830 protein-coding genes, 4 tRNA genes, 2 other RNA genes, 3 pseudogenes and 2 riboswitches (2 of these 841 running past the window's edge) are annotated in these 922746 nt (G+C 54.5%); of the genes and pseudogenes, 465 read left to right on the forward strand and 374 right to left on the reverse strand.

Features of this window, described 5'->3' with window-relative positions:
* From FJ695_RS10605 to FJ695_RS10675, 15 genes are all read left to right on the forward strand, one after another.
* Positions 1 to 644 carry the 3' portion of a LysR family transcriptional regulator gene (locus tag FJ695_RS10605; RefSeq protein WP_141185422.1) on the forward strand. Its footprint begins 310 nt before the window's first position, so 644 of the gene's 954 nt are visible here — the last part of the coding sequence; the start codon falls outside the window, past its left edge; it ends in the stop codon at positions 642 to 644.
* A gap of 492 nt (positions 645 to 1136) precedes the next feature.
* Positions 1137 to 2150 carry a TRAP transporter substrate-binding protein gene (locus FJ695_RS10610; RefSeq protein WP_141185423.1) on the forward strand — a complete coding sequence of 338 codons (1014 nt, stop codon included), beginning with the start codon at positions 1137 to 1139 and terminating at the stop codon, positions 2148 to 2150.
* Positions 2151 to 2218: 68 nt separating this feature from the next.
* Positions 2219 to 2722: a TRAP transporter small permease gene (locus FJ695_RS10615; protein ID WP_141185424.1), complete on the forward strand. Its 504-nt coding sequence runs from the start codon at positions 2219 to 2221 to the stop codon at positions 2720 to 2722.
* Positions 2719 to 4032 carry a TRAP transporter large permease gene (locus tag FJ695_RS10620; protein ID WP_141185425.1) on the forward strand — a complete coding sequence of 438 codons (1314 nt, stop codon included), beginning with the start codon at positions 2719 to 2721 and terminating at the stop codon, positions 4030 to 4032. The genes FJ695_RS10615 and FJ695_RS10620 overlap by 4 nt, the downstream gene beginning before the upstream one ends.
* A gap of 91 nt (positions 4033 to 4123) precedes the next feature.
* On the forward strand, positions 4124 to 4600 hold the full coding sequence (locus tag FJ695_RS10625; RefSeq protein WP_141185426.1) for a MarR family winged helix-turn-helix transcriptional regulator: 477 nt from the start codon (positions 4124 to 4126) through the stop codon (positions 4598 to 4600).
* A gap of 76 nt (positions 4601 to 4676) precedes the next feature.
* Complete coding sequence (locus tag FJ695_RS10630; RefSeq protein WP_141185427.1) at positions 4677 to 6842, forward strand: indolepyruvate ferredoxin oxidoreductase subunit alpha; 2166 nt, start codon at positions 4677 to 4679, stop codon at positions 6840 to 6842.
* Positions 6839 to 8380, forward strand: a complete 1542-nt coding sequence (locus FJ695_RS10635) for an indolepyruvate oxidoreductase subunit beta family protein (protein ID WP_247653820.1) — start codon at positions 6839 to 6841, stop codon at positions 8378 to 8380. The genes FJ695_RS10630 and FJ695_RS10635 overlap by 4 nt, the downstream gene beginning before the upstream one ends.
* 30 nt (positions 8381 to 8410) lie before the next feature.
* Positions 8411 to 9352 carry a PDR/VanB family oxidoreductase gene (locus FJ695_RS10640; RefSeq protein ID WP_141185428.1) on the forward strand — a complete coding sequence of 314 codons (942 nt, stop codon included), beginning with the start codon at positions 8411 to 8413 and terminating at the stop codon, positions 9350 to 9352.
* 11 nt (positions 9353 to 9363) lie between these two features.
* Complete coding sequence (locus tag FJ695_RS10645; RefSeq protein WP_209011111.1) at positions 9364 to 10710, forward strand: aromatic ring-hydroxylating dioxygenase subunit alpha; 1347 nt, start codon at positions 9364 to 9366, stop codon at positions 10708 to 10710.
* Positions 10707 to 11183 (forward strand): aromatic-ring-hydroxylating dioxygenase subunit beta, encoded by a 477-nt coding sequence (locus tag FJ695_RS10650; protein ID WP_141185430.1) that lies wholly within the window; start codon positions 10707 to 10709, stop codon positions 11181 to 11183. The genes FJ695_RS10645 and FJ695_RS10650 overlap by 4 nt, the downstream gene beginning before the upstream one ends.
* Complete coding sequence (locus FJ695_RS10655; protein WP_141185431.1) at positions 11180 to 12805, forward strand: AMP-binding protein; 1626 nt, start codon at positions 11180 to 11182, stop codon at positions 12803 to 12805. The genes FJ695_RS10650 and FJ695_RS10655 overlap by 4 nt, the downstream gene beginning before the upstream one ends.
* The gene (locus tag FJ695_RS10660; protein WP_141185432.1) at positions 12802 to 13977 is read left to right on the forward strand and encodes a thiolase family protein; all 1176 of its coding nucleotides are present in this window, start codon (positions 12802 to 12804) and stop codon (positions 13975 to 13977) included. The genes FJ695_RS10655 and FJ695_RS10660 overlap by 4 nt, the downstream gene beginning before the upstream one ends.
* Positions 13974 to 15230, forward strand: a complete 1257-nt coding sequence (locus FJ695_RS10665; RefSeq protein ID WP_141185433.1) for an SDR family NAD(P)-dependent oxidoreductase — start codon at positions 13974 to 13976, stop codon at positions 15228 to 15230. The genes FJ695_RS10660 and FJ695_RS10665 overlap by 4 nt, the downstream gene beginning before the upstream one ends.
* A complete protein-coding gene (locus FJ695_RS10670; protein WP_141185434.1) occupies positions 15227 to 16006 on the forward strand; it encodes a cyclase family protein in 780 nt (259 codons plus the stop codon). Before FJ695_RS10665 ends, FJ695_RS10670 begins: the two co-directional genes overlap by 4 nt.
* The gene (locus FJ695_RS10675) at positions 16003 to 16728 is read left to right on the forward strand and encodes an SDR family oxidoreductase (protein ID WP_141185435.1); all 726 of its coding nucleotides are present in this window, start codon (positions 16003 to 16005) and stop codon (positions 16726 to 16728) included. The genes FJ695_RS10670 and FJ695_RS10675 overlap by 4 nt, the downstream gene beginning before the upstream one ends.
* A gap of 49 nt (positions 16729 to 16777) precedes the next feature.
* Here the strand turns inward: FJ695_RS10675 and FJ695_RS10680 are convergent, their stop codons facing one another.
* Positions 16778 to 17074, reverse strand: a complete 297-nt coding sequence (locus FJ695_RS10680) for a hypothetical protein (protein ID WP_141185436.1) — start codon at positions 17072 to 17074, stop codon at positions 16778 to 16780.
* Positions 17075 to 17189: 115 nt separating this feature from the next.
* Here FJ695_RS10680 and FJ695_RS10685 point away from each other — a divergent pair, with 115 nt between their 5' ends.
* Complete coding sequence (locus FJ695_RS10685) at positions 17190 to 18092, forward strand: LysR family transcriptional regulator (protein ID WP_141185437.1); 903 nt, start codon at positions 17190 to 17192, stop codon at positions 18090 to 18092.
* Positions 18093 to 18205: 113 nt separating this feature from the next.
* Here FJ695_RS10685 and FJ695_RS10690 read toward each other — a convergent pair whose 3' ends face one another.
* From FJ695_RS10690 to FJ695_RS10715, 6 genes are all read right to left on the reverse strand, one after another.
* Positions 18206 to 18979, reverse strand: coding sequence for an inositol monophosphatase family protein (locus FJ695_RS10690; protein ID WP_141185438.1), 774 nt, complete (start codon positions 18977 to 18979; stop codon positions 18206 to 18208).
* Between the two features lie 45 nt (positions 18980 to 19024).
* Positions 19025 to 21472 (reverse strand): FAD-dependent oxidoreductase, encoded by a 2448-nt coding sequence (locus tag FJ695_RS10695; protein ID WP_141185439.1) that lies wholly within the window; start codon positions 21470 to 21472, stop codon positions 19025 to 19027.
* An 8-nt stretch (positions 21473 to 21480) separates the two neighbouring features.
* On the reverse strand, positions 21481 to 22362 hold the full coding sequence (locus FJ695_RS10700) for a choline/ethanolamine kinase family protein (protein ID WP_141185440.1): 882 nt from the start codon (positions 22360 to 22362) through the stop codon (positions 21481 to 21483).
* Between the two features lie 3 nt (positions 22363 to 22365).
* The gene (locus tag FJ695_RS10705; protein ID WP_141185441.1) at positions 22366 to 24360 is read right to left on the reverse strand and encodes a proline/glycine betaine ABC transporter permease; all 1995 of its coding nucleotides are present in this window, start codon (positions 24358 to 24360) and stop codon (positions 22366 to 22368) included.
* Entirely contained in the window at positions 24357 to 25379 is a 1023-nt protein-coding gene (locus tag FJ695_RS10710) for a glycine betaine/L-proline ABC transporter ATP-binding protein (RefSeq protein ID WP_141185442.1), read from the reverse strand. The genes FJ695_RS10705 and FJ695_RS10710 overlap by 4 nt, the downstream gene beginning before the upstream one ends.
* Positions 25380 to 25485: 106 nt before the next feature.
* Positions 25486 to 26433 (reverse strand): ABC transporter substrate-binding protein, encoded by a 948-nt coding sequence (locus tag FJ695_RS10715; RefSeq protein ID WP_141185443.1) that lies wholly within the window; start codon positions 26431 to 26433, stop codon positions 25486 to 25488.
* Positions 26434 to 26656: 223 nt separating this feature from the next.
* Here FJ695_RS10715 and FJ695_RS10720 point away from each other — a divergent pair, with 223 nt between their 5' ends.
* Complete coding sequence (locus tag FJ695_RS10720; RefSeq protein WP_141185444.1) at positions 26657 to 27436, forward strand: DeoR/GlpR family DNA-binding transcription regulator; 780 nt, start codon at positions 26657 to 26659, stop codon at positions 27434 to 27436.
* A 390-nt stretch (positions 27437 to 27826) separates the two neighbouring features.
* Here FJ695_RS10720 and FJ695_RS10725 read toward each other — a convergent pair whose 3' ends face one another.
* The 4 genes from FJ695_RS10725 to FJ695_RS10740 are packed head-to-tail and all read right to left on the reverse strand — an operon-like array spanning position 27827 to position 32742.
* Positions 27827 to 28873, reverse strand: coding sequence for a CaiB/BaiF CoA-transferase family protein (locus tag FJ695_RS10725; protein WP_141185445.1), 1047 nt, complete (start codon positions 28871 to 28873; stop codon positions 27827 to 27829).
* Positions 28870 to 29202, reverse strand: coding sequence for a MaoC/PaaZ C-terminal domain-containing protein (locus FJ695_RS10730; protein WP_141185446.1), 333 nt, complete (start codon positions 29200 to 29202; stop codon positions 28870 to 28872). Before FJ695_RS10730 ends, FJ695_RS10725 begins: the two co-directional genes overlap by 4 nt.
* A gap of 3 nt (positions 29203 to 29205) precedes the next feature.
* Positions 29206 to 31188 carry a biotin carboxylase N-terminal domain-containing protein gene (locus tag FJ695_RS10735; RefSeq protein ID WP_141185447.1) on the reverse strand — a complete coding sequence of 661 codons (1983 nt, stop codon included), beginning with the start codon at positions 31186 to 31188 and terminating at the stop codon, positions 29206 to 29208.
* 9 nt (positions 31189 to 31197) lie between these two features.
* Complete coding sequence (locus FJ695_RS10740) at positions 31198 to 32742, reverse strand: acyl-CoA carboxylase subunit beta (protein ID WP_141185448.1); 1545 nt, start codon at positions 32740 to 32742, stop codon at positions 31198 to 31200.
* A 91-nt stretch (positions 32743 to 32833) separates the two neighbouring features.
* On the opposite strand from FJ695_RS10740, the gene FJ695_RS10745 reads away from it, so the two are divergent.
* Genes FJ695_RS10745 through FJ695_RS10755 form a run of 3 tightly spaced genes read left to right on the forward strand, consistent with a single transcriptional unit; the run spans position 32834 to position 35649 of the window.
* On the forward strand, positions 32834 to 34006 hold the full coding sequence (locus tag FJ695_RS10745) for an acyl-CoA dehydrogenase family protein (protein WP_247653821.1): 1173 nt from the start codon (positions 32834 to 32836) through the stop codon (positions 34004 to 34006).
* Between the two features lie 3 nt (positions 34007 to 34009).
* Positions 34010 to 35038 carry an NAD(P)-dependent alcohol dehydrogenase gene (locus FJ695_RS10750; protein WP_141185449.1) on the forward strand — a complete coding sequence of 343 codons (1029 nt, stop codon included), beginning with the start codon at positions 34010 to 34012 and terminating at the stop codon, positions 35036 to 35038.
* Positions 35035 to 35649, forward strand: coding sequence for a TetR/AcrR family transcriptional regulator (locus FJ695_RS10755; protein WP_168206317.1), 615 nt, complete (start codon positions 35035 to 35037; stop codon positions 35647 to 35649). Before FJ695_RS10750 ends, FJ695_RS10755 begins: the two co-directional genes overlap by 4 nt.
* Before the next feature lie 51 nt (positions 35650 to 35700).
* Here the strand turns inward: FJ695_RS10755 and FJ695_RS10760 are convergent, their stop codons facing one another.
* From FJ695_RS10760 to FJ695_RS10790, 7 genes are all read right to left on the reverse strand, one after another.
* Positions 35701 to 35934: a hypothetical protein gene (locus FJ695_RS10760; RefSeq protein ID WP_141185451.1), complete on the reverse strand. Its 234-nt coding sequence runs from the start codon at positions 35932 to 35934 to the stop codon at positions 35701 to 35703.
* Positions 35935 to 36117: 183 nt separating this feature from the next.
* Positions 36118 to 37116 (reverse strand): aldo/keto reductase, encoded by a 999-nt coding sequence (locus tag FJ695_RS10765; RefSeq protein WP_141185452.1) that lies wholly within the window; start codon positions 37114 to 37116, stop codon positions 36118 to 36120.
* Between the two features lie 126 nt (positions 37117 to 37242).
* Positions 37243 to 38649, reverse strand: a complete 1407-nt coding sequence (gene hydA / locus FJ695_RS10770; protein WP_141185453.1) for a dihydropyrimidinase — start codon at positions 38647 to 38649, stop codon at positions 37243 to 37245.
* Positions 38646 to 39929 carry a cysteine desulfurase-like protein gene (locus tag FJ695_RS10775; protein ID WP_141185454.1) on the reverse strand — a complete coding sequence of 428 codons (1284 nt, stop codon included), beginning with the start codon at positions 39927 to 39929 and terminating at the stop codon, positions 38646 to 38648. Before FJ695_RS10775 ends, hydA (FJ695_RS10770) begins: the two co-directional genes overlap by 4 nt.
* Before the next feature lie 28 nt (positions 39930 to 39957).
* On the reverse strand, positions 39958 to 40695 hold the full coding sequence (locus tag FJ695_RS10780) for an amino acid ABC transporter ATP-binding protein (RefSeq protein WP_141185455.1): 738 nt from the start codon (positions 40693 to 40695) through the stop codon (positions 39958 to 39960).
* Positions 40695 to 41366, reverse strand: coding sequence for an amino acid ABC transporter permease (locus FJ695_RS10785; protein ID WP_141185456.1), 672 nt, complete (start codon positions 41364 to 41366; stop codon positions 40695 to 40697). The genes FJ695_RS10780 and FJ695_RS10785 overlap by 1 nt, the downstream gene beginning before the upstream one ends.
* Before the next feature lie 79 nt (positions 41367 to 41445).
* Positions 41446 to 42240: an ABC transporter substrate-binding protein gene (locus tag FJ695_RS10790; RefSeq protein WP_141185457.1), complete on the reverse strand. Its 795-nt coding sequence runs from the start codon at positions 42238 to 42240 to the stop codon at positions 41446 to 41448.
* Positions 42241 to 42420: 180 nt separating this feature from the next.
* On the opposite strand from FJ695_RS10790, the gene FJ695_RS10795 reads away from it, so the two are divergent.
* Positions 42421 to 43107, forward strand: coding sequence for a FadR/GntR family transcriptional regulator (locus FJ695_RS10795; RefSeq protein WP_141185458.1), 687 nt, complete (start codon positions 42421 to 42423; stop codon positions 43105 to 43107).
* 40 nt (positions 43108 to 43147) lie between these two features.
* On the opposite strand, the gene hydA (FJ695_RS10800) is transcribed toward FJ695_RS10795, so the two are convergent.
* Entirely contained in the window at positions 43148 to 44530 is a 1383-nt protein-coding gene (hydA, locus tag FJ695_RS10800) for a dihydropyrimidinase (protein ID WP_209011001.1), read from the reverse strand.
* Between the two features lie 91 nt (positions 44531 to 44621).
* Here hydA (FJ695_RS10800) and FJ695_RS10805 point away from each other — a divergent pair, with 91 nt between their 5' ends.
* From FJ695_RS10805 to FJ695_RS10870, 14 genes are all read left to right on the forward strand, one after another.
* Entirely contained in the window at positions 44622 to 45278 is a 657-nt protein-coding gene (locus tag FJ695_RS10805; protein WP_141185459.1) for a GntR family transcriptional regulator, read from the forward strand.
* Between the two features lie 114 nt (positions 45279 to 45392).
* Complete coding sequence (locus FJ695_RS10810) at positions 45393 to 45794, forward strand: VOC family protein (protein ID WP_168206318.1); 402 nt, start codon at positions 45393 to 45395, stop codon at positions 45792 to 45794.
* Between the two features lie 54 nt (positions 45795 to 45848).
* Positions 45849 to 47402, forward strand: a complete 1554-nt coding sequence (locus FJ695_RS10815) for an ABC transporter substrate-binding protein (RefSeq protein ID WP_141185460.1) — start codon at positions 45849 to 45851, stop codon at positions 47400 to 47402.
* 66 nt (positions 47403 to 47468) lie between these two features.
* Entirely contained in the window at positions 47469 to 48434 is a 966-nt protein-coding gene (locus FJ695_RS10820; RefSeq protein ID WP_141185461.1) for an ABC transporter permease, read from the forward strand.
* Position 48435: 1 nt separating this feature from the next.
* Positions 48436 to 49311 (forward strand): ABC transporter permease, encoded by an 876-nt coding sequence (locus FJ695_RS10825; protein ID WP_247653822.1) that lies wholly within the window; start codon positions 48436 to 48438, stop codon positions 49309 to 49311.
* Positions 49311 to 50300, forward strand: a complete 990-nt coding sequence (locus tag FJ695_RS10830; protein WP_141185462.1) for an ABC transporter ATP-binding protein — start codon at positions 49311 to 49313, stop codon at positions 50298 to 50300. The genes FJ695_RS10825 and FJ695_RS10830 overlap by 1 nt, the downstream gene beginning before the upstream one ends.
* Positions 50297 to 51310, forward strand: a complete 1014-nt coding sequence (locus FJ695_RS10835; RefSeq protein ID WP_141185463.1) for an ABC transporter ATP-binding protein — start codon at positions 50297 to 50299, stop codon at positions 51308 to 51310. The genes FJ695_RS10830 and FJ695_RS10835 overlap by 4 nt, the downstream gene beginning before the upstream one ends.
* Positions 51307 to 52743 (forward strand): ABC transporter substrate-binding protein, encoded by a 1437-nt coding sequence (locus FJ695_RS10840; RefSeq protein ID WP_141185464.1) that lies wholly within the window; start codon positions 51307 to 51309, stop codon positions 52741 to 52743. Before FJ695_RS10835 ends, FJ695_RS10840 begins: the two co-directional genes overlap by 4 nt.
* Entirely contained in the window at positions 52736 to 54175 is a 1440-nt protein-coding gene (locus tag FJ695_RS10845; protein WP_141185465.1) for an amidohydrolase family protein, read from the forward strand. Before FJ695_RS10840 ends, FJ695_RS10845 begins: the two co-directional genes overlap by 8 nt.
* A complete protein-coding gene (locus tag FJ695_RS10850) occupies positions 54172 to 55596 on the forward strand; it encodes an amidohydrolase family protein (protein WP_141185466.1) in 1425 nt (474 codons plus the stop codon). Before FJ695_RS10845 ends, FJ695_RS10850 begins: the two co-directional genes overlap by 4 nt.
* On the forward strand, positions 55593 to 56252 hold the full coding sequence (locus tag FJ695_RS10855; protein ID WP_141185467.1) for an aspartate/glutamate racemase family protein: 660 nt from the start codon (positions 55593 to 55595) through the stop codon (positions 56250 to 56252). The genes FJ695_RS10850 and FJ695_RS10855 overlap by 4 nt, the downstream gene beginning before the upstream one ends.
* A gap of 17 nt (positions 56253 to 56269) precedes the next feature.
* On the forward strand, positions 56270 to 57193 hold the full coding sequence (locus tag FJ695_RS10860) for a dihydrodipicolinate synthase family protein (protein ID WP_141185468.1): 924 nt from the start codon (positions 56270 to 56272) through the stop codon (positions 57191 to 57193).
* Positions 57193 to 57966, forward strand: a complete 774-nt coding sequence (locus FJ695_RS10865; protein ID WP_141185469.1) for an SDR family oxidoreductase — start codon at positions 57193 to 57195, stop codon at positions 57964 to 57966. Before FJ695_RS10860 ends, FJ695_RS10865 begins: the two co-directional genes overlap by 1 nt.
* Before the next feature lie 220 nt (positions 57967 to 58186).
* Positions 58187 to 59383: a hydantoinase/carbamoylase family amidase gene (locus tag FJ695_RS10870; protein ID WP_141185470.1), complete on the forward strand. Its 1197-nt coding sequence runs from the start codon at positions 58187 to 58189 to the stop codon at positions 59381 to 59383.
* A 244-nt stretch (positions 59384 to 59627) separates the two neighbouring features.
* Here FJ695_RS10870 and FJ695_RS10875 read toward each other — a convergent pair whose 3' ends face one another.
* Positions 59628 to 60425 carry a TIGR03084 family metal-binding protein gene (locus tag FJ695_RS10875; protein WP_141185471.1) on the reverse strand — a complete coding sequence of 266 codons (798 nt, stop codon included), beginning with the start codon at positions 60423 to 60425 and terminating at the stop codon, positions 59628 to 59630.
* 184 nt (positions 60426 to 60609) lie between these two features.
* Positions 60610 to 61383: an IclR family transcriptional regulator gene (locus FJ695_RS10880; RefSeq protein ID WP_141185472.1), complete on the reverse strand. Its 774-nt coding sequence runs from the start codon at positions 61381 to 61383 to the stop codon at positions 60610 to 60612.
* Positions 61384 to 61523: 140 nt separating this feature from the next.
* On the opposite strand from FJ695_RS10880, the gene FJ695_RS10885 reads away from it, so the two are divergent.
* The 6 genes from FJ695_RS10885 (at position 61524) to FJ695_RS10910 (ending at position 69705) form a co-directional block, all read left to right on the forward strand.
* The gene (locus FJ695_RS10885; RefSeq protein WP_371708984.1) at positions 61524 to 63059 is read left to right on the forward strand and encodes an ABC transporter substrate-binding protein; all 1536 of its coding nucleotides are present in this window, start codon (positions 61524 to 61526) and stop codon (positions 63057 to 63059) included.
* Between the two features lie 124 nt (positions 63060 to 63183).
* Positions 63184 to 64101, forward strand: a complete 918-nt coding sequence (locus tag FJ695_RS10890; protein ID WP_141185473.1) for an ABC transporter permease — start codon at positions 63184 to 63186, stop codon at positions 64099 to 64101.
* Position 64102: 1 nt separating this feature from the next.
* The gene (locus FJ695_RS10895; protein ID WP_141185474.1) at positions 64103 to 64999 is read left to right on the forward strand and encodes an ABC transporter permease; all 897 of its coding nucleotides are present in this window, start codon (positions 64103 to 64105) and stop codon (positions 64997 to 64999) included.
* A 27-nt stretch (positions 65000 to 65026) separates the two neighbouring features.
* Complete coding sequence (locus FJ695_RS10900; RefSeq protein ID WP_141185475.1) at positions 65027 to 66679, forward strand: ABC transporter ATP-binding protein; 1653 nt, start codon at positions 65027 to 65029, stop codon at positions 66677 to 66679.
* A gap of 67 nt (positions 66680 to 66746) precedes the next feature.
* Positions 66747 to 68324, forward strand: coding sequence for a gamma-glutamyltransferase (locus FJ695_RS10905; protein ID WP_141185476.1), 1578 nt, complete (start codon positions 66747 to 66749; stop codon positions 68322 to 68324).
* A 4-nt stretch (positions 68325 to 68328) separates the two neighbouring features.
* A complete protein-coding gene (locus FJ695_RS10910; protein ID WP_141185477.1) occupies positions 68329 to 69705 on the forward strand; it encodes a M20 family metallopeptidase in 1377 nt (458 codons plus the stop codon).
* 371 nt (positions 69706 to 70076) lie between these two features.
* Here the strand turns inward: FJ695_RS10910 and FJ695_RS10915 are convergent, their stop codons facing one another.
* On the reverse strand, positions 70077 to 70466 hold the full coding sequence (locus FJ695_RS10915; protein WP_141185478.1) for a nuclear transport factor 2 family protein: 390 nt from the start codon (positions 70464 to 70466) through the stop codon (positions 70077 to 70079).
* Between the two features lie 102 nt (positions 70467 to 70568).
* Entirely contained in the window at positions 70569 to 71021 is a 453-nt protein-coding gene (locus FJ695_RS10920; protein ID WP_168206319.1) for an ester cyclase, read from the reverse strand.
* Positions 71022 to 71319: 298 nt separating this feature from the next.
* Between FJ695_RS10920 and FJ695_RS10925 the strand changes: the two genes are divergently transcribed.
* From FJ695_RS10925 to FJ695_RS10950, 6 genes are all read left to right on the forward strand, one after another.
* Complete coding sequence (locus FJ695_RS10925) at positions 71320 to 72219, forward strand: LysR family transcriptional regulator (RefSeq protein ID WP_141185480.1); 900 nt, start codon at positions 71320 to 71322, stop codon at positions 72217 to 72219.
* 76 nt (positions 72220 to 72295) lie between these two features.
* Positions 72296 to 73111: a putative hydro-lyase gene (locus tag FJ695_RS10930; protein WP_141185481.1), complete on the forward strand. Its 816-nt coding sequence runs from the start codon at positions 72296 to 72298 to the stop codon at positions 73109 to 73111.
* A 24-nt stretch (positions 73112 to 73135) separates the two neighbouring features.
* Entirely contained in the window at positions 73136 to 74170 is a 1035-nt protein-coding gene (locus tag FJ695_RS10935; protein WP_141185482.1) for a TRAP transporter substrate-binding protein, read from the forward strand.
* A 21-nt stretch (positions 74171 to 74191) separates the two neighbouring features.
* A complete protein-coding gene (locus FJ695_RS10940) occupies positions 74192 to 74740 on the forward strand; it encodes a TRAP transporter small permease subunit (RefSeq protein WP_141185483.1) in 549 nt (182 codons plus the stop codon).
* The gene (locus FJ695_RS10945) at positions 74737 to 76023 is read left to right on the forward strand and encodes a TRAP transporter large permease (protein ID WP_141185484.1); all 1287 of its coding nucleotides are present in this window, start codon (positions 74737 to 74739) and stop codon (positions 76021 to 76023) included. The genes FJ695_RS10940 and FJ695_RS10945 overlap by 4 nt, the downstream gene beginning before the upstream one ends.
* A gap of 3 nt (positions 76024 to 76026) precedes the next feature.
* Positions 76027 to 76680 carry a DUF2848 domain-containing protein gene (locus FJ695_RS10950; RefSeq protein ID WP_141185485.1) on the forward strand — a complete coding sequence of 218 codons (654 nt, stop codon included), beginning with the start codon at positions 76027 to 76029 and terminating at the stop codon, positions 76678 to 76680.
* A 349-nt stretch (positions 76681 to 77029) separates the two neighbouring features.
* Here FJ695_RS10950 and FJ695_RS10955 read toward each other — a convergent pair whose 3' ends face one another.
* The 5 genes from FJ695_RS10955 to FJ695_RS10975 form a co-directional block, all read right to left on the reverse strand.
* Positions 77030 to 77854: a phosphodiesterase gene (locus tag FJ695_RS10955; protein ID WP_141185486.1), complete on the reverse strand. Its 825-nt coding sequence runs from the start codon at positions 77852 to 77854 to the stop codon at positions 77030 to 77032.
* A gap of 74 nt (positions 77855 to 77928) precedes the next feature.
* A complete protein-coding gene (locus FJ695_RS10960; protein ID WP_141185487.1) occupies positions 77929 to 79188 on the reverse strand; it encodes an extracellular solute-binding protein in 1260 nt (419 codons plus the stop codon).
* A gap of 128 nt (positions 79189 to 79316) precedes the next feature.
* Complete coding sequence (locus FJ695_RS10965) at positions 79317 to 80252, reverse strand: carbohydrate ABC transporter permease (RefSeq protein ID WP_141185488.1); 936 nt, start codon at positions 80250 to 80252, stop codon at positions 79317 to 79319.
* Entirely contained in the window at positions 80249 to 81169 is a 921-nt protein-coding gene (locus FJ695_RS10970; protein WP_141185489.1) for a carbohydrate ABC transporter permease, read from the reverse strand. The genes FJ695_RS10965 and FJ695_RS10970 overlap by 4 nt, the downstream gene beginning before the upstream one ends.
* Positions 81169 to 82323: an ABC transporter ATP-binding protein gene (locus tag FJ695_RS10975; protein WP_141185490.1), complete on the reverse strand. Its 1155-nt coding sequence runs from the start codon at positions 82321 to 82323 to the stop codon at positions 81169 to 81171. Before FJ695_RS10975 ends, FJ695_RS10970 begins: the two co-directional genes overlap by 1 nt.
* Before the next feature lie 115 nt (positions 82324 to 82438).
* Here FJ695_RS10975 and FJ695_RS10980 point away from each other — a divergent pair, with 115 nt between their 5' ends.
* Positions 82439 to 83329 carry a LysR family transcriptional regulator gene (locus FJ695_RS10980; protein WP_141185491.1) on the forward strand — a complete coding sequence of 297 codons (891 nt, stop codon included), beginning with the start codon at positions 82439 to 82441 and terminating at the stop codon, positions 83327 to 83329.
* A 174-nt stretch (positions 83330 to 83503) separates the two neighbouring features.
* Here the strand turns inward: FJ695_RS10980 and phnF are convergent, their stop codons facing one another.
* Together phnF and FJ695_RS10990 are read right to left on the reverse strand one after the other, a co-directional pair.
* Positions 83504 to 84277: a phosphonate metabolism transcriptional regulator PhnF gene (phnF, locus tag FJ695_RS10985; protein ID WP_209011003.1), complete on the reverse strand. Its 774-nt coding sequence runs from the start codon at positions 84275 to 84277 to the stop codon at positions 83504 to 83506.
* Between the two features lies 1 nt (position 84278).
* On the reverse strand, positions 84279 to 85424 hold the full coding sequence (locus tag FJ695_RS10990) for an alpha-D-ribose 1-methylphosphonate 5-triphosphate diphosphatase (protein ID WP_168206320.1): 1146 nt from the start codon (positions 85422 to 85424) through the stop codon (positions 84279 to 84281).
* A 123-nt stretch (positions 85425 to 85547) separates the two neighbouring features.
* Between FJ695_RS10990 and FJ695_RS10995 the strand changes: the two genes are divergently transcribed.
* From FJ695_RS10995 to FJ695_RS11010, 4 genes are all read left to right on the forward strand, one after another.
* Entirely contained in the window at positions 85548 to 86399 is an 852-nt protein-coding gene (locus tag FJ695_RS10995; protein WP_141185493.1) for a PhnD/SsuA/transferrin family substrate-binding protein, read from the forward strand.
* A gap of 104 nt (positions 86400 to 86503) precedes the next feature.
* The gene (locus FJ695_RS11000; protein ID WP_141185494.1) at positions 86504 to 87280 is read left to right on the forward strand and encodes a phosphonate ABC transporter ATP-binding protein; all 777 of its coding nucleotides are present in this window, start codon (positions 86504 to 86506) and stop codon (positions 87278 to 87280) included.
* Positions 87277 to 88077, forward strand: coding sequence for a phosphonate ABC transporter, permease protein PhnE (phnE, locus tag FJ695_RS11005; protein WP_141185495.1), 801 nt, complete (start codon positions 87277 to 87279; stop codon positions 88075 to 88077). The genes FJ695_RS11000 and phnE (FJ695_RS11005) overlap by 4 nt, the downstream gene beginning before the upstream one ends.
* A gap of 505 nt (positions 88078 to 88582) precedes the next feature.
* The gene (locus tag FJ695_RS11010) at positions 88583 to 89569 is read left to right on the forward strand and encodes a UDP-glucuronic acid decarboxylase family protein (protein ID WP_141185496.1); all 987 of its coding nucleotides are present in this window, start codon (positions 88583 to 88585) and stop codon (positions 89567 to 89569) included.
* A gap of 29 nt (positions 89570 to 89598) precedes the next feature.
* On the opposite strand, the gene FJ695_RS11015 is transcribed toward FJ695_RS11010, so the two are convergent.
* Positions 89599 to 90864, reverse strand: coding sequence for a lipopolysaccharide biosynthesis protein (locus FJ695_RS11015; protein WP_141185497.1), 1266 nt, complete (start codon positions 90862 to 90864; stop codon positions 89599 to 89601).
* Positions 90865 to 91197: 333 nt separating this feature from the next.
* Here FJ695_RS11015 and FJ695_RS11020 point away from each other — a divergent pair, with 333 nt between their 5' ends.
* The 20 genes from FJ695_RS11020 (at position 91198) to FJ695_RS11115 (ending at position 112125) form a co-directional block, all read left to right on the forward strand.
* The gene (locus FJ695_RS11020; RefSeq protein WP_141185498.1) at positions 91198 to 92277 is read left to right on the forward strand and encodes an NAD-dependent epimerase/dehydratase family protein; all 1080 of its coding nucleotides are present in this window, start codon (positions 91198 to 91200) and stop codon (positions 92275 to 92277) included.
* Positions 92274 to 93080, forward strand: coding sequence for a WecB/TagA/CpsF family glycosyltransferase (locus FJ695_RS11025; protein WP_209011004.1), 807 nt, complete (start codon positions 92274 to 92276; stop codon positions 93078 to 93080). Before FJ695_RS11020 ends, FJ695_RS11025 begins: the two co-directional genes overlap by 4 nt.
* An 11-nt stretch (positions 93081 to 93091) precedes the next feature.
* Positions 93092 to 94624, forward strand: a complete 1533-nt coding sequence (locus tag FJ695_RS11030; RefSeq protein ID WP_141185499.1) for a GumC family protein — start codon at positions 93092 to 93094, stop codon at positions 94622 to 94624.
* A gap of 67 nt (positions 94625 to 94691) precedes the next feature.
* Entirely contained in the window at positions 94692 to 96023 is a 1332-nt protein-coding gene (locus tag FJ695_RS11035) for an O-antigen ligase (protein WP_141185500.1), read from the forward strand.
* A gap of 2 nt (positions 96024 to 96025) precedes the next feature.
* The gene (locus tag FJ695_RS11040) at positions 96026 to 97252 is read left to right on the forward strand and encodes a glycosyltransferase family 4 protein (protein WP_168206321.1); all 1227 of its coding nucleotides are present in this window, start codon (positions 96026 to 96028) and stop codon (positions 97250 to 97252) included.
* Complete coding sequence (locus tag FJ695_RS11045; RefSeq protein WP_141185502.1) at positions 97231 to 98154, forward strand: ATP-grasp fold amidoligase family protein; 924 nt, start codon at positions 97231 to 97233, stop codon at positions 98152 to 98154. The genes FJ695_RS11040 and FJ695_RS11045 overlap by 22 nt, the downstream gene beginning before the upstream one ends.
* Positions 98144 to 98830, forward strand: coding sequence for a sugar transferase (locus tag FJ695_RS11050; protein ID WP_141185503.1), 687 nt, complete (start codon positions 98144 to 98146; stop codon positions 98828 to 98830). Before FJ695_RS11045 ends, FJ695_RS11050 begins: the two co-directional genes overlap by 11 nt.
* Positions 98831 to 99420: 590 nt before the next feature.
* Entirely contained in the window at positions 99421 to 100395 is a 975-nt protein-coding gene (phnD, locus tag FJ695_RS11055; RefSeq protein WP_141185504.1) for a phosphate/phosphite/phosphonate ABC transporter substrate-binding protein, read from the forward strand.
* Between the two features lie 64 nt (positions 100396 to 100459).
* Positions 100460 to 101284, forward strand: coding sequence for a phosphonate ABC transporter ATP-binding protein (phnC, locus tag FJ695_RS11060; RefSeq protein WP_141185505.1), 825 nt, complete (start codon positions 100460 to 100462; stop codon positions 101282 to 101284).
* Positions 101281 to 102093 (forward strand): phosphonate ABC transporter, permease protein PhnE, encoded by an 813-nt coding sequence (phnE, locus tag FJ695_RS11065; protein WP_141185506.1) that lies wholly within the window; start codon positions 101281 to 101283, stop codon positions 102091 to 102093. Before phnC ends, phnE (FJ695_RS11065) begins: the two co-directional genes overlap by 4 nt.
* Positions 102093 to 102908, forward strand: coding sequence for a phosphonate ABC transporter, permease protein PhnE (gene phnE / locus FJ695_RS11070; RefSeq protein ID WP_141185507.1), 816 nt, complete (start codon positions 102093 to 102095; stop codon positions 102906 to 102908). The genes phnE (FJ695_RS11065) and phnE (FJ695_RS11070) overlap by 1 nt, the downstream gene beginning before the upstream one ends.
* Positions 102909 to 102913: 5 nt before the next feature.
* On the forward strand, positions 102914 to 103810 hold the full coding sequence (locus tag FJ695_RS11075; RefSeq protein WP_141188681.1) for a TIGR01459 family HAD-type hydrolase: 897 nt from the start codon (positions 102914 to 102916) through the stop codon (positions 103808 to 103810).
* A 158-nt stretch (positions 103811 to 103968) separates the two neighbouring features.
* On the forward strand, positions 103969 to 104160 hold the full coding sequence (locus FJ695_RS11080; RefSeq protein ID WP_141185508.1) for a hypothetical protein: 192 nt from the start codon (positions 103969 to 103971) through the stop codon (positions 104158 to 104160).
* Between the two features lie 467 nt (positions 104161 to 104627).
* Positions 104628 to 105836: an aminotransferase class I/II-fold pyridoxal phosphate-dependent enzyme gene (locus tag FJ695_RS11085; RefSeq protein ID WP_141185509.1), complete on the forward strand. Its 1209-nt coding sequence runs from the start codon at positions 104628 to 104630 to the stop codon at positions 105834 to 105836.
* Between the two features lie 637 nt (positions 105837 to 106473).
* Positions 106474 to 107364 (forward strand): response regulator transcription factor, encoded by an 891-nt coding sequence (locus FJ695_RS11090; RefSeq protein WP_141185510.1) that lies wholly within the window; start codon positions 106474 to 106476, stop codon positions 107362 to 107364.
* Between the two features lie 216 nt (positions 107365 to 107580).
* A complete protein-coding gene (locus FJ695_RS11095) occupies positions 107581 to 108111 on the forward strand; it encodes a heme-binding protein (protein WP_168206322.1) in 531 nt (176 codons plus the stop codon).
* Positions 108104 to 109153, forward strand: a complete 1050-nt coding sequence (locus FJ695_RS11100; protein WP_141185512.1) for an alpha/beta fold hydrolase — start codon at positions 108104 to 108106, stop codon at positions 109151 to 109153. The genes FJ695_RS11095 and FJ695_RS11100 overlap by 8 nt, the downstream gene beginning before the upstream one ends.
* A gap of 100 nt (positions 109154 to 109253) precedes the next feature.
* Entirely contained in the window at positions 109254 to 110051 is a 798-nt protein-coding gene (locus tag FJ695_RS11105) for an ABC transporter ATP-binding protein (RefSeq protein WP_141185513.1), read from the forward strand.
* 4 nt (positions 110052 to 110055) lie between these two features.
* Positions 110056 to 110886, forward strand: coding sequence for an ABC transporter permease (locus tag FJ695_RS11110; RefSeq protein ID WP_141185514.1), 831 nt, complete (start codon positions 110056 to 110058; stop codon positions 110884 to 110886).
* Positions 110887 to 110961: 75 nt separating this feature from the next.
* Positions 110962 to 112125, forward strand: coding sequence for an ABC transporter substrate-binding protein (locus FJ695_RS11115; RefSeq protein ID WP_141185515.1), 1164 nt, complete (start codon positions 110962 to 110964; stop codon positions 112123 to 112125).
* A 111-nt stretch (positions 112126 to 112236) separates the two neighbouring features.
* Here FJ695_RS11115 and FJ695_RS11120 read toward each other — a convergent pair whose 3' ends face one another.
* Both FJ695_RS11120 and FJ695_RS11125 read right to left on the reverse strand, forming a co-directional pair.
* Positions 112237 to 112623: a hypothetical protein gene (locus FJ695_RS11120; RefSeq protein WP_141185516.1), complete on the reverse strand. Its 387-nt coding sequence runs from the start codon at positions 112621 to 112623 to the stop codon at positions 112237 to 112239.
* A 389-nt stretch (positions 112624 to 113012) separates the two neighbouring features.
* Complete coding sequence (locus FJ695_RS11125) at positions 113013 to 113921, reverse strand: LysR family transcriptional regulator (RefSeq protein ID WP_209011005.1); 909 nt, start codon at positions 113919 to 113921, stop codon at positions 113013 to 113015.
* Between the two features lie 98 nt (positions 113922 to 114019).
* Here FJ695_RS11125 and FJ695_RS11130 point away from each other — a divergent pair, with 98 nt between their 5' ends.
* From FJ695_RS11130 to FJ695_RS11155, 6 genes and pseudogenes are all read left to right on the forward strand, one after another.
* Entirely contained in the window at positions 114020 to 115465 is a 1446-nt protein-coding gene (locus FJ695_RS11130; RefSeq protein ID WP_141185517.1) for an aldehyde dehydrogenase family protein, read from the forward strand.
* Positions 115465 to 116445, forward strand: coding sequence for a membrane dipeptidase (locus tag FJ695_RS11135; protein ID WP_141185518.1), 981 nt, complete (start codon positions 115465 to 115467; stop codon positions 116443 to 116445). Before FJ695_RS11130 ends, FJ695_RS11135 begins: the two co-directional genes overlap by 1 nt.
* A complete protein-coding gene (locus FJ695_RS11140) occupies positions 116442 to 118124 on the forward strand; it encodes a hypothetical protein (RefSeq protein ID WP_209011006.1) in 1683 nt (560 codons plus the stop codon). Before FJ695_RS11135 ends, FJ695_RS11140 begins: the two co-directional genes overlap by 4 nt.
* On the forward strand, positions 118121 to 118756 hold the full coding sequence (locus FJ695_RS11145; RefSeq protein WP_141185519.1) for a DUF3726 domain-containing protein: 636 nt from the start codon (positions 118121 to 118123) through the stop codon (positions 118754 to 118756). Before FJ695_RS11140 ends, FJ695_RS11145 begins: the two co-directional genes overlap by 4 nt.
* A 146-nt stretch (positions 118757 to 118902) precedes the next feature.
* Positions 118903 to 119337 (forward strand): annotated as a pseudogene (locus FJ695_RS28260) (BCCT family transporter).
* Between the two features lie 334 nt (positions 119338 to 119671).
* Positions 119672 to 120049, forward strand: coding sequence for a hypothetical protein (locus FJ695_RS11155; RefSeq protein WP_141185520.1), 378 nt, complete (start codon positions 119672 to 119674; stop codon positions 120047 to 120049).
* Between the two features lie 162 nt (positions 120050 to 120211).
* On the opposite strand, the gene FJ695_RS11160 is transcribed toward FJ695_RS11155, so the two are convergent.
* Complete coding sequence (locus tag FJ695_RS11160; RefSeq protein ID WP_141185521.1) at positions 120212 to 120952, reverse strand: LuxR family transcriptional regulator; 741 nt, start codon at positions 120950 to 120952, stop codon at positions 120212 to 120214.
* Between the two features lie 538 nt (positions 120953 to 121490).
* Here FJ695_RS11160 and FJ695_RS11165 point away from each other — a divergent pair.
* From FJ695_RS11165 to FJ695_RS11200, 8 genes and pseudogenes are all read left to right on the forward strand, one after another.
* Complete coding sequence (locus FJ695_RS11165; RefSeq protein ID WP_141185522.1) at positions 121491 to 121922, forward strand: hypothetical protein; 432 nt, start codon at positions 121491 to 121493, stop codon at positions 121920 to 121922.
* Positions 121923 to 122020: 98 nt separating this feature from the next.
* Positions 122021 to 122783: pseudogene (locus FJ695_RS11170) on the forward strand (IS5 family transposase).
* A 359-nt stretch (positions 122784 to 123142) separates the two neighbouring features.
* Entirely contained in the window at positions 123143 to 124318 is a 1176-nt protein-coding gene (locus FJ695_RS11175; RefSeq protein WP_168206323.1) for an ABC transporter substrate-binding protein, read from the forward strand.
* Between the two features lie 11 nt (positions 124319 to 124329).
* Positions 124330 to 127974, forward strand: a complete 3645-nt coding sequence (locus FJ695_RS11180; protein ID WP_141185524.1) for a response regulator — start codon at positions 124330 to 124332, stop codon at positions 127972 to 127974.
* On the forward strand, positions 127971 to 128879 hold the full coding sequence (locus FJ695_RS11185; protein WP_141185525.1) for a diguanylate cyclase: 909 nt from the start codon (positions 127971 to 127973) through the stop codon (positions 128877 to 128879). Before FJ695_RS11180 ends, FJ695_RS11185 begins: the two co-directional genes overlap by 4 nt.
* 456 nt (positions 128880 to 129335) lie before the next feature.
* Positions 129336 to 129542: a hypothetical protein gene (locus tag FJ695_RS28265; protein WP_247653823.1), complete on the forward strand. Its 207-nt coding sequence runs from the start codon at positions 129336 to 129338 to the stop codon at positions 129540 to 129542.
* Positions 129543 to 129887: 345 nt separating this feature from the next.
* Positions 129888 to 130244, forward strand: coding sequence for an EAL domain-containing protein (locus FJ695_RS11195; protein ID WP_141185526.1), 357 nt, complete (start codon positions 129888 to 129890; stop codon positions 130242 to 130244).
* 34 nt (positions 130245 to 130278) lie between these two features.
* A complete protein-coding gene (locus FJ695_RS11200; RefSeq protein WP_168206325.1) occupies positions 130279 to 132483 on the forward strand; it encodes an ATP-binding protein in 2205 nt (734 codons plus the stop codon).
* Between the two features lie 315 nt (positions 132484 to 132798).
* Here the strand turns inward: FJ695_RS11200 and FJ695_RS11205 are convergent, their stop codons facing one another.
* Together FJ695_RS11205 and FJ695_RS11210 are read right to left on the reverse strand one after the other, a co-directional pair.
* Positions 132799 to 134499 carry a diguanylate cyclase gene (locus tag FJ695_RS11205; RefSeq protein WP_141185528.1) on the reverse strand — a complete coding sequence of 567 codons (1701 nt, stop codon included), beginning with the start codon at positions 134497 to 134499 and terminating at the stop codon, positions 132799 to 132801.
* A 447-nt stretch (positions 134500 to 134946) separates the two neighbouring features.
* Complete coding sequence (locus tag FJ695_RS11210; protein WP_168206326.1) at positions 134947 to 136887, reverse strand: bifunctional diguanylate cyclase/phosphodiesterase; 1941 nt, start codon at positions 136885 to 136887, stop codon at positions 134947 to 134949.
* 813 nt (positions 136888 to 137700) lie between these two features.
* On the opposite strand from FJ695_RS11210, the gene FJ695_RS11215 reads away from it, so the two are divergent.
* Positions 137701 to 138585: a hypothetical protein gene (locus tag FJ695_RS11215; protein WP_141185530.1), complete on the forward strand. Its 885-nt coding sequence runs from the start codon at positions 137701 to 137703 to the stop codon at positions 138583 to 138585.
* A gap of 638 nt (positions 138586 to 139223) precedes the next feature.
* On the forward strand, positions 139224 to 140297 hold the full coding sequence (locus FJ695_RS11220; RefSeq protein WP_168206327.1) for an SH3 domain-containing protein: 1074 nt from the start codon (positions 139224 to 139226) through the stop codon (positions 140295 to 140297).
* Positions 140298 to 140351: 54 nt separating this feature from the next.
* Here FJ695_RS11220 and FJ695_RS11225 read toward each other — a convergent pair whose 3' ends face one another.
* The 4 genes from FJ695_RS11225 to FJ695_RS28270 form a co-directional block, all read right to left on the reverse strand.
* Positions 140352 to 141950: a peptidoglycan-binding protein gene (locus FJ695_RS11225; RefSeq protein ID WP_141185532.1), complete on the reverse strand. Its 1599-nt coding sequence runs from the start codon at positions 141948 to 141950 to the stop codon at positions 140352 to 140354.
* A gap of 75 nt (positions 141951 to 142025) precedes the next feature.
* The gene (locus tag FJ695_RS11230) at positions 142026 to 142718 is read right to left on the reverse strand and encodes a hypothetical protein (protein ID WP_141185533.1); all 693 of its coding nucleotides are present in this window, start codon (positions 142716 to 142718) and stop codon (positions 142026 to 142028) included.
* Positions 142705 to 142995 carry a hypothetical protein gene (locus tag FJ695_RS11235; protein ID WP_141185534.1) on the reverse strand — a complete coding sequence of 97 codons (291 nt, stop codon included), beginning with the start codon at positions 142993 to 142995 and terminating at the stop codon, positions 142705 to 142707. Before FJ695_RS11235 ends, FJ695_RS11230 begins: the two co-directional genes overlap by 14 nt.
* 438 nt (positions 142996 to 143433) lie before the next feature.
* Entirely contained in the window at positions 143434 to 146364 is a 2931-nt protein-coding gene (locus FJ695_RS28270; protein ID WP_168206328.1) for a peptidoglycan-binding protein, read from the reverse strand.
* Positions 146365 to 146438: 74 nt separating this feature from the next.
* Between FJ695_RS28270 and FJ695_RS27985 the strand changes: the two genes are divergently transcribed.
* Both FJ695_RS27985 and FJ695_RS11245 read left to right on the forward strand, forming a co-directional pair.
* Positions 146439 to 146786, forward strand: coding sequence for a hypothetical protein (locus tag FJ695_RS27985; protein WP_168206329.1), 348 nt, complete (start codon positions 146439 to 146441; stop codon positions 146784 to 146786).
* 305 nt (positions 146787 to 147091) lie between these two features.
* The gene (locus FJ695_RS11245; RefSeq protein WP_141185536.1) at positions 147092 to 147862 is read left to right on the forward strand and encodes a hypothetical protein; all 771 of its coding nucleotides are present in this window, start codon (positions 147092 to 147094) and stop codon (positions 147860 to 147862) included.
* On the opposite strand, the gene FJ695_RS11250 is transcribed toward FJ695_RS11245, so the two are convergent.
* The gene (locus tag FJ695_RS11250; RefSeq protein WP_141185537.1) at positions 147863 to 148801 is read right to left on the reverse strand and encodes a site-specific integrase; all 939 of its coding nucleotides are present in this window, start codon (positions 148799 to 148801) and stop codon (positions 147863 to 147865) included.
* 721 nt (positions 148802 to 149522) lie between these two features.
* Positions 149523 to 150086, reverse strand: a complete 564-nt coding sequence (locus FJ695_RS11255; RefSeq protein WP_141185538.1) for a Crp/Fnr family transcriptional regulator — start codon at positions 150084 to 150086, stop codon at positions 149523 to 149525.
* A gap of 231 nt (positions 150087 to 150317) precedes the next feature.
* On the opposite strand from FJ695_RS11255, the gene FJ695_RS11260 reads away from it, so the two are divergent.
* Complete coding sequence (locus FJ695_RS11260; RefSeq protein WP_141185539.1) at positions 150318 to 150788, forward strand: (2Fe-2S)-binding protein; 471 nt, start codon at positions 150318 to 150320, stop codon at positions 150786 to 150788.
* Positions 150785 to 153001 carry a xanthine dehydrogenase family protein molybdopterin-binding subunit gene (locus FJ695_RS11265; protein ID WP_141185540.1) on the forward strand — a complete coding sequence of 739 codons (2217 nt, stop codon included), beginning with the start codon at positions 150785 to 150787 and terminating at the stop codon, positions 152999 to 153001. The genes FJ695_RS11260 and FJ695_RS11265 overlap by 4 nt, the downstream gene beginning before the upstream one ends.
* Positions 153002 to 153529: 528 nt before the next feature.
* On the opposite strand, the gene FJ695_RS28155 is transcribed toward FJ695_RS11265, so the two are convergent.
* Entirely contained in the window at positions 153530 to 155701 is a 2172-nt protein-coding gene (locus FJ695_RS28155; RefSeq protein ID WP_209011009.1) for a calcium-binding protein, read from the reverse strand.
* Between the two features lie 635 nt (positions 155702 to 156336).
* Positions 156337 to 157956, reverse strand: a complete 1620-nt coding sequence (locus tag FJ695_RS11275; protein WP_141185542.1) for a hypothetical protein — start codon at positions 157954 to 157956, stop codon at positions 156337 to 156339.
* A 173-nt stretch (positions 157957 to 158129) separates the two neighbouring features.
* Between FJ695_RS11275 and FJ695_RS11280 the strand changes: the two genes are divergently transcribed.
* From FJ695_RS11280 to FJ695_RS11305, 6 genes and pseudogenes are all read left to right on the forward strand, one after another.
* Positions 158130 to 159329: a phosphatase PAP2 family protein gene (locus FJ695_RS11280; RefSeq protein ID WP_141185543.1), complete on the forward strand. Its 1200-nt coding sequence runs from the start codon at positions 158130 to 158132 to the stop codon at positions 159327 to 159329.
* A gap of 25 nt (positions 159330 to 159354) precedes the next feature.
* A complete protein-coding gene (locus tag FJ695_RS11285) occupies positions 159355 to 161754 on the forward strand; it encodes a hypothetical protein (protein WP_141185544.1) in 2400 nt (799 codons plus the stop codon).
* 615 nt (positions 161755 to 162369) lie between these two features.
* Entirely contained in the window at positions 162370 to 162495 is a 126-nt protein-coding gene (locus FJ695_RS28475; RefSeq protein ID WP_141188685.1) for a transposase, read from the forward strand.
* 315 nt (positions 162496 to 162810) lie between these two features.
* Positions 162811 to 162981: pseudogene (locus FJ695_RS28480) on the forward strand (IS3 family transposase); the annotation flags it as partial.
* Between the two features lie 366 nt (positions 162982 to 163347).
* On the forward strand, positions 163348 to 163854 hold the full coding sequence (locus FJ695_RS11300; RefSeq protein WP_141185546.1) for a hypothetical protein: 507 nt from the start codon (positions 163348 to 163350) through the stop codon (positions 163852 to 163854).
* Between the two features lie 544 nt (positions 163855 to 164398).
* The gene (locus FJ695_RS11305; RefSeq protein WP_141185547.1) at positions 164399 to 168373 is read left to right on the forward strand and encodes a calcium-binding protein; all 3975 of its coding nucleotides are present in this window, start codon (positions 164399 to 164401) and stop codon (positions 168371 to 168373) included.
* Between the two features lie 279 nt (positions 168374 to 168652).
* Here FJ695_RS11305 and FJ695_RS11310 read toward each other — a convergent pair.
* Both FJ695_RS11310 and mnmA read right to left on the reverse strand, forming a co-directional pair.
* Positions 168653 to 168729 (reverse strand) — tRNA-Met (locus FJ695_RS11310).
* Between the two features lie 112 nt (positions 168730 to 168841).
* A complete protein-coding gene (gene mnmA, locus FJ695_RS11315; RefSeq protein ID WP_141185548.1) occupies positions 168842 to 170020 on the reverse strand; it encodes a tRNA 2-thiouridine(34) synthase MnmA in 1179 nt (392 codons plus the stop codon).
* Positions 170021 to 170362: 342 nt separating this feature from the next.
* Here mnmA and FJ695_RS11320 point away from each other — a divergent pair, with 342 nt between their 5' ends.
* The 9 genes from FJ695_RS11320 (at position 170363) to flhA (ending at position 181419) form a co-directional block, all read left to right on the forward strand.
* Positions 170363 to 172429, forward strand: a complete 2067-nt coding sequence (locus FJ695_RS11320) for a flagellar hook-length control protein FliK (protein WP_141185549.1) — start codon at positions 170363 to 170365, stop codon at positions 172427 to 172429.
* 30 nt (positions 172430 to 172459) lie between these two features.
* Positions 172460 to 173128, forward strand: coding sequence for a flagellar hook assembly protein FlgD (locus FJ695_RS11325; RefSeq protein WP_141185550.1), 669 nt, complete (start codon positions 172460 to 172462; stop codon positions 173126 to 173128).
* A gap of 358 nt (positions 173129 to 173486) precedes the next feature.
* The gene (locus tag FJ695_RS11330; RefSeq protein WP_029065927.1) at positions 173487 to 173762 is read left to right on the forward strand and encodes a DUF1153 domain-containing protein; all 276 of its coding nucleotides are present in this window, start codon (positions 173487 to 173489) and stop codon (positions 173760 to 173762) included.
* A gap of 312 nt (positions 173763 to 174074) precedes the next feature.
* Complete coding sequence (gene fliF, locus FJ695_RS11335; RefSeq protein ID WP_141185551.1) at positions 174075 to 175691, forward strand: flagellar basal-body MS-ring/collar protein FliF; 1617 nt, start codon at positions 174075 to 174077, stop codon at positions 175689 to 175691.
* Between the two features lie 2 nt (positions 175692 to 175693).
* Positions 175694 to 176740 carry a flagellar motor switch protein FliG gene (fliG, locus tag FJ695_RS11340; protein WP_141185552.1) on the forward strand — a complete coding sequence of 349 codons (1047 nt, stop codon included), beginning with the start codon at positions 175694 to 175696 and terminating at the stop codon, positions 176738 to 176740.
* On the forward strand, positions 176740 to 177471 hold the full coding sequence (locus tag FJ695_RS11345) for a FliH/SctL family protein (RefSeq protein ID WP_141185553.1): 732 nt from the start codon (positions 176740 to 176742) through the stop codon (positions 177469 to 177471). The genes fliG and FJ695_RS11345 overlap by 1 nt, the downstream gene beginning before the upstream one ends.
* Positions 177468 to 177803: a flagellar motor switch protein FliN gene (fliN, locus tag FJ695_RS11350; protein WP_141185554.1), complete on the forward strand. Its 336-nt coding sequence runs from the start codon at positions 177468 to 177470 to the stop codon at positions 177801 to 177803. The genes FJ695_RS11345 and fliN overlap by 4 nt, the downstream gene beginning before the upstream one ends.
* A 12-nt stretch (positions 177804 to 177815) precedes the next feature.
* Positions 177816 to 179168 (forward strand): sigma-54 dependent transcriptional regulator, encoded by a 1353-nt coding sequence (locus tag FJ695_RS11355; protein WP_141185555.1) that lies wholly within the window; start codon positions 177816 to 177818, stop codon positions 179166 to 179168.
* A gap of 70 nt (positions 179169 to 179238) precedes the next feature.
* Positions 179239 to 181419 (forward strand): flagellar biosynthesis protein FlhA, encoded by a 2181-nt coding sequence (flhA, locus tag FJ695_RS11360; RefSeq protein WP_141185556.1) that lies wholly within the window; start codon positions 179239 to 179241, stop codon positions 181417 to 181419.
* Positions 181420 to 181447: 28 nt separating this feature from the next.
* On the opposite strand, the gene FJ695_RS11365 is transcribed toward flhA, so the two are convergent.
* Positions 181448 to 181729: a flagellar biosynthesis protein gene (locus FJ695_RS11365; protein WP_141185557.1), complete on the reverse strand. Its 282-nt coding sequence runs from the start codon at positions 181727 to 181729 to the stop codon at positions 181448 to 181450.
* Between the two features lie 198 nt (positions 181730 to 181927).
* Between FJ695_RS11365 and FJ695_RS11370 the strand changes: the two genes are divergently transcribed.
* A complete protein-coding gene (locus FJ695_RS11370) occupies positions 181928 to 182539 on the forward strand; it encodes a GNAT family N-acetyltransferase (protein ID WP_141185558.1) in 612 nt (203 codons plus the stop codon).
* Between the two features lie 9 nt (positions 182540 to 182548).
* Here FJ695_RS11370 and mtnA read toward each other — a convergent pair whose 3' ends face one another.
* Positions 182549 to 183655, reverse strand: coding sequence for an S-methyl-5-thioribose-1-phosphate isomerase (gene mtnA / locus FJ695_RS11375; protein WP_141185559.1), 1107 nt, complete (start codon positions 183653 to 183655; stop codon positions 182549 to 182551).
* A 227-nt stretch (positions 183656 to 183882) separates the two neighbouring features.
* On the opposite strand from mtnA, the gene FJ695_RS11380 reads away from it, so the two are divergent.
* Positions 183883 to 184464 (forward strand): hypothetical protein, encoded by a 582-nt coding sequence (locus FJ695_RS11380; RefSeq protein WP_141185560.1) that lies wholly within the window; start codon positions 183883 to 183885, stop codon positions 184462 to 184464.
* 3 nt (positions 184465 to 184467) lie between these two features.
* Here FJ695_RS11380 and FJ695_RS11385 read toward each other — a convergent pair whose 3' ends face one another.
* The 3 genes from FJ695_RS11385 to FJ695_RS11390 all read right to left on the reverse strand — a co-directional run bounded on the left by FJ695_RS11385 (position 184468) and on the right by FJ695_RS11390 (position 187096).
* The gene (locus FJ695_RS11385) at positions 184468 to 185424 is read right to left on the reverse strand and encodes a metallophosphoesterase (protein WP_141185561.1); all 957 of its coding nucleotides are present in this window, start codon (positions 185422 to 185424) and stop codon (positions 184468 to 184470) included.
* Positions 185425 to 185657: 233 nt separating this feature from the next.
* Entirely contained in the window at positions 185658 to 185798 is a 141-nt protein-coding gene (locus tag FJ695_RS28005) for a hypothetical protein (RefSeq protein WP_168206213.1), read from the reverse strand.
* 323 nt (positions 185799 to 186121) lie between these two features.
* Entirely contained in the window at positions 186122 to 187096 is a 975-nt protein-coding gene (locus FJ695_RS11390; RefSeq protein ID WP_141185562.1) for a glutathione S-transferase family protein, read from the reverse strand.
* 384 nt (positions 187097 to 187480) lie between these two features.
* On the opposite strand from FJ695_RS11390, the gene FJ695_RS11395 reads away from it, so the two are divergent.
* Positions 187481 to 187978, forward strand: coding sequence for a GNAT family N-acetyltransferase (locus FJ695_RS11395; protein WP_141185563.1), 498 nt, complete (start codon positions 187481 to 187483; stop codon positions 187976 to 187978).
* Here the strand turns inward: FJ695_RS11395 and FJ695_RS11400 are convergent.
* From FJ695_RS11400 to FJ695_RS11415, 4 genes are read right to left on the reverse strand one after another with little or no spacing between them, the layout of a single operon-like run.
* Entirely contained in the window at positions 187975 to 190050 is a 2076-nt protein-coding gene (locus tag FJ695_RS11400; protein ID WP_141185564.1) for a hypothetical protein, read from the reverse strand. The two genes, FJ695_RS11395 and FJ695_RS11400, sit on opposite strands and share 4 nt — an antisense overlap.
* 8 nt (positions 190051 to 190058) lie before the next feature.
* Positions 190059 to 192878, reverse strand: a complete 2820-nt coding sequence (locus FJ695_RS11405) for a DUF4159 domain-containing protein (protein ID WP_141185565.1) — start codon at positions 192876 to 192878, stop codon at positions 190059 to 190061.
* Between the two features lie 3 nt (positions 192879 to 192881).
* Positions 192882 to 193805, reverse strand: coding sequence for a DUF58 domain-containing protein (locus FJ695_RS11410; protein ID WP_141185566.1), 924 nt, complete (start codon positions 193803 to 193805; stop codon positions 192882 to 192884).
* 37 nt (positions 193806 to 193842) lie between these two features.
* Entirely contained in the window at positions 193843 to 194862 is a 1020-nt protein-coding gene (locus FJ695_RS11415) for a MoxR family ATPase (RefSeq protein WP_141185567.1), read from the reverse strand.
* Positions 194863 to 195137: 275 nt separating this feature from the next.
* Between FJ695_RS11415 and FJ695_RS11420 the strand changes: the two genes are divergently transcribed.
* The 5 genes from FJ695_RS11420 to FJ695_RS11440 all read left to right on the forward strand — a co-directional run bounded on the left by FJ695_RS11420 (position 195138) and on the right by FJ695_RS11440 (position 199156).
* Positions 195138 to 195731, forward strand: coding sequence for a DUF1285 domain-containing protein (locus FJ695_RS11420; protein WP_141185568.1), 594 nt, complete (start codon positions 195138 to 195140; stop codon positions 195729 to 195731).
* Positions 195732 to 195785: 54 nt separating this feature from the next.
* On the forward strand, positions 195786 to 196436 hold the full coding sequence (locus FJ695_RS11425) for a CoA pyrophosphatase (RefSeq protein WP_141185569.1): 651 nt from the start codon (positions 195786 to 195788) through the stop codon (positions 196434 to 196436).
* Positions 196436 to 196696 carry a DUF6111 family protein gene (locus FJ695_RS11430; protein ID WP_141185570.1) on the forward strand — a complete coding sequence of 87 codons (261 nt, stop codon included), beginning with the start codon at positions 196436 to 196438 and terminating at the stop codon, positions 196694 to 196696. The genes FJ695_RS11425 and FJ695_RS11430 overlap by 1 nt, the downstream gene beginning before the upstream one ends.
* A 4-nt stretch (positions 196697 to 196700) precedes the next feature.
* The gene (locus tag FJ695_RS11435) at positions 196701 to 197948 is read left to right on the forward strand and encodes a CCA tRNA nucleotidyltransferase (RefSeq protein WP_141185571.1); all 1248 of its coding nucleotides are present in this window, start codon (positions 196701 to 196703) and stop codon (positions 197946 to 197948) included.
* A gap of 86 nt (positions 197949 to 198034) precedes the next feature.
* Positions 198035 to 199156, forward strand: a complete 1122-nt coding sequence (locus tag FJ695_RS11440; protein ID WP_141185572.1) for an HD-GYP domain-containing protein — start codon at positions 198035 to 198037, stop codon at positions 199154 to 199156.
* A 26-nt stretch (positions 199157 to 199182) separates the two neighbouring features.
* Here the strand turns inward: FJ695_RS11440 and hemF are convergent, their stop codons facing one another.
* Entirely contained in the window at positions 199183 to 200109 is a 927-nt protein-coding gene (gene hemF / locus FJ695_RS11445; protein ID WP_141185573.1) for an oxygen-dependent coproporphyrinogen oxidase, read from the reverse strand.
* Between the two features lie 48 nt (positions 200110 to 200157).
* Positions 200158 to 200634, reverse strand: a complete 477-nt coding sequence (locus tag FJ695_RS11450; protein WP_141185574.1) for a tRNA (cytidine(34)-2'-O)-methyltransferase — start codon at positions 200632 to 200634, stop codon at positions 200158 to 200160.
* 130 nt (positions 200635 to 200764) lie between these two features.
* Here FJ695_RS11450 and FJ695_RS11455 point away from each other — a divergent pair, with 130 nt between their 5' ends.
* The 13 genes from FJ695_RS11455 to FJ695_RS11515 all read left to right on the forward strand — a co-directional run bounded on the left by FJ695_RS11455 (position 200765) and on the right by FJ695_RS11515 (position 214498).
* Complete coding sequence (locus tag FJ695_RS11455; protein ID WP_141185575.1) at positions 200765 to 202618, forward strand: ABC transporter ATP-binding protein; 1854 nt, start codon at positions 200765 to 200767, stop codon at positions 202616 to 202618.
* An 88-nt stretch (positions 202619 to 202706) separates the two neighbouring features.
* Positions 202707 to 203111: a DUF2177 family protein gene (locus tag FJ695_RS11460; RefSeq protein ID WP_141185576.1), complete on the forward strand. Its 405-nt coding sequence runs from the start codon at positions 202707 to 202709 to the stop codon at positions 203109 to 203111.
* Positions 203112 to 203297: 186 nt separating this feature from the next.
* On the forward strand, positions 203298 to 204617 hold the full coding sequence (locus FJ695_RS11465; protein WP_209011010.1) for a methyl-accepting chemotaxis protein: 1320 nt from the start codon (positions 203298 to 203300) through the stop codon (positions 204615 to 204617).
* Between the two features lie 452 nt (positions 204618 to 205069).
* On the forward strand, positions 205070 to 205540 hold the full coding sequence (locus FJ695_RS11470; protein ID WP_141185577.1) for a hypothetical protein: 471 nt from the start codon (positions 205070 to 205072) through the stop codon (positions 205538 to 205540).
* Entirely contained in the window at positions 205533 to 207371 is a 1839-nt protein-coding gene (locus FJ695_RS11475; RefSeq protein WP_141188687.1) for an ABC transporter ATP-binding protein, read from the forward strand. The genes FJ695_RS11470 and FJ695_RS11475 overlap by 8 nt, the downstream gene beginning before the upstream one ends.
* Positions 207372 to 207676: 305 nt before the next feature.
* The gene (gene petA, locus FJ695_RS11480) at positions 207677 to 208237 is read left to right on the forward strand and encodes a ubiquinol-cytochrome c reductase iron-sulfur subunit (protein WP_141185578.1); all 561 of its coding nucleotides are present in this window, start codon (positions 207677 to 207679) and stop codon (positions 208235 to 208237) included.
* Between the two features lie 25 nt (positions 208238 to 208262).
* Positions 208263 to 209528: a cytochrome b/b6 gene (locus FJ695_RS11485; protein ID WP_141185579.1), complete on the forward strand. Its 1266-nt coding sequence runs from the start codon at positions 208263 to 208265 to the stop codon at positions 209526 to 209528.
* Positions 209529 to 209558: 30 nt separating this feature from the next.
* Complete coding sequence (locus FJ695_RS11490; protein WP_141185580.1) at positions 209559 to 210398, forward strand: cytochrome c1; 840 nt, start codon at positions 209559 to 209561, stop codon at positions 210396 to 210398.
* A 133-nt stretch (positions 210399 to 210531) separates the two neighbouring features.
* Positions 210532 to 211413, forward strand: a complete 882-nt coding sequence (locus FJ695_RS11495) for an S-methyl-5'-thioadenosine phosphorylase (protein ID WP_141185581.1) — start codon at positions 210532 to 210534, stop codon at positions 211411 to 211413.
* 126 nt (positions 211414 to 211539) lie between these two features.
* A complete protein-coding gene (locus FJ695_RS11500; RefSeq protein ID WP_141185582.1) occupies positions 211540 to 212088 on the forward strand; it encodes an adenine phosphoribosyltransferase in 549 nt (182 codons plus the stop codon).
* Between the two features lie 6 nt (positions 212089 to 212094).
* Positions 212095 to 212757, forward strand: a complete 663-nt coding sequence (bluB, locus tag FJ695_RS11505) for a 5,6-dimethylbenzimidazole synthase (RefSeq protein ID WP_141185583.1) — start codon at positions 212095 to 212097, stop codon at positions 212755 to 212757.
* Between the two features lie 61 nt (positions 212758 to 212818).
* On the forward strand, positions 212819 to 213298 hold the full coding sequence (locus FJ695_RS11510) for a GNAT family N-acetyltransferase (protein ID WP_141185584.1): 480 nt from the start codon (positions 212819 to 212821) through the stop codon (positions 213296 to 213298).
* A 177-nt stretch (positions 213299 to 213475) separates the two neighbouring features.
* The gene (locus FJ695_RS11515; RefSeq protein WP_141185585.1) at positions 213476 to 214498 is read left to right on the forward strand and encodes a methyltransferase; all 1023 of its coding nucleotides are present in this window, start codon (positions 213476 to 213478) and stop codon (positions 214496 to 214498) included.
* A 25-nt stretch (positions 214499 to 214523) separates the two neighbouring features.
* On the opposite strand, the gene FJ695_RS11520 is transcribed toward FJ695_RS11515, so the two are convergent.
* From FJ695_RS11520 to FJ695_RS11540, 5 genes are all read right to left on the reverse strand, one after another.
* The gene (locus FJ695_RS11520) at positions 214524 to 215003 is read right to left on the reverse strand and encodes a MaoC family dehydratase (protein WP_141185586.1); all 480 of its coding nucleotides are present in this window, start codon (positions 215001 to 215003) and stop codon (positions 214524 to 214526) included.
* Positions 215000 to 215458, reverse strand: coding sequence for a MaoC family dehydratase (locus tag FJ695_RS11525; RefSeq protein ID WP_141185587.1), 459 nt, complete (start codon positions 215456 to 215458; stop codon positions 215000 to 215002). Before FJ695_RS11525 ends, FJ695_RS11520 begins: the two co-directional genes overlap by 4 nt.
* 72 nt (positions 215459 to 215530) lie before the next feature.
* Positions 215531 to 215893 (reverse strand): hypothetical protein, encoded by a 363-nt coding sequence (locus FJ695_RS11530; RefSeq protein ID WP_141185588.1) that lies wholly within the window; start codon positions 215891 to 215893, stop codon positions 215531 to 215533.
* A gap of 115 nt (positions 215894 to 216008) precedes the next feature.
* The gene (locus tag FJ695_RS11535; protein WP_141185589.1) at positions 216009 to 216329 is read right to left on the reverse strand and encodes a DUF1801 domain-containing protein; all 321 of its coding nucleotides are present in this window, start codon (positions 216327 to 216329) and stop codon (positions 216009 to 216011) included.
* Between the two features lie 105 nt (positions 216330 to 216434).
* On the reverse strand, positions 216435 to 218210 hold the full coding sequence (locus tag FJ695_RS11540) for an SLC13 family permease (protein ID WP_141185590.1): 1776 nt from the start codon (positions 218208 to 218210) through the stop codon (positions 216435 to 216437).
* Positions 218211 to 218580: 370 nt separating this feature from the next.
* Between FJ695_RS11540 and FJ695_RS28010 the strand changes: the two genes are divergently transcribed.
* A complete protein-coding gene (locus FJ695_RS28010) occupies positions 218581 to 218742 on the forward strand; it encodes a hypothetical protein (RefSeq protein WP_168206332.1) in 162 nt (53 codons plus the stop codon).
* Between the two features lie 40 nt (positions 218743 to 218782).
* On the opposite strand, the gene FJ695_RS11545 is transcribed toward FJ695_RS28010, so the two are convergent.
* Positions 218783 to 219469, reverse strand: coding sequence for a fumarylacetoacetate hydrolase family protein (locus FJ695_RS11545; protein ID WP_141185591.1), 687 nt, complete (start codon positions 219467 to 219469; stop codon positions 218783 to 218785).
* A gap of 323 nt (positions 219470 to 219792) precedes the next feature.
* Between FJ695_RS11545 and FJ695_RS11550 the strand changes: the two genes are divergently transcribed.
* From FJ695_RS11550 to FJ695_RS11570, 5 genes are all read left to right on the forward strand, one after another.
* Positions 219793 to 220482 carry a FadR/GntR family transcriptional regulator gene (locus FJ695_RS11550; RefSeq protein WP_141185592.1) on the forward strand — a complete coding sequence of 230 codons (690 nt, stop codon included), beginning with the start codon at positions 219793 to 219795 and terminating at the stop codon, positions 220480 to 220482.
* Positions 220483 to 220571: 89 nt separating this feature from the next.
* On the forward strand, positions 220572 to 221549 hold the full coding sequence (locus FJ695_RS11555; protein ID WP_209011011.1) for an ABC transporter substrate-binding protein: 978 nt from the start codon (positions 220572 to 220574) through the stop codon (positions 221547 to 221549).
* 70 nt (positions 221550 to 221619) lie between these two features.
* On the forward strand, positions 221620 to 222381 hold the full coding sequence (locus FJ695_RS11560) for an ABC transporter permease (protein ID WP_141185593.1): 762 nt from the start codon (positions 221620 to 221622) through the stop codon (positions 222379 to 222381).
* Positions 222368 to 223165, forward strand: coding sequence for an ABC transporter ATP-binding protein (locus FJ695_RS11565; RefSeq protein ID WP_141185594.1), 798 nt, complete (start codon positions 222368 to 222370; stop codon positions 223163 to 223165). Before FJ695_RS11560 ends, FJ695_RS11565 begins: the two co-directional genes overlap by 14 nt.
* Before the next feature lie 8 nt (positions 223166 to 223173).
* Entirely contained in the window at positions 223174 to 223926 is a 753-nt protein-coding gene (locus tag FJ695_RS11570; protein WP_141185595.1) for an ABC transporter permease, read from the forward strand.
* 113 nt (positions 223927 to 224039) lie between these two features.
* Here the strand turns inward: FJ695_RS11570 and FJ695_RS11575 are convergent, their stop codons facing one another.
* The 8 genes from FJ695_RS11575 to FJ695_RS11610 all read right to left on the reverse strand — a co-directional run bounded on the left by FJ695_RS11575 (position 224040) and on the right by FJ695_RS11610 (position 233703).
* Entirely contained in the window at positions 224040 to 225149 is a 1110-nt protein-coding gene (locus FJ695_RS11575) for an ABC transporter ATP-binding protein (RefSeq protein WP_247653824.1), read from the reverse strand.
* Positions 225146 to 227350, reverse strand: coding sequence for an iron ABC transporter permease (locus tag FJ695_RS11580; protein WP_141185596.1), 2205 nt, complete (start codon positions 227348 to 227350; stop codon positions 225146 to 225148). The genes FJ695_RS11575 and FJ695_RS11580 overlap by 4 nt, the downstream gene beginning before the upstream one ends.
* Positions 227351 to 227352: 2 nt before the next feature.
* Positions 227353 to 228378 carry an ABC transporter substrate-binding protein gene (locus FJ695_RS11585; protein WP_141185597.1) on the reverse strand — a complete coding sequence of 342 codons (1026 nt, stop codon included), beginning with the start codon at positions 228376 to 228378 and terminating at the stop codon, positions 227353 to 227355.
* Positions 228379 to 228557: 179 nt separating this feature from the next.
* The gene (gene ychF, locus FJ695_RS11590) at positions 228558 to 229658 is read right to left on the reverse strand and encodes a redox-regulated ATPase YchF (protein ID WP_141185598.1); all 1101 of its coding nucleotides are present in this window, start codon (positions 229656 to 229658) and stop codon (positions 228558 to 228560) included.
* Between the two features lie 142 nt (positions 229659 to 229800).
* Entirely contained in the window at positions 229801 to 230964 is a 1164-nt protein-coding gene (locus tag FJ695_RS11595) for a serine hydrolase (RefSeq protein ID WP_141185599.1), read from the reverse strand.
* Between the two features lie 129 nt (positions 230965 to 231093).
* Positions 231094 to 232110, reverse strand: a complete 1017-nt coding sequence (locus FJ695_RS11600; RefSeq protein WP_141185600.1) for a ribonuclease T — start codon at positions 232108 to 232110, stop codon at positions 231094 to 231096.
* A gap of 92 nt (positions 232111 to 232202) precedes the next feature.
* Complete coding sequence (pth, locus tag FJ695_RS11605) at positions 232203 to 232946, reverse strand: aminoacyl-tRNA hydrolase (protein WP_141185601.1); 744 nt, start codon at positions 232944 to 232946, stop codon at positions 232203 to 232205.
* A gap of 133 nt (positions 232947 to 233079) precedes the next feature.
* A complete protein-coding gene (locus tag FJ695_RS11610; protein WP_141185602.1) occupies positions 233080 to 233703 on the reverse strand; it encodes a 50S ribosomal protein L25/general stress protein Ctc in 624 nt (207 codons plus the stop codon).
* A 363-nt stretch (positions 233704 to 234066) separates the two neighbouring features.
* Here FJ695_RS11610 and FJ695_RS11615 point away from each other — a divergent pair, with 363 nt between their 5' ends.
* Entirely contained in the window at positions 234067 to 234636 is a 570-nt protein-coding gene (locus tag FJ695_RS11615) for a PDC sensor domain-containing protein (RefSeq protein WP_141185603.1), read from the forward strand.
* A gap of 55 nt (positions 234637 to 234691) precedes the next feature.
* A complete protein-coding gene (locus FJ695_RS11620; protein WP_141185604.1) occupies positions 234692 to 236815 on the forward strand; it encodes a methyl-accepting chemotaxis protein in 2124 nt (707 codons plus the stop codon).
* A 20-nt stretch (positions 236816 to 236835) separates the two neighbouring features.
* Here the strand turns inward: FJ695_RS11620 and FJ695_RS11625 are convergent, their stop codons facing one another.
* Both FJ695_RS11625 and FJ695_RS11630 read right to left on the reverse strand, forming a co-directional pair.
* Complete coding sequence (locus tag FJ695_RS11625) at positions 236836 to 237525, reverse strand: MOSC domain-containing protein (RefSeq protein WP_141185605.1); 690 nt, start codon at positions 237523 to 237525, stop codon at positions 236836 to 236838.
* Positions 237522 to 238091 carry a MarR family winged helix-turn-helix transcriptional regulator gene (locus tag FJ695_RS11630; RefSeq protein ID WP_141185606.1) on the reverse strand — a complete coding sequence of 190 codons (570 nt, stop codon included), beginning with the start codon at positions 238089 to 238091 and terminating at the stop codon, positions 237522 to 237524. The genes FJ695_RS11625 and FJ695_RS11630 overlap by 4 nt, the downstream gene beginning before the upstream one ends.
* Before the next feature lie 87 nt (positions 238092 to 238178).
* Here FJ695_RS11630 and FJ695_RS11635 point away from each other — a divergent pair, with 87 nt between their 5' ends.
* Positions 238179 to 238937, forward strand: coding sequence for a hypothetical protein (locus FJ695_RS11635; RefSeq protein ID WP_141185607.1), 759 nt, complete (start codon positions 238179 to 238181; stop codon positions 238935 to 238937).
* Between the two features lie 75 nt (positions 238938 to 239012).
* Here FJ695_RS11635 and FJ695_RS11640 read toward each other — a convergent pair whose 3' ends face one another.
* The 5 genes from FJ695_RS11640 to lgt all read right to left on the reverse strand — a co-directional run bounded on the left by FJ695_RS11640 (position 239013) and on the right by lgt (position 243721).
* A complete protein-coding gene (locus FJ695_RS11640) occupies positions 239013 to 239945 on the reverse strand; it encodes a ribose-phosphate pyrophosphokinase (protein ID WP_141185608.1) in 933 nt (310 codons plus the stop codon).
* Between the two features lie 237 nt (positions 239946 to 240182).
* Positions 240183 to 240536 carry a hypothetical protein gene (locus tag FJ695_RS11645; protein ID WP_209011012.1) on the reverse strand — a complete coding sequence of 118 codons (354 nt, stop codon included), beginning with the start codon at positions 240534 to 240536 and terminating at the stop codon, positions 240183 to 240185.
* Between the two features lie 458 nt (positions 240537 to 240994).
* Positions 240995 to 241762 (reverse strand): peptidoglycan editing factor PgeF, encoded by a 768-nt coding sequence (pgeF, locus tag FJ695_RS11650; protein ID WP_141185610.1) that lies wholly within the window; start codon positions 241760 to 241762, stop codon positions 240995 to 240997.
* Positions 241763 to 241802: 40 nt separating this feature from the next.
* Positions 241803 to 242891, reverse strand: coding sequence for a class I SAM-dependent methyltransferase (locus FJ695_RS11655; protein WP_247653825.1), 1089 nt, complete (start codon positions 242889 to 242891; stop codon positions 241803 to 241805).
* Complete coding sequence (lgt, locus tag FJ695_RS11660; RefSeq protein WP_209011013.1) at positions 242891 to 243721, reverse strand: prolipoprotein diacylglyceryl transferase; 831 nt, start codon at positions 243719 to 243721, stop codon at positions 242891 to 242893. The genes FJ695_RS11655 and lgt overlap by 1 nt, the downstream gene beginning before the upstream one ends.
* A 222-nt stretch (positions 243722 to 243943) precedes the next feature.
* Here lgt and FJ695_RS11665 point away from each other — a divergent pair, with 222 nt between their 5' ends.
* The 5 genes from FJ695_RS11665 to FJ695_RS11685 all read left to right on the forward strand — a co-directional run bounded on the left by FJ695_RS11665 (position 243944) and on the right by FJ695_RS11685 (position 247166).
* Positions 243944 to 244210, forward strand: coding sequence for an accessory factor UbiK family protein (locus FJ695_RS11665; RefSeq protein ID WP_141185611.1), 267 nt, complete (start codon positions 243944 to 243946; stop codon positions 244208 to 244210).
* Positions 244211 to 244651: 441 nt separating this feature from the next.
* On the forward strand, positions 244652 to 245152 hold the full coding sequence (locus FJ695_RS11670) for a YbjN domain-containing protein (protein ID WP_141185612.1): 501 nt from the start codon (positions 244652 to 244654) through the stop codon (positions 245150 to 245152).
* Positions 245149 to 245967, forward strand: a complete 819-nt coding sequence (gene proC / locus FJ695_RS11675) for a pyrroline-5-carboxylate reductase (RefSeq protein ID WP_141185613.1) — start codon at positions 245149 to 245151, stop codon at positions 245965 to 245967. Before FJ695_RS11670 ends, proC begins: the two co-directional genes overlap by 4 nt.
* A gap of 85 nt (positions 245968 to 246052) precedes the next feature.
* Positions 246053 to 246763 (forward strand): TetR/AcrR family transcriptional regulator, encoded by a 711-nt coding sequence (locus tag FJ695_RS11680; protein ID WP_141185614.1) that lies wholly within the window; start codon positions 246053 to 246055, stop codon positions 246761 to 246763.
* Positions 246764 to 246824: 61 nt separating this feature from the next.
* Positions 246825 to 247166: a tRNA-binding protein gene (locus FJ695_RS11685; protein ID WP_141185615.1), complete on the forward strand. Its 342-nt coding sequence runs from the start codon at positions 246825 to 246827 to the stop codon at positions 247164 to 247166.
* On the opposite strand, the gene FJ695_RS11690 is transcribed toward FJ695_RS11685, so the two are convergent.
* The 3 genes from FJ695_RS11690 to FJ695_RS11700 all read right to left on the reverse strand — a co-directional run bounded on the left by FJ695_RS11690 (position 247163) and on the right by FJ695_RS11700 (position 249822).
* A complete protein-coding gene (locus FJ695_RS11690; protein WP_371708985.1) occupies positions 247163 to 248479 on the reverse strand; it encodes an ATP-binding protein in 1317 nt (438 codons plus the stop codon). The two genes, FJ695_RS11685 and FJ695_RS11690, sit on opposite strands and share 4 nt — an antisense overlap.
* An 89-nt stretch (positions 248480 to 248568) precedes the next feature.
* Positions 248569 to 249267: a response regulator gene (locus FJ695_RS11695; protein WP_141185617.1), complete on the reverse strand. Its 699-nt coding sequence runs from the start codon at positions 249265 to 249267 to the stop codon at positions 248569 to 248571.
* 51 nt (positions 249268 to 249318) lie between these two features.
* Complete coding sequence (locus FJ695_RS11700; protein ID WP_247653826.1) at positions 249319 to 249822, reverse strand: MarR family winged helix-turn-helix transcriptional regulator; 504 nt, start codon at positions 249820 to 249822, stop codon at positions 249319 to 249321.
* 295 nt (positions 249823 to 250117) lie between these two features.
* Here FJ695_RS11700 and FJ695_RS11705 point away from each other — a divergent pair, with 295 nt between their 5' ends.
* Complete coding sequence (locus FJ695_RS11705) at positions 250118 to 251023, forward strand: branched-chain amino acid aminotransferase (RefSeq protein WP_141185619.1); 906 nt, start codon at positions 250118 to 250120, stop codon at positions 251021 to 251023.
* A 47-nt stretch (positions 251024 to 251070) separates the two neighbouring features.
* On the opposite strand, the gene FJ695_RS11710 is transcribed toward FJ695_RS11705, so the two are convergent.
* From FJ695_RS11710 to FJ695_RS11720, 3 genes are all read right to left on the reverse strand, one after another.
* Positions 251071 to 254250: an efflux RND transporter permease subunit gene (locus FJ695_RS11710; protein WP_141185620.1), complete on the reverse strand. Its 3180-nt coding sequence runs from the start codon at positions 254248 to 254250 to the stop codon at positions 251071 to 251073.
* 46 nt (positions 254251 to 254296) lie between these two features.
* Positions 254297 to 255787, reverse strand: coding sequence for an efflux RND transporter periplasmic adaptor subunit (locus tag FJ695_RS11715; protein ID WP_141185621.1), 1491 nt, complete (start codon positions 255785 to 255787; stop codon positions 254297 to 254299).
* 179 nt (positions 255788 to 255966) lie between these two features.
* Positions 255967 to 256641, reverse strand: coding sequence for an outer membrane protein (locus tag FJ695_RS11720; protein WP_141185622.1), 675 nt, complete (start codon positions 256639 to 256641; stop codon positions 255967 to 255969).
* Positions 256642 to 256961: 320 nt separating this feature from the next.
* Here FJ695_RS11720 and FJ695_RS11725 point away from each other — a divergent pair, with 320 nt between their 5' ends.
* The 10 genes from FJ695_RS11725 (at position 256962) to FJ695_RS11770 (ending at position 266464) form a co-directional block, all read left to right on the forward strand.
* A complete protein-coding gene (locus tag FJ695_RS11725; protein ID WP_141185623.1) occupies positions 256962 to 257969 on the forward strand; it encodes a calcium/sodium antiporter in 1008 nt (335 codons plus the stop codon).
* A 61-nt stretch (positions 257970 to 258030) separates the two neighbouring features.
* On the forward strand, positions 258031 to 260007 hold the full coding sequence (uvrC, locus tag FJ695_RS11730) for an excinuclease ABC subunit UvrC (protein ID WP_141185624.1): 1977 nt from the start codon (positions 258031 to 258033) through the stop codon (positions 260005 to 260007).
* A gap of 126 nt (positions 260008 to 260133) precedes the next feature.
* Positions 260134 to 261240, forward strand: a complete 1107-nt coding sequence (locus tag FJ695_RS11735) for an endonuclease/exonuclease/phosphatase family protein (protein WP_209011014.1) — start codon at positions 260134 to 260136, stop codon at positions 261238 to 261240.
* Between the two features lie 114 nt (positions 261241 to 261354).
* On the forward strand, positions 261355 to 261942 hold the full coding sequence (locus tag FJ695_RS11740; RefSeq protein ID WP_141185625.1) for a thymidine kinase: 588 nt from the start codon (positions 261355 to 261357) through the stop codon (positions 261940 to 261942).
* Between the two features lie 90 nt (positions 261943 to 262032).
* Positions 262033 to 262320, forward strand: coding sequence for an HlyU family transcriptional regulator (locus tag FJ695_RS11745; protein WP_141185626.1), 288 nt, complete (start codon positions 262033 to 262035; stop codon positions 262318 to 262320).
* Between the two features lie 136 nt (positions 262321 to 262456).
* Entirely contained in the window at positions 262457 to 263038 is a 582-nt protein-coding gene (gene pgsA, locus FJ695_RS11750) for a CDP-diacylglycerol--glycerol-3-phosphate 3-phosphatidyltransferase (protein ID WP_141185627.1), read from the forward strand.
* A 37-nt stretch (positions 263039 to 263075) separates the two neighbouring features.
* Positions 263076 to 263327: a molybdopterin converting factor subunit 1 gene (gene moaD, locus FJ695_RS11755; protein WP_141185628.1), complete on the forward strand. Its 252-nt coding sequence runs from the start codon at positions 263076 to 263078 to the stop codon at positions 263325 to 263327.
* A 3-nt stretch (positions 263328 to 263330) separates the two neighbouring features.
* Positions 263331 to 263798, forward strand: a complete 468-nt coding sequence (locus FJ695_RS11760; protein WP_141185629.1) for a molybdenum cofactor biosynthesis protein MoaE — start codon at positions 263331 to 263333, stop codon at positions 263796 to 263798.
* Between the two features lie 177 nt (positions 263799 to 263975).
* A complete protein-coding gene (locus FJ695_RS11765) occupies positions 263976 to 265190 on the forward strand; it encodes a multidrug effflux MFS transporter (RefSeq protein WP_371708991.1) in 1215 nt (404 codons plus the stop codon).
* Positions 265191 to 265783: 593 nt separating this feature from the next.
* Complete coding sequence (locus tag FJ695_RS11770; protein ID WP_168206333.1) at positions 265784 to 266464, forward strand: transporter substrate-binding domain-containing protein; 681 nt, start codon at positions 265784 to 265786, stop codon at positions 266462 to 266464.
* 152 nt (positions 266465 to 266616) lie between these two features.
* Here the strand turns inward: FJ695_RS11770 and FJ695_RS11775 are convergent, their stop codons facing one another.
* From FJ695_RS11775 to FJ695_RS11805, 7 genes are all read right to left on the reverse strand, one after another.
* Positions 266617 to 267267, reverse strand: coding sequence for a glutathione S-transferase family protein (locus FJ695_RS11775; protein WP_168206334.1), 651 nt, complete (start codon positions 267265 to 267267; stop codon positions 266617 to 266619).
* A 39-nt stretch (positions 267268 to 267306) separates the two neighbouring features.
* Positions 267307 to 267963 (reverse strand): ribonuclease T, encoded by a 657-nt coding sequence (locus FJ695_RS11780; protein WP_141185631.1) that lies wholly within the window; start codon positions 267961 to 267963, stop codon positions 267307 to 267309.
* Positions 267964 to 267985: 22 nt separating this feature from the next.
* The gene (locus FJ695_RS11785) at positions 267986 to 268432 is read right to left on the reverse strand and encodes a hypothetical protein (protein WP_209011015.1); all 447 of its coding nucleotides are present in this window, start codon (positions 268430 to 268432) and stop codon (positions 267986 to 267988) included.
* A gap of 88 nt (positions 268433 to 268520) precedes the next feature.
* Positions 268521 to 269369, reverse strand: coding sequence for a 23S rRNA (adenine(2030)-N(6))-methyltransferase RlmJ (locus FJ695_RS11790; RefSeq protein WP_141185632.1), 849 nt, complete (start codon positions 269367 to 269369; stop codon positions 268521 to 268523).
* A complete protein-coding gene (locus tag FJ695_RS11795; RefSeq protein ID WP_168206335.1) occupies positions 269366 to 269893 on the reverse strand; it encodes a GNAT family N-acetyltransferase in 528 nt (175 codons plus the stop codon). The genes FJ695_RS11790 and FJ695_RS11795 overlap by 4 nt, the downstream gene beginning before the upstream one ends.
* A 140-nt stretch (positions 269894 to 270033) precedes the next feature.
* Positions 270034 to 270873: a cold-shock protein gene (locus FJ695_RS28450; RefSeq protein WP_141185633.1), complete on the reverse strand. Its 840-nt coding sequence runs from the start codon at positions 270871 to 270873 to the stop codon at positions 270034 to 270036.
* Between the two features lie 211 nt (positions 270874 to 271084).
* The gene (locus FJ695_RS11805; protein ID WP_141185634.1) at positions 271085 to 272182 is read right to left on the reverse strand and encodes a DUF1176 domain-containing protein; all 1098 of its coding nucleotides are present in this window, start codon (positions 272180 to 272182) and stop codon (positions 271085 to 271087) included.
* Between the two features lie 243 nt (positions 272183 to 272425).
* Here FJ695_RS11805 and FJ695_RS11810 point away from each other — a divergent pair, with 243 nt between their 5' ends.
* On the forward strand, positions 272426 to 273046 hold the full coding sequence (locus FJ695_RS11810; RefSeq protein ID WP_141188697.1) for an MBL fold metallo-hydrolase: 621 nt from the start codon (positions 272426 to 272428) through the stop codon (positions 273044 to 273046).
* Between the two features lie 17 nt (positions 273047 to 273063).
* On the opposite strand, the gene FJ695_RS11815 is transcribed toward FJ695_RS11810, so the two are convergent.
* The 4 genes from FJ695_RS11815 to FJ695_RS11830 form a co-directional block, all read right to left on the reverse strand.
* Positions 273064 to 273999 (reverse strand): DUF1402 family protein, encoded by a 936-nt coding sequence (locus tag FJ695_RS11815; RefSeq protein ID WP_141188698.1) that lies wholly within the window; start codon positions 273997 to 273999, stop codon positions 273064 to 273066.
* A gap of 321 nt (positions 274000 to 274320) precedes the next feature.
* Positions 274321 to 274665: a DUF6665 family protein gene (locus tag FJ695_RS11820; protein WP_141185635.1), complete on the reverse strand. Its 345-nt coding sequence runs from the start codon at positions 274663 to 274665 to the stop codon at positions 274321 to 274323.
* Between the two features lie 44 nt (positions 274666 to 274709).
* Complete coding sequence (locus FJ695_RS11825; protein ID WP_141185636.1) at positions 274710 to 276032, reverse strand: MFS transporter; 1323 nt, start codon at positions 276030 to 276032, stop codon at positions 274710 to 274712.
* A gap of 6 nt (positions 276033 to 276038) precedes the next feature.
* Positions 276039 to 276602 carry a chalcone isomerase family protein gene (locus FJ695_RS11830; RefSeq protein WP_141185637.1) on the reverse strand — a complete coding sequence of 188 codons (564 nt, stop codon included), beginning with the start codon at positions 276600 to 276602 and terminating at the stop codon, positions 276039 to 276041.
* A gap of 305 nt (positions 276603 to 276907) precedes the next feature.
* Between FJ695_RS11830 and FJ695_RS11835 the strand changes: the two genes are divergently transcribed.
* The 3 genes from FJ695_RS11835 to FJ695_RS11845 all read left to right on the forward strand — a co-directional run bounded on the left by FJ695_RS11835 (position 276908) and on the right by FJ695_RS11845 (position 280115).
* Positions 276908 to 278545, forward strand: coding sequence for a methyl-accepting chemotaxis protein (locus tag FJ695_RS11835; protein WP_141185638.1), 1638 nt, complete (start codon positions 276908 to 276910; stop codon positions 278543 to 278545).
* Between the two features lie 306 nt (positions 278546 to 278851).
* Positions 278852 to 279154 carry an ATP-dependent Clp protease adapter ClpS gene (clpS, locus tag FJ695_RS11840; protein WP_141185639.1) on the forward strand — a complete coding sequence of 101 codons (303 nt, stop codon included), beginning with the start codon at positions 278852 to 278854 and terminating at the stop codon, positions 279152 to 279154.
* Positions 279155 to 279344: 190 nt separating this feature from the next.
* Complete coding sequence (locus FJ695_RS11845; RefSeq protein WP_141185640.1) at positions 279345 to 280115, forward strand: LuxR family transcriptional regulator; 771 nt, start codon at positions 279345 to 279347, stop codon at positions 280113 to 280115.
* Between the two features lie 78 nt (positions 280116 to 280193).
* Here FJ695_RS11845 and FJ695_RS11850 read toward each other — a convergent pair whose 3' ends face one another.
* Together FJ695_RS11850 and FJ695_RS11855 are read right to left on the reverse strand one after the other, a co-directional pair.
* Positions 280194 to 281672: a hypothetical protein gene (locus FJ695_RS11850; protein WP_141185641.1), complete on the reverse strand. Its 1479-nt coding sequence runs from the start codon at positions 281670 to 281672 to the stop codon at positions 280194 to 280196.
* 283 nt (positions 281673 to 281955) lie between these two features.
* Positions 281956 to 283104 (reverse strand): trypsin-like serine protease, encoded by a 1149-nt coding sequence (locus FJ695_RS11855; protein ID WP_141185642.1) that lies wholly within the window; start codon positions 283102 to 283104, stop codon positions 281956 to 281958.
* Positions 283105 to 283545: 441 nt separating this feature from the next.
* On the opposite strand from FJ695_RS11855, the gene FJ695_RS11860 reads away from it, so the two are divergent.
* Positions 283546 to 283755 (forward strand): cold-shock protein, encoded by a 210-nt coding sequence (locus tag FJ695_RS11860; RefSeq protein ID WP_141185643.1) that lies wholly within the window; start codon positions 283546 to 283548, stop codon positions 283753 to 283755.
* 41 nt (positions 283756 to 283796) lie between these two features.
* On the opposite strand, the gene FJ695_RS11865 is transcribed toward FJ695_RS11860, so the two are convergent.
* The 3 genes from FJ695_RS11865 to FJ695_RS11875 all read right to left on the reverse strand — a co-directional run bounded on the left by FJ695_RS11865 (position 283797) and on the right by FJ695_RS11875 (position 288173).
* Positions 283797 to 284087 carry a hypothetical protein gene (locus tag FJ695_RS11865; RefSeq protein ID WP_141185644.1) on the reverse strand — a complete coding sequence of 97 codons (291 nt, stop codon included), beginning with the start codon at positions 284085 to 284087 and terminating at the stop codon, positions 283797 to 283799.
* 654 nt (positions 284088 to 284741) lie between these two features.
* Complete coding sequence (gene uvrB, locus FJ695_RS11870) at positions 284742 to 287615, reverse strand: excinuclease ABC subunit UvrB (protein WP_141185645.1); 2874 nt, start codon at positions 287613 to 287615, stop codon at positions 284742 to 284744.
* Positions 287616 to 287714: 99 nt separating this feature from the next.
* Complete coding sequence (locus tag FJ695_RS11875; protein ID WP_141185646.1) at positions 287715 to 288173, reverse strand: MarR family winged helix-turn-helix transcriptional regulator; 459 nt, start codon at positions 288171 to 288173, stop codon at positions 287715 to 287717.
* 71 nt (positions 288174 to 288244) lie between these two features.
* Between FJ695_RS11875 and FJ695_RS11880 the strand changes: the two genes are divergently transcribed.
* The gene (locus FJ695_RS11880; protein WP_141185647.1) at positions 288245 to 289474 is read left to right on the forward strand and encodes an alpha/beta fold hydrolase; all 1230 of its coding nucleotides are present in this window, start codon (positions 288245 to 288247) and stop codon (positions 289472 to 289474) included.
* Between the two features lie 270 nt (positions 289475 to 289744).
* On the opposite strand, the gene betC is transcribed toward FJ695_RS11880, so the two are convergent.
* From betC to FJ695_RS11900, 4 genes are all read right to left on the reverse strand, one after another.
* On the reverse strand, positions 289745 to 291262 hold the full coding sequence (gene betC / locus FJ695_RS11885) for a choline-sulfatase (RefSeq protein WP_141185648.1): 1518 nt from the start codon (positions 291260 to 291262) through the stop codon (positions 289745 to 289747).
* A gap of 394 nt (positions 291263 to 291656) precedes the next feature.
* Positions 291657 to 294179 carry a methyl-accepting chemotaxis protein gene (locus FJ695_RS11890; protein ID WP_141185649.1) on the reverse strand — a complete coding sequence of 841 codons (2523 nt, stop codon included), beginning with the start codon at positions 294177 to 294179 and terminating at the stop codon, positions 291657 to 291659.
* Between the two features lie 234 nt (positions 294180 to 294413).
* Positions 294414 to 295142 carry an ABC transporter substrate-binding protein gene (locus FJ695_RS11895; RefSeq protein WP_141185650.1) on the reverse strand — a complete coding sequence of 243 codons (729 nt, stop codon included), beginning with the start codon at positions 295140 to 295142 and terminating at the stop codon, positions 294414 to 294416.
* A gap of 152 nt (positions 295143 to 295294) precedes the next feature.
* On the reverse strand, positions 295295 to 296134 hold the full coding sequence (locus FJ695_RS11900; protein ID WP_141185651.1) for a LysR family transcriptional regulator: 840 nt from the start codon (positions 296132 to 296134) through the stop codon (positions 295295 to 295297).
* 110 nt (positions 296135 to 296244) lie between these two features.
* Here FJ695_RS11900 and FJ695_RS11905 point away from each other — a divergent pair, with 110 nt between their 5' ends.
* Together FJ695_RS11905 and FJ695_RS11910 are read left to right on the forward strand one after the other, a co-directional pair.
* Positions 296245 to 296535, forward strand: coding sequence for a hypothetical protein (locus tag FJ695_RS11905; protein WP_141185652.1), 291 nt, complete (start codon positions 296245 to 296247; stop codon positions 296533 to 296535).
* Between the two features lie 5 nt (positions 296536 to 296540).
* Positions 296541 to 297197, forward strand: coding sequence for a hypothetical protein (locus FJ695_RS11910; protein WP_141185653.1), 657 nt, complete (start codon positions 296541 to 296543; stop codon positions 297195 to 297197).
* A 49-nt stretch (positions 297198 to 297246) separates the two neighbouring features.
* On the opposite strand, the gene FJ695_RS11915 is transcribed toward FJ695_RS11910, so the two are convergent.
* Positions 297247 to 297534, reverse strand: a complete 288-nt coding sequence (locus FJ695_RS11915; RefSeq protein WP_141185654.1) for a SelT/SelW/SelH family protein — start codon at positions 297532 to 297534, stop codon at positions 297247 to 297249.
* Between the two features lie 41 nt (positions 297535 to 297575).
* Here FJ695_RS11915 and FJ695_RS11920 point away from each other — a divergent pair, with 41 nt between their 5' ends.
* Positions 297576 to 298493: a choline kinase family protein gene (locus FJ695_RS11920; protein WP_168206336.1), complete on the forward strand. Its 918-nt coding sequence runs from the start codon at positions 297576 to 297578 to the stop codon at positions 298491 to 298493.
* Positions 298494 to 298667: 174 nt separating this feature from the next.
* Positions 298668 to 299090, forward strand: a complete 423-nt coding sequence (locus tag FJ695_RS11925; RefSeq protein WP_141185656.1) for a BLUF domain-containing protein — start codon at positions 298668 to 298670, stop codon at positions 299088 to 299090.
* Positions 299091 to 299114: 24 nt separating this feature from the next.
* On the opposite strand, the gene FJ695_RS11930 is transcribed toward FJ695_RS11925, so the two are convergent.
* The 5 genes from FJ695_RS11930 to FJ695_RS11950 all read right to left on the reverse strand — a co-directional run bounded on the left by FJ695_RS11930 (position 299115) and on the right by FJ695_RS11950 (position 301695).
* Positions 299115 to 300113, reverse strand: a complete 999-nt coding sequence (locus tag FJ695_RS11930) for a heparan-alpha-glucosaminide N-acetyltransferase (RefSeq protein WP_141185657.1) — start codon at positions 300111 to 300113, stop codon at positions 299115 to 299117.
* Between the two features lie 85 nt (positions 300114 to 300198).
* The gene (locus FJ695_RS11935; RefSeq protein ID WP_141185658.1) at positions 300199 to 300489 is read right to left on the reverse strand and encodes a hypothetical protein; all 291 of its coding nucleotides are present in this window, start codon (positions 300487 to 300489) and stop codon (positions 300199 to 300201) included.
* Positions 300490 to 300525: 36 nt separating this feature from the next.
* Positions 300526 to 300936 carry a DUF3775 domain-containing protein gene (locus FJ695_RS11940; RefSeq protein ID WP_141185659.1) on the reverse strand — a complete coding sequence of 137 codons (411 nt, stop codon included), beginning with the start codon at positions 300934 to 300936 and terminating at the stop codon, positions 300526 to 300528.
* A gap of 260 nt (positions 300937 to 301196) precedes the next feature.
* Positions 301197 to 301397, reverse strand: a complete 201-nt coding sequence (locus tag FJ695_RS11945; protein WP_141185660.1) for a hypothetical protein — start codon at positions 301395 to 301397, stop codon at positions 301197 to 301199.
* 88 nt (positions 301398 to 301485) lie between these two features.
* Positions 301486 to 301695 (reverse strand): hypothetical protein, encoded by a 210-nt coding sequence (locus FJ695_RS11950; RefSeq protein ID WP_141185661.1) that lies wholly within the window; start codon positions 301693 to 301695, stop codon positions 301486 to 301488.
* 327 nt (positions 301696 to 302022) lie between these two features.
* Between FJ695_RS11950 and FJ695_RS11955 the strand changes: the two genes are divergently transcribed.
* Together FJ695_RS11955 and FJ695_RS11960 are read left to right on the forward strand one after the other, a co-directional pair.
* Positions 302023 to 303150, forward strand: coding sequence for a hypothetical protein (locus FJ695_RS11955; protein WP_141185662.1), 1128 nt, complete (start codon positions 302023 to 302025; stop codon positions 303148 to 303150).
* 199 nt (positions 303151 to 303349) lie between these two features.
* Positions 303350 to 304549 (forward strand): pyridoxal phosphate-dependent aminotransferase, encoded by a 1200-nt coding sequence (locus FJ695_RS11960; RefSeq protein WP_141185663.1) that lies wholly within the window; start codon positions 303350 to 303352, stop codon positions 304547 to 304549.
* Positions 304550 to 304632: 83 nt separating this feature from the next.
* Here the strand turns inward: FJ695_RS11960 and FJ695_RS11965 are convergent, their stop codons facing one another.
* Entirely contained in the window at positions 304633 to 304941 is a 309-nt protein-coding gene (locus tag FJ695_RS11965) for an NIPSNAP family protein (protein WP_141185664.1), read from the reverse strand.
* Between the two features lie 142 nt (positions 304942 to 305083).
* Positions 305084 to 307129 (reverse strand): methyl-accepting chemotaxis protein, encoded by a 2046-nt coding sequence (locus tag FJ695_RS11970; RefSeq protein WP_168206337.1) that lies wholly within the window; start codon positions 307127 to 307129, stop codon positions 305084 to 305086.
* A gap of 370 nt (positions 307130 to 307499) precedes the next feature.
* On the opposite strand from FJ695_RS11970, the gene FJ695_RS11975 reads away from it, so the two are divergent.
* Together FJ695_RS11975 and FJ695_RS11980 are read left to right on the forward strand one after the other, a co-directional pair.
* Positions 307500 to 308111: a hypothetical protein gene (locus FJ695_RS11975; RefSeq protein WP_141185666.1), complete on the forward strand. Its 612-nt coding sequence runs from the start codon at positions 307500 to 307502 to the stop codon at positions 308109 to 308111.
* 377 nt (positions 308112 to 308488) lie between these two features.
* A complete protein-coding gene (locus tag FJ695_RS11980) occupies positions 308489 to 310987 on the forward strand; it encodes a hypothetical protein (protein ID WP_141185667.1) in 2499 nt (832 codons plus the stop codon).
* Between the two features lie 22 nt (positions 310988 to 311009).
* Here FJ695_RS11980 and FJ695_RS11985 read toward each other — a convergent pair whose 3' ends face one another.
* Together FJ695_RS11985 and FJ695_RS11990 are read right to left on the reverse strand one after the other, a co-directional pair.
* Positions 311010 to 311330 carry a hypothetical protein gene (locus FJ695_RS11985; RefSeq protein WP_141185668.1) on the reverse strand — a complete coding sequence of 107 codons (321 nt, stop codon included), beginning with the start codon at positions 311328 to 311330 and terminating at the stop codon, positions 311010 to 311012.
* Entirely contained in the window at positions 311327 to 312655 is a 1329-nt protein-coding gene (locus tag FJ695_RS11990) for an MFS transporter (protein WP_168206338.1), read from the reverse strand. The genes FJ695_RS11985 and FJ695_RS11990 overlap by 4 nt, the downstream gene beginning before the upstream one ends.
* Before the next feature lie 431 nt (positions 312656 to 313086).
* On the opposite strand from FJ695_RS11990, the gene FJ695_RS11995 reads away from it, so the two are divergent.
* From FJ695_RS11995 to FJ695_RS12005, 3 genes are all read left to right on the forward strand, one after another.
* A complete protein-coding gene (locus FJ695_RS11995) occupies positions 313087 to 315150 on the forward strand; it encodes an elongation factor G (protein WP_141185670.1) in 2064 nt (687 codons plus the stop codon).
* A 121-nt stretch (positions 315151 to 315271) separates the two neighbouring features.
* Positions 315272 to 316234, forward strand: a complete 963-nt coding sequence (gene msrP / locus FJ695_RS12000; RefSeq protein WP_141185671.1) for a protein-methionine-sulfoxide reductase catalytic subunit MsrP — start codon at positions 315272 to 315274, stop codon at positions 316232 to 316234.
* A gap of 157 nt (positions 316235 to 316391) precedes the next feature.
* Complete coding sequence (locus FJ695_RS12005; RefSeq protein ID WP_141185672.1) at positions 316392 to 319073, forward strand: EAL domain-containing protein; 2682 nt, start codon at positions 316392 to 316394, stop codon at positions 319071 to 319073.
* Between the two features lie 466 nt (positions 319074 to 319539).
* Here FJ695_RS12005 and FJ695_RS12010 read toward each other — a convergent pair whose 3' ends face one another.
* From FJ695_RS12010 to FJ695_RS12020, 3 genes are read right to left on the reverse strand one after another with little or no spacing between them, the layout of a single operon-like run.
* The gene (locus FJ695_RS12010) at positions 319540 to 320436 is read right to left on the reverse strand and encodes a LysR family transcriptional regulator (RefSeq protein ID WP_141185673.1); all 897 of its coding nucleotides are present in this window, start codon (positions 320434 to 320436) and stop codon (positions 319540 to 319542) included.
* A 35-nt stretch (positions 320437 to 320471) separates the two neighbouring features.
* Positions 320472 to 321440, reverse strand: a complete 969-nt coding sequence (gene trxB / locus FJ695_RS12015; protein WP_141185674.1) for a thioredoxin-disulfide reductase — start codon at positions 321438 to 321440, stop codon at positions 320472 to 320474.
* A gap of 9 nt (positions 321441 to 321449) precedes the next feature.
* On the reverse strand, positions 321450 to 322490 hold the full coding sequence (locus FJ695_RS12020; protein ID WP_209011016.1) for a mitochondrial fission ELM1 family protein: 1041 nt from the start codon (positions 322488 to 322490) through the stop codon (positions 321450 to 321452).
* 199 nt (positions 322491 to 322689) lie between these two features.
* On the opposite strand from FJ695_RS12020, the gene FJ695_RS12025 reads away from it, so the two are divergent.
* Positions 322690 to 323160, forward strand: coding sequence for an Lrp/AsnC family transcriptional regulator (locus FJ695_RS12025; protein WP_141185675.1), 471 nt, complete (start codon positions 322690 to 322692; stop codon positions 323158 to 323160).
* Between the two features lie 13 nt (positions 323161 to 323173).
* On the opposite strand, the gene FJ695_RS12030 is transcribed toward FJ695_RS12025, so the two are convergent.
* The 4 genes from FJ695_RS12030 to FJ695_RS12045 all read right to left on the reverse strand — a co-directional run bounded on the left by FJ695_RS12030 (position 323174) and on the right by FJ695_RS12045 (position 328209).
* Positions 323174 to 323671, reverse strand: coding sequence for a hypothetical protein (locus FJ695_RS12030; RefSeq protein ID WP_141185676.1), 498 nt, complete (start codon positions 323669 to 323671; stop codon positions 323174 to 323176).
* 139 nt (positions 323672 to 323810) lie between these two features.
* On the reverse strand, positions 323811 to 324284 hold the full coding sequence (gene greA / locus FJ695_RS12035; protein WP_141185677.1) for a transcription elongation factor GreA: 474 nt from the start codon (positions 324282 to 324284) through the stop codon (positions 323811 to 323813).
* Between the two features lie 112 nt (positions 324285 to 324396).
* Complete coding sequence (carB, locus tag FJ695_RS12040) at positions 324397 to 327759, reverse strand: carbamoyl-phosphate synthase large subunit (protein WP_141185678.1); 3363 nt, start codon at positions 327757 to 327759, stop codon at positions 324397 to 324399.
* 168 nt (positions 327760 to 327927) lie between these two features.
* The gene (locus tag FJ695_RS12045) at positions 327928 to 328209 is read right to left on the reverse strand and encodes a DNA-binding transcriptional regulator (RefSeq protein ID WP_141185679.1); all 282 of its coding nucleotides are present in this window, start codon (positions 328207 to 328209) and stop codon (positions 327928 to 327930) included.
* Positions 328210 to 328332: 123 nt separating this feature from the next.
* Between FJ695_RS12045 and FJ695_RS12050 the strand changes: the two genes are divergently transcribed.
* The 3 genes from FJ695_RS12050 to FJ695_RS12060 all read left to right on the forward strand — a co-directional run bounded on the left by FJ695_RS12050 (position 328333) and on the right by FJ695_RS12060 (position 330107).
* Positions 328333 to 328536, forward strand: a complete 204-nt coding sequence (locus tag FJ695_RS12050) for a hypothetical protein (protein WP_141185680.1) — start codon at positions 328333 to 328335, stop codon at positions 328534 to 328536.
* Between the two features lie 624 nt (positions 328537 to 329160).
* The gene (locus FJ695_RS12055) at positions 329161 to 329598 is read left to right on the forward strand and encodes a MerR family transcriptional regulator (protein WP_141185681.1); all 438 of its coding nucleotides are present in this window, start codon (positions 329161 to 329163) and stop codon (positions 329596 to 329598) included.
* 221 nt (positions 329599 to 329819) lie between these two features.
* Positions 329820 to 330107: a DUF6868 family protein gene (locus tag FJ695_RS12060; protein ID WP_141185682.1), complete on the forward strand. Its 288-nt coding sequence runs from the start codon at positions 329820 to 329822 to the stop codon at positions 330105 to 330107.
* A gap of 101 nt (positions 330108 to 330208) precedes the next feature.
* Here the strand turns inward: FJ695_RS12060 and carA are convergent, their stop codons facing one another.
* Positions 330209 to 331390 carry a glutamine-hydrolyzing carbamoyl-phosphate synthase small subunit gene (gene carA / locus FJ695_RS12065; protein WP_141185683.1) on the reverse strand — a complete coding sequence of 394 codons (1182 nt, stop codon included), beginning with the start codon at positions 331388 to 331390 and terminating at the stop codon, positions 330209 to 330211.
* A 245-nt stretch (positions 331391 to 331635) separates the two neighbouring features.
* Between carA and FJ695_RS12075 the strand changes: the two genes are divergently transcribed.
* Both FJ695_RS12075 and dnaG read left to right on the forward strand, forming a co-directional pair.
* On the forward strand, positions 331636 to 332136 hold the full coding sequence (locus tag FJ695_RS12075) for a GatB/YqeY domain-containing protein (protein ID WP_168206535.1): 501 nt from the start codon (positions 331636 to 331638) through the stop codon (positions 332134 to 332136).
* Between the two features lie 190 nt (positions 332137 to 332326).
* Positions 332327 to 334285 carry a DNA primase gene (dnaG, locus tag FJ695_RS12080; RefSeq protein WP_141185686.1) on the forward strand — a complete coding sequence of 653 codons (1959 nt, stop codon included), beginning with the start codon at positions 332327 to 332329 and terminating at the stop codon, positions 334283 to 334285.
* On the opposite strand, the gene FJ695_RS12085 is transcribed toward dnaG, so the two are convergent.
* Complete coding sequence (locus FJ695_RS12085; RefSeq protein ID WP_141185687.1) at positions 334253 to 335299, reverse strand: tripartite tricarboxylate transporter substrate binding protein; 1047 nt, start codon at positions 335297 to 335299, stop codon at positions 334253 to 334255. The genes dnaG and FJ695_RS12085 overlap by 33 nt on opposite strands.
* An 84-nt stretch (positions 335300 to 335383) precedes the next feature.
* Positions 335384 to 336355 carry a tripartite tricarboxylate transporter substrate binding protein gene (locus FJ695_RS12090; protein ID WP_141185688.1) on the reverse strand — a complete coding sequence of 324 codons (972 nt, stop codon included), beginning with the start codon at positions 336353 to 336355 and terminating at the stop codon, positions 335384 to 335386.
* A 752-nt stretch (positions 336356 to 337107) separates the two neighbouring features.
* On the opposite strand from FJ695_RS12090, the gene rpoD reads away from it, so the two are divergent.
* The 5 genes from rpoD (at position 337108) to FJ695_RS12115 (ending at position 343175) form a co-directional block, all read left to right on the forward strand.
* The gene (rpoD, locus tag FJ695_RS12095) at positions 337108 to 339135 is read left to right on the forward strand and encodes an RNA polymerase sigma factor RpoD (RefSeq protein ID WP_141185689.1); all 2028 of its coding nucleotides are present in this window, start codon (positions 337108 to 337110) and stop codon (positions 339133 to 339135) included.
* Between the two features lie 108 nt (positions 339136 to 339243).
* A complete protein-coding gene (locus FJ695_RS12100) occupies positions 339244 to 340602 on the forward strand; it encodes a DUF930 domain-containing protein (protein WP_141185690.1) in 1359 nt (452 codons plus the stop codon).
* Positions 340603 to 340738: 136 nt separating this feature from the next.
* The gene (locus FJ695_RS12105) at positions 340739 to 341266 is read left to right on the forward strand and encodes an SCP2 domain-containing protein (protein WP_209011017.1); all 528 of its coding nucleotides are present in this window, start codon (positions 340739 to 340741) and stop codon (positions 341264 to 341266) included.
* A gap of 9 nt (positions 341267 to 341275) precedes the next feature.
* Positions 341276 to 342274, forward strand: a complete 999-nt coding sequence (locus tag FJ695_RS12110; protein ID WP_141185691.1) for a peptidase U32 family protein — start codon at positions 341276 to 341278, stop codon at positions 342272 to 342274.
* A gap of 4 nt (positions 342275 to 342278) precedes the next feature.
* Positions 342279 to 343175, forward strand: coding sequence for a U32 family peptidase (locus FJ695_RS12115; RefSeq protein WP_141185692.1), 897 nt, complete (start codon positions 342279 to 342281; stop codon positions 343173 to 343175).
* A 50-nt stretch (positions 343176 to 343225) separates the two neighbouring features.
* On the opposite strand, the gene FJ695_RS12120 is transcribed toward FJ695_RS12115, so the two are convergent.
* Together FJ695_RS12120 and FJ695_RS12125 are read right to left on the reverse strand one after the other, a co-directional pair.
* On the reverse strand, positions 343226 to 343960 hold the full coding sequence (locus tag FJ695_RS12120; RefSeq protein ID WP_141185693.1) for an ABC transporter substrate-binding protein: 735 nt from the start codon (positions 343958 to 343960) through the stop codon (positions 343226 to 343228).
* A gap of 183 nt (positions 343961 to 344143) precedes the next feature.
* Entirely contained in the window at positions 344144 to 344842 is a 699-nt protein-coding gene (locus FJ695_RS12125) for an ABC transporter substrate-binding protein (RefSeq protein ID WP_209011018.1), read from the reverse strand.
* Between the two features lie 414 nt (positions 344843 to 345256).
* On the opposite strand from FJ695_RS12125, the gene FJ695_RS12130 reads away from it, so the two are divergent.
* The 4 genes from FJ695_RS12130 (at position 345257) to FJ695_RS12145 (ending at position 348166) form a co-directional block, all read left to right on the forward strand.
* Positions 345257 to 345679 carry a ketosteroid isomerase-related protein gene (locus tag FJ695_RS12130; RefSeq protein ID WP_141185694.1) on the forward strand — a complete coding sequence of 141 codons (423 nt, stop codon included), beginning with the start codon at positions 345257 to 345259 and terminating at the stop codon, positions 345677 to 345679.
* 207 nt (positions 345680 to 345886) lie between these two features.
* Positions 345887 to 346219: a helix-turn-helix transcriptional regulator gene (locus tag FJ695_RS12135; protein WP_141185695.1), complete on the forward strand. Its 333-nt coding sequence runs from the start codon at positions 345887 to 345889 to the stop codon at positions 346217 to 346219.
* A complete protein-coding gene (locus FJ695_RS12140; protein ID WP_141185696.1) occupies positions 346212 to 347309 on the forward strand; it encodes a permease in 1098 nt (365 codons plus the stop codon). Before FJ695_RS12135 ends, FJ695_RS12140 begins: the two co-directional genes overlap by 8 nt.
* Positions 347310 to 347317: 8 nt before the next feature.
* The gene (locus FJ695_RS12145; RefSeq protein ID WP_141185697.1) at positions 347318 to 348166 is read left to right on the forward strand and encodes a transglutaminase family protein; all 849 of its coding nucleotides are present in this window, start codon (positions 347318 to 347320) and stop codon (positions 348164 to 348166) included.
* A gap of 96 nt (positions 348167 to 348262) precedes the next feature.
* On the opposite strand, the gene FJ695_RS12150 is transcribed toward FJ695_RS12145, so the two are convergent.
* Complete coding sequence (locus FJ695_RS12150) at positions 348263 to 349051, reverse strand: dimethylsulfonioproprionate lyase family protein (RefSeq protein ID WP_209011019.1); 789 nt, start codon at positions 349049 to 349051, stop codon at positions 348263 to 348265.
* A 79-nt stretch (positions 349052 to 349130) separates the two neighbouring features.
* On the opposite strand from FJ695_RS12150, the gene FJ695_RS12155 reads away from it, so the two are divergent.
* The 5 genes from FJ695_RS12155 (at position 349131) to FJ695_RS12175 (ending at position 354313) form a co-directional block, all read left to right on the forward strand.
* Entirely contained in the window at positions 349131 to 350228 is a 1098-nt protein-coding gene (locus FJ695_RS12155; RefSeq protein ID WP_141185698.1) for an FAD-binding oxidoreductase, read from the forward strand.
* A 54-nt stretch (positions 350229 to 350282) separates the two neighbouring features.
* Positions 350283 to 350870 carry a GNAT family N-acetyltransferase gene (locus FJ695_RS12160; RefSeq protein ID WP_141185699.1) on the forward strand — a complete coding sequence of 196 codons (588 nt, stop codon included), beginning with the start codon at positions 350283 to 350285 and terminating at the stop codon, positions 350868 to 350870.
* A gap of 265 nt (positions 350871 to 351135) precedes the next feature.
* Entirely contained in the window at positions 351136 to 352320 is a 1185-nt protein-coding gene (locus FJ695_RS12165; protein ID WP_141185700.1) for an adenylate/guanylate cyclase domain-containing protein, read from the forward strand.
* 204 nt (positions 352321 to 352524) lie between these two features.
* Complete coding sequence (locus FJ695_RS12170) at positions 352525 to 353289, forward strand: ABC transporter substrate-binding protein (protein ID WP_209011020.1); 765 nt, start codon at positions 352525 to 352527, stop codon at positions 353287 to 353289.
* Between the two features lie 283 nt (positions 353290 to 353572).
* Positions 353573 to 354313, forward strand: a complete 741-nt coding sequence (locus FJ695_RS12175) for an ABC transporter substrate-binding protein (protein WP_168206339.1) — start codon at positions 353573 to 353575, stop codon at positions 354311 to 354313.
* Between the two features lie 47 nt (positions 354314 to 354360).
* Here the strand turns inward: FJ695_RS12175 and FJ695_RS12180 are convergent, their stop codons facing one another.
* Together FJ695_RS12180 and FJ695_RS12185 are read right to left on the reverse strand one after the other, a co-directional pair.
* Positions 354361 to 355131 (reverse strand): SIMPL domain-containing protein, encoded by a 771-nt coding sequence (locus FJ695_RS12180; protein WP_141185702.1) that lies wholly within the window; start codon positions 355129 to 355131, stop codon positions 354361 to 354363.
* A 117-nt stretch (positions 355132 to 355248) separates the two neighbouring features.
* Positions 355249 to 356325 (reverse strand): AI-2E family transporter, encoded by a 1077-nt coding sequence (locus FJ695_RS12185; RefSeq protein WP_141185703.1) that lies wholly within the window; start codon positions 356323 to 356325, stop codon positions 355249 to 355251.
* Positions 356326 to 356834: 509 nt separating this feature from the next.
* Between FJ695_RS12185 and FJ695_RS12190 the strand changes: the two genes are divergently transcribed.
* The 3 genes from FJ695_RS12190 to FJ695_RS12200 all read left to right on the forward strand — a co-directional run bounded on the left by FJ695_RS12190 (position 356835) and on the right by FJ695_RS12200 (position 359779).
* Complete coding sequence (locus tag FJ695_RS12190; protein WP_209011021.1) at positions 356835 to 357674, forward strand: aspartyl/asparaginyl beta-hydroxylase domain-containing protein; 840 nt, start codon at positions 356835 to 356837, stop codon at positions 357672 to 357674.
* Positions 357675 to 358049: 375 nt separating this feature from the next.
* Positions 358050 to 358126: transfer RNA gene (locus tag FJ695_RS12195), tRNA-Ile, on the forward strand.
* Between the two features lie 720 nt (positions 358127 to 358846).
* On the forward strand, positions 358847 to 359779 hold the full coding sequence (locus tag FJ695_RS12200) for a GGDEF domain-containing protein (RefSeq protein WP_141185704.1): 933 nt from the start codon (positions 358847 to 358849) through the stop codon (positions 359777 to 359779).
* A 118-nt stretch (positions 359780 to 359897) separates the two neighbouring features.
* Here FJ695_RS12200 and FJ695_RS12205 read toward each other — a convergent pair whose 3' ends face one another.
* Complete coding sequence (locus tag FJ695_RS12205) at positions 359898 to 364478, reverse strand: Ig-like domain-containing protein (protein WP_168206340.1); 4581 nt, start codon at positions 364476 to 364478, stop codon at positions 359898 to 359900.
* Between the two features lie 385 nt (positions 364479 to 364863).
* Between FJ695_RS12205 and FJ695_RS12210 the strand changes: the two genes are divergently transcribed.
* From FJ695_RS12210 to FJ695_RS12230, 5 genes are all read left to right on the forward strand, one after another.
* Positions 364864 to 365787, forward strand: coding sequence for a LysR family transcriptional regulator (locus tag FJ695_RS12210; protein WP_141185706.1), 924 nt, complete (start codon positions 364864 to 364866; stop codon positions 365785 to 365787).
* The gene (locus FJ695_RS12215) at positions 365784 to 367061 is read left to right on the forward strand and encodes an MFS transporter (RefSeq protein WP_141185707.1); all 1278 of its coding nucleotides are present in this window, start codon (positions 365784 to 365786) and stop codon (positions 367059 to 367061) included. The genes FJ695_RS12210 and FJ695_RS12215 overlap by 4 nt, the downstream gene beginning before the upstream one ends.
* A 281-nt stretch (positions 367062 to 367342) precedes the next feature.
* Positions 367343 to 368143, forward strand: coding sequence for an ABC transporter substrate-binding protein (locus FJ695_RS12220; protein WP_141185708.1), 801 nt, complete (start codon positions 367343 to 367345; stop codon positions 368141 to 368143).
* A 141-nt stretch (positions 368144 to 368284) separates the two neighbouring features.
* The gene (locus FJ695_RS12225; RefSeq protein WP_141185709.1) at positions 368285 to 369445 is read left to right on the forward strand and encodes a YcaO-like family protein; all 1161 of its coding nucleotides are present in this window, start codon (positions 368285 to 368287) and stop codon (positions 369443 to 369445) included.
* Between the two features lie 35 nt (positions 369446 to 369480).
* A complete protein-coding gene (locus FJ695_RS12230) occupies positions 369481 to 371436 on the forward strand; it encodes a BTAD domain-containing putative transcriptional regulator (protein WP_141185710.1) in 1956 nt (651 codons plus the stop codon).
* A 48-nt stretch (positions 371437 to 371484) separates the two neighbouring features.
* Here FJ695_RS12230 and FJ695_RS12235 read toward each other — a convergent pair whose 3' ends face one another.
* Both FJ695_RS12235 and FJ695_RS12240 read right to left on the reverse strand, forming a co-directional pair.
* The gene (locus FJ695_RS12235; RefSeq protein ID WP_141185711.1) at positions 371485 to 371925 is read right to left on the reverse strand and encodes a hypothetical protein; all 441 of its coding nucleotides are present in this window, start codon (positions 371923 to 371925) and stop codon (positions 371485 to 371487) included.
* 33 nt (positions 371926 to 371958) lie between these two features.
* A complete protein-coding gene (locus FJ695_RS12240) occupies positions 371959 to 373680 on the reverse strand; it encodes a peroxidase family protein (RefSeq protein WP_141185712.1) in 1722 nt (573 codons plus the stop codon).
* 38 nt (positions 373681 to 373718) lie between these two features.
* On the opposite strand from FJ695_RS12240, the gene FJ695_RS12245 reads away from it, so the two are divergent.
* Entirely contained in the window at positions 373719 to 373964 is a 246-nt protein-coding gene (locus FJ695_RS12245) for a hypothetical protein (protein WP_141185713.1), read from the forward strand.
* A 60-nt stretch (positions 373965 to 374024) separates the two neighbouring features.
* Here the strand turns inward: FJ695_RS12245 and FJ695_RS12250 are convergent, their stop codons facing one another.
* Positions 374025 to 375215, reverse strand: coding sequence for a hypothetical protein (locus FJ695_RS12250; protein ID WP_141185714.1), 1191 nt, complete (start codon positions 375213 to 375215; stop codon positions 374025 to 374027).
* Entirely contained in the window at positions 375212 to 375877 is a 666-nt protein-coding gene (locus FJ695_RS12255) for a GNAT family N-acetyltransferase (protein ID WP_209011022.1), read from the reverse strand. Before FJ695_RS12255 ends, FJ695_RS12250 begins: the two co-directional genes overlap by 4 nt.
* 188 nt (positions 375878 to 376065) lie before the next feature.
* Here FJ695_RS12255 and gcvA point away from each other — a divergent pair, with 188 nt between their 5' ends.
* Positions 376066 to 376938, forward strand: a complete 873-nt coding sequence (gene gcvA / locus FJ695_RS12260; RefSeq protein ID WP_168206341.1) for a transcriptional regulator GcvA — start codon at positions 376066 to 376068, stop codon at positions 376936 to 376938.
* A 12-nt stretch (positions 376939 to 376950) separates the two neighbouring features.
* Here the strand turns inward: gcvA and FJ695_RS12265 are convergent, their stop codons facing one another.
* From FJ695_RS12265 to FJ695_RS12285, 5 genes are all read right to left on the reverse strand, one after another.
* On the reverse strand, positions 376951 to 378120 hold the full coding sequence (locus FJ695_RS12265) for a M20 aminoacylase family protein (RefSeq protein ID WP_141185716.1): 1170 nt from the start codon (positions 378118 to 378120) through the stop codon (positions 376951 to 376953).
* A gap of 38 nt (positions 378121 to 378158) precedes the next feature.
* Complete coding sequence (locus tag FJ695_RS12270) at positions 378159 to 378974, reverse strand: ABC transporter permease (protein ID WP_141185717.1); 816 nt, start codon at positions 378972 to 378974, stop codon at positions 378159 to 378161.
* Between the two features lies 1 nt (position 378975).
* Positions 378976 to 379704, reverse strand: a complete 729-nt coding sequence (locus tag FJ695_RS12275; RefSeq protein ID WP_141185718.1) for an ABC transporter permease — start codon at positions 379702 to 379704, stop codon at positions 378976 to 378978.
* 78 nt (positions 379705 to 379782) lie between these two features.
* Complete coding sequence (locus FJ695_RS12280; protein ID WP_141185719.1) at positions 379783 to 380562, reverse strand: transporter substrate-binding domain-containing protein; 780 nt, start codon at positions 380560 to 380562, stop codon at positions 379783 to 379785.
* A gap of 131 nt (positions 380563 to 380693) precedes the next feature.
* Positions 380694 to 381467, reverse strand: a complete 774-nt coding sequence (locus FJ695_RS12285) for an ABC transporter ATP-binding protein (RefSeq protein ID WP_141188706.1) — start codon at positions 381465 to 381467, stop codon at positions 380694 to 380696.
* 337 nt (positions 381468 to 381804) lie between these two features.
* On the opposite strand from FJ695_RS12285, the gene FJ695_RS12290 reads away from it, so the two are divergent.
* From FJ695_RS12290 to FJ695_RS12370, 17 genes are all read left to right on the forward strand, one after another.
* Positions 381805 to 382449, forward strand: coding sequence for a TetR family transcriptional regulator C-terminal domain-containing protein (locus FJ695_RS12290; protein WP_141185720.1), 645 nt, complete (start codon positions 381805 to 381807; stop codon positions 382447 to 382449).
* 10 nt (positions 382450 to 382459) lie between these two features.
* Positions 382460 to 383650 carry a pyridoxal phosphate-dependent aminotransferase gene (locus tag FJ695_RS12295; protein WP_141185721.1) on the forward strand — a complete coding sequence of 397 codons (1191 nt, stop codon included), beginning with the start codon at positions 382460 to 382462 and terminating at the stop codon, positions 383648 to 383650.
* Complete coding sequence (locus FJ695_RS12300; protein WP_141185722.1) at positions 383641 to 385254, forward strand: 5-guanidino-2-oxopentanoate decarboxylase; 1614 nt, start codon at positions 383641 to 383643, stop codon at positions 385252 to 385254. Before FJ695_RS12295 ends, FJ695_RS12300 begins: the two co-directional genes overlap by 10 nt.
* 602 nt (positions 385255 to 385856) lie before the next feature.
* On the forward strand, positions 385857 to 386117 hold the full coding sequence (locus FJ695_RS12305; protein ID WP_141185723.1) for a DUF4212 domain-containing protein: 261 nt from the start codon (positions 385857 to 385859) through the stop codon (positions 386115 to 386117).
* A gap of 14 nt (positions 386118 to 386131) precedes the next feature.
* Positions 386132 to 387916, forward strand: coding sequence for a sodium:solute symporter family protein (locus FJ695_RS12310; RefSeq protein WP_141185724.1), 1785 nt, complete (start codon positions 386132 to 386134; stop codon positions 387914 to 387916).
* 105 nt (positions 387917 to 388021) lie between these two features.
* Complete coding sequence (locus tag FJ695_RS12315; RefSeq protein WP_141185725.1) at positions 388022 to 389851, forward strand: DUF294 nucleotidyltransferase-like domain-containing protein; 1830 nt, start codon at positions 388022 to 388024, stop codon at positions 389849 to 389851.
* 55 nt (positions 389852 to 389906) lie between these two features.
* On the forward strand, positions 389907 to 390428 hold the full coding sequence (locus FJ695_RS12320; protein WP_141185726.1) for a hypothetical protein: 522 nt from the start codon (positions 389907 to 389909) through the stop codon (positions 390426 to 390428).
* On the forward strand, positions 390425 to 391840 hold the full coding sequence (locus FJ695_RS12325) for a 3'-5' exonuclease (RefSeq protein ID WP_209011023.1): 1416 nt from the start codon (positions 390425 to 390427) through the stop codon (positions 391838 to 391840). The genes FJ695_RS12320 and FJ695_RS12325 overlap by 4 nt, the downstream gene beginning before the upstream one ends.
* A 398-nt stretch (positions 391841 to 392238) precedes the next feature.
* Positions 392239 to 393975: an ABC transporter substrate-binding protein gene (locus FJ695_RS12330; RefSeq protein ID WP_141185727.1), complete on the forward strand. Its 1737-nt coding sequence runs from the start codon at positions 392239 to 392241 to the stop codon at positions 393973 to 393975.
* A 128-nt stretch (positions 393976 to 394103) separates the two neighbouring features.
* Positions 394104 to 395168: an ABC transporter ATP-binding protein gene (locus FJ695_RS12335; protein WP_141185728.1), complete on the forward strand. Its 1065-nt coding sequence runs from the start codon at positions 394104 to 394106 to the stop codon at positions 395166 to 395168.
* A 12-nt stretch (positions 395169 to 395180) separates the two neighbouring features.
* Positions 395181 to 396269: an ABC transporter ATP-binding protein gene (locus tag FJ695_RS12340; RefSeq protein WP_141185729.1), complete on the forward strand. Its 1089-nt coding sequence runs from the start codon at positions 395181 to 395183 to the stop codon at positions 396267 to 396269.
* On the forward strand, positions 396266 to 397135 hold the full coding sequence (locus FJ695_RS12345) for a carbohydrate ABC transporter permease (protein WP_209011124.1): 870 nt from the start codon (positions 396266 to 396268) through the stop codon (positions 397133 to 397135). The genes FJ695_RS12340 and FJ695_RS12345 overlap by 4 nt, the downstream gene beginning before the upstream one ends.
* Before the next feature lie 10 nt (positions 397136 to 397145).
* On the forward strand, positions 397146 to 397943 hold the full coding sequence (locus tag FJ695_RS12350) for a carbohydrate ABC transporter permease (RefSeq protein WP_141185731.1): 798 nt from the start codon (positions 397146 to 397148) through the stop codon (positions 397941 to 397943).
* Entirely contained in the window at positions 397943 to 398221 is a 279-nt protein-coding gene (locus FJ695_RS12355; RefSeq protein ID WP_141185732.1) for a DUF2160 domain-containing protein, read from the forward strand. Before FJ695_RS12350 ends, FJ695_RS12355 begins: the two co-directional genes overlap by 1 nt.
* 100 nt (positions 398222 to 398321) lie before the next feature.
* Positions 398322 to 398717, forward strand: coding sequence for a BlaI/MecI/CopY family transcriptional regulator (locus tag FJ695_RS12360; protein WP_141185733.1), 396 nt, complete (start codon positions 398322 to 398324; stop codon positions 398715 to 398717).
* On the forward strand, positions 398704 to 399855 hold the full coding sequence (locus FJ695_RS12365) for a M56 family metallopeptidase (RefSeq protein WP_141185734.1): 1152 nt from the start codon (positions 398704 to 398706) through the stop codon (positions 399853 to 399855). Before FJ695_RS12360 ends, FJ695_RS12365 begins: the two co-directional genes overlap by 14 nt.
* Before the next feature lie 1307 nt (positions 399856 to 401162).
* The gene (locus tag FJ695_RS12370; protein ID WP_141185735.1) at positions 401163 to 402326 is read left to right on the forward strand and encodes a DUF2336 domain-containing protein; all 1164 of its coding nucleotides are present in this window, start codon (positions 401163 to 401165) and stop codon (positions 402324 to 402326) included.
* A gap of 23 nt (positions 402327 to 402349) precedes the next feature.
* On the opposite strand, the gene FJ695_RS12375 is transcribed toward FJ695_RS12370, so the two are convergent.
* Positions 402350 to 402976 carry a LysE family translocator gene (locus FJ695_RS12375; protein WP_141185736.1) on the reverse strand — a complete coding sequence of 209 codons (627 nt, stop codon included), beginning with the start codon at positions 402974 to 402976 and terminating at the stop codon, positions 402350 to 402352.
* Positions 402977 to 403302: 326 nt separating this feature from the next.
* Here FJ695_RS12375 and FJ695_RS28015 point away from each other — a divergent pair, with 326 nt between their 5' ends.
* The gene (locus tag FJ695_RS28015) at positions 403303 to 403812 is read left to right on the forward strand and encodes an extensin family protein (protein ID WP_168206342.1); all 510 of its coding nucleotides are present in this window, start codon (positions 403303 to 403305) and stop codon (positions 403810 to 403812) included.
* 77 nt (positions 403813 to 403889) lie between these two features.
* Here FJ695_RS28015 and FJ695_RS12385 read toward each other — a convergent pair whose 3' ends face one another.
* A complete protein-coding gene (locus FJ695_RS12385) occupies positions 403890 to 404321 on the reverse strand; it encodes a BA14K family protein (RefSeq protein WP_141185738.1) in 432 nt (143 codons plus the stop codon).
* A 198-nt stretch (positions 404322 to 404519) separates the two neighbouring features.
* Between FJ695_RS12385 and FJ695_RS12390 the strand changes: the two genes are divergently transcribed.
* Positions 404520 to 405302, forward strand: coding sequence for a HugZ family protein (locus FJ695_RS12390; RefSeq protein ID WP_247653829.1), 783 nt, complete (start codon positions 404520 to 404522; stop codon positions 405300 to 405302).
* A 38-nt stretch (positions 405303 to 405340) separates the two neighbouring features.
* On the opposite strand, the gene FJ695_RS12395 is transcribed toward FJ695_RS12390, so the two are convergent.
* From FJ695_RS12395 to FJ695_RS12410, 4 genes are all read right to left on the reverse strand, one after another.
* The gene (locus FJ695_RS12395) at positions 405341 to 406264 is read right to left on the reverse strand and encodes a diguanylate cyclase (protein WP_141185739.1); all 924 of its coding nucleotides are present in this window, start codon (positions 406262 to 406264) and stop codon (positions 405341 to 405343) included.
* 484 nt (positions 406265 to 406748) lie between these two features.
* Positions 406749 to 408503, reverse strand: coding sequence for a methyl-accepting chemotaxis protein (locus tag FJ695_RS12400; protein ID WP_141185740.1), 1755 nt, complete (start codon positions 408501 to 408503; stop codon positions 406749 to 406751).
* A 252-nt stretch (positions 408504 to 408755) separates the two neighbouring features.
* Entirely contained in the window at positions 408756 to 409673 is a 918-nt protein-coding gene (locus FJ695_RS12405; protein WP_168206343.1) for a diguanylate cyclase, read from the reverse strand.
* 369 nt (positions 409674 to 410042) lie between these two features.
* Entirely contained in the window at positions 410043 to 413627 is a 3585-nt protein-coding gene (locus FJ695_RS12410) for a hydantoinase B/oxoprolinase family protein (RefSeq protein WP_141185742.1), read from the reverse strand.
* Positions 413628 to 413821: 194 nt separating this feature from the next.
* On the opposite strand from FJ695_RS12410, the gene FJ695_RS12415 reads away from it, so the two are divergent.
* From FJ695_RS12415 to arsH, 8 genes are all read left to right on the forward strand, one after another.
* Positions 413822 to 415063 carry a glycosyltransferase family 87 protein gene (locus tag FJ695_RS12415; protein ID WP_141185743.1) on the forward strand — a complete coding sequence of 414 codons (1242 nt, stop codon included), beginning with the start codon at positions 413822 to 413824 and terminating at the stop codon, positions 415061 to 415063.
* 328 nt (positions 415064 to 415391) lie between these two features.
* Complete coding sequence (locus tag FJ695_RS12420) at positions 415392 to 416390, forward strand: TRAP transporter substrate-binding protein (protein WP_141185744.1); 999 nt, start codon at positions 415392 to 415394, stop codon at positions 416388 to 416390.
* A 65-nt stretch (positions 416391 to 416455) separates the two neighbouring features.
* On the forward strand, positions 416456 to 417013 hold the full coding sequence (locus FJ695_RS12425; RefSeq protein WP_141185745.1) for a TRAP transporter small permease: 558 nt from the start codon (positions 416456 to 416458) through the stop codon (positions 417011 to 417013).
* On the forward strand, positions 417013 to 418317 hold the full coding sequence (locus FJ695_RS12430) for a TRAP transporter large permease (RefSeq protein WP_141188709.1): 1305 nt from the start codon (positions 417013 to 417015) through the stop codon (positions 418315 to 418317). Before FJ695_RS12425 ends, FJ695_RS12430 begins: the two co-directional genes overlap by 1 nt.
* Before the next feature lie 34 nt (positions 418318 to 418351).
* On the forward strand, positions 418352 to 418888 hold the full coding sequence (locus tag FJ695_RS12435) for a winged helix DNA-binding protein (protein WP_141185746.1): 537 nt from the start codon (positions 418352 to 418354) through the stop codon (positions 418886 to 418888).
* Positions 418889 to 418957: 69 nt separating this feature from the next.
* Positions 418958 to 419299, forward strand: coding sequence for a helix-turn-helix transcriptional regulator (locus tag FJ695_RS12440; protein WP_141185747.1), 342 nt, complete (start codon positions 418958 to 418960; stop codon positions 419297 to 419299).
* Positions 419300 to 419312: 13 nt separating this feature from the next.
* Positions 419313 to 419726: an arsenate reductase (glutaredoxin) gene (gene arsC / locus FJ695_RS12445; protein ID WP_141185748.1), complete on the forward strand. Its 414-nt coding sequence runs from the start codon at positions 419313 to 419315 to the stop codon at positions 419724 to 419726.
* Entirely contained in the window at positions 419719 to 420426 is a 708-nt protein-coding gene (gene arsH, locus FJ695_RS12450) for an arsenical resistance protein ArsH (protein WP_141185749.1), read from the forward strand. The genes arsC and arsH overlap by 8 nt, the downstream gene beginning before the upstream one ends.
* 12 nt (positions 420427 to 420438) lie before the next feature.
* Here the strand turns inward: arsH and FJ695_RS12455 are convergent, their stop codons facing one another.
* Positions 420439 to 422583, reverse strand: a complete 2145-nt coding sequence (locus tag FJ695_RS12455; RefSeq protein WP_209011024.1) for a bifunctional diguanylate cyclase/phosphodiesterase — start codon at positions 422581 to 422583, stop codon at positions 420439 to 420441.
* A gap of 321 nt (positions 422584 to 422904) precedes the next feature.
* Between FJ695_RS12455 and FJ695_RS12460 the strand changes: the two genes are divergently transcribed.
* Together FJ695_RS12460 and FJ695_RS12465 are read left to right on the forward strand one after the other, a co-directional pair.
* Positions 422905 to 423600: a DnaJ family molecular chaperone gene (locus tag FJ695_RS12460; protein WP_141185751.1), complete on the forward strand. Its 696-nt coding sequence runs from the start codon at positions 422905 to 422907 to the stop codon at positions 423598 to 423600.
* Positions 423597 to 424358, forward strand: coding sequence for an N-acetylmuramoyl-L-alanine amidase (locus FJ695_RS12465; protein WP_141185752.1), 762 nt, complete (start codon positions 423597 to 423599; stop codon positions 424356 to 424358). Before FJ695_RS12460 ends, FJ695_RS12465 begins: the two co-directional genes overlap by 4 nt.
* Positions 424359 to 424563: 205 nt before the next feature.
* Here FJ695_RS12465 and FJ695_RS12470 read toward each other — a convergent pair whose 3' ends face one another.
* On the reverse strand, positions 424564 to 425253 hold the full coding sequence (locus FJ695_RS12470; RefSeq protein WP_141185753.1) for a transporter substrate-binding domain-containing protein: 690 nt from the start codon (positions 425251 to 425253) through the stop codon (positions 424564 to 424566).
* Positions 425254 to 425601: 348 nt separating this feature from the next.
* Here FJ695_RS12470 and FJ695_RS12475 point away from each other — a divergent pair, with 348 nt between their 5' ends.
* Entirely contained in the window at positions 425602 to 426153 is a 552-nt protein-coding gene (locus FJ695_RS12475; RefSeq protein WP_141185754.1) for a lytic transglycosylase domain-containing protein, read from the forward strand.
* 87 nt (positions 426154 to 426240) lie between these two features.
* Here FJ695_RS12475 and FJ695_RS12480 read toward each other — a convergent pair whose 3' ends face one another.
* On the reverse strand, positions 426241 to 426903 hold the full coding sequence (locus FJ695_RS12480; protein WP_141185755.1) for a pyridoxamine 5'-phosphate oxidase family protein: 663 nt from the start codon (positions 426901 to 426903) through the stop codon (positions 426241 to 426243).
* An 83-nt stretch (positions 426904 to 426986) separates the two neighbouring features.
* On the opposite strand from FJ695_RS12480, the gene FJ695_RS12485 reads away from it, so the two are divergent.
* The gene (locus tag FJ695_RS12485; RefSeq protein ID WP_141185756.1) at positions 426987 to 428450 is read left to right on the forward strand and encodes a PLP-dependent aminotransferase family protein; all 1464 of its coding nucleotides are present in this window, start codon (positions 426987 to 426989) and stop codon (positions 428448 to 428450) included.
* Between the two features lie 32 nt (positions 428451 to 428482).
* Here FJ695_RS12485 and FJ695_RS12490 read toward each other — a convergent pair whose 3' ends face one another.
* The 6 genes from FJ695_RS12490 to FJ695_RS28020 form a co-directional block, all read right to left on the reverse strand.
* The gene (locus FJ695_RS12490) at positions 428483 to 430084 is read right to left on the reverse strand and encodes a Na/Pi cotransporter family protein (protein WP_141185757.1); all 1602 of its coding nucleotides are present in this window, start codon (positions 430082 to 430084) and stop codon (positions 428483 to 428485) included.
* 140 nt (positions 430085 to 430224) lie between these two features.
* Positions 430225 to 430878, reverse strand: a complete 654-nt coding sequence (locus FJ695_RS12495; protein ID WP_141185758.1) for a 3-oxoacid CoA-transferase subunit B — start codon at positions 430876 to 430878, stop codon at positions 430225 to 430227.
* Entirely contained in the window at positions 430878 to 431531 is a 654-nt protein-coding gene (locus tag FJ695_RS12500) for a CoA transferase subunit A (RefSeq protein WP_141185759.1), read from the reverse strand. Before FJ695_RS12500 ends, FJ695_RS12495 begins: the two co-directional genes overlap by 1 nt.
* Before the next feature lie 102 nt (positions 431532 to 431633).
* A complete protein-coding gene (locus FJ695_RS12505; RefSeq protein ID WP_141185760.1) occupies positions 431634 to 432224 on the reverse strand; it encodes a TetR/AcrR family transcriptional regulator in 591 nt (196 codons plus the stop codon).
* 50 nt (positions 432225 to 432274) lie between these two features.
* A complete protein-coding gene (locus FJ695_RS12510) occupies positions 432275 to 432844 on the reverse strand; it encodes a carboxymuconolactone decarboxylase family protein (protein ID WP_141185761.1) in 570 nt (189 codons plus the stop codon).
* Between the two features lie 112 nt (positions 432845 to 432956).
* A complete protein-coding gene (locus tag FJ695_RS28020) occupies positions 432957 to 433124 on the reverse strand; it encodes a hypothetical protein (RefSeq protein WP_168206344.1) in 168 nt (55 codons plus the stop codon).
* Between the two features lie 64 nt (positions 433125 to 433188).
* Between FJ695_RS28020 and FJ695_RS12515 the strand changes: the two genes are divergently transcribed.
* The 4 genes from FJ695_RS12515 to rnpB all read left to right on the forward strand — a co-directional run bounded on the left by FJ695_RS12515 (position 433189) and on the right by rnpB (position 438218).
* The gene (locus FJ695_RS12515; protein ID WP_168206345.1) at positions 433189 to 433791 is read left to right on the forward strand and encodes a Crp/Fnr family transcriptional regulator; all 603 of its coding nucleotides are present in this window, start codon (positions 433189 to 433191) and stop codon (positions 433789 to 433791) included.
* A 69-nt stretch (positions 433792 to 433860) separates the two neighbouring features.
* Positions 433861 to 434592: an SDR family NAD(P)-dependent oxidoreductase gene (locus tag FJ695_RS12520; protein WP_168206346.1), complete on the forward strand. Its 732-nt coding sequence runs from the start codon at positions 433861 to 433863 to the stop codon at positions 434590 to 434592.
* A gap of 334 nt (positions 434593 to 434926) precedes the next feature.
* Positions 434927 to 437743 (forward strand): DUF2339 domain-containing protein, encoded by a 2817-nt coding sequence (locus FJ695_RS12525; protein WP_141185764.1) that lies wholly within the window; start codon positions 434927 to 434929, stop codon positions 437741 to 437743.
* A 75-nt stretch (positions 437744 to 437818) separates the two neighbouring features.
* Positions 437819 to 438218, forward strand: an RNA gene (gene rnpB / locus FJ695_RS12530) — RNase P RNA component class A.
* 12 nt (positions 438219 to 438230) lie between these two features.
* Here the strand turns inward: rnpB and FJ695_RS12535 are convergent.
* Both FJ695_RS12535 and FJ695_RS12540 read right to left on the reverse strand, forming a co-directional pair.
* Positions 438231 to 439718 carry an NAD(P)/FAD-dependent oxidoreductase gene (locus FJ695_RS12535; protein ID WP_141185765.1) on the reverse strand — a complete coding sequence of 496 codons (1488 nt, stop codon included), beginning with the start codon at positions 439716 to 439718 and terminating at the stop codon, positions 438231 to 438233.
* Positions 439719 to 439745: 27 nt separating this feature from the next.
* Entirely contained in the window at positions 439746 to 440192 is a 447-nt protein-coding gene (locus FJ695_RS12540) for a cupin domain-containing protein (protein ID WP_141185766.1), read from the reverse strand.
* A gap of 158 nt (positions 440193 to 440350) precedes the next feature.
* On the opposite strand from FJ695_RS12540, the gene FJ695_RS12545 reads away from it, so the two are divergent.
* The 23 genes from FJ695_RS12545 to FJ695_RS12655 all read left to right on the forward strand — a co-directional run bounded on the left by FJ695_RS12545 (position 440351) and on the right by FJ695_RS12655 (position 472564).
* Complete coding sequence (locus tag FJ695_RS12545) at positions 440351 to 441352, forward strand: AraC family transcriptional regulator (RefSeq protein WP_141185767.1); 1002 nt, start codon at positions 440351 to 440353, stop codon at positions 441350 to 441352.
* A 248-nt stretch (positions 441353 to 441600) separates the two neighbouring features.
* A complete protein-coding gene (locus tag FJ695_RS28025; RefSeq protein ID WP_168206347.1) occupies positions 441601 to 444642 on the forward strand; it encodes a hypothetical protein in 3042 nt (1013 codons plus the stop codon).
* Between the two features lie 460 nt (positions 444643 to 445102).
* Entirely contained in the window at positions 445103 to 445570 is a 468-nt protein-coding gene (locus tag FJ695_RS12555; RefSeq protein ID WP_141185768.1) for a division/cell wall cluster transcriptional repressor MraZ, read from the forward strand.
* On the forward strand, positions 445567 to 446607 hold the full coding sequence (gene rsmH / locus FJ695_RS12560; RefSeq protein WP_141185769.1) for a 16S rRNA (cytosine(1402)-N(4))-methyltransferase RsmH: 1041 nt from the start codon (positions 445567 to 445569) through the stop codon (positions 446605 to 446607). Before FJ695_RS12555 ends, rsmH begins: the two co-directional genes overlap by 4 nt.
* A gap of 1 nt (position 446608) precedes the next feature.
* On the forward strand, positions 446609 to 446965 hold the full coding sequence (locus tag FJ695_RS12565; RefSeq protein WP_141185770.1) for a hypothetical protein: 357 nt from the start codon (positions 446609 to 446611) through the stop codon (positions 446963 to 446965).
* A gap of 12 nt (positions 446966 to 446977) precedes the next feature.
* The gene (locus FJ695_RS12570; RefSeq protein WP_141185771.1) at positions 446978 to 448690 is read left to right on the forward strand and encodes a penicillin-binding protein 2; all 1713 of its coding nucleotides are present in this window, start codon (positions 446978 to 446980) and stop codon (positions 448688 to 448690) included.
* 104 nt (positions 448691 to 448794) lie between these two features.
* Positions 448795 to 450264 carry a UDP-N-acetylmuramoyl-L-alanyl-D-glutamate--2,6-diaminopimelate ligase gene (locus tag FJ695_RS12575; protein WP_141185772.1) on the forward strand — a complete coding sequence of 490 codons (1470 nt, stop codon included), beginning with the start codon at positions 448795 to 448797 and terminating at the stop codon, positions 450262 to 450264.
* Positions 450261 to 451691 (forward strand): UDP-N-acetylmuramoylalanyl-D-glutamyl-2,6-diaminopimelate--D-alanyl-D-alanine ligase, encoded by a 1431-nt coding sequence (locus FJ695_RS12580; protein WP_141185773.1) that lies wholly within the window; start codon positions 450261 to 450263, stop codon positions 451689 to 451691. The genes FJ695_RS12575 and FJ695_RS12580 overlap by 4 nt, the downstream gene beginning before the upstream one ends.
* A 10-nt stretch (positions 451692 to 451701) precedes the next feature.
* On the forward strand, positions 451702 to 452784 hold the full coding sequence (gene mraY, locus FJ695_RS12585; protein ID WP_141185774.1) for a phospho-N-acetylmuramoyl-pentapeptide-transferase: 1083 nt from the start codon (positions 451702 to 451704) through the stop codon (positions 452782 to 452784).
* Positions 452785 to 452789: 5 nt separating this feature from the next.
* The gene (murD, locus tag FJ695_RS12590) at positions 452790 to 454190 is read left to right on the forward strand and encodes a UDP-N-acetylmuramoyl-L-alanine--D-glutamate ligase (RefSeq protein ID WP_141185775.1); all 1401 of its coding nucleotides are present in this window, start codon (positions 452790 to 452792) and stop codon (positions 454188 to 454190) included.
* Positions 454191 to 455348, forward strand: coding sequence for an FtsW/RodA/SpoVE family cell cycle protein (locus FJ695_RS12595; RefSeq protein WP_141185776.1), 1158 nt, complete (start codon positions 454191 to 454193; stop codon positions 455346 to 455348).
* A gap of 17 nt (positions 455349 to 455365) precedes the next feature.
* Positions 455366 to 456472 (forward strand): undecaprenyldiphospho-muramoylpentapeptide beta-N-acetylglucosaminyltransferase, encoded by a 1107-nt coding sequence (gene murG / locus FJ695_RS12600; RefSeq protein WP_141185777.1) that lies wholly within the window; start codon positions 455366 to 455368, stop codon positions 456470 to 456472.
* Positions 456469 to 457884 carry a UDP-N-acetylmuramate--L-alanine ligase gene (gene murC, locus FJ695_RS12605; RefSeq protein ID WP_141185778.1) on the forward strand — a complete coding sequence of 472 codons (1416 nt, stop codon included), beginning with the start codon at positions 456469 to 456471 and terminating at the stop codon, positions 457882 to 457884. The genes murG and murC overlap by 4 nt, the downstream gene beginning before the upstream one ends.
* Complete coding sequence (gene murB / locus FJ695_RS12610; protein WP_141185779.1) at positions 457881 to 458840, forward strand: UDP-N-acetylmuramate dehydrogenase; 960 nt, start codon at positions 457881 to 457883, stop codon at positions 458838 to 458840. The genes murC and murB overlap by 4 nt, the downstream gene beginning before the upstream one ends.
* Before the next feature lie 108 nt (positions 458841 to 458948).
* A complete protein-coding gene (locus FJ695_RS12615; protein ID WP_141185780.1) occupies positions 458949 to 459875 on the forward strand; it encodes a D-alanine--D-alanine ligase in 927 nt (308 codons plus the stop codon).
* Positions 459863 to 460777, forward strand: a complete 915-nt coding sequence (locus FJ695_RS12620; RefSeq protein ID WP_209011025.1) for a cell division protein FtsQ/DivIB — start codon at positions 459863 to 459865, stop codon at positions 460775 to 460777. The genes FJ695_RS12615 and FJ695_RS12620 overlap by 13 nt, the downstream gene beginning before the upstream one ends.
* Positions 460774 to 462096: a cell division protein FtsA gene (gene ftsA, locus FJ695_RS12625; RefSeq protein ID WP_141185781.1), complete on the forward strand. Its 1323-nt coding sequence runs from the start codon at positions 460774 to 460776 to the stop codon at positions 462094 to 462096. Before FJ695_RS12620 ends, ftsA begins: the two co-directional genes overlap by 4 nt.
* Positions 462097 to 462208: 112 nt before the next feature.
* Positions 462209 to 463966: a cell division protein FtsZ gene (gene ftsZ, locus FJ695_RS12630; RefSeq protein WP_141185782.1), complete on the forward strand. Its 1758-nt coding sequence runs from the start codon at positions 462209 to 462211 to the stop codon at positions 463964 to 463966.
* A gap of 257 nt (positions 463967 to 464223) precedes the next feature.
* Positions 464224 to 465168 (forward strand): UDP-3-O-acyl-N-acetylglucosamine deacetylase, encoded by a 945-nt coding sequence (lpxC, locus tag FJ695_RS12635; protein ID WP_141185783.1) that lies wholly within the window; start codon positions 464224 to 464226, stop codon positions 465166 to 465168.
* 228 nt (positions 465169 to 465396) lie between these two features.
* Positions 465397 to 466260: an outer membrane protein assembly factor BamD gene (locus tag FJ695_RS12640; RefSeq protein WP_247653830.1), complete on the forward strand. Its 864-nt coding sequence runs from the start codon at positions 465397 to 465399 to the stop codon at positions 466258 to 466260.
* Positions 466261 to 466325: 65 nt separating this feature from the next.
* Complete coding sequence (gene recN, locus FJ695_RS12645; protein WP_141185784.1) at positions 466326 to 467987, forward strand: DNA repair protein RecN; 1662 nt, start codon at positions 466326 to 466328, stop codon at positions 467985 to 467987.
* Between the two features lie 14 nt (positions 467988 to 468001).
* Positions 468002 to 470173: an NAD-dependent DNA ligase LigA gene (gene ligA / locus FJ695_RS12650; RefSeq protein WP_141188712.1), complete on the forward strand. Its 2172-nt coding sequence runs from the start codon at positions 468002 to 468004 to the stop codon at positions 470171 to 470173.
* 333 nt (positions 470174 to 470506) lie between these two features.
* A complete protein-coding gene (locus FJ695_RS12655) occupies positions 470507 to 472564 on the forward strand; it encodes a methyl-accepting chemotaxis protein (protein ID WP_141185785.1) in 2058 nt (685 codons plus the stop codon).
* Positions 472565 to 472641: 77 nt separating this feature from the next.
* On the opposite strand, the gene FJ695_RS12660 is transcribed toward FJ695_RS12655, so the two are convergent.
* Positions 472642 to 474690, reverse strand: a complete 2049-nt coding sequence (locus FJ695_RS12660; RefSeq protein WP_168206348.1) for an MBL fold metallo-hydrolase — start codon at positions 474688 to 474690, stop codon at positions 472642 to 472644.
* A 56-nt stretch (positions 474691 to 474746) separates the two neighbouring features.
* Positions 474747 to 475172: a MarR family winged helix-turn-helix transcriptional regulator gene (locus FJ695_RS12665; RefSeq protein ID WP_141185787.1), complete on the reverse strand. Its 426-nt coding sequence runs from the start codon at positions 475170 to 475172 to the stop codon at positions 474747 to 474749.
* A 407-nt stretch (positions 475173 to 475579) separates the two neighbouring features.
* On the opposite strand from FJ695_RS12665, the gene FJ695_RS12670 reads away from it, so the two are divergent.
* Both FJ695_RS12670 and FJ695_RS12675 read left to right on the forward strand, forming a co-directional pair.
* On the forward strand, positions 475580 to 477559 hold the full coding sequence (locus FJ695_RS12670; protein ID WP_141185788.1) for a bifunctional 2',3'-cyclic-nucleotide 2'-phosphodiesterase/3'-nucleotidase: 1980 nt from the start codon (positions 475580 to 475582) through the stop codon (positions 477557 to 477559).
* A 133-nt stretch (positions 477560 to 477692) separates the two neighbouring features.
* Complete coding sequence (locus tag FJ695_RS12675) at positions 477693 to 480137, forward strand: ATP-dependent helicase (protein ID WP_141185789.1); 2445 nt, start codon at positions 477693 to 477695, stop codon at positions 480135 to 480137.
* 27 nt (positions 480138 to 480164) lie between these two features.
* Here FJ695_RS12675 and FJ695_RS12680 read toward each other — a convergent pair whose 3' ends face one another.
* Positions 480165 to 480743 carry a tetratricopeptide repeat protein gene (locus FJ695_RS12680; RefSeq protein WP_141185790.1) on the reverse strand — a complete coding sequence of 193 codons (579 nt, stop codon included), beginning with the start codon at positions 480741 to 480743 and terminating at the stop codon, positions 480165 to 480167.
* Positions 480744 to 480889: 146 nt separating this feature from the next.
* Between FJ695_RS12680 and FJ695_RS12685 the strand changes: the two genes are divergently transcribed.
* Positions 480890 to 481111: a hypothetical protein gene (locus FJ695_RS12685; RefSeq protein ID WP_141185791.1), complete on the forward strand. Its 222-nt coding sequence runs from the start codon at positions 480890 to 480892 to the stop codon at positions 481109 to 481111.
* Here the strand turns inward: FJ695_RS12685 and FJ695_RS12690 are convergent.
* Positions 481092 to 481715 (reverse strand): TetR/AcrR family transcriptional regulator, encoded by a 624-nt coding sequence (locus tag FJ695_RS12690; protein WP_168206349.1) that lies wholly within the window; start codon positions 481713 to 481715, stop codon positions 481092 to 481094. The two genes, FJ695_RS12685 and FJ695_RS12690, sit on opposite strands and share 20 nt — an antisense overlap.
* Positions 481716 to 481808: 93 nt before the next feature.
* On the opposite strand from FJ695_RS12690, the gene FJ695_RS12695 reads away from it, so the two are divergent.
* Positions 481809 to 482729 carry an MBL fold metallo-hydrolase gene (locus FJ695_RS12695; RefSeq protein WP_141185793.1) on the forward strand — a complete coding sequence of 307 codons (921 nt, stop codon included), beginning with the start codon at positions 481809 to 481811 and terminating at the stop codon, positions 482727 to 482729.
* A gap of 215 nt (positions 482730 to 482944) precedes the next feature.
* Here the strand turns inward: FJ695_RS12695 and FJ695_RS12700 are convergent, their stop codons facing one another.
* Positions 482945 to 483427 (reverse strand): hypothetical protein, encoded by a 483-nt coding sequence (locus tag FJ695_RS12700; protein WP_141185794.1) that lies wholly within the window; start codon positions 483425 to 483427, stop codon positions 482945 to 482947.
* A 185-nt stretch (positions 483428 to 483612) separates the two neighbouring features.
* Between FJ695_RS12700 and FJ695_RS12705 the strand changes: the two genes are divergently transcribed.
* The 3 genes from FJ695_RS12705 to FJ695_RS12715 all read left to right on the forward strand — a co-directional run bounded on the left by FJ695_RS12705 (position 483613) and on the right by FJ695_RS12715 (position 486671).
* The gene (locus tag FJ695_RS12705) at positions 483613 to 484341 is read left to right on the forward strand and encodes a response regulator (protein WP_141185795.1); all 729 of its coding nucleotides are present in this window, start codon (positions 483613 to 483615) and stop codon (positions 484339 to 484341) included.
* Positions 484334 to 485665 carry an ATP-binding protein gene (locus FJ695_RS12710; RefSeq protein WP_168206350.1) on the forward strand — a complete coding sequence of 444 codons (1332 nt, stop codon included), beginning with the start codon at positions 484334 to 484336 and terminating at the stop codon, positions 485663 to 485665. The genes FJ695_RS12705 and FJ695_RS12710 overlap by 8 nt, the downstream gene beginning before the upstream one ends.
* Before the next feature lie 115 nt (positions 485666 to 485780).
* Positions 485781 to 486671, forward strand: coding sequence for a 50S ribosomal protein L11 methyltransferase (locus FJ695_RS12715; protein ID WP_141185797.1), 891 nt, complete (start codon positions 485781 to 485783; stop codon positions 486669 to 486671).
* Positions 486672 to 486746: 75 nt separating this feature from the next.
* On the opposite strand, the gene FJ695_RS12720 is transcribed toward FJ695_RS12715, so the two are convergent.
* Positions 486747 to 488201 carry a sodium:alanine symporter family protein gene (locus tag FJ695_RS12720; protein ID WP_141185798.1) on the reverse strand — a complete coding sequence of 485 codons (1455 nt, stop codon included), beginning with the start codon at positions 488199 to 488201 and terminating at the stop codon, positions 486747 to 486749.
* Positions 488202 to 488358: 157 nt separating this feature from the next.
* Here FJ695_RS12720 and FJ695_RS12725 point away from each other — a divergent pair, with 157 nt between their 5' ends.
* The gene (locus FJ695_RS12725) at positions 488359 to 489171 is read left to right on the forward strand and encodes a helix-turn-helix transcriptional regulator (protein WP_141185799.1); all 813 of its coding nucleotides are present in this window, start codon (positions 488359 to 488361) and stop codon (positions 489169 to 489171) included.
* Positions 489172 to 489192: 21 nt separating this feature from the next.
* Here the strand turns inward: FJ695_RS12725 and FJ695_RS12730 are convergent, their stop codons facing one another.
* Positions 489193 to 490143, reverse strand: a complete 951-nt coding sequence (locus tag FJ695_RS12730; protein WP_141185800.1) for an asparaginase — start codon at positions 490141 to 490143, stop codon at positions 489193 to 489195.
* Positions 490144 to 490372: 229 nt separating this feature from the next.
* Here FJ695_RS12730 and FJ695_RS12735 point away from each other — a divergent pair, with 229 nt between their 5' ends.
* Positions 490373 to 491719, forward strand: coding sequence for an aspartate ammonia-lyase (locus FJ695_RS12735; RefSeq protein WP_141185801.1), 1347 nt, complete (start codon positions 490373 to 490375; stop codon positions 491717 to 491719).
* 96 nt (positions 491720 to 491815) lie between these two features.
* Here FJ695_RS12735 and FJ695_RS12740 read toward each other — a convergent pair whose 3' ends face one another.
* Complete coding sequence (locus FJ695_RS12740; RefSeq protein ID WP_209011236.1) at positions 491816 to 492019, reverse strand: hypothetical protein; 204 nt, start codon at positions 492017 to 492019, stop codon at positions 491816 to 491818.
* Between the two features lie 248 nt (positions 492020 to 492267).
* On the opposite strand from FJ695_RS12740, the gene FJ695_RS12745 reads away from it, so the two are divergent.
* The 5 genes from FJ695_RS12745 to FJ695_RS12765 all read left to right on the forward strand — a co-directional run bounded on the left by FJ695_RS12745 (position 492268) and on the right by FJ695_RS12765 (position 496973).
* Positions 492268 to 494082, forward strand: a complete 1815-nt coding sequence (locus FJ695_RS12745) for an aminopeptidase P family protein (protein ID WP_141185803.1) — start codon at positions 492268 to 492270, stop codon at positions 494080 to 494082.
* 159 nt (positions 494083 to 494241) lie between these two features.
* The gene (locus FJ695_RS12750) at positions 494242 to 495006 is read left to right on the forward strand and encodes a class II aldolase/adducin family protein (RefSeq protein WP_141185804.1); all 765 of its coding nucleotides are present in this window, start codon (positions 494242 to 494244) and stop codon (positions 495004 to 495006) included.
* A 122-nt stretch (positions 495007 to 495128) separates the two neighbouring features.
* On the forward strand, positions 495129 to 495722 hold the full coding sequence (locus tag FJ695_RS12755; RefSeq protein ID WP_141185805.1) for a DJ-1/PfpI family protein: 594 nt from the start codon (positions 495129 to 495131) through the stop codon (positions 495720 to 495722).
* 163 nt (positions 495723 to 495885) lie between these two features.
* The gene (locus FJ695_RS12760) at positions 495886 to 496236 is read left to right on the forward strand and encodes a ribbon-helix-helix domain-containing protein (protein ID WP_141185806.1); all 351 of its coding nucleotides are present in this window, start codon (positions 495886 to 495888) and stop codon (positions 496234 to 496236) included.
* Positions 496237 to 496622: 386 nt separating this feature from the next.
* Positions 496623 to 496973 (forward strand): ribbon-helix-helix domain-containing protein, encoded by a 351-nt coding sequence (locus tag FJ695_RS12765; protein WP_141185807.1) that lies wholly within the window; start codon positions 496623 to 496625, stop codon positions 496971 to 496973.
* Between the two features lie 14 nt (positions 496974 to 496987).
* Here the strand turns inward: FJ695_RS12765 and FJ695_RS12770 are convergent, their stop codons facing one another.
* From FJ695_RS12770 to gatC, 4 genes are all read right to left on the reverse strand, one after another.
* Entirely contained in the window at positions 496988 to 498097 is a 1110-nt protein-coding gene (locus FJ695_RS12770; protein ID WP_141185808.1) for an NAD(P)/FAD-dependent oxidoreductase, read from the reverse strand.
* A gap of 242 nt (positions 498098 to 498339) precedes the next feature.
* A complete protein-coding gene (gatA, locus tag FJ695_RS12775) occupies positions 498340 to 499824 on the reverse strand; it encodes an Asp-tRNA(Asn)/Glu-tRNA(Gln) amidotransferase subunit GatA (protein ID WP_141185809.1) in 1485 nt (494 codons plus the stop codon).
* A gap of 10 nt (positions 499825 to 499834) precedes the next feature.
* Entirely contained in the window at positions 499835 to 500314 is a 480-nt protein-coding gene (locus FJ695_RS12780) for a GNAT family N-acetyltransferase (protein ID WP_141185810.1), read from the reverse strand.
* Positions 500315 to 500329: 15 nt separating this feature from the next.
* On the reverse strand, positions 500330 to 500617 hold the full coding sequence (gene gatC, locus FJ695_RS12785; protein WP_141185811.1) for an Asp-tRNA(Asn)/Glu-tRNA(Gln) amidotransferase subunit GatC: 288 nt from the start codon (positions 500615 to 500617) through the stop codon (positions 500330 to 500332).
* Between the two features lie 133 nt (positions 500618 to 500750).
* Here gatC and FJ695_RS12790 point away from each other — a divergent pair, with 133 nt between their 5' ends.
* Positions 500751 to 501320: a TetR/AcrR family transcriptional regulator gene (locus tag FJ695_RS12790; RefSeq protein ID WP_168206351.1), complete on the forward strand. Its 570-nt coding sequence runs from the start codon at positions 500751 to 500753 to the stop codon at positions 501318 to 501320.
* Positions 501321 to 501486: 166 nt separating this feature from the next.
* Positions 501487 to 501978, forward strand: coding sequence for a YHS domain-containing (seleno)protein (locus FJ695_RS12795; RefSeq protein ID WP_141185813.1), 492 nt, complete (start codon positions 501487 to 501489; stop codon positions 501976 to 501978).
* 69 nt (positions 501979 to 502047) lie between these two features.
* Here the strand turns inward: FJ695_RS12795 and FJ695_RS12800 are convergent, their stop codons facing one another.
* Positions 502048 to 502515 carry a DUF805 domain-containing protein gene (locus tag FJ695_RS12800; RefSeq protein ID WP_141185814.1) on the reverse strand — a complete coding sequence of 156 codons (468 nt, stop codon included), beginning with the start codon at positions 502513 to 502515 and terminating at the stop codon, positions 502048 to 502050.
* A gap of 238 nt (positions 502516 to 502753) precedes the next feature.
* Here FJ695_RS12800 and FJ695_RS12805 point away from each other — a divergent pair, with 238 nt between their 5' ends.
* Both FJ695_RS12805 and FJ695_RS12810 read left to right on the forward strand, forming a co-directional pair.
* The gene (locus tag FJ695_RS12805; RefSeq protein ID WP_209011026.1) at positions 502754 to 503545 is read left to right on the forward strand and encodes a siderophore-interacting protein; all 792 of its coding nucleotides are present in this window, start codon (positions 502754 to 502756) and stop codon (positions 503543 to 503545) included.
* Positions 503546 to 503788: 243 nt separating this feature from the next.
* Entirely contained in the window at positions 503789 to 505045 is a 1257-nt protein-coding gene (locus FJ695_RS12810; protein ID WP_141185815.1) for a diguanylate cyclase, read from the forward strand.
* Positions 505046 to 505126: 81 nt separating this feature from the next.
* Here FJ695_RS12810 and FJ695_RS12815 read toward each other — a convergent pair whose 3' ends face one another.
* From FJ695_RS12815 to FJ695_RS12825, 3 genes are read right to left on the reverse strand one after another with little or no spacing between them, the layout of a single operon-like run.
* Positions 505127 to 505750 carry a LysE family translocator gene (locus tag FJ695_RS12815; protein ID WP_141185816.1) on the reverse strand — a complete coding sequence of 208 codons (624 nt, stop codon included), beginning with the start codon at positions 505748 to 505750 and terminating at the stop codon, positions 505127 to 505129.
* A gap of 46 nt (positions 505751 to 505796) precedes the next feature.
* Complete coding sequence (locus tag FJ695_RS12820) at positions 505797 to 506381, reverse strand: HD family hydrolase (RefSeq protein ID WP_141185817.1); 585 nt, start codon at positions 506379 to 506381, stop codon at positions 505797 to 505799.
* Complete coding sequence (locus FJ695_RS12825) at positions 506382 to 507131, reverse strand: pyridoxine 5'-phosphate synthase (RefSeq protein ID WP_141185818.1); 750 nt, start codon at positions 507129 to 507131, stop codon at positions 506382 to 506384. It abuts the gene before it with no gap.
* Positions 507132 to 507365: 234 nt separating this feature from the next.
* Between FJ695_RS12825 and FJ695_RS12830 the strand changes: the two genes are divergently transcribed.
* The 5 genes from FJ695_RS12830 to FJ695_RS12850 all read left to right on the forward strand — a co-directional run bounded on the left by FJ695_RS12830 (position 507366) and on the right by FJ695_RS12850 (position 512905).
* Positions 507366 to 508280, forward strand: a complete 915-nt coding sequence (locus tag FJ695_RS12830) for a DMT family transporter (protein WP_247653832.1) — start codon at positions 507366 to 507368, stop codon at positions 508278 to 508280.
* A 225-nt stretch (positions 508281 to 508505) separates the two neighbouring features.
* A complete protein-coding gene (locus FJ695_RS12835; protein ID WP_141185819.1) occupies positions 508506 to 510029 on the forward strand; it encodes a tyrosinase family protein in 1524 nt (507 codons plus the stop codon).
* Positions 510030 to 510093: 64 nt separating this feature from the next.
* Positions 510094 to 510714 (forward strand): hypothetical protein, encoded by a 621-nt coding sequence (locus tag FJ695_RS12840; protein WP_141185820.1) that lies wholly within the window; start codon positions 510094 to 510096, stop codon positions 510712 to 510714.
* A 359-nt stretch (positions 510715 to 511073) separates the two neighbouring features.
* A complete protein-coding gene (locus FJ695_RS12845; RefSeq protein WP_141185821.1) occupies positions 511074 to 512288 on the forward strand; it encodes a GTP-binding protein in 1215 nt (404 codons plus the stop codon).
* Positions 512285 to 512905: a DUF1826 domain-containing protein gene (locus tag FJ695_RS12850; protein ID WP_141185822.1), complete on the forward strand. Its 621-nt coding sequence runs from the start codon at positions 512285 to 512287 to the stop codon at positions 512903 to 512905. The genes FJ695_RS12845 and FJ695_RS12850 overlap by 4 nt, the downstream gene beginning before the upstream one ends.
* Positions 512906 to 512962: 57 nt before the next feature.
* On the opposite strand, the gene serA is transcribed toward FJ695_RS12850, so the two are convergent.
* The 5 genes from serA to FJ695_RS12875 form a co-directional block, all read right to left on the reverse strand.
* Entirely contained in the window at positions 512963 to 514207 is a 1245-nt protein-coding gene (serA, locus tag FJ695_RS12855) for a phosphoglycerate dehydrogenase (protein ID WP_141185823.1), read from the reverse strand.
* 127 nt (positions 514208 to 514334) lie between these two features.
* Positions 514335 to 515333 carry an iron ABC transporter permease gene (locus tag FJ695_RS12860; RefSeq protein WP_209011128.1) on the reverse strand — a complete coding sequence of 333 codons (999 nt, stop codon included), beginning with the start codon at positions 515331 to 515333 and terminating at the stop codon, positions 514335 to 514337.
* A gap of 63 nt (positions 515334 to 515396) precedes the next feature.
* The gene (locus FJ695_RS12865) at positions 515397 to 516335 is read right to left on the reverse strand and encodes an ABC transporter substrate-binding protein (protein WP_141185825.1); all 939 of its coding nucleotides are present in this window, start codon (positions 516333 to 516335) and stop codon (positions 515397 to 515399) included.
* Complete coding sequence (locus FJ695_RS12870; RefSeq protein ID WP_141185826.1) at positions 516332 to 517126, reverse strand: ABC transporter ATP-binding protein; 795 nt, start codon at positions 517124 to 517126, stop codon at positions 516332 to 516334. Before FJ695_RS12870 ends, FJ695_RS12865 begins: the two co-directional genes overlap by 4 nt.
* Positions 517123 to 517536, reverse strand: a complete 414-nt coding sequence (locus tag FJ695_RS12875; protein ID WP_141185827.1) for a DUF1636 domain-containing protein — start codon at positions 517534 to 517536, stop codon at positions 517123 to 517125. Before FJ695_RS12875 ends, FJ695_RS12870 begins: the two co-directional genes overlap by 4 nt.
* 103 nt (positions 517537 to 517639) lie before the next feature.
* A riboswitch (cobalamin riboswitch) is annotated at positions 517640 to 517857 on the reverse strand.
* 368 nt (positions 517858 to 518225) lie between these two features.
* Between FJ695_RS12875 and FJ695_RS12880 the strand changes: the two genes are divergently transcribed.
* Positions 518226 to 520748: an EAL domain-containing protein gene (locus FJ695_RS12880; protein WP_141185828.1), complete on the forward strand. Its 2523-nt coding sequence runs from the start codon at positions 518226 to 518228 to the stop codon at positions 520746 to 520748.
* Positions 520749 to 520863: 115 nt separating this feature from the next.
* On the opposite strand, the gene ilvN is transcribed toward FJ695_RS12880, so the two are convergent.
* The 4 genes from ilvN to FJ695_RS12900 form a co-directional block, all read right to left on the reverse strand.
* Positions 520864 to 521436 (reverse strand): acetolactate synthase small subunit, encoded by a 573-nt coding sequence (gene ilvN, locus FJ695_RS12885; RefSeq protein ID WP_141185829.1) that lies wholly within the window; start codon positions 521434 to 521436, stop codon positions 520864 to 520866.
* Between the two features lie 25 nt (positions 521437 to 521461).
* Entirely contained in the window at positions 521462 to 523237 is a 1776-nt protein-coding gene (locus tag FJ695_RS12890) for an acetolactate synthase 3 large subunit (RefSeq protein ID WP_141185830.1), read from the reverse strand.
* Positions 523238 to 523833: 596 nt separating this feature from the next.
* Complete coding sequence (locus tag FJ695_RS12895) at positions 523834 to 524799, reverse strand: copper uptake system-associated protein (RefSeq protein ID WP_141185831.1); 966 nt, start codon at positions 524797 to 524799, stop codon at positions 523834 to 523836.
* 117 nt (positions 524800 to 524916) lie between these two features.
* On the reverse strand, positions 524917 to 525333 hold the full coding sequence (locus FJ695_RS12900) for a hypothetical protein (protein ID WP_141185832.1): 417 nt from the start codon (positions 525331 to 525333) through the stop codon (positions 524917 to 524919).
* Positions 525334 to 525577: 244 nt separating this feature from the next.
* On the opposite strand from FJ695_RS12900, the gene FJ695_RS12905 reads away from it, so the two are divergent.
* Both FJ695_RS12905 and FJ695_RS12910 read left to right on the forward strand, forming a co-directional pair.
* Positions 525578 to 525653, forward strand: a tRNA-Lys gene (locus tag FJ695_RS12905).
* Between the two features lie 757 nt (positions 525654 to 526410).
* Positions 526411 to 527187 (forward strand): hypothetical protein, encoded by a 777-nt coding sequence (locus FJ695_RS12910; protein ID WP_141185833.1) that lies wholly within the window; start codon positions 526411 to 526413, stop codon positions 527185 to 527187.
* A 91-nt stretch (positions 527188 to 527278) separates the two neighbouring features.
* Here FJ695_RS12910 and FJ695_RS12915 read toward each other — a convergent pair whose 3' ends face one another.
* Positions 527279 to 528799, reverse strand: a complete 1521-nt coding sequence (locus tag FJ695_RS12915) for a M10 family metallopeptidase C-terminal domain-containing protein (protein ID WP_141185834.1) — start codon at positions 528797 to 528799, stop codon at positions 527279 to 527281.
* Between the two features lie 1084 nt (positions 528800 to 529883).
* Between FJ695_RS12915 and FJ695_RS28030 the strand changes: the two genes are divergently transcribed.
* From FJ695_RS28030 to FJ695_RS12945, 6 genes are read left to right on the forward strand one after another with little or no spacing between them, the layout of a single operon-like run.
* Positions 529884 to 531167 (forward strand): hypothetical protein, encoded by a 1284-nt coding sequence (locus tag FJ695_RS28030; protein ID WP_168206352.1) that lies wholly within the window; start codon positions 529884 to 529886, stop codon positions 531165 to 531167.
* 33 nt (positions 531168 to 531200) lie between these two features.
* Positions 531201 to 533309: a glycosyltransferase family 2 protein gene (locus FJ695_RS12925; RefSeq protein WP_141185835.1), complete on the forward strand. Its 2109-nt coding sequence runs from the start codon at positions 531201 to 531203 to the stop codon at positions 533307 to 533309.
* 1 nt (position 533310) lies between these two features.
* The gene (locus FJ695_RS12930; protein WP_141185836.1) at positions 533311 to 534552 is read left to right on the forward strand and encodes a glycosyltransferase family 4 protein; all 1242 of its coding nucleotides are present in this window, start codon (positions 533311 to 533313) and stop codon (positions 534550 to 534552) included.
* Complete coding sequence (locus tag FJ695_RS12935) at positions 534530 to 535768, forward strand: sulfotransferase (RefSeq protein ID WP_168206353.1); 1239 nt, start codon at positions 534530 to 534532, stop codon at positions 535766 to 535768. The genes FJ695_RS12930 and FJ695_RS12935 overlap by 23 nt, the downstream gene beginning before the upstream one ends.
* Positions 535769 to 535819: 51 nt before the next feature.
* Positions 535820 to 536590, forward strand: a complete 771-nt coding sequence (locus tag FJ695_RS12940; RefSeq protein ID WP_168206354.1) for a bifunctional 2-polyprenyl-6-hydroxyphenol methylase/3-demethylubiquinol 3-O-methyltransferase UbiG — start codon at positions 535820 to 535822, stop codon at positions 536588 to 536590.
* A gap of 57 nt (positions 536591 to 536647) precedes the next feature.
* A complete protein-coding gene (locus tag FJ695_RS12945; protein ID WP_141185839.1) occupies positions 536648 to 537436 on the forward strand; it encodes a hypothetical protein in 789 nt (262 codons plus the stop codon).
* A gap of 9 nt (positions 537437 to 537445) precedes the next feature.
* Here the strand turns inward: FJ695_RS12945 and FJ695_RS12950 are convergent, their stop codons facing one another.
* Positions 537446 to 538123, reverse strand: a complete 678-nt coding sequence (locus FJ695_RS12950; protein ID WP_141185840.1) for a hypothetical protein — start codon at positions 538121 to 538123, stop codon at positions 537446 to 537448.
* A 164-nt stretch (positions 538124 to 538287) separates the two neighbouring features.
* Between FJ695_RS12950 and FJ695_RS12955 the strand changes: the two genes are divergently transcribed.
* The 8 genes from FJ695_RS12955 to FJ695_RS12990 all read left to right on the forward strand — a co-directional run bounded on the left by FJ695_RS12955 (position 538288) and on the right by FJ695_RS12990 (position 550770).
* Positions 538288 to 539418: a glycosyltransferase gene (locus FJ695_RS12955; protein ID WP_141185841.1), complete on the forward strand. Its 1131-nt coding sequence runs from the start codon at positions 538288 to 538290 to the stop codon at positions 539416 to 539418.
* A gap of 528 nt (positions 539419 to 539946) precedes the next feature.
* Positions 539947 to 540330, forward strand: coding sequence for a hypothetical protein (locus FJ695_RS12960; protein WP_141185842.1), 384 nt, complete (start codon positions 539947 to 539949; stop codon positions 540328 to 540330).
* 290 nt (positions 540331 to 540620) lie between these two features.
* On the forward strand, positions 540621 to 541763 hold the full coding sequence (wecB, locus tag FJ695_RS12965; RefSeq protein WP_141185843.1) for a non-hydrolyzing UDP-N-acetylglucosamine 2-epimerase: 1143 nt from the start codon (positions 540621 to 540623) through the stop codon (positions 541761 to 541763).
* A gap of 35 nt (positions 541764 to 541798) precedes the next feature.
* On the forward strand, positions 541799 to 543106 hold the full coding sequence (gene wecC, locus FJ695_RS12970) for a UDP-N-acetyl-D-mannosamine dehydrogenase (RefSeq protein ID WP_141185844.1): 1308 nt from the start codon (positions 541799 to 541801) through the stop codon (positions 543104 to 543106).
* Between the two features lie 98 nt (positions 543107 to 543204).
* On the forward strand, positions 543205 to 544146 hold the full coding sequence (locus FJ695_RS12975) for a bifunctional 2-polyprenyl-6-hydroxyphenol methylase/3-demethylubiquinol 3-O-methyltransferase UbiG (RefSeq protein WP_141185845.1): 942 nt from the start codon (positions 543205 to 543207) through the stop codon (positions 544144 to 544146).
* 236 nt (positions 544147 to 544382) lie between these two features.
* Positions 544383 to 544646, forward strand: coding sequence for a hypothetical protein (locus FJ695_RS12980; protein ID WP_141185846.1), 264 nt, complete (start codon positions 544383 to 544385; stop codon positions 544644 to 544646).
* 1 nt (position 544647) lies between these two features.
* Positions 544648 to 548598: a glycosyltransferase gene (locus tag FJ695_RS12985; RefSeq protein WP_168206355.1), complete on the forward strand. Its 3951-nt coding sequence runs from the start codon at positions 544648 to 544650 to the stop codon at positions 548596 to 548598.
* A complete protein-coding gene (locus FJ695_RS12990) occupies positions 548599 to 550770 on the forward strand; it encodes a heparinase II/III family protein (protein WP_141185848.1) in 2172 nt (723 codons plus the stop codon).
* A gap of 131 nt (positions 550771 to 550901) precedes the next feature.
* Here the strand turns inward: FJ695_RS12990 and FJ695_RS12995 are convergent, their stop codons facing one another.
* From FJ695_RS12995 to FJ695_RS13020, 6 genes are all read right to left on the reverse strand, one after another.
* Positions 550902 to 552638 carry a glycosyltransferase family 4 protein gene (locus tag FJ695_RS12995; protein ID WP_141185849.1) on the reverse strand — a complete coding sequence of 579 codons (1737 nt, stop codon included), beginning with the start codon at positions 552636 to 552638 and terminating at the stop codon, positions 550902 to 550904.
* Entirely contained in the window at positions 552635 to 553378 is a 744-nt protein-coding gene (locus FJ695_RS13000) for a hypothetical protein (protein ID WP_141185850.1), read from the reverse strand. The genes FJ695_RS12995 and FJ695_RS13000 overlap by 4 nt, the downstream gene beginning before the upstream one ends.
* An 818-nt stretch (positions 553379 to 554196) precedes the next feature.
* Entirely contained in the window at positions 554197 to 555027 is an 831-nt protein-coding gene (locus FJ695_RS13005; protein WP_168206356.1) for a helix-turn-helix domain-containing protein, read from the reverse strand.
* Between the two features lie 152 nt (positions 555028 to 555179).
* Positions 555180 to 555398 carry an AlpA family transcriptional regulator gene (locus FJ695_RS13010; protein WP_141185852.1) on the reverse strand — a complete coding sequence of 73 codons (219 nt, stop codon included), beginning with the start codon at positions 555396 to 555398 and terminating at the stop codon, positions 555180 to 555182.
* Positions 555399 to 555488: 90 nt separating this feature from the next.
* Complete coding sequence (locus FJ695_RS13015; RefSeq protein ID WP_141185853.1) at positions 555489 to 556349, reverse strand: hypothetical protein; 861 nt, start codon at positions 556347 to 556349, stop codon at positions 555489 to 555491.
* Between the two features lie 70 nt (positions 556350 to 556419).
* Positions 556420 to 557742 (reverse strand): site-specific integrase, encoded by a 1323-nt coding sequence (locus FJ695_RS13020; protein WP_141185854.1) that lies wholly within the window; start codon positions 557740 to 557742, stop codon positions 556420 to 556422.
* Between the two features lie 1792 nt (positions 557743 to 559534).
* Here FJ695_RS13020 and FJ695_RS13025 point away from each other — a divergent pair.
* The 10 genes from FJ695_RS13025 to FJ695_RS13070 all read left to right on the forward strand — a co-directional run bounded on the left by FJ695_RS13025 (position 559535) and on the right by FJ695_RS13070 (position 565583).
* Complete coding sequence (locus tag FJ695_RS13025; protein ID WP_141185855.1) at positions 559535 to 560083, forward strand: RNA polymerase sigma factor; 549 nt, start codon at positions 559535 to 559537, stop codon at positions 560081 to 560083.
* A 76-nt stretch (positions 560084 to 560159) separates the two neighbouring features.
* The gene (locus FJ695_RS13030; RefSeq protein WP_141185856.1) at positions 560160 to 560390 is read left to right on the forward strand and encodes a RebB family R body protein; all 231 of its coding nucleotides are present in this window, start codon (positions 560160 to 560162) and stop codon (positions 560388 to 560390) included.
* Between the two features lie 35 nt (positions 560391 to 560425).
* Positions 560426 to 561076 (forward strand): hypothetical protein, encoded by a 651-nt coding sequence (locus tag FJ695_RS13035; protein ID WP_141185857.1) that lies wholly within the window; start codon positions 560426 to 560428, stop codon positions 561074 to 561076.
* Positions 561077 to 561107: 31 nt separating this feature from the next.
* A complete protein-coding gene (locus FJ695_RS13040; RefSeq protein ID WP_141185858.1) occupies positions 561108 to 561386 on the forward strand; it encodes a hypothetical protein in 279 nt (92 codons plus the stop codon).
* On the forward strand, positions 561383 to 562075 hold the full coding sequence (locus FJ695_RS13045; RefSeq protein WP_141185859.1) for a hypothetical protein: 693 nt from the start codon (positions 561383 to 561385) through the stop codon (positions 562073 to 562075). Before FJ695_RS13040 ends, FJ695_RS13045 begins: the two co-directional genes overlap by 4 nt.
* Entirely contained in the window at positions 562032 to 562802 is a 771-nt protein-coding gene (locus tag FJ695_RS13050) for a hypothetical protein (protein ID WP_141185860.1), read from the forward strand. The genes FJ695_RS13045 and FJ695_RS13050 overlap by 44 nt, the downstream gene beginning before the upstream one ends.
* Before the next feature lie 203 nt (positions 562803 to 563005).
* On the forward strand, positions 563006 to 563335 hold the full coding sequence (locus FJ695_RS13055; protein WP_133946398.1) for a RebB family R body protein: 330 nt from the start codon (positions 563006 to 563008) through the stop codon (positions 563333 to 563335).
* Positions 563336 to 563570: 235 nt separating this feature from the next.
* Positions 563571 to 563936 carry a RebB family R body protein gene (locus FJ695_RS13060; RefSeq protein ID WP_168206357.1) on the forward strand — a complete coding sequence of 122 codons (366 nt, stop codon included), beginning with the start codon at positions 563571 to 563573 and terminating at the stop codon, positions 563934 to 563936.
* Positions 563937 to 564078: 142 nt separating this feature from the next.
* On the forward strand, positions 564079 to 564906 hold the full coding sequence (locus FJ695_RS13065; RefSeq protein WP_141185862.1) for a rhodanese-related sulfurtransferase: 828 nt from the start codon (positions 564079 to 564081) through the stop codon (positions 564904 to 564906).
* 89 nt (positions 564907 to 564995) lie between these two features.
* Entirely contained in the window at positions 564996 to 565583 is a 588-nt protein-coding gene (locus FJ695_RS13070) for a hypothetical protein (RefSeq protein ID WP_168206358.1), read from the forward strand.
* A gap of 51 nt (positions 565584 to 565634) precedes the next feature.
* On the opposite strand, the gene FJ695_RS13075 is transcribed toward FJ695_RS13070, so the two are convergent.
* Complete coding sequence (locus FJ695_RS13075; RefSeq protein ID WP_141185863.1) at positions 565635 to 566534, reverse strand: LysR family transcriptional regulator; 900 nt, start codon at positions 566532 to 566534, stop codon at positions 565635 to 565637.
* Between the two features lie 105 nt (positions 566535 to 566639).
* Between FJ695_RS13075 and FJ695_RS13080 the strand changes: the two genes are divergently transcribed.
* The 3 genes from FJ695_RS13080 (at position 566640) to FJ695_RS13090 (ending at position 568584) form a co-directional block, all read left to right on the forward strand.
* Positions 566640 to 567062 carry a DoxX family protein gene (locus tag FJ695_RS13080; protein ID WP_141185864.1) on the forward strand — a complete coding sequence of 141 codons (423 nt, stop codon included), beginning with the start codon at positions 566640 to 566642 and terminating at the stop codon, positions 567060 to 567062.
* Positions 567063 to 567104: 42 nt separating this feature from the next.
* Entirely contained in the window at positions 567105 to 568064 is a 960-nt protein-coding gene (locus FJ695_RS13085) for a glutathione S-transferase family protein (protein ID WP_141185865.1), read from the forward strand.
* 190 nt (positions 568065 to 568254) lie between these two features.
* On the forward strand, positions 568255 to 568584 hold the full coding sequence (locus FJ695_RS13090) for a hypothetical protein (RefSeq protein ID WP_141185866.1): 330 nt from the start codon (positions 568255 to 568257) through the stop codon (positions 568582 to 568584).
* A gap of 35 nt (positions 568585 to 568619) precedes the next feature.
* Here FJ695_RS13090 and FJ695_RS13095 read toward each other — a convergent pair whose 3' ends face one another.
* Positions 568620 to 569501, reverse strand: a complete 882-nt coding sequence (locus FJ695_RS13095; protein WP_141185867.1) for an SMP-30/gluconolactonase/LRE family protein — start codon at positions 569499 to 569501, stop codon at positions 568620 to 568622.
* An 86-nt stretch (positions 569502 to 569587) separates the two neighbouring features.
* A complete protein-coding gene (locus FJ695_RS13100) occupies positions 569588 to 570073 on the reverse strand; it encodes an Lrp/AsnC family transcriptional regulator (RefSeq protein ID WP_141185868.1) in 486 nt (161 codons plus the stop codon).
* A 183-nt stretch (positions 570074 to 570256) separates the two neighbouring features.
* On the opposite strand from FJ695_RS13100, the gene ald reads away from it, so the two are divergent.
* Positions 570257 to 571396 (forward strand): alanine dehydrogenase, encoded by a 1140-nt coding sequence (ald, locus tag FJ695_RS13105; protein ID WP_141185869.1) that lies wholly within the window; start codon positions 570257 to 570259, stop codon positions 571394 to 571396.
* 74 nt (positions 571397 to 571470) lie between these two features.
* On the opposite strand, the gene FJ695_RS13110 is transcribed toward ald, so the two are convergent.
* The 5 genes from FJ695_RS13110 to FJ695_RS13130 all read right to left on the reverse strand — a co-directional run bounded on the left by FJ695_RS13110 (position 571471) and on the right by FJ695_RS13130 (position 575257).
* Complete coding sequence (locus FJ695_RS13110; protein WP_141185870.1) at positions 571471 to 571743, reverse strand: hypothetical protein; 273 nt, start codon at positions 571741 to 571743, stop codon at positions 571471 to 571473.
* Positions 571744 to 571842: 99 nt separating this feature from the next.
* Entirely contained in the window at positions 571843 to 572115 is a 273-nt protein-coding gene (locus FJ695_RS13115; RefSeq protein WP_141185871.1) for a bacteriocin, read from the reverse strand.
* 54 nt (positions 572116 to 572169) lie between these two features.
* Positions 572170 to 572442: a bacteriocin gene (locus FJ695_RS13120; protein WP_141185872.1), complete on the reverse strand. Its 273-nt coding sequence runs from the start codon at positions 572440 to 572442 to the stop codon at positions 572170 to 572172.
* A gap of 250 nt (positions 572443 to 572692) precedes the next feature.
* Positions 572693 to 574327, reverse strand: a complete 1635-nt coding sequence (gene pgi, locus FJ695_RS13125; RefSeq protein WP_141185873.1) for a glucose-6-phosphate isomerase — start codon at positions 574325 to 574327, stop codon at positions 572693 to 572695.
* 141 nt (positions 574328 to 574468) lie between these two features.
* Positions 574469 to 575257 carry a delta-class carbonic anhydrase gene (locus FJ695_RS13130; protein ID WP_141185874.1) on the reverse strand — a complete coding sequence of 263 codons (789 nt, stop codon included), beginning with the start codon at positions 575255 to 575257 and terminating at the stop codon, positions 574469 to 574471.
* Between the two features lie 268 nt (positions 575258 to 575525).
* Between FJ695_RS13130 and FJ695_RS13135 the strand changes: the two genes are divergently transcribed.
* Positions 575526 to 576107, forward strand: a complete 582-nt coding sequence (locus FJ695_RS13135; RefSeq protein ID WP_141185875.1) for a PilZ domain-containing protein — start codon at positions 575526 to 575528, stop codon at positions 576105 to 576107.
* 164 nt (positions 576108 to 576271) lie between these two features.
* On the opposite strand, the gene eda is transcribed toward FJ695_RS13135, so the two are convergent.
* The 8 genes from eda to FJ695_RS13175 form a co-directional block, all read right to left on the reverse strand.
* Entirely contained in the window at positions 576272 to 576910 is a 639-nt protein-coding gene (gene eda / locus FJ695_RS13140) for a bifunctional 4-hydroxy-2-oxoglutarate aldolase/2-dehydro-3-deoxy-phosphogluconate aldolase (RefSeq protein ID WP_141185876.1), read from the reverse strand.
* 9 nt (positions 576911 to 576919) lie between these two features.
* On the reverse strand, positions 576920 to 578740 hold the full coding sequence (gene edd / locus FJ695_RS13145; protein ID WP_141185877.1) for a phosphogluconate dehydratase: 1821 nt from the start codon (positions 578738 to 578740) through the stop codon (positions 576920 to 576922).
* A 133-nt stretch (positions 578741 to 578873) separates the two neighbouring features.
* On the reverse strand, positions 578874 to 580349 hold the full coding sequence (zwf, locus tag FJ695_RS13150; RefSeq protein WP_141185878.1) for a glucose-6-phosphate dehydrogenase: 1476 nt from the start codon (positions 580347 to 580349) through the stop codon (positions 578874 to 578876).
* Positions 580350 to 580449: 100 nt separating this feature from the next.
* Complete coding sequence (locus FJ695_RS13155; RefSeq protein WP_141185879.1) at positions 580450 to 581397, reverse strand: carbohydrate kinase; 948 nt, start codon at positions 581395 to 581397, stop codon at positions 580450 to 580452.
* Between the two features lie 135 nt (positions 581398 to 581532).
* On the reverse strand, positions 581533 to 582306 hold the full coding sequence (locus FJ695_RS13160) for an ATP-binding cassette domain-containing protein (protein ID WP_141185880.1): 774 nt from the start codon (positions 582304 to 582306) through the stop codon (positions 581533 to 581535).
* Positions 582306 to 583388: an ABC transporter permease gene (locus FJ695_RS13165; protein ID WP_141185881.1), complete on the reverse strand. Its 1083-nt coding sequence runs from the start codon at positions 583386 to 583388 to the stop codon at positions 582306 to 582308. Before FJ695_RS13165 ends, FJ695_RS13160 begins: the two co-directional genes overlap by 1 nt.
* A gap of 80 nt (positions 583389 to 583468) precedes the next feature.
* On the reverse strand, positions 583469 to 584485 hold the full coding sequence (locus tag FJ695_RS13170) for a sugar ABC transporter substrate-binding protein (protein ID WP_141185882.1): 1017 nt from the start codon (positions 584483 to 584485) through the stop codon (positions 583469 to 583471).
* 25 nt (positions 584486 to 584510) lie between these two features.
* Positions 584511 to 585830 (reverse strand): ROK family transcriptional regulator, encoded by a 1320-nt coding sequence (locus FJ695_RS13175; RefSeq protein WP_141185883.1) that lies wholly within the window; start codon positions 585828 to 585830, stop codon positions 584511 to 584513.
* A 371-nt stretch (positions 585831 to 586201) separates the two neighbouring features.
* Between FJ695_RS13175 and ade the strand changes: the two genes are divergently transcribed.
* A complete protein-coding gene (ade, locus tag FJ695_RS13180) occupies positions 586202 to 587923 on the forward strand; it encodes an adenine deaminase (RefSeq protein WP_141185884.1) in 1722 nt (573 codons plus the stop codon).
* An 11-nt stretch (positions 587924 to 587934) separates the two neighbouring features.
* Here the strand turns inward: ade and FJ695_RS13185 are convergent, their stop codons facing one another.
* Entirely contained in the window at positions 587935 to 588480 is a 546-nt protein-coding gene (locus tag FJ695_RS13185) for a hypothetical protein (protein ID WP_141185885.1), read from the reverse strand.
* Positions 588481 to 589013: 533 nt separating this feature from the next.
* Here FJ695_RS13185 and FJ695_RS13190 point away from each other — a divergent pair.
* The 3 genes from FJ695_RS13190 to FJ695_RS13200 all read left to right on the forward strand — a co-directional run bounded on the left by FJ695_RS13190 (position 589014) and on the right by FJ695_RS13200 (position 592726).
* Complete coding sequence (locus FJ695_RS13190) at positions 589014 to 589205, forward strand: Flp family type IVb pilin (protein WP_141185886.1); 192 nt, start codon at positions 589014 to 589016, stop codon at positions 589203 to 589205.
* 422 nt (positions 589206 to 589627) lie between these two features.
* Positions 589628 to 590785, forward strand: coding sequence for an AAA family ATPase (locus FJ695_RS13195; protein ID WP_141185887.1), 1158 nt, complete (start codon positions 589628 to 589630; stop codon positions 590783 to 590785).
* 282 nt (positions 590786 to 591067) lie between these two features.
* Positions 591068 to 592726, forward strand: a complete 1659-nt coding sequence (locus FJ695_RS13200) for a long-chain fatty acid--CoA ligase (RefSeq protein ID WP_247653833.1) — start codon at positions 591068 to 591070, stop codon at positions 592724 to 592726.
* Between the two features lie 86 nt (positions 592727 to 592812).
* Here FJ695_RS13200 and FJ695_RS13205 read toward each other — a convergent pair whose 3' ends face one another.
* A complete protein-coding gene (locus FJ695_RS13205; protein ID WP_141185889.1) occupies positions 592813 to 593478 on the reverse strand; it encodes a YafY family protein in 666 nt (221 codons plus the stop codon).
* A gap of 70 nt (positions 593479 to 593548) precedes the next feature.
* On the opposite strand from FJ695_RS13205, the gene FJ695_RS13210 reads away from it, so the two are divergent.
* A complete protein-coding gene (locus tag FJ695_RS13210; RefSeq protein WP_141185890.1) occupies positions 593549 to 594187 on the forward strand; it encodes a hypothetical protein in 639 nt (212 codons plus the stop codon).
* A 14-nt stretch (positions 594188 to 594201) separates the two neighbouring features.
* Here FJ695_RS13210 and FJ695_RS13215 read toward each other — a convergent pair whose 3' ends face one another.
* A complete protein-coding gene (locus tag FJ695_RS13215) occupies positions 594202 to 595200 on the reverse strand; it encodes a DMT family transporter (protein ID WP_141185891.1) in 999 nt (332 codons plus the stop codon).
* A 250-nt stretch (positions 595201 to 595450) separates the two neighbouring features.
* On the opposite strand from FJ695_RS13215, the gene FJ695_RS13220 reads away from it, so the two are divergent.
* The 3 genes from FJ695_RS13220 to FJ695_RS13230 all read left to right on the forward strand — a co-directional run bounded on the left by FJ695_RS13220 (position 595451) and on the right by FJ695_RS13230 (position 601325).
* On the forward strand, positions 595451 to 597748 hold the full coding sequence (locus tag FJ695_RS13220; protein ID WP_141185892.1) for a xanthine dehydrogenase family protein molybdopterin-binding subunit: 2298 nt from the start codon (positions 595451 to 595453) through the stop codon (positions 597746 to 597748).
* Between the two features lie 389 nt (positions 597749 to 598137).
* Positions 598138 to 599316, forward strand: a complete 1179-nt coding sequence (locus FJ695_RS13225; RefSeq protein WP_247653865.1) for an adenylate/guanylate cyclase domain-containing protein — start codon at positions 598138 to 598140, stop codon at positions 599314 to 599316.
* 161 nt (positions 599317 to 599477) lie between these two features.
* Positions 599478 to 601325 (forward strand): EAL domain-containing protein, encoded by a 1848-nt coding sequence (locus FJ695_RS13230; protein WP_209011028.1) that lies wholly within the window; start codon positions 599478 to 599480, stop codon positions 601323 to 601325.
* A 316-nt stretch (positions 601326 to 601641) separates the two neighbouring features.
* Here FJ695_RS13230 and FJ695_RS13235 read toward each other — a convergent pair whose 3' ends face one another.
* A complete protein-coding gene (locus FJ695_RS13235) occupies positions 601642 to 602655 on the reverse strand; it encodes a putative transporter (protein WP_141185894.1) in 1014 nt (337 codons plus the stop codon).
* A 354-nt stretch (positions 602656 to 603009) separates the two neighbouring features.
* On the opposite strand from FJ695_RS13235, the gene FJ695_RS13240 reads away from it, so the two are divergent.
* Positions 603010 to 604011: a DMT family transporter gene (locus FJ695_RS13240; protein ID WP_141185895.1), complete on the forward strand. Its 1002-nt coding sequence runs from the start codon at positions 603010 to 603012 to the stop codon at positions 604009 to 604011.
* A 137-nt stretch (positions 604012 to 604148) separates the two neighbouring features.
* Here the strand turns inward: FJ695_RS13240 and FJ695_RS13245 are convergent, their stop codons facing one another.
* A complete protein-coding gene (locus FJ695_RS13245) occupies positions 604149 to 604556 on the reverse strand; it encodes a hypothetical protein (protein WP_141185896.1) in 408 nt (135 codons plus the stop codon).
* Positions 604557 to 604591: 35 nt separating this feature from the next.
* Complete coding sequence (locus tag FJ695_RS13250) at positions 604592 to 604828, reverse strand: Lrp/AsnC ligand binding domain-containing protein (RefSeq protein ID WP_141185897.1); 237 nt, start codon at positions 604826 to 604828, stop codon at positions 604592 to 604594.
* Between the two features lie 139 nt (positions 604829 to 604967).
* A riboswitch (TPP riboswitch) is annotated at positions 604968 to 605077 on the forward strand.
* A gap of 68 nt (positions 605078 to 605145) precedes the next feature.
* On the opposite strand from FJ695_RS13250, the gene FJ695_RS13255 reads away from it, so the two are divergent.
* From FJ695_RS13255 to FJ695_RS13270, 4 genes are all read left to right on the forward strand, one after another.
* A complete protein-coding gene (locus FJ695_RS13255) occupies positions 605146 to 605919 on the forward strand; it encodes a hydroxyethylthiazole kinase (protein ID WP_141185898.1) in 774 nt (257 codons plus the stop codon).
* A gap of 32 nt (positions 605920 to 605951) precedes the next feature.
* The gene (gene thiD, locus FJ695_RS13260; protein WP_141185899.1) at positions 605952 to 606758 is read left to right on the forward strand and encodes a bifunctional hydroxymethylpyrimidine kinase/phosphomethylpyrimidine kinase; all 807 of its coding nucleotides are present in this window, start codon (positions 605952 to 605954) and stop codon (positions 606756 to 606758) included.
* A gap of 1 nt (position 606759) precedes the next feature.
* The gene (locus FJ695_RS13265) at positions 606760 to 607869 is read left to right on the forward strand and encodes a TRAP transporter substrate-binding protein (protein WP_141185900.1); all 1110 of its coding nucleotides are present in this window, start codon (positions 606760 to 606762) and stop codon (positions 607867 to 607869) included.
* A 712-nt stretch (positions 607870 to 608581) separates the two neighbouring features.
* Positions 608582 to 609895, forward strand: a complete 1314-nt coding sequence (locus FJ695_RS13270; protein WP_141185901.1) for an OmpP1/FadL family transporter — start codon at positions 608582 to 608584, stop codon at positions 609893 to 609895.
* A gap of 78 nt (positions 609896 to 609973) precedes the next feature.
* Here the strand turns inward: FJ695_RS13270 and FJ695_RS13275 are convergent, their stop codons facing one another.
* Positions 609974 to 610753, reverse strand: coding sequence for an SDR family oxidoreductase (locus tag FJ695_RS13275; RefSeq protein WP_141185902.1), 780 nt, complete (start codon positions 610751 to 610753; stop codon positions 609974 to 609976).
* Positions 610754 to 611012: 259 nt separating this feature from the next.
* On the opposite strand from FJ695_RS13275, the gene FJ695_RS13280 reads away from it, so the two are divergent.
* The 4 genes from FJ695_RS13280 to FJ695_RS13295 all read left to right on the forward strand — a co-directional run bounded on the left by FJ695_RS13280 (position 611013) and on the right by FJ695_RS13295 (position 615638).
* On the forward strand, positions 611013 to 611816 hold the full coding sequence (locus FJ695_RS13280; protein WP_141185903.1) for a UDP-2,3-diacylglucosamine diphosphatase: 804 nt from the start codon (positions 611013 to 611015) through the stop codon (positions 611814 to 611816).
* A complete protein-coding gene (locus tag FJ695_RS13285) occupies positions 611813 to 612850 on the forward strand; it encodes a glycosyltransferase family 1 protein (RefSeq protein ID WP_141185904.1) in 1038 nt (345 codons plus the stop codon). The genes FJ695_RS13280 and FJ695_RS13285 overlap by 4 nt, the downstream gene beginning before the upstream one ends.
* 131 nt (positions 612851 to 612981) lie before the next feature.
* Positions 612982 to 614004: a threonine/serine dehydratase gene (locus FJ695_RS13290; RefSeq protein WP_141185905.1), complete on the forward strand. Its 1023-nt coding sequence runs from the start codon at positions 612982 to 612984 to the stop codon at positions 614002 to 614004.
* Between the two features lie 302 nt (positions 614005 to 614306).
* Positions 614307 to 615638: a globin-coupled sensor protein gene (locus tag FJ695_RS13295; RefSeq protein ID WP_141185906.1), complete on the forward strand. Its 1332-nt coding sequence runs from the start codon at positions 614307 to 614309 to the stop codon at positions 615636 to 615638.
* Between the two features lie 211 nt (positions 615639 to 615849).
* Here FJ695_RS13295 and FJ695_RS13300 read toward each other — a convergent pair whose 3' ends face one another.
* Positions 615850 to 617100: a protein phosphatase CheZ gene (locus tag FJ695_RS13300; protein WP_141185907.1), complete on the reverse strand. Its 1251-nt coding sequence runs from the start codon at positions 617098 to 617100 to the stop codon at positions 615850 to 615852.
* Positions 617101 to 617220: 120 nt separating this feature from the next.
* Here FJ695_RS13300 and FJ695_RS13305 point away from each other — a divergent pair, with 120 nt between their 5' ends.
* Positions 617221 to 618396: an MFS transporter gene (locus FJ695_RS13305; protein WP_141185908.1), complete on the forward strand. Its 1176-nt coding sequence runs from the start codon at positions 617221 to 617223 to the stop codon at positions 618394 to 618396.
* Here FJ695_RS13305 and dgcA read toward each other — a convergent pair.
* Together dgcA and dgcN are read right to left on the reverse strand one after the other, a co-directional pair.
* Entirely contained in the window at positions 618393 to 619379 is a 987-nt protein-coding gene (dgcA, locus tag FJ695_RS13310; protein WP_141185909.1) for an N-acetyl-D-Glu racemase DgcA, read from the reverse strand. The two genes, FJ695_RS13305 and dgcA, sit on opposite strands and share 4 nt — an antisense overlap.
* Positions 619376 to 620389 (reverse strand): N-acetyltransferase DgcN, encoded by a 1014-nt coding sequence (dgcN, locus tag FJ695_RS13315; RefSeq protein WP_141185910.1) that lies wholly within the window; start codon positions 620387 to 620389, stop codon positions 619376 to 619378. Before dgcN ends, dgcA begins: the two co-directional genes overlap by 4 nt.
* Before the next feature lie 92 nt (positions 620390 to 620481).
* Between dgcN and FJ695_RS13320 the strand changes: the two genes are divergently transcribed.
* Genes FJ695_RS13320 through FJ695_RS13335 form a run of 4 tightly spaced genes read left to right on the forward strand, consistent with a single transcriptional unit; the run spans position 620482 to position 625094 of the window.
* The gene (locus FJ695_RS13320; RefSeq protein ID WP_141185911.1) at positions 620482 to 621630 is read left to right on the forward strand and encodes an ABC transporter permease; all 1149 of its coding nucleotides are present in this window, start codon (positions 620482 to 620484) and stop codon (positions 621628 to 621630) included.
* Between the two features lie 7 nt (positions 621631 to 621637).
* Complete coding sequence (locus FJ695_RS13325) at positions 621638 to 622447, forward strand: ABC transporter ATP-binding protein (protein WP_209011029.1); 810 nt, start codon at positions 621638 to 621640, stop codon at positions 622445 to 622447.
* Positions 622448 to 622458: 11 nt separating this feature from the next.
* Positions 622459 to 624462 carry an MlaD family protein gene (locus FJ695_RS13330; protein WP_141185912.1) on the forward strand — a complete coding sequence of 668 codons (2004 nt, stop codon included), beginning with the start codon at positions 622459 to 622461 and terminating at the stop codon, positions 624460 to 624462.
* A 26-nt stretch (positions 624463 to 624488) separates the two neighbouring features.
* Positions 624489 to 625094: an ABC-type transport auxiliary lipoprotein family protein gene (locus tag FJ695_RS13335; RefSeq protein WP_168206361.1), complete on the forward strand. Its 606-nt coding sequence runs from the start codon at positions 624489 to 624491 to the stop codon at positions 625092 to 625094.
* Positions 625095 to 625110: 16 nt separating this feature from the next.
* Here FJ695_RS13335 and FJ695_RS13340 read toward each other — a convergent pair whose 3' ends face one another.
* Genes FJ695_RS13340 through FJ695_RS13350 form a run of 3 tightly spaced genes read right to left on the reverse strand, consistent with a single transcriptional unit; the run spans position 625111 to position 627962 of the window.
* A complete protein-coding gene (locus tag FJ695_RS13340; RefSeq protein WP_141185913.1) occupies positions 625111 to 626418 on the reverse strand; it encodes a TRAP transporter large permease in 1308 nt (435 codons plus the stop codon).
* 3 nt (positions 626419 to 626421) lie between these two features.
* On the reverse strand, positions 626422 to 626931 hold the full coding sequence (locus FJ695_RS13345; RefSeq protein WP_209011030.1) for a TRAP transporter small permease: 510 nt from the start codon (positions 626929 to 626931) through the stop codon (positions 626422 to 626424).
* A 2-nt stretch (positions 626932 to 626933) separates the two neighbouring features.
* Positions 626934 to 627962 (reverse strand): TRAP transporter substrate-binding protein, encoded by a 1029-nt coding sequence (locus tag FJ695_RS13350; protein WP_168206362.1) that lies wholly within the window; start codon positions 627960 to 627962, stop codon positions 626934 to 626936.
* 171 nt (positions 627963 to 628133) lie between these two features.
* Between FJ695_RS13350 and FJ695_RS13355 the strand changes: the two genes are divergently transcribed.
* On the forward strand, positions 628134 to 628625 hold the full coding sequence (locus FJ695_RS13355; protein ID WP_209011031.1) for a MarR family winged helix-turn-helix transcriptional regulator: 492 nt from the start codon (positions 628134 to 628136) through the stop codon (positions 628623 to 628625).
* A gap of 81 nt (positions 628626 to 628706) precedes the next feature.
* Here the strand turns inward: FJ695_RS13355 and FJ695_RS13360 are convergent, their stop codons facing one another.
* Positions 628707 to 634466: an antitoxin gene (locus FJ695_RS13360; RefSeq protein ID WP_141185916.1), complete on the reverse strand. Its 5760-nt coding sequence runs from the start codon at positions 634464 to 634466 to the stop codon at positions 628707 to 628709.
* Positions 634467 to 634740: 274 nt separating this feature from the next.
* Here FJ695_RS13360 and FJ695_RS13365 point away from each other — a divergent pair, with 274 nt between their 5' ends.
* The 3 genes from FJ695_RS13365 to FJ695_RS13375 all read left to right on the forward strand — a co-directional run bounded on the left by FJ695_RS13365 (position 634741) and on the right by FJ695_RS13375 (position 636101).
* The gene (locus FJ695_RS13365; protein ID WP_141185917.1) at positions 634741 to 635055 is read left to right on the forward strand and encodes a hypothetical protein; all 315 of its coding nucleotides are present in this window, start codon (positions 634741 to 634743) and stop codon (positions 635053 to 635055) included.
* A gap of 251 nt (positions 635056 to 635306) precedes the next feature.
* Complete coding sequence (locus FJ695_RS13370; protein WP_247653834.1) at positions 635307 to 635669, forward strand: Hpt domain-containing protein; 363 nt, start codon at positions 635307 to 635309, stop codon at positions 635667 to 635669.
* Positions 635670 to 635780: 111 nt separating this feature from the next.
* Positions 635781 to 636101: a 2Fe-2S iron-sulfur cluster-binding protein gene (locus FJ695_RS13375; RefSeq protein ID WP_141185918.1), complete on the forward strand. Its 321-nt coding sequence runs from the start codon at positions 635781 to 635783 to the stop codon at positions 636099 to 636101.
* Between the two features lie 63 nt (positions 636102 to 636164).
* On the opposite strand, the gene FJ695_RS13380 is transcribed toward FJ695_RS13375, so the two are convergent.
* Entirely contained in the window at positions 636165 to 637391 is a 1227-nt protein-coding gene (locus tag FJ695_RS13380; RefSeq protein WP_141185919.1) for an MFS transporter, read from the reverse strand.
* 136 nt (positions 637392 to 637527) lie between these two features.
* On the opposite strand from FJ695_RS13380, the gene FJ695_RS13385 reads away from it, so the two are divergent.
* The 3 genes from FJ695_RS13385 (at position 637528) to FJ695_RS13395 (ending at position 641160) form a co-directional block, all read left to right on the forward strand.
* Positions 637528 to 638316 (forward strand): helix-turn-helix transcriptional regulator, encoded by a 789-nt coding sequence (locus tag FJ695_RS13385; protein ID WP_141185920.1) that lies wholly within the window; start codon positions 637528 to 637530, stop codon positions 638314 to 638316.
* A gap of 73 nt (positions 638317 to 638389) precedes the next feature.
* Positions 638390 to 638818 carry a universal stress protein gene (locus FJ695_RS13390; protein WP_141185921.1) on the forward strand — a complete coding sequence of 143 codons (429 nt, stop codon included), beginning with the start codon at positions 638390 to 638392 and terminating at the stop codon, positions 638816 to 638818.
* A gap of 329 nt (positions 638819 to 639147) precedes the next feature.
* Positions 639148 to 641160, forward strand: coding sequence for a diguanylate cyclase (locus tag FJ695_RS13395; protein WP_209011032.1), 2013 nt, complete (start codon positions 639148 to 639150; stop codon positions 641158 to 641160).
* A gap of 67 nt (positions 641161 to 641227) precedes the next feature.
* Here FJ695_RS13395 and FJ695_RS13400 read toward each other — a convergent pair whose 3' ends face one another.
* The 8 genes from FJ695_RS13400 to FJ695_RS13435 all read right to left on the reverse strand — a co-directional run bounded on the left by FJ695_RS13400 (position 641228) and on the right by FJ695_RS13435 (position 649504).
* Complete coding sequence (locus tag FJ695_RS13400; RefSeq protein WP_141185922.1) at positions 641228 to 642358, reverse strand: hypothetical protein; 1131 nt, start codon at positions 642356 to 642358, stop codon at positions 641228 to 641230.
* A gap of 18 nt (positions 642359 to 642376) precedes the next feature.
* Positions 642377 to 643552: a VWA domain-containing protein gene (locus FJ695_RS13405; RefSeq protein WP_141185923.1), complete on the reverse strand. Its 1176-nt coding sequence runs from the start codon at positions 643550 to 643552 to the stop codon at positions 642377 to 642379.
* Positions 643553 to 643673: 121 nt separating this feature from the next.
* Positions 643674 to 644708: a polyphosphate kinase 2 gene (gene ppk2 / locus FJ695_RS13410; protein ID WP_141185924.1), complete on the reverse strand. Its 1035-nt coding sequence runs from the start codon at positions 644706 to 644708 to the stop codon at positions 643674 to 643676.
* 190 nt (positions 644709 to 644898) lie between these two features.
* The gene (locus tag FJ695_RS13415) at positions 644899 to 645957 is read right to left on the reverse strand and encodes a YcjF family protein (RefSeq protein WP_141185925.1); all 1059 of its coding nucleotides are present in this window, start codon (positions 645955 to 645957) and stop codon (positions 644899 to 644901) included.
* A complete protein-coding gene (locus FJ695_RS13420) occupies positions 645954 to 647447 on the reverse strand; it encodes a YcjX family protein (RefSeq protein WP_141185926.1) in 1494 nt (497 codons plus the stop codon). The genes FJ695_RS13415 and FJ695_RS13420 overlap by 4 nt, the downstream gene beginning before the upstream one ends.
* A 70-nt stretch (positions 647448 to 647517) precedes the next feature.
* A complete protein-coding gene (locus FJ695_RS13425; protein WP_141185927.1) occupies positions 647518 to 648045 on the reverse strand; it encodes a histidine phosphatase family protein in 528 nt (175 codons plus the stop codon).
* 50 nt (positions 648046 to 648095) lie between these two features.
* Positions 648096 to 648635 (reverse strand): hypothetical protein, encoded by a 540-nt coding sequence (locus FJ695_RS13430; RefSeq protein ID WP_141185928.1) that lies wholly within the window; start codon positions 648633 to 648635, stop codon positions 648096 to 648098.
* A gap of 23 nt (positions 648636 to 648658) precedes the next feature.
* A complete protein-coding gene (locus tag FJ695_RS13435) occupies positions 648659 to 649504 on the reverse strand; it encodes a MoxR family ATPase (RefSeq protein WP_141185929.1) in 846 nt (281 codons plus the stop codon).
* Between FJ695_RS13435 and FJ695_RS13440 the strand changes: the two genes are divergently transcribed.
* The 4 genes from FJ695_RS13440 (at position 649505) to FJ695_RS13455 (ending at position 654742) form a co-directional block, all read left to right on the forward strand.
* The gene (locus FJ695_RS13440; protein WP_141185930.1) at positions 649505 to 649759 is read left to right on the forward strand and encodes a hypothetical protein; all 255 of its coding nucleotides are present in this window, start codon (positions 649505 to 649507) and stop codon (positions 649757 to 649759) included.
* 60 nt (positions 649760 to 649819) lie between these two features.
* Positions 649820 to 651253, forward strand: coding sequence for a flagellar hook protein FlgE (locus tag FJ695_RS13445; protein WP_141185931.1), 1434 nt, complete (start codon positions 649820 to 649822; stop codon positions 651251 to 651253).
* Between the two features lie 69 nt (positions 651254 to 651322).
* On the forward strand, positions 651323 to 653209 hold the full coding sequence (locus tag FJ695_RS13450; protein WP_141185932.1) for a flagellar hook-associated protein FlgK: 1887 nt from the start codon (positions 651323 to 651325) through the stop codon (positions 653207 to 653209).
* Positions 653210 to 653212: 3 nt separating this feature from the next.
* Positions 653213 to 654742 (forward strand): flagellar protein, encoded by a 1530-nt coding sequence (locus tag FJ695_RS13455; RefSeq protein ID WP_168206363.1) that lies wholly within the window; start codon positions 653213 to 653215, stop codon positions 654740 to 654742.
* A gap of 188 nt (positions 654743 to 654930) precedes the next feature.
* Here the strand turns inward: FJ695_RS13455 and flaF are convergent, their stop codons facing one another.
* From flaF to FJ695_RS13510, 11 genes are all read right to left on the reverse strand, one after another.
* Positions 654931 to 655266 (reverse strand): flagellar biosynthesis regulator FlaF, encoded by a 336-nt coding sequence (gene flaF, locus FJ695_RS13460; RefSeq protein ID WP_141185933.1) that lies wholly within the window; start codon positions 655264 to 655266, stop codon positions 654931 to 654933.
* Positions 655187 to 655684, reverse strand: a complete 498-nt coding sequence (gene flbT / locus FJ695_RS13465) for a flagellar biosynthesis repressor FlbT (RefSeq protein ID WP_141185934.1) — start codon at positions 655682 to 655684, stop codon at positions 655187 to 655189. Before flbT ends, flaF begins: the two co-directional genes overlap by 80 nt.
* Positions 655685 to 655774: 90 nt before the next feature.
* Positions 655775 to 657265 (reverse strand): flagellin, encoded by a 1491-nt coding sequence (locus tag FJ695_RS13470; RefSeq protein WP_141185935.1) that lies wholly within the window; start codon positions 657263 to 657265, stop codon positions 655775 to 655777.
* Positions 657266 to 657551: 286 nt separating this feature from the next.
* Entirely contained in the window at positions 657552 to 659048 is a 1497-nt protein-coding gene (locus FJ695_RS13475) for a flagellin (RefSeq protein ID WP_141185936.1), read from the reverse strand.
* Between the two features lie 384 nt (positions 659049 to 659432).
* The gene (locus FJ695_RS13480) at positions 659433 to 660938 is read right to left on the reverse strand and encodes a flagellin (RefSeq protein ID WP_141185937.1); all 1506 of its coding nucleotides are present in this window, start codon (positions 660936 to 660938) and stop codon (positions 659433 to 659435) included.
* 322 nt (positions 660939 to 661260) lie between these two features.
* A complete protein-coding gene (locus FJ695_RS13485; RefSeq protein WP_141185938.1) occupies positions 661261 to 662760 on the reverse strand; it encodes a flagellin in 1500 nt (499 codons plus the stop codon).
* A gap of 247 nt (positions 662761 to 663007) precedes the next feature.
* On the reverse strand, positions 663008 to 664147 hold the full coding sequence (locus tag FJ695_RS13490) for a flagellin (protein WP_141185939.1): 1140 nt from the start codon (positions 664145 to 664147) through the stop codon (positions 663008 to 663010).
* A gap of 695 nt (positions 664148 to 664842) precedes the next feature.
* Complete coding sequence (locus FJ695_RS13495) at positions 664843 to 665277, reverse strand: flagellar protein FlaG (protein ID WP_141185940.1); 435 nt, start codon at positions 665275 to 665277, stop codon at positions 664843 to 664845.
* A gap of 211 nt (positions 665278 to 665488) precedes the next feature.
* Positions 665489 to 665983: a hypothetical protein gene (locus tag FJ695_RS13500; RefSeq protein WP_209011033.1), complete on the reverse strand. Its 495-nt coding sequence runs from the start codon at positions 665981 to 665983 to the stop codon at positions 665489 to 665491.
* Complete coding sequence (locus tag FJ695_RS13505) at positions 665980 to 666291, reverse strand: rod-binding protein (RefSeq protein ID WP_141185941.1); 312 nt, start codon at positions 666289 to 666291, stop codon at positions 665980 to 665982. The genes FJ695_RS13500 and FJ695_RS13505 overlap by 4 nt, the downstream gene beginning before the upstream one ends.
* Positions 666291 to 667436, reverse strand: coding sequence for a flagellar basal body P-ring protein FlgI (locus tag FJ695_RS13510; protein WP_141185942.1), 1146 nt, complete (start codon positions 667434 to 667436; stop codon positions 666291 to 666293). The genes FJ695_RS13505 and FJ695_RS13510 overlap by 1 nt, the downstream gene beginning before the upstream one ends.
* A gap of 314 nt (positions 667437 to 667750) precedes the next feature.
* Between FJ695_RS13510 and FJ695_RS13515 the strand changes: the two genes are divergently transcribed.
* Both FJ695_RS13515 and dksA read left to right on the forward strand, forming a co-directional pair.
* Entirely contained in the window at positions 667751 to 668182 is a 432-nt protein-coding gene (locus FJ695_RS13515; RefSeq protein ID WP_141185943.1) for a flagellar assembly protein FliX, read from the forward strand.
* A 155-nt stretch (positions 668183 to 668337) separates the two neighbouring features.
* Entirely contained in the window at positions 668338 to 668754 is a 417-nt protein-coding gene (dksA, locus tag FJ695_RS13520) for an RNA polymerase-binding protein DksA (RefSeq protein ID WP_141185944.1), read from the forward strand.
* Between the two features lie 273 nt (positions 668755 to 669027).
* Here dksA and FJ695_RS13525 read toward each other — a convergent pair whose 3' ends face one another.
* A complete protein-coding gene (locus FJ695_RS13525; protein ID WP_209011034.1) occupies positions 669028 to 669534 on the reverse strand; it encodes a MarR family winged helix-turn-helix transcriptional regulator in 507 nt (168 codons plus the stop codon).
* A gap of 27 nt (positions 669535 to 669561) precedes the next feature.
* On the opposite strand from FJ695_RS13525, the gene FJ695_RS13530 reads away from it, so the two are divergent.
* Positions 669562 to 670017, forward strand: coding sequence for an ABA4-like family protein (locus FJ695_RS13530; RefSeq protein ID WP_141185945.1), 456 nt, complete (start codon positions 669562 to 669564; stop codon positions 670015 to 670017).
* Positions 670014 to 670526: an ATP-binding protein gene (locus FJ695_RS13535; protein ID WP_141185946.1), complete on the forward strand. Its 513-nt coding sequence runs from the start codon at positions 670014 to 670016 to the stop codon at positions 670524 to 670526. Before FJ695_RS13530 ends, FJ695_RS13535 begins: the two co-directional genes overlap by 4 nt.
* Before the next feature lie 525 nt (positions 670527 to 671051).
* Here the strand turns inward: FJ695_RS13535 and flgH are convergent.
* Genes flgH through flgF form a run of 4 tightly spaced genes read right to left on the reverse strand, consistent with a single transcriptional unit; the run spans position 671052 to position 674343 of the window.
* Positions 671052 to 671801 carry a flagellar basal body L-ring protein FlgH gene (gene flgH, locus FJ695_RS13540; protein ID WP_141185947.1) on the reverse strand — a complete coding sequence of 250 codons (750 nt, stop codon included), beginning with the start codon at positions 671799 to 671801 and terminating at the stop codon, positions 671052 to 671054.
* Positions 671801 to 672781, reverse strand: a complete 981-nt coding sequence (gene flgA / locus FJ695_RS13545) for a flagellar basal body P-ring formation chaperone FlgA (protein WP_141185948.1) — start codon at positions 672779 to 672781, stop codon at positions 671801 to 671803. The genes flgH and flgA overlap by 1 nt, the downstream gene beginning before the upstream one ends.
* Before the next feature lie 18 nt (positions 672782 to 672799).
* On the reverse strand, positions 672800 to 673582 hold the full coding sequence (gene flgG / locus FJ695_RS13550; RefSeq protein WP_141185949.1) for a flagellar basal-body rod protein FlgG: 783 nt from the start codon (positions 673580 to 673582) through the stop codon (positions 672800 to 672802).
* 20 nt (positions 673583 to 673602) lie between these two features.
* Positions 673603 to 674343, reverse strand: a complete 741-nt coding sequence (gene flgF, locus FJ695_RS13555) for a flagellar basal-body rod protein FlgF (protein ID WP_141185950.1) — start codon at positions 674341 to 674343, stop codon at positions 673603 to 673605.
* Between the two features lie 279 nt (positions 674344 to 674622).
* Between flgF and FJ695_RS13560 the strand changes: the two genes are divergently transcribed.
* The 5 genes from FJ695_RS13560 to FJ695_RS13580 all read left to right on the forward strand — a co-directional run bounded on the left by FJ695_RS13560 (position 674623) and on the right by FJ695_RS13580 (position 682075).
* Complete coding sequence (locus FJ695_RS13560; RefSeq protein WP_141185951.1) at positions 674623 to 675126, forward strand: flagellar basal body-associated FliL family protein; 504 nt, start codon at positions 674623 to 674625, stop codon at positions 675124 to 675126.
* Positions 675127 to 675134: 8 nt separating this feature from the next.
* Complete coding sequence (gene fliM, locus FJ695_RS13565; RefSeq protein WP_141185952.1) at positions 675135 to 676370, forward strand: flagellar motor switch protein FliM; 1236 nt, start codon at positions 675135 to 675137, stop codon at positions 676368 to 676370.
* Positions 676367 to 676939 carry a DUF6468 domain-containing protein gene (locus FJ695_RS13570; RefSeq protein ID WP_141185953.1) on the forward strand — a complete coding sequence of 191 codons (573 nt, stop codon included), beginning with the start codon at positions 676367 to 676369 and terminating at the stop codon, positions 676937 to 676939. Before fliM ends, FJ695_RS13570 begins: the two co-directional genes overlap by 4 nt.
* Positions 676936 to 677649 carry a MotE family protein gene (locus FJ695_RS13575; protein ID WP_141185954.1) on the forward strand — a complete coding sequence of 238 codons (714 nt, stop codon included), beginning with the start codon at positions 676936 to 676938 and terminating at the stop codon, positions 677647 to 677649. The genes FJ695_RS13570 and FJ695_RS13575 overlap by 4 nt, the downstream gene beginning before the upstream one ends.
* A gap of 217 nt (positions 677650 to 677866) precedes the next feature.
* Positions 677867 to 682075, forward strand: a complete 4209-nt coding sequence (locus FJ695_RS13580) for a hypothetical protein (RefSeq protein WP_371708992.1) — start codon at positions 677867 to 677869, stop codon at positions 682073 to 682075.
* A gap of 32 nt (positions 682076 to 682107) precedes the next feature.
* Here FJ695_RS13580 and FJ695_RS13585 read toward each other — a convergent pair whose 3' ends face one another.
* From FJ695_RS13585 to FJ695_RS13595, 3 genes are all read right to left on the reverse strand, one after another.
* Positions 682108 to 683160: a DUF2336 domain-containing protein gene (locus FJ695_RS13585; RefSeq protein WP_141185956.1), complete on the reverse strand. Its 1053-nt coding sequence runs from the start codon at positions 683158 to 683160 to the stop codon at positions 682108 to 682110.
* A 244-nt stretch (positions 683161 to 683404) separates the two neighbouring features.
* Positions 683405 to 684172 carry a flagellar type III secretion system pore protein FliP gene (gene fliP / locus FJ695_RS13590; RefSeq protein WP_168206364.1) on the reverse strand — a complete coding sequence of 256 codons (768 nt, stop codon included), beginning with the start codon at positions 684170 to 684172 and terminating at the stop codon, positions 683405 to 683407.
* On the reverse strand, positions 684169 to 685659 hold the full coding sequence (locus tag FJ695_RS13595) for a flagellar biosynthetic protein FliO (protein ID WP_141185957.1): 1491 nt from the start codon (positions 685657 to 685659) through the stop codon (positions 684169 to 684171). Before FJ695_RS13595 ends, fliP begins: the two co-directional genes overlap by 4 nt.
* A 420-nt stretch (positions 685660 to 686079) precedes the next feature.
* Here FJ695_RS13595 and flgB point away from each other — a divergent pair, with 420 nt between their 5' ends.
* The 7 genes from flgB to cckA all read left to right on the forward strand — a co-directional run bounded on the left by flgB (position 686080) and on the right by cckA (position 692184).
* Entirely contained in the window at positions 686080 to 686484 is a 405-nt protein-coding gene (flgB, locus tag FJ695_RS13600) for a flagellar basal body rod protein FlgB (protein ID WP_141185958.1), read from the forward strand.
* Between the two features lie 29 nt (positions 686485 to 686513).
* Complete coding sequence (gene flgC / locus FJ695_RS13605; RefSeq protein WP_141185959.1) at positions 686514 to 686924, forward strand: flagellar basal body rod protein FlgC; 411 nt, start codon at positions 686514 to 686516, stop codon at positions 686922 to 686924.
* A 41-nt stretch (positions 686925 to 686965) separates the two neighbouring features.
* Positions 686966 to 687280 (forward strand): flagellar hook-basal body complex protein FliE, encoded by a 315-nt coding sequence (locus FJ695_RS13610; RefSeq protein ID WP_141185960.1) that lies wholly within the window; start codon positions 686966 to 686968, stop codon positions 687278 to 687280.
* 51 nt (positions 687281 to 687331) lie between these two features.
* A complete protein-coding gene (gene fliQ / locus FJ695_RS13615; RefSeq protein ID WP_141185961.1) occupies positions 687332 to 687604 on the forward strand; it encodes a flagellar biosynthesis protein FliQ in 273 nt (90 codons plus the stop codon).
* A 12-nt stretch (positions 687605 to 687616) separates the two neighbouring features.
* Positions 687617 to 688390 carry a flagellar biosynthetic protein FliR gene (fliR, locus tag FJ695_RS13620; RefSeq protein ID WP_141185962.1) on the forward strand — a complete coding sequence of 258 codons (774 nt, stop codon included), beginning with the start codon at positions 687617 to 687619 and terminating at the stop codon, positions 688388 to 688390.
* 9 nt (positions 688391 to 688399) lie between these two features.
* Positions 688400 to 689479 carry a flagellar biosynthesis protein FlhB gene (flhB, locus tag FJ695_RS13625; protein WP_141185963.1) on the forward strand — a complete coding sequence of 360 codons (1080 nt, stop codon included), beginning with the start codon at positions 688400 to 688402 and terminating at the stop codon, positions 689477 to 689479.
* A gap of 152 nt (positions 689480 to 689631) precedes the next feature.
* Positions 689632 to 692184 carry a cell cycle histidine kinase CckA gene (gene cckA, locus FJ695_RS13630; RefSeq protein ID WP_141185964.1) on the forward strand — a complete coding sequence of 851 codons (2553 nt, stop codon included), beginning with the start codon at positions 689632 to 689634 and terminating at the stop codon, positions 692182 to 692184.
* A gap of 22 nt (positions 692185 to 692206) precedes the next feature.
* On the opposite strand, the gene FJ695_RS13635 is transcribed toward cckA, so the two are convergent.
* On the reverse strand, positions 692207 to 692800 hold the full coding sequence (locus tag FJ695_RS13635) for a TetR/AcrR family transcriptional regulator (RefSeq protein ID WP_141185965.1): 594 nt from the start codon (positions 692798 to 692800) through the stop codon (positions 692207 to 692209).
* Positions 692801 to 692906: 106 nt separating this feature from the next.
* Here FJ695_RS13635 and FJ695_RS13640 point away from each other — a divergent pair, with 106 nt between their 5' ends.
* The 4 genes from FJ695_RS13640 (at position 692907) to FJ695_RS13655 (ending at position 695547) form a co-directional block, all read left to right on the forward strand.
* On the forward strand, positions 692907 to 693605 hold the full coding sequence (locus FJ695_RS13640) for a PspA/IM30 family protein (protein ID WP_168206365.1): 699 nt from the start codon (positions 692907 to 692909) through the stop codon (positions 693603 to 693605).
* A gap of 78 nt (positions 693606 to 693683) precedes the next feature.
* Complete coding sequence (locus tag FJ695_RS13645) at positions 693684 to 693965, forward strand: YiaA/YiaB family inner membrane protein (protein ID WP_141185967.1); 282 nt, start codon at positions 693684 to 693686, stop codon at positions 693963 to 693965.
* Between the two features lie 122 nt (positions 693966 to 694087).
* Complete coding sequence (locus FJ695_RS13650) at positions 694088 to 695071, forward strand: DUF4105 domain-containing protein (RefSeq protein ID WP_209011036.1); 984 nt, start codon at positions 694088 to 694090, stop codon at positions 695069 to 695071.
* A gap of 137 nt (positions 695072 to 695208) precedes the next feature.
* Positions 695209 to 695547, forward strand: coding sequence for a cupin domain-containing protein (locus tag FJ695_RS13655; protein WP_141185968.1), 339 nt, complete (start codon positions 695209 to 695211; stop codon positions 695545 to 695547).
* A 12-nt stretch (positions 695548 to 695559) separates the two neighbouring features.
* Here the strand turns inward: FJ695_RS13655 and FJ695_RS13660 are convergent, their stop codons facing one another.
* The 5 genes from FJ695_RS13660 to FJ695_RS13680 all read right to left on the reverse strand — a co-directional run bounded on the left by FJ695_RS13660 (position 695560) and on the right by FJ695_RS13680 (position 699313).
* On the reverse strand, positions 695560 to 696189 hold the full coding sequence (locus FJ695_RS13660) for a lysophospholipid acyltransferase family protein (RefSeq protein ID WP_141185969.1): 630 nt from the start codon (positions 696187 to 696189) through the stop codon (positions 695560 to 695562).
* Positions 696190 to 696198: 9 nt separating this feature from the next.
* Positions 696199 to 697125, reverse strand: coding sequence for a phosphatidate cytidylyltransferase (locus tag FJ695_RS13665; protein ID WP_141185970.1), 927 nt, complete (start codon positions 697123 to 697125; stop codon positions 696199 to 696201).
* A complete protein-coding gene (locus tag FJ695_RS13670) occupies positions 697122 to 697733 on the reverse strand; it encodes a CDP-alcohol phosphatidyltransferase family protein (RefSeq protein WP_141185971.1) in 612 nt (203 codons plus the stop codon). The genes FJ695_RS13665 and FJ695_RS13670 overlap by 4 nt, the downstream gene beginning before the upstream one ends.
* Before the next feature lie 86 nt (positions 697734 to 697819).
* The gene (locus FJ695_RS13675) at positions 697820 to 698605 is read right to left on the reverse strand and encodes a TSUP family transporter (RefSeq protein ID WP_141185972.1); all 786 of its coding nucleotides are present in this window, start codon (positions 698603 to 698605) and stop codon (positions 697820 to 697822) included.
* Between the two features lie 111 nt (positions 698606 to 698716).
* Positions 698717 to 699313 carry a TetR/AcrR family transcriptional regulator gene (locus FJ695_RS13680; RefSeq protein WP_141185973.1) on the reverse strand — a complete coding sequence of 199 codons (597 nt, stop codon included), beginning with the start codon at positions 699311 to 699313 and terminating at the stop codon, positions 698717 to 698719.
* A gap of 117 nt (positions 699314 to 699430) precedes the next feature.
* On the opposite strand from FJ695_RS13680, the gene FJ695_RS13685 reads away from it, so the two are divergent.
* Positions 699431 to 699859, forward strand: coding sequence for a VOC family protein (locus FJ695_RS13685; protein ID WP_141185974.1), 429 nt, complete (start codon positions 699431 to 699433; stop codon positions 699857 to 699859).
* A gap of 14 nt (positions 699860 to 699873) precedes the next feature.
* On the opposite strand, the gene FJ695_RS13690 is transcribed toward FJ695_RS13685, so the two are convergent.
* From FJ695_RS13690 to FJ695_RS13720, 7 genes are all read right to left on the reverse strand, one after another.
* A complete protein-coding gene (locus FJ695_RS13690) occupies positions 699874 to 700611 on the reverse strand; it encodes an SDR family oxidoreductase (RefSeq protein WP_141185975.1) in 738 nt (245 codons plus the stop codon).
* Between the two features lie 164 nt (positions 700612 to 700775).
* Positions 700776 to 701270 carry a hypothetical protein gene (locus tag FJ695_RS13695; RefSeq protein WP_141185976.1) on the reverse strand — a complete coding sequence of 165 codons (495 nt, stop codon included), beginning with the start codon at positions 701268 to 701270 and terminating at the stop codon, positions 700776 to 700778.
* 165 nt (positions 701271 to 701435) lie between these two features.
* Positions 701436 to 702914 carry a hypothetical protein gene (locus tag FJ695_RS13700; RefSeq protein ID WP_141185977.1) on the reverse strand — a complete coding sequence of 493 codons (1479 nt, stop codon included), beginning with the start codon at positions 702912 to 702914 and terminating at the stop codon, positions 701436 to 701438.
* A gap of 37 nt (positions 702915 to 702951) precedes the next feature.
* Positions 702952 to 703878, reverse strand: coding sequence for a DUF6384 family protein (locus FJ695_RS13705; protein ID WP_141185978.1), 927 nt, complete (start codon positions 703876 to 703878; stop codon positions 702952 to 702954).
* Positions 703879 to 703944: 66 nt separating this feature from the next.
* Complete coding sequence (locus FJ695_RS13710; RefSeq protein WP_141185979.1) at positions 703945 to 705150, reverse strand: cell surface protein; 1206 nt, start codon at positions 705148 to 705150, stop codon at positions 703945 to 703947.
* A 240-nt stretch (positions 705151 to 705390) separates the two neighbouring features.
* The gene (locus FJ695_RS13715; protein WP_305778403.1) at positions 705391 to 706323 is read right to left on the reverse strand and encodes a pseudouridine-5'-phosphate glycosidase; all 933 of its coding nucleotides are present in this window, start codon (positions 706321 to 706323) and stop codon (positions 705391 to 705393) included.
* Positions 706324 to 706440: 117 nt separating this feature from the next.
* On the reverse strand, positions 706441 to 707376 hold the full coding sequence (locus tag FJ695_RS13720; RefSeq protein WP_209011038.1) for a PfkB family carbohydrate kinase: 936 nt from the start codon (positions 707374 to 707376) through the stop codon (positions 706441 to 706443).
* A gap of 307 nt (positions 707377 to 707683) precedes the next feature.
* Between FJ695_RS13720 and recA the strand changes: the two genes are divergently transcribed.
* Together recA and alaS are read left to right on the forward strand one after the other, a co-directional pair.
* Positions 707684 to 708751 (forward strand): recombinase RecA, encoded by a 1068-nt coding sequence (recA, locus tag FJ695_RS13725; protein WP_141185982.1) that lies wholly within the window; start codon positions 707684 to 707686, stop codon positions 708749 to 708751.
* 315 nt (positions 708752 to 709066) lie between these two features.
* Complete coding sequence (gene alaS, locus FJ695_RS13730) at positions 709067 to 711724, forward strand: alanine--tRNA ligase (protein ID WP_141185983.1); 2658 nt, start codon at positions 709067 to 709069, stop codon at positions 711722 to 711724.
* 103 nt (positions 711725 to 711827) lie between these two features.
* Here alaS and FJ695_RS13735 read toward each other — a convergent pair whose 3' ends face one another.
* Positions 711828 to 712619 (reverse strand): ABC transporter substrate-binding protein, encoded by a 792-nt coding sequence (locus FJ695_RS13735; protein ID WP_168206366.1) that lies wholly within the window; start codon positions 712617 to 712619, stop codon positions 711828 to 711830.
* Between the two features lie 235 nt (positions 712620 to 712854).
* Here FJ695_RS13735 and FJ695_RS13740 point away from each other — a divergent pair, with 235 nt between their 5' ends.
* Positions 712855 to 714135 (forward strand): cyclic nucleotide-gated ion channel, encoded by a 1281-nt coding sequence (locus tag FJ695_RS13740; protein WP_209011039.1) that lies wholly within the window; start codon positions 712855 to 712857, stop codon positions 714133 to 714135.
* On the opposite strand, the gene FJ695_RS13745 is transcribed toward FJ695_RS13740, so the two are convergent.
* Entirely contained in the window at positions 714126 to 714779 is a 654-nt protein-coding gene (locus FJ695_RS13745; RefSeq protein WP_209011040.1) for a glutathione S-transferase family protein, read from the reverse strand. The genes FJ695_RS13740 and FJ695_RS13745 overlap by 10 nt on opposite strands.
* Before the next feature lie 31 nt (positions 714780 to 714810).
* Positions 714811 to 715218 (reverse strand): hypothetical protein, encoded by a 408-nt coding sequence (locus FJ695_RS13750; RefSeq protein ID WP_209011041.1) that lies wholly within the window; start codon positions 715216 to 715218, stop codon positions 714811 to 714813.
* A 112-nt stretch (positions 715219 to 715330) separates the two neighbouring features.
* On the opposite strand from FJ695_RS13750, the gene FJ695_RS13755 reads away from it, so the two are divergent.
* Entirely contained in the window at positions 715331 to 716023 is a 693-nt protein-coding gene (locus FJ695_RS13755; RefSeq protein ID WP_141185987.1) for an aspartate/glutamate racemase family protein, read from the forward strand.
* Positions 716024 to 716098: 75 nt separating this feature from the next.
* Here FJ695_RS13755 and FJ695_RS13760 read toward each other — a convergent pair whose 3' ends face one another.
* Positions 716099 to 716884 (reverse strand): sulfotransferase domain-containing protein, encoded by a 786-nt coding sequence (locus tag FJ695_RS13760; RefSeq protein ID WP_141185988.1) that lies wholly within the window; start codon positions 716882 to 716884, stop codon positions 716099 to 716101.
* A gap of 317 nt (positions 716885 to 717201) precedes the next feature.
* Between FJ695_RS13760 and FJ695_RS13765 the strand changes: the two genes are divergently transcribed.
* Complete coding sequence (locus tag FJ695_RS13765) at positions 717202 to 717975, forward strand: SDR family oxidoreductase (protein ID WP_141185989.1); 774 nt, start codon at positions 717202 to 717204, stop codon at positions 717973 to 717975.
* A gap of 62 nt (positions 717976 to 718037) precedes the next feature.
* Here the strand turns inward: FJ695_RS13765 and FJ695_RS13770 are convergent, their stop codons facing one another.
* The 4 genes from FJ695_RS13770 to FJ695_RS13785 all read right to left on the reverse strand — a co-directional run bounded on the left by FJ695_RS13770 (position 718038) and on the right by FJ695_RS13785 (position 722440).
* Complete coding sequence (locus tag FJ695_RS13770) at positions 718038 to 719255, reverse strand: NADP-dependent isocitrate dehydrogenase (RefSeq protein WP_141185990.1); 1218 nt, start codon at positions 719253 to 719255, stop codon at positions 718038 to 718040.
* 218 nt (positions 719256 to 719473) lie between these two features.
* Entirely contained in the window at positions 719474 to 720082 is a 609-nt protein-coding gene (locus FJ695_RS13775) for an imm11 family protein (RefSeq protein WP_168206367.1), read from the reverse strand.
* An 81-nt stretch (positions 720083 to 720163) separates the two neighbouring features.
* Entirely contained in the window at positions 720164 to 721813 is a 1650-nt protein-coding gene (locus tag FJ695_RS13780; protein WP_141185992.1) for a chloride channel protein, read from the reverse strand.
* A gap of 132 nt (positions 721814 to 721945) precedes the next feature.
* Positions 721946 to 722440, reverse strand: a complete 495-nt coding sequence (locus FJ695_RS13785) for a thioesterase family protein (RefSeq protein WP_141185993.1) — start codon at positions 722438 to 722440, stop codon at positions 721946 to 721948.
* Positions 722441 to 722568: 128 nt separating this feature from the next.
* Here FJ695_RS13785 and FJ695_RS13790 point away from each other — a divergent pair, with 128 nt between their 5' ends.
* Together FJ695_RS13790 and FJ695_RS13795 are read left to right on the forward strand one after the other, a co-directional pair.
* Positions 722569 to 723969 carry an FAD-binding oxidoreductase gene (locus FJ695_RS13790; protein WP_141185994.1) on the forward strand — a complete coding sequence of 467 codons (1401 nt, stop codon included), beginning with the start codon at positions 722569 to 722571 and terminating at the stop codon, positions 723967 to 723969.
* 282 nt (positions 723970 to 724251) lie between these two features.
* Positions 724252 to 728088 carry an AsmA-like C-terminal region-containing protein gene (locus FJ695_RS13795; RefSeq protein WP_371708993.1) on the forward strand — a complete coding sequence of 1279 codons (3837 nt, stop codon included), beginning with the start codon at positions 724252 to 724254 and terminating at the stop codon, positions 728086 to 728088.
* A gap of 90 nt (positions 728089 to 728178) precedes the next feature.
* Here FJ695_RS13795 and FJ695_RS13800 read toward each other — a convergent pair whose 3' ends face one another.
* The 4 genes from FJ695_RS13800 to ssrA form a co-directional block, all read right to left on the reverse strand.
* Positions 728179 to 728397 (reverse strand): ribbon-helix-helix domain-containing protein, encoded by a 219-nt coding sequence (locus FJ695_RS13800; RefSeq protein ID WP_141185996.1) that lies wholly within the window; start codon positions 728395 to 728397, stop codon positions 728179 to 728181.
* 6 nt (positions 728398 to 728403) lie between these two features.
* Complete coding sequence (locus tag FJ695_RS13805) at positions 728404 to 728613, reverse strand: DUF4169 family protein (RefSeq protein ID WP_141185997.1); 210 nt, start codon at positions 728611 to 728613, stop codon at positions 728404 to 728406.
* Positions 728614 to 728629: 16 nt separating this feature from the next.
* On the reverse strand, positions 728630 to 729202 hold the full coding sequence (locus FJ695_RS13810) for an SspB family protein (protein ID WP_141185998.1): 573 nt from the start codon (positions 729200 to 729202) through the stop codon (positions 728630 to 728632).
* Between the two features lie 160 nt (positions 729203 to 729362).
* Positions 729363 to 729732, reverse strand: a transfer-messenger RNA (tmRNA) gene (gene ssrA / locus FJ695_RS13815).
* Positions 729733 to 729889: 157 nt separating this feature from the next.
* Here ssrA and FJ695_RS13820 point away from each other — a divergent pair.
* On the forward strand, positions 729890 to 730696 hold the full coding sequence (locus FJ695_RS13820; protein ID WP_141185999.1) for a thymidylate synthase: 807 nt from the start codon (positions 729890 to 729892) through the stop codon (positions 730694 to 730696).
* A 61-nt stretch (positions 730697 to 730757) separates the two neighbouring features.
* Here the strand turns inward: FJ695_RS13820 and FJ695_RS13825 are convergent, their stop codons facing one another.
* Both FJ695_RS13825 and FJ695_RS13830 read right to left on the reverse strand, forming a co-directional pair.
* A complete protein-coding gene (locus FJ695_RS13825; protein WP_209011043.1) occupies positions 730758 to 731258 on the reverse strand; it encodes a luciferase family protein in 501 nt (166 codons plus the stop codon).
* A gap of 173 nt (positions 731259 to 731431) precedes the next feature.
* Entirely contained in the window at positions 731432 to 731902 is a 471-nt protein-coding gene (locus FJ695_RS13830) for a cytochrome c (RefSeq protein WP_168206368.1), read from the reverse strand.
* Positions 731903 to 731998: 96 nt separating this feature from the next.
* Here FJ695_RS13830 and FJ695_RS13835 point away from each other — a divergent pair, with 96 nt between their 5' ends.
* Positions 731999 to 732877 carry a LysR family transcriptional regulator gene (locus FJ695_RS13835; protein WP_141186001.1) on the forward strand — a complete coding sequence of 293 codons (879 nt, stop codon included), beginning with the start codon at positions 731999 to 732001 and terminating at the stop codon, positions 732875 to 732877.
* A 13-nt stretch (positions 732878 to 732890) separates the two neighbouring features.
* Here the strand turns inward: FJ695_RS13835 and FJ695_RS13840 are convergent, their stop codons facing one another.
* Positions 732891 to 733271 carry a VOC family protein gene (locus FJ695_RS13840; RefSeq protein WP_141186002.1) on the reverse strand — a complete coding sequence of 127 codons (381 nt, stop codon included), beginning with the start codon at positions 733269 to 733271 and terminating at the stop codon, positions 732891 to 732893.
* 354 nt (positions 733272 to 733625) lie between these two features.
* The gene (locus tag FJ695_RS13845) at positions 733626 to 735011 is read right to left on the reverse strand and encodes a multicopper oxidase family protein (RefSeq protein ID WP_141186003.1); all 1386 of its coding nucleotides are present in this window, start codon (positions 735009 to 735011) and stop codon (positions 733626 to 733628) included.
* A gap of 227 nt (positions 735012 to 735238) precedes the next feature.
* Here FJ695_RS13845 and FJ695_RS13850 point away from each other — a divergent pair, with 227 nt between their 5' ends.
* The gene (locus FJ695_RS13850) at positions 735239 to 736312 is read left to right on the forward strand and encodes a serine hydrolase (RefSeq protein ID WP_141186004.1); all 1074 of its coding nucleotides are present in this window, start codon (positions 735239 to 735241) and stop codon (positions 736310 to 736312) included.
* A 20-nt stretch (positions 736313 to 736332) separates the two neighbouring features.
* On the opposite strand, the gene FJ695_RS13855 is transcribed toward FJ695_RS13850, so the two are convergent.
* From FJ695_RS13855 to FJ695_RS13865, 3 genes are read right to left on the reverse strand one after another with little or no spacing between them, the layout of a single operon-like run.
* Complete coding sequence (locus FJ695_RS13855) at positions 736333 to 737691, reverse strand: GH1 family beta-glucosidase (RefSeq protein WP_141186005.1); 1359 nt, start codon at positions 737689 to 737691, stop codon at positions 736333 to 736335.
* A 60-nt stretch (positions 737692 to 737751) separates the two neighbouring features.
* On the reverse strand, positions 737752 to 738438 hold the full coding sequence (locus FJ695_RS13860; RefSeq protein WP_141186006.1) for a TIGR02453 family protein: 687 nt from the start codon (positions 738436 to 738438) through the stop codon (positions 737752 to 737754).
* Positions 738435 to 738803: a TfoX/Sxy family protein gene (locus tag FJ695_RS13865; protein ID WP_141186007.1), complete on the reverse strand. Its 369-nt coding sequence runs from the start codon at positions 738801 to 738803 to the stop codon at positions 738435 to 738437. The genes FJ695_RS13860 and FJ695_RS13865 overlap by 4 nt, the downstream gene beginning before the upstream one ends.
* A 164-nt stretch (positions 738804 to 738967) precedes the next feature.
* Here FJ695_RS13865 and FJ695_RS13870 point away from each other — a divergent pair, with 164 nt between their 5' ends.
* The 6 genes from FJ695_RS13870 to FJ695_RS13895 all read left to right on the forward strand — a co-directional run bounded on the left by FJ695_RS13870 (position 738968) and on the right by FJ695_RS13895 (position 744111).
* A complete protein-coding gene (locus FJ695_RS13870; protein ID WP_141186008.1) occupies positions 738968 to 739462 on the forward strand; it encodes a dihydrofolate reductase in 495 nt (164 codons plus the stop codon).
* Positions 739463 to 739495: 33 nt separating this feature from the next.
* Positions 739496 to 739963: a GNAT family N-acetyltransferase gene (locus tag FJ695_RS13875; protein ID WP_141186009.1), complete on the forward strand. Its 468-nt coding sequence runs from the start codon at positions 739496 to 739498 to the stop codon at positions 739961 to 739963.
* A gap of 215 nt (positions 739964 to 740178) precedes the next feature.
* Positions 740179 to 741366 carry an FtsH protease activity modulator HflK gene (gene hflK, locus FJ695_RS13880; protein ID WP_141186010.1) on the forward strand — a complete coding sequence of 396 codons (1188 nt, stop codon included), beginning with the start codon at positions 740179 to 740181 and terminating at the stop codon, positions 741364 to 741366.
* A 2-nt stretch (positions 741367 to 741368) separates the two neighbouring features.
* Positions 741369 to 742301 (forward strand): protease modulator HflC, encoded by a 933-nt coding sequence (gene hflC, locus FJ695_RS13885; RefSeq protein ID WP_141186011.1) that lies wholly within the window; start codon positions 741369 to 741371, stop codon positions 742299 to 742301.
* A complete protein-coding gene (locus FJ695_RS13890; protein ID WP_141186012.1) occupies positions 742298 to 742483 on the forward strand; it encodes a DUF2065 domain-containing protein in 186 nt (61 codons plus the stop codon). The genes hflC and FJ695_RS13890 overlap by 4 nt, the downstream gene beginning before the upstream one ends.
* Positions 742484 to 742614: 131 nt before the next feature.
* Positions 742615 to 744111, forward strand: a complete 1497-nt coding sequence (locus FJ695_RS13895; RefSeq protein ID WP_168206369.1) for a Do family serine endopeptidase — start codon at positions 742615 to 742617, stop codon at positions 744109 to 744111.
* Between the two features lie 71 nt (positions 744112 to 744182).
* On the opposite strand, the gene serB is transcribed toward FJ695_RS13895, so the two are convergent.
* On the reverse strand, positions 744183 to 745073 hold the full coding sequence (gene serB / locus FJ695_RS13900; RefSeq protein WP_141186013.1) for a phosphoserine phosphatase SerB: 891 nt from the start codon (positions 745071 to 745073) through the stop codon (positions 744183 to 744185).
* On the opposite strand from serB, the gene miaA reads away from it, so the two are divergent.
* Together miaA and FJ695_RS13910 are read left to right on the forward strand one after the other, a co-directional pair.
* A complete protein-coding gene (miaA, locus tag FJ695_RS13905) occupies positions 745072 to 746031 on the forward strand; it encodes a tRNA (adenosine(37)-N6)-dimethylallyltransferase MiaA (RefSeq protein ID WP_141186014.1) in 960 nt (319 codons plus the stop codon). The two genes, serB and miaA, sit on opposite strands and share 2 nt — an antisense overlap.
* A gap of 202 nt (positions 746032 to 746233) precedes the next feature.
* On the forward strand, positions 746234 to 746770 hold the full coding sequence (locus tag FJ695_RS13910; RefSeq protein ID WP_209010653.1) for a GNAT family N-acetyltransferase: 537 nt from the start codon (positions 746234 to 746236) through the stop codon (positions 746768 to 746770).
* 81 nt (positions 746771 to 746851) lie between these two features.
* Here FJ695_RS13910 and FJ695_RS13915 read toward each other — a convergent pair whose 3' ends face one another.
* Positions 746852 to 748408, reverse strand: coding sequence for a 2-isopropylmalate synthase (locus FJ695_RS13915; protein ID WP_141186015.1), 1557 nt, complete (start codon positions 748406 to 748408; stop codon positions 746852 to 746854).
* Between the two features lie 518 nt (positions 748409 to 748926).
* Between FJ695_RS13915 and FJ695_RS13920 the strand changes: the two genes are divergently transcribed.
* The 3 genes from FJ695_RS13920 (at position 748927) to FJ695_RS13930 (ending at position 751805) form a co-directional block, all read left to right on the forward strand.
* Complete coding sequence (locus FJ695_RS13920) at positions 748927 to 749772, forward strand: hypothetical protein (RefSeq protein WP_141186016.1); 846 nt, start codon at positions 748927 to 748929, stop codon at positions 749770 to 749772.
* Positions 749773 to 749839: 67 nt separating this feature from the next.
* Entirely contained in the window at positions 749840 to 750661 is an 822-nt protein-coding gene (locus tag FJ695_RS13925; RefSeq protein WP_141186017.1) for a hypothetical protein, read from the forward strand.
* A gap of 118 nt (positions 750662 to 750779) precedes the next feature.
* Positions 750780 to 751805: a DUF3616 domain-containing protein gene (locus tag FJ695_RS13930; RefSeq protein WP_168206370.1), complete on the forward strand. Its 1026-nt coding sequence runs from the start codon at positions 750780 to 750782 to the stop codon at positions 751803 to 751805.
* 23 nt (positions 751806 to 751828) lie between these two features.
* Here FJ695_RS13930 and FJ695_RS13935 read toward each other — a convergent pair whose 3' ends face one another.
* The 6 genes from FJ695_RS13935 to FJ695_RS13960 form a co-directional block, all read right to left on the reverse strand.
* Positions 751829 to 752527 (reverse strand): DUF899 domain-containing protein, encoded by a 699-nt coding sequence (locus FJ695_RS13935; protein WP_141186019.1) that lies wholly within the window; start codon positions 752525 to 752527, stop codon positions 751829 to 751831.
* Between the two features lie 21 nt (positions 752528 to 752548).
* Entirely contained in the window at positions 752549 to 753037 is a 489-nt protein-coding gene (locus FJ695_RS13940) for an SRPBCC domain-containing protein (protein WP_141186020.1), read from the reverse strand.
* Complete coding sequence (locus FJ695_RS13945) at positions 753034 to 753357, reverse strand: helix-turn-helix transcriptional regulator (RefSeq protein ID WP_141186021.1); 324 nt, start codon at positions 753355 to 753357, stop codon at positions 753034 to 753036. Before FJ695_RS13945 ends, FJ695_RS13940 begins: the two co-directional genes overlap by 4 nt.
* A gap of 212 nt (positions 753358 to 753569) precedes the next feature.
* Positions 753570 to 754481 (reverse strand): PhzF family phenazine biosynthesis protein, encoded by a 912-nt coding sequence (locus tag FJ695_RS13950; protein WP_141186022.1) that lies wholly within the window; start codon positions 754479 to 754481, stop codon positions 753570 to 753572.
* Between the two features lie 140 nt (positions 754482 to 754621).
* On the reverse strand, positions 754622 to 755773 hold the full coding sequence (locus FJ695_RS13955; protein WP_141186023.1) for a GNAT family N-acetyltransferase: 1152 nt from the start codon (positions 755771 to 755773) through the stop codon (positions 754622 to 754624).
* 69 nt (positions 755774 to 755842) lie between these two features.
* A complete protein-coding gene (locus tag FJ695_RS13960) occupies positions 755843 to 756745 on the reverse strand; it encodes a pirin family protein (RefSeq protein WP_141186024.1) in 903 nt (300 codons plus the stop codon).
* Between the two features lie 252 nt (positions 756746 to 756997).
* Between FJ695_RS13960 and FJ695_RS13965 the strand changes: the two genes are divergently transcribed.
* The 4 genes from FJ695_RS13965 to FJ695_RS13980 all read left to right on the forward strand — a co-directional run bounded on the left by FJ695_RS13965 (position 756998) and on the right by FJ695_RS13980 (position 760114).
* Positions 756998 to 757924, forward strand: coding sequence for an ABC transporter ATP-binding protein (locus tag FJ695_RS13965; RefSeq protein ID WP_141186025.1), 927 nt, complete (start codon positions 756998 to 757000; stop codon positions 757922 to 757924).
* 3 nt (positions 757925 to 757927) lie between these two features.
* The gene (locus tag FJ695_RS13970; RefSeq protein WP_141186026.1) at positions 757928 to 758425 is read left to right on the forward strand and encodes a GNAT family N-acetyltransferase; all 498 of its coding nucleotides are present in this window, start codon (positions 757928 to 757930) and stop codon (positions 758423 to 758425) included.
* Positions 758422 to 759183, forward strand: coding sequence for an ABC transporter permease (locus tag FJ695_RS13975; protein ID WP_141186027.1), 762 nt, complete (start codon positions 758422 to 758424; stop codon positions 759181 to 759183). Before FJ695_RS13970 ends, FJ695_RS13975 begins: the two co-directional genes overlap by 4 nt.
* A gap of 82 nt (positions 759184 to 759265) precedes the next feature.
* On the forward strand, positions 759266 to 760114 hold the full coding sequence (locus tag FJ695_RS13980) for a D-alanyl-D-alanine carboxypeptidase family protein (protein ID WP_371708783.1): 849 nt from the start codon (positions 759266 to 759268) through the stop codon (positions 760112 to 760114).
* An 11-nt stretch (positions 760115 to 760125) separates the two neighbouring features.
* On the opposite strand, the gene FJ695_RS13985 is transcribed toward FJ695_RS13980, so the two are convergent.
* Together FJ695_RS13985 and FJ695_RS13990 are read right to left on the reverse strand one after the other, a co-directional pair.
* Positions 760126 to 761295: a GGDEF domain-containing protein gene (locus FJ695_RS13985; RefSeq protein WP_141186028.1), complete on the reverse strand. Its 1170-nt coding sequence runs from the start codon at positions 761293 to 761295 to the stop codon at positions 760126 to 760128.
* Positions 761296 to 761919: 624 nt separating this feature from the next.
* Positions 761920 to 763101, reverse strand: a complete 1182-nt coding sequence (locus tag FJ695_RS13990; RefSeq protein ID WP_141186029.1) for a GGDEF domain-containing protein — start codon at positions 763099 to 763101, stop codon at positions 761920 to 761922.
* A 206-nt stretch (positions 763102 to 763307) separates the two neighbouring features.
* On the opposite strand from FJ695_RS13990, the gene FJ695_RS13995 reads away from it, so the two are divergent.
* The 5 genes from FJ695_RS13995 (at position 763308) to FJ695_RS14015 (ending at position 766698) form a co-directional block, all read left to right on the forward strand.
* Positions 763308 to 763982 carry a GntR family transcriptional regulator gene (locus tag FJ695_RS13995; protein ID WP_168206371.1) on the forward strand — a complete coding sequence of 225 codons (675 nt, stop codon included), beginning with the start codon at positions 763308 to 763310 and terminating at the stop codon, positions 763980 to 763982.
* A complete protein-coding gene (locus tag FJ695_RS14000) occupies positions 763973 to 764869 on the forward strand; it encodes a dienelactone hydrolase family protein (protein WP_141186031.1) in 897 nt (298 codons plus the stop codon). Before FJ695_RS13995 ends, FJ695_RS14000 begins: the two co-directional genes overlap by 10 nt.
* A gap of 132 nt (positions 764870 to 765001) precedes the next feature.
* Positions 765002 to 765619 carry a class I SAM-dependent methyltransferase gene (locus tag FJ695_RS14005; protein WP_141186032.1) on the forward strand — a complete coding sequence of 206 codons (618 nt, stop codon included), beginning with the start codon at positions 765002 to 765004 and terminating at the stop codon, positions 765617 to 765619.
* A gap of 3 nt (positions 765620 to 765622) precedes the next feature.
* Positions 765623 to 765925 carry a putative quinol monooxygenase gene (locus FJ695_RS14010; RefSeq protein WP_141186033.1) on the forward strand — a complete coding sequence of 101 codons (303 nt, stop codon included), beginning with the start codon at positions 765623 to 765625 and terminating at the stop codon, positions 765923 to 765925.
* A gap of 14 nt (positions 765926 to 765939) precedes the next feature.
* On the forward strand, positions 765940 to 766698 hold the full coding sequence (locus FJ695_RS14015) for an AraC family transcriptional regulator (protein WP_141186034.1): 759 nt from the start codon (positions 765940 to 765942) through the stop codon (positions 766696 to 766698).
* A gap of 163 nt (positions 766699 to 766861) precedes the next feature.
* Here the strand turns inward: FJ695_RS14015 and ilvC are convergent, their stop codons facing one another.
* Positions 766862 to 767881 carry a ketol-acid reductoisomerase gene (gene ilvC / locus FJ695_RS14020; protein ID WP_141186035.1) on the reverse strand — a complete coding sequence of 340 codons (1020 nt, stop codon included), beginning with the start codon at positions 767879 to 767881 and terminating at the stop codon, positions 766862 to 766864.
* An 81-nt stretch (positions 767882 to 767962) separates the two neighbouring features.
* Positions 767963 to 768613, reverse strand: coding sequence for a TetR/AcrR family transcriptional regulator (locus tag FJ695_RS14025; protein ID WP_141186036.1), 651 nt, complete (start codon positions 768611 to 768613; stop codon positions 767963 to 767965).
* A gap of 743 nt (positions 768614 to 769356) precedes the next feature.
* On the opposite strand from FJ695_RS14025, the gene FJ695_RS14030 reads away from it, so the two are divergent.
* Positions 769357 to 771456 carry a bifunctional diguanylate cyclase/phosphodiesterase gene (locus FJ695_RS14030; protein WP_141186037.1) on the forward strand — a complete coding sequence of 700 codons (2100 nt, stop codon included), beginning with the start codon at positions 769357 to 769359 and terminating at the stop codon, positions 771454 to 771456.
* A gap of 38 nt (positions 771457 to 771494) precedes the next feature.
* On the opposite strand, the gene FJ695_RS14035 is transcribed toward FJ695_RS14030, so the two are convergent.
* The 4 genes from FJ695_RS14035 to FJ695_RS14050 all read right to left on the reverse strand — a co-directional run bounded on the left by FJ695_RS14035 (position 771495) and on the right by FJ695_RS14050 (position 776013).
* Entirely contained in the window at positions 771495 to 772205 is a 711-nt protein-coding gene (locus tag FJ695_RS14035) for an HAD family hydrolase (RefSeq protein ID WP_141186038.1), read from the reverse strand.
* Between the two features lie 76 nt (positions 772206 to 772281).
* A complete protein-coding gene (locus FJ695_RS14040) occupies positions 772282 to 774507 on the reverse strand; it encodes an NADP-dependent isocitrate dehydrogenase (RefSeq protein WP_371708784.1) in 2226 nt (741 codons plus the stop codon).
* A gap of 178 nt (positions 774508 to 774685) precedes the next feature.
* Positions 774686 to 775126, reverse strand: a complete 441-nt coding sequence (locus FJ695_RS14045) for a DUF2267 domain-containing protein (RefSeq protein WP_141186040.1) — start codon at positions 775124 to 775126, stop codon at positions 774686 to 774688.
* Positions 775127 to 775221: 95 nt separating this feature from the next.
* Positions 775222 to 776013, reverse strand: a complete 792-nt coding sequence (locus tag FJ695_RS14050) for an ABC transporter substrate-binding protein (protein ID WP_209010655.1) — start codon at positions 776011 to 776013, stop codon at positions 775222 to 775224.
* Positions 776014 to 776355: 342 nt separating this feature from the next.
* Here FJ695_RS14050 and FJ695_RS14055 point away from each other — a divergent pair, with 342 nt between their 5' ends.
* Together FJ695_RS14055 and murI are read left to right on the forward strand one after the other, a co-directional pair.
* The gene (locus FJ695_RS14055) at positions 776356 to 777168 is read left to right on the forward strand and encodes an RNA methyltransferase (RefSeq protein WP_141186041.1); all 813 of its coding nucleotides are present in this window, start codon (positions 776356 to 776358) and stop codon (positions 777166 to 777168) included.
* A gap of 10 nt (positions 777169 to 777178) precedes the next feature.
* The gene (gene murI / locus FJ695_RS14060; protein ID WP_141186042.1) at positions 777179 to 777976 is read left to right on the forward strand and encodes a glutamate racemase; all 798 of its coding nucleotides are present in this window, start codon (positions 777179 to 777181) and stop codon (positions 777974 to 777976) included.
* Between the two features lie 14 nt (positions 777977 to 777990).
* Here murI and FJ695_RS14065 read toward each other — a convergent pair whose 3' ends face one another.
* Positions 777991 to 779787 (reverse strand): EAL domain-containing protein, encoded by a 1797-nt coding sequence (locus FJ695_RS14065; RefSeq protein WP_141186043.1) that lies wholly within the window; start codon positions 779785 to 779787, stop codon positions 777991 to 777993.
* Between the two features lie 486 nt (positions 779788 to 780273).
* Here FJ695_RS14065 and rpsD point away from each other — a divergent pair, with 486 nt between their 5' ends.
* Positions 780274 to 780891 carry a 30S ribosomal protein S4 gene (rpsD, locus tag FJ695_RS14070; RefSeq protein ID WP_141186044.1) on the forward strand — a complete coding sequence of 206 codons (618 nt, stop codon included), beginning with the start codon at positions 780274 to 780276 and terminating at the stop codon, positions 780889 to 780891.
* Positions 780892 to 781117: 226 nt separating this feature from the next.
* Positions 781118 to 782101: an ABC transporter substrate binding protein gene (locus FJ695_RS14075; RefSeq protein WP_141186045.1), complete on the forward strand. Its 984-nt coding sequence runs from the start codon at positions 781118 to 781120 to the stop codon at positions 782099 to 782101.
* A gap of 279 nt (positions 782102 to 782380) precedes the next feature.
* Here the strand turns inward: FJ695_RS14075 and FJ695_RS14080 are convergent, their stop codons facing one another.
* Entirely contained in the window at positions 782381 to 784030 is a 1650-nt protein-coding gene (locus FJ695_RS14080) for a diguanylate cyclase (RefSeq protein WP_141186046.1), read from the reverse strand.
* A 310-nt stretch (positions 784031 to 784340) separates the two neighbouring features.
* Between FJ695_RS14080 and ttcA the strand changes: the two genes are divergently transcribed.
* Together ttcA and FJ695_RS14090 are read left to right on the forward strand one after the other, a co-directional pair.
* A complete protein-coding gene (ttcA, locus tag FJ695_RS14085) occupies positions 784341 to 785282 on the forward strand; it encodes a tRNA 2-thiocytidine(32) synthetase TtcA (protein ID WP_141186047.1) in 942 nt (313 codons plus the stop codon).
* An 84-nt stretch (positions 785283 to 785366) separates the two neighbouring features.
* Positions 785367 to 786914 carry a DUF427 domain-containing protein gene (locus tag FJ695_RS14090; RefSeq protein ID WP_141188734.1) on the forward strand — a complete coding sequence of 516 codons (1548 nt, stop codon included), beginning with the start codon at positions 785367 to 785369 and terminating at the stop codon, positions 786912 to 786914.
* A gap of 21 nt (positions 786915 to 786935) precedes the next feature.
* Here the strand turns inward: FJ695_RS14090 and FJ695_RS14095 are convergent, their stop codons facing one another.
* The 3 genes from FJ695_RS14095 to FJ695_RS14105 all read right to left on the reverse strand — a co-directional run bounded on the left by FJ695_RS14095 (position 786936) and on the right by FJ695_RS14105 (position 791107).
* A complete protein-coding gene (locus FJ695_RS14095; RefSeq protein ID WP_141186048.1) occupies positions 786936 to 787217 on the reverse strand; it encodes an antitermination protein in 282 nt (93 codons plus the stop codon).
* 273 nt (positions 787218 to 787490) lie between these two features.
* A complete protein-coding gene (locus FJ695_RS14100) occupies positions 787491 to 789878 on the reverse strand; it encodes a 1-deoxy-D-xylulose-5-phosphate synthase N-terminal domain-containing protein (RefSeq protein ID WP_141186049.1) in 2388 nt (795 codons plus the stop codon).
* A gap of 23 nt (positions 789879 to 789901) precedes the next feature.
* Positions 789902 to 791107, reverse strand: a complete 1206-nt coding sequence (locus tag FJ695_RS14105; RefSeq protein WP_141186050.1) for a methionine gamma-lyase — start codon at positions 791105 to 791107, stop codon at positions 789902 to 789904.
* A gap of 113 nt (positions 791108 to 791220) precedes the next feature.
* On the opposite strand from FJ695_RS14105, the gene FJ695_RS14110 reads away from it, so the two are divergent.
* Positions 791221 to 791679, forward strand: a complete 459-nt coding sequence (locus tag FJ695_RS14110; RefSeq protein WP_141186051.1) for an Lrp/AsnC family transcriptional regulator — start codon at positions 791221 to 791223, stop codon at positions 791677 to 791679.
* 355 nt (positions 791680 to 792034) lie between these two features.
* Here FJ695_RS14110 and FJ695_RS14115 read toward each other — a convergent pair whose 3' ends face one another.
* On the reverse strand, positions 792035 to 793255 hold the full coding sequence (locus FJ695_RS14115; RefSeq protein WP_141186052.1) for a 6-phosphofructokinase: 1221 nt from the start codon (positions 793253 to 793255) through the stop codon (positions 792035 to 792037).
* A gap of 582 nt (positions 793256 to 793837) precedes the next feature.
* On the opposite strand from FJ695_RS14115, the gene FJ695_RS14120 reads away from it, so the two are divergent.
* Entirely contained in the window at positions 793838 to 796678 is a 2841-nt protein-coding gene (locus tag FJ695_RS14120) for an FG-GAP-like repeat-containing protein (RefSeq protein WP_141186053.1), read from the forward strand.
* A 296-nt stretch (positions 796679 to 796974) separates the two neighbouring features.
* Here FJ695_RS14120 and FJ695_RS14125 read toward each other — a convergent pair whose 3' ends face one another.
* The 5 genes from FJ695_RS14125 to FJ695_RS14145 all read right to left on the reverse strand — a co-directional run bounded on the left by FJ695_RS14125 (position 796975) and on the right by FJ695_RS14145 (position 803284).
* Positions 796975 to 798408: a glyceraldehyde-3-phosphate dehydrogenase gene (locus tag FJ695_RS14125; protein ID WP_141186054.1), complete on the reverse strand. Its 1434-nt coding sequence runs from the start codon at positions 798406 to 798408 to the stop codon at positions 796975 to 796977.
* A 228-nt stretch (positions 798409 to 798636) separates the two neighbouring features.
* Entirely contained in the window at positions 798637 to 798969 is a 333-nt protein-coding gene (gene grxD / locus FJ695_RS14130) for a Grx4 family monothiol glutaredoxin (protein WP_141186055.1), read from the reverse strand.
* Positions 798970 to 799123: 154 nt separating this feature from the next.
* Entirely contained in the window at positions 799124 to 799357 is a 234-nt protein-coding gene (locus FJ695_RS14135) for a BolA family protein (protein ID WP_141186056.1), read from the reverse strand.
* Between the two features lie 43 nt (positions 799358 to 799400).
* Complete coding sequence (gene purL, locus FJ695_RS14140) at positions 799401 to 801599, reverse strand: phosphoribosylformylglycinamidine synthase subunit PurL (protein WP_141186057.1); 2199 nt, start codon at positions 801597 to 801599, stop codon at positions 799401 to 799403.
* A 164-nt stretch (positions 801600 to 801763) separates the two neighbouring features.
* A complete protein-coding gene (locus FJ695_RS14145; protein ID WP_141186058.1) occupies positions 801764 to 803284 on the reverse strand; it encodes a PLP-dependent aminotransferase family protein in 1521 nt (506 codons plus the stop codon).
* Positions 803285 to 803386: 102 nt separating this feature from the next.
* Here FJ695_RS14145 and FJ695_RS14150 point away from each other — a divergent pair, with 102 nt between their 5' ends.
* Positions 803387 to 803614 carry a DUF1127 domain-containing protein gene (locus FJ695_RS14150; protein WP_141186059.1) on the forward strand — a complete coding sequence of 76 codons (228 nt, stop codon included), beginning with the start codon at positions 803387 to 803389 and terminating at the stop codon, positions 803612 to 803614.
* A gap of 157 nt (positions 803615 to 803771) precedes the next feature.
* Here the strand turns inward: FJ695_RS14150 and FJ695_RS14155 are convergent, their stop codons facing one another.
* Positions 803772 to 804308 carry a peroxiredoxin-like family protein gene (locus tag FJ695_RS14155; RefSeq protein ID WP_141186060.1) on the reverse strand — a complete coding sequence of 179 codons (537 nt, stop codon included), beginning with the start codon at positions 804306 to 804308 and terminating at the stop codon, positions 803772 to 803774.
* A gap of 107 nt (positions 804309 to 804415) precedes the next feature.
* Here FJ695_RS14155 and FJ695_RS14160 point away from each other — a divergent pair, with 107 nt between their 5' ends.
* The 3 genes from FJ695_RS14160 to FJ695_RS14170 all read left to right on the forward strand — a co-directional run bounded on the left by FJ695_RS14160 (position 804416) and on the right by FJ695_RS14170 (position 808382).
* A complete protein-coding gene (locus FJ695_RS14160) occupies positions 804416 to 805216 on the forward strand; it encodes an AraC family transcriptional regulator (protein WP_141186061.1) in 801 nt (266 codons plus the stop codon).
* A gap of 134 nt (positions 805217 to 805350) precedes the next feature.
* A complete protein-coding gene (locus FJ695_RS14165; RefSeq protein WP_141186062.1) occupies positions 805351 to 805926 on the forward strand; it encodes a hypothetical protein in 576 nt (191 codons plus the stop codon).
* Positions 805927 to 805988: 62 nt separating this feature from the next.
* Positions 805989 to 808382, forward strand: coding sequence for a methyl-accepting chemotaxis protein (locus tag FJ695_RS14170; RefSeq protein WP_141186063.1), 2394 nt, complete (start codon positions 805989 to 805991; stop codon positions 808380 to 808382).
* A gap of 112 nt (positions 808383 to 808494) precedes the next feature.
* Here FJ695_RS14170 and FJ695_RS14175 read toward each other — a convergent pair whose 3' ends face one another.
* The 6 genes from FJ695_RS14175 to purC form a co-directional block, all read right to left on the reverse strand.
* The gene (locus FJ695_RS14175; protein ID WP_141186064.1) at positions 808495 to 810504 is read right to left on the reverse strand and encodes a methyl-accepting chemotaxis protein; all 2010 of its coding nucleotides are present in this window, start codon (positions 810502 to 810504) and stop codon (positions 808495 to 808497) included.
* 141 nt (positions 810505 to 810645) lie between these two features.
* Positions 810646 to 810900, reverse strand: a complete 255-nt coding sequence (locus FJ695_RS14180; RefSeq protein WP_141186065.1) for a DUF2164 domain-containing protein — start codon at positions 810898 to 810900, stop codon at positions 810646 to 810648.
* A gap of 20 nt (positions 810901 to 810920) precedes the next feature.
* Positions 810921 to 811589 carry a phosphoribosylformylglycinamidine synthase subunit PurQ gene (gene purQ, locus FJ695_RS14185; protein WP_141186066.1) on the reverse strand — a complete coding sequence of 223 codons (669 nt, stop codon included), beginning with the start codon at positions 811587 to 811589 and terminating at the stop codon, positions 810921 to 810923.
* An 18-nt stretch (positions 811590 to 811607) separates the two neighbouring features.
* Complete coding sequence (locus FJ695_RS28285) at positions 811608 to 811715, reverse strand: phosphoribosylformylglycinamidine synthase-associated small membrane protein (protein ID WP_141186067.1); 108 nt, start codon at positions 811713 to 811715, stop codon at positions 811608 to 811610.
* 13 nt (positions 811716 to 811728) lie between these two features.
* Positions 811729 to 811968, reverse strand: a complete 240-nt coding sequence (gene purS / locus FJ695_RS14195; protein WP_141186068.1) for a phosphoribosylformylglycinamidine synthase subunit PurS — start codon at positions 811966 to 811968, stop codon at positions 811729 to 811731.
* A gap of 137 nt (positions 811969 to 812105) precedes the next feature.
* Positions 812106 to 812870 carry a phosphoribosylaminoimidazolesuccinocarboxamide synthase gene (gene purC / locus FJ695_RS14200; RefSeq protein ID WP_141186069.1) on the reverse strand — a complete coding sequence of 255 codons (765 nt, stop codon included), beginning with the start codon at positions 812868 to 812870 and terminating at the stop codon, positions 812106 to 812108.
* Between the two features lie 310 nt (positions 812871 to 813180).
* Here purC and FJ695_RS14205 point away from each other — a divergent pair, with 310 nt between their 5' ends.
* Both FJ695_RS14205 and FJ695_RS14210 read left to right on the forward strand, forming a co-directional pair.
* Positions 813181 to 813504: a DUF1476 domain-containing protein gene (locus FJ695_RS14205; protein WP_141186070.1), complete on the forward strand. Its 324-nt coding sequence runs from the start codon at positions 813181 to 813183 to the stop codon at positions 813502 to 813504.
* Between the two features lie 158 nt (positions 813505 to 813662).
* Positions 813663 to 814469 (forward strand): HpcH/HpaI aldolase/citrate lyase family protein, encoded by an 807-nt coding sequence (locus FJ695_RS14210; RefSeq protein WP_209010657.1) that lies wholly within the window; start codon positions 813663 to 813665, stop codon positions 814467 to 814469.
* A gap of 20 nt (positions 814470 to 814489) precedes the next feature.
* Here the strand turns inward: FJ695_RS14210 and FJ695_RS14215 are convergent, their stop codons facing one another.
* Positions 814490 to 815413 carry a LysR family transcriptional regulator gene (locus FJ695_RS14215; RefSeq protein ID WP_141186071.1) on the reverse strand — a complete coding sequence of 308 codons (924 nt, stop codon included), beginning with the start codon at positions 815411 to 815413 and terminating at the stop codon, positions 814490 to 814492.
* 112 nt (positions 815414 to 815525) lie between these two features.
* Between FJ695_RS14215 and FJ695_RS14220 the strand changes: the two genes are divergently transcribed.
* A complete protein-coding gene (locus FJ695_RS14220; protein WP_141186072.1) occupies positions 815526 to 816479 on the forward strand; it encodes a DMT family transporter in 954 nt (317 codons plus the stop codon).
* A gap of 35 nt (positions 816480 to 816514) precedes the next feature.
* Here FJ695_RS14220 and FJ695_RS14225 read toward each other — a convergent pair whose 3' ends face one another.
* Positions 816515 to 817069, reverse strand: coding sequence for an alpha/beta hydrolase (locus FJ695_RS14225; protein WP_141186073.1), 555 nt, complete (start codon positions 817067 to 817069; stop codon positions 816515 to 816517).
* A gap of 262 nt (positions 817070 to 817331) precedes the next feature.
* On the opposite strand from FJ695_RS14225, the gene FJ695_RS14230 reads away from it, so the two are divergent.
* The gene (locus tag FJ695_RS14230) at positions 817332 to 818306 is read left to right on the forward strand and encodes an NAD(P)-dependent oxidoreductase (protein WP_141186074.1); all 975 of its coding nucleotides are present in this window, start codon (positions 817332 to 817334) and stop codon (positions 818304 to 818306) included.
* Positions 818307 to 818442: 136 nt separating this feature from the next.
* On the opposite strand, the gene FJ695_RS28290 is transcribed toward FJ695_RS14230, so the two are convergent.
* Positions 818443 to 819144, reverse strand: a complete 702-nt coding sequence (locus FJ695_RS28290) for a helix-turn-helix transcriptional regulator (RefSeq protein WP_141186075.1) — start codon at positions 819142 to 819144, stop codon at positions 818443 to 818445.
* Positions 819145 to 819682: 538 nt separating this feature from the next.
* Between FJ695_RS28290 and FJ695_RS14240 the strand changes: the two genes are divergently transcribed.
* Together FJ695_RS14240 and scpA are read left to right on the forward strand one after the other, a co-directional pair.
* Complete coding sequence (locus FJ695_RS14240) at positions 819683 to 821518, forward strand: methylmalonyl-CoA mutase family protein (RefSeq protein WP_141186076.1); 1836 nt, start codon at positions 819683 to 819685, stop codon at positions 821516 to 821518.
* A complete protein-coding gene (gene scpA / locus FJ695_RS14245) occupies positions 821515 to 823680 on the forward strand; it encodes a methylmalonyl-CoA mutase (RefSeq protein WP_141186077.1) in 2166 nt (721 codons plus the stop codon). The genes FJ695_RS14240 and scpA overlap by 4 nt, the downstream gene beginning before the upstream one ends.
* A gap of 59 nt (positions 823681 to 823739) precedes the next feature.
* On the opposite strand, the gene FJ695_RS14250 is transcribed toward scpA, so the two are convergent.
* The 4 genes from FJ695_RS14250 to FJ695_RS14265 form a co-directional block, all read right to left on the reverse strand.
* On the reverse strand, positions 823740 to 824054 hold the full coding sequence (locus FJ695_RS14250; RefSeq protein ID WP_141186078.1) for a hypothetical protein: 315 nt from the start codon (positions 824052 to 824054) through the stop codon (positions 823740 to 823742).
* Positions 824055 to 824178: 124 nt separating this feature from the next.
* Positions 824179 to 824400 carry a helix-turn-helix transcriptional regulator gene (locus FJ695_RS14255; protein ID WP_141186079.1) on the reverse strand — a complete coding sequence of 74 codons (222 nt, stop codon included), beginning with the start codon at positions 824398 to 824400 and terminating at the stop codon, positions 824179 to 824181.
* 24 nt (positions 824401 to 824424) lie between these two features.
* Entirely contained in the window at positions 824425 to 825006 is a 582-nt protein-coding gene (locus FJ695_RS14260) for a DUF2975 domain-containing protein (protein WP_141186080.1), read from the reverse strand.
* A 20-nt stretch (positions 825007 to 825026) separates the two neighbouring features.
* Complete coding sequence (locus tag FJ695_RS14265) at positions 825027 to 825608, reverse strand: hypothetical protein (RefSeq protein WP_209010658.1); 582 nt, start codon at positions 825606 to 825608, stop codon at positions 825027 to 825029.
* Between the two features lie 390 nt (positions 825609 to 825998).
* On the opposite strand from FJ695_RS14265, the gene FJ695_RS14270 reads away from it, so the two are divergent.
* Positions 825999 to 826673 carry an outer membrane protein gene (locus tag FJ695_RS14270; RefSeq protein ID WP_209010659.1) on the forward strand — a complete coding sequence of 225 codons (675 nt, stop codon included), beginning with the start codon at positions 825999 to 826001 and terminating at the stop codon, positions 826671 to 826673.
* 78 nt (positions 826674 to 826751) lie between these two features.
* Here the strand turns inward: FJ695_RS14270 and FJ695_RS14275 are convergent, their stop codons facing one another.
* The 5 genes from FJ695_RS14275 to FJ695_RS14290 all read right to left on the reverse strand — a co-directional run bounded on the left by FJ695_RS14275 (position 826752) and on the right by FJ695_RS14290 (position 832204).
* A complete protein-coding gene (locus FJ695_RS14275) occupies positions 826752 to 828107 on the reverse strand; it encodes a TRAP transporter large permease subunit (protein ID WP_209010660.1) in 1356 nt (451 codons plus the stop codon).
* 3 nt (positions 828108 to 828110) lie between these two features.
* A complete protein-coding gene (locus FJ695_RS28170) occupies positions 828111 to 829433 on the reverse strand; it encodes a TRAP transporter small permease subunit (RefSeq protein WP_209010661.1) in 1323 nt (440 codons plus the stop codon).
* 95 nt (positions 829434 to 829528) lie between these two features.
* Positions 829529 to 830638: a TRAP transporter substrate-binding protein DctP gene (gene dctP, locus FJ695_RS14280; protein ID WP_141186082.1), complete on the reverse strand. Its 1110-nt coding sequence runs from the start codon at positions 830636 to 830638 to the stop codon at positions 829529 to 829531.
* 350 nt (positions 830639 to 830988) lie between these two features.
* Positions 830989 to 831651: a haloacid dehalogenase type II gene (locus FJ695_RS14285; protein WP_141186083.1), complete on the reverse strand. Its 663-nt coding sequence runs from the start codon at positions 831649 to 831651 to the stop codon at positions 830989 to 830991.
* Positions 831652 to 831772: 121 nt separating this feature from the next.
* The gene (locus FJ695_RS14290; protein WP_141186084.1) at positions 831773 to 832204 is read right to left on the reverse strand and encodes a VOC family protein; all 432 of its coding nucleotides are present in this window, start codon (positions 832202 to 832204) and stop codon (positions 831773 to 831775) included.
* A gap of 356 nt (positions 832205 to 832560) precedes the next feature.
* Here FJ695_RS14290 and FJ695_RS14295 point away from each other — a divergent pair, with 356 nt between their 5' ends.
* Positions 832561 to 833418, forward strand: coding sequence for a branched-chain amino acid aminotransferase (locus FJ695_RS14295; RefSeq protein WP_141186085.1), 858 nt, complete (start codon positions 832561 to 832563; stop codon positions 833416 to 833418).
* A gap of 21 nt (positions 833419 to 833439) precedes the next feature.
* On the opposite strand, the gene FJ695_RS14300 is transcribed toward FJ695_RS14295, so the two are convergent.
* Positions 833440 to 834615, reverse strand: coding sequence for a YbfB/YjiJ family MFS transporter (locus tag FJ695_RS14300; RefSeq protein ID WP_141186086.1), 1176 nt, complete (start codon positions 834613 to 834615; stop codon positions 833440 to 833442).
* Positions 834616 to 834903: 288 nt separating this feature from the next.
* On the opposite strand from FJ695_RS14300, the gene FJ695_RS14305 reads away from it, so the two are divergent.
* The gene (locus FJ695_RS14305; RefSeq protein WP_141186087.1) at positions 834904 to 835608 is read left to right on the forward strand and encodes an ABC transporter substrate-binding protein; all 705 of its coding nucleotides are present in this window, start codon (positions 834904 to 834906) and stop codon (positions 835606 to 835608) included.
* A gap of 56 nt (positions 835609 to 835664) precedes the next feature.
* Positions 835665 to 836429 (forward strand): ABC transporter substrate-binding protein, encoded by a 765-nt coding sequence (locus FJ695_RS14310; RefSeq protein WP_209010662.1) that lies wholly within the window; start codon positions 835665 to 835667, stop codon positions 836427 to 836429.
* 30 nt (positions 836430 to 836459) lie between these two features.
* Here the strand turns inward: FJ695_RS14310 and FJ695_RS14315 are convergent, their stop codons facing one another.
* Entirely contained in the window at positions 836460 to 837140 is a 681-nt protein-coding gene (locus FJ695_RS14315) for a thermonuclease family protein (protein WP_141186088.1), read from the reverse strand.
* 208 nt (positions 837141 to 837348) lie between these two features.
* Between FJ695_RS14315 and FJ695_RS14320 the strand changes: the two genes are divergently transcribed.
* From FJ695_RS14320 to FJ695_RS14340, 5 genes are all read left to right on the forward strand, one after another.
* Positions 837349 to 838212 (forward strand): DUF6159 family protein, encoded by an 864-nt coding sequence (locus FJ695_RS14320; protein WP_209010663.1) that lies wholly within the window; start codon positions 837349 to 837351, stop codon positions 838210 to 838212.
* 133 nt (positions 838213 to 838345) lie between these two features.
* Positions 838346 to 838948 carry a superoxide dismutase gene (locus FJ695_RS14325; protein ID WP_141186090.1) on the forward strand — a complete coding sequence of 201 codons (603 nt, stop codon included), beginning with the start codon at positions 838346 to 838348 and terminating at the stop codon, positions 838946 to 838948.
* Between the two features lie 233 nt (positions 838949 to 839181).
* Complete coding sequence (locus FJ695_RS14330) at positions 839182 to 839640, forward strand: cytochrome c (protein WP_141186091.1); 459 nt, start codon at positions 839182 to 839184, stop codon at positions 839638 to 839640.
* Between the two features lie 43 nt (positions 839641 to 839683).
* Complete coding sequence (locus FJ695_RS14335; protein WP_141186092.1) at positions 839684 to 840616, forward strand: cytochrome c; 933 nt, start codon at positions 839684 to 839686, stop codon at positions 840614 to 840616.
* 26 nt (positions 840617 to 840642) lie between these two features.
* Entirely contained in the window at positions 840643 to 841119 is a 477-nt protein-coding gene (locus FJ695_RS14340; protein WP_141186093.1) for a GNAT family N-acetyltransferase, read from the forward strand.
* A 62-nt stretch (positions 841120 to 841181) separates the two neighbouring features.
* Here the strand turns inward: FJ695_RS14340 and FJ695_RS14345 are convergent, their stop codons facing one another.
* Genes FJ695_RS14345 through FJ695_RS14355 form a run of 3 tightly spaced genes read right to left on the reverse strand, consistent with a single transcriptional unit; the run spans position 841182 to position 842148 of the window.
* The gene (locus tag FJ695_RS14345; RefSeq protein ID WP_141186094.1) at positions 841182 to 841580 is read right to left on the reverse strand and encodes a RidA family protein; all 399 of its coding nucleotides are present in this window, start codon (positions 841578 to 841580) and stop codon (positions 841182 to 841184) included.
* Positions 841581 to 841606: 26 nt separating this feature from the next.
* Positions 841607 to 841828 carry a DUF2798 domain-containing protein gene (locus FJ695_RS14350; RefSeq protein WP_141186095.1) on the reverse strand — a complete coding sequence of 74 codons (222 nt, stop codon included), beginning with the start codon at positions 841826 to 841828 and terminating at the stop codon, positions 841607 to 841609.
* Positions 841825 to 842148, reverse strand: coding sequence for a putative quinol monooxygenase (locus FJ695_RS14355; protein WP_141186096.1), 324 nt, complete (start codon positions 842146 to 842148; stop codon positions 841825 to 841827). Before FJ695_RS14355 ends, FJ695_RS14350 begins: the two co-directional genes overlap by 4 nt.
* 102 nt (positions 842149 to 842250) lie before the next feature.
* On the opposite strand from FJ695_RS14355, the gene FJ695_RS14360 reads away from it, so the two are divergent.
* On the forward strand, positions 842251 to 843162 hold the full coding sequence (locus FJ695_RS14360; protein ID WP_141186097.1) for a LysR family transcriptional regulator: 912 nt from the start codon (positions 842251 to 842253) through the stop codon (positions 843160 to 843162).
* A 51-nt stretch (positions 843163 to 843213) separates the two neighbouring features.
* Here the strand turns inward: FJ695_RS14360 and FJ695_RS14365 are convergent, their stop codons facing one another.
* The 5 genes from FJ695_RS14365 to FJ695_RS14385 all read right to left on the reverse strand — a co-directional run bounded on the left by FJ695_RS14365 (position 843214) and on the right by FJ695_RS14385 (position 849952).
* On the reverse strand, positions 843214 to 843570 hold the full coding sequence (locus tag FJ695_RS14365; protein ID WP_141186098.1) for a hypothetical protein: 357 nt from the start codon (positions 843568 to 843570) through the stop codon (positions 843214 to 843216).
* Positions 843571 to 843860: 290 nt separating this feature from the next.
* A complete protein-coding gene (locus tag FJ695_RS14370) occupies positions 843861 to 844925 on the reverse strand; it encodes a hypothetical protein (RefSeq protein WP_141186099.1) in 1065 nt (354 codons plus the stop codon).
* 262 nt (positions 844926 to 845187) lie between these two features.
* The gene (locus tag FJ695_RS14375) at positions 845188 to 846780 is read right to left on the reverse strand and encodes an ABC transporter substrate-binding protein (protein ID WP_141186100.1); all 1593 of its coding nucleotides are present in this window, start codon (positions 846778 to 846780) and stop codon (positions 845188 to 845190) included.
* Positions 846781 to 846909: 129 nt separating this feature from the next.
* Positions 846910 to 848994, reverse strand: a complete 2085-nt coding sequence (locus tag FJ695_RS14380; protein WP_141186101.1) for a S9 family peptidase — start codon at positions 848992 to 848994, stop codon at positions 846910 to 846912.
* Positions 848995 to 849082: 88 nt separating this feature from the next.
* Positions 849083 to 849952: an ABC transporter substrate binding protein gene (locus FJ695_RS14385; protein ID WP_168206372.1), complete on the reverse strand. Its 870-nt coding sequence runs from the start codon at positions 849950 to 849952 to the stop codon at positions 849083 to 849085.
* Between the two features lie 548 nt (positions 849953 to 850500).
* Here FJ695_RS14385 and FJ695_RS14390 point away from each other — a divergent pair.
* Positions 850501 to 851058: a hypothetical protein gene (locus FJ695_RS14390; protein ID WP_141186103.1), complete on the forward strand. Its 558-nt coding sequence runs from the start codon at positions 850501 to 850503 to the stop codon at positions 851056 to 851058.
* 20 nt (positions 851059 to 851078) lie between these two features.
* Here FJ695_RS14390 and FJ695_RS14395 read toward each other — a convergent pair whose 3' ends face one another.
* The 3 genes from FJ695_RS14395 to FJ695_RS14405 form a co-directional block, all read right to left on the reverse strand.
* Positions 851079 to 852311: an MFS transporter gene (locus FJ695_RS14395; protein WP_141186104.1), complete on the reverse strand. Its 1233-nt coding sequence runs from the start codon at positions 852309 to 852311 to the stop codon at positions 851079 to 851081.
* Positions 852312 to 852441: 130 nt separating this feature from the next.
* Positions 852442 to 853302, reverse strand: a complete 861-nt coding sequence (locus tag FJ695_RS14400) for a hypothetical protein (RefSeq protein ID WP_141186105.1) — start codon at positions 853300 to 853302, stop codon at positions 852442 to 852444.
* Positions 853303 to 853332: 30 nt separating this feature from the next.
* Positions 853333 to 854139: a helix-turn-helix domain-containing protein gene (locus tag FJ695_RS14405; protein ID WP_141186106.1), complete on the reverse strand. Its 807-nt coding sequence runs from the start codon at positions 854137 to 854139 to the stop codon at positions 853333 to 853335.
* A 117-nt stretch (positions 854140 to 854256) separates the two neighbouring features.
* Here FJ695_RS14405 and FJ695_RS14410 point away from each other — a divergent pair, with 117 nt between their 5' ends.
* Positions 854257 to 854640, forward strand: a complete 384-nt coding sequence (locus FJ695_RS14410) for an MAPEG family protein (RefSeq protein ID WP_141186107.1) — start codon at positions 854257 to 854259, stop codon at positions 854638 to 854640.
* 44 nt (positions 854641 to 854684) lie between these two features.
* Here FJ695_RS14410 and FJ695_RS14415 read toward each other — a convergent pair whose 3' ends face one another.
* From FJ695_RS14415 to FJ695_RS14425, 3 genes are all read right to left on the reverse strand, one after another.
* Entirely contained in the window at positions 854685 to 855419 is a 735-nt protein-coding gene (locus tag FJ695_RS14415) for an ABC transporter substrate-binding protein (RefSeq protein ID WP_209010664.1), read from the reverse strand.
* Between the two features lie 163 nt (positions 855420 to 855582).
* Positions 855583 to 855999, reverse strand: coding sequence for a peptide-methionine (R)-S-oxide reductase MsrB (gene msrB, locus FJ695_RS14420; protein WP_141186108.1), 417 nt, complete (start codon positions 855997 to 855999; stop codon positions 855583 to 855585).
* Positions 856000 to 856072: 73 nt separating this feature from the next.
* Positions 856073 to 857050 (reverse strand): GGDEF domain-containing protein, encoded by a 978-nt coding sequence (locus FJ695_RS14425; protein WP_209010665.1) that lies wholly within the window; start codon positions 857048 to 857050, stop codon positions 856073 to 856075.
* Between the two features lie 416 nt (positions 857051 to 857466).
* Between FJ695_RS14425 and FJ695_RS14430 the strand changes: the two genes are divergently transcribed.
* The 10 genes from FJ695_RS14430 to FJ695_RS14475 all read left to right on the forward strand — a co-directional run bounded on the left by FJ695_RS14430 (position 857467) and on the right by FJ695_RS14475 (position 865707).
* Positions 857467 to 859839 (forward strand): putative monovalent cation/H+ antiporter subunit A, encoded by a 2373-nt coding sequence (locus FJ695_RS14430; RefSeq protein ID WP_141186109.1) that lies wholly within the window; start codon positions 857467 to 857469, stop codon positions 859837 to 859839.
* The gene (locus tag FJ695_RS14435) at positions 859839 to 860258 is read left to right on the forward strand and encodes a Na+/H+ antiporter subunit B (RefSeq protein WP_141186110.1); all 420 of its coding nucleotides are present in this window, start codon (positions 859839 to 859841) and stop codon (positions 860256 to 860258) included. The genes FJ695_RS14430 and FJ695_RS14435 overlap by 1 nt, the downstream gene beginning before the upstream one ends.
* Positions 860258 to 860635 carry a Na+/H+ antiporter subunit C gene (locus FJ695_RS14440; protein WP_141186111.1) on the forward strand — a complete coding sequence of 126 codons (378 nt, stop codon included), beginning with the start codon at positions 860258 to 860260 and terminating at the stop codon, positions 860633 to 860635. Before FJ695_RS14435 ends, FJ695_RS14440 begins: the two co-directional genes overlap by 1 nt.
* A 5-nt stretch (positions 860636 to 860640) precedes the next feature.
* A complete protein-coding gene (locus FJ695_RS14445; RefSeq protein ID WP_141186112.1) occupies positions 860641 to 862233 on the forward strand; it encodes a Na+/H+ antiporter subunit D in 1593 nt (530 codons plus the stop codon).
* Positions 862233 to 862709, forward strand: a complete 477-nt coding sequence (locus FJ695_RS14450; protein WP_141186113.1) for a Na+/H+ antiporter subunit E — start codon at positions 862233 to 862235, stop codon at positions 862707 to 862709. The genes FJ695_RS14445 and FJ695_RS14450 overlap by 1 nt, the downstream gene beginning before the upstream one ends.
* Positions 862706 to 863062 (forward strand): cation:proton antiporter, encoded by a 357-nt coding sequence (locus FJ695_RS14455; RefSeq protein WP_141186114.1) that lies wholly within the window; start codon positions 862706 to 862708, stop codon positions 863060 to 863062. The genes FJ695_RS14450 and FJ695_RS14455 overlap by 4 nt, the downstream gene beginning before the upstream one ends.
* Positions 863059 to 863406, forward strand: a complete 348-nt coding sequence (gene mnhG / locus FJ695_RS14460) for a monovalent cation/H(+) antiporter subunit G (RefSeq protein WP_141186115.1) — start codon at positions 863059 to 863061, stop codon at positions 863404 to 863406. The genes FJ695_RS14455 and mnhG overlap by 4 nt, the downstream gene beginning before the upstream one ends.
* 318 nt (positions 863407 to 863724) lie before the next feature.
* On the forward strand, positions 863725 to 864141 hold the full coding sequence (locus tag FJ695_RS14465) for a MucR family transcriptional regulator (RefSeq protein ID WP_141186116.1): 417 nt from the start codon (positions 863725 to 863727) through the stop codon (positions 864139 to 864141).
* Positions 864142 to 864469: 328 nt separating this feature from the next.
* Positions 864470 to 864883, forward strand: coding sequence for a helix-turn-helix domain-containing protein (locus FJ695_RS14470; protein ID WP_141186117.1), 414 nt, complete (start codon positions 864470 to 864472; stop codon positions 864881 to 864883).
* A complete protein-coding gene (locus FJ695_RS14475; protein ID WP_141186118.1) occupies positions 864880 to 865707 on the forward strand; it encodes a DUF6456 domain-containing protein in 828 nt (275 codons plus the stop codon). Before FJ695_RS14470 ends, FJ695_RS14475 begins: the two co-directional genes overlap by 4 nt.
* Before the next feature lie 23 nt (positions 865708 to 865730).
* Here the strand turns inward: FJ695_RS14475 and FJ695_RS14480 are convergent, their stop codons facing one another.
* A complete protein-coding gene (locus FJ695_RS14480) occupies positions 865731 to 866162 on the reverse strand; it encodes a SufE family protein (protein WP_141186119.1) in 432 nt (143 codons plus the stop codon).
* A 277-nt stretch (positions 866163 to 866439) separates the two neighbouring features.
* Positions 866440 to 866883, reverse strand: a complete 444-nt coding sequence (locus tag FJ695_RS14485; protein ID WP_141186120.1) for a DUF5330 domain-containing protein — start codon at positions 866881 to 866883, stop codon at positions 866440 to 866442.
* A gap of 328 nt (positions 866884 to 867211) precedes the next feature.
* Here FJ695_RS14485 and FJ695_RS14490 point away from each other — a divergent pair, with 328 nt between their 5' ends.
* Genes FJ695_RS14490 through FJ695_RS14500 form a run of 3 tightly spaced genes read left to right on the forward strand, consistent with a single transcriptional unit; the run spans position 867212 to position 869512 of the window.
* The gene (locus tag FJ695_RS14490) at positions 867212 to 868327 is read left to right on the forward strand and encodes a hypothetical protein (RefSeq protein ID WP_141186121.1); all 1116 of its coding nucleotides are present in this window, start codon (positions 867212 to 867214) and stop codon (positions 868325 to 868327) included.
* Between the two features lie 55 nt (positions 868328 to 868382).
* Positions 868383 to 869087 carry a peptidoglycan-binding protein gene (locus FJ695_RS14495; RefSeq protein ID WP_209010666.1) on the forward strand — a complete coding sequence of 235 codons (705 nt, stop codon included), beginning with the start codon at positions 868383 to 868385 and terminating at the stop codon, positions 869085 to 869087.
* Positions 869088 to 869134: 47 nt separating this feature from the next.
* A complete protein-coding gene (locus FJ695_RS14500) occupies positions 869135 to 869512 on the forward strand; it encodes a DUF1491 family protein (RefSeq protein WP_141186123.1) in 378 nt (125 codons plus the stop codon).
* A gap of 11 nt (positions 869513 to 869523) precedes the next feature.
* Here FJ695_RS14500 and FJ695_RS14505 read toward each other — a convergent pair whose 3' ends face one another.
* A complete protein-coding gene (locus tag FJ695_RS14505) occupies positions 869524 to 870471 on the reverse strand; it encodes a DUF2336 domain-containing protein (RefSeq protein WP_141186124.1) in 948 nt (315 codons plus the stop codon).
* A gap of 407 nt (positions 870472 to 870878) precedes the next feature.
* Between FJ695_RS14505 and FJ695_RS14510 the strand changes: the two genes are divergently transcribed.
* Together FJ695_RS14510 and FJ695_RS14515 are read left to right on the forward strand one after the other, a co-directional pair.
* Entirely contained in the window at positions 870879 to 871088 is a 210-nt protein-coding gene (locus FJ695_RS14510) for a hypothetical protein (protein ID WP_141186125.1), read from the forward strand.
* 60 nt (positions 871089 to 871148) lie between these two features.
* Positions 871149 to 872018, forward strand: a complete 870-nt coding sequence (locus FJ695_RS14515) for a hypothetical protein (protein WP_209010667.1) — start codon at positions 871149 to 871151, stop codon at positions 872016 to 872018.
* Between the two features lie 24 nt (positions 872019 to 872042).
* Here the strand turns inward: FJ695_RS14515 and FJ695_RS14520 are convergent, their stop codons facing one another.
* Genes FJ695_RS14520 through FJ695_RS14530 form a run of 3 tightly spaced genes read right to left on the reverse strand, consistent with a single transcriptional unit; the run spans position 872043 to position 875475 of the window.
* On the reverse strand, positions 872043 to 872603 hold the full coding sequence (locus FJ695_RS14520) for a hypothetical protein (protein WP_141186126.1): 561 nt from the start codon (positions 872601 to 872603) through the stop codon (positions 872043 to 872045).
* Positions 872600 to 873286: a DUF1214 domain-containing protein gene (locus FJ695_RS14525; RefSeq protein WP_209010668.1), complete on the reverse strand. Its 687-nt coding sequence runs from the start codon at positions 873284 to 873286 to the stop codon at positions 872600 to 872602. The genes FJ695_RS14520 and FJ695_RS14525 overlap by 4 nt, the downstream gene beginning before the upstream one ends.
* Complete coding sequence (locus FJ695_RS14530; protein WP_141186127.1) at positions 873283 to 875475, reverse strand: transglycosylase domain-containing protein; 2193 nt, start codon at positions 875473 to 875475, stop codon at positions 873283 to 873285. Before FJ695_RS14530 ends, FJ695_RS14525 begins: the two co-directional genes overlap by 4 nt.
* A 217-nt stretch (positions 875476 to 875692) precedes the next feature.
* Here FJ695_RS14530 and FJ695_RS14535 point away from each other — a divergent pair, with 217 nt between their 5' ends.
* Positions 875693 to 876178, forward strand: a complete 486-nt coding sequence (locus FJ695_RS14535) for a YcgN family cysteine cluster protein (RefSeq protein ID WP_141186128.1) — start codon at positions 875693 to 875695, stop codon at positions 876176 to 876178.
* Positions 876179 to 876188: 10 nt separating this feature from the next.
* Here the strand turns inward: FJ695_RS14535 and FJ695_RS14540 are convergent, their stop codons facing one another.
* Entirely contained in the window at positions 876189 to 876833 is a 645-nt protein-coding gene (locus FJ695_RS14540) for a TetR/AcrR family transcriptional regulator (RefSeq protein ID WP_141186129.1), read from the reverse strand.
* Between the two features lie 135 nt (positions 876834 to 876968).
* Between FJ695_RS14540 and FJ695_RS14545 the strand changes: the two genes are divergently transcribed.
* The gene (locus tag FJ695_RS14545; protein WP_141186130.1) at positions 876969 to 877550 is read left to right on the forward strand and encodes an NAD(P)H-dependent oxidoreductase; all 582 of its coding nucleotides are present in this window, start codon (positions 876969 to 876971) and stop codon (positions 877548 to 877550) included.
* A 104-nt stretch (positions 877551 to 877654) separates the two neighbouring features.
* On the opposite strand, the gene FJ695_RS14550 is transcribed toward FJ695_RS14545, so the two are convergent.
* The 3 genes from FJ695_RS14550 to FJ695_RS14560 all read right to left on the reverse strand — a co-directional run bounded on the left by FJ695_RS14550 (position 877655) and on the right by FJ695_RS14560 (position 880926).
* Positions 877655 to 879127: a lytic transglycosylase F gene (locus tag FJ695_RS14550; RefSeq protein ID WP_168206373.1), complete on the reverse strand. Its 1473-nt coding sequence runs from the start codon at positions 879125 to 879127 to the stop codon at positions 877655 to 877657.
* Between the two features lie 207 nt (positions 879128 to 879334).
* A complete protein-coding gene (locus FJ695_RS14555; RefSeq protein WP_141186132.1) occupies positions 879335 to 880339 on the reverse strand; it encodes a P1 family peptidase in 1005 nt (334 codons plus the stop codon).
* A 59-nt stretch (positions 880340 to 880398) separates the two neighbouring features.
* Complete coding sequence (locus FJ695_RS14560) at positions 880399 to 880926, reverse strand: flavin reductase (protein ID WP_141186133.1); 528 nt, start codon at positions 880924 to 880926, stop codon at positions 880399 to 880401.
* A gap of 168 nt (positions 880927 to 881094) precedes the next feature.
* Here FJ695_RS14560 and FJ695_RS14565 point away from each other — a divergent pair, with 168 nt between their 5' ends.
* The gene (locus FJ695_RS14565) at positions 881095 to 882198 is read left to right on the forward strand and encodes a branched-chain amino acid ABC transporter substrate-binding protein (RefSeq protein WP_141186134.1); all 1104 of its coding nucleotides are present in this window, start codon (positions 881095 to 881097) and stop codon (positions 882196 to 882198) included.
* A gap of 98 nt (positions 882199 to 882296) precedes the next feature.
* On the opposite strand, the gene FJ695_RS14570 is transcribed toward FJ695_RS14565, so the two are convergent.
* Positions 882297 to 882929, reverse strand: coding sequence for a YceI family protein (locus FJ695_RS14570; protein ID WP_141186135.1), 633 nt, complete (start codon positions 882927 to 882929; stop codon positions 882297 to 882299).
* A gap of 164 nt (positions 882930 to 883093) precedes the next feature.
* Between FJ695_RS14570 and FJ695_RS14575 the strand changes: the two genes are divergently transcribed.
* Positions 883094 to 883606: a L,D-transpeptidase gene (locus FJ695_RS14575; RefSeq protein WP_141186136.1), complete on the forward strand. Its 513-nt coding sequence runs from the start codon at positions 883094 to 883096 to the stop codon at positions 883604 to 883606.
* 146 nt (positions 883607 to 883752) lie between these two features.
* Here FJ695_RS14575 and FJ695_RS14580 read toward each other — a convergent pair whose 3' ends face one another.
* From FJ695_RS14580 to ftrA, 3 genes are read right to left on the reverse strand one after another with little or no spacing between them, the layout of a single operon-like run.
* On the reverse strand, positions 883753 to 884958 hold the full coding sequence (locus FJ695_RS14580) for a VWA domain-containing protein (protein WP_141186137.1): 1206 nt from the start codon (positions 884956 to 884958) through the stop codon (positions 883753 to 883755).
* Positions 884959 to 884975: 17 nt separating this feature from the next.
* Positions 884976 to 885914 carry a MoxR family ATPase gene (locus FJ695_RS14585; protein ID WP_141186138.1) on the reverse strand — a complete coding sequence of 313 codons (939 nt, stop codon included), beginning with the start codon at positions 885912 to 885914 and terminating at the stop codon, positions 884976 to 884978.
* Between the two features lie 60 nt (positions 885915 to 885974).
* Positions 885975 to 886985 carry a transcriptional regulator FtrA gene (gene ftrA / locus FJ695_RS14590; protein ID WP_141186139.1) on the reverse strand — a complete coding sequence of 337 codons (1011 nt, stop codon included), beginning with the start codon at positions 886983 to 886985 and terminating at the stop codon, positions 885975 to 885977.
* A gap of 89 nt (positions 886986 to 887074) precedes the next feature.
* Here ftrA and FJ695_RS14595 point away from each other — a divergent pair, with 89 nt between their 5' ends.
* From FJ695_RS14595 to FJ695_RS14605, 3 genes are all read left to right on the forward strand, one after another.
* Positions 887075 to 887491 (forward strand): rhodanese-like domain-containing protein, encoded by a 417-nt coding sequence (locus tag FJ695_RS14595; protein WP_141186140.1) that lies wholly within the window; start codon positions 887075 to 887077, stop codon positions 887489 to 887491.
* A gap of 75 nt (positions 887492 to 887566) precedes the next feature.
* On the forward strand, positions 887567 to 887905 hold the full coding sequence (locus FJ695_RS14600) for a cytochrome c (RefSeq protein ID WP_141188742.1): 339 nt from the start codon (positions 887567 to 887569) through the stop codon (positions 887903 to 887905).
* 148 nt (positions 887906 to 888053) lie between these two features.
* Positions 888054 to 888326 carry an usg protein gene (locus FJ695_RS14605; protein WP_141186141.1) on the forward strand — a complete coding sequence of 91 codons (273 nt, stop codon included), beginning with the start codon at positions 888054 to 888056 and terminating at the stop codon, positions 888324 to 888326.
* 9 nt (positions 888327 to 888335) lie between these two features.
* Here FJ695_RS14605 and FJ695_RS14610 read toward each other — a convergent pair whose 3' ends face one another.
* A complete protein-coding gene (locus FJ695_RS14610; RefSeq protein ID WP_141186142.1) occupies positions 888336 to 889151 on the reverse strand; it encodes a tRNA1(Val) (adenine(37)-N6)-methyltransferase in 816 nt (271 codons plus the stop codon).
* A 1-nt stretch (position 889152) separates the two neighbouring features.
* Positions 889153 to 889389, reverse strand: coding sequence for a DUF2007 domain-containing protein (locus FJ695_RS14615; protein WP_141188743.1), 237 nt, complete (start codon positions 889387 to 889389; stop codon positions 889153 to 889155).
* A 178-nt stretch (positions 889390 to 889567) separates the two neighbouring features.
* Here FJ695_RS14615 and FJ695_RS14620 point away from each other — a divergent pair, with 178 nt between their 5' ends.
* Positions 889568 to 890584: a polyprenyl synthetase family protein gene (locus FJ695_RS14620; RefSeq protein WP_141186143.1), complete on the forward strand. Its 1017-nt coding sequence runs from the start codon at positions 889568 to 889570 to the stop codon at positions 890582 to 890584.
* 71 nt (positions 890585 to 890655) lie between these two features.
* On the opposite strand, the gene FJ695_RS14625 is transcribed toward FJ695_RS14620, so the two are convergent.
* Together FJ695_RS14625 and FJ695_RS14630 are read right to left on the reverse strand one after the other, a co-directional pair.
* Entirely contained in the window at positions 890656 to 891537 is an 882-nt protein-coding gene (locus FJ695_RS14625; protein ID WP_141186144.1) for a 4-(cytidine 5'-diphospho)-2-C-methyl-D-erythritol kinase, read from the reverse strand.
* 9 nt (positions 891538 to 891546) lie between these two features.
* Positions 891547 to 893340 carry a tetratricopeptide repeat protein gene (locus FJ695_RS14630; protein WP_141186145.1) on the reverse strand — a complete coding sequence of 598 codons (1794 nt, stop codon included), beginning with the start codon at positions 893338 to 893340 and terminating at the stop codon, positions 891547 to 891549.
* Between the two features lie 281 nt (positions 893341 to 893621).
* On the opposite strand from FJ695_RS14630, the gene ppdK reads away from it, so the two are divergent.
* The gene (gene ppdK / locus FJ695_RS14635) at positions 893622 to 896294 is read left to right on the forward strand and encodes a pyruvate, phosphate dikinase (protein ID WP_141186146.1); all 2673 of its coding nucleotides are present in this window, start codon (positions 893622 to 893624) and stop codon (positions 896292 to 896294) included.
* Positions 896295 to 896385: 91 nt separating this feature from the next.
* Positions 896386 to 897303, forward strand: coding sequence for an ArgK/MeaB family GTPase (locus FJ695_RS14640; RefSeq protein ID WP_247653640.1), 918 nt, complete (start codon positions 896386 to 896388; stop codon positions 897301 to 897303).
* On the opposite strand, the gene FJ695_RS14645 is transcribed toward FJ695_RS14640, so the two are convergent.
* The 3 genes from FJ695_RS14645 to map all read right to left on the reverse strand — a co-directional run bounded on the left by FJ695_RS14645 (position 897284) and on the right by map (position 901270).
* Entirely contained in the window at positions 897284 to 899563 is a 2280-nt protein-coding gene (locus FJ695_RS14645; protein WP_141186148.1) for a bifunctional diguanylate cyclase/phosphodiesterase, read from the reverse strand. The genes FJ695_RS14640 and FJ695_RS14645 overlap by 20 nt on opposite strands.
* A gap of 155 nt (positions 899564 to 899718) precedes the next feature.
* The gene (gene radC, locus FJ695_RS14650) at positions 899719 to 900432 is read right to left on the reverse strand and encodes a DNA repair protein RadC (protein WP_141186149.1); all 714 of its coding nucleotides are present in this window, start codon (positions 900430 to 900432) and stop codon (positions 899719 to 899721) included.
* A 7-nt stretch (positions 900433 to 900439) separates the two neighbouring features.
* Positions 900440 to 901270, reverse strand: a complete 831-nt coding sequence (gene map, locus FJ695_RS14655) for a type I methionyl aminopeptidase (RefSeq protein WP_141186150.1) — start codon at positions 901268 to 901270, stop codon at positions 900440 to 900442.
* 220 nt (positions 901271 to 901490) lie between these two features.
* Between map and FJ695_RS14660 the strand changes: the two genes are divergently transcribed.
* Both FJ695_RS14660 and FJ695_RS14665 read left to right on the forward strand, forming a co-directional pair.
* Positions 901491 to 901576: transfer RNA gene (locus FJ695_RS14660), tRNA-Leu, on the forward strand.
* Between the two features lie 324 nt (positions 901577 to 901900).
* On the forward strand, positions 901901 to 903481 hold the full coding sequence (locus FJ695_RS14665; RefSeq protein ID WP_141188744.1) for an ABC transporter substrate-binding protein: 1581 nt from the start codon (positions 901901 to 901903) through the stop codon (positions 903479 to 903481).
* Between the two features lie 199 nt (positions 903482 to 903680).
* On the opposite strand, the gene FJ695_RS14670 is transcribed toward FJ695_RS14665, so the two are convergent.
* Positions 903681 to 905816, reverse strand: a complete 2136-nt coding sequence (locus FJ695_RS14670) for an EAL domain-containing protein (RefSeq protein WP_209010670.1) — start codon at positions 905814 to 905816, stop codon at positions 903681 to 903683.
* A 358-nt stretch (positions 905817 to 906174) separates the two neighbouring features.
* Here FJ695_RS14670 and FJ695_RS14675 point away from each other — a divergent pair, with 358 nt between their 5' ends.
* The gene (locus tag FJ695_RS14675) at positions 906175 to 907599 is read left to right on the forward strand and encodes a TrkH family potassium uptake protein (RefSeq protein ID WP_141188745.1); all 1425 of its coding nucleotides are present in this window, start codon (positions 906175 to 906177) and stop codon (positions 907597 to 907599) included.
* Between the two features lie 40 nt (positions 907600 to 907639).
* Positions 907640 to 908347 carry a DNA/RNA nuclease SfsA gene (gene sfsA / locus FJ695_RS14680; protein WP_141186152.1) on the forward strand — a complete coding sequence of 236 codons (708 nt, stop codon included), beginning with the start codon at positions 907640 to 907642 and terminating at the stop codon, positions 908345 to 908347.
* An 81-nt stretch (positions 908348 to 908428) separates the two neighbouring features.
* Here sfsA and gpt read toward each other — a convergent pair whose 3' ends face one another.
* From gpt to FJ695_RS14700, 4 genes are all read right to left on the reverse strand, one after another.
* On the reverse strand, positions 908429 to 908938 hold the full coding sequence (gene gpt, locus FJ695_RS14685) for a xanthine phosphoribosyltransferase (RefSeq protein WP_141186153.1): 510 nt from the start codon (positions 908936 to 908938) through the stop codon (positions 908429 to 908431).
* Between the two features lie 15 nt (positions 908939 to 908953).
* A complete protein-coding gene (locus tag FJ695_RS14690) occupies positions 908954 to 909697 on the reverse strand; it encodes a molybdopterin-binding protein (RefSeq protein ID WP_141186154.1) in 744 nt (247 codons plus the stop codon).
* 87 nt (positions 909698 to 909784) lie between these two features.
* Positions 909785 to 910984, reverse strand: coding sequence for an FAD-dependent monooxygenase (locus tag FJ695_RS14695; protein WP_141186155.1), 1200 nt, complete (start codon positions 910982 to 910984; stop codon positions 909785 to 909787).
* A gap of 15 nt (positions 910985 to 910999) precedes the next feature.
* A complete protein-coding gene (locus FJ695_RS14700; RefSeq protein WP_141186156.1) occupies positions 911000 to 911245 on the reverse strand; it encodes a zinc-finger domain-containing protein in 246 nt (81 codons plus the stop codon).
* 212 nt (positions 911246 to 911457) lie between these two features.
* Here FJ695_RS14700 and FJ695_RS14705 point away from each other — a divergent pair, with 212 nt between their 5' ends.
* Together FJ695_RS14705 and FJ695_RS14710 are read left to right on the forward strand one after the other, a co-directional pair.
* Positions 911458 to 912213 carry an alpha/beta fold hydrolase gene (locus FJ695_RS14705; RefSeq protein ID WP_141186157.1) on the forward strand — a complete coding sequence of 252 codons (756 nt, stop codon included), beginning with the start codon at positions 911458 to 911460 and terminating at the stop codon, positions 912211 to 912213.
* Positions 912214 to 912261: 48 nt separating this feature from the next.
* Entirely contained in the window at positions 912262 to 913146 is an 885-nt protein-coding gene (locus tag FJ695_RS14710) for an alpha/beta fold hydrolase (RefSeq protein WP_141186158.1), read from the forward strand.
* 129 nt (positions 913147 to 913275) lie between these two features.
* Here FJ695_RS14710 and FJ695_RS14715 read toward each other — a convergent pair whose 3' ends face one another.
* Positions 913276 to 914091 (reverse strand): enoyl-CoA hydratase, encoded by an 816-nt coding sequence (locus FJ695_RS14715; RefSeq protein WP_141186159.1) that lies wholly within the window; start codon positions 914089 to 914091, stop codon positions 913276 to 913278.
* 165 nt (positions 914092 to 914256) lie between these two features.
* Between FJ695_RS14715 and cysE the strand changes: the two genes are divergently transcribed.
* Together cysE and FJ695_RS14725 are read left to right on the forward strand one after the other, a co-directional pair.
* A complete protein-coding gene (cysE, locus tag FJ695_RS14720; protein ID WP_141186160.1) occupies positions 914257 to 915111 on the forward strand; it encodes a serine O-acetyltransferase in 855 nt (284 codons plus the stop codon).
* An 83-nt stretch (positions 915112 to 915194) separates the two neighbouring features.
* Entirely contained in the window at positions 915195 to 915410 is a 216-nt protein-coding gene (locus FJ695_RS14725) for a DUF3126 family protein (RefSeq protein WP_141186161.1), read from the forward strand.
* A 73-nt stretch (positions 915411 to 915483) separates the two neighbouring features.
* On the opposite strand, the gene FJ695_RS14730 is transcribed toward FJ695_RS14725, so the two are convergent.
* A complete protein-coding gene (locus FJ695_RS14730) occupies positions 915484 to 916194 on the reverse strand; it encodes a hypothetical protein (RefSeq protein ID WP_141186162.1) in 711 nt (236 codons plus the stop codon).
* A 216-nt stretch (positions 916195 to 916410) separates the two neighbouring features.
* Here FJ695_RS14730 and FJ695_RS14735 point away from each other — a divergent pair, with 216 nt between their 5' ends.
* On the forward strand, positions 916411 to 916734 hold the full coding sequence (locus FJ695_RS14735; RefSeq protein WP_141186163.1) for a hypothetical protein: 324 nt from the start codon (positions 916411 to 916413) through the stop codon (positions 916732 to 916734).
* A 6-nt stretch (positions 916735 to 916740) separates the two neighbouring features.
* On the forward strand, positions 916741 to 917268 hold the full coding sequence (locus FJ695_RS14740; protein ID WP_141186164.1) for a gamma carbonic anhydrase family protein: 528 nt from the start codon (positions 916741 to 916743) through the stop codon (positions 917266 to 917268).
* Positions 917269 to 917450: 182 nt separating this feature from the next.
* On the opposite strand, the gene FJ695_RS14745 is transcribed toward FJ695_RS14740, so the two are convergent.
* The 3 genes from FJ695_RS14745 to FJ695_RS14755 form a co-directional block, all read right to left on the reverse strand.
* Entirely contained in the window at positions 917451 to 918065 is a 615-nt protein-coding gene (locus tag FJ695_RS14745) for a transglutaminase-like cysteine peptidase (protein ID WP_141186165.1), read from the reverse strand.
* Positions 918066 to 918569: 504 nt separating this feature from the next.
* Positions 918570 to 919205, reverse strand: a complete 636-nt coding sequence (locus FJ695_RS14750; RefSeq protein WP_141186166.1) for a PilZ domain-containing protein — start codon at positions 919203 to 919205, stop codon at positions 918570 to 918572.
* Between the two features lie 161 nt (positions 919206 to 919366).
* Positions 919367 to 920023, reverse strand: a complete 657-nt coding sequence (locus FJ695_RS14755; protein WP_209010671.1) for a PAS domain-containing protein — start codon at positions 920021 to 920023, stop codon at positions 919367 to 919369.
* Between the two features lie 576 nt (positions 920024 to 920599).
* Between FJ695_RS14755 and FJ695_RS14760 the strand changes: the two genes are divergently transcribed.
* Together FJ695_RS14760 and FJ695_RS14765 are read left to right on the forward strand one after the other, a co-directional pair.
* On the forward strand, positions 920600 to 921379 hold the full coding sequence (locus FJ695_RS14760; protein ID WP_209010672.1) for a rhomboid family intramembrane serine protease: 780 nt from the start codon (positions 920600 to 920602) through the stop codon (positions 921377 to 921379).
* 139 nt (positions 921380 to 921518) lie between these two features.
* Positions 921519 to 921953 carry a CBS domain-containing protein gene (locus tag FJ695_RS14765; RefSeq protein ID WP_141186168.1) on the forward strand — a complete coding sequence of 145 codons (435 nt, stop codon included), beginning with the start codon at positions 921519 to 921521 and terminating at the stop codon, positions 921951 to 921953.
* Between the two features lie 46 nt (positions 921954 to 921999).
* Here the strand turns inward: FJ695_RS14765 and hisI are convergent, their stop codons facing one another.
* Together hisI and folE are read right to left on the reverse strand one after the other, a co-directional pair.
* Positions 922000 to 922455 (reverse strand): phosphoribosyl-AMP cyclohydrolase, encoded by a 456-nt coding sequence (gene hisI / locus FJ695_RS14770; protein ID WP_141186169.1) that lies wholly within the window; start codon positions 922453 to 922455, stop codon positions 922000 to 922002.
* Positions 922456 to 922511: 56 nt separating this feature from the next.
* Positions 922512 to 922746 carry the 3' end of a GTP cyclohydrolase I FolE gene (folE, locus tag FJ695_RS14775; protein WP_141186170.1) on the reverse strand. 392 nt of this gene lie beyond the right edge of the window, so 235 of the gene's 627 nt are visible here — the last part of the coding sequence; the start codon falls outside the window, past its right edge — the gene reads right to left on this strand; it ends in the stop codon at positions 922512 to 922514.

Below are 922746 nucleotides of genomic sequence, written 5' to 3' on the forward strand. Positions count from 1 at the left end.
TGGGTCGCTCGTTTATTCTACCGCTGCTTCCCAAGTTTTTGGAAAATCACCCCAACATTCGACTCAATGTCACCTTCTGCAACAGAAAAGTCGACCTGATTGAAGAACGTTGCGACGTAGCTGTTCGAAAGGGCGCAATTGAAGACGATACCCTGTGTGCTGTCCCATTGGGCGCATCGAGTCAGTTTCTGTTTGCAGCTCCGGCCTACCTAAAAACCAGCGATGTTATCCAAAATCCTTCTGATCTAGAAAAGCACGCCTTTATCGCTAGTCGGACAGGCTTCGGGCCTATGAAGGTAGATTTGCGTGAAACGAGTGAGGTGGTTTCAGTTACGCTGCTTCCGCGTATCGGAGTTCGCGACCATGAGGCGGTTTTGAGTCTTGCTCTTGCCGGCATGGGGGTTGCGCTCTTGCCAGCCTGGTTGGCACGTGAACATGTTGTGTCTGGAGAGTTGGAGGAGGTTCTGCCGAAATGGCGAGGTCCTTCGGTCGACTTCAATGCGGTATTTCATCCTCATCGCGGAATGGCACCCAGCTTGCGGGTCTTCATTGATTTTCTAAAGGTTCAATTTAAAGCGCATAGGCCATTGGAAGATGGAGTAATGATCGCCTCGCGCCCACCGCGCTTAACAGTCGTAAACTAGCTGGCATGCCTGTGTGACCAGGATATTTAGTCGGCTGGAATGAGAATGAACGCTGATAGAGAGAAAGAGGTCGGGGGCGATACTGGGATTTGCCCGGAGTAATCTAAGGGCCCCAGGCTTTCATTTTCTGCTGCTGTTCGAATTGGGCGTGCAACAGCTTCCTGTTCCTCGCATGTTTGCACTTTGGATTGAAGAGCATCTCGACGAAGGCGAGCATCTCTCGTGGCGAAATTTTACTGCTCTCGAGGGTATTCTATCGCACCTTTTCCCGTTTGAAATCGTCACTGATTTTGCTCGCGCCGACTATTGCTTCGTTACCAGAAAAACAAAAATGAAGACGTCTGCTTATGTCGTAGGTTCGCATATGGACAAATAATATGAAAAATCATATAACTTCACAATTCGCATCACAAGCAAAGTCAATCAAACAGAAAATAATGCGAGTGAACTGCCGGAAGGGGACCGGTACAGCGACCGACAACTGGAGGAATCATGAACAAGTTTGCGAAATTGCTGACGACCGCTGCGTTATGCTTCGGCGCCACGGCCGGTGTGGCGATGGCTGAAACCAAGCTGACCATTTCAACTTGGCTGCCGCCAAAACATTCCATTAACACCGGAATGTTTGAAGGGTTGATCGACATGATGGAAGAGGCCACTGGAGGCGAAGTTACCGGTGAGCTGAAGCACGGTCTGGCGCCGCCGCCGGCTCAGATGGATTTGATCATGGATGGTGCTGCCGATATCGCCATCATCTTTCACGGCTATCAGCCAGGGCGTTTTGTTGGCACCAAACTGATCGAATTGCCTGGATATGAAGGGAACGCTGAAGCGGCTTCTGTTGCCTATTGGCGTGTGCACGAAGCGCATTTGGCTAAGCTGGGCGAGCACCGCGGCGTGAAAGTGATTTCGCTGAATACCCATGGGCCTGGCCAGATGCACTCAAATGCCGAAGTGACCGAGCTGGCGCAGCTGAACGGCATGAAAATGCGCATTGGCGGCGGTGTTGCCGGCGATGTCGGAGCGGCTCTTGGTGTGAAAGGCATTCGCGTGCCGGGTCCGAAGGTTTACGAAACCCTGGCCTCCAATGCAGCCGATGGCGTGGCGATCTCGATCGAGAGCCGCGTTGGTTTCAAACTCACCGAAGTGGCCAAAAACGTCTATCAGATGCCCGGCGGTTTTTATCGTGGATCCTTTGCAGTGATCATGAGCCAGGAAGCGTTTGACGCCCTGTCGGAAGACGCGCAGAAGGCGCTTGATGAAAAGGTCTTTGGAGAACCTGCAAGCCGGATGATGGGCAAGGTCTGGGATGACGCGGACGCAAAGGGTGTTGCGGCCACTCAGGCTGCCGAAGACAACGCAATCCATGTCGCCAATGAGGCCGATCAGGCGGCATTCGCCAAGATCGCCAAAGAAGTGACTGCAAAGGTTTTGGCCGAATTGGAAACTGCGGGCGTCGACGCTCAGGCAGCTCACGATATGGTCAAATCTGAGATGGCCAAGTAAGGCTGCTAAGTGTTCATCGGGGCGGCCTTTTTCTAATTGCCGTCCCGTTGCATCCTAAAGGCTCAACAATGCTCAGTCTATCCAATCTCCTTAAGACGGTGGCAATGCTGCCGGTCTTCGTGGCTGCCTGTTCTCTATTTTTTCTGATGGTTTTGACCTTTTTCGACGTAATCTTACGTTCCGTCTTCAATGCGCCCATTGAAGCGGCGACTGAGTTGACTCGGATGTCCATGGCAATCACCGTTTTTGCCGTCATGCCTGTGGTTTCCGGTGCCGGGAAGCATATCTACGTCGACCTCTTGGACGGTTTCTTTTACCGCCTGCGCCTGAACCGTGTGCGAGACGCGCTGATCTGCCTTGGGTGCGGAGCTATGCTATGGTGGCCCGCCAGCCGTGTCGTGGTTTTGGCGGAGCGTGCACGGTCCTACGGGGATATGACTGAGTATCTTAATATCCCGGTATTCTACATGACCTGGTTCATCGCAATCATGACATACGCGACAATGGTGGTCCTTATTCTGCGTGGACTGGCCATCATTTTTGCCCCTCAGTTCCTGGAGAGCGAAAAATGATCGAAGGACTGATCGGGTTCGCCTGCGTGCTCGTGCTCGTTCTTGTGCGTGTTCCAATAGCCTTTGCGATGGGCTTTGTTGGAATGATCGGCTATATGCTGGAAAACAGCTATCGCGGCTCGATTTCAATGGTGTCGCGTTTGATCATCGATACCAGCCAGGATTATGGCTTGTCGGTGGTGCCCTTGTTCATCTTGATGGGTTTGTTCGTGAACAAGGGAGGCATCAGCAAGGAGCTGTATGCCGCCGCCAACGCCTTCATGGGACACCTTAAAGGTGGGCTGGCTATGGCGACGATCGTGGCCTGCGGCGGCTTCGCTGCGATTTCCGGTTCATCACTTGCAACAGCGGCGACCATGGCGAAAGTCGCCATGCCCGAGATGCGCCGCTTCAATTACAGCGATCAGCTATCGACAGCGTCGATTGCAGCTGGCGGCACGCTGGGAATCCTGATCCCGCCCTCGGTGATCCTGGTAATTTATGGCATTCTGACGGAAACTTCGATCGGGAAACTGTTCATTGCAGGTGTGATCCCGGGCCTGATGGGCATTCTGTTTTATCTCGCAGCGGTGAAGTATTCCGTAATGCGCCGTCCGGAGGCGGGGCCTGCCGGACCGCGCACCAATTGGGATGGGCGGCTTTCCGCGCTCAAAGGCGTGTGGGCGGTATTGCTGCTGTTCTTCTTGGTGATCGGGGGCTTGTATGGTGTGCTGGATTTCTGGCCGCTGAACCTGACGTTCTCGCCGACAGAGGCGGCTGGAATGGGCGCTATGGGAGCGTTTCTAATCGCGCTGGCGCGGGGCCGGCTCACCTTGAGCGACACGTTCGAGGTTTTGAGAGAAACAGCGATTACATCAGCATCTCTGTTTGCGGTGCTGATCGGCGCGCACATCTTCTCCAACTTCGTGAACATCGCCGGTCTGCCCGAGGCTCTGTTGGAACTGGTTACCAGCAACAACTTGAGCCCGTGGATGGTGATGGCTGTGATTTTGATGATCTACATAGCGCTGGGCTGTGTGTTTGAGTCCTTGTCGATGCTGTTGCTCACGGTTCCGATCTTCTTTCCGCTGGTAACGTCTCTGGGTTTTGATCCGGTGTGGTTCGGCGTCATCGTGGTTGTTGTGACAGAGATCAGTCTGATCACGCCGCCGGTCGGATTGAACGTATTCGTTCTCAGGGCTGTGGTCGGCAATGTAAGCACCGGAACTATTTTTAGAGGAGTAACGCCATTTTGGATGATGGATATCCTGCGGTTGGCCTTGCTCCTGGGGTTTCCCGCGCTGGCCTTGTACTTGCCGTCGCAGATGTGAGAACCCCATGCAATTTATGCTGCGGTATCAAATCACGAAGCAATTTATTTCAAGATGAGGCTGGTCTGATGTCATTCCATACGGAAACGCAATGAAATCATCGAGCCCCAATGGCAGAGAAGGTGGATCAGAGCATAATAAGCTCTGGAACATGGCGTCCTATCTCATCAACCGCATTTCACATCGGTACAACAAGAATGTGCACGGTGAGCTGAAGGCGATTGGTCTGACGACCTTGAATGTCCGGATCGTTGCGTGCTTGAAAACATTCGAGCAGCTGACGATCAACGAACTCTGTGTTCACGCAATCGCCGAACAGCCAACGATGAGCCGGGCCCTGGATCGTCTGGAGCAGGAGGGGCTGGTGTCTCGCGTGATCCGGGATGATGACGGCCGTTCCCGCGTGGTACAGCTCACACCAAAAGGTGCGGCCATGTATGTCGATATCATGCCGGTTTTAAGGGGCGCCAATGAGGACTTGCTAGCCGCTTTGGACCCGGATGAGCGTGCTCAGTTCATGAGTCTGCTGACCCGTGTTCTGAAGCAAATTCGAGAAAACCCAATTTGAATTGAGCGGGCGAATGTTCTTGCAAAGGTTGCGTGAAACACGTTATATGAAAAATCATATAAAATGATTGAGACCCATGGCTGAGAGATCGTTCAAAACCGAGGTGAAGCACCTGAGGAAGGGTGAAGGCGAGGAGTTCGCCGGTGAAGGTATCCTTGCCATCACCAAGGCCCTTCTGGAAAACGGTGTGGGATATGTTGGCGGTTATCAAGGCTCGCCGATCAGCCATCTCATGGATGTGCTCTCAGATGCCCAGGACGTTCTGGAGGAGCTCGGCGTTCATTTTGAACCCAGTGCATCCGAGGCAACTGCGGCAGCTATGCTGGCCGCATCAGTTCATTATCCGATCCGCGGTGCGGTTACCTTCAAGTCCACTGTTGGCACCAATGTCGCCTCCGATGCACTGGCCAACCTGGCGTCCGGCGGCGTCACAGGCGGGGCGTTGGTTATAGTCGGGGAAGACTACGGCGAGGGGTCTTCTATTATGCAGGAGCGCAGCCACGCTTTTGCGATGAAGAGCCAGATCTGGTTACTCGATCCACGTCCCAACTTACCGTCCATCGTGAAATCGGTGGGCGATGGTTTCCGGCTGTCCGAACAATCCAATACACCTGTGATGCTGCAAGTGCGGATACGCTCTTGTCATCTGCGCGGCTCTTTCACTGCAGCCGATAACGTTGCCCCTGCAATGACCGTTGGGGACGCGCTGGAAGCACCCAGCCGCGATGTGAACCGGATTGTCCTGCCGCCTGCTTCCTTCCTGCACGAACAGGAAAAAGTCGAAAAACGCATCCCGGCGGCCAAGAAGTTTATTGCCGACGAGAAACTCAATGAACTGTTTGGAGATGCTACCGGAAAGGTTGGCATTATCCTTCAGGGCGGCATGTACAATGGCGTCATCCGGGCGCTTCAGCGTTTGGGTCTTGCGGGGATGAGCGGTCAGACGGACATTCCGCTTTACGTATTGAACGTGGTCTATCCGCTGGTCGAAGACGAGGTGCTGGCGTTTGCAGAGGGCAAAGACGCGGTTCTGATCGTTGAAGAGGGCTATCCTGATTTTTTAGAGCAGAACATTCGCGCGATCTTGCACAAAGCGGGCAAGACAGTACAGGTCGATGGAAAGGGCGAAGCTCGCTTTCCGACTGCCGGAGAATTGACCGGCGCCATTATGTATGACGCCATCTCGGGATTCCTGCGTGACCATGGCCGTGATCTGCTGCCCGCCATCGGACGGGCGCCGAACCGGCCGCCCGCGTTGCGCGACGACCGGCTTGACCGGAATGTACCGGCGCGTCCGCCAGGCTTCTGCGTCGGGTGTCCCGAGCGCCCGATTTTCGCGGCGACCAAGTTGGTGCAGGACGACCTTGGCGAACATCAGATCGCCAGCGATATCGGCTGCCACCTGTTTTCCATCAATGCGCCCTTCAATATCGGCGGCACGACGATGGGCTACGGGCTTGGACCAGCCTCAAACTCGGCCTTTAACGTGAAGGGGGCGAGCAAACGCTCGATCGCTTTTATCGGTGACGGCGGCTTCTGGCACAACGGGTTGACCAGCTCGATCGGCAACGCGGTTTACAATGACAATGACGGTGTGATCGTGATTGTCGATAACTTCTATACGTCGGCAACTGGCGGACAGGATCTGTTGTCGTCGCGGGTCAACAGCAAAAACCGCAACACTCAAAACCCGATCAGCAAGGCGGTTGAAGGCATTGGAGCAAAATGGGTTCGGCAGATTGACCGCACCTATGACGTCGGCCTGATGCGCGATACGCTGCACGAGGCGCTGACCACCAAGGAAACCGGCCCCAAAGTCATTGTTGCCTCCTCGGAGTGTATGTTGAACCGGCAGCGCCGCGAAAAGCCGGCCAAGCGGAAGGCCTTGGACGAGGGCAAGCGCATGCTGCGCACCCGGTTTGGTGTGGACGAGGATGTGTGTACCGGCGATCATGCCTGTATTCGACTATCGGGCTGCCCGTCGCTGTCCGTAAAAGATCTGGATGACCCCTTGCGCGATGATCCGGTGGCCGCGATTGACACCAATTGCGTGGGCTGTGGCAACTGTGGCGAGGTCGCTGATGCCGCGGTGTTGTGCCCGTCATTCTATCAGGCCGATCTTGTCCAGAATCCGAGCCGGGTCGACACAATGTTGAGCCGTATGCGTCAAGCGGTCATCGGCTTTTTGCAAGGCCGCCGGCAGGCGCGCAGGCTGAGCTTTTCCAGTGAGGCGTCGTCATGAATGTTTCGGAAAGGCTCGAAAACAATCTGATGCAGGCAGATACGTCCTCGTCCATTCTCAAGCTCGCCATTCACGCCGTTGGCGGGCAGGGCGGCGGCGTTTTGTCCAACTGGGTGGCCGACCTCGCAGAACTTGGCGGTTATGATGCGCAGGTCACTTCCGTTGCCGGTGTCGCGCAGCGCACCGGGGCCACGATTTATTATGTAGAGATGGCTCCGAAATCGGGCGCTAAGGCCGTTTTTGCACTCTCGCCCACGCCCGGAGACGTCGATGTGCTGATCGCGTCGGAATTGATGGAGGCCGGACGCGCTCTGCAACGCGGCTTTGTCACGCCCGATCGAACCACGATGATTGCCTCCAGCCACCGCATCCTTGCCGTGTCGGAGAAACAAACACCGGGTGACGGGCGTGGCGACAGCGCCGAAGTGCGCGGCAGCCTCGTGTCAGGAGCGAAGGACCTGATTTGTTTCGACATGGAGAAGCTGGCCCTTGAGAATGGCAGCGTGATTTCCTCGAGCTTGTTTGGTGGGTTGGCGCGCAGCAAGGCGCTGCCTTTCCCAGCCGAACTCTATGAAGAGGTCATCCGAAAGTCGGGGAAGGGCGTTGAGGCCAGCTTGCAGTCATTCCGCGCTGTGCTCAATTTCGACGAAGCGGCACCGGTCACCCGCCCGGAAAAGGCCATGCCGAAGGCTGAGGGGCCTCGTCAGCTTCTGTCTGAGTGGGCGGGACTGGAGCGCCGCGTCGCAGACCTGCCAGAAACCGTGCAAGCCATGGCGCATGCAGGCCTGCGCAAGGTGGTCGACTATCAGGACCTGGCTTATGGTGCTGAGTATTTGGACCACCTCAACACCGTGCTGGCAGCTGACAGTGATGTACCGAACCATGCCCTGACGGATGTGGCCGCGAAATATATCGCCAATGCCATGTGCTATGACGACATCATCCGTGTGGCCGATCTGAAAACGCGTGGTACGCGCAGTACCCGTTTGCGTCAGGAGCAGCAGATCCCGGAAAGCGGGATCGTGCAGGTAACCGAGTATTTCCATCCACGCACAGAAGAGCTGATCTCGATCTTGCCGGCCGGGGTCGGGCGCCAGGCTGACGGCAGTCCTTGGATGCAAAAGATACTTGGTATGGTGGCTGGCAACGGCAAACGCCTGCGGACCGATAAATTGAGCGGCTTTCTGATGTTGTGGCTGGCAGCAGGGCTGCGGCCGATGCGCCGCCGCCTGCTGCGCCACGCCACCGAAGCCACGCATCTCGGCCGATTGATGGATACCGCACTAACCGCCGCTAAGACCGACTGCGCGCTTGGTGTTGAAGTCTTCAAATGCCAGCGTCTGATCAAAGGGTACTCGGACACCCATGCTCGAGGGCATTCCAAATTCGACAAAGTGCTCTCCGGACTTGCCTCTTTGTCCGGACGCTCTGATGCCGCGGACTGGCTGCGCCGGTTGCGCGAAGCGGCCCTGCAGGACGAAAACGGCGAGGCGCTTGAGGGTGCCTTGAAAACCATCCAATCTTTCACTGACACCTGAAGCCATCTGCTGAGACGGAAAGCGATCCTGATGCCTGAACTGAAGATCCAACAAATCGACACGGTGACAGACCGGATCAAACTGTTCACGCTGGTGGCTGCAGACGGTAGTGATTTGGCCGCTTATGATGCCGGGGCACATATCGATTTTGATCTCGGCAGCGCCGGTACAAGGTCTTACTCACTAGTGGATTTTGAAACCCGCGCGACTCCTGTTGCTGCCTATCACGTGGCCGTACAAAGAGAAGACGACGGCGACGGCGGCTCGAAGGCGATGCATGCCCTTTCCGTGGGTGATACGGTATCGGTCACGCCTCCCAAGAACGATTTCCATCTGCATGCCGGTTCTGCCCCCGCTCTTTTGATCGCCGGCGGCATCGGGGTGACGCCGATCATTTCCTTTGCCGCCGAGCTGACCGCCCGCGGGTCTCCCTTCGCCTTCCACTATGCTACGCGCAGTGCCGCGATCTGTGCGTTTCGAACAGAACTGGAAACGCAATTCGGTGATGCGCTGAAACTGTGGTTTGACGACCAGCAGATGATCGAACTGGATCGGCTCATCGGGGATGCTAGTTCGGATACCAACATTTATTGCTGCGGCCCCAAAGGCATGATCGAAGCAGTGCGGGAGCGCGCCGAGGCGGCTGGTTTTGCCAAGGAGCAAATCCACTTCGAACTCTTTGCATCACCCGCCAGCCATGACGGTGATCAGCCATTTGAGGTCGAAATATCCGATGGGCGGGTGTTCTCTGTTCCTGCCGACAAGACCATTGTTGAAGTGCTCGAAGAAAACGGCGTGGATGTCATGTACGACTGTGCGCGGGGCGACTGCGGCATCTGCCAGACAGATGTGGTCAGTGGCACGCCTGACCACCGTGATGTTGTTCTTTCCGATGCCGAACGCGCTTCCGGAAGTATTATGCAAATCTGTGTCAGCCGGGCAAAATCCGCGCGGCTGGTGCTGGATATCTAGGGAGAGGGATGATGGGCAAATACGCCGATAATCCGGCAGCCGTCGCTGCGCTGGTGGAGGAGCACCAGGTTCATCGCGATACATACATCGACAAAGAGATCTTCGATCTGGAGATGAAGCATCTGTTTCGCAACACGTGGGTGTATGTCGGCCATGACAGTCAGACGCCGAAAAAGGGCGACTACATCACTACGCAAATCGGCGATCAGCCGGTGATCATGGTGCGTCACTCCGACGGTGAGATCTATGTTTTGTTCAACCGCTGTCCACACAAGGGCACAAAGATCGCCATCGACCGGTCAGGAAATACCGGTAAATTCTTCCGCTGCCCGTACCATGCCTGGAGTTTCAAGACGAATGGCTGCCTACTCGCGATCCCGTTGAAGAAAGGCTATGCCGATACTGGGTTTGACGATAGCGAGGCCAAACAGGGGATGGCGCCCGTCGGCGCGGTCAAAAACTACCGCGGTTTTGTCTTTGCCAGAGTCGCAAAAGAAGGCATCAGTTTCGAAGACTATTTCGGCGACGCCATGAGCTCCGTCGACAATATGGTCGACCGGGCGCCTGAACAGCGGCTTGAAGTGGCGGGTCCGCCCCTGCGCTACTATCACAAGTGCAATTGGAAGATGCTGGTTGACAACCAGACCGACACTTGCCACCCGATGGTCGCCCATGAAAGTTCCGCTGGCACGGCCGTCCGTCTGTTCGACGAAGCCAATTGGCCGGAAGACAAACCCAAGCCTATGGCGATGGAGATCATCGCGCCCTTCATGAGCCCTTATGAGTTCTTCGAAGAGATGGGCATCCGAACATGGCCGAATGGGCACGGGCACACCGGTGTGCACCACTCTATTCACTCCGACTATTCGCAAACATCGGAATACTGGAACGCACTGGTCGAGGCCCATGGCGAAGAAAAGGCCAAGGCGGTTCTGGATGAGAACCGGCACAACACCGTCTATTTTCCAAACATCATGATCAAGGGGCCGGTCCAGCAATTACGGAATTTCATTCCGCTCGGCCCCAACGAGACATTGGTGGAAAGCCATGTGTTCCGTCTTGTTGGTGCACCGGACTATTTGTTGGAACGCACGTCTATGTACAACCGCCTGATCAATGCGCCGACGTCCATTGTCGGACATGACGATCTGGAGATGTACGAGCGGGCGCAGGAAGGCCTCCATGCGGACGGCATGGAGTGGATAAATATCCAGCGGCTTTATCCTGGCGAGGAAAACTTCGACGAAGTCGCCGTGGAGAACGGCACGACGGAGCGCCAGATGCGCAATCAGATGCATGCGTGGAAGAAGTTCATCACCCTGTCGATGGAACAGGCCGCACCGGAGGCCGCAGAATGACTGTAACGCGCGAGGACATCATTGATTTCATCTATGAAGAGGTCCGGATGCTGGATGAGGGCCGGTTTTCCGAATGGCTGGAATTGTGGCTGCCGGAGGGGATCTACTGGATGCCGCTGGACTACAAACAGACGGATCCGACCCTGACGTCTCTGCTCTATGAAGACGACTTCATGCGCAAGCTGCGGGTTGAACGATTGAACGGCGAGCGGACATTCAGCCAGAAACCAAAGAGCCGCTGCAGCCATGTCATTCAGCGCCCGTTTGTCGATAAGTTTGATGCAGACGCAGGCGAGTTCGAAACCAATACGTCGATGCATTATGTGGAGACGCGGCTCGACGAGCAGTTTTTGCTGGCGCTGACCGCAACGCACGAGCTGAAACTGGTCGGCGGCAAGCTGCGGATCGCGAACAAGCGGGTTGAGCTGCTGAATTCCGATGCCGCCTTTGGAAACATTCAGCTGCTGCCATGATCCCGCAAGACACACAGACCGTGTATGAGGTGTTCGCCTCTGCCTGCCAAAAACATGGCAAGCGGCCAATACTGAATGTGCTGTCGGAGACGGCTTCTGTTTATGGCATCGAGGCTGGCGAAATCACCTATGCTCAAGCCATGGACCGTGTCGAAGCCTGGGCAAACGCCTTTGCCGATGCGGGATATGACTCGGGCATGCGTGTTGCCCTGTTGCTCGAAAACCGGCCAGATTTTTTTCTGATCTGGCTGGCGCTCAACAAGATCGGCGCCTCGGTGGTGCCGGTCAATCCGGATCTCAGGGCTGCCGAGCTGGAATATCTGATCGGGCATGCCGAACCGGCGCTTATCATCACGGTCCAGACGCGCATTGGTGAATTGCAGGCTGCTGCCGACACTGCTGGTGTTGATGTTCAGGCAATTGCGATTGGCGATGCTGTGCCGGCCCCGCGCGCTGATGCTGTTGTCGCGGCTTCGGCAGATCATGACTTCGACCGGGAAACGGCGGTTCTTTACACATCCGGGACGACCGGCAATCCAAAGGGTTGCGTGTTGGCCAACAGCTATTTTCTCGAGGTTGGGCGGTGGTACTCCACGCTGGACGGCATCGTGTCGCTGACCGAAGACGGCGAGCGCATGATAACCCCTCTGCCGATTTTTCATATGAACGCCATGGCCTATTCCTTCATGGCCATGATCACTTTAGGGGGATGTCTGACCGCGGTTGACCGTTTCCATCCGCGCAGCTGGTGGCAGGATGTTCGCGACAGCAAGGCGACCTGTCTTCATTATCTTGGCGTCATGCCCTCCATGCTCATGACGGCCGAGCCATCGCCTGCTGACCGGAACCATTCAGTGCGTTTTGGGTTCGGGGCAGGGGTCGATCCGCAATTGCATGCTGTGTTTGAGGAGCGGTTTGGCTTTCCGCTGACAGAAGCCTGGGCGATGACGGAAACCGGTGCCGGTGCTGTCATCTCAAACCACACCGATAACCGCGTAATTGGCAAGGCCGCGCTCGGACGTGCGCCGGATTTCTTGGATATTCTTCTGGCCGATGATGACGGCAATCCAGTGCCCGAAGGGCAACCAGGCGAGCTTCTCGTGCGCCGCAAGGGTGGTGCTCCACGCCTTGGGTTTTTCAGTGAATACTACAAGAACCCTGAAGCGACCGAAGAGGCCTGGGAAAACGGCTGGTTCCACACCGGCGATATCGTGCGGCAAGGCGAGGATGGTTATTTCTTCTTTGTTGATCGCAAGAAGAACGTGATCCGCCGTTCCGGCGAGAACATTGCCGCTGTTGAAGTCGAATCCATTCTGATGCGCCATCCGGAGATCTCAGCTGCTGCGGTGGCGCCGGTGCCTGATCCCATTCGCGGCGACGAAGTGTTTGCCTGCCTGAAAGTTGCCAATCCCGGGGAAGACAAAGCGCAGGAGATCGTGACATGGGCGTTGGGCCAGATGGCCTATTACAAGGTGCCGGGCTACATTGCGTTTGTTGAAAAACTGCCGCTCACCGCGACCCAAAAAATCCAGCGGGCTGAATTGAAAACCATGGCGGCAGCGCTCTTGGCAGATACTGGGACGTACAATACGACCAAACTGAAAAAGCGGCAGGTGGCATGAGCCGTAAAAGACAGTCCTATGACGGCGTTGCGCTGGTTGCTCCTGTTTCGGTCCCTTATCAGCGGTACTCCATCGAAACCGCCCACTGGTGGATCGCGCGGGCGCTTAAAGGCTCGCTGGATGCTGCGGGGGTGAAATCTCGTGATCTGGACGGGTTCTCGGTCGCCAGTTTTACGCTGTTTCCCGATACAGCTGTTGGCTTGACCCAGCACCTCGGCCTTTGCCCGCGCTGGCTGGACCACATCCCGATGGGCGGCGCGTCCGGCGTGGTGTCCTTGCGCCGCGCAGCCCGTGCGGTTCAGACCGGTGACGCCGATATCGTGGCGTGTGTTTCAGGCGATACCAACCACATCGACAGCTTCCGCAACATGCTGTCCAGCTTTTCCCGCTTTTCCATGGATGCCAGCTATCCGTATGGCTATGGCGGTCCGAATGCGAACTTTGCTCTTTTGACCGACCGGTACATGCAGGAATATGGCGCGACGCGCGAAGATTTCGGCAAGATCTGTGTCGCCCAAAGAGCCAATGCGCTTAAGAGCCCGTGCGCGGTGATGAAAAAGCCTTTGACGCTCGAGCAGTATCTCGACGCCCGGCCGATTGCCGATCCGATCGCGCTCTTCGACTGTGTTATGCCCTGTGCCGGCTCAGAAGCGTTTCTGGTGATGACGGTGGATGAGGCCGAAAAACGGGGGCTGCCATATGCCACCATTGGCGGGGCCATCGAACGCCACAACGCCCACGCCGAAGACGCGATCCAGCTACGTGGTGGCTGGACCTTGGATATTGAAGAGCTTTATCAGCAGGCCGGTTGCTCACCGGAAGACATCGATCTCCTGCAAACCTATGACGATTATCCCGTGATCTCAATGATGCAGATCGAGGATCTCGGGTTCTGTGGCAAGGGCGAGGCCCCACAGTTTGTACAAAGTCATGACCTGACGATTGAAGGCGATTTCCCGCACAACACTTCGGGTGGCCAGCTCTCAGGCGGCCAAGCGGGTGCTGCAGGCGGGTTTATTGGACTGGTCGAGGCGATCCGGCAGGTGACTGGACAAGCCGGTGGAACGCAGGTGGCGAACGCAAAAACGGCAATGGTGTCAGGCTTTGGAATGATCAATTATGACCGTGGTGTCTGTACCAGCGCGGCGATCTTGAAAGGAGCGGGCACATGACAACACCTTTGGCTCCGCCTCCGAAGAAGAACCCGCAAAAGCGCACGGTCAGCCCAACGAGCCCGCCCGGCGGCCGTAGCCGGGCGTCGCTCGGCTTGAGTGCTGCCGCAGCCGAAGGACGCTTTATGCTCCAAGTCTGCGGTGACTGCGGCGCTGTCCAGTATCCTGCGCGCGATGCCTGCTGTTCTTGCTTGTCGGTTGACCTGCAATGGAAGGATGTTCCGCCCACGGGCGAGCTTCTGGCAGAAACGATGGTCCGCACCTCGACCAATCTTTATTTCCGGGAACGGGCTCCTTGGCGCACCGGATCGGTCAAGCTGGATGTAGGACCGACGGTTATTTGCCATGTGCACGGCGATGTCGAACCGCGCTCGCGTGTGGTGCTGTGGAACCGGCTCGACCGCTCGGGTCAGGGGGTGATCCTGGCTGTGCCGGAAGAGGCTACCCCAAACATGGAGGACGACCCCCAATTGCGTGCCATTACCTCCGATCCAAAACACCGCCGCGTCCTCATCTCGGATGGGCGGAACGCAAATGCCCCGGCTTTGGCTAAAGCGTTGGCAGAGGCTCAGGCGTCGATGATTTTCATCGGCGAGGCTGAAAGCTGGCGGCCGAATCCCAACCGCTCTTCCCTTGAGGCGATCCCCGGGGTTGAGATCCTGCCGCTGGATGTGACTGACACCGCATCCGTCCGGGAACTTGCCGGCGAGATTGGCGGCAAAACCGATGTCTTGATCAACAACGCCCGGTTCATCCGCCCGGGCGGCGTGATGACGCGTGGTGACACCGCGTTTGCCCACGAAGAAATCGAAGTGAACTACATGGGCCTGATGCGTCTGGCGCAGGCTTTTGGGCCAGGCATGTGCGCGCGGACTGCGGATGGGGTGAATGCGTCGGTCGCCTGGGTCAACATCCTGTCGGCGGCATCCCTCGTGAATGTCGCCGAGTTTGGAAGTTTTTCAGCTTCCAATGCCGCCGCTTTGTCGCTCAGTCAGTGTCTGCGCGCCGAATTCCGCCCGAGTGGACTGCGGCTGATGAACGTGTTTGTCGGGCCGACAGAAGATGACTGGCATCAACCGCTGCCACCGCCCAAGGTGTTGCCGAATGCGATTGCAAGGTCCGTGGTGCAAGGACTGCGTGATGGATTGGAAGATGTCTATTGCGGGGATGTTGCGAAAGACATGATCGAGCGCTTCCGTGCGGGACCAAAAATCCTTGAACGGGAAATGACCAGCGGAGACGGCAGCTTATGAGCGTCCTGAAACAGCTCGCGGGAGCGATTGCCGGCGGAACCATTGAAGTGGTTGACCTAACCCATACGCTGGACCCTGATTTTCCGGTCATCATTCTACCGCCGGAATTTGGCCAATGCGCGCGTTTCCGGATGGAGGAAGTCAGCGCCTATGATCATCGCGGTCCTGCGTGGAAATGGCACAACATCTCCATGTCCGAGCATACCGGCACGCATTTTGATGCGCCCTCGCACTGGATCTCCGGGCGCGACGTGCCCAATGGCGCGGTCGATGAGATCCCGGTTGACCAGTTTACCGGTCCGGTCGTTGTCATCGATTGTTCTAAAGGTGCCTCTGCCGATGAGGATTTTGAGCTGACTGCAGAGATCATCCAGACCTGGGAAGCTGTGCATGGGCCGGTGCCCGAAAACAGCTGGGTGTTGATGCGCACCGACTGGTCCAAACGAAGCGGTCAAGACTACCTGAACATGCGCGATGATGGTCCGCATTCTCCCGGTCCGACGCCGGAGGGTATCCGATATTTGGTTGAAACCCGGAAGATACGTGGATTCGGCACCGAAACCGTCGGCACCGACGCAGGGCAGGGCATGCATCATACGCCGCCATATCCTGCGCACTACACGCTTCACGGTGCCGGTAAGTACGGTCTGCAGTGCCTGTGCAATCTCGATCTCTTGCCGCCGACAGGCGCCTTTTTGTTGGCCGCGCCCTTGAAGATCAAGAACGGCACCGGCAGTCCGCTGCGCGTAATGGCTCTGGTGGAGAAAAGCTCATGACGGATTACACCGCAGTTATCACGGGGGGGAGCAAAGGTATCGGGCTGGACCTTGCTGAGCGGATGTTGGACAAGGGCTACACGGTCATATCAATCGCCCGAGGGAAGTCGCCGGATGCGCCGGGGGAATTGATCCAGATGTCCGCCGATCTCCTGGACGCCGAGGCGGTGGCCGAAACCGCCCGCGACATTGCGGCCGGGCATGAGGTTACACATTTTGTGCAGAACGCAGGTGTGATCTGGCCGAACCTTCTGGAAGAAGCAACACCGGCGGACATTACCGGTTTGGCCCAATTGCAGTTGGGCTCCGCACTGACTCTGTTGCAGGCGTTTTTACCGGCGATGAAGGCGCGCAGCTTTGGCCGCGTGCTGTTCAATGGCTCGCGTGCGGCCCTTGGTGTGCCGACACGCACAGCCTATTCTGCAGCCAAGGCCGGCATGATCGGTATGGCCCGAACTTGGGCATTGGAACTGGCCCCGCACGGGATTACCGTGAACGTGGTCGCGCCGGGGCCGGTCCTCACGGACAATTTCTGGGGCATTGTCCCAAAAGGCTCAGAGCGGGAAACCCAACTTGCCAAAAGCCTGCCGGTTGGGCGTCTTGGTACGGTACGCGACGTCTCCAACGCGTTCTTGTATTTCGCAGACCCCGAAAACAGCTTCGTTACCGGGCAGACCCTTTTTGTCTGTGGCGGGGCAAGTGTCGGCACCCTTTCGCTTTAGTCCGCTATGGGAGAAGATGCCGACCGGCTTCGGCATCTTCGCCGATTTATTAAGAGCCGGTGGAAAAGACTTCGTTTCCAAACCCGCTTTTGAAATCGCTGGCGAGTGCCTGAATGCCTTGAGCGAAAGTCTTGAAAAACGGCTGCGACTGGAGAGCCTTTAGGGTCTCTTCGGAGTCCCAGCGTCCGATGTGGACCCGGCGCCCCTCAGGCATGATGAAGACCTGATAGTGGAAGTGACCCTTCAATCTGTTGTCTGCTTCGATAGCGTTCAGAAAATCGGCGATCAGCTGCTGCCAGGTTTCTTCATTTCCAGTGTAAGTATATTCAACCAATACGTTTTTCATGAGAGATCTCCGTTTTGTGTGTGCCTGAACCATAGGTAGGGCAGAACGAGATATTATTGAAATTTATTATTTGTATAATCTGATATTGATTGAGGTGATATTTTAGGGGCGTTTCGTGGACTACAATCTGTTTCCGGTGTTTGTTGAAATCATGCGCCACCGCAACATATCCAAGGCGGCTGCCGTCCTCGGCCTGACCCAACCAGCGGCTTCCAATGCACTGGCGCGGTTACGGCATCAGTTTGGTGATCAGCTCTTTATTCGTGCCAGTCGCGGTGTGGTGCCAACCAAATTTGCAACAGATATCGGTCCTGAGATTGAGCAGCATGTTGAACGGCTGAAGGAGTTAACTCAAACGCAAAGCAAGCGTGCTGTTGATCTGAAGCAGGTGGTGCGGAATTTTAAGATCGTTGCTCACGACATGGAAGAGTGTCTGATCCTTCCGCTTGTTATTTCAGGTTTTTCTGAGGAAGCACCGAATGTGCGGATCGAGATCAGGCCCTTCAATCGGGTCACTCTGGCAGATGAGCTTGTGGCCGGTCGGGTGGACATTGTTATGGCGTATCTGCGCGACCCATATAAGAACCTGATCAGCCGGGAACTTTATTTTCAGGATTTCGTTTGTGTGTGCCGTGGCGGTCATTCGGCCGTTGGGCAGCGTTTGACCTTGCAGGAATATGTGAAGCTGCAGCACATGATTGTGTCACCAGAAAAAGGCGGTTTTTCTGGACTTGTTGACGACAAGCTAGCTGAGAAAGGCTTGACCAGGAATGTTCAGGTCAGCACACCGCATTTTCTTTCGGCCTGCCAGTATGTCGCCGGGACTGATTTTCTACTCACTTTGCCGCGCCAAGTCGCTCTGATGGGGGCGAAGGCATTCGGCCTGCAGGTCTTTGAATTGCCATTCGAGCTGGATGGATTTTCCACGTCGATCCATTGGCACCGGCGTTTGGACAAGGACCCTGAGCATATTGCCTTGCGTGATCTGTTGCAGGAAATCGTTAAAACCAGCCTTTAGGGTAAACTCTCACAATGTTGATAGTGAGAGTGTTTGACTTTTCGAAATTGTAATTCCGTTATCAGGGCCAATGATTAACTAGTGTCGGGATACTGCCAATAAGATGTGAGAATCTAGCCTGAAACTGTTTTTAGTGTTTCCGCATGAAGCTCCGGATTGGCAGCAGATACGACTGCGCCGTTAGAGTTCAGCGTAAGCGGCTGCCCTTGCCAGTCGGTCATGATACCACCGGCCGCTTCGACAACTGCTGAAACAGCCAAAAAATCATAAGGTTGAAGATCATAATCAACCACGGCGTCGACATGTCCGGCAGCCAGTAGCGCATGGGGATAGCAGTCGTAGGCAAACCGGCGCGTCTGCCCAGCCTGCAGAAGACGGTCGAACACCAAAGGATGGTCCCGGTAGATTTTCTCGCCCTCATTGATATAGAGGATCGCGTCTGCCAATGCCCGTTTTGGGGACGTTCGTATCGGTTGCCCGTTCAACGTTGCGCGAATTCCTTTGAGACCTAAAAAAGTTTCGTTCAGGACCGGCATGCATATGGCTCCGAATTCCGGTGTGCCATCCACTATGTGCGCAAGCAAAAAACCGAAGAGCGGATGCCCGGAGAGGAAAGACCGGGTGCCGTCGATCGGATCGATGACCCACAGGCGGTCATCTTTTCCATCCTCCCGCCCATGCTCTTCGCCCAAGATGCCGTGATCTGGAAAATGCTGTTTGATGTACCGGCGGATTTCGGTTTCCACCGCCTTGTCCGCCTGGGTAACCGGGCTTTCGTCGGCCTTGAATTCAACGCCAAGCGCGCCCCGGAAATAGTGCATTGCGGTTTTAGACGCCAAATTGCAGATGTTTTCAGCATGGTCGGAAATCGCTTGTGTGGCCGTCATCGCATTTCCCTCCTTCAAACCTGCCGCATGGACTGGAATGCCAGCCTAGGCTTTCACACGTTCCATTTGGGGATCGTAAAGCGGGCGAAGCGTGACGTCGCACGGCACACGCTCCGTTGCGACTTCAAGCTCATATTCTCCGGAGGTTACATATTCGGCATCAACACCATGCTGGCAACGCACATAGCCATACCCGATGGATTTGCCGACCGTGTAACCGAACCCACCGGAAGTCAGCCAGCCAACACGCTCGCCATTGCGATAGATCGTTTCACGTCCGAGCAGCACAACTGACGGGTCGACAGTAAAACACGCCAGCATTTTCTTGACGCCGTCCGTTTTTTGTTTTTCGGCCGCCGCCCGGCCTTTGAAATCCACGTCCTTGCGCAGCTTGACGGCCCAGCCCAGGCCCGCTTCAAACGGCGTGTGATCCGGTCCAATATCAGAGCCCCAGGCCCGGTAGCCTTTTTCCAGACGCAGGGATTCAATTGCCCGGTAGCCTGCATTCACCAGACCGAGATCCTGACCGGCTTCCATGAGCGCCTTGTAAACCGTCTGGGCATATTCGACGGGAAGATGCAGTTCCCAGCCGAGTTCACCAACGTATGTCACTCGCAGCGCCTGGATCGGACAGCCTGCAATACCGATCGTGCGGATGGTGCCGAATTTGAAGCCATCATTGGAGACATCATCGCGTGTGACTTTTTCCAGGATCGCGCGTGCCTTGGGGCCCATCAGCGACAGAACTGCATTTGATGAGGTGATGTCGAACAGCTGGCAGTGCATGCCTTGCGGGATATTGCGGCTAATCCAATCAAAGTCGTGGGTAGCAAAGCCAGTTCCGGTGACGATATAGAACTCGTCCTCGGCCACACGGGCGACGGTCAGGTCACACTCGATGCCGCCATGGTCATTTAACATCTGCGTATAGACGAGCGATCCGGCGGGTTTGTCGACATCATTGGCGCAGATCCAGTTGAGTGCCGTGGCCGCATCGGGACCTTTCAAGGCGAATTTGGCGAAGGACGTCTGATCGAACACAACAGCAGCTTCCCGGGCCGCTTTATGTTCACGCCCCACCGCTTCGAACCAGTTTTGCCGGCCGAAGCTGTAGTCGTCCTTGGCTGTTTCTCCCTTGGCTCCGTCGGCAAACCAGTTCGGACGTTCCCAGCCGAGTTTTTCGCCGAAACACGCGCCTTGTGAAGCCAATAGGTCGTACAGCGGAGATTTGCGGCACGGTCGGCCGGACTTGTTTTCCTCATGTGGCCAGGCCATCGTGTAGTGCTTGCCATAGGCTTCAACGGTGCGCGTGCGCACCCAGTCTGTGTCGAAATGCGGTCGGCCAAAGCGTCGGATATCTGCTGACCACAGGTCGAATGGCGGTTCGCCCTTGTGTACCCATTCAGCAAGCGCCATGCCCGCGCCACCGCCTGCGGCAATACCAAAGGCGTTGAAGCCTGCACCGACAAAGAAATTGCTCAGTTCCGGTGCTTCCCCGACAATGAAATTGCCATCGGGGGTGAAACTCTCCGGTCCGTTGGTCAACATCTTGATGCCAGCGGTTTCCAGCGCGGGAACCCGGCCCAGAGACAGCTCCATCAATTGCTCGAAATGGTCGAAGTTGCTGTCGAGCAATGTGTAGTGGAAGCCTTGCGGAATGCCGCCGACCGCCCATGGAATGGGATTGGGTTCATAACCGCCCATCACCAGGCCGCCGACCTCTTCCTTGTAGTAGGTCAACCGGTCCGGATCGCGCAGCGTCGGCAACGTCGAGGTGACGCCCTCTATAGCTTCGGTGACCATGAACTGGTGTTCCATTGGTACCAGCGGCACGTTCACGCCGAACCGCTTGGCAAAGTCCCGTGTCCATTGGCCGGCGCAGCAGACGACCTTTTCACATTCGATGCGGCCATGTTCTGTGACAACAGCCCGGATCTTGCCGTTTTCAATTTCGATATCCGTGACCTTGGTGTCCTCGAAGATCTGCGCGCCGGCCATCCGGGCACCCTTAGCCAACGCCTGGGTAATGTCAGATGGATTGGCCTGACCATCGGTTGGCAAAAAGGCTGCACCGACGACATCCGAAATGTCCATGAGCGGCCATAGGTCCTGAGATTCCTTGGGCGTCAGCAATTCCATTGGCAGGCCGAAGCTGTGGGCCGTGGTGGCCTGGCGTTTGACCTCCGTCCAGCGTTCTTCATTGCAGGCAAGACGCAGGCCACCGTTCATCTTCCAGCCAGTTCCGAGCCCGGTCTCCTCTTCAATCTTGTTGTAAAGATCGACAGAGTACCCAAGCAGCTGGGTGATATTGGCATTGGACCGAAGCTGCCCGACCAGGCCGGCAGCGTGGAAAGTCGTGCCGGATGTCAGCTTTTTCCGTTCCAGAAGAACCGTGTCGGTCCAGCCCAATTTGGCTAGATGATAGGCGGTTGAGCAGCCGATGATGCCGCCGCCAATGATCACAGCCTTGGCGGTTTTAGGAAGGTTGGTCATGTCAGTCCTCAACTTAACTGGAAGTCATGAAACGCCGAGCGGAACCGCCCGAGGTTCTCGGCCGTATAAGCCGCGTAATCAAAGTCGATTTCGGAGGTGATTTCCGAAACCATGCTCCACATGGTTTCCCGCAACAGCGAGGCGCATTTCATGGCGTTGTAGCGATGGCGCAATTCGTCCCTGACGGGCGTTTCGAAATAGGTCTCCAGCATCCAGTCTTCCTGAGACGGTGCGAGACCGTTGTTTGATGCCAAGCCGCCAAGGTCAAACAGCGGACTGTTGAAACCGGCATAGTCGAAGTCGATCAGCCACAAACGCTGACCATCATCCAAGAAATTGCCGCACAACAGATCATTGTGGCCAAACACAATGTCAAACGGACCGGCAGCTTGTTCCAGCAGGTCAGAAGTCTTGATGAGATCTGGCAAAAGTTTTTGATGAGCTGAGCCACGATCTTTCAAGGTCGCGCCGTAGTCGCGAATGACGTGAAACACCCAGAAAACCAGCGCCGGCCCGCGCAAGTTTTTTGCAACATCGCGATGGCAGGTTTTGACGAGATCAAGCACCTTCGGCAAGACTTCGGGGTCGCGAATGTCTGCTTCTGAAAGTGTTTTGCTTTCGATATATTCCAGCACCACCAGATTGTCGGCCGTATGCACCACGGCTGGCGACAGGCCTGCTGCATGTGCCGCTCTTGAGGCAGCCAGCTCGTTGAACCGCATGACCTGATGCAATGGGATGTCATCCCCAACGCGGACGACATATTTCGTCTCCTCATCTTCTACAAGGTAATTCACGTTGGTGATCCCGCCGGTCAGCGGTGTGGCGCTGATCTTGCCTTGCCAGATCGGCAAAGCCTGAATGCGGGACAGCAAATCGGTTTGGCTCATTGGTCAGGTCTCCAATCCGAAACGAACGCGGGCGCCGCGGGCGCTGGCTTTCAAGATACGGTCGGCAATGATGGCGATAAATGCGATGGCAAGACCAGCAACAAGGCCGCGGCCGGTGTCCGCCTTTGTCAGGGCGATATAAACCTCCTGGCCGAGGTCGCGGGTGCCGACCAACGCGGTGATGACCAGCATGGACAGCGCCAGCATGATGGTTTGGTTCAGCCCCAACAGGATTTCAGGCAAGGCCATCGGTAACCGGATATGGCGCAACAGCTGGAAACGCGTGCAGCCGGACACCTGGCCTGCTTCAATCAGATCCTTGCTGACACCGCGCACCCCGTGAGCTGCATAGCGTACAGCCGGTGCCAGAGCATAAAGAACGATGGCGATCATCGCGGTGAAGTCACCGACGCGGAACAACATGACGACCGGGATCAGATACACAAAGCTCGGCAGCGTCTGCAGCGTGTCGATCATCAGATTGATGACCTGTCCCGCGCGTTTGTTCAAAGCCGCCAGAATGCCGAGTGGGACGCCGATCAGTGTCGCCAGAATAACCGATGCCCCGCATAGATAGACCGTGACCATCGCCTTGGTCCAAAGCCCGGTAACTGCGATAAAGATCGACATGACGGCGCACATAAGTGCCAGGTTCCGTCCGCCGGCACGCCAGCCCAAAAATGTGATGAGGGCGATGGCCAGCGGCCACGGAATGCCCAAAAGGACCTTCTTGATCGGCAGCATGAACCAGGTCAGGAAGAACACTTTTATGGCTTCAAAAACATCAAAGTAGTTTACATTCAGGTACTTGACCGTATCGTTCCAAAACGCACCGGTAGTGATGGTCTGCGCATCTGGGTACTTCAGCAGAAGCGGTGAAAACTGCCCCAAAACCCAGGTGGCAAGCAGCAATCCGACTACCAGTACGGTACGGCGGTGCCGTGCGATCCAGGTACCTGGGACTGGCTTGTGGACTTGCCCCATCCGCTCAGCGAAGGCCTGACTGAGCCGGTCAACGGAAATGGCCAGAACCACGATGGCAATGCCGGCTTCAAACCCGGCTCCAATATCCAGACGCCGCAGCGCTGCCAGCACATCGAAGCCGAGACCTCCTGCACCGATCATCGAGGCGATGATCACCATGTTCAGCGTCAGCATGATCACCTGGTTGACGCCCACCATCAGGGTTTGCGACGCCGAAGGCACCAGAACGCGCCACATGAGCTGGTGGTCGGTTGCGCCGGCCATGCGGCCAAAATCAACAATTTCCGGATCAACGGACCGGAGCGCCAAGGTGGTCACACGAACCATTGGCGGAGTGGCGTAGATGATGGTTGCGACCAAAGCCGAGACTGGCCCAAAGCCAAACATGAAGAGGATCGGCACAAGATACGCAAAAATTGGCATCGTCTGCATCAAATCCAGAATTGGGGATAAGACCCGTTCGCCTGTTGGGTGGCGATAGGCCCAGATCCCCAGAAGCAATCCGCCACCTGCTCCGATTGGAACTGCGATCATGACGGACGCCAATGTCACCATGGCGCTGTCCCATTGGCCAAAGACAGCCAAATAGACGAAGCACGCCCCGACCAGCGCCGCCAGGCCCCAGTTCCGGCAATATTGCCCGAGCGCGATGACCGCCGCTGTCACGACAATCCAACTTATGGCAGGCAAAAGGGTATAGGCGTCCGCGCCTTGTCCGATGACAAACCCATCTGCCAGCAAGGCCAAAGCAAAGTGATAAGGCTGTTCGATGAGCCAGGCGATGCCACGTGTCAGATCGGTGAACGAAACCGGTCCGATGGCCGCATCTTCGACCAGCCATTTCATTGCAGCCGAGATATGTTTCTTTAGAGGAATGACCCAAGCCGACGGAAACTTGACCAGCCACCTTGCATCCAGTGCCTTGGCAAGATCCCGGCCATTGTAGCCGATGACGATGGTGGCCAGAAGCATCCCCCACATCGCATACATTTGCTTGTTGGCCCAGCTGCTCATTTAGGCCGGCCTTGGCCGAATAAGGTGCTGGCGACAGCCGCACGGTCAATCGAACCAACAATTTGCCCAGATGTATCTTCGACCGGCACAGGTTTGTCCGCTGCAATGATGCGCTCGGCCACGTCGGAGATTTTATCGGAGATCGTGACCGGAATTCCCTCGCCGAAGCCTCCGGACTGAAACAGCCCTCCGACTGTCAGAACTTTAGAACGCGGAATATGGCGAGTGAATTCGGCCACATAGTCGGTCGCCGGGTTCATGACCAGATCTTCTGGCGTTGCGACCTGGATGATTTCGCCGTCCTTCATGATCGCAATGCGGTCTGCAAGACGCACCGCTTCATCAAAGTCATGGGTTATAAAGACGATTGTTTTGTGAAGCCGGGCTTGCAGGCGCAAAAACTCGTCCTGCATTTCGCGCCGGATCAACGGATCTAGTGCTGAAAAAGGTTCGTCCAGAAACCACAAGTCCGGTTCGGTCACCAGCGACCGTGCGATGCCAACCCTCTGCTGCTGTCCGCCCGACAGCTCTCGTGGATAATTGTCTTCCCGCCCCTTAAGACCAACCAGGTCGACAACATTCTGGGCTTTGGTTTCCGCTTCTGACTTCGGAACCGCCTGTATCATGAGGGGAAACATGACATTCTGCAGCACAGTCAGGTGCGGAAGCAGAGCAAAATGCTGAAAGACCATCCCCATTTTGTGGCGGCGGATCTCGATCAACTCCTGATCGCTGGCGCGAAGTAGATCAACATCGTCAAAAAGAACCTCACCGCCGGTTGGCTCGATCAAACGCGACAAACAGCGGACCAGTGTTGATTTTCCGGACCCCGAGAGGCCCATGATCACAAAAATCTCGCCTTCGGCAATATCAATGCTGGCGTTCCGGACCGCGCCGATCAGTCCCGCCCGCCGGATATCTTCCGCATCCAGCGCGTTGCTTTGAGCCAGAAAGGAATTGGCGTCCGCTCCGTAGAGCTTCCAGACATTCCGGCAGGACAATTTGATCCGAGACGGCATACATGCGCTCCGCAGTCACGCCTTGGCTGGCACGTGACGGTGAAAAAAAGTCGATGGGGCAAGTTATCAGGGCCAATCGGGGAACAGACGGCCCTGTTTTATTGATTTATTTTGATATCCAGCCAGACCAGCGGTCTTTGTTGGCCGTCATCCAATCTGCAACCACGGTGTCGATGTCGACTTTTTCCAGATCAGCCTTGCTCACCATGGCGCTCATTTCGTCATTTGTGATCTTATAGGCGTCAATGATGTTGTAGGCGCCAGGCCATTTTTCCTGAAGACCGGACCAGGCCGCTTTCCAGATCGGCCCACGTGGCTTGCCGCAATCATAGGCCAGTTCCGGATTCACACCGACAGACGGATCTGAATAACATTCGGCAGAGTAGGGCGGGAACTCGACAAATTCGCCGTCATATTTCGCCGGAGCCCAATGAGGCACATAGACCCAGAGCATGATCGGATCTTTGCGTTGATAAGCCGATTCCAATTCGGCAAACAGCGCGGCATCTGTTCCAGCATGAACAACTTCAAAATCCAGTTGAAGCGCCTCAACACGCTCCTCGTCGAAACCGCCCCAGGTCACGGGCCCGCCGACGTAGCGGCCATTGGGAGCAGTTTCAGCTGTTGAGAATTCCTCGGCGCAGTCTTTTAGAGCTTCCCAATTCGGCAGCCCAGGGCAGAGGTCTTTCATGTAAGAAGGGTACCACCACTCTTCGATCGCCATCAGGCCGGTTTCTCCGACGTTGACAACCTTGCCGGTGCCAGTTGCTTCATCAAGGGCTTCACGGCCGGTGGTTTCCCAGATCTCCATTGCCAAATGCAGATCGCCGTTTTTCAGACCCGCGAATTGAGCAATGTAATCTGCCTGGACATATTCGACGTTGTATCCTGCTTCCGTCAGGATGCTGCCCATGATTTTCGTGTTGATCAATTGGCCGGACCAATCGTGCAAGGTCAGCTTGATTGGATCGGATGATTCCACCGCCCCAGCCGCGGAAACAGACGTCATTAGTGCCAGAGCGACTGCACTTAATTTCGTAGCTTGAACCCTCATACCACCCTCCCAAATGTGGTTTTTTGCATTGAATTATGGCATTCAATTCGAAAATCATGTCCTGCTTTTCCATTCAAATCAAGAAAAACCACAAAAAACCATACAAATAATGTAAGAATGGTCTAAGCCCTGGACCGGAAGCTTCGAAAATGTTGCTTTATGTGGTGTTCGTGCTACAGGACGGGCGCCTCAAAACGGAATTAAAATCTGAGCTCTTAAGCGCATGAACATAAAGACCAAAAACCAGCGGGAAGAGGAAATCTTGCGGGAGCTTTACAGGGCTGGCGGTTCCTGCCGCGTCAGTTTTCTGGCCAAGGAACTCGGTGTAACGCTGGAGACCATCCGGAGAAATCTGAAGACGCTGGAAGACCGTCAAATCGTCCGCAAGGTTCATGGCGGCGTGCATTTGGTCGAAGACATTCTGGAGCCGACCTTCGAAAGCCGGCTGGATAAGAAAGTTCATGCCAAAGAGGTGTTGGCCAAAGCTGTTGCGGAAACCATCAGCGATGGCGATTCCGTATTTCTCGATATTGGATCAACAACGGCCTATGTCGCGATGGCTCTGCAAAACCACTCCAATCTGTTTGTCGTGACCAATTCCGTCTTTGTGGCAAGCACGTTGTCGACGCGGAACAACAACCGGGTTTTCATGGCTGGTGGTGAGTTGCGGCCCCATGACGGCGGCGCCTTTGGCGTAGAAGCGCAGGATCTCATCCGGCGCCTCAATGTCCGGTTCGCGATATTCTCAGTTGGCGCGATTAATGCGGATACCGGCTTTATGTTGCATGACCTGCAGGAAGCCAATCTTGCGAACATTGCAATGGAAAATGCCCAGGTCCGGGTCATCGTTGCCGATGGCGAAAAACTGGGAAAACGCGCACCGGTGGCACTGCAGAACACCAGCCGGATTGATTTGCTTATCACCGATCGGGACCCGCCAAAAGGTATCCGGACTATGTTGGAAGAGAACGAAATCGATCTGATCGTGGCTGATGGAGGATAGCGATGCAGAAGTACGCCCTGTCATTTGAATTTTGCAATTCGCGGATGCCGGTACTCGAACGGTAGAGTATTGGGAATATGTCTTCTGACACCGTTGAAAACGGCAAGCTGCATCTGCCTCGGCATATTCAATTTCCAACCCAAATTACGGCGAGCGGCCGAATTTCAACAATTTTTCGCTAAGCGTCGCTCGGGAGAATAACGGGGTTTGCTCAAACTATGTTTTCGATTGGTTTGGCTTAGTAGAGCCTCCTATGGAACTAGGTTGCCTACTCCAAACACAGAGCATTAGAGCCGAATTACGTTTAAACCGGATCGGCCAGTCGAGACGACATTAAGAGAGAGTTGGGCGTCGCATAAAACGCAGAACAACGGCCCCTGATTGACTGTGTTACTCATCTTTACTGGCCGGTATGAAACGCGGCGCGGTAGCAACGGTTATTCCGCCGTCTATTTGCTGGATCATTTTCCGATCCTTCATATGACCAGTTTTTCCGGCATCTTCTATTGGGATTACCCATGAAAGGCAGGCGTCGGGTGTTTCTACGGCTGTTTGCAAGGCGGTCTCGTCCATTTGCATTACCGCAGCCGCTATTTTTTGGCTCATTGCAGGCCAATTCTCCCGGTTCATCTGATCTGCAAAGATGGGATCGTCCAAATTTAGGGCTTTGCGCAGGGCGGAGTAAAACTTCGGTTCGATCGCCCCGACGGCAATGTAGTTTCCATTCTGGGTTTGATAGCAGCGATAGAACGGCGCAGCGCCGTCCAGCAAATTGCTGCTCCGGTGAGGGACCCAGGCACTAGCATTTCTCCAGCCGTAGTTCATGGCCATCAACAACGCGGTGCCATCAGCCATGGCGGCATCAATCACAGACCCTTTTCCGGTCGAACGAGCAGCAATTACTGCCGCGAGAATACCAAACGCGCCCAGCATGCCTCCGCCACCAAAGTCCCCGACCAGCGAAAGCGGGGGAGGCGGCGGCTCATCCTGTGGACCGATCGCATGGAGGGCGCCCGTCTGCGCGATATAGTTGATGTCGTGCCCTGGATGCAGGGCGAGCGGGCCTGTCTGTCCGTAGCCGGTGATCCTGCAATAGACCAAAACCGGATTGATCTTGTGACATTCCTTGGGTCCAAGTCCCAGTCGCTCCATAACGCCGGGACGATGCCCCTCAAGAAGCACATCCGTCCGTTCGAGTTTCTTCAAGACCTCGGTACGGCCGTGATCCGATTTCAGATCGAGTGGGATTCTCCGGGCCCGACCGCGGAGCAGAATTTCGCTGTCTCCCACATCGACACCGTTTGGTTGACCTCCGGGGCGCGTGATCCTGATGACCTCCGCGCCGTGATCGGCCAGCATCATGGCGCAAAACGGCACCGGGCCAATGGCGTCAAATTCCAGTACTTTCAGCCCGGCGAGTGGTTTGAGACCGGTCATGCAGCGGTTCTCCTTCGCACGCGGGCGACGTGTTTTCTGGCGGTGACTAAGACACCATTCTGATTTCTCGCATTATGCAGGAAATTCACGATCCAGGCTTCCGGCCGTGAGCCGCACTGTCTGCAGCTTTCCACCGTAGTCCGGATGCGCAAAGTGTCGCCTTGAAACACTGGCGCCGGGAAGGTCACGTTAGACATGCCCAGATAGGCAAAAGTTGTACCGAGCGTGGTTTCATTGACCGACACTCTGATCATCGTCCCAAGGGTCATAAGGGATTTTGCCAGTGGCTTTTCAAATGCGGCGAATTCTTCGAACCAAAGTCCCGCCATCGGTCAGTTCTCAGCGTTTGTCAGTTTGAGTTGAACGAGCAGAGCCCCCGTTTCAACAGTGTTCCCCGTTTCCGTTTGGATGCCTGTGACTTTTCCGGCGGCTCTGGCCTTGAGTTCCAAAAGGAGTTTCATGGATTCCATCACTGCCAGTGTGTCGCCTTCAGCCACGTCTGCTCCTAGTTCGGTGCGCAACTCAACCACCAAACCTGGCATCGGTGCCGTAATTTGATTGGGAGCTTCTGAATGGTTGTCCTGTTCCGCAGTGTCGTAGTCACCGAGGGACACGATCTGGTGAGCGGCATCGAAATCCTGACCCCAAAGATGGATTGTATTTTCTTCAATCAATGCGCCAATTGTCTGTTTGATGCCATCTTCCGTAACTGTAAGCCTGTGAGCCTCATTCCATTCCGCCTGCATCGTTTTTGTGCTGCCATTGCTGGTAATCACAAACCCTTCGGAGGTGTTGGCAATTCGCACGCGATGTTCCGGATCTTTGGGATCAAGATAGGTGGTTTGAGCGGGGTGCCCCGCCTTCTGGAGCAAGCGGAAACCTCCAACACCCTGCCAGGGCGAAGCTTGAGGTTTTGGCCGGATGTGCCATGCAAGGGCGGCAAAGGCCAGACTGTCAACTGGAGCGAGCTGCCAGCCTTCTGGCCACTCTTGTGCCAGGAAATTGGTTGAGGCGCGGCCGATCGCAAAACGTTCGCGAAGGAGAGCGTCGCGAAGAAAGGTTCGCGTGGTGGTCACACCTGCAACTTCGAGCCGCTCAAGACCTTTGGCAAGTTTTTTGCGTGCCGTATTTCGATCCCGGCCGTGGGAAATCAGTTTCGCGATCAGGGAATCGTAATGTGTTCCAACCACAGATCCAGCCCGAATTCCGCTGTCAGTGCGAAGTTCTGAAGCGACCGACCAGTGCAGGATTTTTCCCGTGTCAGGGCGAAATCCTTTGTTAGCATCCTCTGCCGTCAGCCGCGCCTCTATGGCATGACCGGTGCAGGTTATCTGATCTTGCGAGAGTGAAAGTTTTTCGCCAGCAGCGACGCGAAGCTGAAGGTCCACCAGATCAACACCGCAGATCTCCTCGGTCACGGCATGTTCGACCTGCAGCCTTGTATTCATCTCCAGGAAGTAGAACCCTTCGGTTTCGTCATCCAATATGAACTCCACTGTACCGGTACTATCATAGCCGATCTTGCGCCCAAGACCGACCGCGGCTGAATATAGTGCGGCACGCGTTTCTTGGCGCAGATTTGGGGCGGGTGCTTCTTCCAGTATTTTTTGGTGGTTACGCTGCACTGAACAGTCGCGTTCGAAAAAATGTAGCATCGAGCCGTGCGTGTCGCCCAGAAGTTGCACTTCGATATGGCGCGGATTTTCAATCAGCTTTTCAATCAGCAATCGCCCATCGCCAAACGAACGGGTAGCCTCTGTGCGGGCAGCTCTGATAGCGGCTTCCAGATCAATGGGATCAAAGACGGCACGCATGCCCTTGCCGCCACCGCCTGCGCTGGCCTTTACCATAACCGGGAAGCCGATTTCATGTGCGGCGGCTACAAGTGCAGCATCGCTCTGATCTTCGCCTGAATAACCAGGTATGCAGGGAACTCCGGCCTCGAGCGCGATTTTCTTAGCTTCGATCTTGGATCCCATAGATCGGATCGCATCGATATGTGGGCCGACCCAAGTGATACCCAGCTTGCTACAGCCATGAACCAGGTCCGCTTGCTCGGACAGAAAACCATAGCCGGGATGAATCGCCTCGGCGCCGGTCATGCGGGCTGCATCTAAAATGCGGTCTGTTCGCAGATAACTCTCAGCTGCAGGGGCAGGGCCGATGTGGACGGCGTGATCCGCCATTTGGACATGCAATGCAGCTGCATCAGCGTCCGAATAAACGGCGATCGTACGCAGTCCCATTTTGCGCGCGGTGCGCATGATGCGGCAAGCGATTTCACCGCGATTGGCAATGAGAAGGCTATCAAACATGTCCCGTCCTCACATTCTGTAGACCGGGCGCGGACCGGTGTCCTGTTCTTCCCCCGCCGCCAAGGCAATGCAGAGACCCAGAACATCGCGGGTCTGGTTGGGTTCGATGATGCCGTCATCCCACAGCCTGGCGGTCGCATAATAAGGGTCGGACTGTTCTTCGAACTGGGCGCGGGTGCGGGAGTCCAGCTCCTGGATTTCCTCTTCGGTTGCAGGCGATTTGATGCTGGCACGGCGCAGGTCGGTTACGACTGTTGCAGCGACATCGGGGCTCATTGTCGCGATGCGTGCGTTCGGCCAGGAGAACAGAAAACGAGGCCGGAATCCCCGGCCGCACATGCCGTAATTTCCGGCACCATAGGATCCTCCAACCAGTATGGTGTATTTCGGAACCCGTGCATTCGATACGGCATAGACCAGTTTGGCCGAATGCTTGGCAATGCCTCCGCGTTCAGCTTCGGTTCCGACCATGAAACCGGTAATGTTTTGTAGAAAAACCAGCGGGATCTGACGCTGGTCACAGAGTTCTATGAAATGTGCACCCTTGACCGAGCTTTCGGAAAACAGCGCGCCGTCATTTGCCAGGATGCCCACCGGGTAACCGTGAATTTGGGCAAAGCCCGTGATCAGGCTCTTGCCGTAATCAGGCTTGAACTCTGAGAATTCTGAGCCGTCCACCAGAGTCTTGATCAACGCCCGCATGTCGATCGGACGTTTTAGATCTACAGGCGCATGATCCTGGGTTTCACCATGCAGGGCCAATGGAGGTTTGCCGACTTGCTTGGGAGATGAGACCTTGCGGTTGTCACCCAGGTTGGCAATGATCTCACGCAGTTTTTGAAGTGCAGATTCCTCATCCGGCGCAATATGATCGCTGACACCGGAAACCTGTGTGTGCATCTCGGCACCGCCTAATGTTTCGCCGTCAACAATCTCATTGATGGCTGCTTTAACGATCGGAGGGCCACCCAGGTGAATTCGGCCGGTCCCTTTGACCATAATGACCTGATCTGACAGGGCGGGAATATAGGCACCGCCCGCTGTGCAGCCGCCGAAAACCACCGAGATTTGCGGGATACCAGCAGCTGACATTTGGCACTGACGCCAGAAACCGCCACCGAAATGATCCTTATCGGGAAAAACACGGTCCTGCTCAGGCAGAAAGGCTCCGCCACAATCCACCAGGTAGATGCAGGGCAGCCGGTGCTGTTCAGCAATCTCCTGAGCACGTGAATGCTTGCGCACTGTTTCGGCAAAGAAGGATCCACCCTTGGTGGTCGCATCATTGGCGATGAGCATGCAAGGACGTTCATGGATCATGCCGATACCTGTGACGATCCCGGCGCTGGGCACCTCACCACCATAGAGTCCATGTGCTGCCAGGGGGGACAGTTCCAAGAACGCTGTTTGGGGATCGACGATCATTTCGATCCGCTCCCGGACAAGCATTTTCCCGCGTTCGGCATGGCGGGCGCGAAACTTCGCTCCGCCCCCTTGCGACGCGCCTCGGAGTTTTTCCCGCAATTCATCGACCAGATCCGTGATTGCAGCCATCGCCGACTTCCTCGTTTCAATTTTCGAGATTGATTTTCTACCTAACGACCGTTAGAAATTCTGTCAACAAGCAAACAAAGGAGCGGCCAAGGTGACCACACCCGGATTTGATGCCACCACATCCAGCAGTTTCTTCTTTGATGAAGAGCATCACATGCTCCGCGCCCAAGTCCGGCGCTTTATTGAAGAGGAAATCAAGCCTCATGCAGATGTGTGGGAGGAGGAAGGTGCCACACCGCGAGAGTTGCTCAGAAAAATGGGTGCCTTGGGTTTTTTTGGCGTCACCTATCCGCACCAGTTCGGCGGTTCAGACATGGACGAACGCGCAACGGTGGTTCTGGCCGAGGAGCTTGGGCGCTGCACCTATGCCGGAGTAGCAATTACAGCGCTTGTGCATACGGATATGGCGTCCGTACATATTTTCAATGCTGGCACTGATGCGCAGAAACAGAAATACCTCCCCCGTGTGATTTCAGGTGAAATCATTACAGCGGTGGGAATTACCGAGCCTGATGCGGGGTCGGACGTAAAAGGCATACGAACCAATGCCCGACATGAAGGAGACCACTACGTTTTGAATGGCGCGAAGACATTCATCACAAACGGAGTGCATGGCGATGTCTTCTGCATTGCTGCCAAAACGGATCCGCAGGGGGCTCCAAGCCAAAGCGTGACCATGTTTATCGTTGAAAAGGGCATGGAAGGCTTTTCAGTGTCGCGCTCACTAAAGAAACACGGCTGGAACAGCTCGGACACCGCCGAGCTTTCTTTCGTTGATGTCCGGGTGCCTCAAGAAAACGTGCTCGGTCAGGAGGGGCGCGGGTTTTACGAGATCATGAAGAATTTCCAGAACGAGCGGCTGGTTCTTGGCGCCATGGCCATGGGGGAAGCGCAGGCCGCCTTGGAACTGACGGTGCAGTATACGAAAGACCGCAAGGCATTTGGAGAACCGCTTTGGGCAAAACAAATGATCCGGACCCGCCTGGCCGAGTTGACCTCTAAAGTTGAGGCTGGGCGGCAAATGATTTATGCGACGGCGGCACGGTCCGCCATGGGCGAAAGCCTGGTGCGGGAGGTGTCCATGATCAAATCCTATTGTGGAGAGTTGGTGAATGAAGTCATGTACGCCTGTGTTCAATTTCATGGCGGCATGGGTTTCATGCGAGAAAGCACCATTGAACGTATGTCACGCGATGCTCGGGTTCAGGCCATTGGCGGTGGAGCCACTGAAGTGATGCTGGAAGAAGTCGCGAAGCGGATGTGATTGATGCAAAGCTGGAGTTTTAAAGAGGGTTTTGGCCTCGACAATCTAGTGAAGACCGACGAGGTGATGCCTGAAGTCGGTCCGCGGGACGTGTTGCTTGAAATGCACGCTGCGTCTCTGAATTACCGGGACCTGGTCGTGATGCAAGGTGGGCACGGCCGCTCCGTCGCTCCTCCTCTTGTTCCTTTGTCAGATGGCGTGGGCAAAATTGTTGCTACCGGTCGACAGGTTGCGGACTTTGCTGTGGGCGACCGTGTTTGTCCGGCATTTTATCAGCACTGGTACGGTGGGGCTCCGCCTGCCAACCTTGAAAAGGGTCGGCTTGGTGGCCCGCTTGACGGTGTATTGGCAACACACCGGGTGTTTGCAGCGGAGACATTGGTGCGGATCCCAGAATATCTCAGTGATGCCGAAGCTGCCGCGTTACCCTGCGCAGGCGTGACGGCTTGGAGCGCATTAAATGAGCCCACGTCGCTGCGGTCTGGGGAAACGGTCCTTGTTCAGGGAACGGGAGGCGTTGCACTGATGGCACTGCAACTTGCAAAGGCCATGGGCGCACGGGTGATCATGACCACCTCAACACCTGCGAAGGCGAAGCAGTTGCGTGAACTTGGGGCAGATGATGTTATCGACCGCTCCAAAGTCTCCAATTGGCACCACCTTGTGCAGGAGATGACAGAAGGTAGGGGAGTTGACCGTGTTCTGGAACTTGGAGGCGCGACCACACTGAATACATCGGTTAAATCTGTGAAGACAGGCGGCACAGTTCTGTTGATCGGTAATGTGACAGGAAATGTCGCCGAGCTCTTTCTGCCGTTGCTGCTGTCGCGTCGCATTACCTTGCATGCTGTCTCCGTCGGTTCACAGGAAACTTTCCGGTCTCTTTGCAAGGTATTGCAGTTTCATCGGATCAGACCGGTCATCGGCAAGCTGTTTGATTTTGATGATGCGCTATTGGCCTTTGGCACTCTTGAGTCAGGTGAAGTTTTCGGGAAGGTATGTGTTTCCTGCCAGCCGGACAGAAACAAGTGACCGGAACTCCGCAACAGCGCCCAAGAACGAAAGCTGCAATAGCGCGTCAGGAGATCCTGGCCATTGCCGCACGCAAGATGCGCCAGAATGGTTATGCGGACATGTCATTGCGGGACCTGGCAGCAGAAGCGGGCATGAAAGCCGGGAGCCTTTATTATCATTTTCCGTCCAAGGATGCCCTCGCAACAGAGGTTATGCGTCTTGGTGTTGAGGTGGTTCAGCGGGCCGTAAGCGATGCTTTGCAGCAGCAGCCTGATGCCTCACCGCGCGACCGCCTTGTCACGGCGATGCGTGTCCACCTTGAAACCCTGCTGTCGGCGATCGATTTTTCATCAGCGCACATCCGTTGTTATCCCTTCGTCCCGGAAAAGGTCCGCGCCGAGTTGACCGCCGTGCGCAGAGGATATGATCAGGACTGGACCATTATCATCAGTGCTTACCTGGGCGGTTCTGCAGATGAAATTGAGGTCCGCCATATGCGCTATACCCTGTTAGGGGCGCTCAACTGGTCGCTTGAATGGTACGATCCGGAGCGTGACAGTGTTGATGAGTATGTCGCTTCACTCGCAAAATTGCTGCCGGAAAAACAGGGTTTGGGTCATGATGTCTGAACCCGCCTTTGATCCTGGCTATTTGTTAGAGGTGACGACGCCAATAAACTGTCAAGCCGATGCGAATTTCACTTTCACACCACGCTGGCGGAAATACGCCTGTAAAAGCTTTCGGCCGGAACGGTTATTCTGAACGAGCTGCGTCGGATCTATGATGGCTTCTTTCAAACCTTCATTCTTCATCGCCGACTTGAGAGCCTCAATATGTATATCGATGTCTTCGTTGTCGGCTTGCAGGGATTCATAAACGCGGTTTATTGCTTCTGCTACGGTCAGTTCGCTCACTACTGCAGTCCTAATGTTGTTTGGCAAGCGAGTATCACACACTCGGGTTTTATGCCAAACGGATTGTACAAGCGTGTCGAGCCCAGTATTGGTTCGCGTATGCAAGCACAGCGCTCGGCAGTATGAGCTGCCTATGTGCTTGCTTTTGCGTTAGTCAAGCGCGTTGCCAATGTCTCGCTCTTTTCAGCAATATCTCTCAGGGCCAATCCATTGTGCGTCTGAATACCGGTCACCATGAGCCCAACCGACAGGTAGAGCGGTCTCCAAACGATCAAGATCCGCTTCTGTAAGGCTCAGGGATGCTCCGGAAATGCACTCGCGCAAGTGGTTCACCGACCGTGTGCCTGGGATCGGGATCACATGTGAACCACGGGACAGCAGCCAAGCATTTGCAAGCCCTGCAGCTGTTGTGCCCATTTCTGCCGCGAGGTTCCGGAACCCCTCCAATATGTTCAGGTTCTCGGTCAGATTCGGTTCCATGAAACGTGGATTGTCTGCAAGGAAGGGCAGGCTCGGGATGCGCTCCCGAGGGATTGGATGATCAGTTAGCAGCGAGCGCCCGACAGGTGAAAAGGCCACCAGGGCCACTCCGAGTTCAGCACAAGCTTGAACCAGTCCAAGATCAGCAAACCGTGTCGATAAGGAATACTCCGATTGCACGGCGGTTATCGGAAAAGCTTTCAATGCGCGCCGGAGAGTAGAAGGGGCCACTTCTGACAGGCCAATCGCACGGGTCTTGCCCTTTTGGACCAGCCGGCCAAGGTTCGCTGCGGTTTCTTCCGGTGTGAAACGTGGATCCCGGCGATGGGCATAGAAGAGGTCCACACACTCCACGCCGAGACGTTTCAACGACTTATCCAGTTCGGCTTCCAGGTGTTCTGCCGAATTGTCAAAACTTCGGTTGCCGTCCGGGTCGCGGGTGATGCTGGCTTTTGTTGCGATGATGAATTCGCGCCGTGCGCCCGGATTGGCTTTCAGATAGGTGCCGATGGCGTTTTCTGACTTCCCCATCCCATAGACATTTGCCGTGTCCAAGTGGGTAACACCGAGATCCCTGCAGGCATCGAGGATTGCGTGGCTCTCTGTCTCGTTCGTTGGGCCGTACATGTCGGAGAACGACATAGCGCCAAACCCGATTGCACCTATCTCCGGGCCGTTGACGCCAAGATTGCGTTTTTCCAATTTCCTTCTCCCCACCGAAACAACCAATGCATTCCTTCATAATCTAACTGCTTGTTCGCCAAAAGATATGAGGCAAGGTTATGCGGTTTGAGATCTAACAAACCATCCCATGGATGGGCGCATTTTTCATAGTTGACTGCGGTTTCTTGAAAGATATTTGCCGTATCCTTTGTCCATCACAAGCTCACCCTTCTCCATTGCGAGTTTGCCACGCAAAAGGACACGTACCGGCCAGCCGGTGATCTCCATACCTTCATAGGGTGTATAATCCGCGCCGTGTTTCAGGTCGTCATTCGTGATGGTGCGTTTAAGCTCAGGGTCCCACAATGTAAGATCGGCGTCCGACCCAATCGCAATCGTGCCCTTTTGCGGATACATCCCGTAGAGTTTTGCGTGGTTGGTCGATGTCAGTGCAACGAACCGGTTGAGATCAATCCGGCCCGATTTTCCGCCTTGGGAAAACAGGATCGGCAGCCGCGTTGCAACACCTGGAATACCGTTCGGGATCCAGCGGAATGATTGTTGTCCCTTTTCATTCATCTTGCCTGCCGGGTCATCGAACCGGAAGGGGCAGTGATCGGAGGAGAACAGGTCGAACACACCGGTTTCCAGACCGGTCCAGCACGCCTCCTGGCTCTGTCTGTCACGCGGCGGTGGGGAACAAACGTATTTTGCGCCCTCAAAGTCGTCCAAGTCGAGATCATCAGCCGTAAGCACCAGATATTGCGGGCAAGTCTCACCGGCGATTTTCTGCCCGCGTGCCCGTGCCCTTGAGATCTCCTCCATGGCTTGCCGGTTCGAGACATGAACGATGACGATGGGCACATCGACGATTTCAGCAAGGGAGAGGGCGCGATGGGTGGCTTCACGCTCGGCTGCAATCGGCCTGGAGGTGGCATGATGATAAGGTGCCGTATCCCCGTCGGCCTCACGCCTGCCAATCAGGTATCGGATTGCATCTTCGTTTTCGCAATGAACAAGAACGATCTGGCCGGACCGTTTGGCTGCATCAAGGGTTGCCAGGATTTCATCATCTCTCAACCGGAGCTCCTCATAGGTCATGAAGACCTTGATGGATGTATAGCCTTCTTCGGCTAGTGCTGGCATCTCCTGACCCAGAACCTGAGGGGTCGGGTCGGATACGATGATGTGAAAGCTGATGTCCGTATAACAGTGCCCATCCGCCAAGTCGTGATAGGCGCTGAGTGCTTGCCGGAGCGAAATACCTTTCTCCTGCAAGCAAAACGGCATGACGGTGGTGTTGCCGCCGAGCAAGGCAGATCTGGTTCCGCTTTCAAAGTCGTCGGCCATGACGATGCCGTCGCCGGACGGTTGGGAGATATGAACGTGACTGTCGATCCCCCCAGGCATGACCAATAGCCCGGTGGCATCGATCTCGGTTTCACCGCTTGGTAAATCCGCCCCGATGGCCGCGATCACTCCACCGTTGATCCCGATATCGGCTTTATACGTGTCAGCAGCCGTAACGATTGTGCCACCCCGGACGATCGTGTCGAACGTGAAGTCTTTCATGCTGACACCTTCTGATCAGCTGCAGTTGACGCTCCTGCGTCTAAGACAGCGTCAAGGGCATCCGTCAGCCGATCAATTTCGTCTAGCGTGTTGTAATGGACCATGGAGACACGAACGACCCCGCCGGATTTTGAAAGGGCCAGCTCTTCGATCAAGCGCCGGGAATGGAAATCTCCATGCCGGATCGCAATCCGCGCGTGATCAATTTCCCGGCAAATGCCCTCAGGAGACCAGCCCGCGGCCGTAAATGCGATTGTCGGGATGCGCGTGCCGCGATCAATGGTCTCTTGCCCTATAATCTTTATCACTGACCGGCCGCGCGCCCAGCTCAGGAACCTTTCTGTGAGCGCGTTTTCGTGAGCTGCTATCGCCGCCATCGCGGCTTCTATCTTCGCTCGCGGCGTGCTGTTTTCACGTGCACCGCATTTTTCGCCCAGTTCCTGCAGATAGGAAACGATGCCGGTCAGCGAGTAGGCAAGCTCATAATTCGGGTTGCCGGCCTCGAGTTTGCCAGGAACTTTCTCTTTGCCATAAAAGTAGTGGTAGAGCGTGTCGAGCTCCAAAAGGAGATCGTATTTGCCATACATCACCGCGGTATGGGGTCCGTACGTTTTGTAGAGGCTGAAGATGTAGTAGTCGGCATCAAATGCCTGCACGTCTATAGCCCTGTGCGGTGCATAGGCGACGGCATCGACACAAAGCCTCGCTCCCCGCTCATGAACGAAATCTGCGATTTCGCGTACCGGATTGATTTCGCCCAATATGTTTGAGACATGATGAACCGCGACGAGACGGGTGCGGTTCCCCATCAGTTTATCAAGATCTTCCAGGCGGAGCGTCAGACTGGCCGGATCGATTTCCCAAACCTTGATGGCAATGCCAAACTCCTCCAGCCGGCGCCACGGGCCGATATTGGATTCGTGATCTGCGTTGGTCACGATCACCTCGTCTCCTGGGGTGAGTTGCCGGCGCATGGCTTCGACAAGGTTTTGCACCAAAACAGTGGTGGAATGGCCGAAGACGATTTCTTCCGGGCGTGCGGCGTTGACGAGCAACTGTCCGGCTTTGCGGGCATCCATAAGTGCAGCCGCTGCGGCTTGAGATAGCTCGTAACTCCCACCAATTTGGACGTTTTTTTGAAACAGGAACTCGTTTATCCGGTCGACCGCCGGTTTCAGGATCTGCGATCCGCCGGCGTTGTCAAAAAAGACCCAATCCGAACGTAGCGCGGGAAACTGTTCCCGCACCCAGGCAATGTCCAGTGGTTGGTTGGTATGCATGTGTGGCTCCAGCATGAGGCTGCTTCTATCAGTGGTTCAAGACTGCGCTCAGAAAGTCGCGCGTCCTTTCTTCTTTTGGGGCGTCAAAAATTTGTTCAGGTGTTCCCGCTTCAACAATCTGGCCACCGTTCATGAAAATCACCCGGTCCGCGACCTGGCGGGCAAATCCCATTTCATGTGTCACCACGATCATGGTGACACCGGTGCCTGCCAAGGTGCGCATGACATCCAGCACTTCACCGACCATTTCCGGATCCAGGGCAGAGGTTGGTTCATCAAACAGCAAAACCCGCGGCTCCATGGCGAGCGCCCTGGCAATCGCCACACGCTGCTGCTGGCCACCGGACAATTGACCGGGGAACTTGTCTGCCTGCTCGGAAATCCCGACACGCTTGAGAAGGTCCTGTGCCTTGGCTTCTGCGTCCTTAGGCGACGACTTGCGGACCCGCATCGGTGCCAGCATGACGTTTTTCAAGACACTCATATGCGGGAAAAGATTGAAGGACTGGAAGACCATGCCGACTTCCGCCCGGACCTTGTCAAGATTTGGACCCGTCTCAACCGGTATTCCATCCACGCGTATCGTGCCGCCCTCCGTATAGGTCTCCAGAAGGTTGATGCAGCGAATTAACGTAGACTTGCCCGAACCCGACGGGCCGATAACACAGACAACCTCGCCCTCGGTGATGTTCAGGTCGATGTCAGTTAGCGCAGCGAAATCGCCATAAAACTTCGCAACGTTCTCAATTTCGATGATGTTTCGCATCAGGCGCCCCTCTGATTGAGCCGGTTTTCAAAGCGCGACACGAGGGTGACAAGCGGCCACAAGAAAGCCAAGTAAATGATAGCTGCGCCGATCAACGGCGTTGGATTTGCCGCAAGTGCCTGTGCTTGGGTGGCTTGCTTCAAAAGATCCGGCATGGCGACCACGGATGCCAACGCTGTATCTTTCATCACGTTGATGCAATTGTTGGTCAGCGGCGGAATGACGATCTTGATTGCTTGAGGCAAAACGACGTCAACCATCATGTCCTTGTAGGACAGACCCAGCGCCCGCGAGGCTTCGAATTGGCCCTTCGGAATGGCCTGAATCCCAGCCCTGAAGATTTCTGCGGTGTATGCGCCGGAGACGAGGGTCAATGCGACGACCGCAGACAGGAACGGCGACAAGCGGATCCCGATGAACGGCAAGGCGTAATAAACAATGATCAGAAGCACCAATAGCGGTATGGACCGAAAGATGTCGATGTAGATCATGACCGGCAGACGCAGTGCTGCGGGTGCATACATGCGCACAAGAGCCAGGCCCAGACCGAGAACCAGGCCGGATACAATGCTGGTTATTCCAATTTGAAGTGTCACGATGAGACCGCTTATGAGAAGCGGAAATGTTCGAACGAGCACGGGAACATTAAAGAACGTCTCGAAGAGATCCATGAGTTTTCCGAGATAAGATTCAAGAACACTTGATGTCAGGTTTGGGCGGCCCGTTTCGCGCCGCCCATCTTCGAAGCGTTTAGAGTTTCGGCATTTCCAGGATTGAAACTGTGGACGTGGTTTCTTCAGGTTGGGCACCAAACCACTTCTCATGAAGGCCAGAGATGTACCCTTCTTTCTTGAGCTCGGTCAAAACGTCATTGACTTGGGTTGCGAGCTCTGCGTCCTTTGCAAACATCATGGAATACTGTTCACCGGTGGTGATCCGCTCCACAACGGCGAGATTGGGTTTGTCCTTGGTGTAGTAGAGCAGGGCCGGAATGTCGCTGACGTAGCCGTCAATTCGGCCTGCGGTCAGGTCCAGCATTGCGGGTGCAAGGCCCTCATAACGGCGGATTTCGGCAAAACCATATTTGTCGGAGTTTTCCGTCGCCCAGATGTCTCCGGTGGACCCTGTGTCGACACCGATAACCTTACCGTTCATGTCGTCGACAGACTTGAGACCGCTGCTTGCCGCCACGGTCAGCGACTGATCGCTATCGTAGTAAGGTTGTGCGAAAGAGACTGATTCCAAACGTTTCTTGGTGATGGTGATCGACGAAACCGCCATGTCGATACGGCCCGACTGAACAGCTGAGAAAAGCCCGTTAAAGGGAATGTTTTCAAATGCAATTGTCTTGCCGAGCCGATTAGCGACCTCTGTCGCGAGATCGACTTCAAAACCAACCGTTTTTCCGGTTTCGTCCTGAAATTCCCACGGCACGTTTCCAATGTTTGCGCCAACGGTCAGATCTGCTGCGGACGCGGTGGTGATGGATGCGACTGCGGCAAGCCCGGCAACTGCAGCGGCCTTAAACAAAGAGTGAAATGACATTTGATTTCCCCTGGAAGGTGTTTATTGGTCTAACTGGTCTGACCAGTTAGACCAATAAACAAGTCGATCCCTTTCAACGCAAGCCCAAAAATGATGCTGAATGCGCAATGGGCAGCTAAAAGACGACAAAGACGGCTTGGAAACCGCTAAAGTCCGATCAGAGACAAAACGAAAGCACTTATGTTTACACGTACGCCCGTTCCGCAGAGCATTGCCCGCAAGCTTCAGGAAATGATCCTAAGCGGAGATTTAAAAAGCGGAGAGAAGATTCCATCTCAGCGGGAATTGTCGGAAAAATTCGGCATCAGCCGCGCGTCGTTGCGGGAAGCCTTGCTTACGCTCGAAACGATCGGGTTGATTAAAACGGAAGCTGGCCGTGGCACCTTTGTTGTCGGGGCCGGGGTCAGCAGAGCCATGTCCGAGTGGAAGTTTTCCGACGAGCATTCCCTTCGAGAGGTTTTTGAAACAAGGCTGGTCTTGGAAGGCGAGGTGGCGGGCTATGCCGCTGGCCACGTCTCTGGCGATGACTTGAAACACCTTCTGGATCTCACCAACAAAATGGAACAAGCCTGGTCGGACCGTGATTTCTTGAGCAATGTGGATGCCGATCTCGAATTTCACGATCTCATCGCCCGCAAGTGTCAAAACCGACTGATTGCCCGTCTTTATGATCAAGTCCGTGAACTTGTTACCGAAACGCAGCGTCAGCCGATCCCTATTACCGATCCGGCCCGAATGCGCGCGTCCTTGTCAGAACATAGGGCGATCGTCGAGGCGCTCGGATCCGAAGACGCCGAAGCGTCGCGTGCCGCAATGCGCAAGCATATCGCTAATACGGCCAGTTGTGCGGGATTTGATATTGGCTAAGTGCAGATCCGGGTCGCCGGGCCTGCCGTTCGCTCTGCCGTTACTCTTGGGAAACCATATCCAGATGCCGGCCGCTGCCAGGCGAAGACAGAAGCGCGCCGTTCTGCACGACGATTTCGCCGCGTCTTAAGACTGTCTCCGGATATCCCTTGAGAGTTTCGCCGGCAAAAGGGTTGTAACCAACGTTGTCATGCAGCGCGTCGGGGAGTTTGTGTGTCCGTTCCGGGTCCCAAATAACAAGATCTGCGTCTTTGCCGATGCCAAATGAGCCTTTTGTTTTGAGGCCGAAAACTCGCGCGGGCGCTGTCGCCGTGAGTTCGACAAACTTGGCCAAGCCACCACGGTCGTTCGAGACCATGGCGTCGAACAAGAGAGGCAAACGAAGTTCCAATCCTGGCTGGCCGTTTGCGATCTTGGGGAAAGGCGCATCCGCCCCATGACGGAATTTTCCGCTTTCATCCATCCGGTAAGGAGCGTGATCTGAAGTCACGAGCTCCAAATCTTGGCCGAGTGCCGCCCAAAGGGCGTCCTGATCTTCTTTCTGTCTTTGCGGCGGGCTGCAGAGGAATTTTGCGCTGTCCGGCCGATCAAGAATCTCTTCAGTTTGAAAGAGGTAATGCGTGCAGGTTTCTGCGTGGATGTTGGCACCACGTGCTTTTGCCCTGCGGACAATCTCGATGCCTTCTTGTGTCGAGATGTGGAAAATCATCACCCGCGCGCCGGTGAATTCCGAGAACCGGCACATGCGCTCGATCGCCTCGATTTCCGCAAGCCGCGGGTGAGACTGGGCGTGGTATCGCGGCGCGGTCTTGCCTTCCGCCAAGAGGGTGGCTGTGGCATCCCGGATCATGGCGTCGTTTTCCGCATGCACACACACCAGCGCGCCCGCATCCCTTGCAGTGTGCAATGTGGTCAGGATTTCGCTATCCTGAAGGCGGACTTTGTCATAGGTGGTGAAGATCTTGATAGACCGGTGCCCGTTAGCGATGGCTGTCTTCAGATCGCTGACGTTCTCGCCGGACGTGTCCGCAACAATCATGTGAAAGGCGTAATCCGTCATCGCGCCAGCAGCGGCAAGTTTGCTATAGTCGGCCAGGACATCGCGAATGCGCATGCCCGGGTGTTGTGCGGCAAAGGACACTGTGGTTGTTGTGCCGCCATGGAGAGCCGACCGGGTTGCTGTTTCGAACGTGTCGGCATTCATCACGCCGGCTCCGGACATCTGTTCGATATGGCAGTGGGTATCCACGCCACCAGGCAAGACAATGCGCCCCCGGGCGTCGATTTCCGTATTTCCTTCGGGTAAGTTGAGGCCGGTTGCTGCAATGCGCCCATTCACAATGGCAATATCACCCTCGGCGTGCCCTAGTGAATCTCCAAGGATACCATTGCGGATCACTGTATCGTAAACGGGTAGGGTCATGCATCGCTCCTCTTTGCAAAATTAGAATACGCTTGGTATACCAAAGATGCAAACACGACCTGTAAAGGCGCTATTTAGGTGTAGGAAACTCATGCCGGTACAGCAGGCAGCAGAGCCAAATTTAACAGAGCATACCTTGGAACGGCTTCGCAAGATGATCCTTTGTGGTGATCTTGCGGCTGGTACGCCTTTGCAAGAGCGCGCCTTTGCGGAGCGTCTCGGTGTATCGCGGACACCTCTTCGGGAAGCCATAACCCGATTGATCACGGAAGGTCTCGTCACTCGAAGTGCGCGGGGGACGCCGACTGTTTCCCGGATTTCAGTCTCCGAAATCGTCGAGATCTTACACGTGCGCCGATTGTTGGAATGCGAGGCGGCGCGGCAGGCGGCCAGCGTCAACTCTGCTCCAGAAGATTGGTTGAATTTCAAGTCGACTATTGAAAAGTTCTTGGAAAGCGAACGTCCGGACCCGGTTACGCACGCGGACTTTGACTTTGATTTGCATATGCATATCGCCAAAACCGCCGGATCTAAGCTGCTCACTGAAATGATACAGGGCCTTAAACTCAAGACGCGCATTTTCGATCAGGGGGAAATCCCGTCGCGTTTTGAGCCTGGGGCGCGGGAGCATGTCGAAATCATAGACGCGATTCTGGCCCGCGACCCGGATGCGGCCGAAGCGGCCATGCGCCGGCATATCGAAAATGCCCGTGAGGCGATCCTGGCGCACATCCATCGGCTTTCCTGACCAAATATTAGTCAAATCCAAATTTTAACCCGCGCATGACCGATGCGCGGGTTTTTGCTGCATTGACACTTGGAGTTCCATTGGTATACCAATGGTGTTCGAGAGGATTTTTTGATGTCGATTGCCCTTGAGATGCCGGCCGCGCCCGAGCTTCAAATCACGTTCTTGTATTTTCATGATGTGCCGCGCGCTCAGGAATTCTATGCGCGCGTGTTGGGCGCACAACTCGTCATCGATCAAGGCTGGTCAAAGATTTATCAACTGGCTGGTGCAGCGCATGTTGGTCTGGTCGATCAATCGCGCGGCGCCAAGCGGGCAAGCGTCGACAAGCCGGTGCAGCTCTGCCTTCGGGTTCCCGATGTTGATGCCTGGCATGGTTGGGCACGGGTCCAAAAGGTTGCAGCATTGACTGAGCCGCGCGACAGCGCCGAGCTCGGAATCCGAGCATTCGTTTTCGATGATCCGGAAGGCTATCAGATTGAAATTCAGTCCGTCCTCGAAAAGGCGGCTGCATAACCAGAAGGGCGGTCAACGCCTGTCACCCTACCAGAACCCAGAGGGGACAAAGATATGTCTACAATTAATACAGCGCTTCGGGCGTTGGCAGCATCCGTGTGTCTAGCCGCTCTTACGGTGGGTGCAGCCTCCGCTGAAAAAAGCCTCACGATTGGTTTGACTGCGGATGCGACGCACATGGATCCACAGGCCGGGGAGGAGCTGTCCTCCAACATCATGTTTTATCACATTTACGATCCGCTCGTCCGCCGCACGCCGGATCTCACTTTTGAGCCCGGCCTGGCCGAGAGCTGGGAATTAATTGACGAAACGACCTGGCATTTCAAGTTGCGCAACGGCGTTAAGTTCCATGATGGTGATGAGCTGAAGGCCTCTGATGTCGTCTACACGCTCAACCGCCTCAAGGAATCTCTGATGGTCAATCTTGCGGCCAATATCGAGAGCTTTAAAGCGATTGACGATCACACAGTCGAGATCAAGACGCCTGCGCCTTATGCGGCGCTTCCCAATGATCTTGCCGCGATTTTGATCCTGTCCGAAGACCATGTGAACAAGGTCGGCAACGATGGTCTAGAACAGAATCCGATGGGAACCGGGCCGTACAAACTCGTAGATTGGGTCCGTGAGGACAAGGTCGAGCTCGAGGCCTTTGATGACTACTACATGGGTGAGGCTGGGATCGAGAACGTGACGTTCCGCCCGATAACCAACCCGGCAACCCGGACTGCGGCTCTGCTGACCGGTGAAGTCGATATTGTCCAGGACCTCGCCGTCCGTGATGTTGAGCGTGTCAAGGGCGAAGACGGTTTTGAGGTGGTCACGCGTCCCTCTCTCCTGAACCTCGTCCTAGCGCTCGACATGCGGGAAAACAGCCCGACCATTGACGGTGAAAACCCGATGACAGATCGCCGAGTGCGCGAAGCGATGGCTCGTGCAATCGATGTCACCGCCTTGCAACGTGCGATCATGGGCGGCCTGTCCACGCCTTCCGAACAGTATGTTCCATCCAGTCACGTGGGCTATGTTGACGGTTTGAATTTCCGCGAGATGTATCCATACAACGTCGAAAAAGCGAAGGAATTGATGGCAGATGCCGGTGTCGAGGGTTTCACTCTGACGCTGGACGCAACCAACAACCGTTATGTCAACGACGCGCAAATTGCCCAAGCACTTGCGGGCATGCTCGCCAAAATCGGTGTCAATGTTGAGCTCAACGTGATGCCGAAGTCCAACTTCTGGGGCTACATCCGCGTTCCAACTGAAAATTCCAGCTTCATCATGTCCGGCTGGGACGTACCATCCGGAGACGCGGGCTCCATGTACGGGGCGCTTTTCTACAGCCGGGACAAGCGCGAAGGCTATGGTCAGGTCAATCGCGGCAGCTACTCCAATTCAGAAGTTGATGCTCTGATCGACAAGGCAGACAGTACGGCCAAGGTGGAAGAGCGGGACGCGCATCTTCAACAGGCTACCAAGATCCTCATGCGCGAAATCCCGATGATCCCGGTTCACTACGAACAGGACATTTACGGTGCGCGCGACGGGGTCGAGTTCAGCCCGCGCACGGACAAATTCCTGTGGGCCTACGACATGGATGTTGCCCAATAAAACGCAGCTGCGGGGTGCTTGTTGCATCCCGCATCTTCTTGAGGGGAATTGGGGAGGTCCGCCAACGTGCTGGGCTATATCATCAAGCGGCTCATTCAGATGCTGATAGTGCTCTGGGCCGTGTCTATCATCGTGTTTTTGATGATGAGTTTCACCGGCGATCCGGTGTTCATGGTTGTGCCGATTGACGCGACCGATGCCGAGATCGAGCAGGCCCGCCGCATTCTCGGGCTCGATCGCTCGCTGCCGGAACAGTATCTTATTTTTGTGCAGAACATGCTCCAGGGAGACTTTGGCCGTTCCTACGTATTTCGCGAACCGGCTCTCGACCTGATCCTGGAACGCTTACCCGCGACCCTCGAATTGGTGCTTGTTGCCATGGCGATGTCAGCGCTTGTCGCCATCCCGCTCGGGGTTTATGCCGGGGCAAATCCCGGCCGGTTTTCCAGCCGATCGATCATGTCTGGGTCGCTACTCGGAATTTCCTTGCCGAGCTTCTGGGTCGGCATGATGCTGATCTTCCTGTTTGCGGTGAAATGGCGGATTTTCCCATCTTCCGGGCGCGGTGACACTGAAGCGTTCCTTGGAGCGCAGTTGTCAATTCTGACTGCTGATGGGTGGAGCCATGTGATCTTACCGTCTCTGACGCTGTCTCTTGCGACCATGGCCATGCTGTTGCGCATCACTCGCGCCGGCATGATGGAAGTGACCCGTCAGGACTACATGAAATTCGCAAGGGCCAAGGGTGTCTCCCGGCGTGGTGTTCTCTATGGGCACGGTCTGCGCAATGCCCTGATCCCGGTGGTGACGATATTCGGGATTCAGCTGGGCGATCTGATTGCCTTTGCCACCATCACGGAGACCATTTTTGCCTGGCCGGGTCTCGGCAAACTCCTGATCGATTCCATCTACCGTGCGGATCGTCCGGTAATCGTTGTCTACCTGATGCTGGTGGCGGTGATTTTCGTGGTGATTAATCTCATTGTCGACATCGTTTACACGCTGATCGACCCGCGCATCACGGTGAAATGACATGATGACCGCGTTTTTCTCCTCCGAGTTTTTCTCAAATTACCGCCGCAACGCATCGGCAATCGCTGGAAGCCTGATCCTTGTCTGCTTCGTTGTCATTGTCCTGTTCGGACCGTTTCTGGTGGCGCAGGATCCTTATGATATCGCAGCTCTGGATCTGATGGACAGTTACAAACCCCCGGCCTGGCTGCCGGGCGGAGATCCCCGTTTCCTGCTCGGCACGGATGGTCAGGGAAGGGACGTTCTGGCGGCGATCTTCTACGGCACACGCATCTCCGTGATGATCGGTGTCACCGCGATGGTGTGTTCCTTGATGCTCGGGACGCTGGTTGGCCTGTTGGCCGGCTATTTCGGTGGACGCGTGGATGCATTCATGATGCGGGTGGCCGACATACAGCTGTCCTTTCCATCCATGCTGATCGCCTTGTTCCTGATGTCCGCATTCGGCACCGGCATCGACAAGGTCCTGATCGCCCTGACGGCGGTTGGCTGGGTTGTCTATGCACGGACGGTCCGTGGGCAAACACTTTCCGAGGTTGGGCGCGAGTACGTGCAAGCTGCCCGGGTGTCCGGACTGCGCGACGGCAAGATCATTGGCCGTCATATTCTCCCAAACGTGACGACGCCTTTGATTGTTGTTGCCACCGTTCAGGTCGGCACATTCATCCTGATTGAAGCGAGCCTGTCGTTTCTGGGGGTCGGCGTACCCATTACACAGCCGTCCCTCGGTCTCCTGATCAAAAATGGTTTCGATGTTCTGTTTTCCGGACTCTGGTGGGTATCCGTATTCCCCGGCCTGTTCATCATGGCTCTGGTGTTCGGCATCAACCTGTTCGGCGACTTTCTGCGTGACGAACTCAATCCGAGGCTGAAGTGATGGAACACACGCAAGAACCACTTCTCAAGGTCGCGGATCTGCGGACGCACTTCCACACCTTTGCCGGAACGGTAAAGGCCGTTGATGGCGTTTCGTTCCAGATCGGCAAGGGCGAAATCATGGGTCTCGTCGGCGAATCTGGTGGCGGCAAATCCGTGGTCGGGTTTTCCATTCTTGGTCTGATTGATCCGCCTGGCCGGATCGAAAGCGGGCAGATCGCGTTTGACGGCGAAAATCTGGCGGGCGCTTCTGAAGACCGGCTGCGTCAGATCCGGGGCAAGGAGATCGCCATGATCTTCCAGGATCCGATGACGTCGCTCAATCCGCTGCACACCATCGGCCGGCAGATGGATGAAATGCTGCGCCTTCATACGAACCTGGACAAAGCCGCGCGCCGCAAGCGCTGCATTCAGATGCTCGAAGATGTGGGGATCAGTCAGGCCGCCGACCGCCTGTCGTCCTACCCGCATCAGTTTTCAGGGGGCATGCGCCAGCGGGTGGTGATCGCGATTGCCATGCTCGCCGAACCGCGTCTGATCGTTGCCGACGAGCCGACGACTGCGCTGGATGTCACCATACAGGCCCAAATCCTTAAGCTGATCAAGCGACAGGTGCGCGAGCATGGGGCGTCGATGATCCTGGTGACCCACGATCTGGCCGTTGTTGCCGAAATGGCGGACCACATCACGGTGCTCTATTGCGGCAAGGTCGTTGAACGCGGCCCGACCCGCGCGGTGATCGATACGCCGCGGCACCCATATACAGCAGGCCTGATTGCGTCGATTCCGGATCCAACGGATCGCAAGCACCGGCTGGATCAGATCCCGGGAGCAGTTCCCGACATTCGCAAACTGCCGAGAGGCTGCAATTTTCAGGACCGGTGCCCTCGGGCAAAGGCGCGCTGCGCAGAGATGGAGCCGGTTTTGGTAGAGCAGGACAAGGACCGGTTAACCGCCTGTCATTTTCCAGTCGAAGGGGAACCGGCATGACGGCGATGTTAGAGGTCAAAGGCCTTGAGCAGCGGTTCGACATTGGCGGCGGGCTTCTGGACCGGCTGAAATTTGAGAAAGGCCGGTTGCGCGCACCCAAGCGGGTGGTTCATGCGGTCAATGGCGTGTCTTTTGAAGTGAAGGAAGGCGAGGTGCTTGCTCTTGTCGGGGAGTCCGGTTGTGGCAAGTCGACGGTCGCCAAGACCATCGCCCGCATTCACACACCGACAGCCGGAACTGTCAGCATTGAAGGCAAAGACATCCAGGACCTGTCACCAAAGGAGCTGTTGCCGGTTCGCTCGAAAATGCAGATGATCTTTCAGGATCCCTATGCGTCCTTGAACCCGCGACAGAAGGTGCGTGACATCGTGGCAGAACCGCTGGCCGAACAAACCGGCAGCTGGGCCCAAGCGCATGCACGAACGGAAGAGCTGTTGGCGCGTGTGGGGCTCAACGCCGAGCACGCGGGACGCTATCCCCACCAATTCTCCGGCGGTCAGCGCCAACGGATTGGCATTGCCCGGGCTCTGTCGGTTAATCCGAAGTTGATTATTGCGGATGAACCCGTTTCTGCGCTTGATGTGTCCATCCAGGCGCAGATCCTCAACTTGATGATGGATCTCCGGGATGAATTTGGCCTGGCCTATCTGTTTATTAGTCACGACCTGAGTGTCGTCCATCATATCGCCGACCGGGTCGCGGTGATGTATCTGGGGTTTATTGTTGAAACAGCCCCTCGCGACCGGATTTTTTCAGCCCCCCGTCATCCCTACACACGTGCGCTCCTGTCAGCGGCACCGTCTCTGGATCCCGCCAAAAAGTCGACCCAGCTGGATTTGAAGGGGGAGGTGCCGTCGGCGCTGTCTTTGCCGTCCGGCTGCTGTTTTCGTACCCGCTGTCCGTTTGCCTGGGAGCGGTGTGCTGCCGAACGCCCGGTGTTGAAAGAAAATGGTGCCGGGCAGCAGATCGCCTGTCATCTGATTGATGAGCCGGCGCGGGACGTGGCATGAGCGTGACAATTCTCCAGGCCCGGACACCCTTGGGTGACCCGCACGACTGTACGGATGCGGCAGATGAACTCAGCGTGCTTGGCGCAATTTACGACACCTTGGTGCGGCGTGAGGGAGCAAAGTTTGTTCCTGGTCTTGCAGAGTGCTGGCAAGTGTCCGGCGGCGGGCGCATCTGGCGGTTTTTCCTTCGCAGCGGTGTGACTTTCCACGATGGAACGGAATGCGATGCCGCCGCCGTTCAGGCCTCGCTTGAACGGATGGCGCGGGAGGATAAGGGCTACACGCTCGGCTCGCCAGCCGTTTGGCGCCAGTATCTTGAAGGGGCGGTGTATGCGGCGTCTGGTCTTGCATTGACCGTCACACTTGCTGAACCCATGGCCGACTTTTGTGATGTCTTGATTCAAGCGTTTATTGTTGCCCCAAGTGCATTTGAGGCATTGGATGCTGGGGACCAAAGCGCCCATTGCGGCTCGGGACCTTTCCGGCTTGCGGGGCGCTCGGAAGACACGCTGGTGCTGGAGGCATCTGGCGTGCGTCACTGGCCCAAGCCGAAAAACACATCCCTTCGCATCGCCCGCGAGCCCGACGCTGACAAGCGTTTGGCGGCTGTTGCGGCGGGCGAGGCACTGATGGCCGCAGCCATCCCCCCTCATGCAGAAAGGCACGGTGTTGCGCTTCACACCTACCGGGCACCGGTCGCGATCATCTATCTCTTGAATGCTGAAGATGGACCCTTGCGCGATCCGAGAGTGCGTAAGGCACTGAGCCTTGCGGTGGACCGGGACGCTGTCGTTCAGGGCGTTCTTGGAGGCGCGGGCGAACCGCTCCATGGGTTTGTCAGTCCCGCGCACTTTGGAGCGGATGCTGCACAACGTGTGCCGCACGATCCGGACACTGCCCGGCAATTGCTCTGCGATGCCGGATACAAAGATGGACTGGAGCTTGCCGTTGATTGTCCGACACGCCTGCCGGATGAGGCGCAAATCCTGACAGACGTGTTGGCCGAACAGCTCGCCAATGTCGGGATCCGGTTGTCCGTTCATATCCACGAAGATCGTGAAGCTTATGCCCACATGGTCCGGCGCAAGGAAATCCGGGATCTATGCGTGTTTGATTCCAGTCCGATGTCCACATTCCGGGTGCTCTATGAGAAGATCGATAGCCGGATTGCCGGGGCCTGGTGGCAGGGATACCGCAACACTGCTGTTGAAGCTTTGATCGACCGGGGACGAGAAACCGAAAATTCTGCGGAACGCGAGGCGATTTTCCGGGAGGCGTATCGTCTTCTTCAACAAGACCCGGCGTGGCTGACACTCTACAATCCACTGCGTGCCGTTGCATTTTTCAGAGATATCAAAGGGTTTTCCATGCCGGTTGATGGTGTACCTGACTTGCGCGCACTTCCCGATTTGACAGGAGCCGCGCATGGCTGACCTCTTAATCCTTGGTGGCACCGTAATCCCAGTCGACCCAGAGCGCCGGATCATTGATAACGGCGCCATTGCCATTGAGGACGGCAAGATCCTCAAAGTCGGTACGCATGATGAGGTTACCGCAGAACACGATGCACCCCGCCGGATCGACGCAACAGGAAAGGTGATCATTCCCGGCTTGATTGACGTCCATGCACACGCTGGACATGCGCTTATCAAGACCATGTCCATGCATGACGGCGATGCCTGGGAAGCGCTCTGCGGTGAGGTTTATACGACCGGATCAACACCGGACTACTGGAATGCCGAAGCGCGCCTTGCCGCACTGGAACGCATCCGTTTTGGGGTAACCTGCGGTGTGTCGCTTCTCGGAGGCGGCGATACGATCATGCGGACCGACACGCCGGAGTATGGTGATGCCCATATGGAAGGCGTGCGCGCGCTTGGCGGGCGCACGGTCATGGCTGTCGGCCCAACCCGTGCGCCGCACCCGCTGGTGTATTCCGATGGCGGTAAAGATCCGCATCCGGTGGATTTTGATACGCAGCTTGGAACCAGCCTCGACCTGCTGTCCCGATGGCACGGCGCAGACGCCGGGCGTCTCAATGTCGCGCTGCTTTATCCGGTACTGCGGGACGAACACGAAAACGCAATGCCAGTTGATGTTTATGTAACAGCCTGCAAACAATCGCAGCGCGTGGCACAGGCTGCACGGGAAGTCGATGTCGTATTTACTCAGGACGGGCATCAGGGCGGGTCTATCCGAAGGGCTCAGAAACTCGGGCTTTTGGGTGAGAATGCGCTGCTGTCCCATGCAATCAACCTCCATGACGACGAGGTTTTTCTATGTGCGGATACCGGAACAAAAATCGCCCATAATCCATCGGCCGTTGCTTCCATCATGGGCCGATGTCCGGCAATCGAATTGATGGATCAAGGTGTGACCGTCGCGCTGGGCTCTGACGCAACCGCACCAGACCGGTCCTCGGACATGTTCCGTCACATGCAGCAGGCGATGCACTATCATCGTAGGCATTTCCGCGACCCAAGTGTGCTTCCACCGGGCCGGGCGCTAGAAATGGCGACGATAGAAGGCGCACGGGCTCTTGGCTTGGAAGACCGGATCGGATCGCTTGAACCGGGCAAGGATGCCGATATCGTGCTGGTGGATATGCGCCGTCCGCACCTTTACCCGCCGAACATGCCGGCACATCGGCTGGTCTGTTTTGCAAACGGGAACGATGTCGACACAGTGTTGGTGCAGGGCGAAGTTGTTCTTGAGGGTGGAAAGGCCACCAAGGCTTGCGAGGAGGCGATCTTGCGGGATGCTGCCCTTGAGGCTGAGCGTATGATCGAACGGACAAACAGCACATCCGCGCTGACTGTCCCGAAGGGCTTTTGGTCCTCACAACGCTACGGAGCAAGCTCATGAGCGTGACGGTTATCCGCAAGGCCTCTTGGGTGGTTCGGTGGGAAGGCGGCAAGCATGTCTACGGGCGGGAACTGGACGTCGCCTTTGACAACAGCGGGATCCTGCATTTGGGGGCTGCGTGGCAAGGCATTGCGGACCTTGAAGTGGACGGGCGCAACCGGCTGATCATGCCGGGATTGGTCAATATTCATTGCCATTCCGGAGATGAACCACTTGCCAAGGGGCTCTTCGATGACACCGGAACCCCGCAGCTTTGGGGCAATGCCCTTTATGAGTTCTCGACCCTAATCGACTCGGATGCCGATGCGAAGGCCGCGTGTCAGATCTTGATGTTGTCGGAACTTCTCGCCTCGGGCGTGACCTCCTGCCTCGACATAGCAGGTGATCATCCCCGTTGGATTGGCATTGCCGCGGAAAGCGGCCTCAGGGTTTGGTTTGCTCCAGGTTTCCGCCAGGCCCGCTGGCGGCTGACGGAAGCAAAGGCGCTGGACTATGATTGGGATGAAGCCGCAGGAGAAACAGCGCGCGATGAAGCCCTGTCGGTTCTTGACCGGGTGGCGGTTGACGGCAGTTGCCGGTTGACCGGCGTGGTGGCACCGTCCCAGATCGATACGTGCCATCCGGATTTTCTGGTCCGGGCTCTGGATGAAGCCAGATCCCGCAAATTGCGGCTGACGGTTCACGCTGCCCAAACGATGGCGGAGGTCACGGAACTCTATCGCCGCCATGGCAAGGGACCCGTTCCCTTGCTGCAGGAAATTGGTGTTCTCGGCCCGGATGTGATCCTGGGGCATGGCATCTGTCTGGATCATCATCCCCTGACCCGTGCGCGAACGGCAAAGGACCTTGAAACGCTGGCCGCAACAGGGACAAATATTGCTCATTGCCCTGTGACTTTCGCACGCTCCGGACAGGGTATGGAAAGTCTCGGCCAGTACTTGAGAGCAGGGGTCAATGTGGGGATCGGAACCGACACCATTCCGTTCAACATGCTCGAGGAAATGCGCGAGGCCATAATTCAGTCGCGGTGCCGGTCCGGCGATTTCGCGGACATCAATACGGCCGAAGTGTTCCATGCAGCAACTGTTCGCGGTGCACAGGCGCTTGGTCGCAGTGATCTTGGTCGGTTGTTCCCCGGAGCCGCGGCTGATGTTGTTTCCGTCGACCTGACGGCCCCATCCATGCGGCCGGTGCACGATCCCTTGCGCAGCCTGATTTATGCAGGGGCTGAACGGGCAGTTCGGGATGTCTGGGTTGCCGGCCGGCATGTGCTGGACAATGGTAAGCCCGTAGGGCTCGATACTGCCGGGGCATTGGCCGAGATTGATGCAGCGAAGGCGCGGGCGATCAGGGTCGCGGAGAATACAAAAGGGTGCAGTTTTAATGCAATCGCGCCCCGGTGCCTGGAGATGCCTGCATGACCATCTATGTGATCAATCCCAACAGTTCAGAACATGTCACAGACGGGATTGATGATGCCATTGCTCCAATGCGTCAGATATCACCGGTTCCGATTTCCTGCCTCACCCTCAAGGAGGGTCCTCCGGGGATTGAAACGCAGGCGCATGTCGATGGCGTTGTTGGTCCTCTCCTGAAGCTTGCCGGCAGCTTGCAAAGAGATGCATCTGCTTTTGTGGTTGCCTGTTTTTCAGACCCCGGTCTGGCGGCGCTTCGGGAGGCACAGACCGTACCGGTTCTCGGCATTGCGGAAAGCGCCTATCTCCAGGCCATGCTGCTGGGTCAACGTTTTGGGATCTTGTCTCTGGGCCGCGCTTCCATTCAGCGGCATATACGGTATCTCGGGGCTCTTGGCGTTCGGGACCGGCTGGCCGCAGATCTGCCGCTCGGGCTTGGTGTTCTGGATCTCGCGGATGCGGACAGAACCGTTGCCCGATTGGCAGAGGTTGGCGGAACGCTGAGAGATCAATTTGGCGCCGATGTCCTCATCACGGGATGTGCGGGGATGGCGCAATATCGAACACTGCTTGAAGAAAAGACAGGTTTGCCGGTTGTCGATCCGTGTCAGGCAGCAACAGCTGCCGCGATCGGTCAACTGGCGCTGAGAACCTGCGCATAACAAAGGGAGAATCGGGTATGACCCGACTGACGGAAGAGGCGCAGGGCGTCTACGTGATCGCTGTGACGCCGTTCAACGATAATGGCGCTCTCGATATGGAGAGTGTCGACCGGATGGTGGATTTCTATCTGGAGGCCGGTGCGACCGGTTTGACGGCGCTGGGTATGATGGGAGAGGCACCCAAGCTGACAACAGCAGAGTCCCTTGAGGTTGTTGAAAGGATCCTTGCTCGATTGAACGGGCGTATCCCATTGGTCGTGGGCGTTTCGGCACCGGGGTTCGCTCAGATGGCGGAACTCAGCAAAGCGTCGATGGATGCTGGCGCAGGAGGTGTGATGATTGCACCGCCCGGCAACCTCAAGACCGATGCCCAGATCGTCACATATTACACTCAGGCAGCGGAATTCATTGGCGATGTGCCGTTTGTCTTGCAGGATTTCCCGTTGGCAACGGGGGTGCATATTCCGGTAAGCGCTATTGCCAGGATCGTTGAAGACGTCCCGACCTGTGTATGCCTCAAACATGAGGACTGGCCGGGCCTTGAAAAGATCTCTGCACTGCGGGCAGAGGGGGCGCTTGCCCGCAGAATCTCGATCCTGTGCGGCAATGGCGGTTTGTTCCTGCCGGAGGAAATGGATCGCGGCGCTGACGGTGCGATGACCGGTTTTTGTTACCCGGAAATGATGCGGGATGTTGTGCGTTATTCGAACGCTGGTGACGCTGCGCGGGCGCGCGATCTTTTCAACGCTTATTTGCCGCTGGCCCGCTACGAGCAGCAGCCGGGTCTCGGTTTGGCCGTGCGGAAATACGTGCTTGCCAAGCGGGGTGTGATCGGCAGCGCTGCCTTGCGGCGGCCAGGTGCCGGGCTCACCAAAGCGGCGCAGGCCGAAGTCGATGCGCTCTTGGCGCGTCAAGAAGAAAGACTGAAGGAATTGAACTGATGGATCTTGGGATCAAAGGAAAACGGGCGCTTGTTCTTGGTGCAAGCCGTGGTTTGGGGGCTGCCATTGCCAAGGGCCTTGCGGCTGAAGGTGTCGATGTAATCGCCGCGGCCCGGAATGCGGATGCGATTACAGAGTGGGCAAAGACGACAGATGGCTCTGTCACGGCTCAAAAGCTGGACGTGTCGAATGCCGCTGAAGTCGATGCGGTGCTGGACAGCCTGCTGGAAGCTGGAAACATTGATATTCTGGTGAATAACGCTGGTGGCCCACCTCCGGGACGCAGCACGGATCCGGCGCGTGCCGACTGGATGGCACATTTCGAAACCATGGTCGCCAACCTGATCTATATTGCCAACCGGTGTCTGCCGGGAATGGAAGACGCTGGCTGGGGCCGGATCGTATCGATTTCCTCGTCCGGTGTTGAGCAGCCCATCCCGAACCTGGCCCTGTCCAATGGTCTCAGATCGGCGCTTGTGGGCTGGTCCAAGACACTGTCCACCGAAGTCGCGTCGAAGGGGATCACCGTTAATGTCGCGATGCCCGGGCGCATTCATACGGCCCGTGTTGATGAGTTGGATGCAGCGGCGGCCAAACGCCTTGGCAAGAGCGTCGAGGACGTTGCAACACAGTCGGCAGCCACAATCCCGGCAGGGCGTTATGGGCGGCCGGATGAATTTGCCGATGTCGTCACCTTCCTCTGTTCAGAGCGTGCGTCCTATGTGACGGGCAGCAAGATCCGGATCGACGGCGGCAGTATTCGCGGGATCTAAGTTCCATTCCCTCCGATTTGATGCCACCACAACTGATGAAGTTCTGAGCAAAACATGTCATGGACTACAGACGTGTGAGACAGAACTGTCTGGTTGTCGGGCTTGCTTTTGGATGAGGTAACTTGAACGGTTAGCCGATCGATTGCAGCGTCAATGAAAAGGACGTTCCATTGCGGAGTGTCGGGTAAATTGGGTGTTTTATGAGTTTGGAAAGGTCAAAATGCAGGTTCTGCCAGACAGGTTTTTGCAAGATCTTCATACCCTGCGCTCTTTCGGCGCGAGTGGCGTAGGCAAGGGCGTGGTACGTCCGGCGTTTTCTGAACCGGACGTGGCTGCCCGCACTTGGCTGATCAAACAGTTGGAGGCGGCAGGTCTCGCCTCCCATATCGATCCTGCGGGCAACGTTTTTGGTCTGACAGATGGTCCGTCCATTCTCTTGGGGTCTCACAGCGATACCCAGCCCGAAGGCGGGTGGCTGGACGGGGCCTTGGGTGTCATCGCCGCGTTGGAGGTCGCGCGCGCTGCGAAAGAGGCGGGCGGTCCGCCCGTGTCCGTTGTGAACTTTCAGGACGAAGAGGGTCGCTTTGGGGCTCTCACCGGGTCTAGCATTTATTCAGGCAAGACCGCACTGGCCGAGGCTGACACATTCATAGACGTGAATGGTGTTTCTTTCCGCAATGCGCGGTCATTGATGGCGGATCTTGAAGACGGGTTCGTGTCCCACACCCGGTTCTCGGGTTTCATTGAATTGCATATCGAACAGGGCAGCACGCTGGACGAGGCGGGAGAGGCGATTGGAGTTGTCACGGATATCGTCGGGTCCCGGCAGCTGCAGGTGACCCTGATCGGTCAGCAAAACCATGCCGGCACCACGCTGATGCATCAGCGAAAGGATGCATTTCAAGCGCTGTCGGAGTTCAACGTGGCACTCAATGACCGCCTCCGAAACATCGTGACACCTCGCACCGTTTGGACGATTGGCCGGATAAACTTGCGGCCCAATGCGCCCTCCATCGTGCCCGGTGAAGTGGTGTTCGACGTGCAGTGGCGCGATGTTGATGAGGATCGGCTCGCCCGGATGGAAACGCTCATTCGTGATCTGGTAGCCGAGATTGCCGTTGGTCATGGGATGACGGCTGAGATCGTGCCGATCAAGGCGCTGCTGCCGGTGCCGATGGATGCCACCTTGCGTGCTGCTTTGTGTGCCGGAGCTGAGACGCTGGCCCCAGGCAAATGGCGCGAAATGCCGTCCGGCGCTTTGCATGATGCTTCAAACATGGCGCGGTTGATGCCGTCAGCGATGTTGTTTGTTCCGTCGATCAACGGGATCAGTCACGATTTTGCCGAGGATACGAACGAGGCTGACTTGATAATGGGCTTGCGCGTGTTGGCAGATGCCGTCAGCCGATTAGACTGAAAAAGTTATGAATTCTGAGCTCCCGCTGCTCAAACGCTTATGCTCTCCGGTAAACTTTACGCCGGACAACACACTGTCTGTGGCCGCTCTAGCCCTTCTAGAACAATGTGTTGCCGCAGAAACAACGGACAAAGCTTCAATAGTCGGCAGAGCAGATCCATAGTGCGGCTATTCGTTACAAACACAGCGAATGTCTTTTACTCGCCCGAGATCGGCCCGCTGGTCGTTCAGCCGGAGAAACCCTCTATTTGTCCGACCGTTTTCGAAGGCCTGCTTTTGGCGGTTCAACTGGTGGTCCGGCAAAACACTGGGCGATTGACATCCATTTTGCGGCGTTATCGCCAATTGTTTTCAAGTTTGTATCAGCGATGTTTCTAGTCTGAGTAACAACCTGGCAAAACTCTTCTGCTTGTCCTGTGATCCTCTCCTCTTCAGATGGATCGCCGAAGGTCCATGGCGCACCGGAAGGTGCGACCAATTCCAGCAAGGGTTTGGGCTGTGGAACTGCCATACCGCGATTTTTGAAGGTCCAATCGTAAGTGTTTACGCCGATGACGACGATGTTCTTGATGCTGTCAGAACTCACGCGGTCGACACCGAGGGCGTCATAGATGGCTTGGGCATGGGCCCACGTTTCCATGTGGCGAGCGGACATGGAAGATCGCGCGCTCATGCTTGGACCGGCCCATTCGACACGCAGAGACGGATCGACATCGGCAAAATGGCGCGCCGTTTCTTGAGAGAACTCTGACCAAAGATCCAAGAGGGAATGACCGGAAGCTCCGTTTAGTTCCTGCGCTTCGAATTCTGTGAAACGCCCCGCCGATACAGCTTTGAGAGCCACATTTATCCAGGACCGAAAGGATTCAGGATCGGCTAGAGAGAGATAGGCGGCGTAGTTCCAGACATGCAGATGCCGGAGAATGTTGTTGAAAGTCCAGTTCTTGAAGCCGGTGGAGGTTTCGAAGGCGCCTTCGCTCAGCGGGCGCAAGAGCGCTTCGAGGGTTTGGCATTCGTCGCTAAAGTCTTGTGCCTGTTGCATCTCGTGTTCCGGAAATTTTTTTCTGGGGGTCAATGTCCTAAATGCCTACGCCAGTTGGCCGCCAGCGCTCGCATATTTATTCAAGACCTGTCTATCAATCGCACCAAGAATCTCTTTTCGCCCTGCACCCGACGTCTCTGTTTGTCAAACGGCTGGCAAGAGCAGATATCAGCGGAGGAACCGGTTACCCCAAATGACCTGGTTGGAGCGAGGCTACTGTTTCCATCAGGGTTGGGACCAGCTTTGTTTCAATCAGTTTTTCATCATGGGTAAAAGACGAGACAGAGCATTGGACTGCCGCCAGTGGTTGACCGTCGCTGGCAAGAATCGGAGCAGCAAAACCTATCTCGTTCATGATCAGTTCGTTGCTTGATCGCGAATAACCTTTTACGGCTGCCGTTTCGATAATCTGCTCAATAACGTTTCGATCCATGGTTGTCTTGGGTGTGAATTGCTTGAGCGGCCATGTTTGGATCGCCTCTTCACGGTAAGGCTTTGGGTAGACCGACAAAATTGCGCGTCCACTTGAGGTGTTCAGGGCAGGCACGCGGCGTCCGATAATTGTGGCGGCAAAATTTGTCCGGCGGCTTGGCAGGCGGACGACATAAATGATGTCTGTGCCGTCCAGAACGGACATATTGACGGTGCCATTGAGGATCTTGGATAGATCAATCAACTTGGGCATAGCCAATTGTGTCAGCCGGTCGGACCATAAATAGGCATTGGCGAGTTCAAGTGTCTTGATCGTTGGCCGATACCGTTTGGTGATCTCGTCCTTTTTCAGATAACCAAGTTTTGTCAATGTGTTGGAGAAACGCTGAACGGCGCTTTTGTCCAGTTCAGTCTTCTGGCTGAGCTCGGCAAGACCCAGTTCCGGATGGTCTTCATCAAAGGCTTCCAGGATCCTGAATCCCTTTTCTAATGAAGCCACGAACAATGTGTCCTGCTTGGATTTCATGCGTCTCTCCCTCAGCGCATGGAAATGCGCATCCTCTGATCAAGGATGACCTTGACAAGATCGTATTTTTATACTAATTATTATTATATAATATGCAAGTGCTTATTATAATAATTTGCACTTTAAATTTGGGAGGAAACATGTCGGTTCAGATCATTAAGCGCGGTGCCGTGCAAGCGGCGCTGCTCTCGTCTCTTTCAATGATGTCTTTTTCCGCGCCTGCTTTGGCCGGTAAGTCGGATGACACGCTTCGTGTGGCGTTCACGAAGGAAGTCGAAAATGTCGACAGTTACTTTAACTCGGCTCGTGAAGGTGTGATCCTTCAGCGAACCGTGTGGGATGGGCTTGTCTATCGGGATCCGGCAACCAATGAGTATGTCGGCAACCTTGCGACTGAATGGAAGTGGGTTGACGATGTCACTTTGGAGTTCAAGCTGCGTGAGGGCGTAAAGTTCCACAATGGTGAGGAATTCGATGCCGACGACGTTGTTTACACAGTCAACTTTGTTGCGGACAAGGACAACGGCGTTAAAACCCAGCGTAATGTCAACTGGATGAAGAGTGCTGAAAAGCTCGACAAGTACACCGTCCAAATCCATCTAAAAGAACCGTTTCCGGCAGCTATTGAGTTTCTCGCCGGTCCGGTGTCCATGTATCCGAATGAGTACTATGCGGAAGTTGGCCCTGCAGGAATGGGCCTGAAGCCGGTGGGGACAGGGCCCTACAAGGTCACTTCTGTTGAGCCGGGCACTCATTACCAGCTCGAGAAATATGACGGCTATCACGACTCCCCAAAAGGGCAGCCAAAGATCGGTAAACTGGATATTCGTACCATTCCGGATGTGAATACGCAGATTGCTGAGCTCTTCAATGGTGAGCTTGATTTCATCTGGCAAGTCCCTGCCGATCAGGCGGGCAAACTGGCAGGAATGGACAAGTTGACGGTCGCCAATGAAAGCACCATGCGGATTGGTTATCTGTCACTGGATGCGGCGGGTCGGACCGGTGCGGACAATCCCTTCACAAAGCTGAAGGTTCGTCAGGCTGTTGCCCATGCTATTGATCGTAAAACGATCGTTCAGGCGCTTTTGCGCGGCAAGTCCAAGGTCGTCAATACAGCCTGTTTTCCATCGCAATTCGGGTGCGAGCAGGAAGTGACATCTTACGAGTATGATCCGGAAAAAGCGAAGGCTCTGCTGGCCGAGGCAGGTTATCCGGATGGCTTCACGACAGACTTTTATGCCTATCGGAACCGCGATTATGCAGAAGCGCTGGCCAACTTCCTGAATGAGGTCGGGATCAAGACCAACTTCCACATGCTGAAATACTCGGCTCTTCGTGAGTTGCGCATGTCTTCTGGGACGCCGATCACATTCCAGACCTGGGGGTCTTACTCGATCAACGACACTTCAGCGATCACCAGCCAGTTCTTCAAGCATGGCTCTCTTGATGATGCGCGTGATGATGAAGTGCGCGACTGGCTGGAAGTAGCGGACACGTCCACCGATCCGGAAGAGCGGAAGGCCTATTACAGCAAAGCTCTGCAGAAAATCGCAGATGAAGCCTATTGGACGCCGCTGTTCTCCTACAACACCAACTACGTGTTCTCTAAGGATGTGGAGTTCCAGCCAACACCGGATGAGATCGTGCGTTTTGCCACGATGAGCTGGAACTAACCCCTCGTTCTGATTGGCCGCCCGTCAGCGGCGGCCAGTCTCTTCACCTTCATCAAATATGGCGTGGGCTGGTTTTCTCAGTCCGCATCCTTCCCGATAGTCTGACCATTCGAAAGGGCAACCGATGCTCGCTTTTATTTTGAAGCGGCTGGGATTGGCTGCGCTCGTGGCGTTGACAGTGTCCGCCATCAGTTTCAGCCTTCTCTACATTGCCGGAGATCCGGCATCTGCGATTGCAGGGGAATCCGCGACAGATGCTGATATCGAAGCCATTCGCGAGTATTACGGTTTTGACCGCCCGTTGATCGTTCAATATCTGGAGTGGCTGACGAATGCGCTTCAGGGCAACTTCGGCGAAAGCTACTATTTCGAATTGCCGGTTTCCCAACTGATTGCCGACAGGCTGTCCATCACCATGATGCTTGGTGTATGCGGGATCAGTTTTGCGTTGCTGTTCGCCGTTCCGCTTGGAGTTGTCGCGGCTCTTCGGCCAAACTCGTTTATCGACCGGTTTTCACTGTTTTTATCGGTGATGGGGCAGGCAATGCCGAGTTTCTGGTTCGGCCTTATCCTAATCGTGATCTTCTCGATCAATCTGGGCTGGCTGCCCGCATCTGGCGCTTCCTCGTGGCGGCATTTCATCTTGCCGACCATCGTGCTCGGCTACTATGCAATGCCAGCGATCATGCGCCTTACGCGCACGGGTATGCTGGAAGTATTGTCGGCTGATTATGTCCGGACAGCGCGGGCCAAAGGCTTGAGCCAGCGAAAAATTCTATTCAAGCATGCTCTGCGGAATGCGATTATCCCGGTCGTGTCTCTGGCGGCGGTTCAGATGGGCTTCATGCTTGGCGGATCCATCGTGGTGGAATCCATTTTTGCCCTTCATGGCGCCGGGTATCTCGCGTGGGAATCCATTTCACGGAATGATCTGCCCACGATACAGGCGCTGATCCTGATTTTCTCCATGTTCTACATCGTCTTCACGTTGCTTGCTGACATCGTGAATGCCTGGCTAGACCCGCGCATGAGGGTTCACTGATATGAGTTCGCTTGCTACTTCTGCTCCGGCACAACAAAAAGCTCCAAGTCCGCGTGAAGCAATGTTCCTCCGGGCGAAGGTTCACAAAGGATTGCTGTTCGGGTTCGGCGTTGTGTTGCTCCTTGTGTTGATTGCACTGGCAGCTCCATTGCTCGCCCCGCATGATCCCTATCATCAGGATTTGTTGAGCCGCATGCAGCCACCGGTATTTCTTGGTGGCACTTGGGAGCATCCGCTCGGAACGGACCATCTTGGCAGGGACTACCTCTCCCGGCTGATCTATGGCGCCCAGGTATCCCTGCTGATTGGGTTTGTCGCGGCACTGATTTCGGGTGTGATCGGAACTGCAATGGGGGTGGCCGCAGGGTACTTTGGTGGCCGAGTCGACCTTGCTGTCACCTTTCTCATCAATGTTCGACTGGCAATGCCGGTTGTTCTAGTGGCGCTCGCCGTTGTCGCTTTGTTTGGTGGATCCCTGTTTGTTGTGATCACTGTTCTTGGTCTGCTTTTATGGGACAGGTTTGCCGTGGTTCTGCGTGGTGCCACCATGCAAGTGCGGTCAATGGAATATGTGGCTGCCGGTGAGATCCTCGGTACCCCGCTGATCCGTCTGCTGTTCAAGGACATTCTCCCCAATATCGCCAACCATCTGATTGTGATCGCCACGCTCGAAATGGCTCATGCAATCATTCTGGAAGCCGCGCTTTCCTTCCTCGGGCTAGGTGTGCAGCCGCCGGTCCCCTCCTGGGGCCTGATGATTTCCGAAGGTAAGGAAATGCTCCTGTTTGAACCGTGGCTGATTGCGATCCCGGGTATTGCGCTTTTCCTGCTGGTCCTGGCGATCAACATGCTGGGGGATGGTTTGCGGGATGTAACGGCTCCTGAAGGCCGCAACTGATTTGAACCGGTAATGTGAGGACACGAAATGACTGATCAAAATGCTCCGGTTCTGTCGATTTCCAATCTGTCGATCGGCTTGCCTGTTGGAGGTGACCGCCTCCACGCGGTGGAGGACCTCAGTCTGGAAATCCATCCGCGGGAAATTGTCTGTATTGTTGGGGAGTCCGGCTCTGGAAAATCTGTAACCTCCTTTGCAACGATGGGGCTCTTGCCGAAAATCCTCAAACCAACATCAGGTGAGATCCGTTTCGATGGACGGGACTTGTTGTCAGTTGGAGAGCGTGAGCGCAGCGCGCTGCGCGGTGACAAGATGGCCATGATCTTTCAGGAGCCGATGACGGCCTTGAACCCGTGCTACACCGTGGGCGATCAGATCGAGGAAGTCTTCGCTGCCCATCGGAAGATGAAAAAGGCGGACCAGCGCGCACGAACGCTCGAGCTGCTCAGGGAAGTGCATTTGCCGGAGCCCGAGCGGCTCTACGGGTGTTATCCGCATCAGTTGTCAGGCGGTCAGCGTCAGCGGGTCATGATTGCCATGGCTCTGGCACTCGATCCCAAACTGCTAATTGCGGACGAGCCAACGACGGCTCTGGATGTGACCACTCAGGCTCAGATATTGCACCTGATCAAGGAGCTGAAAGCCAACCACAACGCTGGGATCATGTTTGTTACCCACGACTTCGATGTGGTTGCTGAAATTGCTGACCGGGTCGTTGTGATGAAACACGGCCGCATTGTTGAACAAGGGTTCGCGGATGAGGTTCTGAACAGGCCGCAGCACCCATATACGAAGAGCCTGATCAACGCTGTTCCGCGAAAAGGAGATCAGGCCCCGGCCGATCTTGATGAGAAACCCAACGCAATGATTGTGGAAGGTTTGGAAAAGACCTTCCATAGCAAAGCCAATTTCTTCAAGTCCGGACGTACGGTGCATGCCGTGAAAGACGCGTCCTTTGCAGTGCGCAAAGGGGAAACGATTGGCATCGTTGGTGAATCAGGATCGGGAAAAACAACCCTGGTCCGTTGTCTGATCCGTCTGCTGGACCCTGATACCGGGCAAATTCAGATTGGGGATTACAACTTCGCAGAGCTTACCAGAACCGCGCTGCGTCCCCATCGAAAAGACATGCAGATCGTGTTTCAGGACCCATATGGGTCGCTTAATCCACGACGTACGATCGGGGATTTGCTGATCGAGGGGCCGTGCAACTTTGGTGTGAGCCGCAAGGAAGCTCTCGAACGCGCAAAACGTTTGCTGAAGATCGTTCGGATGGATGAGGATGCGCTGAATCGATATCCGGCCCAGTTTTCCGGCGGACAACGTCAACGTATCTGCATTGCGAGAGCTTTGGCGGTCGAGCCGAAAATCCTGATCGCCGATGAGGCTGTATCCGCCCTTGATGTTTCGGTTCAAAAGGAAGTCTTGAACCTGTTGCGCGACATTCGCGATGAGTTTGGACTGACAATATTGTTCATCACCCATGATCTGCGCGTTGCTGCTCAGATTTGTGACAACATACTCGTAATGAAAAATGGAGAGATCGTTGAACGCGGGTCAGTCGATGCCGTGTTTGGCAATCCTCAACACGACTACACAAAAACACTGCTGGCCGCGCAGCCGGGACAAAACTGGACTGTTCCTACATTTTCCGACACCGAGTTGGAGCTTTCAGCTTGAGTGTTTTCCTTTCAGGTAGACCCCGAACGCAAGAGGGGGACAAACGCATTTTCAGAAGGCTTGTTTTGTGACGCATAGTTTTTCCAGAAGCCAAACGGTTCGAAAACCGGTTGTTTCGACCGAAAAAGGCGTGGTGGCCGCGCAACATGTTCGCGCTGCAGAGATTGGTGCAGATGTGCTCGCAATTGGTGGCAACGCTGTTGATGCGGCAGTTGCGGTCTCGTTTGCTATGGGCGTTCTCGAGCCCTGGATGAGCGGCCCGACCGGCGGCGGAGCCATGATGATTTGGCTGGAAAAAGAGCAAAAGGCGCATGCCATCTGGTTTGGAATGAAGTCTCCAAAGGCGCTGAAACCAGGCGATTATCCTTTAAGCGGGGCAGGGCAATCCAGTGACCTCTTCCCGTGGAAAGCCGTTGTTGATGACCGTAATGTGCAAGGTGCAACTGCCATTGCCGTTCCTGGAACAGTCGCAGGTGCTGGTCTTGCCCATCAGCACTTCGGCAGCATGGCTTGGAAGGACTTGCTTCAGCCGGCCGTTGAGGTCGCCCGGGACGGGCTTCATGTGGACTGGTATGCGGCATTGATGATTGCGTCTGCCTGCCGCGCATTGGCAAATGACCCCGATGCTGCAGCCCAGTTTTTGGAAGATGGGCAGTGGCCGACAATTGCAGGATGGACAGCTCTTTCCGAAAAGCGGATTGATCAATCTCAATCAGCTGACACTTTGGCCCATTTGGCTGAAGCAGGTGCAGGGGATTTTTACCACGGAGATATTGCCCAGGTGCTCGCCAAGGATGTTCAGGCGAAGGGAGGCAGTTTGTCTGTGGAGGACCTCGCCGCCTATCAAGCCGTTTTGCAGACACCAAAATCCATAAGATATCGGGATGCCCTTTGGCATGTGACGCCTGAATTTACTGCCGGACCGACCCTGGAAAGAACTTGCGAGCTGCTTCAAACTGCATTTGTCCCGCATGGTGTGGAGCCGGATGGAACCGTGATGAGTGCCTATGCGAGGTCGATCCAAACGGCAAACGCGGAGCGGATGGCCACCATGGGAGATCAGGAGGATCCAAAAGCCCCCTCCTGTACAACGCATTTTTCAATTGTTGACCGTGATGGCAACATGGTTGCGATGACGCAGACCCTGTTGTCGCTCTTCGGCTCGCGGGTTGTCTCCCCTTCAACGGGTCTGCTCATGAACAATGGCATCATGTGGTTTGATCCGGAGCCCGGCCGCCCGAATTCGCTTGGTCCGGACAAGACATGTTTGATGAATGTCTGCCCGCTTATCGGGGAGGTTGGGGATCGCCGTTTTGCAGTAGGAGCGTCAGGCGGCCGGAAGATTATGCCGGCTGTTGCCCAACTCTCTAGTTATTTGAGTGATTATGGAATGAGCCTTGAAGAGGCGTTTCATCACCCGAGAATTGATGTTTCGGGTGGTGATGTTGTCGTTGCAGATGAAAAGTTGCCGGTTTCCGTTCTGGACGAACTGAAATCACAGCACACAGTCGTCACCACGCCACGAACAGTGTTCCCATATGCCTTCGCTTGTCCCGCAGGTGTCCTGCGCGAGAACGGGCTTAACATGGGCTGCACAGAAATCATGTCCCCTTGGGGAGATGCAGTCATTGAAGGAAAGGCTTAAATCCATGGCATCTCGCGCGAATACCATTGCCCGGGCCGAGGCCTACTTTGATCAAGGCAGCTTTCAGGAAGATTTGGCGCGGCTGGTTGCCATAGAAACCGAAAGTCAAAACCCGGATCAGTCGCCGGAACTCTATCGATACCTGACGGAAGAGATGAAGCCTCTTTTGGAAGGAATGGGGTTCACGACCAGTTTGTTCGACAATACGGATGATCGCGGCGGCCCGCTGTTGTTTGCCGAGCGGATTGAGGACCCGTCCTTTGAAACGATTTTGACCTATGGCCATGGGGACGTGATCCGTGCCCAAACCGAGCAATGGCGCGAAGGTTTGCATCCCTTTCGTCTGGTTGAAGAGGGCGAGCGACTCTATGGCCGGGGTACGGCTGACAACAAGTGCCAGCATCTGATCAATCTGAAAGCGCTTTCGTGTTTGCTGGAAGAGCGCGGTTCGCTTGGGTTCAACGTCAAGGTGATCATTGAGACCTCTGAAGAAACGGGCTCGGTTGGATTGTCCGAATGTTTCAGAGCGCATAGTGACAAGCTCAAGGCCGATGTGCTGATTGCGTCTGATGGACCCCGGCTCCAACCAGACTGGCCAACGATGTTCATGGGTTCGCGTGGCGGCGTGAATTTCGATCTGAATGTGAACCTGCGTGATGGCGCCAATCATTCCGGCAACTGGGGTGGTTTGCTGGCTGATCCGGCAATGATCCTTTCCCACGCGATTGCCTCCATCTGCGATGTGAAAGGGCAGATCCAAATAGAGGAATGGCGCCCGGACAGTCTTACGCCAAAAATTCGGGAAGCCTTGAAGGATCTGCCGATTGGAGATGGCGGGCCTGAAATAAGCGCTAACTGGGGAGAAGAGGGGCTTTCGGCACCTGAACGGGCGTTTGGCTGGAATTCCTTTGCAGTTCTGGCCATGAAAAGTGGTGTTCCCGAGGCTCCCGTGAACGCCATATCGGGTCATGCATCGGCGCACTGTCAGCTGCGTTATGTCGTTGGGACGGATTCTGACGACATTCTGCCAGCGCTTCGAAGGCACCTCGACAAACACGGGTTCTCCATGGTTGAGATCGTCCCGGCTGATCGTGTGTTTTTTCAGGCAACCCGCTTAGATCCGGATCATCCTTGGGTGGATTTTGTAAGGGACTCTTTGACGGAGACCAGCGGTAAAAACCCGCACGTTCTGCCAAACCTTGCAGGGTCTCTTCCGAATGACAGCTTCACCGATATTCTGGGCCTCCCCACCATCTGGGTTCCGCATTCCTATGGGGGATGTTCCCAGCACGCGCCGAATGAACATATTCTGAAATCGGTCTCACGCGACGCGTTGCGCCTGATGGCAGGGTTATTCTGGGATATCTCGGAACGGCGCTAACCAATTGATGGCGTTGAGCCACCCTGCCGGATCCTTGGATCGGCAGGGTGAAATCATAATCCCGACTTTTGCGTGTCTGGGTTTTCAACCACCCGAACTTGGCGAAGAGCTCTCCACTCGACATTCTGGATACGGGGCGGAGGCGATTAGTACAAAACACAGGTGCGGTTGGCCAATTGCAGACTTTTTCAGGTCCAAATTGATTTGGAATGAATGTTTTCCTTGATCTTACCTGTTGTCGGTTCTGCTCAACCTCTGTCTGAACAGCGGATACATGATCCGAATTGACGGGGGGCATTGAGCCCTGGCAACTCCAAATGGCAGTATTTGTTCCCAGATATTTCTCGAGAGAATAGTTGGCTCGGCCACAGCTATTTCGACAAGGCCGCTGCTGCGGTGTCATGATACTCATGTAGTTCCACAATGCAGCCGTCCTTCACGGTCCAGAACAAAGCCAGTTCGGTCTCACGCGAAACGCCTGTGTGGCGGCTGGTGATCGTGAGGCTTATTTGGGTTGCGGCCCGTTCGCCAGAAACGATGATATCTGTGAGACGGTACTCATCGATATTCCAGTCTGCTTGTATTCTGCTGATTGTCTCCCAGAAAGCGTTCTTGCCGCTGCAGTCGGCGCAATAAGGTCCGGTTTCCGCATTGGCGTGAATGCAATAACGAATGTCATCATGCAATAAGGCGGAAATGGTATCTGCATCCCCGCTGTTATAAGACAGAATTGCTTTGCGAACGATTTCTTCTGTTGTCATGGGTATTTCCTCAAAATCCTAGAATTATGAAACAACTATCTTGCCGACGCATGGTTCGCGTCGGGTAATCTTCGCAATCATCTTTGTCCAGTTGAGTTGCCGTCATTGTTTATCGTTTAGACAGCGCTCAAAGGTTCCGGCCTCCAGTGAGCCGAGCTGCTGAAACAGACTTAGGAAGTCAAAATGGTTGAAAGCTTCGAGAATTTGATTGTCTGAGAAACGGCCATAGACAGTACCTGTCATTTTGATGCGCTCACCCGTCTTTCGCGACGTGCCCTGAAACAAACAAAGTGCGCACAGCCATTCATTTGAAGTCATGCTGTGCGTGACTTCAATTTTCACGTCCTTAACAAGATTAAGCAGTGCCTTTTGAAATACTTTGAAATCATCTGGGCCGAGCATCTCGTGCTCGCGGAATTCGTTCTCGCCGACCTTCGTTTGCGTGCCTAATCCGACGGCGCGGCCATCTTGGAGGAACATTTCGTCGATGGCTGATTGGTCTTCTTCACTCCAGACGCGTTGGAACCAAGTCTCAAGAATTTCTAGATTTGTCATAATAAAAGATCCTATCTGTAATAAATGACGTAGTTTGCCATGAATGGTTGAAAATTTGAAGATGCATGCAATTCTAGTTTGCCGGATGCTCGGAAGAGCATCGGTTCTTTTTCCGGTTCGCATGTTTTTCGAGTTTCTTCTTCCTTCTAGGGGCAAGTTCATGGCGACGTCGAAGTCTGCCCGATTATGGAAATAGAGCAGATGATCAAACCGGTTGACGGTCAAGACGTGTTGGTACCGTCTGTCTGCAGCTGTGTTCGGCTATGCACTCTGATCAGTTCTATGCGCATACTAAAGAATGACTAGAATCAGTATTGAGCAACTGAAGACATTCCTCGAAGTTGTGCGTTTGGGTGGGATGCGAAAAGCGGCCGTGTCATTAAATCTGACCCAGCCCACTGTAACAGCCAGGATCAAGACCCTAGAAGACGCGCTTGCTTGCGAATTGCTGGAACGGAGCCCAGGCGGTCTAAAGCTGACCAAACGGGGTGAGCTTTTATTAGCTCATGCCGAGAAAATCGAACGTTTGACGGAACTGGTCGACCGGGATGTTGTCGATCCTGCGGGTGTGGAGCGCCGGCTGCGGCTTGGCATTGCCGAGACGATTGCCCAATCCTGGCTGCCTGATTTCGTCGCCCAACTGCATCGCAAATATCCAAAGCTTGAGATTGATCTGAACGTCGATATCTCTACTAATTTGCGCAGCGGCATTCTCAATCGGGAATTTGACTTGGCAATCCTGTTGGGGCCTGTCTCTGAGTACACGGTCGAAAACATTGAATTACCCGGTTTTGATTTGGCCTGGTACGCGGCCGCAAATGCAACGGTAGATACAGACCCTCTTCACCATTTGTCTCGCCCGGTGCTCACTTATGCGCGCAACACCCGGCCATACCGTGAACTGAAGGACTTGCTGTTTGAGCATGTCGGTCCTGACGTGTCGCTGTTTCCCTCTTCGTCTCTGTCGGCGTGTTTCCGTCTGGTGGAAGCGGATCTCGGAGTGGCCGCATTGCCGCGTGCCCTTGGTCAGCCCCTAGTGGAAGAGAACCGGGTACGTGAATTTGACCCGGGATTTGCGCCCAGTCCTTTGCGTTTTTCTGCGTCGTTTCTCGGAGAACCGCGCAGCCATATCGTCGAGACTGCTGCGCAAGTGGCATACGAAGTTGCTGTACACTATTTGAGTGATAAAAAAACCTGATCACTTTTGAACAAAAAATTCAATTTGATTTTATATCCTCCGCTTGAGACCTTGCGTCCAACAATTGGGGGACACAGTGTCTGTAAGTTATCAGAACCTGAAAACGCAAACGCTCGATGATGTTCGCGCTGCCATTCGTGCAGGGACCTATGCGTCCCACACCGCTGGATTGGGCCAGGGGCGCTTGCAGGCCAACCTTGCAATCCTTCCCGAAGCCTATGCTCTCGACTTTATGCGGTACTGCCAGAGAAACCCAAAGCCGTGCCCCTTGGTCGGCGTATCCGACACGGGCAATCCATTCATATCCACTCTTGGCAAACGGTTAGATGTTCGGGCGGATGTTCCTGCTTATAATATCTATCGGGATGGCAAGCTGGCAGGCTCGGCCACCGACATATCCGAAATCTGGCAGGACGATCTCGTTGCCTTTGCGATCGGATGTTCGTTCACATTCGAAAACGCCTTGCAGCGCGCGGGAATTGATGTTTGGCACATCACCAACAACACGACTGTGCCGATGTACCGTTCCAATCTTCAAACGATCCCAGCCGGCCCGTTTGCCGGTGAGATGGTCGTTTCAATGCGGGCAATTCCCAATGACCGCCTAGGTGAAGCGAACGCGATCTCAGATCGGTTTCCTTACGCGCACGGCGCACCGGTTTCCTGGGGCGATCCCTCGAAGATCGGTATTACCGATATTGAAAGACCTGATTGGGGTGACCCGGCCCCGGTTCCGGAAGGATTTACGCCGGTTTTCTGGGCGTGTGGCGTGACGCCGCAAGTTGCGATCGAAAACGCGCGTTTGCCGATTTGCATCACCCACAAACCCGGGCACATGTTGATCACCGATGTGGCCGAGGACGCAGAAGTCCCGGTCTTGAAGCAAGACTGAACGACCCTCAGCAAGGAGACTACCATGAACCGCATGCTTACGTTTCTCGCCGCAACCACGATCCTGGCGACGCCAGCCATAGCCGAAGAGCTTTCGGTTGTCGGCAGTTGGTCGGGCCTGCCGCTTCACAAGCAATATGAGGCTCCTTTCTGGAGCGAGACACTTCCGGAAGCTTCCGGCGGTAAAATCAATGTATCGCTGACAACCCACAACCAGATGAATCTCGGCGTCGCCGACGTATTTCGTTTGCTTGGTGATGGGGTCTACGATGTCGGTATGACCGTTGCCGACTACGCGGTTGCCGATGCGCCCGAACTGGAAGGTCTTGATGTGCCTCTTCTAGCGCTGAATGCGGACGACGCCCGTGCGATGGTCGATGCCGCGCGCCCAATGGTGGCAGATATCTACCGCGACCGTTTCAACAGCCATGTTCTGGCAATTGCTCCTTATCCGCCGCAGGTGGTTTTCTGTAATGCTGAGGTCGCCAGCTTGGCCGACCTTGAAGGGCTCAAGATCCGGGCCTCAGGCCGCATGACAGCGAAGTTTCTGGAAGCGCTGGGCGCCGAAGGCGTCAATGTGTCATTCTCCGAAGTTCCAGGTGCCCTGCAAAAGGGTGTCGTCGATTGCGCGGTGACGGGCGCAGGATCCGGATATTCAGCCGGCTGGTGGGAAGTCTCCACGCATCTCATGCCGATCCCGCTTGGCGGCTGGGACAGTGTCGTGACTGCAGTCAATTTGGACAAGTGGAACGGTCTGGATGCGGACACGCAGGCGCTCATCAGCGAGCAGGTCAAGACCAATTTTGAAGCCCCAGCATGGGCAAGCGCCCAAGATGCGCTGGTCAATGACATTGCCTGCCTGACCGGTAAAGGCGAATGCCCCATAGGGGAAGCGCGCAATATGGTCTTGGTCGATGTGTCAGACGCTGATTTCGCTAAGGCGCGGGACGTTCTGGTGAGCGAAGTTCTGCCGGATTGGGCAAGCCGTGCAGGTGGCGATTGGGCCGACCGCTGGAACGCTTCGGTTGGTAAAACCGTCGGCGTTACAATCGCAAACTAATCGTTAGAACCAGAGGGCCCCATGGAAGAAAATGTCTTGAACAGTTTGCGTCAATGGAACCGGCGCATTGCCATCCTGACCGGATTTGGTCTGTTGGTCTGTGCGGCTGTGGTGCTCATTGACATTGTACTTCGGCAATTCGGGGCTTCCTTTGGCGGTACAGACGAAATCTCAGGCTATGTGATGGCCATCGCCACCTCTTGGGGTATGGCCTTCACATTGCTTGAACTCGGGCACGTGCGTATCGACATCCTGCGCGCCCGAACACATGGGCTTGCGCGGGCACTTTTTGATCTGTTTTCCTTGGCGGTGCTTGCTGGAACGGTGACCTTGATTGCCTGGCGATGCTGGCCAGTCCTGGCTAGATCCCTTGCAAATTCCTCCCGTGCCAACACACCCCTTGAAACACCGCTTGCATGGGTGCAGGCACCGTGGTTCGCCGGGTGGGTCTGGTTTGCCGCCGTCGCATGGCTCACCGTCGTTCTTGCGGGAATCCTGATCTTCAAACGAAAGCTTGATAAGAGCGAACAGGCCATCGGCGCCTATGCTGAAGTGGAGCAGGCTCAGTGATTGTTTATCTTTCTGCGGGTTTGCTTGGTCTGTTGGCCATGTCGATCCCTGTCGGGATCGTGCTCTTTCTGCTCGGCTTCGGCATCGATGTTTTCTTTAGCCCGTTTCCGCTTATTCGCGGCCTTGGCAATCAGGTCTGGTCGACCTCCAACAATGCCACACTGATCGCGATCCCTTTCTTTGTTTTGCTGGGTGAAATCCTGGTGCGGTCCGGCATTGCCGCACGCACCTATGCAGCTCTCGACCGATGGGTGAGCTGGCTCCCGGGCGGATTGGTGCATGCGAACATCGCAACGGCCACCATGTTCTCCGCAACGTCCGGCTCCTCCGTTGCAACGGCGGCCACTGTCGCAACCGTTGCAATGCCCCAAGCGGAGAAACTGGGATATGACCCCAAGCTGTTTTCCGGCGCGATTGCCGCCGGCGGCACACTGGGCATCATGATCCCACCGTCGATTAACTTGATTGTCTACGGGTTTTTAACCCAGACTTCGATCCCGCAGCTTTTTCTAGCGGGCCTGATACCCGGGATCGGACTTGCCATCGGCTTCATGCTGATCACCGCAGTCATCTGCCTGATGCAGCCGTCACTCGGTGGGGAGCGGCGGGTGTTCGGTCTTACCGACATGCTCGGCTCGCTGGTGCAATTGGTACCGATCTTTCTTCTGTTCACCGCCATTATCGGCAGTATCTATCAAGGCTGGGCAACGCCCACCGAGGCGGCAGCCGTCGGAGTTGCCGGCGCGATCGCGATCGCTGCTCTGTTCGGCGGGATCAGCTACAGGATGTTCGCAGAAAGCATCATTGGCACAGTCAAGATCACGTCCATGATCATGTTGGTTGTCATCGGCGCATCGTTCCTGAATTTCACATTGGCGTCCGCAGGTCTGGGCCGGGAGTTGCAAGGCTTTCTCGACGGGTTGGGTCTGTCGCCCATGGGCACCATTTTCGTTGTGGTGCTGATCTACATCGTATTGGGGTTCTTCATCGAAACCCTTTCTCTGATGGTCGTGACCATTCCGATCATCGTGCCGCTTGTGGTGGCACAGGGCTTTGATCCGATCTGGTTCGGGATCCTGATGATCGTGCTCATCGAAATGGCTCTGATCACACCCCCTGTCGGTCTCAATCTCTATGTTGTTCAAGGGGCCCGGCGCTCTGGAAAAATGAGCGAAGTCATGCTTGGCGCCGTTCCATACGTGATCGCGATGTTGTTGATGGTGGCAGCACTGATTGCATTCCCCGGCATAGCGCTGTTTTTGCCATCAATCCTTGGAGGATAAGACGTGCAGTTTTTTCACGGCGACACGCCCCTCGATTGCCCTGTCGAGCAAGTAATCGTTGCGGGGTGGACCGGGCGGGACAAGGACGCCGTCGACCATCATATTCAGGAACTTGCCGAGCTCGGCATTGCTCCGCCATCACAGACGCCTCTGTTTTACCGGGTGTCGGAAAACTGTCTCGTTCAGACGTCGCATATTCAGGTACTGGGAAAGGCATCGTCTGGCGAGGCTGAGCCGCTACTTTTGCAGAGTGACGGCGAAGTATGGCTCGGCCTCGCCTCCGATCACACCGACCGGGAGCTGGAAGCCATCTCGGTTGCCGCTTCCAAACAAGCTTGCCCCAAGCCGGTATCCAATCAGCTGTGGAGGTTTAAGGACGTCGCGGATCATCTGGATGATTTGATTTTACGCTGTCAGATCGAAGAGGGTGGGGAGTGGGTACCTTATCAGGAAGGACCGCTCGCCCGTATCCTGCCGCTTGGCAGTTTGATTGAAAAATCAAAGTTTTCCAATAACAGCGCAATGCTGTGCGGTACGTTGCCGGCGATTGGTTCGATCCGACCAGCAAGGTCCTATCGTATGGAGCTCTTTGACCCTCACCTGAAGCGGACCATTCGATTGGAATACAAGGTCGAGGAACTGCCGATTATAGTGTGAGAAACCTTTTGTTATGTTGGTGTCTTTGCTTATGAAGGTAAGCTGGCTTGGACCATGTAAACGAACATTCATGTATTTATCGTTTTTCGACCGACTCTGAACGTTATCAGGTTGCGTTTCCAACAAGTTATATCTCGGCAAAATACGCGTTGCCTGTAGTGCCGATATCCAAGAAAAACTGCGTCAATGCGTTGACGATGTTACCTGGCGTCGTTGTGAAAACTAGTTGCGATGTCAATGAAATGAATGTGCAGTATTGCGGAGCTTTTTCTAGGTCAACTTAAACGTATATCGGACACTCCGGCGAACCAGGAGTGTCCATCTGATACTGCCCAGAAGCACTCGTGCGTTAACGCACCATGGTGAGGCGATCCCAGTCCGCGTAATCGGGTGATCCCTCACGGCGGACGGTGCCCTCATATCCATATTCAATCATGTGGATCATGGTCGAGGTTTCCTCGGCGAGAACGACCGCATAACTTTCCGGAAGGTCAGATCCAGCGAGATTGCCCTTGTTGGCGAAATCTGGCCATCCGGCATGGTTGGTGCCGCGCGGTGCACTAAAGGGAACTCCGTGCAGGGAACCGGCCAGAGGCAGATGGCAATGCCCATGAAAGATATGCCGGATCTTGGCGGCATGCCGGGAGACGACTTGGCCAAATCCGTCCGCGTCCTGAAGCATGATCTGGTCCATGGGTGCAATGCCGATAGGGACAGGGTTGTGGTGCATGAACAAAAACACCGGGGCAGTGGCTGCAGACAGCTCCCGATCGAGCCAGTCTTGCCGTTTGGAGCAATAAAAACCGGCATGAGTATCCGGTCCCCAGGTATCCAACAGAATTGCCGTTCCTTCACTCAGCGGAACAACCGTTTGAACAAAGCCGTTCTCGTCCGCGCCTTCCGGAAAAACAGACAGGAAAACGTCCCGCTCGTCGTGATTGCCAATGCATAAATGAATAGGGAGCGGGCATTCGGCGATTTCTGCTTTCAGGCGCAGATAATCGTCTTTGTCGCCCCAGTCAGAGAGGTCGCCGGTGATGAAAATGGCTTCGGCGTCGGGATGATGGGTTATGGCGTGACGAAGGGCTTTGCGGAAATTCTCATTCGGATCCCGTCCGGCAATCGTGTCCCCCGGTTTGGTCAAATGAATGTCCGTCAGTTGGAGAAGTTTCATGTCTTCCTCCTTGGATTATTTTTGTGATGAAAAACGCCGCCCGGTAGACCGGGCGGCGCAAGAAGGAAGGTTGATCAGTTGGACGGCAGAAGATCTGAAACTTCTTCGTCCAGCTGTTCTTGCAGCTCGGCCATGTCGTCGAATTCGCCGGTCACAATGCCTTCGATCCCGTCGTAGATGACCTGAGTGATCGCCAAGCCATTGTCACCCGGGTAAGCTTGCCAGTCGCGCAGCAGTGGCAATTGGCGAACGGCGGTCTCTTTGTTCGGGTTCTGCTGATAGAAATCCGCCAGGATGACTTCGTTGGCAGCCTTGTTCGGCGGCATGTAGCCTGTTGTCCGGGCAACGTCGGCAGCGCCTTCACCGGAGGTGATGAATTTGAGCCATTCCCAGGCAGCGTTCAGGACCTTCGGATCTTCAGAAGAAGATACCAGCATGGCCGCGTTGCCGCCAGCTGGCAGGCCTTTAGGTCCAGATGCTTCGATGCCCGGATACTCGTTGGTCTTCAGCTCAAAATCGCCTTTGGCACGCTCAACGGCACCAAGCGCCGATGTCGACCAGAACATCATGCCGATTTCACCAGCGGAGAAGGACGCAAGGGCCGCTTTCCACTCAATGTTCTGCATGTCGCAGCCGCGGAAGATGCCCTTCATTGTTTCCAGGGACTTCAGACCTTCGTCGGAAGAAATCTGGAACGCATTGCCTTCCATTGTGGCTTTGTCCTGCGACCACATCAGAGCCTGCAGGAACCAGTTGCCGGTGATGTTCCAGCCCCAGAACATCGGGTTTTTGACGCCAGCATTATGGAGCTTGCCGCAAACTTCAACGACTTCGTCCCATGACTTCGGCAGGTCGGCAACAGATGTGATGCCTGCTTTCGCCATAACGTCCATGTTGTAGTAACCGACGGGCAGGGAGACAGAAAACGGCAGGCCGTAGATGTCGTCGTTAAACGAGCCGAGCTTGAGCATGGCATCGTGGTAACCGTCTTTTTCGAACGTCTCTTCCTTCAGGATGAAAGGCTCGAGCGACTTGGCAATTCCTTTTTCAACAAGGATTGCCTGACGGTTCAGACCCTGCATGGTGACGTCCGGGAGCGTCCCGGCAACAGCTTCACGCAAGATGGTGTTGGTGCCGTCTTCGTAAGATTCGTATGTTGCCCGGATCTTCACTTCGATATGCGGAAACTGCTCGTTGAACTTCGGCAGGATCTTTTCGTACGTCACATCAAAAAGATGGGAATACGGGTAAGCGAATTCGATCGTTACTTTTTCGTCTGCATGTGCAGCGGAGGCTGCCAGCAGTAGTGCTATTGCGGTGAGGGTCTTTTTCATGGAACTCTCCGTCTGTTGCCGTGGGAGTGGCTGGTCGCCAAACTCGTCCGCTCCCGGTTGATCCCCTCGCGGGATTTCGGTGATGGGGCTGCCCTTGGGCGGCCCCGCATGTTTTTGAGCTCTTTGGTCTATTTCATCCCGCTGAGCGTGATGCCTTCGATGAAACGTCTTTGAGCAATCAAGAAGGCCACGATCAGCGGCGCCACGATGATCGTTGCGGTCGCCATCATCGGCCCGAAGTTGTCGCCATCCGCATCGCCCTTGAATTCGCGCAAGCCAAGCGGTGGGGTGAACAGAGATCTGTCGCCGGTGATCACGATCCGTGGCCAGAAGTAATCGTTCCAATGCGCAACGACCGAGAAGATCGCAAAGGCCAAGAGGGCGGGGATCGCGGTCGGCAACATGACGTTCCAGATGATCGAGAATTCGTTCATGCCGTCCATCCTGGCCGCGTCGATGAGGTCATCCGGGACGGTCATGAAAAATTGGCGCATGAGGAAAATACCGAATACCGAGATCGTCCAGGGAATGATCAGCGCGGCATAGGTGTTGGTAAGCCCCACCTTGGCCAGCATGATGTAGAGTGGCAGCGCGATGGCATGGACTGGAATAAGCAGGCAGAACAGAACCAGTCCGAAGACAGCTTCGCGCCCCCAGAACCTGAGTTTTGCCAGCGCATAGGCGCAGGGCAGTGCGACAAGGACCTGAATGAAGAAGATGGACGCTGTAACGATCACGCCGTTGAGGAGGTACCGGATGAGCGGCGCTTTCTCAAAAGCCGTGGTGTAGTTATAGATGACCGGTGTCACCATGCAGTCGGCGACATCCTTGCCGAGCTTGATGCAATAGTCGTCGCGGAATGCTTCCTGCGCGCCGAAGAACCCACCGATGTTCTGCATGATTTCGGCCGGGCTTTTGAAGCTGTAACTGACCATCACGTAGAACGGCAGCAGCACGATCAGGCTGCCGAAGATCAGGACCACATGCTTCAGGGTTTCTGCCGCGGAAAACCGGAAGGCTGGCAGGCCAACTGCGGTGGAAGAGGAAAGAGTTGTGTCGCTCATGTGTAATGGACCCTTCTTTCCACCAGCCAGCGCTGGACGAGCGTGAGAAACATGACGAAAGCCAGGAAGACGACGGTTATGGCCGCGCCAATTCCCATGAGGTTTTGCTGGATCGCTTTTTCGTAGATGGCAAACATCATGACGTAGACCGATTTCGACGGTCCGCCGCCTTGCGGGTAAAACGCCTCGACCGTGTCGAAGACCTGGAAAGAGCGGATAAACGAAATGGTGACGACGAAGACCGTGGTCGGGCCAAGCATTGGCCATGTCACAAGCCGGAACCGGTCCCAGGCCGACTTTGCGCCATCCATTTCGGCCGCTTGGTAAAGCTCACGCGGCACAGAGGTCAGACCCGCGAGGTAGAGCACCATATTGAAGCCAAAGCCTTGCCAGACCCCGATGAAGGCGACCGTCCAGATGGCATAGTCGCGGTCGGTCAGCCAGAGCGGGAAGCCCCGCTCACACCCGTGTGCGTACCAACCCCAGACTTCCAAAAAAGTGCCGCAACCGCGCTCCAATGTGGAATTGACGATCCCGATGGTCGGGTGAAAGGCGAACTCCCAAACGATGGCCATCGCAATCAACGCAGCCATCACGGGCAAGAAGTAGATGGTCTTGTAAAGATCGCCGAAGCGCTTGGTCGAATTTATGAGCAGCGCGGCGCCGAGGCCCAGTCCAACTGAAAGTGGAACAACCACAAAGACATACCGGAATGTCGCTCCAAACATCTTTTCGTAGGTGGAACGGGTGAATATCTTCTCGTAATTCTCAAGTCCGATAAATTCAGCGCCGGAATTGCCCAGGCTGTAATTCGTGAAACTCATGATGGATGCGATGCCAATCGGCAAAAGCAAAATGACAAACATCAGGAAAAGGGCAGGGCCGACAAACCAATAGTGCGCCTTGGAGCGGGGCATTACGCCACCTCCGCAACGGTGGTTTCGGCCTCGTCGGTAAGATCGACCCGTTTTCCCTTCGGATCGAATGCCATGGCGACACCGTGATGCCGCTTGAAGGCAACGTCCTGACCAATGGACACGGCAACACCATCTACGGGCGCTGAGCGTACCACGAGACGATGCGCACCGTCATGAAGGCTGATGTGCAGGTAGATATCAGCGCCGAGGTTTTCCTTATGAACCACCCGGCCTTTCAAAGCCTCTGGATCCGTGTCGTCACAAAGCGTCAAATGTTCCGGGCGCAGACCGATCGTAATTGTGTCTGAAGAGGTGTCTGCGACCCGCGTCAAGACGACGTCGCCGCAGCGGGCATGACCAGTGCTGTCCAGATGCCCGGGCAAGAGGTTGATCTTCGGCGCTCCAACAAACTCAGCCACCCGGATGTCCTGCGGATTGTTGTATATCTCGTCCGGCGTGCCGAGCTGCAGGATGTTGCCGTCCATCATCACGGCCATCCGATCAGACATCGTCAGCGCTTCGGCCTGGTCATGCGTGACGTAAACGAAGGTCGTTGCAAGAGACCGGTGAAGTTCGGCCAATTCTGAGCGCATGTGAATGCGCAGCGCCGCGTCCAGATTAGATAGTGGTTCGTCCATTAGGAAGCCGGCCGGTTTGCGAACCATCGCACGGCCCAAGGCTGCACGTTGCCTTTGACCGCCTGAGAGTTGGCCGGGCTTGCGATTAAGAAGATGATCAATCTGTAAGATCTTCGCCGTCTCGGTCACCTGCGCCCAAAGCGCCTTGTACTTGGACTTTGCGAGCAGCGGGCCGGCAAAAGGAAGCCGTTCGGCAAACGACAAGTCCCGGAGCCGCAACGGCGTCATCATGTTCTGGCCGACAGTCAAATGCGGATAGAGCGCATAGGACTGGAAGACCATCGCGAGGTTCCTGTCAGCAGGGCGTACCTGATTGACTTGGCGGCCGTCGATCAGAACGTCACCGGAACTTGGCACTTCAAGTCCCGCCAGAATCCGGAGCAAGGTCGACTTCCCGCATCCAGATGGCCCGACAAGCGTCAGGAATTCTCCCGGCGCGATGTCGAGATTGATCCCTTCAAGAACTGACGTGTCGCCGAAACTCTTTTCGATCGCTTTTAAGGAAATGGCCGCCATATGATCGCCCCTCTAGTTGCCATCACCGTAGCGAGCGTGATTGAACCATCTGTGACGTAATATTAGCGTTGCTAATGGGCGCTATCGTGTTTCATGCAGACAACATGGAACTGTCATGAACGCTTCGCCCAGTCCGTACCAAATCAAGGCTTTTACCTATGTGGCGCGGGAGCGCAGTTTCTCCCGCGCTGCGCAGACACTCAATGTGACGCAGTCGTCTGTAACGCAGCATGTTGCCAAACTGGAAAGCCTAATGGGGACCCAGCTGTTTATTCGGCGCCGCGACGGTCTGGAGCTGACGCGTGCGGGTATAGAGCTGTTTTCAATCACCGACCGATTGGCGACGCTGGACCAACTGGTTACGGAAAAAGTGAACGACTACAGCGCTCTAACGGACGGCAGTATTCGATTGATCGCCAACGCGCCCCGACCTGCGATGCCCATAATTGCCCGGTATGGAGAGCTCTATCCCAAGGTTCAGATCGATTTCACGCTGTATGATTGGACCACAGCCATGACACTCTTGAACGAGCGTCAGGTCGATATGGCGATTGTCACCGAACCTCAGGAAAACCCGGCGCTCGTGACCCATGAGCTCCGGCGATCCAAATACATGGTACATATGCGGGCCGATCACCGGCTGGCGAGAAAGCCAGTGCTTTCGCTTGTCGATCTTCAAACCGAAACACTTGTTTTGCCCGAGGACGGATCGTTGACACAGCGGGTAGCAAACCGAAAGATCAAAAAGCACGATCTGACCTTTCAGCGCATTTTGAAGACCACGACCTTTCCGATGGTCAAGGAAGCTTTGCTGCATGGTCTTGGGGTCGGGTTGCTCCTGGAAAACAGCCTGTATCCGTCAGAGGAACTGGTGGCGATACCGGTTCACGAAATGCCCGAGGAGTACCGGGACTGTGTCGTTATCCCACGAGATAAAAAAGACCTGCGGCTCATCCAAAGCTTTTTGGGTGTCTGTATTGATGCGTTGGATTGCGCGACGAACTAGCTAACTTCGCTTGTTTATAGAATCTTGCTTCATGACACTCATAACCAATGCAAGGAATGTCAGCTTCCCGCCTCAATTAGTGCTCTTAAACATCAGCTTGATCAGCGAGTGTATGATCCGTGGGATGAAAAGTTGCTGTCAGAAGATCAAAGGAAACAGATTATCATGTTGCCTTTAAAGACCGGGGACTGCGCCGGGAAACACGATTTCGACGCTTGAGAGTGGCCAGCACCCAGCGTTGTATTCGATTGGTGTGCCGGTTGGGTCGCAATTGATCGCGACCACCTCCAAAACAGGCGTGCGCGGACTGAGTTTCAGCCCCTCTGCTTGCCGCACCGTTGCAAATCCGCCTGCAATTCGTGTTTCGGCGCGTTCGTAGCGCTCGACACCGTGCGCTTTGTAGACCTCTGCAACGGAACCTGTTTCGTTGTAGACGGCTTCAAAGTCCGGAAACTTCGCTGCCGGGAACTCCTTGGCTGTCAGATAAATCGGCTCGCCATCGAGTATGCGGCGTCTGAGCAGTTTGATAACTTGGCTTCCGGTCGGAAGATCAAGGGCAACTCCGCCTTCAAACGAGACATCGCCGCGCGTCAGGTTCAATGTCTCGGTGGTCACCCGATCGGGAGTGACCTTGAAACCATCGGCAAACCTCATGTTGCTTTCAACTTCGTACCGTTCAGGTCTCTGGCGGACAAAGACGCCAACACCTTTTCTGGCGTGAAGGTGACCTTCCTGCTGCAATTTGGAAAGTGCCCGGCGGATGGTGATCCGGCTGACCTGAAAGACTTCGGCAAGATGAACTTCACCGGGAAGCTTGATGCCAGGTGCCAATTCGCCATTTTCGTACGCGAATTGAAGGCGGTCACATATCTGCAGCCAAATGGCTTTTTCGCCTTTGGCGCGATAGGGTTCGCGCGCGAGGGTTCGAAACAATTCCAGATCAGTCACATCACACCCGGTGGCTTGGATCACCTGAATTGAAGGTATATTTCACCTGACCATTGGCAATCACTATTCGGATGTTGCGGGTCTTTTTGTCCACGAGAATGCAATCCGCCCGCATCCCTTCGGCAATCTCACCACGATCTGCCAGTTTTGCCGCCTCTGCCGCGTTTTTGGAGATCAGGTTCCATGCCTTCTCCAGCGGCAGAACACCGTCATCAACCAGTTTAAACGCAGCGATCAATGGAGCTGGGTAATAGTAGTCTGATGCCAGAACGGTGCAGTGGCCGGACGCCACACTCTCCCTTGCGTCGATGGCGTTGTTCTGGGAGCCGCCGCGTACGATGTTGGGGGCGCCCAAGACAACGTGTTCACCTTCTTCGGCCGCGCTTTTGGCGGTTGCAATTGTCATTGGAAACTCGGAAACGGAGACGCCCAGGCGGCGGTGTTCCGTGCGGGTTTCCGGGGTTAACTCGTCATGTGCGAAGACGGAGCAGCCAGCATCCCGCGCTCCTGCGCAGATGGCTTCGATCGCAGCTGGGACGTCGTTTCGCCGTTCCCATACCTGGTTGATCAGGGTCTTGCACTGGTCTTCTGAAAGGCCGGATCTGCCGGCCATCCGGCTGATCTTCGATGAGGTTTTTGGCAAGTCGAGATAGGCGGTCGTGTGATCGTTGAGTGACAGAATGGATTTGGGGTCGTCCTGGACCCAGTCAATCATGTCCTTGACATGGTTCAGTGCGAATGTTTCCCACCGGATGTTCAGATGCATGTCTGAGGCAAAAGTCTCCCGCAGGGCTTTTAGGTGCGTCCGAAAATTGGCGGCGGCCTCATAGCTGCGCAAGCCCGGTTCCCAGGAAACAGTCAGTCCATGATAAGCGGTGGTGATGCCATTGGCGATCAGTTGGCGGTCAACATCCGCAAGCGCAATTGGAAGTGGGAAGTCGACATTCGGCCGCGGCTGTATTGACCGCTCAAAAGCATCCCCGTGTACATCTATGATGCCCGGGAGGACATAACAGTCCGAAGCGTCAACTGTTTCCCCAAAATCGTTTGATGAATCAACGAATACGCCTGAGCATATGTTAACCGGCTCATGAATGAATTCATCATTCTTCAAAGCGTCGCCGCCAGAAATACTTATGGAAGTCAATTTCGGCTCCTCGAATATTTTAACAATAGGGCGGCTGCGTCATGAAACCGTTATCGACGGAGATCTATAGGGAGGCTGTATGACACTCCTGTGTACACAGGAATAGCCATTGGAGAATTCAACATGCTTCGTTCTGCCATTGCTGCAGCTGCAATGATTTTCGCGCTCCCTGTTGCCGCCGAACCTGTTCGTTTTGCGGTCACCGACATCGAGGGCCTGGAAGCCCTGCAGCAGGAATTTTCTGCCTTTGAAAAGGCTCTGGAAGACACAACAGGCTTGGACATCGAACTGTTTCCGGTCAGCTCCCGGACGTCTGCCGTTGAGTCCATAAACCAGAAAAAGGTCGATCTGGTTCTGACCGGTCCGGCAGAATATGTGGTGATGAAGGAACTGACCAACGCAGAAATCGTTGTCGCTTGGCAGCGCCCGAACTACTTCGCCCAGATCGTGGTGATGGCAGAAGGTGAGATTGACGGGCCGCAGGACCTCAAAGGCAAGACCGTGACCTTCGGCAGTGTCGGTTCAACCTCTCAGCACCTTGGCCCGGCGCAGGTTCTGGCAGATTTCGGTCTTGCTTACGGCACTGACTACACACCGCAGATCATTTCCCGCAACGTGGCCATCGAAGCCCTGATCCGCGGCGATGTGCAGGCCGTTGGCATGAATGACAGCCACCTGCGCCGCATTCGCGATGCGTTTCCTGGCGAAGCCTTCAAGGTCATTGCCCGGGGCCGTGATCTTCCGAACGACATCCTGGTCGCTCGCCCAGACATGGATCGGGATGCTTTGGAAAAAATCAAGTCGGCATTTCTGGAAAACAGCGGAGCTCTCATGGCTGCTGTTCTGAAGGGCGAAGACAACCAAAAATACGGTGGTGGCTTCTTCCTGACCGGCGTGAACGATGAGAACTACAACTACGTTCGCGACATGTATCAGACCATTGGTGTCGACACCTCTTCATTCGTTGGTGACTAACCACGTCTGGAAGATACCGGGAGCGCGGGTGATCGCGCTCCTTTCCGGCGCTTTCGCTGTGTCTTGCACCGGAAATTGACACCAAGAATCCTGAGGACTGCGCGGTGCTTCACACGCCTCTCAACGATATCAAAGATGTTGCGATTGCAACGTCGGCACTTAAGAAACAGTACAAGAATGGCCAGATCCCCGTCCTGAAGGGTGTCGACTTGACCATTCGCCATGGCGAGCGGGTCGCGTTGATTGGCTCAAACGGCAGCGGCAAATCAACTTTGTTAAAGTGCCTTATCGGGCTGCATGCTGTGAATGAGGGATCGGTCCAAACATTGGGTGAAACCTTTGGCTCCATGCCGACCGCTGAGCAGCGCTCGCAATTGCGCAAGCAGACCGGTTTTGTGTTCCAAAAACACTGTCTGGTGAAACGGCACTCGGTTCTGAGCAACGTTGTCCACGGCATGCTGGGTTTGCCCGGCAGTTGGCGTGCGTTCACTCAGGCAACGGCCCCCACCAGTTGGCGCGCGAAGGCCATGTCTGCCCTTGAAGATGTAAATCTGGCCGACAGGGCGCGGAGCCGGGCCGATGCGTTGTCAGGAGGGCAGCAACAGCGCGTTGCAATTGCGCGCGCAATCGTGCGCGGGCCGCGGCTGATCATTGCCGATGAACCGGCGGCAAGCCTAGATCCGGTGTCTGGCGCAGACGTTATGTGTCTGTTTTCCGAACTTGCCCAGGCGCATGGGATTACTTTGCTTTTCACCAGCCATGACATGGAACACGCTGCGGCTTATTCGGATCGGATCGTGGCTTTGAAGAGTGGGCAGATCCTGTTTGACAAAGCCTCGCGTGAGGTCTGTGACCAAGACCTTCGGGACACATTCCAATGAGTGGTGTGTCCCCGGACCTTCGGTCCCGTTTTTCGGGAATGTCATCGATCAACTTCGTCCTGATCCTTGTTGTTGCCGCGATTGTTCTGAGTTCCATCAACTCTGTTGCACCCTCCGTAGGTCAATTGGCGGATGGGTTGCCGAGTATGGTCAATCTGCTCGATCGAATGTGGCCGCCCAATACGGAAGCCAATTTCCTGACGCGGGTGGGATTGCGTCTGATCGAGACGTTTCAAATCGCCTTGGCGGGTGCTGCCATCGGGATCGCTCTCAGTCTTCCGATTGGATGGCTGGCAGCGAAAAAAGTGTCTCCCATCGGTCCGGCATCCTGGTTGGTGAAAGCCATCATTTCTCTCCTTCGAACTATTCCGGATCTGGTTTGGGCGCTTTTGTTTGTGGTAACCGTCGGGCTTGGCGCCGTTGCGGGCACCATGACGATCGTTGTGGACACGATCGGGTTTTGCGGTCGTTTTTTTGCGGAAGCCATGGAAGACGCCGACAAGGAGCCACAGGAAGCGCTCGCAGCAATCGGCGCGAACAAGGTGTCCATCCTCATGGGCGGAATATTGCCGGATGCCGCACCATCAATGATCAACACCGCCCTGTTTGCGTTGGAAAAGGCTATCCGGTCGTCCGTTGTTCTCGGTCTTGTTGGTGCTGGTGGGATCGGTCAGGAATTGAAGGCGGCCTTCGATCTATTCCAGTACAAGAACGCGTCGGCGATTATCCTGGTGATCTTTGTGATCGTGCTCGTAATGGAGTTCATCACCGACTGGCTGCGAAGCAAATTGCAGTAGAGGTGCTATGGCACAGGCTGTGCTTTGATCCCACAAGTGTCCACAATCGAGTTAAGCCGCGGGCAGCCAGTGCCAGCTTAAACTCCTGGGGCAGTTCAGCATTTGTGTGTGTTACAACGATACTAATTCGAGGGCTCCCGATTAGAAATCACAGAAGATGATCACTGTCTCATCGAGGTAGCTTGGGTCTATGAGTGCGCTTTTAAAAAAGAGCGCCTATTCAGAATGAAGATTTACCGATTGCTTCGGTTCGACCGTCGTAGAGAACGATGCGACTCGAAATTCTGCAACACATGAGACCGCATTGGTCAACAGATTCAGTTTGCGGCTCCAACCGTTTTTTTACCTGACAGTTTGATGTTTGTGGGTTGGCAGACCTACCCCAGATCGACTGTTTTTTTGGAAAACTCAACAGCATTAACCATAGGGATTGAAACCGGTTTTCATGGGCGGACAATGCACCTAGTGTGCGGTTAACTATCTATTAATCATACACGTACGGCTGATGGCGCGACTATATGAAAGCAGGAAAAGGATCCTGGTGACCGGCGGAGCTGGTTTTCTGGGGTCACACTTGATTGACCGCCTCATCGCTGAAGGGCATGAAGTCCTGTGCGTCGATAATCTGTTTACTGGAACCAAGCGCAACATCGATCATTTGCACCAGCACCCCAGGTTCGATTTCATGCGCCACGACATCTGCTTCCCGCTCTATGTCGAAGTCGACGAAATCTACAATCTGGCCTGCCCGGCATCGCCAATCCACTATCAGCACGACCCTGTTCAAACGACCAAAACCTCGGTACTCGGGGCGATCAACATGCTGGGTCTTGCAAAACGCTTGAAGGTCCCGGTTCTTCAGGCATCCACCAGTGAAGTCTACGGGGATCCTACGGTCCATCCGCAAACGGAAGACTATTGGGGCAATGTTAATCCCATTGGTCCCCGCTCATGTTATGACGAAGGCAAACGGTGCGCCGAAACTCTGTTCTTTGATTACCACCGGGAACACGGCATTCAGATCAAAATTGCGCGGATCTTCAACACCTATGGCCCGCGGATGCATCCGAACGATGGCCGGGTCGTCACCAACTTTATTGGTCAGGCGCTTCGAAACGAACCGATCACTTTGTTTGGCGACGGCAACCAGACCCGGTCCTTCTGCTTCGTCGACGACCTTGTTTCAGGCCTGATTGCGCTGATGAACTCGGACTACACGGTGAAGGGCCCGATCAATCTTGGCAATCCGGATGAGTTTACCATGCGCGAACTTGCCAGCCGGATAATCGAAATCTCTGGTTCTTGTTCCACGTTCACCAAACGGCCCTTGCCGATTGACGATCCGCGCCAGCGCCGCCCGGACATCACGGCAGCCGAACAGATGCTGGGCTGGGCACCGAAAATCCCGCTCAATGAAGGCTTGATCCCGACCATTTCTTACATGCGGGAAACACTGGGTGTCACAGCGGAACAGTTTCTCGCAGAAGCTTAATCGATGGCGTTGTTTTGCACGACTTCTGGTCAGAGTGACCGGGTGGTCCGGATGAAGAACCATAGCCGTGCACACGTCCCGGCAATCACACCGAAGAGCATGCAGTAGCCGCCGCCTAGAGCACCATATTCCAACATCAGCGGATAAGCCGACGCCAACGTCACAGCCAAGTTAAACAGGCTGGCTGCAAAATTCTTCCGGGGAACGCCAAGCGCCCTGAGACCGAGGTTTTGCGCCAGTGTGAAACCGCGCAGCAAAACCACAAAGGCGAGCACGGCAAGCAGATGCCCCTGTCCAAAGAACTGGGGTTTGTCAAAGAGCCAGGCGAGCGCCGTATCTCCAGCTAAGAAAACGACAAGCCAATAGAGTGCGAGAGTACCGGTCACCGCAAGGGTTGTGCGATGAACAATCCCGAGCAGTTCAGACAAGTGTCCATCTGCCCAGGCTTTGGCGGTTCGCGGTTCAAGGATATTGCTCAAACCTAAGAGCAGGGGATTAGCGGCGGTAACAACTATCGAACAAGCGGCAAACAGACCTGCAGCCGCCACGCCTGAGAGAGCTGTGAGGATCCACAAGATCAGTGAGCCACCGAGTACTGCGATTTGCTGGGTGCCGAGGATCCATTTGCCAAAGCTCCAGTTCTTGGCAAGTTGCGGAGACACATCACGCCAATCGATTGAAAAGAAACGCCATTTTACGACAAGCCAAATCATGCCGGGTACAGCACTTGCCAAGCCCATGATCGCAAGTGCACTTGTTGCGGTCAGGGAAGCAGTGACGGCAAGCACCGCCAGACCTGCGATCTGCAGCGCTGAGACGCCCGCATCGAGCAGGAGGGCCGTGCCGACCTGAAAATGCGCAAAACACATTTTGCGGGCAAAGTTCTGTAGCAGCACAAATCCGACGACCAGAGCCAATGTGGAAAGAAATCCGAACTTACCGGCATAGCCGATGGCCGGAGCCACAACAGCAGCAGTCGCCAGAATGCCCGCGGAAATCGTACTTAACACAAGGGACAGCACAAGGGTGCTGCCTGCAAACCGGCGTTGGCCGGCAGCGCTCTCCCGTCGACCAAGCACGGCGTAGGGCGACATCAACAGCGATTCCTGCACGGTCACCATCAGGATAACGATTGAGAAACCGATCGCGTAAAGACCAAGTTCCTCCAGACCTGCAATCCGGCCAATAAGGATAGTCACCGCAAAACGGGTTCCACTGACCACGGCCTGATCAGCCAGTGCGGCAAATGACTGAAAAACATGAACACCGGATAACCCGTTTAATGCTGCTCGCATTTGTTCGCCGCCGTTCTTGATCCGGAAATGATGACCGCTGCATAGCTTGAATAACCGCCACATGTCGATGCATTGCGGAGTAATTGCAGGTTATTCAGATGGCGATTTGCGCTTTTGGGCAGATTTCTGAGGGCAAACGCCAACGATGATTCCAGACATTTTGGGGAGGTGGAGTAGTAAACCCAGACCTAAACTGAACCGGTTTGCCGTCCGAGTTAACCTTAATAATGAATTTAAGGTCTGATCATCGGCGTTAACCAAGATCCATAGGTAAAAAAAACGTAAATTGAGTGGTGTTGACGATGCCCGATATTAACTCTGCCGATGGATCTGATGAAACCTGATATTGTTCTCATAACCGGTTCTGCTGGCTTGATCGGCTCTGAAACAGCGCGTTTTTTCGGCGAGCAGGGCTATTCGATCGTTGGAATCGACAATGATTTCCGCGCCCGCTTTTTCGGCGAGGACGCGTCTACGGCCTGGAACCGGCAACAGCTTGAGGCACAACTGACCGACTACCGGCATTGTGATATTGACATCCGGCAAACGGATGCGATTGAAGCGCTCTTCGCCGAGCTAAGCGGCAGAATTGCGCTGGTGGTGCACACCGCCGCCCAACCGTCCCATGACTGGGCCGCCAAGGATCCGCAAACGGATTTCACGGTCAATGCCAACGGGACGCTGAACCTTCTGGAGGCGTGCCGCAAACACTGCCCGGAAGCGCCATTCATTTTTACCTCGACGAACAAGGTCTATGGCGATCGACCCAATCAGTTGCCGCTGATCGAACAGGCCAAGCGATGGGAGCTCGACCTAAACCATGCCTATGCGGCTCTCGGCATTGATGAAACGATGTCGATCGACAGCTGCCTGCACAGCCTGTTTGGCGCCTCAAAGGTCGCAGCTGATGTGCTGGTCCAGGAGTATGGGCGCTACTTCGGCATGAAGACCGCGTGTTTCCGTGGAGGCTGCCTGACCGGCCCAGCGCACAGCGGTACAGCGCTGCACGGCTTTCTTGCCTATCTGATCAAGTGCTGCGCGACCGGCCACCCCTACACTGTCCTTGGCTATGAGGGCAAACAGGTCCGCGACAACATTCACAGCGCCGATTTGGTGTCGGCCTTCTGGCATTTCTTTCAAGATCCCAAGTCCGCCGCGGTTTACAACATCGGCGGCGGACGGGACTGTAATTGCTCTATGTTGGAGGCCATCGAGCTGTGCGAGCAGATCACCGGCGTCAAACTCGACTGGAGTTACGATCCGCAAAACCGGACCGGCGATCACATCTGGTGGATTTCCGATACCAGCCGCTTCCGCAAAGACTTTCCTGGATGGTCCGCAAAGCGGTCGATCGCCGACATTCTTGAAGAAATCTATGCAGCCAACCGGCTGAAATGGCGGGATGCTGGATGATGTTGCACAAGGGCAAATTCAACGTTCTTGGCGTCTCGGTCGATGCGCTTGACTATGCCTATGCGGTAGATTCCGTTCTGGCCGCGGCAAAGGAAAACCGCCCATTCAAGGTAACTGCGCTTGCGGTCCACGGCGTCATGACCGGTGTTATGGATCCGGTGCACAGATGGCGCCTCAACGGTTTTGATCTGGTGACCCCTGATGGTCAACCCGTCCGCTGGGCGCTCAATCTTATTCACCGGACCAATTTGGCAAAACGGGTTTATGGTCCGGATCTCACGTTGCATGTGTGTGAAGCCGCCGCGAAAGATGGCATACCGGTCTATTTTTACGGCAGCCGGTCTGAAGTGCTGGAAGCGCTGGTATCGAGGCTGCAGGCCAAATTTCCCGAACTCAAAATCGCTGGCAGCGCACCGTCGCAATTCCGCCAGGTTTCATCCGATGAAAAGGAGCAAATCGCTCAGAAAATCCGCGAGAGCGGTGCCGGGATTGTCTTTGTTGGTCTTGGCTGCCCGCGCCAGGAAGTGTTTGTTCATGAGTTTGCCGAGGCAATTGGCAAACCCCTGCTCGCCGTCGGGGCCGCCTTTGACTTTCACGCAGGCTTGAAGCAGCAGGCCCCGCGCTGGATGCAGGATCGTGGCTTGGAGTGGTTCTTCCGGCTGATGCAAGAGCCGGGGCGTTTGTGGCGGCGGTATCTTGGGCTGAATTCCTATTTCCTGATCCTGCTTTTCTTGCAGACGGTCGGACTGCGGCGGTTTTCCGATAGCGGCTCGAAGCCGGCGGCGGAGGTCGGGTATGCCTGAAAGGTGCGCAGATGACAGCTAACCCGCATCGTGGGCCGGAAAGCAGATCCAGGGCGATCCCGCTGGACCCCTCTTTGGCGCACACCGGTTTCGGGCTGCGCGAATTGTTTCTTGTCTTTTGGAAAGGCACGCCGCTCATCCTTTTGTGCGCCGGTGTGGCTGTCGTTCTGGCCATCCTTTATGTCTGGATCACCCCACCGCTCTACAGTGCAACGGCGGAGCTGCTGATCGACCCAAGGCAGAAAGGTACATTTGAGAACGAAGTCTCGCCGACCGGACTGGGCCGGTCAGCCGCCGGTGCGGATACCCTGCTTCTCGACAGCCAAATTGCAGTTATGGAGTCCCAAGCGGTGATCGGCCGGTTGATCCGGGAGGAAAACCTTACCGAAGATCCGGAATTCGTCAGCTCGGATCGGGCCTCGATTGCTGGCGTAATCAAGACGGCACTGAAAGGCGCCATCTATGGTCCGAGACTGGAGCACTGGAACTCCATCAGTGGCTTTGACCGCGCCAATGCGACACTCCGCAAGCAGCTGCGCATTGAGCGGGAACGCAACACCTATGTGATTGCCATCACGATGCTTTCGGAAAGTTCGGAAAAAGCAGCTCTGGTCGCTAACAAGATTGCGGACATCTATATTGAGGAATCAAACAGCGCAGCTGCCGACACCACACTGGAAGCGGCCCAAAGCTTGCGATCCCGCTTGGATGAGCTGTCGCGCACTGCCCGCGCTGCAGCCCGCCAGGTGGAAGACTACCGCCGCGCCAATGATCTGATTGGGACACAAAACGTCCTGGTCGTCGAACAGCAGCTGCAGGACCTCAACGAACAGCTCACACAATCTCAGGGACGGGAAAAAGAAGCGCTTGCGACCCTCAACCAGGTCAAGGCGGCCGGTGTTTTGGGCGTTGCGGAACTTGGTCCCATTGCAGGCGTGCCGCAATCGCAGGTCTTGAGTCAATTGCAAACCAACTATGCAAATGTTGAGTCGACGGCTGCAGCGTTGTCGGTGTCCTTGATGGCGAACCACCCGCGCCTGATTGAACTCAGCGAACGCAAAAAGGCCCTTCAAGGGTCTATCACAGCCGAATATCAGCGGATTGTTGCCCGGCTACAGGTTGAATACGAGACAGCCGTTGAAAATACGCAAGCCCTGACCGCCGAAGTCGGCCGGCTACAGGCGCAGATGGCACTCTCCAACGAGAACTCGGTCGAACTGCAGGAATTGCAGCGCGAGGCAGATGCCAGCCAGGCGGTTTATCAGTCCTTCCTGACGCGCTCCAAGGAAGCGAGCGAGCAGATTGGTATTCCCAACAGCACCGCGCGAAAAATCTCGGAAGCCTATCCGGCCACACGGCCCAGCTTTCCAGCAGTCAAACTGTTGCTGCCGGCCGCCGCCGTTCTTGGTCTCCTGATCGGTGTCATCATTGTATGGGCGCGATATCTCCTGAAATCCGGAGAACCTGCTCGCGCGCCTCTGCCCCGCCAACCGATTCCGGACACGCACATACCAGTACGAACCTATAGGAGGCGCCAGCAATGAGCTGGTCTCTTGCTGCTTCGCCGGTAACCCGCTGCATTTGCGGTCCGGCAGGTTTGAAAGGACTGGCATGACAGCGCTTTTGAGTTACAAAGCCGGTCTGAGCCCTGCCTTTGAGCGGTTTGTTTGCGCCTTTGCCGCCATTGTTCCGGCGATCGTGATCGCTTATTCGCTGATTGTTGACCCGCTGATCAACCTTCAGCCTGTCGCAGAAGCAGGGTCTGGCGGAGCGCTTGATAGTGAGGAGAAATCGACACTCCTGGCTCAATTGCTTATCCCGTTTTTGTTTGTTGCGATGGCTTTTCTGGCCACCCTTCATCCCCCGCGCCGCTGGCAAAGTGTTCTGCCGGTGCTCGCCCCACTCTTGGCGTTTCTGGGATTTGCGATCATCTCGTCCGCTTGGTCGGCGATGCCCGTGCGCTCCTTGATGCTTGCGGTCTACCAAAGCCTGCTCTGCGCACTTTTGTTCTTGTCGGTCTGCATGTCAGACGATCCCAAACGGATCTTCCGCAATATCTTCTGGGCTTTTGCCGCGGCGATGGCCGTCAATTTGCTGTTTGTCATTCTGCGTCCAGCAGGGGCTATCGGGCACCAGGGCATCTATCCCTACAAGAACACGCTTGGCGCTGCCGCCGGATGTGCCTTGATCCTTGCACTCGCACATATCCCTAGCCGGCCACTGTTTCTCCGGTTCTGCGCTTTCATTACGCTGTTCCTTGCGGTTGTTGTTCTTGTTGCCAGTGAATCCAAAACGTCGATCGCACTCGCCTTGGCCGCTCCAGCCGCAGCATTGCTGGTTCTGGTCTTGTCCCGAAGGCTTCACGCTGGGGCTATGACAGTGTTGGCCAGCGGACTGATATTTGTCCTTGCTGCGACTATTGTTGCGACGCAGATTTGGTCTTTCAGAGCGGAAGACATTCTCGTTTGGACCTTCGGCGACCCGACTTTTACCGGACGCACGCACATTTGGGCATTCATCTCCAGCCATATTTCCGAAGCGCCGTTGGCCGGTCATGGTTATCGCGGGTTCTGGGGCGTGGGTGAGCTTTCGCCGAAGCTGCATTCGGAAATCGAGTTCATCCGGGAAACCGGCAGCAGTCACAATGGTTTCTTCGATGTCGCGCTAGACACTGGCATAATCGGCCTTGCCCTCCTCGCCGTGTTTGTCTTGGCAGTGCTTCGCGCTAGCGCAGTTGCTGCAGACGGAACTGGCACTGCCTTTCTGTTCCTCTCAATCGCGTTTTTTGTAATCGGCCGCAACATGATGGAGTCGGTCATCCTGTGGTCGACCTTCTTCGACAACCTTTTGTTTGTCCTATCCGGCCTTTCGGCTGCCTATCTCGGCGCGGAATTGCGCGCCGCGCGTCGGAGCGGTGTTGCGCAATACATGGGAGCGCGATGACGATGTTTCGTGTTCTTATGGTTCATAACCGCTACAAGACGCCCGGCGGCGAAGACATCTCCACACGCGCCGAAGTTGAACTGATGCGCGCCCACGGCCACGACGTCGATCTTTGGGAAACCAGCAACGAGCAGATCTCCGGAACAGGAAATGCGGCTCTAGCCCTCAACGCGATTTGGTCGAAATCAGCAACTGGAGAGTTACGCCGCCGGTTGGCTGCAAAGACATACGACCTGGTGCACGTCCAGAACTCCTTTCCGCTGCTGTCACCTTCAATCCTTGTGGAAGCTGCGAAACAGGGATTGGCAACCGTGCAGCACTTGAGGAATTACCGGCACCTTTGCGCCAACGCGAGCTTTTTCAGAGAGGGTCGGGTTTGTCATGAGTGCGCGCAAGCCAATTGGCCCTGGCGTGGCATTTTGCGCAAGTGCTACCGGGATAGCCGGGCGGCGAGTGCCGTTCCGGCCTTATCTGTGGCGGTTCACAGGCTGATTGGCACCTATGCGCATCACGTGGACGCCTATGTTGCGATATCTGATCACGTCCGGTCAGTTCATATCGCCGGCGGATTTCCTGCAGACCGGATCCGCCGCCGGTATTCGGCCTTTACTCCGGGACGGCAGGTGCCGTTTGGCGAGAGGCGGCGCGAGATCCTGTGTGCTTCCCGTTTATCGGAGGAAAAGGGGATCGATCACCTGATCCGGACTTGGCGGCTGCGACCGCGCAATGGAACGCTTACCATTGCCGGCTCGGGGCCATTGGAAGCTGATCTGCGCCATCTGGCCGCCAAAGATCCGAGCATTGTCTTTCTCGGACAACTGAGCACTGAGGATTTGATCGACCGGATTGCGCATAGCCGGGCTGTCATCAATTGCTGTTTGTGGGAAGAGCCGTTCGGAAACACCCCTGTGGAAGGGTTCGCCTGCGGTGTTCCGGCCATTGTCTCAGACGGAGGTGGATTGGCAGAAAGCGTTACCCATGAGGAGAACGGCTTGATTGTCGCGCCTGGAAACATGAACCAACTCGACCTCGCAATAGCTCGACTTCTAGATGACGACAGCTTGGCTACCGATCTCGGAAACAGAGCGTTGATTACCCACCGGGAACAGTTTCACCCGGACATCATCGCTGCGCAGACCGAACAGATCTACTACCAGGCCTTGCGCCACCGGCAAGACAAACCTTTACAGAAGGAGGGACGCCAGAAGTGTCAAGATACAGCATTGTGAAGTCCCATCCGGTCTTCGGTTATCTCTTCCGGCCATGGATCATTTCCAATCTTTATGAAGGCCTGTGTTTCCTGCTAAAGCATCGCAGGTGGCCGAATTTCAAAAAGACCGGCTACATTAATGACCTGTTGTTCCGCATCCGGGCAATGGAGTCCGATTACGTGTTCCGTTCGTTCACCTCGGACAAGGAATTCTCCAAGATTTTCATTCGCGGTGTCACCGGTGAAGATATGTGTGTTCCGACGTTGGCTGTGCTCCATACGGCCGAGGATGTTGACCAGTTTGCATTCCCGGACAATTGCGTGATCAAGCCGACGCATATGTCGAACGAGTTCTTGTTCCATAAATCCGGACCTTTGCCGGATGAAGCGCGGGAGCGGATGCGGCGGTGGTTCAAAATGAACTTCGCCGACATGACCGGGGAAAAAAATTATCAGCGTCTGCAGCCCAAAATCATCGTGGAGCCGTGGCTAGAGCTCAACGGCCAATTTGCCCATGATTTCCGATTTCACATGTATGACGGAAACGTTGCTTGGATCGGGCTTCGCGTGCGGGTCTCGACAGACAAAGAGATCAGCTATCAGTTAACGCCGGATTGGCACTTGAAGGATGGCCCGGGCATTGAGACAGAGGCTGGGTCTGTCGATATCGCTGCACTACGTCCCAAACAGATCGCCAGGATGATCGACATTGCTGAGCAGATCGCACGCTTCGCCGATTATGTTCGTGTCGATTTTTTCACGGATGGCGAGGATCAGCTCTTCGTCGGTGAAATTAGTCATATTTATGCCGGGGCCCGCAAAGTCTTTAAACACGTGGCGTCAGAACAGATTGAGAGCAGACCGGCCCGTCCAGGTGAGCACAACACCCAATCCACAACGGTGACGCCCAATGAGTGTTGATCAGGAGACCGAACCGGATTTCTCCGGCGTTACGGGGTGGGAAGATTATCCAGAATTTGACGAACGAGCAGCGCGCTGTGTGGCGTCTCCCTTCAAGAGGCTGATTGATCTTTTCGGCAGTGCGGCTGGGCTGATTATTCTAGCGCCGGGTTTGATCCTGCTTGGACTTGCGATCCGTTTTCAGGACGGCGGCCCGATCTTCTTCCGGCAAAAACGTACTGGACTACATGGGAAATCATTCCGGATCTGGAAATTCAGAACGATGCGGCACCTGACGGCACGACAGCCCTTTGAACAGACAAAAGGCAAGTATGATCCGCGTGTGACACGGCTTGGCCGGTGGCTGCGGGCCTGGAGCCTGGATGAGTTGCCGCAGCTGATAAATGTCTTGACCGGTGATATGTCGCTGGTGGGACCACGGCCACATCCGGTGGAACTGGATGCTGTTCTGGCACCTCAGTTCTCATGCTTTGCACTGCGCTACTCGGTTCGGCCCGGAATAACGGGAGTTGCGCAAACAAATGGCGCCCGGGGGCCTATTGCGGATTTGTCCGATATGCGACGGCGGTTGGATTTTGATCTGCGTTATATCCGCAACTGGTCGGTCGGTGGCGATGTTTTGATCGCGCTGGCAACGCTCAGGTCTCTCCGATCAGACAGAAGCACTTCCAGGTAAGTGGTCTACGCTACAAATGAATATCGAAGAGTGGTAGCGGGAGAGGGATTCGAATCCCCGACACGCTGATTATGATTCCAACGGAATGAAGCATATTGAACGTTAACTCAGTTCGTTTTTGATGATTTGAGATCATCGATGTTTTGTAATTTCGGATCAGAAATCTGCGTCGCAGTTACAGCTGTAAGCGTCCAAGCGTCGGCTTGCTTGCTATTCGTGGCTACAGCCAATCTGCCAGCACTCGAGAGATAAAGCTGAACCCATCTGCCCACTTCCCAAAAAGAATACTTCGAGCGCTGGGCACAAAAGCATGATTTCGAGATCATGGGCTGGAGTATGATTTCCGAGGAATGTGGCCGTGCCGGAATGGGATCTGATCGGTCGATGTGGACGCCTGTTAGCAATATTAGGTTTCGAAATTTGCCTTCGATGTCTTTCGATTTTTCCATTTTGGTTTCAAGATCGCTTGCTTGACGGGTTCCAAACGGTCAATGTCAGTCATTAGGCGGCTAAAAAAGCTGCTTTTGAAGGGGTTCAATTGAGCATGCAGCCCAATTGAACAATCAAATAACGTTCTGGGAGGAACTCATATGAAACGGATTGCAACACTTCTTGCGTCGGCGGCGGCTGTCGCGGTGTTTTCATTCGCCGGTGCAGCGCAGGCGGAAGAGTGCCCGCGGGGTGATCTCGACAAGCGTTTTTGCGATGTTGATGGTGATTTGATTGCCGATATTCCAACAGACGCCAGTAAACTGATAGATCCGGATACTCTTATTTTTGCCTACACACCTGTTGAAGATCCTGCGGTCTACAAGACTGCCTGGTCGGATTTCCTGACCCACCTTGAGGCCGAAACTGGCAAGAAAGTTGTTTTCTTCCCGGTTCAGTCGAATGCGGCTCAGATTGAAGCCATGCGCTCCGGCCGGTTACATATCGCCGGATTTAACACCGGCTCAAATCCTCTTGCCGTGAACTGTGCCGGTTTCCGGCCGTTCACGATCATGGCGTCGAAAGACGGCAATTTCGGTTATGAAATGGAAATCCTGACCTATCCGGGATCGGGCATAGAGAAGGTAGAAGACATCAAAGGCAAACAGCTTGCCTTTACATCGCCTACGTCCAATTCTGGTTTCAAAGCGCCGTCGGCTATTTTGAAAGCTGATTTTGACATGCAGGCAGAGCGCGATTTCGAACCGGTTTATTCCGGCAAGCATGACAACTCGATCCTGGGTGTTGCCAACAAGGATTACCCAGCTGCTTCGATCGCAAACTCGGTGCTGTCCCGCATGATCCAACGTGATGTGATCAAGCCGGATCAGGTAGTCTCTATCTATAAATCACAGACATTCCCGACAACGGGTTTTGGAACAGCTTACAACCTGACGCCTGAACTGCAGGATAAGATCCGCAATGCGTTCTTCAACTTCGAGTGGGAAGGCACAACGCTGCAGACAGAATTCGAAAAGTCGAATGAAGGCCAGTTCCTGGAAATGACCTATCAAGAGTTCTGGGAAGTTATCCGCAAAATCGATGCCGCAAATGGTGTCAGCTACGCTTGCGAATAATCCTTTTTGAGGTGGCCCTGCAGGGGCCACTTTTTTTAACGACTTTAAGATTCTAGGGGGCTTCATGCTGCGGCTGAAGAAGCTTGTTAAGACGTACAAGACCGGGGATCAGGCACTCAAGGCTGTCGATCTGGAAATTCCGCAAGGCCAAGTTCTGGCGCTGATTGGGCCATCAGGCGCGGGAAAATCAACCATGATTCGTTGCATCAACCGATTGGTTGAGCCGAGCAGTGGAGAAGTCTGGCTGGAAGATACCGAACTGACCACGTTGTCGTCTGGTGGTCTGCGCCATAAACGGCGCGAAATGGGGATGATTTTTCAGGAATATGCCCTGGTTGAACGTTTGACGGTCATGGAAAATGTCTTGTCCGGCCGCCTTGGGTACGTCGGTTTTTGGCGCAGTTTTCTGCGGCGGTATCCGCAGGAAAGTGTCGATGAAGCCTTTCGTCTTCTGGATCGTGTCGGCCTGCTGGCTATGGCGGACAAACGCGCTGATGAACTTTCCGGCGGCCAGCGCCAAAGGGTTGGTATTTGCCGGGCGTTGATCCAAAACCCGAAGCTGCTTCTGGTCGACGAACCGACGGCCTCGCTCGACCCCAAGACTTCCCGTCAGATTATGCGTCTTATCTGCGAATTGTGTGAAGAACGCGGACTTGCGGCAATCATCAACATCCACGATGTCGCGCTGGCCAAAATGTTCGTTCAACGCGTGGTCGGTCTGCGGTTTGGTAGCATCGAATTTGATGGCCGTCCGGAAGAGCTGACACCGGATGTTCTGACATCGATCTATGGCGAAGAGGATTGGGAAGCGACCATCGAGAAGGTCGAAGATGAGGACGATCATCCTCATGGCGGCTTTGATGAGAAAGCCGGGGTCGCCGCGTTATGAGCAGTGAACTGGACGCGCTCATCGGGCAAAAGTGGAAGAAGCCACCATTTATCAAACGCACGTGGCTTCGCTGGACCCTCGGCATAGGGTTTACCGCCTATCTGATTGCGGCTTTCATGACCATCGATGTCAATTGGAGCCGGGTCTACGAGGGTCTTGATCGGGGGGCGGCGTTCATTCTGGCCTTCACGTCGCCAGACTTTATTTCGCGTGCTGCCGATATTCGTGACGGGATCCTTGAAAGCATCATCATGACCGTCGCCGCTTCGGTCGTGGGGATTGCGATCTCCATTCCTATTGGACTGGGAGCGGCCCGCAACATTGCACCCTTACCGGTTTATTTGGTGTGCCGCGGGATTGTGGCTATCAGCAGGGCGCTACAGGAAATCATCGTTGCGATCCTGCTCGTGGCGATCTTTGGGTTCGGACCGCTGGCCGGTTTCCTGACCTTGAGTTTTGCGACCATCGGCTTCCTGTCAAAACTCCTGGCGGAAGACATTGAAAGCATGGACAAAGTCCAGGCTGAGGCGATCAAAGCTTCTGGTGCCCGTTGGCTTCAATGGATCAATTATGGTGTCCAGCCACAAGTGATGCCACGGCTTGTTGGGCTCAGCATGTACCGGATCGATATCAATTTCCGCGAAAGCGCGATCCTTGGCCTTGTTGGGGCTGGCGGGATCGGGGCAACGCTGAACACAGCGTTCGACCGTTACGAATATGATACGGCCGCTGCAATCCTGATCATCATCATCTTGATCGTTATGGCGCTGGAATATCTGTCCGGCATTATCCGGGCGAAGGTGCAATAATGCCAGTACTTGAGAAAAACGGCCTGAAGGTCTGGCAGCGCCGGACCCAAGGTGAAACCCTGTTGCGCTGGGCAGCTTGGCTGACGGGCACCGCTGTCTTCGTCTATTGCTGGCAGCAGATATCTGAATCCACCACCTGGTTCTTCGTCTGGGACGCTCCGCGTATTGCTGAGGATATCTGGACAAGAGCAACACCGCCGCGCTGGGAATATATCACCCAGCTTGGCAAACCAGTGTGGGACACGCTCAATATCGCGACGCTTGGAACGCTGATCGCCTTGTGTCTGGCAGTGCCAGTGGCCTTTCTGGCAGCGCGTAATACAACACCTTCAGCGACGTTCATCCGCCCAATCGCGCTGCTGATCATCGTTTCTACGCGTTCTATCAACTCGCTGATCTGGGCCTTGCTCTTGATCGCAGTCATCGGACCGGGGGTTCTGGCGGGCGTGGTCGCAATTGCGATCCGGTCAATCGGTTTCTGCGCCAAACTCCTTTATGAGGCGATTGAAGAGATTGATCATACCCAGGTTGAGGCAATAACGGCGACAGGGGCATCCCGGTGGCAAGTGATGGCTTACGGCATCGTTCCACAAATTGCGCCAGCATTTGCTGGCGTTGCCGTGTTCAGATGGGATATCAATATCCGTGAATCAACGGTCCTTGGACTCGTCGGGGCCGGCGGAATTGGACTACAGCTCTCCTCTTCGCTCAACGTTTTGGCCTGGCCACAGGTCAGCCTGATCCTGTTGGTAATCCTGGCAGCGGTCGTCTTGAGCGAGTGGGTCTCGGCAAAGGTACGGGAAGCAATTATTTGACCGACATGACATTGGAAAAAGCGTTCGCGGCCTATGAGGCCGCGCGCGTACGTTTGCCTGAAGCGCAAGAGGGCGGGCGTGCCACCCCGTGCGGAAATCTCGATGACATTGCAGATCAGTTCGATGTCTTTCTGCTCGACGCCTTTGGGGTGCTGAATATCGGCGAACACGCAATTCCAGGTGTTCCAGAGCGGGTTGCCGGTCTGCAGGCCAAGGGAAAGCGCGTTTTTGTTGTGACAAATGCCGCAGGGTATTCAAATGCCACCTTAATGGCAAAGTATGCCCGCCTTGGCTACGATTTTGCCCCGGAAAATGTCATTTCGAGCAGAATGACGCTGCTGCACGCTTTGACCCGTGAGCCGAAACGGTATTGGGGTGCCATGCTGTCCAAGGCTGCTGGGCTTGCTGACCTTGAAAACATCGATCTCACGCGCCTGGAAGAAGACCGCTCTGATTATGCCAAAGCGGAAGGCTTCTTATGCCTTGGGGCGGCAGAGTGGACCGAGGAACGGCAGGCTTTGCTGGAAGCGGCGCTTCTGGAGCATCCACGGCCGGTTCTGGTCGCCAATCCGGATATCGTAGCGCCGCGCGAAAACGGATTTTCGACGGAACCAGGCAGTTATGCGCACCGGCTGGCTGACAAAACCGGTGTCGCACCGCGATTTTACGGAAAACCCTTCGCCAATATCTATGACCTGGTGTTCGAGCGCCTGGGCGGTAGTGCCGACCGAAGCCGGATCGTTATGGTTGGCGACAGTCTTCACACCGATATTCTTGGGGCGCAAACTGCGGGAGTCTCGTCTGCTCTGATATCGGGTTATGGTTTTTTTGCAGGAACACCGATTCCTGGACTCATTGCGCAATCAGGTATCTGCCCTGACTACATTCTTGACCGGCCGTGACCCTTGATTGGCGGTAGTAGAGGGCCTCGAATCCCCGATAAAGGGATTAGTATTTCAATGGAACAGCCTTGAAGTTCGTCGTTGTGACCTGACTTCGCGCTTTTTGGGCAGAGTTCTGGCGCTGTAACCATCTACATTGACTTCTGCAGGTGGTTTTTATGAAACCTGTCATTGGTTTGATGTTTGTTCGGGAATATCCGGAAGGGATATTGCCACGCGAAGCTCGGGCAACGCCCTCTCGGCTTTTCCAGTATCGAGATATCAAACGCAGGGCATCAGAGCACGAAACAGAAATCGCTGGCTGGCTCGCGATTGGTGAAGATGCTAATCGGCCTCTGCGGCCAGTGTGATCCTGATTCAATTCCGATTCATGGCGCAAGCCAATCGCACAGCCTTCCGGCGCCGACAGGTTGCTTCGAAGATCTCGACGCTCACGGAGGCCAAGGCGTCCATCGCGTGTGCGGCTGGAGCGGCCCTAGTCGTTGCGGGAGCCCCGCTGGCACTCCTCCCGATCGTTCTGCTGTTAAGCGTGCCCGGGATCTCTTGGTGCCTCCGTCCAAAGCCCGGCGCGGATGTTCAAAGGATATATGTACCTGAAGCACACAGATCCGTAGGTTCTGTTCATCAACCAGGCATAAACGCGGCCGTGGTTGATCTCGCCTGCCCAGGGATCCTCCGGAAGCTGTTTTGTTGGTTCGATCCTGGTTCTGAGAGAGTTGATATAGAGGAGGTCCTGCAACGGAAAGAAAGCTTTTCAACTCTTCTTCTTTCAAGGTACCACTAAAAAATCCTAACCTGTTTTCGGGGAAATATACTCATGGCCAAAGCTCCTTCACCCAAGACCTCAAGATCGTTTCAACTCAAAGAAACGACCTGGCCGTTGGAGTGGGGGAGGCAGGTTGGGGTCTATATGTTGATGAAGGAGGTACGGCAAACCTCACCGGGCCGCTCGGAGATTGAAGGCTACGGCGAGCGTATCAACCTAAGTTCCTATTCTTATCTGGGCCTGTTGCGGCATCCGGCGATTGACAAGGCGGCTAAAGACGCCGTCGATACCCATTCAACCGGTGGGCATGGCGTGCGGCTGCTTTCAGGTACCAACACACTTCATACCCAGCTTGAGCAACGCCTGGCTGATATCCGGGGAGCAGACGCATGCATAACATTCGGCAGCGGCTACAATGCGAACCTGTCCACGATTTCAGCGCTTGTCGGTCCAGGGGACTATGTCGTCAGCGACAAGTTTAATCATGCATCCATTGTTGACGGGTGCCTGATTTCCCGCGCGAAATTTCTACGATACAATCACAATGATCCCGATCATCTCCATGAACGGTTGCGCCAAATTCCGCAGGACGCAAATGTGCTTGTTGTCAGTGACGGTGTGTTTTCAATGGACGGTGACATTATGAACCTTCCGAAGATTTCAGAAGTCTGCAAGGAGCATGGTGCGCTCCTGATGGTAGACGAAGCACATTCCTTTGGTGTGATCGGAGAGACTGGAAAGGGAATTGAAGAGCATTTCGGCTGTGGGGCGGACGCAATCGATATCAAGATGGGAACACTCTCCAAGGCAATTCCGAGCAATGGCGGGTATATTTGCGCTTCCGCAGAAATTGTCGAATATCTGAAACACCAGGCGCGGGGGTTCATCTTTTCAGCTGCAATGACACCTGCAAATGCAGCCGCCGCGCTTGCGGCCCTGGAGGTGATCGAGAAGGAGCCAGAGCGGATTTCGCGCCTGCATTCGAACGCGGCCAAATTCCGTGATTTGCTGACATCAGGCGGCGTCGATACCCTGCAATCGAAGACAGCAATTGTTCCGGCCTATTGCAAAGAAGACAAACGCGCCTGGTTCCTCGCTAAACACTGCATGGAACATGGTGTTTACGTCCATGGCATTCCTTATCCGGTGGTGGCAAAGGGGACAGCGAGGTTGAGGTGTAGCATCACGGCAAACCATACGGCTGATGACATTGCCCGAGCCGCTGAAGTCGTGTGCATGGCGTTCTCCGAAGTGCGGTAATCTCCAAGGTCTGGTCTGAAACTTGAACCTTATATCCTGCATGATATGGGCTGCAGATGTGGCTGTATTCGCCAATGCATGGCTCGATGTGATGATCCACGTGATTGCGGTATGAGCGCAGGGTTGGTCGCTCCATCTCATCACGTTCGCAGCGTTTGACCCATGCTCTGCATGCGTCACTGATTGTCTTGTTGTTTGTCATTGTGCTCGTTCAAGTCCCTGACGAACAACAGTCTAGGACGGGCGGCAGATGGTGCCGGGTGTTTTCCAGTCCGAAGATGAAAAATGCTAATGATGATCAGTGCTGGATCGAAGTCTTAGAAAAACCGAGCCAATGTCTGGGGGATGCCTTCTGGGTCCTTCAGCATTTTCATGCCAATCCCCGGAACATTAGGCGAATTGATCGGAGATTATTGATGATGGCGTAGCGTCGTGAGTTATATCAAGGCGAAGTGAATTGTTAGAGGTGTGCCGAAGAACAAGTGCGATAACATTCCAGATATTTGCCCATATTGGACACACAAGGTCAGAAATGTAAGCTTGTCCAACGATTGTTTCAGTTTAAGAAACTGTGGTATTGGCGAACGACCTAGCTGATGCACGATATGGCGTATTCATATTGTCGGGATCATCAGATATGCCTGAGAATGTAGCATTATCGATTGATTTCAATGGCGATGTCTTTGAAGCACAGCGCCAACTGCGGCGCTATCTGCTGGATCAGCCTGTTGTCCGTTACGCTCCAGCGCGTGATCTCGCTGCTCATATGCTGCTCAATCTCGATGATTTGCCGGGGTGTTGGTCATTAGCGACAAATTGGCTGAGAGCAAAACTTGGATGCCAGCGGGTTGATGCCGGGTTTGGCGCTTCCCGCGACTTCAATTATTTTCCAAGCCTGGCTGAAGCAAAGAACCCGGATTATGATGTACCCTCTTTTGGAGGGGCTGCGGTCTTCAATCAGGATCCAGCCATGCAAGCGATGTGGCTGGGGTCGCGACCGGTTGTGTTTGCCGATATTACGCAGGACCGTCGAGTCTCAAAACGCCTTCGCAACAGAATGTCCGGTGCCCAGACCAAATCAAAATTTGGTAGCGCTCTGCGAACAATAGATGGCAGCTACGGTTTGATCTGTGCTGATTGGACTGAACATCACGCACCAAGCGACTCCGGCCTGCTGGATTGTTTCGAGCACACCGTTGCAGATGTCTTGAGCCCGGTCATTGCTGTTTCCAAGCAGATCACGGCACAATCCGCTTCAGTGACAGATACAGTTCCGGACAGTGCCAGACCGATAACTACATCGTCTGATCAGCCAGGAGCGGATCTACTACAATTGCTGACCGAGTCAGAAATCGAAGTCGCCCGGCTTGCCGCTCGGGGGTTGAGCTACAAGGAAATCGCTCGAATTCGCGACAGGTCATTTTCTACAATTGATCACCAACTCCGCAGTATCCGTCATAAGACTGGTGTTACCAGTACATCGGCGCTTGTCAGTCTACTTGTGAAAGCCGGAATTCTGGCACAATAAGCGGCAATATATGTGATAGTTTTCCTTTGAATTACTGACGCTTAGTGTGCCAGCTTCCTTCTATCGCGAATGTTCGCGATAGAAGGCATCGCCGCGCCTTTGATAGCTTTCCTCCAGACCATCAGTGCCTTCCCTGAACTCTCAAACGAGAAGGGTAAGACACATGCCAGGGCATTAATGAATGCCGAATTCGGCAAAGGTCAATTGGGAGGAAAAATGGCCAAGAGATCACTGTTTCTTGCAGTTGCGATCGGGTTAATACCTGTCTCTGCATCGGCGGAGGGGTTGACCAAGAAATTGGTGCTGCCGGCTTCAGCTGCGCAAGAGATGATTGCAGCGTGTTTCGCAGATCAAGCCGATCACGCATATGCAAAAGTCACTGTTTTTGTTGTTGATGATGGCGGGCATCTGCTTGCTGCAGCACGCCAAGACGGAGCTTGCAAAGCCTGTTCGAACATTGCTCGCAACAAAGCCGTGACATCGGCGCTCTATGGAGCCGCGACCCGTGTCATGGCGGATCTATCATTCGGTAAGAAGCGTGACGGCGTTGACGCGGGTCTGCCTGGTGCTGCGTTCGTACCAGGGCTCGTTGCTTTTGCCGGCGGGCTGCCAGTGACCACGACCTCTGGTGAGGTGGTTGGCGGCATTGGTGTAAGCGGTGTAAGCAGTAATGAAGATGAGCAATGTGCCCAAGCTGGTGTCGCTGCTATCGCCCGGTTGCTGAAGTGGGGGCCGGCCTATGATTGAGAACGTCTTTTATCAGGCGGAAACCCAGGGCCATTTTGAGTATTACGCACTTGGTGATCTTAGGCTGGAAAGCGGCGAGACTTTGCGCGATGCGAAGCTGGCCTACCGGACTTTTGGAACGCTCAACGCCGACAAAACAAACGCGATCTTAGTCACCACCTGGTTCTCCGGAACTGGTAAGATTATGGAAGATGTTTATGTCGGCGAGGACCATGCTCTTGATCCAAACAAATACTTCATCATTGTCGTAGATCAACTTGGCAGCGGCGTTTCGACATCGCCGCAGAACAACCCGGCACCACAAACAATGGGTAAGTTCCCCAAGTTGAGCATTGGCGATGATGTTCAGGCACAGCATAGGCTCTTAACTGAACTCTTCAAAATCTCAAAACTGGTACTGATTGTTGGCGGATCCATGGGGGGGCAACAGGTATATGAATGGGCTGTGACCTATCCCGACATGGTGGAGAGGGCGGCGCCCATTGCCGCAACAGCCCGCATATCCCTGCACCAGAAGGTGTTTGTGCAGGCACTAGAAGAGGCGATCAAGTCAGACCCTGCCTGGCAAAATGGTTGGTATTCTTGCGGATTGGAAGTGCGGGAAGGGATGGACCGGCTGGCGAAAATTGTCGCTACACTTGGTTGGTCACACGAATTCTATCAGGAGAAGCGTTGGGCCTCCGTTTTGGGCATGTCATCTCTGGATGATTTCATAAACGGAGTGATGAAGGCCTATTTTGAGCCTATGGATCCAAATGTGTTGCTGTGTGAAATGCACAAATGGCAAAGGGCAGATGTCGGCCGCCATACCGATGGAAATCTGGCCGAAGCCCTAGCGCGGATCACAGCCAAAACATGCGTTATGCCGATAAGCCACGATCTCTTTTTTCCTCCAGACGAATGCGAGCAAGATTGCAAGCTGATTGCCGGGGCAACGGTTCGAGTCATCGAGACAAAAGAGGGCCACATGGGGCTTAACGGATTTGAGCCAAACTATATGGCTCAGGTGGATAGCCATCTGAAAGATTTGCTGAACGCTTAGGCATACCCGCCCGCTGAAAAGAGAACCGCTGCTTGGAACTGCCGAGCAGCGAACGGGAGAGTTTGTCTGATCTCCGGCGGTTCCGGGGCAAGAGGGAACAATGAAAACGCAAGAAGAAATGCCGCTGGCAGTCCGCGGTGCAACCAAGACTTACAACACACAATCAGGGGCCGTCCACGCTCTGCGTAATGTGGATCTGGATGTGGAGCAAGGCGCGTTTATCTCTATTGTGGGGCCGTCAGGATGCGGCAAAACTACCTTGTTATGGTCGCTCGCAGGGCTGCATAAACTTAGTTCCGGATCTATTGCCCTCGGCAGTGATATCATTTCCGGTCCGCATGCAAGCATTGGCATGATGTTTCAAGAAGCCAATCTGCTGCCCTGGCGAACTGTTCAAAAAAACATAGAATTTCCGTTCGAAATTCGCGGTGATCAACCGGACAAACAGAAGATAGAAGCCCTTCTCGACCGTGTCGGTCTGGGGGGCTTTGGCAAGAAGATGCCGAAGGAGCTATCCGGCGGGATGCAGCAGCGGGCATCCATTGTTCGCGCTTTGGCGAGCGATCCGAAAGTGCTTCTGATGGATGAGCCATTTGGTGCGCTGGATGCCTTCACCCGCGACGCGATGAACAAGCTGGTTGAAGAAATCTGGCTGGAAACACGCAAAACGGTAATTCTGATCACCCATTCCATCGCAGAAGCCGTTTTCTTGGCCGACAAGGTTTACATCATGAGCGCCCGGCCAGGGCAAATTTCGAAAGTGGTCGATGTCCCCTTTCAGCGTCCGCGTCAGCTGGAGCTGATGGAAACCAGCGAATTTTTCGATCTCGTCAACGAAATCAAATATGAAATCCAACATCAGCCGTCCGGTCATCGTGTTGCGACGGTTCTGGGGTAGTGAAATGGCAGATATCTCACAATCATCAAACTCATCCGGTGCGCCGGGATTGGCGACTGCGTCAGGGCTGGGCGGCGGATTAGGCGCACAGGGCGCCAAGGAAACAATGGCCATTGTCAGCATTGCTGTCCTGGTGATTGTCGGCGGTGAGCTTTTGCTCAAGTACTTCGGCGTCCCGCAATATATCCTCCCAAGGCCGTCGGAAATCGCCGCGATCTTCTTTTCTCCCGAGATCGCGGCGATTGGGGAGCACTATAGTTACACACTGGTAGAACTTGTTTCCGGATATGCGATCGGGGCATCGATCGGACTGCTTCTTGCGGCAATCATCACCCAGTTTCCATTTGTCGAAAAAGTCATCACACCCTACATCCTGCTTCTGGTTACTACGCCGATGCTTGCGCTCGTGCCGCTGCTGATCCTGAACTTTGGTTTTGGCTATACACCGCGCATTGTTGCAGTCGCTCTCGCCTCAGGCCCAATGGTGATGATCAACGCTGCGACCGGTTTTCGCAGGGTCGATGCCATGAAAATCTCCCTGGCGCGATCTTACGGCGCCAGCACTCTGCAAATATTCCTAAAGATCCGCACACCCATGGCCATGCCCATGGTGATCGTTGGCCTGATGATCGGCGCGATCTTTGGAATGATTACTGCTGTAGGAGCTGAAATGTCAGGTGGAGGCTTTGGCCTGGGAAGCCGTCTGACAACCTATTCATCGACTCTTCGGATGCCCGAGTTCTTCGCCTGTATCCTACTTCTGGCGGTCACCGGGATTGCGATCTACGCGCTGTTCTTCTGGCTCGGTAAGAGGCTGGCGGGGTGGGAAAGCTAGTTTTCGAAGTCACCCGGCAAACACAGAAACTTCAAAAAATACAAAATTTTAGATGCTTAACTCGGAGGAAAGCCAATGAAATTCGAAGATCTCACACGCCGTCGCCTGTTGAAAATCGGTGCCAAGGGCGTGGTCACCACAACCGTGTTGGGTTCCGGAGTGTTACCGCCGACAGCTGCTTTGGCCAAACCTTATAACGGTCCACACACATGGATTTCTCCACGCGGAACCATCGAAGTTATGGATGATTATCCCTATTGGGTGGCTAAAGCCATGGGCTACTTTGGTGATCTTGGTGTGGAAACGGCAATGGAACCAGGGCCAGCCGACGGGACTGCTGTCGTTAAGTTTCTGGCCGTCGAGCAGGCCGATATCGGATTTCCTTCCCCAGGCGTTTTGTCCTTTGCCGTGAATGCTGGCATGGATCTGGTCTCAGTGTTTGGCAGTGGCAATCTCGACCTCTTCAACATCGCCTTTCGCAAAGGTGAAGGGGTGCGGTATCTGAAAGAACTGGAAGGTAAGACTGTTCTTTTGGGGTCTGCTGCCTGGCAGTCCATTTGCGACCCGATGTTTGCAGCTGTCGGTGTCGATCCTTCGAAAATCAATTATGTCGAGGCTGGTTGGCCGACATGGACGACTGCGCTGGCCAGCGGTAACGGAGATGCTTGCCTGGCTTGGGAGGGCTTGCGCGCGGATCTGACTGCCAAGGGGCTGGATTTCGACTACTGGCTCGGCATGCGGGGGTCGCCACTGCCGTCCAATTCGCTGGTCGTGCGCCGGGCTGACCTTCAGGATCCAGACCGTCTGGAGTTTTTGAAAAAATATCTCAAAGGCTGGGCGATGGGCAGTGAATTTGCCGACCGCAATCCGCGTGCTGCAGCAGATATCGTCTTCAAAGCTTTGCCGACGACAAAGGCCAACTATGGTCCGCGCGCAGGTACAGAAAGCCTTATGCAGATCCACCGCACGTTCAAAGGTTCGATGTCAAATCGACCCGGCTGGGGTGCGCATGACATCCCATCGTGGGACAATTTCTTCAGGATTCTCAAGGATATCGGACAATCTCGGATTGATATCGATGTTGAACGCTATGTCAGCAATGAGTTCATTGCCGGGGCGAACAGTTTCGACAGGGCTCAAGTTCATGCTGATGCCGACGGCTACGAGCTTCCTTCGGATCTTCAGGAAATCGATATGGAAGCGCTGGAAACTAGGTTCTACAGCAACGTGATCAACTAGCTCGCCAAAAGCACTGGATTTTCAATCAACCTTCCCAAGGCAGATACCTTATCCGCCGAACTGTTTTCTTTGAAACGGTTCGGCGGACTGGCCGAGAAATCGGCGCCTTGGTCAGGCGATGGCTGTGAGTGCTTTGGAAGTCGCAGTTTCGTTGCCGGGAAAAAACCTGACGGAATCATTTGCCAATGCTTCTGTCCTGGTATCCAACGCCCAACGCCGATCCACAATGATCCGCGCATTGTAGCTGGTTCCTGCGACAACCCGATTTTCTCCAAGGCCCAGAATTACGACATAGTTTCCGCTTGTGAAGAGACCCAGCCCGAAGTAGCGGTCCTGTGAGAGGGGCAGAAGCATGACGCATTTTGTGAACGTGGTCGCGTCATTTCCGTCTGCATAGGCTGCAATTACCCAGTTTCCCGATTTTTCCAGCGAAAGGCGGTTGGAAGCGGATGCAGCACTAACACTTGCCAGCAATGTGAGAAATACAGCAGTAGCCAAAGCGGCGAAAACACGAACGATTGTCTCCCGGGTACCTGTAGTTTTTGGCCTGTCAATCTCTGTGTGAGACCACCTGCGCTGCCGAAATTCGGATGGACCCGGACATTCTATTGGAAACCACCACATTCAAAATTGAAGCATCTGCCTATGACAAAACTTCTAATCTGCTTGTGGATTGGAGCTGTTTTTCAAAATAGCTTATGTAAAACCGCATTTCCGGACATCATGTCTGATCAGGAAGGGGGAGGCTTGTAGCCGATTGCTTCTTTTTGAAGAGTTGTAAAGCCTAGCGGTCGCTCGATTTACCACCGGTCGCGGTGTTACTTCCTTGCCAAAGCCTCCTTGCTGAGTGGGGCTGTATGGGGGCCGATTGCCAATGTCCGGTTCATTTAACTGGACCCTGCCACATAACACCCGCTGGCAAAATTCGTCGAGGCTTGCGCGCGCAGCACCGTGGCGAACTCTTTGACCAGGTCGGGGAAGAGGCAGCGTTCGCGCGTGAGCAGCGAGACCACCCTTTTTTCGTCCAGCCCGCGGATTTTGCGAAATGCAAGGTGGCTAGGCAGGAGACCAACGACAGACTCAGGCAGAATCGTGAACCAGTTGCCAGTTTGCACCATGCTGATGAGCGAGAGTGTATTCCTGGCTGTGACCCGCTTCGTTTGCAACAGCTTTTGAACTGCTGGGATCTGGATTTTCGAACAAAGGTGATTGTGGACGAAACCCGGGATCATCAACTCATCGAGGTCCGGTGCGCGCGTGCAGTGCATGAGAGAGTGATCGGGAGCAGCCACGAGCCCGAAAGTGTCCTCAAAGAGCGGTTCGGCGCAAATGCCGTTCAGTTTCGGCTGTCCGGAAACAATTCCAACCTCGACTTGTCCGTGCATGATCGCGCCCGTGACAATATCGGAATCTGCGTCCCGAATCTCGATCTGCAGAGACGGATACCGCGCCATCATGACGCCAACTGATTTCGATAAGCCTTGAGGAACGGCGGAGGGAACAGAGGCAATACGCAGCACGCCCCCGGGCGAACGCGCCAGGGTTTCGATGGTATCGATGGCTTCGTCATGCAGGCGAAGTTGTTGCTGGGCCAGGGTGAAGACTTCTTCTCCAAACGGGGTCAACTCGTTCTTGCGATCCGTCTCAAAGAGCCGCGCACCCAGATGATCTTCCATTTGTTTCAGGCTCATTGAAATGGCGGAAGGTGTGCGCCCGAGCCGTAAACCCGCATCCGCAAGATTGCCGCTTTGGGCAACGGCCGCAAAGCAACGCAACATTGTCGTTGTGATTGCCATTTCAGTTTTCCTGAAATTGAGATCAATAATTCAAGTTTGACTGACTTCTGTAATCGAGTCCACTCTGGCGTCACAGGAACATCACCGGGAGCCATCTGATGACGAAGTTGAACCTAATTGCAGGAGACTGGGTCGCAGGTGATCAGGACATTGAAAACGTAAATCCTTCAGACTTAGCTGACAGCATTGGTCGTTTCACACAGGCAACCGGGCCGCAACTCGAGAAGACACTTGAAGCGGCACGAGCAGCGCAAGCCACATGGGCCAGCTACCTGCCGGAACGAAAACAGGCGGTGTTGATGAACATCGGCAACGAGCTGATGGCGCGGGCCGAAGAGCTTGGCACGCTGCTCAGCCGCGAGGAAGGCAAGCCGCTGGCCGAAGGTAAGGGCGAAGTCTATCGCGCCGGGCAATTCTTCACCTACTACGCGGCGGAATGCCTGCGGCAGATCGGCGAAAATGCCGACAGCGTCCGTGCCGGTGTGGAAATTGACGTCCGTCGGGAGCCCGTCGGCGTTGTGGTGGTCATTTCGCCTTGGAATTTCCCAACCGCCACGGCATCGTGGAAGATCGCTCCGGCTCTGTGTTACGGCAATGCCGTGGTCTGGAAACCTGCCAATGTCACCCCGGCATCCGCTGTCGCCCTGACCGAAATCATTGCAAAACAGGATATTCCAAAAGGGCTCTTCTCCCTTGTTATGGGATCTGGCCGAACCGTCGGTCAAAAACTGGTAGAAAGCCCGGTTGTCGATGCTATTTCGTTCACCGGCTCCGTACCAGTCGGCAAAAGTATTGCTGCGTCTGCCATCCAGAACTTGACAAAGGTGCAGATGGAGATGGGGTCAAAGAACGCGCTCGCGGTTATGGAGGACGCCGATCTTGATCTTGCCGTCACCCTCGCGCTTGGCGGTGCATTCGGAGGCTCGGGTCAGAAATGCACCGCCTCTTCCCGTCTGATCGTCCATGACGCGATACACGATGCCTTCGTAGACCAGCTGATTGCGGGCGCAAAAGCGATGAAAGTGGGTCACGCACTCGAAGACGGGACACAGATGGGGCCGGTGGTTAGTGACGATCAGCTTCAGGAAAATCTGGCCTACGTCGAACTTGGCAGGTCCGAAGGGGCGGAGCTTGCCTGCGGCGGATCCCGGCTCGAACGGCCGCACAAAGGCTATTACATGTCCCCGGGCGTCTTCCTGAACACGACGAATAACATGCGCATCAATCGGGAGGAGATGTTCGCGCCGTTGACCAGCGTCATCAGGGTCGGCAGCTATGACGAAGCATTGGTTACCGTGAACGATACCAATTTCGGCCTCACTTCCGGTATCGTCACGCATGATTTGGCCCGGGCAACGCACTTCCGGCGAAACGCCCGAACGGGTGTTGTCACGGTTAATCTTCCGACCGCAGGCACGGACTACCATGTTCCGTTCGGCGGGCGCGGTGACAGCTCCTACGGACCACGGGAACAGGGCAAGGCAGCAGCAGAGTTCTATACCACCGTCAAAACCGCCTATATCAGCGCTGGGGTGCCAAGCTGATGCGGATCGATGGGCTGCAATATGCAAATTGGTCGGAAAAGATCTTCCGGCAGATGCAAGCAGGCGGCGTGAATGCTGTCCATGTCACGGTTGCCTATCACGAAACGTTCCGCGAAACGGTTCTGAACTTCGAACGATGGAATCGTCACTTCGAGCAATATGCGGACCTGATCATTAAGGGGACCACTGCCACCGACATCGACCGAGCGCGGGAGACAAACCGCACGGCGATTTTCTTCGGGTTTCAAAACCCAAGCCCGATCGAAGACGATGTCGGCCTGGTCGAGATCGTCCACACGCTTGGCGCTCGTTTCATGCAGCTGACCTACAACAATCAGTCTTTGCTTGCGACGGGTTGCTATGAAGACAGTGATACTGGATTGACGCGTATGGGCAAGGAAGTGATCGCGGAGATGAATCGTGTCGGCCTAGTCGTTGATATGAGCCACTCGGCGGATCGCTCGACCATAGAGGCGGCGGAGTATTCGAACCGTCCTATCGCGATCACGCATGCCAACCCTTACGCCTGGCACCCAGCCCTTCGGAACAAACGCGAACACGTGATCCAGGCCGTGACCGAGCGCGGCGGAATGCTGGGCTTTTCAGTCTATCCCCACCATCTGAAAGACAAGTCCGATTGCACGCTGGAAAGCTTCTGCGAAATGATCGCGCGTACGGCTGAGAAATTTGGTGCCCAATGCCTTGGGATCGGCAGCGATCTTTGCCAGGATCAACCCGACAGCGTGGTCGAGTGGATGCGCATGGGGCGCTGGACCAAGACAACGGATTACGGGGAAGGATCGCCCAGCAATGCCGGGTTTCCGCCCATGCCCAACTGGTTCCAGGACAATCGCGACTTCGGGAATATCGAAGAAGGACTTCGCGCGACCGGCCTGAATGCGGACGAAATCGCGGGTATCATGGGCGGAAACTGGTATCGTTTCTTCCGCGAGAATTTCGGACCGGAGGACAGCGTTTGACCGAAGCCCTGACCATCGCACGGCGTGACCCGGCGCGCGTCATGCGCTTGAAACGGCTTGGGTCGCTGCATCAGTGCCGCTTGAGTTTCATGCGCATTCTTACGAGACGAATGGCCCGTGATCGCTGGTCATTCTCGCGCACAGTCTTTGACATCGACGAAAACGGCGTGGGTCGCGCGGTCTATGCTGCAACGGGGCCAGAGCGAACCTATTCGCTTGTAGCCTTTGCACACGACCTGCCTGCCGGGAAGCGGTCGGACCGAGTCATTGCAGAGGCATGGGACGCGACCTTCACCTTGTTTGATGGGGTGCCAACCGACTCTGACCTTGACCGTCTGGCGGTGAACGTTCCGCTTCAGGAAGCGGGCCGCGTCAGCGAAACCGAACTTTCGCTCTCGCGGGCCAACCGCTCTGTTCGGCTCTGGGAACATGTCGTCGACGCGCTTGCCGCAGGGCGCCAGCCTGAAATCGAGAGAATAGCCGATGTCGGATACCTGATGCGCACCACCGCCGTCTATGGCTCAGGAAAATTCGGCGCAGCGGATCGTGCAAAGATTGCAGCACGGCCAGAAATGCATGTGCCCTTCCAGGCCGAGATGCTGTCGGTCTATCTCACACGGACATTCGTGCGCGATCTGGTGCAGCACATGGCGTTTGCAAAAGGGGGGGCAAAGTCCGTCAAGCTCGATCCGTCAATCGCGCGCCAGCTGGGGATCGGCAATTCCACCGGTCTCGGAATGGCACCCTATATCGTGAACCACCCTGTGCTGTTCAACAACTGGATTATGGTCCGCGAGGAGGCGATTGCCCGTGTACGCGCGGTAAAGCAGGCGCGCGAAAGAGAAGTCCGTGATTTCCGGACCATTCTCAAACGGGCGGAGATGTCTCTACGGAATTGGCGCTCCGAACACAAAATACAGATCCAAAAGCTCGGGCAGCTGGACCGGGACCTGACATTGCTGAACGCCGAGATAGCAGACTTCGACTTCAATCGGCCGTTCCCCTGGAACCGTCTCATGGACTGGGCGGAACGCACGTTGAGTGAAGAGGGTGAGGAATTGCTCGCCTCGCTTATTCTTGAACCCCACGCAGCACTTGTTGACGGTTTGGCGGATTGCATGGCCGACGACCGAGTTGAGGTGTTCCGGATCGATGGAACCATGCAAGTGGCGGAACTGCGAGACCTGATCGAAGGCAATTTCGGTTGGGCGCTCGATATGGACTGGGATGCAAAGGCGAACTGCGCGCGGGCTTGGTACGTTTCTGAGGAGAAGCTTGAGCCACGATTGGGTGAACGGTTCGAGGAACCCATAGTACCCTATGAACAACCGCTTGCACCCGCCCGGGACGCAGCCGCCGCCTATTCCACATTGGCAGACTGGAATACGGATCAAACCGTTGCTGACTTTCTGCTGCAACACCCGGAACATCGGCATACCGTGCGCCGCGCGCAGCTCAGCCGATGCGCACCGTATGGTGAGATCCGTGATAATACGATCGCCGCGGATGTTTTGCCGATCGATATGCTACGCGCCAAGCTTTCGTTCTTTGGAGCGACCCATTTCGATCCGCGCTCGGACCGGTGGGTTCGGATATGCATGTATGCGGGAGCTCCTTATCCCGAGGAACTTTCAGAAAAAAACGCCGACTATTGGGTTTATCCGGAAGGCAACCCATGACGATGTCGCTGAACGAGGTCGAGGCTCTGGCCAAGAAGGCTGCACGTGGAGCCGGTTATCCTTGGGGGGGCGCGGAAGAAGCGGCCATGGCGACTCGTTGGCTGTGCGCACGCGACATCGACGGCTGTCTGGAACTGGCCGAACTCCTGGTCGCAAGAGACGGCAACGACTATGCGGATAGCGCGCCCGTGCTTGGTTTGTCATGGATTTCGCGGGGCGGGTGGCTTTGTCCGATTTCGACCGGCTGTGCTCTGTCTGATCGTGCCGAGACCTTGAACAATAACGTTTTGCGGATTGAAAACGTGAGGCGGCCGATCCTGCTGGCGCCGTTTGCAGCAACTTCCGCACAACAGCTCAAGAAATCTCTGGTGCTGTCATGGGAGGGGGCCCAAATCGCCACGGACGGTGAGGCGCTACGCATAGAGGGCGAGACGAGCGTGACTGTTGCAACCGTTTCGATCGGGTTTCAGCAGGTATTCGAAGTTCCCTCAGTGCAATCTCATTCGAAGCGTGCGCAGCCGGACGAGAACAGCCGCGCCATTCTCGAACGTTTTGCCCATCGAACTTATGCGCCTGCGACCGACGCCTCCCGCCTATCGGGTGCCGGTGCAGGCATTTCCGATAACGACTGAACCGATGATGTCATGAGCGATATGTAAACTCAGACGCTTGCTGAAATCGAGGATCTCGGCTTTCGTGTGCGAATTTCGCGGGGCCGGTCTGTGCGCGAGTTCATCGCCGGCGGCGTCTTTGAACCTGCCTTGGTCTGTTTGCCTGGATGACGATACTCGGCGGCACGGCAATCGATCTGGAGCTGCCGGGTGGCGCGGATGGAGCAATCATCGGGGCTTCCAACACCGCGAAACTGTTCGTGACCCTGGAAGAGATGATTTCGGCCGGCCTTCTGCCGGGGATCACCATTATTTGGGTTGTGCTGATCATGACCGTTCTCGTGACCTCTACCGACGTCGGTATTCTGGTGATGAACACGATCATGTCGTGAGGAGACCAGATTGTGGGCAACAAACAAAAGATTGTCTGGGGCCTTATCCTGGCGGCCGTCACCGGTACCTTGCTTGTTGCCTGTAAATCCCGCGGTGCGGACCCGATGGAGGCCTTGCGGAACGCGATGATCATCGCTGCGTTGCCGTTCACAATGGTAATGGGGCTGGTGTGTGTCGTTCTTGCGAAAGCGCTTAATCTCGATGGTTAGCGCAACAAGCTCGGCATACGGGTCCCCACGGCCGCAGAATAATTCCTAGCCGGGCGGGTCTATCGCCCGCTCGGCTTGTTCGCTCATCAGAGGACGCTTGCCATAAGATTGCCGGGCTTCCGCTTATTGCCGTTCATGGTCACGTATTTCTGAGCGCGGTCATTGATGGTCAACTCGAGTATATATTTTCGATCCAGAAAAATTACAGGGTTCTATTGCAGGAATTGACGCTTAGTTAGCTGTATGGCCGACTGTCAATTAATTCGAGTATTTTCTTGTTTGTGCAAATAGCAAGTAAAATAAATTCTCGCTGCTACTTTAAAGGCTGGACATCTTGGAAATAGATCCCAGAATTGCCGATCGTTTGCGAAAGACATTACTTGGTCGCATTATTTCATTCGAAAAACAAATAAACGATGATTTCAGCAACATGATAAGCCAGTGCCGCGAATTGGGTCAGCTTGGCCTGCCCGGATTCGAGCTGCTAGCCGATAAAATCAAAGTCCATCAGGATCTACTCTTCAAGTACCCACCCCAGAGTGACGAGGGGCGGCGCATCCGCGATTCAACGATCGAGCTTTGCCAACAGCTTTCAGAACTTTTTTCTGAGTTAGCAGATTTGTCCGCACAGACTAGCAGGAGTGAAGCGAGAGCTATCTTCGTGGATGAAAATGTAGAGATCGCTAGAACAGTCATGAACAAGGATGGCTAAATTTCAATCAGAAGCTCTACCAATTTCTTTCAGTGATCCAACTTGCCCCGGTTGCCATGCCCACTCATGGAGCCGGGGATTTTTTATTCCAATGGCTTTAAGGGGAGGCTTTCGATCGCTAGGCTGCGCTGCAGTGATGGCGTTGTTGTATCTGGACACCAATCAGGCTTCCAGAAGTCCTTTCCGAAAAGATTGAGCAACCAAGTGAGATCTGTTTGAGGCCTCCAGCTTTGTCGCAGCTGTTGTGAGATACCCGGCAACGGTTGATTTAGACAGTCCCAAAATAATCGCGATTTCTTCTGTTGTTTTACCGTGAGCAACCAGCTCAACGCATTCCCATTCACGCTTAGACAGCTTTCCTGCTTTCTTGCGCTTGGTTGACGACACCGTGCTTAGATGCGCAAACATGAAATGAGACAGGAGATGCAAAGCAGCCAACTCCTCTTCCTTCAGTTGATCTCTACGCCCGCTGAACATGACCAACCCTTGCTGTCCGGAAAGACTGTAGCCAGGGAAGGCTGTGCCCTTTGGCATGCCGAATTTATTGAATAACTCAGCTGTTTTGGGGCCTTCCACAGGACCGCGTTTCAGAGCGATAGTGTCCAGATCCCAGTGCACTTCTGACCTGGAAGTCCAGATTGCCTTTATGATCGGACTGCTTCGCAGTAACCCGAAATCATCATATTCCCGGACCAATTGATTTGGCCAATTGCTCACCAATATTTTGGACTGCAAGTTGTTTTCAGTTGGCGCAGGTAGATATGTGATGCAAAAGTATTCGTAATCGAAAGCCTCACAGATCTCTTTCAATAGAGATATGGATTCCGTTAGTGAATTTGTTTCTTTTATTTTTTGGTATGTTTTCAGTGTGAATACGGACATCGTTTTTGCTGATTCTGGCATTCCTGAAATCCAGTGAGCCCTAACGCTTCAGTATAGGCTGCTTTGAGTTGTAATTTTGCATACGTAATTGTTAGTACATCATGAGACTGGAAACAGTAATCCGCGAATTATGCCATTGGAAAATATACTATGGTAAAAAAGTGGGGAGATTTAATCATATGAATTTGGTTCTGCGCGGTGAGGTTGATCTTCCGTTAGGAAATCAATGGGTTGTGGGCAAGGGCTCTGCTGACTTTGTTCAGATCTGTATGAAAGGTCAGTGACTGCCGACTAAATTTCGAGCAGCGGACTCGCTTGTGGTTGCAAAATTATGAAAGCGCTTACATAAAATCTACTTTAGGTTGAGTGAATTGTGCGGTTTCCGGTCCGGCGCCGAGTTCTAAGCGCAGTTTAAAAGGTCGGATTAACTATGAAGTCAAAGAAATATACTGTCTCCGAAAGGCTCCGGTTCGCGGAGATTGGTGATGCGGTGTTTTCGGGCCTGCGGAAACTATGGCCATCTCGAGCATAACATTGATGGATTTTTGAAGGAGTTCTATTGCCATCTCCAAACCAATCCGGATATGGCAAATTTGGCTGGAGATCAGCAGACCTCGCCACTCAAACGTCAAAGGCGACCGAAAATACCAGTCAACAGCTGTCAGAAATACAAGGGGCAATTTCCGGGGCAGTGCAGTCTATCGAAACCATCGTATTCATTGTCAACAATCTTGATGAAGTAACGGCATCGATCGCTGCGGCCGTGGAAGAACAGGGCGCAGCAACAGTAGAAATGTCATCGAGTGTACAAGCTGTTGCCGAGGGCGCTGAACGTTTGAAGATGAATATAGGTGGAGTGCAAGAGGCGATTGAGTTGTCCGACCGGACTGCAATGCAGTTTTCGGCTGGATCACGCACATTGGATAGCAGCGCAGCTGCTATAACCCAACATATCGAAGGTTTCTTCGAGCGCGTCGTAAGTCTCTTGTAATCAACATTCGCACAGAAACAGCTCAGTTGGTGGGGGGAAGGGCCCTTTAATTTGCATTGATCTGAATGTTGTAATTCACAGTGGCGAAGGAGTTCGCCATGTCTGATTTGTTTCTGCGCTCACCTTCTCAGATGTCGAAGATTGAGCCATGTTTTCCAAAGCCTCATGGGGAGCCGCATCTTGATGAGTGCCGTGTTGTTTCCGGGAACGTCTACTTGCTGGAGCGCGGCCATCAATGGAAGGACGCACCAGAAGACTACGGACCTCACAAGACGCTCTACAATCGGTTCCGCCGTTGGGCGGAGCTGGGTGTGTTCGACAAGATTTTCAGACACTTGGCCCGCGCTGACGGGCCGCCTGACATGATGATGATCAATGCCACACATCTCAAGGCTCACAGTACGGCCTCGAGCCTCGTAAAAGGGGGATCCTTCCCCGCCACATTGACTGGATAAAAGGTGGCTTGAACACAAAATTGCATGCGATTTGTGATGGCAAGAGACAGCCAATTGCGAGTGCCTGACGGGTGGACAGGTGTGCGATCACATCGGCGCCAAGATCCTCTGCCCCATCCTGCCTGACGGCACTGTGACCATGATCGCCGACAAGGGCGCCGACAAGAGCTATGACAGTGACGAGTACCGCGCAGCACTCGTCGCCAAGGATATCAAACCTCGCATCCCGCCGAGAAAGCGCAGAAAGGCACCGGCATCATTCTCCGAAACTCAATACAAGCAACACCATAAGATCGAAAACATGTTCGGCCGGCTTAAGGGCTGGCGGCGCATTACCACCCGCTATGATCGCCGTTCAGACATCTGCATGGCGGCAATCGCACTCGCCGCAATCATAACTTGGTGAATACAATGCGTCCTGAGCCTAGGCTCCTGACCTTTGGCGGAAGAGCGGGGTTGCCGGCTCCTCCATTTTTGTCTTCTCTTTTGTTAGTCCAAGACCCTATGTCAGTGTGGTGATATCTTTAACAATGGCATACATTGCAGTTATTACGCCAGGGAGGCTGTTGAAGTGAATATAAATTCCGCAATTGAGATCGATTTTCTGAGTAAAAGTGATCAATAAATTTAAAATGATAGCGCTTTCATGTTTGGTTTAATCAAAATTTTACATGGACAAGTATAACTTCCCTTACGTTTATCGTGGAGGGGGTTGTGATGAATTCTAGGAAGTTATTTGTTTTTTTTGTTTTTTTGGCCTCTGCAATGATGGTTGAAGCAAAGGCTGAGGGTACATATCGTATCTACTTTGATGCAGACCAGGTTTTGGGTGCTAGTTCGGCTGATGCGATCTATCAGGGCGTCGACGCAGCCTTCGCTCAAGCAGGGCATAAATTGGGGAAGCGTGCGGTCGAGTTTGTGAGACTCAACCATCGCGGCAATCCAAAGCGGTCCTGGCTGAACCTGACCAAGGCTTTAGCTGATGAAAACAGTCTGGCCGTGATAGGTGGCGTCCATTCCCCGCCATACATAACCTACCGTGATAAAATCAACGCATCTGGTGTGGTTTTGTTGCTTCCTTGGTCGGCGGGTGCGCCGATCACACGTGCAATAGGCGATAGGAACAGCATATTCCGTGTGTCGGTTGACGATTCAAAAGCCGGGGCATTCCTGGCGGAACAGGTCCTGGCAACCGAGGCCTGCAAATCCGTCGTATTTTTGGTCTGGAACAGTGGCTGGGGACGATCCAATCTGCCGCATCTGGAAAAGGCGTTTTCCGCTACCGGCCGCGACGTACCCCAACACTTCCTCTTTGACACCGGACTTGGGGAGTCGGGTGCGCAGGTTATTGTCGACAACGTTCAAAAACTCAATGCCGACTGCATGATCATTGTCGGAAACCTCGCAGAAGAGGCCCTGCTGCTGAATGAGCTTCATGCGTCTGGTGTCAAAATCCAGGTGTTCAGCCACTGGGGTATTCTGCTTGGCGATTTCGTAGACCGAGTTCCGGCCGAGGTGCGGAATTATCTCGATTTTCAGTTCATCCAGACCTGCGCCTTGCAGCAAGAAGCTGCAGGAAATCCCGTTTTGAAAGACATTTTTGAAACGCCGCCGATAGCCGCCCTGGAGGGCAAGTCAGAGCTTTCGGACATACCCTCTGCCGTCGGATTTGCGAATGCATATGATTTGGCTTCTCTCCTCATTGAGGCCGGGCAGGCTCTTCCTGAGGAGGGGGGCATAGGGCAGCACAGGCAGCAACTGGTTCAAGCCCTCCAGGGTCTGGAACAGCCTGTTGACGGGATCCTGAAACGCTATGTGCGCCCGTTCAGCAAATACAGTCCGGACAACCCGGATGCGCATGAAGCACTTGGACGAGAGGATCTTTGCATGGCCCGTTTTACGGATGACAACCGCGTCGCAATAGCGGCTGCGAAAAAATAGGATCCTTTTACGTGTCTCTTGCCGCCAGGTATTTTTCGCTTCTGTTGCTTTCGCTGCTCGTTGCAATGGTGGCCGGCGCTTTCGCGATGCAAGCCGTCACCGGTCCAATCCTGACATCACTTCAGCAGTCGGCTCTGACCCAGCAAGCCCGGAATTTCAGCCTACTGATTGGCAGCTCCATCGACGTGCATCGCAGGGAGCTGGAACTCCTGGCCGCCGATCCGCGTTTGATCTCGGGGGTCATCGGCGAAGCGGATGACCTCAGCCGAGCAGAAGATCATATTGCGCAGTTCAGTAGCCATGTGGATTTTTCAAGCCTTGTGGCAATTGACATATTCCAGGAACCGATCCTCACTTTCAAGCGGCCAGGCTGGGAAGGCCACACGCAAGCGAGCGAGCGGTACCACGATTTGGCGCAAATCCTGCTGGGGAATTACGACGGGAAATCTTATGTCCTGTTCGACACAACCGAAGCAGGCGTAAGTTTCCACATAGGTGTTCCAATCCTTTTAAACGGATCCGTGGAGGGTATCGTTGCGGGTACGTTTTTCTCCGATATGCAAAAGAATGCGTCGGCCACTGATCTGACCCAAGGGATTTCTCTAATCTCCACAGATGTGTTTGATCCGCAGCGCGACGACGGCCGGGTGTACGCGCCGATCAAGGGCACCGAATTGTATGTCGCCGTCGAGCCGGCGACCGAACGGCTGACCGGAGCACGGGACCAATTGATCTTCACCGTCGTTCTGACAGTGTTTGGTGTGCTCTTATTGTTGTTCTCGGTCCTGGCCTACGGTGGCCGCCATTTGATCGTTGCTCCGACGCAACGTTTGATCAAATCGGAACAAAGACTGAATGAGGAAGCACATCAACGCCAGTTGGCCCTCAACGCCCTTAATGAGCAGAAGTTTGCGCTGGACGAGCATGCAATCGTTGCGATCACGGATGTTCGTGGCACCATCACTTACGCCAATGACCGGTTCTGTGCGATCAGCGGATATGACCGCGAGGAACTGTTGGGACAGAACCACCGGATTCTCAATTCAGGTCACCATGAGACTGAATTTTGGCATGACATGTTTGGGGCCATCGCGCAGGGGAAAACCTGGAACGGCGAGATTTGCAACCGTGCCAAAGGCGGTGATCTCTATTATGTCGACACGACAATTGTGCCTTTCATGAACGAAGATGGCAAACCGCACAGCTACATCGCTATCCGTACAGATGTGACAGACCGCGTCCATAACGAGAAACAAAGCAAAGAAACCGCCAAGCAGCTCGAGCTTGTGGTGGATGCAACGGCTGTGGGCATTTGGGATTGGAAAGTCCAATCCGGTGAAGTCGCCTTCAATGAACGCTGGGCTGAAATTGTCGGTTACACTCTTGAAGACCTTGCTCCGACCTCGATCGAGACCTGGATGTCTCTGGCGCACCCGGACGACCTGAAACAATCAGAAAAGCTGTTGCAGGAACACTGGGAAGGAAAGACAGAACATTATGTGTGCGAAGCCCGGATGAAACACAAGGCCGGTCATTGGGTCTGGGTTCTGGATACGGGCCGGGTTGTCGAGTGGGATGACGATGGCAATCCCCTCCGAATGATTGGCACACACCTGGATATTACCGAACGTAAGGAAACCGAAGCAGCGCTTGTCAGTGCGAAGACCGAAGCGGAAGCCGCAAGTGTCGCCAAGAGCGCGTTTCTCGCCAACATGAGCCACGAAATCCGCACCCCGATGAACGGGGTGCTCGGAATGACGAAAATCCTGCTGGATACGCCCTTGAACCGAGAACAGCTTGGCTTTGCGAAGTCGGTCAAGAGCAGCGCTGAATCCCTCCTTAGCCTGATCAATGACATCCTGGATTTTTCCAAGGTCGAAGCCGGCAAACTGGAGCTGGAACCGATCGATTTTGATATTGGTTTGATGCTTGATGAATTTGGTACGGCAATTTCCAACCGGGCCCATGAAAAAGGGCTGGAAATCATCTGTCCAGCCAATCCGGTCCAGCATCAATGGTTTCACTCAGACCCAGGACGTATCCGCCAGATACTGACCAACCTTGTAGGCAATGCAATCAAATTCACCGAACACGGCGAGGTCGCGGTCTATTGTCATATGCAGGAAGCCGGCAGCAACGAGAGCATCCTGCGCATTGAAGTCAAAGACACCGGGATCGGGCTGAGCGGCGAACAACAAAGCAGGCTTTTCCAAAGGTTCAGTCAGGCCGACAGTTCAACAACACGCAAATTCGGCGGTACCGGACTGGGTCTTGCCATCAGCAAGCAACTCGTTGAATTGATGGGCGGAGAGATCGGTGTGGAAAGCAGCCCGGGAGAAGGCTCGACGTTCTGGTTCACGCTGCGGCTGAAGAATACTGACGAACAGCCAGAAGTTCCAAGCCTGGCTGATTTGCGGGATCACAAAATCCTCATTGTCGACGACAACAACACCAACCTGAAACTCTTGGACCAGCTGTTGTCCGACTGGCAGATCGAGCACGAGCTTGCTGAGGACGGCGGGTCGGCGCTTGTCCGCATGCATAAGGCGGCGGAGGAGAATGCCCCCTTTAGCATCGCGATAATTGACCTGCACATGCCCGGAATGACGGGTGAAAGCTTGGCCTCAGCCGTCAATAGCCATCCATTGCTTGCCGATTGTCGGCTGTTGCTGCTCGCCCCTCTTGATCAGGTTGGAGAAGCTCAGCGCTTTGAAGAGCTTGGCTTCAATGGCTATTTGAGCAAACCCATTGAACAGTCAGAGCTCTACAATGCCCTGATACAGCTGGCGGATACCGGTCATGTCCAGACCGCAGCGCCAGTCGGCCAGGCCGCTCCCGAACCGGCCCAATTCAATGCCCGGGTTCTGGTTGTGGAGGATAACGTGACCAATCAACAGGTGGCTCGGGGAATGCTGGGAAAATTCGGCATCGATCTGGAGATCGTTGGCAACGGGCAAGAAGCTTTGGACGCCTTGCAAGCCAAGTCCTACGACCTTGTTTTTATGGATTGCCAGATGCCGATCATGGATGGTTACGAGGCCAGCCGCCGTATCAGGGATCCGGAAACGGGCCTTGCCAACCCCGCGGTCCCAATTGTCGCCATGACGGCCAATGTGATGCAGGGGGACCGCGAAAAATGCCTGGATGCCGGGATGGATGATTATGTCCCCAAGCCAATTGATCCGCACAGGCTGCAACAGGCCTTGCTGAAATGGCTGCCGCGAAACACTCGGAAAAAAGATGGGCGGGCCCAGGGGGCGGCGGATGCCGAAGCAAGAAACCGTAAAGAGGAACAGCTGCCGGAGGGCGCGTCCACAAACGGGAACAGCGTTTTCAATTTCGAGGACTTCAAGGCTCGAATGCTGAACGACGAAACCTTTATGGCAAGCGTCGCAGAGATCTTTCTGTCGGACCTGCCCACTCAGGTGGAGGAACTGGGAAAAGGTCTGGAGGACGGCGACAGCAACAAGGTTTACACAATGGCGCACAAGATCAAGGGAGCCGCCGCCAATGTCAGCGGCGAAGCATTGAGTGCGTGTGCTCTCGTCATCGAGGAAGCCGGCAGATCGGCCGATCTCGACCGGGCGACAAGCGGCTACCAGCTTCTCCTTCGGGAAGTTGAAGACTTGAAAAGCGCCATGCAGGAGGTGTTATGAGACTGTTGATCGCAGACGATGACAAAACGTCCCGCACCATGTTGGAAGCGATAAGCCGGGTCTGGGGTTTCGAACCCATCTTGGCGGAAGACGGCGAGATAGCGCAGGAGATCCTGAAACAGGACAATCCGCCCCGTCTGGTCTTGCTCGACTGGGAAATGCCGAAACTCGACGGCATTGCGTTGTGCAAGTGGGTTAGGGAAACCCAAAGCCGCAATCCCGCCTACATCATTCTTCTTACCGGACGGCACGAGACGCGCGATATTGTGACCGGCCTGAATGCAGGGGCCAATGACTTCGTCACCAAACCCTTCGACAACGCGGAATTGCAGGCGCGTTTGCGGGTTGGCCGGCGGATGCTGGAATTGCAGACCGAAGTGCTTGAAATCCACGGGCAGCTGCAGTTCCAGGCATCTCACGACCCCTTGACAGGTCTGTTAAACCGCGGCGCGGTGCTGGAAAATCTGGAGAAGGAACTGGCCCGATCCCAAAGGGACAAGTCAACACTCGGGATCGCACTGTGTGATATTGATCATTTCAAGGGGATCAACGACAACCACGGCCATCTCGTGGGCGACGACGTCTTGCGGGAGCTGTCCAGGCGTGTGGTAGGCACACTTAGACCCTATGATCATATTGGCCGCTATGGCGGCGAAGAGTTCCTGGTTGTCGTCAATGAGCAGGACCACTGGGGTCCGGAGCCTTTCGAACGGATTCGTACAGTGGTTTCAGACTCCCCATTTCAGCTCGACGGCCTGTCCCTGCCCCTCAGTGTTAGCATCGGAGTGACGCGCTTTTCAGGAACTGCAAACGCCTGGGACCTGAATGAACTTCTGAATACGGCGGACATGGCGCTTTATGACGCAAAGAAAAACGGCAGGAACCAGGTTGTCCTCGCAGCCTGACGGTTGCCTCAGTGTCCAAGGAAACCCATTCGAGGACTTTCGCCAAATCATCCGGTTAGGGCTTGGTATATGGTTATGTGACTGACGCTGCATTTGCGGTATAGGCCAGAAGCTTTCGAGTCTGTTTCATGTTCGTCGATCAACCTTACCAGAAACGATTAAGTTGGGTGATTGTGTTGCCGGGTCGACGGTCTGCCGTCTTCATCTTGAATACCAGCAGACAACAAATCAAAGCACTCTGTAGTGCTTGATAGGCGGTGGAATAGCCCCCTGAAAGTGGTCCCCAACTGGGATAGGTTATCCCTCACACTAGAGGGTCAGCGATGGCTGGAGAAAGAGAGAATCCCGAAGAGATTGTATCGAAGTTTCGGCAAATTGAAGTTCTGCAAGGACAGGGGGGGCGACGATCGCTGAGGCTGTGCGCCAAATCGGGGTTAGGCAGCAGACGTTCTTTCGATGGCGCAAATTCTATGGCGGGATGCAGCTGTCGCCGAGGGTGCTGAATGCTTGAAGCTGAATATAGGTGGATTGCAAGAGGCGATTGAGTTGTCCGACCGGACTGCAATGCAGTTTTCGGCTGGATCACGTAACTTGGATACCAGCGCAACTGCTATATCCCAGCATATCGAAGGTTTCTTCGAGCGTGTCGTAAGTCTCTCGTAATCAACATTCGCACAGAACCAGCTCAGTTGCTTGGGGAGGCTAGTCTGTCGATGTCAAAACGCAGGTGATGTATTTCAAAATACCGCGGTTCCGATGCCAAATACCTATGATTTGGGTTGATGAAGTTTGTTATCTTTTTTCATTTCGGAGTGCTTTCTTGGTATTTAATTGATAATTTTTGCAGTATTTATCTTTGTTTCCTTTTTGTATTACTTGAATTCTCATTGTTATAATTCACATTTTACCAATTATTGTTTTGTTGTAAATATTCTATCTAAGTTCGCTGTGCGCTCGACAAAACATAGATGAGGTCGTTCCAAAAAATTCTAAGGTTCGGTTGTGTCAATGGCAGAAGTCGTAAATGAAAAAAACGGCGTAATTGTCGGTCGGCTCAATAAGTTGCGCTCCCTCGGGGTAAAAATTGAGCTGGATGACTTTATACCCGGGTACTCGTCTATCAATACTCTGGGGTACCTGCCATTCAACCGGTTAAAGATCGACCGTGCTTTCATTACAAAATTCGAAAAACGTGCACCGCCAGCCAATGCAACGGATCTGATGGTCTGGCCGAGCAGGAAAACAGCTGTTCACACTCAGGTGGAGGGTATTGCGAGGCTTCAGCAATCTGAGTTCTTGAGAGCGATGGCGTGCAACGAAGCTAAAGGTTACCCCATTCCAACCCAATGGCGGCGGTCGATGTGATGAAATGGTGTGCGGGCAAAAAGGAACGGAACAAATGACGACCGAAACGGTGGTTTCCCTTTCGAGCGCCACAGTTACGCAAACTGATGCCGAACGCCTGATCATACGTTACAAGAGCTTGTTCTTCGGGGGAATTTTATTGCTCACGGCCTTGGCTGTTGGGTTTGGTTTCCTTCAAGCGCGCCAGATTTCCGAACGTCTAATCCAGGATGCACGGGCTCACGCAGATCTGCTTCACAAAGGCCTTTCAGACCAGCTTGATGTGGCGCGCGAGCATGTGGGCGGTATGAGACATGCTTTGGAGACGGTTCTTGGCAACCCTGTGTTTAGCAGTCAAGGTAAGCTTAGTGGCGCATTGATCGATATGGCTCAAAACGCACCGAAGGGTGCCATGTGGGACACACTACCCAAGGTTCTCCGAAATAAAACAGGTACACTATTCTCAAGCAGCAATGCCAGAGATTTCGAAGCGGAGCTCGACGACGTTCTATGGGCAGCGCCTCTCATGTGGAACGCCCACATGCAGCATCCTGAGTTCCAGTGGAGCTACTACTACGACGAAGCTGGCGATTACAGCGTCCTGTTTCCCGGTCTCGACTTTAAGGATTTGTCTAGTGCAATGGGCAAAACCAACATGGACGAAATCCTTCGGACTATTTATGCGGCGGGCGGCACATTTCCGGTTCAGTTGGTCGGTCCGGAGAAGAATCCTGAGCGAAAACAGGTCTGGACCCCACCCTATCCGGATGCAGCTGCCGCTGGCCTGATGGTATCTCTACTCTCTCCTGTTTATCGTGAAGATGATTTTATCGGCGCCTATGGGGCTGATATCACCTTGTCAGTTCTCAATGACCTGCTCAGTTCTGATGCAGTCGTCGGCAATATCTGGGTGATTGCTGAAGATGGAGATATCGTTGCGACATCGAAACCTGCAAAAGATGCTGGCACTCGCATTTCGAAGCTGTTCGAGAAACAAAAAAGCCTGTCGGCAGAAGAAGTATTCGATACGTCTAGTGGGGTTCTAAATATTGATAGCCATGGGGTTTGGCTAACCTACTCTCTTGAAGGTACGCCTTGGCGCATGCTGCTTTACATCTCGAATGGAGAGTTGCGATCGACAGTGTTAAACTTGATGACCCCATATCTTGCGACGACGATCCTATGTGTCGCGACAATGATCGGACTGGTTCTTCTGCAACACAAGCGTTTTACCGTGCCCGCTTTGCAGCTCGCTCGCCATGTAGAGAGTTTGCCGCAGCAGTTGAAAATCAACAGCCCGCATGTTCCGGGGCACTGGCAGGCGCTCTTCGGACGTGCCAACTCGACGGAACAGGAGCGGCGTGACGCCGTTCATGATCTAAGAAATCTGAACGCGGATTTGGAAGTTAGGGTAGCCGAACGGGCGAAGGAGCTGACGGAGGCAAACGAAGAACTATCCAAGACCGTGGAAGAACTGAGAGAGACGCAAGATCAGCTGGTAAAGGCAGAAAAGCTTGCGAGCCTTGGCGCGCTGGTGGCCGGTGTTGCACACGAACTGAATACTCCGATCGGCAATGCACTCATGATGGCCAGTTCACTGGCCGATAAGAACCGCATCTTTCAAGAAGCTGTGCAACAGCCTCTCAATGAATCGACATTGACGGAATTTGCCGACATGGTTGATGCATGTAGCAACGTCCTCCTGCGCAGTCTTGGGCGTGCTGACGAGCTTGTGACGAGCTTTAAAAAAATCGCAATAGATCAGACCAGCTATAAAAAGCGTGTCTTCCAACTTTCTGATGTCATCGACGAAATCAATATCACGCTCGGCCCTACCTTAAAGCAGGCGAACGCGACGGTCGAATGCGACCTGGAGGACGGATTGGAACTTGATAGTTACCCAGGCCCCCTCGGGCAGGTGCTTCTCAATCTCTATAACAATGCGCTCATTCATGGCCTTGCCGAGAATGAAGGCGGGCAAATTTTGGTACGGGCCCGCCGGTTGGGCGACAATCTTAATCTGGTGGTTTCCGACAATGGCCAAGGTATTGAGGAAGAAAACCTCAACAAGGTATTTGACCCATTCTTCACCACAAAACTGGGGCAGGGTGGATCCGGTCTTGGCCTGCACATCGTTTACAACTTTATTACTGACCTCCTTGGCGGCACGATTGTTGCCGAAAGTACATGGGGATCGGGCACGCGCTTCACGATAGATATCCCGTTGACTGCACCAGAGCGTAAGAACGTAGAGATCTAAGTCGATAGAAATTGCGCTGGGCTTCGCTGGCAGTCGAATATCTCGGCAATATATCTTCGATATCTACCTTATTGCAGAAGAATGAATTTCGAGCTTTCTTCACCTTGCGTTAGCGGCCAGCCTTGCCAACCTGGTATTCCCTCGCCTGTGTTTAGCGGAATACTGGCATGTTCAGACGTTTTAACAGCAGTGTGCGCTGAGCTGAGTTTAAGATGAAACCAACTATGAAAGTTTCTAAGGGAAGCCAGTACGGCCGGTCTCGTCGGGTCAGCGATATACAATGGACCGACCGCCAGAATTGTATGCTGCTTGACCTTAAGATGCGGAAGTTTCAGAGGGGCGGGTTAGCGGAGTGCCAAACTGCGGATCATATCGAACCTGATTGCGACCGTTACGTTTGGCACAATATAGCAATTCATCAGCAGTCTTGAGGATCTCTGTGAGTTTATTTCCATCTCTTGGATATGAAGCTAGCCCTGACGAAATCGTTAAACCGCCAAGTGCGGTGCCCTCGAATTTTAGCTTTAGCTGTTCAACGGATTTTCTTAAATTTTCGCCCGTCTCATAAGCCCCTTGAAAAGTTTGGTCCGGCATCAGAACTGCGAACTCTTCTCCGCCCAGGCGGCATGCAACGTGATTGGCTGCGATTTTGCTTTTGAACAACTTTCCAAGCTGCACGAGGATAAAGTCTCCCGCATCATGACCATACGTGTCATTGAATTTCTTAAAGTGATCGACATCAATAATCAGGATCCAAAATCCGCTGTCGCCCTTGTGTGAATTGAATGTAATTGTGTCGAATTTTTCTTCAATGTAGCGGCGGTTGTTCAGGCCTGTGAGCGGGTCGTGCAGGGCCTGTTGTTCGAGGGTCGCCCGCAGATTGAGGTTGGAAATTGCAATCGCTGTTTCCTTGCCAACAGATTGTGCGATTTCCAATTCCTGTTCGGAAAACAGGCCGCCGGATTCCTTTGTCAATTGGATTATCCCAAGCGTTTCGCCGAGCGCCATAAGGGGAATGCAAACCACCTCGTCAGTTTGAGAACTTTCAAGATGTTGGCAGTTCAAGCCACCTTTGCATGAATGGTGAATGGCATTTTTTCTCAATGACCAGCAGCTATCAGGTGAATAATATGACCCCTTTTTCCAAACACCACCCCATTCCTTTTCGACGATCATCAAGTTTCGTGAGTTGTTGAATAGGAGCAGAGCTCCATTCGTTCCAGGTAGAACCTTCGGCAGATGAATTTCTAATATTGTCCCGGCTTCTTTCATATTGGTGCTTATTGCGAGCATTGAGCCGAGTTCATGCAAACAACGCAATGTGCCTGTTCTCGCTGCAACTTGCCCCTCTAGTCGCTCATGACGGAGGCGTATTGACATGGTAAGTGCGCGTGCCAAAAAAGTTGTGATTGTCCCAATAACAAAAAGACCTGCAAGCATACCCATAATTAACAGACGTCGAAGGTCCGTGATTTGCGACTGAAAGGTTCTCAATGGGACCGCGACGCGAGAAAATAAGATATTGTTGTTGAACGGGAACTGATAGGCGGCGTAGAGAAAATTGGTTTGGAGCGTAGTGCTGTAACGTTGACTGACGCCTTGGCCGTCAGCACGAGCCAAAACTAGTTCCGGGCGTTCTGCGTGATTATCCGCATGGAGCAATTCGTAACGAGACATATCGGAATCGGCAAGGACAACGCCATTCTCCGCAATGATCGAAACTCTTGCTTCAATATCCCGAGAAAGATCGCTCACCGAAACCTGAAGCTCGTCAAAGCGTTCATGTCCGACGCTTTCCTGCACTGAAGGTATTTGAATAGGATCGGGAAGGTGAAGCACTAATCGGGCGGTCGCCCTTGCTTTTTGGAGGGCATCCGTTTCCTCATGATGCTGCATGTAACGAACGATAGAGCGGTCGATCACAGCTGAAAACAACGTGATGCAAAAGAGCATGGCAGTGACGGAGCCGACAACGATTCCAATCGTTCTTCTGCTGGATTTATGCAATAGGCTCACCGTAACCACCAAGCAGCTCTTGAATATTAGTGTGGATTATTCTGCCAATTCAACACGATCACATTAAAGAAAATTCGTTATCGTTCTACTATTTTGTAGATGAAATTTGCTTTCCTAAAAGTATTCATGGATTTACATTGTTATTTATACTGAATTTTATGTTCGTCTAACTGTCGATGGTTCATTGGGTTGCGGAATCTTGTTAATGAATATAACGGGTGTGGAGAATAGCATGAGACCCGATCCTTATTCGGTTTCGCGCGGTGTCCTTATCGCCCGTAGTTTTCAGGAGAGCGATGGTTTGCGATGTCATGTGCGAATTCTGATTGTTTTGTTAGGTTAGAACAACGCAGTGGCGACAGGACGCGAACTTCTCTTGATGGGACGGCAGAATGATAACGCGTAGATCTAATCTAAGCATCAGGCACGGGAACAGCTGCCAGATGTTTATCGCTTGTGTTCCAGAGAGGCGATGATTCCTGCTTCGATCTGCGTTTCGATAAGATGCACAGCCTTAAAAATATCATCGACCGGAACTGGGGCCGAGAAGTAATTGCCCTGGATGCGGTGACATCCGATCTCAGAAACTAAGCTCAATGCTGCATAGTCCTCTATCCCCTCCGCGACAGTTTGTGCACCGATTTCCTCAGATAACCTCTGGATCAGGCGGATCACCGGTACCGATGTCGGCAACGTGTCGATGAAAGACTTGTCAATCTTAATGCAGTTGATCGGAAACTTGGAAATATAAGCAAGATTGGAATAGCCCGTTCCAAAATCATCAACTGCGATTTTGAAGCCAAGAGCGGTCATGCTGCGAAGCCGCTTGGCGACCTGGTCTTGATCCTCTGCCAAAACAGATTCAGTGATCTCCAATTGCACCGACCCATTCTTCAAGTCGGGATGTTGCGCGTGTGAAGACAAGGTAGCCATAAAGTCGTTGTCAAGAAACTGTCGCGGTGACACGTTCAGAGACAATCCAATGTCCAGCCCCGATTTCAGCCAGCGTTTTACCAATTCACAGCTCTGTTCAAGAACAAAGTGGTCCAGCACGTCGATAAGGCCTGTTTCTTCACAAACACCTATGAAATCCACCGGCATGAGGAGACCACGGTTGGGATGGCGCCATCTGGCAAGCGCTTCTGCGCTAACGACCTTTCCCGAATAAAGATCAACACAGGGCTGAACATGGAGTTCGATTTCCCCGTGCTCAAACGCCGAGGCGAGCTCTGCCTCAACCTGTAGCCGTTGATCAGCAATCCGTCCCATATGCTCAGTGTAGAGTGACGATCTGTTGCGGCCCAGCCGTTTGGATTCATAAAGCGCTACGTCCGCATGGCGCACGTATTTTTCGCAATTTCTGTCATGGGCAGGGATTACCGACACCCCGATACTGGTCGTGACCTCAATCTTCTTGTTTTTGTAGAAAAACGGCTGACAAACGGTTCTCTGGATCTGATCGACACGGTGTCTGACCTGTGTCGGTGAATTCGCACCAGAGAGTAGGATAACAAACTCATCTCCGCCGACCCGTGCCAGAAGGTCGGCTTCTGTCAGGCATGCCTTAATCCGCTCCGAAACGACAACAAGCAGCCGATCTCCCGCTTCATGACCATACTTATCGTTAGTCTGCTTGAATTTATCCAGGTCCAAAAAAAGAAGTGCAATCGGCAAATCTCTTTGCTTGCTATCAAGGAATTCAAGATGTTTTTGAAAATAGGCGCGGTTATAACAATCGGTCGTTTGGTCCTTGTCAGCAAGATAGGACGCTCGATCTCTGGCGTGTTTCAGTTCGGTTACGTCAATGGCCGTAACCAAAGTTGCAGCTCCTCCGGTGGCTGCATCCCTGCAATTCTTGAAGGACATATCATGCCAGGCCAACCCCGCATCTGACTTTATCTGCAACACTCGGCGCGCCTCGCCGCGCAACTCTAATTCGCTTAAGATTGAATCATAATCAGAGGAATTGACAAATACATCTGGCAGGTGGGTAGTCTCCGAACGCCAAGTATTTCTGGCTGCAGGATTCATGTAAAGCTCCCGGCCTGTCTTCGTGAACAGGGAAATCATGACGTCGGTATGCAAAAGCGCTTCGGCACTTCTCAACGTCTCTGGAGCGTCTTCAGCTATTCCTCTCGCTTCACATAACATGGCGATGCGCCCGTCCGGCAGCCGATATCCGGTGTAAACCACATCGACAGAGACTGGCTCTTCATGGGGATACAGCGTCCAGAGTTCCTTGAATATCGCATCGTTCTCAATAAAGCCGGCCTGGTACTGTTTAAGCCGTTTGGCGACTGTGGTTGACATGTCTATCGACATATCACGGGCAGCAAGTTCCGCTTCCGTTTCCGCTTTCCAAAGACGTAAGGCGGCAGCATTTGCCATAATGTTCCGGCAATTATCAATGTCATAGACCCAAACGGCATGGGTCAAACGCCTCGCAAGATCGAATGGCTCCGTGAATTCCGGAGGTTCTCCAATAGGTGATGAGAGGGGAAGGACCGATGGCTCTTGGTCTTCCGGGACGTCATTCATGAATGCCAGCTCTCAGTTTCTTGTGCAGGCGTCAAACCTAGCGTCCATTAGTCCGAGGGGGCGGTCAAGTATCTCAGTCTTTTAACCTTACCAACATCGCATCTCTCGGCAATACTTGAGTTAGCGGAACTTCAGTAACGTTCGACGTCGTCAACGAATTTTAGGGCTGGTTGGCCGGGAAGACCTGCGGTACGGTCAACGCAACGAACCGCTACGGGGCCCGGACCGGCCAGAGGTTCTTTATGCAGGCGACATGAAGACCGGTGATTGTTACTTGGTAATCGCCTTCACAATGATCGCAATGGAGTATGGCCCGGCTTTGGCCAATGGCGGTGTTTGCTCATAGACAGCTGCTCAACGACGACACTGCCCCTGGGAGCCTAATTGAGGTGGTTTCTGGTTTGTAATCGCGATCGAGAAGTTTGTTGTTCTACGTCCGCTTCGCGCCCTCAGACCGGACGTGTGTCGGGTTTTTCTTTGGTCCCGAATGCTGTCATTCACCGCAGACGGATTGAATTCACAAGTTGGGCGTGGATTTGCCGTTCATTGTGGGCCGGATGAAGGTCTGATGCGTTGGACACTCCAATCCTCTTCAGGGGCGTTTTTTTAAAGCAGGGAGTTACCGATAATGCGTAGATGACATATATTGGTCCGGAAGAATGAGTGACCAAACAGAGACCGGAGACTGATGTGTCCCCAAGCAAGGGCCGCGTTGAAAGACTGATTGATACGATAGGCGCAGAGTTCCAGTCTCATCTCATCGACTTGTGGAACACCTCCACAGTCTTTGATATTCAAGACGGCGCCGTTCAAAAGATGATCTCACGCGAAGCGCCATTTGGTGTCATTGGGATCAAGATCCTGATGCGCAATCCGGGAGACGTAGATCGTCTTTTTGAGCATCAGTGGAATTTCAGCATTGGGATCACCGGATGTAAATTCACGCTTTTGGACGTCGATTACCAGAACGACGTTTGGGTCGGTGATCCCAATTCCGCCGAATTCGCTGGGCACGAACATATTGCCTTCAAATCGGTTGAGCACATGATTGCCTTTCTTGGCGACGATTTTGGCGTCGGAAAAGTCTTCGTTGATAAAATTGGTGCTCTCTGCCCCAGCCTGCTTGAAAAGCCGCCATTATTCTTTCGACTGCCGCGCAGGGCGCCACCCGCTTACAGGTACACAGAAGCCCCCCGGGTCATTCGCGAGGAGGTAGGCCTTTCATCGGATGACGGCATGGTTCTGATTGAGGCGATGATCAAGGAACACGGGATTGAACCTTATACGATCCTTCTGTCCTTCCATTCTGATGAAAACTTTTGGCTGGTTGATCTCCCTGAAGCGCTTGTCGACCGTTACCAACATGGCCTGATTGATCCAAGTCTTGGTGAACACCATTCAAATCTTGAGGTTGGGGTCTCCATTACAGCAGAGGCTCTGAGGAACAAGGCCCGGAAGAAGTCAAACAGCGCTGAGCGCGATAAGGGCGTCTTTTTCTCCATGTCCGGAAGCGGTTCTGCATCAGGGTACTTGAACGGATTGAACTGATGTTCCGGAGGTTGGGGTCATCTTTTTTGCTGTGAGAAAGCGCGCAATTTCCGCCAATCTCCTCTCAGACACGATCCAGATCTTCGCTGCTTGTGTTCTGAACAGCAACAATGCGCCTTCATATACGCCATTTGGCCGTATACGCATCTAACAAATACCGACATTCATTTGAGGCGCAGCGAATTACTTGGATGGGCGGAAAGCGGTCGTTCGCGGTGATGTAAACGAAAGCCCACTTACCTTTGTTTTCAACCTGCCATAATTTTGAGAAAAATTCTTCGGGCTTATGGCGTTTCGTAGACATCCATATTCCTCCGTTTTCCTAAACATAACGGCGGACCACTTTGAAGCGGGAGAATCAGGTTCATTTGGATGAATTGCGCGAACTTACAATTTTCAATGCTACGTTAGGGAACTAATATTTGGAAAGGCATGGAACACTTCTTTGATGTTACCATCTGCGGCTCAACAAATTGAACTCCGCTTGCTGCTTTGCCTAGAGTCCAGTGCGACCCCAAGAGACACCGATGGTTCCTGTACGTTCGACACCAAGGGCCCTCCAAATGATCATGCAATGCATACGCAGAGCCTTTTGCAAAACGCTTTTCGTCACTGGTTTCCTTTTTACCGAAGCAGCTATGGCGGATTTCGTCAGCGGTCTCGACCCCAACGGAGACAATTTCTTGGCCATGCGGCGTGGGCCCGGAACCAGTCATCCGATGATGCTCGAGATGGGGCCTGGAACTATCGTTACCGTTCTGAAGCGTCAGGGGAACTGGGCCCTGGTCGCACTGGAAGATGGGACGAGCGGTTGGGCCTATGGCAAATATATAAAGCCGGGCCTTCCTTCCTCTAATGACACTGGGGGAGACAGCAACATTGTCTATGTGGCTGGGTCGAGTGACCCGGAAGATCTGTGTTTTGTTATCGTAGATCAAGGCCAGTTTGGTCGCATTGAAGGTTGTGTATCGTCCGTTCTGCCAAGACAGGGACGCAACTACTATGGCGCCGGAAGCGCGTTTGATGGCGACAGACACTCGGCTTGGGTTGAAGGACGCCCGCACGAAGGGACAGGAGAATGGATCGAGTATCTCTTCGAAGACGCAATGGTCGTGCAAACTCTTGAAATCATTTCAGGTTACGCAAAAAGCAACAAGACCTTCCGGGACAACGCAAGACCGGCCATGGTAAAAGTCCACGCCGATGACGTGCCAGTGGGCTCGGTCCGGCTTGCCGACACGCCGGATCCTCAGATCATTCGCTTGCCTGAACCGGTGTCGGCACAATTTCTCAGGCTGGAAATCACGGACGTCTATCCCGGTCGTAAATACAAGGATCTTGCAATCTCGGAGTTGTGGGTTGACCTGGAAGAGCATCACATGAAATTCGAACCCGAGGTTTCCACCTCTCTGAAACCGGTCGCTCCATCGAAGCCGACTCCCGTCATTGCCCCGGCGCCCCTGGCCGCGCTTCCTCCTAGTTCCGATTCTGCTCCGGTCCCCGTGCCAGTGGAAGCATTGGATACAGGTGAAATCATGCTGATTAAGGGGCTTCTCAACCAGTTGGGATACGAGGCCGGTTCCATGAACGGTACTGTGGACGACCAGCTACGATCCGCAATCATTGCATTTCAAAGTGTCGAAGGAGAAATTCCGACAGGTGAAGCCACGCTAACCCTACGGGATCTGCTAGTCCAGAAAGCTTCGCAGTAGATCGCAAGAAGTGTCTGTCTGGTTGTCGTTCAGAGGGCCGTTCTTCGCCGATCGTCAGGGCACGATAATGTGTCCGGCAACTTCGGCGTTCCACCCTTGAGCTTCGTCTTCACAGGGGGTTCGTCCTGTGTGCTTCAGCATGACCGCATAGAGCCCCTTTGGAAGGTTGGTCAACTTGCGCGTGGTGTAAAGACCGTAATAGCCATAGGAAATGTCGTCGGCCCGAACCAGCTCCTGACCGGCGTCGTTGACCACAATCATCTCCGCCTGGCGCGTGCAGGGCCTGATGGTGACCTGAACGTCCCCTTGCTTTGATGTTGCAAACAGGATGACATCGACATCGCCAACCGGCATCGTGCCACTTGCTAACCAGCCGTTGGGTCGGCTTTTGAAAATGCCTCTCGTGGCATTTAAAGATGAGGCAAAATCGCCGACCTCATCCTCCGTATGCGCGTACGGTCCCGGCGCAGCAGGCGGAGCCTTTACCGTTTGAGATCCATTCCCATCGGCCTTGGGTTTTGCACCGCCCTTAGTTTTCTGCGGTTCCTTGACCGCGGAAATCAAAGCGTCTCTCAGATCCTGTGTCGGCAGACCGTCTGCCGGGAGACCATTGTCATTTTGGAATCGGGAAATCGCGGTCCCGGTGTTGCCGGAAATCGTACCAGTCGGCTTGTCCGCCAAATACCCGAGCCTGTTCAAAAGGGCTTGAATGGCTAGAAGTGTGTTCTTGTCGACTTCGATCCCGGGCTCACCGTTTCCGGCGTGTTGTGTGGGAGGCTCGGGAACTGGAGCAGGCTGGGAAGGCAGTGGCGGCGGCGGTGCTACAGCCTGCGGAGCTTCCAGGGGGGCGCTGGGGGCAACCTGATCAGCGGGTGCTGGCGGCATTGCTGCGACCGTTGGCGCAGTGGCCTGCGCGGGGGGCATTCCAATCGGGATACCCCTTACGACAACAAAGCCGACATTATTGGCATTGTCGTTGGTGGCCCATGTTGCGGGGGCGCTGTCGATGATGACATAGGTCCCCGGATTGAGCACCAGGTTCGGCCGCGCGATCCATTCAACGTTCGGAGCATTGTTCATGCCTGGAGCGCCGACTGCCTGCCAAAAACCGATACCTGCAATGCCGATGGCCCCGGCCTGTGCCGTCCCCGTTCCGTTGTTCCAGTGATAGGTTTGTAATTGGGTAATCAGTGTCGGAACACGTAAGGTAACCTGCGGCGAGACTGAGGGGCCACTGCGGACGGTTGCCTTGTTGTAGGTATTCAGAACCTCGGTTTCTTGCCCGGACAAACCGACCAACCCGTGCGCGGGGGCGGCTGGAATGGTAGCAGGAGATTGCTCAGCAGGAGGTGCCGGCGGTGAGGTACTTCCTGCAGGAACACTAGGCGCCGGTGAGATGGGAGCAGCAGGTTGTGCAGTGGGCGGACGATCGGGGGAGGGGGGAGCATCACCTGCCTGCTCTTGAAGCTGGCGCAATCGATCCAGTATCGGTTTCATGCGCTCAAAGCCATCAGACAGTTTCGGCTGAAGCACGAACTCCCGTTCCTTGAGCACGTGGGCACCGGCAGGCTGAAACGATGCCGCCAGGAAAAGAACTGCGAGAACGGCAGCCTGAACATTGTGGTGTGGTCCAGTGGGGCGAAAAAGTCTCATCGCTCACGAGTTCCTTTTGCCTTGAAACAACAGTCCGGGCGCTGGCTCCTTTGCCTTGCCTTGAAGGTCAATTCGTCAATTCGCACTGCGTGACAACTCATCCTCGCCGATACAATGCATGAAGTACTGCTTTGAATTCGGCGCGTATGGACACGCAATCACTTCTGTCTGTTCGGTCACACCGTAGATCTCGGCTATCTTTTCGGCTTGTCCGTTCAGAATATCGAGAAACTGGTTCCAGTAGTCGGCGCTGCTGTCTCGAATGCTGTTCAGATAGTTCCAGTCTCGCACAATGGCGTCAGCATCCCCGTTTCTGAAAGACTGCTTGAACCGCTCCATCATGTTGATCTGCGTGATCAAGGTGGTCTCGATCTGCGCGGCGAGATCCTGCAATTCGGCGAACTGTGAGTTTCTTGCGAAATGTCCGACGAATTCAGCCGCCTGTTTGGCATCGAAGGTTGCATCGTCCATCCTGGAAAAGTCCAGGCGATTGAGCTTGTCGTATACCTCGTTCATCGTGTCCGAGTCATTGACGGATCTCAGTACCGCATCATATTGGTTGGTTACTGAATCGCGTAGGCCGTCATGGGCAAGATTCAGCTTGTCTGCCCCTTCCTGAAACGACATCAATTCGTTGATATATTGCTGCGCGTCCGCCTTGTTGGCGATCGCACTGATTCTGCCTTGTGCGAACACCGGCTGCACATTTGCCATTGCAATTAGCGTGATCAATGCCACCGCGGCAACCAGTCTCTCAGTCGCCACCATAGTCGCCTCCCCCATCGCCATGATCCATGGTCATCCAATGTGCGAAGCCGGTGGCCGTCATCTGGTTTGCGTCGATCGCTTTCTGGCGGCGACGGGACCTGATCGCCCCGGCGAGCAGCAGGAAGCCGATGAATAGCAGCATTCCCGATATGAACAGCGCCGCTCCGGCATCTTCGGTCATGCCCTGCCTGGCATAGACATCCAGAAACGCTATCAGCGTTGCACCGCCGCCTCCGAGGAAACCGGCAACCAGGACCAACGCAATGAAAAACCGCATGATAGGCTCCCGTTTGCTGGCCAGAACATGATCCGGCTGAGGGACGCTGAAACAGCAGGATGCTCTTCCCTAGGCACGGTCAAAAAGCGGCCGCTAATTCCCTGCGCCGATCGGCTTCTCCTGCTCGACGGATCAGCCGGTCGATGCCTTGACCTGATACAAGCCGGATTTAATCCGGATGTAGCCGCCAGGCTGACGAGCTCAGAGTGGGTGCTCTCGCCAAGACTGCTGTTTCGACTCAAGAAAAAAGCTTAGCATACCGTAAGGTGATGTATAGACGCGGTTTTTAACATGCTTGAAGCGCGCAAGGCGGGTGAACGGCATTGTCAGATTTCGATCATTGCCGTTCCTGACCAGTGGCAATGGCCGTGTGTCGCCATTTCGCTGGTGGCGGAAACGTCATGGGTGCCTGGTATAAACACGAGACACGGCGCCTTGTTATCTGTCCGCCTTGATCCGGTCGACTGTGCCCAACAGCTTCTCGCTGCTCTGCTGCCCGGTATCCGGATCGAAACGCCGTTCGCCGCACCGGTGGCCACCGGCGTAGTACACCTTCAGCACGGTCTTGTCTGTCTTTTTGTTCTGTTTCACCGCGACCCCGAAGAAGGGTTTTGCATCTGTTGCGTCGTTGCAGCGTTTCCTACCTTGCCAATTTCCGCCATAACAGGTGCACAGGCGACTGTCGCGATAGCCGCATCTCGGAATGGACAGGGACGCGGAAATCGGGATCTCCGCCCCTTGGCTTGCTGGCGCAAAACAGGCGCCGTCATAGAGCAATTTCGGGTAGCCGTCTTTTGCAAGTGGTTTACCGTCAACGCCAAAATAGCGGCGCACCTTGTCGGCTTTCCCAGATGAAACGACGGGGCGGCGTTCGAATTCACGCAACTGTCCTGCCCGGTCGAATTCCTCTAATTCGATGAAGTCCTGCTTTTCTCCTTCCGATAGGTAACGCTTGATTTCGCGGATATAGCCATCACCATCATAGATGTAGGTGACGCGGCCGGCCGGGTGATAGGCGGTCTGACCGTACCATTTCTTGTCCATGCCGCTGTCATCATGCACGACCGTCTTCTCGCCACCAGCGTGGGATGCATAGCGTATGCCGGGTCGTGTCTTGTCCTGTGCGGTTTCAGGAGGAGTTTCAGCTGAAAGAGGGGCAGCCTTTTGAGGTTTAGCCTTGGAAGCGGGTCCCACATCACCTTTTGGAGCTAGGGGCGTGGGAGTTTGCGCTCCGGGCTGGGCCGCAGGTTCAGATTGGGCTGTGAGGGAGGGTGTGTCCGGACTTTTCTTCTGATGTCGACTGTGACCTGATGCGATAGCCGAAAGGGCTTCATCGCGCAGCGCTGTGGTTGGAAGGCCGTCGACGCGTAAACCTCTTGCGATCTGAAACGCAGTCAGGGCGGCCTGGGTCCGAGGAGAGAGGCTGCCGTCCAGTGCGCCGACTTCGTAGCCTAAGGAGGACAACAGCGCCTGTATCGCCAGGATCAACCCTGGATCGTTAGTCAATGTAGAATTGACCACGTCACTGAATGTTTTTGGGTCGGTATCCGAGGGCGCATTGGAGGCAATGCCCGTTTCTGTTGCCGTGCTTTGTTTCTGATAAACTCGGTAGTCGTTCTGGGGCCTGAGATCGCCGCATGTGGCTTGCAGCCAGCATTCGCGTGCCCTGGGGCCACCTACAGATCCAAACATGACCTGTGGTGCTGATTTTGCAGCGCCGATTTGCAGGCAGGCCTTCTTTTCCCGCAATCCGAAGTAACAGCCGTGATCGACGCATTGACCGTCCTTTTTCCAGCTCTCCGGATACGTGGCCCCCCCAAAGCACGCCTGTGCCCCCAGATCTGAATAGTCGGAAACCGCGGAACCGTTGTCGGGATTTGATGGTTCAGTTTCCGTCGTGTGTTTAGCGGCGATGCCCGGTTGTGATGTGTGGTCGGCTTTGTCGGGCGCGTTCGGCGAGGGCTGAACAACCGGTTCGGGTAGTGGCTGCGCAGAAGGCAGCGCGATGTCTCCGACGGTGACCGGAGCCCTCGCGGCGATTTCGTGGCCACCGTTTGGCCAGTCCAGGTAGACCCTCAGCTCATAATCACCGTCGGGCAGAAGCTTGAACGTGTGAGTTCCAGTCTGTCGACCGTTCTGCAACATCAGCAGGTCGTAGAAGGCTTCTGCGCCATGGTCAGCCGCGGCGATTGCAATCCAGTTCAACTGTCCGGCCGGCAGATTACCGAATTCGACCGAAACGGCCTCGCCTGTCGAGAACCTTGCCTTGTTGCCGTTAATGGACGGAGCGGTTTGCTGGACCGGCACCGGAACAGGGGACGGCAGAGCGGTGACGGGCGGTGGCGTGGGCGTTTGTGCTGCCCGGTTTTCCGCTTCCCAGTCTTTCAGAATATCCTTGGCGCCGCGATGTCCTGAGGCGGCGGCCAATTCGAGGTCGGCAAGGGCTGCATCCGGTTCCTGAGCGCGTCGCGCCAAAGCCCGGCGCATCAGAGCTTCCGGGTGACCGAGATCGGCTGCCTGGTTAATCAGATCACTGGCATGTCCCGAATAGCTTTCTTCATCAAAACCGAGCTCCATCATCCGCGCGAGAAGAAAAAGCCCGCGCGGATCGTCCGCGTCGGCGACCAGGGTTACATGGCCGATGGCTTCCTGCTTGAACCGCCCGTAGTCGGTCTGATCCATCAGGGCCAGAACGAACACCAGCTGTGCTCGCGGATCGAGAGTGTCAGCGTTCTCCCTCAGCTGCCGAAGACTGCCGGAGGGGGGCGGAATTCCGACTTCCCGCGCGAGATCGAGGATGTCTCCGGATGGTTGGATTTCCGGCACTTCGGGTTCGGTTTTGGCGGCAACTTGAGGTGCATATGTCTGATAGCAACGCTGTAGCGCTCTGATCGCACGGCGACTTCCGCGCAGCGAGAGGGAATTGCGCTTTAAACCGGCAATTTGAAAGCTCAGCCGAGAACCTTCAGCGATGGCTGTGAGAGCTTTGGAAGTCGCAGTTTCGTTGCCGGGAAAAAACCTAACGGAATCATTTGTCAGTGCTTCTATCCTAGTATCCAACGCCCAACGCCGATCCACAATGATCCGCGCATTGTAGGTGGTTCCTGCGACAACCCGATTTTTTCCAAGGCCCAGAAATACGACATAGTTGCCGCTGGTGAAGAGACCCAGCCCGAAGTAGCGGTCCTGTGAGAGGGGCAGAAGCATGACGCATTTTGTGAACGTGGTCGCGTCATTTCCATCTGCATAGGCTGCAATTACCCAGTTTCCCGATTTTTCCAGCGAAAGGCGGTTGGAAGCGGATGCAGCACTAACACTTGCCAGCAATGTGAGAAATACAGCAGTAGCCAAAGCGGCGAAAACACGCACGATTGTCTCCCGGGTACCTGTAGTTTCCGGCCTGTCAATCTCTGTGTGAGACCACCTGCGCTGCCGAAATTCGGATGGACCCGGACATTCTATTGGAAACCACCACATTCAAAATTGAAGCATCTGCCCATGACAAAACTTCTAATCTGCAAGTGGATTGGAGGCTGTATGGGGCCGATTGCCAATGTCCGACTCCTCGTGGAGATGCTGGGCATGTTTGGTTGAAAGACAGAACAAAGGCGATCGAGATTCCCGCCTGGAGTCAGAACACTGCAGCGGTTGCCTGTGGTTCGGTGACATTGGCGGGGCAGGCCGAAACTTTGCTGAATGCTGTAGCTGTGGTGTTATGCTTGAACCGCAAACTTGTTTCGAGAGCTACAGCAATAGCCAGTGTTTTAAAGCCCTTCAACGGGCAGTTCTGATTTGCCATTGAAATGAGCGTTCAGTGGGCAGTTCCAAAAGGACGCGATCGGTCGGAAACGATTCTTCAACCAGGTGGGCACATTGGTGCAGCCCGTTTTTCCGGCGCAAACTATTTTGTACTGTTCCGAGTTGGGAAAATTGGAGTTTGGTAGCGGGAGAGGGACTCGAACCCCCGACACGCGGATTATGATTCCAACGGAAAAGCTTTGAATCTCATTGTTTTGAGATGACATTGAGCTTGCGTGAGGCGGCGTTGTGGTTGTAACCAGATCACGGATTTTGATCTTTTGGTTACGGTTCTTCGATGATCGCTCTTCTTGTAGCTCGCGGCTTTCCACGCTCGGTCCAGCCCAGAGATTTGAGCCTTGACCCATCTGGACGGTTTCAATGGACGTGTTTGCAAGAAGCAGTCAGCGCTGCGAATAAGGATATAACTGCGCAGATCGCGCTGGGCGTGGGTATTGAGGAGCGGATAGAAGCCAACCATCCGGCGCTAAGAGCGGCGTTTGTTCGGTCTGTCAGAACGCGACAGCGCATAGTGATCGACAATGTCGCACGGCTCTTCGACAATCATGATTGGGAGAGCGCTTTGGCTTTCCAAACGGCCATGCGGAAATCGGCCATCAGCGTGTATTGCACGTTGCATACTACATATTTGGAAAGGCTCGACCCAAAAACGCTTCGTGTCCTTATCTTAGATCGTCTGCATCAAAGCAGGGAGCGTCAGGCGGTCAGCGAATTTCGAAAGATGCTTCAGAAGCAGCATGCTCGAGCAAAGCCGAAGGCTTCCGCCGAAACTCCGTCAAATTCCGCGAAGAGACTGGCGGCATATGAGGACACCTTCTTAAGTATGCAAATTCACAAGATCTGCGATGATTGGATCAAAGAAGACCTTTCACCTCCGTTCACTGTCAGAGCAATTGTGGACGGATTGAATGAAAAAGGCATTCAGACACAACGCGGCAGACCGTGGACATCGCCCAACTTGAGAAAGTTCTTGCGGACCAAGCGGACGGAAAGCCCTGAAAGCTTTCTATTCGAATGGATCCAGTTGCCTGATGCGAAGAACGGCTGACTAAGCGGCCTCCAGATCTGCTTCGAGCTTCGCAAACAGGGCAACATCATCCTCGGCGTTGTCAAACAGGTGCCCATAGACATCAAAGGTCATGGTGATTGAGGCATGTCCCAATAGCGTCTGGATTTTCTTGGCGGGCCAGCCTTGTTCGATATAGAGCGAGGCAGCGGCATGACGCAGTGCGTGGAACGAGAACTTAGGTTTGCCCTCTGCAGTGATAATCCCGGCGTCTTTCAAAAGCGGATAGAGAACCCGGTTTGAGATGTTTGAAGGGCTTTCCACGTTGCCAATGCCGTTTGGAAAGACAAGATCGAGCTCGCCCGTTGGGCAGTCTGCTTTCCACGCCATCAGCACCTTCTTCACACTTGGTGCCATGGGAATGTCACGGCGGCCCGACTTCGACTTAGGCTTGCCGATCTGATTGAAGCGATCAGCGCGTTGACGGACGCGAATGATCGACTTCTGGAAATCAACATCCTCCCAACGCAGACCGCGCAGCTCCGACATGCGTATGCCCGTGTAGATCGCTGTGGTGATGAGCGGGCGCTGCTTATCGGGAACGGTCTCGAGCATTGCTTTGATCTCAGCCTTGGTCGGGATGATGCGATCGGGAGCGTTGCGTGATGCCCTGCGCAGCTTGACGGACAGCGCGACGTTGTTGTCGATCCACTCCCGATCTAGGGCTTCATTCAGAGCTGAGCGCAAAGAGCGCAGTACCTTGTCGGTCATGGCCCGAGAATTCTTATCCAGCATGTCATCCATGAAATCGCGCACCTCTGAGCGGGTGAGACTGCTTAGCTCGCGATCGCCGATTGCTGGCTCGATGTGGTGATCAACATGATTGCGATAGGAGCGCAGGGTTGCCCGCTCCAGCTCATCGCGCTCACAGCGCTTGATCCAGGCTTTACATGCATCACTGATTGTCTTGTTGTTTGTCATTCTACTTGTCCAAGTCTTTGATGAACAACAGTCTAGGACGGGCGGAAGACGGTGTCGGGTGTTTTTCCAGTCGGGAAGATGGAAAAGTACCGGCGAATATCAGTGCCGGATGGAAGTCCTAGAAAAATCGCGACGATGCTTGGGGGATGCCTCATGGGGTCGGCAGCTCGGCCGTGCCAAACCCCGGACAATTAGGCCAGCGGTGATGGCCGCTTTCGGCCCTTAGCCGAAATAGGCAGTGTTCTCAATCGATGGCAGTTTTGCTCCCCCAATTCGGTCGTTCGCCGCGATGGAGCCTCTGCCCGAAAGCTGGCATTCATTTGAGACGCAACAAATTTCTAGGAGGAGCGGGGAATGGGCTTTTGTTGCGGTCAAAACGAGTTACGGGATTGCGGACGAACAGAACGTTGATTGGAAAAGGTTGATTGGCAGCAGATCGGCACCAACCGGTAAAGACTATATTCTAGACAATCCGCAGAACGGTGCGTGCCGGGGATACATGGGGCGAGAGCACGCTGTGTTTGGCCGCGAAACTAAGAGCTTGCCGTATGAAGGCCGCGAGTGTGTGCCCCTCTGTCAAAGTCCAATCATACACTAATAATCAGAACGGACGACTCAAGTGGGGCTGATCACGCCGAACCGAATATAGGATTCGTTGTGGCGAGCAAAATTTCATTAAAACGGAATAAGAAAGCCCGCCGGGTAATCGCAACCAAAGCGTTTAAGCGGCACCTGCGCGACTCCCCCGAATACGGCTGAGCGATACTGGCGTGATCCCGAGATAGGCTGCAATCTCGATTTGCGTGAGGCGCTGTGCGAGGCCAGGTGAGTTGTTCAGGAATTTCTCGTATCTCTCCACCGCGCTCAAGCAGAGAAAATCATATTCTCGCTCCTCGTTTCTCAACGCAAGCCGGCGAAACATCTGGTTCGAAAACCGGAGCATTTCGGGGTCATTCTCCGTAAGCTCCCTAAACTTGAAACTCGGCAGAAATTCAACGGTGACCGGTGTTAGACAGACAGCCGAGAAGCGCGCTGGCTCGCCAGCCAGGGTGCACGTCATAGAGGCGAAAATCCCACCGGTATCAATAAAAGATTTTGTATAGGTTGCGCCGGCGCTGGTGAGATACACCAGCTTGATCAAGCCTTCGGTGAGTTTGTAAATATTCTTATTGAACTCGGCCTGTCGGATTATGTAGTCGCCGGTCTGAAAACTTCTTGTTTCAATAGAACTTTCAATTGAGCTTATGTCCACACCTGCAGATGACAGAGTTTGCTGAAAGCTCATTCGTTCTTATCCTATGATAATTTGTTTGGCGCCTGACCGTGTTAGACCCGTTTTACTTAAGTAGGCGAAGTCAATTTTCCAACTGGCCGGACAGAATCCCGTATTTTGATACGGAGCGCAAGTTCGCCTGCAGTTGCGCATGCTCGGCATATTTTCGGGCATTCGCGGTGATTGGGATTGAACGGGAAACCGCAGACTTCCCTGCCGTTTTTAATGGAGGTGGTAATTCATATGCAGCTCAGAGTGAACGGATCCCTGCGCGACGTTCCGGACAACTGGCAGAAGGAGACTCTTCTTACAGTGTTACGGGAACATCTGGGTCTTGTTGGTACCAAGTTCGGTTGCGGCGACGGTGGTTGTGGAGCCTGCACGGTCCACGTCGACGGGATTGTCGCCCGAAGCTGCCAAATGCGTGCGTCAGATGCCGAAACCCTCGACATACTGACCATCGAAGGTCTGACCGGAGCCAGCGTCGATTTGCATCCGGTACAACAGGCATGGCTCGATGAGCGTGTCGCCCAATGTGGTTACTGCCAGGCCGGGCAGATCATGCAGGCTGTGGCGCTGCTGAAGGAAAATCCGGCGCCGGACGAACAGGCGATTGTCGATCACATGAACAGGAATCTGTGCCGTTGCGGTACGCAGTCCCGAGTTCAAAAGGCAATTCTACGTGCTGCCCGTGAACTGCGGGGGCAATCATGAAAGCCGTCAAAGCGAAACGCCGTTTCACGCGCCGGAGCTTGCTGAAAGGGGCTGGGTTTGCGGCAGCAGGCCTGACAGTCACCTATTTGGTCGGTCGTCGGCTCGTTCCGATCCTGCCTTCACTCGCCACTCCAGACATCGGCGGCGTTGCCTGGATATCAGTCGGTCGGGATGGTCAGATTTCGATGCTGAGTCCGGTCCATGAAATGGGGCAAGGGTCTTCACTGGGGCTTGCCCAGATTGTGGCGGAAGAGCTCAATGTCAAAAGCTCAGACATAAAGGTAAGCTTCCCCTCCACACAGGATGTGCCCCATATGCGCTTTACAACAGGCAGTCAGGCGATCACCTTGCATGCGCGGCCCATTGCAGACGCGGCGGCGCGACTGCGTGAAGAACTCAGACGGAGAGCAGCAGCAATCGCCGGTGTGAAACCGACAGCACTTGTGGACGCCGACGGTGGGTTTTACGGGCCTAACAAGCGTTTCGTGTCCTATTCGAATGCGGTTGCCGGTAATGAGCTGACGCTTGCCTCAGATAATTTGCCTGAGGGCACCAGTTACACATTTGACGCAAAGCGCGAAAAACGGCAGATCGGTCATGAAGCACTTCAAATTCAGGCCCGCGAAATCGTGACAGGTGCTCCTGCTTTTGCTGCCGACATTATTCGACCGCATATGGCTTTCGGGAGAGTGTTTCAGGCACCCGCACCAGATGCGAAGATCATAGACGTTTCCGACAGAGGTGCCGGGAAAGTGCCAGGAGTGATCAAGGTGGTCATCGACAAGCCACGGCGGCTCGTTGGTGTGGTCGCCGAAACGCCCCGCAGCCTCGAAGAAGCTCTGAAACGCCTGAACGTAAAATGGGACCGGCCGGACCGGTTTACGGCTGAGGAAGTCGCAGCGCGGGTTGATGTCGACAGGGCGCTTGCAAAGGGTGATCTTGAACATTCCATCGTGGACGAGGATGTTGATTTGTCGACTGACTGGACAGTTGACATGCGCTTTGACCAACCAATCCTGCATCACGCAGCGCAAGAACCAAGAACGGCTGTCGCGGAATTCAGCCAGCGTGACGGACAAGAGGTTGTCGACATCTGGACTGGCACCCAGGATATTTTCGTCAACCAGAAGAAGGCCGCAGCCGATCTTGACTGGTCAACCGATCGAGTAACTGTTCATGCAATGCGTGTCGGTGGCGGGTTCGGTGGGCGTGTCCTTTATGATGTTGTGCGCGAGGCAGTGTTTCTTGCACAAGAGGTCAAACGGCCGGTCAAGGTGACTTGGTCTCGGCGGGACGAGTTTCTCGCCGATCGGACACGTCCCCCCTCTACTCACCGCGTCCAAATCAGGGTGGACGCTCAGGGTCAGATTTCGGATTGGCGACACGCGTGTGTCAGCGGCTATGTTTTGTTGACAGAGCTCATGGCCCCGCAGCCGCTTTTGTCCGGTATGCGCTTGGTGATGCATGACTTCGGGGCTGCACGCGAACTCAAGGCCCCCTATTCAGCTAAGGCTCGGCGGATCGAAATGAGCGATGTGGAACTCCCCTTTCATGTGGGCGAATGGCGTTCGCTTGGTGCAGCACCAAACAATTTTGCAATTGAAAGTGCGATGGACGAGCTTGCGCGGATTCTGAAGCGGGATCCGCTGGAGTTTCGCATGCAAAACCTGGGTAAAGAGAGGGCAAAATTAAAAAACTGCCTGACCCGCCTCAAGGAGATCTGTGATGGGCACCCGAGGTCGTTAGAGAAAGGAAAAGGGCGGGGATATGCTTGCGGCATTTATCAGGAACATAGCTATGTGGCGGCAGCCTTTGATGTTGCAGTGGACCATGAACGAAGAAGCATTCGCGCGGAGCGCTGCACGTTCGTAATGGATGTTGGTCTTGCCATCAGTCCAGATCAGATCAAGGCGCAGATTGAGGGATGTGCAATGATGGCCATTGGCCAGCTTTTGATGGAGGAGGCGCCGATCTCTGATGGTGGGTTGTCAGCTCAAAGTTTTGATGACTACCCCACACCAACCATGGTGAATGTTCCGCAATTTGAAATCGACATCGTAGAACAAGGCTCGAGCCCGCCAGCGGGTGTTGGACAGGCCCCGATCATCGCCTTGGTGCCGGCTCTTGCCAATGCCCTGCGGGACGCCACAGGGTATCGAGCGCTGAAATTGCCGGTCAACTTCGACGACATTTCGCCTGTCTTGGACAGTTGACGCGGTACGCCGGCCCTCAATTGAAGGACAGGGTAGTGGACCTTGGAGCTGTCACCCAATTGAAGCTAGAGCCGGGCTGGACGCTCCGGTCAAAAGTCGCTCACAAGGTCTCCTGGCATGTTCTGGTAACTTACCGGGCGCAGGAACCTGCGGGTCGAGAGCGTCCCCACAAAGGTCGCCCCGAAATTGGTCGACGCCGGGTATGGCCCTGACCTGCCTCCAATAGTTCGGACCGTTTTGAGTTGGAATGTCCATTATCAGGTCAGAAACGGCTTTGCGTAAACGGCGGAATGTTTGTTCGATGATGTGAACCTGACGAATGGCGTCAGTCTTCTCCATGCCCTGGCCAACAAGGACTTCAACCCGCTGAACCTTCGAGACAGTTTTTTCTGGCTTGTGACGTTTCACGGATACCCTAGATCTACCGTTTTTTAAGTACGGCGATAGACCACTTAAAAGAGGGAGGATCATTTCATACATGACATTCCAGCCTACGGCGGGGATGCCGCAGACTGGAATAGGCAAGTATTATGCGAACATAAAGTCGTCGGCGTTTAGGTCCGCAGTTGTTACGCCAACTAAGGTGATTGAGCCGTTTTCATCATATGTGATTACAGCATCGGCTGTACCACCTTGGTCGTCGGTGTGTGACAGTAGCTCTGTTAGATCTGCCCAACCCCAAGCCGAGATGTCGATCACATCTGCCGTGCCGCCGCCAACTTCAAAATCGTTAATAATATCATGACCGTTGTCGATGCCAAAAACGAAAGTGTCGTTGCCGCTGCCTCCTGAATAAATGTCATCATCACTCAGTATTAATTGAGTATTGTTGCCGTGTTTGTTGTGGCCATGACCCTTGCCTTTGTGGTGCCCGTGCCCGTGCCCGTGCCCGTGCCCGTGCCCGTGCCCGTGCCCGTGGCCGTGCCCGTGCCCGTGGCCGTGCCCTTGGCCGTGCCCTTGGCCGTGCCCGTGCCCGTGGCCGTGCCCTTGGCCGTGCCCGTGCCCGTGCCCTTGGCCGTGCCCGTGGCCGTGCCCTTGGCCGTGCCCGTGCCCGTGCCCTTGGCCGTGCCCGTGCCCACCTTCAATCACATAACCATTGTCAATGATTGTGTCGTCGCCACTACCTCCACGGACATCATCGTTACCGAGGCCGCCAAGTAGGGTGTCATTGCCAGTCTCGCCATCGACACGATCATCGCCGCCACGGGCATCAATATGATCGTCCCCTCCTTGACCGCGAAGACGGAGATCGTCACCTTCCTGTCCATAGATTTCGTCGGCATATTGCGATCCGCGGAACTGGTTCGCACCGGAGAAAGTATCGTTACCGATAAAGTTATCGCCCTGAACAATGTCGGTTGCAGTGCCGGCCTCCATGTCGGCGAGCACGCCACCGCCATCATTGCGATACGAAATCCGTGCACTTTCGACGCCATCAAAGATGATGTTGTCGTCACCACCTGCTAGGCGCACTTCAATCCAGTTCCCGAACGAGTTTTGGTAAGAGGAGTCAACGTAAATCTCGTCGTTGAACTGGCTACCCTCCAGGGTGTGGAACTGAGCGATATTGTCTAGAGTGCCATAGCCGTCGGCAATCAGGAACCCGGATACATTGTCTCCACCAGCAAGCCCCCCCTGAGAAGAACCGGTCAAATTGGCTATGATACCGCCGGGATCGTTCGAATAACTGGCGACAGCGAAATCTGTTTCAGTATCGCCCGAAGATTCGCCTCGAAGAGTGTCGTTGCCCTGTCCTCCGACGATCCCGCCTTGGCCCAGGATTGTCAGCACATCGTCACCATTCCCGCCGTCAATGTAGTCGAATTCGTTCAGCCCGGTTCCGCCGCCATGAATGGTATCGTTACCGTCGAAACCAAGGAGGGCATTGCTGCCGAGACCGCCCAGAATTGTATCGTCGAGCGAGGAGCCCGAGACATTTTCAATATTAACGAGTGTGTCGGTAAAGCCCCAGCCATCGATCCCATAGCTGTTGGCCAGATCCACAAAGGCGCCTTGTGTCTGCGGCCCAACCGGATCGTTGCCATCATAGCCGTAATCTACCGTATCATTGTCACCTGCACCGCCATCGATGTAGTCGGCACCGCTGCCGGCATTTAGGTAATCGTTGCCGCCCAAGCCGTAGATTGTATCATCGCCTGCTCTAGCAAATGTGTATTCGTCTCCGTTCGATAGGGTGATATTGTCGTTAAATTGGCTTCCATGCGCAGCTTCGAAACTGATCAGTTGGTCTGTGCCACCTGACCAGTTGGCAATTTCGAGGTCGAGGTTGATCGTAATGCCTGAAGTAGCAAATTCATAAAACACCACATCGAGGCCGCCGCCCCCATTGACATAATTGTTGCCGCCTTGCCCGAGCCAGAACCAGTTCGGGTCATCATTGCCGATAAGCGTGTCGTCGTGGGCAGAATCCTGGACAGCCTCAATGCCGATTAGTGTATCGGTGGTACCAAATCCGTCGCTCGCGACGCCGGTCGTCAGGTCGACGGTTACACTGCTGGGGCTGGTGTCGTAGTTGGCCGTATCAACCTCGTTGTTGAGGTAGTTGTTACTGCCGCCGTCTAGGACGTCATTGCCCGCTTCGCCAGTTAGCCAGTCGCCTCCATCTAAGCCGAAAATAGTATCATCACCCGCGGTGCCTACAAGCCAGTCAGGTCCGTTTGTTCCATTTACAATTGCCATATTGTTTCTCCCCATAGTTTTATCGATTTACGCAAGTGAAACTTGTTGTTTTTTGCGACCGACCACGTGAAAAAGAGTGAGTTCCACTCGCAAAAATTGCTAAGCTGGCCACGGTTATGAACAACGCTTTACTGCAGTAACCGAGTGTTATGTTTTCGTGAGCCTAACCATCACGTGAATGCCTGGGCTGTCATGCCCGAAGTAAATCGATGTAAATTTGGAAATGAACTAACGACACTTCATTTGAATTGCACTGCATGAGACATCCACTTTCTCCTCAACTTGAATGACGGCTGTGTTGCCGCAACAGAGCAGTCGGTGAGCCGATCTTCCAATGCGCATTGCCGCTCAAAATCGGCATGCCAAAAATACCAGCAACCGCAAAGCTGGTGTCGTTATAAAAATGTGAAAAATGCGTCACAGGCGAGAGATAGCTTCTTTAGCATTGAAGGCTTTGGAAAACTAACCATGTGCCCTAAATCTGACTAAGATTGTCTTCAGAGACTGTGACCTGCGACAATGAGCGGCAATATAAAGTTTTAAACCGATCGGCCCTGGGGAAACTCGGGTCGGAAGACTGCTATGATCGTTGTTAAAACCATTTTGGAAGTCTCAATTTAGCAGCATGTCTATTATTATAGATGTGCAAGTGCTGTTTTTTGCATTTGAGGCGAATTCTTATAATAGGATCGGATTTTCTTAAGGCTATACTCCGGATCAGTTTCTTGAAGCGTTTTCTCAATTTGAGTGGCGCGATCGAAACGTCCGAGCTCCGAATAAAGCATACCCATCATCCGCATGGGCGATCGGAAACCGGGCATCGTTCGCGTTAAATCCTCACCGATCCGCAAAGCTTCCGAAAAATGCCCTGCACAGGCGGCTGTGCGCATAGCCACATAACCAATCGAACAACGTGTCATGCCATTTGTTGTCAGCGCATAAGCCCGCTTGCCGAGCCGGTATCCTTTCTCGAGATTGCCAATGTGGCTGTTGACCATTCCAAGATAGGAAATTCCGAGCGGATTGGATGGGTTCAGTCGATTGCTGCGCTCCGCCAATTCGAGTGCTTCGCCGATTGAAACAGACCAAATCGATCGCATGAAAGCCCCCACAGATAGAATGAGCGAATTTGTTTTGTCCATCTCCATCGCCTTGGTGATAAAGTTTTCCATTTCTTCAGCAGTAGAAATTGCACAGCAATCATGTTTCTCGCCGAGGAGAAATGTCCGGAGGTAACCTCGCCACGAGAGGTAGGCTCCCCGGGGGTTGATCTCGTAAGCGCGTGCAATCAGCTGGTCAGCTTCGGAAATTGATTCAGCAGAATAATCAGTCAGTGATTTCAGTGCATTGAGACACATAGCCGACGAGATTTCGGTATTAGGAAGACGAGTTTGCAACTTAGCGATTTCGTCAAAAGCCCGGTGCACGGCTTCATTCACGAGATCGATAACATCAAAACTCTGTAAAATGGCATTTTCATCCTGGCTCAGACAACGAAATGCGTCCGAGAAAATTGTGCCATCTGCTTCGCGGATCAAGCTTGCTCCTATACCAATATCGCTGCCATAGGTTTTAAGGCGGAAAGCTGCTTTCTTTTCCAAGCTTTGCAGCTGGTTCATAACGTCCGCATCAATAATTTTGACAGCGCCGCTTTCATCAACGCTTTTGCAAATCAAGGTTTGAAGGACTGAATTGAAGATCTTCGACTTTGCCCCGTCCGCAAGGATACTACCGCGAATCAAGTAAGGTTGAAGCGTTTTGGCACCGGCTGGACGATGCCGAGTTGGTTTGGCGGAGCTCAAATCTAGAAGCTTCACTTCCAACCATTTACGTCGATCCTGCACCCATCGTTCAAATCTGGGATCAGGAAAATTCAAATCAGCCAGAAATGTTGGCATTTCGTCATTCCGAGAGACGATTTCTGCAAGATACCCTTCATCCTCCACATCCACCCAAATGCGGTCCGGAGCAAGGCGCAGCCTGCGGTCTGAGGCCATCAGCAAATCTCGGTCGTGCCCCAGAATCTTGCGAATACCGTAGAGGCATTGACGCAGGCTCACATCCGCCTGTTCTGGGGCACGAGTGCTCCATAAATGGTCTTTGATCCAGGCCCTGGCGCGAACGTTCCCATGCGTTACAGCCAGAAAAGCCAATAAAGCCTGGGCTTTGCGGTTCTTCAGAGCGATAGGCGCTCCCGAGGGACGTTCAATTCTGAAAGAGCCAGCCAAGAATAGCCGAAAGCACATATTTGTCATTATGAAGATGCCACCCTAGGTACGCTCATCACACTACAATTTAAAATCGCAGTATTTCAATCGTCTATTTTCGTTGCAATTCCACAAAACTCATCATCAAAATTTGAGTAGAGTTGACAAACAAAGATCGTTGAAGCGTTATTTTGTTATTATTTACATACGGAGTTTCGCAAATGGCGCTAGAAACTATTTCATTTGTCTCAACAACTCAATCATTCGGTCATGGCGATCATGGTGATCACGGCGATCATAAACTGCATGGCGATTTTTCCTCAACCGCCGGCACACCGCCGATCGCGACTCCGGCTCTGATTATGAATCACGCGGTGTTATCAGGTCCGTGGGTATGGGATCCCTGCAAAAAGCCAGACCACCTTCCTTTCAATGATCCTGCCAACGTCTTACTCTGGACGCAAGACGTGCGGGCAATGATTGTACAGCAAGAGATTGCTTCCAAGGTTATCGTCGAAACAGATATTGGAAGTTCAGAAATATCTCCAAGCAAACAAGGAGACTCCTCAGAAACGGATAAGGTGGTTGTGCGCGCTCAGACGGGCGCACAAAACAAAGATGTGATCGCTGTTATTGACCGCCCGTCGGAAGTATTGTTTTCGCAACAACTCCAATTCCTGGAGTACTATGCGGATCAACGGCTTGAACGTGCAGCGGAAATCACGCTCCAGCTAAGGGACATCATTTCCAATTTCGTTGCGATCCTGCCCCTTCGTCCAGAGCGCAAACGCTGGACACTGGAATTCATTCGGATGTGCTTACGCGCGGTTTCCCTGATCGAAATGCAGGTTAAGCATATGATGGCTTGTCGGCGTCCGGATTGTTTTTGGCCGCAGGTTCAGCCGATGATTCAAACCCCCAGTCACAGTTGCTATCCTTCGGGGCACGGGACAGAAGCCTTCCTGTTGGCAACTTTATTGCGGCATTTTGCTAAGTCATCGTTGCCCCACCCCGCTACAGATTGGTCAACGGCTTGGTATGGAGAAGTTTCCAAACAGCTTCTGCGCCAAGCGGCCCGGATTGCGCAAAACCGCGTCGTAGCCGGTGTACACTTTCCGATCGACAATGCAGCGGGTGCGGTTCTCGGGGTTTCCGTCGCCAATTTCATCCTGAAGCTTGCGGATGCCTCGGCCACAGATCTTTTCGGCCGCTCTTTCAACAGTGCGAATTTCGGCGGAAGCAATGATTTTACCCACACGACCGCAAACGGCATCCTGGACAGGGGTAACCTTTCAACTCCCGGCAACGCCGCTTTCTCGACGGAACTCGACCTGGAGATTCCTCACCTAGAAGGCAGCAGTGCCCTCTCTGCCGTTTACCAGCAGGCCAAAAAGGAATGGCAGGATCCAACACTCTCCTGAGCGCCAAATTTTTTGAGAGGTGGTTATGGTACTTAAGTGGTCAGATATAGTCAGAATGGATGGGAGTATTCCCTCTCAACCAAGCGGCTTCACATCAGATAGCAGCAGCGATGATCAAAAAGATAATAAATTTTTATCTCCAATTTCAGCCTATACTGATTGGTGGCTGAGAACACAAGTGACGCCCCCTGAAATCAACGGAATTATTGATACGCGGCAAGATTTCAGTCTTCTTTCTTTTGGCCCGGATGAAAATACCGCAAACATTGGAGTAATCTCAGGGCCGAGGCCCGGCCCAAGGCAAAGATTCTACAGCGCACATCCGTTTGAGTACAGTCCAGTACTAGGAAAGACACGCCCTCGCGCCATTGATAACGTAGAGCGAAGTCAAGCGTCACTCGATAAAGAGGCCGTAATCATGGGGATCATTGATGATGGCCTTGCTTTGGCAAATGCTCGGTTTTTGAAGATGAACGGTGACAAGTACATGTCTCGGGCAGAGTTTTTTTGGAACCAAGATGCAGAACTTTCGGAAAATATAGTCGTCGGCTACCAAGTCCCATTTGGCCGGGATTGGGATCAGACCGAATTGGATGGTGTTTTTGACCTCGGCAGAGGAGATCAAAAATTTCCGAATGAAGAAGCGGTCTATCGTGAGCTGCAAATGGACAAGATATTGTCCACTAGCGCGCAGCACGGCACCCATGTCATGGATCTGGCAACAGGTTATGACAGTTGTGATACATCCGCAAATGCCTTGGGCGAGATCCCAAGTGACCTGAGTAACAAGCGTCCGATCATTGCCGTTCAGCTAGCCCGAATTGCAACGCGGGAATCCTCTGGGGCCTTCATGTCGACTTATGTGACCGAAGCTTTGGATTATATCCTATTGCGGGCACAGCAGTTGCAGCCGGAAACAGGCAAGAAAATCCCGCTGATCATCAATTTCTCCTACGGAATTTATTCCGGCACCTTGAGTGGCAATCATCATATGGAGGAGTGGATCGATATTGCAGTCAAAGAGATATCGAAGGCACACGATTTTCCGATCTTTGTCACACTTCCAGCCGGCAACAGCCACCTTGGACAGTGTTTTGGGGAGCGTCAGGTGCGCAGGTCAACAAGCATTCGGTTGCCAGATGCACCGGATTTCACTTTGCGCACGCAACCAGACAACAAAGCGCCGACTGTTGTAGAGTTCTTCTGGCCAGAGACAGAAGAGAATGAACCCCAAACATTAGGTATCGACCCAGATTTGGTGCGTGGCAAGCACGAACAACTCACATTGTCCCAACGAAAGAGCATTCTAGAGGCGCAATCCGAAGTCTCGTCCGACCTTGGGCTCTTCCTCTGGGCACCGGGTGCAGATAAGCCCATCGTTTCTGAAATTACCGCGTCGCCGAATTTTTTCCATGGCGTGGAATTGAGAGATACAAGCGACCGGCTGGTGGGCATGCTCTATCATGAGCGTTTGATCGGCCTCACGGAAATGCGAAAGACAGGTAACGACCTCGATGACGATGACGATGACGATGACGATGTTGAGGACGAATACGGTAAAGGAATTTCCGTCCCGAAAACGGCTGGCACGTCAAAAGACAACGACGGCAACAACACTCCGACACTTTTAAACGAAGTCAGAAAACTGACCTTGGTTTTGGCCCCAACACTCTTTGAGCAAAGCCTTTTCTCTAAGGAAGTATACCCTTGCCGCGATTTGCGAAAGTTTTTCCAGAAAGAAGCTGCCATACCGGCTGGAGAATGGGGGGTCTCTCTTTTCAGGAAAGGGAACAGAAAAGAGGAAGACACGGTGGTCGTACGTTGCCAGCGCGGGGACACACCTTTTGGTTTCCGACCGTTTGGGCGACAAAGCCGACTGATCGACCAACATTACCAACCTTTTACGCCAGATGGCAGACTCGCGGAGAACGATATCTCTGATCAATGGGTTTACCGGCACGGCACCATGAACGCGATCGCCACTGGACGGCGGCCGATCCGCGTCGGCAGTTATCGCCGCTCAAATCTCGACCGGCGTGAGGTTCCAACCAACAATGTCCAAAGCGGCGCGAGCATCTTCTCAAGCTCTGGTTTCGGAGACGAACAGACAGACGGCTGGCCAAAATGGCGGCCCCGCAAATATGTCGATCTGGCTGCGGCGACGGAAATCAACCACGCTCTCCCGGGAGTACAGGCGTCCGGCATGTATAGCGGATCAAAATTCCGTTTCTCCGGCACCTCCAGCGCTGCCCCGCAAATTGCCCGCTGGTTGGCATTGTCAATTAGTGACGTCCTCAAAGAGGGGCGAGGGAGAAAAGCTGTAAAGGCGCAAGCCCAGTCCGATATTGGTCCTGACAAGAATTTTGCCAATACCAGTTCGGAAAAACGCAGCGGAGTTGCACTTTTCAAAGGACTGGTGCGATGAACCAGTATCTTCTCTCCTCTGCAATGCTTTATGGGAGATCTTCCGCGGTAACATAGCTGATTGAGTACACGTCAACCTAGAACAATTGACGAATTACGGTAGATCGACGGCCTTAAAACAGGTCGTCAGTCTGCAACCTTGTGCTTGAGAAGAACAATCTACCACACGAAGTACCCGACACACTTCTGATGGGGAGATACTGTGAATTTCTAGTCGGTCAACAAGAAATCATCAATTACAGAAATGCAGAAACAACAGTTCCAAAACGCCGAGGATGATGTCGTAATATTCACGAAGCAGGAAGCGGATTTTTCTACATGTCCTTTTCCCACCGCCTGCGGTAGTCCGGGATCATGGCTGCTCTAGAATGTAATCAGGACAGGTACCTGATTGCGCAATCTGTCCAGTACCCGGAGCTCCAGTAAAAAAGCGCAACCCGATATTGGAATAAACGAAACACCAACCGTTTGCGCCCCAGGATATCCGGTGTTCAGACTCTCGCCGACCATAACTGATGTGCTCCCGCTAGATGCCCTCGATGGTCTTTATCCTTAAAGCGTGTCCGATTGGAGTATGAGTATTTGGGGGCATTTCTGATGAGAGAGGAGTGCACCTATACCGAAGAAACGGTTTTCAGATGAGCAGATCGCGTTTGCACTGAGGCCAGCGGAATCTGGGACAACGATTGGCGAGATTTGCCGGAAGATGGGCATTGCCGAGGCGACGTTCTGTCTGTGGTAGAAAGTCTACTCTGGTATGGGTGTTGCTGAGACCCAGCAACTTACGTAGCTTGAAGACGAGAACTCGGAGCTCAAGCGACTGGTTGCGGATTTGTCTCTTGACAAAAAGGTGCTCTAGGACCCTCTTCGAAAAAATTGTTGAAGCCTGTCCGTCGCCAAGGCGTCGTGTGTCACCATCAGGATGTCTTTGAAGTGTCAGAACCGACGGGCCTGTAATGCCATGGGCTTTGTGCGAGTTTCCCATCGGGATCGTTCCAAGCGAGATCCAGAAGTGGAATTGCAGATGCGCCTGAAAAACTAGGCAGAAAGCCGTGTTCGTTACGACTACCGCCGTTTGCAAATCCTTTTGAAGCGAGAAGTCTATCATGTGAGCCACAAGCGCCTTTATCGGCTGTATTGTGAAGAAGGTCTATCGATTCGCTTCAGAAGTCCCAAACGCCGTCGGGCATGCCGCTATCGGCCAAGTCGCGCAAAGCAGATGGGATGAGCAATGTCCAAGCAATGGATTTTATGTCCGACAAGCTGTTCGACGGAAAGCCCCGGAGCAATCGCGTTGACAATGGGCCAGAGTATGCCTGGCTACTGCTTGACTAGTGGGCCTGTCTGAACCAGATCGAGCTGGACTTCTCAAGACCAGGAAAATTAACGGACAATGCATACATCGAAGCCTTCAATACTAAAGAAGCTATCTGCCGTCTGTGATGCATTTTTCACATTTTTATAACGACACCTGCTTCGCGGTTGCTGGTATTTTTGACATGTCGATTTTGAGCGGTAATGCGCATTGGAAGATCGGCTCACAGGCTGCTCTGTTGCGGCAACACAGCCGTCATTCAAGTTGAGGAGGAAGCGGATGTCTGATGCAGTGCAATTCAATCGAAGTGTCGCTTCATGGGGGGCGAATATTTTGAAAGACGAAATACCGGATGATGTCGGATATGTAATTTCAACTATTCTGTCTCTTTACTATCCGGTCAACGCTCTCATGGGGGCTAAATTTTCCTACAGTCGGCTTGGAGAAGGCCAAGTTTCCGCCACCAGTCACGAGATGCCCGATCTGCTCCTTCAAATGCGGGAGGCCGGAGGAGATGAATATATTGAAGTCATCCTCTGTTCTACGGTTTGTTATCCCTTCTATGCAGGTCATCTTTTCGGAAATGATGTCGAGTTAAGTGACGATATCGTCAACGGCCATCACGTTCTGATTTCCTCCAATGGGAAGTATAGGTACCGCTATGAATTTGACGGCTCAAAATACTCGTTGACTGAAGTGCAATCTTTAACTGGCGAAGTGACAAACATCGCGAACGTTTGGCGCGTGGGAGCCAAACGCTACCCGCAGTCCAAATTTGCTGCGTGAGTTCACTGCCATTTACGGATTGCTTTGGTGTGGCGGCCTGATTCGGATATCCTACGACCGGGTCGCCGTACTTGATTATAACACACTTGCTCTATTCGTTTTTAAAGTAATTATGTCCGCTACGCGTGCAAATGACTTGCATCAGAATTCCTAAAATAGGTCCTGGTCGTTTCTGTTGAAGCCACTGCTTGAAACCCGTTTGGTTCACTTGTGGTTGAAACGAGATACGCTCGGAAAAGAGCATAAAATCGGAAGATACGCGTAGCGATCTGAAGAGAGTATCCTGATTTTTATTGCCTTTGTGCTTGCCCCGTTTCGGATTCTTTGGGCGTCCATATTTGAGGACGGGTAATTGGCTACTCTTGAAGCATTTGGCTGGGCTGATTGATGGCATCCTTCGCTATCGGATTTTGCCGGTTGATGCTTCTAAGCGAGATGTCAACGCCATAATTCTAGCGTCGGGTAGAGCTCCAATTTAGCAGATCTCTGAGCACAGTAGCTGCACTGGGTTTTCGAGAATATTTCTGATTGGGGAGTTTGGACTATGTTGTTGTTTAACGAAGCCTATTATCTTTCTGAGAACCCGGATGTTTCCCAATCTGTCGAGGCTGGCACCTATGATAGTGGCGAAGCGCATTTCATGGCCATTGGTTATACTGAAGGGCGTGATCCGTTACCCGGTCTGAACTCTTCATTTTATCTGGCGCAAAATCCAGATGTGGCGGATGCCAATGTTAATCCGCTGGAACACTATAACAGTTTTGGCGAGAACGAAGGACGTGCCCCAAATCCGTTGTTTGATCCGGTCTATTACGCGCAGCAAAACCCAGACGTTGTTGACGCGGGGATGGGGCTCTTAGAGCACTTCATAAATCACGGTGCCTCCGAGGGACGTTTCCCGAATTCCACCACGGCAAGTGAACTGGCAAGCGGATTTAACGAAACGGCCTACCTTGCGGCGAATTCTGACATTGCTGATGCCGTCTCCAGCGGTGCATTTTCCTCCGGCTATGAACACTGGTCTTTGTTTGGATATGCTGAGGGCCGGAGTGGTGCTCAAAACAGTGGTGGCGAAGCCTTGTCCGTACCTTCTGCCGCAGCCACTGGGTCGCTCAACGGGTTTGTCATTGACGGTAAAGTGGCCGGGGCAACTGTTGGGATCGACCTTGATGGCGACGGTGTAATCGGGCCGAATGAACCAACAGTCACAACTGATGACCTCGGCGAGTTCATTTTTCCGGATGGGACGCCGATCGGGCCGATCATTGCCTCAGGCGGCACAGACATTTCGACCGGTCTGCCTTTCGACGGGCGTATGGAAGCCCCTGCGGGGTCAACCGTGGTCAATCCGCTGACAACGGTTATCAAGAAAATGGCCGATGCCAATCCGGACGCTAACAAGAGTGAAGCAGAAAAGGCCGCAGAGGCGCAAGACCAGCTCAAGTCGTTACTCGGCCTTTCCGACATCAACGCTGATATCACACAGGTTGATTTTGTCACTGAAGCTACAGAGGGGGATAGTGACGGCAGTGCGGATGCCGTGTCGGATTCTGACGGGGCACGTCTTTATTCTGCCAGTGTCCAACTTCTCAACATTGTTGATCAAGGCGCCGCAGCCATTGCAGGGGCGGATGGTAGCGTCAGTGCAGAAGACGCCAGTACTGCCATGTTCGCTTCCCTTGCTGAGCGGCTCGGATCGACAGCTGAGGGCCAAACCGTTGATCTCGGCTCAACAGCCGGGTCGGATGGAGATGCCAGCAACGATGCTGGAGATCTCCTGATTGACGTTATCAAGGGAGCTGCTGCCAATACTTTGTCCGGAGATGCGGCGGGCCGAGTGGACCAGATTGCCGACAGCGCAGCGGCGATTGCCGCTGCGGCCAACAGAGAAATTGCGGACCGTATTGATGCGTTGGAGCCTGGTGCCGCTGGAAGCGCAATCGAAAGCACGCTGGTCGAAATCGTAAAAACCCAAAAAGTTGTCCAGGGCGATGCAGCGGACAATATCCGCAATGCAGCCGGGTCTGACAATCCGGATGAGGCGGCTCAAGCCATATCCGATACGATTGCTGCTTCGGACGGCAGTGGCTTCATCTCCGATGATCTCATCAACGACCAAACAGTTGGTGATATCGATGGTGACGGAACTGTTGATGATGTGCCGGCCCCCGCGCCAACGCCTAACCCGACACCTACACCTCCGCCAGTCAACGAGTTCAACGACATCATTGGAACGGACGACGGCGAAACACTCATCGGAACAAACGGGGGGGATCGCATTGAGGCCCTCGGTGGCGACGATATCATCAATCCGGGCGCTGGCCGTGACAACATTATCGCTGGTGCTGGTAACGATCAGATTACCCTTGATGCCGCCGGTGGCTCAAAACATATCCGCGGCGATGAGGGGGATGATCAGATTTTCCGGACTGAGGCTGCAACGAGCCTGCTTCGGCTGCGCTATGACAAGGAAACTGGGGGCAATGGCATAGTTTTCACTTTGGTCTCTGCAACAGAAGCAACAATTGTCGACACTTTCGGTGATACAGACACCATCACCTATACTGGTCCGACAAACATTCCGTTCGAGCACAATTTACATGTGTCTGGAACCGATCAAGATGATGTATTCTCCGGCCATTTCGGCGCTGGCATTGATCCAAGTTTTCAAGATGATGACTTCCATGCTGGGTTTGTGGCTTCGCCGAGGGGCGGAAATGATCAGATCTTCGGAAATCTGATTGAATTCGATTCCATCAGCTATTCTGAAGATGTCATCCGAGTTCCCAGAGCAACCGGAATTCAAGTCTCATGGGGCGCAAGCGGTGGGACCATCATTGACGGCTTGGGCGGGACTGACACCTTCAACCAAAACATAAATCAAATCGAGGGTAGCCTGCTTGCAGATGTCTTTATCTCGACAGGATCCTACTCCCGGTTCCGTGGTCTTGACGGGGCAGACACCTTTGATGGTTCAGCCGGTGGCCGTGACATCGTCGATTACCGCGGCGATGACGATTATGGCGGCATGGGCGGGATCTTTGCCGATTTGGCCGCAGGAACCGCGACAGATGGATTTGGAAATACCGATACATTGATCGGCATCGAACGGGTGCGTGGCTCCGACCTTGATGGGATCTCGGATGTTCTGCTTGGTTCCGGGGCGAACAATTACCTGCGCGGATATCGCGGCGATGACACGCTAGATGCCCGAGGGGGCAATGACATCGTGCGCGGCGGCTACGGCAACGACACAATAACAGGAGGTTCCGGCAACGATGTGCTCCATGGCGAGCAAGGCAACGACATCATTATTGCCGGCACAGGGAATGATTACATAACCGGCGGCGAGGGCAATGACGATATCACCGTAACCAGCGGCGCAAATATTGTAATCGGGGGCGATGGGTTCGACATTGTAACCGGATCTTCGGCCGGTGGTTCTCAGGTTACAATGGCCTATGCAGATGAAGGTGGCGGCCAAGGTATAGATGTTCAGTTTACATCCGACTTAGATGCCTATGCCACGGATACATTCGGCAATATTGATACGCTCCATGATGTTTTCCAGTTCACGACGACCGGCGGTGACGACATCATCACCGGTCCGAACGGCGCCGAAGTACAGGACAGATGGTTCTGGATTGGCATGGCAGGTGGCGGCGACGATGTCATCAACATCACCTCACACCACGTTACCTTGAACTATGAGCAACAAACTTACGGAGCGGTCGGTACGCCAACGCAAGGTATCGTCGTTGACTTCTCCAGCTTCGATGGCAATGGCCTGGCCACAATCATCGACACCCATGGGGGCACGGATAAGGTTTCCTACAATGGAACAGGCATTACCGGCGGCGTGTATTCCATTGTTGGTTCAGAACTTGCTGATGATATGACTGGTGGGGACCGCTGGGACTATTTTGTCGGTGGTCAGGGGGCGGACACAATCCGCGGTGGTGGCGGATTTGATGAAGTCAATTACTTCTATCACAACGTCTCTGACAATGCTGGTGGATTTGTCGGTGTGACGGTTGACCTTGGAAACCAGACGGCCACTGACCAGTTTGGCGATACTGATACGCTTATTGATGTCGAGATCATTGCAGGTACAGAAAACGTCGATAGTCTTACTGGAGATGATCTAGCAAACACGCTTATGGGCCGGATGGGCGATGATGTGATCGACGGAGCTGGAGGTGTGGATGAGTTGTTCGGCGACGGTGGCGACGATACGATTACCACCGGCGCAGGAATGGACAACGTCCACTATTATGGCTCTTCAGAACATGGGTCTGACATTGTGACCGACTTCCTTGTGGGTTCGGACACGATTGTGATGTCGGCAATCACACAGGCCGTTTTTGACGCAATTTCCATCTCTGATTTGAACGGCAGCGATACCCTGATTGACTTAGGCTTCTCCAACGGCGTGGATCTCGGGCAGGTGACGCTTCTCGGAGTGAACTACAGCTCGCTGACAGATCCCCATGCGGACCTCTTGACCCTTCTTACCTAACAATGGGTCAGGAAGAATAATGGAACTAAATGCGCTTTAACAAACTTCAGCGGGGCACTGCTCCGCTGATAAAACATTGCACCACTCGCCGACAGTCCGAGCTAATTAAGATGTTTGATCAGCTCTTTGTATTTGCGTTGTAGTTTCCGATTGTCACCGGAACAGCGGATACAGAATCCGGTCGAAATGGCAGTTTGTTCGTTTCAGTCCGTCTGTATTGAGTACGGATGCTTGATCCCGCTGAACTGATATCAACATGAAATTTGTATAGGAGAAGTTTGGTAGCGGGAGAGGGACTCGAACCCCCGACACGCGGATTATGATTCCGCTGCTCTAACCACCTGAGCTACCCCGCCATCCGGTCAGCTGCCTTCACAAAGGCGCTGCGGTGTGGGGAGCTTATAGTGAGGTGGCGCGCAGGCGTCAAGCGCAGAATCTGCGCCTAACGACATTCTTTCGAGTGGCAGTCTAAACGGCAGAAACCGGCGCCTCGGCTTGTGGAAAATCGACTGCCCAATTGCCCGTGCGTTCCGTTTTGTGAATCCATCCGCCGCCCAGAACACGGGCGGTTTCATCGTCGCTGTCAAAGAAGACGCAGGCTTGGCCGGGAGCCACACCTGTTTCGCCATTGGCAAGATCGACAAAGGCCTTGCCATTTAATATCCGCAAGGTCGCCGGCGCCGGCGGCCGCGTTGAGCGGACCTTTGCAAAGACGTCTATTTCATCGCCTTCATCCAGCGGCAGGTCGCCGATCCAGTTCATTTCACGCAACAAGATGGTCCGGGTTGCCAGAGCTTCACGCGGGCCGACAATCACCCGGCGGTCATCGGCGTCCAGCCGAACCACATACAGTGGGTCGCCAGTGGCCACGCCAATGCCGCGCCGCTGACCGATGGTGAAATGAATGATGCCGTCGTGTTTGCCCAGGACCCGCCCGTCCATATGGACAATGTCGCCGGGTTCGGCGGCATTCGGGCGCAGCTTGCGGATGACCTCGGCATAGTCTCCGTTCGGCACGAAGCAGATGTCCTGGCTGTCCGGTTTGTTAGCAACCGAGAGGCCAAACTCCTCTGCAAGTTCCCGCACTTTCGATTTTGGCATGCCGCCAAGCGGAAAGCGGACAAAATCCAGCTGCTCCTGGGTGGTGGCAAACAAGAAATAACTTTGGTCGCGGTCGAGATCCGCCGGGCGGTGGAGGGCGCGTCTGTTGCCCTTGGTAACGGAACGCACGTAGTGGCCTGTTGCCAGAGCGTCGGCGCCAAGGTCTTTGGCGGTTTTCAAAAGATCCGTGAACTTGACGGTCTGATTGCAGGAGACACACGGAATGGGCGTTTCGCCGGCGATGTAGCTGTCGGCGAACCGGTCCATGACCTGCTCTTTGAAACGGCTTTCATAGTCGAGCACATAATGCGGAATGCCGATCTTTTCTGCGGCCCGCCGGGCGTCGTGAATGTCGACCCCGGCGCAGCAGGATTTTGCCTTGGCAACGGCCGCACCATGGTCGTAAAGCTGGAGTGTGACGCCGATGACGTCATACCCTTGCGCATGCATCATCGCGGCAACCACGGAACTGTCGACGCCGCCGGACATGGCGACAACGACACGCGTGTCTTCAGGGCGGCCGGGAAGATCCAGACTGTTCAACATGTTCAAAGGCACTTTCAGAAGTGTTGGGCCCTGCCGTCCGGCGTGCACATCTGTGCGCCGTCGATGGCTACCGCCAAGCGGTTGTCAGGTTAGGCCAATTCTCATTGCGCGGCACTATACAGATAAGGGCTGTTTTTGCCAATTGCGAGTGCCGGGCACCCGGCATGCATTGCCGGAGCGGCAAAGCTTGCCGTGTTAAGGGCGGTGCTTGTACCGCGAGTACGTGGCAAAAGTTAAGTGATTCAATGTCTTGATGGTTTTGGAAAAACTGGCCCGCGGTTTGCTTTCTATTGGCTGATGCTATCCGTCCGCTGATTGGGCGTGAACTTTTGGGGGCTTTCCGTGCTGCCTTTTGGAATGATGACCGAACTAACTCAAGGACCCGTGCCAGTCAAAGCTGCCGGTGGGCTGGCGTCTGGCTCGACTGGTGGGTCTGGTAATGAGTTTCAGCAGTTTTCCGAGGAGCTTCAAAGCGCGTTGCAAGAGCCGGGCGCGGAGCTGCCGGGAGAGGCGGAGGCCGATGCTCTTCCAGTTGACCTGTCCGGTGACCCGGAAGTGTCAACTTCATTGCTTGCAGATGGTGTTGGTGATGGGGTGCTGGAAGCCGCTCAAAGCACGGATCTGCCGTCTCCGGATGCTGGGCTTGTTTTTGCTGAGGCGCAAGTCAGCGCGGTTCCAGGTTATCTTGGGGTTGCTTGGCAAGCAGACGTCGGGGGCGGAGAGTTGGTTAAAGAAGGACGTGTGGAAGGAATTGGCCGAGAGGGCGCGACCTTGGCGGGGCCTGTGTCCAAAGGGTCTGAGGTATCGAGTTTTCCTCAGGCCAATGTGCCGGCCGCCGCAGGTGATGCGGGCGAAAATGCAAAGGGGGGTGGTGCTTATGGCCAGCAAGCCGCGTCTGCCCCAATTGTTGATGTCTCAGCGGAGCAGGGTGTTCGCGGAGGTGATGGTCCGCTGACAGGCTCTGGTCCGGCAGATTCGGATGGTGCAGGCGCAACTGTGCGTTCGCTTGTCATAGAAAATGATCCGGAGTTGCCAGGACGTGATGCGAAGGCTATCGATCGCCAAAATGGCACGCGGGCTGTAGAAACCAATAGCCGTCGCTGGCAGGAGGGTTTGCCTCAGGAGTTGAGAGCCGATACTTCGAAAGTGCAGCGTCTTTCCGAACTTGAGCAGTTCAAACCGGCGCAAGAGCTCGCCGGCCGGGTTGTGCAAAGTGACCAGACAGGCGGTGTTAAGCCGGGTGTGCCTTTGGGGAATGCTGAAGGTCCCATCGTGGATAGGGCGCAAACTCCTGTACAAGAAGTAAAGCCGCGTGTCTGGCAGTCCGGGGGCGTTTCATCAGCGGCTGGTGCAGAGATTGCGGGTTTGGTGCGGCCGGCGAACAGCGCTCCTACTAACACTGCAGCCAGTACAAGCGATGTAACTGGGGCTGATCAGGCCGGTGTTGATGTGGAGCCGGTTCGCTTGGTTCAAACTACCGATGCTAAGCCTGTTCAAAGTGTTGTAGCGTCAGCTCCGCAAACAGCTGGTACGTTGGCTGGTCAAGTTTTGCCGCAAACACTGTTTCAGTCTGATGCTTCTTCGTCTGATGCCGCTGCTCGCCAATCTGAGGACGCGCCATTAGATCTTGACGGAGATGAGATGCGGCCAGGGCCGCGCTTGGCCAGCGAGGTACGGGCAACTGGTTCGTGGAGCGCCGGTGTTGACAGTCAGGCTCAGGTAGGAAGTCAGTTTGCCGGGCAGTCGAAAATCGTGACTCCTCAAAATTCAATTGCCGCTGCGGCCTCAGGTCAGCCCCAGGTGAGCGAGATTGTTGACGATCTTGTTGTTGATGGTGCTGGTACCAAAGCTGGGCTAGGGGCCGAGTTGGCCGACGAGCCGGATTTTGTAGCTACGCTGCGCGGCGGTGATATGCAGGGTGCGGCCCGGACCGAGGCTCTTCAAACTCCAAATCAGGCGCAAAGCTCCCAGGTGGCCACTCAAGTGGCTGTCGAAATGGCCCGGAATCTGAAAAACGCCCAAACCCGCTTCCAGATGAGGTTTGACCCACCAGAATTGGGTCGTGTTGATGTGAATATGAAGGTGGCGGCAGACGGCAGCGTTCAGGCGCATCTGATCGTTGAGCGTCCGGAAACACTTGATATGTTCCTGCGGGATCAGCGCGGTTTGGAGCGGGCACTTGAAGCGGCGGGTCTGAATACCAACTCCAACGACCTTCAGTTTTCCTTGAAGCAGGAAGCCGGGCAGCAATTTGCATCTGGTGAAGACCATCAGCAAAATCAATCGGGTCAGTCTTCCGGCGGCGGAGATGGGGCTGCCGACGATGCGGCGGCTGGCGATATCGTGGACCGGGAACTTCTACAAATGACGCTCGCAGAGCAGCGTGGCGGTTTGGACATCCGGATTTAAGAGGCGTGCCAAGCGTCTTAGGAGAGAGTAATGACGATTATTACACCTGGAACAAGTGGTGTCACCCAATCTGCAAGTGATGCCGCGAGCCAAGCTAGCCAGTCCGGTTTATCGGCAAACTATGAGCTGTTCTTGAGTATGCTGACCACGCAGATTCAAAACCAGGATCCGCTGGATCCTCTGGATTCTGCAGAGTACACCAACCAGCTTGTGCAATACTCCAGCGTTGAGCAGTCTATCCAGACTAACCAAAACTTAGAAGAGATGATCAGTTTGCTGTCCAGCAATCAATCCTCTGCCTATGTCAATTATATCGGCACAGAAGTAACCGCAGCTGGCGGTACAGCAATGATGGTGGATGGCCAGGCGTCTTGGGAATACGATGTCCTCGAAGATGCCTCTGGAACAGTCGAAATTCTCAATGAATTTGGCAATGTCGTCTATACCGGTGAGATTCAGATGCAGGCGGGTGGCGGAACATATACGTGGAACGGCGAACTGGACGACGGTGGAACAGCGGCAGGCGGCGCATATACGATCCAGCTGGATGTGTCCGATGCGGCTGGGAACGCTGAACCAGCATCGATTGAGGTGTCTGGTGTCGTCGATGAGGTCGATTTCGGTGGGGATATCCCTTTCCTAAGGATTGGCGAAATCTCAGTGCCGGTCAGTGCAGTGAAGTCCGTCCGCTCTATTTAATATTGGCCGTTCAGGCGCCTTCCTGGCCGTTATTTGGTGGGAAGGTGGCGGTTTTTTCAAATTATTTGTCAATTCAGACAGGCTGTGCCCCGAACTTTACCGCAGGTAGGGTGCGGCAAATTTGCGATTTTCCCGTTCTGTCTCGCTTTGCGTTGCATTTTGCACGATTAGGACATCATGGTTAACAAATTCATATAATGTCCTGTAGTTTCTAAGTCTAATTTTTCATAATTTGCTAAATATTATTCACAAAATCTGAGTTTTATAGTTAATGAAAGGCGAACATTGCTTTAGCCGTTTGTTAAGCGTCATTGTGTAGTCTCATCTAAACCTTGGTCATGGTTAGTGTGAGAGTACAATGACCGAACAAATTCGTTCGCGTGTAAAATATGTCATCGGTCCGGATGGAAGCCCGCTTACAATTGCGGACCTCCCGCCCACGTCTACAAAGCGATGGGTGATCCGGCGAAAGGCGGAAGTGGTCGCAGCCGTTCGAGGCGGACTGTTGTCGCTTGAAGAAGCCTGTCAGAGATATACCCTGACTGTTGAAGAGTTCTTGTCGTGGCAAAGCTCAATTGAAAAACATGGGTTGGCTGGTTTGCGTGCTACCCGGATTCAGCAGTACAGGGGCTGATAAGCCTGGTGAGAAATTCATAGGCATCTGACTAGGTGCTTCGGGGAAGGTCGGCTGTGCCGGCCTTTTTTGTTGCCTCTCGAATTGTCATACTTATCCAAAGGTTAATGAGATGGGCAGTTTTTCCCCATCTCAGTTGCATCCTGCAGCTCCCAAATCCGCTGATTTCTGCCACTCTGTGTTCATGAGTAATGTTTTGTTAACTTCTTGTTAACCTTCAGGGCGGCAAATTTTGCCTAACAGGTGCGTGGCATGTCGCTCCGGCTCTGCTGATAAGGGCGGAAGGCATGCGAAAGATGCGGGCGGGCATTCGTGAACGGATTAATTGAATTCATAAAAACACTTGGACCGGCGCGGATCGCGGCGATGGGGGCCGTGGCTGCGATCTTGGTCGGTGTTTTTGCATTTATCATCTTCCGGGTGACTGCCCCTCAGATGACAACGCTCTACAACGAGCTGACTCTGGAAGATTCCGCTGCAATCGTTTCGCAACTCGAAAGCCAAGGTGTCCAATTCAAACTTGCGCGCGAGGGATCTAGTATTCTTGTGCCGCAAGAACAAGTGGCGCGGCTGCGTATGCAGCTTGCATCTGAAGGTTTGCCGACGGGTGGTTCAATCGGTTACGAGATCTTTGACCGGTCTGACACACTTGGTGCAACCAGCTTCGTTCAAAACATCAATCATCTTAGGGCAATGGAAGGCGAGCTCTCGCGTACGATCGGTTCACTTGACCGTATCCGTTCTGCCCGCGTTCATTTGGTCATTCCTGAGCGTCAGCTGTTTCAACGGGACCGCCGTCCGCCGTCCGCGTCCATCGTTCTGAATGTTCGTGGTGGCCTTGGACCTGGTGAGATCCGCGCTGTTCAACATCTTGTTGCAACGGCTGTCGATGGGCTGGACCCAGATAAAGTGTCAATCGTTGATGAAAGCGGGCGCTTGCTGGCGTCCGGCGCTGGCAGCGATGACGAAGGTATGGTGTCTGCCCGTCTGCAAGAGCGGACTACCGCGATTGAAAGCCGTTTGCGCAATCAAGTGGAGGAGATTCTGAATTCGATTGTCGGGCCGGGCCGTGCACGGGTGCGGGTCAATGCTGACATTGATTTCAATCGCCGCACGGAAACCACAGAAACATTTGATCCAGAAGGTCAGGTCGTTCGTTCGACCCAGTCAAAAGAAGAAGCCACAGCCAGTACGCGTAGGGATGGTCAGGTCACTGTCGGAAACGAATTGCCGAATGAAGAAGATGAGGCTGGAGCTAATGCAGGCGACCAAGATTCCTCTTCTTTGACGGAAGAAATTGTTAACTACGAGATTTCCAAATCGACGCGAACAGAAGTTGTCGAAGCCGGCAAAATCACCCGCTTGTCTGTTGCGGTTCTCGTGGACGGCACATATCTGCCGGATGAAGACGGCAATTCCGTCTATACACCGCGGGAACAAGAAGCTCTGGACCGGATTGCGGTTTTGGTCCGCTCCGCCGTGGGGTATGATGAAACCCGCGGAGACGTCGTTGAAGTCATCAATCTTCAGTTCGCCTTGCCGCCAGAGCAAGACATCGCGGAAGGCGATGGCCTCTTTGAATTCACCCGCGATGATATCATGCGGTTTGCCGAATTGGGTGTCTTGTTCCTGATTGCGATCTTGCTGCTGCTATTCGTGGTCCGGCCGCTTCTGCGCCGTATTGTAACGCCTGAAGAGCAGCAGCCGCAGGAGTTGGTAATCGGGCCGGACGGGACGTTGGTGGCCGATAGCGAAGTGCCTCAGGAAGAGGAAGCCGAAGATGAGTTCGTTATTGAGTGGCTGGAGCAGGCCAAGCAGGAAGGTGCTCTGCAGGCCAGCTCGATTGCCAAGGTCGGTGAAATGATAGCAGATCATCCATCAGAAGCGGTCAATATTGTTCGCGGCTGGTTGGATGAGCAGGCTGCGTAGCAATGAGTGATCAACTTCAAAATCATCTTACGGTCAGCGCGGACGAAGAAGAGCGAGAGCTTCAGGGCGCTGAGCGCGCGGCTGTCCTGTTGCTGGCGCTTGGCGAGTCTCATGGTGCACCTATCTGGGACAAGCTGGACGAGATTGAAGTGCGGCAGGTTTCTGCGGCGATGGCGAACCTTGGTCCGGTGACGCCGAACATGCTGGAGGATCTCTTCAAGGACTTCGTTCGCCGTATCAGCTCCAAAGGCGCGCTTACCGGCAACGTTGATGCGACGGAGCGGTTGCTGTCGACTTTCCTTTCTGGTGACAAAGTCAGTGTCATCATGGAGGAAATTCGCGGTCCGGCCGGCCGGAACATGTGGGAGAAACTCTCAAACGTTCAGGAAAACGTCCTGGCCAACTATTTGAAGAACGAATACCCGCAGACGGTGGCGGTTGTTCTGTCGAAGATCAACTCTGATCACGCTGCCCGGGTCTTGGGAATCTTGCCGGAAGAATTGGCGCTGGAAGTTGTTAGCCGGATGCTGCGCATGGACGCTGTTCAAAAAGAGGTCTTGGAAAAAGTTGAGCAAACCTTGCGGGTTGAGTTCATGTCAAACCTGACAAACACCTCGCGCCGGGACAGCCACGAAATGATGGCGGATATCTTCAATAACTTTGACCGGCAGACCGAAGCACGCTTCTTGGCAGCCCTGGAAGAGGATAATCGTGAAGCCGCGGATCGCATCAAGACCTTGATGTTCACCTTCGATGACCTGCTCAAGCTGGATGCGGCAAGTGCGCAGACACTACTGCGGCACGTAGAAAAAGATCAGCTGGCGATCGCCCTCAAAGGATCTACGGATACAGCACGCGAGTTCTTCTTCGGCAATATGTCTTCCCGCGCGGCCAAATTGTTGGAGGACGATATGGACGCACTCGGCCCTGTGCGCTTGAGAGATGTGGATGATGCTCAGACAGGGATGGTCAATCAGGCCAAGGATCTGGCAGCTAAGGGCGAGATTATGATCTCCAAGTCCAAGGGTGATGAAGAGATTATCTACTGATGCGGCAACAAGCAGAAACCTACACGAGAATGGGCACGATGACGAACCCGTCGAAATTTCTGTTCAATGTGGACTTCTCCGAGCCGGAGGAGCCGGAGGAGATTGTTCCGCAAGAACCGGAAATTCCGATGATCCCGGTTGCCGATCATCAAAAGCTTCTTGAAAAGGCGAAGGCGCAGGCTTTTGAAGAGGGTCGTGTTCAAGCCCTGAAGGATATGCAGACCAAGCAGGAAACTCTGCTGACTGAAGAGGTCAGTCATTTGACCAAAGTGATCGGGCAGGTCTTGCAAACGGTTGATGAATCTATCTCTGCGCAGGAGAAAGATGCGGTCAGCTTTGCATTTCTTGTGGCTAGACGCCTGTGCAGCCACCTGATTGCCCGCCAGCCACTGGCCGAAACGATTGCTTTGGTGTCAGAATGTCTTGGACCGTTGCGCCGGGCTCCCCACTTGGTCATTCGAGTGGCCGAGCGGGATGTTGAGGCGCTGAAGGCTAAGGTCGATCCAATCATTCATGAAAAAGGCTTTGACGGAAGATTGGTCATTCTTGGAGAGCCGGAGATTGAACGAGGCGATTGTCATATCGAGTGGGCCGATGGCGGTATCAAGCGGGACCGGAAAGCGCTTGAAGCGGAAATAGATGGAAGTATTCGCGCGTATTTGACAGCGCGCAGCGCCCCGAAACCGGCCACGAAAGCCGAGGCTGAGCCGGAGAAGGACACTGAGGCATGAGTGACGAACAAGACACAAACATCCCTCTGGATGAACTGGAGGCGCCGGAACGCACCGGTGACGATGATGAGATTCATAACCCGCAGTCTGCGGCTGATCTGGAAGCGGTTTTTGATGTTCCCGTCCGGATTTCTGCTGTCCTGGGGCACTCCAAAATGCATGTCTCAGATTTGCTCAAACTGGCCTCTGGGACGGTTCTGGAACTCGACCGGAAAGTCGGGGAAGCCATTGATATTTATGTAAACGATCGCCTTGTGGCACGTGGAGAAGTTGTCCTGGTTGAGGACAAACTTGGCGTGACCATGACGGAAATCATCAAGACCGATCGATAGGGAACAGATTATATGCGCCTTTTGATTGTCGGAACCCTCGGCGGGCAGCTAACGGCAGCTTCAAAAATAGCGATGCAGGGCGGCGCTCAGGTGACCCATGCCGACGATGTCGAAGGGGCATTGAAGGTTCTGCGGTCCGGGCGCGGTGCAGACCTAATGATGGTCGAGGTTCACCTCGATATCGAAGGATTGATCGCAAAGCTGCAAACTGAGCGGGTTCACGTACCCGTCGTTGCCTGTGGCGTTGAAACAGACGCTCAAGCTGCTGTTTCTGCTATCCGGGCTGGGGCAAAAGAATATATTCCGCTGCCACCTGATCCGGAGATGATTGCTGCGGTTCTAGCCGCCGTTGCCCAAGAACGCGGAGATCTGATCTACCGTGACGATGCCATGGCAAGTGTCGTGAAACTGGCAGAACAGGTTGCTCCCTCCGATGCCTCCGTCTTGATCACCGGGGAATCCGGCACCGGTAAAGAAGTTATCGCCCGCCACGTTCACAAGTGTTCAAACCGGGCGTCCAAGCCCTTTATTTCCATAAACTGTGCTGCGATCCCGGAGCACCTTCTAGAATCAGAACTTTTTGGTCACGAAAAGGGAGCCTTCACCGGGGCCGTTGCCCGCCGGATCGGCAAATTCGAAGAAGCCGATGGCGGCACGCTTCTGCTGGACGAGATTTCGGAAATGGATGTTCGCTTGCAAGCGAAGCTTCTGCGAGCGCTCCAGGAGCGGGTTATCGACCGGGTCGGCGGGACACGTCCGGTTCCAGTCGACATTCGTATCCTCGCAACATCCAACCGGGACTTGGCTGAAAGTGTGCGCGAAAGACATTTCCGGGAAGACCTTTTGTTCCGCCTCAACGTCGTCAATCTGAAATTGCCAGCTCTGCGGGAACGCCCGGCGGACATTATGGAGTTGGCTCAGTTCTTTATTACGCATTATTCGGAAGCCAATGGGGTGCCGGTGCGGCCGGTGTCTGTTGAAGCCCGGCAGGCGTTGATGTCGAATCCGTGGCCGGGCAATGTCCGTGAGCTGGAAAATACCATGCACCGCGCAACACTGCTGGCGTCCGGCGCGGAAATTGGTGTTGAAGCTATTCGTATGCCCGATGGCACTCCTTTGAGTGTTTCGCGCGGTCCAGCGGAGCGCGCAGCGCAAACGGCAGAAGCCGTCACTCGTAACTTTGTTGGGCGAACTGTTGCCGATGTTGAGCAGGACCTCATCCTGGATACGCTCGATCATTGTCTGGGAAATCGGACTCATGCTGCTAAAATTCTCGGAATTTCGATCCGGACACTGCGCAACAAACTGAATCAGTATTCAGATGAAGGAGTCCAGGTGCCGAGCCCGGGCGAAGCACGCGGTTAACAAACGTCATAACCATCCAGATCGGGAATAATCCGGGACTGGACGAAACGGAAAGAGATTAGCAACAAGCATGTCGGACACTGCAGCAGGTGGAGAAGGCGGGGCAGCAGGACCTGCCGCTGGTCAGGAGGGGGCTCCAGGAGCCGCCCCGGCTTCTGCTGTTTCCGGTTTGCCGAGTGTTCAGGAAATAATCAATACGCTGCGTAAGGGCGATATCGGCCTTGCGACCGGCGTGCTCATCATCCTGACGCTTTTGATCCTGCCGATGCCGCCGGTCATGCTGGACATGTTCCTGGCGGTCTCCATTATCTTTTCCGTCCTGGTCTTGATGACCGGTTTGTTCATTCAAAAGCCTTTGGAATTCTCGTCTTTTCCGACGGTTCTCCTGATCGCAACGATGTTGCGTTTGGGACTGAACATCGCTTCCACCCGCCTCATTCTGGCAAATGGTCATGAGGGGACTGCAGCGGCCGGGAATGTTATCCAGTCGTTCGGCAACTTGGTGATGGGCGGCAACTTCGTCATCGGGATCATCGTGTTTGCGATCCTGGTGATCGTGAACTTCGTGGTCATCACCAAAGGTTCCGGCCGTATTGCAGAAGTCGCGGCACGTTTCACCTTGGACGCGATGCCGGGCAAACAAATGGCAATTGATGCCGATTTGTCCGCTGGATTGATCGATGAAGCGACGGCGAAAAGCCGGCGTAAAGATCTTGAAGATGAAAGTTCCTTCTTCGGCGCGATGGACGGTGCGTCCAAATTCGTCCGCGGAGATGCGATCGCGGGCCTTCTGATCACCTTTATTAATATCCTAGGTGGGATCTTCATCGGCGTCGCCCAGATGGAGCTGAGTTTCTCAGAGGCGGCGAACAATTATACGCTTTTGACTATCGGTGATGGTCTTGTTTCGCAGATCCCAGCGCTGATCGTTTCGACCGCTGCAGGTCTTCTGGTTTCCAAGGCTGGTGTGCACGGTGCTGCAGACAAAGCGCTTGCAAGCCAATTTACCGGGTATCCGAAAGCACTCGGCATGTCCGCTGCGGTGATGGTCGTTCTCGCGTTGCTGCCGGGTATGCCGATGATCCCGTTTTTGGGACTGGCTGGTGCAGCTGGCTATCTCGCTTATCAAGTTGGCACGAATAAGAAGAAGGAAGAAGCCCAGGCAGCTGTGGTTAAGGCGATTGAAGAAGCGCCTAAGCCACCGCCCGAACCGCCGATCACCGACGCACTCAAGATGGATGAACTGCGCATCGAACTTGGCTACGCTCTGCTGCCGCTCATCAACGGCAAGGCGACCGGAGATGCCGACGTGCTGACCGAGCAGATCAAAGCGCTGCGCCGGCAGATTGCGGGCGATATGGGCGTTATCATGCCGCCGGTCCGGATCCTCGACAACATTCAGCTCGGCGCCAACGACTATGTCATCAAGGTCAAGGAAGTCGAAGCTGGCCGTGGAAACCTTTATCCAAACCATTTCATGGTGATGGATCCGGCAGGCGGGCAAGTGAAACTGCCCGGCACACATACGACCGAGCCGACTTTCGGCTTGCCCGCGACTTGGGTGGAAGCCCAGTATCGTGAGGACGCTTCACTGCGCGGTTATACAGTTGTTGACCCGGCAACCGTTCTGTCGACCCACCTGACCGAGACCATTAAGGGCAATATCAGTGAACTGGTGACTTACGGCGATGTTCAGAAACTACTGAAAGAGCTTCAGGGCGAGCAGGCCAAACTGGTTGAAGATCTGATCCCGTCCCAGATTACCGTTTCCGGTATTCAACGTGTCCTGCAGGCACTGCTCAACGAGCGGATCTCGGTTCGTGATCTGGGCACGATCCTGGAGGGCGTATCCGAAGCAACCGGCATGACCCGCAATACAGACACGATCGCGGAACATGTGCGGACCCGTCTTGGTCGCCAGATCTGCGCTGCAAACCTGTCACCGGGTGGCTATCTGCCGTTGATTGCAATGTCTCCGCAATGGGAGCAGGCATTCCTTGAATCCATTGTTGGCGAAGGTGATGACCGCCAGCTTGCGATGCAGCCGAGCAAACTTCAGGAATTTGTTGGTATTGTGCGCGATGCCTTTGAAGAGGCCGCCCAGCAAGGTGAAGTGCCGGTGCTTCTAACCTCTCCACAAACCCGGCCTTTTGTCCGGTCTATTGTTGAGCGTTTCCGGGCACATACGACCGTGATGAGCCAGGGCGAAGTGCACCCGCGCGTCAAGCTGAAGACGATTGGGTCTATCTAAATTCTTAAAATTAGTCTGCGAGCAGGTGTTATACGAGGACGTTGACCCGTGAGGCGACCGCAGTTGGGCTGGCGTAGGTCGATTGTGGGGTATAGCGGTTTTGCAGAAACATTGCAGTTTGTTGCTGGCCAGCCGTGACAGTTACATTGGTCACGGTGTTGGTGAGCTGACTGCGGAGCGCCTTGCCTTTTTGAATGGAATTCGAACGCCGTTGTGACCAGGAGTTGTTATACGAATTCCACTTCGACTTCCGTTTCGAGCTGAAACGGCTGTGGTAATCGCGTTGCACATAGTTTCCTACTTTTGGCATCTCGCATCTCTCCTGGATACAGATTGACGGTGGCAAAACATGGTTAATCAGTCGTTAACGATCAGCCTGGGTTCAGAATCCTCACAGATTGTTTCTTGTCATTGCCTCTAGCAGGCTGATGCCGTAGCTGCCACGGCTTGGCTGTATGAGATTCACCTGTTATGGCGGTTTGCATCAAATATGGCCAAAGGAGGCAGCATGTCGGGACCAGTCTTGGAACTGAACGGCTATACGGACATTCCGGATACAAAAGTCGCGGTTGTGGTCACACATTTGGAAATGACCGCTGCGCCGGAGAGGCCTTTGTCGGCTGGCCGCGAAGATGTGGTCCTGGAGCGATGGGAAAAGCCAGAAACAGCAGAATACAAAGCCCTCTTTAGGGCGGTTGGAGAAGAATGGATCTGGTTTGGCCGTCTTGTGAAACCGGATGACGAGCTTGCTGCACTTCTATCAGAGCCGGCCCGCAAGAATTTTCGTCCTATGCGCGATGGCCAGGTGCTGGGAACACTTGAAGTCAATTTTGCCGATCCAGAAAACGTAGAAATCGCTTATTTTGGTTTGGTGCCTGGAGCGATTGGTGGTGGAGTCGGACGCTGGCTGATGAGCCAAGCCGTTGAGATGGCCTGGGCCAGGCCAGAAACAAAACGTGTTTGGCTACACACCTGCACGGCCGACAGCCCGCAAGCAATCCGGTTCTATCAATCTTGTGGCTTCAAACCGTTCAAACGATCGATTGAAGTTATGGACGATCCGCGCCTTCAAGGCCTCTATTCCAAAGACACAGCCCCTCACGTGCCCTGCCTAGGCTAAGGCGGCTTCCTAAGCGCTCAGTTTTACCCGTTCGGGAAAAGCCGCCGCAATCGCCTGGCGGTTTGGTTCAAGGACACCACGCTCTGTGATCAGTCCGGTGACCAGCCGGGCCGGGGTGACATCGAAGGCCGGGTTCCCGACTTCGGATCCATCGGCGACGATGTCAACGGTTTCGATTGCCCCGGCGGCAGTGCGCCCCGTCATCTGACTGACTTCTTCCCCGCTGCGTTCTTCGATCGGGATTTCCCGCACACCATCGGAAAGTGAGAAATCTATCGTTGGAGAGGGCAGGGCGACATAAAAGGGTACATTGTTGTCCTTGGCCGCCAGTGCTTTCAAATATGTGCCGATTTTATTGCAGACATCGCCCGTTGCAGTGGTTCGGTCGGTGCCGGTGATCACAATGTCCACCTCGCCATGTTGCATAAGGTGGCCGCCGGCATTGTCGACAATCACGGTATGGGGGACGCCGTGTTTGCCCAACTCCCAGGCCGTCAAAAAGGCTCCCTGATTTCTGGGCCGGGTCTCGTCGACCCAGACATGCACCGGAATACCTCCGTCGTGGGACATATAAATTGGCGCTGTTGCTGTGCCCCAATCGACTGTTGCCAGCCAGCCCGCATTGCAATGGGTCAGGATGTTGACGGGTTCGCCCTCCCGTTTGGTTCTGGAAATCGCTGCGATCAGCTCCATTCCATGCATACCGATAGCCATATTGATGGCTATGTCCTCATTGCAAACGTCATTGGCGAATTTGTAGGCAGCGTCCCGGCGATGCTCTGGTGCGACTTGGATGAGCGTCTTTCGAGCAAGATCCAGAGCCCATCGGAGGTTTACTGCGGTTGGCCGGGTTTCCAGAAGACTGGAGCAGGCGGCGTGCAGAGAAATGTCAGAAGGATCTTCTCGCATGGCGAGCGCAACACCATAGGCAGCGGTCGCGCCAATCAGCGGTGCTCCGCGGACCTGCATCACGCGAATCGCGTGCGCAGCTTCCGCCATTGTCCTCATCTGGACAGTCTCAAACACATAGGGAAATTTCGTTTGATCGATGATTTCGACTGTTTCGCCATCATCGGCCAGCCAAATCGTGCGGTATTTCTTGCCATCGACATCCATGCCGGTATCTCCCTAAAAACCGGATTTCTTTTTGAATACCTCATCGCTCGCAAGCAAACCAGCACTGGCTTGCTGGTCTCAAGGCAAAAAATCAATTAATGTTTGTTAACCATATTCGCGCGATTGGCAGTGGATACCCTGCAAAGAGGAATGGCGTCACGGCCGTGCGCGGTTAAGATTCAATTAAGATTAAGTCGCACCGACAAAAGATATGGAGCTGGCACTCAATGGCTGAAATGCAGGACAACGTGGTTCCGCACACCCGCATGCGATCCTTGCGCGATGCCATCCGCAAAGTGCAGCTGGGCGAAGTTGAGCGTTCTGATGTTGTCGTCGAATTGCAGGATACCGAACGCGCGCGTTTGGACATGCTGGCGGATGAGCTGAAGGACGTTTTCCGGGAAATTCCAGAAGATGATGATCAGTTTTCTCTTCAGATCATTGCAGGATCCACTCCGCGCCTCTGGATCGATGCGACCAGTCATGTTGCCGTGGCCGGTGATAGACGGACGTATCGTTTCTTGAAAGATACCCGGCTCGGGCGCGTGGTCATTCTGGAAACCGCGAATATCGACGATATGGCCGATTGTTTGACTGAATATATCGCCGAGCGGGTCTTGGAGCGGGAAAAAGCGCTGGAAGGCGATTGGCTCAACAACCGTTTGCGTCAGGTGGCCCTGGAATCCAAGGTGGTCCGGGTCAAAGAAAGCAGGACGCCCTGGTTGCCTGTCGCGGGGGCTTTCGGCATTGGCCTGGCGCTTGGCATTGTTGGCTTGATCGGATTTGCCTGGTTTGCAAACCCGCTCTAGGTTTCAGCCATTGAAGTCATCAACGGTTCGCGCGGCCGGTGAGATCGCTACGTCTCGCCGGCTCAGTTGCTTCACCGGGCCGCCTTCTGGCTCAAAGCCGTGTTCTTCCATCTGACACGTCCAGCCATCCCCATTTCGCGCAATCGAAAAGAGATTGTAGCGGGCTGCAGGCTTGTGCCCGCCCGGTGCGCTGGTGGCTGACGGCACACCTATCACAGGAACCGGGCCGCTGGGCCCTTCGATTTCTTCGAAGCTGTCGATATGGGTGTGCCCGTGGAGGATCAGTTCCGCACCGACGCGTTTGACCACTGTCCGTAGGCGGGAGGCATCGGACAGGCGTTTGTGCCACAGGGTGGCGTTTTTAAACGGCGGATGATGTATGAGCACAACCCGGAAAAGATTTTCTTCGCCAAGTTGTTCAAGAATTTCACGTAAGCGCCGGGTTTGTTTGATACCGACGCGCCCGGACGCAAACCAAGGAGCCGTGGCCCGCCCTGTTGTCACGCCAATGATCGCGACCTCTCCACGTTTTCTGACATAGGGAAATGTTGCTTCGGAACGGACTTTTTCCGCCGGGGCTGCGGCGGAGCCATTGTCGCCGCTCATGTAAGGCCACCAGGCTGTGCGGGCTTTTTTGACAGCGCCGCGGACATAAGCATCATGGTTGCCTGGAACAACGGACACTTGGTCGGCTGGGCCTATCTCCTCTAGCCACGTTCGCGCGCCGGTGATTTCCATTGGAAGAGCGATATTTACGAGATCCCCTGTCACCGCGATGTGGTCGGGCGACTGGTTTTTCATATCTTCCACCAACTGCTCCAGGTGATTGCCACCCATGATTTTCGAGCGGTTGCGCTGCCAGTTCAAATATCCGAGCAGGCGTTTGGAAAACAACTGAAGGAGTTTGGGATCCGGCAGAGGACCAAGGTGGGGATCGGAGATATGGGCAAGCTTGAACATGATGCGCGCATCATCAAAACAAAAAGCGCCGCGTCAAGAAAAATGAGCGGCGCTAAATATGCAGCAATTTCAGGTAGCGCTTATGCGCCTTTTTTGCCGGATTTGATTTTTGCAGCTGTTCTAGGACCAGCTGCTTTTGCCTGTGCGGTCCGGGTTCCTTCCCGCAGGCTTGCTCCGACAACGTTGACAAATCCAAACATGGCAAGGCCTCCGCCTGCCGCCAACTAGAGTGATCAGTTGGTCGGGAATGTGGTCAGGGATGCGACGATACGCGGGTTGCTGGTGTCGATAGCCGGTTTCCACTGGTAAGTGCGGCGACGGCGGTTAGAGAAGAGAGCTTTCAACATAGCGCGTTCCTTTTTGGTCGTGGGCACTGCGCTGCCCCTTAAGTCATCAAGTTGATGCTTATATAGGCACTCGCTTTGCAGAAGAGGAGCGTTATTCTTCGAGGGCTGCGTTGCACGGATTGCATGGGTTAATGAAGTCTTCCCAGATACTTCAAATTGGCGATAACCTGCAGAATTGCATTAGTTATTCACTCAGGGCCTCGTTTGAACTATCTGCAATAAACGGGGCGCAGTGTTCGTGTATTTATTGCGTGAAGGGGCTATGCGCAGGGCTAAGGATAGGGCCCACGCCCTCTCAAGAAATACCATCGGGAAAAACTGAGATCCCGATGGCGTTGGGAATATTAGTGTCAGGCCGCCTTTTTGAAACGATCCCGGTCATGCGGTGCCCAATAGTCGAGTTCCGGGCCTGCAGGCACAATTCGATGCGGGTTGACCGATTCATGCGAGCCAAAATAATGCTGCTTGATCGTCGCCATATCCACCGTTGCCGCAATTCCAGGATACTGGTAGAGCTCGCGCAGATAGTTTGACAAGTTCGGGTAATCAATGATCCGGCGGATGTTGCATTTGAAATGAGACACATACACAGGGTCAAAGCGCACAAGTGTCGTGAATAACCGCCAATCGGCTTCCGTCAGCGTATCCCCAACAAGATACCGTTGATCTGCCAGACGGTTTTCCAATTGATCAAGTGTCTTGAAGAGTTCAGCTACTGCTTCGTCATAGGCGTCCTGTGTTGTCGCAAAGCCAGCTTTGTACACACCATTGTTCACCGTGTGATAGATCGGCTCGTTGATGGCGTCGATTTGGTCGCGCAATCCTTCAGGATAGTAGTCAGCTTCCGAACCGGTCAGATGATTGAACGCTGTGTTGAACATGCGGATGATTTCCGCGGATTCATTGCTGACAATGGTCTGCTTTTTCTTGTCCCAAAGGATCGGAACCGTCGCGCGCCCAGAATAGGTGGGGTCGGCTTTGACATAGACCTGCCAAGCGTAGTTTGCCCCCGTCAACGGTTCGTTTTCTCCGAACTCCCAACCGTTTTCCAGCATCAATGGCTGAACAGCGGAAACACTGATCAAATCTTCCAATCCTTTTAGTGTCCGGAAAATCAGGGTTCTATGCGCCCAAGGGCAGGCAAAGGAGACGAAAAGGTGATAGCGGCCGGATTCAGCTTCAAATCCGCCCTGTCCGGTTGGCCCGGGACTGCCATCTTTTGTGATGAAATTGCGGAAAGCGGCGTCCTTGCGCACAAACCGCCCGCCGGTTGATTTTGTGTCATACCACTGGTCGTGCCAGACGCCCTCAACAAGCGTTCCCATACCGGTCTCCTTTTGCAAAACTCTGTAACAATAGCTTGTGTCTCGGCGGCCATTTTCAATCAATTGAATGCACTGTTCGCAGCCAGAGAACAATGCGGATCGGTTTTTCTTACTGGGGCCGATTGAAAAAAGTTCTGGACCGGAAAGTGTTATGCGTGGTAGGCGCTAGCCTCTGTTTTGAAATGGTGTGCCGATGATGTCCGGCCACCGCATGGGAAAGACACCGGATTGACGAGCGCAGGTCACATGCTCCGACGACGAACCAGCCGACGAGGAAACTCTCGTCTGCACCGTCGCGGCTGACCTGATCCCGGAACACCTGATTCAAAAACGGGATACCGGCGGGCGCGTAACTGATACACTTTGCCAGCTGGAAACATCCCCATGAAACAGACCTCCTGGGTCATTCGTCTCGAAGACGCCGCCGACAACACAACGATTGAAGATCTGCAAGCCGAGGCTTTTGGTCCGGGCCGTTTTGCACGGACGGCGTTTCGTATTCGCGAAAATGTGCCACATAGGGAAGATTTAGCGTTTGTCGGCATGGCTGGCAGCCAGCTTGCAGGATCTGTCCGGCTGAGCCCAATCACCATTGGTGAAACGGATGCGCTCCTCCTAGGGCCTCTGACGGTCTCTCCTGATTTTAAAAACCGCGGGCTTGGAAAAGCTTTGATGCTGACGGCACTGGACGCCGCAAAAGCTGCAGGCGACCAGTTTGTTCTGCTTGTGGGCGATGCACCGTACTACAGCCCCTTTGGATTTGAGCAGGTACCATTTGGCAAGATAACCTTGCCCGGTCCGGTGGATCCGGAGCGCCTATTGATTGCCCGGTTGCATCAGGACGACCTGCCTGAAGGCCATGTTCACGGAAAGACGCTTTAACGGCCTTCCCGGTACCAAGTTGCGGTCGTCGCGCCGAGAAGTATGGCCAACCCAAGAAGTCCGATCAACAGCGGGAACCGGTCTACGCCGTTCAAGACACTGGCCTCAGTTGCCTTCAGCCCGATCCAGCCATTGCCGGCATAACTTGCAGATGGCCGCATGGAGACCACGCGCGGTAGGTCGAGATCGCCACCGACATCCCGCAGACGCCGGGCAGTGCCACCTGTCGCCTCACTGACCGGGGTCAACACTTCAGTCGTGGAGAGAACGTCCGTGTATTCCCGCGGGTTCTGCGGGCCAACATGGATCAGTGCGTTCATTGCGCCATCGCTGATCGAAAAGAGGCCAGTTTCCGTCGCAGGTACGGACCCACGCCACAAGCCCGGCTCCTGTTCTGTCATGCTGAGCTCAGAGCGGTCTCCTGTCGGCGTAACGACTGTGACATCATTCGCGGTTTGGCCCAGTGTTTGCCGTTCTACGATCAATTCAGGTCCACGTAAGGAGACGTTAAGTGCTTCTTCTTCCAGGTCAGGTTCCTGCATCAGCCAGTGTGCCAGGCGCCGAAGAAGCGGCACGTGCGGGCCACCGCCCTCAAAGCCGCGGGCCCACAGCCAGACATGATCGGACAGGAGCATAGCGACCCGGCCTTTCTCCTCGCGATTCAGCACAAGAAGCGGAGTCTCGCTCGGGCCGGACATCAGCGTATGGCCGGCATCCAATTCTGTATCGACCGCGCGGAACCATCGGCTCCAAGCCGGTGGGTCTTGTTCAGCACCGGGTAATCCGCGTGTCACGGGATGCCGTTCACCCAAGCTGGCAAGCGTGGCATGGAACGGCTGTTCTAGAATAGCGCCAGTCGGACGGGCCGGAAGGATCGGGGCAAGCGGGGTCCGATAAAGACTGCCACCCTCAGCATAGTCCGGACCGCCGGCAAGGAGGACGGCACCGCCTTCGCGGACATAACGGGCAATGTTGTCGAAATAGAGCATCGGCAGAACGCCGCGCCGGACATAGCGGTCGAAGATGATCAGATCGAACTCATCGATCTTCACCGAGAACAATTCCCGGGTCGGGAAAGCGATCAGCGACAGCTGATTGATCGGGGTTCCATCCTGCTTTTCCGGCGGCCTGAGAATGGTAAAATGCACAAGATCGACCGAAGCGTCGGATTTCAAAAGATTGCGCCAAGTCCGCTCGCCGGCATGCGGTGAGCCGGAAACAAGCAGCACCCGCAAATTCTCCCGGATGCCATCAATGGTGACCACGGCCCGGTTGTTCAAAGTGGTGAGTTCGCCGGGCAGGGAGTCTGCTTCGATTTCAAAGATGTTGTCCCCGCCATGGGCGATTTCAACGGGTATGTTGATCTTTTCACCTGTGCGAGCCGTACGGGTGGTGACCACGCTGCCATCACGCTTCACAGTCAGATTGACTTGGTCGCCAGGGCCTGTGCCCAACCCCTGATCTACAACTGTCAGGCTGATGGTTTGTTCAGATCCGACAAGACCGAAACGCGGAGCTGTATCCAAAACAATGCGGCGATCGCGTTCGTCGGCGCTTCCGGTGATCAGTCCGTGGACTGGCGCGTCGAAGCCGAGAGCCTCTGCATTTTCGGGAACATCGTGGATCTGGCCATCCGTGATGATGATTGCACCGCCCACCCGTTCGGGCGGGACGTCAGCTAGACCGTTGGCAAGTGTCTGGAATACCTCAGTGCCATTTCCCGATCCGGAATTTCGCGCTTCCAAGAGCCGCAGATCAAATCCATCAAGCGCTTCAATTCTGGACTGAATTTCTTCTGCGGCGGCTGTCGTGGTGTCTTCGCGTTCTGCCAGCCGCTGGCTTTGGCTTTTGTCGACAACCAACGCCACCACGCTGGACAGAGGTTCTCTGTCTTCGCGCTCAATTGATGGATTGGCCAGAGCCAGGACAAGCAAGGCCATGGCGGTTGTTCGCAGCAACCATCCACGCAGATTGATGAACCCCAGAAAAAGCGCAATCAGAGCCGTTACAACCGCGGCTGTTATAAGCAGCCATTGCGGGACAAGCGGATCGAATGAGATTGACCAGACCATCAGACCTCCTATTGCCCCAGCCGTTCCAGAAGGGCCGGAATGTGGACTTGATCGGCCTTGTAGTTGCCAGTCAGGCTATACATGACGATGTTAACACCAGCCCTAAAAGCGTAGTCCCGCTGCACCGGATTATTCGGCACGGTCGGGTACATAAACTCGCCTGAGGGGGTGATGGCCCAGGCCGCGGCAAAATCGTTGCCGGTAATCATCAGCGGTGAAACACCGTCTCCGGCCCGCACCGGGCGGTCCCCACGGGCATTGATGTCTTCAAGGCTTTCGACCCACAAAGGACTGGTGGCATAGCGGCCGGGAAATGTTTCCAGAAGATAGAACGCCTTCGTCAGGACATGGTCCGGTGGAACTGGCTCCAAGGGCGGGACATCCAAGTCTTCCAGGATCTGGCGCAATTTCAGTGTGGCTGGTGTGGAGCCAAAGCCGGTAGTCGACGCATTGATATGATCGCGGGTGTCAAACAGGATCGTCCCTCCATTGCGCATGAAGGTGTCGATCCGGGCAATTGTTCGGTCGCTCGGCTTGTCCGCTGCGGGGTCAATGGGCCAGTAGAGCAGAGAATAATAGGACAGTTCGTCCCGGGCTATGTCGATTGCAACCGGTTCGCCGGGTTCCAGTGCTGTACGTTCTGCGAGGAATTGAGAAAGACCGCTTAGCCCGGCTGCACTGGCATCATCGACTTCTGGAGACCCGGTGAGCACATATGCGAGCCGGGTTTGCAAGGTTGCTTCCAAGGCCCTCAAATCGTCTGAAGACGATTGCGCTTTGGCAGAATTCAGATCGGCTCCGAATGCCAGCAGCGTTGCGGTTAGAGCAACGGCTGCAACGCTGGCCATTCGGCTACGCAACCGCATGCGGCTGATGCCGCCTGCGAGGAAAAATACTGCGGCCGCATCCAGGATCATCAACAGGAAGACCAGTGTGAAGAAAACTGCCCGCAGATCCAATGGATCAGAGGCGGGATAGGGAGCTGTCTCCGCGTCCGGTCCTAGGGCTTCAATGTTGAGCGGCTGCAAGGTGTCGTCCGGGCGCATCAAATTGAGCGCGCGAAAACCGTCCTCGGTTCCATAAAGGCCAGGTGGTGTTCGGCGGCTAGCAAGCGCATCGCGGAATTCGTTCGCACTGACAGGTGTTACGTCGACCGGGGGCGAGCCAAAGCGGCCATAGCCGTCAAGTAGCCGCAAGGGTGGCAGAACGCTGCGGGCGGCTTGTCCATCTTCCGCCGTTTCGGAGGCTTGTGCGACATTAGAAACAGACAGTATCCGTCGCAGCATATTTAAGAAAACGCCTGACAGCGGCAGGTTGGACCAAGTGGAATCGGCCGTCACGTGGAACAAGACAAGGCTGCCGGCGCCCGATTGTGTTGCGGTAACCAAAGGCGTGCCATCTTCCAGCATCGCCCAGGTGCGTTTGGGAAGATCGGAGGTCGGTTCGGCCAATACTTGACGGGTGACTGTCACTTCCCCGGGGACTTTCAAGCCGGAGAATGGCGATGTTTCCGGGAAGGGCGCCAGATGCTGCGGTTGTTTCCAAGAAAGCGAGCCGCCAAGCGACCGGTCGCCAGCCCGCAAGCTTACCGGGATCAGCTCGTCCGTCCCGCCCGCTGTTCTGGGGCCGGCAAATCGAACCAAGGTACCGCCGTTGCGAACCCAGTCGGCGAGCACATCTGCTGTTGTGTCCGGCAAACGCCCGACGTCAGCCAGTATCATCACGGAGATACCCTGATCGATCAGCGCAGGTACTGCCACGGCGATGTCGCTGTCACGGGGGCGGCGGATATCGGAGAAGGGCGCAAGGGCACGTTCAAGATAGTAGAGCGGCGACAACAGCGGTTGATCGAGGTCACCTGATTGTCCCGAAATAAGGCCAACTGTCCGCCGGCGCCAGCTGTCGTCAACCAATTGGACTGCTCCAGCCGCCAATTCGCCGGTGATTTCGACCCGGGCGATGTCATTGCGCAACTCGCTTGGAAGCTCAAACCGCGCTTCGGCCTGCAATTCATCACCCGCGAAAGTCGCCGTTGCTTCTGCAAGAACCAGCCCCTTCAGATCCAGAGCCCGGACATTTGCCGTCTTCGTTTGGTTTTCTGGATGCCGGACGACATCTACACTCAAGGCTTCGGTGTCGTTTGCAAGGCCCTTAAGGCCAAGCGGTGTTTCCAGTCCAGTCAGAACAGTTACCGGAGTACCTTCTGTAAGCGCAGCCAATGTTTCCAGAAACGGGTCGACAGTGTGTGTTCCGTCCGAGAGCCAAACGACAGCGCCAGGAGGTGTTTCTTGGGCGGCTTTTCGAAGGCCAATGTTCAACTCGCTGCGCAGCGGAGGGTAAGGTCTTGGGTCCAGCGCTCGTAGTTTCTCAAGCGCGGCAGCAGGGCTTTCTGGAACAAATGCCTGACCAGGACCTTCTGCTGTCGCGGCAAACAGCACTGGCTGACTGTTTTGTTCGGCTTCTGCGAGGATCTGTTCGGCGGTCCGAACCTGGTCGACCCATCCTTCGGCGGAGGTCCAGCCGTTGTCGATCAGCAGCCACAAAACGCCGTCACGGCTGGCCACTGGCTCTTGCGCCCGCCAGACAGGCCCAGCAAGGGCAATGATCAAGATCGCTGCGAGTAACAGCCGCAACAAGGTCAGCCACCAGGGGCTTCGCTGTGGAGTTTCATCATGTTCATCGATGTCGATCAAAAGGCGTGTTGGGGGGAAGGCAACTTGCCGCGGGCGTGGCGGGGTGAGGCGCAAGAGCCACCAGATCACCGGTAGCAACGCCAACGCTGCGAGAATCCATGGAGCGGTAAAGGTCAGCGGCAAACTTGCAAACATTGATTACGCGCCTCCCTTCGGGATCACATCCAGATTGCCGGACAAGGCACTGTGCAGAACCAGAAGCGGTTCTGCCGCAGAATGATCTGTATGATGAAGAACATAAGTCCAGCCGGCCCGCCGGGCCATGTCGCGGATTTCAGCGCGATGGGCTTCAAGGCGGTTCTGGTATTCTGCTCTCCAGGTTTCGGCCCGTCCCGCTGTGAGCCGGATCCCTTGCTCAGGATCACTGAACTCTATGCGGCCATCAAAGGGGAAGGTTTCTTCGATCGGATCGAGAACCTGCACGAGATGACCACGGGCGCCAGTGCCTGCGACCTGTGCAATCCAGGCAGAGATCTCTTCCAGAGGATCCAGAAAGTCGGAGATCAAGACGACATCTGCAAAACGTTTGACATCGGTGGGATCCGGCAGCGCGACCGGTTTCGATAAATGGGTGAGGGCATCGGCGAGCCGTTCGGCAGCCCTTCGGTCCGAAAATGGCCGCGTGACACCCGTCAAACCGATTCGTTCGCCGGTTTCGGCGAGCATGTCTGCAACAGCCAGCATCAAAACAAGAGATCTGTCACGTTTGCTGGCTTCAGAAAGGCGCGACCGGAATACCATGGACGATGACAAATCTGCCCACAACCAGACCGTATGAGCGGCTTCCCATTCACGTTCGCGCACATAAAGATGGTCATCTCGGGCGGACCGGCGCCAATCAATGCGCTTGGCCGGTTCCCCCATATTAAATGGCCGGAATTGCCAGAAGCTTTCACCAGGTCCCGCGCGGCGGCGGCCATGCCAGCCTGCGATGATGGAACTTGCAACATGGCTGGCTTCAACAAGCAGATCCGGGAGCGCATCCGCAACCGAGCGGGCTTCGCCAATGACATTCGGCCAAGTCGTCTGGTCGATATTCGCTCGCTCACCTAGTGAGGCCATGGTCTCAAGTTCCTCCCTCGTCAAAGAAACCTTCCAATCAGGTTATGGTTTCCTTCACCCGGCGGATGATATCGCGGACGGTATGCCCATCAGCGCGCGCCGCAAATGTCAGAGCCATCCGGTGCTGAAGAATCGGCTCAGCAAGGGCGAGCACATCATCCAAGGACGGAGCTAGGCGGCCATCGACCAGTGCCCGTGCCCGGACGGTGAGCATCAAAGCCTGGCTAGCACGTGGTCCGGGGCCCCAGGCAATCAAATCAGTGAGATCTGAGTTTTCTGAACTCTCTCCCGGCCGGGCAGATCTCACCAGTTTCAATATACTTTCAACGACAGATTCGCCGACGGGCATGCGCCGCACCAGCTGCTGGTACTCCATCAATTCTTGAGCGGTAATTGCGCCATGCGCAGCCGTTTGCCCGGCTCCTGTCGTCTCCAGCAGAATGCGCCGCTCGGCTTCCAAATCCGGATAATGCACATCAATCTGCATCAAGAAGCGGTCAAGCTGTGCTTCTGGGAGTGGGTATGTGCCTTCCTGTTCCAATGGGTTTTGTGTTGCCAGAACGTGGAATGGGCGAGGCAGATCATGCGGATGCCCCGCGACCGTGACATGATATTCCTGCATGGCCTGTAGAAGGGCCGATTGGGTCCGCGGGCTGGCACGGTTGATCTCATCCGCCATCAGGAGCTGGGAGAATACCGGCCCCGGAATAAACCGGAAAGACCGTCCCCCGCTGGCGTCTTGCTCCATGACCTCTGCGCCAAGAATATCGGACGGCATCAAATCGGGCGTGAACTGAATCCGTCGGGCGTCAAGTCCAAGGACGGTTCCCAGAGTTTCTACCAGTTTGGTTTTGGCAAGACCGGGGACGCCGACCAACAAACCATGTCCGCCGGCCAGAATGGTAACCAGTGATTGCTCAACCACTGTTTCCTGTCCGAAAATGATGCGGGCTATGTCGGCTTTAACATCTGAGATGCGCTCGACTGCCCGTTCCGCGCTTTCAGCAACAGCGGCGAGATCTTCTTCGGAGGGATTTGTGGGAGAAACGACGCTCATGGATCACCTATCCTGTTGCTTTGACGGTGCGGCGGTTGCCGGGCGGAGGCGGTAGGCTGCTAAGTTGCTGCTGTTATGACAGTTTGACACCATATAAACTGGTACATAAGGCGCAATTGTGCGCCATACAGTGGATAGGTCCAAGAATCTTTTCATCGCTTTTGGATAAATGCAAAAAGATCAATGGATATCAGGTAGAAACGCACGGCCTCATTGATAGAGGCTAGGTAGATTTTCGGAGCCTTGGTAAAACGAATTTGGGCCGAGGGAAAAAGATGACAACAGACGCACAGACGGACGCTTCCTTGCCAGAAGGCCTCAAGGCGTTGATGAGCCGGGCCGATGCAAAGGATAAGACATTAAGGCCGGTCGATAAATGGAATCCGCCATTTTGCGGGGATCTGGACATCCGGATTGCCCGGGACGGGACCTGGTATTACCTCGGTTCTCCTATCGGCCGGAAGCCTTTGGTGGAACTGTTTGCCTCCGTCCTGCGTAAGGATGAAGACGGCAAACACTATCTTGTCACACCAGTCGAAAAGATCGGTATCACAGTCGAAGATGCGCCGCTCCTGGCGGTTGAGATGGCTGTTGAGGGCGAAGGGACTGCGCAGACTTTAACAGTACGCTCAAATCTCGGTGATTTGATCCGAATCGGTAAAGATCATCCGCTGCGATTCGAAATGGAGGCGGAGAGCGGAGGTCTAAAACCCTATGTTTTGGTTCGTGGCCGTCTCGAAGCGCTATTCACCCGCGCTTTGATGTATCAGCTGGCGGACCTAATAGCGGAGCATACCGTTTCCAATGGAACCGAGACGGGTGTTTGGAGCAGCGGGCAGTTTTTTGCCCTTGATCCTGACCTCCTGTAACCTTGTTCCAACTTGTGATTGCCCTTTGAATGGAACTGACCCATATCAGAATCAATGACAGCTTCTTTTGAGACGATCGATAACAGCCTGACCGGTTGGGCCCAAGATTTGAAACAACGGCTTGATCTCGCAGCACAAGTGGAGCCTGAACGGGACACTGGCGATCATATTTTAAATCCGGGTATCGATCTGTTTGCGAGTTGGGAGAAGCCACCGCGCGAAGCAGCTGTGTTGATCGGCCTGCGCAATGCTGCTGACGGACCAAGTGTTGTCCTGACACAGCGCACCGGGCATTTGAATTCTCATGCAGGACAGGTGGCCTTTCCCGGTGGAAAAATCGATCCGGAAGATAATGGTCCGGTTGATGCCGCCCTGCGGGAGGCCCATGAGGAAATTGGGCTGGATCCGGGACTCGCACGGCCATTGGGGAAACTGGCGCCATATTTCACTGGATCGGGTTATCGCATCATACCGGTTATTGCGGCTGTTGATGAGCCGGTCAGCTATGTTCCAAATCCGAACGAGGTGGAAGACGTCTTTGAAGTGCCATTTCAGTTCCTGATGGATCCGGCCAATCACCAGAAGCAGAGCCGGGTATGGAATGGGCAACGCCGCTACTTTTATGAGATGCCTTTTGCCGACCGTTACATCTGGGGTGTAACGGCTGGAATTATTCGCTCCTTGTACGACACGGTGTACCGCTGATGCTGCGCATAATACTGACGCAACTGTTTCTGTTTTTGCTGCCCTTTGCTTGTTATGCGACGTGGTTATGGTTGTCCAAAAAGGGCGACAAACCAGAGAGCTGGTCGCGCGGCCCCGTCGCGTGGCTGACGCTTGCCGGTCTGGCTTTGACAATTTCTGGGTTTGTTGCAGTTGCCCTTTTGAACAAGGCACCGGAAGGTAAGGAGTACAGACCTTCGGAGTTTAAGGACGGAGTGCTCGTTCCGGGCCGGTTCGAATAGTGCCATGAAGGAAAAGGCGCATCAGATACTCGCTGCGGCTGATTGGCTGCTGTCGAAAGATATACAGGCCGTGTTTTCTGCGATTGACCGGGACGGGGATAGTGCACGTGTTGTTGGCGGGGCAATCCGAAACACATTGCTGGGTTATTCCGTTCCCGACATCGATATCGCGACCACAGCGACGCCTCAGGATGTGATGCGCCGTGCTTCTAATGCGGGGTTGAAGGCAATTGGAACCGGGATCGACCACGGTACCATCACTGTGATCAGCAATGGCTTCCCTTATGAAGTGACGACATTACGGGAAGATGTCGAAACCTACGGTCGGCAGGCCCGCGTGGTGTTTGGCCGCGATTGGACCAAAGATGCACTGCGCCGGGATTTTACGATGAATGCCCTTTACGTGGATCGGCATGGGTATTTGCACGATCCGCTGGACGGCCTTGAGGATTGTTTTGCCCGCCGGGTTCGTTTCATTGGCGACCCCGATATGCGCATCCGCGAAGATTACCTGCGAATTCTGCGGTTTTTTAGGATCTATGCAGCCTATGGCGAAGGCGACATGGACGCGGACGGGCTCGGCGCATGTTTGCGTGAGCGTGACGGATTGCGGCACCTTTCCGCAGAGCGTATTGGCCATGAAATGCGCCGACTAATGGCAGCGCCCAAGGCGGCCATTGCTCTGCGAATGATGAATGATTGCGGCCTTTGGGAGATCGCAACAGGCGGACTGGCCCGGATTGACGATTATGATGCTTTGCGCGCGCTCGATGGAATAGCTGCTGAAACCCGCGATCCGGAACTTGGGTTGATCGTCCTTGCTGGATTTGTCCGCGAGGATGTGGACCGGGTGGCAGACCGGCTCCGCCTATCGAATTCGGAACGCAGACGGATGATGACCGGCTGGACCGTTTATAAGCAGTTCCGGCAGGCGGATACTTGGCCAGACTTGAAGTGGTTGTTGTATGTTCATGGCCGCCAAGGCGCTATTGATGGGCTGCTGGCCTATTGGGCAGCTTTTGAGGGACAATACCGGACCGGTTCGAAACCGGATTTTAGTAAGTCGCTGCAGACTTTGCGAACGGCCGATATCCCGATCTTTCCATTGAAGGGTGCGGACGTGATTGCCTTGGGCCATCCTCCAGGGCCAGGCGTCGGCCAGTTGCTCAAGTCACTTGAACAGATTTGGCGCGAGAGCGGATTTACGCTTGATAAGAAAGATCTGATGTCCCGGGTGGTGATCAACGTTTAGCGAATTGATAAGGGTCCTTCGATAAATATCCTAGAAGGTTCCGCTGGGTCATGATGCGGGGCTGGGAGGATTTGGGGAAACGGGCAATGCCACAAAGCGAAGTCATATTGATCTCCGATGGGCCGCTGCCAATGGCATCGCCGCTACGGAAAGTGCCGTTTTTCTTTCCCGCACGTCTGATCGACATGGCGAAAGTCTCCGAAAAAACCGTTGGAGACGCAGCTGTCGCTGTGATTGAGCTAATCGGATCGAGCGAAGCTGGAATGTCGGCTCTCAAAGCGTCGTGGCAAACCATTGCCGAAATCCCGGTGATCTGCATTGTTGCCAAGTCGGATCGTAGAGAACTCACACAAGCCGCTGCACTCGGGCAAACGGAATTGTTGGATCGCGAGGCGCCGTTGGCCCTGTTGCTTCAACAAATCAAAAAGCATCTCAACACCGACATTCTTGCAGACCTTCCGGACGATACGCCTGCAAAGACGGCCGAGGCTTATGGCAAATCAAATGCGTTTCTTGAGTCCTTATGCATGTCTGCTTCCACCGATATGGAAATCAAAGTCAAGGCCATGGAGGACAGTGCCGCGGAGATGCTGGCTGCCATTGAACTTGATGGTTTGAACACCTGGATGCAGGTCGTTCAGCACCACCACAGCGGCACGTATAGTCATTCCCTGAAAGTGTCTGGTCTGGCCGGAGCCTTTGCGCGTCATCTCACGTGGTCTGAAGCCGACTGTAAGGAAGTGATCGCTGGCGGGTTGGTACATGATATCGGCAAAATGCGCATTCCACTGACGATCTTAGATAAGCAAACTGCACTCAGCGATGAAGAATTGGCATTGGTCCAAAAACACCCGATCTATGGCCAGGAGATCCTGAAACCGCGCTTGGAAGTTCCTTTTGAAGTCAAACGGATGGCCATCCAGCATCACGAATATCTAGATGGGTCCGGATATCCGAATGGTTTAAAGGGAAAACGTATTTCGCCGAAGGTCAGACTGATAACAATTTGCGATATTTTCGTCGCTTTGACCGAGGAGCGGGCCTACAAAGAGGCTATTCCAGTCCGTCAGGCTCTGGCCAATATGAGAGAAATGGGGCCAAAACTCGATCAGGATTTGCTGCGCCAATTCGTCGGAATGATCGTGGACAGGGGCTTCGGTGAAGTCTCAAAGCCAAGTTCGGCGGCGGACAATGGCGCCGCCGCATAGAGCTATCGGTTGGATTTACCGGTCTATTAAGGCCACTTCACCACGGGCGGCATGGACGACAGGATCGAGGTAACATTGCCGCCGGTCTTGAGCCCGAAAATTGTGCCTCGATCATAGAGAAGATTGTATTCCACATACCTGCCCCGGCGGATCAATTGTTCTTCGCGCTGGTCATCGGTCCAAGATTTTTCAAAATTGCGGCGGACCAGCTCTGGATAGATTTTAAGAAATGCCAGGCCGACGTCCTTCGTAAACGCCAGATCCGCGTCCCAATCTCCACTATTGAGATAATCATAGAAAATGCCGCCGATGCCCCGCGGTTCATTGCGGTGTTTTAGGAAGAAATACTCGTCGCACCAGTCTTTGTACCTGGGATAATCCGCTACTGCATGCGGGTCACAAGCTGCCTTCATCGCCGCATGGAAGCCGACGGTGTCAGGATCTTCCTGGGTGCGGCGGGCATCTAGAACTGGTGTCAGATCAGCGCCACCGCCGAACCATTGCCGGGTTGTGACAACCATGCGCGTGTTCATGTGAACCGCGGGCACATTGGGATTGTGCGGGTGGGCAATGAGGCTGATCCCCGAGGCCCAAAATCTTGGATCCTCGCTCGCGCCAGGGATTTGCCCCCGGAACTCAGGTGAGAATTCACCGTGGACCGTCGAAATATGAACGCCAACTTTTTCAAACACCCGGCCATGCATCATAGACATGACCCCGCCGCCACCTTTGGCTCCGGTGCTGTCGGTACGCTCCCAAGGAGTGCGCTCAAACTTGCCCACAGGCTGGTCGCCCAAAGGGCCTTTGCGGTCACCGATTTCGTCTTCCAGCGTTTCAAACGCATTGCAAATCTGATCACGCAGATCTTTGAACCACGCAGCGGCTAACTTTTTTTTGTCCTCGATACCATCAGGGATCGGGCCACCACGGGATTCAGGAGAGTTTGCTGTCATCGGAAATGCCTCGGCATAGTAAGCTTCTTCCGGGAAGATAATCCCGGCTCAAGATTGGCCTGCTCTTTTAGGAAATGCTTGTGTCTGCCGCAAGGCCTCGCCAAGCACCATGCCAGTGGAAACAGCAACGTTCAGCGAGCGCATGCCATCGGCCATAGGAATGGTCAGCCGGCCGTCCGCCAAAGCGTGAATGTCTTTGGGCACCCCTGTACTTTCCCGGCCCATAAGCAAGATATCTCCGGGCTGATATTCAAAATCTGTATAGGCCAGGTCAGTTTTGGTGGTGAGCAACAGAAGGCGGCGGTTTTGATCGCGCCTCCAACTGTCGAAAGCTTCGAAATTGATGTGCCGTTTCATCGCCGCCCGCTCAAGGTAATCCATACCCGCGCGCTTCAATGCGCTGTCGGATATCGGAAAACCGGCTGGTTCGATTATGTGAACTGTGACGTTCAAACAAGCCGCCAATCTTAGGATCGTGCCAGTATTTTGCGGGATGTCAGGCTGGTAAAGGGCGATATCGGGCATATGTTTGGTCCTTAGAAAGCCAACGCCTCCTAGCAGGTCGATTGCTTTCTGTCATGCACCGTGGCCCAAGCCTTGGCTCCAAGCGTAAGATAGGTGCTAGAATCGCTTGCCCGCCTTGTCTGGAAAACTCATGTCCGCCCTGTTCCGGCTTTTTGAATCCTGGATCGATCCCTTCCGTCCGCTGCCCGAGGCGCCGATCCCTCGCGGCGGCCTGGCCTTTCTGATGTTCTTCTTAAAACAAGCGCGCTGGCCGTTTTTTCTGATGCTGTTTGCAGGTGGCCTGACGGCCTTTGTGGAAGTCACGCTGTTCAGTTTTCTGGGCAAAATCGTGGATCTTCTGGATAGCAGCACCCCTGAAACATTTTTTGCTGATCATGCATGGATCCTGGTGGGCATGGCCGTTTTCGTCGTGGTCGTACGGGTGGCAGCCAACACACTGATGGCCTTGCTTGAGGAGCAGACAATTGTTCCTGGGTTCTTCAATCTTGTGCGGTGGCAGGCACACCAACAGGTGATGCGCCAGAGCCTAAGTTACTTTCAGGATGATCTGGCCGGCCGGTTGTCCCAAAAGGTCTTGCAGTCTGGCCTGTCTGCTGGCGACTTCATGGTCAATCTTCTGCAGGTCGTTTGGTTCATCGTGGTCTATGCCTTGACCACCCTGGTGCTGGTTGCGGATCTGGATCTGTGGCTTGGCGCCATCGTGTGCCTGTGGCTCGGTTGTTTTTCCCTCACAGCATGGATCTTCGTACCGCGGGTTAGGGGAGCGGCAAAGGAAACGGCCAACGCTTATTCCGGGGCATCCGGACGGCTTGTGGATACCTACAGCAATATACAGTCCGTCAAACTTTTCGGGTCTCTGAGCGAAGAGAATCGGGGCGCCCGTTCGGCGTTCTTGCATTTCATCGGCAAGTTGATGGCCTTTACCCGGTTGCTGACGACGATCCGGATGGTAATGAGCCTGATAAACGGGGTGATGATCGTCGCGATCACGGCCGTGGCTTTGATTGCCTGGCAAAAGGGCGGCATTAGCACGGGGCATGTGGCTTTCACGTTGAGCCTTATTTTGCGGCTGAGCATTCTGCTCAATCGTTTGTTCAATCAGCTGAATGGCTTGTTCCGGAATTTCGGCACCCTCCAGGACAGTATGGAAGCTATCGTCAAGCCAGTGACTCTCACCGATAAAGCGGGTGCTACAGCTTTAACGGTTAGCAAGGGTGCCGTGGACTTTCAGGGGATCAAGTTTCATTACGGCAAACAGGGTGGGGTCATTGATCATCTGGATCTCTCGATCAAACCGGGCGAACGTGTCGGCCTGGTTGGACCTTCAGGAGCCGGTAAAACCACATTGACCAGTCTTTTGCTGCGGTTCTTCGACGTTGAAGCTGGCCGGATATCCATTGATGGCCACGATGTTCGCAGCGTTACTCAAGAATCGCTTCGCAAGTCGATCGGAATGGTGACACAGGATCCTTCCTTGTTGCACCGGTCCATCCGCGAGAACATTTTATATGGGCGTCCCGACGCTAGCGAAGCCGACCTTTATCAATCCGCCCGGCGGGCGCATGCGCTGGACTTCATTGAGGCATTGGAAGACAAGTCCGGACGCAAAGGATTCGATGCCTATGCGGGTGAGCGTGGGGTTAAATTGTCCGGCGGGCAACGCCAGCGGATTGCGATTGCCCGGGTCCTTCTAAAGAACGCGCCAATCCTGGTTTTGGACGAGGCAACGTCTGCGCTCGATTCTGAAGTGGAAGCGGCGATCCAGGAAAACCTGCAGCAACTCATGGCGGGAAAGACAGTCATTGCTATTGCCCACCGACTCTCGACCATTGCAGCTCTCGACCGGCTTGTCGTGATGGATGGAGGACGGATTGTGCAGGAAGGCACGCATGAGCAATTATTGCGAGATGAAGCCGGTCTTTATGCTCAACTCTGGCGGCGTCAGTCTGGTGGATTTTTGAGGGCCGAAGTTCTGGATGGCTAGTTTTTGGTTCGATGACGTTTTGGCAGATTGTGTTTGATCTAGTGTGCGGTGAGCAACGTAAAGGTCGGGTCAATTACCTGAGGGTCTTATGGTTCAGTTCGCCACCGCCTATGTCACCACCGCCATCGTGTTTTTCGCAGTCGACTACGTCTGGCTCAGCCAAATCGCGACACGATTTTATTTTGATCGGATAGGTCATCTTCTTATGGATCGGCCGAACATGGCGGCGGCAGCCGCTTTTTACCTGATTTACGTGGTGGGGATTGTGGTGTTCGCTGTTGGGCCGGCCCTGAAAAACGACAGTCTGGCATATGCGGTTATTTACGGTGCATTGTTCGGTTTCTTCACCTATGCAACCTATGACGTCACCAATTACGCCACCATGAAGAACTGGCCCGTAATCGTTGTGGTGGTTGATGTTGTATGGGGTACAATTTTAGCGGCGTCCTCCGCTGCGCTTGGTTTTTTGTTGAGCCGGCAGTTGTTGAATTAATTCATCACTAAGAAGAAATGACGTGGGTGCGTTTGCCGGGTGACGCTGCGGTTTCTGCGTTGGGGCCTTAAGGCTTGTAGTTACTCATTTTTTACAGCTTTGCATTATTTATCGACGACGATTCAGGTTTGGGCAGGTGCGTTACCCGTAGACTGCCATGTTTGTTGGGTTGGGGCCCGTACTATCGTGACGCTTTCCATAAACGGCCGTTTTGTTTCCATGGTGGTAACTGCCGCCTTGATCATGATGGGTGGCACCGCATTCGCCTTCTACACATTTCGGCAGGCATTGATCGAACAGCTTGGAACCTCAAGCGGCGCCCAGCAGTTCCTGGACGGCAATGTGGCTTCAAATATCGACGGGCTGATCTTGGATCAAATGATCACGATTGGGCTAACGATGACACCAGTGGGCCTAGTTTTTCTAGGACTTGCGGTAGTTCTTGCGGTGGGAATTGCCCGCCCGTTGAGCCGGCTCCAGTCCGCACTTGACCGTCTTTCGGCCGGAGATCTTGATATCGAGATTGATGGCGTTGAACGTCACGATGAAATCGGTTCCATAGCCCGGTCTGTCACTGACTTTCGCAGCAATTTGGCTGAAAATGCTAGAGAGCAGGCGCGCAAGGACCAAGCGCATCAGGAGGCATTGACGGAAGAACGGTCGGCCTTGATGCAAGATGTTGCCGATGACTTTGAGAAGTCGGTCATGGGGGTTGTGTCGTCTTTGATAGAGTCGACGGGAACCGTTGAAAACAATTCAGTAGACTTGAGAAACGCTGTTGAGTCGTCTCTTCAAGCGGTCTCTGAAGTCAGCAGTGCGTCAAGCGATGCCAACCAGTCTGTGGAGACAGTAACAGGGGCTTCCAATCGTTTGTCGGACTCCCTGTCACGGGTTCGCGACGATGTCGATCAGGCAAGTGATATTGCAGATGCCGCTGTGGCTGAAGCCCGTAAGACTGATGAGATTGTTGGCCGCCTGTCGGAAACGGGCCGGGCAATTGGCGAAATCGTTGAACTTATCAGCCAGATCGCAAGCCAAACCAACCTACTTGCTTTGAACGCCACAATCGAGGCGGCGCGGGCAGGAGATGCCGGCCGTGGATTTGCTGTTGTGGCCAATGAAGTCAAGGCGCTTGCCGAACAGACCACAAAGGCAACCGATGACATTTCTGCGCAGGTCGCCGCAGTCCAGGATGTGGCGGAGCAATCAGGTGTCGCCATTTCGTCGATTGCGGACACCATTCAGCGGGTAAGTGAAATTTCGTCGAAGATCCGGGAAGCTGTCGAAGACCAGACGTCTGCGACAGGGGAAATCAACGGCAGCGCACAGACGGCACTGGACAGCTCAGAGCGTGTTTCAGGCAATGTCAGCGCATTGAACGATGCGATGGAAGCGAGCCGGACGGCGACGGAAGGAATGAGCAGTGCATCCGCAGAACTGGGTAGTCTTTCCAATTCCCTCCAAGCTCAGGTGTCCCAATTCCTGCAAAGTGTCCGCGCAGCCTAAATCTTTGACGCTTGTCTATGGTGGTTAAGTCCCGCTGCCTTATATGTCCCGGGCTGTATGAAGCATTACGACCGTGCACCCACATGTCACATATGTGGCTGATTTGTCACAGCTCTGGGTTTAGGTGCAGTTCGGCGGAAATCGCTCTTCCCTTAGCCGCGTTTCCAAAGTAACAAGAAGTCCTCAACCTTGACGGGTTGTTGTTTCAATCCCTTTGGCCGCCCGGCCAAGCAACCAGGAGGGCTTACATGCTGAATCGTTCGACGCACACAGCGACAGCCGTCCATCGGGTTCGCACGGGATCATCTGCGCGTTTCGCCTAAAAAGCGCGCCTGAGTTCCTAACACTTTTCCGACGTCCGGCTTAAGCCGCCCATCAGTTCTGGCTGCATGCGTGTCCTTGCGCGTGTCTGCGGGCGTTTCTCTCAATTTCCTTCGTTTCGGAGACACATCATGTCCTTCGGTGATCCCCTTGGGCCATTCCGGCCCAGCTTAGGCCCGGATATCGTCCAGGAGCCACTTGTCCGGCGCCCAGACGTCATCATTGAGCCGTATTTGAAACCGCGCCCGTCCACACGACTGGGTATACGCAACTTTTTGAAGATATTCGGTTTGTTTGGCGGGGCGACTGGCGTTCTGACAGTGCTGTTTGCGGCGCCGGTCTTCGTTTCCGAATTCGCAGCGATCGAAACTGTCGGCGTCCATGGCAAGACCCTGACAGCGCTCCAGTTCGCTGACCGGCTTGAAAATCTTCTGTTTGGTTCCTTTATCGTGGCAGTATCGCTGGTAAGTTTCTGTGCTTCGGCAGCGATTGCATCTCCGCGCCTCGGCGTGCGCGATCATGAGAGGGAGCCCTATAAATTCGAGTGCGGGGATGGTCATGCATCCGTCCAGCCCACTCATGCAAAGGTTCATCATGTATAAGTGGTTCGAAAACCTGATTGATCCGTTTGAAAACACGGAACTCGATGTACCGCCGAAAGGCTTCTGGGCTTTCTGTTGGTACTACACCAAGCCGGTGTGGCCAATCCTTGCCGTGGCCTCGGTCTTGGGCGCTACAATTGCGATCCTGGAAGTCATGGTCTTCACCTTTCTGGGAGACCTAGTGAATTGGCTGGGAACGGAAAACGCTGAGACGTTTTTTGCTGACAACTGGGGGCGGCTCCTTTGGATGGGGGCTGTTGTTCTCGTCCTTCTGCCAGCGGTCTCGGCGGTTTGGGAAATGGCTTTCCATCAGGGGCTGATGGGCACCTATCCGATGTCGGTGCGCTGGCGGGTTCACCGGTATCTGCTCCGGCAAAGCGTCGCGTTTTATCAAAACGACTTTGCCGGCCGGATCGCCAACAAATTGATGCAAACGGCTCTGGCTGTCCGGGAGGTTGTCACCCGGATTGCGGATATCCTTGTCTATGTCGTCGTTTATTTTGTCGCTGCTTTGTTCGTGGTCGCTGAGGCAAGCCCGTATTTTGCGATACCCTTCGTGGCTTGGCTGTGCGGATATCTGCTGACAATGCGGATCTTCATTCCACGATTGAAGAATATTTCGCGGGATCAGGCAGACGCCCGGTCGCTTATGACCGGTCACGTGGTGGATGCTTACACCAATATTTCCACCGTGAAGCTCTTCTCACATGCTGCGCGGGAAGAAGACTACGCAAAGAAGTCCATGCTTGATTTTCTGAAGACAGTCTTTCTTCAGATGCGCCTGGTGACGGGCATGAACATCACCTTGATGGCATTGAATGTGGTGTTGCTCTTTGGTGTGGCGGCACTGTCTATCGTACTTTGGCAACAAGGACTGGTGGGCACCGGCGAAATCGCAGTCGCGGTTGCGCTGGTTCTCAGGCTCCAGGGCATGTCGCAATGGATCTTGTGGGAAGTTTCCGGTCTTTTCGAAAACATCGGCACGGTTCAGGACGGCATCAACACAATTTCGCGGGAGCGTGATGTGGTTGATGAGCCGGATGCAAAGCCACTAGTTGTCGTAAAAGGCGAGATCCAGTTTGAGAAGATCCGGTTCCACTACGGCAAAGATGCCGGGGTGATCGAGGACTTGAGCTTGACCATCAAGGCGGGTGAAAAGATCGGACTCATTGGCCGCTCTGGCGCAGGTAAGTCCACCTTGGTGAATTTGCTTCTCCGATTCTACGACCTGGAAGGTGGCCATATCCTGATCGATGGACAGGATCTGTCTAAGGTCCGTCAGGACGATATTCGCAAGAACATCGGTGTGGTCACACAAGACACGTCTCTCTTGCATCGGTCGATTTTCGAAAATGTTGCCTATGGCAAGCCGGATGTCAGCCGGGAAGAGGTCATGGCTGCGCTTAAAAAGGCGCACGCCGATGAGTTCGTGCACGGACTTGAAGACCAAAACGGCCGGACTGGCCTGGATGCTCATGTCGGTGAACGGGGCGTGAAACTCTCTGGTGGTCAGCGTCAGAGAATTGCGATTGCCCGGGTGCTCTTGAAAGATGCACCGATCCTGGCGCTCGACGAGGCGACTTCGGCACTCGATTCCGAGGTGGAAATTGCAATCCAGGAAAGCCTGTTTGACCTGATGGAGGGCAAGACAGTGATTGCGATTGCGCACCGGCTGTCGACCATTGCCGCCATGGATAGGCTGATTGTCATGGACAACGGTCGAATCATGGAAGAGGGCTCTCATCACGAGTTGCTGGAGCGCAACGGGGTGTATGCGCAGCTCTGGCAACACCAGTCTGGTGGCTTCTTGGCACCGGTTCAGGCCGCCTGAATCAGACGATTAGACAAAGCTAGGCCGGGATTTTTGCAAATTCCGGCCTTGCAGCTTTCCAAAAAATGGCAGAAAAACGGCGCTGTTGTGGTTTGATCTGCGACATATGGGTAATGAGGCGTTTGTTGAACTGGACAAGCGCTTTGAAGGGTGCAAAAAGACACACGCTTTGCTGGGTGCGGAAACTCGCCGCACCTGGTCACCGTTGAGCCCGGCATTCGTTCGCTGATGTTCCTTTCAAGGGAAACATCCGGACATGCGCGGGCTTTCGGTACAGGTAGAACAGGTTTCGAGAGGACGCGACCTTGGCACATACGGATCAGGCGGAACCAAACCGCCGCGATTTCCTCTACATTGCGACCGGCGCCATGGGCGTTGTGGGCGCTGGCGCGTTGGCATGGCCGTTCATCGATCAGATGAACCCGGATGCCTCCGCATTGGCTTTGGCTTCGATTGAAGTCGACATCTCTGCCGTGGAAGAGGGGCAGTCAATCACCGTGAAATGGCGCGGTAAACCGGTTTTCATCCGCAACCGCACCGAAGCGGAAGTGGAAGAGGCCAAGTCCGTTCCGCTTTCTGATCTTCCAGATCCGTTGGCACGTAACGCCAACCTGCCGGCAGATGCTGATGCTTCCGACGTCAACCGTGGCGTCGAAGGTCAGGAGAAATGGCTGGTTCAGGTCGGGATCTGTACCCACCTTGGCTGTGTGCCGCTTGGCGATGCCGGCGACTACAAAGGCTGGTTCTGCCCTTGCCATGGCTCCCACTATGACACTGCCGGCCGTATCCGTAAGGGCCCGGCTCCCGAGAATTTGCTGATTCCGCCGCTGCAATTCGTTGGCGATTCAACGATCAAAATCGGCTAACGGCAAAGATTTTTAGGAGACAGCCATGGCTGGACATTCGAATTACGTACCGCAGAGCGCTGCGGCGAAGTGGCTGGAAAGCCGCCTGCCGGTTATTTCGCTCATGCATGGGTCCTTTGTGGACTTCCCGACCCCGAAAAACCTCAATTACTGGTGGACCTTCGGCGGCATTCTTTTCTTCGTGCTGATTGCTCAGATCATCACCGGTATCGTTCTGGTGATGCATTACACTCCGAGCACCGGCGCAGCTTTTGACAGCGTCGAGCACATCATGCGTGATGTGAACTTCGGCTGGCTGCTGCGTTACCTGCACGCCAACGGCGCATCGATGTTCTTCATCGCCGTCTACATCCACATTTTCCGCGGTCTCTACTACGGTTCCTACAAGGCGCCGCGCGAGATTTCCTGGATCCTGGGTGTCATCATCTTCCTGATCATGATGGCAACTGCCTTCATGGGTTACGTTCTGCCATGGGGCCAGATGTCCTTCTGGGGCGCAACCGTGATCACCAACCTGTTCTCGGCGATCCCGTTGGTGGGTGAAGATATCGTGATCTGGCTGTGGGGCGGCTTTGCGGTCGACAATCCAACGCTGAACCGCTTCTTCTCGCTGCATTACCTGCTGCCGTTTATGATCTTCGGCGTGGTTCTGCTGCACGTTTGGGCATTCCACACCACCGGTAACAACAACCCGTCCGGTGTTCAGCCAAAGACCAAGCAGGACACGATCCCGTTCCACCCGTACTACACGGTCAAGGATCTGTTCGCGATCATTGTCTTCATGATCTTGTTCGCGTATTTCGCATTCTATCTGCCTAACTATATGGGTCATGCGGACAACTACATCGAAGCCAACCCGCTGGTAACACCGGCGCATATCGTTCCGGAATGGTACTTCTTGCCGTTCTACGCGATCCTGCGTGCAGTCCCGGATAAGCTGGGCGGCGTTATTGCGATGTTCGGTGCTATCGCGGTTCTGTTCATCCTGCCGTGGCTGGACACTTCCAAGGTTCGCTCTGGTGCTTACCGTCCGCTGTTCAAACAGTTCTTCTGGATCTTCGCGATCAACGCGGTCGCTCTTGGCTACCTCGGCGCGATGCCGGCTGAAGGCTGGTACGTGATCTTCTCCCGGATCTGTACCCTCATCTACTTCGGCTACTTCCTGGTTGTCCTGCCGATGCTCGGCTTCTTGGAAAAACCGTTACCGCTGCCAGCTTCGATTTCTGAAGCTGTCCTGAAAGGCGGGTCCGGCACGCCGGCTGGTGCAACAGCTGCACCGGAAACGAAATAACGCGAACCGGATCAGGAGTTATTTGAGACAATGAATACCATGATCAAAATGGTTCGTTCCCTAGCAATGGTGGCAGCTGTCGCCATTGCGGCCCCGGCCAACGCTGCCGGCGGGAAGATTGAGGTCGACTTTCAGCAATGGTCGTTTGCTGGTCCTTTCGGTTATTTTGACCGGGGACAGCTGCAGCGCGGCTTTAAAGTCTACCGGGAAAACTGTTCTGCTTGTCACGGCTTGAGCCGGGTTGCTTTCCGCAACCTTGCTGAAGACGGCGGCCCGGGCTTCACCGAAGAGCAGGCAAAGGCTATTGCCAAAGAATATACCGTCATTGACGGTCCGGATGACCTCGGCGACATGTTCGAGCGTCCGGCGATCTTGGCAGACCGCTTCCCATCACCGTTCCCGAACGAAAATGCTGCGCGTGCATCAAACAACGGCGCTTATCCGCCGGACTTCTCTTTGCTTGCAAAGGCCCGTGCTCCACAGCGTGGTTTCCCGTGGTTTGTCTTCGACATCTTCACGCAGTATCAGGAAAATGGTCCGGACTATATCTACTCGCTGCTGACCGGCTACGTGGATGCTCCGGAAGGAGTTGAGGTGCCGGAAGGCCAATACTTCAACCATTCGTTCCTGGCCGGCCAGTTCATCTCCATGGCTCCGCCGCTTTATGAAGAAGCGGTTGAGTACACAGATGGCACGCCGATGACCACCGAAAACTATGCGCGTGATGTTGCCGCGTTCATGATGTGGGCCGCAGAGCCGCATCTTGAAGAGCGCAAGAAGATCGGTTTCCGCGTTATGCTGTTCCTGATCGTCTTTGCGGGAATGCTGTACTTCACCAAGAAAAAAGTCTGGCGGGACGTGGAGCACTAAGCTTCCGGCTACGACTGACGATTTCGGAAAAGGCGGGCTTTGGGCCCGCCTTTTTTCATTTGGAACTGTTCAAGACCGGTCTCGCTTGCTAAGCAATTTTCTGGATTTAGTGATTTCTCTAAAGAGGGCAGTTATGAGCGATGCGGTTCTAGGGATCATCGGCGGATCCGGTATTTATGACCTTCCAGGTCTGGAAGAGTCTCAGTGGATCAGCGTGGAGAGCCCTTGGGGCGAACCATCCGATCAGGTCCGGATCGGGATGATCGATGGCCTGAAAATTGTCTTCCTGCCGCGTCATGGGCGGGGTCACGTTTACTCTCCGACCACCATCAACTACCGAGCCAACATCGACGTTATGAAACGATGCGGTGTGACGGATCTCTTATCCGTGTCGGCGTGTGGTTCTTTGAAGGAAGAACACGAACCTGGAATGTTCGTGCTGGTGGATCAGTTTATCGACCGGACGATTGCGCGGGAAAAAAGCTTCTTTGGCACCGGCTGTGTGGCGCATGTGTCCATGGCAACCCCGGTTAGCCCGAAGCTCGTCGACGCGGTGGCGGCGGCAGCTAGAGCGGAAGGCTTAAACTATCACAAGGGCGGAACTTATCTCGCGATGGAAGGTCCGCAGTTCTCCTCGCTTGCCGAAAGTCAGCTTTACCGGTCCTGGGGCTGTGACGTCATCGGCATGACCAATATGCCGGAAGCCAAGCTCGCCCGCGAAGCCGAGATTTCCTATGCGACCGTTGCCATGGTGACTGACTACGATAGCTGGCATCCGGACCATGGTGAAGTCGACATTCAGGCAATCCTCAAAGTGCTTCATGATAATGCAGAGAACGCTCAGCGTTTGGTTGGGCGGGTCGCTAAAGACTTGCCAAGAGAGCACCGGTCCTGTCCGGCAGGCTCGGATACCGCGTTGGAATTTGCCTTGATGACGGCACCGGAAAAACGCGATCCAAAGCTTGTTGCCAAACTTGATGCTGTTGCCGGGCGTATCCTGAACAAGGCGTCATAGCCTTTCTGCCAATACACCTAATTCTCAAAAGGCTTCGACCCGCGCGGTAAACTTGATATAAGCGTCGGTCGGGGCTGTGCAGCGGTTTGAGTTGCGCTTAATAGTTTTTGCAGGGAAGAGAGCAAAATGACCGATCAGACAATCCAGGATGAACTGATCAGCGCAATCCGAACCATTGAGGACTACCCGAAAGAGGGGATCCTTTTCCGCGACATCACAACGCTATTGGGCAATGCTCGCGCTTTCCGGCGCGCGGTTGATGCGCTCGTTCAGCCTTGGGCCGGGTCTAAGGTTGATCAGATCGCCGGTATCGAGGCTCGGGGCTTTATTTTGGGCGGTGCAGTTGCGCACCAGCTGTCTGCCGGATTTGTGCCGATCCGCAAGAAGGGCAAGCTGCCACATGAAACTGTGCGCATCGCCTATTCGCTTGAATATGGCCTGGATGAAATGGAAATGCACAAGGATGCAATCCAGCCGGGCGATAGGGTCATTCTGGTTGACGATCTGATTGCGACCGGTGGAACCGCGGAAGCTGCTTGCAAACTCCTGAGATCCATGGGCGCCAATATTGAAGCGGCTTGTTTCATTGTTGACCTGCCGGATCTTGGCGGCAGGAAAAAGCTGGAAGAGTTGAAAGTGCCCGTGCGTACTCTGGTCGAATTCCCGGGGCATTGACCCCTTATGGGGGCAGGCGGGCTGGACGAACCGGCCAAACCGGTTTTCGACACAGACTTTCAGCAAGACTTTGAGACCCTGCTCCGGTGGCGACGGGATGTGCGCCGGTTCCGGACAGATCCGATCGCTCCAGAAGTTTTGATAGAGCTGCTTGGACTGGCGGATCTTTCGCCGTCTGTCGGCAACAGTCAGCCCTGGCGGATCGTGCAGGTTGAGAGCTCAGATAAACGGGCACGCGTTGCTGCATCGTTTGAAGCTGAAAATGCCGCAGCGGGCAGCGCCTATAGTGATGAGAAGGCGCAGCTGTACCGGCAGCTAAAACTTGCGGGCCTTAAGGAAGCCCCGGTTCATCTGGCGATCTTCAGCGATACCAATCCCCAACAAGGATATGGTCTTGGGCGGGCAACCATGCCGGAAACGCTGGCATATTCCACTGTCACCATGATCCATACCTTTTGGCTGGCCGCCAGAGCGCGAGGCATTGGCGTCGGGTGGGTCTCCATTTTGGATCCGGATCAAGTTAGTGAGATCCTTGAAGCTGACCCCAGCTGGAAGTTGGTCGCTTATCTGTGTGTCGGATATCCTGAAGAAGAACATATGGATCCGGAACTGGAGCGTGTCCGCTGGCAGGCCCGCAGCCCATTGGACGAGCGCCTGTTTCGCCGCTAGCATAGCGCCGGCCGATAAAATAAATGATTCACGGTCAGCCGCAGGGAGTTGAGGAGCCATCATGTCTGTAGCCATCCATGCAACAACAGTGGACGATCATGCAGATGTTCTGCAGCTGTTGATGGACCGGTGGACCTCACCGGAGATGATCATCGAGAATGAAACGATCGACGCTTCCCGGCTGCCTGGTTATACCGCGCGTAGTGATGGCGAATTGGTCGGATTGGTCACACTGATCAAGCGGGAAACCGAATGGGAAATCCTGACACTGGATTCTCTGAACCGCTGGGATGGGGTCGGCAGCCGGCTATTGCAAGCTGTTGTTGAGGAGGCCAAGGCCAATCATATCCACCGTCTGACGGTACGCACCTCAAACGACAATCTGGATGCTTTTCGGTTTTATCAGCGCCGTGGGTTCCGTCTTGAACGGATTGGCCAAGGCGTGATCGATGCCGAACGGGAGCAGAAACCCGGCATTCCGCTTGCCGGCGATTATGGCATTGAGATCCACGACGAAGTGTTTTTCGCCCGTAGTTTATAAGCGCCCACAGCGCTCCTAGATCAACGACTACTTCTCCTAAACGCTGCCGGTTTTGCCGCGAATAGCGCAGATTTGCCTTGCGCTGCACAATAGTTATAATTCCGGCATCGCGTGTTCAAAAAACGACATTTTGCATCAGCGCGACGAACTGCAAAATGTTGAAGGGGGAGTAAAAAATTGTCTGCCGCAAAACCTTTGGAATCGGCTGAAGATATTTCTGATATTGCTTTTGGTTTTATGGGGTCGAAGGCCCTTTTTTCTGCGCTTCATGCAGATATCTTCTCAATAATTTCCGAAAAAACTTTATCTCCCTCCGACATATCTAAGAAATGTAAACTGGATACTGAGCGCGTTACAACACTTCTGACTGCACTGACGTCCCTCGGCTTGGTGCGGCGCGAAGGTGAGGGTTTTACCAATTCCCCCGCTGCAGAGGCCTTTCTGGTAAAGGGCCAAAAATATGATTTTGGCGATTATCTGCGATTTCAGATCGACCGGCAAATGTATCCGTTTATGACCCAGCTCAACGAGGCGTTGGAGGGGTCTTTAGAAGAGGATCAGGTTGCGTCTTACGAAGAATGGTTCAGCGATGCGGATGAGGCAAAACTTTATTCCCAGTCACAGCACTCCGGATCGCTTGGGCCCGGCCGCGGCCTGGCCAAGTTGGTTGACCTTTCGAACACCAAAACACTGCTGGATGTTGGCGGCGGAACCGGTGCCTTTTCCATCTCTCTGTGTAAAGCCTATGACGAGCTGAAATCCACTATTCTGGACTTCCCGAATGTCGCCAAGGTCGGCCGGGAATACATTGCTGCTGAAGGGCTGGACAACCGGATATCCTATCAGCCGGGCAATGCGCTCGATGATCCGTGGCCGCCTTCTGCCGATGCCGTTTTAATGTCCTATCTGTTTTCCGGTGTGCCGGGGACGTCCATTCCGGGCCTCGTGCGCAAGGCGATGGACACGCTCACCCCGGGCGGCGTCTTTATGGTGCATGACTTCATGGTTGATGACAGCCGGGAAGGGCCGAAGCTTGCCGCGCTCTGGCAGCTGCAGCACACGGCCTTTAATCCGGAAGCAAAATCAATCACCAGCGACTATGTCGCTGGTCTGATGGAAGCGGCTGGCTTTGACGGGATCACTGTTAAAGAAATGATCCCGGGCATGACGACCTTGGTTTTTGGACGAAAGCCAGCCTGATCACCACAAGCACTGAACGCCGGGATCAATCCTTCCGGCGTTCGACAAATACGTTTGCCTTGAAGGAAAAAACCAAGTCACCGTGTTGATTGTGCGCCATCATATCTGAATGGAGAATGCCCCATTCCGGACGGCTACGGCTTTCTGTTTTTCCAGTTATGACCCGCTGATACGACAATGTATCACCGGCAAAGACCGGCTTGAGCCATTTCAGCTTATCAAAGCCTGGGGATGGGCCGATGCGCGCGACAGTGCGGCCTTCATCAACTGCCTCTTGAACCAATCGTTTGTTTGTAGCCACGAGCAGTTTCATAAAGACAGCTGCCGTGTGCCAGCCGGACGCGCACAGCCGACCGAAATGTGTCTGTGCAGCGCCTTCTTCGCTTAAATGGAATGGCTGAGGATCGTACTTCTCGGCAAAGCGAATGATTTCCTCAGCCGTAAAGGCATGGCTGCCGAGGTCTGTCGTATCGCCGATCACGATATCTTCGAAGAACTTAGTCATCCGGCGGTCTCCCGCTTGCGGAAGAGGATCGGGTTTTCCCAAAATAAAACCTGAGTTTGATCCTGATTGGCCGCGGTGACGCGGAATGTCACGATGCCTAGATCTGGTTTGGACCGCAGCTCCTTGCTGGCCAGCACTTCTGCACGTGCCGTCAGCGTGTCGCCTGGATAAACCGGCCGCTGCCACTTCAATTCGTCAATGCCCGGTGAACCCTGGCCGGATGACCGGTTGAGAAGGCCGGTTGCAAGCAAACGCATGACCATGGCCCCGGTGTGCCAGCCCGATGCCGCCAATCCGCCCAGCAGGGATGCTTTGCCGGCTGTTTCATCGAGATGAAATGGCTGAGGGTCGAATTCAGCAGCAAAGTCAATAATCTCGTCCTTGCTAACGCTGATGCTGCCCAACTCAAAGATCTGGCCGGGCTGAAAGTCTTCAAAATGATAGATGTCTGGCATGAATGATTTCAAGGTCGGAGGGGCCATAACGCGGGAATCCGCGCTATGGTGGTCCGCAATTTTACCGATTAATCAGTCGTAGTAAATCTCATTATCACCGAGATAGACGTTGCTGGCGGCACAAATGTCGATCGCGATCGGCTCATCAAGGACTTCGCTGTCGTTATCACCCAGCCATCCGACCTGGAACACCTGATCGCAGTTCCCGGTATCTGCATTAAAGGACGCCTGAGCGTTCTGGCCAGGGACCAACGCATCGGCGAGCCAATTGTCGCTCCAGCCATCACCGGCATTGGTGTAGAAGCCGACAACCACATTGCCTTCTGTATTGTTATAGATCTGGAAGTACCCTTCAGATCCAGTGCCTTGGGCTAATACCGTTCCAGAAAAGGTGGTCAGTGCTGCCACCAGGCAGAGTGAATTTATTATTCTCATGAAAGCTCCCCCAAAATGACCCTCGATTACGGGGTCTGTCTTTAACGCTAATGCTATGAGGGAGATATGTAAAACCCAAATGATATGGGCGGTTCTTGTCCAAATCTCCAAAAATCTATCTGTTCAGTTCTATGGCCTGTTTCAGATAATAGGTGAGATGATCCTGATTGTAGGTTTGAATTGGCAATACTCGAATCGATTTTCCTTTGCCCGTCAATAATCCGCGGCTGTCGGTCATCTTTGCGCCCTTCAGGAACCCAATATCGATCCCATGTGGCATCGTTCTTAAATGGCAGATCCCGCCTTTCGCATTGGCATAGGTCGTGATCCTTGGTTTCTGGGTTTCTTGGAACCCATATCTTGTCAGAAGAAGATCGCGGACCTGAAGAAATAGGTCGCGATGATCAGATGCCATGTCCCGTTCAAATTGTGTCATGAGATGCTCCGTTTTTGTTGGCCGGAGCTCTCTTAACTGGTCACAACTGACATCCTCCTGGCAGGAGACTTCAATCAGCCCTGAAAAAACAGCGAACCGGAAATGTCAGAGCGGCCAGAAAAGGAGAATCGCCGGAATGCCAATTGCAAGAACGAGTGCTTCCAACGGCAATCCAATCCGCCAGTAGTCACCGAACCGGTAACCTCCAGGGCCCATGATGATGGTGTTGTTCTTGTGCCCGATTGGCGTAAGGAAGGCACAGGAGCCGGCAACGGCGACAGCCATCAAAAACGGGTCTGGATTGACGTTCAAGGTGTTTGCGATCTGAACTGAAATGGGCGCCGCTATCAGGCAAGTTGCGACATTGTTCAAAAAATCCGACAGGGTCATGGTCACGGCCATTAGGACCGCCAGCGTGACCCAAGCCGGCGCGTCTGCGGTAAGTGTTAGAATGCCGTCGGCAATGATTTGAGCGTTGCCGGCTTCTTCAAAGGCTTGTCCCAACGGGATCAGGGATCCAAGCAGGACGATCACTTTCCACTCCACAGCCGAATAGACTTCTGTTCCACTAACGAGACCTGCTGCGGCATAGAGAACCACACAGGCGGCCAAAGCCACAGGTAAATAGGCGAACCCAGCTACCGCGGCGGTGATTGCCAGCGCAAATCCCCCGATGGCTAGCCAGGCTTTGTTGCGCTGGATCATGCCGGTCGTCCGGCCCTCGAGCGGGAATACGCCCAGCCATTGGATTGCGGTATCAAGCCGTCCGGATCTGCCAAGCAGCAGGAGAACATCACCGGCGCGAATCTGTTCGTGCCGGACCCGGTTCTGGATGCGCCGGCCTTCCCTGGAAATGCCGAGTAGAGTAACGCCATAGCCGTATAAAAGGCGCATCTTGAAGGCCGACATGCCGACAATTCGGGCACTGTCCGGAACAATTGCCTCGACCAGATTGAGCGCGCCGCCAGTGATCCCGCCCTTGTGTTGCTCTGAACCGGCAAAGTCGAGTTTGGCAGCGCCCATAAAGGCTTCGATGGCTTTGGGATCTCCTTCAACCAGTAGGAAGTCGTTTTCCTTGATGAGCTCGGCCCGGGCAAACCCCCGGATCCGGCGCCCATGGCGGATAAGCCCGATGATGGTGATGTCTTTTTCTTCTGCCACTGGATAAAGATCGCCGACCGTAAACTCCTTATCCTTTGAGAGCTTTCCGACCTTGAGTTCCGCGCTGTAAAGGCCATCCGCAAGGCCTGTTTCGTCGGGAGCTGCCCGGAAGCGGGCCGGTAGCAGGCGCCAGCCGATCAGGGTAACGAAGGCGATGCCGCTGATGGCAACCGCCAAACCAACCGGGGCGAAGTCAAACATGGAAAATGGGCTGCCGAGCGCATCGGACCGGTATTCGGCAATGACGATATTGGGTGGCGTGCCGATCAGGGTGATCATGCCGCCGAGGATTGTTGCGAACGACAGCGGCATCAGCGACAGACCGGCCGAGCGGGAAGCTTTCTTGGCAGCTTCAAGATCGAGCGGCATCAGAAGCGCCAGCGCTGCGACGTTGTTGATAATGCCGGACAGTGCTGCGCCCACCACGGCCATAATGCCGATGTGGCCGGGAAGGCTGCGCGAAGCGGAGAGCAATTTTCCGGCGACGAGTTCAACTGCTCCGGAATTCATCAGGCCTCTGGAAACGATCAGGACGAGGGCGATGATGATGACCGCGGAATGGCCGAAGCCTGAAAAAATCTGACCCGTTGGGACGAGGCCCAAAAGGGCGGCCAGGATCAAGGCGGCGAAGGCGACCAGATCAAAGCGGATCCGGCCCCAGACCAGAAGGGCGAAGACAACGGCGAACAATAGAAAAAGTAGGATTTGATCAGGGGTCACCTGGAACAATCTCCGATCCCGATAAGCGAAAAGAAGTGTCAGAAACTTAGGCCGGATTGGAGTTGAGCGTCGAGCGATTTCTAATTGGCGATGTCCGGCAGTCACCGCTTTCATGGCGTAATTGTAAAAGCGGGCAGACGGTACGGGTGCCCATATTGCCGTACCATGAGATCTGTCGGGCTAGTTGTTGGTGTTGTTTCTGGAAATTGGGTTTTGTGAGTGTCTTGTGGAAATCTAGAGTTGTATTTATGGCAGGTGCGGCTACAGACATGTTTTTGCCGCTGTGTTTGTTTGAACACCCGGTCGCCACAATCAATACCCACTTCTTTTCAAAGAAGGCGGTATCTGCCGCTGGAAGAGGAGAATTCTAATGAGCAAAGGACAAAAAACTGCCCTTGAGACCATCACCAGCGCGACCTTCGCGCGCATCCAGTATTATGTCAGGGCAAGTCACTACCGGCAAATCCATGGAAAATGGGCCGGCGAAGCTGCGCCAAACCCGCTTGTTATGATGGGGTTGGAGCGCAGCTAACACTGCTGGAGCTAATCCGTCCGGCGGAAGGTCTTACGGTTTATTCAACCGCAATACTGAGCGGGGGAAGTCCATCGACTGTTCCGAGCAATTTATCGCCGCGGACAACGGGTCCAACACCAGCTGGCGTTCCGGTTTGGATGATGTCACCGGGGGCCAGCTCGAAATAGTCTGACAGATAGGAAATCATTTCCGGTATTTTCCAGATCATCTGATTGAGATCACCTTCCTGACGCAGGTCGCCGTTTACGGTTAGCTTGATCGTGCCGGTATCAGGATGGCCGCTTTCGGCTGCAGGAACCAAGGCTGTAATGGGCGCCGAATCCTCAAATGCTTTGCCGATTTCCCAAGGGCGGCCCATCTTTTTCGCCTGGCCTTGCAAGTCTCTGCGCGTCATGTCGAGGGACACGGCATAGCCAAAAACGTGGTCTAGAGCTTCGCTCACCGGGATGTTTCTGCCGCCGGATTTTAGAGCCACAGCCAATTCTATCTCGTGATGCACATCTTCCGATTTCGGCGGGTAGTGGAACGTGCCGGACGTGTCGAGATTGTTTGGGTTTTTCTGGAAAAAGAACGGTGGCTCCTTATCCGGATCATGGCCCATTTCCACTGCATGAGCTGCATAGTTTCGCCCGATGCAATAAACGCGTCGGACCGGGAAGAGAGCATCTGTCCCCAATATGGGGAGGGTAGGAACCTTCGGTGGCTCAATCACAAAATCTGGCATGCGTGACCTCGGCTTGTTCTTGTGAGCGTTGGCGTTCGACCCTACTCAAAAATCGATCAATCGCAATCAATATTTTTAATTTCGATATTTTCTTGCAAAATTCGAATTGATCTGGATTAATTAGGATATTGATTGGAAATAGATCGATCAATTGATGCGATGGCGACACATCGCACTGCAATGGGGTCTCCGCATACAGCCGACTCTGTGCATAATCGATTATTGTCAATCAGGAATAAAAAATCGATAAAAATACAATTTTGTGTTGATTGTCGATTAGACTCAGTGTTTGATCACGAATGTGTGATGAGGGAGAGCGATCTGTGTTAACCCGTCCGGAATCATCGAATTGCGCAAACGCCGTCAGCGCCTTGAAAGCCTTTATCGCTGACAATGCGTATCAGCCTGGTGACCGGCTTCCGGCCGAACGGGAGTTGATTGATCAGCTCGAGATCAAGCGGACGGTTCTGCGAAAAGCGCTCGATATGATGGAGCGGGAAGGGGCTATCTGGCGGCATGTTGGCAAAGGAACTTTCGTTTCTGCTCCGACTGACATGCTCGACATTGGCAGCTTGTCTGATATTGGCCGGCAGATCACACCGGTCAAAATGATGAAGGCGCGTCAGTGCATAGAGGCTGCGATTGCAAGAGAAGCGGCAATCCATGCCTCACATGAGGCCGTTCAGAAGATCAATGGCTTTAAGGACCGTATCCGCGGCGTGTCGAGCTGGGCCGAATACGAAGCGCTGGACGATCAATTCCATGCAGCTGTTGCGGAGGCTGCGGACAATATTCTGCTTCTGGCTTTGTTTGATCAACTTAACAAGGTCCGCCGGGCTGTCGCCCTAAGTACGGTCATTCGCGCAACAGAGCGGCCGCCGGAAAACCATACAAGTTTTGAAGAGCATGACCGGATCTGTGCGGCCATTGAGGCGCGAGATCCAAAGGCTGCACATGACGCAATGTGGCAACACATCCAGTCCGTGTCGGCCCGATTATTCGAGCAGCTGTGAGGAGGCTGTTTTGAACCGGCAAAGAAGGCGAAGGAGGTCGCACTCTAGGCCGGAATAAAGAACCGCGAGGTTCAAGTTGGGAGGAAATAATGAAACGCTTACTTCGTAAACTCTGCGTGGCCGCTGCCGCGCTGCCGATGGCTGCTGCCTTAATGACCGGATCTGTAGCTGCGGAAGGCAAGATCAAGATCGCATTGGCCGAAACGCCATCAGACGAACTTGCCGCGTTTTTCGTGGCGCTTGACCGGGCGAAAGCCAATGGCCTCGACTACGAGTGGACCGCTTTTTCAGATGAAGAGTTGGCTATTCAGGCCGTGTTGAGCGGTCAGATGGACATCGGTTTTGGAACACCCTATGCGGCCATGCAACGCTCTAAAGCCCCCATCCGGATCGTATTTCAGCTGTCCAAGCTGAAGTTCTTCCCGGTCACGTCCAAAAAGTACAGCAAACTTGAGGACCTCAATGGGGAGCCGATCATGCTGCACTCCCGCGGTGGCGGGACAGATTCCATTGCCAATGTGATTGAGGACAAGCTCAACATTGAATTCGGCGACCGGTCTTATGTTCCAGGTTCGTCCAACCGGGTGGCGGCACTGATGGCCGGGCAAACCGATGCGACGATTGTTGATTTGTCGAACAAGAACAAGGTGATGAAAATCGCCGGTGACAAGTTCAACGTCTTGCCGATGTTTGAAGTTGAAGCCAGCGACGAGGCATTGTTTGCAAATCTCGACTGGATCAAATCCAACGAAAAAGATGTCGCCATCTTCGTTGAAGCCCTGGTTAGCACTTGGCAGGACATGTCGAAAGATCCGACGATCATTTCCAAGGAAACCGATCCGGAAGGTCCGATTGGCCAGTTGCCACCGGAAATCCTCGGCAACTTGGATACCTTCTATTCGGACGCTGTTGCAGGCGGATTGTATTCTCCGAACGGTGGAGGCCGCACTGCCGCAAAGGCTGATCTGGAGTGGTACCACAATGCCGGTCAGTTGGAAGGTGATCTCGCGTCCTTGAATATTGAGGACTTCTGGTACCTCGCACCGCTGGATGCAGCGACGAAGTAAGCCGGCCGCTCAGGCTGCCGGACGTCCGGCAGCCTGACATGCTTTTTCCGTTCAATAAGGACAGCGATAAATGAAAAGCCGCTCTTTCTGGCTGAAAATTCTATCGGCGGTGATCCTGTTTGGAGCTTGGCAGATCGCAGGAATGATTCCGGTCAGCTACGCGTTTCCGACTTTCTTTGAATCCATGGGCGCTATGCTGCGCATGGCCGGCGATGGCACGTTGTTCCAGGCCTATCTGGAAACCTTGCGCCCATTGGTCGTCGGCGTAGCGATTTCAGCGGTTTTTGGAATAGCTCTTGGATTGTGGATCGGCCTCAGCGCCAAGTTCGACTGGCTGTTCTCGCCGATTTTCATCGTCATGCAAGCCGCGCCGCTGGCTGCTCTGATCCCGCTTCTGGTGATGGCTTATGGAATCGGCCTGACATCCAAGGTGTTTGTGGTCTGTATCATGGCGATGCCGGTCATCGTTCTGAATACTGCAAGTGCCGTGCGCAATACACCGTCGTCGATCAAAGACATGGGCCGTTCATTCCTGGCGTCAGACAGGGAAATCATCTTGAAGATCATCATCCCGGCTGCTTCGCCTGTAATCTTTAGTGGATTGCGGCTTGGTGTTTCTGCCGGCTTCATCGGCGCCATTCTGGCGGAACTCAAAATCACGCCGACCGGTGTTGGCGACATCATCACCTACAGCCGTTCGATCGCGGATTATCCGGCCATGTACGCCGCGATCTTCTCAATCATCCTTCTCGCCGTCGTGTTCCTGAATCTCTTGGAACGGCTTGAGGTCTACCTGTTTGAAGGAAATGTCCGTGGTTATGCCTCAGATTAAAGAAGTCGTGGATCCCGCAGCCGCACCGGCTGACAACGCGGTTGTTGTCCGTGGCGTATCAAAAACCTATGGCGATGTAGAAGCGCTGAAAAACCTGTCCTTGGAGTTTCCAAGAGGTCAATTGACGTCTCTCTTAGGTCCATCCGGCTGCGGAAAGACAACGCTTCTTAAAATTATCGCTGGCCTTCTCGACGCAAACAGCGGGGAAATCGAGGTCAACGGCAAACCGGTCACGGGGCCGGGCCCAGACCGTGCCTTTGTCTTTCAAGATTTTGCTTTGCTGCCATGGGCAAATGTTTTGAACAATGTGGCCTTTGCCTTGGAACTCAGAGGTGTTGCGCGCTCCGAACGCGAAGCGATTGCGGAGAAATACATCGCCGAAGTCGGATTGAAGGGCTTTGAGAAGAAGTATCCGCATCAACTTTCCGGCGGCATGCGCCAGCGAGTTGGACTGGCGCGGGCCTTGTCGGTAGATGCGGATGTTCTGCTGATGGACGAACCGTTTTCAGCTGTTGATGAGCAAACCCGGCGCAAGTTCCAGGAAGATCTTCTGAACCTTGTCCAGAACGAAAACAAGACATTTATCTTCGTCACGCATTCGATCGAAGAAGCAGTCTATGTCTCCGATCAGATCGCGATTTTGCTACCGCGTCCGAGCCGTGTCTCTGAGGTTATCCGGCCGACAGGTTTGCGTACCAAGAATGTCGACAACATTCGCAGAGACCCAGAATACCTCGACATCGTCGACAGTATCTGGGCGTCGCTGCGCAGTTATGTGGAATAGGAGGCGATATGACTATCTTTGGAGTTCGCCTGCCAGCCATGTCGTCGCTCATCCTGTGGGGGCTCTTGTGGGAGATCGTTGGCCGTTTGGATCTGACCTTCTTCATCCCGCCCTTGTCGGAAGTGGTGGTGACGCTGTTCTCAGTGATTACGACCGCGCCCTTCTTAAAAGCTCTGTCTGAAACCGCCTATGCGTTTGCTGTTGGTGTGACGTCGGCGATTGTGATCGGCATTCCGATCGGGATCTTGATGGGCAAGAACCGTTTGATCGATGAGTTGCTGCTGCCCTGGGTCAACATGTTCCTCAGCGCGCCGCTGACCGCGCTGGTTCCGGTGCTGATGGTCTTGTTCGGCTTTGGAATGAAGTCGATCATCATCACGACGACGCTGTTCGCGATCTGGATCATTATCCTGAATGCCCGGGCTGGAGTGTTGCAGATCAACCGGTCCTTGATCGAAATGGCACGGTGTTATGGCGCCAATCCGCTGCAGGCCTTTTACAAGATCTATTTCTGGGCAGCTCTGCCGGAAATTCTCGGCGGCGTGCGCATTGGCGTGATCCGGGCGGTCAAAGGCGTGATCATCGGCCAGTTGCTGATCTCGATTGTCGGTTTTGGCGCGCTCTTCGAGCTCTATGCAAACAACTTCCTGATGGCGCATTTCTGGGCGGTGCTGCTGGTGCTGTTTGCGCTCGCCTTCTCAGTGGCCGAGTTCCTTGGGTACCTGGAACGGCGGGTTTCATATTATGCGGCGTCGCGGTAGGCTCGGGCCCTATTGCGAGAACTGGAGCCCGGGCAATTTGCCCGGGTTCTTTTTTTGGTCAAAACAGAATTTGCAAAGTTTGTTCTTACCGGCTCAATCCACCTCTTCGATGTTTAAGCATTCTCGGGTGGTAACAGAACCGGGGCAGACTGCTGAAACGACAGGCTGACATCGGTCCCAGGTTGAAGCGGCGCGTTGATGTCGCCAGAGGTGACAAACAGCGATCCAAACTCTGCCTTTAGCGTGTATTCCATGTGGCGGCCGACATAAGTCGCCTTTGAAACCTGCGCTGGAATGCCGCCGTCTTGTGATCCGACTGAAATGCCGATGCGGTTTGGTCTGACTGCAAGGACAGCCGGGCCGGCAGGTAGTCCGCGTGCGGGCAAGGACTGCCGGTAGGACCCGATGCTGATCGAAGCCTGATCTCCGTCAACGCTTTCGATGTCACATCCGATCAAGTTGGCTTCGCCAATGAAGTCTGCAACGAACTGATCGTCCGGCAACTCGTAGAGATCGCGGGGCGCGCCCTCCTGAGCAATCTGGGCATTACGCATCACGATAATCCGGTCGGAGACTGCGAGCGCCTCTTCCTGATCGTGGGTGACATAAACCACCGTCAATCCCAGGGATTGCTGAATGTCACGGATTTCCTCACGCACCTGACGGCGCAGCTTGGCATCCAGGTTTGAGAGCGGTTCGTCGAACAGCAGAACTTGCGGCTCCAGCACCAAAGCGCGGGCGACAGCAACACGTTGCTGCTGGCCGCCGGAGAGTTCCGACGGCAAGCGGTCGCCATAGCCGGCCAGACCGACAAGTTCCAATCCGTCCAAGGCCCGATCGCGAACCTCAGCCCCTTTGAAGCCGCTAAACTTCAGGCCATAGGAGACGTTTTCCAAAACACTCATGTGCGGGAAGAGCGCATAGGACTGGAACACCATTGAGACGTCCCGATCTGTCGCCGGCAACTTGGTCACATCCTGATTGCCGATCAGAATGCGGCCCTCGGTCGCCATTTCCAGCCCTGCGATCATACGCAAAGTCGTGGTCTTGCCGCAGCCGGAAGGTCCGAGCAGCGTGACCAGCTGCCCGGCTTCGATCGTCAGCGAAATGCTGTCCACCGCGGTGACGTCCCGGCCATAGACCTTGGTGACGTTTTCAAACGTGACGGAGGCTGCATTGCCTTTGGGTTTCACAGTCATCGTCGGTTCCGTTCTAGAAGTCATTTGGCACGCTCCGTCCTCCGGCCGATGTCGGTTTTACCGACAAACAGTTGAAGCAGGGCGATGGCTGTGAGCATCACCAAAATGAGCGTGTTGGAATAGGCAATCGCCAGTCCGTAGTCGTTGTTTTCCACCCGGCCGATGATGTAGCTGGTTGCCATGTCGTATTCGGCGCTGACCAGGAAGATAACGGCGGAAATCGCGGTCATCGCCCGGACAAAGGAATAGACAAGGGCCGCCAGGATCGCCGGTTTCAAGAGCGGCAGGATCACCCGTCTGAACGTTGCCGCACTGTTGGCACCAAGCGTCAGCGAGCTTTCATCCAGGCTCTTGTCCAGCTGGCTCATCGAGGCGATACCCGCTCGCACACCAACCGGCATGTTGCGGAAAACAAAGCTGATGATCAGAATGACGCCGGTTCCGGTGATCTCGATCGGTGGGACGTTGAAGGCGAGAATGTAGCTCACGCCAATCACGGTGCCGGGGATCGCGAAACTCAACATCGTGCCGAATTCAAACGCATTCTTTCCAGCAAACGACTGCCGCGTCAGCAGATAGGCCGTGACCAGGCCGACAGCAGCCGTCAATGGAGCCGCAAGAGCAGAGATCTGGATGGTGGTCCAGAAACTGTTCCAGGCAGAGCCTGTCCAGCGGATGCCGTCTTCAACCAAACGAATGGAGAAGGCCGTCTCATAGTGTTTGAAGGTCAGCGTGTTGTTGACGCCCCAAAGCTCGACGAACGAACCATAGAAGATCATCACGTAGATGACGGCGGTGAAGGCCGCCCAGATGAAGGCGATCGAATAGACTGGGATCATCACGCCAAAGGGTAGGGTCGGATGGATCCCGGAATCGCCTTTGCCGGACACTGTGGTGTAGGACTTCTTGCCGAGCCAGAAGCGTTGCGCGTAGAACGCCGACAAGGTGAAGCCGAGCAGAACAATCGCCAGCACCGCCGCGCGGCCCTGATCATATTGCGCGCCAACAATAGCAAAGAAGATCTCCGTCGACAGCACATCGAAGTTGCCGCCCAGAACCAACGGGTTGCCGAAATCGGCCATACTTTCAATGAAGCCGAGTAGGAAGGCGTTGGCGAGACCCGGACGCATCAATGGCAAGGAGACTGTCTTAAAGACTTGCCAGCGGTTTGCCCTCAAGGTTTGTGCTGCTTCTTCCATTGATGGGCTGACACCTTCAACAACACCGATCAGCACCAGAAAGGCGATGGGCGTGAAAGCAAGCAGCTGGGCGATCAGAATTCCTGGAAGACCATAGACCCAGCGGGTTGGCTGCACGCCGAGAACATCGGCGACGGCGGTCGTGATGGTGCCGGACAAGCCAAACAGCAAGATTATTGCCAGGCCAATAACAAACGGCGGGGTGATGATCGGCAATACCGTCAGCGCCCGCAGGAGTTTCTTGTGCCGGAAGTTGCTGCGTGTTGCCACAAGCGCAAAGACGAGGCCGAGCGCGGTGGTCAGGAAGCCAACCAGGATTGCAAGAAACAGCGAATTCCAGGCCGCTCCGCAGCGTCCGCCGGACAGGCAATCGAGGCTCCAAAGGCGGGAACTGAGGAACTTGGAGAAGAAGACAGCGACCGAATAGGTGTTTTCTTCGGTTACGAAGGCGGCGATCAGCAGTTTGGCGATCGGGAAGAAAACGAACACCGTGACAACTGTGATGACGAAGCCGATCGATGAAACGACAAAGACATCACCATTGACGGCGCCGCGGGCCGCGATCCCTTGTGTGAATAGGAACAAGAAACAGGTCGCCACCAGCATGGCGCCATAGCCCATGCCAAATTGCCGGTCTCCGAGCGGGCCGAAAAGGCTCTCCAGCCAGGAAAAGTTCCAGCCGCGCAGCCCGATGCCGAAGCCTTGAGCGATCAGCCAGGCGGCGCCGAAACCACCGGCAAGGATAAGTATCCGGGCGTAATTCGGATGTGCCTTGGGCAATGAGACGGCTGCAAGTGCGCCGAGCAGCGGCAGCACGAGCGGTGAAAGCCAGAGTTTCTCACCTTGAACAAAGAGGAACAGACCCGGAGCATAATCGCTGTCGAAGGGGTAGCCATCGACCAGCCACTCCAGGGTCCAGAATTCCTCAATGCCATACCAGGGGAGAACGGCAAATCCCAGCCATCCGATAACGATCCAGAAGATCAGGACAGGACGGCTGGAATTACTATTATGAGCGAGTTTCACGATTATTGCGGCAGTGTGGAGACCTCATCATCCCATTTTTTTAACAACCGCTTGCGTTCGTCGCTGGAGCCGTATTTTGCAAAATCATAGTCGATCAGTTTGATCGAGGACAGATCCGGCGCCTTGTCCGATGTCGGTGCGTTTTTGTTGGACGGAACCTGGAACGCATTGACCTGCAGTGCCAATGCCTGCGCATCAGCCGACAGTGCCCAGTCGTAGAATTTTTTTGCGTTTTCCGGGTTTCTGCCATCTTTCACGATCGACATGGAGCCGATTTCGTAGCCTGTACCTTCACACGGTGCGACCACCTTGATCGGGAAGCCGGCCGCAGCCTGTTTGACGGCGTCATGCATGAAGACGATGCCAATGGTGTTTTCTCCGCGGGCTGCTGCCTTGATCGGAGCTGATCCGGATTTTGTGTACTGGTTGATGTTCTTGTGAAGGCCTTTCATGAATTCAAAACCTTCGTCTTCGCCGAAGAGCTGCATGATGGTTGCCAGTGTTGTGTAAGCCGTTCCCGAGGAGTTCGGGTTGGCCATCTGGACGTGGCCCTTATATTCCGGCTTCAACAAGTCCTTCCAGCAAGACGGCTCCGGCAGATTGTTCTTGGCAAGAACATCTGTGTTGTAGCCGTATCCAAGTGCTCCGGAATAGATGCCGATTGTTCTGTCACCGGCAGAGCTTGCTTGCGAAATAGCCCAATCTTGAAGTTCGCCGCGGATGGGCGTGACATAGGATTCTGTCAATCCCTCTTCAGCGGCCTGAAGATGCGGGTCACCGGTTCCGCCCCACCAGACATCACCTTTCGGATTGGACGCTTCCGCCTTGATTTGAGCGAAGGTTTCACCGGAGCTTTTCCGGGTCATGTTCACTTTGATATCGGTCGCGTCCTCAAAGCCATTGGCCATCAATTGGCACCAGTCTTCCTGCGCGCTGCAATACAAAGTGAGCTTTTCCGCCGACAATGCAGGACCCGCGGCCAGAAGGCCCAACAATCCAGCCGACGCTAACATCAACGATTTCCGCATTCCTACCTCCCAGTTAGAATATTTATTTCATGAGGTTATTGGAATGGAATTTTTTGGACAACTAAAATTTTGCCAACTAATCAATTTTTTGAATTGCTGGAGCAATTTGCGCCGAACAAAACAAAAAAGGCGCCGCAATGTGCGGCGCCTTTGAAAGCGAATACGGAAATTAAGAAAGATCAGGTGTTGAACTTGAACAGCAGGACATCACCATCCTTGACGATGTATTCCTTGCCTTCGTCCCGCGCCTTGCCAGCTTCCTTGGCAGCGCTTTCGCCGCCAAGCGAGGTGTAATCGTCATAGGCGATCGTCTGCGCGCGAATGAAGCCGCGTTCAAAGTCAGTGTGGATTACGCCGGCAGCCCCCGGCGCCTTGGTGCCCTCGGTGATGGTCCAGGCACGGGTCTCTTTTGGACCGGCAGTGAAGTAGGTGATCAGACCCAGAAGGTCGTAACCGGCCCGGATCATCCGGTCGAGGCCCGGCTCCTCCAGTCCGATGGTTTCCAGGAACTCTTCCTGCTCTTCATTGTCCAGCTGCGAGATCTCCGCTTCAATTGCAGCGGAAATGACAACGGATACAGCACCTTCAGCAGCGGCCTTTTCGGCAACTTTCTGGGACAGAGCATTTCCTTCGGCAGCCGATCCCTCGTCAACGTTGCAGACGTAAAGCACCGGCTTGGAGGTCAAGAGGTTGAGCCCCTTCAGCATCTTGGCTTCTTCGGTATCGGCGACGTCCAGCATGCGGGCTGGCTTACCATCCTGCAGCAGCTCAAGGGCTGCTTCCATAATTGGCAGCACGGCCTTGGCTTCTTTGTCGCCGCCAGTCGCTTTCTTCTTCAAAGGCGCGATGCGCTTTTCAAGGCTTTCCATGTCGGCGACCATGAGTTCCGTCTCGACCGTATCGGCATCGGCAATCGGATCGATGGCCCCGTCCACATGGGTGATGTCGTCATCTTCAAAGCAGCGCAGCACGTGGGCAATGGCATCCACTTCGCGGATGTTGGCCAGGAACTGGTTGCCGAGGCCTTCGCCCTTGGAGGCTCCACGTACCAGGCCGGCAATGTCGACAAAGGTGATCCGGGTCGGGATCACTTCTTTGGAGTCGGCAATTTCCCGGATCGCATAAAGGCGCGGATCTGGCACAGCCACTTCGCCGGTGTTTGGCTCGATCGTGCAGAAAGGGTAGTTTGCGGCCTGAGCCGCCGCTGTCTTGGTCAGCGCATTGAAAAGGGTGGACTTACCGACATTCGGCAGTCCGACAATGCCGCACTGGAAACCCATCGTGAGTTCGCTTTCGGTTTGTGTCTGAAACTGTTGCCGCGCTACATGCCCGAGGGGGCAGATAAGGTCAAGGGTTTCTGCGATGTCAGCTGGGATGCTGGCTGCCGATTTGGCGCTGTCTTTGCGGAAATGAGCAGCGCCGTTATTCGCTGGTGCGCGCGATGCGGTTTAATATCCCCGAACTCACTGCCAGGATCGCATTTTCATCCAGCGCTTCCGGAGAATTCCAGGTCGCTACAAAACACCACTTTGTGCCGTTGTGTGCGGTCAAATGGTATGTGAGGTTTAGAACGCCTGTCTCACTGCCGCCTTTGAAAGCAATGGTTTTCCAATCCGCCGGCTTTGCTTGCCCGGGATTGATCTTGAACACTGGCAGATCCCGCACTTTGGAGATGACCTTGCACAGGCTGGGGACAGCCGTATACCATTCCAATCCGTGCTGATAGCCGTTGTTGACATCGCCGGGGTCGGGCGCGGGGCGTCCTCCCAGTTCAGCAAGAATTCTGCGTTTTTCCGAAAGACCGCCAGAAAGATACTCAGATGCCTCTTCATCAGAGGCTTTGAGCTGGAAGAATTGGCGTGTTGTCAAAAAAGGAACCTGTTCTGAGATCTTTTCGAGTTGCGCCAATGGCAGCTGCGACATGAGGAGGTCTGTTGCCGTGTTGCCGGAAATGGAAATCATTAATGCGGCTGCGGTTTCGACCGTCACATGATGACCGTCGGGCCAAGTGTGCAGAGTTCCGGATGGCAGGGATTTATGGAATTTATTCAGTGTGAGCACGCTCGACCATTCAATCTCTCCCGCTTCCACTTTCATTGCGAGTGCGTCCAGCACAAACAATTTGAAAGCGGACCCGACAGCCAGTTTTTCCGATGGGGCGTGGCTGGCGACTATCTCTCCGTTCTTCGTCAAGAGATAAGAGGACCGCTCAGCAAACCTTGGAAGCTTTTGCAAGAGATCTTTCAACGTACCGGATTGTTGAATGTCCTTGATTTCAAAACCGGTTATTTGACCGTTGCCACTTCGGAACAGCCGAATTGTGACATCATGTGTTGCCGTTGAGAGCGCGAAGTTTCTAGATTGGGTCGATTTGGAAACCTGTTCCGCCGGGCCATACGTGGTTTTGAGCTCTTTCAATGCTGGCCGCAGCCTTGTCATCGGGACGGCGGTCCGGAAGGACAGCGCGAACCAATCAGAGTGCGGGGCGGTTTCGTTCCAGATCCGTAACAGGAGCGTTTCATCGGACAAGTCTGCAGTATCGGTCTCAGCTTGGGCAGGGCCGGCAACCAGAAGAAACAAAAGCACTATTGTAAACACTGTTTTCAAAGCGGTGCCTGATTGGTTGGGATTGGACGGTCCTATCTAATTTGTAGAAGTAGTTGAGTGCAGGGTCATTACGTGACCTGCTCTCTTATTGAGAAGCGCTCAGAACAGTTACTGCAGTCCAGTTGGATCAATCAGTCCGCCGCTGCATCCCATCTCGGTTTCAATTGCGGCTAGCATCAGATCGCCAAGATTAGAGGAAGGATTGATTAGGCCGCGCAGGCTGATCCAGATTTCATTGATTAAGGTGCGGTTGCCATCGTTGGTACACTTGACGAGTACACGGTCGCCTGCACCTTGACCAAAATCTTGATCAAAGGCGGCTCGGATTTGGGCGCCGGTCACTTCCTGGCCGACGTTGTTGAAGAAGAGGTCGCCAACAGCCGAGTCATTCACAAGACCTGTCAGCAGGAGCGTGTCGTCATAATATTCATCGGCGCCGCCTTCGCCGAAGTAACAAGTGCCGTGTTTGATCCATTCATGATGGTGCAGATGGCTGGCAACCCCGGGCATGGCCGCAGCAAGTGCATCAGCTGTTTCGGTGTCGAGGTCCGGCGCGGGGAGTAAATGCCAGCTGCCCGGCTTGTCGAGGTTGCGGACAGAGGCGGAGACGCCGCAATAATCATTGCCGCGGGGTTGTGGCCACAATCCATGGATTGAGAGCTGCCGGGTCGTGTGGGGCAGATTTCCGGTATTTAGATCCTGGCATTCCTGTTTGCCAGGCCGGATTTCGCAAAAGGCCGGCTGCCAGCTCAAGGTCAGAAGATTGTCCGTCGATTCCCGTGCATCCGGAACCGGCGTGATTTCATCGTCGGTCAGAGGCGGCGCCGTTGCCGTATCCGCTTCAACAACATGTATGCCGCAGGAGGTGCTTACCCAGCGCGATTGGGTCACGGGGGCGCCATCGACATGGATTTGGAAAAAGTCCCCGCCTGTCTTGTTGATCCCAAGGAGCTCATAAGCAAGCTGCGGTGCGGTCAGAATGTCACCGGGGTTCGTTTGGCGGTTTTTGCTTTGGTAGGCCTCACAGACCTGCTCGGCGATAAAATAGCCCTCAAGCTTCTCAAAGGCGGCTGAAGGGCCAATCGATAAGCCCAATATGGCGGATGCTAAAAGAAAGTGACGCATGGTTTTCCCTTAAAATAGCCTAGGGTCATCATGTCTACGCAGATCACTATATTATGACGGGAAAGTCTTTGTAACTAAATTCTTGATTGCAGTTACGCGCTGTTGCCGCCGCCAAGCAACTTCTTCAGCATATCGGCCATCGGTCCAGACTTCGGCAAGGGCGCTGGCTGGGTTTGCCGCGCCTGATGGATATGGCTTTTTTGTTTTGGCTTCGATGCCTGATCGGTTTTGGCTGAGGTTGGCTTGCCGTTCCGCCGCGCCTTTTCTGGTTCTAAAGCCAACGTGAGTTTATTGGCGAATTGGCTGTCCTTTGCCTCAGCCATCAGGCCGGCATTGTCCGCGATTTCGGTCAGAAGCGGTTCCAGCCAGTCTTGATCGGCTTTTGCGAAGTCGCCCAGAACATAATTGGACACGAGTTTCTTGTCGCCAGGATGGCCGATCCCAAGCCGCAAACGGCGGTAATCCGGACCGATATGAGCTGAAATCGACCGCAAGCCATTGTGGCCGCCATGCCCTCCGCCTTTTTTCATGCGGAATTTCGCGGGTGGCAGGTCCAACTCGTCGTAGATGACGACAATGTCTTCCGGGTCGATCTTGAAAAAGCGCATCGCTTCCCCGACCGAGCGCCCGGATTCGTTCATATAGGTCGACGGTTTGAGCAGGAGCACCTTTTCGCTGCCGAGCCGGCCTTCGGAGACCTGACCCTGAAACCGAGCCCGCCACGGCTGAAAGCCGGAATGGCGCCGATGGATTTCGTCGGCGGCCATAAAACCAATGTTGTGCCGGTTGCCAGCGTATTTTGCACCGGGATTTCCAAGGCCGACGATCAGTTTCATCACGGGTCTCTGAGAGCGTTTCAGTGGCCGCAGTTTAACAGCCGAAAATTAAAAAGAAAAAGCAGCCGGTTTGGCTGCTTTGGGGATGCAGAAGGCGGTGCCGCCTTCTGCAAAATCAACGAGAAGATCAAGCTTATTCGCTTGCTTCTTCCTCACCGTCTTCGGAAGCTTCAGCGTCGTCCTGAGCACCGCCACCAGGAGCAGCCAGTGTTGCAACAGTGAAGTCACGGTCGGTGATGGTCGGCTGTGCGCCTTCCGGCAAAGTGGTTGCGGAAATGTGCAGCGTGTCACCGATTTCAACATTCGCCAGATCGAAGACCAGGGATTCCGGAATCGCATCTGCTGGAACGATGAGTTCGACCGTGTGGCGAACAACGTTCAGCATGCCGCCTTTTTTCAGGCCCGGGCAGGTTTCTTCGTTGATGAATGTCACCGGAATGTCGACGGTCAGTGTTGTGTCACTGGAAACGCGCAGGAAATCAACATGCAGGACATCGTCGCGCACAGGGTGCAGCTGGAAGTCCTTCGCGATGACTTTGTGCTTTTTGCCGTCAACATCGATCGTGCCGATGTGTGTCAAAAAACCACCTTTGTGCAGGGTCAAAGTGGTTTCTTTCACCGGAATGGTGATCGGCATAGCCGGTTTTTTGTCGCCGTAAATAACGGCAGGTAGAAGGCCTTCGCGACGCAGTGCCCGTGCGGCCCCCTTGCCCACACGATCCCGTGCCGACGCCTTCAGCTCATAGCTGGCAGCCATGGCAAACTCCTATAGGTATATGATATGGACCGGCGAACAGGCGCACCGAATTGACGATAACTTGTCCGGGATCGGTCCTTTGAACGCCTCCTCCAGGGGTGCAGGCGCGAGCGCCATATACCGGAAACTTGCCAGAAGAGCAAGTCACCTTGCGATAGCCAGTCCATTGTAATTTTTACGCAAAACACAAAGTAAATAACATCAATCAGTGATTGTTGCTTCCGTGCTGAGGAAGTTCCAGTTTTATTACTATATTCTGGGTTGAGTGAAAACAGTATTCAATCAACAAAGCGTAAAAATGTACATATGTGATTAATCTCCGTCCGGTTGAATGACGTATCGGAACTCAACGGAGATTAGTCCATGAGAAAATTTGTGCATTCCGCTTTGTTTGTCCTCCTGGCAACGGGTGCTGCTGGGGCAAATGACTTCCAATCCGAACTGGAAACATTGGCAAACGGTCAGATTTCCGAAATTGCCACCTCTGCCGAAGTTGTTTCCGCAGTCCAGGCCCGTAACGGTGAAACGGCCGGTTACGATCAGGCCAAAATCGATGAGCTGGACAAAACGTGGCGTGCAGAAACGGAAGCCGTTGACCAGCCCATGATCGATGCGACTTTGGAAAATGATTTGTCTGGCTATCTTGCCGATGTCCAGGACGGCAGTGATGGGTTGTTCACCGAGATCTTTGTCATGGATGCCAAAGGTCTCAATGTTGGCCAAAGTGATGTCACATCCGATTATTGGCAGGGCGACGAAGCCAAGTGGAAAGATACTTTCGGGGCTGGAGCGGGATCCGTTCACATTAGCGAGCTTGAGGAAGACGAAAGTACACAGTTGTTGCAGAGCCAGGTCAGTGTCCCGGTGGTGGATCCGGACAGCGGCGAGCCGATCGGTGCCGTGACCTTCGGCGTGAATGTCGAAAAACTTTAACTCTTAAGCGGCAAGGCACCTTTGCCTTGCCCTCCTCTTGTCAGGAGCAGAGCCTTTGAAAGTCTCTCAGAAGCTGCCAGCGATCATGGTCGGAATTGCATTGTTTTGTTCAGCCGGAGTCGGTGCTGCGAGTTATATCTCCGGTGCACAATCCGTGCGGGATCTGGCGGAAGAGCGGTTGATGGGCTTGGCGGAAAGCCGCAAAGATGCCTTGGCGGATTACTTTGCTGCGAAACAGGCGTTGATAAAGGGGCATGCAACAGGCAAGGGGCTGCGTGCGGCTTATTCGGACTTTGATAAGAATTGGGCAAAGTACGGTGACAAGGCCCAGGCGATGCTCACCAAGATATATGTCACCAACAATCCTCATCCAGTAGACCAGCGGGCGGATCTGGTGAAAGCTGGGCGGAAGCCCTACGACAAGGCACATTCAAAACATCATCCGGCCTTACGTGAATTCGCAGTGGCCAACAGTTTCGATGAGATTCTGCTGGTGAATCTGGCAGGAGATATTATCTACACCGTCCAGAAAAAATCGGATTTTGCGCAAAACCTGAACATTGGCGACTGGAAAGAAACCGCAGCCAATAAAGCTTTTCAGGCCGCATTGAACGGGGCACCGGACCAGGCGCATATCATCGATGTGGAGGATTACGCCGCCTCTGGTGAGCCGGTTGGGTTTATGTCGGTTCCGGTGTCACTCGGATCCAAAGTGATCGGTGTTGCCGTTTATAAGACTGCTGTCTCGAAGATCAGCGGCATGCTTGGCAAATATGCAGGCCTTGGAGAGACGGGGAATGTCTTTCTGGTCAACAGTGACGGACTGATACAGAACGACAGTTTCCGTACGCCGGACGTTTCGGAAGTCACGAGCGACCTCTTGAAAGGCAAAAGCGTTCTGCAAGTTCTTGGCACCTCTCCCAAGTTTGAAACGCTGGCAGATCTGGAAGGCCGGGAGGTGTTCGCGGCAGCGGTGCCTTTCCAGTATCTCGGCAAGGACTATGCTCTTGTCGTTGTGCAGGACACTACTGAGGTTCTGGCGCCACTGGCCAGCCTTCGCAATTGGACGCTGTTGATTGCAGCTGTCTGTGCGCTGGGCGCAGGGCTCCTCGGAGTATGGGTTTCCAAGCGGTTGTCGGACAGAATAAGTGCCCTTGCCAAGGTTATGGGGACATTGGCCGAAGGGGATGCAACGGTAGAAGTTCCGTCTCAATCGGCAAGTGACGAGATTTCACAAATGGCAGATACTGTCATTGTCTTCCGCGAAAATGCCTTGGAACGCGAGCGGCTCGAGTTGGAGCAAAATCAAAATCAAAGAGCCCGGGAAGAGCAGACGCAAAAAGTTTCTGAGCTGATCGAAGGCTTCCGAGGTGAAGTTGAGCAAATGCTGGATACGGTTGTTGAAAACAACAATCAGATGCAGGCTGCTGCGGAAGGTCTCAACGGGATTGCAGATGAAACTTCGGGTGAAGCGACAAACGCTTCTGCTGCTTCCGAGCAAGCATCGGCAAACGTTCAGACTGTCGCATCGGCCTCGGAAGAATTATCAGCTTCTATTCAGGAAATTGGCCGCCAGGTCGACAGCACAACCGAAATCATTCGCGGGGCTCTCGGTTCGGCGCAGGAAACCAACGAACGCATCGGCGGTTTGGCTCAACTTGCTCAAAACATCGGGGATGTCGTCAATCTAATCTCGGACATTGCCGAACAAACCAACTTGCTTGCGCTCAATGCTACGATTGAGGCTGCGCGCGCCGGCGAGGCTGGGCGCGGGTTTGCGGTCGTTGCATCTGAGGTCAAAGAACTTGCGACGCAAACGGCAAAGGCGACCGAGCAGATTGAATCCCAAGTGTCTGAAGTTCAGGCGGCCACGAAAGATGCAGTGTCTGCAATCGCCACAATTGCCGAGACAATGGCAACAGTGGACAGCTACACCGATAACATTGCTGTGGCAGTCCAGGAGCAGGGGCAGGCCACCACTGAAATTTCAGCAAATGTCCAGGAGGCTGCACAAGGTACACGCACTGTCGCTGGCTCCATGGTGACCATTAGCGACAAGTCACAGATCACCAGTTCATCTGCAGCAGACGTTCTTCGGGCTTCCACAGATGTTGCGGAAAAAACAGATGTCTTGAGAGGAACGGTTGACCGTTTCTTGAAAGCGGTTGCGGCGGCATAAGCTGATCACGGTTGCCAGGTTCAGCCACCCGGCAACCGGCGGGATGTGTCTTCCAGATAGTCCGGATCAGCCTTTTTCGCAAAAGACGCCCGCCAGGGTGCTGCGAGTTCCGGCAAGTTCGCCAATGCCAAGGCTGTGGCACTGTCCAGCCTCGGGTTGAAGCGGGCCATAATCACGTTGCGCAGGTTCCAGTCCGGGCAAGGGCGTTCGACAAGCGTCATCGCCGCGCCTTCCTGGATATGGCCGGTTTGCAAGACGCGGTAATACCAGCCTGTCTTACCTGTTTTTTGGAAGTTGGCGGCGAGAGCCGGATTGGACGTATGCAGGTTGAGTTTCCAGCAAGGCTGGCGGCCTTGAGCAATCTGGAGGCGGACCGAACCCACAGCAAACACGTCGCCAATACAAAGATCAGCCTCGGTGAACCCGTGCGAAGAGATGTTTTCACCGAATGTCCCGGGCTCGTAGGCGAAGCCGTCTGTGCCAAAAAGTTCCGCCCAGTCGGCGTAGTGTTCCGAAGGATAATGGTGCAGAGCCTTCTCCGGGCCGCCGTGAACTTCCAGATCGGCCTGTTGGTCGTCAGAAATGCCGGTTTCCGTCACAAAAACCGATCCGCCAACCCGGTTTTTGCGGATCGCAGACGGCGCTTTTCCGTCCCAACGCTGTTCCGGTTTTCCGGTATAAAGTCCGAGGATCTCTGCGGCTGTCGTCATGTCGTTGCTTCCTGCTTGGCAGCGTGTTCGTGGCAAATCTCGTTTATTTCAGACGATTTCAAGGTCACCTCTAACAGCTGGCAGTACTGGCCTGAAGCGGTTTCCTGGTGGTGTCTGCAGTCTTTGCAAAGGCCAAAGGACTTTCCGCCACGCTGGTCAAGAAGCTGACGGACCAACGCGCTTAAACCATCCTGCAGAGCAATCGCCTTTTCCATCGAAAGTCCCGCGATTGCGTCCTCCATAGCCGACTGTGTTTCCAGCATCTTTAGGCCGGGGAGCGTGAGGTCATAGCGGATACTGCGTTTGTCTTCCGGCAGCCGTGTCTCGGCAATCAGGTCCTTCCGGGCCAGCGCTTTCAAGGTCTGCGAAGCGGTTCCGCGCGTAGTCGCAAGATAATCGGCGACATGGGACGGCGCCCGGGAAAACTTGTTTGCCCGGCCGAGATAGGCCAGCGCAGCATATTGCGACGGATTGAGCGGGCCATTCCATTCTTCAGCAGCGTTCAGGCGGCCTAGCCGGTCAATCAGGTCTGCAATGAGGCGGCTTTGTCGTTGGGGGTTCAGCATGGAAGTTTTATAGCGAGTCGAAATTAAACTTGCAATAATAGCGACTCGCTATTATTAGGTTGGCTTCTTTCAACAAGGAGAACATCCATGCTTAAGAAACTTCTTGGCGGCCTGGTTTCCGTACTGGTTCCTGCAACGGCGTTTGCAGGCGGAGATCATAGCGGCCACGCGATCCATCAACACGGCGCGGTCTTGTCGAGTGAAAATGTCGAGATCGACCAAAACTACGATATCCTGGCAGCACACGTGCACCGGAGCGGGCGAATTGTGACGTTTCACATGACGCTGAAAGGAACGGCCGGTGCAACGGTTCCTGAACCGGCCGGCCAGCTCGCGGGTGCCCCGGTTGAGGCCTATGTCTGGCCGACATCGCTGAAGCCGGACGCTGTGGGATTTGAAAGTGAAGATGGCATTTTGGCGTTGGTTGCCACGTCCCATCCCGACTTCGATGATACGCCACTTTTTGATGAGGACGGGGATGGCGATGCCGGGAACGATGGCGCCAAATGGCATTCCCATTGGGTCGTGCTAACGCCCAATGAAGCATGCGGAGCCGGGACCTTGTCTGTGAAGGATATTCCGGATGGTGTTTCACCAAAAATGCCAGCCACCTGGCCCGGATTGCCGATCTACATCGATAGCCCGGGCTATTCTCCGGTGCTTTCAGGTGAGGAGATCACAATCAATGTCAGCTTTGATGATCCGGCCATCGCCAGCGGAATGTCTTATGACGGCGTGACGTCCGCCCTACGGGTTAATCAGAACATCCACGCGCCATTGCTCTGCGTCGTTGATGTCTTTGATGTTGCATCTGGAGATCTCAGCCTTCCAGGAAAGCTGAACTGAAAATCGCGGCCATGGCTGCAAACAAAAAAAGCGCCGGCATGGCCGGCGCTTTGACGTCTTCTGTGATCCAGAAAATTAATTGAACAGACTGGAAACTGATTTTTCCAAGGCTGTGCGGTTGATCGCTTCGCCCATCAGCGGCGCGATGGAGATCGCCCGGATGTTCGGCGCAGCGGTGATCGCAGCGGTCGGCTCGATGGAATTGGTAATTACCAGCTCCTTCAGCTTGGACGAAGTCACACGCGCAACCGCGCCGCCAGACAAAACACCGTGGGTAATGTAGGCGGTCACCGACTTGGCGCCCTTGGCGAGGAGCGCATCAGCTGCGTTGCAGAGCGTGCCGCCACTGTCGACGATGTCATCCACCAGAATGCAATCGTAGCCATTCACATCGCCGATGATGTTCATGACTTCCGATTCTCCAGGCTTGTCGCGGCGTTTGTCGACGATGGAGAGTGGCGCCTCAATGCGCTTGGCCAGCGCTCGGGCGCGAACCACACCGCCAACATCCGGAGAGACGACCATTACATTGTCGGTCGCGTAGCGCTCCTTGATGTCTCGGGTCATCACCGGGGCTGCAAACAGGTTGTCGGTGGGAATGTCGAAGAAACCCTGTATCTGCCCAGCGTGAAGATCCAGCGTCAAGACGCGATCTGCACCGGCCTCAGTGATCAGATTGGCCACTAATTTTGCGGAAATCGGTGTCCGGCCGGAGGCGCGGCGATCCTGACGGGCATAGCCGAAATAAGGGATCACGGCCGTGATCCGGCGGGCCGAGGACCGGCGAAGCGCATCAATAATGATCAAGAGCTCCATCAAATGGTCGTTGGCCGGATAGCTGGTGGGCTGGACGACAAAGACGTCCTCACCGCGTACGTTTTCCTGGATTTCTACGAAGATTTCCTGGTCGGCAAAGCGCCGGACCTGGCATTTGGCCAATGGTACATCCAAATATTTGGAGATTTCCTCAGCCAGGGCTCGGTTGGAGTTGCCCGCGACGATCTTCATAAGCCGCAAGTCCTTCTGGTGCGGAGCCGGGTCTATTGGGCCAAGGTGGCCGGATAAACACGCGGTTGGAGCCTAAGTCGTTCAAGGTGCCTCTTGCCTGGACTTTTGCTAAAAAACCTCGGCAGGCGGCGGCGTTGTAACAATCAACCGGTCAGACGACAACCGCGCTATTGGAGTCTGGCGCGGTTTTTTTCGTTTTTATGACGAACAAGGTGCTTGAACCGTTTCAATAGGTTCTTATTGGTTGAGCCAGGCCTTGATTTCCACCACAGATCGTTCCGCGATGCGCGAAAGCACGTCGGATGAGGCGCCCGTCCATGGATCTCCCGTTGATCCTCCCGTCTCCTCCGTGCCAGAGATTCGCTTCAGGCGGCGTCCCGATCTGTCGACAACATCAAACACATAAAAGATGGTGCCCTGGCCGGGCTGTCCTGTTGCTGCCAGGTAGCCATTGACCCGGTAGGTGGCGTCGGCGCCGACACGCCTGACCAACTTGAGGCCCTGAGTGGCCGCTTTTGCGCCGATTTCGGATGACAATTCATCCGCTATGTTTCCGGGCGCGCCCGTGAACGGTTCGAAGGCGAAAGTCACGCCCTGTTCCTGATCAATCTCCTGGATGAATTGTGGAGCAGTTGGCGTTGCAGATATCGCTGATGGCGGCTGAGGCGATCCTTGGCAAGCTGCCAGGCCAATCAACAAAAGAAGACCGCCCGCGGCCTTAAAAAGGTTTGCTTGAGCAATTGAGATTCTTTTGCACATGAAGACGGTTGGCCTGATTTATGTAATTTACGAGAGAGTCGGTTGCCCGGAAAACCCGGAATCCCGCTCAGATCGGGTTCTGGTTTAGCCCGACTTGCGCGGCAGGTCGAGAGGGATGGTGGATAAGCAGGGTTTTTGGACCTTGGGTTTTTATCCTGATCGACCCTTTCTTTCGAAAAATGAGTCTTTTGGCCAGCGCCAGTGTCGAGGAATTCGGGTGAAACGGCAGGAGAACCATGAGCCTCGATGATCTCTTATTGTTGCGGCCTTTCTGGCGTTTGGGAACAAACTCAACCCTTGATCATGATCGCACTGACCTGCCGTCCATAATCCGGCTCCTTGCGGTGCGTCGTCCGGCGGTAGGAAAAAAACCGCGCTTCATCCTTGTAGGTGCAGATATTCATGGCATTGACGTGCGCCAAACCAAGGCCGGTAAGCCGATCTGTAATGAAGGCCGGCAGGTTGAACATATGAAAACCGTCTTGGGACGAGGGTATGAAATACTGCGCCCAAGAAGATGATTCCGATAAGAAGCGGTCGTGGAACTCCGGGCCGACCTCATAAGAAGCTTGCGAAATGGTGGGGCCGAGCACCGCCCGGATCCGGCCTCTTTGCGCACCCAGGTTCTCCATCGCAGCAACCGTATTTTGAAGAACACCTGAGATCGCCCCCTTCCAGCCTGAGTGGGCCGCACCGATGACGGATGCTTCAGGATCAGCAAACAACACCGGACCACAGTCCGCCGTGGAGATGCCCAATGCAAGGTTGGGGGTTGCGGTGACCAGGGCATCCGCTTTGCGGCTCTGATCATCCAGCCAAGGGCCGTCAACTGTCAGTACATCTGGAGAATGGATCTGATAGGGCGAGACCAAATGATCGCGAGCGACGCCAAAGGTGCGCGCGACACGGGACCGGTTCTCCAGAACCAGATCCCGGTCATCGTCCGAGCCAAGGCCGATGTTCAAGCTGTCATACAGACCGGAGGACACGCCGCCCTCGCGGGTGAAGAACCCATGTGAAAGTCCGTCAGACTGAAGTTCCGGAGCTTCGAGTTTCATGTGGCTCTCCAAAATTGGACTCATCCATTCTCAAATGCACTTAAGGTGCCGGATCAAATGGCGCAAAGGGTATTCCGTCTGTAGTGACGGCCAGGACCTTAAAGAGAGATCCCATTTGGTCAGGGGCCGCCAGGCGTTCAACCGCATCACGGATGCTGTCTTGTTGGTGTGGCGACTTTCCGGCGCCAAGGCTGCCAGCACGTTCCAGGAGCCCAGCCCGCAGCAGGAATTCTCCTTGTTCGAGAAGCGGCAAGGGGACAGCTCCGGCAGCCTGCGCGGCGAGGGCAAGGGTCTCAAAATTGACGTGGGCCGTAATGTCGGCTTCGCCGGGATGCGCAAGAACATCATCATAGCTGTGTTTATAAAGGGCCTGTAATGTGTCTACGGCAGCCGATTTCGCGTAGCCATAATCTATGAAAAGCGCGATGCCGCCGTGTTTGGCAATCCGTGCGGCGATTTCTTCTGCGATCGCATTGGCCGCAGGTTGGGTTTCCAAAATGCTGCCGTCTGACGCGCTAACGGCTCCGGCCGGAATTGCAGTATCGGGCAGTCTGGCTACGCCGACGCCAAAAACAAGGTTGCCTTTATCGTCTAACCCCACCTGGCGTTCCTGCCAGCCGCTGGCTGTTTTGACGAATTGGTGAATGGGTAGAGCGTCGAAAAACTCATTCGCGATGACAATCAACGGGCCGTCCGGCACCTGGGCAAAGTGATCCCGGAACTCCGGTTGAAGCGGAGCTGTCTTTAGCGTGTCGCTCTGAACTTGCCGGAGGCGCGGGCTCATTTCGACAAGGTTTAAGCGTGCCGCATTGAGGAAGGCGGGCCGCTGTACAGCAACCCTTAGAAAGTCTGCCATCAACGTACCGCGCCCCGGGCCAAGTTCCACCAGCTGAACGGCCTCCGGCGCGCCGAGGCTTTCATAAGCTCCCAGGCAAACGGCGCCGATCAGTTCGCCAAACATTTGGCTCACTTCCGGCGCTGTGATGAAATCGCCTTTACGGCCAAATGGCTCGCGTGTTGTGTAATAGCCGAACTGCGGGTCGCTCAGGCACAGCGTCATGTATTCGGCAACGGACAACGGTCCGTCGGACATAATGCGTTGGCGAAGTTTGTCTTTCAAACACGTCACTACTCAGCTACCTGGCTGGGGCGTTTGGCGGCCCAAATCATCGCGGCAATTCCTGCCAGAATCATCGGGGCGGACAACAACATTCCCATGGTCAGGAAACCGCCGAAATAACCGATATGGGCGTCAGGTACCCGGTAAAACTCAACGAAGGACCGGGCCAGTCCATAGCCGCAGGCAAAGGCGCCAGCTAAAAAGCCCGGCTTTTTCAGAAGATGAAACCGGTGGCTCAATACCCGGAGAACCAAGAATAGAACAATACCTTCCAGGGCCGCTTCGTAAAGCTGGCTCGGATGGCGAGGTTCAGGACCGGCGTTGGGAAAGACAAACGCCCAAGGAACATCAGTTGGCCGGCCCCAGAGCTCACTGTTGATGAAATTCGCCAGCCGTCCAAAAAACAATCCAATCGGGGCAGCACAGCCCGCCAAGTCGAACATAGTCCAAAGCGGAAAACCGCGCTTCCACGCAAACAGGATCATGGCAATGACCGTTCCCGCAAAACCGCCATGAAACGACATGCCGCCGGACCAGATAGCGAGGATTTCTCCCGGATTTGCGAAATAGTAGGTCGGATTATAAAAGAGCACATAGCCGAGGCGGCCGCCTAAGATAATGCCAAATGTCCCCCACAGGACAAAGTCATCGAGATCCACCGGCGTTGGTCTCTTACTCCCGGCCCACAGCCCGTCGTTGAGCACAAGCGCGCGCATGTAACGCCAGGCCAAAACAATCCCGGCGATATAGGCCAGCGCATACCAGCGCAGAGCAAATGGGCCGATTTCAACAATGACCGGATCAATGGCTGGGAACGGCAGGGCAAGAAGAGGGGGCAATCTGAAACCTCATGAGGTCGGTAACGCTGCGAAGGCGGCTTTTCGGTGGCAACGCTTGCGCGATCTACTGCGCTGCGTCAAGGCTCTCGACATGCATCATTCTTGTTCAATACCGGCGTTATACTGAGTTTCCGATTGGCTGCGTCGATATCGAAGCTTGAAGTTGCCTGCGAACCCTCATACGTAGCGTGTATCTGGAATTTCCTTATATAGGAGCGGCATATGACCCAAGGCCCGAACCGTTTGCTCGATGACTTTGCCAAATTGATGACCGATGCCGCTGGTGTCGCACAAGGGGCCCGCCGCGAAGTGGAAACTGCCTTTAGAGCTCAGGCTGAGCGGTTCATGTCGGATATGGACATTGTCTCGCGCGAAGAACATGACGCTGTTAAGGAAATGGCAGCTCGTGCCCTCGACAAAGTTGAAGAGCTTGAAACCCGTCTTGCTGCCCTGGAAGGCGGCGATAAGGATGCGCCATCCGGGGATTAATGCTGCTTGGGTAAGGTGGCGCTACAAAACCGAATCGTGACGGTAGAGGATGGTCCGGTGAACCGGGCCATGCCTTCTGGGCAAATTACCTTGCCAAGTTAGTGCAATTTAGTGTGATCGACCGATTTCTGTTAACGAATCATGACGGTAATGTAACGGTTGAACTTGGCGGAATTGCAGTGTTTTTGCGCATTTTGGCTAATTAAGCTGCTGAGTCGTCCACAAGTTTCGACATTTTTATTGAATTTGGTAGGTAGGCCGTAAGTCCTTCCTGCTCCTATACTCAAGGACAACAGGGATTCGTCGGAGCAAGACGGAACCGGTCATTGATTGGGCCAGTTAAGGACGCGTCTTTGCTCCTCTGCTTGGGACTTACCCCGGCGGCCCACCCGGTTATCCTAATCGGGTACTCGGCCCCGGCTGGAAAGGGGAGTAGGCATCATGAGCCTCATCGAGATCGACTTCGAGAGACCTGACAACCCCGTTGATACCATCGAAACTGTGGCCGCATTGAACGACTGGACGTTCGAGCGCTCAGATGATGATGAGATCACGATCTCCATTGCCGGAAGCTGGTGTAATTATCATGTTTCCTTCTCGTGGATGGAGGATGTTGAAGCCTTGCATCTGGCCTGTGCCTTTGATCTCAAAGTGACAGAGCTCAGAAAGACGGAAGTCGTTCAGCTTCTGGCTCTGGTGAATGAGCAATTGTGGGCGGGGCACTTTGACCTCTGGAGCAAAGAGGGCGTGGTGATGTTCCGCCAATCGCTCATTTTGGCAGGCGGCGCCGAACCGACTTCGGCACAGATCGAAACCATGCTGTCGAATGCCCTTGAAAACTGCGAACGTTTCTATCAAGCATTCCAGTTCGTTGTCTGGGCCGGTCACAGCGCACAAGAAGCGCTCAGCACCGCTCTGTTCGAAACTGCAGGAGAAGCATGACCTTTTCAAAAGAGCGCCCCTTTCTGCTTGTCGGTGCTGGCAAGATGGGAGGGGCCATGTTGTCCGGCTGGATGGCGGACGGTATTGATCCGGCTTCCATTCTGGTACTGGATCCATTTTTGTCAGCCGAAGTCAGCAATCTGCTGACCAAGCACGGCATTCGGCATGTCACCGACGTGCCGGAAGAGATGACCGCCGGCATCGTTTTGGTGGCCATAAAACCGCAGATGATGGACGAGGTTCTGCCTAGCCTGGCGCCGGTGATTGACCAAGAGACATTGGTTTTATCGGTTGCCGCAGGCACACCTGTCTCTAAGTTTCAAAGTGCATTTGGCGATATTCCTGTCGCGCGCTGCATGCCCAATACGCCGGCAATGGTCAAACGTGGCATCACCGCCGTTTTTCCGAACCAGAAAGTTTCTGAAGAGCAAAAAAGCACGGTCACCCGCCTGTTGACGGCAGTGGGGAAGGTGGTGTGGCTCACCAGTGAAGACCAGATCGATTTGGTGACAGGTGTGAGTGGCTCGGGGCCAGCCTATGTGTTTTACCTCGCAGAAGCCCTGCGGGAAGCGGGCAAAGCAGCCGGATTGCCGGACGCCCTTGCTGACGAACTGGCGATCGCGACGGTGTGCGGCGCAGGGGAGCTGATGCATCAGTCGGGCGAAGATCCAGCAATCTTGCGTCAAAACGTGACCAGCCCGAACGGCACGACGGCTGCGGCACTGGATATCCTGATGGCCAGCGGCGGTTTGCAGCCCGTGATGACGGATGCCGTGGCAGCCGCCGTCAAACGTGCCCGGGAACTTGCTGGTTAGCTAAAGCATTTGGGGTGCGGCGAGATACCCCTTTTCGCCGCATTCCGGGTTTCCTATGTTTCTCATAAGACAAGGAGATCCGGATATGGCGACCGCAAAGACGAAGCAGAAGATCCTCACCACTTTTTTGGACCTGCTTTCGGAGCATCCTTACGAGGATGTTTCTTTGCAGCTGCTTGCGGAGACGGCAAAGGTCAAGCTGTCGGAGCTGCGCCGCGCCTATTCTTCCAAGCTGGCTTTAGTTGAAGCCTTTTACGAGAGTGTCGATACGGCCGTTCTAGATCAGCGTGACGAGGATCTTGGCGATCAGCCGCCCCGCGATCGGCTTTTCGATATTCTGATGACCCGCATCGATGTCTTGGCCGAGAACAAAGAGGCTGTTCGGGCGTTTGCTAAGGCTGCATCGCAGGATCCTGGCCTTGCCTTGGATTTCAACCGCTTTGCCGTCCGCTCGCAAAAATGGATGCTGGTTGCCGCCGGGATCGATCTTTCCGGTATTAAGTCCGGTATCGTGGCGCAGGCTCTGGCGGTGTCCTTTTCCCGTGTGGTCGACACCTGGCTGGACGAACCGGATGAAGGCATGCCGCGGACCATGTCCCGCCTCGACAAGGAACTCGACAAGGGATCGTCCTTCATGAAACGGCTGAACCGTCTGGAGGGCGTTGCCAAAGGATTCCGGAAGTTTGTGAAGGCAGCTTCTAGAAGGCGGTCGCGGCGCTCTGGCCGGGACAGATATCCAGACGATGATTACGCTGCGGATTCCGAGCCTGAGGCAATGCGGGAAAGCAGCGTGTAATTCTGGGCTTTACTCGTACCAATTCTGCCGCCATCTTCGCTTCAAAATGATGGAGTGACGTGTGAGCGACCAGATTAGTTTTGACGATTTTTTGAAAGTTGATGTCCGGGTTGGCCGTGTAATCGAGGCTGAGGAATTTCCTGAAGCCCGGAAACCGGCTTACAAGCTGAAAATCGATTTTGGACCGGAGATCGGCATCAAAAAAACCTCAGCCCAGATCACCAAGCATTACACTCCGGAAACTTTGAAAGACCGGCTGGTAATGGCTGTGGTCAACTTTCCACCGCGCCAGATCGGACCGGTGATGTCGGAAGTCTTGACGCTTGGCGTACCCGATGGTGACGGTGAAGTGGTTCTTCTAACGCCAGACAAGGATGTGCCAATCGGCGGCCGGCTTTATTAAGCCGGAATTCTTAGCCGGGCTCTGAGGCCACCGAGCGGGCTGTCTTCCAGATAGAGATCACCGCCATGAGACCGGGCGATGTCGCGGGCAATGGCAAGCCCCAGTCCGCTTCCGGTTTCATCCAGGTTTCTGGCAAGATCCAGCCTTTGAAAAGCGCGAAATGCCTGGTCGCGCTGGTCCTCCGGAATGCCGGGCCCGTTATCGTCAACGGTGATGACCAGCCAATTCTTCTCAATGTGGCCGCCAAGCGCGACGCGATCGCCATATTTGCAGCCGTTGGTGACAAGGTTGGCGAGGCATCGTTTCATAGAATTGCGGCGCAAGAGAACTTCCGACGGTCCTTTAAAGTTCGCGGACACCGTGTTGCCGGAAATCTCCGCTTCTTCTTCCAATTCTTCAAAAAGCAACGCTACGTCGGTTTCCTGCGGGTCTTCGTCTCCGTCGCCTTTTGCAAATGCTAGGTAATCTTCCAGCATACCGCTCATCTCGTCGACGTCTTTACGCATAGCATCGCTTTCCGGTGTGTCGCCAAGGAAGGCCAGCTGCAGGCGCAGGCGCGTTAGGATGGTGCGTAAATCGTGGCTGACACCCGCCAGCATGGTAGTGCGTTGCTCGATCTGACGTTCAATCCTGCGGCGCATATCTGCAAAGGCGATGCCGGCCCGCCGGACTTCCAGAGCACCGCTTGCCTTGTAGTCATCAACCGGGCGTCCCTTACCAAAGGCTTCAGCGGCATTGGCGAGCCGGATGATTGGGCGCATTTGATTGCGTAGGAACAAGACCGCGATGATGATGAGCACAACGGCGGTTGAGAACATCCAGACGAGAAAAATATGTGAGTTGGACGCATAGGTTTGGCTGCGGCGGGTAAACACGCGCAGGATCGCGTCGTCCAGCTGAATGCGGATCTCTACAAATCGGGACCGGCCGACGGTGTCGATCCAAAATGGCCGCCCAATGGTCTGTCCGATTGCCTTGCTCAGTTCCTGATCAATCACGTCGAAGAAAGGTTTGGGAGCAGGCGGCGGCAGTGGTTCTAATGGCAACACCGACATCGACATGCCAAGTGCACGCGATCCCATTTCCTCAATTTTTGTATGTTCCGGGTCTTGCGGAAAATTCTCCAGCGCATAGACAACGGCAGCAATCTCACGCACGACCGCTTCGGACATCCGCCGGGAAACCAGCTGATAGTGGCGCTCCATAAACACAAAGGCGATCACGGATTGCAGGATAACAACCGGGATCACAATGATGAGGAAGGTTCGCGTGTAGAGGCCCTTGGGCATGACCCGGTACAGAAAACGGGACACGCGCCGATAGCCACGATGAACCGTTTGAAGGGGCAGATACGGGGTAAACCTCTGGAGAAGCCTCTCAATGCTTGCCATACGTGCGGAGCCTAGTCACATGCGAGCCGGTAACCGATGCCGCGGACCGTTTGCAGAAATATCGGATTTCCAGGATCTTCTTCAATTTTCCGCCGTAGGCGATTGATTTGAACGTCGACTGTGCGTTCTCCTAGGCCGCTGTCATCGCCAACGATCTTGTGCCGCGGAACAGTCGCGCCCGGCTGCTCAGCAAAGATCGACAAGATTTGTTTTTCCCGGTCGGTCAAGCGGATGGATTTATCGCCATTCTTCAACTCACCGCGAGAGGTATTGTAGCAGAAGGGGCCAAACCGTATTTCGGTGACGGTGGTCGGCGGCTGATACTGGCCGCGCCGCAAGATGGCGCCGATCCGCAACAGGAGTTCTTTCGGCTCAAAGGGTTTTCCCAGATAATCATCAACACCGGCCTCCAATCCCGCGATGCGATCCGGGGCGTCGGTCCTGGCCGTCAGCATCAAGATCGGGACCTGGGATGTCTGGCGCAGGGACGCGGCGAGCTCTGTGCCTGTTTCACCCGGCATCATGACGTCCAGGATAATGAGGTCGAACTCCAGGCCGGACAGGCATACCCGTGCTTCTGCCGCATTGGCCGCTGCCGACACCCGGTAACCATTGTCTTTTAAAAGCCGCCCAAGAAGATCTCGGATCCGGCTGTCGTCATCCACCAAAAGCAAGTGGGGTGCATTGTCTTCGGGAGCGGTCGCGTTCATTACCGGTCACGTTTCCTTCCAAACACAGGCATCGGCCGGAGCCGGTCAATCTTACAGGTCATACGAACTGCGTATCAGTCCGATGATGTCATCCCGGGCTTCCGGATCAATCACTTGCAACAAAAAACGCCGGACGACTTTATCGGCCCCATCTGGCAATCCAATTAGGGCACGTTCAAGGCGGTTTTGTTGCAAACGGGCCAGGTCGTCCGCCAGTGCTCGGCCCTGATCAGTCGTATAGAGCAGACGCTGGCGGCGGTCATGCGGTCCTTCACGCTGTTCGATGATCCCGGCATCGACGAGTTGCTTCAAAACCCGACCGAGGCTTTGTTTGGTAATCCGCAAGATTGCAAGCAGATCCGTCACCATGATCCCTGGATTGCGTTCCACGAAATGGAGAACTCTGTGGTGCGCCCGGCCAAAATCATATTCGGCCAGAACATCGTCCGGATCGCCGGTAAAATCCCGGTAAGCAAAGAATAAAAGCTCGATCAAATCATAAGGAACGGCATCTACAGGATCCCCTTCATCTCCTGCCGGTGCCAGCCGACTCATTTTATTGGATTTGGAGGGTAAGGAAGCTTTGAAATTTATGTCAGTCATATTGACTTATTTCGGACCGATTGTTACTTGTTGACGGCGGCGCGCGAAATGATTGGTCGTTTTGTTGCTTTTTTCAGCATTTACTGACAAACGAATCCAATCAGGATCGGCGCGCTTCTCAAGGATACCGATAGTTGACGTGCTGTGCAAAAGATACAGCCATTCGATGGGCCTTCTTTCGCCAGAGCCAATTGAATAGCAACTAGATAATGAAAACATGCTCTATAGAGCGGGCGGGAGTTAAGAAATGGCTGGAAAGCCCTTTGATCAGCTTACGGGTGATATCTGGTATGATGGCACCTTCGTGCCCTGGTCGGATGCCAAACTGCATGTCTTGAGCCATGGACTGCACTACGGCAGCAGCGTGTTCGAAGGCGAGCGCGCCTATGGCGGCCGTATTTTCAAGTCCGAAGAACATACGGAACGTCTTCTAGCCTCTGGGCGTGAACTCGGGTTCGAAATTCCCTGGACAGCGGAACAGATCAACGCTGCCAAAGAAGAAACTCTGGCACGCATGAACCTGACCGATGCTTATCTTCGCCCGGTTGCTTGGCGCGGCAGCGAGATGATGGGTATTTCGGCGCAAAAGAACACCATTCACCTCGCGATCGCTGCTTGGGAATGGCCGAGCTATTTTGCACCGGAAGAACGCCTGAAGGGCATCCGCCTCGACATGGCGGACTACCGCCGTCCGGACCCGAAAACCGCGCCATTTAAGGCAAAAGCGGCCGGGCTTTACATGATCTGCACCATTTCCAAGCATGCAGCCGAGGCCAAGGGGTATACCGATGCCTTGATGCTGGACTGGCGCGGTCAGGTCGCAGAAGCAACCGGTGCCAATGTGTTCTTCATCAAGGATGGAAAGATCCATACGCCAACACCGGACTGTTTCCTGAACGGTATCACCCGTCAGACTGTTATCGGCCTTGCCCGGGACCGGGGTATTGAGGTTGTTGAGCGGGTGATCATGCCCGATGAGCTCTCTAGCTTTGAACAGTGCTTCGTGACCGGTACGGCGGCTGAAGTGACCCCGGTGTCCGAGATTGCGGGGAACAACTATGAAGTTGGCGAGATCATCAAGACACTGATGGAAGATTATGACGCGGCTGTTCGTCCGCAAGCCGGCGAGCTGAAAACGGCTGCCACAGGCTGAGTACAGTACTGTTCCTGAACTTGAAAGGCGGCCTCGGGCCGCCTTTTTTATGTGCGGTTGCCGGTGAGCGGCTTGCGGCCGCGGATCTTGGCAAGGCGCCGACCACTGCTGACCGCCATGCCGGCATCATGCTGGATCGCAAGCAGGGCAGGGGTTATCGAAATCACCAGAAACAAACCAACCGCCAGCCCATAGGACAGGGTGATGACCGTGGGCAGCAAAAACTGCGCTTGACGGCTGGTTTCAAACAGTAACGGCGCGAGCCCGAAGACGGTTGTGGCGCTGGTCAGAATCACCGGACGCAGCCTGTCGCTGACACCATTGATTAGGGCTTTCTTGAACGGCTGGCTCTTGGCGTAGTCGTCAATCGTCGTAACCAGAACGATGCTGTCGTTGATGATGATTCCGGACATGCCAATGAAACCGACCACGGAGAACATCGATAAGGGAATGCCATGCAGGTAATGCCCCCACAACATACCAATCGCGCCAAAGGGGATAATTAGCATGATGGTCAGTGGCCGGGTCCAGGATTCAAAAATCCAGGCAAGTGTCAGATAGATTCCGGCAAGACAGAGAGCAAAACCAAACATGGCGTCGGTGAGGAAGCTGCTTTCCTGTTCGGCTAGACCTCGGACTTCGCTTTCAACATCAAATTCCGCTGCCAGCTGCGGCAAGAACTCTTCAGTCAGGCGTTTCATGACCAAGCTGGCGGCTTCCGGGTCGTCTTCGGAGATGTCTCCGGTCACCTGGAGGGTTTTCAATCCGTCGGTGCGCCGAACCGAAGCAAAGCCGTAACTGCTGGACACTTCGACGATTTCGTTCAGTGGCACATAGGCGCCTGCATTTGTTCGGATACGTGTGGTGTAGAGAAACGCAGAATCGACTTCGTCATCCGGCATCAAGATTTTTACGGTCGCAGTCCGGCGGCCGACTGGGAACTCGGCAACTTCGACACCTTCCAACCGGTTGCGCAGGATCCGGGCAACATCGTCGGTGTTAAAACCGAGTGCTTCACCGCGCGGAGTGAGAGTAAGGTTCAATTCAGGTTTGTCGTAGGCGAGGGTATCTTCCAGACCGCTCACCCCATCCAAAGATGACAATGCAAGCTTCAGGCTTTCAGCCGCAGCCTTCAATGTTTCTGTAGAGGCGCCGTACAGCCGGATATCTATTGCATCTCCACCGGGACCGGAATGGTCTCCGCGCACAGACAGAATTTCCAAAAGTGGCGGGCGGTTAATTTCCTTGCGCCAATCCCGAATAAATCCATAGGCCGAATAGGGGCGCAGATCTGGATCGATCAATTCGATCGAAATACCACCGAGCAGATCCGCATCTTTGGTGTCTGCACCAGCCAGACCACGGCCAGCAGTGCCGCCGACAACCGTCAGTGCGAATTTTATCGGATTGGAGCCGTATTCGTCTTCATACCGCTGCCCGGCGGTATAAAGCGCTCGTTCCAATTCCTTGACCATGTCCTTGGTGTTGGCCCGGTCTGCCCCTGGCACCATGGCAAAACTTGCCGAAATCACAGTCCGTTCCGGAGCATTAAAAAACCGCCAGCGAACCGAACCATCAAAAAACAGCGACAGCGATAGAGCCAATATCATCACCGCAAAACCGAGAGTGGGATAGCGTGCGGTGATGACCCAGGACATAACGCGCCGGAATATGTTCTCGCGGTACCAGACAAAGGCGCGATTAAACATGCGGTTCGGCCAGTCATACCAATGCTGCTTCTTGCTGGCGGCAAGGGAATGGCGCATATGAGCCGGTAGAATTAAAAAAGATTCGACCAGACTGGCGATCAAGACAACGGACACCGTGAACGGAATGTCCGCTATGAGGGTGCCAAACCGTCCGCCGATGGCAACCAGGCCCGCGAATGCGATCAATGTGGTGATGGATGCGCTGAACACGGGCGCTGTCATTCGCCGGGCGGCGAGACTGGCAGCTTCCGCGGGCGAATACCCCCTCCGGTGCAAGAAATCTGCATGCTCCCCGACAACAATGGCGTCATCAACGACGATGCCGAGGCAGATGATCAGGGCAAAGACCGACACCATATTGAGGGTCAGTCCAAAGAAATACATCAACCCAATGGTGGCCGTCATGGCGACCGGAATACCTGCGGCAACCCAAAAGGCTGTTCTTGAGGAGAGAAACAGAAACAAGAAAGCCAGTACCAGCCCCAATCCGAACAATCCGTTTTCGATCAGGATGCTCAACCGGTCGATGATGTTTTGCGAGCGGGTTCGTGTCAGCTGAACTACGACGCCTTCTGGAAGGGATTCTTGATACTCCGCCGTAATCCGCTCCACTTCCCTTTGGATGGAAATCGTATCACCCTGTGCGCTTCGGTCGACCCGCAAGACGACGGCCGGCATGCCCTTATGGAAATAGGCCCGGCCACTTTCGACACCTTCAGTTTGGATATCAGCCACGTTTCGAAGGTGCAGTTTCTCGCCCTGTGCCGGAGCCTTGAGGACGATTTCACCGAGTTCCTGCTCACTGCGGCGGTTTTGCCCCGTTCTGAGGCGCGCACTGCCACCGCTGACATCGCCAGCGGGAGTAGTCTCCATTTCGGCCGCCACAACATCTGCGATGCCATTGATGGTCAGGCCATGCTGGATCAGCATGGCTTCGCCCACATTCACGCGGATGATTGGGTTTTCTAAGCCGCGCAGGCTTACGCGGGTCACGCCTTCGCGGAACAACTGTGTTTGCAAGTCTTCGGCGAACCGGGCGAGCTGGTCGATGTCTACAGGACCGTAGATGACAACATCGGTCACTCGGTCGCGATAAACACCCCGGGTGATGACGGGTTCGTCTATTCCATCTGGAAGACTGGACCGGGCCTGGTCCACGGCGGCTTTGACGTCGTCCGTCGCCTGGCCCATGTCCCAGCCGTCTTCGAACTTCAGTTCGATGCTGGCCCGGCCCTCACGGGCAACGGAGGTCGCCTCATCGACGCCATTGATCGACAGCAACTGCGGGCCCAGAATTTCAACAACCGCTTGGTCCATATCCTCAGGGCCGGCCCCTGACCAGGAAATGTCGATATCGACATCTTCACGCACAAAATCAGGAAAGAACTGGGTCCGGATTTGAGTTCCTGCGGCTATTCCGAATAGCAGCATCAACAGTAGCAGGAGATTGGCTGCCGTGCGGTGCTGAACCATGTAGTCCAGAAACGATGCGAAACGCGGACCTCCCGGGGAGCGCATGATCAGTTACTCCGCCAAGGTTTTCGGGCGGCCGATATCATGCGTGTCATCCCCGGCGCTCCCGGCGCTGTTCCAGGCGCTCGATCAAGTCTTTGGGAACCATCGGCTTATTCAACAAGGCAAGAAGTTTTGCTTTGCGATGTTCGGGCATGTTGCTGTCGGCGAGTTGCTGGATCAGCGCTTCCCGCCGTTCCGGCTCTAGGGCGACCAGGTCACCGGGAGGTGTGGCTTCTCCCGATTGCGACAGAGCAGGATCAGTATCTTGTTTCAAATCTTTCTGGCGGGGTGTGACTTTTAGACCAGGACCAAGTTGAGGCAGGCGTTCACGCACATACGTTGCATTGAAGGGCACATTTGTCAGCACGACTTCATCGCTCATCCGGCGCAGCACTTTGGCGGTAATTTCTTGCAGCCGGCTGTTTTCATCAACGAGCATCAAACGGCCGTCCTCGGTGATTGCCGCGGCTGGCACCACCGCGACACCGGTCAGTTCGGGCTCCTGAACCTCGACTTTGACAAAATCGCCCGGCCGCAAAACTGTCCCAGGGCCAATGTCGAGACTTGCAAACAGAGTTCGGCCTGCTTCGCCTTCTGCGACAACGGCAGCAGCGCGGTCGATATGCGCAGGAAGTGTCACGGACCGGGCGCCGAGTTCCAACGTGATGGTGACGGGCGCTTTGATCAAAGTACCGCTTTCATCAAGCAGGCGCGAGAACTCGCCGGTCGAAAGCGGAAAACGGACTTCAAGGGCTGCAGGGTCTATCAGAAGTGCGAGTGTTTCGGAGGGACTGACCCGCCGGCCAAGATTCGCATCGACGTCAGACAAATATCCCGCGAACGGCGCGGTGAGGGTGGTTTCTTCCAGAACTCGTAGAGCATCTTCCATGGCCAGCTGAGCGCGCTGGACACTGAGATCCATACGTTCGACTTTCTTGCGCGCTGTGATGACCGACTGAAGCCGGTTGCTCAGAGCCTGTTCTAAAGACGCAACCGCAAGCTCTTCGGTTTCCACCTGTACTGCGGTCGAATAGCCCTTATCCCTGAGCTGGAGTTGCCGCTCGAGCGCTTGTTTGCGCAAATTGAGTTGACGCCGGGCCGCTTCCAGTTCCTGTTCCGCTCCGACAATAGCTTCTTCTGCTTCCGTCTTCTGAGCTTCTGCATCGGCCAGTGCCGCTTCTGCATCAAGATACTGGAATTCGGCATTGGCCGGATCGATGCGTAGGAGCAGTTCACCTTCAGCGACCGCCGCGCCGTCCCGGAATTTGGTGGCAACTTCCACAAGACGGCCTTCCGAACTTGCTCGCAACTGCAAGGTTCGCCAGCTTTCGATTGTACCGTAAGCGGTCGTTATCGGGGTCACAGTTTGAGGGATTAACTTGGCAACATTGACAGCGTAACTGCGTTCACGGGCTGGGCGGGACCGGGCAGGTTCTTCCGTTGTCACGGATTCATATAAACGGTAGGCACCAAAGCCTCCGAATCCGACCATAACTGCGATCAATGCCAAGCCGATCAGGCCGCGCACCAAAAATCGCATTCACCTCTCCCACCATCGCTTGGACTTGCTGGCCTGTCAGGAGACCTCGGTCAACATGTAATGCTTTGTGCCTGTTTTACCATGTCTTTAAGGCGAGAACCTGAAAAGCTTGTAACCAGGTGTAACAAAAAACCCGGCACCAATGATGCCGGGTTCTGTTGCCGTAAGGGCAGGGTTTCTTAGAATTTATACGCGATACCTGCGCGAACCTGGTGGTTGTTGAAGTCGGAGTTGACCCCCGTTCCACCGAGGTTGAAGTTCTGGTCACCGAAATCCTGGTAGGTGTAATCGAAGCGGGCAACAATATTGTTGGTAACCGCAGCTTCGGCGCCAGCCCCCAGGGTCCAGCCGAGCGCTGTTTTGCTGTCTTTAAAACCATTCGCGGAGGCTTCGAGATCGGCAAGGGCCAGACCACCGGCACCGTAGATCAGGTAACGGTCAAAGGCATATCCGAGACGGCCGCGGAAATTTGCGTTCCAGTCAGAGCTGGATTTCAGCGAAAGGCCGCCAACCGTGCCGCTTTTCTCAAGATCTGTCAGGTTGAAGTCCGTTTCCAGACCAACGACGATGTTCGGCGTGACCTGGAAATTGTATCCGGCATAAACACCACCACCGACACCATTGGTGCTGAAGTCGTTGCTCAGACCGCCGGTGGTATTGTCGAAGTTGCCGAACGCCCAACCAAGCTGACCACCGACATAAAGACCGGTCCAGTCAATCGAATGTTGTCCTGCCGGTGCCGCGTCATAGGCGGGCGCCGGGGCCGGAGCCTGCGGCAGGTCGGCTGCCAAGGCGGGCAATGTGCCTGCCGCGCTGGCTGTGAGGGCAAGACCTGCAAGTGCAAGACGGTTCATTGAAATTACTCCAAATCCACACTAATTCGTTCGTTCCAGACGGGCTTGATGCCGCGTCCACACTTCCCCCGCTCATTGATATGGGGACCGTTTGTGGCGGATCAGGTCAGACAATGTGGAGTTTTGGTGACAAATGGCGGCAAATTTCTGTCAGGGTGAATGGGAAATTAAGTATTCAGCAATATGCGAAATTAGGGATTGAAGATCCTTGTTCGCAGCTTCCCCCGCACCAATCTATTGCGTATAACGCGCCCAACCGAAAACGCGCCGTTTGAATTGCCGCGCTTTTTTGACAACTCAGACCCGAACCGGAACTCAGAATGCTGTTTGACTACATAAGCCTGGCAGGCGGATTGGTTGTGCTGATTATCGCCGGCGATGTGTTGGTCAGGGGGGCTGTTGGGATCGCCCAGCGGCTTGGCATTCCAAATCTGGTGATTGGCTTGACGATTGTGGCGTTCGGCACGTCGGCGCCTGAACTGGTGATTTCGCTAAAAGCTGCCTTAAAAGATGCTGGTGGCATCGCCATCGGTAACGTTGTCGGGTCCAACATTGCCAATGTGCTTCTTGTTCTCGGCATGCCGGCATTGATCGCCGCCACACCTTGCGGTGAACAGGGCGCAACGCGAACTGCCGTTTTCATGGTGGCGGTCACGCTGGTGTTCATCGCCCTTTGTTTCTATTCGCCCATTGGCCTCTGGGCTGGACTTCTGCTTCTGGCTCTTCTTGCTGTTTTCCTTGCCGGGTCGACGATTGCGGCCCGGCGTCATCGCAGGGATCTGAAGGCAGCAGCCAATGCAGCTGGAGCTGATGTTGCCACCGATAGTTTCGACGAAGACGAGTTGGAGGATGTCGATGACGTTCCCGATTCTGTCTGGATCGCTATCATCTATATTGTCCTCGGGCTTGTCGGATTGCCTCTTGGAGCGCATTTCACCATCACAGGTGCTACCACGATCGCAACCGCCTGGGGCGTGAGCGAAGCGGTGATCGGCTTGACGGTGATTGCGCTTGGCACGTCCTTGCCGGAGCTTGCAACGACGGTGATGGCCGCCATCCGCCAGCATGGCGGCGTTGCGATTGGCAATGTGATCGGCTCGAACATCTTCAATCTGCTGGCGATTATCGGTATCACGGCCGTGGTTGTTCCGATTGATGTGCCGCAAGAGGTGTTGAAACTCGATGTCTGGGTGATGCTGGCATGTGCCGTTCTTTTGACCGCGCTGGCCGGATTCAAGATCTGCCTTGGCAAAATCTCTGGCTTTGTGATGACAGCTGCCTATGCGCTTTACATCGCCAGTGTTTACATGCTGGGCTATGCTGGCTGAGGGGCATGAACCTAGCTTCTTATCATTTCTGCGATTAGCGGATCCGGCTTGAAAGGCAGGCATGGACGACGTGTCCGAAACCGATAATCTCAAGGACGACGCATCCAGTAATGACGAAAGCCCGGCGCTGAAAGGTGTCGAAGTCATTGCCCGAGAGGTCAAACGCCTGCCAAATGGGCCGGGTGTTTACCGGATGCTCGATGAAAATGGCGACGTTCTTTATGTCGGAAAGGCCCGCAGTCTCAAGAAACGGGTGACCAGCTACACACGGCTGCAGGGACAATCCAACCGGATTATGCGGATGATCCTGGCAACGACCGCTATGGAGTTCGTGGTCACAAAGACCGAGCCCGAAGCCCTGCTTCTGGAAGCAAATCTGATCAAGCGGCTGCGGCCGCGCTTCAATGTTCTGCTGCGGGACGACAAATCGTTCCCCTACATTCTGGTGACAGGCGATCATGAAGCGCCTGCGATCATCAAGCACCGTGGTGCCAGAAAGCGGAAGGGCGAGTATTTTGGACCCTTTGCCTCAGCTGGCGCGGTTGATCGCACCATCAACGCTCTGCAAAAGGCCTTTTTGATCCGGACCTGTTCCGACAGTTATTACGAGAACCGGTCCAGGCCATGCCTGCAGTACCAGATCAAGCGTTGCGCCGGACCTTGTACCGGTGAAATAGCGGCTGAGGACTATGCGGGCCTTGTGTCGGAAGCCAAGGCGTTTCTGTCCGGCCGCAGCCAGTTGATCAAGGAACAGTTGGCGGAGCAGATGGAAACAGCGTCCGCCGACTTGGAATTTGAGCGGGCTGCGATCTACCGCGACCGCTTGGCCGCGCTTTCCCATGTGCAGGCTCACCAGGGGATCAATCCGCAGACCGTGGAAGAGGCCGATGTCTTTGCCATTCACCAGGAAGGCGGACAATCCTGCGTACAGGTGTTTTTCTTCCGGACAGGACAGAACTGGGGCAACCGGGCCTATTTTCCCAAAGCCGACAAATCCTGGGACGAGGCGGATATTCTGGAAAGCTTCCTGGCGCAGTTTTATGACGACAAACCAGCCCCCAAACAGATCCTCCTGTCCAATCCGCTGAGTGAACAGGACCTCCTGGCCGAAGCGCTCACCGAGCGCATGGGCCGCAAGGTCGACGTCTCTGTTCCCAAGCGTGGGGAGAAGAAAGAGCTCGTCGCGCATGCGCTGACCAATGCGCGGGAGGCGCTGGGCCGGCGCTTGGCCGAAACCTCGAGCCAGGCACGGTTGCTCAAAGGCGTTGCGGAAGCTTTCGATCTGGACAACCAACCTCGGCGCATCGAGGTCTACGACAACTCGCACATCATGGGCACAAATGCCGTTGGCGGCATGATTGTCGCGGGCGCTGAAGGCTTTGCCAAAGCTCAGTACCGGAAGTTCAACATCAAATCGGAAGATCTGGTGCCGGGCGACGACTACGGAATGATGCGAGAAGTTCTCTCCCGACGCTTCTCCAGGCTCTTAAAAGAACATGCACGGCCCGAAAGCATGGCGGATGATGTGGTGGGCGCTGAAGCTGGTGCGGACACTGATGAGGCTGATATGCCCGTCGAAACTGACATCCCCGCCTGGCCGGATCTGGTGCTGATCGATGGCGGTCAGGGGCAGCTGACGGCCGCCCGGGAAACGCTAGAAGAGCTTGGCATTACGGACGTACCTCTAGTGGGTATCGCCAAAGGGCCCGACCGGGATGCGGGCCGTGAGAAATTCTTCATTCCAGGCCGGCAATCCTTCATGCTGCCCGAACGCGATCCAGTGCTCTATTTTGTCCAGCGTCTCCGCGATGAAGCGCACCGATTTGCCATTGGTTCGCATCGGGCGCGCCGGAAGAAAGACATAGCCAAGAACCCGTTGGATGAGATTGCCGGTATCGGCCCAACCCGCAAGAAGGCACTGCTGTCACACTTCGGCACGGCCAAAGCCGTGTCAAAAGCGGGGGTGGAAGATCTTGCGGCCGTTCCGGGCATTTCCGAAGCCATCGCCCGCCTGGTTTATGATCATTTCCACGAGTGAGTTTGTTTTTCTGCGCAGACGCAATAAAAGAGCGGGTGCTGCGGCTTAGAGCACTTTTGAACAATACGGGGTCACTTGATGGATTCAAATCTGCTCTAGTTGCCTTTGAACGTCTAAGGAAAACTTTTGCCAAGATCCCCCAATGACATTTCCCGGATGTTCCGCAAGTTGTTAGGGCTTGCGGCATGGTGTGCAGCGCTTGGGGCTATCTGTGCCAGCGCGCTTGGCCTGTCATCATTTCTGGCACCTGATTATTGGCTCTCCGACAACATGAGCTTCTTCCTTTGGCAATTCCTCTATGCAGGGTTTGGTGGGGTGTTGCTCGGAGCGATTGGCCTCTTATTGGCTCATCGGTTTCAGGCGCTCTATCGCCTGACCGTTGCCGTTGCCGCGATCGCAATAGTGTCGCTTGCGGTTCTGACCGGCTTTCGAACCGTTGAAAACACAATTGATTTTGTGCAGCCATCGGACGAAGTCCATACGCTCAAAATCGCTTCGATCAATCTGGAGGCGCTGTTCCTCGGTGATCCGATCCTTGAAGCCTACCTGGAAGAGGTCGATGCCGATGTGATTGTCTTTCAAGAGACGATCTGGAACTTGCAGAAGTGGCAGTGGCAGCGGCGTGGCCTGCCCATCGGCGGTACGGATAATGGGATTTATCCGGCCAACTATCATGTCGGCCAGCTGGGCGGACTGGTGGTATTCTCCAGATTTCCGATCGAGGACACGGCGTCAATCGTGATTCCCGGTGTCTCGATGCCAGGTGCCAATGTTTATCACGATGCCGACCGGGAAATTTTATCGCTATCTTTGCTTGTCGGGGGACAGAAGGTCAACCTTGTCGCCGTTCATCCGGATAGCCCCCGGACCCAGCCACGCTGGCAAAACAAACGCTCCTATCTGGACATAATGGACGAAGCAATCGCGCAATTGCGCCAGGAAAACCCCGCACCGATTGTTGCGATTGGGGATTGGAACAGCGCTCCTTGGTCGGCCCGTTTCCAAGGGTCATTGACCCAAAACGATCTCAAAACCGCTTATCCGAATGGCATCCCGCAGCCAACGCGGTATTTCTATGACTACCGGCTGCGCTGGATTATCGGTGCTCCCGTTGACCAGGTCGCGGTTTCAGACGATGTCGGCATCGAAGATGTGGCACTTGGCCCACATATCGGGTCGGACCACAGGCCATTGATTGTTACGTTGCAGCTTGCTGAGGTGGCAAAAAACTGAGGCGCGGATGACACGTCTGCATTCCTCTGTGGGCTGGGTCAGAAAACAATTGAGCTTGCGCTCAGGATTGGAAAAACTGCAGCGGACTTTTGACCGATTCCTGCGGAAAGCCTAATGGCCAAACTCTACTTCAATTACTCCTCGATGAACGCGGGCAAATCGACAGTCCTGCTGCAAGCCTCCTATAATTACGAGGAGCGTGGAATGAACACGCTGCTCCTGATTGCGGCATTTGATGACCGCGCAGGCAAGGGAAGGATTGCTTCGCGCATCGGATTGGCAGCGGATGCGGATGTGTTTTCCGCAGCCGATGACCTTTTTGATCATGTGGTGGCTGATAGAAAAAACCGGGAAATTCACGCGGTTTTGGTCGATGAAGCGCAGTTTCTGACGGAGGAACAGGTGTGGCAACTGGCGCGGGTTGCCGATGAATTGCGTATTCCGGTGATGTGTTTTGGGCTGCGCACAGACTTTCAGGGAAAACTGTTCCCGGGCAGTTCGGCGCTGCTTGCGATTTCCGATAACCTGAAGGAGATCAAGGCGGTTTGCTGGTGTGGACGAAAAGCAACGATGGTGGCCCGGCTGGATGTTGATGGCAATATTGTTGATGAGGGTGATCAGGTCGTGATTGGCGGCAATGAGACCTACATTTCTTTGTGTCGGCGCCATTGGTCCGAGAAAAATCTTGGCGGTCAGGATTAGCGGATAACAGCCGCGTGCAAACGGACGGCTTGAAGCGCTGGCTGGACCGGCCTAAAAGAACGGCAGGAACTTCTTGAGAAGGATGGCCACATGTTCGGCAAAGTGTTGAAGTCATTGTTTGGGACGTCTGAAGGCGGTCAAAAGACCGGTAGCAGTGTCTCAGTTGACTATGACAGCTACACAATCATCGCGGAACCGCAGCAATCCGGCGGTCAGTGGCAAGTTCGCGGCCGGATCGAGAAACAGGTCGGAGAAGACCTGAAAAGCCATGTCTTCATCCGGGCAGATACTCTGCCGGGCGAGAGCGAAGCGGCCAACGAGATGATCCGCAAAGCCAAATTGATGATCGATCAACAGGGCGATACCATATTCAAGTGAAGGGCAAGGCCGGACAGATTGAAAGGCTCCGAATTTTTGGACCAGCCTGCCGGTAGCATTTAGAGCCTGAATGTCCGGCCAAAGAACCCATCACCTTCCCCGAATAGCCTGAAACAGACCGGTGTTAGAAAGCCAAATGAAAAACAGCGTCGCCTTCAGCCTGCCAAATCTTTTGACATATGGGCGGATCTTGGCAGTCCCTGCCGTGGCTGTTTGCTTTTATTTTGAAGGCACAACACCGAGGTGGATCGCGCTTGGCCTGTTCATTCTTGCTGCCATCACTGATTTCTTCGACGGATATCTCGCACGGGCCTGGCAACAGCAATCTGCACTTGGCCGGATGCTCGACCCGATTGCCGACAAGCTTCTGGTTTCCGTCGTCCTGTTGATGCTGGCGGCAGATGGCACCATTGGCGGATGGTCTCTGGTGGCCGCAATCATTATCTTGTGCCGCGAAATCCTGGTGTCTGGTTTGCGGGAATTCCTGGCCGAACTGCAGGTTAGTGTTCCGGTGACCCAACTGGCCAAATGGAAAACAACACTTCAGATGATAGCCATCGGTTTTCTGCTGGCCGGACCTGCGGGTGATACGATCTTTCCGTATACGTCTTTAACGGGTCTGATCGCGCTTTGGGTGGCAGCCACTCTGACCCTATATACGGGCTATGATTATTTCCGGGCCGGTATTGGGCATTTGATTACGGAACAAGCCCCGTAATCAGGCCATTCAAAACCGGACAACGGTCGAGGTGTTTATGAATATTCGGTATTTTGCTTGGGTACGTGAGCGTGTCGGCCTTGAGGAAGAAGCGATTGACGTTCCGGCTGAAGTTGTGACTGTAGCGGATCTGATCGGCCATCTGAAATCTTTGGATGACCGGCATGCGTTTGCCTTTGAAGATGGGGATGCCATCCGCGTTGCCCTTGATCAGATGCATGTGGAAGCGGACGCCGAGATTGGGAACGCCAAGGAAGCGGCCTTTTTCCCGCCTATGACGGGGGGATAGGCGATGTCCGTTGAGGCAACCGTCCGGGTTCAAACCGGGGATTTTGAGGCTCAGGTAGAAGCGGACCGGCTAGCAAAGGAGCGCAAAGATGTTGGCGCTCTCGTCAGCTTTACCGGACTTTGCCGGGATGAAGCCGGCACATTGGCCGCTTTGGAGCTTGAGCATTATCCAGGGATGGCAGAGGCGGAACTCGGCCGCATTGCCGATGAGGCCTTGAAACGGTGGCCTCTGACGGGGCTTACCGTAGTTCACCGGTATGGAAAAATCCGGCCAGGTGAGCAAATTGTACTCGTCGTTGCCGCGTCTGCTCACCGGCGGGCCGCTTTTGAAGCTGCAGACTTCTTGATGGATTTCTTGAAGACCCGGGCACCGTTCTGGAAAAAAGAACACTTCTTGTCCGGGCAATCGGAAAGCTGGGTTGCTGCAAAGGCAGACGACGATGCCGACGCAGGCAGGTGGATAGAATCCTAACGGCCTTTCAGCCTATATGGTAGATCGGTGCAACACTTCACCTCTTCCGGCTCTCTTTCCGGGAGATCTCATCGCGCTTGAACGGACCAACTTGTGAAACACAGCGATACTGCGACTGAATACTCCCCTGCCGCCTCCGGCACTGCACCGGCAGCCGGAAGGGGCAAAGCCGAGGTTCTGCGCGACCCAGGAATCCCGTTTGCCGAATTTGTGACCATCATTGCGCTATTGATGGCGCTGAATGCCCTGGCTATCGATGTTATGCTCCCGGCGCTGCCTGCCATAGGCGAGGCGCTCAAAATTCAGGAAGAAAACAACCGGCAAATGGTCTTGCTGCTTTATCTCGTCGGCTTTGGCGGTGGGCAGCTGTTCTTCGGCCCGATTGCAGACACCTTGGGCCGGCGCAAGGTTTTGATCGGCGGACTTGCCCTTTACAGCCTTGCCAGTGTCGCGGCGATCTTAACCAATGACCTGACCCAGTTTCTCGCTGCCCGGGTTCTGCAAGGGGTGGGCTGCGCTGCCGCGCGAGTGACAGCCCTTTCCATTGTCCGCGATTGTTTTACCGGCCGGCGGATGGCGAAGGTGATGTCTCTTGTGATGATGGTGTTTATGGCTGTGCCGATTGTGGCGCCGTCCATCGGACAGGCGATCTTGTTTGTTGCCGGCTGGCACTGGATCTTCACGATGCTGCTTGCGGCTGGTGTCGGCATGCTGGCCTGGACCGGTCTGCGTCTGCCTGAAACGCTAGCGCCGGAACACCGCCAGCCGATGGTGGTGTCAAACATCGCCGGGGCCTATTGGAAAGCGCTGACGACCCAGGTCACGTTCGGCTACACCATCGGCCTCGCGTTCATTTTCGGCGGCTTGTTTGCCTTCTTGGCCATGTCTCAGCAGATATTCGTCGACGTGTTTGGGCTCGGCGCCTATTTCCCGCTGGTGTTTGCCGCAATTGCCATTGCCATGGCCGGTTCGTCCTTCATGAATGCGCGACTGGTCGAGGCGATCGGTATGCGGCGCCTGTCGCATGCGGCTGCGTTGGCATTTACCGCTCTGGGATTTTCGATCGCCGCGGTTGCTGCGGCCGGATTTGAGAACCTTTGGCTCTTCCTGATTTTGACCACCCTAGTCATGACGACATTTGGTTTTCTTGGGGCAAACTTCAACACCATGGCCATGGAGCCTCTTGGTGACATTGCCGGCACTGCTTCGTCGGTCATTGGCTTTGTCAGTACGCTCGGGGGCGCGATCCTTGGATATCTGATGGGGCAGATGTTCGACGGATCGACCTTGCCCCTTGGTCTGGCGTTTGGCTTTTATGGGGTTGCTGCAATCGCCTGCATCCTGTTTGCCGAAAGAGGCAGCATGTTCCACGCACTGGAGCGCGCCGAATAACGGATCCGACCGCAAATTCGTCCAGATACTATCTCAGGCTAGCGGCGAGCTGACCATTCGTCCTATGACAAGCGCGCACGGTGCGTAGCGTTTTGTCATGGCGAGTGAGAAGACAAGAACTTTTGCCAAAATGTTGTTGTGAACTTCGCTGACCGGCGGCCCTTTGCTAATCTCCGACTATTCAATGCCGTTTTTGTTTCCGTATTTAACATCATGAGAATTCAAAATACCGGGCAGTAATCGAAGAGGTTGCCACGCTCGTGAAGTTGAATATTGAAATGATGGAAGAAAATTACTCAAATATGCCAGTGCTATATTTGCAGGTTGGGTAATTTCAGAGGTTGTGTCAGCTTCTGTATGTATTCCTGATTGTTTGTTGCTCTGTGTGTGGACGGGTTTTTACTTCAAGACATATTCTTCCTTAGGTGTTTGTTTTATATTCTCAGCCTCAATGAGAGGGGTTTACCTGAGGCGAGCTCAGTATGCGAAATTTCAAGAATGCTAAAAAGTTAGCAGGATATGTCGCTTCGTTATTAAGTTCATTTGTTCCGGCATTAGCGACGGCAGATGAGATTTTGGTTGGTGTGGAGGACTTGAGCTACTATCCGCACTATACATTTGATGATGGGGAATACCGCGGTTTTGGACGAGCGCTGTTGGATGCCTGGGCAGAAGACCGCGGGCACCAATTGTTTTTCAAACCCTTTCCAATCAAGCGCCTGATGCTCTCGCTCGTCAACGGTGAGATCGACCTGAAATATCCAGACAACCGGTATTGGGGGCAGGATGTAAAGGCCGCCAAGGATGTTTTCTATTCCGAGAAAGTCGTTGAATACATTGATGGCTTGTCCGTCAAACCGGACCTCATCGGTAAAGGCCCGGTGGCGGTCAAGAAACTTGGCACCTTGCGCGGCTTCACCCCTTGGGCCTGGCTCGATGACATAGACGCCGGCGATGTAGAACTGTCCGAAGTGAATACTTTAAGCAGTTTGATCAGTCAGACACTTCTTGGCCGGATAGATGCCGCCTACGCGAATGTATCGGTTGTTCAGTATCAGCTCTCACAGGTCGGGCAGTCAAATATGCTGCAGTTTGACCCGGGCCTGAAACATACGCGCGATTTTTATCATCTCAGTTCGGTTGGAAAACCGGAGTTGATAAAGGATTTTGACGTCTGGCTGTTGGAAAACCAGGAACGAGTCCAGAAGTTGAAACAACAGTTCGGTGTGTTGTTTCCGACTAGCATCCATAGTCATGAGCCGGATATCAGGTAGAGCCGATCGGATGCTGCGTGTTCTAAAAGGCCGCACCATTATTTCTTGCAAGGTGAGGGGCTCACGTCAGCCTGTGACCACAAACGATTATTCTGGTCCATGCTTTCGTGACACAAATGAAAAAGCCGGGCATTGGCCCGGCTTCTTTATAACTACCGCAGTGGTGCCGGATCATTTTCCGGAACCGGAGCGGGAGGAAGTTTGGTATCGGTAAAAGCCGGGATCACGGCTTCAAAGGCGTCCAGCCAGGCCACAAGTTTTGGGTGACCTGAGCGCCAGTCGCCGTTGTAGCGGATATCCAGATAACCGAGGGCGCACGCAAGTGTCAGCGTTCCGGCGTTGATGTCGTCTGCGGACGCCGGATGTGTTGGAACATTGGCTTCGAAATGCGCCAAAGCCCGGTCCATCTTGGCCGCTTGATAGGCATCCCAGGCCGGGTCACGGTACTTCGGTTCCTTGAAGCGTTTTTCATAGACCCGCAGGATTGCTGCATCCATCAGGCCGTTTGCAAGCGATTGATCGCGCAGCACCAGATACCGGCTTTCTCCTTCGGGAAAGAGTTTTCCGCCACCGGCAAGAAAGTCGAGGTATTCAAGGATCACGGAGCTGTCGTAGATCACTTCGCCGTTTTCCAGGACCAAGGCTGGGATCTTACCAAGCGGGTTCTGGCTTCTGAGTTCGTCAGACGGGTCCGCCGTGTTGGCTTCCACGATTTCAATCTTGTCCTTCAGACCGAGAATGGCCATGGCAAGCTTGATCTTACGGCCAAAGGGGGAGGGTGGCGAAGATCGCAGTTTCATCATTCTCAAACTCCTGACAGGTTTTGAAATAGGCGGGAAATTCTATCGGGCGGCGGGCGGTGAGACGGTCAGCTTGCCGGACCGGCATCCGCTCCGGTCGACAGACTGGCAAGACCGGAACTCAAGGTCCTTTGTCATGCAAATCCGGATTTCTTCCAGCTCACCGCGGTCACAGACGATAGAAATTGCATCATTGGAGAGACCGGGATTGACGCTTTTGAAAGCGTTCTCGATGGCTTGCGGTGCCGCTTGCCCCCGTTTGCTCAACGTCCGGAACGCTTTGGGGATGGAAACTTTCTGATAGGCCTGACGGGTGAGGTCAAAATAGTCTTCAGGTTCCAAGCCGGAACAGGTGCCGTGTTTGCGCCACTGATGGAAGATCAAGCCATGGCTTGGCATGATGTCGTCCATATCGAATGCGATTTGCCGATCGATCCGCCGGCGTGTGGCATCACAGCTCTCGGGGTAGCCGCGTTCATATTGCGGCCAAAGCCCATGAACAATAAAGCGGAAGGGGTTTGCCGACTTGCACTGATGCGGATTGGCGTCTGAACCAGCTTGTTTGCAGTAAGCAGGGGACCAGGAAAGCGCCAGGACGTAAAAATCAAAATCGCCTGGTGTGTCGGCAGAAGCGGCTGGCGCAAACAGAGCAGTGAGCAGGACTGCAGTCAGCCGCCGCAGATGTTTCGCCAGACGCATAACGCATTTTTCCGAATTTGAATTATTGAGCTGTCAATGAGCGGCAGGAACCACCATAGACATACCATTTGTCACGGCCGGTCAGGCAGGTTTCTACATTCCAGCCAAGACCAAACAGGCCCGCATGCGCTTCCAGTAGGTATTTTACCCGGACGCGGCTGCCGTCGGACAGTTTGGCGGTGCCGCTGCAATACCGGCGGGCGACCGGACTAACGACATTGGTTCTAAAAGTGGTGTCGCGAATTTTATAAAGGTCGAGAATCCGAACACCACCGTAATAAGACGGAATGGCCCGGGTGACGGTTTTCTGAACTGCGTTCTGGACCGACGTTGCACTACAGCCTGGCAACTGAGTGGACCCGCTTGTTGAGAAATAAACACGGTGTTCCCCGGCAGAAGCAGCCACCGTCATGATCCCAGAAAAGGCCAGTGCTGCTAGGGCGGTTTGAGCGATGCGGAAAAACGTCACGGCATAACCTCCGGTAGTATCTCGCCCTGACGATGGGGGAGGCCCCAGGCAAGGTCAAGGTAGGATCGAACAAAATCGGCTCATTTGGTTATTCACCGACGATTTGCTTTACGCTCCAGTCCGCTCCGGGGCCCTGATGGACCACGTCACAGAGCCATGGAAGCACTCCTTTCATTTCTCCCATTAGGGTAAACGGCGGGTTAATTATGGTCATTCCAGAGCCTAACATGCGGGTGTCAGGACCGCTTTTCCCAGCATTTAATTCCAAGGCCAGGATGTCACGCAAACCGGCATCTGCGAATTCTCTATGCATTCGTGAAATGGCACTGGCCTCTTTCATCGGGTACCAAAGCGCAAAAGTGCCCGTTGGCCATTTGCGCCAGCCCTTGATGACCGCCTCGGTCATATCGGCAAATTCGCTGGTTTTCTCAAAAGCCGGATCGATCAGAACCAGACCGCGTTTTTCTTTTGGTGGCAAGAAGCTGCCCAGAGCGAGCCATCCATCCAAATGGATGGTTTTGACGTGATGGTCTCCAGCAAACAAATTGGACAAGGTCTTGAAGTCGGCTGGATGCAGTTCAGTCAGGGTCAGCCGGTCTTGTTTGCGCAAAAGCCGCCGGGAGAGTAGCGGGGAGCCGGGATAGATCCGCAAATCGCCGTCCGGGTTTTCTTTTCTGATGACATCTAACCAAGGGGCAAGAAGATCTGCGACGTCAGCTGGGATTTCGGCTGCCAGAACCTTACCGATGCCTTGTTGCCATTCGCCGGTCTTTTGGGTTTCTTCCGACGTAAGATCGTAGCAACCAATCCCGGCGTGCGTATCAAGAACACGGAAGGCTTTGTCCTTGCGCTGGAGATAGGTGATCAGCCGCGCCAGGACTGCATGCTTGAGAACGTCGCCAATGTTTCCGGCATGATATGCGTGGCGGTAATTCATTCAGCCGCACCTGCATTGGCAGTCGCGGGGGGCTTTCTAAGGAAGACGACCGCTTTTTCTCCATGATCTGCGGTGCCAATTTCTTCAAAACCAAGGCGTTGATGGAACCGGAGTGAGCCGGGATTGGGCGGCCGGGAGTTGACCTCACATACAAAACTGCGCCCGGTGTCTTCGAAATGCTCGAATAAAGCGCGATAGAGCTTTTCGCCAATCTTCAAACCGCGCCTGGATTCATCAACGCAGATCCGATCCGTATAGGCAAAATTTGAAACCTTTTCGCTGAGCCACTTGTAATTGAGGCTGGAATAATCCGTGCCATCTCCGATGCACAGAAGAAAACCTGCTGGTGTCCCATCAACCTCGGCAACTAGACAGATGAGCGCCTGATTGATGAGATCCAGCATCTCCTCTGCAGTTAGTTCATTCACCGCAGGAACAGCCGCAGTGTTTAGCGGAAGCAGATGGTTCAGGTCACCGGGTTGGAACGGTCGGATGGCCGCAGTCGGCTGAGATGACGAAGTCATTAGATGCTCATAAAAGACAAAATTAGGTGGGTTATAAGGTGCCGTGGTGCGCAAGAAAAGCAGTTAAGATACAAATCAAAAACGGGCGCACATAAGTACGCCCGTTGTCACGGTTCTACTAACTGAGCAAAACGCCCGGCTTATTCGTAGTCCGGCTGCTCGCCGCTTCCAGGAATTGGGGCGTCTCCGCCGTCACCGTCGCTGCCTTCTTCAATCATCTGCAGATTGACCGCTTTCGGGCCTTTACCCCGGCGGTCCGGTTCGGTCTCAAAGGAGATCCGCTGCCCGCTGTCCAGAGATGCAAGGCCGGAGCGCTCCACTGCAGAAATATGCACGAACACATCCGTTTCGCCTTCATCTGGTGTGATGAAGCCGAAGCCTTTGTCGGACTTGAAGAATTTTACGACGCCAGACTGGCGTGGACCACGTTCAACAGGCGGAAAGTCCCGGCGCGGGCGGTCTCCGCCTTCACGATTTCCATAGCCGCCTTGTCCGCGGTCTCCGCCGCCATAACCACCGCGTCCGCCGCCGCCATAGCCGCCTTCACGACCGCCGCCGCCATAACCGCCGCGACCGCCACCGCCGCCGCCATAGCCGCCACCACCTTCGCGGCCACCGCCGCCGTAGCCGCCACGGCCGCCGCCGCCGTATCCACCGCCTTCACGACCGCCACCGCCGTAGCCGCCGCCCTCGCGGCCACCGCCGCCATAACCACCTTCACGGCCGCCGCCGCCATAACCGCCGCGGCCGCCACCGCCACGATTGCCGTAGCCGCCACGGCCACCATCCCTGTCGTCGCGGCCTTGGCCGCCACCAAAGTCATTGTCGCGTCCGCCCCGGTAGCCGCCATCACGGCCGCCGCCGTAGTCACCACCAAAATCGCTTCCGCCAAAGTCACTGCCGAAGTCTTGCGGACCGCCAAACTCACGTTTGCCGCCGCGCCGACCACGCGACCGCCGGTCCGAATCCCCATCGTGCATTACTTAATCACCTTAATTTCCGTGCCATCCAGCACTAACACCAAGTCTCACCCGCCTTCTCAGTCGAGCCAATACAGGCGAGCGCACTCATGTGCACTCACCAAACTACGGGATCGGGTTGAAACAGGTCTGCCGCACCCCTATCCAGCCGCTGCGGAAACATCATAAGGGCGCGTTTGTGAAAATCGCAAGAAAATCCTGGAGCGAATCGCTATTTAGGCGTGCTTTTTAAGGGCCAGGTGTTTGACCAATTGGACAAGTCTGGCTCAGTGCCGTCACACGTTTTGCGGGAGGCTTCCTCAAGTAACACCAGGCCGGTGCCATTCCAGACCCATCGGTTCCAAAGACCACATTCACCCACTCCGGAGCCTTTGAAGTAGCTAATCAGCTGCAAATCAGCCGGAATCCAAAGGGCGTTGTAAATCAAATCGGTCGCTATTGGACCGTTTTCCGACATTCTGGCTACATGCACTTGGCGGGCAGCGCCATCTTTACCAGCATAAATTGCAACATAGGGGCTGTTGTAGGCCGAAGGAGCACCGCAAGGAATGATATAAAGCGATGCGCCATCGTCCAGCGGGACACGGACTGCATTCAAACTGGCGAAAATGGTTGGATCAATTGTCGAGCACAGCCGGTTGGCGTGCCAGATAGCGGAAACCTCGGCTGGCAGTTCCTCGGGTGCCATAAGCGGCAGAGCGTGTGGCGCGTTGACGGCAGGATCTGTTCCTGGAGAAACGATCGCGGAAACTGTACCGGTGCGGTTTTGGCGGTTGTCTAGCCACAAGAGACCAGACTTCAATCCCTGTAGCGGGACAGTAACGGACAAAGTATCTACACCGGTTTCATCTGGCATGTGTATCGTCAGCTCGGTGCCGGTCTGCAGCGCCTCTAGAAGGGCTAGCGTGACAGCACCTGTCGGATACCAAAATCCCTCGCCGCCAAGCGGGCGGAAACCGGCTGGAGATGAGACAGTTGGCTGAATTTCCCGCAGCTGTTCGATTGGCAAAGATTCAATGGTTTGGCCGTCTACATCGAAACGTAGAGTTCCTGTCTGAGGGAGAACGGTATTTGTGGTCAGCCGCAGGAGCGGCAAAGCATCGGCTTGCCAGTCCCGGACGATCCTCAGATCCACCCAGACGGACTGGTTTCGGGTCAAGGAAGAAGAAAAACACACGCCTGTGCTGGCACAGTCAACCGACCAAGTGTCAAAGACCGGAGCAGTTCGACCAGGCTGGGCCCCTACTTCGGCTCCGCTTCCTAAAACCAGGAAGGCTCCCACTACAGCGCTGAACAGTCGAGATGTCATTCGGTTCCGAACCTGATTTTCTGGGCAGATCCTACAAGGACCTCTCATCTTGTACGAAATGGAGAGGGCAAGGTGAAGCCGCCGGAATGCAGAAACATACGGTGCTGGAGATTTGTCCCGTATTTGTTACAAGGTTCTTTCAATCTGTCCAACAAGGAGAATGCTGTGGCGCAGGACAAGCCGAATTCGGGTGAGGGGGCTGGCAACAGCACGCAGACAGAAGACCTGCCGCCAATCCAGATTATGATTATTCCTGTCACCGGGTTCCAGCAGAATTGCTCCGTGATCTGGAATCCAGCCACGCTGGAAGGCGCTGTGGTGGATCCCGGCGGTGATGTTGATATGATCATGCAGGCGATTGAAGACAAATCCGTCAAAGTCGAGAAGATTGTTCTGACGCACGGTCACATTGATCATATTGGCGGGGCTGCCGATCTTGCCGAACGCCTGTCGGTTCCTGTTGAAGGACCTCATGAAGCCGATCAGCCGCTGATCGACCGGGTCGCCGATCAAGCTGCTCAATTTGGCATGGGTGAAGCCAAGCCAGTCACTCCTGACAAGTGGATGCAGGAAGGGGACGTTCTGGATATGGCGGGTCGGAGTTTCGAAGTTCTTCATTGCCCTGGCCACTCACCTGGGCACTTGGTCTTTATCGACAAGGAGCTCCGGTTGGCGATTTCCGGCGATGTGCTCTTTGCCGGCTCAATCGGCCGGACCGATCTTCCAGGTGGCGATCATGCGACCTTGATCCGGTCGATCACGGAAAAACTTCTGCCGCTGGGGGATGACATTTCCTTCCTGCCTGGGCACGGACCTGCATCCTCTTTTGGTCAGGAACGTCAGACCAATCCGTTTCTGACTTAAATACCCCAGAGAGGACCTCAAAGAAGTGCGTTGAGGTCCTCAATCCGATCATTGACCAGCCAGCCATAATAGTTCTCTCGAGGCCAGGATTTGCCGCTCCGGCGGAATTTCGCTGCGCGGCTCCAGGGATCGCCGAGATTGTAAAGCGTTGCCGTCAGGCCTGGATTTTTAGAGATATCTACCTTTCCAACTGACTTATAGGCATCGATCGCGTCGCGGATGATCGCGGCCATGTAGTGCAGGGACTGGTTTGGATCCATCGTTGCCTTGTAGACGGCTTCCGGGTTCGTGGACTTGAGCTTGCGGAAGTTGCTTTGCCGCGCCACACGGTCGGTCATTTTAAGCACCGTCAGCGGGCTGAGCTGACCGAGGCCGAAACTCTGGCCGGAATAGAGCGGTTGAAAAAAGGCTTCGTTGAAATTCTTGGAAGGGTATTTCGTGCCGTCAACACGTTTGCCGCGGAAGCGGCTGTTCCAGACTTGCTCGTAACAAGACCAGCGCCGGTCGCTGCTCTTTTGAACGTGGTCTTTGCGGCAGCGGTCGAATTGCGGCCGTTTGACAAAGTCCTCCACTTGTTCGCCATCAAGCTCGAACTCGAACCGGATGCCGGCATATGCGAGTGCCTTCACATAGTAGGATTGCGCGCTGTCGAGCGTATCGTAGTTATAGGTGTGTTCGCCGACGATCGAGCCAATGATGTGAATTGGGTCAATCTTATAGCGCTTGGCAACACGTTTGATGGAGGACATCAAACGGCGATCCCGTTTGAGGACACCTAGAACCTTATTGAACTTGGCATCGTAAGACGATTTGGATGCAGATGTTCTTCGCGCGGAGGCATAAGGAATTTTGGGCTGAGAGCGGTAACGGTTTCCTTCCGGAACCACGCGAACAGATTGTGCGTAGGCTTTGTTGACCAGGAAGCCAAGGCCCGGAGAGGACAGAGCAACCATACCAATGAGTATTGCGGCCACAATTATGCGAACAGAAAACCTATGGACGACAGAATTTCGTTTCATGGTAATCGCTCGGGGCCAATTCTCATGGTTATTATCGTGGACCGGACCTGCGCCCAGTGAAACTTGATACCGACAGAATGTATATCTAACGCAGCGTTATTGGGATATATTGATTTTATTATATGCGTGCGAAAAGAGCATTCTTGCCAGCGAGATGCAACTGCCACAACGTCTTACAGGCCGTCCATCAACAAGGAAGTGATATAAATCACATAGGCATGACCCTTCGTTGAAATGTGGGCCTTGGTAAAACTATCATAATCGTTTGCCGGCATTCGGCCCCATGTGCAGGCGGACGTCCTTTGGTACGTTCATATGATCATAATAGGGTTTGTGCCGGATGAGCCCGCATAGTTCCCGTTGAATGGTGACGAACCATAGTGCTTCCTGCGCCACAGCCAGTTTTTCGCCAATCAACTCCTCATCCTTGGGGTCTAGCGACTTGGCGTGTTCCAACTGAGTGAGTGCGATTTCCAATTTCTTTTGCAGCCGGCCGAGGGTCGAGGCTTTTTCATTGAATATCTCATGCTGTAACGCGGCGGATAACGGATCCTGGGCTGCGTCTGGCCGGTAATAGATTTGTGGCGGGCGGATGGACATAATCTTGTTCCAGCTTTCCGTTTCGGGGGCACACAATGGCTGCATTATACCGCAGACTTGTTTTGGGAGAGTGTATTGTCTGCCAAAACCAATCCGAAAAGCGTGGCCAACTTCAATAGGCAAGGCAAAGCGGCATATGTAAGGCTGAGCACCCATTCCAGCTTAGGTGTGAGCTCGGTTCCAGGGACGTAGCCAAACGATCCCAAAATGGGTAGGGCTAAGCCGGTTGCGGCTGCCAACGCTACTTTCGACAACAAAGCCATCAGGGAAAACAGCCGTGAGGCTTCAGCCTGGCGGGCGTCTGCTTCGATATGATCGGCCAATAGCGCCGGCGGCAGAGCCAAGTCTGCGCCAAGTGCTAAGCCGGACAGGCCGCAAACGGCGGCATAGGCCAACAAATCCCCTCGTCCGAGAAAGACTGCCCAAATGAATGTAATTACCGCAAGTCCGAGAGAGATTTGCCAGGCGCGGATTTTCCCGAACTTTGCAGCTACCTTTATCCAAAGCGGCATGGAAGCGGCTCCGCTCAGGAAATAGATCAGCAGAAACAGCCCAGTGTAGGGTTCTGCACCCAGACGGTCTCTGATGAAAAACATTACGAGCACGGCAGGAATGGCGCTGGCGAAAGTGTTCAATAACACCAAAGCGTAAAAGCAAGCGCGCCACCTGTTTTTCAACAGACCGCGCCAAGGTGTTTGCTGCGATGACTTTGCTGGCCGGGAGAGCTCGGCCGATTTTGTCCAAAGGGACAGCAGATAAAGAGCGCCTGCGAGCAGCGGGATATAAGCAAGAGTAAGGATATGAAACGCAAAGGCCGGATTGGTCCATTGTGTCAGCAACGCAGGAGTTATCGCGGCCGCGAGCAGCCCCAGCAGGCCGAGCGCTTCCCGAGCGCCGGTAATACGGGTCCGTTCTGCTGTCGACACCTTCCATAATCCGCCGAGAGTCTGGAGATTGATGGTTACGATAGAAAAGCCCGTGGTACAGATTAGAACCGATAAGGCAAACCAGGTGAGGGGTCTTGATGCCAACGGATGAAACAACATCCAAAACCCGGTCCCCAGCAGCACGACACCGGCTATTAGAATTTGAGGCCGTTGCTTGTAAAACCGGTCACTTAGGCTGCCAATCAAAGGGTCCTGAAACGCGTCCACGAGCCGGAGCAATAGGAGAATGAAACCCAAAGTACCAATTGGTTGGGCGAGCGTTACCGCATAAAAATCGGGCGCGTGCAGGTAAATCGGTAGCCCTGCGAAAGCCAAGGGAAAAGCAAGGGCACCATATGTGAACAGCTTGAACAACTGGATCCGAGGTGCAGGGGCCGGATTACTGGACCGATTGTTATCGACGGTTGCTGCTTGAAGCATGAATGATCAGGAACCGGCGCCAACTAGCTTTGCACGCAGTCTAGGATTACCAGTGCGATTCCCCAACCATATGGCGAAGAAGCGTTTGGAGAACGCCTTATCTGAGATCGTGCCGATTTTCCGGTTGCCAAAGTAAAACACGGTACTGCCGGAAGCCGTTCTGACGCCAGTGATGGATTGGCCTGACGAAACGTTCGGGAACATGGCTTCCATCTGTTTGGTCCATTTTGCCAGTTGAGCTTTTGAAGCTCCTTGTTTGCGCATCTCATCAGCCGATCGTTTGGCAATCGCTTGGCCCTTGAAATTGCGAAGGTAAGTTAGCTTCAAGGCAAACGGTTTTGACGGTGAATACGTTCCCCCGGGTGCGTAAAGTGCAGCATCAAACACCTTGATGCCCAAAAAAGTTAGGCGACCTTGTCCTACCAGGCTAGCTGAAGGAACCGATCTGGCCGCCGATCCGAGGTCTGCACGTGCCGTGCTCAAGCTGATGGGCGATCCGAAGGTGATCAGGACGACGGCAAAAACAATCAGGTGCCGGATTTTAACAGCGGGAAGGCGAGTGTTCTGCATCAGTCTCTCCTGTCGTTATGCAGGATCTTACGCAGAGCCTCCATCGACGGATTTCCGAAACTTGTCACAAATCCTTTGGTGAGAGCCTGAGGCAACCAGCGGATAGATATTTCTATCGCAATAAATCGAGAGCGGGTATTTTATTGTCTGACTTGATAGTTTTGCTCGTTTTTCAAATAAAAGATTGTAGTTTTTTCCAATAATCGACTTGATTTTGCTTATTTTTCGACCTCCTGCTAGTCGCCCGATTAAGAGAAAATTTGCAGACTTCATTTATAACTTCCCCGAACCTTATGGGGGACATTATGAAGTTCTGGCAATCAGTGAAATTTACCACGACAGTGCCAATCGTGGCAGTGGTCGCGTTGGCGTTCGTCGCCTTCGCGTATGTAACATCATCGCAACGTGTATCGGGCGTTCAGCACGCTTTCGAACAACAAATCAGTATGAGTGCAAACCTGACCAATCAGGCTTTGGGCAATGCGATTTGGGATTTCGACCAAGACTTGGCGAACACGCTGCTTGATCCATTGCTGGACAACCCTGACTTTTCCTGGGCTATCGTTCAGGAAAAGAACGGTGATGTTTTCGCGTCTCTGAACCGGGCAGAAGCAGCAGGTTCCAACGATGAGCTGATCAGCCTTATCCCTGAGGAAATGCGCGGTGAAAATGCATCTGAAACGACCGAGTTTTTCACGGGTTCAGAGTATCAAATCGGTATCAAGCCGATCACGCGCAAGGACGGTGATGCTGCCGAAACGCTCGGCATCATGTATGTCGCCTTTGATATTTCCGCGATTAACAGCGCCCGCAGTGAAGCGCTTATGACCGCACTGATTATCACCGTGATTGCAATTGTTGCCGTTTCCTTGGTCTTGGTTGCCTTAATCCGCCGTATCACTGGCCAGATCGGAACGCTGTCCGACACAATGGGCACGCTTTCAGACGGCAACTATGACATCAATATTCCGTATGTTGAGCGCGTCGATGAAATGGGTCAGATGGCTCGAACGGTCGAGATTTTCCGGGACAACGGTTTGCGTCAGCGTGAACTGGAACAAGAACAACAGCAAAACATCGAAAACGAGCGCCGCCGCCAGGCCGCTCTGGACGAAATGATCTCGGATTTCCGCGATGACAGCGGACGCCTACTGGAGCCGGTCTCCCAGTCGACGGATAGCATGGCCAATATCTCTGGTGTTCTGATGGACCTGTCCACCACCAATACCGAGCGGACTGCGTCTGTGGCAGCTGCTACCGAACAGGCCTATGCGAGCGTCCAGACGGTCGCATCGGCATCGGAAGAATTGTCGGCCTCCATCGGTGAGATCTCCCGCCAGATCAATGAAACCAGTGAAGTTGTCTCTACTGCAAATGACAAAGCCAACTCTGCGAATGAGCAGGTTGCAAGCCTTGCTGCCTCTGCTCAGAAGATTGGTGCGGTGTTGCAGCTCATCCAGGATATCGCTGAACAGACCAACCTATTGGCACTAAACGCCACGATTGAGGCTGCGCGTGCTGGTGAAGCCGGCAAAGGCTTTGCGGTTGTTGCCGCTGAAGTTAAGGAGCTGGCCACCCAGACCTCCAAGGCAACGGAAGAGATTTCCGCTCAGATCAATGCCATTCAGGGTGCGTCTTCGGACTCTGTAGCAGCGATCGAGGAAATTGCGACCATTATGGAAAAGGTCAACGAGTTCACCAACTCAATCACTCAGGCTCTGGAGCAACAGGGATCGGCAACTGCTGAAATCAGCAGTTCTATTCAGGAAGTTGCTTCTGGAACACGCGAGATCAGCGAGAACATGACGGGTGTTAAGGCTGCGGTTGATGATACCAGCCAGTCCGCTGGCGAGGTTTCTGCGACATCCTCTGAAGTGGCTCAAAACACCCGCCAACTGGCTGAGCGTATTGATGATTTCCTCAAAACCGTCGCAGCCGCTTAAGGTTTAAATCAGCCCCCGCCAGAGTGGCTGAAAAACACAGACCCCGCGCATTTAGTGCGGGGTTTTTTCTTGTTGGATGACGGCAAGCCGGTGTCATATTTTCTTTTCTCAACCAGTGCATTATAACTTAACCATCAAGCGGACGGCGTTTGCCCCGTTATTTGTTTCGTCCATGTTACATTTTTAATGTGAAACGGCCGTTTGGGACGGCTTAGTCTCGGTCAAGAAGCTTGAAGTATTGGCTAAGAAATGGATGAATTCGAACCTTGCTAAGGCGATGGTGTTGGACCGGGAAATGGTAATGTAATGAGCGATCCTGATCTGAAATTCCGGCTTAAGAAACGCACGAAAGTTGAAAAACCCAAACTCTACAAGGTCGTTCTTTTGAATGACGATTACACGCCAAGGGAGTTTGTCGTTTTGATCTTGAAGGGCGAATTCCGCTTGGACACAGCTCAGGCGGAAACGGTTATGATGACGGCTCATCAAAAAGGGGCTTGTGTGGTCTCGGTTTATCCCAAAGATGTTGCCGAAACCAAAACCATGCGTGCGCTGGATGCGGCCGGGCGGCTCGGTTATCCGCTACAGTTTAACGTCGAACCGGAATAATTTTAGCTGTTTGTTGCGATCAAAGCTATTTTTCGAGTTTGAATGCTTGGCAAAAAAACAGCGGCAGAAGACTGCCGCTGCGAATTTTCTGAAAAGTCTTAAAAAATCCAATTCTGACTGACATTTAGGAAGAATCTTATATGCTTCGCCTCACCCTTCATAGCTCTCAAAACTGATAGGGGGGGGGCGGGTGCCGGAACTTGAAAAAGAACTGATCGCCATTCAGAACGCAGATGATGCGAATTTGGTTTTTCAAGTATTTGCTAATGCAGGCCAGGCCTATGGTTTCAACAACGCTTGTTTTACTCTGATGAATGACCATTTGGCACAAGGATTGGGTAAATACCATGGATTTGCTACTGACTATCCGGAAGACTGGATGGACTATTATATGGAGCGCAACTACCTAGACTGCGATCCGGTCATTTACAAAGCGATCCGCGGAGGAGCCGCCTTTGTATGGTCAGAAGCCATAACGGCACAAAACCGTGACCAAAAACTGGATCCGAAGCGAAAAGCTTCCAGCCGCATACTTATGAGTGAAGCCGCCGATGCCGGGCTTGTCGATGGTGTCGGGATACCTCTGTTTACGCAGGGTGGAGGGCTTTCAGCTGTTGGCCTGTCCACGAACGATGAAGAATTGGATATTCCGCCTGAAACTTTGGCGGAAGTTAGCCTTCTTGCCGGCGCATTTCACGAGCGGTTTTTAAGCTTTTTCAACCGGGAACAGCCGGTTCACATCACTTCAAGGGAAATCGATGTCCTATCTTGGTCCGCAGAAGGCAAGACCGACAGCGAAATTGCACAGCTGCTTGGTGTTTCGGTGGCTACGGTTCGATTCCACTGGGGAAATATTTTTCGTAAATTTAATGCCGCGAACAAAGTCAATGCGACGGCAAAAGCTATCCGGTTGAATCTAGTTTCGGTTTCTTTGTTGGGTGTTCCTGAGATATGGAAGTGATTGAGCAGTGCCAAATCTGCTCAAAAGAAAACCCGGCCTGAGGCCGGGTTTTGTTCGTCTTGTCATTGATACGGGACGTTAGTCGCGCAGCTTGACGATCTTGTCATCGCCGCCACCCGGCGTGTCGTCGTCCGGACCTTCGTCGACTGGCTCTGTGACATCATCCAGAATATCGGTGTTCGGGTCGGTTTTCACTTCGGGCAGCGGGTCGGTGATCCCCAAATCCGCAGCGAGGTCGAAGCTTTCCGTCAAGCCCAGTTCCTCGGCCGGCCCGCGGCCTTCCATGGCCATCTGATAATTGGCAATGACGGCCTTCAACTGCGTAATCTGCTCGTTGGCGGTGTCTACCTGGATCTTATAACGCTGCAGACGTTTGTTCTCATCGACCAGATCTTCCAGATTGTCCGCGAATTTCTGGTTTTGATTGCGCTGGTGATTAAGATCTGTAAGGGCCGAGTTGTAGCGCAGGTTGACCTCACGCAGCTTGGCGGTGGTCGCCATCAGCTCGTTGCGGTCTTTCTCATGGTTCTTCTGAGCACTGTCGAGCAGGTGTTCAATTTCCTGCATGCGCTTGACCAGCTCGCGGCTGCGCTCCTTGATGGTTGAGTTTTCACGCGCCATCTCTTGCAGGGACTGCGCGCCGATCCGGCGCTGTGACGACAGGTTTTCGATCTCGGCGTTCAGTGCATAGACTTCATTGTCGTGCTTGCGTTGTTCTTCTTCCAGCCGCGACTTGGCGTAGACCAGTTCCTGATTGGCGACATCGAGGTGGGATTTCAGGTCGATGTTGTCATTGCGGAAATCAATCAGTTCACGTTTGACCGCTTCCAGCTCGCTGGAAGCCTGATTGTTCTTGCGGATTTCCTCTTCCAGAAGCGCAGCGCTTTCAGAAAGGTTCTGTTGCAGCTCTTTCTCGCGGTGTTTGACGGCTTCCAGATCTGAGTTGAGGCTTTCCGCGTGTTTTTCCAGCGTTTCGAACTTCGCTGTCAGATCATTCAGTTTTCCGGACAGATCTGCAATTTGCGCGTTGGCATCCACCAGCGTGGCGCTTTGAAGCCGGTATTCTTCGTTGATCTTTTTATTGTTGTCACGGATCGAAACAATATCGTTGCGCGCCGTTTCCAACGCAGTCCGGGTTTCGGTCGACCGTTTGCGCAGTGAATGAACTTCTGCCTGAGCGTCTTCAAGCTGCGTGGTTAGTGACTTCACCTTGTGCTCGGCGTCGAGCAGGTCGGTGGAGATTTTGGCGTTTTCCGATTTCAGCCGGACCTCGGTCTCCACGCTGGCGCGGGAGTTTTCGAGGTATTCCGCCATCATGCGGATGCTGGTCTGGCTTTCTGCGGCAAAGGCGGCCATCTGGTCAAAGGTCTGGGTAAGCCCGCCAATCCGGCCTTTGAGGCCGTCCAGCTGGTTCATCTTTTCCTGCATTCTTAAAGCGAAGGGGGACAGTTGTTCCACATTGGTGGTTGGTTCTTGTACCGGCTGCTGTCCTGTATCCGTCTCGATCGTCTGGTCCAGGTCTTGGCCCGGGTTCGAGGATTTCGAGAAAATGCCCATTCCGTGCTCCTGATGTGCCGCGCGCTAAATCCTAGCAACGCGGGATACGCAATACTATTAAGCCTTTTTTAACCCAAATGGCGGGGCCGTACAACGACTCAGACGGTGCGCAGTCACATTACACCGGTCAGCGTTACCGCAAAAAGAACGATATCCCCGGAAAGTCGGTGAAAATGACAGGATGGTTAACGGAAATTATCGCAAATTTTGCCGATAATAAAACAACTTAAGGTGTCTGTTTTCTTTAAGGTGCGGTCGAGTTTATTCTGCTGCTTTTTGAATGTTACGCAGTGTCAACGTAATACGCGATACCTTCATAGGTCAGGGAACCGACCGTCTGGATGCTGTCTCTTTCAGATTCTGAGGCTGTATAAAAGTGTGTGCCGGTTGAACTGTTGTAGAAGCGGTAGAGGGCCACACTGGTGCCGCTGACCTCACTTGCATACCCTTGATAGGCAATGCCTTCGTAGATGAAATCCGGGAGATTGTTGGTGACGTGCGCCCGTTCGTCTTCGCTGGCCGTGTAGAAATGAGTGCCCGTCGACGTGTTGTAAAGCCGGTAAATGTTGATCAGGCTAGATGGGTTGGTTGCCGCGTCGGCCGCAGCAAAGGCAACCCCTTCATAAGACATGGAGGAGGCCGCCGCGATGATCGTATCGCGCTCCGTCGTGTCGCCGGTGTAAAAATGCGTGCCGGTGAGCGTGTTGAAAAAGCGGAAGATGGCGTTTGCGGAGGCATCGATCACCGGCGGGTTGGCCGTCTCGATATAACTGTCGTTGCTGGCCATGGTGGAAGTCAGCCAGGCTTCATGGGCAGTGACCGAAGCCGCCGCGGCGCTGGTTGAGACGACCCCGACAACGCTGACATTGTCACCACTGCCGGTGAAGATCGGACCGCCGCTGTTCCCGGAATTGATTTCCAGATTGCGGGTATCGACGTAATTGTCGATCAGATCCTTGGAAGCAAAGGCGCTGTCATAGGTCAGGTTGTTGTTATAGGCGCCTGGAAAACCCAGCACACCGACGGTTCCGGAGGTGAAGCTGTAGTTGATGCCAAACCAGCCATAAGTATCGCCAACCGCTTCACTGAGCGACAGCAGGGCGATATCGCGTTCCGCCCCGCCGAGGCTGAAGGCGCGGTTGTCGCCGCTGTAAATCAGCCCGTCATTGTCCGGGTCGAAATCATCGTAATAGCTTTGATTGGCCGGGGTGTAATAGGTCGGGTTGCTCTCATCCGGGTCATAAGAGAAATAGATTTTGATCTCGTCGGCCAGGCCGCCCAACTCAGCGGCGTAGATGGCATGGCTGGCTGTGAGCACATCATTGCGGCCAACAAGCACGCCGGAGCTGACATAAGACTGACGGCCCCAGGTCGATACGATATAGGCAACCGCTTGACCGGGAAAACTGTCGTCGTTCGCTTCTGTTGACATGCTTTTTCGTCTGCCTTCGGCTGCCTTGCTTTTTGTCTGCTCAGTAATCTAAACCGGCAGCGGCCCTTTTCTTCCCGGACCGCGCATCTTTATCCGCGAGGCCAATCGGTCTTTACCTGATAATGGATGGATCGTTAAATATTGCTGTAACTGAAATCACAGGATTTACACACTTGAAGGCCTTGTTGCCTGCAAAGTCTCTTGCTGCACTGGTATCACAGCTGCCGGGCTTAATTGTGGCTATCAGGTGCCGCACAGAAAATAGTCTTTAATAAACCGCAATTGTCCGCTATCACGGTCAAATCGATATTGCTTGACGAACTTTGTACGCGTGTGGATTTCCATGCTCAGAACGATCTTCCCTCTCAACGTCGACTACGCGCGCCGGGCTGCATAACGCAGGACGGACATCTTCTTATGACCGATTGAAAGGACATCGTAATGGCCATCGGTACAGTTAAATTCTTCAACACCACCAAAGGCTTCGGCTTCATTCAGCCGGAAGATGGCGGCAACGACGTGTTCGTGCACATCTCCGCTGTTGAGCGCTCTGGCATGACAACTTTGAACGAAGGCCAGAAGGTCAGCTTTGAAGTTGTTCAGGACCGCCGCTCCGGCAAGTCCGCTGCTGACAACCTTTCTGCAGTCTAAGGCTTTTTCTGGACTGCAGATCACCGGACAGGGATCCAGGTTCAGAAAACCGCTTCGAAAAGCCGGGCCACGCGCCCGGCTTTTTTGTTTTTCAGACTTTCCTGTTGCTTCACTACGGGAAAGGCATGAGGTCTTTCTAATTCCTCTGACTTTTCATTCCAGCGAAAGCTGGGATCGAGTAATCTGAGAGACCCGTCGTGTACCAAGGACCAGCTGGTGTTCATGCCCGCGAATGCGGGTGCTAGGGCGATAAGACGTGAGTTTGGTTTTGCCTCGCCAGCCTTGAACAGCACAAAACCCGCCGCGAGGAAATCCTCCGGCGTTTTGCTCAAATCTCTTCCCTGAGCCACAGGAGTGGCGGGGCGCGCCGGGCCTTGCCTGCGCATCAGTTGAATAAATGAGTCTTCGGCAAAGCTTGACTGCCCCGCCCGGGCTGTTTGGTGCGCGCCGTGGCACAGCACCGGCCAGACTCGAAGTGCGGGGTGTCAATCCGCCCTCCGCAGCACGCCCAGCCGGCCGCTACTCGGTGTTGCCGCTGCAGGGTCACCGCCGTCCATTATCGCGCCGGACCCCGGTCCGGTTCGTTACACCGGCCCGTCAGCCCCGCCCGATCCGCTCCCTCCCGGGGGACGGTCCCCCAAAAAGCCCGTGTGAGCGGATACGCAGATCATCATACGGCAGGGGCATGGGGGCGTGGATAAGATTTCTTTGTGTCAGGAGGTTCCAACCGTGCCGTCCCGGATTTGATCCGGGATCTGTTACACTGTTTTTGGTCCCGGCTCAGAGGCCGGGACGGCTTAGGGAACGCAGCCACTGCGCGCTCACTGAGCGTCATCCCCGCCTTGTGCGGGGATCCAATCCACCGTTCAGCATCGGTCCGATGGGTGTATTCATTGAAACGCGGCCCAATAAACCTCTGCCCATTCCCGAGATTTCGGGAATCAATGGATCCCCGCACAAGGCGGGGATGACATCTGGGGGAGGGGTTATTGCCCCGGCCGTCCGCTCTTCTTCGGCCGACCGCGCCGCTTTTTCTCGTCCACAGGATCCTCGTAAGATCCGGCGCCGATCTTGCCGCGCGGGGAAAGATGAGGCGCATCGTCTGCCTGGACGACGGGTGCCGGTTTTTGCGGCAGCGGGCCTTTTGTCAGTGGGACTTCCGTGCGCCCAACGGTCATTTCATCGAGGCTCGGCTTATGAACCTTTGATTTGGCCTTGGCTGCTCTATCTTTCGCCGTTTCCTTCTTCTTGCCGCTCGCGCCTTCCTTGGTGCCGCCGGCGCCGAATTTCTTGTCGCCCTTGTAACCGCCGGTTTTCTGGTCGACGGCAGATTGCCGGGCCATGGCGTCGTCGGCAACGGCCAGTTCGGTTTCCTGCAGGCGTTTGATTTCGTCGCGCAGGCGGGCGGCGGTCTCGAAGTCGAGATCGGCGGCGGCGTCGCGCATCTGTTTTTCCAGATCGGAAATGTGAGCCTGCAGATTGTGGCCGACCAGTGCCCCTTCCTCGGCAAAACCGGCATCGACCGTGACGTGGTCCTGCTCGTAGACCGATTCCAGAATGTCGCCGATGGAGCGGCGGACGCTTTCCGGCGTGATGCCGTGTTCGGCGTTGTAGGCTATCTGTTTGTCGCGGCGGCGGTTGGTTTCGGCAATTGCCCGCTCCATGGAGCCGGTCATATTGTCGGCATAAAGGATCACCTTGCCGTCGACATTCCGGGCTGCGCGGCCAATGGTCTGGATCAGCGAGGTTTCGGAGCGCAGAAAACCTTCCTTGTCCGCATCCAGGATCGCGACCAGCGCACATTCGGGAATGTCGAGGCCCTCGCGCAGCAAGTTGATGCCAACCAGCACGTCGAAGGCGCCGAGGCGCAGATCCCTCAGGATCTCGATGCGTTCCAGCGTGTCGATGTCGGAGTGCATGTAGCGCACGCGCACGCCGTTTTCGTGCAGATATTCGGTCAGATCCTCGGCCATCCGCTTGGTCAAGGTGGTGACCAGCGTGCGGTAGCCTTTCTGGGCGGTCTCCCGGACTTCCCCCAGAAGATCATCGACCTGGGATGTCGCCGGGCGGATTTCCACTGGCGGGTCGATCAGGCCGGTCGGGCGGATCACCTGTTCGGCAAACACGCCGCCGGCCTCCTCCATTTCCCAGCTGCCGGGGGTGGCCGAGACCGCAATCGATTGCGGCCGCATGGCATTCCATTCCTCAAAGCGCAGTGGACGGTTGTCCATGCAGCTCGGGAGTCTGAAGCCGTACTCTGCCAGTGTCGCCTTGCGGCGGAAGTCGCCCCGGTACATGGCGCCGATCTGAGGAATGGTGACATGGCTCTCGTCGGCAAAAACGATGGCATTGTCCGGCAGATACTCAAACAGAGTGGGCGGCGGCTCGCCCGGCTTGCGGCCGGTCAGATAGCGCGAGTAGTTCTCGATACCGGCACAGGACCCGGTCGCCTCCAGCATTTCCAGGTCGAACATGGTGCGCTGTTCCAGCCGCTGGGCTTCCAGCAGGCGGCCGTGGGCGTTCAATTCCTCCAGCCGGTGTTTCAGCTCTTCCTTGATCGACTTTGTCGCCTGGTTCAGCGTCGGCTTGGGCGTCACATAGTGCGAGTTGGCGTAGATCTTGACGCTTTTCAGTTCGCCGGATTTCTGGCCGGTGAGGGGATCGAATTCGGTGATTTGCTCGATCTCGTCGCCGAACAGGGAGATCCGCCAGGCGCGGTCCTCATAGTGGGCCGGAAACAGCTCAATCGTATCCCCGCGGACGCGGAAGGTGCCGCGCTGGAAGGCGGCGTCGTTGCGCTTGTACTGCAGGGCGACCAGATCAGCGATCAGCTGGCGCTGGTCGATCTGCTCACCCACCTCAATCGCGAAGGTCATCGCCGTATAGGTTTCGACCGACCCGATACCGTAGATGCAGGACACCGAGGCGACGATGATGACGTCGTCGCGCTCCAAAAGGGCGCGGGTGGCCGAGTGGCGCATCCGGTCAATCTGTTCGTTGATCGAGGATTCCTTCTCGATATAGGTGTCCGTGCGCGGGACGTAGGCTTCCGGCTGGTAGTAGTCGTAGTAGGAAACGAAATATTCGACTGCGTTGTCCGGAAAGAAGCTTTTGAACTCGCCGTAAAGCTGGGCCGCCAGTGTCTTGTTGGGCGCCAGGATCAACGCCGGGCGCTGGGTGCGGGAGATCACCTGCGCCATCGTATAAGTCTTGCCCGAACCGGTGACACCGAGCAGCACCTGGGTCTGGTCGCCGGTGTTCATGCCTTCGACGAGATCGGCAATGGCGGTCGGCTGGTCGCCCTTGGGCTCATACTCGGAGGCGAGCACGATCTCGACGCCGCCTTCGGATTTCGGCGGGCGTTCGGGCCGGTGCGGCACCCATTCCGCGCCGTTCTTGTGGAGCGGATTGCCGCTTTCGATCAACGCCGACAGGGCTTCCACGGTGGCCGTTGCGCCTTGATTTCCGCCGAGTTCACCATAGCGGCCGTCGGCGGCGGATTTCTTTTTGTTGTCCTTCTTGTGCTGTTTGAGCTTTGCTTCAAGCGCCTCGGCCTCTTCCAGGCTCATGTCCAGCCCGGCGACCGGGTTCAACCCGCCGGCCGCCCGTTCGCGCGCACTCTCGGCCTTGCCGATGGAGGTGCCGCGGGCGGATTTGGTGGGCTTTTCTTTTTTGGAAGCTGCCTTTTTTACTGCGGCCTTTTTGGGCGCAGGTTTCTCCGCTTCTTCCGAAATCTCGGCGGCCCAATCGGAAATCGAGCCTGATAGAGGCGTGCCAGACAGGGGCTTCTGCGGGGCTTCGCCGAAGCCGTCGGGCGCGTTGGGATCGTCTGCGGAGGTTTTCGGGGGGCGCTTGCTCATGGGCCTCAATATGGTCCGAGTCCGCGCGCGAGAAAACCCCTCCGTTGCGGCTTTGTTCCAGTTTCTCAGACTTCTTGCCAGTCTCCTGACAATAGGCTGTCAGGAGAAGGGGACTTCGTTGAGTTCCTGTAAAAGGCCCCGGAGCGTTTCAAGTTTCTCCCGGCCGAGTTTTTCAGCGAGTTCTTGTTCCATCTCTGCAACCAGCGCCTGGGCTTTTTTTCGCGCTTCCAATCCCTTTTCGGTGGGAACCGGCATCTTGTCCCGCAAGTTTCCGGGGACGGGGTCGAGCCGGAGGGCGCCGGCTTCGACCAGCCGGTGGACTGCCGAGTGGATCGACTGGCGGGTAACGCCCCGGTCGCGGGCCAGTTCTGACACCGTACGTGGGTGGCGGCAGATGGTCATGAACAGGTTGGCATCGGCCGGTCGAACCACATCGAGCCCAGTGCCTTTGCGTAGTTCGATCATGCGCTTATCCAATTTCTGCCAGGTGTCCTGCAACAGACCGCGGATCGTTGGGCGTGCCGAGTTCGAGTGTTTTTTGTCAGTCGAGGTTGACATTGTGTCCTGTATAGCTACGTATATCGTCAGTCTGGACTGACAATTTTGCTCGCGTTATAGAAGGACATAGCATGTGCCGAACAATATTCTTAGCTGCTTGTATCGCCGCAGGACTTGCATTTACAGGACCGGCGCCGGCTCAGGAGCTTGATGGTAACCAGTTCAGGGCTCCCAGCGAAGGTTCCTGGTATCACCCGATCGACCCGGAGACCTGGCTTCACGTTGGCGGACGACCGCAAGAAATTGCAGCCGCACTGACACGCATCAAAGAGACAGCGCCTAGCGACACACTTCCCGATGATCCGTCGCGCCGTGGGGCCGGAAGCTGGATCGAAACCTGGACCGAGTTGGGCAAAACGGCATTGGCAGAGGCTGATGACTTGAACGATGACGACAAACCGGAGGCGGCCGCCAGCCGCTACCGTGATGCATTCAGCTATTTTCTGCGGGCGTCATCGCCACACACGAATGACCCGGAACAGCGTTCGGCTTTGTCCCAGGCTTGGCAAGCCTATGAAAAGGCAGGACAGTTTTTGCCTGTACCAATCCGAAAACTGGATATTCCGTTTGATGGCGAGGAATTTTCCACTTGGTTGCATCTTCCCAAAGGCGACGGTCCGTTTCCTGTGGTGATCGTTTCCATGGGGTCGGATGTAACGAAAGAGGAGCTTCTGCCATATTTCATCAAACAGCTGGCGGTTCGGAAAATCGCTATGCTTAGTCTCGATATGCCGGGGAATGGAGGCTCTACGGCCTATTCTTTTTCACCGGATCTGGACAAGTTGCACGCTGCTGCAGCTCTCCATCTTAAAACGCTGCCCGAGATCGATGGCCGAAACATCTTTGTTCAAGGCGCCAGCTTTGGCGGGACGCCAGCAGCACGGGCGTGGGCTGCCCGGCCGGATCTTGACCTGGCCGGTGTCATTTACATGTGCGGCCCGCTGCACCGGCCTTTTATGGCTCCGCCGGATGCCTACAGCCAGTTTCCGGCCTTTACGATGGATGGTGTTCGTGCCCGGCTAGGTCTCGATATCGATGCAAGCTTCAAAGAAATGTCGGTGGGTCTCCGTCCCTTGTCATTAAAAAGCCAAGGGCTGTTTGAGGGGCCGCAAATTGATACTCCGCTTCTCGCAATTCTGACAAACAGGGATCCAGTGGCGCCGTTGGGCGACGTTCAGTCGCTGATGGCTCGTGGCACGGATGTCACCCTGCATGTGACTGACGAGCCGGGCCATTGTCCTCAACGGGACCCACGGGAGGCGATCGCCGCAAGCTGGATTACTGGAAAAATCCGCGACTAGGACAGTAGAAGAACTGTCAAGGCAGGCCGGTGTTTCACCACCTGCCTTGCTTTTCTGATGCTTAGTCAGGCAAGCGGTTGCTGAGATGGCGACAACAGGCTCGATCGCTAATGATTTGTGCAAGTGGTCGGGCGATGTAGACGCCATCCCGGGGGAGGCTGCGCATGGCCAGCAACATTATGTCTGTCAGCGAGCGGGTTTCAGGTTGCGATATTGTTCCTGTTTCAAAAACGTCTCGCTAGTCTCCTTTAAGAAGCATAAAAAGGTATCTTACTCCCCGCGCGGAAAGCGGTTGCCTTCCTCCACCTCATTCAAATCCATGTGGTTGCGCATGTAGCGTTCCGAAGCTTTTTGCAGTGGCTGGTAGTCCCAGGGGAAATAGGCGCCGTTTCTAAGAGCCTCATAGACGATCCAGCGGCGGGCCTGGGACTGGCGGACTTCGCCGTCATAGGCGGCCATGTCCCATTTATTCGAGACTTGTTGAGCAAAGGTTGCGGCTGTGTCCGCATGGGCTGGATCCCCGGCCAGATTGGTCAACTCATTCGGGTCGTCCGCCAGGTTGAACAGCTGCGGCGGGTCGAGCTCGCAGTGAATGTACTTCCAGTCGCCCTCCCGGATGCCGACCAACGGGGCATAGGAGGCCTCGGCGGCATATTCCATCAAGACCGGCTCGGTGCGGGCCGCGCCGTTGGCGAGCGGAACCAGGCTGGTGCCGTCCGTCCAGGGCAGTATTTCGCTCATATCGATGCCAGCAAGGTCGCAGGTTGTCGGCAGAACATCGAGCGTGCTCACCGGCGTGACGATGTGGGACGGCGTTAGATCCTTGTCGGCGATCATCAATGGGACGCGCGACGAGCCCTCAAAGAAGGTCATCTTGAACCACAGACCACGCTCTCCGAGCATATCGCCGTGGTCGGAAACGAAGAGAATGGTGGTATCTTCCGCAAGATTCATCGCTTCGAGCGCATGCAGGATCTCGCCGATCTTGTCGTCCAGATAGGAGATATTGGCGAAATAGGCGCGGCGGGACCGCCGGATGTTGTCTTCGGTGATGTCGAAATTGCGCCAATCGTTGGCATCGAAAATCCGCTTGGAATGCGGGTCGTGATCCTCATAGGACTTGGCCGGAACCTCCGGCAGCAGGTGCTCGCAGTCCTCATAAAGGTCCCAGTATTTCTTGCGGGCGACGTAGGGATCATGCGGATGAGTGAAGCTGACCGTCAGGCAGAACGGGCGGTCGTATTTACCCCGGCCATAATCATAGATCTTGCGCACGGCCTGGAAAGCTACGTCGTCGTCATACTCCATCTGGTTAGAGATTTCCGCAACACCGGCGCCAGTCACAGATCCCATATTGTGATACCACCAGTCGATCCGCTCGCCCGGCTTCCGGTAGTCTGGAGTCCAGCCGAAATCGGCCGGATAAATGTCGGTGGTCAGCCGCTCCTCAAAACCATGCATCTGATCCGGGCCGACGAAATGCATTTTTCCGGACAGGCACGTGGTGTAACCGGCGCGGCGCAGATGGTGCGCGTAAGTCGGAATGTCGGAGGCAAACTCCGCCGCATTGTCGTAGACGCCGGTCCGGCGCGGCAACTGGCCGGACATGAAACTCGCCCGTCCCGGGGCGCAGAGCGGGGATGCGGTGTAGGTGTTTTCAAAACGGACAGACCGTTCCGCCAGTTTTTTCAAGTTTGGAGCGTGAAGGAAATCTGCCGGACCATCTGGAAACAGCGTGCCATTTAACTGATCAACCATCAGGATCAGAATATTTTTCTTATCACTCATCGCAGCCTCCTCCCGAGTTCCCGACGCCAATGTTTTTGGCTGTGTTGGCAGACTATGGATTTTTACTGATTGATCAGTCAATCAAAAAAGATTCGAGGCTTGTTGGGCGAAAACTCATGGTTGGCTCCAGGTACTGAGAAACTGAAAAATGCGTCGTGACCTGAAGTGCGCTCCAGCTTTCAGGTCCAGCAAATCGTTCTGTTTCGAGACAGCAAATGGGGATCTGGAGAAATGCCTATGCTTAGCGTAGAGCCAGATCTAAATGATCTGCAGTCGTTCTGATCGCGGCGCGGATTGAATTTGTCAGCACATTCAGGTGGAAGTTCCCTCCAGCCGGCTTTCCATCGCCAAAGAGTTTCCGTTGCCGGTCTTTTATGGCCTGGGAAGGCGGCACTTATGCCGCCGCAACGTCTTTCAGGAAGCGATCGATCCGGCTTGTGACGGTGTTGAGTTGGGCCGTGGCTTCGTCAGCGATGGATTCGACCTGTTTGGCCGATTGGCTGGTCTCACTGGATCCTTTGGACAAGTCGCCAACATGGTTGGAGACCGTGGCTGTTTGTGCGGCCGCTTGCGAAACCCCGGTCGAAATCTCTGAGGTTGCTTCGGATTGCTGCTCGACGGAATCGGCCATTGCCGCGGCGGTTTCGTTGACGTCTTCCATCATATTCATGATCGCGCTGATTGCGTCCACAGCGGCCCCGGTGGATTGCTGAATTTCGGACACCTGGCTGGAAATCTCATCAGTTGCCTTGGCGGTTTGACCGGCGAGGGATTTGACCTCGGAGGCGACAACGGCAAACCCTTTGCCCGCTTCGCCAGCGCGGGCTGCTTCAATGGTGGCATTGAGGGCAAGCAGATTGGTCTGTTCTGCGATCTCCTGGATAAGTTGCACCACTGCGCCAATCCGCTCTGCGGCCGCTGACAAGCCACGGATTTGGTCGTTGGATGTCCGGGTGGCACCGGTCACTTCTTCGACGCGGCCCAGGGTGGCATTGACCTGCCGGCCAACTTCCTGAACTGACGCGGACAGCTCTTCGGTCGCGGCCGCGATTGTCTGGACGTTCTGGCTGGTTTGGCTGGAGGCCATGCTGGCATCTTCGCTTTTGCCGGTCGTGGTTTCTGCAATTCCTGTGAGTTGTTCTGCGGTATCTTCCAGCTGCTGCATGTTGCCGTTGACAGTTGAGAGCGCGGTCTCAATGTCTTCACGGAAGTTGGCAACCAGGTCATCAACCGCCTGCTGGCGCTGGCGAACAGCTTCGGCGCTGGCTTCGGTTTCCTCTTCCAGCCGCACGCGTTCAACTTCGCGGTCTCGGAACGTGCCAACGGCGCGCGCCATATCGCCGATTTCATCGCCGCGCTGGTCTGCTGCCAGATCAAGGTCGGTTTTACCGTCTTGTAATTGCTGCATGGCACCGGTCAGACCGCGCAAGGGCCGGATGATGGCCCCGGTCAGTAGAACCACAAAGCCGATCCCCATCGCAAGGGCTACTACAAGGGCTCCCGAGATCTGGGTTTGGGCCGCGGTTGCCGACCCGACTGCTGAGTTTCCTGATGCCAAACTAATCGCTTCAGCTTGTTCGGTCAGCTGGGTAACCGCCGCAGTGAATGCGGTCTGACTTGCGTCAAGATCCCGGGTGCTTGTAATCACCGTTTCAAATGTCGCTGCGAGTGCCGGAAAACCGTCTGTGCCTGCTTTCACAAGTGTCTGCAAAGGACCGTTCAAGAGGTCCGAATAGGCTTTGTCCTTGGTCTCTTTGAGAGCGGCGACCCGAACTTTCTCCAGATCCGCGAGCTGCGACTTAGCGCCATTGAGATAGTCCTGAAAACTGGCTGCGACCGCATCTGAAGGAGTGTTCAGGAAATCGGCATAGGAACTGCGGATTCCCAACACACTCCGGGCAATGTTCTGGGTGTTTGAAGACAGAAGTGCGATTTCGGCGGAGGCCGCTTCAAACGCGCGCAGTTCGGCACGCAGCTCCTTAATTGGGGCTTGAGCTTCGGAAATGATGCTTTCCGCCAATGTGCTGAGCTCATTGGCAAGCGGCTGAAAGTCTGCTTTCCAAACATCGTCTGAACCAGGCGCCTTGTGTGCCTTGATTTTCTTGCCAAGGGCTTTGGATGTTTTGATCAGCTTTTTGACGTCAGCCTTCAAAGCCTTGGTTTTCACTGTTCTGCGGACGGCCTTGGCATCCTTCTCCAGGTTTTTGACCTGATCCGCGAGTTTCTTGCCTGCTGCCTTGTCGGCAGACGCCACAAACGCAGATGTTTCCTGTTCGAGCATAGCTGCGGTGGTGCGCATGTTTGTAAGACGTGGCGAGACTTTGTTGAGGTCATTCATCTTGCCCTTGTTCGTAAGGGCAAGGGTCGACCGATAAACCTCAAGGGCTGTGTAGTCCTCGAAAACCTTGTTTGTCGTTGCGACCAGATTGGTGGTCAGGGAGTTCAGCTCGTTTACCGCCATATCGCGATCGGTTCGCACAGCCGCAAGGGCGGTAAACTGGTTTTCAAGATCCGCGATGATTTTGTCGAGATTCTCAGCTTCAGCGGGCCGTGAGGCAGCCAGATCTGCGCTGTGCCCGGAAAGAGATGAAATGTCTGATTTGACAGCTGAGGCGCTGCCAATTGTGGCTGTACGGTCGTAATTCTGCGCGTTGGTTAGGAGCGTGGGTATATTTCCCAGCAGTTCATTTGCCGTTTTTGCGGTGGTGACCGATGTCTGCACTTGAGATGCCGCGAACAGGCCGCTGGCCCCGACGCCAATGGCGCACAAAAGCATGGCAGCAAAGCCAATTCGCAATTGTGTTTTGATGGACCAATTCAGAAATGCCGGTTGCTTGGATTTGGAGGTGGTTGGCGCCGTTGCGGAATTTTCTCTGGATCTACGGTGTTTTCCAAATTCCGGAAATGACAACTTCATGTTCTGATGTCCCAATAACAGTATCTACTGGGATTTTTACCGGTTAATACTTAAAATTTATCAAATATGTCAGCGTCATCAGAGAACGCCGTGTACTTCGAAATAATTACACCAATTGCATTTATTTTGCTCACGACGCCGTTGCTTTTGAAGTGCCTGAGGCCGCGTGGACGAATTGGAGACGCCTTTCGTGGGACAAAAGGTAGAACCACATCTCCAATTCGTCCACACAGCCTAACGACTGGCGTTATTGGGATCATCGACCATCGAATAGCGCAACTTGAGAGATTTTCTCAATCTGCTTAAGACGTCGGGATTTGAATCTGGATGGCACGCCAGTGAAAGATCGACCTCTTTCAGTGTGAACACATTCTTGATCTTAATCCCGCGCTTATCTGCGATGTAGGGAGCTGACAACAAACCGCCAAGCCAAAGGTCGATTCTGCCGGCGAGCAGCATGTCAACGTTGAGAATGTCAGAATCAACCAAGGTCAAACGCGGATGACCAGCTTGTTGGGCATCCATCGTGCTGGTCCAGCCAGCGACAGCACCGGTGCTGTAGGCGAAGGTGTCCGAATGGGCGCTCAATTTGATTTTGTTTTCTGCCAAGGCGAAATAAGCGAAACCGTCAATTTGCAGCGGGCCAACCCACTCGAAGTTTGGTTCGCGAGCTTCCGTCCGCCACAACGCCATGAAGCACGTGTTCGGTTTTCGTTGTGTAACAAGCAGGCCGCGTTTGAACGGAGCCAGGCGCATCGTAATGGACACCCCTGCATCTTGCGCGAGGGTGCGGACTATGTTCGTCACACGGCCCGCGATCCCGCCATTTTCGTCGCGAAAATAGAAAGGCTCGTAGTTTTCGGTGTAGATAAGCAGATCGGGCCGCTCGGCGTCAGCAGCCGCATGGGATACAAGGCCAAACAAGCACACTATGAAAGCGATGCCATTGACCAAGGTTCGCATTCTGTCCGCCTCCCGCGATTCAAACACTTGGGTTTGATACTCCAAAACCGCCGCCAACCACCTTATTCTTACAATCCTATAGCGTAGGTAAATCACCAACTTAGCAAAGCGGCGCAGTTCCTTCGATAGCGTCTGAAATTGGCAGTTGAAGTTCAGCCTTCAATGTTTTGCCGGATGTCTGAAAATGATCCGTAAAGATGATCCAGAAGGACACGCACCCTCGGATTCGTTTTCAGATCGGTATGGGTGAGGATCCAGATCGCCATATCAGGAACCGGATCAAAACCCGGCAACCGCACAACGCTGGGATCATTGTCGCCTAGGTAGCATGGGATCATACCGATGCCCTGTCCCATTCGGATCATATAAGCGGCGGCGACTGCGGAATCGACAGTAGCAGCAATCCGGGCGGGTATCGCTGGTCTTTTCGACAAGGGGTAGTCGATGGAAATCCACCGATCGAGTTTCGGCCTATTCTCCAAGTAGGAGGGAGCTGCGTAGAGGCACATTGGACTGTCCGCTAGTTTCCGGCCAACTGCATTATCCGGTGGTGATTTGGTGATACGAATTACGACATCGGCTTCCCGTTTCGGCAGGCTGGTCAGCTGATCAGACATAACCAACTCCAAAATGATCATCGGAAACTGTTGCAGGAAGTTTCCGAGAACCGGTGCGAGCACGCTTAAATATAGGCTCTCAGAGACGGACAATCGAACAGGGCCGGCCAGGCTGGTATCTTCCGCGAATGCGGCCCGGTCGATAGAAGCGGCGTCTTTTTCCATTCGTTCTGCAATTGGGAGAATACGACTGCCCAAAGGGGTGAGTTCCCGGTTTTTCGCGCCTGGCTCAAAAAGCGGTCCGCCCAAGTCAGCCTCAAGTGCCTTAAGTTGCCGGGCGACGGTTGAATGTGTCGTTTCAAGCCGTTTTGCGGCCTGTCTGACGGAGCCTTCCCGCAAAAAAGTTAGGAATGTTTTCAGATGGTCCCACTGCATCACGCACTCTTGATGGATGATTTTTGCGACATAGTGTTGCGATTATGGAGAATTTTTTATCCATTTCAACTGCGGTAACCACAAAGCATTCCCAACGAGGAGTGCAAGGAATGACTTACCAAATCAGTTTGTTACATGCAGACATCCCGGAGCCGATGCAAGGAAGCATGCGGCTCGGTCTTATCCATGCCGGGACCCAGGTTGCTGAGCTGGACTACAGCTGGAACGAAGACCAATTCACAGCGACTTTTCTGGGCAATGCACCAAATTTGCCGACCCCCGCCCACCCGGTTCTGTTGCTTCAAAAGCCGATTTCCGCAATCCGGGGAATGATGACGCCTGATCATCAGCGGCCAACGGATGTTTTCAAGGATCACCAAGTGGAAATCGAAGTGGAGTGATGAATATGCGTTTTCTGAATACAGCTGCCGCGTTTTTGATGGCTTTTTCGTTTACGTCAGCAGCCGTACAGGCGTCCGACAAAGTCGGTGTTTTCGCCTTGTACTCCGCTGAAAAAGGAGTGTCTCAATCTGCCTTTGACAATACCGGATGTTCGTTGACCCGGCAGGGAGCAATCGTTGCCCGTCAAGGCAATCTTGATCTTCCAGATGCCAACCGCTTTGTCCTCCTCAACTGCAATGGACCTCAGCTATCAGGCGGTGGTGCAAAGGGATTGCTGGCCAACCTCGAAGCGCCCCTCATCCTGGAAGGAGGATTGGAGTTTTTCGAAGAGCCGGTAAAAAGTGATGAGGTCAAGAACCGGCAGTATCTCCTTAAGGTCGCCTATTACAACAACAAGGACATCAACGCCCGAGATGCGGATCTAAAAGCCATTGGAAACATTGTTGAACCGCTTGAGGACCGGTATCACAATGAACTCTTCATAGACGTGCACCGGGCGTCGGGGGTACGGACACCCGATGAAGTGGTCGCGATTTATTACGATACGCCGGAGAACGGCAGCCGCTTCCGGGAGAACAATCAAGAGATTTTGGAGATGGTCGGGGCTTTCAACATGAAGCACCTTGTGTCCTTCACATATCTCGTTGCCAAGCCTGACTGATAATCGCTTTCAGAGTTTCCATGATAGGCTTGGTGACCCGTCACCAAGCCTATTTCCGCTCGTTATGGCCCAAATCCTTTTCCGGCCAGAGGAGGTCCCGCAGACGTTGTTTCAAGATTTTTGCCTCAGGGAAGCCGTCATCCGCCTTACGGTCCCAAACAGTGGTCCCGTCGCAGGTAATCGTAAAGGTGCCGCCGGTTCCTGGGACAAGCGTTACAGCCACGGTTTCTTCAGAAAAGGTCGACAGGATTTCCTGCGCCAGCCAAGCGGAGCGCAACAGCCAATTGCATTGGCGGCAATAGGTGATGATGATATGGGGCGCGGGAAGGTGCTGCATGAGCCTTCAATCCTGTTTTTGTGCGAATTCGAAGATCTCTCTTGCCACAGTCCAACCCAGATATTCCAGCCTCGTTACCCAAGTCATTGCAGACGGCATTCCAGCAATGCCCGGAGTTGTTTGCGGTCATGGGATTACCAGTTGCTGCCGACGTGATGGATGGTCTCAGTAATCATGTGCTTCGTGTGACGGCAGAAACGGGCGTATTTTTTCTACGGCTGGGCAAGGGAGGCGCAAAGGCACCGGTCGACCGGTATCGGGAAGCGCATAATGTGCGCCTTGCTGCGGAAATTGGTGTGGGGGTAGCGCCAATCTTCATTGAACCGTCGACAGGAACATTGGTTACCCGAAGTGTAGAAGGCCTGGTGGCTTCTGGAGATGATTTGCCGGAGTTACTTGGGAAACAACTGGCCAGCCTGCATACCTCCGGTCTGCAGTTTGAGGGGGACATCAATCCAACGCACGTATTTGAAAATCTGTTTTCCCAAGTCAACGGTGCCTGGGATGCCTTGGCGCTTGAGCTTTTGGATAGTGACTTGAGGAAACAGATAGGGGATTTGGCTGCTCTATTTGAAACCAGTGGGACAGAAACTGGAATTGAACCAGTTCCAAGTCATGGGGATCTGTCGCCCGGAAACTGCTTGTTTGCCTCTGGTCGGGTGTGGCTGATCGATTGGGAGTTTTCAGGTATGGCAGCCCGGTCCTGGGACTTGGCCTATGCAATTCAGGAACATGGCTTTGATGCGGTAGCGGAAAGCCGTTTTCTGCAAGCCTATCAACGCCAGGGCGGACTAAAAGTTTCAAACAGAGACCTGCAAATCACGAAGGCGCGTTGCGATAGCATCTCGGCCATGTGGGCGCTTTTGCAGATATCAAAGGGGCGGGATCGAAAGGTATTTGCTCCATTTGCTCATGACCGATTCACTCGGGCCTTTAACTCCAGCCTTGGATTTTCTTGAACAAGGGGCTCGCAGCCCGGGAAAAACTCATCAGAATGGTTTTATTCCACTATGAGAGAAAAATTCCCTTGCGGCAGAAATAGGATTGCACAACTCAAAATTAAGCAAAATCCCTTATGCTATTGAAGGTCTGATAACATTCAGTTAGTCGACTTCAAGCTTTGGGGGCGTGCAATGCATTTGGTTTCAATGATTTATGCCAGCAAAACCAAGGATATTGATGATGTCGCGATTGACGGCATTCTTCAGAAAGCGCGGAGCAATAATCCGAAACTCGGTCTGACCGGTGTCCTCCTCTTCAATAGCAAGTTTTTTGTTCAATGCCTTGAAGGCGGCCGGATGGACGTCAATCGGCTCTACAATGCGATTGCCAAGGACCCAAGACACGAAGACCCGGTTATCCTGGATTACAGGGAGGTTCCATCCCGCAGTTTCTCAGAATGGAGCATGGCGTACATTGGCGAAAGTGAGTATCACGAACCGATGGCTTTCAAATACACAACCAAGAAGTCATTTAATCCCTATGACATGAATGGGGATCGCATCCGTGCTTTTCTGAGCGAGATGGTGCAGGTGGCGAATCCCGCTTCAGGGTAAGCGCAACGTCACGGCAACAGCGTGTCATCTGGCGTAAGTCTGGGGATCGGCAAGGCAAGTGCTGTAGAGAGCACTCATTTGGGTTTGCAAGCTGGGATCTTGCGGTGTTGCCAGCAACGGCTCCCATACATTCTGTGTTTTCAATCCAGTTAACGTGCAGGCGCAGGCCGCTTGGCAAAGCGGCTCGTTATCTAAGCTCTGCGAGCAGGTTGCGGTGCAATTCTTTTGGAAACTGCGGCTCGTCGTATCCATGCCAGGGCCGAGGACTGTGACGCTCCATACCAGGCCAAAGAGCACGGGCTGATGAAGGAGATAGATCGGCAGGGAATGGCGGCCCATCCATCGCAACAGGAGGCTAGGCCTGCCACTGAACCGGAGTGTTGAGAGCCGTTCCAAAAGTCCAGACCTTCGGACCATTTGGGAAGCTGTGATCCCTAGCAGCGTGGCTCCAGTCCAGGGCGCCAGGGGAACATAATCAACGCTGGCACTTGCGGGGGCTCCCAATCCTGTCCAGAGCCAAAGATCACCGTCGAAGACCGTCGTAGAAACCAGGTGAGGCAGGGCTAAAAAGGTGACGCCGGCAACAGCGGAAAAAAACATCGACAGACGGGTGAAGGGCAGGGCGATGAGGCTCGAAGCGGCGATGCAGTGCAGGATGCCAAAGCGAACGAAAATCTCAGGAAAAGCGAAATAAGTGCCGAGCGAAACACTGGCCGCCGCCGCTAGAATAATCGCTTCCCGTTTCCAAAACGACCGCCATCGAATCTGGCGATGATGGGCGAGATCCAGGCTGATGCCGGCGAGAAACAGAAAACTTGCTGCTATTGAGATGGCAAATGTTCGCCATCCCGCAGCGTCTGCAACTTGCCAATCGACAAAGGCAAACCAGGATAGATCCCAGGAAAAATGGTAGATCACCATGGCGATGACGGCGACGCCGCGCGCCAGATCCAAAAGTGCGAGCCGTCCAGACGCCTGGCTAGACGTTTCTATCGCATCGCTGTATCCGGATGAAACTGTCATGGGACCTTGCATACCGCCGGTCCGTTGCAAAAGCGATTGAAATTCCGCTCAGCGCGCTTGGCAGTTTTATGTGAAGCGCCGGAGGTCAGCCACTGAAAGCCATCATTAATGTGGTGACTAGCGCCACTGCACAAAGGATCGCACCAACGTAGGGCCAAGGAGATGGCCGATGAGTGGCAAACATATCCTGATTGACCGGATCTTGCAGCATATCCACTACCCTTTCGGTCGAGATAACCTGCCGCAGAGGTTGCTCCAGAAAATTCGTGGCGAAAAGATGGTAAATAGAATCTGAAGCTGTTTTCCCAAGAAAAGCGTCTAGTTGTGGATGGTCGAGCAAAACGCCATTTCGGCAATTGACTTGAAGGAAGTCCATGGCGGGCCTTGGGAATTGCCCGCCATCAAGCGAGAATCAGAGAGACAGGGCGTCCAGACCTGCTTCCAAGTAGTCTGCCAGCATGGGCATTCCGAGTAGGTATGTCGCGGTTGACCCGACAGCGCGCTCCTTGGCTTCCTGTACGGCTTGGGTAAAATCTTCTGCTTCAAAATCGCCCCGGCCGATCCACGCGATGGCAACGAGCTCAGCGGATTCGTCCACGTTCAGATCTTCCAGCAACTCGCGCAGTTCTTCGTCGGAAAGGTCATCATTTTCCTCTTCGGCCAAACCGTCGTGGCTGTGAGCCTCCTCAAGCGTGTCGGCATCAAACTCTACGTCGCCCTCATGCCCATCCTCAAACGTGTCGTTCGAAGATACGGCGACTGCTTTGGCCTTTTGCACCAACATCCGGATGGTATCGGCTGATAGAGAGAGATCAACGTCCATGACTGCCTCCGAAATACTACTTTCTTTATCAGTCCACTTCAGTTCCTTGGCAATGGCCATCCTGCAAATTCCTGTTTTTTGTCTCTTTTTTGCTGCTTTAGGCGCTTTTGAAACCAATACTGGTCATCAATTGCAGTGTATGCGGCTTATAGGGCCGCAGCAGCACCTCAAAGCTCCACCCTCGTTCTGGTCTAGTTTTCGGATACGAAGCAGGCTTGTCCTTGATCGGGATCAACAGCGACTAGACAAATGCAGGATGGCTACTCGTCAATTCGAGTGGAAACGGGGGCGGTCCCTCCGGTCCCACCGGTTTTGAAGAACTCTTTCAATTCTGTGTTCGGATCGGCCAATGCCGCAGCGGCCGTCAGGACTGCGGCAAGAAAAATCCCGAGGCAAATGGCCTGCAACAACGGGCGGGCATCTTGAACATCGTGGGTTCGAGACCGTGGCAACTTGAGCATTTTTGTATCCGCAGATTTTGCAGGAGTTCGATTAGTTGAATCGTCAGTCATGGCATCAGTCTTTTTGAACGTTGAGATAGCTGGCGGCCTAATCGATAAAATCGCGATAAAGGCGCAGGCCGAGCATCCGGGTCAGTTGGACCATAAGAACCAGCGCCAGCACGGGCAGAATTGCGGCCGGCCGCGGCACAACAACAAGCAGCATCAGGAGAACCGCTGCAAACCCGAAGAGGATTGCAGACAGCATTGTGCTGGTGTCATCGTTATGGCTGCGGGTGTTATCTCGGTGCTTCAGCATGGGGGGCTCCGTCATTTCCACGGCAGCACTTTTCAATGAAATTGCGCCGGCACACGGTCGCCACTTGGGCTTTGCTGGCGCCATTTCATGACATTTATGGGGCAGGCTAAGGCGGCGCAGCAAAGGCAGGAGCGCCGCAAAATGCATTGTCTCAAAATGGTTGTCAGAAGTTCACTCTGAATAATTCAAGTTTTTCACCTATTTATCGGTTAAATTGCTGATAATTATAAATAAAGAGAGACTTTAATTGAGTGATTTTATGGTTTGTTTTCTTTTTCTGACGATACTTGAAGCTGGGTAGGTCCAATGTAGAGAGTGTGGACAAATATGTCAGTGGAAGCGGCGCGTATTGCGTTGGCCAAAAATCCGGAAACCGACACGCCGGAAGAAAACCAAAAGGCGGTTGCTCCGGACGAGCCGCCAGCGTTGGCCCTAGCCGGACTGCAATTTTTCGTTGCCGATATCTCCAATAAAACAATTCTCTGGCACGAACTCGGTAGTCAAAGTTTTCATAGTGAAGTCAAAGATTTGCAGCAGGCTCCTTCGACCCAGGCTTTGCGAAATCTGGCTGCAGAAGACCGCAAGACAATATTGCACTTGATTCAGGGCGCGATTCGGGAGGGGTCGGCAGGACCCTTCGATGTGGGCGGGGGGCCTGATCACCGAATTCCGGGTATTCCGATTGTTGCTCAACGCTATGAACTTGCAGACGGTCGGACCGTCATATTCTGCTTCCCGTCCATTGGGGAGGATGAGAACCCCGGACGTATCGTGCTGGGACTCGCGCCGATCCTCCAGCACTTTGTAGCGTCCTCCAATCGTGTAGTTCTGCTGGTCGACAATTTCGGCTATGTGCGTTTTGCCAGCGATGGTTTCGTCAAGACGTTTCAAATCGAGGATGAGCGCCTGATCCTTGGGCGCAACATTGCTCACATCCAAAAGCGGGTCGGCCGGACGATCGTTTCTCTGGCACTTGGTGCACTGACCCGAAGGGCGAGCGCCACCGGGCGGGGGAAGTTTCTGCTGGCCTCCAATGATGCCATCGAGCTCGCCTATGAAGCCATGCATTTTCGCATTGGCGGAACAGTTGGCGGCGTTCTGTTCTCGGCGGGCCGGATCGGCGGCGATGTGGATTTCATGAAGGTATTTGAGATTTGCAGTGCCCCCATGCTGGTCGTCAATTCCAAGTCGCGCATGATCGTCGCAGCGAACAAGGCGGCGATGAAAACCTATCATCTGACAACAGACATTATGGACAATAAGACGATCACGGAGACCTTGCTTCATCCCAACAACTATTCGTCTTTGCTCGGTGCTGCCCAGGAAGGCGCTGAAATTCCCATGTCAGTTCCGGTTAATATGCTCAACGGTCAGACCAAAAAGAAACGCTTCCGGGCCATGCTGATTGACAAGGACAGCAAGGAGCCGAAGCTGGTTCTGGAAACCAGGAGCTAATCCGGGCTCCTCGCGTCCTCAATTGTGGTGGCAGAATATTCCTCCTTCAAAAATGCTGGTCAGGTCCTAAATACCTGCCCGCTTCTCCATGCAAAATTGCTCCCATGAAGCCTGTTTTGCGCAAAGTTTTCCTTGTTTTCCCGGGAAAGCAGTTCTACGTTCCGCGCGCTAACTTTCCCGTTTCCCCCTGGAGGACATTATGGGCTTTCTTGCTGACGCATTGGCGCGAGTTCAACCTTCTGCGACCATCGCTGTCACCAACAAGGCACGCGAGCTGAAAGCCGCAGGCCGCGATGTGATCGGTCTCGGTGCTGGCGAGCCGGATTTCGACACCCCGGACAACATCAAGGCAGCTGCCATTAAGGCAATCAACGACGGTAAGACCAAATACACGGCTGTAGATGGCATTCCGGAGCTGAAAGCTGCGATCGTCGAAAAGTTCAAGCGGGAAAACGGACTCACGTACGAAACCAATCAGATCACGGTCGGCACTGGCGGCAAGCAGGTGCTCTACAATGCACTGGTTGCCACCATCAATCCGGGCGATGAGGTCATCATCCCGACGCCGTATTGGGTGAGCTATCCGGATATGGTTCTGCTGGCTGGCGGCGAACCGGTGATCGTGGAAGCCGACAAGTCGACCTTCAAGATCACCCCGGAAGCGCTGGATGCAGCCATCACCTCCCGCACCAAGTGGCTGATCTTCAACTCACCGTCCAACCCGTCTGGTGCCGCGTACACGGAAGCTGAACTGAAGGCGCTCTGCGACGTTCTGGTCAAACATCCGCAAGTTTGGGTGATGACCGACGACATGTATGAGCACCTGGTCTACGACGACTTCGAGTTCACGACACCGGCTCAGGTCGAACCCTCTCTTTATGAGCGGACGCTGACCGTCAATGGTGTGTCCAAAGCCTATTCCATGACCGGATGGCGCATCGGGTATGCCGGTGGCCCGGTCGAGCTGATCAAGGCCATGGCCAAGGTTCAGTCTCAATCCACCTCGAACCCGAGCTCGATCGCTCAGTGGGCTGCGGTTGAGGCAATTTCCGGCACGCAGGACTTCATTCCGACCAACAACGAAGTCTTCAAAGGCCGCCGTGATCTTGTTGTCTCCATGTTGAACCAGGCCAACGGAATCTCTTGCCCGGTTCCGGAAGGCGCGTTCTATGTCTTCCCATCCTGTGCGGGCACCATCGGCAAGACAGCGCCGTCCGGCAAGGTGATCGAGAACGACGAAGACTTCGTCACCGAGCTTCTTGAAACCGAAGGCGTTGCGGTTGTGCATGGATCGGCGTTCGGCCTTGGTCCCAACTTCCGGGTTTCCTACGCAACCTCAACCGAAGCATTGGAAGAAGCCTGCACCCGCATCCAGCGCTTCTGCGGCAACCTGAAGTAAGACGTTCTGGACTTCGAAAACACGAAGGGCGGCCGAACGGTCGCCCTTTTTTGTTTTGCTTGTACCCTGGACTTGGCGAACCTCTAACTCCGTTCTAAAGGCCGCAGGAAATGGCGGTCGTAGCGCCGGATGCAATCGGTCTTTTCGGCCAGCTCATACGCCTTCAAGCAGTCTTCGTCTTCCATGCTTTTTGTCCGGTATTGCTCATATTCGGCCAATGACGGGAAGGAAAACAGGCAGACGGCCAGGTCATTCGGGCTTTCGTGCGGAAGATAGTAACCGTGATGAATGCCACCGAATTTTTCCACCAGCGGCACCCACATTTTTGCGTATTCCTCAAACTCCGCAATCTTGGACGGGTTGAGCTCATACCGCACATAACAGGTGATCAAAGTGGTTCTCCTCCAACTTCTGGCTGTTTGACATTACTTGCCAAGGAAACATCCAGAAGTTCAACCTCTTTGATCTGGCGACTGCTTGACCTTCTTGCGAAGCAAGCAAACAGCCTCTCAAAGGACTTGACCTATCCGCTGTCTAGCTCGCCCGGACCTGCTCGATGAAGCCGCTGACTTCAGACTTCAGCCGTTCGGATTGGGTCGACAACTCCTGCGAAGCTGAGGTCACTTCGCCAGCCGCCGCCCCGGTTTCCTGGGCAGCTTCACTGACACCGGCAATGTTGATATTGACGTCATTGGTTCCGGAGGCAGCTTCCTGAACACTCCGTGAGATCTCCTGAGTGGTCGCGCCTTGCTCTTCCATAGCCGCGGCGATACCTGTTGCAACTTCATTTAGGTTCAAGATGCTCTCTGAAATCTGCGACATGGAAGACACCGCGTCTTTTGTTGCGGACTGAACTTCTTCGATTTGCCGGTTGATCTCTTCCGTCGCCTTGCCGGTTTGTCCGGCGAGTTCTTTGACCTCGGAGGCCACGACCGCGAACCCCTTGCCAGCTTCGCCTGCACGGGCGGATTCGATGGTTGCATTCAAGGCAAGAAGATTGGTTTGTTCAGCGATATCGGAGATAATCTTGACCACATCACCGATTTTTTCGGCCTTATTCGACAGCACTTCAATCTGATGGCTGGTGTTTGAGGCCCGCTCAACAGCCTCTTGTGAAGCTTCAGATGCGCGAACCATTTGCCCGCTGATTTCGTTGATGGATGCAGCCATCTCTTCTGCAGCCGTGGCGACGGTTTGGACATTGGCTGTTGCCTGTTCCGAAGCTGCGGCAACGGTCGCAGCGCGGTTGTTGGCTTGGTCTGAAATATGGGCCATTGCTCCGGCCGTCGAATTCAGTTCTGTTGATGCGGATGAGACGGTCTCAATGATGGACCCGACCTTGGTATCGAAGTCATCGGCCAGCTGCTGCATGGTTTTGCGCCGTTCGGTGGCCGCGCGCTCGGCATCTTCAGCCTGTTGCTGTTCCAGCCGGTGTTTCTCTATGGCGTTCTCCTTGAACACTTGGACGCAATTGATCATGTCGCCGATTTCATTTGTCCGCATGGCCGGCAGCTCTACATCTGTATCCCCGTCTGCCAAACGGGTCATTGCCGCGATTAAACTCCGGAAACCAGAGCTCACCATGCGAATGATCACGAGGGCCAGGAGTATCACGCCAAGTACGGTGGCGACGGCTGTGGTGGTGGCCTTCCATTGATTGGCAACGGCGTGCGTCTTCATCGTCGCAAGGGAGTTCAAGAGATCGGCGCCGAGCGTGTCTTCAATCTCTTTGAGGCCATTGATTTTTTTAGTGATTGCCGCAAACCAAGTCCCGGCTTCCAGCCCCTCAAGGTCTCCAGAAAGACCGCCAGCGAAGATGGTCTTGCGCATGCGGTCGACATTGCGGGCAGGGGCACCAGACATGATCTGCTCAAAAAAGGCGCTTTGCTCCTTTGTCGCCTCGCTTAAAAAGACGTCGTTATACGTGTTCTGCATGGAGACAAGCTGTTTGAACTTGTCCAGAAGTGCGGGATCGAACTTGCCTGCAGCCAAACCATTGGAGCCGACTGCGCGTTCAATACCGGCCCGTTCCTTGCCCTGTAGGTAATTGGTGTAGGCAAACAGCCTGCGAACAATGACCGGGTCGCTGCTCAGCGACGTCATGGAGCCGATCAGCGACAGGTTTTTGCCATTCAGCTGAGTGTAATAACCAATCGCATCCTTGGCGGCGATCGCTTGCGTATCGACCTTGTCCCGGACCGTACTCATTTGATCAACTTGTTTCAGGATTGCTGACAGAGCTTTGGAAAACACTGGTCCATACGTTTCCGGATCAAAGGATGCCAAAAAGCTATCTAGCTCACCATGTTTGCCGTCAGTCAGTTTGCGCTGATTTGCCAGTTCGGTGACAAACCGGGTGCCGCCACTTCCCAGAAACACTGCAGTGGCGCCGCGCTCCTTTTGTTGTTCATGCACCACTGCGCTGAGTTTGGTTGAAAGATTGATCAGCTGACTGAGCTGTTCAGTCTCCTCAACGGTCTCGTATTCTTTGAAAACACTCTGTCCGGCAAATAAGATTGTCGCAATCAGTGGGATTGCTGCAACAAGCATGATTGCGTGAGTGATCTTGAGATTACGCATGAACATTTCTGGAATCCAGTTTTGACGAGGTGTCGTAAGGTACGTGTGCGGATTTGGAGGGTTTCTTGGTGTTTGAGGTTTCTAACTAGTTAAAGTGGAGTGCTGGATTGTTGATATTGGCGTAATCTGATACCTTTTGTCGCTCTTCTATTATCTATTCTTATGTTTATTGGCTAAGTATTAGTCCGTACAGTTCTTGACTTCGGTCAAGATTGATTTTTTTGATGAAATTCTTGTCTGCGTTACTTGGTGCGACTGGCGGCGGTCCAGATGCCTGATATTTCTTGCAGTGATGGTGGCTTGAAAGGCCTTAGGCTTTTCTGCTTCCAAAAGTTGCATTAGCATAAGGGCTCCTTTTGCGGAGTTCAGCATGACCCATTCAAAACAAAAGCGTTGGCTGACGGACCTTTTGGAAGGCTTGCCATCTATTGTCTTTATCCTGCTGTGGCGGCAAAGCGGGGATATTGAGACTGCGGGCTGGCTTGGGTCCGGTGTGGCGTTGGGGGTATTGGCAGTCCTGGTTTATCTAAAGGCCAAAATGCATCCGGTGTTTATCGGAATAAACCTTCATATCCTTTTGGCAACTCCGATAATTGTTGGGTTGTTCCGGACCGGACAGACAGAAATTGCTGAGGTGTTGTCGGCAAATACTCATTCCGGGGTGCTTGTGACAGTGCTGATCGTTGGGATTGGGCAAACTCTGTTTTCGGCAAGACGATTTTCGGCACTGGAAGACGTTTCAGACACTGTTCAGCTACGGTATTCGCTGGTGTTCTTGGGGGCTTGTGCGCTGGGCGCAGGCTGGGCGTTGACAACAACGGGCAGCAGTTTTGTGCCCGTAGTCGCGACGCTGACGGTGCTCTTTGTGGGCCGGAACTTCTTGCAGGCGCGTTTGAGCGACAAGAATGGGAGCGGAGCCGCAGCAGTTACCGGAAGCGCGGTTGGAAGCGGCAAGGGGTCTTCTGTAGATCCGGCCACCTGATGCTGGCGGGCTTGATTGCCACGTCCCTACGCGATCAAATTCAAAAAATCGGACCACTGCCGCATTGAGTGCTCTTGTGTTTATGTCGGAATAGGTCTAATCCGTACAGCAAATGCTGGACAAGTCATATTAGATGACCTAAAGTAAGTCTGGTGGAGTTACCGAAATATTTTCTGCTTTCCAATTGGTCGTTCTTAATGAACTTCCGGTACTCTTATCTGTTGTTTGTGAATAAGAGAAATATTTAAAAAGTATATCTTGCGCGATTTTCAGTGGGGTGAAGATGCTGCGGCAAGGCGATAACGAAAGCAGGCAGTAGTTCTGCAAGAATACAATCATGTGGGCAATTAAAACTGTGCTGTTCAGTGGAGGAGCTCATGGCTGACATTTTTAGGTTTTTTAATCCTGCGACAGGATCTCATTATTTCGCCGTCGGGGCGGAAGAGCGGGCAACAATCGCCGCGGCCAATCCCACCTGGTTAAACGAAGGCAAGGCTTTTGGCGCAGAGACTGTGCCGACAGAAGGATTGGTTCCGGTCGTCCGTTACTTCAATCCGGAATCCGGCCGGTACCTGTTTACTGCGAGCACGTTCGAACAAGCGATCATCGTCACCCAAGGCTGGGTGCCGCAAGAAACCTCCTTCTATGTGGCGCAAGGCGCTCCGAACACGGGAACGGGCAATACGCTGGCGGTGGTGCGGATCTACCACCCGGTGTTGCAGGTTCATGTCTGGTCTGCAAATGCGGAGGAGATTGCCATTCTGGAAGCCATTCCGGGCGCCAGAAATGAAGGCGTGGCCTATTATATCGATCCAAATTACAGCGATGAAACGCCGACCACACCACCGACGGATCCGGGTGAGAACTCCATCGTCTTGACAGAGAATGTGGATGTGCCGGGAGCGACCTCGCCGGCGCAGGACACACAGGGCACAGATGCGGTTGATGTTTATACGGCAGTGCATGACCCAACCGGCAATGCAACGACGTTGTCAAACTCCGATACGCTGGACGGTGCAGGTGGCACCGACAAGTTCAATTTGACGGTGGTCAGCACCGGGAACGGGGACGTCACAGCGCCGACATCCAGCAATGTTGAAGAGTTCAACATCACCAACCAGGTGACCAACGGCAATACGTTCATCCTGAATTTTCAAAATATTACCGGTGAAACAAAGGTGGCGGATGTGTCGTCGACAAGCACCGGCGGCAGCGTCAGCCGGATGATCAATGTCGACGACGGCACAACTGCGGCGATGACCAACACGCTTGGGCTTTTTGAAGTCAATTTCAGCGGTTCGCGGACCGGAACCAGCGATGCTTTTGCGCTGGAACTGAGTGGCGCGGGGTCGGCAACGCAAGTTTCAACCTTCAGCACGGTTACCACAAACGGAGATTCGGACAGCAGCTTTGAAGTTGCCAACATTACAAGCTCGACCACGGCCTCCTATGTCACACTGGACACGGGAACCGGGATGAGTTTGGCGACTGTGAATGTTTCGGGTGACGCAGCGTTGACCCTGGGTGAAAGCCAGAACTTTGCTGGCCTGAAAACTGTAGATGCCAGTGCTATGACCGCTGGCGGCCTGATGATGGATGCGCGCGGCAGCACGGAAAGCGGATTTTCTTTCACGGGCGGCAGCGGAGACGACAGGATCGTTCTGCTCAACACCACAATAAACACCGCAGCCACACTTAATGGCGGTGGCGGCACCGACACTCTGGCGACCCAAACCTTTGGTGGTTTGACCACCTCAGTGGTGAATTCGGCATCGAATTTCGAGATCCTGGAGGGCATCAATGGCGGTGAGACTCTGGCCGCAGCTGGATTTACCGGCATTAGCAACTTCCTGTTCTCAGGATCGGCAGCCAGCACTCAAACGACCATTTCCCAATTAGAGACTGCGGATACTGTTGCGTTTGCCTCCGATATCAGTTTTGCAGGCGACGATGCGTTGCAATTGCAGGGCAATGTTGTCGGGACAACGGCAAATCTTGAACTACGCGCGACCAGCTCTTCAGGTGGCGAAGTGTCTTTTGCCGCTGCCAACACTGGAGCCGACACGCATGTCATCGACTTGACCAATGTGTCGATCCTCAACCTCAGCAGCACGATCACGTCTGGCAGCCAGTCAAATGCCAACTTGATCCAAGCTAATCAGGCGGGAACAACGCACTTTGATTACGGTTTCGCGAACTCAGGAACACAAAACGTCAATATCTCTGGGTCGCATGCGCTGACCATTAGTGCGGTTGAAGGGCAGTCACTGGCCAGCGGTCAGAAGGTCGCCGGCTTCTCCGCGGCGGTCAATGTTGATGCGAGCAGTTTCACCGGTGTGCTGCGAATTGCCGGATCAGACAGCGCCGATTCCATCGGTGGTGGTTCTGCGGCCGATATCATCTATGGCCAGGATGGTGCAGATGTTATCACCGGTAATGGCGGGGCCGATCAGATCCGGTTCTCAGGCTTCAACAGCTCAACCGACAGACTGACGGACTTCACAGTCGGCACAGATAAGATTGGTCTGAACGACATAGATTTTGCCAACACAACGGCGACGCAAGCCGGTGCGGCACTGGATGCGGGCGACTACGGCACGGTGGCTGCTGTCACTGATATCGCAGTCGGGAATGCATTGCAGGTGATAGAGCTGTCGACCTCTCAGACCAGTACAGAGTTGACCACCAGCTTAGGCGCTGCGGTCGCGGCCTACGTTCTGGTGCACAATTCGACCACTGGCAAGGGAGAGCTTTGGTACGATACAGACTGGAGCAGCACGGCCGACAGATCGCAACTTGCGACATTCGACAATGTTACGACACTGGCAGGCGTTCAGAGCTTCAGCAACACTGATTTTGTGGAATATCTCTACTAGCAAGGCCTGTTCAGTTTTTTGGTTAGTCCCGGCAGGCTGTGTTCGCGCCGGGACATGCCGAAAATGAGTTTGTCCGGCTGTTGTTTCTGTTGATCTGCTGCGTCCGGTTCAGCCGGTTGTTGCTCTCGATGCGCTGCTGGGTCGAGAAGTTGTTCTGCTGACGGTTCAAATTCTGATTGAGCTGCTGTTGCGCAGATGGGGCAAGTGTCGAGCCCGGCTGGATGACACCGCGAGGTTGAATGGATTGGGCCATTGTCTGCTGGATGGGCAGAAAAACAAGCAAAGCTGCGGCGGCAAGAAAGCAGCTTGAATGCTGGAAAACGGATTTGTTGTCGAGCGTCATGCGGAGACTTCCTGATCTTTCGGAGCCGGTTTGTTCAATGTGCCTGCGGGGATGGACAGGACCGCTACAATTGCGGCCAGCGCGAAAATCATCATGTAAAACGCGGGCGCCATGTCGTCTGATGTGCGTTGAATAAGATAGGTCGCAACGGCAGGAGCAGTACCGCCAAATGTTGCTAGGGCGACATTATAGCCGATGGATATCACGCTGATACGTACTGATCGCGGCGCAATCTCGGTCATGGTGCCGGGATTGCAGCCAAACAGCACACCGATCACGAGCGCAAATCCGGCCTGACCGAGCACGATCATCCAGGCCGCTTGATGGTGGATCGCCCAGAACAAAGGGTAGCACAACACCAGCAGGAGCATGTTGAACGTGAGCAAGACCTTACGGCGGCCAACGACATCGGAGAGCCAGCCGCCCAGGGGGACAATCAGCATGATCAGCACAAGTGCGAAGGTGTTGATGTCCATGGCTTCGGCCGTGGAGATATGCATTTGTTCGGTCAAATAGGTCACGGCAAACACGAACATGATGTAGAAACCGACATTGGTCGACAAAGCGAGGCCCGCGACCCGAAGAATGTCGGCCCAATGATAACGAATGGCCTTTACCAGCGGCGGTGTTTCCTCTTGCCCCTGTTCGGATGCGCCGATCTCCTCTGTCACGTTCAAAGACCTGCGCAAGAGAACGCCAGCGGCCATAATAATGATCCCCGACAGGAAGGCGATCCGCCAGATTCCATCTGCCATCTGTGCATCTGTAAACAGGTTGGAGAGGACCGTGGTCAAACCAGAACCAAGCAGGAAACCGGCCATGCAGCCACACATTGAGACGCTTGCGTAAATACCGCGCCTGCGCCGCGGTGCCTGCTCTGCAATGAAGACGATCGATCCGGTAAATTCGCCGCCGACGGAAACCCCTTGTAGAACTCTGAATATGACGAGAAGCACACCGGCTGCCGGACCAATCTGGTCGTAGGTTGGCAACAGACCAATACCGACCGTGCTGATCCCCATCAATGTAATGGACAGCGTCAGGACGTATTTCCGGCCCAGGGTGTCCCCAATGTGGCCAAAAGCCATGCCGCCGAGTGGCCGGGCAAGGTAACCGGCGGCAAAGGCGCCGTAGACTGCCAGCAGTGAACTCAGCGGATCTGTTGTCGGAAAAAACTCAGATGCGATGTATTGGGCGAGGTAGCCGTAGATTGCAAAATCGAACCACTCAAGAACATTGCCGATCGCGCCGGCTGTCAGAACTTGGCGCATCGTCGGTTGCGGTGAAGTGTCGTTTCCGGTGGGCAGTGTGGCAGTTTCAGTCACGGTTGTCCTCCACCCGAAAATACTGTGTGGCCATAGTTCCATGCTGGCATTTTAGCCTGCTGATTGCCAGTTAGAGTTTTTCGCTGGTGCTGGACTTCATTAAGAAGACCGGCTGCAGGTGTGTGGCTGCTCAGTGATGAAATCTGTTCAAAACAAACTTGCCGATGCGGTCACAGGCTTTGGTCTTGACTCCGGTCAACGCCGAATTGGTGCGGTGCGGTGCATAATTTGCTTGCGTTGACGGGGACGTCGGCGCGACGATAAACCACCGCCCCAGACTGAAGGTTGCGAAAGCAATTGGGGCTTAGTGCCACGAGTGCTTTGCTTACGGCCTTCATTCCCATCCGGGCGAGACGCGGCAGGCCCGCGTCAATTCCGCCGGCCGCGCCGCGTTGTGACGAGGAGACCCTCGGGCAAACGGGAGGCATAGTATGGCGAATAACAATAATGGAAAGGTAACCTCGGGCGGCAGGGAACCGCGCTGCGTGGCGCTGGTCGGCCCCTTTGGCAGCGGCAAAACCAGTCTGCTGGAGGCGATCTTGGCGCGCACTGATAAGGTTGACCGGCAAGGGACGGTTGCCGATGGCAATACGATCGGGGACGGCTCTGCAGAGGCGCGTGCCCACGGCATGAGCGTGGAGCTCAACTTTGCCGATGCAGAATATCTCGGAGACCAGTTTCACTTTATCGACTGCCCGGGCTCCGTTGAGTTTTTGGGCGAGATGGATAGCGCGCTTTCTGGAGCAGATTTGGCTGTTGTCGTGGCTGAGGATGATGAACGCAAGGTTCCTGCCTTGCAGCTGATCCTCAAAGCTCTCGAAGCCCGCGCCATTCCGCGGGTTTTGTTTTTGAACAAGATCGATAAAAGTACCCGGCGGGTTCACGATGTCCTGAACCTCCTCCAGCCGGCGTCTGACGTGCCGCTTGTCCTGCGGCAAATTCCGATTTGGGAAGATGGCCAGGCGACCGGATTTATCGATCTGGCGCTAGAACGGGCGCATGTCTATCACGAGAAAGAAGAAAGCACCGTGATCGACATGTCCGATGAGGACCGGGCGCGGGAGCACGAAGCCCGCTTCACCATGCTGGAACATTTGGCCGATCATGACGACAGTCTGATGGAAGCCCTGTTGGAAGATATTGCACCTGACCGGGACCGGGTCTTCGCTGACCTTGTCAATGAGATGCAGGACGGCTTGATTTGCCCTGTGTTCTTTGGATCTGGGGAACACGGCAACGGCGTGACCCGGCTTCTAAAAGCGCTGCGCCATGAAGTGCCCGGTGTTGACCGCCTGAAAAACCGGATTTTAGACGATCAATCCGGAAGTGCGCTGCAGGTGATCAAGACCCTTCACACCCAGCACGGTGGGAAACTGTCTGTCGCCCGGATCCTGGAAGGTCAGGCAGCAGACGGCGACAATCTGGTGATGAAGGATGGCACGGAAGTCAAAATTTCCGGTCTTTTCTCTCTCTTCGGGCAGCATGTGAACAAGATTGCAACGGCCGGTAAAGGGGACCTTGTTGGTCTAGGACGCCTGGATGAAGTTCATACCGGCGACGTGTTGAGCCTTGAGGGCAGTGGTCTTACCAGCCTGGACCAACTGGAACCGCGGCAACCGGTGTTGGCAATCGCGATCGAGGCGGGCCAGCGCAAGGACGAAGTGCGGTTGTCGGCGGCACTCACCAAGCTGGTGGAAGAAGACGGCTCTCTGACGGTTCAACAAAACCAGACGACCGGCGAAACTTTGCTTAGCGGCCAAGGGGAAATGCATCTGCGTGTCGCGCAGGAGCGGTTGTCCGGCAAATACGGGTTGGAAGTCACAGCGCATACGCCGCATGTTCCCTATTCTGAAACCATCCGTAGCAGCACCAAGATCCGTGGGCGCCACAAGAAACAATCCGGTGGTCACGGCCAGTTCGGCGATGTGCTGCTTGAGATCAATCCCCTGCCGCGCGGTGAGGGCATTCAGTTCAGTGATCGGATCACCGGCGGTGTTGTGCCCAAGCAATATATTCCCTCTGTGCGTGATGGCGTGTTGGATGCCTTGAGCCAAGGGTCCTTAGGGTTCCCAGTGGTGGATCTTTCGGTCTGCCTGGTCGACGGTTCCTATCATTCCGTCGACAGCTCAGATCAGGCCTTCAAGATGGCAGGTATCCTGGCCATTCGGGAAGGGCTTCCTGAGTGCAAACCAGTGCTGCTAGAGCCGATCCACAAGGTTGTGGTTGCGTGCCCGAGTGATGCAACAGCGCGGATTAATGCCATTGTTTCGGCGCGGCGCGGGCAGTTGCTCGGCTTTGATGCAAGGCCAGGCTGGAACGGCTGGGATGAGGTCCAAGCTTTGATGCCAGAAGCGGAAATCGGCGACCTCATTGTGGAACTGCGCTCGGCGACGGCTGGGGTTGCCAGTTACACAGATGAGTTCGACCATATGGCTGAACTCTCAGGGAAAGCGGCTGACCAGGCACTGCAGAAGTCCGGCAAACAAGCTGCTTAATGCACTGAGATAAGTGCTCACAGGGACCGGTGATCACGGAAAAGTCTTCCGTGGTCACCAGGGCGTTATTTGCCATTGAATTGCCTTTTCGGTTTTCTCTGCCGAAATAGGAGTTTGATTGATGAACATTTTCAAAAAGCGTAGCTGGGAACTTCCGGAGCGCGAGGCAACACCGGAACATGTTTATCTGAACCGGCGAGCACTGCTTGCCGGCATTGCTGGAAGCGGCGCTTTGATTGGTTCCGGTCTTGGTATCCGTCCGGCCTTTGCCGAGGAAGATCCGAGCGCAGGGCTTTACCCGGTAACACGCAACGCGGCCTTCACACTCGACCGGCCGCTTACGGACGAAGATGTCGCGTCAAAATACAACAACTTTTATGAGTTCGGTTCTCATAAGCAGATCTGGCCAGCGGCCCAGAGCCTTGAAATCCGTCCTTGGACGGTCACCCTTGATGGCTTCATCGACAATCCGCAGACCCTTGATATTGATGACCTTTTGGCGAAAATGCCTTTGGAAGAGCGGCTCTACCGACATCGCTGTGTTGAAGCCTGGTCCATGGCTGTGCCGTGGTCCGGTTTCCCGTTAGCTGAGCTGGTCAAATTGGCCGGACCGCAAACAGGCGCAAAGTACTTGCGCTTTGAAACCTTCTTGAATCCGGAAGTGGCCAGTGGCCAGAAACAATCCTGGTATCCGTGGCCCTATGTCGAAGGGCTGACCCTGGCAGAAGCCACCAATGAACTCGCCTTCATGGCAACGGGGATTTACGGCAAGCCTCTTGCAAAACAATTCGGCGCTCCGATCCGATTGGTCACGCCCTGGAAGTATGGCTTTAAATGTATCAAATCGGTGGTCCGAATTTCCTTCACAGACCAGAGGCCGGTGAGTTTCTGGGAAGAAATTCAGCCGAAGGAATATGGCTTCTGGGCGAATGTGAACCCGTCGGTTCCCCATCGGCGGTGGCCGCAAGCAAGCGAGAAACTTCTCGGCACCGATGAACGCCGCAATACGCTTCTGTATAATGGCTATGAAGAGCAGGTCGCCGGATTGTACAAAAACATGACTGGTGAGCTTTTGTTCATGTAGATCATGTAGTGTTTTCTTTCTTGGAGCTAGAGAATAGTACCTACTTTCTCTATGAGAGTAGGTACTTTTGTACATTGCGGTTCATACATTTTCCAAAATAGAATTTCGATAATACTCTTCTTTTCAAAGCGTGCTTGTGAGCGTGCAGGAGAAGTGAATGATTGTCGACTGGATTGCAAATGTTGGCGCGCTTTCTTTTGGTGCTCTCGCCTACTATTTCTTTGCGCGCCGCGAAACTCTCCAGAAAAACCGGCCTCTGGGCATCGCCTCTCTTGGCATCCTCTTCGGTGCCTTGTCGGCGCTGGTGGTGTTAATGCCGGTGCATATCTCCGATGGGTCTACGTTTGACACGCGCGGCGGTCCCGCGATCCTGGCAGGCTATTTCCTTGGTCCGGTCGGCGGTCTGATTTCTGCCGGAATTGCGAGTGCCGCGCGCATTTGGGTGGGAGGGCCATTTGTAATAGGTGGGGCACTAAGCCCATTTGTTTACATGTTTTTTGGGACTTGGTGCGGATCATATTGCGCTTACCGGAAAACAGGTCCCAGCCCCTTACGTTTATTGGCAATGGCTGTTCTTGGTACGATTGTCATTCTGCCCTGTTTTTTTATCGATCAGGGGATCGAAGTCGGGTTCTCAGTCCTTCAAAATGCCTGGTATCTCCTACTCCTTGGCAATATTGCCGGTGTCGTAATCCTGGGGACAATGGTCGGGGAAGCACGCCGATTTGCGAAAGAGCACTCGGAACTCAAGACGACGATGCGGTTAGCAGATCTCGCGCGGTCTTCAGCAGGAATAGCTATTTGGCGATTTGACATGGATGCCAACCGGCTGATCTGGGATGAGGCCATGTTCAAATTGTTTGATGTCGATCCAGCGACGTTCCATGGTGAGTTTAATGATTGGGAAAAAACTGTTCATCCAAGGGATTTAGGTGCTGCGCGAGAGGCATTTGTTACCGCATATGAGCATAAATCGCCGTTTGCCACAGAATTCAGGATCATATTGCGCGATGGAACTATCCGGTGGATTACCGCCCACTGCGATTTTGTAGAAGATGACGACGGTAAGGTCGTTGAAGCGGTTGGTGTTAATTGGGATGTAACGGAAGAGAAAACTCTCGCAAAAAAACTAGCTGAGCAAGAACAAGAAGCCCGCCTTCGGTCAGAGGAACTCGAAGTGACACTGGCATCTGTGGTTCAGGGTGTCAGTGCTTTTGATGCCGATGGCAACCTTCGCTTCTGCAATACAAAGGTTCCAGAAATTACGGGTTTATCCAAGGATCGGCTTGTACCAGGCGTTTCAAGTGAAGATTACAACAGCTACCGCGCCGGTGCGGTCATCTCGGACTTTCACAATGGGACGAACCTAAGTTCGCCAGGCAAGGATTGGCCTGAAACTCATGTGCGGTCCCTCATTCATTTGGTCAGTGGCCGGATTTTGTCATTTTCAGCCGCACCAATGCCCAACGGAGGTTGGGTGGAAACTTATGAAGATGTGACTGAAAAGGCGATCGCGGACCAACGTGTCAAAAAAGCAGCGGAAACTGACACTCTGACGGAACTGGCGAACCGCTTGTCTTTTAAAAACGCCCTAGACACGGCGTTAGCAAAAGCGCACAGGGAGGACGTTGACGATCAGTTTTTGTTGCTCATCGATCTGAACGACTTCAAAGCGGTGAATGACAGTTTCGGGCATATTGTCGGAGACCGTTTGCTTAAACATGTAGGCGAGGTTCTCAGGGCTATTGCTTCTGGAGGAGATCATGCAGCGCGGCTTGGAGGAGATGAATTTGCGCTGATTATGACTTCAACGAGTGAAGCGGACGTACACCACATTGCCAAAAGCCTTTGCACTCAGTTTGCAGCGCCCGTCGATCTTGGCGGTTTGGTGATCAACAGCGGTCTATGTGTCGGGATTGCGACAATCCTGCCCGGTTACACCGAATCTGAACAAATTCTGTCGCGCGCAGATTTGGCGCTGTACAAAGCCAAAGCCGAAAAAACATCCACGTACCGTTTTTATAACTTGGAAATTGCTCGGGAAGAAGCAGAGCGGCGGCAGACCAAAAGTGCACTCATTCAGGTAGTGCGGGACAGGGGTTTAGATGTCTATTGTCAGCCGATTTTGAACCTCGAAAACAAATCCGTAGACCATTTTGAAGCGCTTGTGCGCTGGAATAAGGATGACGCACATTACTTGCCGCCATCGAACTTCATTCCGTTGGCTGAAGAAATTGGTTTGATATCCGAAGTCGGGGACTTCGTTCTGACAGAGGCCTTGAAGGCGCTTTCGAGTTGGCCGGACGGCCTTTACGCGTGTGTCAATGTGTCTGTTCTCCAGTTAGGCAATGGGCAATTCGTGGAGAAAGTCACTAATGGCTTGCAGGCGTATGGGATACCCCCGCACAGGCTTGAACTCGAGGTGACAGAAAGTGTCGTGATGTCAGCGGGCTCGGGTGCACACGAGGATTTACGCAAACTGCGGAATGCGGGCCTGACCCTGGCTCTAGATGATTTTGGGACTGGCTTTTCCTCTTTTGGATACCTTCAGGATCTCCCTTTCAACAAGCTGAAGATAGATCGCAGGTTCGTCTCTGAAGTCGATACCAGCGAAGGCAGTGCTTCCATTTTGCGCACCTTGGCAGCGCTTGCCCGTAATCTTGATATGACCTGTACGGCCGAAGGCGTGGAGAACGCCAGCCAATTGGACTTTGTGTCCAATTGCGGGTGCCACTATGCGCAAGGCTATTTTATTGGACAGCCGATTCCCATTGATGATGTCCCGATCATTCGGTCCGCTGTTCCTGCAGGTTCTGCGGCGCAGCCTGCCAGCGTCTAGAGCGCGTCGCAATTTATTGAGATGCGCTTTAGTTCCAAACACGGATACCTGAATTTGGCAAAAAAAATGCCGGGTCAAAGACCCGGCAGTTTGAATTGATTCACTGTAATCAGTGGAATCACCTTCCAGAGGGGAACAGCTGGTCTGGGTATCACTGGGAGGAGGACGTGACACCCGTGTGACCAACAGTGATGCTTATATGCAGTGCACAAGCTGCATAAACAAGAGGCAGTTGCGCAGATCTGCTATGCAAATTGCGCAGAGCTCCCAATTTCCCTTGTTTTTCCGTACTTTCGGCGTGTCCGTACTGAATTAAATAGTGTGCGCTGCAGCAAAGATCCGGTGTTCTTTGCGGAGTTTTGGGGTGGATGCTGACGAAGTGGACAGGTGGTCTGCCTCGAAATCTCTCATTCTAGCCAAGTAAGATGTTTTGATGCGGACGGCCATTTACCGCCGATTGTTCGAATCAATAGACCCATTTTTGAGCGTTCTGCAGCAGGAATTCCCGGAAAGCGGTGACACGGGCGGTGTTCTTCAGTTCCGAGGGATAGACGAAATAGGTGTCAAAAGACGGCACCTTGTCTTCCTGCTCGGCAAGAACGGGAACCAAGTTGGCCCCGCTGTCGATGATGTAGTCCGGCAACATGGCAATGCCCGCGCCGGTCTGAACCGCCCGTTTGATGGCGATAATGTTGTTGACCTGAAGCACAGACCTCCGGGGACTACCGTCAGCGCGGCCAGCAGTCACCAGCCAGTTCATTGAGCGCAGATAGGCGGGGGCCTGCTCACCGAAAGTGATGATGCGATGGTCGTCAATCTCTTCGATTGTCGAGGGCGCGCCGAACCGCTGGATATAATCCGGTGATGCAAAGACGTGAAAATGCACCGTGAACAGCTTGCGCTGGATCAGATCCGGCTGGGTTGGCTGGCGCAAACGGATTGCAACATCTGCCTGACGCATGCCGAGGTCAAGCTCATCATCATCGAAGATCAGCTGCAGGTTCACATCCGGATAGATGTCAATGAAACTCCGGATGCGCGTGGCAAGCCAGGTTGAGCCGAGGCCAACAGTCGTTGTCACACGCAATGTGCCGGACGGTTTTTCCTTGCTGTCCGTCAGGCTTGATTGCACTGCTTCCAGCTTCATCAGCACGTCGCTGGCAGTGCGGTAGAGCAATTCGCCTTGCTCTGTTAGCAAAAGCCCGCGGGCATGGCGGTGGAACAGGGGCACCCCCAGATCATGCTCAAGCGCACTGACCTGGCGGCTGACGGCGGATTGACTCATGTGAAGCGTATCGCCCGCATGGGTAAAGCTGCCCGCTTTAGCGGCCGCATGAAAGATACGCAATTTGTCCCAATCCATCACAATCCCCTATCCATTCATCTGGGATTACTGTGCTATTCCGCAGCTTGTTGCGTGCTCGCAGTTTCTTGCTTGGCAAGAAACTTTTCAGCTTCCAAAGCTGCCATGCAGCCCATGCCGGCTGCGGTCACAGCCTGGCGGTAGATGTCATCGGTGACATCACCTGCAGCAAAGACACCCGGAATGGAGGTCTTCGTGGAATCTGGAGCTGTTTCCAGATAGCCGTTAGACTTTAGCGTCAACTGGTCCTTGAACAGCTCGACAGAAGGTGCGTGGCCGATTGCGATGAAGACGCCGTCGGCGGAAACTTCCTGATGGTCGCCAGTTTGCGTGTTCTTCAACCGCACACCAGTCACGGCTTTCGGTTCACCGCCTCCAAGGATTTCGTCGACCTGGTGATCCCAGATGATGTCGATCTTCTCGTGGGCAAACAGACGGTCCTGCAGGATCTTCTCTGCGCGCAGGCTGTCGCGGCGATGCACCAAGGTTACTTTGGACGCAAGGTTGGCGAGGTAAAGCGCCTCTTCAACAGCTGTATTGCCACCACCGACAACAACAACTTCCTTATTGCGGTAGAAGAACCCGTCACAGGTGGCGCAGGCTGAGACGCCAGCACCCATATAGTCCTGCTCAGAGGGAAGGCCGAGCCAGCGGGCCTGTGCGCCGGTGGCAATCACGAGCGCATCAGCGGTGAACGTCGTGCCGCTGTCTGCTTCCAGGCGGAAGGGGCGTTCGGAGAGGTCGGCCTTGATGATGGTGTCATAGACCATCTTTGTGCCGACATTTTCAGCCTGCTTCTGCATTTGCTCCATGAGCCAAGGGCCCATCACCGGATCAGCGAATCCGGGGTAGTTCTCAACATCCGTGGTGATGGTCAACTGACCGCCTGGCTGGATACCGGACACTAGGGTCGGCTCGATCATCGCGCGGGCTGCGTAAATCGCAGCGGTATAACCAGCAGGGCCGGAGCCGACGATCAAGAGTTTGCTGTGCTGTGTACTCATGGGCGTAGTTTAATCCGTTTTTCTTGTCTCAACCGTGACTGCTGGATGTTCTTCCCCAGATGAGGGCGTTCCGGCATGGTGAAGCGCGCTGTAGTCTGCCAGAATCCGTTCCGCGATCACAGGCGTAGCATCAATCGGCTCGTAGGTAGTGGTTTTCATCGGTCCTGGAAAGGGGTGAACACAGCCGAGCTGTTCCAAAGTCCCCAAAAACCGGGTGATTTTGTCGTGACCACCGCTTGGATGGAACACATGAATTGGCCGTCCGGTCGAGGTTGCTTCGCCGATCATGTTTGTGGAATCGGCCGTTGCAACAAAGGCGTCGGCTTTTGCAAGGAAGTGGCCATAGGGATTGGGGCCGTCCCCTGCCCAAAAATAGTGTCCGCCGCTGATTGCCAACTCCTCGACGGCCTTCGCTAAGTCGGCAGGCGTGCGCCGGGAAACCGTGATCAGGAAATGAGCCTGGTCATCGGTGGCCATCTGTCTCAAACCGTCAATAAATCGCTTTTGGTCAGATTCAGTGAAGGTGTGGTGACGGCTGTCCCCGCCGAGCAAAACAGCAACTTTAGGGGCTGGCGGGGAATCAATCTCCGGAAATGGTTCGGACTTCAATTCTGCCAGGCGGCTTGCCGAAAACTTATGTGGCGATGTGGGGGTGACCAGAACGTTTAGGCCACGCAGTTTATCGTGCTCCGGCACCCAAATGAGGTCGGCACTTCCCGGACCGGTTCTGGGGTCTTTTAAAAATACCGTGAAGGTCTTGCCGCCGGAAGCTTTTTTGACACGCTTCAGATAGGCAGCAGCCCGGCGTCCGGAGGCGAGGGCAATGTCGGGGTAGGGCGGCGCTATTGGGCTGTCTGCATGCGTTTCGCGATCTTTCGGAGGAAACGGGCCATAGGGCAGCCACCAGGAGTAGGGCGGCTTAGGTGCTACGGTTCGCATTTCATAGGGCAGGTGGAGTGCTTCGGCGACTCCGACACATTGAGCCACGTCGCCCGCCTTGCCATCTGACAGTATCCAAATGGTGCTGGGCGATGCCATCGATCTCAGCATAAATTGCAAGGTGTCCCGGTCGGAATCTTTCAAGATTGTGCGCAATTTTGTTATAGTCTTGCACAAACGCGCAAAAAGTCATAACTCGGCACCGAAGAAACACGTTTGTGTATGAATCTCAAGTCCTCCGGAACCTCATGCTTAGCCTTCACCGGCCCTGTATGGCGGCACCTCGATATAATATCCAAAGGAGAGCGGTGTGAAAGCGCGCCTTGATGCCATTGACTGGCAGATCCTAAAGGAATTGCAAGATGATGGCCGGATGACCAACGTTGAGTTGGCACGCCGGGTCGGTATATCTGCGCCGCCCTGTCTTCGGCGGGTCCGGGCCCTTGAAGAAGCAGGGTTGATCCAGGGCTACCGGACGCTCCTTGACGAGAAACAGCTTGGTTATGATGTCACCGCCTTTGCAATGGTCGGACTTCATAGTCAGACTGAAGCAGATTTGCTTGCCTTTGAGCAGACGGTGGAAAAATGGCCGCTCGTCCGCGAGAGCTACATGCTGTCGGGCGAGGTTGATTTTCTATTGAAATGCGTCTCGCCTGATCTGCAGACGTTTCAGAACTTTGTCATCCGGGAGCTGACGGCCGCGCCCAACGTCGATAGCGTGCGCACAGCTTTGACGATCCGCCGGACCAAAGACGAGCCTGTCGTTCCGATCGACGGCTGATATTTCTGATTGTTTAAGCGTTCTGTGGATTTTCGGGGGCAGTCTTGTTCCCCTTACCAATCTTTTTCAGGCGTGAATGCAGGCGGCGCAAGAGCGAAATGTCCCGGAGTGCGGTTCCCACGAGCGTGAAGCTGATGGTGAGCAGGGCGCAGGTGATCAGGATCGCTATGGGCAGCCATTGATCATAGTGGAACGTGTCGAGGGCATTATCGACCGTATCGACGCCGGAATAGATCCGGTTTCGAACAACTTCCCGGTAGCTGCCAATTTGTGAATTGCCGTATTTGATATACCCGAGCAGGGCGATCAAAGCCAAGACGCTGGCACTCAAGGCGACAAGGAAACCAAACAGCTTGATGGCAAATACAAGTGCCTTTTCATCGGCCCGCTGAAGCAGGCGCTTAAAGGCATCGCGCTCACGGGGTTCCAATCGGAAAGATAGGTAATACCGGTAGGCCCACAAAGGGATGGCCAGCACCAACAACCAGAAACCGATCGCCTGAAAAACCATTCCAAGACCTCCACATCTTTATGGCCGCAACTTTAGTGACTTTCGCGGCCAGATAGAAGTACCTCTGCCGAATAAGCGGCCAGGGTCAATGGGAAGTTGATTTTTCAGGCGGAAATTTGGTTCTTAAGTCGCGGACGTATCAGAGGTATTTTACGTCAACGATCTCATAGGAATGGGCACCACCGGGCGCTGCAACTTCGACACTGTCCCCAACGGATTTGCCAATCAGTGCACGCGCGATCGGAGACGAAATCGAGACCTTGCTTTGTTTGACGTCCGATTCAACGTCACCCACGATCATGTATTTCTTCTCTTCTTCCGTGTCCTCATCAATGAGAGATACGGTTGCACCAAATTTTACAACATCACCGGACAGTTTGCTGACGTCGATCACTTCGGCGCGGGAGAGCTTGTCTTCCAGTTCCGCAATCCGGCCTTCATTCAGGCTCTGAGCTTCCTTGGCTGCGTGATACTCGGCATTTTCCGATAGGTCGCCATGCGCACGTGCCTCAGAGATGGCATCGACAATTCGCGGGCGCTCAGTACCGGTACGCTCTTTCAGCTCTTCTTGGAGCATGGTGTACCCGGCGGAGGTCATCGGAACTTTTTCCATGGGTCTCAGACCTTCAGCTTATTGGGTCTTTCTAAAGAAGACCGCGCTATAAAAAAAACAAACCCAGCCGGGAAAGGATCTCTTTCCCGGCCGGTGAACAGCCATATTAGCCTCACGCGAAGTAGGATTGCAAAGGCCTAACTTCAAGACTCCCCGCTTTATGTGCGCAGATCCCCTTCGCCGCGGCCACAGAGCCTGCCAGCGTGGTGTAATAGGGCACCTTGTTCAGGAGCGCTGCGCGGCGCATGGAGCGGCTGTCAGAGATTGCCTGGGCGCCTTCTGTCGTGTTGAACACCAGCTGAACTTCGCCGTTCTTCACCGCGTCAACAATATGCGGACGGCCTTCCATGACCTTGTTGATCTTTTTCGCCTCGATGCCTTGCTCCTGCAGATACGTTTGCGTACCGGCGGTGGCAATGATGGTAAAACCAGCTTCTTCCAGGCTTCTGACGGCATCGACGACACCGGCCTTGTCCTGATCGCGCATGGACACAAACACGGTGCCCTTTTCCGGGACACCTGTGCCGCAGCCAATCTGAGATTTCGCAAAGGCGCGGCCAAAACCGTTGTCGAGACCCATGACTTCCCCGGTAGAGCGCATTTCCGGGCCGAGGATCGTGTCGACACCTGGGAAGCGCGCAAACGGGAAGACAGCTTCCTTGACCGCGATATGGTCCAGCTTTTTCTCACTGAGACCAAATGACGCAAGGCTTTCGCCGGCCATGATCCGGCTGGCGATCTTGGCGATTGGTGCGCCAACTGTTTTGGCAACAAAGGGAACCGTTCTGGATGCGCGCGGGTTGACCTCAAGAACGTAGATCTCGTCGTCCTTGATGGCGAATTGCACGTTCATCAGGCCACCGACCTCGAGCGCAAGCGCCATTTCCGTTGTCTGGCGTTTCAGTTCGTTAATCAGCTCTTTTGAGAGAGAGAACGGCGGCAGGGAGCAGGCGCTGTCACCGGAGTGAATGCCGGCTTCCTCGATGTGCTCCATGATGCCGCAGACAAAAACATCCTTGCCGTCGCAGAGTGCGTCGACGTCAACTTCGATGGCGCCCTCAAGATAGCGGTCGAACAACAGCGGGTTGGTGCCCAGGACCGTGTTGATCTGGCCAGTCTTGTCGTTTGGATACTTGGCGCGGACTTCGGCAGGCACCAGCTCTGGCAAAGTGCCAAGAAGATAGGAATTGAGCGCTTCTTCGTCGCGGATGATCTGCATGGCGCGGCCACCCAGAACATAAGACGGCCGGACGACCAGCGGCAGACCGAGCTGGCTTGCAATCAGGCGCCCTTGTTCGACGGAATAGGCAATGCCATTTTCCGGCTGTTTCAGGCCAAGTTTGATCAAGAGCTTCTGGAACCGGTCCCGGTCTTCCGCCAGATCAATCATGTCTGGAGAGGTGCCAAGAATTGGCACGCCGGCTTTAACAAGGGATTGGGCCAGTTTCAGTGGTGTCTGACCGCCGAACTGAACGATCACGCCGTGCAAGGTGCCGTTTTCCTGTTCCTTGCGGATGATTTCCAGAACGTCTTCCGGTGTCAGCGGCTCGAAATAGAGCCGGTCGGATGTATCATAGTCGGTGGAGACGGTTTCCGGGTTACAGTTGACCATGATGGTCTCGTAGCCGGCGTCTTCCAGTGCGAAGGCTGCGTGACAGCAGCAGTAATCAAACTCGATGCCCTGGCCAATCCGGTTTGGACCGCCGCCGAGAATGACGACTTTCTTCTTGTCAGACGGATTGGCTTCGCAGGCTGGCTTGCCCATGAACGGCGCTTCATATGTGGAATACATGTAAGCCGTCGGGGAGGCGAATTCTGCCGCACAGGTGTCAATCCGCTTGTACACCGGATGAACCTCCAATTCTCCGCGCAGCTTGACGATGTCGTCCGTATCTACACCGGCCAGGCTTGCCAGGCGAGCATCTGAAAAGCCCATTCCTTTGAGCTTGCGCAGGTTTGCAGCGTCTTTGGGCAGCCCGATGTTCCGGATCTTGGCCTCCATCGCCAGGATGTCGGCCATCTGTTCCAGGAACCAGGTGTTGATACCACTGGCCTGATTGATTTCTTCAACACTCATGCCAAGCCGCATGGCCTGGGCGACAGACAGAAGCCGGGTTGGTGTTGCGGTGGAAACAGCCGCTCGCATTGCGTTACGGTCATCGCCTTGGTCGAGACCAGGGATCTCGACTTCATCCAGGCCATTGAGGCCGGTCTCCAGACCGCGCAGTGCTTTTTGCAGGCTTTCATTGAAGGTCCGGCCGATCGCCATAACTTCTCCGACTGACTTCATTGCGGTCGTCAGATACGGCTCGGAGCCCGGGAACTTTTCAAAGGCAAAGCGCGGGATCTTGGTGACCACATAGTCGATGGTCGGCTCAAAGGAAGCTGGTGTCGCGCCGCCCGTGATGTCGTTTTCAAGTTCGTCCAGCGTGTAGCCGACCGCCAGCTTCGCTGCGATCTTGGCGATCGGGAATCCGGTTGCCTTGGACGCCAAAGCAGACGAGCGGGAGACGCGCGGGTTCATCTCGATGACGACCAGACGGCCGTTTTCCGGATTGACGGCGAACTGAACATTCGAGCCGCCGGTTTCGACACCAATTTCACGCAGGACGGCGATCGAGGCGTCCCGCATGATCTGGTATTCTTTGTCGGTCAGGGTCAATGCAGGGGCGACGGTGATCGAATCACCGGTATGCACGCCCATTGGATCGACGTTTTCAATGGAACAGATGATGATGCAGTTGTCCGCCTTGTCGCGAACGACCTCCATTTCATATTCTTTCCAGCCCAAAAGGCTCTCATCGATCAGGACCTGGCCTACCGGTGAGGCATCAATGCCGGAGCGGACGATCGTCTCGAATTCTTCGCGGTTGTAAGCGACACCGCCGCCAGTTCCGCCGAGGGTGAACGCAGGACGGATAATGGCTGGCAGGCCGATCTCGTCGATCGCGCGCATCGCTTCCAGATAACCGGCATTCCGGTCATAACCTGTAATCCTGCCGTCTTCGTCCCGGATGGCCGGTGATGAGGCGATGGCTGCACGCGGATTTTCCAGGCCAATGGCATCCATGGCGGCGCGGAATTTTTCACGGTCTTCCGCTTTATCGATGACATCGGCGCGAGCACCGATCATCTGCACACCGAATTTCTCCAGAACACCCATCTGCTCCAGGTCGAGGGCGCAGTTCAACGCGGTTTGACCGCCCATGGTCGGCAACAACGCGTCCGGGCGTTCTTTCTCAATGATTTTTGCAACCAGGTCAGGCGTGATCGGCTCGATGTAAGTCGCATCGGCCAAGTCCGGATCGGTCATGATCGTCGCCGGATTGGAGTTGACCAGAATGATACGGTAGCCCTCTTCGCGCAGTGCCTTACAGGCCTGGGTTCCCGAATAGTCGAATTCGCAGGCTTGGCCGATAACAATCGGGCCGGCACCAATGATCAGGATGGAAGAAATATCTGTGCGTTTAGGCATCTGGGCTCGCAGCTCGAAGCGAGCGGTCCGGGAAAGCGGGCATTTGCTTCCGGTCTGCTCGGTCGTTAGTGAATGACGATGTTGGCTGAGCGCGTCTTATAGGCAAAACCGGGCCGCGTGGGAACCCCGGATAGTGTCAAAGGTGATGTTTCTGGAAAGGAAAGTGTTTCACTTGTCCGAATTGTCGGCGGATGAGCCAAGTTCGGTGGCCGTTTGTCCGTCAAAATCGGCTATTCCTTGAGACAGGGCATAACAGGCAAGACGGATGGATTTTGGAATTTCAACCGGCCGGCCATCCCGGTTTCCCTTCTCATAGTACTGGAGCATCCGCTTCTTCAGGCCAAGTTGTTCGGCCGCATCTTTTTGTTTCAACCCGAGCGTTCTCCGCCAGCTCCGGAATTGATCCGGTGTCATGATGGCATTGATGGATTTGGATTTTGAATCGGGCATTTTAAATACAGATGTCGAGCTTCAGTGTATGAGGGCGCCTGCACAGGCAGCCGCAAGTTCCTGACACAAATAGCTTATGCAGGTGATTGTCAATCCGGAAGTGCACATAGTGCGACTTCGGAAATGACCGCAGAAGCGCTGGAGTGCCAACTCGGATTTGCCAAACCGGCAGAGCACGGTATGCCGAATCTTGAGATTTCCCGCCGTCAAATACTTGTTCATCCAGGTCACTTTGGAGCGAATCACCGCGGAAATTTTCTGGTCAACGGGATATTCGGCGGCGTCAAAGCGCCAACAATTCCAGAAATACGCGGTTGTGAAAATTAATTTTCGGCTTATCTGGTGTCCGGCGTTTGGTCGAATGTTGGTGGCGGACAATTACTTGAATTGCAATATATCGGTTATTGTTGAAAGGCGACGGAGCAAACTTCTGGGCAGAGTTTTTCCAATTATCGATAATATCAAGTCCTAATGTAATAATTGTCAGGGTAATTATGAAGTTTTCCTTATAATTAAACTTGCGAACTTGTCGTCGCGTGAGAAGTTAAATTTTGCCTGAATTTATAATGTTGATAATATATTTAATTATCGATAATTCATATTTGTCCAGAATACGTATTAATTGCTTCTGTTTTTCCCCTAAAAATGACGCCTACTTCCTTGGGTGAATAGAGAATATGGTTATCATTAACTCCGGTTGTGTAAAAAAAAGGCGGAGACGAGTTGGTTTCTACTGGATTTTTTCTACAAAACCGGTGTAAAGCTGTACGCGCTTAGTCTCTAGTGAGTTTGGTGCTGTGTGCCCACACTGTGAATTCCGCATCGATGCGGTGACGTGGGCTGTGCTTGCAGGACGTTAATATCGGAACGACGGATGGTGGGACCCAGAGTTCAGATGTGCTGCGGGCCGGATCAAGCTTCAAGAGGAATAAAACGATCGGGCAAGAAAGTATGAACAACGTAGCTACGAAAATGGTGGTAGTTCCGGACATAGCTGGTCCGGACACTGAAGTCCCTCAGGAAGACCGTCCTTTGGCGATCTCCGAAATGTCGGAGCGGTTCGGAGTAACTCTGCGGACACTTCGGTTTTATGAAGAAAAAGGCCTATTGAATCCAGTCCGCAAAGGCGCCCGCCGGTTCTATGGTGCACGCGATGTATCGCGGATGCGGGTGATCTTGCAGGCTAAGAAAATCGGTCTCACCCTCGTTGAGATCCGGCGGGTAATTTCTCTGGTTGAGGGCAATACACCGCGCGGCGATCAATTCAAGGAGCTGCAACAGATCTGCGCTGCACAGCAGGAAATCCTGCTGGAGCAAAAACAGATGCTCGATGAGCAAATTGTCGAAGTCGACGAAATCCTGACATCTTTTGATCAGCTGATCAGCTGATCAAAACAAGCAGGTTAAAAACACACCGGCGGCTGGTTTGGCCGCCGGTTTTTTTGTTGCAGTCATGTTTGAAACATTCGGTCGACTTCCGCAAACGGCCTGTTTTGCAGTTATGGCTTGGGTGTCAAAATTGTTATTTTTACCTATTCCGATATACTCGAGATGCCTTTGCTATCTAGGCTCGGCCTCAGGTGTTTCAGATTAGCGGTAGGGCATGTCTGATGACCAAGAAAGAGATTACAGCTTTTGTGGGCTGGTGTTGCGTGTTGAACGTCACGCTGCTGCTCATCAGTTCTGCTGCGCTTCTATTTGAGCCGAGCTGGATTCGCAGCGTATTTGCGCTTGCTTATACCACAGGCGACATGCGGGCTTTGCATTCGGAAATTCTACACATCGATCAGCAAGAAATCGGGATGTTCTACGTAAACGTTTTGACCCAATACAAGCTCTTGATTGTTGTGTTCAATGTTGTGCCCTATTGCGCACTCAAACTCATGCGCAAAACATAATTCACATGAAGACAAGGGGCAGGCGTTTCCTGTCTCACGCAGTTCGCGCTGGTGGCGCAGCAGCGCGAAATTGGCCGCTGCGCGTTTACTTGCCTTAGCTGTTAAGCGGCCTTGTTGGCGTCCATCAAATCGGTGAACCGCTTGAACAGATAGCGGCTGTCACGCGGGCCAGGAGACGCTTCGGGATGGTACTGGACCGAAAAGACCGGCTTGTCTTTCATTGCCAAACCGCAGTTTGATCCGTCAAACAGGGAGACATGAGTTTGCTCGACGTTGTCCGGAAGGCTGTCCGCGTCCACAGCAAAACCATGGTTCATGGACGTGATCTCAACTTTGCCGGAGGTCTGATCAAGAACCGGATGGTTTGCGCCATGGTGACCCTGGTGCATTTTGATGGTCTTGCCGCCGAGCGCCAGAGCGAGCATCTGGTGGCCAAGGCAAATGCCGAAAACCGGTAGCCCAGTATCAATCACGGACTTGATGGCGCCGACAGCGTATTCGCCAGTGGCGGCTGGGTCGCCGGGGCCGTTGGACAGGAATATCCCATCTGGCTTGTGGGCAAGAATATCGTCAGGGCTCGTGTTGGCCGGAAGCACAGTGACATCGCAGCCGGCGTCAGTCAGAAGGCGCAAGATGTTCCGCTTGATGCCGAAATCGAGCGCAACAACCTTGAATTTGCCGCCCTCGGCATCGGAAAAGCCTTCATCCCAAACCCAGGTTTTTTGAGACCACGTGTGAGTCTGGGCCGTCGATACGTCCTTTGCCAGATCCATACCAACCAAACCAGGCCAGTTGGCAGCAGCCATCTTCAAGTTATCCAAATCAAAGTTGCCGTCCGGATCATGGGCGATCACACCATTGGGAACACCCTTCTCGCGAATGAGGGCTGTGAGTGCACGCGTGTCGACACCGCTGATACCGATGAGGTTGCGGCTTTTCAGCCAGGCATCTAGGTGTTGGGCAGCACGGTAATTGGCCGGGTCGGTGATGGAGGCGGCGAGCACAGTGCCGCGAATACCGCTGTCTGCCGCCATATTCACGGTCTCAATGTCTTCGCCATTTGTGCCGACATTGCCGATATGGGGGAAGGTGAAGGTGATGATCTGACCGGAATAGGACGGGTCTGTCAGGATCTCCTGATAGCCTGTCATTGCGGTATTGAAACAGATTTCACCAACGGCCTGACCGGTGGCGCCTAAGCCATATCCTTCGATAACACTGCCGTCGGAGAGCACAAGCAGGGCGGTCGCCGGGGTGTCGGACCATGCGTCTGCAGTCGTCATGTCTTGTATCCAGAGTTTGTTGGTGACATCATGCGCTGCAGGAAGGGCGATTGGAGCGTGGGATTTCCGCGCATCTGGCCGCCTGCATTAAGCGCGGGACTCTATGGGAAGCGGACAGGATCGTCAACATTGATCCTCTGAAAAAAGATCTTTAAAATTCAATCACTTGGCTTGAGCGGGCCAGAGGGTGCAAAACGTACCCGCGGTTTCGCGTGGCAGAGGTGGGGCAAACCATGCGCGATGCAATGCGAGAAAGAATCAATACTGCTTTGCGGGCAGCTCAAGACGCGAGCGACAAACGCCGGTGTGCCACACTGCGTTTGATACAAACTGCTGTCAAAGACCGCGAAAACGCGGCCAGAGAACATGGCAAAGATGGTGTCAACGAGGATGAGGTCGTTGATATTCTTCGGAAAATGCTCCGGCAACGCGATGCTTCTGCGGAAGAGTTTGAAAGTGGCGGCCAGCTGGATCTGGCTGAACAGGAGCGCATCGAGCAAGCGATAATCCGGGAATTTTTGCCCGAACAGTTGAGCGAAGCCGAAGTTCGCTCGGCCTGCGAGTCCACGGTCAAGGAAATTGATGCTCATGGGCTTCGCGACATTGGCCGCTGTATGAGTGAATTGAAATCCCGTTATCCAGGGAAGATGGACTTTGTTCAGGCGTCCTGCGTCATGAAGGATATGTTGCGCAATGCAGGCAACGAAAACACTGGCGGCGAGCCCGGAGATGAGGCCAGTAACTGAACTTGTGCTGGCAGCATAAATCGCTGCCGCCGGACTGTTCTGTCCTGGTTGACCACATCTCATCCCCAGATGCGCCCATCAGATATCAATCTTCTGGTGCAGGATCGAAATACGTCCTATTTTGATCCGTCTTGCGTGCTGCCAAGGTGCGAGCACTCCTAGTTCTGCCGATACGGATTTATAAACTTTCATGCGATTTGAGCCGCGCCTACTTGATGAAATCCGGGCCCGACTGCCGCTATCCGAAATTGTAGCGCGCAGGGTTACCTGGGATCGGCGCAAGACCCAGCCGGGAAAAGGGGACTATTGGGCTTGCTGCCCGTTTCACCAGGAAAAGAGCCCGAGTTTCCACGTCGACGACCGGCGCAACCGCTACAAATGTTTTGGCTGCGGTGCCTCGGGCGATCATTTCAGGTTTCTAACCGAAACCGAAGGTTTGAGCTTTCCCGAAGCCGTGGAACGGCTGGCTGAACAGGCTGGTGTTGCCTTACCTGCTCCGGATCCGCAGGCCGCGCGGCGGGAACAAAAGCGGGCAGGGCTTGCCGATATATGCGAGATGGCAGCGCAGTTTTTCGAAACACAATTCAAAAGCCCGCGTGGTGATGCGGCCCGCGCTTATGTCCAAAAACGCGGGCTCACTCAGGAGACTTTGCGCGAATTCCGGTTTGGCTTGGCACCAAACAGCCGCGATGCGCTGAAATCCCATCTCAAAGGCCAGGGAATTCCCGAAACGGCGATGATAGAGGCTGGCCTCTTGATCAAACCGGAGGACGGTCGTCCGCCTTATGACCGGTTCCGTGGCCGTTTGATGATCCCGATCCAGGATGACCGCGGCCGGGTGGTTGCCTTTGGTGGCCGGACGATGCTGCCTGATGGTCAACCGAAATACCTCAACTCGCCGGAAACACCGCTCTTCCACAAAGGCACGATGCTGTTCAACGCCCACCGGGCCCGCGAACCTGCCTTCAAGTTGAACCAGGCTGTGGTGGTTGAGGGATATATGGATGCGATTGCACTCTACCAGGCTGGGATCCGCCATGTGGTGGCCTCGCTCGGAACGGCGTTTACCGAAGACCAGATCCTGCGGCTGTGGCGGTTTGCTCCTGAACCGGTGATCTGTTTCGACGGTGATGCCGCGGGTGTATCTGCAGCTCACCGGGCTATTGATCGCATTTTTCCGGTGCTCAAAAGCGGTTATTCGTTCCAATTTAGCTTTCTGCCGGATGGCATGGATCCGGATGATCTCATCAAGCAGCGTGGTGTTTCTGGTTTTCAGGAGGAAACCGCTCGGGCGAAGTCCTTGTTTGATGTGGTCTGGGACCGGGAGATTTCTGTTGCCCGGCTGGATACGCCGGAGCGCAAGGCGGCCCTGGAAAAACGCTTCGACGATTTAATCGGCACCATCCGAGACGAGCGGGTAAAGCGGCGCTATCAGCTGGACCTGAAGTTCAAACTGTCGAACTTGTTTTTCGAATTGTCGCGCCAAGACCGTAAAGGTGGTCGCAAGCCTGGTGCCGAGGCTGCTGGCGGTGGTGTCATTGGGCTTGCGCGCGAGCGAGTGGCAGTCAGCGATGACTTTGGCACTGAGCGGCTCGTTCTAGGCCTTTGCATGCGCTATCCATATCTTCTGGATCGGAATTTCGAGCGGGTCTCGGGCTTGCCCTTTGTCAATGAATTGCACATCGGAGTTCGGGATGCGCTGTGCCGGATTATTGATGATCTTGAAACAGCGCCGGTTGCCGGCCTGATTTCCTCCTTCGATGACCCGCTCAAGGACATCATGCATGAGATGGTGCTGGAAACGATTGGCTTGCAGGAGCAAAAACAGGCAGAGTTTTCTGCGCTCAACCATCGCTTTCCGCTGCTCAAGGCGAACCCGCCCGAGGATTTTGTCGAGGCGGCCTTCCTTCATTTCCTGGATGTGTTGGAACTCAATGCCTTGGAAGAGGAATTGCAATCAGAGCTGGCCAGTGCGGATGAACACTTGGATGAGACGTCTTGGGACCGGATCCAGGCCCTGACGCAAGATCTTGCTCGGCGGCGCGAGGAATGCGCCCGTGAAGAAGGTGAACTTGCCGAACGGGCCAAGAAAATCAGATCAGCACCCCCAGCTGCATCAGCGGATGGAAGTGCTATTGCTTCGATTTGACGAAACCTGCAGCTGGGAAGGCTCAGATTTTACTTCGCCAGTTTCTAGGGCCTGAAGAATGTCACGAAGCATTGTTTCCTGTGCCAGAAGAAAGTCCGTCATCTGTTCTCCGGCAAGAAACATTGGCTCCCACTTATGCACGCGTCGCGTGTTTTCCCAAACACGGGTCTCGGACAAAGATGCGAGCATGGTCCGATAATGGGTTACTTTGCTATTCTCGGCATTGGCCCCGGAAAAGAAGCCACGCCAGTTCGCAAACACAACATTTAATCCAATACTATTCAGGGCCGGGGCCGCAACGCCTTGCAATTGCCCGTCCGAGGTTACGCCGAGAATTCTAATCTTGCCTTCTTGCGCCGCCGGGAGGAGTTCTCCGACACCGCTGACGACCGCTTTCACTTGACCTTGAAGCATGCGGTTGAGTGCTTGTTCTCCGCCATCGGCAGGGGAATACCTGATCTTATTGAGTGGAATTTCTGCCGCTTGTGCAATCAGACCAAGAGTGATGTGATCCAGTGAAAAGTACTCCGACCCTCCGGCGATTGGCACTCTTGCTGGAGAGGATTTGATTGCGGCAAAGAGGGCGTAGATGTTCTGGTATGGACTATCTGCAGGGACGGCGATTGCCTGATAGTCATTTATGAGGATCGCGACAGGTGTGGTATCCCGCCAACCCGGCTGAAAATCGCTTCGAATTGCACGGATTATGATTGGTACCGATTGAACCATCAAAGTGTTTTTATGCCGTTTCGGAGACCTAATCAGGCTTAGCAGCGCCCGGCCCCCGCCCGCGCCCGGGAGATTTTCGTAGGTGATATCGGTGGCAAGACCTGTTGATGTGAGCGCTGCCCCAACTGCCCGCGCCGTTGAATCCCAGCCACCGCCCGGACTTCCAGGGATCAAGAACCGGATCGGCTTTGTGTCGGCACATGCTGTCGAAGTAACAATAAACCCAAGCAGAGCAGCTGTCAGAAGCCGCTGGGCAGCACGCAGAAATCTGTCACTATAAAACATGATAGTTCTCCTCCCCGAACACCCATGACCAATCGGTTGGTTAGCAGTGGCGGAGGCCGCCACTGTTTGTGTTTCGCAGTGTTGCTATTGAAGTTTATTCAGAATTTCGCCGAGATCTTTTTCCTGCTTTGCCAGGAAGGCTGTCAGCTCATCTCCCACCAAGACAAGCGGTTCCCATTTGTGTTTCCCGCGAGCCTCTGTCCAAGTGCCCGTTTCAGACATGCTCACCAACATTTTGCGGTAGGTTGCGACTTGCTCTTCGCTTGCACCCGGTGCAGTGAAGAAACCGCGCCAGTTGGAAAAAACCACATCTAGACCCTGGCTTTTCATTGTCGGAACATCAAGTCCAGTGAGCGGTTCAGCCGATGTAACGCCTAGGATTCGGATACGGCCGTCTGCAGCGGCTGGCAGGAGTTCTCCAACACCGCTCACGACAGCTTTCACTTTGCCGTCCAGCATGCGGTCGAGTGCCTCTTTACCGCCGTCTGCGGAGGAGTATCTCAGTTTCTCAAGCTGAATACCGGAGGCCTGAGCGATCAATCCAAGCGTTAGGTGGTCAAGGGACAAACGGCCGGAACCACCTGCGACGACGACATCCTTCGGGTTTTCCTTCAGCGCAGCAACAAAGCTGCTCATGTCCTCAAACGAGCTAGTCGCCGGGACTGCGACCGCTTGATAGGCGGAAATCATCGTCGCAACGGGCGTGATGTCCTGCCAGTTGTTTTGATAAACTCCAGTGAGCGCACGAATGACCAAGGGGGTAGACTGAACCATCAACGTGTTTGAATGTTTCTCCGGATCGTTTACCAGGCTCAGTAGGGCGCGCCCACCTCCAGCACCGGTCAGGTTTTCATACCCTTTGACGGTGGCATGATTTGTTTCTTCTAAGGCACCTCCAACCGTCCGGGCCGTGGTGTCCCAGCCGCCCCCCTCTCCACCTGGAATAAGAAATTGCACTTCGATTTCTTTTGCCAAAACCGGGCCGGTGAGAAAAAGCCCCATAAGAGCTGCAGTTGTGACTGATTTTAGTGTTGTCGAACGGATACCAGTGGACATGACAAGCTTTCTTTCTTCACTTCATTTTTGAGAATTTCGGCAGGTTTTTGTTTTTCTTCCTGCAGGTCAGTTTTTCTCCGCATTATTGCTGATTGCCTTAGGGTGCGTTCTGTAGCTGTCAGTAACCTGTCAAAAATTGTCCGGCATATTTATTTTTGATTAGAAATTAAATTTTGAATATTTAAAATTTTACTTGATGTTAGGAATTGTAAATTTGACCATGTCAAAAATTTTCTTATTGGTGTTTTGCATTTTGGAGTTGTTGCTTTTCTGGCGGGTTCATTTTCGTTTTAGTTTTTGGTGAACACTCGCGGCGCTCGTATTTCTGCAGGAGATGTCTGCCGGTAAATCCGGTAATTCACAGCGGAAAATGAAGAAATCTTATTGACCAGTCGCGAATCACACTTGCGAATCGTGCGCGTCGAGCTAAATAGATCTTTTGCAGCCCTCATGAGCCTCAGCCTTCAAGCCTGCTGACGGCCAATAGTCAGAAAAATGCTGCAACCCACTGATGAACACTGTTGTGGAGGCTTTGGCTGCCGCAACGTTGGATACTGCGTGCATTGTCGATGCGATAAATGACATGGTCGATAAGTGAGCAGTTAATTGGGACTTAAGGGACACAGCTTACAACCTATTGAAGACATTGATTCGCCTGGCTGCCGCCGCATATTGCTGGCGCGCTGGGAGAAATGGGTTTGAGCGGAACTGGGCGCGGCGTGACCTTCTAAGGTCACGAATTGGAGCACGATATGGTAGCCAAAGCGACACAAGCGGACGACAACAAGGAACAAAGCGGAGACGGTCCGGACGGCCCGCTTTTGGACCTGTCGGGCGCTGCAGTCAAAAAGATGATCAAGACCGCGAAAAAACGCGGCTATATCACCTACGACGAACTTAACGAGGTTCTGCCGTCTGATCAGAACTCATCGGAAAAAATCGAAGACATCATGTCGATGCTTTCCGATATGGGCATCAATGTGGTTGAAGCCGAAGAGGCCGAAGACGGACCTGAAGAGGTCGATGGCGGCGAGCTGGTCGCAGCAACGACCACTGCGGTTGCCAAAACCACCACGACAAAAGAACCCGCCGACCGGACTGATGATCCGGTGCGCATGTATTTGCGTGAGATGGGCTCGGTTGAGCTTCTGTCCCGCGAAGGCGAAATCGCCATCGCAAAGCGCATTGAGGCCGGCCGCGAGGCTATGATCGCAGGGCTTTGTGAAAGCCCGCTGACCTTCCAGGCGATTATCATCTGGCGCGACGAACTCAACGAAGCCCAGGTTCTCCTGCGCGACATCATCGATCTGGAAGCCACCTATGCCGGCCCGGATGCCAAGGCTGGCCCGACCGGGGCCAACGATGATGACCCGGACAGAGAAGGCGGGGAGCAGACCGGCCCGCAAAGCCAGTCAGGCCAGCAGGACAACGCCGGCGGTGTTTCCGAAGAGACGGAAAACGAAGGCGGCGAAGGTGAGGGCGATGAGGATGACGACGACGAGTTCGAATCCAACGTCTCTCTGTCTGCAATGGAAGCTGAGCTGAAGCCGCAGGTTCTGGAAACCTTCGACAACATTGCCGACAACTACAAAAAACTGCGCCGCCTGCAGGATCAGCTGGTTGAAAACAAGCTGGCCAACAGGACTTTGTCTCCAAGCCAGGAGCGCCGGTACAAGAAGCTGAAGGAAGACATCGTCATCGATGTGAAGAGCCTGTCGCTCAATCAAAACCGTATCGATGCCCTTGTTGCTCAGCTCTATGACATCAACAAGCGCCTGATGGGCTACGAAGGCCGTCTTCTGCGCCTGGCAGACAGCTACAATGTCGACCGCCAGGATTTCCTGAAACAGTATCAGGGGGCAGAACTTGATCCGAACTGGCTGCGCAAGGTGGCCAACCTTTCCACGCGCGGCTGGAAGAACTTCATCGCCAAGGAAAAGGAAAACGTCCGCGAGTTGCGTCAGGAAATCCAGACGTTGGCAACCGAGACCGGCCTTGAGATCACCGAATTCCGCCGCATCGTTGCCATGGTGCAAAAGGGCGAGCGTGAAGCGCGCATCGCCAAGAAGGAAATGGTCGAGGCCAACCTGCGTCTCGTGATTTCCATTGCCAAGAAATACACCAACCGCGGCCTGCAGTTCCTGGATCTCATTCAGGAGGGCAACATCGGCCTGATGAAGGCGGTCGATAAGTTTGAATACCGCCGTGGATATAAGTTCTCCACCTATGCGACCTGGTGGATCCGGCAGGCGATCACCCGTTCGATCGCCGACCAGGCCCGCACCATCCGTATTCCGGTGCATATGATCGAGACGATCAACAAGATCGTCCGGACCTCGCGCCAGATGCTGCACGAGATCGGCCGCGAGCCGACCCCGGAAGAGCTGGCCGAAAAGCTGCAGATGCCGCTGGAAAAGGTCCGGAAGGTTCTGAAGATCGCCAAGGAGCCGATTTCTCTGGAAACGCCGATTGGCGATGAGGAAGATTCGCATCTCGGCGACTTCATCGAAGACAAGAACGCGGTTCTGCCGATTGATGCGGCCATTCAGTCGAATTTGCGCGAAACCACGACCCGCGTTCTGGCCTCTCTCACGCCGCGTGAAGAGCGTGTTCTCCGGATGCGGTTTGGCATCGGTATGAACACAGATCACACGCTGGAAGAAGTCGGCCAGCAGTTCTCGGTTACCCGCGAACGTATCCGCCAGATTGAGGCCAAGGCACTCCGGAAGCTGAAACACCCAAGCCGCTCGCGGAAACTCCGCAGCTTCTTGGACAGCTGATCAGGCTCCCCATAACTTGATAAAAACCCGGCATATTTCTGCCGGGTTTTTTGTTAAGAAGCGAAGTGAGGAATTTGCCCGCCTGCCGGGCAGGGCAAGGCGTAGCATTTGACGATACTTGAAGTCCCGGATCAGCCAATGTTGGCGCCGCGCCAGGCAACCCAAGTGGGTTTTGCCACCGGGGTTCTTCTGTCCTTGATCCTGCATGCTTTGGCGGCCCTGTTGCTTGTCGACGGGTTCAAAGGCCATCGGCCGACACAGCCAGTTGACACCGTCGAGGTCGAGCTGGTCGCGCCGCCCGAGATTTCTCCACAGGAACCGGCTCCGGCTGAGGAAGAAGAGGCGGCCGTTGAAGAAGAGCTGCCGCAGGAAGAGGAACTGGTGGAAGAAGAGGAGGAAACTCCTGCCGAACCGGAACCGGAAATAGAGCCGGAACCCGAACCTGCCCCTGAAGAGGTGTCAGAAGCGCGTGAACAAGTGCGGATGGTGCAGCCGGTCGAAGAATTCGGCGAAGAAGATACAGCACCTGCCGGTAGTGAAGAGGGCGAGACGCAACAGGTAGAGGCATCGCCGGAGGACATGGATCCAGAAGAGCTGCCAATTGAAGAGGCTGTGACCGAAGAAGCTGAGGCCGAGGAACTGGAGACCGCGGAAACAGAGGTGGCCGAGCCTCAAGATTTTGAAGAACCGGAAATCCAGGAGACCGAGATAACAGCCTTGCAGCCGGAAGAGCCTCAAATCGAGGAGCTGCTGGAAGAAACAGAGACGGTTGAAACGGGTGAAATAGAAACGCCGGAAGAGCAGAGCATAGAAGAAGCAGAGCCGGAAGCTGAGCTAGGGCCGCAAGAGCCTGCACCGGTCTCAGATGTTGCTGATGAGGATGTGGTCGTACCGGGTCCCTCGGATGAGACAGAAGCGGAGCCGGCTGCTGAGGAGATAGAGACAGAAAGCGGTGCTGAAGTTCCGGACGAAACCGGAGAGAGTACCGGTGAGGGCGAAACAGTCGTTGCCGGCATTCCGCGCTCTAAACCGCCAGTTCCGGCGTGGGCGGCCAGGTCCGCCCGGTCTGCCCGAGCAAGTGAGCGCAGTGGCAGTCTTGCGGGGCAACTCCGTCCGGTTTCCCGCATTTTGACCGGCGATGTTATGGTGGATTCACGCACCCGCACAGCAATGCGCGGAATGCCTCCCGGACAGCGTCTGGCCACCCTTTGCAGGACCGAGCTTGACGCACAGTTGAAAGCGTCGACGCCACCTTACCCCCCGGAGATAATACCTTCCTACAGACCGCGTGGAGGGACTGTCCTGCAGCCTAGCGGTTGGTCGGCGTTCCGAAGTTACGGACAGTGGTTCAATGTCGCATTCCGTTGTGAAACAGACACGGACGTGCGCCGAGTGGTCAGGTTCAGTTTTCGCGTCGGACAACCGGTGCCGCGATCTGAATGGGGCGCCCGCGGTTTTCCGCAATAATTGGATGTGTTATTCGCTCGGATTTTCTGGACAAATCAGTTCTCTGCTTGTCCGGTAAGTGCGTCATTACGGCGCAAAAACCATCTTGATCTTGGTCAAGCCGGGGTCAGAAACCGCATGATAGCCAGATTGGGCCATGACCCAATCAACGTCCCTCTTCGACGGGCCGGAACCCGGCAAAATGCCGTCTCCGGTCCGGTTTCCATTGCCGCTGTTTATCCTGCAGCCGATCCTGGCGCGAATTGTTCATCGTGTTGCCCGCGATGAGCCGTCCGTGTTCAATCGGCTCGGGCCACACAAACACACAAGATACATCATAGATCCGGCCAATCTGCCGTTTGTTCTGCAGCTTCATCCAGATCCCGACAATCTTGTGTTGCGGGCCTGCCCGCGCACTGCAATTCCGGATCACGAAGCGCGCATCTCAGGAAGATTCTTCGATCTCTTGCAGCTGGTCGATTGTGACCAGGACGGCGATGCGATGTTTTTTTCCCGCGGGCTCGATATTTCGGGAGACACAGAAGCGGTCGTGAGTTTGCGCAATGCGCTTGATGATCTCGATGGATCTCTGGCGGCCCGCGTTGCCGACATGTTCGGTCCTCCGGGCCGTTTGATGCTGTCAACGCTCCGGCGCGCTGCCGGATATTCTGCGCCCACCACATAAGAGGACACTATGCTGCGACCGGAGCTGATTTGCCCCGCCGGAACCCCCGCTGCTTTACGCACAGCTGCTGATGCTGGCGCGGATGCGATTTATTGCGGCTTTCAAAACGCCACCAATGCCCGGAACTTTCCGGGGCTCAATTTCACCGTCGAAGAGATGGAGCAATCGGTCGGCTATGCCCACGACAAGGGCTCCAAGGTGCTCTTGGCGATCAATACGTTCCCGCCTGCCGGAAAATTCGATCTTTGGAAAGACGCAGTCGACACGGGTGTTCGCCTCGGCGTCGACGCGTTTATCGTGGCTGATGTCGGTGTGGCGTCTTATGCCGCAGAGAAATACCCGGAAAAACGCCTGCATCTATCAGTCCAGGCTGCGGCGTCCAGTCCGGAAGCCATCCAGTATTACTGCCGCGAATTTGGCGTTAAACGCGTGGTTCTACCGCGCATCCTGACGGTTCCGGAGATCAAGGCAGTTGCGGAGGAAATTCCGTGCGAGATCGAAACCTTCATCTTCGGCAATCACGGCCTGATGGTGGAGGGCCGCTGCAGCCTGACCAATTACGTCACAGGCCTGTCGACCAACATGGACGGAGTTTGCTCGCCCGCGGCGCAGGTGAAATATGAGCGGGATGCGGAAGGAAACCTTTCCAGCAAACTGGCCGATTTCACCATCGACTGTTTCTCCTGTTCCGATAAGGCCGGTTATCCGACGATCTGCAAGGGCCGTTATCTGACCGATTGCCGGGAAGGCGGCTATTACGCCTTTGAAGAGCCGATCAGCCTCAACCTTGCGCACCTTTTGCCCGATTTGATTGGGGCGGGTGTGCATGCCTTCAAGATCGAAGGCCGGCAACGGTCCCGCGCCTATGTCAAATCCGTGGTCAGTGCCTTCCGTGAAGCCGTCGACGCGGTCCTCTCTGGCGGCGAACCGAAAATCGCCGATCTGGTGGCTCTGACGGAGGGGCAAAAACAGACCGAGGGCGCGTTCAAAACCAAGAAATGGCGATAACATCATGACACGCAGTTTGACCCTCGGGCCGATCCTGTTTCATTGGCCGGCCGAGCAGAAGCTCGATTTTTATGCGCGGATCGCCGACGAGGCGCCGGTTGATACGGTGTATTTGGGCGAAGTGATTTGTTCCAAACGTTCGCCGTTTTTTGAGCAGCATTACGATGAGGTCGCCGAGCGGCTTCAACGGGGCGGAAAGAAGGTCGTTTTTTCCTCGCTGACCGAAGTTGTTTTGAAGCGGGAGCGCAAGGCAATCGAAGGCTTCTGTGAGCTGGACGATCATGAGATCGAGATCAACAACACCTCAGCTCTCCTCAACATGGATGGCAAGGCTCACCGGGTCGGACCATTGATGAACGTCTATAATGAAATGTCCATGGCTTACCTGGCCAAGGGCGGGGCAACCCATTTCTGCCTGCCGGTTGAATTGCCAGGAACCTCCGCCAAGCTCCTGGCGGACAAGGCCGCTGAACTTGGGGCTGGCGTTGAAATGCAGGTTTATGGCCGGGCGTCCCTTGCTGTTTCGGCGCGCTGTTATCATGCTCGGGCCCATGCACGGACCAAGGACAACTGCCAGTTTGTTTGTGAAGATAATCCGGACGGCATGCCGCTGAAAACTCTGGACGGCAAACCGTTCTTGGCCGTCAATGGCATCCAGACTCTGTCGCAATCTTACCTGAACTATCTGAAAGACTTGCCGGAGCTGATGGCCGCTGGCATCACGCACTACCGGCTCTCACCCCATACCCATGACATGGTGGCCATCGCCCAGATCTTCCGGGACGTCTTAGATGACAAAGTCTCGAGCGAAGAAGCAGGCGTGCGGCTCTCCGTGGTGACCGGCTCCCTCCCGTTTTCCAACGGGTTCTGGCATGGCAAGGCAGGGCATTTGAGGGTCTGAGCAAAAACGCAGAGGACAGGCACGCCACCGGCCAGGTGCCAAATAAGGAATTAGTTGATCAGCAGATAATTGCCGATAATCCGGTCGTAGGTACCGTTTAACTTGATTTGCTCCAAGCCTTCGCGGAATGAATCAACAAGGTCCTTTGCGGTGTCCTTGTTGAACGCCATATAGGCATGGCCGCTGAGGTCGCTGATGGGCATTGTTCGCCGGACCAGCGCCGGGTCGACCCCTTCTGAGCGGAGCAATTCGACGATCACGCTGTCATCGATGACCATCAGGTCGATCCGGCCGAGCAGAAGCTTGCGCAGATTGAACCGGTCGTCTTCGACTTGAGATAGGTTTTTAAAACCTTTTTGCGTCAGGTATTCGGCCTTGGCATCCCCAAGATAGACCCCAACAGACAATGGTTTGGCGTCTTCGAGCGTCCGGACATTGATCTCGGTGTTTTCCGCCAGATGATAGAAGGACACGCCATAGGGGGCTATCTCTCCAACCCATTTGAACTTCTCTTCCCGTTCGTCCGTTCTGAGGATGGAAAAAATCAGTGTGCCCGGTGTCTTTAAGGCCATTTGATAGCTGCGTGCCCAAGGCAAAAACCGGATCGGTGCCTCCCGGCCGGTTTCTTTCAACACTGCCTGAACAACTTCCGTTCCCATGCCCTTGGCGATACCGTCTTCCAGATAATTGAAAGGCGGCAATTGCTCGGTGACAATCTCCAAGGTGTCCGCCTGTGCTGCAAAGGAAAGGAGCAGGCAGAGCCCGGCAATGATCGGAAATTTCAAAACTCTCTCCGCTTGGTTGCCCGGCTATGATTACTTGGAGTTTCTAAATGCAAGGTTGATTTGTTGTGCGAGCCTTTAGATAAGATGCTCGTTCTTTGCGCGTGTTCTGGTATCAGTTTTTGCCAAATTTGTAACATGAACCTGATCATTGGGGCGTTCTTTAGAAAAGCCGACAATAAAATATCAGTTCACCAGCAAGTAACGCATCAAGATCTGATCAAAGAGACCGTTTTCCTTGATTGTCACCAAACCTTCCTTAAAGGTCTTTACCAGCTCAGGGTCAGAGGCTTTGTTAAAGGCCATGTAGAGCTGTCCGCTAAGTTCCTTGATCGGCATAACTTTTTTGAGCTGCTTCGGATCGATGCCCTCATCCTTTAACAGCGGGCCAATGACGCTGTCGTCTATTGCGATCATGTCGAGGCGTCCCAGCATGAGTTTTCTAAGATTTAGCCGGTCGTCATCTGTCGTCTGAAGATTTTCAAATCCATGTTCAATCAAAGCGGCTTCCTTGGCATCCCCTCGATAAACGCCGACATAAAGAAACCTGGCATCGGAAAGGGAATGCAGCTCCATCGGCGGTGCGTCCGCGCGTTGATAAAGTGCGGCCCCAAAGGGTGCTATTGTCCCGATCCACGCAAATAGATCCTCCCGCTTGGGTGTCCGGGCGATCGAATAAACGAGCGTATTGGGTTTTGTTAGGGCGGTCTGATACGCCCGCGCCCAGGGCATAAACTGAATGTCGGACGTGTGCCCGGTTTCCTCAAGCACCGCTTGAACCACTTCAGTCGATAGGCCGCGGGCCTGGCCTTCCTCCAGATAACTGTAAGGCGGGAGATGCTCAGTAACGATCGAGATCTGTTCCGCAGCTGCGGACAGAGTCATGAACGTCAACAAAATGATGGGTATGATCGTTTTCAAGGTGCACAAGCCCAGAATTCAAATTATATCATTCGCTTCTCTGATCTTTTATTTTATATGTATATCGATAAATATTTCCAATTATTTTAAATAACTTTAGATGGGTGCTGATAAGTTGTGCAACTTTTGCTGATTTCTTTCTTTGTCGTGACCCTTACGTAGATGGAGACGTCCGTTGAAGGTTGGCGGCGTTTAGGCTCTACCATGTGTCGTGCCAGAGCATGAAAACAGTCGCAATCCTGATGCTTTGGGAGCGTTAGTTTGGATTATGGCTATTGTGATGAGGCATCGTAAACCACAGGTGTCACACGGACTTGTCATGTGTGGCCCGGACCGGCACACTTTGAAATACATAAAATCCCAACCTGTTGAGTTCCAATGGCAAACAAACAGTCACAGCTTTTGATCGACACCTATTTCGCGGCCTTCAATGCAGGCGATACCCACAAGATGGAGGATCTGGTTGCGGATGATGTGATCCACGATGTCAATCAGGGGGAACGGCGCACGGGCAAGGACAAATTCTGGTCCTTCAACGTTCACATGGCCAAATGCTACAAGGAGCGGCTCACAGATATCGAGCTGTTCGTCAATGACGCGGGCACGCGCGCTGCTGCCGAGTTCATTGTTCACGGCACATACATTGCGACCGATGAAGGTCTGCCGGAAGCTGACGGCCAAACCTACAACCTGCCGGCCGGCAGTTTTTTTGAAATCAAAGACGGCAAGATCGCCCGCATCACCACCTATTACAATTTGAAAGACTGGATCGATCAAGTTGGTGGGGCTGCTGAGAATTAATCGGTTTCTGACCTTTTTAGTCTTGGGCTGGATTGGCTGCCAAATTCTGCAAATTCCTTGTTCCCTGAGCTCAGCTTAGCTTTTGTCATTCCACCGGATGTTAGTTTTGGGGTGCGTGCGCTCCAAATTGAGGTGTTGACGGATCTAAAATTTCGATATAACTAGAGATGTAGTTATATTAACTTGATGATCAGCGGAGACGATCACATGGTGCTGGAAGAAGCTGCGCAAGGCTTTGCCGCGCTGGGCTCGGAGGCCCGGCTGCAGGTATTGCTTACGTTGGTGCGGGCAGGGCGGTCTGGATTGAGTGTCGGCGACATTCAATCGCGCACAAGTATGGCCGCCTCAACACTCGCCCATCACTTAAAATTCTTGGCGTCCGCCGGATTAATCCGCCAGGAAAAGGACGGCCGGACGGTGATCAATCAGGCCCAGTTCGAGCACCTTGAAGCACTGGCCGGTTACATCTTGAAAGAATGTTGCGCAGACGAAAATGGAACGGCCGCTGCTGACGGCATAAGGAGTGCAGCCAATGACTGATGTTGTAGATCTACAAGAGACATCCTCCAGCTGTTGTTCCGGTGCCAACAGCAGCGAGCCACCGTCTAACTCCAAACTCAAGGCCGGTCTTCAATTCCTGCGCAAACATGTCTTGTCGACATGGGCGATTGTTATCGGGGTGCCGCTTCTGGTGTTGCTGCTGGATCAGCCGCAATTCTGGAATGTTGTCACGTTCGCAATCAAAGCCTTTGGCGGAACAGCGCCTTACATAGCCTTTGCCGTTCTGCTGATTGCCTGGCTGAAAGCTGCAGGTGCCGAAGCCTATATCGGCAAAGCCTTTGAAGGACGGGAGGCCCAGGCAATTGTTCTGGCCGCTATGTTTGGCGGGTTGGCACCGTTCTGTTCCTGCGAAGTAATTCCATTTGTCGCTGGGCTTTTGGCGGTTGGCGCGCCGATCTCAGCGATCATGGCCTTCTGGCTGTCATCGCCGTTGATCGATCCGCCCACTCTCTTGATCACAGCGGGTGCGCTTGGCTGGAACTTTGCCATAGGTAAAGCCGTCTTTGCGGTGGCGCTGGGCTTGTTTGGTGGTGTTATTGTGGCTCTAATCAGCCGGACCGGGGGGTTCAAAACTCCGGCGCGTGCGGCCTCGATTTCCGGCTGTGGCTGTGGTGCATCTCCCAAAACCGGCCGCCCGGTCTGGTCTTTCTGGAAAGAAGCCGAGCGCAGCAGCACTTTCGGCACTGAGCTTAAGAGTAATGCGCTGTTTCTCGTCAAATGGCTGGCGCTGGCTTATGTCCTGGAAGCTTTGCTGGTGACATATGTCCCAGCCGATCTGATCGCCGGTGTGGTCGGTGGCAACGGTCTTGGGTCAATCGTGATTTCCGCGCTTGTCGGCATGCCGGCCTACCTCAACAGCTATGTGGCACCGCCGCTGCTGGCTGGCTTGATGGAGCAGGGCATGAGTTCTGGCGCTGCCATGGCCTTCATGATCGCCGGTGCGGTCAGCTCCATCCCGGCCATGGCAGCTGTCTGGTCGCTGGTCAAACCGACGGTCTTTGCAACTTATCTCGGCCTTGGGTTTGTCGGGGCGGTGTTGTCTGGCCTGATCTTTCAAGCGGTTGTGTGAGGCAACTCATGACAGTTTTGGTAACTGTGCGTGTTGATACATCCAAGAACACCGGGGCCAGCTTGCTGGTCCCGGTTGGGATATCAACACCGCACCAAACACCGGTGTCCTTTGACGTCAAAGGCGGGACGTGGCGCCTTGCTGGTGAAAGTGCAACCGGCCAGATGGCGGCTGTCATAACACCGCTCGGAGATGGGCCTGTGGTCCTGGACTACCTGTTTCAAAACGGAGGAGCCCAGTATCCGGAAACCATGTTTGTACCGCGACAGACCCGCTTCACACGGGCGGCAGATGCCTTGGTGGAAGACATTCGGAGCCTGGTGGATGGTACTGAAAACGGCCATACGCTGATCGAGAAAATCGTCAATGCGGTTGCGGAGAAGTTCACCTATGGCCATCCAGTAATCCGCTTCAATGATGGCTTCGAGGAAATCCCGTATCTCTCCTGTGGTCTCACAGAAGGCTCCTGCGTCGACATCAACACCTATCTGATCGCATGTTTAAGAGCAGCAGGTATCGAGGCGGGGTACGTCTACGGTTACTTCTTTCCGGAAGAGAAAAACGGTTCCTGCGACGACGGTCATTGCTGGGTGGTCACGCGTCACGATGGTGAGGTGAGGGAATGGGACATTGCCCATCACCTGAAACTGGGCACTCGCGAGATTTGTTGTGGTCTCAATCCTAAACCCGGGCAAAGGGTCGCCGTTGCTCACTCCATGGGACTGAGTTTTCCGGCGCTGGGTATTGTCGAGACCAAACTGCTCGGCGAACCGGCATGGGCCGGCGCGGACGGCACTCTTCGCAAGGCCGAGCTTGATATTCGCTGTGAACAAGACGGCGAAGCCGCCGTGGCATAACGAGCTGTCCCGGCCTCCGGGCCGGGACCGGGCCGTAGCTGGTCCCGGATCTGTTCTGGGACAGCGCGAGCAAGGTGGTCTAGCGGTGGTTTCGCCTCAACCTCTTTTCCGGCTGAACACCATTTTCTGCCCAGCCAGTTTCTCCTGAGGCCCTATCCAAGCATACGCAAGAAGGGCCGGTTCCAGCTTCGACACTGTGATCCGGTGGGCGTGTTCTGGTGGGTTGAAAATCATTGAGCCAGGTGAATATACGCCCTGGTGATTTTCTGAAACCGCGCCGGAAAGACAGATGTAACTTTCCGAGATTCCATCGTGGGAGTGCGCCGGATAGGTGCAGTTGGGTGCAAACAACACCAGCCCCAGAATGACTTCGGTGGTCAGGATCGGTCCGTTCGGTCCGCAGATCTCGGCATAAGCATATTTTTTGTCGAGCCCGCGCGGCACCTTCTCGTAGCCATATTGCCAGATCAAGTGGTCCTGAACGGATTCAATGGCTCGGATCAAGGTGGCCGTGCGTTCCAACCGGCCTTCGTCCAGCGCCCGCTTTAGGTGGGCCGTCACCGGTTTTTGTGCAGGCGCATCGAAGCGGATCTCTGCATTGGATTTGATAACCCGGGAGATCGCTTCGCGCACACCGCGCTGGTGCGCGCGGATCCGGTCACTGCCGCCAGAAGACAGAAACCGGTAGACTTCATAATACTCCCGCAAGAGGTATCCCCAGTCGGGGTAATCCGATAGGCGCCGGTTGGCCAATGTTTCCGGTTCGGTGTTTTCTGCTTCCAGCAAGGTCAGCGCTCCTCCTGCCCACAAGTGACTGGCCAGTGTCTCTGGATCGCAAGGTAGACGGTTTTTCCCTTGCGGCAATCGCAATCGCATATCCGGCATGTGTTCTTTTGGGAAAATCACATGTTGCGCAGGCGCTTGTGATCGCTAATCTGCGGGCCGCAATCTTAGGAAATCTCTCATGTCAGTCATTGTTGTTGGCGCCGGTATTTCGGGCCTTTCCACCGCCTGGGCACTCACCAAAAGGGGCGTGCCAGTTACCCTTTTGGAGCAGGGGCCGATTCCCAATCCGCTCAGCGCCTCCGGTGATCAGCACCGCATTATCCGCCGGGCCTATGGCGGGCAGGGCGGCTATCAGCGCCGGATCGGAGATGCTTATGCGGCCTGGGATGAGATGTGGGCGGATCTCGGGGAAAAACACTTGGCAGAAACCGGGTTTTTGCTGTTGTCCCAGCAAGTGGGAGATGGCGGTGATGAGTACCGCAGCGGCTTGATTGAAGGTGGCTATCCGGTTGATGACATGAGCGCTCAAGAAACTGCTGAGCGCTATCCGTTTATCGATCCAAAAACCATTCGTTGGGGTGCCTACAGTGAGGAAGGCGGGGTGCTGCTTTGCCAGAGAATTGCCGGTGGGCTGCGTGATTGGCTTCGGTCCAAGGGCGCGGTAGTGCGCGAAAACTGCTGTGTTGCCTCCGTTGATACGGCTGCAGGCTCAGTCACTCTTGCCGATGGGGCTGTTTTGGCCGGCAATCATGTCATCGTCACGGCAGGGGCCTGGACGCTTGGTCTTTTCCCGAATTTCCAAAAAAGCCTGACCACCTACAGGACCGCTGTTGTCTACCTGACCCCGCCGGAGGATCTGGCAGCGTCCTGGGCTAGCGCTCCGGCGATCCTTGATCCGGGCGGAACCATCGATGGTTATGTTTTGCCTCCGGTCCCTGGGACGGGTTTGAAATTCGGAGCAGGGATTCACAAATACAAAGCCAGCCCGGATCAGGACCGGGTCGCGAAACCTGGCGAAGGCGAGACTCTGCGCAACTACTTTTCACCACCCATTGGCCGGATTGAGGAGTATAAGGTCGACGATGTTGTTACCTGCGCCTACACCTTCACCGCTGATGAACACTTCTTCTGTTTGAGTGAAGACAAGGCTACCATTGTCTCCGCTTGCTCCGGCCATGGTTATAAATTCGGCGCCGTTGTGGGCCAGAAGCTTGCGGAGGGTTTTCTGGCCAAGGATATGGACGCTGCCCGCATTTGGCTGGAAGCGCGAGACTAACATCACTCAGTGAGTATCTGCCAGAATATAGGAACAATTGAGAGCGGTTTAGCAATGACACTCCAGATCCGGCGGTTGACCGGCGAAGATTTGAAATTGGCGTTGGGCGGGTTGGCTCACTTGCGAATTTCGGTCTTTCGGGCCTGGCCCTATCTCTATGAGGGGACTGAAGACTACGAAACGAAGTATCTTCAACGCTATGCGGAGACTGAAGGCGCGGTGATCGTCGGCGCTTATGACGGGGACCGTTTGATCGGTGCGGCCACGGGGGAGCCGCTCGGGAGTGAATTTGAAGCCTTTCAGGCACCTTTGAAGGCTAAGGGATTCGATCCGGATAAGATCTTTTACATGGCCGAATCTGTCCTGGATCCGGCCTATCGCGGACGGGGGATCGGACACCGGTTTTTTGACGAACGGGAAGCACATGCGAAGGTCCTTGGATTTGAGGAGGCAGTCTTTTGTGCTGTGATCCGTCCGGAGAGCCATTCGCTTAAACCAGCAGAATACCAGCCACTTGATCCGTTTTGGGTCAAACGGGGCTATTCTAAGTTAAACGGGGTCACCGTGACTTTCCCCTGGCTGGATGTTGGTGAGACCGAAGAAACCGAAAAACCGATGCAGGTTTGGCACCGCCGGTTCTAGGGTTCAGACCAATAAATGAGATTGACTTTAGCCAGCTGCGTCAAAGCATTCGGCCGGGCCAAAGCCCGCTCATCATGCTCTTCCTGTCAGTCTGGTGTCATTTAAACGCCAAGCAAGCCTCATTCGTGGGTCTGAACCCTAGTTTTAGCGCGTTCCACTATTGTCGTGGGCGCCTTCACCCATATGTCTGAAGGTGGTGATCGCGAGTAGTATTTGGTCGTGATCCCGATCCAACGGAAAGAGATGTAGATGGGGAAGGCCGTTCATGGGCGAAACACCGGATCAACCCGTTTCCTTGACCTGGGATCCAAGAGTGGTTCGCGACTGGCTGTTGGAAGAGGGTCGTTTTTCCGAAGATCTGCATGCACTTACGCAAGCATTGGGGGACCGGCTTCTGGCAGCCGGAGCGCCGGTTTGGCGGTTGCGGCTTGCAATGCGCACGCTTCATCCATTGATGACCGCTATCGGCTCGGCCTGGGAAAAAGAACCAGGGGGCGATGAAAGGGTACAGTCCCCGCATGGGCTCGAGCAACGCCCCTCCTATATCGGCAGTCCTATGGAGAGCATCTCCAAAACGGGAAAACCCTTCCGCCGCCGGTTAACTGACACCTTGGGAGATGAAGATCATCGTATACTTCATGAGCTGAAAGCCCGTGGCGCAACCGACTATCTTGGGATCCCACTCCGCCTGGCAGGTGGCGCTGGCGCAGTTTTTGTGGTCACGAGTGATGCGGAAGGTGGATTGGCAGATGCTGATGTCTTGGCGTTTGAACGAGTCTGCTCCGCGGTGACACCAATCGTTGAAGTTTTTCGGTACCGTGACACCTCAGCTGCTATCGCAGAGGCCTATCTTGGTAAACGGACCGGCCAACGGGTTCTGGATGGCCAGATCACACGTGGCGATATTGAGAATATTCAAGCCGCAATCCTTGTAAGCGACATTCGGGACTGGACAGGAATGAACATGCGTCTTCCAGCGGAAGATGCGCTGGCGTGTGCCAATCGTTACTTTGAAGTGATTGCTGAGGCAGTGGAATCACATGGCGGGGAAATCTTGAAATTTCTCGGCGACGGCGTGCTGGCAATCTTTCCGACACAAGGCGGTGACGCCGATGACCTTGTTGTGTGTAGCAATGCGCTTGCCGCTGCGAAGACAGCTTTACTGCGGGCGGACGAGATCGATCCGCCTCTCGAATTGAAGTTTGGTATTGGCCTTCATTACGGAGACGTTCTTTATGGCAACATCGGGTCCGCAACGCGGATCGATTTCACGGTTCTTGGATCGGCGGTGAACATTGCTGCGCGTTTGGAGGGACTGTGCCGTCAGTTGGATCGGCAAGTCCTGTTTACGAATGAAGTGGCTGAGCGGCTCCCGTATTCCGTGGAGGCAATGGGGCTAGTTGACTTGAAAGGTGTCGAAAGGCCCATTCAGGCCTGCAGTTTTTTGTGAGAGTATTTCGAATGTAGTAAAATATGATACTTTTACTTATGGTTTTCTAATTTAATTGTAATAAGTTGCAATGGAATTTATGCTGTATGTTATATCTATTTATTTAATACTATAGTCAATATTTGGATATACGTTCCTGTAGTTCTGGTTGAAGGCTGTTTCGGCACAGTCACAATCCCTTGGAAATTGCGGAGGATCGTTACCTTGTTCAATTGGAAAACGTTTGTAGGAGCAAGTGCTGTTGCGCTTGGTATGAGCACTCAAGCCTTTGCAGTTGAGTGTCCCCGTGATGGGGCATTGATTGCCGGAGCAAGTGATTACAGGCCTTATCAAAAGGTCGATGGCAAAGAAATAAGCGGGATGGACTTCGAGGTAATCGGGGCCGTTCTGGAGAAGCTTGGTTGTCGTCTTGATGCCAAAGCGCTCCCTTGGGCGCGGCATTTGAAGGGGATCGAGGACGGCGATGTGGACATCGCGTCGCCCGTGTCGAAGACAGCGGAACGGGAAGCGTTTGCAAACTTCAGCAGTCCCTACGTGGATGCGCAGGAAGTTCTGTTTGTCCGCGCCGGCAATGAAGGGACTTACAGTTCTCTCGCCGACTTTTTCGAGAAGGGCGGGAAACTTGGTACGATCCGCGAATATGCCTATGGCGGAGATTTTTCGGCACTGAAAGACAAATATGCTGGCCAGATTCAAGAAACCGATAGCCAGGAATCAAATCTCAAAAAACTTGCAGCTGGCAGGATCGATGCAACACTCGGAGAAGTGTTTGTTGTTTCCGAAGACGTTAAACGCTTGGGATTTTCCGATAAGGTAACAAAGGCGAGCTTCCTGATTTCGTCCGACCCATCCTACATTATGTTCAGCAAGAAAAGTGTGCCTGCAGAGTTCGTGGCCGCTTTCAGTGAGCAAATGCAGGCAATGAAAGCGTCTGGAGAGTTCGAGGCGATCACCGCCAAGTACAAATAGTTGCCAGGCCGTGTGGGCGCTTAGAGACGCATTTCGTTCGCACGGCCCAGGTGCGCCAGCCAAAGTGATTTGACAGCCGGCGTTCGCGATTGCGAAGGTCGGCGACAATTGATTTGTCTATGATTTCATAGGTTGAAGAATTTGCGCGGCGAGTTGAGGGGCGAGGCGGCACATGTTGGATACTAATGAAGGGCTTATGGCGGCAGTTGTATTCATTTTCAGGTCGATACTGAGAAGCTTGGTGGTGTTTGCCGCGCTTTGCTCGCCTCTAAAAGCCCAGGAGATGAGGTTAATCACATCCCCATGGCCGCCGTCAGCGTTCTATGATGCCAACGGACATCCGACAGGTATCGCGGTGGATATGGTGACTGCGCTGAAGGATCAGATGGGTCTGTCGACACCAATTGAAATTCTTCCCTGGGCCCGTGGTTATAAAATCGCTGAGGCCAAACCGAACATCCTTCTATTCACCGCGGGCCGCACGCAAGAGCGTCTTGATCTGGGATTCGAATTTATCGGACCTGCGATTATGTGGACCCATGGTCTTTTGGTGAAGAACGGATCGGACCTTACTATCGAGAGCCTGGAAGATGCCCGGCAAAAGGGAATAACTGCAGTCGGTGTTCGTGGGTCCTGGCAGGTTAAACTGTTAAAGAAAGCAGGCATCCAAACGGTTGAAACGAGCGACCAGGGCACTGGTGCCCGGATGCTGCTAGCTGACAGGGTGGATGTGTGGATTACGTCCAGCCTGCAAGCCTCGGCGGTTTTGAAAGAAATCGGCGTGCCGACTTCGGAGGCCAAGACGGTTTTTACCGTTCGGAAATCTCCGTCTTATCTGATGATTTCTAATGGGACGGATCCGCAACTCCTCAACAAATGGCGCACGGCTTATGAAGAGTTGAAGCAGAGTGGCACTTTGCATGGAATCGCAAAGGATTGGAGTGACCGTTTGGGCGTTCCTCTGACTTACCGGCCGGAAGACGGATTTTCCGCAGTGGGAAGCGGTGAAGACGGAACCGGATAACTCGGTAAAACTATGAGCGGGCAGGAGACCCGCTCACTGAATCCCAATCAGTCGTTACTGGTAAGCTGCCACTGAATAGTCACCGACGCGCTGATGGTTTCTTCGCCAGCTTCGACTGGAACGGGAGCAGCTTTCGCCATCATCATGCTCTCGGCCCGCATCATGACGGGGCGCGGCATTTGGATGCCGGTTTCCGATATCGAAACAATGCTGCCCAGATCGACACCAGCTGCCGCTGCAAAGATTTCTGCTTTGTGCCTGGCAGCTGCAACGGCTTCTTTCCGCGCTTCGTCGAGTTTTTCGTCCGGATCGCTCACCTGAAACCGGACGCCGTCAACTGAATTTGCGCCGCTGTCGACCACCTTCGACAGAAGGTCGCCGAGTTTGACAAGATCCCGGACATTTACCTCAACACCATTGCGCACTTCATAACCGGTGATGTCCGGTTGGCGACCGGAGTTATCGGTCACCCGCTCATAGCGGGGATAGATCGCAAATCCACTGGTTTGAATATCTTTGGCCTTAACGCCTGTGGCTTTGATCTGGTCAATAACCTTGGAGATATCCGACGTATTGCCAGCGAGCGCTTCGGCTGCGGTTTTTGCGACTGTGACAACCCGTGCCGTGATGACGGCCATGTCCGGGGCGACGGTGACGGAGCCTTGCCCCTCCATTGTAATCGTTCCAAAACCAGCGGAAGCTTCTTCCGATTTTGCGGGGAGGGGCGAAAGAGCTACTGCGGCGAGCGTTGCTGCAAGCGCAAACTTGCGTGCAGGCGCTGACAAATGGCGAAGTCCTGAGACCGTCAATCGATGCATGGCAAATATCCTTTAATACCATTCAATTTCGCAGCAGGTTTGATCCCCCAATTGGGCAAGGGTATGGCCAGCCGGTTCATGTTGCATTCATGCAAATGCCGCACCTGGCACTCCGTGTCATGAGGCAGTGGTGTCCACCTTCGCCGCGGTTGGCAAGTCACCTATCTCGCCATTTTCCGACAGGAGAACTGCAACCGGCCGGGCAGCTTCGATCTTGGAGCAGACGATGACGATCATCACTGTCAGCGGGACACACAAAACCATGCCGACCACGCCCCAGATCGCGCCCCAAAGCGCCAGGGACAACATGATAACCAGTCCGGAGAGGTTCAAATTGGCCCCCATTAGGCGCGGCTCGATCAGATTGCCAACGGAAAACTGGATCAGGCCAAGACCGGCGGCGATAGCAACGAACGGCCCGAGTGTGTCGTAATAGACGATGGCGAGCAGGCTCGGGAACAAAACCCCGATCAGAGATCCGATGGTGGGAATGTAATTGAGAACAAAGGCGATAAAGCCGAACAAGGCCGCGTACGGGAGGCCGATGAGGATCAGCACCAGGCTTGTCAAAGCGCCGGTGGCAACCGAGACAGCGGTCTTGATTGTGAAATAATGCATGATCGATGCATTGATCTCTTCACGAATGGCAAACGCCGCAGCCGCCCGCTCCGGCGAGGCAAACAGCTTTTCGAACTTGCGGTCGAAGGTGGACTGTTCCAGCACGAGGAAGAGCACATAAATAAAGACCAGGCTGGCTGATCCTGCGAGCGCCGTGACGACACTTGCACCGGCGGTCACCATACGCGGCACCACTGAATCTGGAAGAAGATCCTGCAACTCTATGGGATCGTGCAATTTGAACAGTTTGGTGACTTGATCGAAGAGTTGTTCCAACCGGGCCTGATAAGTCGGGGCGTCCTGCGCCAATTGCGAGAGGTTGACCGTCACAATGTCCAGAACGAAGGTGCTGACACCAAAAATAGTCAGGAGTGCCAACGGAAAGGCGACAAATCCCGGAACGTGCCATTTGCCATAGCCGACCCGCTTATAAACATTCGATAAGGCGTTGATCATGTACCAGACGATCACCGCAATGATGAACGGCAAAAGCAGCGATCGCCCGACGACAAGCAGCCATCCGATCATGGACACAAGAAATACGGTCAGGGTGATGGACAACAGCGGAGAGCGCATCAATACTCCGGACGGCAAGGTGAGCAAAATCAAAGCGATGGCCAGGGTCAGGACCCACTAATTTGGTTGAAATGGTAGGAAGGAATTTGTTCGGATACGAGACGCAAATCTGCAGGAAACCGTCCGGTTTCCAAAGGGTTGCAACGAAGTTGCCGGGCAAATTCATCCTACCTTAATAAGACACGAAAACGGCTTCGATCTGCGGCGTCTAACCGTTCAACCGGGCAGAAGCCCGCTTTTCACGTTTTTCCTTGCAGCTCATCGCCGTTTGCCGTGCCATTCCAATCAAATTAGTGGGTCCTGACCCTAGACCTTAACTTGTTGGTCTTAGCTTTGAAAGCCCGGTTCCGTTCATTACCGGTGCGGTGCTGCAGTCGCTGATCCCGTCCGGTGTACGACTGGCTTTCCGGGGCTGGGCCAAAGTTGCGCAATTTCCCGTTCTTGCGCCGGGGGCAAAGTCATGACACTGTGCGGCGCTTTTTGCTTCCGCTGAGCGGAGGCCAGACATCATGGGGTCATCGATGAATTTCAAAGCCGTTCGCCGCTTGCTGCGTGTGGTTCTTCCGCTTGCCGTTCTGTTTTGGCTGGTACCGTGGATCGCGGCTATCTTTACCGTTTGTGGTCTGATTGATTTTGCCCGCCATAAGCGCTTCGACAGTTCGCTGATTGCCAAGTATTTTTCCGGAAACGGCCTGCTGACCTGGCTGCTATCGCCGATCAATCTGTTCTTCGATCTGATCTCCAAGCGCCATGCCTACCGCATGCAGCTCGATGAATTTCCAGAAGAAGAGCGTCAGGAAATCGAGGGCATGCTCCAGGTGTTTAAGGACCGCCAGGACGAGATCCTCGAGGATCTGAAATCGCGGATGGGTGACAAACGCCGCGGCATGGTGTTCTACCGCTGGTATGATGAGCGCGGCGACCAATCGATCCCTGAATTCAACCGGGATTTCAAATACATCAAGACCATCGGCGTCTCAATTTTCAACGGCCAGGAAAAGACATCTTTGCATTTCGGTCCACTGCGCCTGACCATCCGGGTGCTCTACAACATGACCGCGCGCCAGAGCGATGAGATCTTTATCGAGGTGAATGGCGACAAACACTTCTGGCACGACGATCCGCTGTTCATCTTTGACGACACGATCCAGCACCGCTCGGTCAACGGCGAAGAAGGTCTCAGAGCGTGTGTGTTTGTCGACGTGTTGCGTCCGAGCGCCTTCACTGGTCTTCAGAATGTCTGCGTGAAGATCTTCAACATCCTGCTCTCCGGCATCAACCGGGTCTTTTACAAAAACTGGGACATGCTGAAGAAGACAGATAAGGCGACACCAGCCCCGGGTGAATAGGGGTAGGTCGACGTCTTTATGCCCGGCTCGCGAATGCATGGAGGCCTGTCCTTGTCGGGTGGGCCTATTCGTTTGCGAAGCGAGGATCAGTTGCTTTGGTGAACAGCGGCGTCTTTGGGCCGGTAACTGCGAGGCGATGGTCTTGGCACTGGCTAGTCTCTCTTGGCTGTATTTTCGCGGATGAACGCGTCTAACTGTCATTTGCCAATAGCCGTTGGACAGCTTTAACGTCTCAGAGAGTGCCGGTGTGATTCAAATACTTTCCGGCTTGTTTGAACTGCCCTGTTGAGGAGGATTGAAACCGCTTGAGAGGGCAGGGGCTTTGGTGTAGGTAGCAAATCAGCGCGTGTGTTTGGCATTTTCGAACTGCGCCGTGGGCCTGTAGCTCAACTGGTTAGAGCCGTCCGCTCATAACGGATTGGTTGGGGGTTCGAGTCCCTCCGGGCCCACCATTTTTAATGTTCCATAAATGACATTACCCGCGTGTAGGTGTTAGCTACCATGTTCGAAAGCGTTTGGGGCAGGGGCATTAATCGGGGAAAGTCCCGGAATTCTGCATAATCGGGGTTTGCCGAAATGTCGGTGCGCGCGCAGCGCCACTTCGTTTTGTTTGGCCAATCTCAGGACTGACCTGAAAGCTCTTGTAAACCGCCAATAATTGCCGGTTTAACACCGTTTGAAATTCTGGGTATTTCATCCCACAAGATGGCGATTGGAACGTTGATACCCGGAAGCCGGTGTCAAATGAACGCGGTTATACCTGTTGTCGATCGTCTCTTATGAGATTGAAACTGAACATCTTTCCACGAAGCTCCGCCTTGTGCCGGTTGTTCCCGTCAATTCCAGTTCATGGTGTCAATCCACACTCGGGTTGCATATTGGAGTCGCGCGGGTTGCTCGCGCCAGCACCATACTTCTAGTTAGGCGCAAAAGTATCTACGGATCGGGGGGCTATTCAACGCTGGTGTATGCCTCCTCAACAAACTCGCGGACAAGAGTATAGTTTAAAAGCAAGTCTTTCTTAACACGGTCATGCCCAAACTGAGCTGACGGAAATTGCAGAAAATTACCTCGATGATGGACCAATTGGTTCATCCTCTCACGCAACCAAAACCACTGCGGTTGCGGGTGTTCTTAGCAGGTGCCATCAGAGTTTTAGAGGGCCGCATAGAGTGACATGGACATGTGAACAGGTTCTCCGGGATATCAAGCTTCATGACTTGGACTGCGACCCAAGGGTTTTTCATGTGCTCTTTGTCGCCCTTACCGAACCAGAGTCCGATATAGCCCGGGAAGTTCGCCGCCTTGAAGCTAACGAGACTGCGTTGACAGTGCGGGATTTGGAATTTCTCTATGACGCGTATATTAACTCAGGCATCGAACCGGGACACCATATGTCTGTGGTTCAAAGTTCGCAGGCGCGGACAAGCTCGATTTCAACGTCAGCCAATACGGCGATGGACCTTTCCAAACACCTGGCTACTTGCGCACAAGCCCAATCTGAAAAAACACCATTGCGCGATACGGTCCTGCAAATAAACTCTGAAATGCAGGAGAACCTGACCAACATTACTGCTCAGGCCGAAGTCCTTGAGGCTGAGCTGCAGGCCTACCAGGCGGAACTCTTCACCGATGCCCTGACGGGTGTGCCCAATCGCCGTTTTCTGGAAGCTGAGCTACCTGCCAGGTTAAACGTAGCTGACCTTTCACTTCATATCGCCCTGATTGACGTCGATCATTTTAAGCAAATAAACGATCTGCACGGTCATGTTCTGGGTGATTACGCTATTCGCATAGTTGCCAATTTGATCCAAAATCACCTGCGCCCGCAAGATGTCATGTGCCGGTATGGCGGCGAGGAATTCTGTATCTTGTTCTATAATACAGACGCGGCCGTTTGCTTGGAAATGCTGGAGGGTATTCGCACGGATATCGCCCGCCGCACCATTTATCACAACCGAACCGGTAAATCCTTTGGACCGCTCACAGTTTCCGCCGGCCTTGCTCGCACCCAGCCGGGCGACGACTTCGAAGCAGCCGTCCAACGTGCCGATGAACTGATGTACCAATCCAAAACCACTGGCCGTAATCGCATCAGTTCCTAGAGCCCTTTTGAACAATTGAAACGGCATCCTCATGGTCTATGCGGGATACCGGACAAAGTAATTCGTCTGGGCCGTAGGCATGCCGGTATCAACGGAATACTCCGCCCGCCATGCTTCATCAAAGGAGAGGCGTCACGTCAGAATGCTCGGATCCTGCAGATGTCTGATTGATGCCGATCAACGTCGTGCCGAGAACGGTGCCATCGGTGATGAAGAGTTCATAACCCTCGCCTTCGGCGCTGGCAGAGAACACGACCCTGCCATCACCTGTCGGGGCGAACCGGGTCGGGAAAGAACTGTTTTCACCATCAAAGATGTCGATGAGCATTTGGGTATTCTCTGCCGTTCCATCGGTGATCCAGAGTTCACGTCCTGCCCCCTCACCATCGTCCGCAGCGAACACCACCCGGCCATCGCCAAGCGTGGCCAATTCGCCAACAAAGTCAAAATCCGTTTGGGCTTCGGGGACCAGATGGCCCGTGTTCGCTGCCGTGCCGTCCGTGATCCAAATTGACCTCGAGCCATCGAGCTCCTTAACGCCGAACAGAACCGACCCGTTGTTAAGCGCGGCAATTGCCGGGAGGCTTGAAACCGTGCCTGCAGACAATTCAGCCAGGGCAGTCGTTTCGCCCGTTGTGCTGTTGTAATAGAAGAAACTTTGGGTGCTGGGGCCAGGGGTCGGAGTGTACACCGAGATAAAGACGTTGCCATTGGCGGTCGGAACGATGGCCTGTATTTGCTGATAGCTGTTGTCGTTACTTTGCGGATCGGAATCGAAGTCGAACAGCAACTCGGTATTTTGAGACGTGCCGTCCGTCTGCCAAAGCTGCGAGCGTTCGCCATCCGGCGTTTCTGCCGCAAAGTAAACCAGATCCTCTGACGCCTGAGCAAAATGCGAAACAAACCCATCGCCAATCCCTGCGACGATGTCCCGGAGCAGCGAAATGGAGTTTTGCGGCTCATCATAGATCCACAATTCGCGGCCGGTGGCGGCAGTGCCAGCGGAAATTAACACCCTCTGATCGTCGATCGCATGCATGTCGCGAATGTCTGTCAGGTTGTCCTGACCTGTGCCGGTGATTTTGGCCGTGCCGGCAACCGTTCCGTCAGTGGCCCAAAGGCCTTGTCCCGTCCCGTCATTCGCTCGATAGATCGCAAGGTCATCCGATCCATCGCCATCGGTATCGAGGGTCACAAAGTCATCCGGGTATCCATCCCGTTCGCCAGGATAGGTGTCGCGAAGCAATTGCGTGCCGGCCTCGGTGCCATCGGAGACCCATAATTCGTCGCCCTCTTCCGGGGTGGTCGCGGTGAAAAGCAGCAGATCGCCAAGAACGGCTTCTGGCGTCGCATGTGAATTCTCAACGCCCGGCACCACATCCGCAAGGAGTGTTGCCGTATTTGTCGCTTCGTCGAAGCGCCACGGTTCTTTGCCATGTAGGCCGTCATTTGCGCGGAAGAAGGTTCCGCCGTTTTCACCGGCCAGGAACGACGCTGGACGTGAACTGCCGCTGGTATCGAAATCATCCAGCCGCAGGGTTCCCTGGGCGGTGCCGTCGGTGACCCAAAGTTCCTCCTCGTTTTCTCCTGCTGATCTGGTGTTTTGTCCATCGTGTCGTTCGTCGGAAAAGGCGGTAAACGATACCTGCCCATTACCAAGGGACGTGAAATCTGTAGGGATCGACGAGCCTGGGCCGAGCGCGATATCAGCAACAAGAGCAGTCCCCGCAGCCGTGCCATCGGTGATCCAGAGCTCTTCACCATGTTCAGCGTCGCCTGCGCTAAAGACCGCAAGGCCATCCCGCAACTGGGCAAACTTGCTCATGACCGGGGCATCGGTGAACTCGAATGTACCTACCCGCTGTGTTGTTTCTGGCGTGCCCTCGGTGCGCCACATCTGGTAGCTGGTACTTCCGTTCGAAGACGTAAAGTACAGAACCACGTCATCCGATAACGCCATGACTCCGTGTATCGTCTGGTCTGCAGGCGAGGTCTCGTTGTCGCTGAGTTGCTGTGTGCCTGCATCCGTTCCGTCTGAAATCCAGATGTGATGTCCATCCTGGTTTCGGGCGGCGAACACGATGCGATCATTTCCGAACGGGACCAGACTCTCCGGAGAGGAGCTTCTCTGGATGTTGTCGGCGTCCCACAGCTCGACGACCATCCCTGTGCCCGCAATCGTCCCGTCGGTCACCCAAAGTTCCCGGCCATTGCTTGTTGTCGAACCGGGGAAAAACACCTTGCCGTCGCGGGTTGAGGCGAATTCCCGAGTTGAATATAGGGTATCCGTCAGTCTCGTCGTATTTTCTGCCGTCCCATCAGAGACCCACAGTGCGTAACCAACGGCTCCGCCATCATCGGCCATGAATACAGCCCGGCCATTGCCAATGCCGGTTGTGATGGGAGAGAAGCCGACGCCCGACCCGGCCCCACCACGAATAGTTAGCACGAGCTCGGTGCCGTCCGGCGTTCCGTCGGCGACATGGAGTTCAGTGCCGCTATTGCCGTTACTCCCGTAGAAGAGTGCTCGGCCGTTCCCCAAATCAGCGTAGGAACCAAAAGAATAAATATCCGTAGAAAGCTGCGTCAGCGCCTGGGTTTGAAGGTCATAGTGATAGGGCAGTTCGCGAACAGGCGCACCGGCCTCCTGTGTCACCGTAAACAAGAGGCCATTATTGCCGAACCGGGTTATGTCTCTTACATTGCCGGATTCAAAACCGGGCACCGTATCAGCTTCGAGTCTTGTTCCTTCCGGAGTGCCGTCGGTAATCCCGAGTTCAAAGCCTGCACCATTAAAGTTCGCTCTGAAGACCGCCGACACAGCTGTGGCGGCCGGCGTGGTGTTTACGGTTACCGTCTCTTCTGCCGATGTGTTTCCGGCAGCATCAGAGGCTGTTATTGTCAGATCGACGCTGTTCGGCGCTGCTCCAAAGTCGTTGATCGCGGCGTTAACGCCGTCAGCCGTCAATGTGATCTGGCCGTTGGCATCTATGGAGAAATAGTCGTTGTCGTCGCCATCGGTGATCTCATAGCCGGTGACGCCAACGTTATCAGTTGCCTGAACCGTGCCGATGATAGTATCGACGGCGGAATTTTCTGCCAGTTCAAAGGACTGTTCCGCCGTAACGACAGGGACTGAATTATCTGCGGGCGGCTCTATCGCAACATCATCTGACGCGCCCACATCAGCAATGGTTATCCCGTTTTCAGTGACATCCACCCCGACCCTAAGCGTGAGATCGCCATTGAAATCGCCTGTCGGGGTCACTGTGAGATCGCCGGACAAATCCCAATTGGTGACAGTGATCGAAGTCCCGTCAGACGTCGCAGTATTCTGACCGTCCGTGACCTGAAAACCTGCGGGCAAGCCGGACAAGGTGACATTGGTGATCTTCTCGGTGTTGCCCGGATTGTCGGTATCACTGACCTCGGCCGTCAATTGAACAGTGAAAGCCTGCCCCTCTTCGACCGTATCGGGCACCTGGATCCCGACGGAGGGAATGTCCGGCTGGCCACTCACGTCAACGGTGATTTCCGCCGGCGTTGAAGTTTTTGCGCCATCATTGGCGGTAAACTGGAACGAAGCCTCGCCGGAAAAATCTGTTCCTGGCGTGAAGGTGAAATCGCCAGTCGCCGCATCAAAGCTCGTAACAGTGCCACCGACCGCCGAGTTCACGACAATCGCATAGGTGAGCGGATCGTTCTCGGCATCGGTACCTGCGAGTGTACCGGCAACGGCCACATCCTCAGCTGTCCTCAGGGTCTGTGCTGTTGCCTCCGGAGCGGTGTTCTCATCCACGTTGGTGATGTTGACCGTCACGGTCTCGCCAGCCGAGGTGTTGCTGGCGGCATCGCGCGCCGTCACCGTCAGGGCGAAGCTGTTTGCCCCGGTCTCGAAATCGCCCGGTGCGGCGGCAGCCCCTACCGCGGTCAACGTGATCTGGCCATTTGCGTCTATGGCGAAATAACCAGCGTCATCGCCGCCGGCAATGGCAAAACCTGTGACACCGACCGCGTCTGTTGCGGCCACGGTTCCAATCACCGTCCCGTCCGCGCCGTTCTCAGCCAGATCAAAGCTTTGGGAAGCTGTAACGACCGGTGCGGTGTTGTCAGCGGCACCGCCACCACCGTCTCCGGCACCACCTCCAGCTCCGCCACCTCCACCGTCGTCACCATCTCCGGAAGTTGGCAGGTTCTCAGGGGGCGGCGGGTCACCCGACGGCGCAATCGGCGACCGGCCTTCAAAAATGCCGTATTTGAGGTAGTGGAGCAGCGGGTTGATACCCGCTTCAGCAACATCCGGATATTGCTCTAGATAGTAGGAGATGTCGAAATTCGGACTTGGATCCCGGCCTTCCTGTGCACCATTGGTTAGAAAATGCTCAAACGGATTTACGCCAGCGGCCGCGACATCGGGATTTTGTTCCAGATAATATGCGGCATCGAAAAGCGCATTGGGATTACGGTTTTCACCGCCCCCCATGCTGTTGAAGTGATCGAACGGGTTTGTTCCGGCCTGCGCAACATCCGGATACTGCTGAAGATAAAAGGAGACATCGAACAACGGGTTCGGATCCCGTCCCTCCTGAAATCCAATCAGATTGAAATGGGCTTCGGCGCTCGCGATCAACCCAGCTTCTATGGCCGCGGCCACATCCGGATTTTGGGCTAAATAGAAAGCCTCATCGAATGACAGCATGAAACACGCTCCGTTACACAGGTACTCAACTGGAACTCGTGAAAATTGATGCAGGACGCGCAAAGATAGAGCCGCGCTGAACCGCGTACCGCCGGTGTGATGCCCCATGAACTCAGGGCGAACACAGCCGTTGGCAAAAGCGGTTTTGCTTTCGCCGAATATGACTTCAAATGTCAGTTGGTGGGGACTGCGTTCAACAATCCCGGATCAGATCATGCACCAACAAGTTTACGTGATGAATAATGCGAGTTTATCGCATTAACTCCTCCGACCAATACGACGCTCACACGCCTTGAAAACTTTCGATAAAAAGCTTTCTGCATTTGATTTAACTGGTTATAAAGGTTTACGGAAATTTAAAATTTGCAACTCGGATATTTACACTGTGAACTTGCGTGGGCTGGACCTGAACCTCCTATTGGTGTTTGACACGGTTTACCGGACCCGGTCGAACACCAAGGCAGCAGAAGAATTGGGCTTGACCCAATCGGCGGTCAGCAATGCAGTAAAACGTCTTCGCGGACACTTGAGCGATCCGCTGTTTCAAAGAAGTGGCAACCGACTGGAAACAACGCGGGAGGCTGACCGGATTGCACCGGCCATTCGTGACGCCTTACGCACGGTCCAGGAGACAATCTCCCTGGCAAACGTCTTTGATCCCAAAGCCAGCGACCGCGTTTTTACAATCGTCATGCCAGATTCCATGGAACCTATCATATTGACTGGCATGTCCCGGCAAATTCAGGCTGAGGGCCTCAACGTCAAAATCCATACCCACCCCTTTGTGGGCGTCGACATCCGGGAATCCATCCTGGAAAAGAAGATTGACGTCGCCTTGTTGCCCAACCTTCTGACCGAACCGGACATCAGTACGGCTTATCTGATGGAAGAAGATGCCTGCATCATCGTTCGGGCGGATCATCCAGTATATGGCACCAAGAACGAGTTCACGATTGAAGACATGTCGAAAGCCGATCTTGTCGGGTTCAACGACGACATTCGCAGGCACACCCATCTCGATCATGAGATGCGGGCCAAGTCTGTGAACCGGAACCACGTGGCTTTCGTCTCGCGGCTTTGGTCAGTTCCCTATCTTGTCGCCTCAACCGATCTTGTCGGTGCATGCTCCGAAGTCATTGTCAAAGCCGTTGGCAGGCAGCTCAATCTGAAATCTTTCAAGCTGCCGCTCGATCGTCCCACCCATCATTGGCACATGGTGTGGAATGAAACTTTCAATGATGACGCCGGGCATATGTGGTTGCGTGGCCGCATTCAGAATTTAATTAAAGAGTGGACTGAACTGGAATGAACACTGAGCGCCGCTGGACCCTCGCGGTTCTCACCGCTGTATTTGCCGTAAACAATTTGGACCGGCATGTTCTGAGCATTGTCCTGGATCCAATCGGACAGGAATTTGCTCTGTCCGACACACAGCTCGGGCTGTTGTCCGGCCTCATGTTTGCCCTTGTCTATGTGCTCTTCGGATTTCCGATTGCAAAACTCTCGGCCAAAGGGAACCGGTGCAACATCATTTCCACGTGTGTCGCCCTTTGGAGCTCTTTGACCATAGCCATGGCCGGGGCGCAGAACTTCGTCCAACTCGCTGTTGCCCGTCTCGGTGTTGGAATTGGTGAAGCTGGCGCCGTCACCCCGGCTCATTCCATGATTTCGGATCTCTATCCAAAACACAAACGAACCTCGGCGATGGCGACGTTTGTGACCGGAGCAAATATCGGGATTTTGCTGGCATTCCTAATAGGCGGCATTGCCGGTCAGCTTTTGGGATGGCGGTGGGCCTTTGTCATTGCAGGTCTTCCCGGGCTTGTTCTCGCCGTTCTGTTGAAGTTTACGGTTACAGAACCAGTTCGCGAAAAAACCGCTGTTTCCAGCGAAGAAAGCCGGTCGCTTTTTATCTCGTCCCTAAAAACCATTTATGGGCATCGCGGACTGCTGCATGCGATGCTTGGCGTATCCATTGTCGGTATCGTCACATTTGGGGCGCTGGCCTGGAACCCGACCCTGATCATCCGGAACCATGGCCTGACACAAGCTCAAACGGGAATTTTCCTGGCGCTGGTAATTGGCATTGGCGGCGGGTTTGGCACCTGGTTTTCCGGTAAACTTGCAGATTGGCTGGGTGAAAAAAATGCGAAGTGGCGCGTCGGCATAGTCGTTGCGGCAATTCTGATTTCAAAGCCGTTTGTTTTTGTATTTCTGTTGGCGGACAACACGGCTACTGCGCTTGCTGCGTTTGCTGTTGCAGCCTTCATGGGCGGTGTCTTCTGGGCTCCGACCTTTGCCTATCTGCATTCAAACCTGTCGTCTGAAATGCGGCCGATGGGGACGGCAATTTACCTGTTCTGTTTCAATCTTATTGGCGTTGGCCTTGGTCCGACAATCATCGGACTATTAAGCGATACCGTGTTTTCGGAAGCAGGTAACCGCTCTATCGCCTATGGGCTCTTGACCCTTCAGATCGCGGGCATCTGGGCTGCTTGGCACTATTGGCAGGTCGTGCGGGAAATCCCGCAAGATGCTGAAACAGAAGAAAAGCGCTCGCTCTTGTCGTCTGCAGGCTGTTGAGCCTTGGCGGTGACTTGAAGAAAATTCCGTGCTCAGGATCTGAGTGCTCAAAATACGAGTACGGCTATGGAAAACAGAGCTCCAATCCGCTCAAGCCTGTCAGTTTTTCTGTTTCTATTCCGCTTCACGTTCGCCGTCTTTCATTAAGCAGAGTGGGTAAAAATTAACGTTCCTCCTTGGGAAGGTTTGGTTTGATTTCTTTTAACAGTCAGCGAGTATGTTAGAATTCAATCTCTTCGCCGCTTCGGAAGACGCGTTATTAAAGAAGGCTGACAACGCCTATGCTGGCCGGTGCTTGTAGAGTTTTAATAGCTGTTTGGTTTGCCATGCACTTCATTTCAGGTGCCGCTGCGGATCAAAAAACATTGCACATCGCGTCCATAGATTGGTGCCCCCAACTTTGTATTGACGGCGATAAAGCTGGCTATATTACCGACATCGTTGAGCAGATCTTTGAAGCCAGTCCCTATGATTTGGCGATCAAGATCTATCCTTGGTCCCGCGCCATTCAATACACAAGAGCAGGGAGAGTTCATGCATTGTTGTCTCCCGCAAAAGCTGAAGCGCCTGACCTGGTCTATCCCGCAGAGGAAATCGGGGTTCAAAGGATGTGCTTCTTTGTCCTTACGGACAACCCTTGGACATTCGAGGGGACATCCTCACTCGAGGGGCATTTGACAGCTGTCGCAACCGACACTTCAATTGAGGAGTTGAATGAGTTCATTTCGAAGAGAACGGATCTGTTCTTCTTTGCTCCCTATAGCGATGAATATCTGAAAAACAGCATAGATATGCTGGTGTTAGGTCGCGTGAATAGTTTTTTGTTCACTCATAACTCAACCGTTCACGCTGCCCGGCAGCTCGGCATGGAAAACAGAATTCGCCAAGCCGGTTGTGTCTCAGTCGCGAAAGTTTATATGGCATTTTCACCTACAGAAGAGATGGCTTCTGATGTTGCGGAAATGCGAGCCTATTTTGATAGCGCAATGGCCAAGTTCAAATTGGACGGACGAGTCAGCGGTGTTATGGCGCGATATGGACTTTCAGATTGGACACAGCCGGAAGGCGTCCTGGAACGGTAAAAATAGCCTCCCAAAAGTCTTGGTTCTTTCGAACAGTCTGGCCAGCGCTTAGAAATACAATCTGGGCCGGCCACCCGAAAGGGTGTTTGTGCAAAACTCTTTGGGACCGCCTGTTCGGTAGCATTGGCGTGGGGGAGTGCTTTGAACGAATTGAGTTTGGAACTGCCCGATGGCTCCAATCTGAATGGGGTTGTCGACTACATACAGGACATTTTCTGTATCGACCTGCCGTATGCGCCGGGAATGGTGTTTGTCGGTGCACAGTTTCAACCGGCGAAGGGAATGGAAGCAATCTCGGCTGGGGCCGCTGATATCGATCCTCAGAGGGCTCTAGAGCGGTGCTTTGGCGAGATCGCAGAAACACTATCGCAGTTCACAGCTTTCAAATCAGACGAAGTGCAGATCCAGGAAAACCTGCCGCTTGTGGCATCAAAGGAATTGTCTTCGGATTTTGGAGCCTTAGGACCTGATTTAGGAAGGGATGGCTGGGTTTCTGGACTAGAAACTTTATGTCAGGCGGATCGTTTTGTTCCAGCCTCTCTGTGTTTCCGGGACCTTAAGGGACAATTAGAAACTGAAACCGCCTTCAGTTCAGGCTTCGCAGCGGGTCAAACGCTGTCTGCTGCCATTGAAGTGGCGACACTGGAGCTGATTGAGCGGGATGCTGTTGCTCTGTGGTGGTATGGAGGACGGCCGCCCCGCAAAATCGCTGCCCCGTTTTTGGACCAGGCGGAGCGTTTCCAGAAAGTCATGCGAAAGGGGAGTGGGGATCGGCAAACCATTCTCCTGGACCTGAGTACTGACATTGATGTGCCCGTAGTCGCAGCCGTATCGGCAAATGCAGATGGTGGTGATGTCGCCTTCGGCTACGCTGCACGCAGGAGCGTTTCGCAAGCGATTGTAGCGGCTCTCAAGGAGTTGGCGCAGATGGAACTGGGTAACATCCTGTGTGATCTCAAAGTACAGTCCGGCAAAACCGATCGACTGACTCCGGCCGACTTTAAGGTGGTAAAGCGGCGTCAGCATTTGTCCCTTGGATCAAGTCTCTTTGGTTGTCCTCCGCGTGAGCGCGGTTTGAAACCGGCCGGTCAGGATGCCGATATTGACGCAGCTTTGCAGAATGCAGGTCTAAGAAGGTTTGTCGTTGAGATGACATCGCCCCAAATAGGTGTGCCGGTTGCCCGAGTTGTCTGCCCTCAATTGCAACCACTTCCCGTGGTATTTACCTCGCAAAGATTGACATGTGCGCAAACGTTGTACAATGGATGGTCCGACACTGTAGTGGTGTGTGAGCCGATTTAACATTTCTTGTTCCAGCGCGTTGATTGGGGGAACGCTTGGATAGAAATTTGTACGTCCGCGTTATCGGTCCGCCAGCATTTGAGCTGGATGGTCAAGCATTTAGCACTTCGTCTCGGAAGGGCGATGCCTTGCTTGCGTATCTGGCGGTAAGTGAGCGAAGCACCATTTCCCGGCAGTCTGCGGCCGGTCTTTTGTGGTCGGAATCGAGCGAAGACAAGGCCCGCATGTCTCTTCGTCAAGTCATCCGTTCCATCCGTGTGGCCTGTAAGAGTGTTGGATATGACGACTTTTACGCAGACCCACAGAGCATTGAGTTGCGTGGCAGTGGATTTAGAATTGACGTCCAAGATCTGCTGACATCGATTGAACACTCCGAAGTGCCAAAGCGTGGCGTGCTTCACGAATTGCGGTATTCACACAAAATCTTCGCCGGCTGTGATGAATTCGATCCCAATTTCACCAATTGGCTGCGGGTTCAACGTCAGATCTGGAGTGACAGGGTCATGGAAGCCCTGTTGCAGAAATTCAACGAAACGAAAGAGCTGCCAGCAATTGGCGGGAAATGGGCGCAAGCCTTGTTTGTCTTCGACCCTTCCAATGAACCAGCTGCACGCTATCTCATGATCGAGAAGGCGTCAGAAGGGGATTATGCCGGCGCGATCGCAATCTATGACACGCTTTGGCAAACTCTATCAGAGGATTTTGACACTGAACCGGATTTTGAAACGCAGGATGTGATTGCCGACATCAAGCTGGGAAAGGTCGACCAGTCCAGGCAACACCCCGTTCCTCGTAATGTGTCGGTGTCCCAAGATTTGTCCGAACACCCGATCATCATCGTTGCGCCTGTAGACCAATCTACTCAGGGAGAAGTCGCCAACTCATATTTGCAGGGCATGCGCTCTGAACTGATATCCCGGCTCGTAAAATTCCGCGAATGGTCTGTCGTTGATTGGGGAGCAGATCAAAAGGAGAGTAAACGGCCAACCTATTCAATTCCGCTCTCCGCATGGCGCGAAGGTGGGGAAATCGCGTATTCCTTGAACCTGCGGGATGAGCATTCAGGGACGTTTGTTTGGGGGCAAACGATCCGGTGTGCCGAGGGCCAGTCCCCGCTTCAACGGCATAACTTTCTGCAAGAGATTGCCTATGCCGTGCGGGTGCAGGTATCTGCAGACCGGCTGCAAATGGCCAGCTCCGGAGATGCGTTGATGCCCGGGTTGTATGATGCCTGGATACATGCGCAGCAGCGCTTGCAAAAATGGCGGGATGCTGAAGACAACAAAGCCTTAGAACTGCTTCGGTTTATTGTAGAAAAGGCGCCCAACTTTGGCCCAGCCCACAGCGCGATGGCGCAATTTGCCAATGGCCGTCATATTGTCCGGCCAGGGCTGTTTCGGCGTACGGCAAATGCCGAATTCGCCTACAGTCACGCAAAAAAAGCTTTGGAGTTAGACCCACTGGATGCCCGGGCCCATTTAAGTGTTGGCTGGACCCAAGCGCTTTTGCAGAATTTTGATGAAGCTGAAAGCTCCTTTACCTCGGCCATACAACTAAATCCAAACGATCCGTGGGCGTTGATTTCCGGAACTCACGGATTGGCATTTTGCCGGTCAACAGATGAACAAGGCGTCGATACCGGTATGATCCTGGATCTTGATGTCGACCTTGCTCCGGAACATTGGAGTTATTTAGCGGGAATCCGGTTTCTCGCAAGAGACTTCGATGGATGTCTTGCTGCCTCTGCGCGTGCCGGGCAGGGGTATTACGGGATGAAAACCTGGACGATCTCCGCGCTCTCGGAATTGGGTCGATTCGATGAGGCAAAGACAGAAGCGGAAGAGCTTTACAAGCTGCTCAAACAGGATTGGTACGGGCAAGTGGCGCCGTCACCGGAAAACGCCGGTGACTGGCTTGCTCAAATGTTTCCAATCCGGTCAAGCAGCCTCCGGCAGCGCATTCGAAAATGGCTGTCGGAAGCCGGATTGTAAGACCTAGCCAGTCAGAAGAGGGGGATTTGACCTGGCTGGTTTGACCGGTTAGCGGCAGACCGAGACTGTATAGTCGGATACCCGGCAAAGGAAAAAATCAAGATTGGTCATATGGTCGTTTGACGGCTCGGATTCCTGTCCGTCGGTCTGGCCACGCAGTTTGACCCGATAGAAGTTGGGTACATCGTAACGGCCGGTGGCTTCCTCCCCGGATGAAAGCACTTTCATAGTGTTTTCGATCATTTTCTTCGGAGGCAGGCGCAGGAGAAATTCATTCGGTTCTGCTTGTACCGCGCGAACACAGTCGTCATCCTTCCAGCGGTCTGGCACCATTGCGATTGGGTCTGGGCCTTCAAGAACCTTGCGCAGATCGCCAATGGTTTCCGGCGGAGTGGCCTTGCCAACGGCCCAATCGTGGATCAGTTGCCCAAACTCCACGGGTTTGATGACTTTGAAACGGCCAAACTCACCTTGGTGAATGTCAGACATAATACTCTCCTCCAGCATGATACTCTCCTCCAGTTATAAAAACGAAAGTCTGCTGCCGTCTTCCAGGGTCTTGTATTCATCTGGCAGGTGATGGTCGATCCAGCGGATCAAATCCGGCATGGTTTGGGGAATGGGACCGGCCCCGGTTTGTTGAAATAGGATGGACGCGGCGATTTGCGGCGTATGGGAGTTTGGCAATTCCAGCTGCTGTAGACCGCGGTCGTCGTCAACTGCGCGGAAGAGGGTCTCCGCAACGATGATCGACCCGATCGGCCCGAGATGCTGTCCCTGTCCGGGCCCGCTGTTGGCTTCGATGAGCACGAACAGCCCCAATGGCGGGTTGCCACTGAGTTCATCAATCGTTTCGGTTGTCAATCTGGGAGGAAGGACACCTGAGCCGATCGGTCGTGTCGGCCGGTCTGCGAAAGATTTGATCTCAGCGGCAATGTCAGCGCTATTTGCAATTGTCTGCCGGCTTGCTGCTGGAAAATCTGGTTTTGTTGGAACCGTCTGCAGGATGTGTTGCCGCAACCGCTCGACTTTCAATACAGGTGCGGACACGCATCGCAGCAGATCCAGATAGGCAAGAGTGTCATTGTCGAAATGGACGCCGTCTTTGAGCTTGCTGTTCAGCGCTCGCATGTAGAGCGGTCCCAGCAGGTTGCTCTTTTGAGAAACGACAGCCGGAGTCCTGTCCGGAAGGTCAAAGAAAAAGGACCAGGCTGCAATCCAATCATCGTTGAGCGGGGCCCGGTTGGGTTCACCGTCCGACGTTTGTCCAAGAACGTCCTCAAGCGTGAAGGCTTCGCCGTTCATCCGCTCTGACATTTCATAAAGTGGCCGGACCATTGCATGGCCAAACCGATAAGCTGCATGGGTAAATTCACTTGTGACCGGATTGTTTTCATCAACTTCGAAAAGATACCGGTCGGGGTCCTGTGATCTGCTGTAGTAGTGATAGATGTTTGGATCCAGCAGCTTTTGCAGAAAGTCATTTCTAATGATGTTGCGGTAGACGTATAAAACGACCGCTTTGGCAAAGTTGAAATGGGTGTCGATGTCCGATCCCGGATGCTGTTCCTCCGAATAGCCAACGACAATGTTGTGAAAGTGGGAGAATAGGGCGGTGAGCTGAGAGAGGATTGGATTGTTGTCGTTGCGCGCATCGGCAATGAGCGGACGGCCGCCCCGTTTGACACCGCTGTCGTCATACTCCTGATACCGGCAGATGTCGCGCTTTGGCTGGTTCACTGTGCTCTTGTTGTGAGTCACAGGACCGAGTTTCAGCCGTGCATCGATGCCTTTGAAATCACTTTTGAAATCATAACAATGCGCTGAAACCAGCGGACCGCTTCCATAAAGGGTGTTCAGCATCAAGGCATCGTTCTGAACATTCGTCCGAACCTTCGGCGCCTCCATGTTGGGCCGGATTTCGCCATTGATTGTTATGTCGTGGGCAATCAGTTGGGCAAAATAGGTATAGCCCGCCGGAATGCGCGGGTTTTCGCCCCAGTTGCCGTAAACTGGGCCGCTTGTACCGGCGGCCTCCATGAGAAGGGCGATGTTTCTGAAAAGATCCTCAGTCCTGCGTTTATCCAGTTTTCCATTGGCTTCGATGCCGGAATAAAGATCTGCAGGCGCTGGCCGTGTGCCATTGGATAAGGCGGGGAAAGGAGAACGTCTTTTTAAAAAATTCGATTGTTCAAAGTCTGAGAAGACTGTTTCCAGTCTTAAAGTGCTTTTGAGTAAATGCATTACCCTTCCCCGCCTTAACCTGCCCTTCCCGAAAGAAAATGGGAAAGACAATTCTTTCTTTGAAACGGGAATTTCCTCCTGTCCGTCTCATGAAAGTTTATGCTTTTTATTTTGCGCCTGCGTCGATGAGGCTTGTTGAATTTCTGGAAGCAGTAGACAGCTTGCAACGTGATTCCATCGTGATTCCTGCTTATCACGGTTGGATCACGGCGAATTTTCATGGCTTTTCGGCCATTTTATTTGTCCGCGTTCTAAAGTCGTTCGAAGATGTGAAGCAACGGTGACACAAGGTGCGGTAAATTCGCAGTTTCACCCGCCTGGATTGCCGCCTGCCTGAAACTGCCCTAATGCCCGAAGGTCCAGTAGGCTGCCAAGAGAATGGCCAAGCCGACTGTCGCTTGTAGGATAGAACCGCCAGCCAGGATTGCGGTCGCGTGGCCTTCGCGCATGTCGCTGAGCGCGCTTTTGCGGACCAGCCAATAAAAACTGTCATTCGGCAATATGGCGACAAAGGAGCCGAGACAAATCGCCAACACCGCGGCAACTGGCGGCAATCCAGCAGCTATCACGATGGGGGCGGCGATCGGCGAAACCGCTGCAAATGTGGACATGCTCGAACCCTGAACAATCTTGAAAGAGGCGGTCAAGGCAAAGAGGCTCAGCAGGGCAAGGCTGCCACTTTGGCCTGCAAAGAAATTGCCAACCGGGACCGTCAGAGTTACGGATGCGCTGAGGGCGCTGGCAGCCCCGATTATTACGAGGAGTGAGCCACTCCGGCTCAGACCGGTCTCAAGGCACGCACGACGGTCGCGTGCGGGAACCATTGCCAGAGCCACTCCAGCAGCACACATAAGCGCGCCTTTCGGGTTCACAAGAAAACCGACGACGACATTCTGAGAGAAGTCAAAGCTGACGCCGAGTGCCAACAAGGCGCACAATGTGCCAAAGGGAATGAGGACCTTGAGCCGTGTCTTCGTGGTACCTGATGAAGGTGGTGCCGTTTCAGCTCGAAGTTCAACAAACCGCGCAAAAGCCAGACCAGCTGCATAAACTGGCAGAAACAAAGCAAAACAAGTGATCAATAGCCAAGTGTCGCTCACGCCAATGCTGGTTGCGACAATGAGAGGCCCGGCTGGAAACAACAGTTTGAACCCGGCGTAAGAACCGAAAGCTATTTCCAGGCGGCGCCGTTTGCTCATCGGTGTGAGCGCTGCATAGGCGGTATCTGGACAGACCATACCTGCCGCAGCCAATGGAGACAGTCCGACTGCCAACAGGGGTGGTGCCTCCACTCTGATCCGGTCAATCGTGGCCGCAAGTGTGAACGAGGGGATCAGTATTAAGGCGAATTCCCCAATCGCAGCGCCCCAGCCAGCGTTGAACACAGCTACGAGCTCTTTGGCGGGCAGTCCGGCGGCCAAAAGCAGAACCAGTGTCGCGAGGATCATCCAGACAGGCAACGGCAGACTTGGTGCGGTAAACCGGCGCCGCGTATTAGCTTGTTCCTGAGGGACTGTTATCGCGTTCTTGGTCATGCCCGAGCTCCATGAACACGTTGTTCCGTTTCAAGACCGGCGATCGGCGTTCCATCCGAACCAGAACATTTGATCTCAGAGCGAGGCGGAAAAAGAGGTGGATCCGGCAGGATCAGCTGCATGTAAACAACATCAATGAACTGGCCGAATTTATATCCGAGGCCCTTGGATAAGCCCCTGCGCTTGAAGCCGAATTTTTCGTGCAACGCGATTGATCCGCTATTGGCACTGTCGCCAACCACAGCCATAACGGTCGCAAAGCGGTTTGACTGTTCCGCATACTTCAGCAGGGCACCGAGTAGCTGTGTGCCGACGCCTTGCCTGGTCATGCTTGGGTCCATGTAGATCGAGACTTCTGCCGTGTAGCGGTAGGCAGACCGGTCTTTATGGGGGGCGAGATAAGCGTATCCCGCAATTTGGCCTGCGATGTCAGCTACGAGCCAGAGGTAGTTTTGGGCCTGAATAGCTTCTATCCGCTGGGCCATCTCCTGTTCATCTGGAGGAACTTCTTCAAAGGTGGCAGTGCCATGTTTGACGTAATGAGCGTAAATTGCGCTCACCGCAGCGACGTCCGCCGGCCTAACAGGGCGGATGTTGATTGTGCTGGTTTTGGTTGGCGCAAAATCTTCGGGCTGTCCATTGTCTTCCATTTGGTATGCCACTCAAACCGCTCCAATCTTGTTCAAAGGGCAAAACCAATTTCGAATGCGCGCCGAACGTTTGCTGTCGGACTGTGTTTTGCCTGCGATCAGTGATCGTAGAGTGTTGAGATGCGGGCAAAAGACGGATTATCCTCAGTGTCATTATGAGAAAAAGTCATGATACATGGTCGAAGAGCTCACTCCGTGCGATGCGGGCCTTTGAGGCAGCAGCTCGGCTTGGCAGTTTCACGGCCGCCGCAGAGAGTTTGAATGTCACTCAAGGGGCCGTCAGCAGACAGATCAAGGAACTGGAAGGCGTCATCGGGAGGCCGTTGTTTCGGCGTTCAGGACCCCGTTTGTTTCTAACAGAACAGGGCCGGGCATTTGCAGATCAGCTGGCTGAGATATTCGCGGATCTTCAGCAGGCTTTTTGGAACGTGCAAGGGTATGAGGAGACGGCTACGGTCACCATTTCGACACTGCCGAGTGTCGCAACCCGGTGGCTTGCCGCACGGCTAAGTGAGTTTGACCGTGACTTTCCTGACGTTGACCTGAAAGTCCTTGCGTCCCGGGATTTGGCCGACTTCAGGACAGGTTCGATAGACGGGGCGATCCGCTTTGGGCAAGGCAATTGGCCGGAGGTTGAGGCTGAATATATTGGTGGTGAAACCGTGTGCCCGGTATGCACACCCGGCTTTGTTGCCGAACATAATCTCAATTATCCGGAAGACCTTCTGCAGGTCCGGCTGTTTCACAGCGATATGGAGGAAGGCTGGCAAGGATGGTTTCACCATGCCAGCGTTGTTCCGCCGCCGTCCTTACGCGGACCTCAGTTGGGCGATGATGCGGCCACGATGCAGGCTGTCTTGAATGGGCAGGGGGTGGCACTGGGACGAACCTTGCTGGTTGCCGATGATCTTGCCGACGGGAAGCTTGTTCAACCCTTTCCCGTCTCTTTGCCGATTTCATTTGGCTATTGGTTCGTAACCGAAAAACCTTCGCGGGATGATCCGCATCTCATGGCAGTGCGGTCCTGGTTGATCGAACGGATCAGAAACACGTTGGAAGGGGAGATCGGCTGACCGGTTTCCTGGTTATTTTTCGGCTTCGGACAAAAAATCTTCAGCAAGCTCAACCCAGAACGCCGCACCAATGGGCAGGGCATCGTCGTTAAAATCGTATTCCGGGTGGTGCAGCGGCGGGTCATCATCCGTTTTGGCTGTGCCGAGGAGGAAGAAGCAGCCGGGTTTTTCTTCAAGGAAGTAAGCAAAATCTTCGCTGCCCATCTCCGGGCTGGGTAAGGTTTTGACCTTGTCTTCACCTGCAAAGCGACGCGCGACAGATCTCATATAATCTGTTTCGCGCTTAGGATTGTACATTGGCGGATACCCGCGCTCATAGTCCACATCGACCTGCATGCCATAACTTGCAGCCTGGCCTTCGGCTATCAGGCGGACACGGCGCTCCAACTCATCCCGCAGATTGTTATCAAACGCACGGATCGTGAGTTTCATCTCGGTGCTCGCAGGGATCACATTGCTGGCGATGCCGCCATTAAAGGCGCCGACCGTGATCACGGCCTGATCCATCGGATGTACATTTCGGGAGAGGATCGTCTGCAGCGCCATGATGATGGATGCACCACAAACGATCGGGTCGGACGCTGCTTGGGGTTGTGCTCCATGCCCGCCTTTGCCGATCACCGTGATGGTGCATTCATCGGCGGCTGCCATCATCGGACCGTCGATAAAGGCGAATTCGCCGAAGGGAATGGTCGGATCATTGTGCAGGCCAAAAACAGCGTCGCACGGAAACCGTTCGAACAGGCCATCTTCGATCATCAGTTTGGCACCGCCGAAGTTCTCTTCAGCAGGCTGGAACAGGAGATGAACCGTGCCGTTAAATTGTTTCCGGTCTGCCAGACGTTTGGCCGCGCCAAGCAACATGGCCGTGTGCCCATCGTGGCCGCAGGCATGCATCATGCCTGGGTGCGTGCTGGCATAGGCCGCGCCCGTTTCTTCCTGGATCGGCAATGCGTCAAAATCGGCCCGGATGCCGATGCTGCGATTGGACGTGCCATTGCGCAAGGTGGCGACAATTCCGGTCTTGGCGAGGCCTCTGGTCACCTCAAAACCCATGGCCGCTAGCTCACCTGCGACATAATCCGACGTTTTATATTCGGATAAGCCAATCTCCGGGATCTTGTGCAGATGGTGCCGTGTGGCAACGAGATCTGGATCGAAATTGGTGGTCTGTTTGGTCATGATCTTTTCTGAAATCATTTGTGAAATTGGCGCGTCGCTTAGGTTCCGCGGCTGGGGATGCGGTTTTCCAACAAGCGGAACAGCAATACCAGAATTCCCGTTAGGCACATATAGATAAGCGCCAGGAGAAGCAGTGGTTCATAGGTGAGATAGGTGTCCTGGCGGACCCGGGAAATGATGGCGTAAGCGTCAACGACCGTGATGGTCGCGACGAGCGGTGTGGCTTTCAGTTGCAGCACGGTTTCGCCGCTGAGGGTTGGCAGCGCTCGGTAAATGGCCCGTGGCAACCAGATCCGCCGGAACATTGTAAAGCGGCTCATGCCAAAAGCACGGGCGGCCTCCAGCTCGCCACGCGGGACACCGGCAAAGGCGCCGCGCATCACTTCACCTTCATAGGCGGCAAACGACAGCATCAACGCAGTGAAACCATAAGGCCAGGCTTGGCGCAAATATGGCCAGAACATCGACTGACGGATTTCCGGGTATTGCGCAAACACCGATCCGAGGCCGTAATAGAGGAGCCACAATTGCAGCAGAAGCGGAGTGCCGCGGATCAGCGTGCAAAAGCCCCTCGCTATGGCCGCCAGCGGCCAAGGGCCGGTGACCTGTACAAGACCAAGTGGCAAGGCCAACAGAAATCCAGCCGCGGCCGTTGAAAACAGGAGGAACAGGGTTTCGCCGATGCCGTAAATCAACTTGCTCTGGTATTTCGGCAGCCAGTCCCAGCGCAGGAAATAAATGGCGCAGCCAACGATCACCCCAAAGACGGCAATCAGGAAAATCCTGTGTGGCTCCAACAGGCGGCGAGGCGGCGGCGGCACATAGGCCGGCATGGTGACTTTTGTCTCGCTCATGTCACACAGGCCCCGCGATGCCGCGTCTTGCGCGTCTTTCGATGATGGAGATGATCCGGTTGGATACCAGCGTTAGCGTGAGATAGAGGACCCCGGCGGCGCAGAAGAAGAGCATGTAAGCTTTTGTACTGCCGGCCGCCTGCCTTGTGACAAGCGTCAATTCGCTGAACCCGACGACGGCCAGAAGAGCCGTGTCCTTTGTGGCAATTAGCCAGAGATTGGACAGGCCGGGAATGGCGTAGGGCAACATTGCCGGCAAAGTGATGCGGCGCAGGGTTTTGAAGGGTGACATACCGTATGCGCGGGCCGCTTCAATCTGGCCCGGCGGTATGGCCTTGATCGCGCCGCGAAGGACTTCAGTTTGATAGGCGCCTTGGACAACGCCGATGACAAAAATCCCGGCAGCAAGGCCGCTGATGTCGACCCGTGGCAGACCGGCCAAGCCCAGAACCGCGTTTACCGCATCGGACCCAGCGTAATAAAGCAGAAGAATGAGAACAAGTTCCGGCACCGCACGGATGATCGTCGTATAGATTTCCAGCAAATCCCGCAGGATCGGGCCGCCATAAAGCTTGCCGAATGCACCGGCAATTCCGATCAGAAGGCCGAGACTGAAACCACCAACGGCAATCTGCAGAGACGCTGCAAATCCTTGCAGGAGCACGCCGCCCCAACCGGGTGGTGACAGTGCGAGGAGTTCGAGGTTCAAGAAACCGGCATCAACAGCCATCGACGGCAAATCACCTTAGTTTTATCGAAGAACCGCCGGCGTCAAATAACGCCGGCGGGGTTAGGTAGGTACTGGCCATCAGCCGCCGTAGATGTCGAAGTCGAAGTAATTCTTGGAGAATTCCTCGTAGGTGCCGTTGGCGCGGATCGCGGCGATCGCGGCGTTGATCTTTCCTTTCAGCTCGTCTTCGCCCTTGCGCAGACCGACGCCAACACCGGCGCCGAGAATAGCCGGATCGTCTGCGACATTGCCTTTAAGCTCGCAGCAGGCGCCGGCATCGGATTTCAGGAAAGCATCCAATGCGATGGCGTCAGCCTGGACAGCATCGACACGGCCTGCAGCGAGATCCTGGTTGGCTTCGTCCTGGGTCTGATACTGCTTGATGTCGTCAGCGGTTGGGCCGAAATACTTGTCAGCATAAGCGGCATGGATGGTGGACACCTGCACGCCGAGGATTTTGCCGGAAAGGCCTTCTGGCGTAGCTTCAAAATCGTCGCCCTTGGCGCCAATGACGCTGGTCGGTGTGTTGTAGTACTTGTCCGAAAAGTCGATAGTTTTCAGGCGTTCTTCAGTGATCGACATGGAGCCGACGATCATGTCGATTTTGCCGGATGTCAGAGCCGGAATGATGCCGTCCCAGGCAACAGGAGTGATGACACAGTTGAGTTTGGCTTCGGCGCAAATCGCTTCCATGAACTCAACTTCCCAGCCAACCCATTTGCCGCTGGAATCTGGTGATGTGAACGGCGGATATGGTTCGGCAGCAACACCTACTTTGACGTCTTGAGCCAGCGCTCCGGTGACTGCTGTGGCACTCACTGCCGCTGCAACAAATGCTGCTTTGAAGATCTGTTTCATGCTGTTCCCCTGTTTTTCGGTTTGTTTGCCGGAAGGTCCGGCTTGACCAGCCCGCGCATGTGAGCCGCGGGATGCCCGTTCTTTAAAAACGCCCGGCCCCTGCCGTTGTCCTCCCGGCAAGGCCCGGCCCTTTAGTGGACCGAACTGATGAATTTCTTCAGCCGGTCCGATTTCGGCGCGCCAAACACTTGGTCCGGCGGTCCCTGTTCCTCGATGATGCCGTTGTGCAGAAAGATGACATGGCTTGCGACTTCGCGGGCAAACTTCATTTCGTGCGTGACCAGCACCATGGTCCGATGTTCCTGCGCCAGATCGCCGATGACGCTCAGCACTTCTCCGACCAGTTCCGGATCGAGGGCGGAGGTGGGTTCATCAAACAGAAGCGCAAGCGGCTGGACGGCGAGGGCCCGGGCAATGGCAGCGCGCTGCTGCTGGCCGCCGGATAAAAATGCTGGATAGGCGTCGTGTTTTTCCTGAAGGCCGACCCGCCGAAGAAGACCTTCTGCGATTTCAACGGCCTGATCGCGTTTCATACCCAAAACATGGACGGGAACTTCAATGACGTTTTGCAGTACTGTCATGTGCTGCCAGAGATTGAAGCTTTGGAAAACCATCGCCAGCTGGCTGCGGATGCGTTCGATCTGCTTGCGGTCTGCTGGGCGTAGGCCGTAGTGGCCATCGTCTTTTAATGAAATTGGCTCGCCATGGATTGTGACCGACCCGGCGCTCGGAAGCTCCAGCATATTGATGCATCTTAAAAGCGTCGATTTACCGGAGCCCGATCCTCCGATGATCGCAATGACATCGCCTTTATTAGCTGTCAGCGAAACACCTTTGAGCACTTCAAGTGCTCCGAAACGTTTAAAGAGGTCTCGCACCTCTATGGCTGGCGCCACAGGTTCCATCATACCGCCATTGCCCGGCAATGCCGGACTGCTGTTGTTACTGTTCCCGCTGGCTTGTTGTTTTAAACGGTGCGGTGCCAGCTTTCCGTCCCGATATGTCTTGTTAGCTTTGCATTCAGTTCGTAATTATTCAAGTGTATAATTTGGGCTTGTGTGCTTATTATTCAGTCGTATAATTGCGAGTGGTTTTACGAATCTATCCAGCTTTTTTGAGCGGAGGCCATAAGGAAACACGCATGATGAAGGGGGCGGAAATGACCGAAATCACGCAATATCTGCCGTCTTCCGGCACTGTGCTTTTGCCGTTTTTAATTGCTGCTTCGCTCAGGAGTGCTGAATGAGCCGGCGTACTTTCCATCGCGCCAGCGAGGCAGAGCGCCGCCAGGACTTGATCAACGCGACGCTCGACTGCATCTCAGAACTTGGTTTGCAACGCGCGACCGTTCGAGAAGTTGCAACCCGCGCTGGGGTCACTCCAGGCCTCATCCGCCACTATTTTTCCAGTAAGGATCAGATGCTGCAGGCTGCTTACCGGGAAGTCATGACCGGGATGACTTCAAAGGTGGCGGCAGCTGCTGACGTGGGACAGACAAGCGCACGGGCCCGGTTGCATGATTTTATCGTTGCCAACCTGACACCTCCGGTTGCCGACGGCCGGTCTCTATCACTATGGGCCGCTTTTATCAGTCATGTCCGCGTTGATCCTGCCTTTGCCGAAATCCATCGGGAGAGTTATCTCGCTTTTCGCTCCGCGCTCGAAGTGCTTGTGGCTGAGGTGTTGGCAGAGGCTGGGGAAGTGCCTGATGACACACGCTGCCGGGAGTTGTCGATTGCTATCAACGGTGTGATCGATGGCCTTTGGTTGGAGGGCACGCTGGTTGGCGATCTTTTTTCCGAAACGCCTTTGCCTGGCATTGCCATTAAATCCGTAGAAGCCCTTTTAGGCGGCATCAAACTCGCCGCCGGCGACCAACCAACCTGAGAGACCGACTATGCGTTATGCGTCGATCACCGATCGTCTGGCCCATTTGGGCTCAGGAAAATGGACCGTGCATCTCAAAGCGCGTGAGATGATGGCGGCTGGCACGTCCGTCATTGAACTCACGATTGGCGAGCCGGACATCATGCCGGATACGGCCTTGCTAGACGAAGCCAACCGGTCGATGCGGGAAGGACGGATCCGCTATTCAAATGGCCGGGGTGAGCCGAAAATCGTTTCAGCCCTGACCGAGAAATACCGCAAACGCCAGCCGGAAATCACGGAACGCAACATCCTCTGCTTCCCGGGAACGCAGACGGCGCTGTTTGCGGTCATGCTCGGTCTTGTTGAGGGGGGTGACGCGGTTCTGGTGCCAGACCCGCTGTATGCCACATACGAAGGCGTGGTTGCAGCCACCGGGGCGTCGATGGTTCCCGTGCCGCTGCGTCCGGAACAAGGATTTCATCTGCAAGCTGAAGACCTCGAGCAGGCGATTACACCAGACTGCCGGGTGCTTTTGTTGAACAATCCGCACAATCCGACCGGTGCAACTCTTTCAAAAGACGAAGTTGCGGCGATTGGTGAGGTTTGCGACCGTCATGATCTCTGGATCGTGTGTGACGAAGTCTATGAAAAGCTGATTTTTGACGGTGAGTTCGTCTCTCCGTTCGATATCCCGGAATTGCAAGAGCGGACAATCGCGGTGTCTTCGATTTCCAAGTCTCACGCCGCTCCTGGGTTTCGCTCGGGTTGGGCCGTTGGTCCTGAGGAGTTCTGCGACCGTTTGCTGTCCGTTTCCGAAACAATGCTGTTTGGTGGCCAGCCGTTTATCGCCGATATGACCGCCATGGCGGTCTCCGGAAACTTCGATACGGCAGAGCGCATGCGCGAGAGCTACCAGCGGCGTGCGGGCCTTGTCATGGACCACCTTGGCGGCCATGGCGCCTTGCGGCCGATGATGCCGGAAGCGGGTATGTTCTTGCTGGTTGATGTCCGGGAGACCGGTCTGGATGGAGAAATATTTGCGGCTCGTTTGCTTGATGAAAAACATGTGGCCGTGATGCCGGGGGGCTCGTTCGGCGATCAGGCGGCTGGTTTCATCCGGTTGTCGCTGAGTGTGGCGGACGAAGAACTTCTGGAAGCTGCAGACCGGATTGCCGCCTTTGTAGATGAACTTGGCGCAGGGACTAAAAAATGGGCGTAGCAGAAAAGACTGTCGGCGAAGTTCTGATCGAATTGCTGGAAGTCTATGGTGTGGACACCGTTTTTGGAATTCCGGGCGTTCATACAGCCGAGCTTTATAGGGGGCTCGCGACGTCCAGTATTCGCCATATCACACCGCGCCATGAGCAAGGTGCTGGATTCATGGCTGACGGCTATGCGCGTGTGACAGGCAAACCCGGTGTGGCACTGGTTATTACAGGGCCGGGGCTCACCAACACAATCACGGCGATGGCCCAGGCATATCAAGATTCCATACCGATGCTGGTTATATCCGGCGTCAATTCCCGGGGCAGTCTTGGGCATGGGCGCGGTTGTCTGCACGAGTTGCCGGACCAGCGGGCGACCATGGCCACCGTGTCGCATATGACCCACACGTTGCTGGATCCGGCCGATCTGCCATCTGTCTTGGAGCGGGCCTTTATAATCCTTCAGTCCCGCCGCCCGGGGCCGGTTCATATTGAGATCCCAACAGATGTGATGGATTCAAAAATCGCGATTGAGGTGCCGGATCCCATAAAAACCTTCGGGCCGCGGGCATCCGTTTCTCAAGTTGCGGCTTTGGCCGAAAAATGCCGTCAGTCTCAGGCACCGGTGATTCTGTGCGGAGGCGGATCCATATCGTCCGCCGAACAGATTAAGATGTTGGCGGAGAAGCTGGATGCGCCTCTGGTCACAACGGTGAACGCCCGCGGTATGTTTGTAGGTCATCCGTTGTCGGTGCCGGCAAGCCCGAGCCTTCAGCCTGTCCGGGGCCTGCTTGCCAACGCCGATCTGGTGATCGCGCTGGGAACGCAAATGGGAGCAACCGACTACGACATGTATGCCGACGGCGGGTTCCCCGAGCTTGGCAATCTGGTGCGGGTGGATATTGATGCGGATCAGCTTGCCCGTGGTCCGGCGGCCTCTCTTCAAATCCTGTCCACGGTCGACCAGCTTTTGACTGACCTTTTGCCGATGGTCGGCGGTCTGAGTGGACGCAGAGGTGGCGCAGAACGCGCAGACAGGTGCCGGAGAGGCGCGCTGGAAAGCCTAAGTCCGAAAATGCACCTGGAAATCAAAGTCCTGGAGGGTATTCGGGACGCCCTTCCGGGCTGTATTCTTGTCGGCGATTCGACCCAGGCAATTTACTCCGGAAATCTTTATTTCGAAGCCGGGCAACCCAAAGGCTGGTTTAATGCCGCGACCGGTTATGGCGCGTTGGGCTACGGACCGCCAGCCGCAATCGGGGCGTGCCTGGGCGCGCCGGAAAAGCCGGTTGTCTGCATCGTTGGCGACGGCGGCTTCCAGTTTTCCTTGGCGGAGATCGGCTCTGCGAAGGATTGCGGCGCCAATGTCATTTTTCTGGTCTGGAACAATGACGGGTATGGTGAGATCAAGACCTACATGGAAGACAGCGGCATTGTTCCGGAAGGGGTAACACCGTCTGCGCCGGATTTTCTGAAGATTGCTGAGGCCTATGGCGTGCCAGCGGTGCGCTTGGATGATGTTGTCGACTTGCCAGAAGCGCTTCGGCGGCTGGCTGGTGAGGGAGGTCCTAGCCTGATCGAGATCCACGAAACGAGAACCCGTGGAGCCGGCGTTTAGAGCGCGAAAACGGTGCGCTTTTAACCAATTTGTTCGCTTATCAGATCCTTTTTGGGCGTGGCGCAATCTCCAGCGCGGCGCCCTTTTTCTCATTCATAAGTTTAATAGACTTAAGATGATCCTACGGAAGTATGGGCCTACCTAAGTAGTCTTGAGTAAAATTTGAATATCAGTAGAAAACAATCCTTAAATTCCAGTGAAGTTCGGTGACGCTAGTCACTTTAGGTCAATTGCCAATCTGAGTTTCTCTTTTAGAGGTTCGTGGATTGAGGTCTAGGGAAGGGGGATTCTCGACCAATACTGGATAAGGGGATGTAAAAGTTGAAACTGATTGCCGCCTTTAGTGTCTAAAATTGGCGGCATAGAAGTAGCAGATACAGTGCGTTTTTCGTTTTTCTGCTGTGACTGTTTTCAGCATTGACATGTTGCCCAGTAATTCGGTCACGGAACTCCCGACTTTTCATCGGCTATGGAATTCAGGATCTGGCATTTGCCGGAGCTGGAGCGAGACGGTTGCCATTTGAGGGTGGCCGCCATGGGGAAATACCGGGGGCCGGTTGCCGGAGCCTCCGCGCGTGACAGGATCAAATGGAGGAGACTGTATGTCCGAAAACTCATCCAACAACGCTTATTGGTCCGCCAATATGCGCATCATCGTGGTCAGCCTCATCATTTGGGCGCTGGTCTCTTTTGGGTTCGGCATTTTGCTGCGCCCGCTCTTGAGCACAATTTCTGTTGGCGGCACTGACCTTGGTTTCTGGTTTGCCCAGCAGGGGTCGATCATCGTCTTTCTTGGGATCATCTTCTTTTATGCCTTCAAGATGAACAAACTCGACCGTGAACACGGTGTAGAAGAAGAGTAAGGGCGGCTTCAACGATGGATCAGTTTACTATCAATCTGCTGTTTGTGGGTGGCTCCTTTGCCCTCTACATCGGCATCGCGATCTGGGCCCGTGCCGGGTCCACATCTGAGTTTTATGCTGCCGGCCGCGGTGTCCATCCGGTCACTAACGGTATGGCAACGGCTGCTGACTGGATGTCGGCCGCATCGTTCATCTCCATGGCTGGCCTCATCGCCTTTACCGGTTATGACAACTCATCCTTCCTGATGGGCTGGACCGGCGGTTACGTGCTGTTGGCGCTGCTGCTTGCTCCTTACCTTCGTAAGTTCGGCAAGTTCACCGTTTCCGAGTTCATCGGCGATCGTTTCTACAGCCAGACTGCCCGGATCGTGGCCGTTGTGTGCTTGATCGTTGCCTCGGTGACCTATGTTATCGGTCAGATGACGGGTGTTGGTGTTGCCTTCGGCCGCTTCCTGGAAGTTGACAATACAACCGGCCTTCTGATTGGCGCGGCTGTTGTGTTCGCCTACGCGGTGTTCGGCGGCATGAAAGGCGTGACCTACACGCAGGTTGCCCAGTATGTTGTTCTGATCACGGCCTACACCATCCCGGCTATCTTCATCTCGCTGCAGCTGACCGGCAACCCGATCCCGGGTCTGGGTCTGTTTGGCGATGATGTTGCCGCTGGTGTTCCGCTTCTGACCAAGCTGGACCAGGTGGTTACGGAACTAGGCTTTAACTCCTACACCTCCCACCATGCTGATACACTCAACATGGTGCTGTTCACCCTGTCTCTGATGATTGGTACGGCTGGTCTGCCGCACGTGATCATGCGCTTCTTCACTGTTCCGAAAGTGGCTGACGCGCGCTGGTCCGCTGGTTGGGCTCTGGTGTTCATTGCGCTGCTTTACATCACCGCTCCGGCTGTTGGTGCCATGGCACGCCTGAACATCACCGAAATGATGTGGCCGAACGGCGGCATTGCCGGCGGTGCTGTTGCAGTTGAGCAGATCGAGAACGACAGCAAATACGACTGGATGGACACCTGGCAAAAGACCGGTCTTCTGAACTGGGAAGACAAGAACGGCGACGGCAAGATCCAGTACTACAACGACAAGAATGCCAGCATGCAGGCTATGGCTGAAGAAAAAGGCTGGGCCGGCAACGAACTGACCAAGTTCAACCGTGACATCCTTGTGCTTGCCAATCCGGAAATTGCGAACCTGCCGAGCTGGGTGATTGGTCTCGTGGCTGCCGGTGGTCTTGCCGCCGCGCTGTCAACGGCTGCCGGTCTCTTGCTGGCGATCTCGTCCGCGGTGTCGCATGACTTGATCAAGGGGGCGTTTAATCCAGCGATCTCGGAAAAAGGTGAGCTCTTGTCTGCGCGGATAGCCATGGCGGTCGCGATTGTTGTGGCAACCTATTTGGGGCTCAATCCTCCAGGGTTTGCGGCGCAAACGGTGGCCTTGGCCTTCGGTCTGGCGGCAGCCTCGATCTTCCCGGCGCTGATGATGGGTATCTTCACCAAGGTGAACAGCCGTGGTGCGGTAGCCGGCATGATCGCAGGTATCTCCGTCACCCTGATCTACATCTTCCTACATAAGGGCTGGCTGTTCATTCCGGGCACCAACTCCTTTACCGATGCGGATCCGCTGCTGGGCACCATCAAGTCCACATCCTTCGGTGCGATCGGCGCCATGGTGAACTTCGCGGTTGCCTACTTCGTCTCGAAATCTTCCGAGCCGATCCCGGCAGAAATCGAGCAGTTGGTTGAAAGCGTGCGGGTTCCGCGCGGTGCCGGCGCAGCTCAGGATCACTAAAGCTGATATTCAGGCCGCCGCTCTGCGGCGGTCTGTCTGCTTCCGATTTTGTCCTGCCCGGTTCACATTGGGCAGGATTTTTTCTTTTTGTGTAAAGGCTTCAGCATGCCCCTGACACCTGATCGGATCGTGCGGTTTTTGAATTCAGTGCATCCCTACGATGCGCTTCCTGCAGATGTGCAAACCGCAATCCTTCAGGAAGTCGATGTCCGGGATGTCAAAAAGGACGGAACGATTTACGAGTTCGGAGCAACATTGCCCGGTCTGTTCATCATTTTTGACGGTGCGGTCGAAGTCCGGGACGAACAAGGTGCGGTTCTCAGTTATCTGGGACCCCGGAATTCCTTCGGAGAACGCGGTCTTTTAAAGGACGGTGTGGCCGTAACCTCTGCCCGTGCCGACGCCGATTCAATTCTGCTGGTGGTTCCTCCGGCAACATTCCAGAACCTGATCTCGGAACATCAGCCGTTTGCCCGGTTTTTTGATCGCAGCCGCAAACCTCAGGCGCGCGACAAGGATTTGGCGACCACGCAAGTGGCAACTTTCATGGCAAATGCGCCGATTACCTGTCAGCCGGATGACAATGTGCAATTCGCGGCCCGCAAAATGCGCGATCACCATGTGTCTTCGCTGTGTGTGACTGATGGCGATGGCCGGTTGACCGGAATTGTTACCATCCGGGATCTGTCCGGCAAGGTTCTTGCCGAAGGCCTGCCGATCGAGACGCCTGTGCAGGAGGTGATGACAGCTGATCCGGTCACTTTGGCACCAAGCGCGATTGGCTCTGATGTCCTGCATTTGATGATGGAGCGGCGCATTGGTCATGTCCCCATCGTCAATGGCGATGTCTTGGCCGGTATTGTCACACAGACAGATTTGACCCGTTTTCAGGCCGTCAGTTCGGCCGAGCTGGTTGGGGAGATCAGCGCTGCTGGAACAGCAGAAGAGATCGCCAAAGTGACCGCGCGCATTCCGGACCTTCTGGTCCAGCTGGTTGCCAATGGCAGCCGCCATGAAGTGGTGACCCGCCTGATCACAGACATTGCCGATATCGCTACACGGCGCCTTTTGACGTTGGCTGAAGAAAAACTGGGACCGCCGCCGGTGCCTTATCTCTGGCTTGCCTGTGGCTCGCAAGGCCGCCAGGAGCAGACAGGGGTGAGTGATCAGGACAATTGCCTGTTTTTGGACGACAGCGTCACAGATGCCGACCGGACTGGCTACTTTGCAGAACTCGCCAAGTTCGTGTCCGACGGTCTCAACACTTGCGGTTATGTCTATTGCCCAGGTGATATGATGGCGACCAATCCGCGCTGGTGCCAGCCGGTCAGAGTCTGGAAAAGTTATTTTGAAGGCTGGATCGAAAAGCCAGACCCCATGGCTCAGATGCTGAGCTCAGTGATGTTTGATCTTCGGCCGATTGGTGGTCACAAGCCACTATTCGCCAACCTTCAGGACGAGACACTGGCAGCTGCGTCCAAGAACTCGATTTTCGTGGCGCATATGATCAGCAATTCGCTGAAGCATACCCCGCCGCTCAATCTCTTGCGCGGGTTGGCAACGATCCGGTCTGGAGAAAACAAGAACACACTCGATTTGAAACACAACGGGGTTGTGCCGGTGGTGGACCTTGCCCGGATCTATGCGCTACGTGGTGAAATTCGGGCGGTGAACACCCGCGCCCGGCTGGTTGAAGCTCGGGAGAATGGCCAATTGAGTCAGTCTGGAGCAGGGGATCTCATTGATGCTTATGACCTAATTGCCGAGACACGTTTGCTGCATCAGGTTGATATGATCAAACAGGGTTTGCCGCCGAACAATTTTCTGCAACCGTCGATCCTATCGGATTTTGAACGCAGTCACTTAAGGGATGCGTTTGTTGTGGTCAAAACCATGCAGTCGGCCGCCGGGCAGGGGCGCGGAATGCTCAGTTAAGAAACACCGGACAATGCGGCTGGGAGGATAGCTGCTTGCCGGGTTGGGAGAGCGAATGTTTGTAGAACTGATTGCAACGATTGTGGCCGGTGCCGCTGCCGCGGGGCTTGTCTTGCTGATCAACCGGGCGCTTGGCGGAAAGATGCCGCGCTGGCTGGCCCCCGTGATGGCTGGTGTTGCCATGCTGGCGGCAACGATTTCCAACGAATACGGCTGGTTTGAACGGACCAAGGAGACATTGCCCGACGGATTGGTTGTCGCTCATACGGTCGAAAACAAGGCGTTTTACCGCCCCTGGACCTACCTCGTGCCGTATGTTGAGCGGTTTGTCGCGATCGACACCTTTTCCATCCAGACGCATACCTCCCAGCCGGGCATGAAACTCGCCGAAGCTTACTTCTTCGGCCGCTGGTCCACGGTCAACAAATTGCCGGTGCTCACCGATTGTGTTGATACCCGGCGGGCCGCTCTGATCGACGGGGTTACTTTTGAAATTGATGGGGTCGTTGAAGGGGCTGAGTGGATTGACGTTCCTGACGATGATCCGCTTGTTTCGACGATTTGCGGAGCTGGATGATGCTGACCACCTTCAGCTTGCGGCTGCGGATCTTTCTCCTGTTTTTGGGACTGACAGCTGTTACCTGGGGTGCCGTCAGCCTTTCTCTTTATGTTGGTTTTCTGCGTACCGAGGTAACGGGCGTTGGATCTGGTTTCCTGTTTGCGGGTATTTTGGCGAACTTCGGGACGCTTGCGGTATTCGCGCTCTTCTGGCTGCTGTTTGACGAAAACGTCGCAAAGCCGATCGAACGCATTGCAGCAGCCATGCGCACAAGAGCGCATGCCGGCGTTGAGGTTTCCGTCGACCATCATGAAGCACGTTATCTTGGGGACTTGGCGCCAGCTGTGTCCGCTGTAACAGGGGAATTGTCCAAGGTCTCGGACGGGGCTGAGGACATTGTCGCCGAAGAAACGGCGCGGCTGAACGCAGAACGCGCCCATCTGGCCTTGCTTTTGACCGAGATTCCGGTCGCAATCGTCCTGGTCAGCCCGACCCATCAAATCATGCTGTATGACGGGCAGGCCGCGGATGTGCTCGGACAGGTGCACGTCCCGCGACTGAGCGCTTCGATCTTTGACTATTTTTCCGAAGATGAATTGCGGAAGGCGTGTGAGCAGCTGACAGACAAGCGGCGGGAAGTTGAGGCGGATGTCCATGGTACTCGCGGGAACCTGACATTTAAGCTGCGCTTGAAGAAGCTCAGTCAGGCGTCCGGCTATATGATCCTGATCGACAATACGAGCGCGCGCATTGCTCCCGATGCCGCTCGGCCGCTGATCTATGATTTTGACCTTGAGGTGCAGGATTCAGAGCGGGCCTTTGAAAACCGGCCCCTGCAGGAAATGTCCTTCACGGTGTTTGATACGGAAACAACGGGACTTATGCCGAACAAGGACGAGATCGTGCAAATCGGTGCCGTCCGCGTCGTTAATGGCCGGATTGTCCCGGGTGAAGAAGTGGATCAGCTGGTCAATCCCGGCCGTCCCATTCCGCTGGCATCCAGCAAAGTGCACGGCATCACCGATGAGATGGTCACCGATGCGCCGGAAGCCCTGGATGCTGTCGAGGACTTTCACGGTTTTGCCCGGGATTCGGTGATTGTTGCCCATAACGCGCCATTCGACATGGCCTTCCTGCACCGCTATGGCAAAGTTCTTGGGCTGGATTGGGATCATCCGATCCTTGATACTGTGTTGCTCTCTGCTGTGGTGTTTGGCGCGAATGAAGAGCACACGCTGGATGCGGTGTGTTTGAGGCTTGGCATTAAAATCCGTCCCGAAGTCCGGCATACGGCGCTGGGAGATGCGGAAGCGACCGCCGAAGCCTTATGCAAGCTTTTGCCGATCCTTGCATCCCGCGGCTACAAAACCTTCGGTGAGGTCATTCAGGAGACCCGCAAGCACGGGCGGCTGCTGAAAGACATGAACTGATTTCAGAAAAATTTATCTTTTGAAGAGCATTTGGTTTGATCGATCGCCTTCGATCGGAGGGTATGCTGCAGTGCGGCGTGGTTTCGTTTGCAGTGCGAATTAACGCGATTTGATTTCATATCATGTTTCTTTTGGCTCTATTCGAAAGCATTTTTCGCTGGTTTTTTGTCAGATTTGTGTCACACTCTCCGTGTGGAGAGGAGAATTTTCGATAGGGAATTGGGATTTTTTCGCTTTAAGGTGTTTGTAATATTGTAAAAAAATCAAAGCCTTGTCAGTTTTTAGACGCGGCTAAATCATCTACTAAAAATTTAGTTTGACAATGTGATCTCCCTGTGTCCAAGTATTGGCAGCCGGATTAATGACGGCCTAGATACTCTCATGGGAGGAAATTTAAGATGCGCAAGTATCTTCTCTGCGCAGTCGCAGCTGGTGCTGTGATTGCTGGAGCCGGATCTGCTTTTGCCGATGAGGCGGCAGCACAAAAGTGGATCGATCAAGAATTCCAGCCTTCAGTTCTGTCCAAAGATGAGCAGCTTGCTGAAATGCAGTGGTTCATCGGCGCGGCTGAGCCGTTCAAGGGCATGGAAATTAACGTTCTGTCCGAAGGTATTCCGACTCACTCGTATGAGTCCGAAGTCCTGACCAAAGCCTTTGAGGAAATCACCGGTATCAAGGTGAACCACCAGATCCTCGGTGAAGGCGAGGTTGTTCAGGCCGTTCAGACCCAAATGCAGACCGGCCGGAACCTCTACGACGCATACGTCAACGACTCCGACCTGATCGGGACACACTCCCGTCTGCAGCTTGCTTACAACCTGACTGACTGGATGGCCGGAAACGGCAAAGACGTCACCAATCCAGGTCTGGACCTGGCTGACTTCATGGGCACCCAGTTCACGACTGGCCCGGATGGCGACCTCTACCAGCTTCCTGATCAGCAGTTCGCGAACCTTTACTGGTTCCGTAAAGACTGGTTCGACCGTGAAGACCTGAAAAAGGCCTTTAAGGACAAGTACGGCTACGATCTTGGCGTTCCGGTCAACTGGTCCGCTTACGAAGATATCGCTGAGTTCTTCTCCAAAGAGGTGAAGGAAATCGACGGTGTCGCGATCTACGGTCACATGGACTACGGTAAACGTGCTCCGGACCTTGGTTGGCGTATGACCGATGCATGGCTCTCCATGGCCGGTGCTGGCGACAAGGGCGAGCCGAACGGTATCCCGGTTGACGAGTGGGGCATCCGCATGGAAGCCGGTACTTGTAACCCGGTTGGTGCATCTGTCACCCGCGGTGGCGCTGCAAACGGCCCGGCGGCTGTTTACGCGATCCGTAAGTGGGATGAGTGGCTGCGCAACTACGCGCCTCCAGGCGCTGCAAGCTTCGACTTCTACCAGTCTCTGCCGGCTCTGAGCCAGGGCAATGTTGCTCAGCAGATCTTCTGGTACACCGCGTTCACCGCGGACATGGTGAAGCCGAAGTCTGAAGGCAACAACACCGTGGACGACGAGGGTACCCCGCTGTGGCGTATGGCTCCGAGCCCGCATGGTCCTTACTGGGAAGAAGGTCAGAAGGTTGGTTACCAGGACGTGGGTTCCTGGACGATCCTGAAGTCCACTCCAGAAGACCGCGCGAAAGCTGCTTGGCTCTATGCTCAGTTCGTGGTTTCCAAGACTGTTGACGTGAAGAAAAGCCATGTTGGCCTGACCTTCATCCGTGACAGCTCTGTGAACCATGAGTCCTTTACCGAACGCGCTGGCCGCCTTGGTGGTCTGGTTGAGTTCTACCGCTCCCCGGACCGTGTTGCCTGGTCTCCGACTGGCGTCAACGTTCCGGATTACCCGAAGCTGGCCCAGATCTGGTGGCAGCAGATTGGTGACGTGAACTCCGGTGCATTCACCCCGCAAGAGGCGATGGACCGCCTTGCGCAGGAAATGGATATCGTTATGTCCCGCATGCAGCAGGCTGACGAGCGCGCCAATGTTTACGGTGGTTGCGGACCGCGTCTGAACGAAGAAAAAGACGCTGAGTATTGGCTGTCCCAGCCGGGTGCTCCGAAGGCAAAACTCGCCAACGAGAAGCCTCAGGGCGAGACCGTCAACTACGACGAACTGGTTGCTCGCTGGCAGAAGTGATCACCTGATCCGTCTTAAATAGAACTCCGGACCGGGGCTTGTCCCCGGTCCTTCACCGATCCGAATGTGTTAGGCGGCTGCGGCATGTGTTCCGCGCCAAAGCCTGAACGGACGCGGGCAGATATTCAATGTCTCTACAACTTAAAAACGTCAGCAAGCGCGTGGGTTCCATCACTCATGTGAAGGAAACCAGCTTGTCTCTCGAACCAGGGCATTTCAATGTTCTGCTCGGGGAAACCGGATCCGGCAAGACATCGCTCATCAAACTGATGGCCGGTCTCGACAGCCTCGCTTCCGGACAGATTATCCTCAACGGCAAGGACGTGTCGGGTTTGAGCGCTCAAAAACGCAACATCAGCCTGGTGCATCAGTTCTTCGTCAACTACCCGCATATGACGGTGTTCGACAACATCGCTTCGCCGCTGAAAATTGCAGGCGTTGCCAAGTCGGAAATCGAAGGCCGGGTAGAAGAAGCGGCAGGTCTCATGAAACTGGGACCTTACCTGAAACGAAACCCGCACGAACTGTCCGGTGGTCAGCAGCAGCGGTGTGCACTGGCGCGGGCAATCGTCAAGGAAAGCGACGCGGTGTTCCTCGATGAGCCGCTTGCCAACCTTGATTATAAGCTGCGCGAAGAATTGCGCGATCAGCTTCCAGAATTGTTTGCCGGCCGCGGCGCCGTCGTTGTCTACGCAACGTCTGAACCGGAAGAAGCTCTGCTTTTGGGCGGCCGTACGGCACTCATGACAGACGGCAATGTGGTTCAGTTTGGCCCGACGGCTGAGATCTACCGTCAGCCGAAGGATCTGGATGCGGCCAAGGTGTTCTCAAACCCGCCGATCAACACTGCTGAAGTCAGCAAGCAGGGCGACACGGTGATCCTGAACGACCAAACCCGCTGGACGCTCTCTGGAGCCGCTGCAGGTTTATCGGACGGCATCTATACGCTCGCGATCCGTCCGCACCACGTCATGCCGGTGGAATCCAAGGACCATACAGTCCGGCTCGAAGGACATGTGCAAGTGACTGAACTCAGCGGTTCGGAAAGCAGTGCGCACTTCGACATGGACGGTCAGTCCTGGGTGTCGCTGTCGCCAGGTGTGCATCCATACTTCGTTGGTGAGGTCCACACGTTCTATCTGGACCCAAACCATTGTTTCTTCTTTGCCCCGAGTGGCGAGCTGGTGGCGTAAGGAGAGGACTTCATGGCACAAATCACGCTTTCAAATCTGCGTCACAGCTATCATCCAAATCCGCAAAGTGATGCCGATTATGCACTCAAAAAGATCGACCTGACGTGGGAAGACGGCGGTGCGTATGCTCTGCTCGGTCCGTCCGGCTGCGGCAAGTCCACGCTTTTGAACATCATCTCTGGCCTGCTAGTTCCCTCTGAGGGCAAGATCCTCTTTGGGGATCAGGATGTGACCTCTTTGCCGCCGGCAAAGCGCAACATCGCCCAGGTGTTCCAGTTCCCGGTCATCTACGACACGATGACAGTGTACGACAATCTGGCATTTCCGCTGCGCAACCGCGGCCGTGATGAGGACATCGTCAAGCAGCGCGTCACCGCGATCGCTGAAATGCTCGAAGTCACGGACATGCTGAACGTCCGGGCGGCGAACCTGTCGCCGGACAATAAGCAGAAAATCTCCATGGGCCGCGGCCTCGTCCGTCAGGACGTCAACGTCGTCATGTTCGATGAGCCGCTGACCGTGATCGATCCGCATCTGAAATGGAAGCTGCGCTCCAAGCTGAAGGAACTCCATCAGCGGGTGAAGGCGACCATGATCTACGTGACGCACGATCAAACCGAAGCTCTGACGTTTGCGGACAAGGTTGTGGTGATGCAGGATGGTGAAATCGTTCAGATGGGCACGCCCGTCGATCTGTTCGAACGTCCGGCCCACACCTTTGTTGGTCACTTTATCGGTTCGCCGGGCATGAACGTTCTGCCGTGCGACGTGAAGGGCGGGGCAGCCTTCTTTGGCGGCGAAAAGGTGGATCTTGAAGGTCCGGCCAAAGACGTCGCTGATGGAACTGCCGAAGTTGGCATTCGTCCTGAGTTTGTCTCTATCGCATCAAACGGCCATGGCGTCGACGCTGTTGTCCGCAAGGTTGCTGATGTCGGCAGGCACAAGGTCGTTGAAGCCATCGCGCATGACAGCCGCATTCACGCGATCCTGGATGGGGAAGCGCCGAGTGCCGGTGAAACCGTCAAGCTCGAATTCAAACAATCCCAGACCCGTCTTTACAAGGACGGCTGGCTGGCCAGCGCTCCGATGGAGGGTGTCTGATGAAAACGCAAAATCAACGCGCTTGGTTATTTGTTCTCCCGGTGCTCATTCTGGTCGCGTTCAACGCGCTCATCCCAATGATGACTGTGGTGAACTACTCCGTCCAGGAAACCTTCGGCGACAACCTTTTCTTCTGGGAAGGGCTGCGCTGGTTCCAGGAAGTCCTGCAGTCGGAGCGGTTTCATAACGCTCTAGGGCGCCAGTTCTTCTTCACTTTCATGATCCTGATCATCGAAATTCCACTTGGCATTGCCATCGCGCTTTCCATGCCGAAAAAGGGATTTTGGGTGCCGGTCTGCCTGGTTACCATGGCTTTGCCGATGCTGATCCCGTGGAACGTGGTTGGTGCCATGTGGAACATCTTTACCCTGCCAGACATCGGTCTGCTCGGGTACTTTATGAACCACACTCTGGGCATACCTTATGACATGACCCAGGATCCGGTTGCTGCCTGGGTAACGATCATCGTCATGGACGTCTGGCACTGGACATCGCTGGTGGTGCTGCTCTCCTACGCTGGTCTGGTGTCGATCCCGAACGCCTACTACCAGGCTGCTGAAATTGATGGCGCGTCCAATTGGGCTGTGTTCCGCTTCATTCAGCTGCCGAAGATGAAAACAGTTCTGACGATCGCGATCCTGCTCCGCTTTATGGACAGCTTCAACATCTACACCGAGCCGTTCGTCCTCACCGGTGGTGGTCCGGGCAACTCGACCACGCTGCTGTCCATCGATCTGGTGAAAATCGCCCTCGGTCAGTTCGACCTTGGCCCGGCGGCCGCCATGTCTCTCATCTACTTTGCCATCACGTTGCTCGCCTCTTGGCTGTTCTACACGCTGATGACAAAAGACGATAACAAGGCTTGAGGAAATCAAAATGAGACTGAGAAGCCTAGTTCCCATCATTTACATCCTCTTCCTGATGCTGCCGATCTATTGGCTCGTCGCGATGAGTTTCAAAACCACCAATGAAATCCTGGCCGGGTTCTCCCTGTTCCCGCAAACCTGGACTTTCGACAGCTACATCGCGATCTTCACCGATCCGACGTGGTACTGGGGTTACATCAATTCGATCATCTACGTGACTTTGAACACGTTGATTTCCGTCTCTGTAGCCCTGCCGGCAGCCTATGCTTTCTCCCGCTATTCCTTCGTGGGTGACAAGCATCTGTTCTTCTGGCTTTTGACCAACCGAATGGCCCCGGCCGCCGTCTTTGCGCTGCCGTTCTTCCAGCTCTATTCCGCTGTTGGCCTCTTTGACACGCATTTGGCTGTTGCCCTGGCGCACTGTCTGTTCAACGTGCCGCTGGCGGTCTGGATTTTGGAAGGGTTCATGAGCGGCGTGCCGAAGGAACTGGATGAAACGGCCTATGTGGATGGATATTCGTTCCCGCGGTTCTTCATGACCATCTTCCTTCCGGCGATCAAATCCGGTGTCGGTGTGGCTGCCTTCTTCTGCTTCATGTTCTCTTGGGTGGAAATGCTGCTGTCCAAAACGCTGACAGCCGTTGAAGCAAAGCCGATTGCAGCGGTCATGACACGGACAGCATCGTCTGCGGGTTATGAGCTCGGGCTCTTGGCTGCAGCGGGAACACTGACGATTATTCCTGGGGCAATCGTGATCTACTTTGTCCGTAACTACATTGCCAAGGGCTTTGCCCTGGGGAGGGTGTAATGCTGGGATGGATGGCCTGGACTTGGCCGACGGCTCTGGTGTTTGTCGGCATATTCTCCGCGATTGGGTTTCTAACGGTCCTAGAGTTGAAATTTCCTGGCGGCGATGAACGCCAGGGCGTTTTGGGACTGACCACGACCCGCGGTGACCGCCTGTTCATCACGCTTCTGGGCACAGCCTATATCTTCCTGGCTTGGCTGGGATTGATCGGGATGCCCTTGTGGGGACCGCTGGCAATCAGCATTGGCTGGGGCGTCTTTTGCTTCTGGAAAGTATAGAAGCCGGATAGACGCAAACATTAAACGTAGAAGTTTCGCAAGAGATGGTGCAAAGATAGAAGTGTTAGTCCCATCCGAACCGCATGAATGAAGCACAATAATGAGAAAGCGTAAAAGCCACGAGTTACTCACCGAAGTCGAACTGGAGTTCATGACTGAACTCTGGAAAATCGGCGAAGGCTCCGTGCGGGATATTCTCGCATGTTTGCCGGCGGAGAGAAAACTTGCCTATACGTCTTGTGCAACCATCATGCGGATCCTGGATGACAAGGGCTTCGTGGACAGCCGGAAAGAAGGGAAGACCTTGATCTATGCCCCGCGGCTTTCCAAAGACACCTATCAGTCCCGTTCCCTGCGAAACTTGTCTGACAAGCTTTTCGACGGGACGCCTGCCTCATTGGTGGCGCGTCTTGTCGATGACTATGATCTCTCGGAGAACGATCTGGAGGAAATAAGAGCGTTACTGGACAGGAGGAGGACAGATGACGCTACCTAACCAGATTTTCGATATTTACATCGACCTGAACATTACCTTCGCCATCACGGCGGTGGTTTGGCTGGTTGTAAAATACGTTCTGGAACGTATGGGAGTGAAACTGGCCTATTCCGTTCAGCTCGGTTTGCTGAATGGCCTGTTTGTCATCACCGCCATTTCGCCTGGGGCTGTTGCGCTCTACCGGCATCTTCTGGATGCGGGCATTGTTCCTGGAACCATGTCTGTCAATCTCGCTGATGCGGCTGTCTCGCAGTATCTGCGGGGAGGGATCGCGATATCGGCGCAGGATTTTCAGGAACTTTTGGGACTGAGGGCACGTCTTTCTGAGGAAATATTGGCGCTCAACTCGGCTCTCGGGACCGGCGTCGCCATTTTCTTTGTGGCTGGTGTTGCGTTCTTTGGCCTGAAACTCTGCAAGGCTTTCATCCGGTTGAACCAGATGCTGGCCTCTTGTCATCTCTGGCGGGAGCACGGACGTCTGCGGTTGTTGTTGTCCGATACTGCGGTTGTGCCATTTTCTGCACGTGGCCTGACCAAAAACTATGTGGTTTTGCCGACCGAACTCCTGACACAGAGCGAGGATCTAAAACTTGTTCTGAAGCACGAGTTCGAACATCTGCGCCAGGGGGATGTCACCTGGGAAATCGGTCTTGAAGTGCTGCGTCCGCTGTTCTTCTGGAATCCGTTCTTCTACATCTGGAAGTCCGAAGTCGAACGGTTGCGCGAGTTGGCCTGCGATCAGAAGGTTGCGGAAAGCGCTCAAGTTGACCTGCGATCTTATTGCATGTGTCTCCTGCGGGCTGCCAAGTCCGGCTTGAAGAAGCGTGAAGCCATCTTGAACCGGAACCGGTCTGGCGTTGCTGCTGTTGCCTTGATCGAGGTTCAGGACCGTCTCCTGCGCCGGTCTCCGGCACAAAAGCTTCGCAGCCGCGTGGAAGCCTTGATGGAACCAAACCGTGTGCAGCCACATGCGGGATTTACAGCCCTTGTGGTTGTTCCGATGGCGGCCATCGTCTTTGTGACGGCTTTGGCAATCCAGAAGCCTGCAGATTGGAGCCAGGACCGGTTGATGTTATCAGCGATCATCAATCTGGAGCGGTTGGAAACCATCAATTCCTTCGGCAAACGACCGCAATAACGCTCTGACTACGAACAATCTGTCGTCCCAGTTTTTGGGGCGGCAGAGCTGTTTGAACGGGAACCGAAGAGTTCTGGCGACCTCCTCCAGCTGTAATTTGTCGGTAAAATTTTCGAGGCACTGTTAATTCCGTCCCATTGCAGGGGCTCTCCTAGTTCCAGTTACCTCTTTTTTGAGCTTTTCCGGTGTGTTGTAATCGATTGGATCGCTGATCTTCGAAGACCGTTCCGGAGATGTTTATCCTACATGCCGTCTTGGCGTTTCCGGCTCAGCGGCCGTGTGCGTTGTTGTTTTTCCATGCAGCAGCTTTGCAAGGAAGAACGGAACGTAGACGTCATGAGCTAGAGCTTTTTTAAACAATACGGAGCCGCTTGATCCGCTTTTCGGGTCTGTTGACAAGCCGGGTGCAACACAGTTCAACGGATCTGAAAAGCGGACCTCCGGTGGACCAAATCCGCACAGCTGCAGCGTTGCGGAATTCGCCCGATACCCCGTATCGCACATCAATCCACGCCTTGCATCTGAGCAGATTTGAAACCATCAAGTGACTCCGTATTGTTTAAAAGTGCTCTAGCTCGCGGTGTTCAAAAACCGCATAAGTGAAACCGAAGTGTCGAGCCGGATTTGTTCCTCTTCAGGATCAAATCCGGCCGGTCGGATACAAGTGTTATTGGGGCGATTGGGCGAGGGCACTATGTGTTGCTGACGGGGTCAGTCAACAGGAACCGTAATCTTCATGGCTCGAAGAACTTTCGCAGCAAAGCAGGTGCGCCGCTGAGATTAGCGATGGGGCCGCGTCAAATAGTAATTCGTGTCAAATGAATCGCTATGCGGTCTCTCCAGACATTTAGTACGTCGAAGGAGAGAGCCCCAATTGTTGGGCTGCGCCTGCGGCTGTATCAATTTCTTGCAAAACTTATGTTCGGCCGCCCGGCAGCGTTTAATCGTTTTAGTTCCCGGGAATGTTTATGTTTTTTGATCTATCTGGTCATTTGAACCTTAGATCACGCCGAGAACGATTGCTGCCAAGAAAGCGAAAGCAGCAAAAAATGCGATCATGTTTAGGTTACGCGTAAGAGTCATCTTATTCCTCCCGTCACCTCGGTCACAGCCTGTTACACTAGTCCAGTCTGGCGCAGATGCGAAGAAAAAACGTTGCTGCAATGCAGCGACAAAAACGCGTATAGGTTGTGAAGAGGCCGAATGCGGTGCATTTCTGATAAAGATTAACCCGCTTAAGTAGCGGTCTATTAAGATGGTTTTAGTACTTTGCAAACAGTCAACCCGTGTGGCGCTGCGGAGATGGAATGACCGAACTGGCAAAGCTTGCTGATCTTGCGAAAGATTCAAGTATCGCAGGCCGTAAAAACCTCATTGGGACACTTACGGATATGTATCTGGCTGCTGGTGATGCCCGCGGCGAGCAGATATCATTTTTGTTTGGCGATATAGCTCTGAAATTACTTGGCCAATTAGAGGAAGAAACCCGGGCGGCATTGGCCGAAAGGGTCTGTGCCGATGATATGGCGCCGCACCAATTAATGCTTCAATTGGCTAAGGATTCGGTGTCGGTTGCCGAGCCCGTCCTGCAAAATTCTCCAGTCTTGCAGCCTGAGGATCTGGTTGCGATAGCATCAACAGCGTCGATGGATCATCTTGGAGCGATTGCCGGCCGGGAATCGGTCGAGCAGGCGGTGACGGCGGTCCTCGTAGACCGGGGAGATCAAACTGTTCTGTCGAAGGTCGCCGAAAACAAGGGAGCCGACTTTACCGAAGCATCGTTCTTTGTGATTCTGGAAAAGGCGGGAGATGTTGAACAGATCCAGGCCGCCTTGATGGTCCGCCCTGACCTCCCCGAGGAGGCGGGCCGTATGCTCTTGCCCAAGTTGTCGGATGATCTGAAAAAACGGGTGAGTTCCCTTGGAGCCGACAACAAACTGGCCAAGCTGATAAACGAACGGGTGGAAAAGGCCCGGGCAAAACAACTGGAACGGCTTAAAATCCAAACGAGCGCGCTGGTGAAGGAAATCGACAGCGGCAAAATGTTGGTCGACGACGTGGTCCGGCGAATTGCGCGATCTGGCAAGCCCTCAGAATTGGGGATGCTGCTGGCCGGCGTAAGCAAACTGCCTTTTGATGCTGTGTCGCAACTGCTGTTTAGCCAGAACGACAAACCGTTGGTTATCGTCTGCAAAGCTGTTGGGGTTACCACAGAATCATACAAGGACGTTCTGATGATGCGGGCGCAGCGGTTACGGATCGACGGAATGGAGCTGAATGAAGCCATCCAACGCTTCGGCTTGATGAGTGTTGACGGCGCGAGCAGATCATTGGAGGTCTTGCGGCAGTCCTGCCAGCCGGCAGCCCCTGAAAAACCTGCAGAGCAGCCAGTTGCGCTTCAAGAGACCGATAAGCAAAAACCATCAGCCCGTGCACCTAAGAAAAACGTACCTTTCGCTGCACAGCGCTAACGCCCGTTGACCGCTGGATGGCCTTAACCTGAAGATCTTTGCAAGGTGGCAGTCATTGCTGCCGCAGAAATCAAGAAACCACCACCGATCCTATTGATCAGCTGGATCAAAGACGGATTGCGCAGTCTTTGACCGATTGCAGCAGCAGCCAACGCATAGATAGCCGCATTGACGATCCCCAATATCACGAAAGTTGTGCCGAGCAGCGCAAGTTGCGGCACGACCGGGGCTTGCTGTGCGATGAAGTGGGGCAGGAAAGCCATAAAAAACACAATGCCTTTGGGATTGAGTGCGGTGACCACATAGGCGTGCCAGAAAATTTTTCCCGCCGGAATATCGGCGACACTGTGCGGGCCAAGGGCTGCAGGCCTGCTGCGCCACATTTTTATGCCAAGCCAGACAAGATATGCCGCGCCAACCCATTTTAGCACGGAAAAGGCCGTTGCCGAGGTCGCCAAAATAGCTCCAAGTCCCATCAGAGAGGCAATCGCAGCCGTCGCATCGCCAAGGCCAACACCCATGACACTTGCGAAAGCTGACTTGCGGCCTTGCGTGAGCGCGTAGCTGACAACCAGCATAACGGTCGGGCCCGGCACAGCGAGCACGATCAGAGTGGCGACAACATAGGCGGAATAAAGTTCAATCGTCATCTTCAGGCACCTTGGTTTGACCAGAGGATAGACGGGGCCGGTTCAATATACAATCATATGGCTCACCGGCCGATGTGAGGAGGCGAGGTTTGCGGATAGATATTTCGGTCCTTGTTGTTGGATGGACCATTGGTTGTTGTTGGAGTGTTCAGGCGAGCGGGCAAAGTGTTCCGTCTCCTGCAGTCAAACCCTTGCAAGGAGTTGTAAAGTCTCCCGTTTCTGAACGTGATGTGTTGCCGCCGAAAAAGCCCACGCCCAATTCAAACCCGGTTGCAGACCGTGGAAAAACATTTGCTTGCGAATTGCCGTTTGCGAAGTTCACGAAAGTGCCGCCTGTTCGATCTGATGATGGCTGCGGTTTTGACAAGGCCGTGGTTTTAACGGCTCTGAAGACACCAGACCGGGGTACGATCCGCCTTTCGTCACCGGTCACCGTGTCGTGTGAATTTGCAGCACTGTTTTCCGAATGGGGTGTTTCAGATGCTTCTGCGATCGCCGGTCGAATATTTGGCAGCCCGATTAGCGTGATAAACACCGGCCCAGGCTACCAATGCCGGCGCCGGAACAATCAACCGGATGGAAAACTGTCTGAGCACGCGCTCGGGAAGGCCGTGGATATTTCCGGATTTCAAACTCTGAGTGGGCAACAGGTTTCCGTGGAGACGGATTGGTCTTCCGACACCGCATCTGGGAAGTTTTTAAAGGAAGTGCATGCTTCGGCATGCCAGAGGTTCACCACCGTTCTGGGGCCGGACGCCGACCCCAATCACAAATCTCATTTTCATTTGGATACGGGCTGTCACGGCAAGGACTGCACCTATCTGATCTGCCAATAGGCGGCGCCCGGTCTGGAAAGCCAGCCGCTGCGGTAGGGCCGGTTCGGCTGGCCGGAACCACGGCGGCTGGGAGCGCTTTATTGGCAAAACCTTTGTACACCGCGATAAGTCGTATAAGTGCCAGTTTGTGGATTGAAAGACCGGTATTTGGCGGAACAATAGTCATACCAGGCCGGGCTCCAGGGCTGGTAACCTACAGGACCGGAAACGTGGCCGGGATAAGGTGCTGGTGGATAGGCAGGGCCAGGAGGCGGTCCGGCATACGATGGCCGGTTGGTGGCGCTGAGCAGGATCGCACCAGCGGCGAGGCCAATAATCCCGGCAGCGACGGCTGCCCCGGCATTGTTGTTTTTGTGTTTGCGATGATGCCGCCCAGGCCGGTGTTGGTGGTGATGGCCGCCATGATCGCGCCAGCCGTGACGCGGTCCAGCTTCTGCTGTTGCGATCGTTGGCACAAGAAGGGCGCCCGATAGGGCTGCGGCAAGAAGACGTTTGCTCAAAGCGTTCATTTTGTTTCTCCTTTAAGGCCTTGTGCCTTGAGGCAGGGTTTTGAACTCGTTGGAGGCAATATGGCGGCCGCGCCCTGAACCGGTTCTGAGACCGCCGTTCATCTTGCGTTCAGGTTTGACGGAGCGCGGGTATGACGCGTTTACGGAGCGGTGCTGGTGTGCGACACCTCATACTGACTAAATTGGAGGAATGTGGTTGTGAGTGGAAACGAGCCGGACAATGCAGAACCCAAGTCCGTGATCCGGACAACCGACGATGAAGCGCGCCGTCTGGCCAAGGGCCTCATCCGCTCAGCACGCTTCGGCGCTTTGGCGGTGCTTGATGCTAAGACCGCTGCCCCTTTGGCCAGCCGCGTGGCAACTGCGACCGATCTGGATGGAACACCGGTTATTTTGACCAGTACATTGTCCGGACATACGGCAGGGATCCTGGCCAATCCTGTCTGTTCGCTCCTGATGGGGGAGCCCGGAAAGGGCGACCCATTGGCACACCCGCGGATATCGTTGTTTTGTAACGCGGTTAAAATCGACCGGGAGTCAGAAAACCATGTCCGGCTGCGTCGGCGGTATCTAGCCCGCCATCCTAAGGCAGAGCTTTATGCGGATTTCGGCGATTTTTCTTTTTTCCGGATGGAGCTCTCAGGGGCCAGTCTAAATGGCGGGTTCGGTAAGGCCTTTGAACTGACGACAGATGATCTGGTCGTACCCATTGCTGATGTGGGCAGTTGGGCTGCAATGGATAGTGGGGCGAGTGTCCACATGAACGATGACCATAAAGACGCAATCAAATTGTATGCAGAGGTCCTTTGTCATTCCGAGGCCGCCAATTGGCGGCTCGCATGCCTGGATCCGGAGGGCCTGGATTTGGTTGCAGGCGACAGGGTAGCGCGTCTTTGGTTTAAGACGCCTTTGGAAATCCCGGATCAGGTGAGGGCAGAACTTGTCTCTCTGGCCCAGGAAGCACGCGCGGGTTCTTCCTGAGAGGTCTGTTGAGGGGATTCTTGCAGCCCGCGCCAGATTCAGTGCGCGCCAATGCTAGCTTTTTGCAGATCCTCGGAAGCGCTGGTAGGGGAAAAGATAACCTGGTTCCGGCCAGCCCGCTTGGCCGCGTACATAGCGGTGTCGGCTGCATTGATGACGCTGGTCACATCATGGTCGGCACTCAGCCGCGTAATCCCAAAAGAAGCCGTTGTCGAGAACCGCGTCCCGTCCGGGGCTTCATAACTCTCTCTGGAAATCGCGCTGCGCAAGCGTTCGGCAACATTGGCAATTCTGTCTTCCCCGACATCACTGATACACAACAGGAATTCTTCCCCGCCATAACGGAAAAATAGATCACTGGATCGGATATGATCACGGACAACTGACGAGAAACCTTTCAGCACCCGGTCACCAACTTCATGGCCATAGCGGTCATTGATGGACTTGAAGTGGTCCAGATCGATCATCAGAATCCAACTTGGCAAACCCGAGCCAATTTTTGCAATCCGGTCCTCCAGCAGAGCCCGCATGTGTGACCGGTTTTGTGCCCCAGTCAGCGGGTCTGTAGCGTTGATTGCCGCAATGATTGAATCATAGGCAGTTCCTATGAGTTTTTCGAATTCAGAAGCTGCGACCAGAAAATCTTCATAGGTGCGTTCCTCAATCATCGCTCCCGAATTGGCGGCCATAACCATAGTCCGGGCGAGATCATGGATGTGTTTGTGGCGCGATCTAAGCTCTTGATGCTGGCCGTCATTGGAAAACAGTTTTCCAGCACGGACTTCCAGCCAATGGCCGAGAGGACAGTGCAAATGTGCGTCCTCTTCCAGCATGTCAGCTGCAGCCGAAGTTCTGCAAATCAAACTCTTGTTCAGGCGGTCGATCCAGGCTTTATGCTCTTCTAATAGAGCGTCAATTTCTTTCGCTGTTTCCACCTGCCTTTGAGTAGGAATAATCTCCATGTTCCGCAAAAATTCTCCTGAAAACACAGAAGGGACTGACAATGGGCGGATTTAACGTCATTTGTCAGATTTACACAATATGATTCATGTATAAGTTTCAAAAAATCGTCTTATTATTATTTTTAGAGAAATTTATTTGTGAAATATGCATATCTTCCGTAGCGGAATATAAATTATTCAGATTTGTAGATTTTTTGGGAGATTTTGATTGAATTTATATAGATGCAAAAATTATAAATCTCGCGTATTTCTAAGGGAGATTGTCTGTTTGATTTGTTTTTACTATTTTTGGGGGGCTTTTCTAGATAACTATGCATTTTGCAAGTAAAGCTGGTTTGAGTGATATTGCGTCATTTCAGCGTCGTCAAATCGAAACACTTCAGCCTTGTCGAAAGGGCTTCTTTCAACAAGGCTTGTGTTAGAGGACTGCCCTCGTGTTCAGCTCAGCTGGAGCAGTCCGTCCCATATTGCCTGGGTTTACGGTTTAGGCCGCTCTCAAGTGTCCGAGGAAATCTGACAGGCCGGTGCGTACACTGTTTATCTGTTGTGAAACCGCATCAACACGGTCCACGACCTGTTTTACCTTTTCACCCGATGCGCGTGCCGCCTGATTGACTTCTGCGATGTTGGCCGTGATATCCGAGCTGCCTTGAGCGACTTCGTTTGCGTTCTGAGCGATTTCCGAAGTCACAGCATTCTGTTCTTCTATTGCAGACGCCACCGCAGAGATCTGCTCTTTGATACCTGACATAGAATTAACAACCGATTGGATAGAACTGGAACATTGCCCAGCTCCAGATTGGACCGCGCTCAGCTGTGAGCTTATTTGTTCGGTCGCCTGACCGGTCTGCGTTGCCAAGGCTTTGACTTCAGAGGCAACGACCGCAAAGCCCTTTCCGGCTTCTCCCGCTCTGGCTGCCTCAATTGTCGCGTTAAGTGCCAGCAGATTTGTCTGGCCCGCGATCTCTGTAATCAAGCTCAGAACTTCGTTGATTTCCTGAGCAGAACTCGACAATTCACCTACTGTATCACCAGACTTTTCTGCCTGTCCGGCAGTCTCTGTTGTTGAGGTGTTGGCAAGCGTGACCTGGCGGCTGATCTCGCTGACTGAGCTGGCAAGTTCTTCGGCAGCTGATGCCACGGATTGTACGCAATTTGTCGACTGTTCAGCAGCTGCTGCCACCGTGTTCGACCGGCTGATGGTTTCTTCACTGTAGGCGGCCAGCTGATCGGCACCGTCTGCAAGTTCCGACAAGGCACTGACAACGGCATCGCAACTGGAGGCCATAACCTTTTCGAGTTCATCAGCAAGCCGCAACTGGTTTTCCCGTTGCTCTTCCTGAGCGCGCTGTTCTTCTTCCTTTGCCTGTGCCTGAAGGCGTTGCATTTCGACCATATTGGCTCTGAATGTGTCGAATGCGGATGCCACAACGCCAATCTCATCCCGGCTGCGCACAGTGATTTTTACATCCGTATTGCCTTTGGTGAGCTCGGTCAGCCCTTTTGTGACTTCTTTCAGAGGATTGGTGATCACAAACCGGGTAAAGATCATTGACCCCAGGATACACAGAACAAATGTTAACCCGGAAATCCAGATGATCTGCTGAAAAGCCTGTTTTTCATGCTCTTCTGCAGTGATGGCGGCTTCGAGTGTAAAGCGCTCGATCTCTTCCAACAGCGCGACCAACTCATGGTCGAGGCGCTCCTGCTCTTTTTCCAACTGTGCAACAAGCTTATTGGCGCTTTGAAGGGCATCGGTTTCGATGAGATGGAGCACCTCATCGACATGTGACTTGTACTCGGCATATTCGATTTCTATGCGTTTTAACTGTTCCAAAGCACTTGAAAACTCTGCTCTTTCCAACTCAGAGGCGGAGTTGTTGAGTGCCTTTTCAGCCAGGTGCTCTGCCTTTAAAATCTCGTCTGCGACCTGCACTTCAAGTTTCTTGATGGTCTCTTTGATTTTCCCGGCGGTGTAGTGTTCATCTGCGTCCTGCAGGCCGGAAATGCGCATATAGCGCTCAACAAGAGCTGCCTGTTCTAGCTGATGGTTGGTGACATGGCTGATCGCTTCGGTGAGGGGGATGTCTTTTTCCGCGATGTTCGCCAGTTCCTTGCCAATGGAGTGCATTTGGACGATCGCGACCGTTGCCACAACGACCAGTCCTAAACATAAGAAAATAACCAGTGACAGGATTTTCGCTGAAACGGAGGCAGCAATCGGGTTCTTGGCAATCATTTGAATCTCCGCACATTGACGGGTGTAAGTATGTGATAACGTTAAGTCAACGTGTGGATTTTTGGTTGATTCACTAAAGATTGTATTAACTTAAGGGAGAAATTACCTAGTCAATGCACCTATTGATAGAATTGACTACTGGTATCTTTTGGAAAAATTACACGTATAGATGGTTTTTGAGTTGTGGTAGTTAAAGTGCGGAAAACGTGACGTTTTCATTGAGGTCATTAAGCGAAAGAATAGCTCTTGGAACTATCCGGTTGCAGCGGCTGCAGTAAGGTAATTTTGATCGTAGAAAAAACGAACGCAATTGCGCCCTGCATTTTTTGCTTCATACAAAGCCTTGTCGGCTTTGTTGATGGCCTCTTCAACACTGACATCCGGGGTGAGGCCGAAAACGCCAAAGGATGCCGTGACAGACAGGCAAGCACCATCAGTCGCTTTGATTAGTGTCAGTTCGATCGATTTCCGGATGCGATCAGAGATTTCCTGCATTTTGCTTTCATCTACATTGCTGATGCAAAGCAGGAATTCTTCGCCGCCATAGCGAAAAAACAAGTCGTTAGCACGAATTTGTCGGCGCACGGTGGCTGCTACGGCCGTGAGGACCACATCGCCGGTTGCATGACCGTATGTGTCATTGACGGCTTTGAAGTGATCAAGATCCATCATGATCAGCCAGTCCTGAATTTGCCCGTACTTGGCACTGCTGATCCGCTCATTCAACCGCTCTTGCATGGTTGTTCGGGTCTCAGCGCCAGTTAATGGATCCGTCGAGACAATTTCGTCGTGCAGTTCCTTATGAGTCGCCTGGATCTCATCACGCAACCGGCTTTGGGCGTCTTGATATGCGTCGTAAGCCTTTTCGGAAATTTTCTCTTCCCGCATGGCACTGTTTGCCAGTTCACGGGCAAGGTCATGCATTTCTTTATGGTGTTCAATGATCGTGTTGAACCGCGGGTGGTTTTGAAAATACTGCTTCCCACGCCCGTTTAACCACCTGCCTAATTTACAACGGCAATGTGCATCTTCACGCAAAGTGTCGTCTTTTGGAGGTGTGCCGCAGACCAGTGTGCGGTTGAGATTGAGCGACCATTGATAGTGGTGTGCGATATTGCGCTGGAGCTCGTTCAGAGCACAGATTTTTTCATCGTTTACTGAACGGGCCACTATCGAGTTGGTCCTTACTTTTATAATTAGTGCATGGCACTAGTCGCTGGATATCATTCTTATATAGAGTCCTTTCGAAACTGTGAAAATAGGCTTGTTGGTGGTCTTTGGTCGAAGTAGTCGGGAAGGTTCTGTCTAGAGTAATAGCGAATTATTACTACTGGTTGCAGTTCGCGTTTGGGGCATTCTTACATTGTTGTGGGGCTTAATTATTCGAACACCAACCCTCTGCCGTTCGCAATAACTTCGGAAGTGCAGGTGCTTTGGGAGCGGTCACGCGATAACGCAAATGCAGAATGCGATAAGGCTGGCAAAGATTATTCTCTGCCAGCCACGGTTTTTTGGTTAAGGCCTCAATGGGGCTCAAAGTCAGGCTTTGCCCCAGCCGCCTGCCGTTGGGGTGATAACTGTCACAGCTTCACCGGCTTCCAGGATGGTCTGGTCGCAGCCTTCCAGTTTCTCGACTGTGCCATCCAAACGACGGACTTCGGTGCGGCCAACCTGGCCGTTTTCGCCGCCTTCCATGCCTTTCGGGGCGATGGTGCGGTGAGAACCGAGGATGGCGCAGTCCATTTTTTCCAGGAAACGTAGCGTCCGTTTGGTGCCATCGCCTGCGGACCATTGGCCCTTGCCGCCGGATCCTTTGCGAATATGGAAGTCCTCCAGAAGGACAGGGAACCGGAATTCCAGGACTTCCGGATCCGTCAGGCGCGAGTTGGTCATGTGGACGTGAACGCCATCAGTCCCTTTGAACCCAGGTCCTGCCGGAGAGCCGGAGCAGATGGTTTCATAATACTGATAGGTATCATTGCCGAAGGTCAGATTGTTCATCGAGCCCTGGCTGTTGGCCATTGCGCCGAGCGCTGCAAAGACGGCGTTGGTCACATGCTGGGACGTCTCAACGTTACCTGCAACAACCGCAGCCGGATAAGCTGGGCGGAGCATGCAATCATCCGGTATGATGATGTTGATCGGCTTCAGGCAGCCGGCGTTCATCGGGATGTCACCGTCGACCATCACCCGGAAGCAATAGAGGATCGCGGCCCGGGTTACCGGCTCGGGCGCGTTAAAGTTGTTCGGGCGGACGCCCGAGGTGCCGGTGAAATCAACGGTCGCTTCGCGTTTGTCCTTATCGACCGTGATCTTGACCTTGATCGTCGATCCCTGGTCGGTCGGGTATTCGTATTCAGAGTCCTTCAGGGCTTCGATAACCCGGCGCACGCTCTCTTCGGCATTGTCCTGAACGTGGCCCATATAGGCCTGAACAACATCCAGCCCGAAATGAGAGACCATTTTCCTGAGTTCTTGAATACCCTTTTCATTGGCGGCGACCTGAGCCGACAGATCGGCGACGTTCTGATGCGGGTTTCTGGCCGGATAAGCGTGATCGGTCAGAAGATCCACCAGTTCCGCTTCGCAGAAACGGCCCTGATCGACGATCTTGAAGTTGTCGAAAAGAACACCTTCTTCGTTCACGTTGGTGGCCCGCGGTGTCATCGAGCCTGGTGCCGAGCCGCCGACATCCGCGTGGTGTCCGCGCGAAGCGGCCCAGAACAGGATTTCTTTACCTGCATTGTCGAAAACCGGTGAGACGACCGTAATGTCCGGCAGGTGTGTGCCGCCGTTGTAGGGGGCGTTGAGGGCAAAGACGTCGCCCGGTTTGATCTTGCCTTGGTTCAGCTTGATCACCGTTTCAACGGAGCGGTCCATGGACCCGAGGTGCACCGGCATATGCGGGGCATTTGCGACCAGCGCGCCGCTGGCATCAAAGACCGCGCAGGAGAAGTCCAGGCGCTCCTTGATGTTCACCGAATAAGCGGTGTTTTGCAGCGTGACACCCATCTGCTCGGCGATGGACATGAAGAGGTTGTTGAACACCTCCAGCATCACCGGATCGGCGTGGGTGCCGATGGCTTCGGCGCGCTTCAGCGGAACAACGCGATGCAGGATCACATGGTCCTTGCCATTGATTTCAGCCTGCCAACCGTCCTCGACAGCGATGGTGGCATGCGGTTCGATGATCACCGCAGGACCCATGACCTTCATGCCGGGCTTCAATGTCTCGCGCTTGAAGATACCAGCATCGTGCCACTGACCTTCGGAATAGATCCGGGTTCCCGTGGCTGCGGCTGGAACATCGGACGCAAGAGTAAGGTCCGGTTCGACAAGGCCTGCACCGCCACCGGCGGTCTCCACTTCCAGCGCTTCGACGACGACTGGCTTGTTGTCATACGCAAAGCCGAACTGCTTCTTATGCGCTTCCTCAAAAGCAGCACGCATTTCTTCGGTGCTGCCAAGCAGAACAGGCAGGGGCGTATCGGTGCCATCGTAGCGCAAATGCGCCGTCGCCGTGGTCAGGCGGGCATCGGCGGTAACGCCTTGCTTGTCGAGTTCCGCTTCGGTTTGGGCTGCCAGCTGATCGCGTAAGCTGCCCAGTTCCGGCAACAGATCGTCGGTCAGGGTCTTGACCACGGCCATCTGCCGGTCAGCACGGATGTCGGCCAGGCCCATGCCATAGGCCGACAGGATGCCGGAGAACGGGTGCAGGATGACCGTTTTCATGCCGAGGCTGTCTGCAACTTTACAGCCGGTCTGACCGCCCGCGCCGCCAAAGCACGTCAGGGCGTATTCAGTGACGTCATAACCGCGCTGGACCGAGATTTTCTTGATGGCGTTGGCCATGTTTTCGACAGCGATCTTGATAAAGCCGTCGGCAACCTCTTCCGGGGACCGGCCGTCGCCGATTTCTTGTGCCAAGTCAGCGAATTTCTGACGGACAGCGTCGCCGTCCAGCGGTTGATCCTGGTTCGGGCCAAAGATTTTCGGGAAGAATTCCGGAGCGAGTTTACCGGTCATCAGGTTTGCATCGGTCACCGTCAGCGGGCCGCCGCGGCGGTAACACGCCGGACCTGGGTTGGCACCGGCGCTATCTGGGCCAACCTGGAAACGGCCAGCAGCATAATGAAGAATGGACCCACCGCCGGCGGCCACCGTGTGGATCATCATCATCGGCGCACGCATGCGTACACCGGCGACTTCTGTTTCGAAGGCGCGCTCATAGTCGCCGTCATAGTGGCAAACGTCGGTAGACGTGCCGCCCATGTCAAAGCCGATGATCTTGTCGTAGCCAGCCATGCGGGAGGTTTCGACTGCACCGACAACACCACCTGCCGGACCAGAGAGGATTGCGTCTTTGCCTTGGAAGAGATCGGCTGCGGTCAGACCGCCGGAAGACTGCATGAACATCAGGCGCGGGCCAGCGCCCAGCTCTTCGTGAACCTGATCCACATAGCGGCGCAGAATCGGAGACAGGTAAGCATCGACAATGGTGGTATCGCCGCGTCCGACAAGTTTCATCAATGGCGAAACTTCGTGAGAGACAGAAATCTGCGGGAAGCCTATGTCTTCGGCGATTTTCTTGAGTGCCTTTTCGTGAGCCGGATAGGCATAGGCATGCATCAAAACGATTGCGATGGAGCGGATGCCAGCGTTCCATGCAGCCTGCATTTCTGCCCGGGCTTCGGCTTCATCGAGCGCTTGTTCGAGCGTTCCGTCAGCGCGAACCCGTTCGGTCAGCTCATGGACGCTTTCATAAAGCAACTCCGGCTTGATGATTTCCTTGGCAAATATCTGCGGCCGGGCCTGATAGCCGATCTCCAGCGCGTCGCGGAAGCCGCGGGTGATGAAGAGAGCCGTGCGTTCCCCTTTGCGCTCCAGCAAAGCGTTGGTCGCGACAGTCGTGCCCATCTTGACGGTGGCAACTTTGTCAGACGGGATCGGCGCGCCCTTTTCAACACCAAGCAACTCGCGGATGCCCTGGATGGCTGCGTCCCGATAAGCTTCAGGGTTTTCAGACAGCACTTTGTGCGGATGCAAGGTGCCATCTGGCGCGCGGCCAACGATGTCTGTGAAGGTGCCACCACGATCAATCCAGAAGTCCCACTTGGCCGTCATTTTTCCCTCGTATTTTTTGCTGTGCCGCGCCGTCTTTGGCCGGACGGTTGATGCACGTTTTTAATGTTTCTGAGTTTATGTTGACATTTTGTAGATAAAATGTCGATGAAAAAATACAATTTCTTTTACCCGGATTTTAACGCCTGTTTTGTAAGACTTTTTTCAACTGACCTATTTGCCCGAGCAAACTGTATATGAGCGACATGGACAATCAGGCGTCTCGGACCGAGTCGAGCGTGGACCGTTACGGGATTAAGCCAACCAACCCTTGGACAGATGGGTTACTCGCGGTCGTGTTCGGCATTGCAGGCGCAATCATATTGTTTCGGTTGGGCTTTGAGCTCTCAAAACTGGTGTTTGCCGAATACCGGCCAATGTTTGGCGATTTCATCAGTTTTTGGACGGCAAGCTTCTTTGTGTTGGATGGCGCAGCAACTCAAGCCTATAACTATGAGGTGCTCCATAAACTGCAGCTCGACTTGTTCGATCAAGGTGGATTGCCGTTTATGTATCCACCGACCTGGCTGTTGGTTGTCGCCCCGTTCTCGGCCTTTCCGTACAACATTTCAGCGCTTTTGTTTGAAGCGCTGCAAGTCATCGCATTGGTGTGGGCCTGTTTAAGCCTGACGCGAGCAAAGGCCAACTTATGGATCTTGATCGCCTTTCCAGCCGTTATGTTCGGCGTCATGCATGGCCAAAATACCGCCCTTAATGTGGCCCTGTTGGGCGGTGCACTGGCCGCAATGGATCGAAACAGACCGGTGCTGGCCGGTATCTTGATCGGATTGCTGAGTTACAAACCGCAAATTGGGGTGCTGATTCCGATTGCCTTGCTGGCGGGCCGGGACTACAGGGTTTTTGTGTCTGCTGCTGTGACCACGGTTCTCTTTGCAGCAACCAGTTGGATGGTCCTTGGAACTGATGTCTGGCGGGCTTTTTTTGAGAACATCGAATTTGCACGCGAGTGGCTGCAGAGCGGGCAAACGCCTGCGAACAAATATGCATCAATTCTCGGCTGGCTGCGCCAATTTGGCGTCGACAACACGATCGGCATGACTGTGCAGATGGTGTTTGCCGGTGTGGCCGTGTGTTCTGTGGTTTGGGTTTGGCGCAGGGATCTTCCCCTCACTGTTAAGGGAAGTGTTCTTGTTGCCGGAACATGCCTTACAACGCCGTACCTGTTGGACTACGACTTGGGTTTGCTGGTCATTGCAGTGCTGCTGATTATTCGCCAAGGCAACGAGACCGGATATCTCGCTTACGAAAAGGCCGGGATTGCGATTTCGACACTCTGCCTGCTCTTTAGCAGCGGGTGGGGGATTGCGATGGATTTCACCGCGATTGGCGTGCCAGTCCTCGTGCTGTTTGGATTGTGCGTCCGCAGGGCCATTGCGATGGACCGGCTGAAATCCGAACTGCGTTTGCATCCTGCATAATGGTTTCTGTTGGCCGTGAAATCCGGCCTATTGCGTCGAACGATCCTGCGTGCCGCCGGACCATTCCACGCACTGATGTGCTGTTTCTCTCGTTATTCCGGCGCAGTTACTGTGTGAAATCTATTTGGAAAAAGCCAAATACCCCTCGGAAAGAGCCCGTATTTCAACGGCTTGAAATTTTATAACGAGAATTTATCGATAAATTGTTGATGTTTTTTTCTTCTCGGATTAGCGTTTGAGTGGGAGTGTTTGATTGGCGTTCATAAGAAAATGCCGTCGCGCTGCTGTGCTCAGGTTTTAAAACCCTTGCTTCCAAGAGGAGAATACCATGTTGACGACCCGTTCCCTGGCCAAGGCCGGGATGCATCTGGCAGCCGCCGCCGCGTTTGGTGTGGCTGGCCTGACCGCCGCTGCTGCTGAAACCAAATGGGATATGCCGACCCCTTATGGTGATGGCAACTTCCACACCCAGAACATTGCCGCTTTCGCAAAAGATGTGTCCAATAAGACCGGTGGGTCTTTGAACATCCAGATCCATTCCGCAGGTTCGCTGTTCAAGCACCCGGAAATTAAAAACGCTGTCCGCAAAGGCCTGGCGCCGATCGGTGAGCTTCTTGTCTCGCGCCTTGCCAACGAAGATGCTGTCTTCGGTGTCGACTCCGTCCCGTTCCTGGCATCTTCCTACGATAAAGCCTGGAACCTCTATCAAGCGTCCAAGCCGGCCTTGGAAGAAAAGCTTGCAGAGCAGGGGCTCCAGCTTCTTTACACCGTGCCGTGGCCGCCGCAGGGCATCTACGCCAAAAAGGAAGTCACAAAAGCTGACGACCTGAAAGGTCTTAAGTTCCGTGCCTATAACGCAGCAACCGAACGTCTGGCGCTGCTGGCTGATGCCGTACCGACCCAGATTGAAGTGCCGGACATCCCGACTGCTTTCTCTACCGGCCGCGTCGAAGCCATGATCACTTCACCGTCCACCGGTGCCAACTCCAAGGCCTGGGACTTCCTGACACATTACCATGACACACAGGCCTGGTTGCCGAAGAACATGGTGATCGTCAACAAGGGCGCTTTTGATGGTCTGAGCGATGCTGAAAAAGCTGCCGTTCTGGAAGCCGCAGCTGCTGCTGAAACCCGTGGTTGGGAATCTTCCAAGGCGGAAACTAAGTCCAAAACCGCGATCTTGGTTGAAAATGGCATTACGGTTGTAGAGCCAAGCGCTCAGCTGCTTCAGGATCTGGCTGCAATCGGTGAAACCATGGCAGCCGATTGGCAAGAAAAAGCCGGGGATACCGGCACAGCAATCCTCGACGCCTACAAGGCTAACTAAACTTCTTGAAAGCGCCGGATCTCAAAAGTCCGGCGCTTTTTCGATAATAAAGTGGGGGAGAGCAGATGAGACACCTTCTCAACATGCTCTATAAAGCGGCGACGGTCCTTGCGGCCTGCTGCTTGCTGGCCATTGCTGTTTTGGTCACACTTCAGGTTCTGGGCCGGTTGCTGGACGGAGCGCGCGGCCTCTTCGGAATGGATCCGCTCGGCTTGCTTGTGCCGTCGCTTGCTGAAATTGCCGGATTTTTGCTGGTTGGCGCATCCTTTTTGGCGCTTGCCGGAACGTTGCGCAATGCAGACCATATCCGGGTTTCGATACTTCTGCAGGCCGTCACACCTGGTATAGCCCGGTTGTTGAACATCTGGTGTCTGGCCGTTGCGGCCGCATTTGCTGTCTTCTTCACCTGGCATGCTGGTGTGCTTGCATATGACAGCTATCTCTACAACGAGGTCTCATTCGGGATCATTCCGATCCCGCTGGTTTATCCGCAGATCGTCATGGCGCTCGGCCTTTTGGTTCTGGCCATCGCACTGCTGGATGATCTGATTTCGTCCGTGATGGGCGGCCCAATCAGTTTCGAAACGGTCGAACGTGACGATTTGATTGAAGGGGTGGAATGATGGACCTCTCTCTAATCGCTTTGTTTCTCGGGCTGGGCATGCTTGCTGCTCTAGCAACCGGTATCTGGGTAGCGGTGGCACTCTTTGCAGTGGCTCTCGCAGCTATCATGGCGCTGATTTCCGTTCCCGCAGGCCCCGTTTTGGCAACAACTGTCTGGGGCGCTGCCAACTCCTGGGACTTGACCGCTCTGCCGATGTTCATTTGGATGGGAGAGATCCTGTTCCGATCCCGGTTGTCGGAAGATATGTTTGCGGGCTTGTCTCCGTGGATGCGCGGACTTCCTGGCCGGTTGCTGCATGTCAACATTCTCGGCTGCGGGATTTTTGCTGCCGTCTCCGGATCGTCTGCCGCAACCACAGCGACCATCGGGCGGATGTCATTGCCTGAGCTCAAGCAGCGCGGATATGACGAGCGCATGGCCATCGGCACCCTTGCGGGTTCCGGAACGCTCGGCCTCTTGATCCCGCCGTCGATCATTTTGATCGTTTATGGGGCTGCGACGGAGCAATCCATCGGCCGGTTGTTCATGGCCGGTGTCGTACCAGGGGCAATGCTGTGTCTTTTGTTCATGGGGTACGTTGGCCTTTGGGCTCTGATGAACCGCAGCAAGATGCCGCCGGTTGAAGAAAAAGTGCCGTTTTTTGCGCGCATTTTGGCGACCCGCCGCCTGTTTCCGGTGATTGGCTTGATCGTTGGAGTGATTGGCTCGATCTATGCTGGTGTTGCCTCGCCGACGGAAGCCGCAGCCATTGGCGTTATGCTGTCGCTTTGCCTGTCCTGGGCGTCTGGCACATTGAATCGGCGGAGTTTCACAGAGTCTCTGCTTGGTGCGACCCGGACATCCTGCATGATTGCTTTCATTCTTGCCGGGGCCGCTTTCCTAACGGTTGCCATGGGCTATACCGGCATTCCGCGCGAACTGGCGGGCTGGATTGGTGGCATGAACCTGTCTCCATATGCCCTTCTGGTCGCGTTGACCCTGTTCTTCGTGGTCCTGGGGTGTTTCCTGGATGGGATTTCGGTGGTTGTGCTGACAACGTCTGTCATCCTGCCAATGGTTGAGCAAGCAGGGCTTGATCTGATCTGGTTCGGGATTTATCTCGTTCTGGTGGTCGAGATGAGCCAAATTACGCCGCCAGTCGGGTTTAACCTCTTTGTCCTTCAGGGCATGACTGGCCGGAATATTTTCTCCGTCGCCCGCATGGCTTTGCCATTCTTCTTGTTGATGATCCTGGCTGTTGTCCTGATTGTCGCTTTTCCGGGCTTGGCGCTCTGGTTGCCGCAGACAATGCTGACGAACTAGCCTGGAGGATACCTGCTGCTGGAGGCAGTCTTAAATGAGTGAGCGTTCGAAACCGACCCCTGATGCACAAATCGGACCTGTGGTTTCGGCCGCTCACCTGGCCTCCGGGGCGATGCCCGCCCTTTCTGAAATCGAGTTTGCCGTGACTATGATGGTCAATGCCTATCACCGCTGGATGGTCCGCTGCATGGCGGCAAGCGGCTCGGAGGGACTGGGACCGCTTGATGTTCTCGTGCTGCATTCGGTTAATCACCGCGGCCGGGCCAAAACCCTTTCTGACATTTGCCTCGTCCTTAACATCGAGGATACGCACACCGTAACTTACGCGTTGAAAAAACTGGAAAAGGCCGGCCTGATTTCTTCGGGACGCCGCGGCAAGGAAAAAACCGCAGAAATCACGGCTGACGGTGAGAAAGCGTGTATGGAATACCGCCGACTTCGTGAAGCGCTGCTTGTCGAGCCGATGAAGGCCCTTGGGCTGGATGAAAGTGAGCTGTCGCGCCTTGCTGCCACTCTCCGGCTTGTTTCTGGAAACTACGATCAGGCTGCCCGCGCGGCTGCTGCAATGTAGCCCGGCATAGTCGCAGGCGGGCAGGCTGTTTTTTGTTGAATGCTACAATAATTCTTGTATAGACGAATTATGAGATCTGAAGAGGCGATATTGGCGTTTGGGGCGCTGGCTCAGGACGACCGGTTAACCGCTTTTCGGCTGCTTATGAAAGAGGGGCCTAAAGGGTTGCCCTCTGGCGAGATAGCGACGCGGCTGGAGGTCGCGCCGACCCGGATGTCTTTCCACCTGGCAGGACTGGAACGTGCCGGGCTCTTGGAGGCAAAGCGGGAAGGACGCCACATTCTGTACTCGGTCAATCAAGACTGCATGCGCGCTCTTCTGAGTTTCCTGATCGAAGACTGCTGCGGCAATAATCCGGCGGTTTGCTGTTTCCCGGGAAACGGCGCGGCTCCTGTGAATGAAACCAAATAGGGCGACTTGGCTCATGAACATTACCATCTACCACAATCCGAAATGCGGTACCTCGCGGAATACCTTGGAAATGATCCGAAAAGCCGGTGTCGAACCGGCCGTGATCGAATATCTAAAAACCCCGCCCTCTCGTGAGGAATTGGTGGATTTGATTTCCAAAATGAATATTCCTGTTCGCGAGCTGCTGCGTCAGAAAGGAACACCTTTTGACGATCTCGGGCTTGGCGACGACAAGTGGAGTGACGATCAGCTGGTCGACTTCATGATGGAGCACCCCATCCTGATCAACCGTCCGGTTGTTGTTAGTGAAAAGGGCGCGCGCCTGTGCCGGCCTTCGGAAAAAGTGTTGGACCTGCTGCCGGAAGACATCGGGTCCTTCACCAAGGAAGACGGTGAAATCGTCTCTTCGGGATCTTCGAATGTTTGATGAAGCTGCGTCAGACCTGCCGAATATCAGTCCGGATGATGTCAGGCAGGTCACGACCGATGATGTCGCGCGGGAAAACCCAGTCAGCCACCCGCCCAGAATTTTGCTTTTGTACGGATCTTTGCGCGAGTGCTCCTACAGCCGGCTTTTGGTCGAGGAAGCTGCTCGGCTGTTGGAGGCGTTTGGCGCGGAAACCCGGATCTTTAATCCGTCCGGTCTCCCGCTGCCCGATGATGCCGATGTCAGTCATCCGAAGGTGGCCGAACTCCGGGACCTGAGTATTTGGTCGGAAGCCCAAGTCTGGTGTTCTCCCGAGCGCCATGGGGCCATGACCGGGATCATGAAAACTCAGATCGACTGGATCCCGCTCAGCACCGGCGCGATCCGGCCAACGCAGGGCAAAACGCTTGCCTTGCTGCAGGTGTCTGGCGGATCCCAGTCGTTCAATGCGGTCAACCAAATGCGGATCTTGGGTCGCTGGATGCGGATGGTCACCATTCCGAACCAGTCTTCGGTGCCTAAGGCGTACACGGAATTTGATGACGCGGGCCGGATGCTGCCATCGCCACTCTATGACCGGGTTGTCGATGTCATGGAAGAACTGATGAAGTTCACACTGCTCGTGCGCGGACGGTCTGATTATCTGGTAGACCGGTATTCTGAACGAAAAACCGAACGGGAAAAACAGGGGGCAGCGTAGGTTGCTTTTAGTCTAAGTTCCTAACGCGGCGACGGGTCTTTGGACCTGAGCGTTTTCATCAAATGAATTTCCGCTCGCTGTTTCCGGTTCGGGTGTGTTCGGATCGTCTCTTGCTTGATCGTGAACTGCCGGTTTGAGTTCAATATGAGGCTTCGCGGATTTGACAGTCAGCTTATTTACGGCTGGGCGGGCCTTGATCGTCATGTCCGGCTGGTTCGTTTCATGGAATTGAACATCATCAGGTTTACCATAGAGATAGCCTTGCACGAGGTCGCAGCCCGCGGCGCGTAGCAAGATGGCTTGCTCTTCAGTCTCGACTCCCTCAGCGGTGATGGTCACATCAAGGGAGCGGCCGAGGCCAACGATTGATGTGACAATTGCGTCGGTACTGGCGTCCTTGCCCAGATCTTGAATGAATGCCTTGTCGATCTTGATCTTGTCGAACGGGAACAAACTGAGGTAGCTCAACGACGAATACCCGGTGCCAAAGTCGTCCATCGCAATGGAGACACCCATGTCCCGTATTTGTCGGAGCGTGTGGATGACGGCATCCGTGTTGGAGATCAGCAGGCTTTCCGTAATCTCGATTTCAAGTCGTTTCGGATCCAGTCCAGAGGATTGCAAGGCTCTTGCAACACGTTTTTGCGTCTCTCCGGCAACAAATTGGGCGGGCGACATGTTAACCGCAACCCGCCGGTTGCGGTTCGGCCATAGGGCTGCTTGCTTACAGGCATTTTCGAGAACCCAGTTGCCGATTTCCTCGATCAGGCCGGTGTCCTCTGCAACAGGAATGAACAAGTCCGGACGGATCATCCCCTTGGTGGGATGTTCCCACCGGATCAATGCCTCGTAGCCTTTCAAAGAGCCATCGGCTAGCGCGTACTGTGGCTGATATTTCAATTTCAGCTGATCGAACTTCAGCGCCTTAATGAGCCCCTGTTCAATTTCTTTGCGTTTTTGCGCTTCGGCATCGAGTTCAGGCGTGTACCAGCAAAATGTTGATCGGCCGCTGTGTTTGGCCCGGTAAAGGGCAAGATCGGCGCAGTGAAGCAAGCGGGAGGACCGCCAAGAGCCATCGGTCGCTCTGGCCAGGCCGATGGACAGGGAAATCTTGATTTCCCGGCCGTCGATCGAACAGGGGAGTTCCGTCGCACTAATCATGTCTGTGGCCAACCGGGTCATCCTGGCTGTGTCAGACACGGAAGTCAGCATCACCGCGAATTCGTCGCCGGACAATCGGGAAACCAAATGACCGCCGAACACTGATTTCAAACGCTCGGCAATGATCTGAAGAAACACATCGCCGATGCCGTGGCCGTGGGTATCGTTGATTTCCTTGAATTTATCGACATCAATGATCATTACGCCGATGTTCGAAGCCTTCGCCTGAGCAAACCGTAGCGCCTCGGTCAGACGTGCGTTAAACACCGCGCGGTTTGGAAGGCCGGTCAAAGTGTCGTGGTGCGCGAGATATTGGATGTTCCGGTTTGTCCGCAGTTGATCGCGGAAGCGCATCCACAAAAGGATGCCGGCAAACAGAAATGACACCAAACACAAGGCGCCGATCGATGCGCTGACCGACAACAGTAAAGGAGCAAGGCTCGTCATGATGTCCGACGTCCCAGTCAGAACAATGAGACTGCGCCCTGAGGCATCTTGTGCCGGAAAAGTTACAATCGCAGTCGAACCAAACGTCCCGGTAAGGTTCATATCCGGTATTGCCTTGATGCCCTCTCGACCAGACGCGGCTAACTTTGCTTTCATCAGGGTTTGCGGTGACAGAAACTTGTGGCTGCTTTCCCACTCTGGCGCAGACCATGTTGCAGCTTGAGGTCCATCCCGCATTTCGATCGCTGAAGGTAGGACCGAAAACTCAAGAACTTCCGGATGCGCGCCTTCGGATTGAAGTGCTTCTTTCAGCGATGCGATTTGCTGGTGATAAGCTTTTGATAGGCCTTCGCCGGTGAGTGTTGTGCGAAGTCCGGTAAGGGTTTCCAGCCGGTTATCGGTTTCGTTTGTCTCGCTCGTTTGAAGAATGCCGTAAACGGTGTCAGACGTATCCGAATAAGTCTGTTCCAGACTGCGAACCAGCAGCCAATGGGTCAATAGACGATTGCTTGCATAAACACCGGCAGCCAGCAGTAAAACCAGCGACATGGATATGAAAAATATAACAATGTTACTTCTGACTAAGGAAGTAGCCATTCGGCGCGATACCATCTCGGACAAATATTTTCCCAACGATATGGCAAAATCCTTTAACCATCATGAATCGGCTTGTTTTCCCGTGCTTTCCGGAATTCGTGACGCTGCGTCGCGTATGCGACTTTTAAACTGTCCAAAAGGTCATTGTGCACCGCGGATTTCTGGTCAAATCAGATACGGATCGATAGAACTCAGTTTCCGGCTTGGGATTGAACTGCCCGGTGAGCCGGCTGGTGGTGTCCGATATGGATGCTGCCGCAATGGAGGAAGTGAATGGTAAACGTCTGGAGCAGCATCGGGAGCATTGTCAGTGCCATCGGCAGCGGCGGTGCGCAAGTTGTCGACCGGCTTGTCCAGCTTGTGCTTGCCCGGCCTGAGGGAACCCGGACGGTTGGTTTTACAGTCGCAATGATCGCACTTTCCGCAAAGATGGCCAAAGCAGATGGGGTCGTGACTGTCGATGAAGTCATTGCTTTCCGGGAACTATTCGACGTGCCGCCAAAGGAAGAGCGCAATGTTACCCGGCTGTTTAATCTGGCACAGGAAGATGTTGCTGGTTATGAAGTTTACGCAAAAAAACTTGCCGATCTTTTTCCCTATGACCGGAAGACCTTGCTCGATATCCTGGATGGTCTTTTTCACATTGCCAAAGCTGACGGCGTCGTCCATCAGAGCGAAATAGGCTACCTTTCCCATGTGGCCGAGGTTTTTGGGCTGGACGAGCGCGAGTTTTCCAAAGTACTAGCCCGTCATGTCCGCAAAGACGGTGATCCCTACGAGATTCTGGGAATAGGAGCAGGCGCCAGTGATGCGGAAGTGAAGGCCCATTACCGGCGGGAAGTTCAGGACACGCATCCTGACCGGCTGATTGCCCGCGGAGTTCCTGAGGAATTTGTTCGGATCGCCAATGACCGGCTGGCCGCCCTGAATGAAGCTTGGGCGCAGGTATGCGCGGAAAGGGGCATATGAGTGTTGCAACCGACACAGGGGTAAAAGCACGGGTCCATCCGTCTCCAAACCACGGCCAACGGCCCGATGGAGCACCGATCGACATGCTGGTTCTGCATTACACCGGAATGCCTACGGCGCAGGACGCCCTGCAACGGTTGTGCGATCCACGTGCTGAGGTTTCAGCCCACTATTTCGTCGATGAAGATGGCTCCATCTTGCAATGTGTGCCTGAAGCCCGGCGCGCTTGGCACGCGGGTCAAAGCTTCTGGAAAGGCGACGCCGACATCAATTCCAGGTCGGTCGGTGTTGAGATCGTCAATCCCGGCCATGAATTCGGCTACCGTCCTTTTCCGGACGAACAGATCGAGGCGGTCATCGCCTTGTGCCTGGATATTTGTGGACGGCACAAGATCAATCCCTGGATGGTGCTTGCGCATTCAGACATAGCCCCCAACCGGAAAGAAGATCCTGGCGAGCTGTTTCCCTGGGCCAGGCTCGCAAAAGCAGGTGTGGGGCATTTTGTTGAGCCTGAAACAATTGAATCCGGGATGATGATGCAGGAAGGCGATCAGGGGCAGCCTGTCGAAGCGATTCAGTCGATGCTGGCTCTTTATGGTTATGATATTGAAATTACAGGGAAATTTGACGGAAGAACAAAACAAGTTGTAATGGCATTTCAGCGGCATTTCCGGCCTGCGAAAGTGGATGGGGTTATCGATGAATCGACGATTGAAACCCTTCACAGGCTATTGGCAAAGCTGCCAACGCTGGCATAATTGTTTTTCTCCTAGTTAGAAGGAGTGGCCGGTCCGGCGCGCAAGTTCTGTTTTCCATTTCACAATCGCAGCGTTGATATTGGGGCCAGTTTTTCATGGCGCGCGTGCAGAAAAAGATGAGCCTGGAGATTGGGAACAATCGACCTTATTAGCCGCGCGTGACGTTAGTGATGTTTATGATTGCAAACGACTTCGCCTCTCAAACTTAGTTAGAACTCACCCGGTAAAACTCCTTCTTCCATGCTGTGATCGCCCAGCTGATTTGCGGGGCCAGGTTCTTATGGCGATTATGTAGAAACAAATACCCATACTTTTTTGCAGTGACTTGCTTAGTCTGAAGGTTTCCGTAGTTTTCTTTGTAAATTGAGTAATTGAGGCTATCGATCAACAGTCCTGATATTTGGCCTCTTTGAAGCATGGCGAGGCCAGATTTGTAATCTTGGATAAAGGACTTTGTTGCGTCTTTAGGAAAGACTTTCTCTTGCCAGACATAACCGTGCATCACACCGATGGATTTGCCTTTAAGATGTTTGAACGACGGTAGGACATCAGCGCCGGTGACAAGCAGGCCGTGTCCATCCACTACCGGCTCAGCGATCATCATAGCAAAATCAGAAACTTTGGCCTGATAGTCGCTTGTCCGCAAAAACTCTCCGTCTGCTCTGTTGTCCTGCAGTAGAGCAGTTGCCTCATCTGCCCTGGCGAATTTGAAGGTGGCACATATTTCATACTCGGCGAATTTGGCCTGCAAGGATGGCAGAATCTGCTGCTCAGTTTTTGTGAAGGAGGAAAGAATTGTCAGGCAATCCTGGTTAGCAGATGCTGGCAACAGCAAATACGTCAAGTAGGCGGCTACCGTGGTTGTCCAAATGCAAAGATGCGTTTGCTTGATCATTTCAAAAGGGACTTTTGGGTGGCCAATATGACTGAGTTGTCACCTTATTACACCGATCGTATCACGCACAGTTGTCCTAAAGACGGAGACAGTGTTTCCGATGTCCCCACATCAAGTCTCTGTGAGGCTGGTGGTCTGAATTTGTGCACTCCTGCCCCGGTTTGAACAGGCACCTGCCCGAACTTGGTCACAAATTGCAGAAACACACGATGCTGCACTGCAAAAATCAGTAAAATATTGAAATATTTTGAAATAATTCGTGATAATTTCGCGCCAAATTTGGTCTCATAGCTCCGCCATTTCTCCGCCCCCGGAAATCGTTGAACAAGAACCAAAAGAGCTGAACGAATGTTACGGTCGATAAATAAAGCTACTGGGGCACTCTGTGTACTTGCCTATACCCTCATCTTAACGGCGCAGTCTGTTTCTGCTGAAACCCGCAATATCGGCACGGCGGACGATGGTCCGCGTGGTCTCGCCGCACTGTTCACTCCCCGGGACAACATCAAAACTGGTGATCCCCGCAAAGATAAGTATGCGCGGATGATTCACAAGGCGGCGAAAAAGCATGGTGTCCCCATGAAAATCGCCCGGGCTGTTGTAGAAGTCGAAAGCAACTTCAATCCGAAAGCACGCGGCGCAGCTGGTGAAGTTGGCCTCATGCAAATCAAGCCGGCGACCGCGCGGGGCATGGGCTACCGCGGATCTACCAGGGCGCTTTATCGCCCAGAGACCAATCTGGAATGGGGCATGAAATACCTTGCCGGTGCGCACAAACGGGCCAATGGCGATTTGTGCGGAACCATTTTGCGTTACAACGCTGGTCACTATGCCAAGCGCATGAATCCGATCAGCGCCCGCTACTGCAAAAAAGTAAAACGCATTCTGGCGTCAAGCTAACTTGTGACAGGGCGGTCACTCGTGGGCAGGAAACCCCGTTGCATTCGCAGCGGGGTTTTTCTTTTCAAAATCGGTTGGCTATCCAACTCAGGCAAACTTCTGCTTCGCAGCTCGAATGGAGGCCGGCGGCTTAATGCCATCGGGGACATCTGTGGCTACAACCGGTTGTCCGAATCCAGTTGCAACGGGCACAACGCCCGCCCAGATGTCCGTACCGATATCAATAGGGTCATCCACCGGGGCGCCGTCACGCACTTTGGTGCTGAGATGCTCGATGTCGAGCACCAAAACGCCGGTTGCTTTTAGCTCCTTGGGCAGCATCTCCCGGCATTCATCCCAGCGGCCAGGCGCCATGTGATCCGTAATTGCGGCAAGAGCGGTGTGTTTTTCTTCCAGGTCTTCCACCAGTCGCGCGGTGCCATGCACGATCACACAACGGAAGTTCATGGAATGGTGGAACGCGGAGCGTCCGAACACCAGGCCGTCGAGCAGTGTCACTTCCAAACTGGCTGGAACACCCGCCTCGTTGTCCTTGATGATCCGGGTCGTGCTGGCTCCGTGAATGTACAATTTGTCACCAATCCGGGCATAGACCATTGGGATCACCATTGGCCGGCCTTCGTGAATGAAGCCGCAATGCGCGATGAGGCCGGCATCCAGAATTTCGTAGGCTAGGTCCTTGTCATACCCACCCCGGTTCATTTGCCGGATTTTTGCATAGGGCGGCAGGTCGGGTTTTTCGTGTTTCATATCAATGTTCTTTGGTTCTGGATCTTGAGTGCCTTGGTTATGGCCGGTAAACTGGTTCTTTAAAAAGATCCGGTTTTAAAAAAATGAAAGTACCAAAGATTCCGGAAGGGGTGTGCGACCTTGACCGCAGCTCGGCAGTTCCGCTGTCCCAGCAGATTTACCGGGCGCTTCGGGAGGCGGTGGGGCAGGGCCGTCTTAAGGCGGGTATGCGCCTGCCGTCGTCGCGCAGTTTTGCGCATCAACACGCCATATCGCGCAATACGGTCAATGCCGCGTATGAGTTGCTGAAGGCTGAGGGAATTGTTGAAATCAGGCCGGGCGCCGCACCCGTAGTTGTGGAAGGGGCAAGCCCGGAGGGCTCTAAAACAGACGAGAATGTGCCGCGGCCAGTTCGAGGGTTGTCAGACCGGGGCCGTAAACTTGCAGAAAATTTGCGCGGCGACAGTTGGGGGCAGCGCCATGGGGCTCTGCAGCCTGGGGCCCCAGCTTTGGACGCCTTCCCCTATGAACTGTGGGCTCGTTGTCTGCGGCGCGCGGCCCGAACGGTGCAGACCCCGGACCTTCTTTATCAAAACATTTCAGGTTATCCGCCGCTCAAAAAGGTACTGGCTGAGTACCTGGCCAGTGAACGGGGCGTCCGCGCCTCGCCGGATCAGGTATTGATTGTGCCATCTATGCAAGCTGCCCTTGCAGGGATTTCAGCGGCGCTTTCTGATCCCGGTGACACGGCCTGGATCGAAGATCCGGGGTATATGGGGGCGCGAACCGCCTTTTACGGTGCAGGTCTCAATATCAAAGGACTTCCGGTCGATGAGTTCGGCGTCCTGCCGGAGAGCCTTTTCAACAATGATCCGAGCCCACGTCTTATCTATGTGACCCCTTCGCATCAGTATCCGTTTGGCGCGCGTATGCCCTTGGCCCGCCGTCTTGCGTTGATCGAGGCGGCAGCTCAATTGGGCGCGACCGTTCTGGAGGACGATTACGACAGTGAGTTTTTGTTTGAAGGCCGCCCGGTAGCTGCTCTGCAAGGCCTCGCAGATGCTGGTGAAGTGATTTATATGGGCACCTTTTCAAAGAGCCTTTTACCCGGACTGCGGGTGTCTTATGTGGTCGTTCCGAAGGATTTGGCAGGTCCACTTGGCTCCGCGTTCCGGAACATGGGGCAGCTGGTGAATGTTCATGCTCAGATTGCCCTGACAGATTTCATCGACAGCGGGCATTACCGGGCCCACTTGAAAAAGATCCGCACGCTTTACCAGCAGCGCGGCTTGGCGCTGGTAGGAGCTCTAAAGGAAAGGCTCGGCAATAAAATCTCGGTAGACCCTCCCTTGGGCAATGTGCAGGTAACTGTGCGGCTGAATGAAGATCTGCAGGATCTAAAGATCGCGCGAGCCATGCAAGCGCGCGGTTACTCCGTGTCGCCCTTGAGTGTCTGTTATCTGGACGCACAGCCCAAACCTGGACTGATCATCGGGTTTGCCGGCGCCTCTGATGCGCAGATCCAAGGCGGGGTCAGTGTTTTGAAAGAGGTCCTGAACTCAGCTTAGATCCGAACCTCCTATGCAGATCCAAATCAGAGTTATTCAATCACTTTGGATGTTGCTTCAAAACGGGTTCCGGATTTCGGCGCTTTGCCATTCAGATGGGCGGAAATCCTCCAAAGGTGATAGGCGGAGCGGTGCAGCCAACGCACCGCATCGACGCGGGAGAAGGCGTTTTCAAGGTCAATCTGATCTCTGGACGCGAGATCAAGGACACTATGGCGGTAGCGCCACCGTTCTTCGCGAAAGCACTTCCTCAAATTATCAAATTCAACAGGCAGTTCCCTTGAAGAAGAAGGTGCTGAAAATTCACCTGCGAGTTTGGCAAGCTGCCGGGCAAGCCTTGTGAGTTCTTCTGTCGACTGAATGGTCAGGATGCGGTCTGTCTGCCGAAGCCGGCCGGAAAGCCTGTCCATATGGTCGAGCACATGTACGAGCTTCAGATGCTTGTCATGGGAGCGGGGATCTTCCGGTCCTGTCCGGATACGGTTTACGAAGCTGCGGAGTGTGTCGATTGATTGATCAAACGCGTCCAGAGGGATTTCGGCTGTGCTGTCACCATCCGGTCCGAGCTGATTAGATAAAGCTTGAAACATAAGGGTTGCTTGGTCCCGAACGGCAGCGTCAGCTGCATCCAGGGCACTGGCCGGATCATTAAGCAAAGTCTCGTCGAGGCGTTCGGCCGGGTCCGTTTCACCTGATGGGATTAACAGCATGATCAGCCGGGCAAATTGATTGGTGAATCCAACGACTGCAAACACGCCGATGAGATTAAACACCGTATGGAAGCCGACGAGTGCGACCTGCGGATCGAGACTGGCCCCTGCAGAAGCAGCGAGCCATCCGAGTGGAACAAGCAGCCAAAACGCTAAGAACCCGGTCAGCAGGTTGTAGAGGACATGGGCAAATCCGGTGCGCCTGGAAGCAACTGATCCTCCAACAGTTGCAAGGGCAGCCGTTGCGGTTGTGCCGACATCCATGCCGATGACCAGTGCGGCCGCCTGAGGAAAGGAAATGGCTCCGACAGTTAGAGCTGCCAAAGCCGTTGCTACACCGGCGCTGGATGACTGGGTGATGAGCGTGATGACAATACCGATCAAGACCAGCTGGAACCGACCAAAGAGCGTATCTCCTGGGAAATCATCGGGTGTCACTTTGCCTTCCAGGATCGAAAAGCCTTGAGTGAGTGTATCGATGCCAACAAACAACAGTCCGAAACCGGCAATTGCCAGCCCGAACGGTTTCCAGTGTCCCTTGCCGAACAACTGAGCAAGAATACCGGCAAAAATCAAAGGCTGCGCCAGCAAGCCGATTTTGAGTTTGAAACCGAGCAGCGCGACCATCCAGCCGGTGATCGTCGTGCCGAGGTTGGCCCCGAATATGACACCCAGCGCTTGCGGGAAGGTCATCAAGCCAGCGCTGACAAATCCGACGGTGGCGACAGTGGTGGCGCTGGAAGACTGCAAGGCGGCCGTGGCCAGTGCTCCCGACACGGCCCCTGCGAGCGGCGTTTGCGTCGACTTTTGAAGGAATTGACGGAGCCGGTTTCCAGCCAGCTGCCGTAGCCCGCTGGTCATCAAATGCATGCCAAGCAGAAACAGGCCGAGCCCACCAAAGACGGTGATGATAGATTGCAACATGCCCGAGTTTAGGACTGAAGCCTGCGTTGGATCATCTGGAAATTTACCTACAAATTGAGAACAGGTTTACCTCGCAGGCTAGTTTCTACGATTTCGAGAGCAGAGCCGGTCTTTCTTTGCGCTGGCCGAAGACCGCCTTTTTAAGAGAGCTTCATTTGCGGAACGTCACCGCGAATGATCAAGTTGGCCTCTGTCGCAGAGATCACATCGTCAACACTGGTGTTTGGACCGGTCTGCTTCAGAACAAGACCATCGTCGGTGGGCTCAATGACCGCCATTTCAGTGACGATGAGACTGACGCGGCGTTGAGCGGTCAGCGGCAATTCGCATTTCTGCAGGATCTTGGGTTTGCCCTTGGCGGTGTGCACCATGGCGACAATGACATGTTTGGCGCCAGCAACCAGGTCCATTGCGCCGCCCATGCCCGGCACCATCTTGCCCGGGATCATCCAATTGGCGAGATAGCCGCGTTCATCAATCTGAAGACCGCCCAAAACGGTTGTGTCCAGATGACCGCCCCGGATCAAGCCGAAGCTCATAGCGCTGTCAATGGATGCTGCCCCCGGTACCGCGGTCACAAACCCGCCACCGGCATCGGTTAAGTCCGGATCTTCCATACCTTCCGGCGGCCGGGCGCCGAGCCCAATGACACCGTTTTCCGCCTGAAAGAAAACATGGACATCTTTGGGAAGGTAGTTGGCGACCATTGACGGCAGGCCAATACCGAGATTGACCAGTGTATCGGGTTGAATTTCCTGGGCCACCCGGCGGGCAATGATTTCCTTGGCATCCATCAGTGCGCCCTCTCCAGCAGATGATCCACAAGAATTCCCGGTGTTTTGACCGCATCAGGCGAAATCACACCGACTGGAACGATGGTTTGCGGTTCGGCGATCACAGTTGATCCGGCCATTGCCATGATCGGATTGAAATTATGCGCGGTCAGTGAATACTCCAGATTGCCGACATAATCGGCCTGATGTGCCGCAATCAGGGCAAAGTCGCCGCCGAGCGGCGTTTCAAGCAGATAGGCTTTGCCATCAACCTCAATCCGCTGCTTACCCTCTTCTACCAGGGTGCCGAGACCTGTGGGCGTCAGGATCCCGCCAAGGCCGACGCCTGCAGCGCGGATCCGCTCGACCAGCGTTCCTTGCGGCACCAGATCGACATCGATTTCGCCGGAAATCATCTTCTGTTGAGTTTCCGGGTTAAGGCCGATGTGGGAGGCAATCACCTTGGTGACGGAACCGGCACTGATCAGCTTGCCGATACCCTTGCCGGGCATCGCGGTGTCATTGGCGATTACGGTCATGTTTTTGGCGCCACGCGCCACCAAAGCGTCAATCAACCTGTGCGGAGATCCAACGGCCATGAAGCCGCCAATCAAAAGAGTTGATCCGTCCGGTATCATCTCAGCGGCTTCCGCCGCCTTGACCGCATGTTTCATCTATGCGCCCCCAAGTCCCCAATGCCGACCGATAAACGTTAACGGTTTCAGGGCCGTATGCAAATGAAGATTGTGCGACGCGGGAGGTTTGGTCGATTGAGCTTAGACGAAAAGTTCGGCTTTGAGGCTCCGGGCAGCACAGTCTGCTGCCAACGCAATCGTTTTGCCGTCATGACCTGTTCGGGCCAAAGCGTTCAGGCCCATCAACACAGTGAGAACATAGGCGGTGATGGCCTCGATACAATCCGGTCCGGCCGCATTGAGGTCCAGATCCTTTTCCAAATGACTCTTGAGGTGGATTTCCATCTGGGTCATGTGCTCCGCGACGGCGCCTTTGACCGTTTGAGGTTCCGTTTTAGCGACCGCGGAAGACAGCAAAAGGCAGCCGCGGAAGGTGTTGGCCGACATGAATGCGCCAATGTGCCGGATAAATTCTGCGAGACTGTCCAGTGGCGATTTGTTCGAGGTTAAGCTGGACAGGCCCGGTTCGGTCACCTCGTCCCAATAGCGTTGAAGAGCGGCCTGAAACACCTCATCCTTGCCGCCGAAAGCCGCATAGAAGCTGCCGCGCTTGATGCCGGCGGCGGCTTGAAGATCGTCAATGGAGGTGGCGTCAAAGCCCTTGGACCAGAACACATCGACAAAAGCCTCCATCGCCGTGTCTTTGTCATAGGATTTTGGTCGTCCAGCCATACAGCATATCAAAAGTTGGCGGCCCGGCCGAAACCCGGCCGGGCAAGGGGTTATTCCGCAGCTGCACGATCCGGTGCTGTCCAGGCAAATTTCTGGAATGCAGCGTCGATCGGCGTCTGCGCCAAGTGGTTCACATAGTTTGACATAACCTTCTGGGCCAGGCCAAGGACGATGTCGAGCACGTTGCGTTTGGTAAATCCGGCATCCAGGAAGATCTGAACGTCGGCATCATCGACAAAACCACGCTGACGGACAACTTTTAAGGTGAAGTCGCGAAGAGCCTCCAAGCGCGGGTCTGGCAGGGGCGTTTTGTTACGCAGAGCTTCGATGACGTCGTTCGGGACTTTCTGCATATGGGCAATACCAGTGTGGGCCGGCACACAATAATGGCACTCATGTTCCACATTGATCGTTAGCCAGACGACATTTTGTTCGACCGTTGAGAGACTGGTCTTCTGAAATAGCTCATGCAGCTTTTGATAGGCTTCAAGATGTTCCGGGGATTCAGCCATCACCGCGTGCAGGCCCGGGATCATACCAAAAGCCTTAATCGAGTTGTCGAGCAAAGCGGGCCCGCCATCCGGTGCCGTTTCTTGTGTGTGCAATTGAAAATCAGTCATCGAACTCTCCATCTTGGCGAAAGTGCCGCGCTAGAGATGGGTATTTTGTACTTAAGAGTCAAAAATTAATTTGAACTCGAAAATGGCTTGTTTCTGCGAATGAGATGCGCGCTCAAGAAATCGTGTGCACCACTCGCAAACCGGTGACATCTATCTGCGTATCCAATATGCGATGGAGTTGATTGGTTTGTTTGACGAGCTGGACGACGCGGAGCGCAGACAATAGATTTTGCTGGTGACGTTGATAGGAAAGAACCAGTTCGATTGCCCAAAATGTCACCAGTAACTCTTTGCTGATCGATTGGCGGCCTGGCCTAAACAAAAAGCAACAGAACGGAACAGAATTGACCGACCAAGAAGCTCTCACAACGTTTTCAAACTGGCTGCGGGAAACGGGCGGGGTTTCTTCAGAGACGGCCGCCGCGGCTCGGACCCATGCAGAGGTGCGCCGATTTGAGCGTGAGGATAGTTTGTTCGCTGCGGGAGATCGGCCGAAGTGCCTGTACTTCGTCCAATCAGGGCTGGTCCGGTTTTATTACCTGACCCGAGACGGCAAGGAATACAACAAGAGCTTTGCGTCAGAAGGTGGTGTCGTGACCAGCATGTCGACCTTTCTGTCGGGAGCGCCAAGCCCGTTCCACACACAGGCGCTGGAAGAGACGATCACCGTCGCTCTGCCTATGGAGTTCGTTCGCAAACAAGCAGCCACCGACTTAAGTCTGGAGCGCCTAGTGAACCGTTTTGTTGTCCAGCTTGCCGTCAAGAAGGAACAGCGGGAGGCCTCGTTCCTCTTGATGGACGCAGGCGAGCGGTACGAGTTGTTTCTGGAGGATTTTTCAGATCTTGCACCGCGTTTGCCGCTGTATCACATCGCGTCTTATCTCGGGATTACGCCGGTTGCTCTGTCGCGGATCCGGGCACGCCGGACTGGGAGGCGTGCTTCTTAACCCAGTATAATGCCGATCTCTGGCCAGCCGGATATTGCTCCTGTCAACAGAAACAGGAGGCCGTCCGGCATGAGCATCAAAAAGACCATCATCATCACTGGCGGCGCTGTTGGGTTGGGGCTTGAATTGACCCGGATCTATGCCGGCCGCGGACACAATGTCATCGTGTGTGGCCGAACCGAGAGCGCCCTTACGGCTGTTTCGGAAGAATATCCAAATACCACCGTCTTTTGTCTCGATTTGTCAACGCCGTCTGGCCGCAGGCAATTCGTAGATGGGATCCACGATCTGGACGTCGATGTGGACCTGTTGATCCACAATGCCGCCGTTCAGGTCTCAGCGGATTTCTCCAAAGGCGCCGCAGTTCCGGAACGGATCGCCGCTGAACTTTCCATCAATCTGCATGCGCCTATCGAATTGACCACGGACTTAATGCCGCTACTCCGCAAAGCGGTACGGCCGCAGATCGTCTTCATTTCGTCGGCGCTGGGCCGTGTACCAAAACAATCTGCGCCGGTTTATTGCGCTACAAAAGCGGGCCTGTCGACGTTCGCGCGCTGCTTGCGCTATCAGTTGGAAGGAACACCGGTATTGGTCACCGATGTGGTACCTGATCTGATCAGAACGCGGATGGCCGCCGGCCGGGAGGAAAACGCGCTGCATCCTGCGGACGCTGCGAATGTCATTGTTCGGGGACTAGAACAGGGAAAAACCGAAATCCGCTTGGGCCGGGTGCCTGTCCTTTATACACTTCACCGGTTCCTGCCGTCTTTGGCTTACCGGATGCTGAAAGCTGCTTAGTGGGAGAATCGGCATTAAGTTCAGGGCTTGCATGACCCTGTGTAAAAAGCCAACTTGAGTTCTCGGTGCCTTAGTCAGTCGGCAAGGCACCGCCGGACAAAGCCTAGTTGGGCGACCTTGGGGAATATGTGGGAGAATGCACATGACCCCGGCAAATGCGGTGTCAGTGATCTTTTGAGGTGTTTTGGGATTGCTGTTTTTGAAGGACGGTTTTTAAAGGTTCAAATTGCAGTTTGACTTTTTGATGTGGCCTCGGCGGGAATGTGAATTTTTTCGCTTGTCGAACACAGATGTGTAGCGCTTTGAGTACGGATCGAGTGCAGGAAGGACTGAGTTGGATTTGCTGTTTGTAGTCGTCGGTCTTGTTGTATTTTTTATTTCCCTGGTCTTGCCCGTTGTTCTCTTGGTCCGGGTGTCCAGTGTTGAACGCCAAGTCTCAACGCTCTCGCAGGATTTGCATAAGACGCGTGCTGAACTTGCAAGTCTGAAGGCAGTCTTTGCAGATAAAAACGCAGCTCCAGATGCAAATGCGGCTGAGGAGAGTGACACCCCAGACACCAGAAAATCGGCTGCGCGCCCGTCAGATGTTTTCAGGGAGGCTGATGAACCTCCATCGACAAACCCGGATTTCCAAATTGGACCTTGGCGCGCGCAAAAACCTACAAAAGTAAAGGATACTTCCGAGGAAAAGAAAACTGTGCCGCCTATCGCGGCAGGTGTTTCGGAAGCCGACGCGCAGGCATCTGCCAGTATCGAAAAGGAACAAACAATTGGCGCGCGCTGGAGCATCTGGGTTGGCGGTGTAACGCTCGCTATTGGCGGCATTTTCCTGGTCAAATACGCGGTGGACCATGGTGTTCTCGGGCCACTTCCTCGTGTTCTTCTTGGGGCTCTGCTCGGCGTGGTGCTTCTTGTCGGCGGTGAGTGGAGCCGGCGACAGCCGCAGCGTTTCAAAGTACCTGGATATGACAATGCCAACATCCCGGCGACGCTTACCGCTTCAGGTACATTGGTTCTGTTTGGATCCGTCTTTGCCGCCCATGCGCTTTATGGCTTGATTGGGCCACTCGCGGCTTTCGTGCTTCTTGGCCTTCTCGCGTTTTCAGCAATGTTGACAGCACTGCTTCATGGTCCGGCGCTGGCAACACTGGGGTTGCTCGGCAGTTATGTGGTGCCGTTTCTCATCAGCTCTCAGTCCAGCGATATTCTGCCGCTGGTCTTCTACATTCTTGCAGTGTCAGCCGCCGCTGTAGCCATTGGGCGGTTTCGGGGATGGCTCTGGTTTGCCGGGGCTGCGGTAGCAGGCCTGTTTCTCTATACCTGCCTTATGGAAATCGGCGCTGGCCCGGGGGACAGGCTGCTGCTGAACGTCTATTTCACCGGCGCGCTGATGATTGTTTATGGCGGTTTCGTCTGGCGGGTTCATGCTGTAGATCCGGGACATGCCGCGCCGATCGACCGCGCGGCAACGGTCGCCTTATCCATCTTTTCATTGCCCATGCTCGGACAGATGCAATTTCAGCATTCTGTCAGCGCCAGTGGGTTTGAAATGGCTATGCTGCTGCTTTTGCCGTTTGCTCTTGCCTACGTTCATTCTGCACTTCGCTACGCAGTATTTGTTCCGCTGATATGTGCTCTGATCCATGTTTTTCAGTTTCAGGCAGAGCTGGACATTACAGCTTTGATGAATGGTGCGGATGGTCTGGCGCAAGTGATATCGCCGCTGCCGCCTGAAGCAACAGAAGCCCTGAGCGAATTTGTCAGCTTTGTTCTGTTTTTCGGAGTTCTCGTATTCTTTACTGGCATTTTGGGTTCCGCGCGGAGCGCTGGGCGGGCTGTGATTGCAAGTGGTTCTGTTTTGGCCACATCAGGGTTGTTCGCAATTGCGTACTTGCGCATTGAATCCTGGCAGGTCTCAATAACCTTCGCGGGATTGGCGCTGGCTCTCGGGTTGCTTTATTTCGCAGTCGCCGAGCGGTTCAAAGATGAACTCTCCAACGACTTGGGCGGACCGGAATGCTTGTCCGCTTGGCTCATTGGGGGACTGTTTGCCGTCACGTTCTCAGCAACGTTGGCCTTTGAAAAGGCCGCGCTTACAGTCGCGCTTGGTTTGCTGGTACCGGCGGTAATGCTCGTTTATCAGCGGTATCCCTTGCCGCAGTTGAGAGTTCTAACGCCGCTCGCTGTCATTCCATATGCGCTTAGGCTTCAGTGGGATCCCTTCATCGTCGGCGATGCGCTTGGAAAAACACCGGTCTTCAACGCTCTCCTTTACGGTTATGGGGTCCCGTGCGCCGGATTTGTTGTCTCGGCTGTGGTGATGACGGCAAGAAAACAGGACCGCTGGTCCGAAGCGATGCAGGCTATTGCGATTTTCACCTTGGCTTTGACCCTATCGATGCTGTCGCTTCATGCTGTTGATCCGCTGTTCCGGTTCGGTGACCCGGGGTCCCGTTTCCAAGGGTCCGCCATGCTGGTTCTGGTCGGCGCCGGTTTGTCGCTGGCGTTGACACGCTTTCTGCCAGGAAAACGGCAGTCGGTGCTGGAAGTTATGGCGATGGCGTTGAGTGTTGGCGGTATGGTGATCGGCGGTTATTCGCTGTTTTTGATCAACAATCCGGTCCTGACTGGCCAGTCCGTTGGTACAGGCTTGATCATCAACTGGGTGACCTTCGCTTACGGATTGCCTTGCATCCTTTTTGGGCTGCTGTCACTCGCCGCGAGACGCCGCCGGCCCGACTGGTACACAAAGACTGTGTTTGTGTTTGCTGTTCTGTTCGGCTTCTTGTTCATCAATCTAACCATCCGCAACAGCTTCAGCCCTGACGTTTTGACCAGTTCGCCAATCCGGGATTTGGAGCAATACGTCTATTCCTTCGTCTGGCTGTTGATAGGGGTTCTCTGCCTTCTTGCCGGCCTCAAGTGGGACCAGTTGCGCTTGCGCCAGGTGTCGGGTGGGATCATTGCGGTTGTTGTACTCAAAGTCTTCCTGATCGATATGTCCGCGCTTGAAGGGGTTCTTCGGGCTATGTCCTTTATTGGACTTGGTTTGACGCTCATCGGTATCGGATATCTTTACCAGCGCATGATTTTGGCAACCTCGACTTTGCAGCGAGAAACAGGCCCGGATGATGAGGCGGCTTCGAGGTAGCTTTCACACAGGGAAAGTCACAGAACCGGATGCTCAGCTTGACCTGGTCCTCAAAGCAACCTAAGTCCCGGGGCGCCAGTCGGCCGGACAGCCGCTGCCGCAAGCGCCGAAAGGCCGCGGGGGAGGAAAGTCCGGGCTCCATGGAAACACGGTGCCGGGTAACACCCGGCGAGGGCGACCTTAGGGAAAGTGCCACAGAAAGCAAACCGCCCCGGCTTTGCCGGGGTAAGGGTGAAAGGGTGGAGTAAGAGCCCACCGCGCCTCTGGTAACAGCGGCGGCACGGTAAACCCCACCGGGAGCAAAACCGAATAGGGACAACGCGGACCCTGGAGTGATCCAGGGCCCAGGCTGGTTTCCAGGCCAGTTGTCCGGGTTGGTTGCGTAAGGCGTCTGGCAACAGGCGTCCCAGATGAATGGCTGTCACGTCCGCTTCGGCGGGCCATACAGAACCCGGCTTACAGGCCGGCTGGCAAATTCTCCTTCCGGTTATCCGGCCGCATATTGCGGCGTGCTGGCGAGATAACCGCCATAAGCATCCGCATTCGGATAAGAGAACTGTTCGGCGAGCGGGTTGGACCGTTTGGATACGGTTGCTCCCATATCGGCCAACAGCTCATCGAAGTGCCGGAAGTGGAACGGGGCTGAACACAGGCCGCCGTAAACCTGCGCCGCCGGGCGTTCATTGCGCCGCCAATTCAGCATCATCTCGATGTTTTCCCTCATTTCCCGGTCGCTTGGCTGGTTCGCCAGCTGGCCATCTGCATAGCGCACCAGCCAATTTGCGATCATTTCGGCAGACAAGATCGTACAGAAGCTGGAGTTGAAGCCGACAAAGCCCATGTCCGGAAGATCAGGGTTCACCGATAGGCGGTAGACCCGGTATTGGCCATCTGCATCGACCAGCTTGTCCTGATGTTCTTGCGCCAGATACGGCACGCCAAGCTTCCATCCGACCGCCAGGACCGAGACATCGCAGGGAATCCTGTCGCCGGTGGTCAGAACCGCGCAGCCGTCCTCATAACGGTCGATGGTCCCCCGGACCGGCTTGATCGAGCCGTCCTCAAACCCCTCAAACAAGCCAGGTGTCACAATCGGCAGTGAGCAGGATGCGTCCTTCTCGATTGGAACATCGGGCACCATGTCCCATTTCTTCAGTTTCAACTGCGCTTTGAGCAGCGTCTCCAGGCCGCGGAAGTTGGCCCAGATCAGAGGCTTGAAGACCGTCGACAGGATTTTGCCCAGAACGGACGGCTGCCAGCTGTTGAACTGTTGTTCCTGGGCGCGCATGTACAACAACCGTTTGAAGTTGATACCGCCAATAAAGTACGGAATCCGCCAAACCGGTTCGCGGTAGACCATGGTGACTGATTTGGCTCCGTTTTTAGCCGCATTGACGGCGATGTCGGTGGATGATTTCGATCCGCCGAGCACCACGACATTCTTTCCCTTGGCCAAAGAACTGTCGGCGTAGTCGGAGCTGTGCATCACCTGACCGCCAGCCTCAACAAATGCATCCTGGCCCGGGTGGGAGATGATGTTCTTGTCCGAGAACTGGCCGGTACAGACGGCAACAAAGTCAAAATCCTGGGTCCAGGTCTTGCCGGCAGCTTCCAGCGTCAAGGTCCAGCCCGGCTGACCGTCAGCCTGGCGGTCCATGGATAGAACATTCGTGTTGAGCTGAAACAGTCGCGCCAGATTATGTTTCTTGGCATAGGCATGAATATAGGCGTGAACCTGCGGTCCTTTCGGCCATTCCGGATAGTCGTCCGGCATGGGCAGGTCAGTAAAGCGGTAAAGGTCCTTAGGCGATTGGGTCTGGACATCCGGATAGGACCGGGAGAGCTCCCACACCCCGCCGAAATCGTGGCTGCGCTCAAACCCAAAAACCCTATGTCCGCGCTCGTCGAACGCCTTGGCAGCCGCCAAGCCGCTGACGCCGCCGCCAATGACGGCGACTGATTTCCGTTTGGTCATGTTTTCCCCTTTTGAAAGCGCGGTTGATCAGGCCTGATCGGGCGGGGGCAGAAAATCGACTTCGTGAAGTGCGGACAGGCGCACCAGCTCTTCGGGATCCGTCACGCCGTTGAGGGCGCCGAACAAATCAAACAACTTGCGGGCCGGGGCGACGCCAAAGACGCAAGTCGCTGTTTTTCCGGACCGGTTGAAGATGCCATGCGCTTCACCCATCGGCATGCGGACGGTGTCGCCGGGCCCGGCCTTATGGACTTGGCCGCCCATTTCGACCTCCAGTTCCCCCTCGAGCATGACGATCCACTCGTCTTGGGTCGGGTGAATATGCGGCGGAACAAAGGTGTCCGCGGGCACAACTGCATGCCAGATGAAAGCGTTGGTGCTGTGAACCTTAGGTGTGTAGGTGTGGCCGACGACATTCCAGCTGACGCCGTCCAGTCCTTCAGCGGATGCGGTAATCCCGGCTCCATTTTGCATTTTTATGTCCCCTCTTATTTAGACCTCCAGAGGCTAACCTTGGCCGGTTCGAAACAATTATCCAGATTGCGAAATTACTTTGGCTGGAGCAGCAAAATGCCGCATTGCAGCAGCGAGAATGCTTGATCCTGCCCCAGCGTTGAGGGCATGTTTTTCTCATGGTGTTGCAGGCTCATGGCAGAACTCCGCTCAGCGATTACCGGCGCTTTCAGACACATGACGTGGACGAAGCCCGGGAAGTTGTCGCGCGCCATTTCTGTAGCCATCGTTTGGACCGGATGGCAGCGTCCGATCGTTTCGATGCCTGCCAGCACCGGATTGCCGGCGAGCATTTGTCTCTCAACTACCTGCGCTATGGCGCGGATGTGACTATTGAACCGGGCGAGTTGACGGATTTTTTCCTGATTCAGATCCCGTTGAGCGGAACTGCAGAAGTTACCAATGGCTGCCAGACTGTCGCCTCAAACAGAGATACAGCAACGATCCTCAATCCGGACCGTCACACGGCCATGCGCTGGCATGCCGGTTGCGAGCAGCTGCTGTTGCAGATCGACAAAGACTTTTTAACCGGGATCGCAGCTAATTTGAGCGGTATGTCCCTTGGCGACGGGGTGCGCTTCAAATCCGAATTCTGTTTGAGAAGTGTGAAGTCTTCAAGCTGGTACCGTGGACTTTCGGGTGTGGTGCATGCCGCTGAAGAAGGCCATGCGTTTCAAGTTGCCCCAAGTGTGCGGCAGCGGCACATCGAAGAGGGGCTGGTCATGGCCCTACTGGAAATACAGGAAAACACGGTTTCGCCGCTGCTTTCCAGGCCAGAGTGCCGGGCGGCCCCGGCTATTTTGAAGCGGGCTGTTACCATGATCCATGACCGGTTGCGGGAGGATATCAGTCTTCTCGACCTCAGCCGCCATGCCGGCACCACGCCGCGCAATCTGCAGCTGATTTTCAAACGGGAATTGGACCGGACGCCGGTTCAATACTTGCAAGACTGTCGGCTGAACCTGGCGCGGCATCTTCTGCTGGCGGGGAACGGACATCTTCCGATTAGCGAAGTGGCAGAGCTTTCCGGGCACCGGCATCTCGGCCGGTTTTCGGTCGCTTACAAAAAACGCTTCGGAGAGTCGCCGCGCATAACCGCGCGCAGCAAGATGTATTGTTAGGCCGTGTGGACGAATTGGAGATGTCTCTCACCAGTTTCGGCTATTCTGAAGGTGAAAGAACGAAAATTTGGAATAAAACCTAGTTGGGAAGTGTTATATTCTTTGGCGTTTGAGTGAGTGGTTCGAAATAAGGCGAATTGCGGCGGTTTTGCCTTGATAATTCCTTGAACTTTTAATCTTGCGTCCATGTTACGCGCGATATCGCTGCCTAGTCTTGAGTTGTTAAGTACTCAATAGGCAGGGAACACATGGCCGGAACATATCAAGACTTCTTGTCTGCTTTACTGGCATTTGAATCTGGATGGGACCGGGCGCGCTACGACGCCGGTATCATACAGGATTGGCAACTTGATCAATGGGCTGGCGGCCCGGTGCAAAACCGGTTTCCGCAGTATTCGAGCTGGTCTCAGCTGACCGATGCCGAATGGGAGACAATGGCCTACCAGTCTCAGAATTCGCTTGGCTTTGTCGGCTTTCAGTTCGGTGAAGCACTGCTCATCGATCTTGGCTACTACGACGACACTGTTTTTTATGGAAACGGGGCTGCCACCAACACCTGGGATGGGACCTGGACCGGGAAGAACGGCGTGAACTCCTTTGCGGACTTCACAACCAAGGCCGCCCAGGTTGTCGCGATCCAGGAAGCCTTTGGTTACAATCTTCAGGTCATCGAAAACCAGCTCGCAAACAGCGGCCAATCGCTGAGCGACTATATCGGCCAGACTGCGACCTACACGCAGAACGGCCAGACGGTGACGGTTGAGCTGACATTGACCGGGATAATGGCCGCAGCGCACTTGCGAGGTGCCTGGGGCACAGCATCCCTTCTGCAAAGCGGGGCGGTCAGCACCGATGAATATGGCACGTCCATTCTGCAGTATATGGAGCAGTTCGGCGGTTTTGATGTTCCGACCGTTGCTGAGGCGATTGCCTTCTATGAGAGCCGTTTGACCGGGGATGAAGGGCTTGGAACGCCAGACGGCGGAACGCCCGGTACCCCGGGGACGCCAGGAAATGGGGGCAATGGGTCGGCTGATGTAGACGAAGGTTCTGCGGACGTCGTGATCACCTGGTCTTGGGGACAGGACACGGTTGTTTCGAACTTCGATCCTGCGACCGGCAGCATCTTCGTTGACTGGATTGGTGCGGCCGAACTCACAGTTACCCAGACGGCAACCGGTGTTGTGTTTGCCGTAGCATCCAACAATCAGACCGCAACCCTTCAAGGGGTGCAGCTGTCTGATCTCAGCCCCTCCAATTTCACCGTCCTGGATTCTGGGACAGCCAGCAAGATTTTCGGTTTGATCGGTCAGGATAGCGGAACGCCCGATCCCGAAGTGCCGGTGGATCCAGATCCTGTTGATCCGGATCCCGAGGTCCCGGTTGACCCTGATCCGGTCGATCCTGATCCCGTTGACCCGGACCCGGTTGATCCCGCACCGGCCCCGCCCACTGATCCGGGCAGCTGGAACGGAACCGCTGGGGTCACGGCGGCAAATGCTTCGGTTGTGATCACCTGGGCGTGGGGCACGGATCGTGTCGTGTCCAACTTCAACCCACAAAGTGACACCATCTTCATCGACTGGTTTGGGCCGGACGCGATCGATGTCACGGAAGTCAATGGCAACGTGATTTTCACGATGGCATCGAACAATCAGACCGTGACGCTGCAAGGGGTTACATTGAACGATCTGTCTGCCTCGAATTTCACGATCCAGAGCACGGAAACCGGCCGGGAAATCCTGTCGCAGGTGGGAACAGGTTCTGGGCCTGGCACGCCGGACATGCCCGATAATCCAGACATGCCGGATATGCCGGATGGGGCGCAAATGATCATGATCATGCCGAACAGCCCATCCCGTGTGATCCCGGATTTTGATCCGGCGGGTGGGGACATGCTTCATCTTGAAGCCGGTGTCATTGCGGAACGCCTTGAGATTCAGGATACGGCAAACGGTCTGACGGTTACCGTCTACACAGCTACCGGCGAGGTTGCCAACACAACCGTGCTGACGGACGTGTCACTAGCGGACATGACCATGAGCAACTTCATGTTGGCTGAAGAATCGGCTCTCAATGAAGTCGCCAGTCTGCTGGGTCAAACTATCGAGACACCGGACGCCGGTGGGTTCGATGTGATCTATGATGCGGATGGGTCCAACACGCCGGTTCCGTCCGGTGCAAGTGATCTCGGTGGCGTCAAATGGGCCGCGGAGTTTGGCAAGGATGATATCGTTGGCTTTAACCCGGCCGCGGATCAGCTCGACTTCGGCAATGCTTCGGTTCATGGCCTGATCTTGAACATGACCCCCAACGGTGAGCCTATCGTCGATAATCCGTGGGGGCCGGACATGCAAATCCTGCAAGGTGTCCAGCTCGCGGATCTCACCATTGAGAGCTTTGGCGTGGTCGGCAACGAGCACCTGCGTCAGGATCTCGGCGGCGTTCTTTCCTGGGAAAAGGGCATCGGCCCGCGGGATGGCGACACGGTCTATATCCGCTCTCATGAATACGGGCAGGCCGAAGTCATCAACGGGTTTGATCCGGCGACACAGAAGATCAGTTTCCTTTATTTCGGCACACGCGAGCGCTTGAGCGTTGAGGATACGCCGAATGGAATGGTCATCAGTGTCCTGCCGAGTGGTCAGAGCTTCACCTTCACCGGTGTTCAAAAAGCCGATCTCATTCCGGGCAATCTGGAGTTCCATTTCGATCAGGTAATGGAAGACAATCTGGAGGCCCCGTTCGGGATTGATCAAAACGATGTGTCGTTGGTGTCTCGGGAGGCGTTGCTGACGCCGGAAGCGCCGGCCGGTCAAGGGACTGACGGGTTCCAGGTTCGTGAAGGTGTTGGCGCTGTCCCTGGCACCGGTACCCCGGATACACAAGACGCGCCCGATACATCAGACACTTCGGAAGTTCCAACGCCGCCGGCCACAACGGTCCCTCCGTCTACTTCGGACATGATCAACCTTGGATCGGGTGCCGATACAGTGGCAATTACCTGGGATTGGGGAAGGGAAGTCTCGGTGCTGAACTTTGATGCCTCTGAGGATCTACTGGATTTCAGCAGCTTGTCAGCCAATGACATCTCGCTCCAGGAGATCGGGACTGATCTGACGATCACCGTTCAGAACAATGGCGGACACACCTATGTGCTGGAAAACATCCAGGCTGAGGATTTGTCGCTCGCTAACCTGACAGCGGCAGACTGGAACACTGTTGTGTCCGATGCCGGAGGCGTCGCTGACCAGCTTCGTGCTCTCGGAAACACAGACTTCCTATTGTGAGATAACGAAGTGTTTTGAGCGCCGCGAAGAGCGCATGCTCAAACTTACGCCGCGGTTTTTCCGCGGCGTTTTTTGTATCCACAAGTCTTTGAGGTAGGCGGAAGTCTGGGCTTCTCATCGCTGCGCCCGCGTCAAACCTCCGTATTTCTGCGACTCCGATTCTACAATTCTGTCAAGGCTTCATTAAGCATGTTGGGCGTAAGGTCGCTCGACGGGGTCGTGTGCGATCAAATCGACCAGGAATCCATGAGATTCCATTGACCGCCCATGAAAACCCATGGTATCCCATAGTTACCCAGAATGGGGAGTGCGGGCCCGTATGTATTGGGCTCAGGACATGACTTAACGAGCTGGCAAGAGCTGCCGTCGCAATTTGCATGTCCTGACAGGGTTCAGCCCGTTTCTTTCATTCATGGGTGTTTATGGGGTTTGAGCGGACGGGGGTCCGCGGCGGGGATGTATGGCCGGCTTTGTTTCGCATTTTACCAACCGGCTGGATGCCAAGGGTCGCGTGTCGATCCCGGCAGCCTTCCGCGCGGTATTGGCGAGAGACGGGTTTGAAGGTCTTTATTGTATCTCATCAGCGCATTGCCCGGCAGTGGATGCCGGCGGCAATCAGCTTGTTGAAGAGATCCAGAACCGCGCCCAGCAATTTGCCAAACTCACCCCGGACCACGACATGCTGGCTGCAGCGCTTTTTGGCGCCAGTGAGATCATCAAGATCGATGGAGATGGCCGGATGATCCTCTCCGATATGATCCGGGATCACGCGGGTTTGACCGATCAGGTCACCTTTGTCGGCATGGATTACAAGTTTCAGATCTGGGAACCGGAAAAGTTCCGCGAGTATCGCGCAGAGGCCCAAAAGCGCGCGCTCGCAATGCTGTCGGGTCAACTCCCGGCATCCTCACAAGGAGAGCCAGTATGATGGCGCTCGGCGACAAGAAGGACGTTCTTGACGCTGGCGGACCAGAGCGCCACGTGCCGGTTCTCCTCGATGAGGTTCTGGAATGGCTTGCTCCGCAGCCTGGAAAGGTCATCGTCGACGGGACATTCGGGGCAGGTGGCTATTCCCGCAAGCTTTTGGACGCTGGCGCAACGGTGGTCGGTATCGACCGGGATCCGGATGCGATCGCTGGTGGACAGGAGCTGGTCAAGCAATCTGAGGGCCGGCTCATCCTGGTGCCTGGTCAATTTGCCGATCTTGAAACCCATGCCCGCGACAACGGGTTTGACGGCGTAGATGGCGTCGTTCTCGATCTCGGCGTATCGTCCATGCAGTTGGATGAAGCTGACCGGGGTTTTTCTTTCCTGCGGGATGGGCCGCTCGACATGCGGATGGAGCAGGCGGGGCCGTCGGCGGCCGATGTCGTCAATGAGCTGCCGGTGCGCGACCTCATCCGGATTATCGGTCTTTTGGGCGAGGAAAAACGCGCCACATCTGTCGCGCATGCCATAGACAATGCGCGTAAGGAAAAGCCGTTTTCCCGAACGCTTGAGCTCGCCAATTTGATCGAGAAGGTGCTGGGCCGGTCGCCGAAGAAGGCTCAGATCCATCCGGCAACCCGGACGTTTCAGGCGCTCCGGATTTACGTGAATGGCGAATTACATCAGGCGGCAAAGGCTTTAGGGGCAGCTGAGCAGATTTTGAAGCCGGGCGGTCGCCTTGTTCTGGTGAGCTTCCATTCGCTGGAAGACCGGATTGTCAAAAGGTTCTTCCAGGATCGCACCAAAACACGGGGCGGTGGGTCGCGGCATATGCCGGAAGAAGAAGTGCCGCCGGCAACATTTGAAAATCTGACACGCAAGGCCGTCGAGGCGCGAGATACGGAGACCGATGCCAATCCCCGTGCACGCTCGGCCAAGCTGCGCGCTGGGCGCCGCACAGATGCTCCAGCCCGCGAGCTGGACATTCATGCGGCCGGCGTGCCGCGCCTTGCAGCATTTCATGGGCTAGGGGGCTGATATGGTTCGAGTGCTCAACATCTTGTTCGTTGTGGCCGTCGTTATCGGTGCGGCGACCGTTTACGACCTGAAGATGGCTGCCACGAAATCGGCAGAAAAAGTTGCGGAACTGCAGCGGCAAATCGATGAAGAGCGCGATGCCATCCGGCATTTGCGGGCTGAGTGGAGCCTGCTGAACAAACCGGATCGGCTGCAGAACCTCGTTGAGCGTTACAACGATTATCTTCAGCTGGAACCGTTGGAAGTTAAGCAGATCGTGATGCCGGACGAGCTTCCGGCACGTCCGGTCATTCTGGAGCCGGTCGGCGGTGCGGACCAGATGGGCGGCTATGCCGGCTCTTCGGCGATGATCAGGTAGGGGCTTTCGGCAATGACTTTGGCACATGAACCAGCAAGCTTTCTCCAGGTCCGGCGGGCTCAACCCCGAGCGGTGCGCAGCTCTGTTTCATCGAGCGCAGTAAAATCGCGGGTCTATCTGGCGATGATCGCCTTTGCGTGTGTTTATGCCGCGATTGGCGGACGTCTGATTTATCTGGCACAAATGGATGAAGCGCCGTCCCGGGCCTGGATTTCCGCCCAGGATTCCATTGCCGCGTCCCGGCCGGACCTGATTGACCGCAACGGCGAAATTCTCGCGACCGATATCAAGACCGCGTCCCTTTATGCCGAACCGCGCCGGATCATCGATGTCGATGAGGCTGTTGAGGGTCTCACCCGCGTTCTGCCGGAACTGGACGAGGCTCTTGTCCGCCGCCGCCTGGAAAGTGGTGCCGGTTTTGTCTGGTTGAAGCGGGAAATGACGCCGGATAAGGCGGAAGAAGTACACGATCTCGGTCTACCTGGTGTCGGGTTCCTGTCTGAAAATCAGCGTTTTTACCCAGGTGGTCCGACCGCCGGCCACATCGTGGGTGCTGTGAACGTCGACAACCAGGGCCTCAGCGGAATTGAAAAATACGTCGACGATCAATGGCTCGGTGATCTGCAGTCCGTCGGATTTGCAGCAGGCCGCTCAATGGAGCCAGTGCGCTTGTCGGTCGATCTGCGGGTCCAGCATGTCGTGCGCGACGAACTCGTTAAAGCGATGGAGCGCTACAAGGCCATCGCCGCAGCTGGCATCGTCTTGGACGCCAAGACCGGCGAAGTCGTCGCCATGTCGTCATTGCCGGACTATGATCCGAACGATCGCGCAGAGGCACTGGAGCGGGATCGGCTTAACCGCGCGACCGGTGGCGTCTTCGAAATGGGATCGGTGTTCAAGGCCTTCACAACGGCGATGGCCTTAGATTCGGGGGCGGTTACCATCAATGACAGCTTCGATGCGACCCGTCCGATCCGCGCTGCGGGTCGTACGATTACCGATTTCCACGGGAAAAACCGCATCCTGTCTGTGCCGGAAATCTTCATCTATTCATCCAACATCGGCACCGCCAAAATGATGCTGGCAACGGGTGTTGCTCGCCAGAAAGAATTCCTCGGCCGGTTGCATTTGACCAAGCGCTTGCAGACAGAACTCCCGGAAAATGCTGCTCCGCTGCTGCCGCCCAAATGGAACGAACTGGCCGCGATGACCATCTCCTTCGGGCACGGTTTGTCGGTCACGCCGATGCAAACCGCCGTTGCCGCTGCGGCAATGGTGAACGGTGGATCCTTGCTGCCGCCGACCTTTATGCCGCGTACTCCAGATGAAGTTAACGCGCTGAAAAAACAGGTCATTTCTCCAGAAGTCAGCCGCATGATGCGCTATCTGTTCCGCCTGAATGTCTTGTCTGGATCCGGCCGCCGCGCCGACGTTCCTGGCTACACTGTTGGCGGGAAAACAGGGACAGCAGAGAAGATCGAAAACGGTGTTTATGTGAACAACAAGCGCCGCAATTCCTTCTTGTCAGCTTTCCCAATGGATGACCCGAGATACGTGGTTCTGGTTGTTGTGGATGAGCCAAAACCGGAACGGGAAGGCATTGGCGCTACAGCTGGTTTGAACGCCGGCCCGACCGCCGGATCCATCATTCGCCGGGCCGCTCCAATGCTTGGCGTGATGCCGCGGTTCGGTAAAGGGGATGAACCGATCGAAATTTCCTATTAAGGAGACACTTGGGAAGTTGATTGGTCCGGCGGGGTCGCAGCCGTAATCCGGTTCAAACATAAGCTTCCGACTAAGACGACGCACGAACCGGATGATCGGATGTTATGCACCTTGAGCACTTAGCCGACGGCATGGATTTGCCGGATACGGCAAAAGGCCTTTCGATTTCAGGGCTGACGGCAGACAGCCGCAAAGTTCAGCCGGGTTTCCTGTTTGCTGCCTTCAAAGGCTCCACAGTCGATGGCGTGCGCTTCGTGCCGAAAGCGGTCGAAGCCGGTGCGGTTGCGATCCTGTGTTCCAACGATGCTGCAGATACCGTGCGTGCGCAGGTTCCGGCCTCCGTGGCTGTGCTGAGTTCTGAAGAGCCACGTCTCACATTCGCGAGAATGGCGGCCAGGTATTTTGGACGCCAACCGGACACAATCGTCGCGGTCACCGGTACCGCCGGAAAGACGTCTGTTGCTCATTTTGTCCGTCAGATTTTTCAAGCCGCTGGGCATCCCTCAGCCAGCCTCGGCACGCTCGGGATCATAAAGCCGGGTGGTGAGAGTTACGGCGGTCTGACAACACCTGATCCAGTGGCACTGCAGAAAGATCTCGCGGAGCTTTCGGACGAAGGCATTCAATATGCGGCCCTGGAGGCGTCGTCTCACGGTCTGGATCAATACCGTCTGGATGGCGTTCAGCTGACGGCGGCCGCCTTTACCAATCTCGGTCGGGATCATATGGATTACCATCCGACCATTGAAGACTACCTTCAAGCCAAGCTGCGCCTCTTTGAAGAGTTGTTGCCCGCTGGCGGGACAGTTGTTGTTGATCCGGGCGAAACATATGCCGACCGGATTTTGGACATTGCCGCAAATCGGAAGTTGCCTGTCTTTACCGTTGGAGAGACAGGGCAGGATCTCAAGCTGACCGGCTTGAAGCCAAGTGGCGCAGGCCAGGAGCTGACGATCGAGACAGCGCGCGGTGAATACAAAATTACCTTGCCGCTGATCGGCCGCTTCCAGGTGTCCAATGCCTTGATTGCTGCTGGCCTTGCGATTGCGGCCGGCAACGATACCGGCGCTACCCTACGGGCTCTGGAAAACCTGAAAGGCGCACCGGGACGTTTGGAACTTGCTGGCCAAACAGTCTCCGGCGGCCTTGTCTTCATTGACTATGCTCATAAGCCGGATGCCCTGGATAAGGCGCTTGCGGCCTTGAAGCCTTTTGCTAACGGCAAACTGTCTGTCGTGGTTGGCGCAGGCGGTGACCGGGACCCCGGGAAACGGCCGCTGATGGGTGAGGCCGCCGCCCGGCATGCGGATCTTGTGATCGTGACGGATGACAATCCAAGATCCGAGGAACCAGCGGCAATTCGCAAAGCCGTATTGCAAGGCGCGCCGAGCGGATTGGAAATCGGCGACCGGGCCGAAGCCATCGCCGAAGGGGTCAAGCGCCTGAAATCCGGTGATATCCTGTGTGTTGCCGGCAAAGGTCACGAAACCGGCCAGATTGTTGGCGACACAGTGATTCCGTTCTCGGACCACGACGCCGTTCGCAGCGCCATCAGCCAACTGGGAAACACATGAGCGATCCGCTTTGGACATCTGAAGCCTTTATCGAAGCCTGCGGCGGAACTGCCAAGGGGGATGTTGGCGCCGAGATCACCGGAATTTCCATCGATAGCCGGAGCCTGGAGCCGGGCGATGCCTTCATTGCAATCAAGGGCGACCGGCTGGACGGACATGACTATGTCGCAGCTGCTTTGGAAGCGGGCGCGTCTTTGGCGCTCGTTGCCGAAAGCCGCTTGGAAGAGTTGCCGGAAGACGGCCGCTACGTGGTAGTTGAAGACCCGCTGGAAGCCATGCGCGCGCTAGGAATTGCTGCCCGGGCCCGCACGGAAGCACGTATAGTTGCGGTAACCGGGTCTGTCGGCAAAACCGGCACCAAGGAAGCGCTGCGGCTGGCGTTGGAACCCTCCGGAAAGGTGCATGCGTCCGTTGCATCCTTCAACAATCACTGGGGGGTGCCGCTGACGCTCGCCCGGATGCCGGCCGATACGGAATACGGTATTTTTGAAATCGGCATGAACCATGCCGGAGAGATCACGCCGCTGGTCAAAATGGTCCGGCCGCATGTGGCGGTGATCACCACAGTTGAGGCTGTTCACATCGAGTTCTTCGAATCTGTCGAAAAGATCGCCCAGGCCAAAGCCGAGATTTTCGATGGCCTGGAGCCGGGCGGTGTTGCAATCCTCAACAAGGACAACAAACAATACGATCTCCTGCGGTTCCTGGCTGTGACCGCGGGTGTGCCGACCGTTCACACTTTCGGTCAGAGTGGGTCTGAGGACAGCTCGCTCAAACTGACTGTGCCGACCGGTGAAGGCACCAGCGTGGAAGCGTCTATTCTGGGCCGGGATGTCTCTTACGGCATCGGCGCGCCGGGCAGCCATCACGTTCAAAACAGCCTTGCAGTCCTGACGGCCGTTGCCGATCTTGGCGCGGATCTGGATCTTGGGGCGGCAGCACTTGGCGCCATGCGCGCGCCGAAAGGACGTGGCGAACGGTGTTTGCTGACTGTGGGGACTGGCGAAGTCGAATTGATCGACGAGAGCTACAATGCCAATCCCGCGTCCATGCGGGCTGCCTTTTCCGTTCTGGGGCAGGCTGAACCCGGCAGTTCTGGCCGGCGCATTGCTGTGATTGGCGATATGCGCGAACTCGGTACAGAGGCCGACCGGCTGCACGCCGATTTGGCTGCGCCAATCACCGAGGCGGCCATCGATCAGGTCTACTGCGCCGGACCGCACATGGATGCGCTCTGGCAAAAACTTCCGGAGGCTCTTAAGGCGCATTACCGCGAAGAGGCCAAAGATCTGGCTGATCTGTTGACCAAGGAAGTGCAGCCCGGTGATGTGGTGATGATCAAAGGATCATTGGGAACCCGCATGGGGCCGCTTGTCGAAGCGTTGAAAAAAGAATATCCGCCTGCGGACAGCACCGAAGCGGCGTGAAGGACACCTGATGTTTTATTATCTCGGCCAGTTTGCCGATCAAATTTCTGCTCTGAATGTTTTCCGGTACATCACGTTCCGGACCGGCGCAGCAATCATGACAGCGCTGTTCTTCGTTTTTCTCTTCGGGCCTAAGATTATTTCCAGCCTGCGCATCCGTCAGGGGCATGGCCAACCGATCCGTGCGGATGGGCCTGAAAGCCATCTGACCAAAAAAGGCACCCCGACAATGGGCGGGTTGATGATCCTTTCCGGTGCGTTGGTGGCCGCATTGCTCTGGTCGGACCTCAGCAATCCTTATGTCTGGGTGGTTATCGGCGTAACCGTCGGCTTCGGCGCGATTGGATTTTATGACGACTATTTGAAAGTGACGAAGTCCTCGCACAAGGGATTCGGCGGTAAGGCGCGCCTTGGATTGGAGTTCTTGATTGCCGCGACCGCTGCCTTTTCGGTCACGATCCTGGATACATCTGAATTCTCGTCCGCGATCACCTTTCCCTTCCTGAAGGATTTCACGCTTAACCTTGGGATCATCTTCATCCCGTTCGCAGCGTTCGTGATGGTTGGGGCCGGCAATGCGGTGAACCTGACCGACGGTCTGGATGGGCTCGCGATTGTCCCGGTGATGATCGCTTGTGCTTCTTTCGGCCTGATCGCGTATCTGTCCGGTAACGCTGTCTTCGCAAATTACCTGCAGATCCATCATGTCTCTGGGACAGGCGAATTGGCGGTGATCTGCGGGGCGGTGATCGGGGCAGGTCTCGGGTTCTTGTGGTTCAACGCACCGCCCGCCGCGATCTTCATGGGGGATACCGGGTCTTTGGCGCTTGGCGGCATGATCGGTGCGATCGCCGTTGCCACCAAACACGAAATCGTGCTGGCGATCATCGGTGGCTTGTTTGTGCTGGAGGCGGTGTCCGTGATTGTCCAGGTTATGTCGTTCAAGCTGACCGGCAAACGGGTGTTCCGCATGGCACCGATCCATCACCATTTTGAAATCCAGGGTTGGACGGAAAGCCAGGTGGTGATCCGCTTCTGGATTATCTCGGTCGTCCTTGCCCTCATCGGCCTTGCCACGTTGAAGCTGAGGTAAGGCGCATGATCCCAATCACCACATTTGCAGGAAAAACCGTCGCGCTTTTCGGGCTCGGCGGTTCTGGTCTTGCGACCGCCAAGGCTCTGAATGCCGGCGGTGCACATGTGGTGTGTTTCGATGACAGTGAGACACGTGTTGCCGACGCAACATCGGTGGGCCTGATTACGCAGGACCTGAAAACACTGGACTGGTCTAGCATTGCCGCGTTGGTGCTCGCCCCCGGTGTTCCGCTAACGCATCCGGTGCCTCATTGGACCGTAGAGTTGGCGCGCGATGCCGGTGTTGAAGTCATTGGCGATGTTGAACTCTTTTGCCGGGAGCGGCGCAAACTTTGCCCGGAAGCTCCGCTGATCGCGATCACTGGGACGAACGGCAAGTCGACTACAACGGCATTGGTGACCCATCTTCTGAAAGAGCTTGGGCTTGATGTGCAGATGGGCGGCAACATCGGCACGCCGGTTCTGGAGTTGGAGCCGCCGCGGCCGGGCCGCCATTACGTGGTTGAGTGTTCGTCCTATCAGATCGACCTTGCCCCCACGCTTGATCCGACCGTTGGCATTCATATGAACCTGTCGCCGGATCACTTGGACCGGCATGGCACGCTAGAAAACTATGGGGCCATCAAGGAACGGTTGGTCGCTGGCGCCAAAGTGGCGATTGTCGGAGTTGATGACAGACTATCTTCCGCGATTGCCGACCGTTTGGAACTCGCGCGAAAGCCGGTGTGCCGGATTGCGGGTGAGCGGGAGCTAAGCGATGGTATCTATGCCCATCATGGCCGATTGATCGAAGCGCACGACGGCGCCCAGACTGAAGTGGCGTTGCTCGCAGGCATCGACAGTCTGCGCGGTGACCACAACGGCCAAAACGCGGCTGCTGCGTTTGCTTGTCTCAGAGCACTCGAAGTTCCTGGCGATAAGATCGCTGCGGCCATGACCAGTTTTCCAGGACTTCACCACAGGATGGAAGTTGTCGCCCGTCAGGGCCGGACTTTGTTTATCAACGACAGCAAGGCCACGAACGCCGACGCAGCAGCGCGGGCGCTGTCCAGTTTTGATCGGATCTACTGGATCGCAGGCGGGCGTGCCAAGTCTGGCGGCATTTCTTCGCTCGACGAGTATTTCCCGAAAATCGCAAAAACCTTCCTGATTGGGGAGGCGGCCGAGGATTTTGCCAAGACCTTGGAAGGCCGGGTGCCTTTTGCCATCAGCGGGACTTTGGCTCAGGCGGTTCAAGACGCAGCGGCCGAAGCTGCCGAAGATGGTGCTGAGGAAATCGCGATATTGCTGTCGCCAGCCTGTGCGTCCTTCGATCAATATGCCAATTTCGAATTGCGGGGCGCTGCTTTTGTAGATGCGGTGCGTGCCTTGCCGGGTGCTGGAAACACTCAGGAGGTCGCATAAATGGTGTCGCGCGCCGATCGCAGCCGGTTTGCCGAATGGTTTTGGACAGTGGATCACTATCTGCTGGCTGCCTTCGGCATTCTTCTCCTGTCGGGTGTGGTGTTTGCCTTTGCCGCAAGTCCGCCGGTGGCGGAACGCATCGGTGTTGAGACCTTCTATTTCGTCAAACGTCAAGCCATGTTCACCGTTCCTGCGCTTGGGATCATGCTCGCCGGATCGCTGATGACACCGCGCATGGTGCGGCGGGCCGCTCTAGTCGTGTTCGGCATATCCGTGGTGTTGTTGATCGCTACCCTGTTTATGGGCTTTGAAACAAAAGGTGCCCGGCGTTGGATCTATATTGCCGGAGTGTCGTTTCAGGCATCGGAATATCTGAAGCCAGCCTTTGTCATCCTGATCGCGTTTCTTTTGTCGGAAAGTGGGCGCCGGCGCGAAGTACCCGGTGTTCTATTTGCCTTTGTGCTGTTCGCGGTGTGCGCAATTCTCTTGGTTGCTCAGCCGGACTTTGGCCAGACAATGCTGCTCGGCATGGTGTGGGCCGCGCTGTTCTTTCTAAATGGAATTTCCTGGCTGATCATTGTGGCGCTCGGGATCATCGGCATTGCGGGGCTCTTTGCCGCTTATGCGTTTCTGCCGCATGTGACCAGCCGCGTGGATCGGTTCCTGGATCCGAGCACAGGCGACACCTTCCAGGTTGATACCGCCCTTGAATCCTTCATGTCCGGCGGCTGGTTCGGCCGCGGGCCAGGAGAGGGGACCGTCAAGCGGATCCTTCCGGATAGCCACGCCGACTTCATCTTTGCAGTTGTTGGCGAGGAATTCGGCGTGATTGCCTGTCTGCTCCTGGTGATCGTCTTTGCCTTTATCGTGATCCGGGGACTTCAACATGCCGGCCGGGATCAGGATGCCTTTGGACGGTTGGCGACGGCCGGGCTTGTAGTCCTGTTTGGCTTGCAGGCGACCATCAACCTGGCTGTGAACCTGCACCTTATTCCGTCCAAGGGCATGACCTTGCCCTTCATTTCTTATGGTGGCTCGTCGCTGCTCGCCTCCGCGATGAGCGCCGGAGCTCTATTGGCGCTCACCCGAAAACGGCCGCGGCCCATGGCCCGCGATACTGTCACGGTGAGCCGCCTGTCACCCTCGTCCTTGATGTAAGGCTTTGGCCCGAATTAATGAGTAAAACTGTTCTTCTTACAGCCGGCGGTACCGGCGGCCATTTGTTTCCTGCGCAAGCGCTTGCCTCCGAGCTGATCCGGCGGGGCTGGATCGTGGAGTTGGCTACCGATGAACGGGCCGACAAATATGGAACCGAATTTCCGGCCAGAAAAGTCCATATCATTTCGTCAGCGACGATTCGCGGCCGCAACCCGATTGCACTCGCCAAGACAGCTCTGAAATTGCTGTTCGGAACTCTGCAGGCGCGTAGGGTGATCAAGGATCTCAGGCCGGATGTGATCATCGGCTTTGGCGGGTATCCGACCTTTCCGCCAATGTATGCCGCGCGTCTCACAGGAACACCGTCGATCCTGCATGAAGCCAATGCGGTGATGGGCCGGGCCAACAAACTTGTGGCCAAAGGCGTGTCCGCGATTGCAACCAGTGTGCCGATTGATGGCTTGCCGGAAGATCTGTCCGCCAAACTGATAGAGACCGGAAATCCGGTGCGCGATGCGGTAATTGCTGCGTCGGAACTCAGCTACACGCCACCGCGTGAGGGCGGCGAACTGAATCTGTTGGTCTTTGGTGGATCACAGGGGGCGCGTTTTTTCTCAGACCTCGTACCACCAGCGCTTGAGAAATTGCCGGGAGACGTTCGGGCTCGATTGCGCCTTGTCCAGCAATGCCGTCCAGAAGATATGGACAGGGTCCAAAAAGCGCTCAACGATCTTGGCGTGAAGGCCGAATGCGCCTCGTTCTTTCAGGATCTGCCACAGCGCATCGCACAGTCTCATCTGGTGGTCTGCCGGTCAGGCGCGTCGTCTGTTAGCGAGCTGAGTGTTCTCGGGCGGCCATCCATCCTGGTGCCACTGCCAGGCGCGATCGATCAGGACCAGGCGGCAAACGCCAAAGTATTGGAAAAAGCCGGTGGAGCCTGGCCGATCCGGCAAATCGATTTCAATTCGGACCGGCTCGCCAAGGAAATCATGAGATTTATGGAGAACCCCGGCATGCTCGCCGAGGCCGCTGCGAACGCCAAGCGCGTTGCAAAACCAGATGCCGTTGAACGGCTGGCGGACCTTCTTGAAAAAGTTGCCGAGAACAAGGGAGAACGGCCATGAAGATGCCGCGCGACATCGGACCGGTCCATTTTGTCGGGATCGGTGGTATCGGCATGAGCGGGATTGCCGAAGTTCTGAAAACCCTCGGGTATCAGGTTCAAGGCTCGGATATGGCCGAGAATGCCAACGTGCTGCGCTTGCGGGCCAATGGTATTCCGGTGACGGTTGGCCACACTGCTGAAAACCTGGGTGAAGCGGAAGTGCTGGTCGTGTCGTCCGCGATCAAGAAGGACAATCCGGAGCTGGTCGCAGCGCGGGAAAAACTGATCCCTGTGGTGCGCCGGGCGGAAATGCTGGCCGAGTTGATGCGCTTCAAACAGGCGATTGCCGTTGGTGGTACGCACGGCAAAACGACGACCACATCCATGGTGGCCGCACTGCTGGATGCCGGAAACCTGGATCCGACAGTGATCAACGGCGGCATCATCAATGCGTATGGGACCAACGCCCGCATGGGTGAAGGCGACTGGATGGTGGTGGAGGCCGATGAGAGCGACGGCACCTTCGTCAAGCTTCCGGCAGATGTTGCCATCGTCACCAACATCGATCCGGAGCATCTGGATCACTACGGTGATTTTTCCGGGGTTCAGAAAGCCTTCCGGCAATTTGTCGAGAACGTGCCGTTCTACGGCTTTGCCGTGATGTGTCTCGACCATCCGGAAGTTCAGACGATGATTGGCAGCATCGAGGACCGCCGGGTTGTCACCTACGGCACCAACCCGCAGGCCGATGTGCGCTTTACCGATGTTTCCATGGATGGTGGCAAGTCGGTCTTCTCCGTGACAATCCGGGACCGGCGCACTGGGGAAGAGACAGAGCTCAATCAGCTCGTTCTCCCGATGCCAGGTCTTCACAACGTCTCCAACGCGACTGCTGCCATTGCGGTTGCCTCGCAGCTCGGCGTTTCGGCCGGCGATATCGAAAAGGGCATTGCCTCCTTTGGCGGCGTGAAGCGTCGCTTCACATTTACCGGCGATGCCGGCGGCGTTCAGGTGTTTGATGATTATGGTCATCACCCGGTCGAAATCAAAGCTGTGCTGCATGCAGCCCGCGAGTCCACCAGCGGCAAAGTGATCGCGGTCATGCAGCCGCACCGCTATACGCGCTTGCACAGCCTGTTTGACGATTTTTCCAATTGTTTCAACGATGCCGATGCGGTCGTCATCACGCCGGTTTATGAAGCTGGTGAGCAACCGATCGAAGGCGCGCAGCATACTGATCTTGTCTCGGGCCTGAAAACACGGGGGCACCGCCTTGCACATGCCGTTGATGGTCCAGAGGAAATACCGGCGCTGGTCAACGAACTGGCGGAGCCGGGAGACTTTGTCATCTGCCTTGGTGCTGGCAACATCACCCAGTGGGCTTATGCGCTTCCTGAACAGCTCGAAGCCTTGCAGAAGGAGGGGGCATGAGTTTCCCGGACCTTCTGGAGAAATATCCTGAGCTGGCCAATGGCACTCGCGGCAAGCTCACCCCCAATCAGCCACTCTCGGCGGTAACCTGGTTCCGCACCGGCGGCCCCGCGCAGTTGATGTTCCAACCGGCTGATGAAGATGACCTGGCAGCATTTTTGAAAAAGCTGCCAAAGGACATTCCGGTTCTGCCGGTCGGGCTTGGCTCTAACCTTCTGATCCGCGATGGCGGGCTGAAGGGTGTTGTCGTCCGGTTGAGCGCCAAAGGGTTCGGCCAAATCGAGGATCTCGGCGGCAACCGCCTGCGGGCAGGCGCTGCCGTGCCGGACAAGCGGCTGGCGGAAGCGGCAGCAAAGGCCGGCCTGGGTGGTTTTGCCTTTTATACCGGCATTCCAGGTGGTCTCGGTGGGGCTTTGCGCATGAACGCCGGCGCCCATGGTACAGAAACCTGTGAGCGCATGGTGGAGCTGACGGCCATCGACCGGGATGGCAACCGCCATGTCCTGACCAATTCGGACATGGGATACAGCTACCGGCATTCGGACGCCGGTAAGGACCTGATCTTTACGTCTGCCGTTTTTGAGGGTGTGCCTCAAGATGAAGCGGCGATCCGCGAGGAAATGGCCGCTGTTGTCGAGCACAGGGAAAAGGCGCAGCCGATCCGGGAAAAAACCGGCGGTTCGACCTTCAAGAACCCGGAAGGCAACTCGGCCTGGAAAGTCGTTGATGCAGCCGGATGCCGCGGGCTGATAGTTGGCGGCGCGCAAATGTCCGAAATGCACTGCAATTTCATGATCAATACCGGTGATGCTTCAGGCCACGACCTGGAACTGCTCGGCGAAACCGTCCGCGCTAAGGCGCTTGAGAACTCTGGCATCCGCCTGGAGTGGGAAATCAAACGCCTTGGCGAATTCGGCCCGCAAGGTGCCATCAAACCGTTTTTGGGGCAGGCGTAAGCGGGTCTTTGTGCCCGTATTTTGCCCAAAGTTTCCAGTAGTTGAGTTTTCCGGTCGGCCTAATCCGTTGGCGTGGCCGGACTTTTGTATAATTGGGAGATTCCGTCCATGACCAAGAAACATGTCGCCGTTCTGATGGGGGGATGGGTCAATGAGAGGCCGGTGAGCCTTGCAAGCGGAAATGGCTGTGCCGACGCGCTTGAAGAGGCCGGATACAAAGTCACCCGAGTTGATGTCGACCGGAACGTTTCCGCTGTTTTGAAAGAATTGCAGCCGGATGTGGCCTTCAATGCGCTCCATGGTCCGTTCGGCGAAGATGGCTGTGTTCAGGGAATATTAGAGTTTCTTAACATTCCCTATACGCACTCCGGTGTGATGGCATCTGCCCTTGCGATGAACAAAATCAAAGCAAAAGCGGTTATGGCGGCAGCTAGAATCCCGGTGACCGAACATAAGGTCGTCAACCGTCACGACATTGGCCGTGAACACCCTATGGAGCCGCCTTATGTGCTCAAACCCATCAATGAGGGATCCAGCTTTGGCGTGCTGATTGTCAAGGAAGATCAAGAGTTTCCGCCCCAGGAACTGCATCGCGATGACTGGCCGTACCCCGATGTCTTGATGTGCGAAAAGTTCATCCGCGGGCGCGAATTGACCTGTGCGGTGATGGAAGACAAGGCCCTTGGAGTCATCGATATCGTTCCGCTAGGGCATGAGTACTACGATTTCGATGCAAAATATGCAGAAGGTGGTTCAAAACACATTCTTCCTGCAAAAATTTCACCACTTGTTTACCAAACAGCGGAGACACTAGCGGTTAAGGCGCATCAGGCTTTGGGTTGCCGAGGGGTGTCCCGGGCCGATTTCCGATTCGACGAGCGCGAAGACGGAAGCGGGGACCTGATTTGCCTTGAAGTGAACACGCAACCAGGCATGACGCCGACCTCCCTTGTGCCGGAAATGGCCGCCTACAAGGGGATGAGCTTCAAGGACCTGGTAAGTTGGATGGTTGAGGACGCGAGTTGCTGTCGTTAGGTCGCAAACAGAAACGGGATGCTTTTGAGCCGCTGGAAGCCGAATTGGCTCCGCGCGGCCGCGGCGTTCCGCGTTTGCACCGTCAACCTGTTTGGCGGGCCGCAGGGCGGCTGGCCCATCTGCCGAACTGGGCCGGGTCTGCAGCTGCGCTGGGTTTCTTAACCTTAACGATTTCCTACGGAATAGTCATAGGCGGGCATGGACGCGTCGTCAGCGATGCACTGTTGTCAGCAGCCGGCTTCGGGATCGAGGCCGTCAAACTCTCCGGACAGCGGGAAATCAACGAATTCCAGATTCTCGAAGCGCTCGAGATTTATGATGGATCATCGCTGATCTTGTTTGACGCCGATGGCGCCCGTGAGCGGCTCAATGAGATGGCGTGGGTCAAGAACGCATCGGTGATGAAGTTCTATCCAAATACGCTGCAGATCCGTTTGGAAGAAAAGATCCCGTATGTGCTGTGGCAGCGCGGGGATCTGGTGTCGATTGTGAATGAAGCCGGTGACGTCATCACCGACGAAGTCGATGGCCGCTATGCCAACCTGCTGCTTGTGGTCAATCATGGCGCGCAGCGCCGGGCCGCAGAAATCAACGGTGCCCTACAGACCGTTCCAGAACTCCGCCCGCGGGTGCGCGCGGCCTTTTTGATCAGCGACCGCCGCTGGGATTTGAAACTTGAAAATGGGATTTCCGTCCGCTTGCCGGAAGAGAATATGGAAGCCGCACTGGCTGAATTGGTGAGAATGGACGAAGAAAGCGGGCTGCTGGCCCGAGATATCAAGGCAATCGACATGCGCTTGGCAGACCGTGTCACCGTCCGGTTAACGGATGATGCGGCCGAGCAGCGTAAGGTAATGACCGGCGGACGTGGCCGGTCGGGCAACGGAGGGCAGGACACATGAGCCGCTCCGATCAGCCCCTTTATCTTCCGAAAATGCGCCCACTACCGAGCCGACGCTCGGTGGTTATGTCCGTTTTGGACGTGGGGTCGACCAAAATCTGCTGCCTGATCGCCAAGCTGATCCCGCAGGACGAAAACGACATTCTCTCCAGCAGGTCCCACAAGGTGGAAGTGCTGGGCTATGGTTATCAGCGCTCGCGCGGCATTAAATCCGGCGTCGTCGTCGACATGGACGCAGCAGAGCATGCGATCCGCTTGGCTGTTGATAGCGCGGAGCGTATGGCGGGTGTCACTGTTGAAAGCCTGATTACCAATGTCAGCTGCGGCCGTCTGCAAAGCGAGATTTACAGTGCCAGTGTGCCGCTGTCTGGAGAGAGCGTTTGCGAAGCCGACATTCAGCGGGTTCTGTCTGCCGGCTCCAGCCATTCGGTCACTGAAGGCCGGGCAGTTACGCATGCCCTGCCGATCTCCTATACGCTCGACGGCAGCCGGGGCATCCGCGATCCGCGCGGCATGATGGGCCACAAGCTTGGCGTGGATATGCAGGTCGTGACCGCGGAAGTGCCGCCGGTCCGGAATATGGAACACTGCATCAACCGCGGCCATCTGCATGTTGAAACGATGGTAGCGACACCATTCGCAAGCGGACTGTCCACCATTGTCGACGACGAGGCCGAACTCGGCGTCGCCTGCATCGACATGGGTGGCGGCACCACAACGCTGTCTGTCTTTGTCGAAGGCCACATGGTGCATCTCGACGCCATCGCTGTTGGCGGCAATCATGTCACCATGGACATCGCGCGGGCGTTTGCAACGCGCCTGCAGGATGCCGAACGGCTGAAAACACTTTATGGCTCTCCGCTGGCCTCCAGCTCCGACGATCGGGACATGCTGACTGTTCCGCCGCTGGAGAGTGACAGCGATTTGCCAAATCAAATCCCGCGATCGGCGTTGACCCGGGTCATCCGGCCGCGCGTGGAAGAAATCCTAGAACTTGTGAGAGATCGGCTGACGGCGTCCGGCTTTGCTGGGCGCGTCGGAAAGCAGATCGTCCTGACGGGGGGTGCCAGTCAGCTCACAGGTCTTGGAGAGGTTGCGCGCCATATCCTTGGCCGCAACGTCCGTCTTGGCCGGCCTCTAGGCGTCGCCGGTCTTCCCGAGGCTGCAAAGGGTCCGGCATTCGCCGCGGCCGTTGGCCTCCTGATTTATCCGCAAGTCGCCCAGATTGAGCAGTTCGAGCACAAGAACAGCAGATCGGGGTGGGGCGGACAATCTGGCTATCTGGCCCGTATGGGACAGTGGATCAGGGAAAGCTTCTGAGCACATGACAGACGACAAGAGCCTAGAGTTGGAACTGCCAGGGATGGCAAACGAAATTAGGGAAGAAGAGGGTTCTCCCGTATCGGGGGCGCCCGCGGGTCGCGAGGATAACATGACCATTAACCTGAAGATGCCCGACATTCAGGAGCTGAAGCCCCGCATTACGGTCTTCGGCGTCGGCGGCGCGGGCGGAAACGCCGTCAATAACATGATCACAGCTGGCCTCCAGGGCTGCGACTTTGTCGTTGCCAATACGGATGCCCAGGCACTGGCGATGAACCAGTCCGACCGGCTCGTCCAGATGGGCGTGGCGGTGACGGAAGGTCTCGGCGCCGGATCTCAGCCAGAAGTTGGCGGGGCAGCGGCCGAAGAAGTGATCGACGAAATCAATGACCACCTGTCCGGGTCTCATATGGTGTTTATCACCGCCGGTATGGGTGGCGGCACCGGCACCGGTGCAGCGCCTGTCATTGCCCGCGCCGCGCGCGAACAAGGCATTTTGACAGTTGGTGTTGTGACCAAGCCGTTCCAGTTCGAAGGTGCGCGCCGGATGCGCATCGCGGACAGCGGTATCGAAGAGCTGCAGCAAAGCGTTGATACGCTGATTGTGATCCCGAACCAAAACCTGTTCCGGATCGCCAACGCGCAGACAACCTTTGCCGATGCCTTCGCCATGGCCGATCAGGTGCTTTATTCCGGCGTCGCCTGCATCACCGACCTTATGGTCAAGGAAGGTCTCATCAACCTCGACTTCGCCGACGTCCGCTCTGTGATGCGCGGCATGGGCAAGGCGATGATGGGTACTGGTGAAGCTTCTGGCGAAAAACGTGCTCAGCAGGCTGCTGAAGCGGCCATTGCCAACCCGCTGCTGGATGAATCCTCCATGAAAGGGGCGAAAGGTCTGTTGATCTCCATCACAGGCGGCAATGACCTGACCCTCTTTGAAGTGGATGAAGCAGCAACACGGATCCGCGAAGAAGTCGATGCGGATGCCAACATCATTCTAGGTGCGACCTTCGATGAGACGCTGGATGGTATTATCCGCGTGTCTGTTGTTGCCACTGGCATCGACCGTGAGGAGGGCCAAATGGCCGGGACATTTCCCGCCGCCGCTGCCCCCTCTCTGATGTCAGAAGCTTTTGTTGCTCCGCGCAAGCCGGAAATCCAGACCAAGCCGTCTCTGGCTGCCGCAGCGCCAAAACTTCAGGATGCTGCTGCAAAAGCCGTTGCCAACCTGGAAAAGGAACTGGCAATTCCGGAACCACAGCCGGTTGCCGTTGCCAGTGACCCGGATGTTGAGATCAAGAAGGTTCAGCCAGCCAGCACCCCGGTTGCTGAAACCACTTCCATGATCGATCTGGAAAACGACACGCCGGCACCGGTTGTCGATGAAGCGCCAATGGCGCAGCCATACATTCCGCCGGCAGCTGAAGAGCACGCGCCGGCACCGCGCATGCCGCGGGTGGAAGATTTCCCGCCGATCGCTCAGCGTGAGATCATGGCGAATACGGCTCCGGCCCCTGAAAGCGCACCGGTTGCTCAGCCGGAAACCGTAGCAGTTCAGACTGCTGAGTTGGCTGATGAGCTTGAGGGTGATGATGAGCGCCGCCCAATGGGTCTGCTGCGCCGTTTGGCCAGTGGTCTTGGCCGGCGTGAAGATGAAGAGGAGCATCATGAAGAGGCTCCTGCCCAGGATGTGCGTCCGGCTGCGCAAATGCGTGCGGCGCCACGGGCCCCACAAGCGCGCATGCAAAACGATGGTGCTGCAGGGCAACTGGATGCCACTGGACGTGCCGCACCGGCACCTGTGAGCCAGCCTGAAGACGATCAGTTGGAAATCCCGGCGTTCTTGCGCCGTCAGGCCAACTGATCCTATTTGCGGTCTTCTTCCCTGATCGCAGCGGCCCGAAGTTACAACTTCGGGCCGTTTTGGCATTGCCAACTTAAATGGTCATAAAAATCAAATGTTTGCTGGCCTGTGGATCGTTACAAACCGTAATAAAGCTTTATTTCGCCCTACCGTGAAATAGGACTATGTTCCCCGCAGCTGGTGATCGTTAAAAGTCCGTAACTTTGCATCTGCAAATGACAGACTATTCCGACACCAAACCGGAAGGGTAGGGGATTATGACCGCATATGTAGACCGACAGACAACGCTCGCCGACCAGGTGACGCTGACAGGTATCGGTGTTCATTCCGGTAAACCCGCCTCGATTACGTTGCTACCGGCCGAAGCTTGCGTGGGGATTGTGTTCTCCCGCACCGACAATGATGATTCACTCGAAGTTCCAGCCCTTTGGGACAAGGTTTCTGCAACAGCGCTTTGTACCGTTCTTGGTGATCCATCCAAGGACGGTATTTCAACTGTAGAGCACCTGATGGCTGCGCTTTTCGGCATGGGGATCGACAATGTGATTGTCGAGATCGATGGTCCGGAAATGCCGATCATGGATGGCTCCAGCCATGCGTTTGTTGAAGCAATTGAGCAGGTCGGCCTGAAGAAACTCGATCGCGGCCGCCGTTATCTAAAAGTCAAAAAGACTGTTCGTGTCGACAATGGCAGCGCCTGGTGTGAGCTGCACCCTTACGACGGCACGAAATTTGATATCACCATCGACTTCGATACCCCTGCCATTGGCCGCCAGGAATTTGTCTCGGACATGACACCGGACATATTCCGCACTGAGCTGTGCCGTGCGCGGACATTTGGTAATGTCAAAGATGTCGAGCAACTCTGGAAAATGGGTTTTGCTCTGGGGTCATCCTTGGAAAACTCTGTCGCGATTTCCGATGACAAGGTTCTCAATCCGGAAGGCACCCGCTGGCCGGATGAATTTGCCCGCCACAAAGCGTTGGACGCTGTTGGCGATCTGGCACTGGCCGGTCTGCCGATCTTGGGGCTCTATCGCTCCTTCAAGGGCGGCCATAAAATGAACCATTCCATCCTGGTCAAATTGTTCGAAGATCCGTCTTCTTTTGAAGTTGTCGAATCTCCTGCATTCCGTCAGGTAGGTCAGGTCGACAATGGTGGACTGGCAGCAGCTGCTGTGTTCGGCCCGGATGTTTCCTGAGTAGTGACCTCTGACTTAGCGGCGCATCAATCAACTAAATACAGCCGTTCCCCGCAATTCCCGTGCCTTGCCACAAAAAAGCTCAAAAAATCCGGCAGATCGCGTCTAGAAAAGCGTGACTGGGGCGGGTTGTTTCCGTTAAACACTCGTGTTGTTCGATTGAGGAATTTCCGCCTTTTATAAGTGCGGTGTGGAATTGGGCTGACAGTGCAGCCCGGGAGATAGGGTGTGAACGGAAGACATTACGGCTTTGCAGGGTGGGCAATTCCACATCTCAAGAGCATTTTCGCCCTTGCAGTTCTTGCAACGCCTTTGGCTTTGTCGGCATGCAGTGGCAAAGAAGAACTGGATGAGCTTGCGCTCAATGACACGCCGGCGGAAGTTCTGTTCAACGAGGGCCTCGCCTTGCGCGCTCAAGGCAAGTTCAGGGATTCCACGACCAAATTCGAAGAGCTCGACAAGCTTTATCCGTATTCGGAGTATTCTAAGAAGTCGCTGGTGAACCTCGCCTATCTGAATTACACGCGTGGCAAATACACCGAAACGGTGACGACGGCGAACCGGTTTGTGACGCTTTATCCTGGCGATGAAGATTCGGCCTATATGCTCTATCTCGTTGGGCAGAGTTATTATCACCAGATGCCAGACATCACCCGCGATCAAGCCACCACTGAGCGTGCTGCGTCCGCGTTTAGCGAATTGATCCAGCGTTTTCCGGAATCTGAATATGTGCCCGACGCGGAGCGCAAGCTTCTCATCGTGCAAGATCAGCTTGGCGGCAAGGAAATGCAGGTCGGCCGGTTTTACTTGAAGAAACGGAACTATGTAGCCGGTATCAATCGGTTCAAGACCGTGGTGACCAGCTATCAGACGACGCGCCATGTTGAAGAAGCCCTGTTCCGCCTTACCGAAGCTTATTATGCGCTTGGTGTGATCAGCGAAGCGCAAACAGCGGCAGCTGTCCTCGGCCATAACTTTCCGGATACACAATGGTACAAGGATGCCTATTCGCTTCTGAACAAGGGCGGATATTCACCGTCTGAAGACAGTGGCAGCTGGATTAGCCGCGCATTCAGGGGTATCAAGCTTTAGACCGACTCAGCCTGGCATGTGTATGACTTGCTGGGCCGTGCCGAACTCTAAGGAGCATCCCGTCCATGCTGGTCACGCTGTCTATCCGTGACATTGTTCTTATCGACCGACTAGACTTGGATTTCGCGTCCGGTATGTCTGTTTTAACAGGCGAGACCGGGGCCGGAAAATCCATCCTTTTGGATTCCTTGTCTTTGGCACTTGGGGCCCGAGGCGACGCCGATCTGGTGCGCCACGGCGAGCCCCAAGGTCAGGTAACTGCGGTTTTCGATGTTGAGCCGGGCCATCCGGTGCGCGGGTTCCTGAAAGACAACGACGTTGATGACGACGGCGATGTCATCTTGCGCCGGATCCAGACCGCAGATGGCCGGACTCGCGCGTTCATAAACGATCAGCCTGTCAGTGCCGGGCTTATGCGTCAGGCAGGCGCGTTGCTGGTGGAAATTCACGGCCAGCATGACGATCGCGCTCTTGTAGATCCTGATAGCCACCGGGCGCTCATCGATGTGTTTGGCGGGTTGAGTTCGGATGTTGCGGCCGTTGCGAAGGCTTACCAGACGTTCCGGTCGTCCGAAAAAGCGGTTTCAGATCATGAAGCGCGGATTGAGGCTGCGCGGAACGAGGCGGATTATCTTCGCGCTTCCGTTGATGAATTGACGCAGCTGAAGCCGGAGGCCGGGGAAGAAGAGCAGCTTGCGGCCCGGCGCACCGATATGATGGCTGTCGAAAAGATTGCTGGTGATTTGAGCGAAGCGTATGAGACGCTGAATGGCTCTGCGTCGCCAATTCCAGAACTTGCCAGTCTTCTAAGGCGTCTTGAGCGCAAAACGGATCAGGTTCCCAATCTGCTTGGCCAGCCGGTGCAGCATCTGGCCGCAGCTTTGGATCAGCTGGAAGAAAGCCGGTCCGGGCTTGAAAGCGCTCTTCGGGAAACCGAGTTCGATCCGCGAGAGTTGGAAGCGGTGGAAGAACGGCTTTTCGCGCTTAGGGCAGCATCGCGCAAATACTCGCTGCCTGTTGATGAGCTCGCCGCGCTCGCAGACCGCATGGCGACGGACCTGGCTGATCTGGATGCCGGGGAAGACAAGCTCGCAGCTTTAATCAGCGCAGCCGAACAGGCGCGTGTTGACTATGATCAAAGGGCTGCGAAACTCTCTGACAAGCGCCGCAAAGCGGCCTCCCGTCTGGAAAAGGCGGTCGAGGCCGAGCTGCCTGATCTGAAACTGGAGCGGGCCAAGTTTATCGTCGAAATGACGAGTGCCCCAGAACAGCGCACCCGGTCTGGTATTGATCAACTCGAATTCCATGTTCAGACCAACCCGGGTACAAAACCGGGCCCGATGATGAAGGTGGCCTCGGGTGGCGAACTCTCCCGGTTTTTGCTGGCGCTGAAGGTGTGCCTGGCCGACAAAGGCTCGGCGCCAACGCTGGTTTTTGACGAAATCGACACGGGCGTCGGCGGTGCCGTTGCAGAGGCGATTGGACTGCGCCTGGCGCGTCTGGCAGCCAATGTTCAAGTGCTGACTGTAACGCATGCGCCTCAGGTTGCGGCCCGCGCTGGCGGTCACTTCCTGATTGCCAAGGAAGCGACGGATCCGGAGCGTGTTGCAACCCGCGTAAAGCAGATCGCTGAAGATCACCGCAGTGAAGAAATCGCCCGTATGCTGGCCGGCAGCGTGATCACAGAGGAAGCCCGTGCCGCCGCCCGCAAATTGCTGACTGTTTGAGCCGGATTTCTATGATGAGCAATCAAAACCCTGAGAGTCGCCCGTCCTCAGAGATCTCCGTAGCTGAACTGTCGCCAGAGACCGCCAAAGCAGAACTGGAGCGGCTGGCAGCCGAAATTGCGGACCATGACCGGCGCTATCACCAGGAAGATGCGCCGTCGATTTCGGACGCAGAGTATGACGCCCTGCGCCGCCGGAACTTAGAGATTGAAACGCGGTACCCGGATCTAGTTCTGTCTGAGGGGCCGTCTGCGCAAGTCGGTGCTGCGCCAGCTTCCGGATTTGGCAAGATCGCTCACCGCGTGCCGATGTTGTCGCTGGACAATGCTTTCAACGATGACGATGTGCGTGATTTTGTCGGCCGGGTGCGCCGCTTTCTGAAATTCGATCCACTCATGGGTGCATTGGCCGTCACTGCTGAGCCGAAAATCGACGGATTGTCCCTATCGCTGCGCTATGAGGGCGGCAAGCTCGTTTATGCCGCCACGCGCGGCGATGGTGCGACAGGTGAAAACGTCACCGCCAACGCAAAAACAATCAAGGATATCCCGCACACCCTTCAAGGCACGGTTCCGGACGTCATTGAGGTCCGCGGTGAGGTCTATATGGCCCACCAGGACTTTCAGGCGCTCAACGCGCGTATGGAGGCCAATGGCGGCAAGGTGTTTGCCAATCCGCGCAATGCGGCCGCCGGCTCGCTTCGTCAGCTCAAGTCTGAGATCACCGCGTCCCGGCCTCTGAAGTTTTTTGCCTATGCCTGGGGGGAAATGAGTGAGCTTCCCAAGGACACCCAGAACGGCATGGTTGCGCTGCTTGCCGACTGGGGATTTCAGATCAATCCGCTGATGAAACGCTGCGAGACGGTCGAAGACTTGCTTGCCGTCTATCACGGCATTGAGGAAAGCCGGGCGCAGCTCGACTATGACATCGATGGGGTCGTCTACAAGGTTGATAGGCTGGACCTGCAGGAGCGTCTCGGGTTCGTCTCGCGCTCGCCCCGTTGGGCGATTGCGCATAAGTTTCCTGCTGAGCAAGCCTGGACTGTTCTCAACGACATTGAAATCCAGGTCGGCCGCACCGGCGCGCTGACGCCGGTCGCCAAGTTGGAGCCGATCACGGTCGGCGGGGTCGTGGTCTCTAACGCGACACTGCACAACGAGGACTACATCAAGGGTATTGGTCAGGACGGCGAGCCGATCCGGGGCGGCAAGGACCTGCGCCCAGGCGATACGGTCAAGATCCAGCGGGCCGGGGACGTTATTCCGCAGATTGTCGATGTTGATCTCGACAAACGGTCTGCGGATGCGGAAGCCTATGCGTTTCCGGTCCGCTGCCCGATCTGCAACAGCCATGCTGTGCGCGAAGAGAACGAAAAGACGGGCCGCAAGGATGCCATACGCCGCTGTACCGGCGGCCTGATTTGCCCGGCGCAGGCAACCGAGAAGCTGAAACACTTTGTCTCGCGCAATGCCTTCGACATCGAAGGCTTTGGCGACAAGCAGGTTGATGCATTTTATCAAGATGACTTGGTCAAGGTGCCTGCAGAGATCTTCACGCTTGAAGCGCGGGACAAACAGTCCCTGACCAAACTGCGCAACCGGGAAGGCTGGGGCGCGGTTTCGGCCAAAAACCTGTTTGAAGCGATCAATGCCCGGCGGGAGATTGACCTCAACCGCTTTATCTTCGCTCTCGGCATCCGTCATGTGGGGGAGGGCAATGCCAAACTGCTGGCACGCGCCTATGGCTCTTGGGAGACCTTCGCGGCGGCTATGGAAGCAGCTGGCGAACAAACTGGAGAGGCTTGGACGGATCTCAATGACATTGACGGCATCGGCCATATCGTTGCTGAGGCGTTGGTCGAGTTCTTTGCCGAAAGCCACAATCGGGAACAGCTTGCAGCGCTTCTGGAAGAGGTCACTCCAAAGGACGCCGAAAACATTGAGGCCTCCGGATCGCCGGTGGCTGGCAAGACTGTCGTCTTCACTGGTTCACTAGAACGTATGACCCGGGATGAGGCCAAGGCCATGGCCGAACGGTTTGGTGCCAAAGTTTCTGGATCCGTGTCGAAAAAAACGGATCTGGTCGTGGCTGGTCCGGGGGCCGGGTCGAAACTGAAAAAGGCCCAAGATCTAAACGTCGATGTCATTTCAGAAGATGGCTGGTTCGATCTGGTTGGGGCCAACTAGACCAGGTTATTCTGCAAGGACGGGTGCCATCATGGCCTGAAACTGACCGTATCGGGGCTGGGAACCAGTTTCAGTTCCGGTCTGTTAATTGTCACGAATCACGATGTAATTTGTCCTTGATGCCGTCGGGGTATGGTTACAATTAAGTCCGATTTTTTCCTTACCCGTATTTCTGTCAATAGGGCTGGTAACAGGTTTTCTACCAGCAATTGTTTCTGTTGATTTTTGGCTTACTCAGCGTCGTAAAATGTCAAGTTAACGCCTTCCGTTAAGTTTTACGCAATCTCCCCTACGTCATGTTCGAGAAAATTTTTGCTCAACGGGGCCAGTGAAATGAAGCGGATAAAAGTACAGATTGCGCTCCTGGCGCTTATACCCATGATCGCGGTCGCGGGGTTTGCGACCCTTGCGGTGGTGGAAAAAGCGATTGAGTTGTCACACCACGAATTCATGCGGCCGCTGACACGCATTGCAGAAGATGCCGGCAATGTTGTGCATGAGATGCAAAAAGAGCGTGGAATGACAGTTGGCTGGATCAAAGCCGGTCATCCATCGGATGGAATTGCAAAACTCGACAAACAGCGGTCCCTGACCGATGCGGCGATCAAGATCTTTGACGATCATTTAGCGGCCGCTGATCTGAGCGATAAACATCTACAGGAAGAGCTTCAGCACGTTGCTGATGACGTGCATCAGATTACAGATGTGCGCGCTGCGATCGACAGCAAAAAGTATGGCATCAAAGAAACCGTCAAAAAATACACTCACGAAATCAACAGTCTGATTCATTTGGTTGGGATTGCGGTTGAGGCCAGCCCGTCGCAAGAGATCACTTCTGAACTTCTGCCATATCTTGCCCTAGTCGAAGCCAAGGAATCCGGTGGTTTGGAGCGGGCTCATGGCGCGGCCATGCTGGCTCACTTCAACAAAACCGGTGAAGTCGACCACAAGACCTTCCTAAATTTCATCATCATGGAAGGTGGCGAAGTTGCCTTCTTGAAAGAGTTCCAGGCAGTCGCCCTGAAAGACCAAAAGGAAATGTTCCAGGATATGGTCTCCGGCCCAGACGTCGATAAGGTCAACGAATGGCGCAAGGTGATGCAAGATCTGCCGCTAACCAAAGACGCCAAAGGAATAACTGGGCCGCAATGGTTTGCGACAGCCACAAGCCGCCTGGACAAGATCAAAGCTTTGTCAGACGAACTGATCCACCGGGCCGAATATGCGGCAGATCGCGATACCGCAACATTGCAAGGCCATATCTTTTGGATCAGCCTTTCCGGGATCGTCATTTTCTTCGGTGTTGGCATTTTCGCAGTTCTCCAGGTTCGGAAGATTTCCGGAACTCTGAAGAGACAGAGTGAATCCATCTCCGGCCTGGCGGAGGGCGATCTTGAATCCGAGATCCCGTACCAGGACCGCCCGGATGAAATCGGAGATATTGCCAAGGCTTCAGAAGTTTTCCGGACCAAGCTGATCCGCCAGAAGGAACTTGAGGAAGAAGCAGAAATCGGCCGTGCTCAGCGCCGCAAACGCAGTGCGCATTTGGAAGGCGCTATTCGGGAGTTCCAGACAAGCGTTGAAGCAATTCAGCACCAGCTGGAAGATGAATCGAATGGCATGAGCCAAACAGCGGGCAGTATGGTTCAAATCGCCAAACACGCTTCGGAAAGTGCCGGAGCGGCGAATGCGGCGACCGAGGAAGCCACGACAAATGTCCAGACGGTTGCTTCTGCGGCAGCTGAGCTGTCTGCGTCCATCAGCGAAATCTCCCGTCAGGCCAACACAGCGATGGAGATCTCCGAGACAGCGTCCACGACCGCTATTGCTGCTGATCAAGATGTTTCGATCCTGGCGGAAACTGCCGATAAAATTGGTGAAGTGGTCGAAATCATCCGGGCGATTGCCGAACAAACTAATCTTTTGGCCCTGAACGCCACGATTGAAGCGGCCCGTGCCGGCGAAGCCGGTAAAGGGTTCGCAGTTGTGGCAGCGGAAGTGAAGGAACTGTCGACACAAACCGCCAAAGCAACGGATGAAATTGCCAGCCAGATCACCGGCGTCCAAGGGTCAACCCAGAAGTCGGTGGCGGCGATCCGCTCGATTGTCGAGCAGATCGGCCAAGTGCAGTCCGTGACAAGCACGATTGCAGCTTCAGTCGAAGAGCAAAATATTGCGACGGGTGAAATCACCCAGAGCATAACGTTGGCTTCTGACGGGGCTTCTGCTGCTGCATCCAATGTGGCCGGCGTATCAGGCTCGATTGATCAGACACGGGAACAATCCGAAACCATGAGCCAGTCTGCCGATCAGCTCGGCAAAGTTGCCTCGGATCTTTCAGGAGCTGTCAGTCACTTCCTCGACCAGGTCCGGGACGAAGAGGCCGCTTAAAGCGCGTTACAGTTAAGAACCGATTGGGGAGGCTAAACGCCTCCCCAAATTGTATTGGCGTCGCATTTTAGGAAACCCTACTGCCCCGAGTGGGTGTGGCTTTTCTGCAATGCAGATGATTTGTGTTCTGGCCGGATATGGTCACGAACGGGAGCCATCGGTTTCAGTGTTCTGTTCGCAATCTCCGAATAGGTCACAAGCTTGAACGGATCTGTGAATTGAGCCTTACCGCGTAGCCGATCGGCGGCGTCATTCCGTACTTCGATCAGGTCGGGGGAGGGGCCGTAGCGGGCTTCAGCCGCATTAGCGAACTTAAAGGCAAGTTCCAGATCACCGTTGCCGATCATGCGACTAATCACGGCCGCTGCCTCCGATGGACTTAAGTTCAAATATAGGTCCAGCATCCGGCCATATTCGACCTGGGTGAGTGTATCCAAACCTGCCGGATCCTTTCCGGTCCGCTCTTCCTGCCAGATGCCCGTGAGGTTGTCGGCTATTCTCTCGATCAGATGATCCCTGGCAGCAATATAGCCAAGGTAGGCTTCGGGATGCCGAGAAAAGCCAGGCGGGATCAGGTTCAGCCGTTTGACGTCGTTCGCGCTATAGCCGTTTTCAACATGTCGTTGGGTTGCCTCCAAAAGCCATTCATATGCGTCTAGGAAGGCGGGAAGGCTGTCTTGTGTATACATCAATGACAAAGGGCGATGGCCATGCAGGACGTGATCGGCTCCGGTTGAGATGATCGCTTCCATCGTTTCTGCGGTCTCGTGAACAAGCCCTTCTTCCACCCAGGGTTCACCGTAATAGGGCATCAGGACATCGCCAACAAAAACGGTCGACATGTCCGGGAAGTGGACGAGAAGGGAATCTTCGGTTTCACCGCCGGCCTGCGGAACAAGGACGATTGGCGACCCTCCGACTTCAATATGCTGGTTGACCTTGACCGGGACGTCCGGTTGATAGTCTGCGACCAAACCGTTGTGGAAAGCCGCACCGCGGAAGAATGTGTAACTGTGTCCGCGCTTCACTCTTTCGACCGTTTCGTGAAAGTCGGATTGACCATAAATCTTCAGGTCCGGATTGTGCGCCACGAGATAGTGAACGCCGCCTATATGATCCCAATGCGCGTGGGTAATAATCAGCGTGCCCACCTCGGGAAGGTCTGGGTATTTTTCAAGGAGAAAAGTGTGCGCATCTTTGAGGCGCTCAGGGGTAGTTCCGGCGTCCACTGCAATCAATTGCGATCCGTCCTTGGAAAGGACAAAATAGACATCTGAAAATCCGAAGCCAAAGAGCGCGAAAATCCTGCCAGGAACGATTTCCTCTAACCTCGGATAGGCAGACATCTGGCTTCCATTTTGTTCTTCGACCGTGAACCAGTTCATGAACAAGGTGTCGGACGCGTCCGCCTCAAATCCGCTCATGTCTCTGAATTTTTGCGCCAGGCCCGGGTCGCCATTGCGTTGATGGAGCTCTGATAAGTGGCGATATACTTCGCGATACATACCGGGCAAAGGTTCTAACTCCGGCCGCCCAGCCAGCCAGGTGAGGTGGGCAAGCGCATCGTCGAACCGGAAAAAGAAACCCGGAACACGTGTGTAGATGATGCCTGCGGACCAGTGAACAAGTGGATCTCGCGCCCCTGTAAGAGCGAGTGCCTCATCCAGCAGGTCGAATGTGTCCCAGACCCAGCCGATCCGCCTGTGCAACGGGACCGAATCTGCATGGGTTGCTCTTAAGATTGCGAGTGCTGCCAGATGTTGAGCGCGGAAAACCTCATCCAGATCGTTGCTATATCGGTCTAGGTAGCGCTCAAAAAAGTCGATCCCGTAGGCTTGCTGGTTGGCGTTGATGTAGGCGTTGATCAGCAAGAAGACATTACGGATGTCGTCATTGCGGCCATAAGACAAGATAGTTTCATAGTAGAGAATATCGGAATGGAAACTCCGGTCTGGATCGTCGGGACCGAGGGTCTCAAAACCCTTGGCTGGCGCCATGACTTCTATATGAGCGTGATTTTTGATTTGTTCTGCTGTCGTAGAATTGCTGATACTCTCAATTGCCAGGGCGGGCCCGCTAGCGATAGCCAGTGCGAGAAGTCCGGCTGTCAAAGTCTGCGTTGCCATAGGCTGTCTCATAGCTTTTTACTCCGTTGAGTGTAGATACACGTTTCTGCGAAAAATTAGGGCCGAATGCGATCTGCCAAAGTGTTGAGCTGGTCGAGAAGGTGTGGCCAAACACCCGGGCCCAATCGCTCCAGAAATGCGGCATGGGCGGCTTCCCAGGCGGGGTATGTCAGTTCCAGGATGTTTTCACCGTCCGCTGTGAGGCTGATCAAACGGACGCGGGCGTCGTCTCCTTTGGAGGTCGCAACCAGTCCTTGGGTTTGGAGGATTTTTAAGTTTCTTGTCAGAGTCGTCCGATCCATCTCCAGAAAATCTGCAAGCGGCGTGAGTGCAGTTGGTCCCATTTTTTCGAGTGCAGCTAGAAGAATGAATTGAGAGGTCGTGTGCCCAGATACTGCCAGGCGTTGGTCATAGAATTGCCCTACAAGGCGGGCGATCCGCCGGATATTCATGAAGCCGCATGTGGTGACGTCGGTTGACATACTGGATCTCCTGCTGGCAACTTAAATAATGTGTATCTACACATATTCAAGGCCAAGTGCTACGAATTATGGTTGAGACCAGTTATTGCTGAGGGGCAATTGAACGGCGTGTCTGAAGGCAATGCGCCGTCGATAAATGCGCGTCACCATTCAAGTTTAAGTGGCGTGGCGTGGATTTTCGTGTCACTATTTTCGAACAAACGGTCAAAATATAAGGCCGAGCCTGATTTGGTGGGGAAGGGTGAACTGCAAGCGGCGCTGACGCACGCCAACGCAAAGTGGTTCATTAGATAAGCTCAATTCCCACTCGTCAGAAACTAAAAAGATCTGTGCTGTGATCCGTCCAGAAATGGAGGATGTGCCCCTCAACAGACCTATAAGCGCCCGACAATAAGAGGAGACCAGCCATGTCAAACATTCTCAAAAGTTCCGTATCCCGAAGAACGCTGCTCGGGGGCATGGCTGCCACCGGTTTTGTTGCCGCCATGCATCCCTATTCGCTGCTGGCCAAGGAAAACACGGCGCATTTGCGGCTGATGGAGACGACAGATCTCCATGTTCATGTGCTGCCTTACGACTATTATGGTGATCGGCCAGTCGATACCGCTGGTCTCGCCCGGACCGCGAGCCTGATCCGCGGCATTCGCGACGAAGCCACCAACTCCGTTCTGGTCGACAACGGCGATTTTCTGCAGGGCAACCCGATGGGCGATTTCATTGCCTATGAGCGCGGCCTGAAGGAAGGGGACATCCATCCGGTGCTCAAGGGCATGAATGTACTGGGCTATGATGCCGGCACGCTTGGCAATCACGAATTCAATTACGGGCTCGATTTCCTGACCAAAGCGCTGGCAGGCGCCAATTTCCCAATTGTTTGTGCGAACGTTGCCCATGGCGCTCTGGCATCGAACCCGCGCGACGACAAGCTGATGCTGAAGCCCTATGTCATTGTCGAAAAAACGGTAATGGACGGTGCGGGCACCAGCCATCCAATCAAGATCGGCTTCATCGGCTTTGTGCCGCCGCAAATCATGAACTGGGACCGCAGGCACCTGGACGGCAAGGTCAATGCGAGGGATATCGTGAGTTCCGCAAAGGCCTTCGTTCCGGAAATGCGCGAACAAGGCTGCGACATCGTTGTGGCCTTGTCGCATTCCGGCATTGATGGCGGCAGCTACACTGACGGCATGGAAAACGCCTCGCTGCATCTGGCAGCCGTTGACGGCATCGATGCGGTCTTCACCGGTCACCACCACCTGGTGTTCCCGGGCCCGGCCTATGAAGGCATTCCGGAAGTCGATAGCGAAAAAGGCACGCTCTTCGGCAAACCGGCCGCGATGGGCGGGTTCTGGGGCTCGCATCTGGGCGTGATCGATCTGATGCTGGAGCGCGAAGGGGCCGGCTGGCGTGTGGCCAACTTCACCACAGAAGCGCGGTCGATCTACAAGAAGGACGGCCGCAAGAAAATCCCGCTGACTGAGAGCCAGCAGGACGTTATCGATTCTGTGAAGGAAGAGCACGAGGCAACGCTTGCCTATGTGCGCCGCGCGGTCGGTAAGACCTCGGCGCCACTGCACTCCTATTTTGCACTTGTGGCCGATGACCCCAGCGTTCAGATCGTCTCCAAGTCGCAGCTCTGGTATGTCGGTGAAATGCTGAAGGGCACGGAATGGGAAGGCCTGCCGATCCTGTCGGCAGCAGCGCCCTTCAAGGCCGGCGGACGGGGTGGTCCGGACTATTACACCGATGTTCCGGTCGGCGATGTGGCGATCAAGAATGTCGCCGATCTTTACCTCTATCCGAACACCGCAAGGGCCGTTGCCATCACTGGCGCGACAGTCAAAGAATGGTTGGAGCGGTCAGCGGGCATCTTCCAGCAGATCGAACCAGGCAAACCCGATCAGATGCTGCTTGATCCGCAGTTCCCGAGCTACAACTTCGACATCATTGACGGGGTCACCTATCAGATCGATCTCAGCCAGCCGTCGAAATACGGCCCGAAAGGCGAGCTGATCAATCCAGATGCCAGCCGCATTGTGGATCTTCAGTTTAACGGTGCTCCGATTGATCCGGAGGCGAAGTTTGTGGTTGCCACCAACAATTACCGCGCTGGCGGCGGCGGCAACTTCCCGGGCGTTGATGACAGTGTTGTCATTCTGGTGGCGCCGGATACCAACCGGGACGTTCTGGTGCGCTACATCGTTCAGGAAGGCACCATCAATCCCTCCGCCGATGCCAATTGGACCTTTAAAGCCATGCCGGGCACCAGTGTTTTGTTCGACACAGGGCCGGGTGGCAAGGAGCACGCGGCCTCTGTTGAGGGCGTTGCGATTGAACCGGCCGGTGACGGCGCCGACGGCTTCGCCCGCTACCGCATCACGCTTTAATTAGGAAAAACATCTGCCCCCGCCACTGGCGGGGGCTTTTGTCCCCACCATTTCCTTAGGTCCTGTCTCGCCAGCGCCGCATTTGTTGCTATATTGTTCTCCACAGCGCTTGAGACAACCGGACCAGTAAACCATGACCGACCCGGACGGGTATGACGATCCTTTTGACGATCCTTTTCAGCCCATCGGGACGCGGGCGGATGCCCCCCCTACACCTGCGCCTCCTTCTCCAGGGGGCGGGATCGCGGCACGGGCCATGGCGGCCCGGCGGGCGCCGGACTATCTGACCGGCCTCAATCCGGAACAAAAGCTGGCGGTGGAAACCACCCAAGGCCCGGTCCTGGTGCTGGCAGGGGCGGGCACCGGCAAAACCCGGGTTCTGACCACACGGATTGCCCATATTCTGGCCTCCGGCCTTGCGCGGCCGTCCGAAATTCTGGCTGTGACCTTCACCAACAAGGCCGCGCGGGAAATGAAGGAACGCATTGCCACCTTTGTCGGCGGCAATGTGGAAGGCATGTCCTGGCTCGGCACGTTCCACTCCATCTGTGTCAAAATTCTGCGCAAACACGCCGAGCTGGTCGGTTTGAAATCCAGCTTTTCGATCCTCGATACAGATGATCAGATCCGGCTGATCAAACAGATCCTTCAAGCCGAAGGGGTGGATGACAAGCGCTGGACCGCCAAAGCCTTCGCCGGCATGCTGGACGGTTGGAAAAACAGAGCTTTAACGCCGGATCAGGTGCCAGAAGGCGAAGCGCGGGCCTTTGCCAATGGCCGGGGACGGCGGATCTATGAAGAGTATCAGGAGCGCCTATCGATCCTGAATGCAGCCGATTTTGGCGATTTGCTGCTGCACGTGATCACGCTCTTCAAGACACGCCCGGATGTCTTGACCGAATATCAAAGCCGCTTCCGCTATATGCTGGTGGACGAGTATCAGGATACCAACATTGCCCAGTATCTGTGGCTGCGATTGCTGGCGCAGGGCAATCCAAATGTCTGCTGTGTTGGCGATGACGATCAGTCGATCTACGGCTGGCGCGGGGCGGAAGTCGACAACATCCTGCGCTTTGAACATGACTTTAAGGGCGCAACGGTCATCCGCCTGGAGCGCAATTACCGCTCCACCAGCCACATTCTGGCCGCAGCTTCCCACTTGATTTCGTTCAACGAGGGCCGTCTGGGCAAAACGCTGTTCACCGACTTTCATGAACCGGACCATGATCTGGTTTCAGTTGCGTCCGTTTGGGATTCAGAAGAAGAAGCCCGGACAATTGGCGATGAAATCGAGGCGCTGCAATCCAAAGGGCACAGCCTCAATGAGATGGCGGTTCTGGTGCGCGCGTCCTTCCAAATGCGCGAGTTTGAAGAGCGCTTCATTACCCTTGGCTTGAACTACCGCGTGATCGGCGGGCCGCGGTTTTATGAGCGCATGGAAATCCGGGATGCCATGGCGTACTTGCGCTGTGTTGCGCAGCCGGCCGATGATTTGGCGTTCGAGCGGATCGTCAACACACCCAAGCGCGGTTTGGGTGATGCCACCTTGAAATTGGTGCATGGTCTTGCGCGGGCCGAGCGCATTCCGCTGATGCAGGCCGCCAGCCAGCTGATCGACACCGAGGAGCTCAAGCCTAAACCGCGGAACTCCCTCAAGACTGTCTTGGACAATTTCGAGCGCTGGCGGCGCCAGCTCGACACCATGAAACACACCGATCTGGCCGAGGTCATTCTGGATGAAAGCGGCTACACGGAGATGTGGCGCCAGGACCGCTCCGCGGACGCGCCCGGGCGGTTGGACAACTTGAAAGAACTCATCCGCTCTATGGAAGAGTTCGAGTCACTGGCCGGGTTCCTGGAGCACATTTCCCTTGTGATGGATCGGGATAGTGCCGACGCTTCTGACGCCGTTTCCATCATGACGTTGCATTCGGCCAAGGGGCTGGAGTTCGATACGGTCTTCCTGCCAGGCTGGGAAGAAGGTTTGTTCCCGCACCAGCGTGCATTGGATGAAAGCGGCCGGGCGGGCCTCGAAGAAGAGCGGCGGTTGGCCTATGTCGGCATCACGCGGGCGAAAAAGCGGGCCAAACTCTATTTTGCCTCCAACCGGCGCATTCACGGGCAATGGCAATCGAGCGTGCCATCACGGTTCCTGGATGAACTCCCGCCAGAGCATGTCGAGATCGCTGAAGCCTCGTCCAATTATGGCGGCTACGGCGGAGGCGGATATGGTCCTTCGCGGTTCGACAGTCACGACACGTTTGAAAGCGGCAGCTATTCGACGCCGGGCTGGAGACGGGCGCAGCGCGCGTCTCAAGCCTCCGGCGGGTTTTCAGATAGCGGCGGGCGTGGGTATCAATCCGCACGGCAAAAACGCCAAGGGCCTTTGACGATTGAGGGCGAGCTGGTTGCCAAGTCCGTCAGCGAAACACCGTCAGACTATTCCATCGGCGAACGGGTGTTTCACATCAAGTTCGGTTATGGTGCGATCAAATCGATCGAGGGCAACAAGCTGACCATCGACTTCGAAAAGGCGGGCCAGAAGAAGGTGATCGACAGTTTCGTTGAGCGCCATTGAGTGTTTCACTTGCCGGTCTGGCAGAACTCACAGGTCGACACTCTTTGCCGGACGGTTTTCGGGCAAAAGCATGCCGCGTTCTTTTAAAAAGGGATGAATTTCGACCGCTTCCTTCAAAATCTCCTGTCCGAGTTTTGTGCGCCCCTGGGTCATGTAAATCATCGCCTTGCCGGAAAGGGCGCCGAAGTGCCGGGGCTCCAGCGCCAGGGTTTTTTTGATGTCGGCCAGACTGGCTTCATAATTTCCTTGCAAAAAATAGATGAAGGCGCGCTGGTTCCAGCCCTCCGAATAGTCCGGAGCGGCTTCGACAACCTCATCTAAGATTGTTTCCGCGCCTTCCAGATCATAGACATGACGACGTTGCATCGCCGTTTCGATCTTCAGGCGAATATGCATGTCGGGGGCGTCGGCCATCCACGATTCCCAGATCTGATCTTCTATCGCACGGGCCTCTTCTTCAGTTGACGCGTTTTTCAGCGCATCAAAGAGCTGGTCCCGGCCTTCGTCCGCCAACGCATGTGCGGAAAACAACACGGCACAGGCCAACACGATCCAGGCCAATTGGGTGACGAACTGTCTCGAAGTGATCTCAGACTGATGGATCATTTGCCCGCTCCCGTAGCTTTATATTACCAGAAATGGAGCATTGCCGCGCTTTGCCCAGCCCTTTGTGTGATGATCTGCCAGCCAACATAAGGCCCTGCGGTTATTCCGCAGGTTTTCGGACGCAACCGATCCAGAGTGCCATGCGCATGAAACCGATACCGGTCAAGATCACCGCGGAAGAGGTCAAAACCAAGCGGATTTCAAAAACTCTTGATTGCGTTTTGGGAGAGGATGGCGACACGCTGACCATCGAATTTGGGAAAGCTGGCCAGAAGAACGTCATCGACTGTTATGTTGAGAAGCGCAGGGTTTTAGACACACGTCTAAATGATCGTGCTGTTCCTGCCCTTAGGTATTGGTGCTACTGACCCAAAAAGACATCGCGGTTTCGACCGCGCTGAGCAACTGACTTGCCGGTGCTCCTTGTTTTGCCAAGGCGGACAATCCGGCCACCACCATATCGAAATAATCTGCCAGTTGATCCGCATTCAAATAGGGGGGCAGTTGTTCAGTCCGTGCTGATTTAAGTCTGGCACGGATTGCGTTCGGGGTGATTTTCCCAGCGGAGCTTAGCGCTGTTCGGATCGCATCGGGGACATCCGCGGCGTCTGCACAGGCGGCGTTCGCAGCGATCATGCACCCAGGCGGTGTTCCTTTGGCCGTAAGGCCCTGCACAATCGCAACAAGCAGTTTCTGTACCGCTTCCCGCGGGTCTTTTTCGTTGGCGAGAATGTCCTCGCCTGGCCGGATACTTGTCGCGATGTAGCGGTCAAGGGCCGCCAGAAACGTATCTTCCTTGTTGCCAAACGCTGCGTAGAGGCTTGGTTTTGTCAGGCCAGTTGCCGCGTATAAATCAGAATAGGACGTTCCAAGATATCCGTTCTGTCTAAATAGAATCAACGCCTTATCCAGGATTTTGTCTGGATCAAAACTGCGCGGGCGTCCCCGTTTATCACTTTTTTTGCTGCTCATGATTGATGTCATATATACCGGTCGGTATTAAATACCAAGCGGTATAGATATAACTATCAACAATCGCTTCTGTGCAATCAATCGGAGTTCGAAATGTTCCGCGTTTCAAAAATGCTTCTGGCATTTTCCCTTCTGCTATTAACTCTTGCAGGCGGTGTCGCCGCCGCTTCGGAAAATCATGTGCCGACCGACCAAGTTTACAAGATCGGAGAGGATGTCTTCGGGTTCACCTCTGGCGGAGGGACCCATTCAATGTTTGTTATTGGTGAGAAAAACGTCGTTGTATTTGAGACGTTTAATCCGGATCATTCAAAAAAGTTGATTAGGGCGGTCCGGTCGTTCACCGACAAGAAAATTACCCACGCTTTCCAAACACACAATCATTGGGATCACGCTGGCGGCGGCCAATCTTTTTTGGATGAGGGCGCCGAAACAGTCATGCATGAACTCGCAGCACAATGGGTTGCCGCGCACCCCCGGCCAGACACTGTTGCAGGATCAACGATTTGGTCTGGATCAAGAAAAGACTACGATTTTGGCGACTTTACCGTAGAAATGCACTACCTGGGGCTCAACCATGGCCTTGGCATGACGGTCTTTGTTGTGCCTGAGAAAAAAGTTGCTTTTATCGCAGACCTGGTGACACCCAACCGGGTGATGTTCACAGTCGTTCCTGATTTCAATATCGGAGAATGGGAACGCAGTTTGGGTGAAATTCTTGCTTTGGACTTTGAGGTCGCTGTGTGCTCTCACACAGAGCTTCCAGGAGAGGCCGCGTTCAAAGGCTGTACCAAGCAGCATGTGTCTGAGGAGCGCCAATATATCCGGGATCTGCGCGGCGCAATTATCGCTAAGTTTGAGAAAGGTACCGGATTTTACGAGATCGCTGAAAAAATCGCCTTGCCGCAATATGCCCATTGGGTTGGTTACGATAAATGGCTTGAGATGAACGCCTACCGCTTGATGCTGGATCTTTATATGGGCCCATTTCCCTGGGTGCATAACGCCAACTGATGCGGGTGGTTTCAAGTCAGCTTGATAAGAATACATCCGTTCAAAGAATAGACCGCCAGCCGATGCAGGTTGGCGGTCTTCCGGTTTCTTGTAGGCGTTTTGGCAGGAATTCCTTCCAATCCCGTCTGAAACAGACAGGGACCAAGAAACCTGACTGAGCCTCCATTCGGGGTGGGGCGAGACCCAGTTTTCCGGTTGATGGTTCTGCGTGTTTATCAGGCTTGGAAATCTGCGACCAAGGCAGACACATCAGAATTGTTTTCGCCGTTCTCATCGTAGGCCGATTGGCTTTGCAGTTCACTCAAGATGGCGCTCAGAAGTTCTTCGGCGCGGGATCCCAGTTCCCCGCCTTGCAGTCCACCTGGGCCGCCGGGACCTTTGGGTTTGCCTAGCTCTCCCTCTTCGAACATTGCGCTGAGCTCGTCCGCCTGTTCTTCGGTCAAGGTTCCAGCGTCCACTTGATCAGAAAGCAGCGTTTCAAAGTTTGCCTGCATTTCCTCACGGGTCGGCGGTGGAGATCCGGGTTCGGGCCGGCCTGCTGCCTTACGCTCTTCGTGCATCGCATCGAGCGCTTCCAGCATGGCATCCTTGTCGCCGGCGGTGATCTCGCCAGCTTCAACCTTTTCGTCCAGGCTGCTGATGGCTTGATCTCTCGGTGAGGGGCCGGGAGGCGGTGGCGGCATAGATCCGATTTGCATTTCTCGCTCCTGATTGGGCTTGTTCGCGTTCCAAGCAGAGCGTTGCGGCGGGAGGGTTAACGAGATCTTAATGCTGGAAAGCGCTTGATTTCTCTCTTTTTCGCAAGTGTTTTTCAGAAACACTCTGAAACAAACTCGGGTATTTTTCAGATGAAATTGGACGCCTTTCCGGCCTACATAAGGTTATGACCCGGTCAGCGCATATCCTCATTGTTGAAGACGATCCGGAAATCAGACTGCTTATGAAGCGGCATCTGACAGCCCAGGAGTTTCGGGTCACAGTGGCGGCCGACGGGACTGAAATGGACCGGCTTCTTGTCAGTGGCCGATTTGATCTCATGGTGCTCGATATCATGCTGCCGGGCGAAGATGGCATCAGCCTGTGCCGCCGGGTCCGGGCCACCAGCACGCTGCCGATCATCATTGTGTCGGCACGAACCGAAGATATCGACCGCGTGATCGGGCTGGAAGTGGGCGCGGACGATTACATGACCAAGCCCTTCAACCCGAGAGAACTGATTGCACGCGTCCGGGCTTTACTCCGCAGGGTCGAGATGGGCCAGGCGACACCGGCAGCCGCACCAAAAACGCTCCGGTTTGAAGGCTGGGAGATGGACTGCAATACCCGCAGCCTCACCAATCCGCAAAAAGCCATCGTGTCTCTAACCCCCGGTGAGTACAATCTCTTGCAGGTGATGGTGGAGCGCAGCGGGCATGTGCTCAGCCGGGATCAGCTGGTCGACCTGACCTATGGCCAGATCGGTGCCACGAATGGACGCAGCATCGACATTCTGGTCAGCCGTTTGCGGTCCAAACTGCAGGCGGGCGGTGCGGCCTACCAATTTATCGTAACGGTGCGCTCCGGTGGTTATGAATTCGTCGCGCCAACCGAGGCGGTGGCCGCCGATGGCTAGGTTTTGGCCGCGCTCGATGGTCTTTCAGGTGCTGCTGCTTTTGTGCGTGGTCGGTGTGATCATGATTTTGGCTGGTGCGGCGGGCGGTTATTTTCTGAAGCAATCCTTTGACCGATCGCCATCGGCGATGACCGCACTTCTAAACTCCCTGGCAATTTCGAAACTGAATGAGGTTCCAGCCGAGTTACGTGCGGAATTTCTGGAAGATCTCCGGGAGCAAGCGCCAAACCTGAAGATCTCAGTTATTACGGACAGCGAAGTGCCTGATCTGCGGCCGCCAAGGTCCGACGGACGCAAAGGGCCGTTTCAGCTGGGTGAAACACTTTTCGGGATCGGGCTGATCAACGTGGCGGGCCGAGGCGAACAGCCGCCGGGTGTGCCGCCAACGCTCTATTTCCGTTTAAGCGACGGTGATGTCGTTCAGGTGGTCTGGGATGCGCCCAAGCCGCCGCCGCTTCCCGGGCCTGAACCCAGGATCATGCTGCCGTTGATATTCGTCGGGGTGACTTTCATTGGCTTGATGTTGTGGGCCGCCCGAAGTGTTGTCCGGCCCTTGGGCAATCTCGCGGCGGCAGCGGCCGGTTTCGGCCACAAAGACACCAAACCGGTGCCTTTGGATGAGCATGGCCCGGAAGAAGTGCGAGCTGCGGCCCGGGCCTTCAATCGTATGCAGGAACGGATAGACGAGTTTGTAAAGCGGCGCACAGAGACACTGGCCGCAATTAGCCATGATCTCAGAACTCCGCTCACCCGGCTCCGGCTGCGGCTGGATTTGCTGGATGACGGCGAGATCAAGGACCGCAGCCTGGCCGATCTTGAATTGATGGACAAGCAGATCAGTCAGGCCCTTATGTATTTACGGGGCGGCAGCAGCAGCGGACCCAAGGCACGGATAGATCTTCCAAGCCTGTTGCAATCGATTGTAGATCAATATGCAGATACCGGGTTGTCAGTCGATTTAAAGGCCGAACCCGGATTGGGCATCAACGCCAATGTGGATGATCTGACCCGCGCGTTGTGCAACCTGATTGACAATGCCAACCACTATGCCTCGGGGGCTGAAATTGTCCTCGAGCCGTCGGGCCGTTTTGCCCGGATCGATATTACCGATCACGGTCCTGGCATTCCGGAGACAGAGAGGGCTAGATTGCTGGATCCATTTGAACGTGGAGATCAGGCCCGGCAAATCCGTGATGGCCAAGGGTTCGGGCTCGGCCTTGCGATCAGCAAGACGATCGTTGAGGGGAGTGAAGGCACTCTTGATCTGCTTGAGACAATGAATGGTGGCCTCACAGTCCGCTTGCAATTTCCCTTGGCAGACTAACTGCATGTGATTTCGGGAGATTGCCCCAAAAGAAAGTGTTTGGCGCTGGATGTGGTGCCAACATGCGGCTATACCGCTCAGCCAAATGCCATGACAACTGAAAGCGCACAGGCTCATGAAAACGATCCGGGTCAAGATCACCGCGGAAGAACTGGAAGCCAAACGGATTTCCGAGATCCTGGAACGGGCCTTTGAAGATGAAGGCAACCCGGTGACGATCTATGAAGATTCCAAGGACGGAAAGATCTGGTCCGCGGAAATCCTTCTGTTCGGCATGGAGCCGGACGAAGCCGCAGCAACCGTGCGCGACCGGGTGGGTGCGGACGCTTTTGCAGCTCCCTTGGATGCCGAGGAACTGCCGGATATCAACTGGGTGGAAAAAAGCCTGGAGGGGCTGAAACCTGTCAGCGCTGGCCGGTTCCTGGTTCACGGCAGCCATGACCGCGACAAGGTGCCAGCCGGGGTCATCAGCCTGGAAATTGAGGCTGCGCTTGCATTCGGTACTGGGCATCACGGAACCACAGCCGGATGTCTTGAAGAAATCGACCGGCTGCTGTCGATGCGTGAGTATAACAGCATCCTCGATCTGGGCACCGGCACCGGCGTTCTGGCGATTGCCGCAGCCTTGAAAGCTCGGCAGACGGTTCTGGCAACAGATATCGACCCGGTGGCGACCCGCACGGCGCTGGAAAACGCGCGTTTGAACGGAGCAAGCCATCTGGTCAAGGGCTTTACCGCTAATGGGGTGGAGGATCGGCGGTTCGGTCTTTATGGGCCGTTTGATCTGGTGATTGCCAATATTCTGGCGCGGCCGCTCATGAAAATGGCGAAATCCATCAGCCATCAGATGACCCAGACCGCAACTCTTGTTCTGTCCGGTCTCCGGGTTGAGGACGGGCCGCGGATTCTCTTTGCTTATGGCTGCCAAGGCTTTGTGCTCGACCGTCGGCGTGAGAAAGACGGCTGGTTGACGTTGACTTTGGTACGCGGCCGTAAGAGCGCCTGACCGGAAAACCAACTGCTGCAAACAATCAAAGGGCCGCACGAGGCGGCCCTTTAAGTTGGCCAGAACAAGTCTGGCTTACTGGGCTGCTACTTTGGCAGCCGCTGTTTCAATAGGTGCTTTCCAAGCCTCCCGGTCGATATCCAGATCGGCATAGTCGTCTGGATTGAGAACCGGGCGGGCAATGCCTGCCTTAAGCTGCGTGCGGAAGTCCCGCAGCAATCGCATAGCGATCGGGAACAGCATCATGATCGCCAGCAGGTTGACGAGGGCCAACACGCCCATCATCGGATCGGAGAAGAAGAACACCGATGTTGCTGCTGGTGCGACGGCGCCAAGAAACACAACACCAATAATTGCAGCCCGCAGAACAGTCAGTGACATCGGATGGCCGGTGAGCACAGTCAGAGCGTTTTCGCCGAGATAGTAGTTGTAAATGATCGACGAGAAGGCAAACAGCAGGATCGCGAAGGTCAGGAAGTACTGCGCCCATTCGCCCAGATGGAACACCATCGACTGCTGGGTCAGAGCGACACCGTCAATGCCTTCTGCTCCCGGTACATAGACGTTGCCCAATAGGATGACAAACGCTGTACAGGAACAAATGACGATCGTGTCAATGAAGACCGAAAATGCTTGAGTGATGCCCTGGCTGATCGGATGGCGCACATCGGCCGTCGCTGCCACATTCGGTGCAGAACCGAGCCCGGCTTCGTTGGAAAACAGGCCGCGCCGCAAGCCCTGAGCGATCGCTGCGCCCATGCCGCCGCCAACAACTTCCTGGAAGCCAAAGGCGTTTTGCACGATTGATGAAATGACTGCCGGAATTTCCGTGATGTTCAAAACGATGACGATCAGTGCCATGAGCATGTAACCCACGGCCATCACGGGCACGACTACATCGGCGGTTTTGGCAATCCGGTGAATACCGCCGAAGATGATCACGCCCGCAATGGCGGCCAGAAGCAGGCCGGTCCAGAGGCGATCAATTCCAAGACTGTCTTCAACAGCACCAGCAACCGTGTTGCCCTGAAAAGCGTTGAAACCGAATCCGAAGGCGGCAATCAGGCAGATGGCATAAACAACGGCCAGCCATTTGTATTCCTTGCCAAGGCCGTGAATGATTGCCCGGGCCGGACCGCCGCGGTAGTCATTTTCGCCCACTTTGCGTTTGTAAAGCTGAGCGAGAGAACATTCGACCAGGCTGGTGGCCATTCCCAATAAAGCCGTTGCCCACATCCAGAACACAGCGCCCGGTCCACCAAGCGTGATCGCAACCGCAACACCGGCGATGTTGCCGCCGCCGACGCGTCCGCCCACAGACACTAACAACGCTTCGCGCGCTGAAATCTTGTTCGGATCCGCTGAATTATTGTCGTTTTTGAGAACGCGGAACATGCGTCCGAAAAATTCAAACTGCACAAAACCGGTTGCCAGCGTGATGAAAACGCCAAAAACAACCAGGATCGGGATAAGCGACCAGCCCCAGGTCAAATCCCCGATCAACCCAAACAATTGTTCCAGAAACCCCATCTAACTCCTCCTTTGACGCAGCAATCCGGTTGTTTGATGCCCGGCTGTGCTGATGGGAACAGGTTAGGGGGAGAGGGCCAATTTTCCATTTGCCTACCTTGCGCAAGGTTGGGGCGACCAGATACAAAAATAGCATCAACTAGAGAAGGCTCTAAACGTGTCCCGCGACTTTCCTTCCAACTTGAGGCTGTTGTGCAGCTACCACAAATCGATCGCTGACGTTTGCCGGCAGCTGGGGGTGAACCGGTCCCAATTCAACCGGTATCTGAATGGCAAGAGCTTTCCGTCCTTACGGCTGATGCAGAGGATGTGCGATTTCTTTGGTGTCGAAGAATCCGAAATTCTTCTGCCGGCGGGCCAGTTTACGGAACTTGTTCGGCTAAAGCCGAGCGAGAGTGGTGTCCGGGCGGAAAAGAACATCGTCTCTGCGATCGGCGAAGATGTTCGCCTCGCGTCGCGTTCGACGCTGGATGCTTATGTCGGCTACTATTTTACCTATTACAACTCCATGTCCCATCCGGGCATGATCTTGCGTTCCCTGACCCGAATTTACCGGACACCCTATGGCGTCAACGTCAAAAGTATTGAGACGGTTGGCCAACCGGGTGCCAGACTCTTTACCTGCAAATATGAAGGCGCCTGTTTTGTCCTAGGTGACCGGATTTTCATCACGGTGATGGAAATGCTGACCCGCAATGAGGTCATGCAGATCATTTTGTATCCGAGTTACAACAACCGTATCCGTTACATGACAGGCATTGTGTCTGGGGTCGCAGCGCGGGCACCACGACCTCCGGCAGCAACACAGATTGTCTATCAGTATCTCGGAGAAAATCTGGACCTTCGGAAAACCTTCAAGCTGTGCGGCCTGTTTGAACCAGATCACGAAGACGTGCCGGCCGATGTCCGCGCCATGCTGGCTGCCGGCTCTGAGCAAGGCCGGAGGCTCATGGAAGCGCCTTTGCCGTGACAGGTAAGGGCTTGGACAGCGTTAGACCGTGAACTCGCCGCAAAGACTGGTGCTCAAATACTGACGCTTCTCCTCTAGGTCTCCCGCTTGTGTCAGGCAGAATTGAAGCTTGGCGTATGCCATTTCCGGTGTCATGTCGCGTCCGTCAATGACACCTGTGTCCCGCATGACTTTCCCTGCGGCATAGGTCCCGAGTTTCATGCCGCCTTCTGGGCACTGGCTAACGGCAATCACGGGAATTTGGCGGTCTTGTGCCCGGGCGAGCGCTGCGCGCATGTCCGGTGTGTCTGGAGCTGTGCCCGATCCGTAGCACCGCAGAAGCAGACCATCACAGTGTTCTGCGGCGTAGGCGACGGGATCTGTGAAAATGCCAGGCGTAACCGAAACAACGCCCACCTTGTTCAAGGCGACGGGGTTAAGGGACAGCTGCGGTGCGGGGATCACCGGCGGGGTAGTCCAATCCTCAGCTTCAAACGCATCAAACGCACGTGAGTGAGATTTGCGCACCCGCGCGCCATGCAGCCTGTGGCCGGCAAATTGAACCCAGACGCCAGGTGCGGCCGTTCGGGCGGCAATTAGTGCATCATTTAAGTTTGCAACACCATCCGTCCCCTCGACTGTTAGCGGCAACATGGCTCCTGTCACGATCACCGGTTTGTTCAAGCCAGAAAGGGCCAGGCACAAGGCGCTGGAAGTATAGGCCAGCGTATCCGTTCCATGGGTTACGATGAAACCGTCGTAACTGGCGTAATTCTCAAAAATTGTTGCCGCGATCCGGTGCCAGTCACGCGGAGTCGAGCTGGCGCTGTCGATGAGCGGACTAAGATTTTGAATACTCAAGGGATCCGCAGTCATCTGTTGCCGGGAAAGGTCTGCTGCCACCTGTTCCAGAACGCCTTCCCGCGGGGCAAACCCATCAGCGGTCTTGTCCATTCCGATCGTGCCGCCAGTGTGGATCAGCAAAGTGCTCATCAGATGTCCTTAAATTTACGCACTACGTCTGTTTGCGGCCGCAAAGCCAGCCTCCAATTGGTGACTTAGATGTACTGCCGGAGCCAGATCCTAGCTGTGGTGCCTTTGGTGCGGAGTTTACTGCATTTAGCATCAATCAGCGCCAATTTCGTGGTTGAAGCCGGTGATCGCATTGCCAAATCCCATTTGCGGCGTAAGACGCATCCCGCATTTATGGCGAGGAGGCGGTATGCGCACCGAAATCGATTCCCTTGGGTCCTTGGACGTTCCCCAAGATGCCCTTTACGGCATTCACTCTCAGCGGGCCTTTAACAACTTTTCCATTTCCGGCGTTCCGGTTTCCGAGTTCCCTGAACTGGTCCGCGCTCTGGCTATGGTCAAAAAGGCTGCGGCGAGCGCGAATTGGAAACTGGGTGTTCTGTGTGAAGAAAAGGCACAAGCGATTCTTTGGGCGTGTGATGAGCTGCTTGGTGGCAAGCACCATGAGGCCTTCATTGTCGATATGATCCAGGGCGGGGCCGGGACATCGACCAACATGAACGCCAATGAGGTGATTGCCAATCTGGCCCTTCAGAAGCTTGGATTTGCTGCCGGTGACTATGGCCACTTGCATCCCAATGATGACGTCAACAAATCCCAATCGACCAATGATGTCTATCCGACTGCACTGCGGCTGGCGATCCTCTTGAAAATGGAGGAGTTCATTTCAGAGCATCAACGGCTGTGTGATGCCTTTGAAGCCAAAGCGGCCGAATTTGACGGATTGCCAAAAGTTGGCCGCACCCAGCTGCAAGACGCTGTGCCAATGACATTGGGCCAAGAGTTCCGTTCCTTTTCCAACACGATTGAAGAGGATATTGAACGCTTGCGAGATGTCTCCAAACTTCTGCTTGAAGTAAACCTCGGCGGGACAGCCATTGGAACCGGGGTTAATACGCCTGCCAACTACATTGATGTGGCTGTTTCCCAACTGCAGAAAGTCTCTGGGTTTCCGGTGCGCCCGGCACGGAACCTGGTAGAGGCCTCCTCTGACCTCGGCGCCTTTGTCACCTATTCGGGAATATTGAAACGGGTCGCTGTCAAACTTTCCAAAATCTGCAATGACTTACGGTTGCTGAGTTCCGGGCCGCGCGCTGGCTTCGGCGAAATCCGCTTGCCTGCGGTTCAGGCCGGCTCTTCGATCATGCCGGGCAAGGTCAATCCGGTGATCCCGGAAGTGGTCAACCAGGTGGCGTTTCAGGTAATCGGCAATGATCTGACGGTGACAATGGCTGCCGAATCCGGACAGTTGCAGCTCAACGCCATGGAACCCGTGGCGATTTACAACATCCTGCAGTCAATCCGCATCCTGAAACGGGCCATGGCTTGCCTGACAGACAGGTGCGTCAAGGGGATCGAAGCGGATGAAACCCGTTGCCGGTCTCTGCTCGACAACAGCCTGGCAATGGCAACGTCGCTGGTGCCGCAGATCGGCTATGAAAGATCTGCAGAGGTCGCCAAATATGCCCAGAAACATGGGGTTTCTGTTTCCGAGGCGATGGTGGCGCTTGAGCGGGATACCCTCAGCCCGGCTTAGTACGGCTTGCCCAAAAGCGCGCCACAACGAAAAGAACCCGCCAGATTTCTGGCGGGTTCTTTAAACATGCACAGTCGTTTGTTTGCGGTCAGCGCCTTAAAATGCGCTGGTTGCAGAGCCTTCACGCTCTAGCTGAGCGCGGTCGTAGCCGTGAGCGCTCAAAGTGGCGTCGTCGAGCGACAGCAGGTAGCCGTTGACATAGCGGCGGGCTTGCACAGAGCGGGCTTCGATCATCCGGTCAAGAGCACGGCGCATGAAGCTGCCAGAAACACGGGTGGATGTGGTCGTTGCGATGGTCATGGTCTTTAATCCCATTTGAAGTTGAAGAGCTTCCCTAGGGAGAAACGTCTTTATGTTCGTTGATCCCAATATGAGTGCCCCGAAGGGGCTCAGGTAGGGGGGCTGTCGCATGCCAGCTCTGCGCATTTCGCATATGCGAGATAACTTGTGCGCTGCACATAAAAAGTTGTTGTGTTCCCATAAGGCAGGGATATCGGAAATAATTATCCGCCTTGATTGCGTGCAGGACCCATTTTAGTTTTGCCTCCATGTTTCAAGATTTTGACGATCTCACCGATCCTTCCTGCGGGGCGCCGCATGCAGCGCTTCTCAGGGCCGAACTCAAGCGTCTTAACCTGGATGGCTTTTTGGTTCCGCGTGCGGATGCCCACCAGGGCGAATATGTGCCCCCGCATGATTGCCGCCTTCAGTGGCTGACCGGGTTTACCGGCTCAGCCGGTGTGGCTGCGGTCCTCGGCGAAGAAGCTGCGATTTTTGTCGACGGCCGTTACACCATTCAGGTGGGGGAGCAGGTCGATATGGCGGTGTTTCCGGCGCAGCATCTGATCACCGAACCGGTGACCGACTGGCTGGCTGCGCGGCTAAAGCCTGGTCAGAAACTCGGCATTGACGCGATGCTACACACCGTGCGCGAGGTCCGGCGTCTCAGAGACATTTGCGAGGAGTCAGGCGCAGAACTGGTCACGCTCGACACGAACCCGGTCGATACCGTTTGGGAGGACCGCCCTGAACCACCTATCGGGCAAGTGTCCCTTTATCCCACTGAATTGGCCGGCCGGGTCGCGAGTGACAAAATCGCCGAAATTCAGACCGCCATTCGGGAAAAAAAGGCCGATGCCTGTGTGCTGACACAACCCGATTCCATTGCTTGGCTGTTCAATGTTCGCGGTTCAGATGTCACTCACACACCGCTGCCGTTGTCCTTTGCCACCGTTCCAGCCGAAGGCAAGCCGTCGCTTTATATCGATGGCCGCAAGCTCTCAAATTCGGTGCGCGATGAACTCTCGGAACTGACTGAAATCTCCGAGCCCGGTAGTTTTAAATCTGGCCTGGCAGCCTTGGGCGGAGCCGGCAAAACCGTTTTGATCGATCCAGCGCTTGCCGGAATCGGCATCGCTGAGGCGATCACGGATGCGGGCGGTGACTTGATCGAAGCCTCTGATCCGGTGCTTTTGCCGAAAGCCACCAAGAACGAAGTTGAGCTGAATGGTGTCCGGGCGGCTCATATCCGCGATGCCGCCGCCTATATCGCATTCCTGGCATGGTTCGACGAAGAAGTTGCCAAGGGTGATCTCGACGAGATTGGCGCGGCCGAGAAGCTGGAAGAGTTCCGAAGGGCGACGGGCGAGTTGAAGGATATCTCCTTCGACACGATTTCCGGGGCGGGCCCGAATGGAGCGATTTGCCATTACCGGGTTAGCCGGACCAGCAACCTGAAAATTCCGAAAGACAAGCCGTTCCTGATTGATTCCGGCGCGCAATACATCGACGGCACTACCGACATCACTCGGACGCTTGCGGTAGGGACCGTCAGCGAAGAGATGATGCGCCACTACACGCTGGTGCTCAAAGGCCATATTGCCATCTCCACGGCGAAATTTCCGGAAGGCACGACCGGCGCCCAGCTCGACACGCTGGCGCGCATTGACCTTTGGAAGGCCGGCCTCGATTTTGACCATGGCACCGGCCATGGTGTCGGCAGTTATCTCGGCGTTCATGAAGGCCCGCAGCGGATCGCTAAAACCGGCCATGTCGCCCTAAAACCTGGCATGATCCTTTCCAATGAGCCCGGTTATTACCCGGCCGGTGAATACGGTATCCGTTTGGAAAACCTGGAGATTGTCACGGAACCAAAGGATATCTCCGGCGGTGAACGGCCGATGCTTGGTTTTGAAACCATCACGCTAGTGCCCTTCGACCGGCGTTTGATCCTGAGCGCCATGCTGACAGCAGACGAACGCTCCTGGGTCAACCGATATCACCTAAAAGTCCGCTCTGATATCGGCCCGCTTCTGGACGCCAAGGACCGCATCTGGCTGGAACAGGCCACGGAAGAAATCTGATTTTCTGTCATGAAATGTGGCTGCCCCGGACCCGATCCGGGGCCGCTATTAAGCTTGCCTCGCCGGTCCTGTTTTCCAGTTTCATGCGCTTTCGTCTGAACGTGGGTGCATGTATCGTCTCTAGTAACTATGAATCTTGTCTGGGGAGGGGCGGTTCAAATGAGTGTGGTGACGAACCTGAATACAAGCGCAGACCGGCAAACGGAGCAGACGTTGCGCGAAGACTTGGCGGCTGCTTTCCGGCTGGCGGTCGAGTTCGGCTGGCACGAAGGGGTGGGCAATCACTTCAGCGCGGCTGTCTCTGAAGATGGCACGAAATTCCTGATGAACCCGAAGTGGCGGCACTTTTCCGAGGTGACTGCCAGTAATCTTCTCTTGTTGGATGCCAATGACGCCGGTGTCATGGATGGGCCAGATGCGCCGGATCCGAGCGCCTGGTGCATTCATGGGACGGTGCACCGGGTCAATCCGGCCGCAAAAGTTCTCTTTCACGTGCATCCGCCCAACGCGACGGCGCTGGCGACCCTAAAAGATCCTTCGATGAAGCCGATTGATCTGAACACCGCGCGCTATTTTGGCAAGGTTGCAATCGATCTTGGCTTTGGCGGCATGGCGGATGAAGCCGAAGAAGGCCGGCGGATTGCCGAGACGCTCGGCACCAAACCGGTACTGATCATGGGCAATCATGGGGTGTCTGTTGCCGCAGAGACCGTCGCCGAGGCTTTCGATTATCTCTATTATTTTGAACGCGCAGCGGGCACCCTTCTGGGGGCCTATGCAACCGGCCAGCCTCTGGCCGTCATGTCGGACAATTTGGCCGCCAAAACGGCTGCCGAGTGGGAACCTTATAAGGGCATGGCGGAAGCTCATTTTGACTTTCTGAAGCGTCAGCTCGATAAAAATCAGCCAGATTATCGGGAGTAAAAACAAGGATTTGGCAGGCCGGGTGGCATGAAACCCGACCTGTATTACTCCTCTATTACCCGTTCAGTTCTATTGCTTGTTAGCCTTTGTTCATCCGCAATTCTTCAACGGGAGGACGAAGCATGAGCGCGCAGAAGATCTTGATGATCACGGGCGATTTCACCGAAGATTATGAAACCATGGTGCCGTTTCAGGCCCTGCTGGCCATGGGCTATGAGGTGGATGCCGTCTGCCCTGGCAAAAAGGCAGGTGAGACTGTGGCGACCTGCATCCACGATTTTGAAGGGGACCAGACTTACACCGAAAAACGCGGTCACAATTTCACTTTGAACGCGACTTTCGCCGATGTGGACCCTGCGAATTATGATGCGTTGGTGATCCCGGGCGGCCGGGCACCGGAGTATCTGCGTCTTGATGATGCTGTGATTGCGGCTGTCGCGCATTTCATGAGCGAGAGTAAGCCGGTGGCTGCCATCTGCCACGGCGCCCAAATCCTGACTGCAGCGAAGGTCATCGAAGGCCGGACCGTCTCTGCCTATCCCGCTTGCCGCCCGGAAGTTGAACTTGCTGGCGCCAGCTATGCCGATATTGCTGTCGATGCCGCCGTCACCGATGGCAATCTGGTCACCGCTCCGGCCTGGCCGGCGCATCCTGCCTGGCTGGCCCAGTTCCATGCCGTGTTGAGTGGTGCTGCCGCGAACACGCTTGCTGCATAAACTAGAGCGCCTGAACTAGACTATCCGCGACCCAGCCTGGATCCCATGACACGCTGGGCAGCGGGTGGTTTCCTGCCTCGGTGCGGCGCTGCCCCGGGGCGGGACTTTTCCTTGAATGCGAGCGGCGGTATTCTCTCTGTGAACGCCAGATCTGGAGGCAACAATGTGCAAACTCTTTATCGAAGCCGATGTGACCCTCTGGCAAAGCACGACCAAATCGCTCCGGATCGACGGCATGGTGACCTCTGTCCGCCTGGAGACCTTCTTTTGGAAGGTGCTGGATGAAATCGCCGCCCGTGATGGCATGAATGTGGTCCAGCTGATCACCAAACTGCATCATGAGAGCATCGACGCTGGCCACGATCTGGGCAATTTTACCTCATTCCTGCGGGTGTGCTGTGGCCGGTATCTGGCTTTGCAGCTTGCTGGTGACGTTCCCTTGGATAAACGCGTTCCAATTGCCGGGCTTGATGCCGATGGCATCCTGGAAGCTGAAGACCGCCGGGTTCACTGATCAGGTTGTGCCCTTAAGGAAGGTTGCGGGAGTACAATCCGCAGTCGGCTAACAAATTCCCATTGCGGCAATTGACCTTATTGCCATTTTATCCGAACTATGTAACGGCCACTTTTACGAGCAAACGAGTTGTGGCTGTAGTATTCTGTTACTACCCGTCGCTTATGTCGGCCTGCTACGACAATGTATTCGTTGCTTTTGGCGAGTGTCTCTCGCCGAACGAGAATCGATTGTGGCTTTTGTCACATTCACAAGGTTACTTGCCGATCCTGCCGTTCGATCTCTACCCACCAATTTGAGATTATGGCGGGTTTCCGGTTCCCCGCCCGGGACAGCTTTTAAACCCGGGCGGGGTTTTCTTTTTCGCGGATGGTCTGGGGGAACACATGTGCAAATTGTTTGTTGAGGCCGATTCTGAGCTCTGGCAAAGCCGCGCACGCTCGCTGCGGATCGACGGCATGGTAACGTCCGTAAGGCTGGAGAATTTTTTTTGGAATGTATTGGAAGAGCTTGCCGAGCGGGATGGCATGAATGTTGTTCAACTGATTACCAAACTGCACAATGAAAGCATTGAAGCTGGCCACGACCTTGGCAATTTCACGTCCTTTTTAAGAGTATGCTGCGGACGGTTTTTGGCGCTGCAGCTTTCCGGCGATGTGCCGACCGACAAGACCCAGCCGATCGCAGGCCTGAACGCAGACCAGATCCTGGAAGCGGAAGCAAACCGGGTTCATTGATTCTTCTGGTCTAATTATTCCATAGTTAGCTGCTGTGTAACGTAATCGCCGATTGCGAGCGAAGACGTGAGGCCGGGTGACTCAATGCCGTATAGGGCCACCAATCCGTTCAATCCATGATCCTTGGGCCCGTCGATGCGGAAATCCGGTGCAGGATCACTGGGCGCATGGATTTTGGGCCGGAGACCACAATAATCGGGCTCCAGAGCCCCGTCGGCGAGGGCAGGCCAATACTGACGGATGGCCTCGTAGAAGTTATCGGCGCGGTTTGGGTCGACGTCATAGTCGAAGTTTTCGACCCATTGCATATCCGGCCCGAATTTTACCCGGCCCATCAGGTCGAGAGTGACATGAACGCCGAGGAGGCCTGAGTTGGTCGTTGGAACCGGATAGATCAGGGTGGAAAACGGGGATTTGCCGTTGATCCGGAAATAGGTGCCCTTGGCGATATATGCGCGCGGTGCTTGGGTGTGGGGCAATTGGGCGGCGAGCCCTGGCGCACCATGTCCGGCAGAAATGATCAGTTCGCGGCACGTCATCGCGTAACCGTCATCCCCATCAGCCACGCTAACCTTATAGCCACCGCTCGGAAGGGCTTCCAGCTTGGTGACTTTGGTGTTCAAAACCACCTGGCCGCCATTGGTTTCAAGCTCTCCTTGAAGGGCGAGCATCAGACCATGACTGTCGACAATTCCAGTCGATGGTGAGGAGAGGGCGCCGTGACAGGCCAGTTCCGGTTCAAGGTCGGAGGCTTCTTCTGCGCTCAGCCGGATCAGATCGGTCACACCGTTTTCAGCGGCTTTTTGGCGTATGGCTTCCAGCTTTTCTGCCTGATCCGCCGTGCAGGCGACAATCAGCTTGCCCGTCTGCTTGTGACCAACGCCGTTTTCCTTGCAGAAAGCATAGAGCTTCTTTTTACCCTCAACGCAGAGCTGCGCCTTCAGGCTGCCGGTTGGGTAATAGATGCCTGCATGAATGACCTCGGAATTGCGGGCACTGGTTTCTGATCCAATTAGATCATGTTGCTCAAGCACCATCACTTCGCGGCCAGCCAGTGCCAAAGAGCGGGCACAAGCCAAACCGACAACTCCGGCACCAATCACGAGGGTTTCGATATCATGCATGGTCCGGCTCTTTTCTCAGCTTTAGTCATCCCGGAAAAGCCAATTGGCTATATCCGGGATCGGAGTGCCAATGCTGCTGTTCTCACTCTCCGATCCCGGGTCTCACTGGTGTTCGCCCGGGATGACGACGTAGAGTTTGGGCAACTATGCTTAGTAGCTTGCCGTCCCGGCTTTTGAACCGGGACATGCTTTGGTACTTGGTGGCCCCGAATCGGGTCTGGGGCAGCAAGTGCCTAGTGGCTTTAGCCCCACCAAGCCTCTGGCTCGAAGGAACCTGCAGCGTCTTCGATGACCTGACCGACCTGGAACAGTGTGCTCTCGTCGAACGGTTTGCCGATCAGCTGCAGGCCGAGCGGAAGGCCATCGCCTGAAAGGCCGGCAGGCACAGAAATGCCCGGCAGGCCGGCCATGTTCACGGTCACAGTGAAGATGTCGTTCAGGTACATTTTCACAGGATCGGAATGCAGATCCTGATCGGCAACGCCAAAGGCTGCTGATGGTGTGGCCGGGGTTAGGATGGCGTCGACACCGTTCTGCCAGGCCAGGTCAAAGTCGCGCTTGATCAGCGTGCGGACCTTTTGGGCTTTCAGATAGTAAGCGTCGTAGTAACCGGCAGACAGCACATAGGTGCCGATCAGGATCCGGCGCTTGACCTCGTCACCAAAGCCTTCAGCGCGGGTGTTTTCATACATCTCCACGATGTCTTTGCCCGGAACGCGCAGGCCATAACGCACGCCGTCATAACGGGCCAAGTTGGACGAGGCTTCGGCTGGCGCCACAATGTAATAGGCCGGCAGGGCGTATTTGGTGTGTGGCATGGCAATGTCGACGATCTCCGCGCCCGCTTCCTTCAGCCATTGAATGCCCTTCTGCCACAGTTCATCGATTTCACCCGGCATGCCATCAAGACGGTACTCGGCCGGAATGCCGATTTTCAGGCCCTTCACGGATTTTCCGATGGCTGCTTCATAATCCGGAACCTCGATGTCGACCGACGTGGTGTCTTTCGGATCAACCGAAGCCATGGATTTCAAAAGAATCGCGCTGTCGCGCACGGTGTGGGCGATTGGGCCGGCCTGATCGAGCGAGGAGGCGAAGGCGACAACGCCCCAGCGGGAGCAGCGTCCATAAGTCGGCTTGATACCGACCGTGCCGGTGAACGCTGCCGGCTGGCGGATGGAGCCGCCGGTGTCGGTGGCCGTTGCGCCCATGCACATACGGGCCGCGACAGCTGCGGCAGAGCCACCGGACGAACCGCCCGGGACCAGATCCTGGTTGGAGCCCTTCTTGCGCCACGGGTTGATAACGTCACCGTAGTAAGAGGTCTCGTTGGACGAACCCATCGCGAACTCATCCATGTTGAGCTTACCGAGCATCACTGCGCCGTCGGCCCACAGGTTGGATGTTACCGTGGATTCGTAAGCCGGTTTGAAACCATCCAGAATGTGCGAGCAGGCCTGGGTGTGAATGCCTTCGGTGCCAAATAGATCCTTGATCCCAAGCGGGATGCCTTCCAGCGCACCGCCTTCACCTTTGGCGAGCTTGTCGTCGGAGGCCTTGGCCATCTCGCGGGCCTTGTCGGCGGTGACAGCCACATAGGCGTTCAGCGCTCCGTTGGCTTTCTCGATGTTGCCGATAAAGGCTTCGGTGAGTTCTGTGGACGTGTAGTCCTTGTTCTTCAGTCCCTCGCGGGCCTCGGCAATGGTCAGTTTTGTAAGGTCTGTCATGTTGGGTCTCTTATGCCGCAACGCGGAGCGGCTTGCGGTAGAAAATAGAATATTCGCTGTCAGGATAGTCGAGCACCGGACCGCACTGTTCAAAGCCGGCGCCAACATAAAGGCGCTTGGCGGCTTCGTAGTTGTGTCCGGTTTCCAGAACCAGTTCGCGGAAGCCTTCGCCTTCTGCCAGCTCGACAACCCGGTCAAGGATCAGGCGCGCCAGTCCCTGGCCCTGAAAGGCCGGGCGGGAGTAGAAGCGCTTCAATTCGGCAATGCCGCCCTCGTGGCGGTAAAGCGCACCGCAGGCTGCTGCCGCCCCATCGATACGGGCAACGAACAAGGTTGTTTCCGGGCCAGTCATTTCCTCAACACTCATGCTGAAGTTGGCTTCTTCCGGGGTCAGCGAGCGCAGGACAGCGTTCAATTCGCTGACCATCTGGCGCATGTCATCGCTGAGCGGCGTCTCGACGGCGATTGAAATTGAAGGGGCGGAGGACATTCCGGGGCTTCCCAGTTATTCGACGACTTTCGGCACCATGAAGAAGTTGTCTTCAGAGGCTGGAGCGTTCTTGGTGATGTCGGCAGCTTTGTTGCCGTCCGTTACACCGTCAACGCGTTTTTTCATGGTCGTTTCGACGACAGAGGTCATCGGCTCAACACCGTCGATGTTCACTTCATCGAGTTGCTCGACAAAGCCGAGAATGGCATTGAGCTCGCCGGTCATGCGGGTGGCTTCGTCTTCGTTCACTTTGATGCGGGCAAGACGGGCAACGCGCTTTACCGTGTCAGTATCTACGGACATTTTTGTTCCTTTGGCCGATTAATGTTTGGCTTGGATCCGTGCATACGCTTTGCGGCACTGAATTTCCAATGAATGTGCTTGCTGTTGGGACCAAGAAATGAAATACGGTCCTGGTGAGGACCGGAATATTACGATGAGATCGCCCCGCCGTGGCCGGAAAGATGACCCAGGCCTGACAGACCGGCTACAGGCCGCCATGATCCAGGCCTTGGCACGGGAGGGTTTTGAGGCGGTCCGGGTGGAGGAGATCGCCAGGGCGGCACGCACCAGCAAACAAGCAATCTACCGCCGATGGCCAGGCAAGGAAGCCTTTGCGGTGGCTGCGCTTGAGTGTGGTCTCAGCAAAGTGCTGCCACCTGTACCCGAGCGCGCCAATGCAGCACGCGATCTGCACCGGCTTGTGGGCGCTTACCTCAACGGATTGGCAGGTGATACCGGCAAAGCCGTTATTAAGATCAGGGCATATCCGGGATTTGAGCCGCTGGTGCAACAATTGGAAGAAGAGATCCGCTTTCATGTCCGCCATTGCCTGATCGCAACACCGTTTGAACAGGATCTCTCCGCCCGGGCGGCCCTCATTTTGGGATTGATTTGGCAAGACCTTTATGACCGGCACTTGGGTCCGGGCGGCCTGACCCAAGCGGGTTTGGAAAGCGCAATCTATTTGGTTCTCGGGCTGGTGGCGCCACAGGCCCCGAGCTGAATTTAGGAAGCCCAGAAACAAAGCCATCACAGTTTCCTAGCCGGTTGTTGGCATCTCTGTGATTAAGGGTGATTGGCATTTGGGCTGGGGTGCCGCCATTCTCCGGACATGTCCTGTGCTGCCGCGCTGGATGGCTCATAGTCCCACCCCTCCAACGGAGACCTCGATGCCGCTTTATACGTCCAAATCAGTGCTGCTCGGTTTGACAGCTCTATTTTCCGTCACAGGCTTTGCCGTTTCGGCTGATGAAATCACCACCTTCACCAAGGGTGGTGCGGCAATCGGCGGAACGGACCCGGTTGCTTATTTCACTGAAGGCAAACCGGTAGTCGGGTCCGACGCCTACACTTTCCAGCATGATGACGTCACCTGGAAATTCTCTTCGGCCGAAAACCGCGATAAGTTCGCTGCTGATCCAGCCAAATATGCGCCGCAATATGGCGGCTTCTGCGCCTTTGGCCTCAGCAAGGGATTTAAGGTGCCGGTCGTTCCGGAAGCCTGGAAAATCGTTGACGGCAAGCTCTATCTGAACAATAGCCTCGCCGTTCAAAAACGATTTGAAGGCAATACGGCTGAACTGATCAATCACGCTGATCTCAATTGGGATATTGTCAAGGACACCAAGCCAGAAGACTTGAAAGAACCGATCATCCGGTAACATCCAGCTATTGAGGACACCGAATGAGCCCGCCCTTTCGGCGGGCTTTTTGCGAATTGGTTTGGGCGATTATCTTGAATTGGCTAGGCCGCGACGGCCAAACCCAACTTGTCTATTTGGCGTGCGGGGCCGTTGATGATGTGTAGATGCATCAGAAGTATTCGAGTTCGCATTTGGTTTTTTCTGATCGGGTGGTCTTGTGAAACGGCCTGCAGAGGTTTCAATGCCGCAGAAATAAATCATCAAGCCAGTTCCAACTGTCGGAAGCAGGAAACCAATGTACCAAACCCAGCTTCGACCTGAATCGCGAAGCCGATTTAAGCAAGTTGAAAAGTTTGAATAAAGCCCAACAAAAATGGTTGCCGAAATTCCGAGTATTTCTCCAAAATTACGATGTTCATTTGGACTGTCTGGAGATGCAAAAAGCAAAATGGTTACAAAAAGTCCGGCGAAAAACAGCCCCCAAATTACGGCTTGATAGAGCCACCATTGTCCACGGGAAATGCGACCGTAAAATGGATTGTATAATGCTTCCATGTTCACCTCATACTAATAGCTCCTTATTGAGGGAACTCTCTAAATACTAAACTTCTGGTTTATTTAATTGGTAAATCTGAGAATTACTGAGCTCGCGTTTCAAGCATATGAATTGCAACCCGGTCGCGCAAATACACGCCGTTTCGTCTTGTTGAACAATGACATCTTTAAAAATCAAGACAGCGATGCTAAATGCTGAGTTATGAAGTCAACATTTAGAAAGGTGCTCAAAGCCGTCATGCCAAAACGCAAGCCCCGGATATTGACCGTCAAGTCGGCGGTGTATTTAAGCCCAAACATGATCCGGGTGACCTTCGCCGGTCCGGAGCTGGAAGGGTTTCCGCTCAATCAGGAAGGGGCCAATTGCAAATTGGTGTTGCCGCGAGAAGGGGAGAGCCGCTCGGATTTTGAGGCGTACTTTGCGCCGGATGGACCGGATGAGAAGGTTCATCCCGTTAGAACCTATACCGTGCGCGCCTACCGTTCGGATACGCTGGAACTGGACATAGATTTCGTCGCTCATGGTGATAGTGGTCCAGCCACCCGCTGGGCACAGCAGGCAAAACCGGGGGCGTTCCTGGGTTTCTTTGGCCCAAGCCAAAAGAAAATCAAAGAGTTTTACGCCGATTGGTATCTAGTGGCCGCAGACCTTTCCGCGATGCCAGTTGCCGAGGCCGTTCTGGAACAAATGCCCCAGAATGCCAAAGGTATTGCGGTTTTTGAGGTGCCGTCCGAAGAAGACATCCGCGAAATCCAGGTTCCTGAGAAGTTTTCGGTCCATTGGCTAATCCAAGAAGATCCGCATGTGGCGTCCAGCGCTCAATTCGATTTCATCGCATCGATGGAGTGGCCCGCCGGTGTTGTTCAGACTTGCATTGCCGGGGAAAGTTCAGTGATCCGCGAGCTGCGGGGATATCTCAACAACACGCGCCAGGTACCCCGCAAAGACACCTACATTTCCGGATATTGGAAGATCGGCATTGTCGAGGATGAACACCAGAAAATGAAACGCGCGGAAGAAGCTGCTTGAGGCGTGAGATGGGTTTGAAAGGTCCGGGAAAACGGTGCCAGACCGGATCTGCATCCCGATAACTCGACTGCATTGCGCAACTAGAGAATCAATTTTTGCGCGAAATTTCCGGATTTGTGCGCCATAGGGTTATTTTAATGGAAATATACATTTTGAAATAGTAAATATTTCAAAGGGTTGCGCGTATGTTCCGAAATATTGCAGCAACCCTTGTCAAAGCAACGAGAGTTGGTAGAGCAGGGTATGGCTTCTTCCAACGCACTTCTCCTGTTTGCGCAGGCTATCGTCTATTTTGCTGTCATGATGAGCTTGCTCCGGGCAAGACGCGCGATTGGCATCGGCGTTTTCATGTGTGCGCTGGGCGTCATGCACTTTCTGGAGACCTATCTCGCCGCCGTTTTTTACATAGAACTGCCTTTCGGCATTGTGTCGCCGGGATCGACCGTTTTGTTTTCCGGCAAACTCTTGATGATTTTGCTGCTTTATATCCGGGAAGATGCACAGATCGTCCGTCAACCGATTTACGGTCTTTTGATTGGCAATTTTTTGATTGTCGCACTCGTCATGATTTTGAGAAACCACGAAACCATTCAGGTTGCCGTGGGGCGGTTGCCTGATATCGCATTTGTCGACGAGATCGGCTGGCTCATGGTCTGGGGCACGATCCTGCTCTTCATTGATGCGATCGCGATCATTGTCTTATACGAGAAAATTGGAGATCTGTTTGGGCGTCACCTCGGATTGCGTTTCCTGATCTCCGGGGCGATCGTGCTGACGTTCGATCAGGCCGGTTTCTTTCTGGCATTGCATATTGTTACGGGAGCGCCGCTGCAGGTCTTTTTTGGCGGTTGGGCAGCCAAAATGGTTGCGGTCGTTGTCTACACCGCGTTGTTCGTTGCCTATCTGAAGTACTTCAGCAGCAGAGAGCGCTGGCTGACCAACCGGCCGTTTCGCGATGTCTTCAACGAACTCACCTACCGGGAGCGATACTGGGACCTGGTTGAGGCAACCAGCCGGGATCACCTGACCGGTGCCTTGGACCGGCGGCTGTACGACAAGGACGCGCCAAAGATCGTAAAGGCAAACCTCAAGGACGGCCGTCCGCTCACAATGCTCGTCATCGATATTGATCATTTTAAAAGGGTCAACGACCAGCACGGTCATGAAACCGGCGACAAGGTACTCAAGTCCATCTCGGGCATACTTTTGGACAATTTGCGCTCAGACGATCACCTCTACCGGTTTGGAGGAGAGGAGTTTGTTCTCTTGTGCGAACGGCTTGCGCCAGAAGGTGCGGTATCGTTGGGAGAAAGATTGCGACGCGCGATTGAACGTCAAAGCCAGTATTTGCTGCCGGAAAAAATCACTGTCAGCATTGGCGTGTCGAGTCTCACGGACGACGGAGAAACGCTTGAGCAACTCTTCCAAGCCGCTGATCAACGCCTTTACAAGGCCAAGAGCAGTGGCCGGAACAAAGTTTTGGGTCCAGACCTATCTTAAAACCACTGCCAAGGGATTTCGGCTAGGATAAACAATGGCCTAGCCAAGTTCTCAGCGGGTCAAGCGAACTCGGTCTTTTGCCTACCTGCTGGCGCTAGCCAAAGCTGCGCCAAACCCCACAAACAGGCCGCCTGTGGTTCTGCGCACCCAGCGCATGCGCTTTTCTGACGTCAAGAACCGGCGCATGTGGCCGCCGGCAAAAGCAATCGCGGCATGGTTGGCAAAACACAGAACGGCATAAGTGACAGATAGGATCGTTGTTTCCAGGAGATTGATGCCGCCTTTGGACATAAATTGCGGAAAGAGCGCGGTGATCACCAGAATGGCCTTGGGATTGGTCACGGAGACCAGGAATGCCTCCAGGAAGAGTTTTGCCGGATGTTTGCGCGCCGTCAGCGCCCCATTTTGAACCTGAAAACTGGATTTGTCCCGCCAGATCTTGATGCCCAGAAAGATCAGATAGGCTGCGCCAATGAATTTCATCACCGTGAAGGCAAGAGCAGAAGTTGCCATCAGCGCGCCGAACCCAAAGGCAACCGCATACCCGATCACGATCAACCCCATCATGTTGCCGCTGGCAGACGCAAGGGTCGCGTTGCGGCCGAAGCGCAATGTGTTGGAGATCGCCAGCATGACAGCTGGGCCAGGGCTTATGGCCGGCAGGAGTGAGACGGCAATAAACAGAAGCCAGAGATCAAAGGGCATGAAAAAGGTCTTTCAGTTGAATGCTTAGGCAGGGATAGGGCGTGTTTTAAGGAAGCAGATGGCCGGATTGAACAGCGCGATCCAGCAAAGATTGGGCATAAGCCCAGAGGCCGGGGAAGGGGGCCAACTTGTCTTCCTTTTTCTTGCGAATGTCACCAACGGCCATTGGTTCATGAACCGGGTTGTCCTGCTGGGAGGCAAAGACCAGCAGCATGGGATGCAAAACATCCATGGCGTTGGCGAACCGGGCCTCTTTAGTCTCATTGTGCTCAAACTCGTGCCACAGGGCCCGAAATTCTGCTGACTGCTGATCTGGTAGAAGTGCGAAGATCTTTTGGGCAGCGGCCTGTTCTTTCACAGCGACATCTGCATGGTTGTCGTCCGTCACCCAATGATCGCCTGCGTCTATTTCAACGAGGTCATGAACCGCAAGAAGCTTGATCACATGATTGATGTCAGTGCCGTCTTCGGCGTGTTCCGCCAGGGTCAAAGTCTGCAAGATAACGTGCCAGCAATGTTCAGCTGTTGTTTCCCGCCGGTTGCCGTCCGATAGTTGATTGAGCCGAACCACATCCTTGAGCTTGTCGGTTTCGAGTAAGAAACTGACCTGCTTTTCCAGATCCAACACCATCTAGAGTTCACCCATGGCCTGACGGAACCGCCGGACGCTTTCGGTAAAACCATAAATAAGCGCATCGGCGGTAAAGCCGTGGCCGATAGACATTTCCCGGATGAAGGGCGCTTTGGCGAGAAGTGCCGGGATGTTTTCGACGGTCAGGTCATGCCCGGCGTTGACACCTAGACCGACTGCCTTTGCGGCGTTCGCTGTTGCTACCACCTTGTCCAACTCTTTGGCCGCTTGGTCCGCATCGTCAAAACAAGCGCCATAAGGGCCAGTGTAGATCTCGATGCGTTCAGCACCGAGGCGTGCTGCATGTTCCGGGTCAGATGGATCCGGATTACAGAACAGCGACACAGTGATTGCCCATTCCTTGGACGCAGCGATTGCTGTTTCCAAAAGGCCGGTGCCCTTGGAAAAATCCCAGCCGTGATCGGAGGTTGTCTGATCCGGGTCATCGGGCACAAACAGGACCTGCTCCGGACGGGCCTCTTCGACCAGTTTTAGAAAGTCCGGCGAAGGATAGCCTTCCAGACACAGTTCCTTGTTCGGAAACCGCTCTTCGATCAGCTCAGCAAGGTCAAAGACATCGCTCTTGCGGATGTGGCGCTCATCAGGGCGCGGGTGCACTGTTATGCCCTTTGCGCCGGCTTCCATTGCTATGCTGGCAAGGCCTGTGACGCTCGGCCATGGAAGATCGCGGCGATTGCGCAACATGGCGATGGCATTGACATTGACGGACAGGCGCGAGACGGCAGTCATGTTCACAATCCGGTTAAGAAGGTTGGCAGTTTGATTCAAGATGATCGGACTTTAGCGCAAGATTGTGCCAAAGGTCATTGAAGTCAAACAAGAAATTGTCCCTAGTGACAATGTAAATGCTGGAGTTTATGTCGCAGGGCGGTGCTCTTTCGATTGTGGCGCTGAGCGGGGAAAACCGTTACCACAGGCGCCGTTATCCGGAAAATTTACAATAGAGATTCAAAGGTAGAGGTTTTGACAGCAAACGGCATTCAATCGGCGAACACGGAGAATATTCGCGGCAGCCTTGCGATGATTTCTGCAATGGCGCTCTTTGCAGTTGAGGACATGTTTCTGAAAGCTGCTTCTGTGTCTTTGCCGGTGGGTCAGATCTTGATGTTGTTCGGTCTGGGGGGCGCGCTCGTCTTCGGTTGTGTTGCTAAGGTACAGGGCGATGCGCTGGTGCAACGCCAGGCCTTTGGCAAAGTGATGGGTATCCGGTTTGTCTTTGAACTCACCGGCCGGCTGTTTTATGTACTCGCGCTGGCCTTGACGCCGCTGTCGTCGACCACGGTCATCCTTCAGGCTACACCGATTTTTGTCGTGCTTGGCGCTATGGTGTTTTTTGGTGAACAGGTGGGGTGGCGCCGCTGGGCCGCTATTGTCATCGGCTTGATTGGCGTAGTGATTGTGCTGCGCCCGGGAGCAGACAGTTTCACCATGCTGTCGATGCTGGCCTTCATCGGAATGCTTGGCTTCGCCGGCCGGGATCTAGCCAGTCGTGCTGCACCAAAAATTCTCAGTACATCGCTTTTGGGCTTTTACGGCTTTGTGACGTTGATCATCGCGGGACTTGCTTACGCGCTCTGGTCAGGTGAGCGGCTTGTCGTGCCGGATACAATAAGCGGGTTTTATGTGGGGCTTGCTGTTTTAGCAGGCGTTTTTGCCTATGGCAGCTTGATGCTTGCGATGCGCACTGGCGATGTGTCTCTGGTCACGCCGTTCCGTTACTCCCGGCTGTTGTTTGGGGTTGGGCTTGGAGTTCTTTTTTTCGAAGAGCAACTGGACCTGCAAACCCTGATCGGCTGTGCCGTGATTGTCTTGTCCGGCCTGTTTATCCTGGCGCGGAGCAACCGGACACAGGCGGCGGGCAATAGATCCGGCTCCTGAAACTTGTCCGCACGGCCCAGGACCTGATCTAATCCGAGTTGGCTGTTGCTCAACCTCAGTTTCCGCGGAATTCAGCCGGAATTTTGCACTCTAGTGGGTGATTGCCACTCAGCAATCACCGGATGTATTTTGGTTGTTTTTCTGGAAATTGCACTTAAAGATAGAAAAACCTCTCAAAGTTTACTATACGTAAGTATTCTGCCGAACCTAAGGAGGAGGCGACAGATGATTACGCGAAGAAAATTGATGACGACCGCCGCGCTTTCAGGTGCTGCCCTTACTTTTTCCGGTGTTGTTCCAGGCGTTCGAGCCGTTGCTTATACGGGGCTTCCAGTCCGCCGCAGCCTTGGTGGCATGCCGCTTGACGACAAGGATCTGAGCCTCTGGCGTGATTTTGTCGGTCATATGAAAGGGATTTCAGAAAACGAACCGGTCAGTTGGATCGGGTTTGCCAATATTCATGGAACGTCTACCGGCGGCTTTAACAAGTGCCCACATGGCGATTGGTATTTTCTGCCTTGGCATCGCGGCTATGTGTCGATGTATGAGCAGGCAGTGAGGGATTGGTCCGGGGAAGCGTCGTTCGCAATGCCCTATTGGGATTGGACCACCGACCGGCAGATCCCAAAAGCTTATTCGGATCAAACTTACAATGGTCAACCCAATCCGCTCTATGACGCCACGCGGACAATGTCTGCGACCGCCAGCCTGCCGGACAATATGGTAGGCCAGAACGTGATTACCGACATCCTGGCTGAAACCGAGTACCAGGTGTTCGGCACGTCCAAAAACCCATCTCAAAACAATCTTGACCAGAGCTGGATACCGGCCGGTGGCGGTGTTTCGGGGCCGTTGGAAGCCAATCCACACAACAGGGTGCATTGTGCTGTTGGTGGCCAGATGTGCTCAGCCGTATCCGCGCGTGATCCTTTGTTCTTTATGCATCATGGCAACATCGACCGGCTTTGGGCACTTTGGAACAGCCAGGGCCGTCAGAACACAGAAGAGTCGCTTTGGACGGATATGCCGTTTGCGAATAATTTCCGCAAAATGGATGGTGCTGATTATACGGTGATCACCGGCGAGACTCAGGCCTATGAGTCTCTTGGTTACACCTACAATCTGCCAGAAACCTCTGGCCTTTTGGCTCTTGCGGCTCGGGTTCGGCCGGGGGCGTCCTCAACCGGTCTCAATGATGTTTTGGCCGGCCGGCCTGCCCCGGAAGGGGTAATTACACAAACAAAAACAAACTTCCTTGCGGCCACGGCGCTTAATCCGCTGGATATTGCAGTGCCGGTTTCCGCGTCCCAGGTTGCGGCCGCATTGGGTGAAAGCCCGCAATCTACCGAAACCTTAAGGCTCTCCAGTCAGATCGGTGATGCTCCTAAACAAGTGATCGCTATCTTGCGGGATGTACCGGCCCCTGCTGCCGATACGGCCGAATATAGGGTCTTTGTGAATTGCGATTACCTATCGCTCGAAGTTCCTGACACAGATCCGCACTATGTGACGACATTTGGCTTCTTTGGCTTGGCGGGCGACCATGCTGGTCACGGCCACGGCGGAACGGCTAAAGAACCTAGCTCCTATCTGGTCAACCTCACCGGCGCTCTGCAGCGTTTGGCCCGCCGGGGACAGGTGACAGGCGACGATATTGTGGTGCAGGTCTTGGCGTATCCGCGTCAAGGGGTCAGCCCCCAAGACGCTGCGCCGATCGTTCCTGGCTCTGTTGAGGTTGCGATTGTGTGAGTGCACCTTAGATTCATGATGGCTGACAAGGGAAAGTAATGAACCTGGAAGGCGATCAAAACGAATGACACAGGTCATGGAAGTCCCAAAGGGGTTGAACTCTGTTGGCAGGATCAGCTTGCGGTCTCTCATCGTAAGTCTGGTCCTGTTGTCCGGGTCCAATGTGGTGTCCGCAGGACAAACCGCAGAAGCCGCAATACCGGTGCCAAGGCCAGTGCAAACCGAAGCAACCGGCCAATCCAATCAAGCGGAAACAGGGTCGGCTGCCGGTGAGACAAACTCTGGCAAAACGCCAGATGGCTTTACCAAATTGACGGATGGCCAAATACAGACTGTTTGCCTGCCGCAGACCGCGGGGCTGAAGCAGCAATTGGCCGATCCGAATAACAAGCTCGCACTGGTTATCAGTTCATATCATCCTGGTAATGGTGGTGGCGGAGGAATTTTGGTTCATGAGACCGGATCTGCCATTGGAGCGGTAGACCCGGTCGCCTCTATCGGATTTTTCCCCAATGTCGGCTTTGGGCTCGAAGATACGCCCAAAAAATACTTTCTTCCCAAGTACCTGTTGAGGAAGTCGGGAATGGGAGCCGACTACTGTTTTGATCTCACATTTGATACGGTCACTGACGGCTCGCCAAAGAGTAAAGCCGATGTCTCCCTTGAGGTGGTGACACCGGACTAGGCCAAAGCGCGGTTCGTTCCACCATTTGAGGGCAATGACCGCCGGGTCTTCATGGGACGTGCTCGAAAACTGCCCGCCGTTTCCCTGATCAGCTCAACTTATCCGGAACTTTTCTGTGAGAAATCCGTTCCTGCCGCCGTTGGCATGGCAAGCCGTCGCGGACGGTCGGTATCACGCTGAACTCTAAGAAATTCAAAAACATAGCGCAGTCACGATCGCTGATACTGCCAATTGCGCAGTCTTTTGCGTGCACTGGTTTCGTGGAGCAGTGGCGCAAAAGGCTTGCCAGCTCCAGAGGGTGCACGGTATGAGGTATGTAACGTAATAACATTACATCATTCAATGTAGCGAGATCCTCTATGGCCGATACCCGATTGCCCGTCACCGTCCTGTCCGGCTTTTTAGGCGCCGGAAAAACCACTTTGCTCAACCGGATCCTGAACAACCGCGAGGGTTTGAAGGTGGCGGTCATCGTCAATGACATGTCGGAGGTCAACATTGATGCCGACCTGATACGGTCCGGCGGTGCGGAATTGAACCAGACCGAGGAAACTCTGGTTGAGATGTCCAATGGCTGCATCTGCTGCACTTTGCGCGATGATCTTCTACAGGAAGTCCGCCGTTTGGCAGATGAAAAGAAGTTCGATTACCTCTTGATCGAGTCGACCGGCATTTCCGAACCGCTACCGGTTGCCGCGACTTTCGAGTTCCGTGATGAAGACGGGGAAAGTCTGTCTGATGTGGCTCGGCTCGACACGATGGTGACCGTGGTCGATGCGGTAAACCTGCTGCAAGACTTCTCCAGTCATGACTTTCTGAGTGACCGGGGCGAGACCCTTGGCGAAGAGGACGAGCGCACGCTGGTACATCTTTTGACCGACCAGATCGAGTTCTCCGATATCGTTGTCTTGAACAAGGTCAGTGCCGCCGATGCATCCCGTGTGGATGCTGCCCGCAAGATCATCCGCAGCCTCAATGCCGACGCCAAAATCATCGAAACGGATTTCTCGCAAGTTCCCCCTGCTGAAATTCTGAACACGGGCCTGTTTGACTTTGAAAAGGCACATGAACATCCGATGTGGGCCAAGGAACTTTATGGTTTTGCAGACCATGTGCCGGAAACGGAAGAATATGGTGTTGCGTCTTATGTCTACCGCGCGCGCCGGCCGTTTGATCCGGTAAAAATCCATGCGCTTTTAAATGGTCCCATGCCGGGCGTGATCCGCGCCAAGGGGCATTTCTGGATCGGGACCCGTCCGGAGTGGGTTCTGGAGTTTTCGCTGGCTGGTGCTCTCTCCAGCATCAGTCCGCTTGGAACCTGGTGGGCGTCCGTGCCGATGAACCGCTGGCCGGATGATGAGCGGGCCCATGCCTATGCCAAGGCAAATTGGGCCGAACCCTTTGGTGACCGGCGCCAGGAAATCGTGGTGATCGGCGCTGGAATTGACTGGCCTGCGTTGAAGGAGCGTCTCGATGCGTGCCTGATCCCGCTGGACGCAGGCGATGATCTTGACGCGTTTAAATCGCTTGCCGATCCGTTTCCTGCGTTCCGCCGGCAGGAGACCGCGGCATGAGCCTTGCCCTCGAGCAATCAGGCCGTCCGGTCGCTGCCGATGTTTTCATGGCGCGGGACGCAGATATCTTGTGCGAAATTGGGTCGCCGGGCGTTGCGGCGGCGATCTGGCAACGCACGCCGGAACCGGCGTTCAACTCCTGGATTGATCAGCTCGGGATGGACGACCTGCCGGATCTGCGCACCGTGGTCCCGGTCCATCTGGCAGAGGCTGCGGTCATAACGGCCTGTGAAACCGCTGGTCTTGCGGCTTGTCCTGAACGGGACACGTTGGCGAGCGATGTTGGTGCGCTTGCTGTCATGATGGCCAGAATACTGGACGTTCAAACCGTCCGGGTCAGGCTGGATGTGGCCGACGAAGTGATGTGTCCGAAATTCCACATTGATCGCGTTCCAGCGCGGCTTTTGTGCACCTATCGCGGGGCGGGAACTGAATATGTGCCGGCCAGCTCAGAGCATGATCCCAAACGGATCCGGCGATTGAAACGCGGAGCGGTCGGGCTGTTCCGCGGCGCCTTGTGGCAAGGCGACGACGTCACTGGCATTTTGCACCGCTCGCCGGAAGTTACCCCGGAAGGCGGCCCGCGTCTGCTGTTGGTGATTGATCCGGTCGAATAAACAAAAAAGGCCCTGCAAACGCAGGGCCTTTTCTTTGTTCTTAGCAATTTCTTGTCTTCAAACCCGGTTAAGCAACCGCGCCCGGATGGTGTTCGGCAACGCCCGGATTTCCTCCAGGATCTTGACCGGATCCTGCACCGGGCTGTCGACATCCAAAACCACATAACCAATGTCCTGATGCGACTGCATGAACTGGGCGTGGATGTTGAGATTGTGGCGGGTGAAGAGGTCGTTCAAGGTCCGCATGGCGCCGGGAGCATTGTGGTGCACCTGAATGAAACGGGTGGCGTCCGTACCTTTCGGCAGCTGAACTTGCGGGAAGGAGACCGCCCCAATCGTTGAGCCGACATCGGAGTACTCCACCAACCGTTTGGAGACTTCTTCACCGATCCGAGCCTGAGCTTCTTCTGTGGAGCCGCCGACATGGGGTGTCAGGATGACATTGTCGAGGCCGCGTAGCTGCGAGATGAACTCATCCTTATTGGACTTCGGTTCCACCGGGAACACATCCACAGCGGCACCGGCGAGATGACCAGATTTGAGTGCGGCAGCCAGAGCGTCGATGTCGACCACCTTGCCGCGCGCGTTGTTGATCAGGAAGGCGCCCTTCTTCATCTTGGCAATCTGATCGGCGCCGAACATGTCCCGTGTGTCCGGTGTGTCGGGCACATGAAGGGAGACGACATCGGACTCGGCGAGCAAGGCTTCCAGGCTGTCGGCAGGCATGACGTTGCCGTGCTGCAGCTTGTCGATCGTATCGTAGTAGATGACCCTGAGGCCCATGGCTTCTGCGAGATTTGACAGCTGCGTGCCGATGTTGCCGTACCCAATGATGCCGAGAGTTTTGCCGCGCACTTCATGAGAACCGGTGGCTGTCTTCATCCAGCGGCCGTCATGGGCCCCGCTTGATTTAGAAAAAACGCCGCGCATCAGCATGACGATTTCGGCAATCGTCAGTTCGGCAACAGAGCGGGTATTGGAAAACGGTGCGTTGAAGACCGGAATGCCACGCATCAAGCTGGCGTTGAGATCCACCTGATTGGTGCCAACGGAAAAACAACCGACAGCGACCAGGGTTTTTGCGGCTTCCAGAACCTCTTCGGTTACCTGTGTACGCGAGCGGATGCCGAGGATTTGCACGCCCTGCAGCTTTTCGATCAGCGCATCTTTTTCCAGTGCGCCAGGCAGCACTTCGACATTCGAGTAACCGTTTTTCTCCAGTACCGCTTGTGCAGTCGGCGAAATGCCTTCCAGCAGCAGCCAGCGGATCTGGTTTTTGGGGCGGGAGAGGCCGGTCATCATGGGTCTGACGTCTTTTCTGAAGATTTGGGTGAGTCATGCACCGATCACGGTGCGGAACGCCGGTGTCGTATACGCGCAGATCCATGTCGCGTCTAGGGTTCTAAAGGCAAATGTGCGGGTTTGTCCGTCAGCTCCGGTTCCGCCTTAACAGCCAGATGAAAAAACAGCCGCCGATGAGGCCGGTGACGATCCCGATTGGCATGTCCTCCGGGGCCATGAGGGTGCGGGCGGCGATGTCGGCCCAGAGGAGAAAGATCGCACCGAGAAGGGCGCTCACCGGAACAACTCTTCGATAGTCACCGCCAACAACCATGCGCACTATGTGCGGGATCATCAAGCCGACAAACCCGATCATTCCCGAAAAGGCGACCATGACGCCTGTAATCAGGGCGCCGACAACAAAGATTTCCAGGCGGAAGCGATCAACGGCAATGCCGAGGGTCGACGCTGTTTCGTCGCCGACGGTCATGGCATTGAGTTGCGGTGCACGGATCCAGAGCCACAATCCGCAGGTGGTCAGGATCGCGAGCGGATAGAGGAGCTGAGACCACTGGGCAAGACCGAGACCACCAAGCATCCAGAACACCACCGTATGTGTGGCCCGTGGGTCGCCCAGAAAGATCAAGGTATTGGCAAGTGCCATGACGATGAAGGAGACTGCGACGCCGGCGAGAACAAGCCGGTCCGCAGTAGAGGCATCTGCAACCCGTGCCACGCCGAGAACGATTGCGGTTGCCATTAAAGCACCACCGAAGGCAAACAGCGGCACAGTCAGGGTTCCTAGAAACAATCCAGTATGGAGCAGGGCGAGAATAGCGCCGAAGGCTCCGCCGGACGAAATCCCAAGCAGATGCGGATCGGCCAGCGGGTTCCGGGTAACGGACTGCAGGCTGGCACCAACCAGCGCCAGGCCTGCACCAACCATCACCGCCAGAAGTGCCCGTGGAAACCGGATATCCCAGACAATTGCCTCGCGCCCGGCTGACCAGGTCTGTTCGACAAGTCCGGGGGCTAGCTTGTTCGCTATGACCCCCCAAACGGTGGCGGCCGGGATCGGGACAGCCCCGACACCGATGGCCAGAGTGAGCGAGGCCATCAAGACACCAAATCCAATCAGCGCGACCATTGGCAACCGGGCTGGAGGAGCCCAACTCCGCTGATTGGGCCCCTTGATGGCTTCAAGCATGGTTCACTCTCCCCAAAAGGCGTTTGCCAGTTTCTTGATCGCCTTGATGTTGCGCGGTCCAGGCGTTGCTTCCACGTATTCCAGGACAACAAATCGGTCGTTTTTGACAGCATCGAGGTTTGCAAAGGCCGGGTTTTCCATCATGAAGGCCCGCTTTTGTGCAGCGGTTACATCCCCGTAGTTGACGATCACGATCACTTCCGGATTGCGTTCAACAACGGTTTCCCAGCCGACGGTGGCCCAGCTCTTTTCCAGATCGTCGACAATGTTTTTGCCGCCAGCTGCTTCAATCATCGCGGTCGGCATGGCGTAGCGGCCAGCTGTGAATGGGGTGTCCTCGCCGCTGTCGTAAACGAAAACCCGCAGTGGTGCGTTGCCGGTGGTCAGAACTTTCTCAAAGTCCGCAAGCTCGGCTTTGTAGCCTGCGACCAGATCTTCAGCGCGCCCCTGCACCTCAAAGATTTTTCCAAGGTTCAGGAGGTCGTTGTACATGTCCTCCATCGAGACTTTCGGCTTTTCGCCGATGTGGATGCAGCTTTCGGTGAGTTCGTAGACATCAATCCCGAAGGGAGCGAGTGTATCTGGCGTGACTTCACCCCCGACTTTCATGCCGTAGTTCCAGCCGGCAAAAAAGAAATCCGCATCAGCGCCGATGAGGACTTCCTTGGTCGGGTATTTGGCAGAGAGTTCCGGCAGTTCGGCGACACCCTCGCGCATTTCCTCGTCCAGAGTTTTCCAGCCCGAGATACCGGTGTAGCCAACCATGCGATCGCGCAGGCCAAGCACCAGCATCATCTCGGTCAGGTTGACGTCGTTGGAGATGGCGCGCTTGGGCGGTTCTGAGAACGTGACTGTGCGATCGCAGCTTTGTACGGTCGTGTCTGCAAATGCTCCAGTTGTCATGAGAGTGAGTGCGCCAAGGGCGTGAAAGATTGGTTTCATGTCAGTTCCTTATCGGAAAGCGTATAGGTGAAGTGGGATGTATTTGACGGTGTCAGCTTTTGGCGTTGCGCCTGAACGCGGAATGCAGCTGATACGGCCCTGTCGCTCAAGACCGTGTGTGGTGGACCAAAGGCTTTGGCCACACCCTGATCAAGCAGCAGAATATCGTCGCAAACCGCGCTGGCCATGTTGAGATCGTGCAGACTGGTGACGATGGTCATGTCGAGGTGGCGGATCAGCTTCAGAACTTCCAGCTGATGGCGGATGTCGAGGTGGTTGGTCGGTTCGTCGAGAATGAGCAGGCCTGGCTGCTGTGCCAGAGCGCGGGCGACCATAACTCTCTGACGTTCACCGCCCGACAAGGTGCCAAACCTCCGGTTTTGCAGACCGGATAAGTCGAGCCGGTCCAAAGCTTCTTGAATGATCGCACGGTCGTCGGCACTGCGCCCGGCAAGAGGTGCGTGGAAGGGTGTGCGGCCGAGTTCCACGATTTCCAAGACGGTGAGGGCGAAGTCCGTCGGCTGTTCCTGCAGCACCGCTGCCACGCGCTGGGCAGCCGCCCTTGCGGACAGGGACCAAATGTCCTGACCATCGATCTCGATCCGCCCAGTGTCCGGCCGGTGAAAGCGGTACAGCAGCCTGAGGAAGGTGGACTTTCCAGCGCCATTTGGGCCGAGCACGCCCAGAACACGCCCTGCCTCAAGGTGCAGGGAGACCGGTTTTAGGATCGGGGCTGTGCCGCGCGGGGCCCAGCTGGCCTCCGTGACGGTCAGCGATGCGGCCGACGTCATTGAACGGCCATCTCTGTTTCTTCTGAGACGATGATCGCAGCCGGCACGCGCGCGAGCGCCGTTCGGCGCAGTTTTCCGGGTCGCTCACCGGAGGAGCACCAGCCATCGGGCAACTCCGCATACTGCCGGGCAAACGTGATCAGATCCGTAACGTCTTCCTCCGGATCGATGTCACCAAACAGATACGTCGCCTTTTGGCTGCCGTGAAAAGCTACCGTGCAAGGACGGCTGCACCCGGCCATGCACGCAACACCGGAAATCTCAAAGTCGTCTGAGACGAATTTGCCGGCCGTTTGAAGTGCGGCCTGCAGCTTTTCAATCAGGTCATAACCAGGCTTACAGTTGCTGCCCTTGTGTCTGCAGGACGTGCACACCGTGATGCGGTGTGAGGTGTGTCTTGATGTCTCCATAGTGCCCTCCGCACATTGGCGGGGCAGTGGAAACATGGGCAGAGTTTGATCCTGATAAGCGGATACATAAGGTCCTGCTCCTGTCCGGGGCACCCCGCCCGGGTTGAAGTTGATGGTGTGCGGCAGGTCTCCTGACTTGCGGGTCTCTGCAAACCTTGAACCTTCCCAGAGCTGGCGCTCCAGTGGTCACTTCAAGGTTGCTCTCCGCTCACAGTTGCGGGGGCAGTTACGGATTTGGCGCCTGATGGCTACACCGCACCGTATTCCCTTTTAATCCACCATCCATGACCGTCCGGCGGAACCACGGGCGGAGGTAAACACGCTTGTCCGGGGAAGGCAAGATAGCTTTCAGCGCGAACACGCGTTTGTCCAATCATATTCAGGGGTCGTATTGGCCGGCGGAGTTTTCAGCCTGGCCAGATTTATGGTTGAGCAAGGAATGTTTGACGAACACCTCCGAGTAAAGGCATCGATGAACAAACGCACCGGTTGCGGGTCCTGTTGGAGTGGCGGCCAAGAGTTTGTTTATTGGCTGGGTAGGCTAAAATATTTCCATTATGATTGTAATAATTACCGATAGATGTTGATTGTTTTTACTTGAAGGTCTGGATCTTTGTTTGCTTCACTTTAAACCTTGTCTGAGGGATGTCGGCAAATGAGACAGATGGGCCGAAAAAGCGAGCACCGGATTGGACGCACTCAAAAACTCCTTTCTTGATCTGACCTGTGACGCCGTCGCGGTTTGTTGTTGGGACGACGGTTCTGCGGACATTCACCTTGTCTATATCAACGACGCTTTCGCTGACCTGTTTGGGCCTTTTGAAGAATTGGTCGTCGACAACTCTATTCCGTGTGCCTCAATGCACCGTGGTCTTCTTCAAGATCCATCCGGAAAGTTGCAGGAAGCGGCCGAATTGAAACATACCGACGGGACGATGTTTCAGGCCAGCGCCGCAGGCTTCGCCTTTAGGGATGATGAAACCGACAAACTCTACAGCTGTGTGACCTACCGCGACGTTTCCGAGAACCTGTCGATACGGGCAGAGTCGCGGCATAAAGGTGCGGACGAAGAGCTTGGCGCCAAACAAGAGGATCCCGTAGCGCTCAAGGCGGCGTATGAGCGTATCCTTGGGGCGTTAAATGCTCACCCTGATCCGATCGTCATTTATGATGCCGACTTGCGGCTTGTCTACCGCAACGATGGGTATGCTGCCTCGGTCACCGATAATCCGAGCGAGTTGGTCGAGGGAATGCGCCTGAGGGACGTGCTTCTGCTGGCAATCGAGCACGGCAGATATCCGGCGGCTGTTGGGCGGGAAGAGGCCTGGATAGAAGAAATCCTGTCGCCGAACTCATTGAGCCAAGTGGCGGAGAATGTTGAACTGGCTGGTGATGTGCACCACAAGCTCATTCGTTCGCGCGCTGCAAATGGTGATTACGTCGTGATCCGGCTAAATTCAACAGAACTTGTGCGCGAAAAACGGGCTGCTGAAGCCGTACAGGCAAGGCTGATCGCAGCGCTCAATGCCTATCCTGCTCCCTTTGTTATTTATGATTCCGATGACTGCCTTGTGGTGTGCAATGACGCCTACCGCGTCTCCATGTCCAACAATCCGGATGACCTAAAAGTCGGAATGCACCGGACGGAAGTCGCTCGCATCGCCGTTCGCGCCGGAAAGATCGCCAATGCGGTCGGACGAGAAGAAGAGTGGATGTCCGACGCGCATCAAAGCATGGACGTTAGTAAACCGGTGCAGGACCTGGAGTTGCCCGGTGACATTCATCACCGGTTGTTGCGGTCCCGGGTCGAGAATGGCGACCTGGTCATTCTGCGGATCGATACGACCGAACTTGTGCGCCAGAGCCGGGCGCTGGAGAAAGCGAATGCTGAAATCACCCATATGGCGCTCCATGATGATCTGACAGGACTTGGCAACAGAAGGTATCTCGCAAAACAACTGGAAGAGTTCACAATAAGACGCAGTCAGACTGGGGGAGAAATCGGAGCGCTGCACATTGATTTGGACCGTTTCAAGCAAATCAATGACACGATGGGGCACCGGGCTGGAGACGATGTGCTGGTGGAAGTGGCCAAGAGGATCAGGCTTGTCCTGGACGGATCGGAAGAGGTTGCCCGAATTGGGGGCGACGAATTCGTTGTTCTGGTGCCTTTGGCAAATGATCCGAAACGGGCTGCGGATCTGGCCGAGGTTCTGTTGAAAGACTTGGCACGGCCGATGCACACCCACGGAAAGGAATGCCGTTTTGGGGCATCCATCGGGATTGCGCAGACACCGCTTTCTGAGGTCGAAAACCTTCTAACAAACTCGGATGTGGCGCTCTACAAGGCCAAACACCGCGGTCGCGGACGCGCGGAGATGTTTGACCATTCCGATCTGGAGGACGTCCGCAACGCAAAGACGCTCGCCGATGATATCCTGCGCGCTGTGGAGCAGGGCGAGTTCGTGCCCTACTATCAGCCGCAGGTGGATTCGAGGACTGGCCAGATTGTTGGTGTTGAGGTTCTCACACGGTGGCTCCACCCGGAAAAAGGCATCGTCGCGCCGAGTGAATTCCTGACCTTCGCCGCGGATCTGAGTGTTGCCGGTGATATTGATCGGCAAGTCTTCGAGCGTGCGCTTGCCGAAGCGCGACGCCTACCAGCGGCAGCTTCAGACATTATCACGCTGTCATTCAATGTCAGTGAGGACAGGGTCAACCTGACCGACATAGATGAACTTGGACGCATGGTCCAAGCCTATCAGGGCCAGGTGAGTTTTGAGCTTCTTGAGACAATATTTCTGGAAGAGCAGGATGACACGTTCTTGCAGCGTCTGGATCAGCTCCGGGGTCTGGGCATATCGATTGAGGTTGATGATTTTGGCAGTGGTCATGCGTCCGTTGTTGCCCTGCAGAGGATCAACCCGGACCGTCTGAAAATTGATCGGCGGCTGGCCGCTCTTGTAACGACCGGCAGCGGTGGGTTGCGCCTCATAAGGTCAATTATCGAGATCGCGCAGGCGCTTGAACTCGGGGTCACTGCGGAAGGCATTGAGACAAAAGAACAGGCCGAAATCCTCGCGAAACTCGGTTGTGACAGACTGCAAGGGTATTATTTCGCTGAACCGATGCCCTTTTCTGAACTGACCACGTTCTTGGCTTCACAGCCAAGTATACCGGAATTGACAGCGTTTGAACCAGGGGCCGGATGACGTCTGTTGGAAAGGTCACTGTCCGGCCGCCGACAGATCGGCTCGGAATGTCTTACCAAAAAACAAATGGCCCCGGCGAATGCCGGGGCCACTACTGCTAGAGAGAGTATTTTCCTTAAAGCCCTTCCGGTCCGCGCTGAACGGCAGCGACACCGGTGCGGGAAACTTCGACCAGGCCGAGCGGTTTCATGATCGAGATGAACTGCTCGATCTTTGAGGTCCGGCCGGTGATTTCAAAGACAAAGTGTTCCGTTGTGGCGTCAATGACGGTCGCCTTAAACGCATCGCCGAGACGCAGGGCTTCCAGGCGCTTATCGCCATCGCCAAGGACCTTCACCAGAGCCAGTTCCCGCTCCAAGGGCTTGTCCTGATTGGCGCGGCGGGCCCGCACGGTCAAGTCGGTTACCCGGTGCACGGGCACCAAACGGTCGAGTTGGTGGCGGATTTGCTCAATGATCATCGGCGTACCGGTGGTCACGATGGTGATCCGCGACAGATGTTTTTCGTGCTCGGTTTCCGACACTGTCAAGCTGTCGATGTTGTAGCCGCGGCCGGAAAACAGGCCGATCACCCGGGCGAGAACGCCCGGTTCGTTGTCCACGATCAGCGATAGGGTGTGAGTTTCGATTTCATTGCTCACCTCGGCCAGGAAATAGGCAGAGAGAGCGTCAACGTTTTGTGCGTTCATGTCTTTAATCCTTTGCCTTCAAGCCTTAAACGAGGGACTTGCCTTCAGCGGAAATCGCGTTGGCAACCGCTTCGTCATTGGCTTCATCCGGCAGAAGCATTTCGTTGTGAGCCTTGCCCGACGGGATCATCGGGAAACAGTTGGTCAGGTTCGCCACCCGGCAGTCGAACAAAACCGGTTTGTCGACAGCAATCATCTCTTCGATCGCTCCATCCAGATCACCCGGTTTTTCCACCCGGAAGCCGACCCCGCCATAAGCATCGGCCAGCTTGACGAAATCCGGCAGGCTTTCAGTGTAGGAGTGGGACAGGCGGTTGCCGTGCAAGAGCTGCTGCCACTGGCGGACCATGCCCATGTACTGGTTGTTCAAGATGAACACCTTGACCGGCAGGCCGAATTGGACGGCGGTCGACATCTCTTGAATGTTCATCAGGATCGAGGCATCGCCGGCGATATCAATGCACAAGGCATCGCGGTGCGCTGCCTGCGCGCCGATCGCAGCTGGCAAGCCGTAGCCCATGGTGCCGAGACCACCGGACGTCAGCCAGCGGTTCGGCTCTTCAAAGCCATAGAATTGCGCCGCCCACATCTGGTGCTGACCGACTTCGGTGGAAACAAAGGTTTTCCGGTCCTTGGTCAGCTCATACAGCCGCTGGATCGCGTATTGCGGCATGATGACGTCATTGTTCGGCTTATAGGCCAAGGAATTGCGCGCCCGCCAGGCATCGATCTGGCTCCACCAGCCTTTCATCGCACCAGCATCAGCTTTTATGGACGAGGTGCGCCAGATCCGGACCAGATCTTCCAGAACATGCCCAACATCGCCGATGATCGGCAGATCGATATTGATCGTCTTGTTGATGGAAGACGGATCGATGTCGATGTGGATCTTGCGGGACCCCGGTGAGAAAGCGTCTGTCCGGCCGGTGATCCGGTCGTCAAAGCGGGCGCCAATGCAGACCATCAGATCACAGTCGTGCATGGCCATATTGGCTTCATAGGTGCCGTGCATGCCCAACATGCCGAGCCAATTGTCGCCGGAAGCAGGGTAAGCCCCAAGACCCATCAAGGTGGAAGTGATCGGGAATCCGGTCAGGGAGACCAATTCGCGCAGCAGCTGGGTTGCCTGCGGGCCTGAGTTGATGACGCCGCCGCCTGTATAAAGAATCGGCTTCTTGGCCGCGGCCATCATTTCAACGGCCATCTTGATCGAGGCGGCATCGCCTTTAACTTGCGGGCGGTAGCTTTTGTGGGCCGCCGCCGGGTTCGGTGTCGGGCCCTGGTAGGTGCCGGTGGCGAACTGGACGTCCTTCGGAATGTCGACAACGACCGGGCCCGGACGGCCGGAGGTCGCGACATAAAAGGCCTCATGCAGGATCCGCGGCAGATCGTCGACGTTTCGGACCAGCCAGTTGTGCTTTGTACAGGGCCGGGTGATGCCGACTGTGTCGCATTCCTGGAAAGCGTCGTTGCCGATAAGATGCGTCGGAACCTGGCCTGAGATGCAGACCAGCGGAATGCTGTCCAGCATGGCGTCGGTCAGGGCCGTGACCATGTTGGTTGCGCCCGGACCGGAGGTGACCAGGGCAACGCCGGGTTTGCCGGTGGAGCGGGCATACCCTTCCGCCGCATGGCCGGCGCCCTGTTCGTGGCGCACCAGAATGTGCTCAAGGCCGTCCTGCTGAATGATCTCGTCATAAATGGGAAGCACAGCACCACCCGGGTAGCCGAAGATTGTGTCAACTCCCTGGTCTTTCAGCGCCTGGATGACCATTTCGGCGCCGGTCATTTCCCGTGTCATTCTCTTAACGTCCTTACATTTATGCCCGTCTTCGGGCCTGGCTCTATAGGTCTTGATGCCGGGCAGCTGGCTGCACCTACAAGGAACTGGGGAAGCGGCGTCAGGCGGCGGATACAAAAAAAGGCCCCTGGGGGAGCCTTGGTCGCGCGCCATCCTGTCCGTCGGGATTATCCCGCCGGGGCGCGCATTTCCACCACTACTAGAATGAGAGACATCATCATGTCGTCCCGGTTCCTCGAAGTTGCAGGTCGTTGACCCGATCCGAAAAAGCAAGCCTGGCGGTTGATGCCAGATCCACCCGCAGCTTTCTGACGCAAACGGAGTTGGATATCAAACCCGTCTTTTCCCACCGGCTTTGATGCGCCGCACCCTAGTGAGAGCGGTTTCTGCGGTCAAGCCAAAAAAATACATTTGTTGCGTCAAAGTGGCTCAATGTTTTTGAAAATTTCAGTTCATTGAACGCATGAAGATCGGGGTGTTTTCCTGCCAAACACCCCAATTGCACTGTAAAAACTCTGCTAAGGAAATCTGTGGCTTAGAAAAAACGGGGCAGTATTGACTGCCCCGAAATTCCAGTTGGTGCCCGGGGGAACCGACTAGTTCGACTGCGTGTGAGCGCCATGGCCACCGTGTCCGCCGTGACCGGTCCGCCCAATTTCAATGGCTTCACCGAACCCGTCGAACATGGCAACCACAGCCGGAGCGAGCTTGTTTTCGGCGTCTGCAAGATCGGAGGCCAGCGACATGGCCGCATCGTGAGGCAAACCGATTTGGCTCAACGTTTTGGCGTGTTTGAACGGCTCGCCGCCACACATGTGCACGTACCAGCCGTCCTTGTCTTTTTTCATGAGAGCTCGTCCGCCGCGGCCATCCTGCGACCAGCCCGCGATCGCCCACGCGCCGGAAATCACAACAGGTTCAACTGTCAGAGGCGTTTCGGGCGTATCGAACTCTGCTTTGAGAACATGGGTAATCTCGTGTGCATCTCCATAGTTATTGTGCGCCGCCTTTTTGCCGGGGGCTGGCATTGCATGGGAATGGTCATGGGCCGCAGCATTGATCATCAAGCCAGGGGCCGGCCGCTTTAGGTCATGCGGGTCCTGACCCGGGGCTGGGATTTCCGACCAGGCGACAGTGCCATCGGCGCAGTCTTGAACCGTTTGGAAAAAGACCTTTTGGCCGGCCGGGAGTTTGTCTGTCAGACGGCCGCGGAAGACAAACTCATCGAAATGGCTGTCTTCCAGGGATCCGGACCAGACAATTTCCTGGACGCCGGACGTGATCTTGCGGCCGTGCAATTCGTACTCATGGGCATAGTCGCCGCTGACGGTCTCCAGCGTCCAGCCAGCTTTGGGCATTGGTTTGACCGAAATCATGCCCTCCGGCACCGAGATTTTGACCTTGAGTGTGGCTTGGCCGTCGCAGCCGTGCGGAATGCGCATAACCGCCTTGTAGTAGCTGTTGATCGTTGCTTCTTTCACCTCAAGCGTCGCATGCGCCTGAGCCATCGAGGTGGAAAATAAAATGGCCGCAATGGCGGCCTGGGCAGTGGAGGTGTTCATCTAATAAAACTCCGCAAGACGCTCGCGGTTTCACACGCGGCATCTCGATTGATCCGTGATCACATGTTGGGAATGATTAGGAGCCTGCCAGACAAGGGGCAGGCATCTCAAATGAGATCAGACGGCGGCTGGAGGAGCGCGCGGGCCGAGACCACCAGAAGCGTGACTAACAACTGCGATCCGGGCCGGGGGTAGGGGCAATCCACGGCGTTCAAGGAGAAAATACGCCGGCTGGATTTTTTCGAAGGGAAGGATGGAGGCTTCGCACAATGTGCAAAGCGGACAGTGGCGTGAAGAGCCGTCTTCTTGGGAAGAATCGCCTGCGCCAATGACACAAATATATGGCAGAGAGCCGTCCGGCAGACGGTATTGCGCCAACTCAAAATTGGATTGCGCAGCGGCAACAACGCGCGGGGCCGTCAGGACGGGAAATGCGGTTAATACCGCAAGCCCGATCAAAGCCAGAACCGTAGCGGTCCAGCTTATGAATTCCCTATATTTCAGATGTTTGCCTGAAGAGGGGATAAGCGTCATTCCAGGTTCCGGTGAAGGGCTTCATGTATTCACCCGCAGCACGGGCAGGCCACAGGATTCGATACGAGCTACACTAAATAAATCTCAATGGCTATGGATTGATAAAGGTCAAACGAACGGGGATCGGAGGGTTTGTGGTTCATCGGAAGTTCCGATGGAAAAACAGTCACAAAAACATTGCGCTGGCTAAGGTGCAGCTGTATATGATCGCAATCAGGCGGCGCATCTCGCACAGAGCCGACGTGGGTGTGTAGCTCAGTTGGTAGAGCAGCTGACTCTTAATCAGCGGGTCTGGGGTTCGAGCCCCCACTCACCCACCAATAATATCAATAACTTAGGTATTTTCCAAGGCTTGAAACTTACCCTGTGTAAGCACTGTGTAAGCAAGTTGACCGATTTCGCGAGCCCATTTGCGGATGCGGTTTTCCGCGCGGGGCAAACCTCTTCTCCTTTTTCTGAAATGGAAACGGCCGTAAGCCTCGTCACAAGTTGTCAGACTATTTTGTTTCCAACGAATTGCAGTATCTGATGAAACCGTCACCAGCTGTCATTGGCCGTAACAGATCTGAATAGGCTACGAGGGCCAGTACACAAACATAATCATAAACATCAATCTAACGTGTTTTGAAAAACACCGCGTGGTTCCAAGTCCTGCGGCCGCGAATAACCCCGTGGGGCGAAGGGGCTCTGAAAGGACCCGCTGCGGATTGGTGGGGGGGATGAGGTGTTCCGTTTAGGCCGGCTCCAAAAATCAACGCGCTCAAATTCAGCTGCAATAGTTTTCTCAGTCGGACTGTTTGCTGCGCGCCAGGAATGGTTAGGTCCTCCGGCTACTCGCTGAGCCAAGGCAGCTGTCATCCTCTTGATCCCAGTCTTGGCCAAGAAAACAGCTGGTCTTTCAGCCTCACCATCAATTTGAAGCCGTGTTTTTCTGGCGGTTTCGGATGCTGATTAACCAAGTTTTAAGGTAAGTTAAGACATTCTTAAATTAACTGTTAAAGTTGCATTAAATTTGCGGTTGCAGGACGAGGCCAATTTCCGGCAGCCAGCGCTTGATCCAAATCGGCGGAGTTTGGAATGGACGCGTTTGAGTTTGTTCAAAGTATTTTTGATGCTAACCACTATCTTGCGAATAATTCGGACGTCGAACAGTCCGGGTTGGAGCCGTGGTTTCATTTTGTAACCTTCGGCATTGAGAGCGGCCGGGATCCGAGCCCCTATTTTGATACCAGTTATTACCTGGCGCAGAACCCCGACGTCGTTGCCTCCGGCATGGACGCGTTCACGCATTTCCTGGAGCACGGACTCTTTGAAGGGCGGGTGCCGTCGCCACTGTTTGATGCGGACTATTATCTCAGCCAAAATCCGGACGTGGCTGCGTCTGACCTGACCCCCTATTACCATTTTATCGTCTTCGGCCAGGAGGAAGGCCGCTTGCCGATGGAGAGCGCGCCGCTTGACGCAGAAGCGCCCTCAAGCGGGGCAACTGACAACCTTGATAAACCGCTGCTATTGTTGGGGACGGATCAAGCCGATCAATTGGTTGGCGGGGCGGCCAATGATGTTCTTGTCGGTGCAGGTGGCAACGATGTTTTGAACGGCGGCGACGGCCAGGACATTTTCGGGTTTGCCCTTGGATTTGGCCAGGATGTCATTCAGGACTTCAATGTCACTGAGGACATTTTGAGGATGCAATCCCTGGATATCGGCAGCTATGCCGATCTTCAGGTGGCCGCGGTCGTCGAGACAACCGGTGATGACACCTTGATCAGCTTTGACGACGGGTCCAGCCTCACGCTCATTGGTGTGGCCGATCCCAGCACTATTGAGTTCATGCCACTGCCATTGGCCTAAACGACTTCAGCTTTCGGTTTTTGTCAGACCTTTGGCTCTTGGCGGGAGCAGTCACCACGTCCGCCAACTGTTTGACGCGCCGGTCGTGCGATCACATCTCAATATAGAGCTGTGCGGCGGAGAGGCTCATGCCTTGAACGTCGACAAGATCCGGGTTTGCATCCAGGAACGCGGCCGCATCAAAGGTGATCCCGCGGCCCTCCGCCAGGCCGAACTCCAGATAGTGCAGCACACCGGCTTCTATGTCCGCCCCGTAAACCTCAATGAGATCGCGGTGGGAGGCGATATAATCCAGAGCGGAAAAGTCGATCGTCCGGCCTTCATCAAGCCCGTGTTCCACCAAATGGGTGTAGAGCAAGTCCTCATCCGTACCAAACGCTTCAGCAACGTCAGCATGGCTGGCCGCATACTCTAGAAGCGAGATGCTGGTCTGGCTGGCAACGTCCACATCGATATCGGCAAACGAGATGGTCTCGATACTTGTGAGTTGATCAGTGCCTTGAGCGCTGTGAATGACAATCGGGCGCGTATCAAAGACATAAACCGTGGCAGCGTCCTGATCGGCTTGGATAACAAAGGTGTCCCGTCCTGCACCGGCATCAACGACGTTGTTTAGCGCGTTCCCAAGGATGACGTCGTTGCCTCTGCCTGTCACCGCGTTTTCGATATCAGCGCCAAAAGCGATCGAGATGTTGTTAACAAGGCCAGCCGTGCTGGAAAATCCGCCGGGATTGAGATCCAGAACCGTATCTTCCGAAAAGCCGCTGAAATCGAGCGTGTCGATCCCGGCAGCGTCCCAGATCGAGAGGACTGGTTCTCTGTTTTGCGCAAAATCGAACAACGGAGAATCCGTGTTTGAGTTAAAGCCGTAGACGGTATCCCCGGTGCGCGTTTCCATGTTGGCGCCATACTTGGCTTGGATCGCCGCAATATCATGAAGCATTGGGGTTTGAGCATAAGAGGTGCCGTACTCTGCACCCGTGTTGTCTTCATCCCAATAAGACATGATGGAATATTGCTGGCTGTCTTCCGCGTATTCGGCGTTCCGTGCGTAGGACAACCGGCCGCTTCCGGCGTTGTAGTCACCTGGATGCAGCTGCCCGATCGAGTGACCGAGTTCGTGGACCAGAACCTTGAAGCCGTAGTTCCCGACTTCTGGATTGATGTTGAAGCCAACGGTGCTGTTGACCCAAACGTCTCCAGACCACGCGCTTGTGCCGGGCAGATAAGCGTGCGCGGCGGAATAATAAGCGAGACTGGACGAGTTGGCGAAACTGATATCCCCAACGCCGCCAACGGTCTCTTCAAAGGTGATGTCAGCGACATCGCTCCAGGTCGACAAAGCCAAACGGGCCATGACTTCCTGTTGCTCGGAAAATGCCCGGAACCCGGTGTACTGATCTTCGCCAAACGCGTAAGCCGGCAGGGATGTCGCAAAGGAATACGTAATCGGGCCGGATGTTGTCCAGGAATAGTCCCCCCGGTTCAACTGAGTGATAATCTGGTCGATTGGCGTTCCGGAATTGGACGCAGAATTCTCGCTGTCATTTCCAGAAGATGCCCGGAAATGATCGACGCCATCACACATTGGATGGTGACAAAATCCACACATGAGCCATCGTTCGGAGAAAGTATTCTCCGTCCCTGTATCGGAATTCTTTAAGTAAATTCCTGATCGATTTTTGATGAGCTCATCATGTCAGGTGTTGTGAAAATAAAAGTGAACAAAAAGCAGATAGAATACGTATTGGAAGTTGTCGTTAATATAATTTGAATTGTGAATTAACGTAAAATAAACTTAAAAAACTACTACTCGTGTTAGGTATTCGTTATTGTAAATGGAAATTAATAGTAAAAGTGGCGTTTACTATAGGCGTCCGATCCAGAGACAGAACACCTCTCAGGCGAAGCTCGTAGGCCGATATCAGCCCGGAAACACTGGGAATTTCGGTGAGGAAACCGTGAGTCGGAGCGCGGCCGGAAACCGATAACAGGGCCAATAAACAGCTGTGCCTGAGCTGTGGTGGTAACCAAGAGGCTGCGGAAAGTTTGCTGCCTGAGCCGATCCAACACCATGGGGCAGCCCAAGTCTCATCGACAGATTCAACAGGGCCATATTCAATCGGGTGGTTCTTTATTAAATGAAGACCGGTCGTGAAGGGGGCTGGATCGGGGGAGAGACGCCAGGCGTCAGAGCTGAGTTGTTAAGATTGGGCGTGCCGCAAATACAACTGCAGCAGCCTTAATACCGTGCATCGTCGGACCAGACTGTCCAGGTGACGAACCCGGCGTGTTGTCCCGACAAAAGACAACTGGAACTCGAGCGGGAAACGGGGTTGTTAGCAAAAATTTCTCTGCAACTCCCGATCATTAGTATTCAAACAGGGGTGGTACTAGGCGTTAATTGCCTGGCTAAATAAGTTGACGTGCAAACATAATTGCCTCCCTGAATGCCTGTAAAAATGGGAAAAAAAACCTAGAACTGTCAGATGCCTCAGGGGTACTTTTCGGGGCGTTTTTATGTGCATTGCGAAAAATCTGTTGCGCTGCATTGCAGGGCGAGTGACCGGTTGTGGTAAATATTGTTTTAAAACAGTAGGTTAATGTTTCGTAAAATTTTCACTTGATTTACCAATTCGCCTGTGGATTCAATTACCTCAAGTATGAGTTGATATTTATATTTAGGGTTGAGTATTATGACCATTGGGACTGAGGCTCTCTCGGAGAACATTTTTCTCCTTTCTGAGGAAGAGCAGACCGAAGTAAACTCCATCCTTGACGGGTTTGAGGTTGACGAAAACGGCAACTTGGTAGGGCCGTCCAACGGACAAGATCCACTCGGAAACCCTATCCCTGGCGTTGAGGCCCCGGCTGTCGTCTATGACGTTTTTGATCCCGGAGAGAATGTGAATGGCCCCCTCTCGGACGAAGGATCTGATGGGATCTTCATTCAGGGTGGTGGAGACCGGACGATTGACGGCTCCGGCCTGACCGAAGACTTCACGCTTATCGGCGGTGAAGGATCGGAAGATTTCACAACCGGTACCGGCAATGACCGGATTGTCACCGGCGGCGGCAACGATAACGTCCGCGTTACCGGTGGAGAAAACAACATTCTGCTCGGAGACGGCGACGATGTTGCCGATGCTGAGGGCGGAAATGCAGCGGCATCGGAGGCGCAAGGCGGTGCAAACCCAGCGCAATCCGACGGAACGGCGCCATCCTACTTCGACAGCGACCAATATCTCCGTGACAACGCGGATGTTGCCAACGCTGTGACCAGTGGTGGGTTCTCCAGCGCCTACGAACACTTCACCTTGCACGGTTTGTCTGAAGGCCGGTCACCGAACGCCAACTTCGACAACGACTTCTATCTTGCTCAAAACGCTGATGTGGCTGCGGCTGTTGAAAGCGGCATGTTCTCATCGGGCCTTGAGCACTTCATCCTGTTTGGACAGTTTGAAGGGCGCCAGCCTGCGGCAGATATCTCGATCGAGAAATATCTGGATGCCAACCCGGACGTTGAAGCAGCCGTTTCTGGTGATGTCAGCGAAGCTTATGGCCATGCCTTCCGTCATGGTGGAAGCGAGGGCCGTGCAACATCTGCGCAGGATACCATGGATGGCGGTGCCGGCAATGACACGCTGCGCGGCGGTCTTGGTGACGATACGATCGACGGTGGCACGGGTAATGACATCATCTCGGGCGGTGCCGATGACGACACCCTGACCGGCGGTGCCGGCGAAGATACCTTCATCTTTGGCGCCGACAGTGGAAATGACCGCATCACCGACTTTGAAGCTGGGACAGACACACTTGATATCACCGGCCTTGATACAACGGCCGCGGATCTTGTGACCGGCGTATCGTCTGACGCAGATGGCAATGCCGTCGTGACGTTCTCCTCCGGCAATACCGTGACGCTTGTCGGTGTCAGCGCCTCTAGCGTGAACGATAGCTTCTTCACCGACAATTCTTGAAGCTGATATTTGACAGCGAAGTAGAATAGTGACGTGAGTGACAGCGTTATTGGAATTGAAATGGGCGGTGGGATTGTAACGACACGTTTGCAATCCGCTGCCCCTTTCTTTTTGGTCGACGAGAACCGGATTGGTGTGGTCTGCGAAATTGATGGCGACCCTGCACCGCTCATTCAAAATGTTCTGAAACATCTGAATGTTTCCTACACAGTCTACAGCCCCCCAGGCGGACCGCGGTATCTGATCCTCTGTTTCCCCAAGCAGCTCTATTCGCAGGCACAGAACAAAGCCGTCCTTGGTGGACGGGAAACCGGGCGCCCGGTGTTGGTAATTGAAAGCGGCGATTATCCGGAGACCGCAACACCCAACACAGGCGACCAGTTTGCCGGTTTATCGAAGGTAGAAATCCTGGCGCGGCTGTTTAGCCGCTCCGGTCCAAATCTAAATCATTATATTAAAAAGCAAGCCACCGATCTGCTCGGCGACGCGCACAACGTATTTGAGGGCATATCCTTTACCGAAGTGCCGCTTCGCAAGGACATGGAGCCGTTTTCTGTTTCCACCATCACAGGTGAATTGAAACCGGTGAGACATGCCAGCGGGTTCAACGGTGAACGCGACGGTGCCTGGTATTTTTCCGAAACGCCTGAGAAGGACGAAGAAACGATTTTGATCGGGGAGGGAGCCTTTTACCGGCTTAAAAGATCGACTTCTTCTGAAAGTTACTTTCAAAAATCCGCAAAACAGCCGTCTCAAGAGGTTCTCAATCAGCGCGAGAAGCTGGGGCACTTCTTGACACGTTTAGGTGGATGCCCGGAGCAATTGAAAGCCTTTTCAGCCCTCCAGAAAATGCAAAATATCAATCCGGCAGAATATGCTTGGCGGGACGATGTCCGGTTTGTGATTGACTGTGTGGTTGGGCTGGAAGACGCCATATTTGTCGCTGGAGAGTATAAAGACAGCTCTGGCCTCATTGAGGCAATTACGATCCGGACCGCGTTTGGTGAGACCGTTGCTCTGGACCCGCTCATGCATCGCCCGGCCGGTGCGAAGAACAAATTCTGCGCTTTGGTTCCTGTGAAACGCGGTGGCAGGTACAACACGCAAATCCGTGGTCAAGTGAAGCTGGCATCGGGAATGATCGCTCCAATCATTTCCCCTTATTGGGCGGGCGACCTCTATGAAGCCCGGACGAAAATACTCTCATCCCTGCCACCTGCTTGTTTGACGCCGGACATATTGGGATCGGTCATCGGTCCCTCGCTGCATAAGGCTTATGAGACCTATATCGAACCGGCCAAGGTGTCGGATATCGTGGAGTTTGATCATTCCCTCGATGAGCCCGACTGCTCGCTGATTATTCCGCTCTACAAAGAGTACGGATTTATCAAAGCGCAACTTCAGAATTTTTTCTTCGATGAAGATTTCAAGAATGTCGAAGTGATTTATGTGCTGGATCGCCCAGAGGATGCTGCGGCTGTCGAACACCTCATCAAAGGGCTCTTGCGGATCTATAAGGTCCCAGTCCGGCTGGTGGTCAACTCCAAGAATTCTGGCTTTGCCGGTGCATCCAATCTGGGCGCAAGCGTGGCCTCTTCAGACCTTCTATTGTTCTTTAATTCAGATGTTGTGCCAACACAAAGCAGTTGGATTTCAAACTGGATCTCGCAGCACAAATCTGTCGCATCCGTTGGAGCGTCAGGACCGCGGTTGTTATATGCCGATGGCTCTCTTCAGCATGCAGGCCTCTATTCTGAGCAAGATCTTTTGCCCTGGTATACGAACCATCACTATTTTAAAGGCTATCCAGGGGACTTTCCGGGCGCACTTGAAAACCGGTCCGTTCAAGGGGTAACAGGCGCTTGTCTCATGATGGATAAGGACTTGTTTGAGGAACTTGACGGCTTCTGTGACGAATTTGTGGTGGGCGATTTCGAAGATTCTGATCTTTGCCTGAAGGCTTTGAATGCCGGTCGGGAAAATCACTATTTTGGAGACATCTGTCTGTATCATTTTGAACGCGCGTCGATGACTCAAAACCAGGCTTATTCAAAGTCCGGGGCCGTCCGTTACAACGGCTGGCTTCATACGCAAAAGTGGCAAGGCCTTCTTCCGCAATTAGCACAGTTCGGGGCAGGCTAAATTGAAAATTTTACATCTGGCCCACAACCATCCGGCTTTTCATGCGGGGGGGACCGAGATTTTTGCAAAGGAACTGTCTGGTGAATTGGATCAGGTCGAAGGAGTTAAATCCCACTTTCTGGCGGCAGCCCTGAAACAGCACCGAACCCCGCATCCCGGAACGTCTTTTGTAGCAGAGCCGGACCATGCTGCCGATTTTGTCATATCCGGTGGCCACTTTATTCCATTTTCGCTCAGTCAATCAGATACATATGGTTTTTTGAGCGAGTTTGGCAGGTTGCTCACCGACCTGAAGCCGGATGTGGTTCATTTCCATCATGTTTTGTTGTTTGGAATTGAGGCGTTCGCGGTTGTCAAAAACAGTGTTCCAGGCGCAAAAGTCATCATGACACTGCATGACTATTACCTCATTTGCGCAAATGAGGGTTTGATGCTGACGTCCCAGGGCAAAATCGCAGAATCCACAAGTCCAACCTATTGGCAGCGGGAATTTCCCAAAGAGTCTGTTGTCAATCTTGCCTTGCGGGAACAGTCCATCAGAACGGCCCTAAAGGCAGTGGATGAGTTTGTCTCGCCCTCCGCGTTCCTCAAATCAGTTTTTGTTGATTGGGGCATCTCGGCAGAAAAAATTAGGGTCATTCACAACGGATATCCGCTATCGACCGTGGCGCCTGCGTTGCCGGAAACCGTCGAGCCATCATATGATTTCGGCTTTTTTGGGCATCTGAACGAACCCAAAGGTGTTCAGGTATTTCTGAAAGCAATGGAGTTGGCTCTTGCTCAGACTGACCAGCACTTGACGGCGGTCGTCTACGGAAGCGACAGGTTCGCGCCGGAAGACCATAAAGACACGATCGCGAACTACCGGACTAATCTGACCGAGAATGTCAGCTTTTTTGGCGACTATCAAAGGCAGGATGTCATTCGTTTGATGCAGGGCGTCCGCTGGGTGATCATCCCCTCGATTTGGTGGGAGAACGATCCACTGACTGTTCAGGAAGCCAAGATTGCGCGCCGTCCAATCTTGTGTTCAGACATCGGCGGAATGGCGGAGCGTGTGCTGCCAGGTCAAGATGGCTTTCATTTTCCATGTGGCAATGCCGGAGCCTTGGCCAAATTGATGATTGAGGTAGCATCCGGCGTTCGGGATCTGAACAAGACGTCTGACAACTCTACGTCGATGCCGGACTGTTTGAATGCATATATGGAGGTCTACCGAGATGTTCTCAACGACCGTCCGTAACCTCAGTTTTCATCTTCCGGAAAGTTTTTCGCATGAGCTGAAGATTCCGGCGAAAGATACAACAAGGTCTGGCAATGCCTTTTTGATCAGAGGGCATGTTGTTGGCGAGGGACCGCCGAAGGTTCAATTGCAGGTCGCCGCATCGAACCAGCCGCTTCGCACCTGGCCCGTTGAAGTGACTGAATGCAAAGGGCGCTGGCGCTATGATCTGAGCGCCGTTGTCAATCTGCTCGGATCAACAGGGAAGACCCTCATTTCATTCCAGTTGATCGGTGAGAACAATTGGCGGACACCGGTCGCCACGATTGAACTGGAAAGACACTCTTTGGAGCAAGCAGCTGAGGGGTTGCCGGGCATTTATGTAGTGAGCCTGGGCCGGTCCGGATCGACGATGATGATGTCGGCGCTCGCCGCGCATCCGGATGTCGTTGCATATGAGCGCCATCCCTTTGAAACTCGTGTATCCCAGCAATACGCACGGATAGCAAAGACCTTGACGGAGCCTGCCGACTTTTTTGATCCGCAGCTCGAGGCATTTGCCCATTCCGCCAAACTGGCATCCAACGCCTATTTGCGGCCAGATGGGGATATCATCGATGTGATGGACAAAACGCTCGGCACTCAAAACATCGCCCATTGCCGGCGCCAGGTCACATCATTTTATCAAGAACTTGCATCCCGCCGGAAAAAAACAGCCCGGGCATATGCAGAAAAATGTATCCCGCACATTGCTTGGCTCAATTTGTTGAGGGAACTTTATCCGGGCTCGAAAGTTGTGTTGTTGGTGCGGGACTTTCGTGATGTCTATCGATCTGTTTTATCCTTCAATGACAAGCGCGGCTTCAATGCTTTTGGACGGGAGGCGGTCGCCAAGGACATTGACTATGTCGATGCATTGGCCCGCTCGGCGACCGCACTCATGACGGTTGCGAAAATGGAAGATGTCGTCTTGGCAAAATATGAAGACATCGCGATCCGCCCAGCCGACGCCTTAACGAAGCTCATGCAGCAGTTGGATTTGGAGGGCTCGGAGCACAACCTTGAACTCATGACCAACGCTTTGGCAAAAGACACTCCGGAGGTAAACCGGCATCGGACAGCTGGATCTTCTGAGACATCAGTGGGCCGGTGGCAAAGTGAGGTCACTGAAGAGGAGGGCGCCCGGTTCCAGGAGCTATTAACCCCGGCACTCAAGTTTTTCGACTATCAAACCTAGAATAACTCTTTGGACGGCACCAAGGTGTTTCCAGCAGCATGAATGCGCCGAATGAATATTTCTGACCTCTACGCAGCACCAAAACAAGTCGACGACCTGGAGAGCTGTGTCTTCTACCACACGATCGATTTGCCGAACAGTGAGACCGTCTGGGGGCACGTTGATCTCAGAGGCCGCGAACGGGCGTACCTCGGCGGAGTTGATCTGGAGGGAAAAACGGTTCTGGAGGTAGGACCTGCGACGGGTCACCTTGCTTTTTTCATGGAACAGCACGGCGCAACAGTGACCTGTTTGGAGTTACCGCATTCTGATGTCGGGGATTTGGTACCCAGGATCGATTTGGAAAACTGGGATCAAATCCTGGCTGATCGGCGCAGGCATTTGGACCAAATTGTCAACGGTTTTTGGTATTGCCACGGCAAGCTGACATCAAAAATACAAGTCATCTATGGAACCGTGGACGACCTGGTTGAAGCTGGCGCCACATTCGACTTCGTCGTTTTGGGTGGTGTGCTGTTGCACTTGAGAGATCTGCAGCTGCGCTTGCAGCAATTTGCCAGCCTGGCGCGTCAGGAAATAATTGTCACCGAGCAGTTGCTGGCGCCGTTGGACCGGTCAGACAGCGCACCGATTGTCTGGTTGGCTCCTTCAAAAGGCAATGAAGTCTGGGACCATTGGTGGCGGTTTGGACCGGGCTATTTTTCCGGCTACCTGCCAATCCTCGGATTTCCAGACTTGAAAGTAACCAAACATGAACAAAGCTGCCTCGGGAACATGTTTAAACATTTTACAATCCGGGGGAGACGAAATATCAAAGTGTAGTTTTAAGTTTATCTCGTCCAGCAATTGGTCAGTTTTGAGTTTTTCGGGGGATTGCAAGTGATCAAGGTATTTATAGCAAATGATAAAGGCGGTGTTGGAAAGTCTTTGGTCGCGCAGTTCTGTGTACTCGCGCTTGATGCCAACGGACTAAGACCAGATATTATTGAGTATGACAACCAGCCCAAAATGCGGTCCTTGTTTGGTGCTGACCGCGTGGAAACCAACTCGATAGGCCTAAACGCTGATAGTTCCGGTGATTTGGAAGACGGCGTCATGTCCTGGGATCCACTATTGGAAAAACTCCTGGGCGATAAGTCGTTTGTTGTCGATTTCGGCGCACAAGCCTGGGCCGGGTTTTCAGAATGGGCCGAAAGTATTGCTCTTGAGCAATATTATAAGGGCAAGGGCCTTTCGATTATTGTTCCGGTGACGGCAGACCGGGAAGCTTTGAATGGTGCGATCAGGGTTCTAAAATCCGCGCGGCAGCTGCTGCCGGCTGCGAAAATTCATCTCCTGAAAGTCAACAAGGACGGGGATGTCGACGATCTTGAGAGTATTCCCGAATACAAACTTTTGTTCGCAATGGTTGAAACTTCCAAGGCAAAGGTAAAAGATCTTCCCACTTTGAGAGCAAAGGGATTGCCGGTCCTGTTTTCGCTGAACTATTCCCTCGATAAGATCGTCAGCACGCCGCTGGAAGATCTACCGTTGGGGAGCCTTCCGTTGGCATCGCGGGCGCGGCTCATCGCTGCTGTGAAGGAGTGGTTGGTGGAAGCGAACAAGGTCCTCTTGTCCTCCCTCATAACGGTGAAGAAAGTCGGCGGCACGCGAATTCGCCGCAGGTAATCCGGACAATTATTGCATTGGGACAACAAGTCCCAGTTGACCGGCGAGAATGAAACCCAGCAGGCAGACCAAGGCCGCAAGCAGGCCTGTATTTAATTTGGCATAAAAAGCGTTCGATCGAACCAGTTTCATGATCGCCAGGAGTTTGACATCCGTCTCGTCGGACGAGGTCTTTAGCGTCTTGAGCACCGTGTCTGATTGCATCAGCTGATAGGAAAGCGTGTTGAGTGTTTCGTTGAGCTGGCGCGGTGTCACCTTTTCAACCGTTTCGGCCATGCCGACCAACGCGCGCTCATTCCGGCTTGAGGCCGCCAGCAATACCTTGCGAGTCAGTTTGACGGTCTCGGTAAGTTCAGCCAGTTCGTTCCGGACTTCCCGTGTGTTGGCAAGATTGGGCGACCAGGACCGGGGCAACGGGGTATCTGACCCTTTCACTATCACACTCAAGTCATCCGGGTTAAAATCATCCAAATTAGGCAATGAAAAGGTAAAGGCGCATTCTCCTTTGCCAGCTCGGCTCAGGTCCGGGCGGGCCTCATTTGCTGTCACATCTCCAAGGTGATCGTCGGCATAAAAAACCTCAAGTTCAACCGGTCCGGAAGACGTGTTTTCATATTGGGCCCAACCTGCGACCGAAGAAGCACTTAAGTTGTCTATTTTCCCTTTAAATTCACTAATTTGATTCATGACTTAAACCTGTTTGGAGTTGGTGATAAGTGCTCTTTAGAAATGGCCCGGATTATGTCTAAATAGCCATCGATCCGGTGTTTGACAGGGCAATATTACAGTCAAGTTGTATTCAATTGACAATAGTCAGTCGCAAATTGTTTCAATAATTTCAAGAGGATTAGATGCGTCGGTCTGTATTGTTTGTTCAGCCCAAATTGCCGGGGCAATTTCGACAACAAATTTCTAGGGAACTGAGCCGGCCCGACACGGATATCTTGCTGCTGTCAAATGTCAGTTTTGGGCTGGCCGATGTGCCAAAAGGCGCCGTGCACGAACTCTATGGAAATCCGGCAAATGGCGCGCCAGTCGATCCTCTTTGCGCCGAATTTAACACCGCGATATCGACCGGCCAGGAAGTTGAAAAAGCCGCTTTGAAACTCAAACAGCGTGGCTATTACCCGGATACGATTGTCGCCTATTACGGATACGGCGAAAGCCTGTTTTTGCGAGGGGTGTTCCCGAACGCGCGCATCGTGACGTTCTTCGAGTATTTTTATGGCTTGAAGGATGGCGCGATGAACTTCGATCCGGAGTTTCGCCAGCCCGAGGCCGAGATCCTACGGCGCAGCAAAGCCAGAAATGCCGTTGCCTTGATGGCTCTTCATGATTGTGATGAGGGGATTGTGCCCACCAAGTGGCAGTTTTCGAGACTGCCTGAGGAGTACCGGCATAAGATCCGGATCGTGCCGGATGAAATCGACCGCGATCTCAACAAGCCGGACCCAAACGCTGTTTTCAAACTCGATGGCATTGAGTTTACCAAAAGGGATCGGGTGATCAGCTATTGCGCCAGGGCCCTCGAACCGACACGCGGAATACATATTCTTATGCGATCTCTTCCGCGCCTGATGGCGTTGGCGCCCGACGCGCATGTTGTGATCGTTGGCAAAGCGGCAACGGCCTACGACCCGCCTTTGCCGAATGGGCAGGCATATCGTGATAAATATTTAGGCGAAGTCAGAGATAAAATAGATCTGAAAAGATTGCATATGGTCGGATGGTTGGATAGAAAGAATTTAACAGAGTTGTTTCAAGTATCGAGTTGCCATGTCTATTTAACCACACCCTTTGTTGTCTCATGGTCTTTGCGGGAGGCGCTTGCTTGTCAAACTCCGGTTGTTGCATCTAACACTGCTCCTGTGCAGGAATTTATTGAACACGGCAAGAACGGATATTTGGTCGACTTTTTTGACTACAACCGATTGGCGGATACAGTTTCAAAAACGGTTAGCCAACAGCGGAAATTCGCTTAAAGCATTGCGAAATTGTGACTTTTTGGGTGTGTGACTATGTTTATTGTGTCACTCAATAAGTGTGGTGGAAAGAACTGATTGTAATTATTCTGATTAGCCCCGGAGGCAATACAGCTGGTGGAAGAGATGTTTCGAGCTAAATACCCGTGATATGGCAATCGGCTCTTCGGCAGAGGCTCTACCTGTTCCGCTCCCCTTCTACATCCAAGCTGCCGATCAGTTAGAATTGATAGTAGATTTAGACATCGAACGTTTGTTCCTTATGCCCTCGGCCGTAGCTTAACTGGAAACACCAGATTCAATACTGCAATCGGTTTCCGCTGGAAATCAGCCGCAGATCTCATCATGACTTCTTTAAACGCCAGCACTCAAGATTGCGAGGAAAGGAGCCTTGAATAGAAGTTAAGCCTGTTTTTAGTTTAGCTCACAATATATCAAGTAATGGTTGCAAAAAGGATTCTTATCTGTTTAATAAAAAATTAATACTAAGCGAAATCAACAATTTCAGAGTCACATTGATTGAGGGTCATGCGTAGATCATTCATCTTTGCTCAATCGAAGCTTGCCGGGCAATTCCGTAGCGGTTCTGAAATGAATCTGGCTGATCCGGATTGCAAAGATCCACGGCTTTCAGGTGCAAGTTCTGGAGTTGTTGGCGTTTTAGAATGTACCATCTATGCGCTCTGTCGGTCAGTGCTCGAGGGCGGTGGGGATATCCTGTATGGAAAAGTGAATAGGGCGTTGATGGCAGGATGGAAGAGTGAGATGGCTGGCCTGCGGCATTCGCATTCTGATGCGCGCTCCCCCAACCTGATTGCGGTCGAGGCTAAACCACAAGTCGCCGTGAGCAAACCGTCCGCCACTTACGATCGGCAGATCCTGGATGGCAAAATCAACCTCGATAAGTATTGATCGAAATGAAGGGGCAGATTGACCTGAAGCACTTCCATTTGGTCGGCGGTTGCATCGCAAAAATGTGATAAATCTCTGATAAAAAAGTTGCTTGGTCGGGTCATTTGGTAGCAACGGGTGACTGACCATCATCTGGAATACTAAGTGCAGTGTTGATGAATGGTTGCGTGTAAGTAAGTGGAGCGAAATTAGAAAACAATTTTCTTTATAATGGCAAGGAAAATAGTAAAGGTGCATATTTACTTGCTGTTTTTTGGGGAAATTTATTGAGAAACAAAAGGTTTGAAATTATGGTTCATGTTGTCGTCTTCGTTGGGACCCGTCCTGAGGGTATTAAGATGGCCCCAGTGGTACAGGCTCTTCGAAGTTCTGAAGATTTCCGATGCACGCTCGTCTCCACTGGTCAACATCGCGAGATGCTGGAGCGGGCGCTCGCAGACTTCAATATTGAAGCAGATATTGATCTTGCCGTAATGCAGCCCAACCAGACGCTTGCTTCCCTAAGCAGCCGTCTGTTTCAAAAAGTCGATGAAGTGCTAGCAGAGCTGAAGCCGGACTGGGTATTGGTTCAAGGTGATACGACGACAGTGATGGTGGGAGCGCTTTGCGCTTTCTATCGGGGCATTCCAGTCGGACATGTAGAAGCTGGATTGCGGAGTCACGACATGCTCGCACCGTATCCCGAGGAGCTTAACAGGCGCGTTGCTAGTTTGGTTACTGATCGGCATTTTGCACCAACTCACGGTGCTGCCGCCAATTTGTCTGAAGAGGGCATCGAAGAGGCAAAAATTGTGGTAACCGGCAATACTGGCATCGATGCTCTCTTGCAAACAGCTGCATCGGTGCGGCAGACGCCGCCTAACTTGACTTATGAAGTTTCAGATTTCCTGACACAGCATGAGCGGTACGTTTTGATTACCGGCCACCGGCGTGAGAATTTCGGCGAAAGATTTCAAGAGATCTGCCATGCCATCTCAACCTTGGCAGATAATCATGCTGACGTAGGTTTTCTGTATCCTGTTCACCTAAATCCGCGTGTTCGCGGACCGGTTTTCGAGATCATCAAGGATCGACCAAACATTCTGCTAACTGATCCTCAGGAGTACCGCAAGTTCGTTCATCTGATGGATCGTGCATATCTATTGTTATCGGACTCAGGCGGGGTGCAAGAAGAAGCTCCAAGTCTGGGGAAGCCTGTATTGGTGATGCGAGATGTCACAGAAAGGCCGGAAGGCATTCAAGCGGGTTGCGCCGAGCTCGTGGGTTCTTCGAAAGATACGATAATTCAGAGAGTAACTGCACTGCTCAATGATCCTGTGCAGTACCGACAAATGGCTCAAGCACAAAATCCATACGGCGACGGTCAGGCGAGCAAACGCATCGCAGACACACTGCGATTGCATATCGCAGCTGACCAAACAGATGCCGCTTGAATCCGATATTTAGTTAGTAGTTGAGGAAATTGGGCATGTTACATGAATTGAATACGATAAGCGTAATTGGACTTGGATACATTGGTTTGCCGACAGCGGCCATTCTTGCATCTTCTGGCAAAAATGTAGTCGGTGTAGACATTAACAACACGGCCGTAACTGCAATAAACGAAGGGCGCGCTCATTTCTTTGAACCAGAATTAAACTCCATGGTTGCGGACGGTGTTCAAAGTGGGAATTTGCGAGCTGTGAATTCGCCGGAAGCCGCTGATGCCTTCATAATCGCTGTCCCCACTCCCGTCTCTAAAGGCAACGTTCCATACCTCGGCTATATCGAGGCTGCGGCCAACTCGATTGCTCCAGTGCTGAAATCAGGCGATTTGATCATCTTGGAGTCGACATCTCCTGTTGGAACCGTTGAAATGATGGCGAGCAAATTGGCCGCGGCGCGCCCGGATCTGAAATGGCCACACGAGGTTGGTGAAGCAGCGGATATGCTTGTTGCCTATTGCCCGGAGCGGATTATTCCAGGTCGTATGATGACTGAATTGGTCGAAAATGATCGGATAATCGGCGGCCTTTCCGAAAACTCGATCATGGCGGCAACAGCGCTCTACAGCAGTTTTGCTCGCGGTAAACTGGTTCCAACGACAGGCCGAACGGCCGAGATGGTGAAGCTGACTGAAAATGCGTACAGAGACGTCAACATTGCATTTGCAAACGAATTGTCAAAGGTCTGCGACCATTTTGGCATCGATGCATGGGAAGTCATTGATCTGGCTAATCATCACCCCCGCGTGAACATTCTCAATCCGGGGCCAGGTGTTGGCGGCCACTGTATTGCAGTCGATCCATGGTTTATCGTTCACGCGGCAGACGGGCTTGCGCCCCTCATGCAAACAGCCCGGGAAGTGAATGACAGCAAACCTGGATACGTGGTTGATAAAGTGGCCGCAATGGTACAGCCCGGCGATAAAATTGCCTGTCTCGGTCTTGCGTATAAAGCAGATACCGATGATCTCCGCGAAAGCCCGGCTATTCAGGTTGTTGAGGAGATGGCGGATGCTGGAATTGGCCAGTTGCTTGCTGTTGAGCCAAATGTTGAGGCACTCCCATCGTCACTCATACAAAAGGGTGTGATGCAGTCGTCACTGCCTGATGCTTTGCGACAATGCGAAACGATCGTTCTATTGGTCGACCATCAGGCATTCAAAGAGCTCGATTTGTCTCTGCTGCAAGGCAAGCGTGTTTACGATAGCAGGGGCATTTGGCCTCAATATCGTGCCTGTAAGGATAAACCTGCGCCAACTCTATTGCACACATACGTTGAGGCCGCGGAGTAATTCGTCGGTATTGGTAAGTGAGTTTTCGCTTCCGCTTAACCTATATTAAATGGCCGTGGCTGCGGGCTTGAGCCAAGTTTCATTGGATTTGATGAGTTATGACCAAGGGCGCGCTGACCAATACGAAAACCGTCACTGGTCTAAAGAAAATGAACGATGGATCCAAACTTGGCCTAGCACGGGATCGGATCGCGCAGGCCTATATGGGGCTATGGGGCGGAGCGTCGACGATTGACAAGGCACGCAGGCGCATTCACTGGATCACGTCTCGAGTTGTTGGGGCCAATGTTCTTGATGTCGGCACAAGTGAAGGCATAGTCCCGATCCTTTTGGGGCGTGAGGGCTTTCGCGCGGTTGGAATTGATATCAATCCGGAAGCTATAGCCTACGCTGATCAATTGCTGGAACAGGAAGCGGAAGCTATCCGAGAGCGCGTTCAGTTTCGAAATGTGAGTCTATTCCAGGATGAGACAGATACTGTATTCGATACAGTCATCTTGGGTGAGGTTATAGAACACGCAAGCAACATCCGAAAATTTATTAAGACGGCTGTATACCATCTAGCTGATGGCGGTGTCCTTATATTGACTACGCCATTCGGTGTGTTTCCTGACCGAGATCACAAGCATACATTTTATCTAAGTGACGTCCGTGACCTGCTGACAAGTCATGGTGACATTGAGCATCTTGAAGTGGTTGATGGATACATCCGCGCGGTGCTTCGAAAAGATTTAAAAGATAGTTCCGGTATCGATGCGCAAGAAAGCAAAGACATATTGCTTGATGAGAACTTGCTCAGTCTAACGGAAGAAGCATCGCATGCGGTACAAGTCACCCTACACAAACATATAGATGACGAACGTCAAGCAAAAGAAAAACTTCTGAATGAACTGGACCAGGCGCAAAGCGCAATCAGTTCCCTAAATGAAAGCCTAGTCGAAAAGTCAGAAGCGTTGGCTGCTGCGCTTCAAGAAATATCTACAACCCGTGAGCAATTGGCCAGGGTCACAGAGGCTTTATTGGAATACAAGAAAAAGTAGAAGAGTTTCAACAAATTGTAGAGGCGCGGGAGGCAGAACTTCGGACGGCCGAGAGGCGCCTCTCAGATTTACAGTTGAGTCGTGGGAGTCGAATTGAAGAGGTGAAATACCTTAAGCGCAAGCTTATTCAAGCCGAAAAACACTTAGTCTGAGCGAGCAGAAAGTTGCCAATCGAGTTGCAAGTTTGAAAATGATGTCCGGGGACCTCAAAAAAAAATTCTGCGCGTTGTGATCAGATGCAGCAGGAATTTGCTGCAGCGAGAGCCGAAGACGTCCAACGACTTGCCCTTCTTGAAGAAAAAGAAACAGAGATAGTGATACAGGCGCGGCAAATTAAACAGGTGCATGCCGAATTGGGCGCAGAACAACAGCGCAATGCGGCTCTAGTGCAACAAAATGAAAAAGTTGAGTCCGATCTCTGCGAATTGCATGACCAGTTGTCGGCAGCGAAAGCTGAACCGAAGGACAAGGACAAATTGGTAAATGAGCAGGATTCCTAAAATGCCTAAGCTTGAAACATCTGAGGCCGCTGCTGCAGATACCAAGAAGAGCCGTGTGGAATTAGCGATCGAGCTTGAGAAAGCGCGGGCTGACCTTTCTGGAATGCGCGAACAATTGGCAGCGGCCGAGGCAGAACTGAAAGTTAAGGACGCTGCGCTTTCCGAGAAAGACGTGGAAGTTGCAGCGCGCGTAAAGCAGCTTGAGACGGTGAAGGCTGAGACTGACGAATGGCGCGGAAAGGCAACTGAGTTAAAGGCCGAGTTGGATGCTGCCAATATAAAGTATCAACGGGCGACACAGCAGGAAACTGACTTGAAAGCTACTGGCCATAAACAGCTTTCTATATTGAAGAATGGTCAATTGAGATGGACACATGCGTTGTTACAGTTGTTGGAAGTCTTCGATCTGCGCCCATCAGACATTGCTGCCGCCTGCACGAAACTGGCAAAGGAACGTTTTACGGACGACGATTTCAGTACACTCTTGCTCTCCTCGATAGCTCACGCCGCAGAACCAAAGCCTTTCCGTGAGAAATGGATGGGTTTCAACTTACTTAAAAGTGGGCTTTTGGAAGCCGCTAAGGAAATTCTGGTTCCCCTTCATGGCCGGATCAATTTTTCGAAGTCCGAACTGCGGGCCTTAGACGCCCTGCTGGCGTTTAGCTCTGAAAAACGACTAGATCAGCCGGATAGCCAAGCGTCGGCTGCGAAGCTTGTAGTGGACAAGCCGTTTATCCAACTGCGGATGGCTTGTATCATGGATGAATTCACCCACGCCTCGTTTGCTCCCGAGTGCCAGCTGCAGCAACTGACACCTGAAGCTTGGGAGATTGAGATCAGCGAATTCACGCCTGACATACTCTTCATCGAATCTGCCTGGCGCGGAAAGGACGAAAAGTGGGGCAACAAAGTAGGACATCTGAGTAGCGAAGTACGTGACATTATAAGCTGGTGTAAAAGCCGTGGTATTCCAACGGTTTTCTGGAATAAAGAGGACCCCGTTCACTTCGAGACTTTTTTGACGACGGCGGTGCAATTCGATTACGTCTTCACCACCGACATTGATTGCATTGGTCGTTACAAGGCGACTCTCGGGCACGACAGAGTATATCTTCTCCCGTTTGCTTGTCAGCCAAATATACATAACCCGATTGAAGTTTACGACCGCAAGGACGCCTTCTGCTTTGCGGGCGCCTATTATGTTAAGTATCCGGAACGTACCCGTGACCTTGAAGAATACATTGAAGAACTGCCGAGTTTCAGACCAGTTGAGATATTCGATCGGAATTACGGAAAAGACGATCCAAACTACCAGTTTCCAGTCGACTATGATCCTTTTATTGTCGGTACCCTGCCATTCGATCAGATTGACCGCGCTTACAAAGGTTACCGTTACGCGATAAACCTGAACTCGATCAAGCAGTCTCAGACGATGTTCGCGAGGCGGGTTTATGAGTTGCTCGCGTCAGCGACATTGACCGTGAGTAGTTTCTCCCGGGGGCTTCGCCTATTGTTCGGGGATCTCGTGATCTCCAGTGATAGCGGAAAAGAAGTCCTTCGACGCGTTCAGGAGATTGAGGAAAGCCCAAGCATTGCTAGGCGTTTCCGCCTTGCCGGCCTTCGTAAAGTGCTTTTGGAACATACCTACGGCAACAGGCTTGCGTATGTGGTGGATAAGGTTGGGATAAAAACAACCAATGAGTTGTTGCCTCACGTCACAGTGATCGGGCAAGCGAGAACAGCGACGGAAACGAAAGCGTTGCTGGAGCACTTTAAACGGCAGAATTATACGGCGGCGAAGCTCGTAATTGTTGCCGAAGCTGCCGCGGTATCCGCAGCAGAAGCAATCGCTGGCGGGCGGGTGAAGGTCTTGCTGCAGGACGCGGCGTCGATGCAAACTGTGGGTGACGCCGTAGGACAAACCGATTATGTCGCTTCATTTACACCAGATGATTACTATGGCTCAAACTTTCTTACTGACTTAATGTTGGCTACCAAATATGCAAACGCAGACGTTTACGGAAAGGCTTCATATTTTACCTATAAGGAAAATGAAGTATTTCCTCCTGATATCCGCAGCACTTATAAAGTAGTATCAAAACTTGCCGTGCGTTGCTCCATTTTCCGCAGAGGAAGGATTGAGTCTGCTAAACTTTTAGATTGGGTTGCCGGCATTCAGCATAAGGATGTATACGGTGGAACCCTGTTTAGCATTGACGAATTCAACTACTGTCGCATGGGCGCGACGGATGATTCTGCCCACACTGCCATAATGGAACTTGTCGACGACCTCAAGGATCTGCGTTTGGGGTTGCCGGTGTCTGATCTCTTGAGGGACGCAGAACAGATACCGCCTTTAGTATCGGAGCAAGGCGATAGCACAATCATTCCTGGTTCGGAAATCGCCACAGCGCACGCTCCGCCAAAAGAGGGATCTGTCACGTGGGACGTCGAGAACAGCGCCTGGACCATCACCTCGACGCTCGCAGACGGTAAACACACCTACATCTACCAAAATCGGGAGTATTCTCCTGCTGATCTCATAACCAACGGTGTGTTGAAACTCCACTTCGACGTGACACCTGGCTTAAACTTACGTTGGGTCATTCTCTTCCTTGACCACAAAAAGGAGCGGTTTGGGCACGAGATCATTCCCGCAAATCGCAACGAACAGATCGAGCTACCAGAGGGAACAACCTGGCTTCGATTTGGTGTTCGTGTTTACGGTAGCGGAAGTGCCAATGTGCGAGGTTTGGTTCTGGGGGAACGTCGGCCTCGGCCTGTAGAACCGATACCTCAAACTGACTGCCTTTTGGTGACAAACCATTACCCTTCTAATGATGATCTTTATAGAAATGGCTTCGTTCACAAGCGAGTGGTGGCTTATAGAGAAAATGGAATGAATGTTGACGTATTTCGTTTCCGGCCGGATGTAGATACATCTTTCCACGAGTTTGAAAACGTCGACTGTATGAGCGGCTCTGCCCGACAATTGGAAGTCGCACTTTCCAGTGGGCGGTACAGAAGAGTTGTAGTGCATTTCCTTGAGCCAGAAATGTGGAACGTGCTCAAAAAATTCATTGATCGGTTGCGCGTGATAGTTTGGATACATGGTTCGGAAATCCAGCCGTGGTGGCGGCGCTCATATAACTTCACTGACCAAAAAAGCCTTGAAGCAGCAAAAGAGCAAAGTTCTGTCAGAGTGGCGTTTTGGCAAGAAGTATTGGGTGATTTCCCAATTGGCTTGCACCTTGTGTTTGTTTCTTCATACTTTGCAAATGAAGTAATGGAGGATTTGGAAATTAAATTAAAAGACTATCAATACTCAATTATACATAATCCAATAGACGATAGTTTGTTTAATTATATAGAGAAGGACAAAGAGCAAAGGAAGCGTGTTCTTTCAATTAGGCCTTTTGCTTCACTGAAGTACGCTAATGATCTTTCAGTGGCTGCTATAAAACTGCTCAGCGAAAAAGAATTTTTTAAAGAGATGACATTTCAGATAGTTGGAGATGGCGTGCTTTTTGACGAGACTGTCAAACCGCTAATCGGTTTGCGTAATGTCAAAATTGACAAGAGGTTCTTGACGCAATCCGAGATTGCGCAGTTGCACAAAAGATTTGGCGTGTTCCTCAATCCTACAAGAATGGATGCACAAGGAGTATCTCGCGATGAGGCTATGTCATCTGGCTTGGTGCCGGTCACATCAGATGTTGCAGCAATTCCGGAGTTTGTGGATGAGACTTGCGGCTTCTTGGCTGCACCAGAGGATGCTGCTGAGCTAGCTAGTGCCATTGAGACTCTTTATTACGATAGCGATCGGTTTCTAGCTATGTCCGAGGCAGCGGCGAAACGTGTCCGGAAGCAAAGCTCCGTTAATCGCATTGTTGAGTTAGAATTACGCTTACTAAAAGATAGCCCCCCCCAAGACGTAGATGAGGCAGTATAAATGGAGGAAGCAACTCAGATTGCAAAAACTCACTTTGTACCTTCTCAGCAAACGTCTCTTCAATTGCAGGACAGGAACCTGTTATCCGTATCGAGGTACACCGCGACTGCTCAGGAAAATGCTGATCGGTTATTCGCGGCAGATTTGATTTGCAATGGTGTTGTAACGGATGTTGGGGATCATGTTTCGGCGGCCTTTACCGGCGAAACGGACAGTTATCAGTTGAAGCTAGCCTTGCCGGAAGCGCAACTTTCTAATGGTACTGGCGCTCGCATCCGCCTGCGCGGTTGGGAAAGTATAAATTACATCTGCATTGGTTACTCGTGGGAGCACACGTTTCAGCATGTGAAGGCATTCAATCCAGCAATGGACCATTGGTTTGACCTATTGGTTGGCCACGAGGATTTAGCTTGGGGTTGGAGCCACAACTGGGTGCATCCGGAGGACCGCGATATCTCCGACATCCGGATATATATCAAAGGAAAGCCAGGAGCATCAGCGTATCTGGATATCACCGAGATGGCTCTCTGGAGAGAAAGCCAAGCGGCCTCGCAAGATTGGTTAACGAACAGTCAGCCTGTGCCCGAGCGTGTGCTAGATGCTATCCAGACCTATGAACGCAAATGTTTTCAATCCTACTCAACGCAGGCGCAAGAGTTTATGAATACTGGCAAATGCCCGTTGCTCGGCAATGTCATGCTTAATTGGCCGACATCGACCTCGGTCCCTCCTGCGTTGTGTGAGATTGGCACGTACCAATTTTCCTGGCACGCGCTGCATCCCGCAGTAATTTTGATGCTGTACGCTCATGACTTTGGAGAGCTTGGCGCACTATTCGCCGCGCGGGATTTTGCCACTGGGTGGATCGAGCGCAGTTATGTCCAGCCCGACGATAACCTAAAATACGCTTGGTACGATCACGGCACCGCCGAGCGTTGCTTGGCCATGGTTCAGCTCCATGCTGCCGGGCAGCAACATGGATTTGATCATCGGTTCATGGCCCAGATAAGCTGTGTGATCTTCCGTCATGCGCAGTTGCTTGCGTCCGAGGCTTTTTATGCAAGCCACCAATCTACGCGCTACCATAACCATGCATGGTTTCAAGATCTAGTTTTGCTCGCGGTCAGCCTAGCTTTTCCTGACTGGCCTTGTGCGCCGAGTTGGGGGAAGATTGCGAATACAAGGTTGGAGGACCAATTCGCTAAACTAATTAAGCGTGAAAAGGGTCGTGCAGTATTCGTCGAGAATTCCATTGGCTATCATAATGGTGTTCAGCGCATTATTGAATTCGCCGGGAATCTAGCTTTGAATGATCGGCGCGACTCTATATTTCCGTCCATCGCTGAGGAGCTGCGCGGCTTTGGGGAGTTCTTCCGCTATCCTGATACTCGTTGCTTCGTGTCTCAGGGTGATACCTACCGTAGGCCAAATCTTAATGTTTCAAATCCCCGTGGGCAAACCCCATATGGCCGAACCGATGTGACGATACTTCCCGCAACAGGTTATGCAATAGTAAAAGCCAATCATGAAAACCGACCTTTCATGCTGACAATGCTGGCAACATCAATATCAAGCACCCACAAGCATGAGGATAATCTGTCCGTAACCCTTTATTTCGACGGCGTGGAATGGCTCATCGATCCAAGCTTCTTTTCGCATGAGTATAAAGATACGATTCCAGCTTATTTGCGCTCAGCTGCAGCCCATAATAACATATTTATTCCAAACCAACCGTACTCGATTTCTCCTGGCTTAGCACGACTGGATGGTACGGAGATAGAAGACGCTTGTAGAATATCTGGTAGCCACGACGGATATGAAGGTCTGCGTATCACTCGCCAACTTACCTGCTCCACTAAACAATTGGAGATCACCTGCACTGATATGCTTTCGATGCCATGTGCGGAAGCACAGTTGCGTTTTCAGTGTGGCGAATATGTGTCTGCGCACATTGAAGAAAACAGAGTTTTCCTTACCCACCCAGGTTCGGATTTTACTCTTGAATTGGAAATTGGCGCAGCAGCTATTGGTCGAGTTCGAGGGGATATGCAGCCGAGTTCTCGCATTGGAGGCATTGTTGGGCATGGGTTTATGGAGCACAACACAATCGAAACTCTGATAGCCGATTTTGACTCTAAATCTGAGATCAATTGGTGCTTGCGAGTTGTTTGACGGCTGCCGCCAGTCTTAAATGATGTGCAACCTGCTTTACCCTGCTGTTGGCTCGGAGTAATACTTCTGAGCCTTTTTTGCGCCGATGGTTTGCATAAATTCTTATCTGGTTTTCGAACCAAAGAGGTCCGTCAAATTTGGGGAGCTCCAGGTTGTAAGTACGGCAAGAGTTCGTTGTAGACATCATCTATTGGCAAGACGACGTCATCCCAACTTCGGAGTTGCTTCATAGCTGTCTTACCCTTCATCCCAATAGTTTTGAGCCTATTTGGATTGTTCAACGCAAAGCAAATCGCTTTGACAAGAGCAGCCAAATTATCTTTTTCAAATATTAGGCCACCGCCCACCTCTCTGACGACGTCTTCCAACGGTTTGACGGAGGAAACAATGATAGGTAAGCCGGCAGCTAAAGCTTCAAATGGTTTGAGCGGAGTTACCAATTCACATACCGGCCAACCGCGACGGGGAATGCAAACTACATTCATGGCCGCATAGTATTCGGCCAGTTTGTTCTGGTTGACATGTCCGACGAAATTTACCAAGTCTTCTAAATTCAGATGCCGCACAATGTTTTCAAGGAGTGGCCGAACCAAGCCGTCTCCAACGATCAGCAATCGAACATCTTCTGTCCGCTGGACCCGTATCTCTCGCAATGCTTCGATCAGAAGATCAAGGCCTTCATAGTCAACAACTGAGCCAACATATCCAATTAGGAAAGCATCAAGAGGAAGGTTCAGGTTCGCTCTTGCATCCGCAAAATCAAGTTTTTCTTTCGAAAACACTTCAAGATCAATCCCATTCGGAACCGTTTGAAAAGGCTGAGAGGTGCCAAACTTAGGATCCGCGGCGTAGCGTTCGCCAACCGGGTTGTTGATCGCGATAAAACGATCCGCGCCCGCTGCGGCAGCACGCTCTAACTTCAGATCGAGTTGGTAAGCATCACTATTCTTGTACATTGGGTCTCGTGAGGCCCGTGTTACCTCCCAAGCCCCTCGAGCTTCATAAATCGAGGGTATGCCGCATGCGCGCGCAGCGGCAACAGCAGGAAGGCCACAAATCGCATTGGATGCGGCATGAATCAGAGAAATACGGTTTTGTTCAATGAATTCTACCAAGCGAAGGGTTGCAGCCCGCAAATAACTGAGAGGTGGAAGGGTGTTGAGATTTTGCAGGTTCGACGGCGAGAAAGCATATTCAATGCCATCAACAGTCTGTCGAGCTTGCAAATTGTCTCGTGGATTTTCACCCGGCAATTGCCGGTCTACTGGAAATCCGAGTCGTGTTCCGATCCTGATGTCCCAACCCCGGCGTTTTAGCGCCGCTACGATAGATGCTGTCCGATGTGCATAGCCGTTGTTGTGATAAGGCAACGCATGATGTGCAAAATAAAGGATGCGCGGATCATCGGCTCTGATGGGTTCTCGGCGTCGCGTCGATGGCTGGAGTGTCGCAATAATATCCGGGCATTCTGCAAGCTCTTGGCATTCGCTGATGCGAGCGGCAAGTTTATTGATTTGGCGCGAATTGGATATCGTGGAAGTGCAAAGAAGGTTGTTTGCCTGTGACGTCTGGCCTAGTCGGTCTAGCATTTTCAGCCGCTCCAGGCGCACCATTCCTCGATAATGCGCAGGTGACGAATTGGGCGAAAGCGCGTCTAATGCAGCAGCTTCTTCAACAGCCATTCTTTGGTCCAATTCCCAGAGCCACAATAAAAACCTCTGCGCCAACAACTCGAAGCGCGCTGGCTGTAAGGCATAAATCTGCCGGATGTTGATTTGGACCTGTTTAACTCCATGGCGCTTTAGCAAGTCACGTACTGGGGTTTCAGGATTAAGGTCTAGCCATGTTTCTTCTACACTTGAGGTCATGCTTTCCCCAAGTGTTCGCGCACGAGATAATCAAGAAACATCAGGCGGTCTTCTTGGTCGTCGAGACGCTTCTCCATTTGCGAAACGAGGCTGAGAATGTCACCAGGATTGAAGTATCCAACGGGGCAACCTTCCAAAGGCACATTCCCGTCTTTGAAGCGAATTTCTAAACGTGATGGAATAGTTAGTTGTTTAGCGTTCGGAACCGCTATCTCAAATCCATGGTTCCCAGATCCCATGCCCAAATCTTCAAGGTCAGGCCTGTAGCGGTCTGCTTTAAATTCCAGAGCCACTTCATTGTTCAACAACAACACTAAGGTGGCAGCTTCATTCGGCTGATCCATATCGCAAGCCCAACCGCGAAGGTTAGGGCCTTCAATGGCGTCCAACGCACCTTTCTGCGTTGATAATGGAGTAAGTTCTGAGACTTGGAGCTTGTAAGGCGAATTCAGAATAGATTGGCCAGTATCTTGATCCAGGAAGGTAACAGTATGGATCATTCCATCGCGAAAAACAGAAGGTGCTGGTACACGAAAAGCATGGCAGCCATCCCCATAACCTTCGTTTTCAAGGTCGGAGCGAAACAAGTCTGCAATCACGAAAATGGGTTCCAGATCATCGATTTTGAGTAAGAAGGGAACGCTTAGACCATAGTCATTCGAGTCAACCGCCCAGCCGCAGAGACAGCCGTCTCTTAGGCCTTCGAAGTGGCCAACAACAGATGAGTTTTCGATGATCATGGGCCCAATTGCTCCTACTGAAAATACCGAAAAGTGATTTTGAAAATCCAGTAACTTAATACATTTTCGATCCCCTGTTTGCACATAGTATTTGCGTCCGAACTGAATAAATTTCTAGGTACCGTGAGGCTATGTTAGTTGCCCCGCATTCGTTTCGTACAATATCGTGACTGCGCAGTTAAATGTGGGTTTGGTTGTGGGGGAAGTTATCTGTCGAAGTAAAATATTATAGAATGTGCCGCCAATAATTTATGTATCGAATAATGGGAATACTTGTTCGGGGTAGTATATTTAGCCAAGAATTTTGGCATATTTTAAACCCTGAGCTAGGAGCCAAGTAATGCATCTTGAATGCAGCTAAGTGCTTGCGCCCGCCAGCAGGGTATTTAGAGCAGATGGCAACGTTATTTAACAGAGAGTATGAAGCATTCGGAAAACTAGCCACGGTCATCACCAAATCGACGCGGATGAACTAAAATTACTGTGCCGCTCATATGTGAAGTCGCTAATCCAAACTATTCAAATTCAAAAACCGAGGATTATTACAAGAATTGCAATCTTATCGTGTCTCTCGATACCAATGTAATTTATAAGAATTATTACAGGTGCAAATGTCAAGGCATTGCAACCTGTTTGTCCTTAACGCAGCGTTTTGACCGAGCAGAGGCTTTGGCCTGCCAATTCGCGCCAAACCTGACCCTGACAATGATCCTGACAGGTTGCAAAATACCGCGTGCTCGAAAGGCCCGCGGTCGCGAATAAGCCCGTGGGCATGATTGTCCCTGAAAGGACCCGCAAGGCTCCCTTCAGGGCGCAGTTTACCATTGGATTTTTCTCAGGCGGCGCTTCACCGAATTCTGGATGGCTCTCGTAAAATACTTCAAGCTACTGGGCGGTTCTTGGCATCTCGCCATAACCTTGGCAAGCATTGGGACGATGTCTAGATCTACATCTGCGCCGAAGTCGTGCCACTCCAGAACGGTATCAAGGCCGTCAGACAGGTTTGAATGCTCAAGATGGATGCCAACAAAGAGCAGCTGCTGTTTCACTTTTTCAATGTAAGGGGAGGCTCCTTGGGCCTTCATTCGAAGTTCATTGGCAGTCATCACCGGTTGAGCGCGGGGGTGTTGTGTCAAGGTTGAAAAGCCGGGCATGGTGACGCTTTTGTCGACCCTGTCCGTTTTTAGTACTGCGTTATTAGACTTGACGTTCTTAGTGTGGCCGCACCGCTCGGGCCTGCCCTGCGCTGCAGGCGCTGCCGGAATAGCCCCATTATGGGACTTTAAAACCTCGCTTGTGCCTGCTGGTGGCGCTGTCGAGGCGACAGGGCTGTCGTCATAGTTGATGATGTATCCAAGAGAACAACATCCTCCATCAGGGCGCCGGTTGTTTACCCGTTTGAGCCAGCCAAGCGCTTCAAGGTTGTTGACGGCTCGCTGAACGGTTGACCGGGCAAGGCCGAGTTCCTTGGCCATTTTGTTTTGGGAGCGGATTGTGTGCCCTTGCCGATTTGTGCTGTAGCACAGTAGGCCCAGCACCCTGAATTGGGTCGCGGACAGGTTCTTGTCAAACACTGCGCCGGACGGAATGATGGAGAGGCGAGGACCGCGGCGTTTGGGCGGGCCGCCGTCTTTTGTGTTTCTGTGCATTTGGCGGCGCTCTGGCCCAGTCATTGGGCCTGAGGCCTGTCCTATCGATGGCGGATCCGTCTTATTTATCTTGAGCCGTTCGTCGTCATGAATGGCCTGATTGGAAGTTTCCGTTTTCGATTTGAAAATGGGTTTTTTTGAAGGTCTCATTTTCACACCTTCAATGCACTGGTTGAGGCCGCGATGCGGTCGTTGACCCAGGCCTGCAAATCGTCTGGCCGATAGCGAACTGCACGGCCCAGTTTTACAAAAACAGGTCCTTCTCCCCTGACCCGCCAGGCTTGAAGGGTTCTGATGGATAGACCCAGATATTCAGCAGCCTTGGTTTCGTTCAATAAATGTGTGTTGGGTATCTCTCGAGATCGTTGCATAACCATCGCCTGTGTTTCGGTTTCGATGGTTTGAGACTGATTTCAATTTACGTTCCGAAATAGGGAGGGGGTATTAATTGGCAGGAGGGGTTATTTTAAAACTTTGATTCCACGATATTTTTTGGGGATTGTGCCGGATTTCTTCCAGTCTGGCGGGGCGTATTTGTCCCAGATTTTGTCAAACCGGTCTTCGCTAAGCTCAGGGAACTTGTGCTTTGCCTCTCTAAAAACCCAGGGCCGACCGTAACATTTGAAATACTTGAAAAACTCATGGTCCAGCCAAGCCGCGATCTTGGGATCAGAAAGCCTCGGGGGCTTGTTGAGGTTACGTCGTGTTTCGTCGGCAAGCGCTAAACTGGCATTGGAAAACAAATGAAACTGCTTTTTTGGAAGCGGCATTCGGATCGTATTGTTGGAAAAATCGAGATAGATGCGATCGGGACGAGAGCGCCAGTCGGATCTCTGCAGTATTTCCCGGTGTCCTGACACACCGCGTACCCAAATCTCGATGTGTCCGTCCGAAATGTTCTGAAAAAACACCTCGAGATAACTCAGGATCAGATACACCGCGTTCCGGACAGCATCTGGTTTTGCAGGGATAACCGCACCGTCCTCGACTTTCACTCTTATGTATCGCTTTTGGCGGCGCGCAGCATCTCCCGATCTCGAACCACGATTGGGGTTTGGCTGGCGCTGAGTTTTGTCTGGCAGTTTTCTTTCTGTTGTGACTCGCCGGCATGCGGCATCAACATCGAACAAAAACGGGACGTATTGGCCAAATATCCAGCTGATCAGGGCAATATTTGTGTCGGGAAAAGTTGGATCCGCAGCCGCCGCATGGGCCTTTGCAGTTTGCACATCGTCTGCGGTCCAGATCAGCAGCTCGAATGCTTCCAGAAGCGTTTGCCCGTTCAAGGCTTTAAGATTCTGTCTTGGAAACTCAATGATCATAAAACGCAGGTGTTGTTGAAAAGTGTGCAATCATAAATAGTTTTATGCACAAATTTCAACCTAAAGGGACTTAGCTAGGGAAGGGGCGCCGTCCGGGAAACTGGATGACATTGCCATCGGCCTCCAGTTCTCTGGATTCCAGCGCTTGACGCTTCGCCAATCCTTCAAGAAGGCGTTGACCGATCAATTCTGACAACACCCGGATCGGGTCGAGATCCGTATTCACATACCGGTTTGTGATCGTAACATTGCGATGGCGGAGAAGGTGACTTATCAAAAATGCGTTTCCTCCGGCCTGGGCCGCATAAGTGCCGACCGTGTGGCGAAGGTCATGCAGGCGGATGTCTTCGATTTGCGCATGCTCCCGGATCCTCTGCCAGGCGTTTTGAACGACTTCCCGGGTGATATGGCGCGTTGCGTCCGCATCGCGGGGCAAGATGTAGTTGCTTCGCCTTTTTTCATACAGCTGGGTGAGAAGTTTCATCACGGTGTCGCTGGCCGGATGCGGTTTGCGTCCATCTCCCTTACGGCTCGGGAGAGCGATAGTCCGGTTTGGAAAATCAATATGCGACCATTCTGTCGTCAGGATTTCGGAGACACGCGCGCCGGTGTGCAATAGCAAGCGCACGGCAAAAATCGCTGGTTTGCTGACGGGTGTCCGGCGGTCGTTATGTTCTTTGGGCAGGTGTTTGCGTGTCCTTTGTCCGGCTTTGATCACCCAGGGCAATCCAAATCTTTCAGCTTCATCTAGTGTGGCACCCAGCCGGCTCAGCTCCTCGTCAGATAGAAAACGATCGCGCTCCACTTCCTTGTAACGTTGGATCAAGCGCACCGGGTTCGACAGCTCCGGCCGCAATCCCCAGACCTCCGCCAGATTGAGGGCCTTTGACAAGACCGACAGCACCAAATTTGCTTGCCGGGGGGTGTGTTTCAGTTTTGCATGAAGCTCGGCAACATCCGGGCGTGTCAACTCGGTGACCTTCATGGCGCCAAAATGCGGGCGGAGGATTTTTGTAATAATGCGCTTGTGGTGAAGTTGGGTCGCTTTTGCGTTGTGCACCATGACATGGTCGGACCAATACTTGTCCAAGAGATCATTGATCGTGGGGGCCGACCGCAAACCTTGCCGGGTCATCAGCGGATCGTGGCCGTTCCGGACCTGGACAATCAGCTCGCTTGCCATCCGTCTTGCCTCTGCCGGGGTGAGGGCGCCATAGGGTCCAATCGTCAAGCGCCGGGAGCGGGTCGTCATCGTGCGGTATTGAAGGATGAAAGATTTTTTGCCGCTTGGCAGTATGACAAGGCCAAAGCCTTTCAGACTGTCGTCCCACAAGAACCATTGTTTGGCGCGCGGCTTGGCGGCATCGATGGCGCGTTTTGATAACCGGGGCATCCTCGCCTCCTGTGACGGCATCAGACAGCAAATTCAGAGACAGATCAGGGCGCGGCATGGTTAGTTCCAGACCGCTTAGCCTGGGGTTCTGACGGCCTGACGGCTTTTGACGACCGGTCCGCCTTTCTCTTTTTTACAGTGGTCTTCTGTCCACGATTTGAGCCAGTTTTTCTGCTCAATTTGTGTAAGCACTATGTAAGCAGATGGAAGCGAATAAGCGAGAAAATGTCAATAGTTAATCGTAAAGATAAATTCATAAGATATTGAAATAATGTATCTAATGGTAGTTGTTCGCAATATGAAGTATTGAGAAAATGCTTCTCTTAATCAGCGGGTCTGGGGTTCGAGCCCCCACTCACCCACCAATGTTTCCGAAAACATCCAGATTGCGGTTAATGGTGTGTTCTCAGCGCGATGTCCGGCAGTTCATGCAAGCTCAAGATCTGCCAGAGCAGATTTTGCGTGCGCTGACGGCGGGCTGTGGAGTTGAAGCAGTTTGATGAGACTGAATACGCGTTCAAAGCCGGTCGCCGTCCGGAATTTAAGCACCAGGCGCTGCAGTGTCATGTCCGGAACCGAAGGGCCGAGTAAGGGCCCGGTGCGCTGAATGCCAAAAGACGGCTCTCCAGCAAAAGCAACGTGATAGGCTTCCGCCGCCGCTTCCAGATAATGATCCGGAAGGTTGGTCAGTACTGGCTAGTCATTGGAGATGGCGTTGGGAAAAATCATGCGGAAAACACTTTGACGGCCGGCAAAGGTGACATGGGGGACCTTGCCGGGATTTGCTTCTGGCAGGGTGAGGATGCATTTGGAGGAAAGCCGGGTTAACCGGGAATCTGAATTGATCAATCCATTGTTGGACCACCAAAGCTGAAACAAAAATTTTTCTTCGGTGCCAGCGAGGCCGGATTCAACATTTTCGACTGGCAGTGATTTGACAAAACAAATTGGCCATCTGGCTGGCCGTCAAGATCTGCTGCTCCGTCACCGGGGGCGTTTTCTGCTGCCTTGGCAAAAATGTCGTCCTGGGCTGCTTCCGCCAACAAGGCCCGCTGGTTGTCGGATAACAAGGATGTCTGATCATGATCGAATAGATGCTGGCAATAAAAATCAAGCAGATAAAGACAGTCACATCTGGCGGCCAAATGAAACAACTGCAGAAATGATTTTTGTTTGGCTGTATACTCAGATGTATACATTCACGAAAATCCCTTGTTCATCGCGAACTGCAGCTTACTCTTAGAGGCTGGGTCATATCACTGTTTCTATTGGTAATATCAAAAACTACAATTTTTCCAGATGATAGTTTCGCCGACGGATTTTTGCGATCGGTTAGACGGTTGGTTATCCGGTTTTCCAATGGTCTGGACGATCCCGGCCAGGCGGACGACGACATGGTCTTGGATGTTACAGGTTGACGGTCGCTGTCCAATTGCGCCTCCGGTCCTTTTCATGCCTTGTCTATAGGTCCGGTCCCAAGACAGTTAAATGCGGTCGGATGTGAGTTTTCTAATATAGGTTGTATTTGTGGTTGTAATTTCTACGTGTCGGGATAAAGTGATTGTATTGCACTTCAGATAGTTATCTCAATTTAAACAATAATTAAGCGGACTTTCCAGACGGGTTCTCTCGCCGCGGCAACGATAAAGTCACAAAAATATTCACAAGAATTAATTCCTATCGTCTAGTGGTTGTGTGAACAAAACGTGTTCAAAAATGCGAGGCGAGACCCAAAATGACGGGCAGGGACGCACAAGTTTTGACGTGGAGTGGACCAGCGCAAAGTTTATGGATGAGCTGGATTGATGATGGGCAGGTCCTGCGCCGCCGGGCGCTGCGTTTGACCCGCGGTGATCGGGAGGCGGCTGAGGATCTTTTGTCTGCGACCTTAATCAAGGCGGTAAGTCATGTGGAAAGAAATGGCACAGACGTGCGCGAACCGCGGGCGTTTTTGCTGTTTGCCATGAAAAACGAGCACATCAGCCGGTTGCGCAAAGAGACGTCAGAGCGGCAGATCCGTGATTTTGGAACCGACATTTATCAAGATCATCAGGCAGGCCTTGCGGACCGCCAGCCGGATCAGGAAAACCTGCTGCGGCATCAAGATGCCCTGCGCGGTGTGCTGGCGATCGTTAATGCATTGACGCCAGAGTTCAAAAGGATTTTCCGGCTGCGGTTTTGCGAAGAATGCAGTTACCGGGAGATTGCCGGCAAGATGGCGATCTCCGAACCTCTTGCCCGCAAACGGGTTCAGCACCTTCGGGAGCATCTGCGGGCAGCTCTTACGGATGAGCGCGGACACGCTACGCCACGCAATAGTATGTCACAGGCGGTGCAATGATGCGTCCATTTCCTTGACGGTGAGAACCGGACATTAGGCCTAATGGATCGCGATCAAGACGGAATAGGATGAAGACATGGCTGACATCGTCAATGCACAAATCACGGATGCAGTGACCCAGACCAACGTCAAGGTGGTTGCAGAAGCACCGGCTCAGGCGATCGCCAGTCTATACCAGGTTGCCAGTCACGCCTCCGGATTGTCCATCCAGAATGCAGTTCACAGCCAGCAAGCCATGAACCAGATCACCACGGCGGTGGTCTCCAAGGCATGCCAGTTGATCATGGACATTGGTGAATCGGCATAATCAACGCCGGCGCGCCAAGCAGGGAGGAATAGGCCATGTTCGGCGCGCTTAAGACAATGATGATCCGCGGTAGGAAGACACCGAAGCCTTCGGAACAGGCGGTGCTGTCAAAGGAAACCGTGCCAGGTCTGTCGCGGGATTCAAACGGCCATTTGAAGCCGGCAGCACAAAAGGACGAGAGTGCCATGGCAGATGACAACAACGGCAAAGGTCCGCCTTCTAACTCCAGCGGTAGGTCAGGAGGAGCAGGTGGCAATGATGGTGCGAATGCAAGTGGCATAGGAACCAATTCCAGTCAGCAAAGCACAAGTACCGGGTCTGCCCCGTCAACGTCAGCCCTGAATCAGCAGGCTGTTCAGGCCGCGGAATTCTCGAACTATGAGAACGCGGACTATGCAGCCACCATGGTTGCAACGCCGCCGGAACTCATGGTTGGGCAAACGACCGGGCTGGCTATCCAAGACGCAGCCAATTACATGAACGCGATTATGCAGATCGCAGTTGCTGCTCAGGCTGTTGCTATAAAAAAAGCAGCCGAGGACCCGGCTCTGGCAGGCGCCGAAGTACCTCTGCTTACCGATATTCAGCAAATGGTGACCCAGGCGGTTACTGTGTACGGAACAGTCAGCACGACAGCTGGTACGTCGGCCAAAACGGTGATCTCGGATTTCAAGGCGGGATCATGACTGTGCTGGCTGAATCACGAGGAGGCTGCCAATGCTGGAATCCAACGATCTCTTCAACAGGCCATCAGAATTTATGTTCAATGGCCCGACTGTAAGGCTATCGCTGACTGTACAGGCTTTCATATGTGAGAACGGGTCGGGACAGGACAAAAAGAACCCAAAAACCGATGACCGGGACACTGAAGAACCTGACCTGCCGCAGACCGGGCCGAAAGAAAAGACGCTTACCGAGGCTTTTGACGACTTAGAAGCTGAAGAGCAAGAAACGGTCAAACGACTGGTTGACCGCATGATCGGGAGAAAACAATGACTGCCCATCTCGCATATGCTTGCCAGGAGATCGATGAACAGCTCCTGGAATGTCTGCTGACCTGGAGTGAAGCAGCAGGTCAGGGACGTGAAAGCGCACAGCTGGCACCGGTCCATGCCCATTATGGACAACGTTCGTCGTCTCTGATTGAGGCTAGAACCGCGATTGAAGCCGCGATCCGAGCCCTTGATGAGGAAACGGCAGACACCGAGGCGAGCGATCTCAGGAAACACTCAGTTCAAAGTGAGGTCCGGGATCAGGAGAAGACTGTCCACGTAACCGTCGACTGCCATTGTGCAGATGTTGAGTGGCGAATGATCCACGTTGAAGGCTCCAGTTCGCGGCCCGACCGGCCGCAGAGACAGAAAGAACGGTGCCGGGGCCAGATCCGGGATTGGAACCGCGACATTCTTGCTTGCCGGCCGATGTCCGCAAGCTTGCCTGTTTCCATGCGCAAAACCACCAAAAGACAATCAGGAATTGGCGGCGTCAATAAAGAGAGCACTGAGACTGCGGAGATAGACCTGGACGCGGCAATTTCTATGGGCCGGACCGAAGCCGCCAGCGAGTATGCAATTGCTGACCCCGGCGACGTTGAACTTACTCCCCAACAGCCGGAAGAGACCTTTGTGAAGGAGCCGGAAAATGGCACGCAAAGCAAGTCAACCAGGTCCCGCAAACGTGGATGATCCGAAAACTTCTGGAGCTGATGTACCGGCCGGCAAAGAGCCGCTGCCGCCACCATCAGCCACCGGCGCCTCCTCAGCGGACGCGGGTGCGGCCAATGCCAGCCTGTCGTCTGAAAATCAGAACTTGGCCGGGAAATCTAAAACCGCTGATCCTGCGGGGACAGGGCAACCAGCTGCTGCAGAACAAGTTCAGCAAGGAGGGCACACATCCGGCCGCGGCACACCGTCCTCGGATCTTTTGAAGCAGATTCTGGAGGGGTTTTTGAAAACTTCGACGCTTCAAACCGATTACCAGACCCTTTACCGCTCACTGCCAGCGGTGGTCGGGATTGCCGCAGAGATCATGAAGAAGAAGGAAGCCGGGGACACGGCCCTGGACGAAGGCATGCAAGCGGTGGAGCGGGTTCTTGGCGATGCCCGGGATAAAGCGGAGCAATTGTCAACGGCCATGTCGGCGCAACAAGCGGCGCTTGAGGAATTGTTGAACAACAAGGCGTCTTTGACGGACCTTCTAAAAGCCAGCCAACAACAAACCAGCGACAAGATAAAAGGTTTGCCGCATTTGGGATTTGAGGCGGCTGCACTAGCCGATCCCAAGGTTGCTTACCAGCTCAACACGCTGATGGGTAACATCAATGCGATGGTCTCCAGGGAGGTTGAGCGCCAGCTCTCGGTCTTGCGCAATAAGGTGGCGTCGGTTCAGCAGTCTGGAAATCCGCAAAAGTGATCCGGCTGGAGCCCGGGTTATTGAGCCCGCTGGCATCCTGCCGGCGGGCCTCTTCCGCTCTATGCGTCTCCCTTGAGATATCGCGCTATTTTAGAGCAATTTCAATCAGATAAGACAGTTTGCCGTCACATTCCAAGCAGAGGTGCGTCTAACCAGATGCCCATGGCCGGATCTAGTCCGGCTTAGTTCAAGGAGTAGCAAGTATGGCAGATCCCGTAACAGTGAACCCGATGGTGACGGATGCCGTGACCCAATCCAACGTCAAGGTGGTCGGTGAATCCCCGGCCATGGCCATCAGTACACTGTATCAGTCTATGGCGCATTCAACTGGCATTCTGTTTGAGAATGCAGTGGCGGCACAGCAGCAGCAGAATATCCTGGCGCAGGCAGCTGTGAACCAGGGTGTCATGCAGATTTACAGCATGGATACAATGGCCGGTGCAGGGGCAACCGAAAAGGTTGGCCAAACCGGTGTCGCGGACAATCTGACCGGTCTGATGACCGTTTTACAGGCTTTCAGTGGCGGCCGGTAAACCGGCTCTGGATCAATAAACTCTTGGCTCTGTTCCAGTTTCTGGAACGGAGCCCTTGTGTTTGGTGGAGGTAATGGACTTTTGGCAACTTAAGGTTGATACTTCTTTCTGCGTCCCGACGGTAATTGGTGGCAGTTTGGTTCGGATATTCGTTCAATCAGCACCAATTCGGGATGGAAAGGGCAGGTGGCGCCCGCAGCAAACCGGACGTTTCCGGCACGTGGAGGAAGAAATCATGCCGACAAAACCTCAAACCCAACCGGCCGGTCCGGCCGGCGACCCGATTACCGAACTGGAAAATGAGCTGGAAGCTTTGTCAAAGATCGGCGAAGCAGCCAATCTCAACGACCTGGTGCTGGGGATGTCTCCAGCTATGGCCGCAACAAGCATCTATGTTTCCAACGCGAATTCTCTCAGCATTCTTTATGAAAACGCGGTCGCAACGCAGCAACAGCAGACCCAGCTTGCGCAAAGTGCGTTGAAGGCGGGCATTGCCCAATTGCAGAAGATCACAGACAGCAGCAGCACGGCGGCCGCGACCTCTGAAAATCCGGATCAGGACATCCTCTCGCTTCTGAAAGCGTTGAAAGAAGTGGTGTAGCGGCCGCCTGGTCCGGGGTGGTTCGAAGGCAGTAAAACAGGCTGCCAAAAGTGCGGTCTTTTCAGACTGGGGGGTGTCGCTGTATAGAAGGCGCCAAACGGGCAATGCCCGACAGCGCCTTCAAGCAAAAAGAACACGCTCCATGAACGACTTTCTTGTCGCAGCCCTTTATCTGTTCACGCCGCTCGATAATTTCGAGGAGATGCGCGATCCGCTGAAAGCATTTTGTGTGACCCAGGATGTGCGCGGCAGTATTCTGCTCGCCGCTGAGGGCATCAACGGCACGATCTGCGGGCCTGAAGCGGGTGTGCGTGCCGTTCTGGACCATCTTCGCTCTGACGAACGGCTTGTGCAGTTGTCGCACAAGGAGTCCTGGACCCATCGGCATGTCTTCAAACGTATGAAGGTGCGGCTCAAGCAGGAGATTGTTCGTCTTGCGGTCGACGGTATCGACCCGAATGAGGTGGTTGGCGAATACGTCAAACCAGAAGACTGGAATGCGTTGATTTCCGAACCTGGTGTCATCGTCATCGATACCCGCAATGACTATGAATATGCCTTTGGCACGTTTGATGGCGCGGTTAATCCGGAAACTCAGTCTTTCCGCGAGTTCCCGGACTGGGTGCATGATCAGGACAATCTGAAGGAAAAGCCAAAGGTTGCGATGTTCTGCACCGGCGGGATCCGCTGCGAAAAAGCAACCGCCTGGATGCTGAAGAACGGTTTTGACGACGTCTATCATCTTGAAGGCGGCATTTTGAATTACCTGGAGAAGGTGCCGGAAGATAAAAGCCTCTGGAAGGGCGAGTGTTTTGTTTTTGATGACCGGATCTCCGTCGACCACAAGCTGGAACCCCGCTGGGGCGCGTGGGTGCCGGAAGAAGCCAAGCACATCATCAATGAAGACACCGACTACGAAAAAGGTCCGGCTGAAAATGGTGCCTCTGATGCCGATGAAAGAAAATCTTAACGGCTGTTAACTTTTGGCTTTTCCCGGTGGTGAAGCTTCCCTAAAGTCAAAACACAGAAAGGTTCCTGTGCCAGACTGGGGGAAGTGTCATGCGTCGCACATTCTGGAGCGCGGCCTCCGCGCTGTTTTTTAGTTCAATTGTTCTCGCTCCGGCTTCCGCTGGCGGATATGCATCGTCCTGTTATGAGCAGGCTGTGGTGCCGGCGGTTTATCAAACCGTTCAGGAGCGGGTCCTGGTTCAGGCCGCCAGCAGTTATGTCGTTCAAAAACCAGCGGTCTATTCCTTTCAAACCCGGCGTGTTCTGGTCCAGCCGGAACGGGTGAGTTACCGGACTAGTCCGGCCATATATAGAACCCAGCAACACAAGGTTCTGGCAAAACCGGCCAGCAGCGGATGGGAGTACCGGACCATCAAGGGCCGCAGGATCTTGTGCAAGGTTCACTATCCTGCCGTTTACCAGATGGCGAGCCAGCAAGTGCTGGTGAAACCGGCTTCCCGGGTGGCGGTCCGGCAGCCTGCGGTCTACAGCCATGTCAAAGAAAAGGTCTTGGTGCAGCCCGCAAGTCAGTACCGGGTTCAAAAGCCGGCAGTCTATAAGACGGTAACCCGCAGGGTTCAGGTGCAACCAGCCCGCACGGTTTGGCAGCCGGTTCGGGTTCGCGGCTGCCGGAGCTGACGTTTCACTGCAGAGGTAAACTGTAGAACCTAGTCACATCGGTTCGGGTGCTTACCAGGTCTGGCCAACCGGTTGCAGCTTTTTGGCCAGAAAGTCGACGAAGACCCGCACTTTGGGCGCCATATTCCGTTTGGAGTTGTAGATCGCATAGGCATTGATCTCGAAGGCGTTGAAGCTGGAGAGCAGCGTCTTCAGGCGGCCTTCGGCAATGTCCTGATGCACCATGTATCCCGGACAGAGCGCCAGACCGCAGCCGGCGAGGACATAATCGCGGACCGCACGGGCGCTGTTGACCAATAGACCACCTTCGACAGGTACCTGGATGAGATTACCGTCCTCATGAAACGGCCAGCTGTGCGGGTTGCGGAAATTCGTGTCGATGATGCATTGGTGCTGGCCAAGATCATTTGGTTTTTCCGGCGTGCCTTTTTCCTTTAAGTAAGTGGGCGAAGCGCATAGGTAGATTGGGGACGGCGCGAGCTTGCGGGCGATCAGGCCGGAACTCGGCAGATCTGCGATACGCACCGCCACATCAAATCCCTCATCGACCAAATGGACATGCCGGTCCGATAGGCTGAGGTCGACTGAGACACAAGGAAAGGCCTTTGTGAACTCAGGCAGAAGGGGTGCCACATAAAGTTCGCCAAAGGTGGTTGGTGCGCTTACATGCAGCCGTCCGCGCGGTTGCTCTGACTGATGAAGGATCAGGTCTTCCAGTTCATCGATATCATCCAGCACTTGGACACAGCGGCTGTGATAAAGCTGGCCGGCTTCTGTTGGGCTGAGGCTCCGGGTTGTCCGATTGAAAAGGCGCGTTCCAAGGCGGTTTTCGAGAGCCTGTACCTTTTTCGAAACAAGGGTTTTGGACGTGCCGAGTTTGTCGGCGGCACTGGTGAACGAGCCGGTTTCATAAACGGATACAAAGGCGCGCATGGCGTCGATCAGATTCATATTGTTTCCGATTTTGCATCAAAGAGTATCATTTTCCCGTATTTATAAAAATATTTGCTCCAATTAAATCGAAAGGGCAACCACATTTCTTTATGGGAGATCGTTATGATCGATACCAAAACTGGCCCCTATGCCATTCTTTTGCTGCGCGTGTCTTTAGGTGTTTTGTTTTTGGCACATGCTGGGCTCAAGTTTTTTGTGTTCACCCCTTCAGGCGCTGCGGGGTTCTTTCAGTCCCTGGGATTGCCAGGTGTTCTGGCCCATGTGACGATCGGTGTTGAAGTGCTCGGCGCTCTGGCACTGATCACCGGTTTTCATGCGCGTATTGCGGCGCTCGCATTGCTGCCAATCCTGATCGGCGCCATCGTATTTGTGCATGGCCACAATGGCTGGCTGTTTTCCAATGAAAACGGCGGCTGGGAGTTTCCAGCATTCTGGGCTCTCGCGCTGATTGTGCAGGCTCTGCTGGGCAATGGCGCCTATGCGCTTTCCGGCAAAGACAGCCCTTTTGTGGCGCATGCCGCCTGATCCGAAGCCCCAAATCCGACAGGAAAAACTTGAGGAAACACAATGCTGATCGATGGCAAATGGAGCGCCGACTGGCACCCGTATCAGAAAACTGACGAGGGAGGCCGGTTTGTCCGCCAGGTATCGAGTTTCCGGACCTGGATCACAGCGGATGGCGCGCCGGGACCGGAAGGGCAACCGGCACTGAAAGCAGAAGCTGACCGGTTCCATCTCTTTGTGAACTACATTTGCCCCTGGGCCGGCAGAACTTTGATTGTGCGCAATCTGAAAAAGCTCGAGGAGCTCGTGACTGTCTCGGTTCTGGAACCTGTCATGAGCCCGCAAGGTTGGCGGTTCGGCGATTTTCCAGGCGCATCGGGTGCAGATACCGAAATCGGTGCCACCTATATGCACGAGATCTACACCTGGTCGGATCAAGGTTTCACAGGCCGGGCGTCAGTTCCGGTCTTGTGGGACAAAAAGCAAAAGCGGATTCTCAACAACGAGTCTGCCGATATTATCCGGATCTTTGATCGGGCGTTTCAGAACCTGACGGGTGAGCCGCCCAGCCTCCGGCCACAAGAGCTTGGTCCGGACATTCAGAAGCTAAGCGAACGCCTCTATGAGACTTTCAACAACGGCGTCTATCGTGCCGGTTTTGCCCAAAGCCAGAGTGCCTATGAAGAAGCTGTGGGCGGGATTTTTGCCACATTGGACGATATGGAAACCCGTCTCGGGGATGGCCGGTCCTATCTGTTTGGAGACAACCTGACCGAGGTTGACGTCCGGTTTTATGTCACCTTGATCCGCTTTGATGCCGCTTATTTGAATCTCTTCAAATGCAATTTACGGCCGATCCGCGATTACCCGCATTTGCGCAGGTATCTCCGCCGGCTCTATGTGATGCCGGAGTTTGGCAAAGCTACATTTATCGATCACATCAAGGCGGGATACTATTCTATCAAGGCTTTAAACCCGAGCGGCATTATCCCGCTTGGACCGGATCTGGATTACTTGAACTGACATCGACAGAGGCAAGTCAGATTTCCGTTTGAAGTCGAGTTTGGTTCGCTGCCACGCAGGTACGTAGCAAGTGTAGTCTACAGAATAAGGAGTTCTTTAAGCAGGTTTGCCGGATTTGCTTCTCTGATTGCAGCGTATTCCCTAAGGTCATTCCAGGATTTCTCGCAATCCTGACGACGGGAGTAAAAATATGCAGTTGCCGAGCAATTTCTTGAAGATGGCCTTGGTCGCAGCGTTCCTGGGGGCAGCACCTGCCTCCGCTGCTGGTATGAGAACAGCCTGCTATGAAAAAGTTCATCAGCCTGCTGTGTATAAAAACATCACACGAACCATCATGACCCACCGGGCCCACACTGCCTGGGAGAACCGGATCATCAATGGACGCGATGTCCTTTGTAAGGTGCATCGGCCGGCTGTTTATCAAAAGGTCCGTCAAAATGTGATGGTTCATCCTGCCCGGACAGTTTTAAGGCCTGTCCGCAATTGCAATCAGAATGTCAGGATATCCAGCAACTTTTGATGCCAACGAAGTTGGGTTGGGTTTTGCGGCTCTGATCAGGTCTTGAAGCGGTCGGCCGTCAAACCTTTTTTGTTGTGACCTTCGACGAGGAAAAGCCCGCCGGACAGCGTATCCGGTTCGATCGCTGTCGGATCGGTCGGCTGTTTAATGCTGGTGATGATCAGATGATCCAGGTCAGGTCCACAAAAACACGGCATCGTTGGCCGTTGAATGGGCATTTGAATGGCTTCCAGAAGCTGACCATTTGGCGCAAAACAATTTACGACACCGGCGGACACGCCACCGCTCCAGTAGTTGCCGCTGCTGTCAACAGTCGCCCCGTCCGGCCGTCCGGTTTCATTGGTTTGCTGGGCAAACAGCATTTTGGAGCCGAGGGATCCTGTGTCGGCGTCAAAGGCGTAACACTCGATCCAACCCGGCGACGTATCGGAATGGTACATGTAGGCGCCATCCGGAGACCAGGCGAGGCCATTGGAACACTGTAATTCGTCACGGATTTCTGCGACGTCCCCCCGACCATCGACGCGGTACAGCCCTGCAACTGGTTCTCTCGGCGAGCTGGTGTCCATCGTACCGACCCAAAAAGCGCCATCCGGACCGACTTTGCCGTCGTTCAATCGCGTCTGCGGCCTGTCGGTCTCGATTTCAGCCAACACTTCATGGGTTTCGGATTTCGGATCAAATAAGAGAACCTTGTCCCAGACACTGACAACCAGCCGGCCATCGTCACATAGGCCAAATGATCCGACTTCATTGTCGAAATGCCACGTGGTGATGTCCCGGCTGTCCCAGGCCATGGACTGGATCGTGCGGCCTTGGATATCGACCCAAAGCAGGCTGTTGGTGCGGTCGTCCCATGTCGGGCATTCGGCAAGCTGATAAGTCGTGTCGAGAAATCGGGTAATCGTGTGGGACACCAGAGCGGGTTCCTTGAAAGCCTCTAAGAAGGGCCGCGACTATAGCGGGCGTTTGCAGCAGCGTCGATAGTGCAATGCTGTGTTGTTCAGATGTCTGCGACCTCAATGGTTTCCGGCAAGGGCAGGGCTGTGCGCTTGACGATCGGGCGGATCGCAAAAGATGACTTCATTCGCAATACGCCGGGCAGCTGAGCGAGGTGATCCCGGTGTATGCGTTCAAAATCAATCGGGTCGGCCGCCGTCAGCCTCAGAATATAATCGGCATCACCGGCCATTAAAAAACATTCCATGATCTCTTCCGAGCGGGCGACCGCCCGTTCGAAACTCTCCAATGTTTCCTTGGATTGGCCGGTCAAGGAAATTTCGACAAAGACATCCATACGCCGGCCAAGTTTTCTTTGATCCAGCAAAGCGACGTAGTTTTCGATGATCCCCGCTTCTTCCAGAGCGCGCATGCGCCGGAGGCAGGCGGACGGGGACAGCCCGATCTTTTCCGCAAGATCGGCATTGGCGATGCGGCCGTCCGATTGCAGGACATTCAGGATTTTCCGGTCGAGGCGGTCTAGGATCATAATGCTGCACTGCACATAATGCGGAGTAGAGAAGTCTTGACGGCAGAATATACAAATGATTTCGAATATTGCGCAAGATTATTGTTTGAATGGGAGGTTTTTCGGAGACGAACGCAAGCACCTGCGGAGCGCCGAATGATAGACTTAAGGCAATGATAGACCCCACCCAGAGGAGACGGGCTCATGCGTATTGGCGTTCCTAAAGAGATCAAAAACCACGAATACCGGGTTGGTTTGACGCCGGACAGCGTTCACGAAATGACCGCACATGGTCATGGAGTATTTGTTGAGACAAATGCGGGTGCTGGCATTGGTGCAAGCGATGCCGACTACGAAGCCTGCGGCGCTAAAATCTTACAGACCGCAGCAGAAGTTTTTGAAACCGCGGAAATGATCGTCAAGGTTAAGGAGCCGCAGGCTGTTGAGCGCGCTATGTTGCGCCCGCACCACATCCTGTTCACCTATCTGCACCTGGCTCCGGACGCAGAGCAGACCGCGGATCTGGTAAATTCCGGTGCGACCTGCATTGCCTATGAGACCGTAACCGATGCTCAGGGCGGTTTGCCGCTTCTGGTGCCGATGTCTCAGGTTGCTGGCCGCCTGTCGGTATTGGCCGGTGCCAACAGCCTTGAGAAGATCAACGGCGGTTCTGGAACCTTGATCGGCGGTGTTCCGGGTGTGGAACCGGCCAAAGTGGTCGTGATCGGCGGCGGCGTTGTTGGTTCCCATGCCATCACCATGGCGCTGGGCCTTGGAGCGGATGTGACCGTTCTGGACCGCAACACCCATGTTCTTGCTGACCTGGCGCAGACTTTTGGCTCTGGCCTCAAGACTGTTTATTCGACCAAATCTGCCTTGGAAAAACATGTCCTGGCTGCAGATATCGTCGTTGGTGCCGTGCTGGTGGCTGGTGCTGCCGCGCCGAAACTGGTCACCGCGGAGATGGTCAGCAACATGAAACCGGGTTCTGTGCTGGTTGACGTTGCCATCGACCAAGGTGGCTGCTTTGAAACATCGAAAGCCACCACCCATTCTGATCCGACCTACATCGTCGATGAAGTTGTCCACTACTGCGTTGCCAACATGCCGGGAGCCGTACCGCGTACGTCTGCCTATGCGTTGAACAATGTAACTCTGCCGTTTGCGTTGGCTCTGGCCGGAAAAGGCGCAAAACAGGCACTGCTCGACGACCCGCACTTCCTGCCGGGTCTGAATGTTCATCAGGGTAAAATCACGTGCGAGGCTGTCGCCACCGCGCTCGGATACGATTACGTCGATCCGGCATCTGCACTTGAGGGCAGCGCTGCCAGCAAGGCAGCCTAAGCCAAGCTTGTCCTTCTACTGAAAAACAAAAGGCCAGCCTCTGGGGCTGGCCTTTTCGATTCTCTGCCGTGGGATTATGGACACTTGACCTTGTAAGGTGTGCCCTCCTGATCGTAGGCGATACAACTGCGCGGTGTCGTGATAACTCCGATGAGGCCACCGCCGATGGCGCCAATGGCCGCACCCGCCAATGCAGCCCCAGCAGTAGAGCCTGCTGCCGCTCCGATAGTCGCGCCTGTTGCGGCTCCCAGACCGCCGCCAACCAGCATCCTGTCTCTTTGGCTTTCTGTATTCACACAGCCGGCAAGCAGCAGGGTGAGTGACAAAATGGCAAGGGCAGGCTTCATCCCAGGCGCTCCGTTAACAATTGGTTAAGCCTAGGGTGCCGGGGCGATGGTTAACAGTTTCTTAACGAGAGCTGTTATCCAACGCCCGATTTGGTCAGCTTACGGACAGGCGACCCGATAAGGGTTGCCGTAGCGGTCATAAGCTACGCAGTTTTTCGGAGTGGTTGCTGCGCCAACAACAGCACCGCCTGCGCCGCCGATCAGGGCGCCGGCGATTGCTCCGCCTGCACCGCCACCGTCAACCGCGGCGCCAATGACAGCACCGGTCGCCGCGCCAAGGCCGCCGCCGACTAGGGCACGATCCCGCTGACTGTCGGATTGGCAGCCGGCCAGTAAAGCTGCCGTGGCCGCAATTAAAAATAGTTTCTTCATTCCAAATTCCTTAGCTGTCTGGTTAATGCCGGACATGGGGCGCTTACGAAGTTCTTATGGGCAAACAACCCGGTAAGGATTGCCGTAGCGGTCATAGGCGACACAGTTTTTCGGTGTGGTTGCCGCACCAACAGCTGCCCCGCCAACACCGCCGATTACCGCACCTGCAATTGCTCCGCCGGCTCCGCCGCCATCAATAGCAGAGCCAATTACTGCACCGGTAGCTGCGCCAAGTCCACCGCCTACGAGCGCACGGTCGCGCTGGCTGTCAGATTGACAACCGGCGAGCGCAAGGCCGGCGGCCGCGAGCAAAATGAGCTTTTTCATGAATGAGATCTCCTCTTTAAAAAAGGACGCCCGACGGCACCTCTCGGTCAGCTCCACAATGTAGAATCACGAAGCGTAAATCAATGAACACAACGTAGGTCGGTTTTGCGCGTCCGGCAATCCGCGATATGGATCGCCGAAACCAGATTCGCAAACCAACTCAACCATATTTCGGCTGGAACACACCCGCTCGTTGAGGCAAAAGTATGGCAGGTGAGACGGTCTGCCATTGACCTTGCTCAACAACGGGTCAATCGGAGGCCGGTGCGCTCAATGCGGTCAGCAATCCTCTGGTCGAGGAATCCTTGGTTGTTGGCTCCACTTCTCCCCGCACAATCGGTAAGAGGGCTGTCGCCAGTTCTTTGCCCAGTTCAACGCCCCATTGGTCAAAGGAGTTGATGCCCCAGATAACGCCTTCAACAAATACCCGGTGCTCATAGAGCGCAATCAGCCGGCCAAGAGTAAATGGTGTCAACTGGTTATAGGCAAGAGTAAGAGACGGGCGGTCGCCGGGGAAAACTTTATGTGGTGCCAGACGATCAACGTCTTCTGCCGAAAGACCGGTGCTGGCGAGCAGGGATTTTGCTTCGTCCAGCGTGCGACCGAGCATCAAGGCTTCGGATTGTGCCAGGCAATTGGAGATCAGCAATTCATGCTGATGTGCAAGATCGTCTTCATGTCCCTGTGCGGCGATCAGGAATTCACACGGGATCACAGTCGTTCCCTGGTGCAGCAGCTGGTAAAAAGCGTGCTGGCCATTGGTGCCTGGCTCACCCCAGACAAGCGGACCTGTGGCGCCATCAACCGGGGTGCCATCGAGTTTCACCCGTTTGCCGTTTGATTCCATATCCAACTGCTGCAAATACGCCGGCAAGCGGGCAAGGCGCTGGTCGTAAGGTAGAACGGCACGCGACCCGTATCCGAGTACGTTTCGGTGCCAAATGCCGATTAGAGCCATCAGCACTGGCAGGTTCTCTTCCAAAGGTGCGGTTTGGAAATGTGTATCCATCGCATGGGCACCTTCAAGAAACTCAAAGAAGGCATCCGGGCCGATCGCGATCATGAGAGGCAGCCCAATGGCCGACCAAATCGAATACCGGCCACCGACCCAATCCCAAAAGCCAAAGACCCGGGATTCATCAATGCCAAATGCGGCGACTTTGTCGAGGGCGGTGGAGACAGCCGCAAAGTGATCGCCAACGGCATCTTCTCCCAGCGCGTCGGCGATCCATTTGCGCGCGGTTTGCGCGTTGGTCATGGTCTCGACGGTCGTGAACGTCTTCGAGGCGACGATGATCAATGTGGTTGCCGGATCGAGCCTTTCCAGCGTGTCGGCAATATGGGCGCCATCGACATTGGAGACGTAATGGAGCTCGGGGCCGTCGTGATAAGGGCTAAGCCCAAGCGTAGTCATCGCTGGCCCCAGATCTGAGCCGCCAATGCCGATATTGACGACGTCCGTGAAAGGAGCCTCTGATGAGGATGTCAGGTCGCCGGAACGGATTGTTTCGGCAAAGTCTGCCATTGCGTCCAATACCGACCGGATGTCCGGCATCACATCATGGCCGTCAACCAACACCGGTTCATCCGATCGGTTGCGAAGCGCCGTATGCAAGACTGCCCGGTCCTCTGTTTGGTTTATTTTTTGGCCGCTGAACATGTCTGCCCGCTTGCTTTCCACGTCGGCAAGACGAGCGATCTGCAGCAGCAATTCGAGAACCTTGGCATCCAGCTTGATCTTCGAATAATCGAGCAGAAGATCATCGCAATGGGACGAGAACTTTGAGAACCTGTCCGGGTCATCCTGGAACAGGGTTCTGAGTGAGGTGCCGGACAAAGTGTCCGCCTGCTGAGCGAGCATTTCCAAAGTTGCGTCAAGCGTCATGCAGGTTTCCTTAAATCGATTTAATACTTCGGGGCGAGCCCATGAATGCGCTGCGGCACCAGATAGCACAGCTGTCTATTCACGCAAAGGCGGGAAAGGTTTGCGAATGCCGCCGACCCATAAGGCCGGCGGCAAAACGGCTCAGTTGATTGGAGCCAGAAGTTCTTTTGCGGTCACGAGCTGCCGGACACCGTGGGAATGGTCTTCTTTAAAGACATTGCCCGCTTCCGCCCAGGCATTGAGGGAATTGATGTCGAGTTTCGCACACTGCGGACGTACGCTCCAAGTGACCTGAAAGGGCGAGCATTTTTCTTGGGTGTAACTGGTGCCAGTCGTTGAGCCAATGAAGGTGACGGGTGTCCCAGTTCCGCTGGGCAACGCTTTGGGTTGGTGCCGGCCATCCACAACATTGTTCTGATAGGCAAAGTCCATGAAATTCAGCGCCTTAGCGTCGTTCACTACCAAAAACACTTGAGCCTCGACGCGCAATTGCGGATTGACGCAAGCTTCGCTCAAACAGGAACCCAGACCTTTGCCTGGTGTAATATCGCAGGACGAATAGACCCAATGGACTTCGATGGTGTCGCCGGGTTTGACACCGTGGTAAGCGCTAGATGCCGGAGCGCTCAATTCAGCTTCTGTAAGACTGTCTGCTTCGTTGCACTGATAGCCTCCATGATCGCCTGCGCCTGCAAAGACGGCATAGCCCGGCCCTTTATGCTCGGCATTTGTGTGGGTATGAAGATTGCAAAGGTTCATTTCGCTCGACGGGGGGGCGAAGGCGACATCGGCCATATTCGACCCATCCGTGCTGGTGATGTCGCGTGGGGTCTGCGGACCATAACCCTGACAGATATTCTCAGCTTGGGCGGTAAACGGCAGCAGAACGATTGCCACAGCTTTGAGTGAGATTTTCAAAGGAACTTTCATCGTCATCTCCAGCAGTTACGGATCAATCTATGCGATTTTTCTGGGGCACCGTTCAAACTTTGGACCGGTCGTCTTGGCATTCCGTAGGGGTGTAAAAATCTGGGCGCAGGCCTTAAGTGTCGCAATGTAATGATTTTCAAGAATTTACGCGTAACCCCATGCTCTAGCGTACTTGCGATTTGTACCATCTTTCAAGGGCGGAAGTGGCCGGTGTTAAGCGAATTGAAATGATACTTACTTTAAGTAATTGGTGTCGTCGGAGGTAGAGATGAGCGCACTCGCACACTTGCAAGATCAACCGGAGGCCGAGGAAGAAGTCCTTGTCGTTGATTTGGAGAACCTGTCGGTTGTCAATGCTGTGATCTCAAACGTCAGTGAGTGGGGCTGCCGGCTGACGTCGCCTGAGATTCAGGAACTTGGCAAAAACATTGGAATTCGGCCAAAGGATTCCGACAAACTGGTGAAATGTCAGATTACTTCCCGAAAGTCAGACGATGCTGCTGTCATTTTTTCTAAGAACTCGGAGAAATTTGCCGACAAACGGCGGGAAAAACGGAACACAGTCAGCATTCCGGTTAAGATCTCTGATTTTGATGGCATAACTGAGATTGACGGAACCATCGTGGATGCGGGAAAGAACGGCTGCCGTGTTATGGCCAAAAGCCTGCCAGCCCTTCCCGAGGAAGTGCTCTTGACCATGCAAAAATTCGGCAAGCCTATCGTTGCCGAGTTTGCGTGGCGTAACGATAGTGCCGGCGGACTTAGAATGCTCTGGGACCGCGATGTTGGTGGCGATGAAGAGGATGAAGACGCCGAAGCCGAACCGGCGTCTCAACAAGCCTCAGCCTAGCTAGCGCTCTCACAAATGAGATGGAAATGGCGGAGTTGAACCTTTCTGGATACAAGCTAGCCGCCCTCGGTAAACCTTTCGGTTTTCAAGAGATTGTAGCGCGGTAACCAGGTTAGTACACCCCATCGAGAAGGGGGGCGAGAAACGGCAGCAATCTGAAAGGCTTAGGTGATTAGTCCGGCTGCTGCCCGGGCCCGTTCTTCAATGCCAGTCCAGTCTTCTGCCGCAATAGCCTTCGGATCCGCAATCCAGGATCCGCCGACGCATAAAACGTTCGGCAATTTCAGATAGTCTTCTGCCTTGTCGATGCTGACGCCGCCGGTTGGACAGAATTTTGCAACAGCTAATGGCGATGACAGGGATTTCAGATAGGCAGCGCCCCCGGCTTGTTCCGCTGGAAAGAACTTCAGGCGCTCATAGCCGCGTTCCAGAAGTTTCATGACCTCAGAAGCCGTTGCCGCCCCCGGCAAAAGGGGGGTGCTGTGTTCGTCGGCAGCGTCTAGCAGGGTGCGGGTTGCTCCGGGCGAGACTACGAAGCGGGCACCGGCTGAAACCGCCGCATCATATTGCTGCGGAGTCAGGACAGTTCCGGCACCGGCAATCGCTCCTTCCACATGGGCATTGACCGCTTCGATAGCCTCCAGAGCGCGAGGGGTGCGGAGAGTGATCTCGATCGCTGGCAGTCCGCCGCGGACCAAGGCCTCAGCCATCGGAACAGCCTTTTCCGGATCTTCAATGACCAGAACCGGAATGACCGGGGCTGCGGTCATCACCGCTTCAATTTTTTGGATGTCCTGTCCCATATCTTCTCCTTAACCACCAAACACGTGCGCGCCGGTATCTGCTGCGCCGACATTGGCGCGGAAGGCGGCGAACAGGTCGCGGCCAACTCCGGATTGGTGATGTGTCAAATCTTCTTGTGCCGCAGGGCGGGCTTCAAACTCGGCCGCATCGACAAGAACCGTCAATTCGCCAGTGACTGCGTCAATGCGGATCATGTCTCCGTCTCGGATTTTTGCAATTGGTCCGCCGTTTGCTGCTTCTGGTGTAACATGGATGGCGGCCGGTACCTTGCCGGAGGCGCCGGACATCCGTCCATCCGTGATCAACGCAACTTTGTGGCCACGGTCCTGCAGAATGCCGAGGCACGGTGTCAGCTTGTGCAGTTCCGGCATGCCGCAAGCTTTTGGTCCTTGGAACCGAACCACGGCTGCGACATCGCCAGTCAGCTCCTTGTTGGAAAACGCCTTCAGGAAATCTTCCTGCGTATGAAAAACAAGGGCAGGTGCTTCGATGATATGGCGCTCTTTGGCGACCGCTGAGATCTTGATTACGGCTTTTCCAAGATTGCCGGTCAAAACTTTCAACCCGCCGGTTTCCTGGAAGGGTTTATGGGCCGGTGCCAGAACGGTTTCGTCGCCGGAGATTTCCGGTGCATTTTGCCGGACGACATTGCCATCCTCATCGAGTTTGGCTTCCACCGTGTAGCCGGATAGATCGCTACCGTAGACCGTCTTCACGTCCTGGTGCAGGTAACCGTCTCCCAGCAATTCACGGATCAGGAAGGCAAGGCCGCCGGCGGCCTGGAAGTGGTTCACATCGGCTTTGCCATTCGGATAAACGCGGGCAAGCAGCGGGACCACATCAGACAGTTCTGAAATGTCATCCCAGGTGAGTTTGATCCCGGCAGTTGCAGCGATAGCGACCAGGTGCATGGTGTGGTTGGTCGAGCCGCCAGTCGCATGCAGGCCGACAACACCGTTGACGATGGCCTTCTCATCGATGATCTCACCCGCCGGGGTGAATTCATTGCCGAGTGCTGAAATCGCCAGGGCCCGTTTGGCGGCTTCCTTGGTCAAGGCTTCGCGCAAGGGCGTGCCTGGGTTGATGAAGGATGCGCCAGGCATATGAAGGCCCATGATCTCCATCAACATCTGATTGGAGTTGGCAGTCCCATAGAACGTGCAAGTTCCCGGTCCGTGATAAGCCTTGGATTCAGATTCCAACAATGCATCGCGGCCAACTTTTCCTTCCGCATAAAGCTGGCGAACTTTGGCTTTGTCGTCGTTGGAGATCCCGGTGGTCATCGGGCCGGCAGGGATAAAGACTGCTGGGAGGTGGCCGAAGGAGAGGGCGGCAATCGCCAAGCCGGGAACTATCTTGTCGCAGATGCCAAGGAACACAGCGGCGTCGAACATCTGGTGGGACAGGCCGACTGCTGCGGACATCGCGATCACGTCCCGGGAGAACAGCGACAGTTCCATACCGTCCTGGCCCTGGGTGACGCCGTCACACATGGCCGGAACACCTCCAGCGACTTGGGCCACAGCCCCCACTTCATGAGCCGCATCCCTGATCAGGCCCGGATAGGTTTCATACGGCTGGTGGGCGGACAACATGTCGTTGTAAGCAGTGATGATGCCAAGGTTTGGCACGACATCGTCGGAAAGGGCGGCTTTGTCCGACAGACCGCAGGCGGCAAACCCATGGGCAAGGTTGCCGCAGGAAAGGCGTGAGCGTTGCGGGCCCTTATCGGCCGCTTGTCCAATGCGGTCCAGGTAGCGGCCGCGGCTGTCCCGGCTTCGCTCGATAATCCGTTCAGTAACGGTTGCGATTTGATCCCTAACGGTCATAGACCTGTCTTCCTCTTTGCTCGCCGAGGCAATTCTGCCGGCTGGCGTCGTCATTTAGGCACTTCGGTCAATTGCATGTATTAAATCGATTTAAATTCTGAGCAAAGAACAGGAGTTATCCCATTCCTGCGCTTTAGCTGAGTTCGTCTTCCGCCCAGGTGCGCCCATCCCGCTCGACCAGTGCGATCGACGCTGATGGACCCCAGGTGCCGGCGGTATAGCCTTTCGGTGTTTCCTTGGAAGCTGTCCAGGCTGCTTGGATCGGATCGATCCACGCCCAGGCAGCATCAACCTCATCCCGGCGCATGAACAGGGTCTGGTTGCCGCGGATCACATCCATGATCAGCCGCTCATAAGCATCCGGATTGCGCACTTTGAAGGCTTCAGCAAAGCTCATATCAAGCGGTACTTGCCGCAGGCGCATGCCGCCGGGGCCAGGATCCTTAATCATGACCTGCATCTGCACGCCTTCGTCCGGCTGCAGGCGGATGATCAGCCTATTGGCCGTAATTGTACCGGCTTCCCGGCCGAAAATCGAATGCGGGATTGGCCGGAACTGGACGACAATTTCTGAAACCCGTTGGGCCAGCCTTTTGCCTGTGCGCAGATAAAAAGGAACTCCGGCCCACCGCCAATTGGAGATTTCCGCCTTTAGCGCCACAAAGGTTTCCGTGCGGCTTTCGTCGTGGCCAAGCTCTTCCAAATACCCTGGAACAGCGCCACCAGCTGACGCACCAGCGCGGTATTGGCCGCGAACAGTGAGTTTGCCGGCGGTTTGTTCTGTGATCGGCGCAAGTGCCTTTAGAACTTTGAGCTTTTCATCCCGGACGCTGTCCGCATCCATAGACTCCGGCGGTTCCATTGCGACCAGACACAAGAGCTGCAGAATGTGGTTTTGAACCATATCGCGCAGGGCGCCTGCCGTGTCGTAATACCCAGCGCGGCCTCCAGTGCCCAGGGACTCGGCAACCGTGATCTGGACATGATCAATGTGTGCGGCGTTCCACAGCGGCTCGAACAAGGCATTGGCAAAGCGCAATGCCATGAGGTTCTGCACTGTCTCCTTGCCGAGATAATGATCGATCCGGAAGATCTGGTGTTCGTTGAAGACGGCCCCGACAGTATCGTTAAGCGCCTTGGCAGAAGCACCGTCCTTGCCGATCGGCTTTTCCATCACCACCCGGGAGTTGTCGTTGACGACACCGGTCTTGCCTAGGTGTTCACAGATGGTGCCAAAAAGGTCCGGCCCAACGGCGAGGTAAAACGCGCGGATTGAGTCCGTGCGTTCTTCGAGTACGGTTTTAAGGTCGTCGAAACCGGAGCCGGTGGCAATATCGATTTTGACGTAGCGGATACGGCTTAGAAACTTTTCCAGATGCGCTGGGTCAAGGTCGGAAACGTGTTCTTCCAGAGCCTTGCGGGCGTAATCCCGGTAATCGTCATCGGAATAATTTCGGCGGGCACTGGTGATGATCCTGGCGTCATCCGGCATTTGGCCGTCAGCATCGCGGTGATAGAGGGCAGGGAGCAGCTTGCGGTGTGCAAGGTCTCCAGAGGCGCCGAACACCACCAGATCGAAATTGTCTACTTCGATGACGCGTGCCGCCATGAACCCTTTCCCTTCCAAATCCAAGTATTCCGTACCTAGAGCCGGAACACAATCTGCGTTCGGCAGTCTTTTAAATCGATTTAATTCTTTTGTCAGCCCCTCATTTCAAGGCGCTTCCGTCTTTTTCAAGATCTGCCATCGTCGGTAGATCCGCACCGCGCCGCGAACAGGTGATCGCTGCAGCCCTCGTGCAAAATGTCATCAACCGGGTGAGGTGGCTACTGCTAAGATCCGACAGGTTCTGCCGGCCACTTACACCAAGAGTGTTTAAACCAGATAACAGAGCAGCCTGGAACGTGTCGCCGGCCCCGACAGTATCGATCACATTGACCGGTACACCTGGAACATTTGCTTCTGATTGTGCCGTAAACGCAGACGCGCCATCTTTTCCGCGTGTGACCACAACCAGTTTTGCCCCCTCTGCCAACCAGTCCTTGGCAATCGCGTCGACAGGTTCACCAGGTGCAATTAGGTCGAGGTCCTCGTCGCTCACCTTGATCACATCTGAATGCGGGACGATAGCCTGTGTGTTTTTCCGCCAAAGTTCCATGTCGGCAACAACGGTCGGGCGGATGTTGGGATCAAAGGAGATGATTGAACGGGCGTGCTCGCGGAGGATCAGCGATTTCAGGGCCGATGCAACAGGATCGGTGAGGGCGGTGTAGGAGCCGATATGGATGAAGGCTGGGCTTGTCTCGAACTCCGGCAAGTCCTTTTCAAAAACCATCCGGTCGGCGGCGTTCACCCCGTAAAAGGTATAGGCGGGTTGGCCGTCCGGGCTTTGTTGAACGAGGCTCAAGGTTGTCAGGTGATCGGTGCGCAGCACATAGCGGTCCGAAATTCCTTCATCTTTGAGTTTTTGGGCCAGTTTTTCGCCCAAGGCGTCTTTCGAGATGCCGCCAAAAAACGCGGTGTCTTCACCCATCCGCGCAAGGCCCATGGCGACATTGAGCGGTGATCCGCCGATCCGGGCATCGAAATTCAAACTGTCCTTGCCAGTGTCCGAACCAAAGAGGTCGAAGAGGGCTTCACCGCAAACTAAAAACATGTTTGGTCTCATTTGGACGCGGCCTTGAACCGCTGTGATGTTGTGAGTGAGGCTCTAGGGAAGAGCCCAGCTATACCCGTTGGCCAACCAGATGAAGTCTGGCTGGTCTACTGAGTTGTTGGTGACGAAGGCGGGTTATGCCGCCAGTTCTTCCGGTGGATCCATCGCCCCGGTCATGATGGCCACCGCATCGGACATGGAAAAGTCTGAAGGCTTGATCACACAGGCCCGCCGCCCGAGGCGGTGGATGTGGATGCGGTCTGCCACTTCGAACACATGCGGCATGTTGTGGCTGATCAGAACGATCGGCAAACCACGGCCGCGCACGTCCTTGATCAGATCCAGAACCCTGCGGCTTTCTTTGACGCCGAGAGCTGCCGTTGGTTCGTCCATGATGACGACCTTGGAGCCAAAGGCCGCTGCCCGTGCCACCGCCACACCCTGGCGCTGACCGCCGGAAAGCGTTTCGACGGCCTGATTGATGTTCTGAATGGTCAGAAGGCCGAGCTCATTGAGTTTTTCACGGGCAATGTCTTCCATCCGCCGATGATCCAGCTGGCGCAGCCATTTGCCCCTGAAACCGGGTTTCCGCAGCTCGCGCCCCATGAACATGTTGTCGGTGATCGATAGGGCAGGCGACATGGCAAGGGTCTGGTAGACTGTCTCAATGCCGGCGGCCCTGGCGTCTATGGGCGAATGGAAATTGACCGGTTCGCCATCCAGAAGAACGTCGCCTTCGTCAGGTTGAACCGCGCCGCTGAGGGCCTTGATCAAAGTGGATTTTCCAGCTCCGTTGTCACCGATGACGGCCAGAATTTCGCCCGGATAAAGTTCAAAATCCGCGTGATCCATAGCGACAACACGGCCATAGCGTTTGACCAGATTGCGGGCTTCCAGAATAGGTTTCATCAGACAGACACCTTTCTGATCCATTGGTCGATTGCAACGGCCGCAATGATGAGCAGGCCGATGAGAAGGTAGGTCCACTGGGCATCGGCGCCGAGCAGACGCAGGCCAAGCGTGAAGACACCGACGATCAGCGCTCCGAACAAGGTGCCGATAATGGAGCCGCGTCCGCCAAAGAGTGAAATTCCACCGATCACAACGGCTGTGATGGATTCAATGTTGGCAAGTTGTCCGGTCGTTGGTGAAACTGAGCCGATCCGGCCGATCATCGCCCAACCGGCAAAGGCGCAAATTAGGCCAGAGAGCATGTAGACCGAGATCAGTACTTTTTTGACCTGTACACCTGAAAGCTGCGCGGCCTCCGGGTCGTCTCCGACTGCATAGACATGCCGGCCCCAGGCCGTTTGGCGAAGGGCATAGGCCAGAACGATTACCAGCAGGACCATGAAGATCACACCGTAGGTGAAAATCGCTCCGCCCAAGTTGACCTTGTTGCCGAAGAACTGCAGCAATGGCGCATTCTTGGCAATGTCCTGGGAACGGATGGTTTCATTGGCTGAATAGAGGAAGTTGGTGGCGAGCACGATCTGCCACATGCCGAGGGTGACAATGAACGGTGGCAATTTGACGATCGCGACCAGGAAGCCATTGATGTAGCCGCAAATGGTGCCGCAGATGAGGCCGCAGGCAATCGCCACTTCCACCGGCAAGCCATAGCGGAAGGTGAATTGCCCCATCACAACTGATGACAAGACCATAATTGCCCCGACCGACAGGTCGATCCCGGCCGTCAAAATGACGACACTTTGGGCGGCTGCGACGATGCCGACGATCTGAACTTGCTGCAAGATCAGTGTCATGGCGAACGGCGAGAAGAATTTGGAGCCGAGCAGGAGACCGAAGACCAGGATCGATATCAGCAGGACGATCAGCGGGACCAAGGCAGGGGTTTGATGCAGCCGGTGCTGGATCTTGTGTCCTAACCCATGATGATGATCGTCGAACTCGGCGACGGCTTGCGGACTGGAGGCTGCGGCTTCTTCAAAGTCCGATGGCCCGCTGGCCGTATCGCTTTTTGAGGTCATGCCCGGTTCTTTCTAAGACGTAGGAAAGAAGGGGCAAAGGCGAACCGAGCCCCTTCCATTTTTTTAGCTTAAGGGAGCAATCAGCCCCAGCAAAGGTTGGTGCCTTCGGTGGTGTCGATCGACGGAACACCGTCCACCGGCTTGTCGGTCACAAGGGCAACTCCGGTATCAAAAAAGCTCTTGCCCGGGGTCGGTTCCGGTTTTGCGCCTGTGTCTGCCCAGGCCTTGATCGCTTCGATGCCAAGGGACGCCATCAAAAGGGGATACTGCTGGGATGTTGCGCCGATTACGCCATCCTTGACGTTCTGAACACCAGGGCAGCCGCCATCGACTGAAACGATAAGCACATCGTTTTCGCGGCCGATGGATTTCAGGGCTTCATAGGCGCCTGCCGCTGACGGTTCATTGATGGTGTAAACCACATTGATCATCGGATCTTTGGCGAGAAGGTTTTCCATAGCCTTGCGGCCACCTTCTTCGTTGCCGGCTGTCACATCATTGCCAACAATGCGCGCATCGGTTTCATCGCCCCATTTGTTCGGGTCGCCAAGGTCAATGCCAAACCCTTGCAGGAACCCCTGATCGCGCAAGACGCCAACAGTGGGCTGGCTGATGGCCAGATCAAGCATGCCGATTTTGGCATTGGCTGCCTCATCTCCGAGGGCTGCTGCCGCCCATTTACCAATCAGCTCGCCAGCCAAGAAGTTGTCGGTTGCAAATGTTGCATCTGCTGAATCAATCGGGTTCAGCGGAGTGTCGAGGGCAATCACCAACAGTCCGGCATCGCGGGCCTGCTGCACGGCAGGCACGATGGATGAGGTGTCGGAAGCTGTCAGCAAGATGCCTTTGGCGCCATCGGCGATGCACGTCTCAATCGCGGCAACCTGAGTTTCATGGTCGCCATCGATCTTGCCGGCGAAGGATTTCAAATCAATGCCGAGTTCCTGCGCCTTTGCGGTGGCCCCTTCTTTCATTTTTACAAAAAATGGATTGGTGTCCGTCTTGGTGATCAGGCAAGCAGAAATATCGGCCGCCATGGCCGGGGCCGCTGACATGGCGGCAAGAACGGAACCGGTCGCGAGAAGTTTGCGGATCATAGTGTCTTTCCTCCCTGGCCAAATATTAGGTGCGGTTGGGTGCGGCCAGATGTGACCCCAACCGTGCTGCCCGTGCCGGAAAACTGGCACGGTCTTCTGTCCGGCCGGATCCTGCTGGTGCGGAAGGTTTACCGCCCGTGAGGATCGCTGCCCGGGGTGAGAAGTTGAAGAATTGCGGCAGACTGGCTGCTCCGATAGCGCCGGCGTCATGACCAAAGCTGCCTGTTGCGATATCGGGCGACTGGCGGCTTTCCGGGGCCGCGTCATCACTGGCCGCACTCAAGTTCTTTGCAAAGTCGGTGTTGAATGTACCGCCGAGATCGCTGTCTATAACCACCAGTGGCATGTCCAGAAGCGAATAAGCTGAGCGCATTCCAAGTGCGAGAGCTTCGACACAATCAGTCGTCCACTCTTGGAACTTAGTCCCACCGGTCTCAGCTGCTTCCCGGAGGTCGGTCCGGCTGAGACTGGAAAAATCTTCCGGAGCCAAATGCCGCGCAAGAGCAACCAGGCTGGCCCGTGCAAGAAGAATATCCCACTTTTGGCGTGGCGGATTGGCGGTCGGCAACGTACTTGGCGGCACTGGAATCATGGCGACATCAGCCGCGTTGCCGGTGACACCGCGCACGATGTCTCCGTTCATGATCAGGCCGCCGCCAATTGCCGGGCCGAGAAACAGGTAGAGGAAATTGTCGTTCTGCCGCCCTTGCCCATAGAAAAGTTCGGCCACTGCGGCTGCCGTACCATCGTTTTCGCTAAAGACCGGCAGGCCAGTTTCCTGTTCCAGGGCTCCGGCCAGATCATAGTCATCCCATTCTTTGAAATGCGCTTCCGGCAAGCCAAGTTCGTGCAGCCAGGCGCCAAGATTGAACGGCTGTGCAAGCCCTATGCCTGTGATCCGGGCGCTTTCATCCTCATCGAGCGCGGTGCCGAGGCTTTCCAGATCATCGATCAGGATGTCGAGTGCTTTTGATGGGGCGGGCAAGATCATTTCGTGGATGCGCCGGTCGAGGATACGGCCGGAAAAATCCATCAAAACGGTTTCCATATTGGTGCGGTCGAGACGTACCCCATAGGAGAATGCACCGCGCGGCGCCAATTGCAGGATCGTTGCCGGCTGGCCGCGGCTACCGTCGTGACGCTTGCCAGCTTCCACGATCAAGCCTTCTTCGATGAGGTTCTGAATGATCGCGCCGATGGCCGCATTGGTCAGTTGCACCGCGCGGGCAAGTTCGGCCTTTGACGCTTCACCTGCACGCCGCAGGATCTGAAGAACAATACGTTCGTTATACCGCCGCAGTTGTGCTGAATTGGAACCGCGGCCACTTTTGCGGATGTCTTCCATCAGGCACCTCCCTTGCCTTCCGGGCAGGTTTCCGCCCGGAAACCGTAATTATTTATTTTGATGAAATTATTTGACTCATTTTCCATCCTGTCAATTCAAAACACTGCTGCGACGCAGGGTTTCGTTGCTGTGCTGCGGTAGGTTGTTGAGTTTTCTAGATTAAATAAATTTGATAAAATTAATCAGGGCGCGGTTTTGGAATAAAGAAGCCATTGTTGAGGTCTAGAGAGCCAACGCGCGATCCTCTTCGTTTTGGGAAACGTAATGTTGGCGCATCCATATACAGAACGTGGAAATTGTTCGCGGGGGCTTCCGGATCAGGGCGGGCCAGCGCTATGGTCCGAACCTGAATAAGAACAGGAGAAAGATCCATGCCGCGCACCCATGATGAAACGTTTCTTGAAAAGGCCATCGCGGCCGGTGCGGGCGAAAGACCAGCCGATCTGGTCATCAAGGGAGTTCAGCTGTTCAGTGTTGTCGATGGATCGACGACCACAACAGACATTGCCGTTTCCGGCGATCGGATCGTCGGAACCCATGACACTTACGAAGGTGAAAAGACGATCGATGGAACTGGCCTGACCGCTGTGCCGGGTTTTATTGACACCCATTTGCATGTGGAATCATCGCTTGTCACTCCGTTCGAGTTCGACCGCTGTGTTCTTCCCCACGGTGTCACGACAGCAATCTGTGATCCCCATGAAATCGCCAATGTGTTGGGCGCAGTCGGCATAAAATATTTCCTGGAGAGTTCGCTAGAGACGGTGATGGATCTGAAGGTCAACCTGTCGTCTTGTGTCCCGGCAACCGCATTTGAGACGGCCGGTGCCTGCCTGGAAATCGAAGACCTGCTGCCATTCAAAGACCATCCAAGTGTCATTGGTCTGGCGGAATTTATGAACTTTCCGGGCGTTCTGGCGCGCGATCCAAAAGTCCTCGCGAAACTTGCTGCCTTTCAGGACGGACATATCGATGGTCACGCACCGTTGCTCGGCGGCAAACCACTGAATGGGTATCTGGCTGCTGGGATCCGGACGGACCACGAGGCAACATCTTTAAAAGAAGCTCAGGAAAAACTCGCAAAAGGCATGGCGGTTTTGATGCGGGAAGGTTCCGTCTGTAAGGATCTGGACGCTTTGGCGCCGATCCTGACCGCCGATACCTCGGCGTTTGTTGCCCTTTGCACGGATGACCGCAACCCGCTCGACATTGCCGAAGAAGGCCACCTCGACAGCATGATCCGGCGTCTCATCGCCAAGGGCATCCGACCTTTGGATGCTTACCGGGCTGCCAGCTGGTCAGCGGCCAATGCCTTTGGTTTGAAAGACCGGGGCGTTTTGGCGCCAGGCAAACGCGCTGATATCGCGCTTCTGAAGGACTTTGAGGGCTGCCAGGTTGAAATGGCCATCTGCGGTGGCATCATTGCGGATGATGCCGCTTTTGGTGCGCGGTCGATCGTTTCTCCGGTGGGGCTCGACAGTGTGAAGGCGTCAGAAGTCACGGCTGCATCTTTCGACATTCCAGCGCGCAACAGTGAAGCCGATGTGATTGGGGTCATTCCAGGAAAAATCATCACCGAACACCTGAAACGGACATTGCCGGTGACCGGCGGCAAAACCTTTGTCGACTTTGATCAGGATGTTTTAAAGGTCGCCGTGGTTGAGCGCCACAAGGGCACCGGCAACATCGGCCTTGGGTTTGTGCATGGTTTTGGGATGAAAGAGGGTGCGATTGCGTCTTCCGTTGGTCATGACAGCCACAACATCTGTGTGGTTGGCGCCGATGAGGCTGCTATGGCACATGCGGTCAACCGGGTGATTGCCATGAAGGGCGGATTTGCGGTGTCCGACAAAGATGGCGTCAAGGCGGAACTTGCTTTGCCGTTGGCCGGCCTGATGAGCCTGGAACCATTTGAAGCCGTGCGTCACGAGCTTGAGGATCTGCGCAATGCTGCCAAAGCGCTGGGCTGCACGCTTGCTGAACCCTTCCTGCAAGTGGCTTTCTTGCCGCTGCCGGTCATCCCGCATCTGAAGATCACCGACTTCGGTGTGTTTGATGTCGACAAGTTCGAACTGGTTGACCAGGGAAGTTAGATGCGAACCCGCTAATAGCGCCGCATGTTTTTCCGGAACCGGTTCCATTCCACATAAGCTTCGATAAACAGCCAGAAGAAGATCATGCCAGCGATCAGGGATCCAATCATGATCTTGCTATCGAGGGCAAAGTCGGACAAATGATCCTCCGGGTGTGCGATCCGGGGGTTGATCGGCAGATAGACGACCTGCACGTCCTTGCCGCCTTGACCAATGTTGCTGCCGGGAGGGCGTTTGAAACGGACATATTCCAGGGCGCCATCGGGCGGTTGGAATTCGATCAGAAGACTGTCGCCCGATACCCAGGCTTGTCTGTTCTTAAGGTAATTGCGCGGATTTTGACGGGCGAGTTCCCGAACTGCATCTGGATTTTTCGGCGCGCTCGATACCCTGACAATGGTTCCGGACGCGGTCTCTCCAAATCGGGTCAACAGCCAGTATTTCATGGCGCTGTCGAAATGAAGGCCAATTGAGATCACCACCACAAGGGAGGCGAAAAACAAGATGACGACATTGAGGGCTCGGCTGTCGTCCGCCGCTTCTTTCGGATTGAACATGGCGGACCTGCTGCTGCTTGCGAAGACCGGGTGTTCGAAAGTATCAATTTAGAATTGAATTGCCTCAGAGTCCAAATTGCAAAGGGTTCACCCCGTTTAAGTCCTTTTCTGATCGTGCAGAAATGGTGATATTGCGCTTCGGCATTGGAAATGTTCCATTTTAGGACGGTGTGTCGACAATATTTTTCAAATCGACGCAGAAAACTGCTGAGACACTAATCCAGATTCTGCAATTCTCATCTGAATGGGCTTCCTGAAAACCGGCAGAAAACATTCCCCGGTCTCCTGCGGGTAGCGTTCGTGTAACGAGAAGTCCCAAAGATCTCGCAAAATGGAAAAAAAACGCGCCGGATTTCGGTCCAGCGCGCAAGGCATTTGTGTCAACAAATTTGGAGCTTGCTCCGCTGGTTCTTTTAGTGGGTAACGTTTAAGTCTAGGTAAAAATCACAATGTAAAATTTACCTAGTTTTTAAACGGTATTTGCACAAATTCTCGTTAGGTTCCTCCTCATCAACAGGTATGGAGAGATACAAATGACAAATCTGATTAAGCGTTTTGCAGAAGATGAAAACGGAGCCACGGCAATCGAATATGGCTTGATCGCTGGTCTGCTCAGCGTGGCCATTATTGGTATTTTGGGTACTATGGGCGGATCGCTGACCGGTATCTTCACGACCATCAACACCGCGTTGAGTAGCGCAAACGGCACAGGCTCTGGCGGCTGACAAAAAAAACCCGGCATCTACGGATGCCGGGCTTTTTTGGGTGGGGATAAGGTATCCCAACCAGTCGCCATCTCTAGAGGGCTCGAAGTCTTAAGAGCCCTGACAGTCAAAAAGTGGCTTAACTCGGAAAACCGAGAATTTTTTTTATTCCTATATAGGTCGTCCGTCCTGCTGGTTCTCAGCGAAACCAAGACGTTAACAATTGTTCTTTGTTGTTAAATTTCAGATGAAAACAAAGTTTGAAAAACAGCACACCATAACGATATGAATAGGATTGCGGTGTTAAGGGAATTCTCATTTTCAGTTTCTTGATTAGAAATGATCATAACTCGCTGATTTGACATTAAGAAATAGAGTGGCCGTACTTGGCTGTTTTAGGTTGAAGAGGCGTGAACTTATAGAACTGAAAAGTAGTTGATTGCATGATCCTGACTTTCGCCGTTTCCGGCTACCGCTCCTTGCGCGACATAATCTTTCCACTCGACCGGATCACGCTGATCACCGGGGCCAATGGTAGTGGCAAATCAAGCCTGTACCGGTCTATCCGGCTTCTGGCGGAAGTGGCGCAGGGGAGGGCCATCGGTTCTCTGGCTGCCGAGGGGGGGCTGCCATCCACTTTGTGGGCGGGGCCGGAGATTGTCTCGCGGGCAATGAAGCGCGGTGATGTGCCGGTCCAGGGCGCTGTCCGAAAGGGCGTTGTCTCCTTAAAACTCGGCTTTGCCGATGAAGATTATGGCTATGCCATTGATCTGGGATTGCCCGCTGATGCGGGACGGTCGTTTTTTTCAATGGATCCTGAAATCAAGTGCGAGGCACTCTGGGCCGGCGAAGCCCTGTCCCGATCCAACGAGATCGCCGGGCGTAATGGTCCCTCCGTCAAAGTCTTGAATCAGAATGGGCAGCGGATCCCGGTTGTTCAGAATCTGGCCCGGTTCGACAGCATGATGACCCATGCGGCCGACCCGAAAGATGGGCTGGAGCTTCTGGTCCTTCGCGAACGGATGCGGGCCTGGCGGTTTTATGACCATCTGCGGACAGACCGGGAAGCCCCGGCCCGCTTTCCGAAAATCGGCACACGGACACCAGTTCTATCTGGCGATGGGTCCGACTTGGCCGCAGCCCTTCAGACAATTCTGGAAATTGGTGATGAACAGGCGCTGGCGGAGGCGATCGACGATGCTTTTCCGGGCGCAAGCATCGAGGTGGTCGTCAACGATGGCTATTTTGAACTTCTGATGCAGCAAAAAGGGCTGCTGCGTCCTCTCAGGACAACGGAGCTCTCTGATGGTACGCTGCGCTATCTTCTTCTGGCGGCAGCTCTTCTCTCGCCGCGCCCGGCGCCGCTGATCGTCCTGAACGAACCGGAGACCAGTCTTCATCCGGCACTCCTCGAACCGCTTGCCCGATTGATTGCGACAGCGGCAGAAAAGACCCAGGTGATTGTCGTTTCGCACGCAGACCCGCTTGTGTCGGCGCTTGCCGCACAACAGGATTGCATTCATCATCACTTGTTCAAGGAATTGGGAGAAACCCAAGTCGAGCATTTGGATCCGCCAAGATGGCGCTGGCCCAGCCGGTAGAAAGGCGCGCCGGAAGTCAACTCGGCCATTTGAGCCCCAAATGGACAGAAAATGGGTGGTTTTGGTGTGGAATGACACCTGAGCGTGTAAAAAAGTTGAAGAGGTGTCGTTACGTCGTCCGTTGACGTAAACGGAAAGTTGGGTCATGTCAGGGAGGAATACCGATTTCGGCACCGCAATATACGATGCCGTTTGGGAGGAGGGTTCGGCCAGAGGGGCGGCTGAACCGGTCTGCCGGCTAAAAATCCTGTTTGAGCCGGACAAGATGCGTTGGAGAACGATATGATGACTGCGGAGGAGTGGAGCGCGACGCTAAAAGTCCGCCCAGTACACGAATATCTGGATATTGCCGTCACCAAGTTTGGAGATCGCCCGGCAGCAGACTTCATGGGGAAAGTCTGGACGTACAGCGAACTCGGCGAGCTGGTCGACCGCACTGCCGCAGGCCTTCAGGCCATGGGCGTTGGTCCGGGTGTTCATGTTGGCCTTTGCCTGCCGAACACGCCGTTCTACACCATCTTTTATTTTGCGATTTTGAAAGTCGGCGGCACGGTTGCCAACTTCAACCCGCTGTATGTGGAGCGCGAAATCGCCTTCCAGGCTCGTGATGCGGATGTGCGCATTATGGTGACCATGGATTTGAAGGTGATTTACGACAAGGTCGAAAATGTCCGCAAAGAGCGGGTCCTGGACAAGATCATCGTTTGCCCGATGACCTTCTGCCTGCCGACAGTTAAAAAGACCTTGTTCAGCCTGTTCAAGCGCAAGGAACTGGCGGCCATCCCGCAAGATGAGGCCCATGTCCTGTTTGATAGTCTGCTGACCAAGGGCAACAAACCAGCGCCAGTTGAATTTGACCCGGCAGAAGCCATTGCGGTTCTTCAATACACCGGCGGAACAACGGGTGTTCCTAAAGGGGCGATGCTGACCCACAAGAACCTCTGCGCCAATATTGAACAGATGCGTGCTGTCTTTGAAAAAGCGCGTCCAGGTGAAGAAAAACTGCTCTGCGTTCTGCCGTTCTTCCATGTCTTTGCAATGACCGTGGGCCAGAATCTGGCTGTGATCCTCGGCGCGGAGATGGTGTTGCAGCCGCGGTTTGAGCTGAAGATGCTGCTTGAGACAATTGTGCGCAAAAAGGTCACCTTGTTTCCGGGCGTTCCGACCATCTACACGGCGATCAATAACTCGCATGAAACGCAGAAATACGATCTGTCCAGCATCAACCTGTGTATTTCTGGCGGGGCACCATTGCCGGTCGAAGTGAAGGAAAACTTTGAAAAACTGACCGGCTGCATTCTAGTTGAAGGTTATGGCTTGACCGAGTCGTCTCCGGTGGCTGCGGTCAATCCGCTGGACGAAAACCGCCGCGCCGGCTCCATTGGCCGTCCAGTCCCTGGTACGAAGGTCCGCTTCGTCAATATCGAGGATCGTGAAACAGAAGTGGGGCCTGGCGAAAAGGGCGAGCTTCTGCTGCATGGTCATCAGATCATGAAGGGATACTGGAAACGCGACGATGCCACGGCCGAGACCATCAACGCTGACGGCTACCTTCACACCGGTGATGTCGGGTATCAGGACGAGGACGGCTTTATCTACCTGGTCGACCGGATCAAAGATCTGATCCTGTGCTCCGGTTACAACGTCTATCCGCGCGTCATCGAAGAAGCGATCTATCAAAACGAGGCGGTTGATGAGACGATCGTGATCGCAGTCCCCGATGAGTACCGCGGCCAGTCTCCTAAGGCGTTTGTCAAACTGAAAGACGGCTACTCCTTGTCGGCTGAAGACCTCAAGAGCTTTCTGAAGGACCACCTGTCGGCCATTGAACTGCCGCGGGAAATCGAGTTCCGCGACGAATTGCCGAAGACCATGGTCGGCAAACTGTCGAAGAAAGAGCTGGTTGAAGAAGAAGCTGCCAAGCGCGCCAACGCCGCTTGAGGATATAGGCCAAAGCCTTTGCTGATCGGGCGGTCGTTCCATAAAACGGACTGCCGCCCTTTTTGTATCAATCGGTCTGTCTGAGTTTACAAGGTTCGCAGGTAATCATGGAATTCCCTGCCACTTTCGATCGGAAACCGCGTTCCCGTTTGCTGAAAATCGGCAATCCTATCCAAACGGAAGTTGCGGAAATCTTCCCGCTTTTCACACCAGGCGGTCAGGACCCAGACCTTTTCAAACGCGGTCAACCCCAGTGGCCGTACGGTCCGCTCACTCAGCCGGTTCTCGCCGTCTTTGTAGTGTACCAGGAGTTTGTGCCGGCTTCGTATCGCAGATCTCAGGGGAGAGAGCGCGTCCTGCCCCTCGGCTGACGACCGGCTGCCGACCGCGAGCAGGGGCCGGTTGAAGTTCCGGTCCTGGTCATTGAGGACAGCTCCGATTTTTCCAAGGGCGCGTTCAGCTGCAGCCTGCATGTCCTTGTCACTGCGCGCCTTGATCATTTGCAATCCAAGCAGAACCACATCCAGTTCGTCCGGGTCAAACTGTAGCGGTGGCAGAAAATAACCGCGTTCGATTACGTAGCCGATGCCACCCTCGCCGCGTATTGGGGCCCCCATCTCTTTCAAGGTTGCCATGTCCCGGTAGACCGTGCGTTCAGTCACACTCAGCATTTCTGCAAGCGTTGCAGCAGAGACTGGAGACCTTCGGCTTCGCAAAATGTCTAGAATGGAGAAAAGACGGAGTGTACGCATAAGGCCCCTGACAAAAACTGTCTCTGGAGTTTCTTATAGCCGGTGCAGCAATACGAAGAAAGGACATCAAATGCTGCGCAAAGATCTTGGACAAATGAAGGTAATGGGGTTTGCCCGCTATCGGGCCAAGGACGAGGTGAACCCGGTAAACCTCATTGGAGCCGCGCGACGATGGCAAACGGAATTCCTGGATAAACAACCTGGAATCGCAATGCATTGTTTTCTAGGAAATCTAACCGGTGAGTATGCCGATGCGATTTTGGCTACAGACGAAACCGCCTTTGCCGAAATGAGCGAGGCGCATATGCAAGCTGAGAGTTCCAGAGCGTTTATGGACCTTCTGGAGCCTGGCAGCATTCGTCTCTGCAGGAACATTCTGCAACAGCCGCTGGATGCCATTCCGGAAGGATTCTGCGCCATTGAATTCGGAACTTTCCAGGTCAAAGGAGCTAACGAGTTCAATGAGGGGGGCCTGAACGCGGCGGCCGCCCGGGTCAAGCAAGAGTATCTCTCAAGATTTCCAGAAAGCCGGGCACATAGGATCGGCAAGATCGACGGTGAAACCTATTCAGAAATCTGCTTTGTCGAGACAGCAGGAGCCGCGCGGGAGATCTGCGCCGGTTACGTCAATGACGATGCGTGTTTGCCGTTGTTGTCCATGTTTGATCCCGAAAGCGTCGATTTGGATTTTTGGCACGTTCTTGCCTGACGTAGCTGCAAACGTCAGTTGGAATAACCGCGGCCATCGGAGGCTCGGGCAAGCTGACGCCCCCGGATGGCCTCACGCCGGACCGTGTAGATTGATGCTGCGATCACAATGCCGGCGCCCAACAGCGTTTCCAGGCCAGGCCATTGGCTGAAGATCAGCGCCCCAAACATGGTGGCATAGAGTAGCCGCGTGTAGTCGAGGGAGGCAATTGCCGTTGCCTCCCCAGCTTGAAACGCTTTGATGTTGGCCATTTGACCGCCCCATGAAAAAACGCCGACAGCAAGGAGAAGGCCCCATTGTTCCAGCGTAGGAGCTTGCCAGGTGAACCAGGCTGGCACCAACATGATCAAGCCAACTCCAAGAGCTTGATAAGTCAGGATCGTGTTTGGCGGATCGGTGCGAGTCAAAATGCGGATGACAACCATCACCATGCCAGCGCAAGCGGCACTGCCAAGGGCCATCAGCGCATAGGGGTTGACCAGCCCTTCGCCGTCTGGCCGCAGCATCAGCAACACTCCGAGAAAGCCCACGATGGTGGCGCCCCAACGGTGTCTGCCGACTTCTTCCCCAAGGAACCAAATGGCAAGGATCGTGATAAAGAAGGTCTTGGAGAAGCTGATGGCCGTCGCGTCGGCAAGCGGCAGTTCAATGATCGCGGTGAACCCAAGCAGCATCGCTGTCGCAGCGAAGACGACACGGGTCAATTGCAGTCCTGGCCGTTTGGTCGATAGAGAATGGGGGAGGCCGGACAGAATCTTTGGCGCCACGATTACGAGCATAATAACCTGGCGAACAACAAGAATCTGAAAAACGGACAGGTCCTGGCCGATGAATTTGATCAGTGCCACCATGATAGAAAACAGGAATGCCGCGAGCAAGATCCAGAGCGCGCCAATCGTATTGGGGGGCAGCTGGCCGAGCTTATGAGTCAGATGGCTTTTAAGGCCGGTGGACGGCGAAGCGGTTGGCGTTACCGCCGGATCTGCCGGCGGTTTGCGGGAAGAGGTGTCCATGAGCAGTCCTGAAGCCGTCCGGATATGACATGCCAGAAAAACTGGTGCGGAATTGTGCCCGGGCGATTTGTGAGTGTGCGTACAAATCTACCGCAAATCGTGCCGAAGGGAAGAGCCGGGCGCATTGAAATGAAAAAGTGCACTGGCCAGTTTAGTTTTGGCGCCTTATAGTGGTTCTAATCTGCCGGGAGCCATATCCCACGCTTCCAAAAACCCGGCCAATGATTTGTTCTACTGAAGGTCCCGTTTCATGAACCAAATGGCTACTCCGAAATTCGGTGTTGGTGCCCCTTTGCGCCGCAAGGAAGATTTGCCGCTGATCACAGGGCAAGGAACCTATACGGGCGACTATCAGCCGGAAGGCTGTCTTCATGGGTATGTTGTCCGCTCAGCGATGGCGCATGCAAAAATCTCTGTAGACAACGCCGATGACGTGCGGGCGTTGGAGGGCGTACGTTTGGTCCTCACAGGGGCGGATGTTGCTGGCAAGGCGATGCCGACTCAGGCCCTTTTGAAGCAGATCGATGGCACAGACTTCAATTTGCCGGTGCAAGAGCTCTTGTGCACAGACACGGTTCGGTATGTTGGTGATGCAATTGCATTTATCGTCGCAGACAGCGTCAGCGCAGCTCGTGATGCGGCTGAAATGCTGGAAATCGACTACGACCCTCTGGATGTTGTGGTCGAGATGGAAGATGCGTTGGCAGACGATGCTGTAAAAGTCTGGCCGGAGTTCGGCACCAACATCGCTTTCACCTTTGGCCATGGCGACCAAGACAAGACCGAGGCAGCCTTTGCCACGGCAGCCAAGACGGTTTCAATTGATGTCGTCAACAATCGGATCGTTGCCAACTACATGGAACTGCGTGGCTGTGTTGCCGAATTTGACTCAGCCAGTGAGCGCTTCAAGGTAACTCTTGGCACCCAGGGCGGCCATGGAATGCGCAATACGCTGTGCGGCATTCTTGGTCTGGAGCAGGATAAGGTGCAGGTCATAACGCCGGAGGTCGGCGGCGGTTTTGGCACCAAGATGTTCTGCTACCGCGAATATCCGCTGTCGATGATTGCCGCCCAAACATTGAACCGTCCGGTGCGCTGGGCCGGGGAGCGGACGGAACACTTCGTCACCGACGCGCATGGCCGGGACAATCTTACCCGCGGCGAGTTGGCGTTGGACGCGGACAACAAGATCCTCGGATTGCGGGTCGATGTGAAAGCTGCGATGGGCGCCTATTTGCACCAGTTTGCGCCGTTTATCCCTTGGGTCGGAACGACCATGTCGTCCGGGCTTTATGATATCCCAGCCGTTTTTGCGAAGGTGGAAGGCGTTTACAGTCACACGGTTCCGACAGATGCCTTCCGCGGTGCTGGCCGTCCTGAAGCGGCCTACCTGATCGAGCGTTTGATCGACAAGGCGGGTGAGGAAACCGGTCTCGGGCCCGTTGAATTCCGCAAGCTGAATTTCATCAAACAAGAGCAGCTGCCCTACACCACACAAACGGGCCGCATGTACGACACGGGCGATTATGCGGGGCATCTGGACAAGGCGCTGGAAACCTCAGATTGGGCCGGCTTCAAGGCCCGTCAGGCGGCGAGCGCCTCAAGCGGCAAATACCGGGGCTTCGGCATTTGCTCCTATATCGAGGCCTGCGCCTTCCCGGGTGGGGAAGAGGCGACTGTGGAACTGAGTCCGGAAGGCAATCTCACTCTGCTTATCGGCACCCAGACCAATGGCCAGGGGCACGCGACAGCCTACAGCCAGGTGGTTGCGGAGAAATTCGGCGTTAGCATCGAAGATATCGAGGTCATCCAGGGCGACACGGACCGGGTTCGCAAGGGCGGGGGCACGGGAGGATCCCGGTCCATTCCGCTTGGTCTGCCGTCCGTGCGCGATGCCAGCGTTTCGCTGGTCAACAAGGTCAAGGAGTTGGCCGCCGACCGTTTGGAAGCGGGTATCGAAGATCTGGAACTCGACAGCGGTATGGTCCGGGTTGTTGGCACAGACCAGCAGGTGAGCCTGGCCGAAATCGCAGCTGGGGCAGAGGAAAACCTGTCGGCCCGCGAAGAAGTCAAGCAGGCGGAAGCAACCTATCCGAACGGCACGCACATCTGCGAGCTGGAAGTCGATCCCGACACCGGAGATATCTCAATCGAGACCTACGTCATCGTGGATGACTTCGGGGTGACCGTGAACCCGCTGCTCTTGGCCGGACAGGTGCATGGCGGAGCTGCGTCGGCGATCAGTCAGGCTTTGTGTGAACACACGGTCTTTGATGAAGATGGCCAGCTTCTGACAGCCTCACTTCTGGACTACCGGTTGCTCCGGGCTGCGGATTTGCCGGAAATCGATTTTCAGACACGGAACATTCCGTCGACCACCAATGCGATGGGCATCAAGGGCGCTGGCGAAGCCGGCACCATTGGCGGCTGCGCGGCAGTGATGAACGCGATCCAGAATGCGCTGAAGGACGGCGCTGGCGTTGAGAAACTTCTCGACATGCCAGCAACGCCGCAGCGGGTCTGGGAGGCAATCCAATCAGGGAAGTAGTCTTCCTGGTACTCAAAAGAAAAAGCGCCGGAGAACGTCCGGCGTTTTAAAAAAGGTTGGTACTGGATTGACTATCCGAGGCCAGAGATTCAGCTGGTTTCGAAGGTTTAAGATGGGCGAGGAGCCTACATTCTCTGCACATTGCGCAAAGGTCCGCGCCGCTGACATTGGAGACATTCGAGTCTTCGCGTTTCCAAAGCAAAAGCTGACATATTAAGCTTGTCGCAACAACGGCAGCGCTCAAAAAGGGCGGGTTAGGCGTTAATGACCCGAAGCTTCAGCAGTTGTTTCCGGTTCGACAACTGTGCCGCGTGACGTTGTAATAAGGAAATATTGCGTCCGGGAGGCAATAACTCGGCCCAGTCTTGACGGAGATGCGGCGGTTGAAGATGCTTTCGGGAAACTGGACAGATGTAAACGTCATGACCAACACCGACGACAGCGGAACGTTGGGTGTCGGCTTCAAGCCGGCACCCGTTCCAGATAATGAGGCAGACCGCACGCGTGAAGTTAACATGCTCGGATTGACCGAGGTTAACCGCAAGGATCCAAACCTCAACGACATCATCCGACTCGCCTGTGCCATCGCTGACTCACCGATTGCAATGGTCAACATCTTGGACCGACCGGATCAACACACTTTGCGATCGTGTGGACTACCGCAGGCGGCTCCAACGTCGGAACCGATCAAAAATCTCATTTGCCAGTTCGTTCTCGCGCACGGTGATGTCCTGATTATTGAAGACATGCGCACAGATGAAAGGACCAGAAATCATCCATTTGTTGATCCGCCGACGTCCATGCGTTTTTATGCCGGTGCTCCGCTGGTCAGCCCCAGTGGCTACATTGTGGGCACGCTTTGCGTCATGGCGCCGGAGCCGAAAACTCTGGATCAGCGTTCTGTCGATTCGATGCGCCGGCTGGCCGACCTGGCCATTCGCCTCCTTCTGCAGGGCGGACCTTCAAACGGCAGCGGCAATGCGGTGACGCAGGCAATAGAGAAGACACCCGTGCGCGGTCAATTCCATTCGCAAACAAGCATCCTGTTCACCGATTTTGCCGGTTTCACACGCCATACTGAAGCACTTGAACCCGCCGTTCTCTTGGAAACTCTCGCCCGCTATTTCGGCGCCTTCGACAAGATATGTAAGCGCTTCGATCTCACTCGGATCAAAACCATTGGGGACTCGTATATGGCCGCCGCGGGTATCCCAATGGCCAATGCTGATCATGCACGCAACGCCGTCGCCGCGGGCTTGGCGATCCGGGATTACATTGCAGCAGAAAACAGCGCGCGTATCGCCTTGGGGGAGCCGGCTTGGGAAGTCCGCATTGGCGTGCATTCTGGTCCAGCTATCGCCGGTAGTCTTGGCGAACACGGCATCGATGTTTGGGGTGACACCGTCAATGTTGCTTCCCGTCTGGAAGGCGCTGGGGACGTCGGTCGTGTCAATGTATCTGAAGCAACATTGACCTTGCTCGGGAGCGCGATAACCGAAGAGCGTGGGACCCTGCCGGTGAAGAATAAGGCGTCTCTACGTATGTTTTTCGTCGATCAGCTGAATTGATCCCTGGATAACCTTAAGCCGGATGGAGGTTTTCTTTTTTTGGGGGGGGCGGCAAATTCAAGCAATTGCATTGGTGGCGGATTCAAGAAAAGTCATAGGTAGACAGTTACTTTCAAACCGTAAGGGAATTTGACAATTGCGTAGCCTCTTGCCGGTCCTCTATGACCCTAACGATGCAAGACAATCCCCTAATTCCATCGCAGATACTAGACCAAATTACAGACAAAACCTGTGAGGGGCTCGCGCTTGCATTGGCGTCTGATGACGATGGCGCTGTCATGTATCTGCAGTGGTGCAACAAAGCTTTCACTAAGATAACCGGATATCAGGCCAAGGAAGTCATCGGAAAACGCGGAACCATTTTGATTGGTTCAAGCATGGATCAAGGCAGCCATCTGATCATCATCGAAAAACTGATGAACTGGGAACAGTTTTCGCTGAAAACCCAGAACAACCGGAAAAATGGCGAGCAATACTGGCAAAAGATGAGCTGGACTCCATTGTTAGACATGGCAACTGGAAACAGGTGGTGGCTCTGCTCCCTTATCGAATTAGAGAACCGGCCTGATCTGCAGGCAGAAGGAAAAGTGCCTGGCTTGCAGCGTGCCGACCGGGACTTGTTGACCGGATATGTAGAAAAAATCGAGCGGCTGGAAAAAGAGAACAAACGCCTTCACGAGCTGGCGAAGGTAGTTGCAAAGGAATCCAAAGAAGATTCTTTGACCGGTTTGTCTAACCGGCGCCATTTTGAAGTCGAATTGAAATCCTGGATCCAAGATCTTCAAAAAACGGGAAGAGATTTCGCGGTCTTTTATGTGGACTTGGATCGCTTTAAGTCTGTTAACGACACACTCGGTCATGACGCGGGAGATCGATTACTCATCTCAGTTGCAAACATGTTGCGCCGGTTGACGAGCGAAGCCGACTTGATCGCACGAATAGGTGGAGATGAATTTGTCATACTGCGCCCTCTTGGATCTAGCGCATTGGATATCAGCAGCCTGGCTGATGCCATCGTGCAGGAGATGCACGCGCCTTTTGCATTTGAGGGCAAATCGACGTTTTGCAGCGCAAGCGTCGGTGTGGCCATCGCAAATGCACAGATGGAAATTCCGGAACAAGTGGTCTCAGATGCGGATATGGCGCTCTATCATGCCAAATCCAACGGCAGAGGTCGGTGGTCGTTCTTTACCGAAGAGATGCATGCCGAGGCAATCACGACAAAGCGGCTTGTCTCAGACCTTCTGATTGCTTGTGAGAAACGTGAGTTTATCCCTCATTTTCAGCCTGTCATTGACGCTGCTACTGGCAAGATTGCTGGCGCTGAAGTTTTGGCTAGATGGGTGCATCCGACAATGGGGCTGCTTTCACCAGCCTCGTTTCTAGAGACGGCTACAGCGATGGGGATCTTGAAGCGGATAGATGAGATAATTTTCAGTTATCTTCCTGATGCTTTAGCGCTTTTTGACAGCGCTGGTGTCGATGTTCCCCGACTTTCGACAAACGCCTCTGCGGGGCGGCTCGCAGACCCGAGCCTCATTCACGACATCAGGCGATCAGGCGTCGATCCGAAAAGACTGATCATCGAAATACTGGAGTCAGTCTATCTGGAACGGATTGGTGATGTGGTGCATTGGACACTTGGCGAACTTAAGGAAATGGGCGTCGCCATTGCACTTGATGACTTTGGCACGGGGCACGCGTCCGTACAGGGGCTGTTGAAAATCAACCCGACTGTTTTGAAGATCGATCGTCAATTCATCCTACCGATCGTTGACGACGCGACCGCCCGCGCACTGGTGACTTCGATCATCGGGATTGGAAAGAGCCTTGGCATGAAGATTGTCGCTGAGGGTGTGGAGACAGAAGACCACGCTCTGTTTGCAACAGAAATGGGCTGTGATTTTCTGCAGGGGTTTTATTTCGGAAGGCCCATGTCCTCAAAAGATCTGCATCTAAAGCTGACTGAAAACAATGGTGTATTTTGGTCGGGACATGCGCTGAGATAATCTAAGTAAACCCGGATCAAACCGTGTTCTGAACGCGTTCCGCTTTAGGACTGCGTCAGAAGGATAGAGCTTCCAACACAGCTAATTTAATGGTCCACGGCAGGCTTGCCGCCTGAGCTTGATGAAAAACTCCAATCTGCGGTTTTTATTCTGCGCTGCGCCGGCCTTGAGCCGGTGCCAAGTCCATCTAAATGTGATTTTCCAATGAGTTAGCTTTGACGGGGATCCCGGATCGCAGCTTTGCTGCGTCCGGGAAAGCCTGTAAGTGGGATTGTCAGCAGTCTGAAACGCCGGAGATTTTCCGGCGCTTTTTTTGTCACTCAGCAGGTAATGGTTGGGGGACACCGCCGCTGCGTTCAAATTCCCAGATGTTTTCTTCAAATGCTCTGAGGCGTTTGTAAACGGAAATCAGTTCGACGATCGTCGGCCAAGCATGAACCAAATACTGGAACGAGCTTTCCACTCGGTCAAAGGCGCGGGTGATCTGAGACATCAGGCCGAAAGTGATTGCGCCGCTCAAGATTGTCGGGCCGAGCGCCACAAGCGGTACCAAGACAGTGACCTGAAGATAGGTCCACTTGGCAACATCGAAGTACATGTAATGGAAGAACAGCCGAAAATAGTTTTTCCGCACATGTCCGAACAACTCCACGACGGACGGTGGAGTGGCCCGGTTGTCGTCGTCCTCGCCGTAGACGAGCTCCTTCCGGTAGGCGGCTTCAACTTTCTGATTGTTGAATTCCAGGCCTGGAAGTTTGAAACCAACCAGGGCCAGAAGCACGGTGCCGGAAGCCGCTGACAGGATCGCGATGTAAACCAAAGAATGGTCAACAGCGCCGATCCAGGGCAGCTCGGTAATGTTCTTGGAGAGGCCCCAGAGAAGCGGAAGGAAAGCAACCAGGGTCATCATTGAACGCATCAGGGAGACGCCAAGGCCTTCCATAATCCGGGCAAAACGCATGGTATCTTCCTGAACACGTTGCGAGGCGCCCTCGATGTGCCGGACCACGTTCCAGTGTGCCATGTAGTAGTTGTTCATGGCAGTCCGCCAACGGAAGACAAAGTGTTTGATGAAAAATTCCAGGAGCACAACGATAACGATGTAGACACTGACGATTTTGAGGAAAACTAAAAGTTCACCCCAATATAGACTTTCTTCGACGGAACCTGGGGTGGTGAGCGCCTTTTGCACCAGATCGTAAAACGAACCGAACCATTCATTTAGCTGAACATCCACTTGAACCTTGTACCAAGTGACGCTCAGAATGATGACCGAGCCGACCCAGGCCCACAAAAGCCATTGGCGGTTCATAAAAAACGATCGGAACATGGGGCTACGCCTTTCGATTCGGAATTTTTTGGGATTATAGGGGCGTCAGATGGCGGGATAAGACGTTGCGGCACATTTAAGCCGGTTGTGAAGAGAATTTACCCCAAAACTCTTTGTTATCGTCCGGCGTGTGGATTGCTCTGGCGGGCCGCGAAGCTTGGCGATTGCAAATTAGGTCTCGTAGACCGATACTCTAGGTCCATTCCCAAAGCGATTTGCGCAAACTGATGCGACTCAACACGCGGGCCCTGCTAGAATTTCCCACCTGCGCAAATTGTTCTGCTGTTCACGTAATTTCTAGTGCTGGTGCATTCCGTGAGCCTCTGATTTTGTGCCGGCCACTGGATTTATCGAATGGCAAATACCCGCGCAAAATCCCGTTTATCTGGCCCGCCAGCACCAACAGGCATGACCCGCCAGGCCCCACTGATCGGAATTGCGCTGAAACTTGCGTCGACGCTTGTGTTTTTTGCCATGGTAACCGCGCTGAAAATCGCTGCCGAACGTGCGCCGATTGGCGAGCTGGTCTTTGCGCGCAATCTGTTCGGATTGTTCCCAGTATTGTTGATGGTGGGAATGCGGCGGGAACTCGGCCTCGCTTTCAAAACTCAAAACCCGAAGGGCCACTTGATCCGTGCATGCATCGGCCTGTCCGCAATGGTCTGCATGTTTACGGCTTTTGATCTTTTGCCTTTGCCGGATGCGACCGCAATCAACTTTGCCACGCCATTGCTAGTGGTTGTGCTTGCCTATTTTCTGCTTGGCGAGCAGGTACGGATTTACCGCTGGAGCGCGGTCGGTGTCGGATTTCTTGGGATCCTGGTGGTGTTGTCACCGCATTTGGGGGAGGGGGCAGCCGGCAATGCCTCTACACTTGGGGCAGTGGCAGGATTTTTGGGGGCTGGCTTTGCCGCGCTTGCTATGATCACGGTGCGCAAGTTGTGCGAGACGGAACGGACGTCGACGATCGTCACCTGGTTTTCTCTGGCCGCAACGCTGATTTCACTGCTGACCATCCCCGCTGGCTGGATTTGGCCGAGCCAGGCTTGGGTTCTTCCCGATCTTGAGACCGCCGGTCTTCTGGTGCTGATTGGCCTGTTCGGCGGAGCTGGACAGATTCTTCTGACACAAAGCTATCGCTATGCCGATGCCTCGACCATTGCCCCGTTCGATTACATCAACATGATTTGGGCGATCCTGATCGGCTGGCTGGTATTTGCCGAAGAACCGGTTCTGGAGGTGATCATGGGGGCCGTGATTGTCATTGCGGCCGGGATCTTCGTTATTTACCGCGAACACAAACTGGGCCTCGACCGGACCAAAGACCGCCGGGCGTCGACACCATCGAAATCGTGACTTTTTTGCGCCGATGGAGCTTCTCAATGGAGCGCGCGTGATGCCGTCCCGGACGTGATCCGGGACCGAAGCCTAATGGACCCTGGCGCAAGGCCGGGGAAGCTGCGGCGCATGTGAATGCTAGAAATCAGAGAGGGTTATGGCTTGTAGTAGAACGTCTCACCTGAGCTCTTTGTGCCGTCTTTGAAAATCAACTGAACAGTAATTGATTGAGTGCTGTTGGCAGGCAGTTCGATATAGGGTTTTTCCTTTAAGACAGCATTCGGATTGGAGGGATCACAGGCATCCAGCTCCCACATCTGATCAAGATCTGTGCTGTTGAGGCTGTAGAAAACAAAGTCGATGCCGCAGCGCCAGGACTCCAGGTGGGTGAAATAAATCAACTGTTGGCCGTTCCAATCGCGGAAAGACACCCAACTGGTCTTAGTGACATCCAGGATCTGCTTGATCTGCTCTGGTGGCATGCCTTGCGAGACTGCTGGGGATCCGGTTAATGGGAGTGCGACCAATCCGGCCAGCAACATTGTTTTTCCAAGTTTGCTCATCGTCGCTCTCATTTGCTGGTCAATGAAATGCAGCGTTAAAACGCCTTAAAAGTAATGATTGTTTTGGTGTCTTGAATGCCATCGATCGGATGAACCTTCTCATTCACAAAATGACCGATGTCCGTGCCGTTCTCAATGTAGAATTTGACCAAGAGATCATAGTCGCCGCTGGTGGAATAGACTTCCGAGGCGATCTCGGCGTCCGCAATTGCGTTCGCGACTTGATAGGTTTTGCCGAGCTGGCATTTGATCATCACGAAAAACGGGGTCATACGGCGCTCCTGAATGGATGAATAACGTTTGAGTCAGGACATCGCGCATCTGCTGCGAACAGTCAATCGGTGCGTCCATATGAGCCGGGAGCCTAAGTACGACGGGGGTTGAAAATCGGATCCGGCCTTGGTACGCCAAATCATCTCATGGGGGTGCCCGGCAATCGTGGATCGGGCTGAGAGGCAAACGGCCAACTCCTTGAACCTGATCCGGCTTATACCGGCGGAGGGATTGAGATCATGGCAGATAAAACACTCAACATACTAATCCAGGCCATTGCCGGCAGTTTATTCAAAAACTGGGCTGTAGGTTTGGCATGAGCTTGTCGATAGCCGCCAGCACGCAAAATCTTGCGCCAGAAGCTGTTTTTGCTGTTCTTGAACGGGTGCGGCAGAGAAAACCTAAGGTCCATGCGATCACAAATTCGGTCGCGCAGGGTTTTACCGCGAATGTTCTGCTGGCGCTGGGCGCCGTGCCATCTATGACCATCGCGCCAGAAGAAGTCGCTGGTTTTGCGTCTTCTGCAGATGCGCTGTTGATCAATCTTGGCACTCTGGACGACACTCGGCGGTCAGCAATCCCCTTGGCGATCGAGGCAGCCAAGACAGCGAGCCGTCCGGTCTTGATCGATCCTGTTTTTGTTGACCGTTCCCCGCCAAGGTGTGCCTTTGCCAAGGATCTGATGAAAACCGGACCATCTTTGGTGCGGGCGAATGAAGTCGAGATGGCAGCGCTCTTTGCCGAACGGTCCGATGTGGATGCACTAATTTCAGCAGGAACGGTCTTTGTGGTAACGGGTGCAGAAGACAAGATCGAAGGCCTTGGGGAAGACTACCGTTTGCGCAATGGCCATCCCCTGATGGCCCGGGTGACGGCGACCGGATGTGCTGGTGGCGCCGTGCTGGCAGCTTTTGCCAGCGTTGAACCTGATACTGCATTTGCCGCGGCCTGTGGCCTGTCGGTTTTCAATATCGCCGGAGAGATTGCAGCCTCGCGGTCGGCGGGGCCGGGTAGTCTCGTGCCGGAACTGCTGGATGCGCTTTTTGGCCTGACAGCTCGGGATATCGAAAGCCGTCTTCAAACCGGCTGACCACTCTTTCGTTAAAACTGATGGAGGACACCATGACCGCTATCGCGGTGACCATTGCAGGTTCGGATTCTGGCGGCGGGGCCGGCATTCAGGCGGACCTGAAATCCTTTTCCGCCAATGGGGTTTATGGCGCCAGCGTTTTGACCGCTTTGACAGCCCAGAACACGCTTGGTGTCACTGCCATCCATGATGTCCCGACAGACTTTGTGCGGGCGCAAATGGATGCCGTTTTTTCAGACCTTGAGGTTAAGGCGACCAAGATCGGCATGCTGTCGCAAGTTCCCATCATTGAAGAAGTGGCTGCAGGATTGAAACGGCATCAAACCGGACCTGTGGTGCTGGATCCGGTGATGGTGGCCGCGTCCGGGGACCCGCTTCTGGTGGACAGCGCAGTTGCCAGTCTCATGTCTGAGCTGTTGCCGCTGGCCGATGTCATTACGCCCAATCTGCATGAAGCTGCACGCATGCTGGAAACAGACATGGCCGCCAGCGAAGAAGACATGTTCGATCAGGCGCAGCGGTTGATTGGACTGGGTGCAAAATCGGTTCTCCTAAAAGGCGGTCATGGCACCAGTGATGAAAGCGCAGATCTGTTTTTGACCGGTGCCGGCGAGCCTCTCTGGCTTCGGGAAAAACGGATTGCGACGGACAACACCCATGGAACCGGCTGCACCCTGTCGTCCGCTATTGCAGCTGGATTGGCAAAGGGCGAGGGGCTCAGTGAAGCCGTGATTGCCGCCAAGGCCTATATCCACCAAGCCATTTGTCACTCTGATGAACTTCAGATCGGCAAAGGGCATGGCCCCGTTCATCACTTTCACGCATTTTGGGGGAAATAAAATGGCGTCTGGTTCCAAAAAAGCAGCAGGTCTAACCCGACGAGGAATGATTGCAGGTGGGGTGGCTGGTGGGGCTGGCGCATTGGCTGTGCCCGCTATTGCCGCCCAAAAGCCTACGGTGGAATGGAAGCTGGCGACTTCATGGCCGAAAAACCTGCCGGGGCCCGGCGTGACCGCTCAGCGGATCGTTGATCAGGTTGCCAAAATGTCGGCGGGTGCTTTCCAGATACGGTTGTTTGCTGCTGGTGAACTGGTGCCGGCGCTCGGTGTATTTGATGCGGTGTCCGCCGGGACGGCTGACATGGCCCATACAGCCTCGTTCTTTTGGCAAGGCAAGATCCCAGCTTCGGTCTACTTCACAGCCATTCCGTTTGGCCTACTGCCGCACGAACATATCTGCTGGATCGAACAGGGGGGCGGACAGGCCCTCTGGGATGAACTCTATGCGCCGTTCGGTATCAAACCTGTGATGGCAGGAAATACCGGAGTTCAAATGGGCGGTTGGTACAAAAGGCCGGTCGAAAACCTAGATGATCTGCGGGGCTTGAAAATCCGGATGCCGGGCCTTGGCGGCGAAGTGATGCGCCGCTTAGGAGCAGCACCCGTTGGCCTGCCTCCCGGGGAATTGTTTCAGGCGCTGCAAACAGGTGTTTTGGATGCGACGGAGTTTCTGGGACCTTGGTCGGACCGGGCAATGGGATTCCAGAAGGCAGCCAAATTCTATTACACACCCGGATTTCATGAACCCAATGGAACCGGTGAAGCCTTGTTCAACCAAGCGGCGCTTGATGCGTTGCCGGAGGAGCTCAGAGCGATCCTTCTAGAGGCCTGCCGGGCAGAAAATGGCCGGGCGCTTGCGGAAAGTGACTGGGAAAATGCACGAAGTCTGCAGCTGCTCCAGGACGAAGATGGGGTAACGGTTTTGCCGTATCCTGAAACGATTATGACGGCGCTTCGTGAGACGGCCAAAGCTGTGTTGGCCGAAACGGCCGAAGAGGGGCCGCTCAGTTCCAGGATATACGAAAGTCATCAGGAGGCGCGTCAGAGGTTGGCGCCCTGGAGTGACACTTCCATGCGCCGGTTTATGGCCGCCAGAGATGGGGCCGCATAAAAAGGCAACTTCCCTTCTGTGAAATTTTGCCGGCCTTTAGTTTGAAAAAATGCAGTGCCGGCAAGTCCGTGTTTCATTCGCCAGACCAGATTCCAGGTTTTTGAGGGGTGCAACCTTTGCGTTTGTCTGGCGGTTCATTGTTTTGCCCTGCGCTGCTGCTGATGGAATGAACAAACTGGGCTTGGTTTTTCATTTCAGTTACCAATAAGCACCTTTCAAGCGCTTCATTGGTCAATCTGACAGCTGTTAAAATTCGGGATTAGTGTGCTCGAATCTCGTGCGTTTGCTTCCAGCTTTAGGCGCATCTTCGGTGATACTTCCGCGATTTTAATGCACAAGTCAGAAGTAAATCGTCCACATTTTCGTTCAAAAGTGTAGCGGTTCCGCAGGGATACGTGTGACAAGAAGGCAACGCTCGGCAAAGAAAGTTTTCGAAAGCTTACGTTCTGGTAAAGTGCTCAATATTTGTGCATTTGTCTGAGTTTGGGCTAAGGCCTAAAAAAAATCGACGGTCATGGAGATGTTTATCTGGCTATAGGCTCTCCAAGAGAGGGCGGCGTATCAAAAAAGTACCATTTATTGCGCTGCAGCAACTGCTAATCCTGCAATTATAGATCGCATTTGACTGTTGAAAGGGCCGCGTTTCTCCGGAACTCTAGGATCAGTGTCATACGCCTCCCGGTGGGGGAGGTGGGTTGGGAGAAACGTTGAAATGTGGGCAACCAAAAAACTCGTGCTGCTGACGTCGACAGCTGTTGCTGCTTCGCTCGCAGCCAGCGCCGCTGTCGCGGGCGGCTTCGCCCTGCGTGAGCAGAGTGCTTATTATCAGGGAACTTCTTTTGCTGGCAACGGAACATCTAGCGATTCCATTTCGTCCATGTTCTGGAATCCAGCAACGATCACTGCGGCCAAAGATAAAATAAACTTTGAGGCGCATAACACCTTCATTATTCCGCGGTCGGAAATCACCGGAACCAATGTTGTTCCGAATTCCCTGACGACACCGACGGGCCTGATTTCGACAACGTTCAATACAGGCGATATTGGCCAGGACGCGTTTGTTCCCTCGTCCTATACGTCCTATAATTTCAATGACAAAGTCTTCCTCGGCGTTGGCATCAACGGTGCATTCGGATTGGCAACCAAGCCAAAAGACACCAATTGGACCGGTGCCGGTTACAATCGTTCGTCAAAAATCTTCTCCCTGAATGTAAACCCAGTTGCCAGCTATAAGATCAACGAAATGTGGTCTGTAGGTGTCGGGGCACAAATACAATATGCCGATATCCGGCTTACCAATGCATCTGCTTCTCCGACCATTCCTGGCGCTTCTTTGATCCCTGGTCAGCAGTTGGATGGTGATGGCACAGGCTTTGGTGTAACCGCCGGTGTTTCCTTTAGGCCGACCGCCAAAACAGAAATTGGTATTGGTTACCGGTCCGCGATCTTTACAGATATCGACGGAACCATTGTGGCGCCAAGCCCGACAAATCCGTTTGTGTCCCAGACGCTCGGCGTGAAAACTGTTCTCTCTACACCAGACATGATCACCGTGTCCGCAAAACAGAGCATTACGGATGACATTCGGGTTCTTGGTACCTTTGAGTGGACCAACTGGAGCCGTTTGAAGCAGCCACGCCTTGAATCGACCGCAACAGGTGCAACTGTGACGACGTTGCCGTTCAATTATGATGACGGTTTCTTCGTTGCTCTCGGCGGTGAATACGACTTTAACGACAAACTCACGCTTCGGGCTGGTGCTGCCTACGAATGGTCGCCGATCGATACGGAAATCCGGTCTGCACGCCTTCCAGACAACGACCGTCTGTGGCTGAGCGCGGGTGCGTCTTACACCTACAACAAACATGTCTCGTTCGACGTGGGTTACACACACATTTTCGGCGCCGATACTGACTTGAACCTGACGCCAGGCCATCAGGATTACAGCGCCTCAAAGGGATCCCTGACAGGATCAGTCGACTCTGCCGTCGACATTTTGACTGCGTCTCTCCGCGTCAAGTTCTGATCGGATTGGACAGCTTTACAACTCAGCCGGTCTGCTGTGCAGACCGGCTTTTTTGTTTAACCCAACGAGCTCATCTGTTCAGAATGCTGCCGGGTAAAGGCCTCCGTCCATCAGGATGTTTTGACCTGTGATGTAGCCTCCATATTGAGAACATAGGAAAGCACAGGTTTGGCCAAATTCTTCTGAGTTGCCGAACCGCCGAGCCGGAATCTCGGCCGCCTGGGATTCCCGCACAGCTTCAATACTTATTCCAGCTTGTTGCGCTGTTCTTTCAAAGCCGCCCTTCAACCGGTCCGTATCCATCTTGCCGGGAAGCAGGTTGTTCACAGTCACGCCATAAGGGGCGAGTTGCCGACAGACACCGGCTAGGAATGCAGTCAGGCCTGCCCGGGCGCCGCTTGAAAGGTCAAGGCCTTCAATCGGCATTTTGACCGAGAGGGAGGTGATGTTGACGATCCGCCCAAAACCGCGCTCTTTCATGCCCGGGGTTACCGCCTGAATAAGCTCGATTGGGGTGACGAAGTTCTGGACAACACCACCGAGCAAGGCGTCGCGGTCCAGTTCCGTGTAGTCTTTTCGGGGCGGGCCGCCATTGTTGTTCACCAGAATGTCTGGCTGGGGGCAAACATCCAGAAGCGCAGCTTGTCCCTCCGGGGTCGAGACGTCAGCTGCAACTGCTGTCACATTAACCTGAAACTGTTCGGCCAAATGGACCCGCGTGGCCTCTAGAGCCGCTTGATCCCGTCCGTTGATCACCAAATTACACCCGGCCTCGGCAAGCGCTTCCGCGCAGCCACGGCCCAGTCCCCGGCTCGAAGCGCAAACGATCGCCGATTTGCCGCGCAATCCCAAATCCATCTGCTGGTCTCCCCAAGCATTTTCAAATCACTGCCGGATACTAGGGAAACTGGATAGCTGCCGCCATCCTTTTGGGAATAGTTGCAAGATGTTGATCACTTAGCTGGTCAAGAAGTTAGCAAACGCTGGTTTTTCTGACTGCGGCTTTCTGCGGAAGGGACTAAGAAAACGCTGCGTTCGCGGCGGCAAAAGGCTGCTTGTCATAATAGTGCAACCTGAATCGCGTCTATAGCGGTCCAATGGATCATGGAGACGTGAAATGTCCACTTCAGAGGCATCGCGGCATTACAGGGCCTTGTTTATTTCAGACGTTCACTTGGGAACCAGGGGGTGCCAAGCTGAGCTGCTTCTGGACTTTTTGAAAGACAACGATGCAGAGACCGTTTACCTGGTCGGCGATATTGCGGACGGCTGGCGTCTGAAACGGTCTTGGTACTGGCCCCAGCTCCACAACGATGTGGTTCAAAAGATCCTGCGCAAGGGCCGCAAGGGTTCTCGTATCGTCTATATCCCCGGCAATCACGACGAGTTCCTGCGGAATTTTCTAGGCACGCATTTCGGCGGCGTCGAAGTCACCGACAGTATCATTCACGAGACTGCCGATAAAAAACAGTATCTGGTTATCCATGGCGATCAGTTCGATGTGGTGATCCGGCACGCCAAATGGCTCGCCTTTTTTGGTGACAAGGCTTATGTCACCGCGCTCGCTGTGAATACGGTCATGAATACCATAAGGCGGCGGTTGGGGCTGACCTACTGGTCTCTGTCTGCTTGGGCTAAACTGAAGGTCAAGAATGCCGTCAGTTTCATTGGGCGGTTCGAAGATGCGCTTTGTGATGAAGCACGCCGCCAGGGCGTTGACGGCGTGATTTGCGGTCATATCCACCATGCTGCGAACCGTGATGTGAATGGCATCCACTACATCAATACAGGTGATTGGGTGGAAAGCTGTACGGCGGTTGCCGAACATCATGATGGAACCTTTGAGGTGATCAGATGGGTAGAACAAGCCCAGACCGGTGCCGAGTTGGCGAAACCACAGGAAGCTCCGGTCGCCGCATGAGTTCCATTCTTGTTGTGACGGATGCCTGGCATCCGCAAATCAATGGTGTTGTCCGGTCATTAGAGCGGACGGCGGAAGAACTCAGCGCCCTCGGTGTTCGGGTCGAGTTTTTAACCCCGCAATCCTTCCGGACGTTGCCTTGTCCAACCTATCCGGAAATCCGCCTGTCTCTGACCCATCGGGGAACCATCCGCCGGATGATCGATGAGTTTGGCTGTGAGCATCTTCATATTGCCACAGAGGGGCCGCTCGGGCTGCTGGCTGCTAGTATTGCCAAGAAACGTGGCCAGCCATTCACGACAAGCTATCACACGCGTTTTCCAGAATATGTGTCCGCCAGGATGCCTGTGCCGTTGTCTTGGTCTTATGCCTGGATGCGCCGGTTTCACAACGCTGGCGATGGCTGCATGGTGGCCACGAAGTCCTTGGAAAATGATCTGAGAGATCGTGGCTTTAGTAACTTGATGCGCTGGTCGCGAGGGGTCGATGAGAACCTGTTTAAGCCCTACGACGGCTCAGTCCTCCCGGCGGATCTACCGGGGCCGGTCTTCATGTATGTTGGCCGGGTTGCGATCGAAAAAAACATCAAGGCTTTCCTGGATCTGAAACTAAGCGGGTCAAAGGTCGTGGTTGGCGGTGGTCCGCAACTTGAAGCCTTGAGGCGGGAATACTCCGACACGCTCTTTGTGGGGTCGAAAACCGGCGAAGACCTTGCCCGTCACTATTCGGATGCGGATGTGTTTGTCTTTCCGTCACTGACGGATACGTTTGGCAACGTCATGCTGGAAGCGCTTGCGTGCGGTGTCCCGGTGGCTGCCTATCCAGTGATGGGGCCGCTCGATGTGATCGGTGGCACCGGAGCCGGGGTGCTCTCGGATAATCTTGCCGAAGCCGCCGAAGCGGCCCTCGACATTCCGCGCGATCATTGCCGCAGTATTGCGCTGAACTACACCTGGGCGGCGAGCAGCCGGCAGTTTCTTGAAAATTGTAATGCAGCCATCAACCGGTCAACCACGGCAAACGCCGCTGAATAGCCCGCCCACGTAACTTACCCTGCCGATCGATTGAGATTCGGGGGTGTTGTCACGGGGACAATGTTGTTGTTGCCAGCCCGAAGCCATCTGAGTACTCCTTTCCTCCATTGACAAGTTTCAAGGTGGCTTTGATGACGGAAACGGCAGCACATACGGCAACGGAACCCTCCTCCTACAAGGACGCAGCAGTCACTTTTGAGGACATTCTAGATGCCGCCAATGCCATCAATGGCGTTGCAGTCAAAACACCACTTTTGAACAACCCAGCTTTGGATGAGAGAGTTGGCGGGCGTGTCTTCATCAAGCCTGAATGCCTCCAACGAAGCGGCTCGTTCAAATTCCGGGGTGCCTACAATTGTTTGCGCCAGATTGACCCGGAGATACGTTCCAAAGGTGTTGTGGCCTGTTCCTCTGGTAATCATGCGCAGGGTGTGGCTGCAAGCGCCCAAATCTTCGATATGCCGGCAACGATCGTCATGCCGGCGGATGCGCCTGAAGTTAAGTTAACCCGGACCCGTGCTTATGGAGCGACGGTGATAACTTATGACCGGGCCAATGAAGACCGGGATCAAATTGCGTCAAGGATCTGCTCGGAAACGGGAGCGACCTTTGTCCACCCTTACAACGACCCAGCTGTCATCGCGGGTCAGGGCACGACCGGTCTGGAAATGGCCGCGCAGGCAAAAGAAATGGGCGTTCAACTGGATGACGTTTTGGCGTGTACAGGCGGCGGTGGATTGTCCAGCGGCATTGCCTTGGCGTTAGCGCATATGTCCCCCGAAACGGTGTTCCACACGGTGGAGCCGGAAAATTTCGACGACTACAAGCGCTCCTTAGAAGCTGGCACGCTGCTCTCCAATGAAGCAAAGTCAGGTTCGGTTTGTGATGCGCTATTGTCTGAAAGTCCCGGAGACATTGGATTTTCAATTCTGCGCCAGTATTCCGGAGAAGGTTATACGATAAGCGATGACCAGGCATTAGACGCCGTCGCATTTGCGTTTTCCGAACTCAAGTTGGTGTTGGAACCGGGAGGCGCCGCAGCTTTGGCCGCTCTTCTCTCGGGAGAAATTGACCTAAAGGAAAAAACGGTTGGTGTCGTGCTGACCGGCGGAAACATCGACCCTAAGATGTTGTTTAGTTCTCTATCCCGTTAACCGGCTGTTAGGAGGCTAACCGTTACCCGGTTGCCAGCCGAATAGTTCGCTAGAAAAACCTTTGTAGCGGATCTAAAGGTAAGGGGAAATTCGTAGGGTCGCGTTATTCGAGCGGAAATATCAACAGCTTACGCTGCGTCGGGTGTCTTTTTTGCCTAGCGCAACCTTGGTCTTTCTGTCTTCAGTACCGAAACACGCAATATTCCAAGATGTCTAACTTCGCTTGGTGGCGAAGGCCGTTTTACTATGTGCAGTCCTGGCCGGAGGGGGACGGGATTGTCAGGTGACAGTATGGAGCTGATATGCACAAACAAACGCTGAAGGACAGGCTGGCGTTTTTCCAATACACAGAAGATGATCGCGCACTGGCAAAGTCGGTTTGGCCGGCAATTCAAGCTGAGCTGCCGCGGATCATGGATGGGTTTTACGCCCATGTAAAAACAGTCCCCCATTTGGCTGATATGGTCGGAAATCAGGAGCAGCGTCTTATCGCGGCGCAGTTGTCGCATTGGGAGATGCTGTTTTCCGAAGGTCCGAGCAACAATTATCTCGACCGGTCGGTCCGCATCGGGTTGGCTCATGTGCGCATCGGATTGGACCCAAGCTGGTACATCGGCGGCTATTCCTTTGCGATGACGCAGATCTCGGAAATCCTGATCAAGAAACGGCTGATGTCTGCGTCTAAACGGGCAAAGGCGCTGGCCGTGGTCACCAAGCTTGTCATGCTGGACATGGATATCGCCATTTCCACGTATCACGAGAAAATGGTGGCGGACGCGGTTGCCAAGGAAGAAGAGCTCAAGGCCGCAATTACATCCTTTGAAACGACCTTGGGCAGTGTTGTTGGCGGTCTCAGCTCCGCATCCGATGAACTTGAGAACTCCTCGCGGGATTTGAACCGCGAAACCAGCTCCATCAGCGAGCGCATGCAAAACATGGATGCCTCGTCCGGCGAGACGGCGAGCGGCGTTCAGTCCAGTGCGACTGCGACGGAAGAAATGAGTGCCTCGATCGTTGAAATTGGCCGTCAGGCTGGGCAGTCCCGGGAGATGGCCTTGCAGGCGGTGCAGGGTGCGCAGAATACCAATGAATCGGTTACGAAGCTGGCCGGATTTGCAGATCAGGTTGGATCTGTCATCGGGTTGATTTCCGATATCGCAGAGCAGACCAATCTTCTTGCCTTGAACGCAACCATTGAGGCGGCCCGGGCCGGTGAAATGGGCAAAGGTTTTGCCGTTGTTGCGGCTGAAGTGAAGGAACTGGCGAGCCAGACGACAAAGGCGACCGAAGAGATCACGGAACAGATTGCTGCTATTCAGCAGGCTACACGGGAATCGGTCCAGGATATCGAGGGCATTACCACCATCATCGGCGAACTGTCGGAAATTGCCACAGGCATTGCCGCTGCTGTCGATCAGCAAGCTTCGGCTACTGCGGAGATTTCTTCGAGTGTCCAGATTGCCGCCTCTGGCACGCAGGTGTTCACCGACGAGATTTCAGCGGTACGAACTTCAGTTGATGTGGTCGACGGTACCGTTGAAGCCATTCACGAGACTTCCTTGACGCTCAAGGACCAGGCAGCCCGGCTTGGAGAAGAAGCGAACCGGTTTTTTGCCGCGGTCAAGACCGGCTAAATCTGAATAAAGAGGGGAGGCATCGTTGAGTGGTCTTCGGACTTCTTGGCGATGCCTTAAATTACTGAACACGCCGCACGGATTGTTATCTGTGCGGCGTTTGTTTTTGGTGGCCGTTTTACCGGACGTCTGCAAGTCACTTCATTGCTGGGCAAATAAAAAAGGGCGCCGAAGATGCGGCGCCCTTTTTCGATAGGTTTTTAGCTTCGGCTTAGTTGAAGAGAGCTTGGCGTTCTGCTTCGGTCAGGTCCACCAAGGGATCTGCATTGTCATCACTGTCAGCTTCTTGCTCGATCACAGCCCAATCCGCGTCGGCTTCGGCTTCTGTAGCAGCTTCTGACTCTGATGCAGCCTCTGCCTCAACTTCAGCTGCGAGATCGGCTTGTATGTCTTCAACCGCCACCGTTTCTGATTCTACAGCTGCTTCCATATCAGCTTCGGCGTCAGTCTCAACTTCAGCATCAAACAATTTATCAATTGCAGCTTCGTCGAGAACTTCATCTCCCGCCATATTTTCAAAGTCGCCAGAGAATTCATCTGCTGGGGCTTCTTCAGCGGCTTCACTTGCAGGAGCCGGCGCAAACATGTCGTCAATGGCAGCCGCATCCATGGGCTGACTGTCTTCTGCCATAATGGCATCAATATCGGCAGCGCCGAGCGATTGTCCCATTTCGTGGCTGAAGTCAGAGGCCTCGGACGACACCTCATTGGCAACGTCAGTCAGCGCGGCGTCCAACACGTCTCCGCTGACCGACATCAATTCGTCGACGCTGTTTTGGCTAACGCCGGCGCCGGCCATCTGCGGGCCGTTCAACAAGTGTGCATCCGGGCGATTGTCGACAGGACCAGCCGTTTCATCGGCTTCGAGATCTTCAATGCCCCAAATGTTGATCATCAAATTGATGCGGCTTTCCAGATACCGCAGCACCTGAACCACCTTGTTGGTCCGCTGGCCGGTCAGATCCTGGAAGGAACACGCCATGAATATTTCAGTGGCCTTGGCATCAATGTCGTCGCAAGTCGCATCGTCAGCGCCGTTCTCCCGCAGAACCCAGGCCTTTTCCTGGATTTGCTCAGCTGCTTCAAGAATGGACTGAGTCGCCCCTTCTGTTTGCGTGACGATGGCATCCAGTTCATGCGAGGCGTCGACAAAGCGGTTGCTTTGGTCGGTATCGTCTTTGATGTTCGCGATTTCGGCTTTGGTCCGCTCGATCGCTTCATGCATATCTGCAATATCAAGCCGGATCTTATCGAGATCGGGAACTTTGCGCTGGCGGGTGACCACTTTTTCAAGACGCCGGATCGAACTTAGGATCTCGGTTGTTTCCGGGGTCTTGTTGCGATTCAAAAACTCCTTTAGAAACCGACGTCCCCGATCGGATTCCATCAAGGTCTGTTCAAGCGTCTGATATTCGGCTTCGCCGATCAGCTCCGGTTCTGCTTGTAGTGTTTCCGCTTTCATAAGGACGCGATTCTCAACTCTGCAAGGGCCGTTCGGTAGCCGCTACGGACTATTCTGACTTTCAAGGTAAACTCAAAATCGTTAATTTTTTTTTGGGCTTCGACAGACGGCGTACTTTACATGTTTAAATTGTCCCCAAGCTTAAGTGCGCGTGTCTCCAGTTTGTTTGCTGTCCATTTCTTCGGTTATGGCCTGTTTCTGCCGTTCTTTCCTGTTGTTTTGGAGTTTGAAGGTTTCTCGGCAGCGGACATTGGTTTTGTCCTGGGCGCGGGCACCATAGCGCGAATTGCGGCGAGCCCAGCCTTGTCCAATCTTGCCGATCGGACCGGCCAGCGGCGCTGGTCCATCTTCATCTATTCGATTCTCGGCACAGCGTTCATCGCGCTGTTTGCGTTCGGAAACGGGCTTTATGTTCTGGGCGCTGGCGTTATTGGGTACATGGTGTTCAAAGCCCCGGTTCTGCCGCTCAGCGATGCTTATGCCTTGGATGCAGCACGCAACACAGGGGCAGATTATGCCCGGATGCGGCTTTGGGGATCAGCCGGATTTGTCGCTGCGACCATCGCGGGCGGCTGGCTGGCAACCGATGAAACCATCTGGGCGATCCTGCTTCTGATCGGTCTGGCTTCGTTTTTCACCGGTTTCGTTGTCATGTCGCTTCCGCGCCAGAGCGGGGCCGGGGACGTAGGTGTCGCCAATGACGATTCGTTGGAAGCTCCGTTTAGAAGCATTTGGTTTTGGCCTGTGCTGATGCTTATGGGGCTGTTTCAGGCAAGCCATGCGGCCTTTTATGGTTTTGGAACCTTGTACTGGCAGGCCGCGGGAATCGCAGATCAAACCATTGGAATTCTATGGGCTATTGGTGTTGTGGCCGAGATTGCCCTGTTTACAGTTGCCGGCCGGATTGCGCTGCGGTTCGATCCTCCGGTGTTTCTGATTGTTGCCGGTGTTGCCGCAGTTATCCGATGGGGACTGTTCCCGTTTGCTGACGCGCTTTGGTCCATGGTCGCGCTTCAGCTTCTCCATGCTTTGACCTTTGGGGCAGCGCACCTTGGTGCGATTGCAATTCTCGCCAAGGTCGTTCCCAGCCGTTGGGCGGGCACGGGCCAGGGATTGCTGGCAACGTCCATTGGTTTGCAAATGGCAGCCGGGCTGAGTGTCTGTGGCGCGCTTTATGAAAGCAATCCCGATCTGCCGTTTTATGTGATGGCGGCCGTATCCGCGGTTGGAACACTTGGCATGTTTGCGCTGACACCTGTGGTGCGCCAGCGCATGGCTTCAAGCGCGGTGGACTAACCCCAGAGGGCAGTTTCCGGCGGGAACAATGTGCTGCCTTCGAACACAAGGCCAGGTGTCCGATCCTCGGTCAGCAGTAAGGGACCATCAAGATCGACGAAATCGGCGCTTTGAGCCAGCAGAACTGCAGGTGCCATGGCCAATGATGTTCCCAGCATGCAGCCGACCATAATTTTGAAGTCGAGCTTTTTTGCTTCGTCAAGAAGCGCCAGCGCCTCCGTCAGGCCGCCGGATTTGTCGAGCTTGATGTTGATCGCATCATAACGGCTGCGCAGATCCTCTAGGCCATCCCGTGTGTGCAGGCTCTCATCGGCGCAGATCGTGATTTTGCGCTCCAACCCAGCCAACAGGCCATCATTGCTTGAGGGCAGGGGTTGTTCGATCAGAGCCACACCTGCGGCTTCACACGCCGCCATGTTGCTGGCAAAACAACTGTCGTCCCAGGCTTCATTGGCATCGACGATCAACGTGCTGTCCGGAGCCGCTTTGCGCACGGCTTCGATCCGCTCGTCATCTCCGCTTCCGGAAAGTTTGACTTTCAACAGCGGTCGATGCGCGGCCTGAGCGGTTTTTTCAGCCATCGTTTCAGGAGTGCCAACGCTGATGGTGTAGGCGGTGGTCACAGGCTTCAAAGCTGCGATCCCTGCAAGATCGGTAGCCCGTTTACCGGACAGCTTTGAGTCCAGATCCCAAAGGGCGCAATCGACCGCGTTGCGGGCTGCACCTGCCGGCATTGCGGACTGCAAGGTCTCACGCGTTAGACTGTCCTGGAGAAGCGGGGCAATCTCCTGGATTTGTGCCTGCACACTTTCCATGGTCTCGCCATAGCGGGCATAAGGCACGCATTCTCCGCGGCCTGTGTGCCCGCCATCGTCTATTGACACCACCAGCACGTTGGCATGTGTCCGGGTGCCGCGGGAAATTGCGAATCCCCCCCCAGCGATTTCAAAACTTTCTTGGTCGATACGGACAGTGCGGCTCATGGGGCACCGAACTCCGTCGCAACTTTATCCACCAGGCTGTCCATGCCGTAACGCACTGGATCGGTCGCAGGTAGACCATGCTCTTCGCCGACCTTTGCCAGATAGGCCTGGGCCTCCTCATCACTCAGTGCTTGGGTGTTAACAGCAATCCCTAAGCAGCGGATGTCCGGATTGGTCAGCCGGCCACATTGAATGGTCATGTCGATGACTTGCTGGATGGTCGGCAGTGGCGTGTCGACACCGCGCATCTTGGTACGGGTCGGTTCATGGCAGACAATAAAGCCGTCCGGCTGGGACCCATGCAGAAGGCCGAGTGTGACACCTGCAAACGACGGGTGGAACAGGGAGCCCTGGCCTTCAACAACCTGCCAGTGATCGTCATCGGTCGCTGGCGACAACCATTCGGCAGCACCTGCAATGAAGTCCGCAATGACAGCATCCAGGGAGAGGCCACGGCCTGAAATAAATACACCTGTCTGACCGGTGGCACAGAACGAGCTCTTGTAGCCACGCTCATTGAGCGCTTTGTCCATTGCCAGTGCGGTATATTTCTTGCCGACAGAACAATCCGTTCCAACCGCCAGGATGCGTTTACCGGGTCTCTTGGTGCCTTTGCCGGTTGCGAAAGCCATATTGTTGTGGCGCACATCATGCAGCTGCCCGCCGTGTGTGACGGCGGCTTCTGCGATTTCGGGAATATCGCCGAGCCGGACATGGAGGCCCGAAGCGACGTCCAGGCCAGCATTCAAAGCTTCAACAATCGAATCGATCCAATGGTCTGGCAGCCGACCACCAGCATTGACCGCGCCGATGACCATGGTTTTTGCACCGGCGGCGACCCCATCTGCGATCGACATGTCCGCAAGGCCTGTATCGGCCGCACAGCCGTCGAGCCGGACTTGCCCGATACACCAGTCTTTGCGCCAATCAACAATGCCGGTCGCGGTTTTGGCTGCGAGGGCATCGTGAACGTCACCTAGGAACAAAAGGTAAGGACGGGCTATTTCCATGGACAAAGCTTTCATCTGACTGCTGGACGTTAATCTTCGCAATCAGGTATACGGGGGGAAGTTGACGAGCGGCAAGAGGGCAACCCTCCGGAATGGCATTCTTGGAAAAAAACATTGCGCCGGAGATGCATCTTGAAACCGATGATGCTGGCCGCCAGTTTCTATCTCTTTCTGGCGACTGGACGGTCAGTACGCTTGCAGAAGCCGATCGGCAGATCGAGACGCTCGAAATTGCCAAGGACAAATTGACCTGCATCGACGTGTCGAACATTGGACATTTGGACACCAGCGGAGCCTGGTTGATCCACCGGACCCGTGGTCAATTGGAGTTCAGCGGCCGTAAAGTTGAATTGACTGGCCTCAGCGAGGTTCGGCGGAGCCTGTTCAAAGAGATAGAACGCCATCATCCGCCGCGTTGGTCTCCGGACCGGTCCGGTTTCACCATTGTCGGTTTTTTGGAAGCGACCGGCCGTCAGATGGTGGAAGCTTACAAAGACGCCCTCGCCATGCTGCACATTCTTGGGTCTTTGGGGATGGTGCTGTCTACAGTGCTTCTGCAGCCCAAACGCCTGCGCAGCATTGCCATCGCCGTTCAATTTGACCGCAGCTGTATTGGCGCAGTGCCGATTGTTGCGCTGATGAGTTTTCTGATCGGGGCGATCATCTCGCAGCAGGGCGGATTTTATCTGAAGCAGTTCGGCGCTGATATCTTTGTTGTTGATTTGGCTGGGATCTTGGTGCTCCGGGAAATTGGGGTCATTCTGACTGCGATCATGGTTGCGGGCCGGTCCGGCTCCGCGTTTACCGCTGAACTCGGCGCAATGCGGATGCAGGAAGAGGTCGATGCGCTTCATGTCATCGGGCTGAGCGTTACCGAAGTTCTTGTGCTGCCACGTATTCTGGCTTTGATGATTGCCTTGCCGATCCTCACATTCGTGGCTGACATGGCCGCTCTGTTTGGTGCCGGGCTAATCACTTGGGTTTATCTGGACATTCCACCGGCAGCATTCCTTGTTCAGCTGAAAGCCGCAATCACGGTGAACACTTTTGTTGTCGGTCTCATCAAGGCGCCGTTCATGGCGCTGATCGTCGGACTGATTGCTTGTGTCGAAGGACTCAAGGTTGAAGGCTCTTCGGAATCGCTCGGTCGGCACACAACCATGTCGGTGGTCAAGGCGATCTTCCTGGTGATTGTCGTCGACGGTTTTTTTGCGATCTTCTTCGCGGCGATTGGAGTGTAACGGCAATATGGCGGTTTCTGAGATCCAATCGGCTGACGGCACAAAAAAGCCGGTACAGAGCACGTCTGAAAACATCCTCTCTGTCAGGGACATCACTGTCGGATTCGGTTCCAAGATTATCTTGCAGGATCTCGATCTTGATGTGCGCCGGGGCGAAGTGCTCGGATTTGTCGGGGGCTCGGGAACAGGCAAATCAGTTCTGATGCGCACGATCCTAGGGCTAACCCCTAAAAGAGCAGGCAAGATCAGCGTTTTTGGTCACGACCTCGCCTCGGCCAGCCCCAAGATCCGCAAAACAATTGAGCGGCGCTGGGGCGTGTTGTTTCAGCAGGGCGCCTTGTTCTCGTCGTTGACGGTCAAACAGAACATTCAAGTGCCGATGCGCGAGCATTTGAAACTGCCGCAACAGCTAATGGATGAGTTGGCAACATTGAAACTGGAGTTGGTTGGCCTGCCCCAAGACGCTGCAGATAAATTGCCAGCAGAATTGTCCGGCGGCATGGTCAAACGGGCGAGCCTTGCACGCGCCCTTGCACTGGACCCGGATTTGGTGTTTCTGGACGAACCAACGTCCGGTCTGGATCCAATTGGGGCCGCTGCGTTCGATTCGTTGATTGCCAATTTGAGCTCTACTCTGGATTTGACCGTTTATATGGTTACTCACGACCTCGATAGTCTGCATTCCATCTGTGACCGGATCGCAGTTCTGGGGAATAAGCAGGTTCTGGCGATCGGACCGCTCGAAGATATGATGAAAAATGACGATCCTTGGATTAAGTCTTATTTTCGAGGCGAACGGGCCCTGCGCCGGACATGAGGTTGGAGTGAATGGAAACCCGCGCAAATTACATTCTGATTGGCGGTTTTATGATCGCGGTCCTGATCAGCGCGTTCGGGTTCATCTATTGGCTCGCCGTCACAGCTGAATCTCGGCAAAATGTTGAAGTCAAAATCCTCTATCCGGGTCCGGTAACTGGGCTTCCGGTTGGCGGGCAAGTTCTGTTCAATGGCATCCGGGTCGGCGACGTGAAGTCGCTGGACTTTGCCCCAGGGGATCCGACCAAAGTTTTGGCGACGGTTCGCATCCGCCCGTCCACACCGCTGCGTGAGGATACCAAGGCAACCTTGAACTTCACCGGCTTGACGGGCGTAGCCTATGTCGATTTGACCGGTGGGACGAGTTCAGCGCCACTCCTGCTGGATCCGGAGGGACGGCAAGACCCGAATGATATTCCGGTGCTTCATGCGGAACGTTCGTTTTTTGACGATATCGTGGATGGAGCCCGCGATGTCCTGAAACGGGCAGATTCGACCATGCAGACCGTCGATACGCTGCTGAAGGAGAATGGCCCGGCGATCGCAAAGACGATCCAGAATGTCGAAACATTCTCAGACGCGTTGGCTGCCAATGCGGATGGTGTTGAAGACTTCATGGCCAGCATTGGCAAGGCGTCAGAAGCCTTTTCCAGCCTGTCTGGCCGGATGGAGGGCTTGGTGGACCAGGGCGAACGGCTGCTGGCCGCTGTGCCCTCTGACAAGGTCACAGCCATCGTCGACGATCTGCAGACCTTTTCCGCAAGTCTCGGCAAGGCCGGCGACGACATTGATGCTGTGATGGCCGATGCCCAAGGCGTCGCCAAAGATCTGGCCGCGTTTACCGAGCGTTTGAACAACGGTCTCGGACAAGTGGAATCCATTGTTCAGGCTGTCAAACCGGAAGATATCGAAGCGGTCATGCAAGGCGCTGCTGCGCTCGGAGATGTCTTGAAAAAACGCTCCAGTGAAATCGACGAATTGGTGGTCGCAACCACAAGCACCATGCAGGGTGTAAACAATATCGTCGACATGATCCGTCAGCGCGAGGGAACCATCTCCGAAGTGATCACGGGTAGCCGCGATATAGTTGTGAAAGTTGATGAAATCGTCACGCGCGGAGTTGAAGTCGCGGCAGTGATCGATCCGCTTCAGATCGAGGAGATTGTTGCGTCAGTCGGCACCTTTACCGAGGGGCTGAACGCGTCACTGCTTCGGGTTGATGAAATTGTGGCTAGCGTCGACCCGAACAAGGTCGGACAAGCGGTTGATGGTGTTGCGAGCGTGATCGACAACTTCAACAATCAGCAAAGCCAGATCAACGAGATCATCGCGTCCACAAAGTCGACCATCCAGAATTTCGAAGCGGTATCGGCGACAGTCCGTGGTCAGGATGACCGGATTGCGGCGCTGATCAGCGACGTTCAGTCCGCCGCGGAACGGTTCGCGGCGACGCTGCAGTCAGCAGATGACCTTTTGAAAGCAGTTGATCCGGAGAAAGTCGCCAATATTGTTGGATCGGTTGAAACAGCGGCTTCCGGCCTTGCTGGCGAAGACGGCATTCCGGCGATCTTGCAGAGCGCCCGTCAGGCTGCGGACAATGTCCAGCAAATGACGGCGGATCTTTCCAAGCGGACTCCAGATGTCGACCAGATCATCACTGATGCCAAGCAAATGACGGCAACATTGAACTCCACCTCTGTTCGGGTGGAAAGCCTGGTCGAGAAAGTATCCGAGATGGTCGATGGCGACGGCGAGGGATTGATTAAGGAAGCAACGCTGGCGGCTCGGGCGATCCGCAAGGTAGCCGTTGCTTTCGAAAGCCGTGCGGATTCCATTGCCGGTGGCTTGTCGAAATTTGCTACACAAGGTTCGGCGGATCTATCGTCTGCGCTGTCGCAATTCAACCGGACGCTGGTATCTATTCAACGGGCAGCGCAAAGCTTTGAACAACAGCCGAACCGGATCATCTTCGGCGGCGAAGAGGTGCCGACATATCAAGGCGGGCGGCGCCGGTGAGTAAGGTGAGTAAAGGACAAACGCGGATGACACAGGCAGACAGCCGGCTGACCCGACGGGCTTTCGTCGGCGCTCTTTGTGGCAGTGCCGTGGTCTCCGGCTGCACCAGCTCTGGTCCCTCTGCCTTCTATAGCCTTCAGGCCGCTGATGTCGGCGGCGTGTCAGGCCGCTCAAGCCGCGTGCAGGTGCTTGTAGCTCCCCCACGTGCACTGAAAGCGCTCGATACGACTTATATTGCCGTTGTCGATAGCGGTCCGGTCTATTCCTATTTTCCGAAAGTTGCCTGGGCCGATACGCTGCCGAATGTTGTGCAGACCAAGCTGGTCCAAACCTTGCAGAACACCGGACGCTTGCGCGGTGTTGGGTTGCCGGGCGATGGCCTGTTGATCGATTATCAGCTGCAGACAGACATCCGGGCGTTTGAGCTCAATATTGAGCGTGCAAACCGGGGCGTTGTCGAGATCGCGGCCCGGGTGGTCAATGATCGTAATGGCCGGACCGTCGCCAGCAAGGTTTTCCGGCGCGAAACACCTTCTGGAAGTTCGGACGTGGATAAGGCGGTTGCGGCCATGAACCAGTCTGCAGAGCAGGTGTTTTCCGACATTGCCGCCTGGACGCTCAGAAACGTCTGAGCGCCCAATAATCTATCTATATTAACGCCAGTGAGAACGCCGGTACTGCGATCAGCAGGATCAGGCGCAGGATGTCTGCCGCCCAGAACGGCAGGATGCCAGCGAACATCGTGCGCAGTGGCACATCGGTCAGGACAGAGCGCAACACAAAGACATTGAGGCCGATCGGTGGGGAAATCAGGCTGATTTCGGTGACCACAACAACGATGATTCCGAACCAGATCAATACCAGTTCCGGATCACTGAGCAAGCCAGTGCCAAAGTCGAGCGATGTGACGAGCGGAAAGAACACCGGCACGGTCAAGAGGATCATCGACAGACTTTCCAGAACCGCCCCCAAAACCACATAGATCAGTACCAGAACCAGAATGACCACATAGGCATTCACGTCGAGGGATTGGACGTAGTTGAGCAAGGCGTCCGGAACACCCGCATAGCTGATGAAGTTGGAAAAGACTTCCGCGCCAATGATGATTGCAAAGATCATCGCGGTCGTGCGGGCGCAGTTGAGCCCGGCGCTGAACAGTTTTTCAAACGTCAGACCACCAGACAAAAGCGCAATCAGGAACGCTGTCGCTGCGCCAATTCCTGCCGCTTCGGTCGGCGTGAAGAAACCGCCGTAAATGCCGATCATGATGACGGCGAACAGCCCAAGCACCGCTAGGACGCCCCAGATATCTTTACGTTCCACTGGAATGTCTTCGTGTTCACTGGGGGCAAGTTTGGGCTTGAACAGAACGGTTACATAAACGGCGGCCATATAAAAAACGACGCCCAGAAGCCCTGGGATGATGCCGGCAATGAACAGTTTGCCGATGTCGGCTTCCGTCAAAAGACCGTAGATAATCAGAATGACACTGGGCGGGATCAGAATGCCGAGCGTGCCGCCAGCAGCGATTGATCCGGTTGCCAGGCTGTCGGCATATCCGGCCTTGCGCATGGATGGCATGGCCACTTTGGACATGGTGGCAGCTGTTGCAAGAGACGAGCCGCAGACAGCGGAAAAGCCGCCACAAGCTACAACGGCTGCCATTGCCAGACCGCCGCGCATCCGGTGCAACATGCGATGCGCGGTCGTAAACAGCGACTGGCTGACGCCGGAAATGGTCAAAAGGTTGCCCATCAGGATGAACAGGGGGATCACTGACAGCGTGAAGGACAAGCCAGTGTCAAAGGCGGCATTGCCCAGAAGATTGAAGGCTGCATTCCAATTGCGCAGCATGGCAAAACCGGCGGTGCCGACAATGATCATCGCAACAGCAATCGGTACGCGCACCAGAACCAGGCCGAAAAGGGCGCCAAATCCAATCAGAGCCTCGAGCACGAGTTAGGCCCCTTTACGAAAACGGTTGTAGGAGAAGACGGCGGCGGCGACTGCTGAAACAGCAAAGGACACAGCGCCGAGCCAGCCGATGATAAAGAGCGGAATTTCAAGTGAATCGGTCACTTGTTCCCGCCGCTGCAGTTTATCTGCATGTTCGATCAGCTCCATGGCGATCAGAGCAAAAATAGTTATGGTGCAGACCCCAGCAATGAAAGTGCCGAGGCGTTTGAGCACACGGCTCTTCATGCCATCGAGAAGCTCAACCTCAATATGTTCACCGGCGGCAGTCGTTAGCGGAAGCGCCAGAAAAATCAAAGTCGCCAATAGCAGCTCGGTCAGCTCATAGGCCCCAGTCACCGGGCTGTTGAAGACATATCTTGCCACCACGTCGACGCATGTCAGGCCGATCAAGGCAAACATGGCCAAAAGGCAGGCTGAGCCGAGGACATAAGTCATCACGGGCCGGATCTTGGAGATCCAGCCCGCGTTGGTTTTTTTGGACGTTGCCGTCATGATCAGTTGCTGATGTTGGTTTGGGCGCGGAATTCGCCCAAGGCAGCTGCACCGTCAAAGCCGGTTTCCGACACAGCCTTGACCCAGGCACCTTCATGCTTTTCAGCCAGTGCTTTGATCGCTGCCAGAACCGGGGCAGGGGCGTCGTAGACTTCGATATCCTTGTCGGCAATGTAGGATGCGCCACGGCTATCCGCACCGTCCCAGACACCGCCAGCAAGTTCTGCAAGCGCTTCGCCGGATACTTTTTCAATCGCCGCCTGATCTTCAGCTGAGATACCGTCCCAGATGTCTTCGTTCATGACCAGGAACCAAGAGGTGTTGTAGATACCGCCCGGCACTTTCATGGAGTACTTGATGTAGTCCGTCAGTTTGAAGGCCTGAAGCGCTTCCATCGGGAAGGTCACGCCATCAATGACGCCACGGGACAACTTTTCATAAACTTCGCCTGGGCCCATGAACTGGGTGGTGATGCCGAGGTCTTGCGACAGACCGGCGATGTAACCGCCCGGTGTGCGCACTTTCAGACCAGAAAAGTCTTCCGGCTTTTCGATCTTGCGCTGGTTGTTGTGGAACATGCCAGGACCATGCACCCAAAGGCCGAGAAGTTTGGTGCCCTTGTGCTCGTCCTGCGCTTTGAGGCTGCCACCATAAACATTCCAATAAGCCTTGGAACCATCGGTCGCGGTGTCTGCGATAAAGGAGAACTGGCCGATGCGCGAACGCAGGAAGCGGTCGTCCTTGGTGAAGGAGTGCAAGCCATAAGTGATATCGGCAACACCATCTGCAGCAAGGTCATAATGAGCCGGCGGCGGTCCAAGCGGCTTTGGCAGGACACGGACTGTGACACGGCCTTCAGTTGCGTCAGCAACTTGCTGTGCCCACGGCTGGATAACACCGGTAACGACCGGGTGCTTCGGCGGCAGCCAGGACGATAGAACCAATTCGTCAGCAGAAGCGCTGGCAACCAGGCCTGTCAAGGCACCGGCAGCAGCGCCGGCAAGGATCGAAAGATATTTCAGATGTTTCACGGCTTTTCCTCCCAATTCGGTCTCATGCCGATGTCCGTCGCTTCCGTTCTTGAAGTGAGTGTGTCGAAATTAGTTGCATTTGAAACTAAGTCAATCGTAAAATCTCGCAAAACAGTACGGTGCGCCAAAAGTTGAACCGGAATGATGGGCCGTCAAAAGGTTATGCAGACGATGACAGGACACGAAATAGATACGGATTTGAAGCCAGGCGGGTTCCAACTGGAAACCTTTTTTCCTTACCTGGTCCGTGTGTTTTATTCGGATGTAACCCGTGCGCTTTCAGATATTTATCAGCGTGATTACGGCATGACGCCGGCGGAATGGCGGGTCATGGCGATCCTCGGATCCAGCGCTGAAGGTATGCAAGCCAGTGAAATCGTCTTCCGCTCCAGTATGGATAAGGTGGTGGTGAGCCGGGCCGTCAAACGCATGGAAGAGCGCAAGTTTTTGAAACGGAACGCCAATGCAGCTGATGGACGGAGTTATCTTCTGTCCCTGTCCGACACGGGGCGAGCTGCTTTTGAAGACCTCGCCCCAAAGCTGATGGCCGTCGAAAAACAAATGCTGGACGGATTGGAGGACGATGAAATCCAGGTCGTGCTGGCCGCGATGTCCAAGATCCGGGGCAATTTGGCAGTGTCAGAGCCGGCGACTGAGGTATAGGGCAGACGGTTCAGGATTGGGGTAGTGGACATGAAAAAAGGCGGCCCGGGAGCCGCCTTTTATTGTTTCTATGACCAGGGCTTAGTCGAGCCGGCCGCTGGCGTGAGCCAGCATCGTGTAGACCTTGCCGGTGTCAGACGTCAGATAGGTCTGGCCCAGCATATTGTCGCGGTCGTTGCGGGAGACCTGCGACAAGAGTTGCTCGAAATCAGCCACGTAGCGCTCCACGGCTGTTCGGAACTCCGGATCACGGGCGTATTTCTGGCGGATCTCGTCAAAGGTCTGCTGGCCTTGCAGCGTGTAGAGGCGGCGGGTAAAGACGTGCCGCTCACCACTGCGGTAGCGTTCCCACAGATCGATGAAGGTCTCATGGTCGATTGCCCGGGCGATGTCGACAGACAGCGAATTCAGGCTTTCCACGGTCTGCAGCGGTGTGCGGCCCTGTTCGGTGTCGGCACTTGCGTCGTCTTCATCACGTGAGGCTCGGCGCAGAAGGTCTGAGACCCAGCCCTTGCCAGCGGTATTTCCGGCATCAGCCTGAGCCGGCTGCTGACGGCGAGTGTTGACCGGTCCACGCGCTTCGGGCTGCTGCGGAGCTGCCGGACGCGGCTGCGGCTGTTGCTGGACAAATGCCGGTGCCTGCGGGATCTGCGGGGCGGGAGTAGGGGCTTGTTGTACCGGTGCAGCAGCCGCCGTTGCCGCCTGTGCCTGCGGCTTGGAGACATCAAGCGCGTTGGATTGCTTGGCAACGATGTCGGACAGCTCGGTCAAGGCGCGGATCTGTTCGTTGACCACCTTGCGCAGCGCTGCAGAAGATTCTTCTGCTTCATCCGGCAGATTGAGCACGCCCTGTTTCAGTTCGCTGCGCGTGGCCTCCAGTTCGCGGTGAACGTCGCGGGCCACATCGCGCATGCGTGTTGCCGCATCGTTGAACCGGTCGGACGCGTCGCTAACTGTGCGGGACATTTCCGCAATGATGTCGTCCTGTGCAGAGCGGATCGCATCGCGGGCCTTCTGGCCTTCCATACCGGCCGTCAGGCGCATGGATTCGAACTGCTCGGAGACTTTCTTGGACGCTGCCTCGGCAGCAGCGCTCAGCATGCCTGCCGCATCGCGGGCCTTGTCATCGGCTGTCTCCAGCGTTTCAGACAGGGTTTGCGTGAACGACCGCATGAGCGTGTCGACAGCTTCGGTTTTTGCCAGAAGCGTGTCAGCGACATCTTCGATCGCGGTCTTGCGCTCAGACACGCGGCCTTCAACAGACCGGTTGGTGTCTTCCAGATGCCGGGCCGCTTTGGTCAAGTCTTCTGCTTGGTCACCGAAGCGGTTGGTGAGGTTCTGGATATCGGCCAGTGTCGTCGACGTGACGTCCCGCAAGTTGCTGACTTGCTCGTCGATCAAGCCGGTTGTCGAAGTAGTCTCCGATACGGCCCGGTCAACCGCAGAGCGGAACTCGCCAGCGCGGCGCGCCAGGTTGCTTTCCACTTCGGAAAGGTTCTCACCAGCTGTGGAAACGATGGACTGGAGGTTGGTGTTCGATGTCTCGATCTTGTTGAGGATATCGGAAACGTCCGCCTCGAGCCGGAGTTTGGTATCTGTGAGCAGGCGGGTGGCCTGATCGCTGCGCTCGTTGATGGAGGCAACGATCCGGTCCCCGGCTTCTACCAGCGAACGGGTCGCATCGAGACCTGTGTGGGCAAAGGTGTCAGTGACATCCTTGCCTTTGACAGTGATTGCCTCAAGGATCGCGCCATGAACTTCAGACAGGCGTCCTGTGAGGTCATTGGCGCGTGTTTCGATGGCGCTGATAAGTTCATTGCCATCGGTGCCAACGATCTTAGCCAATTCGCCGGAGCGGGCACCAAAGGCCTCGTTGAGGGCTGTTGCCTTTTCGAGCAACTCGTCCGCCACTTCATTGCCGCGGTTGACAAGAAGGTTGGCGGCTTCAGAAACCGCGCTGTTGACGCGGGCGCGGATCATGCCAGCCTCACCGGACATCTGCCCGCGGATTTCCTCGAGCGTCTTGGCAAGCGTCAAGCGGGCCTGTTCGCTTTCCGCTGACAGGTTGCCGGAGATTTCTGCAATCAGACCAGCAAGCTCGGTGCGGACCTTGTCGCTTTCGCCGGTGAGGGAACCGGAGAACTCAGCCAGCGTACCGGCATAGAGTGTCCGTGCTTTCTCGCTTTCGGCAGCCATCGCCCGCGCCGCGTCGCCAACTGCGGCAAGCACCAAGTCGCGGATCCGGCCGCTTTCTCCAGACATTGCCCCAGTGGCTTGTTCCATGGTCTGGCTGATCTGAAGCGCCGCCTTCTGGCTTTCGTCGGTAAGTGAACCGGTGGCCTGTGCCATAGTCTGGCTGATCTGGTCTGCTGCTTTCTGGCTTTCGCCGACCAGAATGCCACGGGCTTCGCCGACCGAACCCAGTACGATCTGACGCATCCGGTCGCCTTCGCCGGAAAGCTTTGTAGTGGCGTCTGTAAGCGCACCGTCAACAATCTCAACGGTTCTGCTGCGCTCGCTGGCCAACGACTCAACTGCACTTGCAACAGCGTCCTGAACCATATCCCGCAAGCGTGTGCTTTCTGTCGAGAGGGTTGCCCCGGCTTCAGAGATCACTGCAGTCAGGATATCGCGGGCCCGTTCGCTTTCGCCGGTCAAAGTGCCCGAGATGCTCTCCAGGCGTTCGTTCAAGACTGTTTCCAGCTGACCTGCTCGGGTGTCAAGCGTTTCGGCAACTTCGAAGACCTTCGCGCCAAGAGAAACATTGATTTCGGCAATGCGCTCGGACAGGGATTCAGTCAGCTGTTCGCTCTGTTTGCCCAGAACAGTGCCGGCTTCTGTCAGACGGTTGTCGAGGGCGGAAGTCATCTCGTCCTGACCTTCGACGAAGGCCTGGGCGATTTCCTTGGTCCGGGAAATCAACGTATCGGAGATCTGGCGCGCGCGGGCATCCAGTGTCTCGTCAATTCGTTCCGTTCCACTGGTCATGGTCGCGGACAAAACTTCAGCTTTCTCGGCCATGGCGGCAGCCGCGCTGTCGACATGGGATGTCAGCTTGGTGCTGATATCGTCGGCACGGTCTGCCAGCGTGTTGCCGGCTGCTTCAACGCGCTGACCAAGCTGAAGGGTGATCGCATCAGAGCGGTCGGCCAGGACATCGGTGATGTTGCGTGTTTTATCTTCCAGCGCTTCGCTGATGACATTTGTGCGCTGTTCGATCGCATCGCCCAGGATCTGGGTTCGGGATTCCAGCGCAGCTTCAAACGACGCCGTACGCTGATCCAAGGTTAGATCCAGGGTGTTGATATGGCTGCCCAAAGAGGCGTCCATTGTCGAAATACGTTCCCCGAGCGAAACGTCCATAGTGGAGAAACGATGTTCGAGCGACGCATCCATAGTGGAAATACGATCACCGAGGGTTGCATCCATCGTCGTGAAGCGATGGTCCAGCGATGTGTCCATTGCCGAGATGCGCTCGCCAAGGGAGGTATCCATTGCTGTGAAGCGCTGCTCCAGGGAGGCATCCATGGTGCTGATGCGATCGCCAAGAGTTGCGTCCATCGTGGTGATGCGCTCGTTCAGCGATGTATCAATGGTTGAGAAACGCTGGTCCAGGGACGAATCCATGGTCGCGATGCGCTCGCCGAGTTTGCTGTCCATGGTTTCGATGCGGCTTTCGAACGTCACATCCAGAGTGGATAGACGGCTGTCGAGCGCTTCGGAGAGCAGTAGTGTCTTGGTGTCGAAAGCATCGATCAGCTGACCGCCGCGATCTGTGACGATGGTTTCCAATTCGCCCAAGCGGTTGCTGAGGCCTTCGTTGAGTGCCTGGCCGCGGACTTCGATGGTTTCTGCGATCTTGCCGCTGATTTCGTTGATGTCGCCCGCAACCCGGTCGCCGCGGCTGCCGATGAGTTCGGCCAGCTGTGTCCCGGTTTCCGCCAGCTTCTGGTTAAGCGAACCGGTTTGTTCGCCCAGGCTTGCTGCGAATTGGCCGGAAACGCCTTCCAGCGTTTCGCGGAAGCCGATGGTTTGCTGTTCCAGAATAGTTGCCATCTCGTTGCTGCGGGCCGCCAGACGTTCGTCCAGCTCGCTGCCATTGATGGAAATGGCCGTGTAAATCCGCTCGGAAATGTTGTCCAGTTTGTCGGCAAGTTCGCCGCCGCGCACGGAAATGGTCTCGGTGAGCGAGCCTGCAGTCTCGTCCAATTTGGAGGCGATTTCGCCGCCGCGCAGGGACAGATCAACCACGATGCTTTCACCGGTTCCGCGCAGGATCTCGGCGACTTCTGTGGAGCGGCTGGACAGGGTTTCGACGATTTCGGCACCGCGGATCGAAATGGTGTCGGTAACCGCCTGACCTTTTTCGGAGATGCTTTCGACCACCCTGCTGCCGGTTTCCGCCAGAGCCTCGTCCAGATGGGTCACCCGGGTATCGACAGTTGTGACCAGTTCCTCGGTCCGTGACGTGATCGTGTCGATCAGACGGCCGGAGGTGAGTGACAGGTTCGCATTGATTTCTTCGCCGCGCGCCGTAATGACGTCACCGACCTGTGTGCCGGTTGTCTCCAGAGCGTTGCGGAATTCTTCGGCCTTGCCGCTCAGGGTTTCCACGACCTCGGAGCTGGAGGATGCAAGCGTTTCGTTGATCTCCAGGCCTTGTTTTGTGAGGGTCTCAACAAACGTGTTTGCTGTTTCTGAGAAGCGTTCGTTCACTTCGTTGCCGCGATAGGAGAGGGTCTCCCACATGGTCGTACCGGTCTGCGACAGGTTTTCGACAAGCTCGGTGCCGGTGGTGGACAGGCGGGCAACATAATCGTCAGCGCGGACTGTGAGGGATTCCACCATTTCGTTGCCGGAGGCATTGAGTGTCGCGCCCAGAGAGTCAATGCGGGCATCAACAGTGCTGGTCAGTTCTTCAACGCGCTCGTTGACCGCGTCGATCATGCGTTGGGTCGCTTGGTCGACGTTGGACCCCAATTCACCAGAGGTATCAGACAGTTGTGATGCGAAGTTCTCATGGGCGCCCGCAATGGTCTCGCGCACGCGCTCGGCGTTCATGACAATGGCTTCGCGCTGAGTGACCAATTCTTCGATCAGTGACCGGATCTTCAGTTCGTTGTCATTGTAAGAGCGTTCCAGCGAGGAGACCTCGTTGTGGACGAGAACTTCCAGCTCGCTGGCACGAGCAATCGCCCGTTCAATGCCATCGCCCATGGCAGCGACTTCACGGCGGATCGCTTGGCCGACGCTGAGAATGGATTCCTTGGCCATGTCTTCCGGTTCGGCAAGGCGCAAGGCGACCTCGGTCATGCCGCGGGCGACAATACGCATTTCCTGCGCACGCCAAATCATCATGGCCATGACAAAGAAGAAGATAATCGGAACGACGATCCCGATGGCTGCGAGGATCATGTCCGGAGACTGGAGCAGGGATTGCGCGTCAGTGACAGCAGCGAGCTTTTCGCCGAAGGTCGACATAAAGAGGCTCGTGCCGAGAGCTGCCCAAACTGCTGCCAGGGCAAAGGCCCCCCAAAATGGCGCTGTCGAGGGCCGGCGCTGAAGCGCGTAAATCAAGTTGCCAATGTTCCGGCGGTCGTCATTGGCCGCAGGCGGGCGTCCTCCGCGGCTCCGGCGCCGAGAACCGCGCTGATTGTCGCGGTCAGATTGACTTTCGTCCGCTTTTTTGGACGCACGCCGGGACGGGGCCGCTTCGGCTTGAGTATCAGGCTCCTCATCAGGGGGAGTTGCTTCCGGACCGCCGAAATCAAGTTTCAGCGCTTCTTCAACTGCAGACAGTGCTGCTTCCGCCGGATCTTTCGCCTTCGTCGGATTTGCCATGTTTGGGTCGCCTCACATCCGTACTCATTACACACCGGTGATCTCAGTCAGCCGTCGCTGCCATGAGGGTCATCCGAATGCGTTGATCCTAACCGTGATTTTTAACAGGTTTCCGGTTTGGATCTGTTGTTAGAGGAGGGCCGCCGCTGACCGGCTGCAACCAAAATGGTAAACAGCACACTCCCCATCTTGCCGCATTAGTTCCTGTAATGGCACACTCTCTCCTAACGAACAAGAAACAGCAATGGCCTGAATCACTTAGGAGAGGGGTCTGATGCCGAAAATGAAGGAAGTGAACGCAACGGAAAGTGCCCCGAAGGGGATAAAAAGGTTTGAACTTGATGCGGGCAAATTAACCCCTGCACAAAAGCGGTGGTTGAATCGCGGAGTGAGTCAGCCTGGCGGAAAATTGCCTCTGTTTGATGATCAAGGGCGTCAGTTCCCGGTTCGTACAATCCGTTCCTGCATCGATGCGGGGTGGGCAGAGCCTTGGTTTTCCAACCCAATCAAGCCTGATTGGCTGGTTTGTAAGCTCACGCCTGACGCACTCGAAATATTGACCGCAAGTCAAAAAAACGAAGAACGTTAATACGAATCATTTTATTAAAATTTTAGCGATTCAGGAAACCCGCCGATTTGCAAGCCTTTTTTTAGTGTGATCATGCGGCGGGAGTTAAAGCCCATTAACCAAAAAAGCAATTTTTTGGGGACATGGGCGCAAACACGGTCTGTTGGGGTCTGATTTAACCGTGCGTTTGGGTCTTCGCGTCACAATCACGGGCAGATAAAGCTTGCGGCAGGGTGCCGTCAGGCAGGTAATGAGTATTTCGGAGCACCCTCATGGCCCCTTCTTCGATGGCGCGCGTTGCAGGCCGCGCCAGTCCCGAAGCACCAATTGATCTGGTGCAACTGGCCACAAATACGCTTGGCAACAGGGATCTGGAAGTTCAGGTCCTGCATCTGTTCAAGTCCCAGTCACGCTTAACCCTTGAAAGGCTTGAGAGCGAGACTGACACAGCTGCGCGCATGGACCTGGTGCACACTTTAAAAGGATCTGCGCGGGCAATTGGTGCGCAGCGCGTCGCCACGGCATGCGAGAGCCTGGAAGGGAACATGAAAACCGCCGCAAATGCGCCAACAGAACGTTTGGTTGCGGCTGTGGACGAAGCCAACGGATATATCTGCGATTTACTGGAAGGCTAACGGTCTTCCAAGCGGCTTACACAAGCGCAAATACGGCATGGTCCTTGACCTTTTGTCGGGAACCTTTATGTCGGGTCGACGAGAGACCTATTTCTATTCTTGGACGCGACTATGCCAAAAATCACCTTTGTCACCGCCGATGGGGCCCGCACCGATGTGGACGCTGCGGAAGGTTCCACGGTTATGGAAAATGCCATCAAGAACATGGTGCAAGGCATTGAGGCCGAATGCGGCGGTGCCTGTGCCTGTGCAACCTGCCATGTTTATGTCGACGACGCCTGGTCGGGCAAAACCGGATCTGCCGAACCGATGGAGGAGGACATGCTCGACTTCGCTTATGATGTGAAGCCGACGTCGCGCTTATCTTGTCAGATCAAGGTGACGGCCGAAATGGACGGTTTGGTCGTTCATGTTCCTGAGCGTCAGGCCTAAGACAGTCTACTTATTGAGATAAAAAAAGCCCGCCGGGATACTCCGGCGGGTTTTTTTGTTCGACTATTCTGCCGGTTGGGCAACTGGCCGCTTGAACCACCAGTCGACCTCCCGGCCGTCATCCGGATTAGACGGGATTAACGTGGCGAGGAACAAACTGACGGCTGCCATAGCTGCGCCAGCCAAGAAGACCGCTGCTGGGGATATCAGCCAGATCAAGCCGAACAGTACCGGGATAAACACAGCGGCGATGTGGTTAATTGTAAAGGCAACACCGGCGGTCGGTGCAATGTCTGCTGGATCGGCAATCTTCTGGAAATAGGTCTTGATTGCGATCGCGATGGCAAAAAACGCGTGGTCGATGACGTAGAGGGTCGCCGCCAATGTTGCGTTGGTGACAAATGCATATGTGACAAAGACACCGATCAAGCCGACATATTCCAGGATCAAAGCCTTACGTTCACCGAAGCGCACGATCAGCTTACCGATTTTGGGCGCCAGCAGCATGTTGAAGACGCCGTTGATCAGGAATAACCCAGCAACCTCGTGTACATCGTAGCCAAAGCGTTCGACCATCAGAAAACCAGCGAACACCGTGAAGATCTGACGCCGGGCTCCGGCCATGAAGGTGAGGGCGTAATATAGCCAGTAGCGTTTCTTCAGGATGATTTTCTTGTGCTGGGGCACGCCTTCCTTGAAATGCGGATACGCCATGATCAGGAAAGCCAGAACGACCAGCGTCAGCCCGCCAGCAATCGCAAAGACAACCGTGAAGGACAGATCGAACATCTTCCAGGCGATGAAAATCAAGCCGTAGGCAATCAGCTGGGCAAAGGAACCGACCGCAAGGATCTTGCCCATACTGGCTGCAGCCGTTGCCTTCGGCAACCATTGAAGCGATAGCGACTGGGCCATGGTTTCATAATAATGGAACCCGATCGACATGATCAGCGTGGTAATGTAGAAGCCGAGCGCTGTTGGAAAGTAGCCTGTAATGGCAACGCCGATGCCGAGCAAAAGCAACGACAGGTAGGCGAGTGTCTGCTCCCGCATGACAAGCAGGAGATAGACAGCCAAAAAACTCAAGAAACCCGGAATCTCGCGGATCGATTGCTGCATGCCGATTTCGCGCCCAGTGAAATCCAATTCCTGGACGGCGAAATTATTCATCAGGTTCCACCAGGCAGCAAAAGACAGCTGCATGGCGCCGGCCATGATCATCAAGAGGACAGCGGGGGATCGCCAGCCGGTCTGGCCGTCCGTGTTTATGCTTTGTGTAAAGTAGGTCATTCCATTCAGCCAAAGAGTGATTACTGGCAGCGCTGCGGATTGTGTCTACAGCGATAAAGCTCTTGCGTGTTAGCGCTGTTTTGTCATGATATGTTTCCGTTTCGCCAAATCCATGTAGCAGTTCAAGAGGCAAGGCATGTCAATCCATCCGGAGCTTTCCGCGTTTCCCGATCATGAGGTGAAGGCGAAAATCATCGGTTATGCCAACAGCCAAAGAGCAGGACCGGGCCACAATGGCTGGCACTCTCACGATTCAGCCCAGCTCTTTCACGTCGTAAAAGGCTCAATCGCGATTGATACCGAAATTGGAACGTTTTTCGCCCCGCCGGAGCGGGCTGTGTGGCTGCCTCCCCGGATTGCGCATGAAACCCGGTATCTGACTGATACGGACATCCGGTTCGTCTATGTCAATTACGACTATGCCCAGGATTTGCCGAAGACCGCGCAGGTCATTCAAGTGACCACCTTGTTGCGTGCCTTGATTCTGGAGTTCATGTCCTACCCGCGCGCGGAAACCGCTGATGGACCGGCCGGGCGGATCGCGGACGTCATTTTGGATCAACTGAAAATGCTGCCGGCAGCGCCCCTTCAATTGCCAATGCCGCAAGATCCAAAACTGAGAGAGTTGTGCGATGGGTTGGTGCGCTGTCCCGCGCATGTTCCGGCGCTCGCCGAGGCCGCCGCTAAGAGCGCCATGTCCGTGAGATCCTTTGAGCGGCGGATAAAGGCAGAAACCGGCATGAACTACCGGACCTGGTGCCGGCAGGTGAAATTATTCCGGGCCCTGGAACTGCTGGCAGCTGGGCGGAGCGTATCTGATGTCTCGCATAAACTTGGATATGAAGGGCCGAGTGCTTTCGTGGCCACCTTCCGAAAGGCTTTTGGGGTGACACCGGGGCGGTATTTTGGACAACCAGAAGGCTAATTGACATTTCTCATGGCATAAAACCCGCCAGAACGTCATGACTCTCCTCACAATAGAGTAAAGGAGGCATGCCATGTTTCAGAAAATCCTAGTTCCGATAGATCCTGCTGAACCGAAGTTTGCCGATGACGCATTGGCCAAAGCTTCGCAACTTGCCCGTGACTACGGCGCCAAAATTCATTTGCTTGCTGTTTGTCCGGAAGTGCAGAGCTTTGTTGCCAGCCAGTTGCCTGAGGGCTTTCAAGAGCGCGAAATGAAGGAAACAGCTGGCATCTTGCAAGAAGTTGGCGATGCCTTGGATGTGCCGGCTGGTGCCTTGGATGTCACCGTGCGGGTTGGGTCCGTCTATCATGAAGTGATCGAGGAAGCTGAAAAAGCATCGTGTGATCTGGTTCTGATGACCTCGCACAAACCGGGTCTGTCGACCTACTTCATCGGGTCCAACGCCGCTCACATCGTCCGTCACGCACCGTGTTCGGTCATGGTGCTTCGCGGCGAATAATCCGATGCGGTTTCAAGTAACCCTGTGGCGGATATCCGCCGCAGGATGGTGTCTGATGCGTTCGACCCTGTCCAAATTGACCATGTAACTTGTGTGTTTTATTGTTTTTTGAAACTTTCTGTTAAGTTAGTTTTTCTTTTGTCGTCAGGCGCAAAGAGATTTTGTATCTATTTGAAATAATTGATTATTTTGTCTTATAATAAGTGTTTTTGCTGAACGCGACCGTGTCCTGGTTCGCTGTATTCAAGTTGTAGGAAAGATATCCTCACTTCCCTAAGGTCGTATTTACTTTCGTAGCGGAAACTTGGGCTGTGACCTAGGAGTTTCGAATGCGATCGTCTTTTAATTTCAGATCATCCGTGATGGCGAAAATTCTTACGATCGTCTCTTTTTGCATATTTTTTGTGGTCGCCGCGTCAGGTGTCGGGATCTACCAGATCAGGCAGATTGGTCAGGAAATCCAGTTTGTGGCCGAAGCCGAGGTACCGCTGACCGAGGCCCTTGGTCATGTGACAACACACAGACTGGAACAGTCGCTCCTTATGGAGCGCATGATGCGCTTGCGGGCGAATGGCAGTTACAGCACCAAAAAAACCATCGCAGAGGCCGAGGCCCGCTTTTCAGTCCTATCAGTGGAAATCAAGGAAGAGTTCGGTGAGGCCATGGAGATTGCGCGTGGAGCGCTGCTGCTGGCAAAAACTGATGTACAGGTCACCGAATTCACTAAAGTGATCAATATATTGAGCAAGATTGCGGAGGAAAACATCCGCTACGGGGTGACATCCCAGGAAGCACTTGACCATGCACGGCTTGGGCAAATCGAAAAAGCTGAAGCTGTTCTTGCAAATGTGGAAGAGGCTCATACTGCGTTCGACCGGGAATTGGAAAATCTTCTTTTCCGGGTTCAGGCCCTTGCTAAAGAGGCCGCCGATGCTGCGCTGGCTTATGAAAGGCAGGCTCTTCAGCAGACCATTTCGATTTCTCTGGGATCCGCTGTTTTGTCCTTTTTGTTTGCCATGGTCATTGGCCGGCGGACGATTGCCGCGCCGCTGTTGGAAGTCGTCAATGCGCTCTACAGCCTGTCCCGGGGGGACTATGAAGCAAATCTCTCCAGCAAACGCCAAGACGAAATTGGTGATATCGGCCGGGCCTTCAATGCCTTCAAGGAGCAGATGCTGCAGATGCAGAAGCAGGAGCAACAGGAGACCCAGCGCCAGCAGGCATTAAACCAGGAAATCAAGCTGCTTTCTGAGTTGAACGAGTGGTTACAATCGTCGAATTCGCTTGACGAACTTTTTCATATGGTCAGCAAATTCATGACCAAACTGCTCCCAGACTGCCGCGGTTCCATCTACGTCTATTCCAATTCGAGAGATGTTCTGGACGGTGCTTGCTCATGGAACGGTGCGACATTGGAAGATCACATCCGGCCAGACACATGCTGGGGTCTTCGGCGCGGCCGGACCTATGTTCACGGCGACAACGTCATCAATTTCACTTGTGATCACGTCGATCCGCGGGAAGAAGGAGCCTATGTGTGCCTGCCAATTCTAGCGCATGGTGAAACTGTTGGCCTGATGCATCTGACACCTGCTGAAGAACTGGATAGCACCGCCTTCGCCAAACGGCGGAAACTGGCCCAAATGGCTGCCGAGCAAATCAGTCTTGCGATCGCCAACACTAGAATGCGAGATGAGCTGCATAATCAGTCTATCCGGGATCCGCTTACTGGTCTTTATAACCGCCGCCACTTCACCGATAGCCTGCGCAAGCAGTTGGAAGCTTCAAAATACAAAGGCCATCCGGTTTCACTTGTTTCTGTCGACGTGGATCATTTCAAGAAGTTCAATGACAATCACGGCCATGACGCCGGTGATATGGTGTTGCGCGCTGTTGGTACTGCACTTGAAGATGCGTGTGATGGTGACCAACTGCCGTGCCGTTTGGGTGGCGAAGAATTCATGATCTTGCTGCCGGAGGTTTCCGAAGAATTTGCAGCTGATTTTGCGGAAACCCTTAGGTCAAAAGTTGAAGCGATTACAGTACGCTATGGCGAAAAGAATCTTCCACGGATTACGATTTCGCTTGGAGTTGCCGCACATCCGAAACATGGAACTATGCCGCAGGAGCTGATCAAGTCTGCCGACGACGCGCTCTATGCATCAAAAGCCGGCGGTAGAAATCAAGTGACTCTTGCCAGCAGCTCAGACGAGGAGGAGGCCGATACCGAAGCTGATTTGAGGGCCTTTGTTGCCGATGCCGCAGCCGATACAACTTCGTATGATACTGACTCCGACCAAGACACACCAACCGGTCGCAGAAAACTGGCGGCCAATTCTTAAGTCTTTGCCGATAAAGGGCGCCCTGATGAAGGGATGCCTGCCAGAAGAAATAAAGTCTGTCGAAATGTCAGTCAGCCGTGCGGGTCAAAAGAACTGCAATGGCGATGTATCTGAAGGGATAAAGCTGCGGGTCTTTCTTTAGTAGTTCCCCAGCTTTGGCATAGATCTGTTCCACCAAAATGTCCCGGCCATCGTTGTCGGGCAAGGCTTGCCTTAAAACTGCCTCGGTGAATGCGCGGAAGAAATTCACATACCCTTTTGCATACCGGTCCAGATCGCCATCTGCTTCGAAATCAGTGTTGAATGACACCGGGATTTCGTAGGACGTCGCTTTGTACAACTCAAAAAGCCCGGCAGCGCCCAAAACCGGATCGGTGACCGGACCTGTCAGCTCATCCAGCGAGCGCATATAGACCGGTTGGTAATAAGCTTCATAGACGTTTCGTGAGATTGTCCCATCTTCGACAAAGGCCAGAACAGCATCGTTTAAGAGGTCGTAGATCCCATCGCAGGTTCGGGCCGTTTCGTTGCCGCCGAAGACCTGAAGCAGCAGTTTTCCGCCGGGTACGAGCTCTTTTGCCCGCGCTTTCAAAAAAGTGGCGATATCTTCTCTTGCAAGTTTGGTGAATGCAGTCCTGTCCTCCTCTGAGACAAAGCCGTTGGCGCGGGCCACGCTGGGCCCGTTTGGCAGAATGTATCCGGGGAGTTGAGCCACCGGTTTTCGCGACAGGAAACCGATGGCATTGAAACTCGTCGCCAGATGAAGGCTTTGCGCCGGGAGCAGCTGATCAAACATAGAGCCGCCAACAATAGACGAATAAACGTCCGGGCTTCCAAAAACGGATTGTCCATCTGGCCGTAGACTGCGGAGCAGGCTGGAAAAATCGTTGGTCGGCAGGTCCGAGTGAATGGTTTGGATAGGCAGGTGTGTCAAAGGACGCAGCGCAGCGATGGCAGTTGCAAGGGCTGCAATGGAGTTGCGGCCCTCAGAACACCCAAAATCCGCCAACGTAACCGGACCTGACCCTTCTAGGGGGAGGTTGGTTGCAGCTTCTTCGAGAAGCGGCAGAACCGCAGCAATGGCATCCCATTGGGGTGTCGAGTTTTCATTATAAAACCCGCCACCAGTCATGCCAGTTGTTGTTGCATGGGCAATAGGCGCGGTGGAATGAGGCGAAGAGTGTCCAGCGTCCGTCATCAATCACCTCTTCGATTTCTAGCGGGCCAGTTCCTTCATGGCGTCGCTCAAGCCCTCCACCGTCATGGGGAACATGCGGTTTTCCATCAGTTCCTGCATCATCTGGATAGAAGGCGTGTATCGCCAATGTTCTTGGCGCACCGGATTGAGCCAGACGGCGCTGTTGTAAAGCCCGGTAATCCGCTGCATCCAAGCCGAGCCAGCCTCTTCATTCCAATGCTCCACTGAGCCACCGGGGTAGGCGATCTCGTAGGGGCTCATGGAGGCATCACCGACAAAGATGATCTTATAGTCGGACGGATATTTGTGCAGCACGTCCATCGTCTGCAGGCGCTCGTTGTGGCGGCGTTTGTTCTCTTTCCAAACCGTCTCATAAAGGCAGTTGTGGAAGTAAAAATGCTCCATCACTTTAAATTCTGACCGGGCGGCGGAGAAGAGTTCCTCGCAGACGCGGATGTGGTCGTCCATCGAGCCGCCGATGTCGAAGAACAGCAGCACCTTGACCGCGTTGTGCCGCTCCGGGCGCATCTTGATGTCGAGAAGGCCTTTGTGAGCGGTTGCCTTGATGGTGTGATCAAGATCGAGTTCTTCCGCAGCGCCCGTGCGGGCGAAATTGCGCAGGCGTTTCAGGGCGACCTGGATGTTGCGGGTGCCCAGGAGCTGGGTGTCATCAAGGTCCTTGAATTCGCGCTTGTCCCAGACCTTGACCGCCCGCCGGTGCCGGCTTTCCTTCTGGCCAATCCGCACGCCTTCCGGATTGTAGCCATAGGCCCCGAACGGGGAGGTGCCGGCCGTGCCGATCCAGCGATTGCCGCCCTGGTGCCGCTTCTCCTGTTCCTTCAGGCGCTCTGCCAATGTTTCCATCAGCTTTTCAAAGCCGCCAAGGGCTTCGATTTGGGCCTTTTCCTCGTCCGTCAGATGTTTTTCGGCGAGCTTTTGCAGCCACTCTTCCGGGAGTTCGGTGACCGGCACATCGCTCATCAGCTCCAGGCCCTTGAAGACTGTGCCGAAGACCCGGTCGAACTTGTCGAGATTGCTCTCGTCCTTCACCAAGGAGAGACGGGCGAGATAATAGAAATCCTCGACGCTGCGCTCCGCCAAGTCCTTATCCAACGCCTCCATCAGCGTCAGATATTCACGCAAGGACACCGGAATTCCGGCCGATTTCAATTCGGAAAAAAAGGTGATGAACATCGCGGCAGATTAGCGGCGGGAAAAGCGGGTGTCGAGAGCAAGTCTGTTTTGCAGATGAAACAAAAACGGACCGGGCAGGCCCGATCCGTTTTCTGTCTTTTTGACGCCTGTGTTGGATTCTTTAGCTGCCGTTGCAGGATCTCCCGCCTTTGATGTCGGGATGCAAGGTTTTGCCGAGAATATGATTGTCGCGGCCGATGACGTGATGGCCCATGCCGACGATTAGTGGATCGGGGTGACCGACCACGTGTTTGTCTTTGCCCGGATAAGGCAGAGACGACAGAAAATGTTCCATGCAGTTCAGCCGCGCGCGTTTTTTGTCGTCAGACTTGATGATGGTCCACGGCGCATCCGCGGTGTCGGTATAAAAGAACATCGCTTCTTTCGCCTCAGTGTAGTCGTCCCATTTGTCGAGAGACGCCTTGTCGATCGGCGACAATTTCCATTGTTTCAAAGGATCGGTTTCGCGCTGTTTGAAGCGCCGCCGTTGTTCTTCCTGGGTCACGGAGAACCAGTATTTGAACATCAATACGCCGTCACGCACGAGCATGCGTTCGACCTCAGGACATTGGCGCATGAACTCAAGATACTGATTGGGTGAACAAAACCCCATAACCCGTTCAACGCCGGCGCGGTTGTACCAGGAACGGTCGAAGAACACCATTTCACCACCAGATGGCAGGTTTTCAATGTAGCGTTGGAAATACCATTGCTTGCTTTCGCGCTCGGTCGGTTTTTGCAAGGCCACAATACGAGATGCGCGCGGGTTCAGATGCTCGTTAAACCGTTTGATGGTGCCCCCTTTGCCGGCTGCATCGCGGCCTTCAAAGATCAGGATAATGCGTTGATCGGTGTCCTGGACCCATTGTTGGGCTTTCAGGAGTTCAGCTTGCAGCGCGGCTTTCCGCTTTTCATAAGGCGCGCGCTTCATCTTGTTGGCATAAGGATATTCACCGGTTTCAAAGAACTGATTGATCGCAGCCGGGTCGTGGCGCATCTGGCCAAGTTCATGGAGCCGGTTCGCGCCGGACGCTTCTTTTACCGCCTGAGGTTTTGCCGCCGCTGGTTTCCGAGAGCGTTTGACAGCTGTCTTTTTGACCCGGTCGGTGTTGGCATTCTTCGTTTGGGCGGGGGGAATTAGTGTCTCTGCTGCCATGATCTATCCTCTCATCGTTGAGGAAATGAGTAAGCCAGCAAAGAAAATAGAGTGTTTATTTGCTTCTGTATTTAAGTTCTTTGTGTTTTTGTTTTCTTTGTTTGGTTAAGTGAATATTTCGTGTAATCAATACTACTTACGGGATTTTATGTATTTATTCATCGATAATGCAGCTTAACGGCGAGCAGCTCTAGGTCGCTCGTTTTCCGTTCTTCTGATCGCCGTCGATTTCCTCGGACGAAATCAATTCTCCCATGAACTCAGAAACGGTCGGGCCTTTAGTGGCGATAAACGGCGCTGGACGGCAGACAGCAATGGCCGCAATGCCGATGCGGGCGGTCAGAAGCCCGTTGATGACACCTTCGCCGAGCCGGGCGGAGAGGCGCGCGGCAACGCCGTGCCCTAGGACTTGAGACGCCAGACTGTCGCCTGCAGCCATGCCGCCAGTTACGGCGAGGTGCGTGACCACATGCCGGGCAAGCCGGATAAAACCGAGTGTCCCTGGACGGCCGCCGTAGAGTGCCGACAGGCGGCGGATCGTGCGCATGTTCTCAAACAGGACCATCAGAAGGTCTACGAGAGCGCGTGGGCTGACGGCGGTGACCAGAGAGACACGCTTGGCGCTGTTCATGACAATCTTACGAGCTTCCTGGTCTAGTGGACTTAGAAGATCCCGTTCGGCGAGTTTCACCAAATCGCGGCCGTCGATCACTTCCCGCATGTGTCCCGCGAGTGTCTTGCGTCCAAGCGCTGTTTCCGGACGGTCCTGATAAAGCGATAAGAGGTCCTTCAATCCGGCCTGGGCCGCCCGTGCGTCATCATCATCTGCGGCGGACTGCAGCCGGTCGCGCAGGTCGTCTATGCGCTTCAGCCGGAAGACACCGGTAAGTTCGCGCACGATCAAGCCGATCAGCCCAAGGACCGCCAGGGCCGTGAGCGCTACACCCAGCCAGCCGAGCCAGTCAGTGCGCGCAAACAAATCACGGATCAGGCTGTCGATGGCGAGGCCAATGCTGAGCGAGATCAGGCCGCCAAGGCCAATGAAAAACCACTTGGCAAAACCTTGGCCAGACTTCGGCGTGCTTGCCGAGCGGGGCAGACGCGGATCGTCTTCATCCAGTGTGTCCTGGGAAATCAGGGTACCATCGACGGGTGGAAGATCGGTATGCGCATCCTTGAGATGGACGGTGTCATCGTCCAGGCGGAAGGCGGTCGGTTTCCGGGATAGCTTGGAAGTTTGATCGGTCACGCTAATCGGTCTCCAAGCAAGAATTCCAGGGCCCGGTCCAGGCGGATGTGGGGCAGGGACAAGGTCAGGCCCTCTGCTGTTGTGTCCAGTTCCGGAGGGCGGAACCGGAGAAACTGAAGCTCTGAGAATGTGTTTTGAAACGGCGGTTGAACGCCTTCAGACCCTGATTCAAGTTCTTTGAAAAGTGAGTCCGGATTTTCCGGTAAGTCGCCTGGAAACATAGCAATTTCCGTGTCACCATCGTAAGCCTCGCCGTTAACGGCCTCTCCCGTGAGCGGTGTGCCGAGAATGGCCGGCAGGTCTTGTCCTTGATGGCGCACCGTTGCTTCGCGGGTTGCCCTGACGGCGGCCATTGCCAACACGTCCACGTCTGCGCCCTTAAAACGCGCCCGGTCCGCTGCCCTGGCAACCAGCCTTTTTGTGATCTTTTCCAGCCGGTCGTGGTCGCTTCGGTGCAGATGGTCGGCCTTCGTGGCAGCGAAGAGAATCCGATCAATCTTGCGGGACAGGATCGAAGAGAGCCAACTGCGCCGGCCGGGCCGGAAGGCGGAGAGCACTTCGCTCAGCGCGATTTCCAGGTCCTGGATCGCATGCGGACCGGCATTCAGCGCTTGAAGGACATCCACCAAAACAATCTGCCGGTCAAGCCTGGCAAAATGGTTGCGGAAGAAGGGCCGGACCACATGGGTCTTATAAGCCTCATAGCGCCGTTCCATCATCGCCCGTAGGGTGCCAGCGCGCGCGGGGCCTGCATCAGCCGGAATATCAAGTGGGGCGAATGTGAGGGCAGGGGATCCATCAAGATCTCCCGGCATGAGGAACCGGCCAGGGGGCAGCATGGAGAGCGCATGAGTATCTGTCCGGCAGGCGCTTAGGTAGCTTTTAAAGCTAGAAGACAGCCGCTGCGCAGTCTGCTCACTTTCGTTCGAGTTCGGGTCCGCCTGGGAAAGTTCTTCCAGATAATTCCCGGCGATACTTGAGCGATACTCCTTGCGCGCGCGCGCAACAGCTTCAGCGGAAAAAGCATCGTAATCCTTGTCGAGCAGGGGTAAGTCCAGCAGCCATTCACCGGGATAGTCGATCAGGTCCAGATGAAGGCGGCCAGGCCCAAGTTTCCTATGGATGTAGGAGGCGCTTTCATATTCGATTGTCAGGCGGAGCTCGGACACCTGGCGGGTCGATTGCGGCCAGATCCGTTCTCCAACCAGTGCCTCAACATGGGTCTCATAGTCGAACCGGGGCACGGCATCGTCGGGCTGCGGCTGAAGGCGCGCGCCGGTCATGCGTTGACCTGCTGCTGCGCTGAACATCGGCAGCCGGCCACCGTGGACAAGGTTGTGAACCAGGGCAGTCAAAAAGACGGTTTTTCCGGCCCGAGCCAGACCGGTCACTCCAAGACGCAGACTTGGAACGGTTAGATCGCTGGCAGCATCGGTGAGGTTGGCAAGGGTCAGCCGGGCTTCTTCGGCAAGGGTCGTGAGCGGGGTCAAGTAGGGGCCTCCATGACTGTCATGTAGGCGTCAGTCCGGGGACATGCAAATGTTGCTGTGCCGCCTGCGATCATTCGTCCAGTTTGCTTGAAAGATCACGGGGTTTGATGAACCGGTCAAGATGCCCCGTCCTGGTTTGCAAGTCCGCCCAGTCCGCGATGTCGAAGTCGAAGACGGCAAGAGCCCCGGTCGGATATTTGATCCTGAGGTCGGCCATGGCTTTGGGGGCACCAGTGCCGGCCAACTCAATAGCTGTTTGCTCAGTTGCCGGATTGTGGCCAATGATCATCAGTTGCTGTGCCCGCCCTCCATGGCGGCGGATCACGCTGGTGTAACTGAGGTCGCCCTGATCATAAATATCGGACAGCAGGTGGATCTGCGCTTCCTGTGGTTGATAGGGCAAGATGCGGGTCAGCGTTTCGCGGGTCCGCTGGGATGTCGAACACAGGATTCGGTTTGGAAAGAGGCTGTTTTCCTGCAAATACCGGCCCATCAGGCGGGCAGCTGATTTACCGCGTGTATTTAAGGGGCGGTCGAAATCGCGGAGGCTTTCCTCGCCCCAATCCGATTTTGCGTGTCTCAAGAGATAGAGCCGCATGAGTAAGCCCCTGTGTCTGATGCTGGTCGAAGCCGCGCTTTGGTTTGGGATTAGTTTTGACGGGCGAGCGCATCGGTAAAGGATGCGATCGCCGGCCCGATATCAACTTCCTGAGTCGGTAATGTGTAGGCCATCCAAAGGGTGAAATCCGATTTTGCTCCAGCAAAATGCCAGAGTGTTTCGCACTGAGTTGCCGGCCCGCGTGTCCCGGTTTTAAAGGAAATGCCAGACGCGGCGGCGCCGCTCAATTGAATGGCCTCAAAACTGGCTGCTTTGTAGCTGCGGGAGAAATTGACCGCTTCGCGGCGTCCGGTGCCTTGTAGATGCATCCGCAGGACTGCGGTGATGCCGTCCCGGCCGGTATAGATGCAGCCAGCCAGGCTAGAGCCATCACCTTCCATGACCTTGATGCGGTAGAAGGCGCCAATCACATCTGGGCATCTGAGGCCGGTGAAATGCCGAAGGCCCTCAACATCACTCTGCCAGCCTGCTTCTGCTTCTGGTGACACCTGGGCGTATGCTGCAGGTCGTCCGGCGCTGAATAAGCCCAAACCGAGGCTTAGCAGAAAGAACAGGAACAGGTTTGGCATCGTGTATGTATCCCGAAAGACAACTAACCCCGCTCGCGGCGCGCCATGAAGGCAAGGCGTTCAAACAAGTGTACGTCTTGCTCATTTTTCAGAAGCGCGCCGTGCAAGGGCGGAATCAATTTGCCACTATCCTGTTGACGGAGCGTTTCAGGGTCAATGTCTTCGTTCAACAGCAGTTTGATCCAGTCGATCAATTCCGATGTTGAAGGCTTTTTCTTCAAACCCGGCACTTCACGAACTTCGAAAAACAATCGCAGGGCTTCTTTTAAAAGGCGTTGCTTGATGCCCGGGAAGTGAACTTCAACGATCTCCGTCATGGTCTCCGCATCCGGAAACTTGATGAAGTGGAAGAAACAGCGGCGCAAGAAAGCGTCCGGCAGGTCTTTTTCGTTGTTAGACGTGATGATCACGACGGGACGCTGTTTCGCACGGACAGTTTCACCGGTCTCATAGACATGGAATTCCATCCGGTCGAGTTCCAGAAGAAGATCGTTCGGGAATTCGATGTCTGCCTTGTCGATCTCATCGATCAATAGAACCGGTTTTTCCGGCGCTGTGAAGGAATCCCAAAGTTTGCCCCGGCGGATGTAGTTGTTGATGTCCTTGACGCGCTCATCGCCAAGCTGGCTGTCCCGCAGACGGGAAACGGCATCATATTCGTATAGACCTTGCTGAGCCTTGGTTGTCGATTTGACATGCCATTCGATCAGCGGGGCATTCAGCGCCTGTGCTACCTGTTCGGCAAGAACGGTTTTTCCGGTGCCTGGCTCACCCTTTACCAACAGCGGCCGCTCCAGAGCGACGGCGGCATTGACCGCAACTCTCAAATCCTCAGTAGCGATATAGTCTTCAGTGCCTTCAAAGCGCATATGGCTGTCCCTGTATTTGTCGTTGCCGAAAAGTGGCAGGCAGAAGCCTGTTCTGCAAGTCAGCTTTTGCTCAATGGCGGTTTCTGCCGTTTCAAACAGGAGACTCTTGCCGGTCGGACGGGAAGATTTTGCCCCTTTGTTTCAGATGTTGCCTGCCTTGGAGATGTGCGAGGTGATGCTGGAAACTTTCGTAGAGTGCTGAAATTTAATGATTTTTCTTTGAATTTTTCGTTTGGCACGGCAATTGCTGATTAAGGCCGAGACCGGGCATGCCTTAGCAAAAGGGTGTGCTCATGCAGATCAAGAGGACGAAACATGGGTATCTACGGGGCGATTAACTCGGCCGTTTCTGGATTGGCAGCGCAAGCTCAAGCGCTTGAAAACATTTCGGGCAACGTGGCGAACTCGCAGACGATTGGTTTCAAGCGTCTCGATACGACGTTCTCAGATCTTGTGTCGGGCGGAGGGTCTACGCAGGCAAGCCAAGTATCTGGGACAACATATGCAACCTCCCGGGCAACCAACACGGTGTCCGGTGATATCTCGTCAAACGACATTGATACCTATATGGCGATCAACGGTGAGGGGTACTTTGTTGTAACCCAAGCAGCGGATTTTGTTGATGGATCGACAACCTTTGCAGATGACACCTATTACACCCGCGCCGGTGATTTTGAGGTCAACAAAGAAGGATATTTTGTCAACCAGGCCGGCTATTACCTGAAAGGGTTTCCGCTGGATGCTACAACAGGCAACCCAGTCGGTGATACTCCATCCGTAATTCAGATAAACAGCCAGCCATTACCTGCCAGTGCGACAACGACTGTAAACTATCAGGCCAGCTTGCCGCGGGTTCCTGCGACGACCAATTACGATTCGACCGTTGCTAACTCTGAACTATTGAACGACGGTGCCAATGGTGCACCTGGTCCGAACCTTGGAGCAACCGAGATCGGCGATACCGGTACACTTGAAGCTGATTTTCTGAATTCCTCGATTTCTGGCGGTTCGGTTACGACCTACAATTCAAACGGTTCTGAAGTTCCTTTGAATATCCGTTGGGCTAAAGTTGATAACACTGCCGGCGCTGAAGTTTGGAGTATGTATATTGATACCGGCGGTGAAACTGGTACGTCGTACTACAAAGTTGGGAATGTTACGTTCGATGGCACCGGCCAAGTCACAGCGCTGGCGAATACAGGCGCAACTGCGGCTTTGGGCGTGACCACAACTGGTACTACAAGCTTCACGATTGACACTATAACGGTTGGTGGCGTGACTGCTGGTACAGCAGCCAGTGCAGCCGATAGCATTACGATTTCCTTTGCGAATGGATCTCTGACCCAGTTCGCCGATCCTGATGGCATCGCGACGTCGGTCAACTTGAGCCAAAACGGTTATGCCGCTGGTGAGCTCAGCAATATTGCTATTGATGAATCTGGCCGTGTTATTGCCAGTTATTCAAACAATCAGACGCGGGCGCTTTATGAGGTCCCATTGGCGACTTTCCAAGCTGAGCAGAACCTGCGCCGGGTCGATGGCGCTGCATTTGCTGCAACCTCGGATTCTGGCAACGCTGACCTGTCCGGCGGCGGTGCGGTCATATCAAATGCCGTGGAATTGTCCAATGCGGATATCGCGGACGAATTTTCCAAATTGATCATCACTCAGCAGGCCTATTCAGCAAACTCCAAGATCGTCACATCGGCAGATGAGATGCTGGACAGCGCCCTGAACATGGTCCGCTAATGACCTGCCGGCCGGCGGGAGACCCGCCGGCCACCGCAACAACTTAAGTAAATCTGAGGAGTAGCCGCTATGGGTCTTTCAAGCGCCCTGAATACCGCGGTTTTCGGCATAAGTTTCAATCAGCGTCAGATCGATGTCACTGCTGCAAACATCGCTAACGCGGATACAGCCGGCTATTCCAAAAAAACAGTTTCCGCGAATGCCTATTTTGATGGCGAAGGCAATGTTGCCGGCATTGTGAGCAATGAAATCAGCCGGGTCATCAACGAAGAGATCCAAGCTGACTATTTTGCATCACTTGCTGACACCAACTATGGCAAGCAGATTGCTGCCTTTACCGACCGGCTTGATGATATTTTTGGAACAATCGGTGACCAGACCAGTCTGTCCGCCCTGGCCAGCGAACTCACATCATCTTTATCGGCACTGGTCAATCAGCCCGGCAATTATGCAGCCCAACAAGAAGTTGTTGCGGCCGCGGATGCGATTGCCCGGGAGTTGAATTCTTCTTATCAGCAGATTGCTGATTTAAGGAAGGAAGCCGACGTTGCTCTTGCCCGTCAGACTGAGACGGTCAACAATCTTCTGTCCAGCATAGAAGCTGTTGATGCATCCGTCCGTGATGCGACCCAGGCAGGTGTCTCCAGTTCGGAAATGGAAGACGAACGGGATCGCCTCGTAGAGCAGCTTTCTGGCTATCTTGATATCAATGTCAGCAAGACCAGCGAAAACACGCTTTTCATTCAAAGCAAAAACGGCCAGCCGTTGTTCTCTGATGGCAACGCAGCAACACTTGCATTTCAGCCGACCAATCAATTGGGTGCTGATCAGCAAGGAAATGCCGTGGTCGCAACGACTGCGGGCGGCGCGACGTTTGATATCATTCCGGCGGGGTCGACGGGATCGGACAGGACGATCGGCACCGGGCTCATGGTTGCGACCATGGAGTTGCGCGATGATGTTCTGATTGAGGCACAAAGACAGCTCGATACGATTGCGGCGGAGTTGTCGCTGGCTTTTTCGACAGTAACCACGAGTGCCACAGCGGTCAGTACAACAGCGACAGTCACACAGACTTTGGATGTTTCGAACCTGCAGGCTGGTGATACGCTGGAGTTGACCTATACGGACGGCGGCGGCACCCAAAGCTCAATCACCATCGTTGCTGTTACCGACGCATCCTTGTTGCCCTTGGCTAATACCGCAACAGACAACCCGAATGATACGGTCTTCGGTGTCGATATATCGACCGGGCTGGCCACATACATTGATGATATTGTAACGGCGCTGGGCGGCTTGCCTGCCGGGTTGGCCGTGTCAAAGACCGGTGGTAATGAGCTTCAAATCGTTGATAGCAACAAGTCCGCACTGCCGTCTCTGGATAGCCTATCGAAAAACGTGACACCAACAGCCAACAGCGACCAGGGGCTAGGACTTTCGATCTTCGTTGATCAGCGGAATGGTACGGAGATTTTCACTGACTCTCTTGAAAATGGCGGGCAACGTGTCGGCTTTGCACGTGGTATCGGCGTAAATCCGGCGCTGCTTGCTGACGGCTCATTGCTGGTCAACTACCAGACAACCCCCACGCCTAACACCGAGAACGATCCGGCGCGGGCACAGTACCTTTTGAACGCTTTGACCAGCGATACTGCCTATTTCGATCCGAATGCGGGTATCGGCAGTGCCTCCAGCCCGTATCAGGGCACCGTTCTGGATTACATCAACCAGACGGTTGCTTATCAGGGTAACCAGGCGGCTGACGCTCAAACTTATTCGGACTCCAAAGAGGCTCTGACCCTGAACCTCGCGATCCGCTACGAAGAAAGTTATTCGGTCGATCTGAATGCTGAAATGGCATTCTTGGTCCAACTTGAAAATGCTTACTCAGCAAATGCGCGGGTCATGCAGACCATCAATGATTTGATGCAAGAACTTCTGAACGTTGTGAGGTAGATTATGCCTGTTTCATCCATCTCCACGTCCCGAAACTACCTAACGCATCAGCTGCTTGACCTGCAAAACCAGCTGACAGAAAAAACGACCCAGCTGGCAAGCGGGAAAGTTGGCACCACCTATGGCGAAGTTGGAGACCGGCGTCTTTTGGACATTCAGCTGACCCAAAAAGTCAGCTTGATCGCATCGTATCAGGACACAATCACCATTTCGAACCTGCACCTCGAGACGATGACGCTGTCGCTCGACCGGTTGGAAAATCTGCGTCAAGATGCCAAATCTGCGATGGATACCAATGACTTCGTGATGCAGAGTGACGGTCAAACACAGACACAGTCGCGGGCTGAACTGCTCCTAAACGAAGCGCTGAACATTCTGAATACGGAGGTTGCCGGCTATTTTCCGTTTGGTGGGACAGACGCTATCTCAGACCCTGTCCAGGCACTTAACGCAATCATGGATGGCGCCAACGGCTTGTCCGGCTTGAAGGACTACATGAGCGAGTTTTCCCAAGCCAACCTTGGTGCTTTAAACAATGGCCGCATGACGGTTTCAGCGCTCACAACAACTCCGGGACCAGTAGATTCCACATTTACGATTGCCGAAGATGGAGCCCACAATTTTGGGTTCGACATCTCAGCGGTCTCATCGACACTCACGAATGTCGCGATCACAGGTCCTCTGGCAGCTGATCCGGATAGTTTCGATGTCCAGTTTACAGGTCAGCCGACCTTGGGCGAAGAGATTGAAATCACGTTGACATTGCCGCCAACGCACACACAAACAACTACTATCAAGTTGACAGCTGCGACCAACAACGAGGTTGAAGGGACCTTTGCGATAGGCGCCGACCTAGCGGTGACTGCACAGAACCTGCGCGATGCGATCGAAACCGAACTTCAGGACGCTGCGCAGACGACGCTAAAAGCTGCATCGGATATCTGGGCGTCAGATGAGTTTTTCAGCACTTATAATGGTGAAGTACCGCAACGTATCGACGGGCCGCCGCATACAACAGCAACGGCTCTTACCTCCGGCGCAACGGATACACTAGAGTGGTATACAGGCCGAAACACAACAACGACTGATCCGCGGACCGACAAGAACGCGATTGTCGATACGAACCTGACGGTCGAATATGGTGTCCGGGCGAACGAAAAGCCATTGAAGGAACTTATACAGAGCCTGGCAACATTTGCAGCTGCAGATTTTTCAGGCGGGACGCAGATAAATGAAGAGTACTACAATACTCTTTCGACCGATTTACGATCCATTCTTCAACCGGCCGGAACCGATCAGTCTGGGATCGTTGATATCGCGACAGATATTGCAATTGCTCATCGGACAACGACATTGACTGATGATCGGCACGTCCAGATGAAGAGCACCTATGAGGCGACTATCGGGGAGATCGAAGGGATTGATCAGAACCAGCTGGCAGCCGAAATACTGCACCTGCAGACCAATATTGAGGTCTCTTACAACGCATCCGCCATTGTGTTTAATCTGAACCTGGCCGACTACCTTAGATAATCAGCGGCACGGCCGCGTCCGGTCAGTTGGCGGCGCGCACGGGCCGGTTATGCGCCAGTTGCCGATAACTCCCGTTTTTGGAATTAAGCCAAGGGGCTTAGTGTAAAGGTCAGTACCTCTTTGAGACAACAAGAAAGGCCGGTTGCAACAGCAACCGGCCTTAACAATTATTAATGAGGCGCCAACGCTTACTCTGGTTGGCTGCGCAGTCCTTCTGCGATCGTCCGATTAATACTGATTAAAGTCGTCAGCTTCTCCGGATCCTGCGTGGTGATCACCGTCATTGTCTGCTTGAAGACAAAAACGCCAAGCGATCCAATGTTGTTTTTGATATCCTGCGGCAACGCGCTTTCATCACTGGTCGCGGACGTCACTAGGACGGTCCAGAGCTTACGATTGTAAATCAGTGCATCGTCGACTTCAGCCAGAGAGAGGTCGTCCCACTCATCCTTGATCAGCTGGAGCCGGGCTGCGGCCTTCATCAGCAGATTCGCTTCCAGCTCTCTTGGTGACGCCGCTGCCACCTGTGCTGTTTTCTGGTAGGCCTGAGCTGCCTGTTTGTACATGACTGATCAGCGTCCCTTCATACTCAATGAGCTTACGAGCTTCTTTCAGTGCCTTATAGAAGGACCCGGATAATATCGAGTTACTGATCCTGGTCACATAAGGGATCGTACTCGGCGCGGCCTTCACGATGTCATTGACCAGGGTGAAGTAATCTTCCTTAATCTTCTCCAGGTCGGTGGATAAATACATCAGCTGAACGGCGAGATAGACCCGTTTGGCCGGTGTATCCGCAGTGGCTGGTGTGAGAATGTCCTTTTCTCTCAGAATAGGCGCCTGGCCCTCGATAAACAGGCGGGTGCGCTGGTTATCATTGGTAATAACACTGTCGCCAATGATAATGCGTTCGCCTGGCTTAAGCTCGACCTTGAGCGCCATTTCTTGACCTCCACTTTCGAGTATCGGTTTCAAACGTTAACAAATAGGTTAACACTTTTATCCGGTACCGGACGGATTGGGCTTTGCCCACTAGCCGAATAGGCTCAGAACGCTTTGTTCTGCCTGGTTCGCTAGGGATAGGGCCGTTGACGACAGCTGCTGGCGGGTTTGAAGGGCCAGCATGTTCGCGCCTTCCTCGTTCATATCAGCAATTGTTAAGTCTCCGGCTCCGACTTCAAGCGTATTGATAATATTTTGCGTAAAATCCGTTCGGATCTCAACTGTGGATAAGGACGTTCCAAGTGTTCGTGCCGAATTTCGAAGCTCATCCAGCGACGCATTGATTGCCTGCAACACCCGTTCGATATCGGTGTCGGTTTTGAACTCCGAAGCGGTTGCCGAAAGCGCTACCGTTCCTGTGCCAGAGGCAAGCCGCATTCGATTGAAGTCTGCATTACTGCTCGAGATGTTAAAGGACACTTCGCCAATCAAGCTAACACTTCCACCTGAGAACGTAGCGTCTAACCCTTTCACATTGTTAATCAAGTTCACCAAATCACTAACAGTGGTATCAGCGTCAATTTCCAAGGATGCCGGCTCGAAATTGTTACCGTCTGTAATTGTAATTGTATCACCAGCCTGGAAACCGCCGGATGTAATGAGCTTGGCCGTGGAAGAAAGCGCTGCCGCTGTGAGTGTGGTTGTACCGGCGGTGATGCCGCCGTCGGACGTCGAGCCGCCACCGTTGGCATCTTTGGAGATAACTACGTTACTGTTAACTCCAGTAACTATTGAAATAGAATCGGTAGTTTCGTCGAAAGAGGCGTGTACACCTGACAAAGCATCGAGCGCATCAACATAGTCTTGGACTGTTACAATATCCACACCAACTGTGAGCGTAGCTGTTGTTGATCCGTCAGTGATCATCACATGGTTGTTGTCTGCGAACGCAGCTAGGTCCGTGAGATTTGAAGACGCTTGTAGACCGGTCAACGTAAGTTGTCCGCTGGCCCCGAACATATTGAAGGACGACGTACCTGTACCACCAGTCACAAGGTCGTCGAGATTGAGGCCTTGATCAAGCGTCGTGTCTGTGTAGTCGACCGGATTGACCGTCAGGTTGGAGGTGCTGTCTTCGTTGAAGATGACCTCCAGCTCATTGCCGGCACCAGCTAGAAGGTTCTTGCCCTTATAGCTGGAGTCTTTCGCCATGTCCTCGATCTGCTCAAGAATGGCATTGTATTGAACGGCAAATTGCCGCCGTTCGTACTCGCTTGAGGTTTGCAGCGCCTGATTGGCGATCGCTTTTGCCGATTCCACCAGTTTGGTGATCGAGGTAAGGCCGTCGTCGGCCGCCCGTAAGGTTTGTACCGCCTGGCCCATGTTGTCCAATAGACCTGACAGGTCGCCAGCCCGGTCATTGAGCGTTTGCGCGGTGAAATAGGAATTCGGATTGTCGAGCGCCGAATTCACCTTCAAACCGGTGGCAAGACGGTTTTGGGTGGTTTCCTGCAGATTGGCAGTTCTTTTCAGAGACAACAGGTTGTCACGGACCGCACTGGTAAGAACAATATCAGACATCTGACTTCACCGCATTTTCTGTTCAGTACTCGGCAACAGCGTCTCGATCATCGTGTGAGCAAGACTGGATCTTTGCCGCAAATCTAAACGGAAAGTTAATCGGTGATGCACGTTTTAACGTTATATAAATGAAAGTTACCAAAAGCTTTCTTTTAAGGCATTGAATCTTAAGGATAAAAATAATGAGCGTTTACAAGTAATAAGCAGAGAAATACGAAAACGGCGGGCAAAAGGCCCGCCGTTTTTGTTTTTGTAGATGCCGCAGCCTGTGCGACTGATTCTTCTTTTAGAACAAGGACAGTACCGTCTGGTCCGCCTGAGAAGCGAAGGAGAGGGATGTCGATGCCAGCTGCTGCCGGGTTTGCAAAGCCAGAAGGTTTGCGCCTTCTTCGTTGGTATCTGCCAAAGTCAAGAGGCCCGCACCTTCTTGCAAGGTATTGATCATCGACTTGGTGTAATCCTGCCGAATTTCGACAGTCGACAAATTTGTACCAAACTCAGATGCCTGTGACCTCAAGTTACTCAAGGCGGTGTTGAGTTTGTTGATCGCCTTGTTGATGTCACTGTCGGTCGCAAAACCACTATCGGCGACGGCGCTGATGGTGGCAGAGCTACCATTTGAGCCCAACGTGGTGGTGTTGAAGTCAGTGTTTGTGGCACCATTTCTTGAGCTCGACAGTGTCAGATCGGTTTCTGACGTTACAGAAATACGACCGCTTGCGCCTTTGGAAGCTGTCACGCCTTGAAAGTCATCCATAAAGTCAACGAGATCACTCACTCTAGTGCTCGCCGTAACTTCCAAAGTTCCAAGTTCGTAGTTGTTGCCGTCTGTCAGGGTCAACGTGTCGCCGACCGCAAAAGCTGCGCTATCAATCAGGGTGGAAGTGGTCGAGAAGGCAGCAGTATCGATGTTGGTCAGAGATGACGTTGTCGAGTTCGCTGCCCGATCATTCAATCGGAACTCGTTGTTGGAATAGATGGACAGATTACCGGTTGCTTCATCATATTCTGCACGGACACCGGCAACACCGTTGAGATTGTTGACAAGATCCTGAACTGTTTGACCTGCTGTGGTGGTGGTACCGGAAACAGCCGCACCGCCGGTACCTGCATAACCGGTGATGTCTGCGGTCGTCGAAATGGCAGTTGCTGTCGACAGAACAGACGCTGAATTGAGGAATGTGGTGCCATCCGTCAAGTTAATGACAGCAGTGCCGCCACGAAGGTCAAAGTTTGTCGCACCACCAGACCCTTCGATCAAATCCGAAAGATTCAAACCGGTAGAGAGGGCAGCATCAGTGTAGTCCACCGCTGCGATTGTCTGCTTGGAGGTTGCATCTTCGTTGAAGATGGTCGTCAAGTCGTTGCCGGTACCTGCGAGCAGGTTCTTACCTTTATATGAGCTATCTTTCGCAACATCTTCGATTTGTTCAAGCAAATCGTTGTACTGGCCCGCAAACTGCTTGCGCTCATATTGACTTTGTGTCTGCAAAGCCTGGTTGGCTTTTGCTTTGGCTGCTTCAACCAGATCGGTGATTGTCTGAATCCCTTGGTCGGCTGCCTTGATGGTCTGCAAAGACTGACCCATGTCATCGAGCAGAGTGCCAAGGTCACCAGCGCGAGAATTCAAACCGGAAGCCGTGAAGAAGCTGTTTGGATTGTCCAAAGCAGAGTTTACCTTCAGGCCGGTCGCCAGTTTGTTCTGGACGCCAGACATCATGTCTGCAGTGGACTGGAGGGTGAGTAGGTTCTGCCGGACGGCGGCTGAGAGGGTAATGTCCATTGTTTATCCCTTTCTGGGTCAAATGTGCAGCTGCTCGTCCTGAGCAGGTTGAGTAGAGAATTCCCTGTTAACCTTAATCAATGGTAAATACGTTGAATTATGCGGTTAACGGCAAGTAAATACGCAAGCAAATATTGTAAAAAATAACAATATTATTACCGATTACCAGCGATATATATTGTAAAAAATAACAATGATTTAAGTGCCTGGTTGGTCAAACGTTAATGTTGGAAGATGAGGTTTTGCGCAGAAAACTGCCAGTTTCGGCCGTGAGAAGCAGCGAACATTAAGGGTTCAAAAAAAAGCAAAAAAAAAACGGGCCCGGAGGCCCGCCTTGGTCGATTTCTACACCGGCTGGTGCAAGTATGGTTAATGCTAACCCTCTTAGAACAATGACAAAACCGTCTGATCCGCCTGAGAGGCGAACGAGAGGGAGGTCGAAGCCAGCTGCTGCCGTGTTTGCAGCGCAAGGAGATTCGCACCCTCTTCGTTGGTGTCTGCCAAGGTCAATTTACCGGCCCCCTCTTGAAGGGTATTGATCATCGACTTTGTGTAATCTTGTCGGATTTCGACCGTCGATAGATTTGTGCCGAATTCGGAAGCCTGAGACCGAAGGCTCGATAGAGCGTTATTTAGGCGGTCTACAACTTTGCTGATGTCATTGTCGCTTGCAAAGCCACTTTCCAGAGCTGCAGTCACGTTGATTCCATCAGAGTCAGCAGTGAAAGCCGACGCGTTAAAGTCCGTATTGTCACTCTTGAGCGCGATGGTGACATCGCTCTCAATGGTAATGTTGTTTGTTCCAGTATTGAAGCTGGCTTCAACGCCTTGGGAGTCATCCAGAAAATCGACAAGATCTTTGATTGTGGAGTCTTTGCTAACCTCGAAGGACCCAATTTCGTAACCGTTGCCATCGGTCAGCTCGAGTGTGTCGCCTACCTGGAAAGAACCGGAGTCTGTTAATTTTGCTGTGGCTGAATCCAACACTGCTGCGGTCGCTGTACCGAAATCGGCCGCCGCTGCTACAGATCCATTGTTGTCATTGTGCAAGTAGGCTGTTGTGTTTGAGGTGACTGTAAATGTTCCGGTCTTGTCATCGAATTCGGCTTTTACACCGGCAATCTTATTAAACTCATCAATGACATCACCTACTGTCGTGGTTGTCGAGATTGTCACACTGGCAAGAGCTGCGCCGGCACCGGAAGCAGTGTCCTCAATGGAAATCGTGTCTGTGTCGTTAAATCCACTGGCATCTGTTATTAGTGAGCCAGACCCGAGTGCGTCGCCGCCTGCGTCCGTTAGAGTAAAGCTGTGATTTCCGCCTGTTACGTCGAAAGATGCTGCGCCACCCTTGGCTTCATCCAGATCCGACAGGTTAAGGCCGGTGGAGAGAGCCGCGTCGGTGTAGTCAACCGCGGTAATGGTTTGCTTGGATGTCGCGTCTTCGTTGAAGATTGTAGTAAGATCGTTGCCTTCGCCAGCCAGTAGGTTTTTACCCTTATAAGAGCTGTCTTTGGCGACATCCTCAATTTGTTCCAGAAGATCGTTGTACTGCTTAGCGTAGGCAGCACGTTCGGACTGGCTTTGTGTTTGTTGGGCTTGATTGGCTTTTGCTTTGGCAGCTTCAACCAGATCTGTGATGGTTGAGATGCCTTTGTCCGCTGCTTTGATGGTCTGGAGTGACTGCCCCATATCATCGAGCAAGGTGCCAAGATCGCCGGCACGCGCATTCAAACCGGAAGCTGTGAAGAAGGAATTTGGATTGTCGAGGGCAGAGTTAACCTTCAGGCCGGTCGCCAGTTTGTTCTGGACGCCGGACATCAGATCTGCGGTTGACTGGAGAGTAAGGAGGTTCTGGCGTACGCCAGCTGACAGCGCGATGTCCCGCATAACTAGAATCCCTTTCCTGGGGTAGCGACACCTCTTCCTGAGATGTCATAATTACCATTGTTAAAAATAACAATTAATTCTTGTGTCGCACTCTATGGTTAACAGGCTGTTAATGGTCGGCAGAAAGCGAAACTGGGAGAGGGGGTGCTGCTCTCACAAGTCGTGCAACGCTAATCATGGACAGGAGGCGCTGGAGATGCGGAAATTCATAGGGACCGCGAGGGATTGCGAGCGCAGGATGGTGGGGCAGGGGACAAGGAGTCAGAAAAAGAAAAAGGCGGGCCGGGGCCCGCCTTTTCCTGATTGTGTAAGACTTTCTGTCTTAGAAGAGACGCAGAACGTTCTGGTCTGCCTGAGATGCGAAGGACAGGGACGTCGAGGCCAGGCTCTGGCGAGTCTGCAATGCCAAGAGGTTTGCACCTTCTTCGTTGGTGTCTGCCAGCGTCAGCTTGCCAGCACCTTCTTCCAGCGTGTTGATCAGGTTCTTGGTGAAGTCCTGACGGTTTTCCACGATGGAAAGGTTGGTACCGAAGTTAGACGCCTGTGAGCGCAGGTTGCTCAGTGCATTATTCAGTCGACTGATCGACTTGTTGATGTCGTTGTCAGTAGCAAAGCCACTGTCGGCGACAGCACTAATGGTAGCGGAACTACCGTTTGAGCCCAGCGTAGTGGTGTTAAAGTCGGTGTTCGTCGCCCCATCCCGGGTACTTGCCAAAGTCAGGTCGGTTTCGGAGGTTACCGAAATACGGCCATTGGCACCCTTGGAGGCGGTGACGCCTTGGAAGTCGTCAATGAAGTCAACAAGGTCGCTGACCTTGGTGCTGCTTGTAACTTCAAAGGAACCGAGTTCGTAGTTGTTGCCATCCGTCAACGTCAGCGTATCGCCAACCTTAAATCCGGCGCTATCGACCAGGGTGGAAGTGGTCGAGAAAGCTGCGGTATCAATGTTGGTCAGAGAAGACGTTGTTGAGTTAGCGGCCCGGTCACTCAACCGGAACTCGTTGTTGGATGAGATGGTGAGGTTACCAGTGGACTCATCATATTCCGCACGAACACCAGCAACACCGTTGAGGTTGTCGACAAGATTCTGAACAGTCTGACCAGCTGTGGTTGTGGTGCCGGAAACAGCCGCGCCGCCGGTACCTGCATAGCCGGTGATGTCTGCAGTCGTCGAAATGGCAGTTGCCGTCGACAGAACTGAAGATGAGTTCAGAAAGGTGGTGCCGTCCGTCAAGTTAATGACAGCTGTACCGCCACGGAGGTCGAAGTTGGTCGCACCGCCGGTGCCTTCAACTAGGTCTGACAGGTTCAAACCGGTCGACAGAGTTGTGTCGGTATAATCAACCGCAGAAACACTCAGTTTTGACGTGTTGTCTTCGTTAAAGATAGTCGTCAAGTCGTTACCAGTACCTGCAAGCAGGTTTTTGCCCTTGTAGGAGCTGTCTTTGGCAACGTCTTCAATTTGAGTCAGCAGTTCGTTGTACTGAGCTGCAAACTGTTTCCGCTCATACTGGCTACCGGTTTGAAGCGCCTGGTTGGCTTTCGCCTTTGCAGATTCAACCAGCTTGGTAATTGCGGAGATACCTTCATCAGCTGCCTTGATGGTCTGAACCGACTGGCCCATGTCATCAAGAAGAGTGCCGAGATCGTTTGCGCGAGATTGAAGGCCCGAAGCAGTGAAGAAGCTGTTCGGATTATCCAGTGCAGAGTTCACTTTCTTACCGGTCGCCAGTTTGTTCTGGACGTCGGACATAAAGGAAGCAGTTTGCTGGAGGGTGTTGAGGTTCGCGCGAACCGCGCTTGACAGAGTGATGTCAGCCATAGTGTGCCCTTTCTAGGAACTACGAGATACACAGTCCCTTCCTGGGACCGGGCACCATCAAAGGCTGAATCTGGAAATGGAATCTAAAGAAACTTGGTTAATGGCTGTTATGGATAACGTAAAGTAAACACGTGTAGGCGCCGGGGTTACACCTCGTCGCTTAAAATACACATATTTTCAATATTCTAGATCATCGGGCGTTTAATCGATGCTGATTGAGCGCCCGATGATATATTGTTAAAATTACTTAGAACAGCCGGAGCACGTTCTGAGAGGCCTGCGAGGCCATGGACAGGGAAGTCGACGCCAGCTGCTGCTGGGTTTGCAGTGCCAGAAGGTTCGCACCTTCCACATTGGTGTCCGCAAGGGTTAATTCGCCGGCGCCTTCCTGAAGGGTGTTGATCAGAGAAGTGGTGAAGTCTTGCCGGTTTTCCACGATGGACAGGTTTGTACCGAAGGTAGAGGCTTGGGCACGAAGACTATCTTGGGCAGATTTCAGTGCGCTGAGCTGTGTGTTGATTGCGGTATCGTTTGTGAAACCGCTATTTGTACCTGCCTGGAACATTTGGCCGACACCACCGTCACTGCTCGTAATCGTGACTTGCTGACCTTGCGCAGTAATGTCCAGATCACCATCCGCCTGATCGTAAGTGGAGGATACGCCATCCATAGCGTTTAGGGCTGTATTGAAATCAGCAACGGTTGTTGTCGCTGAAACGCTGAACGTACCGATTGTTGAACCATCACCGCCGGTCACTGTTATGGTGTCGCCGTCGTCAAAAGCCGCCAAGGTTACCAGCGTGGTGGTGTCCGCAGCGGCATCAGCAGCGACTTCGACAGATCCGGTGCCGTTTGCGCCCGCCGTTATGTTGTTCAGGCCCAGGCTGGTAGATACGTCAGTGTAATCAACCGCCGAAATGCTCATTGAGGATGTGCCGTCCTCATTGAAGGTTACGGACAGATCGTTGCCGGTCCCAGCCAGCAGGTTTTTGCCCTTGTAGCCGGAATCCTTTGCCAGGTCCTGCATCTGAGTTAGCAACTCATTGTATTCGTTTGCATATTTTGAACGCAGAGTCTGGTCTGATGTCTGCAGCGCCTGGTTGGCTTTTGCCTTGGCTGCATCGACCAGATCGGAGATCGCCGAAATCCCTTTGTCGGCCGCTTTCAGCGTCTGGACGCCCTGGCCCATATCGTCGAGCAGGGTACCGAGATCGCTTGCCCTGTTTTCCAGCCCTTTTGCCGTGAAAAACGAATTCGGATTGTCGAGCGCGGAGTTCACCTTCTTGCCAGTCGCCAGCTTGTTCTGAACCTGGGACATCATGTCCGCAGTTGCTGTCAGGGTATTGAGGTTGGCGCGGACGGCGTTTGTGAGGGTAATGCCGGACATTTCTTTTCCTTCCTTGGAAAAACGCAAAACAAGATTCCCGTCCTGGGGATCACCGACCAAGAAAGACTATAGGTATTAATGACAATGTAAAAAATACGGTTAGTGAAAATTAACCTTAACAAAGTGTTGCGGTTATTATGAGGCCAAAATTTTCTGTTATCGGCAGAAAACCTTTTTTGAGGCACCGAAAGGTCTGGCTATTTGCTTGGAAGCGCGGCGAAAACGTCAAGTTCCGCTTGGGAGGGGAGGCGCATTGTGTATCAGGCTGAAACTGGACCCGAACGCTCTCGATGGGCCGATAACCCCAAGAGGCGACAAACGCAGACCACAGAGAGCAATTGAGGAATCGTCCTATGAGTGCCTTTGAGTGGTCTAACGGTCGAAGTTCACATTGACCGGTCCCGCGTATAGCTGAAATCGCGGGTATTCTTTGGTGTGCTTCGGCCTATTGCTTCATGACCTCACAAGATATGCGAATAGTTGCTTTCGCAGAGTTGAGGTGGGGTACTGGTTATGAAACACCAGCCCCAAAGAAGCCGGGCAAAAGGCACGCGCGGCCGACTCAAGTGGATGAGGCATCTACTCGGCTGCTCAGCAGGGAGTCCAAACTACAAAAAGCTCGGATAAACCGGTATGATTGCCAGTGGAGGTTGGGTTAAGGGAAAATCAAATACACCGGAGCCGGCCGACACCACCTAGGCGGTGCGTTGGACGGCGTCCGGATTGTTTTCAGTGCGCAAAGCATCAATCTGATTGCGGTGAGCCTGGACCGTTTCGGAATAAGCTCTGAGCCTTAGCAAGGTTTCGCTCGGAATCTGCCGGACAACTTCGCCTGTTTCCGTGTCGGTTGCCACGTAAATCAGGCTTTCGCTTTCCGGATCGATCACGTTCTGCCGGGTGATAGCAGGCGTGTACCGTTCCAGCGCAGATTGATTGGGTTGATCATCCGGCTTGCGGTTTTGCTCGTAGTTCGCGGACCTTTGTGTTCCGGACGAGTCTCCTGTTGGTCTAACAGTTTCCTCTGCCGGCAAATCGGTCGATGTTGCCGGTTTATCTTTGTCCGGGGCCCGTGTGACCGGCGTAATCGCCGTATATGTCGGCGATGGAGGCCGGACTAATGCGGTATCCATTATTGCCCTCCGGGTTACTTCGTACATTGACCCGATCTTGGCAAAATAACGTAAGGGAATGAATTTTCCGTTAACCGAATGGTTAGGATTTTAGGTGTGCGGATTTATCTTTTTGTAGTTGTTCCTGATTCGTATCCGTTTGGTTTGCAGTAAGTCGGCCATGCAAGAAGTCGCTCCCTTGCAAACTCTGCCAATAGAACGCCCAGCAATCTTACAGTGACTGATTGACAGCAATGCCCTGAGCAGATTTCGGTCCGTTTGGAGCGGCGCCGGTCCGGCCGTAAGTGGTTGGCGCAGCGGCGTTCTTCGCTCCAACGGCTTTGGCGACCGACGAAACGATGTTGTTTGTTACTTCCCGCGCGGTTGCCAGAACCGCCAGATTGATGCGCAGGACCGGCTGGAATTCGCCGTGCTGGCGCCGCAGAGACTGAGTGGCCGCTGGCGCAAGATTGCCAAGCGCAATTGCATGGTCCTTCGCGGTCATCATGCCGCGGGTATACTCATGAATGAGCCGCGCCTTGTCCGCTTGCAATTCTCCAGCTTCTTTCAGTTTTCCGGCTCGCACCAGATCCGTTTCCATCTCAATGACAGACAGAAGCGCTTCCATAGTGCTGGACAAGGCTGAGCAGAACGTTTCTGCTTCTTGTTTGCTCGCCGGGCGCTCTACGGAAAAGGGAAGCGTATTGGAATTTGGTTGTGCGGTCATTGGGCGCCTTCCTGCAAAGCAAGCAATTCACGTTCTACACTATCTGCGATTCCAACGCCGCCGGCAGCTGAAATCGTACGGGCATATTCATCTACCAACATGCTTTGCCAGGCATCAGAGCCGGTTCCGCCGTCCCAGGCGCCACCATTTTCCAAACCTTTGAACATGCTCTGAAGCATGTTGTTTAGAAAAACTGCCTCAAACTCTTCTGCGGCAACCCTGGCTGCGGCCTTGCTGGTCCTGTCGACACCCTGAAGGACATCGAGTGGGTTGGATCTTGGTTGTAAAGGCGCAAGTGGCAGGTCCATCAGAGCACCTCAATTTCAGCTTGCAGCGCACCTGCTGCCTTGATTGCCTGGAGGATCGAGATCATATCCCTCGGGCCGATGCCCAAAGCATTCAGACCATCCACCAATTGTTTCAAAGTCACGGTTCCTGGAACGATCGCCAGTTTGGCATCCGGATCGGTATTGACGTTTAATTCTGTGCGCGGAACCACGGCGGTCTGGCCGTTGGCAAAGGGCAGGGGCTGTACGACTTCCGGCGTTTCGGCGATCGTGACAGTCAAGTTGCCTTGTGCGACCGCCACCATGGACACTTTGACGTCCTGCCCCATTACGATGATGCCAGAGGCTTCATTGATGACAACTTTTGCCGCAAGATCGGGTTCAATGATCAATTGTTCGATGTCGGTCAGAAGGTCGACAATGTTGCCATCATATTGGCGCGGCAATTCCAATTGGACAGTCGCCGGATCAACCGGTTCGGCGGTCGGCATACCAATCAGTTCGTTGATCGACAAAGCGACCCGGCGGGCCGTAGTCAGGTCCGGATTACGCAGCGCGAGCCGCACATTGGTCAATGAGGCCAGTTTGAATTCAAGTTCCCGTTCAACGAGACCGCCATTTGCGATCCGGCCGGCTGTAGGCACACCTTGAGTGATTGAAGCAGCGTCACCTTGTGCGGTGAAGCCGCCGATCGCGACAGACCCTTGGGCGATTGCATAGACCTCACCATCCGCGCCGACGAGGGGGGTGACGAGCAAAGTGCCGCCCTGAAGGGATGAAGAATCCCCAAGAGCGCTGACATTGACATCAATCCGTGTGCCTTGCGTGGAAAACGGGGGGAGGTTGGCGGTTACCATGACAGCAGCGACTGTGTTGGTGTTCAGTGCGCTGTTTCGAGTGTTGACGCCGAGTCTTTCCAACATAGCCTGCAGACTTTGCTGTGTGAAAGGTGTGTTGTTCAGCGAATCGCCGGTCCCGTTGAGGCCAACCACAAGGCCATATCCAATGAGTTGGTTTTCGCGGATGCCTTCAAAGTCTGCGATGTCCTTGATGCGCGAGGATGCGTCCGCAGCGATGGTCATCAAGACCTGCGTGCAAAGAAGCACTATGGCGAACAGGGCAAACCGGCTGGCCGGGCCTGGGAAATATGTGCTCAGATGACGCATTCTTGACGCTGATCCATGTAATTGGCCGGGTTTGGTGCCCGATGGTCGTTTAGGTTCGAAATGCATTATGCGAGAGCCGTGCCAAGTTTTGGATTCGAGCTGGCTGGGATCTAAGAGTGGCTGGATTCTGCGGAGTTTGCGGATATTTGGCGAGCATATCCACGCAAATTCGCTAAATAGAGTTAATCATTAAGAATAGATGCCCGGCAAATATTGCCTTGCTGACCCGGACTCATTTACCCTTTCAGGCAGAATCTGACAGGAGCTGGAGCAACTTGGTGTCGGCCAGCCATCAGAATGATTGGATAAACAAGATGCGCATTACCGGGAACAAACCTCTCAGCGGTGTCCAGGGGCGTGGAGCCAAAAAGCGCAGCGCCTCTGGCGGAGAATTTACGCCGGACATGGGCGGAGCATCGGATCTCCCCCAAACTAATGAAACAGCCGGCGGTGCCGGAATTCAGGGCATTGATGCTTTGCTGGCACTTCAGGAAGTCGATGAGCGCTCCGACCGCCGTAAAAAGGCGGCGCGCCACGGGCATTCGCTTCTTGATAGTTTGGAAATGATCCGCGCAGATCTTTTAGCAGGCCAGGTCTCTGAAGATCGGCTTGAGCATCTTGCAGCAACCGTATCCAACCGCCAGACCAGTGGTGATCCTAAGGTTGACGCTGTGCTGGAGGAAATTGAACTGCGCGTAAAAGTCGAGCTTGCAAAGCTTGGTCGATTTTCAGATGCCCCTGCGTAAGGGTTTTGGGAGTTAACCACATATTTGATTAAAATTTACACAACAGTTTGAAACATATGCTTTTTTCTACCGGCTATTTTTAACAAATGAACCGTTGTCCCGGCGGGGAAGCGTCTATATATATAGCCCGTCATAACGGTAAACCGGAGCGATAGATGACGGTTGATATTGAGTCTGAGTACCGACCCTCGCAAGACGAGCCGTTCATGAATGACCGGCAGCGCGAATACTTTCGAAACAAGCTGCTAGCCTGGAAAGATGAAATCCTGAAAGAAAGCGCGGAAACACTCGCGAACCTTCAGGAAGAAAGTCAAAACCATCCCGATTTGGCTGATCGTGCGTCTTCAGAGACTGACCGGTCTATTGAACTGCGGGCCCGTGACCGTCAGCGCAAATTGATCTCCAAGATCGACGACGCGTTGGAGCGAATCGCGGATGGCAGCTACGGCTATTGTGAAGAGACTGGCGAACCGATTTCTTTGCGCAGGCTCGAAGCGCGGCCAATTGCCACTTTGTCGATCGAAGCTCAGGAAGCGCATGAGCGCCGCGAGAAGGTGTATCGCGACGACTGATTTCCAGAAACGGCCGGTTTGATGAAACATGCAAACCAACTGACTTTTCAAGCCTTCCCGTATTCGGGAAGGTTTTTTTTGGCCTGCGGCCGTTTGTTTGATTGTCTGCTCCCGGTTGGCCTAGGGTCAGCACCTGTTCATAAGCTCCAACATCAACGACAGCTTCCAGCAACAACGGACGCCAGGTACAATCGGGGCTATGTCCAAGTTGCGGACTTAGCTGCCATTCGGACAGTTGCTTCCAAGGTCTGCTCCGTGTCTCGGCAGGCAACATCAAGCCAGTCTGTCCGTCGATCCAGAAATTAGACGACGTAGCATTTCGGCAAAGTTTTCGATGTCTTCGTCAGCCCACCTATCACTAAAAAGATAATTCGCCCTTTTGGAGAATGTCTCAAGCGCTTCCGCCAGCTTCTCTTTTCCGGCTTCGGTCGCAACGACGTAGACCAACCGAGCGTCTCGCTCGTCCATCTTTCTGCCCAACAGTCCGATCTTTTCCATCGGAGCGGCCATGCGGGTTATCGTCGAGGCGCTGACATGCATTCGTCTTGCCAGATCGACACGTGACAATCTGTGCGCCGTCGAGCGATTTACATGAAGGAGCAGAAAAAACTCGTTCACGGAAATACCGTGAACGGCTGAAAACTCGCCAGAAAGCTCGGCCCTGAAGTTGTCTGCTACCTGAAGCAGGCGCAGTGCGTTGGTCGTGTTTATATCAGTCATGCCTAGAGTATATTGCAATGTGCTTGCATAAGCAATCATATTGCAATATATGGATCGCATGAGCCGCATCAAAGGTGGACACCCAACATGACTTTCGAAATCTGGTTCTCGGTCGCTGGCATCGCAGCCATGTTAGGGTGGCTGACGCTGCTCGTTTCGCCGCTCATTCCTAGATGGTCTGATCGAATTGCTGGCTCCATATTGCCCATCAGTCTCAGCTTAGGGTACGTCGCGCTGGTGGTTGTTCCATCATCAAGCAGCGAGGGCGGCTTTGGCACGCTTGCGGAGGTCATCAAGCTGTTTTCCCATGAGCAAGCAGCGCTCGCGGGATGGGTGCATTTCTTGGCGTTCGATCTGTTTGTTGGTGCCTGGATTTGCCGCACTGCTCGCGCGGAAGCTATCAGCTTCTGGCTTGTTGCACCTATCCTTCTGTTAACGTTCATGTTTGGCCCTGCGGGTCTCCTGGCTTTTTGGGTTGTTCGATCCGGCGTGTGGGTCAAATCGGCACGAAAATCCGCAGAAACAAGTGAGGTTGTTCCATGAACGACGGTCAAAAATCTCTCATTCACCTGATCTGCGGTCCAATCGGTGCGGGCAAGACGACATATTCTCGAGAGTTGGCGGCTTTGTCTGGCGGTGTTGTGTTCTCCATCGACGAATGGATGGTGTCGCTGTTTGGGGAGGATGCGCCGAAAAGTGCAGACCCAGACTGGATTTTTCCGCGCGTGGATCGTTGCGAAAAGCAAATGTGGGCAATGGCGAAGCGGCTTGGAGCGCTGCATGTGCCATCAATTCTGGATTTCGGCTTTCAAAGATATGAGCACCGCCGAAGGTATATCAACTTCGCAAATGAGGCCGGACTTGCAGCAAAGATGCACGTTCTTGACGTCGAGGCTTCGGAAAGATGGAAACGTATCGAGGCTCGAAACACGACCAAAGGAGAGACGTTCCATTTAGTGATTTCACGCGGCATGTTTGACTATATCGAGGCGACCTGGGAGCAGCCGAGCGAGGATGAAACAGCTTCCGTCTCAAGAACAAGTTTTGATTAGCATCCTTCAACGGTGCCTAGGCGGCCATTTACGCGCCTTGTAACATCCGCCTCTTTGGGCTCTCGGCCGCCATATGAAAGGTCCTTGTTGGATGACTGCTTCATCGCGGTCAATGGGCATCACTCTGTTGTTTCAATCGGCGACGCCATCGTGGTTCAAGGGCGATAGGAGGATTGTGTTTGTCGCATATGTTCCCGAGATCAAGCGGCGTCGCTCAGTTTGATTACCGCACAGTTCGCAGCTGTATAATCCATGTCACCGTAATGACCTGTGATGGCGCGTTGTACCAGCCGAATATTGCCGCACTAAACGCTCTACAACCGGTTTATCAGATGGTCCCGCCTCGGCGTGATTGCCGGAACTGCCTGCGGCGGTCATCTTCTGGTTATGAGTCCTGACCCTAACCTTCCAAAAGAAATCGGGCACGGCACTCGGGGAGCGAGATGCCGTGCCCGGTTCAGCAGCTTAAGGCAGACCACGTCTGACCAGCCAAAAGCTGCCGGGGGAGCTGTGCTGCCTGTCGGATTAGAAGGGCAGGAGGATATCCAGGACCTGGTTGCCGTAGCGTGGTTGCTGGACGTCGGTGATTTGGCCGCGGCCGCCATACCCAATCCGCGCTTCGGCGATCTGCTGGCTCTGGATGGTGTTGTTTGACGTGATGTCTTCCGGTCTGACAATACCGGCAACGATCAGCTCACGTACTTCGAAGTTGACCCGGATTTCCTGACGGCCTTCGATGACCATGTTGCCGTTGGGTAGAACCTGGGTGACTACTGCGGCGACAGTGGTGTTTAACTCTTCCTCCCGGTCAACCTTGCCGGAACCAGCAAAGCTTGAGTTGCTGTTGACTGCGCCAAGATTGCTGGCGGTTGTACCTGCGGGAAGGAATATGGTGTCTATGGCCGTGCCGAGGGCGCCGGTAACACCCGAGCCGTTCGTCTCAGTCCGGCTCCTATCTGTGTCATTTTCAATCTCGGCTTTTTCATCAATAGACACAATGACAGTCAAAAGATCGCCGACTTGGCTGGCCCGTTGGTCCTTAAAGAAGGCGCGGCTGCCGGATTGCCATAGTGAGTTCGGGTTGTAATGTGCCTGAACTGGATCCGGCATTGGCATTTGGACCGGCCGGTATCCCGGCGTTGTGGTCGGATCTTGGATGGCGTTGAGTGCCGGTTGCTTGCCGACATTTGCCAGACGGTCGGCGCTGCCGCATCCGGCGAGCAAGGCGGCAAGCGCGATGCTTGCCAAGAGAGAAGGATTGCGATGAGTGAACATTAGTTGGCCTCTTTGTTCAGGCTTGCAACAACTGCATGGGCGGCATGAACAAGTACTTGGCCGCGGGAGGATACTGTCGCAGGGACAACGCGCCGCGACTGGAGGTTCATCACATCGATAACGTCGCCCTTGGCGCCGTTGGTAAGGGCCTTGGCCCGGGATGTGAGTTTCATGGCGCCGAGGTTAAAGGTGACAGTCACCTTATCGCCGCGCGAAATCAGGATGGGGCGTTCGAAGTCTTTGCGCGAAAGCGGTTGGTTTGAGCGCATGTTGACGCGCGCTGCCTTGCCGATGATGTCCTTGCTGTCATGAAGTGCTGCTGACATGACTTTGGACTTGGGAAGCCGGACGGTTGTCAGGTCGGCTTCTTGAACGATATCGCCGCGTTTCAAAGGCTGGCTCAGAGCCAGAACCTCGATCATTTCCACTGCAGATCCTGTGATCATCAGTGGTTTGGTACCGTGTTCGACCGCTACCGTTGCATATGCGGTGAAATAGCCAGACTCCTGGGACCAATCTATTCGATTAATCCGGATAGGATCTTGAACTTTTGGGTCGGCAAGAATCTGCACTGGTGCCTGGATCAGTTTGATGTCCAAGGCTGCTTCGTCCAGACTGGCATTTCGTCTGGAGAAATCCATGCGGATCAAGTTCTCCAGCTGAAAACGGTTGAGTTTGGTCGCGCCCCGGTGAACCACTACGGTCCGCAGTCCATCTGTTCCTGCTGCTGTAAGTCCGGCATCACGTGCCCGCTTCGCCACCATACTAGCTGGAACATTTCCGGATGTTCCCATATCCGGCGAGCGGAACAGGGGCACCGTGGCTAAACCGCCAGCGTTCGAATAGAAATCGCCGACGGTGACGATTTCAGACAACGTCATAACCTGTGAGCGCAGCACCGGGCGCTCGTTTGCACTTGCCGGTATACCGGCAAGTGCAGCCATGGTCAGGCTAAGAGCGGCTATCAGTAAGGTCTTCATCGACTTAAGCCTTTCTCACTAGCGGATCTGAGTTGTGGTCGAGTACATCTGGTCGGCGGCCTGGATGACTTTGGAATTCATCTCATAGGCGCGCTGGGCAGCGATCAAGTCTGCAATCTCCGTCACCGCATCAACGTTGGCCATTTCGAGAAAGTACTGCTGTGTACTTCCGAAACTTTCATCATTTGGGTTTCCGGTTTGCGGTGCACCGCTGGCATCGGTTTCGAGGAACAAGTTATCGCCGATTGCTTCCAAGCCGGCCTTGTTGACGAAACGGGCCAACTGAATCTGACCGAGGTCGACAGTCGCGCCAGCTTCGTCGACACCTTGAACCTTTCCATCGGCTGCGATGGTTAGATCTCTGGTGGTTTCAGGAATTGTAATATTCGGTTCAAGTGGATAACCATCCACGGTTACCAGCTGGCCATTGGCATCTCGCTCAAATGAGCCATCTCTGGAATAGGCAGTTGTGCCGCCAGGAAGTTCAATTTGAAAGAAGCCTTCGCCCCGAATAGCCAAATCCAGGTCTTTACCTGTTTGCTCAAGCGAGCCCTGAGACATGATGCGGGCTGTTGATGCCAGCTTCACACCGGTACCGATCTGAATACCGGTGGGAACTATTGTCCCTGAATCGGATGTCTCTGTGCCCATTCTCCGAAGGTTTTGGTACAGCAGATCCTGGAAATCGGCCCGTTGCTTCTTGAAGCCGGTGGTTCGCATGTTGGCGACATTGTTCGAAATAACTTCGACATTGTATTCCTGCGCCTTCATTCCGGTAGCGGCAGTGTGGAGTGCTCTCATCTTATCGGTTCCTTATGCCGTCAGCCTTCGAAGGTGCCGAGTGTCCGGACGGCTTGCTGTCGCAAGTCATCGATTTCTTTGAGTAAGTTCGTCATGGATTCGTAGGCACGTGTAACTTCGATCAGCCGGCTCACCTCAGTCACGCCAAATACATTGGAGCCTTCAACAGCTCCTTGGATCATGCGGACATCTGTAGCGGGAATAGGATCTTCGCCGACAAATAGGGTGTCGCCGATTTTCTCGAGTTTGCGGAGATCTTCGAAATTGACAACGCGCAACCGGCCCCTAATGCCGTTGTCCGTTGCTATGATGCCCTCTGCGGAGACCTCGACCAATCCATCTTCCCGGGTAATGGTCACAGGACCTTGGTCTGTCAGGACGGGTAGACCGCCGGGGGCAACGAGTTGACCTTGGGCATTCAGATGAAACGAACCAGCGCGCGTATAAGCCTCTGTTCCGTCTTCCAACTGAACGACGAAAAACCCTTCGCTGTTTAGCGCAAAGTCCAAGTCGTTTCCGGTCGTCATAACGGAGCCGGGATCAAAATTGGTCCGTGTGGTGAACATATCCACGTAGGACATTTTTCTGTCCTGTGGCTCAAATGCGGTGTTCTCCGCAACAGCCATCACGTATTCTGAGAAATGAAGATCTTGAGATTTAAAGCCGGGTGTATTGATGTTCGCCATATTGTTGGCGACCACATCCAGCCGGTTTCTCAATACATGCTGTCGCGACAACGCGATTAGCTGAGCATTCTCCATAAGATTGGTCCTTCGTGCTCCCCGATAAGCGCTTTTGTCTCCCCAGACAGCGGCGCCGTTAAGGTTAATGCAGAACCCGTGCCAGTTTTTAAATCCTTGGGAAAACTGGGCAAAACCTTAAGGCGGAGGATGCATGCGGCAAGAGATTCCGGCAGAAGTTAACCACTTGGCAATTTTTGCCCGGTGACTCGCTGAAGTGGAATGGTAACCAATCGTTAACCATTAACACTTTAGTAATATTTAAACGCGCGCGAGCGCTCGCGTAGAGCGGAGGGCATAATGGCCGACGAGAACGCCGCAGCCGAGGAAGAAGGCGAGGAAGAAGCCGCCGGCGGTGGCAAGAAAAAACTCATTCTCTTTGGGGCGATTGGGCTTGTCGTTCTGCTTGCCGCTGGAGGCGGGGCCTACTTCTTTCTGATGGGGGATGATGTGCCAGCGCCTGGGCCGGGCGATGGGCCGGTGCCGCAAGAAGCGCAGAAGCCGGTGGTTTTTTATGACCTGCCGGAAATGACTGTGAATTTGGCGACTGAGGGCCGCACGACCTATCTCAAGGTCCGCATTGCCCTTGAAGTTGAAAATCGCGCAATGATCGAGCAGATCCAGCCGTTTTTGCCACGGATTCTGGATGCGTTTCAGATTTATTTGCGTGAACTCCGCCCTGCGGACCTGGAGGGGTCTGCTGGTCTGTTCCGTCTGAAGGAAGAATTGCTCAGGCGGATCAATTTGTCGGTTTATCCGGCAAAAGTCGAAGGGGTGCTGTTCAAGGAAATCCTTGTACAGTGAGGATCTAGATGGCTGACGCCGAAGAAGACGATCTGTCCGAAGAGGATATGGCCGACGCATGGGGTGCTGCTCTCGCTGAGCAGGGCGCTGGCGGCGACGAAGACGATGATTTGGCCGCGGCCTGGGGCGCTGCTCTAGAAGAGCAGGGTGCCGGAAGCTCGGACGATATGGCTGCGCAATGGGCGGCCATGATCGACGACAGCGAGCCGGACCTGGAAAACGCGACCCGTGGTGCGGATCGTGTTCTCAACCAGGAAGAGATCGACAACCTTCTCGGCTTCAACATTGAAGACACCATTGCCGGTGATCAGAGCGGTATCCGTGCGCTCATCAACTCCGCAATGGTTTCTTACGAGCGTCTGCCAATGCTCGAAATCGTGTTCGACCGTCTTGTTCGGTTGACCACGACATCCTTGCGCAACTTCACGTCCGACAACGTTGAGGTGTCTCTTGATGCCATCAGTTCCGTTCGGTTTGGCGATTACCTGAATTCCATCCCTCTGCCGGCGATCCTTGGTATTTTCAAGGCTGAAGAGTGGGACGGCTTTGGGATGATCACGGTTGAATCCAGCCTTATTTATTCGATTATTGATGTGCTGCTTGGTGGAGGCCGTGGAACTACCGCTGCAAGGGTCGAAGGACGGCCCTATACGACGATTGAAACGAACCTCGTGCAGCAAATGGTTCAGCTGATTTTGCAGGATGCGGAACAGGCTTTCGCGCCGCTGTCTCCGGTTCATTTCAATCTGGAGCGTCTTGAGACCAATCCGCGCTTTGCAGCGATTTCCCGTCCGGCGAACGCCGCGATTCTCGTCGAACTTCGCATCGATATGGAAGATCGGGGCGGGACGGTCGAAATCATGATGCCCTACGCAACTTTGGAGCCGATCCGTGATCTGCTGCTCCAGATGTTCATGGGTGAAAAATTCGGCCGGGATCCGATCTGGGAAGGCCATTTGGCAACAGAAATTCATGCCGCGGAAGTTGAAGTCGATGCGGTGCTTTACGAAACGTATTTGCCGCTTGGCCGGGTGCTCAGCTTGGATGTCGGGCAAACGCTGGTATTCGACGTCTCCCCGACGGATCCAGTACTCGTAAAGTGTGGAAACATCCCTTTGACAGAGGGGACGCTTGGCAAGACCGAAGATTCCATTGCCATCCGCGTCGCAAAGAATTTGCGCAAACCGAAAATGACCCTGGCAGCCTTTGAGCGCGCCATGCAGAGCGAAATGGAGCAACCATGACGTCCTTGCCCATCGGACTGATTATTGAAGGCCTTGTTGCTGTCCTTCTTGTAATCACCATCGCCTATTGCTGGATTTTAAACCGCCGTCTTCAGAGGCTTCGGGCAGACGAACAAACGCTCCGGGCGACCATTTCGGAATTGATGACGGCCACGGAAATCGCGGAGCGGGCTATCCTGGGTTTGAAGACCACCGCGGCGGAAGCGGATAAGTCTCTCGGGCGCCGTCTTAAGGAAGCAGAAACCATGTCTCATACCTTAGCCGACCAGATCGGCGAAGGTGACAAAGTCTTTACGCGGATCTCGCAAATTGCTGGAGCAGCCCGGTCTGCTGCGCAGCAACGGGAATTGCCGCCTGCGAGCGATCCTTATACCGCGCAGCCGCAAGCCGCACCACCGCCGCATACCAATGGTCATTTGGCGGGCGAGCCATCGATACTGCAACAGGCGCCAGCCGTGGAGCCTGAACGTAAACGGAGCAGTCGCGCATCCGATATCCGGAGTGCGGCGGCGGAAGCTACAGCAAGGCTGGAGGAATTCCGCAACAAGCGTAAAGGCGCTGCTGCATGAGTGTAAGATTGTTGCCATTGTTGGGCGTTGCCGCGAGCGCGCTGTTCGGGTTGAAACTTCTAGGCCTCATTATGGGCCCAGACAGCACCAGCCTGCCAATCAATGGCGCAATCGCGCAAGAAAACGCTGAAATGGAAGCAGGCGGTGCAGAGACTGCCCCAATGCCTGAAGAGGGCGCCGCGGCTTCCGGTTTGGCACCGCCGGCCCAACCGGTTTTGCCGGACAGCCTGGAAATTGGTGGATCTGCAGCGGAACGCGCAGTTCTTGAGAGCCTCGGCAAACGCCGCCAAAACCTGCAGAAACAGGAAGGCCAGCTGGACCTCCGCGAAAAACTGCTTCAGGCCACTGAGGAACGCATCGAGCAGCGGGTTGAAGAACTGAAGCAGCTCGAAGCACGGATCAACTCAGCAGTTGAGCAGAAGAAAAAGCAGGAAGAAAACGAAATTGCCGGTCTCGTGACCATGTACGAAAACATGAAACCGAAAGACGCGGCGCGTATTTTTGATAGGTTGAGCCTGCCGATCCTGATGAAGGTGGTCCGACAAATGAAGCCCCGGAAAATGTCGGCTATTTTGGCGAAAATGTCGCCGGATGCTGCCGAGCAGCTGACCGTTGCGATCGCCAGTCAGTCCTCCGAGCAGCCAGAACCGGTCCAAGAACAGGCACAGGCGCCTGCAAGTGCGGTCCTTCCAAAAATTCCGTCTAACTGAGCGAATTAAGTCCGCTCTCTTCACTCAGCGTAAGAGCGCGTTAAGGGGACTTGTATAAAACTAGAGTGTTGGCAGAAACCGAGGTCGAAACAACTTGCCAAGGCAGATCCTGACATCATGGGCAACCGGGACATTCGCAGATTTCCGCGAATGCAGAGCCTTTGTGTGTTTGAGGATGGGCCTCCTACTCGTGGCACTGTTGTTTGCGGCCCTGCCGATGGCATCTGCGTATGCCCAGTCCCTTGAACCCGTTGACTTGGACGTCTCCCAGGAACAAGGTTTTGGCCGGATTGTCTTGACCTTCAAAGATCGAACCCTGCTGCCGACCTATGATGCGGTCATTACTGGCGGTGTGCTCCGGATTTCATTCCAGGAACCGATCGATGTGAATGTCGATGATGTACCGCTGGATCTTGCGCAATATGTCACGATTGCACGCCGGGATCCCGATGGGGCGGCCATTCGGTTTGCGTTGAAAAGCCAATATCAGATCAACACATTGGAAGCTGGTGAGAAGCTGTTCATCGACATTTTGCCGATGACCTGGTCGGGCTTGCCGCCCGGACTTCCGGATGATGTGGTTCGCGAGCTCGCCAAACGGGCCGAGGCAGCTATGCGGAAGGTCCGTGCTCTTGAACAAGCGCGGCTGAAAGCTCAGGAAGGTCCGCAAGTCACTTTGCATGTTGGCGAGCACCCAACATTTACTCGCCTCGTGTTCGACTGGTCGATCAAGTTCGATACAGCATTTGTCCGCGAGAACGACATTATCAAGGTCACCTTCAACCACCCGGCACAATTGGATATTTCTCACTTACGGGCGCATCTGCCGCCTGGCGTCATCGACGCGACATCTTTCCTCGATAAAGGGAAGTTGAAATTTCTTATGCGCGTCGATCCTGCGGTCGATATTCGGGCCTTCCGTGAAGAGCAGACCTATGTCATCGATGTTACTCCAGAGAACATGGAGCCGAACGATCCGGCGAATGCTCTGATCAACAAGGAGCTTTCGGTCGCGGATAACGAAAACCGGAAGAACATGATTACCGCACCTGGTTTGCGGGACACGCGTGAGGTCAGCAATCCGCGTGGTTTGCCGCCGTCAGGCTCCGCGTCATATGGCGGAGGTGGCCGGTTGAAGGAATCGCGGGCTGATGAATCCGCCGGTTTCACTGCCGTTCCCCTTGGAGGCGCAGCAGAAGGTGGCGCGCCGCAGCCAATGCGCAATAGCAGTGAACCAGCGCCTGCTCGCGACAGATCAGCAGATTTGTTACCCAGCTCCGGTGATATTGAGGGGACGTCTTCAGAATTAGTTCTGGCCGAAAATGTGCCAAAGCAAAAACCAGGCAACGGCCCTGAACTCGGGTTTGCCCAGAACCAGGATCAATTGCAGCAACCGACCAGAACCGGGCAAGCCCCGGTTCAAGTCGTTTCTGCACAACCCGATATAGAGGTCGGTGACCGGATAGCCGAAACGGTTCCGGTAACTGTCTTAGCTGAAGCACAAGATCCAGCAGAAGCTGCGCTTGATGATGGCGAGGAAACAACTGCTTCGATTCCCGGTTCTGCAGGGCAGGGAGGCTCGGGACAAAACGGCGCCTCTGGTGTGAACAGCGCTCCTAAACTGATCCAGCTGGCACAGGCAAGCCAACGCGCAATGCCATTAAGTGAGATTACTCCGTCCGATGACGAAATTGCCCGTCCAGCGCCGATGCTGGATTTGTCCAAACAGAAGCTGGGCGACCCGGTGCCGGAGGGGCCGCAGGGTGAGAACGCAATTCCGACATTAAAACAGACGGGCACAGGCTCCGATACTCGGCAGCCCAAGGCTCCCGTTGGTCCGGCTCCAGTCCAGATCCGCCAGAACAAAAGCTTTGGTAGCAGCGAAGTGCCTGCGGGCATTCAGTTGCCACGCAAACCCGAACGGGCGCCTGAAGTTTGGCGGGCCACAGGGGGGCGGGATCCCGCCGAAACGAAAGTATCACCGGAGAGCCCACCAGAGAATTTTGGCGAAGCAGCCCGCAATTTTGTGTCTGCGGAAGCCCGTCGTATTGGCAACACGGTCCGCGTGGTATTTCCATTTTCTGAACCGGTTTCGAGTGCTGTGTTCCGGCGGAACGATAGCATCTGGTTGGTCTTTGATACCGATGCGACAATTGATACCCGCGGTATGGTCTCGGCTTTGGCCGAAACAGCTGAAACGATTGATGTTGAGCAACACGGCGACTATCAGATCTTGCGCCTTGACATGAATGATCCGGTTTTGGCGACAGTTGGTGCGGACGGAAATGCCTGGTCATTGGTCATTGGCGATTTGATTCTAGAGCCATCTATCCCGCTCAAAATGGAACGGACAATCCGCGGGGATGGTGGATCGATCCTACGGGTCCTTTATCAAGATCCGCAGAATATTCGCAGCATTACCGATCCTTTTGTTGGCGATACCATTTCTCTCGTCACTGGATTTGGACCGCCGCGCGGGCTTCTGAAACCCCAAAAATTTGTCGATTTGGAAGCCTTGAGTTCGGCGCAAGGTATCGCTTTGGCGACGCGGTCCGATGGCGTAAAGATCAAAATCCTCGGGGATGACGTCATCATTGAAAAGGATGGTGGCCTGGCCTTGTCCAACCGGCATTTGCGTGGTGGTACAGGAACATTGGGCCGTATCGTTGATCCAGATGACACCGGATCTGTCGAATTTGTCTCCCTGAGCACTGAAGGCCCTGGTGCGTACCGCTCGCGGCTTCAAGAACTCCAATCCCAATTGACGAAATCGCCCGAAGGCAAACGCCGTAAGCCGTTGATGGCGTTGGCGAAGTTTTATCTCGCACACCAATTCCCGCAAGAGGCGATGGGGTTGATGAACCTGGCGCTCGAAGAAGATCCTGCTCTGGCCGAAAACAGTTCCTTTAATCTTGTGAAAGGAGCCGCATTGACCATGGCCGGGCGGCCGGATGAGGCTTATGGGCATCTTCATCGGCCGGATCTGAAAAACAGTCCGGATGCTGCGGTCTGGCAAACCATTGTCGATGTTCAGCTGGGCAACTGGACACAGGCGCGAATAGCGATGCCGCGTGGCCGGGCAGTCGTTGGCAACTATCCAACATCGATTCAAACCGAATTCAAACTTGCAGCCGCTCAGTCGATGGTCGAGGCCAATGATTTTGGCATTGCCAACGGCATTTTGGCCGAGATTGAACCGGCCGAAGTCACCCGTCCACAGGCTGCGCGCTACGATATTTTGCGGGGCCGGGTTGCCGATGCGTCTGGCCGGTCGCAGGAGGCGCTGACAGTTTTTGACCTTGTAACCCGCTCAGATGACCGTCCTCGGGCGGCTGAAGCAGAATATCGGGCGCTGAGGATCCGTTACCGCGACGGCGAGATGACGATTGACGAGGCTATAGATCAGTTGGCTGGCCTGTCGACATCTTGGCGCGGTGATGAAATTGAGCTCAAAACCTTGCGCTTCTTGGCGCAGCTTTATGCCGAACGCGGCCAGTATCGTGAAGCGTTTGAGGCGATGAAATCTGCGGTTCAAGCAGAACCTGACTCTGATACAACCCGCTTGCTCCAAGAAGAAATGAACGCCCTGTTCAATTCTCTGTTCCTGGATGGCAAGGCCGATGAAATGCCGCCGATTAAGGCGCTGGCTCTTTATTATGATTTCCGGGAGCTGACACCGATTGGCCGTCGCGGTGACGAGATGGTCCGGCTTTTGGCCAAACGCCTTGTTGAAGTGGATCTTCTGGATCAGGCAACGGAACTTCTGCGGCATCAGGTCGACAATCGGCTGAAGGGGGCAGCACGGGCTCAAATAGCGGCAGATCTTGGCGCGATCTATCTGATGGACCGTCGACCAGAAGAAGCCCTCCGGGTTCTGAACCGCACCCGTCAGGCGAGTCTTCCTTCGACGTTGAAGCGTCAGCGCAATATCGTTGAAGCGCGGGCGTTAACTGAAAGCGGGCGCCCGGACCTTGCTCTTGAGCTTGTCCGGAACATGCGGGGCACCGATGTAGACCGGTTGCGGGCCGATACGTTCTGGGCTGCCGAAAGTTGGCGGGATGCTGGTGAGCAATTGGAAGCCATGCATGGATCCCGCTGGTCGGACCAGATTCCGCTAGATGACCAGGAACGGCGGGACATTTTGCGGGCGGGTATCGCCTATTCGCTGGCCGGCGATCAGCTTAGCCTTGAACGCCTGCAAACCAAATACATGACAAAAATGGCGGACAGCCAGGAGGCTCTGGCCTTCGAAGTGGTCACGCGGCCCATCCGGGCGCAAGGCGTGGAGTTCCTAGAGGTCGCCAATCAGCTTGCGGATATCGATTCTCTGGAAACCTTCCTGGAAGAATACCGGCGCCAATACATGTCACCAGACCGCAGTTCCAACCGCGCGGAAGCACCCGCTGAAACCGATTCAGCCGGATAAAAACTCCAAAAACTTGCTATTTGAGGTTCGGCTTAATGTGCCGTGGCCGTGGCGCGAGGTTTCTTCAGCTCTGCCTTATACCGCATCACAAGATCTGGAATGCCGCGGGTGCTGCGGTCCAGCCATTCACTGCGTGCTTTTAGGAAGTCGCGGTAAGTTTTCTCATGGATACCAGTTTGCAGCATTAGCCGCATGATGGCGCCATCGGCGTCAGACTTCAGCGTATCGGAGACGACATCGTCGGCCAGATTGATCTTACGGCTGATCAGCCAGATTGCAGCGTCCAGACGCTGCTCCTCAAATAGGGTTCTCAAAATCGCGTCGAAAGACAGTTCACCATTTGCAATGTGCACACTTGCTTCATGGCGGGAATAAAGGATACCGTCGATCTCTATGTTGTCTTGACCGCGCTTGATGTCTCCGATCTGAGCTGCCAGTTTTTCCAGAGTATCTTCCTCAATAGCTCGTTTCAGCGGCGCAGGAAAAATCGGGCAATTGGTCTCAAGGATCTGTATCTGGGTTTCTAGAAATCCGCTGTCGCGAAGGGCCCGTTTGGCCAATCCGCAAAGAACTTCAACTTCCGTATTTGCGAAGATGAGTAAAGCGAGTACGCCACGCACCGAAAAAGGGGCTTCCAAGTTCTCCAAAAGCGCATGAACGACCGGCCGGGCGCTTCTGGCAATCAACTTGTCAGTCAGTTCTTCGCTCAGATCATTCCGGTGCGCCATGACCAACCGCTTGTCATTTCCACCACTCGTGGCGATGGCCATCATGGCTTCCTGGCTGATGACCGGGGAGGATTCAATCACCGGTTCGGACAGCTCAAAATCTTCCTCCGCAAGGCGATCAGCCAAATCGGCAATGATCCGGTCGGTCTTGGCCAAGCGGACAACCAATTCATAACGGGCGCTACGGTCAAGTTGATCAAAAACAGAGAGAACGATCCGGGAAAACAGCTCGCGCTCGTTTTCAGACGGTTCGTGATCTTCCGAACGGGCATACTCGCCAACGAGCGTCCGGATCAGTTTTGAGCGCGCTTCAGGTTCCTTGATACGCGCCAGTTGTTCAAGCTGTTCTATGAGCACCTAAAATCCAAACTTCTTTTGGAGTGGGCGTCCTGCAATACTCCGTATTATTTCAAATACTATATTAATTTTTCTCTACTTTTCACCATCGGCATCCATGTTTTGGGGCACGCCAATAAAAGTCCATGGCGAAGACGTAATCACGAATGCCATTTACGCTGTCCATTCAGGTCGATTGAACTGTCGGCTCGTTTTTTCAGAGTGCGCGTTAGGCAATGTATTGGCGGGATGAACTAAGTGTAATTCAGCCTCCGCCGAAACTCTTGACCAGTGAGCCGGCGACCAAGTTCCAACCATCAACGAGCACGAAGAAGATCAGTTTGAAGGGTAGTGAGATGACAACAGGAGGTAGCATCATCATACCCATGGACATTAGAACTGAAGCGATTACGAGGTCGATAATCAAAAACGGGAGATAGAGCAGGAAGCCGATTTCAAATGCCCGCCGGAGTTCCGAAATCATAAAAGCTGGGATGAGGACCGGCATTGCAAGGTCTTCTTCTGCTTCTGGTGCCTCGCGGCCGGAGAGTTCTTGAAACAGCATCAGGTCTTTTTCCCGGACCTGTGACAGCATAAAGGTGCGGAACGGATCGGAGGCCCGTTCATAGGCTTGATTGATTTCAATGTCGCCGTCCACCAGCGGCTGAACTCCTTCTTCATAGGCAGTTTGAAGGGTTGGCATCATAATGAAGGCCGACAAGAACAGCGCTAGACTGATCATGACCATATTCGGTGGCGCAGTCTGCAGCCCGATGGCAGAGCGCAGAAGGGACAGAACAACGACAATACGGGTGAAACTGGTGACCATCACTAGAATGGATGGCGCCAACGACAGAACTGTCAGAAGAATGACAAGCTGAACGGCACGTTCGGTTAGGCTGGCGTCATCCCCAAAGCCGACTGAGATTTCTTGAGCATTGGCAGGGAATACGAATAAGATCGCCAAAGATGCAAATGCACTGACTGCCCTGAAAATATTACGCAAACTGATATGACAAACGCGACACGTCATTGCTTTGGCTGTCCGCCCAACTCATCCAGAATTTTCGCCATCTCTGCTTCGATTGGATTTCGGTCGCCAATGCCCTTTTCCGAGTCGGGATCAGAGTTGGCTGCGCCACCAACCGGCTTTTGGTCATCTCCGGATTGAGCCGCGTTTTCTGACGGAGTATCCGGTTTTGCCGTTTCTTGCGTATCAATCTGAGCTTCCGACGGTGTCGCTGCAACTGGATCGTTTGGCTTTTCCTCAGATGCTTGTTCAGCGTTTTGAGGGGCTGTAGGAGTGTCGGCGGTGCTCGGTTTGGTTTTTGAAAAGAGCTCCATTTCAATCCCTTCAGCCATGGCGTCTGTCAGGCCTGATTTATCTTTGCCGGCAGCGCCATTTTCTGCTTCTACGGACGCGGGAGATGGAGAAGTGTTTCCGGTTGTTGGTGATGCGTTGGTTTCCGGAGAGGCTTTGTCAGGGACGGAGACGGAGACGGAACCCGAAAGGCCTGCATTGCTCACCACCGGTTCTACGCGGCTTGCCTGTGGGTCGGTATCTGCTGGATTTACGACTGCAGTCGTGACCCGGGCCGCCGGCCCAGATGCGGGGGGAGAAATTTTTCCAGATCCATAAGACGGGCGGTCTTTTGGTGAAAATGATCGGGTCAGTGAACGTAAAGGGTTACTTTTCTTCGGGGCTTTCTCGCTCTCATTTTTGATCGATGGTGCTGCAACATCCGTTTTGGAAGTTTCCGGCTTAGCAGACGTTGCGCCATGGGCAGATCTAGGTGCGCTAACACGAGGTGCGGAGAAAGACGCGGTTTTTCCCTTAGCAGATGGAGAGGTGCCTGAAGCAAGCGGCGGTTTTTCAGTCCTAGAAACGGAACTGGTGCTGGTTGCAGATGTAGCCCCCATCGAAGGCCGGATACTGGAGCCAAACGCGGCGGGCTTTGGAGTAGGAGAGTCGGCTGCTGTGGAGACGGGTGTTTGCGCTGGCGGTTTGACGCTTGCGCTACTTGGCGGAGTGGAAGCAGATGGTTGGGGTGGCAGTGCGGCCGCCGGTGCGTCTGTTGATGGTCCTGCGGGCGGGGCAGCTGCGACGTCATCCGGTGTCAGGGGAATGTCAGGCCCTGGTGCCAAGGCGGCTTTGATGGCCCCTGCCTGCTGTGGTGTTTGATAGGCACCAGAGCGGGGTTGACCAGCGGCGAGTGGGGCATTGCGAACAATGTTCTGTTCCACCACCACATCACTTGGCCCTCCGACCAATATGAGATGTTCGATATTGTCTCTGCGGACCAGCAAGAGCCGGCGGCGGCTGTCAATCGCAGCACTGTCCATCAGGGCAATCCGCGGCTGGCGTCCACGAGACTGCGGCACTCTTGCGCCCATCAGTCTTTTGATAATGAAAATGAACAATCCGAACAAGACCAGGACGACGGCTAGAGAAATGACCAGCTGCAGTCCCTGCGCCAAGCCTTCACTGACCTGAAAGGTGGTTTGAATCCAGTTGTACATCTTATCCTCTTGCCGCCCTTTAAGTCGAAAGCCGTAGGGAGGTCTTATTGCGAAACTTGTGCTTCATGACGGCATTTAGCCGTTATCCCCAGTAATTCCGATATCTGACTGATTGCGGCCCGTCCGTCTAAAGCGTCTGTGTTTGCTTGCCGTTTTGCCGCTCGCTGGGCTGCGCTACTGGCTATGAATGGCAATTTCTGCCGCTTGATGCCCTATCTCGAATCTCTCTAGATCATAAAGTTAACAGAGGTGGGCAGAATTTGCCTGCTGATAGCTGCGAGAAATCGCGAAATGCACGGAAAACGCAATCGGCCCTGTTGAGTTGTTAAGTTTTAGAGGGTGTTTGTTAAGAATAGTTAACCACTCGTTAACCATTTGCTCGGCAATCTTTGCTTGCGGGGTTAACAAAAGGTGAATCGGATGACCTTTACAGACTTGCCATTGTTTCAGGCTTTGAAATCGAAGATGCAGTGGCATCAGACACGGCAAGGTGTATTGGCGGAAAACATCGCCAATTCAGATACGCCAGGCTACACGTCCCGCGATTTGAAGGCATATACCTTTGAGGATCACATTGGTCGCGAAAGCTTTGCCTTGTCTACCGACCTGACCTCGAAGCGTCATATCGCAGGTATGATCGGGAGCGACATTGGCGGAAAGGTCGAGGAGCGCGAAAGCTTTGAAATTACGCCGAGCGGTAACGCGGTCAATCTGGAAGAGCAAATGATGAAAAATACTCAGAACCAGATGGATTATCAAGCTGCGACAATGCTTTACACGAAGGGGCTTGGGTTGATCCGAACAGCCCTGTCCAAGAGTGCATAAGCGGGCGACTGGATTAGGAGAAACCTGACATGGATCTGATGAAGTCCCTCTTCATTTCCGCCTCCGGTTTGAAGGCTCAAAACGGTCGCATGCGTGTGATTGCGGAAAACATCGCCAACGCGAACTCGACGGCCCGGACCCCGGACGAAGAGCCGTATCGGCGGAAAATTCCAACATTCAAAGCTCAGTTCGACAAGGAGCTGGGGGCTGACAAGGTCGAACTTGGCCGGATTGTCGAAGACACTTCGGACTTCAAGTCGAACTACATGCCGGGGCATCCAGCCGCTGATGAGAATGGCTATGTGCTCCAGCCGAACGTTAACACACTGATTGAGACCACCGACATGCGCGAGGCGCAGCGGTCTTATGAAGCCAATCTTAATGTGATCGAAACCACGCGCAAAATGCTGCAGCGGACGATCGATATCTTGCGTGCTTAGGCCGCGTTTTCGCCTTTTGAAGCTGGTAAGGAAGTAAGCCAATGTCGACGATGTCAGTTGCAAACAACGCCTATCAGATGGCGGCCCGGCTGCAGCAGCAGGCAAAAGCTATTGAAGACCCGGCGCCCGTCCGCGAGCAGGTGGATTTTGGCCAGATGGTTCAAAGCGCTGTCGATAATGTCGTCGATCAGGGACGCGTGGCGGATAATAAAGCGGTTGGCCTGATTGAAGGCAAAGCGGATGTCGTGGACGTCGTGACCGCAGTTGCTGAAACCGAAGTTGCCTTGGAAACCATGGTCGCCGTCCGTGACCGGGTTATCTCGGCTTACGAAGAAATTATGCGGATGCCGATCTGATCGGGTTGGGCCTCGCAGAAACCAGATGTTGGAACACGAGAAAGGACAGCCATGACCGGCGCTGAAGTGCTTGATCTTGCCCGGGCTGCTGTGTGGGCCATGATCCTGGTTGCCGGGCCGACGATGGTCGTTGGTTTGCTGGTCGGTGTTGTCATCGCGCTGTTCCAAGCCTTGACCCAGATTCAGGAAATGACCTTGGTCTTCGTTCCAAAGATTTTGGCGATTTTTGTCACACTTCTGATTTCTTTGCCCTTCATGAGCCAAGTGCTTCAAGGGTTTATGTCACGTGTTGCGGAAATGATCCTGACTACCGGGCCGGTCTAGGGGTGGCGTTAGATGACCATCCAGCTTGATTTCCTGCCTGATGTAGCCGCAGCGTTCATGCTCATGTTTGCGCGGTTGGGCACGATGATCATGCTGTTACCGGCACTCGGTGAAAGTTCCATTCCAACCCGTTTCCGCCTGACGATTGCACTGGCTTTGACGCTGGTGCTTTATCCGATGGGCTCTCAGCAATATCCGGCTGATTTGGTGGCCTCCCCAGAGCGATTGGCCGTTTTGCTTTTTAGTGAGATTGCCATTGGAGTGGCCATCGGGCTGTGTGCCAAATTAATTACTTCCGCCGTTCAGATTGCAGGTGTGATTATCGCCAACCAAACCGGCTTGGCGTTTGCGCTTGGAACGGACATTTCCAATGAGGGCCAACAAGGGGCTCTTTACGGGAACTTTCTTGCCATTATCGGCATAACACTGATCTTTGTTACTGATACGCATTACTTGGTGATTGCAGCGCTGCATGACAGTTTTTCGCTGTTTCCGCCTGGATCCATGCCGCCCGTCGGTGATTTCTCGCAAAACGTGACCGAGACGGTCGCGCATGTGTTTTCAGTTGCGACGCGCATGAGCGCGCCGTTTCTCGTTGTTGGTCTGGTCTTTTATTTTGGCCTCGGTTTGCTCAATAAACTGATGCCGCAGATGCAGATCTTCTTTATCGCCATGCCCGTGAATATCGCCATCGGGTTCTTTCTTCTCATGGTACTTCTGACGACGCTGATGATGTTCTATCTCGATCATGTTCAGCAGTCGCTCGGCAAGTTTATCGCGGGGTAACGGTGCGTTATGGCTGACGATACCGACGACTCAGAAAAGACAGAGGACCCCACGCAGAAGCGTCTGAAAGACGCTCATGACAAGGGGGACGTTCCCAAATCGCAGGAAGTCAGCACCTGGTTCGCTTTGGCTGGGGCGACCTTGATGATTGCCTTGCTGGCGCCAGGGGCAGCTGAATCGCTAGGCAAACTGATGAAGGGCTATCTGGAGCATGCGCACCAGATGCCTGTTGACGGATATGCGATCAAGGCTTTGTGGAGAGACACCGGCCAGTCCGTTGCCATAATCGTCGGTTTTCCGTTGATTGCCTTGGTCGTTATGGCGGTGGCCGGAAATCTGGTTCAACACCAGCCCTTGCTGACTGCTGAAACGATCAAGCCCAAACTATCGAAGGTTTCCCCGCTGTCCGGGTTCAAGCGTCTCTTCTCCGTCGACAGTCTGGTTAACTTCGCAAAGGGCATGATCAAGATTTCCGTGGTTGGAGCGCTGATGGTGGCCGTGCTGTGGCCGCATAAGGACGAAGCGGATATCATGATTTTCGCCGATGAGGTGATTATCCTGGAGCGGGCCCGCATACTGATCCTGCAGTTGTTGGCTGCGATCCTGGCCGTGATGACCATTGTTGCTGGTGCGGATTTTATCTACCAGAAGAACAAATGGTTCAACAAACAGAAGATGAGCCTCAAAGAGGTCAAGGAAGAATTCAAACAGACCGAAGGTGACCCTCAGGTTAAAGGTAAGATCCGTCAGTTGCGTATGGAACGCTCGCGCAAGCGGATGATGTCGGCCGTTCCGCAGGCAACTGTGGTCGTTACCAACCCGACGCACTATGCTGTGGCCCTAAAATATGAAGAAGGCATGGGTGCGCCGCTTTGCTTGGCCAAGGGAACGGATGCGCTGGCGTTGAAAATCAGGGAAGTTGCCAAGGACAATGAAGTTCCGGTTATTGAAAACCCACCGCTTGCCCGGGCGCTTTATGCAACAGTAGAGATTGATCAGGAAGTTCCGGAAGAGCACTTTAAAGCGGTGGCCGAGGTTATTGGCTTCGTCTTCAGAATGCGCAAGCGGGCAGCCTGGAAAGCCAACTGAAATACCGGCTAAAGTAACAATATTGTAGAGAAGACGCCTTTGCTGGCGAATTTCAACAGGACTGAGCCTCAGATCAGTTGAAATTATAGGCCAACAACAGAATGCTGAAGTCCGGCCCCAATTAATCGAATCGGGCCGAGGAGACGGAATGTATGAGTGACCTTGACGGAGCGCCAGGCGGGCCGATGATCAATCGGCCGGAGCGATCCGGAAACATAGGGTTGTTAATTGGGTTGGCGTTAGTGCTTGCAGGTGCTGCGGCTGCCTTTGCGGTAATGGACCGCGCTGTTGCGCAACCCTTCATTCTGGCACTACTTGGGATCCTGGCGGTCGTCGGGGTTTTCTGCCTGTTTGCCGGTGCCATTGGGTTTCTGCGTTTGTCCGCAAGGCCGGGCGAAGCCAACCCACTTGCATCCGCCTTCGTCGACACGCTGGAAGATGGCGCACTCATAACTGACATAGACGGCCGGCTGGTTTATGCCAATAAAGCCTATGCGGATCTCACAGGCGCCGATACGGCTGCTGATGTTCGTGTGGTTGAACGGGTGTTTTCTTCCGATCCAGACGCAACAGATGCCATTTTCCGCCTGTCACAAGCGACGCGCGATGGCCGCAAGGCGCAAGAAGAAATCCGCATGCCGTTCCCGCTTGGCCGCGCGGACGGCGCGGCGCGCTGGTATAGGGTTTCTGTCCGGCCGTTGCAGGTGTCCGGCGACGGATCATCGGGCAAGGTCATGGCCGTCTGGCAGCTGGCCGACATTACCCGCGACCGCGCGGAGCAGGAAAACTCATTCCAGGAACTCCAGCGCGTCATAAATTTTCTGGATCATGCGCCCGCTGGGTTCTTTTCGTCCGATTCTCAAGGGCGGATCGTTTACCTAAATGCGACCCTGGCCGACTGGCTCGGTTATGATCTGGCGCAGTTTGATGCTGGTGATCTGGATCTGTCGGATATTGTGCGAGGCGATGGAACGGAGTTGATCCGGTCTGTCAAAGGTCAGGCCGGAGAGGTTAAAAGCGAGACTTTCGATCTTGATTTTGTGACGCGCAATGGCCTTGGTTTGCCAGTACGTCTTTTGCACCGTGTGCCCTTTGGTGAAAATGGGATCCAAGGGGACAGCCGTACTCTTGTGCTCAACAGGTCGAGAGGCGAGGAAGCTTCTGAGGCGTTGCGGGCAGCCGAAGTCCGCTTTGCGCGCTTTTTCAACAATACGCCAATGGCGATTGCCTCCCTCGACAAAGAAGGCCGGGTATTGCGCACCAATGCACCGTTCCTGAAATTGTTTGGCGCCGTTGATAACGACGATCAAGCACCCGAACTGAAAGCCTATGTCGCAGACAATGGCCGCGAAGACCTTCGAAAAGCGTTGAGTGCGGCAGCGAACGGCATCAGTGAAATTGCGCCTGTCGATATTCCGCTTGTGGAGGGCAACGATCCGCGCTCCGCGACGTTCTACGTTTCCGCTGTTCAAGAAGGCGAGGGCGACGGTGAAGCTGCGATCGTCTACGCGTTGGAAACCACGCAGCAACGCGCGCTGGAAGCCCAATTTGCCCAGAGCCAGAAGATGCAGGCCATCGGTCAGCTTGCCGGCGGTGTGGCGCATGATTTTAACAACGTCCTGACGGCAATCATCGGCTTTTCCGATCTGCTCCTGGCAAGCCACCGGCCGACCGATCCGTCCTTCCAGGACATTATGAACATCAAGCAGAATGCCAACCGGGCCGCTGGCCTGGTGCGTCAGCTTTTGGCGTTCTCGCGCCGCCAGACTTTGCGGCCTCAGCAACTTGAGTTGAATGATGTTCTGGCCGACCTCTCAATCCTGCTCGACCGCCTGCTGGGCGAGAAAGTTGACCTGAAGGTCATACACGGCCGCGATTTGTGGCCGGTGATGGCCGACCTCAATCAGCTGGAGCAAGTGATTGTCAATCTGGCGGTGAACGCCGGCGATGCGATGCCGGATGGCGGCAATTTGACGATTTCGACCCGCAATGTTTCGGAAACAGAATCCACGCAGTTCGAGAACACCCGCGGTATGCCGCCAGGCGAATATATGCTGGTTGAGGTTGAGGACACCGGCCACGGCATTCCGCCCGATGTTATGGAGAAGATCTTTGATCCGTTCTTCTCCACCAAGGAAGTCGGCAAGGGAACAGGGCTGGGCCTGTCGACCGTTTATGGCATCGTTAAACAGACCGGTGGATTCATTTTCTGCACCTCTGAAGTCGGTGGTGGAACAACGTTCCGCCTATTCCTGCCGCGCTACATTCCAGCCGTTGTTGAAGAGCCGAAGCCGGATCCAAAAGAGCCGGAGAAGGAGAAGGTTGCCGATCTGACCGGAACGGCCTCCATTCTTCTGGTGGAAGACGAAGAAGCGGTGCGGGCCTTTGCCGCCAGGGCGCTGGCTTCGCGCGGCTATACCGTTCACGAAGCGGGAACCGGCGCTGAGGCGCTTGAGGTTATGGAAGAGGTTGACGGCGATGTCGATCTGGTGGTTTCCGATGTCGTCATGCCGGAAATGGACGGTCCGTCGCTCCTGGTGGAACTGCGCAAGACACGGCCGGACCTTAAAATCATTTTCGTCTCCGGCTACGCCGAAGATGCCTTTGAGGAGAACCTGCCGGCAGAAGAAAAGTTCTTCTTCCTGCCAAAACCCTTCACGCTGAAGCAGCTGGCCACAACGGTGAAGGACGTTTTAGACGGATAGGAGAGGTTGTTTAAATCTCTGCCTATTCGGGTCCTCTGATCAGAATCCTGACGAGCGCGGAGACCTCTGACCTGAGGTTTTCCAAGGGAACGCCGACAAACTGCTTTTGCAGCGATAAAAGCACAACACCATGAACGGCAGCAAAAGTCGTACGGGCCCGCAATGCCATCTCCTCTTCCGAGAGTTCCGGCCATAACTCGCTGAGTGATGGAATAAGTGCATCAATCAGCACCGTTTGGCCGAGCCGGTATTTGTCCGGTTTTTCTTTCCCTTCTGGAAGGCGGTGTTCAAAAAGCGCCATCCAACGCCGCTGATGCTCAACCGCAAACTCAATGTAAGCCGCCGCGAGCGCCTGCAAAACCTTTTCTGTTTGTGCGTTATCAGGAATGGCGGCTGATAAGGCCTTGCCCAAATCCGCGAGCGTCCGCGAATTGAGTTCCAGAACCAACGTGTCCAGGTCGTCGACTGCATTATAAAGCGCGCCGAGAGCACAGCCGGCGCGGGTGGTGATGTCGCGGGCTTTCAGGCCGGATAGTCCTTTTTCAACGAGCTCTGCCTCAGCTGCGGTGATGAGTCTATCCCGGAGTTCAGCGCGTTTCGTTTCCCGTGTTGTCATGTCCAATTAACCATATGCTTGAACATTGTTCAAAATTATGTTGAACGTTGTTCATGAAGTTGCTAAAACCAATTCGTGAACAACGTTCATATCAATGGAGAGACAGATGTTCAAGATGATGAGTACGTTAATTCGAGGAAGAACGTTCGACGTCGCTGAAGCGTTTGCTGACACCAACACGATTTCCATTCTACGCCAGCAGCTGCGCGATGCGGCAGATGGTTTGAGTTCCGCAAAGCGGTCTGTTGCAGTTGTCATGGCCTACGCAGCCCGCGAAAAGAAACTGGCTGAGAAACAAGCGGTCCAGTTGGCTGATATGGAAGCAAGGGCGTTGGAGGCGATCCGGCTCGGTCATGACGCGCTGGCGAGCGATGCTGCTGTGGCAATCGCGGAGCTGGAAAAGGAACATGCTGCAACCACCAAAGCCCACACCCATTACACCGCCGAAATTGCGAAACTTCGTGATCAAGTGGCTTTGTCCGAACAGCGGCTGCGGACACTTCAGCGCGGCAAACAAATCGCCGATGCAGCTCAACACACCCACAAGCTTCGCGGATCGATCCCGAACGGTGTCCTGGCGAGCCTGAGGGATGCCGAAGCGACACTGGAGCGGCTGCAGGAGCGCCAGTCCCACGCAGAAGAAGTGGAGATCGCAATGGTGGAAATGACCGCAAGTTCTTCTGCGGAGCAGGTCGTTGAAAGGCTGGCTGAAGCGGGATGCGGGGCCTCGGTGACCACGGACGCTACCAAGGTTTTGAAGCGCCTTCAGGCCAAAGCCGAAAGGGCTTCTGACACAGCTTCCTAATTTCATAGAGCAAGACGGGCGGGGAATTCCCGCACTTTCATAACATTCGCCGGACACCGGCAAACACGGAGAAATCAAATGTCCACCTACACCACTAAAGCATCCAACGCCTGGAACTTGTTCACCTATTTCAATTTCGGCGTGGCTGCTTTGATGATGGCCGGCGGGATCTGGTCACTGGAAGCAAGTTTCTCGGCCAAGGGCTACTACGCGATGGCCGCCTTGATGCTGGTCTATTCAACGGCTTCGATCACAAAGGCCGTCCGCGACCAGGAAGAAAACAACCGCATCTACAACAAGATCGAAGATGCCAAGACGGAACGGTTGCTGGCCGAAGTTTCGGCTCAGGATCCTGCCTGACCGGCTGATCTCTGACCGGCGGTCACCTACGAAATCAGGCAAATAGAGATTTCATCAATCAAGGGGGCAGCTTTTTGAAGTTGCCCCTTGCCGGACTACCGCTGTGAGTATTGAGGGAATGCATGATGTTCAAAAAATACAAAATGCTCAAACATGCCGCGTTTGGCGGGCTTGTGTTTGCGGGCGGAATTTGGACAGTGACCGCCTTCCGGTTTCATCTCGCCGAAGAGATCTTGGCTGCCGGGGCTACCCTTACCGGTCTTCTATCGATCGGTATCCTTGCACTGCGGGCACGCTCAAAACGCGCGGCTTGGCTTGCCCTTGTCATCTGTGGTCTTGCTGTTGCTGGTTGGTATCAGACGATCACACCGCAGGAAAACTTAAACTGGGCGGCAGATGTCTCGCGAGGGGTAAAGGCTCACGTGGATGGTGACCTTGTAGAGCTGACGGATGTCCGGGATTTCCGCTGGCAAACTCCGGATCTTGCAGCGCGGCGTTGGACCGATGAAACCTATGATGTTTCCAAGCTGACCAGCGTTGATGTCATCACATCGGTTTGGGACAGCCCGGACTTTGCTCACCTTCTAGTCAGTTTCGGGTTTGAAGACCGCGAGAACATCGTGTTTTCAGTTGAAATCCGCCGGGAGGCCGGTGAGGCGTTTAACGAAGTTGGTGGTTTTTTCCGGCAGTTTGAATTGGTGCTCATTGCCGCAACCGAGCAAGACATTGTCAAGTTGCGAACCGATGTCCGCAAAGAAACCGTCAGCATGTTCTCTGTGAACCTGACATTGGAACAGAAGCGGGACTTGTTTTTGTCCTACGTGGCGCTCGCACAGGATCTGGCTGCCAAGCCAGCCTTCTACAATACGCTGACAGCCAACTGCACCACCGTTGTCTTTCAATTGGCCAACAATTTGTGGCCGAAGATGCCATTGGATTGGCGGCTGGTGCTGTCCGGACATGTGCCGGACTATCTGCAGCGCCTGGGGGTCTTGGTTGGCATTCAGTCGATGGAGGAACGCTGGCAATCGGCCTTGCTACCCGACACATCCGAGCTTTTGATGGCCGGACAGACCTTTTCGGAGTTCATCCGAACCGGCAAGTGAGACCGATTTCCATCAATCCAGGGCATGATAGGGGCTGAGTGTTTTGGAAATCTGTGCCAAAATCGGCAGACTCAACAATAACTAAAGGCATTGGGGGCGGGGCTATTCATGATCCGAACCCTTAGGAGGATGTTTTTATGAAGTTTCCTGAGTTCATCAAATCCTTTCCGGCGTTGGATATTCCATTTCCCGATGATGTTGTGACGACCCATGCGATCCGGTCGGATCGAGGCATGGTTGTTTTTTTCGAGTTTCTGAAAGACATGATCCTGCCGCCGCACTCGCATCTGGCGCAGTGGGGCACGGTTCTGGACGGAGAAATCGAGTTCACCATTGGCGGCGAAACCCGCAAGATGGGGCCAGGCGCTATTTATGACATTCCGGCCGGCGTTGAGCATGGCGCGGTCATCAAGGCCGGCACAAAGGCGATCGATGTGTTTGAAGAGCCGGATAGGTATCCGTTCAAGCCAGAGTGATTGGTTCGGTTTTTATTCCCAAGGCGCAAAGGTTTTTTCCGAGGAGAGCTGGTTAAACCTCTCTTGCAGCCCGTTCATGAACTCGGTCCGGTCTCCCGCCCAAGTGATTGGCTCTCCGACGAAAATATCGCAGAAAAACGGCACCAGAAGAAACGAACCCTTAGGCAGAGCCTTGCCGAGGCCGTGCGTGAAGATTGGCACAACAGGGGCGGTGGGCACCCGTTCGGCGAGGTAGGAAATCCCTTTTTTAAGATCCGTCATTTCCTCTGGTGTGCCGCGGGAGCCTTCGGGAAACAGGATCAGCACCTGATTGTTGTCGAGCGCCTGGTAACAGCCCTCCAGCGGATCGGCCGTGCGGTCGGCGCCTTTGCGCTCCACGGGAATAATGCCGAGCACATGTTCCGACAGCCAAGCTTTCCAGGGCGATGAAAAGAAATAGTCGGCTGCGGCGACCGGCTTGATGTCTTTCAGTTTAGACAGTGGCATCAGGGCCATCAACACCATGGTGTCGAGATGGCTGTTGTGATTGGCAACGATGATCGCCGGGCCGTCCGAGGGCAGCAGTTCCTTGCGCCGGACGTTCAACCCAAGCAGGAACAAGACCGCGATTTTGATGAAGATGTAAAAAGCCTTCTGCAACATGAACCCGGCCTAATAATAAAAATAGCGGGTAAAGTGGAAGAACAACGGGGCTGTAAAAGTCAGACTGTCGATCCGGTCGAGAATGCCGCCGTGGCCCGGAATGAGGCTGCCGGTGTCTTTCACGCCAAGATCCCGCTTCAGCGCCGAAACAGTAACGTCACCGATAAATCCGGCCACGGGGATCAAAAGACCGGCGGCGGCGGCGTGATAAATGCTGAAGGGGGTGACCAGCGGAGCGGTGACGATCGCCAGAACAAAAGTGGTGCCGACACCGCCCAAAAAACCTTCCCAGGTTTTATTTGGGCTGACGCCGGGAATGATTTTCCGGCGACCGAACATCTTGCCCCAGGTGTATTGGGCAACATCGTTGAACTGGGTCAGAAACACCAGGAACAGCAGCAATCCGGCCCCGCCTGCCGAACTGCCTTCGGTTGCTGGCAGGATCAAAAGGAAGGCTGCGTGGGAGATCGAAAACACGCAGAGCATTAGCCCCCAGTTCAGCGTGCCGACAGACTTCAAAAAGCCGTCAGTCTGCTGGGAGAGCAGGCTGGCGAAGGGCAGGAACAAAAACATGTAAACGGGGATGAACACGGCAAACATGCCGTAGTAGCTGTCATAGACCCAGAAATACTGAACGGGGATCGACAAATAGGCCCAGAACAGCACCCGCCGGTCGGCCCGCCGGGTCGGGATCATGGAAAAATACTCTTTTAGCGCCAGGAAACTGATGAGCCCAAAGACAACAATTGAGATTGTATTTGAGACCAGGAATGCAAGGGTGAAGATAGCCACCATCACCCACCAGCTCTGGGTGCGCTGAACCAGTTCTGTCAGATCCTTATCCGAACGTTTGGAGAGGACGTAGACGATCAGGCTGGCCGCGGCGAGAAGGCCCCAGATGCCGATCAAGGCCCAATGGATGGCGTGCAGGGTCATTTATTCTCCAATTCGCCCAGGGCGTTTTTGGCGCGGTTCCAGATGGTAACGGCGGACAGGACGAGGCCAAGGCCCATCAAGATTGCGAAGAAAACCTCAGAAGTCAGACCGAATGCCGCCAGGACACCGCACAGGCCAAAGAGGACAGCGCGGTCACTCTTGCCAAAGGGGCCGTCATAGCGTCGGCTGGCGCCAATCTGTACGCCGATGACGCCGGTCATCTCGCCGATGATGGCGAGCGTGACAAGTCCGACAACCAGCTCGCCAGATATGAACGGCAGGGCGGCAAAGGGCAGGTAAAGGGCGGCATCGGAAATGACGTCACCAAGCTCGTTCAAGATCGCGCCGAGATCAGATTTCTGATCGTGTTCGCGGGCCAGCATGCCGTCGATGGCATTGAGCCCCATCCGGATGAACAGCACAACTGGCAGCAGGATCAGAGGCAGAAACGCCCCGGGAAAGAGCCAGAGCGCGGCGCCCTCTAAAAGGGACAGTCCGAGTGCTGACATGGTGACTTGATTTGCCGTCACTCCAGCCGTCGCCAGTTTCTGGCACAACGGGCGTAGAAGATCCTGAAAGCGGGATTTGAGCTGGTAAATCGTAGGCATGAAAATCTGCGCGTGTGACAAAAGATGACAGTACTATAACGGCTGATTTCGGCAGCGGTACCCCGTCGTGCCCGGTCAAGAGGCGATCAGAACGCCAGCATGATGCGCACAGGATGGGTTGGATCGAGCAGCAGTTTGACGGCCATGGCAATGCAGGCGCAAACAAGCAGCGGCCGAATGACCGTCGCTCCGTTTTTCATGGCGAGCTTTGAACCTGCTTGTGCCCCGAGAAATTGGCCGAGCCCCATCAGAAGACCGATTTTCCAGAACACGGCACCACTTACCATGAAGACCAGAAAACCGGCCAGGTTTGATGCAAAGTTCAAAACCTTGGTGTGGGCAGTGGCTTTCAAAAGACCTGCACCCATGAGCGCGACAAAGGCGAGCATGAAGAAAGATCCGGTGCCAGGACCAAAAATGCCGTCGTAAAAACCAATGATTGGAACGATCGTTGCGCCGAAAGCAAAGCTGGTCAGTCTCGGGACACTTTCGACCGCACCGGCATTGGGTTTCAGCGCGAAATAGATGGCAATCAGGATGAGGATGACCGGAAGGGCCGTTTGCAGAACATCGGTTGGCAAGACGGTTGCCACCAGTGCGCCGAAGACGGCCCCCGCAGCAGACATGCCTGCCATGGGCAGAATGATCTTATAGTCGACCAGACCGCGGCGTGAATAGGCAAGGGTGGCGGACCCGGACCCGAACAACGCCTGCAGTTTGGCAGTTCCAAGAGTTTCCAGTGGCGGTAGCCCAGCCATCAGCAAGGCAGGAATGGCAATCAGTCCGCCACCGCCTGCAATGGAATCAATGAACCCGGCGACAAAGGCAGCTGCGAACAACAGCAGCAAAATATCAGAAGTAAATTCTGCCAAGCCAAACTCTTTTGCCGGAAAACACTGCCAGAGCATCAGTGCCGAGACGGCAACCTGGCAGATTATGTGAGGACGGGCACCTCATAATCCGGTTTGAGTTCGATTGCCACTTTAATCCGTCTTTAAAACGCCGGCCAAAAGCGCCTTGGTTGCCGTTTCGTAGCTGGAGCGGTCAGCGCCATTGGCGATTTCGAGGGCGGCCCGGTCGAAGGCGGCCGAGAGCAGATCCGCCAATGGTTCCAAGGGGATGTTTTGCACAAAGCCATTTCGGGCGCTGTGCCTTAAACCTTCCAGAAGTGTCGCGCCTCCGGTAATCCGGTCAACTTCCGTCATTTCTTGAAGTCCAAGCACTGTTGGACCTTCTAAGAGAAGGATCTTGGCTCGGCCCGGTACAGATAGGGCAGAAAAATAGGCTTGCGCGCCGGCCATAAAAGCCTCAAGCGGCGTTTGACTGGTGTTTGTGTCCGCATCGATGTCTGCGGCGACCGCTTCGGCTTCCTGGTGCACCAAGGCCCGCATCAGGTCGGTTTTGTCTTCAAAATGATGATAAAGCGCCCCGCGAGTCACATTCGCTTGTTTGACGATCTCCGGCGTGCCGGTTTCCGCATATCCTTTTTCAACAATGAGTTCCCGGGCGGCCTTTAGAAGCGCGCTTTTGGTTTCCGCCCGGCGTTCGGCTTGAGAGCGGCGGGGTTTTTCATCTTGCATACATGCAGCCTGTATGTTAATTGAAATTTACATACAGATAGTATGTTTGTTTTTGAGGCTTGAAAAGCCTCCACGTCAAAAAACGTCAACCGATCACGAGACTGCAGGAGAAGTGCGATGAAATGTTCTCAATATTATCCCGTCCTTATGACCCAGGACGTCGCCAAGTCTGCCCAGTTCTATCAGCAGCACTTTAAGTTTAAGGCTGTCTTTGAAGCCGATTGGTATGTGCATCTGCAGTCGGTCGAAGACGAGACAGTGAATCTTGCCATTCTCGATCAGGATCATGAAACCATTCCAGAAGTCCGCCGCGGGCAGGGGACGGGTGCCATGCTGCTCAACTTTGAAGTTGAGGATGTCGATAAAGTCTATGGCGAAGCTGAGAAGGCTGGCCTGCCCATTCTTTTGGCCCTGAAAGACGAGCCCTTTGGTCAGAGGCATTTCATTACCGAAGACCCAAATGGAGTGATGATCGATGTGATCAAACCGATCCCGCCGAGCCCGGAGTTCTTGAAGCAATTTGCTCCGGAGGCAGTGCCTGCTTGACCTCCTTTCGGAGGTTAGCGAGGACCTGAATTACCCAGAACAAGTGAGTCAATCGTACAAATGCGGTCCTGTTGAAGGACAAACAGGATCGCCTCGACCACATGTCGCGCAGTCATTGTTGCACCTCTTCCTGGCGCAACCTCTTTGAACCAGTCTGGGGCTTTGAACTCCAGATCGCTTTCGAAGTTGGGTGGAAATACGGACATCACCCGCATGCGGGGCTGAGTTTGCCGAAGCCGGTTCATAAAGGCGGTTTGGGCGCTCTTTGCTGCATGATACGCCGCATTCGGTGCGGCATCGCCTTGTAGTGCCAATCCGGATTGGGAGATCAGCGTCAGAATATCTGGAGTGTCAGAGTTCTCCAGCAACGGCAGAAAATGCTTGGTGACAAGAATTGTTCCAGAGACAGTGGAATTGACAGTTGCAAGCAGATCTTCATCGTGCGCCGCCTCAAATGAACCGGATAACCAAGTCGCTGCATTGTTGATCAGGATGTCGATTGATGCGGATTTTTTACCGACCGCTGCAGCAAAAGCCCGGATGCTCTCAGGGTCTGCAATATTGCAGCCGTAAGGTGTTATGGTCTGTCCGGTGATGTCTTGAATGAACCGGCAGGTGTTTTCAGCGGCAGACAAATCTCTGGCCGACACATGAAGCTCGGCCCCCCTGTCTGCCAAGGCAGCGGCCAAGGCACGGCCCGTTGACCGTCCTGCACCGGTAATTGCGACTTTCTTGCCCGCAAGACTGTTCATCCGTCCACATCCCCTATTTTGAATGCCGCTGCCGACCGAGCAGCAGATCCATCCTTAAGGTGGGGATACAAACTTATTTAGCAAGAATTTCTTGTTTTATTAGGGCGCGAATCTAATGTTTGCGGCTTGGCCAACGAGTGTGCCCAACCCGCATTAAAGGGGATTTAGGAAACAATCGGTGGACAGGAGCTGTTTTGCTCGGCGCGGCTTTTCAAGCCTTGCAGGCTCTGCAATGTGTTCGGGTTACCCGGCAGAACGAAGCTTTGCTCTAAAGCGGTGCGAACATTGTTGATCACAGCCAGATCCTGAACCACCAGCGTTTCGCACGGCGACCCGGTGAAGCGAACGCGGATCCGGATGACGCGATTGCCATTGTCAGACGGACCAAATTGCTTGTCCAAGGCCGGATTTTCGCCGGTCAACTGCCGTTCCATGACAACCATGTTCGGCTGATCCTGAATGACAATCGTTCCGCGTTCTGTGGCGCTGGCAACCAGAGCAGACCGGACGGTCATCGGATCGGCAGCAACACGTACGCTTTGCGCGCCTTCCGGCACGGACAGCTGCGGCTGATCGCCGAGAGAGGCCTGATTCGATGATCCGGACTGGCACGCTGCCAGGGTGAGCGCACAAAAACTTGCTAAAATGAGATGCCGCATCTGATCGCCTGATTCCAATAAACCGGGATAGTCAGACCGGTCTAAATCAGCTCTCTTGCAAGCGCAAGAAAACAGCCTGTGACGAGTGTCGTGTTTTCTGAGCCTGTTGCCAAATTGTACCGGAAACCCTAGGGCAGAAGGCTTAATCCCTGCGATTTCGCAGATCTAAAATGTGTCTCCGGTTTTGAAACCGCCACCGCCGAAACCGCCGCCGGTCTTGAAGTCACCGCCGCCAAAACTGTCTCCGCCACCCGGCATGCCGCCAGGACCACCAAAACCGCCTGGGCTGTTCATGCCGCCAAAACCGCCCATGGAGCGGGGCAAGCCATTACCTTTTGGAAAGGCCACCCGGCGTCCTTTGGGCCGCCGCCGTTTGTGGCTCCGCTCGGCCCGAGACCAATACTCCGCCCCGGTAATTGCACCTTTGACCAATTCGCCAAGCAGAACCGTGGTCAGCCGGTCATCGGAAAATGTTGTTTCCCAGCTGCCGTAACCCTTGGACCGGAAACGTTTGACAACATCCGCCAATTCGGCCCGGCGGCGACCGATATCGCGCTGGAGTTCCCGGTCCTGGCGGACTTCGCGGCTAACTTGTTCGATCCGTTCCCGGAAGTCCTCAATCCGCTGGACGATTTTTTCGTCCTCAGGAGACGGTGTCTCTAGAGCGGCGCGCCACAGATCGTTGAGAGCGTCTGTCTTCAGAGACGTTGCCAAATGTTCTTCGGCCTTCTGAAAATCATTGTCTTCGCCAATGGCGAATTCTGCCAGTGCGCTGGACAAGGTTTCAATTCGCCGGTCCAAATTGTCTAGTTCGGTGTCGATCGTGTCGATCTCATCACTTAGAGCCTCGATGCTGCCAACCAGGTCACTCCCAGCGGCCTCTGTCATAGCAGTGCGGCTGAGCTCAGCGAGTTTCACCTGTTCTTCCTGAAGCAATTCTGCACAGCGGGCGGCATGCTTGGCCATGCGCTCCGGAATGCCGGTCAACATGGCATAATTGGCCCTTGCATCGGTAAAGCCAATCAATCCTGCGACCCACCGGTCAAGCGAGCGGGTCAGGCCTCGCTTGTCATAGGCCGGTGTCGCGAAATTTTGGTTCCAAAGGTAGAGGAACAAAGGATCGGCTTCATAAGCTTTTCCTTTCTCCGCACGGTCTTTTTCAGAGGTTTGCGCTTTGGCATCGGCGGCTGCCGCGGTCTGTTCCGCGCGCTCAACACTGTCTCGTTGACGCTGAAATCCGGTGTCCGTTTCAAGACGGCTGTCCACGGCTTCCAGAAGATCATCCATCTGGTTTTCGGCCGAGTCCCGGTCTGTATCCAGCTTCTGGCGGCGGCTGTTAAGTTCACTCCGCTCGCTTTCGCACTGGCGCAACTGGTCTGAGAGAACCTTGTAATCAGCAGTCCGTTTTTCCAAAAGACGGCGCGCCTCTCGGGCTGCGCTGTCAAGACGCGTGTTGAGTGCGCCAGCCGCATCCGTATCCAAATGAAAACGGGCGAGATCGCGATAGGCTTCACTCTGGCGTTCTTGTAGATCCGTCAATCCACGGGTCGCACGTTCGATACGTTTGCTCAGTTCCGCTTCTTCACGGCGCAAGTCGCCAAGGGCTTGTTCGATGGTGCCAAGGGTTTGCCTGCCTGTCAGCATTGGATTTCCCTTGAGCTAGAACAACGTTTCAACGGACTTACCATTCCGTGATCGCTCCTTCCTGGACGCCGCTGCGCCAGGTGATATCCAATTCACCACGCAGTTTTTGGCCCAACATGCCTTTCTGGACGATCCCGTCGTCGACCTTGTCGCGCCGCACTGCATTATAGATGGTGTCCGAAACGCGCTGGCCCCATTTGTCGACACGAACGGTTTTGCCGTTTTCTTCCGAAACAATGTCGCGCTCCAGAATATTCCCGTCCGGATCAATGGCTTCAACGACAATGTAATGGTTTTCCGCATCCTGATTGGCATCGGGGATGCGGGTGATCCCTGTTGGAACGCCTTCCCGGGAAATGATCTGTACTTCGAACACTTCCGCCAGTTTTCCGGCTAGGTCACGCAATCCGTTTTCGGCTTTGAAAGCAGCTTCGTTCTTGCCATCCGTCAGGGCGATCTTGCCATCATCTGCCAGGCGCTGGGCTTCCGCCTCAATCTCAGTGTTTTCCGTCAAGGTATCAATGCGGTCCACCAGATCCGCATAGGTTTGTGGCAACGCTTCCAGACGGGCGGCTAAAGCAGTTTCCGCGCGCTGCTGTGGCAAGGCGACGAGCATGTACCAAGCCGTTATGGCAACCACCAGAACGGCTGCAAGGCCCGCGAGCCATTTGGACCAGGTCGATCGGGAGATATAGATCATCGCCAGCGTACGCTGGAACCCGGCAGCTGGCGGTGCATAGACAAAGCGGTCGCGTTTCAGGTCTTCGACACCGGCCTTCAAGATGTGGTCCGGAACCTCGATGCCTTGTGCGGCATAGACCTTGCGCAGCCGCTCCACCATAGCAGCATCGCGCTCGTCGGCTTTGAGTTCGCGGGCAACTTGGCCTTCCTCATGGCGGAGTGTATCCACCACATCCATCGCCATCATCAGATCATCGAGCGGCGTGTCGGGCTGTGCAGCCATACGGTCGGGTCTTCCCAAACTGGCGGAGCCGGGTGGGCCCGGCTCCAAGATGTTTCTGAGATGAAATTAGAGGCCTTGCCCCTCGGCCGTCAACTTGGCGAGGCGGCGTTTGCCATCTTCAACCGCGTTGCGGATTTCTTCAGAGTTTTTCGTCGACATATCCCGCATTTCGGAAATGATTTCACGGGACTGGACCTGGAAGTTCACAACGGAATCAACCAGTTTCTTCACTGATGCTGCTGCCACTGTCGGGCCGTAACCGGCTTTTAGGGCTTCTTTTTGAACAGCATCTCCAATCTCGGCGAGGGTCTCCAGGCTCTTGTTGATGCCATCCTTCATCGCATTCAGCGTTTCGGTGGATTCGTGAAGGCCCTGCAGACCTGTGAAGGACGCGTTGAGCGCCGTCAGCACCGACTCGTTGGTGGAGAAGAAACTCACCGATTGAGCGTAAACCCGTTCCTTGGCATTGGTTGTCTGAACCAAACGGGCCATGATCACTTCAGAGGTGTTGTAACCGACCGTCAGATTGTCAGAGAGATCCTTGGCAATCTGATAGCGCTTTTCTTCGTCCTGCATTTCCCGCAAGCGTTCGTCACGGGCAAGCTCCAGCCGCGCCTTCTGCGCTGCGTCGTCACCGGCATAACTTTCCACTTCCGCGGATGCACCTTCCAGCGCAGCCTTAGCTGCATCCAGTTTGGAGGTGGCGACGTTCAGCAACTCAAGCGCTGTGACTTCAGCCTGCTTCAACGCCCCACGAAAATCGCGATAGGCTTCCAGGATCGTCTGTTCCCGCTCGATCTGGTCTTTTGTGGCTCTGGCGACTTCCTTGTAGGTGCCGCGAATATCAGTGAACCGGTCGGAGATCGTCCCGCGGCGCATGTCACGCCATTTGTTGGAAAGGTTCTCGGTGAAAGAAATCTTGCCGTCCGCCAGCTGATCGACCAGGGTTTTGGCGTCATCTCGGATGGAATTGAACGCGTCGGTGATTTCCTCATACCGTTCGCCAATGTCCATTTGCTGGACCTGGTTGCGGACAACTTCATTGAAATTGGAGGCTTGGCCGAGCGTGCGGGAGATAATCAGAACCTTGTCCGGCGACAGGTCAGAAATCTGTTCCAGAAGCGCGTTGATCGGAGCATCTTTTTCCGTTTCAGGCGTGATACCGATATCCCGCAAGGTGGATAATGCGCGGTCCAGGTATTGAAGCGGTGAAAAGCTGCCGGCCGGAGCAGGCGTTGTTCCCGGGGCTGCTGGTTCTGCCGCATCTGTCATCTGAGAGTACCTCCTGAAACCGTTCGGCATTCCCGGTCTTGTTGGTGGCCGGCTGCCGTATCAAAACATCCTTAAGTGCCGCAAGTAAGGTCAGGCTTACGTCGCATTGTCAACGGCTTAGGCAGGAATTCCTGCCTTAGGCCGCTTGCGTTTTCGCCGAAGAAACTTGCACTGCTTAAGAGATGTTGTCCTTAAGCTGAAATTACAACAAGGATATTGCAGAAGGATCCGCCCGGCGCTCTATACCAGCTCTGCCGCAATTCTTGCAGCAAGACGGGCATTGTTACGTACCAGGGCAATGTTGGTATCGAGGCTTCGGCCGGACGTGAGCTCCAAAATGTTGCCGAGAACAAACGGCGTGACGTCCTTGCCGGTGACATTCTGATCTGATGCTGTTGTGATGGCTGCGTCGATATAGCCTGCCATTTCTCCGCGTGGAATTTCATCTGCTTCCGGCACCGGATTGGCGACCAGAACGCCACCATGATCGGCAAAGTTCTCGCGCATTTTCAAAAGCGCCCCAAATTCAGCCGGTGTGTTCAAGCGGTAAGGCGCCGGCAAACCGCTCTTTCGGGACCAGAATGCAGGCAATTCATCGGTGGCATAGGCAATGACCGGCACGCCTTTTGTTTCCAAAACTTCGAGCGTTTTGGGAATGTCGAGCAGTGCTTTGGCGCCGGCAGAAACAACACAAACCGGCGTGCGCCCCAACTCATCAAGGTCTGCCGACACGTCAAAACTGTCTTCAGCCCCCTTATGGACGCCGCCAATGCCGCCGGTTGCAAAAACTTTTATGCCCGCAGCATGCGCGGCCATCATGGTGGCTGCCACCGTAGTGGCCCCGAAACGGCCGGTCGCCAAAGCAAAGGTCAGATCCGCACGGGAGCATTTCATGACATCTTCAGCCTGTGCGAGCCGGTCGAGGTCTGCATCTGACAGCCCGACATGAATTTTGCCATCCATGATCGCGATAGTCGCAGGCACCGCACCGTTTTCCCGGATGTCGGCCTCGACCTGGCGGGCCGTTTCGACGTTTTTCGGAAACGGCATGCCATGGGTAATGATGGTTGATTCAAGCGCAACGAGCGGGCGGTTGGCGGCAAGCGCCTCACGAACTTCATCGTTGCAGACAATCAAGTCCTTTAGGGCGGCTTTAGGGGCGTTAGATGTCACGGAAGAGCCTTTCTTTTGAGGCATGCCGGCCGTAGCCGGAGGGATTTTGCTTTTTATAAGCCTGTAAAGGACCATCGCCAAGATAAGAATTTGTCCATATGGTCAAAATACTGTTCTTTAAGCTTCAGCACCTGAGGATTGGGTCAAGGCAGTCCAGCTTATGTTTTCGAAAAGTGCGCCAGGGCTTTGCAATGTTAGGGCCGCCGCCTTCAATCCGAAGGGAACAGCGTCAACCAAAGCAATGCCGCGGCTGAGAGAGGCGATTATACCGGCTGTCAGAGCATCACCTGCGCCGGTGACATCGACGATTTTCGTCGCAAGCGTTGGGTGCGATGTGATCCGTCCGCCCTCAAAGGCCAATACATCTGCTTTGCCGTTGGTCAGCACGATCCGTTGAGCCCCAAGCTTTTGAAGCTGGATGATCAAGTCCTCATTGGATGTGTCCGGCGCTGCTCCGGTCAGAGCAAGGGCTTCTCCGCGGTTGAGCATCAGGCACGACAACTTTGATAAAACCGGTTTGAGACGCGATGCCTTGGCATTTGAAACCGCATTTGCCATCAGGCTGTCTTTGGGGGCACGGGACACCACGGCTTCCAAAAGGCCAGCAGGCAGATTGGCATCCACAAACCAAAGGCCGTTGATCAACGCCGGATCTAGCGTCTCCAAAAGCGTATCAAACAGATCAGCCGGAGCGGTACTCAAGACCGTGTCGTCAACACTGGCCGCAGCAAGCGATCCATCCGGATTGTGAAAGGCAATATATTGACCCGTCACAAAACCCGGACGTTTGCAGGTGAGAACTTGGAGGCCTTCTTGTGCCAAACGTTTGGTGAGAGCGTCTCCGGCATCATCTCGACCAATCGCGCCTAAGAGAGCCGTGGGTGTTGCAAGCCGGTTCAAGGACCGGGCTATATTGGTGGCAACGCCGCCAGGCTTATGAGTCAACCTGGCCGGAGTGGAGGTTTCCGGCCGGTAGTTTTCAGCAGCGTGTGCCAACGTATCGGAATGGATCGCACCGATGCACAATACAGGTCGGGGAGAGGGAAGGATCACGCTGACATTAAACCTTGTTGCTGGGCTAGGTTCTGTTGAAGAAGAAGATTGGCGGGCTAACAGATTGCCAACAGGCATGCAACTCCAGAGCGGGAGTGATTCTGTTCTGACGCCTGATCTTGAAATGTTCCAGAATTAGCTGACCTAGCGTTAATTGCGGCCGCTTCTATGCGGAACATATTGGAAACAAATGATAAAAACTAATTAAATACCAATCGGTTTTGAGGACTTGAAAAAAGAGAACAAAATGAGTACAAAGGTCCGGATTGAAACAGCGCGTCCATCATGGAATAAGGAGCGTTCAGCCATGTCGCAAAGTACACTTCGTCTCGTAGAAAGCAGCCAGATGGACAAGACAAAAGCGCTCGATGCAGCGCTCAGCCAGATCGAACGGGCCTTTGGTAAGGGCTCCATCATGCGGATGGGCCAGGGTCAGGCCGTGGAGGTGCAAGCCGTCTCAACCGGATCTCTCGGACTTGATATCGCACTTGGAATTGGCGGCCTGCCGAAGGGCCGCATTGTCGAAATCTACGGACCGGAGTCCTCCGGTAAAACCACACTGGCGTTGCACACGGTGGCCGAAGCCCAGAAGACCGGCGGCATCTGTGCGTTTGTTGACGCCGAACATGCGTTGGACCCGATTTACGCCCGCAAGCTCGGTGTCGATATCGACAATCTTCTGATCTCCCAGCCCGATGCCGGGGAGCAGGCGCTTGAAATTGCCGACACGCTTGTCCGGTCCGGCGCGATCGATGTTCTGGTGATTGACTCCGTTGCTGCGCTGACGCCAAAAGCCGAGCTGGAAGGCGAAATGGGGGACAGCCTGCCGGGCATGCAGGCGCGTCTGATGAGCCAGGCCTTGCGCAAGCTGACAGCCTCGATTTCCAAGTCGAACTGCATGGTGATCTTCATCAACCAGATCCGCATGAAGATCGGAGTGATGTTCGGCTCACCGGAAACAACCACCGGCGGCAATGCTCTCAAATTTTATGCCTCTGTCCGTCTCGACATTCGCCGTATTGGGGCGATCAAAGACCGGGATGAGGTGGTCGGCAACCAGACCCGCGTTAAGGTCGTTAAAAACAAACTCGCACCGCCGTTCCGTCAGGTCGAATTCGACATCATTTACGGGGAAGGCGTCTCGAAGATGGGCGAGCTCATCGATCTTGGTGTCAAAGGCGGCATTGTCGAGAAATCTGGCGCCTGGTTTTCCTATAACAGCCAACGGCTCGGACAGGGCCGCGAGAACGCAAAGCAGTTCTTGAAGGACAATCCGGAAGTGGCCGAAGAGATCGAATTGGCTGTCCGCCAGAACGCGGGCCTCATTGCCGATGCGATCATCGATCCGGCTGGCGGTACTGAAGACGACGATTAAGCCGGCCGATCTTCCGGTCTCCCAATAGACAAAAACACTGTCTGGCGGCTGATCTTATTCAGGCAAAACCGTAACAATAAAGGAAAGCCCTTCCCGATAATTGCGGGGAGGGCTTTTTGTTGTGCCATGCCAATTGCTCCGTAAAGTGTTTGCGCTTTATCCGGTGCCACAAAATCTAGGGAAAGCAACCGCTGGACACACATGGCGGCGAAAGTTAAAAGGCTGTTCCGGTGCGCTGGGCACGCTGAGCCATGCACCATTGATATAGTTTCTATAGGGCCTGGATGAGAGGGCCCGGATCTAAGCGAGACGTGAATGACCGGCGTAAACGAAATCCGCTCCGCCTTTCTGGACTATTTCAAGGCCAACGATCACGAAGTGGTCGATTCTGGCCCGCTGGTTCCACGCAACGATCCGACCTTGATGTTTGCCAATGCCGGTATGAACCAGTTCAAGAACGTTTTCACCGGACTTGAAACCCGGCCTTACAACAAGGCGGTTACCTCGCAAAAATGTGTGCGCGCCGGCGGCAAGCACAACGATCTCGACAATGTTGGTTATACGGCTCGCCACCACACGTTCTTTGAAATGCTCGGCAACTTTTCTTTTGGCGACTATTTCAAGGATCGTGCCATCGAACTGGCCTGGAACCTGATCACCAAGGAATTCGGTCTGCCCAAGGATCGCCTGCTGGTTACCGTCTACGCCGAAGACGATGACGCGGCCACCTATTGGAAAAAGATCGCCGGTCTTTCCGACGACAAGATCATCCGTATTCCGACCTCCGATAACTTTTGGTCCATGGGCGATACGGGCCCGTGTGGTCCGTGTTCTGAGATTTTTTACGACCACGGCGAACACATTTGGGGCGGCCCTCCTGGAACCCCGGAAGAAGATGGCGACCGTTTCGTCGAGATCTGGAACCTTGTCTTCATGCAGTACGAGCAGACGGTCGAAGAGCGGCTTAATTTGCCGCGCCCGTCCATCGATACGGGCATGGGCATTGAGCGCCTTGCAACAGTTTTGCAGGGCGTTCACAACAACTACGACATCGATCTGTTCCGCGCATTGATCGCCGCGTCTGAGCATGAGACGGGTGTCGATGCAGCAGACAAGGCTCTTTCCAGCCACCGGGTGATCGCCGATCACCTGCGTTCGTCCAGCTTCTTGATCGCCGATGGTGTGCTGCCGTCCAATGAAGGCCGGGGTTACGTTCTACGCCGGATTATGCGCCGTGGCATGCGTCATGCCCATTTGCTTGGCGCGCGGGATCCCTTGATGCACAAACTGGTGCCGTCGCTCATTCGCGAAATGGGCCGGGCCTATCCGGAACTCTCCCGCGCCGAAGCCTTGATCACAGAAACGCTGAAGCTGGAAGAAACCCGGTTCCGCAAGACCCTGGAGCGCGGCCTTGGCCTGCTCGACAGCGCGACTGGAGATCTTACCGCCGGTGGTCAGCTTGATGGCGAAACCGCCTTCAAGCTCTATGACACCTATGGTTTCCCGCTTGACCTGACCCAGGACGCGCTGCGCGCCCGCGATATTTCGGTCGATACAGACGGGTTTGGGGCTGCCATGGAACGCCAGAAGGCGGAAGCCCGGGCAGCTTGGTCCGGCTCTGGCGGGGCGGCGACCGAAGCTGTCTGGTTTGCCATGAAGGAAAAATATGGCGCGACCGATTTCCTTGGTTATGAGACCGAGGTCGCTGAAGGTGTTGTGGCCGGTCTTGCTGCCGACGAGGCAGAAACCAGCGAGTTGAAAGCCGGTGACAGCGGGTTTGTGGTACTCAACCAGACCCCATTCTATGGCGAAAGCGGTGGTCAGGTTGGCGATACCGGCGAAATGACTGCCCCGGGCGTAAAAATCAAAGTGACGGACACTCAGAAGAAGGCCGATGGTCTCTTTGTTCATGTCGTGACCGTCGAAGAAGGGTCTGTCACCCCAGGCCTGGCGCTTGAGCTGAAGGTTGATCATGACCGCCGGTCCGCTGTGCGGTCCAATCACACGGCAACCCACCTCGTGCATGAAGCCTTGCGCGAAGTTTTGGGCACCCACGTTGCCCAGAAGGGATCGCTTGTCTCACCTGAGCGGTTGCGCTTCGACTTTTCTCATCCCAAGCCGATGAGTGATGATGAGCTGGCGGTGGTGGAAACCTACGCAAATGAGATCGTCCTGCAAAACGCGCAGGTGGAAACACGCCTGATGGCGGTTGACGATGCGATTGAAGCTGGCGCCATGGCGCTCTTTGGCGAGAAATACGGCGAGGAAGTCCGTGTTGTCTCCATGGGAACAGCGTTGCATGGCGAGAAGGAAGGAAAACCGTATTCGCTCGAGCTTTGCGGCGGAACCCATGTGAACCGGACCGGCGACATTGGCCTGGTGACGGTTGTCTCTGAAGGTGCGGTTGCTGCCGGTGTGCGCCGGATTGAAGCGTTGACCGGCTCGGAAGCCCGCGCCTATCTGGATGCCCAGGACAAGCGCATGCGCGAAGTTGCAGGTATCTTGAAAGTTGGTGCTGGCGATGTCCCGGCCCGCGTTACTCAGCTTGTTGACGAGCGCCGCAAGCTGGAGAAAGAACTGGCGGACGCGCGCAAAAAACTCGCCATGGGCGGCGGTGCAGACGGCGGCACGCCGGTGAAAGACGCCGGCAGTTTCAAGCTGATGGCCCGCACGGTTGAAGGCATCAACCCGAAGGATTTGAAAGGCATGGCGGATGAGGCCAAGACCCAACTTGGGTCGGGTGTCGTGGTGCTGATCAATGTTGCCGATGATGGCAAGGCTGCGATCGTTACGGGCGTGACCAAGGATCTGACAGAAAAGGTCAGCGCGGTCGATCTGGTGCGGATTGGCTCAGAAGCTCTTGGCGGGCGTGGCGGTGGCGGCCGCCCGGATATGGCCCAGGCTGGTGGTCCGGATGGTGCCAAGGCCGAAGGTGCAATCACGGCAATCGAGGCGCATTTGGCAGGCCTCTAAGCGGCATGTGATACTTGAATATATCGACACAGTCAGGCGTCCTTCGGGGCGCCTGTTTGCGTTGTGGTGTCCGGTTCGTTCCAATTTGCTGTGATAGGAAGCGTCAGTTCGAGAATATTTGGGAATAGCTTTCTGTTTTCAACTGTTTGCCGTGCATCAGCAGTTTCTCGTTGAGTTGATCCAGGATCGCCGTGCATGGTGATTTTTTCGACATTGCCATGTATAGGGGGATCCGGACAACAGAGGGCTCCAAGACGCTGAAATCACTCCAGGCATAGTCTTCCGGCATCAGCTTTTTGAACGTCAGCGGCGATGTAATTATGTAGTCGGCCCGGCCAAGCCGCAGCATTTTGTAAAGAGACGGAATATCTGGAAGTTCGAGCAGGTCATAATCTTCCGTTTGTGCCTTGCGTAACGGGGTCGGAAGATTGATGCCGTGATACACAACGCCACGCCTGGTTTTCAGATCTTCAATGCGATTGTACGGGAACTCTTTCCCCTTGTAGGTCACAACCGCGTAGTAATCGTCGAGCCAAGATTCGGTGAATATAAATTTTTCGCGGCGGGACGGGGAACTCAGTAACGCAAAGACGATATCGATTTCACCGTTTTCGAGGTCGGAGACGACCCTTGCCCAAGGTTTGGCGTCATCAATTTCATGCGGGATTTCTAGTTCGGAAAACACCCGGTCGACAAGTTCGATCGCGACGCCGCTTCGCTTACTGCCGATTTCTTCGCCATTTACATAAGGCGGCCACACTGGAGGTCCTGATAAGCGGACCTTGGTGCATTCGGCTGCAGCGCTTTGAATTACCCCGATGAGCAAAAGGCATAGCCCGAAAAAATGATACAAGGCTAGTCGCATCAGAGTGCCGGAATTAGGAGTATCAAGCATTTCGTAGCCTTCGGAACTTCGAACGATATGATCGTGCCGCGCCACACAGGTTTGTCTTGGACATACCATAGGGGTGCTGGAAAACTATGTTGGGCAAATTATGCGACCTGAATTGCAGCGGGTCTATTCTGCAATTTTGCCAATTCCCACTGGAGTATCGATGGTCAAGGTTTTGCCTTGAAGCAAAGTTCGGCTATTCCTTATTGTATTCAGCCCCTTGCGAACGGGACTAACAGTGCTCGGACACAATTTTAAACGTACGCTTTATGAAGTGTTGGAAGACACTGGCAAACGGCGCCTTGCCGCTCAGACGCTGCGCAATGTTCTGATTTTTCTTATTATCGCGAACGTTGTCTTTGCGGTTTTGGAAACGGTTCCGGAAATCCGGCGGACGTTGGGCCCACATTTGCGCTTCCTTCAGCTTGGCTCGGGCGTTGTGTTCGTCATCGAATACATGTTGCGGCTTTATGTGGCCGATCTTCATCCGCCATTGCGCCGATATGGCCCTGTTGGGGCGCGGCTGCGCTACGCGCTTCACCCAGATGCGTTGGTAGATCTTATTGGTGCTCTGCCGCTGGTGCTTGTTTTGTTGCTGCCCAATCAGGCGGTCACCATGGTGGTGATCCTGAGATTGCTGCGCTTCTTGAAGCTTGCCCGATATTCGCCAGCCCTGCGCTCTTTGATCTCTGCTGTTGCGGCGGAGCGTCATGCCCTGCTTGGCTCCAGCATGATCATCTTTGGGGTGATCTTGATGGCTGCAACGGTCATGTACCTGATCGAGCATGATCAGCAGCCGGAAAAGTTCCGCAGTATTTTGCACGGCATCTATTGGGCGATCACCACAGTGACGACCGTTGGGTATGGAGACGTTGTGCCGATCAGCAATCCGGGCAAGATGGTCGGGGCAGTGGTGATGTTGATGGGATACGGTCTGATTGCCTTGCCTGTCGGGATTATTGCCTCTGCTTTTGCTCGTGAGATCCACAGCCGCGATTTTGTCGTGACCTGGTCCATGGTTGCGCGGGTTCCTCTGTTTGAGGATCTCAGCGCGACAGAAGTTGCTTCTGTCGCCAAACAGTTGCAGGCGTTCAATGTCCGCAAGGGTGTCACAATTGCCGAAGAAGGCGATATTGCCGACAGAATGTTCTTCATCAACGACGGTGAAGTGGAAATCCGGATGGAACACGGCACCGTCTATCTGGGAGAGGGCAATTTCTTCGGTGAGCTGGCGCTTCTCAATCAAACCCAGCGGACAACGACCGTCGTTGCCTATAGGGATTGCCAGCTGCTGGTGCTGGAGGCGAAAGCGCTTCACCAGTTGATGGACAGCGATGCCGCCTTGGCGAAAAAAATCATGGATGAAGCGCGGGAGCGGGCCGAAGCTGGAAAGAAAATTCTTGGCGAACTTGCCGAAGAGGAGCTGGAACAGGCCGGCTATGTCGGAGCTGATGAGGACCAGGAAGCACAGCAGGAACTGTTTGAGAACGGTGACCCCGCAAAACAGGATCAAACCTGACGGGTTTGCGGGAGTGTCTCTAAAAAGCTGGTCCGGGCTGATACATCTCTCCACCAGGTTCCAAGCCGTGGGGCTGGCTCCACCAGAGCCAGAGCTTCGGGTGTTTTCAGAAAAAGATCGAACATCGGTGCAGCCAAACAGTCGGCCAACGTTATCTGCGAACCCAACAGAAACGGACCATCATCATCAGCCAGTTTTTCCAGTGCGTTCAATACTGTTTTTGCGGCAGGCAATGCTGCTGCGATTTTAGCTTCGTCTGTTTGTTTGCCTTCCTGCGGTTTGGCGATGCGCTCGACAAAGATGTCCCAAACCAGCGTGCGATATGCGTAGCTATTTAGGATCGACAGGATTTGCGCCATGCGGGCGCGTGCTTGAGGCGAAGACGGCTGCAGATCCGGCCCTTCAAAGGCTTCATCGATATATTGCAGGATCGCCGTGGTTTCAAAAAGCTCAAATCCAGCGTGACGCAACGCAGGGATTTTGCCGAATGGCTGCAGGTCTAAATAGCTGTCTGGCACGCCGGCCTTGTTGAAAATATCAATCGGCGTTTGGTGATAAGAGACACCTTTTTCGGCAAGCGCGATCCGGACTGCACGGACGTAGACAGAATACTCCGCTCCATAGAGATGCAGCATGGCAGACATCTGTCCCTCGTTTTTGAAAGGCAGGTCGTAATCAGTGCGGAGTTAAGCCGGGCGGAATCCGTGCATAAAGCGGGTCACCTTGCCAGAACACATCTGTCGGACCAACAACAAAGTCGATGATATTCCAGCGGTCATATTGATAGCGCAAAAGTGCATAGGTGTGGAGGCCGTCCATATAGTCGCCTTGTCCGGCATAGACAGTGTTTTGAAGGTTTATGCGACCACCGCCGGGGCGCTGAGGGTCCAATCCGGCAAAAGCCCAGTCGCCGCCTGACCGCATCCAGAAGACTACAAATTCAACCGGAGCGCCGAGCCGGGCCTCCATCAACGGGCGGATTGTGTTGAGGATCGCCTTGCGTTCAATGGAACCGCGGGCAGGTTCGTGAACCGGTTGGGCGCTGGTGGTTGCGGCGGAAACTGTCAGGAAGAAAACACACAAGAAGACGCTGACAAGCCTTTGAAAGAAATCTAAAAAACGAACGGGTTGAGACTTTGATTCAAGTAGCTTCCGTAGAGTCGTTTTGGGAATGGCGCGGGAGGATTGGGAAAACATGAAAACCATTGGACTGCTCGGCGGTATGAGCTGGGAAAGTACAGTTACTTATTATCAGCTTTTGAACCGGATGACACGGGAGCGTTTGGGCGGGCTGCATTCCGCGAAATGCCTGCTCTGGTCTTTTGATTTTGACGACATCGCCAAGGCTCAAGCAGATGGAGCTTGGCAGAAGGCGACCAACTTGATGATTGACGCAGCGCGCAATCTGGAGCGCGGCGGGGCCGAGTGTCTGGTGATCTGCACCAATACGATGCACAAGATGGCTGCAGATGTTCAAGCCGCGATTGGCATCCCGCTCATCCACATCGCCGACACAACCGCACCTGCGATCAAGGCCGCTGGAAGCAAGGCACCGCTGTTGCTGGCCACGGCCTACACGATGGAACAAGACTTTTATAAGGGGCATCTTTTCGATCATCATGGGATTGATGTCCGGATTCCTGAGGCCGAAGACCGGAAAGAAGTCCACCGGATCATTTATGACGAACTCTGCCAGGGCGACATCAAAGAAAGCTCAAAAAAAGCCTATCTCGATGTTGTTGGCCGAGCGGTGACAAGCGGTGCTGACGGGGTGATATTCGGCTGTACGGAAATCGGCCTCTTGGTGTCGGAGGCTGATTTCGAAATCCCTTGTTTCAATACCACAGCTCTCCACGCCGAGGCGGCGTTGGATTTCGCACTCAGCTGAATGCGTGATTGGCGGAAGGCGCTAGAGAGGTTTTAAGAAGGGCAGGGGCCGCACATTCTTTTTCCGGAAAAGAGCTCAAGATAGATATCCCAGGTCCACCATTGTCGGGGCGAGGGCCCGGGTCAGGCGCTGGATTTCCGCTTGCGACAGTTCATCCTTGTAGCTGCCGCGTTTCCCCTGGCGCATGTGGCGGATTTTGTCGTCCTCGCCGTTGGAGACATAACGGGCCTTGGCTTTTGCAAAAGATTGGTTTTCGATGGCTGCAGAAACACGGGCAGGATCGAATGAAAGGCCTGCCTTGGTGAGCAGCTCAGTCACGGTTGCTTCTGGCGCCCACAGCAAATCCTCATAACGGGCGGTTGGGAAACCGGCGGCACGGAATTCGTCCACATAAGACGACCAGCTGCGATACTTCCAATAATGCCCTTTTTGATCTTCCATCATTGTCGCCAGCATTTGGCTCGACGCATCGGTGTGGCCTTCAAAACAATAGTGCATGCCCGAGACCGCCACATCGCGGGGGTCGCGAACGACGCATAAGATTTTCAGGTTGGGGTGGGACAGACGGTCCAAGGTCGGCAAGACATGGTGCGATTTGAGAACGTATTGGCGGGATTTGCGCTCCTCACCCTCAATCGCGATCTCATTTGGATCGGGAAGCCCGGCATAACCACCAACAGGACAATCAAGAATTTCCGCAACGAGACGGCAAAGCCAGGTATTTCCGGATTTTGGATACCCGGCAACGACAATCGGATCTGTCCAGCCGTTGTCACTCAAATCCTTCATGTGCTGCGTGATTTGCCGTGTTTTGTTCCGAATTTTCCGGGCGGTTCGCAGCCGTGTGTAGAAGGTATGCATCAACCGAGTCCTCAATCGTTTGAGACTTCGTTTTGATCAGCAATACAGGCTGTAGTTCGGCGGTTTTGTTTCTGTAGGATTGCCAAATTCGCGATTTTGTTTCTGATTGTTTCTCCTGAGGCTTCTTGAGGCCCGGACGTTTTCGTGACCTCGTGTGGGTCGTGAAACGTCTGTTTCTGAGTGGGATCAGATTGCGAAACAGACTGAGGCTGGGAGAAACTTGCGGCCTGACCCTTGAAATTGGCTTGTTGGGACCGCATTTGCGCAGAAGTAAACTGTTGGGTGTAGTTTTGTGCGGGTGCTGAAAGGAAAGAGATATGACTGCGACGGCTCTGATTACGGGTGCATCAGCTGGGATTGGTGCGGCTTTTGCCCGCTATCATGCGTCTAAGGGCGGTAACCTGGTTCTGGTTGCGCGGCGCAAGGAAGCCCTGGAGCAGCTTAAATCTGACCTTGAAGCTCAACACGGCATCAATGTGCATGTTTTTGCCCGCGATGTCGGCACAGGCGCAGCGGCTCAAGCGCTCTATGACGATGTAAAAGCCGCCGGGCTCGAGATCGGCATCCTGATCAACAACGCCGGGTTCGGTGGACGCGGCAATCACATTGAGCGAGATCTCGCCAGTGAACAGGCGATGATTGATCTCAATGTCATGTCCTTGATGACGCTGACCCGCTTGTTCGCGCATGATATGGCCGCTCGTGGTCAAGGCTATGTGTTGAATGTCGGCTCGACCGCCGGCTTCATGCCCGGTCCGTCACAGGCGGTTTATTTCGCGACCAAGGCTTTTGTGAATTCCTATTCCCAGGCGCTGAATGAGGAACTGCGGTCCAAGGGGGTGAAAGTAACCGTTCTGGCGCCGGGGTATGTCGAGACCGAATTTGCGAAAGTTGCCGATTTGGAGGGCACCAAACTAACACGTTCCGGCGCGACGGCGGAAAGTGTGGCCAAGATCGGCTATGACGCCATGCTTGCAGGCAAGCTGATAGCGATCAACGAAAAGGCGCTCGATTTTGCGATGAATTGGGTGATCCCGGCACTGCCGCGCCGGACAGTCTTGAAAATGGTTTCAAAAATGCAGGCGAAATAAGTCCCGCACATATGAAGAGAGGACCCGGCAGGCTGAAGGAGCTATGCCGGGCCCGGCGGATCTCAAAGATCCGCCATCGCTTTCTGCAGGTTCTCGTCGATCTTGTCGAGGAAACCTGTAGTCGTCAGCCAGCCCTGATCCGGGCCGACAAGCAAAGCCAGATCCTTGGTCATGTAGCCGCTTTCGACGGTCTTGATACCGACGGTTTCCAGTGTCTTGGCAAAGCGGGCCAGTTTGTCGTTGCCATCGAGTTTCGCCCGGTGGGCCAAGCCGCGCGTCCAGGCAAAAATGGACGCAATCGAGTTGGTCGATGTGCTTTCGCCCTTCTGATGCTGGCGGTAGTGGCGCGTCACCGTGCCGTGGGCCGCTTCCGCTTCCACCGTCTTGCCGTCCGGGCTCATCAAGACCGAGGTCATCAGGCCAAGAGAGCCGAAGCCTTGGGCAACCGTGTCGGACTGCACATCGCCGTCATAGTTTTTACAGGCCCAGACGTAACCGCCGGACCATTTCAGCGCACTGGCAACCATGTCGTCGATCAGGCGGTGTTCGTACCAGATGCCGGCGTCGGCGAATTTTTCTTTGAATTCAGCCTCATAGATCTCCTCAAAGAGATCCTTGAAGCGGCCGTCGTAGGCTTTCAGGATGGTGTTCTTGGTCGACAGGTAACACGGCACCTTGCGGCCCAGCGCGTAGTTCATAGAGGCGCGGGCAAAGTCGCGGATCGAATCGTCGAGATTGTACATGGCCATGGCAACGCCGGAGGAGGGCGCGTCGAAGACATCGCGCTCAATCTCCGTGCCGTCTTCACCGACAAACTTGAGGGTCAGTTTGCCTTTGCCCGGGAAGGTGAAATCCGTGGCCCGGTATTGGTCACCAAAAGCATGCCGGCCGACGATGATCGGCTGGGTCCAGCCAGGAACCAGGCGCGGCACGTTCTGCATGATGATTGGCTCGCGGAAGATCACGCCACCGAGGATGTTGCGGATGGTGCCGTTCGGCGAGCGGTACATGCGCTTCAAGCCGAATTCTTCGACCCGGGCTTCATCCGGAGTGATCGTGGCGCATTTGATGCCGACGCCGTGTTCCTTGATAGCGTTGGCAGCATCCACGGTGATCTGATCGTCGGTTTCATCGCGCTTTTGAACCGAAAGGTCATAGTAGTGGAGGTCAATGTCGAGGTAGGGGTGGATCAGCTTGTCCTTGATAAAGGCCCAGATGATCCGGGTCATCTCATCGCCATCGAGTTCAACAACCGGATTGTCGACTTTGATCTTTGCCATGGAATGGTCCGCCTTACGGTGGTTGGGTGGATAAAAGCTTCGGATTTTCCCGGTGCTGTTGTACCGGAAAATTATTGTGTGCGCTCGTATACAATATTTTCGAAATACGCAAGTGGGGGAAATGCGGAGAAAGAGAGCTGGGCATTACGGCGGCTCTGAAAGGAGCGTGGCTGAAGCCAAACAGAGCGACCGGAAACAGCGGCGGTGCTCTTACAAAATCAATAAAGCGGAAAGCTGTGAAAGGTGATGCCTGTTACACCAGATTGTTCCATGCGCGTTTTGGCAGCATCAGACAGAAAAAGCCCGTAACTGAGATGCTTGTCTTTCCAGGCGTGGCGCGCGCCGATCGCGGCCTTGCTGAAGGCAAAATCACCGGTCTCCGGCCTCCAAAAAACTCGGTCAAATGTAACCGTTGCCCGTTCCCGGTCCATTGTATCCAGACGGTTGCAGATATTGAAAAAATACATCTGTCGGGCTAGAGAGCCGTCCTTGTAGACAACCGCTATCGGGAAAAACTGGTGTACGTCCGGCTCCAGCTCTTCGATAATGTCCTTGACCGTGTCTGAAACGACGATCAGTCCCTCCAACCTGAAAACGTCATAAGGCGGATGTTTTTTGTTCGACCATTCGATGCGCGTCGGAACATGATCGCCCTTGACGGCTCTACCGGAGTACAGATCTCCAGGTTCGAACAGGGGATTGTCTCCTTTTTCAGGGGTCGTATCGATGTACTCGATTTTTCGCGGATTGCCATCGAGCAGGTCTCTATCCACGATAAATCCGGCAGGTTCATCAAACCCGAAGCTCCACACAACATCGTTTGTCACTGTCTTGTCCTCATGCTGTATTTCTCCGGCTTGAGCCGGACCTCTCAGCATCTCTGGCGCGATTTGGTTGGAGGCAGAGGCTCACACATGCTCTTCTTTGGTCGCCTTGATCAAGGCGGCGTTGAAATAGCGCAAACCCCGCACATGCCGGGCTGTGCCGATGATCTTTGTGGCATTGCCTTTGCGCACCACCGGAAGCGAAGATTTCCCGCAGGCGTCAAAACTCTTCAATGCGCTTTCGAGACTATCAGTGTCGTGCAAATAAGGCCCATCCGTGCCCGGATTGAATTTAAGTGCGTCCGGGTCTTCCTCTTCCGGTGGCGGATCCATGAAGTCGCGCACTTTGACAGTTTCGCTGAGGAGACGGTGTGCACCTTCATTGACGAAACACCCGCGCATGCCGAGCTGCCAGTGGAAATAGGATTTGCCGTGCACCGCCTGGGTCAGGCCGGTGGCAATAGAGACAGCCAGCAGCAGGGCGATCGACAGGGCATAGCCACCAGTCAGCTCAAACACGATCATTGTGGTGGAGACCGGCGCCCCAAGAACTGCGGCAGCCACGGCGCCCATCCCCAAAATGGCATATAGGCCGTGGCTGGAGGCCATTTCCGGAAAAACGGACGCTGCGATCAAGCCGAAGGCGCCGCCCGTCATGGCTCCGAGATAAAGGGCAGGGGAGAATATTCCACCGCCAAATCTAGACGCCAGAGTGATGGCCGTTGCCGCCGTCTTGACCACCAGAAGCGAGAGAAGCGTAAAAAGCGGAAGTTCATGCTTGAGCGCCAGGTCTGTCGCTTCGTAGCCAACTCCAAGAATGCCCGGAAAGAAAATCCCAAGGGTACCAACAGCCAGTCCTCCGAGGACCGGGCGCAGCCACAAGGGCATGGTGATATTGCGGGCAGTCCAGTCCGTGCCGATCAGGGCAAACTGGAAAATGATGGCCACGGCAGCACAGGTCAGCCCAAGAAGGGCAAAGGCCGGGATTTCCAAATAAGAGGTGATCTCATATTGCGGGATCACAAAGGCGGCCACATCGCCAAACCACCAGCGCACCAGCAGTGTGCCCATCACCGAGGCGAGTACGATTGGAACGAAGGCGGATACCGCATAGTGCCCAAGGATCACTTCATGCGCGAACAGCACCCCGGCGATGGGGGCATTGAACGAGGCAGACACGGCGCTCGCAACGGCACAACCAAGCAGTACACGCCGCGCGGAATCGGGCAGTGAGAACTTCTCACAGACTGCGGCGCCCACAGTGGCCCCGAGATGCACAACGGGGCCTTCACGGCCGGCACTCGCGCCGCAGCCAAGGGAAATCGTGGTGACAAGACCGGACCAAAGGCCGGCCCGAAGCGGCAAACCCCGGCCGCCATACGCGCGGGCCTCAATAACATCGGCGACACCGCCAGCCCGTTGATAGGGGTGAAACTTGTGCAAGATCCAGCCAACCACCAATCCACCCAAAGCCGGGGCCAACAGGATGACCCACCATGGTTGGGCGGCTGCCGCTTGCATGGTCAGTTCCGTGGTTGTCCTGAGCCAAGGCCATTGGAACAGACCGATCATGGTCCGGAAGATGATGGCGGCAGCTGCAACCAAAACACCTATGATGATGGCGAGCAGCCAAACAATGTGAAGACGATTGGACCGGTACTGGCGCACGTTGGGCGTGATCCAGCTGATCAGGATGTCAGGCAGTTGCCCGGCGGTCTCAATGATTTTGCGCATTCGTTCGGCCCGCTGCGAAACGGCACGTTTCTTAGTTTCTGTGCCAGTTTCACCCGAGTCGCGCGCAATGAATAGGCCTTCTACGCCGGTAAAAGGCCTAAATCACTGTAATTTGCGCTGAAATCTTGTTCGTTAGGCCTTCTTTTTGATCTCAATGTGCCGGCCTGCCCGTTCCGGACGGGGCAGGGAACTTTGAGCATCGGCAAGTGATTGAATGTTTGCCAGAATGTCTTCTGGCCATGGGGCGACTTTGCGGGCGCCCAAATCCACATGAAGGCACAGTTGTTCGGACGTCGCCGACAGCCAGCCTTCCTCGGCGTGGTACAATTCTTCATAAAAATGGGCACGCTTTTCGTCAAAATCGACCAGCTGCAACCCGACTTTAACCGGCATTCCAGCGCTGAGCTCTCGCACGTAGCAAACATGCGCTTCGGCGGTGAAGAAAGACGCGTTGCGTTCTTTGACGTAGTTGGGACCTAAGCCCAGCATTCCGAACACATGATCACATGCCAGATCCAAAAGGACATTGTAGTAGGCCATATTGAGATGACCGTTATAATCGATCCATTCGTCTTTAACGGTCATGATATCGCTCATGACCGGCTCCGGTTTCCAGGAAATTGGCATGAAGTACTCCCGTAATTGCGCCCAATTCTCGGTATAAATACCGTTGGCCAATGATCATTATCTGTATACCACCGCTACCATAAGTGCAGATTGTGGGTGAGGAAAAGCTGCACAAAGGGGGGAACGCAATGGCTGAAGTGGCCGGAACAACTGAACCTAATACCAATGTGGACGCCATTGTTGCGACGCTGAAAACGCGCTTCGGCGATAGATGCGCCACGTCCGCTGCACTGAGAGAGCAGCACGGCCACACGACCACTTGGATTAAAACCCAACCGCCTGATGCCGTTGTGTTCGCACAGACCACCGAAGAAGTTTCCGAAATCGTCAAACTCTGCGCCGAGGCCAAAGTGCCGGTGATTGCCTATGGCACCGGAACCTCGCTGGAGGGCCATGTGAATGCGCCGGAAGGCGGGATCTCAATTGATGTCAGCGGTATGAACCGGATTCTGGAAGTGCATCCGGAAGATCTTGATTGTGTTGTGGAAGCTGGCGTGACCCGCAAACAGCTCAACAGCTATATCCGTGACACCGGCCTGTTTTTCCCGATCGATCCGGGCGCTGATGCCAGCATTGGTGGCATGGTGGCCACCCGGGCGTCCGGCACCAATGCGGTCCGTTACGGCACCATGAAAGACGCCGTTGTCGCGCTGACCGTGGTGATGGCGGATGGATCCATCGTACGGACTGGCGGGCGGGCAAAAAAATCTTCGGCAGGCTATGACCTCACCCGGTTGATGGTCGGCTCAGAAGGCACGCTTGGCATCATCACAGAGATCACCTTGCGTCTGCATGGCCAGCCGGAAGCGATTTCCGGGGGTGTTTGTCCGTTCCCGGATGTTCAATCGGCCTGCAATGCCGTCATCACGACCATTCAGATGGGGCTTCCTGTTGCCCGGATCGAGCTGCTCGACAGCCTGCAGGTTCGCGCCTGCAACCAGTATTCCAAGCTGGACCTGCCCGAAACGCCGACCTTGTTCCTGGAGTTTCATGGCTCGGAGGCTGGTGTAAAAGAACAGTCGGAGATGTTTTCTGCGATCGCCGAAGAGCTCGGCGGTGGACAATTTCAGTGGGCAACGGTTGCGGAAGACAGGACAAAACTCTGGGCCGCGCGGCATGATGCCTATTGGGCTGGAAAGTCGCTAAAGCCGGATGCTGATATCATGGTGACCGACGTCTGCGTGCCGATTTCAAGATTGGCTGATTGCGTTCTTGCGACCGCGGAAGACATTGCGGCCGAAGGGCTGCTGGCGCCGATCGTCGGTCATGTCGGTGATGGAAATTTCCATGTCCAAATCCTGGTGGATCTTGAAGACCCAGGACAAGTAAAGAAGGCAAAAGATTTTATTGAACGATTGTCTTTGCGCGCGATTGATATGGGCGGCACATGCACTGGCGAACATGGCGTTGGGCAGGGCAAGCGGAAATACATGCAGCGGGAACACGGCAACGCGCTTGAACCGATGCGAGCCATCAAACGGGCCCTCGATCCGGACAACATTATGAATCCTGGTAAAATTCTTCCGTAAAGTTTTGAAAATAATGAATTTTTCGATCTGATCGGTATTCTAAAATTGTCCGGTGGTCGGTTTTTGGACTAAGACACCGGACGATTTGCCCGATTCTTACAGCGCCTGATGCCCATCAGTCATGATATTGTATCGAATCGGATCAATAACCGCTGATGTCGCGCCGCTATTCAGCATTTGGTTTGCGTATCGCCCGCCATGCGTTAAATCAGGGGGAGATACATCTATTTCGGCTGAACCTTAAGGAGATGCAGCCTGAACTCGGTTTACATTACTTTTGGGATTGCAGTGGTTCTGGTGCTGATCACAGCACTGGTCGGCCCATTTTTCATTGATTGGACCATTTACCGGTCGACCTTTGAAACATATGCAAGCCGGGTGCTGGGGCACCGCGTGACCGTGCTCGGCGAGGCGGATCTTCGGTTGCTGCCTGCGCCTTATATCCGGTTTTCCGACGTCCGGGTTGGCGAAGCGGAAGACCCACTGCTGGTGGTCTCCCGTTTCGATATGCGTTTGGAGCTACCACCTCTGTTGAAGGGCGAATTCCGGGTCATAGATATGGCGCTGGAGCGGCCGCATCTCACATTGTCTCTTGATGAAGCGGGGCGTCTTGACTGGCTGACCGCCGTCACGGCAGATGGCGCGCTTGCAAAACTGCCGCCGGAAGACGTTGCCCTTGAGAAGGTGACTATCCGTGATGGTGCGGTTTCCGTGATCGATGCCCGGACGGGGGAAACTCACCAACTCGATAACGGCAACCTGTCTGTCAGCGCACGGTCGTTGGCCGGGCCATTCCGGGCAGACGGCAGCCTGACCTTGAACGACAAGGCCTATACGGTCAGTTTTGCTTCTGGCCGTATCCGCAATAATGAAAGCCTGCGCTTAAAAGGCGAAATCACGCCGACAGATTGGCCGGTCAACTTTAGCTTTGACGGTGCCCTCAGTGAAACCGATGCGGCGCCGAAATTCGAAGGTACATTTGATATCGCGTCGGTTCTTCTGGACGAGGCCAGTTTGAACACCTGGTCTGTCGAAGGAAGTTTTGCCGCAGACATCGCCGAAGTCTCTGTGCCTGAGTTCGAGTTCCGCTTTGGGCCGGAAGAAAAACGGCTCAGCATGGCCGGTAAGGCTGGCCTGATCTATTCCGGCGATAAACGGTTTGAAGTCCGGGCCAAATCCAAACAGATTGATCTCGACCGGCTGCTGGGCGGCGGGCCGCAGGCGCCGGTGGAAATCAACGATGCCGGCAAGCAGCTTGTGGCCGCACTGAAAGCAGTCCCTTTGCCTGCCATTGAAGGGGCGTTGTCATTTGATGTGCCGGCCTTGGTCGCCGGTGGTGGCATCGTTCAGAACGTGCGCCTGGATCTGGAAACCATGCTTGGCGGCTGGCGGATTGCCCGCCTTGCCGGACGGTTGCCTGGGCGCACCACAGTTGCGACACAAGGCGATCTGGGTCTTACGCCCGCGTTGACTTACCGGGGCGCGGTCTCCGTCAAGTCTGATCAGCCCGCCTCTTTTTTCAGTTGGTGGCAGCGCCAAGAGACAGGGTCCTCCATTTTGGAGCCGGTTTCGGTCGAAGGACGGTTGAATCTGGTTCCGGAAGGCGCAGCTCTCGACAACTTGAGGCTCACCGTGGCCGGGGCCGAAGCGCGCGGCGGGCTGGCTTACCGGCGGCCGCGGACCGGCAATCCAGAGTTTTCATTGTCGCTGGATGCAGACGTGCTCGATCTCGATCAGATCGACACTATGACCGCACTGGTTCGACCTTTGACGGCGGGCAGATCTGCCAGCAATGGCGCGGCTGAGGCCGGGCAGGATTTGAATGTTTCCGTCCGCTTGCAGGCCCGTGAAGTTCGTGGGCGCGGTGTTGAAGGCGAAGGCCTTGCCTTTGAAGCGGAATATTCAGACGGCAATGTCCGGATCGACCGGCTTTTTGCGGCCGATCTGGCCGGCGCCCGTATAGATGTCAAAGGGGACGTGAAGGATCTGCTGTCAGCGCCCAAGGGGGCTGTGTCCGGTACTTTGGATGCGCGCGATCTCTCCGGCTTGGTGGCACTCACCAAAGGCGTGTTCCCAGAAGCTGGGTTTGCCGACCGGCTGGAGCGGGCTGCAGGTGTTCTGGTTCCCGCGAAGTTTGATGCGTCCTTACAAGCTGCCGAATTGGCCGACGGGACGGATCTGTCCATTGACCTGAAGGGAACCGCCGGCGGCACCGACGTTGTGACCATTGCCAGCCTGAAAGGCCGGGTGGATCAATGGCGGGAGGCGGATGTTGGCCTGTCCATCTCTATGAACGGACCTGAGGGCGGGGCCGTTCTGCAGCAACTCGGCTTCGATGTTCTGCCGGTTGACGCCATCGGAACCGCCAGAATCACCGGCAAACTGGAGGGTGTTCCGAGTGAAGGCATGACGGTTTCGAGCTCTGTTGCCCTGGGTGAGACATCTCTGCAAGCAAATGGAACCGTGACCCTCAAGAAGGGCGAAGAAGCCAGTTACGCATTGACCGGAGATTTGAAAACGGCCGACCTGACACCGCTTGCGCTGCTCACTGGACGGGTGTTGCCGGTAATGGCGGGCGATTTGCCGGCCACAATTAGTGGAACGCTCGAAGGGGTTGGAACCAGCTTGGCCGTGCCGTCATTGACCGGAACCTTCCGGAATGTGCGGTTTGATGGCCGTCTTGAAGGCGATTTGAAGCCTGTGCCAGGCGAACGGAACCGCCGCTTCTCTGGCGAGCTGCAGGTTAGTCAGCTGGACGTTCGGGCCTTGAGCGAATTGGTGCTCGGTCCCGATCAATGGTACTCCCTCGGCGATGGCAGCAGCATTTGGCCGGTGGCCTTTTTTGGTGCTCCGCTTCTGGATGATCTGGATCTGACGCTGGATCTGCGCGCAGGCGAAATGTTCGTCGATGACGAAACCGCAATCCGGTCGGCGCGTGCCGAACTGCGTCTCACGCCCGTTCTGATGCGCCTTGACGGGCTCAATGGAGCGTATTCTGGCGGTAACTTGGAGGGGAGCCTCTCTATCCGCCGGTCTGATGCGGAAGGTGCGGCGTCTGGACGGGTTAAGCTGACAGGCGCGGATTTGCGGCAGCTGGCTTGGCGTCCGGAGGGGCGGGCTGTTGTTTCAGGGACCGGCGATTTGTACCTGGAATTTGAAGGTATCGGCCGGTCGATTTCAGCGATTGTGTCTGGCCTCAATGGCGGCGGCACTTTCACCCTAAAAGATGGTGATGTCCGTGGACTAAACCCGCAGGCCTTCATGCAAGTCACCCGGGCTGTTGATGCCGGACTTGATCTTCAAGACGACAAGATCGCTGAGGTTTTTGTAAACCACATGGCGGCTGGCAATCTATCCTTCGAGAAGGTGGAAGGGACTCTGACGCTGGTGGGCGGGCGTTTAAGTGCACGCAATGTGGTGGTTGATGCAGAAAAGGCCGAGGTTTTCGGGTCTGCCCAACTCGACCTGAACATTTATGATCTGGATGCCGATTTTTCTCTGAAGGTGGATCCCGGTGAAAATGCTGTCACGGGCGCGGACCCGCAGATCGGGCTCCTTTTCAAAGGACCTGTGGAAGCGCCGGAGCGCAGTGTCGATATCACACCGTTTACCGCTTACCTGACCCTGCGCGCTTTTGAACAGGAAGTGGAGCGGGTGGAGCGTTTGCAGGCAGAAATCCTGGAGCGGGACCGGCTTACCCGCGAACTCAAACGCCAGGCTGACGCCAAAGCCCGGCGCGAACAAGAAGCGATTGAAGCAGCTGCCGCCGCAGAAGCCGCAGCACAGGCAGCTGAAGAAGAACGCTTGCGCTTGGAGCAGGAACAGCTTGAACGTCAGCAGCAGGAACAAACACAAAGCCAGGAGCGGACACGCGCCACCCCTGGTGATGCGCCTGTCGAAGAAGCCACCATTAGTCCGGCCCGCGCGCCAGCCGAGCCCCAAGTGCCGCTGACGGACCGGATCCGGGCGGTTCTGGATGCCTCAAACGGCGAATTGAATGTTTCGGGGAATGTGTCTCCACCCGGCACCAAACCCGGATCAGACCTGCCGCCGCTGGATGGGCCAATCACCATCGACGATCTCCTGAGCGGCCAGTTCAGCATTCCTGCCGGTCAGTGAGTATTCTCTTTAGGTTAAAAGCCTTATTTGATAGGTATAGTTGCAGCGCGTAAGGCGATCCCGACACCTATTTGGCACTCGTCATAGCGTTTAGGGGCGAGATGATTGCGCCCGCTTCAACACCCATACCCGGATGGCAGACGACAGCGGATCATCCGGGTCTCTGGTGTCGTCAATTTCTGCGATCATGCTGGCGAGGGAGCGTTTTTCGGAAACTACTGCGCCGTCAATCACTTCCCAGAATTCCGGTTCCAGGGCCACGCTGGTGCGGTGGCCGTGCAGGGAGACGGATCTTTTGTGAAGCGCCATTTTTTGTCAGTCGTCGCCGGGGTCGCGGCTGGTTTCAGCCTTGTCTAGAAGATGACCGTCGACTTGCTTTTCCAGCGCCTCCCGGCGCCGGCGGGCGGCATCGCGCTCGGCTTTGCTGCGGCCGTATTTCTGGCGGTTGTCAGAGGCAGTCTTTTCCTTGTCCTGCCGCTGTTTTTGTTTGCGCGCCTGGCGCAGATTGACGATCTCGGCGCTCATGACATTGTCCTGAAATTCAGGTCTTTTTGCGGAATGCGTCTAGGGAGACAACCTCGCCGCCGCCATCGCCGTCTTCGGAGCTGGCTTCAGACTTTTCTGATTTGTCCTCGGCAGCAGCCGCGTCGTCGTCCTGCTTGTTGTCTGCCTTGATGACTTTTTCCGCGGTTTCCTGCTCGGCCTTGGCCAGTTCTTCAACGGCTTCCAGGAGATCTTCCGGCAGCTCTTCCGCTGTTTTGCCCGGATCGAACTCCAGGGCGAACTGAACGGACGGGTCAAAGAAGCCTTTGATGGCAGAGAAGGGCACGAGTAGCTTTTCCGGAACACCGCCAAAGGACAGGCCAACTTCAAAGGCGTGTTCGCCAATGGCCAGGTCCCAGAACTGGTGCTGCAGAACGATTGTCATCTCCTGCGGATAACGTTCTTTCAGCCGCTGCGAGATTTTCACGCCGGGGGCTGTGGTCTCAAAGGCGATGTAAAAATGGTGATCGCCGGGAAGCCCGGTGCGGCCGACCTCCGCAAGGATTTTCTTGACGGCACCACGCAGGGCGTCCTGGATCAGAATATCGTATCGCAACAGGTCTTCAGACATCGTGTTCAGTCGAATCTCGCTTGGAATCTCATCTCAGAAAAGCACATCAGCGGGTCAGGTTCAAAGCCGAAAGGCCCTTATCCAAGGATAGCGGATTTTGGCAGCCGCCGCGACGTTCTAACTTGGCTAACTTTCCGAGAAACTGTCGGAGGGTGAATTCAGTGAAGGCTTCTGTTGCCAGGTGCCTCCGAACCCCGCCTGAAGGGGCTAACCAACAGGACTTAGTGGACTACCGGAACCGCATTACGCAGCTACAGCGTTGTCCATAGCAGTGTTGTCATTTGCAACTACTGAATTAGCCCGATAACGGTGGTACAATGCCGAGCAAAAGCACAGTCTTTACGCCCTCGTCGATCCTATTTCGCCCCCGCCGAAACCCATGAGATTTCAAGAGCTAAGCCTCATGGGCTTGGGTGGAGGCGCCGGGTACCGCCCCCGGGTCCGATAGGTTTATTACACTGACAGTTTATTGCCATAGCTGGCGAACCAGCACTGTTGATATAGGCACTTTTGGTCTGAATTGAAAGGGCTTTCAAAGTATGAGGCCCCTTGGCCGGCTAAGATCATCCACAGGCAGACGACCGGTTCTGTGGCCGGAGCTGGGGAAAGTCCGGGGGAGGGGATGCGTTTTTGCCAGAATCTGCCAAGTTAGAACAACGTGACTGACAGCGGAAAAGGGCGCACATCGTGCAGCAGTATCTGGATCTCTTGGCAAAAATCCTTGATGAGGGCGTTGACCGTGGCGACCGGACTGGAACCGGCACCCGCTCGATCTTCGGCCACCAGATGCGGTTTGATCTGTCCGAAGGGTTTCCGCTGGTCACCACCAAGAAACTGCATCTGCGCTCCATCATCCATGAGCTCTTGTGGTTTATCGCCGGCGACACGAACATCGCCTATCTGAAGGAAAACGGCGTCAAGATCTGGGACGATTGGGCGGATGAGAATGGTGATCTCGGCCCGGTTTACGGCTATCAATGGCGGTCCTGGCCTGCGCCCTCCAAAGACGGAAGTGGCGAGTCGATTGATCAGATCGCAAATGTCCTGGAGATGATCCGCAAAAGCCCGGAAAGCCGGCGGTTGATCGTGTCGGCCTGGAACCCGGCTCTGGTCGATGAAATGGCGCTGCCGCCCTGCCACGCGCTGTTCCAGTTTTATGTTGCTGACGGCAAACTCTCCTGCCAGCTCTATCAGCGTTCCGCGGATGTTTTCCTTGGTGTTCCGTTCAACATCGCGTCTTATGCGCTGCTCACCATGATGATCGCGCAGGTCACCGGCCTAAAGCCCGGCGACTTTGTGCACACGCTCGGCGATGCCCATCTTTATGCCAACCATTTCGACCAGGCGCGCGAGCAGCTGACCCGGACCCCGCGTACCCTGCCGCAGATGAAGATGAACCCGGCCGTCACTGATCTCTTTGCCTTCAAATACGAAGATTTTGAGCTGACCGGTTATGATCCACACCCGCACATCCCTGCGCCGATTGCGGTTTAGTTCGTGGGCTCCATCAGAACCTGGCACCTGATGGCGTTTGATCGCCTCAGCTGAAGCAGACTTAGAGTTTTCTGCCCGTCACATATTCATAGCCATCGAAAATGAGTTGCAGCACCACATCGGCTTCCTCAGAAGAGCGCGGTGTATAGAGCAGGACAAATCCAGCCCATCCTGGACGGTGAGACCATGGGTGGAAATCGGCCCAACCTGCTTCGACCGCTTCTTTAGCCCGGTCCGGCGAAAGAGAAATATGCAAGCTTCCATCCGGATGTATGTGCGCAAATTCCCGGCCACCGACAATGGCTTCCGGATGCGCAAGTTCGATTTGCTCTGATATCCAAAACCCCTTTGCACCGGGAAGGGAAATCACTGTTTTGCGAATTTCCACCCCGGGGAGTGTGGCTGCTTGGCGCACAAGTTGGTCTGAGAGCTCCGGGACCAATTCTGCACCGATTTGAATATGTGGGACTTTGTTCGTTGTTCTGGCGCCGGGGCCATCGCGTTGGGGCAAGTCAGCTGCAAAAGCCCGGGTAGTGCTGGCGGCAATTGCCAGTGCTACCATGATACTTGCAAATCGTTGTCTTCGGATCGCCATGTGCCCTCAATCATGAGACTGGAATAAAACGTTCCGCCGATCAGCCTGCTGATTGAACTGCGACTGATCGACGGTAAAGCCACAAAGTTTCGAAGAGCACCTTCACGTAAGAGGTCGGATGGGGCCGTGTGCGGCTATTGTTATTCGGTCTCGCGAAACTTCTTGTGGCAGGCGCTGCAGGCTCCACCGACGGCGCCGATGTTGGCGCGGACCTGATCCAAGCCAGACCCGGCAACGTCTGCCATCGTGGTCGCGGCTGTCACAAGGGATTTGTGAATGTTGGCGCTCTCAGGATACGTCGTCCAAGCTTCTGCCTTTGCCCTGGTGGCACCAGGGAGCGCTGTGCTGTCAGATCCTTGAGGCCAAGCCGAGCCGAGGTTTAAGGTCGCCAGGCTTAAGATATTATCGGCCGCAGTTTTTGCAGCCTCCGGATTGTATTCGGCGTCTCCTTTTGCCATGGCACCGAGTTGCCCAAGGTTCCAGGCATATAAGGACATAAGTGCCTTGCGGGCCTTGATGGCGTTGTCGAATTTTCCGTCTGCGAATGCGGAGCCTAGTCCGATCACAGCCATGATCGCGAGAGAACATGTCAGCTTTAAAATGTATTTCATTGAGCACTCCAAGCTGTGCAGTATTGAACATCTGAAATCTGTCATGATTATATTTTCCGGTAAATTTGGAAAAAATGGCCAGGAGGCTGTGCGCTGATGCACAAGGTTCATTGGGATGATCTTCAGTATGTCCATGCAGTCATCGAGCATGGATCATTGTCAGCTGCCTCGCGCGCACTCGGCGTGAATCATGCAACTGTGTTACGGCGGATCGCTCTGCTTGAAGCTGCTTATGAAATCAAACTGTTTGAGCGCAGAAATGACGGCTACCGGCTGCTTCCGGAAGGCCGGGCGCTTCTGGCTTCACTCAAGTTAATGGACCAGGCATCTGCCCGGATAATGAGAAGTCTGGCGCTCACGTCCAAAGGCATTGAAGGGAGCTTTCGACTGGCCACAACGGATTCCATCGCGTGTCTGCTTATTCCGGGTTATCTGGAGCAGCTCCGCGCCGCTCATTCCAGCATCAATATTGAGGTCGTGGTTTCAAACAATCCAATCGACATGTCCTTATCCGGCGCCGAAATATTGATCAGGCCAGGAGGAGAAATGCCGCCGGATCTCAGCGGCATCCGCGCAGGTTCCATTGAGTTCTGCGTTTATGGGGCGCCCGACTATCTGAAAGAGGTCGCAGGTCTTCCAGCTGGGGATTTAAGGTGGTTGGGAGTCGCGCCGCATTTTGCCCGATCGACCGCTGGCGAATGGCTGTTCGCCAATGCGCAGACGAGTTTTGAGTTTTCTGCCGATAGCTTTCTGGCGTTGGCCAGCATGGCGGCCCGAGGACTTGGGGTGACAATGCTTCCCGATTTTATCGGCCGGCAAACTGAGGGACTTGTCGCGGTGAACAGAATGCCACCCGGACCAAAAACCGGTGTCTGGGTGGCAACCCATAAGGATTTCAGGCGCCAACCCAACATCGAAACGCTCTTGAGCTTCTTTGCCGGGGCGATCAAGGCGGATGAGCAATTGGGTAGCTAAGAGCTCTAAGCCACTAATCGATCTCCGCGTAAATCTCCAGAATGTTCCCTTCTGGATCTGTGAAATAAAGCGTCCGATGACCCCAGGTTTGATCTTTGGGGGGGGCAATGATGGCCGCTCCGTGAGATTCTAACTCTTGGAAGCACTGGTCGAGATCCTTGAGCGGAACCTCGAATGCCAGCTGTAAAGCTGGCCCGGTCAATTCCCGCCTAGAAAAGAGCCCGGATTCGGGACGAAGTGTCAGTGATACGGGCCCCACTTGGAACCTGATCCAATCATCACGCTCATACTCAATTTGAAATCCGAGAACGCGTGAATAAAAATCCCGCGCTCTCTCAAGGTCGCGGCAGACAATAACAACGTAATCGACTGATTTGATGGATTTCAGGGACATCGGCAGATGACCTCAGCTTTATCTGAGACGGACAAGGCTGGCCTATAGTCAGCAAATAAGCAAACCGCAAATACGGCTTCTTGGGTGTCCAATACGATCACCATCGCCAGCACTGTCAGTCTGGATGAAACAGAACATATGGGAGCTCTCCAGCTGGTTCGAACTGGAAAAAGCGCCTGACGCCCCATGGCTCGTCGAACAGGGCGATGTAAAAGCATCGAAGGTCACTAACTGACTGTGTTTAGATCTCCAAAACAACCCGTTTATCGGCCATCGGTGCTCTCCAGTTTGCCGGTCAATGGTATTACTGTCCGCGGCAACCAAAATTCGCGGGCTTGCACACAGCCCAGTTCTTCACGCAACCTCAAACCAGTCCATCATGCCGGAGGCTGCGTGGCCGAGCATATGACAGTGGATGAGCCACTTGCCGGGATTGTCGGTGACAAAGGCGATTTTGACCGTTTCGCCGCGCTGGGTGGTGAACGTGTCGCGCCAGTCTGGATTTTCAAGCTTCTTGCCGTTGCGCTCCAGAACCCGGAAATGATGGCCATGCAGATGGATCGCATGCGGGAAGGCTGTATCGTTGGTGCTTTCCAGGATGATGGTTTCGCCGCGTTTGGCTGAAAAGAACGGTTTCTCGCCCATGCCTGCTTGACCATTGAAGGCCCAGAAATCTCCGGCCTGGGCCAGCTCGCGCATGGAGAGCTCCTGACCGTTTTTTGTCGCTGATTGCATGCGGCCCATGGCGCCACCCGCCATCACCAGCGGAAAACTGCGCGCATTCTCCAGATCCGGTTCCGGCAAGGCGTTGGCTTTGGGCAGGCGTAACAGGTCGTCGTTATTAGCCTCTTTGGAAATTGTGAAATTGGCGAAGGTGTAGGGCTGTCCGGTCATCGTTTCAAACGGGACCGGGCCGTCCCCCTCTGGCCGCATGATGAGGTCCATGCGCTGAGCTGGGGCAAGTTGAATGGTGCCATCCACCTCTCTTGGGGAATCAAAGACCTGCCCGTCGAGACCGATCAGTTGAGCTCCAAACCGGGATGGCGCCAAATCCAGGATGCGCGATGCGGACATGTTGATCAGACGCAGCCGGTGCCAGCGGCCTTTTTGTACCGGGATTTCCGGCATGTTCTGGCCATTGATGGTGAGCCAGTTGCCGAGCCGGCCGGCATGGGAAAAATCATGCATAGCCCCGAAGCTTGCCGTATCAAGCACGCCGTTGTCATCAAGACGCCAGTCCGACAGGGCGAGGGTGATGTCCGTATCCGATTCGAAAGTTTGTTCGTCTTCTTCAACGATCAGAGGCCCGGCTAGGCCACGCGGAACCTGGTTCCAGCTCATATGATGGGCATGGTACCAATAGGTCCCGGCATCCGGCACGACGAATTCATAATCAAACGTTTCGCCAGGCTGAACGGCTGGTTGCGTCAGCCCAGAAACACCATCCATGGCATTGTTGATGCGGATGCCGTGCCAATGAACGGACGTTGGCTCCTCCAGGCTGTTTTTAAACCGAATCTTCACCCACTCGCCGCGTTTGACACGGATTTCCGGACCGGGCAGCTGGCCATTGAAAAGCCAGAGATCAGAAAGCCCGCCTTCGTCGCCGTAGAGCCGGCCTTTGCCTTTGACTGCTTCCAGCTGGAAGGTGCCGTCTCCAGTTTTTGCCATTGCAAATCGCGGCAAACTTGTGGAGGCTAAGCTGGCAACCGCTGTCTTGAGGAAATGTCTTCGGTTCATACAGTCTCCTGGTACTTAGGACGGCGATGTTCTACTGAGGAGAAAACCCCACAATCTGAGTGTATCAGATCATGGTCCACTTATCTGAAACAAGAGACACACAACTTGAGCCTTCCGGCTGCTGGAAGGTCAAGACCGGTTTCCTCCCGGGTCATACATCTCTGCCGTCTGTTGGATGGTTTTTCGCTGTTCTTTTGGCGCCCGTAATCCTGATTGGTTCTTTGAATATGTCGTTTTCTCAATCTGTGGTATCGCTTTCACCGCACAGTTCTGCCGCCAAAAAACAAGGGTTTGATCCCAGAGTTGGTGAAAAACTTCAGGCCGGTGTCGAAGCTGGGCTGTTGCGGCATTTGCATGTGGTTCTTGCCGAGCGAGGTGGGGATGTCGTTCTGGAGAGCTATGGCGAAGGCGAGGACGAAAACTGGGGCAGGCCTCTTGGAACAGTTTCCTTCAGCCCGGACACTTTGCACGATCTGAGGTCGGTCACAAAAAGCATTGTCGGCCTTCTCTACGGGATCGCATTGGACAAGGAGCTGGTTCCATCGCTAGATACGCCAATCCTAGCGCAATTTCCTGAGTACGAAGACCTTGCCGATGACCCGGACCGGCAGAAACGCACGATTGAACATGCGTTGACCATGACGCTTGGCATGGAGTGGGATGAAACGGTTCCTTACACCAGCACGAAAAACAGCGAATTGGCGATGGAATTTGCAGAAGACCGATTCCGTTTTGTCTTGGACCGGCCGCTCATCGAGGAGCCTGGAAAACGTTGGATTTACAGCGGCGGAGCTGTCGCTCTCATCGGTGAGATTCTTCAACGGGGGACAGGAAAAACCTTGCCCGAGTTTGCGCGCGAGGTCCTGTTTGATCCCTTGGATATTGAAGAATTTGAATGGTCCGCTGGCCGGGACGGGGTTGCCTCCGCTGCGTCTGGTTTGCGGCTCAAGGCCTCTGATCTTTTGAAAATCGGCCGATTGGTCCTCAACAAGGGAGAGCGGAACGGGACACGGATCGTCTCAGCCGAGTGGATTGATGCCTCCCTTTCTTTCAAAGCCGCAACCGATCAAGGCGTCAATTACGGCTATCTGTGGTGGCTGGGCAAAGCGCCGGTTCAAACGGCGAGCGGCACGGTGTCCTGGGCTGCCGGGTTCGGCAATGGGGGGCAGCGTTTGTTTGTGAGCCCGGAGGCCGATGTGACCGCGGTAATCTATTCGGGTCACTACAATAATTGGGACGCTTGGATCACACCGGCACGCGTTTGGAGCGAGATTATTTTGGCCAATCTCAAACTACGGTAAGGCCGCCGCGCTCGCATCTCTCATTTGGTTTTGTGGTTTTCGGCCAGATCCCGGTACCAGTGTGCGCTGTCTTTCAGAGTGCGGATCTGGCTGTCATAGTCGACGTGAACGATCCCGAACCGCATGCGGTAGCCTTCAGCCCACTCGAAATTGTCCATCAGGCTCCACAAGAAATAACCTTTGACCGGGATCCCATCGTTGATCGCGTTTGCTGTCGCCGATAGGTGCTTTTCCAGATAATCAATGCGCCGGTCATCTTTAACTTCACCGCCCATCGGTTCATCGTTGTAACAGGCGCCGTTTTCCGTGATGTAACAGGGCGGCAGGGCATAACGGCTGTAGAGATCTTTCAAAAGATCGGAAAGACCGTTCTCATCAACCTCCCAGCCGATATCGGTTTTTTCCGTGTTGCCATTGGGCGGGATTTGAATGGCCTGCGGGTAATCGGCACACATGTCCGGATCTGCGGCGATCCGCCAGGGCGTGTAGTAATTCAGGCCCCACCAATCAAGCGGCTGGTTGATGATCTCAAGATCACCGTCTTCAATCGGCATCTTATCGCCAATCGCATCCAGAATGTCTGGGTGGTAGCGGCCGTTGAAGACCGGTGACATGTAAATGTCGTTGTGAAACAGGAACGCTCGCTCTGCGGCGGCTTTGTCTTCGTCAGTCTCGGATGCCGGATAGATTGAATATGCGTTCAGGACGAGGCCTATCGGCAGATCCGCACGGGCGGACCGGGCGGCCTGAACGGCTTTGCCATGCGCCAGATTGAGCACATGCACGCTGACGGCAAAGGCGTCGGTGCTTTTCTCGCCCGGGGCGTGAACGCCATACAGATGGCTCAAATGGCCGGCGCACCAAGGCTCGTTGATGGTTGCAAGCGCATCCATCCGGTCACCAAGCCGTTTGACGACGATCTCTGCATAGTCCGCCAAGGCATCCGCCGTGGACCGGGCCGTCCAGCCGCCATCGCCCATCAGCGCCAAAGGCAGATCCCAATGATAGAGGGTCGGATAGACCTTAAGGCCGCGTTCAACGAGACCATCAATCAAGCGGTCATAAAAATCGAGACCTTTTTCATTCACCACACCGCGGCCTTCGGGCAGAATGCGTGGCCAGGCGATTGAAAAGCGGTATGCATCAACGCCAAGGGATTTGATCAGATCCAGGTCGTCTTCCCAGCGGTGATAATGGTCGCAGGCGATATCACCGGAATGACCTTGGTAGACCCGGCCCGGCATTTTGGAAAACGCATCCCATATGCTGGGCTTGCGTCCATCGTCACTGGCGGCACCTTCAATCTGATAGGCGGCCGTTGCCACACCGAACTGGAAATCCTTGGGAAAGCGCGCGGACAGAGCCTTGGGTGAGGTCATGAGGGTCTCGCATTAAACCGGTATAGGGTCTCTAGGCTATAGTATCCAAAGCGCTTTGAATCAAGGAATTCCGTGAATCTCTGATAATCTTCTCCAAAGCGGTAATGCCGGCCTTATGCGGTCGATGAGGCGGCCGGCAGCGCTGGTGCCGATGACAACTTCGGTCTCAGAAATGGTTGTCCAGGCGGTGAGGCCTTTGTGCCGGGACAGGTCCGCATAATCGCTGTCTTTCGGAAATCCACGTGGTGGTTTGACGAGATCCGGCCCGGATACCTCAAACCCATCGCTTGAAAGTGCGGTAAGAATTCCGTTTAGGTCTTTGCCAAGGCCGGTTTCCAACTCCGTGAGATACCGCTCCAGCACTGGTTTGGCGAACTGCATCGACCCGGCACCAAGGCGAATTTCGTTTGTTTCTATGGACAGGAAAAAACTGGGTGGCTGAGCCTGCTTTCCTTCGAAGGCGCCATCCTTTGGCCAGAACGCTATCCGGACATGGGTGTTATAGGGCGTCTTGTCTTTCGAGAAGCGGAGATCCCGATTAATCCGGAACAGCTTTGAACTGAATTTCTGGCCGGTTAAGCCGGTGAAGTGCTGCTCCAGATCCTCCCGCAGAGCCGCCGACGGCTTTTTCAGGACGCTTTCATAGGTCGCTTTGTTGTCGGCAAACCAATCCTTGGTGTTGTTTTTTGCAAGATCTTCGAGAAAGTCGAAGCTCTCAGCAGAAAAGAACGCGGGTTCACGGCTCATGATGCGGTTGCCTTGCTCTTTTTGGCCTTAGCCACTTTAGCTGGCAGAGTGCAGACGTAAGTACGGGCCATATCGATCCAGCCTTTAAGATCTTCATCCGATTGGACACCTTCAAAGGCAATTTCAATAAAACCGGGCATGGGCCGCCCAGTGGGCCGGCAAAGAGACGCGTAGGGTTTGGCGAGTGCGTCGGCTTCTTGGTCTTTTCCCACCCGGGCCATCAGTCCGTTTTTCGAAGCGCAGACCAGCATGTTGCCGTTGACCATAAAGCACGTGGCGCCGAACATGCGTTTGCGTTCCACATTCTGTTCCGGGATCAGATCTCCGGTCCGCTCGATCAAAACCTCTTCCATCAACTCGGGCATAGTGCTGTTCCTTAAATAGAGTGTCTTGGTAAAGACGGAGCTGGATGCACCGGCCCGACAGAAAGAAACCAAAAAATCTCACTCGTTTTTCTGGTCAGTCTCATGCTAGGAGCCGGTGAGACAAAAGCAAATGGAACGGAGAGCCTGCATTGCCGGAAATCTTCATGATCGCCGCCGTTGCCAAAAACGGGATCATCGGTGCAGACAATGATATGCCCTGGCGCTTGTCATCCGACCTGAAGCGCTTCAAGGCTTTGACACTCGGCAAACCGGTAATCATGGGCCGCAAAACATTCCTGTCCTTTGGTGGCAAACCCCTGCCCGGACGCCCTCATATCGTGATCTCGAGGGATGCGGAGTACGCGCCGGAAGGCGCCGAGGCCGCGCAATCCCTGGAAAGTGCGATAGAGCGCGCAAAGGAAATTGCGGCGGAAACATCTGCTGCTGAAATTGCTATCATTGGCGGCGGCCAGATTTATGCGCAGGCAATGCCGCTGGCCGACCGGCTGGAAATCACAGAAGTCGATGCAAATCCCTCGGGCGACACAAAGTTTCCAGAAATTGACAAGGGTATCTGGCAGGAAACGGAACGGGTTGCCGGTCAACAGACTGAAAAGGACACGGCTGGCTTTGCCTATGTCACGTATCGGCGGACATAAGCCCTGAAGAGGCCCGACTTTATGGAGTGATGTGTGAGCAGCAAGCTTATTGGTAAGTGGAACAGTTTCGACAATCTCAGTGCCCGGGACGTGCATGATCTTTTAAAACTGCGCCAGGATGTTTTTATGTTGGAACAAGACTGTCTTTTTCCAGAAATCGACGGCAAGGATCCCGAAACGGAGCATTTTTTTATGCGAGATACGGAGACCGGCGCACTTGCCGGCGCAATCCGTTTGTTTTCCGCAAGCGATAAAGAAATCCGCATCGGACGGGTCGTCGTGGCACAAACGCATCGTGGTTTGGGTCTTGGCCGGGATCTGATGCTGGCAGGGATGGACCGGGCACGGCAGTTGGCGCCGGCAGCAGATATTCATCTATCCGCACAGGCGCATTTGGAGAAATTCTATAAATCCTTGGGGTTCTCAAAGATTTCTGAGGTTTACCTGGAAGACGACATTCCCCATATCGATATGGTCGCAACGCCTGGGGGGACCCAATAGGCATGAGCGCAGATGCAGTTAAAGGCTGTGCTGAGCAAGGTTGGCCTTTATACACATTGCGCTGCAGAAAAATGAATTAATCAAAGGGAGTGGAACCTTAGGCCGTGCGTTGAAAGCGGGCGGTAACCTCCCTATAACCTACAATGAGTCAGAACGGGCAAAAGCCCATATCCAGCCCCATTTACCGGGGGTGGAGTTCACAGAAGGAAAACTTGATGCCTTGGAGCAATCAGTCAGGTGGCGGAGGCCCCTGGAAGGGTGGCGGAAATAACGGCGGCGGTCCATGGGGCGGCGGCGGAGGAAACAACAACGGTCCTTGGGGCGGTGGCCCTAACAGGGGCGGTGGTGGCAATCCGCCTGACCTGGAAGAACTCCTGAAACGCACCCAAGACCGTATGAAAACCGTCCTTCCCGGCGGCGGCGGCGGCGGCCTTGGCATCCTCGGCATTTTGATTGTCATTGGCCTTGGTGTTCTGGGCTGGCTTGCAACCGGCGTCTACATCGTCGACGAAGGCCGCGGTGAGGTTGGCGTTGAGCTTGTTCTTGGTAAGGTCACCGACCAGACCGGCACCGGCTTTCACTACAATTGGCCGTATCCAATCGGCGAAGTTTACAAGCCGCAGGTCGAGCAACAGCGCGAAACCACCGTCGGGGTTGAAGAACTCTTCACCAATTCCGGTGCGGTGCGCTCACGCGATGTCCCTGAAGAAAGCCTGATGCTGACCGGCGATGAAAACATCGTCGATGTTGGTTTCAAGGTTCAGTGGCGGATCAAGAACACTAAAGAAGGTATCACCAATTACCTGTTCAACATCCAGAACCCTGAAGGCACAGTGAAAGCCGTTTCGGAAAGCGCAATGCGCGAGGTTGTCGGCGAATCCAACATCGATTCCATTCTGACGCAGAACCGCGTAACCATTCAGAATGATGTGGCAAGTCTGATGCAGACAACGCTAGATTCGTACCGGGCCGGGATTGAGATCACTGAAGTGCAGATGCAGAAGGTGGATCCGCCCGCACAGGTCATCGACGCGTTCCGCGATGTTCAGGCTGCGCGCGCCGACCAGGTGCGTATCGAAAACGAAGCGCAAGCCTATGCCAACCGGATGGTTCCGGAAGCCCGCGGTGAGGCCGCCCGCATTCTGGAACGGGCAAACGCCTACCAGGAACAGGCGATTGCTGAAGCAACCGGTCAATCGCAGCGTTTCACAAAGATCTATGAAGAGTACAAAAACGCACCGGACGTGACCCGCGAGCGTCTGTACCTGGAAACCCTGGAGAAAGTCTTGGGTGACAACAACAAAATTATCATCGACAGCGAATCTTCGGGCTCCGGCGTACTGCCGTTCCTGCCGCTCAATGACCTCAACGGACGCCAGTCCACCCGGACGGGAGGAAACTGATCATGCGTAGCGGAATTTTAGGTTTCCTGATCGTTGCCTTGGCATTCCTGGCCTATACGTCGATCTACATTGTAAATCCGACCCAGCAAGCCCTGATCTTGCAGCTCGGCCGTGTCGACCGTGTCATTCAAGACCCGGGCCCTTATCTGAAGTATCCGTTCGTTCAGAATGTCGTTTATCTCGATAAGCGTATTTTGGATCTGAACATGAGCCCGCAGGAAATTATTGCGGCAGATAAGAAACGTCTCGTCGTGGACGCTTTTGCCCGTTATCGGATTTCCAATCCGGTGCTGTTCTATCAGCGTGTGAACAACGTGCGTGTCGCCAACCAGCGTCTGTCCACGTTCCTGCAGTCGTCGCTCCGTTCTGAACTTGCTAAGGCTTCTTTCGTGGCTGTTGTTCGCGATGACCGCTCCGGTCTGATGGAAAACATCCGCCGGGACGTTAGTGCCAATGCGGCTGAACTTGGCATTGAGGTGATCGACGTGAAGATCCGCCGTGCGGATTTGCCGGCGGCCAACTCGCAGGCGATTTATGCCCGTATGCAGACGGAACGTCAGCGGGAAGCAACGGAAATCCGGGCCCAGGGTGAGGAGCAATCCCGCAGGATCCGGTCCCGTGCCGACCGTGATGTGACGGTTCTGGTTGCGGAAGCCAACCGGGACGCGGAAATTATCCGCGGTGATGGTGATGCGGAGCGGAACAAGATCTTCGCCGAGGCATTTGGCGCCGATCCGGAGTTCTTTGCCTTCTACCGGTCGATGCAGGCCTACGAAGCTGGATTGCAAGCTGGTGACACGAGCCTGGTCTTGTCACCTGATTCAAGCTTCTTCCGCTTCTTCAAGGATCCGATGGGTGTAAACGCTCCGGCAGGCGGAAACGGTGCTGGCGGATCCGGAGGTGCAACAGGGTCGCCTTCGCTCGCCGCACAATGAGTGAATTGCTGACGGCCCTTGGATTGGTCCTGGTGTTGGAAGGGGTGCTTTATGCAATTGCACCCGGTGGCATGAAAAATGTCATGCGCAGTGCCCTTGAAACACCAGACCAGATCTTACGGGCCGTTGGGCTCGGAGCGGCCGCATTAGGCGTATTTCTTGTGTGGATCATCCGCGGATAGCGAAAAGTTTAGGGGCGGGAGGCGCAAAAACCTCCCGCCCGTTCTATATTGTATGGCAAGCCCTGGGTTCCGCCCAGTCTAGTTTGCGCTCTCACGACAGTCGATACGACTGGTATGGAGGAGAAAGCCCTATGGCTCTGAAGTTATTTAGCCGAGGCATGCCAAGAATTGCGTCCGCCACAGCTGTTTTGATGCTGGGCGGCATGATTGCACTTCAGCCGGTGCAGCCTGGCTACGCCCACGATGGCAAAGGACCTGAAACCGTAGCAGATCTTGCTGAAGAGCTGGCTGATGCGGTGGTCAATATTTCGACCGCACAAACGGTTCAGGGGCAACGCTCAGTGCCGATGCCGCAAGTTCCGGAAGGGTCGCCATTTCAGGAGTTCTTCGAAGAATTCTTCAACCGGCAAAACCGGGATGACGATCAGCAACCACGCCGGGTGCAGTCCTTGGGTTCTGGTTTCGTCCTGGACGGCAAGGCCGGCATCATCATCACAAACAATCACGTCATTGAAGGCGCGGATGAAGTCACTGCCAACTTCAACGATGGCACCAAATTACGTGCGGAAGTGATTGGTACCGATGAGAAAACAGATATTGCCGTTCTCAAGGTGACACCGGAAACGCCGCTGCAGGATGTCAATTTTGGCGATTCTGACGGCATTCGTGTTGGCGACTGGGTGATGGCCATTGGCAACCCCTTCGGTCTTGGTGGTACCGTTACTGTCGGGATCGTTTCAGCACGTAACCGCGACATCAACGCCGGACCATATGACAACTTTATTCAGACCGATGCATCCATCAACCGCGGCAACTCCGGTGGCCCGTTGTTCGATATGGACGGCAATGTGATCGGGATCAATACTGCGATCATCTCACCTTCTGGTGGGTCGATCGGGATTGGCTTTGCAATTCCGGCGAAGACTGCAATCCGCGTGATCGATCAGTTGCGCGAATTTGGGGAAACCCGCCGCGGCTGGCTCGGTGTGCGCATTCAGGAAGTCACCGACGAAATTGCCGAAAGCCTTGGTATGGATGAGGCCCTTGGCGCACTTGTTGCCGGCGTGACAGAAGATGGTCCGGCCGCGAAAGGCGAGATCGAAGCGGGCGACGTTATCGTCAAATTCGACGGCAAAACGGTCGAAGCAATGCGCGAGCTGCCGCGGATGGTCGCCGAAACCGCCATTGGCAAGGAAGTTGATATTGTTGTTTTGCGCAAGGGCAAGGAAGTTACCATCCGCGTGACCCTGGAGCGTCTGGAAGAAAAGCAAGTGACTGAAGCCAGTGCACCGGCAGAGAAAAAGGAAGATGAACCGGCTGAAACCAGCAAAGTGCTTGGCATGACATTGGCCGAACTCGATGATGAGCTGCGTAAGCAGTTCTCGATCGAAGACGATGTCACGGGTGTTGTTGTGACCGAGGTGGAAGCTGGTTCATCCGCCGAAGAAAAACGTGTGACTGCTGGTGATGTCATTAAGGAAGTCGCCCAGGAAGCAGTATCGACCCCTGCGGATGTGGAAGCGGAAATCAAGAAGCTGAAAGAAGACGGCAGACGGTCTGCGCTTTTGCTTCTGTCCAATCCGACGGGCGATGTCCGTTTTGTCCCGGTTCGGATCGAAGACAACTAGCTCCGATCTTCAACATACCTATAGAAAGGGCGCCTCGTGGCGCCCTTTTTTGTCTAACCAGAGTATGAAAATCAGCTCAGTATGAAGTCTGTTTCTGCGTACCCCTGGAAATAGAGCAGGGCGGTGAGGTCGCCGTGGTCGATGCGGAAGTCAGCGGCTTCTGCAACAGCGGGTTTTGCCCGATAGGCCATTCCCGCACCGGAGCGCTCGATCATGGCAAGATCATTGGCGCCATCCCCAACGGCTATTGTTTCATCGAACCCAAGGCCCTTTTCGGCGACCAGAGCCTCTAAACGCACGCGCTTGGCGTCTCGTCCCAAAATGGGTTCGGCAACCTTGCCGGAGAGTTTGCCGTCGTCTTCTAGAAGAATATTTGCCTGGTTTTCGTCAAAGCCAATCATGGCCGCGACCGTTCCGGTGAAATGGGTGAAGCCGCCCGAGACAAGAGCACAGTACGCACCATTTGCCTTCATGGTCTGTACCAAGGTGCGGCCGCCGGGCATCAGGGTAATGCGATTGCTCAAGACGCTGTCGATAGCTGACAGGGGAAGACCCTTCAACAGGCCAACACGCTCGCGCAAGGCGGGTTCGAAGTCGATTTCGCCCCGCATTGCCCGTTCCGTGATTTCCGAGATTTTATCCTTGAGCCCGAGTTCAGCCGCCAGTTCATCAATACATTCTTGCCGGATCATGGTGGAATCCATGTCGGCAATAAGAAGCTTTTTCCGCCGGTTTTCTTGAGACTGGACGAACACATCCACTGGGGCAGAGCCGATAAGCTCCCGCAGCTTTGTATCCGCGGCACTTGCATTTTCCCCCTGGAAGAGGATATCGGCAGCAATGCCGGGATTGAGTATTGTTGGCGGACTATCGGAGCCGAGGGCCTCTGCCGCCCGTTGAACCAGATCCTCTCCAACGGCAGGGGCGGTCGGGGTAGATACTAGAGTAGCAACGAGGGACATGGGCATTTCCTTTGAAACAGGGCCGAACAGTGGTCACGGCAAACGCGCCATCCTGATAGCGGGCCCAACAGCAAGCGGCAAGTCGGCCTTGGCAATTGAATTGGCAAAACGGGTCGATGGTGTCGTCGTTAATGCCGATTCCATGCAGCTTTATGAAGATTTGCGCCTTGTCAGCGCCCGCCCGTCTATTGAGGAAGAAACCGAAGTGCCACACCGGCTTTATGGTGTGCTGCCCTCATCAGAAGCCTTTTCGACGGGGGCATGGCTGCGCCGGATGTCGGCGGAGTTGGAAACGATCTGGTCTGCAGGTCAGGTGCCGGTGCTCGTTGGCGGAACGGGGCTTTATTTCAAAGCGCTAACCGAAGGGTTTGCAGAACTCCCTGAAATTCCAGACGCTGTTCGGGAACAAGCCCGTCTGCTCGCCGATGCAGAGGGTGTGCCGGCTTTGAAAGAAGCACTGGTTGCGGCAGGCGATGAACAGGCCGCGGAAACGCTGAATGATCCGCAGCGCCTTGCCCGTGCTCTGGAAGTCATTCTGGCGACCGGTCAGCCTTTGACCCGTTGGCAGAAAGAGCAGCAGTCATCTCCGGTTTTACAGGCTGCGGATTGCTTGTGTTTGGTTCTCGCACCGCCGCGGAATTGGCTTCATGAACGGATTGCCAAACGGTCAAAATTGATGCTGAGCGAAGACGGCATCCGGGAAGTTAAAGTGTTACTCGCGCAAAAGTTGTCGTATAAACTCCCGGCAATGCGCGCGATAGGGGTTAAGGAGATCGGAGCCTTTTTAACAGGCAAACAAGACAATGTGGAAACCGAATACCGCTTAATTGTTGCGACGCGGCAATACGCGAAACGCCAGGAAACCTGGTTTCGTAATCAAATGCCAGACTGGCAACGACTTGACCCGTCACGGGAAATTGATGCGGATGCAGTCGTAGTGGATTTCTTGACTGAGTGATGAAACCAGAAGTTTGTGCAATGCAATGAATGTTTCAAATTAACCTGTTGTAAATACGAATATTTTCAATGGTAATTTGTTATTATACTTTCGGCTGCCATCTCATTGGCACAATTCAGGGTTACAACGTCCGCAGCAGAACGAACGGGGCCCAAGAACCATTATCTTTGGATGTGTAGAGGCTGGCGTCGGGGAGGATAGAGTGCAGACGATATTTCTCGAAAACGATTCCGTGCGGCTGGTTCCCTTGTCCTTGTCAGACATCGGACCGGTGAAAACCCTTCATGCGGATGCTTATGGCAATCGCTGTTCGGATGGCGACTGCGCCTGTCAATCAGATGAAGCTGAGAAGCTCGTTCATACTGCACTTAAAAACCAGGAAGATCTTGGCGTATCCAGATGGAAAGTTGAGGCTGAAGACGGAAAGTTCTTAGGCTGGGCGGGGTTTGCGCCGCTGGCGGAAACGTCTGAGATCTGCCTGAGTTATTGTCTTTCCAAGGCTGGAGGCGACAATACTGATCTGCCACGTCGCCTTTGCAAAGCTCTGACGGAATGGTTCTTCAAAAAAACCTACTTTTCCCATTTGGTTGCGGCCGTCCGTGTCGATAACCGCGATATGCGGGAAGTCGTGCTGGAGACCGGGTTCTATCACCGGGAAAGCAAATTGATTGGCGGGATGCAGGCTGATGTGTTCCAGATGTTGAGCCCGTCGATGCAGACCTATTTGATGAGTGCCTGACCCACCCACCTTCAGGCGCATCAACGAAAAGAGCGGCACTCAAGGCGCCGCTCTTTTTGTCAGGTTGGAAACCGCTAGCGCTTAGACCGCTTGCAAGGCTCCCGGATTTGCTGCCTGGCGCCGCTGGGCCAGTTTGTTCATCGCCGACACATAGGCGCGCGCTGAGGCGACCAGCGTGTCTGTGTCTGCGCCTTTGCCGGTAGCAATTCGGCCGTCGGCCTCCAAGCGGACAGAGACTTCCGCTTGTGCGTCAGTGCCTTCGGTTACTGCGTGGACCTGGTAGAGGGACAAGGTGGCTTCGTGCGGCACGATTCCCTTGATCGCATTAAAGGTCGCATCGACTGGGCCGTCGCCGGTCGCTTCCTTGGTAATATGCTGGCCGTCCACATCCATGGTCAGGATTGCTTTCTGCGGACCGCCGGTGCCGGCAATCACCGTCAAGGCAATGACCTTGGTGCTTTCGCCCAGGATGTTGATTTCATCCTCGACCAAAGCTTCGATGTCTTCGTCATAAACATGTTTTTTGCGGTCAGCCAGATCCTTGAACCGGCGGAAAGCATCTTGCAAGGCGTTGTCACCCAGCTCAAAACCCAATTCTCGCAGCTTGTCACGGAAGGCATGACGGCCGGAGTGCTTGCCCATAACCAGGGAGGTGGCTTTGACGCCAACATCTTCCGGACGCATGATTTCGTAGGTTTCGGCGTTTTTCAGCATGCCGTCCTGGTGAATGCCGCTCTCATGGGCAAAGGCGTTTTTGCCAACGATGGCCTTGTTGTATTGGACAGCGAACCCAGAGGCGCCGGCCACCAGTTTGGATGCGCGCACCAGGTACTGCGGATCAATCTGTGTTTCATATGGCAGGATGTCGCCGCGGGTACGGACCGCCATGACAATCTCTTCCAGGGAGGCGTTGCCGGCGCGTTCACCCAAGCCATTGATGGTGCACTCAACCTGACGCGCTCCGCCAGCCACACCGGCCAGGGAGTTGGCAACCGCCAAGCCTAAGTCGTCGTGGCAGTGAACAGAGAAGATGGCCTGATCGGAGTTTGGCACACGCTCGATGATCTGCTCGAACATCGCCTTGTATTCATCCGGCGTTGCGTAACCGACAGTGTCCGGCAGGTTGATCGTGGTCGCTCCGCATTTGATGGCAGCTTCCACGCAGCGGCACAGATAGTCGATCGGGGTGCGGGTGGCGTCCATTGCCGACCATTCCACGTCATCAATCAGATTGCGGGAGCGGGTCACCGTATCGGTGATGATCTCCAGAACCTGTTCCTGGTTCTTGTTCATCTGAAACTGCAAATGAATGGGAGACGTGGAGACAAATGTATGGATCCGGCCTTTGCCGGCATATTTGACGGCTTCACCGCAGCGGTCGATGTCTGCGTGAATGGCGCGGGCCAGACCGGCAATGACCGAGTTTTTCGAGCGCTTGGCGATTTCCTTGACGGCTTCGAAGTCGCCATTGGAGGCGATCGGGAAGCCTGCCTCAATGATGTCGACGCCCATATCATCCAGGATCTCGGCGATCTGCAGTTTTTCTTCCAGGGTCATGGACGCGCCTGGAGATTGTTCGCCGTCACGCAAGGTGGTGTCGAAGATCCGGATCTGGTCCTTCTCAGAGGTGGCAGTCATGATGTTTCGTCCCTTAGCTGGATCGGGCCGTATTTAGGTCACTTGAGGGGCGCGCGATCCGATTGTTCTGATGCGGTTCTAAGAAGTCTCCCCTAAGTGCCCGTTCGCTTCAAACATGCGAACAGCCGACGCTCAGGGGCATCTAAGAAGGAGGAGATCGCCAAGTAGGAGGAGGCCGCCGCGCTGCAGTGTCTGCGCGTCGATAGAAGAAACGGCAATGTCGCGATCCGCGATCATGGGTCTTCTTACGGCCTTTGGTCATTCCAATACGGTGCGCCTTAGTCTGCTTGCAAAGCGTGACCGAGGCGTTAACGGATGTCGTTCATAAGACAGGATTCTTTTTGATGCAACTGGCTTTTGTGGAGCTTACGCGATTTGTTGGCAGTTTCAGTCCGCTGTGAACCGCATGCAAAAGGCCTCAAACGTTCGATTTGATCCAAATGCATCAACTGGTTTGATTGGATGCTTTCCGACAAAATTGGTAATCTGACGTAGCGGAAAATCTGAGGTGTTTTCCAATGCCGATAAGTTACGCCCGACAGCAGACCCTTCAAGGATTCGATTCCTCCGTTACCCCGAATTGGCAAATGGTGCCGGTTGGTGGACAACGGACACTGACAGTCACGGGGCATGGAACCTTAGTGCCGCGTGTAAATCCCACCAATATCGCAAATGTTGCTCTCAACAATTCGGGTGGCAGTGCACGGCTTGTGATTACCGGACGTGTTGCCGGAAAAGGGCACATCGAGTGGGTGCCCAATCTGGATCATACCGGTACGGTCGCTGCGGCCAACAAGCTTGAATTATCGGTCAAAGCCGAACGGCGCATTCAGACTGCATTTCACTATATTAAGGACAATGCAGGTCATACAACGAACCGCAATCGATCGGATCTAAACACGCTGATCACCGGGGTGAATGCGATTTTGACGACCCAAGCCAATGTGACAATGGTGCGCAAAAGTGCGGCCGTTGCCGAAGTGGCGCAAAACCTTGGTGCTGTGGTGCGCTTTTCGTCTCATTTGGAAGGTGTTGCGGCCAGTGAACATGAATGGGACGATGTGACTGCATTGGCGGATTCGACAGCAGATTTTAATGTCTTTTTTGTCTGGCAATACGAGCAGGACGCCACGCCCGCAGTGAACAACACCCGTGCTGGCACCATTGCGTCAGAGAAGAATTGTCTGATGGAAGACACTATGTCATCGCCCCACGCGGAAACGCTGGCGCATGAGACGGTTCATTTGCTCGGCATTGCTGATCATAGCGCCGCCCATCAGCACCTGATCGCATCGGGAGCACACCGCAATGGCCAGCTTATCAGCAAGAGCCAAGCCAATACGATCAATCCCTCTGGGACTTAAAATGCGGTGCTCCAGCCGATTGCGTTGGTTTCTGGTTTGCGTTTTGATGATGTCTGGAGGGGTCAGCATGGCTCAGACTTCTGAATTGTCCGAGTTGGTCGAAACTGCGCTGCAAAATCCAAGTCCAGTATCGGTGTCGGCGGTCGTTGCCGCCGGCGATTCCGCGGTGGCAGAGCTTGAGGCGCGTTTCAGCAGTGCGTCCGCCGATGAACGGGCCAATATCATCGGTATCTGGCGCGCGATCTGTACGCACAAAGCGGCATTGGCGCTCGCGCCCTTAATGTCGTCTGATGACTACGACACGCGGGTGCGGGCAAGTGCGGCGGCCTATGAATGTGTGAGAAAAAATGGGCTTCCGGATAATCCCGCGTTTAAAGAGGATGTCCTGGCCGCTCTCAATGGAGAGGCCGAAGCTGGCGGTTTGCTTTTGGCAAGCTATTTTCCTGAGAGCCAAGCGGGGTTGTCAAAACACCAAACTTCCACACGTCTGGTGAAACTCGACGCATCTGATCCCGCTGTACCAGTGGACTTGGTTACGGCGGTGGCACTTTCCAGACTTGGCGATCAGGATGCGCGCGGGCGGCTTGAAACCAAGATCCAGGAGGGCGATCCGGCAAACTTGGTGTTTTTGATCAAGGCGATGGCAGTGATCGACGCACCTGAAATACTGCACAGCCTCGCATCTGCCACACTGTCGAACGAAACCCCCGTCGGCGATGGCCTGCCGTCTGGTGTCACTCCGCAGCGGCGCGTGGCCGATATTGCGACAGAGTATTTTGTCCACCGGCTTAAGTTCGATCCGGGGTTTGAATTGGATCCGACCCGGCTTTACTCTCAAGATGAGCGTGGCTTGGTCGCTAGGAAAATCGCCGAAAAACTGCCAAATTGAACCTGTCCGGTTGTGCGCAACAGGGCCTATCTGGCGACAGAATAGGCTTTGAATTTCCTGGTGCCAGATATTGTTGCAGGAATGTATTTTTTGGACAATAACGAAGGAGGGCATGGCAATGCGTACGGCCTGGAACCACCGAAATTTTCCAGAAAAGTTTTTGGCCTGCATATTGGTGGCCGCCTGCCTTCCGATGCTAATTCTGCCAGCAGCCGGACAGGGGAACGGCAATGCCTGGACGGTTCAGCCGAAATTTGATGGCAAAAAGAAACTGCGCAAAAGCATCAGTGGCGCTGCCTGCGCTCCGGTGTCTCCGCCTGTTTGCCTGGTAGCGCTGGATGAAAAACAGCACACACAGTTTTTTACGATCCAGGACAAAACTATCGTTCCCGGCGCGGTCATGCGGCTGTTGCCGAAGAAGATTGACGGCGAAAAGACCGGTGAGATTGATGCAGAAGGTGCAGCCTATGGCGACGGGTATTTCTATCTAACCGGGTCGCACGGGCTAAGCCGGAAAAAAGCGAAGTACGACCCGTCTAGTTTTTTCTTGTTCCGGTTTCCCGTCACCTCAGAAACTGGATATCCCGCTTTTGAATTTTCGAAGAACTCCGTGGCGGGCGAAATTGAGCGCACCAACGCTTTGCAGGCGATTTTGAAAGGAGCTCCGGATCCGATTGGAAAATATGCAGAGCAGCCGCTCGGCGACGGAGCTGGGGGCGTCAATATCGAAGGTCTTGCGTATCGGAACGGACGGATCTTCATTGGCCTCCGCGGTCCGTCCGTTGATGGCACTGCCTTTATCCGAAGTGTCAATGCCGACGCGCTTTTTTCGGATAAGAAACCGGACCTTGAGACAATTGAGTTAGCAATTGGAACAGGCACAGGGGTGCGGGATCTGGCAGCTGTATCAGACGGTCTTCTTGTGCTGGCTGGGCCGGTTCAATCGAAGGGCGGGTATTCTGTCCATCATCTGGCTCTTCCCAGCGGTGCACTGAAGAAACTGGCTGATTTGGAGATGCCGGAGAAAGACCAGAAAGCCGAGACTGTTCTGGTCCTGAAGGAAGGTCCGGAAACCGTCAATATCTTGATCATGTATGACGGCGCCAAAGATGGCGGTCCGAGGGAGTACCTGCTAACCAAGTAAAACTTCCTGGTCAGAAGATGTTTTTATTGACCATATTGATCCCGCCGCCGGACCCAGGACATAGGGTAAGGCAAATCGTCTTCATGACGTCCCATTGGGGTCAGATCCAAGAGATTGTAGGCCATGTTGAGGATGTCCAGGCCCCGGCCATAAGTTGAGTAGCTATGGCCGATGCGGCCATCGTCTAATTTCAAGAACGCGCTGACGCCCGGCAATTCTTCTCCGAAAGTCGTTTCCTTGTAATTGTAACCATTGCCATCTGAGACTTCTTTGCCCGGAAAGGTCACTCCAAAATCTCTGCTGAAGGAATTTCCTGCTGTGGAGGCCCAGGTGAAAGACCAGCCAAAACGTTTTTGGTATTCTAGGAGCTTGTTAATGGGCGCGTTGGACGTGGAAATCAGCGCCGTGTCGCGAGCGGCCAAGTGGACATCCAAACGCTCATAATTGTCCGCCCAGAAGGAGCAACTCGGGCAGCCTTCCTCCCAGGTTTCGCCAAACATGAAGTGGTAGACGAGCAATTGCGGATGCGGCCCAAACAGCTCTGACAAGGTTTTCTTTCCATCAGCTGTCTCGAAAACATAATCTTCAGTCACCTCGACCATCGGCAAGGCGCGCCGGGCTTCTGACAACTTGTCACGTTCTTTGGTAAAGGCTTTTTCCTGTTCCAGAAGAACCTTGCGGGCGTCCAGCCAGGTTGTCCGGTCGACGAAATTCACTTCCATTGCGCAATCCTCCTAAGTCTATTACTTGGCAAGAAATCCGGTCATCCGGTGGAGGCAATCCGCCCAGCCGGTGCCAACACCAAGACGGGCGTCCTCAGTTTTTATGGCCTCGTGCCGCAGCCGCACTTGCGTGGCGCTTCCGGCCGCTTTGAAAGAAATGGAAACGAACGAGCGATCGGTCTCCTGCCGTGTGCCATCTGCGAGCTCGACAACGTGACGCCAACTGAATTTCAGGAGGTTTGGTGCCGCAATCTCCAGATATTCACCTTCCAGACGCTCCTGCTTTTCGTGGTCATTCTGCAGGACAAACCGCCATAATCCGCCGACCTTGAGGTCGATCTCAACGTCAGCCAGGCGGCCAGCCGGCAGGAACCAGCCATTGATTTCTTCGGGCACCGTAAATGCCTGGAAAACCCGGGCAGGTGTTGCGCGGAAAAGGCCTTCAACCAGGATAGGCTCCTGTCCAGGCGCGGATTTTAGGAAATCACTTTCAAGCGGTTGAGCTGTCATTTTTGAGTGTCCTCTTTGGCAAGGTGAAGGGCCAGAGCGTCAAATCGGTCAAGCCAGAAGGCTTCGTAGTTGCTGAGCCAGTCGACGGCTTCCTTGATCGGAGCGCCTTTCAGCCGGCAGTGTTTGGTCCTGCCGCGCTTTTCGATATCAACCAATCCAGCCTCTGAAAGAACGCGCATGTGTTTGGAAACCGCAGTCAACGACATGTCGAAGGGGGCGGCCAAATCGGACAGGGTTGCTTCGCCATTCGCAAGCCGGGCGACAATGGCGCGGCGGGTGCCGTCGCTGAGTGCGGAGAAGGTGGCGTCAAGTTGCTGCATATCGCTCATGTATTTTAGTGAACTAATTGGTTGAGTATCATGCCCGTCGAATATAGTCAACCGATTGGTTGAGTGTTTTCTCGAGAGTTGATTTGGCCCAGTTCAGAGGGTCTTCCTATGAGAATTGGATTATTCCGGCTGGCGCGCACCACCGCACCACCGACGCCTGAGACAGGCAGTCGGCGCGTTCCTGGCGGACAGTATGTCAGCTATTAGAGGAAGAGCTCACCGCGGGCGATCAGGGTCGCCTGGCCGCCAATGCGGACGGCATGCATGCCGCCGTTCACCATATCGATTTCCAGATCGATCAGGGACGGGCGGCCCATTTCAAAACCCTGTTCAATGCGAATGTGGTGAGTGCCCGCGGTTAGACCATCATAATGCTTGATAACGCCTGCAAAGGCAGCCGCGGCCGAGCCTGTCGCTGGATCTTCGGTAATGCCCATATCTGGGGCAAACAAGCGGGCATGAAAGGCGCTGTCATGGGAGCGTGTTTCACGGCAATAGACGTAAGCGTCGTTGTGCTCTTCGTTGCCGAAACCCTTTTTCCACATGGCGGGTACTGGTTTGGCGCGCGCAAGCGCGTCCAGATCGCGGACAGGAACAAAAGTGAACGCCGGGCCGACTTTGAAGCGGGACGGAGCGTGATTCTCAAAACCGATGTCTGACGGCTCCAGATCCAGAGCAGCAGCAATCAGTTCAAGGTTCTGGGTAGGGCCAGCTGATTCCGGCAATACGGGCACATCAAATTCGGCAAAGGCGGCGGCATTTTCCCGCAAGATCACCGCACAGCGCACGGTTCCGATCTTTTGTTTCAAAACAACCACAGCATCCTGTTCACCGGAGATGTCACCAAAACGCTCCACGGCCATCAGAATCGCAGTGCCAACGGTCGGGTGACCGGCAAAGGGAAGTTCCACTTTTGGGGTGAAGATCCGCATAGAGGCAGATTGCCCAGGATTTTCCGGCGGAAAGACAAACACGGTTTCGGATAGATTGAACTCGCCCGCGATCTTTTGCATTTGCTCGTCGCTCAGGCCGTCACTGTCCAGAACAACTGCGAGCGGATTGCCCGCAAGTGCTGTGTTGGTGAAGACGTCCAAAATCGCGTAGCGACGGCTCATGCGGTATTCTCCTTAGAGTTCGAACTCCTTAGCGGTTCGAATGTGAGCGGACTTTTGCATGTCTTCGCAAGTCCCGCCAGACCCTTGCGGCGTTTGTTGGTGAACAAACTCTTGCCGGAACAAAAAATGTGGCAACCCGGTCACGCCAGAAGATACCGTCCGAGGTCTCTGGCATAGGGTACAATTGCCGGGTCATCCAGGTCATCAAGGGTCTTGATGATCCTGACATCTGCCAATTCTTGTTCTGCTGACGCCTTTGAGTGAACATTGATTGCCGCTCTCAGGTCTTCTGCCGGACGATCGCAATCAAAGACTTGTGAAACGCTGATGCGCGCACCGTCAAAAATGATCAACAGCTCTCCGTGTTTCAATTGGTGAGTTGACAGGCCAGTTTCCTCTTCTAGCTCCCGCGAGATTGAGGCCTGCATATCAATCGATCCGCTGTTGGTAATATCAGACGGATCAAGATTGCCGCCCATTGGGTAGATCAGGCCAGCAGTTGCGGTATGCGGAGACATGACCCCGTAGAGCAAAGCGCCTTCGGGCGAACGTAGAACAGCAGACCCGAACAGATTGAAGGTCGTGAGGTTCGGGGCACCCCAATCACGCCAGGTCAGAAAAGCGGCATAAGAGCATTCGGTGCAGGTTCCGGATAAAACACCATCTTCAAACCTGTGGTCCGTCAGTTTTAATGTTCTACCATTCCAGAGCTCTGGGATTTGCCGTTGTTTTTCCGCGAAGTATTCTGAAATGGCCGCCTTGTTGGCAGCTTCAAAAGCCCAAGGTTGGCCGGAGATTGTCAAATCTATTTTTGAAACCGGATAAACGGCCGGCTGCAGACGCTTCTCCATGAGCGGCATGAAACGGCCGGGTGCCATCTGGCTTGGCTCATGTCCGGTGGTTTCATAACCGCATCGTTCGTAAAAGCCGCCGGCGTTGACCTCGCTACGAAGAGCAATTTTTGTGTAGCCTTGTTGCCGCGCGCGGTCTTCGCTGCGCATTAGGAGCAAGGCGCCGATACCTGATTTCTGTACTTGCGGAGCGACATACAGGTAATCGAGGTCGACCCTGCCATTGGCGTCGTGTTTGGCTCCAGAAAAGGCGACAGGGGTTCCATCTTTTTCGGCGACGATTCCATCCAGCTCCAAAAGGAGATCTGGCGTGATTTGCCAGTGCTTGCGCCATTCCCGCATCAGCTCTTCCGGGTACCCCCAGGAAGCTTTTGCAAGATGCATGATGGTGGTGAGGGCCAAGGCATCCTCGGGACGTGCAGGGCGGAGTTTTAAAGACATGGCAGGCCAATCAGGAAAGGTTCGAAAGGCCTAGCCGTTGAATGTGAAAGTTGCAAGCTGGTTTGATGCCTACTTGATGAATGTGCCGTTCTGCAGTTCGGTGACCGCCTGAACCAGCTCTTCGCGGGTGTTCATCACAATGGGGCCATGCCAAGCGACCGGTTCCTTGATCGGCGCGCCAGAAACCAGCAGGAAACGGATGCCGTGTTCTCCGGCATGGACAACGATTTCATCGCCTGTACCGAAGATGACCAATGTTCTGTCTCCGGTCTCGTCTCGGATTTTTAGCTCTTCTCCGCCAAATTCCTTTTCGGTTAAAACCCCGAACGGATCGGAAGCTCCTTCAAACTTTCCTGACCCTTCAAAGATATAGGCGAAGGTTTGTTTGTAAGTGTCGACCTTGAAGCGTTTTTTTCGGCCAGCCGGCACATGAATGTCCAGATACTGCGGCTCCGCGGCGATCCCATCAACAGGACCTCTTTTGCCCCAGAACTCACCGCAGATGATCCGGGCTGATGTGCCGTCATCGTCTGTAACCACAGGAATGTCCTTGGCTTCGACATCCTGGTAACGCGGGTCTGTCATTTTGTGCGCGGATGGCAGGTTCGCCCAAAGCTGGAAGCCGTGCATCCGGCCCTGGGCGTCGCCCTTTGGCATTTCCTGGTGCATGATCCCGCGTCCGGCGGTCATCCATTGCACGTCGCCGGCACCAAGATTGCCTTTGTTGCCCAGACTGTCGCCATGTTCGACGGTACCGGCCAAAACATAAGTGATGGTTTCTATGCCGCGATGGGGATGCCAGGGAAAACCAGCCAGATAGTCTTCCGGCCGGTCATTGCGGAAATCGTCCAGCAGCAGGAACGGATCTACCAGCGCCGGATCCTGAAATCCGAACGCGCGCTCCAGTTTGACACCGGCGCCTTCCAAGGCCGATTGGGTTGTGCCGATATGGGTGATAGGCCGGATTGACATGATCGTTTTCCTGAAATCTGCAATTGTCTCGAAAATAGCGGGTTTGCGTGCGAAACCCAGAGGCGGGCTGCTGGACGCAGTGTTTCGCTTTGAGAAACAATAGCCTCTGGTTTCAGCTGACAAGATGTGTCAGGAAACCTGAGACCTTGCATCTTGCAGACCGTTCAACCACATGCAACCTTGCGCGCCCTAACAGGTGCCCTCTTGCGGCCGTCCGGTCTTCTTTTAATATTCTCAAATGGTTGGAACTTTATGCCGCCGATCCTCTCCGTTGAAAATCTGGAAAAAACTTATGACGGTGGCTTTCAGGCGCTGAAATCCGTCTCGCTGGAAATTCAAAAGGGCGAGGTGTTTGCGCTTCTTGGACCAAACGGGGCAGGCAAGACCACTTTGATCAGCACTATTTGCGGCTTGGTGCGCCCGACATCCGGTGCGATCACTGTTGGCGGGCACGATGCGTTGAAAGACTTCCGGTCCGCCCGCCGGATGATTGGCTTGGTACCGCAAGAAATGCCGACGGCACCGTTTGAGATTGTCGGCGATACGGTTGCGTTCAGCCGCGGTCTGTTCGGATTGAAACCGAAGCCGGATCTGATTGAGAAAATCCTGAAAGATCTGACACTTTGGGAAAAGCGGAAAAACCCTATTATGGCGCTGTCCGGCGGCATGAAGCGGCGTCTGCTGGTGGCCAAAGCGCTGGCGCATGAACCAGAAGTTCTGTTTTTGGACGAGCCGACAGCCGGGGTTGATGTGGAGCTGCGCCACGACATGTGGCGGATCGTCGGTGAACTGAAGGACAAGGGTGTCACGATCATTCTGACAACCCATTACATCGAAGAAGCCGAGGAAATGGCCGACCGGGTCGGTGTGATCAACAAGGGCGAGATCATCCTTGTTGAGGACAAGAAAGAGCTGATGCAGAAGCTTGGCCGCAAGGTTCTGACGCTTTCGCTCAATGCCGCAATCCAAACACTGCCACCAACTCTTGAGAAATACGATCTAACCCTGTCAGAGGACGGTGGCAGCCTGACCTACACGTATGACACCCAAAGGGAGCGAACCGGAATCACGGCGCTGCTGACAGACCTCTCCGATGCGGGTGTTCATTTTCATGATTTGCAGACGGATCAATCTTCGCTGGAGGATATTTTTGTCGATCTGGTCAAGAACGGGGAGTAGGGCATGACGATTGAATTCAAAATCCGGAAGGCGCGGCTTGATGAGATCGAGGCCTTGACCGACCTGTGCATGCGCTCCAAACAGTCGAACGGCTATGATGATGCCTTTATGGCGGCATGCGCTGAAGAGATGACGGTTCAGGAAAGCTGGATCTTGGAGGACGATTTTTGGGTGCTGGAAGCTTCGGATGGCGCGTTGGCAGGCTGTATTCGGCTGGAAACGAACCAAATGGAGCGCACCGGCGAACTTGCCACCTGTTTTGTCGACCCGGACTTTCAGGGCAAGGGTGTGGGGCGGAAGCTTTTTGAAAGTTTCATTACTAAAGCCAAAGACCTTGATCTGAAACACATCTGGTTGGACGCAGATCCAAGCGCGGAACCTTTTTATGCGCGGATGGGATTTGTCACCACCGGCCGTGCACCGTCCGGTTCCATTCCAGGCAGAACCTTGCCGCGGATGGAAATGCCTTTAGAGACCGCCAATCTGGAGCAAACCTCATGAATTTCGAAGCGGTCAAAGCGATCTATCTGACCGAGATGGCCCGGACACGGCGGACCGTCATGCAGTCGATCATTTCTCCGGTGATTTCCACGGTGCTCTATTTCGTGGTTTTTGGGGCAGCGATCGGATCGCGGATCACGGAAATTGATGGGGTGTCTTATGGCGCCTTCATCGTACCCGGGCTGATCATGCTGTCCTTGATGACACAGAGCCTTTCCAATGCCGCGTTCGGTATCTATTTTCCGCAGTTTACCGGTTCGATATACGAAATCCTGTCCGCGCCTGTGTCGTTCTTGGAAATTACGGTCGCCTTTGTCGGGGCCGCGGCGACCAAATCTATTCTGGTCGGCTTGATCATTCTGGTCACCGCCCATTTCTTCGTCGACATCGAAATCCAGCATCCGTTCTGGATGGCGGCATATTTCCTGTTAACGGCGGTTACCTTCGCGCTGCTCGGCTTCATTATCGGCATTTGGGCCGACAATTTCGAAAAACTACAGTTTATTCCGCTCTTGATCGTCACCCCATTGGCGTTTTTAGGGGGGAGCTTCTACTCCATCACCATGCTGCCGGAGATCTGGCAGAAAGTGACCCTGATCAATCCGGTGGTCTATCTCATATCCGGTTTCCGCTGGAGCTTCTATGGTCAGGCGGATGTGTCGCTATGGCTTTCGCTTTTGATGACCTTGGTTTTTCTGGGGGGAGCACTTGCAGTCATTCACTGGATCTTTAAAACCGGGTACCGGTTAAAGCCGTAGAGCGTCAAATCGGAACATGGGATCGATGGTGAGTGGCAAGATGGTGACCTCGCAGCTCCTCCGCAAATTAGCGGTGATTGGTATGGCTGCGTCTCTGGCAGCCTGTCAGACCGTTGCCGCACCATCGCCTGGCAATACACCGGTTGCGCAAGGCACCGCCGCGCAAGCAACTTCGGTTCCCACCATCGGCTATGCACCGGCAACGGCTCAGGAGCGGGGTTATTCGGCTCTGGTCCTGGACGCGGTGACCGGCGAAGAGCTTTATGCCGACAACGCCGACGCGCCGCGATATCCTGCATCGCTTACCAAAATGATGACGCTCTATTTGCTGTTTGAAAGTGTCAGTTCTGGTGAAAACAGATTATCGACACCCCTGGAGGTGTCCGGTGTCGCCGCGTCCCAGCCGCCGGCCAAGATTGGCTTGAAAGCTGGCAGCACACTCACCGTGGAACAAGCGGCCCGAGCCCTGGCAGTCAAATCCGCCAATGATGTTGGCGTCGTTGTTGCCGAGAACTTAGCCGGCAGCGAAGCAGCCTTTGCCCGTAAAATGACGCAGAAAGCCCGCGCGCTGGGCCTCAGCCGCACGCGCTTTGTCAATGCCACCGGCTTGCCCGATCCAGCTCAGGTGACGACGGCCCGCGACATGGCCAAACTCGGCATCGCCTTGAAACGTCAATTTCCGCAGTATGCCAGCTACTACAGGGCGACATCATTCACCTACAATGGCCGCACATTCCGCGCGACCAACAATCTGCTTGGCAAGGTTCGCGGCGTTGATGGGCTTAAAACCGGCTATGTGCGGATGTCAGGTTACAATCTTGTAGCCACCGCCCGGCGCGGCGGCAAACAGCTGATTGTTGTTGTCATGGGCGGTACGTCAGAACAGGCGCGTGACAAGGAAGTTGCCCGGTTGATTGAAGCGCATTTCTGAGGATAGGTACCTTAGAGAGACGCCGTCGCTGAATTATTCAGATCAGCTCTTATGAACCGGTTCCGTCCGGTTCGTTTCGCCTCGTAAAGACAACGATCCACTGATGCCATCAAGTCCTCAACGGACAGGTCGTCTCCGTTTCCATAATACAATCCCGCGGACGTGGTGACCTGGGCCTTTTGCCCATTCCCAAATTCAAACGTCTTGGTTTCGAGAGTCCGTAGGATCTGATCCGCGGCCTTTATTGCGCGTTGAAATGAAAGATCGTTGGCGATTATTGCGAATTCCTCGCCACCTAACCGCGCCACAAAATGTGGTGCTGGGGTATTTTCGGACAGGATATGGACAAACTCGATTAATACCCTGTCGCCGGCGGGATGCCCAAATTGGTCATCCACCGATTTGAAATGATCCAGATCGAGCTGCATCAGAAGGAAGTTGCTCGTTTCGTCGGACGATAGCTTGAGTGACAAGTATTGATCAAAAGCACGGCGATTGTAGGCTCCGGTCAACGCGTCTCGCAAGGCTTCCTCTCGGTTTTCCAAGGCATTACGCTCATGGGTCATGGCAAACAAAAACGTGCCATTCAGGACAGTAAAAACGATGCCTGCAAGCAAATGCACGGTTAACACCATCTCATGTGTTGCCCAGGTAAACGGGAGAAGACCAAACAAAAATAGAAGATGAATGACCAGGGCCAGAATGTGGACTATTGCGGATAGCAGCAAACCGAAGCGAGATGTCAGCCTACGGACATCCGGCTGCATAAGACAGTGAATTGCGGCCGCACAAGCTGCAATCACCATGATCTGCCGAACAACGTCGCTATAGATGACGTTGTTGTTTGTTATGGCGGGCAGTGTTGCCGTGAACAATAAGGCGCAACTGCCATAAAGATACCTCTTGGAAACACGGCGATTTGTGAGTCCGTAGATTGCTTCATAGTAGTAGAAAAACGTGGGGGCGATCAGGATATTGCCAGCTTGAAGCACGACATTTCGGTCAATAGCTATGCCTGTAGTGGAAAGGAAAAGCGACGTAACGCCATACACATAACACAGTGCCCAGCTGCGCCAGTAGGTGCGACTTGGATCGATGTATGCTGTCAAGATTGTGGCGCTGGCAAAAATCGCGCCGTACAGTAAATTTACGAAGTATAATGTTACCAAGTCCAATGTCATGCGTGTTTGCCTAATAAATTGATTTATTCGCAAATTGGCAGATCTCTTGTATTTGTATAAATTAAAATATTAGCTAATTCGTTGTTGTTATTTTTTGGGGTGTGTTGCTATTTTCGTATGCGACTTTTCTATTTTTGTCTTTCTTGTCTATAAGGCGTAGGGCGCTGCTTGTTTTCGCAATTCAGCGCGACGGCCTCGGCAAAAAACATGGCTGTGTTTTGCAGGTTTAGGAGGCCGTCATATAATTGTTTCCTTATTGGCCGGCATAGGCCCTGACGGGTAAGGAGTAGACGCCTGCTAATCACCCGCGGCATCGGAGCTTTGTTGTTACACAGCTGATTTAATTGTTTTGGACGCGCCAACTGCCGGCAAATTCATTGGAATTGAGAAACGTAGAACTTGGCACACGGGAGGCACTTATTGCCAGTTCTGCAAATGACTACAGGCTTCTTACAATCCAAATCATGAACATTTGACTTGGTTTCCGCGCTTCTGAGCCATTGGCCCGCTCTGGGGGGCATGTTGTCGGGCAAGTCGGAATAACTCCGATCAAGGACGTTACACAACTTATCAGCGCGTATTTCTGATCGCCCAGTCAGCTGTATGTATTTGTGTTTAAGTGGCTTAAAGAGGAACCTTGCGGTCGCGCCACCTTTGTTCCCTGGGCTCAAAGCAGATTCGGTTTCTGCCGCCATGTTTTGCTTTGTACAGGGCCTTGTCCGCCGTTCGCATAAGCTCTGGAAGTGTCCGTCCCGACGGCAATTCACAATAGGTAAATCCAGTGGACACCGTCATTGAACAGGCCCCCTCAGGAAGCAGGAGCGGTGTTTTTGCGACGTCTGTCCGAATGTTGTCTAGCAACTGCGACACTTCCTGCTGCGACCGGTTCAAGAAAACCAGAACGAACTCCTCTCCGCCGATCCTGGCAAAAAGATCATTGGGGCCAAGATGTTGCTTCACCAGTTTTACAAAGTGAATCAAGGCCTGGTCGCCACCGTTATGGCCAAAGGTGTCGTTGATGGATTTAAAATGATCCAGGTCCGCATGCGCGAGCGCCATTGAGTGATTGGTGTCATTGGTCAGCAATTGGTCGATCGCGCTTTCGAGCGCCCGCCGGTTCATCGTTCCGGTTAGATGATCGCGATGCGCAGCTTCTTGCTGTTCTTTCATAGTTTTTTCAAACGCAATGGCAAGACAAAGGGCCGCCGATGCACAGCTACCAATAAGAAGGGTCAACTGGTGTGTGGCCTGGGCCTCATCCAATGGAAGGCCGAACTCACCCAAGACCGGCGGTTCAAAAAGGCCAAGGAACGCCCGGTGAGCAAAAGCTAAGGTGACGATCCCGTAACAAACAATCAAACTGTAGCGGGAAATGAGACCATCCTTGATGTCCCTTAGGTATTCCCAGCTCGCCAAAACACCGATGATCCCATAAGCGAAATAGGCCACCGTTGTCGCTGAGCTGTAATCGCCTTCCGCCAGGAACGGGGCTGCGACCAAACCGGTCAAAAGGCACGGGATGGCAAGCTGCAGATAAGATGCCGGTCTTCCCCCAAAGTCTCTGGCCGCCATATACCGCAGGCACAGGCCCGACAAAAGAAACAGTGTGCTGCCGGTATAAAGGAGTGTTGGTGGGATCTTTTCTGCATTGACGTAGTAGAGCCCGTTCGCCGCAAGAATGGCGGTGCTGATCCCCCACAGCAAGATGTACTTCAGATGACGAAGGTGGAAGTAGGTGATGAAATAGACCACGGCAAAAACGGCGTTAATCACGCCAACGGCCACTATAAGCGTATATAAGTCCATGCGCCCGCTGCACCTTTTGCCGGATAACCGCAAGACAATATGACAGTGAAGAACGTAAAATCTGAATTAAGATTTTGGGCGTCGCTCAATTAACGTAAAGAAAGTTCTGATGTTTCTAAACAGCTAGAGCGGTGATGGAAGGTGAGTTGCTCCCCTTACGTTCTGGGTATGTTGAAGAGCGGTTAGATTTATTGTATGCAAGTTGCATGCAAAATAATTTCACATTGTCGTGCCGGGAGCCGGTGTTTGAAAAGCTGCTGGCTGATCTGATTTCCTGTGCCATTGAACCCGGGTCTCAAATTCAGGAAGTGCAGGCGGCGGCCCGCTATGGCACCAGCCGAACCAAATTGCGGGAAGCTTTTGTTGATTTGGCCGCCCGCGATTTTGTTCACTTGCAGAAGAACAAAGGTGCCGTGGCCGCTCCAATGGATGCCGCGACGGTGTATTCCGTTTTCGAGGCTCGAATTGCAGCCGAAAAGGCGGCATCTGCGCTGGCCGCGGTTCGTGTAACGGCAGAGGAAAAGGCGGCGTTGAAAGCCTTTGCCATGGAGCTTGAGCAGGCACGCAGTGCGGATGATCTTGATGCTTTTTTTGCCATTGACCGGGCTATCCACGACGCACTTGCCACCTTTTCCAGAAACCCCTTGATTGCGGCACAAGTTCAGCTGATGCGGGCACACACAGCCCGATGCTGGCATTTCTACAAAGACCGGGGCCTGCGGGAGAGCGCAGATTTCGCCGGTGTCACGGCGATTCTGGATGCTGTTGCCGGAGGACAGCCCAAGGAAGCGGCTGAGGCCATGCACCGGCATTTGTCCACGTATCTCGCTGCTTTCAATGAGATGTTGACCAACCAGTTTGAGGCATTGAAATGGGTCTGAAGGTTTTGTTGGCGGCAGCCGCGCTCACGTTTTCAAATACAGCCTTCGCCTGGGGCGTGGAGCTCTCTGAGGACAAGATGGTTGCCTTTGAATTGCCGGTGGCGCCGGCCACCTCGCTTCAGCAACTGCGCCAGGACACGTCCATAAGAAATCTGCCACAGGGGACATTGGCCGGCCGGTTGCGTGTGCCAGAGGCAGATCGAAAGCTGCCAGCAGTTGTCGTTGTGCATACATGTCATGGGGAAAAGGCGTATGAACCCTGGCTGGGCCGGTTGAACAGCTGGGGGTATGCAACGCTCAGCTTTTCAAGATGTCAGCCGCCGGATCACAGCCCAGATGATGCGCACTATCCTTCGCTGGACTGGAAAAGGGGAGCCTTGGCTGCCTTAGGTGCGTTACGGCATCTTGCTCAGCGGGATGATATCGATGCGACTTCGATTGCAATCATGGGATGGTCACGCCTTGGTATGGTTCCGCTGAGTGTTCTCAATCCCGAAGGTTTTTATCAATTCTTTCCGGAGAAATTCGCTGCCGCAGTCGCGCTCTACCCGTTTTGTTCCTTTGCGCGCGGACCGCACGCAGGTCCCATTCTCGTCATTTCTGCAGCACAGGACGATTATGTCGACGCGGCAGTTTGCGAAAGGATGGCAGGAGAAACCAGCCAGGATGATTTCCCCGTTCGCTCAGCCCTTATCAGCAACGCTTATCATGGGTTTGACTTAGAACTATTTGGCGCTGTTCATTTCGCAAGCCGGGATGAAATTAATCCGGATGGGTTTGCAGCCGGTGGCGGCTCGCTCGGGTATGACAAAGCGGGACAGCAAACCGCGATTGCCCTTGTACGGGCATTTCTTCAGGAACATGTTCCGTCCCAAAAGGTTGAGTGAGAGGCACCACTAGCAGCCGTTTCACTCATTCAGCTCCCTAAGCGATTGTCCATTCAAAGCGCATCCTTGTCCTTCTGCAGGAAGTGCCCAGATCAAGCATGTGGCAGTTTCAGGCGTCTTCTGGAGGTCGCCATGTCGCTTGCTGCACAATATGACAAGTTCTCAAATACTTGGGCTTCGATGCTGGAGCGTCACGGCTTTTCCCGAGCCTACCGAGGGTTGTTTGACCGGGTGAGGTTCAACGTACGCAACAAATCGGTGTGTGACGTTGGAACTGGAAGCGGTGACTTCGCGCTAGCTCTGGCAAACAGCCGGGGTCGGCTGCAGTCCTTGACGCTTGTTGATCCTTCCCTGTCCATGCTAGATGTCGCAGTCAACCGGCTGTCGCCAATGTGCAACGATTTATCGGCATATCCCTGCCGGTTGGAAGACTTGCTTAGGCATCAGTCCTTCGATGTTGTGCTCGCCGCGCACGTTCTGGAGCATTGCCTTGATCCGCAGGACGGACTGGCCAGCCTGTTTCGATTGCTAAAACCCGGCGGCATCTTGGTGTTGTCGGTCAGCAAACCCCACATCTGCCAATGGTTGATTTGGCTGCGTTGGCGTCATCGCTGGTTCGGTGAAGCCCAAATGAAGGCCATGTTGTCCAGCGCAGGGTTCGCGGTTTCTTGCTGTTACGCCTATCCGGAAGGCATCCCCGAACGTGTCAGCCGTGCCTATGTGGTCCAGCGGCCAATAGAAAGCCTATAACCCATGTTTGTTGTTCTCGTTGATTTCAATGTAGAGGCCTTGCACCAGCAACAGGCCTTAAATCGCCTTCTTGAAGATGCTGAAGCAATTCGAGCCATGGCAGGGTGCCGCACATTCCGTCCTTACTGCGATCCACGAAACAACACGCATGTCGGAGTGGTTCATGAGTGGGACGGCGAAGCTGCCTTCAACACATATCTGGCGTCAAAGTCATTTGCTGAGCTCGGCTTGTCCCTTCGACCGCTGATGACGTCTGCGCCCTCCAGCCGCCGGTATGATGCAGCTTTGCTGATTGCCGATGCGTGAGATAGGCTTCGCGGATGTCTGAGCCTCCAGCTTACTCTGTTGCCCAAGAGTTTGGGCCTGCACCCAAAAGCCAGTTTCAAACCGGTCGCCACTATCTTCTGTATGCATCTGAAGGAACCATGCGCCTGGAGGCAAAGGGACGGACCTGGACGCTGCCGCCAGCAAGAGCGGCACTGATCACCGCTGGTGAGCCGATAGACGTGACCCTTCCTGTCCGCATCACGTGCCGGTCCGTGCTCTATGCGGTCGACTTTGTCGATCCGCCGGAGCAGGTGTTGAGCGTGTTTGACGTGTCGCCGCTGGCCCGAGAACTGATCCTGGAAGTTGCTCAGTGGGGACCCGATGATGCTTCCTTGTCTGGTTATGCAAGGGAGCTTTTCAAGACACTGGCAACGGTAGCCTGGCGGTTGTCACTGTCTCCCAGCAATCTCTACATGCCAGCGGGCCGGAGCGATGCGGTGAAAAAGGTCCTGGCGCTCACGGAAGAGAGCCTTGGGAAAACCTTGGAGTTTGACCATCTGGCAGATGTCGTTGCCTTGTCTCCGCGGTCTCTTGCACGCCGGATTTCTTCAGAACTGGGCATGAACTGGCGTCAAGCGTTGCAAAGGTTGCGCGTAATGAAGGCGGTTGAGGCGCTGTCCTTGTCCGACCTGCCGGTTACAGAGATTGCGTTTGAGCAGGGGTACCAGAGTTTATCGGCATTTAATTCCGCATTCCGTGAACTGACCGGAAAGACGCCATCGGAATATCGAGCGAGTTTTCGGATGCCATAAGGCAAAAAAAGCCCGGCATAAGCCGGGCTTTTCAAACCAGATCTTTTTCTGGCCTTAGTTCTTGGTTTTGTCGACCAGGGCGTTGGACTTGATCCCCCGCATTTCGCCTCTGGCGAACGCAAGGGTTTCTGTCGTCATGGACAAGTCCAACGCGGGCAAGGCCTTAGTTCTTGGTTTTGTCGACCAGGGCGTTGGACTTGATCCAGGGCATCATGCCACGCAGCTTTTCGCCAACTTCTTCGATCTGGTGGGCGTCGTTCAGGCGGCGGGTTGCTTTGAACTTGGCAGCGCCTGCGCGATATTCCTGCATCCAATCGGAGGTGAATTTGCCGTTCTGGATGTCTTCCAGAACCCGTTTCATCTCAGCCTTAGTTTCGGAAGTCACGATGCGCGGACCGGTAACATACTCACCCCACTCAGCGGTGTTGGAGATGGAGTAGTTCATGTTGGCGATGCCGCCTTCGTAGATCAGATCAACGATCAGCTTTACTTCGTGCAAGCACTCGAAGTAGGCCATTTCCGGAGCGTAACCGCCTTCAACGAGGGTCTCGAAGCCGGCACGGATCAGCTCAACCAGACCGCCGCAGAGAACAGCCTGTTCACCGAAGAGGTCGGTTTCACACTCTTCCTTGAAGGTGGTTTCGATGATGCCAGACCGGCCGCCGCCGACGCCACAGGCGTAGGACAGGCCGAGGTCTTGTGCATTACCAGTCGCGTCCTGGTGAACAGCGATCAGGCACGGTACGCCGCCACCCTTCATGTATTCGCCGCGAACCGTGTGGCCCGGGCCTTTCGGGGCAACCATCAAAACGTCGATGGTGTCTTTCGGCTCGATCAGGCCGAAGTGAACGTTCAGGCCGTGCGCGAAAGCGATGGCAGCGCCATCACGGATGTTATCGGCGATGTGGTCCTTATAAATATCGGCCTGCAGCTCATCCGGCGTGGCCATCATCATCAGGTCTGCCCAGGCAGCCGCTTCAGCAACAGTCATGACCTTGAAACCGTCAGCTTCGGCTTTCAGAGCGGTGGTGGAACCGGCGCGCAGAGCAACGGCGATGTCTTTCTGGCCGCTGTCTTTCAGGTTCATGGCATGGGCGCGGCCCTGAGAACCGTAACCGATGATGGCAACTTTTTTGGATTTGATCAGATTGATATCTGCATCACGATCATAATAGACACGCATGGGTTTTCCCTTTTTTCCCAGTATACTAGAAGCGCGGCCAGCGGCCGGGCCAATTTCTTGCAGCTTCCCCGGTCCGGAGCTTTAAGCGCCGAACAGCCGGTAAAACCGGTCTGTGGCCGTTTCGGCCTGGGTTTTCAGATCTTTCTCGGCGGGGCTCGGCGCCTCACCTAGAAGAAGGCGGATATGAACGTCGCGGATCGCCAGGCCATAAAGCACCTGATAGGCATCTTCCGCATCGTCGAATTTTAAAAGGCCATGACGGCGGCCGGTTTCCAACATGTTGCGCGCGCGGGCGGAAATCATGTGTTTGCCGCGCACCAGCAGAAGCTGGCCAAGCCGGTTGGAATTGGTGTTGGACTGGCCGATCGACAGACGGTTCAGCGCCAGTGAACTTTCAGAAAACAAAACGCCGAGCAGTGCTTCGACAAAGGCGGCAACATGGGCGCGGAACGTGTCCGCATCGGCCGTTGCGCCGCTTTCGGATGGAAACTGCACCTGGCTTGCCTGGAAAGCTACAACAGCCGCCAGCAACCCATCCCGGTCCCCAAACCACTTATAAAGGCTTTCTTTGGAGCAGCTGGCCGTGCGGGCAAGTCCCGCCGTTGTCAGCGCTTTTTCGCCACCGTCGACCAGAAGTGTCAGCGCGTGCTGCAAGACCACCTGCTGGCGCGGCGAAAACTCGGGCGCGGCGTCCGGGCGGGAAGTGGCGATGTCAAAACTTGCGGCTGGCATATGTCTGAGTTTCGGATCTGCGTGTTGTGGCGCTGTTGTGAAATTTTATACGAACCGTACCGTACGGTTCGGATGATGTTATGACAAAGCGGGACAGGGAGGTCAAGGGAAATTTTAGCTAAGAATCGACACCTGTTGGCTTGCCTGCCAACAGCCTGACACACCAGGAAAATCAATACGTGACACTGAAGGTGAGTTAATTGATCACCTTTGTGAGGTCGTCACAATGATTGGTTTGTCACACATATGTCTGCGTAAATTTTGTCTGGTGTAACCAAAGCTTGCTGTTGATGTTTACGATTTAGCGAGCGTAAGGGCGGGCGACATGGGAACACGTTGCGGGGAAACCGGCAGGTGCAAATAGCGTGGCTGTCGCTTAGAAATTTCGAGATGATTTGTTTTGGGTCGGCCGTCTTCCTGCCCTTTTTGTTTACCTGTCAACGGCCCCAACGCCCGGTGTAGACCTACATGTTACGGGTGTCGTGTATTTGATGGGAGGGTTTGCTGTGAGATCTGCAGATTTCATTATTTATAGAGTGTTTATCCAATTAAGGAATAGAAAAAGATGTCACTGTCAAAAATAATTACGCTGTAACAATAATCATTTTTGTTTCTACAAAATCGAATTGTTTGCCGATTGTTCTGCTTTTTGTTTAGTTTTTATTGATTTGCCTCGGGGGACACTGGCGTTCTCAATGTGGCTGCTGCATGTGCGGGCCACAGGTGCGTACGGGAGCCCGTGAATGCTGACGAGTTTACGAGACACAGGCCGATCACTTTGGAAGCGTGTCTTTGTTCGTGCAACGCTTTTCTCTGTCGGTGGGATCCTCGTTTTTTCCTTCGTGGTCATCGGCATCAAGTATCACATCCAAATCTCGGAGACCGAAGCACGGCTGGAACATGATGCGCGCCAAAAGGCGCAATTTGTTGCCAATATCTCTGCCCGTGAAATCGAAAACAAAAATTATGGCGAAATGGAGCGGCTTCTAAATGCAGTGGCCGGAGACCGGTCTGTCATTGCCGCCAAGGCTTTCAGCCGGTTCGGTCAGGAGTTTGCCAGCGATTTCGCGTCAGCCAAACCCGTAAGTGAAACCCTGTTCAGTGAGACGGCCTTGAACGCTGCCCAAGAGGGCCAGGATTACACAATCGAAACGTCCGGAACGATCGAGTACGTTCTTCCGGTATTTCGAAATGGAACGGCCGTTGGCAGTGTGCTGGTCCGCATGTCCAAAGACGAGATGGCCGACATATTTCAGGAAGCGCTCTGGCAGGCCGCCCTGACTGTTGCGGTCTTATTCCTGGCGTTTCTTCCAGTCATCGCATGGCTGATGTACCGGGCGACTGCCGGCATAAGTGAGGTGACGGAAGCGGCAAATGGCGCTGCAGAAGGGTTCTTGGACTGCGATTTGAAAACAGAGGCACCTGGTGAAGTTGGTGAACTTCAATCAGCATTTTTGGAGATGATGCGAAAGCTGCGCTCAAACATTGTCGACATTGAACGGCTCGCCTACACCGACCGCATCACCGGACTGCCAAACCGGGCGCAGCTTGACAAATTGGCGGCTAAAATGATCGATCAGAAGCCTGGGGCTACAGGTTCTGTGCTCTACATAGGGTTTGACCGGTTTAAGTTGATCAACGATATGCATGGTCATCATACCGGCGATGCATTGCTGCGTGAGTTGGCTGAACGGCTCGTGCGGCTCGTCGACAAGGCCACTCATCAGCACACGGTGAGTGTCTCCGCAGTCGCACGGTTTGCCGGAGACGAATTTGTTTGCATCTTGCCCGGAATAACAGATCCAGCTTTGCTGGAAGACATATCCGCAACCATTCTTACACTTTTGAGCAAGCCGGTGCGGATAGGGTCGTTGTCCTTGTCCGTGGATGCCAGTGCCGGGGTCATGACCTATCCGGATCAAGGCGGGACTGCAGAAGAAGTTATGAAAAACGCAAACCTTGCCATGTATCAGGCAAAAGCGATCCAACGCGGTAAGGCGGTTGCCTATAGCGAAAGCTTGAGGGAACAGCTCAATGAACGTGAAACTATCGCAGAGCGTCTTCGGCTCGCGGTGGAGCACGGTACGCTTGACGTTTTTTACCAGCCCAAGGTCAATCCTTCGAATGGCGAGATTGTTGGTTCAGAAGCGTTGCTGCGCTGGCGGGACGAGGTCTTGGGACAAGTCCGGCCAGACAAATTCATCCCAATTGCTGAGGAGCGTGGTTTGATTGCGCCAATCGGCGAATTCGTTTTGAAAAAAGCACTGGAGGATACCAAGCGACTGCATCTGGAAAACATGCAGGTTTCCGTGGCAGTGAATGTGTCTCCGGCCCAACTACAGGATCCGAATTTTTCCGACCACACGCTGAGGATTATCGGGGAAAGCGGTTTGGCACCGGATAAACTGGAGCTGGAAATCACAGAATCCAGCGTGATGGAATATTCCGGAAGAGTTATAGAGCAGATACTGCCAATTCGGTCTGAAGGGGTGAACTTTGCTATCGACGATTTTGGAACCGGATACTCTTGTTTAAGCAGCCTGGCGAATATGCCGTTCGACACATTGAAGATCGACCGCTCGTTCATCATGGACATCACCAATTGTGAGGATCGGCGGACGATTGTCGAACTGATCTTAATGATGGCCAATCAACTCAATCTAAACACCGTGGCTGAAGGCATTGAGACGCCCTTACAGAAAGATTACCTGAAGCTATGGGGCGGCACGCTGGGGCAGGGGTATTTATGGAGCCCTGCCGTGTCCTTCCCGGAGTATTCGGCAATGGTGCGGGCGCAAAATGGCGTTGATTATGAGGCAAGCAACATAGCGGTTCTGCATTGATAATTTTGAGGCGCATGTTTTTCTGGTAAAAAACCTATTTAGCCGCCGAGGTGAGAACTCACGTTAATATCGGCAGCACTTGCCAGAATAAGGTCGGCCAGCGGATCGAGATCAGCCCGTGTTCCCGTACCTGAAAGCACGCCGATTTTCAGGCCCGCGCCTGCCGCAGCAGCCATCTCCAGATCATGGGTGTTGTCGCCGATGACGGCAATTTCTTGTTCCGGTATTCCGGTTGCCTGGGCGAAGCCGTTGACCATGCCCGGTCCGGGTTTGTGTCCATATCCGCTGTCATAGCCGGAAATGAAAGAGAAACAGTCTGAGACGCCGGTCGTTTTCAAGAACGCGGCAATGGATGCTTCGCAGTCGCTGCTGGCAACACCAAGAACATAACCAACGCTCTTCAAACGGGGCAGGACCTCGGAAAGTCCGGGAAGAAGTGCGGCCACGTCCATGCCATCCAAAAATATACGGTCGAGTTTCTCTGTCAAAACATCGATCGCGATCTGAGATCCATTCTCAACAAAACCTTCTGCAATCTCGAGGGCATTTCCGGCTGCAAAAAGACTTCCTGCCGCGGTCTTTCGCGTCACCGGGTCCATGCCGCCCGCAATAAGCAATTGTGTTGCTAAGGCCGTATCGCCGCCGGCGGCAAACTCCGCCACCTTTTCTTGAGGTGTGGCCCAAGTGGAATCGAAATCCAGCAGGGTGCCGTCTTTGTCGAAAAGGAGGGCTTTGATGGGAGAGGTCATGCGGCGATCTTATAGATGAGAGACAAAAAGGGGCAGCACATGCTGCCCCTCTCACTAGCTCAAGTTTGGCTCAAAGTCAGCCAATAATGCTGTTCAAAGTTGCACTTGGGCGCATCACGGTGTCGACCTTGGCTTGCGGGGCGTGGTAGTAGCCGCCTGTGTCGGCTGCAGCGCCCTGAACGCCATTGAGTTCACCAACGATTTTGTCTTCGTTGGAAGACAGCGCTTCGGCGACCGGTGCGAACTGAGCCTTCAGATCTGCGTCTCCATCCTGGGCGGCCAACGCCTTGGCCCAGTAAAGTGCGATGTAGAAGTGGCTGCCACGGTTATCCAGGCCGCCGACCTTGCGGGCCGGGGACTTGTCGTTGTCCAGCAAGCCTTCGATCGCCTTGTCCAGGGCATCGGCCAGAACTTGCGCCTTCGCATTGCCTTTAACGTTGGCAAGGTGCTCAAGCGACGCGCCAAGTGCGCAGAATTCACCAAGGGAATCCCAGCGCAGGTAGTTTTCTTCCTGCAGCTGCTGCACGTGTTTCGGCGCAGAGCCGCCAGCGCCGGTTTCAAACAGGCCGCCGCCATTCATCAGTGGAACGATGGACAGCATCTTGGCCGATGTGCCGACTTCCAGGATCGGGTAGAGATCGGTCAGGTAGTCACGCAGCACGTTGCCAGTGATGGAGATCGTGTCTTCACCACGCGCAATGCGCTCGGTGGAGTATTTTGCCGCCTCGGTCGGGGCCAGAATGCGGTAGTCCAGACCGGAGGTGTCGTGATCTGGAAGATAAGCTTCGACCTTCTTGATCAGCTCAGCATCGTGTGCACGCTCAGAGTTCAGCCAGAAAACACCCGGCATGCCGGACAGGCGCATGCGGTTGACGCCGAGCTTGACCCAGTCGCGGATCGGGGCGTCTTTGGTCCGGCAGGCGCGCCAGATGTCGCCACCTTCAACACCGTGCTCAAGCAGGGTTTCGCCAGATGCACTGACCACCTTAATGGTGCCGTCGCTTGGTGCCTTGAAGGTTTGCGGGTGAGAGCCGTATTCCTCGGCCTTTTGGGCCATCAGGCCGACATTCGGCACCGTGCCCATCTTGGCCGGGTCGAGAGCGCCGTTTTCCTTACAGAAGTCGATCACTGCGGAGTAGACACCCGCGTAGGAGCTGTCCGGGATCACACACTTAGCGTCACCTTCGTTGCCATCCGGGCCCCAGCCCTTGCCGCCTGCACGGATGAGAGCCGGCATGGAGGCATCAATGATGACGTCAGAAGAAACGTGCAAGTTGGTGATGCCCTTGTCCGAGTTCACCATGTACATGGCCGGACCGTTGTCGAGCGCGGCCTTGATGTCAGCCTGAACTTCAGCGGCCTTGTCAGCCGGCAAGGATGCGACCTTAGCTTCGAGATCACCAATACCGAGATCCGGGTTCACACCGAGCTCAGTGAAGGTGGTAGCGTGTTTTTCAAAAACGTCTTTCAGGAAGGCCTTGACGCAGACACCGAAGATGATCGGGTCGGAGACCTTCATCATCGTGGCTTTCATGTGCAGCGAGAACAGGATGCCCTGATCCTTGGCGTCCTGGATTTCCTTTTCCAGAAATGCCGACAGTGCCTTGACGCTCATGTAGGTGGCGTCGATGACGTCACCGTCTTCCAGTGGCCAGTCGCCCTTCAGAACGGTCTCAGCGCCATCGTTTCCAGCAAAAACAATTTTGGCAGTGCCTGCCTGAGCAGCAGAAACGGTGATCGACTTTTCATTGGAGCGGAAGTCGTTCTCGCCCATGGTGGCAACATGGGTCTTGGAAGAAGACGCCCAAGCGCCCATGCGGTGCGGGTTCTTCTTGGCGTATTCCTTGACGGCCTTTGGTGCGCGGCGGTCGGAGTTGCCTTCGCGCAGCACCGGGTTCACGGCGGAACCTTTGATGGCGTCGTATTTCGCCTTGATGGTCTTTTCTTCGTCGGTTTTTGCATCCGCCGGATAGTCGGGCAGCTTGTAACCCTGATCCTGCAATTCCTTGATCGCTGCGTTCAGCTGCGGCTGAGACGCAGAAATGTTCGGCAGCTTAATCACATTGGCATCCGGGGTTTTCACCATATCACCCAGAAGTGCCAGGTCGTCGGATTGTTTTTGTTCGTCGCTGAGGAACTCCGGGAACGCCGCCAGGACACGTCCAGCGAGGGAAATGTCCTTGGTGCCGATGGTGAGGCCCGCAGCCTTGGTGAAGGAGCGGATGATCGGAAGGAAGGACGCAGATGCCAGTTCCGGTGCTTCGTCAACCTTGGTGTAGATGATATCGGCCATAGTGCTCACGTTTCCTGATGTTCCAACGGGATCGGACGGAGGCAGGAAGGTTGCCTCCGGACGGATTTTGAAAAGCGTATACAATTGTACGCAATCAAATGCCAGCCCTCATAAAGGCGAAGGCTGCAAAAGCCGTGGGAGTTCTAGCAAACGGGGCGGAAAAGGCAATTACGGGAGGGCCCTAATGTCAGGTACGGACAGTGTCTCCGGTTTTCCAAAACTCAACAGCGCCTTGAGGTAAGCCTACAAGCACACGGTTCAGTTCGGCTTCGTCAATTGAAGAGCGCCTCAGCGCTGCCGCAACATCGTCAATGGCGGTTTCGGGGGCAAAATTGTGATCCTTGCGCACCGACTTCATCTCACGGATAAGCGTTGCCCGGTCCGGAAAGGGGGGAGGGGTGTCATTCGGTTTCCAGTCTTCGACAAAGATGGCCCGTGTGACGGCAGGAAGGATATTGGCAAATTGCAGGGCTTGTTCTGTTGTCAGGTGCGAGCGGAAGGTGTGCAGGACGGCTCTGAGAGTATGATACGCCTGATGATGGGTTTGCAATAAGCAGGTGTCGCGAACATCCTGAATGAACGCATCGAAATCGCGCGACGCAAGAAAATAGGTTTGTGGCATAGGCATTGTAACAGCCAGGACGCTGATTTTGGAAAGCTTTCTAACACTGCGGGATATTTCAAGAGCTTCAATTAAAAATAGTCATTCACAAAGAATTCGGATCAGTTGACCACGTCTTGCGAATTCCGGTAGCGGGCGGTTATCTGATCAAACTCACCATTTTCCTGCATAGTCTGTAGTTCCCGGGAGAATGCGGCTACAAAATCTTCGCTGACGCTAATCTTGCTGAACATGATGTAATTCGATTCTGAAGCCACTATCACATTGGATGGTATAACTTTTCTCGACAGGCCCAGCCTCTGGACGACTGATGAGACGACGTAGGTTTCGCCTAAAATTGCATCGACCCGTCCAAGGTCCAATTGTTTGAGATTGAGTTCCTGACTGTCTGTCGTTTCGATCTGATCGGCGTAAGTTTTCGCCAATTCCGGAAAGGCGCCGCCATAGGCGTAGTCGCGGATCACACCCAAACGTTTCCCTTTCTTGAAAAAATCGGCAAGGTCTTTGTAGGCACTTTGGTCTTTTGTGCGGACAAACAGTATTTCATTGGCCTGGATGTAGGGACTGGAAAAGTGCGCAAATTCCTCCCGGTCCGGTGTGATCGTAACGGGTGTTGCAATGTCCACTGTTCCATTGCGCATAGCGTTCAGATGCCGTGTCCAGGGGAGCGGGATCTTCGTCAATTCGCAGTCCATTTTATTCAGGATCGTTTCAATGACCTCGAAGTCCATGCCTGTGACAGTATCACCTTCAACAATATTGTAAGGACGATAGTCGCCAGCCCCGGCAATCAGAGTGCCGCCGCGCGGACAATCTTGCGCCTGCGCTGCCAATGTCAAACTTCCTAAAATACCAGCGATAAGAAGAGCCAGCAGTTTTCCTGTTCGTGCCATGAAGGCTTTTCCACTTGCGGAAGATTTTCACCGATATCTTAACTCGAAAAAATAAGGGAATGTTTAGTGAAAGCAATAAACAGGCTTGCGTGTGTATTAAATCGGACCCAACCTTCAATATGGGAGCAACAAAACTGACTATATTCAATTCTTGCGCGATTTTTTGAGTTTGGCACATCTTTTAAGTAGTAGGTATATCGTGCACCTCTTTGCGGTCTGACAATTGTCGCCATAAAACCCAGTTCGAAGACACTGTCCTTTATCTAAGGAATTCGGGATGGACCTGCCCACATACGCGGCCAGGGCTTTTCAATTCCGCAGCCTTCCGCTAAATCCCGCGTCATGAGCAAAAACGCGAAAATCAGAGATGAGGCGCGGGCGATTACCGCGCGGCCTCCGGCGGTGATCCTGTGTGAACCGCAGCTTGGCGAGAATATCGGCACAGCCGCCCGGGCCATGGCCAATTTTGGTCTGGTCGATCTTCGGATCGTCAATCCGCGGGATGGCTGGCCGAGCGAAAAGGCGCGCGCTGCTGCCAGCCGGGCGGATCATGTGATCGATAAGGTGCAGGTTTTTGACAGTGTTGAAGCGGCGATCGCGGATCTCAACTTCGTCTTTGCGACAACGGCGCGGTCTCGCGAAGTGCCGAAACCCGTGCGTGGACCGGATGAAGCCGCAAAAAAAGCCGTCGAGCTTGGTGAAAAGGGGCATGGTGTCGGCTATTTGTTCGGCCGCGAACGTTGGGGCCTCAACAATGAAGAAGTGGCACTGGCCGATGAAATCGTCACCTTGCCGGTTGATCCAGATTTTGCATCGCTGAACATTGCTCAGGCGGTTCTTGTGTGCGCCTACGAGTGGCGCAAGACGGCAAGTCAGGGGGAGTTGCCTTTCCTGCTGTCAGAAGAAGAACATCCTCCGGCGTCGAAAGAAGACATCTTGAGAATGTTTGAGCATCTGGAAAGCTCGCTGGATGAGGTCAGCTTCTTTCGTCCACCGGAGCGGCGCCCGCATATGGTGCGGAATTTGCGGAACATCTTCCAGAAGGCGGAACTCAGTGCACAAGAAGTCCGCACTTTGCGCGGCGTGATCGCTGCTTTGGAAAAGCGCGAAACCCGTCCCCGGAAAACCCGGGTTGAGGGGGAAAACGAAGAGTGAGGCAGAACTCGTGAGCGATGTCCGTCCGGTTCTCATCTTTGATTCAGGTTTGGGCGGGCTCACGGTTCTGCGCGAGGCACGCTATTTGCTGCCCTATGAAAGGCTGCATTATGTGGCCGATGATGCAGCTTTTCCGATTGGCCGGTGGCCGGAACAGGACCTTCATGACCGGCTTATGAAGTTGTTCGACGGGCTAATTCGAGAGCACGATCCCAAAGCTATTGTAATTGCCTGCAACACCGCGTTCACCCTTGCCGGTGAAGCCCTGCGTGACGCTCATCCAGAAGTTCCCTTTGTCGGTACGGTACCAGCGATCAAACCGGCAGCCGAGCGCACGTCCTCCGGCTTGATTTCCGTCTTGGCCACACCTGGCACGGTTCGACGTGCCTACACAAGATCGTTGATTGAGAGCTTTGCTTCGAAATGCCATGTCCGCCTGGTCGGCTCAGACAATCTGGCGGAATTGGCGGAAATGCACTTACGCGGCGAAGAGGTGTTTGATGCCGCGATTTCGGCTGAAATCTCTGGCTGTTTCCTGGATCAGGATGGCAAGCGAACGGATATCGTTGTTCTTGCCTGTACCCACTATCCGTTTCTAACCAATCGTTTCCGCAAGATCGCGCCCTGGCCTGTCGACTGGCTGGACCCGGCTGAAGCGATTGCTCGACAGCTCGTCCGCGTTCTCGGGCAAGCGGCGGCTAGCGAGCCATCTCATGAGCCGGACGAGGCCTTTTTTACATCAAGCCCGCAAAATCCGTCCTTGAAACGGCTTTTAGCGGGCTTCGGTTTGACGCTTATCACGCGATAGGGAAATACCGGGCATCACGCCGAATAGGTTTTCATCACCAATCCGTTGTCATTGGATTTGGCAGCCCCCTTCAAGAGCATCATCTCTTCGGTCACCAAATTTGAATTCGCGCTGACGCCACGCGGAATTGTCAGGATAGAGACCGAGCACTGCAGAAGCGGAAATTCCCGCATGGTGCCAAACCGGTCCTGTGCTTTGATGAAGCCTTGAGTGCGGTGCTCAGGGTCATAGAAGCTCTCTACATCATTACGGAAAGCCCGCTTGAGCGCATGCATACGGGTTGCAACCTCGGCCTGGTCACCGGCCAAGAAACCTGCGAGGAAATCATCTCCACCGATGTGGCCATGGAAGGTGTTGGCACCGGATACATGCCGCTGCAGCAATTCGCTGAACAAGATGATGGCGCGGTCGCCCTGACGGTAACCGTAGGTGTCGTTGAACGGTTTGAAATTGTCGAAATCCATGTAGCAGATATGCCGGTCGCCAGACTTGTTGGCGACGGCTTCTGTAACAAAACGGTTGACGGCACCGTTTCCTGGCAGACCGGTCAGCGGATTTTGATCCTGCGCCTCCTGCAAGCGTTTCTCATGGATGATCTTTAGCAGTGACGTCGCTGACAGGAACCCAGCATAGCGAAAATTCTGGGTAATGATGATGCCATCGGAATTGATCGAAGAGGCAAAAGTCACCAGAAGCATGTCCGCATTGGAATCAATGTCAGCAATCGGACAGGCGCGAACGAAGGACCGTAGAGGAAAATTGAGCGCTGCTTTGGCGTCTTCATCGTCCGGGCCGCCTGCGTAAAGGTAGGCCTTCAAATCCCGTTCATGAATGATGCCGCGTGGTTCATGGTTGGCATCCAGAACCGGAATGATGCTGGCATCCTGATTGTGCACGAACAGATCAAGAAGATCGCTCATGGACGAATCGTATTGGACAGTGGGCAGGTCCAGCAACTCGTTGCGGATACGCGACTGCTCTTCCTTGCGTTTCCCGCCTGGCGATTCAGCACGAATGTGATCGTAAAACAGCTTTGCCGTTGCCGAAGATGCAGACGGTTTGGCGACATAATAACCCTGGATCAAATCACAGCCGGCATCCCGACACGCTTTGAATTCCCTTTCCGTTTCAACGCATTCAGCGATGACACGGGCCCCCAGAACATGGGCAAGATTTGCAACTGTCGTCACAAACAGTTTCCGGCGCGGATCGCTGTCGATGCCGTTTAAGAAAAACCGGTCGATCCGCACATAATTGGGTGACATGTCATGTAGGAGGCGCAATTCGGAAGATCCACGGCCGAAATCATCCAGAGCGATCATGAAGCCGGATTGCCTCAAATCGTTCATTGCATGATGGGCCACGTCATCATGTGCTTCATAATGACGGTCGGACAATTCCAGACAAATCTGACTCTTCTGCAAACCGTATTCGACCAGAATGGCGCCCATTTCCATCCGTGGGTCGTTTTCAGTGCCGAGGTCCCGCCCGTCGAGTTTGAAGAACAGTTTTGTGCCGTTAGCGGTTCGCAGCGCTTTGAACTTTGTTGCTGCTTTGCGAAGCAGCGCAATTTCGAGCTCTGCCAGGAAACCTTCTGCGTAAGCCTGATTTAACAAAGCGTCGGGCGTTTCCGCACCAGCCTGAGCGCAGTTTCGAATTTGCGCCTCATACCCATAAACAACGCCCGTTCCCACATCCACAATTGGCTGCAAGGCATAGTCGAGGCTTTTTAGGATGTATTTCAGCGGAGGCTGGCTGGAAACCGCCTGTGGGCTGTCATCCTCTTGGTCTGAGTTCGCGGGCGAGAACATTTTTTACCTACTAACGTCTTGTAAAGGCGAAATAAATTCGATGTGATTCCAGGGTGCAAGGTTGCAAGTTGCCCTCGCATTTATTCTTATGGTTGTGCGTTGATTGCATAGTGAAAAATTGCAATTAAAATTTCCTAAATGTATCCATTATTTTCAACGGTAATCTTACGCATGGTCACAATTGCCGGTGCCGAGGTGCGAGGCAGCGTTGTCATCCCAGCGTTGGACTCACTGCCAAGCGGAGCGAAATCCGGCGAGAAAAGTCCGCAAAACCAGGCTGAAAGCATTGACATTTCGCAATCTGGCGGGTACTCCCGCGCGGTCTGGCCAGGTTTGACTTGGCCGGGTCTACGCACCCGTGGGTTTTCAGCCGGCGCCGTCTGTTGAAACCCTGTCGATCCAGAGCAAGTTTTAGAATCTTGTAATGGAAGAAGGAGGGCGCGTTTCCTTGATAGAAAAACAACGCGAATTTTAAAGGAAACCGCGATGTCAAAGCGCCATAGCGTTAAATACAAAATCGACCGCCGGATGGGCGAAAACATCTGGGGCCGTCCGAAGAGCCCGGTCAACCGCCGCGAATATGGCCCAGGCCAGCATGGTCAGCGCCGTAAAGGTAAACTGTCCGACTTCGGTGTTCAGCTGCGCGCTAAGCAGAAGCTGAAAGGCTACTACGGCAACATCTCCGAAAAGCAGTTCCGCAAGGTTTATGCAGAAGCGTCCCGTCTGAAAGGCGATACCTCTGAAAACCTGATCGGTCTTCTGGAGCGCCGTCTCGACGCTGTCATCTACCGTGCCAAATTTGTGCCGACCGTGTTTGCTGCTCGTCAGTTCATCAACCACGGCCACATCAAGGTGAACGGCAAGCGCGTCAACATTCCGAGCTATCAGCTGCGTCCGGGCGACGTTGTTGAAATTCGCGAAAAGTCCAAGCAGCTCGCAATCGTTCTGGAAGCTGTCCAGTCCGCTGAGCGTGACGTGCCGGACTACGTTGATGCTGATCACAGCAAGCTGACTGCGACTTACTCCCGTATTCCTGCGTTCTCTGATGTACCGTACCCGGTGCAGATGGAACCGAACCTGGTGGTCGAGTTCTATTCGCGCTAATTTAGCGCCGAATACACTTCTTCAAAGGGCTGCCCATCGGGCGGCCCTTTTTTTGTTTTTAACCAGCGGATGCGGCTTTGTTTGAGTGAACGCGTTTTCCGGTTGTTGATTTATTGTTAGATTTGGCGGGAAGACCGTTTCTAGGAACTTCTGGTACAATCCACAGCTGAACAACTAGGAATTCCAGCGCGAAGCCGAACTCGTAAGTTCAGGTTGAGGAGGAGTTTTGCGAAGCTTTCTATGGATCCCTGTTGTGGCCCTTTACCTGTTGGCTTTTCCAATTGCAGGAATAGCAGCAGATAAATCCGCAACCGTTGTCATGTTGACTTGGCGGGGTGCGACTGCGGCTGAAACAAGTTTTATCAAAACGCTTGAGGCATCCGGCTGGAATGTTGAGCTGGTGAAGTTTGATGCGGGTCGAAACCGGGCCGCGCTTGCTGCATTTCTAAGGGAAAATAGTGATGTTCTTCGTGCGGCCGATGGGATCTACACATTCGGAACCCTTACGGCCCGCGTCGTTCAGAGCGTGGGCCTTAATACCGTTCCTCATGTTTTTAATATCGTTGCGGATCCTGTGGGAACTGGGTTGGTTCGGAATTTGGAAGAACCAGGCGTTTTGCGAACTGGTGCCAAAGTAACAATTTCTCTGACTTCAGTGTTCCAAACGTTGGACGATGCAATTGATTTTTCGAGCGTTGCTGTCCTGTTTGATCCGCGCGAGCTGACCTCTGAAGCGCAGTACCACAGGGTCGCCGATACGATTAGTGCGATGGGGAAACCAGTGAAGGGAGTTCGGTTTGTTCCTGATACAGACGATGTTTCTAATCAGGTCAGCATCCTGAAAAGGGAGTTGGCCGATACTGATTTGATATTTGTTCCGGCTGCTTCTTCGTTCGTTGCTCATATAGGCAGGATTGCGGAAGTTGTTCCAGAGACTGCCGTGATCGTAGGGGCTGTCGAAGCAATGGTTGGAAAAGGGGCCACTGTCGCAATCGCAGCTGATTTTGCAGAGAGAGGGCGAGTTGCTGGGAATATGATGATTTCTATTCTTGAAGGTGCGGATCCTGCAACTATTCCCGTAAGTGAAGTGCCGATTGAAGAGGCGAAAATTATTATCGACCTGGATGACCCAAGAGCAGCTCGAATTGATTTGAGTGTTTTCAAAGGCGATGTCATCGAGATTGGACGCTTTGGAGATGCAATCCGGTAGTTCAAGTGATCTAGTGTTAAGTGTCCGATGGGAAACAGTTTTGAGTCCGCATAAAGAACTATTGACGCCATTTTGTTGCCACGGAAGGTAATCACGCCGCACATCGGGATCTTGATGCCGATGTCCTTCTCGGCCAGAAATATGCGGACGCGTTTCGTGTTGCCCGACATGGCATTGTAAAACTTCATGCTAAGCGTCCTCGTCTGAATCGGTATGTTCGTTTTCGGGAGTCGGCTTGCTTGTCTCTTGGGGGGGATGGCTGAGCGAGTATCTAAAAAGCTACACAGAAGCGGGAGTGTGCACAAACACTTGGTTGCGGCCGTTTTTCTTAGCGTTGTAGAGCGCCTTATCTGCGTTCTGAAGGAACTGGGTTTCGTTCTTGCTGTCGCCGCTCAGATGGGCCACGCCAAAACTGCAGGTGATCGTGAAGGAGCCGTCCTCGGTTTCAAAATCCATTTCCGCAATTTCCCCGCGGATCCGGTCTAGGATTTTATCTATATCTGCTGGGTGGTTTTCCGGAATGATGAGGCAGAACTCTTCGCCGCCGATACGGGCGACAATGTCGGAATTCCGCATCCTATCGACCAGCAGCCGGCCGACCTCCTTAAGCACCACATCGCCTGCTGGATGACCGTAGGTGTCGTTGATCTGCTTGAAAAAATCGAGGTCGGCGATCACAATTGAAAGCGTATGTTTGTACCGTATTGCGCGCTGAAATTCTTCCGAAAAGCGGATGTCGAAATAGCGGCGGTTATACAGATTTGTTAGCGGGTCTCGGATCGAGATTTCCCGAAGTTTTTGATTGGCTTCTGCCAGTTCTTTCGTTCGCTGCTGAACAGTGTCGTTGAGGGTTTTATTCATATTTTTAAGAGCGCCGGCCATCGCGCTGAAGTGTAAGGTGAGCTCCTTTACTTCTTGCCAGCCGCGCGGGACCAAGGGATTTGAGAAATCTCCTTCGGCAATTTTTGAGGTTTGTGTCTTAAGCCGCTCCACCGGCCGTGCGATGTAGATCGATAGGCCAATGCCAATGGCAGTTGCGAGCCCAAGCAAGGCAATGCCGGAAATTAATATCAGATAGAGATTTTGAAAAGTGTACTGATTGACTTCACTTTCATTGATTTTGGCAACCAGCCCCCAATCGAGTTCTGGAATGTAGCGGGTCGACGCAAATACCAAATTGCCAGCATAATCAGTGGCGTGCCGTAAGACGACTTCTTCTCCCATAAGGGCTTTGGTGATTGGCACATCTTGCCGAGTTTTGGCGATTGTATGGGAAAAGGCAGCATCCGGATCATACTTCAGCGGAAACGCAAAAACAGCATCACCATTTTCGTTTCTCAAACCCAAGATCCATTCACCGGTCTCTCCGAGGCCGGTTCTGTCCTGAGACAAGTCATTGATGAAATCGGCAAAAAACGTCAGTTGCAGATAACCGACATGGTCACGACCAAGGTGTAAGGCTGTTTCGCTGGCGACGATGGTTTCACCGTCCTGAAATTGCAGTGTGATTTTAATGGTTGAATCTGTTTTTGGCTCTAAGTGGCGAACCTCAACCGAGGGGAACGTTGAAATCGTCAACTGACCAGCTGGATCAAACAAGTTGACGCTTTTCAAGTTTGTGAGGCCGTCTTGCGCGTCTTCCAGAATGCGAAGAATTGTCATTCTGTGCAAGTCTTTGCCCGTTCTCGTCCATTCCTTCAGGCTGATGCGCATCTGCGTGCGGCTGGCAATCAGAGCTGTGTTGTCTTCAATACGTTCAATCGAGGCCAGAAGCCGTTCCTTGGCAATTTGCGACAATGCCATCAAGTTGGCTTCGACATCCAATGCGTGCTGGTCGGCCATGCGATGGTTTAAAAAGTGCAAGCCGATGAATTGCGGGACGGCCGCAACAAAAACAAAAGCGGAAATGAGAATGTGCTTGAGTTTCATGTCATTGGCACCTCAGTGCGCCTTCACTGGACCTCGTCTTTTTTACGTATCCAGTGAATTATAAATAATCTTCAAAATTAAAGAAGTTAAGAAATTGATAATCTTCTGTAATGGTTAAATTAACGGTTGCTGTGTCCTAATTTATAACTAAAGATATATTTGTTGGTTGCTGAGTAGGTTGGTGGATTCAATTATCTTTTTACAAGTGGGATGCGAGCCGGTTGGAAAGGCCCGCCTTTGCCCTTGGCCTTCTGGTGGCAATCCGGTATGTCAGCTCCCAATTCAACAACGCTGAAATTAAGCTCGAGATATGAACGACATTGCTGCCAGTTCGGACACGGATGTTCCTGCGCTTTTGAAAAACGCACCGTCGAGTGTCGAGTTCAAGAAGTTGCGAAAACGGCTTTTGCGTCAGGCACGGGAAGCGATCAGTGATTTTGGAATGCTGCCGGAGGGCGCGTCTGAGACGAACCGTCCCAAATGGTTGGTTTGCCTGTCGGGCGGCAAGGACAGCTATACGCTGCTGGCCGTTTTGATCGAACTGAAATGGCGCGGTCTTCTCCCTGTGGATCTGGTCGCCTGCAATCTCGATCAGGCGCAGCCGGGCTTTCCACCAGAGATCTTGCCGAAATTCTTCGAAGATAACGGCATCGAGCACATCATTGTGCGTGAGGATACCTATTCGATTGTCACGGACAAAATCCCGGAAAACCGGACGTATTGTTCGCTTTGCTCACGCCTGCGCAGGGGTATCCTTTACCGGGTGGCACGCGAGCAGGGGTGTGAAGCGATTGTACTTGGCCATCACCGCGACGATATCCTTGAAACCTTCTTCATGAACCTTTTCCACGGCGGGCGGCTGGCATCCATGCCGCCAAAGCTGATCAACGATGAAGGGGATCTTCTGGTGCTGCGCCCGCTTGCTTATGCATCTGAACGCGATATCCAGAAATTCTCAGATGGCATGGAGTTTCCGATTATCCCGTGCAATCTCTGTGGCTCTCAGGACGGTCTTCAGCGTGAGGAAGTCAAACGCATGCTGCAGGGCTGGGAAAAGGAAACACCAGGCCGGCTTGGTGTTATGGCGCGGGCGCTCGGCCACACCCGTCCGTCCCATCTGCTTGACCGCAAGCTTTATGATTTTGCCAATTTGCGCCCGCAAGATGCCAATGCAGACAAAGAGGCCAGTGAAGCAGAAGAGCCCTGTGCTGCCAGTCTAGCCATGACCGCAAAGCTTTTTGCGGCTGAATAGAGTCTCATTGAATAAAATACCTTTTGGTAATTAAGTCCGGCATGTCCGCTGGACAGGGCTCATCCATGTGCCTATCTCTTGAGTATGATCACACCTGCGCAAACAACAGCCAATGACTACCAGATCGTGGTGGAGCCCCTGACCGGGGAGGTAGCCGCCTGGCATGGGGACGTCCTGCTTGCCCGCTCAGAACGGGCGCGGGTGATGCATGAGACCCGGCTGCCGCCAACGGTTTATTTCCCGAAGGAAGATGTCGTCGCCGAGCTGGACACCGAGCCGGATTTCAAGACCTTCTGTCCGTTCAAAGGGACAGCGTCATATAAGCATGTCTCAATCGGCGGTGAGATCTACAATCGCGGTGCCTGGAGTTATCCTTACGCGCTGCCTGAGGGCAAGGACGTCGAGGGCTATCTCGCGTTCCGCCAAGATGTTGCGACGCGGGTTGAGCACAATGGCGGTCCAATCGAACCGGTTGTTAGCGGTAATATCTCAGGCCCCATGGTGGATTGGCTTTTGCGTGAAGCCTGGCTCGCCAAAACTCCGGAAGCTTTGATCGCCGCGCTCGGGCAAAAACTGGTCGAAGAGGGGATCGCCGTCTCCCGGATCAGCATTCTGATCTGGTCGCTCCACCCGATGATTGCCGGGCGGTTGTTCGTCTGGAAACGGGACGGCAATGAAGTCAAAAGCCACGCGCCGTCTTATGACAATTTGGAAAGCCCGCAGTTCAAGAACAGCCCGTTCCAGCATGTGGCCGATGGGCTCGGTGGCATCCGGCAGAAGCTGGACACCAATCCGGACGAATTCAATTTTCCGATCATGGAAGATCTGAAGGAAGAAGGTGTGACCGATTATGTCGCCATGCCTTTGCCGTTCTCTGATGGCCGGATCAATGTTCTGACATTGGCGTCAGATCATCCAAACGGTTTCACAACGGCCAATCTCGGACTGGTGTTTGAATGTTCGGCCCTGATCAGCCGGTTGTTTGAAGTGTTTGCCCTGACCTCCAATGCCACATCGTTGTTGGAGACATATCTGGGCAAACGCACAGGTGCCCGCGTGCTCGGCGGCAAGATCCGGCGCGGCGATGGTGATGTCATCGATGCCGCGATCCTCTTTTGTGATCTCAGGCATTCCACCCGGCTGGAAACGGAACTCGGGCGGGACGTTTACCTGGAAGAGCTGAACCGGTTCTTTGAGGTGACGACGGACATCATCAACGATCATGACGGCGAAGTGCTGAAGTTCATTGGGGATGCTGTCCTAGCGATCTTCCCGGCCAACAAGGGACGCCAAGAAGCCTGCCGGCAAGCGCTGGAAAGCGCCAAGGTGATTTCGGAAGAGCTGGCGAGCCGATCGACCGATCAGGTTGCGTTAGCGTGTGCGACAGGCATTGCTTATGGCGATGTCACCTACGGCAATGTGGGGTCAAGGGAGCGGCTTGATTTCACTGTCATTGGCAGCGCGGCGAATATCGCGGCCCGGCTCGGCGATTATGGTAAGAAATCCGGCCACAGTGTTGTTGTTGCGGGAGATGTTGCGTCGGAAATGAATTTCCGGTTTGACGCGTTGGGCGCACTAGAGCTTCACAATGTTGCTGAAACGGTAGAGGCTTACGGCATCGCCACATCTTAAGTGTCGATCCGTTTTGACAGGTTACTGCAGCTTTGGATTGCCTTCAAAGCCGCCGACAGGCTGATTGCGGACCAGGATAACGAGTCCTTCCTTGCTCGGAGCTGCGTTGTTTAAGGCGACACCACCATAGTTTTCGCAAAGCTCTTCGGCGCTTTTGCCACGCGAAGGGGTGAACATGGTCAAGGCCTGGCATTCAACCCGGCGCAGCTCGCTGTCTGTTGTTGATGGGCCTGACAGGGCAAAAGTCAGTCCAGCGCCAATCAATACAGCCGTCGTTATGGTTGCGAAAGCAAACTTGGTCATGGTCCCCGTTTCCATCTCCTGGCCCGGAATCATTCCAAGCGCTGCGGTATGGACGGAGAATGGCGGAACGCACCTATACTCACCCTGAATCCGGCATTCACCTTCTGTTCAGATTAGATGATTCGGCAATTTTTGCCGAATTCCGGCAGCGTTTCAGGGGATATCCTGGCCGCTAAACGTGGGATAAACGGGATATTAAGAGGCAGAAACCGGCGGCAAACTGAAAACACTATTTGGAATTCAGGAAATGCCGCCAGGTCTTGTGCCTTCTTTTTACTCTGCTGCCAGTCCGAAGGACGGCGTTGGTTTGCCGTCCGTCAGACCGCGCACCTTTTCTATGATCGCGGCGGCATCCAGCCCATGATGGTGGTAAAGATCGCCGATGGTTCCGGTCTGGCCAAAATGTTCAACGCCCAGCGGAATGGTCTGGTGTCCGGTAACAGACCCAATCCAGGACAAGGTCGCGGGATGGCCGTCGATGACGGTGATCACCTTGCAATGCCGGGGAAGGTCCGCCATCAGCGTTTCAATGTGCGAGACGGCTGCGCTGTTGCCGCGCGAGCGGGCGCGCTGGGCCGCGGTCCAGCCGGCATTCAGCCTGTCGGCCGACGTCACAGCTAGCACGCCGATGTCGCGCCGGGCTTCACCAATCATGCCGGCGGCCTTGATGGCTTCCGGCGCGACAGCGCCCTGATAGGCGATGACGATGTCGCAGTTGGGGCCCGGTTTGCGCAGCCAATAGGCCCCATCAATGGCACCTTGCCGGAAATCTTCGTCGACGCGTTTGCCAGGCTGCTCGATCGGATTGGTGGTCAAGCGCAGATAGACCGAGCCACCGGTTTCATCACGCAGCCATGTGCGTTCATCCGGCTGGCCTTCACCGTCGCGCTGAACATATTCAAAGGCCCATTGCATGATCTCGGCGAGTTCATCGGCGAACGCCGGTTCAAAGGCCGCCAGCCCGTCCTGGCTCATGCCGATGAGCGGTGTGCCGACTGATTGGTGTGCGCCACCTTCCGGCGCCAGCGTCACGCCGGACGGCGTGCCAACCAGAATGAAGCGGGCGTCTTGATAACAAGCGTAGTTGAGCGCATCAAGGCCGCGGCTGACGAAGGGATCATAGACCGTGCCAATCGGAATGAGCCGTTTGCCGAAGAGGGAATGCGATAGGCCGGCGGCGCCCAAGAGCAGCATCAAGTTCATTTCCGCAATGCCAAGCTCGATGTGCTGGCCGCCTGGCGTGAACTCCCACTTGGCGGTGGACGGAATTCGGTGCTCGATGAAGGCGTCTGCCTGAGCTGAGCGAGCGAACAGTTTGCGCCGGTTGACCCAGGCGCCAAGGCTGGTGGTGCCGGTGACATCCGGTGATGTGGTCACAATCCGCTTTGCCAGCGCGCTGTCGCCTTTGGAGAGATCATCAAGGATCTTGCCGAAAGCAGCCTGGGTCGAGGTTGACTTGGCACTGTCCAACTCGATTGCAGGAACGCCCAGCTTTTCATCTGTATAGCGGCGCAGACCGCGCGCAAAGAAGGGAACCTCCTTCAGAAAGGCAGTGAGTTCGTTCGGTTGTTCGACCGTTGCTAGCGGTTCCCATTCTTGTCCCTCGGCTACGCCCATATGCGTCTGCCAGTCGGCAAACTGGGTTTTGTTCATCAGGCCGCCGTGGTTGTCCTTGTGTCCGGCGATCGGTGTGCCCCAGCCCTTGACCGTATAAGCAAGGAAACACGTCGGCCGGTCATGGGTGATCGCCTCGAACGCCTCGGCCATGGTCTCAACACAGTTGCCGCCGAGGTTTTCCATGAGTGCGGCTAGGTCTTTGTCGCTGCGCCGCTCAATCAATGCGGTGACGTCGCCCTGGTCGCCTAAATCGTCCAGCAAACGAGTGCGCCAGACAGCACCGCCCATGAAGGTGAGCGCGGAATACTCCTGGTTTGGACAAGCATCGATCCAGGCTTTTAGTTTGTCCCCGCCCGGTTCCTGGAACGCTGCTTTCTGCAGCGCGCCGTATTTCACCCGAACCACGTCCCAACCGAAGGCATCGAAGATCTTCTCGATCCGTTCAAACAAGCCCTCGCGGACAATACCGTCGAGCGACTGGCGATTGTAGTCGATCACCCACCAGGTGTTGCGCAAGTCGTTTTTCCAGCCCTCCTGAAGGGCTTCATAGACGTTGCCCTCATCCAATTCGGCATCGCCGACAAGCGCCACCATCCGGCCCATAGGAGCTGCGTCGCCCCAGTCCTTGGCCTTTATGTAGTCCTGAACGAGCGAAGCAAAGGAGGTGATGGCGACACCCAAACCAACGGAGCCGGTGGAGAAGTCGACGTCATCAATGTCCTTGGTACGGGAGGGGTAACTTTGAACACCGCCGAACCCACGGAAATTCTCCATCTTCTCGCGGGTCTGGTTGCCCATCAGATACTGGATGGCATGAAAGACCGGAGACGCGTGCGGTTTGACCGCCACCCGGTCCTCCGGCTTCAGGGCAGAGAAATAGAGCGCGGTCATGATCGACACCATCGATGCGGACGAGGCCTGATGCCCGCCGATCTTGATACCATCGACCTTGGGCCGCAGGTGATTGGCATGATGGATCATCCAATGCGACAGCCACAGCAAACGCTGTTCGATGGTCTTCAGATGGGTCAGCTTGGCGGTCATGACCGGCTCCTTTCGGTATGGTCTTAGGCGGCGGCAGTCATTTCAGTTGCCGGCAAGGCTTGGTCCAGGTCGGCCAAGATGTCATCCAGGTCCTCCAGGCCAACCGACAGGCGGATCAGGCCATCGGTGATGCCGTGCTCTGCCCGTTCTTCCGGCGTGTAGGTTGAATGGGTCATGGTCGCCGGATGCTGGATCAAGGTTTCCGCATCTCCAAGGGAAACCGCCCGGCCAATCATTTGCAAGCGGTTCATCATGGTCCGGCCAGCTTCCAGACCGCCTTTCAGCTCAAAGGCGATCATGGCGCCAGGTTTGGCCATCTGGCGCTTGGCAAGATCGTGCTGGGCGAAGCTTTCAAGCCCCGGGAAATAGACCTCGCCGACAGCAGGGTGCGCTTCCAGCCATTCGGCCACCGGCTGGGCAGAGGCGCAGTGCCGGTCCATGCGTAGCGCAAGTGTTTTCAGGCCGCGCAGGATCAGCATGGCGTTGAATGGTGCCATGACAGCGCCAGTCATGTCCTTCATGCCGACAAGGCGGATTTCCTGAACCATTTCCGCCGGGCCTGCAATCAGACCGGCAACCACATCGCCGTGCCCGCCGAGATATTTTGTCGCCGAATGCAGAACCAGATCCGCGCCATGTTCAATCGGACGGGTGAGGTAAGGCGTTGCATAGGTGTTGTCGACGACGACGGTGGCGTCGGCGGTCTTTGCGATTTTGGAAACAGCCGCGATGTCCACCAGCCGCATGTTCGGATTGGCCGGGGTTTCGAAATAGACCACGCGGGTCTTTTCACTGATGGCTGCCGTCAGGTTCTCCGGTTCGGTGAGATCCACATGGGTGACGGTGATGCCGAATTTGGTCAGCCCATGGCGCATATAGGCGAAAGTGCAGCCATAAAGGGTCTCGTCGACAATGATCTCATCGCCAGGAGACAGCAGGGTCCACAGGGCTGCGGTGATTGCGCCCATGCCCGATGACAGTGCCAGACCAGCCTCAGCGCCTTCCAGAAGAGCAATGCGGCGCTCCAGAAGGTCAAGGGTCGGATTGGAAATGCGCGAATAGATGTGGCCTTCACGTTCGCCGGCAAACATTTCACCGCCGGCCTCTGCCGTCTCAAAGGCAAAGGTAGAGGTCAAATGCAGGGGCGGGGTGAGGGCACCCTCGTTCTTCAGCGGGTCATAGGCGTGGTGGATGGCGCGGGTCGCAAAGCCCTTCAGATGGTTGTCCATGTCGAACCTTTCTTTAAGTTGCGAACATGGTGCGCCTTTATGGCTGGCAATTGATTTCAAATAATGCCATTTTGTGTATAGAAATTGGCATAATCTGCTAAAAAGTAGGCGAAATGGACGGAAAAGACCGGCAAATCATTCGTGCACTGCAACAAAATGGCCGCATGACCAACCAGGAACTCGCCGCCAAGGTGAACCTGTCGCCGTCGCCGTGTTTGCGCCGGGTGAAGATCCTGGAGGCGAGCGGGGCGATCAAGGGCTATACGGCCGAGGTTGACCCAAAAGCCTACGGCCTGCCGGTCACCGTCTTCGTGCGCATCCGGCTGGAGCGGCACAACGAAGAAGACGTTAAGCGTTTTGAAAGTCGGGTCATGGCGATGGACGAAGTTTTGGAATGTGTGGTGATGACCGGGGCAACGGACTATCAGCTCCGGGTGGTCGTGTCCGGCCTCGATGCTTATGAGGACTTCATCCGCCAACGGATCCACCCCATTGGCTGCATCGCGTCCATCGACACCAGTTTTGTCTATGGCTTTGTCAAAAAGACAGGCGTCTTTCCGCCGGTGGATTGAACACCACTGTGTTGGGAAAAGGACCGTCTCTGCGCGACGGGTTCTTCGGAGATGAAGTTTTACCCCGCCCTACGGCGGTCATCCCCGGCGCAGCGCAGCGAAGGCCGGGGAACCACTCGTTTGCAGAGCCTAAGCGGAAAGTTCTCTCTACCGTCCGCATGCGGAGAGCAAGAGTGGATCCCCGCACATTTCCGTTTCACGGGGCGGGGATGACCGCTGTGAAAAGGTCCGGTCACCGAAATCCCTTTGACGTTCTCAGTCTGGGTACGCTGGTTCCTGGAATTGCCCCTCTATCTCCTGACGGAGACATCTCCCCCGCAAGGGGGGAGAGGAGTGAAAAGTGCTCAACCGGTTCCTAGGACCCGGCCGCCAAAATCTTCGGCACCTTGTTGGGGCGGAGGCGATGAGCGTCTGGCATGCCGGACCCCAGCAGTGGGCGCAGGTACATCCGGAATTCATCGGTGACATCATTGCCGGACGCGGAGATGAACGCATCGGGCATGGTGCGGGTTTTTCCGGCGACCACCTCCAGCGGCACCAGTTCATAGTCGACCGAATAGTGGCCGGTGCGTTTGATTGTCACCGATCCGTCGCGGTCACCGAACATTCCATATTGGACGGCCTTTTCGCCGACTTCGCGGGCTTCATTCTGGTCCACATCGGAGACACAGCCAACAAAACTGCGCTGGATATAGCCGAGTGTATCGCCCCGGACCCGCGTGACATTCAGCGCTTCCTTGACCTTCTGCGTTAACAAATCAGCGAGCGCGCCGCTGCCGGACAATTGCACATTGCCATGGGCGTCCGTTTCGACTTCTTGGCTTAATTTGGAGATGATCGGCTCGCCTGAGGCATCATGAATGCCTTCACTGACCGCAATAACGCAGCGGCCAAGGCGGTTGTACACCTCGCGGACGTCCTTGATGAACTGATCAATGTCGAAGGTGCGTTCAGGCATGTAGATGAGATGCGGTCCGTCATCTGAAAACTTCTTGCCCAAGGCGGCAGCGGCAGTGAGAAAGCCGGCATGGCGGCCCATGACAACCCCGATATAGATGCCAGGGAGCGCTGCATTGTCGAGATTGACGCCCATGAACGCTTGCGCCACATAACGCGCAGCGGACGGGAAGCCCGGCGTGTGGTCATTTTCGACCAGATCGTTGTCGATCGTTTTGGGAATGTGGATGCAGCGCAGATCATAATTGGCCTTGCGCGCTTCATCATTCACGATGCGCACGGTGTCTGAGGAATCATTGCCGCCGGTATAAAAGAAATAGCCGATCTCATGGGCCCTCAGGACTTTGAAAATCTCCTGGCAGTATTTCAGGTCCGGCTTGTCGCGCGTTGACCCAAGCGCGGATGACGGCGTGTTGGCGACCATCTCCAGATTGTGGGTGGTTTCCTGGGTCAGATCGTAAAAATCCTCGTCCAAGATCCCGCGCACGCCGTGCACCGCGCCGTAGATCAGCTCCACGCTGCGGAATTTGCGCGACTCCAGCACCGCCCCGACCATGGACTGATTGATAACCGCCGTCGGCCCACCCCCTTGGGCGACCAATACCTTGCCGTGAAACATCGAGATTTCCTTTTTATTTTTGAGCACCCAAATTGGCACCAAAAGAAGTCTACAAACAAGCGTTTAATTGGGGCAGGTGCACACGATTTGAGCAGTGTTTTTCGGGCGTGGCAGATCTTTGAATACTTGCATTTTACCGAGGGTGGATTCACCCACACGATAAGCGGAAAACCCGATTTCGGAAACTGCAGAAGGTTACAAATAAACTGAGGCGCTTTGCAGGGGTATTTCATAATTTGGCATTTTCAAGTTAGGGTTGATGTTCAGTTATGACTTCTTAGCGCAACACTGCGATAGCATTTGCAGCAAGATCACTTTGACGTCACTTGTAAATCAGGCGGAACACGCCTGGAAAATTTGCATGCAAAAGTATTTACTCCTTACTCGCTTTTGGGTTGTGGTTTTGTTCGTGATTACTTTGAGTGTGCGGGGGGGTATTTACTAAACTTTGGCATATTGGCGGGCCTTCGCTTCGAGTAGGCCTCTTGCATTACTAATGGATATTGTAATTTGTTCTGAGTTGCGGATAGCTTACGTTGGGTTACTGTGTCTGCTGGCAAGGCTGTTGCATGGGGGTGAACGATGGTAACGGCGACAATCGACGAAGTCACAACTGGCACCGATATCCAGCCAGGCAATAGCGGCAGCATCTTAGACCAAATCATAAATACCAATGGCGCTATACTTGTCGGTTCGTCCGCATCAGGAGGGTACAGTAGTCCTCTGGATATGAGCTTTGACGCTTATAGAACTGCACTTGATGCCGGTAAGCAGTATTTGGTGCAACTTACGATAAATGGTGTTGCAAACGACGCTACCAACGCAGCAACATTTTCCCTTCGGGATGCCTCAACCGGAAACTCCCACGGCTCATTTGATTCAACTTACCCATATTTTTATCGTCCGGATACCAACGGTTCGACGACGTGGACCCAAGCGTCCTATCGTTGGTATACGGATGGCAGCTCCCCTTATTTGACCCCTATTATTGTTGTGGAACCACGGGGGGTAACGGCTGGCTATACTTTAACTCTGACAGATACAACCGTTCCGGTCGTGACAGCTGTATCGGCTTCCACCCTCGGTTCTCAAGATGAGACAACCTTGTTGCGTGATGCGCCGGGTACAGTGTCGGATACAATGGCAACAATTGTCGTATCCGATACGATCTACGGCAGTGTGCAGGGTTCTTCCGATGTTGATGTCTATAGATTGAATGTTGAAGCAGGCAAAGAGTACGTCATTGAACTGAAGAAAAGCGATGTTGGTAATACATTTGAGTCCACAGACACATTTTTGACTTTGAAGGACGCCAACAACAACAATCTATCATTTTCGACGTCTAGCGGGGATGCCAATACGCTGGAAAGAGTGACATTCACTGCTACAAGCACAGAAACAATCTACATATCGAATACGTTTCAAACCGGGGATGGAAATACACCGGATGCCCAGGGACAGGTAGCCTATTACAGGCTCAATGTCACCGAAACCGGAGGGACTACGGATCCCACAACGCCAACAGTTTCTCTTGATGCGGTTGACGACCAGTTCAATATCAGTGTCGCCAGTGGGTCCACGACAACGAGTAGGCAGTTGGACATTGCATTTGGGAATTGGTCCAGCAACCCAAACACGGTTTTTCTGAACTCTGATTCAACTCCCGGTGTCTTCACCAACAGTGGGCAAAGTCTGGGCAGCTCGAGTAGCTGGAGCATTGCGTCGGCCGACATCAACGGGGACGGTTTTGACGACCTGGTTTATGCAAGTGATCAGTCTGGCCAGCCTGTTGTCGCGTTGAATGATGGCGACGGAACATTTACTTTACAATCGGGCGTTTTAAGTCAGACCAATGATCGCATCGTCCAGTTGGGCGACATAAATGCTGACGGTAACATTGATCTATTGGTTGGCGGGATAGATGCCAATGCCGTTCGGGTATACCTAGGTCTCGGTAATGGCTCATTTAATACCTCAAGCACAATCCAGGTTCCCGTAGCTGCAGGCAGTCTTGAAGCCGCCTTAGCTGATGTCGACGCCGATGGTGATCTTGACGTGGTCACTGCCAATTTCCAGGGCAACGGGAATGGGATTTATTTGTTCGATTCTGGATCGAACACGTTCAGCGCATCAACCGCGACCCTTGGCACCCTTGCCTCGCGCGATGTTGTCCTTGCCGATGTCGATGGTGATGGTGACTTGGACGCTGCCCTAGCACCCTACACTGCAGATGTTCCGAACCAGGTGTGGTTGAGTAATGCAGCTAACAAGGGCTCTGGGGATCCACTGGCGTTTACACAGTCTAGTTCGGCACAAGTTGGTTCGCAGGCCCGGAACTTGCAGTTTGCCGACATGAACAACGATGGGCGTGCTGATCTGGTTACAGTAAGCGGAGGTGCGACTGTCGAAGTTCATATCAACAATGGCAGCGGTTCTTTTACGCAAGCGTTCTCAACGGTTTCAGGTTCATCTTCCGATCAGTTTTACGGATTGGCGGTCGCTGATCTGGATGGCGACGGAGATATGGATGTCGCAACCGGTAATGATACAGGCAACAATTATGTATGGACCAACAATGGATCCGGCGCACTCGCGCAAGCACAGACATTGACCGGTGCAAAAGCCGACTCGGTAACGATCGGCAATTTCGATGGCCAAACAACAAATAGCGTCGGTGGAACGGTTACTGTGAGACAATTGGACGTTCTTGCAAACGACCCGCGGCCGGACACTGCCTCGTTACAAATTACAGCGCTGGGGTCCTCCACCAGTTCTCTTGGCGCAGCGCTTTCTATTGTAAATGGTGAGATCTCTTATGATCCGACAAATGTATCGTCGATCACAGCTCTGACTGCCGGGCAAACTTTAACAGACACCTTTAGTTACACAGCATCAGACGGCAATGGCACCACTGATTCTGCGACGGTAACTATCACACTGTCCGGCGCAAGTGGGTCGTCCATCAGTGGAGAGAACACATCTGTTCAGGAGATTTACCGGTTTTTTAACTCTGCTACAGGGACACATTTTTTTACAGCTAGCGTTGCGGAGAGAGACAATATCATCTCAACGCTTCCGCAGTTTTCTTTCGAAGGAAATGCATTTGACTCTGATGCCACTCAAGCGAATGGGGGAACGGCCGTCCATCGCTTCTTCAATACGGCAACAGGCAATCATTTTTACACGGCGAATAATGATGAGTATTTGAATATTCTCAATAATTTGTCTCAATTTAATTATGAGGGAATAGTTTATTATGCGTATTCGTCATCCAATAATTCAAATACCGAGTTTTATCGGTTTTACAATACGCAAACAGGATCCCATTTTTACACCGCAAGTGCTTCAGAGCGAGATAATATCATCAACACATTGTCTCATTTTAACTATGAGGGCGTCGCGTATTATGTTGATATTGCTTAGAGATTAGGTAGGTCCGCAAAAAATGGTGCCACAAGCTATGTGAAGTTTTCGGCGGGCTAAATGGAGGCGACAAGAAAAACGGCCTTGGGCTTCAAGATCAAATGCCGCTTTCCGATTGTGGCTATCATCTGGACTACATCGTTTGGCCGTTGGCGCAATCTACTGCGAAAACCTGCTTTTCTGGCAAACCAAACTGTATATCAACCGAGCATTCACACGCCAAAAAGAAAGGGGCAGAAAACCGCCCCTTTCTCACGCATCTTGAAAAAGTAATCAGACCTTGCGTCCTGGAAAAATTACTCTGGGACGGAGGGGTATTTCATGCCGGCGACGTCCTGCATCAGGCGGATGACCTGGGTGCTGTAGCCGGCTTCATTGTCGTACCAGACGTAAAGCACGAGGCGGTCACCATCGACGATGGTCGCCTGGCTGTCGACCACACCGGCATGGGTGGAGCCGACGAGGTCCGAGGAGACCAGTTCCGTTGACGCAGTGTAATCGATCTGGTCCTGCAGCGGCGATTGAATGGAAATCTTGCGCAGGTAGTCGTTCATTTCCTCAGCCGTTGTCTCACGCTTGAGATTGAGGTTGAGGATGGCCATGGAGACGTTCGGGATCGGCACACGGACAGCGTTGCCGGTCAGTTTGCCCTTCATTTCCGGCAGACACTTTGCAACAGCACTTGCCGCGCCCGTGCTGGTCAAAACCATGTTGAGCGGCGCGGAGCGGCCCCGGCGGTCGCCCTTGTGGTAGTTGTCGATCAGGTTCTGGTCGTTGGTGAAGGCGTGAATGGTTTCCACATGGCCGTTCTCGACACCGAACTCATCGTTGATCACCTTCAGCACCGGCGTGATCGCGTTGGTGGTGCAGGAGGCAGCGCTCAGGATGTCGTCGTCTTCGGTGATGTCGCCATTGTTGACGCCATAAACGACATTCTTGATGGAGCCTTTGCCCGGCGCGGTCAGAATGACCTTTGAGGCGCCCGGACATTTCAAGTGCTGGCCGAGACCGTCTTCGTCGCGCCAGATCCCGGTGTTGTCGACCACCAGCGCATTGTTGATGCCGTATTTGGTGTAATCCACCTCGGCCGGGGAGTTGGCGTAAATCACCTGAATGTAGTTGCCGTTGGCAATGATGGCGTTCTGTTCTTCATCCACGGTGATCGATCCGCTGAAGGCACCGTGGACGGAATCGCGCCGCAGCAAGCTGGAGCGTTTTTTCAGATCGCCGTCCTTGCCGCCGCGCACGACAATGGCGCGCAGGCGCATTTTGTTGCCCGCACCCACACGTTCCACCAGCATGCGCGCCAGAAGGCGGCCAATGCGGCCGAAGCCGTAGAGGACAACGTCCTGTGGCTCCTGCAAGATGGAGGTTTTGCCGGTGTTGATGCTGGCGAGCTGCTGCTCCAGGAAAGTCTTGGCATCGCCGCCTTCCGCCATGAAGCGGTGGCAGAGTTTGCCAAGGTCAACGCGGGCGGCGGCAAGGTCCATCTCCAGCATCGCCTTGACGATTTCAAGGCTTTTTGAGACGTCCAGCTCCTGACCGGTGATCTGCAGGGCGTAGCGGTGGGCCTTGATGATCTCGATGGCGGAGTTGTTGAGGAGCCGGCGTCCGAAAATCCGGATGTTGATGCCGTAATCCCGGTAGAGGTGGCCAACCAGTGGGATCATCTGCTCAGCGGCGGATTGTTGTTCCTTCCAGTTATCGAAGTGATTATCCATAGCCGCCATGCCGACGAACTCCCTTTGGGTAATTAACGCACAATGATTGGCAGGTTTTCCCGCCTGCGCGCGGTTTAGCGCCAGTCCAAACGCAATGTCCAGACCCACTTTTTGTTTAATCGATTAGATGGAGTGGCAGCGTTGCCAGCAACGCTTCGGCGTCCCTCACAATGACAGTGGCGACAAAAAAAGGGGCGGAAAACCGCCCCTTGAATGCGTGATGCTGAAAGCGGCCAATTAGGCGCTTTTGGCAACCTCGATACCTTTTTGAGACATCAGTCCCTGAAGTTCCTGGTTCTGGAACATTTCGCGGATGATGTCGCAGCCGCCGACAAACTCACCCTTCACATAGAGCTGCGGGATGGTCGGCCAGTTGGTGTATTCCTTGATGCCTTGGCGCAGGTCATCGTCTTCCAGAACGTTGATGCCTTTATACGGGGCGCCGACATAGTCGAGGATCTGAACGACCTGACCGGAAAATCCGCACTGCGGAAAGTTCGGTGTGCCTTTCATGAATAACACAACATCGTTGGTATCGACTTCGTTTTTAATCCAGTCCTGGATGCTCATTTCTGCACGTCCTTGCGTTTCGCCGGCGCGGTAAGCCTTTGGCCGGTGCGGTAAATCAATCTGGATACGGCTTTCCAAATCCGGACTTCCATAATCAGAAGGATCACAAGAACTGGGATGAGGAAAAGCCAAACCATTTTATTTCTCCATGGGTTTATTCCGGCGCTTGAGTCTGAAGGGCCAGGGCATGAAGTTCCCCTCCCATGTTTCCTTTCAGCGCTTCATAAACCATCTGGTGCTGCTGTACGCGGCTTTTGCCCCGGAAGGCTTCCGAGATCACATTGGCCGCGTAGTGGTCACCATCACCAGCCAAATCCCGGATCTCGACCTGAGCATCGGGCAGGGCCTCCTTGATCAGGGTTTCGATCTCATTTGCGTTCATTGGCATAGTAGGTGCGTCCTTATTCCATAAATCCAAGCCGATAATTGACTTAAGCGATTGCCATGTATGTTGGGAACCAATCTTCGTGCGCTTTTTTCAAGTTTGCAACGGATATGGTGAGAACACCTTCAACTGTCAAATCGCCGCCACCTGTGGTGCCGATTTTTTGAACTTCAATTCCGGCATCAATGATGTCTTCCAGCACCGCGTCGAGCTTGTCTTGCGCGACCGTGACCACATAACGGCCCTGGTCTTCGCCAAAAAGCGCAGCGTGGGCCGGACCGTCAATTTCGACGGTCGCGCCGATGCCGCCGGACATGGCCATTTCAGCAAGCGCGACCCCAAGACCGCCTGAAGAGATGTCGTGCACGCCGGTGACCCGGGCCGCGCCGATCAGCTGACGGACGATGGTGCCGCGGCGCTTTTCCGCGGCCAGATCGACCGGCGGCGGAGCGCCTTCTTCGCGGCCGAGAATGTCAGCCATGTACTGGGTAGCGCCGAGATGTGTGCCGAGGCCGCCAATCACGAGGATCGCATCACCTTCATTGGCAAAGCTTGTTGCGGCCCGCACAGTCACATCCGGCAGAAGACCAACACCGCCAATTGCCGGGGTCGGTAGAATCGCTTCGCCGTGGGTCTCGTTGTAGAGCGACACATTGCCGGAAACGATCGGGAAATCGAGTTCGCGGCAGGCTTCACCGATGCCTTTGATGCAGCCGACAAATTGTCCCATGATGTCCGGCTTTTCCGGATTGCCGAAGTTGAGGTTGTCGGTGGCAGCCAGAGGCTCGGAGCCAACGGCGGTCAGATTGCGCCAGACTTCAGCAACGGCCTGTTTGCCGCCTTCATAAGGATCCGCTTCACAATAGCGCGGGGTAACGTCGACGGAGAAAGACAGGCCCTTGCGGCCGCCATCGACGCGGATAACACCGGCATCGCCACCCGGCGCGGCGGCCGTGTTGCCCTGAATCAGCGTGTCATATTGCTCGTAGACCCAGCGGCGGGAGGCGCCATTGGCGTTGCCAACGAGGGTCTTCAGCGCGTCTGCGTAGTCTTCCGGCTCGGCAACATCGGCAGCTGCCAGAACGGGGCGTTTGGTCGGTTCAACCCACGGACGGTCGTATTCCGGAGCCTCGTCGCCGAGTTCCTTGATCGGCAGATCGGCAACGACTTCGCCCAGGTGTTTGACGACGAAGCGCAGCGTGTCGGTGGTTTTGCCGACGATGGCAAAATCCAGACCCCACTTTTTGAAGATCGCTTCGGCTTCGGCTTCCTTTTCCGGGCGTAGAACCATGAGCATGCGCTCCTGGCTTTCTGACAGCATCATTTCATAAGCGCTCATGCGCTCTTCGCGCACCGGCACCTGATCCAGGTTCAGCTCAATGCCGAGATCGCCAGAGGCGCCCATTTCAACTGCGGAACAGGTCAGGCCAGCCGCGCCCATGTCCTGGATCGCGATCACCGCGCCGGTCTCCATCAGTTCCAGGCAGGCTTCCAGCAGGCATTTTTCGGTGAATGGGTCACCGACCTGAACAGTGGGGCGCTTTTCATCGATGGTGTCGTCGAATTCCGCAGATGCCATGGTCGCTCCGCCAACACCGTCGCGGCCGGTCTTGGCGCCAAGGTACACCACCGGCAGGCCGACACCTTCAGCTTTGGCCAGGAAGATTTTGTCGCTGTCGGCAAGGCCGGCTGCAAAGGCATTGACCAGGCAGTTGCCATTGTAGCGGGCATGGAACTCGACTTCGCCGCCGACGGTCGGAACGCCGAAGGAGTTGCCATATCCGCCGACACCGGACACAACGCCTGACACCAGGTGTTTGGTGCGCGGATGGTCCGGCTCGCCGAATCTCAGCGCGTTCATCGCTGCCACGGGCCGTGCGCCCATGGTGAAGACATCACGCAAGATGCCGCCAACCCCGGTCGCAGCGCCCTGGTAAGGTTCGATGTAGGACGGGTGGTTGTGGCTTTCCATCTTGAAGACAACGGCCTGACCATCTCCAATATCGACAACACCGGCGTTCTCGCCCGGTCCCTGCAAAACCCGCGGACCTTCGGTCGGCAGGGTTTTCAGCCACTTCTTGGAAGACTTGTAGGAGCAGTGCTCGTTCCACATGGCTGAGAAAATGCCGAGTTCGGTGAAGGTCGGCTCGCGGCCGATCAATTCCAGAATGCGGTCATATTCATCTGGCTTGAGGCCGTGGGAAGCGATGAGTTCGGGCGTGATCTTGATGTCGTTCGGGATCATGTCGGTCCGGAAATCTGCGGCGTTGAGAGCGTTTCGCGAAACGCTTTAAAGCGCCTGGGCCAGTTTCGCGCCGGTTTAGCAGACAAAATCGCAGATGGGGAGAGGCCAGGTTCGATTCATTTGACTGTTAAGGCCTATTCGCAAGCTTTTCAGAAGATATCGGCCTATTCGAAGCTGTCGTAACAGGCGCAGCTGTCTTGAAGCAGATTTCCAACGGCCGCCAGCCCGTCGATCGTGTCTTCCCGGGTGAGCGGATTGCTGAAGCCGATCCGGATACTGTGATAGACCTTGCCCGTGCGTCCGGGTTTGAACTCGTCCTCATCGTCCACCAGCACATTGTTTGCCGCGGCTGCTGCTTTGAATGTTCCAGGATTCCAAGGTTCGGGAACTTTCAGCCACAGGAACGGGCAGTCCGGTGCGGAACGGTACTCGAAGGAACCGAGATGCTGTTCGACAAGTGCGTGCCGCGCAGCGATTTCGGCGCGGACTTTTTCACGGAAGTTGTCTGCTGCGCCGGACAGAACCAGACGCGTAGAAAGCTCTGACAAGAGGAAAGAAATGCCGCCAGTCAGCATCTTGTGGGCGGTATATATTCTTTGGGCATAGGCGTGCGGGCTGGAAATCCATCCGCCGCGGACACCGGCTGTCACAGATTTGGAGAGTGAGCCGACATGAAAGGTCCGTTCTGGCGCCAAGGCAACGATTGGTGGGACGGATGTCTCCCGCAAGGAGCCGTAGACTTCATCCTCGATGATCCAGAGATTATGCTGGCGGGCTACGGCGACAATGTCCTGCCGCCGGGTTTCACTCATGAAGCCGAGAGTGGGATTGTGCATTGTCGGCATGAGGAACAGGATGCGCGGATGAGTTTGTGCGCAGACCCGGGAGAGATCCTCGGGCAGGGGGCCTTCCTGATCCCGTTCCACCACAACTGGCCGCCGACCGGATAACGCTGCCCCCCGGGCAATGGAGCTGTACGTCAAATCCTCAAAGGCGATCCGGTCTCCGGGTGCGGTCGTGGCCGCGATGATCGACATGATCGCCGCCTGCGCTCCGGTTGTTGGGACGATGCTGCCTTCGTCCGGTTCCCAGCCGCTTCTTGAGAGCCAGCGTTTGCCGGCCGTTCGCCAATCTGGCGGCACGGCGCGCGTGTAACTGGCAATCTCGTAAGGCCGGTCCCGGGTGATCTGTAACGTCAGATCCCCGATGACTTCGGCCTGACCAATTTCTGGAGCTGATGTGCTGTCAAAGCGGATCGCCGTGTCATGGGGAACGGGAATCCGTGTTCCAGCAAATGCGCGGTCTAAGGGTGGCTGCGTCGCATCTTGAACCCATGACCGGCCTTCCAGTGGTTCATTACGGACATTTGCATAAGCAGGCGGTCCTCGGTGTTCAGCGCTCAAAGATGGCTTTGTGTTTTCCTCAAGCGGCAAGGGGCCCTTGCTGCCCAGGACGTAGGTTCCTCGGCCCACCTCTCCGGTGACAAGCCCACGTTGGCGGATGGTCGCGTATGCCCGGCCAATTGTACCAACCGTTACGCCCAGATCATACGCAAGGTCGCGTTGCGGCGGTAGTTTGGTGCCAGCCGCAAGTGAACCAGAGGCAATGTCCGCGGAAATCTGATCCGCGAGGCGCAAGTAGATCGGGCCATGCCCGTCCGGGATATCAGGAAGCCAATTTGTCATGGTGACAATTTTGTATATTGCCACCGTGAAGGAGTCAATTCATATGATTGTCGCCGCACAATTTTGATAATTGTGTTGATTGTGCCCTAAGGAGTTTTGAAAATGAGTGCAATAGAGTCAATCTCCGCCGTCCATTGCCCCGCACCTGCTGGCAAGGCCGCGCCGCGATCAACATTCGTGCAAAAGGTCTTGGGCTGGATGCTGACAGCGAGAAGCCGCGGACATCTGGCAGAGCTCACCGATGCGCAACTGAAGGACATTGGTCTGACCCCGGCTGAAGTTCGTAAAGAAGTGGAAAAGCCGTTCTGGCAAGGGCCTCGGTTTCGCTAGGAGAAATGCCCTTGTGCCGGATGGAGGGAACCTCCGATCCGTCTTAGGAAGGTTTCCGGAAGTTTTCCTCATGTCAGTTAGGTGTGGCAGCCTAAGTACCTGACTGGCACACTTCCGGATTGGCAGGCGCCCGTTTCCCCCGGGCGCCTGCAATCGGTCAGACTGCGCCGGTGTATTCACCGCGGGCCGGGTAATCGTTTTTCTTCACGAAATCCAACGCCCCGAGCATTTCCTGGAAATGCGGGCGGACGAACGGCATCGTCTGGACGGACGCAAAGTAGAGGCTTCCGTCCGACTTGATCAGGAACACACCTGGCTCGGAGAACAATTCCGGCTCCTCGATGCCGATGGACGTCTTACCGCGTCCTGTCGAAATATAGAGGCCCCAGTCCTTTGCCACGTTAAGCGGCAAATCATGTCCAAAGCGAAGATCCTCATGACCGACCTTCTCGGCCATTTGTTGCGCGCGGTCTTCCGTGTCGGACGAAATCGCGATTGCCTCAACGCCGCGTTCCTTCAGTTGGGGCAGGAGACGGCCGAGTTCTTTCAGATACGTGGCGCAGATCGGGCAATGAAGGCCGCGGTAAAACACGACGAGTGTTGCAAATTCCGCGGTGCTTGCGGTCAAATCAAAGGTGCCTGAGGACAGCGTTTCAACCGTTAGTGCTGGGACTTTTTGTCTTGGAGTGAGCATGCCATTTCCTTTTTCAGCGCATCTGCGCAGTTCTTGACGAAAGATTTGGCTAGCATATCGAACGATATCGGCGTAAATGTACAAAAATAATAACATTGAGTACGGAAATGCAGAGCCCTTACCGCACGAATTTCAACGGCCGACTGGATCGACTGTCTTCTCTGATTGACCGCTTGCGGGTCCATGTCAGCGACAACGGCTCAAGTGGTCCGGATGTAGAGTGCGCGACTTTATGGATTTGCAAGGACCCGGCTCAGGATCTCCGGCTAATTTTGAGCCCAGCTAACAAGAGAGTTTCGAGTGGACTGGACAAGGTGCGGCCACGAGCCGACGAAAGTGTGCTGGTTTCCACCCAAATTGAAATCTCTGGTGTAGGCAAACGGCTTTTCACAGCCCTTCCTGTGTGCCTGTCTATCGATCTTGCCGAAGACCCGAGCCTGTCTTCTGTTGTCATGCCGCTGATCGAAGAAGTCATGCGGCCGCGCTGTGGCGGGCAAGCAGTCTTTCAACGACTCTGCGAAGTTGTGGTCATACGGCTGCTGCGCCATGCCCTCGAAGGCGAAAGAGTCGACACCGGATTGTTGAACGGACTGTCCGATTCGCGGGTTGCGCAGGCGCTGGTCGCAATTCATGAGGCGCCGGGTGAAAATTGGACCTTGGAAAGGTTGGCAGAGGTTGCTGGGATGTCCAGGACCCAATTCGCGGTGACGTTCAAGGATCTGATCGGCTCTACGCCCATGATGTATTTGTCGAATTGGCGTTTAGACATTGCGCGGGACGAACTAGCGGCTGGCCGGCAGGTCAAATCTGTAGCCAATATGTGCGGATTTTCCAGTGCCGCGTCATTTTCTCGCGCCTTCGCAAAACGTTATGGCGCGCCGCCGAGGCGTGTCCGGCAAATCAGCTGAATTTTGCGTGTTATTTCAATGTGATTATTCTTTATAGGTATTAATTGCATTGTAATAAGTTATGCAATTACAGATTGTATTCATGTTAACGAATTTACTGCAACCTCCAGTCCGTCCTAACTGGAGAAGCAATCATGACGTTACGTAGTCTTGCAGTCGCTGGTGCAGTTTTTGTTGCGGCGGCGATCCCGGCATCCGCCAATCAATTTGAATCGGAGCTCAAAGCCCTGTCGGTTGGCAAAATAGCCGATATTTCTAGTTCTCAAGAAGTGATCGCTGCGATCAAAAGCCAAAATGAGCGCACTGCCACATATGATCAATCCAAAATCGATGAACTGGATAAAACCTGGCGTGCTGAGGCCGAATCCAACGACCAGCCCATGATCGATGATGTTCTTGGCAATGACTTGTCTGGATACCTGATGGATATCCAGGACGGAAGCGGTGGGCTGTTTACCGAGATCTTTGTGATGGATGCAAAGGGTCTCAATGTTGGTCAAAGCGATGTCACCTCGGACTATTGGCAAGGAGACGAAGCCAAATGGAAAGAGACCTTTGGCAAGGGTCCTAACTCCGTCCTGATCGGCGAGCTGGAACAGGATGATTCAACCCAACAGTTGCAAAGCCAAGTCAGTATCACGGTCGCAGACCCCGACACCGGTGAGCCGATTGGGGCAGTGACATTCGGTGTCAACATCGAACAGCTCTAAGGCCGAATAGCGCTCAGACATTTGACACACACAATTGCCGACCGGAACAAAAGAGGCAAACCATGAAAATTTCCAAGACATTGCCGGCTATCATTGTTGGACTTGGGCTCATTTGCTCTGTTGCGGTCGGCTTTGCCAGTTTCTTATCAGGCAGCAGCCTTATCGGAACATTGACCGAAGACCGCCTGACTGCACTTGCGCAAAGCCATCGTGCAGCGCTGCAAAGTCAGATTGAGACCTATGCAGGGTCCTTACGCTCGATGGTGGAAAGTCAGCTGGTTCGAGCATCTCTTGCCGATTTTCAGTCTGGCTGGAAAAAGGCTGGCGATGGTGCCGCTGATAGGATGCGGAAAATTTATGTGACCGATAATCCGCACCCAGCGGATCAAAGGGACGAGCTGGTGCGCGCGGGCCGCAAACCCTATGATCGCTCGCACAAAAGTTTTCATCCGCTTCTGCGCCGCTATGCCAGCGAAAATGGGTATGGAGATCTGTTGCTGATTTCACCCGACGGCAATGTGGTTTATTCGCTGAAAAAACGGGCGGATTTTACAGCAAATCTCAAGTCACCAAAGTGGTCGAGCACGGTTCTGGCCCGCGCCTTTGAAAAGGCTATCGCGGGAGAAACGGGGTCGGTCCATATGCTGGATCTCGAAGCCTACGCGCCAAATATCGGCCAACCTGCTGGAATTTTGGCCGTTCCCGTCTCGATTGGCCGTAAAACCATTGGCGTTCTGGCCGTGCATGCGCCAACTGGGAAACTATCGGATACGCTGGCGACTTATGCCGGGTTGGGCAAAACTGGAAATGTCCACTGGGTGAATGCAGACGGTGTCAGTCAGAATGATAGCGCACGCACGCCGCAAAAAAGCGAACTCCTCGACACTTCATTTAGCCGGTCCGATGTCACGCGGCATATGGCAGCCGATAGCAAGTATCTGGGGTTGGATGATGTAAACGGTAGATCCGTTTCAGCCGCCATTGCGCCGTTTGAAACCCTTGGCAATGCCTATGCTGTGATCGTGACCCAGGACACAGATGAGGTTCAAGCGCCACTGCAGGCTCTGCAACGAAACCTGGTTCTGATTGCTGCACTCATTGCATTGTTTGCCGGGCTTGTCGGATTTTTTTACTCCAGAAGTCTCACCCGTCGGATCAACCGGCTTGCGGATGCGATGCAACAGCTCGCAGATGGCGCGATAGATGTTGTCCTGCCAAAGGATAATGGCAAGGATGAAATCGATGACATGACTCGCACGGTTGAGTACTTCCGTGAAAGTGTGAAGCGGCGCGAAGAGTTGGAGGAAGAAGAGGTTCAAGAGCGGTCCCGCGAGCGGATGCGCCAGAGCATCGTTGCGAAGTCGATCACTGAATTCAGAGACCTGATCGAAGGCGTGGTGGCCAAGGTGACGATCAAAACGGACGCGATGATCAAAAGCGCCGGCAAAATGAACACAATTGCCGAAGGTGCCTTTGATCGTGCCAATGAAGCCAATCAGGCAACGGAACAATCGTCTCAGAGCGTCCAGACCGTCGCGTCAGCGGCGCAAGAGCTGACAGCGTCTATCAGCGAGATTCTTGAGCAAACCACGCGTGCCGGCGATGTGATCGGGGAAGCGACAGACGTTGCTACCCAAACAGATACCCAAGTGACGGGACTGGCGAGCGCTGCGGAAAAAATTGGGGCGGTCGTTGGAATGATCCGCGAAATTGCCGCGCAAACCAATCTCCTGGCCCTGAATGCCACAATTGAGGCTGCTAGGGCTGGAGAAGCCGGACGCGGGTTTGCGGTTGTAGCCTCTGAAGTCAAGGCGCTCTCTGAGCAGACCGCCAATGCAACAGAGGAAATAGAAGCCCAGATCTCCGGTGTTCAAAACCTGACCAATGACACGCTGGAGTCTATTCGCCAGATCGTTTCGTCGATTTCCAATGTGCAGACCATGGCCGACTCCATCACACAGTCGGTTGGTGACCAGCGCCAGGCGACCGAAGAAATCACCAAAAGCATCACCATTGCTGCCAACGGAACACAGAAGGCGATGGAAAATGTCGAACTGACCTCGGGTGCGATCTCCTCGACGGTCGAAGAGGCCGGATCGGTGAATGCCACGAGCGGTGAGGTCAAAAACATCTCAAGCGATCTGTTCGAAGCTGTCGAAGATTTTCTTCAAGCCATGAACAAGGATGTTCATGACCGGCGGACGGCCTTACGGAAAAAGGTTGCCGGTGAGGCGATCGATCTCATTGCAAATGGCCAAACGTTCCAGGTGTCTTTACGGGACGAAACTGACGGCGGTTTGGGCGTCGAACCGGTTGATGGCTTGTCTCAAGATATGGAAGTGATTGTATGCCGCCGGGGTATGCCGGAAACACGCGGCCGAGTGGCATGGGTTTCTGAAGAGGGCGCCGGGATCGAGTTGCTGGCAGCTGAGAAGAGCGTGGCCATCGCAAGTTGACAAACTCATAGGCCCCGACCGCTTGGCGGTCTGGGCCAGTTAAGTGCGGCTTGGAAATCTACAGCACAATACAGCTAAAAAGCCGCATAACGCTATCCCATTGCAGCGGAATCTAAGCAGCGCTAACTTCATTGAGAAAGGCGTCGATCCGGTCATTGAGCTGTTTGTTGATCGCGCTGATTTCGCGGGACGCATCGCGGATTTTGCCAGCTGAGTGCATGGTGTCAGAAGCTGTTTCCCGCAAACTGGATACATTGGTTGCCATTTGCTGTGTCCGCTCTGCGGCGGACCCGACATTCTGGCTGATTTCATTGGTTGCTGCCGTTTGTTCCTCAATGGCACCAACTATTGCAACGGTGCTTTCCTGAACATCTGTGATAATGCCGGTTATCTGCGACATGGCCGCGACGGTAGTTTGGCTGGACGATTGAATGGCCTTGATCTGGCTGGAGATTTCGTCGGTCGCTTTTGCGGTCTGATTGGCGAGCGATTTGACCTCGCTGGCAACAACCGAAAAACCGCGGCCATGTTCGCCGGCGCGGGCAGCTTCGATTGTTGCGTTGAGGGCGAGCAAATTAGTCTGCTCAGCAATCGCCTGGATCAGAACAATGATCTCGTCGATCTTGGTTGCCGCCTCAGCGAGCTGATCCACATCTTCGTTTGTCGCACTGGCGCTGATGCTGACTTTTTCGATCTGAAGTGAGGTCTGGGTTACTTGCTCAGAGATTTCTCCAATCGCACCACTCAATTGCTGGGTCGCTCCAGCGACCGCTTGAACATTTTCCGATGCAAGCTCTGAAGCTTCGTTGGCATTGCTGGCCTCATGGGAATTGCGTTCGCTGGTGTCGACCAGACCTCCGGCCAGCACATGAGCGTCGTCGATCGTTTTTTCAGCCGATGAAAGCATTGCTACGATATCGTGTTTGAAAGCTGCAATCGTCTGATCGATTTCGCTCTGGCGGGTGGCCTTGGCCTCGTTTTCCTTCTCTGCGTCGTTTTCCAAGCGCCGGCGATCCAGCGCATTGTCCCGGAATACAACGAGCGCACGTGCCAACTCACCAATTTCTGTATTGGCTTCGGTCTGCGGGATCTCATGATCCAAATTGCCAGCCGCGAGCTGTCCCGTCGCGCCGGTAATGTCAGAAAGGTTCCTGGACACGCTTAAAACAATCAGAAATCCCGCTCCGATTTGGGTCAACAACGTCAGGACGACTGCGCCAAAAATGAGGGTAGCCGCCGAATCACGAGTGTCATTAAGGGCAGCATGAATATCTGCTGCCGATTTCTGGGTTGTCTTCAACTGGGCCAATAAAGTGTTGTCGAGGCCGGAGTACGAGCTGTTCAATGTCTCCTGGGCTATCGCCAGCTTACCTTCTGCCGTTCCCAGATTATCCAGGCGGGTGGACAGCTCCTGGAGCAAGCTCGTCATACTGTCAGTGAAATCACTATCCAGATCCGGTTCTTCCAGAAGGGATTGGAGATCACCGATCCGTCTCTCTGCAACTTGAAGATGGCTGTTGTCTTCGCCGGAGATGATTTTGACGATATCCCGTTGAAGGGTTTCAAACGATAATGCGACCTGGAATACGGCAGGCTGATCGTCAAACTCCAGCTCTTCATAAATCCGCGCTGCGATCTTTGCAGAAGTGTTGCTGGCATCAACTGTATAGCCCGTTGGCGTATTGATTCCTTGCTGCCCACCTTCGGCGACGACGACAGATTGCCGGTCTCGATATCCAAGAAGCGCTAGGTTTTCCCTGTATTGATGCAAGGCGCCGCTATAGCTGGCAAAAGATTGGGTCAGAAGCGCATCGGTTTTTTGGCTTGAAAGAAAATCCGAGACTGCCGTAAGTGTTGCTTCTACTCCGGGAAGTGCAGCCGCTTTGCGTTCGGCCCGCAGGTTTTGTTCAGCTACCTTGAGAGCAAGGATTTTGCGATTAAGGACGGAGAGTTTCTCGTAGTCCTCTTGCGCAACTTCAAAGTCTTCAGATGCCTTTGTGATTGAACTGTCCGAAACATATTGGGCAACCCCAATGACGGACAAACCAAAGACGGCACTAAAAGCCAGAGCGGCGACCCGGTTGCGAAGGGAAATCCGGTCGAAGAAAGTCAGATTGCTCATGTTTCTGGCCTCAAAATACGAGGGAACTAGAGAATTCTGACAATATCTAAGCGGCGTTATCCTGAAGAAAGGCTTAACACATAGAAAAAATTATATATTTGCATGAATTCGAAAGTGTTTGAAATCAGCCGATTACATCACTTACTTGCGATCACTGAGCGTCTTTTCCAGCGCATAGAATTCGTCATTGATGTCATCGACTTTGCGCGCCAGAAGGGCCTGAGCGTCTTTCAAGCCGAGATTGTAAAAAGCGGCGCCGAGGTTTGTAGACAGAAAATCGATCAGGAACTCAGTGTCCATATTGCCGATTTCAAGTTCCAGCTCATCATCGAAGTAACGTTGGATTTGCGCGACAAGGCGGGTCCGGGTTTCTTTGTCGAGAGATTGATCTGCCATACCCGCCTCCAATGTCCGGTTTAGGCCGCTTGATCCAAGAGACTCTCAAACAGCAGACGGCCATCCAGGCCACCGTGCAGCGGTTCAACCAGATTTTCCGGATGTGGCATCATACCGAGCACATTGCCCTTCGCGTTCATGACGCCGGCAATGTCGTTGATTGAACCGTTCGGATTGGTGCCCTCAGCATAGCGGAAGATCACCTGGCCATTATCTTCAACCGACTTCAGTGTTTCAGCGTCGGCGAAATAGTTTCCGTCGTGGTGGGCCACCGGGCAGCGCCAGACCTGACCTTTTTCAAACTTGCCCGAGAAGCGGGTCGCGCTGTTGACGGTTTCCAGCATGACTTCCTTGCAGACAAAATGCAGGTCGGCATTGCGCATCAATGCACCCGGCAAAAGGCCAGCTTCGGTCAGGATCTGAAATCCGTTGCACACGCCTAGAACGGACACGCCGCTCTCGGCCTTGGCGACCAGATCCTTCAGAATCGGTGAGCGGGCGGCAATCGCACCGGAGCGCAGATAGTCGCCGTAAGAAAAGCCGCCTGGAACCACAACAAGATCAGCATCTGGGAGCGTGGTTTCGGTGTGCCAAACGCCAACAGGGCGGGCGCCGGTGATGAGTTCCAGGGCATGGAACATGTCACGGTCGCGGTTGGAGCCTGGGAAAACGATGACGGCGGTTTTCATGGGGCAAAATCCGATGGTTCAGAGCAAGACAAAAACGGCAATGAGAGCGGCAAGGGCTGGAACAAGGATGAAGACCGCTGCCTTGAGGCCCAGAAAGACAATAGCATTCTTTGCGTCGTCATCCATGGGGTGTCCCGCTTCAGGCGATCTCGATTGCGTAGTTTTCGATGACGGTGTTGGCGAGCAGTTTTTCGCACATCTGCTCAAGTTCGGCTTTGGCCGCATCCGTGTCGGAGCCGGTCAATTCAACATCGAAGACCTTGCCCTGGCGGACCGAGTCAACGTCACCGAAACCGAGACCTCCAAGAGCGCCTTCAATGGCTTTTCCCTGAGGATCGAGAACACCGTTTTTCAAGGTGACGATCACACGCGCTTTCATGATTTTTGTTCTCCATCGGCATCTGGCAGGGGCTGTTGCGCGCTCCATACACCAGCTGAACCGGTTCGCAAAGGCAAAGACGGCATAAGACTAAGAAAAACCCCCGCCGATTTTCAAAGGGCAGGGGCGTTTCGTCTTTATTTTACCAAGGTGGGGCCGGATCCGACTGGCCGTTCGTTCTGGGTCATCAGTCCCAGACGCTTGGCGACTTCCTGGTAGGCTTCCAGCATTCCGCCCATTTCACGGCGGAAGCGGTCCTTGTCCATTTTTTCGTTGGTTTCAATATCCCACAAACGGCAGCTGTCCGGGGAAATCTCGTCGGCAACAACGATGCGCATCAGCTCGCCTTCAAACAGGCGGCCGCATTCAATCTTGAAGTCAACGAGGCGGATGCCGACGCCCAGGAACAGGCCGGACAAGAAGTCGTTGACGCGGATGGCCAGCGCCATCATGTCGTCAAGTTCCTGCGGTGTAGCCCAGCCAAAAGCGGTGATATGCTCTTCCGAAACCATCGGATCGTCGAGTTCGTCGTTCTTATAGTAGAACTCGATAATGGAGCGGGGCAGCTGCGTACCTTCTTCCAGGCCGAGCCGTTTGGCGATGGAACCTGCGGCCACATTGCGCACAACAACTTCCAGCGGAATGATTTCCACTTCGCGGATCAGCTGTTCCCGCATGTTCATCCGGCGGATGAAATGAGTCGGGATCCCGATCGCGTTCAGATGGTTGAAGATGTATTCGGAAATACGGTTGTTGAGCACGCCCTTGCCGTCAACAATCTCGTGTTTCTTATTGTTGAAGGCGGTCGCGTCGTCCTTGAAGTGCTGAACCAGAGTTCCCGGTTCAGGACCTTCATAAAGAATCTTCGCTTTACCTTCATAAATGCGCCGGCGGCGGTTCATGGGCTTTTCCGTCTCGTTTTTGAGAGAAACCTTACGATGGAGACCTGCGCCTATATGTCTCGTTCTGCCAGGAAATTAAGCTTCGACCGGCAGTCGGTCAAAAGGCAGCAATTCCTCGATTGCGGCGCGGAACTTACCCGAACCAAGCCAAAAGCACAATCTTATGTTTTGCGTGTTTTTTAGGGGAATGTCATGCTTTTGGCCAATCGGTGACGCTAGTGCGTTGATTTGCGTCCCGCTGGGGGATATTGAAGGAGCCAAATGATCCCCATATAGGGGATGTGCAGCGCAGTTCAGGAGACGTAAAAGCATGAGCACATTCGACAAGCGCGAGCAGGGATTTGAAAGCAAATTCGCGCATGACGAGGAGCTGCGGTTCAAAGCGACCGCACGGCGCAACAAGCTGCTGGGGCTGTGGGCTGCAGAGCTGTTGGGACATGAAGGCGACAAGGCAGAAGAATATGCCAAGGAAGTTGTCCGCGCCGACTTCGAAGAGCCGGGTGACGAAGATGTCTTCCGCAAAATCCGTGAAGACTTCGATGCGAACAACATTGATCAATCCGACCATCAGATTCGCCGGACCATGGACGAATTGATGGCAACGGCCGTGGACCAGCTCCAGGAAGAAGGCTGATCCGCAGGCAGCGTGCCATTGAAAAACACATTAAACGCTCGCCGGATCCGGCGAGCGTTTTTGTTTTAGCAGCCGATGCGAACACTTCGGCCATGAATACGTCTTGCAGTGGGATGCGCTTGCCGATTTGATGCCATTGATTTTTGAGGAGGTCACCTGTGTCTGAGAATGTTGTGCTTGCCGACAAACTACGGTCAGGACAACCGGTCATTACCGGATGGTCCATGCTTGCCGCTCCAATTATCGCGGAGCTGCTTGCCCGCGGCGGCTATGAAGCGGTGACACTCGATTTGCAGCACGGCATGCATGATTTTCAATCGGCGTGCGATGGCTTTTCGGCATTGGCTCTCGGCGGGGCGCACCGGATCGCCCGCATTCCAGTGGGCGACAATGCACTGGCAAGCCGTCTGGCGGATGTCGGGGCAGAGTGTGTGATCGCGCCGATGATCAACTCCAGGAAAGATGCGGAAGCCTTTGTCGGGGCAGTAAAATATCCGCCTGTGGGGGAGCGCAGCTGGGGGCCGTTCCGGGCGGTGTCGTTGAGCAATCAGTCTTCGGGCGAATACTTGAAGGAAGCAAATACCCAGACACTTGCACTTGCAATGATCGAGACGCGGGAAGCTGTTGACGCTTTAGACGATATTCTGTCTGTGCCGGGACTTGATGGCATCTTTGTTGGGCCGAGTGATCTCTCCCTGACCCTGTCAAATGGGGACAAACTCGATCCGAATGGTGATGAAACCACCCGCGTATGTGGTGAAATTGCTTCAAAGGCGCAGGCGGCTGGAAAGATTGCCGGCATATTTTGCCTTGGGGCGCCCAAAGTCGAAGAAGCCATCGCTCAGGGGTACCGCTTAATGACACACGGCGCCGATATCATGCTGTTTGATCAGGCCGCACGATCTGCATTGAAAGAGGTCGAAGCCATTTCAGCTCGAATATCTGGGCAACCAGCTGGCTACTAGGCCGTGTCCCTTTTGCCAAGTCATGAATTGCCGGTAAGGGCTGCCTCCCAATAGGGGCGTCCGGGGCCGTAGAGTTCTGCAAAAAAGTTAATAAAAACCAGGACTTTCTTGGGTGTTAGGGTCCGGCTGCTGTGGACCGCGTAGACCGCTTTTTCCGGCATTTCATATCCTTTCAGGACTTGAACCAGTGTGCCATTGGCAAGGTAAGGCGCTGCCACGAAGGTGGCCACGCGGGCAACGCCGAGCCCAAGGGCGGCCGCCTCGCATATCGCTTCACCATTGTTGATCTGGTAGTTGCCTGAAACTGCGATTTCCTCGCTTCCGAGCTCCGATTTAAAGTACCATTTGTCCCGATTGTCTGAATAAGAATAGAGCAGGCAGTTATGGTCCAGGAGATCGGCCGGTACTATTATATCTGGATGGCTTTCCAGGTAGTCCGGCGCTGCGCAGATCATTCCTGAAAGTGGCGCCAGTTTGCGGCAGATCAGGCTTGAATCAGGTAAATCCCCGGCCTGAAAGGCAAGATCGCAGCCAAGGTCGTGCGGATTGACCTTCCGGTCATCCAGGATGAGATCGATGGTCAGCTCCGGATAGAGCTTAAACAGGTCCGGCAAATGCTTTGCCACATGCAACCGGCCGAACGCCATTGGAACCAGAACCTTCAAATGCCCGCGAACCACAGAACTGTGGCGCTCGGCAATTGTTTCGGCTTCTTCTATCTGAGCAAGGGCGGGGCTGACTTTTGCCAGATATTGCTGACCGGCCTCCGTTAAGCGCAGGTGCCGGGTGGTGCGCTCCATGAGACGGACGGACAGGCGGGCTTCAAGGCCGCTGATCCGGCGGCTGATTGCCGATTTTGAAAGCCCGAGTACAACAGCGGCCTTTGAGAAACTGCCAGCCTCAGCGACTGCAGCAAACACTTCGGCATCGATATAGCGATCCATTTTGTTGATCCTGGTGCAACAATAAGTTTCAAGTAGCCTGTATTGTTGCGTTTGTCTGCAGGAAATATCTGAGGAGAGACACGCATTTCGTTTTCAATCGGGATACCTCTCCATGACAACCATCAGCGCCGCACCATCGCCGCATCGAGCCAACCGCAGAGGATTTGCCATGGCGCTCACGATCCTGGTTGGCGGGATCGTTGGCGGTAACTTCGCTCTCGCCAAATTTGTTGTGCTTCAAGGAGCATCGCCGTTTGCCCTGTTCTTTTGGCAGGTGTCCGGAGCCGCGGTGCTATTGTTTGGCGTGGTTCTGGTGCGCGGTCCGAACCAGCTCAAAGGTCAGATGAGCTCCGCGCATTTGCGTTACTACCTCATAGGCGGCCTGCTTGGGATCAGTATTCCCCAAGTGCTGGGATATATGGCGTTACAGGAAGTTCCGGCGGGACTGTTCACCATGGCAGTGACCGTGTCGCCGTTGTTTACGTTTCTGGCTGCATCGGCCTATGAGCGGCGGCTTCTGCCGCTTTACAGAATTGTGGGTTTGTTGATCGGCCTGTCAGGCGTTCTTCTGGCTACGGTTTCCGGCATCAAAACCAGCATGATCTCCGGCACGTCGTTGTTGTTGCTCGGATTGGTGCCGGTGTTTCTGGCGGTGACCAATGTCTTTCGGGACAAAGCCTACCCGGCAGGAGGAGAGCCTACCGTTCTGGCGGCCGGAACACTGATCTCTCAAGTTATCCTGCTGGCCCCCTTTGTTCTGGGGCTGGATGAATTCCAGCAATCGATGCCAGTGATTGTGGAGTTGTGGCCACATGTGACTGGCTTAATGGTGATTACGGCACTCAGTTACATTCTGACATTTGAGCTCTACCGGCACACAGACGGCGTCGGATTCAGCCAGGTTGGTTATTTTGTAATCCTGTCAGGTGTGGCGGCTGGCGCACTGGTGTTCGGCGAAGAAATCTCAATCCTGTTTGCGATCTCAGTCCTGTTGCTTTTTTTGGGGGTAGCAATCGGGAATGGATCGCTCAGGATTACAAACAAATTGAACAAGTCCGCCGGTTGATTACCGGAGGACCTAAAATTCGCGATAGAGCAGGATTATCCGAGCTTTTTCATAAAGTGGGCAAACGACATCAGACCTTCCGGCCAAGGGCCATGTCCACTCTCCAGATTGATATGACCGGCTTCACCTGCGTCCTGGAAGGTCGTGCCCCAGGTTTTGGCGAAACCTTGAGCGCGCTCGTAATCGCAGTAAGGATCGTTCCGGCTGGCGACCACATGGGCTGGGAACGGCAGCGGATGGGCCGGGATCGGCTTGAAGTCACCGCCATCGAATTCTTTCACGAGGCCTTCGCGGTCCCAATCTGATGGTGCGACAAGATAGGCTCCCTGGATTTTTCCCTTAAGCGCATGTGCTGCGTGGGCAACCAGAATGCAGCCCAGGGAATGGGCAACGAGGACGACCGGACGTTTGCAAGCCTCGACGTCCTTGACCAGAGTTTCGAGCCATGCCTTTTTTGTGGGCTGGTGGAGCTCGTTTTGTTTGACCACGCGTGCGGTAGCCATCTTGTCTTGCCAACGCAAAAGCCAATGTCCGGGCAAGGTTTTGCCGTAACCCGGGATGAGCAGGATATCGGTTTCCGAGATTTTCAAAATAGGGTCCTCAAGCGCGTGGCTGCCAATTTTTGCTGCGTGTAATCACACTTCGGGCATAAGGTCCAGCCGAAACGCTGGCTGGCATTCGGGTATGTAACGTTTAACTTCTTTACCTGTAGTCCAGTCGAGGAAACGAGGTATTCAGATCACATTCACTTGAGATTGCGGCAACTTCGTCGAGTTTGTTTTCCAGTGTGAGTAATTTATTCAGCTCTTTCGTGCCTTTTTACCCTGTTGAATTTCGGGATGAGGAAAGACCATGACAGGGGCTGTTGTTTTCGGGGGAGTGGGATTTATCGGGTCTCACTTGCTTCGTGCTCTGAAAGGGTCCGGCCAATATGATGAGCTGGTGTGTGTTGATCTGGTTTCACCGGCAGATCCGATAGACGGTGTCGATTATAAGATTGCCGACGTTCGCCAGCCGTTATCTGCAGATTTGTGCCAATCTCCCGATGAAATCTACAATTTGGCGGCCGTGCACCGTACACCGGGTCATGAGACGCACGAGTATTATGAGACCAACATTGCCGGTGCCACGCATATTTGCGAATTTGCAAGGGCAAAACAGACGAAAAAAGTCATCTTTACCAGTTCGATAGCCGTTTATGGCCCGGACGAGGCACCTAAAGAAGAAACGACGGTGCCCGCGCCACAATCGGCCTACGGCTGGTCAAAACTTCTTGCCGAACAAATCCAGCAGAGCTGGCAGCAGGAGGGCACAGACCGCAAGTTGGTGATCGTCCGTCCTGCCGTCGTCTTCGGTGCAGGAGAAAAGGGCAATTTTACCCGATTGGCGGGTGCTTTAAAGAAGGGGTTCTTTCTTTATCCAGGCCGCAAAGACACAATTAAGGCATGTGGTTATGTCGGTGAATTGATCCGCACCATGAAATTCATGCTGGAGCAAGACGAAGGCCAGTCGCTCTATAACTTCTGTTATCCGGATGCTTACACAATCGAAGAGATTTGCCAGAGCTTTGGGCGCATTGGGGGGCTTTCCCAGCCGAAAGGTGTTGTTCCACTTCCGCTGATGAAGCTTGCCAGCCTGCCGTTTGAAGTTCTGAATGCGCTGGGCTTTAAGAATGGGATCAATCGAGCCCGGATCCAGAAGCTGGTCGTCTCCACCAACATTGTACCGGCCAAGTTGGCCGCGTCCGGTTATACCTTCGAGACCGATCTGGACAGTGCCCTTGAGGAATGGAGCAAAACTTCATTGATTTCCGGCGGGTTTGCCTGATCGGAACATTTGTGCACTCCGTCAAGTCGGATGGAGGTGTCTATTTAGCCAAAAAAGAACCCCGCCTCAAACGGGCGGGGTATGTAGAACGGCAAGGCGCCCTAGGCAGACACCTTGCGAATACCGGTGCCTATGGTCAAACGTTAATCTGACCGTACCGCAGGGCCTCGACAACCGTGTGCGTCTTGTTCGAGGCGTTCAGCTTGACGCTGGCATTCTGCAGGTGCGCGTGGACAGTCCTTTGGGAGATATCCAGAACGTCTGCAATTTCACCAGCAGTTTTGCCATATGCAGTCAACTCTAGAACCTTGCGTTCGCGGGTCGACAAAGCTCCCGGGCGTTGCCCGGACACGACACCAAGTTCACGCAGGCGGGAGAATGCAGAGGCAGAAAGAGCTTCCAGATTGGCAAGATCATATTTGCTGACTTGAAGCGACGGGCCGCTTGCAAAGACAAAAGCCTGGAACGGATAAAGTTCAGTTACCGGCACCACAACAATCTGACTGCCTTCACCAGCAGATGCCATGAGATCGGAATGCTCCATGTCACCAGCTGTGATTGTCCAGATCCGTGCCCGGTTTGATCCAAGGCCCAGCATCAATGCGCTGTCGTTTGCAGACAACGACGTGCTTTCAATTCCGTCATTGCGTTGATCAGGCCACCGGAAGCGCTGGACCAAATTGTCGATCGGACGATTTGGCATTGGCAAACCGGTAATCAGAATATGCGTTGCCCCCATGCGGCGGAGATTGGACTCCAGAATATCTAGGACATGGTGAGCGGCATTTGCTTCTGAGATAGCTCTCAGTTTGTTCTTCAATTCGGTTTGATCAAGCATTGTGCACATCCTTCACGGCATTTATGCCGTATTTTGGGACTGCCACAGGTTCGCTGCAGGCAATCCTTGATGGGTTAATTCGCGTTTGGTGTGGTATTCAGTCACCCCAGCCAAACCCGACTTGCTGCACATTTATTTATGGGATCGTTTGTTGTTCTTCCGTGGGCAGAACTTCCCATGCGTCAGCAACTTCAAGCTACAATACAATTGATGAACGTACCAATAGGTAAAATGCCCTTAGTTGACTTTTTGTGCCAATTTGTTTGCTTTTCCCCCAGGTAATAGGGTGTGTTTACCGAAAGGGGAGTAAGGTAAGGTTGTATTTTCATTTTATGTATATTGTTAAATTTACCAATAATACAGCCAATTAACGTCTAATTAATAATGTCAGGGAATCGACGTGCCTGTCGGTCTTGATGCTTGATGAAAATAACAATGCTTGCGTAAGGCGTGCGACCAAACGCTGGCTTACCCTTTGTGCTGAGTTGCTTTCGCCTTTCCGCGCAGACTAAAAGAGCGAGCAAGGGAGACTGTATCCATGGCACTTAGTTTTTCTGGACCTGAGAGTTTTTTTGCTGCTGACGAAGAGGCCTGGTGGTCTGCTGTCGACAAGGCTCTGAAAGGAGCAGCGCGAGAAAAACTCACGTCGAAAACAGACGACGGTCTGGCGATCGCCCCACTTTATTCAAATAGAACAGACGTTTCAGCCCGATCCTTACGCCCGCAACGCGGCGATTGGATTGTTTCGCAGCGGATCGATTTGGCAGATCTGACCGAAGCGAATGCTCAAATTCTTGAAGACCTAACTGGTGGTGCCAGCGGCCTTGATCTTGTTGTGGATGGCACGGGTACCGCAGCTGGCCGCGGCATCCGGGTTAGCAGCGCAGATGACTTTGCTGCGCTTTATAAAGGTGTTCAGCCGGACTTGATCGAAACGCGGCTGGATGCAGGTGCGCAATCTTTTCAAGTTTTGAGCTTGTTTTTTGATTACCTCAAAGCTGAGAAGCTCGATCCGGCAAACGTTCATGTAACCGTGTCGCATGATCCGAATGTGGATAAAGGCACTGGCGACGTTTCCGCCGCTGTCAAGGAGACCGCCGCTAAATGTATTTCCGCAGGCAGTCTGGCCCGGTTTCTGACTGCTGACGGGCAAGTCTGGCACAATGCTGGCGCGAGCCAGGCGCAAGAGCTGGCGTTGGTTCTCGCCTCCGCAGTTGCCCATCTCCGCTCACTGGAAACCACGGACCTAGATCCAGAAACTTGGACCGACCGGATTTCCCTGACCCTGGTTGCGGATGCCGATCAGTTCGGCACCATCGCTAAAGCGCGGGCGATGCGTAAGTTGTGGGCTTCCGTTCTTAAAGGTGCAGGTTTGCCACAAAGACCGGCGAACCTTCATATGACAACTTCGCGGCGTATGCTGACCCGCCGGGATCCATGGGTGAACCTCTTGCGCAACACGGTTGCGTCCTTTGCGGCCGGGATTGGCGGGGCAGATGGCGTTTGTGTTCTACCGCATACCTTTGCCGTTGGGGTGCCGGATGCCTTTGCCCGGCGACTTGCCCGCAACACTCAAGCGATGCTTTTGGAAGAAAGCAACTTGGCCAAAGTCATGGATCCTGCTGCCGGGTCCGGGGCCATTGAAGCACGGACAGAACAGCTTTGCGCAGCAGCTTGGACGCTCTTTCAGGAAATCGAAGCAGCTGGCGGTCTGGCCGCAGCAACGCAAAACGGCCTGGTTGATCAGCGGATATCAGAGACAAAAGCAAAGCTGGAAAAAGACATAGCCCGTCGAAAACGTCCGGTGACCGGTGTCAGCGAATTCCCGGATTTAGGCGAGGAGCCGGTGTCGGTTCTTTCTGCTGCAGTGGATACGGATGGTGGGTGGCGCTATGCAGAGCCCTTTGAAGCTCTTCGCAATGCTGCGGATGCTCATGAGAATGCGACAGGCGCTGCGCCGTCCATCTTCCTGGCAAGCCTTGGGTCTCTAGCTCAGTTCACGGCGCGGGCAACGTGGATCGCCAATGCCTTTGCAGCCGGTGGTTTGAAAACCACAGAGGCAGCTGTTTATGGCTCTGTTGAGGAGATGGCCGCCGCGTTCAAGGACAGCGGCGCGGCATTGGCTTGTATCGTTTCATCAGATGCTGTCTATGAGGCAGAGGCCGAAGCTGTTGCTAAGGCGTTGACCGCTGCCGGTGCAAACCATCTTTATCTTGCCGGAAAACCGGGCGGCCAGGAAGAAGCCTACCGGGCGGCCGGTGTTGGCACATTCGTATATGCCGGCTGTGATATATTGGAGCTTCTGCGGGATGCGCACGGCCAACTGGGGCTGGCCAACGTAGAGGCGGCAAGTGATCAGGAGGGCCGGGCATGAGCAAGGTTCCAAATTATTCAAACATTCCGTTTGACGATGCCCTAGAGGCCGCCAACGCGGGAGATGAAGCCAATTGGACAACGCCGGAAGGAATCGATGTTGCCCCGGTTTATGGTGCGGACGATGTTGCTGACCTGAAGCACATTGGCACTTGGCCGGGCCTACCGCCGTTCATGCGCGGACCTTACCCGACCATGTATGTCCAGCAGCCCTGGACGGTCCGTCAATATGCGGGTTTCTCAACGGCCGAGGACTCCAACGCTTTTTACCGCCGTAACCTTGCAGCCGGTCAGAAAGGCCTTTCGGTCGCATTCGACCTTGCCACGCACCGGGGCTATGACAGCGATCACCCGCGCGTTTCCGGTGACGTCGGTATGGCCGGTGTGGCCATCGATTCCATCTATGACATGCGTACACTCTTTTCCGGCATTCCGCTGGACAAGATGAGCGTCTCCATGACCATGAACGGCGCTGTGTTGCCGGTGCTGGCGCTTTATATCGTGGCCGCGGAAGAGCAGGGCGTAGCCCAGAAGGATCTGTCGGGAACCATTCAGAATGACATTCTGAAGGAGTTCATGGTTCGCAACACCTATATCTATCCGCCGAAGTCTTCGATGAAGATCATCTCGGATATTTTCGCTTACACCTCGCAGAACATGCCGCGGTTCAATTCGATCTCGATATCCGGCTATCACATGCAGGAAGCCGGGGCGACCGCGGATCTGGAACTTGCCTACACCATTGCCGACGGCATTGAATACGCGCGCGCTGGTGTCGCGGCGGGCATGGACATTGACCAATTCGCGCCACGCTTGTCGTTCTTCTGGGCGATTGGCATGAACTTCTTCATGGAAGTTGCCAAGCTGCGGGCCGCGCGCCTGATTTGGGCGACCTTGATGGAAGAAAACTTCCAGCCGAAGAACCCGAAGTCTCTGTCCCTTAGAACACACTCCCAGACTTCCGGCTGGTCGCTCACGGCTCAGGACGTCTTTAACAATGTCATCCGCACGTGTGTGGAAGCCATGGCGGCCACACAGGGGCACACCCAGTCGCTGCACACCAACGCGCTGGATGAGGCCCTGGCGCTGCCGACAGACTTCTCCGCGCGCATCGCAAGGAACACCCAGCTGTTCCTGCAGCAGGAAAGCGGCACCACCCAGGTGATTGATCCCTGGGGCGGGTCTTACTATGTCGAAAAGCTCACCGCAGATCTTGCGGAGAAAGCCATGGCCCACATCCGTGAAGTGGAAGAACTTGGCGGTATGGCCAAGGCCATTGAAAAAGGCATTCCGAAACTTCGCATCGAGGAAGCGGCGGCAAAGACCCAGGCCCGCATCGACAGCGGGGCGCAGACGGTGGTTGGCGTCAACAAGTATAAGCCGGAGAGCGAAAAGGCGATCGACGTTCTAAAGGTCGACAACGCGACGGTGCGCGCGGCTCAGATCGACAAGTTGAAACGCTTGCGCGAGGAGCGCAACGAAGCGGACACGCAGGCAGCTCTCGATGCGCTCACCAAATGCGCTGAAACCGGCGACGGCAATTTGCTCGATCTTTCCGTCAAGGCGGCTCGTGCCAAGGCAACGGTCGGCGAAATCTCCTTTGCGATGGAAAAGGTCTTTGACCGCCACAAGGCGGAGATCAAGTCGATTTCCGGTGTTTACAAGCGGGAGGCTGGTACCATGTCCGGCACCATGGAAAAGGTTCAAGGCCTCGTTGAAGGCTTTGAAGACAATGACGGCCGCCGTCCACGAATCTTGGTGGCCAAGATGGGCCAGGATGGTCATGACCGCGGCCAGAAAGTGATTGCTTCTGCCTTTGCCGATCTTGGTTTTGACGTTGATATCGGCCCGCTGTTCCAGACACCGGAAGAGGCGGCCCGTCAGGCCGTGGAAAACGACGTTCATGTCGTTGGCGTGTCGTCGCTGGCAGCCGGCCACCTGACCTTGGTTCCAGCCCTCAAAAAAGCGCTCGCCGATGAGGGCCGGGAAGACATCATGATTGTAGTGGGCGGCGTCGTGCCGCCGCAGGATTATGATGAGCTCTATAAGTCCGGAGCCGCAGCCATCTTCCCACCAGGAACCGTAATTGCGGAAGCAGCTGTCGGGTTGATTGAAAAGCTGAATACGCAGCTTGGTTACGGACCAGCCCAAGCGGCGGAATAAACAATAGAAATTCGATGGAATTGGTAGCCGGCTGCGGGAAACCGTTGCCGGTTTTTCTTTTATGGGCCTGCTTGCCGCAGACTTAAGCGGACCGGTTTTTCCAGATAGGCAATGCTCAAATTCGCACCGGACCGCCAGCGGACTTTGGCAAGGCTGACAGTGACCTGTTTGGTGTCCGCAACATAGAGCGTTGCGGGCAAATCCGTGTCGGCATCTGGAATAACAATGCCCACACCGCCGTTTTTGAGGTCATAAAGCGTGCAGTCGCAAATGTCGGTTTTATCGACGGTCATCAGACGCCCATGCCGGAGACGTGTGCGGGTCGCTGGCGCCAAACGGTCGGCGTCGTAATCCAAGAATGATGCCGCATACATAATAAGGGGGCTCCAGAAAGACCTTTGCACAGGAATGCTGGAGCATGTGTAGTGTGTAAAAATTACGATGGCATTTCATGCATGTTTCAAAGTTTCGAATGAATTGATTAAAATTGACTCTTGATCAGCCTTCATTGCTTTCGGATGGCTGGTAAATCAGAATATCGCCTGGTTGGCAGTCCAGAACTTCACAGATCTTTTCGAGCGTTTCGAAGCGCACACCCTTCACCTTGCCTGATTTGAGCAAGGATACATTCTGTTCGGTAATTCCAATACGTTCGGCAAGCTCCTTCGACCGCATCTTCCGGCGGGCAAGCATCACATCCAGTTCGATAATGATCGGCATATTCGAGACCCTGATGCGTTGATGCTAGACGATTTGCCGGTTTTCTTCCGCGAGCAGGGCCGCCTCGCGAAAAATCCATCCAAACAACAACATAAGCGCCCCTAGAATCATTGTGAAAACTTCGCCGCCATCGAGGGAAACGTCAATGACTCTCTTCACTTCCGGATAATCAAGTGTCGCGACCATGATGCCGACCGGGTCACTGGCAATATCAAAAACCGCAAACGAAATCATCCATGCGCCAAGCGAAAAGACATTTTCCAAAGCCTGAGGGGAAAAGTAGTCCCCAGTTTCAAAATGCCTGCAGACAGAGCGTAAGGCCCATATGATTCCAACGACGAGGGCAAGGTTGACCACCAGAAGGACGGCCAAAATGGACCGCTGCGGGAACGGAATTGAGCTCAATGCTCTTTCGCCGTCGCCAATCCAGATTGTTTCTTCAACGCTCCACGCAGGTCCCTCCGGGAAAAGGAATACAAAAGTCAGGCCGATCCCAACCGTGAAGGTGGCAAAAAGGGATAGGGTTGCGACCCACTTGACCAGTCTCGCAACGATACGAATGCGTTTCAGGCGTTTGCTTTGTTCACAGACGGATACGTCGGCCATTTTCTATCCCCCGGTTCAGATCAGATGAATTGGCGGTTTTCATCGGCGATGAGTGCTGCTTCCCGTAAGATCCAGCCGAATAGCAACATCAATGCCCCTAAAACAAAAAAGAACAGCTCTCCCCCATCGAGGGTCACTTCGATTGACCTTTCTCCGGGAGGGAAATCATAGGTCAAAAGCACCGAGCCAACGGGATCGCTGATCAGGTCAAAAGTTGCAAAAGCGATGAGCCATACGCCGAAGGAAATGACACTTGAAAGGGTTTGGGGCGAGAAAAATTCCATGCTTTGGAACCGCTTGAAAACCTGGCGAATGTTCCAGCCAGCCAACATCAAAAGCACAAACGCAATGCCGGACACGATTGACAATCCGAAGCGCTGAATTTGGGGGATCTCGGCCAGCGGGCGTTCGATATCAGCGAAATCGATGGTCTCATCCGGCGCGATCATCAGTTCGTTCGGCAGAGAAATCCCGACTATCACGATCAGCCCGAAAATCAAGATCAAGAGCAGAATTCCGCTCACAACCCATTTCATGAACGCAGACACCCGCCTGATGCGGGTCAGTCGTTTTTCGCGTTCGGACCATTCCATCTCTGTCATGATTTCCTCCGGCCCTATTTTGTTAAAGGCCAATACATCTCAATAAATCAGTTGCTTCCGCGACCCGAGAACCATCGGGCCGGTGTGTTCAGCGAGCGTTCATCCGCCAAAGGAGATGTTGGCTCGCGGGTGACTGCTGCCCATTAACGAGGGAAGCCTCTAGAGCATTTCGAGAAAAAACGCAAATTCAAAACATTGCAGTTGACAAAATAATCATCGTTGTGATTTTTAAAATTATCGTTTCACAATAATTATTGATTGTTGTGTTGCGGGTTTGACGAGATAACCGAAGTGAGACCTCCCATGGTAAGTTCCTTTACCAATCACAATAGTTGCGTTTTTTATGGCTGTTCGCCGTGGCCAAAACCGTTTCGGCGCCTCCGGAATTCCTTGCCAAACACTAGGAACTGGCTGGTAAAACCCTTTGTTTTGTGCGCAGCCCTGGCTGTTCTGGTCGGCGGTGCTAAGGCCGCTGACATGCCGGTTGCTGGCGGAAACGATTTTGTTCCGATGGCTCCTGCCGGATCCATTTGGGCTGGGCCGTATCTCGGTTTTGAGGCCGGGGGGTCTCAAACAGTCACGGATGTGAAAGCCGGCGGTCAAAAGAAAGACTATTCCCGTTTTGATGCCGCATTTGGCGTGTTTGGTGGCTACAACTGGGAAGTCTCACGTGTGATCTTGGGTGTTGAAGGCGCTGCCACCTACATCGGCGACCGGAAAAAGGGCCACCATCCGGTTCTTGGAACCATCGAGACGGGATCGAAATGGGCTGTTAGCACCAAGGCGCGGGTCGGTTTGCCGATCAACAACTTCATGCCGTATCTGAGCTTTGGATTGGCGGCCACAGATCATAGTTTGAAGGCCAATGGCCAAACGAAGAACTCCGTCAACATCGCTCCAGTCTTTGGTGCAGGCCTTGAGGTTGCAATGCGTGACAAGTGGCGGCTGCGCGCTGACTATTCGCTCAGCGGGATCACCGACAGCAAAGATCGGTATAACGGTGTGGAAGCCAGGCGAACCGCCGCCAACCACCGTTTGATGCTCGGCATTTCGCGGGGCTTTTAGATCCATTGATAGGGCTTGAAAAGGGCGGTACTCCTTGTCGAGTGCCGTCCTTTCTTTTGGGGTATGGGAGACTGCCTTCTATCCGTAGACCAGGTTCGGCAACCAAGTGATGATGCCTGGAAACAGCATACATAGAACCAGGCCAACGATTTGCAACGCCAAGAAGGGCAGGGCCGATTTGAAGATATCAGTCATCGGGATGTCTGGTGGGGCGACGCCGCGCAGGTAAAAGAGCGCATAGCCAAAGGGCGGCGACAGAAAGCTCATCTGCATGTTGACCAAGTAAAGCACGCCGAACCAAAGAACGAGATCGTCCGGGTTATCGAGCCCAAAGGCGGCAGCACCAAGTGCCTTGATGATCGGCACAAAAATCGGCACGCACAGCAACAGAATGCCAACCCAGTCTAGGAACATGCCGAGGACCACCAGAACCACCTGCATGATGATCAAGATGCCCCAAGGGCCGAGCCCGGTCGCTTCCAGTGCGCCTTGCACGAACTGTTGGCCGCCTTCCAGGACATAAAGCCCGACAAATATCGTCGCGCCAAACATGATCCAGATCACCATGGCCGAGGCCTTGAGTGTGGTCAGGGAGGCTTCGCGCAGTGTTTGCCAATCCAGATTCCGGTGAATGGCCGCAACAATGATGGCGCCGAAGGTGCCAATGCCGGCCGCTTCCACAGGGGTTGCGACACCGGTGAAGATCACGCCGAGGACGATCACGATCAGAGCAATCGGCGCGGACATGTTGGACAGAAGGCGTACCTTTTCCTGAAACGGAATGCGTTCGTCTTCGGGGATCGGAGGACCTTTCTGCGGGCTGACCGTGCAAGACACCACCACATAGAGAATATACATGCCCGACAGCAGCAGCCCCGGGATGACAGCGCCAATGAAGAGTTCTCCGACCGATTGTTCGGCAACAACTGCGTAAATGATTGCCAGAATGGACGGCGGGATCAGAATGCCGAGTGTCCCCCCGGCCATGATCGAACCCATGGCGATCTTCGGGTCGTAGTGGCGTTTCAACATGGCAGGCAGGGCGATGATCCCCATGGTCACGACGGCCGCACCTATAACGCCGACCATGGCCGCAAGCACAGTGGAGGCGATAATGGTGGCTGCTGCCAATCCACCGCGCACACCGCCGAGCACCTTGTAGATGACATCAAACATGTCGTTGATGATGCCGGCCCGTTCCAGCATCGACGCCATGAAGATGAACAGCGGAATGGCCGAGAGCTGGTAGTTGGTCATCAAGGGGAAGATGCGGGAGGGCACAATGTTGAGCGCCCGCTCATCGCCAAGGACGAATAGAAAAACACAAGCCAGACCGCCCGTTACAAAGGCGAGCGGCAGGCCGGCCATGAGAAGGACCAGCAAGGACCCGAACATGATGAGTGTGAGCCACTCGATACCGATTTCAAGTCCCATCGATCAAGCTCCACGCACCAGAACGCGGATATCCCGCGCGAATTTCGATATCCCCTGCAGCACCAGAAGCAGGCCGCCGATCACCATGACCCACTTCATCGGCCACAGTGGCACTTCCCACTCGTTGAAGCTGATTTCACCCCAGCGGATGTTGGTGTCCGTCCATTGGCTTAAGTTCCAATTGGCAAGCATCTCGCCAGTTGTGATTTGGCCGCGTGACCAATCGGACAGGAGGCCGTTGCCGGATGGCACCGCAATGGCGTCAAATGCAAAAATCCAGGAGGTGACCAGCAAAGTGCCGGCAAAAATGAAGAAGAAAACGGAGGTCAGAAGGTCGACGAGTGCTTTTCGGCGCGGCGACAGCGGGGCATAGAAAATATCAACCCGGACATGGGATTCCGTCAGCATCGCATAGGAGCCGGCAATCAGATATTGCATGCCGAACATAAGGTACATGGCTTCATGGGCCCAGTTGGTCGGGCTGCCGAAGACATAACGGCTCATGACCTCGAAATAATAAACGATGACGGCGATCACGGCCCAATAGCTGACGAACTCGCCGCAGAAGAGTGATAGGCGGTCAATCCGGCCAGTCCAGCCGCTCGATACATAACTGGAATCGTCCTTGCGTTCGGCGTCTTCCAATTCTTTCAGTTTCAGTTCGGTTTCACTGAGCGGCCGTTCCGGTGGCAGATTTGCGTTGGCTTTTCGCACCAGGCCGGGCAGCAAGACAGCATCGATCGCCATCGCGGCAAGGATAAGCCAGAAGGCGTATTTGGCAAAGTTCCGCCAGAAAGTCAGATCAGCTTCGGCTGTTACCATCGCCGGGCGGGCTGTTTGGAGTTCTGTTTTTGCTTCTTCGATCCGCTCGCGGCCTTGTTCTATCCGTTTTTGAGCTCGTTTCACGTCCCGGTCGGCGCGGCGTTTGTCCAGGCTGCCCGCTTCCGCGGTCGCCTGTTTCTGGAGTAGGCCGGGAAGGTCGGCTTCGGCTGTTTCGACCCTTGGTATTTCGCGATCCAAAGTGCGTTCGGCCTGCCGGACTGCATTCGACATATCCGAAACCACTGAACGGGCTGTCTGTCCTTCAGAGTTTGCATAAAGAATGCAGATGAAAATGGGGATGTAGATCAGGCCAACTAAGCTTTTCAGATAGAGCCGATGCAGGCCCAAAATCCCACCAGTTATGAGAATGAAATAGCCAATAAACAGCGAATAGGTGCGCTCTGTGGATTTGGGCCGTTTGGCGAGTGCAGCGGCGACCAGCGGAAACAGGATCAAACCAAGCCAATAGGCCCAGTGCGGCAACGTAAAGTCTATTTGAGGCATGCCTCTACCTTCCCGTGGGCAGGTCGCCCAAGAACAATCGGCGCGGGCCCGCACAGAAACCTGCGCAGGCCCGGTCTATTTGCAGTGGCGAAGCTCTAAAGCTTGAGTTCCATGCCTTCGATGAGGTCCGGCGTGACATACCCAAGCGATCCGGACATCATGTAATCGAGCTGGATCTTGAAGATCCGGGCGCTGTCCTTGTCACGGTTGGCATAGCTGAACCAGATCGGCACAGCGATCTCAGTCATCAATTCCACATCGTCCTGGCTGAGGCGGGTGATTTCGGTGCCATCGGCTTCGAACTTCGCCCAGGCATCCTGGTCAGCTTTCTGGATCGATGCATGGTGCAGGTCGGAATAGACGTGAGTTTCCATTTCGACAAACTGCTGCATCTGCGGGCTGAGTTTGTCCCAGGATTCCATGCCGACCGTGATGTCCATAAGGTCAACCGGCTGATACAACGACATGAAGCCTGGAGGGCCCATGGAGATATAGTCGGTGACCTGGCTGAAGCCGAGGGCGTAATTGACCGCTGGACCGACATAGTCGGCAACGTCGATGGTACCTTTTTCCAACGCCGGGAAGATCTCGGAGCCTGGGAGCACCGTGGTTTCTGCGCCAATCTCTGTGAAGACCTCGGCGACCATACCGCCGGGAAGGCGCATTTTCCGGCCGCGGAAATCGTCAATGGAGCGGATTGGGACCTTGGAGTGGATGATGTTTGGGCCGTGGTGCACGGGACCGACGAATTTCATGCCCTGTGCCGCATAAAGCTCCCGGGCAATATCAAGGCCGCCAAGGGTGTAATAGAACACATCCCATTCATGCGGATTACGAAGGCCCAGCGGATAACTGGTCAGGAATGTCGCGGCGGGGATGATGCCCTGCGCGTAAATGGTGAAGGGATTCACTGCGTCCAGAACACCATTTTTCACTGCGTCATAGAGCTGGAAATCCCCAACAACGTCATTGGCTCCGAACGGCTGGAAGGCCAGTTCTCCGCCTGTTTTTTCAACGATGGTACCGCACCAGTCCTTGAAGATCTGAAGGCCGGCGCCGCCGGGCCAAGAAGTCTGGATCTTCCAGGTGGTGGTATTTCCCTGTGCGGTGGCAATGTGCGGAGCGGCAAGTGTCGCTGCTCCAACAGCACCTGCGCCTGCGAGACCCCGCAGGGCCTGTCTGCGTGTCGTAAGCTGAGTCATCATATCCTCCCAATCGCATCAGGAGACATTTGACCGTGCCAAAACCAGACCCCAGTCTGGTGTACTTGCTTCTGCCGTCAACAGCGGAGTGTGTTTTTGTGCTTATTTGCCCGATACTTGAGGATTGGAGAAGTGGTTGCGGTCCAATTCCGTCTCCTTGCGGACAAAATGATAATGCACTTTTTACCTATGGCAAAATTTCGAGGCATAGAAACATTTGTTCCGAAATGGAAAAAATATCGACAAATCTGGAATTTCCTCCAGATCTATCGATAGAAAGTCGGTGAAATCAGCAATCAATCCGTGAGCTGCCTTTGTCGACTCACTGATAACGTGTTGAGTGTGTCAATCTCCTAAACCAACGCAGACAGGCCAGTCAGATCCGCAAGTACCGCTTTGGGAGACAGGTCCTTATACTCATCCGGCTGCCCGGTCCTGTTCATCCAAACGGTCCGGAACCCGAAAGCGGTTGCGCCGGCAACGTCCCAGCGGTTGGACGATTGAAACGAGACTTCTTCCGGGTAGATCCGGAAGTGTGTGGTCACCATTTCATAGGTTTGCGGATCGGTCTTAAAAGTCCTGAGGCTATCAACCGAGAAGATCTCGTCGAAGAGATCCGTCAGGCCTGACGCTTTGGCAGCCGCCTCCAGCATGTCCGGAGAACCGTTGGAGAGAATTGCAATCTTGGCACCCGTGGCTTTCAGATCGGTCAGTACCTGGGGGACTTCCGGATAACAATCCAGCGTCCAATAGGCATTCAACAAGTCGTCTTTTAATGACTTGTCGGCTGACGGCACAAGTTCGAAAGCCGTATCCAGACCTTGTTGTGTCAGTTCCCAAAAGTCCTTGTATTGACCCATCAAGGCCCGGACCCAGGAATATTCCAGTTGTTTCTCGCGCCAAAGCGATGACAACCGCTGTGCATCAGGACCAAGTTTGGCGGCATGCTTGCGCACGGCGGCGTGAACATCAAACAAGGTACCGTAAGCATCGAAGACATAAGCGGCATACGCCATGACGGATCTTTCTGCGTAGATTTATCAGGAACGGCGCAGAGAACCGCGAGTCCAGCAGAAGGTCAAGTCAAAGCAGCTGCGACATAAGTCCAACTGCTTACAAAATGCCATCACATCGAAGTCATGCGGCTGGCAGTGTCACCGAACCATCATCTTCAATTGTCCAAAACGGATTGTGCGCAATTTCCAGAAGATGGCCACCTGGAACCTCGACATAGGAGGAATAACCGCCCCAAAAAGCCCGTTCCGGTTGTTTAACTGGTTTTGCCCCGGCCGCAACGGCCTGCGCAAACATCGTGTCGACCTCTTCTTTTTCGCTCGCATTCCAAGCAAGTGTTGTGGCCCCAAAAGGGGCGTCACTCACCGGGTGGGCAATTTCGTCTTCCAGCGCGTTGCGGTCATAGAGCGCAAACACACCGCCCGGAATTTGAAAAAACACTACCGCCGGGGAGGGGGCGGCATTAACGGTCCAGCCAAGTCCAGTTTCGAAAAATGTCCGTGCGGCAGCAACATCCGGCACAATTAATGTGATCATAGAAATACGTTGTTCCATTTTTATCCCCGCGAAGCGCATTTGAACAAAACAGGAACATCCTAGTTGGTGTTCTGTGTTTTGACAAGGCCGGCGAGCGACGTAAACGGCTGGTTCCCAGAACGCAAGGCGGCTTATTACAATTTGGCACGGGTGATGGAGCATGCGTGATTATGAGAAGGAATACGCACAGTGTTTAAGTGAAAAAAACTTCACATTCTTCCTGCATGCGGAAAATTCCCACCTACCTGTAGCAAAATTCAGAATAATAAAACTCGTATTCCGGAATTTATTGGTATGCTATTGACCCGCGGTTGGAGGCGGTGTTCTGTCCGTGGGAAATACCTTCAAACAGTTACGGCCAAAAGGGGAGAAACATGAGCGGTTGGAGCGACACCTGGACCTGGATAAACGGGACTTGGCATGAGGGCAATCCACCGATCATGGGCCCGCGCACGCATGCTTCCTGGCTGGGATCAAGTGTATTCGATGGCGCTCGCTTCTTCGACGGTGTCATGCCGGATATTGATCTGCATTGCCAACGTGTCAACGATTCTGCAGAAGCACTTGCGATGAAGCCAACCATGAAGGTTGGCGAGATGGTCGAACTCACGCGCGAAGGGTGTGCGAAGTTCGGCAGCGACCGGCAGATCTATGTAAAGCCGATGTATTGGACGGAAGGCGATGGCCCAGGCGTGATCGTGGGTGATCCCAACAGCACACGGTTTTGCCTGTGTCTGTTTGATGCCCCAATGTCTCCAAAAGACGCTGCCGCCAGCATCACATTGTCGCCCTTCCGCCGTCCGACGATGGAATGTATGCCGGTGAATGCCAAGGCAGGTTGCCTTTATCCCAACAATGCCCGCGCCATGCTGGAGGCCAAGGGCAGGGGTTTCGACAATGCAGTTGTCCGGGACATGCTCGGCAATGTCGCTGAACTCACGTCCGCCAATGTTTTTATGGCCAAAGACGGCAAGGTTCATACACCGGTACCGAACGGAACATTCCTGAACGGCATCACTCGCCAGCGGGTGATCCAGTTGCTGCGCTCTGCCGGTTATGACGTGTTTGAGCGCACACTTGGGTATGACGAGTTCCTGGAAGCCGATGAGATTTTCTCGACGGGCAACTACAACAAGGTATCTCCGATCAATCGTATTGAAGAGCGCGACCTTCAGCCAGGACCGATCGCTGCGCGCGCCCGCGAGCTTTATTGGGATTTCTCCCACGCATAAGCGGCGGCCCGCCGGAAAGGCTCAAACGGATGCCAATGCGGCTGCAATCACGAGAGCGATAGCAGCCGCAATCGATGGTGCTTGAAACGAGCCCGTTATGCCATGAAGGTGCCCGGCGATCCAGGGACCGGCCGCCTGACCCAAACCAAAGCTGGCCGTCAGGATTGCCAGCATACGGCGCACCGCTTCTGATCCATCATCTACGCTTAGGCGCCGGCCTTCCGCCAGCCCGAGTGCGGTAATACCCATAAACGTTCCGCCCAGGAGGGCTGCACCGGCGAGGAATATGACCGGTGCTGTGCTCAGTGCGGTCATGCTGACGCCCACTGCTTCGACCAGGCAGGCGATTGCAAACACACGGCGGACACCCAACATTGCTGCAAACCGGTTCCAAACGTAAATCGACGGAACCGCGAACAATCCCACAATAAGCCAGACATAGGGTTCAACAGAGGCGAGCGCCGGGGTGGTGCGGGCGATGACAGACACAAAGGTTGCCGTAATCACGTACCCGAAACCAAATAGACCATAGGCTGCAACGAGGCGAAGCACCGGGGCCGACAACAGGTCTGAGGATCCGATCTCCGTTTCTTCGCTCAGCACTAATGTCCTTTCTTTGGTCTTTTGTGCCACCGGGATCAAAACTGTGGCTATGGCCATAAGGCCGGCTGTGACCAGGGCGCTGCTCAGCCACAGCGTCTGCCAATTCATGCCAAAGTGGTTGAGAGCGGCGATCAACATGGCGGAAAGAGAGATCCCGGCACCAACGCCGGCGAAATGGATCGCAGAGAGGCTGCCATGGCCCGCAGCAGTCAAGCGATCAAGAACCAGTGTTGTGGAGAACACCAGGACAACGGCACTCGCCATGCCGCTGACAAACCGGATGAACAAGAAGAACCACAAATCGTTTGTCAGTGCCATGGCGGCGCTTGTGAGAGCGCTCATGGCCAATCCAAGTAGGAACCATGTTCGTGCACTTCCGCGTAGAAGACTTGTGGCTCCTGCGAGTGCTCCTGTTAGGTATCCGATGAAGTTGGCTGCCGCAATCAATCCGGCTTCGCTGGCATCAAGGGGCAGGCTTTCTGCCATCGACGGAAGGATGGGCGTATAAACAAACCGGCCGATGCCCATGGCTGCTGCCAGAGCAAGCAGCCCTCCAATTGCCAACCGTAAGGAGTTATTCGGGGGCTGACTCATCAGTATTCTTCAAATTCAGATCAAGGAAAACAAGCGTCCCTAGCAGGGATGGCTTTGTGCCACTGTCCTATCAACAAGTCACGCGTTATCGCAGTGTGCGCAAATGTGTCTTTTGAGAATCTGGATAAGATAAGTGTAATTGACAATGTTTATAAGTATTCGCGGCATCCAGCATATGTAAAAGCGACATCTGTATAGGGTGGGAAATATCTTGTTTATTGTTCTTCCGTAGGTTCGCACCAGCGCCCTCCAGGCGTAATTTTTGTTGGACTTAGACAGGACGAACACATGCGTCTTCTTTTAGCTGCCGCGACTGCAGCATTTTCACTGATTCCGATGGTTTCGCAGGCTGAATCCGTCAAACTCACAACATTGGAGTGGCCGCCCTACGTTATGGCTGATGGAAGCGGAACCAGCACCGATGCTGTCAAATCGGCTTTCTCGAAGGCTGGTGTCACCGCAGAAGTCAAAGTGTTTCCCTGGCAACGAGCGATCAATCTGGCGCAAAAGAAACCTGAATGGATTGGCGTTTATCCGGAATATTACGCTGAAGGCAGCGATGCGGAAAAAGGCGGCGACCGCTGCTTGTTCTCCAAATCCTTTGGCGTCAGCCCCGTTGGTTTTGTTCAGCGTAAAGACTCGGATTTTTCCTGGTCCTCTCATGACGATCTGAAAAAACACAAGATCGGTGTTGTCCGCGGCTACAGCAACGAAGAACAATTCGATGCGATGGTTGCTGCCGGTGATATCAAATCTGAACAAGCTGATGACGACGCCCAAAACATCTTGAAAGTAGCCGGTGGCCGTGCAGCAGCCGGTGTTGTCGACAAACTTGTTTTTGAACACCTGACCAAGAACGATCCGGCTGTTGCCAAGGTTGCAGGCGATCTTGTGTTTAACGACAACCTGTTGGTTGAACACGGTTTGTTTGTCTGTTTCGAGAACTCCGATGCTGGCCGGGCTGCACGCGAGAAGTTTAACTCGGCTCTTTAAGGGCTCGTTCCAGCCGGAGCAGTGCTTGGGGTGGGGCTCCGGTTGCGGAACTTGAAATGAAGAAGGGTGGTTGCCCGCTACACGTTATGCGCACAGTGATGCTGATCATTGCGATTGTTCTTTGGGCAACCAGTCCGCTGGCGGCAGCCGAACGGTTGAAGCTGACCACTTTGCATTGGCCTCCTTATGTCGAGCAGACAGGTGAGGGGCCGAATACCGATACAGTTCGGTCTACGTTTGCAAAGGCCGGAATGGATGTTCAGGTTCAAGTCTTTCCATGGAACCGGGCAATCAAACTCGCCGCGGACGATCCTCAATGGGTCGGCGTCTATCCGGAGTATTACTCCGCCGAGATTGATGCGGAACGTGGCGGCGAACGGTGCCTTTTTTCCAAGTCCTTTGGCAACAGTCCAGTCGGCTTTTTAACGCCTAAAGGTAGCTCCTTCGATTGGGCTACCCATGACGATTTGAAGTCCTTCGTGATTGGCGTCGTCCGTGGATATGTCAATGAGGCGAAATTGGATGAGATGATCGCAGAAGGTGAGATTGCTGCGGAACTCGCCGAAGACGATACTCAAAACATCCTGAAAATCGCTGCTCGCCGGGCTGAGGCAATTGTTATCGACAAACACGTGTTTGAGTATCTAAAAGCGAAGGATCCTGGCGTTGCCTTTGTCGCTGATAGTCTGGAATTTCACGAAAAACTGCTTGTCAATCACGGTCTGTACGTGTGCTTTGAGAACTCTGCAGCGGGACGGTCCGCCAGGGACCTCTTCAATCAAAACCTTGAAAAAATTCCGGAAGCGGTTGCGACGGATTAGCAGGGCACAGGTAACTTCCTGGTCGGCTAGCTAGCTGAGTGGCGGGCGCCAACCAGCAGCAATGGCCTCGTCTTCCGAACAAAACCAGCGCTCGCCTGCGGATTCATTGATCCTTGTCCGTGCATAATGCGGAGACCAGGGCGTGTGGTAAATCCGGCCGTTTGCAGAAATGTTTCCTTTGATCGGACAGCCTTCCGGGGCTTTGGTTCCTGAGGTCTGCCATTTTTGCTGCCTGAAATCCCACGGGGCTACGGCAATCCCCGCCCAAAGGCCGTTGCCGTTCAATCGTGCCGTTTCCTGCTCAGTCTGATAGGCATCGGAATATCTCAAGAATGCATACGCCTGACCGTCTGCGACCATAGCCTTATTCAGGTTCTGCCCTGCTGAAAAACACGTGGCAAGCCTTCGGTCATAGGCGTCCGTTTCAACCCCTGTGCATGTAACTTCACCGGCTCTGGTCAGGGATTGCAGGTGTTCCTTTGCGGCAAGGCCACATCGATAGATTTTGCCCGAAGACGTGAGGCAGGTCTGGGCCAGTTCTGGGGCATCAATCCCTTCAAGGCGAATACGCTCTCCGTTTAAGACGAGCGTGTCTCCGTCAACAACCCGAACGTCAGCCGCTCGGACCTGTTGGGGTTGCGGCACGGCGATAATCGTAACAGCAATCAGCCACAGGATTGGCTGCACCGTGCCATGTAAAACACTGCGCATATTCGAAAAACTCTACGAATCAAATGATCTAATAGATGAAAGCCTGCCTTGGTCTCATCATCGGAACAATAGACTTGACCGTCGTGGCCGCCTTTGTCTGTGGATGGACGCGGAGAGAACAAAACTGTGAAATCTAGGTCTTCGGTCTTCCTTAACGGAAGATGTGGTTTCGTACACCGTCGGTTTGAACGGCGGAACGGAACCACGCATGATCGAGAAACTGGAACGGGCCCTGGCGCTTGGGGCGGCTTGCTGGAAAGTGCTGCTCCTGGATAAGGAGATGCTGTTGTTTCCGATCATGAGCGCTTTGGCACTTGCTCTTGTGATTGGCTCTGGAGGTTGGGTGATTTACACAACGCCCGAACTTCAGGCTTTCTTCCAAAGCATCTTCGACAACGAACAACCGGATCAGGATCCAAGGTTTTGGGCGCTGATTTTCGTTTTCCTTTTCGTCAACTACTTCATCATGATCTTTTTCAACGCAGCACTTCTTTGTTGTGCTTTGATCCGATTTGCCGGTGGCGATCCGACGGTCATGGATGGCCTCAGCCTGTCCGTACGCAGACTTCCACAGATCCTGCTCTGGGCGTTGGTGACCGCATTTGTTGGTTGGATCTTGCAGCTTCTTGAAAGCCGGTTGAAGGGCCTGATGCGCTTCTTCATTAAGCTGATCGGGGCCGGTTGGGCTGTTGCCACGTATTTCGCCGTTCCGATTTTGGTGGTGGACGGTGTCGGTCCGGTGACCGCAATAAAGCGGTCAGTCCAAGCCGTTCGAAAAACCTGGGGTGAGGCGCTGGTTGGGCACATTGGTCTGGGAGCTCTGAATTTACTGGTCTCCATTGTGGCGATACCTATCCTCATGATGGGGATATTTTCGTTTGAGCAAAACCCGGCCCTGGGTAGCGGGTTGGCCACCGTTGGCGTGACTTTGATCCTGGCCGGGGCTGTTGTCGTGACCACACTCAGTGCGATCTTGCGCGCTGCGCTTTACATCTACGCAGTCGAGGGGGAGATGCCGCTCAACTTTGATTCCCGTTTGATCCGGAATGCGTTCCAGCCGGACAAGCGATAAAACAAAGAAAAATTTTCTTTATTTTCAAAACGTGCCTTGCCGAGCGTAGATGACGATCCTATTTTGCGGCTCAACACGGTAAGCGGCCGTCTCGGTCTGCGCCGTTGTTCATAGAACACTTGAGGAGTTTGCCATGTCTTTCGAATTGCCCGATCTGCCGTACGCATATGACGCGCTGGCCCCGTATATGTCTTCTGAAACTCTCGAGTTTCACCATGACAAACACCACCAGGCTTATGTTACCAAAGGCAACGAACTGCTCGCCGGAAGTGGCTTGGAAGGCAAGTCTCTGGAAGACATCGTCAAAGAGAGCTACGGCAAGAACGCTCCGCTGTTCAACAACGCTGGCCAGCACTACAACCACATTCATTTTTGGAAATGGATGAAAAAAGACGGTGGCGGCACCGCCCTTCCGGGTGCGCTAGCATCTGCCATTGATAGCGATCTTGGCGGTTTTGATAAGTTCCGTGCGGACTTCATTGCAGCTGGCGTTGGCCAGTTCGGTTCTGGCTGGGCATGGCTCGCAGTCAAGGACGGCAAACTTGAAATCATGAAGACCCCGAACGGCGAAAACCCGCTGGTTCACGGCGCAAGCCCGATCCTGGGCTGTGACGTTTGGGAGCATTCCTACTACATCGACTACCGCAACGCGCGTCCGAAGTACCTGGAAGCCTTCATCGACAACATGATCAATTGGGACTACGTCCTGGAAATGTACGAAGCCGCAACCAAGTAATCTTGGATTTTGGTTGACGATTAGCCCCTGGCTTCCTCTGAAGCCAGGGGCTTTTTCGTTTTAAGGTCAGAGGGCCTACGCACCAATTCTTGATAAGAATTGTTACACTTGTGTGCTTGCAACAGGTGCAACTTTCCGTTCAGCTAGCTCCGCGGCACAGATCAGGTTTGGATTGACGCATCTAAACCCTATGCCGCTGAGGTGACCTGATATGTGTCAGTAGGGAGAGGACTATGCGGACCATTTCGAAGTGCTTGTCTGTTGTATCGATTGCAATCGTAGCTGGACTTGGCGTGGCGCAAGCCGCGGATGATCCGATCAAGACCCGGCAAGCGGTGATGTCCTCAGTGGGCGCAGCGGCAGGTCTTGGCGGCGGAATGATGAAAGGCGAACTGGATTATACACCAGCGGCCGGCAAGGCAGCGATTGCAACCATGAGAGCTGCTGCCATGACTTTCGGCAGCTACTTTCCGGATGGCTCCACCTCGGGTAACACAGAAGCTGCACCGGCGATCTGGAGTGACCGCGCCGGCTTTGACGCCGAATTGGCGAAGTTTGCCATGGCCACAGAAAAGGCTGTTGCCGCATCCGGTAAAGCAGGACCGGCGGATATTGATGCGTTCAAAGCAGCTTTTGGTCCGGTTCTTGGCACCTGTAAGGCGTGCCATGAGGGCTACAGGGTCAAGAAATAGGCTCTGAACTTTCTGCTTTTGCGGGGATCGGGGGAGAGATGTCATGAAAAAGCTAATTATTGCCGTGATCGGTCTGGGCCTGATCGCGGGGGTGGCTGGATGGTTTCTCTCTGCACCAACCGGTCTTAGTCAGATGGATATTGCGCAACTCAAGGATGGCGATCCGGCTAAAGGCGAGTCCATATTCTGGGCTTCCGGCTGCGGCTCTTGCCATGCGGCTAAAGGCGCCAAGGGAGATGAAAAACTCAATCTTGGCGGCGGCCTGCGCCTCGAAACGCCATTTGGCGTCTTTGTCGCGCCGAATATTTCACAAGATCCTGAGGACGGGATCGGCGGTTGGTCATTGGCGGATCTTGCAAATGCCATGACACACGGAACATCGCCCGACGGCCGCAACTATTATCCAGCCTTTCCTTATGCCTCCTACGCAAGGATGGATCTTGCGGATATCAGCGATCTGTTTGCGTTTATGAAAACGCTGCCTGCGATCCCTGGCAAAGCTGGGCCGAATGAACTGGCTTTCCCGTTTAATGTCAGGCGCGGGGTTGGGCTCTGGAAGCGGCTGTTTTTGGATCCGGCACCGGTGATTGCCAGTCCAGTTGGCGCAGAGGATGTTGATCGGGCGCTATGGGACCGTGGCCGGTATCTCGTTGAAGGGCCTGGGCATTGCGGTGAATGCCATACGCCGAGGAATCTGGCCGGCGGTTTGAAGCTCGCGGATTGGCTCGGCGGAGCACCAGCTGCGACCGGCGATGGAAAGGTTCCAAATATCACACCGGTTGCGGGCGGCTTTGGATCCTGGAGCGCCAATGATATCGCCTATTATCTGGAAAGCGGTTTTACGCCAGACTATGATTCCGTCGGCGGGGAGATGGTGTCGGTTCAAGAGAATATGGCGTATTTGTCCGCGGACGACCGGACAGCCATTGCCGCTTACCTGAAAGCCATTCCGACAGTTTCAGCGACCTCAGAATAAAACTCCAAGAAAAAAGCTCAGCAGGAATGACCGGATACTCCATTTTCAGTGTTGATACTGTTCAGGATCTTGAGGATCTAAAAGGTCTGTTCCGCGCTTATGTCGATTGGCTTGGCATTGATCTGTCTTATCAAGGGTTTGAAGAAGAACTCGCAAGCCTCCCGGGCAAATATGCGGCGCCGAACGGCGCATTGCTCCTGGCTAAAAACGATAAGGGAGAGAGCTTAGGCTGCGTGGGTCTGCGTCCGTTTGGTGAGGCTGGCAGCTGTGAGATGAAACGGCTTTATGTTGTGCCGGAAGCGAGAGGTCTTGGGGTAGGCGCTGGCCTCGTTCAACGTATCATGAAGCTTGCCCGAAACGCCGGGTATACAGATATGAAGCTCGATACGTTGCCGACCATGACAGGCGCAATCAAGCTCTACAAACAAGCTGGTTTTGAAGAAATCCCAGCCTATTACGAGACGCCGATCAGAGAGACCGTGTTCTTTCAGTGTGTCCTCTGATAGACGCTTTTGGTATGCGGTGCGGCGGGACCGCCGCACCTGACTTAATCGTGAGGATGTTGTTAGGCCATCGGCTGTGAAGACGATTCCAGAGCGAAAATCGCTTCCATCTCCAGCCGCAGATCTGGTGAAAACAGACCGCTGACCAAAACCAAGGAACTGGCTGGGACAGCCTTTCCATAGCGTTCTGTCAGCACATCCCGAACATCCGGAATGTCGGCTGGATCAACGGCAAATACGGTGACTTTCACCAAGTGTTTCATAGAAGAGCCGCAGCTTTCGGCCAGAACCGTCAGCTGATCGAGAATGGCACTGGCCTGTGCGCCAGCGGCCTTGGCTTGGCTATCCGTACCAAAGGCGGTGAGGCCGGAAGTATAAAGTGTGTTTCCATGGAAAACAGCGTGCGTATAAGGACCGATAACCGGTCCAAGTTCGGGGATATTATTGCGAAGAGGGATCATTGGTTCTCTAACCTTTTTTGAGGGCACTAACCTGGGAGGCGTCGCACGATGTAGTTGGTTGCGTTCTGAACCAGTGGAGCCATGAAAAAAGCGATGACTGCAGCGGCGGGCCAGGCCAGGCGGAACGCAGCCATCCATTGGCTGAAAAACTCATCGCTCCAGCCCAAGTTGATAAACGTCACCCAGCACGACATCAAAAAAGACAGTCCGAATGACATGAAGAATGTTGCAATCAGCCTTTGGATCATGCGTGTTCCAACTGGCTCTTCGCAAATGTCAGGTCGCCGATTTCTCCAAGTTCTTCAATGTAACGAACTTCGGTGAGGTTCTTTGCCAGATAGGCTTTGGTGTGCTCAGCCTTAAAGTGTGCAGCCAGCGCCTCCGGATCTGTCCAGCATTCCCAAAGTGTGAATTTTGTCCGGTCCTTCAGGTTCTGCCGGATTTCAAACAAGATGCAACCGGGCTCTTCCTGGGTTTTGGTGACCAGGTCCCGCAATTCTGTTTCTGCTTGTTGAAGGTTCGCGCCCTGGCTCAACTCTATTCCGGCGCTGATAAAATACTGACCCATAAAAATCTCCTGCGTGGGGTTGCGTCACAGGAGGAGATATATAAATTCCGGTAATTATGGTAAGTCTTGAATTTCGATAGTATAAATTCCAAAAATGAAATCATGTTAGACGATATTGCGCTCTTTGTTCATGTTGCCCAAGCCAAGAGCCTTGCGGGCGCTGGGGCAGCCCTTGATTTGCCGGCCGCGACCGTGACGCGCCGGCTGAAGCGGTTGGAGGAACGCCTCGGGCTGCAGTTGATGCATCGGTCAGCCCGGAAATTCGCTCTGACAGCTGAAGGGGAGGCCTACTATCGGGCCTTTGCGGAGTTGGTGCAGCAAGCCGAACTTACAGCGCGCAACTTGAGTTCAGATCTTCATCAATTGAGCGGGCCTCTGGTCGTTGCTGCACCCACCAATATTTCAGTTGGTCCTATCCAACCGATGTGGTCGGACTTCATGCGCGCGTATCCTGGCATCCGGCTGGATTTACGCTTGAGCAATTTCAACATCGATCTGTGGGAACAACGGATCGATCTAGCCTTGCGGATCGGACCTCAAAACGACGAACGGCTCTTTCAAAAGAAAATCGGAACAATTTCTACTCTGCTGATGGCCGCTCCGTCCTATCTTGAACGCCGAGGACAGCCATCTACGCCGGACGAACTCGACCAGCATGACATCATTGCAATCCGCACCATCCCATCTTGGCGCCTGAGCCATCTGCGGTCCGGCGCAGCGGCAGAGTTGCATTTGGCCGGGGACGTCATTGTTGATGACATTAGTTTGGTACGGCAATTTGCCGAAGACGGGTTCGGCATTTGTTTGTTGGGTGTTACGGAGGCAGCCAAATCGCTGAAAGCGGGCCGCCTTGTCCCGGTCATGCCAGATTGGCGCGGCCAGCAACGGGATATTTATGCAGTCTGGCCAACCGGGCGTTTATTAAGTGCGCGCGCAAAGTGCCTGCGGGATTTCATGCAAGAGCACTTGCTTGAGCAGCGGATTTTTCAGGGTGAAATTCCTGAAGCTGAATAAAGCACAATCCACCAAAGCCAAAAGATGACTTAATTTGTCTCAGGCCAAACATCATGCAGTGTGCGGATTGCAGCGCATATACTCTTGAAAGTAGAGGTAGCTGCTCATGAGCGCCAGGAAAGCCTGACACTCATCCAGTGAATGAAAACAACCTGCTACAGAAACCGACATTCCCTGGTCCAAATCGTTGGACCGGCCGCCGGCGATTCCCTTCCAGCCAGAACCCTGGAACGTCCGGCAGTCGTATTGGGTGCCGTAGGTATTGGGAATATTGGCCCGGCTCGTATCCCATGTTGAGCCAAACAAGAGATCAGACGGTGATTGGATCTGGCAAGCAGACAGGCCGAACGCCAGCGCGCAGACCGTAACCAGCCCAGATCTTTTTCCGGCTTTTTGTGTTTTGCTCATAAAATACGGCATTAAGACCTCAGGCAATCGTGGGCTTCATCTCTGTCAGCGAGATGAGTTTAAAAACGGAATCCCGTCGTACAAAGATCTGATCAAAACGTCAAAAGCTATTGTGCAACCGCGATCTCGTTTGGCACCAATATGAAGTCATTTAACAAAAGAACGGACCGGTGCCAGAAGCAGCGGTCCGAAAAAGGTGGGAATAGGTAAGGCGGGCAAAGGCGGACAGAGTCACTTGTTGTTTGTAAAAGCTGTTTAATAACTTGTCCGAAGGATGGTGAGCCCGCCTATTATGTCAGCCAGTCTGACGGTGGAACATTGAAGTCGAACGGGTTGTCCAATCCCTGATCGACATCGTCCCAGGATTGGTAATGCCCGTCTTCTTTCAACTGTAGGAAAATCGCTTCCAACTGGGCGTTCAGGATCTCCATCCCACCCCAAGCATCGCCCATGCCGGCAGCAAAGCGGTCTATCTCATTGTATAACCCGGCAGGGATCTGGTTGAAGTCGATTTGCTCCTGATCGGAGAACATGAAAAACAGCTCGTCTGCAAATTCATAGATCCGCTCCGCGCCGTTCATGTAAGCGATCTCGCCTTCGAATACGACGGACAGGGTCATTTCGTACATGCCGAAGTCGTTCAGCTGCAGATCAATACCGAGTTCAAAGATCATTTCGAAGCTTTGAATGCCGTAATCGATGGCTTCCCCGTAAACCTCGAGCATTTGTTCGTATCCGAATGCGGTCATGATCGGATTGCCACTTGCATCGAAGGCTTCTGCCTGGATTGCCATACCGGTCTCGAAAGCCATCTCGACATAAAGCTCTCTGAACTGCTGGTCGTAGAAGCTGCCTCCAAATTCTTGGGCAATGCCGGATTGATACTCGACCGCGACTTCTTGGCCATTGAAGTTGATGGTCTTGACCTCTGTTGTTCGCTCCTCGGCAAGCGTCAGTATGTCGATCTGTCCGTATTCCGTCCGGTAGGTGTAATTCTCCATCTCGAGGCCGAAATTCACTTGCTGCTCACCGTGCCCGTTCTGGACATCAACCTGCGCAGAAATACTCCCGTGAGGGCCTTTGGTGAGATCGCCCGTCGGCAGGTTGTCCTTGCCTTCGAGATTGTAAGGATCGAGGTTTAGGAACGGCAGATCATTGAATTCAACAGGGTTGGTCGAGACTTCTAACCCCTCGGGCGCCGTCCAGCTGAACTCATCGAGGTCGGTCAGGAAGGGCGACGTGTTTCTATTTACCCCTTGATCTCCCGGCGGCCCTGGCGGGACATAGAACTCCAGCGGCATAACGGGCGCAGTGTTTATTGCCAAGGGCAACGGGGTTGTTGGCTGATATGACAAGCTATTTCTCCTCCGCAAAATCCATCGGACTGGACGTCTTGGTCCGGTATTGACAGTTCTGACTTGGGGAGGAGGTCGAGCGAGTTCAAATTAAACTGTCGTAATGAAAAATTTGTAATCTTATTGTTTCTAAGAGTTTTTCGAAAACCATAAGTAGTCTTGAGATTAAATGAAATTTATCAAGGCTGGGAAGGGTTCGTTCTACTTTAGGGGAGCCGGCGCAAGGTGCGCCGGTTCATGATTGTTTTGATTTCGGAAGCGTTTAGTTGACGGTAATCCATCGTAGCATCAGGAAATTGTCGGCCCGCTGGGTGAGGTCGATAGTGTTCTTTGACCCCCACAAAAGTGGTTGGACATGGAGAGGCACATAAACCACATCGTCGCGGACAGTGAGGGCGACCTCATCAAGCATCGCTTGCCGATTTGACGGGTCGATTTCCTTCTGAATCTGCGGCAGGAGTTCATCAACGCGCGCATTCGAATAGCCACCGAAATTCCAGCTGCCGAGTTTCTTTTCTTTGTTTGGTGTGGTCACCAGGAACCGGATCGGGTGCTCGGCATCAAAGGTGCCTGGTGACCAGCCCAAAAGATACATATCGAAGTTGCCGGCTCTAAGCTCCGGCCAATAGTTGCGCACAGGCATGGCGTTCAGATCAGCCCGCATGCCGACCTGCGTCAGCATTGCGGCCATCGCCTTACACAGTGCTTCATCGTTGATGTAGCGGTCATTCGGGCATTTGAGCCCAAAGGAAAATCCATCCGGATAACCTGCCTCCGCAAGAAGCGCCTTTGCCGCTTTCGGGTCATATCCAAAACGATCCGCCGCACTCTTGCTATAGCCTTTCATCTGTGGGCTAACCAGTTGGCTGGCCAGCTCTGCATTTCCGCGCATGATCTTTGAGACCAATGCCTCAGCGTTGATAGCCTTTTGTGCCGCCATGCGCACCCGGGCGTCCTGGAACGGGTTTTGGTCGCTGGTTTCCTCTGAGTACTTTAAGGTGCTGTGGTTATGACCAAAACCGAGCATGATCACTCGGGCTTCAATGCCCTGATGGAGTTTCAGGTTTGAATCACCCGAGATTCGGTCAACGTCCTGAACCGGAACCGGATTAATCAAATCCACCTGGCCGGAGAGGAGGCCCGACACGGCTGTCGCAGGATTGGCGATCGGCAGGAAGGTTGCCTTCGTCAGATTATGCTCTTGGGCGTCCCACCAGCCGTCGAAAGGCTCCAGAACCGTCTGAACACCTGGTTCCCGGCTTGTGATTTTAAATGGACCGGTGCCGTTGGTGTTCAAGGTCGCATAAGTTTCACTGTCCTTGGCTGGGCGGACGGCGTTGTTGGCCTCGGCCCAGCCTTTGTCCAGGATCATGAAGTTGGCGATGGAATCTGGAAAAATGGGGTTCGGCGCGTGTGTCAGGAAATCAACCGTATAGTCATCGACGACCTCGACACTTTTGACTGGCGAGAACCAGGAACTGGTGTCGGCTTCTTCTGAGGAGGCACGCTGGTAGGAGAACAGCACATCCTCTGCAGTAAAGTCCGCACCGTCATGGAACTTGACGCCTTTACGCAGGTTGAACCGCCAACCGTCTGTGCCAATCGGTTCCCAGCTTTCGGCCAGAGATCCCTCTATCTCCATAGATTTGCCGCGCCGGACAAGGCCTTCATAGACATTGTTCAAAAAGCCAAGCACAGGCGCGGAGTTGACCGCATGCGGGTCCATCGTCTGCGGATCGGTCGGGGAGGACCAGCGCAACTCGGCACTATGGGCCGTCGAGACGGTCGCAAGAAGAAGACTGGTAAGTGTAAAGCCAGCCGCATAACACAGCCGCTGGGAAAATGTACGGGTCATAACATCCCTGCCTGATTGTCTTTGTGATCACTTTGCAACTAGCCTAAGCGACTTGCAGATAAAAGAAATACCGGATCTGTTTCCAGACCCGGCATTCATTTCACAAGCGTGTGATGAACGGGAGTGCAGCTAGACTTTGCCTGCAATCTTCAAGGCAAAAGCTTGCACAAGCGCGACTTCCTTCAGCCTGTCGAAACGTCCTGAGGCGCCGCCATGGCCGGCATCCATATTGGTCTTCAGCATCAAGAGGCTGTCACCGGTTTTGGTCGCCCGCAATTTTGCGACCCATTTGGCCGGTTCCCAGTAGGTGACGCGCGGATCTGTCAGTCCGGCCAGGGCCAGAATCGCCGGATAATCCTTGGCTTCCACGTTGTCGTAGGGCGAATAAGAGGCAATGTATTCATATGCTGTTTTGTCGGTGATTGGGTTGCCCCATTCGGGCCATTCCGGCGGAGTGAGCGGCAAGGTGTCATCCAACATCGTTGCCAGCACATCGACGAAAGGCACTTCGGCAATGATGCCGGCGAACTTCTCCGGTGCCAGATTGGCTATTGCCCCCATCAGCATGCCGCCGGCAGATCCGCCTTGCGCAATGATCTTGTCATAGCCTGTGAAGTTTTCCGCAACCAGATGATCGGCAGCTGCAATGAAATCGGTGAAGGTGTTCTTTTTGTTTTCGCGCCGTCCAGCCTTGTACCAGCCAAAGCCCTTTTCTTTGCCGCCGCGGATGTGAGCAATTGCATAGACAAATCCCCGGTCGACGAGGGAGAGGCAATTGGTGTTGAAGCTGGCCGGGATGGAAATTCCATAAGAACCATATCCATAAAGCAGCAGCGGCGCAGAACCATTCAGGGGCGTGTCTTTGCGGTACAAGATTGAAACCGGAACAGTTTCTCCGTCTGCCGCCGGTGCCATCAAACGCCGGGTGACATAGTCGCTGGCTGTGTGGCCGGACGGCACTTCCTGTTCCTTTCGCAGCACACGCTCGCCCGTTTTGACATTGTAGTCAAAGGTTTGCGCCGGTGTCGTCATCGAAGAATAGGAGAACCGGATCGTGTCGGTATCGAATTCGTATCCACCGGAGAGGCCGAGAGAATAGGCTTCCTCGTCGAAGGCAACGGAGTGTTCGCTACCGTTTTCCAGATTGCGGATGACAATCCGTGGCAAACCGTCTTCCCGTTCCAAGCGGGTCATGAAGGACTTGTAGACGCAATGGGACAGGATCAGGCAGCCGGCTTTGTGTGGTACCAGATCGTGCCAGTTGTCCCGGCCCGGATTGGCTTTGGGGGCTGTGACAATCTTAAAATCTTCTGCATCGTCTGAGTTGGTGAGGATGTAGAGCTGATCACCATGATCATCGATGGAGTATTCGATCCCGGTCTGGCGCGGGGCAATCAGTACCGGATCAGCAGTCGGCTGATCTGACGGTATCATCCAGACTTCGGACGTTTCGTGATCATGAATGTCGATGACGATCGTGTCGCCGGACTGGGTTTTGCCGACGCCCATGAAGAACCCGGCGTCTTTCTCCTCGTAAACCAGAACATCGCTTGCTGGGTCTGTGCCAATTTCGTGGCGGAAAAGTTTTGAGGGCCTGTGGTTGGCATCCAGACGGACATAGAAGACGAATTTGCTGTCCGCGGAAAACACACCGCCGCTGCCGGTATCCTCGATGGAGTACGCCAGGTCTTTGCCGCTTTCTAGATCGCGGAACTGGAGCGAAAAGTACTCAGACCCCTTATCGTCATAAGCCCAGGCAAGCAGCTTGTGATCAGGAGAATGGCTGGCTCCGGCGATTTTGAAATAGGCCTTGCCATCCGCTTCCTGATCGCCATTGACCATGACGGTCTCTTGCCCGCCATCGCGCGGGGTGCGGTAGAAAATCGGGTGCTGACCGCCGGTTTCATATTTCAGGCTGTAGGCATAGGGACCGTCGGGGGAGGGAACAGCACTGTCGTCTTCCTTGATGCGGCCGCGCATCTCGGAAAACAGCGTGTCCTGCAGCGGCTTTGTCTCAGACATCTGCGCATCTTGATAAGCGTTTTCCGCTTCCAGATAGGCACGAATGTCGCCGTCGAGGACAGTTGGATCTTTCATGACCTCCTGCCAATTGTCGGCGCGCAGCCAGGCGTAATCGTCCTGGCGCGTGATTCCGTGGGTTTCAATTTGGGTGGCACGCGCTTGGGCGCGAGGAGGGCGCATATCGTTTTTCATAAAACCGGAGGTAAGGTGTTTGGATAGGCAAGGCAAGTATGGGATTGAGTGGGAGCTAAGGCTTGCAAACCCATTCTGCCAGCAGTTGCTATTTTTCTTGGATTTTGTTGGGCAGGTTTTTCAAATTCAGTTTTTCACCGGCTGGGGTGCTGCGATTGACGAAGATTGTCGCCTCATCGGGTACGATCTCGTTTATTGGCACTTGGTTTGGAAGTTTGCCGTTGCGCAAAATCTTGGCCGCGACTTCTGCAGCCGCCTCGCCACGGTTCCAGTAGTTTTCTCCAAACGACAATGAAATACCGCGGTCGACCATAGCAGGAGACGAACCGACGCTCACAGTGTCGTTTGGTATGATCCGGCGCAACAGTTCGCCTTGGGTCATGAAAGACGAGGTTGACGCGACATAGACGACATCGACGATTTCAATCTGTGGCTTCAAAGCCGCGATCTGAGTTTCCAGATCTGCATTGTCCGGTATGAGGCGGAGCAGGGTTGCCTGTTTTTCCATAGCTTCCGCGGCCATCAAGACTTTGTCTGCTTCGTGTGTGGCGTTGACTTCGCGTGGATCAAAAAGGACTGCAATCGTCTTGAAGGGATAAATTTTTTCAACGAGTTGCAGGATCGCGTCTGCCGATAAGGAAAGTTTTGCGCCGGTAGCCCCGTTGGTCGGCGTCTCAATTGAGAAGGTGATCCCGTTACCGACAGGATCCGTAACAATATTGAAGACCTGAGGGATATTCCCGATGTCGAAGTTCTGCACGGTGACTGTGGTTGTTGTCCCGAATGTGTAAATGAGGTCCTTCTGCGCAATTCTTTTTCGGTTCTCTCGCAAAAAACCAGCGAGATTGGTCACATCTCTTTCTGAGTCAAAGTGTTCGTATTCCACCTCAAATCCCAGTTCGGCCAATTTCGACTTGAAACCTTGTTCTGCCGGAGTGATGCCGCGCCACGTAAGCATCAAAATGGATTTGGTCTCATCCGCCCAAGCGCTAGAGACCAGCAAAAATGAGAATACTGTCAAAATTCTGAATAGAATTTTCAAGTATGCTCCTTCGACATTAAGTTGTAATAACAGTATGACTTGTCTGTTATATGATGGCGTATCTTTGGCGACTTGGGTACCATTTTGTCTGGTTTATTCCCAATTGCTGTTACTTTTGTGTTATTTGGAGTTGTTATCAATGCATAGTATAATGTCTTTTATTGAGAAATAGTGTTTTGCGTCCGCTTTCAAACCATCACAATAACTGACCCTAGACCGTACTCTCGATCAATTCGTTAGGGTGTGGTCGGATTTCGTGATGGAGCTTCATTCGGGTTCTCGCCGAATGCGAAGCCTGTTTCCCAGAATTTGCAGCTCAAATGGACGGCCTTTGCGCAGCTGCGAAGGGGCAGTGGCTGCTCCCTATTTCCAAAAATACATACAATTCGATTGGCCGGATTTAAGTTGGCTTAACCTACTCTAAGTAGAGATATCTGGGAGGGCTATATATTAGTGGTGTTTGGATGAAGAACTTTCCGATTGACTATTTCGCCATTGTGGTTGTCGGCTTTCTGATCGGTTTCGGATCAATGTTTGTTGTTCGACCGATGAACGCCAGTCCAAGTATTCCAACGTTTTCTGATATTGAAAACAAAATGGTCGATGGCCGGCAAGAGGAAGTGAAAGCTGACCGTGAAGTTGATAAGATAAACGTTGCCGCCAGCCGTGAATGGATGGAAAACCCTGAGCCATTTGTTGCCGAGCTGGAATACTTGATGGAGACCAACTGCTCCGATCATGCAATGCGTCAATACGGTCAGATGCTGGCACGATTGGATACGAGCCTATTCCATCCCGATACAGGTCGTCTAAGAGATGCCGATGGAAAAACGATCCCGCGCATAGGCATGAATCTTCTCCTAAACTCCATACCGGCCTTTTTACCGCTCCCTTATCTCAAAGATGAACATGTTCCGGGGAATTTTAAGCGAATAATGCAACACATTCCCCGCAAGAGCGACTGGACCACTTGTACTTTCAATATCAGTCCAATGTGGCGAATACCCCGCAATCCCATCTGAATATTTGGCACTATCGCTTTTCATGCAACTGGTTGGAGCCTTTTGCGGCCTTTGACCAATATGGAGACTATAATCGCCATGTTCAGGACGTTCCAGGCAATGCCATTGAGGAACGCTGCGTTATAGGAGCCGGTCAGATCATAGATCCAACCAGAGAGCCATCCGCCAAGCGCCATGCCGAGAATTGTCGCCATGATGACAAGACCGACCCGTTGTCCAGCTTCGCGTGCGGGCAGATACTCGCGCACAATCACCGCGTAACTGGGCACAATCCCTCCTTGGCTCAAGCCGAAGATCAGCGAAATCAGGTAGAGCGACGCCAGCCCATTAAACGGAATGAACAAAAACAATGCAGCGCATTGCAAGACTGAGCCGATAAGCAGTGTTCGTACACCACCAATTTTGTCGGCCAGAACACCGGAAACTAATCGGCTGACAACACCAGCGGCTGTCATGATGGCAATCATGTCTGCACCGGGCGCAACGCCATATCCAAGGTCGACACAATAAGCAACGATATGAACTTGGGGCATCGACATGGCAACGCAGCACCCAATTGCGGCAATCACCAGGAGCGTTTGCAGGGCTTGCGGTGACAAGCCAGTCGAGACTTGCCCAAACGGCGTGGTTTCAGGCGTGGTACTGAAGGCTGTCTCTGGCGGAGGGCGGCGCAAAAACAGAGCGAGCGGGATCATGCTGAGGAGGCAGATTACCGCGATCAGCAGATAGGTTTCGCGCCAGTCATTGGTGGCAAGATTCCATTGGATCAGGGACGGCCAAACCACACCCGCGAGGTAATTGCCACAAGCCGCACAGGCGACCGCAAGGCCGCGGCGCTTCACGAACCAGTGGGAAACATCCGCGACCAGCGGGCCAAAGGTCGCCGAAGTCCCCAGACCAATCAGGACCCCTTGAGCAAGCGAAAAGCTCCAAATGTCCGTTGAGAGTGCAGCGAGCGCAAAGCCTGCGCTCAAGAAAAGAGCCGAGGCGATCACCGGGGGAACAATCCCGTACCGATCGACAAACCGGCCAAGCAGATAGTTGCCAAGGCCGAACCCGATCATCGTCAATGTGTAGGGAAGGGCGGCACCGGCCCGGTCGATACCGAAATCAACCTGGACAGCAGGCATCACGATCACCACGGCCCACATGCCTGCACCGCCAAGCGTGCTCAACAGAATCGAGATGGCCAGCCTGAACCAGGCATAAGAACCATCGGGCATATAGGGATCAGTGGCGTTTGCGACGGACATTAGCGGTTCTCAAGGACAGGGACGCCAACCTGCCTATCAGGTCCGCTTACAAGCGGCCAATCAATATCTGTGCAGTGATCAACAAGCGTTGTGAATGAGAGTGGACTTGCCGGGAATGCCGATAGGCCTGTTACTGTGCTGATCCTGCATGACCACAGATGGTGACAAGCTCTCGGTTCTCCAGCTCAAAGACGGCGCAGTTTTTTCTGAGTTGCTTGTTATCTACGACGTGTCGGGCAATCGGCGAAGGGAGAATTTTTCGGCCGAATTCCTTCAAGACGCCTTCGTCAAACCCTACAATCCGTAAAATCCTACGGGTGTTTGAAGGGACGATGAGATCCGGCAAATCATCGCTGTTGTAATGGATTGTCGCGCTGAGATTTTGCTCCCGCGCCCCAATTTTGTGATTGGAAAAGCCGCCAAGCGATGCTTTTAGCCTCAGCTTTGTGCCATGCCACTCAGCAAAATAGAGTGTTCCTCCGATATGCGGCGTTTCCACAAAAGCAATCTGGGATTGGCCGGTTCCTGCAAAATCTCCAATTCCAGCTATGTTCAGCCACCGGTTTGTTTTGCCAATGGCACGAGAGCTCGCCAGTCCCGTCAAGACACCATCCCGAATGCCGTAAACAGCAACACTTCCGCCAGCATTTAGATAAGAGCGAATTGTGATGACTTCGGGTTGGCCGTCGTTGTCCAAATCCGAAAGCCTGGGTGTTCGATCTTCAAAAACCTGATCCTCGGGTAAGAAAACTGAGTAGGTCTGATCGTTTGTTTTCAAGTGAAGAGATGCTGCCTCAACAGCATCGCCCAAAATCCCGTGCCGATAGCGGGTTGTTGGAGACCCATACCACGCAGAATAGGATTTGTTCTCCAAGTCGAGGCGCGTGATCCCGCCATCTGGTAACCGTTCGTCCGCCCAGCTCGGGCGCAAAAGAACGAACGTCAAGAGCGACACTCTGAAGAATACCGCCAAAATAGTTTGGATAGTCACGGCCGTTGTATCTCTTGTTTGTCCGGGCATTTACTCTGCCGTCTGAATGTTTTCAGCTTGCTGGCCGGTCTTCAAAAGGCAGGCTTCTGTGGCTGTATCCATAGGCACCATCAATTCAACTGTCATGCCTTCGATAACCGCATCCTGCACGGATGCTAGCTGGCCAAGAAGAGAGGTTAATCGAAGGGGAGTGCCATCGGGGCCGGAGAACTCGACAGGGACAAACACCGGAACTTCTGTCCGATCGTTTTCCTCAAGGCCGTCAAGAAGTCCATCCAGACGTGCTTTTTCCAACAACTCCGCCAACTCCGGGTCTACAGCTGCTTCCCTATAAAGGCGGGCAGCAAATATGGGAGCGGCTTCTTGCCAATTAAGAACCCGTTCGCGAAAGATCGGCGAGAGAAAAATCTGGAACAAATTTGGCGGTTTGTTCTGCGTTTCAAAAAACTCGCTCAAAAACAGTGTGCCGGGGAGATTCGAGCGCAGAATTGTCCATCGTTTGTCGAGGACAAATGCAGGAAATGGCCAATTGGCGAGAAGGCGCTTCTCGATCAAATCGAGGGCGTCCAAAACATCAGGAGAGTCTTCTGCGCGGCTTTTGTAAGGGCTCGTAAAACCGGCAGTTTCATAAAGCACATGGCCGCGCGCAACGGATAGAACCAATTCGCGTTCAATCCTCTTCACCATGAAAGGGCTTGGCCGGGCGCGGCCAGTTTCAAGAAAGGAGATGTGGCGCTGGGTTGAGCCCAATTTGTCCGCCAGCACCGCTTGGCTCAACCCACGTTCGCGACGGAGCGTTTTTAAGGTGCTGCCAAACGCGTTTGTTTGAGTGTTCATAAACTGCGACCTGAGTTCTGTACGAATTTTCTATTCCCTCTGAAGGAATTGAATGCGGATCCCAGAACCGTAGGCTCCGGAACAGCAGGCAACAATTCACTTTAGCTGGAGATATAGATGACCACCTGGATCTTTGCCGTTCTTGCCCTTCATCTGGCACAAATCTATTTGAGCGCGGCGATGTATCTGCCGACGGAAGGGCTGATGCGACATGCGGGCGGGCGGGATGAAATGCCTGCGAAGGGGCTGATCACGGGCCGGGCCGACCGAGCGCTCAACAACATGAAAGAAAACCTGCCGTTCTTCCTTGTTCCTGCACTTCTTTCCTATGTTGTTCCAAACACAAACACCGAACTTGCCGTTCTGGGTGCACAGGTATTCTTTTGGGCCCGGCTGGTGTTTGTCCCTGCTTATCTCAGCGGCATTCCCGGCCCAAGGTCGATCGCATACTCGGTTGCGCTGATCGGCAATCTTATGATGTTCTGGGCGCTGATTGCCTAATGACCCAGGATCGCATTTCGACAGGCCTGCCTACAGGAAGCTGTTCACTTTGCGTAACTGTCGACAATTTGCCAGAATCGCGGGTCCCGCCAAACTTTTGAAACAGCTTTGGAAATCCGGCCTTTTAGCGCGGGATCAATGTCCCGATTTGCTGCAAGCCATTGCACACCATGAGACATGGGGGCGCCGATGATCAATTGGTGCGGATCGCGGCCCCTCTTCTTAGCCATGTAACTGGCGCGCATGGACATCGTGTACCAGGCATCGATGCGGCCAGCATGCAGCATGTCTGACATTTGTTCAGCGCTTGCAATTTCAGTTAGGTTGGTCAGACCGTTTCTCTTGAGAATATTTGCACGGTAGCTGCCAAGGTGGACGCCGATGGTTTTGCCTTCCTCAACCGCCATCTCGAAACTATCGATTCGCTTGTCCAAGGTAACGAAGGCACTCTCGGTGTAGAGAAGAGGCGCGATGTAGGTGAACTTTTCGCTGCGTTTTCTGGAATAGGCGAGGGAAAACAGCAGAGAGCCCGGTGTGTTTTCCGCCAGAATTTGGGCCCGTTTCCAAGGAGCAAACCGGACATCAAGTTCAAGTCCCGCTTCTTCTGCCACAAGCTGCATAATTTCGACCGCAATTCCTTGTTCTTGCTTGTTTATGGAAAGCGGCGGCAGGTAGCCTGTATAGGCAATGATCTTATTATGACTGTGAGCAAGCGCTGACCAGCTCAGAAACACACAAATTCCCGCCAGAACGGAACCTAGGATCCGAAGAATAGACAAGTGAAATCCCCTGATTGTGCTCTTTCTAATCAGGACATTTAACAGTGTCTCTGTAACGGAAACCTAAACAACTGACGGAAAGTTCTAAGATTTACTAGAACCTGGCGCTTGGTCGGCGAGTCCTTCGGTTGAGGAAATGGGATTTTTTCAATCTTGAAGTGTGTTACGCTTTGCCGTCTGGCTGGAACTGCATTGCGTGGCCATTCATGCAATAGCGCAATCCGGTCGGTGCGGGGCCGTCAGGAAAAACATGGCCTAAATGCGCGTCGCACCGGTTGCAGCGGATCTCAGTGCGGATCATCCCATGAGAATGATCTTCGATTTCTCGGATTGCATCAGGAGTTACGGCTTGGAAAAAGCTAGGCCAGCCGCACCCGGCGTCGAATTTCGTGTCTGAGAGAAACAATGGCGCGTTACAGCAGACGCAGTCGTACCGCCCGGTTTCGAAACTGTTCCAATAGGGACCGGTATAGGGACGCTCTGTGCCCGATTGCCGGGTGACATAGAATTGCTCCGGTGTCAGCTGAGCCATCCATTCTGCGATTGGTTTCCTGACTTTATTGCCTTCGTCCTGGCTCATTTTTTTTCCTCAGCAATTGTTTTGAAAGCACATAAGTAAATGGTTGTGTGCTGACAAGAGCGCAATTACTCGGCTATAGGCCAAGAACGCTCATGGCTGATTTGACCCGGTTGCCGCCTTCCTGACGGGCTTGAAAGACACAAGTTTCAGCCGTAGCCAGAAGAAATTCGGAGCTTTCTGAAATGCCTTTATGATCGGCGACAGCACAAGCGGAGCCGACAGAAGCAGTCACCACGCCGTCACCTGCAGCGTTATCTGGGTTTGGGATACCTAAATCCTGCACAGCAACCTGGATATAGGCACTGATCGTTTCAGCACCCAACTCATGCGTGCGAGGCAAAAGCAGGGCAAATTCGGACATCGCAGTGCGGGCGGCAACATCGGCGGGGCGCCGTGCGGTGTCTTTCAACATATTCGCTACTTTGGATAAGCAGTCCTCGGCAGCGCTTGGCCCGTATTGTTCGGAAAGCGCATCAAATTTATCGAGCGATACCTTGATCAGTGTCGTGTGGGTTTTTTCACGCAGGGCAACAGCCCATTCCCGTTTTAAGGAATCCTCAAAAGCCCTCCGGTTGAAAAGACCGGTCAGCGGATCAGTTTGTGTTGCCGCTTCTAAAAGCCCTTCCAGCTCCTTCCGTCGGGCTATATTTCGGAAAAAGACCGCAAATGCCGTCGGCTGTCCGGTGTCGTCTTCCAAAAGGTGTGACGTCACCTCTGCCCAGACCAGTGTCCCAAAGGCTGAGCGAAGTTGAATTTCTGCATGTGGAAGCTGGGTTTCAAAGTCTGCGCTTCCGGCCAAGATCTTATGAACAACATCAGCATCCGGATTGGGTGGACCAAGATATACAAGGTCACTTAGATGCTCTTGTAGCTTGTCTTTTCCCCAGCCGAATAGACGTTCTGCAGCCGGCGAAACGAACATGATTTCGCCTTCGAGTGTCAATTGAAGAACCGCTTCGCTGCTCAGGCTAATCAATCGTTCAAAATTAATGCCCGGTCGCTGAGAGGACGCTGCTCCGGATGTGTTGTCTCCGTTGTGGTCCAAAGCCATGCTTAGCCTCGCTCATATCCCGCTGACAACGCTACGACAGTAATGAAAGTGAACGTTATTCAAGGCGTTAAATCAAGAGGGCTTTGTGGTCCGATTGCTACTGGTCAATTCTTCTCCGAAGAACATATAGGGCTCTACAGCCGGTGCTTACAGGAGCTTTGGCGGCTTTTTCGGTCGTTGGCGACAAAGTGAGTCAAATTTTAAATACTTTTGTAGAATGGTCCGAAAACACCAGGGAAAACAGTTCTTTTGCGCTTACCAAGCATAGGAACAAAGGGGCAAAATGTCTTGAAGGGCACACTCAAAATACCTAAGACATGTGCGCATCTCTTTGGCTCGCTATTATCAATGGTATGGGTGTTGATTCGCCAATGTCCATTCTGGCTGTCCCATCGTAAAACTAACGAAAGACCAGCATGACGCCTGCAGTAACCGACGAGACCACGCTTCTGGCTGTGTTAGCGCCGTTCGCGGCCGCTGCCGTTGCTCCTATCCTGACCAAGTGGTTCAAGCACAATGCCGCCTGGCCTTTGGCTGTAATTCCTGCGATGGTCTTTCTGCATTTTTGCGGATTTGTCGGGCCGGTGTCACAAGGGGAAACTTTTGTCGCAGCCGTTGCCTGGGCTCCGAGTTATGGCGTGAACTTCTCCGTCTATGTAGATGGTTTGTCGACGCTTTTTGCCCTTCTGATATCGGGTATCGGAACCTTTATTATCCTTTATGCAGGCGGATATCTGAAAGGTCACCCGCAGCAAGGGCGGTTTTTCTCGTTTCTGTTCCTATTTATGGGCGCCATGATTGGCCTGGTGCTCGGCAACAATCTGATCTCGCTGTTCATCTTCTGGGAGCTAACGTCCATAACGTCGTTCCTGTTGATTGGCTTCGATCACTTAAGAGCGGCGTCGCGCCGAGCGGCAATCCAGGCGCTCGTGGTGACCGGGGGCGGTGGATTGCTGCTGCTGGCGGGCTTCATCCTCATCATTTCGGCGACCGGCGAGATCGAAATGTCGGTTCTTCTGTCGTCACCGGATATTATCAAGGAGACAGGCCTTTATCTGCCGATCTTCCTTCTGGTGCTTGGCGGAGCGTTCACAAAATCCGCACAGTTTCCATTCCATTTCTGGTTGCCGAACGCGATGGAGGCACCAACTCCGGTTTCCGCGTTCCTACACTCTGCCACCATGGTGAAGGCCGGTGTCTATTTGCTTATGCGCATGCATCCGCTGCTGGGAGACACAGCGCTCTGGACAACGGTTTTGCCGCTTTTTGGCGGCATCACCTTGCTTGTCGGCACGATCCTGGCGGTCCGCCAGACAGATCTGAAGTTGATGCTCGCCTATACGACCGTTGCCTCGCTTGGCCTCTTGGTCATGCTGACCGGGACCAGCTACGAAAAGGCCTTGGAAGGGGCGGCCCTTTATTTGCTGGCGCACTCGCTCTTCAAAGGGGCGCTCTTTATGGTCGCAGGCACCATCGACCATGAAGCCGGCACAAGGGACATTACCAAATTGGGCGGATTGCGCTCAGCAATGCCTGTGACCTTTGCTGCCGCGTGTCTTGCTGGTTTGTCGATGGCCGGATTGCCTCCATTCATTGGCTTCATAGCCAAGGAAGTCCTCTACTACGGCACTTGGGGCTGGCCGGAGTTTGGTATTCTGATCACAATCACTGCGGTTTTGGGCAATGCCTTGATGCTGGTAATCGCTGCAGCTGTTGCGATCAAACCCTTCTTTGGTCCGAAGATTGAAACACCAAAACATGCCCATGAAGGTCCCGTTCTGCTGTTCGCCGGTCCTGTTGTCCTGTCCGTCACGGGGCTTGTACTGGCTTTCATGGCTCACACGACCGGGATTTTGTTTGTCGGGCCGACCTTGTCGTCTCTCGTTGGAACATTCACGCAAGTTGATCTGCATTTGTGGCCAACCAAGATCAATGCACCGTTGATCCTGTCGTTGATCACGGTTGTCACCGGTGCTGTGCTGTTTATTCAACTCGACAAACTGAGAGCGTTGGTCGCGGGTGTTCTGACATCCATTGGCTGGGGCCCCGACAAGGGCTTTGACCAAGTCATCGCAAGCATCGTTTCCTTCTCGGGCTGGCTGACCCGCCGTCTGCAGAACGGTAAAATGCAGACTTACATGTTCATGACATTCGTCTTTGCCGGTTTTGCAGTTCTGTTGCCTGGTTACCTGACCAACAGTTTCCCAGCCATGCCCAAGATTCCGGACTACCGATTCTATGAGTGGGGCATTTTTGCGATTGCCGTGATGGGCCTGATTGCGGTCTTGATCGCCAAAACGCGTCTGACGGCGATTGTGTCGCTCGGAATTCAGGGGTTCGCGGTTGCCGTCATCTTCATGTTGTTCGGTGCGCCGGATCTGTCGTTCACCCAGTTCATGGTGGAAACGCTTTCTGTGGTGATCCTTGCTCTTGTGATGACCCGGTTGAACCTGTCCCCCAAAGACCCGCGAACCCGGATATCTGCCCTGGTGACCGGCGTGATTGCCGCCTCGGTTGGCCTTGGTCTGACCCTGACATTGCTGGCCATCACCCAGCAGCCGTTCGACAGCCGTTTGTCTGACTTCTTTACTGAATACAGCCGTGCCATTGCCCATGGCCGGAACATTGTCAACGTGATCCTAGTTGACTTCCGCGGCTTCGATACGCTTGGCGAAATCGCGGTGGTTGCGCTTGCCGGTCTCTGTGTTCTGGCCCTGATCCGAGTGCGCACAAAGCCGGACAAGCCACAACAGGCAGCTGTCCAGTCTAATCCCGGGGAGGCTCGCTGATGCGTACGGTCATTTTCCGCACCTTTGCGCCGTATCTCGCTGCTCTGATGGTGTTATTTTCCATCTTCGTTCTCTTGCGCGGACACAATGAACCGGGGGGAGGGTTCATTGGTGGCCTCATTGCAGCTTCCGCTCTGGCGATTTTTGGTATTGCCTGCGGTGTTGCCTCCGTGCGGCGGGCCATTGTGTTTCACCCGATGAGCATTTCCGCTTTTGGCCTTTTCATTGGAGCGCTGGCCGGTCTGCCGTCGCTTGTATTCGGCCAAGCATACATGACCAGTCAGTGGCTCATCTTCCATCTGGCAGATGTCGAAATCGCCCTGTCGACACCGCTTGTCTTTGATATCGGCGTTTATCTTGTGGTGGTCGGAGCAATTGGGTCAATTGCCCTTTCCCTGGAAGAAAGGGAGGCGGATTGATGGAAACCATCGTTGTCTACCTGATCGGATTGTTCTTCGCTGTTGCTGTGTATTTGATGATGTCCAGGCAGATTGTCCGGATGCTGCTGGGCGTCGCGATCCTCGGCAATGCGGTCAATATGCTGATCTTCACCAATGGCCGGTTGACCCGCGAAGTTCCGCCTTTGATCCCGAGCCACTTATACACGCCCGAAGTTGCCACAGCGAACCCGTTGCCGCAGGCATTGGTGCTGACGGCCATCGTGATTTCCTTTTCGTTCTTCGCGTTTCTTTTGGTTCTGGCTTTCCGCGCCTATCAAGAGCTGGGCACCGATGAGGTGGATGAAATGCGCCTGGCCGAACCCGAAAACGACCAATCCCCGCCGCAAGGATACTAAGCTTTATGGCCGGTTCTTCCGTTTCCGTAGACTACGCCCTGGCAATGGCCACTGAACCTGTGGCCGCCGGTGATTTCTTTGTGGTCGCACCGTCTTTGATCACCCTTCTTGGCGGCTCTTTGTGTTTGATGCTGCGCAAGCATACCGACTGGCAGGCCCGGCTCGGTATTGGTTTTTTGACACTGCTTGTGCTGGCAAATGCAGGGTTGTTGATACGGGTGCTCGACCATGGAGTAATCACCATGGTCATGGGCAGCTGGTTGCCGCCCTTTGGTATTGCGTTTTCGGTCGATGCGCTAAGCGCGACCATGTCCTTTGTCGGGTCCATCGTTGCATTTTGTGCCGGACTCTACGGGGCTGCATCGATCGACAGCACCGGTCGGCGCTATGGTTTTTATCCGTTCCTCTTGTTGCTGATGACTGGGGTCAGTGGCGCGTTCCTGACCGGCGATATATTCAACCTCTACGTCTGGTTCGAAGTGTTGCTGATCGCCTCTTATGGCCTTCTCATCTTGGGCAACGACCGGATGCAGTTGGACGGCGCGGTGAAATATGGCGTGCTCAATCTGATCGGCACCAACTTCTTCCTGATCGCGACCGGCCTTCTTTATGGAATCTTCGGCACCCTCAACATGGCCGATATTGCCATAAAGGTCGCCGCATTGAATGAACCGGCATCCGGGACATTGGCTACGGTCGCAGCGCTCTATTTCCTGGCATTTGCCATGAAAGCAGCGGCCTTTCCGGTCAATTTCTGGCTTCCGGCGTCCTACCACACGCCGAATATTGTCGTTTCAGCGGTTTTCGCAGGCCTTCTGACCAAGGTTGGCGTGTATGCGCTGATCCGTGTGTTCGTGATGATCCTGCCGGCTTCACGCGGGTACATGTCCGATCTGATTGCACTCGTCGCCATTTTGACCCTGCTAACCGGGGCCTTTGGCGCTTTGGCGCAGTCGGAACTCCGCCGGATGCTGGGATACCTTGTTATCGCCGGGATCGGATCGATGCTGGCCGGAGTTGCTGTTGGCTCCACATTGTCCATTTCCGGCGCCATCTTCTATGCGGTTCACTCCATCATCGTCATGACGGCCCTCTATATGGCGTCCGGGATTATTAACTTGATGGGCGGATCCTATGATTTGCGCGCTATTGGGGGGCTCTACCAAAAGAGTGCAGCATTTGCCGCTGTGTTCTTAGTGCTTGGGTTTGCAGTGTCCGGCTTGCCGCCATTTTCCGGATTCTGGCCCAAGGTGATCCTGGTCGACGCAGCCTTTTCCGATGGCCGGTCTTGGCTGGGAGCGGCGATTTTGTTCAGCGGCTTTCTAACCACCTTAGCAATGGGGCGGGTCTGGATCTTTGCCTTCTGGCGCGGCGGACCGGAAGGAACCGCGGACGGGCAGGCGGTTGCGGTGCCCGGGGCGCCGGATGGTGGAACTGCGCTGGCCAGCAGCGCGCTTTGGCTTCCTCTTGGAATTCTGACAGCCCTAATCGTCTATTTTGGTCTGCAGCCGGAATGGATGCTTGAACTTTCAACACGCGGGGCCAGCGGGGTCGTTGAACCCTTTGGCTACTTGCGGTCGGTCTTTGGAGATCAGTGATGACAGGTCTCTTCCTCATCAACATTCTTCTGGCGCTTGCCTGGGCAGCCGTGACCGGCAGCTTTGCCGAGATCAACCTTGCCTTCGGCTTTTTGCTCGGTAGCGCAGCGCTTTATCTGATCCGGGAGCAGGTGGGAACGGATGCCTATTTCCGCCGGTTCACAAAATCGATTGGCCTGGCTTTCATGTTCGTGCGGGAACTGGTCAAATCCGCGTGGCGGGTGGCCGTCATCGTGCTTCGACCCAAAATCGATTTGCAGCCTGGCATTATCGCTGTTCCGCTGACCGTTGATCGGGATTTTGAGATTGCCATGCTCGCGAATCTGATCACCCTGACCCCGGGCACGCTGTCGGTAGATGTGTCCGACGATCGTGGCACTCTTTATGTCCATTGTATCGATGTTCCAGATCCGCAGGAAACGATTGACGACATCAAGAACGGCTTTGAGCGCAAGATTCTGGAGGCGTTCCGATGACCCAGTATGAAGAGTTCTCTGCCAGCTTTCTCGATTGGTCGGTTAATGCGTCGCTTGCGATACTGACCGTCGCATTTCTGATCATCGTCTATCGGACGGTAAAGGGTCCCAGTTTACCGGATCGGGTTGTTGCGCTTGACATGCTGGTGGCCGTTGGGATCGGTTTTATCGCTGCGATCGGTGTCCTGACCGACTACCATCTTTATATCGACATAGCCATCACGCTTGGACTTGTCGGCTTTCTGGCAACTGTTGCCTTTGCCCGCTTTATTTTGCACCGAGGGCTCGCAGGCGACGAAACTATCGCGCAGGAAGTCAAAGAAAGTATTGAACGCCGGGAGGCAGGCCAATGACCGCCTTGATTGAGATTCTAACCGGCATAATGCTTGTCATCGGAGCTTCATTTGCCCTGGTGGCTTCTATCGGCCTCATACGCTTAAAGGACGTCTATATGCGCATGCATGCGGCGTCAAAGGCGGGAACTTTGGGCTCAGGTCTGATGCTCATTGCGCTGGCTATTTATGCAACTGACCTTGCGATTGCTACGCGGGCTCTTGCAGGTGTAGTGTTTTTTCTGCTGACGGCTCCGATATCGGCGCATCTCTTGGCAAAAGCGTCCTATGCCGCAGGTTACCGGGCCTGCGCAGACACCAAAGAGGATGCGTTGGCAGAGGTCATACGGCCTAATGACACTTAAATGAGACGGAAAGTATGGTCTCGTAGGTATAGAATGACCTTGCGGTAATACTTTTTATCGAATGCGGATACAATGACTGGGAAATGATCATTATTTCCCATGTCTCATTTTTTATTGCATCCATTGTTGTTTTATTTGGAATTTGGGCTTGTCTGTACGCGTTACCATCTATATAAGGCTGTCACAGGCACCTGCAAAGTAGAGTCTTTGCCGATTCTCGCACTCGTAAGTATCCTTATTCTTGTGTTCACTTACGGTGTTTGGAGTTGCAGGTAATCATCGCCACAGATTCGAATTTCAGTAGAGAACAGGTGTGAAATGACTGATAATCTGGTCGAAGCAAATTTGATTGACCTTACTGCCGACATTGTTTCCGCATATGTGAGCAACAATACCGTTGCGTCAACAGATCTTCCAGGTCTTATCAACGAAGTATATGGTGCTCTGCATAAAACGGCGGCCGCTTCGAATGAGCCGGAGCCGGAGCCGCTGAAACCAGCAGTGCCGGTCAAGAAGTCTGTCATGCCGGATTACATCATCTGCTTGGAAGACGGTAAGAAGTTCAAGTCGCTCAAGCGCCATCTGCGCACGCACTACAACATGACACCGGAAGAATACCGCGATAAGTGGGATCTGGCTGCCGATTATCCGATGGTTGCGCCTAACTATGCCGCTGCTCGGTCCGAGTTGGCAAAGAAAATGGGTCTGGGCCAGCAGCGTAAGCGCGCCAAGTAATCTATCAATAGATTATAGTAAAACAAAAAGAAGCCGCCCAAATTGGGCGGCTTTTTTCGTTTTTTGATTCATTTCTATCTTATTGCGAAAATAGCAATTCAATCCAATGTTTGTTCGAAACAGGCTCCCTATGCGCTTCTGAATATTAAGGTTGTGAAATAACTTATACACCCCCATGAATTGCAGCGCTAGAATGTAGGAAAATAAGCCTAGCGGCCGTGGGTAGGGAGAACACCGGTTTCCATATTGAAGCTTCTATTGAGAGAAAGCCCGGAGCCGGAGTTCCAGATCTTTGACAGTCTTTGTGTTCACAACAGGGAGTGACAACATGATTGGGAACCGGGGAGGGAATTTTCTAATAGTGTCGGCGGATGTGGAGAAAGAGCCGCACCGCCTGCTTGCTGCGAATAGGCTGGCCGCCCATTTGCATTTGGCCGAAGGTTATGTCTCGCGCGCTTTCTGCATTAAACCACACGACTTCTATATTGTTACCCGTGGCCCAAAGCATGTTGCAGAAGCGCGTCAATTAATCATGTATCTCGCGCATGTGGAGTTTGGGTTGCCTTTGGCTGTTGTCGGTCGAAAGTACCAGCGTGACCGCTCGACTGCGTCCTATGCCTGCAGAACCATAGAGCACAGGCGGGAAGATCCGTTTTTTGATCAGCTTGTTAGCGAGATCGAAGATCTGATCACACTGAGAAAAGACCCTTTGTTTGGTTCATTTGTGTGGAGGGCAAAATGAGTTTTGTCGAAACCTCCACATCTGAAAGCCGGCAAAATCGGGTTCGCCTATTGCGTAACTTATCGGCGCCAGGCGCAAAACTAATGCGCAGGCAGATGAAGGACCAGATTTCATGGGTTCTCATCCGCTCTGGTGGCGAGGCTCGTACGGCTTGGTGTGACAACCTTATCAAGCAAGCGCTTGCCTCAGGTGTTGTTGACCTCAACACAAAGGAAGAATGCAGAATAACTAAGGCGGGACGGGCGGCGCTTCGAAGGGCTTTGAGCGGAGCTGAGGCTTATTCGGATCAGCATCGGACCATTCGCTATCAGCAGAAAACGGAAGATTCTGCTTCGAAACGCCGGCCTGCTCCAATACGTACCAAAACAAATCTCGATGAGAGTCCATTGGCCCGGCTTGCCGTGCGGAAAGGTAAGAATGGCAAACCGCTGCTCGAACCCGAACAAGTCCGGGCCGGGGAACGCTTGCGCGCCGACTACACCTTTGCAGCCATGATGCCAGCGATTGGTCAGGGGTGGCGGACGGAACGGATCGGTTCTGGGCCGGCGCGATCGGGGCTCAGGGACCTAAGTGATGATGTTCTGTCAGCGCGCCAACGGGTTGAGCGGATTTTGGCTAGTATTGAACCAGTTCTCGCCAGTGTGATTGTCGACGTTTGTTGCCACCTGAAAGGTCTTGAGAAAATCGAAGAAGAACGTGGCTGGCCGGCGCGCTGCGCCAAGATCGTCTTGCAGATTGGGCTGTCAGCACTTGTGGAGCGTTACGGTGAAAGAACTCAGGCCGCTGCAGGGCATGGCCACATTCACACTTGGCAGGCAAAATAGGCTGAGATCAATTGACGGACAGCTTAGGCGGCTGCCAAAGCAGCCTCTGCATCTGCCCGGATTCGCCCAACCATTGAACGTAGGCCGTTGGAGCGTTGCGGGGTGAGGTGTTCTTGTAAGCCCAGCTTTTTAAAAATCGCTTCCACATCGATGTTCAATATGCCAGCGGCTGTCTTGCCATTAAAGATCGCGGTCACAATGGCGACAAGACCTTGTACGATCAGGGCATCGCTGTCACCGCGGAATATCAGCACCGGCACACCGTCTGTGTTTTTTTCTATGCTTGTGATCAACCATACCTGTGAGACGCAGCCACGAACTTTGTGGTCTTCACTGCGTTCCTCATCTGTAAGCGGAGCCAGCTCTTTGCCCAGGTCGATCAGATATTTGTAGCGGTCTTCCCAGTCGTCCAGAAACTCGAAACTTTCCAGGATGTCATCAAGTGTTGTTGTCATGATCCGGGTCTTAAATGCTGTCTATGCGCTTCATATAGCCCGCTCATGACATCCTGCCTATCCTTGCAGCGACGATTTTCTCAGTGAAATGGCAAAAAACGCCGGGCGAAAGACAAAGAAACGCCGCAGACGAAATGGGCAGCTGTCCGTCTGCGGCGTAGCGGAAAACGTCCGCTGAAGTGAAGCCGTCCTTTGCGATGCGGTTGCACCGCATGAGCGGGGCGCAATCAACCACTCGTAACGTTCTGGAGGTCGTCGGAACGCCTAGTGGTTTTACTCAGGTTTTTGGCCCTGAGCGGGGTTTGGGCCGCGGTGTAGGCCCAATTTCTGTAGTCTTGTTTTGAACTTCCGCTGACACTGTTTCAAATGCCGGATATTCAATCTGTACAGATTGATCCGATGTCGGTTGAACGTTTGTCGAACCGGTGATCATCGTGTCGCGGGAGGTGTCCTCGGCAACTTGTGTGTCCAGATACTCGTATACAATCCGGGCACCATCGCGGGCGCGGCTGCCGATAGCGGTCAGCGCGTTTCCACCTGTCTCGCATGCCACGGGATTGCGATCACAAAATCCGCCGATGTCCGATACTGTCGCTTGCGCAGCAAGGTACGCTGAGACAGGGTTGACGGATTCAACGGGTGTACTCTCCTCTTCCGACCCAATCGGAATAAGGACCAGCACAAGTGTTAGCCAAAAGGCCGTTCTCAAAAGAAAGAACATTGCTGCTACCCATAGTTCTTTTCACATTAGGCGTGCCTTGTTGAACTGTTGGCACACTCGTTATGAAACAGACACTAGCAGCGACATCAGAACGTCCGGTTGAACCGGAAATGCCAATTTTCATAAAATAAAACATGCATTTAAGACAAGTTTTCTGAGAATTTGATTCAAATTTGAATGAATTTCAGTCAAGCCCCTGAAAAAAATGAAAATAATGCAATTTTTGGACGAATGGGACTTATCCTTTATCGTTCCTTAAGCGGTGCGGGCGAAAATGCCGATAACAGTTTTGCGGGCCCGATTCCCGCGTGTGTATCGGTAGTATGTTTTGAGTAACTATCTGAAGTTTTTGGGAAATGCCTGGGAGGTCTGGGCGAGCCGGGTTGATGGAATGATTCACCCGGAGGCTGTGACGGATCCGTATTGCGGGCCGCTTCATAGATCCTTCCTTTTGGGATGTTTTTTTTCCGGTGCCATTGCACTTCTTGTTTTGCCGCTTCATTTGGCATTGGCCGGTGCGCCTCCGGCAGCCGCCGTGCTCATGATTACCTGGATGCTAAGCCAGTGGCCTTTGGCCCTGTATCTCTCCCGATCCGGCAATCTTGAACGGGCTATTACACTGTCGGCCGGACTGTTTGCCGTGTTCACGGCTGCCATTTGCGCTTTGACGGGCGGGGCCAGTTCGTTTGCTGTGATTTGGTTGCTGATTCCATGTTTGGAAGCCGCGTTTGCGTCTCGGCGCAGAACTGCGATGGTGGTGACTGGTTTCTGCAGCGCGCTCTATCTGGCTTTGTTGGGGTATTCCGGCAGTTATTCTTCGGTGATGGGTGTCCCAGCCGGAGTTGAACCTGTCGCGGTGCTAGGAGCTTTGACCTATGCGGGGACACTTGTCGTCCGTTTGATTGCTGATCGGCAGCGGAGCCGGGTTTTGCACAGAGTGTCTCTGGACGACTTTCAAACATTGAACCAAACCTTGTCCGGGATTGTCTGCAAGGTTCAAACCTCGGGCGAGGTGCGGCTTCTTGCTGGTCCCGCAAGGCAGTTGTTTGGTGCTGCTTTTGCATCGGCTGGACCGGATTGGATCTTTGCGCGCTTGCATGTCACCGACCGTCCGCTTTATTTGACCCGGTTGTCCGAAGCCCGCCATAAGGGGCTGGTATCCAGTTTGGAAGTTTTAATCCGCACTTGTCCGGATGACAGCGAAGAACCAAACGGTATTCACTACGCCAAAATGGCGGTCAGATTGGCACCGCTTGGTGATCTTGGGAGGGTCTCCCAATGCACAGCCGAAGGCAGATCCGTGCTGATTGCTTTGGACCCCATCAAAGACGCGGAACAGGTGCAGTTGACAAATACAGCGGATGTTTTGCGTATTCCGGCTGCGAATCATCTGCTGCCAGCAGAAGATGCCTGGCAGCCTGAAACACTTATGAAATCGGCATAGGTGGTTTATGGCGAAGCAGGGCAAACGATCAAAAAAACAAGAGCCACCGGAATCCATGATGAGCCGGGCAGGTTATGTCGCACGGGATAACCCGGTTGCCGCAGGCGGCACGGTTGTCATGGGTTTGACGGCTTGCCTGATCATAGCCAATGCGGTTGGCCTTCAACCTGGACGCCATCCGGCACCCTATTATTCCACACGCGCGTGGCCTGACACGGTTCAAGTGCCAGAACCTGATGGACGCCGCGGCCTTGTGCCCGTTCAGGAGATTTCCACCCTCGTTCTGGACCTTCAAATATCCCTGCGCAAGTTGGGGCTTTATGTGGGGCCGCTTGATGGCGTCAATGGCCCGGCGACGGAACGGGCTATCCGTGCATTTGAACGTAGAGCCGGGCGAGTTGAAACCGGTCAGGCCAACGAAGGCCTATTGGCACTGGTGCTTTTGCAAGGCGATGATCCGGTCGCCCTAGATGCGCCGCCGGTTCCGCGAGCAAAGCCGCACGTGTCTGGAACAACGTCTGCCGCTGTTGATCAGAATGTTACTGCCAGTGTTGATGCAGATCCCAAACTGAAAAAAATCCAATACGCGCTTTCCCAACTTGGGTACGGTCCTCTGATTGCCGATGGCGTGATGGGAGCCAACACATCTGCCGCGCTTCGGCGGTTTGAGCTGGACAGGGGATTACCGGAGACTGGTGAACCCAATCCGGACACGCTTGAACGGCTGGCAATGGTCAGCGGTCAGCGCTTTGACCAGTAATATGCAGGAGGGCGGGCGCCGGGACGCTTCGCAATCTGGAGGTGGTCATGCGGGTTACTTCTGAACTATTTGTCAGTGCACTGGTTCGTCAAACGTTTTCTGACAATGGCTTTGCCGCGGTTACCCGCAAAGGCGCAGCTGAAGCTGGCGCGATACTCGTGATCATTGATCTCCGAAACGGCCGGTACGATCTCTACGCGCCCGCTCCTCAAGCCTTTTTTGACGATGGCGATCAAGGTCGTCTGTTTGAACAAGTGCTATCTTCCGTTGAACGTGCCGACATTGAAACCCGCCTGGAGCGGGAGGCCCGGATGGATCCGGACTTCTGGGTCGTCGAGATCGAAGCGGCCGATGGCAAAGTGGATCTGCCTTTGGCGAAAGATCAAGATACCCCAAACCCGGCAGATGCCTTCTTCCGTCTATAAGTATTGGTGCGCTAGCCCGTGCTTCGCTGCGTGCGTGCAGAAGACTGCGTTCCTGTCCCCGAACGATGGGATCTGGTGTCGCGGGCGAGCCGGTCCTGGTCTTGGTACTGAGCTGCATGCCGGGCTGTCTTTTTCTGGTCAGACGGCGGTTGTTCTCCAAGCAAGGTCCAGGAGCCAACCAGAGCTTCAGCCGCCGCCAAACTTAGGTTCCGGTGCAGGAAAAGCAGTTTTCGAATGTCCTGGATCGGGAGGCGCTCGCCTAGCAGGCGGATCAAGACAGCCGCCGTATTGTCCCGGGACATGCCAAGTGCCTTTAGAGCAATCACCAAGGCCTCGCCCTGATCCTCTTGCAGCATCATATGGCTGATCGAACTGGGAAGACTCAGCCCTTGCCCGAGACAGTCGGCAAACCGGGACCGTTTCTGAAGATTAGCAGCTTTCAAAAGCGCACCGTGCAGACGCAGACGAGCCGTGTCGATGGCAGGGATTTTTGCTTGCAAAGGTGATTGCGCCTGCTTGATCAGGCCCATGGTTTCGGCTGCTGCTATGGACTTTGCTCGTAAGGAGGCAGGCAGGTAGAGAAACTGGCTCATCAAGCTTTCAGCGTTCAAAGCCTGGCGGCTGGACAATTCTTGTCCGAGGTCAGCGATAAGGTCGCTGCGCCGGCCAAGCTGCTCCATATGACGCTGGTTCAGAGTGAGATCGTTCCTGTCCAAAAGAAAGCGAATGGTATCTGTGCTGCCGTAATCACAGAGTGTGGCCAGAATCACTGGTTCCAATGCGTTGCGGCCAGCAATCGCCTTGCGGGCCGTTTCCGGACCGGCTTTGACAATTTTTTTTAACAGATCCACAGAAAGCAAAGAACTGTGCCGAAGAACTGGATAAGCGGTTAGGGCGTCATCGTCTTGGGCAAGCAACTCTAAGAGTTCTTCTGGTGTGTCGGGATGGGACGCCAGCATATTGGCAATCTGGCGCCGGTCCCTAAGAGAAGCCGCTGGTAGTAGGTTTTTCGAAAGTTCCAGAAAAACTTTTATTTCCTGCGTGTTATGGCCTTTTCGTCCCGCGAAAAGTTCCGCGGCAGAAAGCAGAATTCCGTCGTCTGCTGACTGTGTGGAAGGCGTTTTGGGAGTTCGTATTGAGGTCTGCACAGTACGTTGGAACCGTTCTCTGGCGGCGTATGACACCTGAAAAAACACAAATTAACGGCGGATAAGTCCGTCTCCATTCCTTCAATTTGGACCAAAACCGTTAGCATGTTGTTAACCTGAACGGCAGCTTAATGAGGCCACAGGTAGTATCGCGTCACCCAATTGACCGTTTCCGCTGCCCATCGCTCCAGCGGAAGCTGGAACCGAAGGAGGAGACGATGGGCACGTTGTTAGATTTTGCTTCAGCACCACGGCCGACGGCCAGAGTTGGATGCCGTCCAGCAGGGCGCTGCGTACAGGACCGGGATGGTTTTGGACAAGTTATCCTCTTCCCAGGTGTCCGCTATGAGCACCATGACCTTGATCTTGGCGCACGAATCAACACCATCGGAAAGGCTGCTGGACCTGCTGCGTCCGACAAGGACTGACGTTCGAGCCTCTCTAGCTGCACTGAACAAGCACTCGCATGCGGTCTGGAGATACGCCCCATGGGCATTGTCAACGCGGTTGGAACACATTGTGCGCACAGTAAACTGCGCAGCCGCAATCCATCTTCGGCTTTTGTAGCCCCTGGATTGTTGATTTCCGTTCTTGCGTTGATCTTGGCCGGATGTGTTCGGCCCACAGGTGATTTCGACCGTGCAAAACCATCTGTGATGCATGATACGATCATGCCGGCAATCGGTGAAGCTTCAGCGCGGATGCGCGAAGACCCGGTATCAAAATTCAATTACACTGATGACGAGAAGCTCTTGCGTGACCGTGCTTGGGCGCTGATCCGGCCGCCTTGGACGAAAGATTGGATTGGTGGCTCCATGGCTGAACTGGCCCGAACGCGAATTCTTCCAGAAACTGAAGGCCGGATTCCGCCGGATCTTTATTACCAGTATCTGCGGTCTGACAAATTCAGATCTTCTAACGCTCGGTTCGATAAGATAGCCTCCGACGCGACCGGAGACGCAGATCTTGTCATGCCGTTTTGCGAAGTTGCTTTGCGCGTCAGAAAAGCTGATGACGAACGCCTTCGAACGTTGCAGAACAAACAACTGACCACCGAAGAGATGTATACCGGTGCCAAGGCACGGGTGTGGGAAAACCGTGTTGCGATAAAATGGGTAGGGCAGGCGCTGCGTTTCCGTATAAAAGCCTATAAGGGTGCACTGGACGCGCTGGAAATCGAAACCCCCAGCCGTGACCGGCAATGGAAGGTCAATACGGCAATCCGGGAGCTGGAGGGGCAGGTGCTGCTGGCCGAATCTGAGTGCCAGGCGGAGAACCGGTATGGCGCGGATGCTCCGGTACGGCGGTCCCGCATTTACAAAGGCTGGGGCAATGAGCGTCCTCCAGTTCAGAAATAGGTCCTGATTTCTTCTAAAACTGGTTTACCCAAGGATGTCGCAAGTCGCCTGGCTCATGGCTGCTTCGATGGCGTTGGCTCTGGTGGGATGCGGAATGTAAGCTCTGAGCAAAGCAATGCCGCTGGTTTCCTTGGTTTCAATGACGATCAGATCTTCCAGGTTCTCAGGCGGGTTCTCGCGCAAGATCGATAGTTGCTCGGGAGTGATCAGCAGCATGGATAGACGATCCGCACCGGCAGTGCGGTTGTTCAGGCTGTAGACGGCCTCACCGGCTTCATTGAAGATCCCAATCGACCAGAATGGAACGGGAAGTTCTGCGTCGAAGAACACCGTACCATTGGCGAGCTGAAACCTGCAGATAGCGTGTTTCATGGCTGGGTCGAGGCCGGGCAACGGCTCAGCACCCGGTTTGACATCCGGCAGCACGTTAAATTGGCGATCGGGTCCATAACGTTGGACGTCATCATACGCACCATGCTTGACGTTAAGCGGAATGGTCAGCACCACAAGAATATGGATTACAGCGGCGAGACAGAAGACTGCAAGCGTGCCGGCAATAAAGCTGAAGCGGGTCGAGAGGGTCATGAGCAGCCGGTCCTTTCGATCACCGGCACACTGACCCCATCGAGCGCAGCGCCTGTTGTAACGGGCGCATCGTACAGCCTGAGGACAAAGCGGAGGCCATCACTGGACTGGGCTTTCGGCGGCAGCGGCAGCCAGTTGCCTGCCTGAATGTGTTTGCTGACCAAGACCTCAAACGTGCCGTCTGGTTTGCGCAAAAGGCTTTGGCTTGAGATATGGCTGCGCCCTGGCAATGTCTCCACAAGACGGCCGTGTCCGTTTACCGATGTCAGGGTCCACAGACGGGCTGTCGGGGTGCGTCCGCTGATCCTGTAGCTGCAGGCCGGGTCAAGAAACTGGCCAGCGCTGTCAAAACGTGCCGTCAGTGCCAAGCCTTCCCCTGAGGCCAGCGGAATGTAACCGCCGCGGGTATAAATTGCGACGGAATAGGGGTCGGCTTCTGTCGTTCCCGCCTTAGGATAGGCTTTCCAAGGGCCGACAATAATTGCGTCGAGCGGTTCTTCACGTTCGATAAGGAGATAGGCTGAACTGATCCCAAGTAGCGCGCCGAGACCGACGATCAGTGCCACCAAACTTAGGGTCCGAACCGGATGCGCTCTTGCGGGCCGTATTGCACGAGGCAAGGTTTCTTTTTGCCAGCCGGCTTCACTGTGGACGGGGTGGTTCTGCATCAAAGCATCGCTCATTGGGCTGCTGCGAGATCGGTACTAGTCGTGCCCGGCAAGTTGGCGGTGTCCTGTTGCCCAGATAGTTCCCGCAGTTCTTCGCCAATCTCCAGAAGGAGCGCCTGCGTGCGCCGATTTAAAACACGTGGTTGGATGGCGACCACATTAGTTGCTGCCAATGGTTGACGTGCCGGGCTTGCAAGGCGGGGCAGGTTCTCCGCGTCAACACCAGGCATCGACACCAGCTCAATGCCATTGTGGGCATAGGCCATGAACCGTTGCCAGGCCATTGCAGGCAAACTGCCACCGGTAACGCGGCGGGTTGAGGTGAAGTCATCATTGCCGAACCAGACGGCACCGGTGAAATTGCCGGTGTAGCCAACAAACCAGGCGTCGCGGTAGGCATTGGTTGTCCCAGTTTTTCCGCCGGCAACAACACCGTCTATCCGGGCGCGCCGGCCGGTGCCGGCTTCCACCACGTTGACGAGGATGTCATTCATCTCAAAGACCTTGTCTTCCGGTAGGACGCGTTTTGCAGGCGGTTCGTCCTTTTCGCGGTGGTAAAGGACTTCTCCATCGCTGTTGACCACATCCAGGATCGCATAGGACTTGGCCTTGTACCCGCCATTGGCGAATGTTGAATAAGACGAGGCCATATCGATGACCGAGACTTCTGAGGAACCAATGGGCAGAGATACAGAGTTCTCCAACTCGTGGGTTAGTCCCATGGCATAGGCGGTTTCGATGATTTTTTCCCGGCCGAAAGCTTGGGCAAGGCGGACCGGGATCGTGTTGATGGATTTTGTCAGGGCGAGTTTTAATGTGACTGCCCCGCGATAGCTGCGTGTGTAGTTGCGCGGGCACCAGTTGCCGAGGCAAAATGGCCGGTCAGGGACGATGCTGTCGGCCGAATAGCCGTTCATGAACGCGGTCATATAGACAAAAGGTTTGAACGAGGAACCCGGCTGGCGCAGGGCATTGACCGCGCGGTTAAATTGGCTTTCGCCGTAATTGCTGCCGCCCACCATAGCGACCACCGCTCCATCCGGGATCATCGCAACCAAGGCAGCGGAATTGGCGTCCCGAAGTTTGCCATTTTCGCGCAGAACGGAAGAAACAGCCTGATCGGCTTGCCGCTGTAGGGCTGGATCCAATGTGGTGCGTACGGTGACGATCCGGTCGCGTGCCAGCGCGGGATTGCGGCGGGCGAGTTTCTTCACCTCATCCAGTGCCCAATCAAGGAAATACTCCGGAAGCTGCTCCTGTGAACGGTCGACCGCGAGGGCGGGATTGCGCCGGGCGCCAATCACTTGTCCTTCTGTCAGGAGATCAGCCTGCACCATGTTGGTCAGAACCTCATTGGCCCGGGCACGGGCTGCTGGGAGGTTGATATGCGGCGCGTATTTGGTCGGGGCTTTGTAAAGCCCGGCAAGCATGGCGCTTTCGGCCAGCGTCAGTTCGCGGACGTTTTTGTTGAAGTAGAATTCTGCGGCCGCCGTTACTCCAAAAACCCCGCCGCCCATATAGGCGCGGTCGAGATAGAGTTTTAGAATCTCCTGTTTAGACAGGTTGGCTTCCAGCCAGAGTGCCAAATAGGCTTCCTTGATCTTCCGGCTAAGACTGCGTTCGTTGGTCAAGAACAGGTTCTTGGCAAGCTGCTGGGTCAGCGTGGAGCCGCCCTGAACCACACCGCCGGCACGGGCGTTTTCGACCATGGCGCGGAATGTGCCGACAAAATCAATGCCGAAATGCAGGAAGAACCGCCGGTCTTCGGTGGCGAGCGTTGCTTTGACCAGGGAATCGGGAATTTCTTCCAGCGGAACGCTGTCGTTTAGAACGATACCCCTGCGTCCGATTTCTTTGCCGAACCGGTCGAGAAACGTTACGGCAAAGTCGTCCGTCGTTTTCCAATCGGCATAGCGGGTGGCTTCAAAGGCCGGTTGGGCGAAAGCGAGCACGATTACTATGCCTATGACGCCATAGGTCAGAGCATCAGAGGACAGTTCGGCGAGTGCCCGCCAAATGCCTTTGGCTCGGAATCTGCGGAGAAATCCGTCATATATCTCCCAACTGCGTCGGATGACCGACCACGCACGCCAAAGGCCTGTATCGACTAAGGCGTCAATAGACAGGAAGAACCGGCGGATCCGGTAGCGCTGTTTGGGGCGCGGCTTTGCACCGTCTTCTTCTGAGTGTGGATCGCTTGCCACGTTTGCAGAATCTCCGCACACGATTGAGACTTTAAAACTAACCCGTTTTTACAAGAGTGGAAACCGCAGGCAATGCCAGAGGTGATACCGTAACGGAATTATTCAGCAATCATTGTCGTGGATGCTGACATGCAGAACCTGTCAGTATTGCCGGAGCGCTATAGCCATGGTAGGCGCTGCCGGTTCCAAAAACTGGCGCGCCAGGAGATCGCTTCACATGTCTTCCAGCAGTTCAAACACTTCAAGCGGGGGGCTTCCATTTTGGAAGACGAAATCCCTTGAGGAAATGACAACTGGGGAATGGGAATCCTTATGCGATGGGTGCGCCCGTTGCTGCCTCAACAAATTGGAGGATTGGGATACGGGCGAGATCGTCTGGACAGACGTCGGATGTACTCTTCTGGATGGCGCAAGTTGCCGCTGTAAGGATTATGACAACCGGGCTGCGACGGTACCGGACTGCATTCAGTTGACGCCCGCCGAAGTGCGGACCTTGACGTGGCTACCGCCGACCTGCGCCTATCGCCTGGTTCGTGAGGGGGCGGACCTTTATTGGTGGCACCCGCTGGTGTCGGGGGATCCTCATACGGTCCATCAAGCCGGTGTCTCCGTCAGCGGGCGGACCGTAAGCGAGGACGGCATGGAGCTGGAAGACTATGAGAACCACGTCGTCACCTGGCCCGGGGAATTGCCCGAGACCTGAAGAGGCCTGATCAGCTGATGGGCGCCGTCACCAAAAAGGCTTCGGTGTGTTTGTAAAGCCGGTCATAAATGATGTTGAGGTCTTGGATTTGATGGGACCTATAAAGAATTGCACTGTGGATTAGGAAGGCGATCAGGCCGTCGAGCAGCTCTTCCAATGACCGGTCATCCCGCAAAGCTGGACTGATGTCCGGCGAACCGCGCCACATTTCCATGTACGCCAGAAGCTTCTGATCAAGGACATCGAGCTGCTCGATAAACTCGGGTGCACAATGGCCTTTGGTTGCTCCGATATTTTCCAAAAACACCCGCAACATGGTCTGGCTTTCGGTGATCACCGCAATCAGCGCCATCATGCGTTTGACCAGAGCGCCAACAGGATCGGCCAGATCGTCCTTTGACGTCATGTCATCAAGGTCGGCCGCTTCGCGCAGTTGCCGTAAATGATCAAGCAACAGATAGGAAAGAAGCCCGTCCATATCGCCGAAATGGGCAAACAATGTACCCTTTGCGACACCGGCTTCCTTGGCGATCGCCTCGGCGGTGATGTCTTCCAGGGCCTTTGTTCTGGAAAGGGTGGCCGCGGCCGTCAAGATACGCGCCCGGGTGAGGGCGGTTCGAGCCTGCGGCTTGCGTGTTTTGGTGTCACTTGGCATGGCAACTTCGATTAAAAATGACCGTGGTCAAAATAACTGTTGACCTCGTACCATAATTGCGTCAAAAAATGACCGTGGTCAATTATTGATCCTTTGTGCTGGGTCTGAGCCCCGCCACTCAACGGAGTTATAAACATGACGAAGAAGATACTTGTGCTGGATGGCCATCCGGCAAGGGAGAGCTTTTGCGGTGCGCTGGCAAGCGCTTACGCTGAGGCGGCAAAGAAAAAAGGTCATGATGTCCGCGTCTTGCGGCTGGCTGACCTGGCCTTCGATCCGGATTTTGGGACGGGATCCTTTAAATCCATCAAACCGTTGGAAGCGGATTTGGAAACTTTTTGGTCCGACCTGGAATGGTGCAACCATTTTGTCGTTGCCCATCCACTGTGGTGGGGCGGATTGCCGGCCAAACTGAAGGGTTTGATCGACCGGGTGCTGCTACCGGGCAAAGCCTTCAAATATGTGCCGGGGAAGGCGGTGCCGGCGAAATTGATGACCGGCCGGACGTCGGACGTCCTGGTCACGGCCGATACGCCGGGATGGATTTTCCGCTTCATTTACGGCCTGGCCATCAAAAAACAGATGAAACTGCAAATCCTGGAATTCTGCGGACTTAAGCTGAAGAACTATGCCTGGTTCGCGCCGATCCATCAGTCGACAGATACTGCCCGGGCCAAGATGCTCGGCAAAGCCGCCCGGCTAGGAGCGGCGGTTTAAGCGAACATTTGGGCTGGTTCTTTTGGCCTGAACACAAGATGAGACCGAGAGTGTTTTGAAACACGCCGGTCTCACTCTTCAAGCCACCGGGGCAATCCTTCAGCTCATTTGCTATCTGTCGCTGCCCCGTTCTTTTGATCGTAGCGCTGCAGTTCCTTTGCGAAGACAACGTAGTACTTGTAAATGTTTCCGACATAACGAACCGGTTCGCGGCTGATCCGCTTTGAAACGATCCATTCGACATTCCCAAACCATTTGTTCGGATCATACCCGCTTTTCTCCGCTTCTGCCCGGAGCTTTTTGAAGCGGCTGGGACCTGCGTTATAGGCGGCTAGGGCGAAAAAAGTCTGATTGGGTCGGTCATGTTCCAGATCAGCGAAATACTGGTCGGCAAGATATCGCAGATACTTCACGCCAGCATGAACATTGTTGTCAGCATCTGCGGCTACGCCTTTGATATTGATCGGATTTCCGGCTGCAGTTGACGGTTTGATCTGCATGAGGCCGACCGCACCGGCATGGCTGCGTACCTCCTGCTTGAATTGGCTTTCCTGATAGGATTGAGCAGCGATCAGCAACCAGTCGATATTGTATTCCTGGCCATATTTTTTGAACAAGGCTTCAATTTTGAGAAGTTGTTCCTGACGGTTGCCATCATTCAGATTTTTCAAGAATTTGGTGTCTTGAAAATACCGCTTCAAAATGATGTTCCCGAGCAGTGTGCCTTTTTCGACTATTTTGACGAAGCCATTGATCTCTTTGAGCAGGCTCGGCGCATTCTTGCGGACGGCGATTGCGATATTACCATCAGTGCGGACAGCGGCATCCGGGTGTGTCTGAAGGCCGTCAATCACCTGCATCCAGAAGTCCGCTTTATGTTCATCGATGATGATCATGGGGATGCTGCCCGCCTTGACCAGTTCAATCAGATCTTCGTCTTCCAGGTTTTCATCCGCAGGTACAATGTCGACAAGTGGTTTGCCATCAGCTTCCAGTCTTTCGTTCAGCACTAGCAGGCTATTGAAATAACTTGATGATCGCCGGACATGGACACTTAGACCTGAAAGGGCTTCCGGCGATGTCAGGTCTGTGGCGCCCTCTGCTGTCAGAGGCACTTCCTTTGCGCCTTTAAAGAGCGGCGTTGAAAAATCAACAAGCTGCAAGCGTTCCGGTGTGACGGTGAGATTTCCCAAGGCAATGTCGCCTTGCCCGTCTTCGAGATCGGAAAACAAATCTGCGCGCGGTGTTGGGATCATAACCAGTTGACCGTCACGCACCTTCTTGCCGTGTTTTTTATCGAGAAATTTGCCCAGTTCTGTCATCAAATCGACAGCGGTGCCTCGCTGGACACCGCCATCGATGAAATAGGCAGTTTTTGAAAACGGGACGAGCACACGCAAAAAACCGCGGTCGACGATCTCGTCGAAATCGCCCTTGAAGGGTTGTCGAAGCACTTGTTCGAATTCGTCCGACAGTCCTGGTTCCATGGCTTTTGCAGGAGTTGCAGAGAGCAATGATCCAAGTATGAATGCAGCTGCGAGATACCAAAAAGTGTTTGAAAATGAACTGTTGGGCATGATCATTCCCCCAATGAAATACCGTTGGGGAAGTCAAGCAAACTCAGATGCTGCTTTCAAGCTGACAAAACAGGAAGATTGAAGTTCGTTTGATGACCGCAGTATGAAAGATCTGACCTCGGGACAGGTTTCCCAGCAAGGCCTTTGGATGTTGTTAAGGACCGCTTCTTGTAAGCGCTCTCCGCCGTTACAGGCCTGTGGTTTATTTTACGCCCCGAACCGGTCCTGCCACGTTTGCATGGTGTCTCCTGCGGCCGGCGTTGCATGATAAACACCCCGGGCGATAGCACGGGCAAGACAGGACGCAGCAGCAGCGCCCATCTGCACCATGTCTTCCAGGCCGTTTTCGAGTTTTCTCTGCCCGGTCGACAATGCAAAAACCAGATCGCCATCTAGCGGCGTATGCGCCGGCCAGAGCGCACGGGCCAACCCGTCATGCGCCATCACAGCAAGGCGTTTGGCTTCACCCTTGGTAAGGATCGCATCGGTCGCAACCGCGGCAATCGTGGTGTTGGCGCCAGGCTCCAACGCATCCAGCTTGGTTCTGACTGTCGTGCAGTCTTCCGGCAGAGTTGACGGAATGCCGTGGCCGCCGAATTCGGAGCCGACCTCAAAAGGGGCTGCCCAAAAATGCGGTGTCTCGCCCATGGTTGCCCGGCCAAGGGCATTGACGGCGACGATAGCGCCAATCGTGACACCGTTTTCCAAAACCACGGACGCCGAACCGAGCCCGCCTTTCAGATTGGCTGTGGTTGCGCCCATGCCCGCACCGGCGGAACCCAGGGCAAAGTCGTGCCCAATGGCATCGAGTGCGGCCCGGCCCAAATCCCGGTAGGGCGTCATCTGGCCCCAGCTCTTGTTGCCACCGTTTAGAAGGTCAAACAGGATCGCGGTCGGGACAATCGGTACCCGGACCGGTCCAACTTGATAACCGTAGCCGAGTTCGGCAAGGCGACCTTGCACACCGGCGCCGGCATCTAGGCCAAAGGCAGACCCACCCGCCAGAACGATGGCGTCGATCTTTTCAACCGTCTGTTCCGGTTCTAGAAGGGCTATTTCCCGCGTTCCTGGAGCCCCGCCCTGGATTGCAACAGAAGCGACCGCTGGCTCATCGGGAACCAGCACTGTTGCCCCGGATTTCAAATCAGAATCGGACGCATTGCCGACTTTGAGGCCTGGAACGTCAGTGATCAGGTTTCTAGGACCGGTCATCAAAAAAACTTTCAGTGGAATCGAGATGAGGAAGGGGTGCAAGTCTGCGCCGCTTCAACCTATGTGTCGAGGCTTTTGTAGCCCCTGCGGACGTAGATGAGAGATTTGCCCGGATCCGTCATGCGCAAATCGACGACGGTCCCAACGATGATCGAATGGGTGCCGACTTCCGAGACGGAAAAGACTTCACAATCAACGCTCAATCGGGCGCTATCAAGAGCTGGACACCCGGTCGCCAAGTCCGTCCAGGACCCATGAGCGAAGCGGTCGCTCATGTCCGCACTCTCTTTGCCGGCGAACACTTCGGAGATTGCCTGATGATCATCTGCCAGAGTGTTGAGGCAGAAGCACCGGTTTTTTAAAACGGCAGCATGGATTCGCGATTGGCGGTTAAGGCAGATGAGAATGCTTGCCGGGTCGTCGCTGACAGAACAGGCGGCAGACACCGTGCCGCCGGCCCGCCCGCCTGCGCCATCGGTAGAAACAATATGAACAGCGGCCGCAATGCGGCTCATGGCTTCCCGGAATGATTGGGAATCCAGCAGCAAGCTGTTTGAGGTGGGGCCGGTCTCAGAAGATGACGCCATACGTATTATACTCCCTGGCCCGGATCGCTCATCCGGTCCAGCTATTAAGATCCTTGTTGCCAGTGCCTATCAAACCCAAACAAGCCTTGCAATTTCTGTAGCTTTCGATTGACTGCACCAGCGCAAGTTTTCTACGGGAACGCGCATGTGATGGATCTGGAGAGCGCGATGAGGTTTTACCGTGTTTTGGCGGGCATGCTGGCGGCAGGCAGTATTTTGCTGCCCCAGATTGTTTCTGCCGAAATCCATGTGGCGGTCGCAGGGCCGATGAAAGGCCAGTTTGCGGATTTTGGAGATCAGATTCGCGCGGGCGCAGAACAGGCCGTCGTTGACATCAACATGGCCGGCGGCGTGCTCGGCGAACCTTTGATTCTCGATGTGGTCGATGACGGCTGCGAAGAAGCCAAAGCAAAAGCGGTGGCCAATCAGCTGATCGGACGCGGTGTCTCCATTGTCATTGGTCATGTGTGTTTTGGGGCGTCAATTCCGGCCAGCGAAATATATTCCGAAGCCGGCATTATCCAGATTTCCCCGGCAACGACCTTGCCGAAGTTCACCGATGACCGGCCAGGGCCAGGGATTTACCGGCTGGCGCCACGGGATGATGCGCAAGCCAAAGTCATTGGGAAGCTTTTGGCCGAAGAGTTTGCGGACAAGGATGTTGCGTTCCTTCATGACAAGACCGCTTACGGCAAAGGCCTGACGGATGCAGTCCGGGCTGAGATGAACGCGAGCGGCAAAATCGAAACCCTCTATCAAGGCTTTGATGCGGGGTTGAATGACTACCGGATCCTGGTTTCCCGCCTGGCTTTGGAAGGTGCGGACGTCATTTTCTTGGGCGGATATCATCCGGAAGCCGGACTGATCAAACTTGAAATGAAACGGCTCGGGCTTGAGGCTATTCTGGTCGGTGGTGATGCTTTGATGGCGCAGGCCTATTGGGATGTCGCTGGCGAGGCAGGCGAGGGTACGGTGTTTGCCTATCCGATGGATCCGCATGCCCTTGAGACGGCTGCAAAGGTAATCGGGGACTTGGAAAGCCGGGAAGAAAGCGCCGAGCGCTACGCCTTGTCAGCCTATGCCGCAATAGAGGCTTGGGCGAAGGCGGTTGAAGCGGCCGGAAAGACAGAGTCTGAAGCGGTCATCGCCGCGCTCGATCAAGGGAGTTTCGCCACCATTCTCGGTGATGTCTCCTTTGATGAAAAAGGCGATGGCAGCGTGCCTGCATTTGTCTTGTATAAATGGCGGGGTGGCAAGCCGGTCCGGCGCTAGAGCAAAACGCGCTTATTCGGGATCACTTTTCACTTTCTGAAATCAAAGATTTCAACGCCAAAAGTGATACTTCTCTTTTCAGGTAAACGCGACACGCTCTAGTACCGTTTGCCGGTTCCGTTGATTTGCAGACGGACTTTGTCTGCATAGAGCGGCAAGCCGGCATCCATTCCATAAAGGCTGCGAAAAAATCCGCCCTCGGCCTGGATCGCGATGTTGCGTGTATTGCCCGTGTTTTGGAGATGGACGTCCAGCGATGTTCGCTGGCGCGCACCCCGCATCGTCAAATAGCCCTCTACCTTTGCGGTTTTTTTGCCGGTAAGCCGGACAGAATAACTTTCAAATCTGGCAGTCGGATACTTTGAAACATTGAACATGGCCGCGCTTTTCAAGAAGCCTGTCACCCGGTCGTTGCCCGTTTTTACGCTTCGCAAATCAACGGTCACGTTGACACGGCTGGCTTCCGGCTTTTTTGCATTCAGGACCATCTCGCCTTTGACCTTCTCAAACCGTCCTTTGATCTGTTTGCCGCCGAGAACGCCGACAGAAAACAGCGCTTCCAAGGCTTGGGCGGGCAAGACGTAGCGGCCGGATAAAACATCGGCCAATCCCCCGGTACAGCTGGCAAAAACGGAGATTGCGAAAACCAGTGCCCTGATCACGGCGGGTTGAACCGTTCGTTTAGAGGCCGAATCCGGCGCGGCCGGCGCCTTACTCTCCATTTTGATCATCACGGCTCCTCCCACATGCACAGGTACATCGCAGTGTTGCGCGGGATAGCAGGGTTGGGCCCCTGCGGGCTGTGTTCACCATTATTATAACTTTTTGCTGCCGGGGCTTGCTGCCTCCATCCGCACGCCTACAATCTTAACACACGTTAAGGATTGTCTGTATCATGCGTCTTCATTCCTTCTTGGCGGCATTTGTTTTTGCCGTTCTCTGCCTGTTTTGGTCCGTACCAGCGCAAGCTGCGGAAGTGGTTGGATTTTCCGGACATGGCTACAGGCCGGGCACAATCGTCATCAAAAACTCCGAACGCAGATTGTATCTGGTTTTGAACCGGCGGCAGGCGATCCGTTACAAGGTCGCGGTTGGAAAACGGCGAAAATCCTGGACTGGCCGGGCGCAGATAACGGCCAAGTACGTCAAGCCGGACTGGTCACCGTCTGCGGAGGTGCGCCGCGATTTCCCGCATCTACCGCGGGTGATCAGGGGCGGAGCGCCGAACAATCCGATGGGGGTAGCAGCGATGACACTCTCAAACGGGAATTATGCTATTCACGGCACCAACCGTCCGGGATCGATCGGCCGGGCCGTGTCCTACGGCTGCATTCGAATGGCCAATCACGACATCACGGATCTTTTCCGGCGGGTTCAAGTGCGCACGCCGGTGATCGCGCTTCCGTGAATACCGTTGGTCAAGCGGGAAAATTCGCAACCGGGACAGCTTGCCGCATTTATTTTCGAATATATGAAAGTATAGTCGTTGCCGGATCGCAACGATCCTTCCAAGACGCCGCTGGTTCCGTGTGCCCCAACTCGGCGCCAGCGGTTTTACTTTTTCAGCCAGGCTCTTGGATTGGACGCTGCCTGATCGGATTGTTTTCCAGACAGCGCGCTGACCAGATCGGCGACAGCATCCAGACTGTGCACGGCTCGGAACTCGTCAACATGGGGCAGCATCGCCCGGATTCCCTTGGCTTTTGCTTGAAACCCTTCGAAGCGGAGTAGGGGATTAAGCCAAATCAGACGCCGGCAGGAGCGGTGCAGCCGGTCCATTTCGCGAGCGAGATCTTCATCAGAATCCCGCTCCAGACCGTCGGTGATCAAAAGCACGGTCGGTTTGCCGGAAAGCACACGGCGGGACCAATGGCGGTTGAAGTCATGAAGGGCTGACGCGATCCGCGTGCCGCCGGACCAATCCTCAACACCTTCAGAACAAGCCTCCAGCGCTTCGTCCGGATCCTTCATGCGGAGCTGGCGGGTGACATTGCTGAGGCGTGTGCCGAACAGGAACGTGTGCACATCCCGGCGTTCTGCGGTCATCGCATGCAGAAAATGCAGCAAGAGCCGCGAATACTGGCTCATGGAGCCAGAGATATCGCAGACTGCGACCAATGGCGGACGTTTTTCGGCCGGTTGGCGGAACTTCAGATCAATGATGTCTCCACCGGCGCGCATGGAAGCACGTAAGGTGCGGCGCGGATCGACTTTGCCATTGTGCGCAGGCACTAGGCGGCGGAGCCGGATCTTGTCCATCGAGAGGGCCATGCCAGCCAGCGCTTTTTTGGCTTCAACAATCTCTTCAGCCGTCATCTGAGCAAAATCTTTGGACTGCAGAAGTTCCTTGCCAGAGACCGTAAATTTGGCGTCGACTTCAATTTCCGGGCGGGTTTCTTCCGAGACCCGCTCCTTGTTGGCCTGAAACGCTTGTGCCACGCGCGTTTGGCCAGCCTTCGGTTTTTCTGGTGCGCCGCGCGGTGGGGCAACAGGGGACAGGATTGCCAGCATTTTTTCGATTAAGCCGCGGCTTTGCCAGTAGATCCGAAAGGCCTCGTCAAAAAGGATCCGGTGTTCGCGCTTGCGGACAAAAACCGCATGCAGCGTCCAGTAGAGGTCGTCCCGGTTTGTGATGCCGGAGACTTCAACCGCTTGAACAGCATCAACGACAGAGGCCGGGCCAACCGGCACACCAGCCTTTCGCAGCGTGCGTGCGAAATAGACGATGTTGTCTGTGATTCGGGATCGGATCGCGGTCATGTCGGCAAGGCGCGCGGTCAGAGCGCTGGCATGGATTGCGGACGGGGCTCGTCCTTGCGGATCTCGTCGATCATCTGCCGCACCTTGGAGCCACGCACCCGTTCGATATCGTCCTGATATTTCAACAGAACACCGAGCGTGTCGGACGCCATATCCGGATCGAGCGCGATTTCATTGAGCTCCGACAGTGCGGTGGCCCAGTCGAGGGTTTCGGCAACCCCCGGCTGCTTGAAGAGGTCTTCTTCCGCACGCAGCTTCTGGACAAAGTCCACCACTTCTCCGGCCAACCGTTCAGAAGCGCCCGGTACTTTGCGGCGGACGATTTCCAGCTCACGTTCGGCGTCTGGATAATCCACCCAGTGATAGAGGCAGCGGCGCTTGAGCGCGTCGTGTATTTCGCGGGTGCGGTTTGTGGTGATGATGACAATCGGCGGTTCATCCGCTTTCACTGTCCCCAGCTCTGGAATGGATACCTGGTTGTCGGCCAAGACTTCCAGCAAAAAGGCTTCAAAGGCTTCATCGGCCCGGTCGAGTTCATCGATCAGGAAAACTGGTGCGCCGCCTGCAGAAGATTCCAGGGCTTGCAGAACCGGCCGTTTGATCAGGAATTTCTCATCAAAGATCGATTTGGAGAGTTCGGAATGATCCGTGTCGCCAGATGCTTCGGCTACACGGATTTCCACCATTTGTGCCGGATAGTTCCACTCGTAAACGGCTGAGGCAATGTCGAGACCTTCGTAACACTGAAGGCGGATCAGATCGCGGCCTAAAGTGGACGACAGAACTTTTGCGATCTCGGTTTTGCCGACGCCGGCTTCACCTTCCAGAAACAGGGGGCGTTTCATCTTCAGTGCGAGGTGCAGAACTGTGGCCAGCGAGCGGTCGGCCACATAGCCAGCCTCATCCATCAACTTGAGCGTCTCATCGATGGTCGCTGGAAGGGCGGTTTGTGGCATTGAGGGCTCCAAACATCAAAGAGGTTTTCAAAATATATATAAACGAACCAGTTCCTGAGCCTAGGCCTGAAAGCTGGTACTTTGGAACAGGCGCCGGTAGGTGGTGGGAGCTGTACCCAATATTTCGCGGAAATGGTGGCGTAGGGTGGCCGCTGTGCCGAAGCCGGTTTGTTCTGCGATCTGATCGATGGACAAAAGGCTTTCTTCCAAAAGATCCTTTGCCTTTTGCACCCGCAAACCGGTCAGCCAGCGGGCTGGCGTCGTCCCGGTGGCGCTTTCAAACCGTCGCAAAAAGGTGCGTTCACTCATACCTACCTTTTGGGCCAGGGATTTGATCGTGTGAGTATCAGCCAGATTGGTCCGGATTTGCTCAAACAGCGGGCTGAGGCGGCTGGCTTCTGAAGGTGGGGGCACGCTGTGATCAACAAATTGCGCTTGCCCGCCTTCACGGTGGGGCGGCACGACGAGGCGTTTGGCGACGGAATTGGCGGCGGCAGGCCCAAAATCGCGGCGGATCAGATGCAGGCAAAGGTCAATTCCTGCGGCGCTGCCGGCGGACGTCAGGATCTGGCCATTGTCTGTGTAAAGCACATTCGGAACAGTGATTAAATCGGGGTACTTGGCCGATAGGGCGTCGAAATATCGCCAGTGGGTGGTGACCTTGTGGCCGTCCAGCAATCCGCAAGCTGCCAGCACAAAGACGCCGGAGCAGATGGTCAAAAGGCGGGCGCCCTTTTCATGAGCGCGGCGGAGGACCTCGATGAGGTCTTCCGGTACCGGATCCGACACTCCGGACCAGCCTGGAATGAGAATCGTTCCGGCGGTCTCCAGAAGATCAATCCCTCCGTCGACGGCAACCGTCACGCCATTTGAGGCGCGTAAAGGCCTTCCAGGTTCCAGGCAGGTGACAGCAAAGGAATACCAGTCGTTGCCCATCTCAGGACGTTTAAGACCGAAGATCTCGCAGCAAACCCCGAATTCGAACAGGCAGAGGCCGTCATAGGCCAGCACTGCGACATTGCGGTTCTGAATTTGGTGAGCGGAAGAGTTGGCTGATGTGGTATTTGGCATGATTTTTACGATAAGTGTCAATTGCGCCAAACGCCAGAGGAAAATTCCGCGAGTATGGTCCGGTCAACCACTGAAACAGGAGACCAGTCATGAGTTTTGTCACCGATATCCCACCTGCGGCATCTGAAGCGGCTGTTGAACATTTTTCCGGCCGCCTCAGTTTCGAAACGGATTGTGCCGATGTTGCCGATGCCTTTGAGACTGGTGCCGCTGATTTTGTGCTGCTTCATGTGGTTGGCTCCGCACAGGCCTTCGCAAAGCGTCATATCCCCGGTGCCATACATCTGCCACACCGGAACATCTCTGAAGAACGGATGCGGGAGTGGCCGGAGGAGACGGTGTTTGTCGCCTATTGCGCCGGTCCGCATTGCAATGGGGCAGATCGCGCGGCCTTAAAGCTGGCAAATCTAGGCCGTCCGGTGAAAATCATGATTGGTGGGATAACCGGTTGGGAAGATGAAGGCTTTGCGTTTGCCTCCGGATCGGAAACTCTGGCTGCCGAGTAAAGCCCCTTATAGCGCTTGGTCGGTGAGCGTCGTATAAGAAGCGCGAAAAGGGTAGGGAGACTCGTTTTGCGCTTCATGGCACTCATCTTGGCCGGCGTGTGTGCGTCTGGCATCTGTACACCGGTTTTGGCGGCCGATGGCGCTTATCCAAGTGATCCGGCCAGCCTGGCAAGCGGCCTAGAATTGGCCGAAATCCACTGTGCCACATGCCATGCGGTGACGAAGACAGACACAAGCGCAAAAGCCGATGCTCCTGCCTTCCGAGACCTATCAAGCCGTTATCCCCTGGAAAACTTGGAAGAGAGTCTGGCCGAAGGAATCGTGACAGCCCACGAAAATATGCCCGAAGTTGCGTTTGAACCGGGTGACATTGATGTGTTTTTGGGGTATCTCAGCTCGATCCAAGCAAACTGACAGATTTTCTTGTTGAAATCTTGATGGCTGTTAGCGCTCAATTTTGAGTGCTGCCAGAATTCAAGAAATCGTGAGGTTGTCTCCAATTCAAAGAATTGGTTAACCTGAGTGCTGCGACACTTTTCTTTTATAGGAAGGAGTGGACAGCATGACAGTCAGTTCAAACTTCGAAAGGCGGTTGCTCGGCTATGGGCTGCTTACTGCAGAAATACTCTACCGGCTGCCAGATCATCCGATCCTGTTGCAGAGCTTTCTGTGGCAGACCGAAGACTTGGCGCCGAAATTTCCCGAACTCAACCGGTTTTTGACTTTCTGGGAACGGGAAATTGACGGGCAGATACATACGGTCCGTGTGGCTCATCAGAACCTGATTGAACCCGCCGAATTCCGCTATGCTGATGGTGAAATCGTAATGCACTGACAAAAGGTCTTACCGGCGGAGCCGGTGACCTAGCCCCTGGCCGTCGCGCAACACTGTTTTCGCGAGTTGCGTGAACTCGTTACCGGTTCCCTCATGAAGGGTCACGCCCGGGAGCAATTGCAAGGGAGCCTTGCTGGCGCGTACGGCGCGGACCAGAATTCTTGTTGCAGCGGCATCCGGCCGCGGGTGTAGGGGGATCACGTCAATCGCGCCGAAACGCCCTTCAAGAACGCTGAGCAACTCATTCAAGCCATCGGCGCGGAAAACAATGGTCAGGGTGCCGCCGTCTTTGACGATGTCTGATGCGGTCTTTGCCCAGGGTTCAAGTCCCCGTTCATCAAGCATATGGGCGCCGGCTCTTGCTGCTTTCGGAGAGGCGCGGAACCGGTCCACTTCATAATAGGGTGGGTTCATGATCACATGATCTGCCAAATTGGATGTCAGACCGGCGCTGTGACGCACGCTGCCCTTGGCGGTGATGTCTGCTTCCAGAATAGTTACCCGGTTGGCAAAAGCAGCATTGGCCGGGTCTTTCAAGCCGTCGCGGGCAAGGTCGAGAACCGCGTGGTCCAGCTCCACCAACGTCACGGAAATGTCGGGAAGGCGGGCTGCTGCACAAAATCCGGCGGTGCCAACCCCAGCCCCAAGATCAACAACATGTCCATCAAGCCCATCCGGGAGGGCTGCTGCCAGATAGACCGCATCCAGTCCGGCCCGATGGCGCCCACGTTTGGGCTGGTGGACATAGACCTGACCGCCAAGGAACGCATCGCGTGTGGTTTCGGGGGCGTTGCCGGCCAGGGGGCGGGGGGAGGCTTCGGACATATCAGAACTGTCCGCCATCGAGGCGCAGTTCATGGGCAAGGCCAGCGTCGCGGACCAGCATGCGGGCTTTTTCGATTTGATCGCTATCCACGAGCACACGGCGCGGAATCATAGCAAGCGAGCCTTCCAAAATGCTCATATTGCCATCTGCGACAAAATGCTTGATGCCGGCGTCCTTTAACAGCGATTCCAGAAAGGAAATCAGGACCGGATCATTTGTTCTAACAAGTTCTTCCATCAGTTTCCTGTAGTCGGCGGATTTCATGGGAACCGCTGCCAGTTTTGCGGCATGTAGTAGACATTTACAGCAAATTTCGCTGTTTGGAGCATTTCAACAGTTTGTCAATCGTCTGGCGTCTTGCCTCGGAGACTTTCGCGCCATATTGTCCGCACCAATTGTAACAGGAGTGCCGTCAGTGGCCGTGGTCGCAACCTTGTCTGACAGTCAAACGCCCCGTGCGAGTATCCAGCCCCTTGTGGACCTGGTGGCGCCCGGTATGGCGGACGTGAATGAACTGATCCTTTCCAAGGCCGGATCCAATGTGGATCTTATTCCAGAAATCGCCAAACATCTGATTTCCTCTGGTGGTAAACGCTTGCGGCCGATGCTGACGCTCGCATGCGCCGATATGTTTGGCTACCAGGGCAAAGGCCATGTGATTCTGGCGGCCAGTGTGGAATTCATGCATACGGCAACGCTCCTTCACGACGATGTCGTTGATGAAAGCGACATGCGCCGGGGCAAACTGGCTGCCCGCAAGCTCTGGGGCAACCAAGCGAGCGTTTTGGTCGGTGACTATCTGCTCGGCCAAGCCTTCAAGATGATGGTCGATACCGGGTCTCTGGAAGCGCTGCGCATCTTGTCCGAAGCCTCCGCAATCATTGCTGAAGGCGAAGTTTTGCAGCTCGGTGCTGCCAAAAACATCGAGACCAGCGAAGCAGATTACCTGCGGGTGATTGAGGCCAAGACGGCAGCGCTGTTTGCAGCAGCTGCCGAAGTTGGGCCGGAAATCGCCGGGCAGGGTGAGACCATGAAAAAGGCAGCTCGGACTTACGGTCTCGAGCTCGGATATGCCTTCCAGATGGTGGATGACGCGCTCGATTACGGCGGATCGTCGGCGGATCTTGGCAAGGATGTTGGCGACGACTTCCGCGAAGGCAAGATCACTTTGCCGGTTGTTCTCGCTGTGTCGCGCGGTTCAGACGAAGATCGGTCCTTCTGGAAGCGCTGCATGGAAGGTGACGATGTCTCCGACGGTGATCTCGCACAGGCCATCGAACTTCTGAAGAAATACGATGCGATTGCCGACACCGTTCAGCGGGCGCGGACTTATGGCGACAACGCTCTAAAGGCCTTGGAAGTCTTGCCGTCGGGAGCACACACAGACGCGCTGGCCGATGCGGTGGCTTTCTGTATCTCTCGTGTCAGCTGATCCACATTAGGTATTGTTTTCATTAAAATAAATACGGCGCCAAAGTGGCGCCGTGTTTGTTTTGGGGAAGTTTATCTCAAAGGGCCAGATGCAACCCACCAATTTGGATGTGCGGAGCGCAAATCCATCTCGATAGACCGTGTGTCAGTATTCTCACAAAGCCCAAAACACGTTGCGCCTGAACCGGACATGCGGGTGAAGACCACACGGCTGTCTGCGTCCAAAGCGGTCAGAACATCCGCAATTTCTGGACACACGGACAAGGCTGGCACTTGCAGATCGTTCCGGCTGCTTTCCAGATAATGGGTCAAAGCGGCGAGATCGTCGAATTCGGCGGGCGCTTTGGGTAATGGAGGGTTTTTCCGGTGTTCAAGTGCCTTGAACACTGCCGGCGTTTCGACGCCGACTTTCGGATTGACCAGAACAATGCCGCAGGCGGGAAGACTAGGTCCCGGCGAAAGATCTTCACCAATTCCGCGCATGAATTGCGGTTCGGGTTCCAAGCAGACCGGCACGTCCGCCCCGAGTGATGTGGCAAGCTTGTGGAGTTCATCCTCGGCCAGATAGTGGCCGGTGATATCTTCCAGAAGACGGAGGGTCGTTGCGGCATCGCTCGAACCGCCGCCGATTCCGGAGGCGACCGGCAAGCGTTTTGTCAGCGTTATTTTCACCTTCGGGACGACGATGCCCGCTGATTCCGCAAATCCATTCAGGGATTTGAGGACCAAGTTGTTTTCGGTGCCGCCCTCAAGATCACGCGCGAAGGGGCCGTCGACGATGAGCTCCAATGTGTCAGCGGGCTCGATCGCAATGCGGTCGCCGATTTGGGGGAAAACCGCAAGCGAATCTAAGAGATGAAAACCATCACTTCTCTGCCCGGTGATATGCAGGGCGAGATTGACTTTGGCCCGGGCAAGTTCTGCCCGGACAGATGATTGCGGTGAGTACGCCATGGAGTTTGATTAACCGCCGTTTTGGTCGGTCGCGGCTTTGGCTGCATCCGTGCCGGACGGTTCCGTCAAACCATTGGCGATCTTGTCCAGGATCTTCGGAAGTTCTTTTTCTTCCGGACCTAGGTCACGGGCGTGATTCCATTGGAACCGTGCTTCATTTTTGCGGCCAACCATCCAGTAAGCGTCGCCAAGGTGGTCGTTGATCACTGGATCTGCGGGACGCAGTTCAATGGCGCGTTCCAGTTCAACAACCGCCTCTTCATACCGTCCAAGCCGGTAGTACACCCAACCGAGACTGTCGACGATATAGCCGTCTGTTGGGCGTAATTCGACAGCGGTTTTGATCATGTTCAGCGCTTCGTCGAGTTTAAGTCCCTGATCCACCAGGGAATAGCCGAGATAATTGAGCACCAGCGGTTGATCTTTTTCCAGCTCTAGCGCATTTCGGAAATCGGCCTCCGCCAGGTCCCATTTGTTCAGCCGCTCGCGGCTGATGCCGCGGAAATAGAGCAGCAACCAGTGCTGTCGCTCCAACTTATCGATTGTATCCAGAGAACTGGTATAGACCTCTTCAGCGTCATCGTAGATTTCGTGGGCCCGTAAAATGTTGCCGAGCGCGATTCCGGCTTCCAGATCGGAAGGGTCGTCTTTGATGAGGGCGGAAAGGTGAGAACGCGCTTCATCCAGCTTGTCCAAGGCGTTGAAATTCAGTCCAACTTGAATTTCTGCTTCCCGTTTTAAGACACCGTCATCCGGCACCATCATCAAAGCTGAGATCGCGCGCTCGGGCTGTTCCATGCGTTCAAACACATTGCCGAGTGCGACGGCTGCAAATTCTGCCGTAGGGTCGAGGTACAGCGCGAGCTGCAGATAAGAGGTCGACAGTTCTTCACCGCCATCCCGGCCGATTACGGCCCCTAGTCCATAGAGAATTTCAGCCATGCCAACTGCCGGATCGCTGACCATCGGCGGAATGACTGCACCGCTTTCAATCACTTCGCGGGTCCGGTCCAGCTGAGGATGGCCGCGGAATTGATGATCAAATTGATCGATGGCTTTGATGGCGTCTTTTTGCCGACCATTTGCAGCCAAAAGCCGGGCATGGGCATCAACCACGCGGATCGCGCCCTGATCCATCTTGTAAGCTTCTTCGATTGCGGCGAGCGCTTCTTTGTTTTGACCGGCGGCAAACAGCAAATGTGCTTTATGGGTTTCTTTGAAAACGTCGAACCATTCAGGGCCTTTCAAGCCGTCGATGGCGGCTTTGGCCTCATCGATTTTGCCAGCCCCGTAAAAGGCCCAGGCACGGGCAATTCCGACCGACAATTGTGCGAGCGGACCGTTTCTTGCCTCAGCCAGCAATGCGGCAGCGGCATCATAATTGCCATCACGGACTTCCTTGGCGCCTAGAACCAGTTGTGCCAGGAAATTCCGTTGAACCGCCTGATCCAGGTCGCTGGCATAGCGGATTGCATCTTCCACATCCCCATTGGCTAGTTTTAGAAGGAAAGTCCGTTCCAGCAACATGGCGTTTGAGGGGTCTGCTGCGAGCGTTTCTTCATAAAAAGCAGCAGCTTGTGCGAAGTCTTTTTGAAATCCGGCGAGGCGGCCGGCCAAATAGCTTCCTGAGAGTGTGAACGGTAGATCTGGCGGGGTTCCAAAGATCGCGGCAGTGCTGTCTTGTGCATTTGTCTCTGCAGAAACGGCAGCCGGTAGGAGCAAGGCGGCGCCCGCAAGAGCCAGAAGTTTCAATTTGAACGGCTTGCGGCCTGTTTTGGAAACGGCGCCGGTCAACTGTGTCATTGGTCCTCGCAGATCTGTTTGCCACCTGAACGGTAAGCACGTCTATATGGTCTTTGACAATGGCGCCAATAAGGCTGTGCGGCAAGGTGAGGGGGGAAACTTTCTGAGGGATTAAATCCTTTCGTATTTGCCAGCCGTCGGATTTTTTAGACTAAGGACGTAAAATGGCCTGTTTCCGGTAAAAAAGGCTTGAAGCATTTATGACACCGTAGCAGGTATGTGCGGTGCAATATCAGGCGGGGGCGGAGAGGCTCCCGGCACCATGTCGGAGGAATGAGAATATGGCCAAGTGGGTCTACGGGTTTGGCAACGGTTCTGCAGAAGGCGCAGCGGACATGCGAAATCTGCTCGGCGGAAAAGGCGCGAACCTTGCTGAAATGAGCAGCCTCGGCCTGCCGGTTCCTCCCGGCTTTACCATCACCACAGAAGTGTGCACCTGGTATTATGCTCATGAGAAATCCTATCCATCAGAATTGACCGCTGAAGTGGAAGCGGCCATGGACAAGGTCGGGGAGGCGACCGGCCGCAAATTTGGCGACCCGGAGCACCCGCTTCTTGTCTCTGTGCGCTCTGGCGCCCGTGCATCGATGCCCGGCATGATGGATACCGTCCTTAATCTCGGTCTGAGCGACTCGACGGTCGAAGCAATTGCCCGCGAATCCGGCGATGCCCGCTTTGCCTACGACAGTTACCGCCGGTTCATTCAGATGTATTCCGATGTGGTCCTTGGCGTGGACAACCACGAGTTTGAGGACATTCTGGAAGAATATAAAGAGCGTAACGACCTGACGCTTGATACAGAAATTACCGCCGAAGCGTGGCAGGGAATTATCGAGAAATTCAAGGCGCTGGTGGAAGAAGAGCTCGGCAAGCCATTCCCGCAAGATCCGCAGGAGCAATTGTGGGGCGCGATTGGTGCTGTGTTCAGTTCCTGGATGACACCGCGCGCGGTTACCTACCGGCGCCTACATGACTTGCCAGCGTCCTGGGGAACGGCAGTCAACGTTCAGGCCATGGTTTTTGGCAATATGGGCGAGAACTCCGCAACCGGTGTTGCATTCACCCGCAACCCATCCACCGGTGAAAACAGCCTTTATGGCGAGTTCCTGGTCAATGCGCAGGGCGAAGATGTTGTGGCGGGTATCCGTACCCCGCAAGACATTACGGAAAAGGCCCGGATTGAGGCTGGATCCAGCAATCCATCCTTGGAAGCCTTGATGCCGGAAGCCTTCGCCGAGTTCCAGTCCTACTGCACGAAGCTTGAGCGCCATTACAAGGATATGCAGGACCTGGAGTTCACCATTGAGCAGGGCAAACTCTGGATGCTTCAGACCCGCGCCGGTAAGCGCACTGCGAAAGCTGCCTTGAAAATCGCAGTCGATATGGTTGCTGAAGGCATGCTTGGAGAAGAAGAAGCTGTGTTGCGCGTCGAACCTGCGGCACTCGATCAGCTATTGCATCCGACCATCGATCCGAAAGCTGAGCGCGATATCTTGTCAACGGGCCTGCCGGCGTCACCCGGCGCAGCGTCCGGCGCAATTGTTTTCACCTCAGACGCTGCTGAAGAAGCCAAAGGTGAAAACCGGAAGGTCATTCTGGTCCGGGTCGAAACCAGCCCGGAAGACATTCATGGTATGCACGCTGCCGAAGGGATCCTGACCAGCCGTGGTGGCATGACCAGTCATGCGGCCGTGGTTGCCCGCGGAATGGGCAAGCCCTGTGTTGCCGGTGCTGGCGGTTTGCGGATCGACTACCGCAATAAGATCATTAATGTCGGTGGACGCCAGCTCAAAGAAGGCGACATCATTACAATTGACGGTGCTACTGGCCAAATCCTCTCCGGTGAAGTGGCGATGCTGCAACCGACATTGTCCGGTGATTTCGGGGTGTTGATGGGCTGGGCCGATCGGGGGCGGCGGATGACCGTACGCACCAACGCGGAGACACCGCAGGACGCAAAAGTCGCCCGCGAATTTGGTGCAGAGGGCATCGGACTGTGCCGGACAGAGCATATGTTCTTTGAAGGTGAGCGGATCCTGGCGGTCCGTGAAATGATCCTTGCAGATACTGAGGACGGCCGGCGGGCGGCGCTTGCGAAGCTCCTGCCGATGCAAAGGCAAGATTTCACCGAGATTTTCGAAATCATGCATGGCCTACCGGTAACCATCCGCTTGCTGGACCCGCCGCTCCACGAGTTCCTGCCTAAAACCGATGAAGAGCTGAAGGACGTCGCCGAGGCAATGGGTGCCGATCCTGAGCGACTGCGCGACCGGGCATTGTCGTTGGAAGAGTTCAACCCGATGCTCGGCCACCGGGGCTGCCGCTTGCTGGTGTCCTATCCGGAAATCGCCGAAATGCAGGCGCGGGCCATTTTTGAAGCGGCGGTTGCTGCGGCGAAGGCCACAGGCGCACCGGTCGTTCCGGAAATCATGGTTCCGCTGGTTGGCCTCAAGGGCGAACTGGATCTGGTACGTGCCCGCATTGAAGCCATGGCCAAGGCCGTGATGGAAGAGACCGGGGCGGAGCTGACTTATCAGGTTGGCACCATGGTGGAGCTGCCGCGGGCCGCCTTGAAAGCCGCGGAAATTGCTGAATCGGCGGAATTCTTCTCCTTCGGCACCAATGACCTTACGCAGACGACCTTCGGTATATCGCGGGACGATGCGGCTTCTTTCTTGGGTACCTATCAAACCAAAGGTATTTTGGAACAGGATCCATTTGTCTCCCTCGATCCAGATGGTGTCGGTGAATTGATCAAGATCGGCGTGGAGCGGGGCCGCTCGACGCGTCCTGACATCAAACTCGGCATCTGCGGTGAACACGGCGGTGACCCGGCCTCAATCACTTTCTGTGAAGGCGTTGGGCTCGATTATGTGTCGTGTTCTCCTTACCGTGTACCGATTGCCCGATTGGCTGCTGCCCAGGCCGCCTTGCGCAAGCGCACGGCAGGTTAAATGCTGCAACTGGGTGAAGCGAGGGGAGCGGATCAGGCCGTTGCGTGACGCATTTCCCGATATTGCTGAACTGAAGTCTGGGGGGAAACGCGTGCTCTCACGCGTTCTCACCCGGATCGAAACGCATGCCAATGATACGAGAACTGCTGCGTTTCTTGACCAGGTCGCAGTTGAAGCAGGCGGGCATGTGCTTGGTTTGACCGGGCCTCCAGGTGTTGGCAAATCCACTCTTACGGATTCTTTGATCCGGGCGTTCCGAGCCGCCGGGGACAGCGTTGCGGTTCTTGCCGTCGATCCATCGTCCTCAATCACCGGTGGAGCCTTGCTTGGCGACCGAACCCGTTTAAAAACCGACCCAGCTGATGATCAGGTTTTTGTCCGCTCTATGGCGGCGCGTGACCGACTGGGAGGGCTGTCGGATCATGCAGTTGCAGCAATTGTTGTCCTTCGCGCTGCCTTTGATCATGTCATCGTGGAAACTGTTGGCATCGGTCAGTCCGAAGGTGACCTCAAACAAGCAGCCGACACGGTTCTGTTGTGTATCCAGCCAGGATCTGGCGACAGTCTGCAATTCATGAAAGCCGGTATCATGGAATTGCCTGACATTGTAGCAGTCACAAAAGCGGATATGGGGGCGTCCGCCCGGCGCGCCGCAGCAGATGTCAAAGGGGCGCTGACCCTCTCGCCTTCCACAGCGGCTGGTTGGACAGTCCCGGTCGGTCTGGTGTCGTCCCAGACCGGCGATGGTCTGGAAGATTTGATCGCTGATGTCTACAAACACCGGGCGCATCTGTCGCAAAACGGCCGGTTGGGCCGGCTGCGCTCGGAGCAGCATTGTGCTTGGTTTCGCGACCGGGTGCTATCTGAGTATGGCCAAGCTGGCTTGCGTTTGTGCGCGAAGTTGTGTGATGCGCCAGAGGTGGCCGCACGGACGGCGCCATTCTCAAGCTTCGCCAGATTTGCCGAGCAAATGGACGATCTTCTGAACCCTATGCTTCCGCGGCTCTGAGCGTGTAGCTCAGGCCCGGACCAATGTTGCCAGCATTTTCCGCTTTGAAATCGTCGAGGAACTGCGCCAGTTCTTTTTCGCCGAGCGGTTTAGAGATGAAGTAGCCTTGCATTCTGTGACATCCGTGGGCTTGCAAGAAGCGAATCTGTTCGATCGTCTCGATACCCTCGGCAACAATGGTCATTCCCAACGCCTTGCCCAACTGGATGATCGAGACAACAATTGCTTCGGCTTCCGGATTACCGTTCATGTCGGATAGAAAATCCCGATCCACTTTAAGCGTGTCAAACGGAAAGCGGCGCAGATAACTCAAACTCGAATATCCAGAGCCGAAATCGTCCAGGGCAACCTTGATGCCAAGGTTCTTCAAGCGCCGTAAGGCCTTCAAAACTGTATCGTTGCGCCCAGCAAATACGCTCTCGGTTACCTCAATTTCAAGCCGATGCGGTGGCAAATTGTTGGCGGCGAGAATTGCCATAATCTTTTCCACGAACCGCGGATGCTTGAACTGGTTTGGGGATACATTGACCGACATAACGATATCCGGCCAGTCATGGGCTTTGGCGCAGGCCTTGTTCAACACCCAAAGGCCGATGTCGTTGATCAAGCCGGTTTCTTCTGCAACCGGGATGAACTGGGCCGGGGATACAACTGTGCCGTCTTCCTTGGTCCAGCGGGCAAGGGCTTCAACGGACACAATGCGCTGAGCTGCGGTATCGGACTGTGGCTGGTAGGCAAGGCTTAGTTCGTCGTTCTTCAGGGCCAAGCGAAGCTCCCGCGACAACTTGTCCTTCGACTGCACCTGGTCTTCCATATTGGGCTCGAAGAAGGAACGTCGGTTGCGGCCGTTGGCCTTGGCATCATAAAGAGCGATATCAGCTTTGCGCAGCAGTTCGTCCGGATCGAGACCATCGCGCGGGGCGATTGCAGCGCCGATCGACAGCGTGGCATGAAGCTCGCGTGCACCGATCTTGATCGGCTGGGCGATCTCGTCCTGGATTTGGTCAAGGATGTAGTCGAGCCACTCGTCGCTCTTGCAGTTCGGTACCACCATGGCGAATTCATCGCCGCTGATCCGGGCGACGATGCCGTTGTCCATCAGAACGTGCTTTAACCGCTTGGCAATCGCAATGATGACCTGGTCTCCCGCGGAATGACCGAGCGTGTCGTTGATGTCCTTAAAGTGATCTAGGTCGATGTAAACGATGGCGGTGGTTGAGCCATCTTCTTTGCTTTTCTCAAGTTCATCGCTCAACAACCGATGAAAATGCGTTCTATTCGGAAGCTCTGATAGAGCGTCGTGCCGCGAAGTGTGAACAGCTCTGGACTCGCTGATCGCCAGTCGCTTGGTCATATGCCGCGTGGCAATTGCGACCACGATGACCACTGCTGCGATCATAAACGCCGCAATACTCAGGAACGGATTGATCCGCTTCAGCATCTGTGTTCCAGGCCGACCGACAGGCCAGGCAATGACGCCGACAGCCTTGCCGGTGGGGGCTCTCAAAAGGTACTGGCCGATGCCTTCACGGCTGTTTTGATTGTTCGCGAGCACAAAGCCATCCAGCCGGGTCATATGCGTAATTTCAGCCATCTTCTCACCGCGCAGGGGAGTGAGGCTTATTAGAACAGCAGGTGGAACACGCAGAGCTATGACGGATTGGAGTTGGCGTGCGATTGCAGCTGCCGAAAACAGGTGCGGTTCGCCGTTCAGGGTTAAAATACCAGTCTCATAGATCGAGTATCGCTTATCCCGTTGGCTGGGTTCGAAGCTATATAGACCGGAAGGCGTTTTTTTGAAGGACGTGATATAGCGTGCACGCGCTTTCGCGATCGCTGGGGTCATTTGAGCCAGAATGTCTGGGGTTAGCCAGCTGTTGTTTTGATCATGAGAATAAACAGATCGAATTTCATGATCAGTGCCGACGATCGCTGATTTGGTGAACCCGTGATTGGCATATAGCCAATGGGTCATGTTGTCGAACACCCATTCTTTGTCCAGGTGTCTTGCATTCGCGATATAAAAAGCTGCGTCCCAGGTCACCACACCCGATTGCTGCTTGGCGATGTCGTCGGCAACCAACTGCAGGGCGCCCGAAATCAACTGCAATTGCGATTGTTTGGCACTGCCATCCGAAATGCGGGCAGACCAGTGCATAAGAACAAAAATGCTTACGACAGATAAGAATACCAGCGTCACCAAAGGGATTATGATGACATTGGCGATCCGTCCGCCAGATTTATTCGGCTTAGTCTGCATAAAGAGGCCCTGTTTATTAGGCGCATTATTGATGCAGACAGTTAAGGATTGACCGACAATATTGGTAAAAAAACTATTTAGGCAAAATTTTGTTAGAACTGAATTCAATTGAAGGAGAAGGTATTGGAGCCTCTCGTTGTTGGATCATGCCAGAGTTAGATCAGCTGTAATCCCTTGAAACTGACATGGGATCTGAGGCCAACAATAATATGATCATGAATTTCAATGCCGAGAGGCTTGGCGATGTCGACCAGCTGCCGGGTCATCTGAATATCTGCGCGCGATGGAGTTGGATCGCCTGAGGGATGATTGTGCACCAATATGACCGCTGTTGAGCCGTGGTCGAGTGCCCTGCGAACAACTTCGCGGGGATAGACTGGTGTGTGGTCGACGGTGCCTGTTTGTTGCACCTCGTCGGCGATCAGACCGTTTTTCTTGTCGAGATAAAGGACGCGGAATTGTTCAATGTCAGACCGTTCCATGGTGGCCTGAAGATAATCCATAACCTTGGACCAGGAATCGAGGAGCTTCCGTTCGTCTACGGTTCCCAGGTGGAAGCGCCCAATCGCTGCATGCACAGCATGTAGCGTGTCAATGCTCACGTCCGAAATGCCTTTGATCTCCTTGAGCCGCACACGGGAGGCTGACAGCACCGCTGGGAAAGATCCAAAGCGTTTCAATAACGCCTTGGCAATGGCTTTCGTGTCCTGACGGGGCAGGGCGGAGAATAAAAGAAATTCCAGAAGCTCATAGTCGGCGAGGCTTTGCGCGCCGTTTTTACGGAACCGTTCCCGCAATCTTTGGCGGTGACCTTTGGTGTCGGTATCTCCAGCTGGTTTGTCGGAGAAACCGGCGTCCGGTTCTTTCATGAGCCTCCTAGTTGTTTGGCAGTCCTGGTTTGTGGATCCCTTTGGGAGAAGTGGTGAAACTCTGGCAGCCGTCCGGTGTGATGCCAATGGAATGTTCGAATTGGGCTGAAAGCGACCGGTCTCGGGTGACCGCGGTCCAGCCGTCGCTCAGAACTTTGACATGCGGGCGGCCCAGGTTGACCATCGGTTCGATGGTGAAAATCATTCCTGGTTTCAATTCAACGCCTTCCCCAGGCCGGCCATAATGCAGGATATTGGGTGTGTCATGAAACAGCCGGCCTAAACCATGGCCACAGAAATCACGGACGACCGAGCAGCGCTGGGCTTCGACATAAGTTTGGATTGCCGCGCCGATGTCTCCGGTGGTGTTGCCGGGTTTGGCCGCTTCAATACCGCGCATGAGCGATTCATACGTCACATCAATCAAGCGTTCTGCGGCGCGTTTGAGTTTTCCGACCGGATACATCCGGCTGGAATCGCCATGCCAGCCATCCAGAATAAATGTCACATCGATGTTGACGATGTCGCCTTCGCGCAGGGCCTTGGAATTTGGAATGCCGTGGCACACAACATGATTGATCGACGTGCAGGAAGATTTTGTATACCCGCGATAATTCAACGTTGCCGGAATCGCGTTGTGATCCATTCCGTATTGATAGACGAAGTCGTCGATTTCCTGGGTGGTTGTGCCCGGTTTGACCATGTCCGCCAATTCGTCGAGGCAAGCCGCCGTCAATTGGCCGGCCTTCATCATGCCGTCAAAATCTTCTGGTCCGTAAAGGCGCACCTGACCCGTGTTTTTCATCGGGGCATCGGCAGCATCGATGTAAGTGACCATAGATTTGCTATCTCGCTGTTGGGCTCGTTTGCAACGCCGGTGGCGCCGGCACCTTGAACCATAATGACCTGACCGATCACATACAGTCCAGATGCGTTAATTTCCAGTCCCTGTTAATTTTCAGCGGTCATGGAAGAGGCGTAGAGAAACAGATCTTGAAAACCGGTTGTACCGCTTGCCTAATTGCTTCAAAGCCTCTAGGGGATTGGCAATGGATTTTGCGGGCGTGGTGGAACTGGTAGACACAAGGGACTTAAAATCCCTCGGCCCTAGGCTGTACGGGTTCGAGTCCCGTCGCCCGCACCAATTACCTACCTTTATGTCTTTGCTATCGTTCTCCCAATTTGCTCTTAGTGTTTCGCAAGCGGCCGGGACATCGAAATCTGCGATACATTTCCGATCTTACCCATGAACGGGATCAAGGTCGCAATCGGACTAAGTGTAGCCTGCAAAAAATATCATCTTAGGTTGACATGATACTGTCGACAGATGAGAAATATCTTGTCTGAATTGAAGAATTTGTAAGGTGCTGAAACTTGTTCGCACTTCGTCGGTGTTTCCATAGCCGATGTTTTAATACGTTGACCAGCTGTAGTTTTGCTGCGGCTCGACCGGAAATCGAAGCAAATGATGACTGTGAAAACGGCCCTGACAGGCGCCATATTGTCAATGGCATTGTCGAGTGCAACGCAAGCTGAAACCGTAAATGTCGCGTTTCAGGGATCCCTCAACTCATTGGATCCTTACAGCCTCAACGAGACCTTCACTCTGGGTATGCTGGGGAACGTCTATGAAGGGCTCATCCGGCGGGATGAAACCTTGAAAATTGAACCCGCGCTTGCCGAAAGTTGGGAGATAATCTCCCCAAAACATTGGCGCTTTCATCTGCGGGAAAATGTGAAATTCCACAACGGAAACGATTTCACAGCTGAAGACGTCGTGTTCTCCATGGACCGGGCAAGATCGGAGGCGTCAAATCTGGGGTATCGTATCCCGGAGGGAACCGAAGTTGTTGCCGTGGACGACCACACAGTCGATTTCCTTTTGAAAGCACCCAGCCCAATCATGCACTCTGGTTGGGAAACGCTCTACATTATGGATAAGGAGTGGACGGTCGAAAATGAGGCGGAAACCGTCGCGTCCCCTTCAGATAACACCGTCAACTACGCAACGCTGAATGCCAACGGCACTGGGCCGTTTCGAGTTGTTCTCCATGAACCTGATATCAGAACCTCCTTTGAGAATTTTGGCAATTGGTGGGACACGGCAAAACATAATTTGACGGCGGTCGAGTTCAGACCAATCAAATCCGACGCAACCCGTGTGGCTGCGTTGCTGACAGGTGAAATGGACCTTGTTTTTCCTGTTCCCGTGCAGGATCTGAAACGGATTAGAGAAACAAGGACAACGAAGGCGCTCACCGGGCCGGAGCTAAGAACGGTTTTCTTGGGGTTGGATCAGAAACGTGACGAACTCTTGTACTCTGATGTCAAAGGCAAGAATCCCTTTAAGGATGTTCGAGTCCGCAAAGCCTTCAATCATGCCGTCAATATCGAGGCGATCCGCTTAAAAATCATGCGGGAACTCTCATCACCAACAGCGCTTATGATTTCTCCGCTTTTATTTTCAAGGTCAGATCAATTTGAGCGGCACCCTTACGATATCGAGACCGCCAAGAAACTTATGAGCGAAGCGGGCTATCCAGATGGTTTTTCAGTGGTGTTGGACTGTCCGAACGACCGCTATGTAAATGATGAGGCTATCTGTCAGGCGGTCGCAGCTATGCTGGCGCGCATTGGTGTGAAGGTTGATCTGAACGCAATGCCCAAAGCACTATACTTTGCCAAAATTCTGTCTTCAGGCGGATTTGACACGTCCTTCTATATGCTTGGTTGGACCCCGAGCACGTTGGAAAGCTCAGTTGTACTAAAAAACCTGATGAATTGCCGCGACGATGAAGGGCAGGGGTCTTCGTACAATATCGGCGGCTGGTGTGATCAAGAAATTGATGCACTTACTTCGAAACTCACCCTTGAACCGGACCCCACAAAGAGAGACGAATTGATCGCAAAGGCGTTCCGCATCGCGCACGACAAAGCCTATTACCTGCCGCTGCATCAACAAGCTTTGGCCTGGGGCACTACAAACAATATCGAGGTATCACAACGAGCAGACAATCAACTGCTTTTCAGATTTATGACAAAGAACTGAACTGGAACACCGATATGCTTTCCCTACCTTTGGGTCTTTGGCGAGGTTGATGGACGAAGTGGACGGTTTAAGTAGTGTCCGTGCCCCTTTCCGCTGTCGCACTCTTGAAGTGTCCAGGTTTTGCTCTGCCAAATACCGAACTGACGAGGCAGATGCTTGGATACTAATGTGACTGAATAGCCAGAATTTTGGAGAGGTTTTATGCGCGCTTTCTGATCGATTGAACATGATCAGAAGCGATGGTGCGGCTGATGGCCAGGCAACGGTCCATAATTTCAGCCGCAGGCAAGGGCCGCGAACAGAAATAGCCCTGTAAACCATCGCAGCCCAGTTTGACGGTCAACGAGTATTCGCCTTCGGTTTCCGCGCCTTCTGCGACCACACGCAGGCCCAAACTTTTGCCAAGGCCGACGATTGCTTCATAAAGCTGTTTCTTTTGCGGATATTTGTCAGCGTCAGTCAGGAAAGTGCGATCGATTTTAAGTTCCTGGAAGGGCAGCTGGTGGAGATAACTCAGCGAGGAATACCCTGCACCAAAATCATCCAGCGACAGCAACACACCGATCGATTGCAGCTCGAACAAGATGTCCAAAACCATCTGTTCGCTGGTGTCGACAAAGACATTTTCCGTCACTTCCAGACACAACTTTTCGGGCGGCAACTGATACTTCTCTAAAACGTCTTTGACATTGCTGGCAAAAGTCGATTGCCGGAATTCAATCGGTGAAACATTTACCGAAATCTGGCCATAGTCGAACCCCTTTGCCAGCCACTCGGCAGCCTGACGGCACGCTTCTTCCAGAACGTAGTGGCCCAAATCTATTATCAGGCCGGTCTTTTCGGCCAAAGGAATGAACTCACTCGGCGGGACGGAATTCTGAGAACCGTTCGGCCAGCGGATCAAGGCTTCCAGCCCAATAAGGGTGCCGTCGGACGGACAAACTTGAGGCTGGTAAAACAGATGCATCTGCCGGGTGGCGAGCGCGGCCCGCAGACGTGTTTCCAGCAGCATTTCGCTCTGGATCCGTTCGTTCAGCGGCGCAGAGAAGAACATGTGCCGTTTATTTGAACTTTCCTTTGCAGCCCTTAGAGCGAGGCCCGCGACCCGGTGTGCAGTTTCTACGTCGCCTGCATCTTGCGGCACCAAAGCAATACCCAGGCGTGGATCTACCTGGATTTCACCCTCATCAAGCCGGAAGGGGACCGATAAGGCTTCAATGATCCGGGCTGCATATTTTTCTGCAATGGGCCCGCCTCCTTGAACTGGCACCAAGATGCAAAAATCATCCGCGGAAATGCGGGAGATCCGAGCCGTATGCCCGAGGAGACAGCTCAAGCGGGCGTAAGTTTGCATCAACACCCGGTTGCCAACATGCTGGCCAAAGGCATCGTTTATCTTGGAAAAGCCAATGAAATCGAGATGGAACAGTGCCGACATCTTATTGTCAGCGGTTGCAGATTCCAGAGCGGCCTTCAGATCCGCAAAATAGCGTGTTCTGTTGCCAGCAGTCGTGACTGGGTCGACATAAGCAAGCTTCTGGAGTTTCTCCTGCAGGTCGGTTACCCGGGCCAGGCCATGGGCCAAATCTCCAATTTCGTCGGGCCGTTCTGCATAAGGTACACTGCCTTGAGGCACGCCGGATGCCAGACGGTGCGCGGCAGACGCCAACCGGCGTAATGGGGTGAGCTGGTTCTGCAGCAAAAGGCCGCCAGCGAGAACGATTACGGCAAGGATCAAAACTGCTGCTGTAAATACGCGGGACTGCAAACGCTGTTCGGCCAATGTCAAATCATCTGCCCAACCCACATCCACCGCTGCTGCGCCGAGGATACCTCCGGATGCATTCAGGATCGGCATCAGATAGGCGAGCCGCAATCGACCCTGCACTGGAACATTTCCGCTGAAGGGCTGGCCTGATGCCAGATTCTCATATGCCGGATGTCCCGGCCGGATGGCAAAAGCTGGCGGCATGCTGCCATCGGGCTTCCGGAAGGTGGTTGCTATGCGATCAAATTCGCCGGTTTCTTCAGAAAAACTAAAAATATTGGCCGCGCCCTGATTGGTGTTGCCGATCGCCAAAACAAGTTCATCAAACTTTGGATTGGCGCGAATAACCGGGGGCGCGCTTTGGGCGGGGCTGTAGCGCAAGGCTAGCGGGCGCTTGTCCTTTCCGATGACCGGTTCAATCGCGGTATCTGTGCCATAACAGAGGATGGCCGCTGCGGCCCTGGCGGCGCGATCAATTCGAATATTTGCGTTTTCTTCGGCTGATCTGGCAATTTCGATATAACTTATACCCGATACGAGACCGATGCCGAAAAGTACGGCCACCACCAGAATTAGGCTGATACGGACGACCAGCGAGTGGATTCCGAACCGGTAAATGGGAAAAGTCCTTATAAATCTCGCGTGGAGCGGGTTGACTCTAACGTGACACGCAAGGGTAAGGGCATTTCGCTACAAAATTCTGAATCAATTCCGCCAAATTGGAATAATCGCTACAAAATATTGTAATAAATGACGGTTTTTGTCATTCAGCGGCTTCGCGGATGGCGACAACCGGGGAAGTCGGGCGTAAAGCATTGGAAAATGTCTGGAAAAGCGCTAGGACGTTGGCACACGCGTTTCTGCGGAGCGCGTTCAACTGCAAGGGCTTTGGGATGCGTTCCGCTTGATTTCACTCAGACCAGTTTTGAATGTCCTCGGGTTTTTATATGTCGGTCTAGCGACCGCCATGCTGGTGCCTGCAATCATTGATGTGGCGCAGAAAAACGCCGATTGGCAGGCGTTTGTCTTTTCAGCCCTGCTGACCGGCATGTTCGGCATGCTGCTGTCACTCTCCATGGGCGGTGCGCTGAAAGAGGGCTTAGACACCCGGCAGACCTTCATTTTGACTACGCTGGCTTGGGCGACTCTACCGGTGTTTGGTGCGTTGCCGTTTTTATGGCTCGGGATCGGCTATGCCGATGCTGTTTTTGAAGCGGTGTCAGGTTTTACTACGACCGGTTCCACGGTATTGACCGGATTGGACGGTCTGCCGCCGGGGCTTTTGGTCTGGCGCTCGATCATGCAATGGATGGGCGGTGTCGGCATCATCGTTATGGCGATCGTTTTGCTGCCCTTTCTGCGTATCGGCGGAATGCAGCTGTTTCAAAGCGAAAGCTCGGACCGGTCGGAGAAAATCGTTAGCCGTTCGGTTGAACTAATCCGTTTGCTGGGCTTGGCTTATCTGTTTTTGACCGTTTTGTGCATTGCCGCCTATTTGGCAACCGGTATGGAGCTGTTTGATGCCTTCAACCATGCGCTGACGACGATTGCGACTGGCGGCTATTCCACGCATGATCTTTCGTTCGGTTACTTCCAGAATCCAGCGTCTTCCTGGGTCGCCATTACCTTTATGATAATTGGCGCCTTGCCGTTTGTTCTGATTATTCAAGCCTTGCGCGGCCATCCGCTGCTCTTATGGAAAGATCCGCAGGTTCGGGCTCTTTTGGGTTTTCTGGCTATTGTTTCCTTGACCCTGACGGTTCATCTTGGCGTCAACATGGACTTCGATTTTGATGATGCCTTGGTCCGGGCGACCTTCACGGTGGTTTCGATTGTCACCGGAACCGGTTATGCGCTTGGCGATTTTGGTCAATGGGGGGCACCTGTCGTTGGGATTTGTCTGCTCTTGATGTTCGTTGGAGGCTGTACCGGCTCGACCACAGGCGGCATCAAGGTCTTCCGTTTTCTGGTATTCTTCGGCACGGTGCGTGCGCATTTGCGCCGGATGGTGCGTCCGAACAGGATTATGTCGGAAGAATATGCCGGCACGCGTCTGACGCCGGAATTGTCGTTTTCCGTTTTGGCCTTCCTGGTCGTCTACCTTGGTTCGGTCGGGATCATCACGGTGGCGCTGTCGTTCTTCGATTTGGATCTGGTGACGGCCATTTCTGCCGCTGCAACTTCCGTCGGCAATGTGGGACCAGGGCTCGGGCCGATGATTGGGCCTGCAGGTCATTTTGCTCCCTTGCCTGACGGAGCAAAATGGTTGTTGTCCTTTGCCATGCTTGTCGGGCGCCTGGAACTGTTCACCGTTTTGGTGCTGCTCGATCCGGACTTCTGGTCGAAATGATCTTCTCCCAGCTGTTTGGGACTTAATAAGGACCCTATCGATGAAGTTTCCCGCACCACTGGTCAGCGGACGGCTGGTCAAACGCTACAAGCGGTTCCTGGCGGATGTTGTGCTTGATGAGAGTGGGGAAGAAATAACGGCCCATTGCGCCAATCCCGGTTCGATGCTGGGTTTGAAAGAGCCGGGATCCCTGGTCTGGCTGTCGCAGTCGGACAACCCCAAGCGCAAGCTGAAATACTCTTGGGAAGTGATAGAAGCGGATGGGGCGCTGGTTGGCATTAATACCGCCCATCCGAACAAGCTGGTCGAAGAAGCGTTGATTGATGGACGCATTCCGGAGCTCGCCGGATTTGAAACTCTGCGCTGCGAAGTCAAATACGGCAAAAACTCCCGGATCGATATCCTTCTGGAACAAGCAGACGCTTCAAAGACCTATGTTGAGGTTAAAAACGTCCATCTGATGCGCGAGCCGGGGTTGGCGGAGTTTCCGGACAGCGTTACAGCCCGTGGGGCCAAGCATTTGGGTGAGCTGGCCGATATGGTGCGCGAAGGCCACCGCGCGGCAATGGTATTTCTGGTTCAGCGGCCCGATTGTGCCAAGCTTTCTTTGGCCGCCGATATAGATCCGAATTACGCGGCGGCTTTCAAAGCGGCGGCTGAGGCCGGTGTAGAAACCTATGCCATTGGTTGCGACGTCCGCCTGGACGGGATTGATGCAGACAAGGACGTCGCGCTTGCCATCAGCTGAGACGTTTCATGACCTAACCATCGCAACAAAAAACGGCCGGAAAACTACCGGCCGTTTTCGGGTCAATTCTGCATTTCCAGTTTAGCCGGCTGTGTCTTTTGACAGCGGCGGCTGGAACTGCCAGCCCATATCCCACGGAAAGTAGATCCAGGTGTCTTGGGACACTTCAGTGATGAAAGTGTCGACCATCGGTACGCCGACTGGCTTGGCATAAACGGTTGCAAAATGGGCCTTGGGCAACATTTCGCGCACGACTTTCATGGTCTTCCCGGTGTCGACCAGGTCATCGATCACCAAAACGCCGCTGCCTTCACCATCTTCCAGGTCGATGACCTTGGGGTCGACCGGCTTGATGACGTCCAGGCGCCCTTGACTGTCGTAGTCATGGTAGGAGGCGATACAGACGGTTTCGATTGTCCGGATCCCGAGTTCACGAGCGACAATCCCGGCGGGAACCAGACCGCCGCGGGTGATGCAGACAATAGCCTTCCATTCACCTTCACTGGACAGGCGCCAAGCGAGGGCACGTGAGTCCCGGTGAAACATGTCCCAGGACACTGGAAAGGCTTTGTTTTGAGCAGGATTTTCCATGTTTATTCCTTCAAGTCATCCGGAGAGTTCATCAACGGCTCGCGCCACATCTTTTACAGCGGCTGCGAGAACGATCTCATCTCTGGAGCGGATTACAATTTGTGTGGTGAATTTTCCATCAATGGCTTTTGGATAAGAACCAATGAGGGTTTGAGGATGCGTGTCCTGGATTGTCGCCAACTGTTCAGCGATCCGGCTTTCCGGCATTTGGGCATCAACGGTCTCTGACAGCATTTTTTTACCGGTTTTCAACGACGGCGCAATCGCATCCATCATGGCTTGCATGATCGCAGGTACTCCTGCCATCACATGGACATTGCCAATCCTGAAACCCGGAGCTTTTGAGACTTTGTTCTCAATCAGATCTGCGCCTTCCGGAATTCGGGCCATGCGCTGACGGGCTGCAGTGAACTGTCCAGGAGGATAGTGCTTTTCCATAATCGCGACGGCGCGCGGATCTAGGTTGAGAGGCACATCGAATGCTGCGGCGACGCTGTCGGCTGTTATGTCGTCATGGGTCGGGCCAATACCGCCAGAGGTGAATACATAGGTGTATTTGGCTCGCAGCGCATTTACGGCATCAACAATCTCGGATTTGATATCCGGCACGATGCGCACTTCACTGAGATCAATTCCAAGGGCTGTCAGGTAATCGGCAAGAAATCCGATGTTCTTGTCTTTGGTCCGTCCTGACAGGATTTCATCGCCGATGACAAGAAATGCAGCGGTTACAACGTCATCTGCCGTATCTGCAGTCATGTCAGCACTCCCTGAATCCAGAAGAATGGCTTTAGCGCAGCTTGCCGCCAGGCTCAACCTTTTGCGTCACCAATTCGCAAAGGTAGTCTAGGCTGGGGACCAACTGTAGATATAGTCAAAGCGCGCGGTCAGATTTTCCGGCTTAGACGATTTTAGAACCATATCGCGGGCCGCAGCGAAAACGCCGGACATATGAAAAATCTTTGCGTTTCGGAAACCGGTGTTTTGGATCCGCACAACACGGGGCTTGCGAATGCGTTCATAGGCGCGCAGGGCGGCGGGAATGTTGTCCACGTCGGCCGGAAGGTGTGTGGCAAGAACCGCTGCATCTTCAATCGCCATGGCCGCGCCCTGGGCCATATACGGCAACATGGCGTGGGCTGCATCACCCAAAAGGGCTATGTTGCCATGGGTCCACGGGCCCGATGCATCAACTGCGCAAAGCGCCCATTTCAACCAAGAATCCGGGGTATGCAGGACATTTCGGCTTTCTGTCGGCCAGTCATGGAATCGGCGTAACAGCAATTCCACACTCACGGGAGCGGACCAGGTTTCATCCTGCCAGTCCTCTGTGGCCAGAGCGACGATGTTCAGTTCCTTACCGCTTTTGACCGGGTAATGGACCAGGTGGCTGTCCTTGTGCAGCCAAAGACCCGAATCCTGCTGCCAGCGCTTTGGGGCTTTTTCAATCGGAATTGTGGACCGGTAGGCGACGTGACCGCTGAATTGCGCGTTCTTGTGGTTCGGGATCAGCCGCCGGGTCTTTGACCAAACGCCATCGGCGCCTATGAGCGCTTTGCAGGTGAGTGTGCCGATCTGATCCAGAGATTGATAGGTGCACACAAGGTTGCCGGACTGGCCGGTTTTGGCGTTTGTCAACTCAGTTCCGAGCTGGAGGGAAATCCCGGGTGTGTCTTTAACCTTCTTCAAAAGTGCTTGCTGAAGATCGGCCCTGTGAATGACCACGAAGGGCGCCCCATGCCGGCCACGGACAAAATCCCCAAGGCGGACCTCGCTTATTTGTTTGCCCGATTTTCCGGACCAGATCCGCAGATTACCCGGCGCATAACCGAGCTCGACCACATCATCCAATAAGCCGAGCTGATTGAGGACCGTGCAGGCGTTCGGAGACAGCTGCAAACCCGCGCCGACTTCGGCAAGGTCGCGCGCCTTGTCCATCAAGACAACGTCGTGTCCTGCCTGGCGCAAGGTCAAGGCTGCCGTCAGCCCGCCAATGCCTGCGCCGGCAATGACAATAGGAGAGGGGGCAGGTCCGCTGTCGCTCATGGAAACTCTATCCGGTCAGGCGGCTTCCGGCGTCCAGGTGCAATCGGACGGAGAGGATTCTTTTGCGCCAAGCGTTGCATCGAATTTGTAAAGTGTTGAGCAATATGGGCAGACCACTTCATTTTCGCGGCCCATATCCAAAAACACATGCGGATGGTCGAACGGCGGATTGGCGCCAATGCACATGAATTCCCGGGCACCAATTGCGATGGAATCATGACCGCTAGTGTTTTGAAAGTGCGGGACAACCTGATCTGCCATGATCAATTCCTCAAAAGTCTGGGCGCTAAGGCCGAACGATTTTGGCGCGAACATACTCATTTGCCGTCCGGTTGAATAGGGGAAACCTTGTCACGTCCACCGGCGGTTCCTGAGGTGGGATTTTGAAATGACAAATCGGACTTTGCCAAGTGCGATTATTCTCAGTACAGTGTGCGGCAAAAGTGTTTTACGTTTACGTAAGAGGAAGTTTTATGCCGCTCTTTGAGCAGGACGGGATTCAAATCTCCTATTTGGATGAAGGCGAGGGAGACCCGATCCTTCTGATCCACGGATTTGCCTCAAACAAGTCGGTCAACTGGCAGTATCCGGGCTGGGTCGATCTTTTGGTGAAAGATGGGCGTAGGGTGATTGCGCTCGACAACCGGGGACATGGTGACAGCCAGAAATTCCATGATCCGGACGCTTACGGCGCACCGATCATGGCTGAGGACGCCCGCCGCTTGCTGGATTTTCTCAATATCGAGCGTACGGATGTTATGGGCTACTCGATGGGCGCCCGGATTTCCGCTTTTTTGACCCTCAATCATCCGGACCGTGTCAAACGCGCGGTCTTTAGCGGCCTTGGCTATGGCATGATCGAAGGTGTGGGTGATCCTGAGCCGATCGCGGCAGCTCTGGAGGCTGAGCGGCTACAGGACGTGAAAGACCGGACCGGTCGGGCGTTCCGCGCCTTTGCCGAGCAGACACGGTCCGACCGTCTGGCGCTTGCAGCCTGTATGCGGTCTTCACGCCAGAAGATCAGCGAAGAAGATATTGCGCGGATCGAACGGCCAGTTCTGGTCGCGGTCGGAACCAAAGACGACATTGCCGGATCGCCACACAAACTGGCGGCCTTGATGCAGCATGCGGAGGTTTTGGAAATTCCAGGCCGCGATCACATGGTTGCGGTCGGGGACAAGGTCCACAAGCAGGGCGTCCTGGCATTTTTGAACAATGTCGATGCCTGACAGGCATGGATTGAGAACAGGCGGTTAAATGCGGAGACGGGAGGTCGCATGAGCGGGAAACGGGTCGAGTTTGCAGGGGCAGAAAACAACAGCCTTGTTGCGGATCAATATGGCAACAGGGGGCAACCTGTGATCCTCTTACATGGCGGAGGTCAAACCCGCCATTCCTGGGCTGCCGCCGCTGAGCGGATCGCTGCTCTCGGTCATGTGGTTTATTCTGTCGACCAGCGCGGCCACGGCGAAAGTGCCTGGGTTCCGTCCGGAAACTACACATTCAATGATTTTGCCAAGGATCTGGTTTCTGTTTGCAAAGCTGTGATCTCCGGACATGGTGCCAAACCGGTTGTCGTCGGGGCGTCATTGGGCGGTTTTGCCGGTATGCTGGGTGAAGGGGCTGAAGCACCGGGCTGCCAAGCTGCTCTGGTTCTTGTCGATATCACGCCGCGGGTCGACATGGGCGGGGTCTACAAGATCCTCGGCTTTATGGGCGACAAGGTTGATGAAGGCTTTGGGACAGTGGAAGAAGCTGCGGATGCGATCGCCCGCTATCTCCCGAACCGCAGCCGGCCGAAGGACCTATCAGGCCTTTCCAAAAACCTTCGCCTGCATGACGATGGCCGCTACCGCTGGCACTGGGATCCGGCTTTCTTGAAAATGCGGGAACACTCCGATCCGCATCAGTCTGAAACCGTTCAGACCAGCATGATCACCGCCGCGGAAAATCTTAAGTTGCCGGTTCTGCTGCTGCGGGGCCGAAACTCCGAGCTGGTGTCGATGGAACATGTCCAAGAATTCATGGAGTGTGTGCCGCATGCCAAGTTCACCGACATCCAGGACGCGGGCCACATGGTCGCCGGCGACAAGAACGACATTTTCGCGCAGGCCGTAGAGGAGTTCCTCACCGACCTGAAGGCCGAAGCGCTGATTGCCTGAGGATTTGCTCGTGTTTTGAATCGCTTAGTGAGAATATCTCGCGGTTCGCTTCAAGTGTCGGCGTGCTTAATGTTTTGATTCAAGAAGGCTGCCTAACTCTGAGTCCAATCAGCGATTAGGCTGAAGGGGCTATTGCCCCTGAAACACCGGTTTGCGCTTTTCCAAGAAGGCGCGGCAGCCTTCGGCGTAATCAGCGCTGTCTACACAGACACGCGCCATGGCGTAGGCCTGTGTGAGGTTGGCCTTGGCTTCGACAGAGGTCAACAGATTGATGGTCTTCTTCGCTGCTTTTAAAGACAGCGGGGCGTTCTGTTCAAACACAGCACACAGCTCAGCTACCCGCGTATCCAGGGCGTCCGGCTCGTGGACTTCGTTGATCAAGCCGATCTGCAAGGCCTCCGCAGCAGAGAGAAGGTCAGCGGTGAACAGCAGCCTTTTGGCGTTGGACGGAGAGACCGCTTCAACGAGATCGCCAACGGCATCCGGCGGATAAGCGAGCCCCAAGCGGGCGGCCGGAATGGAATAGAAAGACGTTGAAGATGCAATTCGCAGATCACATGCCAATGCCAGCCCGAGACCACCGCCAAGGCAGGGGCCTTCGATGACAGCAACGACGGGCACCGGCAGTGCCTTGAGCGCTTGAAAGGCTGCCACATTGATCTGATCGTAATGCGCCGCCGCATCTGGTGTGGCCCGGACCGCTTCGAATTCGGCAATGTCTGCACCGGCACAAAACGCTTTGCCGCCAGCTCCGCGCACGATGAGTGCGCGAATTTCACTGTCATCCTGAAGTTGGTTGAGCAGTTCTGGAATACGGCGCCAGCCAGACAAAGGCAGAGCGTTCTTGCGCTCTGGCGCGTTCAAGATTAATTCGGCAATCTGGCCTGCTGTGGTGAGCGACGGGTTGCCGTCTTGCGGCGATTGCACAGATTGCTCGGATGTCATATTGGCCTCGGGTGCTCGCGAAAATGAGGATTGGCGCAAAATTGATCGTAAAAAAACGATTCATAAGGACTGTTCATATCTGATATGAGCAAGTTTTGTTTGGAATATCATGCGCAGGGCCTATTTTAGTAGGCGAATGCAGTGGGCTTGAAAAGGAGACAAGCCATGTCGACCCAGGTACGCCAGTCCAGTCCAGAACCGGTGATGAAACACGATCCCGTCTGGCGGCAGTTGCGTGAAGAAGCCCAGGCGATGGTGGCCGCCGAACCGGCCCTGTCATCCTTTGTGTATGAAACAGTGCTCAACCACGACAGCCTCGAAGAAGCCGTCGTTCACCGTCTTGGCGACCGTCTCGGCCGGGACATTGTCTCCGCCTCTTTGATCCGTCAGACCTACCTTGAAGCTCTGGCCGATGAACCAGAACTTGCTGAGATTTTCCGGGTCGACATTGTCGCTGTGTTCGACCGTGATCCGGCCTGCTTCCGCTATCTGGAGCCGGTGCTCTATTTCAAAGGGTTCCACGGCTTGCAGACCCACCGTCTGGCCAATTGGCTCTGGCGCAAGGGGCGGCAGGACTTTGCTCTCTATTTGCAAAGCCGGGCCTCCGAAGTGTTCCAGATTGACATTCATCCGGCGGTTCCTGTCGGACGCGGTATTTTCATCGACCATGGCACGGGAATCGTCGTCGGCGGCACGGCCGTCATTGGCGATGATGTCTCCATATTACAGGGCGTTACCCTTGGCGGTACCGGCAAGGAAAGCGGTGACCGGCATCCAAAGATCCGCAACGGCGTTTTGATTGGGGCTGGGGCAAAGGTTCTCGGCAACCTGGAAATTGGACATTGCAGCCGGATTGCCTCAGGCTCTGTTGTGCTGGCAGATGTGCCGGCCAATACGACGGTTGCCGGGGTTCCAGCGAAGATCGTTGGCAAAGCCGGATGTGCAGAACCGGCCCGCAGCATGAACCAGCTTCTGGGCGAGCCAGATGCGGCCGGATTGCAGGAAGACGGGGAAAGCTGATCGAAATTGTTTGGTATTTTCCCGCTCTCTTGTAGGGTCCGCACCAGAACAACGCATTTGGCGAAGAACAAGGAGAGAGCCACGTGAACCCCGAAGAAGTCCGCAAACTTGAAGCCTATCTGCAAAAGAAGTTCGAATTGCCGAGCTTGCAGGTCAGGGCCCGTCCGAAAAAGGACGATTCCGCGGAGGTCTATATCGGTGATGAGTTCATCGGTGTGATCTTCCGCGATGACGAAGACGAGGACCTGAGCTGGAACTTCCAGATGGCGATCCTTGAGATCGATCTGGATGAAGCCTAAGATTTTACAATAGATCGTGAATTGAGAAACGGCCCGTTTGGGCCGTTTTTTGTGAGCGCATTGAAAAGTGTTCTCAGAAAGCGTTAAAAGTGCCCACTTTCGCTTGCACGGCGCGGTCTAGGCGGCGCCAGTCGGGCAAAAGCGTCTGATCGAACTGGTAGCGGATCAGTAATCCGCCGCCTGGCGTAATTGAGCGGTGGCAAACCGCCTTGTCCGTGCTGCGTTTTCTCACACACCGGGCAATGAAGCCGTCGTCTGCCTCCGGGTCATAGACAATGATGTCCCGGTTTTGGGCATTTTGTCCCGACAGCGTGAGCATGTTCAGTCCGGCTTCAGCCGCTTTCTCGCCGCCACGGGCTAGCCGTTTATAGACCGGATCCAGTTGCGTTCTTAAGGATTCCCGGCGTGGATTGTTTTCGAGATTGACCTGAATAAGCGGAAGCGGTTCGCCAAAACGGGCTGGCGCATCCTCATCGCCTGGCATCTTGAGGTCCGGCCAGGTCATTAGCAGGCTGACTTGTTGATGACGCGGAACTTCGCCGTCGGCCGCGATGCGGTGTTGCGCTGATCTGAAATAGCCTGCAGGGATCTCAAAGGGATGCGGCCCGATCGACAGGCTAACCAAGGAATGTCGATGGTTTTGGAACAAAGGCGCAATTACGCCGGACCAGTAGACCGCACGGTCGGCAACATAGGCGGACGTCAGCACACACAAAGCCGCGGCCAGCATCGTGAAATGAAGCGGCTTTGCATTAGTAGCTGCTGGCAGGGTCGGCCTGACCAATTGCCTTGCCTTTCATGAGCCTGTGACCTGCACTGGCACACTGTGTCTCTGAATGGGACATGTGTCTCAGCGAAGGATCGATGCCAACCGTTAAAAACTAAGGAAAACCAAAGGTTTTCGTTCCTTAGAAAAACCGGCACGGCGTTTGCTCTTGACCGTTAGAGAATTCTTCATCACTTTCTCTGTGAAGAGGTTAACAGAAGGTTAACGGTCGTTATGCTGGACCTACTTATCGTTGGATACATCGCTTGTGCGGGATTCGTCGCTGCCGGATTTCTTGGCAGTTTTTATCAGCTGGTGACCAGTCAGCCGCCGAAATTTAACTTCGCGGGCGAAACAGTAACGGGTTTTGTTACTGGCGTATTGATGTGTGTTTTCGCCGGTCCCTTCATCATCATGCGCAACGCAATTCGGGGGCGCCGGATTGAGAACAGGCCAGTAGGCTGGCTTGTTGCATCGTCAACAATCGCGGGCATGTGGAGCATGTGTTCCGGGCTGGTGGTGATGAATATTGCATTGATCGTCGCCGGCTACGCGTGAGGGGTTATGCCGAATTTTTCTTTGGGTGATATCCGCCCGCAATTTCCTGAAAGTGGCCGTTATTGGGTCGCGCCGACAGCTACACTGATCGGAGATGTCCATTTGGAAGATGAGGCGAGTGTCTGGTTTCAGGCTGTGCTTCGCGGTGACCGGGAGCCGATCAAGATCGGGCGCCGGTCGAATGTGCAAGATGGCTGTGTTTTTCATACCGATCCGGGAATGCCGCTCACTGTCGGCGCCAATTGCACCATCGGCCACAATGTGATCCTGCATGGCTGTACCATTCGGGACAATTCCCTGATTGGAATGGGATCGACGATCTTGAACGGTGCGGTGATTGGTTCGAATTGCATCATCGGCGCCAATGCGCTTGTTGCTGAAGGTAAGGTTATTCCGGACAACTCGTTGGTTGTCGGTGTGCCGGGTAAAGTCGCCCGGGTCCTGCCTGACAGCATTGCCGGCGACATTTTGAAATCGGCCGATAACTATGTTGCCAATTGGCAGCGGTATGCCGAAGGTCTGAATCAAGTCTAGATCTATGGGATCGAACTCCATCCGATCATTCTGAAAGAAACTCTCAGTTCCTGCGCATGCGAACGTGCAGGAACCGGCCTGCGGGGGCGGGCCGGTTCCCTGGATCCGGTCGTGGTAGGGATGGGGAGGGTGGGGACGCAACCGGATCGTCCTGAAGGCTTGTTTCCAAGCCAATTCCCAAATTAATTCGAGATACTGCTGACTGTGGTCACCCGCGTATCTGAGATCCCGGTCCACTTGACCGGAGAGCTTGCTGATTGGCGTTTGATGTAGCGGTACGGCGTTGAGTACCAGGGCAGAACCGCTTCGATCTGATTGTCGAGGATCATGTCGCCATGATCGGTGCGTACGGTTAGAACAGCGTGCCCTGAATTTTGCACATCCTTGGCGACAGTGATGAGAAGGGCACTCTTCGGCCAGCCGGCTGCGAGAAGCACGCGCTGCTTTTCGAGGACATACTCTTCACAATCGCCATATCCGTCGACCGGATAGGTCCAGTATTCTTCTCGTCCAAAGAGATCCGCGTCGGTCATCGGATGGACTTTCCGGTTAACCTCTGCATTGATCGCGATGAGTTCGTTCCAGCGGGCTTCCGTTAGTTTGACGACTACTGGCTCATACCGTTCGTTCGGACAGGCCCAGCCGTTGTCGCGGCAAAACTGGCGATGGCCGATGGGTGCTTTCACCGCGGATTTCATGTCCATGAACCGGCCAGGATCGGCCTGTGCTATTGGCGCGAATACATTCAAGCCAAATAGAACTGCTGTAGTCGAAAGAATTTTTCCAAGAAGTTTCATCGTAATGCCCTCCCCAAGGCTGGCGTTACGATGCGGTATTGCTTTTTATTTCACGGAAATTGACGTAATAAAACTATATTATTATTTTAGTAAATCTTGAGGTTAATTTTAATATTACTTTATGATAACTTTAGTCTATTTGTACTAGAATTTGAGTCGAATTTTATCGATCTGCTGTAACCCGCAGATTTTGAATTGGTTTTCAAAGTGGCCGGCGGTTTAGGCTTTCAGGGTCAGTCACGCATTGGGGGCGCTTAGTCGCCGGATATTTGCAACTTCTCTGCAGTTTGAGCGGAGAAAAAAAATGAAAAAAAGTTCTAGATAGATGTGAAGCACCCCGCACACGGGGGCAGAGGCAGTCAATCCCGTAAGTGGAATTGGTATCACATCACTGTAGACGCGCAGTCTGCAGGCGGCGGGCGTTTGATAAAGATTGTAAGGCTATGCGCGAAGAGCAGCTGGGTTCCTCATTGGAACCGGTCGCGCTGGAGCCGTTGGACCAGACTAGCTGGTTTCTGGAGTGGTGATGTGGTGCTCAAGCAGCTCGCGGCTTTGGACCGCGGCGAATTCGACCGCAATGCCGCCTTCGATCTGGCGGACCACACGAGCATGCATTTTGCCTAGTGTGACCTCATCACCCATTTCCGGCAGTATATCTGTGGCAATGGCTGCGCCAGACAACGACACATCGAAAATACGGACAACGTGATCCGAACCGTCCGGAAGGATCATCTTGGTCATCTGGTTTTTCGGGACAAAGCGATCATGGCGACGATCTTCTGGGAGGTTGAGTTCTTCCCGGTTCGCCAGCCACGTCAGAATATTGGCGATCTTGTCCCGTTTTCGGACTGTGTTGCGTAACTCGACAGCAAAACCACCATCAATTAGTCGGGATATCCGGCCTTCGACACGACTGATATGATCGAGATAAGCAACGATCCGTTCGCCAACCTGCCCAGGGACCGGTGTTATCATCGCCATGCCACCTGGTGACATGTCGATTACCTGGCAAGGATACTCGCGGCGGTTTTCCAGCATGAAGCGGCCCAGAATGTTCACCTGAACCCTTTGATGCCGCCTACGGTCGGTGACCTGGAGCGACTTGCTTCCTTCTGGTGCTGTTGCCAATCCGGCGTTCATGCCTGCTATGCCTAAAAACGTGCGGAGCCCGCACTTCCCCCGGTGGTGATGAGAATCGGAACAACTCTCATATGCACTCTAGAGGAAATGAGGTTAACGATGTGTAAGAATGTACCTTACACAAGGCTCTAGTTTAAGGTTTTTGCAGAAATTCCGGCAGATTAGGATTTTCCGCCGGAATATACGGTTAAATGACCGACCTGACGCTCTGCGCCTTGAGGCAATATTGGGGCACCTTGCGGGAGAACCGGAGCGCGCATCGGCATATCTTCAGCTTTAAACCGGGGCAGCACCGGATTCAGGTTTGAATGATTTGCTTCTGCAAAGTAGGGGCGCTCATCCGGCCAGACCAAACGCAGGCTGCTGATCGATTGTTTCAAAATCGGATGCAGACCAATCCAATAAGGCTTGTCCATCGGTGTGGCACTGCCAAGAATGCGGATGCGGCCTTCTCCGGGAACGTTGAGCGGAACCAGCAGCATTTCCATCTGCAAAACTTGGTCACGCTCTGTATGGCCATTGACGCCAATAACGGCAGCCGCCGCATCTTCGGTAATGGCAGCAATGAGGCTCTCGAGGGCTTCACGGTCCTTAGTGTCCCAGCCACGCAAAAAGTTGCGGCCTTTGAGTTCGCGGCAATGTGCAGAACACAAGCGGGTGCCGGCCAGGCGATAACGGACATCCTGCGGGCCGTTTGTTTCCAGGATAAAGGTGTCGCCCAAAAGACCGCGGATTTCACCCGGATCGATTTCGCTGCGGTTTGGGGCCGGACGGGCGCCGCGCAGAGAGTCCCAATAAGAATATAATGTCTGGGTCACGCCGTGTTTCATCTGAACTTGCCTTTCTTCCCAATCCGGAGCGTTGTGTCGTCTCAAGACAATGTCTGTTTCAAAACGGGACGTCCGGGCATCCGTGTTTCTGTTTGCCGTGAACTAAGCAGGGGGCGTGCCAAGATGCTGAAACAATGAAAAAATCAGCGGGTAACACCTTGTTAAGGTTAATGCATGGTAAAACTTGTCAGCTCGGATACCGGCTGGCACATTCAGGCTGTCTTCAGGACAAACGGGTGGGAGGAACCTGTTGGTCCATGCGAGCGCTCAAAAAGCGGGAAGAGGCCGAAAAATGGCCCGGAGCCCGGATCAGCGATCGTAGCAGGACACCTCAATTTGGCGCGTGGGGACGCGACCTTTGTGGGGGGCTCAACAAGCGCCGGTTATCCTAAGAGATAGCCGGCGTTTTGTTTTTATTGCCGTCACAAGGCCGTGTGGATGAATTGGCTGGATCTATGGCAGCTGTTCACCATATTTGCTTTGGTTGGTTTGAAACGTGTGCACCGCCCTTGTTTTGTCCGCATGCCGGGCTACAAGATCTGCGTCAGAAAGATGCGAGGCCCCATGAACGTCTATCAATTCGATCAGGAGCGGAAACGCCGCGACGAAGAGCGTAAACAGCGCGAACGTGAGCAGAGACCGTCACAGCCGCCGGCGTTCAATCTTCCTTCTGCAATTGTTTGGCTGAGTGCCGGTTTGATTGCGATCCACGTGGTCCGCGAATTTCTGATTCCGGCAGGCTGGAACAACATGATGATCTATTTCCTGGCGTTTTGGCCGGTGAAATACACAGCGCTTGCAAGCCTCCATGCGCTGGACCTGGCCTCAAGCCTCTGGGCATTTGTCAGCTATAGCTTCCTTCACGGCGGCGCCATGCATCTGACATTCAATCTGCTTTGGATGGCGATTTTCGGCAGCGCTGTTGTCCGGCGATTTGGCCTTGGCCGTTTTTTGGTTTTCTCCGCTTTGTGTTCGGTTGGCGGGGCGTTCGCTCACCTGGCCACCCATTGGGGCGAGTCGGCGCCGATGATCGGCGCGTCAGCTGCCATTTCCGGACATATGGCTGCAGCGATTCGGTTTGTCTTTGAACTAGGTGGCCCGCTTGGTGTCTTTCGCAGCTCCGACCGGAGCGCCTATTTCGTTCAAGCTCAACCGCTTGCTGAGTGTTTCCGCAATCAGCAGGTTCTGGTGTTCGTCGGAGTGTGGTTCGGTCTGAACTTGTTCTTCGGCTTGATGAGCGGTGGCCAGACCGGCAGCATTGCCTGGCAGGCGCATATTGGCGGTTTTATCGCCGGTCTAGCCTTGTTCCCCGTTTTCGATCCGGTGCCGCAACGGCGGCATTAAGCCGCGGTTGGAGGCAGAACCTTTAGGAACCGGGTGTCAAGGCTTTGCGCTGGTGGTTTTTTTTGCCATGATGCCTCATGTTCGACCGTGAAAACGAAATGTTCTTCAAGGTCGCTAATGCCGAGGGAGGTTTGCCTATATGAGCAGTGTTGCCGCGATCTTGAAAGGGAAGGGCCACGAAACCATAACCGCACGCGACGATGCGTCGTTGAGCGAGCTTTGTGAGACACTCGCGAAGCATAAGATTGGCGCAATTGTGGTTTGTGATGGGGACATGGGCATCAAGGGAATTATCTCGGAACGGGACATAGTCCGCGTAATCGGAACGCAAGGCGTAGGTGCCCTAGATCAACCGGTGTCTGGTGTTATGACAAAAGACGTCATCACATGTTCTGAAGAAAACAGCATCAACGAAGTGATGGCCCAGATGACGCAAGGGCGCTTCCGTCACATGCCGGTCGTCAAAGACGGCAAGCTGACGGGGGTGATTTCCATCGGCGATGTGGTTAAGCAAAAGATTGCTCAAGTGGAGCAGGAAGCTGAGCAGATGCGCAGCTACATTTCCATGACGTGATTTTCAGGCGGCTGGTTTTCTGTCAGCCGCCATCTCCAGCGCCCTCTCAGGATTTACCGTAGACCTCTTCAGGGTCGTAGACTTTTTCCGTCTCAACCCACTCCAGGCGAACCGTGCCGTTTTCAGTTTTTGTAATCTTCCTGAAAAAACACGACCGGTAACCGACGTGGCAGGTTGCACCATTACCCTCGACCGTGACTTTCACCACAAGAGCGTCCTGGTCGCAGTCGGTAAGGATCTCTTGCACCTTTTGCACTTGGCCGGAGGTTTCGCCCTTCTTCCAGAACCCCTTGCGGGAGCGGCTCCAATACCAGGCTTCCCCGGTTTCAATGGTGCGCTTGAGGGCTTCTTCGTTCATGTAGCCAACCATCAGAACTTCTGACGTTGCTGCATCGGTGACAACGGCGGCAATGAGGCCGTCCTGGTCGTATTTCGGCATCAAAAGATCGCCGTCTTCGACCGTTTTTTTGTCGGCACGTTCGGAAAAAACTAGATCAGACATGAAACTCATTCAGGCCTTGCACGTCTTGTGACGGTGCAAGGCGCCATTTTGGAACGTTAACTGCGAACCAGGGTCATGAATTTGGCCTGTTCGGCCGGGTCGTCCTGGAAAACGCCAGTAAACTGAGTGGTGAGCGTTGAGACGCCCGGTTTCTGTACACCGCGCATCGTCATGCATTGGTGTTCAGCTTCCAGCATCACTGCCAAACCGCGCGGCGCCAAGGCGTCGTCGATGGTCGAAGCAATCTGCGCGGTCAAGTTTTCCTGAGTCTGCAGGCGCTTTGCGAAGATG

This window comes from Labrenzia sp. PHM005 (assembly GCF_006517275.1).
GTDB lineage: Bacteria > Pseudomonadota > Alphaproteobacteria > Rhizobiales > Stappiaceae > Roseibium.

What these genes read in the sequence shown, in the direction of transcription:
- FJ695_RS10610 (WP_141185423.1), top strand. Translation starts at nt 1,137, where the DNA reads ATGAACAAGTTTGCGAAATTGCTGACGACCGCTGCGTTATGCTTCGGC.
- FJ695_RS10615 (WP_141185424.1), top strand. Translation starts at nt 2,219, where the DNA reads ATGCTCAGTCTATCCAATCTCCTTAAGACGGTGGCAATGCTGCCGGTC.
- FJ695_RS10620 (WP_141185425.1), top strand. Translation starts at nt 2,719, where the DNA reads ATGATCGAAGGACTGATCGGGTTCGCCTGCGTGCTCGTGCTCGTTCTT.
- FJ695_RS10625 (WP_141185426.1), top strand. Translation starts at nt 4,124, where the DNA reads ATGAAATCATCGAGCCCCAATGGCAGAGAAGGTGGATCAGAGCATAAT.
- FJ695_RS10630 (WP_141185427.1), top strand. Translation starts at nt 4,677, where the DNA reads ATGGCTGAGAGATCGTTCAAAACCGAGGTGAAGCACCTGAGGAAGGGT.
- FJ695_RS10635 (WP_247653820.1), top strand. Translation starts at nt 6,839, where the DNA reads ATGAATGTTTCGGAAAGGCTCGAAAACAATCTGATGCAGGCAGATACG.
- FJ695_RS10640 (WP_141185428.1), top strand. Translation starts at nt 8,411, where the DNA reads ATGCCTGAACTGAAGATCCAACAAATCGACACGGTGACAGACCGGATC.
- FJ695_RS10645 (WP_209011111.1), top strand. Translation starts at nt 9,364, where the DNA reads ATGGGCAAATACGCCGATAATCCGGCAGCCGTCGCTGCGCTGGTGGAG.
- FJ695_RS10650 (WP_141185430.1), top strand. Translation starts at nt 10,707, where the DNA reads ATGACTGTAACGCGCGAGGACATCATTGATTTCATCTATGAAGAGGTC.
- FJ695_RS10655 (WP_141185431.1), top strand. Translation starts at nt 11,180, where the DNA reads ATGATCCCGCAAGACACACAGACCGTGTATGAGGTGTTCGCCTCTGCC.
- FJ695_RS10660 (WP_141185432.1), top strand. Translation starts at nt 12,802, where the DNA reads ATGAGCCGTAAAAGACAGTCCTATGACGGCGTTGCGCTGGTTGCTCCT.
- FJ695_RS10665 (WP_141185433.1), top strand. Translation starts at nt 13,974, where the DNA reads ATGACAACACCTTTGGCTCCGCCTCCGAAGAAGAACCCGCAAAAGCGC.
- FJ695_RS10670 (WP_141185434.1), top strand. Translation starts at nt 15,227, where the DNA reads ATGAGCGTCCTGAAACAGCTCGCGGGAGCGATTGCCGGCGGAACCATT.
- FJ695_RS10675 (WP_141185435.1), top strand. Translation starts at nt 16,003, where the DNA reads ATGACGGATTACACCGCAGTTATCACGGGGGGGAGCAAAGGTATCGGG.
- FJ695_RS10680 (WP_141185436.1), bottom strand. Translation starts at nt 17,074, where the DNA reads ATGAAAAACGTATTGGTTGAATATACTTACACTGGAAATGAAGAAACC.
- FJ695_RS10690 (WP_141185438.1), bottom strand. Translation starts at nt 18,979, where the DNA reads ATGACGGCCACACAAGCGATTTCCGACCATGCTGAAAACATCTGCAAT.
- FJ695_RS10695 (WP_141185439.1), bottom strand. Translation starts at nt 21,472, where the DNA reads ATGACCAACCTTCCTAAAACCGCCAAGGCTGTGATCATTGGCGGCGGC.
- FJ695_RS10700 (WP_141185440.1), bottom strand. Translation starts at nt 22,362, where the DNA reads ATGAGCCAAACCGATTTGCTGTCCCGCATTCAGGCTTTGCCGATCTGG.
- FJ695_RS10705 (WP_141185441.1), bottom strand. Translation starts at nt 24,360, where the DNA reads ATGAGCAGCTGGGCCAACAAGCAAATGTATGCGATGTGGGGGATGCTT.
- FJ695_RS10710 (WP_141185442.1), bottom strand. Translation starts at nt 25,379, where the DNA reads ATGCCGTCTCGGATCAAATTGTCCTGCCGGAATGTCTGGAAGCTCTAC.
- FJ695_RS10715 (WP_141185443.1), bottom strand. Translation starts at nt 26,433, where the DNA reads ATGAGGGTTCAAGCTACGAAATTAAGTGCAGTCGCTCTGGCACTAATG.
- FJ695_RS10720 (WP_141185444.1), top strand. Translation starts at nt 26,657, where the DNA reads ATGAACATAAAGACCAAAAACCAGCGGGAAGAGGAAATCTTGCGGGAG.
- FJ695_RS10725 (WP_141185445.1), bottom strand. Translation starts at nt 28,873, where the DNA reads ATGACCGGTCTCAAACCACTCGCCGGGCTGAAAGTACTGGAATTTGAC.
- FJ695_RS10730 (WP_141185446.1), bottom strand. Translation starts at nt 29,202, where the DNA reads ATGGCGGGACTTTGGTTCGAAGAATTCGCCGCATTTGAAAAGCCACTG.
- FJ695_RS10735 (WP_141185447.1), bottom strand. Translation starts at nt 31,188, where the DNA reads ATGTTTGATAGCCTTCTCATTGCCAATCGCGGTGAAATCGCTTGCCGC.
- FJ695_RS10740 (WP_141185448.1), bottom strand. Translation starts at nt 32,742, where the DNA reads ATGGCTGCAATCACGGATCTGGTCGATGAATTGCGGGAAAAACTCCGA.
- FJ695_RS10750 (WP_141185449.1), top strand. Translation starts at nt 34,010, where the DNA reads ATGCAAAGCTGGAGTTTTAAAGAGGGTTTTGGCCTCGACAATCTAGTG.
- hydA (WP_141185453.1), bottom strand. Translation starts at nt 38,649, where the DNA reads ATGAAAGACTTCACGTTCGACACGATCGTCCGGGGTGGCACAATCGTT.
- FJ695_RS10775 (WP_141185454.1), bottom strand. Translation starts at nt 39,929, where the DNA reads ATGCATACCAACCAACCACTGGACATTGCCTGGGTGCGGGAACAGTTT.
- FJ695_RS10780 (WP_141185455.1), bottom strand. Translation starts at nt 40,695, where the DNA reads ATGCGAAACATCATCGAAATTGAGAACGTTGCGAAGTTTTATGGCGAT.
- FJ695_RS10785 (WP_141185456.1), bottom strand. Translation starts at nt 41,366, where the DNA reads ATGGATCTCTTCGAGACGTTCTTTAATGTTCCCGTGCTCGTTCGAACA.
- FJ695_RS10790 (WP_141185457.1), bottom strand. Translation starts at nt 42,240, where the DNA reads ATGTCATTTCACTCTTTGTTTAAGGCCGCTGCAGTTGCCGGGCTTGCC.
- FJ695_RS10795 (WP_141185458.1), top strand. Translation starts at nt 42,421, where the DNA reads ATGTTTACACGTACGCCCGTTCCGCAGAGCATTGCCCGCAAGCTTCAG.
- hydA (WP_209011001.1), bottom strand. Translation starts at nt 44,530, where the DNA reads ATGACCCTACCCGTTTACGATACAGTGATCCGCAATGGTATCCTTGGA.
- FJ695_RS10805 (WP_141185459.1), top strand. Translation starts at nt 44,622, where the DNA reads ATGCCGGTACAGCAGGCAGCAGAGCCAAATTTAACAGAGCATACCTTG.
- FJ695_RS10810 (WP_168206318.1), top strand. Translation starts at nt 45,393, where the DNA reads ATGTCGATTGCCCTTGAGATGCCGGCCGCGCCCGAGCTTCAAATCACG.
- FJ695_RS10815 (WP_141185460.1), top strand. Translation starts at nt 45,849, where the DNA reads ATGTCTACAATTAATACAGCGCTTCGGGCGTTGGCAGCATCCGTGTGT.
- FJ695_RS10825 (WP_247653822.1), top strand. Translation starts at nt 48,436, where the DNA reads ATGATGACCGCGTTTTTCTCCTCCGAGTTTTTCTCAAATTACCGCCGC.
- FJ695_RS10830 (WP_141185462.1), top strand. Translation starts at nt 49,311, where the DNA reads ATGGAACACACGCAAGAACCACTTCTCAAGGTCGCGGATCTGCGGACG.
- FJ695_RS10835 (WP_141185463.1), top strand. Translation starts at nt 50,297, where the DNA reads ATGACGGCGATGTTAGAGGTCAAAGGCCTTGAGCAGCGGTTCGACATT.
- FJ695_RS10840 (WP_141185464.1), top strand. Translation starts at nt 51,307, where the DNA reads ATGAGCGTGACAATTCTCCAGGCCCGGACACCCTTGGGTGACCCGCAC.
- FJ695_RS10845 (WP_141185465.1), top strand. Translation starts at nt 52,736, where the DNA reads ATGGCTGACCTCTTAATCCTTGGTGGCACCGTAATCCCAGTCGACCCA.
- FJ695_RS10850 (WP_141185466.1), top strand. Translation starts at nt 54,172, where the DNA reads ATGAGCGTGACGGTTATCCGCAAGGCCTCTTGGGTGGTTCGGTGGGAA.
- FJ695_RS10855 (WP_141185467.1), top strand. Translation starts at nt 55,593, where the DNA reads ATGACCATCTATGTGATCAATCCCAACAGTTCAGAACATGTCACAGAC.
- FJ695_RS10860 (WP_141185468.1), top strand. Translation starts at nt 56,270, where the DNA reads ATGACCCGACTGACGGAAGAGGCGCAGGGCGTCTACGTGATCGCTGTG.
- FJ695_RS10865 (WP_141185469.1), top strand. Translation starts at nt 57,193, where the DNA reads ATGGATCTTGGGATCAAAGGAAAACGGGCGCTTGTTCTTGGTGCAAGC.
- FJ695_RS10870 (WP_141185470.1), top strand. Translation starts at nt 58,187, where the DNA reads ATGCAGGTTCTGCCAGACAGGTTTTTGCAAGATCTTCATACCCTGCGC.
- FJ695_RS10875 (WP_141185471.1), bottom strand. Translation starts at nt 60,425, where the DNA reads ATGCAACAGGCACAAGACTTTAGCGACGAATGCCAAACCCTCGAAGCG.
- FJ695_RS10880 (WP_141185472.1), bottom strand. Translation starts at nt 61,383, where the DNA reads ATGAAATCCAAGCAGGACACATTGTTCGTGGCTTCATTAGAAAAGGGA.
- FJ695_RS10885 (WP_371708984.1), top strand. Translation starts at nt 61,524, where the DNA reads ATGTCGGTTCAGATCATTAAGCGCGGTGCCGTGCAAGCGGCGCTGCTC.
- FJ695_RS10890 (WP_141185473.1), top strand. Translation starts at nt 63,184, where the DNA reads ATGCTCGCTTTTATTTTGAAGCGGCTGGGATTGGCTGCGCTCGTGGCG.
- FJ695_RS10895 (WP_141185474.1), top strand. Translation starts at nt 64,103, where the DNA reads ATGAGTTCGCTTGCTACTTCTGCTCCGGCACAACAAAAAGCTCCAAGT.
- FJ695_RS10900 (WP_141185475.1), top strand. Translation starts at nt 65,027, where the DNA reads ATGACTGATCAAAATGCTCCGGTTCTGTCGATTTCCAATCTGTCGATC.
- FJ695_RS10910 (WP_141185477.1), top strand. Translation starts at nt 68,329, where the DNA reads ATGGCATCTCGCGCGAATACCATTGCCCGGGCCGAGGCCTACTTTGAT.
- FJ695_RS10915 (WP_141185478.1), bottom strand. Translation starts at nt 70,466, where the DNA reads ATGACAACAGAAGAAATCGTTCGCAAAGCAATTCTGTCTTATAACAGC.
- FJ695_RS10920 (WP_168206319.1), bottom strand. Translation starts at nt 71,021, where the DNA reads ATGACAAATCTAGAAATTCTTGAGACTTGGTTCCAACGCGTCTGGAGT.
- FJ695_RS10925 (WP_141185480.1), top strand. Translation starts at nt 71,320, where the DNA reads ATGACTAGAATCAGTATTGAGCAACTGAAGACATTCCTCGAAGTTGTG.
- FJ695_RS10935 (WP_141185482.1), top strand. Translation starts at nt 73,136, where the DNA reads ATGAACCGCATGCTTACGTTTCTCGCCGCAACCACGATCCTGGCGACG.
- FJ695_RS10940 (WP_141185483.1), top strand. Translation starts at nt 74,192, where the DNA reads ATGGAAGAAAATGTCTTGAACAGTTTGCGTCAATGGAACCGGCGCATT.
- FJ695_RS10955 (WP_141185486.1), bottom strand. Translation starts at nt 77,854, where the DNA reads ATGAAACTTCTCCAACTGACGGACATTCATTTGACCAAACCGGGGGAC.
- FJ695_RS10960 (WP_141185487.1), bottom strand. Translation starts at nt 79,188, where the DNA reads ATGAAAAAGACCCTCACCGCAATAGCACTACTGCTGGCAGCCTCCGCT.
- FJ695_RS10965 (WP_141185488.1), bottom strand. Translation starts at nt 80,252, where the DNA reads ATGAGCGACACAACTCTTTCCTCTTCCACCGCAGTTGGCCTGCCAGCC.
- FJ695_RS10970 (WP_141185489.1), bottom strand. Translation starts at nt 81,169, where the DNA reads ATGCCCCGCTCCAAGGCGCACTATTGGTTTGTCGGCCCTGCCCTTTTC.
- FJ695_RS10975 (WP_141185490.1), bottom strand. Translation starts at nt 82,323, where the DNA reads ATGGCGGCCATTTCCTTAAAAGCGATCGAAAAGAGTTTCGGCGACACG.
- FJ695_RS10980 (WP_141185491.1), top strand. Translation starts at nt 82,439, where the DNA reads ATGAACGCTTCGCCCAGTCCGTACCAAATCAAGGCTTTTACCTATGTG.
- FJ695_RS10995 (WP_141185493.1), top strand. Translation starts at nt 85,548, where the DNA reads ATGCTTCGTTCTGCCATTGCTGCAGCTGCAATGATTTTCGCGCTCCCT.
- phnE (WP_141185495.1), top strand. Translation starts at nt 87,277, where the DNA reads ATGAGTGGTGTGTCCCCGGACCTTCGGTCCCGTTTTTCGGGAATGTCA.
- FJ695_RS11010 (WP_141185496.1), top strand. Translation starts at nt 88,583, where the DNA reads ATGGCGCGACTATATGAAAGCAGGAAAAGGATCCTGGTGACCGGCGGA.
- FJ695_RS11015 (WP_141185497.1), bottom strand. Translation starts at nt 90,864, where the DNA reads ATGCGAGCAGCATTAAACGGGTTATCCGGTGTTCATGTTTTTCAGTCA.
- FJ695_RS11020 (WP_141185498.1), top strand. Translation starts at nt 91,198, where the DNA reads ATGAAACCTGATATTGTTCTCATAACCGGTTCTGCTGGCTTGATCGGC.
- FJ695_RS11025 (WP_209011004.1), top strand. Translation starts at nt 92,274, where the DNA reads ATGATGTTGCACAAGGGCAAATTCAACGTTCTTGGCGTCTCGGTCGAT.
- FJ695_RS11030 (WP_141185499.1), top strand. Translation starts at nt 93,092, where the DNA reads ATGACAGCTAACCCGCATCGTGGGCCGGAAAGCAGATCCAGGGCGATC.
- FJ695_RS11035 (WP_141185500.1), top strand. Translation starts at nt 94,692, where the DNA reads ATGACAGCGCTTTTGAGTTACAAAGCCGGTCTGAGCCCTGCCTTTGAG.
- FJ695_RS11040 (WP_168206321.1), top strand. Translation starts at nt 96,026, where the DNA reads ATGTTTCGTGTTCTTATGGTTCATAACCGCTACAAGACGCCCGGCGGC.
- FJ695_RS11050 (WP_141185503.1), top strand. Translation starts at nt 98,144, where the DNA reads ATGAGTGTTGATCAGGAGACCGAACCGGATTTCTCCGGCGTTACGGGG.
- phnD (WP_141185504.1), top strand. Translation starts at nt 99,421, where the DNA reads ATGAAACGGATTGCAACACTTCTTGCGTCGGCGGCGGCTGTCGCGGTG.
- phnC (WP_141185505.1), top strand. Translation starts at nt 100,460, where the DNA reads ATGCTGCGGCTGAAGAAGCTTGTTAAGACGTACAAGACCGGGGATCAG.
- phnE (WP_141185506.1), top strand. Translation starts at nt 101,281, where the DNA reads ATGAGCAGTGAACTGGACGCGCTCATCGGGCAAAAGTGGAAGAAGCCA.
- phnE (WP_141185507.1), top strand. Translation starts at nt 102,093, where the DNA reads ATGCCAGTACTTGAGAAAAACGGCCTGAAGGTCTGGCAGCGCCGGACC.
- FJ695_RS11075 (WP_141188681.1), top strand. Translation starts at nt 102,914, where the DNA reads ATGACATTGGAAAAAGCGTTCGCGGCCTATGAGGCCGCGCGCGTACGT.
- FJ695_RS11080 (WP_141185508.1), top strand. Translation starts at nt 103,969, where the DNA reads ATGAAACCTGTCATTGGTTTGATGTTTGTTCGGGAATATCCGGAAGGG.
- FJ695_RS11085 (WP_141185509.1), top strand. Translation starts at nt 104,628, where the DNA reads ATGGCCAAAGCTCCTTCACCCAAGACCTCAAGATCGTTTCAACTCAAA.
- FJ695_RS11090 (WP_141185510.1), top strand. Translation starts at nt 106,474, where the DNA reads ATGCCTGAGAATGTAGCATTATCGATTGATTTCAATGGCGATGTCTTT.
- FJ695_RS11095 (WP_168206322.1), top strand. Translation starts at nt 107,581, where the DNA reads ATGGCCAAGAGATCACTGTTTCTTGCAGTTGCGATCGGGTTAATACCT.
- FJ695_RS11100 (WP_141185512.1), top strand. Translation starts at nt 108,104, where the DNA reads ATGATTGAGAACGTCTTTTATCAGGCGGAAACCCAGGGCCATTTTGAG.
- FJ695_RS11105 (WP_141185513.1), top strand. Translation starts at nt 109,254, where the DNA reads ATGAAAACGCAAGAAGAAATGCCGCTGGCAGTCCGCGGTGCAACCAAG.
- FJ695_RS11110 (WP_141185514.1), top strand. Translation starts at nt 110,056, where the DNA reads ATGGCAGATATCTCACAATCATCAAACTCATCCGGTGCGCCGGGATTG.
- FJ695_RS11115 (WP_141185515.1), top strand. Translation starts at nt 110,962, where the DNA reads ATGAAATTCGAAGATCTCACACGCCGTCGCCTGTTGAAAATCGGTGCC.
- FJ695_RS11125 (WP_209011005.1), bottom strand. Translation starts at nt 113,921, where the DNA reads ATGGCAATCACAACGACAATGTTGCGTTGCTTTGCGGCCGTTGCCCAA.
- FJ695_RS11130 (WP_141185517.1), top strand. Translation starts at nt 114,020, where the DNA reads ATGACGAAGTTGAACCTAATTGCAGGAGACTGGGTCGCAGGTGATCAG.
- FJ695_RS11135 (WP_141185518.1), top strand. Translation starts at nt 115,465, where the DNA reads ATGCGGATCGATGGGCTGCAATATGCAAATTGGTCGGAAAAGATCTTC.
- FJ695_RS11145 (WP_141185519.1), top strand. Translation starts at nt 118,121, where the DNA reads ATGACGATGTCGCTGAACGAGGTCGAGGCTCTGGCCAAGAAGGCTGCA.
- FJ695_RS11160 (WP_141185521.1), bottom strand. Translation starts at nt 120,952, where the DNA reads ATGCCAGAATCAGCAAAAACGATGTCCGTATTCACACTGAAAACATAC.
- FJ695_RS11175 (WP_168206323.1), top strand. Translation starts at nt 123,143, where the DNA reads ATGATGGTTGAAGCAAAGGCTGAGGGTACATATCGTATCTACTTTGAT.
- FJ695_RS11185 (WP_141185525.1), top strand. Translation starts at nt 127,971, where the DNA reads ATGAGACTGTTGATCGCAGACGATGACAAAACGTCCCGCACCATGTTG.
- FJ695_RS28265 (WP_247653823.1), top strand. Translation starts at nt 129,336, where the DNA reads ATGGCGCAAATTCTATGGCGGGATGCAGCTGTCGCCGAGGGTGCTGAA.
- FJ695_RS11195 (WP_141185526.1), top strand. Translation starts at nt 129,888, where the DNA reads ATGGCAGAAGTCGTAAATGAAAAAAACGGCGTAATTGTCGGTCGGCTC.
- FJ695_RS11200 (WP_168206325.1), top strand. Translation starts at nt 130,279, where the DNA reads ATGACGACCGAAACGGTGGTTTCCCTTTCGAGCGCCACAGTTACGCAA.
- FJ695_RS11210 (WP_168206326.1), bottom strand. Translation starts at nt 136,887, where the DNA reads ATGGCAAATGCTGCCGCCTTACGTCTTTGGAAAGCGGAAACGGAAGCG.
- FJ695_RS11220 (WP_168206327.1), top strand. Translation starts at nt 139,224, where the DNA reads ATGGCGGATTTCGTCAGCGGTCTCGACCCCAACGGAGACAATTTCTTG.
- FJ695_RS11225 (WP_141185532.1), bottom strand. Translation starts at nt 141,950, where the DNA reads ATGAGACTTTTTCGCCCCACTGGACCACACCACAATGTTCAGGCTGCC.
- FJ695_RS11230 (WP_141185533.1), bottom strand. Translation starts at nt 142,718, where the DNA reads ATGGTGGCGACTGAGAGACTGGTTGCCGCGGTGGCATTGATCACGCTA.
- FJ695_RS11235 (WP_141185534.1), bottom strand. Translation starts at nt 142,995, where the DNA reads ATGCGGTTTTTCATTGCGTTGGTCCTGGTTGCCGGTTTCCTCGGAGGC.
- FJ695_RS27985 (WP_168206329.1), top strand. Translation starts at nt 146,439, where the DNA reads ATGGACCCGGACATTCTATTGGAAACCACCACATTCAAAATTGAAGCA.
- FJ695_RS11245 (WP_141185536.1), top strand. Translation starts at nt 147,092, where the DNA reads ATGATCGCTCTTCTTGTAGCTCGCGGCTTTCCACGCTCGGTCCAGCCC.
- FJ695_RS11250 (WP_141185537.1), bottom strand. Translation starts at nt 148,801, where the DNA reads ATGACAAACAACAAGACAATCAGTGATGCATGTAAAGCCTGGATCAAG.
- FJ695_RS11255 (WP_141185538.1), bottom strand. Translation starts at nt 150,086, where the DNA reads ATGAGCTTTCAGCAAACTCTGTCATCTGCAGGTGTGGACATAAGCTCA.
- FJ695_RS11260 (WP_141185539.1), top strand. Translation starts at nt 150,318, where the DNA reads ATGCAGCTCAGAGTGAACGGATCCCTGCGCGACGTTCCGGACAACTGG.
- FJ695_RS11265 (WP_141185540.1), top strand. Translation starts at nt 150,785, where the DNA reads ATGAAAGCCGTCAAAGCGAAACGCCGTTTCACGCGCCGGAGCTTGCTG.
- FJ695_RS28155 (WP_209011009.1), bottom strand. Translation starts at nt 155,701, where the DNA reads ATGGCAATTGTAAATGGAACAAACGGACCTGACTGGCTTGTAGGCACC.
- FJ695_RS11275 (WP_141185542.1), bottom strand. Translation starts at nt 157,956, where the DNA reads ATGACAAATATGTGCTTTCGGCTATTCTTGGCTGGCTCTTTCAGAATT.
- FJ695_RS11280 (WP_141185543.1), top strand. Translation starts at nt 158,130, where the DNA reads ATGGCGCTAGAAACTATTTCATTTGTCTCAACAACTCAATCATTCGGT.
- FJ695_RS11285 (WP_141185544.1), top strand. Translation starts at nt 159,355, where the DNA reads ATGGTACTTAAGTGGTCAGATATAGTCAGAATGGATGGGAGTATTCCC.
- FJ695_RS11300 (WP_141185546.1), top strand. Translation starts at nt 163,348, where the DNA reads ATGTCTGATGCAGTGCAATTCAATCGAAGTGTCGCTTCATGGGGGGCG.
- FJ695_RS11305 (WP_141185547.1), top strand. Translation starts at nt 164,399, where the DNA reads ATGTTGTTGTTTAACGAAGCCTATTATCTTTCTGAGAACCCGGATGTT.
- mnmA (WP_141185548.1), bottom strand. Translation starts at nt 170,020, where the DNA reads ATGTTGAACAGTCTGGATCTTCCCGGCCGCCCTGAAGACACGCGTGTC.
- FJ695_RS11325 (WP_141185550.1), top strand. Translation starts at nt 172,460, where the DNA reads ATGACGATTATTACACCTGGAACAAGTGGTGTCACCCAATCTGCAAGT.
- FJ695_RS11330 (WP_029065927.1), top strand. Translation starts at nt 173,487, where the DNA reads ATGACCGAACAAATTCGTTCGCGTGTAAAATATGTCATCGGTCCGGAT.
- fliG (WP_141185552.1), top strand. Translation starts at nt 175,694, where the DNA reads ATGAGTGATCAACTTCAAAATCATCTTACGGTCAGCGCGGACGAAGAA.
- FJ695_RS11345 (WP_141185553.1), top strand. Translation starts at nt 176,740, where the DNA reads ATGCGGCAACAAGCAGAAACCTACACGAGAATGGGCACGATGACGAAC.
- fliN (WP_141185554.1), top strand. Translation starts at nt 177,468, where the DNA reads ATGAGTGACGAACAAGACACAAACATCCCTCTGGATGAACTGGAGGCG.
- FJ695_RS11355 (WP_141185555.1), top strand. Translation starts at nt 177,816, where the DNA reads ATGCGCCTTTTGATTGTCGGAACCCTCGGCGGGCAGCTAACGGCAGCT.
- flhA (WP_141185556.1), top strand. Translation starts at nt 179,239, where the DNA reads ATGTCGGACACTGCAGCAGGTGGAGAAGGCGGGGCAGCAGGACCTGCC.
- FJ695_RS11365 (WP_141185557.1), bottom strand. Translation starts at nt 181,729, where the DNA reads ATGCCAAAAGTAGGAAACTATGTGCAACGCGATTACCACAGCCGTTTC.
- FJ695_RS11370 (WP_141185558.1), top strand. Translation starts at nt 181,928, where the DNA reads ATGTCGGGACCAGTCTTGGAACTGAACGGCTATACGGACATTCCGGAT.
- mtnA (WP_141185559.1), bottom strand. Translation starts at nt 183,655, where the DNA reads ATGGATGTCGATGGCAAGAAATACCGCACGATTTGGCTGGCCGATGAT.
- FJ695_RS11380 (WP_141185560.1), top strand. Translation starts at nt 183,883, where the DNA reads ATGGCTGAAATGCAGGACAACGTGGTTCCGCACACCCGCATGCGATCC.
- FJ695_RS11385 (WP_141185561.1), bottom strand. Translation starts at nt 185,424, where the DNA reads ATGTTCAAGCTTGCCCATATCTCCGATCCCCACCTTGGTCCTCTGCCG.
- FJ695_RS11390 (WP_141185562.1), bottom strand. Translation starts at nt 187,096, where the DNA reads ATGGGAACGCTTGTTGAGGGCGTCTGGCACGACCAGTGGTATGACACA.
- FJ695_RS11395 (WP_141185563.1), top strand. Translation starts at nt 187,481, where the DNA reads ATGAAACAGACCTCCTGGGTCATTCGTCTCGAAGACGCCGCCGACAAC.
- FJ695_RS11400 (WP_141185564.1), bottom strand. Translation starts at nt 190,050, where the DNA reads ATGGTCTGGTCAATCTCATTCGATCCGCTTGTCCCGCAATGGCTGCTT.
- FJ695_RS11405 (WP_141185565.1), bottom strand. Translation starts at nt 192,878, where the DNA reads ATGTTTGCAAGTTTGCCGCTGACCTTTACCGCTCCATGGATTCTCGCA.
- FJ695_RS11410 (WP_141185566.1), bottom strand. Translation starts at nt 193,805, where the DNA reads ATGGCCTCACTAGGTGAGCGAGCGAATATCGACCAGACGACTTGGCCG.
- FJ695_RS11415 (WP_141185567.1), bottom strand. Translation starts at nt 194,862, where the DNA reads ATGAGCGTCGTTTCTCCCACAAATCCCTCCGAAGAAGATCTCGCCGCT.
- FJ695_RS11420 (WP_141185568.1), top strand. Translation starts at nt 195,138, where the DNA reads ATGACAACAGACGCACAGACGGACGCTTCCTTGCCAGAAGGCCTCAAG.
- FJ695_RS11425 (WP_141185569.1), top strand. Translation starts at nt 195,786, where the DNA reads ATGACAGCTTCTTTTGAGACGATCGATAACAGCCTGACCGGTTGGGCC.
- FJ695_RS11430 (WP_141185570.1), top strand. Translation starts at nt 196,436, where the DNA reads ATGCTGCGCATAATACTGACGCAACTGTTTCTGTTTTTGCTGCCCTTT.
- FJ695_RS11435 (WP_141185571.1), top strand. Translation starts at nt 196,701, where the DNA reads ATGAAGGAAAAGGCGCATCAGATACTCGCTGCGGCTGATTGGCTGCTG.
- FJ695_RS11440 (WP_141185572.1), top strand. Translation starts at nt 198,035, where the DNA reads ATGCCACAAAGCGAAGTCATATTGATCTCCGATGGGCCGCTGCCAATG.
- hemF (WP_141185573.1), bottom strand. Translation starts at nt 200,109, where the DNA reads ATGACAGCAAACTCTCCTGAATCCCGTGGTGGCCCGATCCCTGATGGT.
- FJ695_RS11450 (WP_141185574.1), bottom strand. Translation starts at nt 200,634, where the DNA reads ATGCCCGATATCGCCCTTTACCAGCCTGACATCCCGCAAAATACTGGC.
- FJ695_RS11455 (WP_141185575.1), top strand. Translation starts at nt 200,765, where the DNA reads ATGTCCGCCCTGTTCCGGCTTTTTGAATCCTGGATCGATCCCTTCCGT.
- FJ695_RS11460 (WP_141185576.1), top strand. Translation starts at nt 202,707, where the DNA reads ATGGTTCAGTTCGCCACCGCCTATGTCACCACCGCCATCGTGTTTTTC.
- FJ695_RS11470 (WP_141185577.1), top strand. Translation starts at nt 205,070, where the DNA reads ATGTCCTTCGGTGATCCCCTTGGGCCATTCCGGCCCAGCTTAGGCCCG.
- FJ695_RS11475 (WP_141188687.1), top strand. Translation starts at nt 205,533, where the DNA reads ATGTATAAGTGGTTCGAAAACCTGATTGATCCGTTTGAAAACACGGAA.
- FJ695_RS11485 (WP_141185579.1), top strand. Translation starts at nt 208,263, where the DNA reads ATGGCTGGACATTCGAATTACGTACCGCAGAGCGCTGCGGCGAAGTGG.
- FJ695_RS11490 (WP_141185580.1), top strand. Translation starts at nt 209,559, where the DNA reads ATGAATACCATGATCAAAATGGTTCGTTCCCTAGCAATGGTGGCAGCT.
- FJ695_RS11495 (WP_141185581.1), top strand. Translation starts at nt 210,532, where the DNA reads ATGAGCGATGCGGTTCTAGGGATCATCGGCGGATCCGGTATTTATGAC.
- FJ695_RS11500 (WP_141185582.1), top strand. Translation starts at nt 211,540, where the DNA reads ATGACCGATCAGACAATCCAGGATGAACTGATCAGCGCAATCCGAACC.
- bluB (WP_141185583.1), top strand. Translation starts at nt 212,095, where the DNA reads ATGGGGGCAGGCGGGCTGGACGAACCGGCCAAACCGGTTTTCGACACA.
- FJ695_RS11510 (WP_141185584.1), top strand. Translation starts at nt 212,819, where the DNA reads ATGTCTGTAGCCATCCATGCAACAACAGTGGACGATCATGCAGATGTT.
- FJ695_RS11520 (WP_141185586.1), bottom strand. Translation starts at nt 215,003, where the DNA reads ATGACTAAGTTCTTCGAAGATATCGTGATCGGCGATACGACAGACCTC.
- FJ695_RS11525 (WP_141185587.1), bottom strand. Translation starts at nt 215,458, where the DNA reads ATGCCAGACATCTATCATTTTGAAGACTTTCAGCCCGGCCAGATCTTT.
- FJ695_RS11530 (WP_141185588.1), bottom strand. Translation starts at nt 215,893, where the DNA reads ATGAGAATAATAAATTCACTCTGCCTGGTGGCAGCACTGACCACCTTT.
- FJ695_RS11535 (WP_141185589.1), bottom strand. Translation starts at nt 216,329, where the DNA reads ATGACACAATTTGAACGGGACATGGCATCTGATCATCGCGACCTATTT.
- FJ695_RS28010 (WP_168206332.1), top strand. Translation starts at nt 218,581, where the DNA reads ATGAGCAAAGGACAAAAAACTGCCCTTGAGACCATCACCAGCGCGACC.
- FJ695_RS11545 (WP_141185591.1), bottom strand. Translation starts at nt 219,469, where the DNA reads ATGCCAGATTTTGTGATTGAGCCACCGAAGGTTCCTACCCTCCCCATA.
- FJ695_RS11555 (WP_209011011.1), top strand. Translation starts at nt 220,572, where the DNA reads ATGAAACGCTTACTTCGTAAACTCTGCGTGGCCGCTGCCGCGCTGCCG.
- FJ695_RS11560 (WP_141185593.1), top strand. Translation starts at nt 221,620, where the DNA reads ATGAAAAGCCGCTCTTTCTGGCTGAAAATTCTATCGGCGGTGATCCTG.
- FJ695_RS11565 (WP_141185594.1), top strand. Translation starts at nt 222,368, where the DNA reads ATGCCTCAGATTAAAGAAGTCGTGGATCCCGCAGCCGCACCGGCTGAC.
- FJ695_RS11570 (WP_141185595.1), top strand. Translation starts at nt 223,174, where the DNA reads ATGACTATCTTTGGAGTTCGCCTGCCAGCCATGTCGTCGCTCATCCTG.
- FJ695_RS11575 (WP_247653824.1), bottom strand. Translation starts at nt 225,149, where the DNA reads ATGACTTCTAGAACGGAACCGACGATGACTGTGAAACCCAAAGGCAAT.
- FJ695_RS11585 (WP_141185597.1), bottom strand. Translation starts at nt 228,378, where the DNA reads ATGCGGAAATCGTTGATGTTAGCGTCGGCTGGATTGTTGGGCCTTCTG.
- ychF (WP_141185598.1), bottom strand. Translation starts at nt 229,658, where the DNA reads ATGGGTTTCCAGTGCGGCATTGTCGGACTGCCGAATGTCGGTAAGTCC.
- FJ695_RS11600 (WP_141185600.1), bottom strand. Translation starts at nt 232,110, where the DNA reads ATGCGTCACTTTCTTTTAGCATCCGCCATATTGGGCTTATCGATTGGC.
- pth (WP_141185601.1), bottom strand. Translation starts at nt 232,946, where the DNA reads ATGAAACTGATCGTCGGCCTTGGAAATCCCGGTGCAAAATACGCTGGC.
- FJ695_RS11610 (WP_141185602.1), bottom strand. Translation starts at nt 233,703, where the DNA reads ATGGCTGCCAGCTATGAGCTGAAGGCGTCGGCACGGGATCGTGTGGGC.
- FJ695_RS11615 (WP_141185603.1), top strand. Translation starts at nt 234,067, where the DNA reads ATGAGAAAATTTGTGCATTCCGCTTTGTTTGTCCTCCTGGCAACGGGT.
- FJ695_RS11625 (WP_141185605.1), bottom strand. Translation starts at nt 237,525, where the DNA reads ATGACGACAGCCGCAGAGATCCTCGGACTTTATACCGGAAAACCGGAA.
- FJ695_RS11630 (WP_141185606.1), bottom strand. Translation starts at nt 238,091, where the DNA reads ATGCTGAACCCCCAACGACAAAGCCGCCTCATTGCAGACCTGATTGAC.
- FJ695_RS11635 (WP_141185607.1), top strand. Translation starts at nt 238,179, where the DNA reads ATGCTTAAGAAACTTCTTGGCGGCCTGGTTTCCGTACTGGTTCCTGCA.
- FJ695_RS11640 (WP_141185608.1), bottom strand. Translation starts at nt 239,945, where the DNA reads ATGAAGATCGTCGCGGGCAACTCCAACCGAGCCCTGGCTGAGGAAATC.
- pgeF (WP_141185610.1), bottom strand. Translation starts at nt 241,762, where the DNA reads ATGAAACTCGAAGCTCCGGAACTTCAGTCTGACGGACTTTCACATGGG.
- FJ695_RS11665 (WP_141185611.1), top strand. Translation starts at nt 243,944, where the DNA reads ATGACCCAAGGCCCGAACCGTTTGCTCGATGACTTTGCCAAATTGATG.
- FJ695_RS11670 (WP_141185612.1), top strand. Translation starts at nt 244,652, where the DNA reads ATGAGCCTCATCGAGATCGACTTCGAGAGACCTGACAACCCCGTTGAT.
- proC (WP_141185613.1), top strand. Translation starts at nt 245,149, where the DNA reads ATGACCTTTTCAAAAGAGCGCCCCTTTCTGCTTGTCGGTGCTGGCAAG.
- FJ695_RS11680 (WP_141185614.1), top strand. Translation starts at nt 246,053, where the DNA reads ATGGCGACCGCAAAGACGAAGCAGAAGATCCTCACCACTTTTTTGGAC.
- FJ695_RS11695 (WP_141185617.1), bottom strand. Translation starts at nt 249,267, where the DNA reads ATGAACGCGACCGCTCCCGAAGACAATGCACCCCACTTGCTTTTGGTG.
- FJ695_RS11700 (WP_247653826.1), bottom strand. Translation starts at nt 249,822, where the DNA reads ATGAGTCGGCTGGCACCGGCAGGAGATGAAGGGGATCCTGTAGATGCC.
- FJ695_RS11705 (WP_141185619.1), top strand. Translation starts at nt 250,118, where the DNA reads ATGGCTGGAAAGCCCTTTGATCAGCTTACGGGTGATATCTGGTATGAT.
- FJ695_RS11710 (WP_141185620.1), bottom strand. Translation starts at nt 254,250, where the DNA reads ATGCGCTCCCCGGGAGGTCCGCGTTTCGCATCGTTTCTGGACTACATG.
- FJ695_RS11715 (WP_141185621.1), bottom strand. Translation starts at nt 255,787, where the DNA reads ATGCGATTTTTGGTGCGCGGCCTGATCGGCTTGGCATTGATCGCAGTT.
- FJ695_RS11720 (WP_141185622.1), bottom strand. Translation starts at nt 256,641, where the DNA reads ATGAACCGTCTTGCACTTGCAGGTCTTGCCCTCACAGCCAGCGCGGCA.
- FJ695_RS11725 (WP_141185623.1), top strand. Translation starts at nt 256,962, where the DNA reads ATGCTGTTTGACTACATAAGCCTGGCAGGCGGATTGGTTGTGCTGATT.
- uvrC (WP_141185624.1), top strand. Translation starts at nt 258,031, where the DNA reads ATGGACGACGTGTCCGAAACCGATAATCTCAAGGACGACGCATCCAGT.
- FJ695_RS11740 (WP_141185625.1), top strand. Translation starts at nt 261,355, where the DNA reads ATGGCCAAACTCTACTTCAATTACTCCTCGATGAACGCGGGCAAATCG.
- FJ695_RS11745 (WP_141185626.1), top strand. Translation starts at nt 262,033, where the DNA reads ATGTTCGGCAAAGTGTTGAAGTCATTGTTTGGGACGTCTGAAGGCGGT.
- pgsA (WP_141185627.1), top strand. Translation starts at nt 262,457, where the DNA reads ATGAAAAACAGCGTCGCCTTCAGCCTGCCAAATCTTTTGACATATGGG.
- moaD (WP_141185628.1), top strand. Translation starts at nt 263,076, where the DNA reads ATGAATATTCGGTATTTTGCTTGGGTACGTGAGCGTGTCGGCCTTGAG.
- FJ695_RS11760 (WP_141185629.1), top strand. Translation starts at nt 263,331, where the DNA reads ATGTCCGTTGAGGCAACCGTCCGGGTTCAAACCGGGGATTTTGAGGCT.
- FJ695_RS11775 (WP_168206334.1), bottom strand. Translation starts at nt 267,267, where the DNA reads ATGATGAAACTGCGATCTTCGCCACCCTCCCCCTTTGGCCGTAAGATC.
- FJ695_RS11780 (WP_141185631.1), bottom strand. Translation starts at nt 267,963, where the DNA reads ATGCGTCTGGCGAAACATCTGCGGCGGCTGACTGCAGTCCTGCTCACT.
- FJ695_RS11790 (WP_141185632.1), bottom strand. Translation starts at nt 269,369, where the DNA reads ATGAATTACCGCCACGCATATCATGCCGGAAACATTGGCGACGTTCTC.
- FJ695_RS11795 (WP_168206335.1), bottom strand. Translation starts at nt 269,893, where the DNA reads ATGACTTCGTCATCTCAGCCGACTGCGGCCATCCGACCGTTCCAACCC.
- FJ695_RS28450 (WP_141185633.1), bottom strand. Translation starts at nt 270,873, where the DNA reads ATGCACGATGGGGATTCGGACCGGCGGTCGCGTGGTCGGCGCGGCGGC.
- FJ695_RS11805 (WP_141185634.1), bottom strand. Translation starts at nt 272,182, where the DNA reads ATGACATCTCGACTGTTCAGCGCTGTAGTGGGAGCCTTCCTGGTTTTA.
- FJ695_RS11810 (WP_141188697.1), top strand. Translation starts at nt 272,426, where the DNA reads ATGATTATTCCTGTCACCGGGTTCCAGCAGAATTGCTCCGTGATCTGG.
- FJ695_RS11815 (WP_141188698.1), bottom strand. Translation starts at nt 273,999, where the DNA reads ATGGTTGCTCTGTCCTCTCCGGGCCTTGGCTTCCTGGTCAACAAAGCC.
- FJ695_RS11820 (WP_141185635.1), bottom strand. Translation starts at nt 274,665, where the DNA reads ATGTCCATCCGCCCGCCACAAATCTATTACCGGCCAGACGCAGCCCAG.
- FJ695_RS11825 (WP_141185636.1), bottom strand. Translation starts at nt 276,032, where the DNA reads ATGCTTCAAGCAGCAACCGTCGATAACAATCGGTCCAGTAATCCGGCC.
- FJ695_RS11830 (WP_141185637.1), bottom strand. Translation starts at nt 276,602, where the DNA reads ATGCAGAACACTCGCCTTCCCGCTGTTAAAATCCGGCACCTGATTGTT.
- FJ695_RS11835 (WP_141185638.1), top strand. Translation starts at nt 276,908, where the DNA reads ATGAAGTTCTGGCAATCAGTGAAATTTACCACGACAGTGCCAATCGTG.
- clpS (WP_141185639.1), top strand. Translation starts at nt 278,852, where the DNA reads ATGAGCGATCCTGATCTGAAATTCCGGCTTAAGAAACGCACGAAAGTT.
- FJ695_RS11850 (WP_141185641.1), bottom strand. Translation starts at nt 281,672, where the DNA reads ATGGGCATTTTCTCGAAATCCTCGAACCCGGGCCAAGACCTGGACCAG.
- FJ695_RS11855 (WP_141185642.1), bottom strand. Translation starts at nt 283,104, where the DNA reads ATGTCAACAGAAGCGAACGACGACAGTTTTCCCGGTCAAGCGGTTGCC.
- FJ695_RS11860 (WP_141185643.1), top strand. Translation starts at nt 283,546, where the DNA reads ATGGCCATCGGTACAGTTAAATTCTTCAACACCACCAAAGGCTTCGGC.
- uvrB (WP_141185645.1), bottom strand. Translation starts at nt 287,615, where the DNA reads ATGAGCAAGCGCCCCCCGAAAACCTCCGCAGACGATCCCAACGCGCCC.
- FJ695_RS11875 (WP_141185646.1), bottom strand. Translation starts at nt 288,173, where the DNA reads ATGTCAACCTCGACTGACAAAAAACACTCGAACTCGGCACGCCCAACG.
- FJ695_RS11880 (WP_141185647.1), top strand. Translation starts at nt 288,245, where the DNA reads ATGTGCCGAACAATATTCTTAGCTGCTTGTATCGCCGCAGGACTTGCA.
- betC (WP_141185648.1), bottom strand. Translation starts at nt 291,262, where the DNA reads ATGAGTGATAAGAAAAATATTCTGATCCTGATGGTTGATCAGTTAAAT.
- FJ695_RS11890 (WP_141185649.1), bottom strand. Translation starts at nt 294,179, where the DNA reads ATGAAGTTGTCATTTCCGGAATTTGGAAAACACCGTAGATCCAGAGAA.
- FJ695_RS11895 (WP_141185650.1), bottom strand. Translation starts at nt 295,142, where the DNA reads ATGCGAACCTTGGTCAATGGCATCGCTTTCATAGTGTGCTTGTTTGGC.
- FJ695_RS11900 (WP_141185651.1), bottom strand. Translation starts at nt 296,134, where the DNA reads ATGCAGTGGGACCATCTGAAAACATTCCTAACTTTTTTGCGGGAAGGC.
- FJ695_RS11905 (WP_141185652.1), top strand. Translation starts at nt 296,245, where the DNA reads ATGACTTACCAAATCAGTTTGTTACATGCAGACATCCCGGAGCCGATG.
- FJ695_RS11910 (WP_141185653.1), top strand. Translation starts at nt 296,541, where the DNA reads ATGCGTTTTCTGAATACAGCTGCCGCGTTTTTGATGGCTTTTTCGTTT.
- FJ695_RS11915 (WP_141185654.1), bottom strand. Translation starts at nt 297,534, where the DNA reads ATGCAGCACCTTCCCGCGCCCCATATCATCATCACCTATTGCCGCCAA.
- FJ695_RS11925 (WP_141185656.1), top strand. Translation starts at nt 298,668, where the DNA reads ATGCATTTGGTTTCAATGATTTATGCCAGCAAAACCAAGGATATTGAT.
- FJ695_RS11930 (WP_141185657.1), bottom strand. Translation starts at nt 300,113, where the DNA reads ATGACAGTTTCATCCGGATACAGCGATGCGATAGAAACGTCTAGCCAG.
- FJ695_RS11935 (WP_141185658.1), bottom strand. Translation starts at nt 300,489, where the DNA reads ATGGACTTCCTTCAAGTCAATTGCCGAAATGGCGTTTTGCTCGACCAT.
- FJ695_RS11940 (WP_141185659.1), bottom strand. Translation starts at nt 300,936, where the DNA reads ATGGACGTTGATCTCTCTCTATCAGCCGATACCATCCGGATGTTGGTG.
- FJ695_RS11945 (WP_141185660.1), bottom strand. Translation starts at nt 301,397, where the DNA reads ATGCTCAAGTTGCCACGGTCTCGAACCCACGATGTTCAAGATGCCCGC.
- FJ695_RS11950 (WP_141185661.1), bottom strand. Translation starts at nt 301,695, where the DNA reads ATGCTGAAGCACCGAGATAACACCCGCAGCCATAACGATGACACCAGC.
- FJ695_RS11955 (WP_141185662.1), top strand. Translation starts at nt 302,023, where the DNA reads ATGTCAGTGGAAGCGGCGCGTATTGCGTTGGCCAAAAATCCGGAAACC.
- FJ695_RS11960 (WP_141185663.1), top strand. Translation starts at nt 303,350, where the DNA reads ATGGGCTTTCTTGCTGACGCATTGGCGCGAGTTCAACCTTCTGCGACC.
- FJ695_RS11970 (WP_168206337.1), bottom strand. Translation starts at nt 307,129, where the DNA reads ATGCGTAATCTCAAGATCACTCACGCAATCATGCTTGTTGCAGCAATC.
- FJ695_RS11975 (WP_141185666.1), top strand. Translation starts at nt 307,500, where the DNA reads ATGACCCATTCAAAACAAAAGCGTTGGCTGACGGACCTTTTGGAAGGC.
- FJ695_RS11980 (WP_141185667.1), top strand. Translation starts at nt 308,489, where the DNA reads ATGGCTGACATTTTTAGGTTTTTTAATCCTGCGACAGGATCTCATTAT.
- FJ695_RS11985 (WP_141185668.1), bottom strand. Translation starts at nt 311,330, where the DNA reads ATGACGCTCGACAACAAATCCGTTTTCCAGCATTCAAGCTGCTTTCTT.
- FJ695_RS11995 (WP_141185670.1), top strand. Translation starts at nt 313,087, where the DNA reads ATGGCGAATAACAATAATGGAAAGGTAACCTCGGGCGGCAGGGAACCG.
- msrP (WP_141185671.1), top strand. Translation starts at nt 315,272, where the DNA reads ATGAACATTTTCAAAAAGCGTAGCTGGGAACTTCCGGAGCGCGAGGCA.
- FJ695_RS12005 (WP_141185672.1), top strand. Translation starts at nt 316,392, where the DNA reads ATGATTGTCGACTGGATTGCAAATGTTGGCGCGCTTTCTTTTGGTGCT.
- FJ695_RS12010 (WP_141185673.1), bottom strand. Translation starts at nt 320,436, where the DNA reads ATGGATTGGGACAAATTGCGTATCTTTCATGCGGCCGCTAAAGCGGGC.
- trxB (WP_141185674.1), bottom strand. Translation starts at nt 321,440, where the DNA reads ATGAGTACACAGCACAGCAAACTCTTGATCGTCGGCTCCGGCCCTGCT.
- FJ695_RS12020 (WP_209011016.1), bottom strand. Translation starts at nt 322,490, where the DNA reads ATGCTGAGATCGATGGCATCGCCCAGCACCATTTGGATACTGTCAGAT.
- FJ695_RS12030 (WP_141185676.1), bottom strand. Translation starts at nt 323,671, where the DNA reads ATGGTTTTTCAGGCGATCGGTTTCTGGTTGTTGGTGCTGGCCATCCCT.
- greA (WP_141185677.1), bottom strand. Translation starts at nt 324,284, where the DNA reads ATGGAAAAAGTTCCGATGACCTCCGCCGGGTACACCATGCTCCAAGAA.
- carB (WP_141185678.1), bottom strand. Translation starts at nt 327,759, where the DNA reads ATGCCTAAACGCACAGATATTTCTTCCATCCTGATCATTGGTGCCGGC.
- FJ695_RS12045 (WP_141185679.1), bottom strand. Translation starts at nt 328,209, where the DNA reads ATGCCCGATTCAAAATCCAAATCCATCAATGCCATCATGACACCGGAT.
- FJ695_RS12050 (WP_141185680.1), top strand. Translation starts at nt 328,333, where the DNA reads ATGACCGCAGAAGCGCTGGAGTGCCAACTCGGATTTGCCAAACCGGCA.
- FJ695_RS12055 (WP_141185681.1), top strand. Translation starts at nt 329,161, where the DNA reads ATGAACAACGTAGCTACGAAAATGGTGGTAGTTCCGGACATAGCTGGT.
- FJ695_RS12060 (WP_141185682.1), top strand. Translation starts at nt 329,820, where the DNA reads ATGACCAAGAAAGAGATTACAGCTTTTGTGGGCTGGTGTTGCGTGTTG.
- carA (WP_141185683.1), bottom strand. Translation starts at nt 331,390, where the DNA reads ATGACGACTGCAGACGCATGGTCCGACACCCCGGCGACCGCCCTGCTT.
- FJ695_RS12075 (WP_168206535.1), top strand. Translation starts at nt 331,636, where the DNA reads ATGCGAGAAAGAATCAATACTGCTTTGCGGGCAGCTCAAGACGCGAGC.
- dnaG (WP_141185686.1), top strand. Translation starts at nt 332,327, where the DNA reads ATGCGATTTGAGCCGCGCCTACTTGATGAAATCCGGGCCCGACTGCCG.
- FJ695_RS12085 (WP_141185687.1), bottom strand. Translation starts at nt 335,299, where the DNA reads ATGTTTTATAGTGACAGATTTCTGCGTGCTGCCCAGCGGCTTCTGACA.
- FJ695_RS12090 (WP_141185688.1), bottom strand. Translation starts at nt 336,355, where the DNA reads ATGTCCACTGGTATCCGTTCGACAACACTAAAATCAGTCACAACTGCA.
- rpoD (WP_141185689.1), top strand. Translation starts at nt 337,108, where the DNA reads ATGGTAGCCAAAGCGACACAAGCGGACGACAACAAGGAACAAAGCGGA.
- FJ695_RS12105 (WP_209011017.1), top strand. Translation starts at nt 340,739, where the DNA reads ATGACCCAATCAACGTCCCTCTTCGACGGGCCGGAACCCGGCAAAATG.
- FJ695_RS12110 (WP_141185691.1), top strand. Translation starts at nt 341,276, where the DNA reads ATGCTGCGACCGGAGCTGATTTGCCCCGCCGGAACCCCCGCTGCTTTA.
- FJ695_RS12115 (WP_141185692.1), top strand. Translation starts at nt 342,279, where the DNA reads ATGACACGCAGTTTGACCCTCGGGCCGATCCTGTTTCATTGGCCGGCC.
- FJ695_RS12125 (WP_209011018.1), bottom strand. Translation starts at nt 344,842, where the DNA reads ATGACTCTGTCCGCAGCTGCGGAACAGATCTCGATCGTTACTGAGCAT.
- FJ695_RS12130 (WP_141185694.1), top strand. Translation starts at nt 345,257, where the DNA reads ATGGCAAACAAACAGTCACAGCTTTTGATCGACACCTATTTCGCGGCC.
- FJ695_RS12135 (WP_141185695.1), top strand. Translation starts at nt 345,887, where the DNA reads ATGGTGCTGGAAGAAGCTGCGCAAGGCTTTGCCGCGCTGGGCTCGGAG.
- FJ695_RS12140 (WP_141185696.1), top strand. Translation starts at nt 346,212, where the DNA reads ATGACTGATGTTGTAGATCTACAAGAGACATCCTCCAGCTGTTGTTCC.
- FJ695_RS12145 (WP_141185697.1), top strand. Translation starts at nt 347,318, where the DNA reads ATGACAGTTTTGGTAACTGTGCGTGTTGATACATCCAAGAACACCGGG.
- FJ695_RS12150 (WP_209011019.1), bottom strand. Translation starts at nt 349,051, where the DNA reads ATGCCGGATATGCGATTGCGATTGCCGCAAGGGAAAAACCGTCTACCT.
- FJ695_RS12155 (WP_141185698.1), top strand. Translation starts at nt 349,131, where the DNA reads ATGTCAGTCATTGTTGTTGGCGCCGGTATTTCGGGCCTTTCCACCGCC.
- FJ695_RS12160 (WP_141185699.1), top strand. Translation starts at nt 350,283, where the DNA reads ATGACACTCCAGATCCGGCGGTTGACCGGCGAAGATTTGAAATTGGCG.
- FJ695_RS12165 (WP_141185700.1), top strand. Translation starts at nt 351,136, where the DNA reads ATGGGCGAAACACCGGATCAACCCGTTTCCTTGACCTGGGATCCAAGA.
- FJ695_RS12175 (WP_168206339.1), top strand. Translation starts at nt 353,573, where the DNA reads ATGAGGTTAATCACATCCCCATGGCCGCCGTCAGCGTTCTATGATGCC.
- FJ695_RS12180 (WP_141185702.1), bottom strand. Translation starts at nt 355,131, where the DNA reads ATGCATCGATTGACGGTCTCAGGACTTCGCCATTTGTCAGCGCCTGCA.
- FJ695_RS12185 (WP_141185703.1), bottom strand. Translation starts at nt 356,325, where the DNA reads ATGCGCTCTCCGCTGTTGTCCATCACCCTGACCGTATTTCTTGTGTCC.
- FJ695_RS12190 (WP_209011021.1), top strand. Translation starts at nt 356,835, where the DNA reads ATGGGGTCATCGATGAATTTCAAAGCCGTTCGCCGCTTGCTGCGTGTG.
- FJ695_RS12205 (WP_168206340.1), bottom strand. Translation starts at nt 364,478, where the DNA reads ATGCTGTCATTCGATGAGGCTTTCTATTTAGCCCAAAATCCGGATGTG.
- FJ695_RS12215 (WP_141185707.1), top strand. Translation starts at nt 365,784, where the DNA reads ATGAACACTGAGCGCCGCTGGACCCTCGCGGTTCTCACCGCTGTATTT.
- FJ695_RS12220 (WP_141185708.1), top strand. Translation starts at nt 367,343, where the DNA reads ATGCTGGCCGGTGCTTGTAGAGTTTTAATAGCTGTTTGGTTTGCCATG.
- FJ695_RS12235 (WP_141185711.1), bottom strand. Translation starts at nt 371,925, where the DNA reads ATGTCTGACATTCACCAAGGTGAGTTTGGCCGTTTCAAAGTCATCAAA.
- FJ695_RS12240 (WP_141185712.1), bottom strand. Translation starts at nt 373,680, where the DNA reads ATGCATTTACTCAAAAGCACTTTAAGACTGGAAACAGTCTTCTCAGAC.
- FJ695_RS12245 (WP_141185713.1), top strand. Translation starts at nt 373,719, where the DNA reads ATGGGAAAGACAATTCTTTCTTTGAAACGGGAATTTCCTCCTGTCCGT.
- FJ695_RS12250 (WP_141185714.1), bottom strand. Translation starts at nt 375,215, where the DNA reads ATGACCAAGAACGCGATAACAGTCCCTCAGGAACAAGCTAATACGCGG.
- gcvA (WP_168206341.1), top strand. Translation starts at nt 376,066, where the DNA reads ATGCGGGCCTTTGAGGCAGCAGCTCGGCTTGGCAGTTTCACGGCCGCC.
- FJ695_RS12265 (WP_141185716.1), bottom strand. Translation starts at nt 378,120, where the DNA reads ATGACCAAACAGACCACCAATTTCGATCCAGATCTCGTTGCCACACGG.
- FJ695_RS12270 (WP_141185717.1), bottom strand. Translation starts at nt 378,974, where the DNA reads ATGAGCGAGACAAAAGTCACCATGCCGGCCTATGTGCCGCCGCCGCCT.
- FJ695_RS12275 (WP_141185718.1), bottom strand. Translation starts at nt 379,704, where the DNA reads ATGGCTGTTGATGCCGGTTTCTTGAACCTCGAACTCCTCGCACTGTCA.
- FJ695_RS12280 (WP_141185719.1), bottom strand. Translation starts at nt 380,562, where the DNA reads ATGAAACAGATCTTCAAAGCAGCATTTGTTGCAGCGGCAGTGAGTGCC.
- FJ695_RS12285 (WP_141188706.1), bottom strand. Translation starts at nt 381,467, where the DNA reads ATGGAACCTGTGGCGCCAGCCATAGAGGTGCGAGACCTCTTTAAACGT.
- FJ695_RS12290 (WP_141185720.1), top strand. Translation starts at nt 381,805, where the DNA reads ATGAGCCGGCGTACTTTCCATCGCGCCAGCGAGGCAGAGCGCCGCCAG.
- FJ695_RS12295 (WP_141185721.1), top strand. Translation starts at nt 382,460, where the DNA reads ATGCGTTATGCGTCGATCACCGATCGTCTGGCCCATTTGGGCTCAGGA.
- FJ695_RS12300 (WP_141185722.1), top strand. Translation starts at nt 383,641, where the DNA reads ATGGGCGTAGCAGAAAAGACTGTCGGCGAAGTTCTGATCGAATTGCTG.
- FJ695_RS12305 (WP_141185723.1), top strand. Translation starts at nt 385,857, where the DNA reads ATGTCCGAAAACTCATCCAACAACGCTTATTGGTCCGCCAATATGCGC.
- FJ695_RS12310 (WP_141185724.1), top strand. Translation starts at nt 386,132, where the DNA reads ATGGATCAGTTTACTATCAATCTGCTGTTTGTGGGTGGCTCCTTTGCC.
- FJ695_RS12315 (WP_141185725.1), top strand. Translation starts at nt 388,022, where the DNA reads ATGCCCCTGACACCTGATCGGATCGTGCGGTTTTTGAATTCAGTGCAT.
- FJ695_RS12320 (WP_141185726.1), top strand. Translation starts at nt 389,907, where the DNA reads ATGTTTGTAGAACTGATTGCAACGATTGTGGCCGGTGCCGCTGCCGCG.
- FJ695_RS12325 (WP_209011023.1), top strand. Translation starts at nt 390,425, where the DNA reads ATGATGCTGACCACCTTCAGCTTGCGGCTGCGGATCTTTCTCCTGTTT.
- FJ695_RS12330 (WP_141185727.1), top strand. Translation starts at nt 392,239, where the DNA reads ATGCGCAAGTATCTTCTCTGCGCAGTCGCAGCTGGTGCTGTGATTGCT.
- FJ695_RS12335 (WP_141185728.1), top strand. Translation starts at nt 394,104, where the DNA reads ATGTCTCTACAACTTAAAAACGTCAGCAAGCGCGTGGGTTCCATCACT.
- FJ695_RS12340 (WP_141185729.1), top strand. Translation starts at nt 395,181, where the DNA reads ATGGCACAAATCACGCTTTCAAATCTGCGTCACAGCTATCATCCAAAT.
- FJ695_RS12350 (WP_141185731.1), top strand. Translation starts at nt 397,146, where the DNA reads ATGAGACTGAGAAGCCTAGTTCCCATCATTTACATCCTCTTCCTGATG.
- FJ695_RS12355 (WP_141185732.1), top strand. Translation starts at nt 397,943, where the DNA reads ATGCTGGGATGGATGGCCTGGACTTGGCCGACGGCTCTGGTGTTTGTC.
- FJ695_RS12360 (WP_141185733.1), top strand. Translation starts at nt 398,322, where the DNA reads ATGAGAAAGCGTAAAAGCCACGAGTTACTCACCGAAGTCGAACTGGAG.
- FJ695_RS12365 (WP_141185734.1), top strand. Translation starts at nt 398,704, where the DNA reads ATGACGCTACCTAACCAGATTTTCGATATTTACATCGACCTGAACATT.
- FJ695_RS12370 (WP_141185735.1), top strand. Translation starts at nt 401,163, where the DNA reads ATGACCGAACTGGCAAAGCTTGCTGATCTTGCGAAAGATTCAAGTATC.
- FJ695_RS12375 (WP_141185736.1), bottom strand. Translation starts at nt 402,976, where the DNA reads ATGACGATTGAACTTTATTCCGCCTATGTTGTCGCCACTCTGATCGTG.
- FJ695_RS12385 (WP_141185738.1), bottom strand. Translation starts at nt 404,321, where the DNA reads ATGAACGCTTTGAGCAAACGTCTTCTTGCCGCAGCCCTATCGGGCGCC.
- FJ695_RS12395 (WP_141185739.1), bottom strand. Translation starts at nt 406,264, where the DNA reads ATGGAGATTATTCCTACTCAAAGGCAGGTGGAAACAGCGAAAGAAATT.
- FJ695_RS12400 (WP_141185740.1), bottom strand. Translation starts at nt 408,503, where the DNA reads ATGATTGCCAAGAACCCGATTGCTGCCTCCGTTTCAGCGAAAATCCTG.
- FJ695_RS12410 (WP_141185742.1), bottom strand. Translation starts at nt 413,627, where the DNA reads ATGACGGCCAAGTGGGACTTCTGGATTGATCGTGGTGGCACCTTCACA.
- FJ695_RS12415 (WP_141185743.1), top strand. Translation starts at nt 413,822, where the DNA reads ATGAGCGACATGGACAATCAGGCGTCTCGGACCGAGTCGAGCGTGGAC.
- FJ695_RS12420 (WP_141185744.1), top strand. Translation starts at nt 415,392, where the DNA reads ATGTTGACGACCCGTTCCCTGGCCAAGGCCGGGATGCATCTGGCAGCC.
- FJ695_RS12425 (WP_141185745.1), top strand. Translation starts at nt 416,456, where the DNA reads ATGAGACACCTTCTCAACATGCTCTATAAAGCGGCGACGGTCCTTGCG.
- FJ695_RS12430 (WP_141188709.1), top strand. Translation starts at nt 417,013, where the DNA reads ATGGACCTCTCTCTAATCGCTTTGTTTCTCGGGCTGGGCATGCTTGCT.
- FJ695_RS12435 (WP_141185746.1), top strand. Translation starts at nt 418,352, where the DNA reads ATGAGTGAGCGTTCGAAACCGACCCCTGATGCACAAATCGGACCTGTG.
- FJ695_RS12440 (WP_141185747.1), top strand. Translation starts at nt 418,958, where the DNA reads ATGAGATCTGAAGAGGCGATATTGGCGTTTGGGGCGCTGGCTCAGGAC.
- arsC (WP_141185748.1), top strand. Translation starts at nt 419,313, where the DNA reads ATGAACATTACCATCTACCACAATCCGAAATGCGGTACCTCGCGGAAT.
- arsH (WP_141185749.1), top strand. Translation starts at nt 419,719, where the DNA reads ATGTTTGATGAAGCTGCGTCAGACCTGCCGAATATCAGTCCGGATGAT.
- FJ695_RS12455 (WP_209011024.1), bottom strand. Translation starts at nt 422,583, where the DNA reads ATGTCGCTGGTTTTACTGCTGGCTGCCGGTGTTTATGCAAGCAATCGT.
- FJ695_RS12460 (WP_141185751.1), top strand. Translation starts at nt 422,905, where the DNA reads ATGGTAAACGTCTGGAGCAGCATCGGGAGCATTGTCAGTGCCATCGGC.
- FJ695_RS12465 (WP_141185752.1), top strand. Translation starts at nt 423,597, where the DNA reads ATGAGTGTTGCAACCGACACAGGGGTAAAAGCACGGGTCCATCCGTCT.
- FJ695_RS12470 (WP_141185753.1), bottom strand. Translation starts at nt 425,253, where the DNA reads ATGATCAAGCAAACGCATCTTTGCATTTGGACAACCACGGTAGCCGCC.
- FJ695_RS12475 (WP_141185754.1), top strand. Translation starts at nt 425,602, where the DNA reads ATGTTACGGTCGATAAATAAAGCTACTGGGGCACTCTGTGTACTTGCC.
- FJ695_RS12480 (WP_141185755.1), bottom strand. Translation starts at nt 426,903, where the DNA reads ATGAAACACGAAAAACCCGACCTGCCGCCCTATGCAAAAATCCGGCAA.
- FJ695_RS12485 (WP_141185756.1), top strand. Translation starts at nt 426,987, where the DNA reads ATGAAAGTACCAAAGATTCCGGAAGGGGTGTGCGACCTTGACCGCAGC.
- FJ695_RS12490 (WP_141185757.1), bottom strand. Translation starts at nt 430,084, where the DNA reads ATGTTGCAATCTATCATCACCGTCTTTGGTGGGCTCGGCCTGTTTCTG.
- FJ695_RS12495 (WP_141185758.1), bottom strand. Translation starts at nt 430,878, where the DNA reads ATGGATGCCAAGGAAATCATTGCCCGCCGGGTGGCCCAGGAAATTCAA.
- FJ695_RS12500 (WP_141185759.1), bottom strand. Translation starts at nt 431,531, where the DNA reads ATGAAACATGCGGTCAAGGCGGCGGAAGCCGCTGAGATGATACCGGAC.
- FJ695_RS12505 (WP_141185760.1), bottom strand. Translation starts at nt 432,224, where the DNA reads ATGGCTGGACGACCAAAATCCTATGACAAAGACACGGCGATGGAGGCT.
- FJ695_RS12510 (WP_141185761.1), bottom strand. Translation starts at nt 432,844, where the DNA reads ATGACTGATTTTCAATTGCACACACAAGAAACGGCACCGGATGGCGGG.
- FJ695_RS12520 (WP_168206346.1), top strand. Translation starts at nt 433,861, where the DNA reads ATGAGCATCAAAAAGACCATCATCATCACTGGCGGCGCTGTTGGGTTG.
- FJ695_RS12535 (WP_141185765.1), bottom strand. Translation starts at nt 439,718, where the DNA reads ATGACCAAACGGAAATCAGTCGCCGTCATTGGCGGCGGCGTCAGCGGC.
- FJ695_RS12540 (WP_141185766.1), bottom strand. Translation starts at nt 440,192, where the DNA reads ATGCAAAATGGAGCCGGGATTACCGCATCCGCTGAAGGACTGGACGGC.
- FJ695_RS12545 (WP_141185767.1), top strand. Translation starts at nt 440,351, where the DNA reads ATGGTGTTGCAGGCTCATGGCAGAACTCCGCTCAGCGATTACCGGCGC.
- FJ695_RS28025 (WP_168206347.1), top strand. Translation starts at nt 441,601, where the DNA reads ATGGCCGGAACATATCAAGACTTCTTGTCTGCTTTACTGGCATTTGAA.
- FJ695_RS12555 (WP_141185768.1), top strand. Translation starts at nt 445,103, where the DNA reads ATGGCCGGCTTTGTTTCGCATTTTACCAACCGGCTGGATGCCAAGGGT.
- rsmH (WP_141185769.1), top strand. Translation starts at nt 445,567, where the DNA reads ATGATGGCGCTCGGCGACAAGAAGGACGTTCTTGACGCTGGCGGACCA.
- FJ695_RS12565 (WP_141185770.1), top strand. Translation starts at nt 446,609, where the DNA reads ATGGTTCGAGTGCTCAACATCTTGTTCGTTGTGGCCGTCGTTATCGGT.
- FJ695_RS12570 (WP_141185771.1), top strand. Translation starts at nt 446,978, where the DNA reads ATGACTTTGGCACATGAACCAGCAAGCTTTCTCCAGGTCCGGCGGGCT.
- FJ695_RS12575 (WP_141185772.1), top strand. Translation starts at nt 448,795, where the DNA reads ATGCACCTTGAGCACTTAGCCGACGGCATGGATTTGCCGGATACGGCA.
- FJ695_RS12580 (WP_141185773.1), top strand. Translation starts at nt 450,261, where the DNA reads ATGAGCGATCCGCTTTGGACATCTGAAGCCTTTATCGAAGCCTGCGGC.
- mraY (WP_141185774.1), top strand. Translation starts at nt 451,702, where the DNA reads ATGTTTTATTATCTCGGCCAGTTTGCCGATCAAATTTCTGCTCTGAAT.
- murD (WP_141185775.1), top strand. Translation starts at nt 452,790, where the DNA reads ATGATCCCAATCACCACATTTGCAGGAAAAACCGTCGCGCTTTTCGGG.
- FJ695_RS12595 (WP_141185776.1), top strand. Translation starts at nt 454,191, where the DNA reads ATGGTGTCGCGCGCCGATCGCAGCCGGTTTGCCGAATGGTTTTGGACA.
- murG (WP_141185777.1), top strand. Translation starts at nt 455,366, where the DNA reads ATGAGTAAAACTGTTCTTCTTACAGCCGGCGGTACCGGCGGCCATTTG.
- murC (WP_141185778.1), top strand. Translation starts at nt 456,469, where the DNA reads ATGAAGATGCCGCGCGACATCGGACCGGTCCATTTTGTCGGGATCGGT.
- murB (WP_141185779.1), top strand. Translation starts at nt 457,881, where the DNA reads ATGAGTTTCCCGGACCTTCTGGAGAAATATCCTGAGCTGGCCAATGGC.
- FJ695_RS12615 (WP_141185780.1), top strand. Translation starts at nt 458,949, where the DNA reads ATGACCAAGAAACATGTCGCCGTTCTGATGGGGGGATGGGTCAATGAG.
- ftsA (WP_141185781.1), top strand. Translation starts at nt 460,774, where the DNA reads ATGAGCCGCTCCGATCAGCCCCTTTATCTTCCGAAAATGCGCCCACTA.
- ftsZ (WP_141185782.1), top strand. Translation starts at nt 462,209, where the DNA reads ATGACCATTAACCTGAAGATGCCCGACATTCAGGAGCTGAAGCCCCGC.
- lpxC (WP_141185783.1), top strand. Translation starts at nt 464,224, where the DNA reads ATGACCGCATATGTAGACCGACAGACAACGCTCGCCGACCAGGTGACG.
- recN (WP_141185784.1), top strand. Translation starts at nt 466,326, where the DNA reads ATGCTGGTCACGCTGTCTATCCGTGACATTGTTCTTATCGACCGACTA.
- ligA (WP_141188712.1), top strand. Translation starts at nt 468,002, where the DNA reads ATGAGCAATCAAAACCCTGAGAGTCGCCCGTCCTCAGAGATCTCCGTA.
- FJ695_RS12655 (WP_141185785.1), top strand. Translation starts at nt 470,507, where the DNA reads ATGAAGCGGATAAAAGTACAGATTGCGCTCCTGGCGCTTATACCCATG.
- FJ695_RS12660 (WP_168206348.1), bottom strand. Translation starts at nt 474,690, where the DNA reads ATGGCAACGCAGACTTTGACAGCCGGACTTCTCGCACTGGCTATCGCT.
- FJ695_RS12665 (WP_141185787.1), bottom strand. Translation starts at nt 475,172, where the DNA reads ATGTCAACCGACGTCACCACATGCGGCTTCATGAATATCCGGCGGATC.
- FJ695_RS12670 (WP_141185788.1), top strand. Translation starts at nt 475,580, where the DNA reads ATGTCAAACATTCTCAAAAGTTCCGTATCCCGAAGAACGCTGCTCGGG.
- FJ695_RS12675 (WP_141185789.1), top strand. Translation starts at nt 477,693, where the DNA reads ATGACCGACCCGGACGGGTATGACGATCCTTTTGACGATCCTTTTCAG.
- FJ695_RS12680 (WP_141185790.1), bottom strand. Translation starts at nt 480,743, where the DNA reads ATGATCCATCAGTCTGAGATCACTTCGAGACAGTTCGTCACCCAATTG.
- FJ695_RS12685 (WP_141185791.1), top strand. Translation starts at nt 480,890, where the DNA reads ATGAAACCGATACCGGTCAAGATCACCGCGGAAGAGGTCAAAACCAAG.
- FJ695_RS12690 (WP_168206349.1), bottom strand. Translation starts at nt 481,715, where the DNA reads ATGAGCAGCAAAAAAAGTGATAAACGGGGACGCCCGCGCAGTTTTGAT.
- FJ695_RS12695 (WP_141185793.1), top strand. Translation starts at nt 481,809, where the DNA reads ATGTTCCGCGTTTCAAAAATGCTTCTGGCATTTTCCCTTCTGCTATTA.
- FJ695_RS12700 (WP_141185794.1), bottom strand. Translation starts at nt 483,427, where the DNA reads ATGCAAATCGGATCTATGCCGCCACCGCCTCCCGGCCCCTCACCGAGA.
- FJ695_RS12705 (WP_141185795.1), top strand. Translation starts at nt 483,613, where the DNA reads ATGACCCGGTCAGCGCATATCCTCATTGTTGAAGACGATCCGGAAATC.
- FJ695_RS12710 (WP_168206350.1), top strand. Translation starts at nt 484,334, where the DNA reads ATGGCTAGGTTTTGGCCGCGCTCGATGGTCTTTCAGGTGCTGCTGCTT.
- FJ695_RS12715 (WP_141185797.1), top strand. Translation starts at nt 485,781, where the DNA reads ATGAAAACGATCCGGGTCAAGATCACCGCGGAAGAACTGGAAGCCAAA.
- FJ695_RS12720 (WP_141185798.1), bottom strand. Translation starts at nt 488,201, where the DNA reads ATGGGGTTTCTGGAACAATTGTTTGGGTTGATCGGGGATTTGACCTGG.
- FJ695_RS12730 (WP_141185800.1), bottom strand. Translation starts at nt 490,143, where the DNA reads ATGAGCACTTTGCTGATCCACACTGGCGGCACGATCGGAATGGACAAG.
- FJ695_RS12735 (WP_141185801.1), top strand. Translation starts at nt 490,373, where the DNA reads ATGCGCACCGAAATCGATTCCCTTGGGTCCTTGGACGTTCCCCAAGAT.
- FJ695_RS12740 (WP_209011236.1), bottom strand. Translation starts at nt 492,019, where the DNA reads ATGACCATCGCAACGACCACATCCACCCGTGTTTCTGGCAGCTTCATG.
- FJ695_RS12745 (WP_141185803.1), top strand. Translation starts at nt 492,268, where the DNA reads ATGTTTCAAGATTTTGACGATCTCACCGATCCTTCCTGCGGGGCGCCG.
- FJ695_RS12750 (WP_141185804.1), top strand. Translation starts at nt 494,242, where the DNA reads ATGAGTGTGGTGACGAACCTGAATACAAGCGCAGACCGGCAAACGGAG.
- FJ695_RS12755 (WP_141185805.1), top strand. Translation starts at nt 495,129, where the DNA reads ATGAGCGCGCAGAAGATCTTGATGATCACGGGCGATTTCACCGAAGAT.
- FJ695_RS12760 (WP_141185806.1), top strand. Translation starts at nt 495,886, where the DNA reads ATGTGCAAACTCTTTATCGAAGCCGATGTGACCCTCTGGCAAAGCACG.
- FJ695_RS12765 (WP_141185807.1), top strand. Translation starts at nt 496,623, where the DNA reads ATGTGCAAATTGTTTGTTGAGGCCGATTCTGAGCTCTGGCAAAGCCGC.
- FJ695_RS12770 (WP_141185808.1), bottom strand. Translation starts at nt 498,097, where the DNA reads ATGCATGATATCGAAACCCTCGTGATTGGTGCCGGAGTTGTCGGTTTG.
- gatA (WP_141185809.1), bottom strand. Translation starts at nt 499,824, where the DNA reads ATGACAGACCTTACAAAACTGACCATTGCCGAGGCCCGCGAGGGACTG.
- FJ695_RS12780 (WP_141185810.1), bottom strand. Translation starts at nt 500,314, where the DNA reads ATGTCCTCCGCCCCTTCAATTTCAATCGCCGTCGAGACGCCGCTCAGC.
- gatC (WP_141185811.1), bottom strand. Translation starts at nt 500,617, where the DNA reads ATGTCCGTAGATACTGACACGGTAAAGCGCGTTGCCCGTCTTGCCCGC.
- FJ695_RS12790 (WP_168206351.1), top strand. Translation starts at nt 500,751, where the DNA reads ATGAGATCGCCCCGCCGTGGCCGGAAAGATGACCCAGGCCTGACAGAC.
- FJ695_RS12795 (WP_141185813.1), top strand. Translation starts at nt 501,487, where the DNA reads ATGCCGCTTTATACGTCCAAATCAGTGCTGCTCGGTTTGACAGCTCTA.
- FJ695_RS12800 (WP_141185814.1), bottom strand. Translation starts at nt 502,515, where the DNA reads ATGGAAGCATTATACAATCCATTTTACGGTCGCATTTCCCGTGGACAA.
- FJ695_RS12805 (WP_209011026.1), top strand. Translation starts at nt 502,754, where the DNA reads ATGCCAAAACGCAAGCCCCGGATATTGACCGTCAAGTCGGCGGTGTAT.
- FJ695_RS12810 (WP_141185815.1), top strand. Translation starts at nt 503,789, where the DNA reads ATGGCTTCTTCCAACGCACTTCTCCTGTTTGCGCAGGCTATCGTCTAT.
- FJ695_RS12815 (WP_141185816.1), bottom strand. Translation starts at nt 505,750, where the DNA reads ATGCCCTTTGATCTCTGGCTTCTGTTTATTGCCGTCTCACTCCTGCCG.
- FJ695_RS12820 (WP_141185817.1), bottom strand. Translation starts at nt 506,381, where the DNA reads ATGGTGTTGGATCTGGAAAAGCAGGTCAGTTTCTTACTCGAAACCGAC.
- FJ695_RS12825 (WP_141185818.1), bottom strand. Translation starts at nt 507,131, where the DNA reads ATGACTGCCGTCTCGCGCCTGTCCGTCAATGTCAATGCCATCGCCATG.
- FJ695_RS12835 (WP_141185819.1), top strand. Translation starts at nt 508,506, where the DNA reads ATGATTACGCGAAGAAAATTGATGACGACCGCCGCGCTTTCAGGTGCT.
- FJ695_RS12840 (WP_141185820.1), top strand. Translation starts at nt 510,094, where the DNA reads ATGACACAGGTCATGGAAGTCCCAAAGGGGTTGAACTCTGTTGGCAGG.
- FJ695_RS12845 (WP_141185821.1), top strand. Translation starts at nt 511,074, where the DNA reads ATGGCCGATACCCGATTGCCCGTCACCGTCCTGTCCGGCTTTTTAGGC.
- FJ695_RS12850 (WP_141185822.1), top strand. Translation starts at nt 512,285, where the DNA reads ATGAGCCTTGCCCTCGAGCAATCAGGCCGTCCGGTCGCTGCCGATGTT.
- serA (WP_141185823.1), bottom strand. Translation starts at nt 514,207, where the DNA reads ATGATGACCGGCCTCTCCCGCCCCAAAAACCAGATCCGCTGGCTGCTG.
- FJ695_RS12860 (WP_209011128.1), bottom strand. Translation starts at nt 515,333, where the DNA reads ATGGTCGCGCTGATTGGATTTGGTGTCTTGATGGCCTCGCTCACTCTG.
- FJ695_RS12865 (WP_141185825.1), bottom strand. Translation starts at nt 516,335, where the DNA reads ATGAAACCAATCTTTCACGCCCTTGGCGCACTCACTCTCATGACAACT.
- FJ695_RS12870 (WP_141185826.1), bottom strand. Translation starts at nt 517,126, where the DNA reads ATGACGTCGGCCGCATCGCTGACCGTCACGGAGGCCAGCTGGGCCCCG.
- FJ695_RS12875 (WP_141185827.1), bottom strand. Translation starts at nt 517,536, where the DNA reads ATGGAGACATCAAGACACACCTCACACCGCATCACGGTGTGCACGTCC.
- ilvN (WP_141185829.1), bottom strand. Translation starts at nt 521,436, where the DNA reads ATGAACGCACAAAACGTTGACGCTCTCTCTGCCTATTTCCTGGCCGAG.
- FJ695_RS12890 (WP_141185830.1), bottom strand. Translation starts at nt 523,237, where the DNA reads ATGACACGGGAAATGACCGGCGCCGAAATGGTCATCCAGGCGCTGAAA.
- FJ695_RS12895 (WP_141185831.1), bottom strand. Translation starts at nt 524,799, where the DNA reads ATGAACACCTCCACTGCCCAGGCCGCCATTGCGGCCATTTTATTTTCC.
- FJ695_RS12900 (WP_141185832.1), bottom strand. Translation starts at nt 525,333, where the DNA reads ATGACGCTTATCCCCTCTTCAGGCAAACATCTGAAATATAGGGAATTC.
- FJ695_RS12910 (WP_141185833.1), top strand. Translation starts at nt 526,411, where the DNA reads ATGGACGCGTTTGAGTTTGTTCAAAGTATTTTTGATGCTAACCACTAT.
- FJ695_RS12915 (WP_141185834.1), bottom strand. Translation starts at nt 528,799, where the DNA reads ATGTGTGGATTTTGTCACCATCCAATGTGTGATGGCGTCGATCATTTC.
- FJ695_RS28030 (WP_168206352.1), top strand. Translation starts at nt 529,884, where the DNA reads ATGACCATTGGGACTGAGGCTCTCTCGGAGAACATTTTTCTCCTTTCT.
- FJ695_RS12935 (WP_168206353.1), top strand. Translation starts at nt 534,530, where the DNA reads ATGTTCTCAACGACCGTCCGTAACCTCAGTTTTCATCTTCCGGAAAGT.
- FJ695_RS12940 (WP_168206354.1), top strand. Translation starts at nt 535,820, where the DNA reads ATGAATATTTCTGACCTCTACGCAGCACCAAAACAAGTCGACGACCTG.
- FJ695_RS12950 (WP_141185840.1), bottom strand. Translation starts at nt 538,123, where the DNA reads ATGAATCAAATTAGTGAATTTAAAGGGAAAATAGACAACTTAAGTGCT.
- FJ695_RS12955 (WP_141185841.1), top strand. Translation starts at nt 538,288, where the DNA reads ATGCGTCGGTCTGTATTGTTTGTTCAGCCCAAATTGCCGGGGCAATTT.
- FJ695_RS12960 (WP_141185842.1), top strand. Translation starts at nt 539,947, where the DNA reads ATGCGTAGATCATTCATCTTTGCTCAATCGAAGCTTGCCGGGCAATTC.
- wecB (WP_141185843.1), top strand. Translation starts at nt 540,621, where the DNA reads ATGGTTCATGTTGTCGTCTTCGTTGGGACCCGTCCTGAGGGTATTAAG.
- wecC (WP_141185844.1), top strand. Translation starts at nt 541,799, where the DNA reads ATGTTACATGAATTGAATACGATAAGCGTAATTGGACTTGGATACATT.
- FJ695_RS12975 (WP_141185845.1), top strand. Translation starts at nt 543,205, where the DNA reads ATGACCAAGGGCGCGCTGACCAATACGAAAACCGTCACTGGTCTAAAG.
- FJ695_RS12980 (WP_141185846.1), top strand. Translation starts at nt 544,383, where the DNA reads ATGCAGCAGGAATTTGCTGCAGCGAGAGCCGAAGACGTCCAACGACTT.
- FJ695_RS12985 (WP_168206355.1), top strand. Translation starts at nt 544,648, where the DNA reads ATGCCTAAGCTTGAAACATCTGAGGCCGCTGCTGCAGATACCAAGAAG.
- FJ695_RS12990 (WP_141185848.1), top strand. Translation starts at nt 548,599, where the DNA reads ATGGAGGAAGCAACTCAGATTGCAAAAACTCACTTTGTACCTTCTCAG.
- FJ695_RS12995 (WP_141185849.1), bottom strand. Translation starts at nt 552,638, where the DNA reads ATGACCTCAAGTGTAGAAGAAACATGGCTAGACCTTAATCCTGAAACC.
- FJ695_RS13000 (WP_141185850.1), bottom strand. Translation starts at nt 553,378, where the DNA reads ATGATCATCGAAAACTCATCTGTTGTTGGCCACTTCGAAGGCCTAAGA.
- FJ695_RS13005 (WP_168206356.1), bottom strand. Translation starts at nt 555,027, where the DNA reads ATGCACAGAAACACAAAAGACGGCGGCCCGCCCAAACGCCGCGGTCCT.
- FJ695_RS13010 (WP_141185852.1), bottom strand. Translation starts at nt 555,398, where the DNA reads ATGCAACGATCTCGAGAGATACCCAACACACATTTATTGAACGAAACC.
- FJ695_RS13015 (WP_141185853.1), bottom strand. Translation starts at nt 556,349, where the DNA reads ATGATCATTGAGTTTCCAAGACAGAATCTTAAAGCCTTGAACGGGCAA.
- FJ695_RS13020 (WP_141185854.1), bottom strand. Translation starts at nt 557,742, where the DNA reads ATGCCCCGGTTATCAAAACGCGCCATCGATGCCGCCAAGCCGCGCGCC.
- FJ695_RS13025 (WP_141185855.1), top strand. Translation starts at nt 559,535, where the DNA reads ATGAGCTGGATTGATGATGGGCAGGTCCTGCGCCGCCGGGCGCTGCGT.
- FJ695_RS13030 (WP_141185856.1), top strand. Translation starts at nt 560,160, where the DNA reads ATGGCTGACATCGTCAATGCACAAATCACGGATGCAGTGACCCAGACC.
- FJ695_RS13035 (WP_141185857.1), top strand. Translation starts at nt 560,426, where the DNA reads ATGTTCGGCGCGCTTAAGACAATGATGATCCGCGGTAGGAAGACACCG.
- FJ695_RS13040 (WP_141185858.1), top strand. Translation starts at nt 561,108, where the DNA reads ATGCTGGAATCCAACGATCTCTTCAACAGGCCATCAGAATTTATGTTC.
- FJ695_RS13045 (WP_141185859.1), top strand. Translation starts at nt 561,383, where the DNA reads ATGACTGCCCATCTCGCATATGCTTGCCAGGAGATCGATGAACAGCTC.
- FJ695_RS13050 (WP_141185860.1), top strand. Translation starts at nt 562,032, where the DNA reads ATGGCACGCAAAGCAAGTCAACCAGGTCCCGCAAACGTGGATGATCCG.
- FJ695_RS13055 (WP_133946398.1), top strand. Translation starts at nt 563,006, where the DNA reads ATGGCAGATCCCGTAACAGTGAACCCGATGGTGACGGATGCCGTGACC.
- FJ695_RS13060 (WP_168206357.1), top strand. Translation starts at nt 563,571, where the DNA reads ATGCCGACAAAACCTCAAACCCAACCGGCCGGTCCGGCCGGCGACCCG.
- FJ695_RS13065 (WP_141185862.1), top strand. Translation starts at nt 564,079, where the DNA reads ATGAACGACTTTCTTGTCGCAGCCCTTTATCTGTTCACGCCGCTCGAT.
- FJ695_RS13070 (WP_168206358.1), top strand. Translation starts at nt 564,996, where the DNA reads ATGCGTCGCACATTCTGGAGCGCGGCCTCCGCGCTGTTTTTTAGTTCA.
- FJ695_RS13075 (WP_141185863.1), bottom strand. Translation starts at nt 566,534, where the DNA reads ATGAATCTGATCGACGCCATGCGCGCCTTTGTATCCGTTTATGAAACC.
- FJ695_RS13080 (WP_141185864.1), top strand. Translation starts at nt 566,640, where the DNA reads ATGATCGATACCAAAACTGGCCCCTATGCCATTCTTTTGCTGCGCGTG.
- FJ695_RS13085 (WP_141185865.1), top strand. Translation starts at nt 567,105, where the DNA reads ATGCTGATCGATGGCAAATGGAGCGCCGACTGGCACCCGTATCAGAAA.
- FJ695_RS13090 (WP_141185866.1), top strand. Translation starts at nt 568,255, where the DNA reads ATGCAGTTGCCGAGCAATTTCTTGAAGATGGCCTTGGTCGCAGCGTTC.
- FJ695_RS13100 (WP_141185868.1), bottom strand. Translation starts at nt 570,073, where the DNA reads ATGATCCTAGACCGCCTCGACCGGAAAATCCTGAATGTCCTGCAATCG.
- ald (WP_141185869.1), top strand. Translation starts at nt 570,257, where the DNA reads ATGCGTATTGGCGTTCCTAAAGAGATCAAAAACCACGAATACCGGGTT.
- FJ695_RS13110 (WP_141185870.1), bottom strand. Translation starts at nt 571,743, where the DNA reads ATGAAGCCTGCCCTTGCCATTTTGTCACTCACCCTGCTGCTTGCCGGC.
- FJ695_RS13115 (WP_141185871.1), bottom strand. Translation starts at nt 572,115, where the DNA reads ATGAAGAAACTATTTTTAATTGCGGCCACGGCAGCTTTACTGGCCGGC.
- FJ695_RS13120 (WP_141185872.1), bottom strand. Translation starts at nt 572,442, where the DNA reads ATGAAAAAGCTCATTTTGCTCGCGGCCGCCGGCCTTGCGCTCGCCGGT.
- pgi (WP_141185873.1), bottom strand. Translation starts at nt 574,327, where the DNA reads ATGACGCTTGACGCAACTTTGGAAATGCTCGCTCAGCAGGCGGACACT.
- FJ695_RS13130 (WP_141185874.1), bottom strand. Translation starts at nt 575,257, where the DNA reads ATGAAAGTTCCTTTGAAAATCTCACTCAAAGCTGTGGCAATCGTTCTG.
- FJ695_RS13135 (WP_141185875.1), top strand. Translation starts at nt 575,526, where the DNA reads ATGAGCGCACTCGCACACTTGCAAGATCAACCGGAGGCCGAGGAAGAA.
- eda (WP_141185876.1), bottom strand. Translation starts at nt 576,910, where the DNA reads ATGGGACAGGACATCCAAAAAATTGAAGCGGTGATGACCGCAGCCCCG.
- edd (WP_141185877.1), bottom strand. Translation starts at nt 578,740, where the DNA reads ATGACCGTTAGGGATCAAATCGCAACCGTTACTGAACGGATTATCGAG.
- zwf (WP_141185878.1), bottom strand. Translation starts at nt 580,349, where the DNA reads ATGGCGGCACGCGTCATCGAAGTAGACAATTTCGATCTGGTGGTGTTC.
- FJ695_RS13155 (WP_141185879.1), bottom strand. Translation starts at nt 581,397, where the DNA reads ATGTTTTTAGTTTGCGGTGAAGCCCTCTTCGACCTCTTTGGTTCGGAC.
- FJ695_RS13160 (WP_141185880.1), bottom strand. Translation starts at nt 582,306, where the DNA reads ATGAAACCTATTCTGGAAGCCCGCAATCTGGTCAAACGCTATGGCCGT.
- FJ695_RS13165 (WP_141185881.1), bottom strand. Translation starts at nt 583,388, where the DNA reads ATGACCTCAAAAAGCGATACGGCCAGCGGGCCATCGGACTTTGAAGAA.
- FJ695_RS13170 (WP_141185882.1), bottom strand. Translation starts at nt 584,485, where the DNA reads ATGATCCGCAAACTTCTCGCGACCGGTTCCGTTCTTGCCGCCATGTCA.
- FJ695_RS13175 (WP_141185883.1), bottom strand. Translation starts at nt 585,830, where the DNA reads ATGGAAGACATCCGCAAAAGTGGCCGCGGTTCCAATTCAGCACAACTG.
- ade (WP_141185884.1), top strand. Translation starts at nt 586,202, where the DNA reads ATGCCGCGCACCCATGATGAAACGTTTCTTGAAAAGGCCATCGCGGCC.
- FJ695_RS13185 (WP_141185885.1), bottom strand. Translation starts at nt 588,480, where the DNA reads ATGTTCAATCCGAAAGAAGCGGCGGACGACAGCCGAGCCCTCAATGTC.
- FJ695_RS13190 (WP_141185886.1), top strand. Translation starts at nt 589,014, where the DNA reads ATGACAAATCTGATTAAGCGTTTTGCAGAAGATGAAAACGGAGCCACG.
- FJ695_RS13195 (WP_141185887.1), top strand. Translation starts at nt 589,628, where the DNA reads ATGATCCTGACTTTCGCCGTTTCCGGCTACCGCTCCTTGCGCGACATA.
- FJ695_RS13200 (WP_247653833.1), top strand. Translation starts at nt 591,068, where the DNA reads ATGATGACTGCGGAGGAGTGGAGCGCGACGCTAAAAGTCCGCCCAGTA.
- FJ695_RS13205 (WP_141185889.1), bottom strand. Translation starts at nt 593,478, where the DNA reads ATGCGTACACTCCGTCTTTTCTCCATTCTAGACATTTTGCGAAGCCGA.
- FJ695_RS13210 (WP_141185890.1), top strand. Translation starts at nt 593,549, where the DNA reads ATGCTGCGCAAAGATCTTGGACAAATGAAGGTAATGGGGTTTGCCCGC.
- FJ695_RS13215 (WP_141185891.1), bottom strand. Translation starts at nt 595,200, where the DNA reads ATGGACACCTCTTCCCGCAAACCGCCGGCAGATCCGGCGGTAACGCCA.
- FJ695_RS13220 (WP_141185892.1), top strand. Translation starts at nt 595,451, where the DNA reads ATGAACCAAATGGCTACTCCGAAATTCGGTGTTGGTGCCCCTTTGCGC.
- FJ695_RS13225 (WP_247653865.1), top strand. Translation starts at nt 598,138, where the DNA reads ATGCTTTCGGGAAACTGGACAGATGTAAACGTCATGACCAACACCGAC.
- FJ695_RS13230 (WP_209011028.1), top strand. Translation starts at nt 599,478, where the DNA reads ATGACCCTAACGATGCAAGACAATCCCCTAATTCCATCGCAGATACTA.
- FJ695_RS13235 (WP_141185894.1), bottom strand. Translation starts at nt 602,655, where the DNA reads ATGTTCCGATCGTTTTTTATGAACCGCCAATGGCTTTTGTGGGCCTGG.
- FJ695_RS13240 (WP_141185895.1), top strand. Translation starts at nt 603,010, where the DNA reads ATGGCAAATACCCGCGCAAAATCCCGTTTATCTGGCCCGCCAGCACCA.
- FJ695_RS13245 (WP_141185896.1), bottom strand. Translation starts at nt 604,556, where the DNA reads ATGAGCAAACTTGGAAAAACAATGTTGCTGGCCGGATTGGTCGCACTC.
- FJ695_RS13250 (WP_141185897.1), bottom strand. Translation starts at nt 604,828, where the DNA reads ATGACCCCGTTTTTCGTGATGATCAAATGCCAGCTCGGCAAAACCTAT.
- FJ695_RS13255 (WP_141185898.1), top strand. Translation starts at nt 605,146, where the DNA reads ATGAGCTTGTCGATAGCCGCCAGCACGCAAAATCTTGCGCCAGAAGCT.
- thiD (WP_141185899.1), top strand. Translation starts at nt 605,952, where the DNA reads ATGACCGCTATCGCGGTGACCATTGCAGGTTCGGATTCTGGCGGCGGG.
- FJ695_RS13265 (WP_141185900.1), top strand. Translation starts at nt 606,760, where the DNA reads ATGGCGTCTGGTTCCAAAAAAGCAGCAGGTCTAACCCGACGAGGAATG.
- FJ695_RS13270 (WP_141185901.1), top strand. Translation starts at nt 608,582, where the DNA reads ATGTGGGCAACCAAAAAACTCGTGCTGCTGACGTCGACAGCTGTTGCT.
- FJ695_RS13275 (WP_141185902.1), bottom strand. Translation starts at nt 610,753, where the DNA reads ATGGATTTGGGATTGCGCGGCAAATCGGCGATCGTTTGCGCTTCGAGC.
- FJ695_RS13280 (WP_141185903.1), top strand. Translation starts at nt 611,013, where the DNA reads ATGTCCACTTCAGAGGCATCGCGGCATTACAGGGCCTTGTTTATTTCA.
- FJ695_RS13285 (WP_141185904.1), top strand. Translation starts at nt 611,813, where the DNA reads ATGAGTTCCATTCTTGTTGTGACGGATGCCTGGCATCCGCAAATCAAT.
- FJ695_RS13290 (WP_141185905.1), top strand. Translation starts at nt 612,982, where the DNA reads ATGACGGAAACGGCAGCACATACGGCAACGGAACCCTCCTCCTACAAG.
- FJ695_RS13295 (WP_141185906.1), top strand. Translation starts at nt 614,307, where the DNA reads ATGCACAAACAAACGCTGAAGGACAGGCTGGCGTTTTTCCAATACACA.
- FJ695_RS13300 (WP_141185907.1), bottom strand. Translation starts at nt 617,100, where the DNA reads ATGAAAGCGGAAACACTACAAGCAGAACCGGAGCTGATCGGCGAAGCC.
- FJ695_RS13305 (WP_141185908.1), top strand. Translation starts at nt 617,221, where the DNA reads ATGTTTAAATTGTCCCCAAGCTTAAGTGCGCGTGTCTCCAGTTTGTTT.
- dgcA (WP_141185909.1), bottom strand. Translation starts at nt 619,379, where the DNA reads ATGAGCCGCACTGTCCGTATCGACCAAGAAAGTTTTGAAATCGCTGGG.
- dgcN (WP_141185910.1), bottom strand. Translation starts at nt 620,389, where the DNA reads ATGGAAATAGCCCGTCCTTACCTTTTGTTCCTAGGTGACGTTCACGAT.
- FJ695_RS13320 (WP_141185911.1), top strand. Translation starts at nt 620,482, where the DNA reads ATGGCATTCTTGGAAAAAAACATTGCGCCGGAGATGCATCTTGAAACC.
- FJ695_RS13325 (WP_209011029.1), top strand. Translation starts at nt 621,638, where the DNA reads ATGGCGGTTTCTGAGATCCAATCGGCTGACGGCACAAAAAAGCCGGTA.
- FJ695_RS13330 (WP_141185912.1), top strand. Translation starts at nt 622,459, where the DNA reads ATGGAAACCCGCGCAAATTACATTCTGATTGGCGGTTTTATGATCGCG.
- FJ695_RS13335 (WP_168206361.1), top strand. Translation starts at nt 624,489, where the DNA reads ATGACACAGGCAGACAGCCGGCTGACCCGACGGGCTTTCGTCGGCGCT.
- FJ695_RS13345 (WP_209011030.1), bottom strand. Translation starts at nt 626,931, where the DNA reads ATGACGGCAACGTCCAAAAAAACCAACGCGGGCTGGATCTCCAAGATC.
- FJ695_RS13355 (WP_209011031.1), top strand. Translation starts at nt 628,134, where the DNA reads ATGACAGGACACGAAATAGATACGGATTTGAAGCCAGGCGGGTTCCAA.
- FJ695_RS13360 (WP_141185916.1), bottom strand. Translation starts at nt 634,466, where the DNA reads ATGGCAAATCCGACGAAGGCGAAAGATCCGGCGGAAGCAGCACTGTCT.
- FJ695_RS13365 (WP_141185917.1), top strand. Translation starts at nt 634,741, where the DNA reads ATGCCGAAAATGAAGGAAGTGAACGCAACGGAAAGTGCCCCGAAGGGG.
- FJ695_RS13370 (WP_247653834.1), top strand. Translation starts at nt 635,307, where the DNA reads ATGGCCCCTTCTTCGATGGCGCGCGTTGCAGGCCGCGCCAGTCCCGAA.
- FJ695_RS13375 (WP_141185918.1), top strand. Translation starts at nt 635,781, where the DNA reads ATGCCAAAAATCACCTTTGTCACCGCCGATGGGGCCCGCACCGATGTG.
- FJ695_RS13380 (WP_141185919.1), bottom strand. Translation starts at nt 637,391, where the DNA reads ATGACCTACTTTACACAAAGCATAAACACGGACGGCCAGACCGGCTGG.
- FJ695_RS13385 (WP_141185920.1), top strand. Translation starts at nt 637,528, where the DNA reads ATGTCAATCCATCCGGAGCTTTCCGCGTTTCCCGATCATGAGGTGAAG.
- FJ695_RS13390 (WP_141185921.1), top strand. Translation starts at nt 638,390, where the DNA reads ATGTTTCAGAAAATCCTAGTTCCGATAGATCCTGCTGAACCGAAGTTT.
- FJ695_RS13395 (WP_209011032.1), top strand. Translation starts at nt 639,148, where the DNA reads ATGCGATCGTCTTTTAATTTCAGATCATCCGTGATGGCGAAAATTCTT.
- FJ695_RS13400 (WP_141185922.1), bottom strand. Translation starts at nt 642,358, where the DNA reads ATGACGGACGCTGGACACTCTTCGCCTCATTCCACCGCGCCTATTGCC.
- FJ695_RS13405 (WP_141185923.1), bottom strand. Translation starts at nt 643,552, where the DNA reads ATGTTCATCACCTTTTTTTCCGAATTGAAATCGGCCGGAATTCCGGTG.
- ppk2 (WP_141185924.1), bottom strand. Translation starts at nt 644,708, where the DNA reads ATGGCAGCAGAGACACTAATTCCCCCCGCCCAAACGAAGAATGCCAAC.
- FJ695_RS13425 (WP_141185927.1), bottom strand. Translation starts at nt 648,045, where the DNA reads ATGCGGCTCTATCTCTTGAGACACGCAAAATCGGATTGGGGCGAGGAA.
- FJ695_RS13430 (WP_141185928.1), bottom strand. Translation starts at nt 648,635, where the DNA reads ATGCCAAACCTGTTCCTGTTCTTTCTGCTAAGCCTCGGTTTGGGCTTA.
- FJ695_RS13435 (WP_141185929.1), bottom strand. Translation starts at nt 649,504, where the DNA reads ATGCGCTTTGAAGGCACTGAAGACTATATCGCTACTGAGGATTTGAGA.
- FJ695_RS13440 (WP_141185930.1), top strand. Translation starts at nt 649,505, where the DNA reads ATGGCTGTCCCTGTATTTGTCGTTGCCGAAAAGTGGCAGGCAGAAGCC.
- FJ695_RS13445 (WP_141185931.1), top strand. Translation starts at nt 649,820, where the DNA reads ATGGGTATCTACGGGGCGATTAACTCGGCCGTTTCTGGATTGGCAGCG.
- FJ695_RS13450 (WP_141185932.1), top strand. Translation starts at nt 651,323, where the DNA reads ATGGGTCTTTCAAGCGCCCTGAATACCGCGGTTTTCGGCATAAGTTTC.
- FJ695_RS13455 (WP_168206363.1), top strand. Translation starts at nt 653,213, where the DNA reads ATGCCTGTTTCATCCATCTCCACGTCCCGAAACTACCTAACGCATCAG.
- flbT (WP_141185934.1), bottom strand. Translation starts at nt 655,684, where the DNA reads ATGGCGCTCAAGGTCGAGCTTAAGCCAGGCGAACGCATTATCATTGGC.
- FJ695_RS13470 (WP_141185935.1), bottom strand. Translation starts at nt 657,265, where the DNA reads ATGTCTGATATTGTTCTTACCAGTGCGGTCCGTGACAACCTGTTGTCT.
- FJ695_RS13475 (WP_141185936.1), bottom strand. Translation starts at nt 659,048, where the DNA reads ATGGACATTACCCTCTCAGCCGCCGTCCGGCAGAACCTACTCACCCTC.
- FJ695_RS13480 (WP_141185937.1), bottom strand. Translation starts at nt 660,938, where the DNA reads ATGCGGGACATCGCGCTGTCAGCTGGCGTACGCCAGAACCTCCTTACT.
- FJ695_RS13485 (WP_141185938.1), bottom strand. Translation starts at nt 662,760, where the DNA reads ATGGCTGACATCACTCTGTCAAGCGCGGTTCGCGCGAACCTCAACACC.
- FJ695_RS13490 (WP_141185939.1), bottom strand. Translation starts at nt 664,147, where the DNA reads ATGTCCGGCATTACCCTCACAAACGCCGTCCGCGCCAACCTCAATACC.
- FJ695_RS13495 (WP_141185940.1), bottom strand. Translation starts at nt 665,277, where the DNA reads ATGGATACCGCATTAGTCCGGCCTCCATCGCCGACATATACGGCGATT.
- FJ695_RS13500 (WP_209011033.1), bottom strand. Translation starts at nt 665,983, where the DNA reads ATGACCGCACAACCAAATTCCAATACGCTTCCCTTTTCCGTAGAGCGC.
- FJ695_RS13505 (WP_141185941.1), bottom strand. Translation starts at nt 666,291, where the DNA reads ATGGACCTGCCACTTGCGCCTTTACAACCAAGATCCAACCCACTCGAT.
- FJ695_RS13510 (WP_141185942.1), bottom strand. Translation starts at nt 667,436, where the DNA reads ATGCGTCATCTGAGCACATATTTCCCAGGCCCGGCCAGCCGGTTTGCC.
- FJ695_RS13515 (WP_141185943.1), top strand. Translation starts at nt 667,751, where the DNA reads ATGCGCATTACCGGGAACAAACCTCTCAGCGGTGTCCAGGGGCGTGGA.
- dksA (WP_141185944.1), top strand. Translation starts at nt 668,338, where the DNA reads ATGACGGTTGATATTGAGTCTGAGTACCGACCCTCGCAAGACGAGCCG.
- FJ695_RS13525 (WP_209011034.1), bottom strand. Translation starts at nt 669,534, where the DNA reads ATGCGATCCATATATTGCAATATGATTGCTTATGCAAGCACATTGCAA.
- FJ695_RS13530 (WP_141185945.1), top strand. Translation starts at nt 669,562, where the DNA reads ATGACTTTCGAAATCTGGTTCTCGGTCGCTGGCATCGCAGCCATGTTA.
- FJ695_RS13535 (WP_141185946.1), top strand. Translation starts at nt 670,014, where the DNA reads ATGAACGACGGTCAAAAATCTCTCATTCACCTGATCTGCGGTCCAATC.
- flgH (WP_141185947.1), bottom strand. Translation starts at nt 671,801, where the DNA reads ATGTTCACTCATCGCAATCCTTCTCTCTTGGCAAGCATCGCGCTTGCC.
- flgA (WP_141185948.1), bottom strand. Translation starts at nt 672,781, where the DNA reads ATGAAGACCTTACTGATAGCCGCTCTTAGCCTGACCATGGCTGCACTT.
- flgG (WP_141185949.1), bottom strand. Translation starts at nt 673,582, where the DNA reads ATGAGAGCACTCCACACTGCCGCTACCGGAATGAAGGCGCAGGAATAC.
- flgF (WP_141185950.1), bottom strand. Translation starts at nt 674,343, where the DNA reads ATGGAGAATGCTCAGCTAATCGCGTTGTCGCGACAGCATGTATTGAGA.
- FJ695_RS13560 (WP_141185951.1), top strand. Translation starts at nt 674,623, where the DNA reads ATGGCCGACGAGAACGCCGCAGCCGAGGAAGAAGGCGAGGAAGAAGCC.
- fliM (WP_141185952.1), top strand. Translation starts at nt 675,135, where the DNA reads ATGGCTGACGCCGAAGAAGACGATCTGTCCGAAGAGGATATGGCCGAC.
- FJ695_RS13570 (WP_141185953.1), top strand. Translation starts at nt 676,367, where the DNA reads ATGACGTCCTTGCCCATCGGACTGATTATTGAAGGCCTTGTTGCTGTC.
- FJ695_RS13575 (WP_141185954.1), top strand. Translation starts at nt 676,936, where the DNA reads ATGAGTGTAAGATTGTTGCCATTGTTGGGCGTTGCCGCGAGCGCGCTG.
- FJ695_RS13580 (WP_371708992.1), top strand. Translation starts at nt 677,867, where the DNA reads ATGGCATCTGCGTATGCCCAGTCCCTTGAACCCGTTGACTTGGACGTC.
- fliP (WP_168206364.1), bottom strand. Translation starts at nt 684,172, where the DNA reads ATGACGTGTCGCGTTTGTCATATCAGTTTGCGTAATATTTTCAGGGCA.
- FJ695_RS13595 (WP_141185957.1), bottom strand. Translation starts at nt 685,659, where the DNA reads ATGTACAACTGGATTCAAACCACCTTTCAGGTCAGTGAAGGCTTGGCG.
- flgB (WP_141185958.1), top strand. Translation starts at nt 686,080, where the DNA reads ATGACCTTTACAGACTTGCCATTGTTTCAGGCTTTGAAATCGAAGATG.
- flgC (WP_141185959.1), top strand. Translation starts at nt 686,514, where the DNA reads ATGGATCTGATGAAGTCCCTCTTCATTTCCGCCTCCGGTTTGAAGGCT.
- FJ695_RS13610 (WP_141185960.1), top strand. Translation starts at nt 686,966, where the DNA reads ATGTCGACGATGTCAGTTGCAAACAACGCCTATCAGATGGCGGCCCGG.
- fliQ (WP_141185961.1), top strand. Translation starts at nt 687,332, where the DNA reads ATGACCGGCGCTGAAGTGCTTGATCTTGCCCGGGCTGCTGTGTGGGCC.
- fliR (WP_141185962.1), top strand. Translation starts at nt 687,617, where the DNA reads ATGACCATCCAGCTTGATTTCCTGCCTGATGTAGCCGCAGCGTTCATG.
- flhB (WP_141185963.1), top strand. Translation starts at nt 688,400, where the DNA reads ATGGCTGACGATACCGACGACTCAGAAAAGACAGAGGACCCCACGCAG.
- cckA (WP_141185964.1), top strand. Translation starts at nt 689,632, where the DNA reads ATGAGTGACCTTGACGGAGCGCCAGGCGGGCCGATGATCAATCGGCCG.
- FJ695_RS13635 (WP_141185965.1), bottom strand. Translation starts at nt 692,800, where the DNA reads ATGACAACACGGGAAACGAAACGCGCTGAACTCCGGGATAGACTCATC.
- FJ695_RS13640 (WP_168206365.1), top strand. Translation starts at nt 692,907, where the DNA reads ATGTTCAAGATGATGAGTACGTTAATTCGAGGAAGAACGTTCGACGTC.
- FJ695_RS13645 (WP_141185967.1), top strand. Translation starts at nt 693,684, where the DNA reads ATGTCCACCTACACCACTAAAGCATCCAACGCCTGGAACTTGTTCACC.
- FJ695_RS13650 (WP_209011036.1), top strand. Translation starts at nt 694,088, where the DNA reads ATGATGTTCAAAAAATACAAAATGCTCAAACATGCCGCGTTTGGCGGG.
- FJ695_RS13655 (WP_141185968.1), top strand. Translation starts at nt 695,209, where the DNA reads ATGAAGTTTCCTGAGTTCATCAAATCCTTTCCGGCGTTGGATATTCCA.
- FJ695_RS13660 (WP_141185969.1), bottom strand. Translation starts at nt 696,189, where the DNA reads ATGTTGCAGAAGGCTTTTTACATCTTCATCAAAATCGCGGTCTTGTTC.
- FJ695_RS13665 (WP_141185970.1), bottom strand. Translation starts at nt 697,125, where the DNA reads ATGACCCTGCACGCCATCCATTGGGCCTTGATCGGCATCTGGGGCCTT.
- FJ695_RS13670 (WP_141185971.1), bottom strand. Translation starts at nt 697,733, where the DNA reads ATGCCTACGATTTACCAGCTCAAATCCCGCTTTCAGGATCTTCTACGC.
- FJ695_RS13680 (WP_141185973.1), bottom strand. Translation starts at nt 699,313, where the DNA reads ATGCAAGATGAAAAACCCCGCCGCTCTCAAGCCGAACGCCGGGCGGAA.
- FJ695_RS13685 (WP_141185974.1), top strand. Translation starts at nt 699,431, where the DNA reads ATGAAATGTTCTCAATATTATCCCGTCCTTATGACCCAGGACGTCGCC.
- FJ695_RS13690 (WP_141185975.1), bottom strand. Translation starts at nt 700,611, where the DNA reads ATGAACAGTCTTGCGGGCAAGAAAGTCGCAATTACCGGTGCAGGACGG.
- FJ695_RS13695 (WP_141185976.1), bottom strand. Translation starts at nt 701,270, where the DNA reads ATGCGGCATCTCATTTTAGCAAGTTTTTGTGCGCTCACCCTGGCAGCG.
- FJ695_RS13700 (WP_141185977.1), bottom strand. Translation starts at nt 702,914, where the DNA reads ATGCTGACAGGCAGGCAAACCCTTGGCACCATCGAACAAGCCCTTGGC.
- FJ695_RS13705 (WP_141185978.1), bottom strand. Translation starts at nt 703,878, where the DNA reads ATGGCTGCACAGCCCGACACGCCGCTCGATGATCTGATGATGGCGATG.
- FJ695_RS13710 (WP_141185979.1), bottom strand. Translation starts at nt 705,150, where the DNA reads ATGACAGATGCGGCAGAACCAGCAGCCCCGGGAACAACGCCTGCTCCG.
- recA (WP_141185982.1), top strand. Translation starts at nt 707,684, where the DNA reads ATGTCGCAAAGTACACTTCGTCTCGTAGAAAGCAGCCAGATGGACAAG.
- alaS (WP_141185983.1), top strand. Translation starts at nt 709,067, where the DNA reads ATGACCGGCGTAAACGAAATCCGCTCCGCCTTTCTGGACTATTTCAAG.
- FJ695_RS13735 (WP_168206366.1), bottom strand. Translation starts at nt 712,619, where the DNA reads ATGCTTGATACTCCTAATTCCGGCACTCTGATGCGACTAGCCTTGTAT.
- FJ695_RS13745 (WP_209011040.1), bottom strand. Translation starts at nt 714,779, where the DNA reads ATGTCTGCCATGCTGCATCTCTATGGAGCGGAGTATTCTGTCTACGTC.
- FJ695_RS13755 (WP_141185987.1), top strand. Translation starts at nt 715,331, where the DNA reads ATGAAAACCATTGGACTGCTCGGCGGTATGAGCTGGGAAAGTACAGTT.
- FJ695_RS13760 (WP_141185988.1), bottom strand. Translation starts at nt 716,884, where the DNA reads ATGCATACCTTCTACACACGGCTGCGAACCGCCCGGAAAATTCGGAAC.
- FJ695_RS13765 (WP_141185989.1), top strand. Translation starts at nt 717,202, where the DNA reads ATGACTGCGACGGCTCTGATTACGGGTGCATCAGCTGGGATTGGTGCG.
- FJ695_RS13770 (WP_141185990.1), bottom strand. Translation starts at nt 719,255, where the DNA reads ATGGCAAAGATCAAAGTCGACAATCCGGTTGTTGAACTCGATGGCGAT.
- FJ695_RS13780 (WP_141185992.1), bottom strand. Translation starts at nt 721,813, where the DNA reads ATGCGCAAAATCATTGAGACCGCCGGGCAACTGCCTGACATCCTGATC.
- FJ695_RS13785 (WP_141185993.1), bottom strand. Translation starts at nt 722,440, where the DNA reads ATGCCAATTTCCTGGAAACCGGAGCCGGTCATGAGCGATATCATGACC.
- FJ695_RS13790 (WP_141185994.1), top strand. Translation starts at nt 722,569, where the DNA reads ATGGCTGAAGTGGCCGGAACAACTGAACCTAATACCAATGTGGACGCC.
- FJ695_RS13800 (WP_141185996.1), bottom strand. Translation starts at nt 728,397, where the DNA reads ATGGCGCTTCACAAAAGATCCGTCTCCCTGCACGGCCACCGCACCAGC.
- FJ695_RS13805 (WP_141185997.1), bottom strand. Translation starts at nt 728,613, where the DNA reads ATGAGCGCCGAGATCGTCAATCTGCGCCAGGCGCGCAAACAAAAACAG.
- FJ695_RS13810 (WP_141185998.1), bottom strand. Translation starts at nt 729,202, where the DNA reads ATGTCTGAAGACCTGTTGCGATACGATATTCTGATCCAGGACGCCCTG.
- FJ695_RS13825 (WP_209011043.1), bottom strand. Translation starts at nt 731,258, where the DNA reads ATGGTAGCACTGGCAATTGCCGCCAGCACTACCCGGGCTTTTGCAGCT.
- FJ695_RS13830 (WP_168206368.1), bottom strand. Translation starts at nt 731,902, where the DNA reads ATGAAATACATTTTAAAGCTGACATGTTCTCTCGCGATCATGGCTGTG.
- FJ695_RS13835 (WP_141186001.1), top strand. Translation starts at nt 731,999, where the DNA reads ATGCACAAGGTTCATTGGGATGATCTTCAGTATGTCCATGCAGTCATC.
- FJ695_RS13840 (WP_141186002.1), bottom strand. Translation starts at nt 733,271, where the DNA reads ATGTCCCTGAAATCCATCAAATCAGTCGATTACGTTGTTATTGTCTGC.
- FJ695_RS13845 (WP_141186003.1), bottom strand. Translation starts at nt 735,011, where the DNA reads ATGAACCGAAGACATTTCCTCAAGACAGCGGTTGCCAGCTTAGCCTCC.
- FJ695_RS13850 (WP_141186004.1), top strand. Translation starts at nt 735,239, where the DNA reads ATGTCGTTTTCTCAATCTGTGGTATCGCTTTCACCGCACAGTTCTGCC.
- FJ695_RS13855 (WP_141186005.1), bottom strand. Translation starts at nt 737,691, where the DNA reads ATGACCTCACCCAAGGCTCTGTCCGCGCGCTTTCCCAAGGATTTCCAG.
- FJ695_RS13860 (WP_141186006.1), bottom strand. Translation starts at nt 738,438, where the DNA reads ATGAGCCGTGAACCCGCGTTCTTTTCTGCTGAGAGCTTCGACTTTCTC.
- FJ695_RS13865 (WP_141186007.1), bottom strand. Translation starts at nt 738,803, where the DNA reads ATGCCCGAGTTGATGGAAGAGGTTTTGATCGAGCGGACCGGAGATCTG.
- FJ695_RS13870 (WP_141186008.1), top strand. Translation starts at nt 738,968, where the DNA reads ATGATCGCCGCCGTTGCCAAAAACGGGATCATCGGTGCAGACAATGAT.
- hflK (WP_141186010.1), top strand. Translation starts at nt 740,179, where the DNA reads ATGCCTTGGAGCAATCAGTCAGGTGGCGGAGGCCCCTGGAAGGGTGGC.
- hflC (WP_141186011.1), top strand. Translation starts at nt 741,369, where the DNA reads ATGCGTAGCGGAATTTTAGGTTTCCTGATCGTTGCCTTGGCATTCCTG.
- FJ695_RS13890 (WP_141186012.1), top strand. Translation starts at nt 742,298, where the DNA reads ATGAGTGAATTGCTGACGGCCCTTGGATTGGTCCTGGTGTTGGAAGGG.
- FJ695_RS13895 (WP_168206369.1), top strand. Translation starts at nt 742,615, where the DNA reads ATGGCTCTGAAGTTATTTAGCCGAGGCATGCCAAGAATTGCGTCCGCC.
- miaA (WP_141186014.1), top strand. Translation starts at nt 745,072, where the DNA reads ATGGGCATTTCCTTTGAAACAGGGCCGAACAGTGGTCACGGCAAACGC.
- serB (WP_141186013.1), bottom strand. Translation starts at nt 745,073, where the DNA reads ATGTCCCTCGTTGCTACTCTAGTATCTACCCCGACCGCCCCTGCCGTT.
- FJ695_RS13915 (WP_141186015.1), bottom strand. Translation starts at nt 748,408, where the DNA reads ATGACTGCCACCTCTGAGAAGGACCAGATCCGGATCTTCGACACCACC.
- FJ695_RS13920 (WP_141186016.1), top strand. Translation starts at nt 748,927, where the DNA reads ATGCCGATAAGTTACGCCCGACAGCAGACCCTTCAAGGATTCGATTCC.
- FJ695_RS13925 (WP_141186017.1), top strand. Translation starts at nt 749,840, where the DNA reads ATGGCTCAGACTTCTGAATTGTCCGAGTTGGTCGAAACTGCGCTGCAA.
- FJ695_RS13930 (WP_168206370.1), top strand. Translation starts at nt 750,780, where the DNA reads ATGCGTACGGCCTGGAACCACCGAAATTTTCCAGAAAAGTTTTTGGCC.
- FJ695_RS13935 (WP_141186019.1), bottom strand. Translation starts at nt 752,527, where the DNA reads ATGGAAGTGAATTTCGTCGACCGGACAACCTGGCTGGACGCCCGCAAG.
- FJ695_RS13940 (WP_141186020.1), bottom strand. Translation starts at nt 753,037, where the DNA reads ATGACAGCTCAACCGCTTGAAAGTGATTTCCTAAAATCCGCGCCTGGA.
- FJ695_RS13945 (WP_141186021.1), bottom strand. Translation starts at nt 753,357, where the DNA reads ATGCAGCAACTTGACGCCACCTTCTCCGCACTCAGCGACGGCACCCGC.
- FJ695_RS13950 (WP_141186022.1), bottom strand. Translation starts at nt 754,481, where the DNA reads ATGAGCCGTCGCTACGCGATTTTGGACGTCTTCACCAACACAGCACTT.
- FJ695_RS13955 (WP_141186023.1), bottom strand. Translation starts at nt 755,773, where the DNA reads ATGTCTTTAAAACTCCGCCCTGCACGTCCCGAGGATGCCTTGGCCCTC.
- FJ695_RS13960 (WP_141186024.1), bottom strand. Translation starts at nt 756,745, where the DNA reads ATGTCAATCCGGCCTATCACCCATATCGGCACAACCCAATCGGCCTTG.
- FJ695_RS13965 (WP_141186025.1), top strand. Translation starts at nt 756,998, where the DNA reads ATGCCGCCGATCCTCTCCGTTGAAAATCTGGAAAAAACTTATGACGGT.
- FJ695_RS13970 (WP_141186026.1), top strand. Translation starts at nt 757,928, where the DNA reads ATGACGATTGAATTCAAAATCCGGAAGGCGCGGCTTGATGAGATCGAG.
- FJ695_RS13975 (WP_141186027.1), top strand. Translation starts at nt 758,422, where the DNA reads ATGAATTTCGAAGCGGTCAAAGCGATCTATCTGACCGAGATGGCCCGG.
- FJ695_RS13980 (WP_371708783.1), top strand. Translation starts at nt 759,266, where the DNA reads ATGGCTGCGTCTCTGGCAGCCTGTCAGACCGTTGCCGCACCATCGCCT.
- FJ695_RS13985 (WP_141186028.1), bottom strand. Translation starts at nt 761,295, where the DNA reads ATGACATTGGACTTGGTAACATTATACTTCGTAAATTTACTGTACGGC.
- FJ695_RS13990 (WP_141186029.1), bottom strand. Translation starts at nt 763,101, where the DNA reads ATGGACTTATATACGCTTATAGTGGCCGTTGGCGTGATTAACGCCGTT.
- FJ695_RS13995 (WP_168206371.1), top strand. Translation starts at nt 763,308, where the DNA reads ATGCAAAATAATTTCACATTGTCGTGCCGGGAGCCGGTGTTTGAAAAG.
- FJ695_RS14000 (WP_141186031.1), top strand. Translation starts at nt 763,973, where the DNA reads ATGGGTCTGAAGGTTTTGTTGGCGGCAGCCGCGCTCACGTTTTCAAAT.
- FJ695_RS14005 (WP_141186032.1), top strand. Translation starts at nt 765,002, where the DNA reads ATGTCGCTTGCTGCACAATATGACAAGTTCTCAAATACTTGGGCTTCG.
- FJ695_RS14010 (WP_141186033.1), top strand. Translation starts at nt 765,623, where the DNA reads ATGTTTGTTGTTCTCGTTGATTTCAATGTAGAGGCCTTGCACCAGCAA.
- FJ695_RS14015 (WP_141186034.1), top strand. Translation starts at nt 765,940, where the DNA reads ATGTCTGAGCCTCCAGCTTACTCTGTTGCCCAAGAGTTTGGGCCTGCA.
- ilvC (WP_141186035.1), bottom strand. Translation starts at nt 767,881, where the DNA reads ATGCGTGTCTATTATGATCGTGATGCAGATATCAATCTGATCAAATCC.
- FJ695_RS14025 (WP_141186036.1), bottom strand. Translation starts at nt 768,613, where the DNA reads ATGCCAGCCGCAAGTTTTGACATCGCCACTTCCCGCCCGGACGCCGCG.
- FJ695_RS14030 (WP_141186037.1), top strand. Translation starts at nt 769,357, where the DNA reads ATGCTGACGAGTTTACGAGACACAGGCCGATCACTTTGGAAGCGTGTC.
- FJ695_RS14035 (WP_141186038.1), bottom strand. Translation starts at nt 772,205, where the DNA reads ATGACCTCTCCCATCAAAGCCCTCCTTTTCGACAAAGACGGCACCCTG.
- FJ695_RS14045 (WP_141186040.1), bottom strand. Translation starts at nt 775,126, where the DNA reads ATGCCTATGCCACAAACCTATTTTCTTGCGTCGCGCGATTTCGATGCG.
- FJ695_RS14050 (WP_209010655.1), bottom strand. Translation starts at nt 776,013, where the DNA reads ATGGCACGAACAGGAAAACTGCTGGCTCTTCTTATCGCTGGTATTTTA.
- FJ695_RS14055 (WP_141186041.1), top strand. Translation starts at nt 776,356, where the DNA reads ATGAGCAAAAACGCGAAAATCAGAGATGAGGCGCGGGCGATTACCGCG.
- FJ695_RS14065 (WP_141186043.1), bottom strand. Translation starts at nt 779,787, where the DNA reads ATGTTCTCGCCCGCGAACTCAGACCAAGAGGATGACAGCCCACAGGCG.
- rpsD (WP_141186044.1), top strand. Translation starts at nt 780,274, where the DNA reads ATGTCAAAGCGCCATAGCGTTAAATACAAAATCGACCGCCGGATGGGC.
- FJ695_RS14080 (WP_141186046.1), bottom strand. Translation starts at nt 784,030, where the DNA reads ATGAAACTCAAGCACATTCTCATTTCCGCTTTTGTTTTTGTTGCGGCC.
- ttcA (WP_141186047.1), top strand. Translation starts at nt 784,341, where the DNA reads ATGAACGACATTGCTGCCAGTTCGGACACGGATGTTCCTGCGCTTTTG.
- FJ695_RS14090 (WP_141188734.1), top strand. Translation starts at nt 785,367, where the DNA reads ATGATCACACCTGCGCAAACAACAGCCAATGACTACCAGATCGTGGTG.
- FJ695_RS14095 (WP_141186048.1), bottom strand. Translation starts at nt 787,217, where the DNA reads ATGACCAAGTTTGCTTTCGCAACCATAACGACGGCTGTATTGATTGGC.
- FJ695_RS14100 (WP_141186049.1), bottom strand. Translation starts at nt 789,878, where the DNA reads ATGACCGCCAAGCTGACCCATCTGAAGACCATCGAACAGCGTTTGCTG.
- FJ695_RS14105 (WP_141186050.1), bottom strand. Translation starts at nt 791,107, where the DNA reads ATGGACAACCATCTGAAGGGCTTTGCGACCCGCGCCATCCACCACGCC.
- FJ695_RS14110 (WP_141186051.1), top strand. Translation starts at nt 791,221, where the DNA reads ATGGACGGAAAAGACCGGCAAATCATTCGTGCACTGCAACAAAATGGC.
- FJ695_RS14115 (WP_141186052.1), bottom strand. Translation starts at nt 793,255, where the DNA reads ATGTTTCACGGCAAGGTATTGGTCGCCCAAGGGGGTGGGCCGACGGCG.
- FJ695_RS14120 (WP_141186053.1), top strand. Translation starts at nt 793,838, where the DNA reads ATGGTAACGGCGACAATCGACGAAGTCACAACTGGCACCGATATCCAG.
- FJ695_RS14125 (WP_141186054.1), bottom strand. Translation starts at nt 798,408, where the DNA reads ATGGCGGCTATGGATAATCACTTCGATAACTGGAAGGAACAACAATCC.
- grxD (WP_141186055.1), bottom strand. Translation starts at nt 798,969, where the DNA reads ATGAGCATCCAGGACTGGATTAAAAACGAAGTCGATACCAACGATGTT.
- FJ695_RS14135 (WP_141186056.1), bottom strand. Translation starts at nt 799,357, where the DNA reads ATGCCAATGAACGCAAATGAGATCGAAACCCTGATCAAGGAGGCCCTG.
- purL (WP_141186057.1), bottom strand. Translation starts at nt 801,599, where the DNA reads ATGATCCCGAACGACATCAAGATCACGCCCGAACTCATCGCTTCCCAC.
- FJ695_RS14145 (WP_141186058.1), bottom strand. Translation starts at nt 803,284, where the DNA reads ATGACAAATTGGCTTCCTGATATCCCGGACGGGCATGGCCCGATCTAC.
- FJ695_RS14150 (WP_141186059.1), top strand. Translation starts at nt 803,387, where the DNA reads ATGAGTGCAATAGAGTCAATCTCCGCCGTCCATTGCCCCGCACCTGCT.
- FJ695_RS14155 (WP_141186060.1), bottom strand. Translation starts at nt 804,308, where the DNA reads ATGCTCACTCCAAGACAAAAAGTCCCAGCACTAACGGTTGAAACGCTG.
- FJ695_RS14160 (WP_141186061.1), top strand. Translation starts at nt 804,416, where the DNA reads ATGCAGAGCCCTTACCGCACGAATTTCAACGGCCGACTGGATCGACTG.
- FJ695_RS14165 (WP_141186062.1), top strand. Translation starts at nt 805,351, where the DNA reads ATGACGTTACGTAGTCTTGCAGTCGCTGGTGCAGTTTTTGTTGCGGCG.
- FJ695_RS14170 (WP_141186063.1), top strand. Translation starts at nt 805,989, where the DNA reads ATGAAAATTTCCAAGACATTGCCGGCTATCATTGTTGGACTTGGGCTC.
- FJ695_RS14175 (WP_141186064.1), bottom strand. Translation starts at nt 810,504, where the DNA reads ATGAGCAATCTGACTTTCTTCGACCGGATTTCCCTTCGCAACCGGGTC.
- FJ695_RS14180 (WP_141186065.1), bottom strand. Translation starts at nt 810,900, where the DNA reads ATGGCAGATCAATCTCTCGACAAAGAAACCCGGACCCGCCTTGTCGCG.
- purQ (WP_141186066.1), bottom strand. Translation starts at nt 811,589, where the DNA reads ATGAAAACCGCCGTCATCGTTTTCCCAGGCTCCAACCGCGACCGTGAC.
- FJ695_RS28285 (WP_141186067.1), bottom strand. Translation starts at nt 811,715, where the DNA reads ATGGATGACGACGCAAAGAATGCTATTGTCTTTCTGGGCCTCAAGGCA.
- purS (WP_141186068.1), bottom strand. Translation starts at nt 811,968, where the DNA reads ATGAAAGCGCGTGTGATCGTCACCTTGAAAAACGGTGTTCTCGATCCT.
- purC (WP_141186069.1), bottom strand. Translation starts at nt 812,870, where the DNA reads ATGAACCGCCGCCGGCGCATTTATGAAGGTAAAGCGAAGATTCTTTAT.
- FJ695_RS14205 (WP_141186070.1), top strand. Translation starts at nt 813,181, where the DNA reads ATGAGCACATTCGACAAGCGCGAGCAGGGATTTGAAAGCAAATTCGCG.
- FJ695_RS14215 (WP_141186071.1), bottom strand. Translation starts at nt 815,413, where the DNA reads ATGGATCGCTATATCGATGCCGAAGTGTTTGCTGCAGTCGCTGAGGCT.
- FJ695_RS14220 (WP_141186072.1), top strand. Translation starts at nt 815,526, where the DNA reads ATGACAACCATCAGCGCCGCACCATCGCCGCATCGAGCCAACCGCAGA.
- FJ695_RS14230 (WP_141186074.1), top strand. Translation starts at nt 817,332, where the DNA reads ATGACAGGGGCTGTTGTTTTCGGGGGAGTGGGATTTATCGGGTCTCAC.
- FJ695_RS28290 (WP_141186075.1), bottom strand. Translation starts at nt 819,144, where the DNA reads ATGCTTGATCAAACCGAATTGAAGAACAAACTGAGAGCTATCTCAGAA.
- FJ695_RS14240 (WP_141186076.1), top strand. Translation starts at nt 819,683, where the DNA reads ATGGCACTTAGTTTTTCTGGACCTGAGAGTTTTTTTGCTGCTGACGAA.
- scpA (WP_141186077.1), top strand. Translation starts at nt 821,515, where the DNA reads ATGAGCAAGGTTCCAAATTATTCAAACATTCCGTTTGACGATGCCCTA.
- FJ695_RS14250 (WP_141186078.1), bottom strand. Translation starts at nt 824,054, where the DNA reads ATGTATGCGGCATCATTCTTGGATTACGACGCCGACCGTTTGGCGCCA.
- FJ695_RS14255 (WP_141186079.1), bottom strand. Translation starts at nt 824,400, where the DNA reads ATGCCGATCATTATCGAACTGGATGTGATGCTTGCCCGCCGGAAGATG.
- FJ695_RS14260 (WP_141186080.1), bottom strand. Translation starts at nt 825,006, where the DNA reads ATGGCCGACGTATCCGTCTGTGAACAAAGCAAACGCCTGAAACGCATT.
- FJ695_RS14265 (WP_209010658.1), bottom strand. Translation starts at nt 825,608, where the DNA reads ATGACAGAGATGGAATGGTCCGAACGCGAAAAACGACTGACCCGCATC.
- FJ695_RS14275 (WP_209010660.1), bottom strand. Translation starts at nt 828,107, where the DNA reads ATGGGACTTGAAATCGGTATCGAGTGGCTCACACTCATCATGTTCGGG.
- FJ695_RS28170 (WP_209010661.1), bottom strand. Translation starts at nt 829,433, where the DNA reads ATGCCTCAAATAGACTTTACGTTGCCGCACTGGGCCTATTGGCTTGGT.
- dctP (WP_141186082.1), bottom strand. Translation starts at nt 830,638, where the DNA reads ATGATGACTCAGCTTACGACACGCAGACAGGCCCTGCGGGGTCTCGCA.
- FJ695_RS14285 (WP_141186083.1), bottom strand. Translation starts at nt 831,651, where the DNA reads ATGGCGTATGCCGCTTATGTCTTCGATGCTTACGGTACCTTGTTTGAT.
- FJ695_RS14290 (WP_141186084.1), bottom strand. Translation starts at nt 832,204, where the DNA reads ATGGAACAACGTATTTCTATGATCACATTAATTGTGCCGGATGTTGCT.
- FJ695_RS14295 (WP_141186085.1), top strand. Translation starts at nt 832,561, where the DNA reads ATGAGCGGTTGGAGCGACACCTGGACCTGGATAAACGGGACTTGGCAT.
- FJ695_RS14300 (WP_141186086.1), bottom strand. Translation starts at nt 834,615, where the DNA reads ATGAGTCAGCCCCCGAATAACTCCTTACGGTTGGCAATTGGAGGGCTG.
- FJ695_RS14305 (WP_141186087.1), top strand. Translation starts at nt 834,904, where the DNA reads ATGCGTCTTCTTTTAGCTGCCGCGACTGCAGCATTTTCACTGATTCCG.
- FJ695_RS14310 (WP_209010662.1), top strand. Translation starts at nt 835,665, where the DNA reads ATGAAGAAGGGTGGTTGCCCGCTACACGTTATGCGCACAGTGATGCTG.
- FJ695_RS14315 (WP_141186088.1), bottom strand. Translation starts at nt 837,140, where the DNA reads ATGCGCAGTGTTTTACATGGCACGGTGCAGCCAATCCTGTGGCTGATT.
- FJ695_RS14320 (WP_209010663.1), top strand. Translation starts at nt 837,349, where the DNA reads ATGATCGAGAAACTGGAACGGGCCCTGGCGCTTGGGGCGGCTTGCTGG.
- FJ695_RS14325 (WP_141186090.1), top strand. Translation starts at nt 838,346, where the DNA reads ATGTCTTTCGAATTGCCCGATCTGCCGTACGCATATGACGCGCTGGCC.
- FJ695_RS14330 (WP_141186091.1), top strand. Translation starts at nt 839,182, where the DNA reads ATGCGGACCATTTCGAAGTGCTTGTCTGTTGTATCGATTGCAATCGTA.
- FJ695_RS14335 (WP_141186092.1), top strand. Translation starts at nt 839,684, where the DNA reads ATGAAAAAGCTAATTATTGCCGTGATCGGTCTGGGCCTGATCGCGGGG.
- FJ695_RS14340 (WP_141186093.1), top strand. Translation starts at nt 840,643, where the DNA reads ATGACCGGATACTCCATTTTCAGTGTTGATACTGTTCAGGATCTTGAG.
- FJ695_RS14345 (WP_141186094.1), bottom strand. Translation starts at nt 841,580, where the DNA reads ATGATCCCTCTTCGCAATAATATCCCCGAACTTGGACCGGTTATCGGT.
- FJ695_RS14350 (WP_141186095.1), bottom strand. Translation starts at nt 841,828, where the DNA reads ATGATCCAAAGGCTGATTGCAACATTCTTCATGTCATTCGGACTGTCT.
- FJ695_RS14355 (WP_141186096.1), bottom strand. Translation starts at nt 842,148, where the DNA reads ATGGGTCAGTATTTTATCAGCGCCGGAATAGAGTTGAGCCAGGGCGCG.
- FJ695_RS14360 (WP_141186097.1), top strand. Translation starts at nt 842,251, where the DNA reads ATGTTAGACGATATTGCGCTCTTTGTTCATGTTGCCCAAGCCAAGAGC.
- FJ695_RS14365 (WP_141186098.1), bottom strand. Translation starts at nt 843,570, where the DNA reads ATGAGCAAAACACAAAAAGCCGGAAAAAGATCTGGGCTGGTTACGGTC.
- FJ695_RS14375 (WP_141186100.1), bottom strand. Translation starts at nt 846,780, where the DNA reads ATGACCCGTACATTTTCCCAGCGGCTGTGTTATGCGGCTGGCTTTACA.
- FJ695_RS14380 (WP_141186101.1), bottom strand. Translation starts at nt 848,994, where the DNA reads ATGAAAAACGATATGCGCCCTCCTCGCGCCCAAGCGCGTGCCACCCAA.
- FJ695_RS14385 (WP_168206372.1), bottom strand. Translation starts at nt 849,952, where the DNA reads ATGCTTACGTGGCGCGGCATCACTCCGGCAGAACAAGGTTTCAAGTCG.
- FJ695_RS14390 (WP_141186103.1), top strand. Translation starts at nt 850,501, where the DNA reads ATGAAGAACTTTCCGATTGACTATTTCGCCATTGTGGTTGTCGGCTTT.
- FJ695_RS14395 (WP_141186104.1), bottom strand. Translation starts at nt 852,311, where the DNA reads ATGTCCGTCGCAAACGCCACTGATCCCTATATGCCCGATGGTTCTTAT.
- FJ695_RS14405 (WP_141186106.1), bottom strand. Translation starts at nt 854,139, where the DNA reads ATGAACACTCAAACAAACGCGTTTGGCAGCACCTTAAAAACGCTCCGT.
- FJ695_RS14410 (WP_141186107.1), top strand. Translation starts at nt 854,257, where the DNA reads ATGACCACCTGGATCTTTGCCGTTCTTGCCCTTCATCTGGCACAAATC.
- msrB (WP_141186108.1), bottom strand. Translation starts at nt 855,999, where the DNA reads ATGAGCCAGGACGAAGGCAATAAAGTCAGGAAACCAATCGCAGAATGG.
- FJ695_RS14425 (WP_209010665.1), bottom strand. Translation starts at nt 857,050, where the DNA reads ATGGCTTTGGACCACAACGGAGACAACACATCCGGAGCAGCGTCCTCT.
- FJ695_RS14430 (WP_141186109.1), top strand. Translation starts at nt 857,467, where the DNA reads ATGACGCCTGCAGTAACCGACGAGACCACGCTTCTGGCTGTGTTAGCG.
- FJ695_RS14435 (WP_141186110.1), top strand. Translation starts at nt 859,839, where the DNA reads ATGCGTACGGTCATTTTCCGCACCTTTGCGCCGTATCTCGCTGCTCTG.
- FJ695_RS14440 (WP_141186111.1), top strand. Translation starts at nt 860,258, where the DNA reads ATGGAAACCATCGTTGTCTACCTGATCGGATTGTTCTTCGCTGTTGCT.
- FJ695_RS14445 (WP_141186112.1), top strand. Translation starts at nt 860,641, where the DNA reads ATGGCCGGTTCTTCCGTTTCCGTAGACTACGCCCTGGCAATGGCCACT.
- FJ695_RS14450 (WP_141186113.1), top strand. Translation starts at nt 862,233, where the DNA reads ATGACAGGTCTCTTCCTCATCAACATTCTTCTGGCGCTTGCCTGGGCA.
- FJ695_RS14455 (WP_141186114.1), top strand. Translation starts at nt 862,706, where the DNA reads ATGACCCAGTATGAAGAGTTCTCTGCCAGCTTTCTCGATTGGTCGGTT.
- mnhG (WP_141186115.1), top strand. Translation starts at nt 863,059, where the DNA reads ATGACCGCCTTGATTGAGATTCTAACCGGCATAATGCTTGTCATCGGA.
- FJ695_RS14465 (WP_141186116.1), top strand. Translation starts at nt 863,725, where the DNA reads ATGACTGATAATCTGGTCGAAGCAAATTTGATTGACCTTACTGCCGAC.
- FJ695_RS14470 (WP_141186117.1), top strand. Translation starts at nt 864,470, where the DNA reads ATGATTGGGAACCGGGGAGGGAATTTTCTAATAGTGTCGGCGGATGTG.
- FJ695_RS14475 (WP_141186118.1), top strand. Translation starts at nt 864,880, where the DNA reads ATGAGTTTTGTCGAAACCTCCACATCTGAAAGCCGGCAAAATCGGGTT.
- FJ695_RS14480 (WP_141186119.1), bottom strand. Translation starts at nt 866,162, where the DNA reads ATGACAACAACACTTGATGACATCCTGGAAAGTTTCGAGTTTCTGGAC.
- FJ695_RS14485 (WP_141186120.1), bottom strand. Translation starts at nt 866,883, where the DNA reads ATGTTCTTTCTTTTGAGAACGGCCTTTTGGCTAACACTTGTGCTGGTC.
- FJ695_RS14495 (WP_209010666.1), top strand. Translation starts at nt 868,383, where the DNA reads ATGATGAGCCGGGCAGGTTATGTCGCACGGGATAACCCGGTTGCCGCA.
- FJ695_RS14500 (WP_141186123.1), top strand. Translation starts at nt 869,135, where the DNA reads ATGCGGGTTACTTCTGAACTATTTGTCAGTGCACTGGTTCGTCAAACG.
- FJ695_RS14505 (WP_141186124.1), bottom strand. Translation starts at nt 870,471, where the DNA reads ATGCTGGCGTCCCATCCCGACACACCAGAAGAACTCTTAGAGTTGCTT.
- FJ695_RS14510 (WP_141186125.1), top strand. Translation starts at nt 870,879, where the DNA reads ATGGGCACGTTGTTAGATTTTGCTTCAGCACCACGGCCGACGGCCAGA.
- FJ695_RS14515 (WP_209010667.1), top strand. Translation starts at nt 871,149, where the DNA reads ATGGGCATTGTCAACGCGGTTGGAACACATTGTGCGCACAGTAAACTG.
- FJ695_RS14520 (WP_141186126.1), bottom strand. Translation starts at nt 872,603, where the DNA reads ATGACCCTCTCGACCCGCTTCAGCTTTATTGCCGGCACGCTTGCAGTC.
- FJ695_RS14525 (WP_209010668.1), bottom strand. Translation starts at nt 873,286, where the DNA reads ATGAGCGATGCTTTGATGCAGAACCACCCCGTCCACAGTGAAGCCGGC.
- FJ695_RS14535 (WP_141186128.1), top strand. Translation starts at nt 875,693, where the DNA reads ATGTCTTCCAGCAGTTCAAACACTTCAAGCGGGGGGCTTCCATTTTGG.
- FJ695_RS14540 (WP_141186129.1), bottom strand. Translation starts at nt 876,833, where the DNA reads ATGCCAAGTGACACCAAAACACGCAAGCCGCAGGCTCGAACCGCCCTC.
- FJ695_RS14545 (WP_141186130.1), top strand. Translation starts at nt 876,969, where the DNA reads ATGACGAAGAAGATACTTGTGCTGGATGGCCATCCGGCAAGGGAGAGC.
- FJ695_RS14550 (WP_168206373.1), bottom strand. Translation starts at nt 879,127, where the DNA reads ATGCCCAACAGTTCATTTTCAAACACTTTTTGGTATCTCGCAGCTGCA.
- FJ695_RS14555 (WP_141186132.1), bottom strand. Translation starts at nt 880,339, where the DNA reads ATGACCGGTCCTAGAAACCTGATCACTGACGTTCCAGGCCTCAAAGTC.
- FJ695_RS14560 (WP_141186133.1), bottom strand. Translation starts at nt 880,926, where the DNA reads ATGGCGTCATCTTCTGAGACCGGCCCCACCTCAAACAGCTTGCTGCTG.
- FJ695_RS14565 (WP_141186134.1), top strand. Translation starts at nt 881,095, where the DNA reads ATGAGGTTTTACCGTGTTTTGGCGGGCATGCTGGCGGCAGGCAGTATT.
- FJ695_RS14570 (WP_141186135.1), bottom strand. Translation starts at nt 882,929, where the DNA reads ATGATCAAAATGGAGAGTAAGGCGCCGGCCGCGCCGGATTCGGCCTCT.
- FJ695_RS14575 (WP_141186136.1), top strand. Translation starts at nt 883,094, where the DNA reads ATGCGTCTTCATTCCTTCTTGGCGGCATTTGTTTTTGCCGTTCTCTGC.
- FJ695_RS14580 (WP_141186137.1), bottom strand. Translation starts at nt 884,958, where the DNA reads ATGACCGCGATCCGATCCCGAATCACAGACAACATCGTCTATTTCGCA.
- FJ695_RS14585 (WP_141186138.1), bottom strand. Translation starts at nt 885,914, where the DNA reads ATGCCACAAACCGCCCTTCCAGCGACCATCGATGAGACGCTCAAGTTG.
- ftrA (WP_141186139.1), bottom strand. Translation starts at nt 886,985, where the DNA reads ATGCCAAATACCACATCAGCCAACTCTTCCGCTCACCAAATTCAGAAC.
- FJ695_RS14595 (WP_141186140.1), top strand. Translation starts at nt 887,075, where the DNA reads ATGAGTTTTGTCACCGATATCCCACCTGCGGCATCTGAAGCGGCTGTT.
- FJ695_RS14600 (WP_141188742.1), top strand. Translation starts at nt 887,567, where the DNA reads ATGGCACTCATCTTGGCCGGCGTGTGTGCGTCTGGCATCTGTACACCG.
- FJ695_RS14605 (WP_141186141.1), top strand. Translation starts at nt 888,054, where the DNA reads ATGACAGTCAGTTCAAACTTCGAAAGGCGGTTGCTCGGCTATGGGCTG.
- FJ695_RS14610 (WP_141186142.1), bottom strand. Translation starts at nt 889,151, where the DNA reads ATGTCCGAAGCCTCCCCCCGCCCCCTGGCCGGCAACGCCCCCGAAACC.
- FJ695_RS14615 (WP_141188743.1), bottom strand. Translation starts at nt 889,389, where the DNA reads ATGGAAGAACTTGTTAGAACAAATGATCCGGTCCTGATTTCCTTTCTG.
- FJ695_RS14625 (WP_141186144.1), bottom strand. Translation starts at nt 891,537, where the DNA reads ATGGCGTACTCACCGCAATCATCTGTCCGGGCAGAACTTGCCCGGGCC.
- FJ695_RS14630 (WP_141186145.1), bottom strand. Translation starts at nt 893,340, where the DNA reads ATGACACAGTTGACCGGCGCCGTTTCCAAAACAGGCCGCAAGCCGTTC.
- ppdK (WP_141186146.1), top strand. Translation starts at nt 893,622, where the DNA reads ATGGCCAAGTGGGTCTACGGGTTTGGCAACGGTTCTGCAGAAGGCGCA.
- FJ695_RS14645 (WP_141186148.1), bottom strand. Translation starts at nt 899,563, where the DNA reads ATGCAGACTAAGCCGAATAAATCTGGCGGACGGATCGCCAATGTCATC.
- radC (WP_141186149.1), bottom strand. Translation starts at nt 900,432, where the DNA reads ATGAAAGAACCGGACGCCGGTTTCTCCGACAAACCAGCTGGAGATACC.
- map (WP_141186150.1), bottom strand. Translation starts at nt 901,270, where the DNA reads ATGGTCACTTACATCGATGCTGCCGATGCCCCGATGAAAAACACGGGT.
- FJ695_RS14665 (WP_141188744.1), top strand. Translation starts at nt 901,901, where the DNA reads ATGACTGTGAAAACGGCCCTGACAGGCGCCATATTGTCAATGGCATTG.
- sfsA (WP_141186152.1), top strand. Translation starts at nt 907,640, where the DNA reads ATGAAGTTTCCCGCACCACTGGTCAGCGGACGGCTGGTCAAACGCTAC.
- gpt (WP_141186153.1), bottom strand. Translation starts at nt 908,938, where the DNA reads ATGGAAAATCCTGCTCAAAACAAAGCCTTTCCAGTGTCCTGGGACATG.
- FJ695_RS14690 (WP_141186154.1), bottom strand. Translation starts at nt 909,697, where the DNA reads ATGACTGCAGATACGGCAGATGACGTTGTAACCGCTGCATTTCTTGTC.
- FJ695_RS14695 (WP_141186155.1), bottom strand. Translation starts at nt 910,984, where the DNA reads ATGAGCGACAGCGGACCTGCCCCCTCTCCTATTGTCATTGCCGGCGCA.
- FJ695_RS14700 (WP_141186156.1), bottom strand. Translation starts at nt 911,245, where the DNA reads ATGGCAGATCAGGTTGTCCCGCACTTTCAAAACACTAGCGGTCATGAT.
- FJ695_RS14705 (WP_141186157.1), top strand. Translation starts at nt 911,458, where the DNA reads ATGCCGCTCTTTGAGCAGGACGGGATTCAAATCTCCTATTTGGATGAA.
- FJ695_RS14710 (WP_141186158.1), top strand. Translation starts at nt 912,262, where the DNA reads ATGAGCGGGAAACGGGTCGAGTTTGCAGGGGCAGAAAACAACAGCCTT.
- FJ695_RS14715 (WP_141186159.1), bottom strand. Translation starts at nt 914,091, where the DNA reads ATGACATCCGAGCAATCTGTGCAATCGCCGCAAGACGGCAACCCGTCG.
- cysE (WP_141186160.1), top strand. Translation starts at nt 914,257, where the DNA reads ATGTCGACCCAGGTACGCCAGTCCAGTCCAGAACCGGTGATGAAACAC.
- FJ695_RS14735 (WP_141186163.1), top strand. Translation starts at nt 916,411, where the DNA reads ATGCTGGACCTACTTATCGTTGGATACATCGCTTGTGCGGGATTCGTC.
- FJ695_RS14740 (WP_141186164.1), top strand. Translation starts at nt 916,741, where the DNA reads ATGCCGAATTTTTCTTTGGGTGATATCCGCCCGCAATTTCCTGAAAGT.
- FJ695_RS14745 (WP_141186165.1), bottom strand. Translation starts at nt 918,065, where the DNA reads ATGAAACTTCTTGGAAAAATTCTTTCGACTACAGCAGTTCTATTTGGC.
- FJ695_RS14750 (WP_141186166.1), bottom strand. Translation starts at nt 919,205, where the DNA reads ATGAACGCCGGATTGGCAACAGCACCAGAAGGAAGCAAGTCGCTCCAG.
- FJ695_RS14760 (WP_209010672.1), top strand. Translation starts at nt 920,600, where the DNA reads ATGAACGTCTATCAATTCGATCAGGAGCGGAAACGCCGCGACGAAGAG.
- FJ695_RS14765 (WP_141186168.1), top strand. Translation starts at nt 921,519, where the DNA reads ATGAGCAGTGTTGCCGCGATCTTGAAAGGGAAGGGCCACGAAACCATA.
- hisI (WP_141186169.1), bottom strand. Translation starts at nt 922,455, where the DNA reads ATGTCTGATCTAGTTTTTTCCGAACGTGCCGACAAAAAAACGGTCGAA.